The sequence below is a fragment of the Mesorhizobium sp. P171375 genome (genome assembly GCF_057786075.1).
Genome location: NZ_JBYNWF010000001.1, coordinates 1,011,111 through 1,917,016, shown reverse-complemented (window position 1 = coordinate 1,917,016; position 905,906 = coordinate 1,011,111). Strand labels below are relative to the sequence as shown.

Annotated in this window: 824 protein-coding genes, 5 tRNA genes, 1 other RNA gene, 16 pseudogenes and 2 riboswitches (2 of these 848 cut by a window edge); of the genes and pseudogenes, 399 read left to right on the top strand and 447 right to left on the bottom strand. The window is 62.9% G+C overall.

Annotated elements, in window-relative coordinates; all coding sequences use genetic code 11:
- Window positions 1-794: the 5' portion of a cytochrome P450 gene (locus ACYHH6_RS09225; protein WP_352592281.1), read on the bottom strand. The gene continues 496 nt to the left of window position 1, outside the view; only the first 794 of its 1,290 coding nucleotides appear in the window; the start codon lies at window positions 792-794; its stop codon lies beyond the left edge, outside the window.
- Between the two features lie 89 nt (window positions 795-883).
- Window positions 884-2,086 carry a cytochrome P450 gene (locus ACYHH6_RS09220; RefSeq protein WP_352592284.1) on the bottom strand — a complete coding sequence of 401 codons (1,203 nt, stop codon included), beginning with the start codon at window positions 2,084-2,086 and terminating at the stop codon, window positions 884-886.
- On the opposite strand from ACYHH6_RS09220, the gene ACYHH6_RS09215 reads away from it, so the two are divergent.
- The 7 genes from ACYHH6_RS09215 (at window position 2,085) to ACYHH6_RS09185 (ending at window position 9,683) form a co-directional block, all read left to right on the top strand.
- Window positions 2,085-2,546 carry a hypothetical protein gene (locus tag ACYHH6_RS09215; RefSeq protein ID WP_352592287.1) on the top strand — a complete coding sequence of 154 codons (462 nt, stop codon included), beginning with the start codon at window positions 2,085-2,087 and terminating at the stop codon, window positions 2,544-2,546. The genes ACYHH6_RS09220 and ACYHH6_RS09215 overlap by 2 nt on opposite strands.
- A gap of 1,194 nt (window positions 2,547-3,740) precedes the next feature.
- The gene (locus ACYHH6_RS09210) at window positions 3,741-4,274 is read left to right on the top strand and encodes a peroxiredoxin (RefSeq protein ID WP_023741921.1); all 534 of its coding nucleotides are present in this window, start codon (window positions 3,741-3,743) and stop codon (window positions 4,272-4,274) included.
- Between the two features lie 69 nt (window positions 4,275-4,343).
- Window positions 4,344-5,780, top strand: a complete 1,437-nt coding sequence (gene rpoN, locus ACYHH6_RS09205) for an RNA polymerase factor sigma-54 (RefSeq protein ID WP_352592290.1) — start codon at window positions 4,344-4,346, stop codon at window positions 5,778-5,780.
- A gap of 57 nt (window positions 5,781-5,837) precedes the next feature.
- Complete coding sequence (locus ACYHH6_RS09200; RefSeq protein WP_352592293.1) at window positions 5,838-7,055, top strand: MFS transporter; 1,218 nt, start codon at window positions 5,838-5,840, stop codon at window positions 7,053-7,055.
- Between the two features lie 451 nt (window positions 7,056-7,506).
- A complete protein-coding gene (locus ACYHH6_RS09195; protein ID WP_352592296.1) occupies window positions 7,507-7,878 on the top strand; it encodes a type II toxin-antitoxin system RelE/ParE family toxin in 372 nt (123 codons plus the stop codon).
- On the top strand, window positions 7,878-8,273 hold the full coding sequence (locus ACYHH6_RS09190) for an XRE family transcriptional regulator (protein WP_352592299.1): 396 nt from the start codon (window positions 7,878-7,880) through the stop codon (window positions 8,271-8,273). The genes ACYHH6_RS09195 and ACYHH6_RS09190 overlap by 1 nt, the downstream gene beginning before the upstream one ends.
- A 66-nt stretch (window positions 8,274-8,339) precedes the next feature.
- Window positions 8,340-9,683 carry a hypothetical protein gene (locus ACYHH6_RS09185; protein ID WP_488500424.1) on the top strand — a complete coding sequence of 448 codons (1,344 nt, stop codon included), beginning with the start codon at window positions 8,340-8,342 and terminating at the stop codon, window positions 9,681-9,683.
- Between the two features lie 155 nt (window positions 9,684-9,838).
- Here the strand turns inward: ACYHH6_RS09185 and ACYHH6_RS09180 are convergent.
- Window positions 9,839-10,467, bottom strand: a pseudogene (locus ACYHH6_RS09180) (transposase); the annotation flags it as partial.
- A 451-nt stretch (window positions 10,468-10,918) separates the two neighbouring features.
- Between ACYHH6_RS09180 and ACYHH6_RS09175 the strand changes: the two are divergent.
- The 5 genes from ACYHH6_RS09175 to ACYHH6_RS09155 are packed head-to-tail and all read left to right on the top strand — an operon-like array spanning window position 10,919 to window position 16,640.
- On the top strand, window positions 10,919-11,113 hold the full coding sequence (locus tag ACYHH6_RS09175; protein WP_124998072.1) for a hypothetical protein: 195 nt from the start codon (window positions 10,919-10,921) through the stop codon (window positions 11,111-11,113).
- Window positions 11,110-13,137, top strand: a complete 2,028-nt coding sequence (locus ACYHH6_RS09170) for a hypothetical protein (protein WP_352592307.1) — start codon at window positions 11,110-11,112, stop codon at window positions 13,135-13,137. Before ACYHH6_RS09175 ends, ACYHH6_RS09170 begins: the two co-directional genes overlap by 4 nt.
- Window positions 13,134-14,630, top strand: a complete 1,497-nt coding sequence (locus ACYHH6_RS09165) for an FtsK/SpoIIIE domain-containing protein (RefSeq protein ID WP_352592314.1) — start codon at window positions 13,134-13,136, stop codon at window positions 14,628-14,630. The genes ACYHH6_RS09170 and ACYHH6_RS09165 overlap by 4 nt, the downstream gene beginning before the upstream one ends.
- On the top strand, window positions 14,627-15,763 hold the full coding sequence (locus ACYHH6_RS09160) for an AAA family ATPase (RefSeq protein WP_352504637.1): 1,137 nt from the start codon (window positions 14,627-14,629) through the stop codon (window positions 15,761-15,763). The genes ACYHH6_RS09165 and ACYHH6_RS09160 overlap by 4 nt, the downstream gene beginning before the upstream one ends.
- Window positions 15,756-16,640, top strand: coding sequence for a hypothetical protein (locus ACYHH6_RS09155; protein WP_352592318.1), 885 nt, complete (start codon window positions 15,756-15,758; stop codon window positions 16,638-16,640). Before ACYHH6_RS09160 ends, ACYHH6_RS09155 begins: the two co-directional genes overlap by 8 nt.
- 5 nt (window positions 16,641-16,645) lie before the next feature.
- Here the strand turns inward: ACYHH6_RS09155 and ACYHH6_RS09150 are convergent, their stop codons facing one another.
- The 11 genes and pseudogenes from ACYHH6_RS09150 to hemP form a co-directional block, all read right to left on the bottom strand.
- Window positions 16,646-17,068 carry a hypothetical protein gene (locus ACYHH6_RS09150; RefSeq protein ID WP_352504639.1) on the bottom strand — a complete coding sequence of 141 codons (423 nt, stop codon included), beginning with the start codon at window positions 17,066-17,068 and terminating at the stop codon, window positions 16,646-16,648.
- The gene (locus ACYHH6_RS09145) at window positions 17,068-19,044 is read right to left on the bottom strand and encodes an AAA family ATPase (protein ID WP_352592322.1); all 1,977 of its coding nucleotides are present in this window, start codon (window positions 19,042-19,044) and stop codon (window positions 17,068-17,070) included. Before ACYHH6_RS09145 ends, ACYHH6_RS09150 begins: the two co-directional genes overlap by 1 nt.
- Before the next feature lies 1 nt (window position 19,045).
- The gene (locus ACYHH6_RS09140; protein ID WP_352504641.1) at window positions 19,046-19,231 is read right to left on the bottom strand and encodes a hypothetical protein; all 186 of its coding nucleotides are present in this window, start codon (window positions 19,229-19,231) and stop codon (window positions 19,046-19,048) included.
- Window positions 19,228-20,382, bottom strand: coding sequence for a DNA phosphorothioation system sulfurtransferase DndC (dndC, locus tag ACYHH6_RS09135; protein ID WP_352504642.1), 1,155 nt, complete (start codon window positions 20,380-20,382; stop codon window positions 19,228-19,230). The genes ACYHH6_RS09140 and dndC overlap by 4 nt, the downstream gene beginning before the upstream one ends.
- A 4-nt stretch (window positions 20,383-20,386) precedes the next feature.
- Window positions 20,387-21,598 carry a cysteine desulfurase family protein gene (locus ACYHH6_RS09130; RefSeq protein ID WP_352504643.1) on the bottom strand — a complete coding sequence of 404 codons (1,212 nt, stop codon included), beginning with the start codon at window positions 21,596-21,598 and terminating at the stop codon, window positions 20,387-20,389.
- Window positions 21,599-22,081: 483 nt separating this feature from the next.
- A pseudogene (locus ACYHH6_RS09125) lies at window positions 22,082-22,185 on the bottom strand (ABC transporter permease); the annotation flags it as partial.
- A 264-nt stretch (window positions 22,186-22,449) separates the two neighbouring features.
- Window positions 22,450-23,064: a nitrogen fixation protein NifQ gene (locus ACYHH6_RS09120; protein WP_352592360.1), complete on the bottom strand. Its 615-nt coding sequence runs from the start codon at window positions 23,062-23,064 to the stop codon at window positions 22,450-22,452.
- Between the two features lie 328 nt (window positions 23,065-23,392).
- Complete coding sequence (locus ACYHH6_RS09115; RefSeq protein ID WP_081725572.1) at window positions 23,393-23,584, bottom strand: ferredoxin; 192 nt, start codon at window positions 23,582-23,584, stop codon at window positions 23,393-23,395.
- Window positions 23,585-23,624: 40 nt separating this feature from the next.
- Window positions 23,625-24,842 carry a cytochrome P450 gene (locus tag ACYHH6_RS09110; RefSeq protein WP_023727121.1) on the bottom strand — a complete coding sequence of 406 codons (1,218 nt, stop codon included), beginning with the start codon at window positions 24,840-24,842 and terminating at the stop codon, window positions 23,625-23,627.
- An 844-nt stretch (window positions 24,843-25,686) separates the two neighbouring features.
- Window positions 25,687-26,778 carry a hemin-degrading factor gene (locus ACYHH6_RS09105; protein ID WP_352592328.1) on the bottom strand — a complete coding sequence of 364 codons (1,092 nt, stop codon included), beginning with the start codon at window positions 26,776-26,778 and terminating at the stop codon, window positions 25,687-25,689.
- A 30-nt stretch (window positions 26,779-26,808) separates the two neighbouring features.
- Window positions 26,809-26,949, bottom strand: a complete 141-nt coding sequence (gene hemP / locus ACYHH6_RS09100; RefSeq protein WP_023687345.1) for a hemin uptake protein HemP — start codon at window positions 26,947-26,949, stop codon at window positions 26,809-26,811.
- Window positions 26,950-27,449: 500 nt separating this feature from the next.
- Between hemP and ACYHH6_RS09095 the strand changes: the two genes are divergently transcribed.
- The 15 genes from ACYHH6_RS09095 to ACYHH6_RS09025 all read left to right on the top strand — a co-directional run bounded on the left by ACYHH6_RS09095 (window position 27,450) and on the right by ACYHH6_RS09025 (window position 42,628).
- Window positions 27,450-27,770 carry a HesB/IscA family protein gene (locus ACYHH6_RS09095; protein ID WP_023672207.1) on the top strand — a complete coding sequence of 107 codons (321 nt, stop codon included), beginning with the start codon at window positions 27,450-27,452 and terminating at the stop codon, window positions 27,768-27,770.
- A 442-nt stretch (window positions 27,771-28,212) separates the two neighbouring features.
- The gene (gene nifS, locus ACYHH6_RS09090) at window positions 28,213-29,379 is read left to right on the top strand and encodes a cysteine desulfurase NifS (RefSeq protein WP_023685015.1); all 1,167 of its coding nucleotides are present in this window, start codon (window positions 28,213-28,215) and stop codon (window positions 29,377-29,379) included.
- Window positions 29,380-29,404: 25 nt separating this feature from the next.
- Window positions 29,405-30,613: a homocitrate synthase gene (gene nifV, locus ACYHH6_RS09085; protein WP_352592333.1), complete on the top strand. Its 1,209-nt coding sequence runs from the start codon at window positions 29,405-29,407 to the stop codon at window positions 30,611-30,613.
- Entirely contained in the window at window positions 30,610-30,990 is a 381-nt protein-coding gene (gene nifW / locus ACYHH6_RS09080) for a nitrogenase stabilizing/protective protein NifW (RefSeq protein WP_023687348.1), read from the top strand. The genes nifV and nifW overlap by 4 nt, the downstream gene beginning before the upstream one ends.
- Window positions 30,991-31,173: 183 nt before the next feature.
- The gene (locus tag ACYHH6_RS09075; protein ID WP_023672212.1) at window positions 31,174-32,025 is read left to right on the top strand and encodes an electron transfer flavoprotein subunit beta/FixA family protein; all 852 of its coding nucleotides are present in this window, start codon (window positions 31,174-31,176) and stop codon (window positions 32,023-32,025) included.
- A gap of 17 nt (window positions 32,026-32,042) precedes the next feature.
- On the top strand, window positions 32,043-33,152 hold the full coding sequence (locus ACYHH6_RS09070) for an electron transfer flavoprotein subunit alpha/FixB family protein (RefSeq protein WP_023685019.1): 1,110 nt from the start codon (window positions 32,043-32,045) through the stop codon (window positions 33,150-33,152).
- Window positions 33,153-33,162: 10 nt separating this feature from the next.
- On the top strand, window positions 33,163-34,470 hold the full coding sequence (locus ACYHH6_RS09065; RefSeq protein ID WP_023712672.1) for an FAD-binding protein: 1,308 nt from the start codon (window positions 33,163-33,165) through the stop codon (window positions 34,468-34,470).
- A gap of 11 nt (window positions 34,471-34,481) precedes the next feature.
- Complete coding sequence (locus ACYHH6_RS09060; protein WP_023712673.1) at window positions 34,482-34,781, top strand: ferredoxin family protein; 300 nt, start codon at window positions 34,482-34,484, stop codon at window positions 34,779-34,781.
- A gap of 742 nt (window positions 34,782-35,523) precedes the next feature.
- The gene (nifB, locus tag ACYHH6_RS09055) at window positions 35,524-37,002 is read left to right on the top strand and encodes a nitrogenase cofactor biosynthesis protein NifB (protein ID WP_352592338.1); all 1,479 of its coding nucleotides are present in this window, start codon (window positions 35,524-35,526) and stop codon (window positions 37,000-37,002) included.
- 31 nt (window positions 37,003-37,033) lie between these two features.
- Window positions 37,034-37,228 (top strand): 4Fe-4S dicluster domain-containing protein, encoded by a 195-nt coding sequence (locus ACYHH6_RS09050; protein ID WP_023672218.1) that lies wholly within the window; start codon window positions 37,034-37,036, stop codon window positions 37,226-37,228.
- A 98-nt stretch (window positions 37,229-37,326) separates the two neighbouring features.
- Complete coding sequence (locus tag ACYHH6_RS09045) at window positions 37,327-37,647, top strand: nitrogen fixation protein NifZ (protein ID WP_023687354.1); 321 nt, start codon at window positions 37,327-37,329, stop codon at window positions 37,645-37,647.
- Window positions 37,644-37,856, top strand: a complete 213-nt coding sequence (gene nifT, locus ACYHH6_RS09040) for a putative nitrogen fixation protein NifT (protein WP_023807985.1) — start codon at window positions 37,644-37,646, stop codon at window positions 37,854-37,856. Before ACYHH6_RS09045 ends, nifT begins: the two co-directional genes overlap by 4 nt.
- Window positions 37,857-37,888: 32 nt before the next feature.
- Window positions 37,889-38,782, top strand: a complete 894-nt coding sequence (locus ACYHH6_RS09035; protein ID WP_352592342.1) for an SIR2 family NAD-dependent protein deacylase — start codon at window positions 37,889-37,891, stop codon at window positions 38,780-38,782.
- Window positions 38,783-38,867: 85 nt separating this feature from the next.
- Window positions 38,868-40,736, top strand: a complete 1,869-nt coding sequence (locus tag ACYHH6_RS09030) for an ABC transporter ATP-binding protein (RefSeq protein WP_352592344.1) — start codon at window positions 38,868-38,870, stop codon at window positions 40,734-40,736.
- On the top strand, window positions 40,736-42,628 hold the full coding sequence (locus ACYHH6_RS09025) for an ABC transporter ATP-binding protein (RefSeq protein WP_023685024.1): 1,893 nt from the start codon (window positions 40,736-40,738) through the stop codon (window positions 42,626-42,628). The genes ACYHH6_RS09030 and ACYHH6_RS09025 overlap by 1 nt, the downstream gene beginning before the upstream one ends.
- A gap of 604 nt (window positions 42,629-43,232) precedes the next feature.
- Here ACYHH6_RS09025 and ACYHH6_RS09020 read toward each other — a convergent pair.
- The 7 genes from ACYHH6_RS09020 to nifA form a co-directional block, all read right to left on the bottom strand.
- Entirely contained in the window at window positions 43,233-44,273 is a 1,041-nt protein-coding gene (locus tag ACYHH6_RS09020) for an LLM class flavin-dependent oxidoreductase (protein WP_031194208.1), read from the bottom strand.
- 88 nt (window positions 44,274-44,361) lie between these two features.
- Window positions 44,362-45,501: a histidinol-phosphate transaminase gene (hisC, locus tag ACYHH6_RS09015; protein ID WP_352592347.1), complete on the bottom strand. Its 1,140-nt coding sequence runs from the start codon at window positions 45,499-45,501 to the stop codon at window positions 44,362-44,364.
- A gap of 234 nt (window positions 45,502-45,735) precedes the next feature.
- Window positions 45,736-46,110 carry a helix-turn-helix domain-containing protein gene (locus ACYHH6_RS09010; protein ID WP_488376751.1) on the bottom strand — a complete coding sequence of 125 codons (375 nt, stop codon included), beginning with the start codon at window positions 46,108-46,110 and terminating at the stop codon, window positions 45,736-45,738.
- 1,264 nt (window positions 46,111-47,374) lie between these two features.
- Window positions 47,375-48,169, bottom strand: coding sequence for an aminoglycoside O-phosphotransferase APH(3')-IIa (locus tag ACYHH6_RS09005; protein WP_000572405.1), 795 nt, complete (start codon window positions 48,167-48,169; stop codon window positions 47,375-47,377).
- 178 nt (window positions 48,170-48,347) lie between these two features.
- Window positions 48,348-49,769, bottom strand: coding sequence for a levansucrase (gene sacB, locus ACYHH6_RS09000; protein ID WP_001022105.1), 1,422 nt, complete (start codon window positions 49,767-49,769; stop codon window positions 48,348-48,350).
- A 19-nt stretch (window positions 49,770-49,788) separates the two neighbouring features.
- The gene (gene uidA, locus ACYHH6_RS08995; RefSeq protein WP_257825605.1) at window positions 49,789-51,600 is read right to left on the bottom strand and encodes a beta-glucuronidase; all 1,812 of its coding nucleotides are present in this window, start codon (window positions 51,598-51,600) and stop codon (window positions 49,789-49,791) included.
- 166 nt (window positions 51,601-51,766) lie between these two features.
- Window positions 51,767-53,530: a nif-specific transcriptional activator NifA gene (nifA, locus tag ACYHH6_RS08990; RefSeq protein ID WP_023731294.1), complete on the bottom strand. Its 1,764-nt coding sequence runs from the start codon at window positions 53,528-53,530 to the stop codon at window positions 51,767-51,769.
- A 1,132-nt stretch (window positions 53,531-54,662) separates the two neighbouring features.
- Between nifA and ACYHH6_RS08985 the strand changes: the two genes are divergently transcribed.
- From ACYHH6_RS08985 to ACYHH6_RS08975, 3 genes and pseudogenes are all read left to right on the top strand, one after another.
- On the top strand, window positions 54,663-55,991 hold the full coding sequence (locus ACYHH6_RS08985) for a dicarboxylate/amino acid:cation symporter (protein ID WP_023706359.1): 1,329 nt from the start codon (window positions 54,663-54,665) through the stop codon (window positions 55,989-55,991).
- A 303-nt stretch (window positions 55,992-56,294) separates the two neighbouring features.
- A complete protein-coding gene (locus ACYHH6_RS08980) occupies window positions 56,295-57,326 on the top strand; it encodes a LacI family DNA-binding transcriptional regulator (protein WP_023703127.1) in 1,032 nt (343 codons plus the stop codon).
- A 291-nt stretch (window positions 57,327-57,617) separates the two neighbouring features.
- Window positions 57,618-57,845: pseudogene (locus ACYHH6_RS08975) on the top strand (IS1634 family transposase); the annotation flags it as partial.
- A gap of 80 nt (window positions 57,846-57,925) precedes the next feature.
- Here the strand turns inward: ACYHH6_RS08975 and ACYHH6_RS08970 are convergent.
- Window positions 57,926-58,951, bottom strand: a complete 1,026-nt coding sequence (locus ACYHH6_RS08970) for a LysR family transcriptional regulator (RefSeq protein ID WP_023698291.1) — start codon at window positions 58,949-58,951, stop codon at window positions 57,926-57,928.
- 237 nt (window positions 58,952-59,188) lie between these two features.
- Between ACYHH6_RS08970 and ACYHH6_RS08965 the strand changes: the two genes are divergently transcribed.
- The 12 genes and pseudogenes from ACYHH6_RS08965 to ACYHH6_RS08910 all read left to right on the top strand — a co-directional run bounded on the left by ACYHH6_RS08965 (window position 59,189) and on the right by ACYHH6_RS08910 (window position 72,219).
- The gene (locus tag ACYHH6_RS08965) at window positions 59,189-59,782 is read left to right on the top strand and encodes a NodA family N-acyltransferase (RefSeq protein WP_023685029.1); all 594 of its coding nucleotides are present in this window, start codon (window positions 59,189-59,191) and stop codon (window positions 59,780-59,782) included.
- Window positions 59,779-60,438: a chitooligosaccharide deacetylase NodB gene (gene nodB / locus ACYHH6_RS08960; RefSeq protein WP_023672235.1), complete on the top strand. Its 660-nt coding sequence runs from the start codon at window positions 59,779-59,781 to the stop codon at window positions 60,436-60,438. Before ACYHH6_RS08965 ends, nodB begins: the two co-directional genes overlap by 4 nt.
- A gap of 13 nt (window positions 60,439-60,451) precedes the next feature.
- Window positions 60,452-61,810 (top strand): chitooligosaccharide synthase NodC, encoded by a 1,359-nt coding sequence (nodC, locus tag ACYHH6_RS08955; protein ID WP_023687361.1) that lies wholly within the window; start codon window positions 60,452-60,454, stop codon window positions 61,808-61,810.
- Window positions 61,811-61,823: 13 nt separating this feature from the next.
- Window positions 61,824-62,453, top strand: a complete 630-nt coding sequence (gene nodS, locus ACYHH6_RS08950; RefSeq protein WP_023685032.1) for a nodulation methyltransferase NodS — start codon at window positions 61,824-61,826, stop codon at window positions 62,451-62,453.
- 37 nt (window positions 62,454-62,490) lie between these two features.
- A pseudogene (locus ACYHH6_RS08945) lies at window positions 62,491-62,724 on the top strand (carbamoyltransferase N-terminal domain-containing protein); the annotation flags it as partial.
- 54 nt (window positions 62,725-62,778) lie between these two features.
- Window positions 62,779-63,690 carry a nodulation factor ABC transporter ATP-binding protein NodI gene (gene nodI, locus ACYHH6_RS08940; protein WP_023685034.1) on the top strand — a complete coding sequence of 304 codons (912 nt, stop codon included), beginning with the start codon at window positions 62,779-62,781 and terminating at the stop codon, window positions 63,688-63,690.
- Window positions 63,691-63,693: 3 nt separating this feature from the next.
- On the top strand, window positions 63,694-64,482 hold the full coding sequence (locus ACYHH6_RS08935) for an ABC transporter permease (protein WP_023687364.1): 789 nt from the start codon (window positions 63,694-63,696) through the stop codon (window positions 64,480-64,482).
- Between the two features lie 64 nt (window positions 64,483-64,546).
- Window positions 64,547-65,521 carry a LysR family transcriptional regulator gene (locus ACYHH6_RS08930; RefSeq protein WP_023703124.1) on the top strand — a complete coding sequence of 325 codons (975 nt, stop codon included), beginning with the start codon at window positions 64,547-64,549 and terminating at the stop codon, window positions 65,519-65,521.
- 398 nt (window positions 65,522-65,919) lie between these two features.
- Window positions 65,920-67,635 (top strand): type I secretion system permease/ATPase, encoded by a 1,716-nt coding sequence (locus ACYHH6_RS08925; protein ID WP_488473644.1) that lies wholly within the window; start codon window positions 65,920-65,922, stop codon window positions 67,633-67,635.
- A 512-nt stretch (window positions 67,636-68,147) separates the two neighbouring features.
- Window positions 68,148-68,939, top strand: coding sequence for a calcium-binding protein (locus ACYHH6_RS08920; protein ID WP_023686103.1), 792 nt, complete (start codon window positions 68,148-68,150; stop codon window positions 68,937-68,939).
- Between the two features lie 444 nt (window positions 68,940-69,383).
- Window positions 69,384-70,919 carry a type I secretion system permease/ATPase gene (locus tag ACYHH6_RS08915; protein WP_488473643.1) on the top strand — a complete coding sequence of 512 codons (1,536 nt, stop codon included), beginning with the start codon at window positions 69,384-69,386 and terminating at the stop codon, window positions 70,917-70,919.
- Complete coding sequence (locus tag ACYHH6_RS08910) at window positions 70,906-72,219, top strand: HlyD family type I secretion periplasmic adaptor subunit (RefSeq protein ID WP_352592684.1); 1,314 nt, start codon at window positions 70,906-70,908, stop codon at window positions 72,217-72,219. Before ACYHH6_RS08915 ends, ACYHH6_RS08910 begins: the two co-directional genes overlap by 14 nt.
- A 475-nt stretch (window positions 72,220-72,694) precedes the next feature.
- On the opposite strand, the gene ACYHH6_RS08905 is transcribed toward ACYHH6_RS08910, so the two are convergent.
- The 4 genes from ACYHH6_RS08905 to ACYHH6_RS08890 are packed head-to-tail and all read right to left on the bottom strand — an operon-like array spanning window position 72,695 to window position 75,962.
- Window positions 72,695-74,197, bottom strand: a complete 1,503-nt coding sequence (locus ACYHH6_RS08905) for a ThiF family adenylyltransferase (protein ID WP_023686063.1) — start codon at window positions 74,195-74,197, stop codon at window positions 72,695-72,697.
- Complete coding sequence (locus ACYHH6_RS08900) at window positions 74,194-74,727, bottom strand: Mov34/MPN/PAD-1 family protein (RefSeq protein WP_023746428.1); 534 nt, start codon at window positions 74,725-74,727, stop codon at window positions 74,194-74,196. The genes ACYHH6_RS08905 and ACYHH6_RS08900 overlap by 4 nt, the downstream gene beginning before the upstream one ends.
- Window positions 74,717-75,238, bottom strand: a complete 522-nt coding sequence (locus ACYHH6_RS08895) for a hypothetical protein (RefSeq protein WP_023686065.1) — start codon at window positions 75,236-75,238, stop codon at window positions 74,717-74,719. The genes ACYHH6_RS08900 and ACYHH6_RS08895 overlap by 11 nt, the downstream gene beginning before the upstream one ends.
- A gap of 1 nt (window position 75,239) precedes the next feature.
- Window positions 75,240-75,962, bottom strand: coding sequence for a multiubiquitin domain-containing protein (locus ACYHH6_RS08890; RefSeq protein ID WP_023686066.1), 723 nt, complete (start codon window positions 75,960-75,962; stop codon window positions 75,240-75,242).
- Between the two features lie 135 nt (window positions 75,963-76,097).
- Between ACYHH6_RS08890 and ACYHH6_RS08885 the strand changes: the two genes are divergently transcribed.
- From ACYHH6_RS08885 to ACYHH6_RS08870, 4 genes are all read left to right on the top strand, one after another.
- A complete protein-coding gene (locus tag ACYHH6_RS08885) occupies window positions 76,098-76,313 on the top strand; it encodes a ribbon-helix-helix protein, CopG family (protein ID WP_023686067.1) in 216 nt (71 codons plus the stop codon).
- Between the two features lie 4 nt (window positions 76,314-76,317).
- A complete protein-coding gene (locus ACYHH6_RS08880; RefSeq protein WP_023686068.1) occupies window positions 76,318-76,947 on the top strand; it encodes a hypothetical protein in 630 nt (209 codons plus the stop codon).
- A 13-nt stretch (window positions 76,948-76,960) separates the two neighbouring features.
- Window positions 76,961-77,464 (top strand): helix-turn-helix domain-containing protein, encoded by a 504-nt coding sequence (locus tag ACYHH6_RS08875; RefSeq protein WP_023686069.1) that lies wholly within the window; start codon window positions 76,961-76,963, stop codon window positions 77,462-77,464.
- Window positions 77,465-77,654: 190 nt separating this feature from the next.
- Complete coding sequence (locus ACYHH6_RS08870) at window positions 77,655-78,395, top strand: ImmA/IrrE family metallo-endopeptidase (RefSeq protein WP_488500423.1); 741 nt, start codon at window positions 77,655-77,657, stop codon at window positions 78,393-78,395.
- 477 nt (window positions 78,396-78,872) lie between these two features.
- Here the strand turns inward: ACYHH6_RS08870 and ACYHH6_RS08865 are convergent, their stop codons facing one another.
- Window positions 78,873-79,472 (bottom strand): SOS response-associated peptidase, encoded by a 600-nt coding sequence (locus ACYHH6_RS08865; protein ID WP_352592690.1) that lies wholly within the window; start codon window positions 79,470-79,472, stop codon window positions 78,873-78,875.
- Window positions 79,473-79,535: 63 nt separating this feature from the next.
- Window positions 79,536-79,799, bottom strand: a complete 264-nt coding sequence (locus tag ACYHH6_RS08860) for a DUF982 domain-containing protein (RefSeq protein WP_352592693.1) — start codon at window positions 79,797-79,799, stop codon at window positions 79,536-79,538.
- Between the two features lie 190 nt (window positions 79,800-79,989).
- Between ACYHH6_RS08860 and ACYHH6_RS08855 the strand changes: the two genes are divergently transcribed.
- A complete protein-coding gene (locus ACYHH6_RS08855) occupies window positions 79,990-80,448 on the top strand; it encodes a hypothetical protein (RefSeq protein WP_352592696.1) in 459 nt (152 codons plus the stop codon).
- Window positions 80,449-80,526: 78 nt separating this feature from the next.
- Here the strand turns inward: ACYHH6_RS08855 and ACYHH6_RS08850 are convergent, their stop codons facing one another.
- Both ACYHH6_RS08850 and ACYHH6_RS08845 read right to left on the bottom strand, forming a co-directional pair.
- Window positions 80,527-80,736, bottom strand: a complete 210-nt coding sequence (locus tag ACYHH6_RS08850; protein WP_352592699.1) for a hypothetical protein — start codon at window positions 80,734-80,736, stop codon at window positions 80,527-80,529.
- A 274-nt stretch (window positions 80,737-81,010) separates the two neighbouring features.
- On the bottom strand, window positions 81,011-82,084 hold the full coding sequence (locus ACYHH6_RS08845) for a hypothetical protein (protein ID WP_352592702.1): 1,074 nt from the start codon (window positions 82,082-82,084) through the stop codon (window positions 81,011-81,013).
- Between the two features lie 152 nt (window positions 82,085-82,236).
- Here ACYHH6_RS08845 and ACYHH6_RS08840 point away from each other — a divergent pair, with 152 nt between their 5' ends.
- The gene (locus ACYHH6_RS08840) at window positions 82,237-83,364 is read left to right on the top strand and encodes a cytochrome P450 (RefSeq protein WP_352592705.1); all 1,128 of its coding nucleotides are present in this window, start codon (window positions 82,237-82,239) and stop codon (window positions 83,362-83,364) included.
- A gap of 11 nt (window positions 83,365-83,375) precedes the next feature.
- Here ACYHH6_RS08840 and ACYHH6_RS08835 read toward each other — a convergent pair whose 3' ends face one another.
- Complete coding sequence (locus ACYHH6_RS08835; RefSeq protein WP_352592708.1) at window positions 83,376-84,962, bottom strand: GH3 family acyl-acid amido synthetase; 1,587 nt, start codon at window positions 84,960-84,962, stop codon at window positions 83,376-83,378.
- Entirely contained in the window at window positions 84,952-85,752 is an 801-nt protein-coding gene (locus ACYHH6_RS08830; protein WP_352592711.1) for a hypothetical protein, read from the bottom strand. Before ACYHH6_RS08830 ends, ACYHH6_RS08835 begins: the two co-directional genes overlap by 11 nt.
- Before the next feature lie 194 nt (window positions 85,753-85,946).
- Between ACYHH6_RS08830 and ACYHH6_RS08825 the strand changes: the two genes are divergently transcribed.
- A complete protein-coding gene (locus tag ACYHH6_RS08825; protein ID WP_352592714.1) occupies window positions 85,947-86,711 on the top strand; it encodes a pseudouridine synthase in 765 nt (254 codons plus the stop codon).
- A gap of 178 nt (window positions 86,712-86,889) precedes the next feature.
- Here the strand turns inward: ACYHH6_RS08825 and ACYHH6_RS08820 are convergent, their stop codons facing one another.
- The gene (locus ACYHH6_RS08820) at window positions 86,890-87,471 is read right to left on the bottom strand and encodes a histidine phosphatase family protein (protein ID WP_352592717.1); all 582 of its coding nucleotides are present in this window, start codon (window positions 87,469-87,471) and stop codon (window positions 86,890-86,892) included.
- Window positions 87,472-87,611: 140 nt separating this feature from the next.
- The gene (locus tag ACYHH6_RS08815; RefSeq protein WP_435053469.1) at window positions 87,612-88,946 is read right to left on the bottom strand and encodes a dicarboxylate/amino acid:cation symporter; all 1,335 of its coding nucleotides are present in this window, start codon (window positions 88,944-88,946) and stop codon (window positions 87,612-87,614) included.
- 223 nt (window positions 88,947-89,169) lie between these two features.
- Here ACYHH6_RS08815 and ACYHH6_RS08810 point away from each other — a divergent pair, with 223 nt between their 5' ends.
- From ACYHH6_RS08810 to ACYHH6_RS08800, 3 genes are all read left to right on the top strand, one after another.
- A complete protein-coding gene (locus ACYHH6_RS08810) occupies window positions 89,170-91,044 on the top strand; it encodes a sensor histidine kinase (protein WP_352592723.1) in 1,875 nt (624 codons plus the stop codon).
- On the top strand, window positions 91,041-92,390 hold the full coding sequence (locus ACYHH6_RS08805; RefSeq protein WP_352592726.1) for a sigma-54-dependent transcriptional regulator: 1,350 nt from the start codon (window positions 91,041-91,043) through the stop codon (window positions 92,388-92,390). Before ACYHH6_RS08810 ends, ACYHH6_RS08805 begins: the two co-directional genes overlap by 4 nt.
- A gap of 296 nt (window positions 92,391-92,686) precedes the next feature.
- Window positions 92,687-93,031, top strand: a complete 345-nt coding sequence (locus ACYHH6_RS08800; RefSeq protein WP_352592729.1) for a hypothetical protein — start codon at window positions 92,687-92,689, stop codon at window positions 93,029-93,031.
- A gap of 22 nt (window positions 93,032-93,053) precedes the next feature.
- On the opposite strand, the gene ggt is transcribed toward ACYHH6_RS08800, so the two are convergent.
- The 3 genes from ggt to ACYHH6_RS08785 all read right to left on the bottom strand — a co-directional run bounded on the left by ggt (window position 93,054) and on the right by ACYHH6_RS08785 (window position 98,480).
- Window positions 93,054-94,793, bottom strand: coding sequence for a gamma-glutamyltransferase (ggt, locus tag ACYHH6_RS08795; protein WP_352592732.1), 1,740 nt, complete (start codon window positions 94,791-94,793; stop codon window positions 93,054-93,056).
- Between the two features lie 141 nt (window positions 94,794-94,934).
- Complete coding sequence (gene rhaI / locus ACYHH6_RS08790) at window positions 94,935-96,227, bottom strand: L-rhamnose catabolism isomerase (RefSeq protein ID WP_352592735.1); 1,293 nt, start codon at window positions 96,225-96,227, stop codon at window positions 94,935-94,937.
- A 150-nt stretch (window positions 96,228-96,377) separates the two neighbouring features.
- A complete protein-coding gene (locus ACYHH6_RS08785; protein ID WP_352592738.1) occupies window positions 96,378-98,480 on the bottom strand; it encodes a bifunctional rhamnulose-1-phosphate aldolase/short-chain dehydrogenase in 2,103 nt (700 codons plus the stop codon).
- A 184-nt stretch (window positions 98,481-98,664) separates the two neighbouring features.
- Between ACYHH6_RS08785 and ACYHH6_RS08780 the strand changes: the two genes are divergently transcribed.
- The 7 genes from ACYHH6_RS08780 (at window position 98,665) to ACYHH6_RS08750 (ending at window position 105,833) form a co-directional block, all read left to right on the top strand.
- A complete protein-coding gene (locus tag ACYHH6_RS08780; protein ID WP_192258893.1) occupies window positions 98,665-99,468 on the top strand; it encodes a DeoR/GlpR family DNA-binding transcription regulator in 804 nt (267 codons plus the stop codon).
- Window positions 99,469-99,517: 49 nt separating this feature from the next.
- Window positions 99,518-100,513 (top strand): rhamnose ABC transporter substrate-binding protein, encoded by a 996-nt coding sequence (gene rhaS / locus ACYHH6_RS08775; protein ID WP_352592741.1) that lies wholly within the window; start codon window positions 99,518-99,520, stop codon window positions 100,511-100,513.
- Window positions 100,514-100,626: 113 nt separating this feature from the next.
- Complete coding sequence (locus tag ACYHH6_RS08770) at window positions 100,627-102,177, top strand: sugar ABC transporter ATP-binding protein (protein WP_352592744.1); 1,551 nt, start codon at window positions 100,627-100,629, stop codon at window positions 102,175-102,177.
- Window positions 102,174-103,151, top strand: a complete 978-nt coding sequence (locus ACYHH6_RS08765; protein WP_352592747.1) for an ABC transporter permease — start codon at window positions 102,174-102,176, stop codon at window positions 103,149-103,151. Before ACYHH6_RS08770 ends, ACYHH6_RS08765 begins: the two co-directional genes overlap by 4 nt.
- Complete coding sequence (locus ACYHH6_RS08760; protein ID WP_352592750.1) at window positions 103,148-104,143, top strand: ABC transporter permease; 996 nt, start codon at window positions 103,148-103,150, stop codon at window positions 104,141-104,143. Before ACYHH6_RS08765 ends, ACYHH6_RS08760 begins: the two co-directional genes overlap by 4 nt.
- A complete protein-coding gene (gene rhaM, locus ACYHH6_RS08755) occupies window positions 104,143-104,460 on the top strand; it encodes an L-rhamnose mutarotase (RefSeq protein ID WP_352592753.1) in 318 nt (105 codons plus the stop codon). Before ACYHH6_RS08760 ends, rhaM begins: the two co-directional genes overlap by 1 nt.
- The gene (locus ACYHH6_RS08750) at window positions 104,457-105,833 is read left to right on the top strand and encodes an FGGY-family carbohydrate kinase (protein ID WP_352592756.1); all 1,377 of its coding nucleotides are present in this window, start codon (window positions 104,457-104,459) and stop codon (window positions 105,831-105,833) included. The genes rhaM and ACYHH6_RS08750 overlap by 4 nt, the downstream gene beginning before the upstream one ends.
- Here the strand turns inward: ACYHH6_RS08750 and ACYHH6_RS08745 are convergent, their stop codons facing one another.
- The 3 genes from ACYHH6_RS08745 to galE form a co-directional block, all read right to left on the bottom strand.
- Window positions 105,834-107,660, bottom strand: coding sequence for an alanine racemase (locus ACYHH6_RS08745; protein WP_352592759.1), 1,827 nt, complete (start codon window positions 107,658-107,660; stop codon window positions 105,834-105,836).
- 2 nt (window positions 107,661-107,662) lie between these two features.
- A complete protein-coding gene (locus ACYHH6_RS08740) occupies window positions 107,663-108,913 on the bottom strand; it encodes a D-amino acid dehydrogenase (RefSeq protein ID WP_352592762.1) in 1,251 nt (416 codons plus the stop codon).
- A gap of 105 nt (window positions 108,914-109,018) precedes the next feature.
- Window positions 109,019-110,014 carry a UDP-glucose 4-epimerase GalE gene (galE, locus tag ACYHH6_RS08735; RefSeq protein ID WP_352592764.1) on the bottom strand — a complete coding sequence of 332 codons (996 nt, stop codon included), beginning with the start codon at window positions 110,012-110,014 and terminating at the stop codon, window positions 109,019-109,021.
- A gap of 277 nt (window positions 110,015-110,291) precedes the next feature.
- Here galE and hemA point away from each other — a divergent pair, with 277 nt between their 5' ends.
- The gene (hemA, locus tag ACYHH6_RS08730) at window positions 110,292-111,569 is read left to right on the top strand and encodes a 5-aminolevulinate synthase (protein ID WP_488500422.1); all 1,278 of its coding nucleotides are present in this window, start codon (window positions 110,292-110,294) and stop codon (window positions 111,567-111,569) included.
- An 18-nt stretch (window positions 111,570-111,587) separates the two neighbouring features.
- Here the strand turns inward: hemA and ACYHH6_RS08725 are convergent, their stop codons facing one another.
- Entirely contained in the window at window positions 111,588-112,754 is a 1,167-nt protein-coding gene (locus ACYHH6_RS08725) for a pyridoxal phosphate-dependent aminotransferase (protein ID WP_352587380.1), read from the bottom strand.
- A gap of 231 nt (window positions 112,755-112,985) precedes the next feature.
- Entirely contained in the window at window positions 112,986-113,408 is a 423-nt protein-coding gene (gene mscL / locus ACYHH6_RS08720) for a large conductance mechanosensitive channel protein MscL (protein ID WP_023669649.1), read from the bottom strand.
- 254 nt (window positions 113,409-113,662) lie between these two features.
- Between mscL and ACYHH6_RS08715 the strand changes: the two genes are divergently transcribed.
- Window positions 113,663-117,151 (top strand): PAS domain-containing hybrid sensor histidine kinase/response regulator, encoded by a 3,489-nt coding sequence (locus ACYHH6_RS08715; RefSeq protein ID WP_352587409.1) that lies wholly within the window; start codon window positions 113,663-113,665, stop codon window positions 117,149-117,151.
- Window positions 117,152-117,233: 82 nt separating this feature from the next.
- On the opposite strand, the gene ACYHH6_RS08710 is transcribed toward ACYHH6_RS08715, so the two are convergent.
- The gene (locus ACYHH6_RS08710) at window positions 117,234-117,866 is read right to left on the bottom strand and encodes a TetR/AcrR family transcriptional regulator (protein WP_352587376.1); all 633 of its coding nucleotides are present in this window, start codon (window positions 117,864-117,866) and stop codon (window positions 117,234-117,236) included.
- Window positions 117,867-117,959: 93 nt separating this feature from the next.
- Between ACYHH6_RS08710 and ACYHH6_RS08705 the strand changes: the two genes are divergently transcribed.
- Entirely contained in the window at window positions 117,960-118,616 is a 657-nt protein-coding gene (locus tag ACYHH6_RS08705) for an O-methyltransferase (protein ID WP_352587373.1), read from the top strand.
- Window positions 118,617-118,669: 53 nt separating this feature from the next.
- On the opposite strand, the gene ACYHH6_RS08700 is transcribed toward ACYHH6_RS08705, so the two are convergent.
- Together ACYHH6_RS08700 and ACYHH6_RS08695 are read right to left on the bottom strand one after the other, a co-directional pair.
- Window positions 118,670-119,329, bottom strand: coding sequence for a response regulator transcription factor (locus tag ACYHH6_RS08700; protein WP_352587370.1), 660 nt, complete (start codon window positions 119,327-119,329; stop codon window positions 118,670-118,672).
- A gap of 101 nt (window positions 119,330-119,430) precedes the next feature.
- The gene (locus tag ACYHH6_RS08695; RefSeq protein WP_352587367.1) at window positions 119,431-119,865 is read right to left on the bottom strand and encodes a hypothetical protein; all 435 of its coding nucleotides are present in this window, start codon (window positions 119,863-119,865) and stop codon (window positions 119,431-119,433) included.
- A 106-nt stretch (window positions 119,866-119,971) separates the two neighbouring features.
- On the opposite strand from ACYHH6_RS08695, the gene ACYHH6_RS08690 reads away from it, so the two are divergent.
- Together ACYHH6_RS08690 and ACYHH6_RS08685 are read left to right on the top strand one after the other, a co-directional pair.
- Entirely contained in the window at window positions 119,972-120,322 is a 351-nt protein-coding gene (locus ACYHH6_RS08690; protein ID WP_112565545.1) for a DUF952 domain-containing protein, read from the top strand.
- A complete protein-coding gene (locus ACYHH6_RS08685) occupies window positions 120,319-121,395 on the top strand; it encodes a quinone-dependent dihydroorotate dehydrogenase (RefSeq protein WP_352587365.1) in 1,077 nt (358 codons plus the stop codon). Before ACYHH6_RS08690 ends, ACYHH6_RS08685 begins: the two co-directional genes overlap by 4 nt.
- Here ACYHH6_RS08685 and ACYHH6_RS08680 read toward each other — a convergent pair.
- Complete coding sequence (locus ACYHH6_RS08680; RefSeq protein WP_352587362.1) at window positions 121,392-122,729, bottom strand: MATE family efflux transporter; 1,338 nt, start codon at window positions 122,727-122,729, stop codon at window positions 121,392-121,394. The genes ACYHH6_RS08685 and ACYHH6_RS08680 overlap by 4 nt on opposite strands.
- A 133-nt stretch (window positions 122,730-122,862) precedes the next feature.
- Here ACYHH6_RS08680 and ACYHH6_RS08675 point away from each other — a divergent pair, with 133 nt between their 5' ends.
- Window positions 122,863-123,765, top strand: a complete 903-nt coding sequence (locus tag ACYHH6_RS08675) for a histone deacetylase family protein (RefSeq protein WP_352587359.1) — start codon at window positions 122,863-122,865, stop codon at window positions 123,763-123,765.
- Window positions 123,766-123,775: 10 nt separating this feature from the next.
- Here the strand turns inward: ACYHH6_RS08675 and ACYHH6_RS08670 are convergent, their stop codons facing one another.
- The gene (locus tag ACYHH6_RS08670) at window positions 123,776-124,039 is read right to left on the bottom strand and encodes a DUF6460 domain-containing protein (RefSeq protein WP_181056239.1); all 264 of its coding nucleotides are present in this window, start codon (window positions 124,037-124,039) and stop codon (window positions 123,776-123,778) included.
- A 300-nt stretch (window positions 124,040-124,339) separates the two neighbouring features.
- On the opposite strand from ACYHH6_RS08670, the gene ACYHH6_RS08665 reads away from it, so the two are divergent.
- Window positions 124,340-124,413, top strand: a tRNA-Gly gene (locus ACYHH6_RS08665).
- Window positions 124,414-124,479: 66 nt separating this feature from the next.
- On the opposite strand, the gene ACYHH6_RS08660 is transcribed toward ACYHH6_RS08665, so the two are convergent.
- Both ACYHH6_RS08660 and ACYHH6_RS08655 read right to left on the bottom strand, forming a co-directional pair.
- Window positions 124,480-124,938: a hypothetical protein gene (locus ACYHH6_RS08660; protein WP_352587356.1), complete on the bottom strand. Its 459-nt coding sequence runs from the start codon at window positions 124,936-124,938 to the stop codon at window positions 124,480-124,482.
- A gap of 280 nt (window positions 124,939-125,218) precedes the next feature.
- A complete protein-coding gene (locus tag ACYHH6_RS08655) occupies window positions 125,219-126,208 on the bottom strand; it encodes a LysR family transcriptional regulator (protein ID WP_352587406.1) in 990 nt (329 codons plus the stop codon).
- A gap of 314 nt (window positions 126,209-126,522) precedes the next feature.
- Between ACYHH6_RS08655 and chvE the strand changes: the two genes are divergently transcribed.
- The 4 genes from chvE (at window position 126,523) to araD1 (ending at window position 131,726) form a co-directional block, all read left to right on the top strand.
- Window positions 126,523-127,593: a multiple monosaccharide ABC transporter substrate-binding protein gene (gene chvE / locus ACYHH6_RS08650; RefSeq protein ID WP_192258872.1), complete on the top strand. Its 1,071-nt coding sequence runs from the start codon at window positions 126,523-126,525 to the stop codon at window positions 127,591-127,593.
- A 122-nt stretch (window positions 127,594-127,715) separates the two neighbouring features.
- A complete protein-coding gene (mmsA, locus tag ACYHH6_RS08645) occupies window positions 127,716-129,248 on the top strand; it encodes a multiple monosaccharide ABC transporter ATP-binding protein (protein WP_352587353.1) in 1,533 nt (510 codons plus the stop codon).
- A complete protein-coding gene (mmsB, locus tag ACYHH6_RS08640; RefSeq protein WP_112565523.1) occupies window positions 129,245-130,537 on the top strand; it encodes a multiple monosaccharide ABC transporter permease in 1,293 nt (430 codons plus the stop codon). Before mmsA ends, mmsB begins: the two co-directional genes overlap by 4 nt.
- Before the next feature lie 196 nt (window positions 130,538-130,733).
- Window positions 130,734-131,726: an AraD1 family protein gene (araD1, locus tag ACYHH6_RS08635; RefSeq protein WP_112565526.1), complete on the top strand. Its 993-nt coding sequence runs from the start codon at window positions 130,734-130,736 to the stop codon at window positions 131,724-131,726.
- Between the two features lie 196 nt (window positions 131,727-131,922).
- Here araD1 and ACYHH6_RS08630 read toward each other — a convergent pair whose 3' ends face one another.
- Both ACYHH6_RS08630 and ACYHH6_RS08625 read right to left on the bottom strand, forming a co-directional pair.
- Entirely contained in the window at window positions 131,923-132,693 is a 771-nt protein-coding gene (locus ACYHH6_RS08630) for an ABC transporter substrate-binding protein (protein ID WP_352587350.1), read from the bottom strand.
- A gap of 103 nt (window positions 132,694-132,796) precedes the next feature.
- Window positions 132,797-133,891: a 2'-deoxycytidine 5'-triphosphate deaminase gene (locus tag ACYHH6_RS08625; RefSeq protein ID WP_352587347.1), complete on the bottom strand. Its 1,095-nt coding sequence runs from the start codon at window positions 133,889-133,891 to the stop codon at window positions 132,797-132,799.
- Window positions 133,892-133,969: 78 nt separating this feature from the next.
- Window positions 133,970-134,047, top strand: a riboswitch (SAM riboswitch).
- A gap of 57 nt (window positions 134,048-134,104) precedes the next feature.
- Here ACYHH6_RS08625 and ACYHH6_RS08620 point away from each other — a divergent pair.
- Entirely contained in the window at window positions 134,105-135,295 is a 1,191-nt protein-coding gene (locus tag ACYHH6_RS08620; protein ID WP_352587344.1) for an O-succinylhomoserine sulfhydrylase, read from the top strand.
- A 40-nt stretch (window positions 135,296-135,335) separates the two neighbouring features.
- Here the strand turns inward: ACYHH6_RS08620 and ACYHH6_RS08615 are convergent.
- Window positions 135,336-136,489, bottom strand: a pseudogene (locus tag ACYHH6_RS08615) (ceramide glucosyltransferase).
- 209 nt (window positions 136,490-136,698) lie between these two features.
- Between ACYHH6_RS08615 and apaG the strand changes: the two are divergent.
- A complete protein-coding gene (gene apaG, locus ACYHH6_RS08610; RefSeq protein ID WP_112565540.1) occupies window positions 136,699-137,091 on the top strand; it encodes a Co2+/Mg2+ efflux protein ApaG in 393 nt (130 codons plus the stop codon).
- 87 nt (window positions 137,092-137,178) lie between these two features.
- The gene (locus tag ACYHH6_RS08605) at window positions 137,179-137,985 is read left to right on the top strand and encodes an alpha/beta fold hydrolase (RefSeq protein WP_352587341.1); all 807 of its coding nucleotides are present in this window, start codon (window positions 137,179-137,181) and stop codon (window positions 137,983-137,985) included.
- A gap of 111 nt (window positions 137,986-138,096) precedes the next feature.
- On the opposite strand, the gene ACYHH6_RS08600 is transcribed toward ACYHH6_RS08605, so the two are convergent.
- The 3 genes from ACYHH6_RS08600 to ACYHH6_RS08590 form a co-directional block, all read right to left on the bottom strand.
- Window positions 138,097-139,131, bottom strand: a complete 1,035-nt coding sequence (locus tag ACYHH6_RS08600; protein ID WP_352587339.1) for an Hsp33 family molecular chaperone — start codon at window positions 139,129-139,131, stop codon at window positions 138,097-138,099.
- A 112-nt stretch (window positions 139,132-139,243) separates the two neighbouring features.
- Window positions 139,244-140,155: an ornithine carbamoyltransferase gene (gene argF / locus ACYHH6_RS08595; protein WP_352587336.1), complete on the bottom strand. Its 912-nt coding sequence runs from the start codon at window positions 140,153-140,155 to the stop codon at window positions 139,244-139,246.
- 17 nt (window positions 140,156-140,172) lie between these two features.
- Window positions 140,173-141,372 (bottom strand): aspartate aminotransferase family protein, encoded by a 1,200-nt coding sequence (locus ACYHH6_RS08590; protein ID WP_352587333.1) that lies wholly within the window; start codon window positions 141,370-141,372, stop codon window positions 140,173-140,175.
- 358 nt (window positions 141,373-141,730) lie between these two features.
- On the opposite strand from ACYHH6_RS08590, the gene ACYHH6_RS08585 reads away from it, so the two are divergent.
- A complete protein-coding gene (locus tag ACYHH6_RS08585) occupies window positions 141,731-142,249 on the top strand; it encodes a GcrA family cell cycle regulator (RefSeq protein WP_112560493.1) in 519 nt (172 codons plus the stop codon).
- A gap of 169 nt (window positions 142,250-142,418) precedes the next feature.
- On the opposite strand, the gene ACYHH6_RS08580 is transcribed toward ACYHH6_RS08585, so the two are convergent.
- The 3 genes from ACYHH6_RS08580 to ACYHH6_RS08570 form a co-directional block, all read right to left on the bottom strand.
- On the bottom strand, window positions 142,419-143,426 hold the full coding sequence (locus tag ACYHH6_RS08580) for a magnesium and cobalt transport protein CorA (protein ID WP_352587331.1): 1,008 nt from the start codon (window positions 143,424-143,426) through the stop codon (window positions 142,419-142,421).
- 82 nt (window positions 143,427-143,508) lie between these two features.
- Window positions 143,509-144,231 carry a phosphate signaling complex protein PhoU gene (gene phoU, locus ACYHH6_RS08575; protein WP_352555202.1) on the bottom strand — a complete coding sequence of 241 codons (723 nt, stop codon included), beginning with the start codon at window positions 144,229-144,231 and terminating at the stop codon, window positions 143,509-143,511.
- A gap of 115 nt (window positions 144,232-144,346) precedes the next feature.
- Entirely contained in the window at window positions 144,347-145,612 is a 1,266-nt protein-coding gene (locus ACYHH6_RS08570) for an ATP-binding protein (protein WP_352587328.1), read from the bottom strand.
- A 100-nt stretch (window positions 145,613-145,712) separates the two neighbouring features.
- On the opposite strand from ACYHH6_RS08570, the gene ppk2 reads away from it, so the two are divergent.
- Window positions 145,713-146,618, top strand: coding sequence for a polyphosphate kinase 2 (gene ppk2 / locus ACYHH6_RS08565; RefSeq protein WP_352587325.1), 906 nt, complete (start codon window positions 145,713-145,715; stop codon window positions 146,616-146,618).
- A 94-nt stretch (window positions 146,619-146,712) separates the two neighbouring features.
- Here the strand turns inward: ppk2 and ACYHH6_RS08560 are convergent, their stop codons facing one another.
- Together ACYHH6_RS08560 and ACYHH6_RS08555 are read right to left on the bottom strand one after the other, a co-directional pair.
- Complete coding sequence (locus ACYHH6_RS08560) at window positions 146,713-147,351, bottom strand: acyl-homoserine-lactone synthase (protein ID WP_112560497.1); 639 nt, start codon at window positions 147,349-147,351, stop codon at window positions 146,713-146,715.
- Window positions 147,352-147,687: 336 nt separating this feature from the next.
- Window positions 147,688-148,416, bottom strand: a complete 729-nt coding sequence (locus tag ACYHH6_RS08555; RefSeq protein WP_112560498.1) for a helix-turn-helix transcriptional regulator — start codon at window positions 148,414-148,416, stop codon at window positions 147,688-147,690.
- Between the two features lie 290 nt (window positions 148,417-148,706).
- Here ACYHH6_RS08555 and ACYHH6_RS08550 point away from each other — a divergent pair, with 290 nt between their 5' ends.
- Window positions 148,707-149,528, top strand: coding sequence for an ABC transporter substrate-binding protein (locus tag ACYHH6_RS08550; protein WP_435053359.1), 822 nt, complete (start codon window positions 148,707-148,709; stop codon window positions 149,526-149,528).
- A 67-nt stretch (window positions 149,529-149,595) separates the two neighbouring features.
- On the opposite strand, the gene ACYHH6_RS08545 is transcribed toward ACYHH6_RS08550, so the two are convergent.
- Window positions 149,596-150,009: a tellurite resistance TerB family protein gene (locus ACYHH6_RS08545; protein ID WP_352587320.1), complete on the bottom strand. Its 414-nt coding sequence runs from the start codon at window positions 150,007-150,009 to the stop codon at window positions 149,596-149,598.
- 158 nt (window positions 150,010-150,167) lie between these two features.
- On the opposite strand from ACYHH6_RS08545, the gene ACYHH6_RS08540 reads away from it, so the two are divergent.
- Window positions 150,168-151,817 carry a lysine--tRNA ligase gene (locus ACYHH6_RS08540; RefSeq protein WP_352587317.1) on the top strand — a complete coding sequence of 550 codons (1,650 nt, stop codon included), beginning with the start codon at window positions 150,168-150,170 and terminating at the stop codon, window positions 151,815-151,817.
- Here ACYHH6_RS08540 and ACYHH6_RS08535 read toward each other — a convergent pair.
- The 8 genes from ACYHH6_RS08535 to ACYHH6_RS08500 all read right to left on the bottom strand — a co-directional run bounded on the left by ACYHH6_RS08535 (window position 151,780) and on the right by ACYHH6_RS08500 (window position 161,186).
- Entirely contained in the window at window positions 151,780-152,652 is an 873-nt protein-coding gene (locus ACYHH6_RS08535; RefSeq protein WP_352587403.1) for a thermonuclease family protein, read from the bottom strand. The genes ACYHH6_RS08540 and ACYHH6_RS08535 overlap by 38 nt on opposite strands.
- Window positions 152,652-153,302 (bottom strand): S24 family peptidase, encoded by a 651-nt coding sequence (locus tag ACYHH6_RS08530; RefSeq protein WP_352587314.1) that lies wholly within the window; start codon window positions 153,300-153,302, stop codon window positions 152,652-152,654. The genes ACYHH6_RS08535 and ACYHH6_RS08530 overlap by 1 nt, the downstream gene beginning before the upstream one ends.
- Before the next feature lie 89 nt (window positions 153,303-153,391).
- Complete coding sequence (locus ACYHH6_RS08525; RefSeq protein ID WP_352587311.1) at window positions 153,392-153,937, bottom strand: thioesterase family protein; 546 nt, start codon at window positions 153,935-153,937, stop codon at window positions 153,392-153,394.
- An 11-nt stretch (window positions 153,938-153,948) separates the two neighbouring features.
- Window positions 153,949-156,168 carry a 3-hydroxyacyl-CoA dehydrogenase NAD-binding domain-containing protein gene (locus tag ACYHH6_RS08520; protein WP_352587307.1) on the bottom strand — a complete coding sequence of 740 codons (2,220 nt, stop codon included), beginning with the start codon at window positions 156,166-156,168 and terminating at the stop codon, window positions 153,949-153,951.
- Between the two features lie 23 nt (window positions 156,169-156,191).
- Complete coding sequence (locus ACYHH6_RS08515; RefSeq protein WP_352587304.1) at window positions 156,192-157,400, bottom strand: acetyl-CoA C-acetyltransferase; 1,209 nt, start codon at window positions 157,398-157,400, stop codon at window positions 156,192-156,194.
- 33 nt (window positions 157,401-157,433) lie between these two features.
- A complete protein-coding gene (locus ACYHH6_RS08510) occupies window positions 157,434-158,606 on the bottom strand; it encodes an acyl-CoA dehydrogenase family protein (protein WP_352587301.1) in 1,173 nt (390 codons plus the stop codon).
- A 51-nt stretch (window positions 158,607-158,657) separates the two neighbouring features.
- A complete protein-coding gene (locus tag ACYHH6_RS08505; RefSeq protein WP_352587298.1) occupies window positions 158,658-160,448 on the bottom strand; it encodes an acyl-CoA dehydrogenase in 1,791 nt (596 codons plus the stop codon).
- 279 nt (window positions 160,449-160,727) lie between these two features.
- Window positions 160,728-161,186: a MerR family transcriptional regulator gene (locus ACYHH6_RS08500; RefSeq protein ID WP_142868423.1), complete on the bottom strand. Its 459-nt coding sequence runs from the start codon at window positions 161,184-161,186 to the stop codon at window positions 160,728-160,730.
- Window positions 161,187-161,670: 484 nt separating this feature from the next.
- Between ACYHH6_RS08500 and ACYHH6_RS08495 the strand changes: the two genes are divergently transcribed.
- The 5 genes from ACYHH6_RS08495 to ACYHH6_RS08475 all read left to right on the top strand — a co-directional run bounded on the left by ACYHH6_RS08495 (window position 161,671) and on the right by ACYHH6_RS08475 (window position 169,930).
- Entirely contained in the window at window positions 161,671-165,630 is a 3,960-nt protein-coding gene (locus ACYHH6_RS08495) for a peptidoglycan-binding protein (RefSeq protein WP_488500421.1), read from the top strand.
- Window positions 165,631-165,823: 193 nt separating this feature from the next.
- On the top strand, window positions 165,824-166,747 hold the full coding sequence (locus tag ACYHH6_RS08490; RefSeq protein WP_023669608.1) for a sulfite exporter TauE/SafE family protein: 924 nt from the start codon (window positions 165,824-165,826) through the stop codon (window positions 166,745-166,747).
- The gene (locus ACYHH6_RS08485) at window positions 166,747-167,538 is read left to right on the top strand and encodes a TIGR02186 family protein (RefSeq protein ID WP_352587291.1); all 792 of its coding nucleotides are present in this window, start codon (window positions 166,747-166,749) and stop codon (window positions 167,536-167,538) included. The genes ACYHH6_RS08490 and ACYHH6_RS08485 overlap by 1 nt, the downstream gene beginning before the upstream one ends.
- Window positions 167,539-167,714: 176 nt before the next feature.
- Window positions 167,715-168,971, top strand: coding sequence for an Hsp70 family protein (locus tag ACYHH6_RS08480; RefSeq protein WP_352587289.1), 1,257 nt, complete (start codon window positions 167,715-167,717; stop codon window positions 168,969-168,971).
- Window positions 168,972-169,426: 455 nt separating this feature from the next.
- Window positions 169,427-169,930 (top strand): hypothetical protein, encoded by a 504-nt coding sequence (locus ACYHH6_RS08475; protein ID WP_352587286.1) that lies wholly within the window; start codon window positions 169,427-169,429, stop codon window positions 169,928-169,930.
- A 79-nt stretch (window positions 169,931-170,009) separates the two neighbouring features.
- Here the strand turns inward: ACYHH6_RS08475 and ACYHH6_RS08470 are convergent, their stop codons facing one another.
- Entirely contained in the window at window positions 170,010-170,912 is a 903-nt protein-coding gene (locus ACYHH6_RS08470; protein WP_352587283.1) for a LysR substrate-binding domain-containing protein, read from the bottom strand.
- 278 nt (window positions 170,913-171,190) lie between these two features.
- On the opposite strand from ACYHH6_RS08470, the gene ACYHH6_RS08465 reads away from it, so the two are divergent.
- Genes ACYHH6_RS08465 through ACYHH6_RS08455 form a run of 3 tightly spaced genes read left to right on the top strand, consistent with a single transcriptional unit; the run spans window position 171,191 to window position 175,791 of the window.
- Complete coding sequence (locus ACYHH6_RS08465) at window positions 171,191-174,121, top strand: molybdopterin oxidoreductase family protein (protein ID WP_352587280.1); 2,931 nt, start codon at window positions 171,191-171,193, stop codon at window positions 174,119-174,121.
- Window positions 174,118-174,852, top strand: a complete 735-nt coding sequence (locus ACYHH6_RS08460) for a 4Fe-4S dicluster domain-containing protein (RefSeq protein WP_352587277.1) — start codon at window positions 174,118-174,120, stop codon at window positions 174,850-174,852. Before ACYHH6_RS08465 ends, ACYHH6_RS08460 begins: the two co-directional genes overlap by 4 nt.
- Window positions 174,853-174,855: 3 nt before the next feature.
- Complete coding sequence (locus ACYHH6_RS08455; RefSeq protein ID WP_352587274.1) at window positions 174,856-175,791, top strand: dimethyl sulfoxide reductase anchor subunit family protein; 936 nt, start codon at window positions 174,856-174,858, stop codon at window positions 175,789-175,791.
- 7 nt (window positions 175,792-175,798) lie between these two features.
- On the opposite strand, the gene ACYHH6_RS08450 is transcribed toward ACYHH6_RS08455, so the two are convergent.
- Complete coding sequence (locus tag ACYHH6_RS08450; RefSeq protein ID WP_352587271.1) at window positions 175,799-176,671, bottom strand: LysR substrate-binding domain-containing protein; 873 nt, start codon at window positions 176,669-176,671, stop codon at window positions 175,799-175,801.
- 94 nt (window positions 176,672-176,765) lie between these two features.
- Between ACYHH6_RS08450 and ACYHH6_RS08445 the strand changes: the two genes are divergently transcribed.
- A complete protein-coding gene (locus ACYHH6_RS08445; RefSeq protein ID WP_352587268.1) occupies window positions 176,766-177,737 on the top strand; it encodes a quinone oxidoreductase family protein in 972 nt (323 codons plus the stop codon).
- Between the two features lie 3 nt (window positions 177,738-177,740).
- On the opposite strand, the gene pdeM is transcribed toward ACYHH6_RS08445, so the two are convergent.
- From pdeM to ACYHH6_RS08420, 5 genes are all read right to left on the bottom strand, one after another.
- Window positions 177,741-178,457, bottom strand: a complete 717-nt coding sequence (gene pdeM, locus ACYHH6_RS08440) for a ligase-associated DNA damage response endonuclease PdeM (RefSeq protein WP_352587265.1) — start codon at window positions 178,455-178,457, stop codon at window positions 177,741-177,743.
- 1 nt (window position 178,458) lies between these two features.
- Window positions 178,459-181,005: a ligase-associated DNA damage response DEXH box helicase gene (locus ACYHH6_RS08435; protein WP_352587262.1), complete on the bottom strand. Its 2,547-nt coding sequence runs from the start codon at window positions 181,003-181,005 to the stop codon at window positions 178,459-178,461.
- A 203-nt stretch (window positions 181,006-181,208) separates the two neighbouring features.
- Entirely contained in the window at window positions 181,209-182,069 is an 861-nt protein-coding gene (locus ACYHH6_RS08430) for a C40 family peptidase (RefSeq protein ID WP_352587259.1), read from the bottom strand.
- Window positions 182,070-182,095: 26 nt separating this feature from the next.
- Window positions 182,096-182,446, bottom strand: a complete 351-nt coding sequence (locus ACYHH6_RS08425; RefSeq protein ID WP_112393125.1) for a MarR family winged helix-turn-helix transcriptional regulator — start codon at window positions 182,444-182,446, stop codon at window positions 182,096-182,098.
- 70 nt (window positions 182,447-182,516) lie between these two features.
- Window positions 182,517-183,878, bottom strand: coding sequence for a leucyl aminopeptidase family protein (locus ACYHH6_RS08420; RefSeq protein ID WP_352587255.1), 1,362 nt, complete (start codon window positions 183,876-183,878; stop codon window positions 182,517-182,519).
- 241 nt (window positions 183,879-184,119) lie between these two features.
- Between ACYHH6_RS08420 and ACYHH6_RS08415 the strand changes: the two genes are divergently transcribed.
- On the top strand, window positions 184,120-184,941 hold the full coding sequence (locus ACYHH6_RS08415; protein WP_352555966.1) for a tetratricopeptide repeat protein: 822 nt from the start codon (window positions 184,120-184,122) through the stop codon (window positions 184,939-184,941).
- A 108-nt stretch (window positions 184,942-185,049) separates the two neighbouring features.
- Here the strand turns inward: ACYHH6_RS08415 and ACYHH6_RS08410 are convergent, their stop codons facing one another.
- The 9 genes from ACYHH6_RS08410 to ACYHH6_RS08370 all read right to left on the bottom strand — a co-directional run bounded on the left by ACYHH6_RS08410 (window position 185,050) and on the right by ACYHH6_RS08370 (window position 194,179).
- Window positions 185,050-186,066 carry a type II secretion system F family protein gene (locus tag ACYHH6_RS08410; RefSeq protein WP_352587252.1) on the bottom strand — a complete coding sequence of 339 codons (1,017 nt, stop codon included), beginning with the start codon at window positions 186,064-186,066 and terminating at the stop codon, window positions 185,050-185,052.
- 40 nt (window positions 186,067-186,106) lie between these two features.
- A complete protein-coding gene (locus ACYHH6_RS08405; RefSeq protein ID WP_352587249.1) occupies window positions 186,107-187,120 on the bottom strand; it encodes a type II secretion system F family protein in 1,014 nt (337 codons plus the stop codon).
- A 29-nt stretch (window positions 187,121-187,149) separates the two neighbouring features.
- Window positions 187,150-188,661, bottom strand: coding sequence for a TadA family conjugal transfer-associated ATPase (locus ACYHH6_RS08400; RefSeq protein ID WP_352587246.1), 1,512 nt, complete (start codon window positions 188,659-188,661; stop codon window positions 187,150-187,152).
- Between the two features lie 29 nt (window positions 188,662-188,690).
- Window positions 188,691-189,974, bottom strand: coding sequence for a CpaE/TadZ family protein (locus ACYHH6_RS08395; protein WP_435053358.1), 1,284 nt, complete (start codon window positions 189,972-189,974; stop codon window positions 188,691-188,693).
- A gap of 54 nt (window positions 189,975-190,028) precedes the next feature.
- On the bottom strand, window positions 190,029-190,766 hold the full coding sequence (locus ACYHH6_RS08390) for a CpaD family pilus assembly protein (protein WP_112560525.1): 738 nt from the start codon (window positions 190,764-190,766) through the stop codon (window positions 190,029-190,031).
- Window positions 190,767-190,779: 13 nt separating this feature from the next.
- On the bottom strand, window positions 190,780-192,324 hold the full coding sequence (locus tag ACYHH6_RS08385) for a type II and III secretion system protein family protein (RefSeq protein WP_352587240.1): 1,545 nt from the start codon (window positions 192,322-192,324) through the stop codon (window positions 190,780-190,782).
- The gene (cpaB, locus tag ACYHH6_RS08380) at window positions 192,321-193,136 is read right to left on the bottom strand and encodes a Flp pilus assembly protein CpaB (RefSeq protein ID WP_352587237.1); all 816 of its coding nucleotides are present in this window, start codon (window positions 193,134-193,136) and stop codon (window positions 192,321-192,323) included. Before cpaB ends, ACYHH6_RS08385 begins: the two co-directional genes overlap by 4 nt.
- Before the next feature lie 204 nt (window positions 193,137-193,340).
- The gene (locus ACYHH6_RS08375; protein ID WP_112560528.1) at window positions 193,341-193,859 is read right to left on the bottom strand and encodes an A24 family peptidase; all 519 of its coding nucleotides are present in this window, start codon (window positions 193,857-193,859) and stop codon (window positions 193,341-193,343) included.
- A 149-nt stretch (window positions 193,860-194,008) separates the two neighbouring features.
- The gene (locus ACYHH6_RS08370; protein WP_352587233.1) at window positions 194,009-194,179 is read right to left on the bottom strand and encodes a Flp family type IVb pilin; all 171 of its coding nucleotides are present in this window, start codon (window positions 194,177-194,179) and stop codon (window positions 194,009-194,011) included.
- Window positions 194,180-194,535: 356 nt separating this feature from the next.
- On the opposite strand from ACYHH6_RS08370, the gene ACYHH6_RS08365 reads away from it, so the two are divergent.
- From ACYHH6_RS08365 to ACYHH6_RS08355, 3 genes are all read left to right on the top strand, one after another.
- The gene (locus ACYHH6_RS08365) at window positions 194,536-194,958 is read left to right on the top strand and encodes a pilus assembly protein N-terminal domain-containing protein (protein ID WP_352587230.1); all 423 of its coding nucleotides are present in this window, start codon (window positions 194,536-194,538) and stop codon (window positions 194,956-194,958) included.
- A gap of 151 nt (window positions 194,959-195,109) precedes the next feature.
- Window positions 195,110-195,739 carry a TadE/TadG family type IV pilus assembly protein gene (locus tag ACYHH6_RS08360; RefSeq protein ID WP_352587227.1) on the top strand — a complete coding sequence of 210 codons (630 nt, stop codon included), beginning with the start codon at window positions 195,110-195,112 and terminating at the stop codon, window positions 195,737-195,739.
- 38 nt (window positions 195,740-195,777) lie between these two features.
- Complete coding sequence (locus tag ACYHH6_RS08355) at window positions 195,778-196,398, top strand: TadE/TadG family type IV pilus assembly protein (RefSeq protein WP_352587224.1); 621 nt, start codon at window positions 195,778-195,780, stop codon at window positions 196,396-196,398.
- Between the two features lie 10 nt (window positions 196,399-196,408).
- On the opposite strand, the gene ACYHH6_RS08350 is transcribed toward ACYHH6_RS08355, so the two are convergent.
- A complete protein-coding gene (locus ACYHH6_RS08350; protein ID WP_435053355.1) occupies window positions 196,409-197,365 on the bottom strand; it encodes a phosphate/phosphite/phosphonate ABC transporter substrate-binding protein in 957 nt (318 codons plus the stop codon).
- A gap of 176 nt (window positions 197,366-197,541) precedes the next feature.
- Between ACYHH6_RS08350 and ACYHH6_RS08345 the strand changes: the two genes are divergently transcribed.
- From ACYHH6_RS08345 to ACYHH6_RS08295, 11 genes are all read left to right on the top strand, one after another.
- Window positions 197,542-198,783 carry a phosphopentomutase gene (locus tag ACYHH6_RS08345; protein WP_352587218.1) on the top strand — a complete coding sequence of 414 codons (1,242 nt, stop codon included), beginning with the start codon at window positions 197,542-197,544 and terminating at the stop codon, window positions 198,781-198,783.
- Entirely contained in the window at window positions 198,776-199,666 is an 891-nt protein-coding gene (mutM, locus tag ACYHH6_RS08340; RefSeq protein ID WP_352587215.1) for a bifunctional DNA-formamidopyrimidine glycosylase/DNA-(apurinic or apyrimidinic site) lyase, read from the top strand. The genes ACYHH6_RS08345 and mutM overlap by 8 nt, the downstream gene beginning before the upstream one ends.
- A 142-nt stretch (window positions 199,667-199,808) precedes the next feature.
- Window positions 199,809-200,582, top strand: a complete 774-nt coding sequence (locus tag ACYHH6_RS08335; RefSeq protein WP_352587212.1) for an enoyl-CoA hydratase — start codon at window positions 199,809-199,811, stop codon at window positions 200,580-200,582.
- Window positions 200,583-200,821: 239 nt separating this feature from the next.
- A complete protein-coding gene (rpsT, locus tag ACYHH6_RS08330; RefSeq protein ID WP_352587209.1) occupies window positions 200,822-201,088 on the top strand; it encodes a 30S ribosomal protein S20 in 267 nt (88 codons plus the stop codon).
- A gap of 850 nt (window positions 201,089-201,938) precedes the next feature.
- Window positions 201,939-203,483, top strand: a complete 1,545-nt coding sequence (gene dnaA / locus ACYHH6_RS08325; protein WP_352587206.1) for a chromosomal replication initiator protein DnaA — start codon at window positions 201,939-201,941, stop codon at window positions 203,481-203,483.
- Between the two features lie 302 nt (window positions 203,484-203,785).
- Window positions 203,786-204,904: a DNA polymerase III subunit beta gene (gene dnaN / locus ACYHH6_RS08320; protein ID WP_023669575.1), complete on the top strand. Its 1,119-nt coding sequence runs from the start codon at window positions 203,786-203,788 to the stop codon at window positions 204,902-204,904.
- A gap of 59 nt (window positions 204,905-204,963) precedes the next feature.
- On the top strand, window positions 204,964-206,109 hold the full coding sequence (gene recF, locus ACYHH6_RS08315; RefSeq protein ID WP_352587203.1) for a DNA replication/repair protein RecF: 1,146 nt from the start codon (window positions 204,964-204,966) through the stop codon (window positions 206,107-206,109).
- Window positions 206,110-206,140: 31 nt separating this feature from the next.
- Window positions 206,141-206,896: a molybdopterin-synthase adenylyltransferase MoeB gene (locus tag ACYHH6_RS08310; RefSeq protein ID WP_352587200.1), complete on the top strand. Its 756-nt coding sequence runs from the start codon at window positions 206,141-206,143 to the stop codon at window positions 206,894-206,896.
- Between the two features lie 4 nt (window positions 206,897-206,900).
- Entirely contained in the window at window positions 206,901-207,389 is a 489-nt protein-coding gene (locus ACYHH6_RS08305; protein WP_112560541.1) for a GNAT family N-acetyltransferase, read from the top strand.
- Window positions 207,386-208,639 carry an aconitase X gene (locus tag ACYHH6_RS08300; RefSeq protein WP_352587195.1) on the top strand — a complete coding sequence of 418 codons (1,254 nt, stop codon included), beginning with the start codon at window positions 207,386-207,388 and terminating at the stop codon, window positions 208,637-208,639. The genes ACYHH6_RS08305 and ACYHH6_RS08300 overlap by 4 nt, the downstream gene beginning before the upstream one ends.
- Window positions 208,636-209,049: an aconitase X swivel domain-containing protein gene (locus ACYHH6_RS08295; protein WP_352587192.1), complete on the top strand. Its 414-nt coding sequence runs from the start codon at window positions 208,636-208,638 to the stop codon at window positions 209,047-209,049. The genes ACYHH6_RS08300 and ACYHH6_RS08295 overlap by 4 nt, the downstream gene beginning before the upstream one ends.
- A 12-nt stretch (window positions 209,050-209,061) precedes the next feature.
- Here the strand turns inward: ACYHH6_RS08295 and ACYHH6_RS08290 are convergent, their stop codons facing one another.
- Complete coding sequence (locus ACYHH6_RS08290; protein ID WP_352587189.1) at window positions 209,062-210,063, bottom strand: 2-hydroxyacid dehydrogenase; 1,002 nt, start codon at window positions 210,061-210,063, stop codon at window positions 209,062-209,064.
- Between the two features lie 157 nt (window positions 210,064-210,220).
- On the opposite strand from ACYHH6_RS08290, the gene ACYHH6_RS08285 reads away from it, so the two are divergent.
- Window positions 210,221-210,778 carry an SH3 domain-containing protein gene (locus tag ACYHH6_RS08285; RefSeq protein ID WP_192249999.1) on the top strand — a complete coding sequence of 186 codons (558 nt, stop codon included), beginning with the start codon at window positions 210,221-210,223 and terminating at the stop codon, window positions 210,776-210,778.
- A gap of 18 nt (window positions 210,779-210,796) precedes the next feature.
- Here ACYHH6_RS08285 and ACYHH6_RS08280 read toward each other — a convergent pair whose 3' ends face one another.
- The gene (locus tag ACYHH6_RS08280; protein ID WP_352587186.1) at window positions 210,797-211,156 is read right to left on the bottom strand and encodes a DUF4260 domain-containing protein; all 360 of its coding nucleotides are present in this window, start codon (window positions 211,154-211,156) and stop codon (window positions 210,797-210,799) included.
- A gap of 11 nt (window positions 211,157-211,167) precedes the next feature.
- Window positions 211,168-211,599, bottom strand: coding sequence for an iron response transcriptional regulator IrrA (irrA, locus tag ACYHH6_RS08275; protein WP_352587183.1), 432 nt, complete (start codon window positions 211,597-211,599; stop codon window positions 211,168-211,170).
- A 241-nt stretch (window positions 211,600-211,840) separates the two neighbouring features.
- Between irrA and fabA the strand changes: the two genes are divergently transcribed.
- The 4 genes from fabA to ACYHH6_RS08255 all read left to right on the top strand — a co-directional run bounded on the left by fabA (window position 211,841) and on the right by ACYHH6_RS08255 (window position 216,382).
- The gene (fabA, locus tag ACYHH6_RS08270) at window positions 211,841-212,356 is read left to right on the top strand and encodes a 3-hydroxyacyl-[acyl-carrier-protein] dehydratase FabA (protein WP_023669566.1); all 516 of its coding nucleotides are present in this window, start codon (window positions 211,841-211,843) and stop codon (window positions 212,354-212,356) included.
- 124 nt (window positions 212,357-212,480) lie between these two features.
- Window positions 212,481-213,701 (top strand): beta-ketoacyl-ACP synthase I, encoded by a 1,221-nt coding sequence (gene fabB / locus ACYHH6_RS08265; RefSeq protein ID WP_192249991.1) that lies wholly within the window; start codon window positions 212,481-212,483, stop codon window positions 213,699-213,701.
- A gap of 31 nt (window positions 213,702-213,732) precedes the next feature.
- Window positions 213,733-214,545, top strand: coding sequence for an enoyl-ACP reductase FabI (gene fabI, locus ACYHH6_RS08260; protein WP_112566379.1), 813 nt, complete (start codon window positions 213,733-213,735; stop codon window positions 214,543-214,545).
- A gap of 283 nt (window positions 214,546-214,828) precedes the next feature.
- Window positions 214,829-216,382, top strand: coding sequence for a putative bifunctional diguanylate cyclase/phosphodiesterase (locus ACYHH6_RS08255; RefSeq protein WP_352587180.1), 1,554 nt, complete (start codon window positions 214,829-214,831; stop codon window positions 216,380-216,382).
- Between the two features lie 40 nt (window positions 216,383-216,422).
- On the opposite strand, the gene ACYHH6_RS08250 is transcribed toward ACYHH6_RS08255, so the two are convergent.
- From ACYHH6_RS08250 to rimP, 10 genes are all read right to left on the bottom strand, one after another.
- Window positions 216,423-217,436: a class I SAM-dependent methyltransferase gene (locus ACYHH6_RS08250; RefSeq protein ID WP_352587177.1), complete on the bottom strand. Its 1,014-nt coding sequence runs from the start codon at window positions 217,434-217,436 to the stop codon at window positions 216,423-216,425.
- Between the two features lie 90 nt (window positions 217,437-217,526).
- Window positions 217,527-219,674, bottom strand: coding sequence for a polyribonucleotide nucleotidyltransferase (gene pnp, locus ACYHH6_RS08245; RefSeq protein WP_112566388.1), 2,148 nt, complete (start codon window positions 219,672-219,674; stop codon window positions 217,527-217,529).
- A 280-nt stretch (window positions 219,675-219,954) separates the two neighbouring features.
- Window positions 219,955-220,329: a 30S ribosomal protein S15 gene (gene rpsO / locus ACYHH6_RS08240; protein WP_281401875.1), complete on the bottom strand. Its 375-nt coding sequence runs from the start codon at window positions 220,327-220,329 to the stop codon at window positions 219,955-219,957.
- A gap of 178 nt (window positions 220,330-220,507) precedes the next feature.
- Window positions 220,508-221,602 carry a magnesium/cobalt transporter CorA gene (gene corA / locus ACYHH6_RS08235; protein ID WP_352587174.1) on the bottom strand — a complete coding sequence of 365 codons (1,095 nt, stop codon included), beginning with the start codon at window positions 221,600-221,602 and terminating at the stop codon, window positions 220,508-220,510.
- Between the two features lie 44 nt (window positions 221,603-221,646).
- The gene (gene truB / locus ACYHH6_RS08230; protein ID WP_352587171.1) at window positions 221,647-222,612 is read right to left on the bottom strand and encodes a tRNA pseudouridine(55) synthase TruB; all 966 of its coding nucleotides are present in this window, start codon (window positions 222,610-222,612) and stop codon (window positions 221,647-221,649) included.
- Complete coding sequence (gene rbfA, locus ACYHH6_RS08225) at window positions 222,612-223,031, bottom strand: 30S ribosome-binding factor RbfA (protein ID WP_352587168.1); 420 nt, start codon at window positions 223,029-223,031, stop codon at window positions 222,612-222,614. The genes truB and rbfA overlap by 1 nt, the downstream gene beginning before the upstream one ends.
- A gap of 171 nt (window positions 223,032-223,202) precedes the next feature.
- The gene (gene infB, locus ACYHH6_RS08220) at window positions 223,203-225,767 is read right to left on the bottom strand and encodes a translation initiation factor IF-2 (RefSeq protein ID WP_488500420.1); all 2,565 of its coding nucleotides are present in this window, start codon (window positions 225,765-225,767) and stop codon (window positions 223,203-223,205) included.
- Window positions 225,764-226,414: an RNA-binding protein gene (locus ACYHH6_RS08215; protein ID WP_352587163.1), complete on the bottom strand. Its 651-nt coding sequence runs from the start codon at window positions 226,412-226,414 to the stop codon at window positions 225,764-225,766. The genes infB and ACYHH6_RS08215 overlap by 4 nt, the downstream gene beginning before the upstream one ends.
- 38 nt (window positions 226,415-226,452) lie before the next feature.
- Complete coding sequence (gene nusA / locus ACYHH6_RS08210) at window positions 226,453-228,048, bottom strand: transcription termination factor NusA (RefSeq protein WP_142868410.1); 1,596 nt, start codon at window positions 228,046-228,048, stop codon at window positions 226,453-226,455.
- 51 nt (window positions 228,049-228,099) lie between these two features.
- Window positions 228,100-228,732, bottom strand: a complete 633-nt coding sequence (rimP, locus tag ACYHH6_RS08205; RefSeq protein ID WP_352587160.1) for a ribosome maturation factor RimP — start codon at window positions 228,730-228,732, stop codon at window positions 228,100-228,102.
- Between the two features lie 375 nt (window positions 228,733-229,107).
- Here rimP and ACYHH6_RS08200 point away from each other — a divergent pair, with 375 nt between their 5' ends.
- Window positions 229,108-229,272 carry a hypothetical protein gene (locus ACYHH6_RS08200; protein WP_352587157.1) on the top strand — a complete coding sequence of 55 codons (165 nt, stop codon included), beginning with the start codon at window positions 229,108-229,110 and terminating at the stop codon, window positions 229,270-229,272.
- A gap of 45 nt (window positions 229,273-229,317) precedes the next feature.
- On the opposite strand, the gene trmB is transcribed toward ACYHH6_RS08200, so the two are convergent.
- The 18 genes from trmB to ACYHH6_RS08110 all read right to left on the bottom strand — a co-directional run bounded on the left by trmB (window position 229,318) and on the right by ACYHH6_RS08110 (window position 246,450).
- Window positions 229,318-230,019: a tRNA (guanine(46)-N(7))-methyltransferase TrmB gene (gene trmB / locus ACYHH6_RS08195; protein ID WP_352587154.1), complete on the bottom strand. Its 702-nt coding sequence runs from the start codon at window positions 230,017-230,019 to the stop codon at window positions 229,318-229,320.
- A gap of 20 nt (window positions 230,020-230,039) precedes the next feature.
- The gene (metK, locus tag ACYHH6_RS08190) at window positions 230,040-231,305 is read right to left on the bottom strand and encodes a methionine adenosyltransferase (RefSeq protein ID WP_112566418.1); all 1,266 of its coding nucleotides are present in this window, start codon (window positions 231,303-231,305) and stop codon (window positions 230,040-230,042) included.
- Between the two features lie 205 nt (window positions 231,306-231,510).
- Window positions 231,511-231,930 carry a helix-turn-helix domain-containing protein gene (locus ACYHH6_RS08185; protein ID WP_112566421.1) on the bottom strand — a complete coding sequence of 140 codons (420 nt, stop codon included), beginning with the start codon at window positions 231,928-231,930 and terminating at the stop codon, window positions 231,511-231,513.
- 137 nt (window positions 231,931-232,067) lie between these two features.
- On the bottom strand, window positions 232,068-233,660 hold the full coding sequence (gene lnt / locus ACYHH6_RS08180; protein WP_352587151.1) for an apolipoprotein N-acyltransferase: 1,593 nt from the start codon (window positions 233,658-233,660) through the stop codon (window positions 232,068-232,070).
- Window positions 233,661-233,747: 87 nt separating this feature from the next.
- Window positions 233,748-234,218, bottom strand: a complete 471-nt coding sequence (locus ACYHH6_RS08175) for a VOC family protein (RefSeq protein WP_352587148.1) — start codon at window positions 234,216-234,218, stop codon at window positions 233,748-233,750.
- Between the two features lie 11 nt (window positions 234,219-234,229).
- A complete protein-coding gene (locus tag ACYHH6_RS08170) occupies window positions 234,230-235,321 on the bottom strand; it encodes a hemolysin family protein (RefSeq protein WP_352587145.1) in 1,092 nt (363 codons plus the stop codon).
- A 28-nt stretch (window positions 235,322-235,349) separates the two neighbouring features.
- Window positions 235,350-235,856: an rRNA maturation RNase YbeY gene (ybeY, locus tag ACYHH6_RS08165; protein ID WP_352587142.1), complete on the bottom strand. Its 507-nt coding sequence runs from the start codon at window positions 235,854-235,856 to the stop codon at window positions 235,350-235,352.
- 17 nt (window positions 235,857-235,873) lie between these two features.
- Window positions 235,874-236,866 carry a PhoH family protein gene (locus ACYHH6_RS08160; RefSeq protein ID WP_434221176.1) on the bottom strand — a complete coding sequence of 331 codons (993 nt, stop codon included), beginning with the start codon at window positions 236,864-236,866 and terminating at the stop codon, window positions 235,874-235,876.
- A gap of 83 nt (window positions 236,867-236,949) precedes the next feature.
- Window positions 236,950-238,302, bottom strand: a complete 1,353-nt coding sequence (gene miaB, locus ACYHH6_RS08155) for a tRNA (N6-isopentenyl adenosine(37)-C2)-methylthiotransferase MiaB (protein ID WP_488500509.1) — start codon at window positions 238,300-238,302, stop codon at window positions 236,950-236,952.
- Between the two features lie 132 nt (window positions 238,303-238,434).
- On the bottom strand, window positions 238,435-239,235 hold the full coding sequence (gene olsA, locus ACYHH6_RS08150) for a lyso-ornithine lipid O-acyltransferase (RefSeq protein ID WP_352587139.1): 801 nt from the start codon (window positions 239,233-239,235) through the stop codon (window positions 238,435-238,437).
- 27 nt (window positions 239,236-239,262) lie between these two features.
- Window positions 239,263-239,757 carry a ribosomal protein S18-alanine N-acetyltransferase gene (rimI, locus tag ACYHH6_RS08145; protein WP_112566442.1) on the bottom strand — a complete coding sequence of 165 codons (495 nt, stop codon included), beginning with the start codon at window positions 239,755-239,757 and terminating at the stop codon, window positions 239,263-239,265.
- Window positions 239,757-240,434 (bottom strand): tRNA (adenosine(37)-N6)-threonylcarbamoyltransferase complex dimerization subunit type 1 TsaB, encoded by a 678-nt coding sequence (gene tsaB, locus ACYHH6_RS08140; protein ID WP_352587136.1) that lies wholly within the window; start codon window positions 240,432-240,434, stop codon window positions 239,757-239,759. Before tsaB ends, rimI begins: the two co-directional genes overlap by 1 nt.
- 107 nt (window positions 240,435-240,541) lie before the next feature.
- Entirely contained in the window at window positions 240,542-241,648 is a 1,107-nt protein-coding gene (locus ACYHH6_RS08135) for a DUF1513 domain-containing protein (RefSeq protein ID WP_352587133.1), read from the bottom strand.
- 2 nt (window positions 241,649-241,650) lie between these two features.
- Entirely contained in the window at window positions 241,651-242,724 is a 1,074-nt protein-coding gene (locus ACYHH6_RS08130) for an imelysin family protein (protein WP_352587130.1), read from the bottom strand.
- Window positions 242,724-244,325, bottom strand: a complete 1,602-nt coding sequence (locus ACYHH6_RS08125) for a di-heme oxidoreductase family protein (protein ID WP_352587127.1) — start codon at window positions 244,323-244,325, stop codon at window positions 242,724-242,726. The genes ACYHH6_RS08130 and ACYHH6_RS08125 overlap by 1 nt, the downstream gene beginning before the upstream one ends.
- A gap of 12 nt (window positions 244,326-244,337) precedes the next feature.
- On the bottom strand, window positions 244,338-244,823 hold the full coding sequence (bfr, locus tag ACYHH6_RS08120) for a bacterioferritin (protein WP_142868533.1): 486 nt from the start codon (window positions 244,821-244,823) through the stop codon (window positions 244,338-244,340).
- Window positions 244,789-245,097, bottom strand: coding sequence for a (2Fe-2S)-binding protein (locus ACYHH6_RS08115; protein ID WP_112566456.1), 309 nt, complete (start codon window positions 245,095-245,097; stop codon window positions 244,789-244,791). The genes bfr and ACYHH6_RS08115 overlap by 35 nt, the downstream gene beginning before the upstream one ends.
- Before the next feature lie 60 nt (window positions 245,098-245,157).
- Window positions 245,158-246,450 (bottom strand): imelysin family protein, encoded by a 1,293-nt coding sequence (locus tag ACYHH6_RS08110; RefSeq protein WP_352587124.1) that lies wholly within the window; start codon window positions 246,448-246,450, stop codon window positions 245,158-245,160.
- A 495-nt stretch (window positions 246,451-246,945) separates the two neighbouring features.
- On the opposite strand from ACYHH6_RS08110, the gene ACYHH6_RS08105 reads away from it, so the two are divergent.
- Complete coding sequence (locus ACYHH6_RS08105; RefSeq protein WP_352587121.1) at window positions 246,946-248,199, top strand: NAD(P)/FAD-dependent oxidoreductase; 1,254 nt, start codon at window positions 246,946-246,948, stop codon at window positions 248,197-248,199.
- A 15-nt stretch (window positions 248,200-248,214) separates the two neighbouring features.
- Here the strand turns inward: ACYHH6_RS08105 and ACYHH6_RS08100 are convergent, their stop codons facing one another.
- On the bottom strand, window positions 248,215-249,492 hold the full coding sequence (locus ACYHH6_RS08100) for a 4-aminobutyrate--2-oxoglutarate transaminase (RefSeq protein ID WP_142868528.1): 1,278 nt from the start codon (window positions 249,490-249,492) through the stop codon (window positions 248,215-248,217).
- Window positions 249,493-249,748: 256 nt separating this feature from the next.
- On the opposite strand from ACYHH6_RS08100, the gene ACYHH6_RS08095 reads away from it, so the two are divergent.
- Genes ACYHH6_RS08095 through ACYHH6_RS08085 form a run of 3 tightly spaced genes read left to right on the top strand, consistent with a single transcriptional unit; the run spans window position 249,749 to window position 255,041 of the window.
- A complete protein-coding gene (locus tag ACYHH6_RS08095) occupies window positions 249,749-250,879 on the top strand; it encodes an efflux RND transporter periplasmic adaptor subunit (RefSeq protein WP_352587118.1) in 1,131 nt (376 codons plus the stop codon).
- Window positions 250,876-251,961 carry an efflux RND transporter periplasmic adaptor subunit gene (locus tag ACYHH6_RS08090; RefSeq protein ID WP_352587115.1) on the top strand — a complete coding sequence of 362 codons (1,086 nt, stop codon included), beginning with the start codon at window positions 250,876-250,878 and terminating at the stop codon, window positions 251,959-251,961. The genes ACYHH6_RS08095 and ACYHH6_RS08090 overlap by 4 nt, the downstream gene beginning before the upstream one ends.
- A complete protein-coding gene (locus ACYHH6_RS08085) occupies window positions 251,958-255,041 on the top strand; it encodes an efflux RND transporter permease subunit (RefSeq protein ID WP_352587112.1) in 3,084 nt (1,027 codons plus the stop codon). The genes ACYHH6_RS08090 and ACYHH6_RS08085 overlap by 4 nt, the downstream gene beginning before the upstream one ends.
- A 211-nt stretch (window positions 255,042-255,252) precedes the next feature.
- Here ACYHH6_RS08085 and ACYHH6_RS08080 read toward each other — a convergent pair whose 3' ends face one another.
- From ACYHH6_RS08080 to ffs, 11 genes are all read right to left on the bottom strand, one after another.
- Window positions 255,253-255,999: an ABC transporter ATP-binding protein gene (locus tag ACYHH6_RS08080; RefSeq protein ID WP_352587109.1), complete on the bottom strand. Its 747-nt coding sequence runs from the start codon at window positions 255,997-255,999 to the stop codon at window positions 255,253-255,255.
- The gene (locus tag ACYHH6_RS08075) at window positions 255,996-256,841 is read right to left on the bottom strand and encodes an ABC transporter ATP-binding protein (protein ID WP_352587106.1); all 846 of its coding nucleotides are present in this window, start codon (window positions 256,839-256,841) and stop codon (window positions 255,996-255,998) included. The genes ACYHH6_RS08080 and ACYHH6_RS08075 overlap by 4 nt, the downstream gene beginning before the upstream one ends.
- Entirely contained in the window at window positions 256,838-257,752 is a 915-nt protein-coding gene (gene nikC / locus ACYHH6_RS08070; protein ID WP_352587103.1) for a nickel transporter permease, read from the bottom strand. The genes ACYHH6_RS08075 and nikC overlap by 4 nt, the downstream gene beginning before the upstream one ends.
- A complete protein-coding gene (locus ACYHH6_RS08065; RefSeq protein WP_352587100.1) occupies window positions 257,749-258,816 on the bottom strand; it encodes an ABC transporter permease in 1,068 nt (355 codons plus the stop codon). The genes nikC and ACYHH6_RS08065 overlap by 4 nt, the downstream gene beginning before the upstream one ends.
- A gap of 18 nt (window positions 258,817-258,834) precedes the next feature.
- Entirely contained in the window at window positions 258,835-260,472 is a 1,638-nt protein-coding gene (locus tag ACYHH6_RS08060) for an ABC transporter substrate-binding protein (protein WP_352587097.1), read from the bottom strand.
- A 261-nt stretch (window positions 260,473-260,733) separates the two neighbouring features.
- The gene (locus tag ACYHH6_RS08055) at window positions 260,734-262,011 is read right to left on the bottom strand and encodes a lytic murein transglycosylase (RefSeq protein WP_352587397.1); all 1,278 of its coding nucleotides are present in this window, start codon (window positions 262,009-262,011) and stop codon (window positions 260,734-260,736) included.
- A 179-nt stretch (window positions 262,012-262,190) separates the two neighbouring features.
- On the bottom strand, window positions 262,191-262,796 hold the full coding sequence (gene recR, locus ACYHH6_RS08050; RefSeq protein WP_192249870.1) for a recombination mediator RecR: 606 nt from the start codon (window positions 262,794-262,796) through the stop codon (window positions 262,191-262,193).
- 97 nt (window positions 262,797-262,893) lie between these two features.
- Window positions 262,894-263,862 carry a cell wall hydrolase gene (locus tag ACYHH6_RS08045; protein ID WP_352587094.1) on the bottom strand — a complete coding sequence of 323 codons (969 nt, stop codon included), beginning with the start codon at window positions 263,860-263,862 and terminating at the stop codon, window positions 262,894-262,896.
- A gap of 216 nt (window positions 263,863-264,078) precedes the next feature.
- On the bottom strand, window positions 264,079-264,402 hold the full coding sequence (locus ACYHH6_RS08040) for a YbaB/EbfC family nucleoid-associated protein (RefSeq protein WP_352587091.1): 324 nt from the start codon (window positions 264,400-264,402) through the stop codon (window positions 264,079-264,081).
- Window positions 264,403-264,432: 30 nt separating this feature from the next.
- On the bottom strand, window positions 264,433-266,250 hold the full coding sequence (locus tag ACYHH6_RS08035) for a DNA polymerase III subunit gamma/tau (protein WP_488500419.1): 1,818 nt from the start codon (window positions 266,248-266,250) through the stop codon (window positions 264,433-264,435).
- A gap of 105 nt (window positions 266,251-266,355) precedes the next feature.
- Window positions 266,356-266,452, bottom strand: an RNA gene (gene ffs / locus ACYHH6_RS08030) — signal recognition particle sRNA small type.
- A 158-nt stretch (window positions 266,453-266,610) separates the two neighbouring features.
- On the opposite strand from ffs, the gene ACYHH6_RS08025 reads away from it, so the two are divergent.
- Genes ACYHH6_RS08025 through ACYHH6_RS08015 form a run of 3 tightly spaced genes read left to right on the top strand, consistent with a single transcriptional unit; the run spans window position 266,611 to window position 268,336 of the window.
- The gene (locus ACYHH6_RS08025; RefSeq protein WP_112560693.1) at window positions 266,611-267,030 is read left to right on the top strand and encodes an HIT domain-containing protein; all 420 of its coding nucleotides are present in this window, start codon (window positions 266,611-266,613) and stop codon (window positions 267,028-267,030) included.
- A gap of 37 nt (window positions 267,031-267,067) precedes the next feature.
- Window positions 267,068-268,009, top strand: a complete 942-nt coding sequence (gene nudC, locus ACYHH6_RS08020) for an NAD(+) diphosphatase (RefSeq protein WP_192249859.1) — start codon at window positions 267,068-267,070, stop codon at window positions 268,007-268,009.
- 21 nt (window positions 268,010-268,030) lie between these two features.
- Window positions 268,031-268,336 carry a Dabb family protein gene (locus tag ACYHH6_RS08015; protein ID WP_352587083.1) on the top strand — a complete coding sequence of 102 codons (306 nt, stop codon included), beginning with the start codon at window positions 268,031-268,033 and terminating at the stop codon, window positions 268,334-268,336.
- On the opposite strand, the gene ACYHH6_RS08010 is transcribed toward ACYHH6_RS08015, so the two are convergent.
- Both ACYHH6_RS08010 and ACYHH6_RS08005 read right to left on the bottom strand, forming a co-directional pair.
- On the bottom strand, window positions 268,333-269,196 hold the full coding sequence (locus ACYHH6_RS08010; RefSeq protein ID WP_352587080.1) for a prephenate dehydratase: 864 nt from the start codon (window positions 269,194-269,196) through the stop codon (window positions 268,333-268,335). The genes ACYHH6_RS08015 and ACYHH6_RS08010 overlap by 4 nt on opposite strands.
- A gap of 27 nt (window positions 269,197-269,223) precedes the next feature.
- Complete coding sequence (locus tag ACYHH6_RS08005; RefSeq protein ID WP_352587077.1) at window positions 269,224-269,949, bottom strand: 3-deoxy-manno-octulosonate cytidylyltransferase; 726 nt, start codon at window positions 269,947-269,949, stop codon at window positions 269,224-269,226.
- 191 nt (window positions 269,950-270,140) lie between these two features.
- Here ACYHH6_RS08005 and ACYHH6_RS08000 point away from each other — a divergent pair, with 191 nt between their 5' ends.
- The 7 genes from ACYHH6_RS08000 to ACYHH6_RS07970 all read left to right on the top strand — a co-directional run bounded on the left by ACYHH6_RS08000 (window position 270,141) and on the right by ACYHH6_RS07970 (window position 279,551).
- Complete coding sequence (locus ACYHH6_RS08000) at window positions 270,141-270,800, top strand: c-type cytochrome (protein ID WP_352587074.1); 660 nt, start codon at window positions 270,141-270,143, stop codon at window positions 270,798-270,800.
- Window positions 270,801-270,952: 152 nt separating this feature from the next.
- The gene (locus ACYHH6_RS07995; protein ID WP_352587071.1) at window positions 270,953-272,830 is read left to right on the top strand and encodes an extracellular solute-binding protein; all 1,878 of its coding nucleotides are present in this window, start codon (window positions 270,953-270,955) and stop codon (window positions 272,828-272,830) included.
- Window positions 272,830-274,698 (top strand): extracellular solute-binding protein, encoded by a 1,869-nt coding sequence (locus tag ACYHH6_RS07990; RefSeq protein WP_352587068.1) that lies wholly within the window; start codon window positions 272,830-272,832, stop codon window positions 274,696-274,698. Before ACYHH6_RS07995 ends, ACYHH6_RS07990 begins: the two co-directional genes overlap by 1 nt.
- 30 nt (window positions 274,699-274,728) lie before the next feature.
- Window positions 274,729-275,826, top strand: coding sequence for a microcin C ABC transporter permease YejB (locus tag ACYHH6_RS07985; protein ID WP_352587065.1), 1,098 nt, complete (start codon window positions 274,729-274,731; stop codon window positions 275,824-275,826).
- Window positions 275,826-276,965 carry an ABC transporter permease gene (locus ACYHH6_RS07980; protein WP_352587063.1) on the top strand — a complete coding sequence of 380 codons (1,140 nt, stop codon included), beginning with the start codon at window positions 275,826-275,828 and terminating at the stop codon, window positions 276,963-276,965. Before ACYHH6_RS07985 ends, ACYHH6_RS07980 begins: the two co-directional genes overlap by 1 nt.
- Window positions 276,962-278,590: an ABC transporter ATP-binding protein gene (locus ACYHH6_RS07975; protein ID WP_352587060.1), complete on the top strand. Its 1,629-nt coding sequence runs from the start codon at window positions 276,962-276,964 to the stop codon at window positions 278,588-278,590. Before ACYHH6_RS07980 ends, ACYHH6_RS07975 begins: the two co-directional genes overlap by 4 nt.
- A 19-nt stretch (window positions 278,591-278,609) precedes the next feature.
- On the top strand, window positions 278,610-279,551 hold the full coding sequence (locus tag ACYHH6_RS07970) for a 2-hydroxyacid dehydrogenase (protein ID WP_352587057.1): 942 nt from the start codon (window positions 278,610-278,612) through the stop codon (window positions 279,549-279,551).
- A 12-nt stretch (window positions 279,552-279,563) separates the two neighbouring features.
- Here the strand turns inward: ACYHH6_RS07970 and ACYHH6_RS07965 are convergent, their stop codons facing one another.
- Entirely contained in the window at window positions 279,564-279,923 is a 360-nt protein-coding gene (locus ACYHH6_RS07965) for a hypothetical protein (RefSeq protein ID WP_352587054.1), read from the bottom strand.
- A gap of 108 nt (window positions 279,924-280,031) precedes the next feature.
- On the bottom strand, window positions 280,032-280,961 hold the full coding sequence (locus ACYHH6_RS07960) for a methyltransferase domain-containing protein (RefSeq protein WP_352587051.1): 930 nt from the start codon (window positions 280,959-280,961) through the stop codon (window positions 280,032-280,034).
- Window positions 280,962-281,065: 104 nt separating this feature from the next.
- Between ACYHH6_RS07960 and ACYHH6_RS07955 the strand changes: the two genes are divergently transcribed.
- Entirely contained in the window at window positions 281,066-282,076 is a 1,011-nt protein-coding gene (locus tag ACYHH6_RS07955; RefSeq protein WP_352587394.1) for a ligase-associated DNA damage response exonuclease, read from the top strand.
- 1 nt (window position 282,077) lies between these two features.
- On the top strand, window positions 282,078-283,673 hold the full coding sequence (locus tag ACYHH6_RS07950) for a cisplatin damage response ATP-dependent DNA ligase (protein ID WP_352587048.1): 1,596 nt from the start codon (window positions 282,078-282,080) through the stop codon (window positions 283,671-283,673).
- Between the two features lie 9 nt (window positions 283,674-283,682).
- On the opposite strand, the gene ACYHH6_RS07945 is transcribed toward ACYHH6_RS07950, so the two are convergent.
- Window positions 283,683-284,894, bottom strand: coding sequence for a hypothetical protein (locus ACYHH6_RS07945; RefSeq protein WP_352587045.1), 1,212 nt, complete (start codon window positions 284,892-284,894; stop codon window positions 283,683-283,685).
- A 352-nt stretch (window positions 284,895-285,246) separates the two neighbouring features.
- Here ACYHH6_RS07945 and ACYHH6_RS07940 point away from each other — a divergent pair.
- The 7 genes and pseudogenes from ACYHH6_RS07940 to ACYHH6_RS07910 all read left to right on the top strand — a co-directional run bounded on the left by ACYHH6_RS07940 (window position 285,247) and on the right by ACYHH6_RS07910 (window position 294,024).
- Window positions 285,247-285,322: transfer RNA gene (locus ACYHH6_RS07940), tRNA-Thr, on the top strand.
- Between the two features lie 1,494 nt (window positions 285,323-286,816).
- Window positions 286,817-286,945 (top strand): annotated as a pseudogene (locus ACYHH6_RS07935) (helix-turn-helix domain-containing protein); the annotation flags it as partial.
- Window positions 286,946-287,063: 118 nt separating this feature from the next.
- Complete coding sequence (locus ACYHH6_RS07930; protein WP_488500418.1) at window positions 287,064-287,720, top strand: LysR substrate-binding domain-containing protein; 657 nt, start codon at window positions 287,064-287,066, stop codon at window positions 287,718-287,720.
- Window positions 287,721-288,912: 1,192 nt separating this feature from the next.
- Complete coding sequence (locus ACYHH6_RS07925; protein WP_435053352.1) at window positions 288,913-290,079, top strand: acyltransferase family protein; 1,167 nt, start codon at window positions 288,913-288,915, stop codon at window positions 290,077-290,079.
- Window positions 290,076-291,185, top strand: a complete 1,110-nt coding sequence (locus ACYHH6_RS07920; RefSeq protein WP_352587039.1) for a glycosyltransferase family 2 protein — start codon at window positions 290,076-290,078, stop codon at window positions 291,183-291,185. The genes ACYHH6_RS07925 and ACYHH6_RS07920 overlap by 4 nt, the downstream gene beginning before the upstream one ends.
- Complete coding sequence (locus ACYHH6_RS07915) at window positions 291,182-292,228, top strand: glycosyltransferase family 2 protein (protein WP_352587036.1); 1,047 nt, start codon at window positions 291,182-291,184, stop codon at window positions 292,226-292,228. The genes ACYHH6_RS07920 and ACYHH6_RS07915 overlap by 4 nt, the downstream gene beginning before the upstream one ends.
- Window positions 292,225-294,024 carry an ABC transporter ATP-binding protein gene (locus tag ACYHH6_RS07910; protein ID WP_435053351.1) on the top strand — a complete coding sequence of 600 codons (1,800 nt, stop codon included), beginning with the start codon at window positions 292,225-292,227 and terminating at the stop codon, window positions 294,022-294,024. Before ACYHH6_RS07915 ends, ACYHH6_RS07910 begins: the two co-directional genes overlap by 4 nt.
- Window positions 294,025-294,145: 121 nt before the next feature.
- Here the strand turns inward: ACYHH6_RS07910 and ACYHH6_RS07905 are convergent, their stop codons facing one another.
- Genes ACYHH6_RS07905 through ACYHH6_RS07885 form a run of 5 tightly spaced genes read right to left on the bottom strand, consistent with a single transcriptional unit; the run spans window position 294,146 to window position 299,385 of the window.
- Window positions 294,146-294,976: a dipeptide ABC transporter ATP-binding protein gene (locus ACYHH6_RS07905; protein WP_352587033.1), complete on the bottom strand. Its 831-nt coding sequence runs from the start codon at window positions 294,974-294,976 to the stop codon at window positions 294,146-294,148.
- Window positions 294,976-295,821: an ABC transporter ATP-binding protein gene (locus ACYHH6_RS07900; protein WP_112560673.1), complete on the bottom strand. Its 846-nt coding sequence runs from the start codon at window positions 295,819-295,821 to the stop codon at window positions 294,976-294,978. Before ACYHH6_RS07900 ends, ACYHH6_RS07905 begins: the two co-directional genes overlap by 1 nt.
- Window positions 295,821-296,705 carry an ABC transporter permease subunit gene (locus ACYHH6_RS07895; RefSeq protein ID WP_352587386.1) on the bottom strand — a complete coding sequence of 295 codons (885 nt, stop codon included), beginning with the start codon at window positions 296,703-296,705 and terminating at the stop codon, window positions 295,821-295,823. The genes ACYHH6_RS07900 and ACYHH6_RS07895 overlap by 1 nt, the downstream gene beginning before the upstream one ends.
- 26 nt (window positions 296,706-296,731) lie before the next feature.
- Complete coding sequence (locus ACYHH6_RS07890; protein WP_192249812.1) at window positions 296,732-297,739, bottom strand: ABC transporter permease subunit; 1,008 nt, start codon at window positions 297,737-297,739, stop codon at window positions 296,732-296,734.
- Between the two features lie 47 nt (window positions 297,740-297,786).
- Complete coding sequence (locus tag ACYHH6_RS07885; RefSeq protein ID WP_352587029.1) at window positions 297,787-299,385, bottom strand: ABC transporter substrate-binding protein; 1,599 nt, start codon at window positions 299,383-299,385, stop codon at window positions 297,787-297,789.
- A gap of 476 nt (window positions 299,386-299,861) precedes the next feature.
- Between ACYHH6_RS07885 and ACYHH6_RS07880 the strand changes: the two genes are divergently transcribed.
- Together ACYHH6_RS07880 and ACYHH6_RS07875 are read left to right on the top strand one after the other, a co-directional pair.
- Window positions 299,862-301,850: a long-chain fatty acid--CoA ligase gene (locus ACYHH6_RS07880; RefSeq protein WP_352587026.1), complete on the top strand. Its 1,989-nt coding sequence runs from the start codon at window positions 299,862-299,864 to the stop codon at window positions 301,848-301,850.
- A gap of 44 nt (window positions 301,851-301,894) precedes the next feature.
- Complete coding sequence (locus ACYHH6_RS07875; protein WP_352587023.1) at window positions 301,895-302,620, top strand: class I SAM-dependent methyltransferase; 726 nt, start codon at window positions 301,895-301,897, stop codon at window positions 302,618-302,620.
- A gap of 243 nt (window positions 302,621-302,863) precedes the next feature.
- On the opposite strand, the gene ACYHH6_RS07870 is transcribed toward ACYHH6_RS07875, so the two are convergent.
- The 7 genes from ACYHH6_RS07870 to pgi all read right to left on the bottom strand — a co-directional run bounded on the left by ACYHH6_RS07870 (window position 302,864) and on the right by pgi (window position 311,812).
- Window positions 302,864-305,332 carry an adenylate/guanylate cyclase domain-containing protein gene (locus ACYHH6_RS07870; RefSeq protein ID WP_352587383.1) on the bottom strand — a complete coding sequence of 823 codons (2,469 nt, stop codon included), beginning with the start codon at window positions 305,330-305,332 and terminating at the stop codon, window positions 302,864-302,866.
- Between the two features lie 79 nt (window positions 305,333-305,411).
- On the bottom strand, window positions 305,412-306,506 hold the full coding sequence (locus ACYHH6_RS07865; protein ID WP_112560666.1) for a branched-chain amino acid ABC transporter substrate-binding protein: 1,095 nt from the start codon (window positions 306,504-306,506) through the stop codon (window positions 305,412-305,414).
- A 361-nt stretch (window positions 306,507-306,867) separates the two neighbouring features.
- A complete protein-coding gene (locus tag ACYHH6_RS07860; RefSeq protein ID WP_352593662.1) occupies window positions 306,868-307,098 on the bottom strand; it encodes a hypothetical protein in 231 nt (76 codons plus the stop codon).
- Window positions 307,095-308,288, bottom strand: coding sequence for an IS91 family transposase (locus tag ACYHH6_RS07855; RefSeq protein ID WP_352593664.1), 1,194 nt, complete (start codon window positions 308,286-308,288; stop codon window positions 307,095-307,097). Before ACYHH6_RS07855 ends, ACYHH6_RS07860 begins: the two co-directional genes overlap by 4 nt.
- 2 nt (window positions 308,289-308,290) lie before the next feature.
- Window positions 308,291-309,199, bottom strand: coding sequence for a tyrosine-type recombinase/integrase (locus tag ACYHH6_RS07850; RefSeq protein WP_352593666.1), 909 nt, complete (start codon window positions 309,197-309,199; stop codon window positions 308,291-308,293).
- A gap of 241 nt (window positions 309,200-309,440) precedes the next feature.
- Window positions 309,441-310,172: an HAD family hydrolase gene (locus ACYHH6_RS07845; protein ID WP_352582083.1), complete on the bottom strand. Its 732-nt coding sequence runs from the start codon at window positions 310,170-310,172 to the stop codon at window positions 309,441-309,443.
- Window positions 310,169-311,812 (bottom strand): glucose-6-phosphate isomerase, encoded by a 1,644-nt coding sequence (pgi, locus tag ACYHH6_RS07840; RefSeq protein ID WP_352583257.1) that lies wholly within the window; start codon window positions 311,810-311,812, stop codon window positions 310,169-310,171. Before pgi ends, ACYHH6_RS07845 begins: the two co-directional genes overlap by 4 nt.
- Window positions 311,813-312,200: 388 nt before the next feature.
- Between pgi and pdxR the strand changes: the two genes are divergently transcribed.
- Window positions 312,201-313,694: a MocR-like pyridoxine biosynthesis transcription factor PdxR gene (pdxR, locus tag ACYHH6_RS07835; protein WP_112560664.1), complete on the top strand. Its 1,494-nt coding sequence runs from the start codon at window positions 312,201-312,203 to the stop codon at window positions 313,692-313,694.
- Window positions 313,695-313,902: 208 nt separating this feature from the next.
- A complete protein-coding gene (locus tag ACYHH6_RS07830; protein WP_352582085.1) occupies window positions 313,903-315,525 on the top strand; it encodes a trimethylamine methyltransferase family protein in 1,623 nt (540 codons plus the stop codon).
- A 16-nt stretch (window positions 315,526-315,541) separates the two neighbouring features.
- Here ACYHH6_RS07830 and ACYHH6_RS07825 read toward each other — a convergent pair whose 3' ends face one another.
- Window positions 315,542-315,940, bottom strand: coding sequence for a hypothetical protein (locus ACYHH6_RS07825; RefSeq protein WP_352582087.1), 399 nt, complete (start codon window positions 315,938-315,940; stop codon window positions 315,542-315,544).
- Window positions 315,941-316,076: 136 nt separating this feature from the next.
- Between ACYHH6_RS07825 and ACYHH6_RS07820 the strand changes: the two genes are divergently transcribed.
- Window positions 316,077-316,496, top strand: a complete 420-nt coding sequence (locus ACYHH6_RS07820) for a GFA family protein (protein WP_352582089.1) — start codon at window positions 316,077-316,079, stop codon at window positions 316,494-316,496.
- A gap of 60 nt (window positions 316,497-316,556) precedes the next feature.
- Here ACYHH6_RS07820 and ACYHH6_RS07815 read toward each other — a convergent pair whose 3' ends face one another.
- A complete protein-coding gene (locus ACYHH6_RS07815) occupies window positions 316,557-318,362 on the bottom strand; it encodes an IlvD/Edd family dehydratase (RefSeq protein WP_352582091.1) in 1,806 nt (601 codons plus the stop codon).
- A gap of 145 nt (window positions 318,363-318,507) precedes the next feature.
- Here ACYHH6_RS07815 and ACYHH6_RS07810 point away from each other — a divergent pair, with 145 nt between their 5' ends.
- Entirely contained in the window at window positions 318,508-318,960 is a 453-nt protein-coding gene (locus tag ACYHH6_RS07810; RefSeq protein ID WP_112560659.1) for an SRPBCC family protein, read from the top strand.
- Window positions 318,961-319,195: 235 nt separating this feature from the next.
- Here ACYHH6_RS07810 and ACYHH6_RS07805 read toward each other — a convergent pair whose 3' ends face one another.
- On the bottom strand, window positions 319,196-320,374 hold the full coding sequence (locus ACYHH6_RS07805) for an Mrp/NBP35 family ATP-binding protein (RefSeq protein WP_352583259.1): 1,179 nt from the start codon (window positions 320,372-320,374) through the stop codon (window positions 319,196-319,198).
- A 157-nt stretch (window positions 320,375-320,531) separates the two neighbouring features.
- On the opposite strand from ACYHH6_RS07805, the gene ACYHH6_RS07800 reads away from it, so the two are divergent.
- The 10 genes from ACYHH6_RS07800 (at window position 320,532) to ACYHH6_RS07755 (ending at window position 330,700) form a co-directional block, all read left to right on the top strand.
- Entirely contained in the window at window positions 320,532-321,431 is a 900-nt protein-coding gene (locus ACYHH6_RS07800) for a LysR family transcriptional regulator (protein WP_352582093.1), read from the top strand.
- A gap of 135 nt (window positions 321,432-321,566) precedes the next feature.
- Window positions 321,567-322,046 (top strand): formate dehydrogenase subunit gamma, encoded by a 480-nt coding sequence (locus tag ACYHH6_RS07795; RefSeq protein ID WP_352582095.1) that lies wholly within the window; start codon window positions 321,567-321,569, stop codon window positions 322,044-322,046.
- Window positions 322,043-323,599 carry a formate dehydrogenase beta subunit gene (locus ACYHH6_RS07790; protein WP_352582097.1) on the top strand — a complete coding sequence of 519 codons (1,557 nt, stop codon included), beginning with the start codon at window positions 322,043-322,045 and terminating at the stop codon, window positions 323,597-323,599. The genes ACYHH6_RS07795 and ACYHH6_RS07790 overlap by 4 nt, the downstream gene beginning before the upstream one ends.
- Window positions 323,600-323,609: 10 nt before the next feature.
- A complete protein-coding gene (gene fdhF / locus ACYHH6_RS07785; protein ID WP_352582099.1) occupies window positions 323,610-326,522 on the top strand; it encodes a formate dehydrogenase subunit alpha in 2,913 nt (970 codons plus the stop codon).
- Between the two features lie 2 nt (window positions 326,523-326,524).
- Window positions 326,525-327,355: a formate dehydrogenase accessory sulfurtransferase FdhD gene (gene fdhD, locus ACYHH6_RS07780; protein WP_352582101.1), complete on the top strand. Its 831-nt coding sequence runs from the start codon at window positions 326,525-326,527 to the stop codon at window positions 327,353-327,355.
- On the top strand, window positions 327,345-327,659 hold the full coding sequence (locus ACYHH6_RS07775; RefSeq protein WP_352582103.1) for a formate dehydrogenase subunit delta: 315 nt from the start codon (window positions 327,345-327,347) through the stop codon (window positions 327,657-327,659). The genes fdhD and ACYHH6_RS07775 overlap by 11 nt, the downstream gene beginning before the upstream one ends.
- Window positions 327,660-327,798: 139 nt before the next feature.
- On the top strand, window positions 327,799-329,352 hold the full coding sequence (locus ACYHH6_RS07770; protein ID WP_352582105.1) for an alpha/beta fold hydrolase: 1,554 nt from the start codon (window positions 327,799-327,801) through the stop codon (window positions 329,350-329,352).
- A 110-nt stretch (window positions 329,353-329,462) separates the two neighbouring features.
- Window positions 329,463-329,936: a carboxymuconolactone decarboxylase family protein gene (locus tag ACYHH6_RS07765; protein WP_352583260.1), complete on the top strand. Its 474-nt coding sequence runs from the start codon at window positions 329,463-329,465 to the stop codon at window positions 329,934-329,936.
- 76 nt (window positions 329,937-330,012) lie between these two features.
- Complete coding sequence (locus ACYHH6_RS07760) at window positions 330,013-330,375, top strand: nuclear transport factor 2 family protein (RefSeq protein WP_023688799.1); 363 nt, start codon at window positions 330,013-330,015, stop codon at window positions 330,373-330,375.
- 10 nt (window positions 330,376-330,385) lie between these two features.
- Window positions 330,386-330,700 carry a hypothetical protein gene (locus ACYHH6_RS07755; RefSeq protein ID WP_352582106.1) on the top strand — a complete coding sequence of 105 codons (315 nt, stop codon included), beginning with the start codon at window positions 330,386-330,388 and terminating at the stop codon, window positions 330,698-330,700.
- Window positions 330,701-330,720: 20 nt separating this feature from the next.
- On the opposite strand, the gene ACYHH6_RS07750 is transcribed toward ACYHH6_RS07755, so the two are convergent.
- From ACYHH6_RS07750 to ACYHH6_RS07705, 10 genes and pseudogenes are all read right to left on the bottom strand, one after another.
- Window positions 330,721-331,419 (bottom strand): hypothetical protein, encoded by a 699-nt coding sequence (locus ACYHH6_RS07750; RefSeq protein ID WP_352582108.1) that lies wholly within the window; start codon window positions 331,417-331,419, stop codon window positions 330,721-330,723.
- 151 nt (window positions 331,420-331,570) lie between these two features.
- Window positions 331,571-332,998, bottom strand: a complete 1,428-nt coding sequence (locus ACYHH6_RS07745) for a gamma-aminobutyraldehyde dehydrogenase (RefSeq protein WP_352582110.1) — start codon at window positions 332,996-332,998, stop codon at window positions 331,571-331,573.
- Window positions 332,999-333,024: 26 nt separating this feature from the next.
- Window positions 333,025-333,840: an ABC transporter permease gene (locus ACYHH6_RS07740; RefSeq protein WP_352582112.1), complete on the bottom strand. Its 816-nt coding sequence runs from the start codon at window positions 333,838-333,840 to the stop codon at window positions 333,025-333,027.
- A complete protein-coding gene (locus tag ACYHH6_RS07735; RefSeq protein WP_352582114.1) occupies window positions 333,830-334,798 on the bottom strand; it encodes an ABC transporter permease in 969 nt (322 codons plus the stop codon). Before ACYHH6_RS07735 ends, ACYHH6_RS07740 begins: the two co-directional genes overlap by 11 nt.
- The gene (locus tag ACYHH6_RS07730) at window positions 334,795-335,793 is read right to left on the bottom strand and encodes an ABC transporter ATP-binding protein (protein WP_352582115.1); all 999 of its coding nucleotides are present in this window, start codon (window positions 335,791-335,793) and stop codon (window positions 334,795-334,797) included. Before ACYHH6_RS07730 ends, ACYHH6_RS07735 begins: the two co-directional genes overlap by 4 nt.
- 177 nt (window positions 335,794-335,970) lie before the next feature.
- A pseudogene (locus ACYHH6_RS07725) lies at window positions 335,971-337,124 on the bottom strand (ABC transporter substrate-binding protein).
- Window positions 337,125-337,333: 209 nt separating this feature from the next.
- On the bottom strand, window positions 337,334-338,245 hold the full coding sequence (locus tag ACYHH6_RS07720; protein ID WP_352582117.1) for a LysR family transcriptional regulator: 912 nt from the start codon (window positions 338,243-338,245) through the stop codon (window positions 337,334-337,336).
- Window positions 338,246-338,325: 80 nt separating this feature from the next.
- Entirely contained in the window at window positions 338,326-338,943 is a 618-nt protein-coding gene (locus ACYHH6_RS07715) for a DedA family protein (protein ID WP_352582119.1), read from the bottom strand.
- Window positions 338,940-339,521 carry a class I SAM-dependent methyltransferase gene (locus ACYHH6_RS07710; RefSeq protein ID WP_352582120.1) on the bottom strand — a complete coding sequence of 194 codons (582 nt, stop codon included), beginning with the start codon at window positions 339,519-339,521 and terminating at the stop codon, window positions 338,940-338,942. The genes ACYHH6_RS07715 and ACYHH6_RS07710 overlap by 4 nt, the downstream gene beginning before the upstream one ends.
- A 154-nt stretch (window positions 339,522-339,675) precedes the next feature.
- Window positions 339,676-340,440: a DeoR/GlpR family DNA-binding transcription regulator gene (locus tag ACYHH6_RS07705; RefSeq protein ID WP_352582122.1), complete on the bottom strand. Its 765-nt coding sequence runs from the start codon at window positions 340,438-340,440 to the stop codon at window positions 339,676-339,678.
- Window positions 340,441-340,868: 428 nt separating this feature from the next.
- Between ACYHH6_RS07705 and ACYHH6_RS07700 the strand changes: the two genes are divergently transcribed.
- Window positions 340,869-341,753: a phosphotransferase family protein gene (locus tag ACYHH6_RS07700; protein ID WP_192249745.1), complete on the top strand. Its 885-nt coding sequence runs from the start codon at window positions 340,869-340,871 to the stop codon at window positions 341,751-341,753.
- Entirely contained in the window at window positions 341,750-344,203 is a 2,454-nt protein-coding gene (locus ACYHH6_RS07695) for a GcvT family protein (RefSeq protein WP_352582124.1), read from the top strand. Before ACYHH6_RS07700 ends, ACYHH6_RS07695 begins: the two co-directional genes overlap by 4 nt.
- Before the next feature lie 8 nt (window positions 344,204-344,211).
- Here the strand turns inward: ACYHH6_RS07695 and ACYHH6_RS07690 are convergent, their stop codons facing one another.
- On the bottom strand, window positions 344,212-344,844 hold the full coding sequence (locus ACYHH6_RS07690; protein WP_352582126.1) for a class I SAM-dependent DNA methyltransferase: 633 nt from the start codon (window positions 344,842-344,844) through the stop codon (window positions 344,212-344,214).
- A 105-nt stretch (window positions 344,845-344,949) separates the two neighbouring features.
- Here ACYHH6_RS07690 and ACYHH6_RS07685 point away from each other — a divergent pair, with 105 nt between their 5' ends.
- Complete coding sequence (locus tag ACYHH6_RS07685; RefSeq protein WP_352582128.1) at window positions 344,950-345,852, top strand: phosphotransferase; 903 nt, start codon at window positions 344,950-344,952, stop codon at window positions 345,850-345,852.
- Between the two features lie 10 nt (window positions 345,853-345,862).
- Here ACYHH6_RS07685 and ACYHH6_RS07680 read toward each other — a convergent pair whose 3' ends face one another.
- The 3 genes from ACYHH6_RS07680 to ACYHH6_RS07670 all read right to left on the bottom strand — a co-directional run bounded on the left by ACYHH6_RS07680 (window position 345,863) and on the right by ACYHH6_RS07670 (window position 349,083).
- The gene (locus ACYHH6_RS07680) at window positions 345,863-346,336 is read right to left on the bottom strand and encodes a DUF805 domain-containing protein (RefSeq protein WP_352582130.1); all 474 of its coding nucleotides are present in this window, start codon (window positions 346,334-346,336) and stop codon (window positions 345,863-345,865) included.
- A 229-nt stretch (window positions 346,337-346,565) separates the two neighbouring features.
- Window positions 346,566-347,489, bottom strand: a complete 924-nt coding sequence (locus ACYHH6_RS07675) for a DMT family transporter (RefSeq protein WP_352582132.1) — start codon at window positions 347,487-347,489, stop codon at window positions 346,566-346,568.
- A 298-nt stretch (window positions 347,490-347,787) separates the two neighbouring features.
- The gene (locus tag ACYHH6_RS07670; RefSeq protein ID WP_352582134.1) at window positions 347,788-349,083 is read right to left on the bottom strand and encodes an amidohydrolase family protein; all 1,296 of its coding nucleotides are present in this window, start codon (window positions 349,081-349,083) and stop codon (window positions 347,788-347,790) included.
- Between the two features lie 153 nt (window positions 349,084-349,236).
- On the opposite strand from ACYHH6_RS07670, the gene ACYHH6_RS07665 reads away from it, so the two are divergent.
- Complete coding sequence (locus tag ACYHH6_RS07665) at window positions 349,237-350,991, top strand: ABC transporter ATP-binding protein (protein ID WP_352582136.1); 1,755 nt, start codon at window positions 349,237-349,239, stop codon at window positions 350,989-350,991.
- A gap of 74 nt (window positions 350,992-351,065) precedes the next feature.
- Here ACYHH6_RS07665 and ilvD read toward each other — a convergent pair whose 3' ends face one another.
- Window positions 351,066-352,910: a dihydroxy-acid dehydratase gene (ilvD, locus tag ACYHH6_RS07660; RefSeq protein WP_352582138.1), complete on the bottom strand. Its 1,845-nt coding sequence runs from the start codon at window positions 352,908-352,910 to the stop codon at window positions 351,066-351,068.
- A 271-nt stretch (window positions 352,911-353,181) separates the two neighbouring features.
- Between ilvD and ACYHH6_RS07655 the strand changes: the two genes are divergently transcribed.
- The gene (locus tag ACYHH6_RS07655; protein WP_352582140.1) at window positions 353,182-353,652 is read left to right on the top strand and encodes a VOC family protein; all 471 of its coding nucleotides are present in this window, start codon (window positions 353,182-353,184) and stop codon (window positions 353,650-353,652) included.
- Between the two features lie 162 nt (window positions 353,653-353,814).
- On the opposite strand, the gene ACYHH6_RS07650 is transcribed toward ACYHH6_RS07655, so the two are convergent.
- The 3 genes from ACYHH6_RS07650 to ACYHH6_RS07640 all read right to left on the bottom strand — a co-directional run bounded on the left by ACYHH6_RS07650 (window position 353,815) and on the right by ACYHH6_RS07640 (window position 357,021).
- The gene (locus tag ACYHH6_RS07650; RefSeq protein ID WP_352582142.1) at window positions 353,815-355,407 is read right to left on the bottom strand and encodes a peptide chain release factor 3; all 1,593 of its coding nucleotides are present in this window, start codon (window positions 355,405-355,407) and stop codon (window positions 353,815-353,817) included.
- A 91-nt stretch (window positions 355,408-355,498) separates the two neighbouring features.
- Window positions 355,499-356,428 (bottom strand): haloalkane dehalogenase, encoded by a 930-nt coding sequence (locus ACYHH6_RS07645; RefSeq protein WP_352582144.1) that lies wholly within the window; start codon window positions 356,426-356,428, stop codon window positions 355,499-355,501.
- Complete coding sequence (locus ACYHH6_RS07640; RefSeq protein ID WP_352582145.1) at window positions 356,425-357,021, bottom strand: TetR/AcrR family transcriptional regulator; 597 nt, start codon at window positions 357,019-357,021, stop codon at window positions 356,425-356,427. Before ACYHH6_RS07640 ends, ACYHH6_RS07645 begins: the two co-directional genes overlap by 4 nt.
- Before the next feature lie 100 nt (window positions 357,022-357,121).
- On the opposite strand from ACYHH6_RS07640, the gene ACYHH6_RS07635 reads away from it, so the two are divergent.
- A complete protein-coding gene (locus ACYHH6_RS07635) occupies window positions 357,122-358,201 on the top strand; it encodes an NAD(P)/FAD-dependent oxidoreductase (protein ID WP_352583262.1) in 1,080 nt (359 codons plus the stop codon).
- On the opposite strand, the gene ACYHH6_RS07630 is transcribed toward ACYHH6_RS07635, so the two are convergent.
- The 3 genes from ACYHH6_RS07630 to ACYHH6_RS07620 all read right to left on the bottom strand — a co-directional run bounded on the left by ACYHH6_RS07630 (window position 358,195) and on the right by ACYHH6_RS07620 (window position 360,878).
- Entirely contained in the window at window positions 358,195-359,568 is a 1,374-nt protein-coding gene (locus ACYHH6_RS07630; RefSeq protein ID WP_352582146.1) for an amidase, read from the bottom strand. The genes ACYHH6_RS07635 and ACYHH6_RS07630 overlap by 7 nt on opposite strands.
- A gap of 134 nt (window positions 359,569-359,702) precedes the next feature.
- Window positions 359,703-360,497 (bottom strand): class II glutamine amidotransferase, encoded by a 795-nt coding sequence (locus ACYHH6_RS07625; protein ID WP_352582148.1) that lies wholly within the window; start codon window positions 360,495-360,497, stop codon window positions 359,703-359,705.
- Between the two features lie 126 nt (window positions 360,498-360,623).
- Window positions 360,624-360,878: a DUF6356 family protein gene (locus tag ACYHH6_RS07620; RefSeq protein ID WP_112560713.1), complete on the bottom strand. Its 255-nt coding sequence runs from the start codon at window positions 360,876-360,878 to the stop codon at window positions 360,624-360,626.
- A gap of 115 nt (window positions 360,879-360,993) precedes the next feature.
- On the opposite strand from ACYHH6_RS07620, the gene ACYHH6_RS07615 reads away from it, so the two are divergent.
- The 6 genes from ACYHH6_RS07615 (at window position 360,994) to ACYHH6_RS07590 (ending at window position 365,512) form a co-directional block, all read left to right on the top strand.
- Window positions 360,994-361,464, top strand: a complete 471-nt coding sequence (locus ACYHH6_RS07615; protein ID WP_352582149.1) for an Lrp/AsnC family transcriptional regulator — start codon at window positions 360,994-360,996, stop codon at window positions 361,462-361,464.
- A gap of 86 nt (window positions 361,465-361,550) precedes the next feature.
- Entirely contained in the window at window positions 361,551-362,036 is a 486-nt protein-coding gene (gene dut / locus ACYHH6_RS07610) for a dUTP diphosphatase (protein ID WP_112560621.1), read from the top strand.
- Window positions 362,037-362,696, top strand: a complete 660-nt coding sequence (locus ACYHH6_RS07605; protein WP_352582151.1) for an HAD family hydrolase — start codon at window positions 362,037-362,039, stop codon at window positions 362,694-362,696.
- A gap of 73 nt (window positions 362,697-362,769) precedes the next feature.
- Entirely contained in the window at window positions 362,770-363,624 is an 855-nt protein-coding gene (locus tag ACYHH6_RS07600) for a hypothetical protein (protein ID WP_352582153.1), read from the top strand.
- Window positions 363,625-363,702: 78 nt separating this feature from the next.
- On the top strand, window positions 363,703-364,506 hold the full coding sequence (locus tag ACYHH6_RS07595; RefSeq protein WP_352582155.1) for an isocitrate lyase/PEP mutase family protein: 804 nt from the start codon (window positions 363,703-363,705) through the stop codon (window positions 364,504-364,506).
- Window positions 364,507-364,513: 7 nt separating this feature from the next.
- A complete protein-coding gene (locus tag ACYHH6_RS07590) occupies window positions 364,514-365,512 on the top strand; it encodes a proline racemase family protein (RefSeq protein WP_352582157.1) in 999 nt (332 codons plus the stop codon).
- Window positions 365,513-365,517: 5 nt separating this feature from the next.
- Here the strand turns inward: ACYHH6_RS07590 and ACYHH6_RS07585 are convergent, their stop codons facing one another.
- Window positions 365,518-366,219 carry a sulfate transporter family protein gene (locus ACYHH6_RS07585; RefSeq protein ID WP_352582159.1) on the bottom strand — a complete coding sequence of 234 codons (702 nt, stop codon included), beginning with the start codon at window positions 366,217-366,219 and terminating at the stop codon, window positions 365,518-365,520.
- Between the two features lie 97 nt (window positions 366,220-366,316).
- The gene (locus tag ACYHH6_RS07580; RefSeq protein ID WP_352582161.1) at window positions 366,317-367,219 is read right to left on the bottom strand and encodes a DMT family transporter; all 903 of its coding nucleotides are present in this window, start codon (window positions 367,217-367,219) and stop codon (window positions 366,317-366,319) included.
- 307 nt (window positions 367,220-367,526) lie between these two features.
- Between ACYHH6_RS07580 and ACYHH6_RS07575 the strand changes: the two genes are divergently transcribed.
- On the top strand, window positions 367,527-368,519 hold the full coding sequence (locus tag ACYHH6_RS07575) for an adenosine kinase (RefSeq protein WP_352582162.1): 993 nt from the start codon (window positions 367,527-367,529) through the stop codon (window positions 368,517-368,519).
- Between the two features lie 96 nt (window positions 368,520-368,615).
- Here the strand turns inward: ACYHH6_RS07575 and ACYHH6_RS07570 are convergent, their stop codons facing one another.
- A complete protein-coding gene (locus ACYHH6_RS07570) occupies window positions 368,616-369,695 on the bottom strand; it encodes a diguanylate cyclase domain-containing protein (RefSeq protein ID WP_352582164.1) in 1,080 nt (359 codons plus the stop codon).
- A gap of 207 nt (window positions 369,696-369,902) precedes the next feature.
- Window positions 369,903-372,182, bottom strand: a complete 2,280-nt coding sequence (locus ACYHH6_RS07565; RefSeq protein ID WP_352582166.1) for an NADP-dependent malic enzyme — start codon at window positions 372,180-372,182, stop codon at window positions 369,903-369,905.
- Window positions 372,183-372,440: 258 nt separating this feature from the next.
- Between ACYHH6_RS07565 and mutS the strand changes: the two genes are divergently transcribed.
- A complete protein-coding gene (gene mutS / locus ACYHH6_RS07560; protein WP_352582168.1) occupies window positions 372,441-375,170 on the top strand; it encodes a DNA mismatch repair protein MutS in 2,730 nt (909 codons plus the stop codon).
- On the opposite strand, the gene ACYHH6_RS07555 is transcribed toward mutS, so the two are convergent.
- Both ACYHH6_RS07555 and ACYHH6_RS07550 read right to left on the bottom strand, forming a co-directional pair.
- On the bottom strand, window positions 375,171-375,818 hold the full coding sequence (locus tag ACYHH6_RS07555) for a methyltransferase family protein (protein ID WP_488500417.1): 648 nt from the start codon (window positions 375,816-375,818) through the stop codon (window positions 375,171-375,173).
- A 13-nt stretch (window positions 375,819-375,831) separates the two neighbouring features.
- Window positions 375,832-376,545: a DUF3313 domain-containing protein gene (locus tag ACYHH6_RS07550; protein ID WP_435053178.1), complete on the bottom strand. Its 714-nt coding sequence runs from the start codon at window positions 376,543-376,545 to the stop codon at window positions 375,832-375,834.
- A 368-nt stretch (window positions 376,546-376,913) separates the two neighbouring features.
- Here ACYHH6_RS07550 and ACYHH6_RS07545 point away from each other — a divergent pair, with 368 nt between their 5' ends.
- The 3 genes from ACYHH6_RS07545 to ACYHH6_RS07535 all read left to right on the top strand — a co-directional run bounded on the left by ACYHH6_RS07545 (window position 376,914) and on the right by ACYHH6_RS07535 (window position 378,656).
- Window positions 376,914-377,504 (top strand): TetR/AcrR family transcriptional regulator, encoded by a 591-nt coding sequence (locus ACYHH6_RS07545; protein WP_352582174.1) that lies wholly within the window; start codon window positions 376,914-376,916, stop codon window positions 377,502-377,504.
- Window positions 377,505-377,607: 103 nt separating this feature from the next.
- Window positions 377,608-378,072, top strand: coding sequence for a nuclear transport factor 2 family protein (locus ACYHH6_RS07540; RefSeq protein WP_352582176.1), 465 nt, complete (start codon window positions 377,608-377,610; stop codon window positions 378,070-378,072).
- 8 nt (window positions 378,073-378,080) lie between these two features.
- Window positions 378,081-378,656: a TetR/AcrR family transcriptional regulator gene (locus ACYHH6_RS07535; RefSeq protein ID WP_352582178.1), complete on the top strand. Its 576-nt coding sequence runs from the start codon at window positions 378,081-378,083 to the stop codon at window positions 378,654-378,656.
- On the opposite strand, the gene ACYHH6_RS07530 is transcribed toward ACYHH6_RS07535, so the two are convergent.
- The 5 genes from ACYHH6_RS07530 to ACYHH6_RS07510 form a co-directional block, all read right to left on the bottom strand.
- Window positions 378,653-379,462, bottom strand: coding sequence for an MBL fold metallo-hydrolase (locus ACYHH6_RS07530; RefSeq protein ID WP_352582180.1), 810 nt, complete (start codon window positions 379,460-379,462; stop codon window positions 378,653-378,655). The two genes, ACYHH6_RS07535 and ACYHH6_RS07530, sit on opposite strands and share 4 nt — an antisense overlap.
- 1 nt (window position 379,463) lies before the next feature.
- Window positions 379,464-380,309: an aldo/keto reductase gene (locus tag ACYHH6_RS07525; RefSeq protein ID WP_352582182.1), complete on the bottom strand. Its 846-nt coding sequence runs from the start codon at window positions 380,307-380,309 to the stop codon at window positions 379,464-379,466.
- A 97-nt stretch (window positions 380,310-380,406) separates the two neighbouring features.
- Window positions 380,407-381,186, bottom strand: coding sequence for a hypothetical protein (locus ACYHH6_RS07520; protein ID WP_352582184.1), 780 nt, complete (start codon window positions 381,184-381,186; stop codon window positions 380,407-380,409).
- A 152-nt stretch (window positions 381,187-381,338) separates the two neighbouring features.
- Window positions 381,339-381,731, bottom strand: coding sequence for a CopM family metallochaperone (copM, locus tag ACYHH6_RS07515; RefSeq protein ID WP_352582186.1), 393 nt, complete (start codon window positions 381,729-381,731; stop codon window positions 381,339-381,341).
- A gap of 43 nt (window positions 381,732-381,774) precedes the next feature.
- Complete coding sequence (locus ACYHH6_RS07510; RefSeq protein ID WP_352582187.1) at window positions 381,775-384,288, bottom strand: heavy metal translocating P-type ATPase; 2,514 nt, start codon at window positions 384,286-384,288, stop codon at window positions 381,775-381,777.
- 7 nt (window positions 384,289-384,295) lie between these two features.
- Here ACYHH6_RS07510 and ACYHH6_RS07505 point away from each other — a divergent pair, with 7 nt between their 5' ends.
- The 6 genes from ACYHH6_RS07505 (at window position 384,296) to ACYHH6_RS07480 (ending at window position 392,637) form a co-directional block, all read left to right on the top strand.
- The gene (locus tag ACYHH6_RS07505) at window positions 384,296-385,318 is read left to right on the top strand and encodes a glycosyltransferase family 25 protein (RefSeq protein WP_488500416.1); all 1,023 of its coding nucleotides are present in this window, start codon (window positions 384,296-384,298) and stop codon (window positions 385,316-385,318) included.
- 33 nt (window positions 385,319-385,351) lie between these two features.
- A complete protein-coding gene (locus tag ACYHH6_RS07500) occupies window positions 385,352-388,147 on the top strand; it encodes a [protein-PII] uridylyltransferase (protein WP_352582191.1) in 2,796 nt (931 codons plus the stop codon).
- A gap of 58 nt (window positions 388,148-388,205) precedes the next feature.
- A complete protein-coding gene (gene murJ, locus ACYHH6_RS07495; protein WP_352582192.1) occupies window positions 388,206-389,813 on the top strand; it encodes a murein biosynthesis integral membrane protein MurJ in 1,608 nt (535 codons plus the stop codon).
- A 170-nt stretch (window positions 389,814-389,983) separates the two neighbouring features.
- On the top strand, window positions 389,984-391,051 hold the full coding sequence (gene trpS / locus ACYHH6_RS07490; RefSeq protein ID WP_192249630.1) for a tryptophan--tRNA ligase: 1,068 nt from the start codon (window positions 389,984-389,986) through the stop codon (window positions 391,049-391,051).
- 267 nt (window positions 391,052-391,318) lie between these two features.
- Complete coding sequence (locus ACYHH6_RS07485; RefSeq protein ID WP_023672856.1) at window positions 391,319-391,810, top strand: universal stress protein; 492 nt, start codon at window positions 391,319-391,321, stop codon at window positions 391,808-391,810.
- Between the two features lie 257 nt (window positions 391,811-392,067).
- Window positions 392,068-392,637: a NifU family protein gene (locus ACYHH6_RS07480; protein ID WP_112560600.1), complete on the top strand. Its 570-nt coding sequence runs from the start codon at window positions 392,068-392,070 to the stop codon at window positions 392,635-392,637.
- A 104-nt stretch (window positions 392,638-392,741) separates the two neighbouring features.
- On the opposite strand, the gene ACYHH6_RS07475 is transcribed toward ACYHH6_RS07480, so the two are convergent.
- The gene (locus ACYHH6_RS07475) at window positions 392,742-393,359 is read right to left on the bottom strand and encodes a L,D-transpeptidase (RefSeq protein WP_352582194.1); all 618 of its coding nucleotides are present in this window, start codon (window positions 393,357-393,359) and stop codon (window positions 392,742-392,744) included.
- Window positions 393,360-393,598: 239 nt separating this feature from the next.
- Between ACYHH6_RS07475 and cueR the strand changes: the two genes are divergently transcribed.
- The 5 genes from cueR to ACYHH6_RS07450 all read left to right on the top strand — a co-directional run bounded on the left by cueR (window position 393,599) and on the right by ACYHH6_RS07450 (window position 397,943).
- A complete protein-coding gene (cueR, locus tag ACYHH6_RS07470; RefSeq protein ID WP_352582196.1) occupies window positions 393,599-394,021 on the top strand; it encodes a Cu(I)-responsive transcriptional regulator in 423 nt (140 codons plus the stop codon).
- Window positions 394,022-394,072: 51 nt separating this feature from the next.
- Entirely contained in the window at window positions 394,073-394,477 is a 405-nt protein-coding gene (locus tag ACYHH6_RS07465) for an OsmC family protein (protein WP_352582198.1), read from the top strand.
- A 977-nt stretch (window positions 394,478-395,454) separates the two neighbouring features.
- Complete coding sequence (locus tag ACYHH6_RS07460) at window positions 395,455-395,955, top strand: MmcB family DNA repair protein (RefSeq protein WP_181056465.1); 501 nt, start codon at window positions 395,455-395,457, stop codon at window positions 395,953-395,955.
- A 173-nt stretch (window positions 395,956-396,128) separates the two neighbouring features.
- A complete protein-coding gene (locus ACYHH6_RS07455; protein ID WP_352582200.1) occupies window positions 396,129-396,875 on the top strand; it encodes an SDR family NAD(P)-dependent oxidoreductase in 747 nt (248 codons plus the stop codon).
- Between the two features lie 42 nt (window positions 396,876-396,917).
- Window positions 396,918-397,943 carry an RNA polymerase subunit sigma-70 gene (locus tag ACYHH6_RS07450; RefSeq protein ID WP_352582201.1) on the top strand — a complete coding sequence of 342 codons (1,026 nt, stop codon included), beginning with the start codon at window positions 396,918-396,920 and terminating at the stop codon, window positions 397,941-397,943.
- Here ACYHH6_RS07450 and nhaA read toward each other — a convergent pair.
- The 5 genes from nhaA to ACYHH6_RS07425 all read right to left on the bottom strand — a co-directional run bounded on the left by nhaA (window position 397,940) and on the right by ACYHH6_RS07425 (window position 405,013).
- Window positions 397,940-399,124, bottom strand: coding sequence for a Na+/H+ antiporter NhaA (gene nhaA, locus ACYHH6_RS07445; protein WP_352582203.1), 1,185 nt, complete (start codon window positions 399,122-399,124; stop codon window positions 397,940-397,942). The genes ACYHH6_RS07450 and nhaA overlap by 4 nt on opposite strands.
- A gap of 303 nt (window positions 399,125-399,427) precedes the next feature.
- The gene (locus tag ACYHH6_RS07440) at window positions 399,428-399,991 is read right to left on the bottom strand and encodes an ActR/PrrA/RegA family redox response regulator transcription factor (RefSeq protein ID WP_112560594.1); all 564 of its coding nucleotides are present in this window, start codon (window positions 399,989-399,991) and stop codon (window positions 399,428-399,430) included.
- Window positions 399,992-400,134: 143 nt separating this feature from the next.
- Window positions 400,135-401,460, bottom strand: a complete 1,326-nt coding sequence (locus ACYHH6_RS07435; protein WP_162712055.1) for an ActS/PrrB/RegB family redox-sensitive histidine kinase — start codon at window positions 401,458-401,460, stop codon at window positions 400,135-400,137.
- Window positions 401,461-401,492: 32 nt separating this feature from the next.
- Window positions 401,493-404,075 (bottom strand): ATP-dependent helicase HrpB, encoded by a 2,583-nt coding sequence (gene hrpB, locus ACYHH6_RS07430; protein ID WP_488500415.1) that lies wholly within the window; start codon window positions 404,073-404,075, stop codon window positions 401,493-401,495.
- A gap of 47 nt (window positions 404,076-404,122) precedes the next feature.
- Window positions 404,123-405,013: a DMT family transporter gene (locus ACYHH6_RS07425; RefSeq protein WP_352582207.1), complete on the bottom strand. Its 891-nt coding sequence runs from the start codon at window positions 405,011-405,013 to the stop codon at window positions 404,123-404,125.
- Window positions 405,014-405,039: 26 nt separating this feature from the next.
- On the opposite strand from ACYHH6_RS07425, the gene ACYHH6_RS07420 reads away from it, so the two are divergent.
- The 14 genes from ACYHH6_RS07420 to dhaK all read left to right on the top strand — a co-directional run bounded on the left by ACYHH6_RS07420 (window position 405,040) and on the right by dhaK (window position 417,752).
- Window positions 405,040-405,738, top strand: coding sequence for a PIG-L deacetylase family protein (locus ACYHH6_RS07420; protein ID WP_352582209.1), 699 nt, complete (start codon window positions 405,040-405,042; stop codon window positions 405,736-405,738).
- A gap of 234 nt (window positions 405,739-405,972) precedes the next feature.
- The gene (locus tag ACYHH6_RS07415) at window positions 405,973-407,304 is read left to right on the top strand and encodes an ABC transporter substrate-binding protein (RefSeq protein WP_352582211.1); all 1,332 of its coding nucleotides are present in this window, start codon (window positions 405,973-405,975) and stop codon (window positions 407,302-407,304) included.
- 117 nt (window positions 407,305-407,421) lie between these two features.
- Window positions 407,422-408,369 (top strand): carbohydrate ABC transporter permease, encoded by a 948-nt coding sequence (locus ACYHH6_RS07410; RefSeq protein ID WP_031198535.1) that lies wholly within the window; start codon window positions 407,422-407,424, stop codon window positions 408,367-408,369.
- On the top strand, window positions 408,366-409,316 hold the full coding sequence (locus ACYHH6_RS07405; protein WP_112560588.1) for a carbohydrate ABC transporter permease: 951 nt from the start codon (window positions 408,366-408,368) through the stop codon (window positions 409,314-409,316). The genes ACYHH6_RS07410 and ACYHH6_RS07405 overlap by 4 nt, the downstream gene beginning before the upstream one ends.
- The gene (locus tag ACYHH6_RS07400) at window positions 409,313-409,519 is read left to right on the top strand and encodes a hypothetical protein (protein ID WP_352582213.1); all 207 of its coding nucleotides are present in this window, start codon (window positions 409,313-409,315) and stop codon (window positions 409,517-409,519) included. The genes ACYHH6_RS07405 and ACYHH6_RS07400 overlap by 4 nt, the downstream gene beginning before the upstream one ends.
- 2 nt (window positions 409,520-409,521) lie before the next feature.
- Window positions 409,522-410,634, top strand: a complete 1,113-nt coding sequence (locus ACYHH6_RS07395; protein ID WP_352582215.1) for an ABC transporter ATP-binding protein — start codon at window positions 409,522-409,524, stop codon at window positions 410,632-410,634.
- Complete coding sequence (locus ACYHH6_RS07390) at window positions 410,627-411,640, top strand: ABC transporter ATP-binding protein (protein ID WP_352582217.1); 1,014 nt, start codon at window positions 410,627-410,629, stop codon at window positions 411,638-411,640. Before ACYHH6_RS07395 ends, ACYHH6_RS07390 begins: the two co-directional genes overlap by 8 nt.
- A gap of 65 nt (window positions 411,641-411,705) precedes the next feature.
- The gene (locus ACYHH6_RS07385; RefSeq protein ID WP_352582219.1) at window positions 411,706-413,349 is read left to right on the top strand and encodes a dihydroxyacetone kinase subunit DhaK; all 1,644 of its coding nucleotides are present in this window, start codon (window positions 411,706-411,708) and stop codon (window positions 413,347-413,349) included.
- 70 nt (window positions 413,350-413,419) lie between these two features.
- Window positions 413,420-414,022: a dihydroxyacetone kinase subunit DhaL gene (gene dhaL, locus ACYHH6_RS07380; protein WP_352582222.1), complete on the top strand. Its 603-nt coding sequence runs from the start codon at window positions 413,420-413,422 to the stop codon at window positions 414,020-414,022.
- Window positions 414,019-414,408 carry a dihydroxyacetone kinase phosphoryl donor subunit DhaM gene (dhaM, locus tag ACYHH6_RS07375; protein WP_006206912.1) on the top strand — a complete coding sequence of 130 codons (390 nt, stop codon included), beginning with the start codon at window positions 414,019-414,021 and terminating at the stop codon, window positions 414,406-414,408. Before dhaL ends, dhaM begins: the two co-directional genes overlap by 4 nt.
- 21 nt (window positions 414,409-414,429) lie before the next feature.
- Window positions 414,430-414,732, top strand: coding sequence for an HPr family phosphocarrier protein (locus ACYHH6_RS07370; protein ID WP_192249570.1), 303 nt, complete (start codon window positions 414,430-414,432; stop codon window positions 414,730-414,732).
- Window positions 414,716-416,302: a phosphoenolpyruvate--protein phosphotransferase gene (gene ptsP, locus ACYHH6_RS07365; RefSeq protein WP_352582225.1), complete on the top strand. Its 1,587-nt coding sequence runs from the start codon at window positions 414,716-414,718 to the stop codon at window positions 416,300-416,302. Before ACYHH6_RS07370 ends, ptsP begins: the two co-directional genes overlap by 17 nt.
- An 11-nt stretch (window positions 416,303-416,313) precedes the next feature.
- Entirely contained in the window at window positions 416,314-416,739 is a 426-nt protein-coding gene (locus ACYHH6_RS07360; RefSeq protein WP_112560582.1) for a hypothetical protein, read from the top strand.
- 26 nt (window positions 416,740-416,765) lie between these two features.
- Window positions 416,766-417,752 (top strand): dihydroxyacetone kinase subunit DhaK, encoded by a 987-nt coding sequence (gene dhaK, locus ACYHH6_RS07355; RefSeq protein WP_352582227.1) that lies wholly within the window; start codon window positions 416,766-416,768, stop codon window positions 417,750-417,752.
- Window positions 417,753-417,802: 50 nt separating this feature from the next.
- Here the strand turns inward: dhaK and ACYHH6_RS07350 are convergent, their stop codons facing one another.
- Window positions 417,803-417,907, bottom strand: a complete 105-nt coding sequence (locus tag ACYHH6_RS07350; RefSeq protein WP_352582229.1) for a lasso RiPP family leader peptide-containing protein — start codon at window positions 417,905-417,907, stop codon at window positions 417,803-417,805.
- A gap of 417 nt (window positions 417,908-418,324) precedes the next feature.
- On the opposite strand from ACYHH6_RS07350, the gene ACYHH6_RS07345 reads away from it, so the two are divergent.
- Window positions 418,325-419,350 (top strand): nucleotidyltransferase family protein, encoded by a 1,026-nt coding sequence (locus ACYHH6_RS07345; protein ID WP_352582231.1) that lies wholly within the window; start codon window positions 418,325-418,327, stop codon window positions 419,348-419,350.
- A 7-nt stretch (window positions 419,351-419,357) separates the two neighbouring features.
- Here the strand turns inward: ACYHH6_RS07345 and ACYHH6_RS07340 are convergent, their stop codons facing one another.
- The 4 genes from ACYHH6_RS07340 to ACYHH6_RS07325 form a co-directional block, all read right to left on the bottom strand.
- Window positions 419,358-420,353, bottom strand: a complete 996-nt coding sequence (locus ACYHH6_RS07340) for a serine kinase (RefSeq protein ID WP_352582233.1) — start codon at window positions 420,351-420,353, stop codon at window positions 419,358-419,360.
- Window positions 420,350-420,784, bottom strand: a complete 435-nt coding sequence (locus ACYHH6_RS07335; protein WP_352582235.1) for a lasso peptide biosynthesis B2 protein — start codon at window positions 420,782-420,784, stop codon at window positions 420,350-420,352. The genes ACYHH6_RS07340 and ACYHH6_RS07335 overlap by 4 nt, the downstream gene beginning before the upstream one ends.
- Window positions 420,784-421,071 (bottom strand): PqqD family protein, encoded by a 288-nt coding sequence (locus ACYHH6_RS07330; protein ID WP_352582237.1) that lies wholly within the window; start codon window positions 421,069-421,071, stop codon window positions 420,784-420,786. Before ACYHH6_RS07330 ends, ACYHH6_RS07335 begins: the two co-directional genes overlap by 1 nt.
- A 520-nt stretch (window positions 421,072-421,591) precedes the next feature.
- Window positions 421,592-422,437, bottom strand: coding sequence for a DUF2259 domain-containing protein (locus tag ACYHH6_RS07325; protein ID WP_352582239.1), 846 nt, complete (start codon window positions 422,435-422,437; stop codon window positions 421,592-421,594).
- 145 nt (window positions 422,438-422,582) lie between these two features.
- Here ACYHH6_RS07325 and ACYHH6_RS07320 point away from each other — a divergent pair, with 145 nt between their 5' ends.
- Together ACYHH6_RS07320 and ACYHH6_RS07315 are read left to right on the top strand one after the other, a co-directional pair.
- The gene (locus tag ACYHH6_RS07320) at window positions 422,583-424,490 is read left to right on the top strand and encodes a propionyl-CoA synthetase (RefSeq protein ID WP_352582241.1); all 1,908 of its coding nucleotides are present in this window, start codon (window positions 422,583-422,585) and stop codon (window positions 424,488-424,490) included.
- Window positions 424,491-424,781: 291 nt separating this feature from the next.
- A complete protein-coding gene (locus tag ACYHH6_RS07315; protein ID WP_352582243.1) occupies window positions 424,782-425,510 on the top strand; it encodes a metallophosphoesterase family protein in 729 nt (242 codons plus the stop codon).
- 178 nt (window positions 425,511-425,688) lie between these two features.
- On the opposite strand, the gene ACYHH6_RS07310 is transcribed toward ACYHH6_RS07315, so the two are convergent.
- Window positions 425,689-426,675: an NmrA/HSCARG family protein gene (locus ACYHH6_RS07310; RefSeq protein WP_352582245.1), complete on the bottom strand. Its 987-nt coding sequence runs from the start codon at window positions 426,673-426,675 to the stop codon at window positions 425,689-425,691.
- 159 nt (window positions 426,676-426,834) lie between these two features.
- Here ACYHH6_RS07310 and ACYHH6_RS07305 point away from each other — a divergent pair, with 159 nt between their 5' ends.
- Complete coding sequence (locus tag ACYHH6_RS07305; protein ID WP_488500414.1) at window positions 426,835-427,776, top strand: LysR family transcriptional regulator; 942 nt, start codon at window positions 426,835-426,837, stop codon at window positions 427,774-427,776.
- Window positions 427,777-427,886: 110 nt separating this feature from the next.
- Here ACYHH6_RS07305 and ACYHH6_RS07300 read toward each other — a convergent pair whose 3' ends face one another.
- From ACYHH6_RS07300 to ACYHH6_RS07275, 6 genes are all read right to left on the bottom strand, one after another.
- Window positions 427,887-430,265 carry a polysaccharide biosynthesis tyrosine autokinase gene (locus ACYHH6_RS07300; RefSeq protein ID WP_352582249.1) on the bottom strand — a complete coding sequence of 793 codons (2,379 nt, stop codon included), beginning with the start codon at window positions 430,263-430,265 and terminating at the stop codon, window positions 427,887-427,889.
- A gap of 191 nt (window positions 430,266-430,456) precedes the next feature.
- Window positions 430,457-431,353: a UTP--glucose-1-phosphate uridylyltransferase GalU gene (galU, locus tag ACYHH6_RS07295; protein WP_352582251.1), complete on the bottom strand. Its 897-nt coding sequence runs from the start codon at window positions 431,351-431,353 to the stop codon at window positions 430,457-430,459.
- A gap of 63 nt (window positions 431,354-431,416) precedes the next feature.
- Window positions 431,417-432,367: a glycosyltransferase family 2 protein gene (locus ACYHH6_RS07290; RefSeq protein ID WP_352582252.1), complete on the bottom strand. Its 951-nt coding sequence runs from the start codon at window positions 432,365-432,367 to the stop codon at window positions 431,417-431,419.
- Window positions 432,357-433,307, bottom strand: a complete 951-nt coding sequence (locus tag ACYHH6_RS07285) for a glycosyltransferase family 2 protein (RefSeq protein WP_352582254.1) — start codon at window positions 433,305-433,307, stop codon at window positions 432,357-432,359. Before ACYHH6_RS07285 ends, ACYHH6_RS07290 begins: the two co-directional genes overlap by 11 nt.
- Window positions 433,304-434,302, bottom strand: a complete 999-nt coding sequence (locus ACYHH6_RS07280) for a glycosyltransferase family 2 protein (protein WP_352582256.1) — start codon at window positions 434,300-434,302, stop codon at window positions 433,304-433,306. The genes ACYHH6_RS07285 and ACYHH6_RS07280 overlap by 4 nt, the downstream gene beginning before the upstream one ends.
- Before the next feature lie 44 nt (window positions 434,303-434,346).
- Window positions 434,347-435,519, bottom strand: coding sequence for a glycosyltransferase (locus tag ACYHH6_RS07275; protein ID WP_352582257.1), 1,173 nt, complete (start codon window positions 435,517-435,519; stop codon window positions 434,347-434,349).
- A 70-nt stretch (window positions 435,520-435,589) separates the two neighbouring features.
- Here ACYHH6_RS07275 and ACYHH6_RS07270 point away from each other — a divergent pair, with 70 nt between their 5' ends.
- The 4 genes and pseudogenes from ACYHH6_RS07270 to ACYHH6_RS07255 all read left to right on the top strand — a co-directional run.
- On the top strand, window positions 435,590-435,871 hold the full coding sequence (locus tag ACYHH6_RS07270; protein WP_352582259.1) for a hypothetical protein: 282 nt from the start codon (window positions 435,590-435,592) through the stop codon (window positions 435,869-435,871).
- Window positions 435,872-436,000: 129 nt separating this feature from the next.
- Window positions 436,001-437,287: a glycosyltransferase family 4 protein gene (locus tag ACYHH6_RS07265; protein ID WP_352582261.1), complete on the top strand. Its 1,287-nt coding sequence runs from the start codon at window positions 436,001-436,003 to the stop codon at window positions 437,285-437,287.
- A gap of 282 nt (window positions 437,288-437,569) precedes the next feature.
- The gene (locus ACYHH6_RS07260; RefSeq protein ID WP_352582263.1) at window positions 437,570-438,364 is read left to right on the top strand and encodes a family 16 glycosylhydrolase; all 795 of its coding nucleotides are present in this window, start codon (window positions 437,570-437,572) and stop codon (window positions 438,362-438,364) included.
- Between the two features lie 330 nt (window positions 438,365-438,694).
- A pseudogene (locus ACYHH6_RS07255) lies at window positions 438,695-439,744 on the top strand (polysaccharide pyruvyl transferase family protein); the annotation flags it as partial.
- 225 nt (window positions 439,745-439,969) lie between these two features.
- Here the strand turns inward: ACYHH6_RS07255 and ACYHH6_RS07250 are convergent.
- The 9 genes from ACYHH6_RS07250 to ACYHH6_RS07210 all read right to left on the bottom strand — a co-directional run bounded on the left by ACYHH6_RS07250 (window position 439,970) and on the right by ACYHH6_RS07210 (window position 450,626).
- On the bottom strand, window positions 439,970-441,433 hold the full coding sequence (locus tag ACYHH6_RS07250; RefSeq protein ID WP_352582265.1) for a lipopolysaccharide biosynthesis protein: 1,464 nt from the start codon (window positions 441,431-441,433) through the stop codon (window positions 439,970-439,972).
- Window positions 441,430-442,869 (bottom strand): glycosyltransferase, encoded by a 1,440-nt coding sequence (locus ACYHH6_RS07245; protein ID WP_352582267.1) that lies wholly within the window; start codon window positions 442,867-442,869, stop codon window positions 441,430-441,432. The genes ACYHH6_RS07250 and ACYHH6_RS07245 overlap by 4 nt, the downstream gene beginning before the upstream one ends.
- Window positions 442,823-444,064, bottom strand: coding sequence for a glycosyltransferase (locus ACYHH6_RS07240; RefSeq protein WP_352582268.1), 1,242 nt, complete (start codon window positions 444,062-444,064; stop codon window positions 442,823-442,825). Before ACYHH6_RS07240 ends, ACYHH6_RS07245 begins: the two co-directional genes overlap by 47 nt.
- A 238-nt stretch (window positions 444,065-444,302) precedes the next feature.
- Window positions 444,303-445,382 (bottom strand): glycosyltransferase, encoded by a 1,080-nt coding sequence (locus ACYHH6_RS07235; RefSeq protein ID WP_352582270.1) that lies wholly within the window; start codon window positions 445,380-445,382, stop codon window positions 444,303-444,305.
- A gap of 31 nt (window positions 445,383-445,413) precedes the next feature.
- Window positions 445,414-446,745, bottom strand: a complete 1,332-nt coding sequence (locus tag ACYHH6_RS07230) for a UDP-glucose dehydrogenase family protein (protein ID WP_352582272.1) — start codon at window positions 446,743-446,745, stop codon at window positions 445,414-445,416.
- A gap of 55 nt (window positions 446,746-446,800) precedes the next feature.
- On the bottom strand, window positions 446,801-447,682 hold the full coding sequence (gene exoK / locus ACYHH6_RS07225) for an endo-1,3-1,4-beta-glycanase ExoK (RefSeq protein WP_352582273.1): 882 nt from the start codon (window positions 447,680-447,682) through the stop codon (window positions 446,801-446,803).
- Between the two features lie 125 nt (window positions 447,683-447,807).
- Window positions 447,808-448,203, bottom strand: coding sequence for a hypothetical protein (locus tag ACYHH6_RS07220; protein ID WP_352583264.1), 396 nt, complete (start codon window positions 448,201-448,203; stop codon window positions 447,808-447,810).
- Between the two features lie 127 nt (window positions 448,204-448,330).
- Entirely contained in the window at window positions 448,331-449,353 is a 1,023-nt protein-coding gene (locus ACYHH6_RS07215; protein WP_352582275.1) for a glycosyltransferase family 2 protein, read from the bottom strand.
- 145 nt (window positions 449,354-449,498) lie between these two features.
- On the bottom strand, window positions 449,499-450,626 hold the full coding sequence (locus ACYHH6_RS07210; RefSeq protein WP_352582277.1) for a nucleotidyltransferase family protein: 1,128 nt from the start codon (window positions 450,624-450,626) through the stop codon (window positions 449,499-449,501).
- A 497-nt stretch (window positions 450,627-451,123) separates the two neighbouring features.
- Here ACYHH6_RS07210 and ACYHH6_RS07205 point away from each other — a divergent pair, with 497 nt between their 5' ends.
- From ACYHH6_RS07205 to ACYHH6_RS07180, 6 genes are all read left to right on the top strand, one after another.
- A complete protein-coding gene (locus ACYHH6_RS07205; RefSeq protein ID WP_023684233.1) occupies window positions 451,124-451,276 on the top strand; it encodes a lasso RiPP family leader peptide-containing protein in 153 nt (50 codons plus the stop codon).
- A 177-nt stretch (window positions 451,277-451,453) separates the two neighbouring features.
- Window positions 451,454-451,723, top strand: coding sequence for a PqqD family protein (locus tag ACYHH6_RS07200; RefSeq protein ID WP_352582279.1), 270 nt, complete (start codon window positions 451,454-451,456; stop codon window positions 451,721-451,723).
- Window positions 451,716-452,123 (top strand): lasso peptide biosynthesis B2 protein, encoded by a 408-nt coding sequence (locus ACYHH6_RS07195; RefSeq protein WP_246749738.1) that lies wholly within the window; start codon window positions 451,716-451,718, stop codon window positions 452,121-452,123. Before ACYHH6_RS07200 ends, ACYHH6_RS07195 begins: the two co-directional genes overlap by 8 nt.
- Before the next feature lie 3 nt (window positions 452,124-452,126).
- Complete coding sequence (locus ACYHH6_RS07190; RefSeq protein WP_352582281.1) at window positions 452,127-454,046, top strand: lasso peptide isopeptide bond-forming cyclase; 1,920 nt, start codon at window positions 452,127-452,129, stop codon at window positions 454,044-454,046.
- On the top strand, window positions 454,043-455,011 hold the full coding sequence (locus ACYHH6_RS07185) for a phosphoenolpyruvate carboxykinase (ATP) (RefSeq protein ID WP_352582282.1): 969 nt from the start codon (window positions 454,043-454,045) through the stop codon (window positions 455,009-455,011). Before ACYHH6_RS07190 ends, ACYHH6_RS07185 begins: the two co-directional genes overlap by 4 nt.
- A 5-nt stretch (window positions 455,012-455,016) precedes the next feature.
- Entirely contained in the window at window positions 455,017-456,852 is a 1,836-nt protein-coding gene (locus tag ACYHH6_RS07180; protein ID WP_352582283.1) for an ABC transporter ATP-binding protein, read from the top strand.
- Between the two features lie 46 nt (window positions 456,853-456,898).
- On the opposite strand, the gene ACYHH6_RS07175 is transcribed toward ACYHH6_RS07180, so the two are convergent.
- Window positions 456,899-457,246 (bottom strand): exopolysaccharide production repressor protein, encoded by a 348-nt coding sequence (locus ACYHH6_RS07175; protein ID WP_352582285.1) that lies wholly within the window; start codon window positions 457,244-457,246, stop codon window positions 456,899-456,901.
- Window positions 457,247-457,778: 532 nt separating this feature from the next.
- On the opposite strand from ACYHH6_RS07175, the gene ACYHH6_RS07170 reads away from it, so the two are divergent.
- The 3 genes from ACYHH6_RS07170 to ACYHH6_RS07160 all read left to right on the top strand — a co-directional run bounded on the left by ACYHH6_RS07170 (window position 457,779) and on the right by ACYHH6_RS07160 (window position 461,090).
- Window positions 457,779-458,456: a sugar transferase gene (locus ACYHH6_RS07170; RefSeq protein ID WP_112560555.1), complete on the top strand. Its 678-nt coding sequence runs from the start codon at window positions 457,779-457,781 to the stop codon at window positions 458,454-458,456.
- Between the two features lie 175 nt (window positions 458,457-458,631).
- The gene (locus ACYHH6_RS07165; protein WP_352582287.1) at window positions 458,632-459,882 is read left to right on the top strand and encodes a polysaccharide biosynthesis/export family protein; all 1,251 of its coding nucleotides are present in this window, start codon (window positions 458,632-458,634) and stop codon (window positions 459,880-459,882) included.
- Between the two features lie 116 nt (window positions 459,883-459,998).
- Window positions 459,999-461,090, top strand: a complete 1,092-nt coding sequence (locus ACYHH6_RS07160) for an acyltransferase family protein (RefSeq protein ID WP_352582288.1) — start codon at window positions 459,999-460,001, stop codon at window positions 461,088-461,090.
- Between the two features lie 206 nt (window positions 461,091-461,296).
- Here the strand turns inward: ACYHH6_RS07160 and ACYHH6_RS07155 are convergent, their stop codons facing one another.
- The 5 genes from ACYHH6_RS07155 to ACYHH6_RS07135 form a co-directional block, all read right to left on the bottom strand.
- Window positions 461,297-462,580 (bottom strand): O-antigen ligase family protein, encoded by a 1,284-nt coding sequence (locus tag ACYHH6_RS07155; protein ID WP_352582290.1) that lies wholly within the window; start codon window positions 462,578-462,580, stop codon window positions 461,297-461,299.
- 297 nt (window positions 462,581-462,877) lie between these two features.
- The gene (locus ACYHH6_RS07150) at window positions 462,878-463,705 is read right to left on the bottom strand and encodes an SDR family NAD(P)-dependent oxidoreductase (protein ID WP_352582292.1); all 828 of its coding nucleotides are present in this window, start codon (window positions 463,703-463,705) and stop codon (window positions 462,878-462,880) included.
- Window positions 463,706-463,800: 95 nt separating this feature from the next.
- On the bottom strand, window positions 463,801-464,286 hold the full coding sequence (locus tag ACYHH6_RS07145; protein WP_352582294.1) for an acetone carboxylase subunit gamma: 486 nt from the start codon (window positions 464,284-464,286) through the stop codon (window positions 463,801-463,803).
- On the bottom strand, window positions 464,283-466,487 hold the full coding sequence (locus ACYHH6_RS07140) for a hydantoinase B/oxoprolinase family protein (RefSeq protein WP_352582296.1): 2,205 nt from the start codon (window positions 466,485-466,487) through the stop codon (window positions 464,283-464,285). The genes ACYHH6_RS07145 and ACYHH6_RS07140 overlap by 4 nt, the downstream gene beginning before the upstream one ends.
- A 14-nt stretch (window positions 466,488-466,501) precedes the next feature.
- Window positions 466,502-468,643 (bottom strand): hydantoinase/oxoprolinase family protein, encoded by a 2,142-nt coding sequence (locus tag ACYHH6_RS07135; protein WP_352582298.1) that lies wholly within the window; start codon window positions 468,641-468,643, stop codon window positions 466,502-466,504.
- Between the two features lie 116 nt (window positions 468,644-468,759).
- On the opposite strand from ACYHH6_RS07135, the gene ACYHH6_RS07130 reads away from it, so the two are divergent.
- Window positions 468,760-469,533, top strand: coding sequence for a helix-turn-helix transcriptional regulator (locus ACYHH6_RS07130; RefSeq protein WP_352582300.1), 774 nt, complete (start codon window positions 468,760-468,762; stop codon window positions 469,531-469,533).
- A gap of 20 nt (window positions 469,534-469,553) precedes the next feature.
- Here the strand turns inward: ACYHH6_RS07130 and ACYHH6_RS07125 are convergent, their stop codons facing one another.
- The 8 genes from ACYHH6_RS07125 to ACYHH6_RS07090 form a co-directional block, all read right to left on the bottom strand.
- A complete protein-coding gene (locus ACYHH6_RS07125) occupies window positions 469,554-470,135 on the bottom strand; it encodes a DUF1349 domain-containing protein (RefSeq protein ID WP_352582302.1) in 582 nt (193 codons plus the stop codon).
- Window positions 470,136-470,150: 15 nt separating this feature from the next.
- Window positions 470,151-471,590: an aldehyde dehydrogenase family protein gene (locus tag ACYHH6_RS07120; protein WP_352582304.1), complete on the bottom strand. Its 1,440-nt coding sequence runs from the start codon at window positions 471,588-471,590 to the stop codon at window positions 470,151-470,153.
- A 167-nt stretch (window positions 471,591-471,757) separates the two neighbouring features.
- Complete coding sequence (locus ACYHH6_RS07115; protein WP_352582306.1) at window positions 471,758-472,243, bottom strand: hypothetical protein; 486 nt, start codon at window positions 472,241-472,243, stop codon at window positions 471,758-471,760.
- A 100-nt stretch (window positions 472,244-472,343) separates the two neighbouring features.
- On the bottom strand, window positions 472,344-473,231 hold the full coding sequence (locus ACYHH6_RS07110) for an ABC transporter permease (RefSeq protein ID WP_352582308.1): 888 nt from the start codon (window positions 473,229-473,231) through the stop codon (window positions 472,344-472,346).
- Window positions 473,228-474,187 (bottom strand): ABC transporter permease, encoded by a 960-nt coding sequence (locus ACYHH6_RS07105; protein WP_352582310.1) that lies wholly within the window; start codon window positions 474,185-474,187, stop codon window positions 473,228-473,230. Before ACYHH6_RS07105 ends, ACYHH6_RS07110 begins: the two co-directional genes overlap by 4 nt.
- A gap of 34 nt (window positions 474,188-474,221) precedes the next feature.
- On the bottom strand, window positions 474,222-475,865 hold the full coding sequence (locus ACYHH6_RS07100; RefSeq protein ID WP_488500413.1) for an ABC transporter substrate-binding protein: 1,644 nt from the start codon (window positions 475,863-475,865) through the stop codon (window positions 474,222-474,224).
- A 35-nt stretch (window positions 475,866-475,900) separates the two neighbouring features.
- Window positions 475,901-476,677: a DUF427 domain-containing protein gene (locus ACYHH6_RS07095; RefSeq protein ID WP_352582314.1), complete on the bottom strand. Its 777-nt coding sequence runs from the start codon at window positions 476,675-476,677 to the stop codon at window positions 475,901-475,903.
- 15 nt (window positions 476,678-476,692) lie between these two features.
- The gene (locus tag ACYHH6_RS07090; protein WP_352582315.1) at window positions 476,693-478,051 is read right to left on the bottom strand and encodes an LLM class flavin-dependent oxidoreductase; all 1,359 of its coding nucleotides are present in this window, start codon (window positions 478,049-478,051) and stop codon (window positions 476,693-476,695) included.
- 192 nt (window positions 478,052-478,243) lie between these two features.
- Between ACYHH6_RS07090 and ACYHH6_RS07085 the strand changes: the two genes are divergently transcribed.
- From ACYHH6_RS07085 to ACYHH6_RS07060, 6 genes are all read left to right on the top strand, one after another.
- On the top strand, window positions 478,244-480,046 hold the full coding sequence (locus tag ACYHH6_RS07085) for a dipeptide ABC transporter ATP-binding protein (RefSeq protein WP_352582316.1): 1,803 nt from the start codon (window positions 478,244-478,246) through the stop codon (window positions 480,044-480,046).
- Window positions 480,047-480,448: 402 nt separating this feature from the next.
- Window positions 480,449-481,684, top strand: coding sequence for an ROK family transcriptional regulator (locus tag ACYHH6_RS07080; RefSeq protein WP_352582318.1), 1,236 nt, complete (start codon window positions 480,449-480,451; stop codon window positions 481,682-481,684).
- Window positions 481,685-481,698: 14 nt separating this feature from the next.
- Window positions 481,699-482,778, top strand: a complete 1,080-nt coding sequence (locus ACYHH6_RS07075) for a Gfo/Idh/MocA family protein (RefSeq protein ID WP_352582320.1) — start codon at window positions 481,699-481,701, stop codon at window positions 482,776-482,778.
- Window positions 482,778-483,614: a sugar phosphate isomerase/epimerase family protein gene (locus ACYHH6_RS07070; RefSeq protein WP_352582321.1), complete on the top strand. Its 837-nt coding sequence runs from the start codon at window positions 482,778-482,780 to the stop codon at window positions 483,612-483,614. The genes ACYHH6_RS07075 and ACYHH6_RS07070 overlap by 1 nt, the downstream gene beginning before the upstream one ends.
- Complete coding sequence (locus ACYHH6_RS07065; protein ID WP_352582323.1) at window positions 483,611-484,414, top strand: alpha/beta fold hydrolase; 804 nt, start codon at window positions 483,611-483,613, stop codon at window positions 484,412-484,414. The genes ACYHH6_RS07070 and ACYHH6_RS07065 overlap by 4 nt, the downstream gene beginning before the upstream one ends.
- Window positions 484,411-485,304, top strand: coding sequence for an ROK family protein (locus tag ACYHH6_RS07060; protein ID WP_352582325.1), 894 nt, complete (start codon window positions 484,411-484,413; stop codon window positions 485,302-485,304). The genes ACYHH6_RS07065 and ACYHH6_RS07060 overlap by 4 nt, the downstream gene beginning before the upstream one ends.
- A 19-nt stretch (window positions 485,305-485,323) precedes the next feature.
- Here the strand turns inward: ACYHH6_RS07060 and ACYHH6_RS07055 are convergent, their stop codons facing one another.
- The 6 genes from ACYHH6_RS07055 to ACYHH6_RS07030 form a co-directional block, all read right to left on the bottom strand.
- Entirely contained in the window at window positions 485,324-486,322 is a 999-nt protein-coding gene (locus ACYHH6_RS07055; RefSeq protein ID WP_352582327.1) for an ABC transporter ATP-binding protein, read from the bottom strand.
- Window positions 486,323-486,337: 15 nt separating this feature from the next.
- Window positions 486,338-487,399 carry a Gfo/Idh/MocA family protein gene (locus ACYHH6_RS07050; protein WP_352582329.1) on the bottom strand — a complete coding sequence of 354 codons (1,062 nt, stop codon included), beginning with the start codon at window positions 487,397-487,399 and terminating at the stop codon, window positions 486,338-486,340.
- Entirely contained in the window at window positions 487,396-488,235 is an 840-nt protein-coding gene (locus ACYHH6_RS07045) for a carbohydrate ABC transporter permease (protein ID WP_112561216.1), read from the bottom strand. Before ACYHH6_RS07045 ends, ACYHH6_RS07050 begins: the two co-directional genes overlap by 4 nt.
- Before the next feature lie 10 nt (window positions 488,236-488,245).
- Window positions 488,246-489,175, bottom strand: a complete 930-nt coding sequence (locus ACYHH6_RS07040; RefSeq protein WP_352582331.1) for a carbohydrate ABC transporter permease — start codon at window positions 489,173-489,175, stop codon at window positions 488,246-488,248.
- 228 nt (window positions 489,176-489,403) lie between these two features.
- Complete coding sequence (locus ACYHH6_RS07035; protein ID WP_352582333.1) at window positions 489,404-490,663, bottom strand: ABC transporter substrate-binding protein; 1,260 nt, start codon at window positions 490,661-490,663, stop codon at window positions 489,404-489,406.
- A gap of 2 nt (window positions 490,664-490,665) precedes the next feature.
- Window positions 490,666-491,622: an N-acetylmuramic acid 6-phosphate etherase gene (locus ACYHH6_RS07030; RefSeq protein ID WP_352582335.1), complete on the bottom strand. Its 957-nt coding sequence runs from the start codon at window positions 491,620-491,622 to the stop codon at window positions 490,666-490,668.
- Window positions 491,623-491,820: 198 nt separating this feature from the next.
- On the opposite strand from ACYHH6_RS07030, the gene ACYHH6_RS07025 reads away from it, so the two are divergent.
- The 6 genes and pseudogenes from ACYHH6_RS07025 to ACYHH6_RS07000 all read left to right on the top strand — a co-directional run bounded on the left by ACYHH6_RS07025 (window position 491,821) and on the right by ACYHH6_RS07000 (window position 498,874).
- Entirely contained in the window at window positions 491,821-492,699 is an 879-nt protein-coding gene (locus ACYHH6_RS07025) for a glucosamine kinase nucleotide-binding domain-containing protein (protein ID WP_352582337.1), read from the top strand.
- On the top strand, window positions 492,696-493,478 hold the full coding sequence (locus ACYHH6_RS07020; RefSeq protein WP_112561221.1) for a GntR family transcriptional regulator: 783 nt from the start codon (window positions 492,696-492,698) through the stop codon (window positions 493,476-493,478). The genes ACYHH6_RS07025 and ACYHH6_RS07020 overlap by 4 nt, the downstream gene beginning before the upstream one ends.
- Window positions 493,475-494,506 carry an SIS domain-containing protein gene (locus ACYHH6_RS07015; protein WP_352582339.1) on the top strand — a complete coding sequence of 344 codons (1,032 nt, stop codon included), beginning with the start codon at window positions 493,475-493,477 and terminating at the stop codon, window positions 494,504-494,506. The genes ACYHH6_RS07020 and ACYHH6_RS07015 overlap by 4 nt, the downstream gene beginning before the upstream one ends.
- The gene (gene nagA / locus ACYHH6_RS07010) at window positions 494,503-495,678 is read left to right on the top strand and encodes an N-acetylglucosamine-6-phosphate deacetylase (RefSeq protein ID WP_352582341.1); all 1,176 of its coding nucleotides are present in this window, start codon (window positions 494,503-494,505) and stop codon (window positions 495,676-495,678) included. The genes ACYHH6_RS07015 and nagA overlap by 4 nt, the downstream gene beginning before the upstream one ends.
- A 9-nt stretch (window positions 495,679-495,687) precedes the next feature.
- Window positions 495,688-496,756: pseudogene (locus tag ACYHH6_RS07005) on the top strand (NAD(P)/FAD-dependent oxidoreductase).
- Window positions 496,757-496,822: 66 nt separating this feature from the next.
- On the top strand, window positions 496,823-498,874 hold the full coding sequence (locus ACYHH6_RS07000; protein ID WP_488500412.1) for an ABC transporter ATP-binding protein/permease: 2,052 nt from the start codon (window positions 496,823-496,825) through the stop codon (window positions 498,872-498,874).
- A gap of 67 nt (window positions 498,875-498,941) precedes the next feature.
- On the opposite strand, the gene ACYHH6_RS06995 is transcribed toward ACYHH6_RS07000, so the two are convergent.
- The 3 genes from ACYHH6_RS06995 to rpe form a co-directional block, all read right to left on the bottom strand.
- Window positions 498,942-500,456, bottom strand: coding sequence for a malonate--CoA ligase (locus ACYHH6_RS06995; RefSeq protein ID WP_352582345.1), 1,515 nt, complete (start codon window positions 500,454-500,456; stop codon window positions 498,942-498,944).
- Window positions 500,457-500,548: 92 nt separating this feature from the next.
- The gene (locus tag ACYHH6_RS06990; protein ID WP_352582347.1) at window positions 500,549-501,280 is read right to left on the bottom strand and encodes a GntR family transcriptional regulator; all 732 of its coding nucleotides are present in this window, start codon (window positions 501,278-501,280) and stop codon (window positions 500,549-500,551) included.
- Window positions 501,281-501,759: 479 nt separating this feature from the next.
- The gene (gene rpe / locus ACYHH6_RS06985; RefSeq protein ID WP_352582349.1) at window positions 501,760-502,437 is read right to left on the bottom strand and encodes a ribulose-phosphate 3-epimerase; all 678 of its coding nucleotides are present in this window, start codon (window positions 502,435-502,437) and stop codon (window positions 501,760-501,762) included.
- Between the two features lie 212 nt (window positions 502,438-502,649).
- On the opposite strand from rpe, the gene ACYHH6_RS06980 reads away from it, so the two are divergent.
- Window positions 502,650-503,204 (top strand): dihydrofolate reductase family protein, encoded by a 555-nt coding sequence (locus tag ACYHH6_RS06980; protein WP_352582351.1) that lies wholly within the window; start codon window positions 502,650-502,652, stop codon window positions 503,202-503,204.
- Between the two features lie 103 nt (window positions 503,205-503,307).
- On the opposite strand, the gene ACYHH6_RS06975 is transcribed toward ACYHH6_RS06980, so the two are convergent.
- The 9 genes from ACYHH6_RS06975 to bcoG form a co-directional block, all read right to left on the bottom strand.
- On the bottom strand, window positions 503,308-507,150 hold the full coding sequence (locus ACYHH6_RS06975; RefSeq protein WP_488500411.1) for a DUF7929 domain-containing protein: 3,843 nt from the start codon (window positions 507,148-507,150) through the stop codon (window positions 503,308-503,310).
- Window positions 507,151-507,160: 10 nt separating this feature from the next.
- Window positions 507,161-509,098 carry a hypothetical protein gene (locus ACYHH6_RS06970; protein WP_435053181.1) on the bottom strand — a complete coding sequence of 646 codons (1,938 nt, stop codon included), beginning with the start codon at window positions 509,096-509,098 and terminating at the stop codon, window positions 507,161-507,163.
- Window positions 509,099-509,526: 428 nt separating this feature from the next.
- Window positions 509,527-510,462, bottom strand: a complete 936-nt coding sequence (locus ACYHH6_RS06965; protein ID WP_352582356.1) for an alpha/beta hydrolase — start codon at window positions 510,460-510,462, stop codon at window positions 509,527-509,529.
- A gap of 110 nt (window positions 510,463-510,572) precedes the next feature.
- Window positions 510,573-511,355, bottom strand: a complete 783-nt coding sequence (locus tag ACYHH6_RS06960; RefSeq protein ID WP_112567435.1) for a carnitinyl-CoA dehydratase — start codon at window positions 511,353-511,355, stop codon at window positions 510,573-510,575.
- On the bottom strand, window positions 511,348-513,426 hold the full coding sequence (locus ACYHH6_RS06955) for an acetate--CoA ligase family protein (protein ID WP_352582358.1): 2,079 nt from the start codon (window positions 513,424-513,426) through the stop codon (window positions 511,348-511,350). The genes ACYHH6_RS06960 and ACYHH6_RS06955 overlap by 8 nt, the downstream gene beginning before the upstream one ends.
- A 68-nt stretch (window positions 513,427-513,494) precedes the next feature.
- The gene (locus ACYHH6_RS06950; protein WP_352582360.1) at window positions 513,495-514,658 is read right to left on the bottom strand and encodes an acyl-CoA dehydrogenase family protein; all 1,164 of its coding nucleotides are present in this window, start codon (window positions 514,656-514,658) and stop codon (window positions 513,495-513,497) included.
- A gap of 5 nt (window positions 514,659-514,663) precedes the next feature.
- Complete coding sequence (locus ACYHH6_RS06945; RefSeq protein ID WP_352582362.1) at window positions 514,664-515,758, bottom strand: carnitine 3-dehydrogenase; 1,095 nt, start codon at window positions 515,756-515,758, stop codon at window positions 514,664-514,666.
- Between the two features lie 2 nt (window positions 515,759-515,760).
- On the bottom strand, window positions 515,761-516,384 hold the full coding sequence (locus ACYHH6_RS06940; RefSeq protein WP_352582364.1) for an HD domain-containing protein: 624 nt from the start codon (window positions 516,382-516,384) through the stop codon (window positions 515,761-515,763).
- 14 nt (window positions 516,385-516,398) lie between these two features.
- The gene (gene bcoG / locus ACYHH6_RS06935; protein WP_112565604.1) at window positions 516,399-517,322 is read right to left on the bottom strand and encodes a 3-dehydrocarnitine:acetyl-CoA trimethylamine transferase BcoG; all 924 of its coding nucleotides are present in this window, start codon (window positions 517,320-517,322) and stop codon (window positions 516,399-516,401) included.
- A 134-nt stretch (window positions 517,323-517,456) separates the two neighbouring features.
- Between bcoG and ACYHH6_RS06930 the strand changes: the two genes are divergently transcribed.
- Window positions 517,457-518,437, top strand: coding sequence for a GlxA family transcriptional regulator (locus ACYHH6_RS06930; RefSeq protein WP_352582366.1), 981 nt, complete (start codon window positions 517,457-517,459; stop codon window positions 518,435-518,437).
- A gap of 61 nt (window positions 518,438-518,498) precedes the next feature.
- Here ACYHH6_RS06930 and ACYHH6_RS06925 read toward each other — a convergent pair whose 3' ends face one another.
- From ACYHH6_RS06925 to xylA, 4 genes and pseudogenes are all read right to left on the bottom strand, one after another.
- Window positions 518,499-518,702, bottom strand: a complete 204-nt coding sequence (locus ACYHH6_RS06925) for a hypothetical protein (protein ID WP_112565601.1) — start codon at window positions 518,700-518,702, stop codon at window positions 518,499-518,501.
- A 204-nt stretch (window positions 518,703-518,906) separates the two neighbouring features.
- Window positions 518,907-518,999, bottom strand: a pseudogene (locus tag ACYHH6_RS06920) (xylose isomerase); the annotation flags it as partial.
- A gap of 71 nt (window positions 519,000-519,070) precedes the next feature.
- On the bottom strand, window positions 519,071-519,829 hold the full coding sequence (locus ACYHH6_RS06915) for an SDR family NAD(P)-dependent oxidoreductase (RefSeq protein WP_352582368.1): 759 nt from the start codon (window positions 519,827-519,829) through the stop codon (window positions 519,071-519,073).
- A 143-nt stretch (window positions 519,830-519,972) separates the two neighbouring features.
- On the bottom strand, window positions 519,973-521,298 hold the full coding sequence (gene xylA / locus ACYHH6_RS06910) for a xylose isomerase (protein WP_192249359.1): 1,326 nt from the start codon (window positions 521,296-521,298) through the stop codon (window positions 519,973-519,975).
- Between the two features lie 113 nt (window positions 521,299-521,411).
- Here xylA and ACYHH6_RS06905 point away from each other — a divergent pair, with 113 nt between their 5' ends.
- Complete coding sequence (locus tag ACYHH6_RS06905; RefSeq protein ID WP_352582370.1) at window positions 521,412-521,774, top strand: nuclear transport factor 2 family protein; 363 nt, start codon at window positions 521,412-521,414, stop codon at window positions 521,772-521,774.
- A 32-nt stretch (window positions 521,775-521,806) separates the two neighbouring features.
- Here the strand turns inward: ACYHH6_RS06905 and xylB are convergent, their stop codons facing one another.
- The 3 genes from xylB to ACYHH6_RS06890 form a co-directional block, all read right to left on the bottom strand.
- Complete coding sequence (xylB, locus tag ACYHH6_RS06900) at window positions 521,807-523,261, bottom strand: xylulokinase (RefSeq protein WP_352582371.1); 1,455 nt, start codon at window positions 523,259-523,261, stop codon at window positions 521,807-521,809.
- Between the two features lie 82 nt (window positions 523,262-523,343).
- Window positions 523,344-524,666 (bottom strand): tetratricopeptide repeat protein, encoded by a 1,323-nt coding sequence (locus ACYHH6_RS06895; RefSeq protein WP_352582373.1) that lies wholly within the window; start codon window positions 524,664-524,666, stop codon window positions 523,344-523,346.
- Between the two features lie 25 nt (window positions 524,667-524,691).
- Window positions 524,692-525,315, bottom strand: coding sequence for a LysE family translocator (locus tag ACYHH6_RS06890; protein ID WP_352582374.1), 624 nt, complete (start codon window positions 525,313-525,315; stop codon window positions 524,692-524,694).
- 227 nt (window positions 525,316-525,542) lie between these two features.
- Between ACYHH6_RS06890 and ACYHH6_RS06885 the strand changes: the two genes are divergently transcribed.
- The 6 genes from ACYHH6_RS06885 (at window position 525,543) to ACYHH6_RS06860 (ending at window position 531,548) form a co-directional block, all read left to right on the top strand.
- Entirely contained in the window at window positions 525,543-526,310 is a 768-nt protein-coding gene (locus tag ACYHH6_RS06885; protein ID WP_352582376.1) for a L,D-transpeptidase, read from the top strand.
- Between the two features lie 99 nt (window positions 526,311-526,409).
- Entirely contained in the window at window positions 526,410-527,576 is a 1,167-nt protein-coding gene (locus ACYHH6_RS06880) for a diphosphate--fructose-6-phosphate 1-phosphotransferase (protein WP_112565578.1), read from the top strand.
- Window positions 527,576-528,325, top strand: a complete 750-nt coding sequence (locus tag ACYHH6_RS06875; RefSeq protein ID WP_352582378.1) for an MBL fold metallo-hydrolase — start codon at window positions 527,576-527,578, stop codon at window positions 528,323-528,325. Before ACYHH6_RS06880 ends, ACYHH6_RS06875 begins: the two co-directional genes overlap by 1 nt.
- Before the next feature lie 226 nt (window positions 528,326-528,551).
- Window positions 528,552-530,078, top strand: a complete 1,527-nt coding sequence (locus ACYHH6_RS06870) for a DegQ family serine endoprotease (RefSeq protein WP_352582380.1) — start codon at window positions 528,552-528,554, stop codon at window positions 530,076-530,078.
- 121 nt (window positions 530,079-530,199) lie between these two features.
- Entirely contained in the window at window positions 530,200-530,811 is a 612-nt protein-coding gene (locus ACYHH6_RS06865) for a molybdopterin-dependent oxidoreductase (RefSeq protein ID WP_352582382.1), read from the top strand.
- The gene (locus ACYHH6_RS06860; protein ID WP_352582384.1) at window positions 530,808-531,548 is read left to right on the top strand and encodes an FAD-binding oxidoreductase; all 741 of its coding nucleotides are present in this window, start codon (window positions 530,808-530,810) and stop codon (window positions 531,546-531,548) included. Before ACYHH6_RS06865 ends, ACYHH6_RS06860 begins: the two co-directional genes overlap by 4 nt.
- Window positions 531,549-531,562: 14 nt before the next feature.
- On the opposite strand, the gene ACYHH6_RS06855 is transcribed toward ACYHH6_RS06860, so the two are convergent.
- Window positions 531,563-532,663 carry an FAD-binding oxidoreductase gene (locus ACYHH6_RS06855; RefSeq protein ID WP_352582386.1) on the bottom strand — a complete coding sequence of 367 codons (1,101 nt, stop codon included), beginning with the start codon at window positions 532,661-532,663 and terminating at the stop codon, window positions 531,563-531,565.
- 37 nt (window positions 532,664-532,700) lie between these two features.
- The gene (locus ACYHH6_RS06850; RefSeq protein WP_352582388.1) at window positions 532,701-533,948 is read right to left on the bottom strand and encodes an aromatic ring-hydroxylating oxygenase subunit alpha; all 1,248 of its coding nucleotides are present in this window, start codon (window positions 533,946-533,948) and stop codon (window positions 532,701-532,703) included.
- 117 nt (window positions 533,949-534,065) lie between these two features.
- Window positions 534,066-534,267, bottom strand: a riboswitch (cobalamin riboswitch).
- Window positions 534,268-534,770: 503 nt separating this feature from the next.
- Between ACYHH6_RS06850 and ACYHH6_RS06845 the strand changes: the two genes are divergently transcribed.
- From ACYHH6_RS06845 to ACYHH6_RS06835, 3 genes are all read left to right on the top strand, one after another.
- Window positions 534,771-534,974 (top strand): DUF680 domain-containing protein, encoded by a 204-nt coding sequence (locus tag ACYHH6_RS06845; protein WP_112565560.1) that lies wholly within the window; start codon window positions 534,771-534,773, stop codon window positions 534,972-534,974.
- 80 nt (window positions 534,975-535,054) lie between these two features.
- Entirely contained in the window at window positions 535,055-535,258 is a 204-nt protein-coding gene (locus ACYHH6_RS06840) for a DUF680 domain-containing protein (RefSeq protein WP_352582390.1), read from the top strand.
- Between the two features lie 123 nt (window positions 535,259-535,381).
- Complete coding sequence (locus ACYHH6_RS06835) at window positions 535,382-535,621, top strand: DUF680 domain-containing protein (protein WP_352582392.1); 240 nt, start codon at window positions 535,382-535,384, stop codon at window positions 535,619-535,621.
- Window positions 535,622-535,693: 72 nt separating this feature from the next.
- Here ACYHH6_RS06835 and ACYHH6_RS06830 read toward each other — a convergent pair whose 3' ends face one another.
- The 5 genes from ACYHH6_RS06830 to ACYHH6_RS06810 form a co-directional block, all read right to left on the bottom strand.
- Entirely contained in the window at window positions 535,694-536,806 is a 1,113-nt protein-coding gene (locus ACYHH6_RS06830) for an ABC transporter ATP-binding protein (protein WP_352582394.1), read from the bottom strand.
- Window positions 536,807-536,871: 65 nt separating this feature from the next.
- Window positions 536,872-538,536 (bottom strand): beta-galactosidase BglA, encoded by a 1,665-nt coding sequence (bglA, locus tag ACYHH6_RS06825; protein ID WP_352582396.1) that lies wholly within the window; start codon window positions 538,534-538,536, stop codon window positions 536,872-536,874.
- Window positions 538,537-538,541: 5 nt separating this feature from the next.
- Complete coding sequence (locus tag ACYHH6_RS06820) at window positions 538,542-539,696, bottom strand: carbohydrate ABC transporter permease (protein WP_352582398.1); 1,155 nt, start codon at window positions 539,694-539,696, stop codon at window positions 538,542-538,544.
- Window position 539,697: 1 nt separating this feature from the next.
- Complete coding sequence (locus tag ACYHH6_RS06815) at window positions 539,698-540,711, bottom strand: carbohydrate ABC transporter permease (RefSeq protein WP_023668891.1); 1,014 nt, start codon at window positions 540,709-540,711, stop codon at window positions 539,698-539,700.
- 217 nt (window positions 540,712-540,928) lie between these two features.
- Complete coding sequence (locus ACYHH6_RS06810; protein ID WP_352582399.1) at window positions 540,929-542,284, bottom strand: ABC transporter substrate-binding protein; 1,356 nt, start codon at window positions 542,282-542,284, stop codon at window positions 540,929-540,931.
- 363 nt (window positions 542,285-542,647) lie between these two features.
- Between ACYHH6_RS06810 and ACYHH6_RS06805 the strand changes: the two genes are divergently transcribed.
- The 6 genes from ACYHH6_RS06805 to ACYHH6_RS06780 all read left to right on the top strand — a co-directional run bounded on the left by ACYHH6_RS06805 (window position 542,648) and on the right by ACYHH6_RS06780 (window position 547,603).
- Window positions 542,648-543,670, top strand: coding sequence for a substrate-binding domain-containing protein (locus tag ACYHH6_RS06805; protein ID WP_352582401.1), 1,023 nt, complete (start codon window positions 542,648-542,650; stop codon window positions 543,668-543,670).
- Window positions 543,671-543,839: 169 nt separating this feature from the next.
- Window positions 543,840-545,186, top strand: coding sequence for an NAD(P)/FAD-dependent oxidoreductase (locus ACYHH6_RS06800; protein WP_352582403.1), 1,347 nt, complete (start codon window positions 543,840-543,842; stop codon window positions 545,184-545,186).
- A gap of 211 nt (window positions 545,187-545,397) precedes the next feature.
- Entirely contained in the window at window positions 545,398-545,574 is a 177-nt protein-coding gene (locus ACYHH6_RS06795) for a hypothetical protein (RefSeq protein WP_352582405.1), read from the top strand.
- Window positions 545,575-545,748: 174 nt separating this feature from the next.
- Window positions 545,749-546,315, top strand: coding sequence for an OsmC family protein (locus ACYHH6_RS06790; RefSeq protein WP_352582407.1), 567 nt, complete (start codon window positions 545,749-545,751; stop codon window positions 546,313-546,315).
- Window positions 546,315-547,130, top strand: a complete 816-nt coding sequence (locus ACYHH6_RS06785) for an NAD(P)-binding domain-containing protein (RefSeq protein ID WP_352582409.1) — start codon at window positions 546,315-546,317, stop codon at window positions 547,128-547,130. The genes ACYHH6_RS06790 and ACYHH6_RS06785 overlap by 1 nt, the downstream gene beginning before the upstream one ends.
- Window positions 547,130-547,603, top strand: a complete 474-nt coding sequence (locus ACYHH6_RS06780; protein WP_352582411.1) for an NAD(P)/FAD-dependent oxidoreductase — start codon at window positions 547,130-547,132, stop codon at window positions 547,601-547,603. The genes ACYHH6_RS06785 and ACYHH6_RS06780 overlap by 1 nt, the downstream gene beginning before the upstream one ends.
- A gap of 19 nt (window positions 547,604-547,622) precedes the next feature.
- Here ACYHH6_RS06780 and ACYHH6_RS06775 read toward each other — a convergent pair whose 3' ends face one another.
- The 13 genes from ACYHH6_RS06775 to puuE form a co-directional block, all read right to left on the bottom strand.
- A complete protein-coding gene (locus ACYHH6_RS06775; RefSeq protein ID WP_352582412.1) occupies window positions 547,623-549,044 on the bottom strand; it encodes a S8 family serine peptidase in 1,422 nt (473 codons plus the stop codon).
- Entirely contained in the window at window positions 549,034-549,702 is a 669-nt protein-coding gene (locus ACYHH6_RS06770) for an anti-sigma factor (protein ID WP_352583266.1), read from the bottom strand. Before ACYHH6_RS06770 ends, ACYHH6_RS06775 begins: the two co-directional genes overlap by 11 nt.
- Window positions 549,703-549,716: 14 nt before the next feature.
- Entirely contained in the window at window positions 549,717-550,283 is a 567-nt protein-coding gene (locus ACYHH6_RS06765; RefSeq protein ID WP_112562038.1) for a sigma-70 family RNA polymerase sigma factor, read from the bottom strand.
- A gap of 287 nt (window positions 550,284-550,570) precedes the next feature.
- Window positions 550,571-551,410, bottom strand: a complete 840-nt coding sequence (locus ACYHH6_RS06760; RefSeq protein WP_352582414.1) for an alkaline phosphatase family protein — start codon at window positions 551,408-551,410, stop codon at window positions 550,571-550,573.
- Window positions 551,411-551,470: 60 nt separating this feature from the next.
- Window positions 551,471-553,126 carry an ABC transporter ATP-binding protein gene (locus ACYHH6_RS06755; protein ID WP_352555783.1) on the bottom strand — a complete coding sequence of 552 codons (1,656 nt, stop codon included), beginning with the start codon at window positions 553,124-553,126 and terminating at the stop codon, window positions 551,471-551,473.
- Window positions 553,126-553,953 carry an ABC transporter permease gene (locus tag ACYHH6_RS06750; RefSeq protein WP_352582416.1) on the bottom strand — a complete coding sequence of 276 codons (828 nt, stop codon included), beginning with the start codon at window positions 553,951-553,953 and terminating at the stop codon, window positions 553,126-553,128. Before ACYHH6_RS06750 ends, ACYHH6_RS06755 begins: the two co-directional genes overlap by 1 nt.
- Before the next feature lie 10 nt (window positions 553,954-553,963).
- Window positions 553,964-554,923 carry an ABC transporter permease gene (locus tag ACYHH6_RS06745; protein WP_352582418.1) on the bottom strand — a complete coding sequence of 320 codons (960 nt, stop codon included), beginning with the start codon at window positions 554,921-554,923 and terminating at the stop codon, window positions 553,964-553,966.
- A gap of 16 nt (window positions 554,924-554,939) precedes the next feature.
- A complete protein-coding gene (locus tag ACYHH6_RS06740; protein WP_352582420.1) occupies window positions 554,940-556,526 on the bottom strand; it encodes an ABC transporter substrate-binding protein in 1,587 nt (528 codons plus the stop codon).
- A gap of 153 nt (window positions 556,527-556,679) precedes the next feature.
- Window positions 556,680-558,665 carry a CocE/NonD family hydrolase gene (locus ACYHH6_RS06735; RefSeq protein WP_352582422.1) on the bottom strand — a complete coding sequence of 662 codons (1,986 nt, stop codon included), beginning with the start codon at window positions 558,663-558,665 and terminating at the stop codon, window positions 556,680-556,682.
- Between the two features lie 96 nt (window positions 558,666-558,761).
- Complete coding sequence (locus ACYHH6_RS06730) at window positions 558,762-559,355, bottom strand: nucleoside deaminase (protein WP_352582424.1); 594 nt, start codon at window positions 559,353-559,355, stop codon at window positions 558,762-558,764.
- Between the two features lie 5 nt (window positions 559,356-559,360).
- Window positions 559,361-559,861, bottom strand: a complete 501-nt coding sequence (locus ACYHH6_RS06725) for an ureidoglycolate lyase (protein ID WP_352582426.1) — start codon at window positions 559,859-559,861, stop codon at window positions 559,361-559,363.
- Window positions 559,858-560,715, bottom strand: a complete 858-nt coding sequence (locus tag ACYHH6_RS06720; protein WP_435053184.1) for a bifunctional allantoicase/(S)-ureidoglycine aminohydrolase — start codon at window positions 560,713-560,715, stop codon at window positions 559,858-559,860. Before ACYHH6_RS06720 ends, ACYHH6_RS06725 begins: the two co-directional genes overlap by 4 nt.
- Window positions 560,716-560,741: 26 nt before the next feature.
- Window positions 560,742-562,160, bottom strand: a complete 1,419-nt coding sequence (puuE, locus tag ACYHH6_RS06715) for an allantoinase PuuE (protein WP_352582429.1) — start codon at window positions 562,158-562,160, stop codon at window positions 560,742-560,744.
- A 199-nt stretch (window positions 562,161-562,359) separates the two neighbouring features.
- Here puuE and uraH point away from each other — a divergent pair, with 199 nt between their 5' ends.
- From uraH to xdhC, 4 genes are all read left to right on the top strand, one after another.
- Window positions 562,360-562,734, top strand: a complete 375-nt coding sequence (gene uraH, locus ACYHH6_RS06710) for a hydroxyisourate hydrolase (protein ID WP_352582431.1) — start codon at window positions 562,360-562,362, stop codon at window positions 562,732-562,734.
- A gap of 3 nt (window positions 562,735-562,737) precedes the next feature.
- Entirely contained in the window at window positions 562,738-564,219 is a 1,482-nt protein-coding gene (xdhA, locus tag ACYHH6_RS06705; RefSeq protein ID WP_352582433.1) for a xanthine dehydrogenase small subunit, read from the top strand.
- Window positions 564,219-566,579 carry a xanthine dehydrogenase molybdopterin binding subunit gene (xdhB, locus tag ACYHH6_RS06700; RefSeq protein WP_352582435.1) on the top strand — a complete coding sequence of 787 codons (2,361 nt, stop codon included), beginning with the start codon at window positions 564,219-564,221 and terminating at the stop codon, window positions 566,577-566,579. Before xdhA ends, xdhB begins: the two co-directional genes overlap by 1 nt.
- 162 nt (window positions 566,580-566,741) lie before the next feature.
- Window positions 566,742-567,752 carry a xanthine dehydrogenase accessory protein XdhC gene (gene xdhC, locus ACYHH6_RS06695; RefSeq protein ID WP_352582436.1) on the top strand — a complete coding sequence of 337 codons (1,011 nt, stop codon included), beginning with the start codon at window positions 566,742-566,744 and terminating at the stop codon, window positions 567,750-567,752.
- 13 nt (window positions 567,753-567,765) lie between these two features.
- Here the strand turns inward: xdhC and ACYHH6_RS06690 are convergent, their stop codons facing one another.
- The 3 genes from ACYHH6_RS06690 to ACYHH6_RS06680 form a co-directional block, all read right to left on the bottom strand.
- Entirely contained in the window at window positions 567,766-569,016 is a 1,251-nt protein-coding gene (locus ACYHH6_RS06690; RefSeq protein ID WP_352582438.1) for an LLM class flavin-dependent oxidoreductase, read from the bottom strand.
- A complete protein-coding gene (locus ACYHH6_RS06685; protein WP_352582440.1) occupies window positions 569,013-569,963 on the bottom strand; it encodes an LLM class flavin-dependent oxidoreductase in 951 nt (316 codons plus the stop codon). Before ACYHH6_RS06685 ends, ACYHH6_RS06690 begins: the two co-directional genes overlap by 4 nt.
- A 117-nt stretch (window positions 569,964-570,080) precedes the next feature.
- Complete coding sequence (locus ACYHH6_RS06680) at window positions 570,081-571,001, bottom strand: LysR family transcriptional regulator (RefSeq protein WP_352582442.1); 921 nt, start codon at window positions 570,999-571,001, stop codon at window positions 570,081-570,083.
- Between the two features lie 138 nt (window positions 571,002-571,139).
- Here ACYHH6_RS06680 and ACYHH6_RS06675 point away from each other — a divergent pair, with 138 nt between their 5' ends.
- From ACYHH6_RS06675 to ACYHH6_RS06660, 4 genes are all read left to right on the top strand, one after another.
- Window positions 571,140-572,357, top strand: a complete 1,218-nt coding sequence (locus ACYHH6_RS06675; RefSeq protein WP_352582444.1) for a urate hydroxylase PuuD — start codon at window positions 571,140-571,142, stop codon at window positions 572,355-572,357.
- A 2-nt stretch (window positions 572,358-572,359) separates the two neighbouring features.
- Window positions 572,360-573,676, top strand: coding sequence for a guanine deaminase (gene guaD / locus ACYHH6_RS06670; protein WP_352582446.1), 1,317 nt, complete (start codon window positions 572,360-572,362; stop codon window positions 573,674-573,676).
- 138 nt (window positions 573,677-573,814) lie between these two features.
- Window positions 573,815-574,312, top strand: coding sequence for a heme-degrading domain-containing protein (locus ACYHH6_RS06665; protein WP_112567441.1), 498 nt, complete (start codon window positions 573,815-573,817; stop codon window positions 574,310-574,312).
- Entirely contained in the window at window positions 574,309-575,574 is a 1,266-nt protein-coding gene (locus tag ACYHH6_RS06660) for a glycerate kinase type-2 family protein (RefSeq protein ID WP_352582448.1), read from the top strand. The genes ACYHH6_RS06665 and ACYHH6_RS06660 overlap by 4 nt, the downstream gene beginning before the upstream one ends.
- A gap of 227 nt (window positions 575,575-575,801) precedes the next feature.
- On the opposite strand, the gene ACYHH6_RS06655 is transcribed toward ACYHH6_RS06660, so the two are convergent.
- From ACYHH6_RS06655 to ACYHH6_RS06645, 3 genes are all read right to left on the bottom strand, one after another.
- Complete coding sequence (locus ACYHH6_RS06655) at window positions 575,802-576,575, bottom strand: UdgX family uracil-DNA binding protein (protein ID WP_352582449.1); 774 nt, start codon at window positions 576,573-576,575, stop codon at window positions 575,802-575,804.
- Between the two features lie 28 nt (window positions 576,576-576,603).
- Complete coding sequence (locus ACYHH6_RS06650; protein WP_352582451.1) at window positions 576,604-577,989, bottom strand: glutamine synthetase family protein; 1,386 nt, start codon at window positions 577,987-577,989, stop codon at window positions 576,604-576,606.
- 62 nt (window positions 577,990-578,051) lie between these two features.
- Window positions 578,052-579,434, bottom strand: a complete 1,383-nt coding sequence (locus ACYHH6_RS06645; RefSeq protein ID WP_352582453.1) for an aspartate aminotransferase family protein — start codon at window positions 579,432-579,434, stop codon at window positions 578,052-578,054.
- A 158-nt stretch (window positions 579,435-579,592) separates the two neighbouring features.
- Between ACYHH6_RS06645 and ACYHH6_RS06640 the strand changes: the two genes are divergently transcribed.
- On the top strand, window positions 579,593-580,045 hold the full coding sequence (locus ACYHH6_RS06640; RefSeq protein ID WP_352582455.1) for a hypothetical protein: 453 nt from the start codon (window positions 579,593-579,595) through the stop codon (window positions 580,043-580,045).
- Between the two features lie 17 nt (window positions 580,046-580,062).
- Here the strand turns inward: ACYHH6_RS06640 and ACYHH6_RS06635 are convergent, their stop codons facing one another.
- The gene (locus tag ACYHH6_RS06635) at window positions 580,063-580,494 is read right to left on the bottom strand and encodes a MarR family winged helix-turn-helix transcriptional regulator (RefSeq protein ID WP_352582457.1); all 432 of its coding nucleotides are present in this window, start codon (window positions 580,492-580,494) and stop codon (window positions 580,063-580,065) included.
- 63 nt (window positions 580,495-580,557) lie between these two features.
- Here ACYHH6_RS06635 and ACYHH6_RS06630 point away from each other — a divergent pair, with 63 nt between their 5' ends.
- Window positions 580,558-581,013 (top strand): hypothetical protein, encoded by a 456-nt coding sequence (locus tag ACYHH6_RS06630; protein WP_352582459.1) that lies wholly within the window; start codon window positions 580,558-580,560, stop codon window positions 581,011-581,013.
- A 2-nt stretch (window positions 581,014-581,015) separates the two neighbouring features.
- Here ACYHH6_RS06630 and ACYHH6_RS06625 read toward each other — a convergent pair whose 3' ends face one another.
- Together ACYHH6_RS06625 and ACYHH6_RS06620 are read right to left on the bottom strand one after the other, a co-directional pair.
- Complete coding sequence (locus tag ACYHH6_RS06625) at window positions 581,016-581,990, bottom strand: WD40 repeat domain-containing protein (RefSeq protein ID WP_352582460.1); 975 nt, start codon at window positions 581,988-581,990, stop codon at window positions 581,016-581,018.
- A 250-nt stretch (window positions 581,991-582,240) separates the two neighbouring features.
- On the bottom strand, window positions 582,241-583,302 hold the full coding sequence (locus ACYHH6_RS06620) for a CobW family GTP-binding protein (RefSeq protein WP_352582462.1): 1,062 nt from the start codon (window positions 583,300-583,302) through the stop codon (window positions 582,241-582,243).
- 432 nt (window positions 583,303-583,734) lie between these two features.
- Between ACYHH6_RS06620 and ACYHH6_RS06615 the strand changes: the two genes are divergently transcribed.
- Window positions 583,735-584,205: a MarR family winged helix-turn-helix transcriptional regulator gene (locus tag ACYHH6_RS06615; protein WP_112621551.1), complete on the top strand. Its 471-nt coding sequence runs from the start codon at window positions 583,735-583,737 to the stop codon at window positions 584,203-584,205.
- 15 nt (window positions 584,206-584,220) lie between these two features.
- Here the strand turns inward: ACYHH6_RS06615 and ACYHH6_RS06610 are convergent, their stop codons facing one another.
- A complete protein-coding gene (locus ACYHH6_RS06610; protein WP_352582464.1) occupies window positions 584,221-585,084 on the bottom strand; it encodes an AraC family transcriptional regulator in 864 nt (287 codons plus the stop codon).
- 46 nt (window positions 585,085-585,130) lie between these two features.
- Between ACYHH6_RS06610 and ACYHH6_RS06605 the strand changes: the two genes are divergently transcribed.
- Window positions 585,131-585,538 (top strand): DUF2000 family protein, encoded by a 408-nt coding sequence (locus ACYHH6_RS06605; protein ID WP_352582466.1) that lies wholly within the window; start codon window positions 585,131-585,133, stop codon window positions 585,536-585,538.
- A gap of 138 nt (window positions 585,539-585,676) precedes the next feature.
- Here the strand turns inward: ACYHH6_RS06605 and ACYHH6_RS06600 are convergent.
- Window positions 585,677-585,988 (bottom strand): annotated as a pseudogene (locus ACYHH6_RS06600) (GNAT family N-acetyltransferase); the annotation flags it as partial.
- Window positions 585,989-586,260: 272 nt separating this feature from the next.
- Here ACYHH6_RS06600 and ACYHH6_RS06595 point away from each other — a divergent pair.
- The 4 genes from ACYHH6_RS06595 (at window position 586,261) to ACYHH6_RS06580 (ending at window position 589,710) form a co-directional block, all read left to right on the top strand.
- On the top strand, window positions 586,261-587,145 hold the full coding sequence (locus ACYHH6_RS06595; RefSeq protein ID WP_352582468.1) for a DMT family transporter: 885 nt from the start codon (window positions 586,261-586,263) through the stop codon (window positions 587,143-587,145).
- A 65-nt stretch (window positions 587,146-587,210) separates the two neighbouring features.
- Window positions 587,211-588,233: a LacI family DNA-binding transcriptional regulator gene (locus ACYHH6_RS06590; protein WP_112563795.1), complete on the top strand. Its 1,023-nt coding sequence runs from the start codon at window positions 587,211-587,213 to the stop codon at window positions 588,231-588,233.
- Window positions 588,230-589,213 (top strand): 2-hydroxyacid dehydrogenase, encoded by a 984-nt coding sequence (locus ACYHH6_RS06585; RefSeq protein WP_352582470.1) that lies wholly within the window; start codon window positions 588,230-588,232, stop codon window positions 589,211-589,213. Before ACYHH6_RS06590 ends, ACYHH6_RS06585 begins: the two co-directional genes overlap by 4 nt.
- An 89-nt stretch (window positions 589,214-589,302) precedes the next feature.
- Window positions 589,303-589,710, top strand: a complete 408-nt coding sequence (locus ACYHH6_RS06580; RefSeq protein WP_352582472.1) for a hypothetical protein — start codon at window positions 589,303-589,305, stop codon at window positions 589,708-589,710.
- Window positions 589,711-589,719: 9 nt separating this feature from the next.
- On the opposite strand, the gene ACYHH6_RS06575 is transcribed toward ACYHH6_RS06580, so the two are convergent.
- The gene (locus tag ACYHH6_RS06575) at window positions 589,720-590,493 is read right to left on the bottom strand and encodes a gamma-glutamyl-gamma-aminobutyrate hydrolase family protein (protein ID WP_352555852.1); all 774 of its coding nucleotides are present in this window, start codon (window positions 590,491-590,493) and stop codon (window positions 589,720-589,722) included.
- A gap of 296 nt (window positions 590,494-590,789) precedes the next feature.
- Between ACYHH6_RS06575 and ACYHH6_RS06570 the strand changes: the two genes are divergently transcribed.
- The gene (locus ACYHH6_RS06570) at window positions 590,790-591,899 is read left to right on the top strand and encodes a TRAP transporter substrate-binding protein (protein WP_352582474.1); all 1,110 of its coding nucleotides are present in this window, start codon (window positions 590,790-590,792) and stop codon (window positions 591,897-591,899) included.
- A 254-nt stretch (window positions 591,900-592,153) separates the two neighbouring features.
- Here ACYHH6_RS06570 and ACYHH6_RS06565 read toward each other — a convergent pair whose 3' ends face one another.
- The 4 genes from ACYHH6_RS06565 to ACYHH6_RS06550 all read right to left on the bottom strand — a co-directional run bounded on the left by ACYHH6_RS06565 (window position 592,154) and on the right by ACYHH6_RS06550 (window position 596,786).
- The gene (locus ACYHH6_RS06565; RefSeq protein ID WP_352582476.1) at window positions 592,154-593,182 is read right to left on the bottom strand and encodes a zinc-dependent alcohol dehydrogenase family protein; all 1,029 of its coding nucleotides are present in this window, start codon (window positions 593,180-593,182) and stop codon (window positions 592,154-592,156) included.
- 119 nt (window positions 593,183-593,301) lie between these two features.
- Window positions 593,302-595,080, bottom strand: coding sequence for a TRAP transporter large permease (locus ACYHH6_RS06560; RefSeq protein ID WP_352582478.1), 1,779 nt, complete (start codon window positions 595,078-595,080; stop codon window positions 593,302-593,304).
- Window positions 595,077-595,682 (bottom strand): TRAP transporter small permease subunit, encoded by a 606-nt coding sequence (locus tag ACYHH6_RS06555; protein WP_352582480.1) that lies wholly within the window; start codon window positions 595,680-595,682, stop codon window positions 595,077-595,079. Before ACYHH6_RS06555 ends, ACYHH6_RS06560 begins: the two co-directional genes overlap by 4 nt.
- Before the next feature lie 198 nt (window positions 595,683-595,880).
- Window positions 595,881-596,786 (bottom strand): branched-chain amino acid ABC transporter permease, encoded by a 906-nt coding sequence (locus ACYHH6_RS06550; protein ID WP_352582482.1) that lies wholly within the window; start codon window positions 596,784-596,786, stop codon window positions 595,881-595,883.
- A gap of 94 nt (window positions 596,787-596,880) precedes the next feature.
- Here ACYHH6_RS06550 and ACYHH6_RS06545 point away from each other — a divergent pair, with 94 nt between their 5' ends.
- From ACYHH6_RS06545 to ACYHH6_RS06520, 6 genes are all read left to right on the top strand, one after another.
- Complete coding sequence (locus ACYHH6_RS06545; protein ID WP_112563752.1) at window positions 596,881-597,492, top strand: CGNR zinc finger domain-containing protein; 612 nt, start codon at window positions 596,881-596,883, stop codon at window positions 597,490-597,492.
- The gene (locus ACYHH6_RS06540) at window positions 597,485-598,015 is read left to right on the top strand and encodes a hypothetical protein (protein ID WP_376740371.1); all 531 of its coding nucleotides are present in this window, start codon (window positions 597,485-597,487) and stop codon (window positions 598,013-598,015) included. Before ACYHH6_RS06545 ends, ACYHH6_RS06540 begins: the two co-directional genes overlap by 8 nt.
- Window positions 598,016-598,235: 220 nt before the next feature.
- On the top strand, window positions 598,236-601,706 hold the full coding sequence (locus ACYHH6_RS06535) for an indolepyruvate ferredoxin oxidoreductase family protein (protein ID WP_352582484.1): 3,471 nt from the start codon (window positions 598,236-598,238) through the stop codon (window positions 601,704-601,706).
- Between the two features lie 141 nt (window positions 601,707-601,847).
- Window positions 601,848-604,163: a putative bifunctional diguanylate cyclase/phosphodiesterase gene (locus ACYHH6_RS06530; RefSeq protein ID WP_352582486.1), complete on the top strand. Its 2,316-nt coding sequence runs from the start codon at window positions 601,848-601,850 to the stop codon at window positions 604,161-604,163.
- A gap of 392 nt (window positions 604,164-604,555) precedes the next feature.
- Window positions 604,556-605,320, top strand: a complete 765-nt coding sequence (locus ACYHH6_RS06525) for an N-acyl amino acid synthase FeeM domain-containing protein (protein WP_352582488.1) — start codon at window positions 604,556-604,558, stop codon at window positions 605,318-605,320.
- A gap of 140 nt (window positions 605,321-605,460) precedes the next feature.
- Window positions 605,461-605,610, top strand: coding sequence for a DUF3096 domain-containing protein (locus ACYHH6_RS06520; protein WP_112563742.1), 150 nt, complete (start codon window positions 605,461-605,463; stop codon window positions 605,608-605,610).
- Window positions 605,611-605,618: 8 nt separating this feature from the next.
- Here ACYHH6_RS06520 and ACYHH6_RS06515 read toward each other — a convergent pair whose 3' ends face one another.
- Window positions 605,619-605,840 (bottom strand): alpha/beta fold hydrolase, encoded by a 222-nt coding sequence (locus ACYHH6_RS06515; protein WP_352582491.1) that lies wholly within the window; start codon window positions 605,838-605,840, stop codon window positions 605,619-605,621.
- Window positions 605,841-606,001: 161 nt separating this feature from the next.
- Window positions 606,002-606,433 (bottom strand): annotated as a pseudogene (locus ACYHH6_RS06510) (alpha/beta fold hydrolase); the annotation flags it as partial.
- Window positions 606,434-606,692: 259 nt separating this feature from the next.
- Here ACYHH6_RS06510 and ACYHH6_RS06505 point away from each other — a divergent pair.
- The 4 genes from ACYHH6_RS06505 to ACYHH6_RS06490 all read left to right on the top strand — a co-directional run bounded on the left by ACYHH6_RS06505 (window position 606,693) and on the right by ACYHH6_RS06490 (window position 610,075).
- Window positions 606,693-606,917 (top strand): aa3-type cytochrome c oxidase subunit IV, encoded by a 225-nt coding sequence (locus ACYHH6_RS06505; RefSeq protein WP_112563740.1) that lies wholly within the window; start codon window positions 606,693-606,695, stop codon window positions 606,915-606,917.
- Between the two features lie 81 nt (window positions 606,918-606,998).
- Window positions 606,999-608,246, top strand: coding sequence for a Re/Si-specific NAD(P)(+) transhydrogenase subunit alpha (locus ACYHH6_RS06500; RefSeq protein WP_352582494.1), 1,248 nt, complete (start codon window positions 606,999-607,001; stop codon window positions 608,244-608,246).
- Window positions 608,246-608,671, top strand: coding sequence for a proton-translocating transhydrogenase family protein (locus ACYHH6_RS06495; protein ID WP_435053189.1), 426 nt, complete (start codon window positions 608,246-608,248; stop codon window positions 608,669-608,671). The genes ACYHH6_RS06500 and ACYHH6_RS06495 overlap by 1 nt, the downstream gene beginning before the upstream one ends.
- 6 nt (window positions 608,672-608,677) lie before the next feature.
- A complete protein-coding gene (locus ACYHH6_RS06490) occupies window positions 608,678-610,075 on the top strand; it encodes an NAD(P)(+) transhydrogenase (Re/Si-specific) subunit beta (RefSeq protein ID WP_352582498.1) in 1,398 nt (465 codons plus the stop codon).
- Between the two features lie 68 nt (window positions 610,076-610,143).
- Here ACYHH6_RS06490 and ACYHH6_RS06485 read toward each other — a convergent pair whose 3' ends face one another.
- Together ACYHH6_RS06485 and ACYHH6_RS06480 are read right to left on the bottom strand one after the other, a co-directional pair.
- A complete protein-coding gene (locus ACYHH6_RS06485; RefSeq protein WP_352582500.1) occupies window positions 610,144-611,061 on the bottom strand; it encodes a hypothetical protein in 918 nt (305 codons plus the stop codon).
- A 9-nt stretch (window positions 611,062-611,070) separates the two neighbouring features.
- Complete coding sequence (locus ACYHH6_RS06480) at window positions 611,071-611,358, bottom strand: hypothetical protein (RefSeq protein ID WP_352582502.1); 288 nt, start codon at window positions 611,356-611,358, stop codon at window positions 611,071-611,073.
- A gap of 48 nt (window positions 611,359-611,406) precedes the next feature.
- Here ACYHH6_RS06480 and ACYHH6_RS06475 point away from each other — a divergent pair, with 48 nt between their 5' ends.
- On the top strand, window positions 611,407-612,858 hold the full coding sequence (locus tag ACYHH6_RS06475) for a hypothetical protein (RefSeq protein WP_352582504.1): 1,452 nt from the start codon (window positions 611,407-611,409) through the stop codon (window positions 612,856-612,858).
- 262 nt (window positions 612,859-613,120) lie between these two features.
- On the opposite strand, the gene gyrB is transcribed toward ACYHH6_RS06475, so the two are convergent.
- From gyrB to ACYHH6_RS06460, 3 genes are all read right to left on the bottom strand, one after another.
- The gene (gyrB, locus tag ACYHH6_RS06470; RefSeq protein ID WP_112563730.1) at window positions 613,121-615,592 is read right to left on the bottom strand and encodes a DNA topoisomerase (ATP-hydrolyzing) subunit B; all 2,472 of its coding nucleotides are present in this window, start codon (window positions 615,590-615,592) and stop codon (window positions 613,121-613,123) included.
- 145 nt (window positions 615,593-615,737) lie between these two features.
- A complete protein-coding gene (locus ACYHH6_RS06465; protein WP_352582507.1) occupies window positions 615,738-618,368 on the bottom strand; it encodes a caspase family protein in 2,631 nt (876 codons plus the stop codon).
- A gap of 83 nt (window positions 618,369-618,451) precedes the next feature.
- Window positions 618,452-619,021, bottom strand: coding sequence for an NADPH-dependent FMN reductase (locus ACYHH6_RS06460; RefSeq protein WP_352582509.1), 570 nt, complete (start codon window positions 619,019-619,021; stop codon window positions 618,452-618,454).
- A 217-nt stretch (window positions 619,022-619,238) separates the two neighbouring features.
- On the opposite strand from ACYHH6_RS06460, the gene ACYHH6_RS06455 reads away from it, so the two are divergent.
- Complete coding sequence (locus ACYHH6_RS06455; protein ID WP_352582511.1) at window positions 619,239-620,609, top strand: cytochrome P450; 1,371 nt, start codon at window positions 619,239-619,241, stop codon at window positions 620,607-620,609.
- 16 nt (window positions 620,610-620,625) lie between these two features.
- On the opposite strand, the gene ACYHH6_RS06450 is transcribed toward ACYHH6_RS06455, so the two are convergent.
- The 7 genes and pseudogenes from ACYHH6_RS06450 to ACYHH6_RS06420 all read right to left on the bottom strand — a co-directional run bounded on the left by ACYHH6_RS06450 (window position 620,626) and on the right by ACYHH6_RS06420 (window position 626,608).
- A complete protein-coding gene (locus ACYHH6_RS06450; RefSeq protein WP_352582513.1) occupies window positions 620,626-621,606 on the bottom strand; it encodes a complex I NDUFA9 subunit family protein in 981 nt (326 codons plus the stop codon).
- A gap of 163 nt (window positions 621,607-621,769) precedes the next feature.
- Window positions 621,770-621,883 (bottom strand): annotated as a pseudogene (locus tag ACYHH6_RS06445) (DoxX family protein); the annotation flags it as partial.
- A 251-nt stretch (window positions 621,884-622,134) separates the two neighbouring features.
- The gene (locus ACYHH6_RS06440; RefSeq protein WP_142867899.1) at window positions 622,135-623,136 is read right to left on the bottom strand and encodes an Ldh family oxidoreductase; all 1,002 of its coding nucleotides are present in this window, start codon (window positions 623,134-623,136) and stop codon (window positions 622,135-622,137) included.
- 120 nt (window positions 623,137-623,256) lie between these two features.
- Window positions 623,257-624,066 (bottom strand): ABC transporter permease, encoded by an 810-nt coding sequence (locus tag ACYHH6_RS06435; RefSeq protein ID WP_352582515.1) that lies wholly within the window; start codon window positions 624,064-624,066, stop codon window positions 623,257-623,259.
- Complete coding sequence (locus ACYHH6_RS06430) at window positions 624,066-624,731, bottom strand: ABC transporter permease (RefSeq protein WP_352583268.1); 666 nt, start codon at window positions 624,729-624,731, stop codon at window positions 624,066-624,068. Before ACYHH6_RS06430 ends, ACYHH6_RS06435 begins: the two co-directional genes overlap by 1 nt.
- Before the next feature lie 206 nt (window positions 624,732-624,937).
- Entirely contained in the window at window positions 624,938-625,738 is an 801-nt protein-coding gene (locus tag ACYHH6_RS06425) for a transporter substrate-binding domain-containing protein (protein ID WP_352582517.1), read from the bottom strand.
- 54 nt (window positions 625,739-625,792) lie between these two features.
- Window positions 625,793-626,608, bottom strand: a complete 816-nt coding sequence (locus ACYHH6_RS06420; RefSeq protein WP_352582519.1) for an ABC transporter ATP-binding protein — start codon at window positions 626,606-626,608, stop codon at window positions 625,793-625,795.
- A 213-nt stretch (window positions 626,609-626,821) separates the two neighbouring features.
- On the opposite strand from ACYHH6_RS06420, the gene ACYHH6_RS06415 reads away from it, so the two are divergent.
- From ACYHH6_RS06415 to ACYHH6_RS06400, 4 genes are all read left to right on the top strand, one after another.
- Window positions 626,822-627,694 carry a dimethylarginine dimethylaminohydrolase family protein gene (locus ACYHH6_RS06415; RefSeq protein ID WP_352582521.1) on the top strand — a complete coding sequence of 291 codons (873 nt, stop codon included), beginning with the start codon at window positions 626,822-626,824 and terminating at the stop codon, window positions 627,692-627,694.
- Window positions 627,664-628,332, top strand: coding sequence for a TetR family transcriptional regulator C-terminal domain-containing protein (locus ACYHH6_RS06410; protein ID WP_352582523.1), 669 nt, complete (start codon window positions 627,664-627,666; stop codon window positions 628,330-628,332). Before ACYHH6_RS06415 ends, ACYHH6_RS06410 begins: the two co-directional genes overlap by 31 nt.
- Window positions 628,329-629,909, top strand: coding sequence for a 5-guanidino-2-oxopentanoate decarboxylase (locus tag ACYHH6_RS06405; RefSeq protein ID WP_352582525.1), 1,581 nt, complete (start codon window positions 628,329-628,331; stop codon window positions 629,907-629,909). Before ACYHH6_RS06410 ends, ACYHH6_RS06405 begins: the two co-directional genes overlap by 4 nt.
- A gap of 184 nt (window positions 629,910-630,093) precedes the next feature.
- Entirely contained in the window at window positions 630,094-630,801 is a 708-nt protein-coding gene (locus ACYHH6_RS06400; protein WP_352582527.1) for an SDR family NAD(P)-dependent oxidoreductase, read from the top strand.
- Window positions 630,802-630,821: 20 nt separating this feature from the next.
- Here ACYHH6_RS06400 and ACYHH6_RS06395 read toward each other — a convergent pair whose 3' ends face one another.
- The 6 genes and pseudogenes from ACYHH6_RS06395 to aroA all read right to left on the bottom strand — a co-directional run bounded on the left by ACYHH6_RS06395 (window position 630,822) and on the right by aroA (window position 636,553).
- Window positions 630,822-631,124: a hypothetical protein gene (locus ACYHH6_RS06395; protein WP_352582529.1), complete on the bottom strand. Its 303-nt coding sequence runs from the start codon at window positions 631,122-631,124 to the stop codon at window positions 630,822-630,824.
- Between the two features lie 123 nt (window positions 631,125-631,247).
- Window positions 631,248-632,069: an MOSC domain-containing protein gene (locus tag ACYHH6_RS06390; protein WP_352582531.1), complete on the bottom strand. Its 822-nt coding sequence runs from the start codon at window positions 632,067-632,069 to the stop codon at window positions 631,248-631,250.
- A 266-nt stretch (window positions 632,070-632,335) separates the two neighbouring features.
- Window positions 632,336-634,033, bottom strand: coding sequence for a 30S ribosomal protein S1 (rpsA, locus tag ACYHH6_RS06385; protein WP_112563700.1), 1,698 nt, complete (start codon window positions 634,031-634,033; stop codon window positions 632,336-632,338).
- 205 nt (window positions 634,034-634,238) lie between these two features.
- On the bottom strand, window positions 634,239-634,889 hold the full coding sequence (gene cmk, locus ACYHH6_RS06380; RefSeq protein WP_352583270.1) for a (d)CMP kinase: 651 nt from the start codon (window positions 634,887-634,889) through the stop codon (window positions 634,239-634,241).
- Between the two features lie 30 nt (window positions 634,890-634,919).
- Window positions 634,920-635,198 (bottom strand): annotated as a pseudogene (locus ACYHH6_RS06375) (DUF6881 domain-containing protein); the annotation flags it as partial.
- Window positions 635,195-636,553 (bottom strand): 3-phosphoshikimate 1-carboxyvinyltransferase, encoded by a 1,359-nt coding sequence (gene aroA, locus ACYHH6_RS06370; RefSeq protein ID WP_352582533.1) that lies wholly within the window; start codon window positions 636,551-636,553, stop codon window positions 635,195-635,197. The pseudogene ACYHH6_RS06375 and the gene aroA, both read right to left, overlap by 4 nt.
- A 206-nt stretch (window positions 636,554-636,759) precedes the next feature.
- Here aroA and ACYHH6_RS06365 point away from each other — a divergent pair, with 206 nt between their 5' ends.
- From ACYHH6_RS06365 to ACYHH6_RS06355, 3 genes are all read left to right on the top strand, one after another.
- Window positions 636,760-637,152: a TIGR02300 family protein gene (locus ACYHH6_RS06365; protein WP_181056631.1), complete on the top strand. Its 393-nt coding sequence runs from the start codon at window positions 636,760-636,762 to the stop codon at window positions 637,150-637,152.
- A gap of 171 nt (window positions 637,153-637,323) precedes the next feature.
- Window positions 637,324-637,399: transfer RNA gene (locus ACYHH6_RS06360), tRNA-Ala, on the top strand.
- Window positions 637,400-637,501: 102 nt separating this feature from the next.
- Window positions 637,502-637,888: a hypothetical protein gene (locus ACYHH6_RS06355; protein ID WP_352582535.1), complete on the top strand. Its 387-nt coding sequence runs from the start codon at window positions 637,502-637,504 to the stop codon at window positions 637,886-637,888.
- A 49-nt stretch (window positions 637,889-637,937) separates the two neighbouring features.
- Here ACYHH6_RS06355 and ACYHH6_RS06350 read toward each other — a convergent pair whose 3' ends face one another.
- Genes ACYHH6_RS06350 through msuE form a run of 5 tightly spaced genes read right to left on the bottom strand, consistent with a single transcriptional unit; the run spans window position 637,938 to window position 642,639 of the window.
- Window positions 637,938-638,702, bottom strand: a complete 765-nt coding sequence (locus tag ACYHH6_RS06350) for an ABC transporter ATP-binding protein (RefSeq protein ID WP_352582537.1) — start codon at window positions 638,700-638,702, stop codon at window positions 637,938-637,940.
- Window positions 638,703-638,726: 24 nt separating this feature from the next.
- On the bottom strand, window positions 638,727-639,725 hold the full coding sequence (locus tag ACYHH6_RS06345; protein ID WP_352582539.1) for an ABC transporter substrate-binding protein: 999 nt from the start codon (window positions 639,723-639,725) through the stop codon (window positions 638,727-638,729).
- Window positions 639,726-639,779: 54 nt separating this feature from the next.
- Window positions 639,780-640,628, bottom strand: coding sequence for an ABC transporter permease (locus tag ACYHH6_RS06340; RefSeq protein ID WP_352582541.1), 849 nt, complete (start codon window positions 640,626-640,628; stop codon window positions 639,780-639,782).
- Between the two features lie 25 nt (window positions 640,629-640,653).
- Complete coding sequence (locus ACYHH6_RS06335) at window positions 640,654-642,030, bottom strand: LLM class flavin-dependent oxidoreductase (protein WP_352582543.1); 1,377 nt, start codon at window positions 642,028-642,030, stop codon at window positions 640,654-640,656.
- A 51-nt stretch (window positions 642,031-642,081) separates the two neighbouring features.
- A complete protein-coding gene (gene msuE / locus ACYHH6_RS06330; protein WP_352582545.1) occupies window positions 642,082-642,639 on the bottom strand; it encodes an FMN reductase in 558 nt (185 codons plus the stop codon).
- Between the two features lie 333 nt (window positions 642,640-642,972).
- Between msuE and ACYHH6_RS06325 the strand changes: the two genes are divergently transcribed.
- A complete protein-coding gene (locus tag ACYHH6_RS06325; RefSeq protein WP_352582547.1) occupies window positions 642,973-643,992 on the top strand; it encodes an LLM class flavin-dependent oxidoreductase in 1,020 nt (339 codons plus the stop codon).
- Window positions 643,993-644,037: 45 nt separating this feature from the next.
- On the opposite strand, the gene ACYHH6_RS06320 is transcribed toward ACYHH6_RS06325, so the two are convergent.
- From ACYHH6_RS06320 to ACYHH6_RS06300, 5 genes are all read right to left on the bottom strand, one after another.
- Window positions 644,038-644,883: a fumarylacetoacetate hydrolase family protein gene (locus tag ACYHH6_RS06320; RefSeq protein WP_192255150.1), complete on the bottom strand. Its 846-nt coding sequence runs from the start codon at window positions 644,881-644,883 to the stop codon at window positions 644,038-644,040.
- A 213-nt stretch (window positions 644,884-645,096) separates the two neighbouring features.
- Window positions 645,097-645,828 carry an SDR family oxidoreductase gene (locus tag ACYHH6_RS06315; RefSeq protein ID WP_352582549.1) on the bottom strand — a complete coding sequence of 244 codons (732 nt, stop codon included), beginning with the start codon at window positions 645,826-645,828 and terminating at the stop codon, window positions 645,097-645,099.
- A 183-nt stretch (window positions 645,829-646,011) separates the two neighbouring features.
- A complete protein-coding gene (locus tag ACYHH6_RS06310) occupies window positions 646,012-648,378 on the bottom strand; it encodes an aldehyde dehydrogenase family protein (RefSeq protein WP_352582551.1) in 2,367 nt (788 codons plus the stop codon).
- Window positions 648,379-648,544: 166 nt separating this feature from the next.
- The gene (deoC, locus tag ACYHH6_RS06305) at window positions 648,545-649,594 is read right to left on the bottom strand and encodes a deoxyribose-phosphate aldolase (RefSeq protein WP_352582553.1); all 1,050 of its coding nucleotides are present in this window, start codon (window positions 649,592-649,594) and stop codon (window positions 648,545-648,547) included.
- Window positions 649,595-649,814: 220 nt separating this feature from the next.
- Window positions 649,815-650,642 (bottom strand): ferredoxin--NADP reductase, encoded by an 828-nt coding sequence (locus tag ACYHH6_RS06300; RefSeq protein ID WP_352582555.1) that lies wholly within the window; start codon window positions 650,640-650,642, stop codon window positions 649,815-649,817.
- 222 nt (window positions 650,643-650,864) lie between these two features.
- On the opposite strand from ACYHH6_RS06300, the gene ACYHH6_RS06295 reads away from it, so the two are divergent.
- A complete protein-coding gene (locus tag ACYHH6_RS06295) occupies window positions 650,865-652,949 on the top strand; it encodes a hydantoinase/oxoprolinase family protein (RefSeq protein ID WP_488500410.1) in 2,085 nt (694 codons plus the stop codon).
- 1 nt (window position 652,950) lies between these two features.
- Window positions 652,951-654,636 carry a hydantoinase B/oxoprolinase family protein gene (locus ACYHH6_RS06290; protein ID WP_352582559.1) on the top strand — a complete coding sequence of 562 codons (1,686 nt, stop codon included), beginning with the start codon at window positions 652,951-652,953 and terminating at the stop codon, window positions 654,634-654,636.
- 40 nt (window positions 654,637-654,676) lie between these two features.
- On the opposite strand, the gene ACYHH6_RS06285 is transcribed toward ACYHH6_RS06290, so the two are convergent.
- Complete coding sequence (locus ACYHH6_RS06285) at window positions 654,677-655,567, bottom strand: SGNH/GDSL hydrolase family protein (RefSeq protein ID WP_352582561.1); 891 nt, start codon at window positions 655,565-655,567, stop codon at window positions 654,677-654,679.
- A gap of 253 nt (window positions 655,568-655,820) precedes the next feature.
- Here ACYHH6_RS06285 and ACYHH6_RS06280 point away from each other — a divergent pair, with 253 nt between their 5' ends.
- Both ACYHH6_RS06280 and ACYHH6_RS06275 read left to right on the top strand, forming a co-directional pair.
- A complete protein-coding gene (locus ACYHH6_RS06280) occupies window positions 655,821-656,591 on the top strand; it encodes an ABC transporter substrate-binding protein (RefSeq protein ID WP_352582563.1) in 771 nt (256 codons plus the stop codon).
- A gap of 70 nt (window positions 656,592-656,661) precedes the next feature.
- On the top strand, window positions 656,662-657,777 hold the full coding sequence (locus tag ACYHH6_RS06275) for an aminomethyl transferase family protein (protein ID WP_352582565.1): 1,116 nt from the start codon (window positions 656,662-656,664) through the stop codon (window positions 657,775-657,777).
- A gap of 84 nt (window positions 657,778-657,861) precedes the next feature.
- On the opposite strand, the gene ACYHH6_RS06270 is transcribed toward ACYHH6_RS06275, so the two are convergent.
- From ACYHH6_RS06270 to ACYHH6_RS06245, 6 genes are read right to left on the bottom strand one after another with little or no spacing between them, the layout of a single operon-like run.
- Window positions 657,862-658,317: a MarR family winged helix-turn-helix transcriptional regulator gene (locus tag ACYHH6_RS06270; protein ID WP_352582567.1), complete on the bottom strand. Its 456-nt coding sequence runs from the start codon at window positions 658,315-658,317 to the stop codon at window positions 657,862-657,864.
- Window positions 658,314-658,898, bottom strand: a complete 585-nt coding sequence (locus ACYHH6_RS06265; RefSeq protein WP_352582569.1) for an amino acid synthesis family protein — start codon at window positions 658,896-658,898, stop codon at window positions 658,314-658,316. Before ACYHH6_RS06265 ends, ACYHH6_RS06270 begins: the two co-directional genes overlap by 4 nt.
- A complete protein-coding gene (locus tag ACYHH6_RS06260) occupies window positions 658,891-659,775 on the bottom strand; it encodes a UPF0280 family protein (RefSeq protein ID WP_352582571.1) in 885 nt (294 codons plus the stop codon). Before ACYHH6_RS06260 ends, ACYHH6_RS06265 begins: the two co-directional genes overlap by 8 nt.
- Window positions 659,775-661,316: a 6-hydroxynicotinate reductase gene (locus ACYHH6_RS06255; protein ID WP_352582573.1), complete on the bottom strand. Its 1,542-nt coding sequence runs from the start codon at window positions 661,314-661,316 to the stop codon at window positions 659,775-659,777. Before ACYHH6_RS06255 ends, ACYHH6_RS06260 begins: the two co-directional genes overlap by 1 nt.
- The gene (locus ACYHH6_RS06250; RefSeq protein ID WP_352582575.1) at window positions 661,313-664,138 is read right to left on the bottom strand and encodes a molybdopterin-dependent oxidoreductase; all 2,826 of its coding nucleotides are present in this window, start codon (window positions 664,136-664,138) and stop codon (window positions 661,313-661,315) included. The genes ACYHH6_RS06255 and ACYHH6_RS06250 overlap by 4 nt, the downstream gene beginning before the upstream one ends.
- Window positions 664,135-664,998, bottom strand: coding sequence for an FAD binding domain-containing protein (locus ACYHH6_RS06245; protein ID WP_352582577.1), 864 nt, complete (start codon window positions 664,996-664,998; stop codon window positions 664,135-664,137). The genes ACYHH6_RS06250 and ACYHH6_RS06245 overlap by 4 nt, the downstream gene beginning before the upstream one ends.
- Before the next feature lie 271 nt (window positions 664,999-665,269).
- Here ACYHH6_RS06245 and pncA point away from each other — a divergent pair, with 271 nt between their 5' ends.
- From pncA to ACYHH6_RS06230, 3 genes are all read left to right on the top strand, one after another.
- A complete protein-coding gene (pncA, locus tag ACYHH6_RS06240) occupies window positions 665,270-665,884 on the top strand; it encodes a bifunctional nicotinamidase/pyrazinamidase (protein WP_352582579.1) in 615 nt (204 codons plus the stop codon).
- A gap of 69 nt (window positions 665,885-665,953) precedes the next feature.
- Window positions 665,954-667,333 carry a sodium:proton antiporter gene (locus ACYHH6_RS06235; RefSeq protein WP_352583272.1) on the top strand — a complete coding sequence of 460 codons (1,380 nt, stop codon included), beginning with the start codon at window positions 665,954-665,956 and terminating at the stop codon, window positions 667,331-667,333.
- Between the two features lie 163 nt (window positions 667,334-667,496).
- Complete coding sequence (locus ACYHH6_RS06230) at window positions 667,497-668,459, top strand: ornithine cyclodeaminase family protein (RefSeq protein ID WP_352582581.1); 963 nt, start codon at window positions 667,497-667,499, stop codon at window positions 668,457-668,459.
- Between the two features lie 22 nt (window positions 668,460-668,481).
- Here ACYHH6_RS06230 and ACYHH6_RS06225 read toward each other — a convergent pair whose 3' ends face one another.
- From ACYHH6_RS06225 to gcvA, 8 genes are all read right to left on the bottom strand, one after another.
- Window positions 668,482-669,204, bottom strand: a complete 723-nt coding sequence (locus ACYHH6_RS06225; protein WP_352582583.1) for an ABC transporter ATP-binding protein — start codon at window positions 669,202-669,204, stop codon at window positions 668,482-668,484.
- Window positions 669,201-669,926, bottom strand: coding sequence for an ABC transporter ATP-binding protein (locus tag ACYHH6_RS06220; RefSeq protein WP_352582585.1), 726 nt, complete (start codon window positions 669,924-669,926; stop codon window positions 669,201-669,203). The genes ACYHH6_RS06225 and ACYHH6_RS06220 overlap by 4 nt, the downstream gene beginning before the upstream one ends.
- Window positions 669,923-670,885, bottom strand: a complete 963-nt coding sequence (locus tag ACYHH6_RS06215) for a branched-chain amino acid ABC transporter permease (protein WP_352582587.1) — start codon at window positions 670,883-670,885, stop codon at window positions 669,923-669,925. The genes ACYHH6_RS06220 and ACYHH6_RS06215 overlap by 4 nt, the downstream gene beginning before the upstream one ends.
- Entirely contained in the window at window positions 670,882-671,763 is an 882-nt protein-coding gene (locus ACYHH6_RS06210; protein WP_352582590.1) for a branched-chain amino acid ABC transporter permease, read from the bottom strand. The genes ACYHH6_RS06215 and ACYHH6_RS06210 overlap by 4 nt, the downstream gene beginning before the upstream one ends.
- Before the next feature lie 213 nt (window positions 671,764-671,976).
- Window positions 671,977-673,281 (bottom strand): ABC transporter substrate-binding protein, encoded by a 1,305-nt coding sequence (locus ACYHH6_RS06205; protein ID WP_488500409.1) that lies wholly within the window; start codon window positions 673,279-673,281, stop codon window positions 671,977-671,979.
- A 255-nt stretch (window positions 673,282-673,536) separates the two neighbouring features.
- Window positions 673,537-674,979, bottom strand: coding sequence for a hypothetical protein (locus ACYHH6_RS06200; RefSeq protein WP_352582594.1), 1,443 nt, complete (start codon window positions 674,977-674,979; stop codon window positions 673,537-673,539).
- 186 nt (window positions 674,980-675,165) lie between these two features.
- Window positions 675,166-676,470, bottom strand: a complete 1,305-nt coding sequence (pncB, locus tag ACYHH6_RS06195) for a nicotinate phosphoribosyltransferase (RefSeq protein WP_352582596.1) — start codon at window positions 676,468-676,470, stop codon at window positions 675,166-675,168.
- Between the two features lie 170 nt (window positions 676,471-676,640).
- Window positions 676,641-677,609: a transcriptional regulator GcvA gene (gene gcvA / locus ACYHH6_RS06190; RefSeq protein ID WP_352582598.1), complete on the bottom strand. Its 969-nt coding sequence runs from the start codon at window positions 677,607-677,609 to the stop codon at window positions 676,641-676,643.
- A gap of 213 nt (window positions 677,610-677,822) precedes the next feature.
- Here gcvA and speB point away from each other — a divergent pair, with 213 nt between their 5' ends.
- From speB to ACYHH6_RS06150, 8 genes are all read left to right on the top strand, one after another.
- Complete coding sequence (gene speB, locus ACYHH6_RS06185; RefSeq protein WP_352582600.1) at window positions 677,823-678,884, top strand: agmatinase; 1,062 nt, start codon at window positions 677,823-677,825, stop codon at window positions 678,882-678,884.
- Between the two features lie 80 nt (window positions 678,885-678,964).
- The gene (locus tag ACYHH6_RS06180; RefSeq protein ID WP_352582602.1) at window positions 678,965-679,759 is read left to right on the top strand and encodes a transporter substrate-binding domain-containing protein; all 795 of its coding nucleotides are present in this window, start codon (window positions 678,965-678,967) and stop codon (window positions 679,757-679,759) included.
- A gap of 6 nt (window positions 679,760-679,765) precedes the next feature.
- Complete coding sequence (locus ACYHH6_RS06175; RefSeq protein ID WP_352582604.1) at window positions 679,766-680,422, top strand: amino acid ABC transporter permease; 657 nt, start codon at window positions 679,766-679,768, stop codon at window positions 680,420-680,422.
- Complete coding sequence (locus tag ACYHH6_RS06170; protein ID WP_352582606.1) at window positions 680,419-681,066, top strand: amino acid ABC transporter permease; 648 nt, start codon at window positions 680,419-680,421, stop codon at window positions 681,064-681,066. Before ACYHH6_RS06175 ends, ACYHH6_RS06170 begins: the two co-directional genes overlap by 4 nt.
- A 68-nt stretch (window positions 681,067-681,134) precedes the next feature.
- Window positions 681,135-682,223 (top strand): ABC transporter substrate-binding protein, encoded by a 1,089-nt coding sequence (locus ACYHH6_RS06165; RefSeq protein WP_435053190.1) that lies wholly within the window; start codon window positions 681,135-681,137, stop codon window positions 682,221-682,223.
- A 177-nt stretch (window positions 682,224-682,400) separates the two neighbouring features.
- The gene (locus ACYHH6_RS06160; RefSeq protein WP_352582608.1) at window positions 682,401-683,438 is read left to right on the top strand and encodes an ABC transporter ATP-binding protein; all 1,038 of its coding nucleotides are present in this window, start codon (window positions 682,401-682,403) and stop codon (window positions 683,436-683,438) included.
- The gene (locus ACYHH6_RS06155) at window positions 683,435-684,289 is read left to right on the top strand and encodes an ABC transporter permease (RefSeq protein WP_352582610.1); all 855 of its coding nucleotides are present in this window, start codon (window positions 683,435-683,437) and stop codon (window positions 684,287-684,289) included. Before ACYHH6_RS06160 ends, ACYHH6_RS06155 begins: the two co-directional genes overlap by 4 nt.
- A complete protein-coding gene (locus ACYHH6_RS06150) occupies window positions 684,286-685,089 on the top strand; it encodes an ABC transporter permease (RefSeq protein WP_352582613.1) in 804 nt (267 codons plus the stop codon). The genes ACYHH6_RS06155 and ACYHH6_RS06150 overlap by 4 nt, the downstream gene beginning before the upstream one ends.
- Before the next feature lie 140 nt (window positions 685,090-685,229).
- Here the strand turns inward: ACYHH6_RS06150 and ACYHH6_RS06145 are convergent, their stop codons facing one another.
- The 6 genes from ACYHH6_RS06145 to ACYHH6_RS06120 form a co-directional block, all read right to left on the bottom strand.
- A complete protein-coding gene (locus tag ACYHH6_RS06145; protein WP_352582615.1) occupies window positions 685,230-686,819 on the bottom strand; it encodes a tetratricopeptide repeat-containing sulfotransferase family protein in 1,590 nt (529 codons plus the stop codon).
- A gap of 100 nt (window positions 686,820-686,919) precedes the next feature.
- Entirely contained in the window at window positions 686,920-687,600 is a 681-nt protein-coding gene (locus ACYHH6_RS06140) for an outer membrane protein (RefSeq protein WP_352582617.1), read from the bottom strand.
- 378 nt (window positions 687,601-687,978) lie between these two features.
- Window positions 687,979-688,182: a hypothetical protein gene (locus ACYHH6_RS06135; protein WP_488500408.1), complete on the bottom strand. Its 204-nt coding sequence runs from the start codon at window positions 688,180-688,182 to the stop codon at window positions 687,979-687,981.
- 46 nt (window positions 688,183-688,228) lie between these two features.
- Window positions 688,229-688,387, bottom strand: coding sequence for a DUF1127 domain-containing protein (locus tag ACYHH6_RS06130; protein WP_112560041.1), 159 nt, complete (start codon window positions 688,385-688,387; stop codon window positions 688,229-688,231).
- Between the two features lie 129 nt (window positions 688,388-688,516).
- A complete protein-coding gene (locus ACYHH6_RS06125) occupies window positions 688,517-688,813 on the bottom strand; it encodes a nickel-binding protein (protein ID WP_112560016.1) in 297 nt (98 codons plus the stop codon).
- A gap of 175 nt (window positions 688,814-688,988) precedes the next feature.
- Window positions 688,989-690,809, bottom strand: coding sequence for a winged helix-turn-helix domain-containing protein (locus tag ACYHH6_RS06120; protein ID WP_352582622.1), 1,821 nt, complete (start codon window positions 690,807-690,809; stop codon window positions 688,989-688,991).
- Between the two features lie 275 nt (window positions 690,810-691,084).
- Between ACYHH6_RS06120 and ACYHH6_RS06115 the strand changes: the two genes are divergently transcribed.
- On the top strand, window positions 691,085-695,686 hold the full coding sequence (locus ACYHH6_RS06115) for an nSTAND1 domain-containing NTPase (RefSeq protein ID WP_352582624.1): 4,602 nt from the start codon (window positions 691,085-691,087) through the stop codon (window positions 695,684-695,686).
- Window positions 695,687-696,029: 343 nt separating this feature from the next.
- On the opposite strand, the gene ACYHH6_RS06110 is transcribed toward ACYHH6_RS06115, so the two are convergent.
- The 6 genes from ACYHH6_RS06110 to ACYHH6_RS06085 all read right to left on the bottom strand — a co-directional run bounded on the left by ACYHH6_RS06110 (window position 696,030) and on the right by ACYHH6_RS06085 (window position 702,412).
- Window positions 696,030-697,433, bottom strand: a complete 1,404-nt coding sequence (locus tag ACYHH6_RS06110; RefSeq protein ID WP_352582626.1) for an MATE family efflux transporter — start codon at window positions 697,431-697,433, stop codon at window positions 696,030-696,032.
- A gap of 187 nt (window positions 697,434-697,620) precedes the next feature.
- A complete protein-coding gene (locus ACYHH6_RS06105; protein WP_352582628.1) occupies window positions 697,621-698,382 on the bottom strand; it encodes an SDR family NAD(P)-dependent oxidoreductase in 762 nt (253 codons plus the stop codon).
- Window positions 698,383-698,392: 10 nt separating this feature from the next.
- Window positions 698,393-699,205 carry an ABC transporter permease gene (locus ACYHH6_RS06100; RefSeq protein ID WP_352582630.1) on the bottom strand — a complete coding sequence of 271 codons (813 nt, stop codon included), beginning with the start codon at window positions 699,203-699,205 and terminating at the stop codon, window positions 698,393-698,395.
- Window positions 699,205-700,068 (bottom strand): ABC transporter permease, encoded by an 864-nt coding sequence (locus ACYHH6_RS06095; protein ID WP_352582632.1) that lies wholly within the window; start codon window positions 700,066-700,068, stop codon window positions 699,205-699,207. Before ACYHH6_RS06095 ends, ACYHH6_RS06100 begins: the two co-directional genes overlap by 1 nt.
- Window positions 700,069-700,131: 63 nt before the next feature.
- Entirely contained in the window at window positions 700,132-701,295 is a 1,164-nt protein-coding gene (locus ACYHH6_RS06090; RefSeq protein WP_352582634.1) for an ABC transporter substrate-binding protein, read from the bottom strand.
- On the bottom strand, window positions 701,276-702,412 hold the full coding sequence (locus tag ACYHH6_RS06085) for an ABC transporter ATP-binding protein (protein WP_352582636.1): 1,137 nt from the start codon (window positions 702,410-702,412) through the stop codon (window positions 701,276-701,278). The genes ACYHH6_RS06090 and ACYHH6_RS06085 overlap by 20 nt, the downstream gene beginning before the upstream one ends.
- A gap of 120 nt (window positions 702,413-702,532) precedes the next feature.
- Between ACYHH6_RS06085 and ACYHH6_RS06080 the strand changes: the two genes are divergently transcribed.
- The 7 genes from ACYHH6_RS06080 (at window position 702,533) to ACYHH6_RS06050 (ending at window position 709,923) form a co-directional block, all read left to right on the top strand.
- Window positions 702,533-703,336: a response regulator transcription factor gene (locus tag ACYHH6_RS06080; RefSeq protein WP_352583276.1), complete on the top strand. Its 804-nt coding sequence runs from the start codon at window positions 702,533-702,535 to the stop codon at window positions 703,334-703,336.
- 215 nt (window positions 703,337-703,551) lie between these two features.
- Window positions 703,552-704,469: an AraC family transcriptional regulator gene (locus ACYHH6_RS06075; RefSeq protein ID WP_352582638.1), complete on the top strand. Its 918-nt coding sequence runs from the start codon at window positions 703,552-703,554 to the stop codon at window positions 704,467-704,469.
- 228 nt (window positions 704,470-704,697) lie between these two features.
- Window positions 704,698-705,969, top strand: a complete 1,272-nt coding sequence (locus ACYHH6_RS06070; RefSeq protein ID WP_352582640.1) for an ABC transporter substrate-binding protein — start codon at window positions 704,698-704,700, stop codon at window positions 705,967-705,969.
- A gap of 98 nt (window positions 705,970-706,067) precedes the next feature.
- Window positions 706,068-706,934: a carbohydrate ABC transporter permease gene (locus ACYHH6_RS06065; RefSeq protein WP_352582642.1), complete on the top strand. Its 867-nt coding sequence runs from the start codon at window positions 706,068-706,070 to the stop codon at window positions 706,932-706,934.
- On the top strand, window positions 706,931-707,758 hold the full coding sequence (locus ACYHH6_RS06060) for a carbohydrate ABC transporter permease (protein ID WP_352582643.1): 828 nt from the start codon (window positions 706,931-706,933) through the stop codon (window positions 707,756-707,758). Before ACYHH6_RS06065 ends, ACYHH6_RS06060 begins: the two co-directional genes overlap by 4 nt.
- A 15-nt stretch (window positions 707,759-707,773) precedes the next feature.
- Window positions 707,774-708,820 (top strand): NAD(P)-dependent alcohol dehydrogenase, encoded by a 1,047-nt coding sequence (locus ACYHH6_RS06055; RefSeq protein ID WP_352582645.1) that lies wholly within the window; start codon window positions 707,774-707,776, stop codon window positions 708,818-708,820.
- Between the two features lie 2 nt (window positions 708,821-708,822).
- Window positions 708,823-709,923 (top strand): ABC transporter ATP-binding protein, encoded by a 1,101-nt coding sequence (locus ACYHH6_RS06050; protein ID WP_352582647.1) that lies wholly within the window; start codon window positions 708,823-708,825, stop codon window positions 709,921-709,923.
- Here the strand turns inward: ACYHH6_RS06050 and ACYHH6_RS06045 are convergent.
- The 10 genes from ACYHH6_RS06045 to ACYHH6_RS06000 all read right to left on the bottom strand — a co-directional run bounded on the left by ACYHH6_RS06045 (window position 709,916) and on the right by ACYHH6_RS06000 (window position 720,377).
- On the bottom strand, window positions 709,916-711,502 hold the full coding sequence (locus ACYHH6_RS06045; protein ID WP_352582649.1) for an FGGY-family carbohydrate kinase: 1,587 nt from the start codon (window positions 711,500-711,502) through the stop codon (window positions 709,916-709,918). The genes ACYHH6_RS06050 and ACYHH6_RS06045 overlap by 8 nt on opposite strands.
- A complete protein-coding gene (locus tag ACYHH6_RS06040) occupies window positions 711,499-712,182 on the bottom strand; it encodes an HAD family hydrolase (RefSeq protein WP_203277611.1) in 684 nt (227 codons plus the stop codon). Before ACYHH6_RS06040 ends, ACYHH6_RS06045 begins: the two co-directional genes overlap by 4 nt.
- Before the next feature lie 11 nt (window positions 712,183-712,193).
- Window positions 712,194-713,672, bottom strand: coding sequence for a mannitol dehydrogenase family protein (locus ACYHH6_RS06035; protein ID WP_352582651.1), 1,479 nt, complete (start codon window positions 713,670-713,672; stop codon window positions 712,194-712,196).
- An 88-nt stretch (window positions 713,673-713,760) separates the two neighbouring features.
- Window positions 713,761-714,531: an L-iditol 2-dehydrogenase gene (locus tag ACYHH6_RS06030; protein ID WP_352582653.1), complete on the bottom strand. Its 771-nt coding sequence runs from the start codon at window positions 714,529-714,531 to the stop codon at window positions 713,761-713,763.
- Complete coding sequence (locus tag ACYHH6_RS06025) at window positions 714,528-715,532, bottom strand: ABC transporter ATP-binding protein (protein ID WP_112560003.1); 1,005 nt, start codon at window positions 715,530-715,532, stop codon at window positions 714,528-714,530. The genes ACYHH6_RS06030 and ACYHH6_RS06025 overlap by 4 nt, the downstream gene beginning before the upstream one ends.
- A 107-nt stretch (window positions 715,533-715,639) precedes the next feature.
- Window positions 715,640-716,464: a carbohydrate ABC transporter permease gene (locus tag ACYHH6_RS06020; protein WP_352582655.1), complete on the bottom strand. Its 825-nt coding sequence runs from the start codon at window positions 716,462-716,464 to the stop codon at window positions 715,640-715,642.
- Window positions 716,465-716,475: 11 nt separating this feature from the next.
- Window positions 716,476-717,348 (bottom strand): carbohydrate ABC transporter permease, encoded by an 873-nt coding sequence (locus ACYHH6_RS06015; protein WP_352582657.1) that lies wholly within the window; start codon window positions 717,346-717,348, stop codon window positions 716,476-716,478.
- Window positions 717,349-717,467: 119 nt separating this feature from the next.
- Window positions 717,468-718,778 (bottom strand): ABC transporter substrate-binding protein, encoded by a 1,311-nt coding sequence (locus tag ACYHH6_RS06010; RefSeq protein ID WP_352582659.1) that lies wholly within the window; start codon window positions 718,776-718,778, stop codon window positions 717,468-717,470.
- 229 nt (window positions 718,779-719,007) lie between these two features.
- Window positions 719,008-719,238, bottom strand: a complete 231-nt coding sequence (locus ACYHH6_RS06005) for a hypothetical protein (protein ID WP_112559999.1) — start codon at window positions 719,236-719,238, stop codon at window positions 719,008-719,010.
- 230 nt (window positions 719,239-719,468) lie between these two features.
- On the bottom strand, window positions 719,469-720,377 hold the full coding sequence (locus ACYHH6_RS06000; protein WP_352582661.1) for a LysR substrate-binding domain-containing protein: 909 nt from the start codon (window positions 720,375-720,377) through the stop codon (window positions 719,469-719,471).
- Window positions 720,378-720,487: 110 nt separating this feature from the next.
- Here ACYHH6_RS06000 and ACYHH6_RS05995 point away from each other — a divergent pair, with 110 nt between their 5' ends.
- Window positions 720,488-720,673 carry a hypothetical protein gene (locus ACYHH6_RS05995; protein WP_352582663.1) on the top strand — a complete coding sequence of 62 codons (186 nt, stop codon included), beginning with the start codon at window positions 720,488-720,490 and terminating at the stop codon, window positions 720,671-720,673.
- A 23-nt stretch (window positions 720,674-720,696) separates the two neighbouring features.
- Here the strand turns inward: ACYHH6_RS05995 and ACYHH6_RS05990 are convergent, their stop codons facing one another.
- The gene (locus tag ACYHH6_RS05990; protein ID WP_112559996.1) at window positions 720,697-721,656 is read right to left on the bottom strand and encodes a sugar-binding transcriptional regulator; all 960 of its coding nucleotides are present in this window, start codon (window positions 721,654-721,656) and stop codon (window positions 720,697-720,699) included.
- Window positions 721,657-721,869: 213 nt separating this feature from the next.
- Here ACYHH6_RS05990 and ACYHH6_RS05985 point away from each other — a divergent pair, with 213 nt between their 5' ends.
- On the top strand, window positions 721,870-722,502 hold the full coding sequence (locus ACYHH6_RS05985; RefSeq protein WP_352582664.1) for an HAD family hydrolase: 633 nt from the start codon (window positions 721,870-721,872) through the stop codon (window positions 722,500-722,502).
- Between the two features lie 251 nt (window positions 722,503-722,753).
- Here the strand turns inward: ACYHH6_RS05985 and ACYHH6_RS05980 are convergent, their stop codons facing one another.
- The 8 genes and pseudogenes from ACYHH6_RS05980 to ureC form a co-directional block, all read right to left on the bottom strand.
- Complete coding sequence (locus ACYHH6_RS05980) at window positions 722,754-723,521, bottom strand: class II aldolase and adducin N-terminal domain-containing protein (RefSeq protein WP_352582666.1); 768 nt, start codon at window positions 723,519-723,521, stop codon at window positions 722,754-722,756.
- Between the two features lie 82 nt (window positions 723,522-723,603).
- A complete protein-coding gene (ureG, locus tag ACYHH6_RS05975) occupies window positions 723,604-724,236 on the bottom strand; it encodes an urease accessory protein UreG (RefSeq protein WP_352582668.1) in 633 nt (210 codons plus the stop codon).
- Window positions 724,237-724,249: 13 nt separating this feature from the next.
- Window positions 724,250-724,689, bottom strand: a pseudogene (locus tag ACYHH6_RS05970) (DUF3995 domain-containing protein).
- Window positions 724,686-725,360 (bottom strand): urease accessory protein UreF, encoded by a 675-nt coding sequence (locus ACYHH6_RS05965; RefSeq protein ID WP_352583277.1) that lies wholly within the window; start codon window positions 725,358-725,360, stop codon window positions 724,686-724,688. The pseudogene ACYHH6_RS05970 and the gene ACYHH6_RS05965 overlap by 4 nt, the downstream one beginning before the upstream one ends.
- Complete coding sequence (gene ureE / locus ACYHH6_RS05960) at window positions 725,353-725,952, bottom strand: urease accessory protein UreE (protein WP_352583279.1); 600 nt, start codon at window positions 725,950-725,952, stop codon at window positions 725,353-725,355. Before ureE ends, ACYHH6_RS05965 begins: the two co-directional genes overlap by 8 nt.
- A gap of 444 nt (window positions 725,953-726,396) precedes the next feature.
- Window positions 726,397-726,504: pseudogene (locus ACYHH6_RS05955) on the bottom strand (glutathione S-transferase N-terminal domain-containing protein); the annotation flags it as partial.
- 94 nt (window positions 726,505-726,598) lie between these two features.
- The gene (locus tag ACYHH6_RS05950; protein WP_352582670.1) at window positions 726,599-727,192 is read right to left on the bottom strand and encodes a hypothetical protein; all 594 of its coding nucleotides are present in this window, start codon (window positions 727,190-727,192) and stop codon (window positions 726,599-726,601) included.
- Between the two features lie 93 nt (window positions 727,193-727,285).
- Window positions 727,286-728,998 carry an urease subunit alpha gene (ureC, locus tag ACYHH6_RS05945; protein ID WP_435053192.1) on the bottom strand — a complete coding sequence of 571 codons (1,713 nt, stop codon included), beginning with the start codon at window positions 728,996-728,998 and terminating at the stop codon, window positions 727,286-727,288.
- Between the two features lie 178 nt (window positions 728,999-729,176).
- On the opposite strand from ureC, the gene ACYHH6_RS05940 reads away from it, so the two are divergent.
- Together ACYHH6_RS05940 and ACYHH6_RS05935 are read left to right on the top strand one after the other, a co-directional pair.
- Window positions 729,177-729,539 (top strand): hypothetical protein, encoded by a 363-nt coding sequence (locus ACYHH6_RS05940; protein WP_352582672.1) that lies wholly within the window; start codon window positions 729,177-729,179, stop codon window positions 729,537-729,539.
- A gap of 129 nt (window positions 729,540-729,668) precedes the next feature.
- Window positions 729,669-730,154 carry a hypothetical protein gene (locus ACYHH6_RS05935; RefSeq protein WP_352582674.1) on the top strand — a complete coding sequence of 162 codons (486 nt, stop codon included), beginning with the start codon at window positions 729,669-729,671 and terminating at the stop codon, window positions 730,152-730,154.
- A 26-nt stretch (window positions 730,155-730,180) separates the two neighbouring features.
- Here ACYHH6_RS05935 and ACYHH6_RS05930 read toward each other — a convergent pair whose 3' ends face one another.
- From ACYHH6_RS05930 to ACYHH6_RS05910, 5 genes are read right to left on the bottom strand one after another with little or no spacing between them, the layout of a single operon-like run.
- Entirely contained in the window at window positions 730,181-730,486 is a 306-nt protein-coding gene (locus ACYHH6_RS05930) for an urease subunit beta (protein WP_352582676.1), read from the bottom strand.
- 8 nt (window positions 730,487-730,494) lie between these two features.
- Window positions 730,495-731,088, bottom strand: a complete 594-nt coding sequence (locus tag ACYHH6_RS05925; protein WP_352582678.1) for a HupE/UreJ family protein — start codon at window positions 731,086-731,088, stop codon at window positions 730,495-730,497.
- Window positions 731,089-731,116: 28 nt separating this feature from the next.
- Window positions 731,117-731,371: a DUF1272 domain-containing protein gene (locus ACYHH6_RS05920; RefSeq protein WP_352582679.1), complete on the bottom strand. Its 255-nt coding sequence runs from the start codon at window positions 731,369-731,371 to the stop codon at window positions 731,117-731,119.
- A 10-nt stretch (window positions 731,372-731,381) separates the two neighbouring features.
- Window positions 731,382-731,684 (bottom strand): urease subunit gamma, encoded by a 303-nt coding sequence (locus ACYHH6_RS05915; protein WP_023693076.1) that lies wholly within the window; start codon window positions 731,682-731,684, stop codon window positions 731,382-731,384.
- 30 nt (window positions 731,685-731,714) lie between these two features.
- A complete protein-coding gene (locus tag ACYHH6_RS05910; RefSeq protein ID WP_352582681.1) occupies window positions 731,715-732,557 on the bottom strand; it encodes an urease accessory protein UreD in 843 nt (280 codons plus the stop codon).
- A gap of 214 nt (window positions 732,558-732,771) precedes the next feature.
- On the opposite strand from ACYHH6_RS05910, the gene ACYHH6_RS05905 reads away from it, so the two are divergent.
- The 3 genes from ACYHH6_RS05905 to ACYHH6_RS05895 all read left to right on the top strand — a co-directional run bounded on the left by ACYHH6_RS05905 (window position 732,772) and on the right by ACYHH6_RS05895 (window position 735,081).
- Window positions 732,772-733,026, top strand: coding sequence for an acyl carrier protein (locus ACYHH6_RS05905; RefSeq protein WP_023671226.1), 255 nt, complete (start codon window positions 732,772-732,774; stop codon window positions 733,024-733,026).
- Window positions 733,027-734,235, top strand: a complete 1,209-nt coding sequence (locus ACYHH6_RS05900) for a beta-ketoacyl-[acyl-carrier-protein] synthase family protein (protein ID WP_352582682.1) — start codon at window positions 733,027-733,029, stop codon at window positions 734,233-734,235.
- A gap of 141 nt (window positions 734,236-734,376) precedes the next feature.
- Window positions 734,377-735,081: a glutathione S-transferase family protein gene (locus ACYHH6_RS05895; protein WP_352582684.1), complete on the top strand. Its 705-nt coding sequence runs from the start codon at window positions 734,377-734,379 to the stop codon at window positions 735,079-735,081.
- 9 nt (window positions 735,082-735,090) lie between these two features.
- On the opposite strand, the gene ACYHH6_RS05890 is transcribed toward ACYHH6_RS05895, so the two are convergent.
- The 4 genes from ACYHH6_RS05890 to ACYHH6_RS05875 form a co-directional block, all read right to left on the bottom strand.
- Entirely contained in the window at window positions 735,091-735,441 is a 351-nt protein-coding gene (locus tag ACYHH6_RS05890; protein WP_112559977.1) for a hypothetical protein, read from the bottom strand.
- Window positions 735,442-735,526: 85 nt separating this feature from the next.
- Entirely contained in the window at window positions 735,527-736,147 is a 621-nt protein-coding gene (locus ACYHH6_RS05885; RefSeq protein WP_112559976.1) for a nucleoside triphosphate hydrolase, read from the bottom strand.
- Between the two features lie 356 nt (window positions 736,148-736,503).
- A complete protein-coding gene (locus tag ACYHH6_RS05880; RefSeq protein WP_352582686.1) occupies window positions 736,504-737,595 on the bottom strand; it encodes a hypothetical protein in 1,092 nt (363 codons plus the stop codon).
- A gap of 408 nt (window positions 737,596-738,003) precedes the next feature.
- Complete coding sequence (locus ACYHH6_RS05875) at window positions 738,004-739,818, bottom strand: methyl-accepting chemotaxis protein (protein ID WP_352582687.1); 1,815 nt, start codon at window positions 739,816-739,818, stop codon at window positions 738,004-738,006.
- Between the two features lie 410 nt (window positions 739,819-740,228).
- Between ACYHH6_RS05875 and ACYHH6_RS05870 the strand changes: the two genes are divergently transcribed.
- Window positions 740,229-741,215 (top strand): D-alanyl-D-alanine carboxypeptidase family protein, encoded by a 987-nt coding sequence (locus tag ACYHH6_RS05870; RefSeq protein WP_352582689.1) that lies wholly within the window; start codon window positions 740,229-740,231, stop codon window positions 741,213-741,215.
- A 243-nt stretch (window positions 741,216-741,458) separates the two neighbouring features.
- Here the strand turns inward: ACYHH6_RS05870 and ACYHH6_RS05865 are convergent, their stop codons facing one another.
- A complete protein-coding gene (locus ACYHH6_RS05865) occupies window positions 741,459-741,908 on the bottom strand; it encodes a universal stress protein (RefSeq protein ID WP_352582691.1) in 450 nt (149 codons plus the stop codon).
- Between the two features lie 270 nt (window positions 741,909-742,178).
- Here ACYHH6_RS05865 and ACYHH6_RS05860 point away from each other — a divergent pair, with 270 nt between their 5' ends.
- Both ACYHH6_RS05860 and ACYHH6_RS05855 read left to right on the top strand, forming a co-directional pair.
- Window positions 742,179-743,093, top strand: coding sequence for a DUF1003 domain-containing protein (locus ACYHH6_RS05860; protein WP_488500407.1), 915 nt, complete (start codon window positions 742,179-742,181; stop codon window positions 743,091-743,093).
- A gap of 377 nt (window positions 743,094-743,470) precedes the next feature.
- A tRNA-Arg gene (locus ACYHH6_RS05855) sits at window positions 743,471-743,547 on the top strand.
- Between the two features lie 157 nt (window positions 743,548-743,704).
- On the opposite strand, the gene ACYHH6_RS05850 is transcribed toward ACYHH6_RS05855, so the two are convergent.
- Both ACYHH6_RS05850 and ACYHH6_RS05845 read right to left on the bottom strand, forming a co-directional pair.
- A complete protein-coding gene (locus ACYHH6_RS05850; RefSeq protein WP_352582695.1) occupies window positions 743,705-744,349 on the bottom strand; it encodes a hypothetical protein in 645 nt (214 codons plus the stop codon).
- Window positions 744,350-744,720: 371 nt separating this feature from the next.
- The gene (locus tag ACYHH6_RS05845; RefSeq protein WP_352582697.1) at window positions 744,721-746,583 is read right to left on the bottom strand and encodes a DEAD/DEAH box helicase; all 1,863 of its coding nucleotides are present in this window, start codon (window positions 746,581-746,583) and stop codon (window positions 744,721-744,723) included.
- Window positions 746,584-746,878: 295 nt separating this feature from the next.
- Between ACYHH6_RS05845 and ACYHH6_RS05840 the strand changes: the two genes are divergently transcribed.
- Together ACYHH6_RS05840 and ACYHH6_RS05835 are read left to right on the top strand one after the other, a co-directional pair.
- Entirely contained in the window at window positions 746,879-747,184 is a 306-nt protein-coding gene (locus ACYHH6_RS05840) for a hypothetical protein (protein ID WP_352582699.1), read from the top strand.
- Complete coding sequence (locus ACYHH6_RS05835) at window positions 747,181-747,312, top strand: hypothetical protein (protein ID WP_352582700.1); 132 nt, start codon at window positions 747,181-747,183, stop codon at window positions 747,310-747,312. Before ACYHH6_RS05840 ends, ACYHH6_RS05835 begins: the two co-directional genes overlap by 4 nt.
- Before the next feature lie 155 nt (window positions 747,313-747,467).
- Here ACYHH6_RS05835 and ACYHH6_RS05830 read toward each other — a convergent pair whose 3' ends face one another.
- Window positions 747,468-748,178 carry a haloacid dehalogenase type II gene (locus ACYHH6_RS05830; protein ID WP_352582702.1) on the bottom strand — a complete coding sequence of 237 codons (711 nt, stop codon included), beginning with the start codon at window positions 748,176-748,178 and terminating at the stop codon, window positions 747,468-747,470.
- An 87-nt stretch (window positions 748,179-748,265) separates the two neighbouring features.
- Here ACYHH6_RS05830 and ACYHH6_RS05825 point away from each other — a divergent pair, with 87 nt between their 5' ends.
- Both ACYHH6_RS05825 and ACYHH6_RS05820 read left to right on the top strand, forming a co-directional pair.
- A complete protein-coding gene (locus tag ACYHH6_RS05825; protein ID WP_435053211.1) occupies window positions 748,266-749,183 on the top strand; it encodes a LysR substrate-binding domain-containing protein in 918 nt (305 codons plus the stop codon).
- Window positions 749,184-749,297: 114 nt separating this feature from the next.
- A complete protein-coding gene (locus ACYHH6_RS05820; protein ID WP_488500406.1) occupies window positions 749,298-749,630 on the top strand; it encodes a twin-arginine translocation signal domain-containing protein in 333 nt (110 codons plus the stop codon).
- An 88-nt stretch (window positions 749,631-749,718) separates the two neighbouring features.
- Here the strand turns inward: ACYHH6_RS05820 and ACYHH6_RS05815 are convergent, their stop codons facing one another.
- Window positions 749,719-750,840 carry a LacI family DNA-binding transcriptional regulator gene (locus ACYHH6_RS05815; protein WP_352582706.1) on the bottom strand — a complete coding sequence of 374 codons (1,122 nt, stop codon included), beginning with the start codon at window positions 750,838-750,840 and terminating at the stop codon, window positions 749,719-749,721.
- A gap of 585 nt (window positions 750,841-751,425) precedes the next feature.
- Between ACYHH6_RS05815 and ACYHH6_RS05810 the strand changes: the two genes are divergently transcribed.
- The 3 genes from ACYHH6_RS05810 to ACYHH6_RS05800 all read left to right on the top strand — a co-directional run bounded on the left by ACYHH6_RS05810 (window position 751,426) and on the right by ACYHH6_RS05800 (window position 755,126).
- Window positions 751,426-752,388: a sugar-binding protein gene (locus ACYHH6_RS05810; RefSeq protein WP_181056760.1), complete on the top strand. Its 963-nt coding sequence runs from the start codon at window positions 751,426-751,428 to the stop codon at window positions 752,386-752,388.
- A 137-nt stretch (window positions 752,389-752,525) separates the two neighbouring features.
- A complete protein-coding gene (locus ACYHH6_RS05805) occupies window positions 752,526-754,064 on the top strand; it encodes a sugar ABC transporter ATP-binding protein (RefSeq protein WP_352582708.1) in 1,539 nt (512 codons plus the stop codon).
- Between the two features lie 72 nt (window positions 754,065-754,136).
- Window positions 754,137-755,126 (top strand): ABC transporter permease, encoded by a 990-nt coding sequence (locus tag ACYHH6_RS05800; protein WP_192255331.1) that lies wholly within the window; start codon window positions 754,137-754,139, stop codon window positions 755,124-755,126.
- A gap of 2 nt (window positions 755,127-755,128) precedes the next feature.
- Here ACYHH6_RS05800 and phnN read toward each other — a convergent pair whose 3' ends face one another.
- The 9 genes from phnN to ACYHH6_RS05755 form a co-directional block, all read right to left on the bottom strand.
- Complete coding sequence (phnN, locus tag ACYHH6_RS05795) at window positions 755,129-755,758, bottom strand: phosphonate metabolism protein/1,5-bisphosphokinase (PRPP-forming) PhnN (protein ID WP_352583282.1); 630 nt, start codon at window positions 755,756-755,758, stop codon at window positions 755,129-755,131.
- Complete coding sequence (locus ACYHH6_RS05790) at window positions 755,755-756,894, bottom strand: alpha-D-ribose 1-methylphosphonate 5-triphosphate diphosphatase (protein WP_352582710.1); 1,140 nt, start codon at window positions 756,892-756,894, stop codon at window positions 755,755-755,757. Before ACYHH6_RS05790 ends, phnN begins: the two co-directional genes overlap by 4 nt.
- Window positions 756,895-756,926: 32 nt before the next feature.
- Window positions 756,927-757,634: a DUF1045 domain-containing protein gene (locus ACYHH6_RS05785; protein ID WP_352582711.1), complete on the bottom strand. Its 708-nt coding sequence runs from the start codon at window positions 757,632-757,634 to the stop codon at window positions 756,927-756,929.
- 257 nt (window positions 757,635-757,891) lie between these two features.
- Window positions 757,892-758,704 carry a 5-deoxy-glucuronate isomerase gene (iolB, locus tag ACYHH6_RS05780; protein ID WP_352582713.1) on the bottom strand — a complete coding sequence of 271 codons (813 nt, stop codon included), beginning with the start codon at window positions 758,702-758,704 and terminating at the stop codon, window positions 757,892-757,894.
- Window positions 758,705-758,709: 5 nt separating this feature from the next.
- The gene (locus ACYHH6_RS05775) at window positions 758,710-758,940 is read right to left on the bottom strand and encodes a DUF3329 domain-containing protein (protein ID WP_352582715.1); all 231 of its coding nucleotides are present in this window, start codon (window positions 758,938-758,940) and stop codon (window positions 758,710-758,712) included.
- 43 nt (window positions 758,941-758,983) lie between these two features.
- Complete coding sequence (gene iolE, locus ACYHH6_RS05770; RefSeq protein WP_352582717.1) at window positions 758,984-759,901, bottom strand: myo-inosose-2 dehydratase; 918 nt, start codon at window positions 759,899-759,901, stop codon at window positions 758,984-758,986.
- Window positions 759,902-760,107: 206 nt separating this feature from the next.
- Window positions 760,108-761,958 (bottom strand): 3D-(3,5/4)-trihydroxycyclohexane-1,2-dione acylhydrolase (decyclizing), encoded by a 1,851-nt coding sequence (gene iolD, locus ACYHH6_RS05765; RefSeq protein ID WP_352582719.1) that lies wholly within the window; start codon window positions 761,956-761,958, stop codon window positions 760,108-760,110.
- A gap of 32 nt (window positions 761,959-761,990) precedes the next feature.
- Window positions 761,991-763,925 (bottom strand): bifunctional 5-dehydro-2-deoxygluconokinase/5-dehydro-2-deoxyphosphogluconate aldolase, encoded by a 1,935-nt coding sequence (locus ACYHH6_RS05760; protein ID WP_352582721.1) that lies wholly within the window; start codon window positions 763,923-763,925, stop codon window positions 761,991-761,993.
- A gap of 173 nt (window positions 763,926-764,098) precedes the next feature.
- The gene (locus ACYHH6_RS05755) at window positions 764,099-764,827 is read right to left on the bottom strand and encodes an SDR family NAD(P)-dependent oxidoreductase (RefSeq protein WP_352582723.1); all 729 of its coding nucleotides are present in this window, start codon (window positions 764,825-764,827) and stop codon (window positions 764,099-764,101) included.
- Between the two features lie 122 nt (window positions 764,828-764,949).
- Between ACYHH6_RS05755 and ACYHH6_RS05750 the strand changes: the two genes are divergently transcribed.
- Entirely contained in the window at window positions 764,950-765,858 is a 909-nt protein-coding gene (locus ACYHH6_RS05750; protein WP_435053194.1) for an AraC family transcriptional regulator, read from the top strand.
- Here ACYHH6_RS05750 and ACYHH6_RS05745 read toward each other — a convergent pair.
- Window positions 765,855-766,700, bottom strand: a complete 846-nt coding sequence (locus ACYHH6_RS05745; RefSeq protein ID WP_352561245.1) for a MurR/RpiR family transcriptional regulator — start codon at window positions 766,698-766,700, stop codon at window positions 765,855-765,857. The two genes, ACYHH6_RS05750 and ACYHH6_RS05745, sit on opposite strands and share 4 nt — an antisense overlap.
- A 208-nt stretch (window positions 766,701-766,908) precedes the next feature.
- On the opposite strand from ACYHH6_RS05745, the gene ACYHH6_RS05740 reads away from it, so the two are divergent.
- A complete protein-coding gene (locus ACYHH6_RS05740; protein WP_352583285.1) occupies window positions 766,909-768,018 on the top strand; it encodes a Gfo/Idh/MocA family protein in 1,110 nt (369 codons plus the stop codon).
- Between the two features lie 135 nt (window positions 768,019-768,153).
- Here ACYHH6_RS05740 and ACYHH6_RS05735 read toward each other — a convergent pair whose 3' ends face one another.
- Window positions 768,154-768,855: a helix-turn-helix transcriptional regulator gene (locus ACYHH6_RS05735; protein WP_352582725.1), complete on the bottom strand. Its 702-nt coding sequence runs from the start codon at window positions 768,853-768,855 to the stop codon at window positions 768,154-768,156.
- A 127-nt stretch (window positions 768,856-768,982) separates the two neighbouring features.
- Between ACYHH6_RS05735 and ACYHH6_RS05730 the strand changes: the two genes are divergently transcribed.
- Window positions 768,983-769,618, top strand: a complete 636-nt coding sequence (locus tag ACYHH6_RS05730) for a LysE family translocator (RefSeq protein ID WP_112559923.1) — start codon at window positions 768,983-768,985, stop codon at window positions 769,616-769,618.
- Window positions 769,619-769,872: 254 nt separating this feature from the next.
- Here the strand turns inward: ACYHH6_RS05730 and ACYHH6_RS05725 are convergent, their stop codons facing one another.
- The 7 genes from ACYHH6_RS05725 to ACYHH6_RS05695 all read right to left on the bottom strand — a co-directional run bounded on the left by ACYHH6_RS05725 (window position 769,873) and on the right by ACYHH6_RS05695 (window position 777,615).
- A complete protein-coding gene (locus ACYHH6_RS05725) occupies window positions 769,873-770,964 on the bottom strand; it encodes a 3-deoxy-7-phosphoheptulonate synthase (RefSeq protein WP_352582727.1) in 1,092 nt (363 codons plus the stop codon).
- Window positions 770,965-771,400: 436 nt separating this feature from the next.
- Window positions 771,401-772,195 (bottom strand): SDR family oxidoreductase, encoded by a 795-nt coding sequence (locus ACYHH6_RS05720; protein ID WP_352582729.1) that lies wholly within the window; start codon window positions 772,193-772,195, stop codon window positions 771,401-771,403.
- Between the two features lie 23 nt (window positions 772,196-772,218).
- Window positions 772,219-773,211: an inositol 2-dehydrogenase gene (gene iolG / locus ACYHH6_RS05715; RefSeq protein ID WP_352582731.1), complete on the bottom strand. Its 993-nt coding sequence runs from the start codon at window positions 773,209-773,211 to the stop codon at window positions 772,219-772,221.
- 176 nt (window positions 773,212-773,387) lie between these two features.
- Entirely contained in the window at window positions 773,388-774,155 is a 768-nt protein-coding gene (locus ACYHH6_RS05710) for an ATP-binding cassette domain-containing protein (protein WP_112559919.1), read from the bottom strand.
- A 2-nt stretch (window positions 774,156-774,157) separates the two neighbouring features.
- The gene (locus ACYHH6_RS05705) at window positions 774,158-775,234 is read right to left on the bottom strand and encodes an ABC transporter permease (protein ID WP_352582733.1); all 1,077 of its coding nucleotides are present in this window, start codon (window positions 775,232-775,234) and stop codon (window positions 774,158-774,160) included.
- Window positions 775,235-775,342: 108 nt separating this feature from the next.
- On the bottom strand, window positions 775,343-776,284 hold the full coding sequence (locus ACYHH6_RS05700; protein WP_352582735.1) for a sugar ABC transporter substrate-binding protein: 942 nt from the start codon (window positions 776,282-776,284) through the stop codon (window positions 775,343-775,345).
- Between the two features lie 299 nt (window positions 776,285-776,583).
- Window positions 776,584-777,615, bottom strand: a complete 1,032-nt coding sequence (locus ACYHH6_RS05695; protein WP_352561264.1) for a LacI family DNA-binding transcriptional regulator — start codon at window positions 777,613-777,615, stop codon at window positions 776,584-776,586.
- Window positions 777,616-777,795: 180 nt separating this feature from the next.
- Here ACYHH6_RS05695 and ACYHH6_RS05690 point away from each other — a divergent pair, with 180 nt between their 5' ends.
- From ACYHH6_RS05690 to ACYHH6_RS05680, 3 genes are read left to right on the top strand one after another with little or no spacing between them, the layout of a single operon-like run.
- A complete protein-coding gene (locus ACYHH6_RS05690) occupies window positions 777,796-778,890 on the top strand; it encodes a fatty acid desaturase family protein (RefSeq protein ID WP_435053213.1) in 1,095 nt (364 codons plus the stop codon).
- Between the two features lie 31 nt (window positions 778,891-778,921).
- Window positions 778,922-779,236, top strand: coding sequence for a MocE family 2Fe-2S type ferredoxin (locus ACYHH6_RS05685; protein ID WP_023744927.1), 315 nt, complete (start codon window positions 778,922-778,924; stop codon window positions 779,234-779,236).
- A complete protein-coding gene (locus tag ACYHH6_RS05680) occupies window positions 779,233-780,471 on the top strand; it encodes an NAD(P)/FAD-dependent oxidoreductase (RefSeq protein WP_435053195.1) in 1,239 nt (412 codons plus the stop codon). The genes ACYHH6_RS05685 and ACYHH6_RS05680 overlap by 4 nt, the downstream gene beginning before the upstream one ends.
- A 247-nt stretch (window positions 780,472-780,718) precedes the next feature.
- On the opposite strand, the gene ACYHH6_RS05675 is transcribed toward ACYHH6_RS05680, so the two are convergent.
- The 5 genes from ACYHH6_RS05675 to hslV form a co-directional block, all read right to left on the bottom strand.
- Complete coding sequence (locus ACYHH6_RS05675) at window positions 780,719-781,675, bottom strand: DUF1402 family protein (RefSeq protein WP_352582740.1); 957 nt, start codon at window positions 781,673-781,675, stop codon at window positions 780,719-780,721.
- A gap of 275 nt (window positions 781,676-781,950) precedes the next feature.
- A complete protein-coding gene (gene hslU / locus ACYHH6_RS05670) occupies window positions 781,951-783,264 on the bottom strand; it encodes an ATP-dependent protease ATPase subunit HslU (protein ID WP_352582742.1) in 1,314 nt (437 codons plus the stop codon).
- 4 nt (window positions 783,265-783,268) lie between these two features.
- The gene (locus ACYHH6_RS05665) at window positions 783,269-783,868 is read right to left on the bottom strand and encodes a DUF2585 domain-containing protein (protein WP_352582744.1); all 600 of its coding nucleotides are present in this window, start codon (window positions 783,866-783,868) and stop codon (window positions 783,269-783,271) included.
- Window positions 783,869-783,872: 4 nt separating this feature from the next.
- Window positions 783,873-784,397 carry a GNAT family N-acetyltransferase gene (locus tag ACYHH6_RS05660; protein WP_352582746.1) on the bottom strand — a complete coding sequence of 175 codons (525 nt, stop codon included), beginning with the start codon at window positions 784,395-784,397 and terminating at the stop codon, window positions 783,873-783,875.
- Window positions 784,387-784,938 carry an ATP-dependent protease subunit HslV gene (gene hslV / locus ACYHH6_RS05655; protein ID WP_192255382.1) on the bottom strand — a complete coding sequence of 184 codons (552 nt, stop codon included), beginning with the start codon at window positions 784,936-784,938 and terminating at the stop codon, window positions 784,387-784,389. Before hslV ends, ACYHH6_RS05660 begins: the two co-directional genes overlap by 11 nt.
- 248 nt (window positions 784,939-785,186) lie before the next feature.
- Here hslV and hisB point away from each other — a divergent pair, with 248 nt between their 5' ends.
- From hisB to coaA, 9 genes are all read left to right on the top strand, one after another.
- Entirely contained in the window at window positions 785,187-785,786 is a 600-nt protein-coding gene (hisB, locus tag ACYHH6_RS05650) for an imidazoleglycerol-phosphate dehydratase HisB (RefSeq protein WP_112560031.1), read from the top strand.
- Window positions 785,787-785,790: 4 nt separating this feature from the next.
- Entirely contained in the window at window positions 785,791-786,270 is a 480-nt protein-coding gene (locus ACYHH6_RS05645; protein WP_352582748.1) for a DUF2628 domain-containing protein, read from the top strand.
- 1 nt (window position 786,271) lies between these two features.
- Window positions 786,272-786,922: an imidazole glycerol phosphate synthase subunit HisH gene (gene hisH / locus ACYHH6_RS05640; protein ID WP_352582749.1), complete on the top strand. Its 651-nt coding sequence runs from the start codon at window positions 786,272-786,274 to the stop codon at window positions 786,920-786,922.
- Complete coding sequence (locus tag ACYHH6_RS05635) at window positions 786,922-787,191, top strand: hypothetical protein (protein ID WP_352582751.1); 270 nt, start codon at window positions 786,922-786,924, stop codon at window positions 787,189-787,191. The genes hisH and ACYHH6_RS05635 overlap by 1 nt, the downstream gene beginning before the upstream one ends.
- Window positions 787,188-787,934, top strand: a complete 747-nt coding sequence (hisA, locus tag ACYHH6_RS05630) for a 1-(5-phosphoribosyl)-5-[(5-phosphoribosylamino)methylideneamino]imidazole-4-carboxamide isomerase (protein ID WP_352582754.1) — start codon at window positions 787,188-787,190, stop codon at window positions 787,932-787,934. Before ACYHH6_RS05635 ends, hisA begins: the two co-directional genes overlap by 4 nt.
- Window positions 787,931-788,767, top strand: a complete 837-nt coding sequence (locus ACYHH6_RS05625; protein ID WP_352582755.1) for an arginase family protein — start codon at window positions 787,931-787,933, stop codon at window positions 788,765-788,767. Before hisA ends, ACYHH6_RS05625 begins: the two co-directional genes overlap by 4 nt.
- The gene (gene hisF, locus ACYHH6_RS05620; RefSeq protein ID WP_192255471.1) at window positions 788,764-789,558 is read left to right on the top strand and encodes an imidazole glycerol phosphate synthase subunit HisF; all 795 of its coding nucleotides are present in this window, start codon (window positions 788,764-788,766) and stop codon (window positions 789,556-789,558) included. The genes ACYHH6_RS05625 and hisF overlap by 4 nt, the downstream gene beginning before the upstream one ends.
- Window positions 789,559-789,592: 34 nt before the next feature.
- Window positions 789,593-789,916 (top strand): phosphoribosyl-ATP diphosphatase, encoded by a 324-nt coding sequence (locus ACYHH6_RS05615; RefSeq protein WP_352582756.1) that lies wholly within the window; start codon window positions 789,593-789,595, stop codon window positions 789,914-789,916.
- A gap of 132 nt (window positions 789,917-790,048) precedes the next feature.
- The gene (gene coaA / locus ACYHH6_RS05610) at window positions 790,049-791,008 is read left to right on the top strand and encodes a type I pantothenate kinase (protein WP_142868700.1); all 960 of its coding nucleotides are present in this window, start codon (window positions 790,049-790,051) and stop codon (window positions 791,006-791,008) included.
- Here coaA and ACYHH6_RS05605 read toward each other — a convergent pair.
- From ACYHH6_RS05605 to ACYHH6_RS05590, 4 genes are all read right to left on the bottom strand, one after another.
- Window positions 790,995-792,113 (bottom strand): phosphatase PAP2 family protein, encoded by a 1,119-nt coding sequence (locus ACYHH6_RS05605; protein ID WP_352582757.1) that lies wholly within the window; start codon window positions 792,111-792,113, stop codon window positions 790,995-790,997. The two genes, coaA and ACYHH6_RS05605, sit on opposite strands and share 14 nt — an antisense overlap.
- Window positions 792,114-792,194: 81 nt before the next feature.
- On the bottom strand, window positions 792,195-792,815 hold the full coding sequence (locus ACYHH6_RS05600; RefSeq protein WP_352582758.1) for an alpha-ketoglutarate-dependent dioxygenase AlkB family protein: 621 nt from the start codon (window positions 792,813-792,815) through the stop codon (window positions 792,195-792,197).
- 105 nt (window positions 792,816-792,920) lie between these two features.
- Complete coding sequence (gene arfB, locus ACYHH6_RS05595; RefSeq protein WP_352582760.1) at window positions 792,921-793,355, bottom strand: alternative ribosome rescue aminoacyl-tRNA hydrolase ArfB; 435 nt, start codon at window positions 793,353-793,355, stop codon at window positions 792,921-792,923.
- A gap of 80 nt (window positions 793,356-793,435) precedes the next feature.
- On the bottom strand, window positions 793,436-795,046 hold the full coding sequence (locus tag ACYHH6_RS05590; protein WP_352582762.1) for a phosphoenolpyruvate carboxykinase: 1,611 nt from the start codon (window positions 795,044-795,046) through the stop codon (window positions 793,436-793,438).
- A gap of 345 nt (window positions 795,047-795,391) precedes the next feature.
- Between ACYHH6_RS05590 and ACYHH6_RS05585 the strand changes: the two genes are divergently transcribed.
- From ACYHH6_RS05585 to ACYHH6_RS05525, 13 genes are all read left to right on the top strand, one after another.
- Window positions 795,392-796,093: a response regulator transcription factor gene (locus ACYHH6_RS05585; protein WP_010912942.1), complete on the top strand. Its 702-nt coding sequence runs from the start codon at window positions 795,392-795,394 to the stop codon at window positions 796,091-796,093.
- A 24-nt stretch (window positions 796,094-796,117) separates the two neighbouring features.
- Window positions 796,118-797,899: a stimulus-sensing domain-containing protein gene (locus ACYHH6_RS05580; RefSeq protein ID WP_352582764.1), complete on the top strand. Its 1,782-nt coding sequence runs from the start codon at window positions 796,118-796,120 to the stop codon at window positions 797,897-797,899.
- 135 nt (window positions 797,900-798,034) lie between these two features.
- Window positions 798,035-798,493 carry an HPr kinase/phosphorylase gene (locus tag ACYHH6_RS05575; RefSeq protein WP_352582766.1) on the top strand — a complete coding sequence of 153 codons (459 nt, stop codon included), beginning with the start codon at window positions 798,035-798,037 and terminating at the stop codon, window positions 798,491-798,493.
- Between the two features lie 164 nt (window positions 798,494-798,657).
- The gene (locus tag ACYHH6_RS05570; RefSeq protein ID WP_112559892.1) at window positions 798,658-799,059 is read left to right on the top strand and encodes a PTS sugar transporter subunit IIA; all 402 of its coding nucleotides are present in this window, start codon (window positions 798,658-798,660) and stop codon (window positions 799,057-799,059) included.
- A gap of 2 nt (window positions 799,060-799,061) precedes the next feature.
- Window positions 799,062-799,364 carry an HPr family phosphocarrier protein gene (locus ACYHH6_RS05565; RefSeq protein WP_434221253.1) on the top strand — a complete coding sequence of 101 codons (303 nt, stop codon included), beginning with the start codon at window positions 799,062-799,064 and terminating at the stop codon, window positions 799,362-799,364.
- A gap of 141 nt (window positions 799,365-799,505) precedes the next feature.
- Window positions 799,506-800,906 carry an adenosylhomocysteinase gene (gene ahcY / locus ACYHH6_RS05560; RefSeq protein ID WP_192255409.1) on the top strand — a complete coding sequence of 467 codons (1,401 nt, stop codon included), beginning with the start codon at window positions 799,506-799,508 and terminating at the stop codon, window positions 800,904-800,906.
- Window positions 800,907-801,194: 288 nt separating this feature from the next.
- Window positions 801,195-803,759, top strand: coding sequence for a sensor histidine kinase (locus ACYHH6_RS05555; protein WP_352582768.1), 2,565 nt, complete (start codon window positions 801,195-801,197; stop codon window positions 803,757-803,759).
- 8 nt (window positions 803,760-803,767) lie between these two features.
- Window positions 803,768-805,279 (top strand): tRNA (adenosine(37)-N6)-threonylcarbamoyltransferase complex ATPase subunit type 1 TsaE, encoded by a 1,512-nt coding sequence (gene tsaE, locus ACYHH6_RS05550; RefSeq protein ID WP_352582769.1) that lies wholly within the window; start codon window positions 803,768-803,770, stop codon window positions 805,277-805,279.
- 14 nt (window positions 805,280-805,293) lie between these two features.
- Complete coding sequence (locus tag ACYHH6_RS05545) at window positions 805,294-805,998, top strand: nucleotidyltransferase family protein (protein ID WP_352583286.1); 705 nt, start codon at window positions 805,294-805,296, stop codon at window positions 805,996-805,998.
- Window positions 805,995-809,132, top strand: coding sequence for a double-strand break repair protein AddB (addB, locus tag ACYHH6_RS05540; protein ID WP_352582772.1), 3,138 nt, complete (start codon window positions 805,995-805,997; stop codon window positions 809,130-809,132). The genes ACYHH6_RS05545 and addB overlap by 4 nt, the downstream gene beginning before the upstream one ends.
- The gene (addA, locus tag ACYHH6_RS05535; RefSeq protein ID WP_352582774.1) at window positions 809,129-812,650 is read left to right on the top strand and encodes a double-strand break repair helicase AddA; all 3,522 of its coding nucleotides are present in this window, start codon (window positions 809,129-809,131) and stop codon (window positions 812,648-812,650) included. The genes addB and addA overlap by 4 nt, the downstream gene beginning before the upstream one ends.
- A 73-nt stretch (window positions 812,651-812,723) precedes the next feature.
- The gene (gene trxA, locus ACYHH6_RS05530) at window positions 812,724-813,047 is read left to right on the top strand and encodes a thioredoxin (RefSeq protein WP_352582776.1); all 324 of its coding nucleotides are present in this window, start codon (window positions 812,724-812,726) and stop codon (window positions 813,045-813,047) included.
- A gap of 187 nt (window positions 813,048-813,234) precedes the next feature.
- Entirely contained in the window at window positions 813,235-813,516 is a 282-nt protein-coding gene (locus ACYHH6_RS05525) for a cupin domain-containing protein (RefSeq protein ID WP_127289572.1), read from the top strand.
- A 10-nt stretch (window positions 813,517-813,526) separates the two neighbouring features.
- On the opposite strand, the gene ACYHH6_RS05520 is transcribed toward ACYHH6_RS05525, so the two are convergent.
- From ACYHH6_RS05520 to ACYHH6_RS05495, 6 genes are all read right to left on the bottom strand, one after another.
- Window positions 813,527-813,946 carry a VOC family protein gene (locus ACYHH6_RS05520; protein WP_352582778.1) on the bottom strand — a complete coding sequence of 140 codons (420 nt, stop codon included), beginning with the start codon at window positions 813,944-813,946 and terminating at the stop codon, window positions 813,527-813,529.
- A 26-nt stretch (window positions 813,947-813,972) separates the two neighbouring features.
- The gene (locus ACYHH6_RS05515; RefSeq protein ID WP_352582780.1) at window positions 813,973-815,298 is read right to left on the bottom strand and encodes a bifunctional folylpolyglutamate synthase/dihydrofolate synthase; all 1,326 of its coding nucleotides are present in this window, start codon (window positions 815,296-815,298) and stop codon (window positions 813,973-813,975) included.
- A 118-nt stretch (window positions 815,299-815,416) separates the two neighbouring features.
- Window positions 815,417-816,340, bottom strand: coding sequence for an acetyl-CoA carboxylase, carboxyltransferase subunit beta (accD, locus tag ACYHH6_RS05510; protein WP_352582782.1), 924 nt, complete (start codon window positions 816,338-816,340; stop codon window positions 815,417-815,419).
- Window positions 816,341-816,388: 48 nt separating this feature from the next.
- The gene (gene trpA / locus ACYHH6_RS05505) at window positions 816,389-817,228 is read right to left on the bottom strand and encodes a tryptophan synthase subunit alpha (protein ID WP_352582784.1); all 840 of its coding nucleotides are present in this window, start codon (window positions 817,226-817,228) and stop codon (window positions 816,389-816,391) included.
- A gap of 2 nt (window positions 817,229-817,230) precedes the next feature.
- On the bottom strand, window positions 817,231-818,481 hold the full coding sequence (trpB, locus tag ACYHH6_RS05500; RefSeq protein WP_352582786.1) for a tryptophan synthase subunit beta: 1,251 nt from the start codon (window positions 818,479-818,481) through the stop codon (window positions 817,231-817,233).
- A 28-nt stretch (window positions 818,482-818,509) separates the two neighbouring features.
- The gene (locus tag ACYHH6_RS05495; RefSeq protein WP_352583288.1) at window positions 818,510-819,169 is read right to left on the bottom strand and encodes a phosphoribosylanthranilate isomerase; all 660 of its coding nucleotides are present in this window, start codon (window positions 819,167-819,169) and stop codon (window positions 818,510-818,512) included.
- A 111-nt stretch (window positions 819,170-819,280) separates the two neighbouring features.
- On the opposite strand from ACYHH6_RS05495, the gene ACYHH6_RS05490 reads away from it, so the two are divergent.
- Complete coding sequence (locus tag ACYHH6_RS05490; protein ID WP_352582787.1) at window positions 819,281-819,499, top strand: hypothetical protein; 219 nt, start codon at window positions 819,281-819,283, stop codon at window positions 819,497-819,499.
- A 495-nt stretch (window positions 819,500-819,994) separates the two neighbouring features.
- Here ACYHH6_RS05490 and ACYHH6_RS05485 read toward each other — a convergent pair whose 3' ends face one another.
- The 4 genes from ACYHH6_RS05485 to ACYHH6_RS05470 all read right to left on the bottom strand — a co-directional run bounded on the left by ACYHH6_RS05485 (window position 819,995) and on the right by ACYHH6_RS05470 (window position 823,395).
- Complete coding sequence (locus tag ACYHH6_RS05485) at window positions 819,995-820,753, bottom strand: M48 family metallopeptidase (protein WP_352582789.1); 759 nt, start codon at window positions 820,751-820,753, stop codon at window positions 819,995-819,997.
- Between the two features lie 119 nt (window positions 820,754-820,872).
- Window positions 820,873-821,358 (bottom strand): DUF2852 domain-containing protein, encoded by a 486-nt coding sequence (locus tag ACYHH6_RS05480; RefSeq protein ID WP_352582790.1) that lies wholly within the window; start codon window positions 821,356-821,358, stop codon window positions 820,873-820,875.
- Window positions 821,359-821,475: 117 nt separating this feature from the next.
- Window positions 821,476-822,618 carry a benzoate/H(+) symporter BenE family transporter gene (locus ACYHH6_RS05475; RefSeq protein WP_352582792.1) on the bottom strand — a complete coding sequence of 381 codons (1,143 nt, stop codon included), beginning with the start codon at window positions 822,616-822,618 and terminating at the stop codon, window positions 821,476-821,478.
- Window positions 822,619-822,624: 6 nt separating this feature from the next.
- The gene (locus tag ACYHH6_RS05470) at window positions 822,625-823,395 is read right to left on the bottom strand and encodes an alpha/beta hydrolase (protein ID WP_352582794.1); all 771 of its coding nucleotides are present in this window, start codon (window positions 823,393-823,395) and stop codon (window positions 822,625-822,627) included.
- A gap of 219 nt (window positions 823,396-823,614) precedes the next feature.
- On the opposite strand from ACYHH6_RS05470, the gene infC reads away from it, so the two are divergent.
- The 8 genes from infC to ACYHH6_RS05430 all read left to right on the top strand — a co-directional run bounded on the left by infC (window position 823,615) and on the right by ACYHH6_RS05430 (window position 830,586).
- The gene (infC, locus tag ACYHH6_RS05465) at window positions 823,615-824,151 is read left to right on the top strand and encodes a translation initiation factor IF-3 (RefSeq protein ID WP_112559872.1); all 537 of its coding nucleotides are present in this window, start codon (window positions 823,615-823,617) and stop codon (window positions 824,149-824,151) included.
- Window positions 824,152-824,359: 208 nt separating this feature from the next.
- Window positions 824,360-824,998 (top strand): methyltransferase family protein, encoded by a 639-nt coding sequence (locus ACYHH6_RS05460; RefSeq protein WP_352582796.1) that lies wholly within the window; start codon window positions 824,360-824,362, stop codon window positions 824,996-824,998.
- Window positions 824,999-825,181: 183 nt separating this feature from the next.
- Window positions 825,182-825,385, top strand: coding sequence for a 50S ribosomal protein L35 (rpmI, locus tag ACYHH6_RS05455; RefSeq protein ID WP_006201248.1), 204 nt, complete (start codon window positions 825,182-825,184; stop codon window positions 825,383-825,385).
- Between the two features lie 38 nt (window positions 825,386-825,423).
- On the top strand, window positions 825,424-825,825 hold the full coding sequence (rplT, locus tag ACYHH6_RS05450; RefSeq protein ID WP_006201247.1) for a 50S ribosomal protein L20: 402 nt from the start codon (window positions 825,424-825,426) through the stop codon (window positions 825,823-825,825).
- 160 nt (window positions 825,826-825,985) lie between these two features.
- A complete protein-coding gene (gene pheS, locus ACYHH6_RS05445; RefSeq protein ID WP_352582798.1) occupies window positions 825,986-827,071 on the top strand; it encodes a phenylalanine--tRNA ligase subunit alpha in 1,086 nt (361 codons plus the stop codon).
- Window positions 827,068-827,502, top strand: a complete 435-nt coding sequence (locus ACYHH6_RS05440) for a GFA family protein (protein ID WP_112559869.1) — start codon at window positions 827,068-827,070, stop codon at window positions 827,500-827,502. Before pheS ends, ACYHH6_RS05440 begins: the two co-directional genes overlap by 4 nt.
- Window positions 827,502-829,910: a phenylalanine--tRNA ligase subunit beta gene (gene pheT, locus ACYHH6_RS05435; RefSeq protein ID WP_352582799.1), complete on the top strand. Its 2,409-nt coding sequence runs from the start codon at window positions 827,502-827,504 to the stop codon at window positions 829,908-829,910. Before ACYHH6_RS05440 ends, pheT begins: the two co-directional genes overlap by 1 nt.
- Window positions 829,911-829,983: 73 nt before the next feature.
- The gene (locus ACYHH6_RS05430) at window positions 829,984-830,586 is read left to right on the top strand and encodes a nucleotidyltransferase family protein (RefSeq protein WP_352582801.1); all 603 of its coding nucleotides are present in this window, start codon (window positions 829,984-829,986) and stop codon (window positions 830,584-830,586) included.
- A gap of 2 nt (window positions 830,587-830,588) precedes the next feature.
- Here the strand turns inward: ACYHH6_RS05430 and ACYHH6_RS05425 are convergent, their stop codons facing one another.
- Entirely contained in the window at window positions 830,589-831,584 is a 996-nt protein-coding gene (locus tag ACYHH6_RS05425; RefSeq protein WP_352582803.1) for an aldo/keto reductase, read from the bottom strand.
- Window positions 831,585-831,680: 96 nt separating this feature from the next.
- On the opposite strand from ACYHH6_RS05425, the gene ACYHH6_RS05420 reads away from it, so the two are divergent.
- The 4 genes from ACYHH6_RS05420 (at window position 831,681) to ACYHH6_RS05405 (ending at window position 835,020) form a co-directional block, all read left to right on the top strand.
- The gene (locus tag ACYHH6_RS05420; RefSeq protein WP_352582805.1) at window positions 831,681-832,571 is read left to right on the top strand and encodes a LysR family transcriptional regulator; all 891 of its coding nucleotides are present in this window, start codon (window positions 831,681-831,683) and stop codon (window positions 832,569-832,571) included.
- A gap of 162 nt (window positions 832,572-832,733) precedes the next feature.
- A complete protein-coding gene (locus tag ACYHH6_RS05415; protein ID WP_352582807.1) occupies window positions 832,734-833,309 on the top strand; it encodes a cytochrome b in 576 nt (191 codons plus the stop codon).
- A gap of 67 nt (window positions 833,310-833,376) precedes the next feature.
- Window positions 833,377-833,952 carry a YceI family protein gene (locus ACYHH6_RS05410; protein WP_352582809.1) on the top strand — a complete coding sequence of 192 codons (576 nt, stop codon included), beginning with the start codon at window positions 833,377-833,379 and terminating at the stop codon, window positions 833,950-833,952.
- Between the two features lie 81 nt (window positions 833,953-834,033).
- Entirely contained in the window at window positions 834,034-835,020 is a 987-nt protein-coding gene (locus tag ACYHH6_RS05405; protein WP_352582811.1) for a Gfo/Idh/MocA family protein, read from the top strand.
- A gap of 85 nt (window positions 835,021-835,105) precedes the next feature.
- Here the strand turns inward: ACYHH6_RS05405 and ACYHH6_RS05400 are convergent, their stop codons facing one another.
- Complete coding sequence (locus ACYHH6_RS05400) at window positions 835,106-835,954, bottom strand: alpha/beta fold hydrolase (protein WP_352582813.1); 849 nt, start codon at window positions 835,952-835,954, stop codon at window positions 835,106-835,108.
- 53 nt (window positions 835,955-836,007) lie between these two features.
- The gene (locus tag ACYHH6_RS05395) at window positions 836,008-836,373 is read right to left on the bottom strand and encodes a VOC family protein (protein WP_352582814.1); all 366 of its coding nucleotides are present in this window, start codon (window positions 836,371-836,373) and stop codon (window positions 836,008-836,010) included.
- 150 nt (window positions 836,374-836,523) lie between these two features.
- On the opposite strand from ACYHH6_RS05395, the gene ACYHH6_RS05390 reads away from it, so the two are divergent.
- Together ACYHH6_RS05390 and ACYHH6_RS05385 are read left to right on the top strand one after the other, a co-directional pair.
- Window positions 836,524-836,832, top strand: a complete 309-nt coding sequence (locus ACYHH6_RS05390; RefSeq protein WP_352582816.1) for a hypothetical protein — start codon at window positions 836,524-836,526, stop codon at window positions 836,830-836,832.
- Window positions 836,833-836,863: 31 nt separating this feature from the next.
- Window positions 836,864-837,754: a sigma-70 family RNA polymerase sigma factor gene (locus ACYHH6_RS05385; RefSeq protein WP_352582817.1), complete on the top strand. Its 891-nt coding sequence runs from the start codon at window positions 836,864-836,866 to the stop codon at window positions 837,752-837,754.
- A gap of 30 nt (window positions 837,755-837,784) precedes the next feature.
- Here the strand turns inward: ACYHH6_RS05385 and ACYHH6_RS05380 are convergent, their stop codons facing one another.
- The gene (locus ACYHH6_RS05380; protein ID WP_352582819.1) at window positions 837,785-838,501 is read right to left on the bottom strand and encodes a GntR family transcriptional regulator; all 717 of its coding nucleotides are present in this window, start codon (window positions 838,499-838,501) and stop codon (window positions 837,785-837,787) included.
- Between the two features lie 96 nt (window positions 838,502-838,597).
- Between ACYHH6_RS05380 and ACYHH6_RS05375 the strand changes: the two genes are divergently transcribed.
- Entirely contained in the window at window positions 838,598-839,149 is a 552-nt protein-coding gene (locus ACYHH6_RS05375; RefSeq protein WP_352582821.1) for an autotransporter, read from the top strand.
- A gap of 88 nt (window positions 839,150-839,237) precedes the next feature.
- On the opposite strand, the gene ACYHH6_RS05370 is transcribed toward ACYHH6_RS05375, so the two are convergent.
- The 3 genes from ACYHH6_RS05370 to ACYHH6_RS05360 all read right to left on the bottom strand — a co-directional run bounded on the left by ACYHH6_RS05370 (window position 839,238) and on the right by ACYHH6_RS05360 (window position 841,338).
- The gene (locus ACYHH6_RS05370) at window positions 839,238-840,275 is read right to left on the bottom strand and encodes a YihY/virulence factor BrkB family protein (protein WP_352582823.1); all 1,038 of its coding nucleotides are present in this window, start codon (window positions 840,273-840,275) and stop codon (window positions 839,238-839,240) included.
- Between the two features lie 36 nt (window positions 840,276-840,311).
- Complete coding sequence (locus ACYHH6_RS05365; RefSeq protein ID WP_352582825.1) at window positions 840,312-840,791, bottom strand: pyridoxamine 5'-phosphate oxidase family protein; 480 nt, start codon at window positions 840,789-840,791, stop codon at window positions 840,312-840,314.
- 265 nt (window positions 840,792-841,056) lie between these two features.
- On the bottom strand, window positions 841,057-841,338 hold the full coding sequence (locus tag ACYHH6_RS05360; protein WP_488500405.1) for a hypothetical protein: 282 nt from the start codon (window positions 841,336-841,338) through the stop codon (window positions 841,057-841,059).
- A gap of 69 nt (window positions 841,339-841,407) precedes the next feature.
- Between ACYHH6_RS05360 and ACYHH6_RS05355 the strand changes: the two genes are divergently transcribed.
- Window positions 841,408-841,875, top strand: coding sequence for a GbsR/MarR family transcriptional regulator (locus ACYHH6_RS05355; RefSeq protein WP_352582828.1), 468 nt, complete (start codon window positions 841,408-841,410; stop codon window positions 841,873-841,875).
- Between the two features lie 49 nt (window positions 841,876-841,924).
- Window positions 841,925-842,635 carry a methyltransferase family protein gene (locus ACYHH6_RS05350; RefSeq protein ID WP_352582830.1) on the top strand — a complete coding sequence of 237 codons (711 nt, stop codon included), beginning with the start codon at window positions 841,925-841,927 and terminating at the stop codon, window positions 842,633-842,635.
- Window positions 842,636-842,782: 147 nt separating this feature from the next.
- On the opposite strand, the gene ACYHH6_RS05345 is transcribed toward ACYHH6_RS05350, so the two are convergent.
- Window positions 842,783-843,811 (bottom strand): LacI family DNA-binding transcriptional regulator, encoded by a 1,029-nt coding sequence (locus tag ACYHH6_RS05345; protein WP_352582831.1) that lies wholly within the window; start codon window positions 843,809-843,811, stop codon window positions 842,783-842,785.
- Between the two features lie 336 nt (window positions 843,812-844,147).
- Between ACYHH6_RS05345 and ACYHH6_RS05340 the strand changes: the two genes are divergently transcribed.
- From ACYHH6_RS05340 to ACYHH6_RS05305, 8 genes are all read left to right on the top strand, one after another.
- On the top strand, window positions 844,148-845,113 hold the full coding sequence (locus ACYHH6_RS05340; protein WP_352582832.1) for a substrate-binding domain-containing protein: 966 nt from the start codon (window positions 844,148-844,150) through the stop codon (window positions 845,111-845,113).
- A 98-nt stretch (window positions 845,114-845,211) separates the two neighbouring features.
- Window positions 845,212-846,267 carry an ABC transporter permease gene (locus ACYHH6_RS05335; RefSeq protein WP_352582834.1) on the top strand — a complete coding sequence of 352 codons (1,056 nt, stop codon included), beginning with the start codon at window positions 845,212-845,214 and terminating at the stop codon, window positions 846,265-846,267.
- An 11-nt stretch (window positions 846,268-846,278) separates the two neighbouring features.
- Window positions 846,279-847,103: an ATP-binding cassette domain-containing protein gene (locus tag ACYHH6_RS05330; RefSeq protein WP_352582836.1), complete on the top strand. Its 825-nt coding sequence runs from the start codon at window positions 846,279-846,281 to the stop codon at window positions 847,101-847,103.
- Between the two features lie 39 nt (window positions 847,104-847,142).
- Window positions 847,143-848,192 (top strand): Gfo/Idh/MocA family oxidoreductase, encoded by a 1,050-nt coding sequence (locus tag ACYHH6_RS05325; RefSeq protein WP_352582838.1) that lies wholly within the window; start codon window positions 847,143-847,145, stop codon window positions 848,190-848,192.
- Entirely contained in the window at window positions 848,189-849,148 is a 960-nt protein-coding gene (locus ACYHH6_RS05320; RefSeq protein ID WP_352582840.1) for a sugar phosphate isomerase/epimerase family protein, read from the top strand. Before ACYHH6_RS05325 ends, ACYHH6_RS05320 begins: the two co-directional genes overlap by 4 nt.
- Window position 849,149: 1 nt before the next feature.
- On the top strand, window positions 849,150-849,923 hold the full coding sequence (locus ACYHH6_RS05315; protein ID WP_352582842.1) for a TIM barrel protein: 774 nt from the start codon (window positions 849,150-849,152) through the stop codon (window positions 849,921-849,923).
- 38 nt (window positions 849,924-849,961) lie between these two features.
- Window positions 849,962-850,963 (top strand): inositol 2-dehydrogenase, encoded by a 1,002-nt coding sequence (gene iolG, locus ACYHH6_RS05310; RefSeq protein WP_352583290.1) that lies wholly within the window; start codon window positions 849,962-849,964, stop codon window positions 850,961-850,963.
- 76 nt (window positions 850,964-851,039) lie between these two features.
- The gene (locus tag ACYHH6_RS05305) at window positions 851,040-851,339 is read left to right on the top strand and encodes a MurR/RpiR family transcriptional regulator (RefSeq protein WP_488500404.1); all 300 of its coding nucleotides are present in this window, start codon (window positions 851,040-851,042) and stop codon (window positions 851,337-851,339) included.
- A 629-nt stretch (window positions 851,340-851,968) separates the two neighbouring features.
- Here the strand turns inward: ACYHH6_RS05305 and ACYHH6_RS05300 are convergent.
- Together ACYHH6_RS05300 and ACYHH6_RS05295 are read right to left on the bottom strand one after the other, a co-directional pair.
- Window positions 851,969-852,045, bottom strand: a tRNA-Arg gene (locus ACYHH6_RS05300).
- A gap of 193 nt (window positions 852,046-852,238) precedes the next feature.
- On the bottom strand, window positions 852,239-853,756 hold the full coding sequence (locus ACYHH6_RS05295) for an ATP-binding protein (protein ID WP_352582844.1): 1,518 nt from the start codon (window positions 853,754-853,756) through the stop codon (window positions 852,239-852,241).
- A 297-nt stretch (window positions 853,757-854,053) separates the two neighbouring features.
- Here ACYHH6_RS05295 and rpmH point away from each other — a divergent pair, with 297 nt between their 5' ends.
- From rpmH to yihA, 6 genes are all read left to right on the top strand, one after another.
- Complete coding sequence (gene rpmH / locus ACYHH6_RS05290) at window positions 854,054-854,188, top strand: 50S ribosomal protein L34 (RefSeq protein ID WP_008833937.1); 135 nt, start codon at window positions 854,054-854,056, stop codon at window positions 854,186-854,188.
- A gap of 16 nt (window positions 854,189-854,204) precedes the next feature.
- Window positions 854,205-854,558, top strand: coding sequence for a ribonuclease P protein component (gene rnpA / locus ACYHH6_RS05285; protein WP_112559842.1), 354 nt, complete (start codon window positions 854,205-854,207; stop codon window positions 854,556-854,558).
- Window positions 854,559-854,572: 14 nt separating this feature from the next.
- A complete protein-coding gene (yidC, locus tag ACYHH6_RS05280) occupies window positions 854,573-856,387 on the top strand; it encodes a membrane protein insertase YidC (RefSeq protein WP_352582845.1) in 1,815 nt (604 codons plus the stop codon).
- Window positions 856,388-856,737: 350 nt separating this feature from the next.
- The gene (locus ACYHH6_RS05275; RefSeq protein ID WP_352582847.1) at window positions 856,738-857,304 is read left to right on the top strand and encodes a fasciclin domain-containing protein; all 567 of its coding nucleotides are present in this window, start codon (window positions 856,738-856,740) and stop codon (window positions 857,302-857,304) included.
- 321 nt (window positions 857,305-857,625) lie between these two features.
- Window positions 857,626-858,264, top strand: coding sequence for a CatB-related O-acetyltransferase (locus ACYHH6_RS05270; RefSeq protein ID WP_192256958.1), 639 nt, complete (start codon window positions 857,626-857,628; stop codon window positions 858,262-858,264).
- A complete protein-coding gene (gene yihA / locus ACYHH6_RS05265) occupies window positions 858,261-858,914 on the top strand; it encodes a ribosome biogenesis GTP-binding protein YihA/YsxC (protein WP_352582849.1) in 654 nt (217 codons plus the stop codon). The genes ACYHH6_RS05270 and yihA overlap by 4 nt, the downstream gene beginning before the upstream one ends.
- Before the next feature lie 9 nt (window positions 858,915-858,923).
- On the opposite strand, the gene ACYHH6_RS05260 is transcribed toward yihA, so the two are convergent.
- The gene (locus tag ACYHH6_RS05260; protein WP_352582850.1) at window positions 858,924-859,667 is read right to left on the bottom strand and encodes a TetR/AcrR family transcriptional regulator; all 744 of its coding nucleotides are present in this window, start codon (window positions 859,665-859,667) and stop codon (window positions 858,924-858,926) included.
- A 147-nt stretch (window positions 859,668-859,814) separates the two neighbouring features.
- Here ACYHH6_RS05260 and ACYHH6_RS05255 point away from each other — a divergent pair, with 147 nt between their 5' ends.
- Together ACYHH6_RS05255 and ACYHH6_RS05250 are read left to right on the top strand one after the other, a co-directional pair.
- Window positions 859,815-860,999: an HlyD family secretion protein gene (locus ACYHH6_RS05255; protein ID WP_352582851.1), complete on the top strand. Its 1,185-nt coding sequence runs from the start codon at window positions 859,815-859,817 to the stop codon at window positions 860,997-860,999.
- Window positions 861,000-861,021: 22 nt separating this feature from the next.
- Window positions 861,022-862,623: a DHA2 family efflux MFS transporter permease subunit gene (locus tag ACYHH6_RS05250; RefSeq protein WP_435053198.1), complete on the top strand. Its 1,602-nt coding sequence runs from the start codon at window positions 861,022-861,024 to the stop codon at window positions 862,621-862,623.
- Window positions 862,624-862,728: 105 nt separating this feature from the next.
- Here the strand turns inward: ACYHH6_RS05250 and ACYHH6_RS05245 are convergent, their stop codons facing one another.
- From ACYHH6_RS05245 to ACYHH6_RS05225, 5 genes are all read right to left on the bottom strand, one after another.
- Window positions 862,729-864,264, bottom strand: a complete 1,536-nt coding sequence (locus ACYHH6_RS05245; RefSeq protein WP_352582852.1) for an FAD-dependent monooxygenase — start codon at window positions 864,262-864,264, stop codon at window positions 862,729-862,731.
- 155 nt (window positions 864,265-864,419) lie between these two features.
- Entirely contained in the window at window positions 864,420-864,920 is a 501-nt protein-coding gene (msrB, locus tag ACYHH6_RS05240; RefSeq protein WP_352582853.1) for a peptide-methionine (R)-S-oxide reductase MsrB, read from the bottom strand.
- Between the two features lie 214 nt (window positions 864,921-865,134).
- Entirely contained in the window at window positions 865,135-865,692 is a 558-nt protein-coding gene (locus ACYHH6_RS05235; protein WP_352582854.1) for a fasciclin domain-containing protein, read from the bottom strand.
- Window positions 865,693-865,917: 225 nt separating this feature from the next.
- The gene (locus ACYHH6_RS05230; protein ID WP_352582856.1) at window positions 865,918-866,643 is read right to left on the bottom strand and encodes an anti-sigma factor; all 726 of its coding nucleotides are present in this window, start codon (window positions 866,641-866,643) and stop codon (window positions 865,918-865,920) included.
- Entirely contained in the window at window positions 866,640-867,179 is a 540-nt protein-coding gene (locus tag ACYHH6_RS05225) for a sigma-70 family RNA polymerase sigma factor (RefSeq protein ID WP_112559010.1), read from the bottom strand. Before ACYHH6_RS05225 ends, ACYHH6_RS05230 begins: the two co-directional genes overlap by 4 nt.
- Window positions 867,180-867,326: 147 nt before the next feature.
- Between ACYHH6_RS05225 and ACYHH6_RS05220 the strand changes: the two genes are divergently transcribed.
- From ACYHH6_RS05220 to argB, 3 genes are all read left to right on the top strand, one after another.
- Window positions 867,327-867,635: an amidase family protein gene (locus tag ACYHH6_RS05220; protein WP_352582858.1), complete on the top strand. Its 309-nt coding sequence runs from the start codon at window positions 867,327-867,329 to the stop codon at window positions 867,633-867,635.
- Complete coding sequence (locus ACYHH6_RS05215) at window positions 867,635-867,766, top strand: hypothetical protein (protein WP_352582860.1); 132 nt, start codon at window positions 867,635-867,637, stop codon at window positions 867,764-867,766. The genes ACYHH6_RS05220 and ACYHH6_RS05215 overlap by 1 nt, the downstream gene beginning before the upstream one ends.
- A gap of 142 nt (window positions 867,767-867,908) precedes the next feature.
- Window positions 867,909-868,802: an acetylglutamate kinase gene (argB, locus tag ACYHH6_RS05210; RefSeq protein WP_013528489.1), complete on the top strand. Its 894-nt coding sequence runs from the start codon at window positions 867,909-867,911 to the stop codon at window positions 868,800-868,802.
- A gap of 25 nt (window positions 868,803-868,827) precedes the next feature.
- Here the strand turns inward: argB and ACYHH6_RS05205 are convergent, their stop codons facing one another.
- The 3 genes from ACYHH6_RS05205 to ACYHH6_RS05195 all read right to left on the bottom strand — a co-directional run bounded on the left by ACYHH6_RS05205 (window position 868,828) and on the right by ACYHH6_RS05195 (window position 871,528).
- On the bottom strand, window positions 868,828-869,244 hold the full coding sequence (locus ACYHH6_RS05205; protein WP_352582862.1) for a RidA family protein: 417 nt from the start codon (window positions 869,242-869,244) through the stop codon (window positions 868,828-868,830).
- Window positions 869,245-869,392: 148 nt separating this feature from the next.
- Window positions 869,393-870,940, bottom strand: coding sequence for a magnesium-protoporphyrin IX monomethyl ester anaerobic oxidative cyclase (gene bchE, locus ACYHH6_RS05200; RefSeq protein ID WP_352582863.1), 1,548 nt, complete (start codon window positions 870,938-870,940; stop codon window positions 869,393-869,395).
- Window positions 870,941-871,051: 111 nt separating this feature from the next.
- Window positions 871,052-871,528 (bottom strand): Lrp/AsnC family transcriptional regulator, encoded by a 477-nt coding sequence (locus tag ACYHH6_RS05195; RefSeq protein WP_352582865.1) that lies wholly within the window; start codon window positions 871,526-871,528, stop codon window positions 871,052-871,054.
- Window positions 871,529-871,668: 140 nt separating this feature from the next.
- Between ACYHH6_RS05195 and phhA the strand changes: the two genes are divergently transcribed.
- Window positions 871,669-872,505 (top strand): phenylalanine 4-monooxygenase, encoded by an 837-nt coding sequence (gene phhA / locus ACYHH6_RS05190; RefSeq protein WP_352582867.1) that lies wholly within the window; start codon window positions 871,669-871,671, stop codon window positions 872,503-872,505.
- Window positions 872,506-872,613: 108 nt separating this feature from the next.
- Here the strand turns inward: phhA and ACYHH6_RS05185 are convergent, their stop codons facing one another.
- On the bottom strand, window positions 872,614-873,018 hold the full coding sequence (locus ACYHH6_RS05185) for a VOC family protein (protein ID WP_352582868.1): 405 nt from the start codon (window positions 873,016-873,018) through the stop codon (window positions 872,614-872,616).
- 103 nt (window positions 873,019-873,121) lie between these two features.
- Between ACYHH6_RS05185 and ACYHH6_RS05180 the strand changes: the two genes are divergently transcribed.
- Complete coding sequence (locus tag ACYHH6_RS05180; RefSeq protein WP_352582870.1) at window positions 873,122-873,754, top strand: TetR/AcrR family transcriptional regulator; 633 nt, start codon at window positions 873,122-873,124, stop codon at window positions 873,752-873,754.
- Between the two features lie 43 nt (window positions 873,755-873,797).
- Here the strand turns inward: ACYHH6_RS05180 and ACYHH6_RS05175 are convergent, their stop codons facing one another.
- Window positions 873,798-874,292 (bottom strand): MarR family winged helix-turn-helix transcriptional regulator, encoded by a 495-nt coding sequence (locus tag ACYHH6_RS05175; protein WP_352582872.1) that lies wholly within the window; start codon window positions 874,290-874,292, stop codon window positions 873,798-873,800.
- Window positions 874,293-874,386: 94 nt separating this feature from the next.
- Here ACYHH6_RS05175 and ACYHH6_RS05170 point away from each other — a divergent pair, with 94 nt between their 5' ends.
- On the top strand, window positions 874,387-874,554 hold the full coding sequence (locus ACYHH6_RS05170; protein WP_181059834.1) for a hypothetical protein: 168 nt from the start codon (window positions 874,387-874,389) through the stop codon (window positions 874,552-874,554).
- 158 nt (window positions 874,555-874,712) lie between these two features.
- Here the strand turns inward: ACYHH6_RS05170 and ACYHH6_RS05165 are convergent, their stop codons facing one another.
- The 3 genes from ACYHH6_RS05165 to ACYHH6_RS05155 form a co-directional block, all read right to left on the bottom strand.
- Window positions 874,713-876,152 (bottom strand): GMC oxidoreductase, encoded by a 1,440-nt coding sequence (locus tag ACYHH6_RS05165; protein WP_352582874.1) that lies wholly within the window; start codon window positions 876,150-876,152, stop codon window positions 874,713-874,715.
- Entirely contained in the window at window positions 876,149-876,319 is a 171-nt protein-coding gene (locus ACYHH6_RS05160; RefSeq protein WP_112559017.1) for a hypothetical protein, read from the bottom strand. Before ACYHH6_RS05160 ends, ACYHH6_RS05165 begins: the two co-directional genes overlap by 4 nt.
- A gap of 166 nt (window positions 876,320-876,485) precedes the next feature.
- Window positions 876,486-877,247: a GGDEF domain-containing protein gene (locus ACYHH6_RS05155; RefSeq protein ID WP_352582876.1), complete on the bottom strand. Its 762-nt coding sequence runs from the start codon at window positions 877,245-877,247 to the stop codon at window positions 876,486-876,488.
- A 175-nt stretch (window positions 877,248-877,422) separates the two neighbouring features.
- On the opposite strand from ACYHH6_RS05155, the gene ACYHH6_RS05150 reads away from it, so the two are divergent.
- Window positions 877,423-878,142 carry a pyrimidine 5'-nucleotidase gene (locus tag ACYHH6_RS05150; protein WP_112559019.1) on the top strand — a complete coding sequence of 240 codons (720 nt, stop codon included), beginning with the start codon at window positions 877,423-877,425 and terminating at the stop codon, window positions 878,140-878,142.
- Window positions 878,143-878,240: 98 nt separating this feature from the next.
- On the opposite strand, the gene ACYHH6_RS05145 is transcribed toward ACYHH6_RS05150, so the two are convergent.
- Window positions 878,241-879,086 carry an LOG family protein gene (locus ACYHH6_RS05145; RefSeq protein WP_352582878.1) on the bottom strand — a complete coding sequence of 282 codons (846 nt, stop codon included), beginning with the start codon at window positions 879,084-879,086 and terminating at the stop codon, window positions 878,241-878,243.
- Window positions 879,087-879,310: 224 nt separating this feature from the next.
- On the opposite strand from ACYHH6_RS05145, the gene dapD reads away from it, so the two are divergent.
- The 4 genes from dapD (at window position 879,311) to ACYHH6_RS05125 (ending at window position 881,747) form a co-directional block, all read left to right on the top strand.
- Entirely contained in the window at window positions 879,311-880,165 is an 855-nt protein-coding gene (gene dapD, locus ACYHH6_RS05140; RefSeq protein ID WP_352582880.1) for a 2,3,4,5-tetrahydropyridine-2,6-dicarboxylate N-succinyltransferase, read from the top strand.
- 72 nt (window positions 880,166-880,237) lie between these two features.
- On the top strand, window positions 880,238-880,591 hold the full coding sequence (locus ACYHH6_RS05135; protein ID WP_112559022.1) for a DUF805 domain-containing protein: 354 nt from the start codon (window positions 880,238-880,240) through the stop codon (window positions 880,589-880,591).
- A complete protein-coding gene (locus ACYHH6_RS05130; protein WP_246501765.1) occupies window positions 880,584-880,955 on the top strand; it encodes a DUF805 domain-containing protein in 372 nt (123 codons plus the stop codon). The genes ACYHH6_RS05135 and ACYHH6_RS05130 overlap by 8 nt, the downstream gene beginning before the upstream one ends.
- Window positions 880,956-880,976: 21 nt before the next feature.
- Complete coding sequence (locus ACYHH6_RS05125) at window positions 880,977-881,747, top strand: hypothetical protein (RefSeq protein ID WP_352582882.1); 771 nt, start codon at window positions 880,977-880,979, stop codon at window positions 881,745-881,747.
- A 60-nt stretch (window positions 881,748-881,807) separates the two neighbouring features.
- On the opposite strand, the gene ACYHH6_RS05120 is transcribed toward ACYHH6_RS05125, so the two are convergent.
- Window positions 881,808-882,821: a 2-dehydropantoate 2-reductase gene (locus ACYHH6_RS05120; protein ID WP_352582884.1), complete on the bottom strand. Its 1,014-nt coding sequence runs from the start codon at window positions 882,819-882,821 to the stop codon at window positions 881,808-881,810.
- Window positions 882,822-882,936: 115 nt separating this feature from the next.
- On the opposite strand from ACYHH6_RS05120, the gene dapE reads away from it, so the two are divergent.
- Together dapE and ACYHH6_RS05110 are read left to right on the top strand one after the other, a co-directional pair.
- Window positions 882,937-884,130 (top strand): succinyl-diaminopimelate desuccinylase, encoded by a 1,194-nt coding sequence (dapE, locus tag ACYHH6_RS05115; RefSeq protein WP_352582886.1) that lies wholly within the window; start codon window positions 882,937-882,939, stop codon window positions 884,128-884,130.
- 2 nt (window positions 884,131-884,132) lie between these two features.
- Complete coding sequence (locus ACYHH6_RS05110; protein WP_352582888.1) at window positions 884,133-884,735, top strand: transporter; 603 nt, start codon at window positions 884,133-884,135, stop codon at window positions 884,733-884,735.
- Here the strand turns inward: ACYHH6_RS05110 and truA are convergent.
- From truA to def, 4 genes are read right to left on the bottom strand one after another with little or no spacing between them, the layout of a single operon-like run.
- Window positions 884,732-885,487 (bottom strand): tRNA pseudouridine(38-40) synthase TruA, encoded by a 756-nt coding sequence (truA, locus tag ACYHH6_RS05105; RefSeq protein WP_352582890.1) that lies wholly within the window; start codon window positions 885,485-885,487, stop codon window positions 884,732-884,734. The two genes, ACYHH6_RS05110 and truA, sit on opposite strands and share 4 nt — an antisense overlap.
- A gap of 20 nt (window positions 885,488-885,507) precedes the next feature.
- A complete protein-coding gene (locus ACYHH6_RS05100) occupies window positions 885,508-886,014 on the bottom strand; it encodes a GNAT family N-acetyltransferase (RefSeq protein WP_352582892.1) in 507 nt (168 codons plus the stop codon).
- On the bottom strand, window positions 886,011-886,982 hold the full coding sequence (gene fmt / locus ACYHH6_RS05095) for a methionyl-tRNA formyltransferase (protein WP_352582893.1): 972 nt from the start codon (window positions 886,980-886,982) through the stop codon (window positions 886,011-886,013). Before fmt ends, ACYHH6_RS05100 begins: the two co-directional genes overlap by 4 nt.
- 6 nt (window positions 886,983-886,988) lie before the next feature.
- On the bottom strand, window positions 886,989-887,519 hold the full coding sequence (gene def / locus ACYHH6_RS05090) for a peptide deformylase (RefSeq protein ID WP_181059850.1): 531 nt from the start codon (window positions 887,517-887,519) through the stop codon (window positions 886,989-886,991).
- 103 nt (window positions 887,520-887,622) lie between these two features.
- On the opposite strand from def, the gene ACYHH6_RS05085 reads away from it, so the two are divergent.
- Window positions 887,623-888,876, top strand: a complete 1,254-nt coding sequence (locus tag ACYHH6_RS05085; protein WP_352582895.1) for a DNA recombination protein RmuC — start codon at window positions 887,623-887,625, stop codon at window positions 888,874-888,876.
- 8 nt (window positions 888,877-888,884) lie between these two features.
- Here the strand turns inward: ACYHH6_RS05085 and ACYHH6_RS05080 are convergent, their stop codons facing one another.
- The 4 genes from ACYHH6_RS05080 to ACYHH6_RS05065 all read right to left on the bottom strand — a co-directional run bounded on the left by ACYHH6_RS05080 (window position 888,885) and on the right by ACYHH6_RS05065 (window position 892,142).
- Complete coding sequence (locus ACYHH6_RS05080) at window positions 888,885-889,697, bottom strand: class I SAM-dependent methyltransferase (protein ID WP_352582897.1); 813 nt, start codon at window positions 889,695-889,697, stop codon at window positions 888,885-888,887.
- An 81-nt stretch (window positions 889,698-889,778) separates the two neighbouring features.
- Window positions 889,779-890,183 (bottom strand): GFA family protein, encoded by a 405-nt coding sequence (locus tag ACYHH6_RS05075; protein WP_352582899.1) that lies wholly within the window; start codon window positions 890,181-890,183, stop codon window positions 889,779-889,781.
- A gap of 77 nt (window positions 890,184-890,260) precedes the next feature.
- On the bottom strand, window positions 890,261-891,214 hold the full coding sequence (locus ACYHH6_RS05070; RefSeq protein WP_352582901.1) for a cation diffusion facilitator family transporter: 954 nt from the start codon (window positions 891,212-891,214) through the stop codon (window positions 890,261-890,263).
- Window positions 891,215-891,332: 118 nt separating this feature from the next.
- Window positions 891,333-892,142 (bottom strand): transglutaminase-like domain-containing protein, encoded by an 810-nt coding sequence (locus tag ACYHH6_RS05065; protein WP_352582903.1) that lies wholly within the window; start codon window positions 892,140-892,142, stop codon window positions 891,333-891,335.
- A gap of 215 nt (window positions 892,143-892,357) precedes the next feature.
- On the opposite strand from ACYHH6_RS05065, the gene ACYHH6_RS05060 reads away from it, so the two are divergent.
- Together ACYHH6_RS05060 and sugE are read left to right on the top strand one after the other, a co-directional pair.
- A complete protein-coding gene (locus ACYHH6_RS05060; RefSeq protein ID WP_112559036.1) occupies window positions 892,358-892,483 on the top strand; it encodes a hypothetical protein in 126 nt (41 codons plus the stop codon).
- Window positions 892,484-892,676: 193 nt separating this feature from the next.
- Entirely contained in the window at window positions 892,677-892,991 is a 315-nt protein-coding gene (gene sugE / locus ACYHH6_RS05055) for a quaternary ammonium compound efflux SMR transporter SugE (protein ID WP_181059856.1), read from the top strand.
- A gap of 188 nt (window positions 892,992-893,179) precedes the next feature.
- On the opposite strand, the gene ACYHH6_RS05050 is transcribed toward sugE, so the two are convergent.
- Window positions 893,180-893,608 carry a DUF6481 family protein gene (locus ACYHH6_RS05050; protein WP_112559037.1) on the bottom strand — a complete coding sequence of 143 codons (429 nt, stop codon included), beginning with the start codon at window positions 893,606-893,608 and terminating at the stop codon, window positions 893,180-893,182.
- A gap of 242 nt (window positions 893,609-893,850) precedes the next feature.
- On the opposite strand from ACYHH6_RS05050, the gene ACYHH6_RS05045 reads away from it, so the two are divergent.
- The 7 genes from ACYHH6_RS05045 to ACYHH6_RS05015 all read left to right on the top strand — a co-directional run bounded on the left by ACYHH6_RS05045 (window position 893,851) and on the right by ACYHH6_RS05015 (window position 901,638).
- On the top strand, window positions 893,851-894,912 hold the full coding sequence (locus tag ACYHH6_RS05045) for an LLM class flavin-dependent oxidoreductase (RefSeq protein ID WP_352582905.1): 1,062 nt from the start codon (window positions 893,851-893,853) through the stop codon (window positions 894,910-894,912).
- Window positions 894,913-895,024: 112 nt separating this feature from the next.
- Window positions 895,025-896,197, top strand: a complete 1,173-nt coding sequence (locus ACYHH6_RS05040; protein WP_352582907.1) for an AI-2E family transporter — start codon at window positions 895,025-895,027, stop codon at window positions 896,195-896,197.
- Between the two features lie 94 nt (window positions 896,198-896,291).
- The gene (locus tag ACYHH6_RS05035) at window positions 896,292-897,119 is read left to right on the top strand and encodes an arylamine N-acetyltransferase family protein (protein ID WP_352582909.1); all 828 of its coding nucleotides are present in this window, start codon (window positions 896,292-896,294) and stop codon (window positions 897,117-897,119) included.
- 5 nt (window positions 897,120-897,124) lie between these two features.
- Window positions 897,125-898,123, top strand: a complete 999-nt coding sequence (locus tag ACYHH6_RS05030) for an LLM class flavin-dependent oxidoreductase (RefSeq protein WP_352582910.1) — start codon at window positions 897,125-897,127, stop codon at window positions 898,121-898,123.
- 73 nt (window positions 898,124-898,196) lie between these two features.
- Window positions 898,197-899,012, top strand: a complete 816-nt coding sequence (locus ACYHH6_RS05025; protein ID WP_352582912.1) for an inositol monophosphatase family protein — start codon at window positions 898,197-898,199, stop codon at window positions 899,010-899,012.
- Between the two features lie 100 nt (window positions 899,013-899,112).
- A complete protein-coding gene (locus ACYHH6_RS05020; RefSeq protein WP_352582914.1) occupies window positions 899,113-900,165 on the top strand; it encodes a thioesterase domain-containing protein in 1,053 nt (350 codons plus the stop codon).
- Window positions 900,166-901,638: a class I adenylate-forming enzyme family protein gene (locus ACYHH6_RS05015; RefSeq protein ID WP_352582916.1), complete on the top strand. Its 1,473-nt coding sequence runs from the start codon at window positions 900,166-900,168 to the stop codon at window positions 901,636-901,638.
- 96 nt (window positions 901,639-901,734) lie between these two features.
- Here ACYHH6_RS05015 and ACYHH6_RS05010 read toward each other — a convergent pair whose 3' ends face one another.
- Window positions 901,735-903,705, bottom strand: coding sequence for a tripartite tricarboxylate transporter permease (locus tag ACYHH6_RS05010; RefSeq protein ID WP_352582918.1), 1,971 nt, complete (start codon window positions 903,703-903,705; stop codon window positions 901,735-901,737).
- Window positions 903,706-903,712: 7 nt separating this feature from the next.
- On the bottom strand, window positions 903,713-904,702 hold the full coding sequence (locus ACYHH6_RS05005; RefSeq protein ID WP_352582920.1) for a Bug family tripartite tricarboxylate transporter substrate binding protein: 990 nt from the start codon (window positions 904,700-904,702) through the stop codon (window positions 903,713-903,715).
- Window positions 904,703-905,003: 301 nt separating this feature from the next.
- Between ACYHH6_RS05005 and dnaK the strand changes: the two genes are divergently transcribed.
- On the top strand, window positions 905,004-905,906 hold the start of the coding sequence (gene dnaK, locus ACYHH6_RS05000) for a molecular chaperone DnaK (protein WP_112559044.1). Its footprint extends 1,014 nt past the window's final position; the window shows 903 of its 1,917 coding nt (coding positions 1-903); the start codon lies at window positions 905,004-905,006; its stop codon lies beyond the right edge, outside the window.

The following is a 905,906-nucleotide window of genomic DNA, read 5'->3' as shown; positions in this document are numbered from 1 at the left end:
TGGCCGATGGCCGCGGCAGTGGTGGCGAAGCCGCCCAGCAACATGCCCCAGAGCATGCTGATCAATTCCGTATCCGACAGCATCTCGGCATCGCCGTCGTGTGCGCCGACCAGCATTGACACGATGTCGTGGCTGGAATCGGAGCGCTTGCGCTGTATGAGGTCGCCGAAGTAGGCCTGAACCCTGGCGCTGGCCGAGTCCGCCGCGGCGAGCTGGGGATCGCTGGCGTGCGGGCTCAGGCCTTCCAGAATGGCGCTGATGCCGGTGACGAGCCCGAGAATGTCGTCCGGGGGCATGCCGAACAGTTCGCCGAAAACCAGCATGGGCAAGGCCAGCGCGAATTCCTGATGCAGGTCCACTGCCTCCCCGCGCTCCAGTGCGGGCGCCATGCCGTCCAGGCGCGCTGCGACAATGCGAGCGATGGCCGGCCTCAGCTTGTCGATCTGGCCGATGGTGAAATCGCGCGAGATCAGCCGGCGCAGACGCGTATGCGTTGGAGGTTCCTTCATCGCCAAAGTGGACGCCAGCAGACTTAGCGACAGGCTGGTCGCCGCACGCGGGAAATAGCGCGCCAGTTCGCCTGGTGCCGGCCCCCGAAAAGCATCGCCAGTGGCTTTAAGCGCCCAGTAGATGTCGGCGTGGCGGCTCAACAGAAAGAGGCCCGACGCCGCGCGATGTACCGGATCGTGCTCGCGCAACCACCGCATGAATGGGTACGGGTCCTGAATGCACGCTGGCGACGCCAGTTCGGCGAAGGCGTCCCGGCATGATGCCATGGTGTCTTGCACGTCCATCTTGGTCACCTGTTGGCTGGCTGATCTGATCGGCGCGGCAGGCGCGCCGGCAATTCGAGAACATCGGGATTCCTGGTGGCGTCCGCGTATCACCAGAGCACCGGGAACTCCTCGAACCCGCCAGTGATGATCTCCTTGCGCAACTTCAGTTCTTCGGGCGCCACGGCCAGGCGCAGCGCGGGAAAGCGCTGGAAGATCGAACCGAACACCGCCTTGAGTTCCAGCCTGGCCAGCGCCAAGCCGACGCAGTTGTGGGGCCCGTAGGAGAACGCCAGGTGCGGGTTTTCGTCACGTCCGATGTCGAAGATTTCCGGGTCGTCGAAATGGCGCGGATCGAAGGACGTCGCCGGCAAGCCGACCAGCACCTTGCTCTCCGCGGAAACATGCATGCCCGCGATGGTCACGTCGGTCCTGGGATAGCGCATGATGCCGTCCCAGCCGGCGCCCGGCGGGTACATGCGCAGGATTTCCTCCACGGCCTTGTCCACCAGGGATGGATCGCCCACCAGGCGTTCGCGCTGTTGCGGATGGCGGAACATGGCCAGCAGGCCAAATTCGATCTGTGCCACGGTGCTCTCGTGCCCCGCCACCAGCATGCCTGCCGCCAGGCCGATCGCCTCTTCCTCGGTCGCCTTGCCCTGGTCGACCGCCGCGAGCAGATCCGTCAGCACGTTGTCGCCCGGATCCTGGCGCTTGTCCCGCATCTTGCCGCGAATGTAGGCGCGGAGTTCTTCCCAGGCCAAGCGCGACGCGCTTCGCGGGCCGCTTTCATGCTGGTGCGTCATCACCTCGTCGGACAGCCCTGCAAAAAAGGCGTGATCCTCGTAGAGCACGCCCATCAGCGCGCCAATGACCATCGCAGGAAGCGGAAAGGAGAGGTGGCGCCGCAGATCGGCGGGCTGGGGCTGGGCCGCCAGCGTCTCGAACAACTGCGCGGCGATCGCCTCCACTTGCTGCGCGAGCTGCTTCACCCTGCCGTTGCTGAAGGCCGGCGCCACGATCGTGCGTAGCCGCGTATGCTCGCCCCCCTCGTGCGAGACCAGCCATCCTGGCGAACCGAGAATCACCGAATCCGGGGTGAATGCCGCCGGCGGCATTCCCGCGGGCCGGAACGCCGCGTCGGTCAACACCGCCTTGGCCTCGTCATAGCCTGTGACCCACCAGCCTTCGTGCCCGGACGGGAAGCGCACGTGGTGGATCGGACCGTTGGCCCGTAGCGCCAACATCTCGGGCGAGGGCTCAATGTGATCGACGCGCCACATCGGCAGCGTCGGCAAAGGTTGTTCGGACATGCTGGCACTTCACTCTATACCGATGGAAGGGCGGAAGGTGACCGGCGGGTGCTGCGGCAGCGAAGACCTAAGACGGCATGTAGAGGACGTCGTCCGAAGGCAGACCGATTATCAACATCGGCCAACGTGTAACTGTCTAGGCGCACCGCGCGGCGAGGTGCAGAACTTTATCCTGCACCATCGATTTCAGGATAAACCGGTGTGGTGGGCCTTTGAGCCGCCGCCAGCCAAGATTTCCTGCGCAAGGGTCGACAAGAGCGGCGAGCTGTTGGGTAAGGGCGGTTTCGCCGGGGACCCCATGCCCATAGACGCTATCCGACGCGGATTTGACATTTTGCTTTTCTTTCTTCGCTCCATTCGTGCCATCCACGAAATGAAAGTCGGTCGGCGGCTCCCGGCCCGCAACGAAGAGGCTTCAAAACTCGTGCCAATTTGGCCGACCGAAGAAAAAAATCTGTGATGCTTTTAGGGGCTTAGCCTGAGGCCAGAGAAGAGCTAGGCGAAATAGGCCGGTGTCGCGGGCCAACAAAGGCGACCGAACAGTGTCGGACAGAACGCCTCGGCGACCTTTAGGTCGGGCTTGCGACATTCTGGTCCAGTTTCGAACATAAGAGGGCGGCAAACAGACACGATTGGGGAATTCGATCCTCACGGGGCCAAGGCGCTTGCCCAAGAGCGCGCGCTCATGTTGCCGCGAAAGGCGCGTGTTCGCGGTGCCTGCGCACCCATGAATGCTAGCGGCACACGCTACGCAATGACTGGAGTGCCCGCCAGCCTAAGGTAGTGCATCGGCTCGGCTTCCGGTCTTCTTTGCCCAGCCGGGGCCGAAGCGCCGAATATCCGCACCACACAGCATCGTTGTTGCCTGTGTGACGAGGCGGTTAAAGCGCGCGCCCGATCTTCCAAGACACGGCCTCCGAGAAGGAGGGGCGGTCCAACGGCACCTCTATTCCAAATGGCACGCCGCTTGCTGCTCCTGGTTAGAGCACCATCAAATCACGATGAAAGCGACTTGTGCCATGCCCGATACGCGAAGCTCCAGACCGTGGCCTGAGGAGACGGTGCCCCTTGCAGCTGAACATCGGGGCATCGTCTCCTCCGGAAGTCCGTTCTGGATGGCCGCTTTGCGCATGGCTGGTCCGATGCCGGCACGCCAACACGGGCAGCGCGCGCAAATGCGGTTTGCCGGTTCTGTTCAGCATGTGAGTGCCGAAAAGCCTTGTCAAAGGGTCGTCACCCAAGCCAAAGCCGGCGGGTCACTGCCACATATCGACAACATGCTGAACCAGTCCAGTGACGCGGAATCCAGTGAAGCGGGTCTGTTGCGTGAAGTGACATTTCAGGCCCCCACATGCTTTGCGATATTGGCTCCTTCCGGCCGCTATCCCTTTTCCAAACGCACTATCGCTAGTGACCGATCCCGCTTCCGGCGCCATAGCCGTGGAAAGCAACCGGCTCGACGGTGTCCAGCTCGCTCAGATCGATTGCGTTCGGGTGGCCAAGATCAACCGCCAAGACGTTCCCATACGTCGGGAGGGAAAAAAAGGAGGTTGCGAGCCGCGAGGCCCTCATCCGTGCCGGGGATACGAGCCTTTGCCCGGTATTGCGCCAGCCTCTGCCAGAATTCAGCGCAGTCTTCTTCAGGAGCAACTTGATGACAGTTCGAAACAAAGTTCCCTTCGTCACCTTTCTCACGCGTGTTCACGATAAGTCAGTCCAGGGGCCAAATCCATATCGCTGGCAAGAAAAAACATCTGACGACTACTTTGCCGGCAAGCGGGTCATCCTGTTCTCGCTGCCTGGCGCCTTCACCCCGACCTGCTCGACCTACCAATTGCCCAAGTTCGAAGAGCTCTATGATGAGTTTGCGAAGCAGGGAATTGACGCGATTTACTGCCTCTCAGTCAACGATGCCTTTGTCATGAATGCGTGGGGGAAGTCCTTGGGCCTGAAGCAGGTCCAGCTCATCCCCGATGGCTCAGGCGAGTTCACACGCAAGATGGGCATGCTGGTTGCCAAGGACAATCTCGGATTCGGGATGCGCTCATGGCGCTACGCCGCCCTGATCAACAATGGCGTGGTGGAGCACTGGTTCGAGGAGGAAGGTTTCTCCGACAACTGCGAGGCCGACCCGTATGGCGTCTCATCCCCGCAAAACGTTCTCGAAACGATGAAAGCCGCCGCATGACCTAGAAAACGTCTCACTGGCGCCATTGCAGGCCCCAAGAGGCTCCTCGACGGGATTATCGCACACACCATGCAATCTTCAGCAAGCCTGTTTCAGCGCCAGAAGCAATCCATCGTCGCATCGCCTCAACTCATTGAGTCGATTCGCTTGCTGCAACTGGCGCATACCGAACTGCATCAGTTCGTGGAGGGGGAAATCGAGAAGAACCCGCTCTTGGAATCTGCGTCAAACGATGGCGGGCCTTTTGACGATGCTTCGATTTCGGGAGCGGATCAGCCTGTCGGCTTTGGGGCAAACGCCGTTGAAGGTCCGACCGGGGCAGGGTCGCCTGAACGGCTCGGGCAATGGAAATCACTTCGCAACACCACCAACAACCCGCCGGGCAATGGCCCTTCCCTCGACGAGTTTGCCACCCTCGCCGAAACATTGCACGACCATGTCGCTCGTCAGATCGCCCTCACTGCGTTCACACCACAGGAGCGGCTGATCGCTGGCCAGCTTGCCGCCGATCTGGAAGACACTGCCTACCTTCGGGCAAACCTTTTGGAGCTGGCAGAGAGCCTGAATGTCTGTGAGGCTGTTGTGGAACGGGTTCTCGGAACGCTGCAGCAATTTGATCCACCGGGAGTTTTTGCGCGAAATCTCAGAGAATGCCTCGAGATCCAGTTGCGCCAGCGAAACCGGCTCGACCCGGCAATGGCAGCTTTGGTTGCCAACCTTGAAATGCTTGCGCGACGCGATTTTGAGGCGCTGAAACAGCATTGTGGCGTCGATGAAGAAGACCTTCTCGATATGATGCATGAGGTTCGGGCGCTCGATCCCAAGCCTGGGAACAGATTCGAATCCGGTGCGTCTGAATCAATCATACCCGACGTCTGGGTCACGCCCTCGCCGCAAGGCGGGTGGCAGATCGAACTTGATCCCGCCACGCTGCCGAAGCTGCTGATCAACCAAACCTACTATGCCGAAGTCACGCGTCAAACTGTCCAAAATTCGAAAGATCAAGCATTTCTCGACGAATGCTTGCAAAACGCGAACTGGCTAATCCGCAGCCTCGATCAGCGCGCCAAGACGATTGTTAAGGTTGCGGCTGAAATCGTGCGTCAGCAGGATGCCTTTTTGGAACATGGCGTCGCCCACCTGCGGCCTCTCAATCTCAGAACGGTCGCTGACGCGATCGGCGTGCACGAGTCGACGGTAAGCCGGGTGACCTCGAACAAGTACATGCTTACCCCGCGCGGCGTCTTTGAACTGAAGTATTTTTTCACCGTCGCGATCGCGTCCTGCCAAGGCGGCGATGCGCACTCCGCCGAAGCTGTCCGGCATCGGATCAAAGCGATCATTGCCGCAGAATCTCCCGGCGACGTGCTTTCCGACGAGGACATCGCTGTCCGGCTGAAGGAAACCGGCATTGATGTTGCGCGCCGCACCGTCACAAAGTATCGCGAAGCAATGAACATCCCCTCCTCCGTGCAACGCCGCCGGGAAATGCGCTTGTGTTTTTAGATTTGGGTCAAGGCAGCCAACATCACGTTGCATTGCATCAAAGTGGAGACTTCGTTCATGACCCGATCCGCAGCAGGCGTCATGAACGCTGTTCTGCAAGACCCAGAAAAGCCCGTCCCACCGTCTGGTCCCGCATGGGGTGCCATCATTTCGCTTTCCTTGGGCACCTTCGGGTTGGTCACGGCAGAGTTTCTGCCTGTCAGCCTGCTCACGCCCCTCGCGCATGATCTCGGTATCAGCGAGGGAGCGGCTGGACAGGCGATGACGGCGACAGCTATCGTCGGGGCGATCTCGGCGCCGACGGTGGCCATCATCACAAAGCGCCTGGACCGCAGGACCGTCATGTGGACCATGACGCTGCTGCTGATCCTGTCGGACGTTCTGGCGGCCGGCGCGTGGTCGCTGGCGGTTCTCCTGACTGCACGCGTCGTGCTCGGCATAGCGCTCGGAGGCTTCTGGTCGATGTCGGCAGCACTGGCGATGCGGCTCGTTCCAAGCCACCTCCTGCCGCGCGCTATGTCGATCATCCTCACCGGCGTTTCCGTAGCTACCGTCTGCGCAGCTCCAATCGGCGCTTATGTCGGCGAAATCTGGGGATGGCGAAGCGCCTTCATGCTCGCCGCAGCCGGCGGCGTCGCTACACTGCTCGTGCAGCTCCTAACCATTCCGAGGCTGCCTCCGATTGGAGTGGCTAGCTTCCGCAACCTGCTGGATGTAGCCAAGATTCCGATGGTCAAAATTGCGCTTTTGGTCGTCCTGCTGGTCGCTTCCGGCCACTTCGCCGGAATCACCTATATCCGCGCCTTCCTCGAGAAGATTCCCGCGCTGGATGTCGAGACGATCTCCCTCGTGTTGCTGGCTTTTGGCATCTGCGGATTCTTCGGCAATTTGGCCGGCGGGCTTCTGGCCGAGTACAATCTCAAGGCAGTCGCGGCCCTTGCACCGCTGCTCATAGCGATAGCCGCTGTTTCGCTGCTGACGGCGGGGGCATCGGCCTTGGCCTCGGCGATAGCTGTTGCCGCGTGGGGGTTTGCCTTCGGCGCGGTGCCAGTGGGATTGCAGACGTGGATGGTACGGAGGGCCGTTCCCGAGCAGGCCCAAAGCGCCGGTGTGCTGCTGGTCACAGTATTCCAAGTGGCAATCGCAGCCGGCGCGATTTTCGGCGGACTATTGGTGGAGAATGCGGGGATTACCAGCGCCATTGCCTACAGTGCTGTTGCCACGTTCGTGGCTGCCCTCATAGTTTTCCTGCTCGGCCCGAAGCGCGAAACCTAGACCAGCTGACAGGAGAGATCTCAGCAGCGCAGCCGGACGAGAGGTCCAATCGCATGCACGGCGCGGCGCGATCCTCCCCACCATTACGCATGGACCAGCGCAAGCGCCTCGCCGGCTTCACCTCCGGGCCACGCGACCTTCCCCGCCAAACATGCGAACCTCGCCGGCACCGGTTTCCATTTGGCGACGGTGAGCGCTGCCGGCGCGATGGAACGCTTGCTGGCGGTCATATCCTTCACGACAAGCCGGGATTCTGGGCAAGCGACCAGCTACGCGCCCGCCATGCCCGTCAGAACGGCGGTGACGATGCCGCTCGATAGCGCAGGCAGGTCGCGAATTGCCAGTCGTGTCAACGGCGGCCGGATTATCCTCGACCCCGCGCACCTTGTTTCGGCCGCAGACTATCGTTTGGCAGCTTGATGATATTGACCAGATAGCCTGGGAGCTATATATGGCTTGGGAAGTCGTTTTTGGCGATGAGTTCGATGGGGAGTTCGAGGCGTTGCCCCAGACAGTCCAAGATGAGCTATTGGCCTCGGCTAAGCTGCTCGGTGTGTTCGGGCCCCAGCTGGGGCGACCGCATGCGGATACCTTGAATGACTCGTCCTTCGCGAACATGAAAGAACTTCGCTTCGACGCTGATGATGGTGTCTGGCGGGTTGCGTTCGCATTCGACCGGAAGCGGAAGGCAATCCTGCTCGTCGCCGGCGATAAGTCGGGCGTGAGTGAGAAGCGCTTCTATAAAGGTCTGATCGCCAAGGCGCACAAGCGCTATCAAGGGCATCTCGACCGTTTGGCGGCGGCGAAGAAGGAGAAGAAGTGATGGGACGCAAGCTTGACGACCTAATCGCTGCGCTCCCCGAGGATCGTCGGGAGCGGGTCGACGCGCGTTTCGAAGAGTTAAGGGGAGAAGTCGAGACTCTCGGTGAGTTGCGGCGTGCGGCTGGAAGGGCCCAAGCCGAAATCGCTTCGGTGCTCAAGATAAAGCAGCCTTCGGTCTCGAAGATCGAGAAACAAACGGACATGTACTTGTCTACTCTTAAAAGCTACATCGAGGCGATCGGGGGGCAACTCGAACTAGTCGTTCACCTTCCCTCGCGCGCGCCCTTCCGTATAGAGCGGCTCGGCAACGTCGTGGCTCCCAAAGCCGTCTCCGTGCCTAGCGTTAAAAGAGTGGCAGGTGGACGTAATCGCACAAAGGCCGCACGCGTCGGCTGACCTCACTCTGTTTCGGCTAAAGACTACCGATGAGGCGAGATGGTCTCGTCGATGCAAGGAGTAGGTATGAGCAACGCCCTAGTTAAGCCAAAGACCGACCTACCCGCCGTCACACTGCCCGACGTGACCCCTCTCTCCTCGCCCATGCTAGCCCAACTTACCGCCGCGTTGGGAATCCCCCGCAATGTGCTCGCCGAGGACGACCAGATAGCCCATGCTTGGTCCCAGCTCCCACGCCTGATCAAGAAGATCCCTCCGCACCTGCGCGATGAGCGGATCGTCAAAATGTGTGTCGCAGTCGCCAGCGGTCTGTTCGACGCGGCCATCAACTATGCTTGGAACGCGGCCGTGGTGGAACTGCGTGACAAGGTGCGACGGTTCGGCATCAACGTCGTCCCTCAGATCCTCGACGACAAGTCCTTCGACGAGGACACGCTCCTCGACCTCAAGGACGCCGAGCTGCTCGACCTCTGCCGTAAGCTCAACCTGATCGGTGACGACGACTTCTTCTTCCTCGACCAGTGCAGGGCCACACGCAATAGTTTCTCTATCGCACACCCAGCTGCGGGGACGGTCGACGAAGACGAGTTCCTGAGCTTTCTAAGCCGCTGCCAGAAGCATGCGCTCTCGAGCGCCCACAACCCTAAGGGGGTGGACACAAAGTCCCTGCTCGCCGCGCTGAAAGCAACGAAGTTCAAGAAGGATCAACGGCAAGAATGGGAACGCCGTATCCAGGAAACATTCGAGGCCCAGCGCGAGCTGATCTTCGTCATGTTACATGGCATCTACTGTGACCCAGCGTCGGGAGAGGAAGCCCGCCTGAACGCCATCGCAATCTGCGAATTGTTCAGTAACGACCTGAGCCCCCGGACCAGGTCGGCGCTGGTGGATCGACACCAGGACTATAAGGCAAAAGGCGACGAAGCCCGTCAGAAGGCTTCTCTGCAGTTCTTCGAGACACTTGGTCAATTATCGCTGCTGAGCGAAGCCGAGGTCCACAGTATCTTTACCTCAGCGAGTAGGAAGCTCTTAAGTGTGCATAATGGCTGGGATAACTTCCATAACGAGCCGCCCTTCGCCGATCGGCTCCTCAAGCTGTCGCGGAAAAACCGCGTTCCGGAAACAGCGCAGGCCACTTTTGTGGAGGCAGTGGTGACGGCAGCGACTGGCAACTCATACGGCGTCTCGAACGCGGCGTCGCCATCCTACAATGAGATGGTCAAGTCGTTCTCGCCAAACGAGGTCAAGCTGATGCTGGATCTACCGAAGGCCTCGACCCTCGTAGCAAGTCGCATTAACTCGAACCGCGGCTGCGAGAAGCGATTCCGCTCTCTCATCGCTCTCGTTGACGCCAAGACGGTTCCCACGGCCTCGAAGAGCCTTTACGCAAAATGGGTTCCTAAGGCTTGATTCGCTTCGTTCCCGCTGACCCTGTTTCGCCCCTGGACTACTGTATGTAGGTGACCGGCAACCCGCTGGTTCGTAAAAAGACGACGGCGAGGTTGAACGAGGAAGAACCCCCGGATCAGATCCCGTCGCCAAGGGGTCGGCCTTCTTGTCCGCGACCAGCCGGGTCAAGAACAGACGGCGGAACAGCTTGCCCAGTACTCTCACCGGGAGAAGGTAGGCCGGCCGCGACGATATCCACCGGCGTCCGTCCGGCGCAATGCCGCCGCCCGGCACGGTCAGGTGGATATGGGATTGTGGGTCATTGCCGATCCCGATATGTGGAGCACGGCGGTGATGTCGACGCGCGCCGAGGTGCGCCGCGATCGTCAGCATCGTCTCCGATGTGGCCTTGAACAGCAGGTCATAGACCAGCGCCTTGTTCCCGAACGCGATGGCGCGACCTCGGCGGGCTGAGTGAACACGACATGGAAGTAGCCGACCGGCAGCAGGTCGGCCTCCCGATCGGCTAGCCATATCCGCGGCCGGAGGCGATGCGCCACTGGCCACAGTCTTCGCAGGCCTCGACGTGACTGCCGAGCGCCGCGGTGCGGCCATGGTAGAACCACACCGAAGCGGCCCCGCTTCGAATATCACCCGCAGGACATACGGTGCGCGCTTGGGGATCAGCGCCGCGAGTAGTTGCGGGTCGGACGCGCACTTGCCCCGCCAGCATCCTTTTGCCGCCCTGCCGGATCGAAATTGCCGTCTCTTTCATGGATACATCGAGACCGATATGCTGCTCCATGGCTGTCCTCCGTTCGATGCCTGGCCCGGTGTCCATCGTGAGCCCGTTTTTCATCCTACCGGGGGTAGCCAGCCGGCTAGAGCTCCGAACACCACCGCCACAGCTTTGGTGGGGCCACCGCTCCCGCGATTAGGTCATGTTCGTGCATGAGGCGCATTGCAGCCCGGCGGCTGTGGGGCCGACAGTGGCCTGTCGGCTGTTGAACATGCTGAATGGAATAGCTGCCGTTCATCAATGGTGCTCCAGCGGCAAGACTACGGCAGGGGTGAATTCCTGGAGCAAGCCTGGCACGCCACAGGCGAACTCGTGGCCGTCAGCCGGTCACCGGACACTGAAACAGCCGACGAGAGCTGCTAGCCGTCAGAAAAATATTGAAGCCATTGTATGCCCTTGGGTCTGAAAATTCATACAACATAAGGATTTCGTGGTATTGGGTGCTACGGGGGCTAAGATGTCTAACATATCCGAAGCAGAGGACAAGTTGATCGAGCGGGTGTCCCGCGAGTTCGAGCTACCGCCGGTGACCGTGCAGGCGTTGTTGGATCTCGAAAGCGAATTCCCGAACATGTCCGCCCGCAGCGCCAAGTCGCGCTTGACCCGAAGGGTCGAAGAAGTCATTTCAGCTGGGCTGGGGTCGAAGGATTGAAGTTCGTTTCCTTTGATATCGAGAATATGTTCGCCTATAACGGGATCTGCTCGGTGGACCTCTCCGAGACGCAGGATGGTAAGCGCAACATAGTGCTCATCAAGGGGCGCAACGGCGCCGGAAAAACTAGCCTGCTCAACAGCGCGAAACTCCTCTTCGCGGGCGCGCAGGACGAGTCTCTGCGGCGGGTAGGCTTCTCGCGCACCGCGCTTACAGATAAACAATATGTTCTTGGCCAGCCCGGACGTTGGACCGGGGTGTTCAACAAGACCGCGCGGCAGCAGGGGCATAACCGTGCTAGCGTGTCGTTGTGCTGGACCGAAGGCGGCGTGGTGCATCGGGCGCGCCGCACTTTCGTTGGCCAGAAGAGCTTTTCGGCATACTCCGAACTGGTCGAATTCGGCCCGGTAAGTTCGCCGCTTGATGGCAACGCTGCGGAAGACGCGCTGCAGGCAATGCTCCCGCGCGAATTGGTGCCCTTCTTCTTTTTTGACGGCGAGCAGGTGCAGTCGCTCGCCGACGCGGAGATCGGACGCGAGGCCGGCGAGATCGAACGTCTTTTAGGGCTGCACTTCGTAGCACACCTGATCGATAAGGTGAACGACGACGCCAACCGCCGAAGCCGGGCGCGTTTGCCTGTCGACGTCATGAAAAGCGTCGTTGAGGCGGAAAACGCCGCCCGAGAGGCTCGCGCCAACGAGGCCGTCCAGGCGCGAGCACGGGTGGCTGCCGAGGAAGAACTGCTTGATCTGGAGGCGAGGCGCGCTCGGCTCGATGGGGAACGGCAACGTTTGCGCAGCGGCACCCTTTCGGAAAGCGAGGCGAAGCGCTTCCACGACCGGTTGGAAGTCCTGGCAACCCAACGTCAGACCCTTGCAGACGAATTAGCGGAACGCCTGCCGCTCGAGATCGTATTCCGTACCCAGCCACGCCTTGTGGATGAGGCCTTCGCCGTTTTGGACCGCCAGACCACGGCCGACGCGAGCCTGGCCGGGAGATTACATGCGGAATTGCCGGCCATGACGGTACGCAGCCTCACCACGATCGAGGATCCGGTGACGCTGAATGCCAAGCAGCAGACTGACCTGCAGAACGACATTAGGGAATCGTTGCGAACGCTCGGCGTTGTGTCCGGCGATCAGCATCCGGTGTTGGCGTCGCTAAGCGCCAAGAAGACCAAGGCGCTGCGCGACCAATTCCTAGTCTGGAGAAGGCGCGGAGCCGCCGACTTCGCCGAGGAACGTGCGCAACTTCGTCGCATGCGCGAACTGGTCACCGAGACGCGTAGATTGCGCAAGGAGCTGGACGAAGCGGAGCTGAGCACCGACGAGGCTCGAGCGCGGTATGAGGAAATCACCGCCGAGATTATTAGAATGGGAGAAGCGATTCGCGACGCGATGCAGCGGTCAGCCAAGGCACTGGTGGACGAAAAGGGCTTTGCCCACGAAGCCGTTGGCCACGACGAACGCGCCGCCCAGGAGATGAAGGAGTACAAAGTCTCCATGGAGCTGGACGTAGGTTATCGGTTCGCTCTCCGGGCTAAGCGCGCCCTCGAACGCTATCTTGAACTGCGGCGCTCACGCATCCGACAGTCCGTGGAGGATCGAGTGAACCAAAAGGTGGCCATCCTGCTCGCGCCCAGTGAATTGGTGAAAAGCGTCCGCCTCGACGGACAATTCATCATGAGCTACTTCGACCAGGACGGCGAGGAGGTCTCGCGCCACAGCATCTCGGCAGGCATGCGCCAACTCATCGCCATGTCGATGCTTTGGGCGCTGAAGGAGGAGGCCGCCCGATCCATCCCGGTGATCGTCGACACGCCCCTGGGCCGTATCGACTCCACCAACCGCAACCTCCTAATGCGTGACTATTTTCCTGAGGCTGGCGCGCCTCTAATCCTATTGCCGACCGACACCGAATTCACTGAGATGGCCGACGATCTGCTCGGTGAGCATATCCGGCGCCGATACCGCATCGACAACGAGGGCGGCGAGACCGCCAAGCTGATGCCGGTGGAGCTATGAAGGACAGCATCTATTTCACCGTCGAGGAGCGCGCCTTTTTCGAGCGGATCATCGACGACGGTCTGATGCAGGACGGCAGGCGCGGCGTCTACTGGTGGATTGTCCGCATCGCCATCGCCCGCTCCCTACAGGAGAGCGACGAACCGGACGAGCGCTACAAGGCCATGCCGAAATCGCCGAGCGAGTTGCATCTGGAGCAGATAACCGGTCGCGCGAAACAACCCGATTACGACGACGCCTTCGCGCTGCTATTGTCCCTTCGCCGGGACGAGGACCTGTTCGAGAACCACGACCTGTATGTCGAGGTGCTGCAGCGCCACGCGCGTCGTGGTATGGAACTGCTGCATGAAAGCTGGCTGCCGGGTACTAGTTTCCACGATGTCATCCTAGACAGCCTCTACTTCCGGCCGTCGGTCGACGACGATCACTCGCCCAACAAGGGCGACGTACAGTTCGATATCCTCAAGAAGGGACTACAGCAGATCGGCGTAGACGCGAACCCGATCGGCGAGCCCATTTCAGGACCCCGCCTCTCTCGTCACAGGCTGACCTTGGGCGGCGTCGAGGACTACGACAGACTTCGCCGCGGCCTCGAGGATCTGGCCTTCGCCATCGGTCTGGGTACGGGTACGATCGCTTTCGGTCGCGAACCCGGCGAGCGGCGGGTCGTGCTCGACATTCCCCGGCCGTCCGGCGCATGGCGCGACGTGCCGTGGCCTCCGCTGGTTGAGGCGTTCATGTCCTCCGATGCGGCGTTGGCGGTATGCCCAGGCGTCGACGTTATCGGCGAACCCGTCGTGTTCGACTTCGTCGAGGCGCCGCACATGTTCGTGGCCGGCGCCACCGGCAGCGGCAAGTCAGTCTGCATGAACGCCATCCTTCTGTCGATGCTGGCTTCGGACAACCCGCCCGAGTTGCTCATGATCGACCCGAAAGGCGTAGACTTTGCGGAGTACGACGGGCTCAAACTGTTGCGTGGCGAAAAGGTCGTTACCGAGATGGGGGCTGCCGTGGAAATGCTGCGTGCCGTCGTTGAGGAGATGGACGCGCGACAGGAGCGTCTAAGAGAATTCGGCGCCCGGAACATTGCGGAGGCACGTGCCGCCGGCAGTCCGATGAGACGGCTCGTGGTCGTTGTGGACGAGCTCGCCGATTTTCTGATGTCGCGCATCGGCGCGGAAGAGCCACTGGTCCGTATTGCCCAGAAGGCCAGGGCTGTCGGCATCCACCTCCTGCTGGCGACCCAGCGACCGGAAGCAGCTACTTTCCCCGGTCTACTTAGGGCCAACATACCCAGTCGCATCGCGTTGACGGTCCAAAAGTCCTCGGACTCTAGGATCATTCTTGACGAGTCCGGCGCCGAAGACTTGATGATGCGTGGCGACATGCTCATTAAGCTGGCCGGGAGACCGCTTCTCCGGGCACACGGCGCGCGTGTGGACGTCGCCGATGTGAAGCGAGCCGTAGCCGCGGCCAATTCGAGGCACACATGAACAGACCGACCAAATTCTCTCTGGTGGGCATTTCTACCGTCGACGTCGGCCCTTTGCTGGGAAAGACGTTCATCCCGTTCCTGGATCCGACAGGCAACCCCACCAACGTCTTCCTGATCATGGGAAAGAACGGCGCGGGCAAGACCACCATCCTCGACGCCATCTACTGCGCTATGTCCTTGCTGCGGGCGCGCACAAGCGAGGCTTACGGCCACGAGGCGCTCGATAGCGGAAAAGGTGCGATCCAGCTCGACGCGCTAGTCCAGCTTGACGACGGGCGCCGGTCGGTTATGCACCTGATCTCGATGGTGGCGGGGGCGGACAAACCGCTGAAATTTTGGACGCCCGCGGAGTGCGAGCGCATCGGAGTGTACGAGGACCAGCAACTGCTTTTCTTCGGCAAAAGGCTCGGCTACGGCCCTGTCGAGCGATCCAACTCGTCCTCCCCGCTGGCGCTCGAATTCGCCGAGGCGATAATCCAGAGCCTAGACCAGCATCCGCTGTCGCTTTGGGGCACCTCGATGGCCCTGCCGACGGTGCTGTATTTCCATTCCGACCGAGGCCTGCGTCGGGCGCCGCACGAAAACCGCTCCATCGTGCGTCCCAAATCCCTGGGCTATTCGCCCGCCCATCTGTTCGGTCCAGACGGCACGAACTGGGCCGAGTCCATCGAGAACCTGCTCGTGTGGTTCGCCTGGCTCGGCGACGACCGGGAAAAGATCTGCCGGGAGATCGTGGACGACGTTGTGTTCAAGGGAACGAAGCGTCTGGGTGCCGTTGATCGCAACGAACTGTCGATCCCCGTGGAGACCGCGAGCGGAGACCGTCATCGGCTCGACCAGCTCAGCAGCGGCGAACGGCAACTGGTCCAGTTGGCCATCCGTATCGCCGCACACATGACCGGTTCAACGATCGTGCTGATCGACGAGACCGAACAGCATCTGCATACCGTGATGCGCCGTCGCCTCATCAACATCCTAAAGAGTTGGGCGCAAGAGCGCGACGGGCTGAGTTTCGTGCTGACCTCGCACCAGACGGACTCGATGCGGCTTCTGGCTCCGAAGACAGTCGAGGACGGGCTCTTCAAGAGCGGCTGTCTCGTCAAAGCCAAGTTCAGGTCGGACGATGACTGACAATGTGGTCATGTTCGACGAGTTCGACGACGAACGGCAGATCGGTGCTACCCATCTAGGCCTGCCACGCATCGTGCTCGAAGGCGTCGACGACTTGCGGCTGTTCGAGCGGTATTGGTTCGCTAGCTACATGGACCGCGTCGATTTCGTCCAGGCCAACGACCTCGTGCAGGGCTCAGGATGCACCGCGGTGGCCGCCGCGGTCAAAAAGAGTCGTGAGGTGGACAAGATACCTGCGTTCGGTTTCGTGGACCGGGACTGGCTTTTCCGACACCGCGACTGGGATAACCTCTTCGCGCTCGATGATGCCGTTTTCGAGGCGGCGACGTGGAACGAGGAGTTCTATACGACCCGCCGTTGGGAAATCGAAGCCTATCTACTGGAGCCCGACCTAATGGCCGATCTAGTGAAGTCCTTCACACGATCGGGAAAAGGGACCGAGGCGGAATGTAGGGCGGCGCTCGAGCGTGCATTGGTAGAGATTGAGAACCTCCTGCTCGTGCAGCGGCTTTTCGTGGCATGTCATGTGGCCGGCATCAATCGCGCGTCGAACCACCTAGTGCACAAGCTCGCCGAAGAGCTCGAAGCCGAGTGCGAGAAGGAGCTGGAGGCTTTCACGCACGAGAACGGCCTGGCGGCTGCCGCGGCTGTCCGACCGCTTCTCGACGCCATCGTGGACTCGTCCCCAGGTCCGGACGAGGACAAGTGGCGTTGGCTTCTCAGGTTCGTGGATACGAAGCGACTCATCGGCAGGCTGAGCATGCGATTCGACACGGTGGGCGACATCCGCTGGTTCCTCGCCACCATGATGGAGAAGGCCGGTCGGCGGCCTCAGGAGTTGGAGAAGCGCATCAACGAAATCCTGGTGGCCGCCTGAATTGATTACAGACGGGCCATACCGACCAAGCGCCCAACGAACGTGTCGAAGTCCCCGGTGCTGGCTCTCCAGTCTTCCCACAGCAGCGTTATGCCGCGCTGCCAATGCGATGCCGCCAAGGACTGCATTCGCTTGCGGGTCATCGCTTCGCCCGACCTCGCGTCATGCTCCGAGATCAGGGTGATCCACGTTGCCAGCTCTATACCCTGGCCGAACAGCTGCTCGCCCTTGATCGGCTTGCCATAACCCATGCTGCCCAATTCAAGGGAGGGGAGTTGCGGAATACTTAGCGACCGACCCAGGGCGAGCCTTGCCGGCCCGTATCGATGCGGCAAACCTAGGAAGCCCTGAAACCGGCTGTTCAGTTCGTCGGCATAGCGCGACGTTCTGAAGTCGCCGCGCGTGAATTCTACCATTGTCGCCGACATCAGGATGCCGCTCCCGTTACTGGAAGGCGTTCGGTTGAAGGCAGCTTCAGCGATTCGCCGCTCCGTCGTGTCACAAGCGCCAGCTCGCCGGGATGAAGCTCGGCCGGATGAACAAGAAGGACGAGTTGTCGGTCCATTTCCGTGAAATGGCCGATTACCCTACGGCGATGTTCGGCGTCGAGCCTCGCGAACGGACTGTCCATGATGATCGGGAAGTCCGCGGCTAGGCGGGCGAGAGCGGACATCAGCGACAGCGTGAAGATTTGGTTTTCGCCGGCGCTGGCGTCGAGTTCATGCAGATCCCGTCCGGACCGGTCGAGCAGTGTAACACGTCCCTCCTCGTCGACCTTGATCTGTTCTACAACAGTCTTGTGCGCCATCGAGCGATAGGCGTCGGTAATCTCGGCGGACAGCGCATCGAGGTTTTGCGGAACGGCAGCTTCGGCAAGAGCGTCGATAAGATCGGCGGCCCGATCCGCAGCGGCACTCCGTTTGAGCGCCACCGCGTTGCCGCTCTCGCCCAGCGAGACCGCCAACTGTTGCTCCTCGCATGAACGCCTGTCCTCCAACTCCCGCAACGCGGCAGCTTCCATCGCGTGACGGGCTTCCGCGCGGGCCAGTTCTTCCTGGATTCCATTCAACTCCTCCGCCAACGACTTGGACTGGTCGTCCGTACCCTTCTGCTCGCCTAAGGCACGATCGAGTTGGCCAATTCTCTCGTCGGCCCTAGAAACCGCGCGGGCGAGATCCCGGATGTCGGAGGCACTAACCGACGACAAGTTAAGGAGATGCTCCGCCACGGAAAGGCGGTCTGTCTCGCCCAAATGCGAGAGCAGGGGGCCGCCCGCATCCGCGGTGCGATTTCCCCACATCTCCCGCCACGCCAGGGCGAGAGCACGGGCGACATCGTCCGTCACCGTCGTGTGGCGCGAGACGCGGTCCACGAATTCCGAGGCGCGGTTTAGGTTCCGCTCCTCGTCCCCCTTGAGCTGCGCGGCCTTATGTTCAGCCTTGATCCGCTCCAGTGCGGCAGTCCTAAGAGTTTCGCCGGCCAGCGCCTGTGCGAGCTCGCCGCTCAGCAAACGACGCAGTTCGTCGCGGAGAGCGTCTCGTTCCCGGATCACGCTTTCGCGCTGCTCGAAATGTGTCTTAAAGGCACGGTAGCTGTCGCCGTGCAGGCGGCCGATACGGCTGACTACGTCATCACGCCGCTCCCGCAACGGCCCGATTTCCGCCAGAAGCAATTCCACCGACGTCGCGCGTTCCTCGATCTCGCGCCCCAGATTGTTAAGCGCGAGCCGGGCTTCGGCCGTGGCAGCCGCGTTGTCGGGGAGGTTGCGGCGCCGCTCCCGCGCATAGGTGCGAAGGTCAGCCGAGGCGCGACGCAGTCGGTCGATCCCGATTGCGGCTTCCAGCGCCGTCTTGACCTGGCCGTCCATATTGATGCTCGCCATGCGCTCGAGGTGTTCACCGTCTAGGATGAAGAAGCCAGCAAGATTGTCCTGAAGGATGTTCTGATCGATAAAGTCCCGGACGAACCGCTCGTCGTCTTTAGGGTCGGGGGAAGCAAGGATTATGCGGTCGGCCCCTTGGAAGATGCGCACTTCCTCGTCGTTCTTGCGCAGGGCGCCGTCAACGAAATGCCAGATCCTCTCGATGACGTACTCGTTGTCGTCCGATTGGAAAGTGATCTCAATCGCGATTTGCGCCCGCCCTTGGCGCGCTCCTGAGTTCAGCGCACGCTCCATGAAGCGTTCATATGACTGGTCTACACGGCTGACGGAATTAGCGCGGGCCAGCAGCGGAATGCCAAGCCGCCCGTAGAGACACAGCACGAATGCCTCGAGTAGGCTGGTCTTCCCTGATCCGTTGTTACCCTCGATCAGCGCGACTGGTTTTTCGCGACCGTACGGAATGTCCAACCGGAAGCGACGATAGGACTTCCAGTTGCGTAGCCCGATGGCGTTAAGGCGCATGCTATTCCCAGGCCTTGCCTAAAATAGCATCGAAGCGCTGGAAGAGACCGCGGCGGCGTAGCATACCAGCATGCTCATCGATGGCGTCCAACAAGTCATCCACGATCGTGGGATCAACACCCCGTTCGGTGGACAGTCGCTGCAGCAATTCCCGACCGGCGGGCGTACGGAGCAGCGCCGGCTTCACGAAACCGCCTCAAGAGCGGTAGCCTCGACAGAAGCGACGACGGCGGCGGCGTCCTCGGCCCAGATGCGGTTGATCGCCTCGATCTCGGCGGCGGTGATCAGGGTGCGGCCGGTGGCACGTTCGACCTGATGCAGGCGATCGAGAATTTCCCGACGCGCGGTCGGCGTGAACGGTCCCGGGACCAATGAGCCGTCGGCAAGGAACGTCGTCTGCCCGTTGCGGCGCCGCGCCGATCGGCGAGCCGGATCGTTCCGGATTTCGGCAAGCCAGTCGCGGAAATCCATAAGTGGTTCGAGGTTCTCGTGACCCGCCTCGATGAAGCCGGCCATACTCCGGTCCTTCACGACGACGGTGCAGGTCCAGCAGCCGAATCGCGAGGACGACGTACCGCATGACGGAGCATCATCCTTACTGAGCACCAGCGGGCACTCGCCCCCCTGACCATCCTTGTAGAGTGCCACCAGATCGCGGTGGCTGCCGCCCCATGGTGGGCGACGTTGCAACAGGGTTGTCCAGACCTCGTCGGTGGAGAAATCCACGATCGGACGAAACACCTTACAGCCTTTGAGGTCGTTGTGGTCATTCAGCCTCTCGCCGTTATCATAACGACTCATGCTAACCGCTCGAGTCGCTGATTCCTGACGGCGCACACCAAGCAAAAGGATGACCTCGCCGTTTTCAGATACTCGACTCCGGATGTAACGGGATGTCGGCTGGATCTTCATGCGGTCCGTACACCAGCGGAAGGTCCTGCTTGGGGCTGGATAGCCCCGTCCGATCAAGTTGACCCAGAAAGTCTGGTCGACCTTGGGCGCCGTCTTCGCCACTACTATGGGCAAGCGCATTGCTGTCACAGCGTCAGAAATGCGGTCCAAGGTCCTGTCAACCAGGTCGGCGACAACCGGGGCTTCGACGAGGGTGTCGTTCGAGACGACGTGCACCATGCGTTTTCGTTCGCTGGGCGGGAGTTCGAGCAGCATCTCCATCGCCAGCTGCAGGACAAGGGTACTGTCCTTGCCGCCGGAGAAGCCGATGATCCAGGGATATTTGTGGTTTTGACCGTACTCATCCGCCAGATCAGCCCTGGCCGCTTCGAGCTTGTCCTCGAGCGCGTCCTCATCCATCTGGGCAGCTAAAGGCAACAGGCTCATCGACTTAAGCTCCTTTGGTCCGGTTGTAGCCGACTCGGCGCAGTTTAGCCACCGCTTCCGCCATCGTCCCGGCGCCTGTTAACACCTCGTGGAGCGTAGTGAACCGTCCGAAGCCGATGCGGATTGCTTCTTCGGCGCGCTCTAAGCCAAACCCAAGTGCCATCACGACATGGCTGGGATCGAGGCTATCCGAAGTGCATGCCGAACCCGAAGCTACCGACACTTTCCCGCGCAGGCGCATTAGCAACGCCTCGGCGTCCACACCGTCGAAGCTGAGATTGAGATTTCCCGGCAAGCGTTCGCCCATCGTACCGTTGATCGTGAAGCGCACGCCGATCTCGCGCAGACGTTCCATGAATGCGGCCCGCAACTCCCGCAGGAGCCCAGCCTCCTTGGTCATCACTTCCCCGGAAATCCTGCAGGCCTCGCCGAAGCCGACACATAGCGCCACCGGCAACGTACCGCTGCGGAAGCCGCGCTCCTGACCGCCCCCCTCGATGATCGGGCTGATGCGTCGACCCGCGTCACGGGACATATAGAGTGCACCAACGCCCATCGGTCCGTACAGCTTGTGCGACGAGATACTAGCCATGTCGACACCGGTTTCGGCCACGTCGAACGGAACTTTGCCGATCGCCTGCGCCGCGTCGCTGTGGAATAAGGCGCCGGCGCGCTTCGCGATCCGGGAGATTTCCGAGAGGGGTTGCAGGACGCCGATCTCGTTGTTGGCGGCCATGGCGCTGACCACGGCCGTCCCTTCGTCCACAGTCTGCGCAAGTGCATCGAGATCGACAAGGCCTTCGCCGTCCACGCCGATGATCGTCGACCGGGCGCCTCTCCGGCCGGTCGCCAGCACCACATCTAATACGGCATGGTGTTCGGTGGCTAAGGTGACGACGCCGTCCCGCCTGGACGAAGCGAGCGGGCCCTTGATCGCAAGGTTGTCGGCCTCCGTGGCACCCGAGGTGAAGACGATCTCGTCCGGTTCAGCACCGACCAGGGCGGCGACTTGCGCCCGCGCAGTGTCCACCGCGGCCATCGCCGCGATGCCGTGGTGATGGCGACTGGAGTGCGGATTCCCCAACGCAGTTAGATGCGGCAGCATGGCTTCTAGGACACGAGGGTCCAGCGGCGTGGTCGCTTGGTAGTCGAGATAGATTCCGTGTCTATCGATCGAGCCCATGGCGTCAATGATGTGTTCAGCCGGTGGTTTCATTCGCCCCCGGATTAACCCCTAGAGTCGGTGAATGCAACACCCGCACCGGGGCCGGGGTATTGGTCGCCAAGGAATGGTCTGCTCCCCCAAGCCTTGGCACCACCTATCATATCAAAGTCGGCGGCAACTGTCGCCAGCGATGTCGATCGTCGTCGAGGCGCTGAGGCATAGGGCCCAGCAAAACGGGTGAGCTCGTCACGTCATGGTTGGTTGCGAGCGACGTCCGCTTTCAGAGGGTGGCCATCGATTTTCGGTGACCGATATCAGGCGCATGCTGCCGAGAAGACACGTAGAGACGCCTTCGTGCTACGTGAACGACCTGCGAGGTCGCGAGCGTTAGAAATTCGAAGCCTCCTGAATCTGTCCTAAATCTGGATCTAGTGACCTAATATGTCCAGCAAGCACACGCGATTGGGTTGAGGCGGGATCCAGAAGGTTCGAAAAGCTTCCAGGAACCCCAGTGCGCGCCCTGCCGGAACCTGCCCCGAGAATGGTGGCGGAGCTGGCAGCAACGAAATTATGGCAACGCCGGAGACAATCTGGCCGCCCCGATGGGTGATCGAGCCGAAACTGTGCACCAGCGCGAACAATGACGTCGGTGAACCGCGGCCGCCCAGGCGCCGCAACCGCCAGGCAGGCGAGCAGCAACGGCCCGGAGAACACCAGTTGCTCGGCGGCGATGGTGCGGGTCGCATCCTGCACCGCCATCATGACGGCGCCCACCGAAGCGAGCATGGCGAGCGATCGGACAGCATGCACAGCATTCAATCCCCGAAGGGGCAGTCGACATTCGACAAGAGACATATGGCGCGGCGCGAGCGCTGGCGCTGTACAATTGACGAAAGCGGCTCTCAATCCGAGGCGACGCCGTTCTCGATCCGTGTGAGGCGGCTTTCGCCTTCCTCCGGGCCGAAGCAGCTTTCGAAATCGTTGCATTCCCGGCAACTGGGCGCGCTGCACAGCGAAAAACCTTCGGCCTCGCAGAGCTTGCGGTAAAAGTATTTCTTCCATTTCATGTTTTGGGTGTTGCCGGCCGCCAGCGTCGGAAAATGCGAGGCGAGCAGGCGGCCGAGGTCGCTTCGACTAAAAAGGCCAAGGTCTTGCCAGAGGTGGTCATTGCGCATGGCACGCCGGGCGATGATCTTGGCGAAGCGGGCGCTTGCCTTGTCGTCGGGCCGGGCATGCGCCAGCAGCAGTCCGCGCAGAAGTTCTTCTTCCAGATCCGGCTCAGGCTCGCTCCCCTCTTCCAAGGCAAACGCGTTGATAGGAAAAGCAGGGAAACAGCGGGACAGGACATCGCGCAACTCGGCGCGCGAAAGTCCGGTTGCCTCCGTCGCCGTCGCCTCGCCGGCCTCGATCTCCTCGAGCGCACGTGAAAGCACACAGGCAAGCACATGCTGGTCGAACCTTCTCTCCAGCTGCGGCCATTGGCCGGTGCTGAGCCGGGCATAATGTTGGGCAAATATGGTGCGTTCTCCTGGTTTCGCCCTATCAAATCATGCAGAGACCCGGCCTGCCGCAACATGGGTCGGGCAGTTCTTCGGTACGGCACTCCGGGTCGCCTCGCGTCGAGTAGTTCGGCAATTCTCGTCTGGTCCATCGGCTCTGGCGCAAATTCTGTGATTCGAAGAGGTTCGCGAACCCCGGCCCTGCCGTTTGCGCCTCACGGGGAACACTGGCGCCGGAATTGCCCCGCAGAGTTGGACGTGAACCGTGCGGGACAGAGGTCGCGTGCTGAGTGCGGCCACATGGTTCAAGCCAGACTCACGGTTGAATGCCGTCTCATCCAGAGCGTCAGCGAGTGAGTTCCAGCGCACGTTCAGGACAGGATCGCGCGCCTCGTGATGCAGGCAGTTCCTCCCCTTCCGCAACTTCAATGTCACCAGGCAGGATGTAACCGTCATTATCGAGTTTAAAGATGTCCGGCGCTTGCGCCGCGCATCGCGCGTGGCCCTGGCATTTGGCCTTTTGGACGATGATGCGCATGGCGCTGCCTCCATTGTCTGTGCCCGGGCTCGGGGCGGGCCTAAGACCAGTCCAGGATCAAATTTTCGATCCCGAACACATGGCCGCCAGAAGTTATCGGCGCCGTACCCTGCTTGATCCTGAAAGCCGGGATGCGCGCCAGCCACTCCTCCAGGCCAATGACAATCTCGCGCCGGGCAAGGTGTGAGCCAAGGCAACGGTGGGGACCATAGCCAAACGCTGCGTGGCGGTTGTCCTCCCGCTCCAAATCAATCGTGTTGGGGCATTCGAATTCCGCCGGGTCACGATTGGCAATCATCGTGGCGCAGGAAACATAGTCCCCCTTCCGGATCGGCGCGCCTTCGAAGTCGATATCTTTCGTGGCCACGCGGATCAACTGAATGGGCGGATAGGCCCGCAGCAATTCTTCGGTTGCGAGCGGGATGCGGTCCGGTTCGCTCCGCAGCAATTGCTGATCTTTGAGGTTGCGTGCGAGGTACGCCAAGTCAAAGCCTATAGCTGCTGCGACCGTGTCGAGCCCAGCGACGAAGACAAGCACGCCGATGCCGCGGACTTGGGTGTCAGTCAGCCGGCGGCCCTCGACCTGTGCCTGCACTATAAAGGTCATGAAATCGTCAACCGCCTCATCGCGGCGCATGGCTGCAAGTTCGTCGATGAATGCCACGATCGTCCGGGCAGCCACAGGTCGTTCCTTATCGTCGCCGTGGAGCAGATCTTTCCCCCAGCCGACGAATGTATCGAGTCGGTCATCAGGCAACCCCAGAAAGCGAAGAAAGGTGCTCACCGCGAAAGGAAAGGCAAAATCCTTCATCACGTCGCAGCTTGTGCGCGACGCGGCGATCCTTTCGATCAGCTCGACCGCCCGTTCGCGGACAGCCGGTTCCAAAGCCAACACCCGCTTTGGCGAAAGCAGCGGATTAAGCAGTGAGCGAAAGACGCCATGGGCCGGTGGATCGAGCTCAAGCGGGATCGTCGGCCAGTTCTCACCCAGTATGGAGGAGAAGATGCTGCGATGGCTGGAAAAAGTCTCTGCGTCCTGCAGCACCTTCCGCTGGTCCGCGGCACGGGTGATGACCCAGGTACCCCGGCCATCTTGCGTGTTGTAGCGGGAGTAAAAGATCGGAGGCCCGTCATGTACGCAAGCGACAGCTGCGTGTGGATCCCCGTTGGGTGTTGGTGGCATCCCTGGCGATGTAAACAGGCTGAAGTCCCTCACCATTTCGGGCGGGACATGATCTGGAACGGGGTTGGTCGCCATTTTGTTTTCTCTACATTGGCGTTCATGGCTCAATTGAGATTGCACCGCTGTTCATAAAGTCGATTTCCAGCATGGGCACGTCTCTTGTCGGGCGCCTTCTAGATTCTGTCGCCTGATACAGCCCACCTGCACCAGCGCGGATGAGATGGGTTGCGAAGTCGATCAGAGGGGCATCTCCGCCGCGCTCCGGTCATGAAGCAAAGCGGCTGCTTCCCCGTTAGGGTTGAGAGACTGGTCAATCACCTCTGCCCTGCTGATCAAATTGTCGAAGCAAGTCGCGTGCCGGATAGGGTAGCCATGGCGGTGCACCAAGCAATGCCAGCCTGCGCTGGGTCTGCCGCTGATGATCACCTGTCCATCATTCTTATGACAACGTCCGACAACCGACATCCGTGGTCGGTTTTGTCGAGCCCGCGACATCGGGCTGTTCGGCTTGGCTGTTGCTGCACAGCCTGCCGGTCGACGAGCGAGTAGATCGCTCGCACGGCCCGGATTGAGCAATGACGCGATCCAGCGCAAGGATCGGGTGCGGTCCGAGAAGACCCGACGGCGCTTGCGCGAGACGATCGGAAATATCAAAAAGGTCAAGCCGCGCTTCGGTTCGGCGCTGATGGCGTATGCGTTTTATCGCTCGCAGGCGCTGCAAGGCTTTTCCGGCAGACGGCGATGCACTCGTGCGCACCGGTGCCGACCGGCGACCAGCTTGACTGTATAGATGCGGTCCATTCCGGCGTGCATCACCTGACCATGCGCATGCGCTACGACGGCATCCTTTCCGCTCATGGACCTAGATTTGCTCGCGAGCCGCTGTCGGAACGTGGTGCTGAGTCCTATCGCGGCCAATTCAATCCGAGGACCTGTCGGTAGTCAACACACCCCTGGAGGTCGGACCGGGAACGCGTGGCAGACTCTCGGCCAGAAACCGCCAGTCGCTGCCCTCGCGTTCGCCTTCCTTGCGCGTGCCGAAGAACTGGATGATCATCTTGCCGTCCGCGCCATAGGCTTCAATGGACGTAACGTGACCATCCCTCGTCGGCTTGCGCACGGCCCAGACCTCGCGGATGCGATGGGTCCTAAGATGCAGATGGAAGGTCTCTTCGAGCACATTGATCCGCGGCCCGATCTGCTTGACCGACCTGATCGGGCCGGAATGGATCTGAATGCAACCACGATTGCCGACAAAGCACATGATCGGCATCTCGTCTTCGGCCGCCTGTTGGAACAGGGCGCCAATGGCATCATTGTCGAGTAGCCAGGCGTCATCCTCGTCGGCCATACGCATCGCCTGGCAGCGGCTGAGCTTCAGTGTCTTCAACATATGGTAGAACTGATGCACGTCGCTTAGCCGGCCCCAGTGCTCGCGTAGGTCGTCGACCGTGGTGGCGTGGTCTGGACTCACTGCGTTATCGCGCGCCCCGCTCGCCTCGAGCGATATGATCGGCTCCTGGTCGGGGGATACAAGCTCTGCCGTCAGATCCTGATAGGCCTGCAGGTTCGAGGCGGGCGTGAGATGAGCTTTGTGCATCGCCTCGCCGGTGGCATCAAAGAATTGCAGGCTGCGGCGGATCTCGGCCCCCTCGCGCTTCTCGACGGCGAAGCCATACGCCCAGGCTTTCGGGAAGATGCGCAGGTCGATCTCGTCGCCGAGCAGTATGGCATGCTGGTTGCCGGTGACCACTTTGCCGTAGACGCCAATCTTTTGGTGCACGGCACTTTCGTTGCTGGTGACCGCCATCACCTCGCCGACCGCTTCGAGGCCGGTCAGCAGATCATCGACGCGCGGCTCGATGCGCACCGCGCCGTGACCACAATGCGCCGCGACCAACTCGGCTTCCGAAATGCCCAATCGAGCGGCGAGATCATGCTCCCGGATCTTCGGATTGTCTTTGCACGCCCGCCGGATTTCGTCGGGCGACGGTTTCTCGCGTTGGTCCATGCTTACCCCTGTTTCTACGACGTGTGAGGATCATCTGCCCTGCCCGGGAACCTTCAGCCGATAAGGCGCGCCGAAATGCTCGATCCTGATCTGCTGCTGGCCCATGAACAAGGTGTCGCTGGACAGCGTGCGCACGGCGTCGCACCAATGCGAAAACCGGCGAGCAGCCACATGCCGATGGCATCCCATCGAGCCGGTCGGCGGCTACTGGGCGGTGGTGAGCCAGTATGGATGTTGTCGCAATCGGCCAAGCGGGCATTCGGATGCCACGAGCGGCGCTGCTTTGCCAACAACGCGTATCTGACCACGGTCCTGACATGTTACTCCCTTGCTTCGCCCCATCCATCGCGATGGCACCCACGGCATGGTTGTGGATCGGCATGCTCTTGCCGTCTCGCCAAACGGAGCTTCAAAAACCGTGCCAATTGCGCCGAGGCAAGCTCAGAAGAAGTTCTGTCCTTGGTGATGTGAGTTCACCCAAGAACTCAGGCCAACATCCCTCGTGCCGGACCCGACAAACCCGACAGCACGTGTCGATTGGCCGACACCTTATCAGCAATCAAGAGGCACCAGTGCGAGAGATGCCGCGCTGTGTTGAAACGTTTTTTGGCTTTGGCACGGTGCATGCAACGTGATGGGCAAGCAGGTCGCGGACTGAGGAGAATGGAGCCATGATTACGCTCACCGACAACGCTGTTGCCGCCTTCAAGACTGCTCTTTGCCGTGCCAGCGAGCCGGCGGAAGGCTTTCGCATTATGGTCGAGGCCGGCGGCTGCGCAGGCTTCAAATACTTAATGGGCCTGGAGAGCGTGTCGCGCGAGGGCGACGCGATCACTGACACAGATGGGGTCAAGCTGTTCGTGGACGCGGGCTCCCAACCCCATGTAGCCGGCATGACCGTCGACTTCCTCACCGGGCTCCAATCTTCCGGTTTTGTCTTCGATAACCCCAATGCGCGCGAAAAGTGCGGCTGCGGCAAGTCCTTCAGTTAAACGCCCGAAGCGTCTGTGCGGCCGACAGAGTGATTTTGCGGCAGAGGAGACTTATATGGCCGGCACAACAGATGTCCCCGTCCTAAAAAACAAGACAAGGTCAAAGCCGATCTCGGGACCGCCATTCGCTCCCAGTAGGATTCAAAGAACGTCGCCTCCCGAAGCAGCTCGGTTCCTGGTGGCACCCGAGCTGCTTGCGGACAAATCGCGCCGCTGCGCCAAATTCGGCTCATCGGTAGCGTTATCGCGTTCGGGCGTCCTTACCTGCGGGCTGACCTACGGCCACTGCGAACATGTCCATATCGACGGAGATCCGGTTTACGTCAAACACTCCGGGCGCCTTCGCGCGCTGCCAGTTCAAATGATCATCAACGGCATGCGCCAGAGGCTCAACGAGTCGGTCTAGCGCTCGCGTCATTCTGTTTAACTGAGGATCGCACCTATGAAGCCTGTCTACCTCGACAACAACGCAACCACACGGGTCGATCCTGAGGTCGTGCAAGCGATGTTGCCGTTCTTTAGGGATCAATTCGGCAACCCTTCGTCGGCACACGCTCTTGGCGCCTCAGTCAGTGCGGCGGTGAGAAAGGCGCGGAGGCAGTTGCAAGCTCTGATCGGCGCGGAGTTCGAGGATGAGATCACTTTCACCTCGGGTGGGACAGAAAGCGACAATGCAGCGCTTCTTTCAGCGCTCGAGGCGGCGCCCAACCGAACCGAGATCGTGACGTCCGCGGTCGAGCATCCCGCCGTGCTGACGCTCTGCGCGCATCTTGAGAAGACCCGCCGCCTCAAGGTGCACAGGATCCCGGTGGATTGCCGTGGTCGGCTCGATCTCGACGCCTATATGGCCGCCCTCACCCCACAGGTTGCAATCGTGTCAATAATGTGGGCGAACAACGAGACTGGTGTGATCTTCCCCGTGGCAAGGCTTTCCGAGTTGGCCAAGGAAGTGGGCGCCCTATTCCATACCGATGCTGTGCAGGCGGTCGGCAAGCTTCCGATGGACCTGAAGTCGACCGCAATCGACATGCTGTCGCTCTCCGGCCACAAGCTGCACGGGCCGAAAGGGATCGGTGCGCTTTTCGTAAAACGTGGCGTCGATTTCCATTCGCTGATCAAGGGGGGTCACCAAGAGCACAACCGGCGTGCTGGAACCGAGAATACGCCCGGCATAGCCGGGCTCGGCACGGCGGCCGAACTCGCCTTGAAATTCATGGACGACGAGACCACACGGGTAAAGTCGCTCCGCGATCGCCTGGAGGGCGGGATCCTCCAGCGCATCCCAAGCACCTGTGTCACTGGTGATCCCTTGCAACGGTTGCCCAACACCGCAAACATCTCCTTCGAACATGTCGAAAGTGATGGAATTCCACTTCTCCTCAGCCGCATTGGCATCGCGTGTTCCTCTGGCTCGGCCTGCACCTCCGGCTCTCTGGAACCAAGCCATGTCCTAAGCGCGATGAAAACGCCACACGCGGCAGTCCGCTTCTCCTTGGCGCGGGACAACAGCGAAGAGGACATCGACCGGGTGCTCGAGGTCATGCCGGGAATCGTGGGGAAGCTGCGCAGCTTTTCCGGTTCTGGGCCGGGTAGTCCGGTCTATGCGTGAGCCGCAGAAGAACAGGCTGCCTGTCATGACCGGTCATGTCTCCCTCAACGATACGACCTTGCGCGATGGCGAGCAGGCGCCGGGCGTCGCCTTCACCACGACGGAAAAGCTGGAGATCGCTGAGTCTCTTGCGGCGGCTGGCGTGACAGAGATCGAGATCGGCACGCCGGTCATGGGCGTCGACGAGATGGAAACAATTAGCGCCGTGGTAGCGCGGCGTCTTCCGGTTCGGCTCATGGCCTGGTGCCGGATGACGTCGTTGGATCTCGATGCAGCGATCGAGAGCGGCGTCCAAGCGGTCAATTTGTCGCTGCCTGCGTCGGACATCCAACTTGCCGCCAAGCTCGGCCTCGACAAGGCGGGAGCGCTCCAGGTCATCGATCATATGGTCAGGCGCGCCGCCGATGCCGGCTTCTTCGTCGCGGTGGGCTGCGAGGATGCCTCGCGGGCCAATCGGGATCATCTCGCCCGCGTCATCGAGACGGCCGCACGCGCCGGCGCAAGCCGCGTGAGGCTGGCCGACACAGTCGGTGTTCTCGACCCGTTTTCGACCTTCGAACTTGTCGCCCAGCTCGTGGTGCAGTCTCCAATCGACCTTGAATTTCATGCGCACAACGATCTCGGACTTGCTGGCGCCAACACGCTGGCGGCGATCCGCGCAGGCGCGCGCCATGCCTCCGTCACCGTCCTGGGGCTCGGCGAGCGTGCGGGCAATGCCGCGCTGGAGGAGGTGGCCGCCGCAATGGCAGTCTTCGACGGCGCAGACACCGGCATTGAGCTGACCGCATTGCCCGGCCTCGCCGCCCAGGTGGCTTGGGCCGCCCGCCGGCAGACCGCAGCCACTAAGCCGGTCGTCGGCGCCGATGTTTTCACCCACGAATCCGGCATTCACGTCGCAGGGCTGCTGAAGGACTCGCGTACTTATCAGGGGCTCGATCCGACTCTCGTGGGCCGCTGCCGGCGGATCGTCATCGGCAAGCATTCCGGCGCCACTGCGATTGCCCATGTGCTGAGCGAAAGCGGTCGCGATCTCGACCCGGATCTGGCAGCCGCGATGGTGGCCCGCGTCCGACGCGAGGCGGCCGAGACCAAATCGACCGTCACTGCAACTCGACTGGTCGAGCTCTACGATGGAATGTGCAGCGAGCCATCCCTCATCGAGCTGTGCGGGTCCAAGTCAGCCGTGCGCGAGCGCACAGAGGCCACAGTTTTGCGACCAGGAAGAATGCAATGAATTGTTCCGCTGACAGCCGCCCCATGGATGTCACCGACATCCTCGCACGACTGAAGCGCTTGTCGGCTGCAGAGGAATTCTTCTCAGTCCTAGGCGTCGCCTATGACCCGAAGGTACTGAATGTCTCGCGGCTCCATATCATGAAGCGTGTGGGCCAATACCTCGCCGAAGAAGATTTCTCCGGTCTGCCCGACCAGGTGATTGCCGCGAGGGTGCGCGCGACGCTCGAACGAGCTTACGAGGACTTTGCGATTTCCTCGCCGCTCACGCATCGGATTTTCAAGGTGCTCAAGGACCACGATCCGAACAAACCTGCCGCGCCGGGTCACACCTTTGTTCCGTTCGACTCGGTACTGAAGCGGTTCGGACGGGAATGATCGGCGACAAGGGTGCGACGCGACAATGTCGAGCAGCCGCCAAATGCGGTCATCACCACAGCGCCGTCAGAAGCAACCAGCCGAAGTTGTAGGAAAGGGGAGCGCAAGAGACTTGGCACGAATAATGCGGACAAAGGAGAAACCGCAATGCCGGACCCGGACAGGAGCCTAGAGAAACCGCCAATGCACATCGTAATCTGCATCAAGCAGGTGCCGGACTCGGCACAGATAAGGGTCCATCCGGTCACGAACACGATCATGCGCCAGGGTGTTCCGACCATCATCAACCCTTACGACCTGTTCGCCCTCGAAGAAGCGCTCAGACTGCGCGACGCACATGGCGGCGAAGTCACTGTGCTCACCATGGGTCCGCCCATGGCAGAGGACGCGCTGCGCAAGGCGCTCGGTTACGGCGCCGACCGAGCGGTGCTCTTGACCGACCGCTATTTTGCCGGCTCCGACACGCTGGCAACCTCGTTCGCCCTTTCCCAGGCAATCGCGAAGATTGGCGAGACGTTCGGCACGCCAGACCTCGTCTTCACCGGCAAGCAGACGATCGATGGCGACACCGCCCAGGTCGGGCCCGGCATCGCCAAGCGCCTCGGACTCCTGCAACTGACCTATGTCGCGAAGATCCCTTCTGTCGACCTTGCTGCACGCGAGATCAAGGTCGAGCGCCGTTCCGAAGGCGGCACACAGATGCTGAAGAGCAGGCTCCCTTGCCTCATCACCATGCTGGAAGGCACAAACGAGATCCGCCGGGGCTCGATCCAGGACGCCTTGTGCGCCGCGCGCAGCCAGGTCTTGAAATGGAGCGCGGCCGACGCCGGCATTGAGGATCTCACCAAATGCGGCCTGCGCGGTTCACCGACGGTCGTCAAACGTGTTTTCGCCCCTCCTGCTCGAGCTGAAAAGGCGGCACAAATCGACACCGCCGAGAAGGCCTTGCGCGATGTCGCTGACGAACTCATCACCGCAATCTTCACCCGCCAGCCGGCGCTGGAACATGAGCTCGCCTTTAACGGCGGCGCGTGACGGCAAGGAGCAAAACGATGTCGACCGCGAACGGAGAAACCCCTCGCCCTGCCGCCGGCCGCGCCGGCATAAAGAAGGAATTGCCCGCCCATTTCAAGGACTATCGGCACGTTTGGGTTTTCATCGAGCTCGAACGTGGCGAGGTCCATCCGGTATCATTCGAACTGCTCGGCGAAGGCCGCAACTTAGCAGACAAGCTTCAGGTCCAGCTTGCAGGCGTCGTGCTTGGACCGCCGGGAGAGGCCGTCGGGAACGCCGTTGCCGAAGCATTCGCGTATGGCGCTGACCTTGTCTACATCGCCGAGGCGCCCCTGCTCGCCGACTATCGGAATGAACCTTTCACCAAGGCGCTGACGGATCTGGTCGATACCCACAAACCCGAAATCCTTCTTCTCGGTGCCACCACACTGGGCAGGGATCTTGCCGGCTCCGTGGCGACGACCTTGCAGACGGGGCTCACGGCCGACTGCACCGAACTCGATGTGGATACCGACAGTTCGCTCGCCGCCACGCGTCCGACTTTCGGCGGTTCCTTGTTGTGCACGATCTATACGCTCAATTTCCGCCCGCAGATGGCGACCGTGCGGCCGAGGGTCATGCCCATGCCGCAGCGGACGGATAAACCGGTCGGGCGTGTCATCCGGCACAAGCTTTCGCTTGCAGAGGACGAGATCGCTACCAAAGTCCTCGGCTTCCTGCCGGACAATCAGTCGGCGAAGGCAAACCTTGCCTATGCCGACGTCGTGGTTGCGGGAGGCCTTGGTCTTGGCGCGGCGGAGAACCTGCAGCTTGTGAAGAACCTCGCACGAGCAATCGGCGCCGAGCACGGCTGTTCGCGTCCGTTGGTCCAGAAGAGCTGGATGCCAGCTGATCGGCAGATCGGCCAAACTGGCAAGACGATCCGGCCGAAGCTTTACATAGCGGCCGGGATTTCCGGCGCCGTCCAGCATCGGGTTGGCGTGGAGGGGGCGGATCTCATCGTGGCCATCAACACCGACCCGAACGCGCCGATTTTCGATTTCGCTCACCTCGGAATCGTCACCGACGCGATCCGCTTCCTGCCCGCACTGACGGAAGCCTTCACCCGGCGGCTGTCGCCCCACAGTCGCGATAAGCTTTCGAGCTAAGGGGATGGACATGATCGAGGAAAACTTCGACGCCATTGTTGTTGGGGCAGGCATGTCCGGAAACGCAGCTGCTTACACCATGGCCAGCCATGGTCTGAAGGTGCTGCAGTTGGAGCGGGGTGAATATCCGGGCTCCAAGAATGTCCAGGGTGCCATCATGTACGCGAACATGCTGGAGAAGATCATCCCGGATTTCCGGGATGATGCGCCTCTCGAGCGGCATTTGGTTGAACAGCGGCTTTGGGTGATGGACGACACATCCCATACAGGGATTCACTATAGGTCGGACGACTTCAATGAGGCGAAGCCCAACCGGTACACGATCATCCGTGCCCAGTTCGATAAATGGTTTTCGCGTAAGGTGCGCGCGGCCGGCGCGACCGTTCTGTGCGAGACGACCGTGACGGAACTCATCCGTGATGCCAATGACAGGGTGATCGGCGTCCGCACAGACCGGGCGGGCGGAGCCATCTACGCGGACGTGGTCGTTCTCGCAGAAGGTGTCTGCGGACTGCTTGGCACTCGAGCCGGCCTGCGCGAGATGCCAAAGCCGCAAACCGTGGCCCTCGCCGTCAAGGAAATGCATTTCTTGCCCGAAGAGGTCATTGAGCAGCGGTTCGGCGTAAAGGGCGATGAGGGCTGCGTGATCGAGGCGGTGGGCACGACCTCCCGCAGCATGGCCGGGCTCGGCTTCCTCTATACCAACAAGGAGTCCATCTCACTGGGCATTGGCTGCCTCGTCTCCGATTTTGCCGCGATGGTCGAGAGCCCCTACGTTCTCCTTGATGCCTTGAAGAGCCATCCTTCGATCCGGCCGCTGATCGCCGGCTCGGAAGTGAAAGAATATTCCGCACACCTCATTCCCGAAGGCGGCTACAAGGCTATTCCGCAGCTCTTTGGCGATGGTTGGGTCGTGGTCGGCGATGCCGCGCAACTGAACAACGCCATTCACCGCGAGGGTTCGAACCTCGCCATGACCTCCGGCCGCATTGCGGCTGAGGCAATCGTCGAGGTCAAGAGCCGCAACGGTCCGATGAACAAACGGAATCTCGCCCTTTACAAAGCCATGCTGGACAAGTCCTTCGTGGTCAAGGACCTGAGGAAATACAAAGACATGCCGGCCTTGCTCCACACCAATTCATGCAATTATTTCACGACTTATCCGCGGTTGATGTCGCAAGCTGCGCAGAACTTCATGCGTGTCGACGGCACGCCGAAGATCGAGAAGGAAAAGGCGACCACGGCGGCCTTCATCAAGGCGCGCTCGCGCTGGGGGCTGGTCAGCGACGCGGTCCGCCTTGCATTGGCGTGGCGCTGAGGGGAGACGAAATGAGCAGCGCAGCGACGAAGTCACGTGTCGAGGACAAGCTTTACCAGAACCGCTACTTGGTGGATTCCGGCCGCCCGCACATCAAAGTGCGACCGCACCAGAAGCCGAGTGCGAATTTGCTCGCGCTGACCCACGTCTGCCCGGCGAAATGTTATGAGTTGAACGACAAGGGTCAAGTGGAGATCACTGCCGACGGCTGCATGGAGTGCGGCACCTGCCGTATTTTGTGCGGGACGACTGGTGAGATCGAGTGGAACTATCCACGCGGCGGTTTCGGAATCCTCTTTAAATTCGGATGACCGGCGCACGCATGCCCTAAGCAGATACCGCGCTCAGGGACTCTACGATATGTGAAGGTGCTGACCGCGCCAAGCGAGTTGGAGATTACGCTCGCCATACGCTGGGCAATTGTCGTGAACGTCCTGCCCACGTTTCTGCAGACGGGTAATTGAGCGATCGTCGTCCTGGACGCTGAAGGAGAGCCGGAGATTGCCGCCACTGCCGGCAATACCCACGCACCTCAATCAGGCACTCGCCGCCTCATATCACAGGCCGTAACAGATCAAGCGAATTGCGGCTGCCGGCCAGTCGCATCGGCGCCTCCGCAGCAAGGTATCTCCTCTTACGGCCGCATCCGAACCATGCCGCTTGTCGCCCGCATCTGACGGCACGCAACCGGCTGATCGACGCGATTGACTAGGCCGGTTGGGTTCTTCCAGGGCGGCTCGTATCCTCGGCCTCACGCCATGGCAAATCGGCTACGCCCTGGGCCGGCATGGTATCAAGGTGAAGAAATTCCAGACGTCGCGATGACGTCAAGCGTAAGCAGCCCGGAGTGGTCTCGCTCACACTCTGCGCGCCCGAGGCTGCTAGCCTCGCGACCCTATTTGCTTGTCCACTGTCGTAAGCCCGACAAAGGTGTGTCGGAGCAATCCGAAGGAATCTGACACGAGAAGCCTATTCGTGAAACCGAAACAGCTCTTTGAGCTGGCATAGCTCTTGCGCATTGAACTGCGACATCACGCAGCAACGGAGCCGTTCATGTCTGCACCGGCAATTTCGCTTGAGAGCCTCAGCACGACATTCGGTGACCAGTTGCTTGGCACCATGAAACTCGGGGGCTGCGCGTCTTCGTCCTGCGGCTCGTCGACAAAGCCCGACGACACGGATCCGGCTGTCTGGGAGAAGATCAAGGATCACCCCTGCTTTTCAGAAGAGGCGCATCACTATTTCGCGCGTATGCACGTCGCGGTCGCGCCGGGCTGCAACATCCAGTGCAACTACTGCAATCGCAAATATGACTGCGCCAACGAAAGCCGGCCTGGGGTAGCCTCTGAAAAGCTGACGCCCGATCAGGCGCTACGCAAGGTGATCGCGGTCGCCAACGAGGTGCCGCAGCTTTCCGTGCTCGGCATCGCCGGACCGGGCGACGCCTGCTACGACTGGAAGAAGACGAAGGCGACCTTCGCCAGGGTCGCCAGGGAAATCCCAGACATCAAGTTTTGCATATCCACGAATGGGCTGGCGCTGCCCGACCATGTCGATGAGCTTGCTGACATGAATGTCGATCACGTGACGATCACGATCAACATGGTCGACCCTGAGGTCGGCGCAAAGATCTATCCTTGGATCTTTCACGATCATCGCCGCTACATCGGCATTGAAGCCACCCGGATCCTGCACCAGCGGCAGATGTTGGGCCTGGAGATGCTGACCGCGCGGGGCATCCTCACCAAAATCAACTCGGTGGTGATCCCGGGCGTGAATGATGAGCATCTGATCGAGGTGAATAGATGGATTAAGGAGCGAGGCGCGTTCCTGCACAACCTTATGCCGCTGATTTCGGACCCGGCCCACGGCACGCACTACGGTCTGAGCGGGCAGCGCGGCCCAAACGCCATGGAGATGAAGGCTCTTCAGGATCGTGTCGAAGGTGGCGCCCAGTTAATGCGGCACTGCCGGCAGTGCCGGGCAGATGCCGTGGGCCTGCTCGGAGAAGATCGTGGCCAAGAATTCACAGTCGACCGGATTCCCGGCGAGGTCACCTACGATGCCAGCAAACGCAAGGCCTATCGGGAGCTGGTCGCGGAGGAGCGCCGTGATCACGTCGAGGCTAGGAGAGAAGCGATCGGATTGGTCAAGGCAGTGAGCTCCGGCAAGTCCCTCCTCTTCGCGGTGGCGACCAAGGGCGGCGGCCGCGTCAATGAGCATTTCGGCCATGCGAAGGAATTCCAGGTTTATCAAGCCTCGCTGAAAGGGATCAGCTTCGTCGGGCATCGGAAGGTGGACAAGTATTGCCTTGGCGGCTGGGGCGCAGAAGCCGCCCTCGATGGCGTCATCGCAGCGCTTCAAGGCATAGATATCGTGCTGTGCGCCAAGATTGGAAATTGCCCGCAGGATCAGCTCGCGGAGGCTGGAATCAGAGCCACCGACGCCTGTGCCCATGACTATATCGAGACAGCAATCAGCGCGATTTACATCGCCGCATCTGGGACCCCCACACTCGCGGCGACGGCCTGAGCTGTCTCATTCATTCGGACCAGGAGTTAAAATGGCTTTCAAGATCATCGCATCCCAATGCACCCAATGCGGCGCCTGCGAATTCGAATGTCCTTCCGGCGCGATCAAGTTCAAAGGCGAGAGCTACGTGATCGAGTCACAGAAGTGTACCGAATGCGAGGGGGTCTTCGATGCGCAGCAATGTGCCTCGGTATGTCCGGTGCCGAAGACCTGCGTTCCTGCGTAACGGACATTGGACTGCCGACATGGTTGGGGGCTGCCTACGCAGGACGCATGGAACGCCTTGTTCGCAATCTCAGCCGCAAGAGAAATCAGGGAACGGACATGTCGCTCGGACGCGAAGAGGAGATCGAAATCCGCAGGCCTCCACGATTCATGCCGGGAGAGCGGGTACGTGCCACTCGCCACATAAAGAATGACGGCACCTATCCTGGCAGGGAGATCGGCGAAAATCTCGTGCGGAAGGGGGACGAGGGATATGTGCGCGACATTGGCACCTTTCTCCAGCAGTTCTTCATCTATGCGGTCGAGTGGATCGACCGTGGCACCGTCGTCGGTATGCGAGCGCGTGAACTGATGAGCCTCGACAAGGCCGAGGCGCCCTGCAGTGCTGAAAGCAATACCAACGAAGGGACGGCCAGATGAAAGTCATGATCCGCAGGACCGATGCTGGTTTGTCGGCGTATGTCCCCAAAAAGGACCTCGAAGAGCCGATCATCAAACTCGAGAAGGAAGAGTTGTGGGGCGGAACGGTCACGCTCAGGAACGGGTGGCGGCTCCTCCTACCCGATCTCCCACGTGATACGCGTCTGCCGATCACCGTCGAGGCAAGGAAGATTTCCGAAGAGGGCTGATGCTGCCCCTAGGTGCGTCGCGAGGAAACGAGATGAACATGATCCTGACATCGGGCCACCTCGTCATCGTGCGGGACAGTTTTGCTGAAAAGCTGCTTGACCTGGCGAAGGAAGCGCTCGCCGCCGATGAGGTGATCCCCTATCTCGGTCCGGGTCTTCTTGAGTTGAACTGTGTGGAACCGCCTGTGCCGCATACCCCGGAAGTTGTTGCCGCGGCACTCAATGCACGGGCTCCAGCCCCTTCCAGGATCCGCACCAATATGTGGTCGGTTGCACAGTTCATCGAACAGCGCCGGCATCGCCGGACGCTTCAAGCTTGGATGACCGACATATTCGCAGCGCCGGTGGGGCCGACCCCCTTCCACGCCTGGCTCGCAAGGCTGCCACTCTCCCTCATCATCGACAGCTGGTATGACAGCGCGATGCGCACGGCTCTGGTAGAGACCGGCCGAACGGACGTCGTTGAGATACAAGGCGTCACGCGCGCGAATGAAATCGGCAACATTTGGACGAAAACCTACGATTTGTCCGGGAGGGAGCTCGACCCCCGATTGGGGGCCAAGACGGTTCTCTATTCACCTCACGGGAGTATTACGCCCGCGCAAAACTTTCTCGTCGCAGATTCCGACTACGTCGAAGTCCTGTCCGAAATTGATATCCAGACACCGATCCCAGACGCTGTGAAGGAACGGCGCATCACCCGTGGATTTTTCTTCGTTGGCTGCCGCTTCAACGATCAGATGCTGCGCACCTACGCCAGACAGATCATGAAGCGCTCCCGCGGTCCCTATTGCACCGTAATGGACGCGGAAACCCTGACCAGAAACGAAGCGCGTTTTCTTGCGGCAAGCGGAATCACGGTGATCGACATGCCACTAAGTCAAGCGGCGGCTCGGCTTGTGGGAACGGGCACGGCTGCAGGTTGAGGACGGGATTAACAATGGCGGATCCCTTTGATGATGTCTGCTTCGGCTTTCCTCGAAGGCGCAAAATGCAGTCGGGAATACACCCGTGAACAGTGAAGCTGTCAGCGGCGCAACGAACGCACTGAATTCGTTGGCCCATGTTGAAGCGGCGCGCTGGGGCCGGGATTTGAGTACGCTGTTGCGCATCACGCGTATGAATCTGCGCCATCCGTGGCAGGTTGCCCTCGCTATGGGCTCGACGATCATGGCGGCAATCCTCCAGTTGCTCATTCCCCAGCTTCTCGGCCGGGCTGTCGACCAGACCCAGACAGCTATCGGGGGCGGTGTCGCGGGGGTTGCGGCAGGACAAGCGCTCTGGGCCCCGGCTCTCCTGCTGCTCGCCGTCAGCGCGCTACGCGGCGTTTTCACGATGGCGCAGAACTATTTTGCCGAAGCCGTCGGGCATCATGTCGCGTACGAATTGCGGCTCGCCTACTACGACAAGATCCAGCGTCTCAGCTTTTCCTTTCACGACCGGGTCCATTCAGGCGATCTGATAACCGCCGGAATGCTCGATCTCGAAGGCGTGCGAATGTATTTTTCCACCGGGCTCATGCGGGTGCTCCTGCTGACGATGCTGATCGGGATTGGCGCTTACATGATGATCTCGACCGATCCGATGCTCGGCTTGGCCGCGCTCAGCTTCGTGCCTTTTGTCGCTTGGCGCTCATCGACCACACAGCTTAGGCTGCGCGCCACCTGGCTCGACCTCTATGAGCGCCTTTCGGTACTAAGCCGCGTGATGAAGGAAAATCTCGCAGGTATCCGTGTGGTCCGCGCTTTTGCGGCTCAATCCTATGAGATGCTGAAGTTCGACGGCGCTTCCAAGAACGCGCTCGACCTCGCCAACGATCTCGTTGACATCTACGTACCCAACACGTCGGCGATGACCTTGTCCTACTTTTTCGCAATGGGATTGGTGCTTGGGATCGGTGGCAACAAGCTCGTCGCTGGCGAGATCAGCGTCGGAACCATGGCGACCTTCCTGACCTTCATGACCATGCTGCAAATGCCAGTCCGCCAGATCGGTCTCATGGTCAATGCGTTTGCCCGCGCTTCTAGCTGCGGTTCGCGGCTTTTCGGTCTCCTCGATCAGGAGATCACCGTCAGGGATGCTCTCGAGGCCAGACCGCTTGAGATAAGTGACGGCACTCTGCGCTTCCACAATGTCTCATTTGCCTACCCCAACGCCGAAAACCGCGCCATTCTGAAGAACCTCAGCTTTGAGGCCCGGAGAGGCGAGACGATCGCTATCGTCGGTCCGCCGGGTTCCGGCAAATCGACGATGGCTCATCTGGTCCCCCGCTTTTACGACGTGACCGGTGGCGCCATCACGTTGGACGGCCAGGACATACGCAATGTCACCCTCGAGAGCCTTCGCAAGGCGGTCGCGGTTGTACAGCAGGATGCGTTCCTATTCACCACAACGATCGAGAACAACATCGCTTATGGCGATCCCTGGGCGAAGAGACAGCGAATTGAACGCGCTGGAGAATTCGCCCAGCTCCACGACTACATCCTCGGGCTCCCGGCAGGGTATGAGACGGTCGTGGGCGAACGCGGCGTTTCTCTCTCTGGCGGCCAGCGCCAGCGTCTCACGATTGCTCGCACCATGATGCTGCGCCCCTCCGTCATCATTTTCGACGACTCGATGGCCGCGATCGATGCCGGCACCGAGCTGCGCATTCGCGCGGCGATGCGGCGCTTCGCAAAGGATCGGGTGACGATCATCATCGCGCACCGGCTGAGTGCGCTTAAGCATGCCGATCAAATCCTTTTTGTCGATAAAGGCGAAATCGTAGAACGCGGCACGCATGAAGAGCTTCTGGCGAAGCGGGGACGCTACAGGGCCCTTTACGATCTCCAGACGCGCCCGGGTGATAGCATTATTAGCCAGGATGGGGGCGCCCGCTGATGGACCAGGGCCGCGGCGAACTCGAAGCCGAACGTGACGACGGGAGACGCCCTCCGCGCGCGGTCGTCGGCTCGCACCGGATCGAGGAGGAGATGTTCGGCCGGGCTTTCGACAAGAGCATCCTCCGTCGCATCTGGGGCTTCGTCCATCCCTACCGGGCAAAGGTAGTTGTCACGATTGTCGCGATGCTGATCTTCACCGGGACGCAGCTTCTCATCCCCTTGATCATCCGCTACGCGATCGACCTCGGCATGAACCCGGCAAGGCCCGATCGCTCAGCCCAGCTTGCGGCCGTCGGCGCGTTCCTTTCGGCGATTTTGGTCAATTTCGCCGCCGGCTACATGCAGGAAGCCTTGGATGGGAAAATGGCCGAAACTGTCCTGTTCGACATCCGCCGCGCCATGTTTGGCCATCTGCAAAAGGTTTCGCTCTCTTTCATGGACAAGACCGAGGTCGGACGCCTGATGTCGCGCCTGCAAGGCGACGTTAACTCCATACAGGAGTTCCTGGAAACCTCGGTATATTCCCTAGGGGATGTTGCGCTTCTCTTCGGCATCGTTTTCGTAATGCTGTGGCTCGACTTTCGCCTCGGCCTCCTGACGCTATCGGTTCTGCCGATCCTGGTGATCGTCCGCATTGTCTGGTTGCCGCGTGCCCGCGACGCCTTCATGGCTGCACACGAAACCAATTCCGTCGTCAATGGCGCGCTGGCCGAAGCCATTCACGGCGTGCGGACCATACAGTCAATGGACCGCCAGCAGGTGAATTTCAGTCTTTTTGACGATCGGGCCCATGCCAACCTCAGGACCCACCTGATCGCTGCCAGATATGCACTGGTCATGGTGCCCATCGTCGATGGCATCACCGGCCTCGCCTTGGCCGCCGTTATTGTGGTCGGCGGCTCGATGGTCATGAATAGCCGTATAGATGTGGGCGTGTTGGTAGCCTACCTATTTTACATCCAGCGCTTCTTTGACCCGATCCGCTCACTCACCCTGCAATATTCGGTCATGCAGCGCGCCATGGCCTCAGGCAAGCGCCTGACCGATGTGCTCGACGTCAAGATCGATGTTAAGGACAAACCCAATGCCGAGGTGCTTTCGCCCGAAATGGACGGCTCGGTCGAGTTTAGGGACGTCACCTTCGGCTACGATCCGAACCGTTCGGTTCTGAAAAATGTCTCGTTCAAGGTCAATCCGGGCGAGACGGTCGCACTAGTCGGACCGAGCGGTTCTGGCAAATCGAGTGCGATGGCCCTGGTCCACCGCTTCTATGATGTTCAGCAGGGTCAGGTGCTGGTCGGCGGACATGATGTACGCGACCTCACCCAGGAATCGCTCGGCCGCCAGGTCGCCATGGTGCTGCAGGAGCCATTCCTGTTCACCGGGACGGTCTTCGAGAACATTCGATACCAGAAGACGGAAGCCACGCGCGACAAGGTGATCGAGGCGGCCAAGGCTGTCGGCGCGCATGACTTCGTCATGAGCCTCGCCGACGGGTATGAGACCCAACTTGGCGAACGCGGCGACAACTTATCTCTCGGCCAGCGCCAGCTTATCAGTTTCGCCCGCGCCCTCGTCGCTGACGCCAAGATCCTCGTGCTCGACGAAGCTACCGCCAACATCGACAGCTACACGGAATTGCAGATTCAGAAGGCTCTGATCAAGCTGCTTGAAGGGCGGACTGGCCTCGTCATCGCCCACCGTCTCGCCACGGTCCGGGGGGCCGACCGCATCATCGTGCTTCAGAATGGCCAAGTTATTGCGACTGGCAACCACGATGAGCTAATAGCCATGGGCGGCCTGTATTCCAAACTCTACTATCTCAACTACGCCTCCTTCGACGACCTTCCCGAACACGATACCACCGTCCAAGCTGGCTCTCAGACCTGACATCTTGGCGGCCTTGTGGTAGTGGCGTTGACTTTCGGGCGTGTCGGCAGACCACTCAGGCCACCGCATCCGGCCAGCAGCCAGCATTCAAGAACGAGCACTCCTCGCAATTCGTGAAGACCGGCTGCGAACGATTTCCTCCAGCATCGTATCCGACCGCGGTGCACCACCATCATCGGGCGAGCTCGCTGGAGGTGTTGGCTGGGCGTCGCAAAGCCGCTCGCGAGCGCGCCCTCAATAGCGCCGTAGCGAGTGACGGCTTTGCCACCGACGGGCCGCTGATGAAGCTGGATTAGTGGGCGCCGCACCGACGCCGCCCCGGGCGAGAAGAACCTCCTGCGGCTGGCTATGGGCAACGACTAGCGCCAGGGCGACGAGCAGACGCGTGCCGGCATCGTGACGCGCTCGGCTACCCTCTCCTTAGGATCGTGCATGTTCACACGATGGCCCAGACGCCAGCCAACGCACAAAGCTGGTATTCTGTGCCGCCTGCTCGTCGTCAGTTTGGCCTCCTCTCGATTGCCCGCCCCACCACGTGCACGCTCGATCACGTGAGTGTGAGAGCGCTGCAAAACGATTTAACCTCAGACCGCGAATTTCATGGTCAGCCAAGTCGAGCCATGATTTCGGACTGAATCGTCCTCGCGGTGTAAAGGGAAGCATCTAGCGGCAGATTTCCAAATGCCATTTGACAAAGCAGGTAGTTGGCACCTGCCTCTTCCAACTGATCTAGCAGAGCTTTTCGCACAGACTCTGCTGATCCTACCACGCACAATTCACTCTCGACTGCCGCATCGAAGGTCAGCGGCAAGTTTGGTGGAGTGGGGATAGCGTTAAGCTCGTAAAGGAATTGGAAGCTCTTGAGCCAGCGTGCGTAAGCAGGTGCCGCGAGCGAATAGGCATGTGTGTCACAACGCCCAATCACGACCATGCGGAGCAATCCGACAAATCTCCCTTGATCCCCCCCGCCTGCGTTGTCCTCTCGATAGGCGCGGAACGCATCAGTAGTTTTGCGAACAGAAGAGGAAGGTCCTACACACGCGATATTTGTTCCATTCGCAGCGGCCCAAGCTGTGGACTCGGGTCGATTGGCAGCGACCCATGTGGGCGGATGTGGACGCTGATGAGGTCTTAGCGTCAAAGGAACGTCATTGAGATCAAAATGGCGGCCTTGATAGCATAGCGTGCCGACCTCCCTGGAATTAACAAGTATTTGCATAAGAATTTCGCTGGCTTCGGCATAACGGCCCGGCACCGCGTCCGCACCAATCCCGAAGTAGCCCAATTCGGTCGGGAGAGCACCGCGCCCTATGCCCAGTTCGAGCCTGCCACCGCTCAACTGGTCCAGCATACAGATCTCTTCGAACGCACGCAGCGGATGATAAAGCGCAAGCAGCATCACCAAGGGTCCGAGACGCAAGCGCCGGGTGCGCTGGGCGACGCTCGATAAGAACAGATTCGGCGATGGACCTCTCCCATGGGGAGTACAGTGGTGTTCTGCGAGGTGATAGGCATAGAACCCTAGCTGATCGCACGCCTCTGCTAATATCAGGCGATCTTCGTACTGCCGGCCTATATCGCGGCCATCCTCATCCAAATGATCGAAGATGCCGAAAGCCAGGTTTGAAGGAAAGACGTTTGTCACTCTTTAAGTCCCCGATTTTAAAAGCAGGCTGTTTTCTTGCTGGGATCACCCGCAAGTCGGAAGAGATGTGTGTGATCGCCGATTAGCGTCAGCGTAACGAAGAAGCAGAGCCTGACGCTTCCCTGCCCTTGGAGCTTGGCACCGTTAAGCTTCCAGCAATGTCGCCAGCGGCAGCAAGAAATTCATCCATCTGCTCTTTTGTGCCGATGCTGACGCGGATACAGTGTTCCAAGCCTTTGTCCGGAAAAAACGCGACAAGTATCTTTTGCCTCTCCAATGCTGCTTGCCACCATGAGCCGTCCTGTCCCGCGGGCACACGGGCCAGCAAGAAATTTGCGCGGGAGGGTGTTACGGAAAATCCGAGTTGCGATAGTGCAACTGTCACTCGCTCTCGTTCATCCTTGATGTGCTTGTGGTTGTCTGCGTAGGCGCCGCGATGCGCAAGCACGCTGATACCAACGGCATGCCCGATCACGTTCATGTTGAAGACGTTCTGGATGTTTCGCAGCCTTCCAATAATTTCAGGGTGACCGAAACCGAAACCAACGCGAATGCCGGCGGCGGCATAGCTTTTCGAGAATGACCTCAAGATCAGAAGGTTCGAATACCGGTTGATGAGGCGCAGTCCGTGATCGGGTGCAAAGTCGACGTATGCCTCATCAAGGACAATCAAGCGGTCCGATTGTGCTACGAGGCGTTCGATATCGCTGATCGGGAGGAATGTTCCGGTCGGATTGTTTGGATTGGCCAACATAATAAACTTGGCGTCTTTTGCCGGACCGGAAAGCAATTGCTCCATTGGCAGGGAATGAGCTTGACATCCGATTTCGAGGAACTCAGCGCCCTGAAGCATGGCAAGTTTGCGGTTGAACGAAAACCCTGGCGACATCATCGCAACCTTGTCGCCGGGTGCGAGGAAAGCTCTGTAGATCAGTCCGAGCAGTTCAGACGACCCGTTGCCAGCGATGACCTGATCCCTGGAAACGCCATAGGTGCTGGACGCTGCTTCCCTCAATCTGAAGTTATCGTCATCCGGATATAGATACTGGCGCTTGAGGGCCGCCACTGCACTTTGCATTATGATTGGCGGCAACGGAAACGGGTTCTCATTCGTATTCAGCTTGATAAAATTTGCGTCCGGCGCTGGTCCGTTGGACGGCAGAGCATCCAACTGTCGTGTCACTTGCGAAAGAGCCGAAAGCACAGTTTGCAGTTTTGCATCGGACATATTTAACTCCGTTTCAGTCACACAGGGGCATCCGTATGAGCTCGCAACGAGAGCAACATGGCGGACGGGATTGACGATGGCAGGGTTGCCTTTCACACAATGGTCGCAGCGCCGGCTGACATGGGAATTCAGCCAGGCTGTCCTCGGTCGAATCGAGTTGACGCGCACGCGGATCTGCATCGCTGCGCGGCGCCAAGGCGCTAAGCGGCTCAGCTCATGCCCAGGGTCATGCTTTCAAAGACGCTTGATCTCGACGCCGTATTTCCTCAGCACGTAGCCAATCTGTCGCGGGGTCAGCCCAAGCAAGCGCGCTGCCTTTGCCTGCACCCAGCCACATCTTTCCATGGCAGCAATGACGCGCTCTATATCGGGCGTCCTCGCGCCAATTGGGTGGGTTGCGCCGGCAAGCGGGTTAGTCGCGGCCGAACTGGCGGCCTCGTCCGGGGGCGTGGCCAAATTCGCTGACTCCGGCAGGATCGGCGGTGGTTGCAGCGCGGCCTTGCCCGATCTGCACTTCCACAGCGCCTCGGCAAAGCATTGGCCTTGGGAGCAGGCAAAGTCGTTTCTCCCGATTGACAGTCCCTCGGCCAGGATCGCTGTCCGGTGCACGCAATTTTCAAGCTCGCGAATTCTAGACAATTCGCACGATATACAGGATTTTGCCAAAGGGTTCGTGTAGACTTTCCTTGGTGTATCCAACGGCGTCAGCCGGGCAGGATAGGTGAAGTAGGCCCACCCGCGAGCGGGTGTTCCTTCTTCACTGTCCCTTATTCGCACCTGGCGGTGCTCAACGGGAATCCTGCTCTGCGAGGCTGGCCGGCTACCGCCGGCGTAACAGATGAGGGCAAGCGGATGGAAGCTCTAGTCTGATTAAGCATTGGTAACTGTCAGACCAAGTTTACTCATATATACTTTAGATTGATTTAAAACTTCATTTTTAATTTAAAAGGATCTAGGTGAAGATCCTTTTTGATAATCTCATGACCAAAATCCCTTAACGTGAGTTTTCGTTCCACTGAGCGTCAGACCCCTTAATAAGATGATCTTCTTGAGATCGTTTTGGTCTGCGCGTAATCTCTTGCTCTGAAAACGAAAAAACCGCCTTGCAGGGCGGTTTTTCGAAGGTTCTCTGAGCTACCAACTCTTTGAACCGAGGTAACTGGCTTGGAGGAGCGCAGTCACCAAAACTTGTCCTTTCAGTTTAGCCTTAACCGGCGCATGACTTCAAGACTAACTCCTCTAAATCAATTACCAGTGGCTGCTGCCAGTGGTGCTTTTGCATGTCTTTCCGGGTTGGACTCAAGACGATAGTTACCGGATAAGGCGCAGCGGTCGGACTGAACGGGGGGTTCGTGCATACAGTCCAGCTTGGAGCGAACTGCCTACCCGGAACTGAGTGTCAGGCGTGGAATGAGACAAACGCGGCCATAACAGCGGAATGACACCGGTAAACCGAAAGGCAGGAACAGGAGAGCGCACGAGGGAGCCGCCAGGGGGAAACGCCTGGTATCTTTATAGTCCTGTCGGGTTTCGCCACCACTGATTTGAGCGTCAGATTTCGTGATGCTTGTCAGGGGGGCGGAGCCTATGGAAAAACGGCTTTGCCGCGGCCCTCTCACTTCCCTGTTAAGTATCTTCCTGGCATCTTCCAGGAAATCTCCGCCCCGTTCGTAAGCCATTTCCGCTCGCCGCAGTCGAACGACCGAGCGTAGCGAGTCAGTGAGCGAGGAAGCGGAATATATCCTGTATCACATATTCTGCTGACGCACCGGTGCAGCCTTTTTTCTCCTGCCACATGAAGCACTTCACTGACACCCTCATCAGTGCCAACATAGTAAGCCAGTATACACTCCGCTAGCGCTGAGGTACCGGGTCAGAAGAACTCGTCAAGAAGGCGATAGAAGGCGATGCGCTGCGAATCGGGAGCGGCGATACCGTAAAGCACGAGGAAGCGGTCAGCCCATTCGCCGCCAAGCTCTTCAGCAATATCACGGGTAGCCAACGCTATGTCCTGATAGCGGTCCGCCACACCCAGCCGGCCACAGTCGATGAATCCAGAAAAGCGGCCATTTTCCACCATGATATTCGGCAAGCAGGCATCGCCATGGGTCACGACGAGATCCTCGCCGTCGGGCATGCGCGCCTTGAGCCTGGCGAACAGTTCGGCTGGCGCGAGCCCCTGATGCTCTTCGTCCAGATCATCCTGATCGACAAGACCGGCTTCCATCCGAGTACGTGCTCGCTCGATGCGATGTTTCGCTTGGTGGTCGAATGGGCAGGTAGCCGGATCAAGCGTATGCAGCCGCCGCATTGCATCAGCCATGATGGATACTTTCTCGGCAGGAGCAAGGTGAGATGACAGGAGATCCTGCCCCGGCACTTCGCCCAATAGCAGCCAGTCCCTTCCCGCTTCAGTGACAACGTCGAGCACAGCTGCGCAAGGAACGCCCGTCGTGGCCAGCCACGATAGCCGCGCTGCCTCGTCCTGCAGTTCATTCAGGGCACCGGACAGGTCGGTCTTGACAAAAAGAACCGGGCGCCCCTGCGCTGACAGCCGGAACACGGCGGCATCAGAGCAGCCGATTGTCTGTTGTGCCCAGTCATAGCCGAATAGCCTCTCCACCCAAGCGGCCGGAGAACCTGCGTGCAATCCATCTTGTTCAATCATGCGAAACGATCCTCATCCTGTCTCTTGATCAGATCTTGATCCCCTGCGCCATCAGATCCTTGGCGGCAAGAAAGCCATCCAGTTTACTTTGCAGGGCTTCCCAACCTTACCAGAGGGCGCCCCAGCTGGCAATTCCGGTTCGCTTGCTGTGGATCCATCGGCATTTTCTTTTGCGTTTTTATTTGTTAACTGTTAATTGTCCTTGTTCAAGGATGCTGTCTTTGACAACAGATGTTTTCTTGCCTTTGATGTTCAGCAGGAAGCTTGGCGCAAACGTTGATTGTTTGTCTGCGTAGAATCCTCTGTTTGTCATATAGCTTGTAATCACGACATTGTTTCCTTTCGCTTGAGGTACAGCGAAGTGTGAGTAAGTAAAGGTTACATCGTTAGGATCAAGATCCATTTTTAACACAAGGCCAGTTTTGTTCAGCGGCTTGTATGGGCCAGTTAAAGAATTAGAAACATAACCAAGCATGTAAATATCGTTAGACGTAATGCCGTCAATCGTCATTTTTGATCCGCGGGAGTCAGTGAACAGGTACCATTTGCCGTTCATTTTAAAGACGTTCGCGCGTTCAATTTCATCTGTTACTGTGTTAGATGCAATCAGCGGTTTCATCACTTTTTTCAGTGTGTAATCATCGTTTAGCTCAATCATACCGAGAGCGCCGTTTGCTAACTCAGCCGTGCGTTTTTTATCGCTTTGCAGAAGTTTTTGACTTTCTTGACGGAAGAATGATGTGCTTTTGCCATAGTATGCTTTGTTAAATAAAGATTCTTCGCCTTGGTAGCCATCTTCAGTTCCAGTGTTTGCTTCAAATACTAAGTATTTGTGGCCTTTATCTTCTACGTAGTGAGGATCTCTCAGCGTATGGTTGTCGCCTGAGCTGTAGTTGCCTTCATCGATGAACTGCTGTACATTTTGATACGTTTTTCCGTCACCGTCAAAGATTGATTTATAATCCTCTACACCGTTGATGTTCAAAGAGCTGTCTGATGCTGATACGTTAACTTGTGCAGTTGTCAGTGTTTGTTTGCCGTAATGTTTACCGGAGAAATCAGTGTAGAATAAACGGATTTTTCCGTCAGATGTAAATGTGGCTGAACCTGACCATTCTTGTGTTTGGTCTTTTAGGATAGAATCATTTGCATCGAATTTGTCGCTGTCTTTAAAGACGCGGCCAGCGTTTTTCCAGCTGTCAATAGAAGTTTCGCCGACTTTTTGATAGAACATGTAAATCGATGTGTCATCCGCATTTTTAGGATCTCCGGCTAATGCAAAGACGATGTGGTAGCCGTGATAGTTTGCGACAGTGCCGTCAGCGTTTTGTAATGGCCAGCTGTCCCAAACGTCCAGGCCTTTTGCAGAAGAGATATTTTTAATTGTGGACGAATCGAATTCAGGAACTTGATATTTTTCATTTTTTTGCTGTTCAGGGATTTGCAGCATATCATGGCGTGTAATATGGGAAATGCCGTATGTTTCCTTATATGGCTTTTGGTTCGTTTCTTTCGCAAACGCTTGAGTTGCGCCTCCTGCCAGCAGTGCGGTAGTAAAGGTTAATACTGTTGCTTGTTTTGCAAACTTTTTGATGTTCATCGTTCATGTCTCCTTGAGCTCATTGTTTGCCTCCCTGCTGCGGTTTTTCACCGAAGTTCATGCCAGTCCAGCGTTTTTGCAGCAGAAAAGCCGCCGACTTCGGTTTGCGGTCGCGAGTGAAGATCCCTTTCTTGTTACCGCCAACGCGCAATATGCCTTGCGAGGTCGCAAAATCGGCGAAATTCCATACCTGTTCACCGACGACGGCGCTGACGCGATCAAAGACGCGGTGATACATATCCAGCCATGCACACTGATACTCTTCACTCCACATGTCGGTGTACATTGAGTGCAGCCCGGCTAACGTATCCACGCCGTATTCGGTGATGATAATCGGCTGATGCAGTTTCTCCTGCCAGGCCAGAAGTTCTTTTTCCAGTACCTTCTCTGCCGTTTCCAAATCGCCGCTTTGGACATACCATCCGTAATAACGGTTCAGGCACAGCACATCAAAGAGATCGCTGATGGTATCGGTGTGAGCGTCGCAGAACATTACATTGACGCAGGTGATCGGACGCGTCGGGTCGAGTTTACGCGTTGCTTCCGCCAGTGGCGCGAAATATTCCCGTGCACCTTGCGGACGGGTATCCGGTTCGTTGGCAATACTCCACATCACCACGCTTGGGTGGTTTTTGTCACGCGCTATCAGCTCTTTAATCGCCTGTAAGTGCGCTTGCTGAGTTTCCCCGTTGACTGCCTCTTCGCTGTACAGTTCTTTCGGCTTGTTGCCCGCTTCGAAACCAATGCCTAAAGAGAGGTTAAAGCCGACAGCAGCAGTTTCATCAATCACCACGATGCCATGTTCATCTGCCCAGTCGAGCATCTCTTCAGCGTAAGGGTAATGCGAGGTACGGTAGGAGTTGGCCCCAATCCAGTCCATTAATGCGTGGTCGTGCACCATCAGCACGTTATCGAATCCTTTGCCACGCAAGTCCGCATCTTCATGACGACCAAAGCCAGTAAAGTAGAACGGTTTGTGGTTAATCAGGAACTGTTCGCCCTTCACTGCCACTGACCGGATGCCGACGCGAAGCGGGTAGATATCACACTCTGTCTGGCTTTTGGCTGTGACGCACAGTTCATAGAGATAACCTTCACCCGGTTGCCAGAGGTGCGGATTCACCACTTGCAAAGTCCCGCTAGTGCCTTGTCCAGTTGCAACCACCTGTTGATCCGCATCACGCAGTTCAACGCTGACATCACCATTGGCCACCACCTGCCAGTCAACAGACGCGTGGTTACAGTCTTGCGCGACATGCGTCACCACGGTGATATCGTCCACCCAGGTGTTCGGCGTGGTGTAGAGCATTACGCTGCGATGGATTCCGGCATAGTTAAAGAAATCATGGAAGTAAGACTGCTTTTTCTTGCCGTTTTCGTCGGTAATCACCATTCCCGGCGGGATAGTCTGCCAGTTCAGTTCGTTGTTCACACAAACGGTGATACGTACACTTTTCCCGGCAATAACATACGGCGTGACATCGGCTTCAAATGGCGTATAGCCGCCCTGATGCTCCATCACTTCCTGATTATTGACCCACACTTTGCCGTAATGAGTGACCGCATCGAAACGCAGCACGATACGCTGGCCTGCCCAACCTTTCGGTATAAAGACTTCGCGCTGATACCAGACGTTGCCCGCATAATTACGAATATCTGCATCGGCGAACTGATCGTTAAAACTGCCTGGCACAGCAATTGCCCGGCTTTCTTGTAACGCGCTTTCCCACCAACGCTGATCAATTCCACAGTTTTCGCGATCCAGACTGAATGCCCACAGGCCGTCGAGTTTTTTGATTTCACGGGTTGGGGTTTCTACAGGACGGACCATGGTTATACCTCCTTCTTAAAGTGTCCACATCATATAGAAGTTATCCGCTCACAAGTCAAGTAAGTCGACCTGTCCTCGGTCGAATCGAGTTGACGCGCACGCGGATCTGCATCGCTGCGCGGCGCCAAGGCGCTAAGCGGCTCAGCTCATGCCCAGGGTCATGCTTTCAAAGACGCTTGATCTCGACGCCGTATTTCCTCAGCACGTAGCCAATCTGTCGCGGGGTCAGCCCAAGCAAGCGCGCTGCCTTTGCCTGCACCCAGCCACATCTTTCCATGGCAGCAATGACGCGCTCTATATCGGGCGTCCTCGCGCCAATTGGGTGGGTTGCGCCGGCAAGCGGGTTAGTCGCGGCCGAACTGGCGGCCTCGTCCGGGGGCGTGGCCAAATTCGCTGACTCCGGCAGGATCGGCGGTGGTTGCAGCGCGGCCTTGCCCGATCTGCACTTCCACAGCGCCTCGGCAAAGCATTGGCCTTGGGAGCAGGCAAAGTCGTTTCTCCCGATTGACAGTCCCTCGGCCAGGATCGCTGTCCGGTGCACGCAATTTTCAAGCTCGCGAATGTTGCCGGGAAACTCACATTTCATCAGCACTTCAATCGCACGCGGATCGAAGGTGAGCGTACAGCCGTTCTCGTCGTTGAACTTCTTGAGAAACTCAGCTGCGAGGAGCGGAATATCGCTGCGCCTTTGGCGCAATGCTGGTACCAGCAAGGGAACCACGTTGATGCGGTAGTACAGGTCGGCGCGGAACTCATTCCTTGCAACCGCCTCTTCCAGGTTCCTGTTCGTGGCGGCAATCACGCGAACATCGACCTTGATGGTCTGATTGCTGCCGACGCGCTCAAACTCCTGCTCCTGCAGCACGCGCAGTAGCTTTGCCTGGAACGAGGCCGAGATCTCGCCAATCTCATCCAGAAACAACGTCCCCTTGTCAGCGAGCTCAAAGCGCCCCTTGCGGGAATTGAATGCGCTTGTGAAGGCACCCTTCTCATGACCGAACAATTCGGATTCCAGGACTGTCTCTGGGAGCGCTGCACAATTGAGTTTAACGAAGGGCCGCTTGGCGCGCGGCGACAACTCGTGAATTGCCTTGGCAGCCAGCTCCTTCCCGGTACCGGACTCACCTCGCAACAGAACTGTGGTTTTTGCCTTCGCTACGACCGCGATCTTCTCCAGCAGGGCGCTTATCGCCGGACTGTCACCAATCATCCCCTCGACGTGAACCTTTTTGCGCCGGGGTGCAGGGTGCTTAACATCAGAAAATTTCGTTTGCAGCCGATGTTCCAGCTCCGGCGCTCGCTCGCTGTCGGCCGCGGAGAAGCGATGCAACTTGACTGTCTGTCCCACCATGTTGGCAATCATGGTGAGCAGCCGGACATCATCGTCGAGCCCATAGCTTGACCTGCTTTCCAAAACCCGGTCCAAAGTCAGCGCGCCTATGGCGTTCCCATCAACACGAATGGGAACGCCGATGAACGACACGGTGTCGGAGGCCCCAAGCACCTCGATATCAGTGGCAGTGAAGGTCGGATGCATCGCTATGTCGTCGGCGACGAGCGGCGTGTCGGTCGTCACAATCTGATCGATGGCGTTGCGCGGCAGGCGCGACCGAGAGGGCTCATTGCCGTTCGTGCCGCAGCCGCTGGCCACTGTGATGTCCAGTCCGCCCTCGGCATCGCAGAGAGCGATGATGCCGTGCCGCATCTGCACAAACGAGTGCAGGAGGTCGACTACCTTGGCCAACTTGAGTTCGAGCCGGGCGGCATCGGCGAGTACTTTCGATATTTCGAAGATGCCGGTTAGCGCGCGCTCGTGCAATGCCACATTCGCAGGATTCGTGTCGGGCTTTGGACAACCCTTTATCGCATTCGGCAGCGATATGCCGCAGTCGCGGGCATTCTGTTCTGACTTGCTAATGTTGTGGTGCATGTGATCCTCGATCTCGCGCCATCAAATCTAGGCTGGCGGCATGTGCGCCCGCGACGTCGCGGGCACGCGCGAATATGCTCCGACGTGAACTCGTGCCGCCGCCGTGTGGTCGAGTGCAAAGCGGGTCTAGCCCTGACGCATAGCTTGGCTACTCCCTCCACGAAGCTTGGCCATGTTATTGGCTTGCCCCGGGCAAACACACGTTGTTTTCAAAAGACTGGAGCGAGGCGGCATAGTCAATCGAGCTTTCTTTCATCTGTGAAAGGAAACCTCGCGGCCTATGATAGGATTCATCAGTTCTATCTTTGCGTTGAAGCAGAAATACCTGGGCCGGCCATGCGTTGCCCGAGCGGCTGACCGCGCGGAGTGTAAATGCGGGGCCGTGCCATTCACCAGCGCCCGCGAAGGAGGGGCGGGAGTGAGAATAACCGCCAACGGCACTGGTCGGTTGCGGCAACCGCCATCTTTCTCGAGTTGATCAGGCGGCGGCGATGTCGGGTGTGAAGGCGCGAAGCTGGCGTCGAGTACGACTTCGTAGGCGGTGCTCGCAACTTCTGAATCGCATCGTCGTGGTCAGCACCATCACCGGCCTGGGGCCGAAATCGGCACACTCAATGAGCGTATCGAAAAGTCTGAACAGATTACGATGCGACCGCTTGAAAACGGCTGCCCCTGCTGCGGGCGTTCATTTGCAAAATGGGTCGTCCAAAGGACCGTCCGAATTTATTCTGTGCATTGCAGTGGCTGCACGGTCGTAGGCTGTCCAGAAACGAGCGCTTCCGAACAGGGGTAAGTTAGCCTGTCATCTGGACGGCCTTGAACAGGCGACACGATGGGGCCCGGTCCAAAGCCGGCTAACGAGGAACCCACCACGCTCTGTGCAGCAAACCGCTAGCCAGAGGGATCGACCGGCAGCACTCTGCCAGAGACCATCAAGGGCGTTCGGACCGCGACCTTGCCCGCTGACACCGCATTCCTCCATCATTGGCGAGCCCACGTCAGTTCAGGTGATGCGGATTCATCTGGCATGGGTATTGCGGCGGCGTTGGTGCAGCGTTCGACCGGAGCGCCGCGATAGGGAGAAGCCCGGGAGAAGTCACGCCACCTCGATCCGGTCAGGGAGAGAGAAACAGTGTCAGCTGCACAAGTCCGCGGCGCGAGTCCCGCGCCCCGCAAACCCTTCTACACCAAGCTCTACGCCCAGGTGCTTGCCGCCATCGCGCTCGGCGTCGCAATTGGCTATTTTTATCCGGAGACCGGCGAGAGCCTGAAGCCGCTGGGTGATGCCTTCATCAAGCTGGTCAAGATGATCATCGCGCCTGTCATCTTCCTGACAATTGCGACCGGCATTGCTGGCATGAACGATCTTCATAAGGTCGGCCGGGTCGCCGGCAAGGCAATGGTTTATTTCCTCACCTTCTCAACGCTCGCGCTGATCGTCGGCCTCATCGTCGCCAATGTCGTCCAGCCTGGCGACGGCCTGAACATCGATCCGGCCTCGCTCGATGTCCAGGCCGTGAATACCTATGCCGCAAAAGCCAAAGCGCAGTCGGTCACCGGCTTCCTGATGAACATCATCCCGCCAACGATCGTCGGTGCCTTCGCGGAAGGCGACATCCTGCAGGTGCTGTTCTTCTCGGTTCTGTTCGGCATGGCGCTTGCGATGGCCGGAGAGACGGGGAAGCCTGTCGTTTCCTTCCTCCAGGCGCTCATTGTGCCTGTCTTCAAGCTCGTCGGAATTCTGATGAAGGCCGCGCCGATCGGCGCTTTTGGCGCGATGGCCTTCACCATCGGCAGATATGGCATCGGTTCGGTGGTCAACCTCGCGATGCTGGTCGCGACGTTCTATTTCACCGCCTTCCTCTTCGTGTTCGGGGTTCTCGGCGCAGTCTGCCGGTACAACGGCTTTTCGATTTGTTCTCTCATTCGTTACATCAAGGAAGAGCTGCTGCTTGTCCTCGCAACGTCCTCCTCGGAGGCGGCGCTCCCGTCGCTGATGGAGAAAATGGAGAAGGCGGGCGCCAGGCGTTCGGTTGTGGGTCTCGTCATCCCGGCCGGATATTCGTTCAATCTGGACGGCACGAATATTTACATGACGCTAGCGGCTCTCTTCATCGCACAGGCGACGAACACGGATCTGTCCATCGGCGATCAGGTGCTGCTGCTGCTCGTAGCAATGCTTTCCTCCAAGGGCGCTGCAGGTGTGACAGGTGCGGGCTTCATCACCCTGGCGGCTACGCTCGCGGTAGTTCCGAGTGTTCCCGTTGCTGGGATGGCACTGATACTCGGCATCGACCGATTCATGTCCGAATGCCGGGCGCTGACGAATTGCGTCGGCAACGCAGTGGCATCCCTCGTCGTCGCACGCTGGGAAGGAGAGTTGGACCGAGCACAGATGAAAGCTGCCTTCAGCGGTCATCAGCTTACCGAGGCATCAAACCGGCTACCCTCCTGCAAGTAAGGTGGGCGGCCCACGACCTGTCAAGTCGCTTAGCTGGTCACATAACTGAACGACCGACCCGCAGCCTCTAAACGGCTCCTCACGGACCATGTATCAGAAGCGCTAAATGTGTGAGTGCAAATCGTCACCGCACTTTAAGCGAATGAGCCTTTCAGTATACCCGGCCGGTTTACGTCTGCAATGATGTTCGTCCAACACGTTGTGCCCATTCGTATGGGGACGTCTTCACTTTGCCACCCGAAACCGAAACGCGCTAGGCGGACAGAGAGCCGGCCCGCGTCAAAACCAATCAGAATAGGACCTATGACCAAGCGCCCCACAATTGCCGATCTCGCCCGCGAAGCCCGAGTCAGCGTAGCAACGATCGATCGGGTTCTGAACGCCCGCCATCCGGTGCGCGAGGAGACCGCGCGGCGGGTCCACGACGCCGCCCAGGCGATCGGCTATCATGCTGCCGGGCTAATCAAGCAGCGGTTGCGGCGAGACCTACCGCACTACCGTCTGGGCTTCATCTTGAGAAAACCGGCCCAGCATTTCTACCAAGATTTAGCCCGCGAGGTCGAAGCATCGGTCAATTTGGCCCAGTCCTTCCACGGCATTCCGCTCGTCGAATTCGCCCCGTCACATATGCCGAGCGACCTGATCGCGCCGCTCAAGGAGTTGGGCGCACGCTGCCATGCAATCGCGATGGTGGCACCGGACCACCCGAAAATCACAGCAGCGGTTGAGGACCTCAAGGCCAAGGGCATTCCGGTTTTCTCGCTGCTTTCCGACTTCGCCGCCGGCGTGCGACAGGGGTATATCGGCCTTAACAACCGCAAGGTGGGGCGCACGGCCGCTTGGATGGTGTCCAAGGTCGCAAAACGGCCCGGCAAAGTGGCGGTGTTTGTCGGCAGCCATCGTTTCCAGGGGCACGAGCTCCGTGACGTCGGCTTTCGCTCCTATTGCCGTGAGAACGCGCCCACGTTCGAGGTGCTGGATCCGGTCATGAACCTCGAGAAACGGCAGATCACCTACGAGGCAACGCTTGATCTCATGCAGCGGGAGCCCGAGCTCGTCGGCTTCTATGTCGCCGGCGGCGGCATGGAGGGCGCGATCTCCGCGCTCCGAGAAGAGGGCAAAAGTCGGGATCTCGTCGCGATCGTGAATGAAATCACACCTGAGTCTCGGGCAGCGCTTGCAGATAACATCGTCACGATGGCGGTCGCCACGCCAATGCGCCGGCTTTGCCAGGAGCTGATAACGCTGATGACACGGGCTATCGAGACCGGCACCGCTGAAACACCCGGACAGACATTTCTGCCGTTCGACATCCATCTGCCGGAAAATATATGAAGGCGGAAGCGCGAGGTAGATTGCCTAGATCCGCAGCGTCAACCTCCACCGGCTTCACTTGCCAACATGCCCCACGTTCTCGTGCAGGGGGTGTGGTCAATGATCCCGCACGGCAAGAGCCGAGCGAGGCCAGCACAGTCCATTTGGGGTCGACCTCGTCGACCGCCATCTCCTCGCCTGGCTGCACGTGAAAAGCCGCGGCACAGCCGGCAAGGTAGGAATTTAACCGGGCTAACCATCTTCTGGGACTTCGCACGCAAATCGAGGCGGCAGTCAATTCAGTAGCAGCCCGGGCGTGTGTTCTGCTCGTTCCGGCCCCTCGCACTTAGCAAGGAACTGCGCCGCTCTGCCGGGCCAAAGGCCCGACGCCCGAAGGGCGACCGCTCCTACGCGATCGCGTCCGCCTCCAGAAGCCGCCATCGAAAAGAATGCTCGCGTCGTCACCACCTACGGCCAAAGCGGGCAATCAAGGCAGCTGGCATCACTCTGCCACACATCCTCGACGAGCAATTCGCCTGAGATCAGCCCCAGAACGTAGGTTACACGCGCCGCGCCGGCGCTTGTCGAACATGCTGATCAGCCTGTATTACAGGCGGTGATTAGGTGGGGCTCAACATCTTCCGGGACTTCGCACGCGATTTCGAGGTGGCAGTCGGTACCAAGAAACGAAAGGTCGGATCGGCGTGCCCGAGACGCTCAATAATTTCAGGCAAAGGCGCCAAGCGAGATGCCTCCTGCAACATCATTTCCCGCATCCACACGCTTGCCGGATCACTATTGTGAAGCTCAGGCCATTGGACGGCTTCCGTGAATGCAGGAGGAGGAAGTGGCGGCGGAAGTTGGACAATCCGCAGGGGTGTTGTTTTTGCGAAATGCTGCGCCAGCCGTAAGGGCATAGTCCCGATGCGGCTGGTGCCTGACAGGACGGGCGGGATCAGGCTAAAGCCCTGTACGACAACTTCGATACGTCTCTCGAAACCGTGCTCGAGCAAATACCATTCCTCCATGGTGGGCTGCCGGGTGTGCCTGAATTTGAGCACAACATGCCCCATGCACAAGTATCGCTCGAATGTAAGTGGCTCCGACAGCTGCTTGTTCGTGCCGCAGCCTACGCCTACGAGCTTATCTTCGAACAGGGCTGCCCGAGGATGTTTCGACATGAACACTTCCGGCATAATCAGAAAATCAACGTCGCCGCGCCGGAGAAGCTCCTCGGGGTCGTCGCAAATAGGCAGACATTCAAAGCGAACGGCGGGAGCTTCCCGCGCAGCGCGCTCTACTATCTTCCTAAAAAATACGAGCGTGATGTAATCGGAAAGCATGATTCGGAAGAGACGATCCGATTGGGCCGGGTTGAAGGCGTCGGGGGAAATAATCGATAGCTGGATGTGCAGCAATGCGTCCCGGACTGCTGGGGCGAGCCCGTCGGCGCGCGGCGTCAAAATGAGCTCGCGGCCGTTCATCGTAAATAGCTCATCGTTGAAATAGGCGCGTAGCCGAGCAACGGCGGCGCTCATGGCCGGCTGGCTCAGGTTGATACTGCGAGCCGCGGCAGTGACTTTACGCTCCCTCATCAGAGCGTCCAGCACAACGAGGAGATTTAGATCCAGCCCTTTAAAACGCATGTCATGTTCTATCCAACGTGTGGATGCGTATCATTCAAACAATCAATTTTACGAATTTACGAGCCATGCATTAGAGGAACGGAAAGTGAGCGACGTCAAGCTCAAATCGACGACACGGGCCGGAACTCGAGAGAGCGTCTGGCTCACCTTCGCCAACGACAACGGCTGAGTGCAGCCACCAACGCCGCTTTGGTCGAGTAATGCGGCCACAAAAACCAATATGAAGAGAGGTCCTGAATGCGCCATCAGGTGCAGTGGAAGTTGTGCTGGGAAAACGAGTTGCAGCTCTCCGATCACGTTAAGCTCGCCGAGTTCTTTCGTGATACGTACGGGCCGACTGGGGCGTCCAACGCAGAACCGTTCGAAGGTAGTCGAAGCTGGGCCGGAGCCAGGCCTGAACTCCGCGTAATCGCCTATGATTCAAGCGGTGTAGCGGCTCACATGGGCATACTGCGCCGTTTCATCAAGGTCGACGCGGTCGACCTGTTGGTGGCTGAACTGGGCCTGTACGGGGTACGTCCGGACCTTGAGGGTCTGGGAATCGCCCATTCAATCCATGTCATGCTTCCAATACTGCAGGAGCTTGGCGTTCCATTCGCTTTCGGAACGGTCAGGGACGCGATGCGGAATCATGTTGAGAGGTTCGGACGGCGATACAGCCCTATGGCCGTTTTGTCGGGAATTCGCGTGCGCTCCACCCGACCAGAGGCCCGCCTCGACCTGCCGCCCACACGCATCGATGACGCACTCACAATTGTTCTGCCAGTTGGACGGCCGATCAGCGAATGGCCCACGGGCACGATGATAGATCGGAACGGACCAGAGCTATGAGCCGGTCCGATTGCTTGTACGAAGTGCGCCGTGAGTGCTCTGACGGCACCGGCCGTCGAAGCGTTTATCTGACGTTTGACGACGGTCCCAATCCACTTTTCACACCGGAGATTCTCGACGTGCTGGCAGAGCAGCGGGTGCCGGCGACTTTCTTCGTCATCGGCGCCTACGCCTTAGAGCACCCATATCTAATCCAACGGATGATCGCAGAAGGGCACGAGGTAGGCAACCACACGATGTCTCATCCGGATCTGTACCAATGCGGTTTCGGCGAAGTGCAACGTGAGGTCTTTGAAGCGAACGACGCCATCATGAGAGCGTGCCCGCAGGCCTCGGTCCGCTTTGTTCGCGCGCCCTACGGCGCCTGGAGCGAAGAAGTCTGCACAGCATCACAGATCGCCGGGCTGGCGGCCCTTCATTGGTCCGTCGACCCTCGAGATTGGTCTCGCCCTGGAGTAGAGGCGATTATCGATAAAGTGCTCGCCTCCGTCCGGCCGGGCGCAATTGTACTCTTGCACGACGGATGCCCTCCCGGCGAGTTGAGCCAGGGCGCTCACGCCGGCATGCGCGACCAGACGGTCACGGCGCTGTCCCGGCTGATTCCAGCACTGCGTGAGCGCGGATTTGTAATCCGCTCACTTCCTCAACATCACTGAACAACGAGATCCCATGACTCTTCTTGGTACAACCAGCACTGTGGCCATTTCGCTTTATGCACTGCTCTCGACTGCCTATAAGAGCATGCAAGGGCTTTATGCTATGCCGACAAAGGATTCGTCGGCGTTGGAGGTTCTCGCCGGCTCCGACAAACTGCCCAGCGTCGATGTCATCGTCCCCTGCTTCAACGAGGATCCGCGCACGCTTTCAGAGTGCCTGGCTTCCATTGCAGACCAAGAATACGCCGGAAGACTTCGGGTCTATTTGGTTGATGACGGTTCTGGAAATCGCGAAGCCTTAGGAACTGTCCACGAAGACTACGCGCGCGACCCCAGGTTCGACATCATTTTGCTTCCCGAGAATGTTGGAAAGCGCAAGGCGCAGATCGCCGCGATACGACGCTCATCAGGGGATCTGGTGCTTAACGTTGATTCAGACACGGTACTCGCGCCCGACGTCATTTCCAAGCTTGTACCGAAGATGCGAGATTCAGCGGTCGGCGCAGTCATGGGTCAGTTGACGGCCAGTAACCGAACCGAGAGCTGGCTGACCAGGCTGATAGACATGGAGTACTGGCTGGCTTGCAACGAGGAGCGCGCGGCACAGGCTCGCTTCGGTGCCGTTATGTGCTGTTGCGGCCCATGTGCCATGTACCGCCGGTCTGCGCTCCTTTTGTTACTGGACCAGTACGAGTCGCAATTTTTTCGGGGCAAGCCAAGCGACTTCGGTGAGGATCGCCATCTCACTATCCTGATGCTGAAAGCAGGCTTTCGAACCGAATACGTTCCGAGCGCCATCGCGGCCACAGTCGTTCCGAACAGACTCGGACCGTATCTGCGCCAACAACTCCGTTGGGCACGAAGCACATTCCGGGACACACTGCTTGGGCTGCGCTTGCTGCCTAGCCTAAATAGCTATCTCACGTTGGACGTGGTCGGACAGAATCTCGGCGCGCTACTCCTCGCCCTATCGGTATTAACGGGCCTCGCACATTTCGCACTGACAGGCACTGTGCCTTGGTGGACAGGACTGATGATTGTGTCCATGACCATGCTCCGATGCAGCGTGGTAGCATTTCGTGCTCGACAATTTCGATTTCTTGGCTTTTCGCTGCACACGTTCATCAACGTCTTTCTCTTGCTTCCGTTGAAGGCCTACGCGCTGTGTACCTTGAGCAATAGCGATTGGCTGTCGCGAAGCTCTGCTGTCGCTACATCGAACACTGGGGGAAAACAGGCCCCCACCCAAGCTCCGATCACTGGTTCCAGCAGGGCAGAACTCTCGCCCCATTCGGCTCCGCTTCGCAGGCTCAGTCTTGCGCGGGATTCTTCGGAATTAGTCCTGTCGGACAACATTTGCGGCGACGATTGATCGCAAATACCTAATGGACGAAAGGTGCACGAGTTTGACCCAGAACGTGAATCATCAGTTGCTTGATCGGGAATTGGCCGCCGACGATCCGTGGGGCCTCGACGGCAATCCATTCGAGCGGAAGCGCCACACGCAAATGCTCCAGCTGGCGCTTGCCCAAGGCTCCATTACAAATGCCCTCGAAGTCGGGTGCGCTGCCGGCGCATTCACGGAAAAACTAGCCCCCTACTGCCAAGGGCTCACCGTCATCGATGTCGTGGCGCAAGCGATTGCTCGAGCACGTCAACGGATAAAGGAGCCGTCGCGCATCAACTGGATAGTCTGCGATGTTCAACAGTTTTCGACCGACGAGTTGTTTGACGTGATCGTTGTGGCGGAGGTCCTCTACTACCTCGGAGACATAGCCGAGATGCGCGCGGCCGTCAAAAACCTGGTGCGGGTGCTTGCGCCAGGCGGGCATCTGATCTTCGGATCGGCAAGGGATGCTAATTGCCGTCGCTGGGGTCACGCCGCTGGTGCTGAGCCGGTCATCGCCATGCTGAACGAAACGTTGATCGAGGTAGAGCGGCTTGAGTGTCGGGGCGAGTCGGTCAACGAAGACTGCTTGCTCGTCCGTTTCCGGAACCCGATTTCCGCTTCCTGATGAATCTCGAATCTATCGCCGTTAACGTGGAGACACTATGCGCATCTGTGGTACCAAGCTGACCCATGATGGGGCGATCGCCCTGGTCCAGGATGGACGGCTCGTCTTCTGCGATGACCAGGAAAAGCGGCACAACGATCCGCGTTACCAATCCATCGATAATCTCGACGCAATTGTCGCCGCTTTAGCGGAGCAGCGGCTAGATCCTTGTGATGTCGATCAGTTCGTTATCGACGGCGGGGATGGCGAAGACGAGTCACAGTTTCAGATCGGCAGGGAACCAAGCGACCGCCAGTTTTGTCGTCCCTCTCGGTAAAATGAACCCATGTCCATGATAGCGATCGACCTTACTGACGTAAGCAAAACTTATGACAAGCTCGTTGTCGACAGGCTGTCGTTCCGCGTTGCGGCGGGGGAATGCTTCGGGCTCTTGGGACCGAACGGCGCGGGCAAAAGCACGATTGCGCGTATGGTCCTCGGCATGACATCGCCTGATGCGGGGAAGATTACTGTGCTCGGCGCTCCAGTGCCGGCGCGCGCGCGTTTGGCACGTATGCGCATCGGCGTGGTCCCGCAGTTCGACAATCTTGATGCCGCGTTCACTGTACGCGAGAACCTGTTGGTGTTCGGGCGCTACTTCCGGATGAGCAGACGCCAGATCGATGCGGTCATACCATCGCTGCTTGAGTTCGCCCGCCTCGAGAACAAAGCGGATGCGCGCGTCGCCGAACTGTCCGGCGGCATGAAGCGGCGCCTGACGCTCGCGCGTGCGCTCATCAATGACCCGCACTTGCTGGTGATGGACGAGCCGACCACCGGCCTCGATCCGCAGGCCCGCCACCTGATCTGGGATCGGCTGCGATCGCTGCTGGCGCGGGGCAAGACTATTCTTTTGACTACCCATTTCATGGAAGAGGCCGAGCGGCTGTGCGATCGGCTGTGCGTTATGGAGGAGGGGCGCAAGATCGCCGAAGGTCGCCCGTCCGAACTCATTGACGAGCAGATCGGCTGTGACGTGGTGGAGGTCTACGGCGGCAATCCGCATGAACTGGGTGCGCTGATCCGGCCGTACGCACAGCGCATCGAGGTGAGCGGTGAGACGCTTTTTTGCTATGCACCCGATCCGGAGCAGGTGCTGGCGCAGCTACGCGGGCGCACGGGTCTACGCCTTCTGCAGCGTCCCCCCAATCTCGAGGATGTGTTTTTGCGGTTAACCGGGCGCGAGATGGAGGACTGAACAATGGGCGAACGTTATGCGGCGGGCATGCCCGCCAATGCGTGGAATTGGGTCGCGGTTTGGCGCCGCAACTATCTTGGATGGAAGAAAATCGGGCTTGCATCGGTTCTCGGCAACCTCGCCGATCCGATGATCTATCTGTTCGGTCTCGGCTTTGGCATCGGAACAATGATAGGTCCTGTTGAGGGCACTTCGTACATTGCGTTTCTCGCGGCTGGCATGGTTGCCACAAGCGTGATGGCATCGGCGACCGCTGAAACGGTCTACGGGAGTTTCGGCCGCATGGGCGACCAGCGCACCTGGGAAGGAATGCTATGCACTCAGCTGACGCTCGGCGATATCTTACTCGGCGAATTGGCGTGGGCAGCCACGAAGGCCCTCATGGCGGGCACAGCAATCACTATTGTTGCTACCACGCTCGGCTACGCATCGTGGCCATCCATCCTCTGCTTGCTGCCAGTCATCGCTCTCAATGGCCTCGCCTTCGCGAGTCTAGCGATGGTCGTCACGGCGCTTGCGCCCAGTTATGAATATTTCATATTTTATAATACGCTTGTTATTACACCCATGCTGTTCCTTTGCGGCGCGATGTTTCCGGTCAACCAATTGCCCGGCGCTTTTCAGTATGCTGCCTCCTTATTACCGCTCGCACATGCAATCGACCTCATTCGTCCAGCGATGCTTGGCCGTCCGATTGACAAAATGGGCCTGCATATCGGCGCGCTTTGCATATACACAGTTTTGCCCTTCTTCTTTTCGATTGCTCTTTTTCGTCGAAGGCTGATGCGTTGACGCTACTCACCATTCGAATTGAATGTTTGGTCGCAACCCATTCACACGCCGCCTAGATCAAGACATGCGTTTTAAGGGACTCGATCTGAATCTCCTCGTCGTGTTGGACGCTCTGGTCAGGGAACGTAAAGTCACCGCGGCGGCCCGCAGTATCAACCTGAGCCAGCCGGCAATGAGCGCCGCCGTTGCTCGGTTACGCGCCTATTTCAGCGATGAGCTATTTACGATGAGCGGCCGCGAGCTCATTTTGACACCTCGCGCTGAGGGGCTCGCCCCAGCAGTCAGGGAGGCATTGCTGCACATCCAGCTATCGATTATTTCCTGGGACGCCTTCAACCCAGCCCAATCGGATCGTCGCTTCCGGATTATCCTTTCCGATTACATCACGCTCGTATTTTTTAAGAAGATCGTAGAACGTGCTGCGCGGGAAGCTCCCGCCGTCCGCTTTGAATGTCTCCCTATTTCCGACGACCCCGAGGAGCTTCTCCGGCGCGGCGACGTTGATTTTCTAATTATGCCGGAAGTATTCATGTCGAAACATCCTCGCGCAGCCCTGTTCGAAGATATGCTCGTGTGCGTAGGCTGCGGCACGAACAAGCAGCTGTCAGAGCCACTTACATTGGAGCGATACTTATCGATGGGGCAGGTTGTGTTCAAATTCGGGGACACCCGGCAGCTCTCCATGGAGGAATGGTATTTGCTCGAGCACGGTTTCGAGAGACGCATCGAAGTTGTCGTACACGGCTTTAGCCTGATCCCGCCCGTTGTATCAGGCACCAGCCGCATCGGGACCATGCCCTTACGGCTGGCGCAGCATTTCGCAAAAACAACACCCCTGCGGATTGTCAAACTTCCGCCGCCACTTCCTCCCGCATTCACGGAGGCCGTTCAATGGCCTGCGCTCCACAATAGTGATCCGGCAAGCCTGTGGATGCGGGAAATGATGTTGCAGGAGGGATCTCGTATGATTCCTCTGCCTAAGAGCACCGGACGTCTCAGTTGTCCCCAAATTGAGAAAATGCCCCCCCCTCGACTATGAGAGGAGGCATGGATGGCGATGCCCCGCCGCCTGCGACCCCGCAACTGCTCAGCAGAAGGGCGAAGCGAACGAGAGTGAATCCATTTCGTAAATGTGTGCCTATCCAAGCAATCGATTTCTGCAATTGTCCGATGACGAATATGAACGCGCCTGAAGGTGTGGAGGCGGAAGCCTGTTCGGGCCCTTGCGGCCGACCACGATGAATCCCTTCCAAACCTTCAGCCGGACGGTGTTGTTGACGCGCTCCATTAAATGCCGGGACCAAACATATTCGGCGGGAGCACTGATCCTGAACCAGCGAGCGGATGCAGTCGGTTGCCGGTCGGGGAGCAATATAGGGAGCTGGGTCGCCAGCCTCCGGAGACTTACGTGACAACCATTCCTTAAAGGATTCAGCTTTGAGACCCTTCCCTCTGACTTCCGCGATTTGGGGCATTGTGTTGATCAGCGGCGTGGTCAACGTGCTTGCGCTCATCTCGCCGCTGTTCATGCTTCAGGTCTATGACCGCGTTCTGGCAAGTGGCAGCGTATCCACGCTAGTGGGGCTCGTCGTGCTTGCTGCGGGGCTTTATGCGTTCCAATGCCTGCTCGACATTTTGCGCGCCCGCGTGCTGCTGCGGATTGGCGAGCGTTTCGATGGACAGTTTTCCGGACGCGTTCACGATGCGATCGTTCGCCTTCCGCTTTCAACGCGCATGCCGGGCGACGGCTTGCAGCCGCTTCGCGATCTCGACAATGTTCGCGGCTTCTTAGGTGGAAACGGTCCGACAGCGTTCTTCGATCTGCCATGGATGCTGTTTTATCTTGGCATTTGCTTCCTCCTTCATTTCTGGATCGGCATGACGGCACTTATCGGGGCGTTCGGTCTCACATCTCTGACACTCCTTGCCAACACTCTCTCGCAAGGGCCGATAAGCGATACCGTTGCCCACAACATGGCACGCAATGGTCTGCTGCAAGCAGCGCGTTGCAATGCCGAGGTCGTGCAAGCTCTCGGTCTTGGAAAGCGGATCGCTGCCCGATGGCAAAAGGCCAATGCCAAGTGTCTGGCCGCCAACCGGAAAGCTGGGGACGTGGCAGGTGGGCTGGGTGCCATTTCAAAGTCGCTGCGCGTGCTGCTGCAATCGGCCATTCTTGCCGTCGGTGCGTACCTTGTCGTCAGGGAAGAGGCTACGGCCGGGGTCATGATTGCCAGTTCGATCATGATGGGGCGTGCGCTGGCTCCGGTCGACCTCGCCATTTCAAGCTGGAAACCCTTCCTCATGGCGCGCCAGGGTTGGGCGCGGCTGGAGGACCTCTTGGAAAAGGTTCCTGAAACCGCTCCTGTTATGCTAATGCCTGCACCTGAACGCGAACTGCGCCTCGAAAGCGTGACAATCGTTCCGCCCGGTGAAAGCAAGCCGACCGTGACCGGCATTGCGTTTGCCATTCAGGCGGGAAGCGCACTCGGGGTCATCGGCCCGTCGGGCTCGGGCAAGTCGACACTCTCGCGCGCCATCGTCGGCGCATGGACGCCGGTCGCCGGGAAGGTTCGCATCGACAGCGCAAGCCTCGATCAATGGGACCGGGAAGCACTAGGCCGTCACATCGGCTATCTGCCACAAGGTGTTGAATTGTTCGATGGCACCATTGCCGAAAACATCGCTCGTTTTGAAGATGATCCTGACCCTGAGGCTATTGTCGCCGCGGCGAAAGCAGCGGCCACGCACGAACTGATCCTCCGATTTGAGCACGGATACGAAACTCCGATTGGTGAGGCCGGATCGGCACTTTCCGCCGGGCAGCGTCAGCTTATCGGTCTTGCCCGGGCCCTTTATCGAGACCCTTTCCTTGTCGTGCTGGATGAACCCAATGCCCATCTCGACGCGGAAGGCGAAGCTGCAGTCGTTAATGCGATCGCCTCCGTGCGCGAGCGCAAGGGCATTGCGGTTGTCGTCGCCCATCGGCCGAGCGCCATCCGCGCCGTCGATTTGGTGTTGGTGATGGAAGGTGGACGGCAGCGATCATTCGGTGCGCGTTCCAAAGTCCTGAAGGCCATCGAGTCTACACAGGATCACGTGGCAGAGCGCGCTGACATGGAGGATCCCGGTGTCCGGCATTCATCAGAACAATGACGTTTCGAGTCCATTCGCCGGCACCTGGTGGCGGGCCTTCTGGCGAGCGTGATCCGGACACTTTGTCGTCGTTTCCTGGTGAGAAGATACAGCACCCGACTGGCGGGGTGGTCGGAGAAATCCTGGTGAACCCGGCATTTCGTACTACCTGGTGCGCCTGTCAGTTCCGATCTCGGCTCGCGCGAACGCGCTCCCTAACGTTCCATTGCTCGCAATGGGCAGTGCCGGCGCGACTCGGCAACACAGCCCCATGCCCGTTCTTCCGAGGGCGGCCCAACCAGGACGACCGGTTGCCAAGTTTTCCTGGACCGTTCTTTGAGTGTGAATGTTCGGGCCGATTGCCTGGGGCGTGTCCCCGCCGCCTGCGAGCCCGCAACTGCTCAGCAGAAGGGCGAAGTGAACGAGAATGCATCCATTTCGTAAATGTATGCCTATCCAAGCAATCGATTTCTCCAATTGTCCGATGACGAATATGAACGACTCAGGCAGGGGCATCATTAGGAGTATTTTCAATGGCAAAGATTATCGAAGGTGGCCCGGGTTCCGAAACACTCCTCGGCACCGAGGGTGTTGACTGGATCGAGGGTTACCAGGGCGGTGACTGGCTTGACGGTCGTGGCGGCAACGACGAGATCTCGGGTGGCGCGGGCAGTGACCGAGCCATCGGCGGCAAGGGTAACGACCGCATCTTCGGCGGAGATGGCTGGGACGATCTCTCCGGCGACAACGGCCGCTTCAACGCGCGCGTCTCCGGTGAGGACAATGACAGGCTCAGCGGCGGACCCGGCCAGGATGTCCTCTACGTGGGTGACGGCCAGGACACGTTGACCGGGGGCAGCGACAGTGACACGTTCGTGTTCCAGTTCCACAATCCGGTACCTGGGGTTGTCGGGTCGACGTCGGACATTACCACTATCACCGATTTCAACCCGGCGGAGGACAAGTTCGCCTTCGATGCGGTGGGCCTCTACAACGATGGTTTTGGCGCGAACTTCGTCAACAACGCCAGCATACAGTCCGGCTACCCGGTGAGCAGCTTCTACAGCGGTGCGGCCTCGGGTGCGAACGGCGAACACGTCGTGGTGATCACTGGCGAATCTTTCAACTCTGCTAATGAGGCGGCGAGTGCGATCTCCGGCGAGCACGCCGGCGACATCATTGTCTACCAAAGCAGCTACACCGACAGACTCGCAACTCTGGCCTATGTCACCGCCGACGGCAGCGCGCACGAGTTCGCCCACCTGGGCGGTGTGGTCACCGTGGCAGACCTGGGCCTGACCGCGTCCGACTTCACCTTCGTTTGATCCAGAAAACCCATACGGAACCGCGCCCGCCCCGCCCCCCTGGGCGGGCGCTTTCCCGTTTCCGCTACTTGCCATGGGCCGGGGCGCCCGGGAGCAGTCAGCGTGTACAGTGACGAAGCCCTGCGCGTCGCGCTGGTCGTGCACCGAAATCCCACTGAAGGTGTGGAGGCGGAAGCCTGTTCGGGCCCTTGCGGCCGACCACGATGAATCCCTTCCAAACCTTCAGCCGGACGGTGTTGTTGACGCGCTCCATTAAATGCCGGGACCAAACATATTCGGCGGGAGCACTGATCCTGAACCAGCGAGCGGATGCAGTCGGTTGCCGGTCGGGGAGCAATATAGGGAGCTGGGTCGCCAGCCTCCGGAGACTTACGTGACAACCATTCCTTAAAGGATTCAGCTTTGAGACCCTTCCCTCTGACTTCCGCGATTTGGGGCATTGTGTTGATCAGCGGCGTGGTCAACGTGCTTGCGCTCATCTCGCCGCTGTTCATGCTTCAGGTCTATGACCGCGTTCTGGCAAGTGGCAGCGTATCCACGCTAGTGGGGCTCGTCGTGCTTGCTGCGGGGCTTTATGCGTTCCAATGCCTGCTCGACATTTTGCGCGCCCGCGTGCTGCTGCGGATTGGCGAGCGTTTCGATGGACAGTTTTCCGGACGCGTTCACGATGCGATCGTTCGCCTTCCGCTTTCAACGCGCATGCCGGGCGACGGCTTGCAGCCGCTTCGCGATCTCGACAATGTTCGCGGCTTCTTAGGTGGAAACGGTCCGACAGCGTTCTTCGATCTGCCATGGATGCTGTTTTATCTTGGCATTTGCTTCCTCCTTCATTTCTGGATCGGCATGACGGCACTTATCGGGGCGTTCGGTCTCACATCTCTGACACTCCTTGCCAACACTCTCTCGCAAGGGCCGATAAGCGATACCGTTGCCCACAACATGGCACGCAATGGTCTGCTGCAAGCAGCGCGTTGCAATGCCGACTTGCGCCTGCAGGTGCAATCGGCCATTCTTACCGTAGGTGCGTACCTTGTCGTCAGGCAGGAGGCTACGGCCGGGGTCATGATTGTCAGTTCGATCATGATGGGGCGTGCGCTGGCTCCGGTCGATCTGGCCATTTCAAGCTGGAAACCCTTCCTCATTGCGCGCCAGAGTTGGGCGCGGCTGGAGGACCTCTTGGAAAAGGTTCCTGAAACCGCTCCTGTTGTGCCTATGCCTGCACCTGAACGCGAACTGCGCCTGGAAAGCGTGACAATCGTTCCGCCCGGTGAAAGCAAGCTGACCGTGACCGGCCTTGCGTTTGCCATTCAGGCGGGAAGCGCACTTGGGGTCATCGGCGCATCGGGTTCGGGCAAGTCGACACTCTCGCGCGCCATCGTCGGCGCATGGACGCCGGTCGCCGGGAAGGTTCGCATCGACAGCGCAAGCCTCGATCAATGGGACCGGGAAGCACTAGGCCGTCATATCGGCTATCTGCCACAAGGTGTTGAACTGTTCGACGGCACCATTGCCGAAAACATCGCTCGTTTTGAAGATGATCCTGACCCTGAGGCTATTGTCGCCGCGGCGAAAGCAGCGGGCACCCACGAACTCATCCTCCGATTTGAGCACGGATACGAAACTCCGGTCGGTGAGGTCGGATCGGCACTTTCCGCCGGGCAGCGTCAGCTTATCGGTCTTGCCCGTGCCCTTTATCGAGACCCTTTCCTTGTTGTGCTGGATGAACCCAATACCCATCTCGATGCGGAAGGCGAAGCTGCAGTCGCTAAGGCGATCGCCTCCGTGCGCGAGCGCAAAGGCATTGCGGTTGTCGTCTGCCATCAGCCGAGCGTCATCAGCGCCGTCGATTTGGTGTTGGTGATGGAAGGTGGACGGCAGCGAGCATTCGGTGCGCGTTCCAAAGTCCTGAAGGCCATCGAGTCTACACAGGATCACGTGGCAGAGCGCGCTGACATGGAGGATACCGGTGTCCGGCATTGATCAGAACAATGACGTTTCAAGCTCCATTCGCCGCCACCTGGTGGCGGGCCTTCTGGCGAGCGTGATCTTTGTGGGAGGAGCCGGAGCCTGGGCGACCTTCACGAATCTCTCCGGTGCGGTTGTAGCGTCCGGACACTTTGTCGTCGTTTCCTATGTCAAGAAGGTGCAGCACCCGACTGGCGGGGTGGTCGGAGAAATCCTGGTGCGCGAAGGGGATAAAGTAAAAGCCGGCGACATCCTCATGCGGCTCGATGCTACCCAGACGCGCGCTAATCTCGCCATAGTCACCAAGCGGCTCGATGAGCTGGCCGCCTACCTGGCACGACTCGATGCTGAGCGTGACGATCTCGCGGAAATCGCCTTCCCGGACTGGCTACTCGCCCGAAGAGATGTTCCAGACGTAGCTTCGGCAATAGATAGCGAGACGCTGCTGTTCGAATTCCGCAGGCAATCCCGCGACGGGAAGCAGGCGCAATTGGCGGAACGCATTACTCAATATCACCACGAGATCGAAGGACTCAAGGCGCAGGAAATTGCCTGTGAAAAAATGATCGAGGTTCTCCAAAAGGAAATTGCTGTTCTAAGTGGGCTGCGCAAGCAAGGCATTGTCTCGGACCAACGGTTGAACAGCCTGAAGATCCAGGTTGCCACTTTCGGTGGCGAGCGCGGTGAGAAGATCGCAGATCAGGCACAGACGGCAGCCCGCATAGCCGAAACGCGCCTGCAGATCCCGCAGATCGATCAGGATTTCAAGTCGGAAGTCGGCCAGGAGCTCAGAGAGGTTCAGGCGCAGGTCGGGGAGTATGTTGAGCGCAAGGTGGCGGTTGAGCAGGAACTGCGGCGGATCGATATCGTCGCGCCGCAGTCAGGCGCCATTCAACAACTCGCAATTCATACGGTCGGCGGAGTGATTACGCCCGCCGATCCGATCATGCTAATCGTGCCGGAAGGCGACGATCTTGCGCTTGAAGTACGAATCACCCCGAAGGACATCGACCAAATCCAGCTTGGCCACAAGGCCGTGCTGCGGATGTCAGCCTTCAATCTGAGAACCACGCCGATATTGAACGGATATGTCAGCCGGATCGCAGCCGATCTGGCGACGGATGAAAAAAACGGCATTTCGTACTACCTGGTGCGCCTGTCGGTTCCGCAGGCGGAACTGACGAAGCTCAAGGGCCTGACGCTCGTGCCCGGTATGCCGGCCGAAGCGATGGTCGAGACGGGCGAGCGTACGGCGCTTTCCTATTTCGTGAAGCCGCTGTCGGACCAAATCAGTCGGACATTCCGGGAGGAATGAAATAACCCAGAGAAATGAGTCTTGGCCATGGTGGCGTTCCTTCGCGGGAATCAGGTGAAGTGAACAATCACCAGCCTGCCATGACCGCCCCCTCTCAGCGAATTTGCAGAACTCTCAGTACACTACCGGGACGGCCTTGTCCGGCGAGGTCATACTGCGAATGTCCCATATCGTTTCTCCTCAGGCCGCTATTGGCCAGAGCACAAACGTTCAGGAGGGGGGCCGGGAGCCGACCGTCTACTTTTGGCAACCCTTGCCTTAAAAGCCGCCGAAAAATGGATAGCGTTGAACAAGTGCAGCGCCCTCTGTGTCGCTTCACCTTGCGGCACCAAAGGTCCAGAAGGTCAGTTGTCTGTTCAGCGATGAGGGTACCGACGCGACTCTGGGGTGGCGTGCCTGCCCGGGTGGTGGCGTATCAGGGCCCAAATGTTTCGGTAGTGTCCAAGGGGACCGAGTTATCGACCGCGGCCAAGTACTAGCCGAGTTTCGCCGGAGAACCGGCCTCACGGACAACACAGCAATGCGCGCAACCGCTCCGTCGCGCAGTCACCGTTTTAGCCATCGACAAGTTCTTGAACTGGAGAATTGTCTTGGGTTGCAAGTTCACATCTGAAGACAATCCCGATGTGACACGAAATAGGCTGGCTGCGGCCATCGTGGCGGCCGCCATGGACACGAACGAAGCCGAAAACTCCGGAGGCATCCGGTCTACGAAGCTCTTGACATCGCTTTCTCCCAACTGTCCGCATCTGGGCTCGGCAGAAGCGAGATAGGACAAGGCTGCATCAAGGTTTTCGACCTGTCCGGCCAATTCCTTCCGTCGTTCTTCCGGCGACATTGCCCGTAGGGCCGCTTCCCGGGCAGCGGCCTTGGCCCTTCCGTCGTCGGGCACGTTCCAACAGCCCAGGCATTCGGCTTGTTCGACGAGGCCGTATATCACCGCTTGAGCCCTTAAGCCGTCTGTACTTCCGCCCACGACGACGCGGGGGCACAGACCCTGGATGTCCTGACGGGACGTATTGATGTCCACGGCCGATACCACGAGTTCGTACGAGTCCCGCGCTTCCGCCAGATCGAGCTTCGGATGCAGGCCTGACCGGCTCGAGAGGATGTAATCCCGAAGCGTTCCGGAATGTTCGAAGCCCCCCAGTCCGCTGAAGGTCCTGTATCGCTCCACGGCCTCGACCTTAGGTCGGTCGAGATCGTCGAGGCCGGCCAAAAAGCACCGGTTAAGATTGGTGCCCTCGAGGTCGTGGCGGTCATGATCGATGGTAACGAGGAATGAGCTTGCCAATTCGCTGGCGCCCAACACCTGGATGATCCCCTGACCGACGGCGCCTGCCCCGACGACATACAAAGGGGGCAAGCGCGTGTCCGATACGGCTGGACCGTCTTCCAATACTTCCCAGCGGCCGGATTCCCCCGACCACAGGGAATACGCGTCATCCCGGGCGAAGCGTCCTTTCTTCAAGCCTTTGGCGTGCTTGAAGACCTCGCCTGCTGCCAAGGCCGCTGCCAGGTATGGGCCGAGGCAATCGCGCCGGCCGAAAGAACCACCGAAGGCTCGCGGAGCGGAGCCGATCCAGGCTTTCCACCCCTCTCCCCAAACATAGATGCTCGCGCCTCCACGCATCTGACCGGTCATATCTATGGTCAAGTCCTCCACGCCATCGGGTGGAAGCACCGGTATCCGCCCGCCGTTGGCCCAGGATGCGAGGTTCTCGACGGCCTGGAAGGCATTTGCCGGACCGGCCCCGTTCGGCGTGACGACCGTCATCTCGCCTTTTACCGCGACCCGGATCGAACCGACCAAGCCATGCAGCCTAGCCAGTAGATTGACGAGACAGACCAGAAGGTGTTGGCGATTGACTGCCCCTGATACGTCGCCGGCACGAATGAGGATCGTTTTAGGCGACGCGACGTCCCCCAAACCATCCAACGGTCGGGAATGACGATCCCCCAATGCCAAGCCACTCATCGGAAATCCCTTCTGTCCACTGCCGGTGCGGCGATCACCTCAAGGCGGCCATGGACCTGCCCTGGGGATAGCATGTGCCAATAATCGTTCTGCCACTCGTGCACGCCGATGCCTTGTGGCCAGGGCGCGGCCGGGACGCCGTATATCGGGAATACGATCGAAAGAATCCGGCGGCTCGAAATCATGCGGTCATCATATCGCGAGTGTTCCGTGCCCATTCCGGGATGGCTGTGAATCTGAGCCAAGGGCTTCCACCCTTCGGGCAGATCGCGCACCATTTCGCTGATCGCATCCGGCTCCACATGATAGTTTCCGGGCATAGATCGCTGCGTGGGCGCCCGGACCGATCGCACAAGGGCGGTATCGCCGTCCCGCTCGCCGTACCAGAAAACACACGATTCCCGGCGGCCTTCGCGCTGAAGCAGTTCGCGTGTCGCCGAAATCGCAGTCGGAGGTAAGCGAAGGACGGATCCGATCGGCACATAGGGCCCGGGTGCCGGGTCGCGCCACAATAGGTATTCATCCTGCATGACGACCGAATCTTCCCGAATAGTGGTTGCGGAAAGCACGTTCGATCGCCACCAACGTATGATTAAAGGTATCGCCCGTGCGCCAGAGGGTGGTGTCTTCGCCGCCGTGATTGACGTCGTAGTATTCGAACACAGCGGAACAGCACACGAGCTGGATCTTTTGCCCGCTGGGGTTCTGGTAAGCCGGATGGACGTGGACCTCCGGCGAGGTCAGTTGGGGCAGATGGTGCTGTTCGGCTAAGCCGGCGTAGTCAAGGGTCGCCGGATTGACGAACCTGGCGCTGGGCGGCCAGTCCGAACCGGCAAGAAAATCGAGCCGGAGAAGATACTCTTCGGTATTTCCGCCGAAAGTGCCGCGCATGGGGACAAGCAGCGTCCGGTCCGATGGCCGGCTCCAGCCGAGCTCTTCTATCGTCTGGCCCCTGAAGGACAGCACCCGCGGCAAGTGCTGGCCTAGCACTTGCGTGCCTGCCTGCAGGTCGATGGTGGGCCGGACGCCATGCGATGCCATTTCAGGCCCCCCCGGTCCTGGCCGCGATCTCGAACTTCTTGTCGCACAAACCTTCCTGCTGGGCCGTCTCGAGAGGAAGGCCGAGGTGGTCCATCAGGCTCACTGTCCCGACGTCCGTCTCGGCCTGGAACACGTCACGCTCGTTGCGCATGACGTCGAGCTCCTCGTAGGCCCGGTCCCAGATCGACTGCAGAGTAGTACCGGACTCGACCTTGAAGCGCACCGTTTCCAGTTCACCCAGGTGCTTGACGCGCACCGTCTGCTTCTTTGGCCCCGCAAGCTTGCCCGCCTTGAAGCTTTCGACGCCATCTTCATCCAGGTCGATGACGTCGTCCTCATCGAGGGGAAAGTCGGGCTCGTCCGTCTTTTCCAGATAGATGCTCTTGTCGGCAGCCACGCCCTTCAGCTTGCGCAAGGTTCCGGCCGTGATGAAGCGCGCGGGCCAATCCAGGGGGCCGCCGGCGAAGGCAAGCCGGTAGGATCGGTCGCTCAGGGCGACGATAAACCGCTGTCCGTCGGACAAGGGCACGGATTCGCGGCTGCGGACGTCCTCAAGTTCGCCGTTGTCCCGCATCTGCAGGACATAGCTGTAATCGTCGGACGAAAACCCCGCGGCGAGGGCGATCTGGTCGCCTGAGGGGGTCTGGTCATTTACGGGAACCGCGCGGAACACTAGGTCGGTGCCGGCGATATGGATGCTGCGAATGGGATCGCTGTCGTTCATTTGGTTTCTCCTGCGTCTCGATATCACATCAAATAGTAGCTATTTCTTAGCTAGTCAATACGTTACCTGTAGCTATTAATTGTTGACTAGCCTCGTGGATAATGATATGAACGCGCGGCCGTCAAGGAGGACCCTATGGTTGAAAAACGTACGATGACGCTGAATTTGAGTTCGCAGGAGATGGATCTGGTCGATCGCCTCGCCGATGAAAAAGGTTTGTCCAAGACCGCCCTAGTCCGACAGGCCCTCAGGCTCTACCAATCCATCACGGACAGAATAGAACGCGGCGAGAAGGTATTCTTCGAACACCCTTCCACCAAGGAAAAAGCCGAGCTCATGATGCTGAGCTGAAGCCATGTCGGGTAGCCTCATCGGTACCTACGACCTGTTAGACCGTCGGACCGGCAAGTTCACGGAATCCCATCTCCTCAGCCCCGCGGATGCCGGCAATGTCGCCGATATAGACGGCTCGTGGCGCCCGCTCATGGAAGCCAGGATTGCGGAACTGAAAGCCGCCGGCCAATACAACCTGCAATTCCTCGCCGATAACGACATCCAGGACGCTCATTGGCGATGGTCCGAGAAAGTCGACATGGCGTCAAACCGGCTTGACCGGCAGTCGTTCGCGATCGTGGCGGAAGGTGCCACACAGGGCCTGATGCTCGTGACGACTGCAGGTTTTGCCAAAGAACCCTCGCAACGCGGCAAGCCGCTGGTCACGGTGGACCTGCTGGCTACCGCGCCTTGGAACAGACCGCGTTTCGATGCGTCCCCTCGTTTCAAGGGCGTGGGGCGCATCATGATGGTTGCCGCGATCAGCTTGAGTGTTCAAGAGGAATTCAGGGGACGGGTAGGCCTGCACGCCTTGCCACAGGCCGAAGCTTGGTATCGAGATGTGGTTGGAATGACCGACCTGGAAATCGACGACACGCGCATGCGCTACTTTGAGATGACCGAAGCACAAGCGCGCGCCTTCCTCACTTAAACAGAAGGAGCAGATGATGGAGATGCTTATCTCACGCGACTGGCTCCGGCGAAAGATCGAGTCCGATCCGGATACGGACCATGACGCGGGATGGCCGTTGGAAGCCATCGACAATATAGGGATGTTCCTGCCGTCCGAACTTGTGTCGGACGCGGGCAACGTGGTCGAAATGAAGCACGCCTTCGGGGTCTTCATACGCCAGTTGAGACGACGCGACCAATTGTCGGTTGAAACCTTGGGCGCAAAGGCGCGGGTGGAGGCCGCCGAGATCAGGTTGATCGAACGGGACCCCAACTACAAACCCAGGCCGAGGACCGTTCACCAGTTGGCCGAGTTTTTTAGGATGCCGCCACGAGCGCTGATGAAGCTCTCTGGCGCTACGGTTACTAGAGACGAGGTCCTGCAGGAAGAGGCCCAGAAGTTCGCGGCTAAGTCCGATGATTTGTCCAAGCTCAGTAAGCACGAGCAACAGGTCTTGGACAGTTTCGTCAAGTTTCTGGTGCTGGGGCAGAAATGAACCGATGATGGAGGGGACGGTCGGAGCATATGAGGCGGACGACATCCGAGGACTCGTTGACAGGATTCTCCGCGAACTCGGCAATCCCGAACCGCCTCTCCGTCTCCCGGAGGTCCGGCAGTTGCTCGCGCTAGACCTCAAGTACTATAGCTTGTCCAATCCGACGCTCCTGCAGGAAGTCGCGCATAGGATGAAGGTGGCGGGCAAGCAGGTTATCGCCCGTCCGACCATTCTGATCGACGTGATCAAGAAGGCCAACCTCTCCGCCTTATGGATACCCGACGGCAATCGCATCCTGATCGACCAACAGGTTCCCGACGCGAAGAAACGATGGATCGAGGCCCATGAGGTTGGGCATAGTTTCATTCCCTGGCACAAGGATTTCCTGTTCGGCGACGATCAGTACACGCTCGATCCGAACTGCCACGCCAATGTGGAGGCGGAGGCTAATTTCGCCGCCGCACGCTTGCTGTTCCTTCAGGACCGTTTCGCGTGCGAGGCTCGCGACGTCGAGATTACCTTTAAGTCCATCCAGAATCTGGCCAAGCGCTACGGCAATACGATAACCACCACGTTATGGCGCACGGTCGAGGAGCGGGATGGCGAAACGCCGGCATTCGGGATGGTCAGCGCCCATCCGCACCACGACGATATCGGCCGCGACCCCGGCGGCAAGGACGTGCGATACTTCATCCGCTCACCCGCGTTCAGGACGCGGTTTCCGGGGATCACTCAGGAATTCTGTTGGAACTTTCTCAGGGCCAGTGCCGGCCGGGCTAGGAGAGGTCCGATTTTCGACGGAACCGTCGTGTTGACGGACGCGAACGGAGTCCGACACGAGTTCGCGATCGAATGCTTCTGCAACCACCACGCGATCCTGACCTATGCCGTACACAGGCGCCCGGCTCCGTTGATAATACCGGTTAAGTGATACCGCTGCGGCGCTAATAAGCTCGCCCGGCTACGTCCGCTGGTCAGGGAACGGAAGCTTCCAGGCTTAAGCTGCGTGAACGAACGGCCGATACCAGGGCGCATTAGGGCCGCAGGCGGCCATCGTTTTCATTGAGTCGTCTTGGCCAGCCGTGGTCTTCACTTCACCCCCCCGCATGATGATAGATAACCAAGAAGGATCTAGACCGAACCGGAAAAGACAAGGTGCAGGTGCGAGGCATTGAGATAAATATCAGGAACCGAACCAATCCACAGAAATATTTTGTTGGTATTTCTGTTGGTAGCAGATGCGGCCAACCTTCGCATAAGTCTCTGAAACGAAAACGGGATTTTCTCCACTTGGATTCCGCCTCTGGCACCATCACTTTCTCTGAAGAAATCAGGTGACTGACGTCTTACCGGCGGCTCCAGGCGGGTCTCGGGCCGCTGAATATGCCGGTGCGCCTCCACAACCGAACTATGAACTGTCGGCGCGCACAGTCTCCACACCCAGCGAACCGGCCGGCAGCGGCCGCAGCAGTTCGGCTTCGGACTTCGTCAAATTGAGCCAGGCGGACCAATTCTCAGGCTGAAGAACGACCACCTGCCGATTGTGATAGGGCGCGATATCCGGTCCAGGCTCGGTCGTCAGCATGGTGAAGGTTGGCGGCTTGTTGCCGACGGCTTCACGCCAAAGCCCTGCGATGGCCATGAACGGAGAGCCGTTGAGGGTGAAGCGATGCTTGGCCTTCGGATATTTGGTGCCGGTGAATTCGAAGAAGCCGGATGCCGGCACGAGACAGCGTTTGCTGCTCCCGAATTGCCGACCTTCGGAGCGGAAGTTGAACACCGGTCCGCCTTTTGGTCCGGCCGGTGGAAATCCGAACGTCATCGAGACCAGTTCAACAACGCCGGTGTCGCCGGCGGCGCGCATTATCGGGGCCGGATCATTGATGTGGATGTCGTCCGCCTGCGGCAGGTCGAGTTCGGTTTGATGGGTGGGGATCTCGAGGGCCAGCGACTCCAGCATCCGGCAATATTCAGCCCAGAGAATATGCTGCTCGTAATCGTTGCACATGGAAGGCTCCGACCAGACCGCCAGTCTACGGCAAGCGAGGGGACGATGAAAAGTGGTAGGCGCTCAACCCTGACGGTCGCGCTCAACCAGTATATCGGCCTCGATCGCCGCATTGACGAAGGCGGCGCGGGCATAGCGCGCCTCTTTCAGGCCTTCGAGAGCGCCAAGGCAAGCTTTGCGGGCCGCGACGTGATAGCGGCCCGTCTTCACCGGCCAGCGGTTGATGAGGATGTCGGCGGCCTGGGCGACACGCTCGACCTTGTAGATCGTGTTTCTGGACCTGCCGAGCGCGACGCGAACCGGCTCATCGAAATGCTGGTCTTGCATGCTTTCCCTCCCGAACGCGACCGCAAGTCAATTCGGGAGAGCCAGTTCGGTTCCACCAGGCACGATTTGCCAACACAAAAACCCCGCTTGCCGAAATCACTTTGCGCGCATGGGCCAGATCGCGGATTTGATTTGCTTGGTAATCCCCTCTTCCTAGGGCAAACTGCCTGCCGGGGCTGCAGGAGGAGAAATGCGAGCACGCGCAGCTACGATCGGCGATCTCGAAAGTGTTTTTCGGGATTTGTCCACGCGTATGTCGGACGAGTATGCGGCCGCCGGCAAGGACATCAAGGCCGCCTACGACAATCTGATGATGAATTTGAAGGAAGGCCGCGCTCACGCGCTCGTCGAGGGCGACAAGACGGTGGCGATCATTGCCTGGCATGAGAACAGCGACGCCGCCGACACGCTGTTTGCCGCGCAGGAGGGTTTTTTCAGCGCCGCGACGGTCCGCTTCTGTCGTCGTCACATCCGCCATGTCCAGGCACTCACCGGCAACCTTCCCATCCACTCGCGCAGTTGGCTGCAGCGGGCCGACGTCGCCAAATGGTTCCGCGTCATCGGTTATGTCGAGCGCGGCCAGGAGAACGGCGCCACTGTGTTCGAATTGCCGCCAGCCCGGGCAGCGCAATCGATGCGTGCCGCATAGGGCTGCGCCCTCACGGAGGCAATCATAGAAAAGCCCACCGCCAAGAAGGCGATGGGCCGACATTCGCCTGCAGCGGGCTTAGATTTCGGGCTGATCGAGCGCCTCGTAAATCACCCGTTCCAGCGAACCGAACTCCTCCTCGATCTCGCGGACCTCAAGGCCTGAATGCCGAGCATCCAGGGCTGCCAGCGTGGTCAGGATTCGAGCTGTTGCCTTGTCGGCAGGCAGTTCACCCGGCAGGTGCTCGTGTATCCAGCCTTGCATAAAATCAACGCCGCGCTCGCTCATTGAATTGTTCTCCTGCCTGCAGTTCGATCGGAAATCACTCTCCCAAAATGACCCCGGAGGCGACAATCTGGGCCGTCAGCCTGGTGAGCTTCCCCCGCTTCACGAGTACCGGTTTCTCGTAGACTTTCTTCATGACGGTGCCCTTCGCGACTGATCGCTCGCAAGAAATAACGCCTTCGGCGCGCCGGCGTTCCACAGCCGCTTTCACGCAACACCAGTGCAAGCCGGTCCCAAGCCCGGCTTCATGCTGCTCTTCCCGGTGGTCGGGTTCAGTCTAAGACCGGAAACGGTTTGCAAGCCGCTTCTTCAGCCCGCGCAGCGACAGGCTTCGCCTGAAGGAAAACCAGGCGATGCGCCGGCGCACCTTGCGCATGGCAGCGGCGTGGATGGCATCGGCGCTGCGGCTTCCCTGACCAAGCCTCACGGGCGGGGCGGATGATGCCGGCCGAATGATGCCGCGCAGCGCCTGTGCATGCAAATCGGCATAGCGGCCGTAATTGACACCCGCATCCCAGCCTGGAGGCCGCGCCAGAACCGTCGGGTTGTTGTTGATCTCGAAGGTCTGGATGCGGCCGTCGACCACGCCATAGTCAATACGGCCATAGTCGATCTCGGCCAGCGCGAAGACACGCTCGATCTCGGCTGCGTGCGGATTGTCAGCGACATAGGCGCGGCTTTCGGCCCGGTCCGCTTCAGTAAATCGGGTGCTTGGAAACTTGATGTACCAGCTTTCGTTGATGAAGCAGTGCTGCGGGTAGACAGTGGGGCCGACCTTGTAAGCGGAATATTTGCGGAAGCGACCGTCGCCCGAGGGCGCGGCGCCATATTCGACGATCATCAGGTCCGGGTCCTGCCGGACTGGATCCGGCAGCGCGGCGACTGCGGCTTCGAGCGCCTGCGCGCCGTCCAGCAGGCCGGTCAGCGGCGGATCGTGGCGGCTTTCCCAGCGCACGAAGACCGGAAAGCGCGAAATGGCGTCACGCCGATCGAGGCGGTGAACGTCGAAACTGTTGAGGCCGGCTTGCTTCAACCGCTTCAGGAGGTCGAAGCGGCCAGGCACAAGGGCGGGATTGTTGAGTAGCAACAGGCCGGGATTCTGCGCAGCGATGCTGTCGAACAGGGAAGCGGCGGCCTGCAATTGATCCGGCGTCAGCCTTTCGAAATCGGTGAAAACGAAGGTCCCAGGCACAACCGAACCAAGGTTTCCAGCCTCTTCATAGGGGATTATCCGCAAGATATCGCCTAGCCCGTGTGGGTAATAGCCAAGGAAGACACCTATCGTGTAAGCGTTCTGGCGGGTACAAAGGTAGTAGATTGGGCCAAAGCCTGCGGCAACGCTTGTGGTCATGACCCTGCCGACCGGTCGAAGTTGGACAGGTGGCGGCGTTTCAGGGTTCCCTGGCGGGGGTAACGGGGGTTATTCACAAGAGAATGCATGGAGAATTTCCGTCAACCGACCACAGCTGGCGACAAGTACGCGCCGGTTGCTTCAATGGTTCCATGGACATCTACGCGATTTACGACGAGATGCGCCAGCAGGCACCTGCTTGGCAAGCGCCGTGGGGCGATGTCTACATAACAAAATACGATCTCGTTTCGTCCTGTCTTGTCAACCGGCAGTTGTCGCATGTCCCGCCGGGCGAAGCAGACGCCGATACCCAGCGATCAGCCGTCAACGACTGGCTGATGTATCAGGAGGGACGCGCGCATGCCGCAATCCGGCAGGCATTGCAGCAGCCCTTCGTCGGCAACGGCATGGCGGCGCTGGCGCCGGTTGTCGCCGAGGCCATAGACCAGCTGGTTACGAAGGCGGACCTGTCCGGCACGGTCGACGTCGTCGCCGCTTTCACCCGTGCGGTGCCGGAGCGCGTCATCGGCCGCCTGCTTGGCGTGCCAGCCGAAGACATGCCGATGCTGCACGCCTGGTCGGCGGCGATCCGTACCATGCTCGACACCGGTTTCGACGAAGCCTTCAGCTCGATGCCGAACGCTACCGACGCCATGTCGGCCTATTTCACCGAGCTGTTGCGCGGCCAGCTTGCCGCCGGCGAGATGCCGCCTCTGCTGGTCGGCTTGCCGGCCCTGGCCGACGCTGTAGGGCTGACGGTCGCCGGCCGCAACATCGCGTTCCTGGCTTTTGCCGGTCATGAGACGACCGTGCATCTGCTTGGCAACATGCTGTTCCACCTCGCCCACGCGCCAGCTCAATGGGCTGCCTTGCGGGCCGACCCGCATCTGGTCGCCAACGCGGTTGCCGAGACGCTTCGGCTTGAAAGCCCGGTGCAGAAAATCTGCCGCTGGCCGCTGCAACCGACCGCGCTCGACGGCCAGCCAGTCGACAAGGAGCAGATGCTTGTGCTGCTCGTCGGCGCAGCCAATCGCGATCCGGCCCAGTTCCCGCAGGCGCAGCGCTTCGACGTCAGCCGTCCAGGCAAGCAGAACCTCGCTTTCGGCCGCGGCGCCCATGTCTGCATCGGCAAGGCGCTGGCCGAAATGGAGGGAAAACGGCTGCTGGAGGCGGTGCTCCATCGCTGGAAAAGCATCGAGCCGGTGCCGGGCGGAGCAAGATGGATGAACAACTCTTCGATCCGCGGACTGGACTCGCTGGCCTTGCGGCTGGTTGCCTGACCGGCGACGGATCAAGGCCCGGTCGCTTCCAGCGCGGCGATGAGATCGCTGTCGGCCTGCCGCAGCAGCACCGGCACCTTCATGCCGGCAATGCTTATACCGCTTTTCAGCCGATGCCGCTTCAGCCGGCCATAGAGGTCCTCGACCGGCGTCGCCAGGACGGGGCCGAGCTGGCCGATCCGGCGGGCATACTCATATTGTGGATTGGCGCCAAGCTCGGCATCGAGCTTTTTTCCCCACGCCCCGCCTGATCCGGCCGGACTGGCTTCGATGAAGAGACGGTAGTGCGGATGCGGCTCGGTTGCCGCAGCGACCAGCGCATAGGCCTGCTGCTGGCCGAGCCCGATCTTGCCAAGACAGAGGGCGACGAACGCCTCGGTCAGCTTCTCACCGCACAGATCTGACACCATGCCGGCGCGGCCGACGAATTGCAGGCGCGGCGTGTCGCCGTCGAAGCCGACGACTTTCACCATGTCCTGCGTGTCGTAGCGATAAAGGCCGGAGCCGGTGGTGACGATCAGCCGATAGGTCCGGCCGACCTCCAACTGCCAGGCAAAATGACTGGGTCCGTCATCGTCGACAAATTCGAAGAAACCGCTTTGCGATGCCAGGATCGATCCCGGACCCACGCCATAGGGAAATGAGACGGCGGCTTCCGTCGACATCAGGCCTTTCGACTGGATAAAGGCGCGGGGGAACAAGGCCTGCAGTTCGGCCGCGAAGCCTTTGCTCGATGCATCCGTCCAGCAACTGATGATGTCGAGCCCCGGCCAGATCGCCGAGAGGTCGCCTTGCGGGTCGCAGAGCGCTTTCTCCAGCGTCTCGATACGGTCGCGGACCGCGGCGGCGGGGTGCGTTGCTGCCAGCATCGAACTCAGCTCGGGCAAAAGCATGGTCCGATCACGCCGCATCGCACGCAGGATTTCGGTGAAGTAGGTCGGGCTCCACACCCACACCAAGGCAAGATCCTCGGCGGCCAGAAGATGCAGGCAGGTCTGGCGTTGCCAGGTCTCAAAATCAGAGAGCAGCCTGAGTTCCATGGGCACGGCCGACAGGGCGATCAGGCTGTCGCGCAAGGCGTCGAAATAGGCGAAAGGCACGGGACTGCCGAGCCGGTGCGCGCCGATGCGCTGGTCGAGCGAGCGGCCGACGGGGCTGAGCGCGAAATAGCTGTGCCCACGCGTGACCCTGGGCCGTCGGCGGATCAGGTCGGCAAGCCACGGATAGAGGCAGTCGGTGAAGGCCCTAAGCCCTGTATCCGTATAGGGAATGCTCTTGGAGCCGCCCGAACTGCCGCCGGTCTGCTCGATGAACCGGATCGGCTCGGTCGTCAGCACCGCGTCGCCGCCGCCGATCGCACGGCTGATGTAAGGCAGGAGCGTGGCATAGTCGGCGATCGGCACCAAATCGCGAAACGTTTCTGCCGAGCCGATTTCGGCGAACCGGTGGTCCTTGCCGAACACCGTCGAACGATTGGCGCTGACCAGGCCCGCCAGGGTGCGGCGCTGGGCTGTTTCGACGTCCTTCAGCCCAGCGCGGAATCCGGCGTCGGTGGCCGCCGTCAGATCGGCAATCCGCGCCCAGGCCTCAATGACCATCGGCAAGGCCTTCGGCGAAGCTGGTCGCGCCGTAGCGCTTCAGATTGGCGATATCGAATTCCGCCACGCAGGCGAGCTCGACACCGCGAAAATGTTCAGGATTGGCTTTGAGGAAGAAGGCCGCGTAGCGATTGCGCGTCGCTGTTTCCTCGACGCCTGCCCATTCGTGCCGCAGATGTCCTTGCGACTGGCCGAAGTCGATCAGCCCAGTTTCCGGATTGAAGTACCGTCCATAGCGCGCCGACGCGATCTCGTTGCGCACCCGCGCCAGATCGTTGGTGTCCTGCCCCTCGATCGACGGAAAGAAGTCGCGGAAAAAATTGGGCAGGATGCGGAAAGTGCGATGGCCCATCATGATGGAAAACCAGAACAGCCGGCCTTCGCCGACCCTCGCCTTGACGGCGCCGGCGGCGCGAAACCAGGCGCGCAGCAGGACCGGATCGCCCCAGCGCGAGGAATCCAGAACCGTGTCGCCTGAGAAAAGATAGTGAACCATCTTGCCGTCGATCTTCTGGCTTCCGACGAAAATGGTTGAGAAACCTATGATCTCATCCTGGCGGCTGATGACGACAACAACCTCTTTCTCCGCGAGATCGTGCTCGAACCGGCCGCGATCTGCGGCCTCGTAGTATTTTTCATAGAGGCAAAACATCTCGTCGCGATCGCTTTTGCTGAGATCGCGCGCGGGTATCGTTCCGGATTTGGTCGAACCGGCGTTATGCGACACGGTCTCCCCCCTTTGATCGATGCCCTGCATGCCGACATAGGGGATACCACCCCGCCATTTCAACTGAAAATTGCCTTTGGTTACCGGAGAACAATCCACTCAACCGCTGGTCGAGATCGCACTGCCCGGCAAGACACAGGCCACGTCTCAACGGCTGTGCGCTGGCAAATAAGGATGTTTGCGTCGCGGCAGGTTGCGATGCCGTTGCCGGGCGTGGCATTTGTCGGTGCCGATCATTGGGATGGCAAAACAGGATCATGGCACGGCCGCCAAACATCACCCGACAAGCCGCCGCCAAGGCAGGCGTCAGCCTGAACCGGGTGCTTTCCAAGCTTGGTCTGTGTTCGCGCAAGCAGGCCGAGCTGCTGATCGCCGAGGGGCGCGTGCGGGTCGGCGGCAAGGTGGTGCGCGATCCGTCGCTTCGCGTCGATCTCAATCGTGACCGCATTGCCGTCGACGGCGCGCGCATCGCTGCCGAGGCTAAGGTCTATCTGATGATCAACAAGCCGCGCGGACTGGTCACCACCCGCGAAGACCCGCAGGGGCGCGGCACCGTTTATGACTGCCTCACCGGGCTCGACCTGCCTTTCGTGTCGCCGGTCGGGCGCCTCGACAAGGCCAGCGAAGGCCTGTTGCTGATGACCAATGACACGCGCTGGGCGAATGAGCTGCTCGATCCGGCATCGCATGTCGCCAAGACCTATCACGTGCAGATCGGCGCCGCGCCCGACGAGGCGATGCTGGCGCGGTTTCGCGAAGGCGCTGATGTCGACGGGGAACTGCTGACCGCAAGCTCGATCGATCTGCTGCGCAGCGGCGGCCGTACTGCGTGGCTGGAAATCGTGCTCGACGAGGGCCGCAACCGCCAGATCCGCCGCCTGCTCGGCGCCTTCGACGTCGAGGTGCTGAGGCTGATCAGGGTGGCGATCGGCGCGTTGCATCTCGGCGAGCTCGCCAAGGGTCAGGCGCGGCATCTGACATCAGAGGAATTGGCGCTGCTGGCGACTGCGGGACTGCGTTAGCCCCCTCACCCGGATTGCCAACCGAATTGCAAAGGGCAATTCGGACAATCCGACCTCTCCCCTAGGGGAGAGGAGGTCGCCGGCGTCGGTGCTCGCCTCTTCTCCCCAGCGGGGAGAAGGTGGCCGCGAAGCGGCCGGATGAGGAGGCCTCGCGCATCCGTCAGAAGTTCAGCCAGGACTATTTCTGGTTCCACTTGCGAATGACGGGCTCGATCAGGTCGTGCTCGTAGCCGAGGATGCTGATGCTGGCGGTGTCGAGTACGAAATGCGCGCCGCCCTCGGGCGGCAGGCCGAGCCAGCGTGCTGCCAGTACTCTGAGGAAATGCGAGCTCGAAAACACCAGCACGTTTCCCTCGATGGCGCGCATCCCGGCGATGATTGTGTCGGCTCGCGCCCCGACATCCGCGGCGGTCTCGCCGCCGGGACAACCATCGCGAAACAATTGCCAACCGGGACGCTTGGCCAGAATCTCTTTGGTCCTTACGCCCTCATAGGCGCCATAGTCCCATTCCTGCAGATCGTCCTTCTTCACCGCAGCAGAACCGAAGCCGGCAAGCGTGCAGGTGTTGAAGGCGCGCTGCGACGGGCTCGACCACACCGCCTCAAAGGACAGGCCCTTGAGCCGGTCCGCGACGCCGCGGGCGGCGGCCTCGCCCGCCGCCGTCAACGGGATGTCGGTGCGGCCCGTGTGCTTTCCCGACGCGCTCCATTCGGTCTCGCCGTGACGGACGAGGTAGATTTCGGGATACGCGCTGCTCATTCACTCACCTTCGGCTTGGACCCGAGCGCACCCTAGCCGGGAAGGCGCGGCCGGCGCCAGCCGCCGCGCATCTGTTGCTAAAGAAACAAGGCCGCAGCCGGCGAAGCGGCTGCGGCCTTGAGGTCGAACGCCTTGGGAGATCAGGCGGGCTGCAGATCGCCCGACAGCGCCAGGTCGGCTTCCTCGGACAAGGTGCCGGCCATGGCGGCGGCGAACTTGGTCTGGTCGAGTTCACCTTCCCAGCGCGCCACGACGATGGTCGCCACCGCATTGCCGACGAAGTTGGTCAGCGCCCGGCACTCCGACATGAAGCGGTCGACGCCAAGGATCAGCGCCATGCCGGCGACCGGCACCGTAGGCACGACCGACAGCGTGGCGGCGAGCGTAATGAAGCCGGCGCCGGTGATGCCGGCCGCACCCTTGGAGCTCAGCATGGCGACGAGCAGCAGCAGGATCTGGTCGCCATAGGTGAGCGGCGTGTCAGTCGCCTGGGCGATGAACAGGGCGGCCAGCGTCATGTAGATGTTGGTGCCGTCGAGGTTGAAGGAATAGCCGGTCGGGATGACCAGGCCGACCACCGAACGGGTGCAGCCGGCGCGCTCCATCTTGGCCATCAGGCCGGGAAGTGCCGCTTCGGACGACGAGGTGCCAAGCACCAAAAGCAGCTCTTCCTTGATGTAGCGGATCAGCGCCAGGATCGAGAAGCCGTTGTACCATGCGACAGCGCCAAGCACGACCAGCACGAAGAGCAGCGATGTCAGATAGAAGGTGCCGATCAGGAAGGCGAGGTTGGCGATTGCGCCGATGCCGTATTTGCCGACGGTGAAGGCCATGGCGCCGAAAGCGCCGATGGGGGCGGCCTTCATCAGGATGCCGACCAGGCGGAAGATCGGCGAGGTCAGCGCCTGTAGGAAATCGACGACCGGGCGGCCGCGCTCGCCGACCAGCGCGAGAGAAATGCCGAACAGCACCGAGAAGAACAGCACCTGCAGGATGTCGCCCTGCGCGAAGGCACCGGTGATGGTGTCGGGGATAATGTTGAGCAGGAAGCCGACGATGGTCGTGTCATGCGCTTTCTCGGTGAAGGTCGCGACCTTCGAGGGATCGAGCGTCGCCGCATTGATGTGCATGCCGGCGCCGGGCTGGACGATATTGGAGACGACCAGGCCGACGATCAGCGCCAGGGTCGAGAAGACCAGAAAATAGATCATAGCCTTGCCGGCGACGCGGCCGACCTTTTTCAGGTCGGAAACGCCGGCAATGCCGGTCGTCACCGTCAGGAAGATGACCGGTGCGATCACCATCTTGACCAGCTTGATGAAGGCGTCGCCGAGCGGCTTCAGCGAAGCACCTAGTTCGGGATAGAAATGACCGAGCAGGACGCCGGCGGCGATCGCCGTCAGGACCTGCACGTAAAGATGCCGGTAGAAAGGTACTTTGCCGCGCGGTTCGGCGGCAGCGGATGCTGGCTGCATGACGTCCTCCATGGCGCCCCTATCGAAAGCTCGACCTCCCGGGGCAGTTGTTTTGACCTCCAGCAGCCTCGCGACTGCTGAATGGATCATTGCAACTGCCGTGCCAGACCGCGTGGCAGGTCGTACTCCTTGATTTTGTTGATTATTTCGATCGATCGAGGTTGGTGTCGCTCAGACGCAAGTGCGGACATCCGCACGACTGAATTGCGCTTTGTGCGAAATCATGCACAAATGGGCGATGCTGCAACGCCCTGCCGCTGCCTTATCATCGACGCCGGAGCAACTCGGCAAGCGGGCACGCCGCGCCTGGCTGCTGTTTGCGGGAATAGCGCTTGTGTTCGTGGCGACGGCGCTCACCGGCGCCGGCCTCTATGCGCGCCGTGCCGAGGTCGCAACGCTGGCGGCGCAAGGCCGCACCGATGCCAATCTGAAGGTTGCGCTGCTGCGCGCGGTGCTGGAAAGCCCGCGGGCGCTGCCGCTTCTCCTTTCCGAGGATCAGCAGGTACATGACGCCCTGCAGAACAAAGGCGCAGTCGCGATCGACGTGCTCAACCGTAAACTCGAAGGGCTGGTCTCCGGCACCAAGGCGTCGGTGCTTTACGTCACCGGCGTCGACGGGTTCGCAATCGCTTCCAGCAACTGGCGTGAGGCGACCAGCTTCGTTGGCAACGACTATGGTTTCCGCGCCTACTTCTCCGGCGCCATGCAATCCGGAACCGCCGAATATTTCGCTCTCGGTAACACCAGCAAGCGCCCCGGCCTCTACATTTCGCGGCGCGTCGGCAATGCGGCCGCCCCGCTCGGCGTCGTCGTCGTCAAGATGGAATTCGACCAGCTCGAGGCCGACTGGCACGAGGCCAACCGCCCGGCCTATGTCAGCGATGATCATGGCGTCGTGCTGATCACCAGCGTGCCGTCCTGGCGTTTCATGACCACGGCACCACTTGCCGGCCCGCTGGCTGCCACCATCCGGAGCAGCCAGCAATTCGGCAACGCGCCGCTGATCCCGCTGCCGATCACCCGCCCTGAGGCATTGAGCCCTGACGTATCGATGGTGCATGCGGTGACGCCCGGCGGCAGCGATGCCGAATATCTCAGACTTTCGACACTGGTCCAATCGACGCCATGGCGGCTCGACTATCTCGTCCCGGCCGAAGCGCCGATCGCGGCTGCGGTGCGTGAAATGCGGCTGCTGGCGCTGGGCGTCGTGGTGCCGCTGCTGGCGCTGGCCGGCTATCTCCTGTGGCGCCGGCAGTCGGCGCAGATGCGCATTGCCGCCGAACAGGCGGCGCGCATCGAGCTCGAACGCCGCGTCGTCGAGCGCACGCATGATCTGAGCCTGGCGCGCGACCGACTGCAGGCCGAGATCACCGATCACCGCAGCACGGAGGCCAAGCTGCAGGTCATGCAGCAGGAACTGGTGCAGGCCAACCGTCTTGCGACCCTCGGCCAGGTTGCCGCCGGCGTCGCGCATGAGATCAACCAGCCGGTGGCAACGATCCGCGCCTATGCCGACAATGCGCGTGTGTTCCTGGAGCGCAAGCAGACCGCCTCGGCCGAGGAGAACCTTGGCGCGATTGCGGCGCTGACGGAGCGCATCGGCGGCATCACCGAGGAGTTGAAGGTCTTTGCCCGCAAAGGTCGCACCGCGGCCGAGCCGGTCGAGTTGCGCGGCGTCATCGAAGGGGCGGTCGTGCTGCTCAGGAGCCGCTTTGCCGGCCGGCTGGACGCGCTTGACATCACGCTGCCACCGCAGACACTCAAGGTGATGGGCAACCGGCTGCGGCTGGAGCAGGTGCTGATCAATCTTTTCCAGAACGCGCTGGAGGCGCTGGACGGCCGCGACGGCGCCAGGGTGCAAGTGTCGGCGCAGGAAACGGCCGACGGCGTGGCGCTTGGCGTCGCCGACAACGGACCAGGCATTTCGCCCGCTATCCTCAAATCGCTGTTCACGCCGTTCAATACGTCGAAGGAAAAGGGTCTCGGGCTCGGCCTCGTCATCTCGCAGGATATCGTCGCCGATTATGGCGGTCGCATCGAGGTGGCGAGCGGCAGAGACGGCACGCGCTTCACCGTTCACCTCGCCAAGGCTCGATGATGGACACCGCACCGGTCATCCTGATCGACGACGACAGCGAGCTGCTGAGAGCCACTCGGCAGACGCTGGAGCTTGCCGGCTTTTCGGTATCGGCCTTTGCTTCCGCTGCCGAGGCGCTGGCCGGGCTCGACGCCAACTTCTCCGGCGTGGTGGTGTCCGACATCCGTATGCCCGGCATTGACGGCCTGCAGCTCTTCGATCGCGTTTTGCAGCTCGATCCTGACATTCCGGTGATCCTGGTCACCGGGCATGGCGACATCGCGGTTGCAGTCAAGGCAATCAAGGACGGCGCCTACGATTTCATCACCAAGCCGTTCGCCGCCGACCGGCTGGCGCAAAGCGTGGCGCGCGCAGCCGAAAAGCGCCGCCTGGTGATGGAGAACCGCGCCTTGCGCGAAAGCGCCGAACAGGCGCAGGACGGGCTGCCGCTGATCGGCCAGACGCCAGCCATGGAGCGGCTGCGCCGCACGCTGAGGCAAATCGCCGATACCGATGTCGATGTGCTGGTAACCGGAGAGACCGGCTCCGGCAAGGAGGTGGTGGCGAGCCTGCTGCATCGCTGGAGCCGGCGCGCCAAGGGAAATTTCGTGGCGCTGAATTGCGGCACGCTGCCGGATACGGTGATCGAGAGCGAATTATTCGGCCATGAGGCCGGCGCCTTCACCGGTGCACAGAAGAAGCGGATCGGCCGCATCGAGCATTCGAGCGGCGGCACGCTGTTCCTCGACGAGATCGAAAGCATGCCGGTCTCGACCCAGGTACAGATGCTCAGGGTGCTGGAAATGCGCGAGGTGACGCCGCTCGGCACCAACGAAGTGCGACCGGTCGATCTGCGTGTCGTTGCCGCCGCCAAGGTCGATCTCGGCGATCCCGGCCAGCGCGGCGCCTTCCGCGAGGATCTCTATTACCGGCTCAACGTGGTGACGATCTCGATCCCGCCGCTGCGCGAACGCCGCGACGACGTTGCCTTGCTGTTCTTCTATTTCGCCGAGCGCGCCGCCGCCCGCTTCCACCGTCCGGTACCCGTTGTGCCGGCTTCGGTACATCGCCATCTCGGCCAGCATGACTGGCCGGGCAATGTGCGGGAGCTGGCGCATTTCGCCGAGCGTTTCGTGCTTGGGCTTGAGGAAGCGGCGCAAGCGTCGCTTTCCGCCTCGGCGGAAACGGACGACGCTGGTTCGCTGCCGGAACGGCTGGAACGCTATGAGGCCGATGTGATCCGCGAGACGCTTGGCCGCAATGACGGCGATGTCCGGCGTACGATCGAGGCGCTCGGCATCCCGCGCAAGACCTTCTATGACAAACTGCAGCGGCACGGCATCGTGCGCAGCGATTTTTCCAGGTAATTCAGGGGTGTGAGCCTAGAGCGGTTCGCCGTTTCACGGAAACGGCGAACCGCTCTATCTCTTTGTTTCGGCGCAATTCCCAAGGGAAAGCGCTACGCGCTTTTCCCGGGAAAACCGATCACACTTTTCCTGGAATTGCTTTAAAGCGTGGTGGATTTTGCGACCCTGTCCGAAAAAACCGTGGCAAGTCGGCATCAGAAGGTGTTGAAGACCGCATCGGCCGCCTTCGGCAATGCGCGATCCGGTTGCGCTCGGCAGATGTTGATGATTTGTTGCCGGTCAGCGGAGAATGAGTGATGCGAGAACCTGTCGGTCAAGATGAATATGGGTCGACCAATCCCTTCGATCCGGACGATCTGCCGAATTTGAACGCGATCGGCCCGGCCATGGGCGGCGGCAACGACTTCGAGAAATACGCCGTCGCCGTGATCATCGTGTTCGGCGCGCTCATCATTGGCGGGCTGATGGCCGCTTCCATGACCTTCGGCCACCGCAACGGCTTCCTGTTTGCGCTTGGCGGCGCAACCGCCGCCTGGATATCGGGCAATGCGCTGCTACTCGACCGGCCGCGCATTTACGCGCTGTTCGTTGGCATCGCCGCGCTGATGCTGGTCGGATCGACCCTCACGCTCGTCCTTTGATCGATCCTTGTTTGATCGTGATCTAGTATCCTAGAGCCTCGCCGGATGCGGCGCGGCTGTCGATGGCGCCGTGGTAGCGGGCGCCGCCACCCTTCTCGATTTCCGCAAGGCTCTTGCCTCCGACAAGAATGCCGGCCGCCTGGCCCCAGGTCGAATCAGCGAGATCGAGGTGGTAGCCCATGCCGGCCAGCAGCTTTTCGGTGTCGGGCGACAGGCCGAACGGTTCGACATAGATCGTATCGGGCAGCCACTGATGATGGATGCGCGGCGCGTCGATCGCCTCCTGGATGTTCATGCCGTGGTCGATGACGTTGACGATGGCTTCCAGCGTGATGGTGATGATGCGTGAGCCGCCAGGGCTGCCGATGACCATGAACGGCTTGCCGTCCTTGGCCACGACGGTCGGGCTCATAGACGACAGTGGCGTCTTCTTCGGCTGGATGGCATTCGCCTCGCCCTGGACCAGACCGTAGAGATTGGGCACGCCGGGCTTCTGGGTGAAATCGTCCATCTCGTTGTTAAGCAGGATGCCAGTGCCGTCGGCAACGACACCGGCGCCGAACGAGCCGTTCAGCGTGTAGGTGACCGCGACCGCGTTGCCGTCATTGTCGATGATCGAATAATGCGTCGTCTCGTTCGACTCGCCAAAGCCCTTCGGCATCAGGTCCTGAGAGACCGCCGCCCGGAACGGGTCGATCTTGTCGCGGATGTCCTTGGCGTACCCCTTGTTGAGCAGTTTCGAGACCGGATTGTCGACGAAATCGGGATCGCCAAGGGCCGAGTTGCGGTCAACATAGGCATGGCGCATCGCCTCGACCATGACATGCACAGTCTCGGCCGAGTCGGCGCCGAGATAGGATAGCGGGTACCCTTCCAGCACGTTGAGGATTTCGCAGATGATGACGCCACCGGAGCTCGGCGGCGGCGAGGAGATGATCTCGTAGCCGCGATAGGTGCAGCTCACCGGCTTCAGTTCGCGCACCGCATACTGCTCGAAATCGGCCTTTGCGAGAATGCCGCCCTTGGCGCCGCTCGTCTTGACGATGGCATCGGCGATGGCGCCTTTGTAGAAGGCATCGGCGCCTTTTTCGGAAATGGCGGCGAGCGAGGCAGCAAGGTCGGGCTGGAGGAGACGCTCGCCGGCGCCATAGGGCTTGCTGTCCGGCTTCAGGAAGATGGCGGCCGCGGCAGGGTCCTTCGCCAGCCGCGCGGCATTGCTTGCGAATGAAGCAGCGTCACCCTGGTCGAGAACGAAGCCATCCTTGGCATAGGCAATTGCCGGCGCCATCAAATCCTGGCGTGGCAGCGTGCCGTATTTTTCGCGCGCCATCTCGAAACCGGCCACGGAACCCGGCACGCCTACCGCGAGATAGCCATCAAGGCTGGCGCCCTTCACCGGCTTGCCATCCTTGTCGAGATACATGGTCTTGGTTGCCGCCAGCGGCGCGCGCTCGCGAAAGTCGAGGAAGGTCGATTTGCCGTCCTTGAAGCGTATGGTCATGAACCCGCCGCCGCCGATATTGCCGGCATTAGGGTAGAGGACCGCGAGCGCATAGCCGACGGCGACCGCCGCATCGACGGCGTTGCCGCCCTTTTTCAGCACCTCGACGCCGGCTTCCGACGCTAAATGCTGGGCGGTCACGACCATGCCGTGCTCGCCCTTCGCCGGCTGCGGCGAGGCAGCGAAGACGGCTGCGGATGGCGTCAGCGCTATTGCGAGCGAAAGGGTGACGCCAATCAGCGTCCGGCGGGTCAAGGGCATGGCGATGCTCCAAGTTCAGTGTGCCTAGAAGAGCTACTTGGAGCGGTCGAGTCCATCATCAATATGAGTGAACACATATTGGTGTTCGCCCGCTGGCCGAGGAGTTGCTAAACTCCCCCTCGTGGGGGAGATCAGCCAACCTCAAACAATCCCGCCGCTGCCACCCGCAACCGCAGGCCGTTCCGCTGCGACCTTCGCCCTGTATCCTGCCGCACGATACGCGGCGACCGGATCAATGGCGCCGCCGCCCTTCAGCCGCGCCATGGCCAGGATCGGCTCGACATCGGTGCGGTAGGCGCTTTTGAGCGTTTGCGTCGCCATCAGCGCGTCATTGCCGTCCTGGAAACCTTCGAGCGCCTTGCGGTCGACCAGCAGCGCCTGCGCATAGGCGCGCTGCACCTCGACCGCCGACAGCATCAGGCTTTCGATCGGGTCGGTGACGTTGTGGCTCTGGTCGAGCATGTGGGCGGGGTCAAAGCCTTCGGCGCCGGAGAGCTCGGCATCGACCAGTTCGTTGAAGACGAGGAACAGCCGGTAGGGGTCGATCGAACCGGCATCGAGATCGTCGTCGCCATATTTGGAATCGTTGAAGTGGAAGCCGCCGAGTTTTTTGAACTGGATCAGCCGCGACACGATCATCTCGATGTTGACGTTGGGCGCATGGTGGCCGAGGTCGACCAGGCAGAAGGCCTTGTCGCCGAGCTCTCTGGCGATGAGGTAGTTGGTGCCCCAATCCTGCACGACGGTCGAATAGAAGGCCGGCTCGTACATCTTGTGCTCGGTGAACAGTTTCCAGTCGGCCGGCAGGCCGGCGTAAATCTCCTTCATGGCGTCGAGATAGCGCTCGAAGGCTTTGGCGAAATTCACCTGGCCCGGGAAATTCGAACCGTCGCCGATCCACACCGTCAGCGCCTTCGAACCAAGCGTCTTGCCGATCTCGATGCATTCGAGATTGTGCTCGACCGCTTGCCGGCGGGTGCCGGCATCGGCATGTGACAGCGAGCCGAATTTGTAGGAGAGCTTCTGGTCCTTCGCGTCGGAGAAGGTGTTGGAGTTCATGGCGTCGAAGCCGAGGCCGAAGCGCGAGGCCGCCTGCTTCAGCCGGTTCGGGTCGGCCTTGTCCCAGGGGATGTGCAGCGAGACGGTCGGTGTCGCCTGCGTCAACTGGCTGATGACGGCGCAGTCCTCGATCTTGTCGAAGATGTCGCGCGGCTCGCCGGCGCCGGGAAAACGGGCAAAGCGGGTGCCGCCGGTGCCGACGCCCCAGGACGGGATCGCGACGGCGAATTTTTCGACCTTGTCGCGGATGGCGTCGATGACGATGCCGCGACGGTCGAGGCGTTCGCCGAGCGAGGCGTAGTCGCGTTCGAGGTCGGGCTTGCGGGCGGCGTTGTGGCTGGCGACGAGGTCGGCGGAGATGATGGTTTCGGACAAGTGCTATTCCTCCCAAAGATGCAGCCTTACCCTCCCCCTTGTGGGGAGGGTGGCCCGTAGGGCCGGGAGGGGGACCCCCACCCCGTCTGGCATTCACCGCTTCGCGGCGACTGCCTGCCGACCCTCCCCACAAGGGGGAGGGTAAAGAGACTAGCGCGTAAAGCTCTGCGCGTTGCCGGCGTCGACATTGATGATGTTGCCGGTGGATTTGGCCGACATGTCGGAGGCGAAGAAATAGATCGCTTCGGCGATGTCTTCCGGGAAGACCGAGCGCTTCAGCATCGAGCGCGAGCGGTAGTGCTCCTCCAGATCGTCGGTCGACATCTTGTAGGCGGCGGCGCGCTGTTCCTTCCACTCGCCGGTCCAGATTTTCGAGCCACGCAGCACGGCATCCGGATTGACGACATTGACCCGGATCTGCGCTTCCGCGCCCTCCAGCGCCAGGCAGCGGGCGAGATGGATCTCGGCGGCCTTGGCGGTGCAATAGGCGGCGGCGTTGGGCGAAGCGGCCAGGCCGTTCTTGGAGGCGACGAAGACGACATTGCCGCCGATCTTCTGGGCGCGGAACAGCCGGAAGGCTTCGCGCGAGACCAGGAAATAGCCGGTCGACAAGATGTCCATGTTCTTGTTCCACAGCGCCAGCGTGGTTTCCTCGATCGGCGCCGAGGATGCCAGGCCGGCGTTGGAGACCAGGATGTCGATGCCGCCGAACTCGACTGCCGTCTCGGCAAAACCTGAGATGACCTGCTCTTCGGCAGTAACGTTGATTAGCACCGGGCGGACGAAATCCTTGCCATAGGCCTTGGCCAGCTCGTCGTTGGCGCTGGCGAGAGCGGCTTCATCGATGTCGGCCAGCACGACGCAGGCACCCTCGCGCAGCAGCCGGTTGGCCGTTGCCCGGCCGATGCCGCCGGCGCCGCCCGTAACCAGTGCGATCTGGCCGGCTAACGACTTGGGCTTCGGCATGCGCTGTAGCTTCAGATCCTCGAGCAGCCAGTATTCGATGTCGAAAGCCTCCTGCGCGGGCAGGCCGACATAGGACGAGACGGTCGAGGCGCCGCGCATGACATTGATGGCGTTGACGTAGAATTCACCCGAGATGCGGGCCGTCGCCTTGTCGCCGGCGAAGGTGAACATGCCGACGCCGGGCATCAGGTAGACCACGGCATTGGGATCGCGGATGGCGGGCGAGTCCGGGTGCTTGCAGCTGTCGTAATAGGCTTGGTAGCCGACACGATAGGCGGCAATGTCATCGGCAAGGCGCGCGATGACCGCATCGACATCAGGCTTGGCCGGATCGAACTCGATCACCAGCGGGCGGATTTTCGTGCGCAGGAAATGGTCGGGACATGAGGTGCCGAGGGCGGCCAGCGGGCGCAAATCCCTGGAGTTGACGAATTCGAGCACCGCGGGTTGGTCATCGAAATGGCCGAGCTTGTGGCTCTTCTCCGAGATCAGGCCGCGGATCCTCGGCATCAGTCTTGCCGCAATCGCCCGGCGCTCAGCGGCGTCGAGCGATTTCACGACTTCGCCGCCGAAGATGGCGAGGCCTTCGGAGCGGCGCTCGAACCATTCGATCGCCTGGTTGATGACCGAGATCGTCGTCTCGTAGCATTCCTTCGGCGTGTCGCCCCAGGTAAACAGGCCGTGGCTTTCGAGGATGACGCCCTTGGCCTCGGGGTGTTCGACGCAGAATTTTTCCAGCCACAGGCCGAGTTCGAAACCGGGCCGCTTCCATGGCAGCCAGCCAATGGCGTCGCCGAAGATTTCTTTTGTCAGCGCCTTGGAATCCTTCGCCGCAGCAATGGCGATGATGGCATCGGGATGCATGTGATCGACGAAAGGCTTCGGAACATAGGCGTGCAGCGGCGTGTCGATCGAGGCCGCGCGCGGATTGAGGCTGAAGGTGCAGTGGGGCAGATAGCCCACCATCTCGTCCTCATGCGCGACACCACGATAGAGGCCTTTCAGCGCCTGCAGTTTGTCCATGTAGAGCGTGGCGAAACCGTCAAGCTTGATCGAGGCGCTATCGCCGCCCGAGCCCTTGACCCAGAGCACTTCGACATCATCGCCGGTGAGCGGGTCCTTCTGCCAGATTTTCGAGGAGGTGTTGCCGCCGCCATAGTTGGTGACGCGCTTGTCGGAGCCGAGCGTGTTCGATCGATAGACCAGAAGCTCAGGCCCGCTCATCCCTTCGGCTTTCGCATCGTCCCACAGATTGGCAAGGCGCGAGCCGGAGCGCTTGTCGAGCATAATTATCCTCCCTGGGACGCAAAAAGGCGCGATCCATTTTGCCGGAAATGTCTACGCAAGCACGCTGCTTGTCAATCACAAACGATCAATATCGATCATATTGCACTGCACAATGAAATTATATGATCGGAAATGATTGACACTGGTTGTTTTCTAGTGCCTCATGACCATGCAGGGAGGAACCATGCACGAAAAAGAGCGCCACAGGATCATTCTGTCCGCCGTCCAGGAAAAGCCTGTGGTGACGGTGCAGGAGATGGTCGACCTGACGGACTCGTCCGAGGCGACGATCCGGCGCGATATCGCAGCCCTTCACGTACAAAAGCGCCTGCGCCGGGTGCGCGGCGGCGCCGAGGCAATCTCGCCTCCACAGTTCATCGGCCTCGCCGGCCGGCCCTTTTCCGTCAACGAAACGCTGAATGCGTCGCAGAAGCGGGCGATTGCGCGCGAAGCGGTGGAACTCTGCACAGACGGCGAGCCGATCATCATCAATGGCGGCACCACCACCTTCCAGATGGTGCATTTCCTGACCGGACGCCGCATGCCGATCTTCACCAATTCGTTCCCGATCGCCGAGCATCTGCTCAAGCATTCGAAGAACACGGTGATGCTGTCGGGCGGCACGATCTACCGCGAACAGAACATCATCCTGTCGCCCTTCGACAATGACGTGACGCGCAATTTCTATGCGCGCCGCATGTTCATGGGTGCGCAGGGGCTCGGCCCACTCGGCCTGATGGAAGGCGACCCGCTTCTGATCCAGGCGGAGCAGAAGCTGATCGACCAGGCCGACGAGCTGGTGGTGCTGGTCGATTCCTCGAAATTCCGCCAGCGCTCCAGCCTGATCCTGTGCGGGCTGAAGCGCATCGCCACGGTCATCACCGATGACGGCATCGAGGATCGCGAAGCCAACATGCTGGAAACCGCAGGTGTGACGCTGATCGTCGCCCGCAAGTCGGCAAAGGAAGAATCTTCGCTGCAGGCCTGAGACCAACCGCAGCGACGATGGAATGCAACGCTCAAAGGGAGGAAATACAATGAGCTTCTTGAAGAAATTGATGGTGACGGCGGCATTCTCGGCCGCCATGTTCGTGAACGCCGCCTATGCCGAGAACGTCAAGATCGCGCTGGTGGTGAAGTCGCTCGGCAACGGCTTCTTCGACGCCGCCAACAAGGGCGCCGAAGAGGCGGCCAAGGAACTCGGCGATGTCGACATCATCTACACCGGCCCGACCAAGGCGACCGCCGAAGCGCAGATCGAAGTGGTCAATTCGCTGATCGCGCAGAAGGTCAACGCCATCGCGATTTCGGCCAATGACGCCGACGCGTTGGTGCCGGTGCTGAAGAAGGCGATGGAGCGCGGCATCACCGTCATCTCGTGGGATTCGGGCGTCGCCAAGGAAGGCCGCCAGCTGCATCTCAACCCGTCCGACACCGGCCTGATCGGCGAGACCATCATCAAGCTCGCCGCCGACTATCTGCCGGAAGGCGGCGAAGTCGCCATCCTGTCGGCTTCGTCGACCGCGACCAACCAGAACGCCTGGATCGAAGCGGCCAAGCAGGTGCTGCCGGAGAAATTCCCCAAGATCAAACTCGTCGCCACCGTCTATGGCGATGACGATTCGGCCAAGAGCACCGACGAAGCCAAGGGCCTGCTGAAATCCTATCCGAACCTCAAGGCGATCATCGCGCCGACCACCGTCGGCGTCGTCGCCGCCGCCCAGGTTGTCACCGACGCAAACCTGATCGGCAAGGTCAATGTCACCGGCCTGGCGCTGCCGTCGGAGTTCAAGAAGTTCATCGACAATGGTTCCAGCCAGGCGGTCGCGCTGTGGAACCCGATCGACCTCGGCTACTCCGCCGTCTACCTCGCCCATGATCTGGCGGTGAAGAAGGAAGAGGCGAAGCCCGGCGCAACACTGTCGATCGGCCGCGTCGGCAAGGTCACGCTCGACGACTCGAACTCGGCTGCGATGGCTCCGCCCTTCCAGTTCGACAAGACCAACATCGAGAAGTTCTCCAAGATCTATTGATCTGGGCGCCAGTACCCTCCCCCTTGTGGGGAGGGTTGGCGAGGCGGTCTTGCGAAGCAAAACCGGCGAGACGGGGTGGGGGTGGCGACATCTCCATGTGCCAGGACCTTGATATGCTAGTAGACCCCGCTCACATCGTTCGCGACCCTCCCCACAAGGGGGAGGGTAAGGCTACCCCGCGCCTGACGCTGTCCGGCGTCTCCAAAAGCTTTCCCGGCGTGCGCGCGCTGCACAATGTCAGCCTGTCGCTTTACCCCGGCCAGGTGACCGCGCTGATCGGCGAGAACGGCGCCGGCAAGTCGACGCTGGTCAAGATCATGACCGGCATCTACCAGCCCGACACCGGCACGATCAGCATTGACGGCCAGCCGGTGGCCTTGCCCAGCGCTCATGCCGCCTTCGGCCATGGCGTCACCGCCATTCATCAGGAAACCGTGCTGTTCGACGATTTGACGGTCGCCGAAAATATCTTTCTCGGCCATGCGCCGCGCACACGGTTCGGCACCATCGACTGGCGCACCATGCGCAAGAATGCACGCGAAGTGCTCGACACCATGCATGCCGGCCATATCGACGCCGATGCGCGGCTGAAGGACCTCGGCATCGCCAACAAGCACCTGGTCGCGGTGGCGCGGGCCATGTCGATCGACGCGCAGATTGTCATCATGGACGAGCCGACCGCCGCCCTTTCGATGAAGGAGATCGAGGAGCTTTTCCTGCTGATCGAATTCCTCAAGGAGGAAGGCAAGGCGATCCTGTTCATCAGCCACAAGTTCGACGAGATTTATCGGATCGCGGACCGCTACACTGTGTTCCGGGATGGCGAGATGGTCGGCGAAGGGCTGATCAAGGATGCCGGCCAGAGCCAGATCGTGCGCATGATGGTCGGCCGCTCCGTCGATCACATCTTTCCGCAGCGCAAGGCCGAGATCGGCGCGCCGGTGCTGTCGGTCTCTGGCCTGTCGCACCCGACCGAATTCAACGATATCGGCTTCGAGCTGCACAGAGGCGAGATCCTCGGTTTCTATGGCCTTGTCGGCGCCGGGCGCAGCGAGGTGATGCAGGCGATTTCAGGCATAACCCGCATATCGGGCGGCACGATCATACTGGAAGGCAAGGCGATCGCGCCAAGATCGGCGGCGGATTCGATCGAAGCCGGCATCGTCTACGTGCCGGAGGAACGTGGCAAGCAAGGCGTGGTGATCGGCCTGCCGATCTTCCAGAATGTCTCGCTGCCTTCGCTCAAGCGAACATCCAAATCCGGCCTGCTGCGGCTGGCGGAAGAATTTTCGCTCGCCCGCTCCTACACCGAGCGGCTGGACCTGCGCGCCTCCTCACTCAGCCAGGATGTCGGCACGTTGTCGGGCGGCAACCAGCAAAAGATCGTCATTGCCAAATGGCTGGCGACCGCGCCCAAGGTGATCATCCTGGACGAGCCGACCAAAGGCATCGATATCGGCTCCAAGGCCGCCGTGCACGGTTTCATGGCCGAGCTCGTGGCCCAAGGCCTGTCTGTGATCATGGTGTCGTCGGAACTGCCCGAAATCCTCGGCATGTCCGACCGCGTCGTCGTCATGCGCGAGGGCCTGGTTGCGGCGGTCTACGACAATAAGGGGCTGGACGCCGAAACGCTGGTCAGGACGGCAGCGGGGATCGCGGCATGAAGGCTCTCCTGAAATACCGCGAGATCTGGCTGGCAGCGGCCATCGTCGTTTTGATCGGCCTGATCTCGACACGCTTCCCGGCCTTTGCCGACCCCGGCAATCTCGGCCAGGTGTTCAACGACACCTCGATCCTGATGATCCTGGCTCTGGGACAGATGGTTGTCATCCTGACGCGGTCGATCGACCTGTCGATGGCCTCCAACCTGTGCTTCACCGGCATGGTGGTGGCGATGCTGAACGCCGCGCATCCGGCGATCCCGATCCCGCTGCTGATCGCTATCGCGCTTGCCGTCGGGCTGGCGCTCGGCGCCATCAACGGCCTGCTGGTGTGGCGGCTGAACATCCCGTCGATCGTGGTGACTTTGGGCACGCTCACCATCTATCGCGGCGCCACCTTCGTCCTGTCCAGCGGCGCCTGGGTCAATGCCGACAAGATGAGCCCCGATTTCATCGGTTTCCAGCGCGCCGCCTTCCTCGGCATTCCAGTTCTGTCCTGGATCGCCATCCTGGTCATCGCGCTGTTCTTCGTCGTGATGACACGCACCGCGCTTGGCCGCTCGATCTACGCCATCGGCGTCAACCCGACGGCGTCAGTCTATGCCGGAATCGATGTCGGGCGGACGAAGTTCATCGTCTTCTGCATCTCCGGCATGATCGGCGGTCTCTCAGGTTATCTCTGGATCTCGCGCTATGTCATCGCCTCGGTCGAGGTCGCCAACGGCTATGAGCTCAACATCATCGCCGCCTGTGTCATCGGCGGCATTTCGATCGCCGGCGGTATCGGCTCTGTCGGCGGCGCGGTGCTTGGCGCACTGTTCCTCGGCATCATCTCCAACGCGCTGCCGGTCATCAACATCTCGCCCTTCTGGCAGATGGCGATTTCGGGCAGCGCCATCATCCTGGCCGTCGTGCTCAATGCGCGTGGCGAACGCCAGCAGGGCCGCATCATCCTGCGGAAAGCGGAGGCGGCATGAGCGACATCCCTGCCCCGCGCCACATTCCCGACCGGCTCGACAAGCCGCTCTCCTCGGCGATCTTTTCGTGGGAGGCGCTGCTGGTCGTGGTGGCGGTCGCGATCTTTGCCGTCAACAGTTTCGCCTCGCCCTATTTCCTCGATGCCTACTCGCTGTCGGATCTGACCTTCAATTTCACCGAGAAGGGCCTCATCGCCTTTGCCATGGCGCTGCTGATTATTTCGGGCGAGATCGACCTTTCGGTCGCCGCTATCGTCGCGCTCGCGTCGACCATGATGGGCATGGCGGTGCAGGCCGGCGCGGACACACCTGTGCTGGTGCTGATCGGCATTGTCGTCGGGCTCGGCTGCGGCGCCTTCAACGGGCTATTGGTGACCCGGCTTGGCCTGCCATCCATCGTTGTCACCATCGGCACGATGAGCCTGTTTCGCGGCATCGCCTTCATCATCCTCGGCGACCAGGCCTACAAGGGCTACCCCGAGAGCTTCGCTTTCTTCGGCCAGGGTTACGTCTGGTGGGTGGTGTCGTTCGAGCTGGTGCTCTTCCTCATCGCGGCGATGATCTACTGGTTCCTGCTGCATCGCACGAGTTTCGGCCGTCGCGTCTTTGCTATCGGCAACAACCCGGTCGCGGCGCAGTTTTCCGGCGTGCGCGTCGACCGCATCAAATTCATCCTGTTTTGCCTGACCGGGCTGATGGCGGGCATCGCCTCGGTGCTGATCACCTCGCGGCTCGGCTCGACGCGGCCGTCGATCGCGCAGGGGTATGAGCTCGAAGTCATCACCATGGTGGTGCTCGGCGGCGTCAGCATTCTGGGCGGCTCCGGCAGCATTTTGGGCGTCGTGCTCGCCGCCTTCATCATGGGGCTGGTGACCTTCGGGCTCGGCCTGCTCAATGTACCCGGCATCGTCATGTCGATCTTCATCGGCCTGCTGCTGATCATCGTCATCGCGCTGCCGATCGTCTGGCGGCGGCTGCGTGGTGTCAGCTGATGCCTGAGAAATACGCCTTCAAGATGCAGCTTAAGCCCGGCATGAAGGCCGAGTACAAAAAGCGCCATGACGAGATCTGGCCGTCGCTGGTCGCGCTGCTGAAGCAAGCCGGCGTCTCCGACTATTCGATCCATCTCGACGAAGAGACGGGCATATTGTTCGGCGTGCTGTGGCGGCGCGACGATCATGGTATGGCCGACCTGCCGAAACATCCGGTTATGCAGCGCTGGTGGGCCCACATGGCCGACATCATGGAAACGAAGCCCGACAACGAGCCGGTGGCCGTGCAGCTGGAAACAGTGTTCCATATGGCATGAGTGGGCAGCGCCATATCGCCGTCATCGATATCGGCAAGACCAACGCCAAGGTGGCGCTGGTCGATCTCGTCACGCTGAGCGAGGTGGCTTTGCGCCGGATGGCCAATGCGCCGCTGCGGCAGCCGCCCTACCCGCATCACGATGTCGAGGCGCTGTGGACATTCATCCTCAACAGCCTGGCCAGCCTCAACCGCGAACAGCGCATCGACGCCATTTCGATCACCACCCATGGCGCAACAGGCGTGCTGGTCGACGCCGCAGGCGAATTGGTGCTGCCTGTCCTCGACTATGAATTCGACGGCCCCGACAGGCTGGGGGCGGAGTATGACGCGATCCGTCCACCCTTCACTGAGAGCGGTACGCCGCGCCTGCCGCTTGGCCTCAATCTCGGTGCACAATTTTTCTGGCAGCAGAACCGTTTTCCCTCGGAATTCGCCAGGGCCGCCGCGATGCTGATGTACCCGCAATATTGGGCGCTGCGGCTGACTGGCGTCGCCGCCAACGAGGTGACATCACTCGGCTGCCACACCGACCTGTGGAGTCCGTGGAAAGCCGATTTTTCCTCGATGGTCGACAGCCTGAAATGGCGCGGCCTGATGGCGCCGGTGCGGTCGGCCAGTGATCGCCTCGGGCCGATCCTGCCGGCGCTTGCCGCGCGAACCGGGCTTGGTCCGCAGACGCCAGTCTTCTGCGGCTTGCACGATTCCAATGCCTCGCTGCTGCCGCATCTTCTCTCCGATAAGCCGCCCTTTTCCGTCGTCTCGACCGGCACCTGGGTGGTGTCGATGGCCGTCGGCGGCAGGGAGATTGCACTCGATGCGGCGCGCGACACGCTGGTCAATGTCAGCGCGCTGGGCGCTCCCGTGCCCTCGGCCCGCTTCATGGGTGGCCGTGAGTTTTCCCTGCTGACCAAGGACAAACCGCAGGATTGCAACGGCAGCGATGTGCTCGCCGTTCTGACAAGAAGAATGCTGCTTTTGCCTTCGACACAGCGGGGATCGGGGCCTTTTCCGCACCATGCCGCGGCATGGCTCAATGCCGAGGGCATCAGCAAGGGCGAGCGCTTCGCCGCCATCTCGTTCTATCTGGCGCTGATGACGGCGACCTGCCTCGAGCTGATCGGCGCGGATGGCCCGACCACCGTGGAAGGACCGTTTGCCCGCAACCGCCTCTTTGTCGGCATGCTGGCCGCGGCGACCGCGCGCACCGTCATCGCCTCCGAGGCGGCCACCGGCACCAGCATCGGCGCGGCACTGCTGGCAACGGATCAGGTAACAGCGCACGGCAAGGGCGAGAGAATAGAGCCGCAGACCGACCCGGTCTGGCCAGACTATGTCAGCGCGTGGCGCGCGGCTGTACGAGCGCAGGGCTGATCACAAAATCCGCTTGCCGAAGGCCGACATGACGAAGTTGACCACGTCTGTGCCGATCCTTGGCTCAAGATCGGCGGTCAGGCCCGAGACATCCATCGACAGCAGGCCGCCGGAGAGCGAGATCGCTTCCATCGCCTGATGCGTTTCGCGCACCGTCAGTCCGCCGGAGCCTGCTGCCCAGCCGGCGAATTCGGTGACTGTGGGCGAGTAGCTGACATGGAAGCCTTGCGTACCCGAGGTGGCGATGCGGATCGCCTCATGCATGAGGTCGCGCATGCCCATGGCGTCGATGTCGGTCATGGTGAAGGCCGAGACACGCGAATCCTTCAGCACCCGCGCTTCGGCCGGATCGGCGTGGCGCAGGCCGATGATGACGACATTTTCCGGCGACAGCTGCGGCTGCAGCGCACCCGCCTTGTGATCGAGACCAAGTGTGCGCGCCAGCACCGAGGCTTCCGGCATAGCAGTGGCGTCTTCGTCCTCGGGCATCAGCGCGGCGATGGAATCGATCCAGATCAGGCCGAAGGAATGCGTCGCGCGCGCCGTCGCGGTCAGTGCCTTGTGGGCGATACGGCGGTCGGCGCCAGCAGCGAGCCGGATCAAGCCCGATGGCGGGCGCTCGACATCGGCGAGTTCCACCACATCGAAGTTCATCGCCTCCAGCCGCGCGCCGGTTCCCTCTCGCGCAAGGATGCCGGCGGCTTCTTGTTCGGCCGAGATCGACACCATCTTGCGGCCGGAGAAATCCGCCACGTCGTGCATCGGCGCCTTCTCGACATATTCCGACGTCATCGCCAAAAGCATGGCGCCATAGTTCATGCGGAAGGCGACGCGGTCACCGACGGCAGGGCGCGGATCGGCGTCCTGCACGTCGAGCAGCAGATGGTCGCTGGAGGCGCCGAGTACGCGTATGCCCTTGGCGATCGGCGTCAGCCCTTCGACCAGCACGTCCTCGCGGCCGATATTGGCGATGGCGCGTAGCCGGTCGCCCTCGTCGGGGAAGACCGGCTGATTGCCGAAAGCGTCGTAGCCGGATTCACCGATCGGCCGCGACGGTTTGAGCTTGACCTCGATGATGTCGCTGGTCAGCCGGCAGGCATCGGGTTCGAGTTCCGGCCATGGCACATCGCGGAAGGTCTCGATGCCGCCTTGCAGGATCGCCTCGCCCACCCGGAGATTGTTGATGCCGGCCGGCAACTTGCCTTCAAGCAGCAGCGTCAGCGATGACGAAGCGCCGCCGGAAATGAAGTCGAGGCTTTTGCCGGACAGGCGCTCGGTCTTGTAGGCATGGGCGACGAGCTGGCCGAGATTTTCCGGCGTCGGCATGATGGCGCCGAAGCAGCCGAGATTGGTGCCGATGCCAGCAATGCGCACGCCCTTGAATTGCAGGATCTGCTCTACGGTGGGGATGAGGTCGCTCGGCCAGATGCCCTCTCGGAGGTCGCCCAGATCGATCATCAGCATGATGTCGTGGACGCGGCCCATGCGCTCGGCGATGCGCGATATCTCGCGGATCGTGGTCAGCTCGGACTGCAGGCTGATGTCGACCGTGCGCACCACCTCCTCGACGCGCGCCATTGGCGGGCTGCGCAACAGCATGATCGGCGCGCTGATGCCGCTGTCGCGCAGCCGGCGGATGTTTTCGAAACGCGATTCGGCGATGCCGGCGACACCACCGCGCAGCATGGCGCGCGCCACTTGCGGCATCCCGCAGGTGCCCTTGGTGACACCGAACACCTTGATGCCCGACAGCGCACAGCGTTCGACAATGGTGCGCGCGTTGCGCTCGATGCGGCCGAGGTCGATGGCGACTTGCGGTCCCGACATACCTAGCCTCCGTAGACCAGACCTTGCGGGTCGATCTCCGGCTTGCGGCCGGCGATGAGGTCCGCCAGGAATTTGCCGGAGCCGCAGGCCATGGTCCAGCCGACATGGCCGTGGCCGGTGTCGAGATAGAGGTTTTTGTAGCGCGCCTGGCCGATGACCGGTACCGAGTTCGGCATCATCGGCCTGAGACCCGCCCAGAGTTCGGCCTTCTTCTCGTCGAAGGCGCCGGGGAACAGATCCTTGCCGGTCCGGAACATGGCGGCGAAGTCGCTTGGACGATGGGTGCGGTCGAAGCCGGTGAATTCGGCGGTCGAAGCGAGCCGCAAGCGGTTGCCCAGCCTGGAATAGGCGATCAGTTGGTCCTCGTCGGCGCCGCCCATGGTCGGGCCCTTGCTCTCATCCTCCAACGGAATGGTCGCGGTGTACCCTTTCACCGGATAGACCGGCAGGTCGATGCCGTAACGGCGGCCGAGCAGCCCGCTTTCCGGCCCCATCGAGATGACCACCGCGTCGCCTGCGATGGGACCGGCCGAGGTCATCACTGCACGTACGCGGTCGCCGTCGATATCGACTCCTTCGACCGTCGTGCCATAGAGAAATTTTACGCCGAGCTTTTCGGTGGCGTGCACGGCGAGCTTTTCGACGAAAAGCCTGGAATCGCCCGTCTGGTCGATCGGCGAATAGACGCCGCCGGCGATCTTTTCCTTCACGCCGGCGAGGCCCGGCTCCAGCTCGATCAGCCGGTCGCGGCCGACGATCTCGATCGGCAGGCCGTGCTCGGCCAGATAGCGATAATTGTCGGTGCCGGTGTCGAGACTGTGCTGCGAGCGGAAGAAATAGAGGATGCCCTTCTTGCGCTCGTCATAGTGGATGCCGGTGTCGGCCGAGATGGCGTTGATGCAGTCGCGCGAATAGAGCGCCAGCCGTAGTTTGACCCGGCTGTTGGCGCGCAGGCGGGTCACCGTGCATTGGCGCAGGAAGCGCAGGCTCCATACGAGGAAATAGGGATCGAAGCGCAGCCTAACCTTGATGCCGAGATCATGGTTCCAGAGCGCGCGCAAAAACGTCTTGAGCGCCGCCGGCGAGGCCCAGGCGGTGGCGTCACCGGGCGAGACCAGGCCAGCATTGGACTGGCTTGTGCCGCGCGCCGGCGCCGGATGCCGCTCGATCACGGTGACCTCGTGGCCGTCGGCGGCCAAATAATAGGCGGCCGCCGTACCGACAACGCCGGCCCCGAGCACCGTTATCCTCATGCCGTTCCCCCAAGCTCTTCGCGGCGCAGCGCCTCCACGCTTTGCTTGCGAATGCCTTCAATAGCGCTTCGCCGCGCGCCTTGCGAGGCCTTGGGCGGACCTAGCTCAGCCCCGCGCTGAGTTCTTGCCGGTCAGGATGCGCTCCCAGGCGAGCGCATCAGTGACGATCTGATCGAGATCGTCGCGTTGCGGGGTCCAGCCGAGTTCGGCGCGGGCAAGATCCGAATTGGCGACCACGGCGGCGGCGTCGCCCGGACGGCGGTCGCCCATCTTGACCTCAAAATCCCGGCCGAAGGCGCGGCGCACGCTGTCGATGACCTCGAGCACTGAATAGCCATGGCTGTAGCCGCAATTGGCGACGAGGCTCTGCCCCCCGGCGCGCAGCCGCTCCAGCGCCAGGCGATGCGCCGCGGCCAGGTCGCTGACATGGATGTAGTCGCGCATGCAGGTGCCGTCCGGCGTCGGATAGTCGGTGCCGAACACCTGCATGAAGGGACGCTTGCCGAGCGCGGTCTCACAGGCGACCTTGATCAGATGAGTGGCGCCCGGGGTCGACTGGCCAGTGCGGCCCTTGGGATCGGCGCCGGCGACATTGAAATAGCGCAGCGCCGTGTAGCGCAAGGGATGGGCAAGCGCCGCATCGCGCAGCATCCATTCGCTCATCAGCTTGGACAGGCCGTAGGGCGATTCCGGCGCCAGGCGGGCATCCTCGCGCACCGGCTCCAGTCCCGCGCCGCCATAGACGGCGGCGGTGGAGGAGAAGATGAAATGCGGCACGCCCTCGCCCACCGCGGTTTCGATCAGCGTGCGGGTCTTCGAGGTGTTGTTCTCGTAATAGGCGAGAGGATCGGCAACCGATTCGGGAACCACGATCGAGCCGGCGAAATGAATGATCGCATCGACCCTGTTCTCGCGGATGATCTGGCCGACCAGTTCCCTGTCGGCAACATCGCCGACGACCAGTCTGGCCTCCGGCGCCACCGCCCATTCGAAGCCGGTGGAAAGCCGGTCGAGCACTACGACGCTTTCACCGGCATCCAGCAGTTCCCAGACCATGTGGCTGCCGATGTAGCCGGCGCCGCCTGTCACCAAAACCGTCATTCCGTACCCTCGCTATTCAAGATTTATCGGAAACTGTCTCAAATGCCGCCTTACTGGAAAGACCGCCGCAGGGCTATACAAGACCGGTGTGTTAAGTCCGTAACAGTCTCAGCGGCCCAAGGCATCGTAGTGAAACAAAGTTGATGCACATCAAGGGAATAGGCCACGATCTGGGATCGTTAGGAACAGGCTTGGGGCGTGGCATTTTGACCAAACAGGCCCGGTGGACGACGAATGGGCCAATGATTATGATCCCGCGCAAAACTGGGAAGGCGATATGAACTATCAGCGGTTCTTCGAGGAAGCGATCGACCAGCTTCATGCCGAGCGGCGCTACCGCGTCTTCGCCGATCTTGAGCGCATCGTCGGCAAGTTTCCGCGCGCCATCTGGCGTTCCAATGGCCGCGCCGAGGAAATCACCGTCTGGTGTTCCAACGACTATCTCGGCATGGGCCAGAATCCCGATGTCATCGCCGCGTTCCAGAACGCGGCCGGCAAGATGGGCTCGGGCGCCGGCGGCACCCGCAACATTTCAGGTACCAGCAACCCGCTGGTCGAGCTCGAGCTGGAACTGGCCGACCTGCACGACAAGGAAGCGGCCCTGGTTTTCACCTCCGGCTTCGTCTCCAACGAAGCCTCGATCTCGACGATCGCGCGGCTGTTGCCCAACTGCCTGATCATCTCGGACGAGTTGAACCACGCTTCGATGATCGAGGGCGTGCGGCGCTCGGGCGCCGAAAAGAAGATTTTCCGCCACAATGACGTCGCGCATCTCGAAAGCCTTTTGCAAGCGGCAGGCCGCGAGCGCGCCAAGCTGATCGTCTTCGAGAGCGTCTATTCGATGGACGGCGACATTGCGCCGATCAAGCAGATCGTCGAACTGGCCGAACGCTACAATGCCATGACCTATGTCGACGAGGTCCATGCCGTCGGCATGTACGGACCGCGCGGCGGTGGCATCACCGAGCGCGAAGGCCTGGCCGACCGGATCGACATAATCGAAGGCACGCTCGCCAAGGCGTTCGGTACGCTCGGCGGCTACATCGCCGGCAACAGCGCCATCATCGATGCGGTGCGCTCCTACGCACCGGGCTTCATCTTCACCACGGCGCTGCCGCCGGCGATTGCCGCCGCCGCCACCACCTCCATCCGCCACCTGAAGCGCTCGCAGGTCGAGCGCGACGCGCAATTGCGCCAGGCGACGCGGACCAAGGAGGTTCTGTCTGCCGCCGGCCTGCCGGTGATGGAGTCGCCCACCCATATCGTGCCGGTGCTGGTCGGTGACCCGGAACTCTGCAAGATGGCCAGCGACCGCCTGCTTGGCGTGCACCGCATCTACATCCAGCCGATCAACTATCCGACCGTGCCGCGCGGCACCGAGCGGCTGCGCATCACGCCGACGCCGTTCCACACCGATGCACTGATTGCGGGACTGCAGGACGCGCTGGTCGAGACCTGGGATGCGCTGGGCATTCCCTATGGCTCCGCCGGACGGCCCGCTGTGGCAAAGAGCGACAGGATTGTTCCCCTGCTGGTGCCGAAGTCGGGCGGCTGAAGCCGCCGTCGGTTTACCTCAAACAGTCTTCATCCACTTCGCCAGCCGGTGTGCCGCTTCCTCGAGTTGATCAAGGCGGCGGTGGAAACACAGCCGCAAAAACGCTTCGCCGCCGGGACCGAAGGCGGTGCCGGGGGCCAGGCCGACATTGGCCTTGTCGACTATGTCGAAGGCGGCCCGGCGCGGGTCGGTGAGGCCGTCGACCGTGAAGAACAGATAAAACGCGCCTTGCGGCACGGTGAACCGCGCCTTGCCGGTGGCGCCGATTATGCCGCAGACGAGATCGCGCGCCGCGTGCGCGCGCTCCACCTGCTCGACGATGAAGGCATCGCCGTAGTCGAGGGCGGCGACGGCGCCGCGCTGCATGAACTGGGCGACGCCCGAGGTCGAATACTGGATCAGGTTCTCGAACACCTGCTGCAGGTCGGGATGGGTCTTGATCCAGCCGATGCGCCAGCCGGTCATCGCCCAATTCTTGGAAAAGGAGTTGACGAACAGGATGCGGTCTTCCGCGGTCGAAATGTCGAGGAAGGACGGCGCGCGGCCGTGGCCGTAGTGGAACAGCGAATAGATCTCGTCGGCGATGATCCACAGGCCCTTTTCGCGGGCGAGGTCGAGGATCGCCTGCAGCGTTTCCCTGTCGGCGGTCCAGCCGGTCGGGTTGGATGGCGTGTTGACGAACAGCGCCTTGGTGCGTGGCGTGATAACGGCCGCTATCTTGTCGACATCGCAGGACCAGCCATTGCCGGACTGGTCGAGCGTGACCGCTACGGGAGTAGCGCCGGAGACACCGGCGGCAGCCGCGAAATTCGGCCAGGCCGGCGACAGATAGACAACCTCGTCGCCACTGCCGGCGACGGCGGCAAGCGCCAGCTGGATGGCGTGCATGCCGGAACCGGTGGCGATGAATTCCTCCTCGGCGAAATTCTTGCCGAAATGCCTGGCATAGTAGCGCGAAAGCGCTTGCCTGAGCTCCGGAATGCCCTTCTGCCAGGTGTAGAACGTCTCGCCATTGGCGAGCCCCTTGGCGGCAGCCTCCGAGATGAAGGCGGGCGTCGGCAGGTCGCCTTCACCGGCCCAGAGCGGGATCATGCCCTCGCGCGTACGGCCGTAATTGACGACGGCGACAATGCCGCTTTCAGGGGCGGCCACCGCTTCGGCGCGCAAGCTATCGATCAGGGTCATGGACAGGTCCGTTTTGATATCGAGCGAGTGCTCATAGAGCGGTTCATCGTTTGAAGGAAACGCCGAACCGCTCCATGTCTTTGTTTTTACGCAATTCCTCAAGGGAAAGCGCTACGCGCTTTTCCCGGGAAAACCGTTTCACACTTTCCTGGAATTGCTCTTAGCAGATACGAAAACAGAAAACCCCGGCCGCGAACGGCCGGGGTTTTGGTCCAGAAATCTGCCCTTGGGCTATTTCCTGGCGAGGAGATCGCGAATTTCGGTGAGCAAAGCGACATCGGCCGGCGGCGGAGCAGCCGGGGCGGCGGGCTTCTCGCGCTCAAGCCGCTTGCGCAGATTGTTCACCGCCTTGACCATCAGGAAGATGATGAAGGCGAGGATGAGGAAGTTTAGGGTCGCGGTGATGAAGCTGCCATAGGCAAGGACCGCGCCCTGCCCCTTTGCCGCATCCAGTGTCGGGGCGTTGACGGCCGAGGAAAGCCCCAGGAAGTAGTTGTTGAAATCCAGTCCGCCGAAGATCGCGCCGACGATCGGCATGATGACGTCGTCGACCAGCGAAGTTACGATCTTGCCAAAGGCGGCGCCGATGATGACACCAACGGCCAGGTCCATCACATTGCCCTTGGAAATGAATTCCTGGAATTCTTTCAGCATTCGACCCTCCTTGTCATGGCAGGCCGCGCTGCTGCCGCCGTCCTCCGGCGCCGGCCCGCGCATACCATAACAAAAACCTGCGGTTGCAACAGAAGCAAAAGCCGGAAAACACCGCTTTCTCCTTACCTTAGGTCATGGCTCGACGGGTGACAGGCAGCCGCCATGCGCCGAAAGCCGCGATGGACTCGACCCCAAAGCTGTGGTTGCGTCTGGTCAGGCCGGATGAATATTGGCTGTGGGAGGACTTTCGGGCCGTGCAGGGCTGGTTCATCGTCATCATTGCCGTCGCCTATGTGACGCTGCTGTTCGTCATTGCCAGCCTCGGCGACCGGCGTTCGGCGGCTTCCGGGCCCGGCCGTGCCCGGCCCTTCATCTACGCGCTCAGCCTCGCCATCTACTGCACGTCCTGGACGTTCTTCGGCTCGGTCGGCCTGTCATCGGAGCGCGGCCTCGAATTCCTCGGCATCTATACCGGCCCGGTGCTGGTGTTCGTGTTCGGCTTTCCGCTGCTCAACCGCATCGTGCGGCTGGCCAAGAGCGAAAAGATCACCTCGATCGCCGACTTCCTCGGCGCCCGCTATGGCAAGAGTTTTGCCGTCTCGGCGATCGCCACGCTGATCGCCACCATCGGCGCTGTGCCCTATATCGCGCTGCAGTTGAAAGCGATCTCCGGTTCGGTCGGCCTGATGGTCGAGCACTATACGGGATCGCCGCCGTCCTTCGATCCGTTCGTCAGCGACATCTCGCTGGTGGTGGCCATGCTGCTCGCGCTGTTTGCGGTGCTGTTCGGCACCCGTCATGCCGATGCCACCGAACACCAGGACGGACTGGTGCTGGCCGTGGCGGTCGAAACCGTGGTCAAGCTCGCCGCCTTCCTGGCGATCGGTCTGATGGTCACCTTCTTGATCTTCGGGGGGCCGGGCGACATGATCGACAAACTGGCCGAGAACAACCAGGTGCGGCAGGCGATGGGCTACAACACCTCGCTCGCCACCTGGCTGGTGCTGACCTGTCTGAGCGGCTTTGCCATCATCATGCTGCCGCGCCAGTTCTACGTCACCATCGTCGAGAACCGCGGCGAGGCCGAATTGCGCACTGCGACCTGGGTGTTTCCGCTCTATCTCGTGGCGATCAACCTGTTCGTGCTGCCGATTGCCTTCGCCGGCTTGTCGCTGGTCGGCACCAGGACCAGCAGCGATCTCTATGTGCTGTCGCTGCCGCTGTTCAGCGGCCATGACGTGCTCGCCATGGCGGCCTTCATCGGCGGCCTGTCGGCGGCGACCGCCATGGTCATCGTCGAAAGCGTGGCGCTGTCGATCATGATCTCCAACGATCTCGTCATCCCGCTGTTCGTGCGCCGGCTGCTCAAGACCACGACCTCGGAAAATGAGGACTGGTCGACGCTGATCCTCAATGTGCGGCGCGGCGCGATCTTCATCCTTTTGTTCATCGCCTTCCTCTACTACCGCGAGAGCACCAACGCGGCGCGGCTGTCGTCGATCGGCCTGATGTCGTTTGCGGCCATCGCCCAGTTTGCGCCGGCGCTGATCGGCGGGCTGATCTGGCGCGGCGCCAATGGCCGGGGTGCAGCCCTTGGCATGGTCGCCGGCATCCTCGTCTGGGGCTACACGCTGCTTTTGCCTTCGCTCTCGGCACCCGACGCCGACATTGTCGTGCAAGGGCTGTTCGGCTTCGAGGCGCTGCGGCCGCAGGCCTTGTTCGGCACCGTCGCCGAGCCGCTGAACCACGGCGTGCTCTGGAGCCTGTCCGTCAACACGCTGTTTTTTGTCCTCGGCTCACTGTCGCGTGCATCGGTGCCGCTGGAGCGCATCCAGGCGTCAATCTTCGTGCCGCGCGAGTCCGGCCCGATGCCCAGCCTGCGCCGCTTCCGCACCGCCATTACCGTCAACCTCCTCAAGGACACCATATCGCGCTATCTCGGCGTCGAGCGCACCGAGCGCTCCTTCCAGTCCTTCGAGAAAAGCACCGGCGTCTCGCTGCACGGCAATGAGCAGGCCAGCATGGATGTCATCCGCTTCTCCGAGCAGCTGCTGGCGAGCGCAGTCGGCTCGTCTTCGGCGCGGCTGATCCTGTCGCTTTTGTTTCGCCGCAACGACCGCGAATCCAAGGATGCGTTCCGCCTGCTCGACGACGCCACCGAGGCGCTGCAGCACAATCGCGACCTGCTGCAGATCGCGCTCGACCAGATGGAACAGGGCATCACCGTCTTCGACCGGGATTTCCGCCTGATCTGCTGGAATAGACAATATCGCGCGCTGTTCGACCTGCCCGACGAGATGGGCCAGGTCGGCGTCTCGCTCGACCTTATCCTGCGCCATCTGGCCGAGCGCGGCGACATCCCGGCCGACCAGCGTGTGGCGATGCTCAACCGGCTGACCAGCTTCGTCAGCCCGTGGCAGATGGAATTGAAGACCAGCGGCCGCATCCTGGAACTGCGCTCCAACCCGATGCCGGATGGCGGCATCGTCGCCACCTATGCCGACATTTCGGGACGCGTCGAACAGGACCTGGCGCTGAAGCGGGCCAATGAATCGCTGGAGCAGCGGGTCAAGACGCGCACCATCGAACTGACGCGCGTCAATGAGGAGTTGGCGCAGGCGCAGATGCTGGCCGAGGAGGCCAATCTCGGCAAGACGCGCTTCCTCGCCGCCGCCGGCCACGACATCCTGCAGCCGCTCAACGCCGCCCGGCTCTATTGCTCGTCGCTGATCGAAAAGGCCGGCAAGGGCCCGGCGGGCAAGGCCGCCGTCAACATCGAATCCTCGCTGGAATCGGTCGAGACGATCTTAGGCGCCGTGCTCGATATTTCGCGCCTCGACGCCGGCGCGATGAAGCCCGACGACAGCGCCTTCCGCCTAGACGGGCTGCTGCGCCAGATCGGCAACGATTTTCAGCCGCTGGCCGCCGAAAAGAAACTCGATCTGACGATCATGGCCTCGTCGCTCAGCGTGATGACGGACCGCAATCTGCTGCGCCGGCTGATCCAGAACCTGGTCTCCAACGCCATCAAATACACGCGCCATGGCCGCATCCTTGTCGGTGTGCGGCGGCGCGGCGAGCTCGCCGAGATCCAGGTGATCGACACCGGCATCGGCATTGCCGGCGACAAGCTGAACACGGTCTTCAACGAGTTCACCCGGCTCGACGAAGGCGTGCGCGAGGCCGAAGGCCTTGGCCTCGGCCTCTCCATCGTCGACCGTATCGCCCGGGTGCTCAGGCTCGAGATTCGGATCTTTTCCAACCCGGGCAAAGGCACGCGCTTTTCCGTCATCCTGCCGGTTGCGGCGATGCAGGCGCCGCGGCGCGAGGTCGAGCCCAAGGCGCCTGCCCGCGCCACTGCCTCGCTCGCCGGACTCCATGTGCTGTGCGTCGACAACGATGCCCGCATCCTCGACGGCATGCGGCTTTTGCTCGAAGGTTGGGGTTGCAGCGTCGGCACGTTTTCCGGCTCGGAGGATTTCGCCAGGGCCGACATCCATCGTCCCGACATCGTGCTTGCCGACTATCACCTCGACGGCAGGAGCGGTCTCGACGTGATAGCGCGGCTACGTGACATCCACGGCCGCGACCTAGCGGCCGTGCTGGTTACCGCCGACCGCTCCACAGAGGTCCGCGCCGCCGCCGCCGCGCTTGACGTGCCGGTGATCAACAAGCCGCTCAAACCGGCGGTGCTGCGCTCGATGATGGCCAGGGTCAGGCCGCTGGCTTCGGCGGCGGAATAATCGCGTCGGATATGGGTTCTTGCGAAGGGGGCCTCACCCTATCGCATAGGGCCGTGCCAGCCCCCTATGCGAAGCCCACTCCTCAGCTATGCCCAAGGCTCGCAATATAGGCGCAGAACATGTCGGCCATCGCATCGGCATAGGCTTCGATCTCCGCGTCGGTGCGAGGGCTGCCTGAAAAATCCTTTCCTACCGAACTAAGCGCAGCCGTGATCAGGTCGGCAGCGAGGTCCCGGACCGCATCCGAGGCCTCGGGCAACGCCTCGCGCATGAAGGCCTCGACCGTGCGGTCCGCCATGGCCCTTGCCTCTTGCGTCTCTGGCGCATCACGGTAGAGGGGCGCAGCGTCGTTCAGCGCCACGCGCAACCCCGCCTCTTCGCATTCCGAGCGGATGAAGGCGTGGACCAGGATGCGTATCCGTTCGAGCGGCGGCTTTTCGACGTCCTGAAGAATGGCGCACAAAAGGTCGGTCGTCTGCTGCCATTCGTCGCTCTGCAGCCGGAACAGCAGTGCGGCCTTGTTGGGAAAATATTGGTAGAGCGAACCGACGCTCACGCCGGCCCTTTCGGCCACGCGCGTGGTGGTGAAACGCTGCGCGCCTTCGCTCGCCAAAACCTGAACAGCAGCTTCCAAAATCGCGGAGATAAGCTCGACCGCACGCGCCTGCTTGGGCTGTTTTCGCGAGGAAATAGAAAGGCTTGGACGTTCGGCCATCTTGCTGTCCGGCAATGCGAATTGGAAACCTGAAGGATTATTCGTATTTTTGGCACGACACAAGAACGCAATGACTTTTGATTGGAAACTTCGATGACTACCCTCACCAGCGCCCCACTCGCACCTCTGCTCGCCCGCCTGTTCAAGGAAGCCGAGGTAGCGACCAGCCCGGCAGCAGCCGGGCACTCGCCTGACGAACGAGCACGCCTTCTCGGCAGCAAGACCGGGTATGTCGACTTCTACGGACGGCTGAAGGACCTCTGGCTCGCGGTTTCGCCGGAGACCGGCACGCTGCTCTACATGCTGGCACGCAGCAGCGGTGCGCGCGTCATCATCGAGTTCGGCACCTCGTTCGGTATCTCGACGCTCTATCTGGCAGCCGCCCTGAGGGACAATGGCGGCGGCCGTCTGATCACCACCGAGTTCGAGCCCTCCAAGGTGATGCGGGCCAAGGCCAATCTGACAGAGGGCGGCCTTATCGATCTGGTAGAAGTCCGCGAAGGCGACGCATTGCAGACGCTCAGCGCCGATCTCCCTGAAACGATCGATCTCTTGCTGCTCGACGGTGCCAAGGCGATCTATCCGGAGATCCTGAGCCTGGTCGAAAGCCGGCTCAGGCCCGGCGCGCTGGTGATCGCCGACAACGCCGATTTCAGCCCCGAATATCTGGAGCGCGTGCGCTCCCCGGCATCGGGCTACATGTCGACGCCGTTCGGCGACGACGTCGAACTGTCGGTGCGGCTGAGCTGAAGCCGCCGGCGGACTGGCTGCCGGCAACCGAACAAAGCTGAGCGCTCCGGCGCTCAGTTCACCGGCTGCAGCGGATCGCTGCCGATCTTGGACAGCTGGATCACCGCCTGGGTGCGGCTGTCGACGCCGAGTTTTTGCAGGATGGCCGAGACATGCGCCTTGACCGTCGCTTCTGAGACGCTGAGCTCATAGGCGATCTGCTTGTTGAGCAGGCCTTCGGCCAGCATGCCGAGCACGCGCGTCTGCTGCGGCGTCAGCGCCTGCAGCCGCTTGATCAGGTCCGATATTTCGGGGTCGCGCTCGACGCCGAGATCGATGCCGACGGGCGCGGCGATATCGCCGGCCAGCACCGTCTGCACAGCGCTGCGGATCTCCTCCATGCTGGCCGATTTGGAGATGAAGCCTGAGGCGCCGAGATCGAGCGCGCGCCGGATGGTCACCGGGTCATCATGCGCCGACACCACCACCAGCGGCACCGCCGGATGGATGCCGCGCAGCGAGATCAGGCCGGACAGGCCACTGGCGCCCGGCATCGACAGATCGAGCAACACCAGGTCGACATCCTCATTGGCCACGACCAGCGCCTTGGCGCGTTCGAAATCGCCGGCCTCATGGATGGCGGCAACATCGCCGACGCCGGCAAGCGCCTCTTTCAGCGCGCCGCGAAAAAGCGGATGATCGTCGGCGATGACGAAGGTGTAGCCCGACGGCAAATATTCCTCCCCAAATCCCGTTGTTGATTATCGGCTTTTGCGGGACCGGACGATTATGCGGCGAAGCGTTCTGTTTTCAAGCGGCAATGGCTGGATGCGGCTCAGGTCTTTTGCGAATTGAGCTTGGCGCCATCGCCATTGTCCTTGTCCATCTCCTTGACGATGCCCATGAAGCCACGCAGCATGCGCTCCATGTAGTTCATCGTCTTGTCGAAATCCTCCTCGCTCGGCAATTTCGATTCGAGGCGGGCGGACAGCGAATTTTCCAGCTTGATGACACGCTCGTCCATGGCCTTCATCGAGGCCTGCAAACGATCGACTTCGTCCTGGAAGGCTGCGCGCTCGTCGGCCGCCATCTTGCAGACCAGTTGGCCGGAGCGTTCCTCGCAGATCGACATGGCGCCCGTCTGGGTATCCATGCGGACATAACCATTGGCCGATTTTTCCAGCCGGTAGCGATCGGTCTCCTCGGACCAGGCCGATGCCGCGACCAGCGAGACCAGTGCGGCGGGGATCAGTATGTGCTGCAGACGCATGTTTCATCCTCCACGAGCCAGTGTACGTGAACCTATCACAGCTTTACGCCGTAAATGCGGAAGAGTTGCCCTTCCCCGCATGAGCCATCCGGATTATAGCGCAGCCATGTCTCAGACTATCTACAAGATCGCGCCCGAAGCGCTTTGGCGCGAGGCCGAGAAAAACGGCCGCTTCACCGGCGCTCCGATCGACATCGCCGACGGCTTCATCCATTTCTCCACCGCAGGACAAGCACGCGAGACGGCGGCCAAGCACTTCGCCGGCCAGACGGATCTGGTGCTGGTCGCCATTGACGGGGCTCGGCTGGGTGATGCCCTGAAATACGAGGTCTCGCGTGGCGGCGCGCTGTTCCCGCATCTCTATGGCGTGCTCGAGATGAACGCCGTCCTCTGGGTGAAACCATTGCCGCTCGGCGCCGACGGCGCACATCTATTCCCGGACATGGAGGTCGAATGAGCGTGCTCGACCGCATCGGCCAGAAACTGTTGTTCAGCTTCGATCCGGAAACGGCGCATGGCATGTCGATCGCCGCACTGCGATGCGGCCTGCCGGTCGGCGCGCGGCCGGTGCGCGACGACAGGCTGAAGGTCAGCCTCTGCGGTCTCGATTTTCCAAACCCGCTCGGCATGGCCGCGGGCTATGACAAGAACGCCGAAGTGCCAGACGCGCTGCTTGGCCTCGGCTTCGGCTTTGTCGAGGTTGGCACGGTGACGCCGCTGCCGCAGGCCGGCAACCCGAAGCCGCGCATTTTCCGGCTGACTGAGGATGACGCCGTGATCAACCGGCTGGGTTTCAACAATGAGGGCCACGAGGCGGCCGAGAGGCGCCTTGCCGCACGCAAGGGGCGTGGCGGCATCGTCGGCGTCAACATCGGCGCCAACAAGGACAGCGCCGATCGTGTCGGCGACTATGAGTTAGGCGTCTCGCGCTTTGCGAAATACGCCAGCTATCTGACGGTCAATATCTCGTCGCCAAACACGCCGGGCCTGCGCACCATGCAGGCGCGCGAACAGCTCGGCGAGCTTTTGTCCCGGGTCGTGGGAGCGCGCGCGGCAGCTTCGGCAAAACCGCCGATCTTCCTCAAGATCGCACCTGATTTGGTCGAGGCCGAACTGGAGGACATCGCCGCCGAGATCAGCGAGAAACAGATCGACGGCGTCATCGTCTCCAACACGACGCTGGCGCGGACCGGATTGCGAAGCGCCGCTGTCGCCGGCGAAGCCGGTGGTCTCTCGGGAAAGCCGCTGTTCGAACGCTCAACCATCGTGCTGGCCAAGATGCGCAAGCTGCTCGGGCCGGAGCGGGTCATCATCGGCGTCGGCGGCGTCGATTCCGCCGAGGCTGCGCTGGAGAAAATCCGCGCCGGCGCCGATCTGGTGCAGCTCTACACCGGCATGATCTATGCCGGGCCGGCACTGCCGGGGCGAATTCTGACCGGGATGGTGCGATTTGCCGACAAGGAGCGGCTCAAGTCGTTGCGCGAACTGCGCGATGCCGGTCTCGAACGGTGGACTGCAAAGCCGCTCTAGAAGGCCGTGCGCACCCTTCGCGACAAAATCGTCAGCAGGCTGAAGCCGCGCACCAGCAGGAAGACGTGCAGCGCCGCCCACAGGCCGTGATTGCCCAGGGACGGCGCCAAGGTCAGTAATGCGGCGCTGAAGGCCAGGAAAGACAAGAGCATCATGTTGCGCATGTCGCGCGACCAGGTCGCACCGATGAAGACGCCGTCCATCTGGAAGGCCAGCACGCCGCTGAACGGCGTCAGCGCCGCCCATGGCAGATAGACATCCGCGACGTCGCGAACGTTCTGCGACGTGGTGATCAGGGCGACCAGGCCGGCGCCGCCGAGCCAGAAGATCAGCGTCGCGGTTCCCGCCAGGCCGAACCCCCAGAACAGTGTCAGCCGCACCGCCCGGCGGAACGAGGTTTCGGCGCGCGCGCCAATGGCGCGTCCGGCCAACTGTTCGGCCGCCGTGGCAAAACCGTCGAGGAAATAGCCGGCGACAAGGAAGAAGTTCATCAGCACGGCATTGGCTGCCAACGTCAGCGTTCCGAACTGCGCGCCCTGGCGGGTGAACAGCGCAAAGGCGGCGAGCAGCGAGAACGAGCGGATCATGATGTCGCGATTGAGCGACAGCATGCGCAGGAAGGCGGCCATGTCGAGCAGGCGATGCCGCGGCAGGCGCGGTGCGGCCCGGAACCGCCAGACGATGATGGCGAGGCCCAGCAGCATGGACAGCAATTCGCCGGTGACGGTCGCCCAGGCGACCCCGGCGACGCCCCAGCCGAGCTTCAGGCCGAGCAGGATGCAAAGGACGATGTTGATGCCGTTGAGCACCGCCTGCAGCATCAGCCCAAGCCCGCCCTCGCCGCGCCCCAGCACATAGCCGAGAATGGCGTAGTTGATCAGCGCGAAGGGGGCGGCGAGCATCCTGATCCTGATATAGACGCCCATCGCCTCGCTGACGCGCGGTTCGGCGCCGATGAATTTCTGGCCTGCGATGGCGATCAGCGGCGCAAGGGCGACAAGCGCGATGCCGGCGGCGACCGCGATCAGCACGGCGCGCCAGAACACCGCCTGCTCCTCCAATTCGTCGCCGCGCCCGAAAGCCTGGGCGACGAGGCCGGTCGTGCCGGAGCGCAGGAAATTGAAGGTGTTGAAGACGACGTCGAAGACCAGCGCGCCGGCCGCCAGGCCGCCGAGCAGGGCGGCGTCGCCGAACTGGCCGACCACCGCCGTATCGACAATGCCGAGCAGAGGCGTCGTCAGATAGGCGAGCGTCATCGGCACGGCGATGGCAAGCACCGAACGGTTGGTGACGGCGAAAGGTCTCGCGTCGGCTGGGGTTGCACCCGTGTCCAAGGGATTGCTGCCTTGCTGATTGCGGCTTGATCGAACAGCCGATGTGCCCCATTTTCCGGCCACCGCGCAATCACCCTTCCCGTGATGGCCAACCGAAATCTTCGGCCTGGCGCGAGCCCGCCGGATTAAGTGCATGCCCCTGCAGATCGTCCACCACCCCGATTACGACGCCGGCTTCGCCGTCAATCATCGCTTTCCAATGAGCAAATATCCGCTGCTGATGCAGGCCTTGCACGTGCGGGGTTTGATCCAGGCCGAGGCGCTGTCGATGCCCGAGCCGGCGCCGGCCTCCTGGCTGAAGTTCGCCCATGCGGCTGACTATGTCGACGAGGTCATCGCTTGTGCGGTGCCCGAAAAGATCGAGCGCGAGATCGGCTTTCCCGTGGGGCCACGTGTTTCGCTCAGGGCGCAGCTCGCCGCCGGCGGCACGGTACTGGCGGCGCGGTTGGCGCTCGTCAACGGCATTGCCTGCAACACCGCCGGTGGCAGCCACCATGCGCGGCGCGCGCAAGGCGCCGGCTTCTGCACCTTCAACGATGTCGCCGTCGCTTCGCTGGTGCTGCGCGCCGAAGGTGCCGCCGAAAACATCCTGATCGTCGATCTCGACGTACATCAGGGTGACGGCACCGCGAACATCCTGAAAGACGAACCGCGCGCCTTCACCTTCTCCATGCATGGCGAGCGCAATTATCCCGTGCGCAAGATCGCCTCCAATCTCGACGTCGCGCTGCCGGACGGCACCGGCGATGCCGCCTATCTCGAACGGCTGGGCGCCATCCTGCCGGAGCTCTCGGCCAAGGCGCGCTGGGACATCGTCTTCTACAATGCCGGTGTCGACGTCCATGCCGAGGACCGGCTTGGCCGGCTCTCGCTCAGCGATGATGGCTTGCGCGCCCGCGACGCGATGGTGATCGGCCATTTCCGCGCGCTGGGCATTCCGGTCTGCGGCGTCATCGGCGGCGGCTATTCGACCGACGTGGCGGTGCTGGCGGCGCGCCACGCCATCCTGTTCGAGGTGGCGGCGACCTTCGCCTGAGGAACGAAAGTCACTTCCGGTAGTTGGCAATCCTCAAGAAGATAAAGACCGGCACGACGATCGCGGCCCCAAGCAAGATATAGCCGAGGAAGCGGTCAATGGCGTGGAAACCCAGGTTCCACAGGTCGATGAAGAATTTCTGGACGCCATAAAAGACGTCCATCGGCGTCCAGCCGAACGCGTTCATCACCAGGCCGACGAGGAACGACACGACCAGCAGCTTGACGATGACCCTGACGGGCGAGTCGCCGAGAAAGCGCGTCAAAGCGGACAAGGGCCTGCCTCCAGATTCGTGTGCCCGGAGCGGGGCACGGCCCCAGAGATACGCGCTAGGCCGTCCTGCATCAAGCCGGGGCGGCCTCGCAGTCGCCCGGGCACCGTGTAGCAGGTATCCCTCCGACATATTGCGGACAGGACCGTGAGGTCAGCTGCTACGGTTAGACCTTCTCCAAATGCCACCCTAGCTCGCGCCGCCGAAGATGCTCCGGCCGGCCGGGTTTCCAACAGCCGTTTCCGAAGAGCTGTCCAAGAGCGATTGCCCGAAGCAGGCCCATCATGATATCGAGAGGCCGACGCGGGTATGATGTAATGGTAGCTTGTCAGCTTCCCAAGCTGAACGCGAGGGTTCGATTCCCTCTACCCGCTCCAGCAGAAATCAATGATCTAGACGGCGTTTGCCGGCGCCTGCCGCAGGCCTGCGCATTGCGATCCTGTTCATGCCTGCACCTCGGCGCATAAGGGAAGGTGCATTGCCACCTCATCGGCTTCCATCCGCATCAGGGTGTGCGACAGGCCGCCGTGCTCGTCGATCCACTGCCGCACCCAATCGGGGTATTGCGAGAGCAGGTAGTTGGCAGCGACGGCGTTCTGATGAGCGCCGACGCCGTACGGCAGATGGAAGCCGAAGGATGCACGCGGGGTAACGCAAAGCTGCTTGACGGGCAGGGACAGATAGAGCGTGCAGGCGCTGTCGCACGCCCCGTCAAAGTGCACTGGCTCGTCGGCGGCGCGCAGTTTGGCGACGTGCAACGCGAAGGTCACGATCTGGCCCCCGGGATTGCCGCTCACCGTCTCCGCGTTCGCGGGCAGCGCCGTCAGGGTGGCGGCGAAGAGCCCAATCGCCATGGTCTTCAACGTCCATCCAAGCTTTGCAAGCGGCAGTTCAGTGTGCATCCTGTGGCCTCGCGTTTGTTTCGCGACGCCAACGCTAGCATCAAGATGGTTAACATTAGGCAGCGCTCATCAATTTTCCGATCAGTCTGTCACACTGGCGCGAACGAGATCCCCTCCACCCGCTCCAACCTGCGGCGCAGGGTTGGGCGCGTGACCCGTTGTCCAATTTTCTTAGGGGCCGCAAAGGATCACATTGGCGGGCCACGCCAATGCCGCCATCTGTGTGGCCGCACCAGGTCCGGCTATAGTCCCGTTCCGCGCAAGGATGGAGTTCCGGCCGTTATCCCACTTCGCGCAGGATGAAGTCGTGCAGCATTTTGGCGGCCGGCGACAGCGCGCGGTTCTTCACCGTGATCAGGCTGTAGGGGCGGACCTCGATGTCGAACTCGGTCTGGACGACGTCGATGGCGCCGGCGAGACCGTCGGGGTTCTGGATGAATTTTGCCACCTGGATCGACACCGGGGCGATGGCATCGGACTGTGCCACCATGACCAGGGTCAGCAGCAGCGAAGAGGTGTTGAGGATGCGGTCCGGCAGCGCGATGTTGCGGTTCAGGAAATTGCTTTCCATCGCCTGGCGCAGCGGCGAGCCGCCGGACTGGAAGACCCAGTCATACGCAGCCGTATCCTCCAGCCGCACGGCCTTGCCGTTGCTCAGCGGATGGCCGCGGCGCACGATCAGGCAGGCTTTTTCGACGCCGATGACGCGGGCCTCGAACAGCCGCGGATTGAGATCGTCGGGAATGCGGGCGATGATGAAATCATGGCGCGTGGCAATCAGCTCGCGCGCCAGCACGTTGGAGGTCTCGACCTGCATGGTGATCTCGATGCGCGGATAGATGCGGCGGATTTCGCGGATCGCCGGCACCGCCAGTTCGATCGCCGGCGCGGTCACTGCGCCGAGAAACACCGCGCCGCCCTTGCCAGCCTTGAGCTCGGAAATCTCGCGGTCGGCCTCGCGCATCTCGAGCAGGATGGAGCGGGCGCGCCTGGCCAGCGCCTTGCCGTAAGGGGTCAGCGTGATGCCGCGCGGCAGCCTTTCGCACAGCTTGACGTCGAGCACGGCTTCCATCTCGGCGATCATGCGTGACGCCGCCGGCTGCGAGATGTTCATCACCTGCGCCGCGGCACTCACACGGCCGTGGTCGTCGAGGGCGACGATCATGCGCATATGGCGCAGGCTGAGGCCGCTGCGCAAAAGGGTTTCGCTGCCGCCCGGGACCTCGTCGTAACCACTTGAGATTCCTGAGGAATTGCGCAGCGCCGCCATGATTTTCTCCTGCTCCCGCGCGTGATCGGCCGGCAATCCGACCATGCCTTTATCCGCTCCTAATATATATCAGTTTCGATATAGCAACTATCAAAGATCGCATTTGACAGTTATGGCAAAGGGACACACCCTGAGCGCGTCTTGAGACTTGACGGTCGTTGACGAGCAAAATCGTATCGATCGAAATCAGCGTCTCGAGATTATTGGGAGGAATACCAGAGATCGACATGCCGGCGGTGGCGCGTTTCGCTTCCGTTCGACTGCGCGGCCCGCGAAGCCCCGGGGTGCCGCGTCCATCAACCAGGGAGAGTTAAGTGAAAATCATCAAGACACTGGCCGCCGTCGCGGCCCTTGGCATCGCTGCCATGACCTACTCGGCGCATGCAGCCGACAAGGGTCTCGTCGGCGTGCTGATGCCGACCAAGACCTCGCAGCGCTGGATCAATGACGGCGACGCCGTCAAGTCCCAGCTCGAGGCTCTCGGCTACACGGTCGACCTGCAGTACGCGCAGGACGACATCCCCAACCAGCTCAGCCAGCTTGAAAATGAAATCACCAAAGGCCCGAAGGCGCTGATCATCGCCTCGATCGACGGCACCACGCTGTCGGATGCGCTGCAGAAGGCCGCTGACGCCGGCGTCGTCGTCGTCGCTTATGACCGCCTGATCAAGAAGACCGCCAATGTCGACTACTACACCACCTTCGACAATTTCGGCGTCGGCGTGATCCAGGCGAACTCGCTGGTCAAGGGTCTCAAGGAGCGCTTCCCGAACACCAAGCCGTGGAACGTCGAACTGTTCGGCGGCTCGCCGGACGACAACAACGCCTTCTTCTTCTACAATGGCGCAATCTCCGTCCTGCAGCCGCTGATCGATGACGGCTCGATCAAGATCAAGTCCGGCCAAACCGGCATGGACAAGGTCGGTACGCTGCGTTGGCTCGCCGCCACCGCCCAGGCGCGCATGGACAACCTCCTGTCGGCCAACTACTCGGACGGCAGCCGCGTCGATGGCGTTCTGTCGCCCTATGACGGCCTGTCGCGCGGCATCACCGCCTCCCTGCGCGCTGTCGGCTATGGCACGGACGCCCAGCCCTGGCCGATCGTGACCGGCCAGGACGCCGAGACCGCCTCGGTCAAGCTGATCATCTCCGGCGAGCAGTACTCGACCGTGTTCAAGGACACCCGTGAACTGGCCAAGGCCACTGTCGAACTCGTCGACAAGGTGCTCTCGGGCGGCAAGCCGGAAGGCCTCGATGAAAAGACCTACAACAACGACGTCAAGGTCGTTCCTTCGATCCTTTTGACGCCGCATGATGTCGACAAGTCGAACTACCAGGCGCTGGTGGTCGACTCCGGCTACATCAAGGCCGACGAGCTGAAGTAAATTCGGTTGTAAAATCAGGGGTCCTGCGCAACGCAGGGCCCCTTTTCGTTCACCAGCGAGCCCGGTATTGTTGCCGACCTCGCCGGCAGTGTTTGCCGACCTCTCAAGGAGCGGTAGTTCCCATGGCCTCGACGATTTTGGAGATGCGCGACATCACCAAGACGTTCCCCGGCGTGAAGGCGCTGTCGAACGTCAACCTCAGTGTCGAGGAAGGCGAGATCCATGCCGTTGTCGGCGAGAACGGCGCCGGCAAATCGACGCTGATGAAGGTTCTCTCCGGCGTTTATGCAACTGGCACCTATGACGGCGCGATCGTCTACCGTGGCGAGGAATGCCATTTCAAGGGCATTCACGACAGCGAACACAAGGGCATCGTCATCATCCACCAGGAACTTGCGCTGGTGCCGATGCTGTCGATCGCCGAAAACATTTTCCTTGGCAATGAACACGCGAAATTCGGCGTCATCGACTGGAATGCCAACGAGACGCGCACCAGCGCCCTGCTGAAGAAGGTGGGCCTCAAGGAGGACCCCAAGACGCTGATCACCAATATCGGCGTCGGCAAGCAGCAGCTGGTCGAGATCGCCAAGGCGCTGAGCAAGGAAGTCAAGCTGCTGATCCTGGACGAGCCGACGGCGAGCCTGTCCGAAAAGGACAGCCAGGCGCTGCTCGACCTGCTGCTCGAGTTCAAGCGGCAAGGCATGACCTCGATCCTGATCTCGCACAAGCTCAACGAAGTGAACCGGGTCGCCGACAAGGTCACGGTCATCCGCGACGGGCGCACCATCGAAACACTTTCCAAGAAAGACATTTCGGAAGACCGCATCATCACCTCGATGGTCGGGCGCTCGCTCGACGATCGTTACCCGCCACGTGAGCCAAAGATCGGCGAGGTTGTGCTGCAGGTGAAGAACTGGTCTGTCTATCATCCGATCCATGCCGAGCGGCAAGTGATCAAGGGCATCGATATCAAAGTCCGCAAGGGCGAGGTGGTGGGTATTGCCGGGTTGATGGGTGCCGGACGCACCGAATTCGCGATGAGCCTGTTCGGCCGCTCCTATGGCCGCCATATCACCGGTGAAGTGCTGCTCAAGGGCAAGCCTATCGATGTCTCCTCGGTCAGCAAGGCGGTTGACCATGGCATTGCCTACGTCACCGAGGACCGCAAGACCTATGGTCTCAACCTGATCGATCATATCAAGCACAACATCACGCTGGCCAACCTTGGCGGCGTGTCGCGCCACGCCGTCATCGACGATTTGCGCGAACTCGCCGTCGCCAACGACTACAAGGCCAAGACCAACATCCGCTCGTCCAGCGTCTATCAGATGACCGGCAATCTGTCGGGCGGCAACCAGCAGAAGGTGGTGCTGTCGAAATGGCTGTTCGCCAATCCGGAAGTGCTCATCCTCGATGAGCCGACGCGCGGCATCGACGTCGGTGCCAAGTACGAAATCTACACCATCATCGCCCGCCTCGCCTCCGAAGGAAAGGCGATCATCGTCATCTCGTCGGAGATGCCTGAACTGCTCGGCATCACCGACCGCATCTACGTCATGAATGAAGGGCGCATGGTTGGAGAAATGGCGGCGAGCGACGCCAGCCAGGAAAAGATCATGCGCGCCATCGTTCGGGGAGAAGGAAAGCCATCATGACCACCGAAAGCGGTCCCGCGCCGAAAAGCGGCGTCGCCGAAGATGTGCAACAGGGGCCGCGCGTTGCCGTCTCGGCGCTGATCACCAATTTGCGCGACTACGGCCTGATCCTGGCGCTGATCGCCATCATGGTGTTCTTCCAGTTCACCACCTCCGGCACGCTGTTCAAGCCGGTGAACCTGAGCAACCTGGTGCAGCAGAACTCGTTCATCATCGTGATGGCGCTGGGCATGCTTCTGGTCATCGTCTCCGGCCATATCGACCTCAGCGTCGGCTCCGTCGCCGGCTTCATCGGCGCGCTGGCGGCTATGATGATGGTCATCTGGCCCCTTGGACCATTCAGCAATCCGCTGGTGGTTTCAATCGTCTGCCTGATCGTCGGCGGCCTCATCGGCGCGGCACAGGGCTACTGGATTGCCTATCACCGAATACCGAGCTTCATCGTCACGCTGGCGGGAATGCTGATCTTCCGGGGCATCTGCCAGGCGCTGCTGGGTGGCGGGTCTTCGGTGGGGCCGCTTCCAGCCGGCTTCAAGGCGCTTAGTTCAGGCTTCATCCCGGATGTCATCGGCCCCTTGACGCTGATCCCACCGACGGTAAATGCGGCTGGCAAGACCATTGTAGGTAGCGGCATGACCCTGCACATGACGACGATCGTGCTGGGCCTGGTCGCCGTGCTCGCCTATGCCTATTTCGGGCTCAAGGCACGGCGTACCCGCGAAGCGCACGGCTACCAAGCCGAGCCTTTCACGCTGTTCGTCATCAAGACCCTGGTGACCAGCGCTCTGGCGCTGTTCCTGGTCTACCAATTTGCCAGCTACAGGGGCCTGCCGATCGTACTCATGGTGATGGGCGCACTGATCGCGCTGTTCGTCTTCGTCACAAAACGCATGACGATCGGCCGCCGCATCTACGCCATGGGCGGCAATGCCAAGGCGGCGCAACTGTCGGGCATCAAGACCGAGCGGCTGACCCTGATGGTGTTCGTCAACATGGGTGTGCTGTCGGCGCTTGGCGGCCTGATCATAGCGGCGCGCCTGGGACAAGCCGTGCCTGCCGCGGGCCTCGGCAGCGAGCTCGACGTCATCGCCGCGGTGTTCATCGGCGGCGCTTCGGCGATGGGCGGCGTTGGCCAGGTGATCGGCGCGGTGGTCGGCGGCTTCATCATGGGTGTGATGAACAACGGCATGTCGATCATGGGCGTCAATGTCGACTGGCAGCAGGTGGTCAAAGGCCTGGTGCTGCTCGGTGCAGTGGTCTTCGACGTATACAACAAAAACAAAGGTTAGACCGGGAGCGGAACCAGGACGGCATACGGGTCACATCGCGGCGCTGCCGGGCAGTGCAAGAAGTCCCCTGAAGGACCAGGATCGCGAGCGCAATCCGGACGAAGAGTTTTAACCCGTGGCACGGATAGGTCCGCGCCGCGCCGGTAAGGTTTGTCAAAGCGGCAACCGAGCCAAGACAATTGAGAGAGGGTTCATCATGCTGATCTCCCAGATCCTCGACGACGCCGAGACGATCCGCGTCGTCGCCCGCAATGGCGGCAAGACCCGGATCATCAACGGCGCCCGCAGCGTCTATTCGCTGGCGATGGAGGCCGCGCGCACCGGCACCGGGCTGGTCGCGCTCATCGAGCGCAAGGGCTTCGGCGAAGCCGTCGATCTCGACGCCGCCTACAAGAAGGGGCGGCTGGTGTCGCCGATCAACCATCCCGATCCGGCGCATCTGCATCTGACCGGCACCGGGCTCACCCACCTCGGATCGGCGGCGACGCGCGATTCCATGCACAAGAAGCTCAGCGACGGCGGCGAGGAACAACTCACCGATTCCATGAAGATGTTCCGCATGGGTCTGGAAGGCGGCAAGCCGGCCAAGGGCCAGACCGGCGTGCAGCCGGAATGGTTCTACAAGGGCAACGGCACCATGGCGGTGGCGCCGGGCGCGGCGCTGATGTCACCGGCCTTCGCGCAGGACGCCGGCGAAGAGCCGGAGATCGCCGGCATCTATGTCATCGGCGACGACGGCGCGCCGTTCCGCGTCGGCTTCACGCTGTCCAACGAGTTTTCGGACCACATCACCGAGCGGGTGAACTATCTGTTCCTGGCGCATTCCAAGCTGCGCAATGCCTCGTTTGGGCCGGAGATCCTGATCGGCGATCTGCCGGCCGACATCAGAGGCGCTTCGCGCATCCTGCGCGACGGCAATCTTTTGTGGGAAAAGCCGTTTCTGTCGGGCGAAGCGAACATGTCGCACACCATCGCCAATCTCGAGCACCACCATTTCAAATATTCGGCCTTCCGCCAGCCCGGTGACGTGCATGTGCACATGTTCGGTACGGCGACGCTGTCCTTCGCCGACGGCATCAGGACGCAGGCCGGCGACGTCTTCGAGATCGAGGCCGGAGATTTCGGCCTGCCGCTGCGCAACCCGCTGGAGATCGAGCAGCCGGTGAAGGTGGCAGTGAAGGCGTTGTAGAAAGGGTGATCTCCCCCCTTGTGGGGGAGATGGCCGGCAGGCCAGAGGGGGGCGCTGTCCCGCCAGCGTCTCCGATCTAGCCAGCCCCTACCTTCGGACTTTTTTCTTAGCCGCGAAGAGGCCGCGATCCGTCGCGCCCCCCTCTGCCCTGCCGGGCATCTCCCCCACGAGGGGGGAGATTAGCAGCGTCGACTTCTCAATAAATATCGAAATCGAAATACTTGGCCTGGATCTTCTTGTAGGTGCCGTCGGCGACGATGGCGTCGATGGCCGCGTTGAGCTTGTCACGCAAAGCAGTGTCTTCCAGGCGCACTGCGATGCCGGCTTGCGTCTCGGTGCCCTTGACGTCGCCGACCAGCTTGCAGCAGCCGTCGCTCGCCTTCTTCAGCCAGTCCATAAGCACGAACTTGTCCGAGATCACCGCGTCGAGACGGCCGTTCTGCAGGTCGGTGATCGCCTCTTCCTGAGTCGGATAGAGTTTTGCCTCCGCACCGGCCTTGCCGTAGGCGTTCTGGGCGTAGTCGGCCTGGGTGGTCGACGCCTGCGCGCCCACCGTCTTGCCGGCAAGGGCGGCCGGTTCGGTGGACGTGAGGTCGCTGTCCTTCGGCGCCACCAGCGCCAGCGGCGTGGTGTAGTATTTGTTGGTGAAGGCGACCTGCTTCTTGCGCTCCTCGGTGATGCTCATCGAGGCGATGATGGCGTCGAATTTCTTCGCCTGCAGCGCTGGAATGATGCCGTCCCAGTCCTGGGTGACGATCTCGCACTCGACCTTCATTTGCGCGCACAGCGCATTGGCAATGTCGATGTCGAAGCCTTCGACCTTGCCGTCAGATGTAATGGTGTTGAAGGGCGGATAGGCGCCTTCGGTGCCGATCTTCAATTTCTCCTGCGCCTGCGCCAGCGAACCGGCCCCCATTACAAGCATGGCAGCGCTGGCTGCCGATATGATCCATTTCGAAATCTGCATTTTTTGGTTCCCCTTACGCGCCGGTCTCTTGCCGGCCACAGAAAGGCAGCCAAGCACGGTGAGCCAATGCAGGCAAGTATTTTGCCCAACGGTGATTGAGGGTTCAGACGGCGGTGCGGAAATGCTTGGAAAGCTTCAAGCCTTGCGCCTGGTAATTCGAGCCGAGATCGGTGCCGTAGAGCGCCTGCGGCCGCTTCAGCATATGCTCGTAGACCAGCCGACCGACGATCTGGCCATGGTCGAGGATGAACGGCACTTCGTGGCTGCGCACTTCGAGCACCGCCCGGCTGCCGGTGCCACCAGCGGCCGAATGGCCGAAGCCGGGATCGAAGAAGCCGGCATAGTGGACGCGGAATTCGCCGACCAGCGGGTCGAACGGCGTCATCTCGGCGGCGTAGAGCGGCGGCACGTGCACCGCCTCGCGGCTGACCAGGATGTAGAACTCGTCCGGGTCGAGCACCAGTTCGCCGGCGCCGCTCTTGTAAAGCGGCTCCCAGAAATCGACGGCATCCTGGGCGGCGCGCTTATCGACATCGACGAGGCCGGTGTGATGCTTGCCGCGATAGCCGACCAGCCCGTGCTGATCACCGTCGAGGTCGATCGAGAGCGCAATGCCACCACCGGAAATGTTGGGTGGCTCGGTGGCCACCAGCATCTCTGCCCGGTGCAATTCGTTCAGCTCTGCCTCCGACAACAGCGCATTGCCGGTGCGGAAGCGGATCTGCGACAGGCGCGAGCCGGCGCGCACGACGATCGGGAAGGTGCGCGGGCTGACCTCGAGATAGAGCGGCCCGTGATAGCCGGCGGCGATCTTGTCGAACTCGTGGCCGCGGTCGGTCATCACCCGGGTGAAGATGTCGAGCCGTCCGGTCGAGCTCTTGGGATTGGCCGAGGCGGAAATATTGGCCGGCAGGGCGAGGCTCTCGAGCAGCGGCACGATGTAGACGCAGCCGGTCTCCAGCACCGCGCCTTCAGTCAGGCTGATCTCGTGCAGCTTCAGCCGCTCGAGCTTCTCCGACACCTTGTGGTTGGGGCCGGGCAGGAAGGAGGCGCGGACGCGAAAAGCCTTGTCGCCGAGCCTGAGATCGAGGCTGGCCGGCTGTACCTGGTCGACATCGAGCGCGCGCGGCGACTTCAGCGCGCCGGACTGGAACAGCGCGGAAATATCCTGATCGGGAAGAATGCCTGTCTGCCGCAATGGCTGGCTCCGCTCCAACTGGTACAAACCTCTTAATGAAGCCGGCAATTGACGCAAGCATGGCTGAGGTCTAAAGGGTCGTTATCCCGTGGTGATTTGGCCGGTCGGCTTGCAGCCACGTTAAACAAGTCGCTAAAGGACCGTCGGGCCGCAAGGCCGTATGGACCGGTTGCGACTTTCGCGGCCGGTTTTTTTGTGTCTGGAAGAAAAGCGATGAGCACCAAGAAGCGTAACTGGAAGCCTCAGACCGCACTCGTGCATGGGGGGACGCTGCGTTCCCAGTTCGGCGAAACGTCGGAAGCGATGTACCTCACCCAGGGCTATGTCTACGAGACGGCGCAGGCCGCCGAAGCCCGTTTCAAGGGCGAGGAGCCGGGCTTCATCTATTCGCGCTACGCCAACCCGACCGTCGACATGTTCGAAAAGCGCATGTGCGCGCTGGAAGGCGCCGAAGACGCGCGGGCAACCGCGTCCGGCATGGCTGCGGTAACGGCGGCGCTGTTGTGCAGCGCCAAGGCCGGCGACCATATCGTTGCGGCGCGCGCGCTGTTCGGTTCCTGCCGCTGGGTGGTCGAGACGCTGGCGCCGAAATACGGCATCGAGGCGACGCTGGTCGACGGCACCGACATCGCCAACTGGGAAAAGGCGGTCAGGCCGAACACCAAACTGTTCTTCCTGGAAAGCCCGACCAACCCGACGCTGGAAGTGGTCGACATTGCCGCTGTCGCGTCGCTCGCCACCTCGATCGGCGCCAGGCTGATCGTCGACAATGTCTTTGCCACGCCCTTGCAGCAGAAGCCCTTGCAACTCGGCGCCCACATCGTTGTCTACTCCGCGACCAAGCACATTGACGGCCAGGGACGCTGTCTTGGCGGCATCATCCTGTCGGACAAGAAGTGGATCGACGAGAATTTGCACGACTATTTCCGCCACACCGGTCCGAGCCTGTCGCCGTTCAACGCCTGGACGCTGCTTAAGGGTCTGGAGACGCTGCCGGTGCGGGTGCGCCAGCAGACGGAAAGTGCCGGCAAGATCGCGGATTTCCTGGCCGGACAGCCGCAGATCGCCCGCGTCATCTATCCCGGCCGCGCCGACCATCCGCAGGCCGACATCGTCAAGAAGCAGATGGCGGGCGGCTCGACGCTGATCTGCCTCGACGTCAAGGGCGGCAAGCAGGCGGCTTTCGCCTTGCAGAACGCGCTCGACATCGTGCTGATCTCCAACAATCTCGGTGACGCCAAGAGCCTGATCACCCATCCGGCAACGACAACACACAAAAACCTCAGCGACGAGGCACGCGCCGAACTCGGCATCGGGCCGGGAACGCTGAGGCTGTCGGTCGGTCTTGAGGATACGGACGATCTACTCGAGGACGTTGCGCAGGCGCTGAAGGCGGCGAAGTAGCGGCCTTGCTGCGAAAGCAACGCAAAGGCCTGGGCGGCGCTCAGGCGCCCGACGAGGCCTCTTCCAGTTCCGTCATCGCCTTGGTGCGGATGGTCATGGCATTGCCGCGCCATTCGACCGCGCCGCCGAGCCAACCGCGCGACCAGATGGCGGGAAGCATCACATCGCGCACGATCATGGCGGTGACGATGCGCGGTGACAAATACCAGCCCTTGGCCCAGGCGAGCAGGCATTCCGGCACATAGGCAAAGGCCAGAACGCACAAAGCCGTGGTGGGCATGCTGACGCCGGCGCTTGCCGCCGCGACCAGTGCCAGCAGCAGCGGCACCGCCACACCCGTCAGGATCTCGGGCGTGTAGAACAGTGGGAAGGTGACGCGGCGCAGCCGCGCCCAGCGCGTCTGGCGCGACCAGATCTCGGCAAACGTACGCTGGCCGAGCGGCTGTTCGAAGGGCGAGGCAACGAGATTGACGCGCAGGCCGAGCCCATTGACCAGCTTGGTCGCGGCGGCATCCTCGGCGATCTCGGCGGCAAGCCCCTCGATGCCGCCATTGGCGTCGAGCATCGGCTTGTTCCACAGCATGCTTTTGCCCTGGGCAAAGCCGAGACCAAGGGCTTCGCCGGCATATTGCCAGCGCGCCTGCAGCGTGTTGAGGAAGGCGCATTCGACCCGGCCCAAAACCGTCCGGCCGCGAGCCGATCGGGGGTCGAGCAGACAAGCCCGGTGTCCGGCCGCCAGGCCGCCATCAGATGCTGGACATAGTCGACAGGCATCAGCACGTTGGAATCGGCCAGGATGACCCAGTTGTGCTGCGCCGCCACCCAACCCTTGACGCAATTGTTGAGCTTGGGGTTGGCGCTGACCCGGTCATCGCCGATCAGCAGCTGCGCCGCCACCTTTGGAAACCGGGCAATCGCCCGGTTTATCAGTTTGACCACCGGATCGTCGGCATGGGCGACGCAGAAGATCAGCTCGTAGCGCGGCCAGTCGAGCGAGAAGGCACGGGCAAGCGTCTCCTCAGTAAACGGTTCGACGCCGCGCGACGGCACCACGATCGACACCGGCGGCGCCTTTCTGGCCGGCGGAGCAATCTGGCGCGGCCGCTTCAGGCTGAGCGAGGCAAGCACAATGCTGGCGAGATTGGAAAGAAGCAGGAATGTCGAAAGCACCGCTGCTATGACTGTCAGTTCCATCGTGATCTGGTCACTCCGGGAAAAAGCGGCCAGGAATGGCCGTTTTCAACAGTTCGACAGAGCGCTGAGTCGCCCGATACGGTTCGTGCACACCATCATTGTCATGTGTCACTTAAATGACATTGTTGTTCGGCAACTGCGCATGAGGCCCTAATCCGGGAGTACGGCAAGAGCGCCGACAGGTCCGTTGGTGTCGTTTGGAGCAGCCTATGTACCGCGCCGTCACGCGCAACATCGAAGTGCAGGTCAGACCGTTCTATCTGGAGGATCGCTCCGATCCGTCGGAGAACCGCTATGTCTGGGGTTACCAAGTGACGATCGACAACCAGTCGGACGAGTTCGTGCAGCTTATGTCGCGCTACTGGCACATTACCGACGGCAGTGGCCGGGTCGAGGAAGTGCGCGGCGCCGGCGTCGTCGGCGACCAGCCCGAGCTCAATCCCGGCGACAGCTATCAATATACGTCCGGCTGCCCGCTCTCGACACCGTCGGGCTTCATGGTCGGGCATTACACCATGCGCAACAAAAGGGGCGAGACGTTCGACATCGCTATCCCGGCGTTTTCGCTGGATTTGCCGGGGACACGGCGGACGGTGAATTAGTGGCAGGAAGCGTTACGCCAGCTTTTGTCAAGGTAGCTTTACTTCCCATTGATCAGGGGCGTCTGGCCAGCGCCAGGCAGCGGCTTGATGCGCACTATTGAAACAGGGTTGTTTCCGGGTCGGATGCCGTTCGCGAGAGTTGGACGGGGACCTGAAAGCCTTCTTATCATTAACGGCGGCCAGGGCTTCATGATGAAGCCCGAGCCATCCAGGCTGGAAAAGGATGCCGGACGACTTATCCGTATTCTTCCACCCGACACGAACTTTGTGCTGATTGGCTACGATCCCGATCCAAAAGCCGATCTTTCGCTTGAGGGTATGGCTGGAGACATCGCGGAGATCATCGACGTCAACTTCAAAAAGCCAGTGGGGTTGATGGGTATTTCCTATGGCGGCGTTATCGCAACGCGGGTGGCAGCACGGTATCCGGACTTTGTGGGCAAGCTGATCCTGCTGGCGAGCGCATACGGTTTTTCGGCCGATGGAAAAAAGCGGCTCCAGAAACAGATTCAGTTCGCAAAAGCCGAACAATTTCACGCGTTGCTGCAGGAGTTTACAACGGTATTTCGTCGACCGTGGCTGAACCTTCTCTTGCGCTTTCGCCTGAGCTTCGAAGGGCGCAGATTGATTGCACGGATGGGAGCGCCGAGTTCGATCGTCCGCTATCTCGAAGCAATGCTCGACAATGATGTGACAAACGAAGACCTCAACGATATTTCGGCGAGGACTTTGATCCTTGGCGGCGAAAGGGACCAGTTCTTCGGCGGCGGCATGATGGAAGCTACCGCGAGTGCAATCAAAGGAGCGAAGCTCACGGTGCTCGGGGATGAAACCCATATGGCTCCGGTCGAACGAATGTCAGATGTCCGCAAGCATCTCCAGGAATTCATTTGACGCTGAGATCGGTGCGGCGGTCAAAGAGACCAACCGCCAAGGGTAAGCCATGGATCCTCTCCCCGGCTGGGGAGAGGATAGGTTGCGAAGCGGCTTTCTAACGAAGCGACCCTATTGAGCCGCGCCAAACTCCGCTGGGTCGAAGTCATACTGCTTCGAGCAGAACTCGCAGGCGACGTGAATGCCGCCATCCTCGGTGCTCTCCTTGATCTCTTCGGCGGAGAAGCCTTCGAGAATGCCGCGGATCTTGTCGCGCGAGCACGAGCACCGGTCGCCGACCGGAACGCCGCCGAAGACGCGCACGCCGTGTTCATGGAACAACCGGTAGAGCAACCGCTCGGCGCCGATGGTCGGGTCGATCAGTTCGGTCGGCTCGATGGTGCCGAGCAGGGCCACCAGCTCCTGCCAGGAATTGTCGACCGGTTCATGCGTCACATCGCGTGGATCGCCGTCGCCGCCCGAAATGTCGGGCACGCGCATGCGCTCGGGCGACTGCGGCAGGAACTGCGCCAGGATGCCGCCGGCGCGCCATTGTTCGCGCGCGCCGCCGGGGCCCGGCGTCAGAAGCTTGGCCACAGAAAGCCTGAGCTCGGTCGGGATCTGCTCCGACTGGCGGAAATAGGTGCGCGCGGCGTCTTCCAGCGTCTCGCCGTCGAGCTGGACGATGCCCTGATAGCGCTGCGTGTGGGCGCCCTGGTCGATGGTCAGCGCCAGCACGCCGCTGCCCAGCAGCGTCTGCTGCGAGGTCTCGCCTGCGGCAACAAGGGCTTCCAACCTGTCGGCGTCGAAGCGGGCATAGGCTCGCAATGCCGAGGGCGTGGAGAAATCCGCCACCAGCATGTCGACCGGCCCGTCGGTGCGGGTCTGCAGGATGAACTTGCCCTCGAATTTCAGTGAGGTGCCGAGCAGCACCGTCAGCACACAGGCTTCGGCCAGCAGGCGGGCAACCGGCTCGGGATAGTCGTGACGGCTGAGGATGGCGTCGAGCATCGGCCCGAGCTGCACGGTGCGGCCGCGAACGTCGAGCGGGCCGACCTCGAACGGTACGACGTGATCGTCGCCGGCATAGCCGAACTCGCCGAGTTTGGGGTGATGTTCAGTCACTTGATGCGTTTCCAACATGACAAAGCTCCAGGGCGCGGCCATGCCGCCCTCTGGGGTGCATGCGTCCAAACGCGCTTGATTTGCGTAATGCGGCGCAGATAGGCATCACACCGCCCCAGATCAAGCGCCCAAGCACGTCAGGCACCAAGGCACTTCAAGCTCCAAGACACCAGGCGAGCACGGCCTTCTGGGCGTGGAGCCGGTTCTCGGCCTCGTCGAACACCACAGAATGCGGCCCGTCGATGACCTCGTCGGTCACCTCCTCGCCACGATGCGCCGGCAGGCAGTGCATGAACAGGGCGTCGGGCTTGGCCCTTGCCATCAGCGCCGCATTGACCTGATAGGGCGAGAAGACATTGTGGCCGCGGGCGCGGTGTTCCTGGCCCATCGACACCCAGCAATCGGTGACGATGCAATCGACCTGGTCAACGGCTTCCTCAGGTGAGCGGGTGAAATGCAGCTTGCCGCCGTTGGTCTTCGACCAGTCGATGTGCTTCTGCGCCGGCTCGCTGCCTTCCGGCACCGCGACATTGAGGTTGAAGCGGAAGCGCGCCGAGGCTTCGAGCAGCGAATGCAGCACATTGTTGCCGTCGCCGGTCCAGGCGATGGTCTTGCCGGCCACCGGACCGCGATGCTCCTCGAAGGTCATGATGTCGGCCATCAGCTGGCAGGGATGGGTATCGTCGGTCAGCCCGTTGATAACCGGGATGGTGGCATTCTCGGTCAGCTCGAGCAGCCGCTCATGCGACGTCGTGCGGATCATGATGGCGTCGACATAGCGCGACAGCACCTTGGCGGTGTCCGCAATGGTCTCGGAGCGGCCGAGCTGCATTTCGGTGCCGGTCAGCATGATGGTCTCGCCACCGAGCTGGCGCATGCCGACGTCGAAGGAGACACGCGTGCGCGTCGACGGCTTGTCGAAGATCATTGCCAGTACCTTGCCTTCGAGCGGCCTGGTGCGCTCGCCGGCCTTGAGGCGCGCCTTGCGCACCACCGCGTCGTCCAGCATGAACCGCAGATCGCCTTCGGAAACGGCGGAAAGATCGGTGAAATGGCGAAGTGACATCAGGAATGGTTCCGGGGTTACTTCGCGGCGGCTGCGGTGATGGCGTCGGCCAGGCCTTTGGCGCCGGCGCGGATGCGATCGAGCGCCTCTTTGATCTCGGCGTCGGTGACGGTGAGCGGCGGCAGCAGGCGGATGACGTTGTCGCCGGCCGGTACCGCCAGGAGATGCTGGTCGCGCAGCGCCATGTTGACCTTGGTGTTGGGCATGGCGCATTTCAGGCCGAGCATCAGGCCCGTGCCCCTGATGCCTTCGATGACATCGGGAAATTCGTCGGCGACGGCCGCCAGGCCCTGTTTCATCAGCAATGCCTTGCGCTGGACGTCTTCCAGGAAGCCGTCTTCCAGCACCACATCGAGCACGGCGTTGCCGACCGCCATCGCCAGCGGATTGCCGCCGAAGGTGGTGCCATGCACGCCTGCCGTCATGCCGACGGCAGCTTCGTCGGTGGCCAGGCACGCGCCCATCGGGAAGCCGCCGCCAATGCCCTTGGCGATCGCCATGATGTCGGGCGTCACGCCGGTCCATTCATGCGCGAACAGCTTGCCGGTGCGGCCGATGCCGCACTGGACCTCATCGAAGATCAACAGCAGGCCGTGCTGGTCGCAAAGCTGCCGCAGCCGCTTAAGAGATTGCGTCGGCACCGGGCGGATGCCGCCCTCGCCCTGCACCGGTTCGATCAGGATCGCGGCGGTCTCTGATGTGATCGCCTTCTCGGCGGCGTCGATGTCGTCGAAGCCGACCTGGTCGAAACCCTCGACCTTGGGGCCGAAGCCTTCGAGATATTTGTACTGGCCGCCCGCGGCGATGGTCGCCAGCGTACGGCCATGGAAGGCGCCCTCGAAGGTGATGACGCGGAAGCGCTCGGGGTGGCCCTTGACGAACTGGTAGCGCCGCGCCGTCTTGATCGCGCATTCCAAGGCCTCGGCGCCGGAATTGGTGAAGAACACCTTGTCGGCGAAAGTAGCCTCGGCCAGCCGCTCGCCCAGCCGGGTCTGCCCCGGGATCTCGTAGAGATTGGAGACGTGCCAGAGCTTGGCCGCCTGTTCGGTCAGCGCCGAGACCAGATGCGGATGGCTGTGGCCCAACGAATTGACTGCGATGCCGCCAGCAAAATCGAGATATCGCTCGCCCTTGTCGGTAACCAGCCATGTGCCTTCACCGTGGTCGAAGGCCAGGGGTGCGCGAGCAAAGGTCTCGTAAAGCGCCGAACCGCTCATTATATGCGTCTCCGGTACCGGAAAATCAAAAAAGCCGCCAAAGCGGCGGCCTTGTGCGGCTTATCGTGTTTTTCGGCCATGAAGTCAACGAAAACGTCGTGCAAAGGCGCGCGGCAAGCTCCCGACGAGACGCCGGCTCATAAGCGACCGGGCAAGTTGGGGAAAACCGAAAAAACCGATTCGTGTTGCCCCTGGGACTCTTGTCACCGAGTCAACACATGAGGTAATTGTAGTCGGGAAATAACTAGATTTCGTGCGGCGGACCTAATCACCTAATATATGTGGTGTCTGCCCCGGCAAAGGTTGCCGGGTCGGGAATGGATTCCGGCTGCCGCACGCTTAGCAGGAGCGCGGTCTCATGAACTGGACTGACGAGCGGGTAGAACTTCTCAGAAAACTGTGGTCGGAAGGTTTGAGCGCAAGCCAGATCGCGGCCCAACTCGGCGGGGTCAGCCGCAACGCCGTCATCGGCAAGGTGCATCGGCTGAAGCTGTCGGGCCGCGGACGCTCGACGGCAACGCCGGCGCGCCAGAAGAAGACGACGCAGGGATCTTCGATCCAGAAGTCGGTGTCGCGCGCCGCAACCACGCAGCGTCACGTCACCACCTCGATCGGCGCGACCGCGCTGCAGACACAGTTCGACGCCGAGCCGGTGGCTCGCCACTACATCCGCCCGGTCGAGAACGTCGTCGTGCCGATCTCGCGACATCTACAGCTCACCGACCTCACCGAGCGCACCTGCAAATGGCCGAATGGCGATCCGCTGTCGGAAGATTTCAACTTCTGCGGCAACGAGGCCGCCGAAACCGGACCCTATTGCAAGTATCACGCAAGGGTTGCGTTCCAGCCGGCTTCGGAGCGGCGGCGGAGCAGGTAAGGTATCAGGGGAATAGGGCAGTACGGCAGTAGGGCAGTATGTTTTTGAACTGCGCTCGTGAGGCGTCGTCTTAACCTACTGCCCTACTGCCCTACTGCCCTACTGCCCTACTGCCCTACTGCCCTACTGCCCTACTGCCCTACTGCCCTACTGCCCTACTGCCCTACCCTCACAACCATCCATTCTTGCGAAACCGCCAGTACAAAAACAAGCAGATGCAGGCGATCGCGGTCAGCACTACCGGGTAGCCGTATTCCATCTTCAGTTCCGGCATGTCATCGAAATTCATGCCGTATATGCCGGCGAGCGCCGTGGGCACCGCCAGTATGGCGGCCCATGACGCCAGCTTCTTGGTATTCGCCGTTTCCTGGCTCTGGCCAACCAGCAAGCTGGCTTCGAAGGCGAAGGCCAGAACCTCGCGCAGACTGTCGATTTTTTCCTGGACGGTGCGGATGTGATCGGTCACATCGCGGAACAGCGGGTGCATGGCGGTATGGATCTGCGGCAGTTCGGCGCTGGTCAGCCGGCGGCAGACCTCGACCAAGGGAAGTGCGGCATTGCGCAGGCGCAACAAATCGCGGCGCAGCATGTAGAGCCGCTCTATGTCGGGACCGGTCATCGGCTTCAGCAGGATCTTGTCTTCGATCGCCTCGACCTCGTCCTCGATCTGTTCCAGCACCGGCATGTAATTGTCGACGATAAAGTCGAGAATGGCATAGAGGACAAAATCCTCGCCCTTGGCCAGCGAATGCGGGCAGCTTTCCCAGTGCTGGCGCACGGCGGCATAGGAGGTCGAGGGACCATGCCTGACGCTGACGATATAGCCTGAGCCGACAAACAGATGGGTCTCCCCGAAGGTGACGCGGCCGTCGATCAGCTGGGCGGTGCGGGCGACGATGAACAGGGCATCGCCATATTGCTCGATCTTTGGCCGCTGGTGCGGATGCTCGGCGTCTTCGATCGCCAGTTCATGCAGATGGAACTGCGCCTTGACGCGCAGCAACAGCTCGCGGTCGGGTTCGAGCAACCCGATCCAGACGACATGGCCCGATTTCCTCGCCCATTCGCCGGCCTCTTCGATCGGGATGTCGGCGATGCGCTTGCCGGCGGTGTAGACGCTCGACGCGATGATGCCGGACGATGCCGGCGCCGGCTTGAACTCTCGGACATATTCCATCGCAGCCTCCGGAGCAGAACCTGAGAAGCTTAACGCTGCGATAGTTTAGCGCAATATGATTAAGCGTTCGAGGGGCGCGCGATCACTTCACCGGCAGCGACGGAAGCGCCACCTTGTCGGTCTTGTCGCCTTTGGGACGCTCGGCCGGCATCTGGTCGCCGGTGACGATGTAATAGATGGTCTCGGCGATGTTGGTGGCGTGATCGCCGATGCGCTCGATGTTCTTGGCGCAGAACAGCAGATGAGTACACGGCGTGATGTTGCGCGGATCTTCCATCATGTAGGTCAGGAGTTCGCGAAACAGCGAGGTGTACATGGCGTCGATCTGGTCGTCGCGGTCGCGCACGAAGCCTATTCTGTCGACCGAACGCGATGCGTAGACGTCTAGCACCTCTTTCAGCTGGGTCAGCGCCAGATCGGCCAGCGCCTCGAGGCCGCGAAACAGGCTAGTCGGCTGGCGGCCGTCGATGACGCTCACCACTCGCTTGGCGACATTCTTGCCGAGGTCGCCGATTCGTTCGAGGTCGGCGGAAATACGGATCGCGCCGACAATCTCGCGCAGATCCGTCGCCATCGGCTGGCGTTTGGCGATGATCACTATGGCCTTGTCGTCGATTTCGCGTTGGCCCTCATCAAGGACAATGTCGTCGCGGATGACCTTCTGGGCGAGGCCGGGATCGGCGTTGACCAGTGCCTGGATCGCCTGCTCGACCATGCGCTCGGCGTGCCCGCCCATCGCGGCGATGCGTTTCGACAGGTATTTCAGCTCTTCGTCATAGGCGCTGACGATGTGTACGGACTGCATGGATGAAATGCCTTCCTAGAATCCTTGGCCTTTTGAGTCGTTTCCTCGAATCCTGTGCTGATACGCTAGCCGGATGACAGAAAGAAGAAACAGGCAGTTAGCAAATAGTACTGCCTCAGCGCTCTGGCAAATGGACCGTGAACGCCGCGCCCTTGCCGACTTCCGACTTGATCGAAAGCCTGGCATTGTGACGCGTCAGTATGTGCTTGACGATGGACAGGCCGAGGCCGGTGCCTTTCTGGGTGCGGCTGCTCTCGACGTCGATGCGATAGAAGCGCTCGGTGATGCGCGGAATGTGCTCTTCGGGAATGCCTGGACCGTAGTCCCTGATGGTGACGTCGATGCCCGGTTCGGGACCGGCCCCGCCGCGCGCAATCGACACCGTGACACGTCCGCCCGGCTGGCCGTATTTGCAGGCGTTTTCCACCAGGTTCTCGAAAACCTGGAACAGCTCATCGCGGTCTCCGGGCACGTCGAGCGGCCCTTCGGCATAGTCGCGTTCGATGACGACGCTGTTCTCCTTGGCAAGCGGCCCTAGCGAGTCGATGACGCTGTCGATGGTCTGGCGCAGATCGACCTCGGTTCCTGGTTTCAGATAGGGCTTCATTTCCAGCCGCGACAACGACAGCAGATCGTCGATCAGGCGCGCCATGCGGCCGGTCTGGTTCTGCATGATCTGCAGGAACTGCTCGCGCGCCGCCGGATCGTTGCGGGCCGGGCCGCGCAACGTCTCGATGAAGCCCGAGATCGAGGCAAGCGGGGTGCGCAGCTCATGGCTGGCATTGGCGATGAAGTCGGCGCGCATGCGGTCGATGCGGCGCGTCTCGCTCTGGTCCTTGAACACCAGCACAAAGAGATCGGTGGCATGGCCGACCGAGGACGCGCTAACCCGGTAGGCCCGTTCGACCGGCAGTTTCTCGGTGTAGTCGACAACATCGGAGGCGACCGTCCCCGACAGCACGCTGTCCAGCAGTGCCTGCATCTCAGGGGCGCGGAATTTCAACGACAGCGACAGGCCGGGCGCGATCCCGCCAAAGGCAGCGAAGGCGGCGGCATTGGCATGGACGATGGTGGCGGTGCGGTCGAAGATGATCAGTGGATCGGCAACGGCGGCCGCAAGATATTCGCCGGAAAGCCGCTGCAGCCCGCTCGCCTCGATCGCGGCATCGCTTTGGATGGACTGGCTTGCGCCGCCGGTCGGCAGCATCGCGGCAGCAAGCAGCACCGCACAGGCGAGCAGAACGACATAGACGGACATGCCAGCGAAAGCATAGACGGCCGCGACCGCAACGACGCCGGCCGCGAGCAGCCAGCGGCCGTTCCACACCCTGGCCCTTAGCGCCTGCGCCGTGGTTATCCGCTCTGCGCCGGTGTCAGCCATTCGCGCGTCCTGCACCTTGCGCCGGCCGAATGAAACTTCCGCTGGACCGGCTACAGGGCCCCCCATAGCATGAGTCCGCAAGCTGGAAAGGTTCGTCTCGATGAAAAAACCCAAGGAAAGTCCCGCCGCAGAGCCGGCAAAGGGTCCGCTGAAGATCAGGATCGACGGCAAGGAGCGGGAGTTCGATATCGAGAATCCCGAGCTCCCGGATTGGATCGAGGACAACAAGCTGACCGCCGGCGACTACCCCTACGACAAGAAAATGAAGAGCGAGGAGTATGACGAGACGCTTGAGCGGCTGCAGATCGAGCTGGTCAAGGCGCAGGCATGGCTGCAGGCGACCCGCAAGCGGGTGATGTCGCTGTTCGAAGGGCGCGATGCCGCCGGCAAGGGCGGCACCATCTTCGTGCTGCGCCAGTATCTCAATCCTCGGACCGCGCGCAATGTGGCGCTGACCAAGCCGACACCGACGGAAGTCGGGCAGTGGTACTTCCAGCGCTATGTCGACCATTTCCCGACATCGGGGGAATTCGTCACCTTCGACCGCTCCTGGTACAATCGCGGCGGCGTCGAGCCGGTGATGGGCTTCTGTACGTCGGAACAGCACGAGAAATTCCTCAGCGAGACGCCGCATTTCGAGCGGATGATCTCCAACGAGGGCATCTATTTCTTCAAATTCTGGCTGAACATCGGCCGCGAAACCCAACTCGAACGGTTTCACGATCGCCGCTGGTCTCCGCTGAAGAACTGGAAGTTCTCGCCGATCGACATTGCCGGCATCAGCAAATGGGACGACTACACCAAGGCCCGCGACCAGATGGTCGAGCGCACGCACAAGGAATTTGCGCCCTGGATCATCGTGCGGGCGAACGACAAGCGGCGCGCGCGGCTAGCCGTCATGCGGCGCATCCTGTTGTCGCTGCCCTATGACGGGCGCGATCTCGACGCCATCGGCAAGCAAGACAAGAAGATCATCGGCGAAGGGCCTTCATTCCTCGAGAAGTAAAGGCTGGCCCGGAGAAATAGAGGCTTGAAAATACAGAGCCCACCGGAGGTGGGCTCTGTGGCCATTGTCTAAAGCGCGTCGGGTGAAGACAGTCTCACGACGCCTGCCGCATGCCGAGCATGTCGGGGGTGCCCCTGACCAACACCGGGGCGTGATGGTTGCGGCGCGAACGCACGACATCGAGCGTATGCTCGTTGAAGGTCAGCAGCGTGGCGACGACCTGCTGATTGCCGTAGGTGCGCTGGTAACCGAGCGGCGTCGCCAGGAAGTGCAACTGCAGCGTCCGCAGCACCCACACCGGCTCGACCTCGATAATGACCTGATTGATATTGCGAGCAAGGCCCCATTCGACGAAGCCGGCGATCAGTTCGGTGCCGACCGTAGACACGCCGCGCTTGCCATCGCGAAAGCCTGGCGCCACCGCGTAGCGGGTGAGTTCCCAGACATTCGGTCCCGAGGGGCGCTTTCCCTCGCAGAGTTCCGGCATCACATCGCTAAGGAGATGGGGCCGTGTGGTCGGCAGCATCCGATGATAGCCGGCAAGCTCGCCATTGCGGATGACAAGGTGGTGTTCGGCCTCATCGTGGTCGAATTGATCGATTTCGAGGCCGTCCGGGCGATCGAGATCGGTCCACCGCATCTCATCGACGAAGACCTTGTAACGCAGGCGATGGACCGCCTCCCATAGGTCGGGACGCTCCATCAGTTGTTGAGTGGTAAGGGAAAATAACATAGCCGTCTCCTGGACTTAAGAGGAAGATACGGCCGGGCTTTCCCGAAAAAATTGCGCGAAGGTGTTGGCAAGGATTTCCAGGCTGCCACAGCCGACATGGCTAATATAGCCGCGCCTAATCGCCTCCGCGATGCGTACACCCTGTTGGCGACGCCGAGTCTGCTTTTGGCGTTAAGAAAGCATTAGCCGTCTCACGAGGACGACAGGGGCGGTCTTTTTTGAAGATATTACGCGGGCCGCCAGAACCGGCCTAAAGCGCGTCGCACGACGCGCTTTGGGTCTTTGTTTGATGCATGTCGTTATCGCAAAACCGAGGTCACTTTTGCGCGACATGCATTAGCTGATATAGCCGTGTCGGATTGCCTCGGCGACTGCCTGCACGCGATTGGCGGCGCCCAGTTTGCTCTTGGCGTTGAGAAGGTGTTTCTCCGAGGTATGCTCCGAGATGCCGAGTATCTGCGAAATCTCCCACTCGGATTTGCCGACCGCCGCCCATTGCAGGCATTCGCGCTCACGCGGCGTCAATTCGATATGATCGATAACCTTGCTGCTCGTTTGAAGCTGCATGGCGCGGCCGATGGCATAGGTGGACGCCAGCGAGACCATTGCAAATTCGGTGTCGGACAGCTCGACCGCCTCACCGCCCAGCGAAACCAGCGCGATCTGGCCTTCAAGCGTGACCAGCGGGAAGGCGAGGCCGTCACGCAGCTTGAATGCGCGGGCGTCTTGCATCACCTCATCGCTGCTTTTGTCGGCAGGTATGCTCTTAACGGCCTCGCGCCATTGGAATGGCGCCCGCAATTGCTTCAAATGGCTTACGACCGGATCGTGGTCGACATAGTTGCGCGCCAGGTAACGCTCCAGCCAATCAACAGGCCAGTCGCAGAGCAGCACGTGGTCCTTCGTCTGGCTGCTTGGCGTGCCGGGCTGCGGCACCGTCGCCGCTATCAGAGCCGTCAATCCGAAATTCGAGGTGACACTCAGCAGGCGCTCGCACACCGCAGCCGCGGTGCCGGCTCGCTGCACCTGATCAATATATTCCAGTGTGCGATCGAAATGACCCATCGCAACATCTACCCCATGTTGCCTATCGCTCTTGAGACCGATGTTACGTGCCTGATGCGCACTTCGCCATCAACCCCGGATTGCAAGCCGCATGTTTGCTTTTTTATAGCGCAGCGACCGCTTGCCCTCGGACCGAATCTGCGCAGCTATTTGCAACCTCCTTGAAGCATAACCCGAAATTTGCCCTTTGAAATCAAAAACAATTGTGCCCGCGCCGTTTTCGTACCAAAAGCCAATGGCAGAACGGGCGGAGTTCTTTCGTGACATCTCGCTGGATAGCCATCGCCTTGCTGTCGCTGCTGGTCGGGGCGCAGCCTTTTGCCGGCGTCGCACGGGCGGCGGAACCGCAGGTGCCGGTGCTTTGGGACGCCAAGGAGCGGCTGCCGAAACCGGATCTCTCGGCGCTGCCCAGGCTCCGATTCCTGACCACAACCGATTTTCCGCCCTTCAACTTTCTCGACGGCGCCGGCCGGCTGTCCGGCTTTCACATCGACCTGGCGCGGGCGATTTGCGCTGAACTTGACATCGCCGACAAATGCCAGATCCAGGCGCTGCCCTGGGCCGAGCTCGACGACGCGTTGCAGAAAGGCGAAGGCGAGGCGATCATCGCCGGCATCGCCGCGACGCCGGAAACGCGGGCGAAATACAGTTTTTCGCGCTCCTATCTGCAGTTTCCGGCGCGCTTCATCATGCCGAAGACCAAGGCCTTTGCCGAGCCTATCCTCGACAAATTGCGCAGCAAACGGGTCGGCGTACTGGCCGGCTCAGCGCATGAGAAGATGCTGCGCGATTATTTCGGCACGGTGCAGATCGTCCCCTTCAACAGCCCTGAAGACCTCTACAGCGATTTGAAAGGCGGCAAGATCGACGCCGCCTTCGGCGACGGCATGCGCTTTTCCTTCTGGCTGGGCGGCACGGACGCGGCAGGCTGCTGCCGCTTCGCCGGTGGCCCGTACCTGGCCCCGGAATATTTGGGATCCGGCATGACGATTGCCACAAGAGCCGGCGACCCGGCGCTGGCAGCGGCCATGGACTACGCGCTGCAGGAGATATCGGTGAAGGGCACGTTCGCCGAATTCTATCTACGCTATTTCCCGGTCAGTTTCTTCTGATCCGGCCCGGTCAGTTTCTTCTGATCCGGTCCTGGTCAGCTTTTTCTAGGGGCTACCGACGAGACTTTTAGGTCAATGTCCGCAGCCGGGCCTTCGCGCCGCGCGCGATGGCCGCGGCGGTCAGCGTATCGAGATCGAGTTGGCGCCGGATGAGCTGCAGCACCCGCAATTCCTCCATGCGCATTTCGAGATCGACGGCGGCAACCTCAAAGGCGGCGGCATAGGCGGTGTCGTGCAGCCGCTCGGGCAAAGCCTTGCCAACACGCTCGAGAACGCCTTCCAGCCCATCCTTTTCTTGCAGCATCTTCTGGCAGTCCTGCGCGATGGCAATCAGCCTGTCCTGCTTGAAATCCTCGAACACCGGCCAGCTGCGGACGACGTCGCCGATGCGTGCCAGTTCGACATCGGTCATGTCGCGGTCGGATGCCGATGTGATGACCATCAGGTAGATCAGGGCTTCATGCGTGGACGGCAACGGCATTCAAAACTCCTTGATATTGGGTTTCGAAGGTAGGAACGCGGTATCAGCGCCGCAAGGAAAAACCGCCGCGCGCGTTGACGCCCAAGGCGTGCACGCCTAGAGACCGGTTGAAAAACTCCGATCCGGCGATGCCGGTGCATGATTTGGAAGATAGCGACATGACGGGATCAAACATCGCCGATCTCAACCCCGAAATGCTTGCGGCAGCAGCCGAAAGCAAGGCCTGGCCGTTCGAGGAAGCTAAAAAGATCATCGAGCGCTACAAGGGCGCCGATTTCCCCGAGACCGTCCTGTTCGAGACCGGCTACGGGCCGTCGGGCCTGCCGCATATTGGCACGTTCGGCGAGGTCGCCCGCACCTCGATGGTGCGCCACGCCTTCCACGTGCTGACCGGAAACAAGGTCAAGACCAAGCTCCTGTGCTTCTCCGACGACATGGATGGTATGCGCAAGATCCCGGACAATGTGCCGGATCGCGCCGCGCTCGAGCCGTACCTGCACATGCCGCTGTCATCGGTGCCCAACCCGTTCGGCGGCGACTATGCGAGCTTTGCCGACCACAACAATGCGATGCTGTGCCGGTTCCTTGACACGTTCGGCTTCGACTACGAGTTCGCCAGCGCGACGCAGTACTACAAGGCCGGCCGCTTCGATGCGATGCTGCTGCGCGCTGCCGAGCGCTATGACCAGATCATGGCGGTGATGCTACCGACGCTCGGGCCGGAGCGCCAGGCGACCTACAGCCCGTTCCTGCCGATCTCGCCGAAGAGCGGACGCGTGCTGTACGTGCCGATGAAGCATGTCGACGTCAAGGCCGGCACCATCACCTTCGACGACGAAGGCACCGAGACCACGCTTTCGGTGACCGGCGGCAAGGTCAAGCTGCAGTGGAAGCCGGATTTCGGCATGCGCTGGGCAGCACTTGGCGTTGATTTCGAAATGTTCGGCAAGGACCACCAGACCAATGCGGTGGTCTACGACCGCATCTGCAACATTCTCGGCGGACGCGCGCCGGAGCATTTCGTCTACGAGCTGTTCCTCGACGAGAACGGCCAGAAGATTTCGAAGTCGAAGGGCAACGGGCTGACCATCGACGAATGGCTGCGCTATGCGCCGACCGAAAGCCTCGGCCTGTACATGTACCAGCGGCCCAGGCAGGCGAAAAAACTCTATTTCGACGTCATCCCGCGGGCCGTGGACGAGTACTACACCTTCCTCGGCGCCTATCCGCGCCAGGACTGGAAGGAGCGGCTGGGCAATCCGGTCTGGCATATGCATGACGGCAAGCCGCCGGCGATCGACCTGCCGGTGCCGTTCTCTCTGCTGCTCAACCTGGTCAGCGCCTCCAATGCGCAGAACAAGGATGTGCTGTGGGGCTTCATCTCGCGCCATACGTCCGGCGTGACGCCGGCAACGCATCCCGAGCTCGACCAGCTGGTCGGCTTCGCCATCCGCTATTTCGACGATTTCGTGAAGCCGGCCAAGGTCTATCGTGCCGCCGACGCGGTCGAGCGCGAGGCACTGACGAAGCTGTCGGAGGCACTTGCTGGTCTGCCGGCAGGTGCCGACGGCGAGGCTATCCAGAACGCTTCGCTCAACGTCGCGCGCAAGATCGAGCGCTACCAGGACCATTCCAAACAGAGCCCGGACGGCGGTCCCGGCGTTTCCGGCGCATTCTTCCAGATGATCTACCAGGTGCTGATCGGCCAGGAACGCGGCCCGCGCTTCGGCTCGTTCGCGGCGCTTTACGGCATTGCCGAGACGCGCGCGCTCATTGAGCGGGCGCTGGCTGGTCAGTTGGCGGCGTAACGTCCGTCCCGGCCGGCGCGACATCTGTCGCCGGGGCCTCGAGGATCGGCTGCGAGGCCGTTGGTGCGGCAACCGGCGTTGGCGCCGGTGGCAGGCCGCCGAGATCGGGCGCGGCGCCGAAGATGCCCTTTTTGGCGGTGCGCGCCTTGTCGCCCGCTTCGACATAGGGGCCGCCGGCGACCGCGCGCGCCCAGCCGTTTTCGACCAGCCACTGGCCGACATCCTGCTTGCCGATGCGGCACTCGGCGACGATCAGGTTGCGGTCGGCCTCCGGCGGCACCTTGCACGCCACGGCCCGGCCGCGCAGGAGAGACCGGAACGCGGTGCGCGCGCGAACGCCGCAAGCCCAGGACTTGCCGTCATCGGTGCAGGTCTCGTCCTCCTTGACGATGTGGATGCCGGAAACCGCCACGGAATAACCATTGGCTTCGATCAGGCCGGCGGCGGATGCAACCGGCTGGAACAGTTTTGTCCCGCCCCAGTCGTCGACTGCTTTCGGCCGACGCGGCTTGGGCGGTCCGGCCAGCGCCAGATCGCTCAGCGGTGCGCGCGGTTCGACCCGTTCGAGCTCCTCTGACGGCAGCGGCGGCGGTGCGATGGCCTCTGGATCGATCGCTCTCGAATGCAGCGGAGGCGAATGCACCGGAGGACTGGGGGGCTGGATCTCGGGGATCGCCGACGTCGCCGGCTCTTCGGGCACGATGTCAGCGGCCGGGTCGATCTGGTCGATGACGACGCTGCTCTGCTCGGGCTGCAGGACGCGGCCGCCGGCGACAACCAGGGCCACCATTGCCGGGACCGCCAGCACCGCCAGGGCCAGTTGCAGCAGCCGCACTACTGGCTTGCCCAGACGATCCGCGCCACCCATTCGACATCGCGCATCGCGATATCACGGTCCGGGTGGTCGGGATTGAGCGAGATCAGTACGATCGATTTCGTCGTCTGACGGTCGAGCACCTTGGCCATGACCTCGCCGGCATTGGTCTTGACGACGACGCGGTCGCCCTTGCGGGTGGCGGCGCCCGGCTCGACGATCAGCACATCGCCATTGCGGTAGAGCGGCAGCATGGAATCGCCCTGCACCTTCAGCGCATAGGAGGTTTCCGTCGCGCGCGCCGGAAGCTCGACCAAATCCCAGCCCTGGCCGGAGGGATAGCCGGCATCGTCGAAGAAGCCGCCGGCGCCGGCCTGGGCAAAGCCAAGCAGCGGCACCGCTGAGCGCTGCGCTGTCGTGGCGCCTGAAGCGTCTCTGGCGCGGCCTTCGACCAACCCGGTGAATTCGTCGAGTGAGGCACCCGTCGCCTCGATGATCTTGGCTAGCGATTCGGTCGAGGGCCAGCGCGGCCGTCCATCCGAGGATAGCCGCTTCGACTTGTTGAACGCGGTCGAATCAAGGCCGGCACGCCGGGCCAGGCCCGAAGCCGACAGCGAATAACGCTCGGCGAGAGCGTCGATGGCGGCCCAAACGCGGTCATGCGAGAGCAATTCGCTCTCCTCAAAACAGGAAAAAATACCTTTTCCTTCTAGCGCGCGACCGTCCGCTTGTCCACCAGCAGTCCCGATCACAAAAGGGTTCAGTCGCCCCCCTTGGCCAGGCAGCGCAATCCATGGTGGGAGGTCATGAAAGTCAGCTCGGCCTCTGTCGGCGGCCGCGGCTGAGCGGAACGGCCAAGTGCCGCCACGACCTCGTCGATGTCGACAAAGCGACGGCCGGGACGGTCGTAGACACCGCCCGTCGTCATGATCAGAGCAGCCGTCTCGCCATTGTCGAGGACAAACCGGTGCCTGCCGATGACCTGGGTACCTTCCCAGGTCTCGATCGAGGACATCACCTCAAAGCGACGCCACAGCCTGATCTCGCGCACATAGACCGACTCCAGACCTCCGATCATCGGCGCCCAGCCTTTCTTGCGCGCCAGCGCGATCAGGCCGACGCGCAGGAAGATGTCGATGCGGCCGAGATCGGCCAGCATCATGTAGCGGGCGTTGTTGAGATGGCTGTTGAAGTCGATGTCGGTCGGCAGGCAGCGGAAAGCCAGGCGGCTTTCGCTGCCGATCATATAGGGGCCACGGCGTGATGCCGTGGCCATCATGCGCGCCAGGCGCCCCCAGACATACATGGGGCGCTAGATCAAGCGGCCTTCTTCACTTCGCCCTTCGCATAGGGGTCGAAGCGCTGGTAGAAGGTCTCGCCCTTTTCGGCCAGGTTGAGCAGCAGCTTTGGCGCCTTGAACTCGGCGCCGTATTTCTTCTGCAGGCCCTTGGCTATTCTGACGAACTCCTTGGCGCCGATGCCGTCGATATAGGACAGCGCGCCGCCAGTGAACGGCGCAAAGCCAAAGGCGAGGATCGAGCCTACATCGGCCTCGCGCGGGTCGGTGACGATGCCCTCTTCCATCACCCTCGCCGCTTCCAACGCGATGGTGACCAGCAGGCGCTGCTGCAGCTCCTCATAGTCGACCTTCTCCGGCTTCAGCTGCGGATAGAGGTCCTTCAGCCCCGGCCACAGCTTCTTCTTGGCGGGCTTTGCGGGATAGTCGTAAAAACCCTTGCCGTTCTTGCGGCCGAAGCGGCCATGGGTGTCGACCAGCGTGCTGATCAGCGCCATCTGCTTGGGGTCGACGGCCTTGTCGCCGAGGTCCCTGATGGTCTGCTTCATGATCTTCTGAGCAAGGTCGATCGCCGTCTCGTCGGTCAGCGCCAGCGGGCCGACCGGCATGCCGGCGGCCTTGGCGGCATTCTCGATCATCGGCGCCGGAACGCCCTCGATCAGCATCTTGTAGGCTTCCGACATGTAGCGCAGCACGCAGCGGTTGACGTAGAAGCCGCGCGTGTCGTTGACGACGATCGGCGTCTTCTTGATGGCGCGCACGAAGTCGATCGCGGTGGCGAGCGCCTTGTCGCCGGTCTTCTTGCCCAGAATGATCTCGACCAGCATCATCTTGTCGACCGGCGAGAAGAAGTGGATGCCGACGAAATTCTTCGGCCGCGCCGAATTCTTGGCCAGCGCGGTGATCGGGATGGTCGAGGTGTTGGAGGCAAAGATCGCCGGCGATTTCAGCACCGCTTCGGCCTGTTCGGTCGCAGCCTTCTTGACGGCCGAATCCTCGAACACGGCCTCGACCACCAGATCGCAGCCGGCGAGATCGGCATAGTCGGCCGTCGGCGTGATCAGCGACAGCAGCTTGTCCTTCTCCTCGGGCTTGGCGCGGCCCTTCTTGACCTGATCCGAGATCAGGCTGTCGGAATGCGCCTTGCCCTTTTCGGCCGACGCCATGTCGCGGTCGAGCAGCACGACCGGGATGCCGGCCTTGGCGGTGACGAAGGCGATGCCTGCGCCCATGAAGCCGGCGCCGAGAATGCCGATCTTCTTGAACCTGGTTTCCGGCACGCCGGCCGGGCGGCGGGCGCCCTTGTTGAGCTCCTGCAGCGAGACGAACAGCGAGCGGATCATCGCTGCCGCTTCCTTCGACTGCATGATTTCGGTGAAATAGCGCTGTTCGATCCGCAGACCGGTGTCGAACGGCACCAGCAGGCCCTCATAGACGCATTTCAGGATGGCCGCGGCGGCCGGATAATTGCCATAGGTTTCGCGGCGCAGGATGGCGATGGCCGGCGGCCACAGATTGAAGCCGGCGGGCGAATAGATCTGGCCGCCCGGCAGCTTGAAGCCCTTCTCGTCCCAAGGTTGGACGGCTTTCAAGCCGTTCTTGATCATCGCCTTGGCGGTGTCGATCAGCTTGCTCGGCTCGGCGACCTCGTGGATCAGGCCCATGGCCTTGGCCTTCTGCGGCGACAGGCTCTGGCCCGTGGTCAGCATCTGCAGCGCCTGCTGCTGGTCGGTCAGCCGCGGCACGCGCTGGGTGCCGCCGGCGCCGGGGAAGATGCCGACCTTGACTTCCGGCAAGGCCATCTTGACCTTGTCGCTATCGGCTGCAACGCGGCCATGGCAGGCAAGCGACAGTTCGAAGGCGCCGCCCATGCAGGTGCCGTTGATGGCCGAAACCCAGGGCTTGCCCGAGGTTTCGAGCTTGCGCCAAAGCGCGCCCATACGGCCGGCATTGTCGAACAGAAGCTTCGCGGCCTTCTCCGGATCCTTGTCTTTCTCCTTGGCAAAAACCGTCAGCATCTTCTGCAGCATGGTGAGATCAGCGCCGCCGGAGAAGCTGTCCTTGCCCGAGGTGATCACCGCACCCTTGATGCCAGCGTCGGCCACCACCTGGTCGATGATCTTGTCGAGCTCGTTCATCACCTCTTCGGTGAAGACGTTCATCGAGCGGTCCGGCATGTTCCAGGTGACCAGCGCAATGCCGTCTGCGTCGGTGTCGACCGTGAAGTTTGTGTAGGTCATGTCTCTCTCCTTCCGGCCGAAAATCAGACGCGTTCGATGATCGTTGCGGTGCCCATGCCAGCGCCGATGCAGAGCGTCACCAAAGCGGTGTTGAGGTCGCGACGTTCCAGCTCGTCGAGCACCGTGCCCAGGATCATCGCGCCGGTGGCGCCGAGCGGATGGCCCATGGCAATGGCGCCACCATTGACGTTGATCTTGTCGTGCGGAATGTCGAAGGCCTGCATGTAGCGCAATACGACCGAGGCGAAGGCTTCGTTGAGCTCGAACAGGTCGATATCCGACAGCTTCATCTTGGCGCGCTTCAGAAGCTTCTCGGTGACGTCGACCGGGCCGGTCAGCATCAGCACCGGCTCGGAGCCGATATTGGCGAAGGCGCGGATGCGCGCGCGCGGCTTCAGCCCCATCGTCTTGCCGGCCTTCTTCGAGCCGAGCAGCACGGCGGCCGCGCCATCGACGATGCCGGACGAATTGCCGGCATGGTGGACGTGGTTCACTTCCTCGACTTCCGGATGCTTCTGCACGGCAACCGCGTCGAAGCCGCCCATTTCGCCAGGCATGACGAAGGACGGATTGAGCGAGGCCAGCGACTGCATGTCGGTCGACGGCCGCATATGCTCGTCATGGTCGAGGATGGTCAGCCCATTCTGGTCCTTGATCGGGATGACGGAATTCTTGAAGCGGCCATCGGCCCAGGCCTTGCCGGCGCGCTTCTGGCTCTCGACCGCATAGGCGTCGACGTCGTCGCGCGAAAAGCCGTATTTGGTGGCGATCAGGTCGGCCGAGATGCCTTGCGGCACGAACCAGCCGGGCAGGCCGACGGACGGATCCATGAACCAGGCGCCGCCTGAGGCGCCCATGCCGACGCGCGACATCGATTCGACACCGCCGGCAATGACGATCTCGTCGGCGCCCTGCGCGATCTTGGCGGCGCCGAAATTGATGGCGTCGAGGCCCGAAGCGCAGAAGCGCGAAATCTGCATGCCCGGCGCCTTGTTGTCGTAGCCTGCCTCGAAGGCGGCGGCGCGCGGAATGACCGAGCCGGCCTCGCCGACCGGATCGACGCAGCCGAAGATGATGTCGTCGACAGTGCCGGTGTCGAGCCCGTTGCGGTCGCGCAGCGCTTCAAGCGTCCTGGCAGCAAGCCGCACCGCCGGCACTTCGTGCAGCGAGCCATCCTTCTTGCCCTTGCCGCGCGGCGTGCGCACGGCGTCATAGACATAAGCTTCGGCCATTTTCTTGCTCCTTGGGTTTGCCGGTCGTGGCTCTCAGAGAGAGCGGCCAATCAGCAATTTCATGATCTCGTTGGTGCCGCCGTAGATGCGCTGGACGCGGGCGTCGCGGAACATGCGGGCGATCGGATATTCATTCATGTAGCCATAGCCGCCATGCAATTGAAGGCATTCGTCGACGACTTTTCCCTGCAGGTCCGAGAGCCAGTATTTGGCCATCGATGCCGTCACCGGGTCGAGGCCGCCATTGATATGGCGGCTGACGCAATCATTGTAGAAGACGCGGCCGATGGTGGCCTCGGTCTTCAGTTCGGCCAGCTTGAACTGGGTGTTCTGGAACTCGATGATCGCCTTGCCGAAGGCCTTGCGATCCTTGACGTAGTCGATGGTCAGCGCCAGCGCGCGCTCGATCATGGCGATGGCGCCGGTGCCGATCTGCAGGCGTTCCTGCGGCAATTGCTGCATCAGCTGGATGAAGCCTTGTCCCTCTTCATGACCGAGCAGGTTGGAGGTCGGCACGCGCATATCGTTGAAGAACAATTCCGACGTGTCGTTGGCCTTCAAGCCGATCTTGTCGAGGTTGCGGCCGCGCTGAAAACCGTCGACCTCGTCGGTCTCGACGACGATCAGCGAGGTGCCCTTGGCGCCCTTGGCCGGATCGGTCTTGGTGACGACGATGATGAAATTGGCGAGCTGGCCGTTGGTGATGAAGGTCTTGGAGCCGTTGATCTTGTACTGGTTGCCGTCCTTCTCGGCTCGCGTCTTGACACCTTGCAGGTCGGAGCCGGCGCCCGGTTCGGTCATGGCGATGGCGCCGATCAGTTCGCCGGTCGCCAGCTTCGGCAGCCATTTCTTCTTCTGCTCTTCCGAGCCGTAATGCAGGATGTACGGGGCGACGATCGCATTGTGCAGGCCGATGCCGAAGCCGTCGACGCCGACATGGCCAATCGCCTCGATGATGGCGCTCTCATGCGCGAAGGTGCCGCCAGAGCCGCCATACTCCTCCGGCATGGAGGCGCAGAGCAAGCCGGCCGCACCCGCCTTGCGCCAGCTCTCACGGTCGACCATTTCATTCTTCTCGAACTCGTCGTAGCGCGGCGCGATCTCTTCCGACATGAAGCGATGCGCCATGTCGTAAAGCATGCCGACCTCGTCCGCCGCCCAGGCGGGCTTCGGCAAAGAGAGCACTTCGGCTGGATTTGTCGCCACGATTTCCTCCGCGTTCCGACAATGTGGGCCGGCAGCGCCGGCCCGACAAACCTAGAACGCTTCCGCAGGCAGCGCCATTAGCGTGTCCGCACCACTGGAAATGCGGGCGAGATGTGCCGACGTCTCCGGCATGATCCGCTCCATGAAGAAGCGCGCCGTCACCACCTTGTTGTCGTAGAAAGACTGCGAGCCGTTGGCACCGGTCTTGGCTTGAGCCGCCTTGGCCATCTGCGCCCACATGTAGCCCAGCGCCACCAGGCCGAAGAGATGCATGTAGTCGGTCGAGGCGGCACCGGCATTGTCGGGCTTGGCCATGCCGTTCTGCAGCAGCCACATGGTTGCCGCCTGCAGATCGTTGAGGCCCTTCTTCAACGCCTTGGTGAACGGCGCCAGCTTTTCGTCGGAACGGTTCTCCTCGCAGAACTCGCCGACGTCCTTGAAGAAGGCCTGGATGGCGCGGCCGCCATTCAGACCGAGCTTGCGGCCGACGAGGTCGAGCGCCTGGATGCCGTTGGCGCCTTCATAGATCATGGCGATGCGGGCATCGCGCACGAACTGGCTCATCCCATGCTCTTCGATATAGCCGTGGCCGCCGAACACCTGCTGCGCCATGACGGCGTGATCGAAACCCTTGTCGGTCAGCACGCCCTTGATCACCGGCGTCAGCAGGCCGGTGTAGTCGTCGGCGGCCTGGCGGTCCTTGTCATCGGCGGAGCGGTGGGCAATGTCGGACTTGATCGCCGTCCACAGCGCCAGCGCGCGGCCGGCCTCGTTGAAGGCCTTCATGGTCATCAGCGAGCGGCGGATGTCGGGATGGACGATGATCGGATCGGCCTTCCTATCCGGCGCCTTGGCGCCTGAGAGTGAACGGCCCTGCAGCCGGTCCTTGGCGTAGGAGACCGCGTTCTGGTAGGCGATTTCCGACAGCGACAGCCCTTGCAGGCCGACGCCGAGGCGGGCTTCGTTCATCATCGTGAACATCGCCTTCAGGCCGCCATTCTCCTCGCCGAGCAACGTGCCCTCGGCCTCGTCATAGTTCATGACGCAGGTCGAATTGCCGTGGATGCCCATCTTCTCCTCGATCGAACCGCAGGAGAGCGTGTTCTTCTCGCCCGGATTGCCCGAGGCATCGAGCTTGAGCTTCGGCACGATGAACAGCGAGATGCCCTTCACGCCTGCCGGCGCACCTTCGATGCGGGCCAGCACCAGATGGACGATGTTGTCCGCCATGTCGTGTTCGCCGGCCGAGATGAAGATCTTCTGCCCGGAAATCTTGTAGGTGCCGTTGCCGTTCGGCACCGCCTTGGTGCGCAGCAGGCCAAGATCGGTCCCGCAATGCGGCTCGGTCAGGTTCATGGTGCCGGTCCAGGCCCCCTCGACCAGCTTCGGCAGCCAGGTCGCCTTCTGCTCGTCGGTGCCGTGGGTGATGATCGCGGCGATCGCGCCTTGCGTCAGGCCGGGGTACATCATCAGCGCCATGTTGGCCGAGACCATGTATTCGGCGACCGCGGTGTGCACGGCATAGGGCAGGCCCTGGCCGCCGAACTCGACCGGTGCCGCCAGCCCCATCCAGCCGCCTTCGCGATACTGGTCGTAGGCCTCCTTGAAGCCCTTCGGCGTCGTCACCGAGCCGTCGTCATGGCGTACGCAGCCTTCCATGTCGCCGACGCGGTTCAAGGGATGCATGACGTTTTCGGCGAGCTTGGCGCCCTCGGCGAGGATCGCCTCGACCACATCGGGCGTCGCGTCGGCAAATCCGGGAAGGTTAGAATAGCGCTGGTAGCCCAGCACCTCATTGAGCACGAACAGCGTGTCCTGGACCGGAGCCCTGTAGATCGGCATGTGTTTCCTCCACCATGCGGGTCTTTGGCCGCGAGATCAGGCCCCCGAAACACGAGGTCGGGGCAGCATGCGGACCAATGTTGAAAGCGGGAATAGCAAAAATTGACGTTTGCGTAAACGTCAATTTTATTGCCACGACAAAATTTCCTTGTGCCAGCCTATCGGCACGGCTCAGCGGACACCAGCACGGTGCTTGGGTTGACCAGACGAAGATGGCAAACGAAAAGAGCCGCGCGGGCAACCCGCGCGGCTCTCGTCAAATTTCTCGGCGGAACGAGATCAGCTGGCGGCGCTGGCCGGGGCTGAACGCTCGGACAGCATCTGGCGCACGGCCGACATCGAGCCGCTCAGCTCGTTGATCGCGTCGTCGATCAGCGCGCGCTGCTTCTGCAGGCGGGCAAGCTGCTTCTCCGACTTGTCGAGAGCCAGCCGCAGCTGCTTGGTGTTGGATCCCGTGGGATCGTAGAGATCCATCATCTGCTTGACGTCGCGCAGCGAGAACCCGACCTTGCGGCCGAGCAGGATCAGCTTCAACCGCGCCTTGTCGCGACGCGTGTAGAGGCGCGTTGCCCCGTCGCGCTTCGGATTGAGCAGGCCCTTGTCTTCATAGAAACGCAGCGTGCGCAGGGTCACGCCGTACTTCTTGGCCATCTCGCCGATGCGCACAAGTTCCTCGCCGGCTTCGACAGACATATTGTTGGTGTTGGCCGCGGCTTCGCCGGGCGAAACAAGTTTCATGGTCACTGGCTTTCCCCTGTAGTGGCGTCGCGGTCTCGGACCGTGCAGCGCCTGAGTGGAAGCGGGGGCATGCTTCCAGTCGTGGGTTTCAACTAATTCATCGCAAAAGGCACGAACAGCGCCCCTCTTACGTTTACGTCAATTCTATATCGATAGCCGCCTCATGACGCAAGGGCGTTCTGGGATTGCGAAACCTTATGCCGCACCCCTGGTGCCGGGTCCGAAAGGGCGCCGCCTGTATTTCAGCAATGCCGTAACTTCTTAAGCTTGGTTAACGCCTTGTTTACCACGATGGGTGAAATGTGCGCATGTCGGTCACCCGTGTTTATCCTGTAGCGAATTTTTCACGGTTTTTCGGAGAGCGGGCCTGGCCCGGGAAGCTCGTTCTTCCGCCGCAGCATAGCCGCGCGGCCGCCTTCGTTCCCGACAGGGACTTTGGGGAAAACTGGCAGCAAGCCGGCCATTCTGAAAAACGGACGCATCGATGAACAGCAAGCGGTCCTATCTCGATACACTCAACGTCGGCAGGCCACGCAGGCCGAACACCACGCTTGATGAATTGAACCGCTCGCTGGAAACGCTGGAGCAGCGGCTGGAGCGCAAGCGCGAAGACGTGGGAGAGCGCTTCGATCCGCGCCGGCCACCGGTCGAGCCGCGCTACGCCAGCGCCCAGCCCTACGCCCCGCCGCGCTGGTATGAGGACCCGCAGCCCGCGCCGCGGCCGAAAAGCCCTGTGACGCCCGGCTTCGACCAGAATTATCAGGGGCTTGCGCGCGACATCGACCGCGTGCGCGGCCAGGAAGACAGCGTCGCCGTGGTCGGCAAGATCGCCGGCGAATTGCGCGGCCTGCGCGAGGAATTGCGCCATCAGATGACTGCCGGCCTGCAGCGCGAATTCGCCGCGCTGCGCAAGGACATCGAACGGGCGTTCCAGGCGAGCAGCCAATCGGGAGGCCAATCAGGCGGCTTGCCCGGCAAGGGCAGCGCCGAACTCGGCCTCGAGTTCGAGCGGCTGTCCGGCGCCATCCAGACGCTGGCCGAAAAGAGCGACGACAGAAGCGTCAACATGCTGCGGCTCGAACTCGAGCAGGTAAAGACCGCGCTCGACACGCTGGCGCGAGAAGAGAGCGTGCTGAAGGTCGACCGCCGCTGGGACGATTTCGACCGCCGCTGGAGCGCATTCGAGGACCGCGTGGACGCCGACCAGCGCAACCGCGCGGACGGCCCCGGATTTTCGGCCCTGACCGATCGGCTCGAGCAGATCAGCAATGCCGTCAACAATCTGCCGGAATTGCTGTCGCTGCGCTCGATGGAGGAAAAGGTCCGCACGCTTGCCGGCGCCGTCGACCACTTCGTCAGCCAGCAGAACAACCGCGGCGGCGACACGCTCGGCCTGATCGACGAACGGCTTGACGAGATTACGCGCGCCATCGTCGCCTCGACCGTCGCCGCCCAGGCCAATTCCTTCGACCCCGAGCCCTTCGAGCGCATCGAGAAGCGGATCGCCTCGCTGGCGCAGCAGATCGAGGAAGTGGTGCAGGTCCGTCCGAGCGGGGAGGTTCTTGACCGTCTCAGCATGCTGTCGAACCGGGTCGACGACCTCGCCGGCCGCGCCAATCTGCCGGAACAGGCGATGGAGCGCCTCGGCAACCAGATCGCAATGATTGCCGACAAGATCGACCGCGCCCCGGCAATGCCGGACGTCGACTATATTTTCCAAGGCCTGGAACAGCGCTTCGACGTGCTGTCGGGCATGATGGAACGCCGGCAAGGTGATGCCATCGAACAGGGCAACATGCTGTTTCGCGACCTCGAGCGGCGGCTGGACGAGGTTGCCGACCGCCTGGACCAGCGCCAGCCGCAAGCCGACAGCGCCGAGATCATGGACGCCATCGACGCACGCTTCACCGCGCTTGCCAGGCGCATGGAGACGCGTGTTCCCGATCCTGCCAACGAAGCGGCGATCCGCGGCCTGGAAAGCCGGCTCGAAGACATTTCTAGCCGGCTGGAATTGTCGGCCGCGCAGGTCGCCGGCATCGATCCGGCGCTGATCCGCAGCCTCGAGGCGCAGGTCTCCGGCCTGTCGGCACATCTGTCGAAGCCGGGCACGCCTCTGCCGGAATTCGAGGACATCAGCCCGCGCCTCAACGAGATCGAGAAGTCGCTGGCCGGAACCCGCGAGTCCATCATGGGCGCGGCACGCGAGGCGGCCGAGAGCGCGGTGCGCTCGCTGGCCGATTCCAATGCCAACACCGCGGCCGTCACCGGCCTCGCCCAGGATCTGAAGACGCTGGAAGCGCTGACGCGCCGCTCGGACGAGCGCAATTCGCGGACATTCGAGGCCATTCACGACACGCTGCTCAAGATCGTGGATCGCCTGGGCTCGCTGGAAACCAGCGAACCGGTCGAGGCGGTGAGCGAACTTCTGGATACGCCGGCCGAGCCGGCGCGGCGGGCCCGCGCTGCCCGTGCCTCCAAGATCGCAGTGCAGGACGCGCCGTCGATGGATATCGACCAGCCGCTGCCCCTGACCGCAGACATGGCCGACCTCGACGGCCGCGCCGCCGCGATCATGCGCAACGAACCCGATATGCGCGCCGAACCTGACATGCGCAGCGAGCCGGTGCGGCGCTCGCCGGCCGAGGCTGCCGCGGCCGCCGCGCAGGCGGCGCTCGGTTCCGATGCGATTGCCGAGAAAGGCGAAGGCACGGCCAAGAAATCGCTGTTCGGCGGCTTGGCGCGCGCCTTCAGGGGCAAGAAGCAGGCTGACATGCCTCCGCTTGCCGGTTCGGCGCCCAATGCCGACATGCCGAGCGTCGATCTCGATGAACCGCTCGACCCCAAGTTCGCCAACCGGCCGCTGGAGCCAGGCTCCGGCGCGCCCGACCTCAACGCCATCATGAAGCGGGTGCGCGATGAGCGCGGCCCGCCGGCGCGCCAAAGCACCGGCGATGCGTCGAAATCCGACTTCATCGCCGCGGCCCGGCGCGCGGCGCAGGCCGCTGCCGCCGAGGCCGACGCCCTGAAACGCCAGTCCACCATGAAGGGTCCGGTGAAAGCGCTGCGGATCGGCGACCTGCTCAAGGCGCGGCGCAAGCCGATCCTGATGGGAGCGATCGCGATCATGCTGGCGCTTGCCGGCCTGCAACTGGGCAAGGCCTTCTTCGCCGACCCGGTCGAGGTCGCCAGCAACGATACCGCGCCGATTGTCGCATCGCAGCCGGTCGAGACCGCCTCGGTCAACGCTCCCAGCCAACCCAAGGCAGACACGCAGGCAACCGTGCAGGATGCACCGGCCCGGATGGTCAGGCAGGCGGAGCCATCGCAGCCGCCCGCCAAGGATGACGCGCCGATCGAGGCTGCTTCGACAAGTTCTGTTGGCCCTGACGTGCCGGCAGACGAATCCACGCCAGCACCAATGGCTTTGGCCGATCCGGCCCCGGCGCCAGACGCAACATTGCCGACGACCGCCACTGCGGAACCGGCGGCTGACGCGCAACCTGCGGCCGCTGTCGTGGCGCCATCGGCATCGGATACGACCGGCGCCGTTCCGCTCGCTGACACCGCGGCAACGCCTGTCGTCGCCAAGATCGACGTTCCGGCCGATGCCGGCCCGCAAGCCTTGCGCGACGCGGCCTCCGGCGGCGATGCCAAGGCGCTGTTCGAGCTCGGTTCGCGCTATGCCGAATCGCGCGGCGTTAAAGAAGACATGGCGGCAGCCGCCAAATGGTACGAAAAGTCGGCCGAACTCGGCTTCGCGCCGGCCGAGTACCGCATCGGCAATTTCTACGAAAAGGGCATCGGCGTCACGCGCGACATCAAGAAGGCAAAGACCTTCTACCAGCTCGCCGCCGCGCAGGGTAACGCCAGCGCCATGCACAACCTCGCCGTGCTCTTTGCCATGGCCGCGGACGGCGTGACCGACAATGAATCTGCCGCGCACTGGTTCCAGGCGGCGGCTGATGTCGGTGTCAAGGACAGCCAGTTCAATCTCGGCATCCTGGCGGCCAAGGGCGTCGGCATGAAGCAGAGCCTGGAGGAATCCTACAAATGGTTCGCACTGGTCGCCAAGACCGGCGACAAGGATGCGGAGGCCAAGCGCGACGAGGTCGCCAGTGCGCTGCGGCCCGAGCAGCTCGAGCGGGCGCGCGCCGCCACCGAACTGTGGAAGCCGAAGCCGCTCGACCCGGCGTCCAACTCGGCCGACATCCCTGAATCCTGGCAGGAAGGCACGCCGCAGACGACCGCCAGCGTCGACATGAAGAAAGCGGTCAAGAACATCCAGCTCATCCTCAACAAAAACGGCTACGATGCCGGCGGCGCCGATGGCGTGATGGGCGGCAAGACCAAGACCGCGATCATGGCTTTCCAGACGGACAACAAGATGCAGGCGACCGGCGAAATCGACGAAAAGCTGGTGAAGGCGCTGCTGGCGCACAAATAACGGCAGATGCGTCGCTAACGCGACGCCCTTGCCACACATTTGCCTGTTAACTGATTGAGATGTTTTTTGTTTCGGCAGGGCGGCGGGGTTTGACCCGACTGCCCCGTCGGCGCAAGGAAAAATTGGCTTTTCGGTGCGACAATGCCCGCGAATGGCTGCAATCGCCGACAGGCAAACTGATCGAGACTGACGGGTGGGCATCTATCTCCCGATCGCGGAAATTTCCGTCAACGTCTTCGTCCTGCTGGCGATGGGCGCGGCGGTGGGTTTCCTGTCGGGCATGTTCGGGGTCGGCGGCGGTTTTCTGATCACGCCGCTCCTGATCTTCTACAACATCCCGCCGGCGATCGCGGTCGCCACCGGCGCCAACCAGGTCATCGCCTCCTCCTTCTCCGGCGCGCTGTCGCACATGAAGCGCGGCACGCTCGACTTCAAGCTCGGCGGGGTGCTGCTGGCCGGCGGCATTGTCGGCTCGACCGGCGGTATCTTCGTCTTTGCCTTCCTGCGCCGGCTCGGCCAGCTCGATTTGTTCATTTCGCTGCTCTACGTCGTGCTGCTCGGCACGGTCGGCGGGCTGATGCTGGTCGAAAGCGTAAATGCGCTGCGCGCCACGCGCAGCGGCGCTGCGCCGGTGTTGAAGAAGTCCGGCCAGCACAACTGGATCCACCGGCTGCCGCTGAAGATGCGCTTCAGGGCCTCGAAACTGTTCGTCAGTGTCATTCCGGTGCTGGGGCTCGGCGCGGGTATCGGCTTCCTGTCGTCGATCATGGGTGTCGGCGGCGGCTTCATCATGGTGCCGGCGCTGATCTACCTGCTGAAAGTGCCGACCAACGTCGTTATCGGCACTTCGCTGTTCCAGATCATCTTCACCTCGGCCTACACCACGCTGGTGCACGCCACCACCAACCAGACGGTCGACGTCATGCTTGCCTTCCTGCTGATGGCGGGCGGCGTCGCCGGTGCGCAATATGGCGCCAAGGCCGGTCAGAAGCTGCGCGGCGAACAACTCAGGGCGCTGCTGGCGCTGCTGGTGCTGGCGGTCGCGATCCGGCTGGCCATCGATCTCTTCGTCACGCCGCCAAACCTCTATTCGCTGACCGCGGCAGGCCTGAACTGATGCGGGGATGGAGGATTTTTTCGGCCGTCGCTTTGCTTTTCGCCCTCGCCCTGCCGGCGACAGCACAGGCGCCGAACCCGCTGCCGGAAGGCATCCAGATCGGTCTCTCCACCGACGCCGTGTCGATCACCGCCGGTTTTTCCGGCGCCGACCTGACCATTTTCGGTTCGCTGGAAAACCCCGATCCGCTGGTCGCGCGGCAGGGGCGCTATGACGTCATCGTCGTGCTCGAAGGGCCGCCGCGCCCTGTGGTTGTGCGCCGCAAGGACCGGGTGCTCGGCGTCTGGGTCAATCTGGAATCCGAAACTTTCGAAAACGTGCCGGTGTCCTATTCCGTCGCCACGACGCGGCCGCTGCAGGACATCACCGAACCCAACAGCTACAGGCAGCTATCACTTGGCGCCTCCAACCTTTACATGAAGCCGGCCGACGCCACCGACAGTCCGGCGACGATCGAGGAATTCACCATGGCGCTGCGCGAGCGCAAGGCGGCGACCGGCCTCTACAGCGAGAATGTCGGCGGCGTGCAATTCCTGTCGCAGAACCTGTTCCGCGCCACGGTGCGGCTGGCGCCGAACGTACCGGTTGGAACGCATAAAGCCCGCGCGTTCCTGTTCAAGAGCGGCCTGTTCCTCAAGGAAAGCTCGGCCCAGCTCGAAATCCGCAAGTCGGGTTTCGAACAGTCGATCTTCCGCGTCGCGCACGATTATTCCTTTCTCTACGGCGTCTTCGCCGTGTCGCTAGCCATGATCACCGGCTGGCTGGGCAGGTTGATCTTCCGCAAGGATTGACGTCTAGAAGCTCATTTTACCGGAAAAACAGGGTTCCCCTTTCCGCGTTTATGCGATAGATCGCCGCCTCCCAACCCTCGGGCAATTACGCACAATCAATTCGGCAAGCGGTCCGGACATCCGGATGACAGTGCTTTTCAGCGCCGGCCACCGCGACCCAATGACAGGAGGCTGCAATGCATCAGGCATTTGGCGGCATCGATTTCGGCACGTCCAATTCTACGGTGGGCGTAATCCGGAACGGCCAGGCACGACTGGTGGCGCTGGAAGGGGAACAGCCGACATTGCCAAGTGCGGTGTTCTTCAACTTCGAGGACGGCCACACCTATTTCGGCCGCCGCGCCATCGCCGACTACACCGACGCCATTGAAGGGCGGCTGATGCGGTCGCTGAAGAGCGTGCTCGGCAGTTCGCTGGCGCATGAGAAGACGCGCATCAAGGCGCGCCAGATCGGCTTCATCGACATTGTCGGCATGTTCGTCGGCCATCTCAAGACGCGGCTCGAGGAAGATGCCGGCGCTCCCGTGGAGAGCGTCGTACTCGGCCGGCCCGTGCAGTTCGTCGACGATGATGCGGAAGCCGATGCCAAGGCGCAGGGCGAGCTTGAAAAGGCAACGCGCGCGCAAGGCTTCAAGCACATCGCCTTCCAGTTCGAACCGATCGCCGCTGCACTCGATTACGAACAGGGTGTGGCACGTGAGGAGCTGGCGCTGATCGTCGACATGGGTGGCGGCACGTCCGACTTCTCGATCGTGCGGGTTTCGCCGCAGCGCGCCCGCTCAAGCGATCGCAAGGACGATATTTTGGCCAATCGCGGCATCCACATCGGCGGCACCGACTTCGACCGGCTGCTCAGCATCGCCCATGTCATGCCCAAGCTCGGCTATCTCTCGCCGACGAAAGACGGCAAGCGCAACCTGCCGGCGAGCTACTTCATCGACCTGGCGACGTGGCAGCGCATCAACCTTGTCTACACCGCCAAGGCGATGACGGACCTCAGGCAGATCCGCTTCGAGGCCAAGCGTGCCGACCTGGTCGAGCGCTTCATCCACATTGTCGAGCATCGCTACGGACATGCGCTGGCGGCGCTGGTCGAGCGGGCCAAGATCGAGCTGACCAACCGGTTGTCCGCCGATGTGGCGGTCGCGCTGTCGGGGGTAAAGTTCGCCGCCGAAATTACGCGCGCGGGGCTGGAATCAACGATTGACCGCGACATCGAGCGGGTGACCGCCACGGTGGCGCAGACCATTCAAGATGCGCAGGTGAAACCATCCGACATCACCGCGGTGTTCCTGACCGGCGGTTCGACTGCGATCCCGCTGGCCAGGCAGCAGATCCTGGCGCTGGTGCCGCAAGCGTCGGTCATCGAAGGCGACATGTTCGGCTCGGTCGGGCTTGGCCTGGCGCTGGACGCTCAAAGAAAGTTCGGCTGAAGCCTTCCAAGAGCGGTTCAGCTTTTCACAGAATCGCTGATCCGCTAGCTGAAGACCGCGCCCACGGTTCGATTGGAAGAAGCAGGGTTCGGCGATCGGCCGGATACCAATGAATTCCGTGCTGGCCAAGTAGAATCACTTGACCGCCCGCCCTTGGCATGGACGAGAACCGCCGCAGTGCTGATGCTTGCGAGGCGGCGGCGATGCGGCGCAGGGTGCTGAAAGGATATCAGCGCCAAGCCCCTTCCCGGCATGGCTACGTCAGACCGTTGATATCGCGATGAGGCCGTAGCGGACTTGTCCAAAACGCAAACCGCAGATCTCGCACAAATTAGGCCCAATCCCGCAATTAAGTCTTATATTATTCTGCTCACAATTCAGCGATGTTGTAGAATGTCTTTTCCAGCGCAGTAAGATAACACTAGCCCGGCACAGTAACCGATGGAACCTTTCGAATGCAGGATGAGCAATGGCCGCCCGATAGTTTGATCGATATGATGATGCAGTTGAGCGATGGAGACTTCTCTGTTCTTGTTGGCGCGGTGGCGCACCGCGCTTCAATGTCAACATGGGCCGGTAGTCGCAATCACGCATTCTGGAGTGAGCTTGCAAAGCTCGGATTGTTGAAAGAGGATCCACCCATTCCCATCGAAGAACTCGCCGATGCGCGTAATTTCTCTGTCGTCAAAGGGGGTGTGCCTCGCCTCGATAAATTGCTCCGCAAACGCGTCATCTACACCATGATGCGACAATTTTTGGAGACCGAATGCGAACCATTTTCGACGAAGGTCGTTGAGCGCGTTAGGGATGCTGGAGGCGGCACTGCGGACATCATAATCTTGATGGGTGTCATCCTCACTTCTGTTCTATCGAAGAGTTTTCCGCAGCAAGATTGCGAACATGTGATCCAAGCCGTAGCAGACCTTGCCAGGAAGCGTTTGGCTAGGAATAACTCTTAGAAGGATCCACTGCCGCGCGCAGCAAATGCCGCGATGCCAGGAAAATCAGAATGGCGCGCAGCGGTTTTCCTGGAATGCTCTAGCCCGTCGGCGATGCATCCGCCTTGCCCGTCAGATGCGCTTTGAGCGCCATCTGCGCCAGGCTCGCCTGGCGATCGCGATGGGTGATCATGGCGAAGTCGCGCTTCGGCAGTTCGAGCGGCACCGACCGGAGGCTGCCCTCGGCCACGGCGCGCCCGACGACGAGATCGGAAATGATGGTGGCGCCGGCGCCGGCCTCGACCGCCTGGCGAACCGCCTCGTTGCTTGGCAGCACCAAAAATATCTGCAGATCGGCGAGCGAAATCCCTTCGCGGCGGGCCAGATCCTCCAGCACCTCGCGCGTGCCCGAACCGCCCTCGCGAATTATCCAGCGCAGCCCCCTGATGTCGGGGCGGCCCGGCGCGATTTCGACGATCTCGGGATGCGAGGCGGCGACGACCAGCATCAGTCTGTCGACGTCAACCTTGGTGCGGCGCAGGATATCGGACTCGGTGCGCCCCTCGACCAGGCCGAGATCGGCAGTGCCGTCCAGCACATTGGCCTCCACCTGCCTGGTGTTGCCAATGGTCACGCTGAGCCGCACCGCCGGGTAGGCCTCATGGAAGGACGCCAGCCGGCGCGGCAGCCAGTAGCTGGCGATGGTCAGGCTGGCGGCGATCGACAGGCTGCCGGCGACGGTCTGCGAGACATGTTCCAGCACGTTGCGGGCGGCGGCCGCGCGCTCCAGCACCGCCTTGGCCTCAGGCAGGAAGCGGTGACCGGTTTGCGCCAGCTCGATGTTGCGGCCGACCCGGTTGAACAGATGAACGCCGTGCTGCTCCTCGAGCGCACGGATGGCCGCCGACGCAGCCGACTGGGAGATGCCCAAAAGCTCTGCCGCCTTGGTCATGTGGCCGCGTTCGGCGACGGCGACGAAAATGCGCAACTGATCCAGGGTCATGCGCGCATTAAGAACCAATTTCGATCGAATTTACAAGAACAACTGATTAGACAGATCGATAGCTTTATTCTACTTTTTCAGCCGAAGTTAGAAGAAATTCGCTAACAGATCGCAGCCAACAAAATGATCGGGCGGTTCAGATCTCTGCTTGCGCATTGGACCCGTGGCCTCAGGCGGCGGCTGGCCGGCGACCGCTATCACCCTGAAGAGCACTATATGCGTGGCCCCGGACCGAAGACGCGGGCCAAATTCTCAGGCAGCAAAAGCACGCCTGGCCTATGAACCACGGGGCGCCGCGCGGGGCGAATTCCGCACCGTCGCAACGGCCGCTTGCCGATACGCGCGCGCCGGACGAAGGCGACGGCGTCGACACCTCGCCCGATGTTTCCGACAGCATCGCCAAGACCACCTGCTATATGTGCGCCTGCCGCTGCGGCATCGACGTCCACATCAAGGACGGCAAGGTTCGCTACATCAACGGCAACAAGGACCATCCGGTCAATCGCGGCGTGATCTGCGGCAAGGGCAGCTCCGGCATCATGCAGCACTACAGCCCGGCGCGGCTGAAGAAGCCGCTGTTGCGCAGCGGTCCGCGCGGCTCGGGCGAATTCCGCGAGATCGAGTGGGAAGAAGCCTTTTCGATCGCGACGGAACGTCTGTCGAATATCCGTCGGATCGATCCCAAAAAGCTTGCCTTCTTCACCGGGCGTGACCAGTCGCAGTCGCTGACCGGCTGGTGGGCGAGCCAGTTCGGCACGCCGAACTTCGCTGCCCATGGCGGCTTCTGCTCGGTCAATATGGCGGCCGGCGGGCTCTACACGATCGGCGGTTCGTTCTGGGAGTTCGGTGAGCCGGACTGGGACAACACCAAATACTTCATGCTGTTCGGCGTCGCCGAGGACCATGATTCCAACCCGATCAAGATCGGGCTCGGCAAGCTCAAGGCGCGCGGTGCCAAGGTGGTGTCGATCAACCCTTGCCGCACCGGCTACAATGCGATCGCCGACGACTGGATCGGCATCAGGCCCGGCACGGACGGCCTCTTCGTCTTCGCCCTCATCCATGAACTGCTCAAAGCGGGTCGCGTCGATCTCGATTATCTGCTGCGCTACACCAACGCTCATGTTCTGGTCATCCAGGAGCCGGGCGCGGCCGATGACGGGCTTTTCCTGCGCGACAGCGACAACAATCCCGTCGCCTGGGACCGGGTGGCGAAGGCCTCCATCAACGCCGCCGACCCAGATGCAAAGCCGGCGCTGACCGGCAGCCACATCGTCGCCGGCCGCCGCTGTGTGCCGGTGTTCCACCTCATCGCCGATCGCTACATGGACGACAGCTACGCGCCTGACGCAGTCGCGGCGCAGTGCGGGATTCCGGCTGATACGATCCGCCGGATCGCGGCCGAACTTGCGCATGTCGCCTTCGAACAGACGGTAGAACTGCCGGTGGCGTGGACCGACTGGGCCGGGCGTCGGCACGAGACGATTAAGGGACGGCCGGTGTCGATGCATGCCATGCGGGGCATATCGGCCCATTCGAACGGTTTTCACTCTTGCCGCGCCATCCACCTGCTGCAGGTGCTGCTGGGCACGATCGACGTGCCCGGCGGCTTTCGTTTCAAGCCGCCCTACCCGCGCTCGGCGCCGCCAGGACCGAAGCCGGCCGGCAAAAGCGTAAAGCCGATGACGCCGCTCGACGGCATTCCGCTCGGCTTCGTCTGTGGGCCGGATGACCTGCTGGTCGATGAGGCCGGCACGCCGCTTCGCATCGATAAGGCCTATTCCTGGGACGCGCCGCTGGCCGCGCACGGGCTGATGCATACGGTCATCCGCAATGCCTGGGCCGGCGACCCTTACCCGATCGACACGCTGATGATGTACATGTCGAACATGGCGTGGAATTCCTCGATGAACACCGTCGAGACCATTGCCATGCTGACCGACCATGACGAGGCGGGCAACTACAAGATCCCCTTCATCATCTATTCCGACGCCTATTATTCGGAGACGGTGCCGTTCGCCGACCTGGTGCTGCCCGACACCACCTATCTCGAACGGCACGATTGCATCAGCCTGCTCGACCGGCCGATAAGCCATGCCGATGGACCGGGCGACGCCATCCGCCATCCCGTGGTCGAGCCCGACCGCGATGTCAGGCCGTTCCAGTCGGTGCTGATCGAACTCGGCGCGCGCCTCGGCCTGCCCTGCTTCGTCAACGACGATGGGTCCGCGAAATACAGCGACTATGCCGACTACATCGTCAATCACGAGCGCACGCCGGGAATCGGCCCACTCGCCGGCTGGCGCGGCAAGGACGGCACGTCTGTCGGCAAGGGCGAAGTCAATCCGGACCAGCTGCAGCGCTACATCGACAATGGCGGCTTCTGGCACCAGGACTTTGCCGCCGACCAGCGCTATTACAAGATGGCCAACCGCTCCTATCTGGACTTGGCGGAGCAGTTGGGGTTCATTCCCAAGGCCGAGCCCATCGTGTTCCAGCTCTATTCCGAGCCGATGCAGCGCTTTCGCCTCGCCGCGCGCGGCCATGGCCGCGTGCAGCCGCCGGAAGCCGAGCGCGGCCGTATCGAGACCTACATGGACCCGCTGCCGTTCTGGTTTACGCCGTTCGAAGAGGCCGCCGTCGATCTCGAAAAATATCCGCTGCACGCGCTGACGCAGCGGCCGATGCACATGTATCATTCCTGGGGTTCGCAGAATGCGTGGCTGCGGCAAATCACCAGCCAGAACCGGCTGTTCGTGCATCACAAGACCGCAGCAATTCTCGGCCTTGTCGACGACGACTGGGTGTGGATCGAAAGCATCAATGGCCGGGTGAAGGGGCAGATCAAGCTGGTCGACGGCGTCAATCCAGATACGGTGTGGACCTGGAACGCCATCGGCAAACGGCGCGGCAGCTGGGGGCTGAAGGACGATGCCGCCGAAAGCAATCGCGGCTTCCTGCTCAACCACATTATCGGCGACCAGACCTCGGTCGATGCCAACGGCAAGCGCTATTCGAATTCCGATCCGGTGACCGGACAGGCGGCGTGGTTCGATTTGCGGGTGCGCATCGTCAAATGCGCGGCCGAGGAAGCCGGCTTCACCGAGCCGCAATTCGAGCGTTTCAGCCAACCGCCAAATGTCGCGCCATCGCCCGACATCCTTCGCTACGGCGCCGAATTCCGCGTCAACAGGGAAGCCGTGGAATGACCTGCCTTCCCACCCATACCGACAAGAAGCTCGGCCTGGTCATCGACCTCGACACCTGCGTCGGCTGCCAGGCCTGCGTCACCGCCTGCAAGGAGTGGAACACCGGCGGCCACATGGCGCCGCTGACCGACATCGACCCCTATGGCGGCGATGTCGACGGCGTCTGGTTCAACCGCGTGCACAGCTACGAGCAGACGACGGAGGCGGGCGGGCGCACCGTCAATTTCCCACGCTCCTGCCTGCATTGCGAGACGCCGGCCTGCGTCACCGTCTGCCCGACCGGCGCCTCCTACAAGCGGGCATCGGACGGCATCGTGCTGATCGACGAAAGCAAATGCATCGGCTGCAAACTGTGCAGCTGGGCCTGTCCCTATGGCGCGCGCGAATTCGACACCGATGTCGGCGTGATGAAGAAATGCACGCTCTGCGTCGACCGCATCTACAATGACAATCTGGCCGAGGAGGACCGCGTGCCGGCCTGCGTGGCCGCCTGCCCGACCAGCGCCCGGCATTTCGGCGATCTCGGCGATCCCCTATCGGCGGTGTCGCAACTGGTGGCGGAGCGTGGCGGCGTCGACCTGATGCCAGAGATGGGCTACAAGCCGACCAACAAGTACCTGCCGCCGCGTGCCCACACCGAGCGTGCGGCTTCTGTGGCGGCGCCGAGGCTCGAGGCGGTCAAGGCCGAAGGCGGTTTCCTCGGCTGGGTCGACCGCATGCTTTCTAACTGACCAATGCATCCAGCTTTTTCCGTCGTCTTCTTCACCACTGCCACCGGCGCCGGCTACGGCCTGCTGGCACTGCTTGGCGTGCTTGGCGGACTGGGGTTCATCCCGGCCGATTTCTGGCTCGGCCTCATCGGCATGGGGCTGGCGCTCGGCCTGATCACCGCCGGCTTGTTGTCGTCGACCGGCCATCTCGGCCGGCCCGAACGGGCTTGGCGCGCCTTCTCACAGTGGCGCAGTTCCTGGCTGTCGCGCGAAGGCGTGGCGTCGGTGGCGACCTTCATTCCGGCCGGGCTGTTCGGCCTTGGCTGGGTGTTCTTCGGCCGCACCGGCGGCTGGGTGGCTATTGCCGGGTTGCTGGCAACAATCGGCGCGGTCGTCACCGTCTGCACGACTGGCATGATCTATACGTCGCTGAAGCCGATCGCGCAGTGGCACAGCCGCTACACGCTGCCCGGCTATCTCATCTTCTCGGCGATGACCGGCAGCGTGCTGCTCAATTCGCTGCTGCAGGCATTCGCCATCGGCTCGAACCCCGTCGTGGCCGCCGCCCTGCTGCTGACCTTGCTCGGCTGGGGCTGGAAGCTGGCGACGTGGCGCTACAATGACAGGCTGGAGATCGCCACCACCGCCAACACGGCAACCGGGCTTGCCGGCGGCACGGTGCGCTCGCTGGAATGGCCGCATACCGAAGAGAATTACCTGCTCAAGGAGATGGGCTTTCGCATCGCCCGCAAGCACGCCGCCAAGCTGCGAGGGATCACGCAAGCGCTGGCTTTCGTTTTGCCTGCCTTGCTGCTTGCTGTCGTGTTCGCTTTGCCGTGGCCGCTCACGGCGGTCCTGTCGGTGCTTGCAGCGCTCGCCCAGTTCGCCGGCATGCTGGTCGAGCGCTGGCTGTTCTTCGCCGAGGCCAAGCACACCGTTACCCTCTATTACGGGCGGTAGCGCGCCGTCAGGCGGCCCGCGCTTCCGGCGCCGCCGGCAAGTCCTTCAGCAGGATTTCGATAGCGGCATCGACCACCGCTGTCCGTCGGTCGTGCGCATAGAGTCCGTATTGCACGATGAGCGGCTCGGGCACCGATGTCTTCAGCACGCGCATTGAGCCAGTGCGCACCGATTCCGGTGGAAGCAGTCCGACGCCCAGTCCGTTCTCGATCGCCGCCTGCAGGCCGGTGACGCTCTGGCACGACAGAACGATCCTGTGCTCCCGGCCGGCGGCAACCAGCGCCTCGATCATGCGCCTGCGCCAAGGGCAGGTTGCACCGAAGGCGACGAGATCGAGCGGCCGTTCCTGATCCAGCACATAGTCCGTAGCGCAGACCCATTGCAGTTCGACATTCCACGTCGTCAAGGCATCGGCTGCGACGACCGATGTCGGGGCGATCATCACATCCAGCGCGTCTTCACTCCACAGCCGCCCCAGCGCGACGCTGTGCTCGACCATGGCGTCGAGGCTGATGTCGGGATAGGTGCGATGCAGCCGTCCGAGTGCGGCCGAGAGCGCGGCGTTGGTAACCTCTTCGGCAAGACCGATGCGCACGCCGCCGCGAATGCCGGCCTGCTGCAGCCGCGCCACCGCTTCATCGCCCAGAGCCAGGATGCGGGTCGCGTAGCCCAGAAAGAGCTCTCCCTCCGCAGTCGGCACGACGCCGCGGCCGGTGCGCTGGAACAGATGCCGATGGAGCAGGCCCTCGAGCCGGCGCATCTGCATGCTCAGCGACGATTGGGTTCTGCCGGTCTGTGCGGCGACCCTGCTCAGGCTGCCTTGCCGGCAGACCGCCACAAAGGTGCGAAGAAGGTCCAGGCCGATCTGTTCAGATATCATATTCTTTGAACTCTGTTGTCAACGATATCAGTCTACAGCGATATCTCCTCACGCGCTATCTCCCTCCCACATGAACAGCGCAGGGAAGAAAAACATGAAAGCGATCCGTGTTCACCGCCATGGCGGGCCAGACGTGCTCACCTATGAGGATGTCGACATCGGACAGCCCGGGCCGGGCGAGGTCCGCGTGCGCAACCGGGCGGTCGGCCTCAACTTCGTCGACGTCTATTTCCGCACCGGCGAATATGCGCCACCCGCTTTGCCGTTCACGCCGGGCAATGAAGGCGCCGGCGAAATCATCGCGGTCGGCGAAGGCGTCAGCGGCTTTGCCCCGGGCGATCGCGTCGCCTATGTCGAGACGCTCGGCGCCTATGCCGAGGAGCGCATCGTGCCGGCGCATTTCGTCGTGCATCTGCCCGACGCCATCGATTTCGAGACAGGTGCAGCAATGATGCTGAAGGGGCTGACGGCGCAATATCTCCTGCGCCGCACGTTTCGTGTCGAGGCGGGCCATACCATCCTCGTCCATGCCGCGGCAGGCGGTGTCGGCCTCATCCTGACGCAATGGGCAAAGCATCTCGGCGCGACCGTCATCGGCACGGTCGGCTCGGCCGAGAAGGCCGAACTGGTGCGCGTCAATGGCTGCGACCATGTCATCGACTACAGCAGGGAGGACTTTGCTGCGCGGGTGAAAGAGATCACCAAGGGCGAGGGCTGCCATGTCGTCTATGACGGCGTCGGCAAGGCGACCTTCCCGGCTTCGCTCGATTGCCTGCGGCCCTTCGGCACGTTTGTCAGCTTCGGCACAGCGTCAGGATCGATCCCGTCCTTCGACATCATGCTTTTGATGCAGAAAGGATCGCTGTTCGCCACCTGGCAGTTGCTGTTCCATCATCTCGCCAGGCGCGAGGACGTTGTCGCCATGAGCGAGGATCTCTTCAGCGTCGTGCTCGGCGGCGCGGTGAAAATCCCCGTGCACACAAGCATGCCGCTCGCCGAAGTGGCTGAAGCGCATCGCCGGCTCGAAGCGAGGCAGACGACCGGCGCTACCGTGCTAATACCGTAGAACTCAGCCCGGCCGCAGCATGGCGTGGGAAATGGCGAAGATGCGCTCGGCGCCCAGCATATAGGCCATCAGCGTCTCGCGGCGGAACAGGCCGGCATAGGCGCGGTCGAGCACGTTGAGCGAACCGGTATAGGCGCCGAAGGCCGGCATGATCATGCGGCCGCCATCGCCTGCAAAACAACGCCGCCGCACCGAGCGGCCGCGCTGGACGATGCGCGCACAGGGATGGAGATGGCCTGCGACTTCGCCCTCGGTTCTCGCCTTCGACGGCTCGTGGCGAAACAGCAGCGAGCCGATGGCGAGTTCGCACACCGTCTCGCCCGGCAGGTCGGCCGGCGCTTCCGGATCATGGTTGCCGGCGACCCAGAACCAGTCGCGGCCGGCCATCAGCGCCTCCAGCCGTTCGCGGAAGGATTGATGCATCCGCTCGGCGCCACCGCCATCGTGAAAGGAATCACCCAGGCTGATGACGATCGAAGGCTGATAGTCCGCGATCACCGCCTGCAGCCGCAACAAGGTGGCGCCGGTATCGTAAGGCGGGATCAGGGCGCCGCGCCTGGCAAAGGACGAGCCTTTTTCCAGGTGCAAGTCGGAGACCGCGAGCAGCCGTAGATCGGGGAAATAAAGCACGCCGCGGGGATCGCAGACCGCGCGTTCGCCGGCGATGCCGACCATGTCGGCCTCGGCGATCAGTGTTGCGCGCGCCAGCGAAAAATTCATTTCAAGTCAGACCCTCTTGGTCCGGTTTCGCCCTTGGCCCCATGGCCTCTTCGACCAGATCGGCGGCCTCCATGAGCAAAGACTCGTTGGCGCCGCCATTGACCGATTCCCTGCCGATCTCCAGCATCACAGGCAGAGCCAGCGGCGAAATCTGGTCGAGATGCTTATGCATGATTCCACCGCGTACACGCGAGAGCATCTCGGCAAGTCTGCTGACATCGAGCAATCCGGCCGAGGCATCGGTGCGCGTCGCCTGCAGCAGGATATGGTCCGGCTCGTGGCTGCGCAACACATCGTAAATCAGGTCGGCCGAGACCGTCACCTGGCGGCCGCTCTTCTCCTGCCCCGGGAAACGCTTCTCGATCAGCCCGGCAATGACGGCGCAGGTGCGGAAGGTGCGCTTCAGCATCCAGCTGTCGTTCAGCCAAGCTTCGAGGTCGTCGCCAAGCATGTCCTCGTCGAACAGAGCAGCCAGCGACAGCTTCTTCGCCTTGAACAAGGCCGCCATGTCGTCGAGCGCCCAGACGGCCAGCGAATAGTCGGTGGCGACGAAGCCGAGCGGACGGGCGTTGGCCCGCTCCAGCCGGCGCGTCAAAAGCATGCCCAGCGTCTGGTGCGCCAGCCTGCCCTCGAACGGATAGGCGACCATGTAGTGGCGGCTGCCGCGCGGAAAGGTTTCGACCAGAAGATCGCCCCGCTTGGGCAGCACTGACTTTTCCTTCTGCAGTCTGAGCCAGTCGGCAACCTGCTCGGGCAATGCCTGCCATTTGTGGGGATCGGCCAGCATGCCGCGCACCTGGTCGGCGAGATAGGTCGACAGCGGAAACTTGCCGCCGGCATAGGATGGCACGATGATGTTGGCGCCGGCGCCGTTCGAGACCACGCATTCATTCTCGCGAATGCCCTCGAAGCGCAGCACTTTGCCGGCAAATAGAAAGTTGTCGCCGGGCCGCAGCGTCTCGGCGAAATACTCCTCGATCTTGCCCAGCACCGGCCCACCGCGTCCGGCCATGCCGCGGCCTTGCCGGACATAGCGGACATTGAGCTCAGGCATTTCGACGATGGTGCCGACATTCAGCCGGTATTGTTGCGCGATGCGAGGGTTGGAGACGCGCCACAGCCCGTCCTTGGTCTGGCGGATGCGGGCGTAGCGCTCATAGTTCTTCAGCGCATAGCCGCCGGTGGCGACGAAGTCGACGACACGGTCGAAGGTCTGGCGCTCCAGCCCGGCATAGGGCGCAGCGCTGCGCACCTCTTCGAACAGAAGGTCGGCGTAGAAAGGCGCGCCGCAGGCGACGCCCAGCACATGCTGCGACAACACGTCGAGCGCGCCATTGATCAGCGGTGGCGTGTCCTGCGCGCCGAGATAATTGGCGTCGAGTGCCGCCCGGCATTCCAGCACCTCGAAGCGGTTCGCCGGGATGAGGATCGCCTTCGACGGCTCGTCCATGCGGTGGTTGGCGCGGCCGATGCGCTGCGCCAGCCGGCTGGCGCCCTTGGGCGCGCCGACATGGACGACCAGATCGACATCGCCCCAGTCGATGCCAAGGTCCAGCGTCGAGGTGGCGACGATGGCACGCAGCGCGTTGTCCGCCATCGCCTTCTCGACACGGCGGCGCTGGCCGACATCGAGCGAACCATGATGCAGCGCGATCGGCAGCGAGTCCTCATTCGCCCGCCACAGTTCCTGGAACAGCATCTCGGCCTGGCTGCGGGTGTTGACGAACAGCAGCGTCATGCGATGCTTCTGGATCGCCTCGTAAATCTCGGGAATGGCGTAGCGCGCCGAATGGCCCGACCACGGCACCCGCTCGCGCGAGTCGAGGATGGAGATGTCGGGCCTGGCGCCACCGGAGACGGTGATCAGCCCGGCCATCTCACCCGGTGGATTTTGCCCGACCAGCCAGCGCCGCAACTCATCGGGCTCGGCCACGGTTGCCGACAGGCCGATCGTCTGCAGGCCGGGCACGTAGGTACGCAGCCGCGCCAGGCCGAGTGCCAAAAGGTGGCCGCGTTTCGAAATCACCAGCGAATGCAGTTCGTCGAGCACGACATAGCGCAGATCCTCGAAGAAGCGCCTGGCATCAGGCGCCGCGATCAGCAGCGCCAGCTGCTCCGGGGTGGTTAGCAGGATATCGGGAGGCGCCAGCTTCTGGCGCTGGCGCTTGTGCGAGGGCGTGTCGCCGGTGCGCGTCTCGATGGTGACGGGAAGCCCTATCTCTTCCACCGGCTTGCCGAGATTGCGCTCGATATCGACTGCCAGCGCCTTCAACGGCGAGATGTAAAGCGTGTGGATGCCGCGATGCGCCTGACCGGGTTTGCGCCTGGGACGGTTGGCCAGTTCGGTCAGCGACGGCAGGAAGCCCGCCAGCGTCTTGCCGGCCCCGGTCGGCGCGATCAGCAGCACCGATTGCCCGGCCTGGGCTCTCGCCATAAGTTCGATCTGATGGGCGCGCGGCGACCAGCCCTTCTCGCCGAACCATCTGATGAACGGTTCGGGCAAGGCGACACTGGCATTCTGTTCGGCAAGGCGCGGCTGCTCGGTCACGCGAAAGAGGTAGCGCGCGCGCGCGCGAACGCCAAGCAAAATCGGAACAAAAGGTGATCGAAGAGAGCTTTCCTCGCCCCGTTTACGGGGAGAGGATGCCGGCAGGCAGGTGAGGCGCAGCGCTGACAATCGAAAGTTCGCGCCGCCCCTCATCCGCCCTTCGGGCACCTTCTCCCCGTATAGTGACGGGGAGAAGGAAGAGGCTAAGGCCTCCTGAACCCCGTCGGCCCGCCATAGAGATAGCCGATGCGGTCGATCGCGTCCTTCAGCCCTTCGCGCGATACCAGCATGGTGTGGCCGTTGGCGTGGATGACGTCGCGGGCGGCGGTCATGATGGCGACGTGGCCCTTCCAGAACACCAGGTCGCCGCGCTTCAGCCCGGCATAATCCGGGCCGGGATCGAGCGGTTCGCCGAGGCCTGCCGCCTGCATGTCGGAATCGCGCAGCACATTGCGGCCGGCCATGCGCATGGCCAGCTGGACAAGGCCCGAACAGTCGATGCCGAAGCCGGAGGTGCCGCCCCAGAGATAGGGCGTGCCGAGAAACATCTCGGCCACCGCGACGTAGTCGTAAGCCACGTCGCCAAGCGGGCGCAGATGGCCGGCGATCAGCGCCTCGCCGGAGGGCAGCAGCGCATAGTGGGTGCCGCGCGTTTCGGCAGCGCCCGTCACCGTCACCGTCGAACCCATCGACAGCTGGCCGGCGATCGGAAAGCGCAGATCGGCGCCAGGATAGAGGAAGGTGCGCGGCGCAGAGACAATATGGGTGGGCGCATGCTCGCGAGCACCCAACATGGTGGCGCCGACATAGCCGACATAGCCGTCACGTTCAGCCTGGATCCAGGCCCAACCCTCGGCTTCCTCAAAGACAAGCACATCGTCACCAAACAGCACCTGCGTGTTGACGCCGGCGTCCGGGCGCGGCGCCTTGCGGATATCGGCCACGGAGGCCTCGATGCGCGCCGGACGGCCGGCGACGAAGCGATCGGCCGATACCTCGCCTTTCAGCCTGGCATCGGCGAGGTCGGAACGGAAGGCGTGAAGGCGGGCATCCCTGGCAGTCAAATCAGCAATCCAGCTATTGGGTGTGGTCAGATGGGCAGCTCATGCGCCCGGGCAACGATACCATCGCCGAAGCGCTCGACAAAGAGCGCGCCTTCGACCGTGCGCCGGATCAGCACGTTGCGCTTGTCGAGTTCGTCGCGATGGCGCGACACCAGCTTCAGCGCGCCCATAGTATCCAGCGCGCGGGTGATGACCGGCTTGGTGACGTTGAGGCGGGCTGCCAGGCCGCGCACTGTATGCGGCGGCGGGTCAAGATAGATGGTGAATAGGATCGCCGTCTGGCGCATGGTGAGATCGGGCGCGTCATCGCGCACCTGCGACAGCATCACCTGCTGCCACAGTCGCATCGCCTGGCTCGGACGCATCGAAATCGACATCGCCCGAGCATGACGGCAAATTGTTTCGGTTCCGTTTCAGTTTGGAGGCCGTGCGCTATGCCTCACGACCTCAGGCATAGCGCCTCGAAATGATCCGCTCCAGCGCACGGATGCCTTGCGCCTCGCCGCCGGCAGGGCCGTAGGGGCGGTCGGACGGATTCCAGGCAAAGATGTCGAAATGCGCCCAACCCGGCGTCCGCTCGACAAAGCGTTTCAGGAACAGCGCCGCGGTGACCGAACCGGCAAAGCCGTCGGTGGTGACATTGTTGATGTCGGCGATCTTCGAGGCCAGCCTGGCATCGTAGGGCCGCCACAGCGGCATGCGCCACAACGGATCCTCGACGGCAACGGAGGCCGCCACCAATTCGGACGCCAGCGCTTCGTCGCCGGTGTAGAAAGGCGGCAGGTCGGGACCGAGCGCGACGCGCGCGGCGCCGGTCAGCGTCGCCATGTCGATCAACAGTTCAGGCTCCTCATCATCGGCCAGCGCTAGTGCATCCGCCAACACCAGCCGCCCTTCGGCGTCGGTGTTGCCGATCTCGACGGTGGTGCCCTTGCGGCTGGTCAGCACATCGCCAGGCCGGAACGCATTGCCGGCAATGGAGTTCTCAACCGCCGGGATCAGGACGCGCAGCCGGACCTTCAGCCCGGCGGCCATGATCATCGAGGCCAGGCCCAGAACATTGGCGGCGCCGCCCATATCCTTCTTCATCAACAGCATGCCCGACGACGGCTTGATGTCGAGACCGCCTGTGTCGAAACAGACGCCCTTGCCGACCAGCGTCACCTTCGGCGCATCGGCCCGTCCCCAAATCATGTCGATCAGGCGCGGCGCGCCGACAGAGGCGCGGCCGACCGCATGAATCATCGGAAAATTCTGCTTGAGCAGATCGTCGCCCTTGATCACCGACACCTCGGCCTTGTGTGTCGCCGCCAAGGCCCGCACGGCCTTTTCCAACTCGTCCGGTCCCATGTCACTGGTCGGCGTATTGACGAGATCGCGCGTCAGGAAGACGCCGTCGGCGATGCGGCGGACACGGCCCGCATCGGCGCCGGACGGCATGGCAAAGCGCAATGCCTTGCCTGGTTTCTTGCCGTATCGGGTGAAGACATAGCCGCCGAGAACCAGGGCTATGGCCGAGAGTTCCGGCTCGGCATACGCCGAGGCAAGGTGCCAGTCGCCTTCCGGCAGGGCTCTCGCCAGCGCACCGATGGCCAGTGCGCCCTCGCCTTCGCCGATGCCGAACAACGCGCCGGCAAGCGCGCCGTCTTCGTCGGGCACGGCGAGCGTCCTGCCGGCTTCGCCGGAAAAGCCGTTGGCGGCCGCCCAGGTGATCGTGGCAGGCGAAAGCCCCAAGGCCTCCAGGCCATCCCTCGCGACCAGATGGACGGGCAAGGCAGTGTTTAGTGTCTCGACGAGTTCGACGGGCATTCGATGGTCTCCGCGCAGGCTTGCAAGTCGTCCCCAGTCACCTGACAGGGACGTCGAATGATTTCAACCTCTATGCACAGAGGCCAGGCATAGGAAAATGCCAAGCCAATGGCTTCCGGCGGGCGGCGTACCGATCTCAACGGGCCACTTTTTAACTATCCGTTAGGGTTAACAGAATATTTCTGGGGGAATGAAGACGGCCACGCAATGGCCGCGCGCAGGAATGGAGAGCCCCGTGCCGATGCCGACCAACCGCAGGATGAACGTCACGGGCAAACGGTTGGTCACCACGGCGTTGCTGATGGCGCTCGCGGCCGGTGTTGCCGGGTGCGGAACCAGCAAGCTCACGACCGGCTCGATCGGGCGCACCAGCGGCAAACCGCTGGAAACCATGTCGGCCAGCGAGTTGCACAGCGCGACCACGCGGCTCGGCGAATCCTACGCAAAAAATCCCAACGACAAACGGCTGGCGACAAATTTTGCGGCGGCGCTGCAGATGGACGGCGATGCCGACCAGTCGCTTGCCGTGATGCGCAAGCTGGCGATCGCCTACCCCAAGGATCGCGACGTGCTCGCCGCCTATGGCAAGGCGCTCGCCGCCAACGGCCAGTTTGAGTCCGCGCTCGACGCGGTGCGCCGGGCGCAGACCCCGGAATATCCGGACTGGCGGCTGATGTCGGCAGAGGCTGCCATCCTCGACCAGATCGGCCAGAAGGATGAAGCGCGCCAGGATTACCGCAAGGCGCTGGACCTCAAGCCAAACGAGCCCTCGATCCTTTCCAATCTCGGCATGTCCTATGTGCTGGAAGGCGATCTGCGCACCGCCGAGACCTATATGCGCTCGGCCGCCCAGCAACCGAACGCCGACAGCCGGGTGCGCCAGAACCTGGCGCTGGTCGTGGGTCTTCAGGGCCGTTTCGACGAGGCCGAGAAGATCGCCTCGCAGGAGCTTTCGCCCGAACAGGCGCAAGCCAATGTGGCCTACCTTCGTCAGATGCTTGCACAGCAGAACGCCTGGAGCCAGCTCAAGGATCAGGACAAGGGCAAGCCGGCGACCAACTGAGCGCCGAATACACCTCCGCGCAGCGCAAAATCCATCCACATCAAAGCTGAAAATCCAAGAGCCGCATTGCATCGGCAGCGCGGCTCTTTCGTATGGCTGCAACGAAGCCTACTGGCTTGAGGAATTGTGCTGGTCGCCGAAGATGCCGCGCTGGCTGACCTGTATGCCGGCCGGTCCAAGAATGATGGCGAACAACACCGGCAGGAAAAACAGGATCATCGGCACGGTGAGCTTCGGCGGCAGGGCGGCGGCCTTCTTCTCGGCCGTATTCATGCGCATATCGCGACTTTCCGAGGCCAGCACGCGCAATGCGTGCGCCACGGGCGTGCCGTAGCGCTCGGCCTGGACCAGCGCCTGGGACACCGACTTCACCGATTCCAGGCCGGTACGAGCCGCGAGGTTTTCATAAGCCTGCTTGCGCTCCTGCAGATAAGAGAGTTCGGCATTGGTCAGCACGAACTCCTCCGCCAACGCCACCGACTGCGAGCCGATCTCATCGGCGACCCTGCGCATTGCAGCCTCTACCGACATGCCCGACTCGACGCAGATCAGCATCAGGTCGAGCGCATCCGGCCACGCCCGCTGGATCGACTGCTTGCGCTTGGCGGCACGGTTGTTGACGTAAAGGATCGGCGCGTAGAAACCGGCATAGGCGACAAGGATGCAGACGAACACCTTCACGAAAGCCGGCCGGTCCGGCAGCCCGCCGAGCACGAACAGATAGATCGCCGCCAGCGCGAAACCGACAAAGGGCAGGACCAGGCGGAAAAACAGGAAGCGCGTCAGCGGGTTCTGGCCACGAAAGCCCGCCACTTTGAGCTTCTGCAGCGTGCCTTCATCGGCCAGCGCACGCCGCAGGTCCAGCCTGTCGACGATGTTGCGCATGCCGATAGACTGTTCCTCGCGCAGGCCCTTGCGGCGGCGATCGGCTTCGTTTGCCAGCCGCGCGCGCTGCTTGGCGCGCAGTTCGTCCCGCTCCAGCGCCACCGATTTCATGCGTGCCTTGAGCTGATTGCCACCCAGGGCCGGCAGCAGCGTGAAGACGGTCGCGAATACCGCGATGCCGACCAGCAATGCGATCAGGAAGGCAGGATCGGTCAGCGATTTGACGACTTGGTCTGTCATTCGTTTTCAGTCTTTTCGTTCGAGCTTTCCGAAGTCGGGCCTAAACCTCAAAGTTCATCATCTTGCGCATCACCAGAATGCCGATAGACATCCAGACGCCGGAACAGCCGAGGATCAGATTGCCGGTGCTGGTGGTGAACAACGGCATGATGTAATTCGGGCTCGACAGGTAGACGAGAAGGGCGACGACAAAAGGCAGCGCGCCGATGATGACGGCCGAGGCCTTCGCTTCCATCGACAGCGCCTGGACCTTGGCCTTCATCTTCTTGCGATCGCGAAGCACGCGCGAAAGGTTGCCCAGCGCCTCGGAGAGATTGCCGCCGGCCTGCGACTGGATCTGGATGACGATGCCGAAGAAGCTTGCCTCGCTGCATGGCATGGTTTCGGCCATGCGCAAGGTGGCATCGGGGATGGACATGCCAACCTGCTGTGAATCGACGATGCGGCGGAACTCGGTCTTGACCGGCTCCGGCGATTCATTGGCGATCAGGCGAATGGCGTCGTTGAGCGGCAGCCCGGACTTGACGGCGCGCACGATGATATCGAGGGCGTTGGGAAATTCGTTGAGGAATGCCTTGACCCGGCGCGTGCGGCGAAGCGATACGAACCAGCGGGGCAGGCCGAGCGCGCCGGCCAGCAGCGCGCCTGGCAAGACCAGCAGCGGCGCGCCGGCGAAATAGGCAAGCGCCGTCAGCGCGATGCCGCAAACGAGGGAGTAGAGATAGAAACGCTCAATCGAGACCTGCATGCCGGCCTGACGGAGCTGGGCCTTCAGCGGCGGCTTCTTGACAACGCGTTCGGTAGTCTTCTGCTTTTCGTCGAGCTGTTTCAGTGAATCCTGGACGGATTTGCGCCGCTTGGCCGCCTCCGCGACACGGTCGCGTGAAGCCTTGACGACCGAACGATCGGTCTCGGCGGCTTTGATCGTCTCGAGCCGCTTGCCGGCCTGCTTCTCGTTGCTCATCTGGGTGAACAGGAAGGCATAGGCGACCGCGCCGGCGCTGAAGCCGGCGAGCACGATGAACGCCAGTACGGTGGTGTCAATTCCGAACATCAACCTTGGTCCCCACGCCTCCAGATGCGTCAGTCAGCGCGTTTCTCCATCGATTCCAGCGCATTGGCGAGGCGCTGTTCCTCGCCGTAGTAGCGGGCACGATCCCAAAAATGCGGACGGCCAATGCCGGTCGACACATGCTCGCCCAACAGCCTGCCGTTCGAGTCCTCGCCCTTGATGTTATAGAGCACGAGATCCTGCGTGATGATGACGTCGCCTTCCATGCCGATCACCTCGGTGATGTGGGTGATGCGGCGCGACCCGTCGCGAAGGCGTGCTGCCTGGATGATGACATCGATGGAGCCGACGACGATTTCGCGCACGGTCTTCTGCGGCAGTGAATAGCCGCCCATGGCAATCATCGATTCGATACGGTTCAGACATTCGCGCGGGCTGTTGGAGTGGATCGTTCCCATCGAACCGTCATGGCCGGTGTTCATCGCCTGCAGCAGGTCGAAAACCTCCGGTCCGCGCACTTCGCCGACGATGATGCGTTCGGGCCGCATGCGCAGGCAGTTCTTGACCAGGTCGCGCATGGTCACCTCGCCTTCGCCCTCAAGGTTGGGCGGGCGGGTTTCGAGACGCACCACGTGCGGCTGCTGCAGTTGCAGCTCGGCCGAGTCCTCGCAGGTGATGACGCGTTCCTCGCGGTCGATATAGTTGGTCAGGCAGTTGAGCAGCGTCGTCTTGCCGGAGCCGGTGCCGCCGGAGATGACGATGTTGCAGCGGACGCGGCCGATGATCTTGAGGATCTCGGCGCCCTGCGGCGAGATGGCGCCGAACTTGACCAACTGATCGAGCGTCAGCTTGTCCTTCTTGAACTTGCGGATGGTGAGCGCTGTGCCGTCGATGGACAGCGGCGGGGCGATGACGTTGACGCGGGAACCGTCGGGTAGGCGGGCGTCGCAGATCGGGCTCGATTCGTCGACGCGGCGGCCAACCTGGCTGACGATGCGCTGGCAGATGTTGAGCAGTTGCTGATTGTCGCGGAAGCGGATGCCGGTCTGTTCGACCTTGCCGTTGACTTCGATGTAGACGTTCTTGGAGCCGTTGACCATGATATCGGCGATATCATCGCGAGCAAGCAACGGCTCCAGCGGGCCGTAGCCCAGCACGTCGTTGCAGATGTCTTCGAGCAGCTCTTCCTGCTCGGCAATCGACATTGCGAAATTTTTGATGGCGATGATGTCGTTGACGATATCGCGGATTTCCTCGCGCGCGCTCTCGGGATCGAGCTTGGCGAGCTGCGACAGGTCGATGGTGTCGATAAGCGCGGAGAAGACCTGACTCTTGGTGTCGTAGTAGGTCTCGCTGCGTTCGCGCTGGACCTTTCTTGCCGGCTCCGGCGCCATCGGCGGCGCCTCAACAGCACGGCGAGCGGGCGGCATTACCGGCGCAGCAGACGGCGGCGCTGCGGCGGGCCGGGAAAGAACGGCCGTGTCCGCAGGCTTTGCAGCCACCGGCGCCGCGGGCGGCGGTGCTGGCTGACGGAATTCCGGGATGGACCGGCTGCCGTCGTCGGAGCCTCTTTTACCAAACATGATCGACTACCAATTCCGCTTGAGAAGCGTCATTTCTTGTTACGCGAGAGCTTGCCGAGCAGGCCGCCAAGGCCTGCCTTTTTCTTGGCCTTGATTTCGCTGCGACCGGTCAGCACATGCGCGATTTCATTGATCATCGCGACGACCGGGCTCTTGGCATCCATCTCGCCCAGCATGCGGCCATTGTTGGAGGCGTTTCCAAACAGCAACGGGTCGAAGGCGATCACCGACATCGGCGTGATGCCGAGCGGCTCGGCGAAGTCGGAAGCTGATATTTCGGGTCGTTTCGGCACCCCGGCCTGATTGATGATGAGCTTCGGCGGCGCATCGTTCGGGCGAAGCCGCGTCAGCATATCGACCATATTCTTGGTGTTGCGCAGATTGGCCAGTTCCGGTGTCGCCGTGATGACGATCTCGTCGGCCTTCATCAGTGTATTCTTGGTCCAGCCGGTCCAGACATGGGGGACGTCGAGCACCAGCAGCGGCACGCTGCGCTGCGCGGTGTCGATGAGTTGTGTGAAGGCCTCAGGATCAAAGTCGTAGACCCGCTCCAGAGTGGAGGGCGCGGCAAGCAACGACAGATGCTCGGCGCACTGGGCAAGCAACCGGTCGAGATAGACCTCATCGACGCGTTCGGGTGAAAACACGGCCTCGGCTATGCCTTGCGCCGGGTCCTGGTCGAAATTGATGTTGGCCGTCCCGAAAGCCAGGTCGAGATCGGCGACGACCACTTCCGACTTGAACAGTGATGACATCGCCCACGCCACATTGTGGGCGATGGTCGAGGAGCCGACGCCGCCCTTGGCGCCGATGAAGGCAATCGAGCGGCCGATCGGCTCGGCCTCCGGATCGACGAAGATCGACGACACCACGGAGACGACATCGGCCATCGACACCGGCGCGATGACATATTCGGAAATACCGAAGCGGATGAGCTCGCGGTAAAGCCCGACATCGTTGTAGTGGCCTATCACCACGACTTTCGAGGAGGGATCGCAATATTCGGAAAGCTGGGCAAGCTGCTCCAGCAATTGCTTTGGTTCGCTGCGCGATTCCAGCAGGATCAGGTTCGGCGTGGGCGCCGACTGGTAGAATTCGATCGCCGTGGCGATGCCGCCCATATGCACTTTCAGATGCGCCTTCGCCATGCGGCGGTCTTCGCCGGCCCGCTCCACCGGATGCGCGACTCCTTCGGTCTCGCAAAATGCCTGTATCGAAATACGCGGGACCGGCCGCAGAGCCTGCATCGCGGCAATATCTGATTGCGAGCTGTCGCCGCCGTCTACGGGCGCGTCGTAGGCAAGATTGCTCATCGTCATGCTCTTTCCGTGACTTCTCTTTCCGGTCTCTACGCGGGACTGGCGCTCCTAGTACGTCACTTCCGAATTGCCGAGGAACTCGTCCGAAATACCCCTACCGCGATAGACGTCGATCACCGCACCGCGGTTCTCGGCGTCGATATCGGTCGACTTTCTTGGCCCCAGCAGATCGGCCGGATTGGCGAGCTGCGCGGCGAGGTTGTTCTGAGACGAGCAGCCGTAATCGGCGTAGTGCTTGTTTTCCGAGGTCTCGAACAAGTCCTCGGGCCAGCGCCCGCATTTGTCGGTCTGGGCTCTCACCGAAATATAAGAGACGCGGATAGGCGCCGAGGCTTCCGGGGAAACCGACTGATAGGAGGTAACGACGATCCGGTTTCGCTTGATGCCGCTGGCAACCGCCAGCCTGGCGAAATCGCGTGCCGCGGCAGTCGCAGCCACCTCGTTGGCCGAGCCGATCGGGGTTGCGATCGTCAGCGCCGGGGCAGCGCTCTTGTCGTAGCCGTCGAGGAAGCCGAGAAGCGTATCGCGCTGCGAGCCGGTCATGCCGCGATCACCGGCGCCGACCGGAAGGTCGATCTTCTGGTTCTTCTCGGCAATGACGATCGGATGCGTGGTGCGATAGTCATCGGGGATTGCCCCAACCGTGATGCTGTCGCGCTTGGCGCAACCGGCGAGCGAGGCCGCGATCGCGATCGCCAGGATCGGTATTGCCGATCGGCGGATCCGGGCACCACCGGACCGCACTGTTGCGGCGACCGCCATTGCCTTCGATGCTGACTGAGACATGTCCGCTCCCCGCTTACTTGTAGATGAAGCCGACAACGCCGTGGTAGCGGCCGTTGGGCTTGTCGGTCTGCATGGTGCCGTAGACGCGGTTGACGCGGCCAAGGAACATGGCCGGGCCATCGCCGGCGGCATTGAAATTGTCGTCCGGCTTGGCCAGGTCGTTGCGCGCCACCGGCCGCGCCAGATAGGGCGTGATGATGATCACCAGTTCGCTTTCGTTGCGGACGAAATCGCGGCTGCGGAACAGCGTGCCGAGCACCGGGATCTTGGCCAGGCCGGGCAGACCCGATACGGCCTGGCGGACGTCGTCGCGAACCAGGCCGGCGATCATCATCGAGCCGCCTGACGGCAATTCGACGGTGGTGTCGGCAAGCCTCTTGCGGATCGACAGGAGCGTCGTGCCGGGCAAGTTGGCGGCGCCTTCCAGGGTGGTCGCACCTTCCATGGTCGGCTCCGACACGGAGGTCCTGACCTTGAGGCTAATCCGGCCTGCCGACAGCACAACGGGCTGGAACTCGAGGCCTATGCCGTATTCGAGCTTTTCGTTGGTGTAGGTTACCTGGCCGGTCTGGTTGTCGGTCGAAACGTTGTTCGTACGCGCGGTGATAAGATTGAATTCGCCGCCGGCCCTGAACGTTGCCTTCTCGCCCGAAACCGCCGTGAGGGTCGGTTCGGCAAGCGTCTTCATGACGCCGCTCTGCTCCATTGCGTTGATGTAGGCTTGAAGGCCATTGCCTTTCCCGTCACCCAGCAGATTCAGCGCCGAATTCTGCGAAATCGGTTTGCCCAGCCCGTAGTTGGGCGAACTCAGCGCACCGTAGGAAATCCCGTCGATGCTGCCGTTGCCGACCATATTGACGCCGAGCTGCTTCATCACCGAGCGGCTGACTTCGGCCACGGTCACCTTCAGCGTCACCTGGTCGTCGCCGATGATCTGCAGCAGGTTGACGATCTTCGAGACCCGGCGCTCGGCATCCGGATTGTTGATGTCGACGCCGCCATTGGCATTGCCACCGGCCGCGGTCTGCGAATACTGGCCGGTCGTCGCTTCACCGCCTGACACGAAGATGGTTGCCAGATCGACGGCGCGTTTGGCATCGAGCGGCGTATCCACCGTGCCGGTCAGGACGACGTTGTCGTTCAGCAACTCGACCTTGATGTCGGCCGTCGGCAGAAAGCGCTTGAGATAGTCGTCCAACCCGGCGACGTCGCGTTCGACGGCCAGATCCAGGCTGACGATCTGCTCGCCATTGGGACCGAAGACGAAGATGTTGGTTTCGCCCACTGCCTTGCCGAACAGATAGATGCGCCTTGCCGTGCGGGTCACCGCATCGGCGACTGCGGGATTGGCGACAAGAATGTCGTAGGCGTCGCTTGGCAGGTCTATGACCACCGATTTGTTGAGGCCGAGCTTGACGCGTTGCGTGGCAGTTGAAGCCGTGACCCCGGCCCTCTTGCCGGCGGCGTTGGCCTCGAGGAGGCCACTTGCATTGGCTCCGAGGAAAAGCAAGCCGATTGCCGCAGCCATGGTGACCGGCAGTTTAGCGATTAACCTCATTTCCTTGCCCCTACTTCGGAAACTTCGCCCGATTTGATCAACCGCACAGTTCCGCGCCGCCCATTGCCGGAAACGAGATAGTCGGCCTCATCCGTATGTTTTTCCTGATTGTCGGTGATCGAGCGCAGTGCCAGCGTCAGGCGATCGGCCATCTGCTGGGCGACAGTGATGATCTCGGCCTGCTGCGGCGTCAGCTCCAGCGTCGCCGTCTGTCCGACCCTGGTCTTCTTGCCTTCCTCGTCCTCCTGGATGGTCTGGTCGATCGCCAGGACCCGGATGTTCTTGAGGATGGTTTCTGTGGTGAATCCGCTGCCGGCGTTGCCGGTGTCGGATCTGCGGGTCATGATGACGTCGACAAAATCGTTGGGCAGGATAAAGCCGCCTGCCGACGTGTCGGCCGAGATCGCAGTGGCGACGGCCCGCATGCCGCTGGGCAGGATCGACGACATGAAGCTCTGCCCCTCGCCGATCAGCTTGGAGCGCCGCAACGGCTCGCCGGTGTACATCGCGACGCGGGCAACAGAGCCTTTCAGCTTCTCCAGCGCGTCGGGTTCGACGGCGCGGGTGATGAAATTCGCGTTGATCCCTTCGGCCGGCCAGGACTCCCAGCTGATGTTGTTCTCAAGCGGACTGCCCATGGCGACGTCGCCGGAAAGCACGAGCACATCCTGCAAGGCGATTGCAGGCGCCTGAGGCGCGTTGACGACGACCTGTTGGGGCGGCGAGACCGCCACCATGTTCTTTGCAACGTAACCTGCACCACCCGCCGCAGCCACCGCCACGCCCAGAATGATCAGTCGGGATGCTGGCATCTGTCCGAACCCTCGCCTTTAGGCAAACCACCTATCCAGGCCGGACTTTGCAGCGGCAATCGTCAAAACAAGGTTAATGTAATGCTTACGATCGTGATTAATTTAAGGTTTACATAAATTAGATGCATCCAACGCTGCGACAAACAAAAGGCGGCCAAGCCGCCTCTTTTCATCGATGCCGGAGCGGCAAAGAAGTTCGCTGTATCAGGTCGCCAGCCTTGCCAATGCCCATACCATCAAAGGTGAATCCGGATAGGTCAGCAGCCCGCCAATGCCGAGTGCAATGCCGTAAGGAACGCCAGTCGTGTCGTCGGCGAAATGGCGTAGGAACGGATTGTGGCTGGTGTAAGTCGCCAGCGGCGATTTCCGATAGAGAAGGATGGCGAGCGTCAGCAGGCCACCAATGAACGTCGAGATCACGAGATACTCGACAAGGTGAGGGTTGAACCCCATCCAGACGGCGGTGCCGGCGAGCAGCTTGGCGTCGCCGCCCCCCATGCCGCCAAGCGCAAACAGACCGAACGTCACGGCCAGCACCAGGGCGCCGGCAGCGAAATGCCAGCCATAGGTTGCCCAGTCCATGCCCGTCAACGGCGCAACCAGGGCAAACACCGCCAGCAGCAGCACCGGTACGCGGTTGGCGATCGTCATCGACAGCATGTCGGAGATCGCGGCAAAGAGCATGCAGAAGGGAAAGACGACGAAGATCAACGCTTCGAGCATGGGCGCGGCACCCTGTTGCCAACTGTATCCAGCCTCAGCCTAGACATCTACGATTAACGATCGATGAGACTGGGTACTCAAAATCGCCCGACGCGATGAAATAGGGGCCGCCAATCAGGCGGCCCCTATTTCTAAAGCAACCAGGGGTATTACGAACCACTCACCTTGGTGGCGATCTCGCTGAACTTGTTGTTCAGGGCGTTGCCGAGCGAACCAGCACCGACCATGATGGCAAGCGCGATGAGAGCGGCGATCAGACCGTATTCGATAGCGGTCGCGCCGGACTCGTCCTTCACGAAACGTGCGATGAGATTAGACATTCGAGAGCTCCTACTCCACGTGTTACAGCACTTCCGTCAACTTCTGTGTGGTGGTTGATCGGATGCTGCCAATCTAGGGAGAAGCTCTTTCAATCGGCTTAATAAACAGCCTTACCGATTCCTTTCGCGCCTCGAACAGCTTGCGTGGTTAACCGTAAACTAAACGCCGGACAGCGGCTCGCCTGCCAATGAAAAGGCCGCGAAAGCTGGAACTTCGCGGCTATCGGCAGGACACTCTTTATATTAGCCAGTGGCAAAATACGCGCCGATATCCCTGGCCCGGTCACCGGCTTAACCGTTGGTTCACCAATCTCGTTCATGTTCCGTTGAACAAGTTGCCGCCGTGGAGCGCCTCGATGACCGCCATGAAATCGTCATTCCTGCTTGCCGCGCTTCTCGCCGTCCCGGCTTTTGTGCTGCCGGCCAAGGCCGGAGCCGGCATCGAAGTGACGATGAACCAGGCCAAGATCGTCAAATTGACACGCCCGGCCGACACCATCGTCGTCGGCAATCCGGCGATTGCCGACGCCTCCGTCCAGGATGCATCGACGATCGTGCTGACAGGCAAGGGGTTCGGCGTCACCAATCTGGTTGTCCTCGACCAGGAGGGCAGCCCGATCATCGACGAGCAGGTGACGGTGGTGCGCCAGGACGCATCGTCGGTGCGTATCTACAGGCGCGCTTCGGTACAGACCATGTCCTGCACGCCTTATTGCGAGAGCTCGTTCAAAAGCGAGTCGGAGAAGACCTCCGAAGCCGAAATGAGCGCCGGCCAGTAAGCGCCCGGGCTGCTCAGTTCCCCGAAATGTCACTTCGGTTAGCGGCCGGTTAATGCCTTCCCGCCGAATTTAACGGTCATCCAAACCGGACCTCAATGGGTTCTCGCTACTGTTGCCGACGGTACCGCATCGGGATCGGCAGGGACGAGACATGGGCGACGTTTTGGACGGGCGTTTGGACGAGGATTCAGGACGCGAGATCGCGAAGGGCAAGGCTGGACGCGTAACGTTTACCCGCCGCTTCCTTGGCGATCGTCGCGGCAGCACGGCGATGGAATTCGCCATGCTGGCGATCCCGTTTGCCCTTCTCGTCTTCGCCATCCTCGAGAGCTGCATTTCATTTGCCGGACAGGAAGTGATGGCCAACATCACCGACGACGTTGCCCGCCAGGTACGCACGGGCCAGTTGAAGCCGGCCGATCTGACCGGAACCAAATTGCGAGACCGCATCTGCAGCAGGCTGGAGATCATGGTCGCCAAGACCTGCCCCGGATTGCTGGTCGATCTGCGCGAGTATCCTACTTTTGCCGATGCCGCCACGGCCGGCTTCAAGATCGTCGACGGCAAAATCGTGCTGACGCAAGGCACGAACTCGATGAGCTTCGCCGTGACGCCGGGCCTGGCGGAGTCGAAGAACATGCTGCGGGCCTTCTACAAATGGCCGGTCATGACCGATTTCATGGCCAAATCGATGGCCAATCTGAAAGATGACAAAGGGCGTTTCACAAACACGCTGCATTTCGCATCCGTGACCTGGCAGAACGAACCGTTCGACGACTGAGAAACTCAGCGTTATTTTGGCTTAAAAGGGAAACAGGCATGTATCGTGCGGGGGCACATAAGGGATTTTCGGGTATCTGGGCTCGAGCGGTGCGGTTCTGCTCGGATCGCCGCGGCGTCGCGGCGATCGAGTTCGCCTTCATCGTGCCCGTGCTGCTGGTCATGTATTTCGTGACCATGGAGGCCTCGCAGGCCATAGAGACCAGCAAGAAGGTCAGCCGCATCGGCTCCATGGTTGCGGATCTGATCACACAGCAGCAGACAATCGTGGCCGCCGATATCGATGCGATCATGAAGATCGGCACCTCGACCCTGCAGCCTTACAACCGCTCAACCCCGACGATCATCGTCACGGCGATACAGGTCACGACCGAGACGCCGCCGAAGGTGAAGGTCGTATGGTCGCGCAAGCTGGTCGAGGGCACCTATAGCGTCGACGCCGCCAAGGACACCATCACGACAGTCCCTACAACGCTCAAGATCGCCGGTACCTTCCTCATCCGCGTCCAAAGCCAGCTCGGCTACGAGCCCATCGTCACCTGGTCCGCCGACAGCGAACAGCGACTTGGGCTGACCTCGGCCTTCGACAAGATAACGATGGGCGAGACCTATTATCTCAGGCCGCGCCGGAGCACGACGATCCCCTGCAGCAACTGCTGAAGCGCCGGATCTACTGGCCGCTGCTGTCCGACAGCAGGCGCACGATGGCTGTTGCCATCGCATAGTCGCCAGCGGCGGCTGATATGAAGCCGCCGGAATGTTTCGATTCCACGAAATCGTAGACTTCCGGCGACTGCGATCGGAGATTGGTAAGGAAGACGGCAAGCCGGCGCTTGGCTTCGGGGTCGAGATCGCTGCGGACGGCGTGGGGACCGTATCGCAGCACACCGGAGGTCCAGATGATCTGGAGTGCGTCCTTTGGAATTCCCACTGCCTCCAGCCGCGCCGCCGTGCCGTCCGGATCAGCCGGCTGATCGCCGGCAATCGCCGTCTGGTTTTCCGCCGCGGCCCGCTCCCAGCCGAACACGGCATCGGCCTGGCCATCGACCAGCATCGCTTCGGCAGCGGCGGCGGAGCCGGCATGAGTGAGGAATGGCGCATCCTGGCTGATCTTGATGCCATCGGCGGCCAGCCCGGCGAGCGGCAGAAGCGAACCGCCGACATTATCGGAAGGCGCCATGGCGATGCGGTGCGTTTGCATGGCTGCAAGATCGGGAAGCTTGCTGTCGCGCGTCAAAAGCACGGAGCGGATGCCGGTGGCGCCGTCGGCATCGACCGGCGCCACCAGAGGTTCGACGCAGCCGCAGCGCTCTAAGGCGGTGGCGTAGGCGGTCGCCGAATAGACCGCGTACTGAATCCGGGCAGTGGCCTGTGCCTCGATCAGCGCCGCATAGTCATGCGCGACGACGAATTCCACCTTCATGCCGAGCGCCTTTCCGTAGGCGTCTGTCAGCAAGGCCAGACCCGGAACCGTGTTGCCTGCGCCCGGCTCGGCAACGATGCCGATCCGAAACGTCCCGATCTGGTCGCGCCAGTCGGCGTGCGCGGCGTGCGGCAAGGCCAGCAACGCCACGCTGGTCGCCAATGCCCTCCAACCGGGCCCTATGGCGAGATCCGCCCGTGTCATCGTTTCATGCCTCGTACCGCCGTCCTCGAAGCGCGCCGCATGTCGCAAGGATGCGTACACCCGCGCCTGCCCGCCGTTGCGACTATTGCGCCAAGCCGTTGCTGCCTGGTTTCCGATTTGCCAATGCCGCGACGGGACCTTATGTCTGGTCACCCAGACTGGCAATGACGGCACCGATGGCGCGCGCTTTCCTCTTCGTTCTCGATTCTTTCGGCATTGGCGGCGCGGCCGATGCCGAACGCTATGGCGACGCCGGGTCGAACACATTCGGACATATCGCAAAGGCCTGCGCGGAAGGCCGCGCCGATCGCGAAGGCCTGCGCAAGGGACCGCTTCTGGTGCCCAACATGGTTTCACTCGGTCTAGCCCGCGCCGCGCACACTGCGACCGGCTTCCGGTTCGACAGCACGGCCGACGCTGTTTCGGCCTCCGCCTTCCACGGCGCCGCGCAGGAGATCTCGAGCGGCAAGGATACGCCATCGGGCCACTGGGAAATCGCCGGCCTGCCGGTGCGCTTCGACTGGGGCTATTTCCCCGATACGGTGCCCGCCTTCCCTGCCGAACTGACCGAAGCGATGATCCGCGAAGGCAACGTGCCGGGCATTCTCGGCAATTGCCATGCACCGGGCACGGAGATCATCGAGCGCTTCGGCGAGGAGCATATCCGCACCGGCAAGCCGATCTGCTACACCTCGGTCGATTCCGTCCTGCAGATAGCAGCGCACCAGGTGCATTTCGGCCTGGAGCGTCTCTACGAGTTCTGCAAGACGGTGCGCCGGCTGGTCGACCCGCTGAAAATCGGACGGGTGATCGCACGGCCCTTCCTTGGCGAAACATCCGCCACCTTCGAGCGCACCTACAACCGCCATGACTACGCCGTGCCACCACCCGAGCCGACGCTGCTCGACCGGCTGACCGGGCGCGGCAACCGGGTCATCGCGATCGGCAAGATCGGCGATATCTTCGCCCATCGCGGCATTTCGGAAGTGCGCAAGGCGCCCGGCAACATGGCGATGTTCGACAAGGCGCTGGGCGCGATGGACGATGCCGGCGACGGCGACCTGGTGTTCGCCAATTTCGTCGACTTCGACACCGAATTCGGCCACCGTCGCGACGTCGCCGGCTATGCGGCGGCGCTCGAAGCCTTCGACCGCCGGCTGCCCGAGGCGCTGGTGAAACTGAAGCCGGGCGATCTGCTGATCCTCACCGCCGACCACGGCAACGACCCGACATGGCGCGGCACCGACCACACGCGTGAACGCATTCCGGTTATCGGCACCGCACCGGGTCTCACGGGCGGCGACATCGGGCTCAGGACGACCTTGGCCGATATCGGTGAAACCGTGGCCGAACACCTCGCGCTGGGGCAAGGCCGACACGGTACCTCCTTCCATGCGACGATAGGCGGCCATGCCTGAGCTGCCTGAGGTCGAAACGGTCCGGCGTGGCCTTCAGCCGGTTCTGGAAGGCGCGCGAATCGTGCGCGTCGAGGCACGCCGGCCCGATCTCAGATTTCCGTTTCCGGCGAAATTTGCGCAGCGGCTGACCGGCAAGACCATCACCGCGCTTGGCCGCCGCGCCAAATATCTGACCATGCATCTGGACGGCGGCCCGGTTCTGATCTGCCATCTCGGCATGTCGGGCTCGTTTCGTATCGAAACCGCTGATGACAGCGCGACGCCAGGCAAGTTCTATCACGAGCGCTCGAAGGATGCCAAGCACGACCATGTCGTGTTCCACCTCGTGTCGCCAGCCGGCGTTCAATCTCGCGTGGTCTTCAACGACCCGCGCCGCTTCGGCTTCATGCTGTTTGCCGAAGGGCTGGCCGACGCGCATCCGATGCTGGCGGGGCTAGGCATCGAGCCGACCGGCAACGCGCTGGACGGCGCCCTGCTCGCCTCGCTGCTGAAGGGCCGCAGATCGCCGTTGAAGGCGGCGCTGCTCGACCAGAAGCTGATCGCCGGGCTCGGCAACATTTATGTGTCGGAGGCGCTGTGGCGCGCCGGCCTGTCGCCAATGCGCGAGGCAGGCACTATCGCCGGGGCCGGCAAGAAGGCCAAGGAACAGAGCGAACGACTGGCGGAAGCGATCCGTTCAGTGATTGCCGACGCGATCGCCGCCGGCGGATCGTCGCTGCGCGACTATGTGCACACAGACGGGTCGCTGGGCTATTTCCAGCATTCCTTCGCGGTCTACGATCGCGAGGGCGAGCCCTGCCCGACGCCCGGCTGCCGCGGCCACATCGAGCGCGTCGTGCAAAGCGGCCGCTCGACCTTCTATTGCAGGACCTGTCAGCGGTGAGCTAGAGCGGCTCACCGTTTCACGGAAACGGCGACCCATTCTAGCTATTGTTTTGACGCAATTCCGGACGGAAAACCGCTCACACTTTTCCTGGAATTGCTCTAGACCGATCCCTTCAATGCCGGAACGAGGAGGCCAGCCCATGAGCTATGAAACCATCATCGCGGAGACGCGCGGCAAGGTCGGCCTGATCACGCTGAACCGGCCCAAGGCGCTCAACGCGCTGAATACCCAGGTGCTGGTGGACATATTGGTGGCAGCAAAGGGGTTCGATGCCGATCCGGGCATCGGCGCCATGGTCATCACCGGTTCCGAGAAAGCCTTTGCGGCGGGCGCCGACATCAAGGAAATGCAGACCATCGCCTACGCCGACGCCTATGTCCGGGATCTTTTCGTCGGCTGGGAGGAATTCACACGCACGCGCAAGCCGATGATCGCGGCGGTCGCCGGCTATGCGCTGGGCGGCGGCTGTGAACTGGCGATGATGTGCGATTTTATCATTGCCGCCGACACGGCAAAATTCGGCCAGCCCGAAATAACGCTCGGCGTCATTCCCGGCATGGGCGGATCGCAACGGCTGACCCGCTTCGTCGGCAAGTCGAAGGCCATGGACATGTGCCTGACCGGACGGATGATGGATGCCGCGGAGGCCGAGCGGAGCGGCCTGGCGTCGCGCGTTGTGCCGGCTCGGGAACTGGTCGACGAAGCGCTGAAGGCCGCAGCCAGGATCGCTGAATTTTCGCTGCCCTCGGTGATGATGGCCAAGGAGGCCGTCAACCGCGCCTACGAGACGACGCTGGCCGAGGGGTTACGCTTCGAACGCCGGCTGTTTCACTCGCTGTTTGCGCTCGACGACCAGAAGGAAGGCATGGCGGCCTTTGCCGAGAAACGGAAGCCGAATTTCACCAACCGCTAGCGTCAACGCGTTAGAGCATGATGCCGGGACAAACGGTTTCCGTTCGTCCGAGAAAAACGGCTTCACACCTTCCGGCATCAGGCTCTGGCGGCGGAGGCCAAAAAGAAGCCAAAGCGCCGTTGACGTGCCGGGAAAGCTGAACTATAAGCCGCTCCAACCGAGGCGGCCGTTGGCTGCCCGTTTGTTTTTTGCGCCCTGCGGCATCCCGCATGCGCTCACCAGATCAGAAGAGAGGCACCATGGCCAATACCTCCTCGGCCAAAAAGGCAACGCGCAAGATCGCCCGCCGCGCAGCGATCAACAAGAACCGCCGCTCGCGCGTGCGTACCTATGTCCGCCAGGTCGAAGAGGCATTGGCTGCCGGCGACAAGGCAGCCGCGCTGGAAGCCTTAAAGACCGCAGAGCCGGAATTGATGCGCGCCGCGACCAAGGGCGTGATCCACAAGAATACGGCATCACGCAAGGTGTCGCGTCTGGCTCACCGCCTCAAGGTGCTGTCGGCCTGATCGACCGTTCCTGAACTGTCGTTCTTTCAAACCCGGCCGATCGCGCCGGGTTTTTTCGTTTGCCGGCAAGCACTTAAAAAAGAACGCCCGCAAAGGGCGCCCGGCCCGCATTCCAGAGTTCGGAATGCTTTGCCGGCATATACACTCCCCCTGATATTCCAATCCGCCGAAACGGCCCACGCCAATAAATTTGACTGTCACAAATTACTGATATTTTTCAATGGCTTGCAGTCGGTGATCCACAGCTTGTTCACATCGCCTGTGGGCGACAGGCGGCAAGTTGGTGTCAAGCGAATTATTTCAGAAAATTTCAAACCGCACAGCCATTTTCATATTCGCGGCAAAAGGGTTTGAATCACAATGGCTTTGTCAAAATCTACGGTTCCAGGACGGGACCAGAACCCTTCATCAGTAACCAGATTCCTTAAAAATCCGTTAGACGTGGCCTTGCCCTATCCACAGCGATTTCGGTAATGTCGATCTATCGAAAGGGACGGGCCATTAGCCCATAACCCAGCCTGAATCGGCCAGCTCACAGTGGCAGAATTCATGACGCGGATCAATTCCGCGAACGGGTATGGTTTGTCTGTTCGATGCGGTAGGGGACTGGCGTAATTTGTACATGGCAGGTCGATGGCGCACCGGCGTTTTCGCTGGGTGGTGTCGCTTTGCCCGAACATGTCAGACGGACTGGCTTTAAGCAGCCGGGACCGATCCCTTGCTGACGAGGCAACGTCATTCGCCGGCGGCGGTGGTGGTGTTGTAGCGAAGATACGGTCGTCGGAAACATGGGTGCAGGAGGCGCATCCCCGGCGGAAAAAAGGTACAGAAGAACAAGGGACGCACAATCATGCAGAGCGGCATCGAGCGGGAGCTTACGGGCGACCTGCCATTTCCTGGAACATTGGTCGGAGCGCACGACATGGCGGCTTCCAGCGACGCGGAACAGAAGTTCGACCGGGTCAAGGCCCAGTTGAAGGCGCGTCTGGGAACCGAGGTCTATTCGAGCTGGTTCGGGCGGATGAAGGTGGCGGAGGCTTCCCGGGGCATTGTACGCATCTCTGTGCCCACGGCCTTCCTGCGCTCGTGGATCAATGGTCACTATCTCGACCTCATCGCCGACCTGTGGAAGCACGAAGACCCCGAGGTCCTGAAGATCGAGATCGTCGTGCGCACCGCGACCCGTCCGGCCCGCAATGGCGTCGAGCCCGAAGCCGTACCTGCGCGCAAGATGACCAAGCAGACGCAGACCGCACTGGCGGCCGGTACGGCGGGTCCAGGCCGGGTGGAGCGGACGCCCGCCCCTCGCCCCGGCACGCCGATCGAGGCCGAGTTCCGGCACAATGTGCTGGGGTCGCCGCTCGACCCGCGCTACACGTTCGGCTCCTTTATTGAAGGCCCGTCGAACCGGGTGGCCTTCGCTGCCGCCAAAGCCGTGGCGGAATCGCAGTCGAGCGCGGTTCGCTTCAACCCGCTGTTCCTCCATGCCACCGTCGGCCTCGGCAAGACCCACCTTTTGCAGGCGATCGCAGCCGAGTCGCTGAAGCAGAATCCGAAATCGCGCGTCGTCTACCTCACGGCCGAATATTTCATGTGGCGCTTCGCCACCGCGATCCGCGACAACAATGCGCTGACGCTGAAGGAACAGCTGCGCGACATCGACCTGTTGATCATCGACGACATGCAGTTCCTGCAGGGCAAGTCGATCCAGCATGAATTCTGCCATCTCATCAACATGTTGCTCGACAGCGCCAAGCAGGTGGTGGTTGCAGCCGACAGGCCGCCGTCGGAACTGGAATCGCTGGAGCCGCGGGTGCGCTCGCGCCTCAATGGTGGTGTCGCGCTCGAAATGTCGGCGCCGGACTTCGCCATGCGCATCGGCATGCTCAAGCTGCGGCTTGCCACAGCCAAGGTCGACGATGCCTCGCTCAATATTTCGGAGGAGATCCTCAACCATGTCGCCCGCACCGTGACCGGCAGCGGGCGTGAACTGGAAGGCGCGTTCAACCAGTTGCTGTTCCGTCAGTCATTCGAGCCGGCGATCACCATCGACCGCATCGACGAAATCCTCGGCCACATCTATCGCTCGGGCGAGCCGAAGCGGGTGCGCATCGAGGACATCCAGCGCATTGTGGCGCGCCATTACAATGTGTCGAAGACCGAACTTCTGTCCAACCGGCGCACGCGCACCATCGTCAAGCCACGGCAGGTCGCCATGTACCTGTCGAAGGTGATGACGCCGCGTTCGCTGCCGGAGATCGGCAGGCGTTTCGGCGGTCGCGATCACACCACGGTGCTGCATGCCGTGCGAAAGATCGAGGACCTTTCCGGCGTCGACAATACGCTGGCGCAGGAGCTGGAACTGTTGCGCAGGCTGATCAACGATCAGGCCTGAGCGGCGAGGCAAAACAGAGCGCGCCGGGTTTAGAGTATCCGGTCGACGCGCTTTAAATTTCTTGTTTTGATGCATGTCGTTGTCCCAAAACCGCTGCGCACTTTTGGGCGACATGCATAGGTTGGCGGCCATTGCCCGCTTTATCCCCAGAAAGCCCGCGTAACCGGCGCGAACCGGTGGCGCGGGCTTGCGTTTAACGGCTTTTTCCTGTCAGTTTGCATAGATTCTGAGCCTGTTCAGACCTTTCGCGGGGCGCCGCCCACTGGTGACCCGTTCATTCATTCAAGCGAGCCTGTTTCGTCATGCGTGTTATCCTGGAACGGTCAAATCTCCTGAAGTCGCTCAACCACGTTCATCGCGTGGTCGAACGGCGCAACACCATACCGATCCTGTCGAACGTGCTGCTCAGCGCCGAGGGCGCCAGCCTTGAAATGAAAGCCACCGACCTCGACCTCGAAGTAACCGAAGCGACACCCGCCAAGGTCGAGCGCGGCGGGGCGACGACGGTTCCGGCGCACCTGCTCTACGACATCGTGCGCAAACTGGCCGACGGCGCCGAGGTGATGCTGAAGACCGACGAGGACGGCAATGCCATGACGGTGACGTCGGGGCGCTCGAGCTTTCGCCTGCAATGCCTGCCGCAGTCCGATTTCCCCGAGCTTTCGGCCGGGTCGTTCTCGCACATCTTCCGGCTCGATTCCGTCGCCTTGAGAGGCCTGATCGAGAAGACGCAGTTCGCCATCTCCACCGAGGAGACGCGCTATTATCTCAACGGAATCTACCTGCACACGCATGAGACTGGCGGCAAGCTGAAGCTGCGCTCCGTTGCAACCGACGGCCACCGCCTGGCGCGCGCAGAGATCGACGCCCCGGCGGGTTCCGAAGGCATGCCGGGCATCATCATTCCGCGCAAGACGGTCAGTGAGTTGCAGAAGCTGGTCGATGACCCGGATGTCGCTGTCACCACCGAATTGTCCGACACCAAGATTCGCTTCACCATCGGCAGCGTGGTTTTGACCTCGAAGCTGATCGACGGCACTTTCCCGGACTATCAGCGTGTCATTCCGACCGGCAACGACAAGAAGCTGATCATCGATCGCCAGAGCTTTGCCGCAGCTGTCGATCGCGTCTCGACCATCTCCTCGGAGCGCGGCCGCGCGGTGAAGCTTTCTATCACCGAAGGGCAAGTCACACTTGCAGTGAACAATCCGGATTCGGGCAGCGCCACCGAGGAACTGGCGGCCGATTATTCGTCCGACCCGATCGAGATCGGCTTCAACGCCAAATATCTGCTCGACGTCGCCGCCCAGTTGACCGGCACGGAAGCGAAATTCATGCTGGCCGATGCCGGTTCGCCGACGCTGATCCACGACATGGCCGACGAAACCGCGCTCTACGTGCTGATGCCGATGCGGGTGTAGCCGCGCTGCGGCAAACCTTCCGCGTGACGGCTGCGGCGACTTCTACAGGCGGATAGCGGTTGCCCCAGCAAAGCCATATAAGTAAGCTTACACTTACTAACTTCCGCAACTATGCGGCGTTGTCGATCGACCTTTCCCCGGGCGCCGTGGTGTTTTCCGGCGACAACGGCGCTGGCAAGACCAATCTGCTGGAAGCCATCTCCCTGTTGACGCGGGGCCGCGGCCTGCGCCGCGCGCCCTATGCCGACGTGGCCCGCGAGGGCGGCGATGGCGGCTTTGCGCTGCATGCAAGGCTCGACGGACCGGAGGGCCAGGTCGAGATCGGCACCGGAATCACCGGGGGCGAAGCCGCCGGCGAAGGCGGCCGCAAGGTGCGCATCAATGGCGCGCCGGCGCGTTCGGCCGATGCCATGCTCGAATGGCTGCGCGTCGTCTGGCTTACGCCGGCCATGGACGGCCTGTTCCCGGGACCTGCCGCCGACCGCCGCCGCTTTCTCGACCGGATGGTGCTGGCGATCGATCCCGGCCACGGCCAGCGCGCGCTCGACTATGAGAAGGCGATGCGCGGGCGTAACCGATTGCTTACGGAAGGCTCGCGCGACAGCGCCTGGTTCGATGCCATCGAGATGCAGATGGCCGAGACCGGCGTGGCGATTGCCGCGGCGCGCGCCGAACTGGTGCGCCTGCTCGCCGCCATGATCGACAGGCTGCCCAGCAGCGGGCCGTTTCCGCAGGCCGACATCGGCCTGTTCGGCGACCTGGAAAGCGATGTGGCCTCTTCGCCAGCGGTCGACGTCGAGGAACGCTATCGCGCCGCCCTCGCCGAAGGCCGCGAGCGCGACCGCGCTGCCGGACGCACACTGGACGGCCCGCACCGTTCGGATCTTCTCGTGCGCCACCGCCCCAAGGCGATGCCGGCCGAACTCTGCTCGACCGGCGAGCAGAAGGCGTTGCTGGTCGGCATCGTGCTGTCGCATGCGAGGCTGACCGGCGAGATGTCGGGGATGACGCCGATCCTGCTGCTCGACGAGATCGCCGCCCATCTCGACGCCGGCCGGCGCGCCGCACTGTTCTCGATCCTGGAAGAGCTGAACTGCCAGGCCTTCATGACCGGAACCGACGCCTCGCTGTTTTCCAGCCTTAGAGGACGCGCGCAATTCCTCACGGTCGACCACGGCACGATTGGGCCAACCGAAGCCCCCTGACAAGATTTTCCTCTCACTATATGGTCCGGCAATGACCCCTGCCGCCCTCACCGACGACGAGCTTGAACGTTACGCCCGCCACATCGTGCTGCCTGAGATCGGCGGCGCCGGCCAGCAGAGGCTGAAGCGGGCCCGGGTGCTGGTCATCGGCGCCGGCGGGCTCGGCGCGCCGGTGCTGGAGTATCTTGCTGCCGCCGGCGTCGGCACGCTCGGTATTGTCGACGACGACATCGTCTCGCTGTCCAATTTGCAGCGGCAGGTGATCCATGCCACCGACGCGGTCGGCACCGCAAAGACCGGGAGCGCCAAGGCGGCGATCGCCCGTATCAATCCCCATGTCGCTGTCGAACAGCACGAATTCAGGCTGACGGCCGAGAACGCCGCTGCCCTCATTGCGCGCTACGACATCGTCGTCGACGGCTCCGACAATTTCGAGACGCGCTATGTCGTGGCCGATGCCTGCGCGGCGGAAAAGCGGCCGCTGGTGCACGCCGCCGTCGGCCGCTTCGACGGCTCGGTGACGGTGCTGATGCCGTTCGACACCGGCGCCGACGGCAAACCTAACCCAAGTTATCGCGACCTCTTTCCCGAAGCGCCGCCGGAAGGGCTGGTACCGTCATGCGCCGTGGCCGGCGTTGTCGGCGCGCTGACCGGCGTCATCGGCACGCTGCAGGCGATGGAAGCGATCAAGCTGATCACCGGCATCGGCGAGCCGCTGGTCGGCCGGCTGCTGCTCTACGATGCGCTGTCGGCGCGCTTCGATACGATCCGCTACAAGAGAAGCTGATCGTATGGATCGGTCCATCGGCGTTTTGGTCACGCAGCTTGCCCCCGGCTTCGAGTGCTGGGACGAACTACTTGGCCTGATCATGCGAGCCTTTGCGCCGATGGACGGCGTCATCGACCCACCTTCCTCGGCCCATCTGCTGAGCACTGAAAGCCTCCGGGACAAGGCCGGCCAGGAGACGGTGTTCCTGGCGCTGCAGGATGGCAGGATCGCCGGTTGCGTTTTCGCGCTGGAGAGGTCCGCCGATTTCTATGTCGGCAAGCTCGCCGTCGAAGCTGAATTTCAGGGGCAAGGCATCGGCAGGCGGCTGATGCAGGCTGTCGAGGATTTTGCCCGCGGCCGTAACAAGCCAGCCATCGAACTTCAGACACGGATCGAACTTACGGCAAATCACGCGACCTTTGCCCGTCTCGGCTTTCACGAAATCGCGCGCACCGCGCATCAGGGCTATGACCGGCCGACTTCCATCACCATGCGCAAGGAGCTCAAGTGAGCCTCGCCCTCAGCGCGCAGGAGCAGGCGATCGCCGCCGGCCATGACGGGACTGCGATGGCAATGCGCATCGTTGCCGAAAGTGCTGCGCTGCTCGGCGCGCCGCGGCTGATCCCGATCGCCTCGGCGCATATAGACGGCGCGCTCTATCACGGCGATTCCGGCACGCTGTTTGCCGAAAGGCTGGTCGAGGGCGGCGCGCGCGTTGCCGTGCGCTCGACGCTCAATGTCGGCGCACTCGATTTGATGGGCTGCTCGCGCGTGCGCCTCGAAGAGCCGGCGCGCGGCATGGCGCGGCGGATGATGGAGGCCTACCGCAAGCTGGGCTGCGAGCAGAGCTGGACCTGCGCGCCCTATCAGGCCGGCCACAGGCCAGCCCAGGGCACTGACGTCGCCTGGGGTGAATCCAACGCCGTGGTCTTCTGCAATTCGGTGCTCGGCGCGCGCACCAACCGTTATGGCGACTTCCTCGACATCGCCTGCGCCATATCGGGCCGGGCGCCGGATTACGGCCTGCATCGCGTCGAGAACCGGCAGGCGCGGCTGGTGTTCGATGTTTCAGGCCTCTCCGCCTCGTTCCTCGGTTCGGAGATCGTCTGGCCGGTGCTGGGCAGCCTCTATGGCCGCGAGGTGGGCAATGCCGTCGGCGTCGTCACCGGCGTATCCCACCATCCCGGCGAGGACGCGCTGAAAGCCTTCGGCGCGGCGGCGGCATCGTCAGGCGCAGTCGGTCTCTTCCACATTGCCGGCGTCACGCCTGAGGCACCCGACGTCGAGACCATCCTGGCCGGAGGCAGGCCGGAAACGGTGATCCGCGTCACGCCGGACATGGCCACGAAGGCCCGCGCCGGCCTGTCCACCGCACTCACGCAAACCGCCATCGATGCGGTGGCGATCGGCAGTCCGCATCTGTCTTCGGCCGAATTCGATGCGCTGGAACGGTTGATCGGCGGGCGGCGGCTTAGCGTGCCGATTTACGCCTGCATCGGCCGCCATGTGCTCACGACGCTCGAACGGAACGGCCAGCGCAAGACGCTCGAGGCAAGCGGCGTCGTCATCGTTGCCGGCACCTGCGTGGTGGTGACACCGATCCTGCCGGCGCTGGTCGGCGGCGTGCTGATGACCAATTCGGGAAAGTTCGCGCAATACGCGCCGGGCAATACCGGTTACGCCGTGCTTTATGGCTCGCTGGCCGACTGCGTCGAAAGCGCCGTCATCGGTAAGCCGCACTTTACGGATATTGCCGCATGAGCGCCTTGGCCGAAATCCTGGTGCCGGGTCGAGCCGGCGAAGGCGAGGCGCTGGTGCTGACCGCGCCGATCAGCTTCTGGGGCGGCGTCGATCCGCAGAGCGGCCGCATCGCCGATGTCCGCCACCCGCAGCATGGCGAGACTATTGCCGGCCGCGTGCTGTTCCTACCCGGTACGATCGGTTCGTCCTCCGCCTCCGCCGTGCTGATGGAACTCGTCCACAACGGCCATGCGCCGGCGGCGCTCGTGCTGCACGAATCGGACGCGATCCTGCTGCTCGGGTTGATTGTTGGCAGGGAAATGGGCTGGCGGACGCCGGTGGCGCTCAGGCTGGAGCGCGGTGCGTTCGCGGCCTACCGTGGAAGGCGGGTGAGCGTCGCTGACGACGGCGCTCTTACAACCGCCATCTGAACGCCGTCGACTTCAGGTCCTGAGCGGCAGCACGCGGTCCGGCGGACGGTGGCCGTCGAAGAAGGCGCGTATGTTGATGATCACCCTCTCGCCCATGTCGATGCGGCCTTCGAGCGTCGCCGAGCCCATATGCGGCAACAGCACCACCTTGTTCTTGGCGGCGAGCTTCAGCAGCTTCGAGTTTAGCGCCGGCTCGTGCTCGTAGACGTCGAGGCCGGCGCCGGCGATCTTGCCGTCCTGGATCAGCTTGACCAGAGACTCCTCATCGATGATGTCGCCGCGCGCGGTGTTTACGATGTAAGCGGTGGGTTGCAGCAGCGCCAGCCGCCGCGCTGACAGCAAATGAAAGGTGGCTGGCGTCGACGGGCAATTGACCGAGATGATGTCCATGCGGGCAAGCATCTGGTCGAGGCTTTCCCAATAGGTCGCCTCCAGTCCTTCCTCGACCGCTGGCAGCACGCGATGGCGGTTGTGGTAGTGGATCGACAGGCCGAAGGCCTTGGCGCGCCTGGCGACCGCGGTTCCGATGCGGCCCATGCCGACAATGCCGAGGCGCTTGCCCCAGATGCGCCGCCCGAGCATCCAGGTCGGCGACCAGCCCGCCCATTTCTTGTCGCTGGTCAGGACATTGGCGCCTTCCGCCAGCCGCCGCGGCACCGCCAGCATCAGCGCCATGGTCATATCGGCGGTGTCTTCGGTCAGCACGTTCGGCGTGTTGGTGACGGTGATGCCTTTCTTGGCTGCCGCCTCCACGTCGATCTTGTCGACACCATTGCCGAAATTGGCGATCAGCTTGAGATTGTCGCCGGCCTGGGCGATCAGCACCGCATCGATCTGGTCGGTTATGGTCGGCACCAGCACGTCCGCTTCCTTGACCGCCGCAACCAGCTCCGGCTGCGTCATCGGCCTGTCCTCGACATTCAGCCTGGCGTCGAAGAGTTCGCGCATGCGGGTCTCGACCGGATCAGGGAGCTTGCGCGTGATGACGACGAGGGGCCGTTTTTTGCCTGCCATTGTTTCCTCGAACCCGATCTCGTTGAGACCTCTTTAACCAAGACAGGCGAAACTGAATGCCGGTCGCGGTGCCTGCCACTCCTGTAACAAGCGGTGCCGCCGAAGACAAAGAAAAAGGGGCGCCATGGCCAAAGGGCGGGCGCCGAAAGGAACGAAAGTGTCTGGTTTCGCGTCGCTTCGCCTGGTCCTCAGCGCAGCGCTTCTCGGCGCTCTCCTGCATTCCCCGCAAGCCGCGGCGCAAGGTGCTGCCGCACCTGCGCAGACGGTGACGCTTGGGCCGAGCGGCCTGCCGTTGCCGCGTTTCGTCAGCCTGAAATCAGCCCGCGTCAACTCGCGCGTCGGCCCGGGCGCAAACTATTCCGTCGACTGGATGTATACAAAGGCCGGGCTGCCTATGGAAATCATCCAGGAATTCGATACGTGGCGACGCGTGCGCGATGCCGACGGTTCGGAGGGCTGGATCAACCAGTCGCTGCTGTCGGGCCGCCGCACGGCGATCGTCGCCCCCTGGCAGCGCAGCAAGGGTGGCCGAATCAATCTTCTCGACGATGCGGACAAGGACGCCAGCGTCATCGCCATCATCGAGCCGGGCGTGACGGGCACGATCAAAACCTGCGATGGCCAGTGGTGCGAAATGACCTTCGACGGCCACACCGGCTGGATCGCCCAGTCGCAGGTCTGGGGCGCCTATCCCGGCGAACACGTCAAGAACTGAGATTGCTGGAAAGGCCGGCTAGCGGCCGATGCGGCCGAGATGGGTGTCCTGGAAGCCGCTCGACAGCTTGAGGCCATAGCCGAGAGCACGGTCGACCGCGATGTGGATAATCCAGATCAGCCCGATTGCCGTCGCCATCGAATTGGCCAGGACGTATCCGGCGAGCGCCAGGAAAAGCGGGGCAATCAGGATATGCAAAGCATTGTAAGCGACGGCGCCAACGCGCGGCCCGGCGAGATAGCCCAGCATCGACAGGTCAGGCGCCAGGATGAGCAGGGCAAACAGCCACCAGGAAGTACCCGACAGCGCGTAAAGGACGATGCCCACCACTGCGACGGCGGCCCATTCGAGCCGGATCACCAGATCGACAGGTTTCATTGATGTGCTATTCAGGCGCCGCGCTGCGGGCGCAGCCGCACCACGATGTCGACATTGGCGATCTCCATGCCCGCGGGTGGCTCCGGCAGGTTGGAGACGGTCACCGGACCGCTTTCGATGTCGAAGATCCTGTTTTCGCCTTCGATGTAGAAATGATGGTGATCGGAGGTGTTGGTGTCGAAATAGGTCTTCGACCCCTCGACTGCGAGGATGCGCAGCAGGCCGGCCTGGGTGAACTGGTGAAGGGCGTTGTAGACGGTGGCAAGCGAGACCGGCACGCCGGCGGCGATCGCCTCCTCATGCAGTTCCTCGGCCGAAAGGTGGCGGTCGCCTTTGGCAAAAAGCAGATCGGCCAGCGCAATGCGCTGGCGCGTCGGCCTTAGGCCGGCTTCGCGAACCCGCTTGTCCACAGCGACATTTTCCTTCCGGCAGCCCAGATCCATCTATTCGTCCAAGCCCACAGTTCCGCCTCAAGACACCCCCAGAGTGGCGAAAAAACGTCATCGACCGAAACTGGACACCTCTCGACATATATTCTGTTGGCCGAATGCGATCAATAGCGCGCATTGACCCGGGCAGACGGGCGGGTTAAGCGCAAACGCCGGTTTCCGGCTCGAAATGGATTGTGTTAGGAAACCAACGACAAGGGCGCCCACCGCCCGGACTATTATGGGGACGAGATTGATGGCGGGTTCGAAATCCAGCTACGGTTATGAGGAATTGCTGGCCTGTGCCCGCGGCGAGCTGTTCGGGCCCGGCAACGCCCAGTTGCCCTACCCGCCGATGCTGATGTTCGACCGCATCACCGAGATCAGCGAGACCGGCGGCGCCCACGACAAGGGCTTCATCCGCGCCGAATTCGACATCAAGCCGGACCTGTGGTTCTTCGCCTGCCATTTCATCGGCAATCCGATCATGCCGGGGTGCCTCGGCCTCGACGCCATGTGGCAATTGACGGGGTTCTACCTCGGCTGGCTCGGCGAACCGGGCAAGGGCATGGCGCTGTCGACCGGCGAAGTGAAATTCAAGGGCATGGTGACGCCATCGGTCAAGAAGGTCGAATACGGCATTGATTTCAAGCGCGTCATGCGCGGGCGCCTGGTGCTCGGCATCGCCGATGGCTGGCTTAAGGCCGACGGCGAACCCATATACGCGGCGACAGACCTCAAGGTGGGGCTGTCCAAGCAATCGGCCGCCTGACCGGCGCCACTGCAGCAGGGCGTTTCCCGGAACGCGCAATGACGCTGCAGCATTTTGATTTTGCGTATGATCGCCGGCCAAAACCGGCTACGGTTTCGGGATCATCCGCTGGAAGGAGTTGCGAATGAGAAGGGTCGTCGTCACAGGCCTCGGCATCGTATCGTCGATCGGCAACAATGCCAACGAGGTGCAATCCTCGCTCTACGATGCCAAATCCGGCATCAGCTTCTCCGATTCTTTCGCCGAACACGGCTTCCGCTGCCAGGTCTGGGGCGCGCCGACGCTCGACCCGTCGGCCATGATCGACCGGCGCGCCATGCGCTTCCTGAGCCAGGGTGCAGCCTGGAACCATGTCGCCATGGACCAGGCCATCGCCGACGCCGGCCTTGGCGAAAGCGACATCACCAATGAGCGCACCGGCATCGTCATGGGATCGGGCGGTCCGTCCACCCGCACCATCGTCGAGGCGGCCGAGATCACGCTCAAGAACAACAGCCCCAAGCGCATCGGTCCTTTCGCGGTGCCGAAGGCGATGTCGTCAACCGCATCGGCGACGCTCGCCACCTGGTTCAAGATCCACGGTGTCAATTATTCGATCTCGTCGGCGTGCTCGACCTCCGCGCATTGCATCGGCAATGCCTACGAGCTGATCCAATGGGGCAAGCAGGATGTGATGTTTGCCGGCGGCCATGAAGACCTCGACTGGACGATGTCGGACCTGTTCGACGCCATGGGCGCGATGTCGTCGAAGTATAACGACAAGGCGTCAACGGCGTCCCGCGCGTACGACGCCAATCGCGACGGTTTCGTCATCGCCGGCGGCGCGGGCGTCCTCATCCTGGAGGAACTCGAACACGCCAAGGCGCGGGGCGCCAAGATCTATGCCGAGATCGTCGGCTACGGCGCGACGTCGGATGGCTATGACATGGTGGCGCCGTCCGGCGAAGGCGCGGTGCGCTGCATGCGCCAGGCGCTGGCGACGGTGTCTACGCCGGTCGACTACATCAACACCCACGGCACCTCGACGCCGGTCGGCGATTCCCGGGAAATGGCCGCCATCCGCGAGGTGTTCGGCGACAAGATGCCGTTCATCACCTCGACCAAGTCGCTGACCGGCCATTCGCTGGGCGCCGCCGGTGTGCAGGAATCGATCTACTCGATCCTGATGATGCAAGGCGGCTTCATCGGCGAAAGCGCCCATATCGAAAACCTCGATCCGGAATTCGAGGGCATGCCGATCGTGCGCAAGCGTATCGACGACGCCAGGATCGACACGGTTTTGTCCAATTCGTTCGGTTTCGGTGGCACCAACGCAACGCTCGTTTTCCAGCGCTATTCCGCATAAGGCCAGCGCTTTTATATAAGGATTGCCGGCCATGGACGGACTGATGAAGGGCAAGCGCGGGCTTGTCATGGGCGTCGCCAACGATCATTCGATCGCCTGGGGCATCGCCAAGAAATTGTCCGAACACGGGGCGGAGCTCGCCTTCACCTATCAGGGCGATGCCTTCGGACGCCGCGTCAAGCCGCTCGCCGAGAAGCTCGGGGCGTCGCTGGTCGTGCCCTGCGACGTCGAGGATAGCGCATCAGTCGCGGCCACCTTCGAGACGCTCGGCAAGGAATGGGGCGGGCTCGACTTCGTCGTCCATGCCATCGGCTTTTCCGACAAGAACGAACTCAAGGGGCTCTACGCCGACACCAGCCGCGACAATTTCGTCCGCACCATGGTGATCTCCTGCTATTCCTTTACCGAGATCGCCAGGCATGCCGCCGCTCTGATGAGCGATGGCGGCGCGATGATCACTCTGACCTATGCCGGCTCCGTCCGCGTCATGCCGAACTACAACGTCATGGGCGTCGCCAAGGCCGGGCTCGAGGCCAGCGTGCGCTATCTCGCCAATGATTACGGCCCGCGCGGCATCAGGGTGAACGGCATATCGGCGGGGCCGGTACGTACGCTGGCCGGCGCAGGGATTTCGGACGCGCGGCACATGTATTCCTACCAGCAGCGCAACTCGCCGCTGCGCCGCACGGTGACCATCGATGAGGTCGGCGGCTCGGCGCTCTATCTTTTGTCCGACCTCTCGTCAGGCGTGACCGGCGAGATCCATTATGTCGATTCCGGCTATCACATCGTGTCCATGCCGACGCTGGATGAATTGAAGCAGACCGACAGCGGACGCGATTAGAGCCTGTTCCATCCCGATGAAATCGGGGCTCTATCTCTTTTGGTTAAGCATGATCTCCGGACAAACGGCTCCCGTTTGTCCGAGAAAAGCTGAGACCACCTTTCGCAATCATGCTCCAGTTCTTCCAGTAAAATTAGATGCATTGGTAGAAACTCATTTTAAGGAGATACCCGCTATAAGTCCTATGGCTAGGCACTGCGCGTGCTTTAGGATTTGTGAATTCGCGTGTGATCTTTCCGGAAAGTCGAGTTGATTTTTGGGATCATGCAACAGGGACTGAGTAATGCCTGCTGTCAGCAACCCGAAGCGAACACCTGTGTTCCGGCTGCTCACCGTCGCCGCCTCGGGCCTTGGCAGCTTCGTTCTCGGACTCTGGGGTCTCCGGTTCGGTTTCGGTGACGGCTTTGCCGGCATGCAGGCGGGAACCATGGTCGGCATCGCATCGGCTTTGTGCGCGCTGGCCGCCGCCGGTGCTGCACTCTCGTTCTTTGCCGGCGTCGATGAATCGGTGGACTACGTCTTCAACGAAACCCAGTTCGACAAGCTGACCGGGCTTTTGGCGCGGCCGGCCATGGTCGGCAAGATTGCCGACGCGGCGTCGGCGACGATCAAGACCGGCGAGCCTGTGTTCCTCATCGACATCGACATCGACCGCTTCAAGCAGATCAACGACGCGATCGGCTACAGCGATGGCGACGAACTGATCCGCGCCTTCACCAAGCGACTGAGGGCTTGCATGCCTGAAGGCACGGTGATGGGGCGCATCGGCGCCGGCGAGTTCGCCATCCTCGTCTCGGAACATGAGATGCAGGGATCGATGGAAGCCACTGTCGAAACCCTGATCGAGGAGATGCTGAAGCCCTACCAGCTTGATTCCCACCTGCAATCGGTCGGCCTGTCGGTGGGTATCGTGGCGATGCCGAAGGACGGCGTCGATCCGGTCCTCGTCCTGCGCCGCTCCAACCTGGCGCTGCAGAATGCGCGCGCCGGCGGAGTGGGCAACTGGGCGGTCTTCCATTCCGACATGGGCCAGGTAGCCGATTACCGCCATTGGATCGAATCCGAGCTGCACATTGCCTTCGACCGCGGCGATTTCGACCTCCACTACCAGCCGCAGCTCGACCTGCCGAGCGGCCGCATCGTCGGCTACGAGGCGCTGATCCGCTGGAAACATCCTGAACGGGGCATGATCCCGCCGATGGAGTTCATTCCGATCGCCGAAGAGACCGGCATGATCCACCCGATCGGCAATTGGGTGCTGCACAAGGCCTGCAGCGATGCCCGCCATTTGCCCGAGGACTGCTTTGTTGCCGTCAACATCTCGCCGGTCCAGTTCATGACCAAGGATTTCGTCGGTATCGTGCGCGACACGATGGCCAGCACAGGCATCAAGCCGTCACGGCTGGAGCTCGAACTGACCGAGACGGCGATGATGCAGGACCGCGACCGCGCAGCCATCATCCTGCAGCAGCTTGCCGACATGGGCATTTCGGTGGCCGTCGACGATTTCGGCACCGGCTATTCCAACCTGAGCTATTTGATCGACTTCGCCTTCGGCAAGCTGAAGATCGACCGCTCCTTCATCAGCCGCATGGACACCGATTCCAATTCGGGCGCCGTCGTCTCGACAATCGTCGGCCTGTCACGGGCGCTTGGCGTCGGCATTATCGCCGAAGGCGTCGAGACGGAGAACCAGGCGACGCTCTTGCGAGCAGCCGGCTGCGAGATGGTGCAAGGCTATCTGTTCGGCAGGCCGGCGCCGCTCAAGATCAAGCCCGGCGAGATCAGAGCGACCATTCCCGTCCACGAGCCCGCGCGCATCGTCAGCATGCATTGAGACGGTTCTGTCCCGCGCACGGTCTCCTTGGGACCATGTTCTAGCGGCGAGCGGAAAAAACCTTGAACATGCCGTCGCGGGCGAGTTCGGAATGGCTGGAGAAGACAGCCTTCAGAACCGGTTCGTAAGGCAGCTGCCGGTTTGCTACCATGAACAGCCGCCCGCCCGGCTTCAACGCCTTGCCTGCAGCCTGGATCATGCCGGCGCCGATTTCCGGCTCGGCCGCCCGGCTGCGATGGAAGGGCGGATTCATGACAATGGCGTCATAGCGCCGCTCGACCGGCTCGCTCAGCAGATCGATCCAGAAGAAGCCCGGCTCGAGGGTGGTCACGCCGATATTGCCCTTTGCCGCCTCAAGCGCGTCGAAATCCGCCTCGTAGAGGTCGAGCCCGGTTATGCCGGGTGAACTTGCCGCAATCTCGGCAGCGACATAGCCCCAGCCCGCGCAGAAATCGGCGATGTTGCCACGCAGGTCTTTGGGCAGGTTGTCGACCAGAAGCTTTGAGCCGGCGTCGATGCGATCGAAGGAAAACATGCCGGGCGCGGTGCGGAAGCGGCCATCGATCAGCGCGACAGGGTTGGCGGCCCGGAGTTTTTCCGCGACCGCCAGATCGACAGGACGGCGAAGCCAGAAGGCAATGCCGTGATGTTTCGGCAGATGGTCTTCGAGCGGCACAAGCTCGTCGATGCGCTTGCGCAGACTGTCGATGCCGTCTTCCTTGCCGCCGGCGACAACGATCAGCCCGCCCGGTGCAACGCGTTCGATCGCCTCGGCTATGCGCATCTCGTTCTGGCCGCGATGGCGGCCGACGAGGACGAGCGCTGCATCGAATGCATCGCCTTCCGGACGCGGCGTCACCGTGTTGCCAGCACGCTCCAGCGCGCGGAAATGCGGCCGGAAGCCCTGCACGAGGTGAAGCGCCGCCTCAAAACCTCCCGGCAGGCGGAAGCCGGGCTCGGCGCCGAGGAACAGCACACGTTCGCCCTTTTGCGGCAGAGGCAGCGCCTCGGCCTCGAAGGGATGGAACAGTGTCTTCAGCGGCTCAGCGGCCATTCTTCGATCTCATGCCTGAAACAAACCGGGTCTTAAACGAAAACGGGCGCGACCTATGCCGCGCCCGTTTCAATTTCACTATCAGACCGCTCAGGCGGCGTTTTCTTCGCCTTCGGCCTTCTTGTCGCGGACGATTTCCTTGCCGGTGGCCTGGTCGACGACCTTCATCGACAGGCGGACCTTGCCGCGCTCGTCGAAGCCCATCAGCTTGACCCAGACCTTGTCGCCTTCCTTGACGACGTCCGAGGTCTTGGCGACCCGGTCGTTGGCAAGCTGCGAAATGTGGACGAGGCCGTCACGCGGGCCGAAGAAGTTGACGAAAGCGCCGAAGTCGGCGGTCTTGACGACCGTGCCTTCGTAGATCTCGCCGACTTCCGGCTCGGCGACGATGGTGTGGATCCACTTCTTGGCCGCCTCGATCTCCTTGGCGTTCGACGAAGCGATCTTGACCGTGCCGTCATCCTCGATGTTGATCTTGGCGCCAGTCTTCTCGACGATCTCGCGGATGACCTTGCCGCCGGAGCCGATGACATCGCGGATCTTGTCGGTCGGGATGTGCATGACCTCGATGCGCGGTGCGAACTCACCGAGTTCCGGGCGGGCGCCGGTCAGAGCATGCGCCATCTCGCCGAGGATATGCTGGCGGCCATCCTTGGCCTGGTCCAGCGCGATCTTCATGATCTCCTCGGTGATGCCCTCGATCTTGATGTCCATCTGCAGCGAGGTGATACCGTTGGCGGTACCGGCGACCTTGAAGTCCATGTCGCCGAGGTGATCTTCGTCACCCAGGATGTCGGACAGAACCGCGAAGCGCTCGCCTTCCTTGATCAGGCCCATGGCGATACCGGCGACGGGCTTGGCCAGCGGCACGCCGGCATCCATCAGCGCCAGCGAGGTGCCGCAAACGGTCGCCATCGACGACGAGCCGTTGGACTCGGTGATCTCCGAGACGACGCGCAGCGTGTAGGGGAACTGGTCAGCGGAGGGCAGCATCGGACGGATGGCGCGCCAGGCGAGCTTGCCGTGGCCGATTTCGCGGCGGCCCGGCGAACCCATGCGGCCGGTCTCACCGACGGAGTAGGGAGGGAAGTTGTAGTGAAGGAGGAACTTCTCCTTGTACATGCCGGTCAGCGAATCGACATACTGCTCGTCCTCGCCGGTGCCGAGCGTGGCAACGACCAGCGCCTGGGTCTCGCCGCGGGTAAACAGCGCCGAACCGTGGGTGCGCGGCAAAACGCCGACTTCGGAGACGATCTTGCGGACGGTCTTGAGATCACGGCCGTCGATGCGCGAGCCGGTGTCGAGGATGTTCCAGCGCACGACCTTGGCCTGAAGTTCCTTGAACACCGAGCCGATCTGCTCGGAGGTGTACTTGGCGTCTTCGCCTTCGGCGGGGGCAAACGCTGCCTTGACCTTGGCCTTGACGGCGTCGACGGCGGCGTAGCGCTTCTGCTTGTCGACGTTCTTGTAGGCATTGCTGAGCTCGTCGCCGACGATCTTCAACATCTCGGCTTCAAGAGCGGAATAATCCGGCGCGGTGAAATCGCGCGGCTCCTTGGCGGCAACTTCGGCCAGCTTGATGATGGCGTCGATCACCGGCTGGAAGCCCTTGTGGCCGAACATGACGGCGCCGAGCATCAGCTCTTCGCCAAGTTCCTTGGCTTCGGACTCGACCATCAGAACGGCGTCGGCGGTGCCGGCGACAACGAGGTCGAGCTTGGATTCCTGCATCTCGTCGACATGCGGGTTGAGCACATATTCGCCGTTGATGTAGCCGACGCGGGCGCCGCCGACCGGGCCCATGAAGGGGACGCCCGAGAGCGTCAGAGCGGCCGAGGTGGCAACGATCGACAGGATGTCCGGATCGTTTTCGAGGTCATGCTGGACGACGGTGACGACGATCTGGGTGTCGTTCTTGTAGCCGTCGGCGAAGAGCGGGCGGATCGGGCGGTCGATGAGACGGGAAACCAGCGTTTCCTTTTCGCTCGGACGGCCTTCGCGCTTGAAGTAGCCGCCCGGGATCTTGCCGGCGGCGTAGGTCTTTTCCTGGTAGTTGACGGTCAGCGGGAAGAAATCGAGACCCGGCTTCGGCTCCTTCATCGAAACGACGGTGGCGAGAACCTTGGTTTCGCCGTAGGTCGCGAGCACCGCGCCGTCAGCCTGACGCGCGATCTTGCCGGTTTCCAGGATGAGCGGACGGCCGCCCCATTCGATTTCCACTTTGTGGTGATTGAACATGTCTTGTCCTTAATAAGCGGAAAGGGCCGCGCCGTTTCACGGTGCGCGGATGCCCTTTCCCTGGCTTCCTTTCTCGGGCAGCCACGGGCAAGACAACGGGAAGCTCGGGTAAATTTCGGCGCTGGATAAGCGCACGAGCGTCCTGCAATCCTGCCCCATGACCGTCCATGGGCGGTTTCGAGTGGCCCTCTGCACGCTCGAAACCGGGTCTGGCCAATCGATGCGACTGGCAGAATGCGCGACCGGCGGGCTCTCCGAAGAAAGCCCGCCGGTCAATTCGTCAACGGCGCAGACCGAGCTTCTCGATCAGCGTCTGATAGCGCGCGTCATCCTTGCGCTTGAGATAATCAAGCAGGCTGCGGCGCTGGGAGACGAGAGCGAGCAGACCACGGCGGGAATGGTTATCCTTCTTGTGGTCCTTGAAGTGGTCGGTCAGGTTCTTGATGCGCTCGGAAAGGATGGCCACCTGGACTTCCGGAGACCCGGTATCGCCCTTGGCGGTTGCGAATTCACCCATCAATTCCTTTTTGCGCTCGGCAGTAATCGACATCGTGTTTTTCCTTATCTGTTTGAGGAAACGGGTCGCCCTCAGCCGGGATGTCGTCCAGCAGGGGCCGGTGCAAGCAACGCGACATGGCGCGATGCTGCGGCGCATATAGGGCAATTCCCCTGAAAACACCAGCCCAATTCATAAAGCCGGCTTGTCGCAGGCTTTCCCCGGGGAATTCAAGATTTCCCTGATGCCGGAGGCCTCAAGCGCGTGGGGTACGCGCTTGAGATCTTTTCTGCATGTCGTTGACCCAGAACCGCTGACACTTCTGGGCGACATGCATTTAGAGCCACTTCTTGCTTTTGAAGAAGACGATCAGGCCGACAGCAACGGCCAGCATGAACAGCAGCGAAGCCGGGTAGCCGTAATAGGCTTTCAGTTCCGGCATATTCCATGGCGAGCTTTCGGGGTCGAAATTCATCCCCCAGATACCAACTAGGAAGGTTAGCGGCATGAAGATCACCGAGACGATGGTCAGATAAGAGATGACATCGTTGGTGCGCGCCTGGCTCAGCGACAGATGCATTTCGATAAGGCCGGTCAGCATGTCGCGCTGGTTCTCGACCAGCTCGATCAGCCGCAGTGCGTGGTCGAGCGTGTCGTTGAAAAAGATCTTCGTCTCGGGCTTCACATAGGGCACGTCGTTGCGGATCAGCGTCGCCAGTGCGTCGCGCATCGGCCACAGCACGCCCTTGAGCACATTGGCGTCGCGCCGCAATTCGTGCAGTTGCCGCATCTGATGCTTGTGCGGGGTGTTGAGCATCTCGTCCTCAATGCCGTCGACCTCCTCACTCGCGGCCTCAATCGGCGGGAAATAGCTGTCGACGATGGAGTCGATGAGCGCATAGGCCAGATAGTCGGCGCCGCGCATCCGCAAGCGGTTGGGCAGCGAGGCGGCAATGCGCTTGCGCACGGGATCGAACGGATCGCCCTCGCGCTCCTGGAAGGTGACGACGAAATTCCTGCCGAAGAACGCCGCGATCTGTTCGTAGCGATGCACCTTGACGTCGTCGATCATGCGCATGACGACGAAGGCGTGATCCTCGAAGAAATCGACCTTCGGCCGCTGGCCGGTGTTGACGACATCTTCCAGAGCCAGCGGATGCAGGTTGAAAATCCGGCCGATCTCCTCGATCAGCTGGATGTTGGCCAGCCCGGTGCAATCCAGCCAGACGACCGGCCAGTTGTCGCAATGGGTGTTGAGATCATCAATGCTGGCCTTGTCGATGGTCTTGAATTTTTCCGGTGAGATCAGCGTCAGCCGGAGCTCGGAGCGGCGCGCCGCCGGATCGGCGATCAGCGTGCCCGGCGAGGCGCCGACCGGCGGTCGCCGCGTTTTCACCGGCGCCCGCTTCTTCACAGCCTCAGCCTTTGCCATCTGCCCCTCGGATGTAACCTCGAAGTGAAACTAGACGAGAGTGGTCAGCCGGCAAAGACCCGCTTCGGCTTGAACATGCCTTGCTCGATGGCGCCTATGGCGACAAGCTTGCCGCGCGCGGTGGCGCAGGCTTCCTCGGCTTCCACGGGCGCGTCGCGACCGCGGATGATGACGGGATTGCCAAGACGAATCTTGGTCGCCGCTTCGTCGCTGATGGCGATCTGCGGCAGGCAGTCGAGCGCGGCCGCCGTATCGACAAGCAGCGCATCGATGGCGCCGAAGTCGATCGGCGCATCGACAACATCGGCGTCGCCGTCAGCTTCGCGCTGTTCGCCGAAACGGGCGGCCTCCAACTCAGCGACGGTGACGAAATCTTCCTGGGTGAACGGCTCTACCTCAACCCGGCGTAGTTCGGCGATATGACCGAAGCAGCCAAGGTCGCGGCCCATGTCGCGGGCCAGCGAGCGCACATAGGTGCCCTTGCCACATTCGACCTCGAACAGGGTGCGGTCGGCAGCGTGCTCCACAATATCGAGGCGGCCGATTTCGATCTCCCGCGCGGGTATGTCGACCGTCTCGCCCTCGCGGGCGAGATCGTAGGCGCGTTCGCCCGCTATCTTGATGGCCGAGAATTGCGGCGGCGTCTGCATGATGACGCCGGTGTATTTCGGCAGCAGCGCCCTGACGTCGACCTCGGCCGGACGCCGGTCGGAGTTTTGCGTTACCGGACCCTCGAGGTCGTCAGTCGAGCGCTCCTCGCCCCAGGCGACGGTGAACCGATAGATCTTGGCGCCGTCCTGGACGTAAGGCACGGTCTTGGTGGCCTCGCCGAGCGCGATCGGCAGCATGCCGGAGGCCAGCGGATCGAGCGTGCCGGCATGGCCGGCCTTTTCGGCCTGGAACAGCCATTTGATCTTGGAGACGGCTTCGGTCGAGCCCATGCCGACCGGCTTGTCCAGCACCACCCAGCCGGAGATCGGCCGGCCCTTCTTCTTGCCGCGGCGCCCCACTATTTCTCGTCCTTGTTCTTGTCTTCGCCATCGGCACCCAAGTCTCGCGCGACTTCGGGCGACTTCAAGAGATCGTTGATCCTGGCGAAATTGTCGAACGACGTGTCGAGCTTGAAGCGGAACTCAGGCATGAATTTCATTTGCCTGAGCGCGCTGGAGACGCGGCCACGGACGAATTTCGCGTGCTTGTTGAGCGCGTCGATCACGGCACCGGTATCCTTGGCGCCGAGCGGCGAGACAAAAGCAGTGGCAACCCTCAAGTCGGGCGACATGCGCACTTCCGAGACCGACACCACGGTATTCTCGATCAGCGGATCGATGATCTCGCCGCGCTGCAAGGTTTCGGAGAGTGCATGGCGCACCTGTTCGGCGACGCGCAACATGCGCTGGGATGGGCTGGAGACGGTTGGACGGGGCATTTTTCTCAATCCTGAAAGCGTGAGGCGCGGGATAGGACCGTGCCGCACGTCTCATACTTGTTCTATGCATGTCGTTTATCCCAAAACCGCTACGCACTTTTGGGCGACAGGCATTAAAGTTAGGGCGGCGGTCTTTCGACCACCGCCCGGTCGTATCGACAGTATACGAACTCAGAGCGTCCGGGTCACCATCTCGACGCGGAAGCACTCGATGATGTCGCCGACGCGCATGTCCTCGTAGTTCTGGAAGGCCATGCCGCACTCCTGACCGCCCGGGACTTCCGCAACTTCGTCCTTGAAGCGCTTGAGCGTCTTCAGCGTGCCTTCGTGGATGACGACGTTGTCGCGGATCAGGCGTACGCCCGCACCGCGCTCGACCTTGCCTTCGGTGACACGGCAGCCGGCAATCTTGCCGACCTTGGTGATGTCGAAGATCTCGAGGATCTCGGCATTGCCGATGAAGGTCTCGCGACGTTCCGGCGACAGCAGACCGGAAAGCGCCGCCTTCACGTCATCGACGAGGTTGTAGATGATTGAGTAGTAGCGGATCTCGATACCGGCAGCGACAGCGGCAGCACGTGCCTGCGCATTGGCGCGGACATTGAAGCCGATGATGGCGGCGCCCGAGGTCTCCGCCAGCGACACGTCGCTTTCGGTGATGGCGCCGGCGCCGGCATGAACGATGCGCGCACGCACCTCGTCGGTGCCGAGCTTGTCCAGAGCAGCGCTGATCGCCTCGATCGAACCCTGGACGTCGCCCTTGATGACCAGCGGGAATTCCTTCAGCCCGCTCGTCTGCAACTGCGACATCATCTGTTCGAGCGAGCCGCGCTGGCCGGCATGCTTGGCCACCGCCTTCTCACGGGCCAGACGCTGACGATACTCGGTGATCTCGCGGGCGCGGGCCTCGTTGTTGACGACGGCGAAGCGGTCGCCGGCCTGCGGCGTGCCTTGCAGGCCAAGCACCTCGACCGGCATAGCCGGCGGGGCTTCCTTGACCTGTTCGCCACGGTCGTTGACCAGCGCGCGCACCCGGCCCCATTCGTTGCCGGCGACGAGAATGTCGCCCGGCATCAAGGTGCCGGTCTGCACCAGCACGGTGGCGACGGGGCCGCGGCCCTTGTCGAGCTGGGCTTCGATGACGACGCCCTCGGCGGTGCGGTCCGGATTGGCCTTGAGATCGAGAATTTCGGCCTGCAGCAGGATCGCCTCGAGCAGCTTGTCGAGATTGGTGCCCTTGATCGCCGAGACCTCGACGTCCAGCACTTCACCGCCCATCAATTCGACGAACACCTCATGGCGCAGCAGTTCCGAACGTACCTTCTGCGGATCGGCGCCGTGCTTGTCGATCTTGTTGATCGCCACGATGATCGGAACGCCTGCCGCCTTGGCATGGCTGATCGATTCGATCGTCTGCGGCATGACGCTGTCGTCGGCCGCCACCACCAGGATGGCGATGTCCGTGGCCTGGGCGCCGCGGGCGCGCATCGCCGTGAAGGCGGCGTGGCCGGGCGTGTCGATGAAGGTGATCTTCTGACCGTTCTTCTCGACCTGGTAGGCGCCGATATGCTGGGTGATGCCGCCGGCTTCGCCGGAGACGACATTGGCATTGCGGATGGCGTCGAGCAGCGAGGTCTTGCCGTGGTCGACGTGACCCATGATGGTCACGACCGGCGGCCGCGACACCAGGTCTTCGGCATTGTCGGCGATGTTGAACAGGCCTTCCTCGATGTCGGACTCAGCGACGCGGCGGACCGTGTGGCCGAATTCGGTGGCGACCAGTTCAGCCGTGTCGGCGTCGATAATGTCGCCCGGCTTCAGGATCTGGCCCTGCTTCATGAAGTACTTGACCACATCGACGGCGCGCTCGGACATGCGCTGCGCCAGTTCCTGGATGGTGATGGTTTCGGGCAGGATCACTTCGCGCATAACCTTCTCGCGCGGCTCATTGTGCATCGCGCGCTTGAATTTTTCCTGGCGGCGACGCATCGACGACAGCGAGCGGGCGCGCGCATCCTCGTCGGAAAGCGCCGTGTTGAGGGTCAGCTTGCCGCGACGACGGTCTTCCTCAGCCTTGGTCGGCTTGGCCGGACGCGCCACTTCGGGCGTGACCGGACGGCGAACCGGTGCCCCGACGCCGGTGCGTTTCGGCTTGACCTCTTCCTCGTCATCGACCGTCGCCAGTTCGGCGGCCAGCGGCGCGCGACGGCGCGCCTCTTCCTCGGCACGGCGGCGGGACTCGGCCTCAGTCTGCAGACGAGCTTCTTCCTCGGCCTGACGGCGCGCGGATTCCTCGCGCTCGCGCTTTCGGCGTTCCTCGTCCTCAGCACGGCGCTTGGCGTCTTCGGCGGCGCGCTGGCGATCCTCGACTTCGCGAACCTTCGAACCTTCGAGCGCCCTGCGCCGGGCTTCCATTTCGCCACGCGACAATTCGTTCAGCACCATGCCGCTGCGTTCGACCGGCGGCGGCGGGGGCGGTGCCTTGGGCGCTTCCTGCACCACGGGGGCTGCCACAACCGCGGGCTTGGGCGTCAAAACGGGTGCAGCCACCGGCTCCGGCTTGTCGCCGGGCATGGAGAATTTGCGCTTCTTGATCTCGACCTGGACCTGCTTGGTGCGGCCATGCGAGAAATTCTGGCGCACGACGCTCTGCTCGGTACCGGGGCGCTTCAGCGTCAAGGTCTTCTTCGGTGTAACACTCAACGTCTTGTCGTCGCCCGATTTCGTATCGTTCATTCCATATCCTCTGCAGCATCATCTTCGTCAGCAACGGCCGCAAGCATTGCCAGATCGTCGGGGGTTCCGCCCCGATATCGGTCGAGCGCAACCATGCGCTTCTCAACCGCCTTGCCCGCGTCTCCCGCGAGAACGGCAGCATGTATCACATTTGTGCCCCCCAATGCCAAGCTCAACTCGGCCTCGGAGAAAAGTTTGTAGGCAAGGACTGCAGGGCCGCCGAGGTGGACAGTTGCCCGCCGCGCCTGGCTGATCTTGCGCACGCCGTCGTCGGATGCTTCGGTCGCGTGGAGCACGAAAAGCGCCAGTCCACTGCGCACCGCGCTCTCGACCTTGGTGGCGCCTAGAGCGATCGCGCCGGCCTTGCGAGCAAGGCCGAGCATGCCCAGAGCGGATCGTGCAAGCAGTCCGTCGACCATGCCACCGAGATCTGGCGGCACGGCCACTTGCGCCTTGAAGGCGCGAGCAAACAGGTTCTTCGCCGCCGCCTTGTCGATATGTAGGCGGTCGGCGCTCACCCAACAACCACGGCCGGGCAGGTTTCTCTTGATGTCCGGAACGACGGCCGAATCCGGGCCGACGACGAAACGGATCAGCTCATCCGGCTCGGCTTGCCTGCGGGTAACGATGCAGGTGCGATCGTTCATCTCGTCCTGGGGCGGGTTGTGTGCGATGCGGTTTCACCTCACGCACCAACAGCTTCGTCAGCCGGGACCTGTTCGGCTGCAAGCTCGTCTTCGGTGATCCAGCCGGCCTTGAGGCGGGCTGCCAGAACCATCTGCTCGGCGTCAGTGCGCGACACGCCGTGATTGGCGAGAACGCCCGGATAGACCTTGGTCTCGCCGTCCTTGCGTTCCTTCCAGCCGGTGAGGTCGTCGGCGGCATAGCCGGCGAAATCCTCGATCGTCTTCACGCCATCCTCGCCGAGCGTCACCATCATGGCGGTGGTGACGCCGGGGATTTCGCGCAGCTCGTCGGTGACGCCCAGCGCCTTGCGCTTCTCGTCATGCTCGGCTTCGATTTTCTCCAGATATTCGCGGGCGCGGGTCTGGATCTCCGAAGCGGTGTCTTCGTCGAAGCCGTCGATCGAGGCGATCTCGCCCGAATCGACATAGGCAACTTCCTCGACGCTGGTGAAGCCTTCGGAGGCCAGCACCTGGCCGACCATCTCGTCGACATCGAGCGCTTCCATGAACAGCGACGAACGTTCGACGAATTCCTTCTGGCGGCGCTCGGATTCCTCGGCCTCGGTCAGGATGTCGATATCCCAGCCGGTGAGCTGGGAAGCAAGACGCACGTTCTGGCCGCGGCGGCCAATGGCCAGCGACAGCTGGTCGTCCGGCACCACCACCTCGATGCGCTCGGCATCTTCGTCGAGCACGACCTTGGCGACTTCCGCCGGCTGCAGCGCGTTGACGATGAAGGACGCGGCCGAAGGCGACCACGGAATGATGTCGATCTTCTCGCCCTGCAATTCGCCGACGACGGCCTGAACGCGGCTGCCGCGCATACCGACGCAGGCGCCGACCGGATCGATCGAGCTATCGCGCGAAATGACGGCGATCTTGGCGCGTGAGCCCGGATCGCGGGCAACCGACTTGATCTCGATGATGCCGTCGTAGATTTCCGGCACTTCCATGGTGAAGAGCTTGGCCATGAACTGCGGATGGGTACGCGACAGGAAGATCTGCGGGCCGCGCTGTTCGCGGCGCACGTCGTAGACATAGGCGCGGACGCGGTCGCCATACTTGTAGTTTTCGCGCGGGATCAGCTCGTCGCGGCGGATAATCGCCTCGCCACGGCCGAGATCGACGATGACGTTGCCATATTCGACGCGTTTGACGGTGCCGTTGACGATCTCGCCGATGCGGTCCTTGTATTCGTCATACTGGCGGTCACGTTCGGCCTCGCGCACCTTCTGCACGATGACCTGCTTGGCCGACTGGGCGGCGATGCGGCCGAAATCCATCGGCGGCAGCTGTTCGGCGATGAAATCGCCGAGCTGGGCGTCGGGATTGCGCTCGCGCGCCGAGGAGATGGCGATCTGGGTGGCGTAGTCGTCGACCTTCTCGACCACTTCCATCAGCCGCTGCAGCTTCATCTCGCCGGTGGTGGCGTTGATGTCGGCGCGGATGTTGGTTTCCTGGCCGTAGCGCGAGCGCGCAGCCTTCTGGATCGCATCGGCCATTGCGGCGATGACGATCGACTTGTCGATCGACTTTTCACGCGCGACCGCATCGGCGATCTGCAGCAGTTCAAGTCTGTTGGCGCTTACAACCATGTCTTTATCTCCCGAACTGGGTGCCGGAGCTTTGGCCCGGCAGCTCAATCGTTATTCCTGTTCGTGTTCTTCCGTGGCGTCTTCGGAAACATCGCCTTCCGGCTCGCCGCGGCGTTTCTTGGCTTCCTTGCGTTCCCGATTGTCCTTCGACAGTGCGTCGCGGATGAGGTCGTCGGTGAGGATCAGCCGCACATCGGTGATCGCGTCATAGGGCACGCGCACCGTCGGCTCTTCGCCATAAGCGGCCTTGTCGCGCTCGATCAGCACATCGTCTTCAGCGGCTTCGGCGATCTTGCCTTTGAAACGCTTGCGGTCGGCGACCAGCACCGAGGTTTCCATCTTCACCAGATGGCCGGTCCAGGTGACGAAATCCGACTTGCGCACCAGCGGCCGGTCGATGCCGGGCGACGACACTTCGAGATGATAGGCCTTCTCGATCGGATCGTCGACGTCGAGGGCCGGCGACACCGCGCGGCTGACCTCTTCGCAATCTTCGACGGTCATGGTGCCGTCCTCGCGCTCGGCCATGATCTGCAGCGTCAGCCCGTTCTGGCCCGACAGATGCACCCGCACGAGGCGGAAACCGATGCCGCGCAACACCGGCTGAACGATCAGCGCGATGCGCGCATCGATGCCGCTTTCGCGGATGATGCGGTCGTCGGCTTCGCTTGCCGTTGCAGTCATGCGGTTCCTAATCCAACTCTTAGTTGGAGCATGGTCCCCGGACAAAACGGTTCCCGTTTGTCCGAGAAAACCGGGTCCCACTTTTCGGGATCATGCTCTGATACTGACCGGCAGGTAATAAAAAAGAGCGGGACCGGGTGGACCCACTCTTCGTCATACCGACCAAGAATTTGAGGCTGATATAAACGATCCCGGCCGGTGTTTCAAGTCTGTTGACGGGCCGGGCAAAGTGCAGCTGGCGACGGCTGGCCAGGATTGCGCGGGGCGCATGCCGCCTATGCGGTAACGGCCCTGTGATTTCAGACGTCGCATCCCTATCTCTGTTGCATTGCACAAACCGAGATGGCGCGCGGTGGCGCGCGAAAGGTCAAGACAATGAACAAGCGTACTGTGTTTTCCACCATAGGCGACGCCTTCGCCCTGTTCGGCAGCGCCGTTGCTGCCTCGCGGGCCGTCGAAGCCGGCCGCAAGCCGCGCGCGAACGATTTGCGCCGGCTCGGCATGGACCCGACCGCTTTCGACAAGATCGGCCGTTTCTAAATCTGAAGCGGACCACGATGCCGGGACCGTTGGTCCCGCATCGGACTATTTCCTGACGAAGGTGAGATAGGCCGGCCGCCGGCCCTCGCGAATGGCTTTTGCCTCGTAGCGTGTGCCGGGCCAGCCTTCATAGGGCCGATGCCAGTCGGCCGCGTCCTCAGCTTGCCACAGGAGCGCGCCATGCGCCCGGCAGTGCAACAAGGTCCAATTAACATAGGTGTCGATGTCGGACGCGAAGCGGAATTTTCCGCCCGGCCTCAGAACACGCGCGAACCGATCGAGATTGAGCGGGCTGACAAAGCGCCGCTTCCAGTGCTTTTTCTTCGGCCAGGGATCGGGGTAGAGCAGGTCGATGCCGTCGAGCGAAGCCTGAGGCAACCAATCGAGCAGCCGCGTGGCGTCGTCATTGTGAACGCGAAGATTGGCGAGCGGCTTTTCCCGCACCGCCATCATCAGCTTGGCCATGCCGTTGACGAACGGCTCGACACCGATGAAGCCGGCCGCCGGGGCCTCCGTGGCCCGATGCAGCAGATGCTCGCCGCCGCCGAAGCCGATTTCCAGCCAAACCGTTGAAACATCCGCGGCAAACAGCGTGCGCAAGTCTGCCGGTGCATGGGCCGAGAGGTCGAGGCCATAGGCGCCAAGACCGCTTTCCAGCGCGGCCGCCTGCTGCGGGCGAATGGTCTTGCCATGCCGGCGGCCGAAGAACCCTTCGGTCGCCCGGCTCCGCCTTTCCTTTGGATCCATGGCTGGCTCGCGCGCCGCCCTCAGGCGGCGACCGCGTCCTTGAGCGCCTTGGCCAGATCGGTCTTCTCCCAGGAGAAGGACCCGTCGCGGCCGGCCTTGCGGCCGAAATGGCCGTAGGACGACGTCTTGGCGTAAATCGGCTTGTTGAGGTCGAGATGCCTGCGGATGCCGGACGGCGACAGATCCATCACGGTGCGCAGCGCCTCCTCGAGCTTAGCCTCGTCGACCTTGCCGGTGCCGTGCAGGTCGACATAGACCGACAGCGGCTGGGCAACGCCGATGGCGTAGGAAAGCTGGATGGTGCAGCGATCGGCGAGCTTGGCTGCCACGACATTCTTGGCGAGGTAACGCGCCGCATAGGCAGCGGAACGGTCGACCTTGGTGGTGTCCTTGCCGGAGAAAGCGCCGCCGCCATGCGGGGCCGCGCCGCCATAAGTGTCGACGATGATCTTGCGGCCGGTCAGGCCGGCGTCGCCGTCCGGGCCGCCGATGACGAACTTGCCGGTCGGGTTGATGTACCACATGCAATCGTCGGCGATCTTGAGATCGCCGAGCGCCTCGCGGATATAAGGTTCGACGACCTTGCGGACCTTCTTGGAATCCCAGCTCGCATCGAGATGCTGGGTCGACAGCACGATCTGCGTCGCTTCCGCCGCCTTGCCGTCGATGTAGCGGACGGTAACCTGGCTCTTGGCGTCGGGACCGAGCTTGCCGGCCTCGCCGTTGTTTTCGTGACGGGCGGCTGCGAGCAATTCGAGGATCTTGTGGCTGTAATAGATCGGCGCCGGCATCAGGTCCGGCGTTTCGCGGCAGGCATAGCCGAACATGATGCCCTGGTCGCCGGCACCTTCCTCGCCCTGGCGGTCGGCGGCGTTGTCGACGCCCTGGCCGATGTCAGGCGACTGGCCGTGCAGCAGAACCTCGATCTTTGCCGTTTTCCAGTGGAAGCCGGCCTGCTCGTAGCCGATTTCGCGGATCGCCTTGCGGGCGACCGACTTGAACTTGGCCGGATTGACGACCGGGTGGCCGGCGGAATCCATCAGGATGTTGCCTTGCTTGTCCTTCTTCAGCAGCGTCTCGGGAACCCGGACCTCGCCGGCGATGACAACACGGTTGGTGGTGGCCAGAGTCTCGCAGGCGACGCGGACTTTCCACGGGTCCATGCCGGTCTTCTTGGCCTCGCGATAGACCAGATCGACGATCTCGTCGGAGATGCGGTCGCAAACCTTGTCGGGATGACCCTCGGCAACGGATTCCGAGGTGAAGAAGTAGTTCTGCCGCGTCACGGGTGTCCCCTCTTGAAAAAACGATCGGCAGGGCTGCCGATTTTGGCGCGCCACGTGTTAACGGTGCCGGGCGCCGCTCGTCAAGCGGTGCCGCGGTTCTGGCATGAATGTCGCAGCAATATATCTTGTACCACCGGCGGCTTGGCGCCGCCGGCAGTCGAGCCCCTTGGGCTACTCCGGCCAATGGGTCAATCGACGCACCGGATCACTCGGCATCTTCGGCAGAAAGGGATTTCACCAGATCGATGATCCGGCGGCGCACTTTCACATCCGCTATTTTGACGAAGGCGCGGTTGAGCTGAAGTCCTTCCGGACTGCCGCAGAATTCGACGGCGAAAGCCATCGAAGCGTCCTCGGCAAATCCTCTGTTACCCACCGGCTCCTGCCCTGGCGCATCCTCGAAAAAGAAGGCGACAGGCACGCTGAGTATCGAGGCTATTGCCTGCAGGCGGCTGGCGCCGACGCGGTTCGTCCCCTTTTCATATTTTTGGATCTGCTGAAACGTAATACCGAGATTTTCACCCAGCTTTTCCTGGCTCATTCCAAGCATATTGCGCCGAAGCCGGACGCGACTTCCGACATGGATGTCGATCGGATTCGGTTTCTTCTTGTTTTCTTCTGTCATTTTTTCCTCGCCGAATTTTTCCGGCCTTTTCTATTTTTCTTGCCCAAACGAAGCCGGAGCCACCTGCCCCAACAGAAACACCAACCGACTTCGAGAAAATTAGGCGATAACAGTATGAGTTTCTAATGTGTCGACTGTCAATTCACCCGTAGCCGTTGCCTTACGTTCAAGCTGAGGGCGATAGCGGCAAACAGGAACATGATCAGCATTCCGTTAATGCGCCGTTGGGCGGCGGAGATGAAGGTCTGGCCGGAGATGGGCACCCGCACGTCGATGGCACCGCGCGCATCGACCGCCAGCGCGTCGACGACGCGCCCGCGCGTATCGACAACGGCCGAAATGCCGTTGTTGGCTGCGCGCAACAGGGGCAATCCATTTTCCACCGCGCGAATCTGTGCCTGCCTGAAATGCTGGTACGGCCCGGGCGTGTCGCCGAACCAGGCGTCGTTGGTGACATTCACAATAAGCTGGGATGACGTAGCGTCAACTGAAACCAGATCGGGAAAGATCACCTCGTAGCAAATAAACGGCAAGGCGCTTATGCCGCCGGGCAAGACGATCGGGTGGCGCTCATTGCCGGCGGCGAAGTTCATCGGCCCGGCGACCAATTGTTCGATGCCGAAGCGGCTGAGCAGACCGGAAAACGGCAGATACTCGCCGAAGGGCACCAGATGGACCTTGTCGACGGCGTCGGCAATCTCGCCCTTGTCGTCGATCGCCACCACGGAATTGTAATAGCGGCTGCCGGTCTCGGCCTCCGATCCGCCCTCCTCGCGCACAACGCCGGCAATCAGCATCTGCCCCGGCTGCAGCATGTCGCCGAGCGCGGTCAGCGCATCAGGGCGCTCGGTGAGCAGAAACGGCACCGAGGTCTCCGGCCACAGGATCAGCTGCGGCTTGTTGTGACCGGGATCCGGCGCTGCGGCCGACAGGCCCATCATGGTGGCGAAGATGCGGTCGCGCACCGAAGCGTCCCACTTCTCGCTGAGATCTACATCCGGCTGCACGATGCGGACATCGAGATTGTGCGTTGCCGGCTTGTCGGGGGTCGCCAGCCTGAAATAGCCGAAGCCGACATGGGCGGCGACGAGAACGGCAAGCAATACCAGTCCGAGGCGCAGATGCCGGCGCGCGGCGAGCAGAGCCGGCATGGCAAAGACAAAGACCGCCAGCGCGTTCATGCCGATCATGCCGGTCACCGACACGCTCTGCATCAACAGCGGCACGGGCATCGCCGCATAGCCGACGGCATTCCAGGGAAAGCCGGTGAACAGGAAGCCTCGCAGCCATTCGGTCAGGCCAAAAGCAAAGGCAAGAGCGGCGATGCGGCCGATGTCGTTGGTCCATAACAGCCGGGCGACGACCGCGGCGAATCCGTAGAAAAACGCCAGCGCCAAAGGAATGCCGACGACCGCGAAGGGCAAGGCCCAGGCGAAACTGTCGGCTTCGACCAGAAGCGCCTCGCCGATCCACCACAGGCCGGCGAGGAAATAGCCGAAGCCGAACCACCAGCCGATGGCAAAAGCCGGCCGCAGCCGCCTGAGCCAACTGTCGGAAGCCTCGCCGGTGGCGCCGTCGAGCAGCCAGACCAGCAGCGGAAACGAGACGAAACAGACGGCGAAGAAATCGTAAGGCGCCTGGGCGAGCACCGCCAGTGCGCCGGCAAGAAACGCCAGCAGCGCACGCCGCCAGCCCCAAAGCAGAATTATCCGGCCGGCCAGGCGCTCCATGCAGACTTCCCAAGTCGTGCGAATCAGAAGCCAAGATTTATCAGATTTATTGAAATGCGACTCGCTTCGAACCGGCCAATCCCTGCGTTACCGGTGCCAGCCGTCGATGCTGAAGCTGCTCAGCTGCTCGGCCTCCTCGCGCGAAACGGCGCGCAAGGTCTGGGTGAAGGTCCAGACATGGCCTTCTGGATCACGGGCGCGGTATTGGCGCTCGCCGTAGAACTGATCGGCGGGCGCCTCGACGATCTCGGCTCCGGTTGCTCTCGCCTGTTCGCAATGCGCGTCCAGGCCGTCTTTCAGCCGCACACAGACCGACTGGGTGTTCTTGCCGCCGACAGTTGCCGGGCTGGCAATATGATCGGCCCATTCGGAATCGACGATGATGTAGCCGTCGCCAAAACGCATCTCGGCATGGACCAGCCGTCCGTCGGCGTCGCTGACCACCATGCTCGGTTCGAAACCGAAGGCCGCCTCAAGCCAGATCAACGCCGCCCTTGGATCCCGATAGAAAACCCCGGAACCGAACGTGGCGTGTTTGAACGGGTCGTCGACCGTCATGCAGCGCGAAATCAGGCCTGCTCGGTGCGAGCGGTTGCGCGGCGGCGGCGCTCGCCCTTCTGGTTCTGGACGATGCGCACCCGCTTGACGCGGCGCGGATCGGCGTCGAGCACGTGGAATTCGAAGCCGGGTATCGCTTGCACGACTTCGCCGCGCGCGGGCACGCGGCCAAGCGTGTTGAAGATCATGCCGCCGATGGTGTCGACATATTCGCCATGCTCGCCGGCGGTAAAATCCTCGCCGATCATCTTGGCGACCTCGTCGATCTCGGCCTTGCCGTCGACGACGAAGACGCCCTCGCCGGTCTGGGTGATCAGCGGCTCATCTTCGTCATGCTCGTCCTCGATGTCGCCGACGACCATTTCGACGATGTCTTCCAGCGAGGCCAGGCCATCCGTGCCGCCATATTCGTCGATGACCAGCGCCATCTGGGTGCGCGTTGTCTGCATGCGACCCATCAAGTCGGAGGCAAGCATGGAGGGCGGCACGAACAGTACCGGGCGAATCAGATTGAGGTCGCCGATGGTGCGTCGGAGATCGACCTGGGCGAGGTCGAGAAGCGTCGTTGCCGGCGTCTTCCTCGATGTCCTGCCCTTCTTGACTCGGGCGACCTTGGTGATGTGCGCCAGCACGTCACGGATGTGAACCATGCCGCGCGGGTCGTCGAGCGTCTCGGAATAGACCGGCATGCGCGAATGGCCGGATTGCTCGAACAGGCCGAGCAGATCGCCCAAAGTCGTGGTGATCTCGACCGCCTCGATGTCGGCGCGCGGCACCATGACGTCCTCGACGCGCACTTCGCGCAGGCGCAGTATGTTGTTGAGCATGGCGCGTTCGCCGGGCGAAAAAGACTCGGCATCGCTTGTCGTTTCGGCAAGCGCGCCGGCGATTTCCTCGCGCAGGCTGGTGCCGTTGCGCTGCCGGAACAGGCCCAAAACGCGGTCGAACAGGGAGGGACCGGCAGGCGATGGCTCGCTGGCAATGCTACCAGAAGCGGGGCTGCCGGTGATGGTACTCGGACTCGATCCCTCTTCCGTCGTATCGGAAGGCTTGGTCGCACTGCCAGCCTCGGGGCGGGCGGCAGTTTCTGGTTTGTCGTTCATCGTCGTCCGGTCAATTGGTCCTTTGTCATTACGTGTAGGGATCGGGAATGGCAAGCCTTGCAAGCGCCGCGCGCTCGATGGCTTCCATCTCCTCGGCCTCTGCATCGGTCTCGTGATCGTAGCCCAGCAAATGCAGCAGGCCGTGGATGACGAGATGGGTGATATGGTTCTCGAAGGGCTTCTCTTCCAGGGCCGCTTCGCGCGCGACCGTCTCGGCAGCGAGCACGATATCGCCCAGCATTGGCGGCAACTTGCCGCCTTTGGGGAACGGAAAAGCCGGGAAAGACAAGACGTTGGTGGCTTTGTCCTTGCCGCGCCAGCCGGCATTGAGGGTGCGGATATGGGCATCGTCGGAAAAGACGATGCTGAGTTCGGAGTGGCCGGCAGCGGCGGTTTCGGTAAAGGCAGCCGACACGGCGCGGTCGACCAGAAGCGTCAGCGCCGCTTCGCCGGGCCAATCGCCAGCCTCGACCGACAGATCGATCTCGACGGGGACCGAACTGTCCCCGCCGCCAGTCTTTATGTCTTCAGGCATGGGCCCGCATGGTCACATCAGTTCTCGGCGCCGAGGCCGCGCGACAGCTTGGCGTCGCGGTCATAGGCCCTGACGATTTCCGCCACCAACGGATGGCGCACGACGTCGACATCGTTGAAGCGCACGGTTACCGCGCCGGCCACACCGTCAAGGACACGCAGGGCTTCGACCAGGCCAGATTTGGTGCTTGGGGGCAAGTCGATCTGCGTCGGATCGCCGGTGACGATCATGCGCGAATTCTCGCCGAGGCGGGTCAGAAACATCTTCATCTGCATCGGCGTGGTGTTCTGCGCCTCGTCGAGGATGACGGCGGCGTGTGCCAGTGTTCGTCCGCGCATGAAGGCCAGCGGCGCGATTTCGATGACTTCGGCGGCAATAGCACGCTCAACCTTGTCGGCCGGCATCATGTCGTACAGCGCATCATAAAGCGGCCGCAGATATGGATCGACCTTTTCCTTCATGTCGCCGGGCAGGAAGCCCAGCCGCTCGCCGGCCTCGACCGCCGGTCGCGACAGGATGATGCGCTCGACCATGCCGCGTTCGAGCAGCATCGCCGCATGCGCCACCGCCAGATAGGTCTTGCCGGTGCCGGCGGGACCGATGCCGAACACCAGTTCCGAGCGCTCCAGCGCCCGCATATAGGCGTCCTGGTTGAGCGAACGGGCATAGATGGTCTTCTTGCGGGTGGATATCTGGGCGGCCGAGACCTTGCCTTTGCGCTCCAGCGTTGGCAGCGTCAGCTGGTCGTCGGCGGCAACCGCCATGCGCACGGCGCCGTCCACGTCGGACTGGCCGATATCGGTGCCTTTCTGGAGAATGCCATAGAGATTGTCGAGCGCGCGGCGCGCCTGCTCGGCCGCCGAGGCCGAACCCTTGATGGTCAACTGGTTGCCACGCGAGCGGATGTCGACGCCGAGCTTCTGCTCGAGCCGGGCCAGGTTCTCGTCAAACTGGCCGTACAGGGCGCTGGCAAGCTTGTTGTTGTCGAAAGTAAGAACGATGTGCGCCATGTCAGAGGCCCCGGATGTCTGGTTCTGGGGCAGAGTCTTCACTTCAGCAGCGCTCAACCGTCTCTCCTCATCTGCCGAGGCCATCAGGCCAATTCGGCGAACAGGCTATTGTAGCCCGTCTTCGTGATTCGCACCCGGATAATGTCACCGATTTCGCCGGCCTTTTCATCAACAATAACCGGCTGCAGCCAAGGCGAACGTCCGACCTTCTGGCCAGCCTGACGGCCGGGCTTCTCGATCAGCGTATCGATGGTGCTGCCGACCAGGCTCAGGCCGAAATCCTGCTGCTGTTTGAGCAGCAGCGCCTGCAGTCGCTGCAAGCGCTCGTCTTTGACCGCTTCGGGCACGTGATCGTGCATATCGGCGCCCGGCGTGCCGGGGCGCGGCGAATATTTGAACGAAAAGGCCGAGGCGTAGTTGACCTGGCGCACCAGTTCCATTGTCGCCTCGAAATCGGCGTCGGTCTCGCCGGGGAAGCCGACGATGAAGTCACCGGACAGCGCGATGTCGCCGCGGGCGGCGCGGATGCGCTCGAGTAGCGCCAGGTAATCCTTGGCCGTATGCCTGCGGTTCATCGCCTTGAGGATGCGGTCGGACCCCGACTGCACCGGCAGATGCAGATAGGGCATCAGCGCCGGCAGGTCGCGATGGGCGGCCATCAGTTCGTCGTCCATGTCGCGCGGATGGCTGGTGGTGTAGCGCAGCCGCGCCAGGCCGGGAATCTCAGCCAACCGGAACAGCAGGCGGCCAAGGCCCCATTCCGCACCATCTTCGCCCTTGCCGTGCCAGGCGTTGACGTTCTGGCCAAGCAGCGTCACCTCGCGCACGCCGGCTTCGGCCAGCCGCTCGGCTTCGGCGACGATCTGCGCCACCGGCCGCGACACTTCCGAGCCCCTGGTGTAGGGCACGACGCAGAAGGTGCAGAATTTGTCGCAGCCTTCCTGAACGGTGAGGAAGGCGGTGACGCCGCGCTTGATGACTTCGGCGCGCTTTGGCTGCGGCAGGTGCTCGAACTTGTCCTCGATGGCGTATTCGGTCTCGACAATCTTCTCGCCACCGCGCACCCGCGCCAGCACGTCGGGCAACCGGTGATAGGTCTGCGGACCGATGACAAGGTCGACGGCGGGCGAACGGCGGATGATTTCCGCGCCCTCGGCCTGCGCGACGCAGCCGGCGACGCCGATCAGCATTTCGCGCCCTGCTGCCGCGCGTTCGGCCTTCATGTCGCGAATGCGGCCGAGTTCGGAATAGACCTTTTCCGCCGCCTTTTCCCTGATGTGACAGGTGTTGAGCAGCACCAGATCCGCCTCGGCGATGGCGTCGGTCGCGGTATAGCCGTCGGCGGCCAGCGCATCGGTCATGCGCTGTAAATCATAGACATTCATCTGGCAGCCATAGGTCTTGACGAAGACCTTTTTGGCCGGGGCGGACGCCATGACCTTGCTTTCGGCGGCAATGTCGGCGTCGTTCCGCTCTATCGTGTTCAAATCCATCCGGCGGCTTCTAACGCCTTTCCGTGACAAAAAACAGACGATTCTCGAGATACGCCGATAGGCGCACTGCCTGCGCTAGCGGCTCGGGAGGGGGTCGGCGATTGCCGCCTGCATCATCGCGCGCACCTGGCTTTCCATCAGCCTCGATGTCTCCTTGCGGTTCGAGCCCTTGGAAAAGACGATTGGCTCGCCGAAATGCACTTCGACGTCGAGGGCGCCTTCGGCCATCAGCACCTTGAGATGCGGCATCAGGTCCTGATCGCCGATCCAGGCGGCGATCGACCTGTGACGGCGGCCGAGCGGCACGCCGTGCAGCCGTGTATAAGCGATCGCCAGCGGCTGGATGAAGACCTGCTCGGCCGCGCCTTCCGAAATCGCCATCGAGGCGGCACCGAACAAGGTGCTCTTGAACGGCAGGATGGTGTTGCCGTCGCCGGTCGAGCCTTCAGCAAACAGCACCATGGCATCGCCCTTGGCCATGCGGCTGGCGATCTCGTTGGCCTGGTCCCCCGCCGTGCGCTTGCGCTCACGCTCGATGAAGACTGTGCGTTGCAGCTTCGACAGCCAGCCGATCAGCGGCCACCCCTCCATATCCGCCCTGGCGATGAACGTCACATCGGCAAAAGAGCCGAGCACCATGATGTCGGTCCAGGAGATGTGGTTCGAGGCGACCAGCAGCGGGCGCTGGCTGGACAATTTGCCTTTGACGTGGATGCGCAAGCCGAGTGTGCGGACGATGAGCCTGTGCCAGACCTTCAGAATGACGGTTTCGCGCCAGATGCCGGTCTTCATCGACAGCAGTTGCAGCGGCACAAGGACCAGCGAGCCGACGACAACGAGGCTCAGCGCCAGGAAAGTCCTGATTTTTCCAATCATGCGCCTGACCTTATCCCGCGTTCTGCGCTAACGAAGATCGCGGCGCATGACAAGCGCGCCGGTCGGGCCATGTTCGGTCGAGCGGTAATAATTGGCGCGGTGGCCGACCTGGCGGAAGCCGAGCCGTCGGTAGAGGGCGATCGCGGCGACATTGGTCTCGTCGACTTCGAGGAACAGCGCCTCGGCGCGCTGCGCGTGCAGTTCGCGCAGCACCGCATCCATCAGCTGCCAGCCGAGCCCCTGGCGGCGATGCGAGCGCGCCACCGCCACGGTCAGGATCTCGCCTTCGCCGGCAGCAAGCCTGGCCAGCACGAAGCCGACCGGCGGCTTGGCGCCCTGGCCGATCTCACGCGCGGCATAGCCGAACACGGTGTCCTGCTCGAGCAGCGCGGCGAACTCACCATCGGTCCACGGCCGGACGAAGTCCTCGCGATGCAGCGCCGAGACCGCCGGGCTGTCAGCGATGGTCAGCGGTTCGAGCGCATAGTCCCTGCGGCGCGGCTGGAGGAAGGGAATGCGCATTATTTGTCCTGCCGCGATAAAATAAACCCCGCCTGCGGCTTGGCGTCGGCGCCGCGCAGATAGAGCGGTTTCGGTTTTTCGCCCTCGCCTTTTGCCGCTGCCAGCCGGGCGTAGACGGCAATGTCGGCAGTTGCCGATGTCGGGCCGATATCGAAGATGCGTCCGACCGCCGCGGCGATCTGCTCAACCGCCGTGCCGGCAAGCACCGGACGATTGTTCGCCGCCATTCCCGCGGCTTGCGCAAGTGTGGTCACCGCCGGACCATAGCGCAAAATCGCTTCCGCATCGTAAAACGCGGCATGGATCTCCTCGCGGCCGGCGTCGAGCGCCGACAGGACCGGGCGGCCGGGAAATGCCGCGCTTGCTTCTGCCGCCAGTGCTTCCAGCGTTGTCACGCCGATCGCGGGGATCTTCAACGCCAGCGCCAGGCCGCGGGCCGCCGACACACCGACGCGCAAGCCGGTAAAGGAGCCCGGGCCTATCGAGACCGCAACGGCGCCAAGGCCGGCGTAGTCTGTACCGCCGGCCTTCAGCGCTTCGTCGATCACGGCCATCAAGTGTTCGGCATGGCCCTTGCCGAGATCGCGCACGGAACGGCCGAGCTCCTTCCCGGCCGCCGCGTCATAGACGCAGGCGGCGCAGAGATTGGCGGCACAGTCGATGGCAAGCAGTTTCATGGGCGACCGGTTCGAAAAACAGTCTCCCTCTGCCCGCCATGGCTCGCCGCCGCAAGAGCCAGCGTGTAAATTGTTAAGCGGCTTCGCTTCGGCGTAGGCCGGACGGCTTACGCCGCCGGCGCGATGCGCAGCATGTGGTTGTCCCAGACATAATCGGGCTCGGAGCGCGTCGTGCCGCTGCCTTCGATGATTTCGCCAGCACCTGTCGTCGCCATGAAGCCCGGCCCGTCGGGTGCCAGGCCGCAGACCTCGACCAGCACCTTGGTGGCGACGATCTTGCCGCTGGCGGCATCGATCACGGCCAGCGAATTGCCTTCCGGCGACGACACGGCGACCGTTCCGGCGGCCGGATTGGCCGCGACCGAGCCGATATAGTTCTTGAAGCCGGACAGCACGTCCTGCGGCATGTCGATCAGTTGCAGGTCCTTGCCACGGGCAGCGCGGCCGACCAGCAACGGACGGTCGGTGCCTGGACCACGATACTGGCAGCCGAACCAGATGGTGCCGGACGCATCGGCATCCATGTGGCGGATCGACAGTTGGTGCAGGGAAGCCGGCAGCTCGTGTTTTTCGATGAGGTCGCCGGTGATGCGGTCGACCAGCACATAAGACGGCTTCATCGTCGCGATGTTGAGTTCGGCGCGGCCATAGTCCGGATGGGTCTCGATGCCGCCATTGGCGATGGCGACCGTCCTGCCGTCGCCAAGCAGCAGAAGCTCGTGCGGCCCCATGCCATAGGTCGGAAACTCGCCGATGCGGCTGAATTTGGCGCGTGCGTCGTAGATTCCGACGACGCCGGCGGCATTGTCGAAATCATTCTCGGTGGCGTAGAGCATCGCCCCATCGGCCGAGAACACGCCATGGCCGAAGAAGTGCCGACCGGTGATGCTGGCAATGGTCTGCGGCGCTTCGCGGCCGGTGTGGTCGAAGACCACAGCGAAGGTGCCGGGCTGTCTGGCGAAGACCACGGAGCGCTTCGATACCGGATCGAAGGTGACGTCGTGGCCACGGTCGGGCAGGTCGATCGCATGCAGTAGTTTGCCGGCTTCCGACAGCATAGCCGCGCCAAAACTGCCGTCGCGCTTGACGAAGGCGGTGGCAAAGACCGCATCCGTGCTGAGCGTGTTTGCCCAGGCCGGCGGCGCCATTGCCGTGACGAAGCCAGCGCCCGCAGCCTTCAGAAAATCGCGGCGATCGATCAGTGGCGTCCTCATGATCAGTCTCCGTCGAGCGAGGAGAAGCCGGCGGTCAGGCCGAATTCGGCCGTCAACCTGGTGCCGATCAAGCCTGACAGGCTGGAGGTGATCAGCGCGAAATGCTCGAGCTTCTCGCGCTGCGCCGGATCGGCCAGCGCCTTGTCGATCGGGCCCTGGGCTGACCTGGCGGTGGCGATGCCGTTGACCAGCTGGATATGGATCGATTCCGCCATCCAGCGTGCATCCTCCGGCAACGCGTCGCCGAGCTTCGAGGCCTCAAACAGTGTGTCGATGCCTGAGAGATTGCCGGCTAATGACAGGCCGGTGTTCTGCGAGCGCCAGAAGATCGCCTGCCTTGGCTTGTCGGCATCCGGCTTGGCGCCGAGAAAACCCTTGAGGCGCACGTCTCGGACCATCTCCAACTCGTTGATGAAGATGCCGACCAGTTCGGTCACCGCTTCGGTGCCATCGCGATAGAGCGCGTTGTCGGGTCCCGGATTGGCCCACAGGGCCGCAAAGCCGTCCGGCTTTTTCCAGGCTGCGTCGACGTCGGCGGCCATCGTCTCGATATTCTTGGCAATCGCCGCGCCGTAGGCGCAGCGGTACGGATCGTCCTTGCCGGCGAGCGCCTCGGAGCCATCGCCATAGAGCACGAACTCCAGCGCCCCTAACCCCTGCATGGCGACGCTCTTGCCCGCCAGCTGCGCCGGGTCGGTGGCGGTCGGGTCCTTGGCGGCCAGAGCGGCCTGCACCTGCTTCAGGCCGATGCTCTTGCGGTCCGGCCAGTAGAGCATGCGCTCCAGCCGGTTGTTCTCCTTGATCGGCCCGAAGCCGATGATTTCGGCCGACGACCAGGCTGCGACCGTGGCCGAGAATTCGGCATGCGCGACATCGAGATTACCCTGCGAAGGTGCCTGGCAAAGCGCGTCCATGGCCTTGGCTAGGCCGTCCGCATGATCATGCAGACTGGCATAGGCGGGACGGACAAAGCCGTCGATCGCGCCCTGGATGACGTCGGAGGCTTTCACCGAGGCCGATGCCGGGCAGGACATGGCCAGCGCTAGCGCGAGGGCAGGCAAAAAGCGCTTCAGCATCAGAGTGACTCCAGGAATTTGATGAGAGCATTGCGGTCGGCCGCATCGGTAGCGGCAAAGCGGTCGCGCGCCTTCTGCCCCTCGCCGCCGTGCCAGAGGATAGCTTCGGTAAGCGTACGCGCACGCCCGTCATGCAGGAAGAAGCTGTTGCCGTTGACCGTTTGGGTGAGCCCGACGCCCCAGAGCGGCGGGGTGCGCCATTCGCGGCCCGTCGCCTCGCCAACGACCTGGCCATCGGCGAGACCGGGACCCATGTCGTGTAGCAGGAAGTCGGAATAAGGCCAGACCAGCTGGAAGGCTTGCGCTTTGTTGGGCGCGCCGCGCATGGTGACGAATTTCGGCGTGTGGCAGGAGATGCAGCCCATGTCGTAGAACAGTTTCTTGCCGGCGAGCACGGCGGGATCGCCGACATCGCGCCGCGCCGGCACGGCAAGGTTCTGCGAATAGAAAGTGACAAGGTCCATCACCGGCGACGGCGCCTCGACAGTACCGAGCCGCTTCTGGACGCCGTTCGGCATGGCGAGGCAGGCCTTTTCGGCCGTAGTACAATCGCCCCAATGGTTGGGCTCTTCCGGCGTCGAAATGCCGATATCGCCGTCAAAGGCTTCTGCCGCCTGCCGGCGGATCGAGGCGGTTTGCGCCTTCCAGCCGAAGCGGCCGAGTGTCAGTTCGTCGCTGCTGACGTCGCGTACGATGTTGGGTTTGCCGGAAATGCCGTCGCCATCGCGGTCGTCCGGATCAGCGTGGGCAAGAATATCGGCCGGTGCGATCTGTTCGATCAGGCCAAGGCCGATCATCGGCGGCGTCAGCCGCGGCGACACTGTGGTGTGCGGATCGAGCGGGCCGTAGCCAAGACCATCGATGGCATAACTCGGTTTGCGCAGCGAAACGACGGTGCCGTCGCCAAGCGCAACCTTTTCATCGCCATAGTCGACACGCATGCGGCCTTCGCCCTTGAGGCCGGGAACCGCCAGTTCCTGCAATTGCGTGCCGTAGACAGGGTCGGGGAAGTTCAACACTTTGTGCCCGGCGATCTCGGCCTTTTCCTCCGCTGTGCTGGCATCGCGCGCCAGCCGTAGCAACATCGAGGTGGTGCGGCTGTCGGCTGACGGCGGACGGCCGCGGCCGTCCTTCAAATGGCAATTCTGGCAGGCACGCTCGTTGAACAGTGGCCCGAGACCATCCGAGGCCTGGGTCGAGGACGGCGACGACACCCAGTTCTTGCGAAAAAGCGCATTGCCGAGCTTGAAATTGCTCTCTTCCTCGAAGGTGATGTTTTCAGAGGGTTGCGAGAAGGCGTCGCGGTCGACCTGCTTGCGCGAGGTGCCGGCGCCGCCTTGCATCGTTTCGAAGGCTTCCGGTTTGGAGAAATCGGCGGTCGGCCTGGTGACTGCAATGACGCGGGCCTGATCCTTCGGCGTCAGGTCGGTGCGGCTGGTGGCGAGGCCGGCCGGGTCCACAGCACCAGCCAGCGCCGGGGCCGAAACAATCGCAAGGATGGCAATCGAAAGCCCGCGAAACGGCTGGTATCGCGGGTTTTTGAGGAGCGGCAGGCCGTTAGCCCGCCGCAAGCGGCGCGGAAAATCTAGGAGGCGCCGCATTCCCGCATGGTCCTATTCCGCCTCATCCGCCGATGCGGCGTTGAGCTGGCCGTACTTTTCCTCGCCGATCGAGGCCAGCAGGTCGAGCTGCGTCTCGAGGAAGTCGATATGACCTTCCTCGTCGGCCAGCAATTCCTCGAACAGCTTCATCGTCACGTAGTCGCCTGCTTCTTCACAGATCTCGCGCGAACGCTTGTAGGCGGTGCGCGCGTCATATTCGCCGGCAAGATCGGATTCGAGCACTTCCTTGACATTCTGGCCGATGCGCAAAGGCGCCACGGACTGCAGATTGGGGTGGCCTTCGAGGAAGATGATACGGGCCACCAGCCGATCGGCATGGTGCATTTCCTCGATCGATTCGGCGCGTTCCTTCTTTGCCAGCTTGGCGTATCCCCAGTCCTCCAGCAGACGGAAGTGCACCCAGTACTGATTGACGGCGCCGAGCTCCAGGAAAAGAGCTTCGTTAAGCCGCTCTATGATCTGCTTTTCGCCTTTCATGGGTTCTGCTCCCGTATTGGACGCGCAGGCCTCTAACGCGATCCAGATGTGAAACGATGTCGCCGCTCGCCTCCGAGCGGGCGTGGTAATTTTCGGTGACCCGAATGATCGTTTCGACCACATTTGGGAAGCAGCCGCAACAGCGACCGCGCTTTTGCATCGTGTGATAGACTTTCGCCGGCACTATGAGCTGCCAGGGATCCTGATCCAGCAGATCGACGATCGTCTGCTCAATCTCCTTTTCGGTGATGATATTGCAATGGCAGATCAGCATGGATTGGCTCTGGCTGACGGCGCCTCCTCCGCGCCGTTTGGCTGGTGGTTGGTTGGGGTGTTACTTGAACACCTTCTCCGGTGCATCAAGGCTATCGGAACCCTCAAAAGCAATGTCGTTGAGCTTCAAGGCACCAACGGCGCGTTCGATCGACTTGGTCTGGTCGACCAGAGCGTCGATTGCCGCCTGCACCGTGGCGTTGCCTTCGGTGTTGCCCTCGGCGATCTGCTGGTCATAGGCCTCACCGGCCACAGCCCGCGCCTTGATCGCCTCCATCTTGGCGACCGACACGTCGAGCTTGTCGGACAGTTCCTTGTCGATCGCCGGATCGGCCGCCTTGACCATATCGTGCACCGACGGGCCCGAAACGACGGTGCCGTCGAGGCGCGCGTAGCTGGCGAGATAGGCGGCGCGGATGCCGATCGCGTCATAGAGATGCGAGTTGTAGGTGTTGTCGGAGAAGCAGTCGTGCTCCTCTTCCGGATCGTGCAGCAGCAGGCCGAGTTTCATGCGCTCGCCGGCAAGTTCGCCGTAGGACAGCGAGCCCATGCCGGTGAAGATCACCGAAATGGCGGTGTTCGGCTGGCCGTCGAGGAGGTTCTTGCGGGCGGCGCCGTCTTCCTTCCAGTTGCCGACCATCTCCTGTAGGTCGGAGACCAGCAGGTCGCTGGCCGACTTCAGATACTGCGCGCGGCGGTCGCAATTGCCGCCGGTGCAATTCTTGAGGTCATAGTCGGTATAGGGCCGCTCGCCGGCGCCCGGGCCGGTGCCGTGCAGATCCTGGCCCCAGAGCAGGAATTCGATGGCATGATAGCCGGTCGCAACATTGGCTTCGATGCCGCCGGCTTCCTGCAGCGTGCCGGAGAGGAACTCCGGCGTCAGCTTCGAGGCGTCGACCTTCTTGCCGTTGATCTCGATTTCCTTGTTGGCGATCACATTGGCGGTGTAGAGCGCGTTGGCATCGGACTCGGTGCCATAGCTCTTGGCGACATAATCGATCAGGCCTTCGTCCAGCGGCCAGGAGTTCACCTTGCCTTCCCAGTCGTCGACGATCTTGTTGCCGAAGCGATATACCTCGGTCTGCTGGTAAGGCACGCGCGACGCCTTCCAGGCATCGCGGGCGGCGTTGAGCGTGTCGGCCGATGGATTGGCGAGCAGCGCGTCGACTGCCTTGTCGAGCGCCTGCGCGGTGGTCAGCGAATCCTCGTACTTGGCCAGCGCGATGTCGGAATAGGTTTTGATGACCGCCTTGGCGTCGGTCTCCGCCGCCTTGGCCGGCAGGATGAAAACCGCCGCCGTCAACATTGCCGTGGCACCGATCGCAGCCAGCCTGCCGCCATATCGTGCTGTCATCATCATTCTCCAGTTCAAAGGGAATTCGCTAAAAGGCGCGCGTGCCAAACGGTGCCAGGACACAGGCATGCCATACGTCACAACGGATGCCGCGCCGTTGCGCGGCTCACGGTAGAAAGACACCAAATGCCTCCAATCGAACGGGTTCAAGGCCCAAACATCAAAGGGATGCGCTGACGCGCGAGCCTCCATAAAGCGATGGCGGCGCTGGAAGTCAACTGGCGAACCCCAGAAAATTCAATTGAAACAACAGTTTAGAATTATTCTAAACTAGGACTATCAACTTTAAATCGTATCCCCGGCAGCCTTGGGTGAGAGACACCGAGATTGACAGACGACCATTCCGGGTGCGACCCGGACCTGGGCTCTTGCGACGGCGGCAGACAATCGCCATCTGGCGGAACAGCTCACAATCAGAGAGCATGATGTCGTCCGCAAACCGCTTCACACTTTTCGGCATCATGCTCCAGATTTGAAACAGGAATTCGGGTTGCGATGAAGAACGGTGTCGTCATTGTCGGTGCGGGTCATGCGGGCGTGCAAGCGGCCGCCAGCCTGCGCGAGGAAGGCTATGACGGACCGGTCATCCTGATCGGCGACGAAAACGAGCTGCCCTACCACAAGCCGCCTTTGTCGAAGACCTTCATCAAGGATGCCGAGGCCAAGGCGCAGCCATTGCGCGGCGAGGCTTTTTACACCGGCAGCACCATCGACTTCAGGCCGGGCATCCGAATCGACCGCATCGATACGGCAGACCGCAGGCTGGACATAGTGGGCGGCGGCGCGCTTGCCTTCGACCGCCTTATCCTGGCCACCGGTTCGCGGCCGCGGCTTCTGCCGCTGCCGGGCGGGGACCTCTCGGGCGTGCTGTCGCTGCGCTCGATCGCCGATGCGCGGCTGATCCGCGAACTCAGTGGGCAGAGCGACGATGTCGTCATTCTCGGCGGCGGCTTCATCGGGCTGGAAATTGCGGCGACGCTGCGAGTGGCCGGCCGCAACGTCACCGTGGTCGAAGCCGTCGACCGGCTGCTCGGCCGCGCCGTGGCGCCGGTGGTGGCGAGCCATGTCCGCCAGCGGCTGGAGGCGCTGGGCGTGCGTATCCTCACCGGCACCACCATTGCCAGGCTGGAGGGCGAAAACGGCCATGTCTCAGCCGCCCTCACTTCCACCGGCGAAAGGCTGCCGGCACGCATGGTCATTGTCGGCATCGGCGCGGTGCCGAATGTCGAACTGGCGCAGGCTGCCGGGCTGACTGTCGCCAATGGCATCCGCGTCGACCAGCAGATGCGCAGCTCGGTGCCTGACATCCTCGCCATCGGCGACGCCGCTTCCTACCGCCACTGGTCGACCGGCGGCGACGTGCGGCTGGAATCGGTGCAGAACGCCACCGACCAGGCCCGGCTTGCCGCGCGCACCATAACCGGCCACGCCGACAGCTATTCGGCCGTGCCTTGGTTCTGGTCGGACATCGGCGACATGAAGTTGCAGATGGTCGGGCTGACGTCAGGCGGCGACAGCCATGTCGTGCTGGGCGATCTCGCCGACAACAAATTCTCGATCTACCACTATGCCGGAAGTCGGTTGCTCGGCATCGAATCGGTCAATCGCCCCGGCGACCATATGCTCGGCCGCAAGATGCTCGGCGCCGGCTTCTCGCCGACGCCGCAGACGGTAGCGGAAGGCCCTGATGGGCTGAAGGCGGCGCTGGCCGCCTTCCAGCAGGACGAGCCGGCCAGAGCTGCCGGCTAGCCCAATGTATATCGACTAAGCAGCGCAGACTTCGCGGATCGAGCTTTCCAGAATGTCGAGCGCCTCGTTCATGACGTTGTCCTGGATGGTGATCGGGGCCAGGAAACGAATGACGTTGCCGTAGACGCCGCAGGTCAGCAGGATCAGGCCCTTGTCGAGCGCCTTCAGCCGAATGGCGTTGGCGATCTCAGCCGACGGCAGGCCTTTCTTGACGTCGTTGAATTCGACCGCGTTCATGAAGCCGAGGCCCCTTATATCGACAATCTCGGGCACGTCGTCACGGATCGCCTGCAGCCGTTGCTTCAGCCTAGCGCCCAGCGTGTTGGCGCGGTCGCAGAGCTTTTCGTCCTCGATCACGTCGAGCACGGCGTGTGCTGCAGCGACACCGATCGGGCTGCCGCCATAGGTGCCGCCGAGGCCGCCGGGGCCGGGCGCATCCATGATTTCGGCGCGGCCGGTGACCGCCGCCAGCGGGAAGCCGCCGGCCAGGCTCTTGGCCATGGTGGTGATGTCGGCCGCAACCTCGTGATGGTCCATGGCGAACATCTTGCCGGTGCGGGCAAAGCCGGTCTGCACCTCGTCGGCGATCAACAGCATGCCGTGCTGGTCGCAGAGCTTGCGCAGCGCGGTCAGGAACTCGCGCGGCGCGTCGTAAAAGCCGCCCTCGCCCTGGACCGGCTCGATGATGATGGCGGCGACGCGGGCCGGATCGACATCGGCCTTGAACAGTCTGTCGAGTGCCGCCAGCGAATCCGCGACCGACACGCCGTGCAGCGGCACCGGGAACGGCGCATGGTAGACGTCGCCCGGCATGGCGCCGAAACCGACCTTGTAGGGCACGACCTTGCCGGTCAGCGCCATGCCCATGAAGGTGCGGCCGTGGAAGCCGCCGGCAAAGGCGATGACGGCCTGGCGGCCGGTGGCGTTGCGGGCGATCTTGATGGCGTTCTCGACCGCCTCGGCGCCGGTGGTGACGAAGATGGTTTTCTTCTCGAACTTGCCGGGCAGCATGGCGTTCAGCCGTTCGGCCAGCCTGACATAGCTCTCATATGGCACGACCTGGTGGCAGGTGTGGGTGAAGCGGTCGAGCTGCGCCTTGACCGCCTCGATCACCTTGGGGTGGCGATGGCCGGTGTTGACGACGGCGATGCCGGAGGAGAAATCGATGTAGCGGCGGCCTTCGACGTCCCAGATCTCCGAATTCTCGGCGCGGTCGGCGTAGATCTGCGTCGTCATGCCGACGCCGCGCGAAATCGACTGGTTCTTGCGTTCGGAAATGGCTGCGTTCTTCATGGTCATCCCTCGCCGGGCTGGCGCCCGCTCTTGCTTGACAGGTCTCAAGCTTGTTCTGGCCTTATTTCACGTTTTCCTCAAGTCGGCACCGTCGCCCGGCGATTGGGCCTGCCCTCGGTGCGCGGCACGTCGACAGGTCCTAACCAGCTGACCGATACGCGTACGAGATCGGTTTCCTTTTCCTTGGGATCGATTATCCTCCCGATGTCTGTGACAGCTCACCCGTCATGAGCGTTCCGGATCGGTGAGGGACCCTATGAGCAGAAACGCGACATCGTCCGCCCCGCAGCCCCCGGCCTCAGGCCTTTTTTCGTTTTCTCCCATCCTCCTCGCCTGTGCGATCGCGCCGTTCATTCTAGCCGGCTGCCAGAAGCAGGAGGCGGCGGCCAAGAAACTGCCGATCATGGTGCGCACCAAGACGGTGGCCATGGCCGATTATGCGCCGCGGACCTCGCTGACCGGAGTGATCGCGGCGCGCACGCTGAACAATCTGTCCTTCCGTGTCGGTGGTCGCGTCGCCGAACGGCTCGTCGATGTCGGCCAGCATGTCGACAAGGACGCCGTGCTTGCCCGCATCGATCCGCAAGAACAGGAATCCGATTTGCGCTCGGCGCAGGCCGATCTCGATGCCGCTCAGGCGCAACTGACCCAGGCGGCCGCCACCTTCGAACGGCAGAAAACCCTGCTTGCCCAGGGTTTTACCACCAGGCGGGACTATGATGCGGCCGACCAGGCGCAGAAGGTGGCGCAAGGCAGTGTCGATCAGGCGCAGAGCGCGCTTTCCAACGCCAGGGAGAACCTGTCCTTCACCGAGCTCAAGGCGGGCGCTGCCGGCGTCATCACCGCTCGGCAGGTCGAAGCCGGGCAAGTGGTGCAGGCGGCACAGACGGTCTTCACCGTCGCCGAGGACGGCGACCGCGATGCGGTGTTCAATGTCCAGGAAACGCTGGTCGCCAAAACGGCGCCATCGCCCTCGGTGACGATCACGCTGCTGGCCGACCCGCAGGTGAAGGCCTTGGGCAAGGTGCGCGAAGTCTCCCCGGCGGTCGATCCGGCTTCGGGGTCGGTCCGGGTCAAGGTCGGCATTGCCGACACGCCGGAAGGCATGCCGCTCGGCGCCACCGTCATCGGCTCGGTCAACGCCAGACCGGCGAAAGCCGTCATCCTGCCCTGGCAGGCGCTGACCTCGATCGAGGGCAAGCCGGCTGTCTGGATTGTCGATCCCTCGACCAAGGCGGTGGCGACAGCCTTGGTCAATGTGCTGGCCTTCGATTCCGGCGTGGTCGTCGTCGACAAGGGGCTGGAGGTCGGACAAAGCGTCGTCACCGCCGGTGGCCAGTTGCTCAGCCCCGGACAGGCGGTCGAGATCTCGGGAGCCGGACAATGAGGCGGCGGCGTATCCTGCTCTTTGTGTCTGCCTTGTCTGCAATAGCGGCGCTCGCCGGCTGCTCGAAATCGGAGGAAAAGCCGCCAGAGATCATCCGGCCGGTGCTGTCGATGGTAATCGAGCCACAGACGACGCGGGCCTTCGGCTTCGCCGGCTCCATCGAGCCGCAGGTCAGCGCCGACCTCGCCTTCCGCCTGCTCGGCCGCGTCGTCTCGCGCGACGTCAAGATCGGCGATATCGTCAGCAAGGGCACGACGATCGCCACGCTCGATCCGACGGCGCTCGAGCTTGCCGTACAGGCGGCAAAGGCCGAACTCTCCAATACCGAGGCGCAATTCGCCAACGCCGCCGACAGCGAGGACCGCCAGCGCCAGTTGCTCGCCGCGGCCAACACCTCGCAGGCCGTCTTCGATGCCGCGCAGCAGGCCAGGCAAGCGGCCGAAGCCGGCGTCGAGCGGGCCAAGGCAGCGCTTGCCAAATCGCAGGAGCAGCTTGGCTATGCCAGGCTGTTCTCGGACTTCGACGGCGTCGTCACCGCCACCGGCGCCGAGGTCGGCCAGACGGTTTCGGCCGGCCAGACCATCGTCACCGTGGCGCGCTCGGATTTGCGCGAAGCGGTGGTCGACATTCCCGACCAATTGATCGGCGATCTGGCTGTCGGCACGTCGTTCGAGGTCATCCTGCAATCGCTGCCGTCGATCCAGACCGAGGCCACGCTACGCGAGATCGCGCCGCAAGCCGATAGTTCGACCCGCAGCCGCCGCGTCAAGCTGACGCTCACCGATCCGCCGCAGGCCTTCCGGCTCGGCTCGACGGTGACGGCGACACGGGTGGCTAAGGTGGCGCCGACGATCGAGCTGCCGCTGTCGGCGCTGCTGCAGAAGAATGGCGGCGACAAGGTCTGGATCGTCGATGAAAAGACGTCGAGCGTCTCGACGCGCGACATCAAGATCGCCTCGAAGGGCGCCGCCAGCTTCATCGTCGCCGAAGGACTTGAGGCCGGGATGCGCGTCGTCACCGCCGGCGTCCACAGCCTGGTGGACGGCCAGAAGGTCAAGATTCCACAAGGAGGGGCGTCATGAAGGGGTTCAACCTCTCCGACTGGGCGCTCAACCACCGCTCGCTGGTCTGGTACTTCATGCTGGTCTTCGTTGTCGCCGGCATCTTCGCTTACCTCAATCTCGGCCGCGAGGAAGATCCGAACTTCACCATCAAGACCATGATCGTCCAGGCCAATTGGCCGGGCGCCTCGGTCAACGAGACGGTGCGGCAGGTCACCGACCGCATCGAAAAGAAGCTCGAGGAACTGGACAGCCTCGACTTCACCCGCTCGGTCACCACCGCCGGCAAGACCGTCATCTTCGTCAACCTGAAGGACACCACCAAGGCGCGCGATGTCGTGTCGAACTGGACCCAGGTGCGCAACATGGTCAACGACATCGCGCCCCAATTTCCGCAAGGCGTGCAGGGGCCGTTCTTCAACGACCGCTTCGGCGATGTCTTCGGCAATATCTACGCCTTCACCTCGGATGGCCTGACGCCGCGCCAGTTGCGCGACTATGTCGAGGATGTCAGGACTCAGATCCTGACTGTGCCCAATGCCGGCAAGGTCGATCTGGTCGGCGCCCAGGACGAAGCCATCTATCTCGAATTCTCGACCCGCCAGATCGCAGCCCTCGGCCTCAACCAGCAGGCGATCGTGGCCAGCCTGCAAGCGCAGAACGCCATCACGCCGTCGGGCGTCGTCGAATCCGGACCCGAGCGCGTCAGCGTGCGGGTCGGCGGCCAGTTCACCTCCGAGGAGAGCCTGCGCGGCATCAATCTGCGCGTCAACGACCGCTTCTTTCGGCTGAGCGATGTGGCGACGATCCGACGCGGCTATGCCGACCCGCCGACGGCGCTGTTCCGCTTCAACGGCCAGGACGCGATCGGGCTTGCCATAGGCATGAAGCCCAACGCCAATCTGCTCGAATTCGGCGCCGCACTTGAGAAGAAAATGGACGAGGTGCTGGCCGACCTGCCGGTCGGCGTCGGCGTGCATCTGGTCGCCGACCAGCCGGTGATCGTGGAGGAAGCCGTTTCGGGCTTTACCCGGGCGCTGGCCGAGGCCGTCGCCATCGTGCTTGCGGTGTCCTTCATCAGCCTCGGCATGCGCGCCGGCTTCGTCGTGGCGCTGTCGATCCCGCTGGTGCTGGCCATCACCTTCACGGTCATGGCCTATCTCGGCATCTCGCTGCAGCGCATTTCGCTGGGAGCGCTGATCATCGCACTCGGGCTGCTGGTCGACGACGCCATGATTGCGGTCGAGATGATGGTGGCGCGGCTGGAGGTCGGCGACAATCTGCGCAAGGCGGCGACCTATGTCTACACATCGACCGCCTTCCCGATGCTGACCGGCACGCTGGTGACGGTCGCCGGCTTCATCCCGATCGGTCTCAACAACAGCGCCGCCGGCGAATACACTTTTACATTGTTCGTCGTCATCGCGGTCTCGCTCCTGGTGTCATGGATCGTGGCGGTGCTGTTTGCGCCGCTGTTGGGCGTGACCATCCTGCCTGCGACGATGAAGCAGAAGCATGAACAGCCCGGACGTTTCACCAGCCTGTTCCGGCGCGTGCTGGTGGGCTCGGTGCGCCACCACTGGCTGACGATCTTCGTCACGGTGTTGTTGTTTGCCGGCTCGATAGCCGGCTTCGGCCTCGTCCAGCAGCAGTTCTTCCCGCCTTCGGACCGACCTGAGCTGATTGTCGACTGGAACCTGCCGCAGAACTCGTCGGTCACCGAGACGCGCGACCAGATCGAGCGCTTCGAAGGCCGGGCGCTGGCCGGCAATCCCGACGTCGACCATTTCTCGTCCTATATCGGCCAGGGCGCGGTGCGCTTCCTGCTTGCCTTCGACGTGCAGCCGGCCAATCCCTATTTCGGCCAGACCGTCATCGTCACCAAGAGCATCGAGGCGCGCAACCGGCTGAAGCCGGTGCTGGAGAAGCTGCTGCGCGAGGAATTCGTCGGCACCGATGCCTTCGTCAAGCCGCTTGAACTCGGGCCGCCGGTCGGGCGCCCGGTGCAGTACCGCGTCGGCGGACCCGACATCCAGACGGTGCGCGATCTGGCGCAGCAATTTTCCGGCCTGATCTCGGTCAATACGAAGCTGGCGGCGCCGACTTTCGACTGGAATGAGCCGCAGCGCGTGCTGAGGGTCGACGTGCTGCAGGACAAGGCGCGTCAGCTCGGCATCACCTCCTCCGACATCGCCAGCGCGCTGAACAGCACGGTCGGCGGCGCCACCATCACCCAGGTGCGCGACGCCACCTATCTGATCAACGTCATCGCCCGCTCGCGCGAGGCCGAGCGCGGCTCGATCGACACGTTGCAGAACATGCAGCTGCCGACTGGCAACGGCGAGGCGATCCCGCTCGCGGCGGTGGCCAATTTCCGCTACGACCTCGAACAGCCGACGGTGTGGCGGCGCAACCGCATTCCTACGATCACGGTGCGCGCAGGCCTGGTCGGCGATGTGCTGCCGGCAACCGTTGTCAATGAATTGAAGCCGTCGGTCGACGCCTTCATCGCCAAGCTGCCGCCGGGCTATTCGGTCGCAACTGCCGGCTCGGTCGAGGAAAGCGCCAAGAGCCAGGGACCGATCGCCGCCGTCGTGCCGCTGATGCTGTTCGTCATGGCGACCATCCTGATGATCCAGCTGCAAAGCTTCCAGCGCCTGTTCCTGGTGGTAGCGGTGGCGCCGCTCGGCCTGATCGGCGTGGTCGCGGCCCTGGTGCCGAGCGGCGCGCCGCTCGGCTTCGTCGCCATTCTCGGCGTGCTGGCGCTGATCGGCATCCTGATCCGCAACTCGGTCATCCTGATCGTGCAGATCGAGGATCTGGTCGCCGAGGGCAAGGATCGCTGGGCGGCGGTGATCGAGGCCACCGAGCACCGCATGCGCCCGATCGCGCTGACGGCGGCGGCGGCGAGCCTGGCGCTGATCCCGATCGCGCGCGAAGTGTTCTGGGGGCCGATGGCCTACGCCATGATGGGCGGCATCATCGCCGGCACGGCGATCACGCTGCTGTTCCTGCCGGCGCTGTATGTGACGTGGTTTAGGATCAAGGAACCGAGGGTGACGGACGAGGGAGGCGATGCTTTGGCGGAAGGGGCGGCCTGAGCGGCAATATTCGGACTCCGCGTTCCCGCCCACCCCCCCTCTGCCCTGCCGGGCATCTCCCCCTCAAGGGGGAGATCAGCGGCTTCATCGCTGCCGCGCGTTTTTGCAACGTACGAGATTGGGGAAACCATTCGCGACATTTGATCTCCCCCCTTGCGGGGGAGATGTCCGGCAGGACAGAGGGGGGTGTGACGGATCGCGACCTCTCGCGCTACCCGCGCACAAACCCCTCACTCGCCCTGAGCAGATTGCGCGTATAATCCTTGGTCACGCGGTGTCCGATCAGCTGGCTCGCGGTGAGATTCTCTACCGCCTCGCCGCTCTGCATCACCATCAGCCGCTCGCACATATGGGTGATGATGGCGAGGTCGTGGCTAACCATCAGGAAGGTCAGCTTCCGTCGACGACGGACCTCTTCCAGAAGGTTGAGCACTTCGGCCTGCACCGAGGCGTCGAGCGCCGAGGTCGGCTCGTCGAGCAACAGGATCGAGGGCTCGAGGATCAAGGCGCGGGCAATGGCGACGCGCTGGCGCTGGCCGCCTGATAATTGATGCGCGTAGCGGAAGCGAAAGCCGTTGCCGAGGCCGACCTCGTCCAGTGCGCGCTGGATACGCTGTTCGCCGTCGGCAAAGCCGTGAATGGCGAGCGGTTCCTGCAGCAAGCGGTCGACGGTCTGACGCGGGTGCAGCGAACCATAGGGGTCCTGGAAGACCATCTGCACTTCGCGATAAAAGGCTTTGTCGCGGCGAGCTCCCAGCATCTTGCCGTTGACGGTGATAGTCCCGGATTTGGCCGGCACGAGGCCGGCAATCGCCTTGAGGAGCGTCGACTTGCCGGAACCGCTCTCGCCGACCAGGCCGAAGGAATCACCCGATTGCACCTCCAGGCTGACACCTTTCAGCGCGCGAAAACGGTCGAACACCACCTCCAGCCCTTCGATGGAAATGGCTGGAGTCATGCCGCCCACTCCGGCTTGCGGTCGAGCACCGGCAGCGGATGGCGTTCGTAGCCGATCCTGGGCATGCAGTTGAGCAGGCCGCGCGTGTAGGGATGCTGGGCGTCGCGCAGTTCCGACGCCTTGAGCTGCTCGACCACCTTGCCGGCATACATGACGATGACGCGGTCGCAGAAGGAGGCAACCAGGCGCAGATCATGCGAGATGAAGATCAGCCCCATGCCGCGCTCGCTGACCAGCCGGTCGAGGATGCCGAGCACGTCGAGCTGCACGGTGACGTCGAGCGCCGAGGTCGGCTCATCGGCGATCATCAATTCCGGTCCGGCGATCAGCATCATGGCGATCATGGCGCGCTGGCCCATGCCGCCGGAGACCTCGTGCGGATGCAGGTCGAAGACGCGGGCGGGGTCGCGTATCTGCACCGCTTCGAGCATGGCCAGCGCCCGCTCGCGCGCCTCGGCCTTTGAGACCTTCTCATGCGTGCGCAGCGTCTCGACGATCTGGCGGCCGATGCTCATCACCGGGTCGAGCGAATATTTCGGATCTTGCAGGATCATGGCAATGCGCTTGCCCCGCAGCGCCCGGCGCTGCCGGGCAGGCATGGCCAGAAGGTCGGCGCCGTCGAAGGCGAGCGTCTTTGCCGACACCCGCGCCTGCGGCGGCGTCAGCCCCATAATGGCGCGGCCGGTCTGCGACTTGCCGGAACCGCTCTCGCCGACAATGCCCAGCCGCTCGCGGCCGAGCGAGAAGGAGACGCCGCGCACCGCCTGGATGAGGCCGGTGCGGGTCGGGAAATCGACGCGCAGATCGTCGACCTCCAGCAATGTGCCTGTCGCACCGTTCATTGGTCCCCGCTCCTTGGATCGAGCGCGTCGCGCAAACCGTCGCCAAGCAAGTTGAAGCCGAGGCTGACGATCAGGATGGCGAAGCCCGGCGCGCCGGCCACCCACCATTGGTCGAGGACGAAGCGGCGGCCGGACGCGATCATCGTGCCCCATTCTGGGAGCGGCGGCTGCGCGCCGAGGCCGAGGAAGCCGAGGCCGGCTGCGGTGAGGATGATGCCGGCCATGTCGAGCGTCACCCGGATGATCAGCGAGGAGATGCAGAGCGGCATGATGTGGCGCAGCACGATACGGAAGGGCGAGGCACCCATCAACTGCACCGCCTTGATGTAATCCGAGTTGCGAACCGTCATCGTTTCGGCACGGGCAATTCGGGCGTAAGGCGGCCAGGAGGTGATGGCGATGGCGAGCACGGCGTTTTCGATGCCTGGTCCAAGTGCTGCGACAAAGGCCAGCGCCAGGATCAGCTTGGGGAAGGCAAGAAAGATATCGGTGATGCGCATCAGAATGGCATCGGTCCAGCCGCCGGCATAGCCGGCGACGGTGCCGACCAAAAGGCCGATGGGAGCGGCGATGATGGCGACGAGGATGACGACATAGAGCGTCCATCGCGAGCCAAAGAGAATGCGAGAATAGATATCACGGCCGAGATCGTCGGTGCCGAACCAATGCGCGCTGCTCGGCGCTAAAAGCCGCGCGTTCTTCAAATCGCCGACGGTCGGCGAATAGGGCGCCAGCACATCGGCGAAGGCAGCGACCACCAGCAAGGCGATGATGATCAGCAGGCCAAGAAACGCCAGCCGGTTGGCGGAAAAGCGCCGCCAGGCGACATAGGCGCGGCCGAGCCTTGCCTGCGTCCGCGGCCGATCGCTGAGCAGCCAGTCACGACGGGTCTGGACGGTCGCGATACTCATCCTGTCTTGGTCCTCGGGTCGAGCAGCTTGTAGAGAAGGTCGGACAGGAGATTGATGCCGATGAACACCGAACCGATGACGATGGTGCCGCCAAGCACCGCGTTCATGTCGGCGTTCTGCAGCGAATTGGTGATGTAGAGGCCAATGCCGGGCCAGGAAAACACGGTCTCGGTCAGCACCGAACCTTCGAGCAACCCGGCATAGGAGAGCGCGATTACGGTGACCATCGGCACGGCCGCGTTGCGCAGCGCATGGCCCCAGATGATGCGCGTTTCCGACAGGCCCTTGGCGCGTGCGGCGACGATGTATTCCTGCGACAGCTCGTTCAGCATGAAGGAGCGCGTCATGCGGCTGATATAGGCAAGCGAGAAATAACCGAGCAGCCCTGCCGGCAGGATGATGTGGCGGTAGGCGTCATAGAATACATCCCACTGCCCCTGCATCGCGGCATCGAGAAGATAGAAGCCGGTGATCGGCGTGAAGGTGTATTCGTAGACGACATCGAGCCGCGCCGGGAAAGCCACCCATTGCAGCTTGGCGTAGAACAGGACAAGCCCCAGAAGACCGATCCAGAAGATTGGCACGGAATAGCCGATCAGGCCGATGACGCGCACGATCTGGTCGATCAGGCTGCCGCGTTTAACCGCTGCCAGCACACCAAGCGGCACACCGATGACCGAGCCGATCAGAGTTCCCAAAGTCGCCAGTTCGATAGTTGCTGGAAAGGCACGACGGATGTCGGTCATGACCGGATTGGTGGTCAGCACCGACGTGCCGAAATCGCCGTTCAGCGCAGCCTTCACATAGAGGTAGAACTGCTCGATCAACGGCAGGTCGAGCCCCATCTCGCGGCGCGTGCGCTCAACGACATTGAGAGGCGCCCGGTCGCCCAGCACCGCCAGCACCGGGTCGATCGGGATGACACGGCCGATGAAGAAGGTCACCGCGAGCAGACCGAGATAGGTCGTGATCGCGATGGCCAGGAAGCGGCCGATGAATGATGCGACAGCGACGGCGCGAGCGCTGCCGCGCCCCGCCGCCACTTCGTTTTCAGCTGCGCTCATGCGGCGCGTCCGCCGGCGCTATTCCTTGGAGACCGGACCGACGAAGTTGCTATCGAAGCTCGGGCCGAGCGCGAAGCCCTTGAGGTTCTTGCGCAGGCCAGCCACTTCGAGCTGCTGGTGAATGATCACGAACGGGCTGGTGTCGAGGATCTTCTGCTGCAGATCCTTGTACATGTCAGCGCGCTTGCCGGCATCCTTCTCGAGCAGAGCCGCTTCCGTTTCCTTGGTGAGTTCCGGAATATCCCAGGAGTTGCGCCAGGCGAGCGTGTGCGACTTGCCGGCATCCGAATTGTCGGGGTTCGACGCAAAGGTCTGGGCATTGGAGTTCGGATCGAAGTAATCCTGGCCCCAATTGCCGATATAGATGTCATGGTTGCGGGCGCGGTACTTGGTCAGCGTCTGCTTGCCGTCGCCGGGGATGATCTCCAGCTTGATGCCGGCCTGGCCCAGCGTCTGCTGGATCGATTCCGCCATACCTGTGGTCGGCTGTCCCGTGCGTACGTCCATGGTGACGCTGAAACCGTCCGGCAGGCCGGCCTTGGCCAGCAGTTCCTTGGCCTTGGCGACGTCGAGCTTGAAGGGATTGTCGTCGACGGCGCCGAGGTCACCCTTGGGCAGGAAGGACTGGTGGATTTCGCCGATGCCCTTGAGGATGGTCGTGCTCAGCGCATCGTAGTCGACCAGATATTTAAACGCCTGGCGTACCTCGGGCTTGGCGAGGTTCGGGTTCTTCTGGTTGAGGCTGATGTAATAGACCGTGCCCTTTGGCGCGCTGGTCGTGGTGATGTCGGCGTTCTTGCCGATGGCGTCGAGATCATTCGGCTCGAGGTTGCGGGCGACGTCGATGTCGCCGGCTTCGAGCGCCAGACGCTGGGCCGAGCTTTCCTTCATGTTGCGATAGATGACGCGGGCAAGCTTGGCCTTTTCGCCATAATAATTGTCGTTGCGCTCCAGAACAACCGCCTCGTTGGCGCGCCATTCGCGCAGCTTGAAGACGCCGGAGCCGGCATAGCCGGTCTTCAACCAGGCATTGCCGAAGTCATTGTCCCATTTGTAGTCGGCGCTCGGTGTGGCCGCAGCGACATGTTCCTTGACCAGCTTGGCGTCGACCACCGAAGCAACTGTTGCCGACAGGCAGTTCAAGACGAAGCTCGGCGCATAGGCCTTGTCGACGGTGAACTGAAAGGTGGTTTCGTCGACAGCCTTGGCCTTGTCGGTGACGTTGTCGCCACTGATGCCGAACTGGCCGATGATGAATGCCGGGCTCTTGTCCAGCTTGACGGCGCGCTCGAACGAATAGGCGACGTCGGCCGCGGTGATCGGGTTGCCGGAGGCGAATTCCAGGCCGGGCTTCAGCTTGAACGTATAGACCAGGCCATCGTCGGAGACGGTCCAGCTTTCGGCGAGATCGCCCTTGACCTTGGAGGTGTCGCTGAGATCGAGGCGGACCAGCAGGTCATAGGTGTTGCCGGTAACCTCGGCGGTCGACAGTTCGAACGCTTCGCCCGGATCCATGGAGATGATGTCGTCGATGGCGAAACCTTCGACCAGCGTGTCGGCGGGCGTCACGGCAAAGGCCGGCGCTACGAGCAAGGCCGACAACGCCGCGCCCGCGAGCAAGGCACGAGAGCGCAGAGCAAATTTTTCGAGCATCATGATGATTGTTCCCTGTTTTGTTGATTGTTGACCCCGAGTTCCCGGCTCAGGGCTGCAGCGTTCTTTTTCGCGGTCGTAGGACGGCCGTTCACCCCTTACCGTGTTGGTTTTTGTCCAGTTGGTCAACACCCTATCCGGCAGCCCTCCAACCGGCAACGGGCATTTTATGAGCCGGCATATTGGAGCGGAATGCGCGACGGTTGTCGAAGCATGGCCGGCCAATTGCAGCCTCCGACAGGGCAGAATCTGGTCTTCTCTGTGCTACTTGATCGCGGCGACCAATTCAGCGTCGGTGAAGCAGGTGGGGGCGCGGCCGTTCTTTTCCTGCCAACTGCCGATCGAGCGGCGGGTCTTGAAGCCGGGCAGGCCGTCGGCACTGCCGACATCATAGCCCTTGGCCTCTAGCGCCCGCTGCAAGGCGACGATGTCGGAACGATGCAGACCGCCGACCGGACCCCAGCTGCCGACGAAATTTGAGTCACCATCGGCGATGCGGTCGGCGCCATGGCCGATAAACAGGGCGTAGAGGTCGCTGGTGTTGTACTCTTTCAGGACGTAGAAATTCGGCGTGGCAATGAAGGCCGGGCCGCTGCGCCCGGCGGGCATCAAGAGAAAGCCTTCGGCCTTCAATTCGCTGGCTGGAAAGGCTTTGCCGCCGACACGGCTGATGCCCATCGCCGCCCAGGCTGAGATTTTCTTGCCCTGGTCCGGGCCTTCGAGCGAGCAGGAGACGCTCTCCGGCACCGTCACCTCGAAACCCCAGCCGCGGCCTTTCACCCAGCCGTAGTGGACGAGATAGTTGGCGATCGAGGCCAGCACATCAGGCGTCGAATTCCAGATGTCGGGGCGCCCGTCACCGTCGAAATCGACGGCATGCTTCAGGAACGAGGTCGGCATGAATTGCGGCTGGCCGAGCGCGCCGGCCCATGACGATTTCATGGCGCCGACCGGCGCCAGACCGCGCTCGACGATTTCGAGTGCGGCCAGCACTTCAGTGCGGAAGAAGTCTTTTTTGGTCGACATGAACGCCTTGGTGCCCAGCACCTCGAACGCGTCGTAAGGCATTTTCGCGGCGCCGAATCCGGTCTCGCGGCCCCAAATCGCCAACAGCACTTCACCCGGCACGCCGTAGCGCTTCTCGATGGCGGCCAGCGTCCTGGCGTTGGTCGCCTCGCGCGTACGGCCGCCAGCGGTGACGGCGCGCACCGTCTTTTCGGCGAAATAGGCGCCGGGCGAGCCGAACTCGGCCTGATGCTGTTTCTGCGGGGTCTTCGGCTTTTCGCCAGGCAGGACGAGGTCGGGCAGTTTGAGATTCGGCTTTACGCCGTCGAAGGCGGCGTCGAAAGTGGCTTTGGAAATGCCTTTGGTCTGGGCTTCGGGCCAGAGATCGGTCTGCAGCCAGACGCGGAACTGGTCGTCGATTTTTGCGGCTGAGGCGGGAGAGATGAGGAGGAGAGCGGCAAGGGCTGTGAGAAACGAAAGCAGAGCCAATCTAAAGGGTTTGCGTTCCTTCACACCCCCCTCTGTCCTGCCGGACATCTCCCCCGCAAGGGGGGAGATTGGCAGCTTCATTGGCGACGGTCTTCTTGCAGCGTGGGTGATTGGCGAAAGCTGCGATGACATCTGATCTCCCCCCTTGCGGGGGAGATGTCCGGCAGGACAGAGGGGGGTGGGCGGGAATGCTGTCATCTCAGAGGCCACTTTTCCCGCCAATTGCGTCAAAACGCCGTCCGCGATCGCAACGCGGCGGCCAGTGTACCCTCATCGAGATAATCCAGCTCGCCGCCAACCGGCACGCCATGCGCGAGCCTGGTCACCTTGACCTCGAAACCCGAGAGCTGGTCGGTCAGATAGTGCGCCGTCGTCTGGCCCTCGACCGTGGCGTTGACGGCGAGGATCACCTCCTTCACCTCGCCGCCGGCAACACGGTCGACCAGCGAGCGGATGTTGAGTTGTTCGGGGCCGATGCCGTCGAGCGGCGACAGCGTGCCGCCGAGCACGTGGTAGCGCACGTTCATCGCCGCTGCCCGCTCCAGCGCCCAGAGATCCGACACGTCCTCGACGACGATCAGCGTTGAGGCATCGCGGCGCGGATCGGTGCAGATCATGCAGGGATCTGCTGTGTCGACATTGCCGCAGGTCGTGCAGATGCGCACCTTGTCGGCCGCCTCGGCCATGGCTGCGGCGAGCGGCGACAAAAGCTGCTCCTTCTTCTTGATAAGGTGCAGTGCCGCGCGCCTGGCTGAACGCGGCCCGAGGCCGGGCACCTTGGCCAGGAGCTGGATCAGGCGTTCGATCTCGGGACCGGCGATTCGCTTGGACATCGCACTGATCTAGGATTTTTCGGCGCGCTTTGAAACATGCACCAAACGCATGGAGCCCACCATGCTGCCATGGCGGGCTCTGAAAAGGCTTCAGGCGTCAGTAGGCCGAGAGCGGCCGGGTCTGGTCGGCAATCATCGCGCCGATGGCGTCGGTGTTCTCGGGCGTCGACTGGAAGCCCATCGACGCTTCCTGCGTCGCCGAAGGTACCGAGGTGATGTAGCGGGCGTTCAGCGTGCCACCGAACCGCGAGGCATCGGGCTCGGCCATCGGCTCCTGCATCGCCACTTCCGTCTGCTTGGTGGCGACGCGGGCGCCCTTGGCGGGCGCCACAGCAGCGGTCACATAGGTCTGCTCGACCGGGGCCTGGCTAGCCTTGGCCGCGCGAACTGCCGCAGCCTGCTTGGCGGGGTCCGGACGGACGATCGTTTTCACCACCGGCTCGGCGTAAGCCACCTGCACCGGCGCTTCAGCCACGGGCGGGCGCGGCGTCACTGAAGCAACCATGGTCGTCGGTTCATCCGGCAGCGGCTGCCAGTTGCGGCCGCGCTTCTCGTAGAAGGCGTTGCCGCCGGCAACCATGGTGTAGTGCATGTTCTTGTAGGGGAACTTCAGGCCGGCTGTGTGGAAGTACATCGTGTTCTTCAGCTTGGCCTTGCGCTCGCCCTTGAGCACCGCCTCGGCGGCTTCCTCGACATCGGGCATCGCCTTGGAATTCATCGGCCGCGTCATCACGCCGGGCGCGAACTGGCCCGGTTCGCCCACCACCTGGCAAATGGTGCTGCCATGATTGCCGGAGCGCAGCCGGTTCATCACCACCGTGCCGACGGCGATCATGCCGTCGCGACTCGACCGGTTGGACTCGAAGAACATTGCCCGCTCAAGGCATTCCTTCTCCTTCGGCGTGTTGCGGTAGGCGCGCGTTGAGAGGAAGCTGGGGGTTATGGCGTCGGTCAGGCTGGCGACCGACATGCCGTGAGAAGACGTGGTCTGGCTGCAACCCGCCAGGAACAAAGGGGAGAAGATGATGCCGAGCAACAGCGGCGTCTTCCATCGCATCGCGATCAACAAAAGTGCCTCATTTTCCAGATGCCGCCCGTCCCAGGATGTGGCAAGAATGAGACTCTTAAAGGCAAAAAGATGGCTAAAGGATTAGCATTCGTGCAGCATAGGTAAAACTTTATAAATGCTCGGATATGTCCGCGTGAGCAAAGCCGGGGAAAGTCTTAACAATAGCCCCCGCAGCCGATTTCCGTTCATAATCAATTAACTGGTGAAGCCGGCTCAGAACGGCAATTTCATTCCGGGCGGGATCGGCAAGCCTGCCGTCAGCGCCTTGGTCTTCTCCTGCATGATCTGCTCGACCTTATTTTTGGCGTTATTGTGGGCGGACAGAAGCAGGTCTTCGAGGATCTCGACATCGTCCTCCTTGAACAGCGACGGATCGATCTTCAGCGACTTCATTTCGAACTTGCCGGTCAGCGTGACGCTGACCAGGCCGCCGCCGGCCTGCCCGCTCGCTTCAAGCGTGGCGATCTCGTCCTGCATGGCCTGGAACTTGGCCTGCATTTCCTTCGCCTTGCCCATCAGGCCGAGAAGATCTTTCATGGTCGGGTCCTTTGCGGATTTATGCTGTGGTCAGGTTTCATCGTCGTCGCCCGGTGGCTCGACCGGCACTTCGGCCTTGTCGGTGTCGAGGTCCGGCGCGTCTGGAATGCGCACGTCGATGATCTTGGCGCCGGGAAAGCGCGCCAGGATGGCGGCGACCGCCGGATCGCTTTTCGCATCGGAGAAAGCGGTCTCGCGCTTGGTCGATTCCATCTCGGCCAGCGTCTGACCGCCTTCTTCCTTCGACAGCGACACCAGCCAGTTGCGGCCGGTCCAGGCGCGCAGCTTGGCAGTCAACTCGTTGAGCAGCATTTTCGGCGCATCGTCGGTCAGGCTGACGTCGATGCGGCCGGGTTCGATGCGCACCAGTCGCACGCAGCGCTTGACCTGCACCTTGAAGGCCATGTCGCGCTGCTGGTCGGCAAGGGCGACGATGTCGGCCAACGACTTCACCGGCACCGGCGGCGTCTCAACGACCGGCTCCGGGGGCGCAACGAAGCTGGCCGGCAGCGGTTCGGGCTCGACCAGGCGCATCGTCTGCGCGCCGGTGCCGGGCGACGGCATCCGCGTCTGCGCCACGGCACTTGCGCCGCCGCCATTGCCTGGGCTCGTCGGCGCACCGTTCGGACGCGGTGTGCCACTCGAGACGGAAGCGCCGCTCTCCAGCGATTTCAGGGCCTCGTCCAGGGTTGGCAGGTCGGCGGCATGCGCCACCCGGATCAGCACCATTTCGCCAGCGCTGACTGGGCGGTTGGAAGACTGCACCTCTGGGATGCCTTTCAACAGCATCTGCCAGGTCCGCGACAACACCTTGACCGACAGCGTGCTGGCGAAGTCGGCGCCGCGCCGGCGCTCGTCCTCAGACAGGGAGGCATCGTCGGCGGCCGTCGGCACGAAGCGCAGCCGGGTGACGAGATGGTTGAATTCGGCCAGATCGGTGAGCACCGCGGCTGGGTCGGCGCCGGTGTCGTACTGGTTGCGGAATTCGGCGAGCGCAGCGGCGACATCGCCCTTCATCACATGTTCGAACAGGTCGACGATGCGGGCGCGGTCGGCCAGCCCCAACATGGCGCGCACCGCCTCGGCACTGACGGCGCCGCCGCCATGGGCGATCGCCTGGTCGAGGATGGACAGCGAATTGCGGGCCGAGCCTTCGGCGGCGCGCGCGATCATCGCCAGCGCGTCGTCGTCGACCGATATGCCTTCCTTGCCGGCAATGGACGACAGATGCGCGACCAGCGCGCCGGCGTCGATGCGCCTCAAATCGAAGCGCTGGCAGCGCGATAGGACGGTGATCGGCACCTTGCGGATTTCGGTGGTGGCGAAGATGAATTTGACGTGTGGCGGCGGCTCTTCCAGCGTCTTCAGCAGACCGTTGAAGGCCTGGGTGGAGAGCATGTGCACTTCGTCAATGATGTAGACCTTGTAGCGCGCCGACACCGGGGCGTAGCGCACGCGCTCGATGATATCCCTGATGTCGTCGATGCCGGTATGCGATGCCGCGTCCATCTCGATGACGTCGACATGGCGGCCTTCCATGATCGCCTGGCAATGCTCGCCCAGGACGGCGAGGTCGACCGATGGCTGGTCGATGGTTGATGTCTTGTAGTTGAGCGCCCGCGCCAGGATGCGCGCCGTCGTCGTCTTGCCGACGCCGCGCACGCCGGTCAGCATCCAGGCTTGGGCGATGCGGCCGGTGGAGAAAGCGTTGGTCAGGGTGCGGACCATCGGCTCCTGGCCGATCAGTTCGGAGAAATTCGACGGACGGTATTTGCGCGCCAGCACACGATAGGCGGCGGCCTTTTGCTTATCCAGGTTTTCTGGGCCCGAATTTCCGGCTTCGCTCATTCGCCCGTAAAGCTCCAAAAAGGCCGCGTCCGAGGTGGCCGATTCCTGCTAATAGTCTCGCCCGCGCTGCAATGCGTCGTCAATGTCGCGAGAGGGGCCGATGAGGTGGGAGGCTGGAACAATGACCCGTTCCGGGCTCGTTAGGGCTGCTTCCTTCCGGACCTGACCCGGTTGGCGAGTGGATCGTCCACCACCAACCTCCCGCGTTCCATATCGGCAATTGCGCGATGAAATGCAAGGGTGCATGAGAATCGGACGCCCTTGAGCTCCGCCCCTCAATGAATTGCTTGCAGCCCCCGTGCAGCCGCTCTAGCGTTCATGAGTTTGGGAAATAATGCGAGAAACGCAAGGGAAACGCCAATGCTGCCGGGCCTCAAGGCCGGATTCACGCTCGACTCCAGGCTGGAGGCGGACAGCGAGCAGTTGATGTGGCTCGGCCTGTGCGAACTCAGAGTGATGAACGACCGCCGCTGGCCATGGCTGGTCCTGGTACCGCAGCGGCCCGGCATCGAGGAAATCCACGACATGACGCCGCTCGACCAGGCGATGCTGACCTTCGAGACCAATATGGTGGCGCAGGCGCTGAAAAGAACCACTGGCTGCACCAAGATCAACACCGGCGCGCTCGGCAACATCGTGCGGCAACTGCATGTCCATGTCATCGCGCGGTCGGAAGGCGATCCGGGTTGGCCGGGTCCGGTATGGGGGCACGGCATGCGCGAACCCTATCAACGCTCCGAAATCCGCCGGTTTGCGCAACAGATAAAGGCGGCGCTATAAACTGCGCTCGTGTCCATCCCTGAACCTTCGAGCCTCCATGACCTTTCGCCTGTTTGACGCGCCCTTGCGCGAGCCGAGCCAGTTTGTCGGTTTTGCCGGCAACACGATCGACCGGCAATCCGAGACCCGCGCCGATGATTCCGTCGAAAAGGCGCTGGCCGACCCGACGGCACGGCTTTTGCCGATGCATGGTGGCCGGCTTTATCTGAAACTCAGCGACGGCAACTTCGACCCTTGGTTCGATGTCGCCGGCAGCGAGTTGTTGCAGCCGTCCTTCGCGCAAGGCGTGCTGCTCGGCTTTGCCGAGAGCAATCCGGTGCTTGCCGTGCCGGTCGGCCTCGATCCTGAACAGCTGCCGGAGACCATCAAGGCCATCGACTATCGCTCGGTCTACATGCAGGGGTTGATCGATGAAGCGGCGGCGGGCGCACTGGCGCAAGGGGCGGCGCTGCTTGCCTGGCATGCCAGCCATCGCTTCTGCAGCAAATGCGGCCATGAATCCGAAATGCGTGCCGGCGGCTACAAGCGACACTGCCCCAACTGCGGCACCGAGCATTTTCCGCGCACCGATCCGGTGGCGATCATGCTGACGGCGACACGGGAGAAATGCCTGCTCGGCCGTGGTCGGCATTTCGGGCCGGGAATGTATTCGGCGCTTGCCGGCTTCATCGAGCCGGGCGAGACGATCGAGGCGGCGGTGCGCCGGGAGACGCTGGAGGAAGCCGGCATCAGGCTCGGCCGCGTCGTCTACCACGCCAGCCAGCCCTGGCCGTTCCCCTATTCACTGATGATCGGCTGTTTCGGCGAACCGCTCAATGAGGACATCCAGGCCGACCTGAACGAGCTGGAGGACTGCCGCTGGTTTTTCCGCGACGAGGTCCGTTCTATGCTGGAGAGGACGCATAAGGACAATCTGGTGACGCCGCCGAAAGGCGCCATCGCGCATCATTTGATCCGCGCCTGGGTCGACAGCGAATAGTAGGGATAACGGGAGCAAGAAATGATCCGTCACACCGTGGTTTTCAGCCTGAAGCACCCGCAGTACTCGCTGGAGGAAAAACGGTTCCTCTCCGACGCCAAGCGCATTCTCAGCGCGATCAAGGGCGTTACCCATTTCGAGCCGCTGCGGCAGGTCAGTCCCAAGAACGACTATCACTTCGGCTTCTCGATGGAGTTCGCGGATCAGGCGGCCTACACCAGATACAATGAGCATCCCGACCACGTCGCCTTCGTGCGCGACCGCTGGGTGCCGGAAGTCGCGACCTTCATGGAAATCGACTACGTGCCGCTGGCACTTTTGGTCTAGTCCGCGACCTTCCACTGCTCGCGCGACTCGCTCGCGGGATAGACACCCAGGATGCGCACTTCACGCGAGAAGAAGCGCAGTTCGTCGAGCGCCAGCTTGACCAGCGGATCGTCGGGATGGCCCTCGATGTCGGCATAAAACAGCGTCGCCGTGAAAGCGCCCAGCTGGTAGCTCTCCAGCTTGGTCATGTTGATGCCGTTGGTGGCGAAGCCGCCCATCGCCTTGTAGAGCGCGGCCGGCACGTTGCGGACGCGGAAGATGAAGGTCGTCATCATTTTGGTGTCGGCCGAGGGCCGCTCGGCCCACTGCTTGTTCTTGGTCAGCACGACAAAACGGGTGACGTTCGAGTCGGTGTCCTCGACATTCTTCTCGATGATGTCGAGGCCATAGAGCTCCGCGGCAAGTGCGGGCGCGAGCGAGGCCATGGTGCGGTCCTTGACCTCGGAAACCAGCTTGGCCGAACCCGCCGTGTCGCCCGCGACCACCGGCTTCCAGCCGTTCTTGCGGATGTATTTGCGGCACTGCCCCAGCGCATGGATGTGGCTGTGGACGGTCTTGATCTCTTCGCGCTTGACGCCCGGCAGCACCATCAGCTGGAAATGGATCGGCAGGAAAAACTCGCCGACGATGTGCAGTTTCGATTCCGGCAACAGATGGTGGATGTCGGCGACGCGGCCGGCGATGGTGTTTTCGATCGGGATCATGGCAAGGTCGGCCTTGTTGGTCTCGACCGCGTTGAAGGCATCCTCGAAGGTCGGGCATGGCAACGGAACCATGTCAGGGAACATGTTGCGGCTGGCGGTGTCGGAATTGGCGCCCGGCTCGCCCTGGAAGGATATTCTGTTGGTCTTTTCAGGCATGCCGATATCTCAGGTTGAAAGGTGGTCTCAGGAAAGAATTTGTCTGGCGCGTTCGAGGTCTTCCGGCGTGTCGACGCCGAGCGGCAGCGATTGCACGATCTCGGCATCGATGCGCATGCCGGCCTCCAGCGCCCGCAGCTGCTCCAGCCGCTCGCGCCGTTCCAGGGGCGACGGTTTCAGCGCGACGAAGCGCTCGAGCGCTGCGCGGCGATAAGCGTAGAGGCCAACATGGTGATAGAGCGGCCCCTCGCCCCAGGGCGCGGTGGCGCGGGTGAAATAGAGCGCCTTGAGCCGCGTCGCCGACAGTGGCGAACCGACGATCTTGACGACGTTGGGATTGGTCTTTTCCTCGTCGCGGACAATCTCGACGCCGAGCGTGGCGATGTCGACCGCAGGGTCCTCGAAAGGCCCCAGCGCCGCCCCAATGATTTCGGGATCGATGGTCGGCAGGTCGCCCTGCACATTGACGATGGTTTCGACCTTGCGGCCGGGATCGAGCGCGGTCAGCGCCTCGAAAATGCGGTCGGAGCCGGATTCATGGTCGACCCGTGTCATCACCGCCTCGAAACCGTGCGCGCGCACCGCCTCGGCCACGCTTTGCGTGTCGGTTGCGACCACCACCCGGCCAAGCCCGGCCTCGGCGGCGCGGCGGGCGACATGCACGATCATCGGCGCGCCTTCTATATCGGCCAGCGGCTTGCCCGGCAGGCGCGTCGAGGCCATGCGGGCCGGGATCAGGATGAGCGTGGACATTGGGGTTGCTGGCGTTTGAAAAGACAATGGGAAAAGTGGCAAAAGGTCTCACTGGAAGCGCCCTTATAGGTGTTGCAACGCTGGAGCAAAAGACCTAGTTTCCGCCCGATTTGACCGGCTCGACGGGGCTGGTCACGATACCGACGGACGGAGTGGACGATCGGTCCGCCGGAAAAGGGAGCAAGGGGCGCATGGATTCCAACGAAGTCAACAAGCTGCTCGCCGGATTGCTCGGAACTTGTTTCGTCGTTTTCTCGGTCGGCCTGGTGTCTGACGCGCTGTTTGCTTCGCCGGCGCCGGAAAAGCCCGGCTACGCCATCGAGGCGACCGAGCCGGCCGAAGGTGGTGGCGCCGGACCTGCCGTAGAGGCCAAGCCGATCGCCGATCTTCTGGCCAGCGCCAATGTCGAGCAGGGCGCTGCCGTGTTCAAGAAATGCCAGGCCTGCCATTCCGGCGAAAAGGGCGGCCCGAACAAGGTCGGCCCGGACCTCTGGGACATCGTCGACCGCCCTGTCGCCGAGCATGAAGGCTTTGGCTATTCGGCCGGCATGAAGGACTTTTCCAAGGGCGGCGCCGAGAAGTGGACCTATGACAACCTCAACCACTTCATCACCTCGCCGAAGAAGTTCGTGAAGGGTACGGCGATGGGTTTTGCCGGCCTGCCGAAGGACGAGGACCGCGCCAACGTCATCGCCTATCTGCGCACGCTGTCGGACAGCCCGAAGCCGCTGCCGGCCCCAGGTGCCGCCGCCGACGCGACCGCGCCGGCCAAGCCCGCCGACGGTGCCGCTCCCGCGAAGCCAGCTGAAGGCGAAGCTCCGGCAGCTCCCGCACCGGCGCCTGCCAAATAACCAAATTGTCATCTCGATGATCTCAAAAAAGCCGGGTTCAGCCCGGCTTTTTCGTTAGGAAAATCGCATATGCGGCGACAAAGCCGGCGCATGGCGGTTTTCACCGGCGTCAAATCATCTAGGATCGCCAGGCATCGCAAAGAGGAGAACGCATGACGGTTGGCCGTACGCTTCTGAGGTCCTTTCTGGTTGTGGCCGCCCTCGCAGGCGGCCTGCAGGCGACCTTGGCGGACGAGTGGCGCACCACCTCCTCGCTGATCGGTCCCTCCAAATATGGCGAGAATTTCCAACGCTACGATTATGTGAACCCGGACGCGCCGAAGGGCGGAACCTACAATTCGGTCGTTTCCGGCACATTTGACAGCTTCAATCCCTACATCGTGCAGGGCTCGCCGGCGGCCGGCCTGCAGCCATTTGGCGGCGGCCTGCTCTACGACACGCTGATGGATCAGGCGACTGACGAAGGCAGCGTCAGCCACCCGCTCATCGCCGATGCCTACAAATACCCGACCGACTATTCCTCGGCCACCTACCGACTCGACCCACGCGCGAAATGGCATGACGGGCAGCCGATAACCACCGAGGACGTGATCTGGTCGTTCCAGGTGCTGAAGGCCAACAGCCCGATGTACAGCCGCTATTTCGAAAACGTCACCGACGCAGTCGCGGTCTCGGACCGTGAGGTCGAATTTCATTTCGACCAGAAGGGCAATCGCGAATTGCCCAAGATCCTCGGCGACCTCGTCGTGCTGCCCAAGCATTGGTGGGAAGGCACCGACGCCAACGGCAAGAAGCGCGACATCACCAAGGGGACGCTGGAGCCGCCGCTGGGCTCGGCTGCCTACAAGATCGCCAGTTTCAAAGCCGGCTCGGAGATCGTCTGGCAGCGCGTGCCCGATTATTGGGGCGCCAAGCTGGCGGTGAAAATCGGCCGCGAGAATTTCGACACCCAGCATTTCACCTACATTCTTGACGACAACGCCTCCTGGGAGGCGTTCAAGAAGGGGGGGCTTGACGACATCAAGCCGGAAAACAGCTCGAAGCGCTGGGCGACGTTTTACGATTTCGCGGCGATCAAGGCCGGCGACGTGATCAAGCAAGAATTCAAGACCACCTCGCCCGAGCCGATGCAGGCTTTCATGCTCAACCAGAGACATAAGCTGTTTGCCGATCGTCTGGTCAGGGCCGCGCTCACCTACCCCTTCGATTTCGAATCGATGAACCGCACGCTGTTCTTCGGTTTCAACAGCCGGACCCACAGCTATTTCCAAGGCACGGAACTGGCCTCGAGCGGCCTGCCGCAAGGCAAGGAACTGGAAATCCTGGAGAAGTACCGCGACAAGCTGCCGCCCGAACTGTTCACCCAGGAATTCAAGCTGCCGGTCTACGATTCGCCGCAGGCCGAGCGCAAGTATCTGAAGCAGGCGGTCGACCTGTTCGCCCAGGCCGGCTGGGTGATCAAGGGCGGCAAGATGGTCAACGCCAAGACCGGCGAGCCATTCAAGTTTGAAATCCTCGGCTCGGGTGAAACCGACCAGGTCATCTCCAGCCCCTGGATCGCCAATCTGCGCAAGATCGGCGTCGATGCGACATTGCGCATCGTCGACCCGAGCCAGTACACGAACCGCGTCAGAAATTTCGATTATGACGTGATCACAGGGCAGCTTCAGCAGTCGGAATCGCCCGGCAACGAGCAGCGCGATTTCTGGAGTTCGAAAGCAGCCGACACACCGGGATCGCGCAACTATTCCGGCATCAAGAACCCGGTCGTCGATGACCTTGTCGACCGCATCATTTTTGCCACGGACCGCGATGACCTCGTCGCCACCACGCATGCGCTCGATCGCGTGTTGCTGTGGAATTACTATGTCGTGCCGCAATACTACCGCGCCGTGGTATGGCTCGCTTACTGGAACAAGTTCGGCATCCCGGAAAAGCAGCCCGGCTACCGTGGCGCCGACATCGATTCCTGGTGGATCGATGCGGACAAGGAAAAGGCGCTGGCCGCCAAGTACAAGGGCAGCAATTGATGGCGGTGCTTCCTCGCCGCGACTTTCTGGCCCTCGGTGGCGCCGCGGCCGCTGCTGCGCTGCTTCCGGGCAAGGCTTTCGCCGCCAGCCCGACCGGCGTGAAGCTGCACGGACTATCGGCTTTCGGTGACCTCAAGTACAAACCGGACTTCACCCACTTCGACTATGTCAATGTCGATGCGCCGCAAGGTGGCACCTTCAATTTCCTGCCACGCACCTGGGGCTGGAACCAGACGCCGCTGACCTTCAACACGCTGAATTGTTTCGTGCCCAAGGGCGATTCGCCGCAGCGCATGGAGATGTGCTTCGACGCGCTGATGGTGAGGGCATATGACGAGCCTGACGCCGTCTACGGGCTGATCGCCGACGGGGTGACGATCTCCGACGACCGGAACGGTTTCACCTTCTCGCTGCGCCCGCAAGCCCGTTTCCATGACGGCACGCCGCTTACCGCTGAAGACGCCGCCTTCACCTTCAAGCTACTCAAGGACAAGGGCCATCCGGACTTTTCGCTGACACTGACGCATCTGGATGACGCGATCGCCGTGGATACCCACACGCTGCAGCTCAAATTCTCCGGCAAGCAGACAAGCCGCACCATCCTCAACGTCGTCGCGTTCCCGATCCTGTCAAAGGCTTTCTATACTGCCAACCCGTTCGATTCCTCGCAGATGAACCCGCCGCTGGGGTCAGGCGCCTACAAGGTCGGCCGCTGGTCGGCGGGGGCGTGGATCGAATATGAGCGCGTGGCTGACTATTGGGGCAACGACCTGCCGGTCAATCGCGGCCAGAACAATTTCGGTCGCATCCGCGTCGAGTTCTATCAGGATCGCAACGCTTCCTTCGAGGCGTTCAAGAAGGGAGAAATCCTCTACAAGGAGGAAGCCGTCTCCCGCATTTGGGCGACTGGCTACGACTTCCCCGCTTTCATTGCCGGCAAGGTGGTGAAGCACGAATTCCCGGCTGAAACCATGCCGTCCATGCAGGCCACTGCCGTTAACCAGCGGCGCGAGCAGTTCCGCGATTCGCGCGTGCGCCAGGCGATCGGCCTCTGCTTCGACTTCGAATGGACACGGCGCAATTTCTTTTACGGCTCCTATGAGCGCTCGCAATCCTGCTTCGAGCAATCCGATTTTCGTGCCGAAGGCTTGCCGTCGCCGCAAGAGGTGGCTCTTCTCGAACCGCTGCGAGATCAGATCCCCGCTGAGGCTTTTGGCGAAGCCGTGATCCAAGACGTATCGAACGGCTCCGGCCGTGACCGCCGATTGCTTGGCAAGGCGGCCAAGCTTTTAACCGAGGCCGGCTGGAAACGCTCCGGCGATTTCGTCGTGAACGACAAGGGCGGGCGGCTATCGGCAGAGTTCCTGGTCGACGACCAGGTTTTCGAACAGGTCTACTCTCCCTGGATCGAAAACATGAAGGCGGTCGGCATCGATGCCTCGATCCGGCTGGTCGATGCGGCGCAGTATCAGCTGCGACAGAATTCGTTCGATTACGACCTCATTTCGGCTGCCTTCATTTTCGGCGCCACGCCAACCCGTGACGATCTGGAACTGTTTTTTCATTCGCGAGCCGCCACCCTGTCGGGAACACGCAATCTGCCGGGAACATCGAGCCCGGCCATCGACGCCCTGGTCGACGCCGCTGGCGCTGCCGAGGATCGCGAAAGCCTGACAATTGCCATGCGCGCGCTCGACCGGGTCTTGCGTGCACGACGCGATTGGATTCCAAGTTGGTTCCTGGCGAATCACCGAAGCGCCTATTGGGACATGTTTGGTTTTCCCGAGCGGAAACCCGATTTCGGCTTTCCGGTCGAAGCGCTCTGGTGGGTCGACAAGGGCAAGGCGGCAAAAATTGGCAAAGCCTGACATGACCGTTCGCGCAGGACTGGCGGCCTGATGGGCGCCTACATACTGCGACGCATCCTGCTGATGATCCCGACCCTGTTCGGCATCATGGCGGTCGCTTTCGTCGTCACTCAATTCGCACCGGGCGGACCGGTCGAGCAGGTTATCGCCAGCCTGACCAACCAGGGCGGCAGCGACCGTCTCGGCAGCGGCGGCGGCGATGCAGGAGGTGGCGGCAATTTCGATGTGGCCGGCGATGTCGGCTCGAAATACCGCGGCGCGCAAGGGCTCGATCCCGAATTCATCAAGAAGCTGGAAAAGCAGTTCGGCTTCGACAAGCCGCCGCTCGAACGCTTCGGCATGATGCTGTGGAACTACGCGCGCTTCGATTTCGGCGACAGCTACTTCCGTGACATCTCGGTGCTCAACCTGATCCTGGAAAAAATGCCGGTATCGATCTCGCTCGGATTGTGGATCACACTTTTGTCCTATCTGATCTCGATACCGCTCGGCATCCGCAAGGCGGTCAAGGACGGCTCCGCCTTCGACGTCTGGACCAGCGGCGTGATCATCATCGGCTATGCCATACCGGCCTTCCTGTTCGGCATATTGCTGATGGTGCTTTTCGCGGGCGGCTCGTTCTGGGACTGGTTCCCGCTGCGCGGCATCGTCTCCGACAATTGGGACCAATTGTCGTGGCCGGACAAGATCGTCGATTATTTCTGGCACATGACCTTGCCGCTGACGGCGCTGGTGCTGTCGGCCTTCGCCACGACGACGCTGCTGACCAAGAACTCCTTCCTGGAAGAGATCCGTAAACAGTATGTGGTGACCGCCCGCGCCAAGGGCCTGTCGGAGCGGCGGGTGCTCTACGGACATGTGTTCCGCAACGCCATGCTGATCGTCATTGCCGGCTTTCCTGCTGCCTTCATCTCGGCCTTCTTCACCGGATCGCTTTTGATCGAGAACATCTTTTCCCTCGACGGTCTCGGGCTGCTCGGCTTCAGGTCTGTGTTGGCGCGCGATTATCCGGTGGTGTTCGCCAACCTCTATATATTTTCGCTGCTTGGCCTGTTCGTGACGCTGCTGTCCGACCTGATCTACACATGGGTCGATCCGCGCATCGATTTCGAGCGGAGAGACGTCTGATGACGCAGGCCGCAGCCGAGACGACTCCGACAAGGATCGCGCGACCCTGGCTGTCACCGCTCAACCTGCGGCGCTGGCAGAACTTCAAGGCCAACAGGCGCGGCTACTGGTCGTTGTGGATATTCCTCACTCTGTTCGTCCTGTCGCTGTTTGCCGAACTGATCGCCAACGACAGGCCGATCGTCGCCTACTACAAGGGCGAGATCCTGTTCCCGGTGGCGGTCGCCTACCCCGAAGAAAAGTTCGGCGGCTTCTACGCCGTCACCGACTATCGCGACCCGGTCATCCGCGACGAGATCAACGCCAATGGCTGGATGATCTGGCCACCGATCCGCTATTCCTATCGTACCGTCAACAATGCGATCCCCGACGCCGCTCCGGCAAAACCGTCGTGGGAATACGACGCGCAGAAGCGATGCAGCCAGTATCCGCAGGGCGCTGCCGATCCTGACTGCATTGTCGGCAACTGGAACTGGCTGGGTACCGACGACCAGGCGCGCGACGTGCTGGCGCGCATCATCTACGGGTTCAGGATTTCCGTTCTGTTCGGACTGATCCTGACCGCGGGCTCGTCGGTGATCGGCGTCGCGGCCGGCGCGTTGCAAGGCTATTTCGGCGGCTGGACCGACCTTCTGTTTCAGCGCTTCATAGAAATCTGGTCAGCGATACCGCTGCTCTATCTGCTGCTCATCGTCGCCGCCATCCTGCCGCCGGGCTTCTTCATCTTGCTTGGGCTGATGCTGCTATTCTCCTGGACGTCGCTGGTCAGCGTGGTGCGCGCCGAATTCCTGCGCGCCCGCAACTTCGAGTACGTCAACGCTGCCCGCGCGCTTGGCGTGTCCAACCGCACCATCATGTTGCGCCATCTTCTGCCCAACGCCATGGTGGCGACGCTGACCTTCATGCCTTTCCTGGTCAGCGCCTCAATCTCAACGCTGACCTCGCTCGACTATCTCGGCTTCGGCCTGCCGCCAGGCACCGCTTCGCTCGGCGAACTGCTAAAACAGGCGCAGAGCAACCTCAATGCCCCCTGGCTTGGCATATCCGGCTTTGTCGTCATCTCGCTGATGCTGTCGCTGCTCGTGTTCATCGGCGAGGCGACGCGCGACGCGTTCGATCCGCGCAAGGCGTTCCGATGAGCGAGCCCCTGCTCTCCGTCCGCGATCTCAGCGTTGCCTTCACGCAAGGCGGCAACCAGTCGGTTGCGGTCGACCACATTTCCTTCGATCTCGCCAAGGGCGAGACGGTGGCGCTGGTTGGCGAATCCGGTTCGGGCAAATCGGTGTCGGCGCTGTCGGTGCTGAAGCTGCTGCCCTACCCCACAGCCAGCCATCCCTCGGGCAGGATCCTGTTCCAGGGCGCCGACCTGCTGGCGATGAACGAAAAGCAGTTGCGCAGCGTGCGCGGCAACAAGATCACCATGATCTTCCAGGAGCCGATGACCTCGCTCAATCCGCTGCACACGATCGAGCAGCAGATCGTCGAGATCCTGGCGCTGCACCAGGGCATGGGCGACCGGCAGGCCAAGGCGCGGACGCTGGCGCTGCTCAACGAGGTCGGCATCCGCGAGCCGGAAAAACGCCTCGACGCCTATCCGCATCAGCTGTCCGGCGGCCAGCGCCAGCGCGTCATGATAGCCATGGCGCTGGCCAACGAGCCGGAACTGCTGATCGCCGACGAGCCGACGACGGCGCTCGACGTCACCGTGCAGGCGCAGATTCTCGAATTGCTGGCGGGGCTGAAGGCCCGCAAGGGCATGTCGATGCTGTTCATTACCCATGATCTCGGCATCGTCCGCAAGATCGCCGACCGGGTCTGCGTGATGACCAAGGGCAAGATCGTCGAGACCGGGCCGACGAAGGAGATCTTCGCCAACCCGCAGCACGCCTATACCAAGCACCTCCTGGCGGCCGAGCCGAAAGGCAAGCCGCCGACCGCAAACGCCGCCGCCAAGCCTGTCATGACCGGCAAGGACATCAAGGTCTGGTTTCCGATCAAGAAGGGTTTCTTCCGCACCACCGTCGACAATGTGAAGGCGGTCGACGGCATCGATGTCACCGTGCGCGCCGGCCAGACGCTTGGCGTCGTCGGCGAATCCGGCTCCGGCAAGACGACGCTCGGCCTGGCGCTGGCCCGAATGATCTCGTCGACGGGAACCATCCAGTTCAACGGCAGCGATATCAACCAGTTGTCGTTCAACGCCATGCGGCCGCTGCGGCGCGAGTTGCAGATCGTCTTCCAGGATCCGTTCGGCTCGCTCAGCCCGCGCATGTCCGTGTCGGAGATCATCGAGGAAGGGCTGAAAATCCACGAGCCAAAACTGTCGCCCGACCAGCGCGACGACAAGGTCGTCGCCGTGCTGAAGGAGGTCGGGCTCGACCCCGCAACACGCAACCGCTACCCGCATGAATTCTCCGGCGGCCAGCGCCAGCGCGTCGCCATTGCGCGCGCCATGGTTCTCAATCCGCGCTTCGTCATGCTGGACGAGCCAACCTCGGCGCTCGACATGAGCGTGCAGGCACAAGTGGTCGACCTGTTGCGCAACCTGCAGGCCAAGCACGATCTTGCCTATCTGTTCATCAGCCACGATCTGAAAGTCATCCGCGCCCTTGCCAACGACGTCATCGTCATGCGCAATGGCAAGATCGTCGAAGCCGGCCCGTCCGAGCAGATTTTCGAGCGGCCGCAGACCGATTATACCAAGGCGCTGATCTCGGCTGCGTTCAGGATCGAGACGGCGCCGGTCGGTATCGTCAGCGAATAACAGGGAATACAATTCACAAATGGAAAAAGGCAAAATCCTGCTTGCCGTCACCGGCTTTCATCCGCAGCGCTGGCGCGAGCTGCTGTCGGCTGAGCGCGAGGTGGTGCTGGAGCCGGCCGGCGCTTCGGACCCGTCGATCACCTATGCGGTGGTGTGGAAGCAGAAGCCGAACCTGCTGAAGTCCCTGCCCAATCTGCGCGCCATCTTCTCGATCGGCGCCGGCGTCGACCACATCTTCGCCGATCCCGGCCTGCCCGACGTGCCGATCGTCAAGGTGGTCGCCGACAACCTTACCCAATACATGACCGAGTATGTCGTCTGGCGGGTGCTCGACCATCACCGCCAGGGCATGCTCTATCGCTCGCAGCAGCCGAAGAAGACCTGGCACGAGCCGCCGCAGCGGCCGGCTGGCGATATTTCGGTCGGCATTATGGGGCTCGGCAATCTCGGCCGCGCTGCGGCATCGGTGCTTTTGTCGCTCGGTTTTGCCGTCAATGGCTGGTCACGCAACGACCGGCCTATGAAAGGCGTTTCGACCTATGCAGGAGAGGCCGGGCTGATCCCGTTCCTCAACGCCACCGACATACTGGTGGTGTTGTTGCCGCTGACGCCGGACACGCAAGGCATCATCAATCACGGCGTGCTGAAGGAATTGCGCAAGCGCAACGGCCTCGGCGGCTCGGTGCTGATCAATGCCGGACGCGGCCGGCTGCAGAAGGACGCAGACATTTTGCGCGCGCTGGATGACGGCACGTTGAAGGAGGCAAGCCTCGACGTGTTCGAGGTCGAGCCGCTGCCGAAAACCAGCCCGCTGTGGGGCCATCCGAAAGTGTTCGTGACGCCGCATGCGGCGGCAACCTCGGACCCCGTTCACCTGGCGCCGATCATGCTTCGCCAGATGGACGCCTTCGAGCGCGGCGAAAAGCTCGACAATCTGGTGGACCGCAAGGCCGGTTACTGAGAAAGTCCTGGTTCAGCTCGGCAGGGCGAACTTCTTCTGCTTGTTGGACTTGCCGCAGTCGCGGCGTTCTAGTGAGCGGTTCATGGCGTCGATCTTGCCGCTTGCCAGATCGGTGTCGCGCTTGCTTTTGGAACGCATATCCGGCGTGAACGGGCCAAAGCCCATCGCCGGATTGGAGAAGCTTGGCTTTGCATCCGTCGACAGATGATATTGCTGCGCCAGCCCGTTGCGCTGCGCCAGCAATTGATCGCAAGGCACGCTGTCATACTGCAGCGACGATTGCACGTCCTGGTCCTGTCGTTCGGACATCGAACTGCCCATGCAGCCGGTCATCGCCAGGCAAGACGCCAAGACCATCATGTTCCAGCGCATCCGTTTCTCCTCAATGCCGAACCGAGCGGACCTTCTCTCGGCAGATATCCTATCTGATGCCGCGCCAACCGAAAAAATCCTATTCACATTTTCGAACAGGACGAGACATCAGCCGGACGACAGCGTCGCCAGCACGGCCAGCCCATCGACCGGCTGGCGGCGATCCAAGCGGATGACCGTGGGCTGCACGGACAGCACCGACAGGCCGCTGGTGGTAAGCACCCGCTCGACATAGGCTTGAGAATGGGCGTAGCGGCGCGATGGCCGCAGCGCGAAACCGGCTTCACCGGCCGCCTCGCCTTCGCCTGGCGTCTCGACGGAAAAGGCAAACAGACCATTGGCGGCCAGAATGCCGGCGACGGCCTTCACCACGCCGTCGAGCGCACCGACATAGATGAACACGTCGGCAGCCACCACCAGATCGGCTTTCGGGCCGGCATAGGCAAAGTGCTGCAGGTCGGCCTTGGCGAGCAGGTCGTAGACACCCTTGGCGCGCGCCTTCTTCAGCATGGCAGCAGAGATATCGTAGCCCACCAGTCGATCGGCGATCGGCCGCAGTCTTTCGCCCATCAGGCCGGTGCCGCAGCCGAGGTCGAGAGCCAGCGAAAAGCCACCCGGCCTTGCCGCTCGAATGGCGCGATCGAGGAACTCAGGCAGCCGGTAGCCGAGCTTGTTGACCAGCTCACCCTCGAAGCTTTCGGCATAATGGTCGAACAGCGTTTCGACGAAGGCGCTGGGTGGCGCCGCGGCAGCAGGCGCCTTGCCGATCAGTTGCAGCTTCAGCGCAGCCCCTAGGCGATCCGCCGGGTCGAGTTTCAGCGCCATCGCCCAGGCCTGCGCCGCCAGGTCGAACTGCCCCCTTGTCTCCTGCATCTCGCCGAGGCGGAACCAGCCCGCCGCCCATTGCGGCGCCAGTTCCAGCGCGCCGAGCAGCAATTCCGCTGCTGCCACAGGGTCGCCCGAGCCGAAAAGCATCTCGGCATAGTCGGCACGGCGGTCGGCGGTCAGGTCGCCCGACGAGGTTTTCAGCGTTTGCATGGCGATGGGTCCGCCGGCTGATGCGCCGGTGGCTGGCTGTAGGACGAGTCAGCAGCCTCTTGCAACAGGCTTCCCGCACTGGAATTAGCCACTATCTTGACGGGATGCGCGCCAGCGACCTGCTTCATCCCCGGCCTGAAGGCCTCTATTGCCCGCCCGGCGATTTCTTCATCGACCCGGTGCGGCCGGCCAACCGGGCCCTGATCACACATGGCCATTCCGACCATGCCCGCTCCGGCCACCGCTCGGTGCTGGCCACACAACAGACGCTCGACATTATGGGACTGCGTTATGGCGAGGACTTTGCCGGGACGACGCAGGCCGCAGCCCTCGGCGAGACAATGGCGCTGAACGATGTCACCGTTACCTTTCATCCGGCCGGCCATGTGCTGGGCTCGGCGCAGATCGCGGTCGAGCACAAGGGCAGGCGCATCGTCGCCTCCGGCGATTACAAGCGCCAGAAGGATGCGACCTGCGCACCCTTCGAGCCGGTGAAATGCGACGTGTTTATCACCGAGGCGACCTTCGGCCTGCCGGTGTTTCGCCATCCGCCCGACACGGAAGAGATCGCCCGCCTCCTCAAATCGGCGGCGCAATTTCCCGAGCGATCGCATCTGGTTGGCGCCTATGCGCTGGGCAAGGCGCAGCGGGTGATGCGGCTGCTGCTTGATGCCGGCTATGACAGGCCGATCTACATCCACGGCGCGCTGGCCAAGCTCAGCGAATATTATCAGAGCCAGGGCATCGACTTGGGCACGCTGGAGCCGGCAACGGTGGACAGCGGCGGCAAGCAGGATTTCACCGGCGCCATCGTCGTCGGCCCGCCATCGGCCTTCGCCGACCGCTGGGCGCGGCGCTTTCCCGACCCGATCTCGTGCTTTGCGTCGGGCTGGATGCGCATCCGCCAGCGCGCCAAGCAAGGCGGCGTCGAACTGCCACTGATCATCTCCGACCATGCCGACTGGGACGAGCTGACCGCCACCATCAAGGAGACGGGCGCCGGCGAAATCTGGGTAACGCATGGCCGCGAGGAAGCGCTGGTGCGCTGGTGTGAGCTGGAAGGCATCGCCGCGCGGCCGCTGCATCTGGTCGGCTATGAGGACGAGGGCGATTGAGTTGAACCGCTTCGCCGAACTCCTCGACCGTCTGGTGCTGACGCCGTCGCGCAACGGCAAGCTGACGCTGCTGGTCGACTATTTCCGCAGCGTCGAGGATCCCGACCGCGGCCTAGCGCTGGCGGCGATTACCGGCGACCTCAACATTGCGGCGGTCAAGCCGGCCATGCTGCGCACGCTGGTCACCGAGCGCATGGACCCGGTGCTGTTCGGCTATTCCTACGACTATGTCGGCGACCTGGCCGAAACGGTCTCACTGGTCTGGCCGCAAACGCCAGGCCATATCCCCAACCGGGAGCCGACGCTTGGCGATGTTGTGGCGAAACTGCAGGCGGCAAGCCGCTCTGATGGGCCTAAGGTGCTGGCCGGGCTGCTCGACAGCGCCGGCATTTCGGCGCGCTTTGCCATCATCAAGCTGGTTACCGGCGGCTTGCGCATCGGCGTTTCGGCACGGCTGGCCAAACAGGCGCTGGCCGATTTCGGCAAGGTCGATGTCGCCGAGATCGAGGAGCTGTGGCACGGCCTGACACCGCCTTACATCTCGTTGTTCGCCTGGCTGGAAGGCAAGGCCGAAAAGCCGCAGCGGACGGCGCTCGCCCTGTTCAGCCCGGTGATGCTGTCGAACCCGGTCGGCGACGGCGATCTCGAAAAGCTTGACCCGGCCGACTATGCGGCGGAATGGAAATGGGACGGCATCCGTGTCCAGGCGGTGTGCGAAGGCGGTGTGCGCCGGCTCTATTCGCGCACCGGCGACGACGTCTCCGGCGCCTTTCCCGATCTCGCCGAAGCAATGAATTTTTCCGCCGCGCTCGACGGCGAATTGCTGGTCGGCGAACCCGCCGCGACGGGCACGTTTTCAGACCTGCAGCAGCGGCTGAACCGCAAGAGCGTGACGCCGAAGATACAGCAACAGTATCCGGCCTTCATGCGCTGCTACGATGCGCTGCAGATCGATGGCGAGGATCTGCGCGCGCTGCCCTTCCGCGAGCGACGAGTTCGGCTCGAAGTCTTCATCAAGACGCTCGACCCCAGCCGCTTCGATCTCTCGCCGCTGGTCGACTTCACCGATTGGCAGGCGCTGGAAGAATTGCGCCGGGCGCCGCCGCACCCGATCATCGAAGGTGTGATGCTGAAGCGCTGGGATTCGCCTTATCTCGCGGGACGGCCGAAAGGCCCGTGGTTCAAGTGGAAGCGCGATCCGCACACGGTCGACGCCGTGCTGATGTATGCGCAGCGCGGCCATGGCAAGCGCTCCAGCTTCTATTCCGACTATACGTTCGGCGTCTGGTCGGGGCCGGAAGGCGCGGAGGAACTGGTGCCGGTCGGCAAAGCCTATTTCGGCTTCACCGATGAGGAGCTGAAGCAGATCGACAAATTTGTGCGGGACAACACCGTCGAGCGTTTCGGCCCGGTGCGCTCGGTGCGCGCCGATCGCAAGCAGGGCCTGGTGTTGGAAGTGGCGTTCGAAGGTCTCAACCGTTCGACCCGGCACAAATCCGGTGTCGCGATGCGCTTTCCCCGCATTTCACGCCTGCGCTGGGACAAGCCGACAGCCGAAGCCGACCGCATCGAGACGCTGCAGGCACTGTTGGATTGATAGGGTAGTTTACGGTTCGATCGAGACGCGAATCTCGTAGATATCGACCGCCTTGCCCTGCTTGTCGAAGTCGGAGTTGATGGCGATGCTGCCGGCCGCGCCCGGGGGCTTGTCGGGGAACTTCACGTCGAACAGATATTCGTTGCGTTGCTGGCCGACAGCATAGCGCTTGCGGCCGCAATCGCCAAGATCGCCGAAATTGCAGTCGATGGAGATCTGCGTGTCCTTGCCGTCCTCGGCACGGGCGACGATGTCGAACACGGCATGCTTGCCGGCAAGCTTCTCCAGCACGCCCTGCCCGACATCGAAGCTGATGGCCGAGCCGGAAGCGCCGGAACGGATGCGCAGGAAGGAGCCGGTATCGTCCTGCACGACATCGGCCTTGGCGTCGGAGGGCGTCGCGACATGCGTCGGATCGGTGGGTGTAAACACGTTGATCCAGTCACGCGCCTGTTCGGCCGCACCAGGCTGTTGCGGCGCGCCGGGCTGCTGCGGCGCGTTTGTATCGGCGGGCGGCGTGAAATCGTCATCGTCGACCGTCGGCGGCGCCTCGGGCGGGGCCGTGTCGAGCTGCGCCGGCGTCTTGAAGACGCCGGTCTGGACGGCGAAATAGAGGCCGATGCCGGCGGCAGCGAGCAAAGTGACGCCAAAGAAGATCGCCGTCAGCGGCAGGCGGCGGCCTCTTATCCGCCTTTCGTCGCGGTCAGGCGCCACTTCCGTCGCGGCCTCGGCCGTCGCGGAATCGGCCATGTCGATCGCCGGGGCGCCGGGAAGCGCGGCGTCGGGCATGATGTCGGGGACGACCGGCAGCACGCGCGAGCGAGGCGCGTCGGATGCATCGGGCTGAACCGGCCCATCAACCACGATCGCCGGCGACGGGCCGGCCGCGACGTCTGTCGGGGCATCGACAGCAGGCGCTTCGGCGGCACCTTGCGTCTCCGCAGTATCTTGGGCCTGAGCGGCGCCTTGCGTCTGCGCAGCGCCTTGCGTCTGCGTGGCGACATCGGGGACCGCCGGCAGGAATTCCGATTCGATCTCGGTGATCTTTTCCTGCACCGCCTTGCGGCGCTTGATGGCGGCTTCCACCGTCACGCCGGGATTGGCCTGAAGGACGCGGTCCAGCGCCGCGAAGGCCGATCGATAGACCCTCTCGCGAAACGCCCGGTCCTCGGCATTGCCTTTCTCGAAGGCGTTGCGGATCGCTTTTTCGATCGCGTCCAAGCGAATTTCCCCTGTCCGTTCGCTCACATTGCCATGATCGTTAGCCGCAGGCGACCAATCAATCAACGGGCGAGCGTCCGCATTCTGCCTCGGCGGGGCGTTGAAAGCCAATTTCCAGGGTTTTTAACAATAAAATCAGCCTGTTTCGTCACCTTCCCGGGCAATTACGCGCAGACCGCCGAGATAATCCCACGCGATCGAAAAACGAAACGAGACGTGGGCTCCCTCCAGCGCAAACGGGAAATGCCGGGACATTTGCCGGGTACCGCCTTGAAATCGCGGTTGCCCATCTTGAATTAGCGGCCGGTTGAGTCTATCACCCAGCCGATCTTGGAAGCCTCGTGCTTCCCGGGCCGCTTTAGCTCAGTTGGTAGAGCACATCATTCGTAATGATGGGGTCAGGTGTTCGAGTCACCTAAGCGGCACCAGTTTTCTACTGAAAATGCTTTATTCCCAGCAGGATACAAGAACTGGATGGATTTCCATCCACCCGAAAACCCACCTTAGAAGGCTTCGTTGGCAGCCCTATGAGAGTCGCGTCTCACCTGTACAATGGCGGTCTAGGCGACGGCATCAGTCATCGGATTGAACCAATCCCGCTTGCAGGCCGTATCAAGATTGTCCAATTGTTTGCCCTTGGTCTCAAGCGCTATCTCCCATACCGCAAATCAGGACCGGCCCCCTCCCAACGGACTTCGTTCTGGGCAAATGAGCAAACGGCTGTGCGCCAAGTTATCAGATTCACCGGCGATGGTTCCTGAGATCCACCGGTCTAGGCTCTTGGTGAGGTTAAGCTTCCAAGTCTCGACCGTACATGACTCGCCGAACTGCCCACCGGCGTGCCTTCAAATCTGATGCACCTGGACATAAAGGCTGTCGCGTAGTTGGCACGTGTTGCCGGTGTAGGCGCACCCGTCAGGCGTGAAGCGGCAGCGTCTAGGCATTTGTCGGCCCGAAACCTGTGTCTAGCCAGACCCAGCACAAAAGTCAGACCGACGACAGCCAAGATAGCCAGAACCATGAAAAGGGCCGAAACCGCAATCACTCTCTTCCACTCGGTCTTGAGGTTGTGTGCCTCGTGGTAGACCCGGGTCGCTAGAATGCCGCGCCACCCGATTGCGACGATAATTAGGGCAAGAAAAATATTCCTTCCGCCATCGTTCATCCCGATTCTGGCAGCAAAAGTGATTCCCGCGATGAGCAATGCATAGAGGAACAAGGCCAGAGCAACGGCGCGGCCCTTTCTTTTGACAAGGAAGAATCCTCCTTGTGCACACGCAGCGGTCGGCGGGCGAAACAGTTATGGTAATTTCGGCGCGCATCCGCCCGACTCGCGCACTAAACGCCCAACAAGACTTCCGCACAAAGATTTCAAATGTCAGATTTTCTCTACTGACTAATCGTTGTTTCCGCACCAAAGACGCATTTCCAAGAACAGGTTTTGTATTCTTGGCGACAGTCTCTACCCCTGCTGGGCTTGCACATACTGTAGACTTGCGCACAATCCGAACCGCAGATTTTACGCTCTCCGGCGTCTGCTAGGACGCTTTCATCGATATTGGTCTTGGAAGTCACACTACATTGATGAATATAACCTGATAGGCTCGATGACTCATTCGTGTCGTTGCATTGCTCGGCGGCAATCGCCGATACATTTATAATGGCAACAAAACCGAGAGAAACTAAGCTTACAAACGATATGTAGCGCATGATTTCTCCTTTTTGATTAATGATTTACTGGAGGAACTGGAACAAATCCATTGCACCAGCTTTCATTGATTTTAAATGATCAATGTCGCTTGAAGATACCTCTCCACTCATATGTCGACAGGTTTAGTTATATCGATGACGGTGCTGCTGTCTTGTGCTATGTTTTGTTCAGCCTGCTGCAAGAATTGCAGCGGTGATGCCGGAGGCTGCCGATGCGTTACCTGAACTCCGCTCACTATATCGATGTGGTGGCCAAGACCGGTTCGATCCGCGCCGCCGCGGAATTGCTCGCCATAACCTCGACGGCGCTCAACCGGCGTATATTGGCGATGGAGGCCGAACTGGGCGTTGCGATTTTCGAGCGACTGCCTCACGGCGTGCGATTGTCCAGCGCCGGCGAACTTCTAGTGCAGCACATGCGCAACCAGTTATCCGATATGGAGCACGTGAAATCGCAGATTGCAGACCTTGCTGGCGCCCGGCCATGTGGCGATCGCCTGCAGCCAGGCGCTATTGCCCTACCATCTGCCGATGCAGATCTCACTCTACCGCAAGGAACATCCGAATGTGACCTTCGGAGTGCACCTGCGCGACCGGGAGGAGGCCGAGCGCGCCTTGGTCGATCACACGGCCGACATCGCCATCGTCTACGAGCCAACCCGGCTGGCTGCTTTCATGACGCTGATGCGGGTGCACCAGCCGGTGCATGCGGTTATGCGGCCCGATCATCCGCTGGCTTCTCACGAGACGGTGCGGTTGCGCGCTTGCCTCGACTATCCAATCGCGCTTCCCACATCAAGTTACGGCGTGCGCTACCTGCTCGACATCGGGGCGCAATCGTCATCGCTGCAGCTGGAGCCGGTGATTCAGTCGGACAGCTTCGAATTCCTGCGCAACCACGCTATCTCGGAGGATATCATCACCTTCCATTTCCCAATTGGCCTGTCCCACCAGGCGATGACCGGTGACATGACCTCCCGGCCGCTCGACCCGCGCGACGTGCCCGCTGGCATGCTCTATGTCGGCCAACTCAAGGGCCGCACCCTACCGGTGGCCGCTGCCCGTTTCGCCGACCAGCTTTTCGCCTCGCTGGCGCAGCAGTACGACGTGTCGTGATGGCACCTGCCACTCAGCTTGATGCACCTGGAAAAAGGGCTGTCGCGTGGTTGCAAGCGTTGCCGGTGTAGACGCACCGTGAGGAGTGAGGCGGCACCGTCCGGCCATTTGTCGGCCCAAGACAATGCTAACAGGCCGCCAAGCCCACCAGTGCAGAACCGTTTCTTTCTGAAGCGGCGTGGAAGTCACGACGAAAAGCGCATCATCCAATGCAGGCTTCGGCGCGTGGTGGACCCTTCAATCCGCTTGAGGGCGCGCATGGCATCCACCTCTCCAAAATTCCCAAATTTCACCTATCACAAACCACCGTAAAATCTGCCTATTCATCTATGATAGGTTGCAATCGATTGCGACAGTGTGAGACATGAGAAATGGGCTAAGTGTCTGCGTTATATTGCAATATGACACGCGGTGATACACGCTTAGGTCGTATGTAAATGCCCCTAAGCGGCACCAGTTCCCCATCCGACGCAAGCGCGCGACGGCCGCCGCAAGGCCAGTCCACGTCACTCCCTACGCAAACGCATTTCTGCCCGCGTCGACATGCGGCCATATGGCTGCCGCCACTGGTGCGGATGTCTCCGGTTCTCTGTTCCAGCACCGGGATTGTCGCGCTGTCGGGAAGGACTGCGTCGTCAGACGCTTGGCCATCGATTATGCTGCGTCGCGCAAAATCAATAGTTTCGATTTTGCCGATTATTCGTCAATATAAACTTCAATCATAAAATACATAACCAATCTTCTTAAGCTATTTTGATAGCCTACTGAAGATATCAAGCCATGCAGATTTTAGGCATGCAATTAAAACAGGTCTTAGTGATATGATACAACTCGCCCGACGGGCATGGTGCGCGAGAAAATCCGTCAACGACACAGCGCATTTGCCAATCATATCCATTTTTAAGCATTCACTCACATAAATATTACAGTTCGGAAGATATTTTGTGTTGCACTGCACCATTGCCCGGCTACACCATTTCCTGGGGGGATTCAGTATCAGGACGTGCGCCGTGGAGGATTCCGCCAAGGTGACCAGCTTGAGTTTTTCGCTGGCCGCTACCGATTTCGAGGCTGCCTCGCGCACAAGGCGCGGGTTTGATGTTGTCGGCGCACTGTCAACGCTGGCAGACCTGAGACCCGGAATGGCGGGCCGCCGGCTTCATCGGAGATCTCAGACCGGCGGAAATGGCTGATGGTCGCGCGCGACAATCAGCTGGACGCGCTGCGCGCCATCGCTGTCACGATGGTTCTCTATTCTCATTTCCTGGCACCCAACGGGTCCTCCTTTTGGGGCCATATCGGCGTGCGGCTGTTCTTCGTGCTGAGCGGCTTCCTGATCACCCGACTGCTGCTTGAAGCCCGCGCTGCGGCCGAATTCGAAGCCGGTCCTGCCTTGAGATCCTTCTACATCAGGCGCGCGCTGCGCATATTCCCGCCCTATTTCGCCGTGCTCGGGTTCGTCTGGCTGACCAATCTGGAGCGGTCCAGCGGATCGCTCGCCTGGCATGCGCTTTACCTGTCGAATTTCTGGTACGCGCTGCGCAACGAATGGACACCCTGGCTACTCGGCCATTTCTGGAGCCTGAGCATCGAGGAGCAGTTCTACATCGCCTGGCCGCTGGTCGTGCTTCTCGCACCGCGCCGGCGCGTGGAAGCGATCACTATCGGCGTCATCCTGTTGTCGCTGGCCTATCGCTTCTACTGGCCGATCACCGCCAACCCGGCGCTGGCGCGCGACCTGCTGCCACCGGCATCGATGGATGCGCTGGCCTTGGGTGCTCTGCTTGCCTGCTGGCGGATCAGAGGCGCTGGCCTGCCGCAATGGATGCGGCTAGGCTGGCCAGCCCTTGCGGCCATCTTCCTGGCGATTGAATTGCTTGTCCCGGCACCGGCCGATCCCATGCTGGAATGGGCCCGCTGGGCGCTGCTGGAGATCCTGCCCTTGGTGCCGCTGGTGGCCGTTGTCGCCGCCTGTTCAGCCGGCCTTGGCGGCGCCCTCGGCAGGGTTTTCGAACTGCCGCCGCTGCTGTCACTGGGCCGCATCAGCTACGGCGTCTATCTCTACCATCCGATCCTTCTGTCGCTCGCCGTCAAGTCACAGCCCTGGATTCCGCTCAATGTCTCGGAGCAGGGGCCAGGGCGGTTCCTGGTCGCGAGCGCCGCCACGATCGCCGTCGCTTCGATCTCGTGGACGGTTTTCGAAAGGCCGCTCAACGGCCTCAAGCGCCGCTTCCCCTATGTCGCGCGCCGCCGCTCCCAGGCACGCACCGGCGATGCCGTCTGGCTCGGCAGGGCGCCCAGCGGATCCCCCGATGGCCGCGCCGCGCTCGACCTCCAGCGAACGGATGCGCAGAGATGACCGCCGCGCCGCTCGTCTCCGTCCTGCTGCCGGTCTACAATGCCGGGCCTTATCTCGCCGCTGCGCTGGGGAGCATCCTGCGGCAAGACTACGATCGCCTGGAGGTCATCGCTATCGATGACGGGTCGACTGACAATTCGCTCGATATCCTCGAACGATACCGCCGGGCCGACAATCGCGTTTCTGTGATCTCACGTGAAAACCGCGGCCTCGTCGCCACCCTCAATGAAGGGCTCCGACTGGCCCAGGGCGAGCTGGTTGCGCGAATGGATGCGGACGATGTCGCCTATCCCTGGCGCCTCTCGCGCCAGGTGGCACTGTTCGAGCGGCGGCCCGAGCTCGGCTTCTGCGGTGCCAGCGTCGATACCTTGCTTCACGGCCGTATCGCCAAGGGCAGGCCCGACCCGGTGTTCCGATCCGGCCGGCTCGACATATTGTCGATGTTCTTTACGATATTCATGCATCCGACGGTGGTGTACAACAGGAAGGTCATAGGGAACGATCTCTATTACGATCCACAATACAGGCACGCCGAGGATTTCGATCTCTTCAGGCGGCTTGCTCGCCGTTTCCCGGCGACCATCTCGCCCGAGAACCTGCTCATCTATCGGGTCCATGCGGGAAGCGTGACCATGCGGCATGCCAAGGAAATGCGCAGGACGCATTTGCGAATCGTGGCCGAAAATCTCGAACGTGAGGGCCTCGCGGAAGCCACTGCGGATCTGCGCGACATCGGCGAGGCCGTCTCGTTCGACACGGTTGCGCGCGCAGCCAGTTTCATCCGTGCGCTGGAAGAGCGGATTTCCGCGCTGCCGGCCAGCACACGGCCAATCTTCGAGGCCGGCGCGCTGAACCTGTTCTATTTCCTCTACCAGCTCGTCAGCGACGAAAGAGAGCCGCCGCTGACACACGAATTGCTGACGCGGACAGCGAGATGGAATTTCATCCGGCGCCGCGAACAATATGCGCTGCGTCCCGGCCTCTGGGCGCCCTGGCTCAGCCTGGCCTCGATAGCGGCCGGAAAGCGGGCGGACGCGGTGGAGTACTTCTTTAAAACCACGCCGGCCGAAGCGGTGCTGGCGCGTTATCAGCGGGGAATAGTATGACCGACAGGCCCCACCCGCTCCTGCGCGATCACCCGTTTGCGAGTGCGCCTGCCCCGACAACTCCCCGATCGGAGCGGCCGTCGCTTGAGGTCAGCTTCATCGTCTGCACGCGCGACCGCGCCGCTGTGCTGGAGGCCTGCATAGCGTCGATCCAGGCTGCATGCCGGGCGCACGCCGCCTTCGCGGCTGAGTTGGTGGTGGTCGACAATGGTTCACGGGACGGCACGTCAAAGCGGCTGGCCGGTATCGCCGAAACGTCAGACATCCCAGTCACAGCCGTCTCGGAGCCCCGTCCCGGACTAGCCGCTGCCCGCAATGCCGGACTGGCGCGAGCGCGAGGCCGCGTACTGGTCTTCATCGACGATGACTGCAAGCTCGATCGCGATTATCTCCGCGACCTCGAGCGGCATTACCGGAGCGGCGAGAAGTGGCTGATCCGCGGCGGTCGCGTCGAGCTCGGTGATGCCCGGGACCTGCCCTTCACCATCAAGCGCTGCGAGGCGCGCGAGCGGCTGACCCCGGCGGTCCACCCGGGCGGCTTCGTGCTCGGCTGCAACATGACCATGCACCGCGACGTCGCGGCCCGCATCGGGTCGTTCGACGAACGCTTCGGCGCTGGCAGCCCGCTACGCTCGGCTGAGGATACGGATTATCTCGTGCGGGCGATGCTGCTCGGCATGCCGGTCGAGTATGTGCCCGACATGACGGTCTTGCATCATCACGGCCGGCGAGACCGCAAATCGATCGACAGGCTGCACCGCGACTATAGCCTCGGTAATGGTGCGCTGTGCCTGAAACATGTCCGCCACGCCCCTTGGCTGCTTCGCCATGTCTATTGGTCCGCGCGGGCCGCGTTCAAGGAACTGGCGGGACGTCCTCGCTTCGACCGCGACCTCGATCTGTCGCACTGGCCTATTGTCGTCATGAATCTGGCAGGTGCGGCCAGATTTGCGCTGCTCGTCATGATGGGATGGCCAAAACGGTTGCCGTTGCGCCAGGACCGGCAAGCCAGCGAAGCCAATGCGGAGGCCAGAGCGCGATGATGTCACGGATTCCGTCAGCCCTGCCAATGCTGCGCCGCGCGCTTGGTGGCAGGCTGTTGCGGCTCGTTCCCATCGTGGTGGCGCTGGGGCTTGCGGGCGCCGCGCTGGAAGGCCTCGGCATCGGCCTCATCATTCCGCTGCTCGGCATCATTATGGGGCGTGGCGAAACATCAGGCATGGCCGGTTTCTCCGCCCTCCTCCAGCAGGTTGGAGCGGACCTCGGCGAGCGCGAGCGGCTGATCGCCATTTCGGCCGCGATCCTCGGTTCGATCGTGCTGAAGAATGTCTTTGCCTTCGCCAACACGCTGCTGACCAGCTTCATCTACGGCAAGGCAGGTTATTCGATCCGCAGCGCACTGTCGGAGCAGTTGCTCAGGGTCGGCTACCCTTTTTTCCTGCAGCAAAGCCCCGGGCGGCTGCTCAACATCATCTCCAACGAATCCTGGCGAGCGTCCGACGCTATCCAGGCCCTGCTCGGCGCGATCGTCAGTGCCTCGGCCGCCGTCATCCTGCTCGCCTTCCTCCTGCTCCTGTCCTGGCAGATGACGCTGCTGGTGACGCTGGGGCTGGCACTCGTCCAGCTGGCGCACGGGATTTTGTCGTCCAATCTGAAGGCGCCGAGCCGCAGCGTCGTCTCGCGCAACAGCGCACTCGCGTCGCAGATGCTGCATCTGGTGCATGCTGGGCGCCTGATCCGCATCTTCGGGCAGGAGAGCCGCGAAAAGGCGATTTTCGCCAAAGCGTCCGACGGGGTGCGGCGGGCGGCTTTCGTGCTTTCAATCCGCCAGGGCGTGTTGCCGCCGCTGACCGAGGTGTTGCACGCGATGCTGTTCCTGGCGGTGGTGATCGGAGCCTGGCTGGCGAATGTGAGCTTCCCGCTGACCGTCGCCTTCCTCATCCTGCTCTACCGGCTGCAGCCGCATATGCGCGCCTTGCAGATGTCGTGGAGTCAGCTGCAAGGCATGAGCGGCTCGCTGGAGGAGGTGCAATGGCTGCTCGATCCTTCCGACAAGCCCGAGGCGCCGCAGGGCAGCCTGCCGTTCGACGGCTTGCGCCAAGGGATCAGCTTCGATGATGTGAGCTTCGCCTATTCCGGTGCCCTGTCCAGCCCCGACGCGCGCGAGGCGGTGCTGCATCAGGCGGTGTTCGACATCCGCAGCGGCCGCTCGACGGCGCTGATCGGCCGCTCGGGCGCGGGCAAGACGACGATCGTCAATCTCCTGTGCCGCTTCGTCGAACCCGACAGCGGCAGGATCCTCGTCGATGGGGCGCCACTGGGTGAAATCGACCCAAGGCAATGGCTGCGGAACATTGCCCTGGCCAGCCAGGAACTGGAATTGGTCGACGGCACCATTTTTGAAAACATTGTCTACGGCCACGACACGGCGTCGGCCAGCGACGCCATGCAGGCCGCAAGGCTGGCCGAGGCACATGAATTCATCGAGCACCTGCCGCTGGGTTACGCGACACTTGTCGGATACCGGGGCATCAACCTGTCAGCCGGACAAAGGCAAAGGATCGCCCTGGCGCGGGCGCTGGTGCGCGACCCCGATATTCTCATCCTCGACGAAGCCACCAGTGCGGTGGATGGGTTGTCGGAAGCCGCTATTGTCGAGACGCTGAAGTTGCGGGCCGGCCGCCGCACCACCATTGTCATCAGTCATCACCACAGCACCATCTCGTTCTGCGACGACGTGGTGATCTTGAGCCGCGGTCGGGTGAAGAAACAGGCCCCCTTCTCAGCGCTGGCAAAGCTCAGCATGGACGAGCTTTACCAACACGGAGCGGGTGAGTGATGGGGCGCGCCCGAATCCGCGACGCGGCTTGCGCCAGGCAGCTCGCGGATTGCGATCAATCCTGCCGGCAAACCATCGCCGTGACGCATTCCCGATTGTGCAAAAGCAATTGCCAGGGAGGTCAGGCAGCCTTTTTCTTGGCCAGCCTGGCCTTGATCGAAGCGACGTCGGCGCGCGGCGTCGCGGCGAACAGCGTCCTCGTATAGCTGTGCTTGGGGTCGGCAAAGACCTCTTCGCGGGAGCCGTATTCGACCGCCTCGCCGAAATACATCACCATCACGTCGTCGGCGATGTAGCGCACGACGGACAGATCGTGGCTGATGAAGACGTAGGTCAGCTGGAATTCGTCCTGCAGGTCGGCGAGCAGATTGAGCACCTGGGCCTGCACCGACAGATCGAGCGCGGAAACCGGCTCGTCGAGCACCAGAAGGCTCGGGTTCAGCATCAGCGCGCGGGCAATGGCGATGCGCTGGCGCTGGCCGCCGGAGAACATATGCGGGTAGCGGTTGTAGTGCTCGGTTCCAAGGCCAACCTTCTTCAGCATCTTCATGGCGAGGTCGCGCCGCTCTTCGGCCGGCTTGTCGGTGTTGATCAGCAGCGGTTCGCCCAGAACATCGCCGATCTTCTGGCGCGGATTGAGAGAGCCGTAAGGGTTCTGGAAGACGATCTGCACCTTGCGGCGCATCTCCTTGGTCAACCCGCTCCTGGCGATGTCGACCTTGTTGCCGTCGATGAACAGTTCTCCCGACGTTGCCGGATCGATCAGCGTGATGATGCGCGCCAGCGTGGACTTGCCGCAGCCGCTTTCACCGACGATGGCCAGCGTCTTGCCCTTGTCGACGCTGAACGAGACGCCCTTGACCGCATGCACGGTGCGCGCGCCGCGAAACAGGCCGCCGCCGACGTGATAGTCGCGCTTGATGTTCTTGCCTTCGACGACCTTGATGCTCATCAGGCGACTCCGGCGGCCGGTTCGAACAGCATGTCTGAGACGGTCGGCAGCCTGTCGCCGACGGCGTTGTCCGGCAGCGCCGACAACAGCGCTCGGGTGTAATTGCTCTTCGGCGATTCAAACAGCGACAGCACGTCGGCCTCTTCCATCTTGCGGCCCTTGTACTGGACGATGACGCGGTCGGCGGTCTCGGCCACCACGCCCATATTGTGGGTGATCATGATCAGACCCATGCCGTATTTGACCTGCAGCGAGACCAGCAAATCGAGGATCTGCTTCTGGATGGTGACGTCGAGGGCGGTGGTCGGCTCGTCGGCGATCAGGAGCTTCGGATTGCAGGCAATGGCGATGGCGATCATGACGCGCTGGCACTGGCCGCCCGACATCTGGTGCGGGAACGAGTTCAGCCGTTCCGCCGGCTCGGCAATGCCGACCTGCGTCAGCAACTCGATGGCGCGCTCGCGGCGCTGGGCCTTGTCCATGCCCATATGGAAGCGCAGCACTTCCTCGATCTGGAAGCCGACCGTGAAGCACGGATTGAGGCTGGCCATCGGCTCCTGGAAGATCATCGACATGTCCTTGCCGACGATCTTGCGGCGCTCGGCCGGGCTCATCTTCAGGAGGTCGCGGCCGTTGAAGCTCATCTCGTCGGCAGTGACCGTCGCGGTCCACGGCAACAGGCCCATCACCGCCAGCATCGACACCGACTTGCCGGAGCCGGATTCGCCGACGATGGCCAGCACTTCACGTTCGTTGACATGGAGCGAGACGCCGTCGACCGCGCGGAACGGGCCGGATGCGGTCTGGAACTCGACGACGAGATTGCGGATGTTGAGCAGCGCCATCACGACCTCCTCAGCTTCGGATCGAGCGCATCGCGCAGGCCGTCGCCGATCAGGTTGATGGCCAGAACGGTGATGAGGATGGCGAGGCCAGGGAACGTCACCACCCACCAGGCGCGCAGGATGAATTCACGCGCCGAGGCGAGCATGGTTCCCCATTCCGGCGTCGGCGGCTGGGCGCCGAGGCCGAGGAAGCCGAGAGCGGCCGCCTCGAGGATGGCGTTGGAGAAAGACAGCGTGCCCTGGACGATCAGCGGCGCCAGGCAGTTGGGCAGGATGGTGCGCAGCATCAGCCGGATATGTCCGGCGCCGGCAACCTTGGCAGCAACCACATATTCGCGGCTCTTTTCGGCCATGACAGCGGCGCGCACCAGGCGCGCGAAATGCGGCTGCAGGACAAGCGCAATGGCCAGCATGGCGTTGAACAGGCCGGGGCCGAGGATGGTGACCAGAACCAGCGCCAGCAGCAGCGACGGGAAGGACAGGATCAAATCCATGACGCGCATGATCGCCACGTCGACCCAGCCGCGGAAATAGCCGGCCAGCAGGCCGAGCGTGATGCCGCCGGTAAGTGCCAGCGTGACGACGACGGCGCCGATCAGCAGCGAGAAACGCGCGCCATAGAGCAGGCGCGAGAGCATGTCGCGGCCGACCGCGTCGGTGCCAAGCAGATATTGCGCGCTGCCGCCCGCCTGCCATGCCGGCGGCCGCAAGAAAGCGGTCTTGTCCTGGATGTCGGGCGCATAGGGCGCCAGCAGCGGCGCAAACAGAGCTGCCAGCACCAGCAGGATGAAGACGAACAGGCCGATGACGGCGCCGCGGTTCACCGAGAAATAGTGCCAGAAGGTCCTGAAGCCGGTCAGGCGATCAGGACTGCCGGCGGCCATCGGGGCGATTTCGGTCGACTGGCTCATCACGCCGCCCGTATGCGCGGGTTGATGACGGCATAAAGCACGTCGACGATCAGGTTCACGGCCATGACGATAAGGGCGATCAAGAGCAAGCCCGACTGCACGACGACATAGTCGCGCTTGGATATGGAATCGACCATCCACTTGCCGATGCCCGGCCAGGCGAAGATGGTTTCGGTGAGAATGGCGCCGGCGAGCAGCGTACTGACCTGCAGGCCGATGGTGGTGACCACCGGGATGAGCGCATTGCGCAGCGCGTGCACGCCGATGACGCGGGACGACGACAGCCCCTTGGCGCGGGCGGTCCGCACATAGTCCTCGCCCAGCACTTCGAGCATGGCCGAGCGCGTCTGGCGCGCGATCACCGCGAGCGGGATGGTGCCGAGCACAATTGTCGGCAGCACCAGATGGCTCAATGCCGAGCGGAAAGCATCCCATTTGCCGTAGAGCAGGCTGTCGAGGGTCAGGAAGCCGGTGATCGGCTTTATGAAGAACTGCAGGCCGATGCGGCCGGAAACCGGGGTCCAGCCGAGATAGCCGGAGAAAAAGATGATCAGCAGCAGGCCCCACCAGAAGATCGGCATGGAATAGCCGACAAGGGCTGTGCCCATCAGCCCCTGGTCGAACCAGGAGCCGCGCTTGACCGCGGCGAAGATGCCCGCGGGAATGCCCAGCAGCATGGCGAAGATCATGGCAAAGACAGAGAGCTCGATGGTTGCCGGGAAGAGCGTCATGAAATCTTCGATGACCGGGCGCTTGGACGAGATCGACACGCCGAAATTACCGGTCGCGGCATCGCGGACATAATGCGCATATTGCTGCCAGATCGGCAGATTGTAGCCGAACTGCTCCTTCAGTTCTTCGTAGCGCGCGGGCGACACGCCATGCTCGCCGGCCATGGCAAGGATGGGATCGCCGGGCAGCAGCCTGACAAAAGCGAAGGCACAGATGGTGATGCCGATCAGCGTCGGGAGCACCAAGACGATTTTGTTGAGGAGATATCGGAGCATCTTGAAAAGGGGGCGGCGCCTGATTGCGCGCCGCCCGCCTAACAGTTCTATTCGGCCTTGTCGACGCCGTCGAAGCGATGAATGCCGAGCGGGTCCATCATGAAGCCGCTGACATTCTTGCGCACGACTGCGTAAACCTGGCTGTGTGCCATGAGGAAGGCCGGAGCCTGCTTGGCAAAGACAACCTGCGCCTGTTCATAGAGCTTGGTGCGTTCGGCCTGGTCGCTGGTCTTCTTGGCCTTCTGGATCAGGTCCTCGAAGTCCTTGTCGCACCAGCTGGAGTAGTTGGACACGCCGATGGCCGAGCAAGCGAACAGCGTGGCGAAGAAGTTGTCCGGATCGCCATTGTCACCGGTCCAGCCGATCTGGAAGGCGCCGGGGCGTTCCTTCTTCTTGCCCTCCTCGCGGTACTTCGTCCACTCGTAGCTGACGATCTCTGCCTTGACGCCGACCTTGGCCCAGTCAGCCTGGATCAGCTCGGCGGCACGCTGGAAGTTCGGGTTGTAGGGACGGACGCGATCGGAGGCCCAGAGCTGGATCTCCTTCAGCCCGGCATCGGCCAGCACCTTCTTGGCCGCTTCCGGATCATAGGCGTCGGACTTCACGTCCTTGTCCCATGACCACATGGTCGGCGGGATCAGGTTTTCGGCCGGCGTGGCGCCGGCGTCCTGGAACAGCGACTTGATGAGCGACGCCCGGTCGATCGCCTGGTTGAGTGCGTGGCGCACTTCAGGCTTGTCGAGTGGCGGGATGGTGGTGTTGTAGCTCATATAGCCGATGTTCAGGCCGGCCTGATCCATCAGGGTCACGTCGGCGTTGGCCTTGATCGTGCCGATGTCGGCAGGATTCGGATAGGGGGCGATGTCGCATTCGCCGGCGAGCACCTTCTGGATGCGGGCGGTCGCGTCAGGGGTGATGGCGAAGACGAGATCGTCGATCTTTTCCTTGCCCTTGAAGTAATCCGGGTTGGCCGCATAGCGGATCACCGAATCCAGCTGGTAGTCGACGAACTGGAATGGACCGGTGCCGATCGGCTTGGTCGAGAAGTCGGCCATCTTGCCTTCCTTCTCGAGCTGATCGGCATATTCCTTCGACACGATCGAGGCGAAGTCCATGCCGAGATTGGCCAGCATCGGCGCGTTCGGCTCGGTCAGCGTCAGCTTGACGGTCAGGTCATCGACCTTTTCCCACTTGGCGACGTATTTCGGCATGTCCATGCCGGTGTAGTAGTCCCAGGTCAGGTTCGGCAGGTATTTTTCGCCGTTCCAGGGGTTTTCCTTGTTGAACTGGCGATCGAAGGAAAAGACGACGTCGTCTGCATTGAGGTCACGCGTCGGCTTGAAGAAATCCGTTGTCTGGAACTTCACGCCCGGATGCAGGTGGAAAGTATAGACCAGGCCGTCGTCGGAGATTTCCCACTTGTCGGCAAGACCGGGCTCGATCTCGGTGCCGCCATGCTTGAATTCGACCAGGCGCGAATAGACGGTACGCGACGAGGCATCGAAGTCGTTGCCGCCCGTCGTGGTACCCGGGTCGAAGTTGGCCGGCGAGGCCTCCGAGCAGTAGACCAGCGTCTTGGCATTGGCCACGCCGCCGAGGACGCTTGCAGCCAGCAACGCGGCTGCAAAAGTCAGTTTCTTTTTCATTGAGCACTCCCTGATGTTCTTCCAAGCCCCTCTATCAGGCTCGCGAAGCGCGCATATAAGCACCGTTTTTCCGGCTTTGGAACACCTTGTTTGCCTACCCCACCGTAAGCAGAAAATATTTCTCGCCTTTTGCTCGATTTCAGAAATAAATAGCAAAATCTGCTAATCACGGGATTGTTAACGACCGCATTTTTTCATTGATGACCGATATCGCTGGAACAATGATCCACGGGCCTGGGGTCCCTCATGCCATCGCGACAAGCTAGTGCCTAAGGCCACAGCGCGGGACAGGTTTTGACGGCAAATCTTTGCCGTCCTGCCGTCGGGGCAAGACTTGCACGGCCGCCGATAGTCGCAATAGATAGATGACACGCCGGATTTCCCGGAATACGCGACATCGCTGCAGCGGAGGACGCCTCACAACGCCGAGGCGGTGCAGCATGGAGCAGGCAACGAACGACTGAGGGAGGCTAGAGGTGGCAAAAGCAACAAAGACAACGGCCCCGGCGAAAGCAAAAGCGGCAACTGCTTCAAAACCCGCCACTGCTGCCGCCAAGCCGAAAGCGCCACCGGCCAAGACCGCCGCCAAGCCCAAGGCAGCCAGCGCGCCGGCGAAGGCAAGCGCCAAGCCGGCAGCGAAACCTGCGACCAAGCCCGCGGCCGCGAAGACAGCACCTTTTGCAAAGCCTGCCGCCAGCCCTGCAGCGAAAACGGCGGCGGCAAAGCCGGCCTCAAAACCGGCGCCGAGCCCCGCTAAAAAACTGCCGAAGACGCTGACGGCGCTTGCCACAGGCTTGCCGGACAAGCCGTGGCTCAAAAGCTATTCGAAAGCCATGCCGGCCGAGATTGGAGCCCTGCCCTACAGTTCCATCGGCGACTTCCTGGTCGGCGCCTGCAAACAGTTTTCCGGCCAGCCGGCTTTCGTGTGCATGGGCAAGTCGATCTCCTATGCCGAACTCGAGCGGCAATCGGCCGCCTTCGGCGCCTATCTGCAATCGAAGGGTCTGCAGCAGGGCGCCCGCGTGGCGCTGATGATGCCGAATGTGCTGCAATATCCGGTGGCGATGATGGCTGTGCTTCGCGCCGGCTATGTCGTGGTGAACATCAATCCGCTCTACACGCCGCGCGAGCTCGAACATCAGCTCAAGGATTCCGGTGCGCAGGCGATCGTCATTCTGGAGAATTTCGCCAGCACCCTGGACGCGGTGATCGCCAGGACGGCGGTCAAGCATGTAGTGGTCGCGGCAATGGGCGACATGCTCGGCGGCCTCAAGGGGACGATCGTCAACCTCGTCGTGCGGCGGGTGAAGAAGATGGTGCCGTCCTGGTCGCTGCCCGGCCATGTCAAGTTCAATGCAGCCGTGAAGGCCGGCGCCGGTATCGCCTTCAAGCCAGCCAAGATGGAAGCAAGCGACGTCGCCTTCCTGCAATATACCGGCGGCACCACGGGGATTTCCAAAGGTGCTGTGCTGCTGCACTCCAATGTGCTGTCCAATGTGGCGCAGAACACGCTGTGGCTGCAGGACGCCTACGCGATCAAGCCGAAGCCGGCGCATCTCAACTTCATTTGCGCGCTGCCGCTCTACCATATCTTCGCGCTGACGGTGAACGCGCTGATGGGTATGCAGCAGGGCGCCCAGAACGTGCTGGTTCCCAACCCGCGCGACATACCCGGCTTCGTCAAGGAACTGCAGAAATACCCGATGCACATTTTCCCGGGCCTCAACACGCTGTTCAACGCACTGCTCAACAATGAGGATTTCCGCAAGCTCGACTTCAAACCGCTGATCATGACGCTGGGCGGCGGCATGGCGGTGCAGAAGGGGGTTGCCGAGCGCTGGAAGGCGTTGACCGGCAACTCGATCACCGAGGGCTATGGGCTGTCGGAGACCTCGCCCGTGGCCACCGCCAACAGGTTCAGCGACAGCAATTTCACCGGCACGATCGGCCTGCCGCTGCCCTCGACCGAAATCGTCATCCGCGACGATGACGGCAACAATCTGCCGCTGGGCGAGGTCGGCGAGATCTGCATCCGCGGGCCGCAGGTGATGGCCGGTTACTGGAACCGGCCGGATGAGACCGCCAAGGTGATGACCAAGGACGGTTTCTTCAAATCCGGCGACATGGGCTTCATGGACGAGCGCGGCTACACCAAGATCGTCGACCGCAAGAAAGACATGATCCTGGTCTCCGGCTTCAACGTCTATCCGAACGAACTCGAGGAAGTCGTCGCCCAGCATCCGGGCGTGCTGGAAGTGGCGGCAATCGGCGTGCCGGACGAGCATTCGGGCGAGGTGCCAAAATTGTTCGTGGTCAAGAAGGACCCGGCGCTGACCGTCGAGGCACTGACCGCCTATTGCCGCGAGAACCTGACCGGCTACAAGCGGCCGAAATACATCGAGTTCCGGACCGAACTGCCGAAGACGCCGGTGGGCAAGATTTTGCGCCGGGCGCTGCGGGAATAGTGGATGATTTGCGGGACGGTCCTGGCGATGGCGGGATCGCGGACGTGGTTCGACGTCCCGGCCCGGCAGCGTTCATCAAGGCGAACCTGCGGCTAGCGCCCGTTCCCGCGCTTCCCGAAATCCAGCTCTATACGGCTCATCCCGGAAGTGGCCTGAGGCGGCTGGTCGATCCGCATCAAAGCGCGGACGACGATGCGGTCGAGCCGGACGACGATGCGCCCGAACCGCAGCCACCCTACTGGGCCTATGCCTGGGCCGGCGGCGCGGTACTTGCGCGCTATCTACTCAGCCAGCCGCAAAGCGTGGTCGGCCGCCGCGTGCTCGATCTCGGCGCCGGCTCCGGCCTCGTCGGCATCGCCGCCGCGAAGGCCGGCGCCAGCGCGGTGATGGCGGCCGAGATCGACCGCAACGGCGTTGCCGCAATCGGCCTCAACGCGGCGGCCAACGGTGTCGAGATCACCATTCTCGACCAGGATATCACCACGGGCCTGCCGCCGGCGGTCGACGTCGTGCTCGCAGGCGACGTGTTCTACGATCGCGAGGTTGCCCTGCGGGTTATCCCATTCCTCGACCGCTGCCTGGCAGCCGGCATCGAGGTGCTGGTCGGCGATCCCCGTCGCAACGACCTACCGCTGTCAAGACTGCGGTTGCTGGCGGAGTATCAGGTGCCGGATTTCGGCGACGCAAAGGGTGCTGAGACCAGGCCGAGCGGTGTCTTCGCGTTCGAGCCGGATGATCGTAGCACCAAGATCAAAACCAAATCACTCTGAATGACGATCCGACCTCATGGCGGACCTATGCCTCGCGCGAGGAGAACGGGAGCTATGCGCTATATCCGGACCTTGCCAGTGATGCCGTGAATGTTAAGTCTCGGCTCCGATGCGGACGTTCCGCCCGAGTTCGAAGACTGACCGCGACCGTTCTGCGGCCTTCGCATCTATAGCGCCCATGAGCGGCGTCCCACATCCCACTCCTTGCGTCCATTGGGAGGGGTCGTTGTGGACCAAGCCCTACTACCCGGGCTTGTGACAAAGCCGATCCAGCGCGTCTCGAAGTGCAGTGGCGGCATCGCCACGCTCGTCAGGGGACATAAGCTCCGGTTCAAGTTCCAGCCTGAAATGCGGCAGTTCGGTTCGAACAGCACGACGAGCGCCCGCCAGATTGGCCTTCAGATCGATGACGCGGTAGGTGGCGACGGGATAGGCGATCCCCTTGACCTGGACGTGCCCCATCTCCTCACAATCGATCGTGTCCTTCACTTGCGCAAACGTCTCGTAGGAAATGAGGATGGCCCCCGGTGCCGCCTCCTGTTCCAGGCGCGAGGCGAGATTCACGGCGCCGCCGATTATCGTGTAGTCCATCCGGTCCTCGCTGCCGAAGTTGCCGACGGTGCAGTAGTCGGTATGGATGCCGATGCGGCAGCGCAGCGGTGTTTCGATCCCCATGTCCCGCCAGACTTCGGTAAGCTCGCTGATCCGCTTTTGCATGGCAAGCGCCATCTGTACGCAAGCCAGCGCGTCCTCCTTGACGCCGCGCGTCTCAGGGTCGCCGAAAAACATCAGGATCGCGTCGCCGACATACTTGTCGATCGTGGCACCATGATCCGAGGCGATTTTCGACATTTCCGTCAGGTAGTGATTGAGGAGTTGGGTGAGATCCTCGGACTCCATCTTGTCGGTGGTCTCGGTAAAGCCGGCGATGTCGGAGAAGCATATGGTCAGCTTCTTGCGCTGACTGGCGATTCTAACGTCTTGGCGGCCGGTGAATATCGAGCTGTACACTTGGGGCGCCAAATATTTGGCCAGCTTGCTGGAAAGCGCCTCTAGGGCAGTGGACTTCTCGGCGAGGTTCTCCTCCCTTTGCTTCAGCTCGGTGATGTCCGAATAGACGGCGACCGTGCCGCCGGCGCTGATGCGCCGCTCGCTTATCATGATCCATCGTCCGTCGCCCCGCCGCTGCACCCATGGTTCGTCAGGGTTGCGGTGCCGCCACAGGCGCTCGGCAACCCACTCATCGACCCGCCCCTCGGCATCCCTGATGTAGCCGCGCTCGGCGGATCGGCGAATAATCTCCTCGAACGCCATGCCAGGGGTTAGCTCGGCCTCCAGACCGGCGTATAGCAGTTCGCGGTAGCGGCTGTTGCTAAGGACAAGCCGGTCCTCTCTGTCATAGAGAGCGAAACCTTCGGAAATGCTTTCGATGGCATCGACTAGCCGCTGACGCGCTTCTGCAACGTCGCGCAAGTTCTTTTCCTCGACCTCGACAGCGGTATCCCGGAAGAGGCTCAGCGCCTCGGCCATGCGCCCGATTTCGTCGCTGCCCGCGGCCGGCAGCGGCGCACGAAGATCGCCGCCCGCGATCGCGAGCATACCCTGGCTCACCGCTCCCAGACGGGCGAGAAGGCTGCGGTCGACATAGAGCCAGACGACCAGAACCGAACTCAACAGGCTGAGAAAGGCGGAGCCGAGGACAACTCCGGTGCCGTAGCGCTGGACGAGCGCGGCTTCGCGACCGGAGGCAGCGATCTCGCGGTCCGCTGCTGCGACAAGACGGTCGACGGCAGCTGTGAGACTGCGCGACAGCCGATTGTTTTCGGCCAGAAGCTTTTCGCCCTGCGCGAGGACCGCAAGCTCCTCCTCCCGTGCCTTCGGGATGCTGTTCTCACCATCGGTTAGTGCCTTGAACTCGTCCACCCGCTGCCGGAAACGGGCCTGCAGCTTTTCGTCGATCTCCGAGGAAGCCGTTTCCACAGCGGCAAGCGAGCGGCGCAGCGGAAACAGGATCAACGCCAGGTCGCCCCGCGTTGGCGCGGTCGCGGCCTTCACCAGCGCGTCGTTGACCGCCAAGATCTCCAGCAGCGCCTTCTGCTGGGGGATGTAAGCCGCAATCGCCTGGACCAGGTCGGCCATTGCCGCTGCGCGTCGATCGGGCGACAGCGACGTATCAGCCGCGACCGCCCGCCATTGCGGGAGCCTGGAATCCATCACCAGGATGCCGGTGGCCAGAAGGCGGTGGCTTCCGGTCGTCGTCGCGGCGAGGCTGTTCAGGAGCTCCTCCTTGCGGGCGACCACATCGAGCCGGGCGACAACCAGAGAGTCGAGCTCCTTCAGGTTGCGTCTCAGAACAACCGCGGCTTCCTCGATCTCAGCCAAAGGCACTGTGCCCAGCGTGGCATCCCTGAGGTCCGTGCGCAGGGCCTCGAGGCGGGACATCTCGAGCGCGACGGCAGCCGAGACCTCGCTGTGCTGAGCCCTGCTTGTCGCCGCCAGCACCGATGGCGCGGCAGCAGCGACCCGTTCGGCCTGGCGCGACAGCTGGAGGGAGGCCAGCGCCGACGGCACCCGATCCGTGGTAATTCGGTCGACGACGTCGCCGACCTGGAGGAAGGCATAAAGCGCCGCAGCGGTTGCCAGCACCGCAAGGGCGCTGATCCCGAAAAAGGCGAGCAACAGCCGGCCGCGTATGCCGAGCCGTTCAAGCATCGCGGTGAGTCGGAACAATCCAGCCACACTGGTCTGCATCAGACTAACGTCTCAGGCGGCACGCCGGCATTCGGCGAACCTATTCAACCGGCACGTACTCCCCGCCTTGCCAGACGTACCAAACCCAGCTCTGCCTCGTGAGGTCGCCCTTGTCGTCGAAGTCGACCCGGCCCATGACGGTGTCGAATTCCTGTTCGTGCAGTGTCGCGATGATCGCTTTCGGCTCCAGCGAACCTGCCTTCGCGACCGCCTGGGCCCAGACCTGGACCGCGCAGTAGCTCAACAGCGTGTAGCCCGCGGGCTCGAAGTTCTCCGCACGGAACTGCTCCACGATCGCGGCTGCGCCGGCATTTCGCCGCGGGTCCGCCGGGAAGGTGAACAGGGTTCCCTCCGCCGCTGAGCCTGCGATCAGGGCGAATTCCTCGGTAGCCAAGGCATCTCCGGATATGAGCTGAACCGTGTAGCCACGGTCGTGTGCAGCGCGAGCAATCAGCGCAACCTCGGCATGATACCCACCCACATACAAGGCTGAGACGCCAGCGGTCTGCAACGCAGCGACCTCGGCTGAATAGTCGTCCTTCCCGGGCGTGTAAGCGTCGTAAACAGCTTCAGTCACGCCCCGTTTGTTCAGTTGCTTCCTGGTCTCGTCGGCGAGACCCTTCCCATAGGTCGAATTGTCGTGAAGGATTGCAATCTTCTTGTCGCCCCAGCGATCGGCAAGGTGGTTGCCGGCGATGAAACCTTGCGCGTCGTCGCGGCCAATGGTGCGAAAGACATTGGCACGGCCCTGTTCGGTCAGCTGCGGATTGGTCGAGCCTGGGGATATCTCAACGACGCCCGCCTCCTCGTACACTTTTGATGCGGGGATCGAGGCCCCGGAGCAATAATGCCCGACGACGAGCACCACCCCGTCAGCCACCAGCTTCTGGGCGGCCGCGACCGCTTGCTCGGGATCGCAGAAATCGTCGACCGAGATGAGCCTCACCTTCTGGCCGAGCACGCCGCCCGCCGCGTTGACGTCGGCCACCGCCATCTCCGCGCCGCGCTGTCCCTGCTCGCCGATCCAGGCAAGCCGTCCTGTCATCGCAGCCGAGACCCCGATCAGCACCTCAGCCCGCGCGGAACCGAAGACGGCCGCGAGAACCACGATCGCTATGGCGATGACACGGTGCATGTGTGCACCCCCTTACCTGTAGCTTACGCTAATCCCGTCAGAGCCGACAGCCCCTTCGGCAAGCGCGAGTGTCTCGGGCTGCTATTGCAGCGCACACCCAATTTGGCGAAGCAATCATACACTGGAATGGCGTGTAACTTCGTTCGCTGAGGTCGGAATCGCGCGCCAAATCCGGACGTTACCACTGACCGGCGTGAGCGTCGCGATTGGGTCAGATCGCGACGATGCCCGCGCCGACCTGAATGTCAGCTCTTGAAGATTCCGCAGCCTGAAGCTGCCAGTCCGCTGTCGTGAAGAGTTTCGGGCGCCGGCAGGCGTACGAAAGTCCCCGAGGAAGGAACCCGTGGGCCACAGTCGATGGCTATGGGGATTTCGATTTGCGGCTGGTGTCGGCGACGGCGCGACCGCCGCCGGCAAGCGTCGGTTTTGATGTGGACGGACCGCTTCGCCTTTCAGCCACGCGGTATTGTCGGCTCGGCGCGCGGCCGGACGCGACCCGTTCGGCGTCGATGATCACCATGGACACGCGTGGGTCCGTTGCCGGAGGCTGGGCGCCTGCGGCTGAACGCTGGAGCATGCCATGCCGGGTCATGGAGAGTTCTCCCGGTTCGTCGCGGTGGTGTCCGGCGGTCCGCGCGGCTGTCGCCACCGTTCGAACGTCTCGATGATGATCATGCTTCCGCCGCAGCATCGGCATGGCGGACGGAAGTCAGTCGGTTCTACCGAGTTGTCGTCCTCCGACGGCGCAGCAACGTTCAGCAGTTCGCGGGCGCGTGCGAGGCTGCCTTTGCGGGAGCCGCCGGCGAGCAGGCCGTAGTGACGGATGCGGTGGAAGCCGCGCGGCAGGATGTGGAGCAGGAATCGGCGGATGAACTCGTCGGTGGCGAGTGTCATGACCTGCTGCCGATCGGTGCCGTCACGACGATAGTCCTTGTAGCGGAACGTGACCCCTGCTTCATCGAACCGGATGAGGCGGCGGTTCGAGATCGCAACCCGGTGGGTATAGCGGGACAGATAGGCGAGCACTGCCTCCGGCCCGGCGAACGGCGCCTTGGCGTACACCACCCAGCGCTTCTTGCGGACCGGCGACAGGTGCCGCACGAATGCCTGCCGCGCGGACAGGTGCGCCATAAATCCGAAGAAGGCGAGCCGTCCTGCGTCGTGCAGAGCGACCAGCCGGGTGAGGAAGAGCCGTCGGAACAGCTTGCCGAGTACGCGCACCGGAAGCAGGAAGGCCGGCCGAGAAGATATCCAGCGGCTTCCGTCCGGCGCGATGCCGCCGCCCGGCACGATCATGTGGACATGCGGATGGAGCGTCATCGCCGAGCCCCAAGTGTGAAGGACGGCGGTGATGCCGATGCGCGCGCCGAGATGCTTTGGATCCGCCGCGATCGTCAGCATCGCCTCCGCTGCCGCCTTGAACAGCAGGTCGTAGACGAGCGCCTTGTTCTGGAACGCGATGTCGGCGACCTCGGCGGGCAGCGTGAACACGACATGGAAGTAGCCGACCGGCAGCAGGTCGGCCTCGCGCTCGGCCAGCCACGTCCGCGCCGCCGCGCCCTGGCACTTCGGGCAGTGCCGGTTGCGGCAGGAGTTGTAGGCGATCCGCCATTGGCCGCAGTCCTCGCAAGCCTCGACGTGACCGCCAAGGGCTGCGGTGCGGCAATACTCGATCGCCGACATGACCTTGAGCTGCTGCAGGCTCAGATGACCTGCGTGGGCGGCCCGGTAAGCGGGTCCGGCAGCACGGAAGACGTCGGCAACCTCGATCGAGGCGCGCACGCTCAGCCGTCGGATGAGATCTCTTCCGGCTTGAACAGGCCAAGCTTGTCGAGCGGGCTCGTGACCGTGCGCACCGTTCGGGTCGCCACCTTCGCGTAAAGGGCGGTGTTGTTGAGCTTGGCATGCCCGAGCAGGACCTGGATGATCCGGATGTCGGTGCCGTCCTCCAGCAGGTGGGTGGCGAAGCTGTGGCGCAGCGTGTGCGGCCCGACCCGCTTGGCGATGTCGGCGGCCTGGGCCGCCTCGACGACGATGCGATAGAGCTGCCGCGTGCTGATCGGCTTCATCGCGTGCTGTCCGGGGAACAGCCAGCCGTCACGGTGCATCACGCCCTGCTGACGTCCGACCTTCCACCACTCACGCAGAAGCGTGAGCAGGTCCTCCGAGAGCATGGCATTGCGATAGCGCCCGCCCTTGCCACGCTCGACGCGCAGCAGCATGCGCTCGCTGTCGACGTCGGCAACCTTCAGCATCGACACCTCGGCGACACGCAGGCCCGCGCCATAGGCGACTGACAATGCGGCCTGGTGCTTGAGACACGTGGTGGCGTTGAGCAGCCGGGCCACCTCGTCGCGGCTGAGCACCACGGGCAGGTTGCGCGGATGCGCCAGCCGGACAAGCCTGCGCGCCAGGTCCGGGCGGTCGAGCGTGTGGGTGAAGAAGAAGCGCAGTGCCGACACGATGCTGTTCATCGTTGGCACGGGAACGCCGTCCTCCTGCTGCTCGATCTGGAACCGGCGCAGGTCGTCGGCGGTAGCGGTGTCTGGTGAACGCCCGAGGAATGTCGCCAGGCGTCCGATGTCGCGGAGATAGTTGCGCTGCGTCTCGCGTGAGAAGCGCCGCATGTTCATGTCGTCGATCAGCCGCTGGCGCAGCGGGCTGACGGGTGCATCGAGAACGGGATGGTGCATGGTCAGGCTCCTTGTTGAAGAAGCCCGCCATGCTCTGCCGCTGCCGAACCACCCTCAATGCGAGCGCGACGTCCGGGTCGTGATCGCTACCTCACCCCACGCGCCCATCCCGCGCAGCGGGTTCGTTCCTCGGCCCAAAACAGACGTTCGGTACTTCGATTCTCGATGTCAGCTAACCACCCATGTCGGCCATCGACGAGAAGCCCAAGTCGATTTGGCTTCAACCCCTCAAAGCCTTCCGTCAGACCGTCTCCTTGACCCGCGCCGACAGAAAGTCCGGCAAGTCGGCAACGGAATCCAGAACGACATCGGCGATCGACGACAGCGATTCACGCGTGCCGGTGCCGGAGAGCACGCCGATCGCCAGCCCGCAGCCGCCGGCGCGTGCCATCTCCAAATCGTGACGGTTGTCGCCGACCATGACGATCTCGGCCGGCCTCAGCCCGGTCAGGTCGCAAAAGGCGAGGATGGTGTCCGGCGCCGGCTTCGGATTGGCCACCGCGTCATAACCATAGGCGGCGTCGAACAGCTGGGCGACGCCGAGCGTGACCATGGTCTTCTCCGCACCGGCGGTCGAATCGTTGGTGGCGACGCCGAGCCGGTAGGCGCGTTTGTGCAGCGCCGTCAGCGCGGCAACGATGCCGGGCAGCGCCACCGCCATCGACGAGCCTTGCACCGAGGTGATCTCGTTGAAGCGGGCGACGGCCAGCATCTGGTCCTCGTCGGACAGCCGCGGGAACCACAATTCGACGACATCCATATTGGTGCCCGAGGCAAAGATCGAATCGGGCCTGAAACGTTTGTTGACGAAATCGAAGCCTGCCGCCGACAGCAGCCTGTCGGCCTTCCAGCGATCGCCCTCGGCGGCATCCATGGCCATGAAATCGGCAATGCTGAGCCAGGTCGCGTTGAAATCGACGAGCGTGCCGTCCTTGTCGAACAATATGCCCTTGATGTCCGCCGGGTTTTTCATGCCGCACCCCGCAATTCCTGGATGCGCGCCACCAGCCCGGCAGTGGAAGCGTCGCGCTTGGCGGCGCTCTCCTTGCCTTCCACGACAGGCAACAGGCCGGTCGCCAGTTCCTTGCCGAGCTCGACGCCCCACTGGTCGAAGGAATTGATGTTGAACAAAGTGCCCTCGACGAAGACGCGGTGCTCATAGAGCGCAATCAACCGGCCGAAAGTGCGCGGGTCGAGCTTGCGATAAAGGATGGTCACCGACGGGCGATTGCCGGAGAAGACGCGGTGCGGGGCTATTCTGTCGACATCGGCCGGCTTCATGCCCTTGGCCAGCATCTGCGTGCGCGCCTCTTCAAGCGTGCGGCCTTTCATCAGCGCTTCCGACTGCGCCAGGCAATTGGCGAGCAAGAGATCGTGCTGGTGCTTAAGATCAGGTTCGTGGCCGACAGCAGCGGCAAGGAACTCGACCGGGATGAAATCGGTGCCCTGGTGCAGCAGCTGGAAGAAGGCGTGCTGGCCATTGGTGCCGGGCTCGCCCCAGACCAGCGGTCCAGTTGGCGTCGTCACCGGCGTGCCGTCAAGGGTGACGCCCTTGCCGTTCGATTCCATGTCGAGCTGCTGCAGATAGGCCGGCAGCCTGGACAGACGCTGGTCATAAGGAATGACCGCACGGGCGGGATAACCGCAGATCACGCGATGCCACCAGCCGACCAGCCCCAGCAGCGCCGGCAGGTTCTTCTGCAGGGGGGCGGTGCGGAAGTGCTCGTCCATCTCATGCGCGCCATCGAGAAAGGCGCGGAAATTGCGCGGGCCGATGGCAATCATCACCGGCAGGCCGATGGCGCCCCACAACGAATAGCGGCCGCCGACCCAGTCCCAGAAGCCGAACACGCGGTCCGCTTCAATGCCGAATTTGGCCACCAGGTCGAGCGCGGTCGAGACGGCGGCGAAATGCTTGCCGACGGCTTCCTTGCCGAGCGCCTTCTGCACCCATTTGCGTGCCGTCTCGGCATTGGTCATCGTTTCGACCGTGGTGAAGGTCTTCGAGGCAATGATGAACAAGGTGGTTTCGGCGGACAGGCCCTTCAGCGTGTCATGGATATGGGCGCCGTCGATGTTGGAGACGTAGTGCGCGCGCGGGCCGTCGTGATAGGGCGCCAGTGCCAGCGTCGCCATGGCCGGGCCGAGATCTGAGCCGCCAATGCCGATGTTGACGATATCGGTGATCTTTTTGCCGGTGGCGCCGGCGGCCTTGCCCGAGCGAATGGCGTCGGCAAAGGCGCCCATGGCGTCGAGCACGGCAAGTACATCCGCCTTGACGTCCTGGCCGTCGACCGTGACGCCCTTGCCCGAGAGGTTGCGCAGCGCCGTGTGCAGCACGGCGCGGTCCTCGGTGATGTTGATCTTCTTGCCGGAGAACATCGCGGCGCGGCGCCCTTCGAGGTCGGCGGCGCCGGCGAGCTTTTCGAGCAGCTCCATGGTGCGCTGATCGACCGCGCATTTCGACCAGTCGAGCAGAAGGTCGCCGTCGCTGGCCGAGAATGTCTCGAAGCGCTTGGGGTCGGCGGCAAAAGCCTCTCGCATCGTGCCCGATGCCGCCGCGCGCGCAGCACGCAAGGCGACAAGCTGTTTGTCGAAGGAGGAATGATCCACTGCCGGCTCCTGATACTTTTTCATGACATCTTATCAGACCGGATGTTTCCGGCGCGTGTCGCGGTGGAGTTATTGAGCCGAATTCCATTTCTTTCAATGCGTGGGGATGACGCAGTGCGGGATGGATGACGCAGCGCGGGATGACGGGCGACGATGCTTCGCGTCGCGCCGGGAGATCGAGGCAAGGCGACGACGCTGCGCGTCGCGCTGGGGATGTTGCTGCTTACAGCGCACGCGACGACGCTTCGCGTCGCGCCGGCGTCGCGCGAAGGATCACTGGCATAAATCCCAGCGATCAGAAAAATTGATTGGCGCAACCCCTTGTGCCACGGTTACCTTCCGCTGGTCCAGCCAAGCAAAAAAGTTTGGCCATCGAGGAACATCTCCCATGCCACAGCGTAACGACACGGCCATATGGTCCGGCCTGTTCCGGATTTCGGCGGAATCGGGCCAGACCCTGCAGGCGCAGATTCGCCAGGCGATCGTCGCCGCTATCCTCGACCGGCAGATCGCCGCTTCGATGCCGCTTCCGTCCTGCCGCATCCTGGCCGAAAAACTCGGCGTCGCGCGCGGCACCGTGGTGCTGGCGTTCCAGCAGCTGGTCGACCAGGGTTTCCTGGTGGCGCGCGAACGGCGTGGCCATTTCGTCAACCCGGATGTGCTGGCCACCCCCGCCAAGCCGCACCAGAAGGCGCCGGACCAGCAGAACGAGATCGACTGGAAGGCACGCCGGCAGATCGCCGCCAGCGACATGCCGCCGCCGGCCAAGCACGACAACTGGATCAAGTCGTCCTACCCCTTCGTCTACGGCCAGTTCGACCCGGCGCTGTTCCCGACCGCCGAATGGCGCGAGTGCAACCGCATGGCGCTGGCGGTGCTCGAGATCCGTAACTGGGCCTCCGACATGGTCGATCGCGACGATCCGCTCTTGATCGAGCAGATCCAGGCGCGACTGCTGCCGCGGCGCGGTATCTTCGCCAATCCGGACGAGATCATCGTCACGCTCGGCGCGCAGAACGCGCTCTATATGCTGGCGACGCTGCTGATGACCAAGGGCTCGAAGGTGGCGATGGAAGACCCCGGCTATCCCGACGCGCGCTCGATCTTCCGGCTGGCCGGCGCCGACATCCAGCCGGTTCCGGTCGACCAGTCCGGCATCGTAACCTCTTCCATCCCCAACGATTCCGGGTTCGTCTTCGTCACCCCCAGCCACCATTGCCCGACCATGGTGCCACTGTCGGCGGAGCGGCGGCAGGATCTTCTGGCGCGCGCCAACCGGCACAACCAGATCATCATCGAGGACGGCTATGACAGCCAGCTTCTCGACGAGGCACCGCAGCAGGCGCTGAAGAGCCTCGATCGTTCAGGCCGCGTCATCTATGTCGGCTCGATGTCGAAGACGCTGGCTCCAGGCTTGCGGCTTGGCTACATCGTGGCTTCGGCTGGACTAATCGCGGAACTCAGGGCGCTGCGCCGCTTCATGCTGCGGCACCCGCCGGCCAACAACCAGCGCGCCGTCGCGCTGTTCCTGTCGCTCGGCCATCACGAGGCCCTGGTGCGGCGGCTGTCGTCGGCCTTCGATGAGCGGCGCAAGCGTCTGGTCCATGCGATTTCCGCATTCCTGCCGGAATGGCGCTCGACCGATTCGGCCGGCGGCACATCGCTCTGGCTGGAAGGGCCGCGTGGCACCGATTCACGCGGACTGGCCGAGGCTGCGGCGTCGCGCAGCGTCATCATCGAGCCCGGCGACCGCTTCTTCGACCGTACCGAAAAGCCGTCGCGTTTCATGCGCTTGGGCATTTCCTCGATCGCGCTGCAGCACATCGAGCCGGGCATCCGCGAGCTGGCGACCGCGGCCGGGCGCAGGCCGGCAGCCGCCTGATTTCCTCGTGCCGGGGCCCTGAACGGCCCCGGTCCCCGACATCCTTCCCAGCACTGTTCTTTAGTTCCCTGGCATATGCGACGGGGTCCACTGGCCCATAGGCTGTGCCAATGCCGGCGGCATAGTCGGCGGACAAAGGGGACGAAGCAGGCCGACGGTGGACCAATCACCGCGTCCGGTTTCGCAAGCTAAAGGTGGAGTGCCTCCCATGTCAGTGGCTCTTGAGAAGCAGGATGCGGCTCTTAAGGATGCAGCTCTTAAGCAAGAAGCGTTGGGCGACCAGCGTTCGCGGCGATCCGGCGGGCGCGAAGCGCGCCGCGCCATGCGGGCCGCACCGCTGGCCGACGACATCAGGCCGGTGCGCGCCGGCCTCGAAGGCGGCAGCTACGGCCCGCTCAACAGGAACGACCAGGAGCGCATCCATGAAGCGGTGCTGACGCTGCTGGAAACCGTCGGCTTCGCCAATGCCATTCCCTCCTGTATCGAAGCGCTGACCGGGGTCGGCGCCGTCTATGGCGATGACGGCCGCATCCGCTTTCCGCGCGGCCTGGTGCTGGACACGATCAAGAAAGCGGCGCGGAATTTCACCCTGCACGGCCAGGACCCGAAGCATGACATGCTGATCCAGGGTAAGCGCGTGCATTACGGGACCGCGGGTGCCGCGGTGCATCTGGTCGATGTCGAAAAGCGCGAATACCGCGAGTCGCTGGTGCAGGACATTTACGACGCCGCCCGCCTCGTCGAAGGGCTCGACAACATCCACTTCTTCCAGCGGCCGATGGTGCCGCGCGACATTCCCGATCCGCTCGAAATGGACTTCAACACGCTCTACGCCTGCGTGATGGGAACGTCCAAGCATGTCGGCACCTCGTTCACGGTGCGCGAGAACGTGCAGCCGGCGCTGGAAATGCTGTATGCGATCGCCTGTGGCGAGGAGAATTTCCGCGCCCGGCCTTTCGTCTCCAACTCCAACTGTTTCGTCGTGCCGCCGATGAAGTTTGCCGAGGATGCTTGCGGCGTGCTTGAGGCATGTGTCGAAGGCGGCATTCCGATCCTGCTCCTGTCGGCCGGCCAGGCCGGCGCCACCGCCCCGGCGGCAATTGCCGGGGCAGTGGTCCAGGCAGTGGCCGAAGTGCTCGTCGGTCTCATCTATGTCAACGCCATCAAGCCGGGGCATCCGGCGATCTTCGGCACCTGGCCGTTCGTCTCCGACTTGCGCACGGGCGCCATGTCGGGTGGCTCGGCCGAGCAGGCGGTGCTGACTTCGGCCTGCGCGCAGATGGCGCAATTCTACGATCTGCCGGGCGGTTCGGCCGCCGGCATGACGGATTCGAAGCTGCCCGACATCCAGTCCGGCTATGAAAAGGGCATCACCGATGTGATGGCTGGCCTGGCCGGCCTCAACCTCGTCTATGAATCGGCAGGGATGCATGCCTCGCTGCTCGGCTTCTGCCTGGAAAGCCTGATCATCGACAACGACATGCTGGGCCATTGCCTGCGCTGCGTGCGCGGCATCGAGGTGACAGACGAAGCGCTGTCGATCGACACCATCACTGAAGTCTGCATGAATGGCCCGGGCCATTATCTCGGCAACGAGCAGACGCTGCGGTTGATGCAGACCGAATATTTCTATCCGGCCGTCGGCGACCGCTTTTCGCCGAAGGAATGGAATGAAAAGGGCCGGCCCGACATCTTGCAGCGGGCGATCATCGAGAAGAAACGCGTGCTGGCCGAGCGCTTCCCTCGCCATGTGCCGAAGCTGCTCGACGACAAATTGCGCGCCCGCTTCGGCGAGATGATCAAGCTGCCGCGCAGTGGCATGGGTGGGTAAGCCTAACCTTACGAAATCAGTCCGCGCTTAGCCCAAATCGCTTGACGACCTCGGCGCTGATCAATTTGGCATGCAGCGCCATCAGCACGATCTGCGCATCCAGGCTGTCGCCGGTCTCAAGCGCAGCTTCGATGCGGCGCTCCGCTTCCAGCCGCCGCTCCGGGCCATTGGCCTGCTCGAAGGTTTCCGGCCCAGCAACACAGTAGCTGAACAGCTGCGCAACGGATCGATAGGCGTCCGACGGCGGCTCGTCCGGCCAATGGTCTTTCATCAGATTGACGATGGTGAGCTTGACGCCCTCGGGAACAAGCGCCGGATGAAGGTCGGCCCCGCGCAGCGCGTTGTCGAGTTCCCGCAAGTCGCCGGAGCGACCGAACATGCCGAGGAAACCGAGGGAAGAACGCCGTTTGGTCATTGATGATCCTGTCTGACTTTCAATCCATATGGTGTCGCGCGCTCGCTGTTGCACATACGAGCCGGCTTGCCTCGGGCGACCAGCAGACTATTTGGCGGCTGTACACACACCGGACGAAGCAGGAGGAGGGAGAGCCATGAAACGGACCTATCACGGCAGCTGCCATTGCGGTGCGGTGCGTTTCGAGGCCGATCTCGACCTCGACGAGGGCATCCGCAAATGCAACTGCAGCTTCTGCTGGAAGCTCGGCTACAGGAAATCCTTCGCGGGGTTCGAGGCGCTACGCGTGACCGACGGCCGCGACCGGATGCGGGAATACAAAGCGAGCCCCTCCAACTGGCCGGAAGGTGACATCAACCACTATATGTGCCCGACCTGCGGTGCCAATATCTTCTCACGTGGGTTCCTCGATGTCATGGGCGGCAATTTCTGGGCGGTGAATGTCGCCTGCCTCGACGATGCCAGCGAAGAGGAGCTCGCCGCGGCGCCGGTCATTTACGAGGATGGCAAGCGCAACCGGCAGGACCAGGCGCCGGAGATCACCAGTTATCTCTAGAACAAGGTATTACGGCGGCATGATCGCTCAAACCGCCGTAAAGCTAAGGGCGCGCAGGCCTCAGTGATTGTCCCTTGGCACGCCGCGTGTGTGCGCGACGTCCTGGTATTTCACCGCCGGCTTCAGCACCATGCCTTCCGAGAACTGGTCGACCATGGAGCGCTGGATTTCCTGCCATGGCGTCTGGTGCTTGGGGTAGTGATAGCCGCCATCGTTCTGCAGTTCAGCGCGGCGGCGCGTGATTTCCTCGTCGGTGACGAGGATGTTGGCGGTGCCTTTGCGTAAGTCTATGCGCACACGATCGCCGGTCTTGAGCAGCGCCAGGCCGCCGCCAATGGCGGCTTCGGGCGAGGCGTTGAGGATCGACGGCGAGCCCGACGTGCCTGACTGGCGGCCGTCGCCGATGCAGGCAAGCGCATGGATGCCCTTCTTGATGAGATAGGCGGGCGGCTGCATGTTGACGACTTCGGCGCCGCCGGGATAGCCGATCGGGCCGGCGCCACGCATGAACAGTATGGTATGCTCGTCGATGCCTTGCGCCGGATCGTCGATGCGGGCGTGATAGTCTTCCGGGCCGTCGAAGACCATGGCATTGCCTTCAAAGGCTTCCGGGTCCTTCGGGTTGGACAGATAGCGTTCGCGGAATTCCGGCGAGATGCCGCTGGTCTTCATGATCGCCGAATCGAACAGATTGCCGCTGAGGTTGATGAAGCCGGCATTGACCTTCAGTGGCTTGTCGGCGCTGCGGATGACATCCTGGTTCTCGTTGGCCACGCCGCGGCAATTGTCGCCGATCGACTTGCCGTTGACGGTGACGGCGTCGGGATGCGGCAAAAGCCCGGCCTTCAAAAGCTCGGCCACCACCGCCGGCACGCCACCAGCATGGTGGTAGTCCTCGCCGAGATACTCGCCGGTCGGCTGCAGATTGACGAGCAGTGGCACGTTGAGGCCGATTTTCTGCCAGTCGTCATTGTTGAGCGGCACGCCGAGATGGCGGGCGATCGCATTGAGATGGATCGGCGCATTGGTCGAGCCGCCTATCGCCGAATTGACGACGATGGCATTCTCGAACGCCTGACGCGTCATGATGTCAGAGGGCTTCAGATCCTCATGCACCATCTCGACGATGCGCTTGCCCGTCTCGTAGGAAATCTGGCCACGCTCGCGGTAGGGTGCGGGGATGGCGGCCGAGCCCGGCAGTTGCATGCCGAGCGCCTCGGCCAGCGAGTTCATCGTGGTGGCGGTGCCCATGGTGTTGCAATAGCCGGTGGACGGCGCCGAGGAGGCAACGATGTCCATAAACTCGTCATAGTCGATCTCGCCGGCCGACAGCCGCTGGCGCGATTCCCAGACGATGGTGCCGGAGCCCGTGCGCTTGCCCTTGTGCCAGCCATTGAGCATCGGGCCGACCGAGAGCGCGATGGCCGGAATGTTGACGGTGGCCGCCGCCATCAAGAGCGCCGGCGTGGTCTTGTCGCAACCGATGGTCAGCACGACGCCGTCGAGCGGGTAGCCGTAGAGCACCTCGACCAGGCTGAGATAGGCAAGGTTGCGGTCGAGTGCCGCGGTCGGGCGCTTGCCGGTTTCCTGGATCGGATGGCAAGGGAATTCGAAGGGGATGCCGCCCATCGAGACGATGCCTTCGCGCACGCGCTTGGCCAGTTCGATATGGTGGCGATTACAGGGCGACAGATCCGAACCGGTCTGGGCGATGCCGATCAACGGCTTGCCCGACATCAGTTCGGCCCGCGTCAGCCCGTAATTCAGGTAGCGCTCGAGATAGAGCGCTGTCATGCCCGGATTGTCGGGATTGTCGAACCACTCCTGCGAGCGAAATTTCTTTTTGCTGGTGGGGGCGCCTGCCATCGTGGTCTCCGTATTTGTAAGACAAATCGATATGGCAACGCGCCTTGGCAGGCAAGAGGTCACACAAGCGCACCCAGACTTTGGTGCGATAGACAGGCGTCGGACCCTGCGTTAGGCCTTTTCGGAGCAACGCGGGAGGGTATCGATGGCTTTGGTGATCGAAGGCGAGGAACGCATTGCCGCCCCCCTGCAGAAAGTCTGGGAGGCGCTGAACGATCCTGACGTGCTGCGGGAAAGCATTCCCGGCTGCCAGAACCTGGAGATGAAATCGCCGACCGAAATGGCGGCGACGGTGGTGGTGAAGATCGGACCGATCAAGGCGACCTTCAACGGCGAAGTGACGCTGAAGAATTTGAAGCCGCCGCACGCCTACACCATCCAGGGCGAAGGCAAGGGCGGCATTGCCGGCTTCGCCAAGGGCGGTGCCGATGTCACGCTGACAGCGGACGGGCCGGATGCGACAGTGCTCAAATACGCCGCCAAGGCCGATGTCGGCGGCAAGATCGCCCAGCTCGGCAGCCGGCTGATCGAATCGACGTCGAAGAAACTGGCCGGGCAGTTCTTTTCGACATTTGGCGAGAAGGTGGGCGCAGCTTAAGTTGCGCCGCAAGAACTACGCCTAGTTATCCGGCGCTGGCGCCGCCCCTCATTGTCCTGCCGGACATTTCTCCCCGTATAGTGACGGGGAGAAAGACGCCGTGCCGACGGTTTCGCCAATAATCGTCAACGGTGCAGGACAAGCGGCGAGGTCGCGACAGCCCCCCTTCTCCCCGTCACTATACGGGGAGAAGGTGCCGGCAGGCGGATGAGGGGCAGCGCTGACCTAACGAAAATTACTCGAACACGATGCTCGGCACCGCCGCTGCGGCCGCGCCACGTTCTTCGTTGACCCGGTCCCAGACCTTCGAAGCAATATCGCGGTAGATCTTCGCCTCGGCGCTATCGGGCTTCGACGCCACCACCGGTGCACCTTCATCCGAGCTTTCGCGAATGCCCATTTCCAGCGGCACTTCGCCAAGGAAGGTCACGCCGAGACGTTCGGCTTCGCGCCGGGCGCCACCATGGCCGAAAATGTCGTAGCGCTTGCCGGTGTCCGGGGCGACGAAATAGCTCATATTCTCGACAATGCCGAGCAGCGGCACGTCGACCTTCTTGAACATGTTCAACCCCTTGCGGGCGTCGATCAGGGCCAGGTCCTGCGGCGTCGAGACGATGACTGCGCCGGCCAGCGGCACCTGCTGGGCCATGGTCAACTGGGCGTCGCCGGTGCCAGGCGGCATGTCGACGACGAGCACGTCGAGCCGGCCCCATTCGACTTCGCGCAGCATCTGCGTCAACGCCGACATCACCATCGGGCCACGCCAGATCATCGGCGTCTCCTCATCGACGAGAAAACCCATCGACATCACCTTGAGGCCGTAATTCTCCATCGGTTTCAGGATCTTGCCGTCGACCGTCTGCGGCCGGCCATGGATGTTGAGCAGCCTTGGCATGGACGGCCCGTAAATGTCGGCATCGAGCACGCCGACCCGTAGGCCATTGGCGGCGAGCCCTAGCGCGATGTTGACGGCGGTGGTCGACTTGCCGACGCCGCCCTTGCCGGACGCAACCGCGATAATCGCCTCGATGCCGGGCACGCCACGCTTGCCCGAGCTCTGCGAGGCCGGGGCGTGCGGAGCCGCGCGTGGCGCGGTTGGCGGAGCCGGCGGTGCCGGTCTGGGTGCGGGGCGCGCCGGAACCGGCGCCTCCATTCCGCCGCCCTTCTTTTCCGCCGTCAGCGCGACGACGGCGCCGGCGACGCCGGGAATCGCCTTGACGACACGCTCGGCGGCGGCGCGCAATGGTTCCATCTCCTGCGCGCGGGCAGCGGGAACGGTGATCGAGAAGAATACTTTCGAATCGGCGATGAAAATCTCCGAAACCATGCCGAGATCAACGATGTTGCCGGTGAAGTCCGGCCCGTTGACCGTCTTCAGGCGCTCGGTGACGATTTCCTTGGTGACGGACATCAGGTCTTCCTTATGCAAGCTTGCGCCTGAGATAATGCAGTTTCCCGGCAGAACCAAGTCGTGGCGCAACAGCCGCAGTGCTCTGCCCGGAAATCGACGGAATGGCTGAGGTGCCCAACTGCGTCTGGCGCCGGCGCCCGGCGCCGGTTAGCTTGCGCCAATGATCGACAAGCTGGAATTCTTCATCGCGCTTGCCAGGGAGGAGCATTTCGGCCGGGCGGCGGAACTGTGCGGCGTCACCCAGCCGACGCTTTCGGCCGGGATCAAGCAGCTGGAGGGCCAGCTCGGCGTGATGCTGGTGCTGCGCGGCTCGCGTTTCCAGGGCCTGACGCCAGAGGGCAAGCAGGTGCTGATATGGGCGCAGCGCATCGTCGGCGATACACGCGCAATGCGCGAGGAGATGCGGGCGGCGCGCCACGGCCTTTCCGGCCGCATCCGCATCGCCGCCATCCCGACCGCGCTTGCCATGGTGGCGCGGCTGACGACGCCGTTTCGGGCCAAGCATCCCGGCGTGACCTTTTCGATCCTGTCGCGCACCTCGATCGAGGTGCTGTCGCTGCTCGGCAATCTCGACATCGATGCCGGCATCACCTATCTCGACAACGAGCCGCTCGGGCGGGTGACCAGCGTGCCGCTTTATGACGAGCGCTACCAGCTGATCACCGCGGTCGGAAATCCCTATTCCGACCGCGACAAAGTGACATGGGCCGAGCTCAGCCAGCTGCCGCTCTGCCTGCTGACGCCGGACATGCAGAACCGCCGCATCATCGATCAGCATCTGGCCGAAGCCGGCACGCAGGTGCGGCCTACGCTGGAATCCAATTCGATGATCGTTCTGTTTTCGCATATAAGGACCGGGAAATGGTCGTCGATCATGCCACTTAACCTGGCGGAAACATTCGGCTTTTCCGAACCGATCCGGGCCATTCCGATCGTCGAGCCGGATGCCAGCCACACCGTTGGGCTGGTTGCCGCACCGCGCGAGCCGCACACGCCGCTGGTACAGGCGCTGCTGGACGAGGCGATGGCGCTGGCAGACGATTTCCGCAACCACCGCTAGGCTAGACAATGCAGGCTGACGGGTTTCGATAGAAGATTTCTATCGAGCAACGGATCAGCTTTATTGATTTCGGGGGTTTCCTCTGATTTCGTAAGCACTTAGCGCGAGACCGCTATCGACCAGGGAGGGCGCTGCATGACGATGCAGCCTGCAAGTACCGAGATCCAGTCGCGCACGGCCGCGATCATCCAGGAGCTGAAGGACCTCGAGGGTCCACTGCTGCCGATCCTCCACGGCATCCAGGAAGAATTTGGCCACGTACCGCAGGACGCCGTGCCCGTCATCGCCGATGGGCTGAACCTGTCGAGGGCCGAGGTGCACGGTGTCGTGACCTTCTATCATGATTTTCGCGCCCGCCCGGCCGGCCGGCACGTGCTCAAGCTCTGCCAGGCGGAAGCCTGCCAGTCGATGGGTTCGGATGCGATCGCCGCAAAGGTCAAGCAGCTGCTCGGCATCGATTTCCATGAGACCACCCGCGACGGATCGGTTACACTTGAGCCTGTCTATTGCCTCGGGCTTTGCGCCTGTTCACCGTCGGCGATGCTGGATGGTAATGTGATCGGGCGGCTCGATGACGAGAAGATCGAAGAGATCGTCGCGGAGGTACGCTCATGATCCCGCGCATCTACATTCCAGGTGACTCCGGCGCGCTGGCGCTCGGCGCCGAAAAGGTCGCCAAGGCGATTCGTGCGGAACTGGCCGAACGAGGCGTCGAGGCCAAGATCGTGCGCAACGGCTCGCGCGGCGCCTATTTCCTCGAACCGATGGTCGAGGTCGCGACCGCCGAGGGCCGCGTCGCTTACGGGCCGGTGAAGCCTTCCGATGTCAAGAGCCTGTTCGACAGCGGCTTCCTCAAGGGTGGCCATCACAAGCGCTGGCTGGGCGCGCCTGACAAAATCCCGTTCCTGGCCAAGCAGACGCGCCTGACCTTCGCGCGTTGCGGCATCAACGACCCGCTGTCGCTCGACGCCTACAAGTCGCTCGGCGGACTGAAGGGCCTGCAGAACGCGGTGGCTATGGCGCCGCTCGACATCGTCAAGCAGGTCACCGAATCGGGCTTGCGCGGTCGCGGCGGCGCTGGCTTCCCGACCGGCATCAAGTGGAAGACGGTGCTTGATACCGCCGGCGAGCGTAAGTACATCGTCTGCAACGCCGACGAAGGCGACAGCGCCACCTTTGCCGACCGCATGATCATGGAGGGCGACCCCTTCGTGCTCATTGAAGGCATGACGATTGCCGGCATCGCCACCGGAGCGACCAAGGGCTTCGTCTATATCCGCTCGGAATATCCGCACGCGGTGGCTGTCATGAACAAGGCTGTCGAGGTCGCCCGCAAGGCAGGCGTGCTGGGCGTCAACGTGCTGGGTTCGCCCAACGCATTCGACATGGAAATCCGGGTCGGCGCCGGCGCCTATGTCTGCGGTGAGGAAACCTCGCTGCTGAACAGCCTTGAAGGCAAGCGCGGCGTGGTGCGCGCCAAGCCACCGCTGCCGGCGATCCAGGGATTGTTCGGCAAGCCGACGGTGATCAACAACGTCATCTCGCTGGCTTCGGTGCCGATCATCATGGACAAGGGTGCCGCCTTCTACAAGGATTTCGGCATGGGCCGCTCGCGCGGCACCATCCCGATCCAGATCGCCGGCAACGTCAAGCATGGCGGCCTGTTCGAGACGGCGTTCGGCCTGACGCTCGGCGAAATCGTCGACGACATCGGCGGCGGCACAGCGACTGGCCGGCCGGTGAAGGCAGTGCAGGTCGGCGGCCCGCTCGGCGCCTATTTCCCGCGCGCGCTGTTCGACACGCCGTTCGACTACGAAGAGTTCGCGAAGCGTGACGGGCTGATCGGTCATGCCGGCATCACCGTGTTCGACGATACCGCCGACATGCTGAAGCAGGCGCGCTTCGCCATGGAGTTCTGCGCCATCGAAAGCTGCGGCAAGTGCACGCCCTGCCGCATCGGCTCGACACGCGGGGTGGAAACCATCGACAGGCTTGCCGCCGGCATCGAGCCGGAAAAGAACCTGGCTCTGGTCACCGATCTCTGCAACACGATGAAGTTCGGATCGCTCTGCGCGCTGGGTGGCTTCACGCCCTACCCGGTGATGAGCTCGATCACCCATTTCCCCGAAGATTTCAAGCCTGGGCCGGCGCGCGTAGCTGCTGAATAGGAGCTGGCAGATGAATATCAAGGCCGACTTCCCGACACTCATCGAAGAACTCGACTACGGAACCCCGGAATCGAAGGCGCAAAAGCAGGTCACGCTGATCGTCGACGGCCGCAGTATCAGCGTGCCGGAGGGTACGTCGATCATGCGCGCGGCGATGGAAGGCGGGGTCGAGATTCCAAAACTCTGCGCCACGGACATGTTGGACTCGTTCGGCTCCTGCCGCGTCTGCCTCGTTGAGATCGAAGGGCGCGGCGGCACGCCGGCATCCTGCACGACGCCGGTCGGCGAAGGCATGGTGGTGCGCACGCAATCCGAGCGGCTCGACGCCATCCGCCGCGGTGTCATGGAGCTTTACGTCTCCGACCATCCGACCGGCTGGAACGAGAAGGCCGGTACCGGCGCCAGCGAGTTCGACGTTGTGGCGAAGTCGGTTGGCCTGACCGAAAACCGCTTCGGCATCGAGGGCCGCAACCACGTCAAGCAGGAAAATGGCGTGGCGCCCGGCCATGGCTCGCTGACCGTCGACTACATCGCCCGCGATGAGTCCAACCCCTATTTCACCTATGATCCGGCGCAGTGTATCGTCTGCTCGCGCTGCGTGCGGGCCTGCGAGGAGGTGCAGGGCACCTTCGCGCTGACGATCGAGGGCCGCGGTTTCGAATCGCGCATGGTCGCCGGCATGCATGAGGATTTTATTGCCTCCGAATGCGTGTCCTGCGGCGCCTGCGTGCAGGCCTGTCCGACCGATGCGCTGCGTGAAAAGACTGTGCTTGAGAAGGGCATGCCCGAGCGCTCCGCCGTCACCACCTGTGCCTATTGCGGCGTCGGCTGCTCTTTCAAGGCCGAAGTGAAGGGCGACGAAGTTATTCGCATGATGCCCTACAAGGACGGCAAGGCGAACCACGGCCACTCCTGCGTGAAGGGCCGTTTCGCCTATGGCTACGCGACCCACAAGGACCGCATCCTGTCGCCGATGATCCGGGAAAAGGTCAGCGATCCCTGGCGCGAGGTGAGCTGGGAAGAGGCAATCGCCCATACGGCCAAGGAATTCCGCCGTATCCAATATCAATACGGACGCACGTCGATCGGCGGTATCACGTCCTCGCGCTGCACGAATGAGGAGACCTATCTGGTGCAGAAGCTGGTGCGCCAAGGCTTCCGCAACAACAATGTCGACACCTGCGCCCGCGTCTGCCACTCGCCGACCGGTTACGGCCTCGGCCAGACCTATGGCACCTCGGCCGGCACCCAGGATTTCGATTCCGTCGACTTTACCGACGTCGCCGTCATCATCGGCGCCAATCCGGCTTCCGCGCATCCTGTGTTTGCTTCGCGACTGAAGAAGCGGCTGCGCCAGGGCGCCAAGCTGATCGTGCTCGATCCGCGCCGCACCGAAATGGTCAAGTCGGCGCATGTCGAGGCCGACTACCACCTGCCGCTGAAGCCCGGCACCAACGTGGCGGTGCTGACGTCGCTCGCGCATGTCATCGTCACCGAAGGGCTTTTCGACGAAGCCTTCATTCGCGATCGCTGCGACTGGACGGAGTTCCAGGACTGGGCCTCCTTCGTCGCTTTGCCGGAGAACAGCCCCGAGACCGTCGGCAAGCTTTCGGGCGTCGACCCGGAGCTGATCCGGGGTGCCGCGCGGCTCTATGCCAAGGGCGGCAATGGCGCGATCTATTACGGCCTCGGCGTCACCGAACACAGCCAGGGCTCGACCACCGTGATGGCTATCGCCAACCTCGCCATGGCGACCGGCAATATCGGCCGCCCGGGTGTCGGCGTGAACCCGCTGCGTGGCCAGAACAATGTCCAGGGCTCATGCGACATGGGCTCGTTCCCGCATGAACTGCCGGGCTACCGCCACATCTCCGGCGAAGCCGTGCGCGACATCTACGAGACTTTGTGGGGCGTGAAGCTCGACGACGAACCGGGCCTGCGCATCCCCAACATGCTGGATGCCGCTGTCGACGGCTCCTTCAAAGGCATCTACATCCAGGGCGAGGACATCCTGCAGTCCGATCCTGATACCAAGCACGTCGCGGCCGGCCTGGCGGCGATGGAATGCGTGGTCGTGCACGACCTGTTCCTCAACGAGACAGCGAACTACGCGCATGTCTTCCTGCCGGGCTCGACCTTCCTGGAGAAGGACGGCACCTTCACCAATGCCGAGCGCCGCATCAACATGGTGCGCAAAGTGCTGGAGCCGAAGGCGCGCTACGCCGACTGGGAAGCGACGCAGGAGCTTGCCCGTGCGATCGGGCTTGATTGGAACTACCAGCATCCCTCCGAGATCATGGACGAGATCGCCAAGACGACGCCAAGCTTCGCCGGCGTCTCTTTCGATCTGCTCGACCGTGTCGGATCGGTGCAATGGCCCTGCAACGAGAAGGCCCCGCTCGGTACGCCGATCATGCATATCGACGGCTTCGTGCGCGGCAAGGGCAAGTTCATCCGCACCGAATATGTGGCGACCGACGAGCGGACCGGGCCGCGTTTCCCGTTGCTGCTGACCACCGGCCGCATCCTCAGCCAGTACAATGTCGGTGCACAGACAAGGCGTACCGAAAACGTCATGTGGCACTCGGAAGACCGGCTGGAAATCCATCCGCACGACGCCGAAAACCGCGGCCTGCGCGATGGCGACTGGGTGCGGTTGACCAGCCGCTCGGGTGAGACGACGCTGCGTGCGCTGATCACCGACCGTGTGTCGCCCGGCGTGGTCTACACCACCTTCCACCATCCGGACACGCAGGCCAACGTCATCACCACCGACTTCTCCGATTGGGCGACCAATTGTCCGGAGTACAAGGTGACCGCGGTGCAGGTCGGCGCGTCGAACGGGCCTTCGGACTGGCAGCGCGACTACAACGAGCAGGCCGAGCAGAGCCGCCGCATCGCTCGGCTGCAGGCGGCCGAGTAGTCTTGGCCGCGCGCCGCAAAGCGACGACGCAGACCTCGCGGCTGGCGCACCGCGCCAGCGGCACGACCTCGGCCAACCGAATGGTGCCGGAGGAGACGCCGGTGGCGTTCTCCTTTGCTGGCACCACCCATGCGGTGATGATGGCGAGCCCGGCCGATTTCGAGGATTTCGCGCTCGGCTTCTCGCTGACCGAAGGCATCATCGCAGATCCCCAGGAGATCGAGGCGATCGAGGTCGAGGACCACGGCGCCGGCATCGACATCCAGATCCGGTTGAAGGACCAGGCCAATACGCGCTTCGAGGCGCGGCGCAGGCGCTTGGCCGGACCGGTCGGCTGCGGGTTGTGCGGCATCGAGTCCATCGAAGAAGCGATGCGCTCGGTCGACAAGGTCGGTGCGTCCAAGCTTACGCTTGAAGCCGATGACATTGTTCGCTCGGTCAGGCTGCTGTCGAAGGTGCAGCCTCTGCATTCGGAAACCGGCGCGGTGCATGCCGCGGGCTTCTACATCCCCGGCAAGGGAATTGTCATGGCGCGTGAGGATGTCGGCCGCCACAATGCGCTGGACAAGCTGGCCGGCGCGCTGGCCAGGGCCGGCATTGACGGCACCTCCGGTGCTGTCGTCGTGACCAGCCGCGTTTCGGTCGAGATGGTGCAGAAGACGGCGGCCATCGGCTCGGCTTTCATCATGGCTGTCTCGGCGCCGACCGCGCTTGCCATCCGCACAGCGGAAGAGGCAGGCATGACGCTGGTGGCGCTGGTGCGCGGCGACGATTTCGATGTTTTCACCCACCCGGAACGGGTGGTCTTGGGAGTTGCCCAGCATGTCGCATGACGAAGACCACATCACGAGCACCAGGGAAAAGCTGGTGCGGATGGCCAATCAGATCGCCGCCTTCTTCCATTCCAGGCCGCGCGAGGAGGGCGTGGTGGGTGTGGCCGAGCATATCAACAAGTTCTGGGAGCCGAGGATGCGGCGCCAGTTCTTCGAGATGCTGGACAGCGGCGGCGAAAATTTCGACGAGCTCGTCGTCGAGGCCTCGGCCCGGATCAAGCGGCCAAAGACCGAGGAGCAGGCCGATATGAGCATCGGCTACGTCCAGCCCACAGGTACAGAGAGCGCCGCTCCACAGAAATAGCCGGTCGCCAGAAATAACCGGGCGAACGCGGTTCGGGCCGCTAGGCTATATTCCTGTCTTCTAAAGTTTGGCTGCCGCAGGCGGTCCGTCTCTGCTATTGTCAGCGATCAGAAATCGTCTGGCCGGGCGGGATGTAGTCGTGAGGCCGATCGAGACGCGATATGCCCTCAGCGGCGACGTGCGGATCGCCTATCAGGTGATCGGCCAGGGATCGTTCGACCTGGTTTTCGTGCCCGGCTTCATCTCCAATCTCGACCTGCATTGGGAAGACGAGGGTTATACCAGGCTGTTGAAACGGCTCTCGGTGTTCTCGCGACTGATCCTGTTCGACAAGCGCGGCACCGGCCTGTCCGACCGCGTCGACCCACGCCATCTGCCCAGCTTGGAGACCCGCATGGACGATGTGCGCGCGGTCATGGATGCCACCGGCAGCGGCCGCGCCGCCCTGCTCGGCGCCTCCGAAGGCGCGCCGATGGCGATGCTGTTCGCAGCCACCTATCCGGAGCGGACACGGGCGCTGGCGCTTTATGGCGGCTACGCGCAATTCCACAAATGGGTGATGCCGCCCGAACGCCTCGAGGCCTTCATCGCGACCGCCGACACGGCCTGGGGCACCGGCGCCACTCTGCCCAACTTTGCGCCGGGCCGCGTCGATGACGCGCATTTCACCCAGTGGTGGGCGCGCTTCGAACGGCTGTCGGCCAGCCCGACGGCAGCGGCGGCTCTGGCCCGAATGAATGCCGGCATCGACGTGCGCGATGTGCTTTCGGCGATCAGCGCACCGACGCTGCTCATCCATCGCCGCAACGATGTGCGGGTCGACCCCGATGCCAGCCGCTTTCTGGCGAAAAAGATCGCGAATGCCCGACTGGTCGAAATCCCCGGGCGCGATCACCCGATCTGGACCGGCGATGTCGACCGGGTGGCCGACCTGATCGAAGAGTTTCTGACCGGCGAGCGCGCCGTGGCCGAAGCGGAGCGCGTGCTTGCCGCCCTTCTGGTGACACGCGTCTACGACACGGCGCGGGCGGGCGATCGCATGTGGAGCGAACGCAGCGAGCGCTTCCAGGAGAGCTGGCGGCAGTTGGTCGGCCGTCATGGCGGACGCGTCGCCGGCATCCATGGCGAATTGATGATCTCGCGCTTCGACGGGCCGGCGCGTGCCATACGCTGCGCGGCGGCACTTCGCGATGCGGCGCAACAGATGGGCATTGCAAGCGCCCAGGGCGCACATGTCGGCGAGGTCGAAATGCGCGGGCCGCCGATTGGGCTGATGGCACGGGTGACGATGCAGATCGCCGCCCATGCCGGGCGCGGCGACATTCTGGCGTCGCGGCTGGTCGCCGATCTGGCGGCCGGTTCCGGCCTGCATTTCATCGATGCCGGACGTGTCACGGTGGATGAGCTGGACGAGCCGCTGGCGCTGGTCCAGGTGACGTCGGAACAGCATCTCGAGCCGGCCTGCCGTCCCAAGGCCAGGCCTGCCGAGCCTGCTCAACTGACGGCGCGCGAAAGCGAGGTGGTGGGCCTGATCGCCGACGGCAAGAGCAATGCCGCAATCGCCGCCGAGCTGAGGCTGAGCGAGCATACGGTCAAGCGTCATGTCGCCAACATATTGCTGAAGCTCGACCTGCCGTCGCGGGCGGCGGCAGCGGCATTTTCCGCCAGGCACACTGGCCCGGACGGGCCATAGGAGCAATGGCGCTTTCGGGCGAAGCGGCCAAGGGCGCGCAGGCGCTACGAATTCTCTCCATGCAGGCCAGGCGAATGTCGCCGGGGAAAGCGCTGCGAACGGAGGACTATATGGTGAAGTCAAACCGGACACTCAAATCGCTGGTGATAGCGGCTGGCGTCGGCATGCTGTTCGCTGCTCCGGCAAAAGCCGATGAGGCGTCGGCGGCGGCCTACAAGGACATCGAGGCAACGCTCGGCTCGGTGCCGGACATGTTCAAGACGCTGCCGGATGTCGCGGTTGCCGGCGCCTGGGCCGAGATCAAGGGCGTTCAGCTCAACCCTAAGACCGCGCTCGACGGCAAGACCAAGGAGCTGATAGGGCTGGCCGTCGCCTCGCAGATCCCGTGCCAGTACTGCATCTATTTCCACACCGAGGCGGCCAAGCTCAATGGCGCGACCGATGAGGAGATCAAGGAGGCGATCGCGATGGCGGCCATCGTGCGCCACTGGTCGACGATGCTCAACGGCAGCCAGGTCGATTTCGCGACCTTCAAACAACAGACCGACGGCGTGTTCGCGGCTGTCAAAGCCAAGTCGCAGTGAAAGACCCTGCCCGGCGATGGGCGCCGGGCAGTGCTTCTGATCATCAACCGCCCGTCAACGGGCCATGGAGGAAAAAATGCTGACCAAGACGCAAAGCGTGGACGGCGCGGCGATCAAGAAAGCGATCGAAGGACGGGACGGCAGGATGCTGGCGAGCTTCTATGCCGACGATGCGCTGGTGCGGGTGATCGATCGCAACAACCCGCCGAGCAAGCCGCGCGAGATCCGCGGCCGGGCGGCGATCAGCACGTTCTGGGACGATATCTGCAGCCGGGCAATGACCCACAAGGTCGACACCACCATCGCCGATGGCGACAACCTCGCCTTCACCCAGGCCTGCGCCTATCCGGACGGAACGAAAGTGTTCTGCGCAGCGATGCTGGAGTTGAAGAACGGCCGCATTGCACGGCAGACCGTCGTGCAAGCCTGGGACGAGTAAGGAGGCCGACATGTTCAGCGCAAGATGGCAGATCGACGCCAAATTCGGGCACAAGCAGACCGTGCTTGACCTGCTCAAGAAATGGGAGCGCGAAATCGGCTCTCAGGTCGGCATCGCCGACCTCAAGTTCCAGATCATGACCGGTTCGATCGGCGCCCGGGAAGCGACGGTCGAATCGCATCACCAGGTCGAAAGCCTCGCCCAGTTGGAGGCGTTCTTCGCCAAGATCGGCAAGATCGATGCGCACGCCAAATGGGGCAAGGAGATGGAGCCCTATGTCGTGTCAGGCACCAGCCTCTGGAACATCTACCGCATCGTGGAGTAAGAAACTGCGAGTTTCGGCCGTTAGTCGCGGCGGCCGAAATTCGTTTTCTGCCCGGCGAAGCGGCCTTCCCTGGCCAATCCGGCTGCCGCGACACGCGCCGGCTGATTGGGTAGCGTGGCCTGCTTGGCAAGGGCGGCCGCTATCAGGGCGTCGGCCTGGCGGGCGCGTTGGTCCGCGCCGGCATCCCCGGCAAGGTTGCCGGCCACAGCGTAGGCCGCTGCCCGCCGGCGCGGCTTGAAAGCAAGATAGAGAAGCAGCGCGCCGAGCAATCCGCCGCCGATGACGATCGTCAGACGCGCGCCAGTCATGCCGGTGCGCTCGATCTGGGTCGGGTTGGCGGGGTTCTGGACGACGGTGAGCTTGTCGCCGACCTGCGGCTCGCGGCCGCCGTCCTTGTTCAGCTCCATCGTCGCCTCGACGGCATCGGCGCCGGTGCCGACGCGCAAGGTGCCGGTGAATTTCTGCTTCACCTTCCACTCTTTGTCGGCATGAACCGTCTTGAACGCGTCAACCAATTCGCAGGGGATCGTGGCGGTGCTGACAGTCTTGTAGACGATCTTGTGCGCAGTCGATTCCATGTCGCATTCGACGTTGACCACGAGGACTTCGGCCGGCACTTCCGGCCAACCGCCTTTCTTCAGCATGTCCTTGCCGCCGAAGAAGGCCATCACCAGGCAGAAGCCACCAATCATGACCAGCTTGATCTTGGTCGTACTCATGCGCAAACCCCTCGCCGCGCGGTTTCTCGGCAAGGAGGCTGCTCGTTCAGGTTGAACATTCAGTAAACCGTGAACTCTCGCTGTGCCGCGAAAGTAACTCAGGCTTAATACGCAGAAAACGGCAGGACGAATATTTTAGAGATAGTATCTGCTACCCGTGAGCCACCATAACATGACGCACAGCAGTGTAGTCCTCCAGCGCGTAGAGCGACATGTCCTTGCCGTAGCCCGACTGCTTCAGTCCGCCATGCGGCATCTCGTTGGTCAACATGAAGTGAGTGTTGATCCAGGTGCAGCCGTACTGAAGACGAGCAGCCGTCGCCATGGCGCGCGAGACGTCCTTGGTCCACACCGATGACGCCAGACCATAGTCGCTGTCATTGGCCCAATTCACGGCCTCGTCGACCTCGGAGAAGCGGGTGATCGAGACGACCGGGCCGAAGACTTCGCGGCGCACGATTTCGTCTTCCTGCAGCGCGCCGGCAACGACGGTCGGCTGGTAGTAAAAGCCGGAGCCCTCGCCCGGCTTGCCGCCGGTGGTGATCTCGATGTGCTTCAATTCCGAAGCGCGTTCGACGAAGCTTGACACGCGGTCGCGCTGGCGGCGCGAGATCAGCGGACCGATCTCGTTTTCGGTGTCGTCCGGCTGGTTGTACCTGATGGTCGAGACAGCCGAGGACAGTTCGGCGACGAGCTTGTCGTAGATCTTCTTGCCGGCATAGATGCGGCAGGCCGCGGTGCAGTCCTGGCCGGCATTGTAATAGCCGAAGGCGCGCAGGCCGTTGACCACCGCGCCGAGGTCGGCGTCGTCGAAGACGATGACCGGCGCCTTGCCGCCGAGCTCCAGATGGGTGCGCTTGACCGATTTGGCGGCCGCCTGCAGCACCTTCTTGCCGGTGGCGACATCGCCGGTGATCGAGATCATGTTGACCTTGGCGTGATTGATCAGCGTGTTGCCGACGCTGTCGCCACGGCCGAGCACGACGTTCACGACACCTCCGGGCAGCACCTCTGCCAGGATCCTGGCCAGCTTCAGCGCCGTCAGCGGCGTCTGCTCCGACGGCTTGAAGACGACGGTGTTGCCGCCGGCAATCGCCGGCGCCAGCTTCCACGCCATCATCATCAGCGGATAGTTCCACGGCGCGATCGAGGCGACGATGCCGATCGGGTCGCGCCGCACCATCGAGGTGTGGCCGGGCAGATATTCGCCGGCGACTACGCCGGGCATCGAACGCACCGCACCGGCAAAGAAACGGTAGCAGTCGACGATTGCGGGGATTTCGTCATTGAGCACGGCATTGATCGGCTTGCCGCAGTTCAGCGCCTCGAGAGCGGCGAATTCCTTGGCCTCGGCCTCGATGCGGTCGGCGATCTTGAGGAGATGGGCCGAGCGCTGCGCCGGCGTGGTTCGCGACCAGGTGATGAACGCCTTTTCGGCGGCAGCCACCGCCGCCTCGATCTGGGCGGGGCTTGCTTCCGGCAGGTTGAGAATGGTCGCCCCGGTCTTTGGATTGAGGATCGGCTCCTCGGTCTCGGCGCCGTTCTCGAATTTCGAGCCGATCAGCATCTGGGTGTCCATGGACGTCTCTCCCTTACGAACTGACGTTATTTGCCCGAACCGGCGATCTGGTCGCCGTCGCGGGTGAGGTAATAGGCAAACAGGATGGGCAGCAGCGTCACCAGCACCACGACCATGGCCACGACATTGGTGACCGGGCGCTGGCGCGGACGGATCAGTTCCTCCAGCATCCAGATCGGCACGGTCTGCTGCTGGCCGGCGGTGAAGGTGGTGACGATGACCTCGTCGAAGGACAGCGCGAAGGCCAGCATGCCGCCGGCAAGCAGTGCGGTGGCGATGTTGGGCAGCACGACATGCCGGAAGGTCTGGAAACCGTCAGCGCCGAGATCCATCGAGGCCTCGATCATCGAGCCCGAGGTGCGGCGGAAGCGGGCAACCGCATTGTTGTAGACGACGACGACGCAGAAGGTGGCGTGGCCGAGCACGATCGTCCAGAACGAGAACGGGATATCGGCCAGCGAGAAGGCCGAGCGCAGCGCGATGCCGGTGATGATGCCGGGCAGCGCTATCGGCAGGATGACCAGCAGCGAAATGGTCTCGCGGCCGAAGAATTTTGTCCGCGACACGGCGGCGGCGCACAGCGTGCCCAGTATCAAGGCAATCGCCGTCGAGATGGCGGCGACGCGGACCGAAAGCGACAGCGCCTGCCAGACATCCGGCCGGTTCCAGGTGACGGCGAACCATTGCGTGGTCAGCCCCGGCGGCGGCCAGACGAAGCTCTTCTCTTCCGTGGTGAAGGCGTAGACGAAGATCAAGAGGATCGGCAGATGCAGGAAGAGCAGGCCGCAGGCGGCTGCGATCTTGAGGCCAAGCGGGGCGGATTGCGAACGGTCAGAGCGCATCGAAGGCCCCCATGCGCTTGGCGCCCCAGAGGTAGAAACCCATGATGATGATGGGCACCACCGTGAAGGCTGCGGCGAGCGGGATGTTGCCGGCGGTGCCCTGCTGCGAATAGACGGCCTGGCCGATGAACAGCCGCGACGTGCCGATGATCTGCGGGATGATGTAGTCGCCCAGCGTCAGCGAGAAGGTGAAGATCGAGCCGGCGACGATGCCGGGCAGTGCCAGCGGGAACAGCACGTTGCGGAAGGTCTGGCCCGGCGACGCCCCAAGATCGGAGGAGGCCTCGACCAGATTGCCGGGCACGCGCTCCAATGCCGCCTGCACCGGCAGGATCATGAAGGGCAGCCAGACATAAACGAAGACGATGAAGGTGCCGGTGGCGGAGACCGACAGCGAATTGCCGCCCACGACCGGCAGCGACAGCCAGCCATCGAGCACCCAGAGCAGATGCAATTTGGCGAGCAGCCAGGTCAGAATGCCTTCCTTGGCGAGGATCAGTTTCCAGGCATAGATCTTGACCAGGTAACTCGACCACAGCGGCAGCATGACGCCGAGATAGAACAGCGCCTTCCAGCGGCCACGGGCATAGCGCGCCGCGTAGTAGGCGATTGGGAAGGCGATGATGGCCGAGGCCAGCGTGACCAGCGCCGCCATCGTCACCGTGCGCAGGATGATGTCGAGATTGGCGGCCTGGAACAGGTCGCCATAGGTCTTCAGGGTGAACTCATGGTTGATGAGGCCGGAGAATTCGTCGATCGAGAAAAAGCTCTGTGCCAGCAGCGCGAACAGAGAGCCGATATAGACGACGCCCAGCCACAGAACCGGCGGCAGCAGCATAAGGAAGAGTAGGAGCTGCGGCCGACGCCAGAAAAGGTCCGACAGCGCACCACGCATGCCACCGCTGCCGGGCAGGATGGCGGGAGCAGTGGCGCGCGGCATGGCGGCGTCGAGGCTCATGCCGGCTCGTCCATCAGATGCAGATGCTCGCGGTTGAAGGTCAGCACCACCGCTTCGCCTTCCGCCGGCAATTTTGTGCCGGCCGGCACGATGGCGTGCAGCCTGAGCCCATCTGCGTCAAGCGCCAGCTTAGTGGTGGCGCCGAGATAGTTGGTTCCGACCAGGCGCGCGGCAACGCCATCGCCTTTCGCAGCGCGGCCTATGCGGATGGATTCAGGGCGCAAGCTGCCCCAGCGGTGCTGGCCGGAGTAACGCTGGACGAAATCCGGCGGCAGCACGTTGGACGAGCCTACGAAATCGGCGACGAAACGTGTCTTCGGACGCTGGTAGATGTCTTCCGGCGTGCCGATCTGCATGATCTTGCCGTCATTGAAAACGGCGACGCGATCCGCCATCGACAGCGCCTCGCCCTGGTCGTGGGTGACGAAGACGAAGGTGATGCCGAGCGCCTTCTGCAGCGATTTCAGCTCTTCCTGCATGTTCTCGCGAAGCTTGAGGTCGAGCGCGCCGAGCGGCTCGTCGAGCAATAGCACCTTGGGCTGGTTGACCAGCGCACGAGCAAGCGCGACGCGCTGGCGCTGGCCGCCGGAGAGCTGGCCGGGACGGCGGGCGCCATAGCCGGGCAGACGCACCAGCGACAGCGCCTCTTCCGCCGCCTTCTGCCGTTCGGCCTTGCCTACGCCCTTGACCATCAGCCCGTAGGCAACGTTGTCGAGCACGTTCAGATGCGGGAACAGCGCGTAGTCCTGAAACACCGTGTTGACGTTGCGGCGATAGGGCGGCACGCCCTCGGCGCGCTCGCCGAAGATGGAGATCGAACCCGAGGTCGGCTGCTCGAAACCGGCGATGAGGCGCAGACACGTGGTCTTGCCCGAACCGGACGGGCCGAGCATGGCGAAGAACTCGCCCGGAACGATGTCGAGATCGACCGCATCGACGGCGCGCACGCTGCCAAAATGGCGAGAGACTTTCTGGAAGGAAACGGCCGAGGTCATGGGCTGCCAGTCTGTTGCCTGGTTGATCTTCTGATGTCGCGCGCGACCCTACCTCCCCCTTGATGGGGGAGGTCGCGGCGAAGCCGCGGGTGGGGGTGATTAGCACCAACGTTCGTGCTGCCCCCACCTCGACGCTGCGCGTCGACCCTCCCCACAAGGGGGAGGGTAAAGGCGAAATTACCGCCCGCCGATGACGCCGATATAGTCCGACACCCAGCGGTAATAGGGCACGCACTGGTCGTTCTGGGTGGCGCACTTCGAGACCGGCGTCTTCCAGAACTTGATCTTGTCGAAATTGTCGTAGCCGTTGGTCTTGCAGCCTTCGTCGGTCAGAAGCTCGTTGCCCTTGCAGGCGGCGGGCACGACCGGCAACGAACCAAACCAGGCCGAGACGTCGCCCTGCACCTTGGGCGACAGCGAATGCTCGAGCCACATATAGGCGCAGTTCGGGTGGGCGGCGTCGGCTTCCATCATGGTGGTGTCGGCCCAGCCGGTGACGCCTTCTTCCGGCACGGTCGAGGCGACCGGCTTCTTGGCGGCGACCAGCGTGTTGACCTGGTAGGGCCACGAACCGGAAGCGACGACGCCTTCGTTCTGGAAGTCGTCGACCTGGATGGCGGCGTCATGCCAGTAACGGCCGACCAGCGTGCGCTGGACGCGCAGCAGGTCGAGCGCGGCCTTGTATTGTCTTCGTTGAGTTCGTAGGGATTCTTGATGCCGAGTTCCGGCTTGTGGAACATCAGATAGTTGGCGGCGTCGGCAATGTGGATCGGACCGTCATAGGCCTGGACGCGGCCCTTGTTCGACTTGCCGTCGGGCAGGTTCATTTCCTCGAAGACGATGTTCCAGCTCTTGGGCGCTTCCTTGAAGACATCGGTGTTGTACATCAGGACGTTCGGGCCCCACTGATAGGGGACGCCGTAGTGCACCTTGTCGACGGTGAACCAGGGCGCATCCTTCAGCCGGTCGTCGACGCTCTTCCAGCTCGGGATGAGATCGGTGTTGATCGGCTGCACGCGCTTGCCGGCGACAAGGCGCAGCGAGGCGTCGCCCGAAGCGGTGACCAGGTCGAAGCCGCCCTCGTTCATCAGCGAGACCATCTCGTCGGAGGTGTTGGCGGTTTTGACGTTGACCTTGCAGCCGCTCTCCTTCTCGAAGGAGGTCACCCAGTCATAACCCTTGTCGGTTTCGCCGCGCTCGATATAGCCGGGCCAGGCAACGATGCTGACCTCGCCTTCGCCCTTGCCAAGCTCCTTGACCTGGGCGACGGCCTGACCGGAAAAGGTCAGCGCGACCGTCAAAGCCGTGCACGTCTTCAGAAATGAATTCATCGTCAATCTCCCATTTGGCGCCTGACTGCGAAGCCGGTCTTCGCTGCGGTCAGCCGCAGGCTGAAAAGTGTCAGTTCGTCCGATGGACACTTACCGCTCTAGCGGCGGTTCGATCCCTGAAATGAAAAGTGCTTGGAAAATTCCGGTTTCGCAAATTGATTTATCAGAAACACGATATCGGTTTTTCCGATAGATAGCTGCACATCCGATCAACGCTGCTGACGTACTGTACGCTGCGATTGGGCAAGGCCGATGAAGTCGCGCGCCGCCTGCGGCAGGCCGGAGCCGCGGCGCCAGACCATGCCGACCTGGACGACCGGCAAAGTGCCTGAAATATCACGCGATTCTATGCGGTCGCCTTCCAGCGACCAGGGCCGATAGACGAGGTCGGGCAGCAGCGCCACACCGGCGCCGGTGGCGACGAGGCTGCGCACCGCTTCGACCGAGCGGGTGCGGAAGGCGACATGCGGCTTGGCGCCGATCGCCGCCAGAAGCTTGCCGGTGCTTTCCTCGATCTCGTCGACGGTGGGCATGATCAGCGGTTCGCCAGCAATGTCGCCAATGCCGATAATGTCGGCGCTGGCCAGCTTGTGGCTGAGCGGCACCCACAGCCGGTAGGCCGAGACTTCGAGGATTTCCGACTGCAGCGCCGTGCGGTCGCGCAAATTGGAGGTGACCATGACGGCGATATCGAGCTTGCCGCCGATCAGCAGGTGCTCGAGATAGTCGCCATTGTCCTCGATGGCCGAGACATCGACGCCGGGATAGGCGCGGCGGTAGCGCGCCAGAAGATCGGACAGCACATAGCCGGCGACCAGCGAGGTGACGCCGAGCTGCAGCCGGCCGCCCGCCACCACCTGGTCGTCAGAGAAAGCCCGGCGCGCGTCGGAAACATCGGCCAGGATCTTGGTGGCATGGCGCAAGAACTGGTGGCCTTTGTGAGTGATGTTGAGGCCGCGCGGATGGCGCTCGAACAGTTCAACGCCGAGATCGCTTTCCAGCTCCTTGATCGCTTCGGTGACCGAGGATTGCGAGATGGAGAGGTTTTGTGCCGCGCCTGACACCGTGCCCTGCTCGGCGACGGCAATGAAGAACTGCAACTGGCGGATGGTGAAGGCCATGGCCGGACTAAACACCGGCGCAGCAGCGAAGGAAAGCCGGCGCCGGGTTTATCCCTAGCAGGATATCTGGCGCGGTGCGCTCAGCCGAACAACAGCCTGATGCGCCGCCGCCACGCCGGGCCATAACGCAAGGCAAGCATGAAGGTCGCTTCCAGCGCCACCACGATGACGATGATGCGAAAGCCGATGGCATAGGAATCCCTGCCGCTGCCGCGCATGAGGTAGCCGGTGATGAGAAAGCCGGTGTTCCACAAAGTGGCACCGAGGAACGTCGTCGCCGCGAAGGGCAATAGCGGCAGGCGAAGCGCGCCGGCAGCGATCGGCAGGTAGTTGCGAACCGTCGGAATGAACTGCGCCAGCAAGGAGACCCGTATGTGATGGCGGCGGTAGGCCTCGCCGAGCCTGGAGTAGGTCGCATAGCGCAGGCAGACATATTTGCCGAAACGCTCTACCAGCCTGTCAGCGCGATCCAATCCAATGCGACGGCCCACTCCATACCAGACAAGGCAGCCCGTGATGGCGGACAGCGTGGTCACCAGGAGCAGGACCGTCAGCCTCGATAGATCAGGGGCTGCCGTCATGCCGAGGAACAGCAGCAGCACATGCGAGGGCGGCAGCGGCAGAATCTTTTCGGTAAAGGCGAGGCAGGCGACGCCGAGCAGCCCGAGGCCCAGGATCGCCGACAGCGGATCGGTCATGAGAAACGCCAGTCATAGGTTTTGATCCTGGACACCTTATACACCGTCGCCGGCGGGAAGTTGCGGAAGGTGCGGCCAAGCCGGGTCGCTTCCAGGTCGAGCCTGTCGAGGTCGAAAGGGCAGCGGCTGCCTAATGTGTACTGATAAAGGGCCGCGCCCGGCCGCAGAGCGTCGAACACGCCTTCCAGTATAGCGAAAGCCTTGCGCGGTGACATCAGCCGAAACGGCAATCCGCTGATGGCGGCCCCCACCACCGGGCTGTCGAACAGAGGAGGATGACGCAGACCGACCGCATCCATCTCGAAGATGCGCGCGGCGGGAAAGCGGCGCGTCAGAAGCGAGGCAAAGTCCGGGTCGGCTTCGATCAGAGTCAAGTCCTGCTCCCTGACACCACGCGCGAGCAACGCCCGCGTGAACGGACCGGTGCCAGGTCCAAGCTCCAGCACCGGACCGGTCTCGGGACCGATCTCGCGCGTGATCAGGGCCGCAAGGCTGGAACTGGAGGGCGTGACCGAGCCAAGCCGGAGCGGCGCCAGCGTCCAGGCCATGAGGAAAGACAAGGCGTCGCTTGCAGGCATGGTGACCTCACTGCTGATGCAGGCGATTCGCTTGGGCCCGCATTTCGATGAGGCGCTGTTTGCGGCTATGGGATTGCATGAACATTGCGAGCCGCAGGCTTGAGCGAAAGATTTGTCGGGAAACGCTCTCCGGTGCCCGGGGGATCAGAATTCGCTAACCGGCTGCGATGCTAAGGCGTGCACCAGCCTCCGCCAGGGCAGCGGCAATGTCGCGCGGCGGCGGCTGGTCGGTGGCGAGTTCGGAAAAACCGTCGAAGCCGCAGACCTGGACCAGCCCCTGGCGGCCGAATTTTGTGTGGTCGGTGATGACCAGCGAGCGCTGGCCGCGCGACAGCACCATGCGGGCGAATTCCGCCTCTTCCAGATCATAGTCCGCCAGCCCTGCGGCGGCGTCCACCGCGCCGATCGAAATCACCGCGTGGCTGACCGAGAAGCGGCTGACGAAGTCGATGGCCGAGGCGCCGAAGGCTGCACCGGAATCGCTGCGCAGCTCGCCACCTGCCATATAGACCTTGTTGCCGTTGACCGTGGCCAGCGTGCGGGCGATGTCGGACGAGTTGGTGACCACCGTCAGTCGTCGGTGGCCAAGCAGCTCGCGGGCGAGGAACGACGTCGTGGTGCCGGTGTCCAGCATCACCGACTCGCCGTCCCGGATAGTGGCGGCGACCATGCGGGCAATTAGCCGCTTGGCCTCGGCATTGTCGCGCATGCGCCGTTCGAACGGCGCCTCGCCGGTCATCGACGGCAGGCCGATGGCGCCATGCATCTTCAGCACCGAGCCATTGCCGGTGAGCGGCTTGACATCACGGCGCACGGTTTCAAGCGAGACCCCCAGCCGGTCCGCCAGGCTGGCGATGGTGACGGTACCCTCTTCCTTCAGGAGACGGAGGATTTCGCCATGCCGTTTCGAATGGATCATGTGGCCTCTCGAATTCTGCGATCTGCCCGGTTTTAGGGCAATACAGACGTTTTTAAAGGAATTGCAGGCGGTTTCGGGCAAAACACCCAAAAAAAGTCACAACATTTGATTGACACCCGAGCGGCACTGGCGTGACATTGATCGCGTGACAGGCTTCGGAACTGCCACGGGAGGGTGATGGCAGAGCCGCAATTCACGGACCGGACCGTCTGGCCAGACCGTCTGGGATTGATCTGGCACAAAGGCTTTTCAAATCCGCGGGGGCGGAGACCGGGTATCAAAACCTGGCCAAAGGGGCTCGTCGGTGCGGCGCGGGACGGGAGAGTCCCGGCGTCCCGCACCGACGAGATTTTTGCGTTCCCCCAACCCTCTTTGCGCGGCGCGCCGCGTTGTCGAAGCTCCGCCAAATTACAAATCAGGGGTGGCCCGTGACTGCTGAAGATCGCATCCGGGCCCTGCCCTGCTGGAACGGCAGCGTCGACATTGCACCGCTGCCGGGCGGCCTCAGCAACGCAAACTACCTAGTCAAGGACGCGGCCGGGCGGCACGTCGTGCGTCTCGGCCAGGACTATCCGTTCCACCACGTCTTTCGCGACCGCGAGGTGATGACATCGCGGGCTGCGCATGAAGCGGGCTTCGCGCCGGCGGTTCGATATTCTGAACCTGGCATCATGGTCACGGAATTCCTCGGCGCAAAAACCTATGTCGCAGAAGACGTGCGCGCCAATATCGGCCGGGTGGCCGCGCTCATGCGCGGGTTCCATCGCGAGATGCCCAACCACATTTCCGGCGCCGGCTTCATGTTCTGGGTCTTCCATGTCATCCGCGACTATGCGCGCACACTGAGCGAAGGCGGCAGCCGCAAGCGCGACGAGCTGCCACGGCTTTTGGCGCTGGCCGACGAGTTGGAGCGGGCGCAGAAACTGCTGCCGATCGTGTTCGGCCATAACGATCTTTTGCCGGCGAATATTCTTGACGACGGTGACAGGCTATGGCTGATCGACTTCGAATATGCCGGCTTCAACACCGCGATGTTCGATCTTGCCGGTGTTGCCTCCAATGCCGAGATGAGCGACGCCGAGTCCTTCGCCTTCCTCACCGCCTATTTCATGCGCGAGCCGGATGAGGCTATCCGTCGTTCTCATGCGGCCATGCAATGCGCATCACTGTTGCGCGAGGCGATGTGGAGCATGGTTTCCGAGCTTTATCTCGATGCGCCCGGCATCGACTACGTCGCCTATACCGAAGAGAACCTGACGCGGCTCGACGCAGCGCTGGACAATTACCGCACGAAATACGGAACACGGCCATGACCTTGCCAACGCAAGCCGGCATCGTCGTCATCGGCGGTGGCATTATCGGCTGTTCGACGGCCTATCATCTGGCGCGCGACCACAAGGCCGATGTCGTGCTGCTGGAGCAGGGCAAGCTGACCTCCGGCTCGACCTGGCATGCGGCCGGGCTGGTCGGACAGCTGCGCTCGTCGGCCTCGATCACCCGGGTGCTCAAATATTCGGTCGAGCTCTACAAGGGGCTGGAGGCCGAGACCGGGCTCGCCACCGGCTGGAAGATGACCGGGTGCCTCAGGCTTGCCACCAACGCCGACCGCTGGACCGAATACAAAAGGCTGGCGACGACAGCAAAAAGCTTCGGCATGGACATGCAGTTGCTGTCACCGACTGAGGTGAAAAAGATGTGGCCGCTGCTGGAGACCAGCGACCTCGTCGGCGCGAGTTGGCTGCCGACCGACGGCCAGGCCAGCCCCTCCGACATCACGCAGTCGCTGGCCAAGGGCGCGCGCATGCATGGCGCCAAGCTGTTCGAGGATGTTCGCGTCACCGGCTTCGACATGAAGGAAGGGCGCATCACCACTGTGAAGACCAACAAGGGCGACATCGCCTGCGACAAGGTGGTGAACTGCGCCGGGCAATGGGCGCGCCAGGTTGGCGCGATGGCCGGCATTTCCGTGCCGCTGCAGCCGGTCAAGCACCAGTACATCATCACCGAGAAGATCGACGGCTTGGCGACCGACGCGCCGACCATCCGCGACCCCGACCGACGCACCTATTTCAAGGAAGAGGTTGGCGGCCTGGTGATGGGCGGCTATGAGCCGAACCCGCAGGCCTGGGCAACCGGCTTGCCTGGCGGCGACGTCCCCGATGACTGGGAGTTCCGGCTGTTCGACGACGATTACGATCATTTCGAACAGCATATGAGCCAGGCGATCGCGCGCGTGCCGGCGCTGGAGCGGGCCGGCGTCAAGCAGATGATCAACGGACCGGAAAGTTTTACGCCGGATGGCAATTTCATCCTCGGCGTCGCGCCCGAATGCGCCAACATGTTCGTCGGCGCCGGCTTCAACGCCTTCGGTATTGCGTCGGGTGGCGGTGCCGGCTGGGTGCTGGCGCAATGGGTGGTCGACGGCGAGGCGCCGCTCGACCTCTGGGTGGTCGACATCAGGCGCTTCTCCGGCCTGCACCGCGACCGGCAATGGGTCAGCGACCGCACGCTGGAAGCCTATGGCAAGCACTACACGATCGGCTTTCCGCATGAGGAGTACCTATCGGGCCGGCCGCGCATCGTCTCGCCGCTCTATGAGCGGTTGAAGCAGCATCGCGCCGTGTTCGGCTCGAAGCTTGGCTGGGAGCGTCCGAACTGGTTCGCGCCCGAGGGCACCGAGCCTGAAGACATCTATTCGATGGGCCGTCAAAACTGGTTCGCGCCCGTCGGTGATGAGCACCGGCATGTGCGCGAAAAGGTCGGTATTTTCGATCAGTCCTCCTTCGCCAAATACGAGATGACGGGTGCGGACGCACAGAAGGCGCTGGACTGGATCTGCGCCAACGACGTCGCCAAGCCTGTGGGACGGCTGACATATACCCAGCTTCTCAACACGCGCGGCGGCATCGAGGCCGACCTGACGGTGGCAAGGCTCGCCGAGGACAAATTCTACATCGTCACCGGCACCGGCTTCCGCACGCACGACCTCTCCTGGATCGGCGACCATGTCGGCAAGGAGCTCGACGTGACGTTGAAAGATGTCACCGAGGATTTCGGCACGCTGTCGCTGATGGGGCCGCGCGCCCGCGACGTGCTTGCGGCGGTCACCGAGGCGGATGTCTCGAATGCCGCCTTCCCGTTCGGTCATATCAGAGAGATCGCCATTGCCGGCCACACGGTTCGGGCGCTGCGCGTCACCTATGTCGGCGAGCTTGGCTGGGAGCTGCATGTGCCGATCGCCGCCACCGGCGAAATCTTCGATGCGCTGATGGCGGCGGGCGAGCCGCACGGCATCCGCCCGGTCGGCTACCGGGCGCTGGAATCGCTGCGGTTGGAGAAGGGCTATCGTGCCTGGGGTTCCGACATCACGCCCAACGACACGCCGCAGGAAGCCGGCCTCGGCTGGGCGGTGAAGCTGAGGAAGAACACCGATTTCGTCGGCCGCCGGGCGCTCGAAAAGATCAGCGGCAGCGAACTGAAGAAACGCTTTGCCGGCTTCACTGTCGACGATCCCGATATCGTTCTCGTCGGGCGCGAGACGATTCTGCGCAATGGCGAACCGGTCGGTTACCTCACCAGCGGCGGCTATGGCTACACGGTGGCTAAGAACATCGGCTATGGCTATGTGCGCAATGCCGACGGCGTCAGCGACGACTTCCTCAGCTCAGGCGACTATGAGCTGGTGGTGGCGATGGAGCGGACGCCGGCCGAAATCCATCTCGAGCCGATGTACGATCCGACGATGAGCAAGATCAAGGTATAGATCCTGGATCAGCTCATGCGCAGCACGAGGCCGCGGCTGGGCACCGTATCCGCCTCGCCGGGCATCGAGACATAGGGCGCAGTCTCCTCGGCGCGCACGACCCTGCCCTCAGCCTCGAGCGCAGCGATGCGTTCGGCAAAGCCGGCGTTCCACAGCGTGTTCTTGACCGTCAGCACGATGACGCCACCCGGCCGGCAGATGCGGATCAGTTCGTCCAGCCCGTCAGCGCCGACATGGCCGGAGGTGAAGACGCCGGCCGAGACGATGCCGGCATAGGCATTGTCGGCAAAGGGCAGCGGGCCGCCGAGCGCCAGGCAATGCAGCGCCGAATAGACGCCCTTTGCCGCCGCCTTAGTGAGCATGCCCTGCGAAATGTCGAGCGCCTCGACCTGGGGGTAGCCGGTAATGGCCAGCCATTCGCCGATCAGCCCGGTGCCGGCGCCGGCATCGAGCAGCGGGGCGGCGCCACGCGGCAGATGGCGGGCGAGCAGGGCCAGGCAGATCGTTGGATGGCGGTAGCCGGCGGCCGACATGTCGGCATCGTAGGTTTCCGACCAGTTGTCATAGATCGCGGCCACGTCCTCGGGCCGTTGCGCCTCATAGGCGGCGCCGAGCCCGCCATGATCCTTGTTTCCCGTCATCGCTGTTTCTCCGCCAGCTCGATGCTCACCCTCGAACCGATGATAGCCAAACGGCGAAAACTGTGGAACCGTTGTCGAAAGAAATAACACGCCAGGGCAACAGGCATGGGGATGGACGAGGTACGCGCAACACTTGCGGCGATTCCGGCACTGGCCGGCTATGACGGACCGCTGGAGCGGCTGGGCGGGATGACCAATCTCGTCTTCCGGGCCGGCGATATCTGCCTGCGTATCCCCGGCAAAGGCACCGACGAGTACATCAACCGCGCCAATGAAGCGGTGGCGGCGCGTGAGGCGGCCAAAGCCGGCGTCAGTCCCGAGGTGCTGCATGTCGACCCCAAGACGGGCGTGATGGCGAGCCGCTTCGTTGCCGGCGCCGAGACGATGTCGCCGGAGAAGTTCAAGCTGCGCGCCGGTAGCCCGGCCCGCGCAGGCGAAGCCTTTCGCAAGCTGCACGCGTCCGGCGCCGTGTTTCCGTTCCGCTTCGAGCTGTTTGCGATGATCGACGACTACCTCAACGTCTTATCGACCAAGGACGTGGCCTTGCCTCCCGGCTACCACGACGTCGTGCGCGAATCCGAAACCGTGCGTGCTGCCCTTGCCGCTCACAAGCTGCCGCTTGCCGCCTGCCATTGCGACCCGCTGTGCGAGAATTTTCTCGATACGGGCGAGCGGATGTGGATCGTCGACTGGGAATATTCAGGGATGAACGACCCGCTCTGGGATATCGGCGATCTCAGCGTCGAAGGCAAATTCGACACTGCACAAGAGGAAGAGCTGATGCGCGCCTATTTCGGCGGCGAGGCAAAGCCGGCCGAACGCGGCCGCGTCGTCATCTACAAGGCGATGTGCGACCTATTGTGGACGCTGTGGGGGTTGATCCAGCTTGCCAACAACAATCCGGTCGAGGATTTCCGTGCCTATGCCGACGGCCGTTTCGCCCGCTGCAAGACGCTGATGGAGACGCCTGAGTTTTCACGCCATCTTGCAGCTGTGCGCGCGGGCTAGACGTCGGCCTCTATTTGAAAACCCGCTCTATTTCACTCATCGTCACTGTATCGTCGGACTTTTTGCAGTACCAGACGATCAGCGCGATGGTGCCTATGGGGAACAACCCCGCAAGAAGTTGAAGCCAACCGCTTCTGTTGATGTCGTGCAGCCGGCGCGTGGTCATGGCAAGTGTCGGCAGAAGAACGGCAAGATTCCAGAGCGAGGAGATGATTTCATTGTCCACAACAAGGTCGATTAGCGAGGCAATGACAGCGACAATGATGAGGAAAAGGTAAGAATACCAGAACTCGGAGCGGCTGGCCCTGCCTGAAAAATTCACATAATTTTGGAAAAAGCTTGAAATAGCCTCGGTAAAATTCATCGGAGGCGGGATATCCCCGAAACGATTGCTGCCGGCTGGCGGCGCTCGTAGGACGAACACCAGCGGCAAGCCGATAAAGACCAAAAGGATCAGCCAATGCCAGATAGAAAAGCTACCCATTATCCCCCCAACCACAGTTTCCCCGGAGATATTGGTCTTGGCCTATCCCTGCCAAGAATCAATCCAGGATTGCGCCCGGCAGGAAATTTACACCGCAAAATATCGATGTAAATACCGAACTTTTTGACCGAACACTTCAGTAATTCTGGGCGATAATTCCATAGTTATCAGATGCTAACGCGGCATCGCTTCAAACGGTACCGTGCGATGCGCTTTACGCTCTACCGCTTCAGTTCACGCCCTTCGGCACGTTCTCCGGCGGCACCACCGTCTCGACCACCTTCTGGCGGTGGAAGATGAACAGGCCGGCGAGGACGACGATGGCCGAGCCGATCAGGATGCGCGGTCCCGGCACGTCGCCGAAGAAGGCCAGGCCGAAGATCACCGCCCACAAAAGCAGGCTGTAGTGCAGCGGCGCCAGCGTCGAGGCCGGCGCCAGTTTCAGCGCCCTGGTGATCATCAGATGGGCGCTGCAGGAGACGATGCCGAGCAGGAGCATGGCGCCGAAATCGAGCGCCGAGGGCGTGCGCCAGGCACCGATGGTCATCACGGCGCCGACTAGCAGAGTGCCGATCGTCTGCCAGGTGACCAGTGTGGTGTCGCTGGTGCCGCGCAGACGGCGGCTGAGAATGATGGCGAAAGCGAAGGCAATGCTGCCGACCAGCGCGAACATCGAGGAGAGCGAAAACGCTGCCGAGGACGGCTTCAGTATGATTAGCACGCCGCAGAAGCCGACCAGGATGGCAGCCCAGCGGCGCCATCCGACCTTTTCGCCGAGCAGAAAATGCGACAGCGCCGCCACATAGATCGGCCCGGCCATGTAGAAACTCATCACGTCGGCAAGCGGCAGATAGACAACGGCGGCATAGAACAGAGCGGTATCGACCGTTGTCGCAACCACGCGCAGAGACTGGAGGACAGGCCGCTCCATCTGGAACAGCTTCGCAGTGCGCTGGTTGGCGATCATCGGGCCAAGAACGATGAACGCGCCGATCGAGCGGATAAACACCACCTGGCCAACCGAGAAAGAGGCGACCAGCCATTTGCCCATCGCGTCGTTCAGCGCGAACATGAAGTCGCCGGCCAGCATCAAGAGAATGCCGGCCAGAAGCACGTTCCTGATCGTAAAGTTGCGAGCGAGTGACTGGGCCATGCGGCTCCCTAGCTCCAAGTCGCCGCTTTGACGAGGCAAATCGGTAAGACCAGCGGCGGAAATCGGCTGTCTCTATGCCTTTCCTGGCTATCCGTAACCTTGCTGCGAAAGCCGGGCTATTGAGGCCGCGGGCGGATGATGATCGGGCGATAGATGGTCGGCCTGTCCCAGGGATCGAAAGCCGAAACCCTTCTGAATTCGGCGCGCCGATCGAGGTCGATGCGCTGCAGGCACTCGGCAAAGGCGTCGTTCTTCTTGGTGAAGCAGATGCAATGGGCTGTTGGGCCGGCCTGATTGCCTACGACGCCGTCGCACTTGCGGCATTATGCCGGCGGTTCACCTGGCCCGGCCGCCCGGCGATCGACAGCCGCGTCTCCTGCTTCGTGCGCTCGGCCACCACCTTGCCCCTGGCAACGACGCAGAGCCGTTCGGCGCGCAGGCGCAAGGCCTCTATCGGGTTGCCGGCGTCGAGAATTACGAAGCTGGCGCGCTTGCCCACGGCAAGGCCGAGATGATCGAGGCCCATGATGGCCGCGTTGACATTGGTGACCATGTCGAAGCAGCGTGCCATGTCGGCCGGGCTCGACATTTGCGCGACGTGCAGGCCCATGAAGGCTACGTCGAGCATGTCGGCGGTGCCCAGCGAATACCAAGGGTCGAGCACGCAATCCTGGCCCCAGCCGACACGGATGCCGAGCGCCAGCATCTCCTTGACCCGGGTCAGGCCACGGCGCTTGGGAAACGTATCGTGGCGGCCCTGCAGCATGATGTTGATCAGCGGATTGGGGATCGCCGACACACCGGCCTCGGCGATGAGCGGCAGGAGCTTTGAGACGTAATAATTGTCCATCGAATGCATGGAGGTGAGGTGCGAGCCGGCCACTCTGCCGTGCAGGCCGAGGCGCTGCGTCTCATAGGCAAGCTGCTCGATATGGCGTGACAGCGGATCGTCGGTCTCGTCGCAATGCAGGTCGACCATCAGCCCGCGCTTTGCCGCGATTTCGCAAAGTTCGGTCACCGAGCGCGTGCCGTCGGCCATGGTGCGTTCGAAATGCGGGATGCCGCCGACGATGTCGACACCCATGTCGAGCGCGCGCAGCGTGTTCTGCCGCGCCGTCGGCGAGCGATAAAACCCGTCCTGCGGAAAGGCGACCAGTTGCAGGTCGATATAGGGCGCGACAATCTTCTTGACGTCGAGCAGCGCCTCGACCGCCAGCAGCCGGTCGTCGCAGACATCGACATGAGTGCGGATGGCGAGCAGCCCCATCGAGACCGCCCAGTCGCAATAGGCGAGCGCCCGCTCACGCACGGCATCATGCGTCAGCAGCGGCTTCAGCTCGCCCCACAGCGAAATGCCTTCGAGCAGCGTGCCCGAGGCGTTGATGCGCGGAATGCCGTAGGACAGCGTCGCATCCATATGGAAATGCGGGTCGACGAAGGGTGGCGAGATCAGATTGCCGTGAGCGTCGATCGCCGTGCCGGCGCTGACGTTCAACTTTGGCTCGATGGCGACGATCGTCTCGCCGACAATGCCGAGATCGGCGATAGTGCCATCAGGCAGCGTTCCGCCGCGCACAACAAGGTCGAAATCCATCTGTCGTCATCTCCCTGCAGATTGAGCGCCCTCTCGTCGTGATGGGCACCCCTCTTTTCCAAAGGTTCCATCCGGCGGCAACTCGCTCTATAAGCCGCCAGTCGCCCCCGTGGCGAATCCGAAATTCGTCTCAGTCAGGCATGGGATCAACCATTGTTTCGCTTCTTCCGTTCGACGGAAAACCAGCGCCTCATCGCGAGGCTGGTCAGGGAATCCTTCCAAGAGCACAAGTTTGGCTATGCCGCCGCGATCGCGTCGATGCTGGTGGTGGCCGCCATGACGGGCGCCAGCGCCTGGATCCTGCGCGAGATCACCAATGAATTCGTGATCTACAAGAGGCTCGACCGCGTCAACCTGATCGCCGAGGGGGTCGCGGCGATCTTCGTCCTGAAGGGCATCGCCAACTTCGTCCAGGCCTATTTCATGAGCCGGGTCGGCAACGCCATCATCGCCGACCGGCAGCGCAAGATCTACGACCGCATCCTGGCGCAAGGCATCGAGTTCTATCATTCGACCTCGTCGTCGGAGCTGATCACGCGCATGACCAACAATGCGCAGGCGGCGCGCAGCGTGCTCGACCTTGTCGTTACATCTTATGTGCGCGATCTGGTGACGATGGTTGTGCTGGTGGGGGTGATGGTCTGGCAGCAGCCGGCGCTGTCCCTGATCTGCTTCGTCATCGGCCCCATAGCCATTTACGGCGTCAACCACATTCTGAAGCGCGTGCGCAAGATTGCCGCGCAGGAATTCCGCTCGCTCGGCCAGATCGTGCAGGTGATGCAGGAAACGGCAGTGGGCGTGCGCGTTGTGAAGTCCTTCGGCCTCGAAGGCGCGATGCGCAAGCGCATGTACAAGGCCGTGTCGGACGTGGAGAACCGCGCCAACAACATCGCGACGCTGGAAGCCGCCACCAGCCCGGTAATGGAGACCCTCGCCGGGCTGGCAATTTCCGGCTCCGTCCTGGTCAGCGGATTTCTGGTTCTGGGTGGGGGCCAGATGCCGGGCAACATCATGGCCTTTATCGCAGCGCTGCTCTTGGCCTACGAACCGGCCAAGCGCCTGGCGCGCGTGCGCATCTCGCTGGAAACCGGCATTGTCGGCGTGCGCATGATGTTCCAGCTTGCCGACAGGCCGCTGACGCTGGCCGAGAAGCCCGATGCAAAGCCGCTGCAGACGGGGCCTGGCGAGATCCGTTTCGACAATGTGAGCTTCGCCTACCCCGAAAGCCCGCCGGTGTTCGAGGGACTGGACCTGACGCTTGCCGCCGGCCAGATGACGGCTCTTGTCGGGCCCTCGGGCAGCGGCAAGTCGACCATCCTCAATTTGATCATGCGCATGTACGATCCCCAGATTGGCCGCGTGATGTTCGACGGCCAGGACATTTCCGACGCCACGCTGGCTTCGGTCCGGGAAAAGATCGCCTATGTCAGCCAGGACACGTTCCTGTTTGCCGGCACAGTGATGCACAACATCCGCCTTGGCCGCCAGGACGCGACCGACGACGAGGTGATCGCCGCCGCCAAGGCCGCCAACGCGCATGATTTCATCAGCGCCATGGCCAAGGGCTATGACACGGATGTGGGCGAAAACGGCGCGCTGCTGTCAGGCGGCCAGCGCCAGCGCATCTCGATCGCGCGCGCCATGCTGCGCAATGCGGAGATCCTGCTGCTCGACGAAGCGACCAGTGCGCTCGACGCCGAATCCGAGGCGCTGTTCCGCGATGCGCTGCAGCAACTGACGGTCGGGCGCACGACGATCGTCATCGCCCACCGCCTGTCGACCGTGCACCAGGCCGACACGATCGTGGTGCTGGAAGCCGGCAAGGTGGTGGAAAGCGGCGCGCATCGCACGCTGCTCAACCAGGGCGGGCTGTATCAGAAGCTTTATGAGTATCAGTTGATGCCGTGAGGATTTCCGGATGTCGGAGCCATGCCCCCTCATCCGGCCCTTCGGGCGGCCGGATGACGGGGCTGGCGCAGACCTCACTCCGGCACGTGCCGCACCGCGCCCTTGTCGGCGCTGGTGGCGAAGGCGGCGTAGGCGCGCAGCGCCGTCGTCACCTTGCGCTTGCGCTTTTCCTCGGGCTTCCAGGCCAAGGCGCCCTTGGCCTCCATCGCGGTACGCCGAGCATCGAGTTCAGCGTCACTGACCGCCAGGTGAATGGTGCGGTTGGGGATGTCGATCTCGATCGTGTCGCCCTCCTGAACCAGTCCGATCGTGCCGCCTTCCGCCGCTTCCGGCGAGGCGTGGCCGATCGACAGGCCTGATGTGCCGCCGGAGAAGCGGCCGTCGGTGACCAGCGCGCAGGCTTTGCCGAGGCCCTTCGACTTCAGATAGCTCGTGGGATAGAGCATTTCCTGCATGCCGGGGCCGCCACGCGGTCCCTCATAGCGGATGACGACGACGTCGCCGGCCTTGATTTCGTTGGACAGGATCGCCTTGACCGAAGCGTCCTGGCTTTCGAACACCCGCGCCGGACCGGTGAATTTCAGGATCGACTCGTCGACGCCGGCCGTCTTCACGATACAGCCGTCGAGCGCCAGATTGCCCTTCAGCACAGCAAGGCCGCCGTCTTTCGAGAACGGCGTCTCGGCCGAGCGGATGACGCCTTTCTCGCGGTCGAGATCGAGCTCGTCCCAGCGGCGATCCTGGCTGAAGGCGACCTGCGTCGGCACGCCGCCGGGGGCGGCAAGGAAGAAGTCGCGAACATTCTGGCTTGTCGTGCGGGAAATATCCCAATGGTCGAGCGCTTCGCCAAGGCTCGCCGTATGCACGGTCGGCAGGTCGCGGTTGAGCAGCCTGGCATTGTCGAGCTGGCCGAGGATGGCCATGATGCCGCCGGCGCGGTGGACGTCTTCCATATGCACGTCGGATTTGGCCGGTGCGACCTTGCACAGCACCGGAACCCGCCGCGACAGCCGGTCGATGTCTTCCATGGTGAAGTCGACCTCGCCCTCATGCGCGGCCGCCAGGATGTGCAGCACGGTGTTGGTCGAGCCGCCCATGGCGATGTCGAGCGTCATCGCGTTTTCGAAGGCGCCCTTGGAGGCGATGCTGCGCGGCAATGCCGTCTCGTCATCCTGCTCATAATAGCGCTGGGCGAGATCGACGATGAGATGGCCCGCCTCGACGAACAGGCGCTTGCGGTCGGCGTGGGTCGCCAGCGTCGAGCCGTTGCCCGGCAGCGACAGGCCGAGCGCCTCGGTCAAACAATTCATCGAATTGGCGGTGAACATGCCGGAGCATGAGCCGCAGGTCGGGCAGGCGGAGCGTTCGATGACCTTGACGTCCTCGTCGGAGATCTTGTCGTCGGCGGCGGCAACCATGGCATCGACGAGGTCGAGCGCCTGCGTCTTGCCGGCCAGCACCACCTTGCCGGCTTCCATCGGGCCGCCGGAAACAAAGACGGTCGGGATGTTGAGGCGCAACGAGGCCATCAGCATGCCGGGGGTGATCTTGTCGCAATTGGAGATGCAGACCATGGCGTCGGCGCAGTGCGCATTGACCATGTATTCGACCGAGTCGGCGATCAGCTCGCGCGACGGCAGCGAATAGAGCATGCCGTCATGGCCCATGGCGATGCCGTCATCGACCGCGATGGTGTTAAATTCCTTGGCGACGCCGCCGGCCTTCTCGATCTCGCGCGCCACCAACTGGCCGAGATCCTTCAGATGGACATGGCCGGGCACGAACTGGGTGAAGGAGTTGACCACCGCAATGATCGGCTTGCCGAAATCCGAATCCTTCATGCCTGTAGCGCGCCACAGGCCGCGGGCGCCGGCCATGTTGCGGCCATGGGTGGTGGTGCGGGAACGATAGGCGGGCATGAACTTTCCTTAGCTGGCTGGCTGCGCCCAGTGCGGAGCGTGGCAGCGCTGAATTTGGATCGCAGGGTTTATAGACCGCCAAGTATGGTCTGGCCACATTTTTGCAATGCGCCAGATTCTCGTAAAAATCGGAGTTTGCGAAAAAAATTGCGGCCAGTGTCGGATCGCCTGCTGGGCGCGCGTCCTTTGGTCAACGGCAGGGGAATGGCACCATTTCTAGAGTCAGCCGTTTCATCCGTAACCGCAACCAAAACATCCCGAGGAGCTCGACATGCAAAAGATCACCACCTGCCTGTGGTTCGACGGCCAGGCCGAAGAGGCGATGAATTTCTACGTCTCCATCTTCAAGAATTCGAAGGTGCTGAGCGTTCTGCGTTGGCCCGAAGGCCGCGCCGATGCGGGCAAAGTGCTGTTGACCACGTTCGAGCTCGACGGCGTGCCGTTCCAGGCGCTCAATGGCGGACCGCAATTCAAGTTCAACGAGGCGATGTCACAGTCGATCGACTGCAAGACCCAGGAAGAGGTCCACTATTTCTGGGACAAGCTCATCGAAGGTGGCGGCGAACCGTCGCAATGCAGCTGGCTGAAGGACAAATTCGGTGTGTCGTGGCAGGTGGTGCCGGAGCAACTGCCGCGCCTGCTTCTGGATCCGGACAGGGCCAAGGCCGGCCGGGTGATGTCGGCGATGATGCAGATGAGCAAGATCGATATTGCGAAGATCGAAGCGGCGGCCAAGGGGTGAGAAGCGGTCCGCGTAGCGGACGAAAAGCCAATTGCTTGGCTTTTCGAGCTTCGAACGCCCTGAGCCGTGCGAAGGGCCGGGCGGCCATTGAGGTCGGTGCCGCCCCTCATCCGCCCTTCGGGCACCTTCTCCCCGTGAACGGGGAGAAGGCAAGATGGCGCGTCAAGCCGCCTTGTCGCGGACTTGATAGTCCTTGATCGTCGCGAAGCGGATAGCCTTCCAGCGCTCGGCTTCGTAGTTCAGCGAGAAGGCGTGCTGGGCCAGGAACACCGGGTCATTGTCGAGGTCGCGGGCGATGTCGCCGCGATGCGCCTCGATGAAGCGAAGCGTCTCGGCCTTGTCGTCAGCCGATATCCAGCGGCAGACGGAAAAGCGCGACATCTCAAATTCGACCGGCAGAGTGTATTCGAAATTCAGACGTTCCTTCAAAACGTCGAGCTGCAGGGCGCCGACCACACCCACGATAGCCGGTGACCCATCCTCAGGCGAAAACAGCTGCACGACGCCTTCCTCAGCCATCTGATGCAGCGCTTCCTTGAGCTTCTTGGCCTTCATCGCGTCGCCCAGGCGCACACGGCGCAGGATTTCCGGGGCGAAATTCGGCACGCCGCGAAACAGGATCTCCTCGCCCTCGGTCAGAGTGTCGCCGATGCGCAGCGTGCCGTGGTTGGGGATGCCGACGACATCGCCGGCAAAGGCCTCGTCGGCGGTGACACGGGTGCGGGCGAAGAAGAATTGCGGCGCCGACAGGCTCATCGGCTTGCCGGTGCGCACCAGCTTGGCCTTCATGCCGCGCTCGAGCTTGCCGGAGCAGACACGCACGAAAGCGATTCGGTCGCGGTGGTTGGGGTCCATGTTGGCCTGGATCTTGAAGACGAAGGAGGTCATCTTCTCCTCGGTCGCCTCGACCTTGCGGGTGTCGGCCTCCTGCGCGCGCGGCGGCGGCCCGAAGGCGCCGAGCGCCTCGATGAGGTCGCGCACGCCATAATTGCGCAGCGCCGAGCCGAAATAGACCGGCGTCAGATGGCCTTCGCGGAACGCGTCAATATCAAGAGGTCGGCAAGCCTCCCGCGCCAGCTCCAGTTCCTCGATGAAGGCTTCGCGCTCGTTTTCCGGCAAAAGGCCGGCGACGCGGTTGGAATCGGGACCGTTGACCGGCGTGCGCTCTTTCTCCGCATCGCCCTTGCGCACGGCGTTCAGCGCCAGGTGATAGGTGCCGGCAAACGTCTTGCCGCGGCCGATCGGCCAGGTAATGGGGGCCGTGTCCAGCGCCAGCTTCTGCTCGATCTCGTCCAGAATCTCAAACGGGTCGCGGCTTTCGCGGTCCATCTTGTTGATGAAGGTGATAATCGGGATGTCACGCAGCCGGCAGACCTCGAACAGTTTCAGCGTGCGCGGCTCGATGCCCTTGGCGGCGTCGATGACCATGACCGCCGAGTCCACTGCCGACAGCGTGCGATAGGTGTCGTCGGCGAAATCCTCGTGGCCGGGCGTGTCGAGCAGGTTGAAGACATTGTCTTCATACTCGAAGGTCATCACCGAGGTGACGACCGAAATGCCGCGCTCGCGCTCGATCTTCATCCAGTCGGACCGGGTCTGGATGCGATCCTTCTTGGCCTTGACCTCGCCGGCAAGCTGAATGGCGCCGCCGAACAGCAGAAGCTTTTCGGTGAGCGTCGTCTTGCCGGCGTCGGGGTGGGCGATGATCGCGAAAGTGCGGCGGCGCGCCACTTCCTCTTGTATTGCTTCAGGCATTCTCTGGGATTTCCGTGTGACAGGCCGGGCTTCTAGCAGCGCAGTGTCGGGCTGTCGACCGGTGCGGCGGCGCGGACGCCGCCGTATTGCTTCAGGCCAACTCGCTCATGCGGCTCGCCCGAACGACCTCGGGAAGCCAGCCGGCAATGGCGTGGCCAATCGCATCGGCATGGTCTTCCTGCAAATAGTGCGCGCCAGGCCCGAGATTGATGAACCGGCAGTTTTTCAGCCCGGCCGCGAATTCGCGTGCAGCCTGCGGCGCGATCAGCGCGCCGGGATCGCCAGCAAACAGGAGTTTCGGGTAGGTGGACAGTCGCAACGCGCGATGGTCGTGCTCGCTGATGGCGGCAACGTCGGCGGGCTGGCCCTCGATCGGCAATTCCCTGGGTAAACGCAGCACGGGTTTGCGCGATTGCGGCGTCGGGAACGGCGCCCGGTAGGCAGCCATCTCCTCGTCGCTCATTGTGCGCAACACCGAGGCCGGCAGCACCTTTTCGACGAAGACATTGTCGTCCAGGACCAGTTTTTCGCCGACACCGGGCGTGCGCAGGGCCTTGAACAGCTCGCGGGCCTGCGGGCGCTGGTGAAAATCCTCCCAGCGCTCGAAAGGCCGGATGAACTCCATGAAGGCGAGGCCCAGAATGCGCTGCGGCCGCCATGCCGCGAGATGGAAGGCCAGTGCCGTGCCCCAGTCCTGCGCGACAACCACCACATCCCTGATGTCGAGCGCCTCGAGGAAGGCGTCGAGATAGCGGACGTGATCGAAGAAGCGATAGTCGATATCGGGCTTGCCGGACTGACCGTAGCCGATCAGGTCCGGCGCGACGCAACGGCCAAACGGCGCGATATGCGGGATAATGTTGCGCCAGATGTGGGATGAGGTCGGGTTGCCGTGCAGGAACAGAACGGTAGGACCGGATGCGCCAACCTCGACATAGGAAATGGTCGAATCGAGCACCGCGATCTGCGAACGTCGCGCTGCGGCGACGCCAGCTTGAGGCAGGTCGGTTTTCGAACTCATGGGGTCGTCTCCTTTGCGAACACTGTGCTGAAGATGATTTTCTTGAACCGGTCGAGCGGTGCGGGGCTGCGCTCGACCTTCATGCGCAGCATGGCGCCCTGCCAGGACGACAGCAGGAAATCGGCTAGGTCCCCAGGATCGAATGCGTTGGTGATGTCGCCGGTTGCCTGGCCCTCGGCGATGCAGGCCGTGAAGGGCTGGCGCCAGCATTCGAAAATAGCGACCAGCCGCAGCCTGAGCGGCTCGCTGTGAACAGCTGTCTCCAGGCTGAGATTGCCGATCATGCAGCCGCGCGCCCAGTCATGCGCCTCAAGCTTAGAGGTGATGACATCGAGGTAGCGTCGCAGCCTGCCTGTGGGAGGCGTGCCATCCCGCGCCAGCGCCGCTTCGACCAGCCCGCTGACATAGGCGAAATACCGCTCCAGCACCTCGCCGGCGAACTCCTCCTTGGAGGCAAAATGGTTGGTGAAGGAGCCCGGCCGAGCATCGGCCGCGGCAACGATGTCGCGAACGCCGGCTGCGGCATAGCCGGAATTCCAGATGGTCTGGAAGCCAGCATCGAGGAGTTTTTCGCGAAGTGATAGTCTAGCCATGGCGAAATAATACGTACGTACGTATTTATGTCAAGCACGCAAGTTTGCATTGGCAAAAGCCACCACAAAATGGCAGGTGGGAGAACTCATCGTCAACAGGATGGAGAATAGCGTGGCGAAGCAAGTCGTCGTCATCGGCGCGGGCATTATCGGCGCTTCGATCGCCTGGCATCTGACAAAGGCCGGCGCACGAGTAACCATCGTTTCCGAGAGCGGCGCCGGTGGCGTCGCCACACCCAATTCCTTTGCGTGGATCAATGCCAGCTGGGGCAATCCCGAGGTGTATTTCCGGCTGCGAACCCGCGCCATGGCCGAGTGGAAACGGCTGGCAAACGAGTTGCCCGGCCTGCCGCTCGCCTGGTGCGGCGGGCTGTGTTGGGATCTGCCTGCCGACAGGCTCGAAGCCTACGCGGCCGAGCACTCATCATGGGGCTACGGCATCGAACGCGTTGACGCTAAGCGGGCGGCGCAAATCGAGCCCAACCTGGTCGAGCCTCCCGAATTCGCTGTCTATGTCGCTGAGGAAGGCGTGGCCGAACCGGTTGCGGCGGCCAAAGCGCTGCTGGCCGATGCGGAACGGCACGGCGCGAAAATCACAACGGAAGCCGTTACTGCCCTGATGCATTCCAACGGCAAGGTCTTCGGCGTAGAGATTTCCGGCCAGCGGATTGCCGCCGACGAGGTGGTGATCGCGGCCGGCACCGGCGCCTCGACCATTGCTGCCACCGCCGGCATCAAACTGCCGATCGAGACGCCGCCTGGTCTGATTGTGCACTCGCGGCCATACAAAAAGCTGCTCAACGGGCTGCTGCATGCCGAAAAGCTGCATATGCGCCAGACCGCCGAGGGTCGCATCATCGCCGGCTCGGATTTCGCGGGCGGCGATCCTGGCGACAACCCTGACGCCACGGCGCGCGAACTGTTTGCGGCAGCGAAGGCAGCCTTGCGCGGCGCCGACGGGCTGGAGCTTGATTTCCACACGGTCGGTTACCGGCCGACGCCGACCGATGGCTTTCCGATCGTCAGCCGCGCCGAGGGCATGGATGGCCTTTACGTCGCGGTCATGCATTCGGGCATCACGCTGGCGCCGGCGGTTGGACTTTTCGCCACACGCGAAATCCTCGATGGCGAGCGCGACCCGCTGCTGGCGCCCTACGGGCTGGAGCGTTTCGCTCAATAGCCCGGCGGCCGGCGAAAGCCACCGGTGAGCGGTTCGATTGCTCTGGCGATACCGAGCAGCCGCGCTTCCGACCAGCGCGCGCCAACCAGCTGCAGGCCAATGGGCAGGCCGTCGCGGTCCTGCCCGCAAGGCAGCGAAAGGGCCGGATGGCCTGAGTAATTGAAGACCGCGCCATAGGCCGGCAGCATCCAGTAGCTTTGCTCTTTGCCGTCGACCTTGATCGATGTGCCGGGTTCGCAATGCGGAAAGGCCGTGGTCATGGCGACCGGGAACAGCAAGGCATCGCAATTTTCGAAGAACCTGTCCCAGGCGAGGATGGACCTGTCACGGCGGGCGAGCGCCTCGAACCAGCGCGCGACCGGAGTCGGCTGTTCAGGCGGTTCGGGTTGCGCGGCCTCCAGCATCATGCCGATCAGCGCGCCGCCCTGCTCGAGATCGTTATGCAGGTCGAGCTTCGGTAGTTTTGCCGGCTCGACAATCGCACCCGCCGCCTGAAGCCGCTTCGCCAGAGTGTCGATGGCAGCGTCGATCTCGCTGGCCACAGGAAACCCGGGAATGGACGGCGCCACAGTGATGCGCAATGTCTTGAGATTGATTTTTGGCATGGCTTCGACCGGCACCGGCGCGAGGTCGGTGTCCGCACCATCCGAGCCAGCGATGATCTTGTAGATCAGCGCCAGATCGTCCACCGAGCGGGCCAGCGGGCCGAGGCAGGACATCAGCCGCACGCTACGCGCGACACCGCCCGGATCGGGAAAGGCGCCGGCCAGCGACACACGGTGCTCGGTCGGCTTCAGGCCATAGACGCCGCAGAAAGCGGCAGGCAGGCGGATCGAATCCTGCATGTCGGTGCCGACATCGAACGGCGTCATCCCGGTCGCCACCGCTGCCGCGGCGCCACCGCTCGAGCCACCGGCGGTGCGGTCGAGGTTCCATGGATTGCTGGTGCGGCCGAACAGCGGATTGTCCGACTGCCAGTCGCCCAGCATGGTTGCGACATTGGTCTTGGCCGTGAGAATGCCGCCGGCAGCCTTCAATCGGGCAACGACCGAGCTGTCCTGCCGTGCCACATAGTCGGCGAAAGGCGGAAAGCCGACCGTGGTCTTCATATCAGCCGTTTCGTGCATGTCCTTCAAGGTGAAGGGCACACCATGCAACGGACCGAGCACGTCGCCGCGCGCCAACGCCGCGTCGGCCTCTTTTGCGCGCTCACGAGCCCCTTCACGGTCGAGATTTATGACGGCGTTGACAGCTTCGTTGTGCCGGTCGATCTGCGCCAAATGCGCGTCAAACGCTTCGACGGCGGATATTTTTCGCGCAGCGATTGCGGCGGCAAGGTCGGTGGTCGAGGAGAAGACGAGGTCCATGACGAATGCTCCGGCTGCTGTCCCGCTATGACGGCTTGAAGCCAAGTTCAGCATTCGAGGATAGGTAGCGCTTGATCGGAATTGCGCTAGCCGGTTCGGTCGAGGGGGCGCGAAGGAATGCGGCCTAGGTTGGCTTAGACGACCAGCGCCAACCTTGCCGACGCCGGAACAAACGGCCGAATCGCCATGCCATCACCTGTAATGGTGACGAAACTCGCCGGCGGGATGGCTTGCCAGTCGCCGCCTTCGCGGTCGAAGGGTTCGGACACGATGCAACGGCCGCCATTGCGAACCGAAGTGTAGAGCGTCGGTGCGTGGGCGTCGCTGGCGTAGCGCACGGCATAAAGCGCATGCCCATCGGAAAAGGCGGCGGTGAGCTTCAAGGCCAGTTCCAGACCCGCGCGGCGTGAAGCCTCGATGACGCGGGCGGTGGCGCGCGACACGGCACCTTGCGGGTCACTGGTGAGATCCTCGTCGATCATCAGCAGGAAAAACAGTTCGGAATCGGTGGTGCCTTCGCGCTGGTCGAAGACGGCATCGGAAAGCGAATTTTCCAGCGCGCGGCGGATTTTCTCGAAGCCGCCGATCTGGCCGTTGTGCATGAACGACCAGTTGCCGGAGATGAAGGGATGGCAGTTCATGCGGCTGGTGGCGCCACCGGTCGATGCCCTGACATGGGCGAGGAACAGGCCGGATTTGATCTGCCGGCACAGGCTTTTCAGATTGGGGTCCGACCAGGCCGGCAGGATGTCGCGGTAAAGGCCGGGCTCGGGCCGCTCGCCATACCAGGCAAGACCGAAGCCGTCGCCATTGGTCGGCGACTTGGCTTCCTGGGCGCAATGGCTCTGGGCAATCAGCGAATGACAGGGCGCGGTGACGATGTCTTCGAGGAAGACTGCTTCACCAAGATAGGCCGCCCATCGGCACATCGCTTTGACCGTTCCTAGAGCATGATGCCGAAAAGTGTGAAGCGGTTTTCGGACGACATCATGCTTTATCTCTGATTTAGAGACGGATTCAGATTTCAGGTCGACTCGACCTGAAATCATCCGGCTCTAGGCGCGATCCAAGAGAGCCTGGGGCTCTTTGACCGCGTGTGAGCCTCTGTTGTGCGTCCGCTCATAGAGTTCGCGAACGATTCGGCTTGCCGTAGTCTCGAAGAGAAATGGCAAGAAAGCGTGAACAAGCGCGGCTCCGGCAGCCATCAGGAGGCGCGAGGAGAACCAGGCGGCAAAAGCCATGTGGCTGAAATAGGTTTCGCCGACCTTGGCCGGGTGCGAGGTGAAAAGCTTCGAAAACAGCGTCGTCATGGTGATCCCTCCAGCCGGGATAAGCCCCGATGCTGGGTATCTTGCCACAGGGGAAAGGTTCATCGGTCTCAATTTGTCCTTGCATAACGCTGCAGTTCGGGACATTCATCCCAACATGGCGCTTGAATTCGATGAAATAGACCGAAGATTGCTGGCCGAGCTGCAACGCGACGGCACGCTGTCGGTCGACCAGCTCTCGGAAAAAGTATCGCTGTCGCGCAACGCCTGCTGGCGGCGGGTCAAGCGGATGGAAGAGGACGGCGTCATTACCGGCCGGGTGGCGTTGGTCGATGCCGACAAGCTCGGGCTCGGGCTTTCGGTGTTCATCCTGATCCGCACCTCCAATCATGATCCGGATTGGCTGCAGAAATTTCGCGCTGCGGTGACCGGTTTTCCCGAGATTACCGGGGTCTACCGCATGTCCGGCGACCTCGATTATGTCGTACGGGCGCGCGTTGCCGATGTGAAAGCCTATGACCGGCTCTACCAGCGGCTGATCGCCAAGGTGGCGCTGTCGGATGTTTCGGCCTCCTTCGTCATGGAAGAGATCAAGGAGACGACGGTCGTGCCCGTGGAATTGCGCTGAGGTCATCGTGACGCCGCAAAGAAAGCCGTTGATAGCGTGGCGGGCGAGTTGACCGAATCGCGGTTCGCGCCGATAGGATCGATTTTATGCGCGCAGCCCTCCACACCTCCTCCGTCATTGGTCCCACTGTCGGCTTCGTTCGGTTGCCGCATGGTGAAGGGCTTCCCCTCCCCGCCTATGAAAGCACCGGTGCCGCCGGCATGGATTTGCGCGCCGCGGTCCCGGATGACCGGCCGCTGCTGATCCTGCCGGGCAAGCGCGCCTTGGTGCCAACCGGGCTGATCCTGGAGATACCCGAGGGGATGGAAGGCCAGGTGCGGCCGCGTTCCGGCCTTGCCTTCAAGCACGGGCTGACCGTCCTCAATTCACCGGGCACGGTCGACAGCGATTATCGCGGCGAGGTCAAGGTGCTGCTGGTCAACCTTGGCGACGAGGATTTCGCGGTGACGCGCGGCATGCGCATTGCCCAGATCGTCTTTGCCACGGTGACACAGGCGACGGTCGAGGAGCGCAGCCTCGCCGGCGGCACAGCGCGCGGCGCGGGCGGCTTCGGATCGACCGGCACCGCCTGAATGAGCATACCAAAACTGGTCATCTTCGACTGCGACGGGATCCTCGTCGACACCGAGAACCTTGCCAACCGACGGCTTGCCGAGTGGCTGACTGCTGCCGGTTATCCCACCACATTCGAATATTGCCGCAAGCATTTCTCCGGCCGCAGCATGATCTCAGTGCAGAAAGAGATCGAAGCTTCGACCGAAGTCAGGCTTGGCGCCGATTTCGTCGATCGCTGGAACGCCGGTCTGCCGGATCTGTTCTCGCACGGCGTCGAGGCGATCCCTTACGTCCGCGACTTCATCGAAGTGGTGCGCACGGCCGGCATCGCCTACTGCGTCGCCACGTCGGCACGCATCTCGAAGATGCACATCACGCTCGGCCAGACCGGACTGCTGCCGCTGTTCGAGCATGCAATGTTCTCCGCAACCATGGTCAGCCGCGGCAAGCCGTTCCCGGACCTGTTCCTGCATGCGGCCAAGACCATGGGTTTTGCGCCGGCCGACTGCATCGTCATCGAGGACAGCGTCGCCGGGACACAGGCCGGCGTTGCCGCCGGCATGCGCGTCTATTCCTATCATGGCGATCCCTATTCCGACCGCGATGGCCTGGCCGACGCCGGCGGCGTCTTGTTCGATGACATGCGCGCACTGGCGGGGCTGGTTCCGATCCACTGATGCGGGCATTTGCCAGGCTGGACGCTTTGGGAGGCTGTGCTACGGTCCGCGCGCCCGACACCCTGAGGCGCCCATGCCAACCAACCTGCTTCGCTTCATCCTCGCCCTAGTGTTGCTGCCATGGCTGTGGACGGCAGCGGGCGCGCAGGCCGTAAGCTTCCCGGAGTTCCGCAGCGCCGTCCCCGGCCATACGGATGTGACCTATCTTGATCTCGCCAGGATGGTCATCCCCGACCTCGCGGCGGACAGTAACGGCTTTTACCGGGGCGGATTGCCGATCGACGTGCGCCACATCGAGGGCCCGGATAGCGGCGGCTCGCCACCCGAAACGTCAGGCCTCTCCAACGCCGGCGTGCTTGCGGTCAAAGCCGGCGGCAAGGACCGGCTGGTGATGCTCTATGACCTCGGCGACTCTTCCGACAGCGCCGAAGGCTATGCCGTCCTGGCGCTCTACGACGTCACCGGAAAGCCGAAACTGCTCGACGCGGTCAATGTCGCCGTCGACCGCAGCACCTACTTTCGCGATCCGGGCAAGCTTTCCGTCGATGCAAACGATGACGTCCTCACCACCATGAGCACGCATTTCAATTCGAGCCAGGGCTATGTGATCACGCCGCTGATCATGGTGCAGGACGACAAGTTCGAACTGATCGACATGATCTACACATTTGATGAGAACCTATGCGCCTACAGCCGCAAGCAGGACGTTGCTTTCCAGACGATCGCTGACGGGCAGCCGTATGGCGCGATCAAGGTGACGGTCACCGACGCCACCGTGCCGAACGGTGAAAGCTGCGACGACCAGTCGCCCGAGCCTGAATCTCACGCGATTTCCGTCACCTATCACTGGGACAAGAAGACGTCGCACTACGTTAAGGATTCCGACGCGCTGGACAAATTGGCAGGAGAGAACGCCAAACGCTTCTGAGCCAACCGCATTCGTTTGCCCGGCGCAAATCGGCACGATAGAATCTAGCCGACATCTCCGCATCTGAAGGGAAGCACCATGGACAAGGGCAAGATCTTTCGCGACCTGCACGCCTCGACCTTCGTGATGCCCAATCCCTGGGACGTCGGCACGACCAAGCTTCTGGCGTCCTTCGGCTTCAAGGCGCTGGCGACGACCAGCGCCGGCTTTGCCTTTTCGCGTGGCCTGCCCGACGGTGCGATGACATTCGAGGCGATGATCCACCATTGCCGCGAGCTGACGGCGGCAACCAGCCTGCCTGTCTCGGCCGATCTCGAGAAGGGCAAGGGCGACAGCGCAACCAGTGCCGCCGAGACCATTTTCGCCGCAGAGGCCGCCGGCCTCGCCGGCTGCTCAATCGAGGACCATACGGGCGATCCCGACAAGCCGATCTACGATTTTGCGCATGCCGTCGAGCGCGTCGCGGCAGCCGCTGAAGCCGCACGCGCACTCAAGCGCGATTTCGTCTTCACCGCCCGGGCCGAGAATTTCCTGTGGGACAAGCCGGACCTCGACGACACGATCAAGCGGTTGCAGGCCTTCGAGAAGGCCGGCGCCGATGTGCTCTATGCGCCTGGCCTCAGTGATGTCGAAACGATCCGGAAAGTCTGCTCGGCGGTGAGCCGGCCGGTCAATGTCATGGCACTACCTGGTTTCACCATCGCCGACCTCGCCATGGCCGGGGTCAAGCGCATCTCGCTTGGGCCGTGGCTGACCAATTTCGCCTTCGGCATGCTAGAAACAGCGGCGCGCGAGATCCAGCAGGACGGCACGTTCGGCTTCACCAGCGCCGCCATGCCGTTCAGCAAGCTGCAGGCGCTGTTTGCCAAGTCCTCAGGCTAAGAAGGGCATGACGCTCACCGTCGTCGACATGCACACCGGCGGCGAGCCGCTCAGGATCATCACCAGCGGCTATCCCGATATCCCCAAGGGCACGATCCTGGAGAAGCGCGCCTATGTGCGCGACCATCTCGACCATTTGCGCAAGCTGCTGATCTTCGAGCCGCGCGGCCACTACGACATGTATGGCGCGCTGCTGGTGGAACCCTATTTGCCGGGTGCCGACCTCGCCGTGCTGTTCATGCACAATGAGGGCTATTCGACAATGTGCGGCCACGCCATCATCGCGCTCGGCCGCTATGCTGTCGACCAAGGCCTGGTGGCGAAACAAGAGCCAATCACGACCGTCAACATCGAGGCGCCATGCGGCCTGGTCGTGGCTTCGGTGGAAGTCAGGGACGGCAAGGCCGGCGCCGTGTCGTTTGAGAGCGTGCCGGCCTTCCTGTTTGCCCGCGACCAACAAATCGACTTGGCAGGATACGGCAAGATTATCTTCGACATCGCCTATGGCGGCGCCTTCTATGCGCTGGCCGATTGCCATCAATTCGCTCTGGAATTCGGCCGCAGCCGGGTGCGCGACTTCGTCGATGCGGCGACCGCGCTGACGGAGCGGCTGAAGGCGGAGTTCCCTCTATCGCATCCCGATCATCCCGATCTCGCTTTCCTTTACGGCACCATCCTGACCGACGGGGGCGATGCGTTTTCCGGCGAGGCGACGAAAAATGTCTGCGTCTTTGCCGATGCCGAGGTCGACCGTTCGCCGACCGGCTCCGGCGTCACCGCAAGGCTGGCGTCAATGCATGCCAAGGGCGCGATCGAGATTGGCCGGGAGCGGACCTTCGAAAGCATCGCCGGCTCGCGCTTCTCCGGCGCGGTGGCGCGCACGACCAAGGCCGGTCCGCATGACGCCATCATCGCCCGTGTCGGCGGCCGCGCCTATTATTCGGGGCGAGCCGAGTTCACTGTCGAGCCGGATGACGAATTGGGGCGCGGTTTTCTTCTGCGTTGAAAGGGCTATCGCCTGGCGCTCTCCCGCGCGCCGATCGCCTTGTGCAGGTGTACCATCATGGCGGCGGCGAAGAGCGGCGTCAAAAGGTTGAGCAGCGGCACGGCGAGGAAGGCAGTGATGAGCAGTCCGGCCAGAAACACCGTGCCGGCATATTTCCTGCGCAACACCCTCGCCTCGCCTTCCGGGCGAAAGCGCATGGCGGCGAATTCGAAGAATTCGCGGCCTAGCAGGTAGCCGTTGACGATGAAGAAGGCGGCAATGTTGATGCCCGGCACCAGCAGAAGCAGCAGGGCGACGATGTTGCCCAGGATGACGACGCCGAGGAACTTCACCGACAGCACCAGCGAGCGCAGCGCCGGCATGGCCCTGCCGGCCGGGTCGCCAGGAAAGTCGGTGCGCTCGACCACTTCGGCGATGTCGTCGAGAAACAGGCCGGCTACGATTGCCGTCACCGGCGCGATCAGCAATGCCATCCCGAAGGCAAGCGCGATGGCCGCGATGATGCCGCTCAGCCATCCGGCCCAGGACGGCAGGCCGGGCAACAGCGAGTGAACCCACGGCAGGGCCAGCCAATCGACAAGCCCGGTCAAGGCGAACCACAAAGCGACCAGCGCCAGCACGGTCAGTCCAAGTGTCTTCATGAAAACAGCGCGGAATTCGGGAGAGAACAGGCGGCTGAAGGCGGCGCGGGCAGCGTTGGAGATCACGACGTTTCCACCCCCGGGAACAAACTGATATCTCCGACATAGGCGGAGACCCGGTCAGCCGCAAGTCTGCTGGAGCGGACGCAATTTCGACCAGAAACTAGCGCGCCAGCGCCGGCGAACGGGCGGGGATGGTCATCGCCGCAACGCCAGCGACGACGCAGCCCATGCCCCAGAACGCCGTCGGCCCAAGGCTTTCGCCGAGGAACACGACGCCGATGCCGACGCCGATTGGCACGCGCAGATAGGCCTGTGACGTGGTGCCAACCGAACCGAGCGTGTGGATGAGGCGGAAGAAGATGCAGAAAGCCAGCGCCGTCGAAAAGACCGACAAGGCCAACAAGGCCAGGATCGACGCCGTCGACGGCGACAGCGTCCACGGGCGGTCAACCACCAGGCTCAAGGAGACGAGGATGACCGCGCCGCACAGCATCGAACCGGCGGCCGGCAGCATCGGGTCGAGTCCCCTAAAGCCGCGGCCGAAAATGGCGGCACCGGCATAGCAGACGGTCGCCGCGACAACCGCAAGCTGAGCCCACAACTGATGGCCGAGCCCGTCAAGCGCCTGGGTGCCGACGATCAGGCAAATGCCGGCAATGCCGGCGCCGACGCCGAACAGCTTGCGTGCGGTGACCTGCTCGTGGCGGGTGATGAGCGCGGTCAGCAGGAAGGTGAAGATCGGCGACGTCGCGTTGAGAATGGTGGCAAGGCCGGCATCGATGGAGCGCTCGGCGGCGGCGATCAGCGTGAACGGCACGACGCTGTTGAGGCAGGCCTGGACCATGAAACGCCACCAGGTCGCACCGTCCTTCGGCATGGCGAGGCCGCGCCAGCGGATCAGCGCGAGCAGGATGCCGCCGGCGATCAAGGTTCTGGCCGCTATGAAGGTGATCGGCGGGATCGTCTCGACACCGATCTTGATGAACGTATAGGACGCGCCCCACAGAGCGGCCAGCGCGCCAAGCAGCGCCAGTTCGGTGGTCATGTCGGTCTTCGCTTGCATGTCTGTGAGCGCCTTCAGCTGCTGTGATCGAAGTCCCTCTAGTCCGCTGAGGGGAGGAAATGCTTCGATGACGACACAACTGTAGCCGCACATCACGGCAGTGCGCATGGTCCAGTTCGATTTGACGGCTAGGCAAAACCCTTCCAAATCGAGAGCCTGATCCGTCCCGATTACATCGGGACGGGGCTCTATTTTTGTTTGACCATGATCTTGTCCGAAAACCGGGTTCCACTTTTCGGGATCATGGTCTAGACCCGCGCCCGGCCGGCGTGGCAGAAAGCCGGCAGATTCCAAGGCGGAGACATTGATGCCGGATTATGACGTGCTTTGCATCGGCAATGCCATTGTCGACATCATCGCCCAGTGCGACGACGCTTTTCTCGAAACCAACGGCATCATCAAGGGTGCGATGAACCTCATCGACACCAGGCGCGCCGAGCTGCTCTACAGCCGCATGGGCCCGGCGATCGAGGCCTCCGGCGGCAGCGCCGGCAACACGGCGGCGGGCGTCGCCAGTTTCGGCGGCCGCGCCGCCTTCTTCGGCAAGGTGTCGAACGATCCGCTCGGCGAAATCTATGCCCATGACATCCATGCCCAGGGCGTTGCTTTCGACACCAAGCCGCTCGAAGGCCAGCCGCCGACGGCGCGCTCGATGATCTTCGTCACCCCCGACGGTGAGCGTTCGATGAACACCTATCTCGGCGCCTGCGTCGAACTCGGGCCGGAAGACGTCGAGGCCGACAAGGCATCCGGCGCCAAGGTGACCTATTTCGAGGGCTATCTGTGGGATCCGCCGCGCGCCAAGGAGGCGATCCGGCAGACGGCGAGGCTCGCACACGAGGCCGGACGCGAAGTGTCGATGACACTGTCGGATTCGTTCTGCGTCGACCGCTACCGGGACGAGTTCCTCGAGCTGATGCGTTCGGGCACCGTCGACATCGTCTTTGCCAACAGCCACGAGATCAAGTCGCTCTACCAGACCAAGTCCTTCGACGAGGCGCTGGAGGCCATCCGCAAGGACTGCAAGATTGCCGCCGTCACCCGCTCCGAAAAAGGTTCGGTGATCGTGCGCGGCGACGAGACCGTCACCATCCAGGCGACGACGATCCGCGAACTGGTCGACACCACCGGCGCCGGCGACCTCTACGCCGCCGGCTTCCTCTACGGCTACACGGCCGGGCGCAGCCTGAAGGATTGCGGCGATCTCGGCTCGCTCGCTGCCGGGCTGGTGATCCAGCAGCTCGGGCCGCGACCGCGGCAGAACTTGCGCAGCGCGGCCCAACTGGCCGGGTTGCTGTAGGGGCGTCTTTCCTTCTCCCTTTGCGGGAGAAGGTGGATCGGCGCAGCGCCCAGCCGGATGAGGGGTGCCGCCGGATCGGGCTGTCCGGCGCTGCGCTCAGGCGGTGCGGCGAAGGTCGTCGGACGTAGGCCCGGGTTCCAACGCTTCGGTGGTGACCAGCCGGTCGCGACCGTTTTTCTTGCCGATGTACATGAGCCGGTCGGCGAGCGCGACCAGCGTGTCCGGATCGGCAGCCTCCGTCGGATAGATCGCAACGCCGACAGTGCAGCCGACATGTATGTCGCCACCCGGAGCGGGAACCTTGATGCGCAGCCGCTCAAGCACGCGCTCCGCAACGCGCACGGCCTTCTCCCTGGCCTGCTCCGCGTTCCCCGAAAACAGGAAGGCGAACTCGTCGCCGCCAAGGCGTGCAACGAAATCAGCGCTGCGCAGGGTGGCGCGAAGCTTGTCCGCCACGCGCTGCAGCAACGCATCGCCGGCCTCGTGGCCGAGCGTGTCGTTGACCTCCTTGAAGCGGTCGAGGTCGATGAACAGAAGGCCCGCCGCGTCGCCGGAGCCGGCGCAACGGTCGATCACCGATTTCAGCTCGTTGTGGAAGGCGCGCCGGTTGGGCAGGTCGGTCAACGCGTCGTGGTTGGCCGAATGGTCGCTCTGCTGCTTGGCGAGCTCGATCTCGCGCTTTTGCGCGGAGAGCTCCTCATTGGCGGCCTTCAGCTCCAAAAGCAGCTCGGCGTTGAGATCCTCGACGACCTTGCGGTCGCTAATGTCGACGACGAAGCCTTCCAGGAATTCCAGTTCGCCGGCCTCGTCCCAGACGCCGCCGCCGATCTCGCGGACCCAGAGCGGCTCGCCGACCTGCGGCACGATGCGGTAGTCGACGTTCCAGTTGCAGCGCGCCTCGAGCGCGGTGTCGACGGCGGCATAGACGGCGGCAAGATCATCCGGATGGATGGCCGAGACGTAGTCGCGCACCGCGTTGTGGATGAAGTCGCTCGGCCGATAACCGCTGACGGTGAAAATGCCGTCGCTGATATAGAGCATGGTGTAGGACGCATCGTTGCGGCAACGGTAGAGATAACCGTCCATGCGGCCGGTGATGCTGAGCAGCGCGTCCAGCCGCTCGTCGTGGTAGACCCCCTGGCCAACCGCGGATGCAGAAACCCCGTCATGCTTCATGGCCGCACCCCCGTTAGCGGTCTAAGCGCGCCGTAGATGCCGTGGCGGCAAGTCGGCGAGAGGGGTTTTATATCAGCTGAATATTATCAATCTCTTATGGGGTGGCGCGAATAGGCCATCGGTGCAAGCGTTCGGCGACACGAGCCGCTGCCAACGCCAGCGACTCTGCCCAAGCAGAAAAAGACAGTCCGCGGCTCGGACCGCTCGTCAAGTCCCCGCCGTATACGCGGCAATCGCCGCCATGTTGACAATGTCACTGTCCTTGGCGTTCAGCGAGACGATCTGCACCGGTTTGTTCAAGCCGACCAGTAGCGGGCCGATGACGGTGGAGCCGCCGAGCTCCTGCAGCATCTTGGTCGAGATCGAGGCCGAGTGGAACGCCGGCATGATCAGCACGTTGGCCGGGCCGGTCAGCCGGATGAACGGATACTGCGCCATGGCGCGGGCGTTGAGCGCGACGTCGGCGGCCATCTCGCCATCATACTCGAAATCGACGCGGCGCTTGTCGAGGATGCGCACCGCTTCCTGCACGCGCTCGGAGCGTTCGCCTTGCGGATGGCCGAAGGTCGAATAGGCCAGCATGGCGAGCCGCGGTTCGTAACCCATGCGGCGGGCGAAGCCTGCCGCCTCCTCGGCGATGTCGGCGATCTGCTCGGCGTTGGGCATGTCGTGCACGGCGGTGTCGGCGACGAGCACGGTCTTGCCCCGCGCCAGCACGATCGACACGCCGATGACGCGATGGCCCGGCTTGGCGTCGATGATGCGGCGGATGTCATCGAGCGCGGTCGAATAATTGCGGGTCACCCCGGTGACGATGCCGTCGGCATCGCCCAGCGCCACCATGCAGGCGGCAAAGTGGTTGCGATCGTTGTTGATCAGGCGCTGGCAGTCGCGAAACAGGAAGCCTTTGCGCTGCATGCGCTCATAGAGAAAGTCGGTGTAGATGCCGTTGCGGCGCGACAGGCGGGCATTGATGATCTCGATGCCTTGCTTGTTCAAGTCGATGCCGGCGTGCCTGGCATTCTCCTTGATGACATCGTCGCGGCCGAGCAGGATTGCCGTGCCGAGCTTCTGGTTTACATAGGAGACGGCGGCTCGCATCACCTGTTCCTCCTCGCCCTCGGCAAAGACGATGCGCTTGGGTTGGCGCCGGACGCGATCGTAGATGCGCTGCAAGGTGGAGGCGATCGGGTCGCGGCGGGCCGAAAGCTCCTGCGCGTAGCGGTCGAGATCGAGGATCGGCTTGCGGGCGACGCCTGACTCCATCGCCGCCTTGGCCACGGCGAGCGGAATGGCCGAGATCAGGCGCGGATCGAACGGCACCGGGATGATGTAGTTGGGGCCGAATTTCGGCCGGTTGCCCTGATAGGCGGCGGCGACATCGTCGGGCACGTCCTTACGCGCCAACTCGGCCAGTGCGCGGGCGGCGGCGATCTTCATGTCCTCATTGATGGTGGTGGCCCTGACATCCAGCGCACCGCGGAAGATGTAAGGGAAACCCAGCACATTGTTGACCTGGTTTGGATAATCAGAACGCCCGGTGGCCATGATGGCGTCGGTGCGGATCTCGGCCACTTCCTCCGGCGTGATTTCCGGGTCGGGATTGGCCATGGCGAAGATGATCGGGTTCTTGGCCATCGACTGCACCATCTTGGTGGTCAACGCGCCCTTGGCCGACAGGCCGAGGAAGACATCGGCGCCATCAAGCGCTTCGGCCAGGCTGCGCGCCTCGGTCTTCACCGCATGCGCCGACTTCCACTGGTTCATGCCCTCCGTGCGGCCCTGGAAGACCACGCCTTTGGTGTCGCACAGAATGATGTTTTCCGGCGCAAAGCCCATCGCCTTCATCAGCTCGATGCAGGCGATGCCGGCGGCACCCGCGCCGTTGCAGACCATTTTCGTGGTCTTCATGTCGCGGCCGGTGATCTCCAGCGCGTTGATCAGTCCGGCGGCGGAGATGATGGCGGTGCCGTGCTGGTCGTCGTGGAAGACCGGGATGTCCATCAGTTCGCGCAGCCGCTGCTCGATGATGAAGCATTCCGGCGCCTTGATGTCCTCGAGGTTGATGCCGCCGAAGGACGGTCCGAGGAAACGCACGCAATTGATGAATTCGTCGGCATCCTCGGTGTCGACCTCGAGATCGATGGAATCGACATCGGCGAAGCGCTTGAACAGCACCGCCTTGCCCTCCATGACCGGCTTGGAGGCCAATGCGCCGAGATTGCCGAGGCCGAGAATGGCGGTGCCGTTGGAGATGACGGCGACCATGTTGCCGCGCGTCGTGTAATCGAAGGCGCGGCTGGGGTCCTCGGCGATGGCCAGGACCGGAACCGCGACGCCAGGCGAATAGGCGAGGCTCAAATCGCGCTGCGTGGCCATCGGCTTGGTGGCGACGACCTCCAGCTTGCCGGGGCGGCCCATGGCGTGGAATTCCAGCGCCTCCTGGGCGCTGACGGACGGGCCGCTGTTTTCGGTTTTCTTGGCCATGATGCTTTTGATTTCCTCGCCGGTGCCGGACCCTTGAGACGGGTGCGTGTTTTTGACCTTCCGGATTAAGGCTACACGCCACCGCTGTAAACCGCCAAGCGATCTTCACACCCGGCCGGGCTAAATCTCTCGAACTCGGGCAACGTCGAGTTGGCGGCGGCACAGACTTGCCGCAAGCCGTCGCTGAGGGCCCGGTCGTCCCCTGCTTTTCGAGCCGCCGGCATTAAACCCCGCATCCACATCTGCTAGCGTGCCGGCATGAACATGCACACTTCCGCAGAAACCGACGCCCCCGAGGTGACACCGTCGGCGCCCGCCTCCGGCAGCGTCACGCCGATGATGGAACAGTATATCGAGATCAAGGCGGCGAACCCGGATTCGCTGCTGTTCTACCGCATGGGCGATTTCTACGAGCTGTTCTTCGACGATGCCGAGAAGGCGAGCCGGGCGCTGGGCATCGTTTTGACCAAGCGCGGCAAGCATCAGGGCCATGACATTCCTATGTGCGGCGTGCCGGTGCATGCGGCCGATGACTATCTTCAGAAACTGATCGGCCAGGGTTTTCGTGTTGCCGTCTGCGAGCAGATCGAGGACCCGGCGGAAGCGAGGAAGCGCGGCGGCAAATCGGTGGTGCGCCGCGACGTGGTGCGGCTGGTCACGCCCGGCACCATCACCGAGGACAAACTGCTGGCGCCATCGGAATCAAGCTTCCTGATGGCGCTGGGACGGGTGAAGGGCAGCGGCAGCGAACACGCCTTTGCACTCGCCTGGATCGAGATATCGACCGGTGTCTTCCGCGTCGCCGAAACCACGGCCGACCGGCTGCTGGCCGATGTCTTCCGCGTCGACCCGCGCGAGCTGATCGTTGCCGAGCCGGTGTTTTACGATCCCGAGCTGAAGCCGGTGTTCGACGTCATCGGCCGCGTCGCCAGTCCGCAGCCGCCGTCGCTGTTCGATTCGGCGTCGGCCGCGGGCAGGATCGCGCGTTTCTTCGAGGTGGCGACACCCGACAGTTTCGGCGCCTTCTCGCGCGCCGAACTGTCGGCGATTTCCGGCACCATTGCCTATGTCGAAAAGACGCAGAAGGCTGAGCGACCGCCGCTGTCGCGCCCCGAGCGGGAGGAGCAGGGCTCGACGCTGTTCATCGATCCGGCGACGCGCGGTAATCTGGAGTTGCTGCGCACGCTGTCCGGCAGCCGCGACGGCTCGCTGTTCAAGGCGATCGACCGCACGGTGACCGGCGGCGGCGCGAGATTGCTGGCCGACCGGCTGATGGCGCCGCTGACCGATCCGGCGGCGATTGCTGCCAGGCTCGATTCGGTGTCGTTCTTCCGTGCGGAGACTCAGGTTTGCCAGGCGGTACGGTCAAGCCTGAAGGGCGTCGCCGATATGCCGCGGGCGCTGTCGCGGCTGGCGCTCAACCGTGGCGGCCCGCGCGACCTCGGCGCGCTGCGCGCCGGTTTCGAGGCGGCGGGCGCGATCGCCGAAATCTTCGCGACCACCACTTTGCCACATGAATTGGCGGAAGCCCTTGCTGCTATTCAAGCGTTGCCTGGATCGCTGGCCCAGCATTTGACCCAGGCGCTCGGCGAGGAACTGCCGCTGCTCCGACGCGACGGCGGCTTCGTGCGCGGCGGCTACCATGCCGAACTCGACGAGATGCGGGCCTTGCGCGACGAATCACGCAAGGTCATAGCCGGGCTGGAGCGCTCGCTGATCGAGGAGACCGGCATCCGCTCGCTAAAAATCCGGCACAACAATGTGCTGGGCTATTACATCGAGGTGACCGCCAACCACCACTCGATCATGACCGGCAGCGACGGCGCCAAGGCGCGCTTCATCCATCGCCAGACCATGGCCAACGCCATGCGCTTCACGACGACCGAGCTTGCAGAGCTCGAGACCAAGATCGCCAATGCCGCCGACCGGGCCCTGAGCATCGAGCTTACCGCCTTCGACACGCTGACGGCCGAGGCGGTCGGCGAGGCGCAAAAAATCCGCGCCGGCGCCGACGCGCTCGCCGTGCTCGACGTGTCGGCAGCCCTTGCGCTATTGTCGGAGAGCGAAGCCTGGTGCCGGCCGCTGGTCGACTCCAGCCTTGCCTTCGACATCTCGGGCGGACGCCATCCAGTGGTGGAACAGGCGCTGCGGCGTTCAGGCGAAGGGCCGTTCGTCGCCAATGATTGCGATCTGTCGCCGCAAGGCGGCGCCAAAGCCGGCGCCATCTGGCTCTTGACCGGCCCGAACATGGGCGGCAAGTCGACCTTCCTGCGGCAGAATGCGCTGATCGCAATCCTCGCCCAGACCGGCTCCTTTGTGCCGGCAACGTCAGCCCATATCGGCGTTGTCGACCGGCTGTTCTCGCGCGTCGGTGCCTCGGACGATCTGGCGCGCGGTCGCTCGACCTTCATGGTCGAAATGGTCGAGACGGCGGCGATCCTGAACCAGGCCGGCGAACGAGCACTGGTGATCCTGGATGAAATCGGCCGCGGCACCGCGACGTTCGATGGCCTGTCGATTGCCTGGGCGGCGGTCGAGTACCTGCACGAAAAGAACCGCTGCCGGGCGATCTTTGCCACCCATTTCCATGAGATGACGGCGCTGTCCGGCAAACTGCCGCGCCTCTCCAATGTCACCATGCGGGTCAAGGAATGGGAAGGCGACGTGGTCTTCCTGCACGAGGTCGGCAAGGGTGCCGCCGACCGTTCCTACGGCGTGCAAGTGGCCCGCTTGGCCGGACTGCCGGAAGCGGTGGTCGGTCGCGCCAAAGAGGTGCTGCACCAGTTGGAAGAAGGCGAGGTTTCGGGCAAGGCCAACCGGCTTGTAGACGATCTGCCGCTGTTTTCGGTGGCGGCGAGGCGGGAAGCGCCCAAGCCGGCGAAGAGCGATGCTCTGGGCGCTGCAATCGGCGAGATCAACCCCGACGAGATGACGCCGCGCGAGGCGCTGGAGGCGCTCTACCGGCTGAAGGGGCTGGCGGGCCGGTAGTTAAAGCAACCGGAAGATCGGCGTCACCAGCCTTGCCGACTGGAGCCAGCCGAGCAATTCGACCGCCAGTATCGCCACAAGGAAGTAAGAGCTGTCGATAGCGGTCCGCTTCAGCGCCACTGAGTCGAACGTGACGGAAGACGGATCCAAGATGCCGTCGTAATCGCGCCGCAGACGGGGAAAGAAGGCCGGCACGCTTCGACGATAGCGCCGAAAGGCCTCGCCAAAGATCGCATCCAGAGCGACTGCTTCGCGCGTCCCGACATAGGAGAAGACCAGCCAGGTGAAGGCAAAGAGAAACGCCGAAAGGATCAGCGACCCGAATGTCAGCCCAACGCCAGCCAGTCCAAGGGCCGAGAAGAAATAGAGGGGGTTGCGCGTATAGGCATAGGGGCCGGTTGTGACGAGTTCACAGTTCTTGCGTCCGCCAACATATAGCGATGCCCAACAGCGGCCGCCGATACAGATGAGGACCAGCACGGTACCTACAAATTCCAGCATCTCGCGAGAGGTGCTGCCTTGCGGCCACCCGCTCTCCGCAAGCAGGGCCGGCGCCAGGACAACGGGAGCAATCAGCCAAAGGAAGCGCATCCTTCTGCCTTGTTGAAAAGCCGTTGGGGAAAGCGGCATTGGGGACTTTTTCCGCATTTGCGTCACCGCCTCAGTCATTGCGCACCGGGGCGCCCTTGTCGGTCCAAGCCGGCGGCAATCCCATCCGATCGCCGACGAAGCCGAGCAGTCCGGGCGATTTTCCGAATGCCTTGCAGGCCGGATATTTCGGCCCGCCGCCGAACATGGCGCGCAGCTTCGCCTTGGTCGGGAGCGACGGCAGCTTGGCGAACGGCGTCTTGCCGGTGACCAGGAGCTTGCCGAAATCGTCGCCGAACTTCGCCGCCAGGTTGTAGGCGTCGCCCTCGCGGGCGACCCGGCCGGAATCCAACAAGGCGTTCGCGCCGCGCCCCCAGATCATCGCCGCCGCCTGTTTGCCGTTGTCACCAATCGCTTCGGCTTCGAGTGACAGGCTGCCCAATCCGATCGGCAGACGAGGAACCGGAACCCGCATATCAGGCAGTGCGACGGAAACCGCCGTCGAGGCAACTTTCGAAACGCCGACCGCCAAAGCGTTCGTCGGCGTCACGTGCGTCACCATGGCATGGACCGTCAAGTCGGCGGGCTCGGTCAGATCGACCATCCGGAAGCGCTGGCTCAAGCCCGAGCAGAGCGTCCTGTCGACGGCGTTGGTGACAAGGCTGCGCTGCGCTTGGGACAGTGTCGATTTCCCGGCGGCGGGTTGCGAAAAGCCCGTCGGAATGATCCGAACGGTTTTTGCCGCAAGCACGTCGTCCTTGCTAACCCGCATTAGTGAGCGGGCCAACAAACCGTCCGACGGTTTCAACTCGTCATAGGATTGCAGTGAGCCTACCTGATCCAGGGGTGCTGCCGCGCAGCCAACTGCGAGCAGGCTCAAGGTCAGCACAAACGGCCATATTATGCGGCGGTCCGCGCGGCATGCGCGCGGATCGCCCGAACCACGACTGATGTGAGCCTCGCGACAGGAACGCAAGCAAGCTGCCATGGATGCCTCTGCATGGGTACGCCCGGCGGGGCGTGTGTGGGGAGCGTCAATAATTGCACTCAGTGCAATAAATTGATGGCACCATTATGGCGAGGTGTGATGACGGGGCTTGAATGTGCACCAAATTTCTTGTCGCATTTGAGGAACGGTCATGGCAGGAGCGCTCCATGAACGATGCGCCAAAATCAGAAGGCCTGCGCGAGCGGAAGCGGCGAGAAACGTCCCACCGCATCGCCGAAGCCGGCCTTAACGCTTTCCTGGCCAATGGCTACGACGCGACGACGCTTGACGAGATAGCTGCAGCCGCCCGCATCTCGCGCCGAACGTTCTTCCATTATTTCAAAAGCAAGGACGAGGTTCTGTTTGCGTCTTTGAGCCACTACGCAAGCGTGGTCAAAGCATCGGTTCTTGCCGAGCCACCAACCGGAATGGCAATCGACATCGCCCGTGACGCATTGCTCAATCTTGTCGGCAGCTTCCAGGGTGCAGAAATGATGGCGACGGCCAAGGTCATGCGGGAAAGCAAGACGCTGCGCTCGCGCAGGCACACGGGCTACCTGCAGTTCGAGCAAGCCATCTTCGATGGCTTATGCGAGTTGCGGCCGGACCAGGCACGCAACAGTCTGCGACTGGTCTCCCTGGTGGCAGTCGCCGCGTTTCGCCTAGCCGTCGAAACATTTCAGCAGCAAAACGCCAGGCAGCCGCTGACCGGATATGTCCGGGATGCCTTTGAAACGCTGAAAGCCGAGGTTCGATAAGTCCAGCCACGTGAGGCCGTCGCAAAGGACACAGCTGTGTTGACTAATTGTACCGATCGGTACAATGTCGGTTATCGAGGATCGAAACCGACAGGAGATTTCCATGAGCCGTCCGCCCTTGCCGCCATTCACGGCCGAAACGGCAGCGCAGAAGGCGCGCCTTGCGGAGGACGCCTGGAACAGCCGCGACCCCGAGCGGGTTTCGCTCGCCTATACCGAGGACAGCACCTGGCGCAACCGCGCCGAGTTTGTTTCCGGCAGAAGCGAGATCGTCGGCTTCCTCAAGCGCAAATGGGCGCGCGAGCTGGACTATCGACTCATCAAGGAAGTGTGGACCTGGAACGACAACCGCATCGCGGTGCGCTTTGCCTATGAATGGCGCGACGACAGCGGCCACTGGTTCCGCTCCTACGGCAACGAGAACTGGGAATTCGACGAAGCCGGGCTGATGCGCCGCCGTGTCGCCAGCATCAACGACCTGCCGATCACTGAGGCCGATCGCAAATACCACTGGCCGCTCGGCCGCCGGCCCGACGACCATCCGGGCCTGACCGAACTCGGGCTGTAAAGTCGCTAATGCGGCGCATCGCACCCGACCGCGACCAGTTGCTGGCGATGGTGGCTGAGGTCTTTCGCGAACACGGCTATGAGGGCGCGAGCATCGCGCTGATCGGCGCGGCGACGGGGCTGGGCAAGGGAAGCCTTTACCACTTCTTCCCCGGCGGCAAGGAAGAGATGGCAGGGGCCGTCATCGCCCATATCGACGGCTGGTTCGAGGACAATGTCTTCGCACCCTTGCGCGACGGCACCGATCCGCGAGCCGGGATCGAGCATATGTTCGAGGCGACCGACAGCTATTTCCGCTCGGGGCGCCGGGTGTGCCTTATCGGCGCCTTCGCGCTGGAGGAATCGCGCGACCTCTTCGCTAGCCAGATCAGGAACTATTTCGGCCGCTGGGTCGGGCACCTCGCCGATGCGCTGGCGCGAGACGGGCACGGAACGACCGAGGCGGCCGAGCTTGCCGAAGAAGCCGTCGCCGCCATCCAGGGCGCGCTCACGCTTGCCCGCGCCGTCGACGATGCCGGCATGTTTTCGCGCGCGCTGCGTAGGACGCGCATGCGGTTGGGGCTGACAGCAGGCGACGATATCTAGACAGGTTCGAAGCGGAAGCCTGTCTCGGTTCGAAAAACCCGGCCGACTCCCGGTGAATCGAGATGCGCTCCCGCAACGAAGCAGGCGTTGTCGGCGGCAAGGGCCAACAGTCGCAATCGGCTTGCGCGCGCCTGCTCCCGGTCGGCGTCGAATTCCCAGGCGATCTCCGGGCGATCGAACTGAAGCGACGGCACATGCACGGTGTCGCCCCAAATCAACAGTGTTTCGCCGGCGCTCGTCACGCGAAAGCACGTGTGCCCGACTTCATGGCCGGCGGCGGCGATGGTCTCGATGTTCGCGCCCAGACGCTGTCCGGCGTCGAAAGGCTGTGCTCGGTCGTGGAAGCGTTCCAGCCTCGCCACTTCCCGGAACATGTCGAGTTCAGCTCGCGGTACAAGCAGACGAGAGAGTTGCGGGAAGCCGTCGCCACCATCGGCAAGGATCAGCCCGTGGATATGGTCGAGATGGGTATGGGTGAAAGCAACGGTCCGTATCCGCCCAGTGACGATCTTCGCCTCGCGCAGCGCCTCGGGCAGATGCCCCATTGTCGAGTGCCAGGCGTTCGAGGAGCCGGTGTCGATGAGCGTGATGTCGTTGCCGTCATCTATGGCAAACGCGTTGACCGGTAGCCTGAGCGCACCGTCGACGAGTGATACCGGCGACGGCAGGTCATCGCCGAATGCAATGTCTCCCGGCTGGCGCAGTCGCCTTACCGGCATGTCGACATAGCCGTCACGCAGCGACGTGACCGTTATATCGCCGATTTTGTACGCGGTGTGACGAGGCCCGGTCGAAATCCGTTCCAATCTAGATCATCTCCAGCCCGCGCTTGCGGGTCGGCGGCGGGAAGGCGCGGTCGAGCTCGGCGAGGTCTTCACTTGTGAGCTTGATGTCGAGCGCGGCGACATTCTGGCGGACGTGCTCCTGGCTGCTGGCCTTCGGAATGGCGATGACGCCTGGCTGGGCCATCACCCAGGCAAGCGCGATCTGTGCTGCGGTGGCGTTGTGGCGGGCGGCGATGGCCTCCAGCCTGGAATTGCGGGCCAAGGCCCCCTGCTCGACCGGCGAATAAGCCATGATCGGGATGCCGCGTTGCCGGCTCCATGGCGCGAGATCGAATTCGGGGCCGCGCCGCGACAGATTGTAGAGCACCTGATTGGTCTGGACATGATCTCCAGACGACAGCCCGGTCAGTTCCTCCATCTCGTCGGTGTCGAAATTGCTGACGCCCCAATGGCGGATCTTGCCGGCCTTTTTCAATGCCTCGAAAGCCTCGACTGTTTCAGACAGAGGCACGCTGCCCGGCCAGTGCAGGAGATAGAGATCGATGCGGTCGGTGCGCAGGCGCTTCAGGCTGTTTTCGCAGGCCCGCGCCACGCCGCTTCGCGAGGCATTGGACGGCAGCACTTTCGAAACGAGAAACAGCTCGTCGCGGCGCCCGGCAATAGCCTCGGCCACCACCTCCTCGGCGCCGCCGCTGGCATACATTTCGGCGGTGTCGATCAGCGTCATGCCGAGGTCCAGCCCGAGCTTCAGGGCATCGACCTCACCGGCGCGGCGCCGGGCATCCTCGCCCATCTTCCACGTGCCCTGTCCCAGCACCTGGACGGCTTCGCCCGAAGGTAGCGTGGTGGTTCTGATTTTAGATGACATGGCCAGCTCCGTGTGAAGTCAGATCGCAGCATAGCCGCGGCGGGAAATCCAGACTGAAGCTCCTCGTCTTCGCCCGGCAATTGTTCGACAAAGCCCGCTATGCGGCCGATGCAGTTGAATGGTGGAGGATCAGATAGACCACTCCACTTACCATCGCACTCGCGAGTGCCGCCGCTGAATAGGTGACAGCAATGCCAAGGTTGTCCAGCCAGACTGCCACCACGGCGAAGAACGCGGCAAACGAAAACGAGCCAGTGATCACCCCTCGAACAAGATTTGATGCAGCACCCGCTCCCATCTGATGGTGAGTAAAAACGCTCAGGATCAGAACGAAAACCGGAAATGGCGCAAGCAGGCCGCTTAGCTTTGCGCCGACATGCCCTGTCAAGAATGTGATCAGAAGCACGAAGGCAGCTGATACCAACATCCGCAGAGTGAGATCAAAACGGATCGTAACCTTTGCAGCGGCGTCAATGTTCACAGGCTTCAATATGGCCATGAAAAGCAAGATCGCTGCCAGAAGCAACCCCAATCCGGATGCGACAGTCCATTCGAATTCATTCCAGATCAATGTCGCTGTAAAAAACGCGCCTGCGCTGCACAGAACGGTCATGGCCACATTGAGCCGCTTTGCCAGCAGCGCATAGGTAAAACAGAAGATGCAGGTCGAAACCTGGCCGACGAAATTTGCCACCGCTGCGTGCTGCGCAAACGATGCGCCATGCTCCAGCGCCGTAAAAACCGAGATCGGTCCGGTTATCAGCGGAACGCCCATAAGCATTCCGCCTACAGCGGGGCCGTATTTGCGGCTCAGCAGCGTAAGGCAAAGGATAAGAACCGGCGCAGTGGCAAGCTTAAAGGCCAGGATCACGGGCAAGATGGCAACTGCCTGGCACTATCCATCATTCGGGCCCTCTTGCCACATTTCTTCGACGCCTCGACCGTCTTGACGACATGCCGGAGTCGTCGCCGGCACTATAGCGAGCGACAGACATCCGGAAAGGATATTCCGCCGCGGCCGCCGATACCCTACTTCACCGGATGGGCGGCGAGCCAGCCCTGCATCTGCTTGATCTCGGCTTCCTGGGCAGCGATGACGCCTTCGGCCAGCTTGCGGATCTCCGGATCCTTGCCATTGGCGAGTTCCACCTTGGCCATGTCGATTGCGCCCTGATGATGCGGGATCATGCCGCGCACGAAATCGACATCGGCATTGCCGGAATATTCGGAGGCCATCATGTCGGCATGCATCTTGTCCATCGCCGCCTTGTAGCCTTCGGTCGACGGACTGGTCGCGTCTGTCGCCATCGCGCCCATGTCATGTTTCATCTCCTCGGACTGCGCCGGGACGCTTTCGAGGAAAACGGCAAGCAGCATCCCCGCCGCCATCAGCAAAAGCACGATCTTTTTAGCCAAGGTCATCCATGATCTCCTGTTGATTGGATTTCGTATTTGGGGGTTGAGTTCAGAGTTTCAATGTCCTCAGCCGCAATGCGTTGGCGATGACCGAAACCGAAGACAGGCTCATCGCCGCCGCCGCCAGCATCGGCGACAAAAGCGTACCGGTGAGCGGATAGAGCACGCCGGCGGCGACCGGCACGCCAAGCACGTTGTAGAGGAAGGCGAAGAACAGGTTCTGGCGGATGTTGCGGATTGTCGCCTGGGCGAGCGTGCGGGCCCTGACAATGCCGTTGAGGTCGCCCTTGACCAGGGTGATGCCGGCGCTCTCGACGGCGACATCGGCGCCGGTGCCCATGGCGATGCCGACATCGGCGGCGGCCAAGGCCGGCGCATCGTTGACGCCGTCGCCGGCCATGGCGATGCCAGCGCCCTTGGCGCGCAACTCCTCGACAAGGGCAGCTTTTTGTTCCGGCAGCAGGCCGGCGCGCACCTCGTCGATGCCGAGGCTTTTGGCGATGGCGCGCGCCGTGCGCTCATTGTCACCGGTCGCCATGATGATCCGTAGGCCCCTGTCATGGAGCGCCCGGATCGCCTCGGCCGTCGTTGCCTTGATCGGGTCGGCGACGGCGACGATGCCGGCCAGTTTTTTGTCGACGGCAACGAACATGACGGTGTTGCCTTCGGCCTGCAGCGCCTCGGCCCTGGCCGACAGGGACGCGGTATCGATACCAAGATCGGCCATCATGGCGGCATTGCCGAGCGCGACCTCGCGGGTTGACACAGTGCCGGAGACGCCCTTGCCGGTGACGGCTTCGAAGCCACTGGCCTCTTCGATTGTCAGGCCACGCTCACCGGCGCCGCCGACGATTGCTTCGGCCAAAGGATGCTCCGAGCCTTTTTCGAGGCCAGCGGCGAGCGCCAGCAATTCGTTCTCCGAAAAGCCTTCGGCAGCGACGACATCGGTCAGCCGAGGCTTGCCTTCGGTCAAGGTGCCGGTCTTGTCGACAATCAGCGTGTCGACCGAGGCAAAGCGTTCGAGCGCGGCCGCTTCCTTGATCAGCACGCCGGCATGTGCCCCGCGCCCGGTGGCGGTCATGATCGACATCGGCGTCGCCAGGCCGAGTGCACAGGGACAGGCGATGATCAGCACCGAGACCGCCGAGACGATGGCGAAGATCAGGCTGGGCTCGGGGCCGAAGACGGCCCAGGCGGCAAAGGCGGCAAGCGCCACCAGCACGACGGCGGGGACGAAGTAGAAGGAGACGCGGTCGGCCAACCCTTGAATCGGCGCGCGTGAACGCTGTGCTTTGGCCACCAGTTCAACGATGCGCGCCAGCGTGGTTTCCGCGCCGACCTTCTCGGCGCGCATGATCAGCGAACCGTTTTTGTTGAGCGTGCCGCCGGTCAAGGCATCGCCTTCAGTCTTTTCGACCGGCAGCGGCTCACCCGAAATCATCGATTCGTCGACCGAGGAGCGACCCTCAAGCACGATGCCGTCGACCGGCACGGCATCGCCCGGACGGATGCGCAACCTGTCGCCGGCCTTGATGGCGTCGAGCGGCACGTCGGTCTCGGAGCCATCCGCTCCGATCAGCCGTGCCGTCTTCGGCGCCAGGTCAAGCAGCGCGCGGATGGCCGAGCCGGTCTTTTCACGTGCCCGCAATTCGAGGACCTGGCCGAGGAACACCAGCGCGACGATGACGGCGGCGGCCTCGAAATAGACCGGCACGGTGCCGCCATGACCGCGGAACTGATGCGGAAAGATGTCCGGAAACAGCGTCGCCACGACGCTGTAGAGATAGGCGGCACCCACACCGAGCGAAATCAGCGTCCACATGTTGGGGCTGCGGTTGACCAGTGAATCCCATCCGCGATGGAAGAACGGGAAGGCCGCCCACAGCACGACCGGGCTCGCCAGCGCCAGTTCGAGCCAAACCATCGTGCGCTCGTCGACAAAGGCCTGGAAAGTCAGGCCGAGCATTGGCGCCATGGCGACGATCAGCAGCGGCACGGACAGCACCGTACTGACCCAGAACCGCCTGGTGAAGTCAACCAGTTCGGGGTTCGGGCCCTCATCGCCGGTGGGTACGCCCATCGGCTCCAGCGCCATGCCGCAGATCGGGCATGAGCCGGGCTTGTCGCGAATGATCTCGGGATGCATCGGGCAGGTGTATTGCGTGCCTTTCGGCATTGGCAGCAGTGCCGGCCTGTCGCCGAGATATTTTTGCGGCTCGGCCTCAAACTTCGCCTGGCAACCGGCCGAGCAGAAATAGAAACCCTGGCCTTCGTGCCGGAGAAAATGCTTCGCGGTGGCGCGGTCGACGCTCATTCCGCAAACAGGGTCGATGGCGGTCAGGTATTTTTCCGGATCGGTAACGAATTTCGTGCGGCAGCCCTCGCTGCAGAAGTGAAAGAGGCGACCGCCATGCTCGACCGACCGCTTGCCCGCTGCCGGATCGACGCTCATGCCGCAGACGGGATCGCGCACCACGGCCTCGGCGGTCGGCGCAGCCACCTTTGCCGCACAGCAGCCGCCATCGGCCGTGTGCGCGTGGTGGTGATGCTCGGAATGCGCCATCGAATAAATGCCTTCATGTCTGTCTGGGTGTGGAGGTAGTGCTTCCAGTAACTGGAAGGTCAAGGGGCGATTTCCACTTTTCGATCATGGCCGCCATCGGACGGCATCGAGGGAAAAATCCCTTACGCAATTTCTTTCCTATGTTATGGACGCGACCACCTGCATCCGCTGCATCGAACCCACCCACATGAAATGCCTGGTTATCAATCTCGATCGGTCCCGCGACCGCCTCGCCCATGTGTCGGCCGAGTTCGCCCGCATCGGCGTCGCCTTTGAACGGGTCGTCGCCATCGACGCGCGCCATCGGCCGGATCTGGCCGAAATGCCGCAAAGAAAAAAGCGTTTGCGTATGGCCGACACCGAGATCGCTTGCCTGCTCAGTCACAAACGGTGCTGGTCGATGGTCGCGGCAGGCGATGACGCCTATGGCGCCATCTTCGAGGACGATGTCGTCTTCTCTGACAATGCCGGCGCTTTGCTTGCCGATGTGGGCTGGATCCCCGCCGATGCCGACATCGTCAAACTGGAAACGTTCTTCAACCGAACCGTGATTGCACGCAAGCAAGTTGCCTGTGGTCACGGTTTTTCCACGAGCAGGCTGCACGCCGTCCATATCGGCGCGGCCGGGTACATCCTGTCGAGACAGGCTGCACGAGACCTCATCGAGGCGACGAATGAGATCGCCATTCCCGTCGATCATCTCGTCTTCAATCCGCGTTTTGCGGCCTCGTCCGGCAAGGTCATTTATCAGCTTGTGCCGGCTTTGTGCCTGCAGGCGCAGTTCCTTGGCGGCGGACCAGTACAATTGCCGAGCCTGCTCAAGCAGCAGCGCACCGAGGAATTGGTGGCAAGCGGGATGGACAAAAGGCGGCATAAGACGATTGCCGCCAAGGTGAGGATCGAAGCCTGGCGGCTGGCGCGGCAGATCGTCGATCTCTTCCGGCTCCGGCAGGAGAAGGTCATTCCGTTCGAGTATCGCGGCCGGCGCGTCCGGCGGCCCCATACACAGCGCCGTGAAAACGCGCTATAGACGCCGCCGAAAGGCGAGGCCGACCGGTAACTTATGGCAAAAATCTCCCTCAAACTCGACGAGCTGATCGACGGCGACGCCCTGCGCCGCGAGATGACGGCGCTGATCTCGGCCGGCACCGGCGCCGAGTCCGGCGCGCGCGTCGGTGCGCTCAAGCTGTTGAAGGGACGCCTGACCGAGGGCCGCAAGATCGCCGAGCGCATGCTGATGGATGATGGCAGCGGCGCGGCGTGTGCTGCCCGGCTGTCGCATCTCATGGACGAGATCATCCGCGCCCTCTATGAGTTCGCCGCGACCCATGTCTATCGGGTGAAAAACCCGTCGACCGCCGAGCGCATGGCCGTCGTTGCCGTCGGCGGCTATGGCCGCGGCACGCTGGCGCCGGGTTCCGACATCGACCTGTTGTTCCTGCTGCCCTACAAGCAGACGCCTTGGGGCGAGCAGATCGTCGAATACATGCTCTATATGCTGTGGGACCTCGGGCTGAAGGTCGGCCACGCCACCCGCAACATCGACGAGTGCCTGAGGCTGTCGCGCAGCGACATCACCATCCGCACCTCGATCCTGGAGGCCCGGTTCCTGTGGGGAGAGCAAAAGCTCTTTGACGAATTGCTGACCCGCTTCGACCATGAAGTGGTGCGCACCACCGGGCCGGAATATGTGCAGGCCAAGCTCGCCGAACGCGACGAGCGCCATGCCAAGGCCGGCGAAAGCCGCTATCTGGTCGAGCCCAACGTTAAGGACGGCAAGGGCGGCCTGCGCGATTTGCAGACGCTGTTCTGGATCGCGAAATACTTCTATCGCGTGCGCACCGGCGAGGAGTTGGTCGACAAGGCCGTTTTCACCGAGGCCGAATACAGGGAGTTCCTCAAGGCCGAGGACTTTCTGTGGGCGGTGCGCTGCCACATGCATTTCCTCACCGGCAAGCCAGAGGAACGGCTGCATTTCGACATCCAGCGCGAAATCGCCGAGCGTCTCGGTTACACCACCCATCCCGGCCTGTCGGCGGTCGAGCGCTTCATGAAGCACTATTTTCTCGTCGCCAAGGATGTCGGCGACCTGACCCGCATCTTCTGCGCCGCGCTCGAGGAAGAGCAGGCCAAGCACGTGCCGGGCTTCAACCGCATCTTCCTCACCTTCCAGCGCCGCAAGCGCAAGCTGGCCGGCACGTCCGATTTCATCGTCGACAACCATCGCATCAACGTCGCCGACGACACGGTCTTCGAGCGCGACCCGGTCAATCTGCTCAGGCTGTTCTGGTTCGCCGACAAGCACGGGCTGGAATTCCATCCCGATGCACTGAAGCTGCTCACGCGTTCGCTCGGTCTCGTCAACAAGTCGCTGCGGCGCGACGAGGAGGCCAACCGGCTGTTTCTCGACATCCTGACCTCGGACCGCAATGCCGAGCTCAATCTGCGGCGCATGAACGAGGCCGGCCTGCTCGGCAAGCTGATCCCCGACTTCGGCAAGATCGTCGCCATGATGCAGTTCTCGATGTACCACCACTATACGGTGGACGAGCACCTGATCCGTTGCATCGGCGTGCTGGCCGAGATCGAGCGCGGCGACGGCGAAAAGGTGCATCCGCTGTCGCACACGCTGATGCCGGGGCTGAAGAAGAGCCGCGAGGCGCTTTATGTCGCCGTGCTCTTGCATGATATCGCCAAGGGGCGGCCGGAGGATCACTCCGAGGCCGGCGCAAGGATCGCGCGGCGCATCTGCCCGCATATGGGGCTGTCGGCCGCCGACACCGAGACCGTCGCCTGGCTGGTCGAGAACCATCTCGTCATGTCGATGACGGCGCAGACGCGCGACCTCAACGACCGCAAGACGATCGAGGATTTTGCCGCAATCGTGCAGTCGGTCGAACGGCTGAAAATGCTGCTGATCCTCACCGTCTGCGACATCAGAGGCGTCGGGCCGGGTGTCTGGAACGGCTGGAAAGGCCAGCTCCTGCGCACGCTCTACTACGAGACCGAACTCTTGTTGACCGGCGGTTTTTCGGAAGTGTCGCGCGCCAAGCGCACGGCGGCATCACGCGAACGGCTGGCCGAGGCGCTTGCCGACTGGCCGGACAGGGCGCGCAAGCGCTATGTCGGCCTGCACTATGAGAATTACCTCTTGACCGTCGATCTTGCCGATCAGCTGCGCCATGCCGAATTCATCCGGGAGGCGGACGCGGCGGGCAAGAAGCTCGCCACCGTGGTCAGGACACACCAGTTCGAAGCGGTGACCGAGATCACCGTCCTGGCGCAGGACCATCCGCGCCTGCTTTCGGTCATTGCCGGCGCCTGTGCGGGGGCCGGCGGCAACATCGTCGACGCGCAGATCTTCACCACATCCGACGGCCGCGCGCTGGACATCATCCTGATCTCCAGGGAGTTCGACCGCGACGAGGACGAGCGCCGCCGCGCCGAACGCGTCGGCAGGCTGATCGAGGACGTGCTGTCGGGCAAGAGCTGGCTGCCGGAGATGATCGAGAAGCGCACCAAGCCGCGGCGCGGTGCCAAGGTGTTCAAAATTCCGCCGCGCGCCGAGATCCGCAACACGCTGTCGAACCGGTTTTCGGTGATCGAGGTCGAGGGGCTGGACCGGCCGGGCCTGTTGTCGGAGATCACCAGCGCGCTGTCGGACCTGTCGCTCGACATCGCCTCGGCCCACATCACCACCTTCGGCGAGAAGGTCATCGACACTTTCTATGTCACCGACCTGACGGGACAGAAGATCGACAGCCCGGCGCGCACCGCCGCCATCCACACCAGGCTTATCACAGCGCTCGAGGGCGTGGCCCCCGAGCGCGGCGGCAAGGCCAAGGCGGCGGCCGAGTGACCATCACTTTGTCCCAATCACCCTCTTTTTCCCAATCATCCAGGCAATCTCCGCGCGCATGAGCCTCGTCAAGAAATTCGCAACCGTTGCGTCCGGCACGCTGATGAGCCGCGCGCTCGGCTTTGGCCGTGAAATGCTGATGGCGGCCGCACTCGGCACCGGGCCGGTGGCGGACGCCTTCAACGCCGCCTTCCAGTTTCCCAACACGTTTCGCCGGCTGTTTGCCGAGGGCGCGTTCAACGCCGCCTTCGTGCCGCTGTTTGCCAAGGAGATCGAGACCCACGGCACCGACGGCGCCAAGCGCTTTTCGGAGGAAGTGTTCGGCGTGCTGTTCTCGGCGCTGCTGGCGCTGACCATCGTCATGGAACTGGCGATGCCGCTGATCGTGCGCTATCTGGTGGCGCCGGGCTTTGCCGACACGCCGGGCAAGTTCGAGACGACCGTCCTGCTTGCGACGATCATGTTCCCCTATCTCATCTGCATGTCGCTGGCGGCCATGATGGCCGGCATGCTGAATTCGCTGCGCCGCTATTTCGCGGCTGCCGTTGCACCCGCTTTCCTCAACATCATCCTGATCAGCGTGCTCGGTTATGCCTGGTACCACGGCATGGATGCGCGTGAAGTCGGTTTCAGCCTGTCCTGGGGCGTGCTGGCGGCGGGGCTGGTGCAGCTCGCCATCGTCTGGGTAGCGGTGCGCAATGCCGGCATTGCGATCGGTTTTCGCCGGCCGAAGATGACGCCCAACGTCAAGCGGCTGCTGATCCTGGCGCTGCCGGCGGCGATCACCGGCGGCATCACCCAGATCAACCAGCTGATCGGCACCGCGATTGCCTCGGCGCAGGACAGCGCCGTGTCCTCGCTGGCCTACGCCGACCGCATCTACCAGCTGCCGCTCGGTGTCGTCGGCGTCGCGGTGGCGATCGTGCTTTTGCCGGAACTGTCGCGGGCGCTGAAATCGGGCAATCTGGTCGAGGCCGCCAATCTGCAGAACCGCTCGGTGGAGTTCACTTTGTTCATGACCTTGCCAGCGGCGGCAGCCCTCTGGGTCATGTCCGAGCCGATCGTGCGGCTGGTCTATGAGCGCGGCGCCTTCGCCGCCAACGGCTCGACGCCGACGGTTGCCGCGATCCTCGCGATCTTCGGCCTCGGACTGCCGGCCTTCGTGCTGATCAAGGCCTTCACCCCCGGCTATTTCGCGCGCGAGGATACGCGGACCCCTATGATGTTCGCCGCCATTTCGGTGGGCGTGAACGTCGCGACCGCGCTGACGCTGTTTCCGAAGATGGGCGCGCCCGGCATTGCGGTCGCCTCGGCCGTCGCCGGCTGGGTCAACGCCATGATGCTGCTCGCCGTGCTGATCCGGCGCGGCCATTGGGGGCGCGACGTGCCACTGCTCAAGCGCATCCCGCGCCTGGTGCTGTCGGCGGCGGTGATGGCGGTGGCGCTCTATTTCGCCGAACACTGGCTGGCCGTCAGGCTCGGCCCCGGCTCGCCTTTGGTGATCAAAGCGACGACGCTGCTGGCGCTGGTCGCCGGTGGGGCCCTGCTCTACTTCGTCACCGCCTTTGCCACCGGCGGCGCCGATTTCGGCATGATCCGTCGCAACGTGAAACGCGGCTCGGGCAAGGCAGCGGCGCCAGCGCCAAAGGCCGATCTGGACGAATAGAGCTTCGTTCCAGCAATGGCGCCGTCTTGATCGCGGTTGCGTCTTCGTCCATAAGCGCGCCGTCGCAAGACTTTCGCCGCGCGTGGTTTCCAGCCGCGTGATTGGCTCCGAAAAGTCTGCAACTTTTCGGAATCACGCTTATACGGCCCTCCACAAGCCATGAGGAACCCATGACCGCCTTCAAACAGCTCGTCTTTTCCGGCGTCCAGCCGACCGGCAATCTGCATCTCGGCAATTATCTCGGCGCCATCAAGAAATTCGTCGCCCTGCAGGACACGTCCGACTGCATCTATTGCGTCGTCGACCTGCACTCGCTGACCGCACAGCTCGTCCATGACGATCTCGCCGACCAGACCCGCTCGATCACCGCTGCGTTCCTCGCCTCCGGCATCGACCCCAAGAAGCACATCGTCTTCAACCAGTCGCGGGTGATGCAGCATGCGGAGCTTGCCTGGATCTTCAACTGCGTGGCGCGCATCGGCTGGATGAACAAGATGACGCAGTTCAAGGACAAGGCCGGCAAGGACCGCGAGAATGCCTCGCTGGGCCTGCTCGCCTATCCTTCGCTGATGGCGGCCGACATCCTGCTCTATCGCGCCACCCATGTGCCGGTGGGCGAGGACCAGAAGCAGCATCTGGAGCTGACCCGCGACATCGCGCAAAAATTCAACAATGACTTTTCGAGCCGCATCGCCAGCCTTGGCGTCGGCGTCGAGATGCAGGTCGGCGAAGAGACGGTGAACGGCTTTTTCCCGATCACCGAACCGGTCATCGGCGGCCCGGCAGCGCGCATCATGAGCCTGCGCGACGGCTCCAAGAAAATGTCGAAATCGGATCCGTCCGACCTGTCGCGCATCAATTTGACCGACGATGCCGACACCATCTCGAAGAAGATCCGCAAGGCCAAGACCGACCCGGAGGCCTTGCCGAGTGAGGTCGACGGACTGGAAAGCCGACCCGAGGCGGAAAACCTGGTCGGCATCTATGCCGGGCTGGCCGAGATGTCGAAGGCCGACGTGCTGAAGGAATTCGGCGGCCAGCAGTTTTCGGTGTTCAAGCCGGCGCTGGCCGACCTTGCCGTGGAAAAGCTGGCGCCGATCGCCGGCGAGATGCGCCGCATCGAGGGCGACCGCGCCTATGTGGACGCGGTGCTGAAGGATGGTGGCGAGCGCGCCGGCGTGCTGGCTGAGACCACGATGAAGACCGTGCGCGACATTATCGGCCTTTTGCAGGGCTGAGTTCAGCTTTCAGGGTGCACTGCACCACACTGGCCCAGTGCCGGCGGCTTGCCGCCGGTCTGCCGCGGTGGCAGATTGCGGCCGAAATGACACTCGTATCGCTGATTTTGAAATTCGCACTGCCCTCGATATCCAACTCTGGCGAATTTCAAAATCAGCGATACGAGCAACCTATTGATTTCTAGTGTCGTTTTGATTTCGAAGTTCGCTCACAGCGCGATATCGAAATCAGGCGAACTTCGAAATCACGACACTAGGTAGATAGACATGGTCTCCAAACGCCTCAGTCGCGAAGCCGGCCATCGCAGGAAATTCCTGACGATCATCGACGACACGCCCGAGTGCGAGCGCGCCGTCGCCTACGCCTCGAAGCGGGCGCAAAGCACCAGTGGCACGCTGGTGCTGCTCTACATCATCACGCCGGACGACTTTCAGCACTGGCTGGGCGTCGAAAAGATCATGCGCGAGGAGGCCAACGCCACGGCACGCGCCGCTCTCGACGGCTATGCCAACAAGGTGCGCCAGAAGCTCGGTATCGAGCCCGAAATGGTGGTGCGCGAAGGCAAGCCGACCGAAGAGATCCACAAACTGATCGAGGAAGACCAGGATATCGCCATCCTGGTGCTGGCCGCAGGCGCCGGCAAGGAAGGGCCCGGACCGCTGGTCGGCGCTGTCGCCGGCAAGGGCGCGGCCTTCCCCATTCCGGTCACAGTGGTGCCGCAGAATTTGTCGGACGAGGAGATCGACAGCCTCGCCTGAGGTGAGCTGATATTCAGGTGAGGCCGGCCTGCAAATAGCGGCTTTCTGCGCTTCCGGTGCTCACGTACTTCAAGTACGCTCCGCTCCGGTTCTCCGGCCTGACCTGAATCTCAACGCACCTCGGTTTGCGGTAAGGGCCAGCAAAAACATTCCGCCAGCCAGCCGTTTGAGCGATGCGTTTCGCTTGAATGTCCAGCCAATTGAGCCTATTTAGAATTATTCCAAACTAGCTGCCCGAATGGGGCACGGAGACGGCCATGTTCATCCAGACCGAATCGACGCCGAACCCGGCAACGCTGAAATTCCTGCCCGGCAAGGAAGTGCTTGTTGAAGGCACCGCCGATTTCCGCGATGCCGACAGTGCAGCGAGCGCCTCGCCGCTGGCCGGCCGGCTGTTCGAGATTCCCGGCGTTACCGGCGTCTTCTTCGGCTATGACTTCATCACCGTGACCAAGGATGGCCCCGACTGGCAGCATCTTAAGCCGGCCATCCTCGGCGCCATCATGGAGCATTTCATGTCGGGCGCGCCTGTCATGGTCAACGCCGGCCCCGCCGCCGAGACCAGCCAGACCGGCGAATTCTACGACAAGGCCGACGAGGAACTGGTCATCACCATCAAGGAACTGCTCGACACCCGGGTGCGCCCGGCGGTTGCCCAGGATGGCGGCGACATCACCTTCCGCGGCTTCGAGAACGGCACCGTGTTCCTGCACATGAAGGGCGCGTGCGCCGGCTGCCCGTCTTCGACGGCGACGCTGAAGCACGGCATCCAGAACCTGCTCCGCCACTTTGTTCCGGAAGTGCAGCAGGTCGAACAGGTTTCCTAACCACCTCACACCGATACTTCCAAAAACAAAAAACCGGGCCAAATTGCCCGGTTTTCTGTTTGGGACGTCCGTTGTTGCCTAGACGGTCCGCGCACGAACTGTAATCACATCACAATAACCTTGGCTCCGACCGACGTGCGGTCGTAGAGGTCGATAATGTCCTGGTTCATCAGCCGGATGCAGCCCGACGACATCGCCTTGCCGATCGAATTCCACTCCGGGCTGCCATGCAGGCGGTAGCCCATGTCGCCGCCCTTGTTGAAGAGGTACATGGCGCGCGCGCCGAGCGGGTTCTTCAGACCCGGCTCCATGCCGCCCGCGAACTTGGCGAGCTCCGGCTGGCGTTGGATCATCTGCCGCGGCGGGGTCCAGGTCGGCCATTCGCGCTTCAGCGCGATGTGGGCGGTGCCGTGCCATTCAAAACCTTCGCGGCCGACGCCGATGCCGTAGCGGATCGCCCGGCCGTCGCCTTCGACGAAGTAGAGAAACTTGTTCTGGGTATCGACGACAATGGTTCCCGGCTTTTCCGAGGTGTCGTAATTCACCTCCTGCCGGTGGTACTTCAACGGCACCTTCTCGATCGGGATGCGCGGCAGCTGATAGCCTGCATCGTTCACCGCGCCGTAGTTGTTGCTGAAGAGCTGCGAGCCGATCGTGCTGCAACCCGAGATCGCGGCCGACAACGCAAGTGCAGCGACGATTGCAAATGACTTCATGCGCATGAAATGGTCCGATGCCCCGCCCAGAATCGAGCGGCACGTTGCGGCCGCTTTTCCTGAAATCATTCATGCTGGCATTTGCTTTGCTTGCCAAGCGCGGGATGCCTATATGCGAGACCTTACCCGCTGGTAAGCCGTCAACTATGGCATTTCGGCAACAGGGGTCACGGGATTGTGAAGGAAAAACAATGGGCGGTCCTGTCGGATGGCCCAGAATCAGGGAACCACATCGAGGAACCACTATGAATGTTGGCGATGCCGCGGCGCGGTCCGGCCTGCCGGCCAAGACCATCCGCTACTATGAAGAGATCGGCCTGATCGCGCCGGCGCGCGCCGGCAATGGCTATCGCGATTATTCCAGCGACGACATCCACCGGCTGGCTTTCCTGCGCCGCGCCCGCAACCTCGGCTTTTCAATCGACGATTGCCGCCAGTTGATGGCGCTCTATCGCGATCGCAGCCGCGCCAGCCACGATGTGCGCGAGATCGCCGCTGCCCATGTCAGTGCGATCGAGGAGAAGGTGCGCGAGCTGCAGTCGATGCGCGCGACCTTGCAGAAGCTGATCCATGCCTGCCATGGCGACGACCGGCCGGACTGCCCGATCCTGGACGACATTGCGGGGTCGGCGCCGGCCGGAGACAGGCCGGCTTCGGCCACGGCTTGAAGGACTGGGCGCCGGACGCTTTCGGCGCTTCGCAGGGAGGGCGATCCAGCGATGATGTCGGCAACCGTTGAACTGCGCACTGTCGAGGGCACGCAGGCAGCGATGGGCTGGGCCGGCGGACATACGGTGGTCGTCGACCGGCCCGAAGGCAAGGCCGGCGGCATGGGGCTGGGCTTCAACGGCGCCCAGATGCTGGCGCTGGCGATCGGCGGCTGCTTCTGCAACGACCTGCGCTATGTCGCCGAGGAGATGGGCGTTGGTCTGGGAAAGATCGCCGTCAGCGTGACCGTGAACCTCGACGGCAAGCCGTTGCTGGCGACCTCAGCCACGATGACCGTTTCCTGCGAAACACTGGACGGCTCAGATCCCCGGAAGGTCATCGACAAAGCAGGTGAGATTTCCGCGATCGGCAACTCGCTGCGGCGGGGCGTGCCGGTGACGGTCGAGGTGGCCTGAAGGCATGCTCCAGGGGTTGATTAGGGTGCCACTATGGTCTGGAACGGGCCGGTTCGGGCCGCCATGGCTGGGGTGGCGCACGAAAGCTGACTTCCGTAGGTCTGATATCTCAGTTGACTAAAATACGGAACGTCCAATGGACAAGACCGGAACCAAAGCGGTTACATCAGACCTTTGCGTTCACGGCACAAGACTTTAGTCCTGCCGTCTTATAGTTAAGAGCGGAAGTTGATTGGCACGACATAGGGCCGCCCCAGGTTAATACCAGACTGCACCCAGACCAAATATGGTGCGATCGCGGAAGGCGCTCGGAACAAGCCGTCACCCCAGACGTGAACGAAGCAGTAGAGTTCGAATTGTCTCTGGCGGCATGGCGGATTCAACATAAGGGCTGATGAACACGTTTCACCCGAGATCGTTGACGCGGTTTGTTAGGTTAACAGGGTGCCGGTTGGCGCCCTCGAATCAACCTCTGATTCTAGCTGCCCTATCGTAACACAACCTGAGCGATTCCTAATGCAACCGATCGGGGGACATGCCTCCGTGCCCGGTTTCCACAGAACCTAAAGTGTCATTCCCCTACGGCTGGGTAGCTTTCGGAAGCTGCGGACGGTATGTTTCGTTGTCCGTAGATATTTGAGGTGCCTATGCCACTTCCGATGTTTCTTTTTGCTTTTACGCCAGTCTTGATATTTATATATTTCAGTCTTTTGGATATAAGAAAAAATAGATGGCAAGCGGAGGAAAGGAGGTTCCTTCTATACGTCTATTTGGCGTTTCACATTGCCGTAATTATAGGGATTATTGTATCCTTTTTTGAGTTATATATTAAAGAGTGATAGCGGGGTGCCGAATCTACCCTGTGCCGGCCTGTCAGGATTATATTCCTATTTCACTTTGGGTTTGCCAACCAGATAATCGCAATCGCCCTCCAAAAACAGGTTCAAACCGTGAACAAAATCTGGCATGGTGCTGCCATGCCGATCATTTCGCCGATTCCCCTCAATCCCCTGATCGACGGCCGCCAGTCGGAACGCGCCATGCTGGTTCGGCGTGGCGTGCAGCGGCTGTTGATGCAGATGGGCATGCATGTGCTGCCTGAACTGTCGCTGGCCACAGGCCGGCGCGCCGATCTGGTGGCGCTGACCCGGCAGGGCGACATCTGGATCATCGAGATCAAATCCTCGATCGAGGATTTCCGCGTCGACCGCAAATGGCCGGATTACCGGCTGCATTCCGACCGCTTCTTCTTCGCCACCCATCCCGGCGTGCCGGCGGAGATTTTCCCCGAGGAATGCGGTTTCATCCTTTCCGACGGCTACGGCGCCGAGATCCTGCGCGATGCGCCGGAGCACCGCATGGCAGCGGCAACGCGCAAGGCGCTGATGCTGCGCATTGCAAGGGCGGGTGCAGCGCGGCTGCTGGCGGCGGAGCTTGCGGGCGTGGCGGTGCCGGCGCTGGAGGGGGAGAGCGAATAACAGTGCGCCGGGCCGACGGTGGCGCGTCCCGCTGGTGCCCCGACCATGGCTTCGCGCAGGCCCGCCGATCCATTGAGAGAATTTTTGACCTGCACCGATGATTTCCCATCACCTCGGCTGTCCTGATCAGTAGGCGCGTTGGATGATCCGGCGGCTGGAAAGAGAGGTGATCCATGCGATCGTTACAAGGTAAGAATGTCGTCGTCGTCGGAGGCAGCCGGGGTGTCGGCCGCTCAATCGTGGAGGCTGCGCTTGGCGAGGGCGCGACAGTGCTGGCCGTTGCCCGTGGCGCAGCGGCGCTGAAGGAGCTTTCCTGGGAGACATCAGGTTTGAAGACGCTTGCGGTCGACGCCACCGACGAGACCGCACCCGATGCGGTTTTCGCCGCGCTCGAGCCGGATGTGCTGGTGATCTGCGCCGGCGCCCTTGCTCCGTCCGCGCCCGTCCAGGATCAGAGCTGGGAGGACTTCTCGGTGAACTGGGAAGTGGACGTCAAGGCGTCGTTCCTGTTCTGCAAGGCCGCGCTCCAGGGCCGGCTGAAGCCAGGCAGCCGGGTTGTGCTGATCTCCAGTGGCGCAGCCTTGACCGGCGGACCGCCGTTTGCCGGCGGGTATGCAGGCGCAAAGCGGATGCAGATGTTCCTGGCCGGTCATTGCCAGAAGGAATCGGATCGGCTTGGGCTGGACCTGCGGTTTATGGCGCTCGCACCGGCTCGCATCATGCCAGGGACCGGCATAGGCGATGCCGGGCTCGATGGCTTTGCGGCCTATTTGGGCATCCGGCCTGCAGACGTCCTCGCGAGCATGACCGACATGCAGACGCCGGCCGATGTCGGCCGCGCGGTGGTCGCGCTCGCCACCGGCAAATTGGAAGGCAGCTCCTTCGCCGTCAGCGGCAGCGGACTTGCGGCAGCGGCGTGAGGCGCTCAGGATGCAAGGCGATTTCAGCACCGCAGGCTGCCTATGACGGATGCTCCTGGCCCTGTTGAGCCACTGGGCCGGCCGATCCTCGATCGACTGGCCTTCGAGCGTTTGACGGCGGCTCACCGCCGCGAGCTCAAACTCCATTGCTATCGGATGATGGGCTCGCTGCATGAGGCAGACGACCTTGTCCAGGACACGTTCCTGAGGGCGTGGCGCGGCAGGTCGCAATTCGACGGCCGGGGCTCGGTGCGCGGCTGGCTCTATACGATCGCGACCCACAGCTGCCTCAACGCCATCAAGGCGAGGTCGACGGCGCATCGCATTCTCCAGCAGCCCGGACGACCTGAGACCGACGGGCGGGCCACCGGCGGGCCTGCCGCCGAGTTCACCTGGCTGGAGCCGTATCCGGACACAGAGCTTCCGGACCTCGTTGACGACGAGCCCGGTCCGGAAGCGCGCTACGAAGCCCGTGAAGCGGTGCAGCTCGCCTTCGTGGCGGCGATCCAGCTTCTGCCGCCCAGGCAGCGGGCCATTCTGCTTCTGTGCGATGTGCTGGGATGGTCGGCTGTCGAGACGGCGCAATTGCTGGGCGGCTCGACCGCTTCGATCAACAGCGCCTTGCAGCGGGCCCGCGCAATGCTGGGCGAGCGATATCCTCAGGGGCGTCCGCAGCAGCGGTCACGGCCCAACCGGCAAGAGGCGCTGCTGCTCGAGCGCTACATGCAGGCCTGGCAGGCGGCCAAGCTCGATAGCCTCATCGAACTCTTGAAGGAGGACGCCACCTACCACATGCCACCATGGCGGGAATGGTACCGGGGACGCGAGGCGATCCATGCTTTCTTCGAGACCATCTGGGGCAATTTTTCGGGCTACCGCACGGTGGCCATCGGAGCCAACGCCCAACCGGCGGTCGGCGTCTACGCACGCAGCCATCAGGATCTATTATGGCGCCCGCATTCGCTGCATGTCATCGAAGCTGCGGACGGCAAAATCGCCTCGCTGACGATCTACGTGCCGCCGCTCGGACCCGAACTGTTCGCGGCTTTCGGCCTGCCGCCAGTCTAGTCTTCGTCAATCTCCCCCGCGGCCGGCGCCATCAGCAGCACGGCAGCGCCGAGCAGTGCGGCGATGAACGAGCCGGCCAGGATGCCGACCTTGACCGCGTCCTGCAGCGCCACGTCGTTGGCGAAGGCGAGCAGGCCGATGAACAGGCTCATGGTGAAGCCGATGCCGCAGAGCAGCGAAATGCCGATCATGTGCAGCCAGCCGGCATTGACCGGCAGGTCGGCGAAGCCGAGCCGGATCGCCAGCGCCGACGAGCCAAAGACGCCGACCAGTTTGCCCAGCACGAGGCCGGCGGCAACGCCGAGCGTCAGCGGCTCGACCAGGGCCGCGGCGCTGAGGCCGGCCAGCGACACGCCGGCATTGGCAAAGCCGAAGACCGGGATGACGATGAAGGGAACGATCTTGTGCAGGCTGTGCTCCAGCCGGTGCAGCGGCGAATGGTCGAGATCGTGGCCGCTGCCGGGAGACACTTTGAGCGGGATGGTGAGCGCCAGCGCGACGCCGGCCAGCGTCGCGTGCACGCCCGATTTCAGCACCAGCACCCACAAGATGGCGCCGAGCACGAGATAGGGCGTCAGCGTCGTCACCCGCATGCGGTTGAGCACGACGAGCACGGCGATGACGGCGAAGGCGGCGGCGAGATAGGCGAGCGACAGTCCGCTTGTGTAAAAGATGGCGATGATGATGACAGCGCCGAGATCGTCGATGATGGCGAGCGCGGTGAGAAAGATTTTCAGCGAGGCCGGCACGCGATTGCCGAGCAGCGACAGCACCCCGAGCGCAAAGGCGATGTCGGTGGCGGTCGGGATCGCCCAACCGGAGAGCGCGGCCGCATTGTTTCGGTTGATGGCGACATAGACCAGCGCCGGAACCAGCATGCCGCCGGCGGCGGCGACGCCCGGCAGCACACGGCGCGGCCAGGTCGAGAGCTGGCCGTCCAGCATCTCGCGCTTGATCTCGAGGCCGACCAGCAGGAAGAACACGGCCATCAGCCCGTCATTGATCCAGTGCGAGAGGCTGAGCGGACCGAGATAGGCGTGGAGTGCGGCGAAATAGGTTTCGGCCAGCGGCGAATTGGCCACGATCAGGGCCAGGGCGGCCGCCACCATGAGGATGATGCCGCCCGCCGCCTCGCCATCGAGGAATTCGCGAAGGATGGATTTCGGCCGCTCGTCGCGCATGTTTCCTCCGTTATCGGGTTTCCCGGTGGCGTTAGCGATGATGGGCAAAGGTCGATGGCAGGGCAAGCGCAACTGTTTCCAGCGTTGGCGCCGCCCCTCATTGTCCTGCCGGACATTTCTCCCCGTATAGCGACGGGGAGAAAGGGGCAGCTTCAGCTTAGACGTCGTTTCCTGCAACGCCGGCGATTGGTAAAACCAGCGATGAGAGGCCCCTCTCCCGTCTCTATACGGGGAGAGGATGCCGGCAGACAGGTGAGGGGCAGCGCTGAGGTTCGGCAATTGGCGGCCTGCGCCGCGTGAACCTCAGCGCGGCGCGCGCTTGGCCAGTATGCGCTGCAGCGTGCGGCGGTGCATGTTCAGCCTCCGCGCGGTTTCGGAGACGTTGCGATCGCACATTTCGTAGACGCGCTGGATGTGTTCCCAGCGCACGCGGTCGGCCGACATCGGGTTTTCGGGCGGGGCGGCGCGCTCGCCTGCGGTGCGGGTAAGTGCTGCAAACACATCGTCGGCATCGGCGGGCTTCGACAGATAGTCGATGGCGCCGAGCTTCACCGCCGTCACCGCGGTGGCGATGTTGCCATAGCCGGTGAGGATGACCGTGCGGGCGTCGTCGCGCTTCTCGCGGATGGCGGCGACGACGTCGAGCCCGTTGCCGTCGCCAAGCCGCATGTCGACCACCGCATAGGCCGGCGGATGCGCGCGCGCCTTGGCCACCGCCTCCTCGACGCTCTCGGCCGTTTCGACCACGAAACCCCTGGTTTCCATGGCGCGGGCCAGCCGCGTCAGGAACGGCTTGTCGTCGTCGACGATCAGCAGCGAGGTGTCCTCGCCTTCAACCATTGCGCCAATTGTTTCTTCGCCAGTCATCGTCTCAAAAAATCCTGCTGCCTTAATTTTACGCAGATATAGTTCCTGAACGCCATTGTCCAATTTTGCCGGTCGGAGCCAGTGCATGACCCCGAAAATCGTAATCGATTTTCGGAAAGGATCATGCGCCAAATCAAAATGCCTCAGGCGGTGTCGAACATCGAGGTTCCCACCGATTCCGGGTTGAGGAAGACGGTGCGCGGCCACGATATCTGCACGATGGCGCCCTCGCCCAGCCCGCTCGAATTGCGGAAATCGAGTGTGGCGCCGGAGCGTTCGAGCAAGGTTTTGGCGATGAAGAGCCCGAGACCCAGGCCACCGCCGGCTTCGTTGCCCTGGCGCGTCGACATGTAGGGCTCGCCGATGCGGTCGATGATTTCGGGCGGAAAGCCCGGCCCGTCGTCGATGATCGAGAAGGTGACGTCGAGCTCGTCCCAGCTCCAGCGAACGGTGACGGTGTTGCGGGCGAAGTCGACGGCGTTCTCGACCAGATTGCCGAGGCCATAGATGACGCCGGGATTGCGCCGTCCCACGGGCTCGGGGCCGATGCGCTCGCCCGGCCGCAGCTTGATCGAGATGCCGAAATCGCGGTGCGGCGCCGTCACCTCCTCGACCAGCGAGGTCAGTGGCAGACGCGACAGATGCGCCTCGCCTTCGGAGGACAGGCTGGTCAGGCGCTTCAGGATCTCGCGGCAGCGCTCGCTCTGCGACCGCAGCAGTTTGACGTCCTCGCCGTATTTTGGGTCGTCGCCCAGCGCCTTTTCCATCTCCTTGGAGACAAGGGCGATGGTGGCGAGCGGCGTGCCGAGCTCGTGCGCGGCCGCGGCAGCGAGGCCATCCAGCGCCGACAGATGCTGCTCGCGCTGCAGCACCAGTTCGGTGGCGGCAAGCGCATTGGCAAGCAGGCGAGCTTCCTCGGCGACGCGGAAGGCATAGATGGCGGTGAAGGCGATCGAGGAAAACACCGCCATCCAGATGCCGGCGACATAGATGAATGGCATGGGCAGCGGCGCGCCCTCGTACCAGGGCAGCGGCAGATGGAAGAACACCAGCAAGCTAGCCCCCACTATCACCAGCCCGCCAAGAATGGCGGTCAGCCGCAGTGGCAACGATGTCGCCGAGACGACGACAGGCACAGTCATCAGCAGCGAGAACGGATTGGTGAGGCCGCCGGTCATGTAGAGCAGGCCGGCAAGCTGCAGGCTGTCGAAGGTCAGGATGAAAAAGGCTGGGAACGGAGTCAGCCGGTGCGCCGCCGGGTAGCGGAAGGTCAGCACCAGGTTCAGCCAGGCCGAACAGGCGATCAGCGCGAAGCAGAGGCTGACCGGCAGCGGGAATTTCAGCCCATAGGCGACGACCAGGACGGTCAGGCTCTGGCCGACAATGGCCAGCCAGCGCAGCCGGATAAGCGTGTTGAGGCGCAGCCGCTGGCTTTGCTGGAAGTCGGGCGCATGCAGGATTTTGATCATGGCCAAGGATTATAGCCGGGAAAGCAGAAACGCTAGGTGCCGCGCGGTTTTGCCCGAGCGGTGGCAGCGGCGAGCAGCGGATTTTCCGGCCAGACATGGCGGGGGTAGCGGCCGCGCATGTCGGTGCGCACATCGGCCCAGGAGCCGCGCCAGAAACCGGGCAGGTCGCGCGTCGTCTGGATCGGCCGGTGGGCCGGCGACAGAAGTTCGAGCGTCAGCGGCACGGTGCCGCTGGCGATAGCGGGATGGCGGTCAAGGCCGAACAGCTCCTGCACGCGGATCGCCAGCACCGGCCATTCGCCGTCATAGCGGATCGGCACATGGCTGCCCGAAGGCGCATCGAAATGGGTCGGCGCCAGTGTGCCGATCTTGCGCTGCAATTCATGCGGCACCAGCGCCATCAGGCCTGAAGACAGCGTGCCCGGATCGATCGCGGCGAAGGACGCCTTGCCTGTGAGGAACGGCAGCAGCCAGTCGTCGAGGCGTTCGATGAGGGCCGCATCCGAAACATCCGGCCAGGGCGCACCGAGGCCGCGATGCAGCCAGCCAAGGCGCTGGCGCAGCGTCTCCCCCTCCTTGCCCCACTCCAGCAGAGAGAGCCCGTGTTCGCGCAACGCATCCAGGATGGCGCGGTCGGCGTCAGTGCCCGAAGGCGCCGGCAGCATGCGCTCGGACAAAGTGATGGCGCCGAGCCGGGCGGTCTCGCGCACGCGCACCGCTCGCCTCTCGCGGTCGAAGCTCACGTCGCGGCGGGTCTCGATCCGGTCTGAGAGTGCTGCGCGGATGTCGGCCTCGTCGACGGCGGCCGCTGCGGTGATGCGGGCATTCTGCGCCTTGCCTTGCAAATCAGCGACGACAAGCCAGCTTTCGCCCGCCAGTGGGTCGGCGGCATCCACCATGGCGCCGGAACCATTGGCGAGCACAAAGCGTCCGCGCTCGCCGCGCGCCTTGGCGACCCGGTCCGGCCAGGCATGGATGAGCAGCGCGCCGATACCCTCCCCCTTGCGGGGAGGGTCGGCGAGCGCGCCTTGCGCAGCAAGGCGCGGGAGACGGGGTGGGGTCGCCGGTGGCGTGCGCGACGATGGCGTGCCCGAACCGACCCCACCCCGATCCGCTGCGCGGATCGACCCTCCCCTCGAGGGGGAGGGTTTGGCCAGCCGCTCGGCCAATTGCCTTGCCGCCACGGCGCGCGGCGATTTTTCGCTGCGAAAGCGCATCAGTCGGCGTTCGAGGTCGGCGCCATCGCCGCCGAGACCGCGCTCGGTAAGCAGCACGGCCAGCATCGCCGCCTCCAGCGCGTGGCCGCTGTTAGCAGCTTCGGCGACCATGTGCGCCAACCGTACCGGCAGCGCCAGCTTGCGCATCGCGCCGCCCTGCTCCGTCAGCCGGCCGGCGTCATCAATGGCGTGCAGCGCACTGAGCAGCGCCCTCGCCTCGTTGAGCGCCGGCGTAGGGGGCGGATCGAGGAAGGACAGGCTCACCGGATCGGCGACGCCAAAGGCGGCGCAGTCGAGCAGCAGGCCGGACAGATCGGCTTCGAGTATCTCGGGCGGGGTGAAGGCGGGCAGTGCCGCCGTCTGCTCGGCCCGCCACAGCCGGATGGCGACACCTGGCTGCGTGCGCCCGGCGCGGCCGGCGCGCTGGTCGGCGGACGCCCTGGAAACCCGCACCGTCTCCAGCCGCGTCAGGCCGCTTGCCGGCTCGTAGCGCGGCAGCCGCGACAGGCCGGAATCGATGACGACGCGCACGCCGTCGATGGTGATCGAGGTCTCGGCGATCGACGTCGCCAGCACCACCTTGCGGCGGCCGGGCGGCGGCGGCTTGATGGCGGCGTCCTGCGCCCTGTTGTCGAGCTGGCCGTAGAGCGGCACGATGTCGGTGTCGGCGCTGAGGCGGTCCTGCAGCCGCTCGGCGGTGCGCTCGATCTCGCGCTGCCCGGGCAGGAAGGCGAGCACGCTGCCGCTCTCCTCGGCAAGCGCCGAACGGATTGCCTTGGCCATAGCATCTTCGACGGGAACGCCCGCCGGCCGCTCGTCGTACCGGATGTCGACGGGAAAGGCGCGGCCCGCACTTTCGATCACCGGCGCGCCGGATAGGAGTTTTGCCACGCGCGCGCCGTCGAGCGTCGCCGACATCACCAGCAGCCGCAAATCCGGCCGCAGCGCGCCTTGCACATCGAGCGCCAAAGCGAGGCCGAAATCGCCGTCGAGCGAACGCTCATGGAACTCGTCGAAAATCACTGCGGAGACGCCGGGCAACTCCGGATCGTCGAGGATCATGCGCGCCAGCACGCCTTCGGTGACGACCAGGATTTTTGTCCGGGCCGACGTGCGGTTTTCCATGCGCATGGCATAGCCGACTGTGGCGCCGGGTTCCTCGCCCAGCAATTCGGCCATGCGGCGGGCGGCTGCGCGGGCGGCGAGCCGGCGCGGTTCAAGCAGGACGATCTTGCCGGCGCCCAGCCAAGGCGCATCGAGCAGCACCAGCGGTACCAGCGTCGTCTTGCCGGCACCGGGCGGCGCCACCAGCACGGCGCTGTTGCCAGCGCCGAGCGCCTCGCTCAGCGCCGGCAGTACGGCGGACACCGGAAGCTCCGGCAAGGGTTTTGTCGTCATCGCGTCCGCATATCAGCGGTCACTATAGCCGTGCAACCGCCGCTCGCTCACAGTCTTGTCCGCGAAAGGGGGTTCCAGCGCACCGTACCTAACCGCACTTCCTCACGCACCATGGTCAGCAGGCCGGAAGCGCCAACGACGGCGAGCCCGATCAGGGACAGCCAGTCGGGATATTCCTGGAAGAACAGCGCGCCGAGGATCACTGCCCAGACGATCTGCGAATAATGTGTCGGCGCGATGCGGTTGGCGGGAGCGTATTTGACCGCAAGCAGTTGCAGGAACTGCCCGCAGGAGGTGAAGGCGCCCGATATTACAAACCATACCAGCTGCCTGGCATCCGGGAGCTTGAAAGAGGTGGCGGCGGCGGCGATTCCGTTGAAGACCAGGGCACAGCCGACCAGGACGCCGAGCATGGTCGTGCGCTTTTCCTGCTGGGCGAGCGAGCGCGTCAGGATGATGCTGGTGGCGGCAAGGAAAGCGACGCTGAAAGCGGCGAGGTGGCCGAGATGCAGCTCGCGAAAGCCCGGCTGCACCACCAGCATGACACCAGCAAAGCCGGCGACCACAGCCAGCCAGCGCCATGGGCCGACCTTCTCCTTGAGAATGACGGTAGAAAGGACGGTGACGCAGAGCGGCGCCAGGAAGATCAACGCATAGGCCTCGGCCAGCGGGATGGTGGTGAAGGCATAGACGCCGAGCACGCCCGACGCGATGCCGGCCCAAGTGCGGGCCTGCACCGCCCACGGCCGTTTGGTCCGCCAGAAGTCCCGCCAGCGCTCGCCTTTCGGCCGGGTGAAGAGCAGGAAGAAGCCGGAAAACAGCGTCACAAAGAAACCGATCTCGAAGACGGTGAACTGTCCGCCAAGGCTCTTGATAACGGCGTCGCTGCACGAATAGCTTGCATAGGCGATGAGGGCGAGCAGGATTCCGTTCGTCACGTTTTTCCATTTCCGGGGAGAGTGCGGTGAAGGTATTGGCGCTCGGCGCGCATCCGGACGACATCGAGATATTCATGTTCGGTACGCTGGCCGCCTATGCGGCGCAAGGCGCAGAACTCACTTTTGCCATAGCCACCGATGGCGCCAAGGGCGGCAAGGGCGACCCAAGCGTTTTGGCTCGTGTCCGGCGCGAGGAAGCGGCTGCCGCTGCGGCTTTGCTCGGCGCGACCCCGCGCTTCCTCGACTTTCCCGACGGCGGACTGGTGGCCGATGCGGCGCTGATCGGTTCGCTAAAAACGCTGATACGCGAGACCGGTGCAAATCTGGTGATCACCCATGCGCCCAACGATTATCACGCCGACCACCGCGCGCTGTCGGACGGCGTGCGCATCGCCGCCTCCTTCGCTGTACCGGTGCTGCATGCCGATACGATGGGCGGCACCGGATTTTCGCCGACGCACTATGTCGACATTTCCGCCTACCGCGACGTCAAAACGCAGGCGATCCGCGCGCACCGCTCGCAGATGCCGGAGCAATATATCGACAGGGCGCGCGTCCAGAATGAGTTTCGCGCCGGGCAATGCAACGGCGTCGCCGGTTCACTGGCCGAGGCCTTCCGCTTCGAGCCGACATTTCCGTTCGCCGATATACGCGCCCTGCTGCCCCCCGCTCCGCCCGTCCGGCCGGTGATGCCACAGACGAAAATTGTAAGCGACGCCGGCTAAGCAACTTCCGGGCGAACCCTCCGGCAATCATTTCCTAACGATTTCAATCCCCGTTTCGAGATGGTGCAACGCAGCAACGAATTCGCTTGCATTGTTTAGTAAAAATTGCATCACTAAACAAATTACTAAACATCTGCGGCGCACCGCGCCGCCATGTTTAGGCCCTCGGAGGAGCGAGGGTTGAGGGGCTCTTGAAACCGCCATCCGGGCGCGTTTCGCAAATGGGAGGAAGGCATGAAATCGAGCTTGAAACTGGCGTTGGGACTGACTTCGGCGATCACCGCGTCGACAGCCGTCTCGAACGTTGCGCACGCTGAAGACCTGACGCTGTGCTGGGCCGCCTGGGACCCGGCCAACGCACTTGTCGAACTGTCCAAGGACTTTACCAAGGAAACCGGCATCGGCATGAAATTCGAGTTCGTGCCGTGGACCAACTATGCCGACCGCTTCCTCAACGAGCTCAACTCGCACGGCAAGCTCTGCGACCTGATCATCGGCGACAGCCAGTGGATCGGCGGCTCGGCCGAAAACGGCCACTACGTCAAGCTGAACGACTTCTTCGACAAGGAGAAGATCAGCATGGACGACTTCGTGCCGGCAACCGTTGTCGGCTATTCCGAATGGCCGAAGAACACGCCGAACTACTGGGCGCTGCCGGCCATGGGCGACGTCGTCGGCTGGACCTACCGCAAGGACTGGTTCTCCAAGCCGGAACTGCAGAAGGAATTCAAGGAAAAGTATGGCTGGGATCTCGGCCCGCCGACCACCTTCGACCAGCTGAAGCAGGTCGCCGAGTTCTTCCAGAAGCGCGAGATCGACGGCAAGACCGTCTATGGCGCCTCAATCTACACCGAGCGCGGCTCCGAAGGCATTACCATGGGCGCCATGGACGTGCTCTACAGCTTCGGCTTCCAGTATGAAAACCCGAAGAAGCCCTACGAAATGGAAGGCTTCGTCAACTCCGAGAAATCGGTGAAGGGGCTGGAATTCTACAAGGCGCTCTATGATTGCTGCACCCCGCCCGGCGCGTCGAACAGCTACATGGGCGAAGGCGTCGACGCCTTCAAATCCGGCCAGGTGGCCATGCACATGAACTTCGCCTTCACCTGGCCTGGCCTGCAGAAGGACGAGAATGTCGGCGGCGACAAGATCGGCTACTTCGTCAACCCCAAGGGTCCGGACGGCGAGCAGTTCGCCCAGCTCGGCGGCCAGGGCATCTCGGTGGTGTCCTATTCCGACAAGCAGGAATCGGCGCTGAAATACATCAAGTGGTTCGCCAACAAGGACGTGCAGGCCAAGTGGTGGTCGCTCGGCGGCTACTCCTGCCTGAACGCGGTGGTCAAGGACCCGGCCTTCCCGTCCAGCCAGCCCTATGCGCAGACCTTCCTCGACTCGATGGCGATCGTGAAAGACTTCTGGGCCGAGCCCAGCTACGCACCGCTGCTGCAGGCGTCGCAGAAGCGCTTCCACGATTATGTCGTCGCTGGCCAGGGTTCGGCCAAGGATGCGCTTGACGGCCTAGTCAAGGACTGGACGCAGGTCTTCCAGGACGACGGCAAGATGTAACCCGGACCAACGGCTCCTCCCGAGCCAGACCGACGCGTCCCGTGCCACCCTTGGCACGGGACGCAGTTCAGATAAATTCCAGTGTCGAGACTTGAAGTGACCGAAGCAGGACTCACCATGCTCAATCGGACTGCGGAGAACGTTGCCCGGGCGACCCCGGAGCCGTTGGCCCGCAAGGTCCGGGGCATCAGCGACAAGGGCCTCGCCTGGCTGTTCATCTCGCCGACGATCCTTTTGCTGCTCGCCATCAACATCTTCCCGCTGTTCTGGGCGATCTATCTGTCCTTCACCAACTTCCGCGCCAACCGGCCGAACGAGGTGGTGAAGAACCTCGGCTTTGCCAATTACCAGCGCATCCTCGGCGACCAGGACATCTGGATCGCCATGCAGACGACGGCGCATTTCGTGTTCTGGACCATCCTGTTGCAGACGCTGATCGGCTTCACGCTGGCCTGGCTGATCGACCGCAAATTCCGCGGCCACGCCTTCTGGACGACCATCATCCTGGTGCCGATGATGCTGTCGCCGGCGGTGGTCGGCAATTTCTGGCGCTTCCTCTACGAGCCGCAGATCGGCCTGTTCGCCTACGCCATCTCGTTCGTCACCCGCATCCCGCCGACCGATATCCAGATGCTGTCCAACGTGTCGCTGGCGCCGTGGTCGATCATCATCGTCGACACCTGGATGTGGACGCCCTACGTGATGCTGATCTGCCTCGCCGGACTGCGCTCCATCCCCGAATACATCTATGAAGCGGCCGAGGTGGATCGCGCCTCCAACTGGCGGCAGTTCTGGTCAATCACGCTGCCGATGGCGCTGCCGTTCATCATGCTGGCGGTGCTTTTCCGCGGCATTGAAAACTTCAAGATGTTCGACATGGTCAATCTCTTGACCGGCGGCGGACCCGGCTCGACCACCGAGGTCGCCTCGATCACGCTGAAACGGCAGGCCTTCGAGAGCTGGCGCACCGGCTATTCCTCGGCCTTCGCCATCATCCTCTTCGTCGCCGTGTTCGGGCTGGCCAACATCTACGTCAAGGCGCTCAACAAGGTGAAGCAGAGATGAGCCTGACCACCGCCCACTCCGTTGTTGCCCCTTCGGGCACGGCAAAAGGCATCGCCGGCACGATTATCGTCGCCTACGCGCTGATCTCGATCGTTCCGCTACTGTGGATCTTCGCCACCAGCTTCAAGACACCGCCGGATTCGATCGCCTATCCGCCGAAGATCGTCTTCCAGCCGAGCATCGAAGGCTATTGCAACCTGTTTACGACAAGGACGCGGCAGACGCCGGAATACATCAACTCGCTGGGGCCGGCGACCGGCTTCTGCGACGAGACGGTGCGCAAGCGCAACATGGTGATTGCCGGCCCGTCCAACTTCCTGCCGCGCTTCGTCAACTCGCTGATCATCGCCTTCGGCTCGACCTTCTGCGCCGTCTTCCTCGGCACGCTGTCGGCCTACGGTTTCTCGCGCTTCAAGGTGCCGCTGGCCGATGACCTTTTGTTCTTCATCCTGTCGACGCGCTTCATGCCCCCGATTGCCGTCGCCATTCCGATCTACCTGATGTACCGCGAGCTCGGCCTCTCCGACACCGCGCTCGGCATGATCCTGCTCTACACCGCGGTCAACGTCTCGCTGGCGGTGTGGCTGCTGAAAGGCTTCATCGACGAGATCCCGCGCGAGTATGAGGAAGCCGCGATGATCGACGGCTATACGAGGCTGCAGGCCTTCTGGCGCACCGTGCTGCCGCAGGCCACCACCGGCATCGCCGCGACCGCGATCTTCTGCCTGATCTTCGCCTGGAACGAATATGCGTTCGCCGCACTCCTGACCTCGGGCACCGCACAGACCGCGCCGCCCTTCATCCCGACCATTATCGGTGAAGGCGGCCAGGACTGGCCGGCGGTGGCGGCAGGCACAACGATCTTCCTGGTGCCGATCCTCGTCTTCACCATCCTGCTTCGCAAACAATTGCTGCGCGGCATCACCTTCGGCGCGGTGCGCAAATGAGCCTAACCCAACCCACGAAACGCAAATCGCGCTGGCCGCGCTGGGCTCGGCGCGGCCTGCTGGAAAACATCGCGACCGCCATCATCGCCATCGGCTTCCTGATGTTGTTCCAGCCCTTCGCACTGTCGCTCTACACCTACTCCTTCATCACCATGCTCGCCGGCACGGTGATGTTCATCATCGTCTCGAAATTCCCGGAATAGTCATGGCCGAAATCCGCGTCCAGAACCTGAGAAAGGCCTTCGGCGATTTCGTCGCCGTGCAGGATTCCAGCTTTGTCGTCGAGGATGGCGAGTTCTTCGTCATGCTCGGGCCGTCGGGCTGCGGCAAGACGACGACGCTGCGCATGATCGCCGGGCTCGAACTGCCGACCGGTGGCCAGATCCTGCTCGGCGGCGAGGATGTGACCATGCGCCGGGCGCGCGAGCGCGACATCGCCTTCGTGTTCCAGCTGTTCGCGCTCTATCCGCATATGAATGTGCGCAAGAACATCGGCTTCCCGCTCTTGGCGCAAGGCATGCCATCGGCCGAGATCCGCCAACGCGTCGAAGAGACGGCGAAGCTGCTGCGCATCGACCATCTGCTCAACAAATCGGTCTCCGGTCTCGCCGGCGGCGACCGCCAGCGCGTGGCGCTCGGCCGCGCCATCGTGCGGCGGCCAAAATGCTTTTTGATGGATGAGCCGCTGGGAACGCTCGATACCGAATTCCGTGACCTGATGGTCCATGAGCTGCGCGAGCTGCACAACCGCATCCATGCCACCACCGTCTATGTCACCCACGACCAGATGGAAGCGATGTCGATGGCCGACAAGATCGCGGTCATGAACCACGGCGTCATCGAACAGTTCGGCAGCCCACGCGAAATCTACGACCGTCCGGCGACCATGTTCGTCGCCGACTTTATCGGCTCGCCGCCGATGAACTTTTTGGGCTTTGGCGGCGGACTGGCCAAGGGGGCGAAGGAAATCGTCGTTCAGGGCGCGAAGGTGGCGGTGCCGGAGGTGCGCGAGGACATCGCACCAGCCGACATGGCGCTTGGTATAAGGCCGGAACACATCCGCTTCGACGACGCCTCAAAGCTGCGTGGCGCGATCTACGGCACGGAATATCTCGGCACGACGCAGATCGTCGCGGTGGAAACGGCGGACGGCATCATCAAGGCGCGGGTGCCGGCCGAAATCCGGCTTGCTGCAGGCGACCATGTCGGCCTGACCTTAAACAGCGCGCGGCTGTCACTATTCGACAAGGGATCGGGCCGCGCCGTGCGCACCGCGATCCACGATACGGCCTCTCAGGGGAGAGCGCAGCATGGCTGACGTGCACATCAAAGGCGTGACGAAGACTTTCGGCGAGCACGCCGCCGTCAGCAATCTCGACCTCCAGATCAAGGATGGCGAGTTCGTCGTGCTGCTCGGGCCGACCGGCGCCGGCAAGACGACGACGCTGCGGTTGATCGCCGGGCTGGAGCGGCCGGACAGCGGCACAATCCATATTGGCGGGCACAATGCGACCATGCTGTCGCCGGCCGAGCGCGACACCGCCTTCGTGTTCCAGCAATATTCGCTCTATCCGCATCTGTCGGTCTACGACAACCTCGCCTTCCCGCTGCGCTCGCCGGCGCGGAAAATACCGGAGGACCAGATCCGCCGCCGCGTCGAAGAGGTGGCGAAAATGGTGCGCATCCACCACAAGCTCGCCAACCGCTCGACCAAACTGTCGGGCGGTGAAATGCAGCGCGTCGCGATCGGCCGCGCCCTGGTGCGCAAGCCGTCGATCTATCTGATGGATGAGCCGCTGTCGTCGCTGGACGCCAAATTGCGCGCCGATCTCAGGCTCGAGTTGAAACGCATCCAGGCCGAACTCGGCGCCACCATGCTCTATGTCACCCACGACCAGATCGAGGCGATGACCATGGCCGACCGCATCGGCATTCTCGCCGATGGCGTGCTGGTGCAGATCGGCACGCCGCGCACGATCTATTCCGAGCCGGCAAATCTTCATGTCGCAGCACGGCTCGGCCAGCCGGCGATCAATCTTCTGCCCGCCGGGCTGCTGCCTGATGGCGGCGCTCCGACCGGCACCAAGACGATCGGCGCACGCACCGAGCATCTGTCGATCGAGAAGGCCGCGAACGGCCACGCCGACGGCGTAGTCGACTGGGTCGAGCATCTCGGCGACCAGAACCATCTGCATGTGACGGTCGGCCCGAAGAAGCTGGTGACGCTGACCGACCCCGATACGGATCTGGCGCAAGGCGACCAAGTGGTGATCCGCTACCGGTCGCCGCTCTATTTCGGCGCCGACGGGCAAAGACTGATGTGAGGTTTTCGGTGTCTCGCCAAAAGGTACGGCACCGGCTTCTGATTGACGAATACAGGACGAATTCGATGAAGCACTTTTTCAACCGCAGGGAAACGATCGTCACCGAGGCGCTGGACGGTCTGTTGCGGACCATCGGTTCGGGCGCTCTCGCGCGCCTCGACGGCTATCCCGAAATCAAGGTCGTGTTGCGCGCCGACTGGGACAAGACCAGGGTCGCCGTTGTCTCCGGTGGCGGCGCCGGGCACGAGCCTTCGCATGCCGGCTTTGTCGGCAAGGGTATGCTGACGGCGGCGGTCTCGGGCGAGATTTTTGCCTCGCCGAGCGTCGAGGCGGTGTTGGCGGCGATCCGCGCGGTGACCGGACCGGCCGGCTGCCTGCTGATCGTCAAGAACTACACCGGCGACCGGCTCAATTTCGGCCTGGCGGCCGAGAAGGCACGCGCCCAAGGGTTTCGCGTCGAGATGGCGATCGTCGCCGACGACATCGCTTTGCCAGATATCAACCAGCCGCGCGGCGTTGCCGGCACCTTGTTCGTGCACAAGATATCAGGCCATCTGTCGGAGACGGGAAGCGATCTGACAGCGATCGCAACGGCGGCGCGCACGGCGGCGAAGGATATCATCTCGCTCGGCATGTCGCTGTCGTCCTGCTCGATCCCCGGCCAGCCGCATGAAGAGCGGTTTGGCGAAAATGATGGCGAACTCGGCCTCGGCATCCATGGCGAGCCGGGCGTCGAGCGCATCGCGGTGCAAAGCGCCGACAAGCTCGTCGCGATCATGGCGGAGCGCCTCGCCGCACGGCTCGACCCGAAAGCCAGCCATGCGCTGCTGATCAACAATCTCGGCTCGGTGCCGCCGCTGGAAATGTCGCTGGTCGCCAATGCGGTGCTGGCCTCGCCGCTGGCCAAGACCGTGAAGCTTGCCATCGGCCCGGGCCCACTGATGACGGCGCTCAACATGAACGGCTTCTCGCTGTCGCTGATCAAGCTTGATGCCGCGCGCGAGGCGGCCTTGCTGGCGCCGGTCGGGCCACATGCCTGGATGCCGGCAAAGGCCGTTGCCGCGCCGGCCGTCGTTCCCATGGCGAAGGCATCCGGACAAAGCGCGGCGCGCAAGCCCAGCGAGGATGCGCGCACCAGGCGGCTTGTCGTCACGGTCTGCGAGCGGCTGATTGCACTCGAAGAGGCCTTGAACGGGCTGGACGCCAAGGCGGGCGACGGCGATACCGGCTCGACGGTGGCGACCGGCGCGCGCAGCGTGCTGGAAAAGCTCGACACGCTGCCGCTTGCCGACCCGGCCGCCACGCTGGCGGCGGTAGGCGATCTTCTGGGCGTTGCCATGGGCGGCTCCAGCGGCGTGCTGCTGTCGATCTTCTTCACCGCGGCGGCGCAGGCTTCGAATACCGGTGCGACCCTTTCCAAGGCGCTGCTTGCCGGGCTTGACCGCATGACCTTCTACGGCGGTGCCAAGGTCGGCGACCGCACCATGGTCGATGCCCTGGAACCGGCGCTGAAAGCGCTCGACGCCAAGGGCCTGGATGCTGCCGCTACAGCAGCCCGGCACGGTGCCGAAGCGACAGCGGCTATGGAGAAGGCGAAGGCCGGACGGTCCGCCTATGTCGGCACGAAATTGCAAGGCGTGGTCGACCCCGGCGCGCACGCCGTGGCCGAAGTGTTTGCGGCCGCCGCCGCGTTGCATGCAACGGCCTGATGGCATGCTTCAGTTGTCGAATGAAAGTTCTTTCGATACTGCCGGCAGGACCGAAACCGGGAATTTGGACATGGCGGCGTTGGACCTTGCCGGGCTGATCACGGTCGCAGCGGACACGATTGCCGCTCACGCGGAAGAGCTGACCGCGCTAGACCAGGCGATCGGCGACGGCGACCACGGGCTGAACATGAAGCGTGGCTTCGAGGCCGTGCGAGCCGAGGCAGAGGCGTTTTCGACCAAACCGCTGCCCGAAGCCCTGAAGGCGATCGGCACCAAGCTGGTGATGACGGTGGGCGGCGCATCCGGGCCGTTGTTCGGCACGCTGTTCCTGGCGCTGGGCAAGGAGATCTCGGCTGCGCCCGATCGCGCCAACCTGACGGCTGCCTTCGACAAGGCGATCGAAGCCGTCGCGGCGCGTGGCAAATCTCAGGTCGGACAGAAGACCATGCTCGACGTGCTGCAGCCGGTGCACGACGCGCTTGCGGATGGAAAGACAGGTTCTGAGATCGCTGATATCGCTGACCGGGCGGCCGAGGCGACCATTCCGATGAAGGCTTTGCGCGGCCGCGCCTCGTTCCTCGGCGACCGTTCTGTCGGTCACATGGATGCCGGCGGACGCTCGGTCGCGTTGCTGGTGCGGGCGATCGGCGAAGCGCTGGAAGGTCAGCCATGAGCAATGTCGGCATCGTCATCGTCTCGCATTCGCCGCTGGTCGCCGAAGGCACGGCCGACATGGTGCGCCAGATGGTGGGCGACGAAGTGCCGCTTGCATGGTGCGGCGGAAACGGTCATGGCGGGCTCGGCACCAGTGTCGAGGCAATCATGGGCGCCATCGAAAAGGCGTGGTCGGAGGCCGGCGTCGCCATCCTCGTCGATCTCGGCGGCGCCGAGACCAACTCGGAGATGGCGGTGGAAATGATCGGCGAGCCGCGGGCGCAGAAGATCATCGTCTGCAACGCGCCGATCGTCGAAGGTGCGGTGATGGCGGCGACCGAGGCGTCCGGTGGCGCCTCGCTGAAGGAAGTGGTGGCGACGGCGCATGAATTGTCGCCGTCGTGAATGAACGGGAATTTTGAGCGCATGTCCGCATTTGCCGAGGCAACCGTCCTGATCACCCACGAGGTGGGTCTGCATGCGCGCCCTTCGGTGAAGTTCACCAAGCTCGCCAAGAGTTTTGCCGCCGAGGTGGAAATAGCACTCGCCGCCAACGGTCCGTGGTTCGACGCCAAGAGCATCGTCAAGGTGATGGCAACCAGGGCGCCGAAAGGCACCATGCTGCATATAAGGGCCAGCGGCGAGGCCGCTGCTGAGGCGGTCGGCGCGTTGGCTGAACTGGTGCGGCGCGATTTCGACGAGGGCGCGGGCCATGCCCGAACCGCTTAGGCTGCAAGGTATTTCGGCCTCGGCCGGCTATGCCGAGGGGCCGCTGTTCAACCTCGACCACGGCCCGGCGCGCTACACGGGCAAGGCGACAGCCGGCGAGGAAAAGGCTGCTCTGGAAGCAGCACTCGCCAGCGCGACGGACCGGCTTGCGACCCTGATCGAAACCGCCGATGAAGAGGCCGCCGGCATTCTCGAGTTTCAGCTTGCCATGCTGGAGGACGAGGCGCTGACCGGGCCGGCCTTCGCCGCGATCCCGTCTGGCACGCCGGCTGACCTAGCCTGGCGGCAGGCGTTGGACGCTGAGATCGCCGGCTATGAAACGTCAGACCAGGACTATTTCCGGGCGCGCGCTGCCGACATGCGCGATATCCGCGACCGCGTGCTGCGCGCGCTGACTGAGGAGCAGGAGAGCGCTGCGCCAGCGGGCGCCATTCTCTATGGCGAGGACATTGCGCCGACGCGCTTTCTCGAGACCGACTGGAGCGCCGGTGGCGGCATCGCGCTAAGGGCCGGCAGCACCGCCAGTCATGTTGCGATGCTCGCGCGTTCACGCGGTGTGCCGATGGTGGTGGGGCTTGGCTCTTCGCCGGCTAATCCCGATGGCCTGGCCCTGCTCGATGCCGAACATGGCGGCATTGTATTGGCGCCCTCAAGGGCCGAGATCGAAACCTTTCGCCGTTCGTCGTCTTCGTTTGCGGCACGCCGCGGCAAGGCCGAAGCGTATCTGGCGAGGCCGGCGGTGACCAAAGCCGGCACTACAGTGCGCGTGCAGGTCAACATCGCCGATCCCTCAGAGGTCGACAGCATCGACATCGCAACCTGCGACGGCATCGGGCTGATGCGCACCGAATTCCTGTTCGGCAAGGCGCCGCCGGACGAGGAGACGCAATACAGCTGCTATCGCAAAGTGCTGGAATGGGCCGGCGACAAGCCGGTGACCATCCGCACCGTCGACGCCGGCGGCGACAAACCGGTGCCGGGCTTCACCGTCGAGGAGGGCAACCCGTTCCTCGGCCTGCGCGGCATCAGGCTGTCACTGGCAAGGCCGGACGTGTTTCGTGTCCAAATTCGGGCGTTGCTGCGCGCCGCCGTGCACGGCAGTCTGAAGGTGATGTTTCCAATGATTGCCGTTAGCGAAGAATACCAACGTGCCGCCGCTCTGTTCGCGGAAGAGCAAGCTGGGCTCGTCGCGCGCGGCGTCGCGCAAAAAATGCCGCCGCTCGGCATCATGGTCGAGGTGCCGTCGGTGGCGATCGCGCCGGAGGCGTTTGCCGATGTCGCCTTCTTCTCGATCGGCTCCAACGATCTGACCCAGTATGTGATGGCGGCAGCCCGCGACAACGCTGCGGTGGCACACCTCAATTCGGTCCGCCATCCGGCCGTATTGCGGCTGATTGCTGAAGTCGCCGCTTTCGGCTTGCGCGCAAAGATCCCGGTCAGCCTGTGCGGCGATGCCGGCGGCGACCCCGCAGCGATACCGGCCCTGATTGAGGCCGGGCTGCGCGATCTTTCCGTCGCTCCTGCACAACTTGCCATGGCCAAGGCGACTATAGCAGATGTTGCGATCTAGGCGTGGCTGAGATGGTCGACAAGACACCAGAACCCGGCTCCGACGAGGCGATCCGCGCCTATAAGACGATCCTGTCGCAGGTCATCGACCAGCGCCCGTCGGGCATGCGCCAGCGCCTTGCCGATGCGCTGGGCAAGCACCGCAGCTTCGTGACGCAAATCTCCAGCCCAGCCTATTCGATCCCGATCCCATCGAAACATTTGCCGGCTATTTTTTCTGTCTGCCATTTCAGCCCGGCCGAGCGCGATCATTTTCTCGCCGCCTATCATCTGGCGCATCCCGGCAAGATGTCGATCGCCGCAGGCATGCGCAAGACGCGGCATGTCTCGCTGATCGTGCCGGATTTCGGCGACGACAGGCAGAATGCGGCGCTCGACAGGGCGGTCAATGATTTCATCCAGAAGATCACCAGCATCACCGGTAAAAGCGGGGGCTGAGCGTTTCCTGGTGTTCGGGAGGACACATGAAGAAATTTCTGAATTCAGTCGCCACGGTGCTGACCGAAAGCCTCGACGGCTTGGTTGCTGCCCATGCCGACATCCTGGTGCTGGGTGACGAGCACAAATTCGTCCACCGCAAGGTGCTGAAGCCAGGGAAAGTAGCACTGATCTCGGGCGGCGGCTCCGGCCATGAGCCGCTGCATGCCGGCTTTGTCGGTCACGGCATGCTGGACGCCGCCTGCCCCGGCCAGGTGTTCACCTCGCCGACGCCGGACCAGATGCTGGCGGCCGCCGCGGCCGTCGATACCGGCGCCGGCTGCCTGTTCATCGTCAAGAACTATGAAGGCGACGTGATGAATTTCGACATGGCCGCCGAGATGGCCGACGGCGTCCTGCAGGTGGTGACGAATGACGACGTCGCGGTCGAAAACTCGTCCTATACGACCGGCCGGCGCGGCGTTGCCGGCACGCTGGTGGTCGAAAAGATCATCGGCGCCGCCGCCGAGCAAGGCATGGCGCTGGCGGATCTCAAGGCGCTCGGCGACCGCGTCAACGCTGCGACGCGTTCAATGGGCGTGGCGCTGACCAGCTGCACCGTGCCGGCGGCGGGCAAGCCGACCTTCGACATTGGCGATGGCGAGATGGAATTCGGCGTCGGCATCCATGGCGAGCCCGGCCGGCGTCGCGACACGTTGAAGAGCGCCGATGCGATCGCCGGGGAGATTTGCGCCGCGATCCTGGGCGATCTCAGCGACGAGGCGAATGGCCCCGCCCTGCTGTTCATCAACGGCTTTGGCGGTACGCCGCTGATGGAGCTTTATCTGATGTACAACAGCGCCCGCAAAATCTTCGAAAACAGCGGCGTGACAGTGACCCGCTCGCTGGTTGGGTCCTATGTGACGTCGCTCGACATGGCTGGCTGCTCGATCACGCTTACCATGCTGGACGGCGAAACGACGGGTTTGTGGGACGCGCCGGTGCACACCGCGGCGCTGCGCTGGGGAATGTAGCGGAGAGGCTTTGCCCGATATTCCGATCAGGCAGCGTTATGAACCGGCCGTCAGCCCGCCGGACCGGTCGGGCCGGACGCACCGTTACCCGCGGTCACGCTTGACAGCTTACCCGCCTTGCGCAGCACCGGCGTCTCATATTGCTTCTTGGTCATTTCATTCCCCCTTTGTCGGCAAGTCCAGTGGTGGCCCCGACAAGGACACCGGCATCTGGCCTTAGCCAAGCCGAAGTCTCAGAAGTCTTAAAGCGCCTTTGACGCCCCGCCGGCCACCAGACTGGACAATTTTCCCGCCTTGCGCAGCACAGGCGCCTCATACTTTTTCTTGGTCATTCCAATACCCTCCAGATTCCAATGCAAAAGAATGGACGGAAACCTCGGAAAGTCAATTCATGAGCCGGTTCTGCCACCATGCGCTGGCTTCATGCATGCTTTTCTGCAACATACGCCCTCCCAGAGCAGTTCTCCGAAATGGAGGGCTGCCCTAGTTTCTTGTCTTGATGCAATTTCGGATGGAAAACCGCTTCACACTTTTCCTGGAATTGCTCGATTGGGCGAACGACATCCGGATTGATGCTGCCACCTCTTGCGCCTGCCGATGAAAAACTGCTGCTGACCTTCGCCGATCCGGAGGCGTCGGCTGCTGTCGGCAGTGACGTTGCTGCCAAAACCTTGCTGGCACTGCTCGCCAATGCCGAGTTCCACGGCGTGCTGCCGATCATGCTGCGCAAGCTCCGGGAAGTCGGCGACGCGCGACTGCCGGCAGACGCTGCCTTGCAGCAAAAATTGTCGGAACTGCGCGACCAGTCGACGCTGGCGACCGGCCAGTCGATGCTGCTGCAGTATCATGGCGATCGCATCATGAAGGCATTGGCGGCGAAAGGCGTTCCGGCCCGCATCGTCAAAGGGCCGGTCTTCGCGCGCAAACTTTACCGCCACGCCGCCGACCGACCTTTCACCGACATCGACATTCTGGTCGAGCCGGCCAGCATCGTCGAAGCCAACACGGTCATTGCCGGATGCGGCTTCGAACTCTGGAGCGGCGAGGCGCAGTCGCAGGATTTGCAGGAGTTCAAATGGCTGGAGAAGGAGAATACCAGCCTGCTGATCGAACTGCACGGCAATCTGGTGCATGATTCCGGCATGCGGCGGCGGCTGTCACTAGGCTTTCGCGAATTGCAGATCATCGACAGTGGCGAGGCCGACACGCCGGCCGCGCTGCTGACCATCGCCATCGTGCATGCCGCGGGCGGGCACAAGTTCCACCGGCTGCAGCTGTGCGTGGACGTGTTGCAGGGTGTGCGCGCGCTGCGCTCGCATGCGGACGAGGACCGGCTGTTCGAGGCGGCGCGCATGAGCGGCATCGAGCTCGAACTGGCGACGGTTCTCAATGTGACGGGGCGGCTGTTCAATGCACCGCGCGCGGTCGAACTGGCCGACCGCATCGAACCGGATCTCCCGATACGTCTGGCCAAATGGCTCATCACCAGCGATACGCTGCTCGGCGTCAATTCCAGGGACAAGATGCATTCGCGTCTGCGCCGCGACGCCTTCCGCTGGGTCCAGCGGCTTGCCAGGCCAAAGCCGCATTTCGCCTGAATGGTGCCTAGTCCCGCGCCGCCAGCGCCGAGCGGATCAGCGGGGCCGCCTCGGCCGGGTTCGCACCGACTTCCAGCGTAAATGTCGGAACGGCTTTGACCAGCATCGCGATCGTTGCCATGCGGCGCCTCTGCGCCGGCAAAAGGCCGGTCATGCCGGTCCTGACATTGTCGGCGGCGAGCGCCACCATGGCGTCGGTCCTGGCCATCGGCACCAGCCGGGTTTGCGCGTCCGCCGAGCGGGCGAGATGAAGCAATGCTACGACCGGCCGGTCGACTGTCTCCTCGATGCGGATGATCTCGGCGAGACGTTCCAGCGAGACGGCCTGCTCGGCATTGGTATCCCATTTGTCGCCAAGGCAGGGAGCCACGAAAGGCAGCATCGCCGCCGTGTTGCGGTGGACCTTCACCTTGCGCGGCAAGCCCCAGGCCGTGATACCGCCGTCGGACGCAACCTTGAGGATCATGACGTCGTCCGAGCACAGGCCGAAGCCTTGCGATGCCAGCGCCAGCGAGGTCGTCGACTTGCCGGTGCCGCTCGGCGCATGGACCAGCACGAGCGCCTCGCGGCCGGGCAATGTCAGGCCGGCGGTATGGAGCATATGCTGGCCGCCGGCATCGAGCGCGGCATCCAGCACCATCATCAGCAACGTCCATTTGACCTTGGCGTCGGGATGAACACGGATTTCGGCCCAGCCCTCATCGGCGTTGATCGAGGCGGTCTGCAGGCCGGGAAAGATCAGGTGAACGATGCCGCCACCGTCGATCATCCGACAATGGCCTTCCTCCGGCACCTCGCCGTCGAAAGCGAGGTTGCCGGCAGGTGATTCCTGCAGCGCCGACGTCTCGACGATGTTGACGCGGAAAGCGGGCTCGACGGGTTCGGCCACACGCAACGTGCCGAGCATGAGGTCGAAACTCGGCCAGAGATCGGCCCGCGAGGCCGATATGCTGATGACCTGGCCCTTGAGGTCATAGCAGAAAGTGGCCGCCGAACCGGTCAAGCAGCGTGCGCCTTTCCGGCATCGGCGTGATGGCGATAGATCTGCACCATGCCGGGGAGGCTGTCGCTGACCACCGGCTGGCCGTCGAGGCAAACCCAGCAATGGGCGGACATGCGCGGCGCCTGCATCGACTTTGGATCGACGCCGAAGCGCAGATCCGGATCGAAGCCGGCAAAGCGCAGGAAGCGGTGGGCGAGCAGGCCTTCCCTGAGGCATCTTCGATCGCGCATCAACCAGGGGTGCCGGACGGTACGGTTGACGGCAGCCACGATGTAGGCGGACGACAGGCCGCGATAAGGGGTAGGCGCGCTGAGCGGCGCCCATTTCAACACCAATTCGAAGCTGCGGCGGCCGATCAGGACCGGCATCAGCCGCGCGCTTGTCCACAGATGGACGCGAAACAGGGTGCGCAGGAGGACGCCGTCCGCCATCAGAGAGCCGGGTCGGCGAGAATGCCTTCGCCCACCAGTTCGGCGGCCAGCGCCGCCATGTCCTGGTCGAGCGTATCCTTGTCGACCTCGAACTCGTCGGACAACAGGACGACGATCTGGTCGAGGCTGCGGGCGCCGTCGACCTTGTCGAGAAAGGCTTCGGTGGTGCCGTTGCAGGTGTAGAGCTGGCCGCTGCGCGCGAGCAGCACCACAGCGCCATCGCCGACATGCTGGACCGAGGCGTCGTCGGCCAGCCGCAGAACCATTTCAGAAGCGATGTGGGCCATGGCGCCCCTCCAGACCATTTTCCTGAAGAGGAGATAGCGCGGCGATGTGGCGATGTCCATTACGCGGACGGGACGGAGAACAGACCGGTCGAAACGATCTGTGGCAATCCGGCAACGGCAACACCTCTACGACACACGCTACCAAAACACGGTGGAGACATCCAATCCTGGGTTGTGGTAAGTTCCACGCCGTCGCAGGGCTGAGAGCAGGACTCCGCCCCCGGAAATAGTCGGTGCGCAAACCGTCAAGCCGGCTGTCGGACAGGGTCAAGGCGTTGCTTTTCTTACCTTAAGTAAGCTATGGAGTCGCCGGGTTTTGGGAGACTTACGAGTATGCGTTACAATTGGGAGCGGGCTCCGACGGCGTTCGAACGCCATCGGAAGACATTGGCAGCCGCTATATTGATTGCAGGTGGCGTCGGCCTGATGCTGGCGGCCTTGCCGCTTTAAGAGCTGATAACCGACACGAGCCTCACGGGGCGCATAAGCCGTTTCTGCCTGCCGCAAGGCAGGCCGCGGCTCATCGTGCGTACCCGGTCACCGCGATGAAGCGGCGGTCGCGTCCCTCAAAACCCTGGCTGAAACGCTGCACCAGCACAGCCAGCACGGCCGGTTTGCCGGGCGGCGTGTATTTGTAGGATTCCGAGAGGCTGTAGGAGGCCGGGCAGTTGCGCGAGCCGGGCACAGTCTTGTCCTCGTGCAGCACCTTGAACGGCTTGCCGTCCTGCCCCTGCAGGGACAGGCGGAAGCCGAGCGCCTTGCCCGTCTTGTCCCCTTGAAGTGCCTTGTCACCTTGAAGTGCCTTGTCACCTTGCTGATCGTCCGGCTTTGCATCGTCGAAGCTTGCCGAGCAATCCGTCGTGCTGTCGGCCAGGATCTCATCGAGCTGGATGGTCGAGATCTCCGTTTCGTCATAGAGCGGCGACAGCCACTTCTGCGCCGCTTGTTCGAGGCGGAAGATGTCGTTGTACTCGACGATATCGTCCGGGAAGGAGAACCTGTCGGACGCCGTGCGCTCACCGCGTGCGGCAATGGCATATTGGGCAAGGATGGGTGCTGCCCGCGTTGCCGCCTGCGCCCGTGCCTGCTCCAACGTCATCGTCGCCTGTTCCGATAGATCGACGATAAGAATCGGCTTGCCACCGACGAATTCGTCGGTGCGAGTGTCGATGATCTCGATTTCCGAGTAACCTGAATCGGACGCGCCGGCGTCGAGCGTACCATATTGTTCGAAGGCGAAATAATTGCCGTCGGGCGAGAAGCCGATGATGCGCCGGGCCGCGGCATCGCCGGCCTGGGCGGCGGAAACAGTCATCAACAACAGCACTGCCAGGCTGGCAGATCCAAACCCGTATCGCGACGTCATTGCGCCCTGCCCCGATTTCAACTCGATTTATGGTGCCTGCAATTTGTGACCATGGCGAGATCGGTTATACAGCAAACTGGGGGGCATGGCCGGGAAAGCCGGCATAGGCTATTGCAAGACGGCAAACTTGCCTGGGGAGGAATGGATGGCGTCACGCTACCACGAGGTCTATGACGGCTGGAAACGCGACCCCGAAAAATTCTGGGCCGAGGCCGCCGAGGCGATCGACTGGTATTCGCCGTGGACCAGCGTGTTCGATGCCAGTGCGGGCGTTTACGGGCGCTGGTTCAACGGCGCCACCTGCAACACCTGCTACAACGCCATCGACCGCCATGTCGCCGGCGGCCGTGCCGACCAGATCGCGCTGATCCATGACAGCGCCATCACCGGCACGGTCAAGAAATTCACCTATGCCGAGCTGAAGCGCGAAGTGGTGGCGCTGACGTCGGTGCTGAAGAACCGCGGCATCGTCAAGGGCGACCGCGTCATCATCTACATGCCGATGGTGGCCGAAGCGGCGATCGCCATGCTCGCCTGCGCCCGCATCGGAGCGGTGCATTCTGTGGTGTTCGGCGGCTTTGCCTCGCACGAGCTTGCCACCCGCATCGACGACGCCAAGCCGAAGCTGATTATTTCGGCGTCGTGCGGCCTGGAGCCCGGACGCGTCGTTGCCTACAAGCCGCTGCTCGACAAGGCCATCGATATGTCGCGTCACAAGCCGGACGCGTGCCTGATCCTGCAGCGCGACCAGCTGCGCTGCGAGCTAAAAGACCATTACGACATCGATTTTGCCGACGCCGTTGCGCGCGAGCGCGCGGCGGGCGCCAATGTCGACTGCGTTCCGGTGCTCGCCACCGACCCGCTCTACATCATTTACACTTCCGGTACGACCGGCCAGCCAAAAGGCATCGTGCGCGACAATGGCGGCCATATGGTCGCGCTCAAATGGACGATGGAAAACGAGTTCGGCGTCAAACCGGGCGAGGTGTTCTGGGCGGCATCCGACGTCGGCTGGGTGGTCGGCCATTCCTACATCGTCTACGGGCCGCTGCTGCATGGCGCGACAAGCGTGCTGTTCGAGGGCAAGCCGATCGGCACACCCGACGCCGGCACTTATTGGCGAGTAATTGCCGAGCATGGGGTCGTCGCGCTGTTCACCGCGCCGACCGCCTTCCGCGCCATCAAGGGGCAGGACCCCAAGGGCGAGTTCGTTGCGAAATACGATTTGTCGAAGTTCCGCACGCTGTTCCTCGCCGGCGAGCGCGCCGACCCCGAAACCATAAAATGGGCGGAACAGAAGCTCAATGTGCCGGTGGTCGACCATTGGTGGCAGACCGAGACGGGATCGCCGATGACCATCAATCCGGCGGGCCTCGGCCTGCTGCCGGTGAAATACGGCTCGCCCGGCGTGCCGATGCCGGGCTACGACATCCGGGTGCTCGACGATGCCGGCCATGAAGTGCCGCGCGGGACGCTCGGGAATGTGGTGGTGAAACTGCCGCTGCCGGCCGGCTGCCTGCCGACGCTGTGGAACGCCGACGCCCGCTTCCGGCAGGCCTATCTTGAGGAGTTCCCCGGCTACTACAAGACCGCCGACGCCGGCATGATCGACGAGGACGGCTATCTCTATGTCATGGCGCGCACCGACGACATCATCAATGTCGCCGGCCACCGGCTGTCGACCGGCGCCATGGAAGAGGTGCTTTCAGCGCATCCCGATGTCGCCGAATGCGCTGTCATCGGCATCGCCGACGCCATGAAAGGCCAAGTGCCGCTCGGCTTCGTCGTGCTCAATGCCGGCGTCGCCCGCGATGCCGCTGCCATCGAAAGCGAGGTGGTGGGGCTGGTGCGCGAGCGGATCGGTCCGGTCGCCGCCTTCAAGACGGTGGTGACGATCAAGCGGCTGCCCAAGACGCGCTCCGGCAAGATCCTGCGCGGCACCATGCAGAAGATCGCCGACAAGGAAGAATGGACGATGCCGGCGACCATCGACGATCCCGTCATCCTCGACGAGATCACAGCAGCGCTCAAGGCCCGCGGCATCGGAATCTGACCACTCGGGCTGCGGGGGCCGAGCCGGCACAGAGGCGTGGTGGCGATCGGCTGAGCCACGGATCCGGCTGCTGCTCGACCACAAGGCGGTCTGATCGCCAGGCCTTGAGGCCCGCGGCGAAAGCAGCCGCCGTTATGGAATTTCCAACGCCTGCCATGTATCCACGGGTTTGCGGCGCGTCACAAAGGCGCGCCAGTGGAAACGAAACCCGATTTTTGGCAGGCATCGAGCCCAGTGGCCTTGTTTCAGCGATCCAGACCCCCTCGGCCGGCGCCGCGCGAGCGCCTGGAAATGGATATGGAGGATACCGTCGTCTACGCGATCGGCGACGTGCATGGCTGCTACAAGGAATTGCTGTCGCTGGAGGAGAAGATCGCGCTCGACGGGGTGCAATTTCGCGGGCGCAAGATCATCGTCATGCTTGGCGACTATATCGATCGCGGGCCGCAATCGGCGCGCGTGCTAGATCATCTGCTGGCGCCGTCGCCGAAAGGGTTCTTGCGCGTCTGCCTGGCGGGAAACCATGAAGTGGCGATGCTGAACTATCTCGACGGCTATCTGTCGCGGGACAGCTGGCTGGCGGTCGGCGGCCGCGAGACGCTGTTTTCCTACGGCGTCGACCCGGAGCGACTCAGCAGCCTCTATGCATCCAGCGACGAGGTCGACAGGCGCATAAGGGAGGTCATCCCTGTCGATCATATCGACTTCCTGCGTAGCCTGCCGGTGTTGCTCTGTTCGGAGAAATTCGTGTTCGTCCATGCCGGCATCAGGCCGGGTATCGACCTTGTGGCGCAAGACGAGCAGGATCTGCTCAACATCCGCGACGAGTTCTTCGATGCCGCCCATCTGCTCGACCGCTTTGTTGTGCACGGGCACACGCCGGTCGACACTCCCAAGCTCGACGGGCGACGGCTCGACATCGACACCGGCGCCTTTCACACTGGCCGGCTGACCGCCGTCAGGATCGCCGGCAAGTACGGCCGGCTGCTGTCGTCCGGGAATCAAGGGCAAGTGCCTTAGCCAGAGCAATTCCGGGAAAGTGTGAGCGGTCTTCCCGGAGAAAGCGCGTAGCGCTTTCCCGAAGGGAATTGCGTAAAAACAAAGAGATAGCGCGGTTCGGGCCGCTCCAAGTCTTTTGCGGCAATTCCGGAAGAACACCCCGCAACGCCGTCATAGCGCGAGCACGGCTTCGCTGCTCTCAGGTCGGCGCAAGCTCGGCCTCAGGGGTGGCGCCATAGGACAGCAGGTCGCCTTGCCATTTGCTGCGCTTTAGGAACTGCTCCCATGTCAATGCATGCGGATCGATTTTACGGCTCCAAGTCAAGTCGCGCTCGGGAGCGAAATAGCCATATTCGACGGCGTACTCGTTCATGCCCACCAACTCGCGCACGAAAGGCTCGTTGGCAGCAAACATCGGAAAGTGGCGCAACAAGTCTTCGCGCGAGTACGCGGAGGCGTAGCGCGCCGGCTGCCCGGTGACGCGCACAAACGTGTTCACCATTTCCTGCGGCGAGATAAGCTCGCCGATAACCGGCAGGGCTTTGCCAGCGTATTGCGCCGGGTGATCGAACATCTCGCGCACCGCTGGTCCGGCCGCGGTGAGCGGATCACAGAACGGCATGGGGGCGTCCGGCGGCAAGTATATGGCGAACGTTGTGCCGTCCTTCCCGCGTTGAGGTACGTAGTATTCTAGGAAGTTGGTGTAGAAAAACGCCAGGTACACGAACGAGCTGCGAACGGGCAAGGAGCGAATGTAGTCCTCGACCCTCGCCTTGTCCGTGAAGTGCGGCGCCCACTTGGTGCCGCCAGTGCGCGCTCTGACGTTTTCGAGCGAGCTGAAAACCACATGTTCGACGCCAGCGGCCACCGCCGCATCGGCCAACTCCTTGCCGAGGGCAAACTCGGGTTCCTCTGGCTCCACCGTGACAATGTTCGGCGTCATCAAGTACGCACCGGCCGAGCCTTTCAGAGCCTCGGTTAGCTCGGCCTGCCTGCCGATTTCAAGGGGGGCCACCACGACTTCGGCACCCTTTCGCGCCAAGGCTTGCGCGGGCTGGCTATCGAGGCGCCGAGTCAGGGCGCGTACCCGGTAGCGCCCACTATCGAGCAGGGCATCGGCGACACTGCGGCCTTGCTTACTCGAGGCACCGACAATAGTGATCAAAGGCTTATCGGCTTGGGTCATGCTATTTCTCCTAGTCTTGAGGGCGTAGACTGTTTCCGATCGTTCCCCATCAGAGCCCGCTAAAGCAGTCAGCGCGACGGGGTCTGTCCTAGACGACGAAGTTTCGGCTGCTCCGAGCTATATTTGAAATCGTAGAAATGTTCGGCTACTATCCATTCCATGGATACCAAGCGCTTGGACCTCAATCTGTTGGTTACCCTGGAGATGCTGCTGGTCGAGCGGAACGTCACGAAGGCGGCTGCCCGACTGCACCTGAGCCAGCCAGCGGTAAGCGCCCAGCTAAACCGTCTCAGGCATGAGTTCGATGACCTACTGCTAATCCCTGCCCAGCGGGGGATGACGCCGACGGTCAAAGCAATGGAGTTGCTCGATCCGTTGCGCCAAGCCCTTGATCAAGTTCGCGCCACGGTCGCCTCGCACAGGAACTTCGATCCGAAGAAGGCCAAGCTGACCTTCGCAATCGCTTGTACGGATTATCTGCAAGCGGCAGTGGTCAAGCCGCTCGTTATGGAACTCCGGACGCGAGCGCCCGGTGTTCGCGTCGCGATACGCAATCTGGACGTGCCGCAGATGGAAGCGCAGATGGCACGCGGTGATGTGGATTTGGCACTCATGACGCCGCAAGCGGCCCCGCCAGGTCTTCGCACTCGGCATCTGTTCGATGAGCGCTATGTGCTCATCGGCCGTCGGAAGCATCCGCAGCTGCGGGATGGAATCACGGTCGCTGAATTTGCTAAGCTGGAGCAAGTGATCGTATCCTTGGACGGCGGCGGCTTCGTGACGCCGGTGGACAGTGCTTTGGCAGCTCTCGGACACAGGCGTAACGTGGTGCTCTCTGCGGCTTCGTTCCTGCTCGTCCCCGAGATCGTGTCTCACTCCGACTTCGTGGCGCTGGTCCCGGAACGGCTGGTACGCGGCTCTGCCGACCAGCTTGAAGTGATAGACTGTCCATTTCCCGTTGAAGGCTTTGCGGTGGGAATGGTGTGGCATGAGCGCAGTCACGGACACAGCGGCCAACGCTGGATCCGTGAGACTATTGTCTCGCTTGTCGCGCATCGATCCTCGTCTCAGGTGCGCGAAACTCACAGCCAGAGCATTTGACCGCTTCACGGAAACGGCGAACTGCTCTATCTCTTTTTTCCACGCAATTCCCTTCGGGAAAGCGCTACGCGCTTCTCCGGGAAAACCGCTCACACTTTCCTGGAATTGCTCTAGGCGGCCGTCTTCGACCGCAGGTCCGATTTCTCCAGATAGTAGGTCGAATAGCGGTCGAAGAATTTCTCCGAGCCGCCGAGCGAGCCGTATTTCGCCAGCTTCTTCAGGTCGACCTTGTTGAGCACGGCGCCGACGATCTTGTTGGCAACATAGGGCTCCTGTTCCAGCAGCGAGCGCACCATGGCGCGCGGCGTGCGGCCCCATTCGGCGACCAGCACGAAACCGTCGGCAAGCGGCGCGAAGGCCTTGGCGTCGACCACGGGGCCGAGCGGCGGCAGGTCGACGACGATGTACTCGAACGTCTCCTTGGCATTGTCGATGAAGCGCCGCATGCCGGCCGACGAAAGCAGCTCGCTGGTGTGCGAGAATTGGCCGCGCAGCACGGCCGGGATGATTGCCAGCTTGGTCTGGCGGTCGACCTTGCCGACCGACTGCCAGGTCTGACCGTTTACCACCGCCTCCATCAGCCCTTGCTCGGCCTCCATGCCGAGGTTGCGGCTGAGACCCGGATTGCGCAAATCGGCATCGATCAAAAGGGTTTTCGAGCCGTTTGCAGCCAGCAAACCGGCCAGATTGGCGGCAACTGTCGACTTGCCCTCGCCGGGCAGGATCGAGATCACACCAATGACCCGGCTGCCTTGCCCTTCCATGACGACGTCGAAGGCGATCTTGGCGTTGCGAAGCGTTTCGGAGAACATCGATGCCGGCGCATCGACGCTGACCCGCATGCGCGCCCGCTTTTCGGCCGCTGACAAGGTGTTGGTGCTTTTAGCATCCGCCGGCCCGTCATCGGCATCCTTGCTCAGCCTGCCGCCGATCGTCGGCAGATAGCCGAGGAATTTGAGGCCGACGCGATCACGAACGTCCTCACCGGTCCTGAAGAACCGCTCGTTGAACTCGTTCAGGCCGCCAAAGCCGGCGCCGAGCAGCACGCCAAGCACCAGCGCAAGCGCCAGCACCCTGGAGGTGCGCGGGCTCGCAGCGGAAAGCGGTGCTGATGCATCCGAAATGATGCGGACCTTGCCGACCGGGAAGGACTGCTGCTGCGAGGCTTCCTCATAGCGGCCGAGGAAAGTCTGGTAGAGCGTGGTCAGCGCCTGCGCCTGCTGGTCAAGCTCGCGCAGCTTGACCTGGCTCTGGTTGTCGACGGAGCTCTTGCCAGCCGCGTCGGCGATCTTCTGCCTCAGCGCCGTCTCGCGCGACTGAGCGACCTCAAATTCGTTGCGATAGCTTTCGGTCAGCTGCTTCAACTCGCCGAAAATCTGTGTCGACAGATCGGCCTTCTCCTTGGCCAGCGCCACGGCCTGCGGATGCTCGGCGCCGAAATTGGCCGTCACGTCCTGCAGACGCTTGGCAACTGTGAGATAGCGGGTCTTGAGCGTTGCAATGACCGAACTCGCCGGCTGGTCGCTCGATATGGCGGAATCGTTGAAGGCGTTTTCGGAACCGCTTTCGACGATGGCCTTGTACTGCTGGTAGCGGGCGCTGGCGCGCGCCGTATCGGCCTGCGCGACGATCAGCTGGGCAGTGAGGTCGGCGATCTGCTTGTCGCTGATCAGCTGGCCGTCGCTGTTGGCGGCCAGGCCGTGCTCGGACCTGAACTTCTCGACCGCGAGCGCCGCTGCCTGTGAGTTTTGCCGAAGCTCGGTCAACCGGCCCTGCAGCCAAACCGCCGCGCGCTCGGTGGCGTCGAAGCTGGCGTTGAGCTGGTCGGCGAGATAGGCGTCGGCATAGGCCTTGGTGATGGCGGTTGCGAGCGCCGGATTTGTCGATTGGTAGCCGATCGCAATCACATAGCTGCGACCGGTGCGTTGTGCCAGCACTTCGCTCTGCAGCTTCAGCACGGCATAGTCATGGCGCGCCGTCAGCATCATAGCCTGGCGTGTCGCTTCATCGACATTTTCCATGCCGGGAATCTGGTCGGCAGAACTGGAGCGGAAATAGCCGACCACGCCGCGCACGAAGCCGATGCCCTTGGCCAGGGCCGATTGCGGCGGGTTCATGAACTCGGCGTTCTGGTCAAGCTTCAGCTTGTCGACGACCACTGAGGCCAGACGCGCCGAGTTGATGATTTCGATCTGGCTGAGAAGGGCGGCGTCGGTCTGCATGGTGACGGATGCAGCCGAGATGTCGTCGACGACCTTGTTCAGGCCTTCGTCGATCAGCACGCTGGCGACCGACATGTATTGCTTGGGCGTGGTCTGCAGATAAAGCACGCCCATGAACAGGCCGATGATGGCGCAGACCGCCACCACCTTGACCTGCCGCGCCGCCATGCCAAGCAGGCGCTCGACGTCGATGAAATCTTCACCCTTTTCCTGATCGGTGTTGGGCAATGGCATCCTCTTGTCGAGAGGAAAGCTGGCATAATTCATCTTCGGTCCAATTCTAGGTTACAGGCGCCGGAGCGAGACGGGGTCAGGCCCCATCTCTTCCGAAGCTGCGGAGATCGGGGGCAAAGCATGCAACGCAAGCTTCATGCCATCTGGCGTGAAACCTGAGCGGCCAGGCGCGCAGGCATGGGCTGCGCCATCGTCCAAACGCATATGCCCTCGAAACATGGACATTATGCGGCCACTTCCTGACGCTCGTGCGACCGCACGAACGCCTGCAGCATTTCCAGCACAGGCCCCCTCATGTCGTCGCGCGCCAGCGCGAAGGCGATGGTGGCCTCAATGAAGCCTTCCTTGGAGCCGCAGTCGAACATGCGGCCGTTGAAAGGCTGGGCATAGAAAGACTGGCTTTTCGCCAGGCGGACCATGGCGTCGGTAAGCTGGATTTCGTTACCGGCGCCGCGCTGCTGGTTGCCGAGCAGCGAGAATATCTCGGGCTGCAGGATGTAGCGGCCGTTGATGTAATAGTTCGACGGCGCGTTGGCCGGCGCCGGCTTTTCCACCATCGCAGTCACCTCGAAGCCGTTGCCGACCTCGGCGCCCCGGCCGACAATGCCGTATTTGCTGGTCTCGGACGGCTCGCAGCGCTCGACGGCGATGACGTTGCCGCCAGTCTGCCGGTAGAGATCCATGGTTTCGGCGAGGCAGCCGCGGCCGCCGAACGACACCATGTCGGGCAGCAGAAGTGCAAACGGCTCGTCGCCGATGACTTCGCGCGCGCACCACACCGCATGGCCGAGGCCTTGCGGCGACTGCTGGCGGATGAAGCTGGTCGCGCCGGCCACCGGCAGCATGCTTTCCAGCGCCTCCAGCTGGGTCTTCTTGCCGGTCTGCTCAAGCGTTCCGATCAATTCGGGATGCAGGTCGAAATAGTCCTCGATGACAGCCTTGTTGCGGCCGGTGACGAACACGATGTGCTCGATGCCGGCTTCGAACGCCTCGTCCACCGCATATTGGACGACAGGCCGGTCGACTACGGGCAGCATTTCCTTGGGCATCGATTTGGTCGCCGGCAGGAACCGTGTTCCAAGCCCCGCCACCGGGATGACTGCCTTCCTGACTTTCTGCATCTGGTATTCCTTCTGAGAAAAGATTTCCAATTATCGCCGGCTATAAAATTTGGCCCGCATGCTTCATCTCCCCGTCCCCACGGCAAACTGTGCCGCCACCCTCCTGAGCCGGACGGCGATCGGCATCGACATATGCCCGACAGCCGCCGGATCACTTAGCGCGGTGCGTATCGCCTTCAACGGCGAGCGCGCCTTGATGTGCTGAACCAGCGACAGGAACGATGCCGCCTTGCGCAGGCTGCGAGCGCGCCTGGCGAAGGCGGCCGCGGCCGCGGCGTCCATCGAATTCGTCTCTGCGAAGACCGCATCGGCCTTGCGCATCGCCTCGACATGATGAAGCTCGAGCACACGCGAGATGGAGCCTGTGCGGATGTGGTAGATATAGCCGGTCGTCGGCTCGACCACGCATTTGCCGCCTTTGGCCAGCGCATTGGCGAGCAGGATGTAATCCTCGCCGATGCTCAGATTTTCATCATAGCTGAGCCCGTTTTCGGTCAGGAAGCGGCGCTGGAAGATCGGCTTGAGATAGCCAAGATTGAACGTGGATTCGAAAACGATGTTGCCGGCGATGTAGTCGGCGAGCGTGATTTCACGCAGGCCTTCCAGATATTCGGCGGGGAACATCGTCGCTTCGGCAACGCCGTCCTCGCGCACCACCTGGAGGTTGTCGACGGCGATGACAGCGCCTGCCTTTTCCGCCCGAGCGATCATGGCGGAAAGCCGGCCGGGAAGGACGGCATCGTCGGAATCGAGCACCGCGACCCAACGGCCGGAAGCCAGCTCGAGCCCGGCATTCCTGGCGCCGCCGGGTCCGCGATTTGCGGGCAGTGCGACGACGCGGACGAGGTCCTGTGGGTAGGCTCTTGCGACGTCGAGTGTGTTGTCACGCGACTGGTCGTCGACAACGATGATTTCGACGCTGACATCGCGCTGGGCGGTAGCGCTTACGATCGCCCGGTCGAGCGTGGCCGCGGCATTGTAGGCGGCGATGACAAAGGAGACGTCAGGCTGCACGCTTGCCCCCCTGCTGCGGTGAGATGAGGCCGTACTGGCGAATCTCGCTGATGCCGACCAGGCCGCTGACGACACCGACATGCATGATGCCGCGCAGCACGCTGCGGTTGCGGCGGACCGGGCTGATCGCCGTCAGTGCTGCCATGCCAAAGCAGTAGGCAGCCTTGGCCGAGGCAAGGCCGACATCCTTCGAGCGCCTGACGACACCGGCATTTTGGCCGATGAGGTGGCCATGCGTCTGGCCGAAGCGGAAGCGGCGGCGGCGCAGCCAGTCGAACGCGGCTCGCGAACGCGGTACCACTTCCTCGACCCAGGCTTCCGGTGCGAAGGCGATACGGCCGCCGGCTTTGACCATACGATCGAAGAATTCGGTGTCCTCGCCGCCGCTCTGGCCGCGCGCCAGGCTGAAACGCCGGTCACGCAGGCTGTTGGCGCTCATCCTCAAAAGGACGTTGCAGGTGTAGCCGGTGCGGATTTCGCCCCGCACCCAGACCGGCAAGGTCGAATGGAAATCGCCCTTGCGCATCCAGTCCGGCGCATCCGGGCGGTAGAGCGCCCGCACCGGACCAAGCACGGCCTCGGCGCCGCTTGTCTCGGCGGTGGCGACCAGCTCGGCAAGCCATTGCGCGGAGGCGGTTTCGTCGTCGTCGATGAAGGCGACAAAATCCGCCGTGCTGGTGTCAAGACAGGCGTTGCGGGCGACCGAGATGTTGCGTGCCGGGGCATGCCGGTAGCGGACCAGCAGCTTCAATTCCCGCGCCAGCTCGGTCACCAGCGACTCGGCGGTCGGCTCGTCGTCATTGTCGGCAACGATGACGCCGATGCCGAAGCCGGCAGGCATGTTCATGGCAGCGAGCGAGCGCAGCGTGTCGGCCAGTTCCGGCCGGCGAAACGTGCAGACGCAAATATCGATGCGGCGATCCCTCGAGGCCATGCTCATGACGCCACCTTGCGCTGCGATCGCGCCCCGAGCAGTTGCAGCCAAAACCCGACCGACCAGCCGAAATGCATGACCATCGCCGAAATGCCGGTCAGCACATTGTTGGGGTTGCGCTGGGCAATCGCGGTCCACACGCCATAGCCGAGACACACCGAGGCCCAGACCAGCAGCGGCACCGCCGCCAGCCAGTGGATGAAGGAAAATGCCGCGAGAAGAACGACCGGCGCCACCAGCAGCGGGATCATCTGCCGGACCTTCGGGATCATGCGGTGCTTGAGCACGTTCTTGGCGCGGCCGCGGCCATAGCCGAGATATTGGAAATACAGGCCTTTCAGCGAGGAACGCGGATAGTAGACCATCTGCGTCTTGCCGCTCATCCAGATGCGATAACCGGCCTGGCGCAGCCGGTAGTCGAGCTCGGCATCCTCATTGTGGCTGAAGGTCTCGTCATAGCCACCGACCGCGGTGAAGGCCGAAATCCGGATCAGCGCGTGATGACCATGGTCGACCCATTCGCCGGCCGAGAGGTGCCTGTGCTTGGAGCCGCCGGTGCCCAATTTGGAATTCTGCGCCGCCGCGACCGCTTTCTGCACCACGCCGCTGCCGCTGGTCAGCATCGAGACGACGACCGAATCGGCTGATGTGGCCAGCGCCTCCTCGACCAGCCGGTCGCAATAATCGGCGGGATAGCCGCCATGGGCGTCGATGCGGATCAGATATTCGGCGCCGGCGCCGTAGCTGGCGACGGCGAGGTTGATCGCGGCGCTCTGGATGCGCTCTGGGTTGTGCAGGAGGATGACTTGGGGATCTCCGGCCGCAACCGCCTCGACAATGGCCAAAGTGCCGTCGGTGCTGCCGCCATCGGCAACGACGATGCGGGCGCCGAGCCTTGCGGCGGCTGGCTGCAACTGCTCGAGCAATGCACCGATATGCGTCGCCTCGTTCAGGCACGGGATAACGATCAGGCTTGGCGGAAGCGCTTTCGTTTGCGTCATCGGTGCCTTCCCGCGCCCTGTATTTTTGTCATCGCCAATCACCCCTAAGCCAGTGCCTCGGTGACGAAGGAGCCGGGTGAAACCACCAGGCCGCGCAGCCGGTCGACAAAAGCGCGGCAGTCGCTGCGGTCGTAGCTCCATGTCCTCGGATTGCGGGCCAGAACTCGCGCCTTGGCCTTGCCGAAACGCTCCTGGTCCATGCGGCCGAGCGCGGTTTCCAGCGTCTGCGGCGTGGCGTCGGACAGCAGGACGCCAATGTCCTGCTGGTTGAGGAAGCGCCCGGTCTCGGTGTTGCCCATCGAGATCGGCACGGCGCCGAAGCGGCAGCCCTCATAGAGACGGTTGGGCAGCAGCCATTCCGAATTCTGCCCTTCCTCGAAGAAGTCGATGGCCCAGGAGAAATGCACTTCGCCGTAGATCGCCGCCATGTCCTCCGGGTTGCGGTAGGGGCCGCGGAAAGAGAGATAGGGCTCGGCTTCGACAAAAGCGTGGAAATCCGGGAATTCCGACAGTGCCGGACGGCCCCGCAGGACGACCTCGAAGCGCCCGCCTTGGCGGCGGGTGAAATCGGCCAGCAGCTCGAGCGAGCGGCGGCAGCGCAGCGCGCCGAACCAGCCAATGCGCCATGGCGGCGCGACAGGGTTTTCGGCCTTCAGGCGATCGTCCGTGGAGATCGGCGCGATTTCGAAATATTTGTTTTCGACCAGCTCCACCGGCGCCGCGACTTGCCCGAACGGCTTGAAATAGTTGGCGATGAAGGCCGGCGAGCTGGTCACCAGAAGCTTCACGTCGCGGGCGAGATATCGTTCCGCGGTGCGCAGCGCCCGGCCCAGCATGTCGTTGCGCAGCACCAGGCGGTGGATGTCGAGGCATTCGTAGACAATCGGCACGCCGCCGCGAAAGGCTGCCTTGGCACGTCTGGCCAGCGCCAGCATTTCCAGATTGCGCGCGATGATGAGATCGGGCTTCGGCATCGCCCCAAACTTCGAGCCTATCGACAGCGCCGCCTTGGCGACCGCCGCCATGCGCTGGCCGAATCGGCCGTCACGCGTCGCGCCAAGGTCGATCGGCTGCAGCCCCTCAACGTCGGGAACAGCATTTGTGGTCCGACGGAAGCCGGCCAATGTGACCCGCGCGCCGCCTGCCCTGAGCATTATGATCCGCCGGCGCACGGCCGGGTCGGAAACGTCGTGCACAAGGTACAAGACATGCAGCATGAAAACTCGACCGCTGTTGGCCCACCCATAGGAATGCTAACGCAGCTTTTGCTGCATCGCAACATTTTTGGTGCACCGTAGCAAAATTAGCCACCTCTACCGCGCCGCACAAATATCGCCGGAAGTCGGTGGCGCGCAAAAAGTGGCTACCCAGGTGAGCCGCAGAAAATGGTACGACCTGCGGAGCCGGCAGTTTCGGGCAATTTTGCCCCGTGCGCGGCAAAATCGCGATCCGATCACGCCGACCATGAAAACTCCGATGTCGGTGATCGTGGTAAACCAATTGCTAATATTGTGTTGCACCGCAACAAAAAATGATGTTGAATTCACCCTAGGGAAGTTGGGGTTTTGAATTGGCCAGGGGATCCGCGCTGCATTCTGCTGCAGTGCGGGATGATGAGTGCATGGCAGCTCAGCTGCACTTTTAGAATAACTTGCGAAGACCCCTGATGCCAACTGTTTAAATACGGGTGGGTGCTGTATGGGCAAGTCTCTTCGTATTGCCGTCTATGACGACAAGTATCCGACCAGTTTCGTTACGCCGCGAGCGTCCCGACATACGATCGTGCGACAGCGATTTCTGCCGTTCAACCTGGTCTCGTCGAAGCTGGAAGGTGTGACACTGATTGAACCTGCTCTGTCCGTTGACATGGTGCATGCGTTCAACCGGATACCTGTCAATTCCTCGAAGTACATCATGTCATTCGAATCCCATTTGCCGCGGCAGTTCGCGCTTCGCAAACGCGGGCTTATGGCGCGATACCTAGTCTCGCGGATCACGAACCCCGGCTGCCGCCGCATTATCGCCTTATCGCATTTTGCCCGCAGATGTTTTCTGGCCCAGCATGCCGGAAATCCGCAGCTAGACCTCCTGACCGCAAAGCTGATGGTTCGTCACCCGAATATCGTCGTGCCCGCGGTTGAGGATGCGATGTCCCAAGACACTGCAGCGGAACTGGTGCTGACATTCGTCGGTGCCCATTTCGGCCGCAAGGGCGGATGTGTTGCAGTCAAAATCGCGGAAAAGGCGTTGGAGCAGAATTTGCCAATCCGCGTGAACATCGTTTCCAGTCTCCAGGTTGGCGGTCCCATATGGACAGACCCGACAGCTCCAGGGTTCTTCGACCCCTATCTGAAGCTGCTCGGACTGAAGAATGTCCAACATCACGGGGCGCTGCCAAACCAGGCGGTGCGAAAATTGCTGCGCAATTCGCATTTCGGCATCCTCGCCACGTTCGGCGATACGTTTGGGTACTCTGCACTGGAATCGATGTCCGAGCACACTCCGGTTCTTGGGACGGGGGTCTGCGCTCTGCCGGAATTCCTCGAGGACGGCGTCAACGGGATTTCATTGCCAGTGAAGCTGAACGAGGTCGGTGATTGGTGGAACCCGGGATACGACTTCCGCGGCGACGCGAATTTTGCCCAATATTTCCGCGATGAAGTCGAGCGTCTTGCCTGCTTGGCCATTGACCGGTTGAAGACCTATATCGGCCACCCCGAACTGATGGCGCCGCTACGGCGCCAAGCCCGCAGGACGGCGGAAACCATGTTTGCGGCCGAACCCGCAGGCGCATTTCTCGATGCGCTTTACGATCGTGTTGCGCTGGAGCGCGCGACGGATCCGGCGCAACTCGATCCGGCTCTTGACGTTTCCTCTCCGCAATCCTTGCCGGCTGAATCCTTGCCGTCCGTATCATCGCCGTTTGTGCCTAATGAAAATACACCGGAGCAACCCCACCGCATCCCGACCGCCTCCGCGGCATGAGCGCCCGGGCACCGCTCCGAAAGTAGCGACCGCGGTTGCCTTGCTGTTGCGCATTGGCCCACCGATCGGAAGGGGGCGGTTTATTCCCGGACGGTGCGGCAAGGAGAGCGAATTTGCTGCTTTGCAACATTTTTGATGCAGTGCGGCGAAAAATAGCCATATCCTTGGTGCATGGCTCAATCATCAAGGGTGGCACGTAAGCTGTTACACGTCGAAAAGCCGCATCAAACGGCCGGCTTGAAGTCGCCGCCGAAAGGTTAAAGGCGCCAACGGAGGCCATGCATGAATTACACACGCAGAAAACTCCTGGTGCTTCTGGCTGCCTCCACGGCAGTGCAGTCGGTTGCTGGACAGGCGCTGGCGGAGAGCGTTGTGGCAGGAGCCGGGGACGCTGCCCTCGACAAGCTTCCCGACTGGTCGGCGGTCAAGCTCCAGCTCTGGAAATACACCAATCCCTTCGTGCCGTCGCAATGGAGCGAGCCCAAGCTCGGAGGCTATGACTGGAAGGCCGCGAACGTCAAAATCGTCGACGGCGCACTCCAGCTTAGCGTCAGCGAGAAAGCGTCCGCGGAGGTGATATCCGGCGGCAAATCCGATTTTTCATCGGCAAGGTGGGAAGTGGACGTAACGCTCCCGACGATGAAGCCTGGGTTGATCGCAGCGCCGCTTTGGACATTCAACGACAAAGCCCATGAGGAAATCGATTTTGAGATCGTCGGCACGAAAGGGTTGCAGCTCACCGTCTGGGCGGACGTCGACAACCAGCACAAGAGCGTTTGGGTAAAATGGATCCTGCTTGGGGATCAGTCGGGCAAGCGATACCGCCTTGGCATAGAGTATGAGGCCGGGAAACGCGTTGCCTTCTTCATCGACGGGAAGGAAGCTGCTGTGGTTACGCCGGCTGACACCAACGGCGGCGCCTTTCCGAACCATCCCATGAAGCCATATTTCGACCTTTGGGTTGCGGCAGGCGCTGTCATGGACACACGCTGGGCCGGCAAATGGGAGCCAATGGCTGCTTCGGACAGATTGGTCATGACACTTCACGGTTACAGGCGAAGCGATATCGCCCCGTGAGGGCAAGAAACCGGCAGCGAAAGCTGCTTATGTCGAATATCGAGCAGATGGTTGGTCGTGCAGGTGCGACTTGATGCTGCATTGCAACATTTTCGGTTCGGCGTAGCAATGAGTGCACGTTTTTTGTTGCAGTGCAAAATTGATCCGCTAATCTCGGACTTGCTTGAGTGCCGCTCGAGCCGTGCGTTGGCCATCAGCCCGGTGCAACGCCCTAAATCGTGACGCGGACCGCATCGGGATTGTCCTGGCGTGCAGCATTTTCGGTCACTACGCCCGTCTTGAGCACCGCTGGCCTGGCTGCGGGATTTGCTGACGAAATGAGGTAATTCCATGAAGATCGTCGTCGAAAACACAGTCTGCCTGAATACCGGGGATGCGGCGATTCTGCTGGCGATCCGCCACATTCTCAAGACGATCGTGCCGGGCAATTTGCGGTTCGCCGTGTTCGACAGCCAGCCCGAGGTTGCAGAAAGGCTCTATCCGAAGAAGGATTATCCGGACCTCGAATTTCACAAGCTCATGTCGGAATCCCTGTTCCGATACAAGAATGGCAGCGGGCTGAAGGACCGGTTCAAGCCGATCTACAATCGGCTCGTTCTCCAGGCCCTGCGTTGGTTTGGCACCAGCGCGCTTGGCACTTTTTTAAGCCAGGGCGACCGGCGCGGTCTCGACATTTACGCCGACGCGGACATGGTGGTCACGACAGGGGGAACCTATCTCGTCGAGAACTACAATCTCGAACGACGCCTCAATCAGTTCCGGCTTGATGCCATGTTTGGCAAGGATCCGGTCTTCTTCACGCAATCCCTTGGCCCGTTCAACAGAAGTTACAACCGCCAGGAGCTTGGCCCGATCTTTGACCGCAGCCCGCTCATCCTGCTGCGCGATGAACGGTCGCGGACCCATATCCAGGATCTGGTGAAGGATCTCGGCAAGTGCCACGTGGTGGCCGATGCCGTATTCGCCCTGGCCGATACCGATAGGATCGGCAAGTCACTCGCTTCCAGCCAGCCGCCGGCGCCGACTGGACGCGTCGCCATTTCCGTACGCCACTGGAACTACGTCAGCGACGGTGAAGGCGGCATGCGCCGCTATCTCGATTCGATCCGCGAGATCGCCACAATTCTTGTCAGGGACCTTGGCAAGGAGGTGACCTTTGTCTCCACGTGTCAGGGCGTGCCGGAATATGCCCATGACGATTCCAAGACCGCGCGGGCGATCGTCGCCGAGCTCGATCCTGAGATCGCCAGGCATGTGACCGTCGACGCAGCGTTCCACACGCCGGACCAGTTGATGGCGCTGGTGAAGGGCTTCGACTTCGTCGTCGCGACGCGCATGCACATGATGATCATGTCGCTTTGCGTCGGCACGCCGGTGCTGCCGATCGCCTATGAGTTCAAGACCAAGGAAGTGGCCAAGCGCATAGGCGTCGACGATGTGCTGCTCGACATCGACACCGTGACGCCCGCAGAGGCGCGCGAAAAGCTCGGCCGGTTTGCGGGAAATCTCGACCGCTATCGCAAGACAAGCCTTCAGGCCGTGCTTGAGGAACACGCTTCGGCAATGTCGGCCACAAACTTGCTGGCGTCGCTGATCGGTAGTCGCTCAGCGGATGTTGCGCGCGGCGTTGGACAGGGTGGTGAACAAAGCGCGTCGCGATTGCGGGACGGCAAGCATGAAAACGAGACCGATGCCGTAGTTGAGGGCAAGCGCCAGAAAGACCGCGAGCAGGTCTGACTGGCCGGTCAGCGACGCCGGCAACCACAGGTACAAGAACCAGGCAAGCAGGGACGAGGCAATGAAAAGCCCCTGCATAAGCAGGAAGTCGGCGGCGGTCACCGGACCGACGCGATGAACCAGTACCGCGAGCACGGGAACGCGCAGCACGTAACCGCTGATGGCATAGGCCGCGGCAACGCCGACGGCGCCCCAGTGCAGGCCGACGACGAAGGCAGCGACGGTCGTCAGCGACGAATAGATGCCCCAGTGGAACATCGTCTTCGTCTTGCCCTGACAGATGAATATCCACCCCGTCGTGCTTGAAACGGACTGGACCAGGCTGGCGATGCCCAGCCAGGCAAAGATCGGCGCGACCGGCGCCCAGCCCGCGCCGAAGAGAAGTCCGACGATCTGATCGGAGGTCAGCGTCAGCGCGGCGATGCCCGGCATGGTAACGGCCGCCAGCATCCAGTTGGTGCGCACGTAGATATCGCGAAAGCGGGCCTTGTCGTCGTGGATGCGGCTGAGCAGCGGCACCATAACCCGCGTCAGCGGCTGGTTGATGTTCTGCAGCGGGAACAGCAGGAGCTTGTAGGCGCGGTCGTAATAGCCGAGCTCGATCGCACCGGAATATTTTCCGATGAGAATGTTGTCGAGATTGCGCGAGAAGAAGTTGGCAAGGTTAAAGCCGGTCAGGTTGGCGCCGAACGACAATATGTCGGCGTCGACTTTCAGGTCCGGCCGCAACGGCGTCCATCGCGCCACCCGCCAGGCGGCAGCCAGGGCGACAACCGCCGAAACCGCCGGGCCGATGACCAGCGACCAGTAGCCGAGCCCCGCATAGGCCGCGATCGCGGCGGTCAGAAGTCCGGCGGCGGCGCTTATCACGTCGTTCAGTGCGAGCTGGCCGAACTGCAGGTGGCGATTCATCAACGCCAGCGGCACCGCGGCCAGACTGCCGAGAAGCAGCGGCAGGGCGGAGCCAAGGGTGATGCCGGACATGCGTTGATCGCCGTAGAACGCGGCGACGGCAGGCGCCAGGCCGGCCACCACCACGGCACTGCCCAGCCCGACCAGCGCGCTGATCCAGAACACCTGGTTGAGCTGCTGGTTGGTGATGTCCTTGCGCTGAACCACAGCCTGCTGCAGGCCCAGATTCTGAAGCAGTCCGACAAAGGCCACGATCGGCCCGACGGAAGCCACCAGACCGAAATCCTCGGGAACGAGCAGACGGGCGAGCACGATGACCGAGAGAAACTGGATCGCCATCTTGAAGCCCTGGGCGCCGATGGTAACCAGCCCGCCGCGCAGGGCGACACGACCGAACTGGGGGGGCGGATTGGCGTTCATGCAAGCGACCTCGTTTCGCCAAGCTGCATGGCGATTTCCACGAAATGTTGGTTCAGCAGATCGGAGTTGAACTCCGCCTCGATCTTCTTGCGCGCAGCGAGGGCGATCTCTTCACACGGCTTCGGGTTCTCAGCGATCCAGGCAAGTTTCCCGGTCAGCGCCGCAACGTCCCGCTCAGGCACGAGAAAGCCTGTCTTGTGATCATCGATCAGTTCGGGAATCCCGGAATGATATGTGCTGACCACTGTCAGCCCGGCGGCCATCGCTTCCATCAGCGAAACCGGAATGCCTTCCAGATCGCCATCGCGCGCGCCGACGCTGGGCAGCAGGAACACATGCGCATCGCGCAGACGCTGCTTGACTTCGCTGTGCGGCCGGGACCCAAGAAAACTCACCCTGTCGGCGATGCCGAGATTTGTAGCGATCGCCTTCAACTCCTCAAGAAGTTCTCCGCCGCCGATCACCGAATAGACCCAGTCGCGGCGCGGCAGGCCGGCAAGCGCGCGAAGCGCATATTCGATGCCCTTCTTTTCGGTCAGGCGGCAGACCGAGATGAAAGAGAGCGTGGCCTGCTCCCACGACCGCCACTGGTAGTCGATCTCATTTGGCCGCACCCCCATGTGGTGAACCACAACCTGCTCCGGCGATGCCCCGACCTCAATCAATGCATCGCGGAAAAAGCCGTTGACCGGCAGTTGAAGAACGCCCTTTTCGAACACGATTTTGTAGCGCGCGAGCGTATTGTCATGCAGCGGCTCGCCGACATCGCGGCCGTGAAATATCGTCACCAGGGGGGCGGAAATCCTGCCGCGCTTGATGGCGCGCGCCACGCGCATGCCGTTGTTGCCAAAGTGGGCGACGATGACGTCGGCGCCCTGCAATTTTCGCGCGTGAGCAATGTCGATGGCCGTCGAGAGCTTGTCCCAGAACCTGCCGGACCACTTCCTGAGCAGCGGGCGATAGCGACCCAGACCGCCCCACCAGCATACGACCTTTCCTGGCAGCGCCTGCCAGCGCGGATCGTCGATATTGCGGTCCTTGCCGAAGGATGTCTCGTTGCAAACGACACCGACTTCCATGCCGCGCTCAAGGCACCCGGCTATCTGGTCGAGAACGAAAGTCTCGGACAATGAGGGAAACTTGTCGACTACGAAGCAAATCTTCATCGGCAGGATGCGCCCGTGCGGGGAGCTGGTGTGCCCCTGACGACAGCCGGGCGGAAAACGTCGTGCGCGAGGCACAAGACATGCAGCATGAAATTCGACCGCTGTTTGGCCCACCCGCGCAGACGTTAGTACAGGTTTTGCTGCACTGCAACATTTTTGGTGCGGCGTAGCAAGATTTCCCTCGATTTGGCGTCTCTGCCGATCAATCGGCTCAAGGGCGGTGTCAGCCGGCAGATGAAGGATCCGCCAAGCCCTCGGCAACGCCGACATGCCTGGCAGGTTCAGGTGCAAAGCCTTGCGCGGCCAGTTGGATAACGATCTGCGCAAAACGTTCGTTCAGAGCATCTGCGTTGAAGTCCTCCTCGACCTTGCGGCGTGCGGCAAGCGCGATACGCTCGCATTCCGCCGGATGCTCCGCGGCCCAGGCAAGCTTGCCGGCAAGCAGTGAAACGTCTCGCTCGGGTGCAAGCAACCCTGTCTCACGATCCTCGATGAGCTCCGGGATTCCGGAATGATACGTGCTCACCGCAATCAACCCGGCGGCCATCGCTTCCATGAGCGCGACCGGAATGCCTTCCATGTCGCCGTCACTGGCGGTGATACTCGGCAGCAGGAAGAGATGCGCCTTGCGAAGCCGTTGTTTCACCTCCGCGTGAGGCAGACTGCCGAGGAATGTTACGCGCCCGGCCAAACCCAGTTCCAGCGCCAGCTTCTCCAGATCCATCCGCAGTGGGCCGTCGCCGATAATGTCGTAGCGCCAGTCTATCTCAGGATGGGAGGCCTTCAGGGAGGCCAGGGCGCGCAAGGCGAACTCGACGCCTTTCTTTTCGACCAGGCGGCAAACCGTCGTCACGACCAATTGGGTACCTTCCCACGATTCCCAGCGATAGCCGATTTCGAGGGAATCAATTCCCATATGATGAACCGTCGTGCTCGACTGGGACAGGCCGGCCTCCAGCAGCATCGTGCGGAAGTAGTCGTTGACGGGCAGGTTCAGGGTCCCATGCTTGATCAGTCCAGCGTATTGCGTCGAGAGCACTGCCTGCCGCGCCGGGATCGCCACGTCCGCGCCGTGAAAGATGGTTATGACCGGTGGTTTGAGAACCTTCCATTTCTTCAGCGCGGCTGCTCTCTCGCCGTTCTGGCCGAAGTGAGCGACAATCACGTCACAGCGGTTCAGGCGGCGTGCAAAAACAGCATCAAGAGCGGTCGAAGCCTTGTATCGCAGGCGCGGCGGCAGCCGCCGTACAAATTTGCTGAGTCCAGCGGCCCATCGCCACCAATGTTGAGTTCTGGCGAGCAGCGTCGCCATCGGCTCGCTCTGCCGGTCGATTCGGTCGTCACCTTTCGTCCTGTCGCATACGACCTCCACGTCGAAGCCCCGCGCCAGCAGCCCAGCCATCTGGTCTGCGACGAAGGTTTCCGAAAGGAGGGGGAATTCGCCGACGATAAAGCCCACGCGCATGACCCGCCCATAAGGTTGGGGCTTGCCCGGACCCCCAAGCGGTCCATATCGCACAAGCCCTAATGTAGACAGGCAGAATACACGTTGATTGTTGCGGTGCTACAAAAATATTGCACTGCAGCAATCAAAAGTGATCAGGAAGGATCGGCACGCGACGCCTGGAACTGGCTCATGGAGCCTTGCGCGACTGCTATCGCCCGGCGCCGCAGCGTGTCAGATGAATTCCAACGCGACGCGTTTAGGCTGCGCGCTCCAGGCCGAGACGCCTTGCGCTGTCGAGCACGCCCATGAACGTGGCAAACTGACGGTCCGGGTTCATTTGCGGCCGCTCCGAAAACTGACGTGCTGCCGCTGACAGCCGCTTGTACTCGGCCTCATCGCTCCACAGCCGTCTGACCGCTGCAACCCAGTCGGCGAGCGGGGCATCGTAGTCCAGCACCACGCCACCGGAGCCGATCGCTTCCGGCAGCCCGCCGCGCCGCGAGCCGACCACAGGAATGCCGCTGCAATGCGCTTCCGACGCCACCCGGCCCCAGGCCTCTTCCCATTTGCTGGGCGCAAGCAGGATTTTCGTGCGGCCGTAGACCGTCTTCATGTCGCTGGTGCGGCCTTCCAGCTTGACGTTTCGAAGGGGAGAGATTGTTGCTTCGATCCGAGCTCGATGATCGTCGTCGAGCTTCCAGCTTTCGACGAACAAGAACGGGATCTCGGGACAGGCGGCGGCAATGCGCACTGCAAGATCGAAGCCTTTTTCCTCATAGGGATTGATGAGGGTGACAAATTCACCGGTCGTCGGTGTGCTGTAGAACGCGGGATTGATGGTCGGCGGAATGACCGTCGAATCGATATCGAATTTTGCCTTGTAGGTGCGCGCCGTGAACTCGGAATTGGCAATATAGAGCGCTGAATGCAGTTCGCGCAGATCACCGGCCAGTTCGTGGAATTCGACGTTCCTGAGGTAGACAACGACAGGCACGCCTTTGGCCTGCAGCGCCTTGCCGATCGGAACCGAATTGTGGCACTGCACGACCGCGACATCCGGCCTCAACTTTTCGACGGCGAAGCCCGCCGCTTCCCAGGGAAACCACGCCCGCACCACCGGATAGCCCGGGAAATTGTCGATGACCGCGCGCTGACGAAGGAGCTTCATCTTGGCGCGCGCCCTGAAGCCGAACATGCCGTCGCCGAATAGCGCTGCCAGCACGGATGCCTCGTGACCGTTCTCACGCAATTGCTCGACCAGGTGGTGGGTGCTCGACTGAACGCCGCCGCTGAATTGCGGCGTGTAGCCGGTGCCGCCTGCAAACAGAACTTTCATGAACCTGGCTCCTCGTTGTGCCGCCCTGCCCTCACGCGGCCATCCTGCCGATCGAGAAATACTCAATGCCGTGGCGGGCGATGACCTTGGGATCGTAGAGGTTGCGGCCGTCGAAGATGACCGGCGTGGTTAGCGCATCCTTGACCGCGTCGAAGGACGGGGCGCGGAAACTCTTCCACTCGGTGGCGATCAGCAACGCGTCGGCGCCGCGCAGTGCCGCCTCCTTGGTGCCGCACAAAAGCAGATCGTCGCGCAGGCCGTAGATGGCCTGGCATTCCTGCATCGCCTCGGGATCATAGGCCTGCACCTTGGCGCCGGCCTTCCACAGCGCTTCCATCAGGACGCGCGCCGGCGCCTCGCGCATGTCGTCGGTGTTGGGCTTGAAGGCGAGGCCCCAGAGCGCGAAGGTCTTGCCTTTGAGGCTACCCTTGAAATAGCGGTGCACCTTGTCGAACAGAACGGATTTCTGCTCGTTGTTGCGCTCCTCGACGGCGCGCAGCAGCTTGGCGTCGAACTTGACGCCTTCGGCGGTCTTGATCAGCGCGCGGACATCCTTGGGGAAGCACGAGCCGCCATAGCCGAGGCCGGGATAGATGAAGTGGTAGCCGATGCGCGGATCCGAACCGATGCCCTTGCGCACCTCCTCGATGTCGGCGCCGAGCTGCTCGGCCAGATTGGCCATCTCGTTCATGAAGGAGATCTTGGTCGCCAGCATGCAATTGGCGGCGTATTTCGTGAATTCGGCGCTGCGCACGTCCATCACGATCATCTTCTCGTGGTTGCGGTTGAACGGCGCATAAAGCTCGCGCATCACCGCCTCGGTGTCCTCGCTGTTGGTACCGACGATGATGCGGTCGGGCTTCATGCAGTCGGCGACGGCGGAGCCTTCCTTGAGGAATTCCGGATTGGAGGCGACATCGAAAGCCAGATCCTGGCGGCCGCGCGCCTTCAGCGTCTCGGCGATTTTGGCCTTGACCTTTTCACAGGTGCCGACCGGCACGGTCGACTTGCCGACCACGATCTTGGGGCTGTCCATCTCACGGCCGATGGTCTCGGCCACCGCCAGTACATATTTGAGGTCGGCCGAGCCGTCCTCGCCGGGTGGCGTGCCGACCGCGATCATCTGGATTTCGCCATGCTTAACGGCGGCGGCGGCATCGGTGGTGAATTTAATGCGGCCGGCGGCGTGGTTCTCCTTGACCAGAGCCTCCAGGCCCGGCTCGAAAATCGGCACGAAGCCCTGGTTGAGCCGCTCGACTTTCTTTTCGTCGACATCGACGCACACCACCTGGTGCCCGACTTCCGCCAACACCGCGGCCTGCACCAGACCGACATAGCCAATTCCAAAAACCGTCAAATTCATTCGGGTTAATTCCTGTTCACGCCCTGTGGCCTGATATGGCCGAGCCGGTTCAGATCTACTTTATGCTGCTTACACTACATGCCAGCGATTCCGGAAACTGGCACGGCTGGCCGAGCGCGGTGAAGGCGACGCGTTGCACCTGCATCGACACCTGGCGGCCGGGATCCGAAAAAGCGCCCATCCAGTTGGTCAGCGTGTCGCTGCCCCAGAGGCTGAAGAATATCTTCTGCGAATGGGTCGGCAATTGCTCGGGATTGGTCACTTCCTGGACCAGCTTGCCGTTGACGTACCAGCGCAGCCGGTCCTTTTCCCAGATGAAGGCATAGTCGTTGAAGCCCTTGTCGGTGCCACCTTCGACTTCGGCCAGCTTCTCGTTCTTCGGTTTGCCGGCGATGTAGCTATTGACCTGCACCTTGGAGGTGTCCTTGGTCAGGACCTCGAAGTCGATCTCGTACCAGGGCTGTTTGTCGGCGGGGCCGATATAGGTGAAAAAAGCGGCGTTGAGGCCGGAACCGGTGTCCGTCTTCATCCGCGCTTCATAGGTTCCGTAGCCAAAACGCTGCTTGGTCTGGATCTCGGCGCAGGCGAACTCGCGATCCTTCAATTTGCGCTTTTCGAAGCCGAGCGTCAGCATGTTGTCGGAAAGTTTGACCAGGCTTTTCGACCAGGTGCAGTTCTGGTGGTTGCCGTTCGACCAGCCGTCGGAGACAAACCAGCGCGATCGATCGAAACTCTTGAAATCGTCGACGAAGGACGGTGCGCTTTTCATCTCCGGCGAGGCGTCCTGGGCACGGGAGGGCTGCGCGGCGCCGAACAGAGCTGCGGCTGCCGCCAGCAGAAGCGCACCAACGGACAGAAGACGCAACGGCCGATTTGGCTGCGCCGAAATCATGGCATCGACTGCCATGATGGGGGTCGTCTTGGGATCTTCGTTCATATTATCAATTCACCTTTGTGCTGTTCCGCCCCAACCCAAAGTCACCGACTGGCCCACATCCCAACGGGCCGATCCCGATCCTCCGTCCCCTCGAACTTTCTCGTTTGTGCCTCGTATGACCGGCTTCAGCCAGAGCGGCCTGCGGATTTGACGTCTTCGGCCTGAGAATCAGGACCCAAGGCATTCTCGTCGACAATCGCGTCGAGTGAATGACGCAGTTCCTTCATCCGGCCGGTCTGGCGCACCAATTCGGCGATGCGCTGTTCGCAGTTCAGGATCGATTTCGTCAACTCGCCGATCTCAGACATCCTGCTTGCCGACGCCGAGCCATTCTCCATCGACTCGACCAGGAAGGCCGCGTTGGTGGACTTCGACCGATAGCGACTCTCCAGCCCGGTTTTCTCAGCCGCGATCTCTGCCGCGATCTGATCCAGCAACTTTGCCAGACGGTCGAAACGCGCCAGATCGGTCTGCTTGTCCCGGGCCGGGTCCCTGGACCTGAAGCCGAAAATTGAAGCCATCCGGTTGGCCTTCCAAAATTGCTGCACCGCAACATACAGTGCCATCGTCGGGACGCGGAGGCAACCTCCGAGTTTCAGAAAGGCAATTTTTTCAGCTTCCGTGGTCGTTGCCGCGGACTGGAGAGGCCTACTTGTTCGGGGACGTGCTGGTCCCCGCCATCAAGTACCGCAAGGGCGGCACTGGCTGCTGTCTCGGTGATAGACCGACGTGACGAAACAACGCATCGAGCTTGTCCGAGGCCACGCCGCGAACGATGGGAATGAGGTTCGACTGGCTGGCCAGCGCATAGGCGGCAGCCGACGCCATGCCGCGCTCAGCCTTCACATCGAGGAAATTGCGCAGCCGGTATTTGTCGCGCACATGCCGCTCATGCTTGCGCAGAACGGCCTTGGAGCCTTCCGGCAGGCTGTCGATCTTGAGAAGCGCCAGATCGGCATCGGCCAGGCGCTTCAGATCCTGCGTCTTGTGCCGGCCACTCAGCGAATCGGCGCGCACGATCGCGCCGTAGCCGCAGGACCGGATGACCTTGAACCGCGCGCCGAGGGCAAATGCACGGGCATAGAGTTCGTAATCTTCGCCCAGACGCAGGTTTTCGTCGTAGCGCAGCTCATGCCTTTCGAGGAAAGCCCTTGAAATGACCGGCTTGAGAAAGCCGAGCTCGCCGCGCTGGACGCGCCTCCTGGAAATGTTGCCTTCGATGAAACGCTCGAAGTCGAGGAACTCCGGATCCGCCGAAAAGGCCGGGGCGACGATTTTGGAAACATCGGTCGCCGTATCGTCGCGGATCAGCATGATGTTGTCGGCGGCAAAATCCCAGTCGGTGCTGGCAAACAGCTGGCGGAACCGGCCCTCGAGAAAGAAATCGTCGGCGTCGAGAATGCTGATGAAGGGCGATTTGGAGCCGGCAATGGCGGCGTTGCGGGCGAAAGAAGGGCCGCGATTGACGTCGAGGCGGATAACCGACAGCCGGCCGCTGCCATCGTCGGCAGCAGCGGCGACTTTTGCGGTGTCGTCGGTGGAGGCATCGTCGACGACGACGACTTCCGCCACCTCCGGCTCGCGCAGCGCCGAGGCGATGGCCGCGGGAATGGTGCGGGCCGCGTTGCGGGCCGCGATGATCACGCAGACCTGGGATTCTGTCATGGACATAGGGTGGCCTTTCGATTGCATAAATTGTTGCGAGGCCCCTCGCCCTTCCGGCGCGCGGCGCCGGATCCCGATCCATCCTCCCGTGATCCATCGCCAGCGAATCGGGACGGAACTTTCTCTGCCTGCTGTCTGACGACGCTCGTCATCACCGGCCTTCCGGTCGCTCAAAGATCCGCCGGCTGAGGTCGGCGGACGCGGCCCAGCCTGCTTCGGTCAGGTAGCGGACAGGTTCGCGGCCGCATAGTTCCCACAAAACGGTGCGCCGTTGCGGCCATCTCAGCGACGACAGCCACGGCGCGATAACCATGTGGAACAGGTCTTCATTGCCGATGCGTGACAGGATCCTGGCGGCCCGATCCGAGAGCAGCGTGCCGGCGCCGCCAAGCAGCACGTCGGCGGCGCGCAAGCCCAGGAGCAGCGTGTCGGCCAGCCCCTGCTCGGCCGCGTAGTCGAGCACATTCTGCTGCTCGGCCTCGCTCAGGCGGCTGGCCGCGGCCCTGATGTCGCAGACATAACCCGCGCATGGCTCGCGGTTGAACAGCGCTTTGGCGACACTGATGCAGGACAAGAGCAAGGTGTCGGAAGCCGAGATGAAAGGAACGCTGGAGCCGGCGATCGCAAGCGCGCGCTTGCGGCGCAGAAAGCCGTCCGTGTCGCGTGGGCTTGGCGATCCCGGCTGCTGCAGCCGGTAGTGGAGATCGACGGTGGACAATTTCGGACCCTGGCTGCGAACCATATGCTGTTCGCCCAAAAACCGCACCCACCAGACGGAGCGGGACTTGCCGGCGACCTCGTAGCCGACCGAGCGCAGCGCATCGCGGGCTTTGAAGAAGCCGGCTGGCGACACCAATATGTCGACATCGCCGGACGGCTTCATGAAATGGTCACCGTAGAGCAGTTGCTGCTGGAACGGTCCCTTCAGGAAGACAAAATCGATCTTGCTGTCGCGCAGCGCCTCATCGATGGCCATCGAGTCCATGATGCCGGACGAGTTCATCGCGATCGTGCGCCGGCGGTAGGTGTCGAGCCACCCGAGCAGCCCAGGCGGGGTCTCGCCCACGGGTGGGCGCGACAGCGCCTTCAGCACAAAGGTCGCGACCTTGTTCAGCCGCGCGATGTCGCAGACATCGGCAACGGAGATAGCCGGCGCAGGCGCAGTGCTGGCGCTCGCCTCCGGGTTGAAGAACAGCCGCAGGCACGCCTGCACATAGGCCACTTCGTCGGCGCAGCCGGCGGCGCGCAACCTCTCGAAGGTCCCTTCCTGCAAGGCCATATGCTGCAGCATCTCCGCAAACAATTTTGTGAGGCGCGTTATATTGCAAGTGCGAAGCAAAGCATCGCCAAATTAAGCTGCCGCGTCCAGTTTTTCCTTCAGGGCCGCCCCAACCACAACCATAGCGTTTAGCGGCGCAATTGTGCAACGCAGCACAGGCGTCGCCGGAATCGGATCGGCCGACAGCACGCCTGCAGCAATTTCCGTGCGGCTTTGCTCGAGCCTAAAAGGCGGGCATTCCAAGTAGAAAATTTAGTGTAATTAAATCAGATGCTTATTTAATCGCCACGGATACATTGTTGAATTCACTTGGGATGCGCGGCTAGAGTGCAGATGCAAGCGTTTTGATCACCATTGAAGGCGGCCGCAACCGAGAATTGATTAACGGCGGGTAAATCAGGCTTGACTCATAAATGCTGCCATGCAGCTATTGCGGTGCAGCAATAGATCGCTGCCGGCAATCGACAGGCCGCTTCCAGTCCGTATTGGAGAGTAAAATGGAACAGAATGTTGAAAAGCATGAGTACGAAACCCCAAGCCTGACAGTCCACGGCTCGATCGAGACCATCACGCAAGGCGGTAGCGGCACCACGGCACTCGACGCCTCTTTTCCGGCACATACGCCGGTAGGCGAACTCACCTTCTCCTGAGACTCTCTTCTCGTTGGGGTGACAAAGTCCGGACTCTGAAACAGAGCGCACTAAGGAGAGTCGGGGCTCAGGCCCCGGCTCTTGCGCCTTGTCCGGAATTGCCGAAGCGTTGGTGTAGTGAGCAGTGTCGTGTGAGCGAGGTTTAGGATGGGCTGGAACCCCTCGGAGCATGATCGGGTGAGCGCGAGCAAGGATGCGGTTGCCTGCGAATTCGGCAACGGCCTGGCGCTGCTCGATATGCGGTCCAACATCTATTACAGCCTGAACAGCGTCGGGGCCTATATTTGGGAACTGATTCAGGAGCCGAAGCCGATTGTGGAAATCCGCAGCGCGGTGCTCGAGCGCTACAATGTCGAGCCCGAACGCTGCAAGGCCGATGTCGACGGATTGTTGAAAGGCCTGGCGGACGCCGGGCTTGCGAGGCTCCATGATGAGGAACTTGTCTAGAGTTTTCTCGCTGAGCGGGCCGGAGATGCTCTTCCTCGCCCATTGCCTTGCGGTGGTTGCAGCGGTGAGACTGGGGCTGACGCTGCTTTCGTACAACAAAGTTCGCAGCATGGTGACGCGGCTCGACGCGAGCGCGCCGGCCGGCATCGGCGATCTCAGGCGCGTCGCCTGGGGCGTTGCGGCCGCGGCGCGGCTGGTGCCGGGCGCAAGCTGCCTCACCCAGGCGCTTTCCGGCCAGTATTTGCTTGCCCGCCAGGGCAACGCTTCGAAGATTCGCATCGGCATCGAGCGCGATACCGGCACTGAATTGAAGGCGCATGCCTGGCTGGTGAGCGGCGACCACATCGTGCTTGGCGGCTCGCTTGGCAGGTTTACCCATCTCGTCGATCACGGCCAGTGACCGATGAGCGGCGTCGCCGGAATTCTGCTCAGGCAGGAAGGCAAGCCGGCCGCTGCGGCTGACATCCAGCGAATGCTTGCCCGCATGCAGCATCGCGCGCCTGACGGCAGTTCGTGGTGGATGGACGCAAGCGTCGTTCTTGGCCACGCCTGGCTCAACACCACCGATGAAGCCGGCCCCGGCCCGCTGACGATGGCCGGCGGCAAGCTCGCGATCACCGCCGACTGCCGGTTGGACAATCGCGACGAATTGCTGGCCAGGCTCGGCATCAGGGACAGTTCGGTCGCTGACGCCGTGCTGTTGATGCGCGCCTATCTGCGCTGGGGCGAAGCCTGCCCCGAACATCTGCAGGGCGACTTCGCCTTCGCCCTCTGGGATGGCGAGCGCCGGCAGCTGTTTTGCGTGCGCGACCATTTCGGCGTCAAACCCTTCTACTACCATTCGAGCGACCGGCGCTTCGTCTTTGCCTCGGAGATCGGGCCGATCCTCGATGTCGGCGGCGTCGACATGCGCATCAGCGAACACCAGATTTCCGGATTTCTCGCTGGGCTGCCCGACGATCCGCAGTCAACAGCCTACGCCGACATTTTCCGCCTGCCGGCGCGCCACAGCCTGACCGTGACCGGCAATCAGGTAGTGTTGCGCCGCTACTGGCAGATCGAGCCATCACCAAGGCCGATGCGCGCGGACGCGGCCGAGGAATTCCGCCATCTGTTTACGCAATCGGTCCGCAACCGCATGCGCGGCACGCCGGCGGTCGGCGCGATGCTGAGCGGAGGGCTCGATTCCTCCTCGATCGCCTGCGTGGCAGGCCTGCAGAATGCCGCGCAGCGAAAGCCGAGGCTGCCGACTTTCTCATTGGTGTTCGAAAAGGGCTCGCCGATGGACGAGCGGCCTTTCATCGAGGCGGTGCTGGCGCAGCAGAAGGTCGACGGCACCCTGATTTCCGTCGGCAACTATGCGCCCTTCGCCGAGTTCGAGCGCATCCTGGAAGAGCAGGAAGAAACGTTCCTGGCGCCTGGCCTGTCGCTGACCCGCGACATCTACAGAACCGCCGGCGCCAAAGGCATGAAGGTGCTGCTGGACGGCCATGGCGGCGACGAGGTGGTTTCGCAGGGCCACGGCCATCTGCACGAACTCGCCGATGCCGGCAAATGGATGGAGCTTTGGCGCGAGCTGCGCAGCGCTTCCAACACTTATGGCGACGGCATGCTCGGCCTCTACTATCAATTCCTCACCCTTTACGGGCCGGCCTGGCGCATCGCCAAAATCAAACGGCTCGCGAACCGCGCGCTGGGCAAATTGCGGCGCCATCCCACTGGGCGGCCGGCGACAAGCTGGCGCGGCCTGATCAATCCGGATCTGGCGATGCGGACGGACCTCGTCGAGCGGTTTCGCCGGGCTGGCTACATGCCGCCCGCGGTCAGCGCCAGCGAGACCTTGACCCATCGCTGGCTGCTGTCGAACGGCATGGTGCCGCACGCTTTCGAGGTTCTCGACAAGGCCGCGGCGAATTTCGGCGTCGAGCCGCGCTACCCCTTCTGGGACAAGCCGCTGGTCGAGTTCTGCCTGGCGCTGCCTGGCGCGGAAAAGCTGAACCACGGCTTTGGCCGTTCGGTGCTTCGGCGCGCCATGGAAGGAATTCTGCCGCCGGCGGTGCAGTGGCGGCGCGACAAGATCGATTTCACCTCCAATTTGGTCAAAGGCATGCTCGGCAATCACCGCGATCTCCTCGACAAGGTGCTGGTGGCGGATGCGGCGCTGATTGCCCCTTACGTCAACCTGCCCGAAGTGACCGCCGCCTATGGCCGCATCTCCAGCCAACCTGAGGCCGCCACCTTGCCCGATGTCCAGTATGTCTGGCGCTCGATCGCGCTGTCGCTGTGGCTAAGGCAGGTGCAACTGCGCGGGAGCCACGCATGATTCCGGCCAACATGCCACTCGCCGCCGATGACCGGCACCCAAGTGCTGCCCGCGTACAGCGCTTCTACAAGGCCTACGGCCTGACGGTCGCTTCGCAGATCGAGCTGCCCGAGCTGGAGCCGAGCGCACCAGCTCCTGCCGACGTCCTGATCACGGTCGGCCCAATCGACTTGCCAAAACCTTCGCCCCAGACCGGAACTGCTTTCCGGTTCGAGCCGCGGCAGCAATATCTGGCATGGCAGACCGTCGGCGCCTTCCTGATCACCGATGCCTGCCGCATCGAGGTCGAGCCGGCGCCTGATGTCGACGATGCGCTGCTGGCGTTTCCGCTGCTCGGCCCGGTCATGGCGCTGCTCCTGCACCAGCGCGGCCTGCTCATCCTGCATGCCAGCGCCATTGCCGTCGGCGGCAAGAGCGCTGTTTTCATGGGCGACAAAGGCGCCGGCAAATCGACGACGGCAAGCGCTATGATCGGGGCCGGACATCGCTTGCTGACCGACGATGTTGTAGCGCTCGATCTCACCGAACAGCCGATGATCGTTCCGGGCTTTCCGCAGTTGAAGCTCGCCGCCGATGCCGCCGCCGCGTTTCCCATCCGGCAAGCAGAGATACGCCCGCAGGTGCATGCGGCGATCGACAAGATGCAGCATCGCCTGCGTGGCGGATTTTCAAGCGAGATGGTGCCGGCAACGCGGATCTACATCCTCGAGCGCGGCGAAAAGGCAGCGATTACGCCGCTGCCGAACATGGGCGCCCTGCCGGCTATCATCAAATTCTCCTATGTGACGCGGTTCGGTCGCCCGGCCCTGGTCGGCGATTTTGCCACGACGCACCTCCGCCAATGTGCAGCCCTCGCCAGCCAGATCGGCGTCTGCCGCCTCGAAGTGCCGGCCGGGCTCGACCGTATCGGCGAGGCCGTCGCCCTGATCGAAAACGATCTGGCCGCTGACAACGGGCCGCGGTGAACAACATGTCGGGATCGCAGATCCTTCGCTTTCCGTTTTACCTAGATGTCGCCGGGTTCGGCGCCGCCGTGGCCCGGATTGGCGGGCGCAGGACGCTGACGGCGCTGCTGTTCCTGATCCTGGGGAGCCTGACCGAAGGCATCTCGATCCTGCTTCTGGTGCCGCTGCTGCATCTGGTCGGGCGGCCGGAGCAGAATTTTGCGGTGAAGCTGCCGAACAACGACTTCGTGCGCTGGCTGGTGCCTGACGGGACGCTGCAGTTGACCACGGTGCTTTGCCTGCTGGTCGGGCTTGTCGCGCTGCAAGCAGCGTTCAACCGCTACAAATCCGTCTACATGGCGCGGCTGCTGCTCGACTTCATCAACCGCCTGCGCATGAACCTGTTCGAGAGCATCGGCAAAGCGCGCTGGGGCATTTTTGCGCGCATGCGCAGTTCCGACCTCGACCATGCGCTGACCGGCGACATCGACCGCGTTCAATCAGCCGCCTTCTCGCTGCTGATGCTGGTGCAGATTGCTGTGCTTCTGGCAGGTTATCTCGTGGTTTCGCTGTTCATTTCGCCTGTCATGACGGCCTTCGCCATCGTCGTCGGCATCGTCACGTTCCTGGCTCTGCAGCCGTTGCGTGCGCGAGCCAGCGCTTTCGGCCGGGTTTTGACCACCAATCGTCAGGAGCAGTACCGCACGGTCTCGGAGTTCCTCGGCGGCATCAAGGTGGCCAAGAGCCTGAATGTCGAGGAGACCTATTACGCGCAACTTCGCGCGACACTGGAGAAGATGAAGGCCGACAACATCAACTATGTGCGCAACAGCACCATCGGCACCGCTTTGTTCCAGGTCGCCAGCGTCATCGGGCTTAGCCTGTTCATCTACGTCGCCCTGGTTCGCTTCAACCTCTCGCTGGCCGAGATCGTCGTGCTGCTGCTGGTGTTCATGCGCATTGCGCCGCGCTTCATGGATATGCAGATGCAGGCGCAGCAAGTGCTGATCAATCTGCCCGCCTATGCCTCGATGCGTGACATGCAGGCGCGTTTCGACGCCGAGCGCGAGCCTGCGAACCTCGAATCCGATGCCAAGCTGTCGCTGGATATCGGGCTCAACATCCGCAATGTTTCCTTTGCCTATGAGGCCGGCGGCAAGCCGGTGGTGAGCGACATCACCTTCGGTCTTCCCGCCGGCAAGGTAACGGCACTGATCGGCCCGTCAGGCTCGGGCAAGAGCACGCTTGCCGACATGCTGCTCGGCCTGCTGGAGCCGAGCGAAGGCAAGATCCTGGCCGATGGCGTCGAGATCAATTCGACGAACCGCCGGCATTGGCGCGATCGGGTGGCGTATGTACCGCAGGATGTGTTCCTGCTCCACGACACGATCGCCGCCAATCTGCGTCTTGCCGCGCCAGAAGCCAGTGACGCGGAGTTGTGGACTTCACTTCGCGCGGCGCACGGCGCTGACTTTGTCGAAAAGCTGGAACTGCGGCTCGACACGGTGGTCGGCGACCGTGGCGTGCGGCTCTCAGGCGGCGAACGCCAGCGCATTGCACTGGCGCGCGCGTTGCTGCGCAAGCCCTTGCTGCTCATTCTCGACGAGGCGACCAGCGCGCTCGACTGGCAGAACCAGTCTCTGATCGCCAAATCGATCGACGGCCTGCGCGGATCGATGACGATCCTGACCATCGCGCACAGGCCGTCGATGATCGCCTTCGCCGACTGGGTGGTTGCGATCGAAACCGGCCGGATCGTCGAAGTCGGGCAATATCAGAGGTTGAAGGCGAAGGCCGGCAGCCGCCTGTCGAGGATGCTTTCAGGCGAGCAATCAAAACCCGAGCCGGCCGAAGCAGGCTGAGTCCGATTGCAATGTGGCCGAGGTCGCGTACGACCTCGGCCTGTATTCAATGCATGCTGCGCCTGGCCGAGAGTTTCTCGCCTTCGGACGCCTTTTCCGCGCCGAGGCTTCGTTCAGCGTCGCGAGCCCTGTCGGCCGATGTCGGCGCGCTCCTGGCGATCATCACATAGACCAGCAGGAAATAACCGATCTGGATGAGGACAGCACAGCCAATGACGCGAAGCACCGTTGTGGAGAGCGACGCGCCGTCGAAGTACGACCACGCGACCACGATCGCGAGGGCGAAAACCATTCCGATGACGAATTTTGGTAATGACATGATCGGCGGCCCGTCAACCGGCCCGAGCATGCAAAAGCGATGACTTACCCACCCGAGTATCTCCCCATTCGCCATGCGAGCTTATTCAGCTGCTCTTTTTCGGCCGGTTGCTTCCGGCCTTCCCAACCCATTCAGGCTCTAACAGAAATAATTTGCGACTCTATTAAGGCGCGAAACTGGCGGCAAGGGCAACCGGCGATAATTTTCAGTCTGCCAACGCGTTCGACTCTGCCATGCTGCGATGCACACGCAGGGGTGGTGGCCTAACTCGTCAAACGATTCTTACGTCAGTAGAATCTACAATCTTGATTAGTATTTTATTTGATTAATCTAGAAAAACGAGTGATTCGAAACCGAGTTAAAGCCATTCCCTCTGGGGCGAAGGACGATTCGTCCAAAACGGGCCGGAAAAAGGCATTACATTTCCTACCGTTGCTAATTATTCGTCACAAACCTGCCATAAAGGGCAAAATTTGGGCAGGGCGCGTTTATTATTTAGTCAATTCATGACGTGACTATTTCACTCGTATAGGAAATTGTGTGTTGCGCTGCAGCATTTTTTTGGTATCGTGACATAAACCATCCGTTCAACGTATGGAGCTTTTGCATGAGGGACGTTGCCAAGTCGGCCAATGCGGCATTTTCGCAGGTCGGCGTAGATTTTCCGCCACCGATCGGCGGGCTGCTAAAGCGCAGTTTCGATATTTTCGGTTCACTTGTCGGCCTGGTGGCGCTCAGCCCACTGTTCCTGATGGTGGCCCTTCTGGTCAAGCTTTCCGACGGTGGCTCGATCTTCTACGGACACAAGCGAATCGGACGCGGCGGGCGGATTTTCCCCTGCCTCAAGTTCCGCACCATGGTCGAAGACGGCGAACGCGTGCTGACCGCTTATCTCGCGGCCAACCCGGAAGCCAACGCCGAATGGATCGCGACCCGCAAGCTGAAGAACGATCCGCGCGTCACCCGCGTCGGCGCCGTTCTGCGCAAGCTCAGCCTCGATGAGCTGCCGCAGATCATCAACATCCTGCAGGGCGACATGAGCCTTGTCGGGCCTCGTCCCGTGGTGCGCGACGAGCTTGAGATCTATGGCAGCGCCGCGGTCTACTATTTGAAGTCGCGGCCGGGCCTGACCGGGCTCTGGCAGGTCAGCGGACGCAACGATGTCTCCTATGACAGCCGCGTCGCGTTCGACCGTCACTATGTCGAGAACTGGTCGCTGTTCGAAGACGTTCGCATCATCCTCAAGACTGTGCCTGCGGTGTGGATGTCGCGCGGTTCCTACTGACCGACCGCAACTGGTCAGCAATCGGGCCGGTCCGGCCCGAAGCCAATCCGGCCCAAAGCCATTCGGCGATGGGCCGGCCTTGCATTGCAGTCGAGGTGCTCAACCGGCATTCGGCAGCAGGCCTATCGGGCGGATGGGGCCAAAACGGATCGGAAACGTTCAGTTGAAAACAGATATGTCAGCCTATTTTCGCCTTGCCGGCCCGATGCGGCCAGCACGGCTCGTCGCCACATGCCTCGCTCTGTCGCTCACGGTTCCGGCCATGGCCGACGAGTACCGGCTCGGCTCGCAGGACAAGCTCAACATCCGCATCGCCGAATGGCAGACCGTCGAAGGCACGTTCCGTGACTGGGCGGCGGTGAACGGCGAATATTCGGTCGGCCCGGCCGGCAATTTGTCAGTGCCGTTCGTCGGCGAATTGCCTGCCGCCGGCAAGACCACGTCGGAGGTTGCGGCCGCCATCAGCGTTGCCCTGCAGCGCAAGCTTGCCCTGTCGGACAAGCCGGAAGCCTCGGTGGAAATGGTGCAGTTCCGGCCGTTCTACATCTCGGGCGAGATCCAGACGCCTGGCCAGTTTCCCTATGTGCCCGATCTGACCGTGCTCAAGGCGGTCAGCATCGCCGGTGGGATCCGGCGCAACGCCGACTATGGCCCGCAGATCGCCAAGGACCTGGTCACCGCCAAGGGCAATTTCGATATCTATGACGACCAGCGCGTGCGGCTGATTGTCAAGCGTGCCCGCATCGATGCGGATCTCGCCGGCAAGGCTAGTTTCGACGTGCCGAAGGAGGTCGAGGGCGATCCGCGCTTGCCAGCCATCGTCGCCGACGAGATGCAGATCCTGACGGCCGATCAGAAGGCGCTGAAGTTGAAGCTGCAGGCGCTCGACGAATTGAAGGGGGTCCTGCAGGCCGAAATCGAAGCGCTGCAGAAGAAGATCGTCAACCAGCAGCGGCAAGTCGACCTTGCCAAGCAACAGCTCGAAAGCATCGGCCCGCTGGTGCAGAAGGGCCTGGTTGTCAACACGCGTGTACTGAGCTCGGAGCAGTCCGTCGCCAATCTGCAAGGCCAGATTCTCGACTACGAGACGGCCATCCTGACCGCCAAGCAGTCGATCAGCAAGGCGTCGCAGGATGCCATTGATGCCCAGAACACCTTGAATTCGAACCTTGCCTCCAGCCGCCAGCAGGTCGAAGCCGACCTGAACGAGGCGGCGCTCAGGGTGGGCATGCAGAAAGGCCTGATAGCCCAGGCATCGGATCCCGCCACGACTGCCGCCATCACAAGCGGTGAGGAACCGACGTTCCTCTATTCGCTGGTGCGCGTTGCCGACGGCAAGACGAGCGAGATCGAGGCCAAGGAAGACACACCGGTGCTGCCGGGCGACGTCATCAAGGTGAAGCTGGCGCCGACGGCCAGCCAGTAGTTTCGCGCAGGGCTCGTTCCGTGAGACCGGCACGGCGGAGGCGGGAGGAACAATTTCGGCTCGTTCGCGCCCAGGCGCGGGCGAGCAATTCTATCTGGACCGCTTGAAGGCATACAATGCAGCCCGCCGCCCCGCGCCATGTCTACCTCAATCTCGACGCCATCCGCGGCGTGGCGGCGATCAGCGTGATGCTCTACCATTTCTCGCCGTTCCTGGCCGCAGGCAAGGTGCTGCCGTCGAGCTATCTCGCGGTCGATCTGTTCTTCCTGCTCAGCGGTTTCGTCATCGCGCATGCTTATGACCGCAAGATCGAAAACGGCATGGGCTTCGGCACGTTCGTGGCGATCCGCCTGATCCGCCTCTACCCGCTCTACCTTGCCGGCACGTTGCTCGGCTTCTTCTATTTGCTGGTCAAGAATCGGCTGATCCCGACGGAATACATGCCCCTCTCGGAGATCGGCACGATGCTGACGACAGGCATGTTCTTCATCCCGCTGGTCAGCGATGCCTATCACACGATCTTTCCGCTCAATCCGGCGTCGTGGTCGCTGTTCTTCGAACTGATCGTCAACATCGCCTATGTCGCTGTCTTTTTCCTGCTGTCGAAGCGCGTGCTGACAGTCCTCATCGCCGTCAGCCTGGCGCTGCTGGTGGTCGCCTCGATCGTTGCCGGCACGCTCGACTTCGGCATGACCGGCAAGACCATTGTCAGCGGACTGCCGCGCGTCTGTTTCTCCTTCTTTCTCGGCGTGCTGCTCTGCCGATCCATGGCGCGCTACCAAAGCGGGCTCGGCTTGCTGCGGCGCGGCTGGTGGGTCGAGGCTGCGATCGCTCTGACGCTTGTTGTCTTCGCCATCGCACCCGCCGGCGACGCGCGCATCGCCTACGATCTCGCCTGTGTCGTCTTCATCTTCCCGGTCCTGGTGGTGATCGGTGCCATAGCGCCGACGGCACCCCGCCTGTCAGGCCTCTATGGCTGGCTCGGGCGGATTTCCTACCCGATCTACATCATCCACACGCCGATGCTGATGATCATCGCCGGCGCAGGCAAGGCCGCCTCGATCGACCCGTTCGCGCATCATCCCTGGTTCGGCATCGTCATGGCGACTGCGGTCATCGTCATCGCCGATATCGCCACGCGCATCTACGACGAACCGTTGCGCCGCTTCCTGCAGCGCCTGATGCAGCGCAAGCGGGCCGTCGCCTGATCCTCCAGGACGGCCGCATATAGCGGAGGCCTTCGCCCTACGAGTACCCCCACCCTTGATCCCTCCCCACAAGGGGGAGGGAGACTTCCATTAGCGCATTCAGCTGAACCTGATCAGCAAAGGCGCGCGGCAGCGGTCCCTCCCCCTTGTGGGGAGGGTTAGGGTGGGGGTCCCTCTTCGCAAGAATCTATTGTGCGGCCGACCTGTCAGACTCGTGCCGGCATGCGGCCGCCGGCGGCCTTCTCGTCCTGCACGGGAGCATAGGCCCGCCTTGCCCGGACAACCGGCACCGGGCGTAGCTTGAACAGGCCGTAATAGACGATGAACGAGGCCGTGAAATAGGGGCCGAGTATCTCGACCTCGAAGAAGGAGCGGATCAGCATCAAGCCGACCGCCCCGGCAAGCACCACCGAATCGGCACTCCAATCGCCGAACACCACTTTCGAGACATGGCCCCAGAAGGAGCGCAGGATGATCAGCGCCAGTATGGTCATGCCGATAAAGCCAAGCTCGACCAACGTCTCGATATAGGTGTTGTGGAAATGGAAGCCGGTGCGGGTCGAGATGTAGAACTCCGCCCAGAGCCGTTCCGGATCGGCAAAGCCCTGTATCCAGTAGGCGGCGTAGCCATAGCCGAGCACTGGATGCTGCTGCGCCGCCAGCCAGCCCTGTTCCCAGAGATAGGTGCGGCCGGTCAGCGTCGAATCCTTGCCGAAGATGCCGAGCACGAAGTCGAGCAGGCCGAGGTTGAGCGCGGCCACCACACCCGAGACAAGCGCGACGGCGCCGACGACAAACATGACGCGCCGATAGGCGCGCGACAGGATTTTGCTCATCGTGAGCAAGGCAACGATGCCGATTACCGCCGGCAGCGAAGCGACCGAGGTCGCCGAATGGGCAATCGCCAGCATGTAGACCGACAACAGCATGATCGGCGCGGTCCACACGAAGCTCATCCAGTTGCGCCGGTAAAAGACGAGAAAGGCAAGGCAAAAGAAGATGCCCAGCGAGGCGAAGAAGCCGACCTGGTTCTTGGAGCCGAAGGCGCCGACGAAATTGGTGGTGCCGTCGATGGTGTCGAGCGCATAGCCGCCGACCCTCAGCGAATAAAGCAGCACGACGAAGATGCCGATCAGCGAGCCCAGCACCAGCGTGCGCACGCTTATGGTGCGCGCGGCGACGTAGGCGCACAGGATGTGCGAGAAATATTGCAGCCCCGCCCGCGCACTGGTGCCGGCCGCTTGCGACCAGAAGACCGAGAGGCAGATATAGGTCACGAAGACAAGCGGCAGCCAGATGCCGGAGAGATCGCGCGTGAAGCGCCGGTAGTCGACGAACAGCAGCGGCAGCCACACCAGATAATAGGCAAGGATCAGGATCTTGCCGAAATTGGTGGAATAGGCGAAGGCAAAGACCGACACGACAACGGCGAAGGCGGCATAGGCCTTGTTGCTTTCCGGATCGATCAGAATGGATTTCGGAATCTTCATATCCGTACCGGATTTCTCATTCCTGCCGCCTTCCAACTGGGCACGCCGCTTTTCAGCCGCGCATAAGCGCCCATGAACCGGCTTTTCCGCGTCGGGCCTCGGGCGTGACGCTCGCCGGCGGCCGCACGCGATCGCTGCCTTTGCCGGACCCCGATCTACGGGCATCCATTGTGCAGTGCAATATAACCTGTATCGCCTGTCACTCAATGGAAAAGTTGTCACGGGGCAAGTGCGCCGGCCAGAACGACCATGCAACAGCCAGATGGCGCGAATGCGGCTTCGCGCAAGATCAGGCCGCTACCACAGCGCTCCGCCGGTGATCTGGATGTTTTCCATGGTGATGCCCTGCGCGAGGTCCGAGCACAGGAACACGGCCAAGGCCGCAATCTCCTGCGGCTGCAGCAAGCGCTGCTGCGGATTGCCCTTGGCAATCTCGGCCATCGCTTCCTCGGCCGTGCGGCCCTTGCCCTCGCGCTCGACAACCTGCGCCACGTTGCGGCGCATCAGTTCGGTCTCGACCCAGGTCGGGCTGATCATGACGCAGGTGACGCCATGTGCCGCCCCTTCCAGCGCCACGCAGCGGGTGAGGCCGAGAAGGCCGGCCTTGGAGGCGCAGTAGGCCGGGTTGTCCTTCCAGCCGACGGTGGCCGCCGTCGAACCTATATTGACGATGCGGCCCCAGCCGCGCTCGATCATGCCGGGCAGCACGGCTCGGGTGACGCGGAAAGCGCCGGTCAGGTTGGTGTCGACGATCTTGTCCCACAGCGCATCGGAATGACCGCAGACAGGCTGTTCGGCGGTGGTGCCGGCAGCGTTGACCAGTATGTCGGCCGGGCCGATAGCGGCTTCTGCGTCGGCCGCAAACCGGTTGGTGATCTCGCTATCGCGGACATCGAGATGCGCCGCGTGAACCCTGGTGCCATGGGCCGATAGGGCGGAACGCACGCGTTCGATTTCATCGGCGCCTGGATAGTAGGCGGCGTCGGATCTGTCGGCGCCGGCGGGCGCAATGTAGGAGCCGACAGCGACATTGGCGCCGGCCTGCGCCAGCGCCGTGGCAATGGCGAAGCCCATGCCGGAAAACCCGCCGGTGACGATGGAGCTGCGGCCGGAAAGGTCTGTCATGGGGATCTCCGATGCCGACATCCGATGCGTTATTCATAGTCCGTCGCCGGCAAGGAGCGCTACCTTGCCGGCGACGCGGTCGCAAATCAGCTTCCTTAAAGCGGCTTGCCCAGCCACTCGCGATAGAAACCTTCGAGATCGGGTTCGAAATCATGGACGATGGGATAGCCCGCTGCGGCCGCCTCGACCTCGTGCATGGTGCCGCATTGCGGGCAGATGAACTCGCGGATTTCCATCCATTGCGGATCGGGGATATCGCTGTTGGGGTAGATTTCGCGCAGCGCCTCCTCGGTGTTGCGCACGATGATCGCGGCCTTCAGCTTCCAGTTCTCGCGATAGTCGCCGAAGGAATGGCCGCATTCGCAGCGGGTGATCCGCTCGTCGCCGCTCCGGCAGATGAAGAGGTGATCCGAGACCGGCAGCAGGATCGGGTCCTTCCAGACGACACGGTCCTGATAGACGGCGACCATCTTGAAGAAGCGGTCATCATCCTTGTAGGCGCTCATGATGCGCCTTGTCTGCGGCCAGGGCAGCTTGCCGGCGGCCAGATCGCCGAGGACTTCCTTGCTGTACGAGGTCATGGCTTTGCTCCCGGCATGAAGATCGATCTGGCGTCGACGGTCCAGAACTCACTGAAATCTTTGGTGAAGCGCGACGAAAGCTTAATCGCGCTGGCATACATTTTCTTCACTTCGGGCGCGAAGTCGGCTTTCTCGACGCGGCTTCGCTCGGCGGCGATCCATTCTGAAACCGGAATCGCCTTGGCCAGACGCTGCTTGCGCATGGCGGCGCGGCGTTCGACGGTGGCATCGATATCGGCAAGGGGATAACCGTCGGCGTCGTCCTTGAGCACGATGCCAAAAACCTGGACCGCCGCTTCGCGGGTGAGGTAGCCGTTCTCGACGTCCCATGCGGTCTTGATCGGATCGCGCTCCAGCACGTCGCCGTAACCGCCGCCGCCATTGTAGGAATGGCTGAACATATCGCCCGACTTGTGCGGCGAGGTGATGTAGGGACCCTCGACCACAACATGGTCACCGCCGATGTTCTTCTCATAGTCGGAGACATGCGGGTCGATGCCGGGCGCATGCGCCAGCGGTTCGCCTTTTGCCGCCAGTTCATGGATGTTGGAGTTGCGCACGGCGCGATGCTTCTGGCAGGTCGGCGCCGGATAGCCGCCGCACATGCCGCCATTGTCAAACACCCTGGAGGAATGCTCCGAAGTGTGGAGCCGCAGATGCGGGGTCTTGTAGATCAGCCAGGTCGAGACGAAGGAACAGCCGCCGCGATATTTGCCGGCGCCGCCCGAGTTGGGCACGATCGAGCGGCCGATATAGACCATCGGCATCGACTGTTCCCAGACCTCGATGTTGCCCATGTCGGATTCGGGGTTCCAGCCGACATAGGCGGTGTCGAGGCCGTCGGCGATGGCCAACGCGCCGGAACCGGCGGCGGCGCATTCGAAATGCGCCATGCCGAACGGCGTGCCGTACTGGCTTTCGCCGCCCATCTCGATCATCGGGCTGTTGACCTGGCCGACGAAAGCTTCCTCGACGAAACCGCGGGCGACAAAGCCACGCGACAAAAGCCGCTGGAACACACCATAGGCCGGCAGCAGCAGCGCCCATGAGGTCGCGGTCGCCACCATTTCGTTGTCGGGGTTGGTCCAGGTGCCATGCGGCAGTTTCAGCTCGGTCGCCATCCAGGCGCCATCATTGACCAAACCTTCGAAATTCATGTGCTGGGTCAAAGTGACGAACATGCCGCCATCCATTCCGGCCGGCGTGCAATTCATTGAATGGTAGCCCCAGGGCTGCGTGCCCTCGAAGTCCATGGTGATCTTGCCGTCGGTGGTGATCTCCATCTCGATCGGGATGTTGTAGAGCCAGTCCGGATCGCCAAGCAGCTGGAAGCCGGGTTTTCCCGCCGTGACGTGGCCATAGAAGGTGTGGCCGCGATAAATGCCGGGAACGGTGAGCTGGCGGGTACGGGCGAGCTGGGCGCGGCGGCCTTCCTCGATGAACTCCTTCGACACCTTCATCCAGTAGTCGAGGCCGATCTCGGATATCAGCTGCTTGACGCTTTCGCGCATGTCGATGCAGGAGGCGACCTTGGCCTTCTCGTCGAGCACCCAGTAGATCGGCATGCGCAGATTGCGCTCGCAGCGGATGACGTAGTCGCGGCGGATCTCGTCATTCTCGCCGATCTTTTCGGCGCAGACGAACAGGCCTTCGGTAAAGCGTTCCTGTGCGAGACAGACGTCACCACCAGGCGTGATGCCGCCGGCTTCCAGCTCGTGGCAGACAGCCCCTGCCCAGCCAACCAGCGTGCCTTCATGGAAGATCGGCACCACGTCCATCACATCAGGCACCTGCACGGTGCCGATGAAGGCATCGTTGTTGGCGAAGATATCGCCTTCGCGGATCTTCGGGTTTTCCTCGTAGTTGTTCTTGATCATCCATTTGATGAAGCGGCTCATCGTGTGGACGTGGACCATGATGCCGTTGGAGAGCGCGATGGCGTCGCCCTCCGGTGTGTAGATGGCGACCACCATCTCGCCGACCTCACGCACGCCGGGCGAGGCAGAGATGCGGCGGGCCATTTCGCGGGCCGAGACGCAATAGGCGCGCAGCTTGGTGTGCAGCGTCTCGAATTTCAGCGGATCCTGGTTGCGCAGATGGAGTTCCGTGATGCCGTCATAGCAGCCGGTCTCTTCCATGAGCCGTTCGGATTCGATCAGCCGTTCGCGGAGGCGCAGGGCGGAGGCGGGTTTGTCCAGCATGGCGTTCGCCCTTCTCAAGCGTGGGTGTAGTGCAGCAGCGTCCATTCATCGACATGGACACGATCTTGCGGGTGAACGACGAGCGTTGTCGCCGGGTGTTCGATGATGGCCGGGCCGATGACCTCGTGGCCGGGCTGCAGCAGATCCATCTCGTAGAGATTGGCCTTGTGCCAGCGGCCGCCAATATAGGCTTCACGCACGCCCTTGTAGGCCGATGCTGGATCCGACTTGCCGAGCGGGCGCTTGAGCAGCACCGGCTTGACCTTGTCGGCGGTCGCGATCAGCCCGAGCTCGGTGATGGTGAAGCCGGCCTCGCCATAGCGCGACACGCGGTGGTTGACCTTGGCGTAGACCGCCTCGAACTCGTCGATGACCTTACGCATGTCGTCAGCCGAATTGACCTCGGCGAGTGGCGCCATGACTTCGACGTCCTCGAGTTGGCCGGTGTAGCGCATCATGAGGAACGGCACGGTCTTGATCTTGTCGCGGGCGTGGCCGTCCTCGATCATCTCGTCGACCGCAGCCTTGGTCAGGTCGTTCCAGACAGCGGTGACCTTTTTGCCGAAGGCGCGGAGTTCGTCATCGCTCGCCCGTGCGCCGATGTCGTGCTGCGTCGACACCGAGTGGCGGCGCATGAAATCGGCGGTGGTGCAGCCGAAGGCCGAGAAGGCGGCGGCGAACTGGAAGGTGATGATGTCCTTGAATCCGATGCCCCTGGAGCAGCCGGCCAAGTGCAGCGGGCCTGAGCCACCATAGGTCAGCAGGGTGAATTCAGAAGGATGGATGCCCTGGCCGGAAATGACGCGGCGCAGTGCGTTGTTGGCGTCGGCTTCCAGCATGTCGATCATGCCTTCGGCCGCCTCTTCGACGCCGACGCCAAGGATGCTGGAGCACTTTTCCTCGAAGGCCTTGCGCGCCTTCTCGACCTGCAGCACGACCTTGCCGCCCAAGAAGTAATACGGATTGAGGCGGCCGAGGATGGCGTCGCAATCGGCGATGGTGGGTTCGGTGCCGCCCTTGGCGAAGCAGATCGGGCCGGGATCGGAGCCCGCACTTTCCGGCCCGAGCGAGACCTTCTTGGTCAGCGGGTCGACCTTGAGGATCATGCCGGCGCCGGCGCCGATCGTGTCGAGATGCAGCGTCGGCACGTTGAGCTTGAAACGGTCCATCAGCGGCTCGTTCTCGATCCGGGTCTGGCCGCGCGAGATGACGCCCATGTCGAAGGAGGTGCCACCCATGTCCGAGCAGATCAGCGAATCGTTGCCGATGAGCTTGCCGACATAGGCGGCGCCCAGAATGCCGCCGATCGGGCCGGAGATCATGGTTTCGTGCAGGCGCGGATGGTTGATCGAGGTCAGGCCGCCGAAGGACAGCAAAGTCTGCACGCCGTATTTGAAGCCGTATTTCTTCGAGACGTCTTCAATGCCCTTAAGCTGCTTGCGGCCGCGTGAGGTGGCATAGGCCTCGATCAGAACCGAGTTCAGCCGAGACTGTTCGCGAATGACCGGACGGACTTCGTGGCTGGTGTAGACGAGGATGTCGGCGCCGGCTTTCTGCACTTCCTCGCGGCAGATCTCGGCGATGCGCTTTTCGTGCACGGGATTGACGTGCGAGAAGATGGTCATGATGCAGATCGCTTCGACCTTGTCGGCGATCAGTTTTTTCGCGGCGGCGGAGACCTCATGCTCGTAGAGTGGCAGCACGATGTCGCCGAACTGGTCGATGCGCTCGGTGACGCCATGGGTACGGCGGCGCGGCACCAGCGGATCGGGATGGTGGTGGGTGACCGCATGCAACCGATCGGCATAGGAATAGTCGGCCCAGGCCTGCAGGCCGCGACCCATCAGGATCATGTCTTCCAGGCCCTTGGTGGTGATCAGGCCAAGCTTGCGACCGGTGCGCGACAGCAGCGTGTTGAGCATGCCGGTGCCGGAATAGAGCACGACGTTGACGCCGGAGAAGAGCGTCTCCAGCGAGATGCCCCAGGCATCGGCCGCGTCTTCGGCGGAGGCGAGGAAGCCTTCGGCCTCGTCCTTCGGCGTGGTCGCCGATTTGCCGATCTTGAAGTGGCCGTCCTGATCGACAAGGATGGTGTCGGTCATGGTGCCGCCGGCGTCGATGCCGATAACGATGGGGTTGGTAGTGATCTGATCCACGGGTCGCCTTCCCTCTTCGAGAATGACCGCAAGCTAGAGGTTCGGTGCCGGATCGCGCCATATGCCTAAAGACACAATGACTGCGCGGCTGACATCGCCGAGAAAAGGGCATCCGCATGAGCACTATCTGGGGGCCGCTGGCAAAGGCGATCGCCGCCACCGGTACGGACAGGCATGTCGACTGCCTGATCGACCTGACCGGCGCAGACATCGACCATGATCTGGTGACGGTGACGCGCTATTCGGCGACGCAGACGCCGGAGTTCATCAAGCACCGGCGCTTTTCCGACGAGATGGTGCAGCGCTATCTCGCCAGCTACTACGTCTTCGACCCTTTCTACGCCTCGTGGCGGCGAGAACGCCGGCTGGGCATCCTGCCGCTGAAGCGGCTTGCCGATGACGAGGCCAAGCGCGGCCAGTACATAGCCGGTTTCCTCGCGCAGTCGGAAATCTGCGACGAGGTCGGCATCATGCTCGCCGATGGTGGCGACTGGTGCCTCGGCATTTTTCTCGACCGCTCGACCTCATCGTTCAAGGACAGCGAGATCGCCCTGCTGGATGAGCGGCTGCCGGTGTTCGAAGCCCTGCATGCGCTCGACATCAAGGCGCGCGGCACCGAGTTCTCCCGCACCTCGGCGCCGACCGGCCCCGGCGCCTCGCCCCGTCAGGAGCCGACCATCCCGGCGAGCCTGTGGCCGGAACTGTCGCTGCGCGAGCGCGAACTGGTGCAGCTGATCCTGGCGGGTCATCCGACCGCCAATATCGCCGGGCGGCTCGGCATCACCGTCGGAACGGTAAAGAACCACCGCCGCCGCATCTACGACAAGCTCGACATTACGACGGAACGGGAGCTGTTCTTGCAGTTCTTCCAGCACCGCGCCGACGGTTAGTCCGGCGATCGAAATCGCCGTCAGTCGTGCAATAGCCCGGAAATCGGCGGGCCAACGGTAAAGCCGGAGAATGTGACTTCAAAACCTTCGCGCTGCGGCGAACAGCACATCATGCCGACATCGACAGACCTCGAGATCGGGAAATAGGCGAGCCGCGCCGGCTTCCAGTGGCCATCGGTGGCATCCAGATACTGGATGCGGATGGCTTCGGCGTGGCGGGTCAGCCGGATGCGGACGCCGTCGGAATCGTTTGGAATCCGGAGCAGCGACCAGTCGGAGGTGTCGTTGGTGACAACCACGGAGAAGTAAGCCAGCCCGTCGGTGTATTCGATGCCGGCCTTGACCCAGTGCGTTTCGCTCAGCCGCAGCATCAGCCCGGCCTGGTCGTAGAGCACCTTGTAATCGCCCTTGACGGTGACTTCGGCGCTGAAGTCACCTTCGACCGGGCGATAGAGGAAATGGCCATTGTCACGCCAGAAGCCGTAGAAGGTCTCGCGCCAGAAATCGGTTTCCTTGCCGGTGCGCACGTGCACCGTATTGTCGCCGACAACATGGTGCGGCGGCGGGTTGAGCCAGGCCATTCCCTCTTTTACCGATGTCATCGGTTCATCCACCGATTAGCCGGCAAATGTATAGGCCGTCTTCACCGTGGTATAGAACTCCGCGGCATAGCGGCCCTGCTCGCGCGGACCGTAGCTCGAACCCTTGCGGCCGCCGAATGGAACGTGGAAATCGACACCGGCGGTCGGCAGGTTGACCATCACCATGCCGGCTTCGGAATTGCGCCGGAAGTGCGTGGCGTGCTTGAGGCTGGAGGTGCAGATGCCCGAGGTCAGGCCGAAGGGCGTGTCATTGGCCACCGCTAGCGCCTCGTCATAGTCCTTGACGCGGATGACGTTGGCGACCGGCCCGAAGATTTCCTCGCGCGAAATGCGCATGGCATTGGTGCTCTCGGTGAACAGCGCCGGCCGGAGGTAGAAGCCGGGCGTTTCGCGATCGAGCCGCTCGCCGCCGAAAGCGAGATTGGCGCCTTCCGTGCTGCCGATGGCGATGTAGTCCTCGTCCTGCTTCAATTGGCTCGCATCGACGACAGGTCCGATCTGGGTCTTGGCGTCGAGCGCATCGCCGATGACGAGTTTTTCCAGGCGCTCCTTGAGCGCCGCGACGAAGCGGTCGTGAATTCCCTCGGTCACCACCAGGCGCGACGAGGCCGTGCAGCGCTGGCCGGTAGAGAAATAGGCGCCGTTGATCGCGCAATCGACAGCTATGGCGAGATCGGCGTCATCGAGCACGACGAGCGGGTTCTTGCCGCCCATTTCGAGCTGGAACTTGCGCATGTGTTCGACACTGGCCGCGGCGACGCGTTTGCCGGTGCCGACCGAACCGGTGAAGGTGATGGCGTTGAGGTCGGGGCTGTCGAGCATGGCCTGGCCGACCACCGAGCCTTTACCCATCACCAGATTGAGCACGCCTTTCGGCAGGCCGGCGCGGTGCAGGATGTCGACAATGGTCCAGGCGCTCTCCGGCACCAGTTCGGCCGGCTTGAAGACGATGGTGTTGCCGTGGGCGAGCGCCGGGGCGATCTTCCAGGTGGGAATGGCGATCGGGAAATTCCACGGCGTGATGATGCCGACCACGCCGACGGCTTCGCGGGTGATCTCGACGCCGACTCCGGGACGCACGCTGGGAACCAGTTCGCCGGACAGACGCAGCGTCTCGCCGGCGAAGAAGTCGAAGATCTGGGCGGCGCGGATGGTCTCACCAATGCCTTCCGCCAGCGTCTTGCCCTCTTCGCGCGACAGCGAGCGGCCGATTTCGTCCTTGCGCGCCATGATCTCGTCCGAGGCTTTCTTCAGCACGCTGTGACGGGCGAGGGGCGCCGAGCGCGACCAGGCCGCGAAAGCGGCCTTAGCCGCTGCAATCGCCTGCTTTGCCTGTTCGGCGCCGGCCGAGGCATATTCGCCGACGACATCGGCGGTATCGGACGGGTTGATGTTGCGCGAGCCGGCTTCGCCGACCCACTCGCCATCGATCAGGTTCTTGCGGAAAAGGGTCATGTCGCGGTTTCCTTGTAATTGTTCACTGGCGGTGCCGTATGCCTGAATCATTTATCAGACAAATGACGACACTGTGAGGGCAGAGATTGGCTGCGGACTGGATAGCCGATGGCGCGCCGCAGCGAAAGCCGCGAGCTCAAAACTGACGAAATGACGCGGGCCTTTTGTCAGGTCGGAAAAGTCCAGAACAGGCAGGCCAGCGTCGCCGCGGCGAAGATGACGAAGAACAGGCTTCTGAGCAGGATGTTGCGGCGCAGCTCGTTCATGGTGAAATGGCAGCCGACGATTGCCGCGGCGAACAGGAAGCGCCAGTTGAGCAGCGCCCACAGCACGCTGCTTTGGCCGAAAGCCCAGCGGGCGACGAGGCAGCCTACGATCGTGGCGAACAGGGCAATCACCGCCCAGAACAGCGCATCCGCTGCATGGGTGAGCACGATGCCGGCGGCCCGGATCGGCAGGATCATCATCAGCATGGCGCTGAAGAAATAGACCGCGGCGAGCGGCAGGAACGAACCGGCATCGGCAATGCCATCCAGCCGCCTGACCCCGATCGCGCCATAGGGATAGCCGTGTCTGGCCACCGCCAGACTGAGCGCCATGAGCAATGCGGTGAACACCGCGACCAATGCGAATGTGGAGAGAGCCTTGCTCATGCCGTTCCTTGTCTTGAGGCCCTATCGGGACCGAATCACAAGGGACGATTTTAGCGCACGGTCCGGGATTGCGCGTCAGCTTTGCTGAGCATTCCGCTCTTCACCGGTCGCTGCTTTCGAAGGCGCCCATGCCTTGCGCGATCAGATTGGTGGCCATGACCAGCGAGACGATGGCGGCGGAGTTGAAGATCACCACCCACCATTTGCCGCCGGTCAGGAAGCCGTAGCCGTCGGCGACGGCCAGCCCCCAATCGGCGGAAGGAGGCTGGATGCCGAGGCCGAGGAAGCTCAGCGTCGCGATCGAAAAGAAGGCGTAGCCCAGCCTTGTGACCAGCTCGATGAGGATGGTCTCGCGGACATTGGGAAGGATCTCCAGAAACATGATGGCCAGCGCGCTTTCGCCGCCGAGCCGGGCGGCGCTGACATAGTCGCGCTCGCGCTGTTCGCGCACGGCGGCGCGCACCGTTCGCGCCACCAGCGGCGCATAGGCGATGCCGATCACCAGAATGACGGTGAGGTTCGACGGCCCGAGCGCGACCAGCGTCATGGTGACGAGAACGATGAAAGGAAAGGCCATCAGCGTGTCGAGAAGCCTCGCCCCGATGGCATCGACCAGCCCGTCGAAATAGCCGAGCACGAGGCCCAGCACGCTGCCGGCGGCGACGCCCAGCAGGGTTGCGGCCGGCGCGACCAGCAGGATGTCGCGCGAGCCGACGACGATGCGCGACAGCACGTCGCGGCCAAGCTGGTCGGTACCGAACCAGTGCGCGGCGTCGGGCGGCGCCAGCATGACCAGGAAATCCTCGGCATAGGGATCGTAAGGCACAAACAGGCTGCCGAACACGGCGCAGCCGACCCAGAACAGCAGAAGCAACGACCCGACGATCCCCGAGGGTGGCAGTTGCGAAACGGTCTCGCGGATCCGGCCCGCTGCTCGCCAGCCCAACGCGCCGCGGCGCGGCGCGGGAAACTCCATCAGCTCCATCATGGCGACACTCGGCGGCGTTGCCGCGGATCGAGCAAGGCATTGGCGAGATCGCCTGCAGCGGCCGACAACACGAAGATCGTCGCCATCACCAGCACACCGGCCTCGAGCATCGGGAAATCGCGCGACTTGGCGGCGTTCAGCACAAGGTTGCCGAGGCCCTGTATGCCGAACAGCGCCTCGATCACCACCAGCCCGCCAAGCATGTAGCCGGTCTGGGTCGCCAGCACCGCGATGGTCGGCGTCAGCGCATTGCGCAGCACGTGCCGGATAAGGATTTCGCGCCGCTCGAGGCCTTTGAGGACGGCGGTGCGCGTATAGTCGGCGGCCAGCGCCTCGATCACGCCGGCCCGCGTCATGCGGGCGATGTAACCGGCCAGGTTCAGCACCAGCGGCAATGCCGGCAGGATCAGGTAGTAGCCACTGACCCAGAGCCCGGCGCCATCGGGCGCGGCGCCTGTAATCGGGAACCAGTTCAGCCACAGGCCGAACACGATGAGCAGCAGCAGGCCGGAGACGAAGTCCGGCACGATGCCGAAGGAGACGCCGGCAAGCACGATCAGGCGGTCGATGAAGCGACCCTGGTTGAGCCCGGCAATGATGCCGGCGCCGATGCCGAGCGGCAGCAGCAAGACGAGGATCACGCCGGCAAGGGCTGCCGAGCGCTTGAGGCTTTCCAGCACGAACGGCGCCACCGGCAGGCGCAGCGACAGCGAGGTGCCGAAATCGCCCGTCAGCGCGTTGCTGAACCAGTGCCAATACTGCACCAGGACTGGCTGGTCGGCGCCGAGCTGCTTGTTCAGCGCCGCAACCGCCTCGGCGTCGGCGAACGGCCCGAGCATGAGACGGCCGACATCGCCGGGCAGAACCTGCCCGGCGAAGAACACCAGCATGCTGACCAGCCACAGCGTGAGCAGAAGCGTGGCTGCCCGCACCGACAAAGTGCGGCCGGTCAGCATCGGGCTCTGCCCAGCGTGGTTGGACGTTTCCGGGTCATGCCTGGGCGAAGGTGACGCGGTCGAGCAGCAGATGCGAGATCGCCGTGAAGCGGACGCCCTCGACCTTGGAGCTGACGATGCGGCTGTATTGCGAGAAGTAGCTGATGATCAGCGGCGTCTCGTCAAGCAGCAGGGTCTGGATCTTGCCGGCGGCAAGGCGTTGCGCCTGAAGGTCGCGAGCCTTGCCGTACTCGAGCAGCAACCCATCATAGGCCGGGTTGTTGAAATGCGCCGCGTTCCAGGCACCCGAACTCTTCAGCGTGGCGTTGAGGAAGATGTCGGGCGTGCCCCGATGGCCGAAATCGGTGATGCCGAGATTGGAATCGAGCCATGGCGAGCTGCCGAACTTCGCCGAGCCGTAATAGGCGTCCTGCGGCAGCACGTTGAGCTTGATGTCGATGCCGGCCTTCCTGGCGAAGTTCTGGATCAGCACGGCATAGTCGGGAATGTCATAGGCGCGTTCGGTGGTCAGCGTCACCGGGAAGCCGTTCGGCACGCCGGCTTCGCCAAGCAGGCGCTTGGCCTCGGCAATGTCCTGTTTGCGCTGCGGCACCGAGGGATCGGCCGAGGGGAAGATCGGCGCGAACGGCGTGTCGTTGCCGACAATGGCGCGGCCCTTCAGCAAGCCCTTGACCACCGCCTCGCGATCGATGGTGAGCGCCAGCGCGCGGCGGATGCGCTTATCGGTGAACGGCGCCTGGTCCGTCCGCAGATGCACCTCGTCATGCGAGCTTGCCTGCACGCTCAAGAGCTTGAAGTTGGGATTGCCCTCGATCGCCAGTTCCAGGCGCGTCGTGCTCGGGATGACGTCGAGCTGGCCGGCCTGCAGCGCCAGCACCTGCGCCTGCTCGTCGTCGAAGAACTTGATCTCGACGCGGTCAGGCAGCGCCTTGTCGCCCCAATAGTCGGGGTTGCGCACGAAGCTGGCGCCCTGCTTGGGACGGAAAAATTCAAGCTTGAACGGGCCGGTGCCGTTGAAGGTCTTTTCGAAATCGCCGGCATAGTCGGCCGGCAGGATGACGGCATTGTAGACGTCAGAGGAGACATAGAAGGGGAAGTTGCTGTTCGGACCGTCGAGATCGAAGGCGATGGTTTCATCGTCGACAACCTTGGCGCCGCCCTTGGACAGGATGCCCTTGTAAGCCGACAAAGCCGATGAACCGCTGGCCGGATCGACGAGGCGCTCAAAGCTCGCCACCACATCCTTGGCGGTGACGGTGCGGCCATCGTGGAATTTCACGCCCGGCCGCAATTTAAAGGTCCAGCGGCTGGCGGTCTCATCGGCCTCCCAGGACAGAGCGAGCTTGGGCTGCAAACCGTCCTTGGGATCGTCGAGGATGAGATACTCGCCGACCTGGCTGATGACACCGATGCTGGCCGGGTCGGTGATCGAGACGGGATCGATGGCCTTGGTCGGCTGTCCGAGCCCAACGCGGACCGTGCCGCCGGCGCCGGCAGCGCGCGCCGAGCCAAAACCAACCAGCCCCTGCGAGGCGGCAAAGCCGGTGAGGCCGATCAGGGCGGCGTACTTCAGCAGATCGCGGCGCTTGAGGAAGCCGGCCTGGTGTTCATCGACGGCGACATTCCAGATGTCGCCGGACAGATTGCGAAGCGTATCGATATCGTTGCGTTTGGTCATTTTGAAACCCCTGTCTGAAATGACGGTTGAATTGCTTAGGCGACTGGTTCGCCGTCGAGATGGATGCGGTCGACGGCTTGCGGGTAGAAGGCGATGAGGCCCTTGATCTTGGGCATTTCGGCAATCGGATCGCGGTAGCTCCAGGCGATATCAGGGCTCACCGAGCCGTCGGCACGCCGGCCGGACCAGTAGGAGGCGATGCCCTTGTAGGGACAGCGCGTCGTGCTGTCCGAGGCGACCAGACGGTCGAGCCTGACATCGTCGGGATGCAGGTAGAAGCGCGTCGGCAGATGCGTCTCGAACAACAGCACCGGGCGATGGCTGTCGGCGATCAGCTCGCCATCGAACCAGATCTGGACATGGCTCGAACTCTGCAGGACGTCGATGCGCGCGTACGGGTCGCGGGCGTGGACGAAGACCTCTTCCTCCTCCTCGAACCATTGGTCGACCGCCTTCCAGGTGAAGGCGATGCGCCCTGCCAGCGGCGACAGGTTTTCGTCCGGTGGGGAGATGAACGACCAGGCGGCGTTGGGCGAGGCTTTTTCGCCTGTCTCCAGGTCCCAATAGGTGGTCTCGCCGCCGACCGGATGCGGCTGGCGATGCTCGGAGGGCTTCAGAGCTGAGCGATCCACCGCGGAGGCCGGGAAGAAATAGATCGGCAGGAAATGGTTGGAGCGCAGCACCAGCACGTTGCGGCTGTCGGCGATGGTGCGGCCGGCGAATTTGACCCGGATGCGCTTGGGGCTGTGCAGGACGTTGATGAGCTGCGGAGCGGTGGCCTCGCGGGGCTGGAGTTTGGGCGCTGCTGTCATATCAGTTGCTCCTGATCAGGATACGGCGCGCGCATTGTCGCGCTGTTCGGCAAAGCGGTTGGCCGGCCGCGCCAGCCCGAAGCGGTCGCGCAGCGTTCCCGATGCATATTCGGTGGGGAATACGCCGCGGCGCTGCAGTTCCGGCACGACCTGTTCGGCGAAGTTCACCCAGTCTTCCGGCAGCAGCGGGAACATCAGGTTGAAGCCGTCGGCGGCACCTGCCTCGAACCAGTCCTGCAACTGGTCTGCGATCTGTGTCGGCGTGCCGACGACGGTCGGCACCGAGCCGCTGTTGGCGAGTTTGCGGGCGATCTCGCGCAAAGAGAGGTTCTGCTTGGACCACTCCTTGACCCGGTTGAGCGAGGTGCGGCCGCCATTGAAGGTGCTCTCGTCCGGCAGCGGCGGCAGCGGGCCGTCCGGCGGGAAGACCGAGAGATCGACGCCGCTCCAGCTCGAGAGGAGATCGATGCCGACGCGATCGGGCAGCAAGCTCTGCAGGTACTCCTGCCGCTCGCGGCCTTCCGCTTCCGAGGCAGCGACGATCGGCAAAATGCCCGGCAGGATCTTGAAGCTCTCGGGCTTGCGGCCATAGCGGGCGAGGCGTTCGTTGATGTCCTGCCGGTATTTGATGCCGTCTTCCCTGGTGCTGTAGATGGCGAAATGCGCATCGGCGTGCGCGGTGGCGAAATTCTTGCCGTCTTCGGACGAGCCGGCCTGGACGATCAGCGGGTGACCTTGCGGCGGACGCGAGACGTTGAGCGGGCCGCGCACCTTGAAATGCTTGCCCTTGTGGTCGATGGGATGGACCTTGTCCGGATCGGCGAAATAACCTGATGCCTTGTCGATCAGCAGCGCCTCGTCTTCCCAGCTGTCCCATAGCGCCTTGACGATATCGAGGAATTCGGTGGCGCGTTCGTAACGGAAGGCATGCTCGATATTGCCGTCGCGGCCGAAATTGCGGGCCTCCTCGTCCATGGCCGACGTCACGACATTCCACGACGCCCTGCCCTTGCTGATATGGTCGAGCGAGGCGAACATGCGCGCGACATTGTAAGGCTCGCTATAGGAGCTCGATGCCGTGGTGATGAGGCCGATGTGCTTCGTCACGCCGGCGAGCGCCGACAGCAGCGTCAGCGGTTCGAGGCGGGCGTTGGCGTAATGGGCGACGCCGCTTTGCACCGAATCCCAGATCGCGACATGGTCGGCAACGAAGATCGTATCGATCCTGGCGCGCTCGGCGGCCTGGACGAGATCCCTGTAGAATTCGAAATCCAACACTTCCCGGCCCGGCGCGCGCGGATGGCGCCACGACATGCGATGATCGCCCTGCGGATTGAAGAAAAAGGCGCTGAGGATCAGGTGGTCTCGTGCCATGCCGGTCTCCTTCCAGAACTGCTCCAGCGGACCGTCGCGATGCTTTGAGCGGCTGCGACAATCTCGCCTGAGCGATGAAAGGTAGATTGCGCTCCAGCTTAATTCGAGTAATTTTATAGATATTGTGCATTGCCAAAGCGGAAGCGATTGCCCCCGAAGGCCGCGCCGGAAGAAAGTGGTTTCAAGCAAGAGATGTCGTCATCGGTTCTGAAGGTAGAACAGCTCACCGTCGCCTATGACGGGCGACGGGGATCGCATCCGGCCGTCAACGGCGTGTCGCTCACCATCGGCGAAGGCGAAGCGCTCGGCCTGGTCGGCGAGTCCGGATCGGGAAAGAGCTCCGTCGCGCTCGCCATCTTGCGCTATCTGCCGCGCAACGCCCGGATCGCGGCGTCGGCGCTCGAGTTCCAGGGCCGCGAGATCCGCGATCTCTCGCCCGAGCAGTTGCGCCGGCTAAGGGGCGACCGCATCGCGGCCGTCTACCAGCATCCGGGTGCGGCGCTCAATCCGGCCATGACGATAGGCCGGCAGATCACCGAGACGATCATGCGGCACCGCCCGGTTCGGCCGGACGAAGCGCGCGGGCGTGCCGCGGAACTGCTCGGTCGCGTCAGGGTGAGCTATCCGGAGCGGGTGCTCGATCTCTATCCGCACGAACTCTCCGGCGGCATGCAGCAGCGCGCCAACATCGCCATTGCCATTGCGCTCGACCCATCGCTGCTGGTGCTGGACGAGCCGACGACGGCGCTCGACGCCAGCGTCCAGTCCGAGATCATCGCCATCCTGCAGGATTTGCGGCGAGACCACAAAACCAGCGTTCTCCTGATCAGCCACGACATCAACATGGTCCGCCGCGCCTGCGACCGGGTGGCCGTGATGCAATCCGGAACGGTGGTCGAAAGCGGCATCGCGAACGATGTCTTCGAGAACCCGGCGCACGCCTACACCAAGGCGCTGATCGCCTCGATCCCGGCCCTCAACTTCACCAAGCGCGACGGCAGGCTGGCCGAGGCGCACGCAACCGGCCCGTCGGCGCCCGTCCAAAGCGATCAGACGGAAGCAGCGCGCCCGATCGCCGTCGCCTGCAAAGGCATCAGCCACGCCTTCGGCGCCCAGGCCGTGCTGCACGATATCGACCTGGAGATAGGCCAGGGCGAGACATTCGGGCTGATCGGCGAATCCGGTTCCGGCAAATCGACATTGGCAAGGATCGTCACCGGCCTGCAGACGCCGAACGCCGGATCGGTCGAGCTGTTCGGCCGCGCGGTGGCACCGCGCGTCGAGAAGCGAAGCCTGAGCGAACGGCGCGATGTGCAGATGGTCTTCCAGTCACCCGACCGCACGCTCAATCCGCGCCAGCGGATCGGCAGGATTCTGGGCCGTCCGCTGCGGCGGCTCGCGGGGCTGCGCCGCAACGAAATAAAGCAGCGCGTCGGCGACCTGCTGGCCTCGGTGCGTCTTGCCGCCGCCACTGTCGACCAGAAGCCGCGATCCCTGTCCGGCGGCCAGCGGCAACGGGCGGCCATCGCGCGCGCTTTCGCCGGCGTGCCGAAGCTCGTCGTGCTCGACGAGCCGACCTCGGCGCTCGACGTGTCGGTGCAGGCGACCGTGCTCAATTTGCTCAACGATCTGCAGCGCGACAAGGACACCACCTATTTGTTCATCAGCCACGACCTCAGGGTGGTGCGCTACATGGCTGACAGGATCGGCGTGCTCTATCGCGGCCGGCTGGTCGAGACCGGTTCGTCAGAGCAGATTTTTCGCGGGCCCAACCATCCCTATACAAAGCTGCTGCTGGCCGCGGCCTCGGATGAGACGGTGCCGAAGGCTCCGGCTCAGCTTGATCTCGCGGCACAAGCGCCCGAAACCTCCGGGTGCGCCTTCGCCGGCCGCTGTCCGGTGGCCCTGCCCGACTGCCGAAAGACGCAACCGCCCGTCAGGCAGGCCGGCGACGGTCATCTGATCGCCTGCTGGAGAGACGCAAGCGATCTCTGATTGCGAAGCGTGCCAGGCCAACCGACAAGCCTGCCTTCGAAAAAATGTCCCCCCGGCCGATGCGACCGGAGGACAGGCTTGGGGGGCCTGATCAGTTGGCGACCTTGCCGCAGGTGGTGAGAGCGTCCTGCGGCGTGCAGACTTCGGTGCCGGTCTTGATGAACGGTTCGACCGTGCCGCCCTTGCTCAGTCTGTCCAGCGCCATGATGGTCTCGAAGCCCATGTCATACGGGCGCTGGCCGATATTGCAGTGACTGAGGCCGGCGGCGAGCCGCGGCCAATTTGTAAGTTTTCGATGCAAACCATCGTTTGAAACTTGAGGCTGCAGGCTCGAAATGCTCAGTATTTTTTTCCGTCGCTTATCATTTTGGCTCTTTCAAGCCGATATGAAAGTCAATTAGTATGCGCATCGAACAAATCACGGAGGAAAATGTGCTGGTGTCGACCGATCTTCGGCCGAATGAAACTCGGGCCCTTGCGGCGCTGTTTCGTGCCGGGGCATTGAGCCGGGCAGCGCTCGCACGCGATCTCGGCCTGACCCGGTCGACCACCGGCGCCTTGGTGCTCGGCCTGACGGAAGCCGGTCTGGCACGTGAGCGGTCGGATGAAGCTGATGACGAGCAAGACGGCGAGGGCCGCGTCGGCCGCCCCGGAATCCTGGTCGAGATCGAAGGCAATGGCGGCTTCTTCCTTGGCGCCTATATCGGCGTGAACTGGATTGCGACGGTGGCTGTCGACCTTGCCGGCGCGCAGCGTGCCAGCGCCTCGAGAGCCTTTGCCGGCCCGGGCAGCACGCCTGAAGCCGCAGTCGCCATCATTAGGGAACTCGTCGCCGAGATCCGTTCGCAGTTGCCTGAGGGTGCGCGTCCATACGGGCTCAATGTCTCCGTGCCTGGCTTCCCCGCCGCCGACGGCATTTCATACCATGCCACCATCCTCGGCTGGCACGGGGTCAACCTGGCCGAGCTGCTGGGCAATGCCTTTGGCGATGATTTTCCGATCCTGCTGGAAAACGATGCCAACGCCGTCGCGGTGGCCGAGACATACGGTGCGCAGCCAGGAAAGGACGATGAGGATGCTCTGGTCATCCTGATCGAGAACGGCGTTGGTGGCGGCATCATCAATGCCGGCAGACTGCATCGCGGCCGACTCGGCGGCGCCGGCGAAATCGGTCATCTGCGCCTTGGCGACGAAGGTTTTGTCTTCGACGCCAAGCGCCCGGGCCGGCTGGAATCCTATGTCGGCAAGGATGCTTTGCTCGCTCGCTACCTCCACATAAGCGGGCGGCGCGCCGGTGTGGATGAGTTTGTCGCAGCGCTTGCCGGCGGCGATCCGGCGGCCGTCGCCACTGCGCGCGACTGGGCGCTCTGGCTCGGCCGCGGCCTGGCGACGCTCGCCTGCACCTTGCAGCCGGAACGCATCATCCTCTCCGGCTCCGTCAATGCAATCTATCCCCTTGTCGCCGAACAGGTGGAAGCTTTCCTGCTGGACTTCCTCGCCGAAGGCTATCCCGTTCCCAGGGTCGAACTGTCGCGCGTCGGCGCCGACGGTCCGGCCCTGGGCGCTGCCTGTCTGCTGCATCAGGCGGCTTTGTCGGGCGATCCGCAATTTCAACTTCGCGGCCTCGCCGCGCGCTAATCAGGAGAAATTCCATGCCTCGCAAAGACGAAAAGCGGCTGCGTGTCGGCGTGCTCGGCTGCGGTCCGATTGCGCAGGCGGCGCATTTCGAATCCTGTACCAAGGCGCGCAATGCCGATCTCTATGCCATCTGCGATGTCGCCGACGATCTGCGCGACAGGATGGCGGCCACTTTCGCGCCCGAAAAATCCTATGCCGACTATGGACAGATGCTGGCCGATCCCGATCTCGATGCCGTCATCATCGCGACATCGGACACGTTTCACGTCAAGGCTGCGGAACTGGCGCTGGATGCCGGCAAGCATGTGCTTTGCGAAAAGCCGCTGGGTGTTTCGGTCGAGGAAGTCGAAGGCTTGCGGGCCGCGCTCGACAAGAGCGGCAAAGTGCTCCAGGTCGGCCATATGAAGCGCTTCGATCCGGGCATCCAGGCGGCAAAGGCCTTCGTCGATGACGAGATGGGCGAGCGGCTGGCGTTCAAGGGCTGGTATTGCGACAGCACCCATCGCTATCCCATGACCGATGCGGTGCAGCCGCTGATCATCACCAGCGCCAAGGCGCGCAAGCCGTCCGTCAGTCCCAAGGCGGATCTGCGCCAGTACTACATGCTGGCGCATGGCAGCCATCTCCTCGATACGGCGCGCCATCTGCATGGCCCGATCGAGGCCGTCGAGGCCCGGCTCACCGAGCGCTATGGCGCCTATTGCTGGTTCGTCACCACCATCTTCGCCGACGGTTCGATCGGCCATCTCGACCTGACGGTCGCCGTGCGCATGGACTGGCACGAAGGGTTCCAGATCTACGGCCAGAACGGCAGCGTTCTCGCAAAGACCTATAACCCCTGGTATTACAAGAGCAGCGAGGTCGACATTTTCCGTGAGGCCGATGGCAGTTGGCATCGCACGCTTGGTGCGGACGGTCACTTTTATCGCCGCCAGCTCGAAGGTTTTGCCGATGTCGTGCTGAATGGCGCGCCCATGGTCGGCGCCGGCATCGATGACGGCATCGCCTCCGTCAGGGGGATGGCGGCAATAGCCCGCTCCGCTGCCGCCGGCGGCCGTGTCGTCAACCTCGCCGACGTCGACGGGGTCGTCTGATGCAGCTTGGGATTTTCGCCAAGACCTTCACTGCCACCGGCGCCGTGCCGGTGCTGCGCGCGGTGGCGGATACCGGCTACACGGCGGCGCAGTTCAACATGGCGTGCCTTGGCCTGCCGTCGATGCCGAACAGCATCGAGCCCGGCGCGGCCCGATCAGTCGCCGTGGCGAGCGGTGAAACCGGCGTTTCGATCGCGGCCGTGTCAGGAACCTACAACATGATCCACCCGGATCGCTCGGTTCGTGTGTCAGGTCTTGCCCGGCTTGAGGTGCTCGCGGCGTCATGCGCCGATATGGGCACAAGGCTGATTACGCTCTGCACCGGCACCCGAGATGCCGAGGACCAATGGCGCTGGCACCCCGACAATGCCACTGACGCCGCATGGAGCGATCTTCGGGCGGAGATGGAAGCGGCGATCGCGATTGCCGAACGCTTCGACATCGAGCTTGGCATCGAACCGGAACTGGCCAATGTCGTCTCCAGTGCGAAGGCGGCTCGCCGACTGCTCGACGAGATGAACAGCAAGCGCCTGCGGATCGTGCTCGACCCGGCCAATCTGTTCGAAGTGGCTGACAAAGCCGAGCGTCATCGCCTGATCGACGAGGCTGTTGATCTGCTGGCCGCGGAGATCGGCATGGCCCACGCCAAGGATCGCCATGCCGATGGCAGTTTTGCCGCCGCAGGCCAGGGCGTTGTCGATTTCCCGCATTTCGTCGGCCGACTGAAAGCCGCTGGCTTTGACGGCCCGCTGATCACGCATGGCCTGACGGAGGCCGAGGCACCCGGCGTCGGCGCTTTTCTGCGCAGCGTGCTTGAAGAGAGCGACGACGCGTGAAACAGACCTTCAGCCGCGACGGCGCCGATCTTGCCTACCGGGATGTCGGCACTGGCCTTCCCGTCATCTTCCAGCATGGCCTCGGTGGCGATGAGGCACAGGTCGCCGATGTGTTTCCGGACCTGCCGCAGACGCGGCGCGTGACGCTCGAATGCCGGGGTCAGGGCGGCTCCGGCTACGGGCCGGTCGAGCGGCTTTCGATCGCGACGTTTGCTGAAGATGTCGAAGCACTGGCTGACACTCTCGGCCTCGGCCCGGCCGTCGTCGGCGGCATCTCGATGGGCGCGGCGCTGGCGCTGCGCCTGGCGGTGCACAGGCCGGCGCGCGTTCGCGCGCTGGTGCTCGCACGCCCTGCCTGGGTGTCCCAGGCTGCACCGGCGAACATGAAGCCTTATGCCGTGGTCGGCGATCTCTTGATACGCCATTCGCCCGAGCATGCCAGGCGTCTGTTTGATGACAGCCCCGTTGCCGCCGAACTGGCCAGGCTGGCGCCGGACAATCTCGCCAGCCTGCAAGGCTTCTTCACTCGCCCGGATCCGGTTCTGTTCGGCAGGCTGCTGATGGCAATTGCCGGCGACGGTCCCGGCGTCAGCGAGGCCGATATCCGAGCAATCACGGTTCCGACTCTGGTCATCGGTCATGACCATGACCTCGTCCATCGACTGGCCGACGCGCAAGCGCTGGCCGGGCTCATCCCGTCGGCCCGGTTTTGCACCATCACCGCGAAATCGCAGGATCGCGAAGCCTACCGGCGGGAATTCCGCGCCTGTCTTTCGGAATTTCTGGAAACGCTCGCATGACCGACAAAGCGACTGATGACACGATTGCCGTGGTCGAGATCGGCGGCACGTCGGTCAAGGTTGGCTTCGCCGACCACGGCAATCCGGTGGATTTCGCCCGCACCTACCCCACGGCGCAGTTGCGCCAGGGCGCGCCCGTGGCGGGGTTGGCCGATGCGGTCATCGCGGCCTGCCGCGATGCCGGCTTCAAGCCCGCGCGCGTCGTTGCGACCGTGCCTGGCTTCATCGACCGCGATTTCGACACGGTGCTGCACACGGCCAACATTCCCGAACTGAACGGTATCCGGCTGGGCACCGAACTGGCTTCGCGGCTCGGCGTTCCCGTCCGGCTCGAACGCGACGTCGTGCTGCAATTGCTGGGCGAAAGCGTTGCCGGCGCGGTGAAGCGGCAAAAGGAGGTGCTGGCGGTCTATCTCGGCACTGGCATCGGTGCGGCCTATCTCGGCAAGGATGGCATTTTCAGGGGTGGCGGCTGGGCGCTCGAAATCGGCCATATGCCGATCTACCGGCCCGACGAGAGCGGACCGCCGAACCGGGTCGAAACCTATGCCTCCGGAGCAACGCTCGTCGATCTTGCGACCGACTACGATATTCCGGTGGCCGATCTTTTTTCGGCGACCGGGCAGCCGCCCTCGTTGCGCGAATGGCTCGACGAGATCGTCTGGCAGCAGGCGGTGACGATCGCAACGGCAGCCGCACTGTTTTCCCCGCAGACGATCCTGATCGGCGGCGGCATCGTCGACATGAAGTCTTATCCCCGCCAGACGCTCAAGCAGCGCATCGCGGAGAGCTTGCCGCATTCGCTTGTTGTCCAGCCTCTGGACATACGCTGGGCGGCCCTGGGCTGGCAGGCGGCCATTCATGGCGCGGTGCTGCTCGGCGCGGTGTGACCGCCCTGCCCGCAGCGGATTACTTGATCGTCTTGCCGTCCGCCCCGAACCGGTACGTCTTCCCCGGCTCGGGCGTCGCATAAAGCGTCGCGCCGGGCTCCGCGTCGTAGACGCCGAAAATGCGCACCGTGATCAGCCCGGCCTTTTCGCAGTCGAGATAGAGGTTGGTGTCGGCGCCGAGATGTTCGGCGTGCACGACCGTGCCTTTCCAGGCGCCGGACTTCGCATCGACCGTCAGATGTTCCGGCCGCACGCCAATGGTCTTGGCCGTCTCGCCCAGCCGCGCGCCGTCGATGAAGTTCATCTTCGGTGAGCCGATGAAGCCGGCGACAAATTCATTTGCCGGCGAATTGTAGAGCTCCATCGGGCCGCCGATCTGCTCGATCCTGCCGGCATTGAGCACGACGATCTTGTCGGCCAGCGTCATCGCCTCGACCTGGTCGTGGGTGACGTAGATCATCGTCGCCTTCAGCCGGCGGTGCAGTTGCGCGATCTCCAGCCGCGTGTTGACGCGAAGTGCTGCATCGAGGTTCGACAGCGGCTCGTCGAACAGAAACAGTTTTGGCTCGCGCACCACCGCACGGCCGATGGCGACGCGCTGGCGCTGGCCGCCCGAAAGTTCGGCAGGTCGCCTTTCGAGATAGGGCTCCAGCGACAGCATCGACGAGGCGATGCCGATGCGCCGCTCGATCTCCGCCGCCGGCGTGCCGGCCTGCTTGAGGCCAAGGCCCATATTGTTCTTCACCGTCAGATGCGGGTAGAGCGCATAGGTCTGGAACACCATGGCGATGCCGCGTTTGGCGGGCGGCGTAGCCGAAACATCCGCGCCATCGATCACCACCCGGCCCGAGGTCGAATCCTCCAACCCGGCAATGACCCTGAGTAGTGTTGACTTGCCGCAGCCCGACGGGCCGACGAAGACGACGAATTCGCCGTCGGTCACTTCGAGGTTGATGCCCTTCAGCACCTCGACCGGCCCGAAAGCCTTCTTCACATTTTCGATTACCAGCGAACCCACGGCTTCGTCCCTATTCTAGAGTTTAATTGGGGCGCCGCTGCGCACGCTCTCGTCGGCGGCAAGGCAGACGGCGAGCGATTTCACCGCGTCGTCCATGTGGCGGGTCAGGTCGATGTCTTCCCGGATCGCCTTCAGCACAAAGGCCTGTTCGAGGTCGCAAAGGTCTTGATGGCCGGGTTCGCCTTCCATCGACAGCATCTCGTCCGGCCTGGCGAATTTGCCGTCCGCGCCGGTCGCCGCGCTGTGCAGGCGGATGGTCGAGGTCTTGGTGTGGGTGTCGATGTCGTCGGACTTCACACCTTCCTTCATAACGATCGACACACAGCCATTGGGCGAAATCACGTCCTTCACGAAGAAGGCGGTTTCCGAAATCATCGGTCCCCAGGCGGCCTCGTACCAGCCGACCGAACCGTCATCGAACAGCACCTGCAGATGGCCGTAATTGTACATGGTCGGCGCGATCTCTTCGGTCAGCCGCAGCCCCATGCCGCGCACCTCGACCGGTTTGGCGTCGGTGATCTGCAGCATGACGTCGAGATAGTGCACGCCGCAGTCGACGATCGGCGACGTAGTCTGCATCAGGTGCTTGTGCGTCTGCCAGGTCGGGCCCGACGATTGCTGGTTGAGGTTCATTCGGAAGACGTAAGGGCCGCCTAGCTTGCGCGCCTCGGCGATCAGCCGGACCCACGACGGGTGATGACGCAGGATATAGCCGATCACCAGCTTTCTGCCGTTGGCCTTGGCCGCGGCGACGACGCGCTTGGCGTCGGCCACCGTCGTTGCCAGTGGCTTTTCGACAAAGACATGGCAGCCCGCCTCGAACGCCTTCACCGCATAGTCGGCATGGCTGTCGGAATAGGTGGCAATACAGGCGACATCGGGCTTTTCGTCGCGCAAGGCGTCGTCGAAAGAGCGCCTTATACCATAGCCCGACAGTCCATCCGGAAGCGGCACGTCGGAACGGTTGATCAGCGCCGCGATCTCAAACCCCGGATTGGTGTGATAGGCCAGCGCATGGCTGCGGCCCATATTGCCGAGCCCGGCGACGACGACACGAAGAGGCTTTTCTAGACTCACTTGACGGCTCCGGAAGTGATGCCGCGGATCAGCTGCCGCGAGAAGATGACGTAGAGGATCAGCACCGGCATGATCGCCAGCGACAGGGCCGCCAGAATGGCGTTCCAGTTGGTGACGAACTGGCCAAGGAACAGTTGCGCGCCGAGCGTCACCGTCTTGGTCTCTTCCGACGGGGCCAGGATCAGCGGGAACCACAGATCGTTCCAGATCGGGATCATGGTGAAGACGGCGACCGTCGCCATCGAAGGCCTGACCAGCGGCAGCACCAGCCGGAAGAAGATCGTGTATTCCGACAGCCCGTCGATGCGGCCGGCATTCTTCAGATCGTCGGACACCTGCTTCATGAATTCCGACAGAATGAACACAGCAAGCGGCAGGCCTTGCGCGGTATAGACCAGGATCAGCGCCGTCAGCGTGTTGACCAGCCCGCTCGCCACCATCAGTTGCAGGATGGCGACGGTGCCGAGCCGGATCGGGATCATGATGCCGAGCGCGAGATAAAGCCCCATAAGCGTGTTGCCGCGAAAGCGGTATTCCGACAGCGCAAACGCCGCCATTGCGCCGAACAGAAGCACGAAGAACAGCGAGGCGACGGTGACGACGAGACTGTTCTGGAAATAGTGGATGAAGTCGCCCTGGCCGATCACCGTGTTGTAGCCGATCAGGTCGAAGGTTTTCGGCGTCGGCGGCGTCAGCGGTTCGCTGAAGATGCCGGCGCGCGATTTGAACGAATTCATGATGACCAGGATCACCGGGAACAGCGCGATTACCGTGTAGGTCAATAGGATCGCGTGGGCGCCGATGGTGCGGGGCAGGGAACGGGTGGCTAGGCTCATCTCTCGCTCCTCAGAACTGGTAGCGACGCAGGCGCGTCTGCACGAGGAACAGGTAGACGCAGACGCCGCCGAGGATGATCAGGAACATCATCGTGGCGATCGCAGCGCCCATGTTGGGATCGCCGACCTGCAGCTGGAAGCCGAAGAAGGCGCGGTAGAGGAAGGTGCCCAGAATATCGGTCGAATAGTTCGGCCCGGCGAGCGCCCCTTGCGCGGTGTAGATCAGGTCGAAGGCGTTGAAATTGCCGACGAAGGTCAGGATCGAGATGATGCCGATCGACGGCAGGATCAGCGGCAGCTTGATCTTCCAGAACTGCGACATGCCGGTAATGCCATCGCATTCGGCGGCTTCGATCACCTCTTCGGGGATCGACAGCAACGCTGCATAAATCAGCATCATCGGAATGCCGATGAACTGCCACACCGAGATCAGGCTGAGCGCGGTCAGCGCGTATTGCTCCTTGCCGAGCCATGGCGTGAACAGGCTTTTCAGGCCGACCAGGTCCATCAGATGCGGCGCCACGCCCCATAGCGGCGACAGGATCAGCTTCCAGGCGAAGCCGACAATGACGAAGGAAAGGATGGTCGGCACGAAGATCGCCGTGCGGTAGAAGGCGGCGAACCTCAGCCGCGGGCTGGACAGCAATGCCGCCAGCATGACGCCGATCGGGTTCTGCACCAGCATGTGGATGATGAAGAACCAGACATTGTTGCGCAGCGCATTCCAGAAATTGAGCGACCAGTTGGGGTCGCCGAACAAGGTGCGGAAATTGTCAAAGCCGACGAAGACCTGGTGCTGATCGATGTTGCGGAACAGCGACAGCTGCAGCGTCCCGGCCAGCGGCAGGATCATGATCGCCGTATAGACCAGCAGCGCCGGCGCCAGGAAGACGCCGATATGCCAGCGGAACGGTCGTTTCGGTCGTGTTTCTGCGGCCATGAGTGCGGTCCCCGCCGTCTCTCGGTTCCAAAGGGTGTCAATGCCAGATGATGCCTCGATGCACGGCCCCGATGTCCTTGCCCCGGCATGGGCAGGACGAAGGCCTGCGACTGGTCAGCTAGCCTTTCCCCACAAGACAAGAGGGTAAGGCCGAGAGGCAGTGCCGACAATCGCGATCTGTAAAGTGAAGGCCGGCCGGGCACGCGCCCGGCCGGTCTGTCTGAGCTCTTACTTGCCCGGCTTGTACCAGCTGTCGAGGCCGTCCTGCAGCTTCTTGGCCGCAGCTTCCGGCGTATCGGTGCCGTTGATGACGTTGGCCGATTCGACCCAGGTCTCGTTTTCCAGGTTCGGCGTGCCGCGCGACAGGATCTGGTAGGTCGAGCGGATCGTCGACTTGCACTTGTCGCGCCAGGAGACGAATTCCTGCGCCAGCGGGTCTTCCATCTTCACCGGGCTGGAGTTCAGGCTGAAGAAGCCCGGCAGTGCGTTGGCGTAGATGGTGGCGAAGTCCGGCGAAGCGACCCAGGACAGGAAGGTCTTGGCCGCATCGGCATTCTTCGACGCCGCATTCAGACCCATGCCGATATCGGTATGGTCGGAGATGTAGCAGGTGTCGCCGGCCTTCTCGACCGGCGGCGGGAAGGCGCCCATCTTGAACTGCGCCTGGGTGTTGAACAGGCCGATCTCCCACGAGCCGGCCGGGTAGATGGCGGCGCGGCCGAGCGTGAACAGGTTCTGGCTGTCCGGGTAGGTCTGGGCTTCGAAGCCGTCGCCGAGATAGGGCTTCCACTTGGCCAGCTCGGCATAGGGCGCGACCCAGTCGGCGTCGGTCAGCTTTTGCTCGCCCTTGATCAGCGCAGCGCGGCCTTCCTCACCCTTCCAGTAGTTCGGGCCGATATTCTGATAGCCCATGGTCGCGGCTTCCCAGAGATCCTTGGTGCCCATCGCCATCGGGATGTAGGTGCCGTCGGCCTTGATCTTGTCGAGCGCGGCGAAGAACTCGTCACGCGTCGTCGGCACCTTGATGCCGAGCTTGTCGAAGGCGTCCTTGTTGTAGATGAAGCCGTGGATGACCGAGGCCATCGGCACGCAGAAGCTCGCCTTGCCGTCGTCGGTCTGCCAGGCGGCCTTGGCGACGGGCGAGAAGTTTTCCATGCCGGGCAGCGCCGAGAGATCGGCGAGATTGCCCTTCTTGAACAGTTCGAGCGACTTGTCGAACGGGCGGCAGGTGATCAGGTCGCCAGCCGAGCCGGCGGCGAGCTTGGCGCCGAGCGCTGCGTCATACTCGGTCGGAGCCGAGGGTGCGAACACCACCTTGATGCCGGGGTTCTTGGCTTCGAAGGCCGGGATCAGCTTGTCCTTCCAGATGGTGAGGTCGTCGCCGCGCCAGCTTTCGATGTTGAGGGTAACGTCAGCGGCGTGAGCCAACCCGGCGGTGCCGAGAATGCTGGTGCCGAGAAGCAGTGCCGTCAGTAGTTTCGTTGTCATGCTTAGTCTCCCTGTTGACCTTTTTCAGGTTCGGTTTTGAGAACAGGGGCCTTCGCGCCCTTGTTCCCCTCGATCGCGGAAAGAGCTGGCCTGAGCTTCTGGCCGGTCCCTTCCAGTATCTTCTCGGCCACATCGGCGTTGGCAGCGCCGGCGGCGAGCAGAATGGCTGTCTTGACAACGCCGCCGCTCGCTTCGAGCAGGCGCGCCGCAGCGTCCTTGTCGTGGCCGGTGATGGCGGCGACGATGCGGGCCGCGCGGTCGCGCAGCTTGATGTTGTCGGCGGTGAGATTGACCATGTAGCCATCATGGACGTGGCCGAGATGAATGGCGGTCAGCGTCGACAGCATGTTGAGCGCGATCTTCTGCGCGGTGCCGGCACCCATGCGCGTCGAGCCGGCAATCACCTCCGGCGGTGTTTCTAGCAGGATGGCGACATCGGCCAGCTTGAGCACTGGCGTGTCCTTGTTATTGGCAATGGCGATGGTCGCCGCGCCCCGGCCACGCGCGTCCTTCAAAGCCTGGACCGCATAGGGTGTCGAGCCGCTGGCCGAGATCGCGATCAGGCAGTCGCCCTTGCCGATGCCGGCGCCGGCAATTGCCGCCGAGGCTTCGTCGGTGTCGTCTTCCGGCCCGCCGGCCAGCGTCTTGAAGGCCTCGTCGCCGCCGGCGATCAGGATGACGATGCGCTCGCGCTTGATGCCGAAAGTGCCGGGCAATTCCAGCGCGTCGGCCAGCGCCATCAGGCCGGAGCTGCCGGCCGCCGCATAGGCAAGCTTGCCGCCGCCGTTCAGCCGGCCGGCGATGATCTCGGCCGCGGCAGCGATGGCAGGAATGGCGTCGCGGACTGCCTTGGCGGCCTCGATCTGTGCATCAGCCAAAGAAGAAAGGATGGCGTCCGGGGCCTGGATGTCCAGTCCCTCGGCATTCCTGTGAAGCGCTTCGGTGCGCGGTTCGGCCATCCCTGTCCCTCCGATGAAGGAACAATACCAAAAAAATACCACTTGTCCACACGCATTAACAGATTTGGGCGCCAGAAATCGCTGAGCCGACGAAATGTCTAGTTTTTTCAATAAAATACGCCTTAATCTTTTTGAAACGGAAATTAATCCTTGGCTATTGGTATTTTATTGGTATTATCCGCCCCGAGGAGAAATCGCGTGAATTTCGTGCTCGGTATCGATGGCGGCGGCACCAGCTGCAGGGCAGCCCTTGCGACAGGCGATGGCGCTGTCATTGGCCGTGCCAAAAGCGGCGCGGCCAACATCCGCACCGATCTCACCGGCGCCAGGACCCATATCGTCGAGGCGGCACGGCAGGCCTTCATCGCCGCCGGGCAAGACCCGGACCTGATCCCGCAGACACCAGCCATTCTTGGCCTTGCCGGCGCCAATGTCGGCACCTACCGGCAGCAACTCGAAGCAATCCTGCCATTCAGCATCAGCCGCGTCGAGACTGACGCCGAGATCGCGCTCGAAGGGGCGGTCGGCTCGGGCGATGGCGCCATGGCCATCCTCGGCACCGGCACCGCCTATATGGCGCGCAAGGGCGGCACATCGCGTGCCATAGGCGGCTGGGGCTTCCAGGTCGGCGATCAGGGCAGCGGCGCCCGTATCGGCCGCGATTTGCTCGAACAGACGCTGCTCGCCCATGACGGCGTTCGCCCGGGCTCGCCTTTGACCGACAGCATGATGGCGACCTTCCGCAACAATCCCGAAGACGTGGTCGAATTCACCACCAACGCCAAACCAGGCGATTTCGGCGGCTTCGCGCCCAAGGTGTTCGAGCACGCCGGGAAGGGCGACGCCGTCGCCAACTGGATCGTCGACAAGGCGGTCGGCGATGTCGAAGCGTCGCTCGGCGCCCTCGACCTTTCGCACGATGCCCCGCTCTGCCTGCTCGGCGGGCTGGCGCCGCTTTATGCGCCGCGCCTTTCCCAACGCTACCAGGCGCTGCTGAAGGCGCCGCTCGACGATGCGCTGGGCGGCGCCGTGCAGATGGCGGCTCGCATCTTCGCCAAAGCGGAGACAGCGCGATGAGCGAGGCCGCCGACCAGATCTTCGCCACGCTGAAGCAATCGTCGCAAAGCGGCGCGCCGCTCTATCTGCAGTTGAGGAAAAGCATTGAGGACGCCGTCAATCGCGGTCTGATCGGGCCGGGCGACGCGCTGCCGTCGGAGCGCGACATCGCGACAAAGGCCGATATTTCGCGCGTCACCGTGCGCAAGGCGGTCCAGGATCTGGTCAAGGGCGGCATCCTCGTGCAGCGCCACGGCTCTGGCACCTTCGTGGCGCCGCGCATGGAGCGCGTCGAGCAGTCGCTGTCGAGGCTCACCTCCTTCACCGAGGACATGGCCCGGCGCGGCATGGCGGTGCGTTCGGCCTGGCTCGACCGCGGACTGTATGCGCCCTCGCCCGATGAGATGATGGTGCTCGGCCTGTCGTCGAACGAGTTGGTGGCGCGTGTGTCGCGCCTGCGCATCGCCAACGACACGCCGCTGGCCATCGAGCGCGCCTCGCTGTCGGCCAGCGTGCTGCCGGACCCCGCCGGGATAGGCTCTTCTCTCTATGCGGCGCTGGAGTTGACCGGCAACCGCCCGGTGCGGGCGGTGCAGCGCATTTCGGCCGCCAATCTCGGCGACGGTGACGCGCGCCTGCTCGAAGTGCCGCCGGGCATTGCCGGACTGCACATCGAACGCATTTCCTATCTGGCGAGCGGCAAGGTGATCGAATTCACCCGTTCCATCTACCGGGGCGACGCTTATGATTTCGTCGCCGAACTGCGGCTGACAGGGCCGAGCGAAGAGGGCCGACCATGATCCCCAACACCACCCATATGCGGCGCGAGATCGACGAAATCCCGCAAGCCGTCGCGCGCCTGCTCGACGGCTCGGCGGCGGTGCTGACCGAGGCCGGACGCGGCATTCGCGAGCGCGATCCGAGCTTCATCGTTACCGTCGCGCGCGGCTCGTCCGACCATGCCGCCACCTTCGTGAAATATGCCGTCGAGCTGACCGCTGGTCTGGCCGTGGCATCGGTCGGCCCGTCGATCGCCTCGATCTATGGCGCCAAGCTCAAGCTTGCCGGTTCGGCCTGCCTGGCGATCTCGCAGTCGGGCAAGAGCCCTGATATCGTCGCCATGGCCGAGACGGCCAGGGCCGGCGGATCGCTCACCGTCGCCATCACCAACACCGCCGATTCGCCGCTGGCACGGGCCTCGGATTTTGCCATCGACATCCTGGCCGGGCCCGAGCGCAGCGTTGCGGCGACGAAAACCTTCGTCAATTCGGCGGTGGCCGGGCTGGCGCTGATGGCGCATTGCACCGGCGACGACAAGCTGCTGGCCGCCCTCGCCCGCCTGCCCGAACACTTCAGCAAGGCGATCGCCTGCGACTGGATGGCGCTGGCCGGCGCGCTGGAGACGCCGCAATCGCTGTTCATTCTCGGCCGCGGCCCATCCGCGGCGATGGCCAACGAGGCGGCGCTGAAGTTCAAGGAGACCTGCGGCATGCACGCCGAGGCCTATAGTGCGGCCGAAGTCATGCACGGCCCGCTGGCATTGGTCGGGCCGGGCTTCCCGGTGCTGGCGCTGGCTGCCCGCGACGCCTCGGAGCCGTCGGTGGCCGAGGCCGCCGACAGCCTTGCCGGCAAGGGTGCCGCCGTTTTTGTAACCTCGGACAAAGCCAAGAGCGCCGCATGGCTGCCGCATGTCGCCACCGGCCATGCCTTGACCGACCCGCTGACGCTGATCGTGTCCTTCTACGGCTTCGTCGAGGCCTTCGCCCGCCATCGCGGCCTCGATCCGGATGTACCGCGCAATCTGCGCAAGGTGACGGAAACCGTATGAGCGACCGTTTTGCCCTGACTGGCGCCCGCATTTTCGACGGCGACGACTGGCACGACAATGCCGCCCTTGTCGTGCAGGGCGATGCGGTCGAAGGCATTCTTCCCGTCGGCGCTGTTCCGTCAGGCGTTGCCCGGATCGACACCGGCGGCGGCATGCTGGCACCCGGCTTCGTCGACCTGCAGGTCAATGGCGGCGGCGGCGTCATGCTCAACGACCATCCCGATGTCGCCTCGCTCGCAACCATATGCCGGGCGCATGCGCCATTCGGCACCACGGCGCTGCTGGCGACGCTGATCACCGACACGCCTGAGATCACCGCCGCAGCCATTGCCGCCGGCACCGAGGCGGCACGGCAGAAGCTGCCGGGGTTTCTCGGCCTGCACCTCGAAGGCCCGCATCTCTCCGTCGCCCGCAAGGGTGCGCACGACCCGGCGCTGATCCGGCCGATGACGGATGCCGACCAGGCTGCCCTGATCGCGGCGCGCAAAAATCTGCCGGTGCTGCTGACGACGATCGCGCCGGAATCCGTCGAGCCCGCCCGGGTCGCCGCACTTGCCAAAGCCGGCCTCGTCGTCAGCCTCGGTCACTCCGACACCGGCTACGCAACGGCCAGAGCCTTTGCCGACGCCGGCGCCAGTGTGGTCACCCATCTGTTCAACGCAATGAGCCAGATCGGCAACCGCGAGCCGGGACTGGCCGGTGCGGCCATCGACATAGGGGGCCTCTCGGCCGGCATCATCGCCGACGGCATCCATGTCGACCCGGCCACCATGCTGATTGCGCTGCGCGCCAAGCAGGGACCGGGCAGGATCGTGCTGGTCACCGACGCCATGGCGACGATCGGCACCGACATGACCTCGTTCACCCTCAACGGCCGTACCATCTATCGCAAGGATGGTAGCCTGCGGCTGGCCGACGGCACGCTGGCCGGGGCCGATCTCGATATGATCTCGGCAGTCCGCTATGTGCACAGAATTGTCGGGCTGGACCTGTCGGAGGCGTTACGGATGGCTTCGCTCTATCCGGCGCAAGCCGTCGGCCAGGCGCACCGGCTCGGCCGCTTCGCCAATGGCACGGCAGCCGATATCGTCGCCCTTTCGGACGATCTCGACATCAAGGGCGTGTGGATCGGCGGCAACAGGGTTTTTGCAGGCGCGGACAGTCGGCGCTAAAGTCCATCCATGCATGATGTCGATTGCGTTGTTGCCGGGGCGGGTGTGGTCGGCCTCGCCATTGCCCGTGCGCTGGCGCTGGCGGACCGCGAGGTGCTGGTGGTCGAGAAGGCCGCAGCCATCGGCACGGGCACCAGTTCGCGCAACTCGGAAGTCATCCATGCCGGGCTCCATTATGCGCCGGGCAGCTTCAAAGCCCGGCTCTGCGTCGCGGGTCGCGAGCGCCTCTATGCCTACTGCCGCGAGCACGGCGTCGCCCACCGGCGCGCTGCGGGCGATCCAGATCAACGCGGCGCAATGCGGAGTAGGCGACCTCACGCTGTTGACGCGCGCAGAGGCCGAAAAGCTCGAGCCCGCGCTGACCTGCGCCGGCGCGTTGCTGTCGCCGTCGACCGGCATCGTCGACAGCCAGGCGCTGATGCTGTCGCTGCGTGGTGACGCGGAAGCCGCTGGCGTATCCTTCGCACTGCTCACGACTGTTACCGGCGCGGCCATCGAAGCCGACGGGATCCGGGTCGATACGCGTGACGCCGATGGTGAGGGGTTCCGTCTCAAGGCCGGCGCCTTCATCAACGCCGCCGGCCTCGACGCCCAGGCATTGGCCAGACGCATCGAAGGCTTCCCGCAAGACCTCGTTCCGCCGCTATGGCTGGCGCGCGGCAACTATTTCGCGCTGTCCGGCCGCTCGCCCTTTTCGCGGCTGATCTATCCGGTGCCAGTCCATGGCGGTCTTGGCGTTCACCTGACCCTCGACCTCGGCGGCAGCGCGCGCTTTGGCCCTGATGTCGAATGGATCGATCGCGTCGACTATACCGTCGATCCCGGCCGAAGCGCCGCCTTCTACGAGGAGATCCGGCGCTACTGGCCCGGCCTTGCCGATGGCGCTTTGCAGCCCGCCTATGCCGGCGTCAGGCCAAAACTGTCCGGTCCAGGCCAGCCGGTGGCAGATTTCATCATCCAGGGCCCGGCCGAGCACGGCGCTGGGCCGATCGTCAATCTGTTCGCCATCGAGAGCCCTGGCCTGACGGCAAGCCTGGCAATTGCCGACCATGTTGTGGAGCTGCTCAGCCTGAAATGACAGGGCTGCGGCTGTTGTCGTCTCAAGCTATGAAACCTTTTGATTTTGAGGCCGTTGTCGGGGCGTATGTCCGAGGCGAAACCCAAATCGAAACCGACCGACGGCATCAGACCGAGCGATGCCCCAAAGTCGCGCCGGGAAAAGCCGTCACGACAAAAGTCGCGCGACCGACGAACGGGCGAGGAGAAGCCGCGCGAAAAGAAGCCAACGCCCGCCGACGCAGCGCCGGAGGTCGATGGCCAGGCGGGGCCGCCGCCGGAAGCTATCGAACCCGATCCGCAGCTGACGCCCGAAGAGGCCGAGCAGGCGCGCAAGAAATACCTGCTGCGGCGTTTCTGGATCAGCGCGCGCGGCTACTGGAGCCGGCGCGGCGACCGGCTCGCCTGGCCATTCACGATCGGAGTGCTGCTGGTGATCTGCATCAACATCGGTTTCCAGTATGGCATCAATGTCTGGAACCGCTCGATGTTCGATGCCCTCGAGCAGCGCAACGCCCGCACAGTCTATTTCCTCAGCGCCGTATTCGTGCCGCTGGTGATCTGCAGCGGCAGCCTTGTCGTCGCGCAGGTCTACCTGCGCATGACGATCCAGCGCCGCTGGCGTTCCTGGCTGACCACCGGGGTCGTCGCGCGCTGGCTGGCAAACGGCCGCTACTACCAGCTGAACCTCGTGGGCGGCGACCACCAGAACCCCGAGGCCCGCATGACCGAGGATCTGCGCATCGCCACCGAGTCGCCGGTCGATTTCGTCGCCGGCGTCCTCAACGCGTTCCTGTCGGCCTCGACCTTCATTGTCGTGCTGTGGACCATCGGCGGCGCGCTCACCCTGCCGATCGGCGGCGAGAGCATCACCATTCCCGGCTTCCTGGTCATCACCGCGATCATCTATGCCGCCATCACCTCGACCTCGATGGTGGTCATCGGCCGCAATTTCGTCCAGCTCTCCGAGCGGAAGAACCAGGCGGAGGCCGAACTGCGCTACACGCTGACGCGCGTGCGCGAAAACGGCGAGAGCATCGCCTTGCTGGGCGGCGAGGAGGAGGAGCGCGGCGGCATCGACAGGAATTTCGGCCATGTGCTGAGGCAATGGGCGCTGCTGACCGGACAGCACATGCGCACGGCGGCGGTGTCGCAGGGATCGAGCCTGTTTGCGCCGGTCGTGCCGATCCTGCTGTGCGCGCCAAAATTCCTCGAAGGCTCGATGACGCTTGGCGAGGTGATGCAGGCGGCGTCTGCCTTTGGCATCGTGCAAGGCGCGTTCGGCTGGCTGGTCGACAACTATCCGCGTCTCGCCGACTGGAACGCCTCCGCGCGGCGCATTGCCTCGCTGATGATGTCGCTCGACGGGCTCGAGCGCGCCGAGCAGAGCGATGCGCTCGGACGCATCAACCGGGGCGAAACCGAAGACGGCGCCATCCTCAGCCTCGACAATCTTTCCGTGACACTCGACGACGGCACCTCCGTGGTCAAGGAAACCGAGGTCGTGATCGAGCCGGGCGAGCGGGTGCTGGTGGCTGGCGAATTTGGTTCAGGCAAGTCGACGCTAGTGCGGGCAGTCGCGGGCCTGTGGCCATGGGGCGGCGGCAGCGTCAATTTCCACGCCGACAGGCGCCTGTTCATGCTGCCGCAACGCCCCTACATCCCCACCGGCACGCTTCGCCGCGCGGTCGCCTATCCCGCGGCGGCGGACAAGTGGACGATCAAGCAGATCAAGGCTGCCCTCGACAAGGTGGGGCTTGGCTATCTGACCGACAGGATCAGGGAAGACGCGCCATGGGACCAGACGCTGTCGGGTGGCGAAAAGCAACGGCTCGCCTTCGCGCGCCTGCTGCTGCATCGCCCCGATATCGTGGTGCTGGATGAAGCGACTTCGGCGCTCGACGAGAAGAGCCAGGACACGATGATGAAGACGGTGATCCGCGAACTGCCTGATGTCACCATCATCAGCGTGGCGCACCGCGCGGAGCTCGAAGCCTTCCACAGCCGCAAGATCACCCTGGAAAGGCGTGAGGGCGGCGCCAAGCTCGTCAGCGATGTCGACCTCATCCCGCGCAAACGCAAACGCAGCCTGCTGAACCGCGCTCTGTGGGGTTCCGGCACCCCAAAGCCGCGCAGGTAGGGACGGCACTACCGAACCGCGAACAGGTGACAGTGGAGCGCCTGAAGCAAAGTGATTAGCCGGCTTCTTAACCGCCGTAGAGGCCCTTGTAGGTTTCGCGCAGCAGGTTCTTTTGCACCTTGCCCATCGTGTTGCGCGGCAATTCATCGACGAAGATGACCTGCTTCGGGTGCTTGTATTTCGCCAGCTGGCCGGCAATGGCGCCAACGATCTCGGCCCCGGTAATCTGCGAGGCAGGCTCCCGCACCACGACAGCGGTGACGCCTTCGCCGAAATCGGGATGGGCAAGACCGATGACCGCACTTTCCGCGACTCCGGCCAGCGCGTCGATCTCGCTCTCGATCTCCTTCGGATAGATGTTGTAGCCGCCGGAAATGATCAGGTCCTTGCCGCGCCCGACTATGTGGACGTAGCCGTCGGCATCGATAAGGCCGAGATCGCCGGTGATGAAGAAGCCGTCGGCGCGGAATTCCGCCTTGGTTTTCTCCGGCATGCGCCAGTAGCCGGAAAAGACATTCGGCCCCTTCACCTCGATCATGCCGACCTCGCCCTGGGCTAGCGCAGCACCACTGTCGGGATCGGCGATGCGCAGCGAAACGCCGGGGAGCGGAAAGCCGACCGTGCCGGCGCGGCGCTCGCCCTCGTACGGGTTCGACGTGTTCATGTTGGTCTCGGTCATGCCGTAGCGCTCGAGGATCGCGTGGCCGGTGCGCTCGCGCCAGGCCTTGTGCGTTTCGGAGAGCAGTGGCGCCGAGCCGGAAATGAACAGGCGGATATTTTTCGCTGCCTGCGTGTCGAGCCCCTGCTGCTGCAAGAGCCTGGTATAGAAGGTCGGCACGCCCATCAGCACCGTGGCGCGCGGCAGAAGCGAGACGATGCGGCTGGCGTCGAATTTCTGCTCGAACAGCATGGAAGCGCCGGCCATCAGGGCGACGTTGGTGGCGACGAACAGGCCATGCGTGTGGAAGATCGGCAGCGCATGGATCAGCACGTCTTCCCCCGTGAAGCGCCATTGCTCGACCAGCACGCGCGCGTTGGAGGCCAGGTTTTGGTGGCTGAGCATGGCGCCCTTCGAACGGCCGGTCGTGCCCGATGTGTAGAGGATCGCCGCGAGTTCGTCCGGCTCGCGCGCCATATCGTCAAAATCCGCGGGCTGTTGCGCGGCCTGTTCGGTCAGCGAGCCTCCACCGTTGCGGCCGAGTGTGGCGGTAACTGCGCCCGAAGCCTTTGCCAGCGGCGCGATATCGCCAGCCCGCGACGGGTCGCAGACGACCAGCCGCGGCTCGGCATCGCCGAAGAAATAGCCGAGCTCCGTCAACGTGTAGGCGGTGTTGAGCGGCAGGAAGACCGCACCGGCGCGCAGGCAGGCCAGATAAAGGAAAATGCATTCGGGGCTTTTTTCGACCTGCACCGCGACGCGGTCGCCGGGCCTGACGCCGAAATGCTTCAGCGCCTGCGCCAATTGCGCCGACCGCGCCAGCATGTCACCGTAGCGGATAGAGCGCCCGTCATCGGTCTCCATCAGGGTGCGCCCGGGCGCGGGCATGGAGTCGCGAAAGGCGTCGAACAGATAATTGCTCATGCGTCTTCCCTAGCGCATGGCCTCGAAAAAAAACAACCGCTTTTCGGAACACCGCTGCAAGCAGATTTCGGATCGAAAAACCGCAAGTGTTGCTATCTGCGGCCGCGCAACGCCTTGCTTGCCCGGAGATCGCCGCTCTCGTTGAAGCGCTCCATGCACATGGCTGCCGTCAAACGGTAGTGGTTGAGCAGCGCTTCGACGGCGCCATCGGCATCGCCATCCACGGTGCGCTCGGCAATCAGGCGATGCTCGCCGATATCGTCGCGCTCGGGCCCGTCCTGGGAGATCAGCCGATAGCGGGAGGCCTGATCGGAAAGCTGGTCACAAAAGCCGGTCAGCCAGTGCGACCGGCAGCCTGCGATCAGTGCCCGATGGAAGGCGCGATGCAGCTTTTCCCATTCCGGATTGTTCGAGGACGGATCCTCCGGCAAACGGCGCTGGGCGCGCGCCAGCCGATGCAAGGCCAGCACCAACTGCTCTTCCCACTCGCCGGTGCGGTTGGCAATGGATTCACGCAGCGCCCGCTCTTCCAGCCAGCAGCGCGTGCGCGTCAATTCCTCGAGTTCCGGGGCACTAACCGGCATGATGAAGAAACCGCGCTGGTCGTGGCGGCCGAGCAGGCCTTCCGAAGCAAGCCGGTTGAGAGCCTCGCGAACCGGCGAAGCGCCGGCGCCGTAACGGGAAACCACCCATTCGACACGAAGCTTGCTTTCACTTTCAAACACACCGCGCAGGAGATCGTCGCGAAGCTGTTGGTAGACCGTGCTGGCGAGTGTGCTCTTGGCGCCGGCGCCTTCGCTCATATCGGCAGATCCGTAGGTCAATATGACTCCTATCGCTCTCCCAAGCTCCGCCAGCCCGTTCGCGAAGCAAACGATTCCCCTGCGAATCTACTGTACCTCGTAAGGCATCCATGCCTCAAGCGAAAGATCCCGATATTCGACTTAAAGAGGAAGGTTGTACGCATCTTACTTTGGGAAAGTAACGAATATCGTGAAAAACTTGTTCTTGTGAAGAAACTTTGTGCTACTTCGCGACTCGCGTCTTCGCGACATGGTTATGAGACCAGGAACACGGGTAATTTTTTCTTAACGCACGTCAGATTGCCTAACTTGCCGCTCCCGCAATGAACACGCCCTCGGCATTCGTCCACTAGATTTTGCTGCCAGATGCTGTGATCGCGTCGCTCGCCGCGGCGGTCAGGTCCGGCGACTGCCGCCAGTTGACAGCTTTGGGGACATCTCGCCGGCTGAAAGATCAGGTCGAGAGGTCAGAGCTGTCGCGATTTTTCCTGAAACTGATGTCAGCCGGCAACCCGGTCGGCCGCGGTTCGGATGGCTTCGATATTGGCCCGGTAGGCCTCGACGCTGCCGCCCTTGAAGACGGCGGCGCCTGCCACCAGCACGTCGGCGCCGGCTGATGTAACCAGGGGAGCCGTCTCCGGCGACACGCCGCCGTCAATCTCGATGCGGATCGGCCGGTTGCCGATCAGCGCCTTGACCCGCTTGACCTTGTCGACCATGGCCGGGATGAAGGCCTGGCCGCCAAAGCCCGGATTGACGGTCATGATCAGGATCAGGTCGAGCCGGTCGAGCACATATTCGATCGAGCTTTCCGGAGTCGCCGGATTGAGCGACACGCCAGCCTTCTTGCCGAGACCCTTGATGGTCTGCAACGAACGGTCGAGATGCGGCCCAGCCTCGGCATGCACGGTCATGCCGTCGCAGCCAGCATCGGCAAAGGCGGCCAGATAGGGATCGGCCGGCGCAATCATCAGATGACAGTCGAAGAAAGCCTTGGTGCGGTTGCGGATGGCCTTGATCACCGGCGGGCCGAAAGTGATGTTGGGCACGAAATGCCCGTCCATGACATCGAGATGGATCCAGTCGGCGCCGGCCGCGGCCACCGCCTCGACCTCGTCGCCTAGCTTCGAGAAATCCGACGCCAGCACCGATGGCGCGATCAGGGTCTTCCTGCTCATGATGCAGCCCTTTTTGGGCGCCCTGTTTGCGGGCGCTGTCTGACGACTGCCTAGACCATGATCCTGAAAAGGGAAAGTCGCTATTTGCTGCGCCGCCAGCGGCCCCTTGGATGCTTCGCCTGTCGGTCCGGATTTCCATTCGCCTTGCGACAAACCGCTTGCAATTCGCAATCGGTTGTGCGCCATTCAGTGGGGACAAACGGAGAGGTCAGATGGGAAAGATCGTCTACTCCATGCTGACGTCGCTGGACGGTTTTATCGAGGGACCGTCGGGCGACATCGGCTTGCCGGTGCCCGAGGAAGAACTGCACCGGCATTTCAACGACGAGATGCGGCGGACCACGATCGCGCTCTGCGGACGCCGGATGTATGAGGCGATGCGCTTCTGGGACAGTCCGGAGCGCAAAACCGGGGGAGAGGTCGAGCGGGATTTTGCCAATGCCTGGCAAAAGACCCCGAAGATCGTGTTTTCGACGACGCTTCGCGACGTCGGACCCAATGCCCGGCTGGTGTGTGGCGATGTCGAAACCGTTGCAAGTGAGCTCAAATCGCGGACGGAGGGCGAAATCTCCGTCAGCGGCGCCGATCTTGCCGCACAATTCGCGCGGGCGGGCCTTATCGACGAATACCGGCTCTACATGCAGCCGGTGGTGCTGGGCGGCGGCAAGCCGTACTTCCAGTCCGGCCTGGCGCTGACCTTGCAGCCGCTCGGCACGCAAAGCCTTGCCCAGGGCGTGACGCTGCTGCGCTACGCGCCCGCCAGCTGAGATTCGGCCTGGAGCAGTGTGAGGATCGACAACTCTGCCGCCTGAAAGAAAATCCCGCCGGATCGCTCCGGCGGGGGTTCTATTTCTGGCTCGTATCCAGAACCTACGGCTTGAAGTTGGCCGTCGGATCCCTCTGCGGCTGTACCTGCGGCTGCTGCGTGCGCTTCGGCACCAACTGCTGAAGGATCCCCGGATTGAGCAACAGGCTCGGATCGAGCGATGGCTGTTGCCGGATGGCCCTGCAGTTCGGATACCGCCCAACCGTGCCTTCCGGGCAGCGCCGCCTGATCGGTTGGCACTGGCCGTTGATCATCACCGAGCCCGGTGCACATTCTTCCGGCCTCGGCTTGCGGCATGCGCCGTCGATCACCTGGGTGCCGCGCGGGCAAACGCACTCGCCGCGCTTGTTGTGGATCTGGCCGCGTATGTCGCACTGTTCCAGCACAGGCCGCTTCTGCCGGCAGGCACCGTCCCGCACCTCGGTGCCGCGTGGGCAGACGCAATTGCCGTTGGTGTCATGAACCTGGCCGCGGATGGTGCACTGCTCGGGCTTCGGCCGGATCGGCCGGCAGGCTCCATTGCGCACCTCGGTCCCACGCGGGCAGACACAATCGCCATCGGCGTCATGAACCTGGCCGCGGATGGTGCACTGCTCGGGCTTCGGCCGGATCGGCCGGCAGGCTCCATTGCGCACCTCGGTCCCACGCGGGCAGACACAATCGCCATCGGCATCATGAACCTGGCCGCGTATGGTGCACTGCTCGGGCTTCTGCTTGTCGCGCACGCAGGCATTTGCCTGTCGGTCGAGATGCGTGCCGTCCGGGCAGTAGCAGCCATTGCCGTCCGACGTCGGGACCGAACCGGGGATGGTGCAGCCCGGCTTGTCGATCTTGACGCAGGCGCCGTTCTCGAGCTCGGTTCCGCGCGGGCAGACACAGCGTCCGTCCTCGGTGCGGATCTGGCCCTTGAGCAGCACGCAGGGCCTTGGCTTTGGCTCGACGATGACGCCGCCGCCGGGCGAGCACTGGCCGTTGCGGAACGTCATGCCTTCCGGACACACGCACCGGCCGGCGTCGTTCATCACAAAGCCCGGCGAGCACTCTTTCTTCCCCTCGCGCTTGATGGTGAAGGGATGGCAGGCATAGGCCTTGCCGCGACCGCCCTGGATGTTGGTCTGATCGCCGGACAACACGTCGCCGCCTTGCACCCTGGTATCAGGAGACAAGACACCGACGCAGTTCTGGCCGCTGACATTACCCTGCAGGTTGGCCAGCGGGGCGTCGGGAAGGACCACGGTGACAGTGTGCACGTGGCTTTCCCCGGCGCCGAGCGTCAGGTTGGCGATGCAGGACAGAGGCAGCGTCGTCGGTTCCGGCGAGCAGCCGAAGGGCGGCTCGATCGACGTGATCGCAACGCCTTCCAGCCGGCCGAGCCCGTCCACGCCGATCGCATCGCCGATGCGGACCGGACCGGAGAATGTGGTCTGGCCGTCATTGGTGATGGTGATCTCGAACGAGCAGGGTTGTCCCGGCTGGCACTCGGCGTCGCCGGTCTTCTTGACGCTGATGGTGGAGGTGCCACCGCCCTTGGCGCAGGCCTGGCCGAACGGGTAGACGACGTCGTCTCCCGGAGCCGGGCCGTACGAGCCGCGTGCGCAGTTCTCGAACGCGCCATTGGCCGAAACCGTCACGTCGAAGTGCCGGCTGGTTCCAGGCGTCATCACGGCGCCGGGAATCTGGCACGACAGCGCGTTGGCCGGAACCGCTCCGCAGGCCCATTCCGCACCGTCGGGTATGACAGTCTGGATCTGGACCGGCGCGCCCCCCGAGATCAGCGTGGCGGCATCGTTGACCCGCACCGGACCGGTGGGGGCAGAGGTGCCAAGGCTGATGACGGTGATGCGGCAGGAAACCACCGCCGCGCCGGCCAGCGAGCCGCTGCACACCTTGGTTATGCGCAAGGTTGGCTTGCCGCCTTTGGGATGCCGGAAGCGTTCCTTGGCGCAGGACTTGTTGTTGGTGAGGTCGACCTCACCGGGAACGGGCTTCAGCGCCGCGCAGTTTTCCACCGAGTCCGACTGGTAGCCGGCCGGCATCACCGCCTTGACGACGATCGGCGTCGAGGCGCCCGGCATCAGCACGATGCCGGCATTGTCGCAGCGGAACTGGCCGGGGCCGTTGGGTCCGCATGTCCAGGGCGGAGACGGGCCGAAGGTCGAAGAGGCCGGCGCGCCGCCCGGGTAATTGTCGATGACCGTCAGCGGCCCATTATAGGGGACACTGCCGTTGTTGATAATGTCGATCACGAAGTAGCAGATGCCGTCGGGCGTACAGACCGGAATGCGGGCACGCTTCTTCAGGATCAGGTCGACCTTCTTGTCGACCGGCGGCCGGCAGTCCGGGTTGCGATCGCCACGCCGGCAGATCGGGATCGAGGCGCAGCCACGATCGTTCTGCTGGCTGCCGAACAGCGGTTTGCCGCTGGCGCCGTAATTGTAGGTGGCGCAGTTGCGCAGCGCGCTGCCTTGCCAGCCGCCCGCCGGCTTGAAGCCGAGCTTGAGGTCGACGGAGGCGCCCGGATTGAGCGTAGTCACCGGATAGGTGCACGTCATCGGGGTCACGCCGGGCACGCAGACCCAGGGCGGATTAGGCCCTGAATCCAGCGTCGAGCCGGCCGGCAGCGTCACCTCGTCGAGCACGATCTTGCCGTGATACGGCCCGTCGCCGACATTGGTGACCCGGATGGTGAAGTCGCAGCCGCCGCCCATCGTGCAACGTGTGACATCGGCGCGTTTCTCGACCTTGAGGTCCGGCTCCCTGTCCTTGGGCGGACATCTCAGGTCACGCGGGATGACGATGTCGATGGTCTGCGTGCAGCACAGGCCCCAACCCTCCTCCGGGCCGGCATAGGTTTCGATGCCGGTGACGATGAGGTGGATGACGTCGCCAGGCGATGCGCCGACGATCTTCCAGTTGAGCACGCCGCCGCCCGCCGGCACCAGCTGGGTGTCGGGGATGATGGTGATGCCGGGCGTCGTCGTCGACACCTGCACCCACTTGCCGCCCATCTCCGGGCCGACAGGCATGTGATAGATGAAGGCGCCGCCGCCCGGCACGCAATCGACCGTGCCGCGCTCCACCTTGAAGCATTCCCGGTCGGGAGGCGGAGGCCGCTTGTCGCAGTTGCTGAGATCGATCCGGATCGAGGTCTTCACGCCGGTCTTGTAGTCGCCATCGTCGGGCTTGCCCAGATCCTGCGACGGGATGATGATCCCGGTGCCGGCTCCGTTTGTAATCTTGATCAGGCCCTGATTGTCGATGATCGTCGGCAAGGGAAACGCCGCGTGGTCGATCTTGGCCGTGATCTGGAAGTTGATGACGCGTTCGTTGGCAGCGCCCGCACCGTCGAGATCGGCGGCGGAGAGCCGGAAATCGGACACGGTTGCCGTATCGTTCGGATCGGCCGAGGTGCTGATCGAAACGCCGGGCAGCGGGCCGCCCGCAGCGTCCGTGCCGTCGCCCGACATATGCGCGCTGACGATCGACAGGCCGTGCGGAAGCTGGTCCTTGAACTCGATCTTGAGCTTCTTCAACAAGGCAATCATGCCCGGGTCGGCAAAGCTTTGCGCATCGCCGCGCAGGCCGAAGCTCAGGGAGTAGACGACGTAGTCGCAGCTCCGCTGGGTGCCTTTCTTGGTGAAGAACGGCACGACCCGTTCCGGCCTCGGAGTGATGATTTTCGAATTATCGAGGTCGAGCCGCAGTTCCGGCGTGATCGGGACGGCGTCATCGGCGTGGCTTGCCACAGGGGTGTACATGGCGACCGCGATACCGGCCGCCATCAGCCAGCGCGCGCCGCGCCTGGCGTATGACAGGGGTCCCATGAAGGTCTCCATGACGGTTTTCTGGTTGCGCGTCGCGGTGGGGGAAAGTGCAGAAATGTTCATCTCTCCCTCCTCAACGTTCGCAACTGACGGCTGGGGTTCTGAGCGGCAAAGTCATCTTGCAGCAAGGGTAGTAGCCACCCTTGTCCTTGTCGGACTGCCTGTAGAAGCAGAGCCCGACATCGACTGTGTCGCCCGGATAGTGGCCGGTGATGTCGACCGTGTAAGGCTTGCCGGGCGCATGCGACTGGGGTGATGTCACCCCGACGCCTGGCGTCCTGGACTGGGCCTTGATCGAATCGCCGCCGAAGCCGGCATGGTCATGGAGATAGAGGTCGGCCTGGAGGCCGCGAGGTGTGCAGTAGAACTGGACATCCTCGACATCGATGCACGGCGGCAGATCGCCGGGCGGTGGGAAATCAGGCGGATAGAACGGCGGCAGGTAACCGCCGGGGATTTCTTCATAGTAGCCGGCACGGCCTTCGCAGGGGTGCCAGACCTCGACGTCGCCGACATGGCCTTCCACTTCGGGGTCTTCGAAATAGCTATCGAAATCGACGAACCAGGAGCCGAAGGGCGGCACGTTGGCCGGCTTGACCAGCGGCGTCGGCGTGATCTGCACGCCGTGCACGGCGAGCGGCCCGCCGGCGGCGAGCTGGTCGGCCAGTGTCGGATTGTCGCGCAGCTTGTCGCCGGTGTTGACCAGCGTATCGGTGCAAACGCCGGTGTCGAGATTGCCGTCGGCGTCATAGCCATATTGCAGATCAAGGCCGCCGGCCGACTGCCGGTTGCCTTGCGGGAAGCCGACTGCATATTCCTGCGGCTCTTCCACCCATTCCGATTCGGTCGCCGGATCGTCCGGGTTTTCGCGCCAATAGCGGATGACCTCGCCTTTGCCGGAATCGGCGAACTGGCTGTAATCGTAGCGGTTTTCCACCGGGCCGCGCTGCGCCAGGTACATGAAGCCCTTGACGTCGAAGGCAATGTCGGTGACGGCGTAGTCCTTGTCGGCCTTGACCGTCAGCTCCCAGCGCGGATCGCCGGCAAAGCTGCCGTCGCGGGCAATGCCCACCGACCAGATCTCGGCCTCCTCGCCGACCGAGTAGTAGACCCGGCCGCCGTGATAGGCGACCGCCCAGACACGGCGCTCGTCCTGCGTATAGCCCCAGGTGTCGGGGTCTTCCGAGTCGAACGCAGCACCCTGTATGTCCATTACCGCGCCGTCGTCGGCGACGGGCGCGAGCCCATGCGCCGGCCGCCCGGCAACGCCGTGGTCGAACGTGTCGATCAGCATGCCGTCGGACGCGAGGCGATGGATGAGGCCGGTGTCGAGGTCGCTGGCGAAGAACTCGCGGTGATTGCTGTCGAAGCTGACGTCGCCGATGCCGGGACCGCTGTTGGTGTCGATGTCGGCGAATCTGGAGACGGCGCCGGTGATGCCGTCGATCTTCCAGATCGTGCCGGGACCGCCACCATTTTCGGTGCCGAACTGGCCGTCCATGAAGACGGCGCCGGCCGTGCCGCGGCGCTGCCGCTCAGGGCGGCCGTCGGAATCTTCGTCAGGGGTGACGATGCGGATGCCGTGCAGCGAGCTGGCGCCGGCATAGAGGTTGGGGATGCCTGACGGGACGCCATCGCGCACGCCGTCATCATAGGTGACGGCGAACACCTGGCCGATCTGCTCCGCCGTCACCTCGAAGGGCGGCGGCGTGTAGACGAGCTGGCCGGAGGCCGGTCCGCCCAGCGCTGAAACGTCGAAAACGCGCAAGGTGGCGCGCGTCGTGTCGATAAAGGTCTCATCGACCGGGTCGACCCCGGGCGGCAACCCTTCGTCGAAATTGGGAATGACGGTGCCGGAAAACCCGGTCACCGTCATCGAGCCGGGATAGATGATCTGGGTTTCCTGCGCCCGGGCAGCTGTGCCCAGCCAAAGCGTGGCGCTCAGCGCCAGCACAAGCAAACCGCCGGCCAGATGGAGCGAATGGCGCAAACCGCTGCGTGGAGATGGCATGGACGTGCCGCGATCGCAGGACATAAAACTCCCCCCGAAGTTTTCGGGAGGAACTTCCGGTCCGGCCGGCCGAATCAGGGCAAGGCGCGTCGTTCCGGCACGTTCGTCCCTGATCGAATTGTCTGCTTTCCTCATCCTCACGATACGCCTGCTCCTGCGCAGGGTCAACGGAATCAGCCGGAAGCCCAGCGCATCGACCCCGTCCCGAAGGCGGTGGTCGCGCTGAGCTCCCGTTGTTCCCGGAGACCTGCGAGTCTCTGGGGTCCTGGTCATTGGGGGCATCCTTTCCGGCCCCGCACCATGCGGCGCCTGAGCGTCAGTCGCAGGCGGAAGCGGAAAGGTTCATGCAAAACGGCGGCTGGGACTGTTCGCCATTTCACAGAAGCGGCGAACGACTTTATTTTTCAGGCAGATTTGTCGGCGAATGATCACCAGGTCCAGCCGCCTCGGCCCAGCACCGAGACCACCTCGACGATGCGGCTGAAGCTGGCGCGCGCCCGTCCGACCGTGTGCCTGGCCCGGAGATAGCCATGCACCAGCCCCGGCTCCTCGAACCAGGTGGCGTGGCCGCCCGCGGCGAGGACGCGGTCGCGATAGGCCTCGCCATCGGACGACAGCGGGTCGCATTGTGCGGTGATGAGCACGGTTGGCGGCAGGTCGGTGAAATCCGCGTCGGCGAGCGGCGACAAAGCGATGTCACCGGAGCCGTCAGCGCCGCCGGTGCGGACGTGCTTGTAGAATTCGAGATCGCGCATGGTCAGCATCGGCGCTTCCGCATGCGTCACGTAGGAGCCCCTCGAGCTGTCGCCGCCGAGGCCGGGATAGATCAGCACCTGGCCGATTGGCCGCTTAGCATGGCCGCGCGTTGCGTGGGCAACGGCCGCGCAGAGATTGCCGCCGGCGCTGTCGCCGCAGAGCACAACGGGGCGGTCGTACGTCGAGGCCGCCCATTCGAAGGCATGCAGCGCATCGTCGAAGGCGGCCGGATGCAGATGCTCCGGCGCCAGCCGGTAGTCGACGGAGACAACCTCGAAGCCGGTGCGAGCGCACAATTCGGCGCAGACATCGTCATGGCTGTCGAGCCCGCCGAGGATGAAGCCGCCACCATGGATGTAGAGCACCATCGCCGCCTTGTTCGGGGTACCGCTACGATAGATGCGGATCGGAATATCGTGCGCGGCAATGATGGTCGTTTCCGCCGTCACGCCATCGGGATAGCCGGCAAAGAATTCGCGGCACATCCGGTCATAAATCGCGCGCTGCTGGGCGATGGTGTAGTCGATCGTGTCGGGCGGGTAAAAGGAATTGGTCCGCTCGATGAAGGCCCAGGTCTCGGCGTCGATGAGGGTTTTGTAGTCGGTCATGCTGCTCCTTACCTCCCCCGGGGAGGTCGCCGCGAAACGGCGGGTGGCGGCGCATCACCCCACCCCGGACCTTCGGTCCGACCCTCCCCATCGAGGGGAGGGTAAAGAGGCTACTTCCCCTTCCAAACCGGATCGCGCTTTTCCGCAAAGGCGCGAAAACCTTCCATATTGTCGTCTGACCCATAAAGCGCATCGACGGTCGCCAATTGCCGGCGCGTCACGCGGTTCATCGCATCCTGGAAGGTCAGCGCCTCGGCCACCCGCGCCGTCTCCTTGATCGCGGCGAACACCAGCGGCGGACCACTGGCCAGCAGCCTTGCAATCTCCCAGACACGGTCTTCGAGCTTTTCCTTGGGCAGCACTTCGTTGACCAGCCCCCAGCGATGCGCCTCGGCGACATCCATCCAGCGGCCGGTGAGCAGCAGATCCATGGCGACATGATAGGGAATGCGCTTGGGCAGCTTGATCGTCGCGGCATCAGCCAGCGTGCCGGCGCGGATTTCGGGCAGTGCGAAGGAGGAATGGTCGGAGGCGTAGATGAGATCGCAGGACAGCGCCAACTCGAAGCCGCCGCCGACCGCCATGCCGTTGACGCAGGCGATGACCGGCTTGTTCATGTCGCGCAGCTCCTGCAGACCGGCAAAGCCGCCGACGCCATAGTCGCCATCGACCGCGTCGCCGCCGGCGGCGGCCTTCAAATCCCAGCCGGCGCAGAAGAACTTGTCACCGGCGGTCTTGACGATGGCGACGCGAAGCTCCGGATCGTCGCGGAACGCCTTGAACGTCTCGCCCATCAGCCGCGACGTCTTGAGATCGATGGCATTGGCCTTCGGCCGGTCGAGCGTGACCTCGAGGATAGTGCCCTCGCGGCGGGTCGAAATGACGTCAGACATTCTTCTTCTCTCCCAGCACCAGCAGCGCGTCGGCGATCCAGGCGCCCTTGCCCTCGGCGCAGACGATCAGCGGGTTGATGTCGAGTTCCTCGATCTCGCCGGCGTTCTTCTGCACGAAGCTGGCAATGCCCGCGATCGCCTCGATGGCGGCCGCGACATCGGACTTGGGCCGGCCGCGATAGCCTTCAAGCAACGGGAACAGTTTCAGGCGGCGCAACGCCGCCTCGATATCATCGCGCGTCGCTGGCAGCATCAAGGTGACGCTGTCGCGCAACAGCTCGACCAGCACACCGCCAGTGCCCAGCGTCATGACGGCGCCGAACATCGGGTCGCGGGTGAAGCCGACGATCAGTTCGGCGACGCCATCGCGCACCATGCGCTCGACATAGAGCCCGGTGCCGAGCGGCAGCAAATCATGCGCCGCCGTGCTGACGGATTCGGCATCCCTCAGGTTCAACCTGACAGCGCCGACTTCCGACTTGTGGGTGACGCCGAGCGCCTTCAGCGCCACCGGGAAGCCGAGCGCCATCGACGAGATGACGGCGTCGACCGCATTGGCGGCGCGTTCGCCCTTCGGCACCGGCAAGCCGGCCGTGATCAGCCGCTCCTTGGCTTCGGCCTCGTCAGGCGTCACATGGCCGCCTTCGGCAGCGCCCGCAGCCGACGTGTCGATGGGTTGAGCCTGCGGCTCGGCCCAGGCCCAGGCGATGAAGGCTGCCGCACCCGCGGCGTCCATGGCCTCGGAAATGCCGAACAACGGCACCATGCCGCGCGCCATCAGCTCGGCGGTGTATTCCTCCGGCAGGTTCTCCGGCAACGACGAGACGATGGCGCCATGCGCCTGGTTGGTCTTCAGCGCCGATTCGAAGGCGCGCAGCGTCGCCCACCAGTCGGTGACCGAGCAGCGGTCCGGGCGCGGAAAATCAAGCACCAGCATGTTGAGGTCGAAGCCGCCCGACACCATGGCGGTGAAGGTAGCGGTCATCGCCGGCTCGTTGTTCCAGATGAAGGTGTGGTAGTCCAATGGGTTGGCGACAGCGACCAGCGGCCCGAGCGTCGATTTGACATGGGCGCGGTGCTTGCTGGTGAGCTCCGGGAAGTTGACCCAGCGCCCTTCGGCGCTGTCCGCCATGACCGAGGCTTCGCCACCAGAGCAGCTCATCGACGACAGACGATAGCCGGGCAGTGGACCGGTGACGTGCAACAGCTTCAGCGCCTCGATGAAGGCGGGTATGGAATCGACACGCGCAATGCCGAGCCGCCGCAGGAACGCGCCCGAGGCGGCATCCGAACCGGCGAGCGAAGCGGTGTGCGAGACGGTCGCCTGCCTCGCCTGTTCGGAGCGTCCGACCTTCATGGCGATGATCGGCTTCTTCAGCTCGCGCGCTCGTGCGGCCAGTTTCTCGAAGCCGGCTACCGAATCGAAAGCTTCGATGTGCAAACCGAGCGACGTCACCCGCTCGTCCTCTATCAGGCCGAGCGCCATTTCGGACAGGCCGGTCTGCGCCTGGTTGCCGGCGGTCATCAGGAAAGCGATCGGCAGGCCGCGCTTCTGCATCGTCATGTTGATGGCGATGTTGGACGACTGGGTGATGATGGCGACGCCCTTGGCGCCTTCGGGCAGCCTGATGCCGCCATGCTGGTCGGGCCACAGCAACGCGCCGTCGGCATAGTTGATCAGGCCATAGCAGTTCGGGCCGATGATCGGCATCTGGCCGGCAGCAGCGACCAGTTCGGCCTGCAGCCGCTCACCATCGTCGTCATAGGCCTCGGTCTCGAGAAAGCCGGCGGCAAAGCAGACGGCGCCGCCGGCGCCACGCTCGGCCAGCGCCTTGACCACCTCGATGGTCAAGTGCCGGTTGACGCCGACAAAGGCAGCGTCGGGCGCACCGGGAAGGTCTGCAACAGAACGATAGGCCTTGCGGCCGGCGACCTCGTCCTTGGTCGGATGCACCGGCCAGATCTCGCCGGCAAAGCCCATTTTGATCGATTGCGCGACGACGGCAGCGGCCTGCGCCCCGCCAAACACGGCGATGGATTTTGGGCGCAGGAGACGTTCGAGTTTATGCATGGCCATCTTTTCGTTTGAGCATGATCTTCTCCCCAAAACCGGACCCCGGTTTTGGGGTACATCATGCTCTATGCTCCGAACGGACGCAGCAGCGCCCGCGAAATAATATGTCGCTGAATCTCCGAAGTGCCTTCCCAGATGCGCTCGACGCGCGCATCGCGCCAGATGCGCTCCAGCGGCAGGTCGTCCATCAGCCCCATGCCGCCATGGATCTGGATTGCTTCGTCGGCAACAAAGGCGAGCATTTCGGTAGCCTTCAGCTTGGCCATGGCCATGTCCTGATCGGTCACGGTGCCCTGATCGTACTTCCAGCCGGCTTCGAACACCATCAGGTCGGCGGCCTTCAATTCGGTCGCCATGTCGGCCAGCTTGAACGATACGCCCTGGAACTTGCCGATCTGCTGGCCGAACTGCTGGCGCTGCGCGGAATACTCGATGGCATGGCCAAGCGCCCGCTCGGCGCGGCCGAGGCAAGTGGCGCCAACCTGCAGGCGGGTGGCGCCAAGCCAGGAATTGGCGACTTCAAAGCCCTTGTGCCCTTCGCCCAGAACCTGGCTTGCCGGCAGGCGGCAATCGTCGAATTCAAGGATGGCATTGGTGTAGCCCCGATGCGAGACGTTGCGGTAGCCGTCGCGTACGGTGAAACCCTTGGTGCCCTTGTCGACGAAGAAGGCGGTGATCTTCTTGCGCTTGCCACGCGGCGTTTCTTCCTCGCCGGAAGCCATGAAGACGATGGCAAAGTCGGCCAGATCGGCATGGCTGATAAAATGCTTGGTGCCGTTGAGCACCCAGTCGTCACCGTCCTGCACGGCGGTCGCTTTCATGCCGCGCAAATCGGAGCCGGCGCCGGGCTCGGTCATCGCCAGGCAGTCCCACTTTTCGCCACGGATGCAAGGGAACAGGTATTTTTCGCGCTGTTCCTGCGTGCCGGCCAGAAGGATGTTGGAGGGGCGCGCCACGCAGGTCCAGTGCAGCGCGTAATTGGCGCGGCCGAGCTCCTTTTCGTAGAGCAGCCAGGTCACCGTATCGAGGCCGGCGCCACCGACATCGGCCGGCATGTTCGCGGCGTAGAGTCCGGCTTCGATCGCCTTGACCTTGATCTCCTCGATCAGCTCTCGGCGCAGCACGCCGGTGCGCTCGACCTCACGCTCATGCGGGTAAAGCTCGTTCTCGACGAATGCACGCGTCGTCTCGACGATGAGCTTCTGTTCCTCCGACAGCCCGAAATCCATGGTCTTCAGCCTTTCTTCTTTTTCTTCGGCTTTTCCACCTTCTTCACCGGCTTCGACGCCTTGGCCTTTTCAGCAGCCTTGGAAGCGGCCGGCTTCTTCGCCGCCAGCTTGGCCAGCTGCCTGGTGTAGTCCTTGTGCAAGGCGCCGGCGCCCCAGCCTTTGCCTTTGTTCTGTTTCGACAGAGCATCCATGATCGCGACCAGATTGTCGTCGCGGATCTTTTCCAGCTCGCGGATCGACAGGCCATGCGCCTGGTCGTCCGACTGGGTGGCAATCAGGTCGACCAATTCGTCATTGAACTCCGGCACGTCCATAAGCTTGGTCCACGGCCATTTCAGGCACGGCCCGAACTGCGCCATGAAGTGGCGCATGCCGGCCTCGCCGCCGGCGACGCGGTAGACCTGGAACATGCCCATCTGCGCCCAGCGCAGGCCGAAGCCGTAGCGCATGATGTCGTCGAGCTCCTCGACGGTGCAGATGCCGTCCTTGATCAGCCACAGCGCCTCGCGCCAGGCGGCTTCCAGCAGGCGGTCGCCGACAAAGGCCTCGATCTCCTTGCGGATGACGACAGGCTTCATGCCGATCGAAGCATAGATTTCCTTGGCGACCTCGATCGCCTCGGGGAACGTCTGCTCGCCCCCGACGATCTCGACCAGCGGCAGGAGATAGACCGGGTTGAAGGGATGTCCGACAACCAATCGCTCCGGATGCTTCTTCATCGCCACCTGCATGTCGGTCGGCTTGATGCCGGAGGTCGACGAGCCGACGATGGCGTTGGCGGGTGCATAAAGATCGATTTCGGCCAGCACACGGTGTTTCAGGTCGAGCCGTTCCGGCACGCTCTCCTGGATGAAATCGGCGTCCGCCACCGCCTCGGCGATGGTCTTGGCGAAGGTCAGCTTGCCCTCCTTGGGCAAGCCGCCGGGAACCATCTGCTTGTAGGCGCGGCGCGCGCCCTTCATCACTTCCGAGACCTTGCGCGACGCTTCCGGGTCCGGATCGAAGATCGACACGTCGATGCCGTTGAGCAGCAGCCGCGCCACCCAGCCGGCGCCGATGACACCGCCGCCAATGGCGGCCGCCTTGTTGACGATGCTCATGGTCAGGCTCCGGTTCTTGTCTTGGTTGTTTGAGGGTCGATGAGAGGCACGCGCTCGCCGGCGCGGACCACGGAGGGGTCGTAGGCCTTGCGGGCGAAGACTTCGAGCACGAAGGGCCGGAAGAATTCGATCGGCAGCGTCTCATAATCGGGGTCGAAGCTCGACTGGTCCCAGCGTTCGCAAAACTGATCGCAATCGTCGAAATAGGCATGGCCGGCGAAGCGGTCGCGGGCGTGACGGTTGCCGCCGAGATGGTGAGCGTAATAGAGGCGCTGGAAGTCGCCGTGCTTTTCCACCACCCAGGTGCATTGCTCGCGCACGAAAGGTTTCAGGATCGAAGCAGCGTATTCGTCGTGATTGTAAGGCGCATAGATATCGCCGATATCGTGCAGCAGCGCGCAGGCGATCCAGTCGGTGTCGGCGCCATCGCGCCACGCCCGCGTCGCCGCCTGCAGCGAATGGCCGAGCCGGGTGATCTTGTAGCCGGACAGGCCTTCGTCGAGCTGCACCAGCGCGTCGAGCAGCCGCTCGCCGGTCTTGGCGGCATAGTCGATTTCATGGGCGGTCAGGAACTCGCAATCGTCCTTGTCGCCATCCTTCATCGCGGTGAATTTGACGGTAGCCATGATCCGCTCCCGTTTTACGCAGCGGCTGCGATCGGCGCCCGCTTGGTCAGGTTCAGCTTCTTGCGCACTTCCTCCGGCCCGAGGATACGGGCGCCGAGATTGGTGACGATGCTGGCGGCGCGCTCGACCAGTTGTGCATTGGTTGCCAGCACGCCCTTGTCGAGCCACAGATTGTCTTCGAGCCCGACGCGGACATTGCCGCCGGCGAGAACCGCCGCTGCTGCGTAGGCCATCTGGTTGCGGCCGATGGCGAAGGCAGACCAGTTCCAGGTCGACGGCACATTGTTGACCATCGCCATGAAGGTATTGAGGTCGTCGGGCGCACCCCACGGCACGCCCATGCAGAGTTGCACCAGCGCATCGGCGTTGAGCACCTTTTCCTCGACCAGCTGCTTGGCAAACCAAAGATGACCGGTGTCGAAGGCTTCTATCTCCGGCTTGACGCCGAGCGCCGTCATCATGCCGCCCATGGCACGCAGCATGCCGGGCGTGTTGGTCATGACATAGTCGGCTTCGGCGAAGTTCATGGTGCCGCAATCCAGCGTGCAGATTTCCGGCAGACACTGGCGCACATGTTCCATGCGGTTGGTGGCGCCGCCCATGTCGGTGCCTTTTTCGTTGAGCGGCAATGGCGCCTCCGGCGAACCGAAGACCATGTCGCCGCCCATACCGGCGGTGAGGTTGAGCACCACATCGACATTGGCGTCGCGGATGCGCTCGGTCACTTCGCGGTAGAGATGGACATCACGGCGGGGCTTGCCGGTTTCAGGGTCGCGGACATGGCAGTGGACGATGGCAGCACCGGCCTTGGCCGCATCGATCGCCGAATCGGCAATCTGCTTGGGCGAGCGCGGCACATGCGGCGAGCGGTCCTGCGAGCCGCCGGATCCGGTCACGGCACAGGTAATGAAAACCTCACGGTTCATCGCGAGCGGCATGGAACTCTCCTCCCAAACATCAGCCGTGCATGTCGCCCAAAAGTGGGAACCGGTTTTGGGATAACGACATGCACAAGAACAGGCCAACAATGATCGGACTTGCGGGGGACTGTTTTGCGATTTACGAACCTTCCATGATCAAAAGCGAAAAACCGACCATCTTTCGCTCGGAACGCTCGCCGCTCAAGGTGACGCTGCTGGTGTTTTCCGGCTCGTCCATCATGTGTGTGGCATCGGCCGTCGACCCGCTGCGCGCCGCCAACCGCATCTCCGGCGAGACCCTGTTCGATTTTAACCTGGTCTCGGTCACCGGCGAGGCGCCGGTCACCACATGCGGCCTGCCGGTGGCGGTCAGCGGCCGCTTCGATGCAACAGAGCCAACCGACGTGCTTGTCGTCGTCGCCGGCTTCGGCACCCAGAATTACGCGACATCAGCGCTGCTCTCCGGTCTGCGCCGCGCGGCCCGTGCGGCCCGTGCCTGTGGCGGCGTCGAGGCCGGTACCTGGCTAGTGGCGCGGGCGGGTCTCTTGGAAGGGCGCAGCGCCACCACCCATTGGGAAGACATGGAGGATTTTTCGTCGGCCTTTCCCGGCGTTGATGTCCGTCCCGACCGCTACGTCATCGATGGGCCCGTCTTCACCTCGGGTGGGGCGTCGCCGACCTTCGACCTGATGCTGCATCTGATCCGTACGCGCCTCGGCATGGCCGTGGCGCTCGATGTCGCCAGCGTCTTCATCTACGACCAGGCGCGCGCCGCGACCGATGCGCAACCGCTGGTCTCGCTCGGCCGGCTCGACGGCTACGACCCGCGGCTGGCGCAAGCGATCCGGCTGATGGAATCGCATGTCGACCAGCCGCTGACCATAGATGCGGTGGCGAAACGCGCCGGGGTGACGGCACGAACATTGGAAAGCATTTTTCGCAAATCGATCGGCGAGACGCCCGGCGCCTACTATCTCAGGCTACGGCTGGGCGCGGCGCGGCGGCTGGTGGTCGACACGCGGATCGCCATGGCGGATATTGCCGGGCGGACGGGATTTTCGTCCGCCGCGGCATTTTCCAGAGCGTTTTCAAGAGCGTTCGGCGAAGCGCCGGTGCGGCTCCGCCGAGGTTGATGCATGTCGCCCAAACGTGCGTCGCGGTTTTGGGATAACGACATGCACAAACAAAGAGAGATCAGGCTGCGTTCTGTCGATCGCTGCCGGCGTCCATCTGCGAGCGCATCTGCCTCGCCAGTCGGACTTCGAAACGGCTGCTGACAGCGCGATCCCATTCGTTTTTCACATTGTCGGTCGGCCGCGGCAGCGCCATCAGCCGGTCGATGATCGATCCGGCCTCGCCGGATGAGAGCAGGGCGTCGATTTCGCGTTCGTGCTGCATATCGGTTCGCCTCCTTCCTTTTCACCCGCCACAACGGCATCCTTATACGAGATACGTGACGGCAGTTTGAAGGCAAGAGCGAGGTCATTGAGGGGCGGTGCGAGGCAAAAGCTTGTCGGCGGATAGGGTCTTGCGCAAACCCCATTCCAGAGCGGCCGGGATGTTACCCTGCCGCCCTTGAGCACTACGAATCGGCTTTCCGCCTCAGACGTAGCGGTTGACGACGTTCTCCAGATACGCTTGGCGGCCGGACTTTGGCTGCGGCTCGATCTTCTTCTTGAAGACGCGCTCGGCGAATGCGTTGGCGATGCTATTTCCAATGCTTTCCGTAACCCGCGACCGATCGTGAACGACCGGTCGTTTCGGATTCAGCCCTTGCGCTCCTGAAGGCTGTTGCCGCCGTCGACCACCATCAGGGCGCCGTTGACGTAGCTCGCGCCTTCCGATGCCAGGAACACCACCGCTGCGGCAACCTCGTCCGGTCGTCCGGCCCGCGCCGGTGGCGTGTGCAGGGCAGCTTGCCGCTCCATTGCGCTCGACGAGCCCGTTTCGATCCAGCCGGGGGCCACGGCATTGGCCGTGATGCCGCTTTTTGCCACTTCGAGCGCCAGCGTGCGCGTCAGGCCGACCATGCCGGCCTTGGCGGCGGAATAGGCTGATGTGCCTTCGAAAGACACCAGCGGCCCGGTAACCGACGCCACATTGACGATGCGCCCATAGCCTGCCTCTACCATCGCCGGCAAAAACGCGCGGGTGACCAGGAATACGGTCTTCAGGCTGACGTCGATCCCTTGGTCCCAGTCGGCCTCGGTCATGGCGAGAAACGCCTTATCGGCCGAGGGCGATGCCAGCGAGCCCATGCCGGCATTGTTGACTAGGATGTCGACAGCGCCGACATCAGCCCGTAGCCGCGCGACTTCGGCTGCGATGGTGAGATCCGCGACTGCGGCTTTGGCATTTATGCCTTCGGCGCAAAGCTCGGCGGCGCGATCGAGTACACGCGCGCTGGCACCGTTCAGGAAAACGGCATGACCGGCAAGGCCGAGCTGCCGCGCAATGGCAATGCCGATGCCGTCAGCAGCACCCGCCCCGGTGATCAGCGCACGCTTGGGGGTAGAAGAAGGCATGGTCAAATCAGACTCCGCTGGGTGCGCCCTCGCGGTCTTACCACACACTTTGGCGACCGTGCTGCGGGAACGGCTGACTGGCAGAGGTCAGCCGCCGCGGCTTTTCGGCCACGCGCGGCTTATGTCAGCCAAGGTACCAGGTCTCAGACGTAGCGATTGACGATGTTCTCCAGCAGTTCCTGGCGGCCGGAGCGCGGCTGCGGTTCGATCTTCTTCTTGACCACGCGCTCGGCGATGTCCTCCAGCGTGCGCTTGCCCGACAGCATCGCCTTGGCCTCTGCCGTGTTCCAGCCGGCATAGCGTTCGGCGAGCGGACCCGACAGCGCCTTGTCCTCGACCATCTTCGCGGCTGCCTTCAGACCGCGTGCGCACGAATCCATGCCGCCAATATGGCCGATCAGCAGGTCCTGCGGATCGAGCGACTGGCGACGCAGCTTGGCGTCGAAATTGGTGCCGCCGGTCTTGAAGCCGCCGGCCTGCAGGACCTGGTAATAGGCCAGCGCCATTTCCGGCACATTGTTGGGGAACTGGTCGGTGTCCCAGCCCGACTGGTAGTCGTTGCGGTTCATGTCGATCGAACCGAAGACGCCCAGCGCATTGGCCAGCGCCAGCTCATGCTCGAAGGAATGGCCGGCGAGGATGGCGTGGCCCTGCTCGATGTTGAGTTTTACTTCCTTCTCCAGGCCGAAGCGCTTGAGGAAGCCATAGACCGTGGCGACGTCATAGTCGTACTGGTGCTTGGTCGGCTCCTGCGGCTTCGGCTCGATCAGGATCGTGCCCTTGAAGCCGATCTTGTGCTTGTAGTCGACGACCAGGCTGAGGAAGCGTCCGGCCTGCTCCTGCTCGCGGGCAAGGTCGGTGTTGAGCAGCGTCTCATAGCCCTCTCGCCCGCCCCACAGCACATAGTTTTCGCCTTTAAGCCGCTTGGTGACGTCGATGCAGCTCTTCACCGTCGCCGCCGCATAGGCAAAGACATCCGGATCTGGATTGGTGGCGGCGCCCGACATGAAGCGGCGGTTGGAGAACAGGTTCGCCGTGCCCCAGAGCAGCTTGACGCCGGTCTTCTTCATCTTGGCCGCAAAATAGTCGGCGATCTCGTCAAGCCGCGCGGCACTTTCGGAGAAATCCTTGCCCTCGGGGCGGACGTCGGCGTCGTGGAAGCAGAAATAGGGCGCGCCAAGCAGCGAGAACATCTCGAAGGCGACGTCTGCCTTCAGCTTGGCCAGTTCCATCGTGTCGATGCCGCCCGCCTTGGGGAACCAGGGACGGTCGAAGGTCTGGCCGCCGAAGGGATCGCCGCCCGGCCAGGCGAAGGAATGCCAGTAGGCGACCGCGAAGCGCAGATGGTCTTCCAGCCGCTTGCCGGCGACGACCTCATCCGGGTTGTAGAAGCGGTAGGCCAGCGGATTGGTCGAATCCGGCCCCTCATACTTGATTGCTTTGATGTCGCCGAAAAATCCGCTGCTCATGATTTCTGTCCTCTCTCGAATAGTTCGCCCTGATTACCTCAGGCGTAATTGGTTTCGTTCTGCCAAGGGGTGAAAAGGCTGGTGTCAAAGCCACTCAACGAAGGAGACAGACCATGACCGACCTCAACACGATCGCTCAAAACTACATCACCGCCTGGAACGAGGCCGATGCGGATCGCCGCACCGAACTGCTCAAGGCGACCTTCACCGAAGATGTCAGCTACCGCGATCCGCTGATGCACGGCGAGGGCCATGCGGGTGTGGCCGCGCTCATCGATGGCGTGCAGCAGCGTTTTGCCGGCTTCCGGTTTTCGCTGAAGGGCAGGCCGGACGGGTTTGGCGACACGATCCGCTTCTCGTGGAATCTTGGGCCGGAGGGTGTGCCGTCGGTTATCGAAGGTACTGATATCGGTGTCATCGAGAATGGGCGGCTCAAGAGCGTCACCGGCTTCCTCGACAAGGTGCCGGCTCAGTGAGTTGCCAAGCTGCGGCGTGGGCGAGAAACCGCTCACGCCGTGGCGCCCTTGATCGCGGGATACAATGCCCGATAGCGCTGATAGGCATCTGCGTACGCCCCACTAAGCCCAGCATCCGGCTCAATGGTGGCATCCGTCTTCGGCGCCGTGCATACCGCCAGCGGATCCGCCCCCGTCGCGGCAATCAGCCCGAGCCGGGCCGCACCAAATGCGGCGCCGAAATCGCCATCTGCCGGGAGATCCACTGGCACCTGCAGCGCGGTGGCGATCGCCTTCAGCCAGTAGCGCGAGCGCGAGCCGCCGCCGATCGCCGTCACCCGCGTCAACGTCGTACCCGCCGTCTTCAAGGCTTCGAGACTGTCACGGAAGGCAAAGGCAACGCCTTCAAGCACCGCTTGCGTCAGCACCGCACGGCTGGATTCATGCGCCAGCCCGGTGAAGGACCCACGGATGGCGGAATCATTGTAGGGCGTGCGCTCACCCGAGAGGTAAGGCAGAAACGATACACCGCTCGGCGCCTTCAGCGCCTCGCCGAGTTCGGCGGTCAATTCGCCGGCCTTCTTCCCCGATACCTCCGACAGCCAGTTCAGCGAATCCGTCGCCGACAGGATGACGCCCATCTGGTGCCAGGTGTTGGGCAGCGCGTGACAGAAAGTGTGGACCGCACTGGCCGGGTTCGGCAGGTAGGAGGCATTGGCAGCAAACAGCACGCCGGACGTGCCCAGCGAAACGAAGGCATGGCCGGCGCCGACCGTGCCCATGCCGCAGGCCGAAGCCGCATTGTCGCCGGCGCCACCGGCAATCGGGATGCCAGCCTGGACGCCCCATTTGGAGGCGAGGTCGGCGCGCAAGGCGCCAGCCTTTTCAGTGCCTTCGACCAGCGATGGCATCTGCTTCTCGTCGAGCGAGGTGGCGGCAAGCAGTTCCGGCGACCAGCGCCGCTTGCCGACGTCGAGCCATGAGGTGCCAGCCGAGTCGGACATTTCCGACATATGCTCGCCGGTCAGCCAGAATCGCAGGAAATCCTTGGGCAGCAGCACCTTCGCCACCTTGGCGAAGACAGCCGGCTCGTTATTCTTCACCCAGGCGAGTTTTGGCGCGGTGAAGCCGGGGAAGACGATGTTGCCGGTCAGCTTGCGGAAGCGTGGGTCGGCATCGAGCGTGGCCGCCTCGGCATGGCTGCGCGTATCGTTCCACAATATGCAGGGGCGCAGCACCTGGTCGCCGGCGTCGAGCAAGGTTGCGCCGTGCATGTGGCCGGAAAGGCCGATGCCTTTGACGGCGGCAAGCTCTTTCGGATGCGCTGATTTCAGCTCGGCAATAGCGGTCTCGCAGGCTCGGACCCAGTCGGCCGGATTCTGCTCGGACCAGCCGGGATGTGGCCGCGATACGTCAAGTGAAGCATGGCCGGAGCCGATGACGGTTTGCCCGGCATCGATCAACAGCGCCTTGACGCCCGACGTACCGAGATCGAGGCCGAGATACATGCATTCCTCCCACTGCCATTAATTTTTTCGGGCCTCGAAAAAATCTGGCTTGGCCAGTTTTTAAAACAAGATCCGCTGCGGGTCAATTCTCTGACAAATTGGCGGCCCGTCGAGAAAACAGCGCCGACAGCGGGCTGTCCGGCCGAGCCAGCTGACGCTCAGCCGTCAGCGCCCGTGCCAATGCTGTGTCGCCGGCGCGCAACGCCGCCTCGATCAGCGTCAGGTCGATCACGTCGCGCTGGGCATGGCTGCCGCCGAAGCGATGAGCAATCGAGCGAATCGGCCGGATCAGGCGCACCGCCTCGGCGTAATTGCCCTCGCCAAAAGCCTTGATGGCCAATGTCAACGGATGGCCGACATCCCTGGTGAAGGCACCGTTGTCGTCGCTGCCGCGCATCGCCTCGCGCTGTGCCTCGAGCAAGGTCTTGGCTGACGCCTCGAGCCCGGCGCCGACGAAGGCCATCATGGCATGGGCGTCGTTGAAGGCGTAATTGCCGGCACCGACCTTGGGCCAGTTGGCGGCGAGCGCTATCCAGCGGTCGCCGACATCGACGCCGCCGAGATAAAGCCGCCACAGGATCGCCGAGGCATCGACCATATTGAGCGCCATCGTCGACGGCGAGCCGTAGATCGGCCCGTCATACAGGGCCAACACCTCTTCGGTCTCGCCGAGATCGTAGTGGAACAGCGCCAGGTGCCACCAGTTATGCACCTGCAGGAAACTCTCTTTCGTCCACGCCTCGGGATTGGCGCGCATCCAGGCGATGCCGTCCCTTTGCCGGCTTTGCATTTCCATGACATGGGCGACAGCATGCTGCGCCCAGCCGTCGCGCGGCTCGATATCGACAGCCTGCCGGCCCAGCCTCTCGGCGCGTGCATAATCGCCCATTTCCTCCAGTCCAAAGGCCTGCATGCCGAGAATGGCATGATAGCCTGGCATATTCCCTTGCCAGGACGGCAGGGCGCGGCCGATGCGATCGCGCAGCATGCGGGCGTTGCCCGTGAAGAAGTCGACCTGGTGTCCGGTCTGCAGCGCCACCGCGTCGAGCGGGAAGTCGATGGCGATATCTTCAAGCAAGCGCGAGGCCTCGTGCCAGCGGCCGGCGGCGAGATGGCCAAGGGCAGCGACATGCGCCCGCTCACGCGCGGTCGCGGCAAGCGGCAGCGCCGTTTCGTGGCATGCCTTGGCCAGCGCAGTTGCCTCGCGCTCGGTGGCGAGGCCGAACAGATAGCCCTTGAACACATGCGCCATGACGAAGCCCGGGTCGGCCGCAATGGCGCGATCGACAGAAGCGACGGGGTCGCCAATGAAGCATTGCAATTCACGGACAGCCTGACTGTAGGGCAAAAATCCCGTCTCGGTCGCGCCCGAAAATGTCAGGCCGAATGTATCCTTCACTGCCATGCCGGCCCTTGATGCTCCGCGGATCCTAGTTACCTGAACGCATTGCCACGGTAGCTATCCCCGCGCCGACCAGCAGCGTGCCGCCGGTGCGATTGAAGATGCGGATCGCCTTGGGGTTGCGCACGACGTTGCGGGCGCGTGCCGCAATCAGCGCGTAGCCGAAGGCATTGGCGAAGGCGAGCGCCAAGAAGGTGGTCTCGAAGATCAGCATCTGCGGCCAGAAATCGGCCTCGCGGTTGAGGAACTGCGGCAGGAAGGCAACGAAGAAGGTGATGCTTTTCGGGTTGAGCGCGGTGACCAGCCAGGCATGCGCCATCATCTTGGCCGCCGACGCGGCGTCGGTGCGCGGTTCGGCTTTCAGCGCGCCGCCGGCGCGAAACAGTTTTATGCCGAGATAGATCAGATAGCAGGCGCCGATCAGCTTCAGGATGGTGAACACAGTCGCCGATGCGGCCAGCAGGGCGCCGATGCCGAGCATCGACAATGTCATGGCGGTGAAGTCGCCCAGCGCCACGCCGACCGCCATCGGCAAGGCGGTGCGCCAGCCCTGGCCCAGCGCATAGGACACGACCAGGAGAATGGTCGGGCCGGGAATGACCAGCAGGACGGTGGAGGCGGCGGCGAAGGCGGCCCAGTTTTCGAACGACATCTTTGTCTCCTTGAGCGCAAAGAAAAGGATAAATCCTCGGGTGCGCGGGAATGTAAAGAGCCATCTCAAAAAATGCGCGGCGTGCCGTTTCGCGCAGCGACGTAGGCATACAGGGTATAGGGTTAAGGCAAGCCTGAAGACCTTCACCCTTTTTCAACCATGTTTGGCGAAACTGCGTGCTATCCGGCCGGACCGTGTTTCCCGCCGACAGCGTAGGGTTTGGGTGCATGCGTGAGTTGCCGCAGAATCTGACGCCGCCTGCAAATGGCGACGCAATCGAAACCGAACGTCTTTATTCCCGCCGCTTCGTCCTGTCGGGCGCCGGCGCCATCGCGCTGCTCGGCATGGCCGGCTGCAGCACCTCGACGCTCGAACTGCCGCAGCTGCAGCTGGACGATACGGTCACCGGCTCGGTGCGGCCGATCCGCCCGGCGATCAGTGTCGACAAGAACATCACCGGCCCCGACGTCATGTACGCCGCACTCACCGATGGTGGCTTCGAGGTGCCGGCCGTGCCCTATCAGAAGGTCAAGCCGGAGTTCCGCCGGCAGATTGTCGTCAATGAGACCGGCGAGGCGCCCGGCACCATTGTCGTCCATCTGCAGGAGCGCAAGCTCTACCTCGTGCAGGAGGGCGGCGACGCCATCCGCTACGGCGTCGGCATCGGCAAGGACGGCTTCCGCTGGTCCGGCCGCGCCAACATTCAGTACGGCAAGGAATGGCCGGTATGGACGCCGCCGCCGGAAATGATCCAGCGCAAGCCGGAACTGGTGAAGTGGCAAAATGGCCAGCCCGGTGGCCTCACCAATCCGCTCGGTGCGCGTGCCCTCTACATCTACCAGGATGGCAAGGACACCGGCTATCGCATCCACGGCTCGCCCGAATGGGCGAGCATTGGCCAGGCGATGTCGTCGGGCTGCGTCCGCCTGATCAACCAGGACATCATCGACCTCTACAGCCGCGTTTCCAAGAAGAACCCGGTCGTCGTCGTCTGATCCTTCTGCGGCGGTTTGGCGCCACTCGAAACTCTCGTTGCGCGATGCGGCAAGCTAGGCCAAGGTGCCTGAAAACCATCGCGCCGGGAGACATCAAGCATGGCTGGAACGTTTGTCATCGCACAGGGTGGCGGCCCGACTGCCGTCATCAACCAGACGGTCGTCGGCGCCACGCTGGAAATCCGCAAGCGCCATCCCGGCGCCAAGGTGCTGGGCTCCATCCATGGCGTGCGCGGCATTCGTGACGGCAACTATGTCGACCTGTCGGCCATCCCCGAGGATCGGCTGCGGCTGATCGCCGGAACGCCGAGTGCCGCCCTCGGCTCGACGCGCGACAAGCCGGATGCCGCCTATTGCGAGGTCATCCTCAATGGCCTGAAGAAGGCGGGTGCCGACGCCTTCATCTACATCGGCGGCAACGACACGTCGGGCACGCAGCAGATCCTGACCGACGCCGCCGGCGGCAGCATCGCATTCGTGCATGCGCCAAAAACCATCGACAACGATCTCGAGGAGAACGACCACACGCCGGGCTTCATCTCGGCGGCCGAATTCGTTGCCGGCGCCTTCCTGTCCGTCGATCTCGATTTCCGCGCGCTGCCCGGCATCTATGTCGGCATCGTCATGGGCCGGCATGCCGGCTTCCTCACCGCAGCCGCCGCCGCATGGCAGCTCGATCCCGACAGCGGCCCGCATCTCGTCTACGTGCCGGAACGGCCATTCTCGGCTGCCGGCTTCATCGATGATGTGCGCGCCTCGCTCGACCGCCACAAGCGCTGCATCGTCGCCGTCTCCGAAGGCGTCAGCACCGCCGACGGCAAGGCGCTGGTCGAGAGCCTGGTGCCGCCGGATAAGCTCGAGCGCGACGCCCATGGCAACGTCAAGCTGTCGGGCAGCGACCTGCCGGCCGCCCTCGAGCGGGCTCTCGCCGAAGGCCTGCCGGGCAAGCGTGCCCGCGTCGATGCGCTCGGCTACATGCCGCGCGGCTATATCGGGGCGATCAGCGCCGTCGACGCGCAGGAGGCCTTCGACGCCGGCGCCTTCGCGGTTGCCGTTGCCGGGGAAGGCGGCGGCTCGGTGGCGCTGCAGTATGACGGCACGAAGACCGTGCTGAAGAAGGTGCCGCTCAAAAACGTCGCCGGCAAGACGCGCCATATGCCAGACGATTTCATGAAGCCCGACGTCAACCAGCTGTCGGAAGCCGGCATGGCCTATTTGAAGCGGCTGGTGCCGGAAAAATACAAGGTCGGAAAGCCCTTCGTCTGATGGGTGACCGTTTTGGCGGCGAGCGTGTCGTCGGTGACTGGTTCGGCAAGACCGTCATCGACGCCAGCACAACGATGCTGACCGAACCGTTCGTGCATGATTTCGTGCGCGCGAACATCTGGCATTTTAGGGGACGCGATGCCGACCTGCTGGTCGACACCGGCATGGGCATCTGCCCACTGGCGCCTGAGATCGATACGCCGCAGGGCAAGCCGCTCATCGCTGTGGCCACCCACATCCATCTCGACCATGTCGGCTCGCTGCACGAGTTTCCGCTGCGGGCCGGGCCGCGGCACAGCGCCGAACATTTCGAGACCATGAACGAGCAGGTGACCTACGCCTACATGTTCACCAATCTCGACGGCGCCGTGTCGAAATTGCCGATGCCAGGCTGGACGGCGGCCGACTACAAGATCCCGCCGGCGCCGCTGACGCGCACTCTGGACGAAGGCGACATCGTCGACCTTGGCGACCGGCAATTCCGCGTGCTGCATTTGCCCGGCCATTCTCCGGATTCGATCGCGCTCTTCGACGAGGCGGACGGCCTGTTCTTTGCCGGCGACGCCATCTACGATTCCATGCTGATCGACGACCTGCCGGACTCCTCCAAACCCGACTATCGTCGCACCATGCAGCGGCTGCTCGACCTGCCTGTCCGCCTCGGCCATGGCGGCCACGGGCCGAGCTTCGACGGCAATCGAATGCGCGAGATCGCTGCCGCTTATCTCAGACGCACAGAAGGCCGTTGAGGGTGGCTTGCCCGCCGTCTAACGAAAATGTGAGTGGAAATTAAATCTTCGTAAGGTGGCGCAAGAACCCTAAATCGGGCCGATCCCTACCCTAGATGCACGGCTGTCGATCCGGCCGGCTGCCATGCCAGGCGAGACGGGCAACCGCGACCGCCGACACGCCGATGGCCGATTCTCTCCCGGAACGGCCACGGCGCCGGATCATTTCTCGCCCGGACAAACGACCATGTCAGACATAATTCGCAGACATCGCGTCGCGGCCTTGCTGGGCGCTGCGCTGATCGTCAGTCCCTTCGTCGCGTCTTTCGCCCAAAGCGCTGGCTCCGCCGTGGCCACCACCCAGACCCCTGTCGCCGGAATAACGGCCCCCAACGGCTCCTTCGCCCCAATCGTGGCCGTCGATAAACCTGCGGTGGTGACGGTCACCACCGTCATGAAGGCGCAGCCGCAAGACATGAGCGAGGAACAATCTTTCGGCGGCAATTCGCCCTTCGACGACTACTTCCGCCAGTTCTTCGGCGACCAGGGCATCCCGATGCCGAAGACGCCGCCACAGCAGGCGCAGCGTGCCGAGGCGCTTGGTTCCGGCTTCATCGTCGACGCCGACGGCACTATCGTCACCAACAACCACGTCATTGACGGCGCCACTTCGATCAAGGTGACGCTCGACGACGGCACCGAACTTCCCGCGAAGCTAGTCGGCCACGACGCCAAGAACGACCTCGCCGTGCTCAAGATCAAGGCCGACAAGCCGCTGCCGACGGTCAAATGGGGCGATTCCGACAAGCTCATGCCGGGCGATCAGGTGCTCGCCATCGGCAATCCGTTCGGCATCGGCACCACCGTCACCGCCGGCATCGTCTCGGCGCGCGGCCGCGATCTCAACAGCGGACCCTTCGACGATTTCATCCAGATCGACGCCCCGATCAACCACGGCAATTCTGGCGGCCCGCTGGTCGATGTCGCCGGCAATGTCGTCGGCATCAACACGGCGATCTATTCGCCCAATGGCGGCAGTGTCGGCGTCGGCTTCGCCATCCCGTCGGACCAGGCACAAAAGGTCGTCGCCAAGCTGATGAAGGGTGGGAACATCCAGTACGGCTATCTCGGGGTCCAGATCCAGCCGGTGACGCCGGATGTAGCGGGTGCGGTCGGCCTCGACCATCCCGGCGGCGCGCTGGTCTCCGAGGTCACCGAGGGATCGCCGGCGGCAAAGGCGGGCATCAAGACCGGCGATGTCATCACCAGCTTTGCCGGCGAAGCGATCAAGGATCCCAAGGACCTGTCGCGCGCTGTCGCCGACGTCTCGCCCGGCGCGAAGGAAACGCTCGAAGTCTGGCGCGGCGGCAAGACGGTGCAAATATCAGCCGATGTCGGCCGCAACAATGACGATGTAAAGACCGCGTCGACCGAGGGCGATAACACCAAGCCTTCGGCCGGCCAGGCGCTGCACGTGCCTTCGCTCGGACTCGGCCTGACCGACCTTACGCCTGATATCCGCGAGGAGCTGAACCTGGCGTCCAACCAACGCGGCGCCGTGGTCGAGCGCGTCAATCCGGACAAGGCGGCCGCCAATGCCGGCCTGCAGCCGGGCGATGTCATTGTCGCCGTCGACCAGTCTCCGGTGCGCAACGCAAGACAGGCCAACCAGGCGATCGCCGAGGCGGGCAAGTCGGGCCGGAAGTCGGTGCTGTTTCTGGTCGATCGCGGCGACGCGCAGATCTTCGTCGCGGTGCCCTTCGCCGCCGGCTGAGGCACGATGCGGCAGGCTCGCCGGAACCGCCGGCAAGCCTGCCGCACGGCGCCGCCAAAATTCCTGTTGCCCGCCGGGACGTCTTCGAGAACACTGCGGCACACAGCAAACGGATCGTCCGATGGTCACTCGCGGTTTTTCTTCCGGTCGAAAGCCTCCAACCGAGACCGATGCGCGCATCCCGCCCGGACAATATCTCGAACAGGGTTTTCCGGTGCTGTCGGCGGGACCGACGCCGCGGGTGCGCACCGAGGAGTGGTCGTTCACGCTCAAGCACGGCCCACGCCCGATCAAGAAATGGAACTGGGCCGAGTTCAACGCGCTGCCGCTGACCAAGATGACGCGCGACATCCACTGCGTCACCGCCTGGACCAAGTTCGACACCGCCTGGCAAGGCGTGCTGGTCGACGACATTCTTGCCGATGCCGGCATAGAAGCGCCGACCGGCTTCCTGCTGGCGCATGGCTATGACGGCTACACCACCAACGTGCCGGCCAAGGACCTCACCACCGGCAAGGCGATGGTGGCGTTGCTCTATGAAGGCAAGCCGATCACGGCCGACCATGGCGGCCCGGCGCGGCTTTTGGTGCCACATCTCTATTTCTGGAAATCGGCCAAATGGCTGAACGGGCTGCAATTCACCGAACGCGACGAGCCGGGTTTCTGGGAATTGCGCGGTTATCACATCTATGGCGACCCATGGCGCGAACAGCGCTATAGCGGCGATCCATGAGCGAAGCGCCGCAATCTCCCTGGCAGACGGCGAAAATCACCCGGATCGAAAAGCGCACGTCGCGCGTCACCAGTTTCTTCTTCGCGCTGTCGCGGCCTTTTGCCTATCGCGCCGGACAGCATGTGGACATCCGGCTGACGGCGCCTGACGGCTACCAGGCGCGCCGCTCCTATTCCATCGCCTCGGCACCGGAGGGCGGCGCCACGATCGAACTGGCGATCGAAAAACTCGACGATGGCGAGGTCTCGCCCTTCTTCCACGAGGTCGCTTCGATCGGCGATGAGATCGAGCTGCGCGGGCCGCTTGGCGGGCATTTCGTCTGGTCGGACAGCGATGGCGGGCCGCTGCTTCTGGTCGGCGGCGGCTCCGGCGTGGTGCCGCTGATGGCGATGGTGCGCCACCGGGCCTTGCGCAAATCGGCGGTGCCGGTCGCGCTGATGTTTTCGGTGCGGGTCTGGGACGAGGTGATCTTTCGCGACGAGCTGATCGGCCTCGACGACCGCCGCGACGGTTTCGAACTGGTGCTGACGCTGACGCGCGAGGCGGCACAGCGTCCGTCCGACTATTCAAGGCGCATCGACACGGCAATGGTCATGCAGGCGCTGGCGCGGCTGCCGCAACCGCCGGCGCTGGCCTTCGTCTGCGGCTCGAATGCCTTCGTCTCGGCCGCCGCCCAGGCGCTGATCGACACCGGCATGTCAGCCGACATCATCCGCACCGAGCGCTACGGCGTCTGAGCGGGCGCCGCCGCTCAGGCCTCGATTTCGAGCGCCGACAGTGGTTTCGAGCAGCAAGCAAGAATGAAGCCGTCATCGATCTCGTGGTCGAGGATGCCGCCATTGTGGCTCATCTCGACATCGCCGGAGACCTTCTTCACCTTGCAGGTGCCGCACAGGCCGAACTCGCAGGCGGCTGGTATCCGCACGCCCGAGCTGCGCGCCGTCTGCAACACGGTCTGGCCGGCGACGCAGTCGGCGTCGACCTCCGAAAGCGAGAAGCGGATCGGCGTCACGGCCTCGACAGGAGCAGGAGTGCCGTCTTCGGTGGGTGAGGCAAACGGCGCCGGGATTTCCTCCACCGCAGGTGTGGCAAAACTCTCCTGATGATATTTCGTCATGTCGAAGCCGGCGGCATCCAGCATGCCACGCACGGCGCGCATGAACGGATCTGGGCCGCAGCAGAAGATCTCGCGTTCGCGGAAATCGGGCGCCAGCAGCGGCAGCCGGATCGCGTCGATGCGGCCCATATGGCCGTACCAGCCTTCGCGGCTCGAGCGTTCCTCGATCATGAAGCCGAGCGACAGGCCAGGCATATGGCCGCCGAGCAGTTCGAGCTCCTTGCGGAAGATGATCTCTTCCGCACGCCGCGCGCAGTTGACGAAGCCGACATCTGTCCATGGCGTGCAGTCGTTCAGCCAGCGCAGCATCGACATCATCGGCGTCACGCCGGAGCCCGCAGAGATGAACAGATATTTGGCCGCCGGGTGGCTGTGCAACGAAAAGTCGCCGGCCGGTCCGTAGGCCTTGACGTGCGAGCCGGGCACCAGATGGTCGAACATCCAGCGTGTGCCGATGCTGCCGGCCTGCGCCTTGACCGTCACCGCAATCGAAAACGGCCGCGACGGCGAGGACGACAGCGTATAGGTGCGCATCAGCGGCCCGTCCGGTGTCGGCAGCTCCAGCGTCACGAACTGGCCCGGCTTGTAGCGGAACCAGGTCTGGTTGTCGGAGCGGAAGGTGAAGGTCTTGACGTCCGGCGCCTCGTCGCTGACGCCGATCACTTCCAGCACCTGCAGCCTGTCGTTCCACGGCGCCATCTGGTCGAGATGGCGATAGAGGCCAAGATCCGTCATCGCATTCATCCTCTGGTCCTTCTTCGCCTGCTTGCGCTCACGCGACGCTGCGCAGCGCCGGCCGACCGCCTTCGGCAAGGCGGGGACCGATGAAGGCTGCGTACCATTCGACGAACTGGATCACGCCGCCCTCGTGCAGCTCCGAATAGGGGCCCGGCTCATAGGCGGGAGACAGGATGCCGAAGGCATTTTCCTCGACGATGCGACGGTCCTGGTCGTTGGTCTCGGTCCAGACATGCGTGAGCTCTTCAAGGTTGTAGTCGACACCCTCGACCGCATCCTTGTGCACCAGCCACTTGGTCGTCACCGCGGTTTCAGTGGCGCTGATCGGCAGCACCCGGAAGGTGACCGCATGGTCGATCAGGATGTGGTTCCAGGTCGTCGGATAGTGGTAGTGCATCAAGGTGCCGATGCGATCGGCGGCAACGCTGTCGGAAAGGTTCTTCGTCACCGCGCGCTTTCCCGTCATCGTATAGCTGACGGCATCGCGCAGCAGCGGCGCGCGGGTGGCGCGATACTGTCCGGCCGGATCGATGCGGAACTTGCTCGGCAGGCCCGCAGCCTCGCATTTTGCCCAGTGCGCCAGCATCTCCGGATCGCTGTCGGCGCCCTGCACGCCGGTCACCGTCGGCGCTTCTGGAAATGTCTTGCACAGCTCCGGATGGTTGCCGGCGCAGTGATAGCACTCGCGGTTGTTTTCCCAGACCAGCTTCCAGTTGCCCTTCTCGATGATCGTCGACTCGAAGGCGACCTTGGCTTCGCTCAGCCGGTGCGGCTTGAGGTAGGGCTCGATCATGGCGCGCATCGGCGCGAAGTCTGCAGGTTCTTTCGCCAGGCAGATGAAGATGTAGCCGGCCACACTTTCGCAGGCGACCGGCTTCAGGCCGAACTGGCTCTTGTCGAAACCCTCGGCCATCTGGCGGGCAAACAGCAGTCGGCCATCGAGTTCGTAGGTCCACTGGTGATAGGGGCAGACGAGCTTTGCCGCCGTGCCTTTCTCGGTGTTGCAGACCCGGCTGCCGCGATGGCGGCAGGAATTGTGAAAGGCGTTGATGTTGCCCTTCTGGTCGCGGACCAGCACCACCGGATAGTCGCCGATCTGCACGGTGATATAACTGCCGGGCTTCGGCAGCTCGCAATCATGGCCGATGAACAGCCAGTCGCGATACCAGATCAGCTCCATGTCGAGCTTGAAGTAGTCCGGGTCGGTGTAGAAGGGCTGCTCGAGCGAAAAGCCTTGCTTGCGGCCGTTCAAGAGCCTCAGCATGTCGTTGCGTGCATCCATAGTTCTGTCCTCGTGGTTTAAGGACTGAACTTGGTGGTGATGGAGGAAGGATCGGCCGCATGCCGGCGCGATGCCGGACATGCACTATCCACCTCTTGACCGCCCACCGCGATCAGTCGAGTTCAAGCATCTCGGGCTGGTTTCCGGGCTCTGGAGTTGTCCTTGCGGACCATCGCGACACCTTCCCAGGCTATTGCCCAGTGGTCTCCCGTTGCGACTTCAACTCCACCACCGTTGCGGGGGCAGCGCCGGATTCTGACCGGCTTCCCAATTCTCCGCTGCGTCGTCACGAAGCGGCACCTGAGATGCGATCATCTAATCACGGCAGCGATCGCGACATCGGCATGAAAGCGACATCGTCTCCATGCGGCGCGACACGCACGACAAACGCGGCGGCAGACGATCGTGGGGCTGACGGTGTTGTTTTCGGGGCGGATCGCGGCCCTCGCAAAATCACCTCGAATCAGACTGCCGACTAAGGGAAAACACGTCAACAGTATCGAAAAGTGACTATTAGCAGTTTCTAAAATCGAACCGAACGGTTCGTTTCTGTTGACAATGCGTGCAGGACGGTGTGAACGCTGACGCCCGGACACACTCGGTGAGCCAGACGGCATGGTCACATAAGCCTTTGTATTATTTACACAAAGTTAGATGATAGGCATGCTTATGAAAATTACAAGAGGTGAAATCATGGCCCAGCCGGAACAACTTCGTGATTGGAAACCAGCCTATGGCTTTCCCACATCGGGGCTTGTCCGAACGACGCGAATTGCTCCCACCACACGCCGCTAGACGGACAGCAAAACTGGAGTACTAAAAATGAAAAAGATCATCCTTACTGCCGCCGCCGTTTTGGCCATCACCGGCAGCGCCTTCGCTGGTAGCGACAATTATGGTTCCAATGGTGCGAACCAGCCCGCTGCCGCGGTTGACAGCTCGTATACGGCTTCCATTCAGAAGTCGGCGCCCGCTGACAAGCAGCCCGTCGTTCAGGGCAGCGACCGCAACCTCTTCGGCCGTTAACAGCTGATCCCGATCCAAACAAAAGCGTGGCGGCCTGTCCGCTGCTCTTGGGATCTCGAAGAAATTCAGGAGTATTTAAAATGAAAAAGATCATCCTTACTGCCGCCGCCGTTTTGGCCATCACCGGCAGCGCCTTCGCCGCCAGTGACAACTATGGTTCGAACGGCGCCAACCAGCCTGCGGTTACGTCGACCGATAGTGGCCACACGGCTTCGGTTGCGAAGTCGGATTCGGCTGCTCAGGCCCCCGCACAGGGCGCCGACCGTAACCTCTTCGGTCGCTAACAGACGATCGGGATCTGACCTCAGAGTTTTTCGGACAACGATCCCAGTCGAACATCGAACAAGCCGGAGAGCGGCGGGACTATCGGCCGCTCCGCCACATGATGGAAATTCAGGAGACTTGACATGAAGAAGATTGCTCTTGCTGCCGCTGCGCTTTTGGTTGCCGCCGGCAGTGCTTATGCCCGCAACGACAATGTCGGCGGTAGCGCCGTCGACAACCAGGCGACCGTCAACGTAGACAACACCCGGACGTCGTCGGTACCGAACACCGGTTCGCCGGTCTACAAGCTGTTGAACTCGTCGGGTGACGTGCAGAAGCCCGCCCCGCAAGGCAGCGACCGGAACCTCTTCGGCAACCGCTAACAGCCGAAGTTTGCAAAAAAGAGCGGCGGGCCTAGCCCGCCGCTCTTTTTATGCCGATACGACGCGCCGATCTCAGGCCGCCTTCACTTCCACGGGCTTGAGCGAGAAGGAATGTCCCTCGGCGTCAAATATGTGCAGGTCGCCGGCATCCGCAGTCAGCCGCAGCTTCGCCCCGCGCTTGACCTCGACATTGCCGGGCAGCTTGGTCACCAGCGGCAGGTCGGCGCGGCCGATGTCGACATAGACCAGCTGGACCTCGCCGAGCTGCTCGACATAGTCCACCACGCCTTCGAAAAGATACTCAGTGCCGGTGGCGGCCGACAGATCTTCCGGCCGCACGCCGAAGCTGACCGCCGCGCCCTTGGCGGACGCCGGCGTCGCAATCGGCACCGTCGCCTTGCGGCCGCCGACATGGCTGACGATGGTCGGATCGCCGGTCTTGTCGATTGTCGCCGGCAAGATATTCATGGCCGGCGAGCCGATGAACTGGGCGACGAACAGATTGCCGGGCTTCTTGTAGAGGTCCATCGGCGTGCCGACCTGTTCGATATGGCCGTCCTTCAGCACCACGATGCGGTCGGCCAGCGTCATCGCCTCGACCTGATCATGGGTGACGTAGATCATCGTTGTAGCCGGCATCGATTCCTTGAGCTTGGCGATCTCGATGCGGGTGGCGACGCGCAGCGCCGCGTCGAGGTTCGACAGCGGCTCGTCGAACAGAAACACTTTCGGATTGCGCACGATGGCGCGGCCGATGGCGACGCGCTGGCGCTGGCCGCCCGACATCGCCTTGGGCAGACGGTCGAGATATTTGGTCAGCTGCAGGATCTCGGCTGCCTGCCGTACCCGTTTGTCGATCTCGGCCTTGCTTTCCTTGCCGATCTTCATCGAGAACGCCATGTTGTCGTAGACGGTCATGTGCGGATAGAGCGCGTAGGACTGGAACACCATGGCGATGCCGCGCTTCGAAGGCGGCACATCGTTCACCACCTCGCCGGCGATCTTCAGCTCGCCGGAGGTGATCTCCTCAAGCCCGGCGATGGACCGCAGCAAGGTCGACTTGCCGCAGCCCGACGGACCGACGAAGACGATGAACTCGCCCGACTTTATGTCGAGGTCGATGCCATGGAGAATGTGCAGATTACCGTATGATTTCTTCACCTGTCTCAGCGTGACATCGGCCATGATTTCCTCCCAGTGATTTCCCTAGAGAACCCAGATTTCCTCAAGAAATTCCGTTTCGTCAAAACTTAGTCGATACGCCCGAACCAGGCGCCGTAGCCGCCGAGGCGGATGGAGCCTGTGCCGGATTGTGCCGAAAAACCGTGTCCGTTCAAGGGTTTTAGCGCCTGGCCGCCGAGATCGACTTCGGCCGGCCTGCTGCCCAGATTGAAGACGCAGACGATCTGCTCATTGCCCTCGCGGCGGGTGAAGGCGACGGTATCGCCCTCGCTCTCGATGAACTCGATGTCGCCTTTGGCCAGCGCCGGATGCTGGCGGCGGAAGCCGAGAAAGCGCCGGTAGTGCTCGAGCAGCGAGGCGGTGTCGCCCTGCTGCACGTTGACCGCTTGCGACAAATGCTTGCCCGGCACCGGCAGCCAGGGCTTGGCCGTCGAGAAGCCGGCATTGCTGGCGGTGGCATCCCACACCATCGGCGTGCGGCAGCCGTCGCGGCCCTTGAATTCGGGCCAGAAGCGGATGCCGTAGGGGTCCTGCAGATCCTCGAACTTAAGCTCGGCTTCGCCCAGCCCAAGCTCCTCGCCCTGATAGAGGCAGACCGAACCGCGCAGCGACATCAGCAGCGCCGAGATCACCTTGAGATAGGCCGCCGGATCGGCCTCATCGGCGGCCCAGCGCGAAGCCGGACGCATCACGTCATGGTTGGAGAAGGCCCAGCATGACCAGCCGTCGCTGGCGACCTTTCCGAAGGCTTCCAGCACCTGGCGCACCTTGGCGGCGCTGATCTTTTCGGGCGCCAGGAAGTCGAATGAATAGCACATATGGACGCGCTTGCCGCCGGCCGTGTAGGCGGCCACCACTTCCAGCCCACGCTGCGAATCGCCGACTTCGCCGACGGCGGCGGTCGCCGGATATTCGTCGAGCAGCGCCCGGAACCGTTCGAGGAAGGCAAGGTTCTCCGGCCGGCTCTTGTCGTAGAGATGGTCCTGGTAGTTGTACGGATTGACAGCGGGTGCGGTCTGGTCGTTGCGCTCTTCCGGCGGCAGCGGCGGGTTGTTCTCCAGCCCCTGGCTGTGGAAGTAGAAATTGATGGTGTCGAGGCGAAAGCCGTCGACGCCGCGCTCCAGCCAGAAGCGGGTGACGTCGAGCAGCGCGTCCTGGACTTCCAGATTGTGGAAGTTGAGGTCCGGCTGCTCGGACAGGAAATTATGCAGATAATACTGCTGGCGGCTTGTGTCCCACTGCCAGGCCGAGCCGCCGAAGATCGACAGCCAGTTGTTGGGCGGCGTGCCGTCCGCCCGGGCGTCGGCCCAGACATACCAGTCGGCCTTCGGGTTAGCCCGATTGGCGCGGCTTTCCTTGAACCATGGATGGATGTCGGCCGTGTGCGACAACACTTCGTCGATCATCACCTTGAGACCGAGGTGATGGGCTTCCGCCACCAGCGCGTCGAAATCGGCGAGCGTGCCGAACATCGGATCGACGTCGCAATAGTCCGAGACATCGTAGCCGAAATCCTTCATCGGCGACTTGAAGAAGGGCGAAATCCAGATGGCATCGACACCCAGCGAGGCGATGTAGGGCAACCTGCGGATGATGCCCTTGAGGTCGCCTATGCCGTCGCCATCGGAGTCCTGGTAGGAGCGCGGATAGATCTGGTAGATCACCGCGCCCCGCCACCAGTCGCGATCGACGGCGAGATCGGGTTTCGAGGTCGCCTTCAAAGCGGATTGCATCAGTCTCAACCTCCTTTGACCGAGCCGGCCAGCAGCCCGCGGACGAAATAGCGCTGTAGCGAGAAGAACACGATCAGCGGCACGATGATGGTGACGAAGGCCGATGTCGTCAGGATCTCCCAGTCGCCGCCGCGCGAACCGAGCAGCGCATTGAGCTTGGCGGTCAGCACGATCTGATCGCCCTCGGTACCGAGGAAAACCATCGCCACCAACAAATCGTTCCAAACCCACAGGAACTGGAATATGGCGAAGGAGGCCAGCACCGGGAACGACAGCGGTAGCACGATCTTGACGAAGATCTCGAAATCGCTGGCGCCGTCGATGCGCGCCGATTCCATGATCTCGCGCGGCAGGCCGGCAATATAGCTGCGCAGGAGATAGATGGCGAAGGGCAGGCCGAAGCCGGTATGCGCCAGCCAGATGCCGAGATAGGTTTTCGACGGCACGCCGAAGAAAGTGCCGACGCCGTTGTAGAGTTTGAGCAACGGGATCAGCGACATCTGCAGCGGCACGACCAACAGGCCGATGATGACGGCGATCAGCAGCGCGCGGCCGGGAAAGCGCATCCAGGCCAGCGCATAGGCGGCGAAGGCCGCGATCAGGATCGGGATGACGGTCGCCGGAATGGTGACGGTCAGCGAGTTCATGAACGAGCGGCCGATGCCTTCGGAAAACAGCACCGTGTTGTAATTGTCGGTGGTGAATTTCGGCGGCGCCGACGAGGCATAATAGACGCGCTGGCCGCGGTCGCCCTCAAAGGCTTTCGGCGACGACATGACGAACGTGCCGTCGGCATTGAGCTGCAAGGTCACGCCATCGCCGAGATCGGCAGTCGTGCCGGCCGGATATTGCGTCGGTGCCGCCGACTTGACGCCGAAGGCGCTGATGTTGCGGGCGGCAGCGTCGCCGAAGATGTTGCCGGCAAGCACGAATTTCCCGTCCTTCTCAACCTGCGCCGAGGCAGGCGGCAACCGGCCGGCTTCTGTCTGGGTGGAGCTGGAGAACGAGTTCCACCAGCCCGAGGCGATGATCTGGTCCTTATCGCGCAGCGAGGAGACCAGGATGCCGAGCGTCGGCACGGTCCAGATGGCGACGAAAATGAGCACGGCGATGTGGACGCCGAAGCGGCTGGCAAAAGATTTTCCGGTCGCGACGACCATCTCAATGTCCTCCCGTCTCTTTGTTCGCCTGGCGGATGTTCCAGACCATGATCGGGATGACCGCGATCATGATGATGATGGCGATGGTGGCGCCGCGGCCGAAATCACCGCCGCCGCGGAACATCCAGTCGAACATCAGATTGGCCAGCACCTGGCTGTTCCATTGGCCGTTGGTCATGGTCAGCACGATGTCGAAAACTTTCAGCACCAGGATGGTGATCGTCGTCCAGACCACGGCAATGGTGCCCCAGATCTGCGGCACCATGATCTTCCAGAAAATCTGGAACGGATTGGCGCCGTCGATGACCGCGGCTTCGAGCGTCTCCTCGGGGATGCCGCGCAGCGCCGAAGACAGGATGACCATGGCAAAGCCGGTCTGGATCCAGATCAGGATGATCATCAGGAAGAAATTGTTCCAGAACGGCAGCGATATCCAGACCTGCGGCTGGCCGCCGAAATACTGGATGATGGCGTTGAGCAGGCCGATCTGCGTCTGGCCCTCGCCGCGATATTCGTAGATGAACTTCCAGATCACGCTGGCGCCGACGAAGGAGATCGCCAGCGGCAGGAAGATCAGGCTCTTGGCGATCGTGCCCCACCAGATCTTGTCGGTGAGCACGGCGATGATCAGCCCGAGGAAGGTACACGCCGCCGGCACCACCGCCAGCCAGATGATGTTGTTCAGGATCGAGTTGCGGAACTCACGGTCGCCGAACGCCCATTCATAATTGGCGAAGCCGACAAAGTGCTGACCGCCGCGATCGAGGAAGGACAGCCAGAGCGTCGCCACCACCGGATAGATCAGATAGACGGTAAGGATGATCATCGCCGGGCCGACGAACAGCCACGGACGCACCAGCCCTTGCCGGCGCAGATTGTCGATGGCCGCAGCCCCGGCGACGCCGCGCGACGGGAAAATCAGGTCGACCAGCTTGTTGGCGCCCCAGAAATAGGCGACGCAGCCGCCGACGCCGATGATGATGACAAAAATGGCCGATAAGATCTGAGCAGCCATGGGTCCCTCTCCCTGTGCATGATCGGCCGGGCTTTGAACAGCCCTGGCGATGTGGCAATGCGCCGATTTAAGTTATTCGTAACGAACGAACGCAAATCGGCCGGCGTGCGGCGCCGGTCGGATCCGGGCCAACAAGGCCCGGATCCAGTCTGTGGAGGAAGTCCTGAACTTGCAGCCAAAGCGGCTGCTGGCTCGCCGCTGATTGCTTGGCCGCTGATTACTTGATCGCGTCCCAGCTCTTCTGGATGTCGGTTCCGACATCCTGGGCCGACTTGCCGCCAACCAGATCGATCATGCCGGTCCAGAAGGCGCCGGCGCCGATCTTGCCCGGCATCAGGTCCGAACCGTCGAAGCGGAAGGTCGAGGCATTGGCGAGGATTTCGCCCTGCTTCTTCAGCGCGTCGCTGGCATAGGCATCCTTGTTGACCGACTTGAGCGGCGTCACGAAGCCGCCCTGGGCCATCCAGATTTCATGCGCCAGCGGCATCTTCAGGAATTCGATGAAGGCGCGCGCGCCCTTCGAATCCTTGGTGATCATGGCGAGCGTACCAGCGCCGAGCACGGGCGTGCCCAGTTCAGGCTTGGACGCATAGGGCGGGAAGTAGAAGAAGTCGGCATCCTGGCCCACCTTGGTGCCTTCCGGGAAGAAGGTCGGGATGAACGACGCCTGATGGTGCAGGTAGCATTTCGGCGGCACCGAGAAGAGGCCCTTGGGGCTGTCGCGGAAGTCGGTCGCGGCAACCGCCTTGGCGCCGCCATCGACCATCTTGTCGTCGGTGGCGATCTTGCCGAAGATGTCGATGGCGTTGACCACCGCCGGGTCGTTGAACGGGATCTCGTTCTTCACCCACTTGTCGTAGACGTCAGGCGCCTGGGTGCGCAGCATGATGTCTTCGACCCAGTCAGTCGCCGGCCAGCCGGTGGCGCCGCCCGAGCCGAGACCGATGCACCACGGCGTGCCGCCGTCGGCGATGATCTTCTTCTCGAGGTCGGCAAGCTCTTCCTGGGTCTTGGGAACCTTGTAGCCGGCTTCCTCGAAATTGTCCGGCGAGTACCAGACCAGCGATTTCACGTCGGCCTTGTAGGGGAAGGCGAAGAAGCCCGGCTTGCCGTCCTTGTCCTTGAAGGTGCCGAGGTCGACCCATGACTGGCCGGCGCCGTAATTGTCCTTGACCCATTTGGCGGTGTCGTCGCCGAGCGGCGTCAGCAGGCCCTTGGAGGCCAGATCCTGGATCAGGCCCGGCTGCGGCAGCACGGCGATGTTGGGCGGGCTGCCGGCCTGGGTATCGATGACGATCTGCTGTTCGTAATTCTCCGACGAGGAGTATTTGATCTCGGCGCCGGTGGCTTCCTGGAAATACTCGAGAACCGTGCGGATGAGACCTTCGTCCTCGCCGCGCCAGGGTCCGAAGATGGTCAGCGTCTCGCCCTTGAGATCGACCTTTTTCAGCTCTTCGTAGTTGGCCCAGTTGAAGCGCTTGTCTTCACCCGGCTTGAATTTCAGTTCGGCTTGCGCCGGCAGGCTCAGGGCGAGCGTTGCAAACGCGGCGCCAAGCAGAAGCATCTTCTTCATCGCATTCCTCCCAGTGGTCACATACACCCGGACGGAACCTCCATTCCGCCCGCCGACGCCGCAGGACTGTGACTCACTCGGAAAGGAACCGCAACCTTTCGAAAGAGTCTTCCAAAGCGCTTTGGTCTTTTTGATCTCGCCATTGAATCCAACGGAAGTCAAGAGGGTAGCGGTCTAATCGATTTGATTTCGGGCTGCAACACTTGATAAAGTGCACTGCAGCATAGTTTTTTGGCAGTGCAGCAGCGTATTATGCTTCAAACTGGCCGGACCAGTGCGTATGGTCCCATGGTTCGGAAGCGCCCGCCATGGCGCCCGCGCGGATCCGAAATTAAAAGCGCTTTGAGGCTTGGAGGCCTCCCAGTGAACCTGAAACAGCTCTCCCATATGCTGGCGCTGTCGCAGACAACGGTCAGCCGTGCGCTGAACGGCTATCCGGAGGTCAACGAGGAAACCCGCCGGCGCGTGGTGGATGCCGCCAAGCGACACGGCTACCGGCCCAACCCGAGCGCGCGCCGGCTGGCGACCGGCAAGACCGGCATGATCGGCTATGTCCTGCCGACCGGCGCCTCGGTCGATATCGATCCGCATTTTGTCGAGTTCCTCTCCGGCCTGGGGGACTATGCCCGCTCGCACGAACTCGACCTCGTTCTGTCGCCGGCTGACGCCGACGACCAGGAGACCACCTATCGCCGCATCGTCGCCAATCGCCAGGTCGACGCCGTCTACATCTCCTCGCCGCGGCCGGCCGACCGGCGGGTGGCGCTGGTCAACACGCTGGGCATCCCCTTCATCGTCCATGGCCGCAGCGACGGCTTCGATTTTGACTATCCGTTCACCGACATCGACAATGAGGGCGCCTTCCACGACGCGGCCCGGCTGCTGGTCCAACTCGGCCATCGCCGGCTGGCGCTGATCAATGGCGACGACCGCGAGACCTTCGCCATTCACCGCGAGCGCGGCATGCGTCGCGCGCTGGCCGCCAGCGGCCTGACACTCGGCGAGCGCCATGTCTGCTCGGTGACGATGACCGAGGAGAATGGCTATCGCGCCGCGCGGCGCCTGCTCGAACAGAGCGAACCGCCAACCGCGATCGCCTGCTCCAGCCTGATCATGTCGCTCGGCGTCGTGCGCGCCGTGCGCGACCTTGGCCTGACCATTCCCGGCGACCTGTCGTTGATCGCCCATGACGACGTCTTCCCATGGCTGAAGCCGGAGAATTTTTCCGTTCCGCTGTCGACGACACGTTCGTCGATCCGCCTCGCCGGGGCCCGCATCGCCGAGCGGCTGGCGGCGCGCATTTCCGGCCTTGAAGAAGGGGCGCGAGGCGAGGTCTGGCCGGTCGACCTGGTGGTCAGGGGCTCGGTGGCTGGGGCGCCGAGCTGAGGTCAATCCGGTCAGTCCGTTGGGCCGAATTCGACCCCTTGCGGACGTTTGACTGCAGATAGATTGAAGTGTCGTGGGACAACGGTCTGCCTGGGTCTGTCCTTGATTTGGCTTCTACAGGGTGGCAACGAGTAAGCCAGAGCCATCGACCAGCCCACAGGTGCGCCACTTGCCCACATTCCCGTTCTCCGAAACGGATCCAATCCAGCATCCAGGTCCACCGCCGAAGAGTTCGGAGGTGGTGGTCATTGGTGGCGGTGTTATCGGCGTGACGACAGCGCTTTTCCTGGCGCAGCGCAACATTCCGGTGACGCTGCTGGAAAAGGGACGCGTTGCGGCAGAGCAATCGTCCCGCAACTGGGGCTGGATCAGAAAGCAGGGACGGGACGCCGACGAGTTGCCCATCGTCGTCGAGGCTATTCGCCTGTGGCGGCAACTGGCTGAGGAATGCGGCGAAGACATCGGCTTGAGCCAGACAGGCGTGACCTATCTGGCAAACTCGGACAAGGACATGGCCGGCTTCGAAGCGTTCATGAAGATCGCGGCGATCCATGATCTCGACACCCGCCTCCTGGACGGCGACGAAACCGCGAAGCTCATCAAAGGCATGTCGCGCACATTCAAGGGCGCGATGACGACGCCGTCCGACATGCGTGCGGAGCCTTGGCTGGCGGTGCCTGCGCTTGCCCGGCTTGCCGTGCGAAAAGGCGTCAAAATCGTAGAGAATTGCGCAGCGCGAACCCTTGAGATCTCGGCCGGCAAGATCAAGGGCGTGTGGACCGAGGCGGGGTACATCGAGGCCTCCACCGTGCTGGTTGCGGGTGGCGCCTGGTCGTCCCTGTTCCTGAGAAGACATGGTGTCTCCATCCCCCAGCTCAGCGTCAGGGTGACCGTAGCCGCAACGGAGCGCTTGCCCGAGATCTATGCAGGTGCGGCGACTGACGAACACATCGCTTTCAGGCGCCGGCAGGATGGCGGCTACACGCTCGCCGCGGGCGGCAGCCATTTGCACTACGTGGGGCCGGACGCATTCCGTCACGCCACCAAATACCTTCCGGCCCTCAGGGACAATCCACTGGGAACACGCTACTTTCCGTTCGCGCCGTCAGGTTACCCCGATGCCTGGTCGACGCCGCGCGATTGGGCGCCGGATTCGCGCAGCCCTTTCGAGAGAATGCGTGTGCTCAGCCCGGCCCCTGAACGGGCCCGTCTGCGTTCGATAGAACGCAAGTTCGAGCACCTCTTTCCGCAGTTCGAGACGGTTCGCCTGAAGGCAGGCTGGGGCGGCATGATCGACGCCATGCCCGACGTCGTCCCCGTCGTGGATCGAGTAGAGGCAGTCGGCGGCCTTTTCGTCGCGACGGGAATGAGCGGCCACGGCTTCGGTATCGGGCCTGGCATAGGTCGCGTCGTTGCCGACATGATCGCGGGAAACGAGACCGGGCACGACCTCAGCCGCTTTCGGCTGTCGCGCTTTTATGATGGAAGCCCTGTCCGGTTGGGTCCGGCCCTCTGAGTTGGCCGCGCGTATCCGCCACTTCTTCTTCGTCGCCGCCTTCGTGTCCAGCCACCCGTAGCCGAAATTCCTCGCGTAGGTCATCTGCGATTTTGTTACCGAACGTCGGTTTTGGTGCAACCTTACAGATACAAATGTGGAGCATTTAACATACTGTTGAGCGGCTCCTTGGGTATATCCCGAGACGCCCAAAGCTCTACAGGAGAAGAAGATGTCAATGTTTGAAACGGTCGCGCGCTATGGGGCGGCCATCAAAAACGCCCGTGAAGCACGAAAATCCGAACGCGTTCTGAACAGCCTGCCATTGGAAATTCAAAAGGATATTGGCTGGCCGGTTACACCGCGCCCAAAAAGGCTCTCATCAAACAGCTGGGGCAGGATCCTCTGAACGAGGCGCCACCCCAACCTCGGCGATCGCTGGAGTTCGGCTGCAGGAGTTATGCCAGCACAGCGCTTCGCCAGGCGATTCCACGCTCACTCCCATGCTGCGCACAACACGCCCGTGGGAAGACATTCCGTCCGCTGTAAGCCGGACCCTCACCTGTCAACAGGAGTACGACCTATGACCAAGCACACGGAAACCGCCACAAATGGTGTCAACGTAGCCGCCCTGCTTGGCGCCCGCGAGGCGCTGAAGGATGCCCCCGAGGCCGCCCGCTTCAAGTGGCGCGCGACGAGCGAATGGGTCAAAGGGACCCACAACCGAGCCACAGTCGACGGATTCTTCGGCCTGGGCGCAGAACAGCAGCATCGCCAGACCTACAAGTTCGAGTCCGATCACCCGGAAATCTTTGCGTCCGAGGACAAGGGTGCGACACCCGTCGAATTTGTGCTGGTCGGACTGGCCGGCTGCCTCACCGCGGGCATCGCCGCTGTCGCGCAAAACCGCAACATCCAGCTCCACTCGGTCAAGGCAACGCTCGAAGCCGGCATGAATATCCAGGGCATCCTCGGCATCGATCCGGACGTGCGCAACGGCTTCGAGGGCATAAAAGTGCACTACGACATCGACGCGGACGCCAGCGCGGAAGACATAGCCGCTCTTGTCGCGCAGTCGCAGAAGCGCTCGGCCGTCTTTGACGTGATCGCCAACCCAACCGATGTCACGGTCACCTCGAGCAAATCCTGATGAGCGAAAGCGCATCGCGCGGGATCGCCGGCGCCGTTGACGTCGTCGTCATCGGCGCCGGTCACTCAGGCCTGGCGATGAGCTATCTGCTGGGTCAGCGCTCGTTCAGGCATGTGGTTCTCGAGCGAGGCGAGGTCGCGAATAGCTGGCGCACGGAGCGCTGGGATTCGCTGCACTTGCTCACGCCCAACTGGATGGCGCGGCTCCCCGACTACCCATACCAGGGCGACGACCCGGACGGCTACATGAGCGCCGGGCAGATCGCCGATTTCATTTCCGACTACGCCACATACACATCAGCACCGGTTCTAACGCGCACCGCAGTCAACAGAGTTGAGCAGAGCAGCCACGGCTTTCGGGTGGAAACCCAAAATGGGGGCTGGCTGTGCCGAGCCGTGGTGCTCGCCACGGGTGCCTTCAACAAGCCCGTTGTTCCGCGACTGGCCGAGGCCATTCCAGCCGCCATCGAACAGCTCTCGGCTCACTCCTACCGCAATCCCGGGCAGCTTGCCCCCGGGTGCTGGTGGTTGGGGCGTCAGCGACAGGGCTGCAATTGGCGCAGGAAATCCAGCTCAGCGGCCGGCCTGTCACGCTCGCGGTGGGCGAACACGTCCGGCTGCCGCGCGTCTATCGAGGTCGCGATATTCAATGGTGGATGCTTGCAACCGGTGTGCTTGACCAGCGCATCGAAGACGCAGACGACCCCGACCGCGCCCGAAGAGTACCGTCGCCGCAGCTTGTCGGCGCATCAGACCGGACCACGCTCGACCTCAATGTCCTGCAGGGGCAAGGCGTTAAAATCGTCGGACGCCTGATGGGCATTCGCGACGCAACAGCCCAGTTTTCAGGAACGCTTCGTAACGTCTGCGCGCTTGCCGACCTGAAGATGAACCGGCTGCTCGCATCGATCGACGAGTGGGCAGAGGCGAATGCACCGTCCGGCGTCGGTCCCATCGAGCGTTTTGCCCCCACTGCAATCGACGCGGCGCCGCAACTGAAACTCAAACTCGGCGAAGACGTTCGCACGGTGCTATGGGCCACCGGTTTTCGGCCGGATTTTTCGTGGCTGGATTTGCCGATCTTCGATCGCAAGGGCGATCTGAAGCACGATCGAGGCGTTGCTGACGTTCCCGGAGTCTATGTGGTGGGCCTGCCATATCTGCGTCGCCGGAAATCGAGCTTCATTCACGGCGCCGAAGACGACGCGCGGGAACTAACCGCGCATCTGACCGACTATCTCGACAGGACGATCGAGCGTGAGATGCCACTGCGCGCTGTTGCCACTTGAAGGGGACCGCGCCGCAAACTCACTGCTTCGCCGCTTCGGCCGCTTTGATGTCCAGCAGCCCATAGCCGAAATCCTTGTCGCGGCCCTTCGGACCGAGATCCCGGGCGGTGGCGGCCAACGCCTTTTCGATGTCGTCGGCCGAGCGCTCGGGTGCGGCGTGGATCAAATTGGCGATGGCGCCGGAAACGATCGCGGCGGCAAACGAGGTGCCGGTGACCACGTCCGAGCCGGCGCCGCTCGGCGCCACCATCTCGACGCCGGGCGCCGAGATGAAGACATAGGCGCCGCGATTGGCCTGCGGCATCAGCCCGTCCTTGGCGTCGGTGGCGGTCACCGCGATGACGCCGGGATAGGCGGCGGGGTAGCCATAGGGCGCTTTCGGCCCGTTGTTGCCGGCCGCCGCAACCAGGATGATGCCAAGCCCGCGCGCATTGCGGCAAGCGGTGGCGAGCAAATCGTTCTTGGGGCCGACGAAGCTCATGTTGATGATGCTGACATTCTGCTCCGCCGCCCAGTCGAGCGCCGAAAGGATGACATCCATGGTCGACCTGCCATCCTCGAAGGCGCGCGCATGATAGATCCTGGCCCCGGGCGCCATGCCTTCGAGCGCGCCGACACCGGCGATCAGCCCATCGACCGAGGTGCCATGGTCGCGCTTTTCGATCGGCACTTCCGGCATGGCGTCGAACTGGTCGGCAATGACGCCGGACAGCGCGGGATTGGTGTCGTCGATGCCGGTGTCGATGACGGCGACGCGCACGTTCTCGCCGCTGGCTTGCTTGCTGTCGAGCTGGATGCGCTCGAAGGCATAGTTGACGATGCCGGCCGCCTGCTGCAGCGAATAGATATGGTTTGGTTCGCGCCGCTGGGCGCGGCCGTCGGCGGCCAGCTGCGCCAGCACGGTGCCGACCGGGCGGCCGTCGGGAATGCCGAAGCGCACCAGCGTGGTGCCGAGCAGCCGCGACTGGCGCTGCGAGCGCACTTCGAGGCCGAAGGAGGCGGCGATCTGCTGAACAGCGCCGGCGTCACCATCGACAGTCACCAGCACCTCGTCGGGCACGAACGCGCCGGCGATGGCACGCCGCGGCGCGGTCGCGACAAGATCGGTCGGCGAAACGATGGGCCCACCGGCTGGTGGCCCGGCCTGCGTGTCGGCAGGCGGCGCTGACGGCCGTGGCGTCGGCACCGGCGCCGCGGAAGCGGGCGGATTGGGAAACAGGTCGACGATCAGCGCCGGAAGGACAACAGCGCCCTGGTCGCCGCCTGCTCCGCCACCCTTGTCGTCCTTGGGGCAGTCGGCTGTCGCCGCACCGGTCGTGTCGGAGCAGTCGGTCTTTGTGCGGCCGGCATTCGAGTCGCTGGTCTGCGCTAAAGCGGGCACGGCGACGATTGTCATCGCCGCCGCAAGGATTGCAAATCGAATGACCGCCTTAGCTGCCATCAACCGGTTTCCTTCCCTCGATCACAGTCTCAGCGAAAGGCTGGGCGGCAATAAGGCCGAGCAACTTGGTATAGTCTGCTCCGGTCCTGGCCGGGAGGGCAATGCGGAAGACGCCCGAAGCAGTCGGCCCGCCGGCGATCTTCAGCCCGTTCTGGTCGAGGAAGGCGGCGATGTCGGACATCCTGGCCTCCGGCTTGAACTTGACCAGCGCGAACGGCAGTTTCGCCAGCTCGTCCTCGGCGCCGGCTATCTCGAAATCATTGCCCTTGCCGCCGGTCTGCACGTAGGACTGCACCACCACCAGCGCCAGCAAGACAGCGGCCGCCGCCCAGGCGACACCGACCGGCACCGCCATGAAGCGATCGAGCGCCTGCGCCAGCCAGGACCGGCCTGCCGGCGCGCGTGCCGGCCCGCCCTCCGCATCGAGGGCCTTGGCAAAGCGGCTGAGCGCATCGGCCGGCGGCCGGATCGCCTCGTTGGCGGCAGTGGTGCCGGAGAATTCGGCCTCGGCCTCGCCAAGCGCCGCCATTGCCGCCGGATCAGACGCCAGCCATTCCTCGACGGCTTCGAGATCGGAGCCTTCCAGCGAGCCATTCAGGTAGAACGGCAGCAGCGTTTCCATTTCGTCGCGGCGCGACATCTTTCCAGCGGCGCTCATATCTTCAGGATTGCTCATGGCCACCCCCTGTCGTAACCGGCGGCCTTCAGGGCTTCGCCGAGTTTCTTGCGGGCGTAGAACATTCGGGTCTTGACGGTGGCGACCGGGATGTTGAGCACCTCGCCGATCTCTGTCACCGATTGTCCGTGGTAATAGGCAAGGTCGATCACCGAGCGGTGTTCTTCCGGCAAGGCATCGACAAAGCGCCGCAAGGCGGCGCCCTTGTCTTCCTTCATGGTGGCGACTTCCGGCGTGTCGGCGCTGTCAGGGACCTGCGCCGCATCGTCGTCGTCGATCCAGTCTTCCTTCTTCTTGCGCAGCAGCGACAGCGCCTTGAAGCGGGCGATGCCGAGCAGCCAGGTCGAGACTTCCGAGCGTCCCTCGAAGCCGGGCGCCTGGCGCCACAGCTCAAGAAAGACCTCGTTTGCGATATCGTCGGCCATCATTTCCGATCCCGTCTGGCGCGCCACGAAGCGGTAGACCCGCGCGTGGTGACGCATGAACAGCAGCCGAACAGCGGCACGGTCGCCCTTCGCGACCCGGTCGACAAGCGCGCGATCAGTCTCGGTCGCTGCCGTCATGGCCGGTCGAGCCGCCTGGCTCCTGTCTGCTCTGTCGCCGATCGGTCCAAAAAGGTTCATCCTTCCGCCAAGGAATTTTGGCGAAGCTAGCCGAAGAGAGGGAGTGTTGCCAGAGCGTCTCCCTTCTCCCCGTCACTATACGGGGAGAAGGTGCCGGCAGGCGGATGAGGGGCGGCATCGGCGCACGTTGTTGATACCGAACGTTCGCGCTGCCCCTCACCCTTACCCTCTCCCCGAATAGTGACGGGGAGAGGGGGTCGCGAACGTTGGCTCAGCGACCGCCTCCGTCACCCCAAAAATGCCTTCGCCTTCATCGTATCCGGGACCGGCACACCCAGCCGCTTCAGCACCGTTGGCGCTAGCTGCAGCTGATCGAGCAAAGTGTCCGCATCCGGTCCCTTGCCTTGCCCAAAATAATACAGCGCGAAATCCTGCATTTCGTCGTCATGGCCGCCATGATGGCCGCGGTCGGTCTGGCCGTGGTCGGCGGTGACGATCACCTCGTAGCCGGCTTGCCGCCAGCCCGGCAGGAAGGCGGCCAGCATGCCGTCCATCGCATAGCAGGCATGGTCCATTTCATGGCAGTCATGGCCGAAGCGGTGGCCCATCGAATCCAGCGTGCAGGTGTGCAGGATGCCGTAGTCGATATCGTGGCGCCGGGTCAGCATGGTCAGCGTCGCAAACAGGTCGACGTCGCTCGGCGTCATCTGGTTGCGCAAATTGTAGCCGGTCATGGTGTGGAAGCGGCCATGCGTGATCGGCCCATCCGGCTCGTCATACTCTATGTCCTCGACGAGGTCGAACGGGTAGGAGCGGAAGAATTCCGACCAGTAGGAATGCGTCACCGCGCCCGTCTTTCCGCCGGCCTTGCTGACCTCGGAGAAGATGTCCGGCTTGTTGACCAAGAAACGGTTCTCGTTGGACAGGATCCCATGCTCCTGTGGCGACACCCCCGTGTGGATCGAGGCGTAGCAGCAGGCCGAGGTCGACGGCAGCACCGAGCGCATCTTCCAAACTTGCGCCTCGCCCGATTGCACCCAGCCTTCGAGATTGCCCATCAGCCGGCGCCAGTTCCGGTAGGGCACGCCATCGAGGACGATCAGCAACAGTTTTGTATTGAGCGCCATCGGCGGCTCCGGAAGGCTTGTCGTTGAAGGCAAGTTTTCACGGTTGGCGCCGCGAAACCGTTAGTTCCCCGCGCTGGCCATGCGCCGTCCCTTGATCGCCTTTTCCAGCCAGCCGATCTCCATCTCGGGAACGGAGGACAGGAGCAGGTCGGTATAGGCGTCGAAAGGCGGCGTCAGCACCTTGCTCTTGGCGCCGTAGCGCACCACCTCGCCGCGATACATCACCGCGATCGAATCGGCGATCGACTTCACCGTCGCCAGATCGTGGGTGATGAAGAGGTAGGCGACCTTCTCGTGCTGCTGCAGGTTCAAGAGCAGCTTGAGGATGCCGTTGGCCACCAACGGGTCGAGCGCCGATGTCACCTCGTCGCAGATGATCAGCTTCGGCTTGGCGGCAAGCGAACGGGCGATGCAGACGCGCTGCTTCTGGCCGCCGGACAGTTCGGCCGGATAGCGGTCGAGGAAGCCTTTGCCCATCTCGATCTCGTCGAGCAGTTCGGCCACACGCTTGTCGCGCTCGCGGCCGCGTATGCCGAAATAGAACTCCAGCGGCCGGCCGATGATGGTGCCGACGGTCTGGCGCGGGTTCATCGCCACGTCGGCCATCTGGTAGATCATCTGCAACTGACGCAGATCCTCCTTCGGCCGGTCGGCGAGCCTGTTGGCAAGCGGCCTGCCGTCGAAGGTGACTGTGCCTTCCTCGGGCGGCAAAAGCCCGGTGATGGCGCGCGCCAGCGTCGACTTGCCGGAGCCGGATTCGCCGACGACGGCCAGCGTCTGGCCCGGATAGATGTCGACCGAGACGTTCTTCAGCACCTTGACGTTGCCACCGCCATAGGCGGCGGTGACGTTCTTGACCGACAGGAACGGCGTTGCGCCGGGCTTCTGTTCGGCGTGCTCGATCTCATGCACCGAGACCAGCGCATTGGTGTATTCCTGGCGCGGCTCCTTGATGATCTGGCGGGTGCCGCCCCATTCGACCAGCCTGCCATGGCGCAGCACCATGATCTCGTCAGAGACCTGGGCAACGACGGCAAGGTCATGGGTGATGTAGAGCGCCGCGACATGGGTGTCGCGGATGGCGTCCTTGATCGCCGCCAGCACGTCGATCTGCGTCGTCACATCGAGCGCGGTGGTCGGCTCGTCGAAGACGATCAAATCGGGTTCCGAGCACAGCGCCATCGCCGTCATCACCCGCTGAAGCTGGCCGCCGGAGACCTGGTGCGGGAAGCGTTCGCCGATGGTTTCGGGGTTCGGCAGACTGAGCTTCTTGAACAGTGCCACGGCGCGTTTCTCCGCCTCGGCCCGTGTCGCCGTGCCGTGCAGCAGCGTGGCTTCCACCACCTGGTCCATCAGCTTGTGCGCCGGGTTGAAGGCGGCGGCCGCCGACTGCGCGACATAGCAGACCTCGCGGCCGCGCAATTTGCGGAAACCTTCCTTGCCGCCCTTGAGGATGTCGCGGCCGTTGAGGAGCACCTCGCCACCGGTGATGCGCACGCCGCCGCGGCCATAGCCCATCGACGACAGGCCAATGGTCGACTTGCCGGCGCCGGACTCGCCGATCAGGCCGAGCACCTTGCCCTTTTCCAGCGTCAGCGAGACATCGTGCACCAGCACGATGTTCTTCGGCGCTTCGCCAGGCGGAAACACTGTCGCTTCGATGCGCAGGTTGCGGATATCGAGCAACAGGCCGGGCTTTGCTTTTGTGTCGGCCATCACCCGCGTCCTCCCTTCAGGCTTGTCGTGCGGTTGAGGATCCAGTCGGCGACAAGGTTGACCGAGATTGCCAGTGCGGCGATCGCCGCCGCCGGAATGAGCGCGGCGCCGATGCCGAAGACGATGCCGTCCTTGTTTTCCTTGACCATGCCGCCCCAGTCGGCATCCGGCGGTTGCACGCCAAGGCCGAGGAAGGACAGCGTCGACAGGAACAGCACGGCGTAGATGAAGCGCAGGCCGAGTTCGGACACCAGCGGCGACAGCGCGTTGGGCAGGATCTCGCGGAAGATGATCCAGCCGCTGCCTTCACCGCGCAATTTGGCGGCTTCGACATAATCCATGACGTTGATGTCGACGGCGACAGCGCGCGAGAGGCGGTAGACGCGGGTCGAGTCGAGAACGCCCATCACCAGGATCAGCGTCACCAGATTGGTCGGCAGCACCGAGAGCACGACGAGCGCCATGATCAGCGTCGGGATCGACATCAGGAGATCGACGAGGCGCGACAAAAGCGTGTCGAACCAGCCGCCGAACACCGCCGCCGAAAAGCCGAGAATGGCGCCGAGCGAGAACGACAGCGCGGTGGCCAGCACCGCGATGAACAGTGTGATGCGGGCGCCGTAGATCATGCGCGACAACAGATCACGGCCAAGATTGTCGGTGCCCAGCAAATGCGCCGAAGACATCGGTTCCCAAGGAACGTCGCTGACGATCTCGGCATTGCCGTGCGGCGCGATCCATGGCGCAAACACGGCTGCCACGACGAACATTGTCGTCAGCACGATGCCGATCAGTGCGGGGATGGGGATGCGTCTGATATCGAGCATGCCCGCCCCCTTACTTCGGATGTCTGAGGCGCGGATTGGCGACGATCGCCCCGATGTCCGCGATGATGTTCAAGGTGATATAGACGGCGGCGAAGATCAGGCCGACCGCCTGCACCACCGGCACGTCGCGCTTGGTGACGTGATCGACCAGATATTGCCCCATGCCAGGATAGACGAAGATCACCTCGACCACGACGACGCCGACGATGAGGTAGGCGAGGTTGAGCATGACGACGTTGATGATCGGTGCGATGGCGTTGGGGAAGGCATGCTTGCGGATGACGTTGAAGGCCGACAGGCCTTTCAGTTCCGCCGTCTCGACATAGGCCGACTGCATGACGTTGAGGATGGCCGCACGGGTCATTCGCATCATGTGTGCAAGAACAACCAGCGTCAGCGCGGCGGCCGGCAGGGCGATCGCCTGCATGCGCTCGCCGAACGGCATGCCGTCATAGACCGTGGAAATTGCCGGAAACCATTGATATTTTACGGCAAAGAAGAAGACCAGCACGTAGCCGATGAAGAACTCCGGGAAGGACGTCGAAGCGAGCGCCAGTCCGGAGATCAGCTTGTCGACCCAGCCATTGCGGTAACGCACCGCGATCAGACCGAGAATGATCGCCAGCGGCACGGCTACGACCGCTGCCCAGAAGGCCAGGAACAGCGTGTTCCACAGCCGTCCCTTGATCGAGGTCGCGATATCCTGGCCGCTCGACATTGCCGTGCCGAGATCGCCGGTGAGCGCACCGCCGAGCCAGTGGAAATACCTGATGTAAGCCGGCTGATTGAGGCCGAGCTGCTCGCGCAGATTGGCGAGCGACTCCGGCGTCGCCGACTGTCCGAGAATGGCTTGCGCGACGTCGCCGGGCAGAATCTGTGTACCGGCGAAGATCAGGACCGAAACGGCCAACAGGAGGACGACGCCCAGCGCAACGCGCTGGGCAATTAGTTTCAAGATGGGTGAGGACATATCCGCAAGGCCGAGCTCAGGCTTCGAGCCAGCACTTAGCCAGTGCGTAGCCGTTCATCAGCTCCTGATGCGGATCGTCGACCCAGCCGCCGACCTTGGCGCCGGTGGCATCGATGAACTGGTTGAACATCGGCAGGATCAGGCCACCCTCGTCGCGTACCAGGACAGCCATGTCGTGGTACATCTGCTTGCGCTTGGCCTCGTCGAGCTCGGCGCGCGCCGCCAGCACCATCTTGTCGAAATCTGGACGCTTGAAACGGGTGTCGTTCCAGTCGGCGGTCGACAGATAGGCCGTCGAGTACATCTGGTCCTGGGTCGAGCGGCCGCCCCAGTAGGAGGCGCAGAAGGGCTGCTTGTTCCAGACCTCGTTCCAGTAGCCGTCGCCGGGCTCGCGCTTGAGCTCGATCTTGATGCCGGCCTTGGCTGCGCTCTGCTGGAAGAGTTGCGAGGCGTCGACCGCGCCCGGGAAGGCGACGTCCGAGGTCCGCAGAAGCACGGTGCCGTCATGGCCCGACTTCTTGTAGTGGAACTTGGCCTTGTCGGGATCGTATTTGCGCTGCTCGATCTCGGTGAACAGCGGATAGGACGAATTGATCGGGAAGTCGTTGCCGAGCGAGCCGTAGCCGCGCAGCACCTTGTTCAGCATCTCCTCGCGGTCGATGGCCAGCTTCAGCGCCATGCGCAGGTCGTTGTTGTCGAACGGCGCCGTGTTGCAATGCATGATGAAGACATAGTGGCCGGGGCCGGCGTGATTGCGGATGGTGACGCCGGGCACGCGCTTGATCAGGTCGACGATCTTCGGCTCGACGCGGTTGATCATGTTGACCTGGCCGCCCTGCAGGGCCGCCGTGCGCGCCGTCGCGTCATTGATGACGACGACTTCGATCTGGTCGGCATGGCCCATCTTGTCGCCCTGCCAGTAATTGGCGAAGCGCTCGCCGACATGACGCACGCCGGGCTCGTTGGTCTTGACCACGTACGGGCCGGCCGAGATGCCGGCATCGGGCTTGTCCTTGCCGCCATTGGGCTGGACGATCAGGTGATAGTCGCTGAGCAGGTAGGGTAGGTCGGCGTTGGCCTCCTTCAGCGTCAGCACCACTTCCTTGCCGCTGGCCTTGATGGTCTCGATGCCTTTCATGTAGCCGAGCGCGCCGGACTTCGACTTTTCGTCGGAATGGCGCTCGAGTGTGGCAGCGACGTCCTCGGCGGTCACGGTCTTGCCGTTGTGGAACTCAACACCGTCGCGGATCTTCAGCGTCCACACCTTGGCGTCGTCCGACGAGCCGATCTCTTCGGCGATGCGGTTCTCGAGCTTGCCCTCGGGCGACAGCTCGACGATCATTTCGCCCCAGCACTTGCCGAAGGCGAACGGCACCTGCGTCATCATCAGCGCCGGATCGAGGCTGTTGGTGGATTCACCGCCGACCAGGCCGGCTTTCAGCGTGCCGCCCTTGACCGGGCCTTCCGCGCGAGCCGCGCTGGAAAGCAGCATATTGGCAAAGGGTGCGGTGACGCCGAGCGCGGCGGCGCGGCCGAGAAAATCACGACGGCTCAGTTTGCCGGACGCAACGCGCCGGCTCAGATATTCGAGTTCGTTTGACATATGAGTTCCTCACTCTGTGGGTTCGACCTTGTGGTCGTTTTTGTTTGTTATTACCGGGGGAATAATGACCGGAAGCCAAAGCCGTAAGCAAGACCGAATGCGACATGCCGTGGCGTAAATCGCACGTCGCAACTGGACCAGTCGGATCTGCGCTCAGAGCAGGTCGCGTGGAATTGTCTCTTCGAAATCTCGCTCGAAAACCAGCGTTTCGCCCTCATAGGCTTCGATTCTGGCACTGACGATGAAGTTTTGCGCATCGGAGCGCATCTCGGCCGATGTCTCGGTGCGCACCGACCATCCATTTCGCGACAGGGTCTGTGTCCAGTGCGTCCGACCGGAGGCCGACAGCGGGTCGTCGGGATGGATCGTCCAGCTCTCGCGGGCGATGCTTCCATTGGCCAGCCCATGCGCGAGATCGCGGATCTCGCCAAAATCGTCGGCAATGGACAGTGTGATGAAACCGGTCTTTTCGTCGCGATCGACATGGCGCTCGGAATTCGCCGCCCGGACCGTCTCGGTCGCCCACGGCGTGGCGCCTTCGGGGGCCTGGAATGAGGCCTCGTGGCCTTTCGCCAGCGGGCGCAGCGGCAGCCTCAGCGTCGCCGCCGAAAGATCGAGCCGCACCGGCTCCGGTGAGGGCCAGATCATCGGCCAATAAGCGCTGGAAACGGCAATGCGCAGGCGATGTCCGGCCGGCACACGGTAGGCGCACTGGTCGAGGATAACGCGCGCCGACACGGTCTCGCCCGGCACCAGCGCTTCCGGAAATTCATGCGAGTTGCGGTGGGTGAGATTGAGCACCCCGTAGGAGATCAGTTCCGAGGCGCCGTCGGGATGGACGTCGCAAAGACGCACCGCGATGTTGGCTTGCCGGCGGTCAGAGGAAAGGCGCACCTCGACCTCCGGCGCGCCGACGATGTCGAGCGCCTCGGCAAGCACAGGCTGATCGAAGCAGACGGACAGCGCGTCGTCCGGCCGCTGGTCGCCCGGCAGCTCCGGGCCGAAGGTGAAGGGAAAATATTCGCCGCCCGCGAGTCCGCAGCTTTGCGGTGTCGCAACGATCGCCGGCTTGGCGCCTGCAGCGATGAGTTCGATCGCCTCGACCTTAATGTCGGGTGACGGCCACTCCTGTTCTGCCACCCAGCGGCCCGGCCGCTCTGGGTGCCAGCGCGCCGGACGCACGCTGTCCATCACATAGGCGCGATAGTCCGGGTCGGCCTCGACGCCGGTGTCGACGCCCTTCAGCCAGCGATCCCACCAGCGCAACGCCTCCTGCAGGAAACCGATGGCGGGTTTTGGTCCGGCGTAGTGCGGGTATTTGTGGATCCAAGGCCCGACAATGCCCTTCACCGGTGCATGGATGTTGGTGACGAGGTGCGAAATCGTGTTGCGGTAGCCGTCATGCCAGCCGCCGATCGACAGTACGGCCGCTTTGACAGCGGAATAATCCTCGCAGATCGAACCGCGTTTCCAATAGGCGTCGCGGTGCTGGTGGCTGAGCCACAATGGCAAAAGGAAAGACTGGTTCTCCAGCCGCGTCAGCCACAGATCGCGCCAGCGGTTGTCGCCGGCAATCAACGGATCCGGCGGCCGCGACGAGTAGGACAGCATGGTCGAGGCCCAGCCGAAATTTTCCGTCAGCAGGCAGCCGCCCTTGTAGTGGATGTCGTCGGCATAACGGTCGACGGTCGAGCACAGGCTGATGACAGCCTTCAGCGCAGGTGGCTGCTTGGCCGCCACCTGCAGGCAGTTGAAGCCGCCCCAGGAAATACCCATCATGCCGACGCTGCCGTTGCACCAGGGCTGCGCTGCCGCCCAGGCGATGACGTCGCAGGCATCCTGCAATTCCTGCTCGGAATACTCGTCGTCCATCAGCCCTTCGGAATCGCCATTGCCGCGCATGTCGACGCGGATCGAGGCGTAGCCGTGGCCGGCGAAATAGGGATGCGTCAGCTGGTCGCGAAAGATGGTGCCGTCGCGCTTGCGATAGGGCAGATGTTCGAGGATCGCTGGCACCGGATCGTCACCCGCATCTTCCGGCATCCACACCCGCGCCGACAGCCGGCAACCGTCCGGCATGACGATGCCCATATCCGGGAACTCGATGACCTTGCGGGGAAATTCGGTGACGGCTTTCATGGGCTGGCATAACGCCCCGCCAGCCCGCGACTTTCAATCGCCATTCGCGACTGGAGCAGTGAAAAATGCGACCTGGTCGCAGCCCGCTTCACAACCTCAGTTCAGCGGAATGTCGTTCTCGTCCTTGCTGTCCTGGTAGACACCAGACAGTTCGTCATAGCGCGCCGAAATCTTGCCGATCCGTGCCTCCAGCCTTTGACGTTCTGCCTCGGGCAGCGCCCGCACCAACCTGCGGATGGAAAGGCTCTTCCAGTAGGCGTTCTCGGCATTGTAGCCGCCGGGGTCGAGTGTGAAGACCTCTTTCAGAATCTTCAGGTCGTGCGGAATGGCGAACGAGTCGCGCGAATCCTCATGGCTGAACAAATAGTAGAAATTGTCGAAGCCGGTCCAGGTGATCGCCGACAGGCAGAGAGAGCATGGCTCGTGCGTGGCGATGAAGATGGCGTCTTTGGTATCGACACGCTCGGCCTTGGGCATTTCGTAAAAGCGCTTCAGGCAGTGCACCTCGCCGTGCCAGAGTGGATTTTCCGTCTCGTTGTTGGTCTCGGCCAACACCAGCGAGCGGTCGCTCTTGCGCAGGATCGCGGCGCCGAACAGCTTGTTGCCATGGGCAACGCCGTCAGCCGTCTTCGGCACGATGTCGTGCTCGATGACATCGAGCAGGCGGTCGATCAGCGATATGTCGGTCATTTTACTCAGGTCTCGTCGGGGAGATGGATCTCGTAGGGGTGCGAGAAGTGGAATTCTTCGAGGTTGGAGCCATCGCCGCCACGGTCGACAATGACGAAGTCCTGGGCTTCGCCGAGCGGCGTCAGCACGCCGTGCCAGAGATTGCGCGGATAGTTGATGCCTTGGCCGGGTGCGGTGATGAAGGCGTGGGGTTCGCCGGGACCGTCCTTGCCGTCATGGCAGACGACGACCAGGAACGGGCGTGGCGACTGCGGGATGAACGCCTGGCTGCCGAAGGGATGGCGCTCCACCATGGTCAGCTTCAGCGGCAGCTCGTAAGGCGTGCCCCGCACCATTGAGATCAGCACGCGGGCATTCGGGCCCACCGCCTCAGCCGTGGCGAGATCGTGGTAGCGCTCTGCCTTGCCGCCATTGATCGGGTAATGGTTGTCGCCGCCCATGTCGATCACATCGCCGAAGCCGGCAAAGCTTTCGCGGGTCAGCGGCCGCGCTGTGATGCGGGTCACCGCGCGCGACCGCCAATGCCCGCCCCGCCAAGCTTGGCGTGCCGGTTGACGTCCTTGTAGAGCAGATAACGGAATTTGCCGGGTCCGCCGGCGTAGCAGGCCTGCGGGCAAAAGGCGCGCAGCCACATGAAGTCGCCGGCCTCGACCTCGACCCAGTCCTGGTTGAGGCGGTAGACGGCCTTGCCCTCCAGCACATAGAGCCCGTGCTCCATCACATGCGTCTCGGCGAACGGAATGACGGCGCCGGGTTCCAGCGTGACGATGGTGACATGCATGTCGTGGCGCATGTCAGCTGGATCGACAAAGCGGGTCGTCGCCCAGCGGCCCTCGGTGCCGGGCATCAGCGTCGGCGCCACTTGCTGGTCGCTGCTGAAGAAAGCCTCCGGGGCGTCGATGCCGTCGACGGCTTCATAGGCCTTCCTGATCCAATGAAAGCGTACGGCCTCGCGACCTTCGTTGCGCACCGTCCAGCCGCTCGCGGGCGGCAGGAAGGCAAAGCCACCGGCTTGAAGCACGTGCTTCTTGCCGGCGAGCGAAACGGTCAACTCGCCCTCGACCACGAACAGCGCGCCCTCGGCGCCGGCGTCCGGCTCCGGCCGGTCGCTGCCGCCGCCAGGCAGCACCTCGACGATGTACTGAGAAAATGTCTCGGCAAAGCCCGACAGCGGCCTTGCGATGATCCAGGCCCTGGTCTTGTCCCAGAGCGGCAGCGGGCTGGTGACAATGTCTTGCATCACCCCTTTGGGGATGACGGCATAAGCCTGGGTGAAGACAGCGCGGCCGGTCAAAAGCTCATTTTGGCCGGGATGGCCGCCATGCGGCGCATAATAGGTTCTCTGGTCAGTCTTGATCATATCCATGGGGTCCTGACCCTCAATCATTAGAGCGGGAGCATGTCTTTCAGGCGGAGCAGCGCGATGCGCTCGACCTGTTTGCAGGCGGTATCGAGTTCGACGCCGCGGCTGTTGCCGATGCGCGCCTCAAACTCGGTGAGGATTTCCTCCTTGGTCTTGCCCCGCACCGCAATGATGAAGGGAAAGCCGAAGGTGGTGACGTAAGCGGCGTTGAGCTTGGAGAACAGCTCGCGCTCCTTGTCGGTCAGCGCGTCGAGGCCGGCGGACGCCTGTTCCCTGGTCGATTCCGCCGTCAGCCGCTTCGCCTTGGCCAGTTTGCCGGCGAGATCCGGATGGGCGTTGAGCACGCCGAGCCGTTCGGTCTCGCTGGCGGCGCGGAAGACGCGGCAGAGCGCATTGTGCAAGCCGCCGGCGCTGTCATGCGCAGGTCCGAGCTCCAGTTCGAAGGCGCGCTCGGCGATCCATGGCGAATGTTCGAACACGCCGCCGAATGTGTGGACGAAGGTTTCGAATTCCATCTTCGAGGGTTTCAGCGCCGGCGGCTGGTAAGGATGATGCTCCTGCCAGTGACGGGCGATGTCGATGCGCCGCGCCAGCCAGACCTTGTCGTGCGACTTTACATAGTCGACGAAGCGCTTCAGCGCCGCCACGCGGCCGGGACGGCCGACAAGCCGACAATGCAGGCCGATGTTCATCATGCGCGGCCGCCCGGCTTTGCCCTCGGCATAGAGCGTATCGAAACTATCCTTGAGATAGGCAAAGAACTGGTCGCCGGAATTGAAGCCCTGCGGCGTGGCGAAGCGCATGTCGTTGGCGTCGAGCGTGTAGGGGATGACAAGCTGCGTGCCGCCGCTGTGCTCGAACCAGTAGGGCAGTTCGTCGTCATAGGTGTCCGACACATAGTCGAAACCGCCTTCTTCGGCGACGAGCCGCACCGTGTTGACCGAGGTGCGGCCGGTATACCAGCCGGTCGGCCGCTGCCCGGTCACCTCGTAATGCAGCTTGATCGCCGCTTCGAGGTCGCGGCGCTCGTCCTCGGCGCTATGGTCGCGGTAGTCGATCCATTTCAGCCCGTGCGAGGCCATTTCCCAGCCGGCCTCCTGCATGGCCGCCACCTGATCGGGCGAGCGGGCCAGGGCTGAGGCGACGCCGTAGCAGGTCACCGGCACTTGGGCCTCGCTGAACAGGCGCAGCAGCCGCCAGAAGCCGGCGCGCGCGCCATATTCGTAGATCGATTCCATGTTCCAGTGGCGCTGGCCCACCCATGGCGCGGCGCCGACAATCTCCGACAGGAAAGCTTCCGAGGCCTTGTCGCCGTGCAGCACGCAGTTCTCGCCGCCTTCCTCGTAATTGACGACGAACTGCACCGCCACATGCGCGCCGCCCGGCCATTTCGGATCCGGCGGATTGGCTCCATAGCCGCGCATGTCTCTAGAGTAACGCATTGCCCCTCCCTGCCGGACACCGCCGGAAGTTGTGATCAGGATAGTCGAAAGGGGTGCCTACGCATTCCCTCGAAATTTTTGAAAGTGTTTTTGTGCCGCTCCGCTCGACCGGGACTTATGCATCGCCTTTAATTGGCGCACAATTCATTGCTTTGCTCGATTGTACCGGGCCAACTCGTTCTGGAAATGGGAGGCGCCAGTGGCAGAAACGTCGAAAGCCGATGGCGGACGTCTGACGACGCATGTGCTCGATACCGCGACCGGCAAGCCGGCGGCGGGCCTGTCGATCGCGCTTTATCATCTGGAGGGCGACGCGCGCACACATCTGAAGACCGTTGTCACAAATGCCGACGGACGCTGCGATGCGCCGCTGCTGGCAGGCGCGGAGTTTCGCACCGGCGAGTACGAACTGATCTTCGCGGCCGGCGACTATCTGCGCGGCCAGGGAACAAAACTGCCGGAACCGGCCTTCCTCGACAGCGTGCCGATCCGCTTCGGCATGGCTGCAACAGTGCATTATCACGTGCCATTGCTTATCTCTCCCTATGGCTACTCGACCTACAGGGGGAGCTGACGCATGGCCAAGGTCACCATACGCAACGAGATCCGTTTCATCCTCAATGGCAGAGATGTTGCGCTGCCATCAATGGCGCCAGAGACGACCTTGCTCGACTGGCTGCGGCTTGAGCGCTCGCTGCGCGGCACCAAGGAAGGCTGCGCCGAGGGCGATTGCGGCGCCTGCACAGTGCTGGTCGGCAAACTCTCGGCCGGCAAGTTGGTCTACGAAAGCGTCAATGCGTGCATCCGCTTCCTCGGTTCGCTCGACGGCACCCATGTCGTGACGGTCGAGCATTTGCGCGGTGCGCCCGGCCAGTTGCACCCGGTGCAGCAGGCGATGGTCGATTTCCACGGTTCGCAGTGCGGCTTCTGCACGCCGGGCTTCGTCATGTCGCTCTTCTGCTTGTGGATGAAGTCGCCGGACCCGTCGAATGCGGCGATCGAAAAGGCCCTGCAAGGCAATCTCTGCCGCTGCACCGGCTACGAGGCGATCATGCGCGCCGCGCGCGCCATTTCCAGCTACGGCAAGGCGGCCAAGGACCCGCTGGCGGCGGAGCGCAAGGCAATCACGGCAAGGCTCGAAGCGATGCGTGATGGCGTGCGTGTCGAGATCGGCGCCGGCAAGCAGCGGCTGATCGTGCCAGCCAACGCCGACGATTTCGCCGCCGTGCTGGACAAAGAGCCGAGTGCAACAGTCGTCGCCGGCTCGACCGATGTCGGGCTCTGGGTCACCAAGCATATGCGCGACATCTCGCCGGTAATCTTTATTGGCAATCTCGAGGGGCTGTGCGCAATCTCCGAAGACAATGACGTCATCACCATCGGCGCCGGCGTCACTTACACCGACGCCTTCGCGACGCTGGCCAAGCGCATCCCGGCGCTCGGGCCGTTGTTCGATCGTATAGGCGGCGAGCAGGTGCGCAATATGGGCACGATCGGCGGCAACATCGCCAACGGTTCGCCGATCGGCGACACGCCGCCACCCTTGATTGCGCTTGGCGCGCAGCTGACGCTGCGCCGGGGCAAGAAGCGGCGCACCATCCCGCTCGAGGATTTCTTCATCGCCTATGGCAAGCAGGACCGGCAGCCGGGCGAATTCGTCGAGGCCGTGCATGTTCCTGTGCCGGCCAAGGGCACAAAGTTTGCCGTCTACAAGATCACCAAGCGCCGCGACGAGGACATCACCGCAGCCCTCGCCGCCTTTTTCCTCGACCTGGCCAAGGACGGCACGGTGGCCGACATCTGTATCGCCTATGGCGGCATGGCGGCAACGCCCAAGCGGGCCTTTGGCGTCGAAAAGGCGCTGCTCGGCAAACCGTGGACGGAGGCAACGGTGGAAACGGCGATGACCGAATATGCCGGCGATTTCACCCCGCTGACCGACATGCGAGCGTCGGCCGAGTACCGGGCGCTGGCGGCGAAGAACCTTTTGCTGCGTTTCTTTGCCGAGACCAGCGGCACTCGCGAGCCGACCCAAGTGTCACGCAACGAGGCGGCCTGATGAACAAGCACGCTTCTCCCAACCTCAAGGCACCGAAGATTTCCGGCGGCGTCGCCACCGACCAGCGTCATGATTCCGCGCACAAGCATGTCAGCGGCAGCGCTGTCTATATCGACGACATGCCGGAACCGGCGGGCATGCTGCATGGCTGCCTCGGCCTGTCGACGGCAACGCACGCGACCATCACCAAAATGGACCTGTCCGCGGTGCGCGCCGCGCCGGGGGTTGTCGATGTGCTGACGGCAAAAGACGTGCCCGGCGAAAACGACATCTCGCCGACCGGCCGTCATGACGAGCCGGTGCTGGCCGACGACAAGGTGCAATTTTACGGCCAGCCGATCTTTTGTGTCATTGCCGGGACGCGCGAGGAGGCGCGCCGCGCCACGCGGCTGGCCAAGGTCGAATACAGTCAATTGCCTTTCGTCACCGACATCGGTGACCTCGACCCGCGCAAGGACAAACTGGTTACCCCGCCGCTCACCTTGAAGCGCGGCGATGCCGCTGCCGCGATCAAGGCAGCGCCGCGCCGGCTGAAGGGCAAGATGCGCGTTGGCGGCCAGGAGCATTTCTACCTAGAAGGCCATATCGCGGTGGCCATTCCTGGCGAAGACCAGGACGTCACCATCTATTCCTCGACCCAGCATCCGAGCGAAGTGCAGCATATGGTCAGCCATGCGCTGGGCGTGCCGAGCAACGCCATCACGGTGGAAATCCGCCGCATGGGCGGCGGCTTCGGCGGCAAGGAAACGCAAGGCAACCAGTTTGCCGCCCTCGCCGCGATTGCCGCCAAGAAACATCATCGCGCGGTCAAAATCCGGCCCGACCGTGACGACGACATGATCGCCACCGGCAAGCGTCATGACTTCCTCGTCGACTATGAGGTCGGCTTCGACGACGCCGGCAACATTCTTGGCGTCGACTTCATGTTCGCGGCGCGCTGCGGCTTTTCCTCGGATCTCTCCGGCCCGGTCACCGACCGTGCGCTGTTCCACTGCGACAACACCTATTTCTGGCCGGCGGTGCATGCGCAGTCGGCGCCGCTCTATACCAACACGGTGTCGAACACGGCGTTTCGCGGCTTCGGCGGCCCGCAAGGCATGGTCGGCGCCGAACGCGTCATCGACGAGGTCGCCTTTGCCGTCGGCAAGGACCCGCTCGAAATCCGCAAGCAGAATTTCTATGGCACCAGTGGTGATAAAGAGGGGGGCCGCAACGTCACGCCCTACCACCAGACGGTCGAGGACAACATCATCCATCGCATCGTCGCCGAATTGGAGGCGAGCGCGGACTATGCAAGCCGCCGCAGGATCATCCAGGCCTTCAACGCCAACAGCCGCTTCATCAAGCGCGGGCTGGCGCTGACGCCGGTGAAATTCGGCATCTCGTTTACCGCGACGCATTACAACCAGGCCGGCGCGCTGGTGCATGTCTATACCGACGGTTCGGTGCATCTGAACCATGGCGGCACCGAGATGGGGCAAGGCCTCTATGTCAAGGTGGCGCAGGTAGTGGCGGAAGAATTCCAGATCGACCTCGACCAGGTGAAAATAACCGCGACGACCACCGGCAAGGTGCCCAACACGTCGGCCACTGCGGCGTCGTCCGGCACCGACCTCAACGGCATGGCTGCGCAGAACGGCGCCCGCCAGATCAAGGATAGGCTGACCGATTTCGCCGCTGAAAAATACCAGGTGCCGCGCGACCAGGTGCTGTTCCTGCCCAACCGCGTGCGCATCGGCAACCAGGAGATCGCTTTCGCCGACCTCGTCAAGCAGGCCTATATGGCCCGCATACAGCTGTCGGCTACGGGCTTCTACAAGACGCCGAAAATCCATTGGAATCGCGACAAGGGCGAGGGCCGTCCGTTCTATTATTTCGCCTATGGCGCCTCGTGCTCGGAAGTCTCGGTCGACATGCTGACCGGCGAATATGTCGTCGAGCGCACCGACATATTGCACGACACCGGCCGTTCGCTGAACCGCGCCATCGATATCGGCCAGATCGAGGGCGGCTTCATCCAGGGCATGGGCTGGCTGACGACGGAGGAACTGTGGTGGGACGACAAGGGCCGGCTGCGCACACACGCGCCGTCGACCTACAAGATCCCGCTGGCGTCCGACCGGCCGAAGATCTTCAACGTCACGCTAGCCGACTGGCCGGAAGCCAACGAGCCGACGGTGCACCGCTCCAAGGCGGTCGGCGAACCGCCCTTCCCGCTCGGCATGTCGGTGCTGCATGCGCTGTCGGATGCGGTAGCCAGCGTTACCGACCACAAGATTTGTCCGCGTCTCGACGCCCCGGCGACACCGGAACGGGTGCTGATGGCGATCGAACGGCTGAGAGCCGCCAAATCGGCCTGATCGAGCCAGAACGTGCAAATCCGGCCCGAAAACGCTATGTTTCACACCGCATGACCCCGAAATCGATGTCGATTTCGGAAAGGATCATGCGGCAGACTAAATGAGCCGCAGCGTCCTTTGTGCGTCCGCAGGACGCACGGCGCTGCGGTGGGAATGCAGACGATGAACTCGAAAGTGCAAAGCTTGAAAGCCTTTCTCGGCAGCGCCGGCCGGCTTGCTCTGGTCGAAGTGGCCGGCACCAAAGGCTCGACGCCGCGCGAGAAGGGCGCCTTCATGCTCGTCTCGCAGGCGGCGATTTTCGGCACGATCGGCGGCGGCCAGCTCGAATATATGGCGATCGACAAGGCCAGGCAGATGCTTTTCTCCCCCCTTGAGGGGGAGATGGCCGCAAAGCGGCCAGAGGGGGTCCTCTCAGGAGGCACCGCAAAGAGGTCGCGCACTGCCGCGGCGACCCCACCCGGCGACTTCGCCGCCACCCTCCCCTCGAGGCGGAGGGGAACCCGCATCGACGTCGGCGAAGTCTGCGCCACGCTCGACGTGCCGCTAGGCCCCGAAATCGGCCAGTGCTGCGGCGGCCGCGTCGAGGTGTTGATCAGGCTGGTTGATGCGGCGCTGGCGCAAGAACTGGTTGCAGCGGCGGAAGCCGAGGAAACCCACCTGCCGCATGTCTATATCTTCGGCGGTGGCCATGTCGGCCAGGCGCTGGCCTCGACCATCGCACTTCTTCCTGTGCACGGCGTCGTCATCGAGACGCGGGCCGAAGCGCTGGAAGGCATGCCTGAAAACGTCGAGACGCGACTGACGCCGATGCCGGAGGCCGAGATACGCAAAGCGGCTGCCGGCGCCGCCTTCGCCATCCTCACCCACGACCACGCGCTCGATTTCCTCATCGTTGCTGAGGCGCTCAAGCGCGACGATGCGGCCTATGTCGGCATGATCGGCTCCAAGACCAAGAAGGCAACGTTCAGGAACTGGTTCCTGAAATCGGCGGAGGGCACGGAGGCTGAGTTCGCCCGCCTCGTCTCGCCGATCGGCGGCGACGGGGTCAAGGACAAGCGCCCACCGGTGATCGCAGCACTGGCAGCGGCCGAGATCATGACGGCACTGGTCGTTCACAACGCGACGTCAAATATCGACCATCCGGTCCAACGAGACAAAGAAATAGCCGGCTAACTTTTCGCCACAGCTACGCCGGCCGCTTCAACCCCAGATGCTCGCGTAGAGTGCTACCCTCGTACTCCCGGCGGAACAGGCCACGCCGCTGCAGTTCGGGCACCACCAGCGTGGCGAACGCATCGAGCTCGCCGGGGAAATATGACGGCATGACATTGAAGCCGTCGGCCCCGCCGCCTTCAAACCGCGCCTGCAACTCGTCGGCGATCTGCGCCGGGGTACCGACGATACGCCAATGGCCGCGCGCGCCGGCGAAATGACGGGCAAGCTGGCGGATGGAAAGGCCATCGCGGCGCGATTGCTCGACAACCAGCGCCTGGCGGCTTTTCATGCCCTCGGTCTCCGGCAGTTCCGGCATAGGTCCATCGATCGGATAGCGCCAAAGATCGGAGATGCTGAGATAGCTGGACAGCAAGGCAAGACCGACATCGTCGGGGATGAGCGCTTGCAACTCCTCGTGCTTCTCCCGGGCCTCGGCCTCGGTTTTAGCCACCACGGGCGACACACCGGGCATGATCTTGATGTCGTCGGGCTCGCGGCCATAGGCCGCCATGCGGCCCTTGAGGTCGTCGTAGAAGGCCTTCGCCTCTTCGAGGGTCTGCGCCGCCGTGAACACCACATCGGCGGTGCGGGCAGCCAGGTCGCGGCCGACATCCGAGGCGCCGGCCTGTACCATCACCGGTGCGCCCTGCGGCGAGCGCGGCAGGTCGAGCGGGTCGCGTACCGAGAAACTCTGGCCGTCATGGCCGGGAAAGCTGCCGCCTTGCCAAAGTCCGGTCACCACCTCGGCAAACTCACGCGCCCGCTCATAGCGGTCGGCGTGGGGTTTGAGGCCCGTCGCGCCGAAATTGGCGGCTTCGATGGGGCTGGCCGATGTGACCAGGTTCCAGCCGGCCCGGCCGCCGCTTAAGTGATCTAGCGACAGGAAGGTGCGCGACAGGCCATAGGGTTCGTTGTAGCTGGTCGAGGCCGTGGAGACGAGGCCGATGCGGCTGGTCTGGACGGCGAGCGCCGACAGCAGGCTGATCGGTTCGAAGCCGATCGAGCGCGAGGTCTGGCTGGCGATGCCGACATTGGCTTCGCGCAGACCGGCGGCGTCCTCGCAGAAGATCATGTCGAATTTTGCCGCTTCCGCCGTGCGCGCCAGCTGGATGTAGTGGTCGATGTCGATGCCGGCCGTGACATGCGCCTTGGGATGGCGCCAGGCGGCGATGTGATGGCCCGTCGCCCACAGGAAGGCGCCGAGCTTCATCTGGCGGTTCATTGCGCTGCTCCAGCAAGTCCGAGATGCGAGCGCAATGTCGTTCCAGGATAATCCCGCCGGACAAGGCCGCGCTGCTGCAATTCGGGCAGCACGCGGCCGACGAAACCGTCGAGCGCGGAAGGCGGCGTCGCGATGTTAAACCCGTCGCAGCTTTTCGAGCGGAACAGCTCTTCCAACCTATCGGGACTGATATCCGGTCCATTGGCGCTGACGTTCACAAGCGCCTTCACTGCATCAGGATCGCGCCCGCATGCGGCGACGCGGCGCTTGAGGTCGTCGTAGTGCGCCTTGGTGTCTTCAACCTCGTCCAGCAAGACGACATTGGCGGTGCGGGAAGCAAGATCAAGATCGCCCTCCGACACATCCGACAGCACCAGCACTGGCGTATCCTGCGGCGAGCGCGCGACGTTCAGCGGTCCGCGCACCGAGAAGAACTCGCCCTTGTGGTCGAGCAGATGCATCTTGCTGGGATCGTGGAAGTGGCCGCCGACCTTGTCGAACAGCAGCGCATCCGCATCCCAGCCCTGCCATAGGCCCTGGACGATGCCGATATATTCTTCGGTGCGGCGACGAAAATCGGCGGCGGAAAACCCCTCGGGACGGCTGAGATTGCCCGCTTCGCGCGAGTTTTGCACCACGGTGGCGTTCCAGCCGGCGCGGCCATGGCTGATGATGTCGAGCGAAGCAAAGCGGCGCGCCAGATTGTAGGGCTGGTGGGCGACGGTGGAAGCGGCAGCAACAAGACCTATCCGGTTCGTCACCGTCGCCAGCGCCGCCAGCAAGGTCGTCGCTTCGAAAGGGCTCTCCGATCCGCCGCTGTCCGGCACGGTATCATCGAGGATAATCACGTCCAGCCCGACAGCCTCCGCCTGCTTGGCAAAGCTGGCGAGGTCGCTGAAGGCGAGCGGCTGCCCGGAAGCAATGTTGAGCGAAACGGCGAGATGCATTGTGGTTTGCTCGTCAGTCGGCGCGGGGCCATCGAGGCGGAGTATGCAAACCTAAAGTCGCTTGCGTGTAAGGCAACCCTTGCGACTGGGCCAACGGCCCATCACGTGCCCGCCAGCCTATTTGCCGGCGAGAAGATCCTTGATCAGCCGCTGGCAGCGCTCGGCCATGAAGTCGAGCAGCAGCCGCACCTTGGGATCCTGCAGCTTCTTGTGCGGATAGACAGCAGCGAACTGCACCGGCGTCGGCGGCGTGCTGGCCAGGATCACCTGCAGCCGCCGGTCGCGAATGAAGGGTTCGACCTCGAAGCGCGGCTTGTTGATGATGCCGCGTCCCGACAGCGCCCAGCCGGTCAGCACATCGCCATCGTCGGTGTCGTAAGGGCCGTGGACTTCGAATTTCTGCGGGCCGTTCGGCGTCTGCAGCGTCCAGACATATTCGCGCGCACCGGAATAGCGCAGCATCAGGCAATCGTGCTTCTTGCCGATCAGTTCCTGCGGCTCCACCGGTTCGCCGCGCGCTTCCAGATATTTCGGCGCTGCCACCAGCACGCGCTCGCATTCCATGATGCCGCGCATTCTCAAGCTGGAATCCTCGATGATGCCGAGCTTGAAGGCGACGTCGATGCCTTCCTTCATGATGTCGATATTGTGGTCGGAGAGCCTGAGCCGCACCTCGATATCGGGGTATTTGTCGTGAAAGTCCGGAATGCCCGAGGCCACCAGCCGCCGCCCGAGGCCGAGCGGCGCAGTGACCCGGATTGTGCCGCGCGGCTGGCCGGAGAGCGCCGAGACAGCGGCTTCCGCCTCGGTGATCGCTTCCAGTACCTGCTTGGCGCCGGAGTAAAACACCGTGCCGTGCTCTGTCGGCATCAACTGCCGTGTCGTGCGGTTGAACAGCCGCACGCCGAGATGCTTTTCCAGTTCCTTGATCCGGTTCGACGCAACGGCCGGCGAAATGCGCATGTCGCGGCCCGCCGCCGACAGATTGCCAAGCTCGACGACGCGAACAAAGACGGCGATGTTGTCGAGATAGGCCATCAGATTTTCGTGGCTCTCAAACGGCTCGTGGGATCAACCTACTATTTTCCATTTTTTTTTGAAAGTCATCGTACACCTCGCCTCTTTTCGTTTGCGCCCCACACCGTAAAGTCAGCCAATCGGCAGGGACGATTTCAAATGATGGATTTCGCGATTTTCTGGGACTGGCTGAGTTTCGCCGTGCGCTGGCTGCACGTCGTCACCGGCATCGCCTGGATCGGCTCGTCCTTCTATTTCGTCGCGCTCGATCTCGGCCTGCGCCAGCGTCCCGGCATGCCGGTCGGCGCCTTCGGCGAGGAATGGCAGGTGCATGGCGGCGGCTTCTACCACATCCAGAAATATCTGGTGGCGCCTGCCGAAATGCCCGAGCATCTGACCTGGTTCAAATGGGAATCCTACGCCACCTGGCTGTCAGGCTTCGCCATGCTGTGCGTGGTCTACTATGCCGGCGCCGACCTGTTCCTGATCGATCCCAACGTGCTGCCAATGTCGGTACCTGTGGGCATCCTGTTGTCGATGGCCACGATCGGCGTCGGCTGGGTGGTGTACGATCTGCTTTGCCGTTCGCCACTCGGCAAAAGCGACACCGGCCTGATGCTGGTGCTATACGGCGTGCTGGTGTTCATCGCCTGGGGGCTGACGCATCTGTTCACCGGCCGCGCCGCCTTCCTGCATCTCGGCGCCATCACCGCCACGATTATGTCGGCCAACGTCTTCATGGTCATCATCCCCAACCAGAAGATCGTCGTCGCCGACCTCATCGCCGGCCGCAAGCCCGATCCGAAATACGGCAAGATCGCCAAGCAGCGCTCGCTGCACAACAACTACCTGACGCTTCCCGTGCTGTTCCTGATGTTGTCGAACCATTATCCGCTGGCGTTCGCGACCGAGTTCAACTGGGTCATCGCCTCGCTGGTGTTCATCATCGGCGTCTTGATCCGGCACTATTTCAACACTGTGCATAAGCGTGCCGGCAACCCGCACTGGACCTGGATGGCGGCCGCCGTGCTGTTCATGATCATCATCTGGCTGTCGACGGCGCCGAAGGTGCTGACCGGCGAGCCCAAGGTGTCCGCCACGGCCGAGGTCTACATTGCGTCTTCACATTTCCCGGCCGTGCGCGACACCGTGCTTGGCCGCTGCTCGATGTGCCATGCCGCCGAGCCGGTCTATGAGGGCATCTACCACGCGCCCAAGGGCGTGATGCTCGACACCGATGCCGGCATTGCCGAGCATGCCCGCGAGATCTATCTGCAAGCCGGGCGCAGCCACGCCATGCCGCCGGCCAACATCACCCAGATCAGCGACAAGGAGCGGGCGCTGCTGGTCGCCTGGTTCGAAGGCGCAGGAAAATAAGCATGACCTCCACACTTCTGCGCGGCCGCACGCTGAGCTTTTTGCGCTGGCCCGAAGCCATCGACGATCATGCTGCCTGGCGCTACGAGGAGGATGGCGGCCTGCTGATCCGCGATGGCCGAATTGTTGCCGCAGGCGCCTACGCACAGATCGAGAAACAAGCGGGCGAAGGCGTAAAGAAAATCGACCACCGGCCGCATCTGCTGCTGCCGGGCTTCATCGACTCCCATGTGCATTTTCCGCAGATGCAGGTCATCGCCTCTTATGGCGCCGAGCTGCTCGACTGGCTGAACACCTATACCTTTCCCGAAGAGACCAAATTCGCCAATGCCCAGCACGGCCGTCGCATCGCCCGGCTGTTCCTGGACGAAATGGTACGCCATGGCACCACGACGGTCGCCGCCTACTGCTCGGTGCACAAGGCGTCCGCCGAAGCCTTCTTCGCGGAATCGCATGCGCGCAGCATGCTCAACATCGCCGGCAAGGTGATGATGGACCGCAATGCGCCGGCCGGCGTGCTTGATACGCCGCAATCCGGCTATGACGACACCAAGGCGCTGATTGCGGAATGGCACGGCAAAGGCCGGCAGCTTTATGCGATCACGCCCCGTTTCGCCATCACCTCGTCGCCCGAGCAGCTGGAAATGGCCGGCACGCTCTGCCGCGAACATCCCGATTTGCACATGCAGACGCATTTGTCGGAAAACCACGCCGAGATCGCCTTCACGCAAAAGCTCTATCCGCAGGCGCGCGACTATACCGATGTCTACGAAATATACGGGCTGTTGGGGCCTAAGAGCCTGTTCGGCCACTGCATCCATCTGTCCGAGCGCGAGGCGGATGCGCTGTCGGAGTCCGGGTCGGTCGCAGTGTTCTGTCCGACGTCGAACCTGTTCCTCGGCTCCGGCCTGTTCGACTATCAGCGCTTCCGCCGCCGCGACAAACCGCTGCGCATCGCCGCTGCCACCGATGTCGGCGGCGGCACCAACTATTCGATGCTGCGCACCATGGACGAAGGCTACAAGGTGATCGCGCTGAACGGCGAGAAGCTGAACCCGTTCCAATCCTTCTGGCAGATCACGCGTGGCAATGCCGAGGCGCTGTCGGTGGCGGAAAGGGTCGGCACGCTGGATAAAGGCACCGACGCCGACATCACCGTGCTCGACGCCCGCGCCACGCCGGCGATGCGGCTGCGGATGGAGACGGTCGAAACGCTGGCCGAGGAACTGTTCCTGCTGCAGACGCTGGGTGACGATCGCGCGGTGCGTGAGGTCTATGTTGCGGGAAGGCCCGCGAAGAGTGACATGATCGCGGGGTAAGACCCGCCCCCCAGGGGAGGGACCGCAGCTCGACGGAGTGGGGGTCGACGCTGGCGGGGCAGGACGACCGCCGCAACGGGAGCTTGACCGGGCAGTCCTTGTCGTACACACGACGTGTGACTATTTCGGAGAAAGAAAATGGCCGCTGCGGACGACATCGCTCTGATCCAGAAACAGGAAGAGACGCTGGTCTTCCCGGCCTTCGACGAGGCAGTGGCCTTCAAGATCGGCGTCGCGATCCGCAAGCGGGCGCTGGCTGACCATTTGCCGATCATCGTCGACATCAGGCTGTGGGACCGGCCGCTGTTCTATGCCGCGATGCCGGGCTCGAATGCCTCCAACCCCGACTGGGCGCGGCGCAAGATCAATGTCGTTAAGCGCTACCTCAAAAGCACCTACCGCCTGGTGCTGGAGCAGCAGCGGCCGGACCGCACTTTCAAGATCGGCGAAGGGCTGGACATTGTCGACTATGTGCTGGCCGGAGGCGGTTTTCCGGTGACGGTCAAAGGCGCCGGCGTCATTGGCGCGATTACGGTCTCCGGCCTGCCGGAGCGCCAGGACCATGGCGTCGTCGTCGATGCGCTGTGCGATCATCTCGGCGTCGACAAGCGTGGACTGGCGCTGGCTGCGGAATGACCGTGCTCGAACCCAAATCCTTCCTCATCTCCATCTTCGACGCCGCCGTTGCTGCCGCCGATCCCGAACGCACGATCCGGGATCATCTGCCGGCGAAACCTAGAGGCCGCACCATCGTGATTGGCGCCGGAAAAGGTTCGGCGCAGATGGCGGCGGCGTTCGAGAAGGTCTGGGACGGTCCGATCGAAGGGCTGGTCGTCACCCGCTACGGCTACGGCGCCAAATGCGAGCGCATCGAGATCATCGAGGCGGCGCATCCGGTGCCTGATGCCGCCGGGCTTGAGGCATCGCGGCGCCTGCTGGAGAAGGTGCAGGGGCTGACCTCAGACGATCTGGTCGTGGCGCTGATTTCGGGCGGCGGCTCGGCGCTGCTGCCGTCGCCTGCCGGCGTCCTGACGCTGGCCGACGAGATTGCCGTCAACGAGGCGCTGCTCGCCTCCGGCGCGCCGATCGCGGCGATGAACACCATCCGCAAGCATGTCTCCACCATCAAGGGTGGGAGGCTAGCTGCGGCTGCGTATCCGGCCAGGGTGGTGTCGCTGGTCGTCTCCGACATTCCCGGCGACAATCCGGCGCTGGTTGCTTCCGGCCCGACCGTCGCCGATTCAGGCAGCCGCGAGGACGCGCTGGCCTCGATCGCTGCCTATGGCATGAAATTGCCGGACGCCGTCATGGCGCATATCAACTCGCCGGTGGCCGACGCGCCAAGCCCGAACGATCCAGTCTTCGACCGCAACGAAGTGCATCTGATCGCTTCGGCCGGCGTGTCGCTTGAAGCGGCAGCGGCGGAAGCCAGGCGCCATGGCATCGAGGCAGTCATCCTCTCCGATTCCATCGAGGGTGAAGCGCGCGAGGTTGGCGGTGTCCATGCGGCGATCGCGCGCGAAGTGGCGACGCGCAACCGGCCATTTCAAAAGCCGGTGCTGATCCTCTCCGGCGGCGAGACCACAGTGACACTAAGGGCCAAGGGCAAGGGCGGTCGCAACTCGGAGTTCCTGCTCGCCTTCGCCATCGGCATCAGCGGCGTGGAAGGCATTCACGCACTGGCCGCCGACACCGACGGCATCGATGGTTCGGAGAACAATGCCGGCGCCTTCGCCGATGGTTCGACGGTGGCGCGCATGCGTTCAGCCGCCGTCGACGCCAAGGCGATGCTTGCGGGGAACAATGCCTGGACGGCGTTCAATGCGGTTGACGATCTGTTCGTGCCAGGGCCGACCGGTACCAATGTCAACGATCTCCGGGCCATTCTGATCCGGTAGAGCACGTCTCGTTACCTGTCTGCACAAGAGTCGGCGCTGCCCCTCATCCGCCTGCCGGCACCTTCTCCCCATATAGTGACGGGGAGAAGGAAACTGGCCGCGCCTTCGCGCTCTTCTTGCGACGTTGACGATTTGCGAAAGCCGCGGTCACAGCGTCTTTCTCCCCGTCACTATACGGGGAGAAATGCCCGGCAGGGCAATGAGGGGCGGCGCCGACCGTCGCCTGATTAAGCCGCCATCAGCCGCTTGACCTGCTTCATGTCATGCAAAAACCTTTCGCGCTCGGCTTCCTTGTCCGCAGGCTCGTGGATGCGCAAAATGAAAGACGGATGGATGGTGATGAACACGCGCAACCCGTCCTCGCGCTCGATCACCTGACCGCGCATTTTCGTCACGGGAATAGCCTTGCCCAGCAGCGACAAGGCCGCCGTTGCGCCAAGTGCCACGGCGAGGCCCGGCTTGATCAGCTCCAATTCTTTGCCGATCCACCAGCGGCAGGCCTGAACCTCGCCGGCATTCGGCTTGGAGTGGATGCGGCGCTTGCCGCGCGGTTCGAATTTGAAGTGTTTCACGGCATTGGTGACGTAGACCTTTTGCCGGTCGACGCCGGCGTCATCGAGGATTGCATTGAAGACTTTGCCTGCCGGGCCGACAAACGGTTTACCGGCGAGATCCTCCTGGTCGCCCGGCTGTTCGCCGACGAAGACCACCTTGGCGTTGTCAGGCCCCTCGCCGAACACGGTGTGCGTCGCGTCGCGCCACAGCGGGCAGCGGCGGCAACTCTTCGCGGCTTCGCGCAACTCGGAAAGGGTGTTGGCGTCATCATCCGGCGCCTCGGCCGGCTCGCGCTTCGGCCAATGCCTGGCCTGCACCCTGGCGTGGTGCGGCGCCGGCGTCGTCGGCATTCTGGCAATCATATGCTTGGCGGCCTCGTCCGCGCCTGCGATCAGATCTGGAATGAGCGAGGCCTCCGGAAGGTTCCGCCAATATTTCTTCGGCATCTCCTTTTGCGCCTGATCGTCAGGTCTCTCACACCTCGTGCAGATAGAGGTGGTAGTCGAGTTCGCTGACGGTGCGCGCGACGCGCAGATACTCCGACTGCTTGATCGCCACGAAGGTGCGATGCAGATCCTCGCCCAGCGCCTCTTTCAGGAAGCTCGATGCCCGCGCCGCCTCAATCGCGGCGCGCCAGTCGACCGGCATGGTCGTGCGCGTGACGGCGGCTTCATAGCCGTTGCCGGTCGTCTCGGGGCCGGGGTCGAGGCCTTCGTCCAGCCCCTTGACGATGCCGGCCAGCACCGTCGCCGCGATCAGATAGGGATTGGCGTCGACGCCCGACGGCCGGTGCTCGATGCGCCGGTTTTTTGCATCGCCCGCCGGCACGCGCAGCGCCACCGAACGGTTGTTGACACCCCATGTCGGCGCCACAGGCGCATAGGATTGCGAGACGAAGCGCCGCCACGAATTGGCGTGCGGCGCAAACACCAGCATCGATTCGGCCATGGTCTGGATCAGCCCGCCGAGCCCTTGCAGCAGCGGCAGCGACCAGCTTTCGCCGCCAGCCTCGGCAAACACGTTCCTGCCGGCCTTGTCCTGCAGCGAGACATGGAAATGCATGCCGGAGCCGGTATATTTCTCGATCGGCTTGGCCATGAAACAGGCGGTAACGCCGTGCCGGCGCGCCTGCGCCCGCACCAGCCGCTTCAGCATGACGAGGTCGTCGGCCGCCCGCATCACATCCTTGCGGTAGTTCAGCGTCAGTTCGTACTGGCCGGGCGCATATTCGGAAATCACAGTCTCGGCCGGAATGCCTTGCGCCTTGGCCGCTGCATAGATGTCGGAAAACAGCGGCTCCATACCATGCAGATGGTCGACGGAATAGACCTCGGTCTTGGCCGAGCGGCGACCGTCGAGCACGGCGTCGGCCGGCTTCACCTTGCCGTCGGTGTCGCGCTCATTGGCAAGCAGGAAAAATTCGAGCTCGAAGGCGCCGGCGGGGTAGAGGCCCTTGGCGGCCAATATGTCGACCTGCCGGGCCAGCGCCAGCCGCGGGTCCGACGACATTGGCTGTCCGTCCAGATGGTACATCGCCATTAGCAACTGGCCGCGCGGCGGGCTCGTGCCATAGAGCGGCACCAGCGTGCCGGGGATCGGCCATGCCCTTAGGTCGCCGTCGCCGGTCGTCCAGATCAGCCCGGTCTCGTGCACATCCTCGCCGGTGATGTCGAGGCCGAGGATCGAGATCGGCATGTGGCGGCCGCCCTCATAAATGCTTTTCAGCTCATGCCGACGCACGATCTTGCCGCGACCGACGCCATTGGCGTCGGTCAGCACGATATCGAAGGCTTCGATTTCAGGATGGGCGTCGAGAAAGGCTTGCGCCTCGGCGAGCGTCGAGCCCGAAGGTGAAGTCATGATTGCTGTACTCAAGGTTTGCTTGGCAGGCCGTTCGTTAGCCGCCCGTTCAGTCGCTTGTCTCATGCCGTCAGCCTTGCCGCAACCGTGGCGAAGGCGGTGATCAGCCGGTTGACCTGGGCGCCGGTGGTGGCCGGCGAGATCAGCATCATGTTGTGGAAGGGCGCGATCAGCACGCCCTGGTTGACCAGCGCGACGTGAACAGCCGCTTCAAGCTCCGGCGCATGCGCAGTCTCGGCCTCGGCGCCATTACGCAGCGGACCGGGCGCGCAGATGAACTCGACGCGAGCGCCGACGCGGGCAACATGCCAGCGCAGGTTGTAGCGGTCAATGACCCCGGTCAGCCCGGCGTCGAGGCGGAGCGCCAGGCGGTCCATCCGGTCATAATTTTCCTGCGTCATCACTTCTTCCAGCGTCGCGCGCATGGCTGCGAACTGCAAAGGATTGGCCGACAGCGTCGTGCCCATACCGGAATAACCGGGTTGCTTGGTTCTGTTGTAGTCGGCGTAGCGGTTGGCGACCTCGTCGCTCATCCCCCACACGCTCGCCGGCACGCCACCGGCGATCGGCTTGCCGAGCACGAACAGGTCGGGTTGCAGTCCGAATTTCCTGGTGTAGCCGCCGGGGCCGGTGGAGATTGTGTGGGTCTCGTCGATCAGAAGCAGCGTGCCGGCCGCGCGCGTCAGTTTGCGCAGCGCGTCATGAAAACCGCGATCGGGCAGCACCATGCAGGAATTGGTCAGCACCGGCTCGGCGATGACGCAGGCGACATCTTTGTCTTTCAGCGCTGCTTCAAGCGCGGCGACATCGTTGAATTCGACGACCTTCGCCGTCTTGGTCAGGTCGCGGAATTCGCCCGCCAGCCCGGGCCGATTGATAGGCTTGCCGTCGACCAGCCGCACCATCGTATCGTCGACCGAGCCGTGATAGCAGCCGTTGAAAACCAGGATCTTTTCGCGACCGGTGATTGCGCGGGCAACCCGCAGCGCGAAGCGGTTGGCGTCGGTTGCCGTCGTCGCGATTTGCCAGAACGGCAGGCCGAAGCGCTGCGCAAGCAGCGGCCCGATCGCCAGCGCGTCTTCCGAAGGCAGCATATAGGTCAGGCCTCGCCCGACTTGGCGGCGAATGGCGCGCGCCACCGGCGGCGGCGAGTGGCCGAACATCGACCCGGTGTCGCCCAGGCAGAAATCGTCGAGCCTGTTGCCGTCAATGTCGGTGATGGTGGCGCCTTTGGCGCTGTCGACCAGGATCGGGAACGGCGTCGGCCAGTCGTTCATCCAGTGCATCGGCACGCCGCCGAAGAAGCCAGGCAGGCCGTTGCCCACCTTGGCTGCCGATTTCGGCCGCGCCTTGCGGAAGGCTTCTGCCTCACTCTCGCGCAGCCTGGCGATGCGGTCACGGCTGATGCCGCCGATCGATAGGCCTGAATGGTCGGTTGTATGCATGAAAATCCCCTCTCGGCCACCACTCTAGCCAATCGCCATCTCAAACCGCAATTGGCCGCCGGGCTGCACTGCATTGGTTCAGCAGCACTCGGCTGGCGCTTGACCTTGAGGCCAAGCCCGGTGCCAATACGCTTAGGCATTTGGTTCTGGGGGAGAAAATGCGGACGATAATCTGTTCGGCGATGTTGCTTTTGTCGGCTGGCGCGGCCTTCGCGTCGGGTGGCATCTGGTGTTCCGCCGATGACAAGGCGGCAAAATTCGAGGTCGAAGCCGGCGTCACCCGAGGCATGGGCGGGCCGACCTTCAACTTTCGTGGAGATCTCGAAATTCTCGGCCGCCCCGACGGTGACAGCCTGCGCAAGACCGTGTTCGAGGATTCCAACCTGACGCAGTACTGGCTGGACGACAAGGAATTGCGGCTGAACATCTACCGCGAGCACGAAGCCGCGCAACGCTTCAACTCGGTCGAACTGACGATCCTGACCAAGACCACTGACGAAGGCGTCTATGACGGCCAGTACACGCTTGCTATCTATGACGCCGCGGCGGATACGGACCAGGATGGCAAGCCGGTTGAAGTCACCGGCAAGGTCTCGTGCGGGGCCGAATAGCTCTTCTTGATCTGCTGTCAGTCCGACTGCATCGACGCGATGGCGCGCCGCATCAGGTCGAGAAACACCAGCCGCTCATCTTCGCTTAGATCGACCAAAGCTGCTTCGTTCTGTGAACGCGCCGCCTGTGTCGCTGGTTCGCGCAGGGCAATGGCCTTAGCGGTGACATGGATCGATTGCGAGCGCCCGTCCTCGGGGTGAGACCTTCGCTCGATCAACCCGTCACGTTCCATACGGATCAGCGTGTTGGCCATCGTCGCCTGCTCGACGCTGAGCCGCTGCACGAGTTCGCGTTGCGTCAGGCCATCTTCATCCCACAGAGCCAGCAGCGCCATGAACTGAGCCGGCGCCAGACCGAGCGGCCGGATGCGCTGCTGCAGTCCGTTGGCGAACAGCCGTGCCATGTGGTTGGCCAGGAATCCGGCGGATCGTTCTTTCTGAAAGGCCATGGGACTGGATAACAGTTGAATAGCATGCTATGCAATGATATATAGCTTGCTATGGAGATGACGATGACAACCTGGATTCACGCAGCGGCGGGCGCCATCGCGCTCATCACGGTCTCGGTCTTCTGGCTGTCGACGGCCACAGTAGAGCTGTTTGGCGACGCGGCCGCGGTCACAACGGTCAAAAACTGTGTGCTGGCCGGCATGGCCGTGCTCATCCCGGCGATGATCATCGCCGGCGCGTCCGGCTTCTCGCTCGGCAAGGGGTGGAGGAGCCCGGTCGTCGCGCGCAAGAAACGGCGCATGCGCATCATCGCCGCCAACGGGCTGCTGGTGCTGGTGCCCTCAGCTGTCTTGCTCAGCAACCTTGCCGATGCCGGGCGTTTCGACACCCTGTTCACAATCGTCCAGGCGATCGAACTGACGGCCGGTGCCGTCAACATCATCCTTTTGTCGCTCAATATGCGCGACGGGCTGTCGCTGCGGAGAAAGCCCGTCCGGCTGGCCGCGCGGGCGCAGTGAGTTCAGGCCGAGATATCAATGACGCCGCAGTCGCCGGCGGCGCTGCCGAAGGCGACGCGTCGCTCTTCCTTGTCCCACATCATGGAGGTGATGGCGCCTTTGCCCGGGCGGCGCAACAGCACTTCCTTGGCGTCGGCAAAGCGTACAGCCATCACCATGCCGTCATCATAGCCGACGGCCACGACATCCTGGCTCGGATGGCAGGCGACTGACGTCACCATGGCGTTGCCGCGGGTGCCGAGCTCCAGCGGCGCCTTGCCCATCGGGCCGTCCTTGCCCGAAAACGGCCAGACGATTGCCGCCGGCGCGCCGGAGCTCGCCAGCCATTTGCCCTTCACGCTCCATGACAGGCTTTTGACCTTGCCGGGGTAACCGGTCATGCGCATGTGCTTGCCGTCGGCAAGCTTCCAGCCATGCAGCGCGTTTTCCTGCATGGTGGTGACCAGGAAGGCACCATCGGGCGAAAAGGTAATGCCGGTGTGGGCGCCTGCCCATTCGAGCTCCACCGGCTTGCCCTCGGCGGCCGGGAAATGCAGCGTCGCGCCATTGTAGCGGGCGACGCCGAAGCGCATGCCCTTGGGCGAGAAGGCCAGCCCCTCGACCGAACGCGGATGGGCAAATTCGCGGGTCTTGCCATCGGCAAAGCGCACGAAGGCGGTCTTGCCCGAGGCAAAGGCGATGGCGCCTTGCGGCCCGGCGGCGACGCTGGTGATCCACTTCTTGCCGGCGCTCGCCAGTTCGCCGACATTGCCGCTTGCGGAAACGGCAAAAATCTTGCCGTCCTCACCACCGGTGATCAGCCTATCGTTGGCGACGTCATGGAACGTGGAAAGCAGGCCGTCATTGGCCTGAATTGTCTTGTGGCCATTGTCGAGCCGATGAACGGCGCCATCGGCCAGCGCAAAATGCGGCACGTTGTCGAGGAAGACGGCGGCAAGGCAATGGCCATCGAGATCAAGCGGGGCAACTGTGGGCATCACATCCATTCCAATGAATTTGTCGCCATCCCCGGGCAGCCGCTGGCGCGGCCAGGCGTGGCGCCAACCTTCTCCCCTTGTGGGAGAAGGTGGATCGGCGCGCAGCGCCGAGACGGATGAGGGGTGTTGGACGGATCGCCGTCGATGCCAAGCTGGAACACCCCTCATCCGACCGAGCTTCGCTCGGCCACCTTCTCCCACAAGGGGAGAAGGAAGAAGGGCGCAGCGCTAGCGCCATAGAGTTTCGAAATCAAGCCGCCTGGCAGGCGTCAAAACTCTTCTTCAGCCGCTCGGCGTCCAATTCGCGGCCGATGAACACCAGCCGGCTCTCGTGCTTTTCGCCATCTTTCCAGGCGCGCTGGTGGTCGCCTTCGATGATCATGTGCACGCCCTGGATGACATAGCGCTCGTCGTCGCCCTTGAGCGCGATGATGCCTTTCAGCCGCAGGATGTTGGGGCCTTCCATCTGGGTGACCTTCTCGATCCACGGGAAGAATTTCTTCGGGTCCATCTCGCCGCCGCGCAGCGACACCGACTGTACCGTCACGTCATGGATGTCGGAGGGATGCGCGTGATCGTGGTGATGGTGATGATCGTGGCCGTCATGATCGTGGTGATCATGGTCGTGGTCATGGTGGTCGTGATCATGATCGTGCGCTTCGAGGAAATGCGGGTCGTTCTCCAGCGCGCGCGTTAGGTCGAACGCGCCGCGGTCGAGCACTTCGGACAGCGCCACGCCGGCGCGCGTGGTGCGGTGAATCCTGGCCGCCGGGTTGATGGCGCGGATGGTCGCTTCGACCTTGGCCAGTTCTTCCGGCGTGACCAGGTCGGTCTTGTTGAGCACGACGACGTCAGCGAAGGCGATCTGGTCCTCGGCTTCCCTGGAGTCCTTGAGCCTGAGCGGCAGATGCTTGGCGTCGACCAGCGCCACGACAGCGTCGAGCTTGGTCTTGGAGCGCACGTCGTCGTCCATGAAGAAGGTCTGCGCCACCGGCACCGGGTCGGCGAGGCCGGTGGTCTCGACGACGATGGCGTCGAAACGGCCGGGACGGCGCATCAGGCCTTCGACGACGCGGATCAGATCGCCGCGCACCGTGCAGCAAACGCAGCCATTGTTCATTTCGTAGATTTCCTCGTCGGATTCCACGATCAACTCGTTGTCGATGCCGATCTCGCCGAATTCATTGACGATGACAGCGTAACGCTTGCCGTGGTTTTCCGACAGGATGCGGTTGAGCAGGGTCGTCTTGCCGGCGCCGAGATAGCCGGTGAGAACGGTCACGGGGATCTGCGTCGTCTGTGCATCGCTCATGTCTTGCCTCGAATGACTGGGCCGCGAAATTCCGGGCCGCACGAAGGGATTGTTGGCCTGATATAGGATGTGTGCCGGCCTTTTGCACGGGGCAAACCGCCTGGGCGTTTGACCCAGAGGTGACGGAGCGGGTGGGTGAACCGAAACATCCCCCGAACAGGCAGTGTGGTAGGGATGCCGATCATCCAGCGCGTCGCCTGAACGCCTCTTCGTTGACCTGTACAAAGCCGCGCCGTCTCAAACCACTGCAAACGCCTTGGCGGAAACTCGTTTGTCATCTAACTGAAATAAACATCTGGCATCACCACGGTGGGCACCACAAATGCTTGCCGGCAAAGCTGTTTCGAAAGCCGGAATCTTTTTGATCGTCGATTGCCAACCGGCCGGCTGCGTCTATGCTGCACGCACCGGTACGGCCGAAGAGGGATCACCATGGCCAAGGCGGACAAGACTGCAACGATGAGCCGGCTGCATTCGGCGGCAAGGCTGGCAAGGACCGCGCTGGCGGCAAGACTTCTAGCGCACGGCTTCTATGCCGGCCAGGACCAGATCATGCTGACGCTCGACCGCGAGGACGGCCAGACGCCGGGCAACCTCGCCGGCCGCCTCGGCGTGCGCCCGCCGACCATCACCAAGACTATCAACCGCTTGCAGGCGCAGGGTTTTCTGGAAAAGCGCGCCTCTTCTGCGGATGCCCGCCAGGCGCATATCTTCCTCACCGACACCGGCCGCGAAATCATCCACGCCATCGAGAAATCGGTGAAGAAGACCGAAAAGCAGGCGTTGAAGGGCCTCGACAAGAAAGAACAGAAGACGCTGTTCAAGCTTCTCGCCCGCATCGAAGCCAATCTGTCGAACGAGGAACTGGTGCTCGTCGACGACGAGACCGACATCGACGATTGATCAGCACGTCTTGAGCTAAGCCGCCATCGAAGGTCCGCGCACCAATGCCGACCAGCGGCCGGGCGTCAGGCCGAATGCTTTCTTGAAATGTCTGTTGAAATGGCTCTGATCGCTGAAGCCGGCGCCAACGGCGATTTCGGCCAGCGGCTCCCCAGCCTCTATCATCCGCCTTGCCTTTTGCAGCCGGCGCATTAGCAGGAAACGATGCGGGCTGGTGGAATAGGTCGCGCGGAAATGGCGTGACAGCGCATAACGGTCGAGCCCGGTGACAGCCTCCAGCTCGTCGGAACGGACGGGCCGCTCGGCATTCTCCTCGAGATAGTCTCGCGCCAGTGCTGCGGCGCGCCAGGCCGTCTTTCCCATCGGCTTTGCCGACTGGCCCGCATGACGCCCGAGATGCTGCGCCAGCTCCGCAACGAAATCGGCGACGAACAGCCCGTCCAGTTCCTCGTCGAGCGGCGACAAGGCCGAAAGCAGCGTGCCGCGCAAGGCGGCATCGCTCACCACCGCATCCGTGACGAAGGGCAGCGGCGCGCCGTCGAGGCAGTCGAGCAGCAGCGACGGCTCCAGATAGAGGATCCGGTAGCGCAAGCCATCCTCGGTGCCGGCGCCGCCATCGTGGACTTCGTCTGGATGCAGCACGATCACCTGGCCGGGCAGGCTGTGGTTGACGGCGCCCCGGTAGTGGAAGCGCTGCACGCCGGAAAGCGTCACACCGACGGCAAGCGTGTCGTGGCGGTGCAGGTCGAAGGCGTTGCCATGGAAATGCGCCTCGATGCGCTCGATGCCGGTGCTGCCCCGCGCTGAAACGATCCGGTCCTCATCCGCGCACGAACGTTCAAGACCTTGTGTCGCCTCACCGTTTAGACCCTGCGCCATCGCCTACCCTGCCCTTTGCGGGCCAACTCCCGGAGTCCTCATTTTGGTGTTCGATACAAAATTTGCAATCGTGCTGAGGGACGATCTCGCGGGCTGGCAGAAGCTCAACGTCACCGCGTTCCTGACCAGCGGCATCGTCGCGCAATTTCCCGACATCATCGGCGAACCCTATCGCGACCGCGCCGGCAATGTCTTTAATCCGCTGTCGATCCAGCCGGTCATCGTGCTGTCGGCGGATGGTCCGACGCTCAATGCGATCCACCGGAGGACGCTGGAACGCGGCGTGACGACGTCAGCCTATGTCGAAGAGATGTTTGCCACCGGCCACGACGTCGCCAACCGTTCCGTCTTCGCCGAGTTTGCGCCAGATGACGCCAAGATCGTCGGCATCGCGCTGCGCGCCGAAAGGAAGCTGGTCGACAAAATCACCAAGGGCGCCCGCATGCTTGCCTGATGCAAAGAACAATGGCCGCCCATCACAGTTTGGCAGGCGAACGCTTACCGTTCTCGAAACAAGAGACTTGCAGTTCCTTTTTGCAAAGCCCAGCTTGCTGTAGAACGGGATCAGGTTTTCGGGACAGTAGAGTTCAAAACTGCGCACGTCTGTCAGTGTTTCGTGGTCAATGATCCGCCTTATGATTGCCTGTCCAAGCCGTTGTCCACGAAAATCAGAGTGCACGATCACATCGAAAATCATCGCTTTGAACGTGTAGTCCGTCAGCACGCGGGCGAATCCGACCAGCTGGTCACTATCCGAGCAAAGGCCGATTGCTAAGTCGGAGTGCTCAACCATCCTGATTACATCTTCAAACTGTCGGCCGTTCGTCCACCATTCCTTGCTGTAAAGGTTGTATAACTGGCGCTGACGTTCGCCTTGGAAGGTCTCAATCCATCGATTCGGCACGCCGTCCTCCCGCTCTTTGATCAGCCTACCAAACAAGAAAGGTTTCGAAGTGAAAAGACCGCCTGGGGTCGGCCAGATCGTTGAAGTTATGGATAACGACGTGCAAGACGAGAGCTAAGCCTGTGCGGAGCGCTTGTTGGGCCAGTCGCTTTTGGCTTGATGGCTGGCGGTAGTTGCCGCAAAAGGGTGACGTCTACCTTTTCCTCGGCCCGACCTTGAGCGTTCCCAAAAATCAAGACGACAGCGCAACGCCGCCCGCGGCGATGCTGTTCATGCTTTCGACCTATGTGTTTTTCACCTTCCTCGACACGTCGAGCAAATATCTGGTGCTGGCCGGCGTTTCGGCGCTGATCGTTGCCTGGGCCCGCTTCACCGTCCATGTCCTGCTTGTCGGCGTCTTTCTGCGCGGCTGGCGTGAGCCGTCGCGCTTCCGCGCCAACAACCTGCCAGCCCATATCCTGCGCGGCGGGCTGCTGTTCGGCTCGACCATGTGCAACGTCATGGCGCTCAAAACCCTGCAACTGGCCGAAACCACCTCGATCTACTTCTTCGGCCCGATGGTGATCACCGCCCTTGCCGGACCGCTGCTTGGCGAATGGGCGGGATGGCGGCGCTGGCTGGCGATCCTGTCGGGCTTTGTCGGCGTGCTCGTCATCACAAGGCCGGGCGTCGGCGTTTTCGGCGTCGGACATCTGTTTGCGCTCGGCTCGATGCTGTCGAACTCCTTTTACGTCATCATGACGCGGCGCATGTCGGCCAGCGAAAGCTCGGAGAGCCTGATCCTGTTTTCGGCGCTGGCGCCGGCCGTGCTGCTTTTGCCGATGCTGCCGTTCTCGCATTCGCTACCGCAGGATGGCTGGCACTGGTTCATCCTGGTGATGCTGGGCGTGTTCGGCGCCGGCGGCCACTGGATGCTGGTGCAGGCCTACCGCCTGGCGACCACCACGGCGCTGGCGCCGTACCCCTATTCGCAAATGGTCTGGATGATCCTGTCCGGCTGGATCATTTTCCACCAATTTCCCGACCGCTGGACGCTGGTTGGCGCTGCAATCATCGTCGCCAGCGGCCTCTACATCATCCATCGCGAGCACCGTTTGCGGCTGCGCAATCGCACGACTGTCGACGTCGAGGCGGAGGCGCTGGCGAAAAAACTTTGATTTGCTCCGAATCCGATGGCATAACGCCGCATTTAAAAAATTTAAAAAACTCGGGGAGCGAAGGGCTGGCACAGAAGATCAAGCTTTCGACGATCGCGGATGCGCTTGGCGTGTCCACGGCCACGGTCTCCCTCGCATTGCGCGACAGCCCGCTGGTCGCCGGCGCCACGCGCGATCGCATCAAGGAACATGCCCGCGCCATCGGCTATATCTACAACCGCCGTGCCGCCTCACTGCGCACCTCGCGTTCGGGTATTGTCGGTGTCGTTGTGCACGACATCATGAACCCGTTCTTTGCCGAGATCCTGCGCTCAATCGAGAGCGAGCTCGACCGCAGCCGGCAGACCTTCATCCTCTCCAACCATTACGACCAGCTGGAAAAGCAGCGCACCTTCATCGACACGCTGCTGCAGCTTGGCGCCGACGGCGTTATCATGTCGCCGGCGATCGGCACACCGGCTTCCGACATCGTCATGGCAGAGGAAAACGGCCTGCCGGCGGTGCTGATCGCGCGCACCGTGGAAGGCGCCGACGTGCCGGTGTTTCGCGGCGACGATGCCTACGGCACAGCACTTGCCACCAATCATTTGATCTCGCTCGGCCACAAGCGCATCGCCATGATCGGCGGCACCGACCAGACCTCGACTGGACGCGACCGCTATCAGGGTTACCTCAACGCCATGGAAGCGGCCGGACTGGAAGTCAGGCCGTCCTGGCGCATTCCCGGCCCGCGCACAAAGCAGGGCGGATTCGAGGCGGCTGGACAGTTTTTGGCGCTCAAAGACAAGCCAACCGCCGCCTGCTGCTGGAATGATCTCGTCGCCATCGGCCTGATGAACGGCATTGCCCGCGCGGGCCTGGTGCCTGGCGCCGATATCTCGGTCACCGGCTATGACGATCTCGAGGAGGCGGCAATCGCGACACCGGCACTCACCACCGTCTGGAACGGCCAGCGCGAGGTCGGCCGCCGCGCCGCCAGCGCGCTGCTCGACAAGTTGAACGGACAGGCGGTACGGCCGTCGCAGGAACTGATCAAGCCGGAACTGCATGTGCGCCAGTCGACCGGCAAGCCGGTGGAGCGTGTATGACCAAGGCCGAACAATTGAACTCCGTCGCCGTTCTGGTGCCGGGGCATTTCAACGACCATGCGGTCGAGCGCATCGACCGCACCTTCAGACGGGTCAAGATCGAACGCGCCGATCCCGCACTTGTCACCGACGAAATGCGCCGTGACGTGCGCGCCATTGCCTCCTTCGCCGGCGTCAATGCGGCATTGATGGACGCATTGCCCAAGCTCGAACTCATCGCCTCTTTCGGTGTCGGCTACGATTCGGTGGATGCCGTTCACGCGGCCAAGAAAAACATCATGGTCACCAACACGCCAGATGTTCTGACCGAGGAGGTCGCCGACACCACGATCGGCCTTTTGCTCAACACCGTGCGTGAATTGTACACGGCCGAGAAATGGCTGCGCGACGGCAGCTGGGGGAAGAAGGGCAACTATCCGCTGAGCCGGCTGACCTTGCGCGGCCGTCATGTCGGCATTTTCGGCATGGGCCGCATCGGCCTGGCCATTGCACGCCGGCTGGAAGCCTTTGGGCTGCCGGTCGGCTATCACAACCGACGCAAGGTCGAAGGCCTCGCCTACCAATACCACCCGACGCTGAAAGGTCTTGCCGAAGCGGTCGACACGCTGATTTCCGTGGTGCCGGGCGGCGCTTCCACCGAAAAGGCGGTCAATGCCGAAATCCTGGCTGCGCTTGGCGCCAATGGTGTTTTCGTCAACATCGGCCGCGGCAGCACGGTCGATGAGCCGGCTCTTGCGGCAGCCCTTGCCAACGGCGTCATCGCCGCCGCTGGGCTCGACGTCTTTGCCGACGAACCGAATGTGCCCAAGGCGTTGCTCGAAGCGCCCAACACCTCGTTGTTGCCGCATGTCGGTTCGGCCTCGCACCACACGCGCCGCGCCATGGCGGACCTGTGCGTCGACAATCTGGTGTCCTGGTTCAGCGAGCGCCGGCCGCTGACGCCGGTGCCGGAGACGGCCCATGTGAAGGCAGCCGGTTAACGCCGGGCGCGACGGCCACATTTATTAACGTCAGCTTAACCCTTCGAAATGATTATTCATCCAGGGCGTATGCGTGGATGAGTACCAGAATGAAGACACTTTCCGTATTGACCGCCGCGGCGGCGCTATTCGGCGGCGTTCAGCTGTTTCACGGTGGCACTGGGCAAAGCGCTGCCGACGAGGTCACGCCGTCCACCAGCTTCAGGCTGGTCGCCAATGGCGATGAAGGCGACTGCGCGGTCACCCGCGGCGCCGCGATTAACGATGGCCTTTTATTGTTGACGGTGGCGCCGAATTGCCGCCGGCTGCTGCCCGGCATTGAGCGGGCGAAATTCTGGCGCGAGGAGCAGGACGGCACGGTGGCTTTCAGCGCCGACGGCGTCGACCCGATCGTCACCTTCTCGGTTGCCGACGGCGATGGCTACGAATCCTACGCGCCGGCCTTGCCGCTGCTGTCGTTGGCGACAACCGACAGCCCAGATCAATCCGGCAACTGATACGATCGATTATTCGGCCGCCGCCCGCGCGCCGGCTTTCGCCGCCGCGTGCAGGCGCACCGCATCGCCGAAAGCGCGGAAAATCTTGGCCGAGTTGCTGTCCGACTTGACCCAGTATTCGGGGTGCCATTGCACACCGACGGCAAAGGCGCGGGCATCCTTCACCGAAACAGCCTCGACCGTGCCGTCGCCAGCCACCGCTTCGACCTGCAACTTGGAGCCAAGCCGGTCGATCCCCTGGCGGTGCAGCGAGTTGACCTTGATGTCGCCGGCGCCGAACACGCCGGCTAGGCAGCTGCCGGGCTTGATCGAAATGGTCTGGTGGATGGCGAAGCGTTCGTCCTGGTTGTCGCTCACCGGCGCGCGGTGATCGAGCGAACCCTCGCGCTCCTGGATCTCGGTGCCGAGCGTGCCGCCCAGCGCCACGTTCAACTCCTGGATGCCGCGGCAGATGGCAAGCAGCGGCACGCCGCGCTCGATCGCCTTGCGGATCAGCGGCAGCGTGGTGGAATCGCGGGCCGGATCGTAAGGGCCGTTGGCCTCGCTGGCGTCGCCGCCATAGAGCGAGGGATGCACGTTGGACTTTGAGCCGGTGACCATGACGCCGTCGACCGACGACAACAATTCGTCGAAATCGAGCCGGTCGCCGAAGGACGGCACGAGGAGCGGGAACACGCCGGCGCCGGACAGTGCCGCCTCGATATATTGCTGCGGGGCGGCATGCCAGGTGTAGTTGTCGAACTGACGGACGTCGGTCGATATGGCGACGAGCGGCTGGTGCATTTTGGGTCCGGATTCCCTTTGACGCGAAGCGAATAAGCTATTGTGCCTGCAAAATAGGCGATCCGAAGGCGCTTTTCCATGGCAAGTTTCGTTGTCTCGCATGGGCCACGCCATAAACGTTAGACTATAGTTGCAGGCCGGGCGCCCGGCCCGCGGTTTTGTCGCCAGCGCCGCCGTCAAATCCCGCCGCCCTGCTGGACTCGACCCCTTGCCCGTGTATTGTTTCGGGCAAACCGATACCGGGCATGAGGAGATGGCCCTGATATCGGTTTGTTGGTCCAATAGGGAGGAACTGCATGGATCGTCGTTCATTCATCCGCAAGGCCGGGGTCACCGGCGTGGGCGCCGCGGCGGCTGCCGCCACGCTGGCCGCGCCGGCAATCGCCCAGTCCAATCCGAAAGTGACGTGGCGGTTGGCGTCATCCTTCCCCAAGTCGCTCGATACGATCTACGGCGGCGCGGAAGTCTTCTCGAAGATGCTGTCGGAGGCGACCGACGGCAATTTCCAGGTCCAGGTCTTTGCCTCCGGTGAACTCGTGCCCGGCCTGCAGGCCGCCGACGCCACCACTGCCGGGACGGTCGAGGCCTGCCACACGGTGTCATACTATTACTGGGGCAAGGACCCGACATGGGCGCTGGGTGCGGCGGTGCCGTTCTCGCTCAATGCGCGCGGCATAAATGCCTGGCACTATCACGGCGGCGGCATCGACCTGTTCAACGAGTTTCTCGCCACGCAAGGTCTTTTCGGCCTGCCCGGCGGCAACACCGGCGTGCAGATGGGCGGCTGGTTCCGCAAGGAGATCAACACCGTCGCCGACCTTTCCGGCCTCAAGATGCGCATCGGTGGCTTTGCCGGCAAAGTTGTCTCGAAGCTCGGCGTCGTGCCGCAGCAGATCGCCGGTGGCGACATCTATCCAGCGCTGGAAAAGGGCACCATCGACGCGGCCGAATGGGTCGGTCCCTATGACGACGAGAAGCTCGGCTTCTACAAGGTCGCGCCCTACTACTACTATCCCGGCTGGTGGGAAGGCGGGCCGACCGTCCACCTGATGTTCAACAAGGCGAAATACGAAGAGCTTTCGCCGGCCTACAAATCGCTGGTGCACACGGCCGCGCAAGCGGCCGACGCCAACATGCTGCAGAAATACGACTATCTCAATCCTGCGGCGGTGAAGCGTCTGGTGGCCGGCGGCGCGAAATTGCGTCCGTTCACCCCGGAGATCATGGCTGCCTGTTTCGAGAAGGCCAATGAGGTCTATACCGAGATGGAAGCCTCTAACCCACAGTTCAAGAAGATCTGGGACTCGATCAAGGGCTTCCGCAAGGAGCACTATCTCTGGGCGCAGGTGGCCGAGTACAATTACGACACCTTCATGATGGTCCAGCAGCGCAACGGCAAGCTGTAGGCTAGTTCCCTTCTCCCCGTCACTATACGGGGAGAAGGTGCCGGCAGGCGGATGAGGGGCGGCGCAGGCTTAGGCGACTGAATCGCCTGGGCCTGCGTGGAGGTCTGAAGCGCAAACTTGTGCTTTATCCATCCAACATTGGCGCCGCCCCTCACCTGCCTGCCGGCATCCTCTCCCCGTATAGTGACGGGGAGAGGGAAGCTGTCATCGACGGCTTCGCCAATCGCCAACGTTGCAAGACGGAGGCCTGCACCTCAGCCTATTCCAGGCACCACCAGCACCTTGACTTCGCCGGGCGCAGCCGGATTTGCGATCACCGCTGCCGCCTCTTCAAGCGTCACCTGCCTGGAGATCAGCCTATCGATCTCGATTGCGCCAGACGCGATGAGATCAGCGGCCCGCCGGTGCGTGAAAGGGTTGATGAAGGAACCCAGCACCTTCAACTCACGAAACAGCACATCGAAGGGCTCGAAGGCTACCTTCTCGCCCTGCGGCATGACCCCGACGATGACAACCGTGCCGCCGGACTTTGCCAGCTGCGTCGATTGCTCCACCGTATCGAGCACGCCGGCGCATTCCAGCACCACGTCGACCCCACCGGGTACCAGCCCGGCCGGCCCGGCGATGGCGTCGATGGCGTCTACGGAACTCGGATCGACGGTTGCTGTCGCGCCGAGCCCCTCGGCAAGCGCCCGGCGCGACGCCTGCCTGGTCGACAGGACGATGGTCGCCGCGCCCGCTAGTTTCGCCAGTTGCACAACAAGCAGCCCGATGACGCCGCCGCCGAGCACCACCACGGACGCGCCGGGTCTGATGCCGGCGAGATCGACAGCGTGCAGGCAGCATGCCAGCGGCTCGCAGAAGGCGCCATGCGTTGGCTTGAGGTTCGCAGGCAGAAGGAAAGCCTGGCTCTGCGGCATTACGACATAGTCGGCGAAGCCGCCGTCGCGATGGATGCCGATGGCCCTGAGATTGCTGCACAAATTGACGCGGCCTGCCCGGCAATGACTGCAGCGCCCGCAGGAGATGTTGGGATCGCCGGTGACGCGGTCGCCCACGGCGATGCCGGAAACCGCTTCTCCGACAGCCTCGACGATGCCGCAGAATTCGTGACCAAGTGTAACCGGCGGGCTCGAAGGGAATTCGCCGTGGAGGAGATGACGGTCGGTGCCGCAAACGCCGCAGGCTTCGATGCGCACCAGGACATCCTGCGGCCCCGCAACGGGCTTGTCCACTTCCCGCAGCGCAATGCTACCCACGGCTTCCAAGCGCACAGCTCTCATGACGTCCTCACTCAGAGCAATTCCAGGAAAAGTGTAAGCGGTTTTCCGTTCGGAATTGCGTCAAAACAAAGAGATAGAGCGTTTCGCCGTTTCCGCTAAACGGCGAAACGCTCTATCCATCAGTTGAAGTTCGGCGGCTGCGACAGGTCGGTCGCCGGCGCCGCCGGCTTGGCGGGTGGCGTCTCGCCGAAGTTCGGTGGCTGCGACAAATCGTTCGACGATGGCGCCGCGGGTGATGCGCCGCCATCGGCTGGCGGTGGTGTGCCGAGAGGCGCAAGGCCTGGCATGTCCGGCAACTTGATCTCGATCGTACCCGGATCGACGGCCGCACCCTTGTAGCGCATCACCATTTGCGGGAAGGCGATGGTCAGCCCGATCATGATCACCTGGATGCAGACGAAGGGCACCGCGCCCCAATAGATCTGGCCGGTGGTCACCGGCGCGATCTGCTTGCCGGTGAGGCGGTCGAGATAGGGCACGCGGGCGGCGACAGAGCGCAGGTAGAACAATGCAAAGCCGAAAGGCGGGTGCATGAAGGAGGTCTGCATGTTGACGCCGAGCAGCACGCCGAACCAGATCAGGTCGATGCCGAGCTTGTCGGCAGCCGGCGCCAGCAGCGGCACGATGATGAAGGCGAGCTCGAAGAAATCGAGGAAGAAGGCGAGCACGAAGACCAGGATGTTGACGCCGATCAGGAAGCCGACCTCGCCGCCCGGCAGCGACGTCAACAAATGCTCGACCCAGACGTGGCCGTTGACGCCGTAGAAGGTTAGCGAGAACACCCGCGCGCCGATCAGGATGAACAGCACGAAGGAGGACAGCCGCGTCGTCGAGGCGAGCGCCTGCTTGATGACATCCAGCGACAGCCGCCCCTTCATCGCGGCCATGGCAAGGGCGCCGACCGCGCCCATGGCGCCGCCCTCCGTCGGGGTGGCGATGCCGAGGAAGATGGTGCCCAGCACCAGGAAGATCAGCGCCAGAGGCGGGATCAAAACGATGATCACCTGCTGCGCCAGCCTGGACATCATGTTGATGTTAAGGCCCTTGTCGGCGATAGCCACAATGTAGATCAGGATCACGCCGACGCTAGCGCCAAGGATATCGGCATTGTCGCCATGCGTCGGCGCAAGATAGCGATAGGCCGCATAGGAAGCCGCGACTGCCACCAGCAGCGCCGCCAACAGCGACAGCACGCCGTGGCCGAGAGTGCGGGCCGCCAGCGGCAGTGCCGGCATGGAGTTCGGCCGGACGATCGACATGATCAGGATGTAGAGCGTGTAAAGGCCGGTCAGGACCAGGCCCGGGATCAGCGCGCCGGCATACATGTCGCCGACCGAGCGGCCGAGCTGGTCGGCGAGCACGATCAGCACCAGCGACGGCGGGATGATCTGCGCCAGCGTGCCGGATGCCGCAATCACGCCCGATGCCAGCCGTCGGTCATAGCCATAGCGCAGCATGATCGGCAGCGAGATCAGTCCCATGGCGATGACCGACGCCGCCACCACGCCGGTGGTTGCCGCCAGCAGCGCGCCAACGAAGATCACCGCATAGGCAAGCCCGCCACGGATCGGCCCGAACAGCTGGCCGATCGTGTCGAGCAGATCTTCCGCCATGCCGGATCGTTCGAGCACGATGCCCATGAAGGTGAAGAACGGGATCGCCAGAAGCGTGTCGTTCGACATCACCCTGCTGCCGTAGAAATTGTCCGGCAAGGCGTGCAGCAGCGGCCAGGCGAGGTTGATCGAGCCGCCCGAATAGGGGGACAGCAGGACGCCGATGAAGAAGAACATCAGGCCGTTTGCGGCGAGCGAGAAAGCGACGGGGTAGCCGATCAGCAGGAAGATGATCAGCGAGGCGAACATGATCGGCGCCATGTTCTGGGCGATGAACTCCATCATGGGCGTGCCTCCTGGGCGAGCGCCTTGGCTTCTTCGGCGAGGGCTTTCGCCTCGAGCTCGGCCTGTTCGTGCGCCGAGATGAACGGATTGGGATCGTCCATGTCGCCGCGCATGATGGCGATCTTCTTGATGATCTCGGAGATGCCTTGCAGGGCCAGCAGGAAGAAGCCGACGAGCAGGATCGCCTTGGCCGGCCAGATGATCAGGCCGCCGGAATTGTTCGACATTTCGCCACTGCGGAACGACAGCGACACGTAAGGCACGAAATAGATCACCATGAGCGTCACGAACGGCATCAGGAAGAAGAGATGGCCGAGCACGTCGATCCAGTGCTGCACCCGGCGCGAGAACATGCCGTAGACGATATCGATGCGGATATGATCGTTCTGCTTCAGCGTGTAGGCGGCAGCCAGCATGAAGGCGGCGCCGAACAGGTACCACTGCAGTTCCAGCCAGGCGTTGGACGAGATGTCGAACATCTTGCGGATGACGGCATTGGCGGCGCTGACCAGGATTGCCAGCAGGATCAGCCACGATATCCATCTGCCGATGAACTCGTTCATACGGTCAATCGTTCTGGATAGAGCGAGCAGCCCTGCCATGCATTCCTCCCTTGTGTCGAAGGCGCGCCGGCTCCCCTTATTTTCCGTCGCGCCGCTGTGGCCCAACGGTATGCCGTGCGTGGTCCGGCGGGTCAACATGGAAGGGGCGCGATCAACGCCGTTGTGACTTGAGGCAGGGGATAAAGTGCCGGCCGGCTGCTGCGTCATGCAACCAAAGTCTGATGCCGGATGCGGCGATCAGGCGATCTTCTGCTGGTCGCGGCCGGGACCGATCAGCACGAGTGCTGCGACCAGGAACAGATACATCCAGCCATCGCGCCATTCGATCGGGAAATAGCCGGCCCATAACGACTCCGCCATGCCGAAGGCGGCCGCACCGAGCGCAGCCCGCGGCGGCGAGAGATAGCCGCCCACTGCCGTGACAAACAGGATTTTCAGCCCGTAGACGAGGCCTGAGCCGAAGCTGACATTGCCGTAGTAGAGCCCGGCCATGACGCCGGCCAGCGCGGCGCAGAAGCCGCCGAACAGCACTGCTTGCCGGAACACCCTGCGCACATCGACACCGCACAAGGCGGCCGCGTGGGGATCGTCGGAGACGGCGCGCCAGCGGCGGCCGAAGCCGGAGCGGGCGAACGCCCATGCGGCGAGCATGAGTGCCGCCAGAACTATCGCGCAGTCGATGAGCTGGATGAGAGTCAGCGTCGCCTGGAAGCCGGCGCCTTGCGCGAAAACAACGGGCTGCGCCAGCATCGGCGGCAGCCACCAGTCATGCGTGTCGGCGGCAATGCGGCTGGCTTCCGACAGCACCAGCAGGATGCCGAGCGTCGTCACCACAATCGCGTTGGGCGTACGGTCGGCCAGCGGTTCGAAGACGCTGCGCGACAGCACGTGGCTGATCAGTCCGGCGTAGAGGAAAGCCGTGACGACGCCGAGCACCACTGCCGCCAGCAAGGTCAGCCACAGCACCTGATAACCGAAGGCCACGGTCAGGATCATCGTCTGGCCGCAAAAGGCGAACAGCGCGCCGTAGGCGAGATTGGTCCGGTGCAGGATGCCGTTGGTCAGCACGTAGCCAAAGGCGAGCAGCGCATAGAGCGCGCCTGAATGCAGCCCGTTCAGCACCTGCTGGAAGAAATAGAGCATAGACAGCCTTCCGGGCAGCGGAGGCCGCGCCCGGCCAAGGTTTGCATCGTGGAATCTAACTTGTCAAACGCGATTTATCGGTTAGATTTCTGATATGACGGTATCCTGGACCCCCCATCGCTTCACTGGCGGCATGCTTGCGCTCGACACGGCCAACACCGTGGTGCTGCGCAACGATCCCGAAAAGACCTTCGACCGGTTTGCCGATCCGGCCGAGATCGCGCGCTTTGCCGAGGCCGCCACCGGCTTTCGCGGCGCCGAGCTTGGCGGCAGGCGGCTGGAGGCTGCCTCGCCGGACAGGATCGCGCCCGTGGTTCTGTCGATCCGCGAGACGACCGACCGCCTGTTTCGCGGCGCGGTGTCGAAAGGTGCGCTTGCCGCCGACGATCTGGCTGTCTTTCTCAAGGCTTGCGCCGGCGGTCTTGAGCACAGCCCAGCTGAAATCGGCGCGCCGGGAAGGCCGTTCGGCGATCCGGCGACACCGATCGCCTTTGAGGCGGCGCTGGCGGTTTCAGCCTTGTCGCTGCTGCGCGACGATACGGTTGCCAGGCTCAGGATCTGTCCCAATTGCAGCTGGCTGTTCGTCGACAGAAGCCGCAATTCCAGCCGCCTCTGGTGCGACATGGCGGTGTGCGGCAACCGCCAGAAAGCAAGCCGTCACTATCGCCGCCGCCGCACGGCGCCTCATGAGGTCAAGAATGCCTAGGGGGTTTTTTCGTTCGATCCTTGTCGGCGCAGCACTCATTGCCGCCGTCGCGCTCGGCGCCTGCCGCGACACCGGCGGCGATGGCAAGCTGTTCGAGGTTTCCGGCAAGGTCGTCGTCTTCAACTACCGTCTCGCCCGGGCGACCTATGTCGTGACGCTGCGGCCCCTGCAGCCGATGGGCGAGGGCCAGGTGGCGGTCGCCAGCTTCCAGAACCCCGCCGGCGGTCCTCCCCTGGTGGTCGAGCAGAAGGTTTGGCCGAAGCTCGACAAGGTCAGCCTGGAGAGCCCGGCGCTGACCTGTATCGTCAAGGACAAGCCTTACGCGATCTCCATCAGCATCAGGGGTCCTGACGGCACATTCCTGCAGAAGATCGACACCACGCTGATCTCGACGGAGGACCAGTCGATCCTGCCCGACCGGCCGCTGGTGGTCGACCAGCTCTATACGGCCAATCCTGACCTTGCCGGCCATCCCGACGGCAAGCTGCCGGGCGAGCCCAAGCCTGATTGCTCGAAAGGCTGACGTGTTTTTGCCCGACGCGACTCAGTAGAAATTTTCGGTCGCCGCACAGCCGCTGAGGATCAGTTTCGTGCAGGAGCAGCGATGCCGGGCGACCGTTCGTTGCGCTTTGCCTGGCACTTTCGATTTCGTTTGACCTGCCTTGCAAGCGGAGAAAGACTGCGCCATCTCACTCCTACGTTGGCTGCGCCCCCCGTCGCCGCCTCCGCAGAGGAAATGCCTGATGACGCTGCACGACGTCGCGCTCGACGACAAGTTCGATCTTGGCAAGGAGCGCATCTTCCTATCCGGCGCGCAGGCGGTCATCCGCATGCTGTTGATGCAGCGCGAGCGCGACCGCCGCGCCGGCCTCAACACGGCCGGCTTCGTTTCCGGCTATCGCGGCTCGCCGCTCGGCGGCCTCGACATGCAGCTGTGGCGGGCGAAAAAGCAGCTGGCGCAAGCCGATATCGTCTTCCAGCCCGGCCTCAACGAGGAGCTCGCCGCTACCGCCTGCTGGGGCTCGCAACAAACGGAATTGTTGGGCGAAGGCACGCATGACGGTGTGTTTTCGGTCTGGTACGGCAAGGGCCCGGGCGTCGACCGTTCCGGCGATGTGTTCCGCCACGCCAACCTCGCCGGCTCGTCGAAGCATGGCGGCGTGCTCGCTCTGATGGGCGACGACCATATGGCCGAATCCTCGACCAACGCGCATGCTACTGAATTCCTGTTCGTCGACACCATGGTGCCAATCCTCAACCCGGCCGGTGTCCAGGAGATCATCGACTACGGTCTCTACGGCTTCGCCATGTCGCGTTTTGCCGGCACATGGGCGGCGATCAAATGCGTCAAGGACAACATCGAATCGACGGCCTCCGTCGATGCCGCGCTCGAGCGGCTGAACATCGTCGTGCCGGAGTTCGACTTGCCGCCCGGCGGTCTCAACATCCGTCATGAGATCGACATGCTCGGCCAGGAGGAGCGGCTGCATGAACACAAGCGCGCCGCGGCGTCAGCCTTCATCCATGCCAATGGTCTGAACCGCATCGTCTATTCGGGCGGTCGCAGCCCTAAGCTCGGCATCATCACGTTGGGCAAGAGCTATCTCGATGTCCGCCAGGCGCTGGAAGACATCGGCATCGACGAGGCCGCCGCCAGCCGGATCGGCATCCGCCTGCTCAAGGTCGGCTGCCCATGGCCGCTCGACCTGCAGCATATTTCCGAATTCGCCCGCGGCCTCGACACCATCGTCGTCGTCGAGGAGAAGCGCTCGCTGATCGAGGTGCAGCTGCGCGAAAACCTTTACGGCACCGCCACCCAGCCGGTTATCGTCGGCAAGAAGGACGAGCGCGGCGACTGGCTGTTCCCGGCCAAGGGCGCGCTCGACCCCAACGAGATCGCCATTGCGCTGGGCGAGCGGATTCTGCGCACCATCGGTCCCTCGGAAGAGATCGCCGCGAAGGTGGCGAAGCTGCGCCAGTTCCAGGCGATGCTTGCCGATGCCAGCGATATTGGTTCGCGCACGCCGTTCTTCTGCTCCGGCTGCCCGCACAATTCCTCGACCAAGGTGCCCGACGGCTCGATCGCCGCCGCCGGCATCGGCTGCCACTTCATGGCGCTGTGGATGGATCGCAACACGGTCGGCTTCACCGCCATGGGCGGCGAGGGCGCGCAATGGGTCGGCCAGGCGCCATTCTCCAAGCGCGACCACATTTTCCAGAATCTCGGCGACGGCACCTACAATCACTCCGGCACGCTGGCGATCCGCTTCGCGCTGTCGACCGACGCCAACATCACCTACAAGATCCTCTACAACGACGCCGTCGCCATGACCGGCGGCCAGCCGCATGAGGGCGGCCTGACGGTGGACATAATCGCAAGGCAAGTGCGTGCCGAAGGCGTCGAGCGCATCGCCATCGTCACCGACGAGCCGGACAAATATGCCGGCAAGGCCGAATTCCCGGCCAGTGCCACCATCCATCACCGCGACGACCTCGATCTCGTCCAGCGCGAATTGCGCGACGTCAAAGGCGTCTCGGTGCTGCTCTACGACCAGACCTGTGCGGCCGAAAAACGCCGCCGCCGCAAGCGTGGCACCTTCCCGGATCCCGACAAGCGGGTGTTCATCAACGAACTGGTCTGCGAGGGCTGCGGCGATTGCGGCGTGCAGTCGAACTGCGTCTCGATCCAGCCGGTCGAGACCGAGTTCGGCCGCAAGCGCAGAATAGACCAGTCGAGCTGCAACAAGGATTTCTCCTGCGTCAACGGCTTCTGCCCCTCCTTCGTCACCGTGCACGGCGCCAAGATCAGGAAGGCTGAAGGCATTGCCGGGCGGACCGATCCGCTCGACGGCGTGCCGGTCCCGGCTGAATTCCCACTCGGCAGCGAGGGTTGGGCGGCGATCATCGACGGCGTCGGCGGCACCGGCGTCGTCACCATCGGCGCGGTGCTGGGCATGGCGGCCCATCTCGAGGACAAGGGCTGTGGCATGATCGACATGGCCGGCCTTGCCCAGAAGGGCGGTTCGGTGTTCACCCACGTCCGCATCGCCCGCACCCCGGACGATATTCATGCCATCCGCGTTTCGGCAGGTAAGGCCGACCTGGTGCTCGGCTGCGACCTCGTCGTGTCCGGCGCCAAGAAGGTGCTTGGCGCGGTGCGCGAAGGCCATACCATCTTCCTTGCCAACACTGCCGAGATCATGCCCGGCGAATTCGCCCGCTCGGCCGATTTCTCGCTGCCGATCGAGCGGCTGAAGAAGGCGATCCGCGCTGCCGCCGGCGACGACAAGGCGCATTTCTTCGACGCGACGCGAACCGCCACGCAACTGTTCGGCAATTCGCTCGGTGCCAACATGTTCATGCTCGGCTTCGCCTTCCAGCATGGCGGGCTGCCGTTGTCGGCCGAAGCCGTTGAAAAGGCTATCGAATTGAACGGCGAAGCGGTGGCGATGAACATCGCCGCATTCCGCTGGGGCCGTCGCGCCGCGCATCAGCCGGAGTTCGTGCGCGGCCTCATTGCGCAGCCCGGCAAGGCCGCGCCTATCGCCGAGACGCTGGACGATGTGATCGCCCGCCGCGTCGCTTTCCTCACCGCTTACCAGAACGCCGCCTTTGGCCGGCGCTATGCCGAAAAGCTGGCGGTTTTGCGTGCCGCCGAGGCAAAGGCCGTGCCCGGCTCGACCGCGGTGACCGAAGCGGCGGCCAAAAACCTGTTCAAGCTGATGGCGATCAAGGACGAATATGAGGTGGCTCGGCTCTACACCGACGGCTCCTTCGCCACGGAACTGTCAAAGCAGTTCCAGAGCTACGAAAAACTCGAATTTCATCTGGCGCCACCCATCATGGGCAGGCGCGGCAATGACGGCAAGCCGAAGAAATCGAACTTCGGGCCGTGGATGATGAAGGGTCTTCGCCTGCTGGCGGCGCTGAAAGGCTTGCGCGGCACGGCTTTCGACGTGTTCGGCTACAGCGCCGAGCGGCGCATGGAGCGGCAGCTTCTGGCCCGCTATGAGGCCGATCTGGAGCTTATCGCGACAGCACTTGCACCGGGCAGGACCGAGGCCGCCGTGGCGCTGGCCTCGGTGCCGGCGCTTATTCGCGGCTACGGCCATGTCAGGCAGGCCAGCGCCGAAAAGGCCGATGGCGAGCGCAAAAGGCTTGTCGAGCGCCTGGCCAACACGCCGGCGCGGCGTGAACTTCAGGCCGCGGAGTGATCGACACGCCTTGTTTACCTGAAGCTTGATTTCCCAATCTGTACTGCATTTGCCCGCCCTCGGCAAACGGGCCAAAGCCGCCGTTCTAAGCCTTTCTTAAGGCGGGTGTGGCATGACAAGGCTTAGCGTTGGGCCAACGGTATGGACAGAGCAAAGACCGAAGACATCCCGGCGGATGTTTATATCCAGTTTGTGCGGGCGTTATCCGACAACGCCTACATGCTGGTGGTCGGCGGCGTATGCTACTGGATCCTCGGATTGATGATCTACCTGCGGACGCACGATCCGCTGTATCTTGGCTTCGCCTTCCTTCTGTTGTCGATCAGCCTTTGGCGTTACTTCAGCATCCGCAGCTTCCACAGGGCAGGCAGCCCTATACCCACTGTCGAAAAGGCAGAGGCGTGGGAACGCGGTTACATTCTCAAAGGCAGTGCGCAGGGCCTCGCGTTGGGGTCGTTGTGTTTCGTGTCGATCTACCTGCGTCCCGATGACTTCGCCGAACTGGCGGCTGTGTCGTTGGCATTGACCACCCTGCTCACGGTTGTCGGCCGAAGCTACGGATCCAGGCGCATGGTGCAGATTTTTTCCGTGACCCTCATTGGGCCAGCAGCACTTGCGCTCTTCCTGCGCATGGACGTCCCCGACTTCGTCCTCGGGCTGATGATCATTCCGACGACAATCGTCACCATCAGCAGCGCCGACCATGTCCGCAACGTTCTGTTCTCGGCGGTCATCGGTCACAGGCAGGCGAAGGAGTTGGCGCAAAGGTTCGATCGGGCGCTAAATACGATGTCGCATGGCCTTGTCATGCTCGACTCGAACGGGAAGGTGGTCGTCGCCAACGCCGAGGCAGCACATTTGATGTCATTGAAATCGCCGGACCAGCTGCTCGGCCGGTCGATTCATTCCCTGCTGCTGCGCGGCGTTGCCGGCGGCATGCTGGCCCCGAAGGACTGCCGCTACATCGAGGCGCAACTGACGCGCGCCCTGCGCGAAGGCCGCGACCGCAAGGTACTGGTCTCGCTCGCCAACGGCCAGCATTACGAATTCTCCGCCCGTGAAGGCAGCCAGGAACTGGGCGTCATCACCTTCGAGGACGTGACGGCCCGCGTCGAGGCGGAGGAAAAGATCCGCTTCATGGCGCGCTATGACAGCCTTACCGGCCTGCCGAACCGCGCCTATTTCCATGAGCTGGTCGGCGAAGCCATGGCGTTGGGCAGCCGCGATCGCCTGTGCGCGCTGGCGGTGATTGATCTCGACGATTTCAAGAGCGTCAACGACACGCTCGGCCATCCGGTTGGCGATGGGCTGATCTACGCCGTTGCCGAACGCCTGGCGGCCGTCGCCGGACAAGGTGTCAATGTCAGCCGCTTCGGTGGTGACGAGTTCATGATCTTCTTCGACCGTGTCGAGGACGAGAGCCATCTCAACACCCTCCTCGACCATATATTCGCGGACCTGCAGGGTGAGGTGGACGTTGCCGGCCACGGCTTGCGCATCCAGGCCAGCGGCGGCGCTGTGCTGTCCAAGGTCAAGGACACCGACGTTGATGCCATGATCGTCAAGGCCGACCTTGCCCTCTACAAGGCCAAGGAGCTCGGCAAGAACAGCTGGAGGCTGTTCGAGGCGGCCATGGACGCCGCCTTCCGCAATCGCCAGCTGATGAAGGCCGATCTGCGCAACGCCGTGCAGGCCAGGGAATTGCGCGTCGTCTATCAGCCGATCGTGGCTGTAAACACCATGCGCATCGCCAGCTGCGAGGCGCTCTGCCGTTGGGACCACCCCGATCTCGGCCCGATCTCACCCAGTGTCTTCATCCCCCTGGCCGAGGAGATGGGTATCGTTTCCGACATAAGCACTTTCGTGCTGGAAGCCGCGTGCGCCGAATGCGCCAAATGGCCGGCCCAGACCGGCGTGTCGGTCAACCTTTCGGCCAAGGATTTCCGCAATCGCGATATCGTCGAGAAGGTCAGGGATGCCTTGGCCAAGTCGGGCCTTGCGGCGCACCGGCTCGAAATCGAGGTCACCGAGACCGCCCTGCTCGACGACAAGTCGCTGACGCGCGAGTCGATCGAGGAATTGAAGGCTCTCGGCGCGCGCATCGCGCTTGACGATTTCGGGACCGGCTACTCCAGTCTGAGCTATCTGCACAAGCTGCCGCTCGATAAGATCAAGATCGACCGCTCTTTCCTGGTCGATGTGAACCAGAACCGGCAGTCGCTCGACCTTCTGAAGGGCATCGTCGGCCTGTCCCGGACATTGGGCCTTTCGGTCACCATCGAAGGGGTCGAGACCTTCGAGCAGCTGAAGACGCTGGTCCATTTGGTCAAGCCGGACTTCTTGCAGGGCTTCCTGTTCGGCGCCGCGCTCAGCGCATCGGGCATCGAGACTATGTCGACCGTCACATGGCCGTTTGCCGCTGACCTGCATATCGCCGGCAAACGGACAGCCAGCTAAAAGCAATTCCAGGAAAAATGTGAAGCGGTTTTCCGTCCGGAATCGCGTCTGAGCAAAGCAATTCCAGGAAAAGTGTGAGCGGTTCTCCACCTGAAATTGCATTTAAAAACACAGAGCAATTGTTCACTTGATGAAATGATGACCGCTCAGGCGTCGTCCAAACCCGCTACGTCTTGGCGCTTTCAAGATCTGACTTCAGAATAATTTCGATGACCGCCGCCAGACCGGATCAGGCAACCACCGGCTGCGCCATTTGCTTTTCGTGTCCAAAATCGGTGAACGACCCCGGTCGTTAAGGTTAACAAGCGGTAAATAAGCAATGTTGAATTTTCAGCTTGTGTCTCATTTCAACTCGAATAGCCTACTTCCAGGCGGAATTTCGAGGACTGGCAATGGATACTGCGAAGAAGAGTGCGTCGGTTGAGGCCAGCGCGAGGATCGACTCGGCACTCAACCGATCCATGATGCAATTGCTGGATCATGTCGAATATCGTCTCATTACCGGGGGCGAAGATCTGGAGGCGATCTACCGACTCCGCTATAAGTCCTATCTGCGCTCAGGCATGTGCGGCCCGATCGCCAGCGGCATGTTCGAGGATCGATGGGACAATCTGCCCAATTCCTATCGGTTCGGTGTCTACTGCTACGGCGAATTGGTCAGTACAGTGCGCCTCCACTATATTTCCAGTGACCAGCCATACTCGCCTTCGATCGACGCTTATCCCGAAATATTGCTTCCCCGGCTTGCCCGCGGGGAAACCTTCATCGACGGAACGCGCTTCGCGACAGACCCCGACAGCGCGCCGGCGCCCGGAGTGCTGCCTTTCCTGACGCTCAGGATTTGCATGGCGGCCTACTGTTATTTTCGCCAGACCGCGATGTTTATCCCGATTAAGTTGGAGCATTCCGCATTTTATGCCCGCTTCTTCAGCGCCACGCAGAGGACTGCGGGCAAGGTGTTTCCGGGCGTTCTCCCTCCGCTCGCATTGTTCGAAATTCCCGGCAATCAAGAGAATGTTCAACGGATACTCGACCGGTTGCCGTTCTTCAGATCGACAGCGACGGAGCAAAGGCTGATGTTTGGCAATCCGGCTATCAACCGGCTGACACCTTTGTCCATTCTGCCAACAGCGAAATATTACCGCGACGCCGCCTGAACGGATGTTCATTCTCGCGCGATGGACCTTTCCGGTGGCTTCGTCGTTATCGCTTGTGGCGGCGGCGACGCGTCCCTGGTGCTGCCGTAGCCCTGCCTGAAAGGCGGTTCCTCCGAATTGTTCACGGGAAAGCAACCGACATGACAATCTCCACGCTTACGCTCACCCCGCTGATCTCGCTGATCGCCGGCGTGCTGATCCTGGTGATGCCGCGGCTCCTCAACTACATCGTCGCGCTTTATCTGATCGTCGTCGGACTGCTCGGCCTGTTCCCGCATCTGGCCGGCTGAGAGAAACGTCAGCCGGCGAAAAAGCGAAGCGCCGCAGCCACTATCGTTTCCGGGGCGTCTTCCTGCATGAGATGGCCAGAGTCAGGAACAAGTGTGAGGGCGCAATCCGGCAGCAGGGCGGCGAGCGTCTTGCCACTGTCCGGCGATATCCAGTGGTCCTCCTGTCCCCACAGAAGCGACACCGGGCAGCGAAATTCTCGGTAGCGCTGTTCGACCTCGTCGTGAAGCATTGGTCCATCTGGGCGATCTGGCGATAGAAGGCCGGCTGGCCGACAGGTCCCATCCAAGGCGCGATGTAGGGCTCAAGCTCGCTATCCGATAGTGGCCTGTAGGCTGCACCCGAAATATAGGCCTTCAAGATCGCCGCCTGGATGTAATCCGGCGTCCCCGCAAAAGCGGCCTCATGTTGCCGGACATGCTGGACAAAGGGCGAGCCCCAAGGACGCACGGCAACCGGGTCGACCAGCAGCAGCCGCTCATAGTCGCAACCGTCGATCAGGTGCGCGCGCAAGGCCGTGGCGCCGCCGAAATCATGGGCAATGACCTTCGGCCGGTCGAGCTTCCAGAAGGCAAGCATTGCCGCCAGCGCCTTGTTCTGAATGCCAAGCGAAACATCCTGACCCGTCCGTTTCTCGGACCGCCCATAGCCCGGCAGGTCGTAGAAATAGAGTGTGTGGTCACGGGCCAGTTCCGGAGCGACCCGGTGCCAGACATGCGAGGAAAACGGCGTTCCGTGGACCAGCACGACGGGCGGACCGGAGCCGGTCGTACCCCACGCGATGCCGGTGCCGTTCCAGTCAAATATCCGTGTCGGCGAGATCATGACGCATCACCGTTCGGCGGGAGCATCAAGCGATGATAGTCGCGCATCCTGTCGCCAGGAACGTGAAATCATCGGTCCAACTGCAATGGCATTGGCGAGGTCGCCTGAGGCGGCCGCAAAACCGGCTTCAGCGCAGCCGTGCTGACCGGTTTCAACATTCCTTTGAGGCTGTTGTCACTGGTCGTGCGGCAATAGCGCCATTGCTCTTGGCCCGGCTTTTCGCTATGTGCCTCAAAGATGTCTTCGAAGGGGTATTCCTATGGCTGATCACACGCCGACCGGTCCTGTCGAACTGGGCGCGAAGATGGATTATGCGGAGCACGACCGCACCTATCACGGCTTTCTGGCGCTGGCCAAATACGGTTCGCTGTTTTGCGGCGCCCTGCTCCTGGCCATGGCTTTCGGCTTCTTTGCAGGTGGCTTCTTCTCGGCGACCATCCTGTTCGTGCTGATCCTGGCCGTCGGCGCCTTCATTCTCCGATAGACTTTCAGACCCTTTGCCGGAAGGCGGCCGGACTCCGGCCGCCATGTTGCGCAAACAGGTTCCAGCCGAAAGGATCATGCGGTGGGGCAGACGGTTTTCATCCCTCGTGAACTCGACGCCAACGAGCCGCGTGTTGCTGCTTCGCCCGATACGGTGAAGCGACTTGCGGCGTTGGGGTTGGACGTGATCGTCGAGACCGGCGCCGGCACCAGGTCGCGCATTCCCGACGAGGAATTTGCCAAGGCAGGTGCCGCGATCGGCAAAGCGGCGGATGCCGGCAAAGCCGATGCGGTGCTGAAGGTGCGCCGACCGACGGATGCCGAGCTGAAGAGCTACAAATCGGGTGCGGCGGTCATCGCCATCATGGATCCCTACGGCAACGATGCCGCTGTAGCGGCTCTGGCCAAGGCCGGCGTCACCGCCTTCTCGATGGAATTCATGCCGCGCATCACCCGCGCCCAGTCGATGGACGTGTTGTCCTCGCAGGCCAATCTCGCCGGCTACCAGGCGGTGATCGACGGCGCATCGGAATATGACCGGGCGCTGCCGATGATGATGACGGCGGCTGGTACGGTGCCGGCGGCGAAGATCTTCGTCATGGGCGTCGGCGTTGCCGGCCTGCAGGCGATCGCCACCGCGCGCCGCCTCGGCGCCGTCGTCACCGCCACCGACGTGCGCCCCGCCGCCAAGGAACAGGTCGCCTCACTCGGCGCCAAGTTCCTCGCCGTCGAGGACGACGAGTTCAAGGCGGCCGAGACCGCCGGCGGCTACGCCAAGGAAATGTCTAAGGAATATCAGGCCAAGCAGGCAGCGCTCACCGCTGAGCACATCGCCAAGCAGGACATCGTCATCACCACGGCGCTGATCCCCGGCCGTCCGGCGCCGAAACTGGTATCGGCAGCGATGGTCGCCTCGATGAAGCCGGGCTCGGTGATCGTCGACCTCGCCGTCGAGCGCGGCGGCAATGTTGAAGGCGCGGTCCCAGGTCAGGTGGTGACCACGGCCAACAATGTGAAGATCGTCGGACACCTCAATGTGCCCGGCCGCGTCGCTGCGTCGGCCTCGCTGCTTTACGCCCGCAACCTGTTCGCTTTCGTGGAAACACTGGTCGACAAGACCACCAAGACGCTCGCCATCAATCGCGACGATGACCTGGTCAAGGCGACGATGCTGACCGATGCTGGCCGCGTCGTGCATCCGGCCTTCGCCAAGGCGCCGGAAAAGCCGCATGTCGAGCCGGCGGCCATTCCGGCGACAACCATGGTTGCCGGCTCCGCGCCAAAGAAGGCCGCGCCGAAAAAAGCCGCCAAGCCGAAGGGGATCGCGTGATGGATCAGACCTTGCAGAAAGCCCTCGACCAGCTTGATCAGGCAAGTGCCGCCGTCCGGCTCGCGGTGCAGAATCTGGCCAACGCGCCCGGTGGTGCCGAGGCGGCGGGTGATGCCGCGCACGCCCTGTCGGGCGGCGCCATCGATCCCTTCGTCTTCCGCTTCGCCATCTTCGTGCTGGCGATCTTCGTCGGCTATTACGTTGTCTGGTCGGTGACCCCGGCACTGCACACGCCGCTGATGGCCGTCACCAACGCCATCTCCTCGGTGATCGTCGTCGGCGCGCTGCTGGCCGTCGGCATCTCGGCCTCGGGCATTGCCACCGGCTTCGGCTTCGTCGCGCTGATGCTGGTCTCGGTCAACATCTTCGGCGGCTTCCTGGTCACCCAGCGCATGCTGGCGATGTACAAGAAGAAGGACAAGTAGAGCGCCATGAACGCCAACTTCGCGTCCTTCCTCTATCTGGTCTCCGGCGTTCTGTTCATCATGGCGCTGCGCGGCCTGTCACATCCGACCACCAGCCGCCAGGGCAATCTGTACGGCATGATCGGCATGGGCATCGCCATTGCCACCACGCTGGCTCTGGCCGTGCCTTCGGCCGGCGGCTTCGGCCTGATCGTGCTTGGTCTGGCCATCGGCGGCGGCGTTGGCGCCGTCACCGCGCGCCGCATCGCCATGACCTCGATGCCGCAGCTGGTCGCCGCTTTCCACTCGCTGGTCGGCCTTGCCGCCGTCATGGTGGCGGCCGCCGCCATCTACGCGCCGGAAAGCTTCGGCATCGGCACCAATGGCGACATCCACGCCCAGGCGCTGATCGAGATGAGCCTTGGCGTCGCCATCGGCGCCATCACCTTCACCGGCTCGGTCATTGCCTTCCTCAAGCTCGACGGCCGCATGTCGGGCAAGCCGATCATGATCGGCGGCCGTCACATCATCAACGCCGTCCTCGGCATCGCGCTGATCGTGCTGATCGTGCTTCTGGTCACCACCGAGGCTAAGCTGGTGTTCTGGCTGATCGTCGCCGCGTCGCTGCTGCTCGGCGTCCTGCTGATCATCCCGATCGGCGGCGCCGACATGCCGGTCGTCGTCTCGATGCTGAATTCCTATTCCGGCTGGGCAGCCGCCGCGCTTGGTTTCACCCTCGGCAATCTGGCGCTGATCATCACCGGCGCGCTGGTCGGCTCGTCCGGCGCGATTCTGTCCTACATCATGTGCAAAGGCATGAACCGATCGTTCATCTCGGTCATCCTCGGCGGCTTCGGCGGCGAGACTACCGCAGCGGCCGATGACGGCATCGAGCGCACGGTCAAGCAGGGCTCGGCTGATGACGCCGCCTATTTGATGATGAACGCGCAGAAGGTCATCATCGTGCCGGGCTACGGCATGGCGGTCGCCCAGGCGCAGCATGCGCTGCGCGAAATGGCCGACAAGTTGAAAGCCAATGGCGTCGACGTGAAATACGCCATCCACCCGGTTGCCGGCCGCATGCCCGGCCACATGAACGTGCTGCTTGCCGAAGCCAACGTGCCCTATGACGAGGTGTTCGAGCTGGAAGACATCAATTCCGAGTTCGCGCAGGCCGATGTCGCCTATGTCATCGGCGCCAACGACGTCACCAATCCGTCGGCCCGTGACGACAAGAGCAGCCCTATCTACGGCATGCCGATCCTCGACGTCGACAAGGCGCGAACCTGCCTGTTCGTCAAGCGCTCGCTCGGCTCCGGCTATGCCGGCATCGACAACACGCTGTTCTACAAGGACGGCACCATGATGCTGCTCGGCGACGCCAAGAAGATGACCGAGGAAATCGTCAAGGCCATGGATCACTGATCCCGGCGGAATTTCAAACAGCAAAAAGCCCGGCTTCGCACCGAGCTTTTTTATATTGAACAGGCGGTTCAGCGGTTGGTCAGAAAAACCGCTTCCTCGTCATCGCGCTGCCTGCCGCCCAGTGCTGCGGCAGCACTGGCGATGAAGGCGCCGATGACCAGCGACAGGGCGCCAAGCAGAGCGAAGGTGGCGCTGCCTTTCCTGGCGGTGTCGGCCGCCTGCTTTGCCTTGACCTTCGCGTCCTCGACCTTGGCCACCAGTGCATCGACACGCGCCTTGGCGTCGGCCTCCGAGAGACCGGTGCGGGCGGCCACCAGCTGCGACAGATAGGTCTTGTCGTCAGCCGAAATCTCGCCTGCCGCCGCACTGGCGATCAGGATGCGCGAGGCCTGTCCGACCGCTGCGGCGTCGCTGTCCGGATTGGCGGCCGCCAGCTTGGTGGCGTCGGCGGGCCGGAACAACGAATCGACGAGATAGGACGTCGCATTGTCGGCCGATGCGGGGTCGGAATTTGCGGACGCGCCAGCCGATGCGCCCATGGCGGCGCCTGATGCCACTGTGGAAGCCGCTTGGACGCCCGATCCTAGCACGGAGGAAAGCGCCGAACCGAGCACGCCGACGACCAGCAGCGTCGCCAGCGCCCAGGCAAGGAAGCCATGTGCGGTGTCGCGGAAATAGACCTCGTCGGTGTGAACGCCGACCCATTTGGTCCGCAGGCGCCCGGCAAGATAGCCGCCGACACCGGAGGACAGCCATTGTACGATGATGAGCCAGATCGCTCCGGACACCGCGAAGGTAGTCAGCGAGGCGCCGGAGCCGGACCATGGCGAGACCATGGTCAGCCCCAGCCCCGAGCCGAGCAGCATGAGGATGAAGGTCAGCGTCGAGGCCGCAAAAGCGCCGGCGATGATGGGCCCCCAGCTGACTGCTGTAGCGGAGGATTCTTCCGAAGCGGATAGATCAATAGCCGATACGGTGGGCTGCATCGACGCCTCCTACCGTACGAACAGCATGATGAGAATGATGATCGGGATCGGAATACCGAGCAGCCAGAGCAAAATACCGCGTCCCATGAAAGCCTCCTTGAGAAATCGTGATCGATGGTTTGACAATGTCTTGCGGCGACTTCCGTTCCGGCGGGCAATGAAATGATTTTGTTTGCCGGGAATGGAACTATTTGGCGCGTTGGCACGCGCCAAGACTGCAAAACTGTGGATTGGTTCACGGAGTTCCGCATCGGCTGCAGTGTATTGTTGGCTCGGGGAAGCATCCGGGGGTAGCATGGAAACAATCCCGTCCAGTCGACGGGATTGCCGTCAACGGAGACGTTGGTGCCCAAAGCTGTCGCATCGCCGGTTTCCAAAAAAGCGCCGCACAAGCCCAGCCAGGCGGTGGTGATCGTGCATGGCATGGGTGAGCAGCGGCCTATGGATACGCTGCGCGGCTTTGTTCAGGCGGTCTGGAGCAGCGATCCCACCCGCGCTCCGCCTTACGCCCGGATCCCTGATCCCGACAATCCCAGCGCCACGATCAACCAGAGCTGGATCACGCCGGACAGCCGGACCAGGTCGCACGAGTTGCGCCGCATTACCACGCCTTACGATGTCGATGGCCGCCGCACCGATTTCTACGAGCTCTATTGGGCCGACATTACGCAAGGCACGACGCGCGGACGGCTGGCCGCCTGGGTGACGAACCTGTTGTGGCGCAAGCCCGCCGATATTCCGCCTGACGCCCGCAAGCTCTATGTCGCCACGCTTTTGATCGTCATCCTCATTCTCGGCGCGGCACTGGTGCTGGCGACGTCGATCTGGCAGCAGGCTGTGTCCGTGGCTACCGGCCTCGTGATCACCGCTCTCGCCTCTTTCATCATCTGGGCGGTCGACCAGTTCGCCCTGCCCTATTTCGGCGACGTCGCCGCCTATGTGCGCGCCGAGGCGGCAACGATCGAGAAGCGGGCGCTGATCCGCGACCGCGGCCTGACGCTGCTCAAGACGCTCACGAAGGACGACAGCTACGACCGCATTGTGCTGGTCTCGCACAGCCTGGGGTCGATCATCGCCTATGATCTGCTGCAGATCTTGTGGGCCGAGTTCCGGCCGCGAAAACTGGAAGCCGTCCGCGACAAGGCCAAACTGGAAGCGATCGAGGCCTTCGACAACGTAACGCTTGGTTCCGATGGTTCGGCTTGGCCTGCTGCCGTCAACGACTTCGCCGGATTTCGGCGCGGGCAGTGGGCGCTCTACCAGCAACTGCGGACCAAGGATGCCGACCATCCGTTGCCGTGGAAGATCAGCGATTTCGTCACCCTTGGCAGCCCGCTCTCCCACAGCGAATTCCTGGTGACCTACAATCTCGCCGAATTCAGGCGCGGCCTTGCCGAGCGGCTGTTCTCGGCCTGCCCGCCAATCGCCGATGGCGGGCAGGCCGGCGGCACCGTGCTTTATCAGGAAGGTCACAGCGCCGCAGGCAAGGCGCAGCGCGCGGTGCATCATGGCGCGGTGTTTGCGGCGACGCGCTGGACCAACGTCTTCGATCGCGGCAATGGCTGGGCGACAGGCGATCCTATTTCGGGACCGATGACGGAAAATTTCGGCCCCGGCGTCGAGAATATCCAGATCGAGCTGCACAGCTCGCTCGGCCGCGTCTTCACCCACACGCTCTATTGGTCATCGACGGCAACCGGCGGCGAGGTCGCCCTGCCGGCAGGCGCCGCGCCGCGCTCGCATCTGCAAGTGCTGCGCGACGCCGTCGACCTTGGCCGCAAACTGGAACCGAGCTGAGCGGCGGCGTCGAGAGCGGTTCATCGGTGGATGATTGGCGGAAGCCTTCCCGACTTCGTCATCCTAGGGCGAAGCAGGAGCGAAGCTCCGTCGCGAAGACCCTAGGATCCATTCCGTGACCTCGATCGAAGGGGGCAGCGAGGCGGAATTCTGCACCGTTTTCAATGCCTTAATGTTACGGCATGGATCCTAGGGTCTGCGCTGCGTCGCTTCGCTCCTTGCTTCGCCCTAGGATGACGAAGCGATAGCGAGGCGCCCGTCCTCAAATATCCAGATTGGCTACCGACAGTGCGTTGTCCTGGATGAATTCGCGCCGCGGTTCGACCTCGTCGCCCATCAGCCGCGAAAACAAGCTGTCAGCATCGGTCGCGTCATTGACCTTGACCTGCAGCAGCGAGCGCACATTCGGGTCGAGCGTGGTTTCCCACAGCTGCTCGGCGTTCATCTCGCCAAGGCCCTTGTAGCGCTGCATGGTCAGGCCCTTGCGGCCGGTCGCAAAAACCGCATTGAGCAGCGCCAGCGGCCCCGAAATGGTTTCGGAGACATCCTTGCGGCGCAGCACCGGCGGCTCACCATAAACCTCTGTGAGGCGCGGCGCGTAGCGGTCGAGCTGGCGTGCGTCGGCCGAATTGATCAGCCCGGCGTCGATCTGCGCGAATTCCTTGACGCTGCGCACCGTGCGCTCGAAGACATAACCGCCGACGCCTTCATTGGAGGTCGACAGCCGGCCGGTCCAGCCGCGCTCGGTGTCCTCGGCGATGATGTCGAGACGCTGGGCGACGCGTTCGGCCATGGCGTTGGCGCGGCCAAGGTCGTTCAGCACGTCGGCATTGAGCGCGCCGGCAATCGCCGCCTGCTCGACCACGCCCCTGTTGTAACGCGTGTGCAGCCCGTTGATCAGCTGGCGCACCGCCAGCGCGTCGTCGATGGAGCCGCGCAGATCCTGTCCGGCCCGCGCTTCGCCGGAGGCAAGCGTTAGCGACGCTTCTTCCAGTCCGGAGCCGATCAGGAACTCCTCGAAGGCGCTTTCGTCCTTGATGTATTGCGAGCTTTTTCCGCGCGTCACTTTGTAGAGCGGCGGCTGGGCGATGTAGAGATGGCCGCGCTCGATCAGCTCCGGCATCTGCCGGAAGAAGAAGGTGAGCAGCAAGGTCCTGATATGGGCGCCGTCGACGTCGGCGTCGGTCATCAGGATAATCTTGTGGTAGCGCAGTTTGTCGGCGTTGAACTCGTCCTTGCCGATCGAGGTGCCGAGCGCGGTGATCAGCGTGCCGATCATCTCGGAGCCGAGCATGCGGTCGAAGCGGGCACGCTCGACATTGAGGATCTTGCCGCGCAAAGGCAGGATCGCCTGGTTCTGGCGCGAACGGCCGCCCTTGGCCGAGCCGCCGGCCGAATCACCCTCGACGATGAAGATTTCGGATTTCGCCGGGTCGCGTTCCTGGCAATCGGCGAGCTTGCCGGGCAGCGAAGTGACGCCGAGCGAACTCTTGCGGGTGATGTCGCGCGCCTTGCGCGCCGCCTCGCGCGCGGCGGCCGCCTGGATCACCTTGTCGATGACCACCTTGCCTTCGGTCGGGTGCTCCTCCAGCCAGGTGCCGAGCGCCTCGTTGACCAGGCCTTCGACCACCGGACGGACTTCTGACGAAACGAGCTTGTCCTTGGTCTGCGAGGAGAATTTCGGGTCAGGAACCTTGACCGACAGGACCGCCGTCAGGCCTTCGCGGCAATCGTCGCCGATCAGCGCCACCTTTTCCTTCTTGGTCAGACCCGAGGACTCGCCATAGCCGGTGATCTGGCGCGTCAGCGCGCCACGAAAACCGGCGAGATGGGTGCCGCCATCGCGCTGCGGGATGTTGTTGGTGAAGGCAAGCACATTCTCGTGGTAGCTGTCGTTCCACCACATCGCCACTTCGACGGTGATACCGTCGCGCTCGGCCTTGATGGCGATCGGCTTGTCGATCAGCGGTTTCTTGACTCGGTCGAGATATTTGACGAACTCTTCCAGCCCGCCATCATAGTGCAGCTCATGGCGCACGAGATCGGCATGGCGGGCATCGGTCAAAATGATGCGCACGCCGGAATTCAGGAAGGCGAGTTCGCGCAACCGGTGCTCCAGCGTGCCGAAATCGAACTCGACCATGGTGAAGGTTTCTGACGACGGAAAGAAGGTGATTTCGGAGCCGCTGCGGCCTTCATAGGTGCCGGGCTGCTTGTTCTGCTCGTAGCTGCCGGTGGCCTTGAGCGGCGCGTCGGAATTGCCGTGCGTGAAGCTCATTTCGAAAATCTGGCCATTGCGGCGGATTTTCAGCTTCAGCCAGGCCGACAGCGCATTGACCACCGAGACGCCGACGCCATGCAGGCCGCCCGACACCTTGTAGGAATTCTGGTCGAATTTGCCGCCGGCATGCAGCTGCGTCATGATCACTTCGGCCGCCGAAATGCCTTCGCCGGTGTGGATATCGGTCGGAATGCCGCGGCCATTGTCGATAACGGTGACCGAACCGTCGGGATTGAGCGTTACCGTCACCAGGTCGGCATGGCCGGCCAGCGCCTCGTCGATGGCGTTGTCGACCACCTCATAGACCATGTGGTGCAGGCCGGAGCCGTCATCGGTGTCGCCGATATACATGCCCGGCCGCTTGCGGACGGCGTCCAACCCCTTCAAAACCTTGATGGAATCGGCGCCGTATTCGGCTTCAGCGCCGTTGGTGTTCTCGGTCTGATCGCTCATGAAAACCTGTTGTCTAGATGCCGCTTATGCAGCGCGAAAAATCGGCCCCGAATCGCGCCTTTGATATTGGTTAGATATAGGCGCTAAAGGCGGTTTTTCCAAGGTTTGCGGGGATTTCCAGCCTAAATCCCCAACCGGCAGTCGGCTATTTTTTTCGGGCGTTGGAATGGGCCAGAAGGTTGCGTAAATATTTGATCATGAATTTGTCCCCGGGCGCCAGCCGTCCCGTACGGTCAAGCTCCAGCGTCAGCTTGAGCGCCTTGGTCAGCGCCGCCTTCGGATCCCTCGCCACATAGGCATAGGCGACATAGGCGCGCGCCAGATCGATTTGCCAGATCGCATTGTCCGGATCGGACTGGGTGAGTTTCTGGGCAATGGCGAGGCTGGCTTCGAACGCCGCCTTGGAACCCTCAAAGTGACGTCGATCGGTTTCCAGATAGCCGATCTTCTGCAGGGTGATCGACATATCGCGCTGCCAGTTCGAATTGGCAGGATCGAGCTTGGCCAGCCGGTCGGCTATAGCAAGACTGTCCTGATAGTTTTGCAGAGCACCGCTGGCATCGCCCTGCTCTCTAAGCACCTCGGCGACCTGTTCGAGACACACAGACAGGTCGCGCTGCCAGTCCGTGTTGCCGGGATCGATGGCGGCAAGGTCGCGCGCCGTGGCCAGCGCCTGCTGGAAGGACTCCAGCGCGAGCGGCCAATCCTTCTGGTCGCTGTGAGCTTTGCCGATCTTGGCGTAACCGACCGACAGGTCGCGCTTCAAATCGGTGTTGTTTGAGTCGCGGCGCACAAGCGCTTCGGCGATCCCTTGGCTCTTGTTGTAGGCGTCGAGCGCACCGGCAGCGTCGCCACGCTCGCGCAGAACGTCGCCGATCCTGGTGTAGCTGACGGAGACAGCGTGCTGGTGCCTGGGGTCATCGGGTTTATTCTCGGCCAGCGCCAGCCGAATTCTCAGGCTCTCTTCGAATGCCGTCTGGGCGCCATCCAGCTGGCCGGCGGTGCGGGCAAGATCACCGATTTCGTCATAGGTAATGGTCAGGTCGCGCAGCAGATAGACGCTGTTCGGCGCCGCGTCGGCCAATTGCTGCTTGATGGACAGGCTTTGCTGATAGGCCTGGGCTGCCGCACCCACATCGCCTTGCGTCGCCAGTACGTTGCCGATCTTGTCGTTCGCCGTGGCCAGATCGCCGAGCCAGTCTTTTTTGTCTCGGACCTTTGCGGTCAGATCCTGCAGCATGTCCCTGGCCGCCTCATAGTTTTGCAGAGAGGCCGACAGGTCGCCTTGCGCCATCTTGATGTTGGCGAGCTTGATATGACTGATGGCGAGATCGCGTTTGACGCTGGGGTCGGTTTCCTGACGCGCCCGCTGCTCGAGATTGGCCAGCAGTGCGGTGAAGGCGCGGCCGGCTGCTTCGACGTTGCCGACCGTCGTATAGAGGATACCGAGTTCTTCCAACGTGCGGCTCTGCCGGTCGGCCTGTTCCAGGCTGAGCGAGGTCTGCCCGGCCTCGCCGTAGAGCGACAGCACCGTTTCATAGTCCTTGATGGCGGTGGCATAGTCGAGGCTGGCGCGCGCCGCGCCGCCTGACAGAAAGCGCGTCGCGGCCTCGGAAAGGGTGCGGCTGACGAATTTGGACTTCAATGTGTTGCGCGAGACATTGTCGATGTCGGCGGCCTTGGCAAGGATCACGCGTGCGCCATCGAAGGCGCCGAGCGACAACTGCTCCTCGGCCTGCCGGCGCAGCGCCGTCACCGTCGGATCATCGGCGGCCAGGGTCTTCATGTCGTCACGCACCTTGACGAAGGCGTCGGCGGCCTCGCGCAGCCGGGCGTCCAGGCTTTCGCCGGAGAGATGGCTGTTATCGGTGCTGATCAGCGCGCCATAGAGCGGCGCCAGCGGCATGTCGGCATCGCTGGCGACCCGTTCGACTGCGCCGCGCATCTCGGGCGTCACATCCGCCATGGCGAGCAGCAGCCGTTCGCGCTCCGGCAATTGCTCGTTGGCCGCCGAGGCAAAGAACAGCTTCGGCAGTCCGTTCTCGACATAGGGCAATTGCTTGCCGCGGCTGAGGTCATAGACCTCCTGCTGCACCAGCGTCAGCACCGAGCGTATCTCAAGCCCTTCGGTACCGAGATATTTGGTCAGCGCCGCTGTAAAGGGCGAATTCGCGCCGGTTCCGTCGGCGGCCGTCTCGCCGGGCGCGGCCGAGAAGGCGAATAGCATGTTTTCCGCCTTGCCGATGCGGCCGAGGCCAGGCTTGACCTTTTCGACCAGATCCTTGATCAGCGATGTCGCGCCGCGCCCGTCGCCGCTGGTCCCGGAGAACGGATCGCTGCGGCAGGCGTCGAGCACGATCAGCCCGACCTTGGCGGTGGCGGCAACGGCGTCGCGCACCTCTTCCAGCGGCAGGCTGGTCTTTTCCAGCTGGTCGAGCGAGGAGGCATCGGCGTCGACCGGCAACAGCCGGTTGTCGCCGGAGATTTCGACGCCATGGCCGGAAAAATACACCAGCGCCACATCGGCGCCCTTGGCGTCCTCGCGAAAATCGTCGAGAGCGCGGCGCATGCGCCTGAGGTCGCGGTTGGTTTCGAGGACGACTTCGAAGCCAAGCTTCTTCAGCGCCGCTTCCATCGCCTCACCGTCATTGACCGGATTGGAGAGCTTCCGCACCAGCCGATAGTCGTCATCGGCAATGACCAGCGCCACGCGCCGCTCCGCCACCGCCGTCGCGGTGGTCGCAAGCATCAACAGCAAGGCAAACAAAAACCGCAAGTCGAACCGCCCCCGGCTCAGGCACCTGCCGACCATTCCACCTCTTTATGGCATGAGCAAGCCGGGGCCGAAAACCGGCTGCTTTACGCAGCCCGCATCGGCTTCAGCGCCTCGCTCCAGCGCGACAGCTCATCCAACATGGCTTTGGTTCCGCCCTGCACCTGCTCGCTGGCCTTGAAGGAGCCGTCGCTCTCCAGCAGTTTCTGGTAGAGCGGCAGCGCGACGCCTTCGGGGATCGGCATGATGCCGACCGAGGTCAGCAGCGGCTTGAGCGCCTGCGCGGCGCGCAGGCCGCCGGAGACGCCGCCATAGCTGAAAATGGCGGCTGGCTTGTATTTCCATTCGCGGAGGAGGTAGTCGATGGCGTTGACGATCGCCGGCGCAACGAAATAATTGTACTCCGGCGCCACGAACACAAAGGCGTCGGCGGCATCGATGGCCTTCGACCAGACTTTGGTGTGGTCGTTCTGATAATTGCCAAGCCTCGGGTGATGCGGTTCGTCCAGAACCGGCAGGTGGAATGCGGCAATGTCGGTCAGCACCGGTTCGAATTTGCCGTGTTCGCGCGCAAAACCCTCCAGCCAGTGGGCGAAGACCGGCCCGGCGCGGCCGGGCCGCGTGCTGCCGATGATGATGTTCAGCTGGTGCTTCAAGGCGGGCTCTCCTGGGCGGTTTGTAGTATCTGTTGGTGACTGTCACCTACTGCAGAGTGTCCTACCGGACAAGGCGCAGCCGTTTCACAGGCGGTCACGATCCGATGAACAGGCTGTCAGTCGAAGTATGCCCGCGATGCAGGGTTCCGGACTGCCCTTCGGTCACATGGACGCCCCGATTGCCAGCCACTACATTGAGGCATCAGCGGAGTACCTCATGGACACGCAGCCCGCTCCCTTTGTGCCACCGGCGCCCAAGCCGCGCACGACGCCGCCTTCGACGCTGGAGATGATGCGGATCGTTTATCGCAATCCGCTCGAATTGTGGGGCGAGCACACCTACAACGAACCCTGGATTTCGGCGAATGGCGTCGGCGGGCATCTGATCGTCGCCAACGATCCCGGCCTCATCAAACACGTGCTGATCGACAACGCCAAGAACTACAAGATGGCGACGGTGCGCCAGATGATCTTGCGCCCGATCCTGCGCGACGGCCTGCTGACCGCCGAGGGCGAGGTGTGGAAGCGTTCGCGCAAGGCGATGGCGCCGGTGTTCACGCCGCGCCACATCTTCGGCTTTGCCGAGCCGATGCTGCGGCGCACGATGCAGTTCGTCACCCGTTACGAGAGTGGCGGCATGTCCGATATCGCCCACGACATGACGCTGCTCACCTACGATATCCTGGCCGAAACGCTGTTTTCCAACGAGATTTCGGGCCAGCCCGGCAGTTTCGCGCAGGAGATCGACCGCCTGTTCGAGACCATGGGTCGCGTCGATCCGCTGGATCTGTTGCGCGCGCCCGAATGGCTGCCGCGGCTGACCCGCATCCGCGGCCGCAAGACCATGGCCTATTTCCGCAAGATCGTCACCGATACGGTCAAGATGCGGGAAGAGCGGCTGAAGCGCGACCCAGACACCGCGCCGCAGGATTTCCTGACGCTTCTGCTCAGGGCCGAAGGCCCGGACGGGCTGACGCGCGCCGAGGTCGAGGACAACATCATCACCTTCATCGGCGCCGGCCACGAGACGACCGCGCGGGCGCTGGGTTGGACGCTTTACTGCCTGGCCGAAGCGCCGTGGGAGCGCGAAAAAATCGAGCGCGAGATCGATGCCGTGCTGGCGCGCGAGCCCGATCCGACGAAGTGGCTGGACGCCATGCCCTTCACCCGCGCCGCCTTCGAGGAGGCGCTGCGGCTCTATCCGCCGGCGCCGTCGATCAACCGCGAGCCTATCGAGACGGAGACCTGGAACGACCTGGTGTTGCCCAAGCGCGCCGCCGTGCTGGTGATGCCCTGGGTCGTGCACCGGCACAGAAAATTGTGGGACAGGCCCGACGCCTTCATGCCCGAGCGCTTCCATCCGGGAAACCGCGAGAAGATCGACCGTTTCCAATATCTGCCTTTCGGCGCCGGTCCGCGCATCTGCATCGGCGCCAGCTTCGCCATGCAGGAGGCGATCATCGCGCTCGCCATCATGCTGTCGCGCTTCCGCTTCGATGTGACGGCCGAAACCAAACCGTGGCCGGTGCAGAAACTGACGACGCAGCCGCAGGGCGGCCTGCCGATGCAGGTGACGCGGCGCGTTTAGGGCGTGACGCCCTGTACTAAGCGATGCTGGCGGGCTTGCGCTGAAACTGGCCGGCGGCGCGGAAGCGCCAGAGGTAGCTCGGCAGGATGGTGCCGATCGATTGCGGCTGGATGTCGAGGCCGGCAAGCGTCCTGTTGGCCTTGATCGCCGCCTCCGAGACGATGTTGTGCTGGCGCAGCTGCAGCACCTGGTCCTTGGTCAAAGGCGGATTGGGCAACAGGCCGAGGATCGAGGCCTGCAGGTTGGCCACCCACCACGGCACCGGCACCAGGAGCCGCTTGCGTTCGATGACGGTCAGCAGCTCTTCCATGCATTGCTTGAAGGTCAGCACCTGCGGCCCGCCGAGCTCGTAGATCTGGCCGCCCTTGATCCTGCCTTCGACCGAGCGCGCCACCGCCTCGGCGACATCGCCGACATAGACCGGCTGGAACTTGGTCTGGCCGCCGCCGATCAGCGGCAGCACCGGCGAATAGCGCGCCATGTCGGCGAAACGGTTGAAGAAGCTGTCTTCCGGTCCGAAATTGATCGAGGGACGGAAGATGACGGCGTCGGGAACGGTCTCCAGCACAGCCTTTTCACCGAGCGCCTTGGTTCGGGCATAGTCGGACTCGGCGTTGAGGTCGGCGCCAAGCGCCGAAATGTGGGTGAGCCCGGCACCGACCGAGCGCGCGGCCTCGGCAACGGCGCGGGCCCCGAACTCGTGCAAGGTGTTGAATTTCTGCCGGCCGCTCTCATGCAGGACGGCGACCAGGTTGATGACGTGGTCGGCGCCCTGGACGGCGCGGTCGACCGACCAGCGCACGCGCACATTGGCCTGGACCGGCTGGATCTGGCCGACATTGCCGAGCGGCTGCAGATGGCCCGCGAGATCGGGCCGGCGCACCGGCACCCGGATGCGGTAGCCGCGCTTGGCCAGCGCCCGCACGATGTGACGGCCGACAAAACCGGAGCCGCCGAAGACGACCACGAGCTTGGGGATTTGCAGGATTTCGGTCATGGCTGGCTCCGGCGCTCGAAAGCTTGGCTGAAGCCGTTTCATAGTCCGTTTTGGGCCAAAGGCAAAGGGTGACGCGTCGTCGCTGCCACCCTCCTTTCTGAGCAATTCCAGGAAAAGTGTGAAGCGGTTTTCCGTCCGGAATTGCGTCTAAGTAAAGCCCCTTTCAGAACGCCTTGCCGACGCGCGCGTCGACCAATTGGCGGTTGCCGCCGCGGATGATGAAGAACAGCAGTATCGCCGCCCACAGAAGCGACTTTTCGGCGCCGGGAAACCCCTGGCTTTCGCCGTCATGTTTATCGCACTTAGCGTAAGACGCAGAAAACCCCGCCGAAGCGGGGTTTTCCGGGTGACGCAACGGTCGAGACGAGGCTCGAGGCGGCTGACCTGAGACGGCATGCGCCCGCCCCGGCCCTAAACGCATCCGACAGAAGACACCGACCGGGCAAACCCAACCCGGCAGCTATTGGTCGCCGCGATCGGCAGAAAGGTTCAGCAGGGCGCGGAACAATTCGCTGTCGCAGGACTGCTTCAGCTCGAATAGCGCTCGGCGAATTCGGAAATGCGCTGCACCACCGCCTTGGGGGCATTGATGCCGCGCGCCTGCGCCTTCTCAGCCGCCTCGGCGCGGGCGCGGCCCGGCACGTGGACGCCGAAGCGCCGGCGCAGCCGGTCGAGCTGGTCCTTCATGCGCTGCTCGAAATCCGGATCGAGCAGCTTGGGCTCGACGGCGAGCACGAACAGGCCGGTTCCCGGGCTGTCCGGTCCGCCGGTGAACCATGGCGCGTCGAGCGACCAGTTGGCGCCCGACAGGCCGGCCGCCAGGACTTCGACCATCAGCGCGATGTTGGCGCCGCGCTGGCCACCGAAGGCGAGCATGGCGCCTTTCATGGCCGCGGCCGGATCGGTGGTCGGATTGCCGCTGGCGTCCAGCGCCCAGCCTTCGGGGATCTTCTTGCCGTCCTCGGCCGCCTTGCGGATGTTGACGAAGGCGGTGGCGCTCGACGACTGGTCGATGACCAGCGGCGCGCCATCGGCGGCGGGCGCGGCAAACGACATCGGATTGGTGCAGTAGACCGGCTTGACCGAGCCCGAGCCGGCAAGCACCGCCGGCCCGTTGGTGGCGGCGAAGGAGACCAGTCCCAGCTGCGCGAGACGTCCGGTGAAATAGCCAAGCGCGCCGCACGTATAGGCGTTCTTCTGCGAGAAGATGGCGACGCCGAACAGCTTTGCCGCCTTGGCAAGGTCGTCGATGGTGCGGTCGAAGCCGGTATGCGCAAGGCCACCGCGCGCATCGGAGAGATAGACGGCGAGCGCCGGCCGGGTGATCACCGGGTCGGCATTGCCGTCGATGCGACCGGCTTCCAGCGCTTCGAGGTAATCGATGAAGTGCGTCAGCCCGACGGTCGAAAGCCCTTCCGCCTCGGCGGCGATGATCGAGGCGGTGAGCGATTGCGCCGCCTCTTCATTGGCGCCGGCGCCGAGTGCCGCCATCCGGCAAAGCCCGGTTGCCTGGTCGAGAGAGAGTTGCATGGTGAGCCTTAATGACGGTGAATGTTGAATAGTGAATGGCCGTCTTAGGCGAGGGCGCGAAAATTGCGACCCCTTTCCGCCGACTATTCACCATTCACTATTTTACCATTCACTATTTCACTACCCAATCTTGTTCGGAATCCGCGCCTCGATCTTGCTGAACGCAAACACCAGAATACCGGTGATCGTCATGTAGATCAGCGCCAGGAGCAGCAATGGCTCGTAGGTCAGGTAAGTGTCCTGCCGCACCTTGGACGAGACGGCGAAGATGTCGATGACGCTGATCGTCGCCACCAGCGGCGTCGACTTCAGCTGCAGCACGGTTTCGCCGGTCAGCGTCGGCAGCGCCCGGTAGATGGCCTGCGGCAGCCAGATGCGGCGGAAAATCTTCCAGCGACTCATGCCGAAGGCGCGGGCAGCCTCGAGCTGTCCTTTGGGCACGCCGGCAAAGGCGCCGCGCATCACTTCGCCCTCGTAACCGGCGAAGGACAAGGTCAGCGCCAGAACGCCGTAGGGCCAGGCCTGCCTGAGATACGGCCACATCCAGGATTCGCGGATCCACGGATATTGCGGAAACAGCGAGCCCAGCCCGTAATAGAGCAGCCAGAGCTGGATCAGCAGCGGCGTGCCGCGGATAACGGTGCAGAATGTCTTGGCGGGTGCGGCGAACCAGAACGAGCCGGTAGCCTGCGCCAGCCCGAGCGGCACGGCAAGCAGGAAACCAAGAAAGCAGGTGACGGCGAGGATCCACAGCGAGCGCCAGATGCCCAGCAGTCCCATTTCATAATATTGCGGCAGCCAGTCCCAGCGCATGAAGAAGGCCGCACCGAGAACCAGCGCGATCGCGACCAGGATCAGCACGATGCGATGCGGCTGCAACCATAGCGACGTTCGGGCCGCAACATTGATGATGGTCGCCTCTCCGGCCATCAGCGCGATTCCTTGAGCGAAGGCATGCCGCGCCGCGACCAGGCCTCGACACGGCCGATGAGCAGGTTGGAGACCAGCGACAAGATGAGATAGAGCACGCCCGCGGCGAAAAAGAAGGTGAAATAGGCTTTGGTGACGCCGGCGGCCTGCCGCGTTGCCAACGCCAGCTCGTAGAAACCGACCACCGCCAGAAGCGCTGTGTCCTTGGTGGCGATCAGCCAGAGATTGGCGAGGCCCGGTATGGCGAAGGGCAGCATCGCCGGCAGCGTTATGCGCCGCAGCATCAGGCCGGGCGACATGCCGTAGGCGCGGCCGGCTTCGATCTGGCCCTGCGGAATGGCCAGGATCGCACCGCGGATCACCTCGGTCGAATAGGCGCCCTGGACAAAACCGAGCACGGCGATGCCTGCGGCAAGGCCGCTGATGTCGACGCGCTGGTAGCCCATTGCGGTCAGCGCCTGGTTTATCAGGTCCGTTCCGGCATAATAGAGCAGAAGGATCAGCACCAGTTCGGGTACGGCGCGCACCACGGTCGTGTAGACGGCGAGCAGGTCACGCACGACCGGGCCGCCATAGAGCTTGCCAAAAGCGCCGCCGGTGCCGATCAGGAGACCGAGGACCGTGGCGCCCAGCGCGATCTCGATCGAATGGAGCAGTCCAAGCAACAGCGTGCCGCCCCAGCCCGGCGGGTAGGGCGAAAGAAGCTCGATGATGCCGGCCGCCGAGGCCGAAAGAAGTGCGTCGATCAGCGTCGCCCCCGGATTGCTGGCTCTAACCGCCAACGGCAGCGCCGGCGGCAAGCATGTCTGGGAAAGATCGGGCAGGAAGGCATGGCGCTAAGCGCCATGCCTCCTAGCTCATGCGAGGATCGTCAGTTCGACTGCGCGCCGCCGCCGCCGTAAATGTCGAAATCGAAGTACTTCTTCGAGATCTCGTCATATTTGCCGTTGGCGCGGATCGCTTTGATGCCGGCGTTGATCTTTTCTTTTAGTTCGGTGTCTTCCTTGCGCACGCCGGCGCCCACGCCTGGCCCGAGTACCTCGTCATCGGGAGCCACCATGCCCTTCAAGTCGCAGCAGGCCTTGCCCTGGTCCGATTTCAGGAATGCGTCGAGCGCGATGGAATCCGCCTGGACGGCGTCGAGGCGGCCTGCGGCCAGATCGTTGTTGGCTTCGTCCTGCGTCTGGTATTCCTTGATCTCGGCGGCCGTGGAGCCGAAATGCTTCTTGGCATAGGCCGAATGGGTGGTCGACACCTGCACGCCGAGCACTTTGCCCTTGAGGTCGTCCGGCGTGGCGCCGAATTTCTGGTCCTTCGGCCCAATGATGGCGGTCGGCGTGTTGTAGTACTTGTCCGAGAAGTCGATGGTCTTCTCGCGTTCGGCGGTGATCGACATCGAGCTGGCGATGACGTCGATCTTCTTGGTCGTCAGCGCCGGGATGATGCCGTCCCAGGCGACAGGCGTGATGACGCAGTCGAGCTTCTCCTCGGCGCATACGGCGTCGATGAACTCGATTTCCCAGCCCACCCATTTGCCGGAGGCGTCCGGCGAGGTGAAGGGCGGATAAGGCTCAGCGGCAACGCCGATCTTGACCGGATCGGCCTTGGCCACGCCCATGGTGGCGACGCCGAGCAGCAGCGCTGCGGCGAAGGTTTTCAGAACAGTCTTCATAGTCACGACTCCCATTTTGTTGTTGGTTCCCGGTTTTCTTCCGTCCCGGCCTTCCTAGCCGATGTTGCGGATGAACTGCTTCAGCCTTTCGGATTTCGGTGCGCCGAAGATCTGCTCCGGCGGCCCCTCTTCCTCGACCAGCCCGTTGTAGAGGTAGACGACGTGGGTCGCGACCTCGCGGGCGAATTTCATTTCATGCGTCACCAGCACCATGGTGCGCCCTTCGCGCGCCAGGTCGCCGATCACCTTCAGCACCTCGCCGACCAGTTCCGGGTCGAGCGCCGAGGTCGGCTCGTCGAACAGCATCACGCGCGGGTTGATAGCCAGGGCGCGGGCGATCGCCGCGCGCTGCTGCTGGCCGCCGGAGAGATAGGCCGGGTAGACATCGCGCTTTTCGGCGAGGCCGACCCGCGCCAGCAGCTTTTCGGCTTCCCTGATCGCCACGTCGCGCTTGACGCCGAGCACGTGCACAGGAACCTCAATGACGTTCTCGATCAGCGTCATGTGGCTCCACAGGTTGAAGTTCTGGAACACCATGCCGAGTTTGGAACGGATGCGTTCGATCTGCCGGCGGTCGGCGGGAATGGTGTGGCCGTGGCTGTCCGCCTTGAGCTTGATCTCCTCGCCATTGACACGGATGATGCCGCTGGTCGGGTTCTCCAGGCAGTTGATGCAGCGCAGCAGCGTCGATTTGCCGGAGCCCGAGCCGCCGATGATGGCGATCACCTCGCCGTCGCGCGCCGACAGCGAAACGCCCTTCAGCACATGCAGCTGGCCGAATTTCTTATGCAGGTTCTCGACATGGATGGCTTCGGCCGCACTATTCAGCGCCTTGCCGGATGGGACTGTGGCGACTCCCACCGCGCTCACCGGGTGACCTCTACCACATGGTCGACGGCAGATCGTCGAACGTCTATCCGGCTAATCAACATACGCTGTAATGCCACTCCAGACTTCAGCATGGACTCAACAGCGCGAGCCCGTCAATCTCGCTCATTACGGCACTTGCGGCCTTATTGTGCAAGTGTATAAATAGCTTTCGATGAAATTTTTCCCATTTTTTTCACCTTGAAAAGGGCATCGATGAGCGCTTTCGGATCACAGTCCATGGCGGCGCCGTTGCGGCGTGTGCTGATGCGGTCGGCGGCCAATGCCATGCGCGGCGCCGACAGGGCTACCTGGCACTATGGCCCGGGTTTCGATCCGGCGAAAGCGGCATCGCAGCACGCGGCTCTCGCTGAACTGGTAAGGGCTTCCGGCGCCGAAATCGAATGGATCGATGACAAGGCCGACGGACTGTCGGACTCGGTATTCACCCACGACCCGTCGCTGATGACCGACCGCGGCGCGCTGATCCTGTCCATGGGCAAGCCATTGCGCGCCAGGGAGCCGTCGCTGCATGAGGAAACCTATACACGCCTGGGTATTCCTATCCTCGGCCGCGTCGAGGCTCCCGGCCAGGTCGAAGGCGGCGATTGCGTATGGCTGGATAACAGCACGCTGGTGATCGGGCGCGGTGTGCGCTCCAACCAGGAAGGCATCCAGCAGGTGTCCAACCTGCTGACGCCGCTGGGCATTTCCGTCTACGGCTTCGATCTGCCGCTGTGGCAGGGCGAGGAGGCGTGCCTGCATCTGATGTCGGTGATCAGCCCGCTGGCCGACGACCTCGCGCTGGTCTATTCACCGCTTTTGCCGGCCCCGTTCTATCAGTTGCTGAAGGCACGCGGCATCCGGCTGGTGGAAGGCGACGCCGAAGAGTTTGCCGCGTCCAACGGCCTCAGCCTGAACGTGCTGCCAACCAGCCCGCACAAGGTCATTGCCGTCGCAGGCTTTCCCAAGACCCAGGCCGCGATGGAAGCAGCCGGCTGCACGGTTGAAATCTTCGACGCGGATGCGCTCTGCATCGCCTGCGAAGGTGGGCCGACATGCCTGACGCGGCCCATCCTGCGCCAATGAATGAGCGCCGCAAGTTCCGTCGCGAGGGCGAGGAGCGGCGGCGGCAGGACCTGATCGACGCGACTCTGGACAGCGTGGCGGAACATGGCCTGGAGGGCGCCAGCCTGCGCGCCATCGCCTTGCGCGCCGGTGTCACCGCCGGGCTGATCCGGCACTATTTCCCCGGCAAGGAGGAATTGCTGCAGGAAGCCTACGCGGCGCTGATGGGCCGTATGACCGAGCAGGCGAAAGCGGCATTGCTTGTGGAAAATGCCTCGCCGCGCCAGCGCCTTGCGGCCTTCGTCACCGCCAACCTCAATGCGCCGATCATCGATGCGCGCGTGTTTTCGCTCTGGGCAACCTTCATCGGCCGCGCCGGCGCGGATCCGTCGCTCGCCCGAGTGCACCGCGAAGGCTATCTCGGCTTTCGCAACGAGGTGGAAGCGGTCGTGGCCGAAGTGCTCGGCGCCGAACAGCGCAGGCCGGACGCAAATGAGCTGCGCCGCCATGCCATCGCGATCAACGCGATCATCGACGGGCTCTGGATCGAAGGCTGTCTGGCCGCAGAGATGTTCTCGCCTGGCGAATTGGCGGCGATCGGCGTCAAAGCCATAGAGGCCGAGCTCGGCCTCGCACCGGAAAGGGGAAAAGACAAATGACAACGCTCGGCGAAGCCCTCATCAAGCTACTCGAGGCGCATGGCGTCGACACCGTCTTCGGCATTCCGGGCGTCCATACGGTCGAGCTTTACCGCGGGCTGGCGCGCTCAAAAATCCGCCACATCACGCCGCGGCACGAACAGGGCGCCGGCTTCATGGCCGACGGCTATGCGCGCGCCAGCGGCAGACCGGGCGTCGCCTTCGTCATCACCGGGCCGGGGCTGACCAACACCATCACCGCCATGGGCCAGGCACGCGCCGATTCGGTGCCGATGCTGGTGATTTCGGGCGTCAACGCGATGCCGACGCTGGGCAAGGGGCTGGGCTTCCTGCACGAGCTGCCGGACCAGCGCGGCATGATGGAGAAGGTGGCGCTGTTTTCGCAGCGCGTCACCGAGGCCAGCGAATTGCCAAGTGCTTTGGCACAGGCCTTCGCGCTGTTTTCGTCCTCGCGACCGGGGCCTGTGCATATCGAAATCCCGACCGATGTCATGGTCAAACCGGCCGACGGCATCACTGCTCTGCTCACCAATGCGGCGCCACCGGCGCCGGATGGCGCGGCAATCGCCGAAGCCGCTAGGCTGATCGCCGCCGCGCACCGGCCGCTGATCCTGGCCGGCGGTGGTGCCAAGCGCGCCGGTGAGCCCTTGCAGCGCCTGGCCGAGCGGCTGGGTGCGCCTGTCGTCCAGACCGCCAATGCGCGCGGCCTGCTGCACGCGCATCCGCTTTGCGTGCCTGCCAGCCCCAGCCTGAAAGCGGTGCGGGCGCTGATGGCCGACGCCGATCTGGTCATCGCCGCCGGCACCGAATTCGGCCCGACCGATTACGACGGCTACAGCGATGGCGGTTTTGTCTTGCCGGCCAACCTGATCCGCATCGACATCGGCGCCGACCAGCTCGCCCGTCGCCCGGTGAGCGTCGGCATCCAGGCCGATTGCGCTGAGGCGGTCGAAACCTTGCTTGCCGCGATAGGCCCTGATCGTGTCGCAGCGAAGGACGGCGAGAGCCGCGCCGACGCGGCACGAAAAGCGGCCTTTGCCGAACTGAGCCCCGCCTATGCAGCACAGGTGCATGCGGTGGAAACCATCCGCGACGCCTTGCCGGGCGCCATCATCGTCGGCGATTCCACACAGCCGATCTACGCCGCCAATCTCTACTACGACCACGACCGGCCGGGCGGCTGGTTCAACGCCGCCACCGGCTTCGGCGCACTCGGCTATGGGCCGCCGGCGGCGATCGGTGCCGCGCTCGCCATGCCCGGCGTGCCGGTGGTCTGTCTCACCGGCGATGGCGGCTTCCAGTTCACCCTGCCGGAACTGGGCGCGGCGCTCGATGCGCCGGCGCCGGTCATCTTCGTCGTCTGGAACAACAGAGGCTATCGCGAGATCGAGACTTCGATGCTCGATGTCGGCGTCGAACCAGTCGGCGTGTCGCCGGCGCCACCGGATTTCTGCAAGCTGGCCGAGGCTTACGGCATTGCCGCCGAACGGCTTGCCGGTACTGCTGATCTTGCCGATGCGCTCAAACGCGCACGCGCAACCGGGCTACCGCACGTCATCGAAATCACCATCGATTGACGCTTTGCCATCCGCCGTACGTCCATGCGCCGGCAAAGGGGCGGCCGGCTGCTTCGAGCGATGCAAAGACGCAACACTGCCATGTCGAGATGGCAGTTGAGTGATCGTGCAAAAGGCGCGACGCTCTGCGTCGGGCGCGGCGAAAGAACGACATAATCATAAAAAATTACAGGAGCGGTCCAGGATGACGGAAACACTTCAGGGAAAGCATATCGTGGTGACCGGTGGCACCGGGGCGCTCGGTGCAGCGGTTGTCGGCAAATTGTTGGCCGACGGCGCGATCTGCCACGTGCCGAATGCCCATGCCGCGGCCCCCACGCATTTTCCCTTCACGGCAGATGATCGCGTCCGGCTGGCGCATAATGTCGATCTCGCCGATCCCGCCAAGGTCGATGCCTTTTACGACAGCGTTCCTGATCTGTGGGCCTCCATCCATCTGGCCGGCGGCTTTGCCGCAGCACCTGTCGAGAAGATCGAATCGGCATCCTTTGCCGAAATGATGGACACCAACGCCCGCACTGCCTTCCTGTGCTGCCGCGCGGCCGTGCGCTCGATGCTTGGCTCGGCTACTGCGGGTCGCATCGTCAATGTCACGGCCCGCGCCGGGCTCGACCCGCGTCGCGGCGCCGGCATGGTCGCCTATGCCGCGAGCAAGGCCGCGGTGGCGGCAATGACGGTGGCAATGGCGGAGGAGTTGAAGCACAAGGGCATACTGGTCAACGCGATTGCGCCCTCGACGCTCGATACGCCCGCCAACCGTGCCGACATGCCGGATGCCGATGTCACCAAATGGGTCAGCCTGGAAGCCGCCGCAGAGGCAATCGCCTATCTGGCATCGCCGGCCAATCTGGCGATGAGCGGCACGCTGGTGCCGCTTTACGGCCGCGCCTGAAGGGCGCCGCGTAGGGCGTCTCATTTGCAGACGAGCTTGCCTATCTGCAGCTTGAACTTGCGTGGGCCCGGCATCGGTTCCGCGCTCGCATCGTCGACGATAAACACATCGAGCGTGCAGTCGCCGCCGCCCACCCGGTAGTGGTCATTTCCGATATGCTCGATCACGTCGATCGGGCCGTGATTTTCCAGCCTGCGCGCAACATCGCCGCTGTCGGTGATGGCGTCGATCTCCGCCTTGCGCTGCCAGTAGGGAGGTAATGCAGCCGACGCCGCCGCAGTGCCGATCAAAAGGAATGCTGCGACAAAACCGATACGGGTCATGGGGCCTCCGATCGTCTGGCTTCCACCAGCGGCCTTTGCCGACGGAGCTCAATCTAGAGCCAAGGTCGGCCGTTTCCAACATGGCGGCCGCCGACGCTTCCACGGCATAGAAGAACCCCGCGACTATGTCAGGTTCGAGACGCCCGCCTCCACGACCTCGACTGCGTCACCGATTGAGATCGTGCCGGCGTTGTTCGGAATCGCGTTCTGGCCGAAGATAATGCCGCCCTTGGCGGAGCGGTGGAGTTTGCCAAGCGTCTGCAACGGCTCGCGCGGGTCCGGCTGCTCGCCGCTGTGCGGATCGCGGGTGGTGATGACACAGCGCGAGCAGGGCTTTGCGATCCGCAACGCGACAGCGCCGATGCGGATCGTCTTCCAGTTGTCTTCAGGCCATGCGCCTTCGGCGTCGAGGACGATGTTCGGCCGAAACCGCGCCATCTCGATGGGCCTGGCAAGATGGCTGTTCAGATGGTCCAGCGAGCCCGTCGTCGCGATCAGCAACGGAAAACCGTCGGCAAAGCCGACATAGTCGCCGGGCTGGCCGAATTCCGGGTCGACCGGCCGGTTCTTCGGATCGTCGAAATAAACGAGATCGACGGGCCGGCCAAGAATCGCCGAGAGATAGGCGCCGGCGGCCGGATCGGCCGACCGCGCAACAACCATGTCCTTCCAGATCTTGACCTGACGCAGCGCGGCACCAGAGCCTGGAGCCTCTACGGCGTGCGAGCCATGCCTGTCATGCTTCAACAGAATGCCGGTGCCGCGATGCTCGACGTCGATCGTCGTCATTGCCGGTATCTGGCGAATGGTGAGGAACTGCCCGTCCTTGTCGACGACCATCCAGCGACGGTCGCCTTCCATGCCCATGGTCTCGATATCGGCGCTCGGCACGGCATGGCCGCGCAGGCTCTTGACCGGATAGCGATAGAGTTCGACGACCTTCATGCGCAATGCTTCTCTGTTGCCCCCAAGGGCGTGACATCCCACGTTTATGCCGGCAAACGACATGCGCCCGACCCTACAGCCGCCCGTGCCGAATTGAAGGGGTTCCACCGTCTTTGTCTTGTGCCAACCGCCTCGTAAGGCCGCCGCCACCCAGCTCTCACGCGCATGAAAAAACCCGCGAGCCTTGCAGCCCGCGGGTCTTCTTGGTTCAGGCCGTGCGCGAGGCGCGGCAGCAACCGAGGCTTACGCGCTGCGCGCGAAGCGGCTTAGCTGCCCTGCTTCTTCAGCGCGGCGCCCAGGATGTCGCCCAGCGAAGCGCCGGAGTCGGTCGAGCCGTACTGTGCGACCGCTTCCTTCTCTTCGGCGATTTCCAGCGCCTTGATCGAGACCTGCAGCTTGCGGGTCTTCTTGTCGAAGGCGATGACGCGAGCGTCAACCTTCTGGCCGACAGTGAAGCGCTCGGGGCGCTGCTCGTCGCGGTCACGGCTCAGATCGGAGCGCTTGATGAAGGTCTCGATGCCGCTGTCGACCAGCCGCACTTCCAGACCGCCATCCTTGACGCCGATGACTTCGCAGGTGACGACCGCGTTCTTACGCAGTTCGCCTGAAGTCGCCGCTTCGCCGACCGTATCCTTGGCCAGCTGCTTGATGCCGAGCGAGATGCGCTCCTTGTCGATGTCGACGTCGAGCACCTGCGCCTTGACCATGTCGCCGCGATTGTACTCTTCGATGACCTGCTCGCCCGGACGGGTCCAGTCGAGGTCGGAGAGGTGCACCATGCCGTCCACGTCGCCTTCGAGGCCGATGAACAGGCCGAACTCGGTCTTGTTCTTGACCTCGCCCTCGACCTGGCTGCCGACCGGATGGCTAGAAGCGAAAGCCTGCCACGGATTCTCGAGCGTCTGCTTGAGGCCGAGCGAGATGCGGCGCTTGGCCGGATCGACCTCGAGCACCACAACGTCGACTTCCTGCGTCGTCGACAGGATCTTGCCGGGGTGCACGTTCTTCTTGGTCCACGACATTTCCGAAACGTGGATGAGGCCCTCGATGCCCGGCTCCAGCTCGACGAACGCGCCGTAGTCGGTGATGTTGGTGACGGTGCCCTTGATCTTCTTGCCGATCGGGAACTTGGTGCCGATCTCGGACCACGGATCCGACTCGAGCTGCTTCATGCCGAGCGAGATGCGGTGGGTTTCCTGGTTGATGCGGATGATCTGCACCTTGACCGTCTGACCGATGTTGAGGATTTCGGTCGGATGGTTGACGCGGCGCCATGCCATGTCGGTGACATGCAGCAGGCCGTCGATGCCGCCGAGGTCGACGAACGCACCGTAATCGGTGATGTTCTTGACGACGCCTTCGACAACCTGGCCTTCTTCGAGGTTCTGCACGATTTCCGAACGCTGTTCGGCGCGGCTTTCCTCGAGCACGGTGCGACGCGACACCACGATGTTGCCGCGACGGCGATCCATCTTGAGGATCTCGAAGGGCTGCGGGTTGTGCATCAGCGGGGAGACGTCGCGGATCGGGCGGATATCGACCTGGCTGCGCGGCAGGAAGGCCACAGCGCCGTCGAGGTCGACGGTGAAGCCGCCCTTGACCTGGTTGAAGATGACGCCTTCGACGCGCTCACCCTTGGTGAACTTCTCTTCGAGCTTGACCCAGCTCTCTTCGCGGCGGGCCTTGTCGCGCGACAGGACGGCTTCGCCCAGTGCGTTCTCGATGCGCTCGACCATGACTTCGACAGTGTCGCCGACCTTGAGCGTCGAGTCCTTGCCCTTGACGCCGAATTCCTTCAGCGGCACGCGGCCTTCGACCTTGAGGCCGACATCGATGATGGCCATGTCTTTTTCGATCGCCAGGATCGTGCCCTTGACGACCTGACCTTCGCCGGAGTGACCGGTGGTAAATGATTCTTCGAGCAGGCTCGCGAAATCGTCGCGAGTGGGATTTGCAGCTGACATATTTTCTCCTGGAGTGCCCCGCATCTGTTGCGGGACGGGCGCCGTGGGTTAGCGTTGCGTTGGCCTGCCGGCGTTCCGGGCTACAAAAGCCCTGGGCCGCCTAAGCGGCAATTCCGGCGCATGAAGAATGCTGGCAGGCTGGTTCGTGCCCGATATGGGTATTTTCTTCGCTTCCGGCAATCGGTGGCAGCGGGAAAACCTTCAATCAGGCTTTATCTCTCTTGGCCAAGGCGTCGTCTATGATCGTTTTGGCCGCCAGAAACGCGGCCTCTATAGCCATTTCGGAGGTATCAAGCAAGTGCGCGTCCGTTGCCGGCTTCAGCGGCGAGTCGGCGCGGCCCATGTCGCGCGCGTCACGGCGCTCGATATCGGCGAGGATTTCGGAAAAATTGGCTGAGCCGCCGATGCTCTCGATCTCCGCCAGCCGGCGCTGCGCGCGCACCTCGGCGCTCGCCGTCACATAGAGTTTTATGTCGGCGTCCGGGCACACAACGGTGCCGATGTCGCGCCCGTCGAGCACCGCGCCTGGAGGGGTTTTGGCGAAGTCACGCTGCTTTTCGACCAGGATGCGCCGCACGGTCGGGTAAACCGCAACCTTCGAGGCAGCCTCGCCAACCGCATGCGCCGATAGCACCGCCCGGTCGAGCTTCGCCAGATCGACCTGACGCGCGGCGGTCTCGGCCGCCGAGACATTGTCGAGGGGTAGCGCGTGCTGGAGCAATGCGTAGGCCACGGCGCGATAGGTGAGGCCAGTGTCGAGGAGGTTGAGGCGGTAGTGGTCGGCAAGCCGGCGGGCAAGGGTGCCTTTGCCGGCGCCGGCGGGACCGTCGATGGCGATGGTGAAGACGTGTGTCATTCGAAACCTCGATGCAAGTGCCTCACGCCATTGGCGCTCGAAGTCAACCGCCGTGACTTCCGAGGCTTCGAACTGGCTGTCCGAATTGATCTCTGCGAGATCAGGAAAGCCCTCTGTCGAATTTCCGGTCCCTCCGACTTCTATATCCTCCGACCCGTCAAGGGCGGGGCCGCGAATGGCGAAGCCCACGGAGCCATCGGCATAGAATTCTATTGTTCGGTTCTGAAAATTGTCGTCGGCGACTTCATACCAGAGGTGGGACGGCTCCTCTGGTATATCATGTTTCCAATGAACGAAAACGTATCTCACCCGATCTCCGCGCCCAGCCCAGTCATCAAATCCATGAATTCCGGAAAGCTGGTCGCGATCATGGCGGCGTCGTCGATGGTCACCGGCTTTTCCGTTGCCAGGCCCATGACCAGAAAGCTCATGGCGATGCGGTGGTCGAGATGGGTCTGGACCGTCGTGTCCTGGCCGTTGGGATGACCGCCCAGGCCCTTGCCGCCGGGCTTGCCGCGCACGGCCAAGCTAGCTTCCCCCTCGGTGCAGTCGACGCCATTGATCTTCAATCCGTTGGCCACCGCCGCCAGCCGGTCGGATTCCTTCACCCGCAGCTCTTCCAGGCCCAGCATCAGCGTTTCGCCTTCAGCGAAGCTGGCGGCAACCGCGAGCACCGGATATTCGTCGATCATCGACGGCGCCCGCTCGGGCGGCACGGTGACGCCCTTCAATTCGGAGTAGCGTACGCGCAGGTCGGCGACATCCTCGCCACCGGCATTGCGCGGGTTCAAGATGTCTATCTGGCCGCCCATTTCCTGCAGCGTCAGAAGCAGGCCGGCGCGAGTTGGGTTCATCAGCACGTTTTCGATAACAATGTCGGAACCCGGCACGATCAGCGCCGCGACCAGCGGGAAGCCGGCCGAGGACGGGTCGCCCGGTACCGCTATGATCTGTCCCGTCAGCTTGCCCTGGCCCTCGATGAAGATATGGCGCACGCCGCGCTCGTCGGTCTCGACCGACAGGTTGGCGCCGAAGCCCTTCAGCATCTTTTCGGTGTGGTCGCGCGTCATCACCGGTTCGATGACGGTGGTAATGCCCGGCGTGTTGAGGCCGGCGAGCAGCACGGCCGACTTCACCTGCGCCGAGGCCATCGGCACGCGGTAGGTGATGGGGGCGGCATGCTTCGGTCCATGCAGCGTGATCGGCATGCGGTCACCGGGCGTTGCCTTCAGCACCTGCACGCCCATCTGGCGCAAGGGTTCGAGCACGCGGCCCATCGGCCGTCCCGACAGCGAGGCGTCGCCGATGAAGGTCGTTTCCATATCGTAAGTGCCGACAAGACCCATGGTGAGGCGCGAACCGGTGCCGGCATTGCCGAAATCGAGCGGGCCTTCCGGCTGCAGCAGCGCGCCATTACCGGTGCCGCGGATCACCCATTCGGCGCCGCGCTTCTCGATATGCGCGCCCATCGCCTTCATGGCGGCAGCCGTGCGCATCACGTCCTCGCCTTCCAGCAGGCCGGTGACGCGGGTTTCGCCGGAGGCCAGGCCGCCGAACATCATGGAACGGTGTGAAATCGACTTGTCGCCCGGCACGCGGGCGGTGCCGGAAAGGGCTGAGGATTTGCGGGCGGTGGCCGGCTTGGCAGCGGCGGCGTGAGACATGGAATTTCCCTGGACGGAATGCCGGCGCACCGGCGCTTTTCATTTGTTGCGGCGGTCTCGTATCACGGCGGGCACAAATGGTCATCCCCATGGTCGTCACTTGGCGCGGGGCCTTTCAGTACTTGGTTTTGTGACGCCGGCTTTTCGCTTTGACAGCGCGGTAAACTGTGGTTATGGGGACCACTCTTTTACTGACGAGGCTTGCCGTGGCAAAAAACGAACTTGGCACAAAGCGTGTCGACCCTGAGACGGGTCGAAAATTCTACGACCTGAACAAGGACCCGATCGTCTCGCCCTATACGGGCAAGACCTATCCGCGTTCCTACTTCGAGGAAGGCAAGATCGCCGCCATCGAAGAGGAAGAGGAAGTGGCCGAGAAGGAAGTAGACGCCGAGGAAGAAGAAGGCGTTGAAGTCGTCTCGCTTGAAGAGGCCGACGAAGACGTCAAGGCCGGCGACGACCTTCCCGATCTGGGCGACGACGAGGACGATGTGGACCTCGGCGACGACGAGGACGATACGTTCCTTGCCGACGAAGAAGAAGAAGATGACGATGTCGCTGACATGATCGGCGTCGGCGACGACGACGACGAGGTCTGATCGACCGCGGGCATATGCGCCCGCAGGCTTTCTTGAGCTGTGACGAAAAAGCGGTTCTTGCAGGCTTGATATTCAGGGAAGACGGGGTTAGAAGCCGCCTGCACTAAACGGCGCGGTGTTGAACCGCTCCGGACCTCTACGCCGGCAACGGCGCCGGCTGACTGCCGGAGTGGGGCCATAGCTCAGTTGGGAGAGCGCTTGAATGGCATTCAAGAGGTCGTCGGTTCGATTCCGATTGGCTCCACCAAACAGTCTCTTTCCGACGCTCGGGTTCGCGGCATTCATGCTTGTCGCCTGCCAGTCGGCGCCTGAACCATCATCCCCGCCGCCAGCGCCCGCACCTCAGCCGATGGCGCCTGCCGCGATCTCCGCGGACGGTGCGGCGGTCCTCGATCCGTCTGTCAGGGTCATGCCCCCCGGCGAGGGCATCCCGGCCAAATATGTCGCATTTTCCGGCATATGGGGCGGACGTCTCGATGGGATGTATGACGGCAAGCTCGCCGTGCTGACGATTTCGCGCGGCGGGAATGTCTCCGCCATCTACGCCTGGGGCGATGTCGCCGACAACAAACCGGGCGTGGCCGACGGTGAAGGCAAGATTTTCGGCAACACGTTGAAACTGCGGCGCCTTCCCAATGGCGCGGACGTCAGCGCGGTCATGCAGGCGGACGGGACGCTGACCGTCACCTATGGGCTTGCCGACCGCACCTATACGGGCACGTTCACCAAGCAGTAATCGCGAGAGCGAACCTCCTGTGTCAGCCCACGGCTGGCGCCCGCCCCGATCAATGCAGGCCGAACTCGCGCAGCAATTCTTCGCGATAGCGCACGAAGCGGCTTTCGCTGCGCTCGCGCGGGCGCGGCAGGTCGATGTCGATCAGCCTTGCCGCGCCGCCTTTCTCCTTGGGCAGGATCAGCACCCGGTCGGCTAGATAGATCGCCTCTTCCAGATCGTGGGTGACCATCACCATGGTGACGTTCTCCTCGCTCCAGATGCGTGCCAGTTCCTCCTGCATGCCGATCTTGGTCATGGCGTCCAGCGCTCCCAGCGGCTCGTCGAGCAGGAGAATTTCGGGCTGGACGGTAAGCGCCCGGGCGATGCCGACGCGCTGTGCCATGCCACCCGAAAGCTGGCTCGGAAAAGCATCGGCGAATTCGGCAAGGCCGACCAGCGCAACGTAGAAGCGGGCGCGTTCCTCGGCTTGTCTCTTGGGCACGCCGCGGACTTCAAGGCCAAAGGCGACATTGCCGAGTACGCTCAGCCAGGGCAGCAGGCGCGGCTCCTGGAAAATCACGGCGCGCTCGGCGCCGACGCCATGCACCGGCTGGCCGTCGATCGCGACGGCGCCGCTGTCGGCAGCCTCCAGTCCGGCCAGAATGCGCAGCAACGTGGTCTTGCCGGAGCCGCTGGCGCCGACGATGACCAGGCATTCCCCCGAACGGATGTCGAGGTTGAGTGTCCGCAGCACGGCAAGCCGGCGCCCGCCAAGGCTGAAGGATTTGGAGAGGTCGCGGATCGAGACCTCTCCGCCACGGTTGGAACCGGTCATCTCATCTCCCAGCTATTTCAGAGCTCAGTTGGTCTTGGTTTCGCCGGGCCGGTACAGGATGTCGGCAGCCTTCAGCTTGCCCTTGGCCAGACGGCCGTCGCGCTCCAGCACGGCGACCCAGAAATCGATGTCTCGATCGTTCGCCTGCGCACCTTCACGCAGGCCAAAGCCGGTCCAGTAGCGGGCGAGATCGCCGTTTTCACCGCGCTTGTTGAGGATATTGGCCAGCGCCTTGCGGGCTTCGTCCGGGTTCTGGCGCGACCAGTCTGAAGCGCGCGCCGACTGTTCAACGAAGTTGCGCGCCGCATCCGGATTGGCGGCAATGAAGTCGCGCCTGAGCACGACGAAGCCGCCGGCAAGTTCGCCGAGCACTTGGGTATCGTCGAACACGCCGCGCACGCCGCCATTGGCGACCAGCGCACCGGCAAACGTCGCCTGCCAGTAGCCGAGCCCGGCTATGTCGACCTGGCGTGAGCGCAAGGTCTGCTCCAGCTGCGGGCCAGGCACGACGACGAGGTTGGCGGCATCCGGCGGCAAGCCGACGCTGTGCAGGGCTTCGCGCACCGTATAGTCGAGATGGGCACCTAGCGTGTTGACCGAGATGGTCTTGCCGGCAATGTCGGCGATCGATTTGATCGGGCTGTCTTCCAGCACATAGAAGACGCTCTTCACGTCCTTGTTGATGCCGTTGCTCGGATAGGCGGCGACGAAGTCGTTGCCGCCAGAGATCGAGTTGATCACCGCCGCGGTGGCGGCCGAGCCGATGTCGACGCTGCCGGACGACAGCGCAAACAGCGATTCCGGTCCGCCCGAGGCATAGCCGACATTCTCCAGCTCGACGCCGAGCCCCTTGTAGTAGCCGAGCTCGGCGGCCAGCTCATGCGGTGAGATGCTGCCGCGGCTGGCGAGATAGCGGAATTTCACGGGTGCGGTTTCGGCAAAGGCGAGGCGCGGCAGGCCGGCGGCGATGAGGCCGGCGGCAAGCGGTGCGCCGGCAAGCAGGGAACGGCGAGTGATTTTCATGATCCGGTCTTTCCTGGGTAAGAGCTGGCCTGGATAAGGGTGATGTACGGACTGCTAATTGACTGGATTGCTCCAACGATAGAGCCGCCGCTGCAGCGCGACCAGCGCCTGGTTGGCGATCAGGCCAAGTCCGGCGAGGATGACGATTGCCGCAAACATCAGCGGGATCTGGAAATTGTACTGCGCGTTCATCACCTGGAAGCCGATGCCCTTGTTGGCGCCGATCATCTCAGAGGCGATCAGGAGCAGCAGCGCGGTGGTGGCGCTCAGCCGCAGACCGACGAAGATCGACGGCACGGCGCCCGGCAGCACGACGCGGCGAAACACGGTGAGCCGACTCGCCCCGTAGACGCGCGCCATTTCGAGCAGCTTGGGATCGACCTCCTTGACGCCGCTGGTGGTGTTGAGCAGCAGCGGAAACAGCGTTGCCCAGAAGATGACGAAGATCTTCGAGGTTTCGCCCAGCCCCAAGAGCAGGATGAACACCGGGTAGAGCGCCAGCGCCGACGTCTGCCGGAATACTTGCAGGATCGGATCGAGCGCTGTTTCGACCGGACGCACCTGGCCCATGAACAGGCCGAGAGGGATGGCGACCGCAACCGCCGCCGCAAAGGCAATGCCGGCGCGCTGCAGGCTGATGGCGATGTCGCCGAGCAGGCTGCCGCCGGCAAGCCCTTTCCAGAGCGCGGTGATGATCATGTCGAGCGGCGGCAGCACCGCCGCGTTGACCCATCCGACGCTGCTTGCCACCTGCCAGAGCGCCAGGAAACCGACAAGCACACCGTAGCGCGACAGGAAGCGGACAGCCGCCCTACCGCTGAGGCGCAGAAAGTCGTCGCCAGGCCCGCTTTCGCTGCGACTGGCGCGGATCGTGATCGGCCGATCGATGTGCTGAAATGTCATCGCGTCATCCCTTCAGCTATGAGGATCATTCGGCGGCAAGGACGGTCGAGCGGGCGACGGTCCATGGGTTTTCCGGCCGCCTGAGACCGAGATTCTCGCGCAGTGTCCGGCCTTCATAAGCGGTGCGGAACAGACCGCGCCGTTGCAACTCGGGAATGACCAGGTCGACGAAATCGTCGAGCGCACCGGGCAGCCAGGGCGGCAGGATGTTGAAGCCGTCGGCCGCCTCGCTGGTGAACCATTCTTCCAGCTGGTCGGCGACCTGCGTGACGCTGCCGACGATGGTGTAGTGGCCGCGCGCCGTCGCCACCCATTGGTAGAGCTGGCGGATGGTGAAGTTGTGCTCGTCGGCGATCTGCCGGATCAGCGCCTGACGGCTCTTCATGCCTTCGGTTTCCTTGCTCGGTGGCAGCGGGCCGTCGAGCGGATAGCCCCTGATGTCGAGCGTCTGGCCGGCGAGCCCGTTGAGCAGCGCAACACCGTCCTCGGGCAGGATGAGGTCGTTGAGCTGCTGGTATTTGGCGCGGGCTTCTTCCTCGGTGCGCCCGACAAAGGGCGCAACGCCGGGCATGATCAACACCTGGTCGGGATCGCGGCCGACTTCCGCCACGCGAGCCTTGATGTCGCGGTAGAATTCCTGCGCCGTCTCGAGCTTCTGATGGGCGGTGAAGATGACCTCGGCCGAGTGCGCGGCAAGTCCGCGGCCATCTTCCGACTGCCCGGCTTGTACGACAACCGGATGTCCCTGCACCGGGCGCGGCACGTTGAGCGGACCCTTGACGCTGAAATGTTCGCCCTTGTGGTCGATGTCATGCAATTTGTCCTTGTCGTAGAAGCGGCCCGACTGCTTGTCGCGGATGAAGGCGTCATCCTCCCAGCTGTCCCACAGCGCCTTGACCGTCTCGACATGCTCATGCGCCCGCGCATAGCGCTCGGCGTGGTTGGGCTGGACATCGCGGTTGAAATTGCGTGCGGTCTCGTCGCCGGCCGAGGTCACCACGTTCCAGCCGGCGCGGCCGTTCGACAACAGGTCGAGCGAAGCGAATTTGCGCGCCAGCGTGTAGGGCTCCTCATAGGTGGTGGAGGCCGTGGCGATGAAGCCGAGATGCGTGGTCAGCGGCGCCAGCGCCGCAAACAGCGTCACCGGCTCGAAGCCGGCGATCTTGGCGTTTCCGCCTTCGCGGGCGCCGAGGCCGACGGTCAGATTGTCAGCCAGGAAATAGGCGTCGAACAGGCCGCGCTCGGCGGTCAGCGCCAGCTGTCTGTGGAACTCGAAATTGGTGGCGCCGTCGGCCGGCGCATCGGGATGGCGCCAGGCGGCAATATGCTGTCCGCCGCCGGGCAGGAAGGCGCCGAGCTTGATCTGCCGCGGCTTGCTCTGGGATTTGCTGGCTCTGGTCATGCGCAAGGCGTCCTTCTGGTCTGTGCGGGAAGGGATGTTGCGTGCTGATCTTCAGGCGGCACGGACGACGCTGTAGGGCACGCCGGCCACCCGGCATGCCTCGGCCACTGCCTGCCTGGCTCGCGCCTGGACGGCTTCGGACACCAGCACGCCATTGGCGAAATCCTTGTCCGAGGCGTAGATCGCGGTCGGCAGGGTCTGTGCCTCGAAGAAGCCGAACAGCGGCCGCAACTGGTGCTCGACGACAAGTGAATGCCGCTCGCCGCCGCCGGTCGCCGCAAGGATGACCGGCTTGCCGCGCAGCGATGCCGGGTCGAGCAGGTCGAAGAAATGCTTGAACAGCCCGGTATAGCTGCCTTTGAAGGTCGGTGAGCCAACCACCAGCACGTCGGCGCCCAGCACCTGGTCTACAATGGCGCGGGCCACCGGATCGAGATCGCCAAGATGCCGTGCCGATGGGAAGGACGGACCGAGATCCTCGATGTCGAAGACGCTCAAAGCCGCGCCGGCACGGCTCGCCACTTCACCGGCGATGTGGCTGACGAAAGCCTTGGTCTTGGACGGACGGGTAAGGTTGCCAGACAACCCCACCACCAGCTTTCTCGACATTTTTGCGGCTCCTTGCACGATGGTATGTGCATTAAGGCTACCGATTTTGTAGAATTTAATGAGCGAGAAGATTTCAAAACCAGCCCGTCAAGCGAATGGAGTTTGCGGCACATCGCCTTTCCTTGGTTCATTTGGCCCAAAAAGCGGCGCGCCAGATGCCGGTTCGATATTCGCTGGCTCTGACAAATAGACAATCCTGGTGCTTTGCATGCCGATGGGTATGGTCGCGAAACCGTCAAGGGTCGGCGCCATTGACACTGCGTTGCGTCAGATACGATTGAACCCAATCGCACGGGCGACGAAGTAGGGACCTGCAATGAACAGGATGCGCGCATGAAAAAGATCGGCTTTCTTTCCTTCGGCCATTGGTCGCCCTCGTCGCAATCGCAGACGCGCTCGGCCGCCGATGCGCTTTTGCAGTCGATCGACCTGGCGGTGGCGGCCGAGGAGCTTGGCGCTGACGGCGCCTATTTCCGCGTCCATCATTTTGCCCGCCAGCTTGCTTCGCCCTATCCGCTTCTAGCCGCAGTCGGCGCCCGCACCAGCCGCATCGAGATCGGCACCGCCGTCATCGACATGCGCTACGAGAATCCGCTGTATATGGCCGAGGATGCGGGTGCTGCCGACCTGATCGCCGGCGGCCGGCTGCAGCTCGGCATCAGCCGCGGCTCGCCGGAGCAGGTGATCGACGGCTGGCGCTACTTCGGCTACGTGCCGCTGGAAGGCCAGAGCGACGCCGACATGGCACGCAACCATGCCGAGGTTTTCCTGAACGTGCTGCGTGGCGAAGGTTTTGCGCAGCCCAATCCGCGGCCGATGTTTCCCAACCCGCCCGGAATGCTGCGCCTCGAGCCGTTCTCGGCCGGCCTGCGCGACAGGATCTGGTGGGGCGCCGCCACCAACGCGACCGCCGAATGGGCGGGCAAGCTCGGCATGAACCTGCAAAGCTCGACGCTGAAGTTCGACGAGAGCGGACAGCCGCTGCACGTCCAGCAGGCCGAACAGATCCGCGCCTTCCGTGCGGCGTGGAAGGAAGCCGGCCATGCGCGTGAGCCGCGCGTCTCGGTCAGCCGCAGCATCTTCGCGCTGGTCGACGACCGTGACCGCGCTTATTTCGGCGGCAACGACAGCGAGGACCATTTCGGCTACATCGAACCCGAAAAACGCGCCGTGTTCGGACGTACCTACGCAGCCGAGCCTGATGTGCTGGTCGAGCAGCTGAAAGAGGACGAAGCGATCGCCGAGGCCGACACGCTGCTTCTGACCGTCCCCAACCAGCTCGGCGTCGAGTACAACGCCCATGTCATCGAGGCGATCCTGAAGCACGTCGCGCCGGCTCTCGGCTGGCGCTGACGCGAGCGCCAGCCCTCGAGCAAGCAGACTTAAGAGAAGAGGCGGCTAGACATCCGCCTTGAAGGTCTGCTTCTGCTGGCCGAGCCCCTCGATGCCGAGCTCCACCACATCGCCGGCCTTCAGGAACACCGGCGGCTTCATGCCAAGCCCAACGCCGGGAGGCGTGCCGGTGGAGATGATGTCGCCGGGATGCAGCGACATGAACTGGCTGAGGTAGGAGACGAGATAGGCGACGCCGTAGACCATGGTCTTGGTCGAGCCGTTCTGCATGGTCTTGCCGTTGACCGTCAGCCACATTTTCAGGTTCTGCGGGTCGGCCACTTCATCCTTGGTGACCAGCCACGGGCCGGTCGGGCCGAACGTGTCGCAGCTCTTGCCCTTGGTCCACTGGCCCTGGCGCTCGGCCTGGAAGGCGCGCTCGGACACGTCATGGGCGACGGCATAGCCGGCGACATAATCCAGTGCGTCGGCCTCGCTGACATATTTCGCCGTTTTGCCGATGATCACGGCGAGCTCGACCTCCCAGTCGGTCTTTTCCGAGCCGCGCGGGATCAGCACGTCATCGTCGGGACCGACAATGGCCGAGCTGGCCTTCATGAAGATGATCGGCTCCGGCGGCACGGTGGCGCCGGTTTCGGCGGCGTGGTCGGAATAGTTCAGCCCAATGCAGATGAACTTGCCGGTGCCGGCAACGCAAGGGCCGAGCCGGGGCTTTCCGGACACCGCCGGCAGCGACTTCGGATCGAGCTTCGACAATGTCTCGAGCGACGCCGGATCGAGCGTCTTGCCGGCAATGTCAGGGACATGGCCTGAAAGATCGCGGATCGTTCCATCCGCATCGAGCAGGCCGGGGCGCTCGCTCCCAACCTCGCCATAGCGCAGCAGTTTCATCTTGCTCTCCAAATTGCGGCCCAAGGCCGTTTTCAAACTCGCTCCGCCAAGCGACAACAGTCTGAGGCGGACCTTAGCAATCGAATCCGACCTCGGCCAAGCGCAGGTGCCACATCAGGCGCCTGGCAGGGTAGGATTTTCAGACTTGGCGATCCTGATCATCCATGATTTGCCAGACCACTTTTGCTGACGCGAAACCTGCGGTTTCGGGATCTAGATGGACCAGCCGCCGTCGATATTATAAGCCTGCCCGGACGTATAGGTTGCACCGGCCAGATAGACGGCAAGATCGGCGATCTCTTCGGGCGTCCCGAGGCGGCCCATCGGCTGGCGGGCGATGAAGGCCGCGCGGGCGGCATCGTAATCTCCCTGAGCATGCATACGGTCCTGCAGCGACGGGCTTTCGACCGTGCCCGGGCAGATGGCGTTGCAGCGAATGCCCTTGCCGACATAGTCGGCGGCAATCGCCTTGGTCAGGCCGATGACCGCCGCCTTGGTGACGCCATAGGCGAAGCGGTTGGGAACGCCTTTGCCGGCGCCGGCAACCGAAGACATGTTGATGATCGAGCCGTCGCCGCGCTCCAGCATGCCGGGCAGCACAGCCCGGATGGTGCGGATCATGGCGCGGACATTGAGGTTGAAGGCGAAATCGAGATCGGCATCCTTCATCTCGAGGATCGACCCGGAATGGACGAAGCCGGCACAGTTGAACAACACGTCGACGCGGCCGATTTCAGCAAAGCCCGATGCCACCGCATCATCGTTGAGAACGTCGAGCTTGCGGGTCTTGATGCCAGAGGTCTTGGCGAGTTCGGCCAGCAGCGCTTCGTTGATGTCGGTGGCATGGACGACGGCACCTGCCTTGGCGAAGGCCAGCGCGCTCGCCTTGCCGATGCCTTGCGCCGCCGCCGTGACGACAACGACCTTGCCTGCCAGATCCGCCATTCGTCTTCTCCTCCGTCCGTTTGCGATCAACCGGCTTTCTACCGGCAGACGGTCGCGATGCATTGTGCCAGGCGAGCACATTGTGCCGCCTGCGCCCAACCCGATAAATGTTTTTTCTCGTTAAAGAACATTATTTCCGGCGTCAAGCCCGACGGTCCGCTCCGAAGACGGGAACACGAATCCTCAGTCGCCGTAAGGCACCCAGACGTTCTTGACCTCGACGGCGCGGCGCAGCAAGGCATCGCCTGCGGCCTCGTCGGACGTCCAGTCGAGGCTGCGGCCGTTGCCGGTCCAGACGCGCTTGAGATTGCCGATGGAATCGGCCTCCGCCTTGGCGCAGGTGTCGGCATCCGCGAACAGCCAGAGCCCGTCGACATCGTCGTGCTTGGCCAGAACGCCGGCAAGTTCCGCCGTGCGGCCGGTGACGATGTTGATGGCGCCGGCCGGAACGTCGGAATATTCGATCACCTGGTAGAGATCGGTGGCGAGCAGCGGGTATTTTTCCGACGGCACGGCGACCACGGTGTTGCCCATGGCAAGGGCTGGGGCGATCAGAGAGATGAAACCGAGCAGCGGCGCGGTGTCGGGTGCTACGATGCCAACGACGCCGACCGGCTCGTGCAGGGCGAGCGTGACGGCGCGGGCCGGCGGCTGATGCACTCTGCCCTCGAACTTATCAGCGAGGCCGGCATAGAGGAACAGGCGCTCGATCGACTGTTCTACTTCTTCCCGGGCGGCCTTGGCGTCTGTCAGTTCGGCGAGACGGGCAGCGAATTCGGCGGCACGCCCGGACAGATTTTCGGCGAGGTAATAAAGCACCTGGGACCGGTTGTAGGCGGTAGCCTCCGGCCAGGCCTTGCAGGAACGGGCGGCAGCAACGGCGTCGCGGATATCCTTGCGGTTGCCGAGGCCGACTTCGCCGGCCATCTTGCCCTTGGCAGTGGCTATCGCCAGCGAGTAATTGCCGTCCGGGCGGACCTGCTTGCCGCCGATAAACAGCTTTGCCGTGCGGTCGATGGCGCCGCCGTCCGATTGCTCGACCGGCTGCGCGGAAGACGTCGCCGGCTTGATCACCGGACCGAGCGGCAGCTTTGCCGCGAGATATTCGAACATGCCCTCGCGCCCGCCTTCGCGACCAAAGCCGCTTTCGCGGTAGCCGCCGAAGCCGCAGGCGGCGTCGAACATGTTGGTGCCGTTGACCCAGACGACGCCGGCCTTCAGCTGCGGCGCGACATGCAGAGCGAGGTTGATGTTTTCGCTCCACACCGAGGCGGCCAGACCATAACGCGTGTTGTTGGCAAGCTCGATCGCTTCCTCGGTGTTGCGGAAGGTCATGGTGGCCAGCACCGGGCCGAACACTTCCTCCTGCGCCAATATGTTAGCCGGCGAAACACCGGTGGCGAGTGTCGGCAGATGGTAATAGCCGGAAGACGGGAGTGCTGCATCCGGCTGCCAGCAGACGGCACCCTGTTTCGCCCCTTCGGCGACCAGGCCCTTGACCCGGTCGAGCTGTGTGGCGTCGACCAGCGGGCCGATATCGGTGTTCTTGTCGAGCGGGCTGCCGACGCGCAGCCGGCTCATCCTGACCTTGACCTTGGCGATCAAGGCCTCGGCAATGCCTTCCTGCACCAGAAGCCGCGACCCGGCGCAGCAGACCTGGCCCTGGTTGAACCAGATGCCGTCGACCAGGCCTTCGACGGCGCTGTCGAGATCGGCGTCCTCGAAGACGATGAAGGCCGACTTGCCGCCGAGTTCCAGCGACAGTTTCTTGCCCGACCCAGCAGTGGCTTTCCTGATGATCTTGCCGACCTCGGACGAGCCGGTGAAGGCGATCTTCTGGATGCCGGGATGGTTGACGATAGCGACGCCCGCTTCAGGCCCGCCCTGGACGATGTTGACGACGCCCTTCGGCACGCCGGCGCGTTCGCAGATTTCGGCGAACAGGATGGCGGTGAGCGGCGTGAACTCGGCCGGCTTCAGCACCACCGTGCAGCCGGCGGCAAGCGCCGGCGCGATCTTCCAGGCCAGCATCAAGAGCGGAAAATTCCACGGGATGATCTGGCCGACGACGCCGACGCCCTTATGGCCAGGGAAATCCTTGTCCAGCGCCTGCGCCCAGCCGGCATGATGGATGAAATGGCGGATGGCGAGCGGCACGTCGATATCGCGGCTTTCGCGGATCGGCTTGCCATTGTCGATTGTCTCAAGCACCGCGAACAGGCGCTGATGCCGCTGCATGGCGCGGCCGATGGCATAAAGCACCTTCGCGCGCTGGTAACCCGAGGATGCCGACCATTTCGGCAGCGCCTTGGTGGCGGCGGCAACGGCTGCGTCGATGTCGGCGGCGCCGGCATCGGAGACCTTGGCCAGCAGCTTGCCGGAGGACGGTTCGCTGGTGTCAAAAGTCTTGCCGCTGGCGGCGGCCTTCCAAGCGCCGTCGATGAACAGCGCCTTGCCGAAGTCGCGCGCGGCGAGCCAGGCATCGGCCTCGGTGCGGGCTTCCGGCGCCGGGCCGTATTCCATGGCGTGATAGCGTTCGAGGATGTTCATGTGGTGCCTCCTTCACCCTCCCCCTTGTGGGGAGGGTCGATCGGCAAAGCCGATCGGGGTGGGGGTAAATTTCTGTCTGTTCGATTCATTCGACTGCGGATCTGGTTTCCTGACCCCCACCCCGCCGCTGCGCGGCGACCCTCCCCACAAGGGGGAGGGTGGGAGCTCACGCCATCGCGTGGCGATGATTGGCCGAATAGTGCCCGGTCAGGTGGTGCTCGAGCTGACGTTCGATATCGGTCAAAAGGCTCGAAGCGCCGAAGCGGAACAGGTCGGGCTCCAGCCATGGCCGGCCCAGCTCCTCCTTCATCAGCACCAGCCAGTCGAGCGAGGCCTTGGCGGTGGAAATGCCGCCGGCCGGCTTGAAGCCGATGAGAAAGCCGGTCTCCTCGAAATAGGCCCTGATGGCGCGCACCATGGCGAGGCCGACGGGCAGCGTGGCGTTGACGCTTTCCTTGCCGGTCGAGGTCTTGATGAAATCGGCGCCGGCCATCATCGCCACCATCGAGGCCAGCATGACGTTGCGCAGCGTGGCGAGGTCGCCGGTGCCGAGGATGACCTTGAGATGCGCATCGCCGCAGGCTTCGCGCATCGAGACGATCTCGTTGTAGAGTTCCTGCCATTTGGCGCCGAAGACCAGGCCGCGCGGAATGACGACGTCGATCTCGTCGGCGCCATCGCGCACCGAGGCCTCGATCTCCTGCAGGCGCGTCGACAGCGGTGCGAGGCCGTGCGGAAAAGCGGTGGAGACGGCGGCAACATGGATGCCGGTGCCGCGCACCGCGTCAACGGCCGTCGCCACGAAGGGATGATAGACGCAGACAGCCGCCGGGCGGATCTTTGCGCCCTCTATGCCGAGGCCCTCGACGATGTCGCGGCGGAAAGGATTGATCGCCTTGGCGCAAAGACGGCGCACGCGCTCTTCGGTGTCGTTGGAGTTCAGCGTCGTCAGGTCCATGCAGGAGACGGCGCGCAGCAGCCATGCCGCCTGGTTGTCGGCCTTGATCGAGCGCCTTTTGGTCAGGCTGGCGACGCGGCGTTCCAGCGCCGAGCGGTTGACGGAGCGCACCGATTCCATGAAGCCGAGATCAAGCCGCATGCCGGTGTTGCGGGCTATACCATGCGACTGTGGGACAGGGGTGTTGGCTGCCGCCCGCGCTGGCAGCGGCGTGACCTTGGACGCGCCGAGATCGGCTTCGCGGATTGTGCTGCTCATCTCCTGCCCTTTCGCTCGACGATTTTACGTCGTGGTGCGTGTCGTTGTTCCCGGGCCACAAAGCAGCTTCGGGCGACACACGCCGAAGATAGCCCGTGAATCGATGCTTCACGAGTCCTTCAAGCGGTCATATCGGAAAAAGGCGGCGAAAGCAGCTGAATTTTGACCGTATGGTCAAAACATCGATCCGAGAGCGCCGGCGCCGAAGCGCCGGCAGATATTAGCCTACGAAAGCGCGTTCGACGACGAAGCTCGAGGGATGGCTGAGCGAGCCCTCGTGGAAGCCGAGGCTTTCGGCCAGTTCCTTGACGTCCTTCAGCATGTGCATCGAGCCGCAGATCATGATGCGGTCCGTCTCCGGATTGAGCTTCTCGATGCCGAGGTCGGCGTAGAACTTGCCGGAGCCGATCAGCGCGGTGATGCGACCCATGCGCGCCGATTCTTCGCGGGTCGTCGAGTTGTAAAGGGTGACGCGGCCGCCGGTCAGCTCACCGATCAGCGGATCGTTCTCGAGCCCCGCCACCAGTTCCTGGCCATAGACCAGTTCGGCATTATCGCGGCAGGTGTGGGTCAGGATGAGCTGGTCGAACTTGTCGTAGGTGTCGGGATCGCGCAGCAGGCTGGCGAAGGGAGCAATGCCGGTGCCGGTCGAAATCATGAACAGCCGCTTGGCCGGGGTCAGCGCGTCGACGACCAGCGTGCCGGTCGACTTCTGGCGCATGATGACGGTGTCGCCGACCTGGATCTTCTGCAATTCGGAAGTCAGCGGGCCTTCCGGCACCTTGATCGAGAAGAACTCCAGCTCTTCGTCCCAGGCCGGGCTTGCCACCGAATAGGCGCGGTACACCGGCTTTTCGGCATTGGGCAGGCCGATCATGACGAACTCGCCGGAGCGGAAGCGCAGCGACTGCGGACGGGTGATGCGGAACGAGAACAGCCGGTCGGTATAGTGCTTCACCGAGACGACGGTTTCGGCATAGACATTGGCCGGAATCGGGAACTGCAGCGGACGGGCGCCGGCGGTGTTGAATGCGGATGTGGTGTTCATCAAATCCAACTCTGTCTTGCCCACTCACATATGCGGGCGCCAAACCATTTCCTGCGCGCCCGAACCATTCAGGTCCCGGCGTGCCGTTCACACACTCCAAAGCGGTAAGCTCTTGTGTCCGAAATTTATTAGTATACAAACGATATTTGTGTCAAGATACCGCACTAAAACAGCTTTCCAAACTGCGGCGTATTCGTAGTCCTGCCATTTCGGGTTTCGACAATGAAAGAGAATTTTTCGGTGCAGCAACCGGATTCCCTGGGTAACGTCGTTGCCGGCATCGATGTCGGCGGCACCTTCACCGACCTCATTTTGATCGACGGCAAGGACGGCGGGCGAGTGCATATCGCCAAGACGCCGACCACGGTCGACAACCAGGCTTTCGGCGTGGTTTCAGCGCTTGGCGTCACCGGCTTTGCCATAGACGGCATCGACCTCATCGTACATGGCACGACCACCACCACCAATGCGGTGCTGGAACGCCGGCTGGCGAAAACCGGCATGATCACGACAAGGGGATTTCGCGATGTGATCGAGCTTGGCCGCCGCACACGGCCACAGCCCTATGGCATGACCGGCAGCTTCGTGCCGATCATCCCGCGCGACCTCAGGCTCGAAGTGTCGGAGCGTGTCGAGGCATCGGGCGCGGTGCGCACGCCGCTCGACGAGCCGGAGATGCGCGCGGCGGTGAGGGCGCTGATCGCGGCCGGCTGCGAATCCCTGGTCATCCATTTCCTGCACTCCTATGCCAACCCCAGGCATGAGCGGCGCGCTGCCGAAATTGCCGCCGAGCTCTGGCCGAATGGCTACATCACCACCGGCCATGCGCTGCTGTCGGAAGCACGCGAATTCGAGCGCGGCGTGACCGCCGCAGTCAACGCCTCGGTGCAGCCGATCCTCGAACGCTATGTCGAGCGGCTGCGCAAGGAGTTGGCGGCCAAAGGTTATGCCCGCGACTTCCTGATCATGAACGGCAATGGCGGCATGATCTCGGCCCGCTTCGTCACCCGCGAATTTGCCAAAACCGTGATGTCGGGCCCGGCCTCGGGTGTCATCGCGGCCGCCTATACGGGCAAGCGCGCCGGCTTCGAAAACCTGGTCACCTACGATATGGGCGGCACCTCGACTGACGTGGCGCTGATCCGCAACGCGGAGCCCGCCGTCTCGAACGAGATCGAGATCGAATATGCGATGCCGATCCATGTGCCGATGGTGGCAGTGCATACGGTGGGCGCCGGCGGCGGCTCGATCGCCCGCGTCGATGCGGCCGGGCTGATCCAGATCGGCCCCGAAAGTGCCGGCGCCAATCCCGGCCCGATCTGCTACGGCCGCGGCGGCGCCGAGCCGACCATCACCGACGCCAATCTGGTGCTCGGGCGGCTGGCGCCGAAAAAGCTGCTGGCGGTCGAGAATCCGGTCACCGTCGAGCGCGTCACCGGTATCTTCGAAGACAAAATCGGCAAGGCCACCGGGCTCTCCGGCGTCGAGGCGGCGGGCGCAATCCTGCGGCTCGGCAACATGAAAATGGCCGGCGCCATCCGCATGGTCTCGGTGTCGCGTGGCCATGATCCGCGCGATTTCGCACTGTTTGCCTTTGGCGGCGCCGGACCGCTGCACGCCTCCGCTTTGGCGCGCGAACTCGGTCTGCCCCGTGTGCTGGTGCCGGCGCGTCCGGGCATCACCAACGCCCTCGGCTGCGTCGTCGCCGATCTGCGCCACGACTTCGTCAACACCATCAACCAGCCGGTCGCTGTGCTCGATGAAACCCAGCTCCATATGGTATTGGAACGGCACCGAAACGAAGGCGAAGAGCTGATCGGCAAGGAAGCGGTGAAGCCGGAGACGATCCGTGTCACCCATTCCGCCGACATGCAGTTTGTCGGCCAGACCCACATCATCAACGTGGCGCTGCCGTCGTCCTCGGTGACCCGGAGCGAGCTGCAGGCGCTGTTCGAAAAGGCCTATTTCGCCCGCTTCAAGGTCGAATTGCCGGAAATCCGCGCCAATCTGGTCAACCTCAACACCTCGGTGACCGGCGTGCGGCCGGCGATCGACCTATCGCGACTGATCGACCCGGCCGGACGCGCCAAGACGCTTGACGAGGCGCTGCGCGAGACAAGGCCAGTCTGGTACGCCGGCCGCTGGCACGACACGCCTGTCTATGCACGTGAAAAACTGCCGCTCGATGCCGTCATCGAGGGGCCGGCGATCCTCGAACAGATGGACGCCACCACGGTGCTTGAACCCGGCGACCGCGCACGTTCGGACGCCGACGGCAACATCATCATCGACATCGGCGAGGCCTGAGATGCAAAAGCTCGACGCCATAACGCTTTCGGTCCTCCAGGCGGCCTTGCAGCAAGTCTGCGACGAGATGGACCTGACCTTCTCGCGCGCCGCCTTCTCGCCTGTCATCGCCGAGGCCAATGACCGCTCCGACGGCATTTATTCGGCCGTCGACGGTTCGCTGATCGCGCAAGGCAGCCAGGGCCTGCCGGTGTTCGTCGGTGTCATGCAGTACTCGACCAAGACGGTGATCGAGATGATCGCCGACGGCCGCTGCCTGGCCCCCGAACCCGGCGACATCTACATCGTCAACGACCCCTATCTCGGCGGCACGCATCTGATGGATGTGCGTTTCGCCATGCCGGTCTATCGCGACGGCAAGATATTTTGCTGGCTATCGAATACCGGCCATTGGCCCGATATTGGCGGCTCGGTGCCGGGCGGCTTCTCCGCTTCGGCCACGGCAGTCGAGCAGGAAGGGCTGCGGCTGCCGCCAGTAAAACTGTTCAAGAAGGGCGTGCTCGACACGGAAATCTACGCCATTATCTGCTCCAACATCCGCGTTGCCGACCAGCGCATCGGCGATATCCGGGCGCAGGCCGCGGCACTGTTGATCGGCCAGGACCGGCTCAACGGAATCCTGGATCGTTACGGTGACGAAACTGTTGTCGAAGCGATTGCCGAACTGCGTCGCCGCGCCGCCGAACAGATGCGTGCCAACATCTCCGCCATTCCCGACGGCATTTACCGCTCGACCGCCTTTGTGGACTCGGACGGCGTGGTCAACGAGCCGCTGACCATCGCGCTCGCCGTCGAGAAGAAGGGCGACACGCTGACGTTCGATTTTGCCGGCTCGTCAAAGCCCTGCGCCGGGCCGATGAACAGCGTGCTGGCGACGACACTGTCGTCGGTCTATCTCGCCATGCGCCATATTTTCCCTGATGTGCCGATCAGCGCCGGCGCTTTCGAGCCGCTGATCGTCAAGCGGCCTGAAGGCACTTTCCTCGATGCCAAATATCCCCGACCGGTTTCAGGCTGTGCGGCGGAAGTCTCGCAGCGCATCGCCGAGGCGGTGTTCGCGGCGATGGTGCAGGCGCTGCCGGACAAGGTGACGGCGGCTCCGGCCGGCTCCAGCGGCAATTTCGCGCTCGGCGGCAACGATCCGGTGCGCAGCCGCGACTATGTCATGTACCAGATCTCCGGCGGCGGCTATGGCGGCAATTCCGGCCATGACGGCCTGACCAATGGCTGCTCTACCATCGGCATTTCGAAATCGCCGCCAGTCGAAATCATGGAGCAGGCGTTTCCGGTGCTCTATCGCCACTATGCCCTGCGCGAAGGCTCGGGCGGCGCCGGCAAGCAGCGCGGCGGTTTCGGGCTCGCCTATGAGGTCGAGATATTGCGCGGCGAGGCGCGCGCATCCTTCGTCATGGATCATGGCCGCTTCGGCCCGCAGGGCGCGCTCGGCGGCAAGGACGGCGCGGTGAACACGGTGACCGTGTTTCGCAGCGGCGAGGAACATGTGCCGCCGCATCTGTCCAAGGAACAGGACATCGCACTCAAGGCCGGCGACCGCGTGCGCGTCGGCACGCCGGGCGGCGGCGGCTATGGCGATCCGCGTCAGCGCGATCCGAAACTGGTCGCCGAGGATGTCCGGCTTGGCTACTATACGGCAGAGCAAGCCAAGGACCTGTTCGGGGCCAAATGAACTCGACGGCCTTGGGCGGCGTCGAGCGCCTATCCAATCATCAGGTCTGCAGTTTCGCCTTCAGGGCGTCGGCGAATTTCTGCGCGATCTTCTTGAAGCCGGCGGGATCGGGATGCAGCTCGTTGGCCCAGTCGGCCACCTTCAGCGTTCCCTGCGTGTCGACCAGGTGAAAATTGTTGCGCGGCTCGTCGGCCAGACGCTTCACCACATCCCGGAATGCCGCCAGCGCCGCGTGAACGATGACCGTGCCCTTGGCCACCGACCAGTTGCAGAAATCGAGCGACGGCTTCAGCCACGGACCGGCACAGGATGGATGCGCGCCGTTCGGAATTGGAAAATCGTAGCAATGGCCGAAAATCGGCACGCCAGGCGCGACGCGGTCGCGCAGAGCGAACAAATCGAGATAGCAGGCCTCGACCATGCCCAGCGCCTTTGCGAAGCGGTCCTTGTTCAGCCCGGCGGCATGGCCGTCGTTGAAGTCGAGGAAGATGCAGAACTGGTCGCCGGCAATGTCGTTGCCGCCGGCCGAGAACAGGATGGCGTCGGGCTTGCCGTCCAGCCAGTTCGCCTTGTTGCGCAAGGCTGAAATCATCCGTTGCTGCTTGGGCAGCGACATCTCGTCGGTCGCCGCATCGCCGTGATGAGCGAGGTTGAGGATCGTCGGCGGCATCGAGCCGATCCGGCGCAGCTGCGCGATCACATCGGTGTCGACAAAGGGAAACCCGTTGCCGGTCAGCGGATAGTCGAACCAGGAATCGCCCTGCGCCAGCATCACCAGCGGGCGGTTGGCGACGGCGGCCTCGAGATTGCCGGCACTTTCCCTCGCGGCTTCAAGACGCTCGATGTTGGCCTGGTGAACCTTGACGCGCTTGGCGATGTCTTCGTCGATGCGCCGTTGCGCGGCTTCCTGCACGAATTCCTGCTGGTCCATTGAGGTCCTCCCATGACCGCCACAAGGGCTGAACTGCCTGTCTCAATTCAGCATCTGCCCGCGCACATCATCAATATGTAATTTACCTCACAGTCAGGGCAGCCGCCGCGCCGTGATCGCCGCAGAGCATGTCGTTTCCGTCTCCGCCGCGCATCGCAAAGACCGTAGACTTCTATCTTGTTTTTGCGCAATTCCTGGGGGGACACCGCCCACACTTTCCCTGGAATTGCTTTGGTCAACGGGGAACCAGAACATGCGTCTTTTCGGTCGTTTCGTGCTTGCCGCTGCCACCGCTCTGCTGCTTGCCACCGGTGCTGCCTCTGCCGAGAAACTCAGGATCGGCACGGAGGGCGCCTATCCGCCCTTCAACTATGCCAATTCGGACGGCACACTGGGCGGCTTCGACATCGATCTCGGCAAGGCGCTGTGCGCCGAAATGAAGGCCGAGTGCGAGTTCTCCGTGCAGGATTTCGATGGCTCCATTCCGGCGCTGCAGGCCGGCAAGTTCGACGCCATCATCAACATCACCATCACGCCGGAGCGCGCCGAGAAGGTCGAGTTCACCCACAAATATTACCAGACGCCGCCGGCCATCGCCGTGCCGAAGGATTCGACCGTCGCCGGGACGTCGCCGGACGATCTGAAAGGCAAGGTGCTGGGCGTGCAGAGCGCCACCATCCACCAGAATTTCGCCGAGAAGAAATACTCGGGCTCGACCGTCAAGGCCTATCCGACCGGCGACGACGCCCGCACCGACATGGCCAATGGCCGGCTCAACGCGATGATGGACGGCTCGATCATCCTGACCGAATGGCTGAAGAAGCCCGACGGCGCCTGCTGCAAATTGCTCGGCACACTGACCGCCGACCCGGCCATTCACGGGCCGGGCGTCGGCATTGCCCTGCAGAAGGGCAACAAGGAGCTGGCCGACAAGTTCAATGCCGCCATCGACGCGCTGCGCGCCAACGGAAAATACAAGGAAATCAACGACAATTACTTCTCGTTCGACGTCTACGGCAGCTAATTTCCTCCCAAGCCTGACCTCGGCAGCGCCGTCAGGCGCTGCCGTTTCTCTTTGATGACGGAGAAGTTTCTTGGTTGAGCGGCGCTCCCCTTTCTACAACAGCATCGTTGGGCTCGGCGCCACGATGGGCCGGGTCGGCGGCAATTTCGTTTCGGCCAAATATTATTCCGGCATTGCCGATGAGCACCTGAACACCCGCAAGAATGTCGGCGTGCAGGACCTCAGCACCATGGGCAAGATGGACATCAAGGGGCCGGAAGCCGAGGCGCTGGTCAACCACGTCATCGTGAATGATGCCGCTGCGATGAAGCCGGGACAGGTGCGCTATTCCACCGTCTGCCGCGACGATGGCGGCATCATGGACGACCTCACCGTGTTTCGGCTGGCGCCCGAGCATTTCATGCTGGTGACCGGCTCGGTCAACCGGCTGAAGATGCTGCCCTGGCTGCAGCAGCATGCTGAGGGCCGAAAAGCCTATGTCACGGATATCACCGCGGCTGTCGCTTTCCCGACCATACAGGGGCCGCGATCACGCGCGCTTCTGAAGGTGCTGGTGTCGGACGCCGATCTCGATGGGCTCAAGCGCTGGGCATTCACTTCAGGGCGCGTCGGCGAGACGAAGGTGCTGATCTCGCGCACGGGCGTGACCGGCGAACTCGGCTTCGAACTGTTCGTGCCGGCCGACGAGGCTGCCTCCGTCTGGGACGCCCTGATGCGGACCGGCGGCGATTTTGGCCTGAAACCTTACGGCGTGCTGGCGATGTTCACGCTCGGGCTGGAGAAGGCCTATCCGGCGCATGGCATCGACATGGACGAGACCCGCACTCCATTCCATGTCGGACTCGATCGCTGGATCAAGTTCGACAAGGGCGATTTCATCGGCCGCGACGCACTGCTCAAGATCCGTGACAAGGGGCTCGACGAGCGCTGGACCGGTCTGATCCTCGACGGCAACAGGCCGGCGGCGACGGATGCCGGGGTTCTGGCCGATGGCGAGGATGTTGGCGTGGTCACCTACAGCGATCACGGCTATTCCCTGGGCAAGGTGCTGGCGACGGCGCATCTGCGGCTGCCGTTCACCGCCATCGGCACCGAACTCAGCATCGACATTGACGGCAAGCCGACACGCGCGGTGGTGGCGTCGATGCCGTTCTTCGATCCAGAAGGCGCGCGGCTGCGCGCTTGAAATTTCCTTGTTTGACGCAATTCCCAAGGGAAGGCGCTACGCGCTTTTCCCGGGAAAACCGCTTCGCACTTTTGCTGGAATTGCTTAGGCGAGTTTCGCCAGCAGCCGCATAAAGGTAGCCGCCTCCTTGGCGGTCAGCGGCGCCAGCGTTTCCTGGGTGATGGCGCGTGCCAGCGGGATCAGCCGCTCGATGGACTCGCGTCCCTCAGGCGTCAGATTGACCAGCAACCGCCTTTTATCGACCTCATGCTTGGTGAGATCGACCAGGCCGCGCGCTTTCAGCCGGTCGATCACGCCCTTGACCGTTGCCGCATCCATGGCGATCAGCGTGCCGAGCTGGTTCTGCGAGGTCTCGCCGACATCGTGCAGCTTGGCCAGCGCTGCGAATTGCGGCGGCGTCAGGTCGCCGATCTGCGATGCAAAGATCGAGACATGGCGCTGATGCGCCTTGCGCAGGATGAAGCCGACCTGCTCCTGCAGGCGATAATCGTGATCGTCAGGCTCTTCGGCCTCGACCAGCTTGAGCTCACCGCCGCTCATCGCAAGCCGTCCCAGGCCTTGATGTCGCCAACCGCCAGGCCGCCCATGCGATCATGCACGCGCGGACCGCAGCTCATGGCCAGGCAGAACAGGATTTCGTCGGGACGCGGCCCGTCGCTGAGGCCGACTTCCATGGCGTCGAAATGGCTGCGCACATAGGCGGCGTTGGTGTGACCAAGCGGCACGTCGAGCCGCGAGCCGAAGGCGCCGACCTTGGTTGCCGACGGCACGATCGCCTTGGCGTCGCCGAGCCGCTCGCGCATGGCGTAGCCGCCCGGCACATGCCACAGCGCGCCATGCTCGAGCTCGCCCGCCGACCCGACAATGGTGCCCTTGCCGTAGGCGTCGATCTGCTTGATGTCGCCCCCCAATGCGGCAATGAGCTTGTCGGTGAGCAGCAGGCCGAGCGGCTTCAGATCGTCCATGGCGCTCTGCAGTTCTTCCACGTAGCGGCCGGCAAACGGGTTCTTGACCAGCGCCACGGCTGCGGCGCGGCGGCGCGGCGTGGCCGCGAGCGGCCCGCCATCGTGAAAGATCTCTTCGGTCAGAACCGCGATCTTGCGGATCGGAAACTCAGGCATGGGCAACTTCCTTCCCAGGACTTTTGTTGGGCGCGGCAAGCGCCATGGAACCACTGATGCGGGTCTCACCGCCAAGAAACAGCGCCGATGCGGCGATCAGGCCGCGCCGGCGAAAATCTTCTGCGACAGCAAGGCCATTGTCCAGCGCCCGCTCCACGTCGCCAAGGGCAAGCGTGCCGACAGCTTGTGTCACCAGCCGCGCGCCCAGATCGCTGTCCGGCGCGAGATCCTGTGCGGGAATGCGCTTGATGGCGGGATTGCCGGGCAGGTCGACGGCGTTGGCAATGAGCGTCGCCGCCGCGTCGGCCTCGGCGCCAGTGCGCGCCAGCACAGTGACGGCATCGGCAATGCCCAGCGAAAACGAGCGGCCGCGCCAACCGCTGGTGGCGACGCCGCGCACACCGTCTGCCGAGTGAATCGTGATGCGGTCGGCCATACCGTTGCCAGTGCCGGCGATCGCAAGGTTCATTGACTGGCCCCTGCCGATATGGAGCGCGCTGTCGCCGCCATTGTTGACATAGGCGCGATCGAGCTTGCGGCCGGCAAGCAGTGCGGCGAGCATTTCGTCGGCTACCGATCCTGCAACGGCGGCCATCGGCGTGATGAAGCATTCCGCCAAGGGAATGACGGCTGCTTCCATGCGGCGCGCCGTCGGGCCGGCGAAGGTGCGCGGCGCCAGGAAAAATGCCGGCAGCCGCAGTTCGGGCAGCTCCTCGACCAACTCGATCAGGATCGTCTGAAAGCGCGCGACGGCCTGGTCGTAGGCGGCACGACTCTCATCCACCTCGCCGAAGGCCTCGACGATGAGGTCGATCGGTCCGTGGTTGAGATGCAGCCGCTTGCCGTCCTGCAGCCAGTTGACCTGCGGGCCCTGCATCAGGTGGCCCCGTTCGAGCCGGCGCGGCGCAACTGCGCCAGCGGTGGCCACGGGTTCTGAGCCTCGGCGCCTGTACCGCGGCGCGGATTGAGGTATTCGCCACCCTTGGCAACAATATCTTCGACGCTGCGTATCTCGGCCTCGTAGCCGCCCAGCCTGATATAGTCGTCGCGGCGCAAGGTGAATTCGATCGGCGCCACCAACGCCGGCGTCGGCACATGGCCGAAAGCGCCTTCCGGCACCCGCGTGACGTCGACCATCAGCGTGATGCCGCCGCCCGGCCAGACATAGACCGGCGCGCCGCCGACCGTTACATAGGTCTTCAGGCCCTGCACCGAGCGGGTGAGATTGACCGGGTTTTCGGTGACGCCGGCGCGCAGCGAACCGCCGGCGCCGCCGATGAACAGCACGGTGCAGAGCGCCGGCTCACAATTGTCCTCGATCAGCCCGACCGATTTTTGCAGCCGTTCCGGGAATGGCTTTTCGACCGGCTTCAATTCGTCATCGAGTTCGTAGAAGGCAAACTGCTCGCCCGTGGTCGACACCATCAGCAGCGATAGGCCCGGACGCGCGCCCTTCTTGGAATTCCACTCGCCGAGGATCGACAGCGGATCGGAAATCGAGGTGCCACCCCAGCCGAGGCCGGGCTCGGAGACTTTGAAATAGCGGCCCGGCGTCGAACGGCGGCCGATGATCTTGATGCCGGTCTCCTGCCAGCCCAGCACCTTGCCGGCCTGATGCTCGGAGACAACGCCGGTGATGTGGTCGTCGACCACCACCACCTCGTCGACCAGGCCGCGCCATTGCGTGGCGAACATGCCGATGGTGGCGGAGCCGCAGCCGACGCGCATGCGGTGTTCCTGCTTGCCGTCGATGACAGGTGGTTTGCCGGCTTCGACGATGATGGTGGCGCCGCCGTCGATGGTCAGTTCGACCGGCTTGCGGTTGCACAGATTGAGCATCGCGTCACACGTGGCGCGTCCCTCTGCCTTGGAGCCGCCGGTCAGATGATGCACGCCGCCCAGCGACAGCATCTGCGAGCCGTATTCGCCTGTGGTGACATGGCCGATCGCTTCGCCTTGCGAGCGCACGATTGCCGTTTCGGGGCCGAGATGGCGGTCGGTGTCGATCTTCACCTTGACGCCGCAGTACGAAAAAATGCCCTCGGTGACCACGGTCACCAGATCGACGCCTTCGACCTCCTGGCTGACGATGAACGGCGCCGGCTTGTAGTCGGGATAGGTGGTGCCAGCGCCGATTGCGGTGACGAAGCGGCGGCCGGTGTTGACGAGTTCGCCGTCCCATTGCTCGCCTTCGGCCGTGAAAGGCACGACGGCGGCGCCGCTCTCGGCCGCGTGGTCGAGAATGGTCAGCGGGTCCATGCGCACGATGCGGCCGCCTGAGTTGCCGTAGCGATCGCAGGCGCCGGTGCGGCCATCGGCGATGTAGCACATGACCGGACAGGCATCGCAGCGGATCTTCTCCGCCACCAGCTTCTCGCCGGGATCGTGGGTTTCGAAGCGTTCGGCAAGCTCGCTCATCGGCCGGCCTCCTTTTCGCGGATGCCATCTTTTGCGCGGATGCCAGCGCGGATGCGCGTCGGCGTCGCCGGGACCTTGGTGATGAGCACGCCGGTGGCGTGGCGGATGGCGTTGAGGATCGCGGGTGCCGTCGGGATCAGGACATGCTCGCCCAGGCCCTTGGCGCCGAACGGGCCTTCCGGATCGGGAACCTCGATCAGAATGTGCTCGATCGGCGGCACATCGCCGATGGTCGGGATGAGATAGTCGTGCAAATTCTCGGTACGGCCGGGGATATACTCCTCCATCAGCGCCATGCCGATGCCTTGCGCAATGCCGCCTTCGATCTGGCCTTCGACCAGCAGCGGGTTGATCGCCTTGCCGACATCGTGCGCGGCGGTGATTTTCAACAGCTTCACGGTGCCGAGCTTGAGATCCACTTCGAGTTCGGCGATCTGCGCGCCATAGCCATAGACGGCGTAAGGCTTGCCCTGGCCCTTGGCATCGAGCGGCAGCGTCGGCGGATCGTAGGTCTCCTCGGCGCGGAAGACGAAGCCGTCCGCATCCACATCGAGGGCGGCGAGATCGATGCGGCGCGTGGCTTCACCCTCGCGGATGACGAGCGCCGCGCCGTCCAATTGCAAGGCCGCGTTCTCCGAGACATTGGCAAAGCGCAGGATTTTTTCGCGCAAGGCGCAGCCGGCTTTTTCGGCCGCCTTGCCAGTGACGAAGGTCTGGCGCGAGGCCGATGTTTTGCCGGCGTCGGGGCTGATCGCGGTGTCGGCGCTTTTCAGCCGGAATCTGTCCAGCGGCAGGCCGAGGGCGTCCGCGCAGATCTGGGTGATGACGGTGTTCGAGCCCTGGCCGATATCGACGGCGCCCTGATGCAGGATGACCTCGCCCGCTGGCGCAATGCCGACCCTTATGGTCGACGGATTGGGCAGCGAGGTGTTGCCGCAGCCATACCAGCAGGACGCGATGCCGACGCCGCGCTTTTTGCTCGTATTGGAGGAATTGAATGTATCTGCGTCGGCCGTCGCGCGAGCCCAATGCGGCCGCAAAGCATCGAGGCATTCGAAAATACCGACTCCCGACTCCAGCCTCTGCCCGGTGACCGTTTCGGCGCCGTTCCGAAGGCAGTTTTTCAAGCGGAAATCGAGCCGATCCATATTAAGCTTGCCGGCGAGCTCATCATAGAGCGTCTCCTGCATGATAGTCGCCTGCGGCACGCCGAAGCCGCGGAAGGCGCCGGAGATCGGCCCGTTTGTGTGGATGGCGCGGCCTTCGGCCCGATAGTTCGGCGTCGCATAGGGACCGGAGGCGTGCACGGGCACGCGGTTGGCGACGGTCGGGCCCCAGCTGGCATAGGCGCCGGTGTTGAAATCGCCTGTGAAGACCATGCCGGTGACCCGTCCCTCGGCATCGACGCCGATGGTTGCCTTCATCTCGGAGGGATGGCGCTTGGTGGTCGACATCATGGATTCGTTGCGGGTGTAGGCGAGCGCTGCCGGCCGGCCGGTCTTCAGCGCCACAAGGCCGATGAGAGGTTGCAGCGAGACGTCCAGCTTCGAGCCGAAACCGCCGCCGGTCGCGGTCGGCACGATGCGGACCTTGTCGACGGCAAGGCCGAGCACTTTCGCCGTGTCGTCGCGGTCCATGTAAGGCGCCTGGGTGCAGGCGACGACGACCAGAGTGTCGCCATCCATATAGGCGTGGCCGGCCTCCGGCTCGATATAGGCATGCTCGACATAGGAGGTGTCGATGGCTCCGGTCGCGGTGAAGGCAGCGCCGGCAAGAGCGGCCTCGGGGTCGCCGCGCTCGACAAAGCCCTTGGTCAACAAATTGTCCGGGCGGTTGGCATGGATCAGCGCAGCACCTTCGGCCTGCGCGTCGCCGGGCTGCAGAAAATGCGGCAATTCGGTCCAGCGGACTGGGAAATCACTGAGGTCAAGATCGAGCATCGCCTCGCGCTCGCCGGCGACCAGCGCCACAGCCTCGCCGCGCAGGCGGGCAAAGCCTTCGGCCAGCGCCGGCTGATCGGCAAATGGACCGATGACGCCAAAACAGTTTTTGCCTGGAATGTCGGCGGCGGTGAAGACACCGACGATGCCGGGATGCTTCTTCACCCAGCCATCGAGATCGCCGAACGCGAAGCTGGCGTGATAGTGCGGCGAACGGACCACCAGCACAGCCATCGCATCGGTGGGGAAAGAATCACCGCCGAACTTTTCGCCGCCGGTGACTTTTGGCACGCCGTCGAGCCGGACTGGAGAGGCACCTACGGCATTGCCCGACTGAGGCAAACGGAGATCAAGGCTGGACACCTGCAAGGAGGCATCCATCACCGCCGCGATGATCTTCCTGTAGCCGGTGCAGCGGCAGAGGATACCGCCCAGCGCATCCTGCACCTCGACCTCTGTCGGGTTCGGCTTTGTCTCCAGCAGCGCCGTGCCCGCGACCAGCAGGGCCGGCGTGCAGATGCCGCATTGCGCCGCGCCATGCGCCAGGAAAGACCCCTGCAGCGCCGACAGGCGGCCATTGGCGAGGCCTTCGACGGTCGTCACCGATGTCCCGGCCGCGGAGGCCGCCGGCATCAGGCAGGCACAGACGGCGTCGCCGTCGACCAGCACCGTGCAGGCGCCACAATCGCCGGCATCGCAACCGACCTTGGTGCCGGTCAGCTGCAATTCGTCGCGCAGAACCTGCGAGAGCCGGCGCAGCGGCGGCACATTGACCGAGACGGCGGCGCCATTGACGGCGAAAGCGATATCCGCACGCTCGAGGCCGAAGCCCGGCACGAGGTCGGGCAGAGCTTCTATCGCCTCAGACCGAACCTGGCTCATGCCGCCACCATGCTGTTGTCGTTCGTCAGACCGCAGGCTCCCAGCACGGCGCGGGCGACAAGCTCGCGTGCCGCGTCGAGCCGGTATTCGGCGCTGCCGCGCACATCGGCGATCGGCGACAGCTCGGCCATCGGCGCGGACAGGACCGCATCGGCGAGTGCCGGGCCGGCAGGTTTGCCGCGCAGCACAGCTTCGACACCGGCGAGCCGCCTGGCGACAGCTGAACAGGAGCCGACGGAAACGGCCGCTTCCGTGACTATACCGTTGTCGACGACAAGGCGCGCCGCCACCATGGCGATGGAGATGACGAGATAACGCCGCGCACCAAGCTTGACAAAGGCTGAGCTGCCGGCGGAAGCGCGCTTCGGAATGCGGATGGCGGTGGCCAGTTCGCCGGGCAGCAAAGCCGTGCGGCGGTTGCCGAGAATGAACCCCTGCAGCGGCAGGTAGCGCGTCGCTGCGACTGACCGCAGTTCGACCTCGGCGTCCAGCACCAGCAGACCCGGCACGCCGTCAGCAGCCGGCGAGGCGTTGCAGAGATTGCCGGCGATGGACGCGACATTCTGGATCTGCAGCGAGCCGACCTCACGCGCGGCCTGCTTCAGCGCATCGAAAGCCGCCGGCAAGGGATGGCGGACCAGATCGGTCCAGGTGGTGCGGGCGCCCAAAACCCAATGGCTCTCGGTCTCGGCGATGCCGCGCAGGCAAGCCAGGCCATTGATGTCGAGAACATTGTCGCGGAACGGCTTGGCGCCTTGCGCCGGATAGAAATCGGTGCCGCCGGCAAGCACGCGCCAGGCGCCCTCGCTCAACATGGCGAGCGCCTCGTCCAGCGTGGTGGGTTTCGCGTAACGGATCACGCCTGCCTTCCCAAGAAATGGGCCTTCCCAAAAAGTGGGGTCTTCCCGAAACCCCGCCAGTATTCGATCTGGCCAAATTCATTCGTATGCAAATGATATCAAGCTGGCGGGAATTGTCAAAGCCGGAGTTTGCGGGAAGCTGGTCACCACGCATTTGTTACGCTTGCAGAGGTTGACGCAGGCCGCCATCTGGTCAAGTTTCTGCATCCGGTCGCATCCGCGGCGTTTTTCACTCGATCCCCGCTCGAGACGAAGAAAGAGGAGAGGCGCCATGGCCGACGAAGCGCTTGTTGTCATCGACCTGCAGAACGACTTCTGCCCCGGCGGTGCGCTGGCGGTTGCGGGCGGCGACGAGATCGTGCCGCTGGTCAACGATCTGATCCGGCACGCCGAGCACGTCGTGCTGACCCAGGACTGGCACCCGGCCGGACATTCGAGCTTTGCCTCCAGCCATCCGGGGGCACAGCCTTTCAGCGCGATCGAGATGCCCTATGGGCCGCAGACGCTATGGCCCGACCATTGCATTCAGGGCAGCCTTGGCTCGGACTTCCATTCAGGTCTCGCCTGGACCAAGGCCGAACTGGTGATCCGCAAGGGATTTCGCCCTGCGATCGACAGCTACTCCGCCTTCTTCGAGAACGACCACAAGACGCCAACCGGGCTCGCCGGCTACCTCAAGGAGCGCGGTATCGACACTGTGACGCTGGTCGGCCTAGCGACCGATTTCTGCGTCGCCTTCTCGGCGCTCGATGCGGTCAAGCACGGCTTCAAGACGACGGTGCGGCTCGACGCCTGCCGCGGCATCGATCTCAACGGTTCGGTCGAGGCGATGCTGAAGCGGATGCGCGACGCCGGGGTGAGGCTCGAAGACCCGACTGCGGACTGAGCCGTGAGGTTTGGAGGGAGCTGTACACAGTTAGGGGCGATTCTCACGGCAGGTGTTGTCTGCTCCGTCCTGTCCCCTCAACTGGCCTTTGCAGCCGACAGCAGCGAATTGCCTGGTGCCGCAATGTCGCTGTGGTGGGGGCTGCCGTTTGCCGGACTGCTGCTGTCGATCGCCACCGGGCCGCTGCTGTTCCACCATGTCTGGGAGCATCATTACGGCAAGATCGCCGCCGCCTGGGCAGCACTTGTGGTGGTGCCGCTGGCGATCGCCTTCGGCACGCCTTTGGCGAGCGAGGCCGTGCTGCACACGCTGCTCACCGAATATATGTCGTTCATCATCCTTCTGTTCGCGCTCTACACCATTTCGGGCGGCATCCTTGTTGCCGGCAACATCCACGGCACGCCACTGGTCAATGCCGGGCTGCTGCTTGTCGGCGCGATGCTGGCCTCGGTGATCGGCACGACCGGCGCCTCGATGATCCTGATCCGGCCGATGTTGCGCGCCAATGACAACCGTCCGTTCAACGCCCATGTCGTCATCTTCTTCATTTTCCTCGTCTCCAACATTGGCGGCTCACTGACACCTCTCGGCGACCCGCCATTGTTCGTCGGCTTCCTGCGTGGCGTCGACTTCTTCTGGACGACGGCGAACCTCTGGCGCGAGACGCTGTTCACCGGCGGCATGGTGCTGCTTGTCTTCCTGGCCATCGACATCGTGCTGCATCGCCGCGAAGGCGGCGCGCCGAAAATCAAGGACCCGACCCCGGATACGAAGGTGCGCATTCGCGGCGTGGCCAATCTTCCGCTGCTGGCCGGCGTCATCGGCGCGATCCTGCTGTCGGCGGCGTGGAAGCCGGGCGTGAGCTTTTCCATATTGGGCGTCAGCCTTGAACTGCAGAACCTGGTGCGCGATGCGATCATCCTGGGGCTCGCCTTGGTGTCACTCGCAGTCTCACGCAAGATCGATCGCGAGGCGAACGGCTTCACCTGGGGGCCGATCGCGGAGGTGGCAAAACTGTTTGCCGGCATCTTCGTCTGCATCGTGCCGGTGATTGCCATCCTTCGCGCCGGCCATGATGGCGCGCTGGCGCCGTTGGTCGCGCTGGTCACTTCGCCCACCGGTCAGCCTAACGATCTCGCCTATTTCTGGCTGGCCGGCGGGCTGTCGTCCTTCCTCGACAATGCACCGACCTATCTGGTGTTCTTCGAACTCGCTGGTGGCGATCCGCAACATCTGATGACGAAAGCCGCCTCGACGCTGGCTGCGATTTCGGCCGGCGCCGTGTTCATGGGCGCAAACACCTATATCGGCAATGCGCCCAACTTCATGGTCTATGCCATCGCCCGGCATCGCGGCGTGAAGATGCCGGGTTTCTTCGGCTATATGGCGTGGTCAGGGCTGGTACTGGTGCCGGTATTTCTGGTCGCGGGCTTTTTGTTTTTTAGCTGAGGCAGCCATCGGCTTCGGGGACCGGGATCCGTCTGCGAGCGGCATGGAGCCGACAGCGCATGCGTATGCGGGGTCAGCAATTTCTGCTATCAACGAGGATAGGGGTCGACTGCACGCTGAAACCGAAGAATGCGTACCGAGACAAGCCATTGTTGGGGAGACAATGACCATCCAAGCCGACCGCCTGCCTTATCTGTCGGGCGAATTCCTGGATAGCCTGCCAATTTCCACGTCCGACATAGTCGACGAAATCGAGCGGCAGATCGTCGGTCAGAGGCGGGGCGAGGTATGGTGTGCGCCGAAGGCAGTCGTTCTGCCGGGCGATAACCGCTACATCATGGCCACTCTCGGAGTCGCGACGGAGCCCCGGGTGCTGGCGACCAAATCGCTGCTGGTCAACCCCCGCAACGCCGAAAGGGGACTTCCAATCCTGAACTCGCTCGTAACCCTTCTCGACGCTGAGACGGGTCTGCCGCTTGCAGTGGTCGACGGCAATTGGGTGACTGCGAAGCGGACGGCCGGTCTAAGCGCTGCGGCCGCCAAGCGTCTGGCTCGGGCCGACTCGGCCTGCGTCGCGTTCATCGGATGCGGCGTTCAGGCGCGCGGTCATCTCGAGGTCCTGGCCGATCTTTTTCCGTTGCAAGAGATTCGCGCCTTTGGTCGGGGCCAAAGCAATCGTGACGCATTGTGTCGGTTGGCCGAGATTCGCGGTCTAACCGCAGTACCCAGCGATACCGCCAAAGAGGCGATCGAGCCTGCCGATATTGTGGTGACGACAGTCACTCTAGTGCCAGAGCCCACTCCATTTTTGGATGCCCGATGGCTGAAGGCGGGAGCCTTCGCGACCATGACCGATCTGGCTTTGCCCTGGCTGCCCGAGACCATGACTGTCTTCGATCGCATCGTCATAGACGACCTGGTGCAAGAGGCGCAAATGAGCAAACCGATGGTGAGACCGGAGCTCGTTGCCGGCGATCTGACGGGTTTGGTCGGCGGCGACGTGCCCGGTCGTCAGGGCGCAAATGAGCGGACAGCATTCGCGTTCCGCGGCATGGCGGTTGGCGATCTCGCACTGGCCGGCCTGGCATTTGTGCGCGCGAAAGCGATCGGTGCGCTGGACGATTAGAGTTCAGAGGTCCAGGCCTGCTTCAGCCCACCCCCACATAGCGCCTGACCGCCGACGGGTCGGCGCGCAGTTGCTCGACATCGACGGTCTCGCGGTTGCGGCCGTTTTCGATGAAGCAGACGCGGTCGGCGACCGACAGCACGGCATCGACCCGCTGTTCGACCAGGATGGTGGAGACGCCCAGCTCGCGCAGCTTCACCACGGTCTCGCGGATCTTGGCGATCATCGACGGCATCAGGCCTTCGGTTGGCTCGTCGAGCAACAGCACCTGCGGTTCGAGGCAGAGCGCCCGGGCCATGGCCAGCATCTGCTGTTCACCGCCGGACAAAGTGCCGGAGCGTTGCCGCAGCCGCTGGCGCAGCAATGGAAAAAGGTCGAGGACATTTTCCCGCACGGCCTTGCCGCTGCCGCGCGCCATCAGGCCGATCTCGATGTTTTCCGCCACCGTCATCTCGGCGAACAGCCGCCTGCCTTGCGGCACATAGGCGACGCCGGCCTTCGGCACCTCATGCGCCGGCAGGCCGGTCAGTTCCTGGTCGCCCAGCCGGATCGAACCGGCCTCCGCCGGCACCAAGCCCATGATCGCCTTCAGCGTCGTCGTCTTGCCGGCGCCGTTGCGGCCGAACAGGCACAGCACCTCGCCCTTGTTGAGCACGAGGTCGAGCCCGTAGAGCACCTGGACCTCGCCATAGAAGCAGTCGAGCCCGGAGATGGTCAGCGCTTCCGTCGCGGGGGCTCCGGTCATGGCGCCGTCCCCAGATAGGCTTCCTGCACCTGTGTGTTGGCGCGGACCTGTTCGGGCGTGCCTTCGGCGAGGATCCTGCCTGCGTTGAAGACGGTGATGCGGTCGGCCAGCTGCATGACGACCGGCATATTGTGCTCGATCAAAAGCACGGTGGCGCTTTTGGCGATCTCGCGCACCAGCTCGATGAAATTGTCGATCTCGCTATCGGCCAGGCCTTGCGTGGGCTCGTCGAGGATCAACAGCCGCGGCTTCAGCGCCAGACCCATCGCCACTTCCAGCAGCCGCTGATGGCCGTAGGAGAGCTGGCCGGCCGGCATATGGGCGCGGTCGGCAAGGCCGGTGCGTTCCAGCGCGGCCATGACCCCCGTGCGCACGGCGCCTTTCGAGCGGCCGTCGGTCAGCGTGCGCTGCACCGGCAGCGCGACATTGTCGTAGGCCGAGAGATTGGCAAAGACGCTGGTGATCTGGAAAGTGTAGGCGATGCCCCGGCGCACTCTGAGATAGGCCGGCTGGGTGGTGATATCAGCGCCGTCGAAGACGATCATGCCCGAGGACGGCTGAATGCGGCCGCTGATCAGGCTGACGAAGGTGGTTTTTCCCGCGCCGTTGGGGCCGATGACCGCGCGGATCTCGCCCGGCATCAGCTGAAAGTCGACACCGTCGACGGCGCGAAGGCCGCCGAAATTGCGCGATAGCCCCTTGGTGGTCAGCATCGGCATCATGGCAGCCACCCCAGCCAGCGCTGGCGCATGGTGCCGAGAATGCCCTTGGGGAAGAACAGCACCAGGAGGATGAGCGCGATGCCGACGATCAAGAGATAGGCGGAGGTGTAGCCGCTGGTGATGTCGATGACATAGTACATGAACACCGTGCCGATCAGCGCGCCGAGCGTCGTGGCGGCGCCACCGAGCAGCACCCAGAGCAGCGGCAGGATGGAATACTGCACCGAGGCAAAGCTTGAGCCGACATAGCCGAACAACAGCGCATAGGCCGCACCCGATGCCGCGCAGATGGTGCCGGAGACGACGACGGCGATGAGCTTGTTGGAAAAGGTGTCATAGCCGAGCATTTTGGTCCGCTCCTCGTTCTCGCGCACGGCGACCAGCACGCGGCCGTAGCGGGAACGGACGATGGCGAGCGTAATTAGGAGCACCGCCGAGAACAGCGCCAGCGCGCTCATGTAGCGCACGGTCGGGTTGGTGAGGTCGAGCGATGTCGCGCCGAAGCTCAGAACGCGCGCCGGTTGCGGCACGACCAAGCCCTGGTCGCCGCCGGTCCAGGCAGCGAAATACAGGATGACGAGATAGAAGACCTGCGCGAACATCATGGTGACGATCATGAAGGCGACGCCGGTGGTGCGCAGCGCCAGCAGGCCGATCACCAGCGCCAGCAACGCGCCGCAGGCTATGCCGCCGAGAAAGGCCAATGGCACGTTCCAGCCGAGATGGATGACCGACAGGCCTGCGCCATAGAGGCCGGCGGCGAAGAACATGGCGTGGCCAAGGCTGAGCAGGCCGACATAGCCGAACAACATGTTGTAACCCATGGCGAACACCGCCAGCACCATGATGCGGGCGAGCAGGCCGTGATGGTATTCCGGCAGGACGAAGCTCAGCGCAAACAGCAGCGCGATGACGCCGAGATGCAGAGCATAGGCTTTTGCCGGCGAAGCTTCGCTCATCGCGACGCCTGCCCGAACAGGCCCTGTGGGCGGAACACCAGCACCATGGCGACCAGCAGCGTGGCTATGATCTTGGCCAAAGTCGGCGAGAAGAACACCGAGATGATGCCGTCGGAGAGGCCGATCAGAACAGCGGCGACGACGGTGCCGCGCAGCGAGCCGAGACCGCCGATGATGACGACGATGAAGGAGAGCAGCAGCGGGTCCTGTCCCATCAGATAGTGCGCCTGGCTGATCGGCACGATCAGCACAGCCGCAATGGCGGCCAGCATGGCGCCGAGGGCGAAGACGCCGGCATAGACGCGGTCGACCGGGATACCAAAAGCCTGCGCCGTCTCGCTGTCATACTGGGTGGCGCGCATGATGAGGCCGATTTTCGTGCGCGTCAGCACCAGCCAGGTGGCGACGAGCAGAAGTGCGGAGGCGGCGATGATCGACAGCTTGTAGCCGGAATAGCCGAACCAGGGCAAAAGGATGCGGTAGCTGAAGGGCGGCTCCACCGGCCGCGCCTCCGGGCCGTAGAAGCTCAGCGCCAGCTGCTGAATGATGTAGAGCATGCCGATGGTGGCGACGATGGTGGCTTCCGGATTGTAATTGAGCCGGCGCAGCACCAGCCGCTCGGCGACGAGCGCGATGGCGCCGACGATCAGCGGCGCAATCACCAGTGCGGCCAGGAAGCCCACGGTGGGGTGGCCGGGGATCGCCGTCGAGATCGCCCAGGCGAGCACCGCGCCCAGCATGAAGAATTCGCCATGGGCGACGTTGACGACGCGCATGACGCCGAACACCAGCGACAGGCCCAGTGCGGTCAACGCCAGCACGGCTGAGGTGACGAGGCCTTCGAGGGCGGCGAGGAGGAGATGGGGTCCGAAGTGCATGGGCTAGGCACCGGCGGGCGCGCGAGGCACCCCCCTCTGCCCTGCCGGGCATCTCCCCCTCAAGGGGGGAGATTGGATTTCACGATGGGCTTCGCCAACTACCGACGGCGGTAGAAAGGCGCCTGCGCACAAACTGCCAATCTCCCCCCTTGAGGGGGAGATGTCCGGCAGGACAGAGGGGGGTGGGCTGGCGCTCACGCTCGCTGGAGCAACTTAGAGCGCCTGCGTCGTGTAATCCCCCTCGGCCTCGTAAAGCCCGTCTTCGATCTTGGTCTTGTGAACGACATTCAGCTTGCCGCCCTCGACCTTGGAGATGTTCTGGATGCCGAAGCACTGGTGGATCTTGCCGTTGAAGGTCTTCGGCCCCTGCGGATGCTCCGGCCCCTCGGCGAATTCGGTCAGCGCTTCGGTCGCCTCGACCAGCTTGGCGCGGTCTTCCGGGCCCTTGTAGCCGGCGTCTTCCATCGCCTTCTTGACGACGTAGAGCGTTTCCCAGCAGCCGAACATGTGGGCGGCGGTGGAGACGTCCTTGGGGTCGCCGACGGCAGCGCCATTGTCGTCGATGCCGACGGCGGCGCGGTAGGCTTTTTGCGCGGCTGAGTCGTTGGCCTGAGCATAGCGCGGCGAGCCTTCCCAGAAATGGCTGCCGTCCAAAAATTCGAGGCCGGGGCTGTTGATGTCGGTGGCTTCGAGCGAATTGATGAAGCCGAACAGCTGCGGCCGGTTGGAGCCGTAGAACTCGCCGAGCTCCTTGACGAAGGTGAGCACGGCCGGGCCGACCATGACGTGGTAGATCACCTCGGTTTCGGCCGGGATCTGCGGAAAATATTTGGTGAAGGAGGATTCCGTCGGCGGGATGGCGATCTGGGCGATGACCTCGGCGCCCTGCGCCTTCAGCGCCGGCGGCAGGTAGTCGCGATGGTCGTAGCCGAAAGCGAAATCGGGGAAGATCTGCGTCACCTTCTTGCCGGCATTGGCCGCGATCCACGGCGCCATCGACTGGATCTGGCTCTTCACATCGGTGATGCCGGGCTGGAAGACGTAGCGGTTGAGCTTGGTCGAGGCGACATGGTGGCCTTCGCTGACGACGAAATAGGGAATCTTGTTTTCGCCGGCCGCCGGCGCCGAGCCGATCACGACATGCGAGAACAATGTGCCGAAGACGATGTCGGTCTTGTGCTGGGTGGCGAACTTGCCGACCACTTCGGCGCCGCGGCCGGGATCGGTGCCGTCATCCTCGATCACCAGTTCGACCGGGCGGCCATTGATGCCGCCGGCATCGTTGATCGCCTTGACCGCGGCCACACTGGTCTTTTCGTACCAGCGGCCATAGGCGGCGCCGATGCCGGTGCGGTGTGACTGGAAGCCGATCTTGATCGGCGCCGAGCTCTGCGCCTGGCTGTAGCGGACGAAGCCGGGCGCGAGCGTCAGGCCGGCACCGGCGGCGAGACCTTTCAGCGCCGTGCGGCGAGAGAGCGTGGATTTGGAGAGATCGAAAAACCCATTCTTGTCAGTCACGGCAGTTCCCCTGTTTTTGAGTTTTGACTGTCTGTAACGAGGCAAGGCCACTCCCTTGCGGAAGGGGCGAAAATCGCATGTATACAAACTAAATCACCAAAGCTTCGACCTGGCAAGCGGGCTTTCCGCATCCAGCGCCGCGCGTCCATCAGGACGCGCAAAGGACGCTGGAGCATTTCTTGTTTTGCGCATGATCCTTTCCGAGAATCGAAGCCGATTTTCGGGGTCATGCGCTGGCATGTCCACCGTCTTCTCTCATCCCGCTGTCGGCGTAGCAAGCAACCAGAGGCCGAAGATCGTGTAGGCGATCATCAGCACGGTGAGCGGCAATTGGCTGAGGGCGGCGCGTGATGGAACCGGGTGCAGCCGCCAGGCCAGACCATGGGCGACAAGCACGGCCAGCATGTGGCCGGCAATGATGATGCCGGCCTGCACATTCCACAGCCACCAGACGGAGTCGGCGCCGGCGACGATGCCGGCCTCGATCTGCATGTCGGCGGCGCCGAACAGGTTCCAGCCCAGCGCGAACGGGTCGGACAGAGAGGCCAGCGCATACTGACCGTCGACCAGCAGCGCCGTCAGATAATGCGCGACATGATAGGCAAGCGCGATCGGCACGATCGACCAGACCAGCAGGCCCGCAGCTTCGCCGAGGGAATGCCGGCTGCCCGACAGATGCTGGCCGAGGATGACGGCCAGCATGAATGCCGCCGCCAGCAGCAAGAAAGTCAGCACCAGGCCGAAACTGCCGATGCCGATCAGCGCGGTGCGGCCGGGATATTCCAGCGGATTGATGTCGAACAGACCGAGCCAGAAGAAGGTTTTCGACAGGCCGTCGAAGGAGACAGACGAGAGGCTGAGCAGCAGGAAAGCGATGCCGCTGGCCGACAGAGGCGCGGCGCCGAGTAGTTTTGCGCCTGGCCAGCAAAGATTGAGCCGGCCCGCCTCGTCGCGTTCGATCGGAGCAAAGCGTGCCACCATGGCGAAGAAGACGGTCAGGAATTCGCCACGTTGACTCCAGCCGGGATAGCCGAAGGCGAGCATCGCGACGAAGGTGAAAAGCCAATAGAAGCCGGCGGCATAGGCCAGCCGCGCCGGGTCGTCGGGCGCCGGGTCGATCAGCTCGAACCAGGCAAAGGCGAAGAACAGGATGACGCCCGGCCAGCAGCCGAGCCATGCGGGAAGGCGCGGATGGTGCGCCTGGTCGCCGCGTCGGCCGAGCAGACGGGTGACGATCCGCCATGGGCCATACCATGGGTTCAACCATGACCAGAGATCGCCGAACAGGCCTTGCGCGATGGCGAGGCCGACCCAGACTAGGGTCCAGATGGTTAAGGGAAGCGGGTTGGAGAGTGGGTCGCGGCTGCCGAACAGGCCTGCTGTGATGAGGATTGCAAACCCGGCAAAGGAGATGAGGCTGACGATTGTGCGAGGGGCGTCGCTGAATGTGAAAAGTTGTAAGCGGCGGCGCCAGAAGCGGTCGAGTGCGTCGGGTGGCAGCAAAGCCAGGACGAGGAAGCTGACGGCGACGGCAAGTGCACCGCCGGCGATGTAGTAGCCGGTGGGCAGGAGCAGGACGTGGCCGCGATCGGATGCGTGGGCGAAGGCTGGGGTGGGGAGAACGGTGAGGAGGAGGTAGCAGGCGACATATGTCAGCCAGCCGCGATCCTTCACACCCCCCTCTGTCCTGCCGGACATCTCCCCCGCCAGGGGGGAGATTAGATGTCGCCTGGGCTTTCGCCAATTTTCAAGGGCGAAGAAAGAGGCGCGGTGCCCGACGCTGCCAATCTCCCCCCTTGCGGGGGAGATGTCCGGCAGGACAGAGGGGGGTGGGCGGGAACTCAAGTTCTCCGGGATTTCCATCTTAACCCGCGATGCACGGCCTCAAACCTTGACCAGCTGCTCCACGCGGTCCTTGGCCCCAAAAATCCGGAGATAGCGCTCGATCTCTTTCTTGTCCCCGGTCGCCTTGGCCGGATTGTCCGACAGCTTCACCGCCGGGCGGCCATTGGCCTCCGTCACCTTACAAACCAGCGATATGGCATCGAGGCTGTTGGTCTCGGTCGGCGCGCAGCCTTCGAAGTCGTTGGTGAGGTTGGTGCCCCAGCCGAAGGACATGCGCACCTTGCCCTGGAAGTGCTTGTAGGTCTCCTCAATGGTCTCGACCTCAAGCCCGTCGGAGAAGATGAGCAGCTTCTGCCTGGGGTCCTTGCCCTTCCCGCGCCACCAGTCGATGATTTTTTCACCGCCTTCGATCGGCGGTGCGCTGTCAGGGCGAAAGCCGGTCCAGTCGGCGACCCAGTCGGGCGCGTCGCGCAGGAAGGATGCTGTACCGAAGGCATCGGGCAATACGATCAGCAGGTTGCCGCCATAATAGCGCTGCCAGTCCTGCAGCACCTTGTAGGGCGACTGCTTCAGTTCCTTTTCCGTATCGGCAAGCGCGGCAAACACCATCGGCAGTTCATGCGCGTTGGTGCCGAGCGCTTCGAGGTCGTTGTCCATGGCCAGCAGTACGTTGGAGGTACCGGTGAAGGCTTCGCCAATGCCTTCCTTGAGCGCCTCGACGCACCAGCGCTGCCACAGGAACGAGTGGCGGCGGCGGGTGCCGAAGTCGGAGATGCGGATGCCAGGCAGCGCCTTCAGGCGCTCGGTCTTGGCCCACATCTTGGCCTTGGCGCGGGCATAGAGCACGTCGAGCGCGAACGGGCCGAAGGCGCGCATGGCCGCACGGGAGCGGAGTTCATTGATGATGGCCAGCGCCGGGATTTCCCACAGCGTGGTGTACATCCACGGGCCGCTGAAGGAGAGCTCGTACTGGCCGTCGCGCTTGGAGAGCTCGTAGTCCGGCAGTCGGAAACCTTCCAGCCAGGCGAGGAATTCAGGCTCGAAGATCTGCTTGCGGCCATAGAAATTGTTACCGCCGAGCCAGATCATCTCCTTCTTGGAGAAGCGCAGCGTGCGGGCATGGTCGAGCTGGTCGCGCAGTTCGCCTTCGTCGATCTCGTCGGCGAGGCGCACCGATGTGGTGCGGTTGATCAGCGAGAAGGTGGCGTCGACCTTGGGGTACATGCCCCAGATCATCTGCAGCATCAGAAGCTTGTAGAAATCAGTGTCGAGCAGGCTACGGACGATCGGGTCCAGCTTCCAAGTGTGGTTGTAGACGCGCCGCGCAATATCGGTCTTTGCCATGTCCTGCCGTCGCCTTCGCTGCTCGCGTCTGTCTTACGCAATTCCGGACGGAAAACCGCCGCACACTTTTTCCTGGAATTGCTTGGCAAGAGCTTATTAGCATTGAATTTTTGAAAGCGCTGCCCGCTTTCCCAACTGGCCCGACAAAAAGGAGCCGCTCCGGTCCAGCCTCAGCTCTTGGCGCCGACCACCCGCAGCGCCGGACGCTTCCTGCGGATGCCCATGCGGCCGGCCACCGGCGCGTCGGCGCGGCTGTCGGCCTGCTCCTTCTCGGCAAACAGCCAGTCGACGAACAATTGCACGATCGGCGCCGAGCGCATCTCGTTGCGGCAGACGACATAGAAATCGTCGACCGCCGGCACCGACAGGCTGAACGGCGCCACCAGCAGGCCCCTGGCGAGCAGCATGCTGGCGGTGACGGAATCGCCGAGCGCCACGCCATGGCCATGCACCGCGGCTTCGATCGCCGTGCGCGCATCGCCGAGATGGTGGCGACGGCCGCGTTCAAGATCCAGCCCGTCGGCGGCCGCCAGCCAGGTGTGCCACTCGCGGCCGTCATCGCCATGCAGGATGACATGGTCGGCGAGATCCCGGCAGGTGCGGATCGGCCGGTTGTTGATCAGCGTCGGGCTGACCACCGGGAACAGTTCGAGGCCCGACCATTTGCGCATCCAGCAATCGGTCCAGCTGCCGTCGCCATAGAGCACACAGACATCGACCTGCGGCGCGCGGATGTCCTTGGGGTCGTTGGAAGGGATCAGCGTCAGCCTGATATCGGGATATTGCGCCATGAAGCTGCCGAGCCGCGGCGTCATCCACAGAAGCAGCAGCGCCGGAACACAGGACACCGACAGCGTGCCGGCGCTGGCCGGCCTGGTCATGCGCTGGGTGGCGGCGGCGATGCCGTCGAACGCGGTCGACACCGCCGGCAGCAGTTCGGCGCCATGCGGTGTGAGCTTTACCCGCTGCCCGGTGCGTTCGAACAGTTTTACGCCCAGCGACTGCTCAAGCGCCTTGATCTGATGGCTTATGGCGCCATGGGTGACGTTCAGCTCACTCGCCGCCTTGGTCAGCGAGGCGTGGCGCGCCGTCGCTTCGAAGGCGCGCAGGGGATTTAGGGGCGGCAGACGCTTGGCCATGGGCAACCGGATACTCTGTGAGATTTTCTCACAACCAGCACCCTAACAATATCAATTGATTTTTCAATGCGGCTGCCGGACACTTTGTCCCAGAACAGCATCAATGACGTGAAATCTGCAGGCAGCCAGCGGGACAGCGACCCGGCCGGATGACGGTCAGTTCGCAAGATGCCGCCCCGGCCGCATGCACCAGCCCGGCAGGAGGAGACCGACATGGGTTACGATCGCGGCAAGCTCGACGCGTTGCGCCGCAAATATGGCGAGAGCCATGGCGGCGAGATGTTCGACCCGAAATTCCGCAAGGTCGCCGACAAGATCTTCTCCAAGAGCGGCACCAGGCTGGCGCCGTATTCCGGCATCCCGACCTTCCTCGCCGCACCCTACCGCGAAATATCGGCCGACAACCCGGATTTCGGCGATTTGCAAGTGGCTATCATCGGCGTGCCGATGGATCTCGGCGTCACCAACCGTCCCGGATCGCGCTTTGGGCCCAGGGCTCTGCGCGCCATCGAGCGCATCGGCCCCTACAACCATGTGCTGGAATGCGCGCCGACGCATGAGCTGCGCGTCGCCGACATCGGCGATACCCCATTCCGCAGCCGCTACCGGCTGGAGATCAGCCATGAGGATATCGAGCGCCGCACCAATCAGATCGTCGATGCCGGCGTGCTGCCTCTTTCCGTTGGGGGCGACCATTCGATCAGCCATCCGATCTTGAAGGCGGTCGGCAAAAAGGCGCCGGTCGGCATGATCCATATCGACGCCCATTGCGACACCAGCGGGCTGTTCGACATGACCAAGTTCCACCATGGCGGACCCTTCCGCAACGCGGTGCTGGACGGCGTACTCGACCCGACCCGTACCATCCAGATCGGCATTAGAGGCTCGGCCGAATATCTGTGGGAGTTCACCTACGAATCCGGCATGACGGTCGTGCACGCCGAAGAGGTGACCGGACTCGGCATCCCCGCCATCATCGAGAAGGCGCGCAAGATTGTCGGCGACGGCCCGACCTACATCTCCTTTGACGTCGACAGCGTCGATCCGGCCTTCGCGCCGGGCACCGGCACACCTGAAATCGGCGGCCTGACGACGCGCGAGGTGCTCGAACTGCTGCGCGGCCTGAAAGGCCTCAACATTGTCGGCGGCGACGTCGTCGAGGTGGCGCCGCAATATGACGCCACGACCAACACCGCCCATGTCGGCGCGCAGGTCCTGTTCGAGATCCTGAGCCTGATGGTGTTCAGCCCGGCCATTAAGAGCAAGGGGGCCTGACGGACTTCACATGCAAAGGCGGCCGCCGCGCTGGAGCCGGCGGCCGTTTCAAACAAACAAGCTTCCAGAAGGGAACCACAATGACGTTTCACATGAAATCAACCGTCGCCGCCGCGCTGATGCTCGCCGGCCTCGGCTTCGCCTCCCAGGCCCATGCCGACGCCGTCGACGACATCACCAAGGCCGGCGCCATCAATGTCGGCATCTTCTCCGACTTCCCGCCCTTCTCCTCGGCCAGCGCCGATATGAGCATCAAGGGCTATGACGTCGACGTGGCCCAGGCCATTGCCGACTCCTTGAAGGTGAAGCTCAACCTCGTCAGCGTCACCGGCCAGAACCGCATCCCCTATCTCACCGACAAGCGCGTCGATATCCTGATGAGCGTCGGCTATTCCAAGGAGCGCGAGGAGGTGATCGATTTCGCCGCCGCCTACGCGCCCTACTACATCGCCGTCATCGGCCCCGCAGCGCTCTCGGTCAAAGGCAAGGAAGACCTCGCCGACAAGTCGATCGCCGTCAATCGCGGCACGCTGGAAGATACGTCGCTGACCGAAGCTGCACCGGCTTCCGCCGACATCAAGCGCTTCGACAATTACAACTCCGTCATCCAGGCCTTCATCTCCGGCCAGACCCAGCTGATGGTGGTCGGCAACGATGTCGGCGCCCAGGTGCTGGCCAAGCAGGATGCGCTGAAGCCGGAGCAGAAGTTCCAGCTTTTGACCTCGCCTTCGCATATCGGCCTCAACAAAAAAGAGGACCGGCTGAAGACGGCGGTCAATGACGCCGTCGCCAAGATGCTGGCCGACGGCAAGCTCGACGAGAGCTCGAAGGCCTGGCTGAAGACGCCGCTCAATCCTGACAACCTCAAGGATTGAGTTCCCGTGGCCTTTGCCTGGCTCCCCGGTGCTCTGGGCGACATCACGCGCGGTGCTCTCACGACGATCCTGCTGATCGTCGTGACCACGCTCGTGGGCACACTGCTCAGCATCCTGGGCGCCGCCGGCCGGCGCAACGGCGCGGCATTCCTGAAGCGGGCGATCGCGGTCTATGTCGAGGTGATGCGCAACACGCCGTTCCTGGTGCAGCTGTTCTTCATCTTCTTCGGCCTGCCCAGCCTCGGCATAAGGCTCGATCCGATCCTGGCCGCCATGCTGGCGATGACGCTCAACATGGCGGCCTACACGATTGAAATCGTCGGCGCCGGCCTCGATGCCGTGCCCGGCGGACAGACGGAAGCCGCCCTTTCGCTGGGCTTGAGGCCACACCAGGTGTTCATCAAGATCGTGCTGCCGCAGGCGCTGAAGGTGATCTACCCGGCCCTGACCAGCCAGGTCGTCATCATGATGCTGGAATCGGCCGTGGTGTCGCAGATCGCGGTGCGTGAACTGACCTATGAGGCCGACATGCTGCAAGCGCGCACCTTCCGTTCCTTCGAGACCTATTTCGTCGTGACGTTGGTCTATCTCTTGATGTCGATGGCCTTGCGCCGGCTGCTGGTCACAGGCGGGCGCCGCGTATTGGGAGCCGGCGTGTCATGATCGAATTCACCTTCTGGGATATCGTTCGCAACCTTTTGCTCGCCGCGCGCTGGACGGTGCTGTTGTCGCTGGCGGCCTTCGTCGGCGGGGCTTTGGTCGGCCTGATCATCCTGTTCTTCCGCATCGCAGAGAACAAATGGAGCCGGCGCATCGCTTCTGGCTACATCGCCTTGTTCCAGGGCACGCCGCTTTTGATGCAGCTGTTCCTGATGTTCTTCGGCCTGCCGATGCTCGGCCTGCGCATCGAGCCGTGGACGGCCGCGGTGCTCGGCCTGACCTTCTTCGCCAGCGCCTATCTGGCCGAGATCTGGCGCAGCGGCGTCGATGCCCTGCCGCGCGGACAGTGGGATGCCGGCGCCAGCCTTGGCCTGCACCGGCTGCAGGAGCTGAGGCTGATCATCCTGCCGCAGGCCTTCTCGATCACGAGGGCGCCGATCGTCGGCTTCCTGGTGCAATTGATCAAATCGACGGCGCTCACCTCGATCATCGGCTTCGAGGAGCTCGTCAGGACCTCCAACGCCATCAACAACGCCACCTTCGAACCGTTCAAGGTCTATGGGCTGGTGGCGCTGATCTTCTTCGTCATGTGCTTTCCACTGACGCAATACGCCCGTACGCTCGAACAACGAGCGGCGGCCCACTGACGCCCGGCGGCGACAGTGCGTGAAGGGAACCTGCCGGGACAGACCGGCATCAACTGAGGAGAAATCGGATGAACAGACTGATCGGAAAATCCCTGACACGGCGCGGCGTGCTTGGCGCGGGCCTGGCCACCGCTGGCGTGCTCGCCATGCCTTCGATCCTGCGGGCGCAGGACAAGTCGCTGAAGGTCGGGGTCTATGGCGGCTATTTCAAGAAATCCTTCGACGAGCACATCTTCCCCGACTTCACCAAGGCCACCGGCATTGCCGTGGAATCGGTCGCCGAGCCGACCGGCGAGGCCTGGCTGGTGCAGCTGGAACAGGCGGCCAAGGCCGGCCAGGCGCCGGCCGACCTTTCGATGATGTCGCAGACCTCGACGCTGAAGGGCCAGTCGACCGAATTGTGGACACCGCTCGATACGTCGAAGTTCAAGCACTATGGCGACCTGTTGCCGCGCTTCATCAACAAATACCCGGATGGCCGCGTCGCCGGCATCGGCGCCGTCGCCTGGTGGATCACGCTGGTCAGCAACACCGATGTCTACAAGGACGCGCCGACATCGTGGGCAGCCCTTTGGGACAAGGCCAACGAAGACAAGCTCGGCCTGCTGGCGCTCGCCTCCAACTCGTTCCTGCTCGAAGTGACGGCCAAGACCTTCATGGGCGGCACCAATGCGCTCGACACCGAGGAGGGGCTGAACAAGGCGTTCGAGAAGCTCGCCGAGGTCAAGCCGAACGTCCGCCTCTGGTATCGCGACGAGGCGCAGTTCGAGCAGGCGCTGAAGTCGGGCGAAATCCCGATGGGCCAGTATTATCACGACGTCACCGGGCTCGCGGTCGCCGACGGCTTCCATGTCCGCTCGACCTTCCCGAAGGAAGGCGGCATCCAGGATTCCGGCAATTGGGTGCTGTCGCGCGCCTCGACCAAGGTCGACGAGGCACATGTCTTCATCGACTATATGAGCCAGCCGTCGATGCAGGGCGTCATGTCGCGCAAGGTCGGCACCACGCCAACCTTGAAGAAAGAGGTGCTTGACCTCAAGCCGGAAGAGTTCGCCGCGGTATCGTCGGATATCGATCCGATCATCCCGCGCTACGACCTCTACACGTCGAAGGCCGACTGGATCAACCAGAAGTGGACCGAGCTGATCGTCGGCTGATCAGCCCGATCCTCTTTGAAAACTGACGGCCGCCGGATTTCTTCCGGCGGCCAGTTGGAGCAGTTCACCGTTTCATGGAAACGGCGACCTACTTCTTGTTTTTAAGCAATTCCGGACGGAAAACCGTTACACACTTTTCCCGGAATTGCTCCAGCGCACAGCCTGAGAGGGATGAGCATGTCCGGACTAGACATCAACAGCATCACCAAAAAATTCGGCAATTTCGCCGCCGTCGACAATGTCCAGCTCAACGTGCCGCACGGCACGTTCGTGTGCCTGCTCGGCCCGTCGGGCTGCGGCAAGACCACGCTGCTGCGCATGATTGCCGGGCTGGAGGAACCGACCAGCGGCGCCATCGTCCTCGACGGCGAGGACATCACGCCGCTGCCGACGCACAAGCGCAATCTCGGCATGGTGTTCCAGTCGCTGGCGCTGTTTCCGCATCTCTCCGTCGGCGACAACATCGCCTATGCGTTGCGCATTCGCGGCGCCTCGAAGGAGGAGCAGAAGAAGCGCGTCGACGAATTGCTGAGCTTGATCCACCTGACCGGCTTTGCCGACCGTCCGGTGGCCAAGCTGTCGGGCGGCCAGCGTCAGCGCGTGGCGATTGCCCGGGCACTCGCTTTGTCGCCAAAACTGTTCCTGCTTGACGAGCCGCTGTCGGCGCTCGACGCCAAATTGCGCGAGGCCATGCAGGTGGAATTGCGCCAGCTGCAGCAGCGGCTCGGCATCACTACCATCGTCGTCACCCACGACCAGCGCGAAGCCATGACCATGGCCGACCTCGTCGTCGTCATGGGCCATGGCAAGATCCTGCAGGCGGCGCCGCCGATCGAGATCTACCGCAAACCCGCCGATGCCTTCGTCGCCGACTTCATCGGCATCACCAATCTGCTGCCGGCCGAAGTCGACAGCACTGGGCGCACCACCATTTTGGGCACCGCCATTCCGGGCCTGGCCATGCCGGCGGGTCAGACAAAAGCGTCCGTCTCGGTCCGTCCCGAGGATGTGCATCTGGGCAGCCCCGGCGGCTCGGCCATCACCGGCGAAGTGAGTTTCGTGCGCGACCTCGGCGGCACCATCGAGACCTTCGTCGACGTTGGCGGCACCAGCATCATTGCGGTCACGACGCCGCGCGAGCGCCATGACGTGCCGGTCGGCGCCAAGGTCGGCGTCACCCTGCCGCCGGCAAGCTGCGTGGTGCTCGGCGCATGAGACGGGAAGCTCCGAGGTCGGTAGCCGACTACACACCGCTGTTCTTTCCGGCGCTGATGCTGATCGTCTTCTTCGTCGTGCCGTTCTCGACGATGATCGCGGTGAGCTTCTTCAAGCGAAATCCGGCCGGGTTCTACACGCCGGATTTCGTCTTCGACAATTACGCCCGCTTCCTGTCGGTGTTCTTCGGCGGCGTGCTCGGCTTCTCGCTGATGCTGGCGGTGCTGGTCGCGGTCTGCTGCGTCTGCATCGCTTTCCCCTTCACCTACCTGCTGACTCGGCGGCCGCGCCGCGTGCAGACGCTGTGGCTGGTCGGCCTCTTGTCCGTGCTGTCGCTGTCGGAAGTCATTATCGGCTTTGCCTGGTCGACGCTGTTTTCGCGCACCGCAGGCATTACCAACCTGTTCGTGGCGATCGGGCTGATGGACAAGCCGGTGGCGCTGCTGCCGACCTTCGGCGCGGTGCTGACCGGCATGGTCTACCAGGCGCTGCCCTACACGATCCTGGTGCTTTATCCTGCTTTGGTCCGCCTCGACCCGACACTGTTGGAGGCCGCGCGCACGCTCGGCGCCTCGCCGATCAAAGCCTTCTTCAACGTCGTCGCGCCGGCGCTGCGCAACACCATCGTAGCCACGCTGATCATGGTGTTCGTGTTTGCGCTCGGCTCGTATCTTTTGCCGCAAATCCTCGGGCGGCCGCAACACTGGACGCTGTCGGTGCTGATCACCGACCAGGCGATCTACCAGTCCAACATGCCGTTTGGCGCGGCAATGGCGGTGTTCCTGGTGCTGATCTCGCTGGCGCTGGTTGGACTGACCTTGCTCGTCGGACGCCGGGAGAACGCCCTATGACCGCGACCTTGCTGCGCCGTGTCTATTTCACCATCGTCGCCCTGTTCCTGGCGGCGCCACTGATCGTCGTCGCCGGCGTATCGGTGAATTCGCGGCAGGAGCTCAGCTTCCCGCCGGTCGGCTTCTCGCTCGGCTGGTACGCCCAGATCTTCACCGACCCGGAATGGCGGCTGGCGCTGATCCATTCGGTGACGCTGGCCGTCTGTTCGGCGGCGATTGCCGTTGCGGTCGCGCTGCCACTGGCCTGGTTCCTGTGGCGGCGCATCGCGCCATGGGCGAACATCTTTCAGGTGCTGGGGCTCGCCCCCTTCATCCTGCCGCCGGTCATCACCGCGCTCGGCTTCCTCTCCTTCTGGGCGACGGTCGGGTTGTTCGGCCAGTTCTTCACCGCCATCATCAGCCACGCCATCTTCTTCGTGACGCTGCCGCTGGTGACGCTGTCCCTGGGCTTTGCCTCGATCGACCGCTCGCTGGTCGAGGCCGCAGCGACCATGGGCGCCGACGACCGGACGGTGTTGAAAACCGTGGTTCTGCCGCTGATCCTGCCCTACCTCGTCTCGGGCTACGCCTTCGCCTTCGTGCTGTCGCTCAACGAATACATCGTCGCCTATATGACGATCGGCTTCACCACCGAGACGCTGCCGATCAAGATCTTCAACGCGCTGCGCTACGGCTACACGCCGACCATGGCCGCGGTGTCGGTGTTCTTCGTCGCGGTGGCGGCACTGGTGTTCGGCTCGATCGCCCGGTTCGGCGATATTCGCAGATTGCTCGGTGCTATGTCGTCGGACGGCAACTGAAGGCATGTAAGAGCGTGAATATCGGGGCTTTTACGGCCCCGATGCGCTAACCGCTCGTTTCCTTTGGCGAAGGCATGGCCAATTTAGCCTCGAGCGCCATGGCGTGAGCAGCCACTGCCTCGGACGTGTTCAACGCGATCTCAGACTTGGGCGAGCGGCCCCAGCGCGGCCCGCAACGGGTCAAGGGCATCGCCATATAGCTTCCAACGCTCGACAGAGGTTGAATAGATCGGCTGGCGCACCTGCCAGCGGCTCGGCGTTCGGACTGTGCGTTCAGTTTCGTGAAATTGCAGACAGGCGGCGTCCCACTCCACGCCGAGGAAAGCGATCAATCCGCGAGCCTGGGTTTCGAGATCAGCCACGGTTCGTTCGTATTGCATGTCATGGATAGCAATTGGCAGGACCTTTGCCCAATGATTCATCAGGCGATCATATTGCCGATAATACTGGCCAAGTTTGGCGAGGTCGGCATTGTAGCCATGCGCATCCGAAAAATTGTGCATGAAGCAGGATGTGCAATTGTCCATCGGGTCGCGCATGCAATGGACGACACGCGCGTTTGGCAAAACAAGGCTGATGAAAGTCAATAGTTCGAAATTATGCGGCATCTTGTCGATGACGCGTATCGCTTTGTCGTTGCGCTTCTTGAGATAGCCGAGATATTTCGAACCGAGGTCTTTGGATTTCTGCGGAGTGAGTGCCCCCATGGCCTTGGTGAAGATCGTAGGATCAAGCTGATCGAACCCAAGTTCTGCAGCCAACAGACGGATAATCGGCAGTTCGCCGGCGCCATAGATACCCCGATGGCTGGCGCATATCTGCTCGGTCAGCGTCGTTCCCGAACGTGGCATGCCAACGATGAAGACAGGTCGGTCGGACGGATTGCCAAATCCTTGACGAGCTTCAAAAAAACCAGCGTCGAAAGTGTGGATGAAGCTGTCGTAAAGCCTCGTGTGCAGGTCAATATCGAAGTCGTTGCCGGAAATGGCCTTTGCCTTGGTGAAATGGCGGATCGCAGGCAGATACTCGTGTTGGTCGTTAAGCATTTTTCCGGCGGCATGGTGGAGGATCACCCGATCACGATCGGTGGTCGTCGGCAGCTCGAGGCGGGCCTGCACCAACGCCAGGGCGGGATCGCCCTTCATCGCCCGTCGTGCGAGCGCCAGCCCGGCCAGTGCCTCGACATTCCGCTGGTCGAGGGCAATGGCACGCTCAAAATATCCAACTGCTTCGGCTTGTCTGCCCATATCCGTGAGAAGGTCGCCCATGCCGACAAGGGCAGTGAGCGACTGGCCGTCGACCTCGAGCGCCCTGCGATAGAAACCCTCGGCAATTTCGCCCGCAAGTTCGGTCCTATAGGACCGGCCAAGGTTGCACATAGCCTCGATCAGCCTGCCGTCGAGATCGATCGCTTTTCTCAGATGCTTGCGCGCCAGATCGACATTGCCGACAAGATTATAGACATTACCAAGATTATTTCGGAAAATAGCGTTGTTGGGATCGAGTTTGACTGCTCGTTTCATGTAGCTAATGGCCACATCGTTTCGATGCGCTTCGATTGCCAGCGTGCCCATCAGGTTAAGCGCCATGGCATTGTTGGGTTGCTGGCGGAGGACGGTCTGGTAGCAAAACTCTGCTTCGCGAAAGAGATTTCGCCGTTGAAAGTCGATACCGCGCTGTAAGGTCTCCAGAGCAGATTTCCCCGTGGTGGGGTGCGAGTTCTGGGCCATAGCTATGGTGCCACGGGTTGCTGGAGCAGCGACAACGGGATCGTTAACTCATGGTTGCCGGACAAGCCGACAACAGTCAGCCGGATCGAATTGCAACCAATCAGAATTTGAACGTCACGCCAAGCTGAAGGTTTTGGGAATTCAGCTTGCCGTTTGAAAAAACGGCGTCGCCTTCGCGACTGGAATCGAAGTCGACACTGGAGACAGCCTTGAACCGGTAGCCAAAGTCGATGTCGATATTCTGCGCCAGCGTGTAGTTGACGCCGGCTCCCAATTGACCGGCGAAGCCCCACCCGCCCGACCCGTAGCCATACGAGTGCCCGTCCCAATGGGTGTCGGCGGTTACATAGGCGGCGCCGAGGCCGCCGCCAGCGTAGACCGTGGCCTTCCCGAAATGAGCAACGTCGGCCCAGACGTTCGCAAGCAGATATGTAGCTGACAAATTGCCCGAGGCCGGGTACCCCGAAAAAGGACCCTCGGAATACGTGCTCGCCTTGTAGCGAGCATAGGACAGTTCACCTTCGACGCGAAATACGTCATTGAACCGTTTGCCGACGGCCGCGCCGACGATGAAGCCGGTCTTGAAGTCCATGGAGAAGTCATTGTTGTAGTACTCCGAGTGGGTCTTTACCTCACTGGGAAAGCTCGCGCCGCCGAACAGCGTGACATACCAAAGGTCCTGGGCAGCGGGGATTTCTACGGCCTCGGCAGCATGTGCAGCAGAGGTCCAGCCGAGCGCCAGAGCTAACGTCGACACGCTGGCCATCAGGTTCAGTTTCATGGACACGCCATCCCACACCGAAAATGCATCAGGAGACATCAGTCTCGGCCAATTGTCGAACTGTCAACCTTTGAACATGCAACCTGATTTTTCGGCCGAGATTAACAGTAGTTCCAGTTGCAATACTGCAACAACCGGATTGTGGCGTCATGATCGGCGCAAAGTTTGCGGCGGGCATGCTGCGGGCCAACGCACAGGCATGGCCAATACCGCGCCCGGCGCTAGTCAGCCGAGGCGATCGAGGTCCGACCAAAGCCACTCCACTGTTCAGGTAAGTCCGCGAACTGCAACGCGCCTCATGCCGTCCTAGATTCAGCTGTTCTTTCGGCCAAAAGCGAACACTTCAGGCTCGCGCCGAGCAGGTCATCAAGCGTTGCTTCAACCATAGCGAGACTTCAAAATGCGGCCGATCTGGACCATATTCAGAAGCACAAAGAAAACGTTCCAGCCGACGACGTTCATGAGCGGCGCCGGCTGGCTATAGAAATACACGGCAAGGCAGATTGCAGCCGCCGTGGTGAGAATCCTCAGCCGCAAAATGTCCAGCGTGAAGTAGGCGATCACATACAGGATGTTCGCCATGTTTATCAGAAGGTCCATGTCCCTGGTTCCAATGGATGCTGGGCACTCAGACGAGACGGTCCTTGAAGTGTTCCCGAACGGCAAAGGCGATCGCGCCGCGGCGAATGCCTATGTCCTTCAGGATGTGGTCGGGCAGTTCTTGCAAGGCCCTCTCGGCCCTGCGTGCTCTCAGCCCGATCGAAACGCGCTTCAGGTAGTGAAACATTGCTTTCTCCATTCGTGGGAATCGCAGCGCATGGAAGGCGGCATGCCGCCCCAAGCGCCGTGCTGTTAATGTCTGCTGGTTGAATGACGCTGCCTCGCTTTGTTCACGCGAGGCAGCGACTGGAGGTCGTCAGGCCGCCGCCGTCATCGGATCGTTGCGAAGGATGACCGTGTCGGCGACGGGATAGAATTCCTCACCGGGCATGCCGACGCGCTTGGCGTGATCCCGGATGGCCTCGCCGTCCTTGGCCTCGTAGATGCAGAAGGTGCCGATGCGCCCGTCGGGCTCGTGCACTACATAGCTGCGGATCCAGCTGACCGTGCCCGCCATCTGTTCCTTGGCGACCTTTGCCGATTTCGCGCCGGCGGCTTCGAGTTCCTGCAGGGATGCCCACGCGCTCGGGCGGCGGATAACAAACAGGTTCATGATCTTTCCCTTTCGATATCGCGCCAGCCTTTGGCCGACGCTGCTGATTGCCAGGCGTGTCTGCCTGGCTGGGGAAAAATTACCTTCGAGGGGGACTGATCGTCCTTATCGGGACCTGATCTCTGGCTGATCTTTCGCTGCCACCGCCGATAGCTCGATCAGGAGGCAGGCAGGATCAGAGGGTGAGTTCTTGCATGGAGCCATCGCCGGGCGGCTGGCTCTCGCGCGAAAAGCTGTGGCGAAGCGTTGCGGCTTCCTCTTCCAGGCGCCGTGATCCCAGGTGGCGGGCCGATCTCTCTGCCGCGGTGATCTCCACTTTCGCACCGCTGGCGTCGCCTGTACGCAACAAGGCGCTGGCGAGCTGCAGCCGAACCCTTGCCGCGTGATATTCGACGCCTGCGCTGGTCCAGAGCTGCCGGGCCAACAGCAGAAGCCGATTGCCGTTCGGGTCGTCTGGCTCGCAAAGTGCTGCCTTGGTTTCGGCTATCAAGGCCTGCGTTGCCGGTTGCCGCCAGCGTTCTGGCTGTGCATCGATTTCGTTGAGATAGATTGACGCCTGGGCTGAGCGCCCGCCGCGCGCCGCAATGCAGGCTGCGTTCACCAGCAGGTTTCCGCGCCGCTGCAGATGGAACCACGACATCCCTTGCAGAGCCCGGTCGAGCGCGGCAAGCGCCCCGTCCAGATCGCCTGTTTCGAACAAAAGCACGGCATTGCCCGGCTCCGCGTCCCAGCCCAGTGCATAAGCCTGGTCGTAGTCGGCGCGCGCCGATGTGAGGTCGCCGATCATGGCAAAGATATCGCCGCGAACGCGGAAGCCTTCACCGAGCGACCAGGATTCCTCCGCTGAGAGTTTGGGAAGCGCGTCGTTTATGCAGGTCAGGGCTTCAGGCAAGATCTGCTGCGCCGCGACCACTTCGGCACGATGAAGGTCACACGCGCCCGAGGTCTGCGCAAAACTTGCGGTGCACCAGCTTTCGAAGCCTTCGCTCCACTGGCGGGCACGGGGCCAATCGGCATATGTCCTGCAGCTCCAGAGGATATTGCAGTAAACCAGGCTACCGGTGATCGGGTCGACCTGGCTCGACAACGCGATCGCCGCCGCATGGTTTTGCTGCTCGCTGCCCTCCTCGATCTTGCCGAGGGCGAGATTGAAAAACCCCTTGTATGTCAAAGTCAGAGCCCGCAGGCCGGGATCGTCGCAATTTTCAGCTATCGCGTAAGCGGCTGATGCCAGCTGCAGCGCTTCCTCGGGACGGCCGCCCGAGGATGCAAGGCGCGACCTCATCCACAGCAGATATGCTTGCGTAGCATCGTCCGGCGACTGAGACAGAAGCGACGCAGCACGTTCCAGCCATCCCTCTGCAACGGCACCTGATCCGCGCTCGGCCTGGATCTTTGCGAGCGTGACAGCGGATCTGGCGGCGCGGGCCAAGTCGCCGGCCTCGACATGAGCCGCCACCGCGCGGGCCAGCACAGGGATCGCCTCGGTCGGTCGCCCACCACATTCGACGACCAGAGCCCAGAGATCGACATCAGCAGGAGAGAGATCTTCATTGTCCGCCAAATGCGCGAAAAGTTTTGCAGCCGCGCTCCAGTCGCGCAGGGCTGCCAGCCTGCGGGCCTCGGCAAGCATGTCGTCCCCTTGCAACGAGGCAGGCCGGACATACCCCAGTCCCGGTTCATCGATGGCGAAGCGATAGCCGTGGCGAACGTAGCTGTGTATCGCGTCCTGCAGGCCACCGGCTGCAAGCGCCTTTCGAGTGAGGCTGACCACGCGCTGAAGCGATGCTTCAGTCACGATAACATCCGGCCAAAGAGCGTCCATCAATTCGTCCTTGGGCACCACCCTGCCGGCGTTGCGCACCAGGTACACCAGCAAATCAAAGACAAGCGGCTGGATCTTCTGCCCAACGCCGCTTAGCGACAGCTTGCGGGCAGCTTCATCCAGTTCGAATTGTCCAAATGAGTGTTGCATCGCCTCATCCCGATGCGACAATCTACCTTATCAGCTTTGACTAGGGGAGAGGCTGGCCGAACGGTGGCAAGGCTTAGGTTGGGTCAGTAGCCAACCGCAGCTTTAGCGATAGCCCTCCATCCAAAATTGGACGGTCTGCTTTTTGTTTTCAATGGCTAAAGACGAGCGGCGGCGCGATGCGGTCGCGCCGCAGCAAGCGGGGCCGAGTTCCGCCGACACCGTCACTTGAAACAGTCAAGCGGTCTCTCTCCTCATCAGCCGCTATTTCCTCTAGGATGTTCTCGCAGGAGCTGACTATGACCGTGGATCGCGTTCAGCGGAGAATGGCTGCCATCCTTGCGGCCGATGTGGTGGGCTACAGCCGGCTGATAGGCAGGGATGAGGAAGGTACGCTTGCGGCCCTGAGGGACTATCGACAGATCATTGACCGGCTGATTGTGCACCATGAGGGACGGGTGTTCGGCAGCGCCGGAGACAGTGTCATCGCGGAGTTCGCAAGCCCCGTCGAGGCGCTGCGGTGTGCTACCGAAATCCAGTTGGAGATCGATAGACAGAACGCCGGCCTCCCCGAGCCAGACCGCCTGCGATTTCGCATTGGGATCAACCTTGGCGATGTCGTCGTAGAGGGTAACAACCTCATGGGCGAGGGCGTGAATGTCGCCGCGCGTCTGGAAGCGTTATCTCACCCAGGCGGGATATGTGTATCCGAAGCAATCTATACACAGGCTCGCGATCGGCTGTCGCTCGATTTCATTGATCTTGGCGATCACAAAGTGAAGAATATCGCCCGACCTGTGCACGTCTATCGCGTACCCCTCGCTTCGGAGGAAGAGGTCAGGTCGCCCTTTCGCGGTCTCGACGTCTTCGAATTTGAAAACACCGACCTCTTCTTCGGCAGAGCGCGGGCGATTGCCGCTTGCACCGAAAGGCTGGAGCAGCTGGCAGCCAACGGCAAAGCATTTTTGCTCATCTACGGGATGAGTGGCTCCGGCAAGTCTTCACTTCTGCGCGCCGGGCTGATGCCTTCAATCACCCGATCCGGCGCAGTGGTCGGCATCAGTTTGTGGCGCCGTTGCCTGATCCGCCCGTCCGAAGGGCCTGATGCTGTCGCCTCGTTGGCCGCGGGACTGCTTTGCGAAGCTGCTTTGCCCGAGTTGGCTCTCGAACTGACAGCGGCTGAACTCACTCAACTCTGTCGAAGTTCTCCCGATCGCGTGCTGACTCTGGTCCGCCATGCACTCGGCAGAGCAGCCGCCGCGGCTGGCTCGTCCCTCTCACAAATACGATTACTGATCGCCATTGATCAGACAGAGGAACTGTTCACGACGGAGAAGGAACCAGCGTCGCGCGAAGCGCTTTTGCGGCTCTTGGCGGCGTTCGCCGGCAGCGGACTGGTCTGGGTGATTGCGACGATCCGGTCGGATTTCTTTCACCGCTGCGGCGAAGTCCGAGGCTTCTCGGCGCTGAAGGATGGGCTTGGCAGCTATGAGCTCTTGCCGCCGACGGGCCCTGAGATCGCCCAGATCATTCGCGAGCCAGCTCGCGCTGCCGGGCTCCGCTTCGAGGAGCGCGCCGATCTCGGGCGGCTCGATGATGTGCTGCAGGACGCGGCAGCCGCCGATCCCGGATCGTTGCCGCTTCTCGAATTCGTTCTCGATGCGCTGTACGAGGTGGGTCGGGAGCGCCGGATCCTCACCTTTGCTGCATATCGTGCGCTTGGCGGCCTCGAAGGGGCGATCGCGCGCCGCGCCGATGAAGTCGTCGACGCGCTCCCGCCCGACATCCAGGAGGCATTGCCCGCGGTGCTACGCGCTCTCACCACGGTGCGTCCGGGTGATGAAACGGTTACGGCAAGTCCAGTCCTGCTCAGCAAAGTCGCGGGGACGCCGGCACGATTGACTCTCGTCGACGCGCTGATCGCCACCCGGCTCCTGGTCAGTGATGAGGACCCTGCGGGCCATGTCTTCGTCCGCGTGGCACATGAGGCGCTGCTCAGCCGTTGGCCGCGCGCCAGCGACATTGTCAACGCGAATAGGAGCTTCCTTGAGACGCGGGCTCGGCTTAAGGCTGACGCCCACCGATGGCACTCGGACAACGAGAACCGCGAGCTTCTGTTGCCGTCCGGCAAGCGGCTCGCCGAGGGTGAGGAATTGCTGCTGTCGAGACGTGAGGAGGTCGACGATCAAGTCGTTGAATACATCGAGGCGTCGTCGCGTGCCCAGAAGGAGAGAGAGGAGAAGGACCGGCAGGCAGAGCGGGCACTGATCGAGGCTGCTGAAGCGGCAAAACGCGAACGCTTGGAGCGCGAGGCCGACCGGCTCGCGGGAGAGGCCGAGCGTCGGGATCTCGCGGCGACCGCTGCGATACAGCTGGCGCGACGGACGCGCTATGCGGCCATTGTCGCGACGGTGTTGGCTCTCTTGGCTGGAGCAGGAGCATTCGTTGGGTTCAGAGGGCAGCAGGAAGCAATGCGGCAGGCGGCGCTGGCGCAAATGAGCGCGGACAAGGCCAGGTCGGCCGAGAGCAAGGCCCTTGAAGCGCGCGACCAAGCGCTCCGCAACCAGTCTCTTTCACTTGCGTTTCTTTCGCAACAAACCGCAGTGAGTGGTGATACCGAGGCCGCAATCTTGCTTGCGCTGGAAGCGTTGCCGACGGGTACATCTGCAGACAGACGCCCGTATCTCTTTGAAGCGGAGGCCGCACTTTACAAGGCTTTGCTAACGCACCGTCAGACGACGATCTTCCACCACGACGCCGGTGTAACACATGCAGCTTTCAATCGGGCCGGCGACCGCATTGTCACCTCATCCTACGACAAGACCGCACGCATTTGGGATGTCCCGAATGGTACCGAGACTGCAGTTCTGAAGGGCCACCAAGGCGCCGTGGAGAGAGCGGAGTTCAGCCCGGACGGAAGCCGCGTCATTACAGCTGCTAGAGACGGCACCGCGCGCATCTGGAACGCCATCTCAGGGGAGCAGCTTTTTGTACTTCAGCCGGTCGGGAATCTTCCTACTGCAATTTTCAGTCCGAACGGCACCCGGGTGCTGACAGCGGGTGCGAACAGCAATGCATCACTCTGGGACGCTCAAACCGGAAGGAAAGTTCTGAGTGTAGAGAGCCGTGGAGACCCCCTGGCGAGCTTTAGTCCCGATGGCCAGAGCTTCGCAACTGCAGACAACACCGTTCTTATCTGGAATGCGAATGATGGCAGGCTGAACCGGACGCTGCACGTCACCACTTGGATATACGGTGTCACATTCAGCCCGGACGGAAGCCGGATCCTGATAAGCTCTCGAGGCCCAATTTCAAGCCCTTACCCCCCGCGCCTTTGGGACGTGTCGAAAGGCATGGAAATTGCAACATTGGCCGGTCATAAGAGCGACACACAATTACAAGGCGTAGTGTTCAGTCACGACGGCCGTCGAATTGCGACGGCATCACTCGATGGTACCGCCCGACTCTGGGACGGAATCTCGGGCAGATTGCTAGGGGTGCTTGGCCAGGAATCCTCGGGGCTCCAACTAAGTTACATGGCCCCGGATGAGCGCGATCAGGAGATGAACAGCGTCTTCAGCCAAGACGATCGATTCCTGGCTACTGCTTCTATCGATAACGCGATTCGTATCTGGAACGTCGAGCGCGCGTCGCTGCTCACCACCATCATTGGCCACGATGCCTTGGTCGAGCACGTGGAATTCAGCCCAGTTGACAACAGCGTTCTTCTCACTGCATCGCACGATGGCACCGCTCGGCTCTGGGATATCGACGGGGTTCTGACGACTGCGCTCCACCACGAATATCCGCCGACCTTTGCGGTCTTCAGTCCCGACAATGTGCACCTTTTGACTGGAGGTGGGGATAGCGCAGCGGATCTGTGGGATGTTGTAACCGGACGTCAGATAGCCGAGCTTGACACACATGAAATTGTCCAAAGCGCAACGTTCAGCGCTGATGGAAGTCGATTGGCAACAGCGTCTCTGGGTGGCCGAGTTCTTGTTTGGGACGTCGCGAGCAAACGCGAGGTCACGCAGTTTAAATCCAATGACGGGCTACTTCACGTTCAGTTTAGTCCCGACGGAGACCTCTTGGAGGCGGATTCGATCCACGGTACCGCACAATTGTGGGATGCGGCGAGCGGCACCGAATTGGCCGTCGTGAAGACGAGCGCGAAATTGCCACAGGCCATTTTCAGCCCGGACGGGGCTCTCGTCCTTACCGCAACGGATGACAACGCTGCGCACCTTCTGAGGACGGACGGAACTGAGTTCAAGGTTCTAATCGGGCATCAGAACCGAATCACCGCGGCGGCATTCAGTCCAGACGGCCAACTGGCTGTCACGGGTTCGCTCGACCACACCGCGCGGATCTGGTCGATCAAGGACGGAAACAATGTCGCGACGCTGAAGGGTCACAGCGACGAGCTAACAGCCGTCGCGTTCAGCCAGGACGGTCAGTCTCTCCTAACTGCCTCACGCGATGGAACCGTCCGGATCTGGAGCGTTTCGGCAGGAACAGAAAAGGTCGTTCTCAGGGGTCACAGCGGCGCAGTAGACAGCGCGCAATTCAGTCCTAACGGTTTATATGTCGTGACGGCGTCGTCGCAGGATCGCACGGTCAGGCTCTGGGGGGCGCAGTCGGGGCGCGAGATCGCAGTGCTTGCCAGACGGGAGGAAAAGGCCAACCGACCGGCGCTGATGCGCGCGGCTTTCGGTTCCGATGGAACGAGGATCGCAATCGTGTCCGGAGAAGAGAGCGTCCGAATAATTCGCGTCTTCCACACCCCCCAAGACCTCATCGACCACGCCAAGCAGACTGTTCCACGCGAATTGACCGCTTGCGAGCGGCGACGTTTCTTCCTTCCTGAAAAAGGCGACGGCGGGAACTGTCCAAGCTGATATCGCTCCAAAGCGCTCCGCGAGTAACGTCGCGATGCGATGGTCGGAGTCAATCATTCCGACCCTAGAGCGATGTCAGTTTATGGCGGTCAAACCCAGCCTTTGCTGAATTCGTGAACGCTTATCCGAAGGTCGCGTTTCGCCCCCGATTAAGACGTTCTGAGACGGAGGCTGAACGGCATCGGAGGGTCAGCTAAAAGACTACGCTCGCACCGGTCGCGAAGGTCCGCTATTGAATATCCATGGCCCGAAGCCGCCAATCCGCTTCTGGCCCAAAAGGCGACATCAGACATCTGCTCTGCATTGACTGCTTCGGGCAATAGGCGGACCGATTGGTGCGCCATCAATGGCTGAAGACGAGCGGCGGCGCGATGCGGTCGCGCCTGAGCCAGCGCGCCAGGAGCAGCACCGCCACCACCGCCAGACCCGACGCCAGGCCGATCCAGATGCCGACGCCGTGCAGGCCGAAATGGAAGGCGAGCAACACGCCGAGCGGCAGGCCGATGCCCCAATAGCCGACGGCGGCATAGATCATCGGCACCTTGGTGTCGTGCAGGCCGCGCAGCATGCCGGCGGCAACGGCTTGCGCGCCGTCGAAAATCTGAAACAGCGCCGCAAAGGCCAGGAACGACACGGCAAGCGCGATCACTCTTGCATTGACCGGATCGGTCATATCGATGAAGGCGCTGATCAGCAGATGCGGCCACAGCACCATCACCAGCCCCATCAGCGCCATGAACGAGACGCCGATGACGAAAGCGGTCCAGCCGGCGCGTGAAACGCCTGCCGGATTGCCGGCGCCGTGGGCCAGGCCGACGCGCACCGTGACCGCCTGGTTGAGGCCGAGCGGCACCATGAAGGAGATCGAGGCAATCTGGATGGCGATGGCGTGCGCGGCCAGCGAATCCGCATCGATCAGGCCCATCAGCAGGGCGGCCGCATTGAAGATCGTCACCTCGAAGGCGAGGATGCCGGCGATCGGCAGGCCGAGCCGCAGCAGGCCCTTGAAGCGTGGCCAGTCGGCGCGCCAGAAGCGGCCGAACAGGCGATAGCGGCGGAACTTCTTTTCCAGCATCACCACCGCCGCCAGGCCAACGAACATCAGCATGCTCGACAACATCGTGGCAAGTCCTGAGCCCGCAATGCCCATCGAGCTGATCCCGAGATTGCCGAACATGAACACCCAGTTGAAGAAGGCGTTGCAGGCGACGGCGACGAAGACGATGACCAGCGCCCAGCCCGGCCGCTCCAACGCCGAGATGAAGGAGCGCAGCACGATATAGCCGTAGAAAGGCAGCACCGCCCATTCGAGCCAATGCAGATAGATACCGGCTTGATGGGCGAGCGCCGGCTCCTGTCCCATGGCCAGCAGAATGGCTTCCCCATGCCAGAGGAAGATCCAGATCGGGATGGCGATCAGAATCGCCAGCCACAGGCCCTGGCGCACGGTGCGGCGCAGGTCGCGCACGGAATGGCGGCGGCGGCCAAGCTCGGTCGCCATCATCGGCGAGGTCGCCAGCATCAGGCCGAGGCCGAAGATCAGCGGCATGAAATAAAGGTTGGCACCGAGCGCGCCGCTGGCCAGCGTGTCTGCGCCCAGACGCCCCATCATCATGACGTCGGTGGCCGTCATCGCGGTCTGGCCGAGATTGGTCAGCACCATCGGCCAGGCGAGCGCCAGCGTCGCCCTGATTTCCTGACGCCAAAGATTTTCCGGCGCACGAGCGCCGGCTTCGATCGCAGACATTGTCCTGCTCTTTCCGATTGCGGCGCGTCGGCAATAGGCCGGAAGCCGCACTTCCAAACGGCAAAACCTTCGGTTTCGCGGCGTTTGTGCCGTTCTATTGGACGAAATGCCACATTAAGGCAAGCGAGGAGGGACAGGCAGAGATTGAGCCAGAGACGCGAGACCCTCCCATCCGGCCGTCCTTGGATCAGCCGATGCTTTCGCCGCCGTCGATGACCAGTGCCTGGCCGGTCATAAAGGATGAGCGGTCGGAGACGAGGAACAGGATCGCTTCGGCGATCTCCTCGGCGCTGGCCCAGCGACCCATCGGGATATTGGTGCGGACATAGGTCTCAATCGCTTCGCGTCCGCCCATCTGGGCGATGAACGGCTCGTTGAAGGGCGTATCGACCCAGCCGGGGCAGAGCGCGTTGACGCGGACATTATGCCGGGCATAGTCCAGCGACATCTGCCTGGTCATCGCCACCACCGCATGTTTGGAGGTGGCATAGGCAATCATCTCGCGGTCGTAGAATACGCCGGAATTCGAGGCCGTGTTGAGGATGACGCCGCCACCTTGCGCGACCATTGCCGGCATGACGATCCTCGCGGCCAGAAACTGCGCCCGTACATTGATGCGCCAGGACGCATCCATGCCATCGACTTCGACCTCGGTCAGCGCCCCGCCGACTTGGATGCCGGCATGATTGTGCAGGATGTCGATCCGCCCGTGCTTGTCGAGCGTGCCACCAATGAGTTGCTCGACAGCCGTGTCGTCAGCGACATCGGTCGCGATCGCTTCTGCCCGCCCGCCAGCCGCGCGGATGTCGGAAGCCGTCACCTCGCCGCTGGCCTGATCCCGGTCTGCGATGACCACGACCGCGCCCTCCCTGGCCATGATCATGGCGCCGGCGCGGCCGATGCCGGAGCCGGCGCCCGTTACCACGGCGATGCGGTCTTTGAGGATCATGATGCGGCTTTCAGTTTGCCGGCTTGCGCTGGCGCAGCTGCCATTGGGCAAGCACCACAAGCAGGACCGAGGCGACGAGCACGATCGTCGCAATGGCATTGATTTCCGGCGTGACGCCGCGCCGGATCGAGGCGAAGACATAAATCGGCAGTGTCGTCTGCGCGCCGGCAACGAAGAAGGCGACGATGAAATCGTCGAAGGAGAAGGTGAAGGCAAGCAGGAAGCCGGCGACCACCGCCGGCATGATCTGCGGCAGCACGATCGAGCGGAAGGTGGTCAGAGGCGTGGCATAGAGATCGCTCGATGCCTCGACCAGATTGCGGTCGAGGCTGGCGAGACGCGTGCCGACGATCATCGTCACCAGTGCCATGGAGAACAGGCCATGCGCGGCAATGATCGATCCATAGCCGAGCGACAGGCGCGGCGGCTGGTCGTCAGGCCAGATCGAGGCGAGGAACGGGTTGAGCACGCCAAACAGCTGGACGAGCGCAACCAGTGTGGAAATGCCGATGACGACGCCGGGAACGACGATCGCGGCACCCATCAGCGCGTCGAAGACGGCGCGGGTTCTGAACCCGACCCGCGCCAGGCCGAGTGCCGCCGCGGTGCCGCACACCGCCGCCAGAAGCGCGCTGGTGGTGGCGATGAACAGGCTGTTCTTCAGCGCCTCGACCAGGAACGGGTTCGACAGCGCGGTGCCATACCACTGCACCGAAAAGCCGGTGAACTCGCTGGCATGACGGCCGGCGTTGAAGGAGAACAGCACGACCAGCGCAATCGGCAGATAGAGGAAGGCGAAGACGGCGGTGACGAAGGCGCGCATCAGATCAGGTCCACCCTGCGGGCGCCCGACACCCGTGTCGAAATGCGGTTGGCAGCAATCAGCACCGCCACCGAAACCGCCACCAGCATGATCGCAATGGCCGATCCGAACGGCCAGTTGCGCGACTGCAGGAACAGGTCGACCAGCGCGTTGCCGATGAAGAACACCTTGCCGCCGCCAAGCAGCGTCGGGATCAGGTATTCGCCGAGCAGCAGGATCATGACCAGCGAGAAGCCGGTCATCACGCCGGGCAGCGAAAGCTTCAGGGTCACGCCCAGGAATGTCGAGAGCGGCGTCGCGCCGAGATCGGCGGAGGCTTCCAGCAGCCGCCGGTCGAGCCGTTCGAGGCTGACATAGATCGGCAGGATCATCAGCGGCAGATAGCCGTAGACGATGCCGAGCAGAACGGCGCCCGGCGTGTTGATCAGCCTGACATCCTCGATGCCGACAAAGGCGAGCAGCGCCGGGATGCCGCGTCCGCCCAGAATGTACATCCAGGCATAGGTGCGCATCAGAAGGCTGGTCCAGAACGGAATGACGACGAGCGCAAGCAGGATCAGCCGCCAGCGTTGCGGCGCCTTCAAGGCAAGGTAATAGGCGACCGGGTAGGCGACGAGCAGGCAGGCAAGCGCGCCCACCGGCGCCAGCATCATCGTGTTCCAGAAAGCGGTCGCCCGCGCCGGAAGGTTGGCGTATTGCGCCAGCGTGAACGCGGCTTGGTAGCCGCCCTCCGGCGCCCGCTCGCCGACGCTGAACACGGCAATGGCGATGAACGGCAATACCAGAAACACCACCAGCCACGCTGTAGCCGGAGCGAGCAGCAGCGCTGTCAGGATATTATGCCGAAATCTGTTGCCGTGCATGAAAAACCGCCCCGATGCCGGCGGACATGTGCCCGCCGGTTGCTTGTCTCCTTCAGGCCGGCTTCAAGCCGACTTGAAGCGTGCCATCAGCTCGGCGCGACCGGGGTCGGTCAGCGTCGCCGCCGCGCCGAATTCCAGCGGCGTCAAAAGGTCGGCCGCCGGATAGAGGATCGGATTGTCCAGCACTTCCTTGGGCAGCAGCTTGTTGACGCGTGCATCGGTCGAGGGCGCGCCATTGGCCAGATGCTCCTTCACCGCAACCTCAGGGGTCATCAGATAGTTGAGCAAGGCATAGCCGGCAGGCTTGTTCGGCGCGTCCTTCGGGATGGCGTAGAAGTCGGTCCAGACCTCGCCACCCTCGTTGCCCAGCACATAGGCGATCTCTGGGATATCGCGATGCAACTGCGCGCCCTCATTCGTCCAGCACATGGTCATCCAGGCGTCGCCCGCCCGCATTCCGGGCTGATAGTCGGACGACACCGCGAACAGGTGCGGCTTGACCTTGAGTAGCAGTTCCTCGGCCTTGGCAAGTTCGTCGGGCTTCAGCGAGTTGAAGGAATAGCCGTAATATTTCAGCGCGTTGCCGATGGTGGTCAGCTGGTAGTCGTGCACCATGGTGCGGCCATCGCCCTCAGCCATGGCGACGTCCCAGAACTCCTTCCAGCTGGTCATCGGCTTGGCCAGCTTCTTGGTGTTGATGGCAAAGCCGGTCGTGCCCCAGTTCTTCGGCACCGCATAGGTCGTGCTGTCGATCGTGCCTTCCGAGGTGAAGCGTGGGTCTTCCTGGGAGCCGTCGAAATTTGGCAGCTTCGCCATATCGAGCGGATCGATGATGCCGAGTTTCTTGTAGGTCGAGATGGTGTAATTGGTCGGCACGAACAGGCTCCAGCCCGAAGCGCCGGCCTGCAGCTTGGCCAGCATCTCCTCATTGGAGCCGAAGACGTTGACGTCGACGGCGACGCCGGTGTCCTTCTTGAAGTTTTCGAAGGTCTGCGGGTCGTGGTAGTTCGGCCAGGTGGCGATCGACATGCGGTCGCCAAGGTTTTCGGCGGCAAAGGCCGGCGTCGGCATGATGCCGATCTCGCGCGCCATCACCGCGGTTGCGATGCCCAGGCCGGTGAGGCCGAGGAAGTCGCGGCGGCCGATCGAGCCGCGCTTCAAACGCATCAGCTGGTCGACGAAGTTCTCAGGGCTTATCGGCAGTCCGTCACGATATGATTTCGACATTTTTTGCTACCCTCTGGTTGGTCCCGTTGTTCTTGATCTCCGGAAACGCCAGCGGCGTCCCGGAGGCAAAGCCGATGGCGACGGGTTCACCCGGCTTGAAGAGATTGCCATGGCCGATCACATGGTCGGCCTTGGCCAGCAGCGTTCCGATGCCCTGGACCTCGATGGCGTATTCCGCGGTCGAACCCAGGAAGATGCGGTTGCGGACGATGCCTTTGAACGGGCCGCCTTCCGTGGCGCCGAGGCTAAGCGATTCCGGACGCAGACTGACCGAAACGGCCTCGCCCTGCTGCAAGGCGGTTCGCTTGCGCGCGGCAATGACGGTGCCGTCGGCGAGCGCCACATTGACCAGGTCGCCTGTATGCCCGGCGACCTTGCCGCTCAACAGATTGGTCTTGCCGACGAAATCGGCGACGAACAGGTCGGCCGGCTCGTCATAGATCTCGTTCGGTTGCCCGAGCTGAACGATGCGGCCGCCATTCATGACGCAGACGAAATCGCTCATCGACAGCGCTTCCTCCTGGTCGTGGGTGACCAGCACGAAGGTGATGCCGATCTCACGCTGCAGGTTCTGCAGCTCGATCTGCATGTCGGTGCGCAGCTTCTTGTCGAGCGCCGCCAGCGGCTCGTCGAGCAGCAGCACCGCGGGCTTGTTGACCAGCGCGCGCGCCAGCGCGACACGCTGCTGCTGGCCGCCGGAGAGTTCGTGGATCTTGCGGCTGCCATAGCCGGCGAGCCGCACCATTTCGAGCGCCTCGCCGGCGCGCCGGCCGATCTCCTGCGACGACAGCCGTGGCCGTGCCTGACGCAGTCCGTAAGACACATTGGCTTCCACATCGAGATGCGGAAACAGCGCATATTGCTGGAACACCATGTTGACCGGCCGGCGATAGGGCGGCGTACCGGCCATGTCCTGGCCGCGGATAAACACTTGGCCCTCGCTCGGCTGCTCGAAGCCGCCGATCATGCGCAGGCATGTCGTCTTGCCGCAGCCGGACGGGCCGAGCAGGGCGACAAAGGCGGAGGGCGGAATGGCGAGATCGATGCCGGTGACCGCGGTCACCGCGCCATAGCGCTTGGTGACGCCGCGAAACTCAATGTCGGGCACTGCGGTCAAAGTGCTGGCCTCCAGCAACAGGGCTATTTCACGACGCTACCAGAGCCAACGGTGGCTAGTATATACCTCGTAGGTGGTATATCTGATGTATTTTCTCGTTTAAGGGGGTATAGGTTGAGTGTGTCCCGCAGCGACGAATACGCCCTGCTCGCTGCGCTTGTCGCGGCGACGCGAGAGACCAGCGGCGACCTGTTCGGCAGCGCGATGGTCAATTGGCTGAGGCAGCATGTCAGCTTCGACCACTGCGTGATCTTCGGTTATCGCGGCGCGGCGCGTCCGTCGCTGCTGTTCGAAACCTTCTCGCCGGCCGAAAGTCATGTCTTCGTCACGCTCTATCAGGAAGGCCCCTATCTGCTCGACCCGTTCCACCACGCGGCCGTCGAGCGCAAGGAGGGGTTCTGGCGCATGCGCGAACTGGCGCCCGACCGCTTCTATGCCAGCGAGTATTTTCGCACCTACTACAGCCAGACAAGACTCGCCGAGGAGCTCGGCTTCTTCGTGCCATTGCCCGGCAAGGATGCGCTGGTGCTGTCGCTGATGCGATTGCAGGCCTCGGGGGCCTTCGGCACCGCCGATGCCAGGCTGCTGCGCGACATGGCGCCGGCGGTGATCGGTTTCGCCCGGTTGCGCTGGCCAGCTCTCGCGGCCGACGAGCCTGACGAAGCGGAGCAAGACGAGACGATCGCCGCGGTCAATGAGTTCGACCGCGCCCACATTTGGGAGAGCCTGTCGCTGACCCCGCGCGAAAAGCATGTCGTCGACCTGGTGCTGCAGGGGCATTCCACCGAGTCGATCGCGAGAGCGTTGCGCATCGTGCCGGGAACCGTGAAGGTCCACCGCCGCAACATCCACCGCAAGCTCGGCATCAAATCCCAGGCCGGGCTGTTCGCCCGTTTCATCGAGATCATCGAGAGCCGGCGCTGACGTCGTGAAGATAGAGATCTCACTTGCCGGCGACAGACTAGAGCGTTTCACCGTTTCAGGGAAACGGTGAAACCGCTCTATCTCTTTGTTTTTACGCAATTCCCAAGGGAAAGCGCTACGCGCTTTTCCCGGGAAAACCGCTCACACTTTTCCTGGAATTGCTCTAGGAACGAGCGGCGACCGGACCGCATCCGGATTCGCCCGGAGAGCAGACGATGGCATTCAGGCGCAGAAAGAATACGGCCGCGATCCCGCGCACGGTGCCTGCCTTCGAGCATATCGTCACCGAGGCGAGCGACAGTTTTCTGTGGCGACTCGACGACTATCCCTGGGAGCGCAATGTCTGGAATTTCCATCCGGAGTACGAAATCCATCTCTTGCGGAAATCCTCCGGCGTCGTGCTGGTCGGCGACCATATCGGCGAGTTCGGGCCGGGCTATCTGGCTATTGTCGGCGGCGGGCTGCCGCATGACTGGGTGACGTCGGTGCAACCCGGCGAGCTGATCGAAGGCCGCGACATCGTTCTGCAGTTCGATCCCGAAAGGCTGCGCGGATCGGCCGGGCTGCTGCCGGAACTGCGCGAGCTGGAGCCGTTCCTGGAGCGGTCGCTGCGCGGCATCGTCTTTCACGGCAAAACCGCGCTCGAAGGCGCCGCGCTGATGGAGCGGATGGGCACGGTGCACGGGCTCGCCCGGCTCTGCCTGTTCCTTGAGCTGGTCGACCTGCTGGCCAGGACCGACGAATACGAACTTTTGTCGTCGCCGGATTTCTCACCCGCCCTCGATGCAACCTCGCTTGATATCATCCAGCGCACGCTGACCTATCTGTTCCAGCATTTCGCCGAGGACCTGAAGCTGCCGGAGGTGGCGGAACTGGCCGGCATGAGCGAAAGCACGTTTTCGCGCTTCTTCCAGAAGAACACCGGCAACTCCTTCAGCGACCACATCGCCAAGCTTCGGCTCTGGCAGGCCTGCAAGCTGCTGGCCGACACCGATATTCCGATCACCGACATCTGCTTCCAAGTCGGCTATATGAACATCTCCAACTTCAACCGCGCCTTTCTGCGCAAGCACAGGATGACGCCGTCATCCTATCGCAAGCTGTCGCGGCAGCGGCTGACGATGCGCGCCTGAAAACCGGCCATCCCGACCCATCGGTACTCATCTGACGGACACCGTCCCCGAGGAGCCGATTTTGCAGCGCACAATGCATAAAAGTACAGGTCTGCTGCAACGGGGCTTCTAGCGCGGCCTTTAGCAACTCCTCATTTTGGCGATGGGTGGCTTGTCGCTCGGGCGATGGCGAGGATCGCGCAACCGAGGACTTCCGCTTCCTGCGACTGTTCCTGGAGGAGAAAATCAATGAAACCAATTCGGCTCGCTGCGAGCTTAAGCGCAGCTTTCATGCTCACCACCACCCTCTCGACCATGGCGCTGGCGGCGCCGGTCTGCTCGGCACCGGTCAAGGTGCTGGCGCAGCCGCGCGACGGCCTGACGCTGCTGGAAGAGTCCAAGGACGAATTCCAGAAACTGGCCGGCGCCAGCTTCCAGATCGACTATCTCAACGAGAACGATCGCCGGGCAAAATCGCGCGCCGATGCGTCCACTGTCGGCAACTACAACGTCTACTACGTCGACGAAGCCAATGTCGCACTGTTCGCCTCGTCGAAATGGATCGTGCCGCTGACCGATTATTATCCGGCTGACTATGACTATGCCGATTTCGATCCGGGCCGGCAGAAGGTCGCCACCTACGACGGCAAGGTCTGGTTCGCGCCACTGACCGGCGGCGGCGACCTGATGGTCTATCGCAAGGATGTGCTGGAAGCCGCCGGCATCCAGCCGCCGAAGACGCTGGACGAGCTGATAGCCGACGTGCCGAAGCTGACCGACCCGGACAAGGGCATGTATGGCATTGCACTTCGCGGAGCGCGGGGCTCGGGCGCCAATGTCTGGCGCTGGATGCCGTTCTTCAAGGCCTATGGCGGCAAATGGTTCGACGGCGACAAGCCGGCTTTCAACTCCGAGGCTGCCGTCAAGGCGACCGAGACGTACCTGAAGCTGTTCAAGGATTCGGCGCCCGGCACGCAGACCGGCAGCTGGGATGAATCGACCGGCGCGTTCCTGTCGGGCCAGGTCGCCATCCTCGTCGAATCCACACCGCTGTCGGGTATGGCGGTCGACCCCAAGACGTCGCAAGTGGTCGGCAAGATCGGCTTCCTGCCACCGCCTTCGCCGCTGACCGGCGGCGGTTACGGCCATGGGCTCGCCATTGCTGCCAAGGCCAATGCCGATGACGCCTCGAAGAAATGCGCCGGCCTGTTCATCGCCTGGGCGACGTCGAAGGAGAATGAGAAGCGCCGGCTCGACGCGCACCAGTTCGGCGAGCTCAACCGCACCAGCATCCTGTCCAGCAAGGAGTTCGCCGACATCTATGGCGCCGATCTCGGCCAGGCGCTGGCCGAGACCGGCAAGGTGACGGCCGTCAACTTCTGGCAGGATCCGCGCTGGCCGGATCTTGGCGACCGCTGGGGCATCATCCTGGAAGAGCTGGTCACCGGCACGCGCACCGACGTCAAGGGCGGTCTCGACGAGCTCGAGGCCTACGCCAACGAGCTGATGAAAAAGAAGTAATCCTCCCGCCCGCGGCGCGCGGTCCACGGCATTCGATTGGATGCCGGGACCTGTGCGCCGCGGGTCTCCCCCCGAAAGGCATAGCCCGAGGATAGGCAATGCGCCGACGCTCTTCCCTGCCCGTGACGTTTCTGGTTCCGACGCTCGCCATTCTCCTGGTGCTGTCGATGGTGCCGACGCTCTACGCCATCGTCATCGCGCTGCAGAACCGCGAACTGAGCTCGTCGGACTATTCCTGCGTCTGGCTGTCGAACTTCATCGATCTGTTCCTCGACCGGCGTTTCCTCAACGCCGTCTGGGTGTCGGTGAAATGGGAAATCGTCACCGTCGTGGCGACAATGGTGGTGGCGATCGGGCTCGGCGTGCTGATGTTCGAAGCGGCGTCGCCGCGGCTGCGTAACATCTACTGTCTGCTGTTCATCATCCCGGTGCTGTTGCCGCGCGTATCGGCAGCCTTCGTGTGGAAGTTCGCCTATCATCCGCTCTACGGCATCGCCACCTACCCCTACCGGCTCATCACCGGTGGACTGATCTTCGATCCGCTGTCGAAGCCGTCGACGGCCTTGTTTGCCGTCGCCTCGGTCGATGTCTGGCAGTGGGGGCTGTTCTTCGCCGTCATCGTGCTGAAGCTTTTGGAGACCTTGCCACCGCAGCCGATCGAGGCGGCGCGGCTCGACCACGCCAAACGCTGGCAGATCCATGCCTATGTGACCTTGCCTATGCTGAAGGCGCCGCTGATCAGCCTGATGTTCGTCAAGATGATCGAGTCGTTGCGTTCCTTCGACCTGATCTATGTGATGACGCGCGGCGGGCCGGGCGTGGCGACCGAAACGCTCGACATGTACGCCTTCTCGCAGGGCTTCATCGAATCCGGCAAGGTGTCCTACGCCTCGGCCATGGCGGTGCTGATGATGATCGCCACCGTCATCACCTTCACCATGCTGTGGAAGCGGGTGCAGGCATGAGGCCCCGTCGCACAAGATTAGGCCTGATCATCGGCAAGACCATCCTGGCGTTTGCCGGTTTCATGGCGGTGTTTCCACTCGCCTGGACGGCGCTCAATTCGCTAAAAAACAATGTCGACATCATTACCCGCGTGCCGCGCCTGGTGTTTTCGCCGACATTCGACAACATCCGCTACATCATCGGCCGCGACAGTGTCATGACCGGGCTATACAATTCGGTCATCGCCTGCGGCTGCGCGGTGCTGATCGGCGTCGTGCTCGGCCTGCCGGCGGCCTATGCGGTGGCGCGCTATCCCAACCGCTTTGCCGGCGACATCCAGTTCTTCGTTTTGTCGCTGCGCTTCCTGCCGCCGGTTGCGGTCGCCATTCCGCTGATGGTGATCTGGCTGCAGATCGGCCTCTACGACACGCTGCCGGCGCTGATCGTCACCTACTCGCTGCTCACCATCTCGGTGATCATGTGGCTCGCCATCCCTGCTTTCCAGGCCGTGCCCAAGGAAATCGAGGAAGCCGCCTTTGTCGACGGCTACGGCGCCTATTCGGTGTTCTGGCGGATCGCGCTGCCGGTTGCGGCGCGCTCGCTGATCGGGGCCGTGGCCTTCAGCTTCGTGCTGGTGTGGAACGAGTTCCTGATCGCGCTGATGCTGTCGAGCTCCAACGCCAAGACCTTGCCGATCGTCGCTTCCGAATTGTCCCAGCAAGGCATGAACGTGCCGTGGGGCATCCTCAACGCTTCGGTCGTGCTGTTGTCGCTGCCGCCGCTGCTTTTCCTCGGCGTGCTCAGCGGCTTCCTGAATTCCGTTTTCCGGCAAAAAAAGACTTGATGCGAGGACTGACCGATGCGGGCACTGGTGCTTGAGAAAAAAGGCGAACTGTCGCTGCGCGAGATCGCGCTGCCGCTCGACGTCGGACCGGACGACGTCAAAATCGCCATCCACACGGTCGGCGTCTGCGGCAGCGACGTGCACTATTACACGCATGGCGCCATCGGCAGCTATGTCGTGCGGGCGCCGATGGTGCTCGGCCACGAAGCTGCGGGAACGATCGTCGAGGTCGGCGCCAATGTCGAGACGTTCAAGATCGGCGACCGCGTCTGTATGGAGCCGGGCGTTCCGAACCTGTCGTCGCGCGCGACCAGGCTTGGCATCTACAATGTCGATCCTGATGTCAGCTTCTGGGCGACGCCGCCGGTGCATGGCGTGCTTGCGCCTTACGCCGTGCACCCGGCCGCCTTCACCTACAGGCTGCCGGACAATGTCTCCTTTGCCGAAGGCGCGATGGTCGAGCCCTTTGCCATCGGCATGCAGGCGGCCAGCCGCGCCCGCATTGTCCCGGGCGATGTCGCCGTGGTCGTCGGCTGCGGGCCGATCGGCATCATGATCGCGCTTGCCGCCCTTGCCGGCGGCTGCTCGAAGGTGCTGATCTCCGATTTCTCCGCGCCCAAGCTCGAGATCGCCGCGCAATATGCCGGCATCGTGCCGGTCAATATCGGCGAGCAATCGCTGGTCGATACGGTCGCCGCCGCTACCGACAATTGGGGCGCGGACATCGTCTTCGAGGCGAGCGGCAGCCCGAAGGCTTTCGCCAATTTGTTCGATGTCGTGCGGCCCGGCGGCGCTGTGGTGCTGGTCGGGTTGCCGGTCGAGCCGGTCAGCCTGAACGTGCCGGCGGCGATCTCCAAGGAAGTGCGCATCGAGACGGTGTTCCGCTACGCCAACATCTTCGACCGCGCGCTGCAGCTGATCGCTTCGGGCAAGGTCGACCTCAAGCCGCTGATCACCGGCACCTATGCTTTTGCCGACAGCATCGAGGCCTTCGAGCGGGCGGCGCAAGGCAACCCGCAAGACGTCAAGCTGCAAATCCTGCTCACCGGCGAGAAGGGCTGATCATGTCCGCGATCGTTTGTTCCCATGTCGACAAGGCGTACGGCGCCACCACCGTCATCCGCGACCTGAACCTCAGCATCGAGGAGCATGAGTTCGTCGTCTTCCTCGGGCCTTCCGGCTGCGGCAAGTCGACCTTGTTGAGGATGCTGGCCGGGCTGGAGGATATCAGCGGCGGCGAGGTGTCGATTGGCGGCAGAGTGGTCAACGATCTCGAACCCGGCGATCGCGGCATCGCCATGGTGTTCCAGAACTATGCGCTCTACCCGCACATGACGATCTTCGACAACATCGCCTTCGGCCTCAAGCGGCAGAAGGTGCCCGCGGCCGAGATCCAGAAGCGGGTCGAGGCTGTGGCCAAGACGCTGGGCCTCGAACCTTACCTCGCCCGCAAGCCGACGGAGCTTTCCGGCGGCCAGCAGCAGCGCGTGGCGATTGCGCGCGCCATGATCAAGACGCCAAAAGTGTTTTTGTTCGACGAGCCGCTGTCCAATCTCGATGCCAAGCTGCGCAACCATATGCGGGTCGAGATCGCCCGGCTGCATCAGTCGCTGAAGACCACCACCGTCTACGTCACCCACGACCAGCTCGAAGCGATGACGCTGGCAGACCGCATCGTGTTGCTCAAGGGCGGCGTCATCGCGCAGATCGGCTCGCCGGCGGAGATTTACAGGCAGCCGGGCAATCTGTTCGTCGCCGGCTTCATCGGCACGCCGAACATGAATTTCATTGACGTGGCGGTCGGTCAAAAGGACGACCGCTGGGCGCTGACCGGCGCCGGCACGACCTTTTCCATCGAAGGCTCCGGTTTCGACCTGCGAGGCGTCCATCGCGCGGTGCTTGGGGTCCGGCCTCCGGACCTGAAGACCGCCGACGCCGGGGACAGCACCAACCTCCTGCAAGGCACCGCCGATCTCATCGAGTTCCATGGCAATGACGCACTGGTGACGTTCGCCTGCGGCGGCAAGGAGGTCAGCGCGCTGGTGCCGGCCCGCGAATGCCCGGCGTTGCGCGCGCCGGTGCGTTATACATTCGAGGAGGAGAGCGTCCACCTGTTCGACGCGACGTCAGGTGTATCCTTGCGCAGAGCGCAGAAGCCTAGCTGATCGCGTCGAGCGCCTGCCGCTGCCGGTGCATTTCGAGAAAGATCTTGTAGTCGCGGTCGAAGCGGCCTGAAGCGGCCGGGTTCGAGGCCCGCGTTCTGCCGCCTTGCTGCATGGCGACGCAAGCGGCGTTCAGGTCCGGAAACAGTCCGGCGGCGGTGGCTGCGACCATGCCGGTGCCGAGCAGCACCGCTTCGTCGGCCAGCGGCTCGATCACCGCGCAGCCGGTGGCGTCGGCATAGAGCTCCATCAGCAACGGGTTCTTGGTGTGGCCGCCGGTGACATGCAGCGTGTCGATCAAGTAGCCGTTCTCGTTCAGCGCCTCCAGCACATGGCGCACGCCGAGCGCGATGCCGACGGCGGTGCGCCAATAGAGCTTGCACAGGCTGTCGAAGGAGGAATCCAGCGTCAGCCCGCTGACCACGCCGACGGCATGCGGATCGGCAAGGGGCGAGCGGTTGCCATGGAAATCCGGCAGTACGTGCAGCCTGGCGGCGAGCTTGTCGCCCTCGGTGGCGCGCAGTTCGGCGACGCGCCTGGCAATTTTGGCATGCATGGCTGCATCCGGCTCGCCGCCGGCGCCATGCCAGCGGATGATGTGGTCGAGCAGCGCGCCGGTGGCTGACTGGCCGCCTTCCGATAGCCAGAGTTTTGGAAGTGCGGCGCCATAGTAGGGACCCCAGACGCCGGCAAAGGGTTGCGGGTCGGGCGACATTGCCATGACGCAGGACGAGGTGCCGGCGATCAGCGCCAGATGCCGGCCGATATTCTGTTGATCGCCGGCAAAGCCGCCGAGCACGCCGAGCGCGCCGGCATAGGCGTCGATGACGCCGGCGCCGACCCGGCAGTTCTCGGTCAGGCCAAGCTCGGCCGCCGCATCGGCCGAGAGCGTGCCGATATCGCCGCCGACCGCGCTTGCCTTCTCCGGAAGATTGCCATGCTCGAAAAGATCGCCAAGCCCGACGGTCTCGAAGAAATCGCGCCGCCAGCCGGTTTCTTCATGCGCCAGATAGGTCCATTTGGCGGTCAGCGTGCATTGCGAACGCGCCAGCGAACCGGTCGCCTTCCAGGTCAGGAAATCGGTGAGATCAAATAGATAGCCGGCTTCATGCCATGTGCCGGGCAGATTGCGCTTCAGCCACATCAGCTTCGGCGTCGCCATCTCCGGTGACATGACGCCGCCGATATAGTCGAGCACGGCGTGGCCGCTTGCCGTGCACTCGTCGGCTTCGGCAATGGCGCGATGGTCGAGCCAGACGATGGTGTCCCAGCGCCGCTCCCCCGTCACCGACACGCTGAGCTGGCCGCCATCCCTGTTCAGCACCACCAGCGAGCAGGTGGCGTCGAACGAGATGCCGACAATGTCTTCAGCTGACACGCCGGCCTTTTCGCGCGCGGCGCGCACCGCGATGCACACTGCCGACCAGATATCCTGCGAATTGTGCTCGGCGTGATCGGCCTTCGGCTGGTTCATGACGATCGGATGCTCGGCGCGGCCGAGCAAGGTGCCTGACGTGTCGAGAATGCCCGCGCGGGCGCTCCCGGTGCCGACATCGACCGCGCAAACGAAGCTTTTCGTCAAGATGCTTTTACTCTCGCTCCCAGGCCTGCAATCAGATCGGGCAATTGCAGCATGTCAGCGAATATAAAGTCCGGTTCACTCGACGCAAGCCGCGCTTTCAAGGCCGGGTTGCCGGCGTGCGAACCGCCGGTGAAGGCAAAGACGCGCATGCCGGCGGCCCGGGCCGCGGCGATGCCGGCCGGGCTGTCCTCGACGACAAGGCAGCTGCTCGGATGGGCCCGCATCGAGGCGGCGGCGTGGAGAAAAAGATCGGGCGCCGGCTTGCCGCGCGCGACCATGGCGGCGCTGAACAGATGTGGCTCGAGCAGGCCAAGCAGGCCGGTGACGTCGAGCGCATAGCGGATGCGGTCGAGCGTGCCCGAGGAGGCGACGCAGCAAGGTGCGCCCAGTTTCGGCAGGACCTCCCTGATCCCGGGTATCGGTTTCAGCTCCTCACGGAATTTGCGCATCAGTTCGACGCGCATGTCGGTCAGCTGACCGTCGGTGATGTCGATCGCGAAATCGCGGCCGAGAATTTCGCGCACGCTTTTCATGCTCTTGCCGAGGAAGTGCTCGTAGGCGGCGTCCTCGCTGACCGAACCGCCGGCAGCCGTGATCATGCCAAGCAGGGCCGAGACAGACAGCGCCTCGCTGTCGACCAGCACGCCGTCACAGTCGAAGATGACCAGTTCGGGCGTCATTGCGGCTCGCGTCAGAGCTTGCCGGCGATGTAGCGCGTCAGCGTCGCGCGCGCCCCATTCGCCCACAGAACGTTGAGCGCATGGGCAAAGGCCTCGGCGAACGGCGCCGAGCGGCCGACATCGCCATAGATGTCCTCCATCGCAAGCCAGGCGCCGGGCTTGTCCTTCGCCGCCTTGGCCGTGGCCTGCAGCCGGTCCCAGCCCGGATCGTTGGCCTCGATGACGGCGCCGCTGTCGGTGGTGCCGAAGCAGTAGCGGCACCACAGTGCCGATTCCAGCGCGAGACCCGCAACGCTTTTGCCTGCTTTCAGCCGGTCGGCGATGGTTGGGATGATGAATTTCGGCTGCCGGTTGGAACCGTCGAGGCAAAGCCTTCGGATGGTGTCACCGATCTTCGGGTTGGAGAAGCGGTGCTCGATGAGCTCGTAATAGTCCTCCAGCACGGTATCCGGCACTGGCGGCACGGTCGGAATGATCTCGTCATGTTCGAGCTTGGCGAGGAAGCCGCGCACCAGCGGCTCCTGCATTGCCTCATGGACGAAATGGATGTCCATCAGTCCTGCTGGATAGGCGATGGTGGCATGGCCGCCATTGAGGATGCGGATCTTCATCAGTTCGTAAGGCGCGACGTCCTTGACGAATTGGACGCCGACTTTCTCCAGCGGCGGACGGCCGTCAGTGAAATGGTCCTCCAGCACCCATTGCTTGAACGGCTCGCAGAACACCGGCCAATTGTCCTCGAGGCCGAACTCCGTCGCCAGGATGCCGCGCTCGCGATCGGAGGTGGCCGGCGTGATGCGATCGACCATGCCATTCGGGAAGGCGACGTTGTCGCTGACCCAGTTGGCCAGATCTTCGTCAATCAGGTGGGCAAGGCCGATGACGCCGTCCGACGTGACATGGCCGTTGTGGGGGATGTTATCGCAGGACATGACGGTGAACGGTACGATGCCGTCGGCGCGGCGGCGCATCAGCCCGGCCAGGATGAGGCCGAACACCGTCTTCGGCGTCGTGCCGGCCTGCGCGTCGGCGACGATGTCGGGATGGGTCGGGTTGAACTTGCCGGAGGCCGGATCGATGAAATAGCCGCCTTCGGTGATGGTCAACGAGACGATCTTGATGGCGGGATCGGCAAGCTGGTCGATGATGGCATCCGCATCGCCGGGCGTCAGGAAGTCGATCATGACGCCGGTGACGCGGGCGCTCATATGGTCGGAATCCTGCTCGACCACGGTGGTCAGCCAGTCCTGCTCCTGCAGCTTGCCACGGCCGATTTTCTCGCCCTCGAAGACGCCGGCGCCGATCAACGCCCAATCATGACCAATGCCCGCATTGAAGAGTTCGTCGAGATAGACGGCCTGGTGCGAGCGGTGGAAATTGCCGACGCCGAAATGGACGATGCCGGCTTTGAGCCTGGCGCGGTCATATCTGGGACCGGCAACCTTGGCGGGGAGCTTGGCGAGGATGGAGGAAGAGAGTTTCATGGTCATCTGCTTTTACCCTTTGGCCGGGCTGCGGCCTGCGTAATCCCGGCCTCTTCTCCCCGTGGAGGGACGGGGAGAAGAGTGCCTTCGCCCCTCAACTCATCCACTGGCCACCATCGACATTGTAGGTCTGGGCGACGATGTATCCGGCGTCATCGCTGGCCAGGAACACGGCCATGCCGGTCAGGTCCTCCGGCTTGCCCATGCGGCCGTAAGGCACGCCCTCGCCGACCAGCCGCTTCTTCTCGCCCTTCGGCCGGTTCTCATACTTGGCGAACAGCGCGTCGACCTCATCCCACATGTCGCTGTCGACGACGCCCGGCGCGATGCCATTGACGTTGATGCGGTGCTTGATCAAGTCGAGCCCTGCCGACTGGGTGAGCGAAATGACCGCGGCCTTGGTGGCGCAGTAGACAGCGACCAGCGGCTCGCCGCGCCGTCCGGCCTGGCTGGCGATGTTGATGATCCTGCCGCCCTTGCCCCTTGCGATCATCGACCGGGCCGCGGCCTGCAGCATGAACAGCGTGCCGGCGACATTGACCGAGAACAATTTGTCGTAGCTCGCCTTGGTGATCTCGATGATCGGCGCCAGGTCGAACAAAGCGGCGTTGTTGATCAGTATGTCGAGGCCGCCGGTTTTTGTCTCGACCGCCTTGACCGCCGCCTCGATCGAAGCGAGGTCGGAGACGTCGAGCCTGACCGCATAGGCCTTGGCGCCAATCTCGGAGGCAGTCTTTTCGGCAGCCGCCAGATTGATATCGGCAATGGCGACGGTCGCGCCCTCGCGCACATAGGCTTCGGCGAAGGCCCTGCCGATGCCGCGCGCGGATCCGGTGATCAGCGCCGATTTGCCTTTCAGCCTCACTGCGTCAGCGCCTTTCCGTCGGGGCCGAAGCGATGCATCCGAACCTTGTCGGGCGTGAGGTAAATGGTGTCACCGTGACGGACGGGCATTTCGCCGTCGGCGCGCACAGTCAGCGTGCCGACGCCATCGGCCTGGACGTGCAGGAAGGTGTCGGATCCCAGATGTTCGGCAACACCAACAGTGGCTTTCCAATCGCCCGCCGTGGTCGAGATGTTCATGTGCTCGGGACGGATGCCGATGGTCTTGGCGTTGTATTTGGCGGCCGGCGCGCCTTCGATCAGGTTCATCTTCGGCGAACCGATGAAACCGGCCACGAACAGGTTCTTCGGCGACTTGTAGAGCTCCATCGGCGAGCCGACCTGTTCGATGTTGCCGGCGTTGAGCACGACGATCTTGTCGGCCATGGTCATGGCTTCGATCTGGTCGTGGGTGACGTAGATCATCGTCGTCTTGAGCTGATGGTGCAGTTCGCTGATCTCGAGACGCATGGTACCGCGAAGTGCTGCGTCAAGGTTGGACAGCGGCTCGTCGAACAGGAAGGCCGAAGGCTGGCGCACGATGGCGCGGCCGATGGCTACGCGCTGGCGCTGGCCGCCGGAGAGCTGGCCGGGCCGGCGCTCGAGGTAGTTGGTGAGGTTCAGCACCCGGGCCGCGTCCTTCACCTTCTTGTCGATCGTCGCCACATCCTCGCCCGCCATCTTCAGCGGGAAGCCGATGTTCTTGGCCACCGTCATATGCGGGTAGAGCGCATAGGACTGGAACACCATGGCCAGCTTGCGCTTGGCCGGCGCCTCGCCGGTGACGTCGCGGCCATCGATGTTGATGGTGCCGCCGCTGGTGTCCTCAAGGCCGGCGATGAGGCGCAGCAGCGTGGACTTGCCGCAACCCGACGGACCGACGAAGACGACGAACTCGCCATTCTCGATGACCAGGTCGAGGCCTGGAATGATGACCGTCGATCCGAAATGCTTGGAGACGTTCTTGAGCGTGATGTTTCCCATGGTTTCCTCCCCGAGGGGTAACTATTTGGTTTACGCAATTCCGGACGGAAAACCGCTACACACTTTTCCTGGAATTGCTTTAGCCGGTTGCTTCAGGCAGTTTCGGTTTACTTCACGGCTCCGAACGTCAGGCCGCGCACCAGCTGCTTCTGGCTGAACCAGCCCATGATCAGGATCGGGGCGATCGCCAGCGTCGAGGCCGCCGAAAGCTTGGCCCAAAACAGGCCTTGCGGGCTTGAGAACGAACTGATGAAGGCCGTCAGCGGCGCGGCCTCAGTGGTGGTCAGACGGATGGTCCAGAACGCTTCGTTCCATGCCAGGATGATGTTGAGGAGCATGGTCGACGCTATGCCTGGTATCGCCATCGGGGTCAGCACATAGGCGATCTCGCCCCACAGGGTAGCGCCGTCCATGCGCGCCGCTTCGAGGATTTCGCCAGGGATTTCGCGGAAGTAGGTGTAGAGCATCCAGATCACGATCGGCAGGTTGATCAGCATCAGCATGACCATCAAGCCGATGCGGCTGTCGAGCAGGCCGGTGTCGCGGAAGATCAGGTAGATCGGGAACAGCACCGCGACCGCCGGCATCATCTTGGTCGAGAGCATCCACATCAGGATGTCCTTGGTCCGTTTGCCCGGCGAGAAGGCCATCGACCAGGCGGCCGGAACCGCGACGATCAGGGCCAGGATGGTCGAGCCGACCGAGAGCAGCACCGAGTTGAAGAAGAACTTGAAATAGCCGCTCTGCGCCTGAACCTCGGTATAGCTCTCGAACGTCCCCGACGGGATCAGGGCGAAGCCCTGGATGGCCTCCTGCTCCGACTTGAACGAGGTGATGATCGTATAGAGGATCGGGAAGAAGATCAGCAGCGCGACGATCCAGGCGGCGCCGGTCGCAATGACCTTGTGTTGGGTGGTGACTGCACGTGCCATCGTATCCTCCCTTACTTGTCCAGGTTCTTGCCGACCGCGCGCATGGCGAAGAAGGCGACGATGTTGGCGAGAATTACGGCGATGACACCGCCGGCGGATGCCTGGCCGATTTTGAACTCCAGCAGCGCCTTCTGGTAGACGAGGAAGGGCAGGTTGGTGGAGGCGTAGCCGGGGCCGCCATTGGTGGTGACCAGGATCTCGGCATAGACCGACAGCAGGAAGATGGTCTGGATCAGGATGACGACGGTGATGGCGCGCGACATGTGCGGCAGCGTCAGATAAATGAAGCGGCTGACGAAGCCGGCGCCGTCCATCTCGGCGGCTTCCTTCTGCTCACCGTCCAGCGACTGCAGGGCAGTCAAAAGGATCAGCGTCGCGAAAGGCAACCATTGCCAGGCGACGATGATGATGATTGCCGTCATCGGATGCTGCCCGAACCAGTCGATCGGTTGAGCCCCGAAGAAGCGCGCAATGTCGGCAAAGACGCCGTATTGCGGGTGCATGATCATATTCTTCCAGACAAGCGCCGCCACCGGCGGCATAACGAAGAACGGTGAGATGACGAGGATGCGCACGATCCCCTGTCCCCACATCGGCTGATCGATCAAAAGCGCCAGCAGGATGCCGCCGATGACGGTGATCAGCAGCACGCTGCCCACCAGAACAAGCGTGTTGAGGATCGACTGCAGGAAGGCCGGGTTGGAATAGAACAGCGCGTAGTTGGAGAAGCCGACGAAGCCGTCGCGGATCGGATTGAGCGGATTGTACTGTTGGAAGGAGAACCACAGGGTGATGACCAGCGGCACGATCATCCAGACGAACAGCAGCACCACGGATGGCGCCATCATGAAGCGGGCAAGCGAACGGGTCTGCTGAGTAGCCATGACGGTCACCCTTCAAGGTCAGCCAAATTTTCAAGTGTGTGAAAGGGGCCGCCCGAACTGGGATTCGGGCGGCCGTTGCCGGCCAGGAAGGCGGCCGGCAGTCGGCACCGGGAGGAGCCTTACTTGATATAACCGCCTTCGGTCATCGTTGCCGTGGCGGCGTCCTGGGCTTGCTTGAGCGCATCGTCGACGCTCGACTGGCCGGCAAGTGCCGCCGAGAACAGCTGGCCGACGGTGGTGCCCAGCCCCTGGAACTCGGGGATGGCGACGAACTGGACGCCGACATAGGGCACCGGCTTGACGGTCGGGTGTGTCGGGTCGGCGGCGTTGATGGAGTCCAGCGTCATCTTGGCAAAGGGCGCCGCCTTCTGGTACTCGGCATTGGCGTAGAGCGAGGTGCGCGTTCCCGGAGGAGCGCTGGCCCAGCCTAGCTTGGAAGCGACGAGCTCGGAGTAGTGCTTGCTGGTTGCCCAGGAGACGAACTTCTGCGCCGCGTCAGCCTTCTGCGTACCGGCCGGAATGGCCAGCGACCATGCCCACAGCCAGTTGCCGCGCTTGCCGAGACCGGTGTCAGGCGCGAGCGCATAGGCAACTTTGTCGGCGACCTTCGAGCTCTTGGGGTCAGAGACCATGGATGCGGCGACCGTGGCATCGATCCACATGCCGCACTTGCCCTGCTGGAACAGCGCCAGGTTTTCGTTGAAGCCGTTGGACGAGGCGCCCTCGGGGCCGTCGGCCTTCATCAGGTCGACATAGAACTGCAGCGTGTTCTTCCATTCCGGCTGGTCGAACTGCGGCTTCCAGTTCTCGTCGAACCAGCGCGCGCCGAAGGAGTTCGACATGGCGGTCAGGAAGGCCATGTTCTCGCCCCAGCCGGCCTTGCCGCGCAGGCAGACGCCGTTCACGCCATTGGCGCGGTCGGTCATCTTGTCGGCGGCCTGCTTGATGAAGTCCCAGGTCGGGGCGTCGGGCATGGTCAGCCCGGCCTTGTCCATCAGGTCCTTGCGGTACATGACGAAGGAGCTTTCGCCGTAGAACGGTGCTGCATAGAGCTTGCCGTCGACCGAAAGGCCGCCGGCAATGGCCGGCAGGATGTCCTTGGCGTCGTAGTCGTCGCCGAGCTTGTCGAGCGGCAGCAGCCAGCTCTGCTTGGCCCAGATCGGAACCTCGTAGGTGCCGATGGTCATGACGTCGTACTGGCCGCCCTTGGTGGCGATGTCAGTGGTGACGCGCTCGCGCAGCACATTCTCTTCGAGCGTGACCCAGTTGAGCTTGATGTCGGGGTTCGCCTTGGCGAAGTCGTCCGTCAGCGTCTGCATGCGGATCATGTCGGCGTTGTTGACGGTGGCGATGGTGATGGATTCGGCATGCGCGGCGAAAGCGAAAGCGCTGGCCGACAACAGGCCCAGAGTGAGCGTGCGAAGTTTCATCAAATTCCTCCCATGAACCAAGATGAGCATTTGCCTTGGTGCTGAGCAATTACTCACCTGGCATTAATTATGTCAAGCCGGATTCGATGCTGCAGCGCAGCAAGCGCGGGTGCCGCGCGGTGTCGGGCGGGGAGAGAATATTGAATGGTTTCGGGGTAGCCCGTCGGGGCGCGAACATAAGGGCGGCTTGCCATCGCAACCCCATCAATCATGGAGCTAGGGCCAGCCCTCAGCCGTGGGCCGGGTAGCTTCCGATGGAATATTCGAAAACCCGGCCGTCGCGAGTTTGATTGGCTCTGGTCAGCGTTTCCGTCACCCGGATCCAGCTAGGTTCGTCCTTGCGCAGCCTGACTTCGCGGCCGATTGCCTTTACGGCAGCTTGAAATGGCGTGAATGCTTCGATCGCGTGCGTCACGCGCACGGTGTTGTTTTCGATTTCTTCAACGCGATAGACTTTCATCAGCCCGCTGATCGGTCCTGTTTTCAATCTGCACAGGATTGATCCCGTTCAATTGGGTCGTCACAAGCACAAGCCCAAGCCAGGCAGGCGATATCGACAGTGTTTTTCTCAGGCTTGGTTAACCGGGCTGCCCGATAGCCTGCTTGTCCCCGAAAAGCGAAGCTTTCGTGGATCTGCGACTCGACCTTGCAGAGTTCACTCCCGGAACCATTCCGCGAATCGCTCGGGCCTTATGTGCAGGCGATCTCGGCCAGGATCCAGTCGCGGAAGGCCTTTATCTTCGGCACGTTGCGGCGGGCCGTCGGGTAGACCAGCCAATAGGCGTGGCCGTCGTCGCCAACCAGGTCGAAGGGCTGGATCAGGCGGCCGGCGGCGAGCTCGGTCTTGAACAGCGCCGTGGTCAGGATCGCCACGCCATGGCCGGCGATCGCCGCATTCGCCTCATAAGCCTGCGCGCCCATGCTGGTGCCGGTGCGATTGGCAAGTTCGTCCGCCGGCACTCCGGCAAGGGCGAACCATTCCCGCCACCAGATGTCGCCGGGATCGAGAATGGGCAGTTTGAAAAGGTCGGCCGGTTCGTGGACGCCACCAATGCTGGCGGCGAGCGCCGGGCTGAGCACCGGGGTGAAATCGGCCTTGAACAGAAGGTGCGTTTCCACCCCCGGCCATTTGCCGCTGCCGGAGCGGATGGCGATGTCCATGTCCTCGCGGGTGAAATCGATGACCCTGTTCGAGGTATCGACGCGCACCGCCAGCGACGGGTGCGACAGTTGAAAGGAGCCGAGGTGCTGCGCCAGCCAGTTCGAGGCGAAGGTCAGTAGCGTCGACACGCAAAGCACGCCATCGGCGCCGCCGCGTGCGGCCGAATAGGCGCTGCTGATCAGGCTGAACGCCTCGCTGACGGCGGGCGCCAGGCGCTGGCCGGGTTCGGTCAGCACGATCTGGCGCGGCTGGCGCAGGAACAGCGGCGAGCCGATGCGCTCTTCCAGCAGCTTGATCTGATAGCTGGCGGCGGCCTGGGTCATGCCCAGTTCCTGCGCCGCCTTGGTGAAGGAGAGATGCCGCGCGACGGCTTCGAACACCCTGATGGCCTGCAGCGGTGGCAGTTGGGTAAGCTGTGGTGCCTTGAGTTCGGGCATAAGCCCTCCTTATGGGTCATGATCGACGTTTGATTGGAAGCAGGAGCCGATCAGACCGATATCTGGTGTGGACGATCAATCCAGTTCAAGCATAGCGGAGGCTGAAGATCATGACCACGGTACAGCAAAAGCTCCATTCGGCCCCGGCACAGAGCTGGTTTTCCGTGCTGGCGCACGAATTTTCCCAGCTTGTGAACCGCAAGCGCGGCTATGTCGACGTCCGGGAATTGTCGCCGCATCTGCAGCGCGACATGGGTTTCCTCGATGGCAACGACGTTGGCGGGCGGCATAAATAGCCGTGCCGATTTTTATCGCCAGCTCAGGCGCTGTCGAGCAGGGCCGTGGCGGTCCGCTCGTCGGTGATGAGGCCGTTGACCAGCCGCCGGTTCACCGCCGCCAGAATGCCCGGCAGCTTGCGCTCGCCCATGGCGAGCGCAATGACGAGCGATTTTTCGCGTGACGGCAAAGCGGCCGACGATACCCGGTCGTTGGTGATGCCCTCGATCATGCGGCCTTCCCGGTCGAACACCCAGCCGACGATCTCGGCGACGCCGCCGGCCTTTTGCAGCGCCTTCAATTCACTTTCCGAGATGAAGCCGTCCTCGTAGAGCGGCGCCTTCGGGCCGAGATCGCCAATGCCGACAAAGGTGACGTCGGCTTCCGCTGCGAGCGCCAGCGTGGGCTGGATCATCGGCTGGGCGAGCAGCATCTCGCGCTCTTCCGGCGACGAGGCGATGACCGGCAGCGGCATCGGGAACGAGCGCGCCTTGACCCTGTCGGCCATGGTGAAGATGACGTTGTAGAAGGCGGCAGAACCGTCGGGCGAGATGTTGCCGGTCAACGACACCACCTTGTGCTGCGAGCATTCCATCGGCGGCAACTGCTCGATCGCCGCCTTCAGCGTACGGCCGGTGCCGATGGCCATGACGATCGGCGTCGGCGACCTGAGCCGCCGCTCGATCTCGGCGGCGGCCGCCTCGGCAATGCCGATCGTGGTCGAGGACGAGGTCGGATCGCTCGGCACTACTTCGACCAGGTCAAGCGCGAAGCGCGACCTCAGCCGCGCGGCAAGGTCGAGGCAATTGGCGATCGGGTGGTCGACGCGCACCTTGATCAGCCCCTCCGATACTGCGAGCGATACCAGCCGCTGCGCAGTCTGCCGGGAAATGCCGAGCGTGGTGGCGATCTGGTCCTGCGTGTTGCCGGCGACATAGTAAAGCCAGCCGGCGCGCGCCGCCTCATCCAGCCTGTTGCTGCCACCGTCCTGCCGCGAATTCAAAGTCTTCCTCCCAGGCCCGCCCCTTTTGGGCGAAGCCCATAGTCTTGCAGGGAATGGGCCGGTGCGCAATTGTCTATGCAAAGGGCAATTGCTTGCCGCGTTGACCCGATTGCGACGAGGCAATCGCCACGGCGAAAATCGCCTGCACATGGCTTCGGCGGTTTATCTCCCGGTACAAACGCTTTAAGGGGATCGGCAAAAGGAGCCTCGCGCATGACGCCGAAAGCGGTTTTCTGGGATATGGACGGCACGCTGGTCGACAGCGAGCCGCTGCATGAGGCCGCCCTGGTGGCGGCGCTGCGCAGCGTCGGCATAGCGCCACCGGTCGACCTGCATGAGCGGGTGCTGGGCATCGCCGCAGGACCGGTCTACGAGATGCTGCGCAGCGAGTTCGGCCTCGACCTGCCCTTCGACGACTGGATCGTGCGCAAATACGATCACTATTTGCCAATGGCAGCGACGTTGAAGCCGCGCCCCGGCGCGATCGAGGTGTTCAACGCATTGCGGGCGCTCGGCGTGCAGCAGGCGGTGGTGTCCAATTCCGACCGGGTGATCGTCGACGCCAATCTGAGCGCCGTCGGCCTGATCTATCCCGGCATGCGCACGATCAGCCGCAACGACGTGCGCGAAGGCAAACCCCACCCCGAGCCCTTCCTGCGCGCCGCGTGGCTGGCCGGCGTCGATCCTGAGGATGCGGTGGCGGTCGACGACAGCGTGACCGGCGCCACATCCGGCCTGGCGGCGGGGATGCGCACGATCTTCTGGCCGGAAGCGCCAATGGAAGGACCGCCCGGGGCTGTGGTGATCAACAGCGCGGAAGAGTTGCGGGCTCAGTTGGGGCTCTAAGCGTCAGCATTGGGGGAAGGGCGGCGAGCCTGAAACCAGCCCCCTTCTCCCCGTCACTATACGGGGAGAAGGTGCCGGCAGGCGGATGAGGGGCAGCGCTGACTTGGCAAAGCGTCGGCGTCCAGATGCTGATTTCTGAAACCTTGGCGCTGCCCCTCATTGTCCTGCCGGACATTTCTCCCCGTATAGTGACGGGGAGAAAGTGGCTGTGTTGATGGTTTCGCCAACTACCGGCGTTGCGAAATGACCTCTCAGCTCCGGTAAACCGGCTCCTCCTCGTCGAGGATCGCCTTGAGCTCGGCAAGATGACGCTCGGCCTGGCCTGGATAGTCGTCCATTTCGCTGGCGGCCTTTTCGGCGATCGCGTCGGAGAGCGTGCGCAGCGGACGGCCGGTCCACAGCGCCTTGATGTAGGTTTCGGCGGCGCGCTCGAAATAGAACATGCGGTTGAAGGCATCGGCGACGGTATCGCCGATGACCATCACGCCATGATTGCCCATCACCATCACCTTGACCTTGGGGTCGGTGAGCAGCTGCGAGCAGCGCTCGCCCTCTTCCTCGAAGGCCAGCCCGCCATAATGGGCGTCGACGACATGGCGGTTGAAGAACATTGCTGAGTTCTGGTCGATCGGCGGCAGGGTCGAATCGGCCAGCGATGCCAGCACGGTGGCGTGGATCGAATGCACATGCATGGCGCAGCGCGCATGCGGGACGTTGCGGTGGATGGCGCCGTGCAGGCCCCAGGCGGTCGGGTCCGGCGCATTCGGGCCGGACAACGTCTCGGGATCGCTGGCGTCGATCAGCAGAAGGTCGCTCGCCTTGATGCGTGAGAAATGCACCTGGTTGGGGTTCATCAGGAATTTGGTGCCGTCCTCGTTGACCGACAGCGAGAAATGATTGGCCACCGCCTCATGCATGTTGAGCCGCGCCGTCCAGCGGAAGGCAGCGGCGAGATCGACGCGCTCTTCGTAGTAGGGCAGGTTGGTCAGCGTTTCCTTCTGCAGGCGGGCGATGCTCATCTGAAAACCTCCGTTTTCGAGAGAATGCCGCGCCCGACCGTGGCCAGCAACGGTAAACTGGTGGGTCAGGCCGGCTTGCAGGTCAAGCGGCCGAGCGAGCCGGCTGCAGCCCGCCATGCTCGACGATGAAGTCGATGACGTCCTGCAGGCCCTTGCCGCGCGACAGGTCGGTGAAGCCGAACGGCCGCTTGCCGCGCATGCGGGCGGCGTCGCTCTCCATCACATCGAGGTTGACGTTCACGTAGGGCGCGAGATCGCTCTTGTTGATGATGAGGAAATCGGAGCGGGTGATCGCCGGCCCGCCCTTCCTCGGGATTTCCTCGCCCTGGCAGACCGAGATGACATAAAGCGTCAGGTCGGCAAGGTCGGGCGAGAAGGTGGCGGCGAGATTGTCGCCGCCGGATTCGATGAAGACGATGTCGAGGTCCGGAAATTTTTTGTTGAGCCCGGCAATCGCTTGCAGATTGATCGAGGCGTCCTCGCGAATGGCGGTGTGCGGGCAGCCGCCGGTCTCGACGCCGACGATGCGGTCGTCCGGCAGCGCCTGCAGGCGGGCCAGCATCATGGCGTCTTCCTTGGTGTAGATGTCGTTGGTGACGACGGCGATGGAAAAATCGTCGCGCAGCGCCTTGCAGAGCTTTTCCGTCAGCGTCGTCTTGCCGGATCCGACAGGACCGCCGATGCCGATGCGAAGAGGGCCGTTGGCCTGAGTCATGCAGAAAACTCCGTCATGTCGAAAACTCCGTGATGGCGAGGATTGCAAAGCTTAGCCCGATCAGCAGGCAGAGCGGCGAATAGAAGCTGGTATCGAGCCGTGCAAAAGGTTGCTCCGGCGCCAATCTCCGCCACCAGGGCGTGAAACCGGCAATGCTGCGGCCGAGAAACACCAGCCCGATGAGCAGCGCGCTTGCGGCGAGGCCTTCCCTGGGAAAGGCGAGGCAAAGAAGCCAATGAGCGCCAGCGGCCACAACGTTGCCAGACACAGGCACGCGGCAACGGCAAAACAGGCAAACGTCGTCGGCATCTCGTCAACGCCGCGAAAGCCGACAACGGCGTGGGCGCAGGAGGCGCCGTCCCTGCCCGGCCAGATGCCGCCAAGGCCCCAATAGACATGCAGCGCGGTGATCAGCAGCAGGACGGCCGAAAGAGCGAAGGCGAGCGTGGTCATGAGCGGAACAGCCTGGAGTATTGCGTCTCGTGCTTCATCGCCATCACGTCGGAGATGAAGGCGCAGCCGCCGAGATCGTCCAATGTCGAGCCAGCCGCCCGCGCGGCGGTCGCCAGCGCCAGCGGCTCGAAGCCGGCGAGCAGGGCGGTGGCTCCACTCTGACCGACCACGCCCAGCCGGATAGCCGCCTGGACGAGGTTGGAGAAGAAGGCCTGCAGGAAGGCGGACAGCGCGTCCTGAAGCGCGATGCCATTGCCGCCGGCAACGGCGCCGACAGCGACACAGTAGGCGCATTCGGCCGGCAAGCGGCCCAGCACGGGATTGGACCATGCCGACGCAGCTTTCAGGAAGGCGGCGCCTTGCAGCATGGTTTCGGTGTGGCGCTCGTGCGAGCCGGCCAGCGCTTCGGCGAGATCGGCAATTTCATGGAGGTCGCCACCCCCGTCGCGGGCGCGGCGCCAAGCCTCTGTGAACAGCACGGCGTCGTTCCAGCCCGACCCCATCTCGACCAGCGTTTCCAGCCAGCCGGCGAGGCCATCGCTGTCGGCCACCAACCCGTCATGCACGGCGCGCTCGAGGCCGTGGCTGTAGGAGAAGCCGCCGACCGGAAAGGCCGGCGAGAGCCACGCCATCAGCCGCAGCAAAGCGATGCCGGAAGGCTGGTCAGTCATGATCGTGATGATGCCCGTCATGGGAATAGCCGTGGGAATGGGAATGCGACTCGCTGTGTGAGTGAGAATGCGTCTCGGCGTGGCTGTGTGCATGCGCTTCGGCGTGCGCGTGGCCATGATCATGCCCACCGGAGTAAGCGCCGCGCACCGGCTTGAACGGTTCGGAGACGTCACGCACCGTGGCGCCGAGTCCTTCCAGCATCGCCTTGATGACGTGGTCGCGCAGGATCAGGATACGGCCAGGCTCGATCGCCGCCGCCAGATGCCGGTTGCCGATATGCCAGGCAAGCTCGGTCAGGTGCACGGCGTCGCGAGCGCGGATGTCGTAGACCTCTTCGGATGCTGCAGTGATTTCGACATGGCGGCCGTCCTCCAGGACCAGCCGATCGCCATCGTTCAGGGTCACCGGTTCAGGCAGGTCGACCAGCACCTTGCTGCCATCGGCAAGCTCGATGGCACGCCGGCGCAGATGACGCTCGTCATGGGGCAGAACCGCACGACCGGATGGCGGTGTGGTTCCTGCATTGCCGGCAGGCAAAACCTGGACGGCGCGCGGGAATTTGGTGAAGTCGGTGTTGAGGTTGAGTTTCATCGCATGGCTCCGCCATTGGCTTGCGCCCGCGCCCGGGCAGGCCGCGCCAAGACGCGGTCGAAATAGGCGTTGACGCGCTCGGATTCGATCGGGGAATTTGCCGGCGCGGGCCCAGTTGCCCATGTCGCCCAACAACACGTCGACGGCAGAGAACCGATCGCCGAGCGCAAACGGGTCGTCGCCCAGGCGGCGGTCCAGCGCCTTGGTCTCGGAGGCGAAATCGTAGGCGGCGGCGGGGCCGACATCGACCCGCACTTCCTTCGGCAGCAGGAAGCGGTGGCGCACCTTGTTCCACAGCGGCGCCTCGAACTCCGACTGGGCAAAATGCATCCAGGAATCCATCTCGGCGCGTCCGGCGAGGCCGGGATTGGCGCCCAAACCCTTGTCGGCATGTTTGTCGGCGAGATAGACGCAGATCGCCGCCGAATCCGTCACCGTCAACTCGTCGTCGATGAGGATCGGCACCTTGCCCGACGGATTGAGCGCATAGGCTTCCGGCGAGCGCAATTTGACCTCGACGAATTCATAGGGCTGACCGAGTTCCTCGAGCATCCAGAGAACGCGGCTGACCCGGGATCCACGCGATCCGATGGCCTTGTACATGGTTGAACCCTTTTTCTCCGCGACCCTAGATGATTGTGGCCACTCAGACGATGGTGTCGAAGAGCCGCAGGATGAACGAGACCTGATAGATCAGCGTGCCTACCACGAAGGCAATGTGAAAACGGCGGTCGCGCACCAGGATGGCGGCGATGCACAGCAGGACGAAAACCGGCGTTCGGAACAGATATTCATTGCCGTAGCGGGCGAAATGCTCGGGGCCTTTCAGCAGCGTGTCGACGACATCGAGCAGGTAGGTCGTCGCCAGCAGGCCGAAGAACCAGCCGCGGCGCGAATAGAAGAAATCCTCGTAGCTGGTGTAGTCGAGCATCGAATCCGGAAACAGCAGCGCGCACAGCAGGAAAAGCGTGATGGCGTAGAAGATCAGGAACAGGTACTTGCCGAAGGTCCAGGTCTCGATGGCATAGAGACCGAACTCCCACCACCAGAAATGCACCAGCAGCAACAGCATGGAAGCCACCCAGGCGAGGTGCACGGGGTAGAGCCTGTACTGGCCGGGATGCTGGACGATGCGCGCGAGCCCTGACAAAAGGCGCGTGACGCCAAGCCCGATCACCATGCCCATGACGATGCGGATATGCGGGAAGATGTCGTGGGCGGACGCTATTTCGGTGGCCATGCCTGATCACTATGCGGCTTGTCGTGGGCAGCATATTGCGGCGTCGGGATGCCAGCCGCAACGCATTTTGCCCGGTCGATCGGATTGCCGGCCTCAAAACAGAAAATACCGCTGCGCCATCGGCAGCACGGTTGCCGGCTCGCAAGTGAGTAGTTCGCCATCGGCGCGAACTTCGTAAGTCTCGGGGTCGACCTCGACATGCGGCGTAGCGTCGTTGAGCACCATCGAATGCTTGCCTATACCGCCGCGGGTGTTTTCCACCGCAACGAACTGCTTGTCGACGCCGAGGCGGCCATGCAGGCCCGACTCCAGTGCTGCCTTGGAGACGAAAGTCACCGACGAATTGGTCCTGGCCTTGCCATAGGCGCCGAACATCGGGCGATAGTGCATGGGCTGCGGGGTCGGGATCGAGGCGTTGGGGTCGCCCATCGGGGCGGCGGCGATCATGCCGCCGATCAGCACCATATCCGGTTTGACACCGAAGAAGGCCGGGTTCCACAGCACCAGATCGGCGCGTTTACCGACCGCGATCGAGCCGATGTCCTTGGACAGGCCATGCGCGATGGCCGGGTTGATGGTGTATTTGGCGATGTAGCGGCGGACGCGGAAATTGTCGTTGTTGCCGGTCTCCTGCGGCAGCGAACCGCGCTGGCGCTTCATCTTGTCGGCGGTCTGCCAGGTGCGGATCGCCACTTCGCCGACACGGCCCATGGCCTGGCTGTCGGACGAGATGATCGAGAAAGCGCCGATGTCGTGCAGGATGTCTTCGGCCGCGATGGTTTCCTTGCGGATGCGGCTTTCGGCGAAGGCGATGTCCTCGGGGATCGATGGCGACAGATGGTGGCAGACCATCAGCATGTCGAGATGCTCGGCCAGCGTATTGACGGTATAGGGCCGGGTCGGGTTGGTCGAGGACGGGATGACGTTGGGCAGGCCGCAGACCTTGATGATATCAGGCGCATGGCCGCCGCCGGCGCCTTCGGTGTGGAAGGCATGGATGGTGCGGCCCTTGATCGCCGCGACGGTGTTTTCGACGAAGCCGGATTCGTTCAGCGTGTCGGTGTGGATCATCACCTGCACGTCGTACTCGTCGGCGACCGACAGGCAGCAGTCGATGGCCGCCGGCGTCGTGCCCCAGTCCTCATGCAGCTTCAGCGAACAGGCGCCGCCCAGCACCATTTCCTCCAGCGCCGCCGGCAGCGAGGCATTGCCCTTGCCCGACAGGCCGATGTTCATCGGAAAGGCGTCGAAGGACTGGATCATGCGCGCCATGTGCCACGGGCCCGGCGTGCAGGTGGTGGCCAGTGTGCCATGCGCCGGGCCGGTGCCGCCGCCGAGCATGGTGGTGATCCCCGACATCAGCGCTTCGTCGATCTGCTGCGGGCAGATGAAATGGATATGCGCGTCGAAGCCGCCGGCGGTGAGGATCTTGCCCTCGCCGGCGATGATCTCGGTGCCGGGGCCGATGATGATGGTGACGCCGTCCTGCGTGTCCGGATTGCCGGCCTTGCCGATGGCCGCGATGCGCCCGTCGCGAAGGCCTATGTCGGCCTTGAAGATGCCGGCTGTGGCATCGATCACCAGCGCGTTGGTGATGACGGTGTCGACCGCGCCGCCGGCGCGCGACACCTGGCTCTGGCCCATGCCGTCGCGGATGACCTTGCCGCCGCCGAATTTCACCTCTTCGCCATGGATGGTGAGGTCCTTTTCGACCTCGATGAACAATTCGGTGTCGGCAAGCCTGACCTTGTCGCCGACGGTGGGACCGTACATCTGCGCATAGGCGGCGCGGGTGATTCTAGCCATCAGTCAATGCTCCTCAAAACGGTCTGGCTTCAGCCGAATTCCACATCGTCGCCATCCAATGGTCATGCAATGACCCGCTCGGCGACACCTTCTGATCCCATTTGGCCGTTGAGGTGGGCGTGCCACCCCAAACCAACCGTTTGCCAAATCCCTGGCCCATTCGATGGAAGGAAAATCCATGCGCAAAATCATCGTTCTTGCAGCCGCCGCCACGCTCGCCTCCGCGACCGTGGCCGGCGCCCAGCAGCAGCCGACGCCGCAACCGAAACCAACCGCACCTAGTGCTCAGCCGGCGGCGCCGGCGATCCAGAGCGTCAACATCGTCGATATCACCGAGCTGCCTGAGGCCACCCAGACACAGGTCAACCAGGTGATCGCCAAGCGCGGCGATGCCGGGCTGCAGAAATTGCGCAGCTCGATCGATGCGACACCGCAGCTCAAGTCGGCGCTCGAAGCCAAAGGGCTCACCTCGGCACAGGTGGTCGCCGCCAGCATGACCACCAATGGCGCGCTGACCCTGGTCACCAAGAAGGCGAGCTGACGACAGCGCCTGGCGGGCCGATACCCGGCCCGCCGGCCCTATCGCGGAGGGAACCTTCGCCGGACGGGAGTCGTTTGGCTTCTTTGGCGCCGAACGGCGTTGCGCAGAAAAGTTCGCCAGGAGCGATCTATGCCGACCATTCCCTTTGCCGACGCCAGATGGCTCCAGACCATAGCCACTAGCGTGTTCCTCGCGGCCTACGGACCGCCCGCCGCGCAGGCCGTTGAAAGCGCGGACACCGTCAACCGGATCGTCGGCTCCGATGTCCGCCAGGAAGAGGCGCGGACGACGACGGAGACCGGAAAGCTCATCGCCGCGATCGAGCGGACGCGTGAAAACATCGGCACGGTACGCAAGACATCCAAGCTCGACACGGTGGATATCGTCTTCCTCACCGACGCGGCGCGCAGCGAAGGCGGTCCGCCGCCGGCCGTCGAGAGCAAGGTCAGGCAGCATCAGGACGATATTGCGGAATTGCGCAAGGAGATCGACGCCAACGCGCTGCTGTTCAATGCTATCGATTCCAGGCGCGTGCTTGCCGAGGACGTCCTCGCCGTCGAATTCGACGGCCCCGCAGGAATCGTCATCTATGCAGCGGCCAGGCCATCGAACTGATCTCAGGGCGTTCGACCCTGTCGATCTCACAGCTTGCCCATGATTTTCTGCTGGAAACCGTAGACCTCGCGTTTTCCGCCGAGCGGCACCAGCGTGACGTCGCGCTGCTGGCCCGGCTCGAAGCGCATCGCCGTGCCGGCGGCGATATCGAGACGCATGCCGCGGGCTTTGTCGCGATCGAATTTCAGCCCCTCATTGGTTTCGAAGAAATGGTAGTGGCTGCCGACCTGGATCGGCCGGTCGCCGCTGTTGGCGACTTTGAGCGTCACGGTCGGCAAACCCTTGTTGAGCTCGATGTCGCCGCTTGCGGTGATGATTTCGCCGGGGATCATCCTGGCCCTCACAGAACGCCGAAGACCAGGCTGACGCCGACCGCAGCACACGCCGCACCGGCAGCGCGGGCGAGGCCGCGAAAGCGCATGCCGAGACCGAGGCCGGCGGCGATGCCTATGGCATGGAGCGCTACCGTGGCAACGGCAAAGCCGGCCATATAGTCAAGCCCGCCGGCATTTTCCGGCACTTCGGTGCCATGGGCATGGCCGTGGAACAGCGCGAACAGGCCGATGATGGCGACACCGGCCGAGACCGGCAATTCGACCGCCAGCGCAACCAGCAGGCCGAGAGCCACCACGGAGGCCAGGATGCCCGGTTCGACGAAAGGTAACGACATGTGCAGCATGCCGAGCGCGCCGCCGACCAGCATGACGCCGACAAAGGCCAGCGGCCAGGCCCAGATCGCCTTGCCGCCCTTGAGCGCGGCCCACAGGCCGACGGCGACCATGACGGTCACATGGTCGAGACCGGACAGCGGATGCGCGAAGCCCGCCGTGAAGGACGAGGTGGAGCCGATGCCGACATGGGCATAGGCGGGCATGGCCGCCGCCAGCAGCAGGATTGCGGCGAGCGTGGTGCGTTTGGTCGAAGCGGAGATCATCGGTCTACCTTCCAATTCAGGATAACAGTCACGCGGCCTTGCGCGGGCCGCAGCCTTCGGCCTTGAGCACGCGTTTGGTCGAGGCCGGATATTTCTTCAGCTTCTCTGCCGGCCGGATTGGGCGGACGGAAAAATTGCCGCCGCAATTCGGACAGACGCCGCCCAGCACATTTTCAGCGCAGTCGGCGCAAAAAGTGCATTCGAAGGTGCAGATCAGCGCATCCGTCGCTTCCGGTGGCAGGTCCTTGTCGCAGCATTCGCAGTTGGGCCTGAGTTCGAGCATCGTTTCCTCCTCACCTGATCGGTTCGTGCACGGTGACCAGCTTGGTGCCGTCGGGAAAGGTCGCCTCGACCTGGACGTCGTGGATCATCTCGGCGATGCCTTCCATCACCTGCGCGCGAGTGACGACATGGGCGCCGGCCTCCATCAGTTCGGCGACCGGGCGGCCGTCGCGGGCGCCCTCGACGACGAAATCGGTGATCAGCGCGATCGCTTCGGGGTGATTGAGCTTGACCCCGCGTTCCAGCCGCTTGCGTGCCACGATCGCCGCCATGGCGATGAGCAGCTTGTCTTTTTCACGCGGCGTAAGGTTCATGCGCTTTCCTGGATTTGGCCTGGATTTGGCTCAGAGTGACCATAATTTGGGCAGACCGGCCCGCCCGTTGAGCAGTTCGACGAGCGGAACCAGCCGCTTGCGCAGCTGGTAACCGTCCTCGGCAAACAGCCTCGCAAGAAGCTTGCCAGATCGTTTCACGCTCCAGGCGCTGGCATCGCCGTCGGCGCCGATAATGTCGCGGGCCGGCTCGAGCAAGGTTTCGGCATGCGGCGAAACCATCAGCAGCGTCGCCACGGCAATGGCGCCGCCGGCAACCGCCGGGCGGCCAAGGGCGGCTGCAATCGCCGGCCCGATGCGGAAATCCTCGGCATGAATGAGCGCGCCGTCCCGGCGGACCCGCCAGCGGTCGTGGAAATGGCCTTGCGTTGCCTGTTCGCCCATGGCCAGGCGGCCAAAGACGGTGGCCTCGAGCAGCAATGCCTCGCCGCCTGCGGCAAGATCGACTTCCAGCGTGCGGGCAAAGGCCGAGCGGTCGAAGGCGATGGTTTCCTGCGGCAGCCAGGCAATACGGCCATCCGCGCCGACGCCCAGCTTTACCCGCACTTCGGCACGGTCGCTTTCGGCGCGATAGATCTTTTCGCAGGCCTGGGTGGTGATCGAAGCGGAGGCACCTGGCCCGACATCGATCTCCCAGCCGAGCCGATCACCGCCAGTCAGCCCGCCCGCGGTGTTGATGAGCACGGCTTCGAGCGGATCGGCCGCGACGGCCGGCATCCGGATCTTGGCCGATCCATCCTGATAGAGGCGCGACAGCCTGGTGCGGCCGGCACTGACGCCGCATGCAAGCCGAGCAGCACCAGCGACGCGCTGGGCCGGCAGCACCGCGGTCAAGCCATGTTGCAACGTATCCATCGCCCCAACGTTAAGCACTCCGGCTGCTTTGTCGATATGTAGCTTGTCGATATAGCTTGTTGCTTGACAGCGTTTCCGTTTCTATAGAGGGAGCCTCTTTGGAACGGTCATGCCGCGCCTGGCGGGGTTTTGAAGGCGACGGCGATTTTCAGTCCAGGCAACAGGGGCGCCAACCAATCGGCACCCGAAATGATAAAATTGGGGAAGGAATCGAATGGCTGACGAGCTGGCAACGGAAATCATCGCCAAGATCAGGGCACATGCGGAGCCCGGCGGCGAAGAGATCACCACCAATACGGAATTGACCGCGCTTGGCATCCATTCCCTGGAACTGACCGAGATCATCTTCGATCTTGAGGAGCAGTACGGCATCGAGATCGAGATGAACACGGTCGATGCCTGGAGCAATCTGAAGAATGTCGGCGACATGGTCGAGGCTGTTCGCGCGCTGATCGCGAAGAAAGCCTGAATGCACAAGCGAGTCGTCATTACCGGCATAGGCGGCATATGCGGGCTTGGCACCAATGCGCCTGCGATCTGGAACGAAATGCGCGCGGGACGATCGGCGATCGGCCAGATCGACAACCCGCTGCTGCATGATTTGAAGGTCAAGGTCGGCTGCGAGATCAAGGCGATGCCGGACCATGGCATCGGCCACAAGCAGACCGTGTCGATGGACCGCTTCAGCCTGCTGGCGGCGATTGCCGCGCGCGAAGCCATGCAGCAGGCCGGACTGACGTCGGATGAAGCCACCACGTATCGCATGGGCACCGTCGTCGGCGTCGGCGTTTGCGGCTGGGAAGCGATCGAGGAGAACTATCGCGCCATCCTGATCGACGGAAAGAACCGTGCCGGCATCTTCACCGTACCGAAAGTGATGCCAAGCGCTGCGGCCGGCCAGGTCAGCATGGTGCTTGGCCTGCGCGGGCCGGTGTTCGGCGTCACCTCGGCCTGTTCGTCGTCGAATCACGCCTTCGCCTCGGCGGTCGATCAGATCCGGCTTGGCCGCGCCGACGTCATGGTCGCCGGCGGCACCGATGCGCCGCTGGTCTGGGGCATTCTAAAGGGTTGGGAAGCGCTGCGGGTGCTGGCGCCCGACACCTGCCGGCCATTCTCGGCCGACCGCCAGGGCCTGTCGCTGGGCGAAGGCGCCGGCATGGCGGTTCTGGAAACCTACGAACACGCCATGGCGCGCGGTGCCGACATTCTGGCCGAGATTGCCGGCGCCGGCCTTTCCGCCGATGCATCCGACATCGTCGCGCCGACTGTCGAAGGGCCTACGGCGGCGATGCGCGCCTGCCTGGCCGACGCCGGGCTCAACCCCGAGGACGTCGACTATCTCAACGCCCACGGCACCGGCACCAAGGCCAACGACCAGATCGAGACGGCGGCGATCAAGCGCGTGTTTGGCGACCACGCCTACAAGCTCTCGGTGTCGTCGACCAAGTCGATGCATGCGCATTGCCTCGGCGCCTCGGGCGGCCTGGAGATGATCGCCTGCGTGATGGCGATCCGCGAAGGCATCGTGCCGCCGACGGCCAATTTCCGGCAGGCCGACCCCGATTGCGATCTCGACGTCACGCCCAATGTGGCGCGCGAGCGCAAGGTGCGGGCGGCGATCAGCAATGGTTTTGCCTTTGGCGGCACCAATGCCGTGATTGCGTTCAAGTCGGTCTGACGGCGGGCGGCTGGCCGTAAACCGTTGGTAAACACGGTGTGTGCACCGCCGGCCGGTTGATCGGCAAACACGTGGCGGATAATCCTTCGCAACCCGCCAAACGGCGCGACGCCAGCGCCAAATTCCCGACCGGAGCTTTCGATGACCGACCTGTCCGCTTTTCCGATCACCAAGCGTTGGCCGGCCAGCCATCCCGATCGCCTGCAACTCTATTCGGCGACGACGCCGAACGGGGTGAAAGTGTCGATCGCGCTGGAAGAACTCGGCCTGCCCTACGAGGCGCATCTGGTGGACATCGGCAAGGACCAGAGCTGGACGCCGGAATTCCTGTCGCTGAACCCGAACGGCAAGATTCCGGCCATCATCGATCCCGATGGCCCGGGCGGCAAGCCGTTTGGCCTGTTCGAATCCGGCGCCATCCTGCTCTACCTCACCGACAAGACCGGCAAGCTGATCCCGGCCGATCCGGTGCGGCGCTACGAAACCATCCAGTGGGTGTTCTTCCAGATGGCGGCGATCGGGCCGATCTTCGGACAGGTCGGCTTTTTCAACAAATTCGCCGGACGCGAGATCGCCGACAAGCGGCCGCTGGATCGCTACCGTAACGAGTCGCGGCGGCTGATCGGCGTGCTAGAGACAAGGCTGAAAGGCCGCAGCTGGATCATGGATGACGATTTTACCATCGCCGACATTTCAATACTGGGCTGGGTGCGCAATCTGATCGGCTTCTACGAGGCGCGGGAACTCGTCGGCTTCGACGGTTTCCCCACCGTTGCGGCATGGCTGGAGCGCGGCCTGGCGCGGCCTGCGGTGCAACGAGGCCTCACCATTCCAGCTAAAGGCTGACGAGCCGAGCTACTTTGCCTTGGCTTTGGCCTTGGAGCCGCCTCTGCCCATGACAGACGACGCGAGCGATGCAGCGCCTCTGGCCGTGGCGACAACGGCGCCGGCGGCAACGTTGGCTACATTGCGCATCGTGCCTACCGAGCTGCCGCTGGCTGCCGGCTTCTTGGCCTTGGCAGGCTTTGCCGCCACCTTGGCCGCTACGCCTGGCACCACCTTCTTCGGCGCCGCCTTGCCGAAAGCCGGCTTTGCATCCTTGGAGCGCTCCGCAATTGCCGGGCCGGCGCCTGCTTTTGCCTGGGTGGCCTTGGCTGGCGTTGCCCTGGATTTGGCGGCTGCGGGTTTTCTTGCTTTGGTTGCCATCGGACGAAATCCCTCTGTGGCTAAGTTGCCTCGTCAGCGATAACGACCTGAAAGTCTTAAGGTTCCCGTTCGGAAATCCTGAGAATTATGCGGGATCGCCCACAACAAGGTCGGCGGACCTTCGCCGGCCAAGCACGCGGTCGATGTTGGGCATGTCGTTGGAGGCGATCCAGGCGCGTGCGTCTTCGTCCGAACGGCCATGTTCGTGCCAGCGCTCCAGCAGGCGACGCTCGAGTTCGGCGCGCGGCACATCGACAAAGATGGTGAAGTCGAACAAAGGCGCCAGCCGCGACCACGGCTCCTCGTCGAGCAGCAGGTAATTGCCCTCGACCAGGATGAACTTGGCCTCGGCAGCGACGATAGAGGCTGCGGCGCGCGACAATTCCATGCTGCGGTCGAACACCGGAATGGCGATGTCGGGCTCGCCCGAACGGATGCGCTTCAACAGCGCCTCAAAACCGGCGAAATCGAAGGTTTCGGGAGCGCCTTTTCTTGGCCGCAGGCCGCGCTGGTTGAGCACGATATCGTCATAGTGAAACCCGTCCATCGGCACGACTTCCGAGGCGCCTTCCGGCAACAGATCATGCAGGCCGGCCGACAGCATCGACTTGCCGGCGCCGGGCGGGCCGGCAATGGCGACGATGAAGCGCTTCGCCTTGCCGGCGCGCTTGAAGATGGTGGCGGCGAGGTGGGCGATTTCGGACATGAGAGCCTCTTTTGCAGCCAGATGGTTTCAGCCGCATCTTGGCGGCTGTTGGTGGAAATTTCAAACCGGGATTTGGGTCGTCTGGCCAACAGCCAACGATCCAGGTCAGCGCCGCACCTCATCCCCCTGCCGGGAGTTCGTCATTCGAAAAGCCAAGCAATTGGCTTTTCGTCCGCTTCGCGGACCACTCCTCGACTCCCCGTATAGTGACGGGGAGAAGGGGCTGGCCGCGACCTCGCGCATTTCTTGCAATGTCGAAGATTAGCGAAACCGTCGGCGACATCACCCCTCTCCCCGTCACTATACGGGGAGAGGATGCCGGCAGGCGGGTGAGGGGCAGCGCTAGCGTTCGAAAATCAGCCGTGCTTGCCGATGCGCAGGAAATCGCTGTCGAAGGCGACGTCGCGGGTCGAACCGTCGGCTCCGGTGAGACGCATCTGACCATCCGCCGTCGCGATATCGCGCGGCGGTTCGCCGCTTGCCTGCGGCAGCGCGCCGATGACATGACGGAAGGAGACATCGCCGCCGAGCGCAAAGGCGGTCGGCACGCCTTCGCGCTTCAGCCAGTTGTCGCCGATCGAGGCGGCATGGCCGACGGCGGCGCGGCCGTCCTCGATGCCGAGCACGCCGCGATGGCGGCCGCTCCACGGCGCGTAGTCGCGGCCGCCATTGCTGAACCACAGCATGGTGACCGGCAACTCGGCCGGGTTCTTCAGCACCAGCACCAGGTCCTGTTCGGCCCGGCGCGCCAGCGCCGTCCAGCCCGGACCGCCATGATCGGCCTCAACCATGGTGATGAAATCCTCGCGCTGATCCTCCATGCGGTAGTCGGTGAGATCGAGCGTGCCGCCGCCGGTGGCCGGAAAGCGCGTCAGATCGGTGGTGCGCGCGGGATAGGCAAGCTTGAAGCGGCCGCGAGCCGGATCGGGCTCCAACGGTGTGTCCAGCGTTGCGGCAAAGCGCTTGGGCGAAAAGGCCAGCCGGCCGCCGTCGCGCATCGCCGTCATCGGATGGTGGGCGGCGGACACCGCGCCCGACCCACCGGAAAAGACATGCTCCTGGTAGAGGAAGGGATGGCCATCCCGAAGCATAAAGATCTTGTCGACCGAGGCGCCCATGACCTGGCGGCGCAGCCGGAAGATGGCCCGCCAGCCATCGGATGTCGCTTCGCTGGCAACGACATCCCAACCGCTGTTAGCCGGCCAGCCATGCAAGGGTGCTGCCTCGATGTCGCTGGCCGAAAACGGCGCGCACAGGAAATCGCCTGAAAGCCGCACGGTGCCCTCGGGCAGGTCCGGCGGCAGCGTCTCGCCGGCGTCGATCCAGGGCGCGCGGTGCAACGGTTTCAGCTGGCGGCCCTCGCTGTCGACGGTCATGTCGGCGATATGGCCGACGGTGAGGTCGACCGTGACCGAGATGCCTTTTGCCTTGATCGTGACCGTATCCATCCATGCACCTGCTGATTCTGATGGAAGCGAACAAACCCGCTCGGCGAAGCTTGCGCAAGCGCAGCTTCCGGCATTTTGCATCAGGCCAGTTCGCTGTCGAAGGCGGCCAACTTGTCGAAGGTCAGCGCCGCCCCTCACCTGCCTGCCGGCATCCTCTCCCCGTATAGTGACGGGGAGAGGGGCGCTGTCGCCGCGACTTTCGCCAATCACCAGCGCTGCAAGAAGGGCGCCGGCGTTGCGGCCAGCCCCTTTCTCCCCGTCACGATACGGGGAGTTGAGGAATGGTCCGCGAAGCGGACGAAAAGCCAACTGCTTGGCTTTTCGAATGACGAACGTCCGGCAGGGCAATGAGGGGCGGCGCAAACGGTCGGAACGGCAAGGCATATAGACCAAGACCGGCCCCGCCCCCTACTGCCGCTTGTATTCCCGCACCGGCGACTTGGTGCCGTCGGTGTAGGTGACCTGCACCGCCATCGACGTCACGCTGTCGGCGACCTTGAAGTAAGGCTGGTAGTCATAAGGGATGGCGTAGGGATCCTTCTTGTCGCAAGGCGGCAGCTTGATCTCCTTGTCGAGCGCGGTGCCGTTCAGGCTGTAGCGCACCTCCTTGATGCCGCAACGGTACGACAGCATCTGCGAGAAATAGACCAGGCCGTGATTGCCGCTGGCGTCGAAGGCGATCCACGAGGTCCAGAACTGGTCGAGGATCTGCTTGTTGCCCTGCTGGAGTGCGGCTTCCGGATCGAAACTTATGTTGAACGGCCCGGTCTCGCGGCCCCTGAGATCGAGATATTTTACCCCGATGATGGTGGCCATCGTGCTGTCGGGCAATTCGAAGCTCGGATTGGGCATCGGCTTGCCGGTGCGCTGGTCGTTCATCGCCATCAGCCCGGTATCGGTGAACGGACCAGACTCGCCCAGCCGCCAGGAAATGCCGGTCGCCGCCTCGGGCAGCGAGATGGAAATTGTCCAGCCGGCATTGGAGCGCATCGGCGTCAGCGACGGGGCAAAACGGGCGGGGTCGAGCACGTCGCCAAGGGCCGTTAGCCGGCTGCGGCTGCGGTCGAGCCAGTCGGCAAGCTGCGTCTGGTCGACGAAATATTTGAGCAGCCCGCCATCCTTTTCGTAGGAGACGAACCTGGTCAGCGCCTCGGCTTCGCCGCGCTTGTCGGACAGCGACTGGACACCGAGGCGATCCTCGGAGAACTCCTGCGCGAGCAGATAATAGGCCGGTGCGAAATCCGGATTTGCCGCGATAAAAGCGTTGAGCTTGTCGAGCCGCTGGGCATCGTCGAACTGCAGGATATGGACCAGCTTGATCGACAGCGCCTTGCCCTTGTCGGCCAACTGGCCGAACACTTCGCGCGCACCGGCGTTGCCGTCCTGCACGCGCAGCAGCGTGGCAAAGCGGGTGTAGGGATCGACGGCGTCGACGTCGAAGCCGGCAAAGGCGAGGTAGGAGCGGCGGGCATTGAGCATGTCGCCGGACAGCTCGTAGACGCGGGCATTGTGGTAGAATTCGTCCGGCCGCTTCGGCTCGGCGATCGCGCCGCCTTGCGCGGCCAGTGCGGCGAAGCCCTTGGCGATGGTGTCGATCGAGGCGGCGATCTGCTCGGTGGTCGCCTGCAGCTTGTCGGCCTGCTCGGCCTGTTTCTGCTGCCCGGCAGCGAGCGTTTCGGTGGTCTGCTTGACCTGATCAACGGTCTTTTGCGTCTGCGCGCCCTGTTCGGTCTGCTGCTGCTGGTTCGACGCAATCTCCTCGGTCTTTTTCGCCACCGCGTCGGTCGATTGCTTGACCTGGTCGACCGTCTGCTGGGTCTGCGTGACGGTCTGCTCGATCCTGGCCACCCTGGCCGAGACGATGCCCAGCTGCTGCTGCAGTTGCGCGATGGCCGGCACCAGGCCGGCGATGATCCCGTTCTGCGAATTGGTCTGCTGCTGCAGGCCGTAGACGCCGCCGGCGACGGCGGCCGCACTGGTGGCAAAGATCAGCGCCGGCAGCGCCTTTGCGGCCAGCACCAGTCGCAGAACAATGGCGATGGCGATGATGGCGGCGGCAACCGAGGCGACCAGCGCGATATAGGCGGCGAACGGCGCCAGCGGATTGAGAATGTCGGAAGCGGCACCACCGATGAAGGCGACGCTGCCGGCCCATTTGCCGGTGCGGCCGAGCGAAGCCCTGATAAGAGATGGCGCAGCCGCGCCGATGTCACCGGTCGTCATGTCAACCCCCCCAAAGCAATTGCCGCGCGCAGTGTAGCAGCGCAACCCCGTCGGCAAAACAGGACAGGAAACGGGCGATTTCGGGGCGGGGCGGACAGACGTCGAGGTCGCCACTTCAGCGCGGTGATTGGCGAAGCCCCGCGTGACATCCAATCTCCCCCCTTGCGGGGGAGATGTCCGGCAGGACAGAGGGGGGTGTGAAGGTTCGCCAACCTTCGAGTTACACTCAATCCCCCCAATCCGAGGAGATTGCGCCGCCCTGGCAAGAGGCCGGCGGGACAGCACCCCCCTCTGCCCTGCCGGGCATCTCCCCCGCAAGGGGGGAGATTGGCAGTTTCCCCCGTTAACCAAATGGACGCGGCATTCGGGTTAGGCTAGGTTCCGGCCCTCTCAGCAACGCCGGACTTGCCTTGCCCGATTTCCATTTCCTCGCCCTCCTCCAGAGATTTGTCGCCGCCTTGGCGCTGCTGGTCTTCGTTGCCGGCTGCAGCACCACGGCGCCGCCCGACAGCGTGCTGGCGGTGCCGGCGCCGCAGGCGAAATATGCGGCCATCGTCGTCGATGCCAACGGCAAGACGCTGTTCGAGGTCAGTTCGACGGCGCAACGCTATCCGGCGTCGCTGACCAAGATGATGACCCTCTATCTGCTGTTCGAGGCGCTGGAGACCGGCCGCGTCTCGAAGGAGACGCAGATCCCGGTTTCCGACAATGCTGCCCGGCAGCCGCCGACCAAACTGCGCTTCAGGCGCGGCGAGAGCATCGATGTCGATTCGGCGATCCGGGCGATCGTGGTCAAATCGGCCAATGACGTGGCGGTGGCGGTGGGCGAATATCTTGGCGGCTCGGAGGACCAGTTCGCCGCCATGATGACATCGAAGGCGCGCCAGATCGGCATGACCAGCACCGTCTTCCGCAATGCATCCGGCCTGCCCGACGCCGGCCAGCACACGACGGCGCGCGACATGGCGACGCTCGGCATGGCGCTGCGCGCCCGCTTCCCGCAACAGTTCCACTATTTCTCCGAAAGCGATTTCATGTTCCGCGGACGGCTGGTGCGCGGGCACAACGACATGCTCGGCCGGGTGCGCGGCGTCGACGGCATCAAGACCGGCTATATCAGGGCCTCCGGCTACAACATCGTCACCTCCTACAATGCCGACGGCCGCAGGCTGATCGTGGTGGTGATGGGCGCTGACAGCGCCCGCCAGCGCAACGACCATGTCGAAGCGCTGATCCAGCGCAGCCTCTCGCCAGCGATGGCCGATACGAAGATGCGGCTGATGTTTGCAGGAGACCAGCCGGCCGCGTCGCCGCTCCCCGGCCTGCCGCCACCGGGTTCGGCGCTGCCTGGTCTGGAGCCGCCTGAGTCGCAGTTGCCTGGTTTGCCGCCGCAGTAGAACCCCGTCGTTTTGGTGGAGAAACTCTGAAACGTCGGCGGGGCAGCACCCCCCTCTGGCCTGCCGGCCATCTCCCCCTCAAGTGGGGAGATTAGCAGCTTCGGCGTCGCGCCTCCTTTTCGTGGTTGGCGAAAGCCGTTGTGACATCTGATCTCCCCCCTTGAGGGGGAGATGTCCGGCAGGACAGAGGGGGGCCGTGAAGGATCGCTGCCTATCTCAACTCTGCGGCAGGCGCGGCTGACCCTACCGCACCACCAGTACCGGGATCTCCGTCAGCGACACGACTTCGGCGGTCTGGCTGCCCAGCACCAGCCTGCCAAGCCCGCGGCGGCCATGCGAGGCCATGACGATGAGGTCGCAGGCCTCGGAGCGGGAGACGTCGAGGATGGCCTCGGCCGGCGTCCTGTTCTCGACGTACAGGGTCTTTGCCCGCACGCCGAGCGCGTCGGCCTCGGCCTTGCACTTGTCCAGCACCTGGCGGCCATATTTGCGGGCGTTTTCCTCGTAATTGACCAGCTCTTCGGCGGCGACATAGCCGGCCATTGCGCCGCCCCAGGCCAGTGCCGGGAACGGCTCGGAGACGTTGACGAAGGTAACAGTGGCACCGAGGCCCTTGGCCAGTTCGAGGCCGTGGGCGACGCCCTTGGCGGCGAGTTCCGAACCGTCGGTGGCGATCAGAATATGTTTGTACATGACGACAACCCCTGTTGTGGGGCGATCCAATGCCCCTGATGGACTGGCGAAGAGCTTCATGGCGCAGCCTCTCCCATGGATATAAGCGCCCCGCCAGCTTGGCCACAGGGCCGGGATGAGGCCAGCCGCCGATGACCATCGCGCCAGCCGGCGCGCGTGACGACCCTCCCATCATCACAAGCGCTTGCACAGGCCCGCAAATCTCACCGCAACAGTGGCTATGCCGCGCCGGCTTGGCGTATCGTGGGCGCGACAGCAGGAGCCGGCATCATGAGCACCGTCCCAAAACCATCCGAGCAGGCCGACAGCGAAAACGACAGCGGCGGCGAGTATTTCGAGGCACCGCCCGCCCACGAAGCCGAGCTGGTTGCCGACGAGGCGCTCGAAGCGCCCGAGGTGCCGGACTCCGAACCGACCGTTCATGGCCGCCTAAAGCCGAAGCGAAAGCCGTCGGCGATATCGGGCCGAAAATTCCGCAAGCGCGACCTGGTGCGCATCGACGATCTCAGGCCGAGCCTGGCCGACCGCATCCGCTCCGACCATCCCGACCTGCCGCGCGGCGCCCGCATCAGCCGCGAGGAGCTCGGCCGCTACCGCATGCGCTACATGGAGGAGCTGCTGCAGCAGGAGCATGGCGAATTCTCCGAGCTCGACCGCCAGGTGGTCGAATTGATCGCCCGGCAGGACACGATTTCGGAAAACTCGGAAGAGGAGTTCGAGGAGCACAGGTCGTTCGCCGACCGCGTCTCCGACAATATGGCGGCCTTCGGCGGCAGCTGGTGGTTCCTGATCTCGTTCGGCAGCGTGCTTGCCATCTGGATCGGCATCAACCTGCTCGAGGGCTTGCAGAGCGCCTTCGACCCCTACCCGTTCATCCTGCTCAACCTGCTGCTCTCCTGCATCGCCGCCATCCAGGCGCCGATCATCATGATGAGCCAGAGACGGCAGGAGTCCAAAGACCGCCTGCGCTCCTTCAACGACTACCGGGTGAACCTGAAAGCCGAGTTGGAAGTGCGCCACCTGCACGAAAAGCTCGACTACCTGATCTCGCGCCAATGGACGCGGCTGGCCGAAATGCAGCAGATGCAGCTGGACGCGATGCACGAGCTGACCGGGGCGAAGAAGGCGAAGCGCACCACGCGCCGGGTGCGCAGGAGGGTGGCGAAGGTGGATGCGGCGGGGTGAGCCCGCGTAGCGGACGAAACACCAATTGCCTGGCTTTTCGAGCGACGAGCGGTGAAGCGCCGCCTTCGGGCGGAGGTCTCGCGGACCTTCTGAAGGGCGCCCGAAGGCAGAGAGCCTGCGATGGGCGCTCGCGATCGATTGCCCGGTGACGGCAATTGTGCTATTATTCTTGACATGGTGCTGATTTGCGCCAGCGACCCGCCGCCGAGGCGGGTTTTTCGTTTTCCGGCTTGCGGGCCTTTAGGGCCTGGCTTCTCGAACCATGGTTGCTTGCGACGGGATCCGAATCCAATTGCCCGTTGATGCCCGCGCCAGCTTCCGCTAAGAAGCCGTGGCTGGCCGGCCTAACGGCCGGTTCGTTTTCAGGCTCCCTGAAGGCACCCGTAGCTCAGCTGGATAGAGCGCTGCCCTCCGAAGGCAGAGGTCACAGGTTCGAATCCTGTCGGGTGCGCCAATTTCTCCCTAGCGCATTGAAAAGCCAAAGGGGGGTGAAGGTCAGCCCAATGCACTGCAAGGTGACCTCTCAAATTTCTGACCCCAAATTTGCTTTGACGCTTCCCCCTCCCGGTTCGCTTCGAGCTTAAACAGACAATTTCGAAAGCATAGCTAGTCTATTGGGTAACCGGCGAGGGAAGTGCCTCCGCTAGGGCCACGCCGGGCGTAGTCAACCAATTGTAGAGTCCGCTCCTAGTGAGGGTCCCCTCGTGCAGCCGTAAGATTGCTTCGCAGTAATCGGACACATCGACCACACACAGGCGCTTGGCAGCCTCAATAGCCGTGGGGACACTCGGATCCACGCCGGGGCTACACAACGTGACACAGGGATTGTTCTTTAATCCCGCAAGCTCGGAGGCGGCTAGGACCTCGGTGGCAGCGTTCAGGGGTACTGTGTCTTCGTTGCTGATTTTTGACTTCACTTCGACGACGATTGGCAGGTAATCCTCGACTGAAACTAGATAGTCTGGAAAGCCCTGCCGCCCCTGCTGGTCGAGCATTTGACAGGGTATTCCAAGCCCGGCTAACGAAGCGGCAAAAGCCTCTTCCAACGCTGTTCCTCGATTGTCGTACAATGCGATGATTTGATCCCCAAGGGTCAGTCGATTTGCTCGGCGAATATGCAGTGTCCTAGAATGTTTGCGGTCATCTTGTCGCCAAGCGCGGGCGGCGTTGCGGATGAGATTCGCTATCCCGCCGGGTTCCTTCAGGCCAAGCGCAAGCCGGCGTCTTTCGTCAGCGCTGTCGCTGCCATCCATCATGTCAAAAGGCCTCGAAAGGCCACCCCTACGAAGACTCATGATGTCTTCGCGCCGGAGGCGGGACTGTAGCCCTGGCAGCCTAAGCTCCGTCATCCAAAGGACATCACTTGGCACTCCCGTCCCAAGACGTATCGATTGACGACGAATTGCACGGGCAAGCTGGCGAACTGCTTGAACGTCCTCGCCCGTTCCGCGAAGCGCAGTTGGTTTGCTTTCGTCGGCCAGCGTCGGGGAAGTGACGCTTGAGATAATTTCCGAAACTCCGGCCAAAACCCAAGAGACGTCGCGTGCTACTCCGTGAACGGTTCCTAACCTCACTCCTGCGACAATCTTCTCTATTTGATTTCGGGCCGTCCCCGCAGCCCATTCGGTTAGCTGCAAGGCCCATTCGCGGCCCCGGCGTCGGCTGTCCAAGGCTGATCAAATAGGATTGCGCTAAGCCTACTAGCGAAGGAATTCGGCACTGCACCGTTTCGGCCAATCCTCCAGTTTAACGTGCGGGTAGCCTTTCCGCCTAGAACTCCGAACTCAGGAGAGCGGATGGCTGCGTGGCTAAGCACGAAGAGGAAGTCATCCTCAGTTGTTCCAGAACCTGCTTGATTAATGAGCCGTATGAATTCGGCCGAAGACTTTTTCAGCCCCTCGATAAAGAAAAGGGCGGTCTCTGGCTTAAGTCCGGATTGCGCGACGGCAATGCCAAAAGTCGTAACCGTTATCTGGCCGTGAAGTTCTATTAAGCACCCTACGTCAACAAGGCGGTCGATCTGACGAAATAGTTGATCTTTCCAATGATCTATGCCGGATCGATTTTTTTCGCGCTCGCGAGAGGCTGTTAATGTCGACCCGACCAAGTCAAACGCGTCTTCTCTGCTCGTGCATAGCTTTCCGGCAAAAATCTGGAGCGTTAGCGTCCCAAAGTCTTCAGGCGAAATCCCAAGGCCTAGGGGCGACTGGGTAGTTAGGTCCATCATCGCGGTGGCTTGCCTAGTTTCTTGGATGCCGTCTGCGATTAGGACGACGTGGCCTTGCGCGGCGGCCTGCCCCATACGGCCAACTCGGCCCGCCATATTTTGAAATTCCGCCCGGTCTATTGGCACATGAACGCGACGGTCCGAATTCCACCGCATCCAAGATGCAAATGCAGCGCTTCCGAGGGGGAAGTTAACGCCCGCAGCAAGGGTTGATGTCGCGAAAACCACGTCAACTTCTCCAGCTGCTAGTCGTTCTTCTACAAACAATCTTTCATCTTCGGTCAGTTCTGCGTTGTGATACGCGGTTCTCCGCCTGAGCGCTTCTAGGAGAGGTTGCTCGATATCGATCCCCGCCGGCGCGTTAAGCGAGACAGCCGGCCTGCTCTGAGCCCAAGACCCAGCAAGGTCGTATGTGTCATCAACTTTCATGCAGAAGACAATTACCGGACTGCGCCGTTGCTGAAGCAGTTCCGAGATGACCGCGCCGATGTGACGATTTCGACTTGCTGGCCCTTGCTGCAACAGACCTTCGAAACCCGGCCCGGCTGACACCGAGAGTGTTGCAGAAGGGGTTCGACATTCGATGGTCAGAGCCTTCTCCCGCACAGGGTTCCTGACTAGCCGTATCCCCAGCCAGTCGGCCAACGCTTGAGCGTCTGTAGGGCTGAGAACCGCAGAGAGCCCTACGAACTGCCGCCAGCCCGCACGGCGCATCAGTGTCAGAAGAAGCTCGGCGTTCTGGCCTCGGTGCTTATCCCCAACCAACTGGACTTCGTCGCAAACGAAACAGATGTTAGTCAGGTCACGTGGTGGCCCTCCGACCGACAATGTGCCAAGAAACTTCTCGTACGTCGCGACCAAGATCACCGACGAAAGCGGTGCGTTGGTCTTTCGTCCTGCCGCGTCCTCAACGCTATCCCCCGTTGCACAAACAATTGCGGAACGATCATCGCCGAGAAAGTCCTTAAGAAACAGACGCTTTGCCTCTTCGAATTTCTGCTTTGCCAGTGCTCGATGAGAGACAAGATAAACGGCGCTGTATCCCGCCTGAATTGCCGAAGCTATAGTCCACCAGCCAATGAGTGTTTTGCCGGTAGACGTCGGAGCGCTAACCAACAGACTTTCTCCGCGGGCCACCCCGGCTTCTAGGGCTTCAAATTGAATGTCCGTTAGAACTGGACTGCCATTTGCCCCCGGCATAAGTTCCGCCTTTTGAAGAACTTCAGCGGAAAGGCCGTGATAGTCAGGAATTATTGTTTTCATAGTACCCCCCCAAAAAATTTAGAGGAATGTACCCGGGATCCTTACAGTTCACCAGAGGCCTACACTTAATGAGTTTGCCAATATCCGGTCATGATAGCGACGGCTTCGAGGGGTCGTCGCAAGGGGAAAGCCGAAATTGTCTTATATCTAAGGGAGCTGTTTCAGAGTCCGACCCCATTCCTTATTTGAGCTTTCGCCTTTCACTGTTCACCTTTGTTTTTTCCGGCTAACGCGGGCGGGCTCAATGTGGGCGTCGGCGGGGTGGGCGTCTCGGTCGGCGGCAGTGGCGGCGGGTTTGGCGTTGGTGTCTCTGTCGGCGGCAGAAGGGCGTGCCGGCGCAACGGTCGGCGGCACAAGGGGCGTCTCTGCCGGTGTCGGCGCAACAGTTGGTGGCGCCAGCGGTGTCGCGGCCGGCGCCGCCGCAACGGTCGGCGCCGGCGTCAATGCCGGTGTCGGCGCAGCGGTCGGCAACAGTGTCGAGGTCGGCGCCGGCGTCGGGGTGGGCAATGGAGTGACGGCCGGGTCGGCATCGGCATTGGCGGGGGGCCCACCAGCCCGAGAGATCCCAACACGCCGGCGATACCGGCGCGACCGGTGGTGACCGCCATCAACGCCATGTCGAGCAGCCAGCTCGCCAGGATGAAGAAACGCTGCGCCAGTGTGCTCAGCGGCCAGGGCACCTACGATCGCGACCTGAAGCAGCTTTGCCTGCTTTTGGCTCGGCGCTAGAGCTCTTTGTTTCTCCCCGGGGAAGCGGTACGCGCTTTTCCCGGGGGAAAACCGTTCACACTTTTCCTGGAATTGCTCAAGGCGTTCCGCTGTTGAACCACCCGGCTTAGACGGCCGCTCGCGCAGGCACCTCAGAGGGTGCGCCTCGTGCGCGCCTACCGGGCCGGAAGCCAGCCGGCCGCTTCGAAAAAACCTGATACCTCATCCAGCCCATGCGCGATCGCGTCCGGCTGGTAGTCGGGCGGCGGGCGCCGGCCGGTGCCACGGTCGACCCACACGGCGCGGAATTTGAGATCGCGTGCGGCGGCCAGGTCGAGATGCGGGCTGGCGCAGATGTGCACCAGCTCGTCCCTGGTCACACCGAGGGTTCGCCAGGCATGTTCGAAAATCTGCCGCGACGGCTTGTAGGCCTGCGCCTGCTCGGCGGTGATGACCCGGTCGATCGATCCGCCGAGCTGCGCGACGTTGCCGGCGATGATGGCATCATCGGTGTTGGAGATGATCGCCAGCTTGAAGCCGGCATCCTTTAGCCGGCGCAGCGTCGCGACAATCTCGGGAAAAGGCGGCATCTTGCCGATCGACGAGGTCAGCAGTTCCGCGTCGTCAGCCGCCGCTTCCAGCGCGAAATCGCGCATCGCCAGTTGCAAGGCCTTTGCGGTGACGTCGGCGAAGGACAAATGCGGCCTGGTATGCTCGAGCGCGTGCTCATGCCGGTCATAGACGGGGATGAAGTCTTCCGCTTCGATCTTGCGGCCCTTGCGCGCGAGGATCGTTTCCATCGCCGCCATCAGGCCTTCGTCCCACTGGATCAGCGTTCCGTAGCAATCGAATGTAAGCCAGGTCGGGCGCGGCCCGTTCAATGCCATTTGGAGATACCTCAGGAAAAGTCGGCTGGACACTGGCAGCGATCTCAGTCATTTGAAAATTAAATGTTGCGATAGGCTCAAGTGGAAATTCGAATGGATCTGGATCTCGATCTGTTGCGCAGCTTCGTCGCGGTCGTCGAAACCGGCGGTTTTACGCGCGCGGCGGAGCGCGTTCACCTGACGCAGTCGACCATCAGCCAGCAGATCAAGCGGCTGGAAGACAGCGTCGGCCACAGCCTGCTGGTGCGCGAGCGCGCGCCGGGCGGCGTGCAGGTCACCGAAGAGGGCGAAGTGCTGCTCGGCTACGCACGCCGGCTGCTGTCGATTTCGGCGGAGGCGGAAGCGGCCCTGCAGCAGCCCGCGGCGCCGAAGACAGTGCGGCTCGGCGTGCCGGAAGATTTTGCCGGCCGGCGGCTGATCGACCTGCTGTCGGGATTTTCCCGGGCCTCGCCGCATCTGCGGCTCGACACCGTCAGCGGCTGGAGTTTTGAGCTGCGGCGCCTGCTGGACAATGGCGAGATCGATCTGGCGCTGATCAAACGCGAGCCTAGCGACGCGCCCTGCCTGGGGCGCTGGGAGGAGACGCTTGCCTGGGTAGCGGGCCCGTCCGGTGCGCTCGACGCCGACCCCGTGCCGCTCGCCATGTTTCCGCAAGGCTGCATCTACCGGCAAAGGGCGACGCGCGCGATCGAGGCGACGGGGCGGATGTGGCGCATCGCCTATACAAGCCAGGGGCTGATCGGCGTGCAAGCGGCGGTGGCGTCGGGGCTGGGCATCAGCCTGCTGCCGGTGGATGCGGTGCTTCCCGAGCACCGCCTGCTGAGCGCGGCCGACGGTTTTGCGGAACAGCCGCCGTCGGAGCTGGCCTTGATCGCGCCCTCGCAACGGCTGGATGCGCCGGCGCGCGACCTGGCCGCGTTTCTGGTCGCAAACATCGGCGGCATTCTGCATGGCTCTGTCGCCCAGCCGAAGGAAGCGCGGCGCCCGGTCGCGGCCTTGCGCTAACTGCCGCCTGGCTGGCTGCCATCTGCCTGATTAACCCCTTTTATACCAGCCCCCGAAGTCCTCTGGCCTTTTGTCCCAGCCGCTCTATCTGGCTGATGTTAGCCTTATCCTCTGATGGAGGTTTTGATGGATCGGCGATCATTCTTGACAGCATTGTTCGGCGTTGCGGGGGCCGCGGCGCTTGCTACGACGGTTCGGCCGCTTGAGGCTATGGCCGGGGTTCCCAATATCGGTAACGGCATTCTCGATGAACTCGACAAGCAGGATGCCAATTCTCTCGATGACGGCGAAGGCCCGGGCGATGTCGAGCAGATCTACCATCGGCGATGGCACCGTCGCCACCACAGGCGGCGCGTCTGGAGACGGCATTGCCGCAGGTTCTGGCGCCATGGCCGGTGGCACAGGCGCTGCTATCGCAGGCGCTCCTATGTCATCCTGCGGTTCTAGCCGCAGTTTGATCCCGGGTTTGGATAATGCTGCCGTGGGGCACAAATACTGAAACCTACCCATCCCGATTTGCTTCGGGATGGGCAGATCAGGCTTGCCCCGCCACCGCCGCCACCGAGTCCCGCTCGACCAGCGGGCATTCGAGCTTGGTGATGGGATAGCGGCCGCGGCCGGGTGGCGGCGGCACTTCGAGCTGCTCGATCGCCCATTGGCCCATGGCCATGTGCGGCAGGATGGATGTCGTCAGCGGCGGGAACAGATGCCTGGCGATCTCCTCATCGTCATAGCCGACGACGGAGATGTCCTGCGGTATGTGCAGGCCGGCCTCCTTCAGCGCTTCGTAGCAGCCGATGGCCGTGCGGTCGTTCTGGCAGAAGATGGCGGTCGGGCGGTCTTTCAGCGCCAGAAGCTTGACGGTCGCGGCATAGCCCGCACTTGCCGACCAGTCGCCTTCGACCACCAGCTCCGGATCGAACGGGATGTCGGCGGTGGCGAGCGCCCTGCGGTAGCCCTTCAGGCGGTCCTGCGCGGCCTGCATCCAGGGTTCGCCGGTGATGGTGGCGATGCGGCGGTGGCCGTAGCCGATCAGATGCCGGGTCGAGCTCTGGCCGCCGGCGATCTCGGAAGGAACCACGGCGGGGAAGGCATAGTCGGATGTGTAGCAGTTGAGCAGGATGACCGGGATATCGAGGCCGTAGAGAAAGTCGGGTGCTGAGATCTCGCGGGTAAAGATGGTCATGTAGATCAGCGCCGAGATGCCGCGCTTGGTGAGGGCCGCAATGGCGCGCGGCTCCATCACGGCGTCGCCCATGGTCTGCGCCACCAGCAAGACGTTGCCGGCGTTCCACGACGCCTGGCGCGCGCCCTCGATGGCGACGACGGCTTCCGGACTGGTCGCCAGCTGGTCGACGGCGAAGCCGATGACGCCATCAAGCCCTTCGAAAGCGGGAACCGGTTTGCGCAGCGCCGAGAAGGCAGGCGCGGAATAGCCGAGCGCACGCGCGGCGTCGATCACCCGCTCACGCGTCTGCTGCGACAACCTGATACCGGGCGAATTGTTGAGCACGAAGGAAACAGTTGCCTGCGAGCAGCCGGCAGCCCTGGCAATATCCGTCATGGTGACGCGGCCGCCTTTGGCGGTTCTCGCCGGCGCCTTGCGCCGCCGCGCCGCGTCGCTGGCCGGGCCGTCCGGGTCAATCGTATCGCTCATGGCATTCGTGTCCCCAATCCACGGCCTGTCTAGCGGCAGCCAGTCAGGCCGACAAGATGGTTCGGCGCCATCCACTAATAGAAGTCGCCGGATATGATTATGTTTATTAGCAGCTTAAGCTCGCTGCCGCTACGCCTCTCCGTTCGGTCGTAACTCAACAACTGCAAGGCATCCGCTTGGACGCCGCCGAAGCGCCGCACCTTGGGAGAACGAGCCCCGCCGCCTTGCCAGCGCCCTCGCATGAGACCTTTTACTAATACTGTTTACTAATACAAAAATGCGCTGTAACGTCAATCCGCCGCGTCCGGTCCGGCTGGGACCCGCGCGGCGAGAAGTGCGCGTGAATGGCCTGATGGCGAGCGGGGATTGCCTCCGCAAGCTCTGTCTCGGACATGTGATATGTCAGACAAATCAGACTATTTACGAGCACGGGATGAGTCTCTAAAGTCCGTGATCGCGACTGGAACGACGCCATTCTTTCAGTGCCGGGAACCCTGAGGAGGAGGGCGTCCAAATCGCAAGCGGCAATTCAGTGAATGCAAGATCGGTTCAGTCCGACGACTGAGCCAAAACGGGAGGTTGAACATGAAATCCTTGATACGACATGCATCCGTAGCCACGGCAGCCCTGCTGCTCGGCCTGACGGCGACAGCCATTGCGCGCGCCGACGACAAGCCGACGCTGGCCTTCGTCGTCAACGGCGCGTCCGACTTCTGGAAGGCGGCGGAAGCCGGCGTCAAGAAGGCGCAGGGCGAGTTGCCCGACTACAATCTCGAACTCAAATATCCCGAGCAGTCCTCGGTCGCCATCCAGCAGCGGCTGATGGACGATCTGGTGACCGCCGGCGTCAAGGGGATCATGGTCTCGGCCGTCGACCCCAAGACCTCGACCGACGGTCTGAACAAGATCGCCTCCGAGACGGCGCTGTTCACCACCGACTCCGATGCCCCGCAGACCAAGCGCGTCGCCTATATCGGCTCGTCCAATGTCGACGCCGGCAAGCAGGCGGCCGAGATCGCCAAGAAGGCGATGCCCGACGGCGGCAAATGCCTCGGCTTCGTCGGCCTGCTCGGCGCCGACAACGCCAAGGAACGCATCCAGGGCATGAAGGACGGTCTCGCCGGCAGCAAGATCGAACTGGTCGACGTGCGCGGCGACGACATCGACCAGGCGCGCGCCAAGAAGAATGTCGAGGACGCGCTGGTCGCCAGCCCCGACATCACGTGCATGGTCGGTTTCTACTCCTACAACACGCCGCGCATCTATGAAGCGCTGCGCGACGCCGGCAAGCTCGGCTCGATCACCGTCGTCGGTTTCGATGACGATCCGATCACGCTGGGCGGCGTCAAGGAAGGCACGGTGGCGGCGACCGTCGTGCAGCAGCCCTTCGAATGGGCCTACCAGGGCATGAAGCTGATGGCCGCCTATCTCAAGGGCGACAAATCCGGCATTCCGGAAGGCGGCCTGATCATCATCCCGACCAAGATCATCGGCAAGGACGATGTCGACGCCTATGCGGCCAATCTGAAGGCGATGTCCGGAAACTGAGGCCACGAGCGGTTACGCCGGCTCAAGGTTCGCCTTGGGCCGGCGATCGTGTTGACGGGCGGGCGAAGGCCCGTCAGTCTGCTGAAGGGGCCATTTTGGCCCAGCGGCTGCTGGCAAGCGCGATCAATTGTGGCTTGATGAACTATTCCGAGACATCCATCGCAGCGACTACCCCGTTCCTCGGCCTCGAGAACGTGCGCAAGACCTATCCAGGCGTTGTCGCGCTGGATGGCTTTTCCATGGAGGTCAGGCCGGGTGAGGTCATCGGCCTGGTCGGCGAAAACGGCGCCGGCAAATCGACCTTGATGAAGATCCTCGGCGGCGTCACCCGGCCGGACAGCGGCACCATCACCGTCGACGGCGTTGCGCATGACGGGCTTAGCGTCGAAGGCAGCCTGGGGTCGGGCATCGCCTTCGTGCATCAGGAACTCAACCTGTTCGAAAACCTCGACGTCGCCGCCAACATCTTTTTTGGCCGCGAGCCGTTGCGTGGCGGGCCGCTGCGGCTGGTCGACCGCGCCAGGCTGCGCGAGATGGTGGCGCCATTGTTGAAGCGTGTCGGCGCCAATTTCTCCGCCGATACGCCGGTCGCAAACCTGTCGCTGGCGCAGCAGCAGATGGTCGAGATTGCCAAGGCGCTGTCGATCAAGGCGCGGCTGGTCATCCTCGACGAGCCGACCTCAAGCCTGCCGATCGCCGAAACCGACAAGCTGCTCGACGTCATCAAGGCGCTGAAGGCCGATGGTATCAGCGTCATCTTCATCTCGCACCGGCTGCACGAGGTCGAGCGCGTAGCCGACCGGGTGGTGGTGTTGCGCGACGGCATGCTGGCCGGCACTTTGCCGAAGAGCGCCATCAACCACGACCAGATGGTCAAGCTGATGATCGGCCGCATGCTGAAGGAGCGCGAGAAAGCGTCCGAAGCGGCGCGGGCACCGGGCGCGACGGCGCTATCGGCCAAAGCTGTACGCACCCCCGCCTACCCTGCCCGGCCGGTCGATCTCGATGTCAGGCGTGGCGAAATCCTCGGCCTTGCCGGCCTTGTCGGCTCCGGCCGGACCGAACTGGCGCGGGTGTTCTTCGGCATCGACAGCACGCTTGGCGGCGCGCTCGAACTCGACGGCAAGCCGCTTGTCCTGGGCTCGGCGGCCGATGCCGTCGCGCACGGCATTTTTCTCGTCCCGGAAGACCGCAAGCTGACCGGGATACTGCTCGATTTGTCGATCGCGCAAAACATTTCGCTGCCCAATCTGCCGGCCCATGCGAAGCGCCAGCTGGTGTCGGCAAATGCCGAGACCGTCACCGCCGAGAAGCAGAAGAAGGATCTCGGCATCAAGGCGCCATCGGTGCAGACGCGCACCGGCACGCTGTCGGGCGGCAACCAGCAGAAGGTGGTGCTGGGCAAGTGGCTGGCGATGAACCCCAAGGTGATGATCCTCGACGAGCCGACGCGCGGCATCGACATCGGCGCCAAGGCCGAGATTTACGGGCTGATGCGGGCGCTGGCCGATGCCGGCGTCGCCGTGCTGATGATCTCCAGCGACATGGAAGAGGTGATCGGCGTGTCTGACCGCATCGCCGTCATGCATGAGGGCCAGATTTCCGGCATTCTCGACAAGGAACAATTCAGCCAGGAAAACGTGCTGTTGCTGGCGGTCGGCAAGAAGCCAAAATAGCATTTTGCTTTGCCGCGGGTCGCACGGAACATTTTTGCAGAACCTGCTCAAGCGGGCATTGGGGAGACGACGATGAGCAAGAAAGATCTCGGCCTGCTGATCCTGATCCTGGTGGTCGGAGCGGTGGTGGCGATCATCAACCCTCGCTTCCTGCTGCCGATCAACCTTGCCAACACCTCTAATCTGATCGGGCTGTTCGGCATCCTGTCGATCGGCCAGGCCTTCGTCATCATCACCGGCGGCATCGAATTGTCGGTCGGCTCGGTGGTTGCGCTGCTCGGTACGCTGTTCATCGACTTCATCGCCGTGCGCGGCCTGGGATGGCCGATCGCGCTGCCGCTGATCCTGGTGCTCGGCGGCATCATCGGGCTGGTGCATGGCTGGCTGATCACCCGGCTCAAATTGCAGCCCTTCGTGGTGACGCTCTGCGGCCTGCTGATCTATCGCGGCGTGGCGCGCTTCTACACCGCCGACGGCACCGCGGGCTTCGGCTTCGGGCAGAATTTTCCGGAGCTGGAATTCCTCACCGCGGGTCGGTCATGGGGCGTGCCCAACAGCTTCATCGCGCTGATCGTCATCGCCATCGTCATGTGGGTGGTGCTGCACCGCTCGGTGTTCGGCCGCTATCTCTACGCCATCGGCAAGAACGAGGAAGCCGCGAAATATTCCGGGATCCGCACCGGCCGCGTCGTCATGGCCGCCTATGTCATCTGCGGCGTGCTGACGGCGCTGTCGGCGATCTATTTCGCCATGTACACGCGCTCGATTTCGCCGGCCAGCCATGGCCAGTTCTATGAACTCTACGCCATCGCGGCGGCGGTGCTCGGCGGCTTCTCGCTGCGCGGCGGCGAGGGCTCGCTGGTCGGCGTCATCCTCGGCACCGTGCTGCTGCAGGAGTTGCAGAACCTGGTCAATCTGCTCGGCATCCCGTCTTCGCTCAACTTCGCCGTGATGGGCGGCGTGATCCTCATCGGCGTGCTGGTCGACCAGCAATGGGGCGTGTTCCGCGCAAGACGGCTGATGCTCGACGCCAGCCGCAAGGGCGCCGTGGCGGCGGAGTAGCGCTAAATTACCCCCGACATGTCGGAGAACGCCATCGCCTTGCGCAGCACTTCGGCGAAGCGTTCGCCGGCGGCTTCGCGCGGGCCGCCATTGTCGATGGAGGTGACGCCGGGTCCGGACAAAGCGACATTGGCGCTGCGGGCGAGGCGGGCGAGCACTTCGCCGCGCGATTCGCGGCCGCGCTGGGCGAGCCGTTCGGCGAGGATTTCCTGGGCAGCGGTGATCTCGACCACAGCCAGATTGGCATAGCGCTCACGCAGAACCGGGATGACCGCGCGCGAGACATTGGCGACCGCGACATGGCCATTGGCGATCGACCAGTCGACATCGGCCGGGATGCCGTAGCGCAGACCGTGCGCCTCCCAGGAAATGGCGAAGGCGCCATCAGCCTCGGCTTCGACAAAGGCAGCGTCGGCCAGCGTGTCGTGGTCCTCGCTCGCGGCGTCGCTCGGCCTGGTGATGACCCGGCGCACGAACTCCAGCCTTGTCTCATCGGCAAACAGCGACTTGGCGTAGCCGATCACCGTATCCTTGCCGGCGCCGCTCGGGCCGACGACGGCGACAAAGACGCCGTTGCGGACCGGAAAGGCCTCGGCGGTGAGTTCGCGCTCGATCGACGCCGAGACCATCAGGCGACCCGGCGTCCCTGGCGCCAGACGGTGCGCACGACCGGCACATGGTCGTCGACGCGCACGCGCACCAGGTCGGCGCGGCGGCCCGGTTCGATGACGCCGCGATCGCTGAGGCCGATGGCCTCGGCCGGGTTCTTCGACACCATGGCGACCGCCTGCGGCAGGGAAATGCCTTCGACGACGTCGCCTAGAAAGAAGGCCGACTGGATCAGGCTGAAGGGAATGTAGTCGGACGACAGGATGTCGAGCAGTCCGTCGGCGGCCAGCGTGCGGGCCGAAACATTGCCGGAGTGCGAGGCGCCGCGCATGACGTTGGGCGCGCCCATCAGCACTCCGAGTCCAGCCTCCTTTGAAGCCTTGGCCGCTTCCTGCGTGGTCGGGAATTCGGCAACGCGCACGCCTTGCTCAATCGCCTCGTCGACATGGCCTGATGTGGCGTCGTCATGGCTTGCCAGCACAATGCCGCGCCCGTTGCACGCGGCTGATATCGCTACCCGGTTCGGTCCCGAATTCTTCGCCGATTCCGACATGCGCTTTTCGCAGAACAACTTGAAGTCGCGATCGGTCAGCTTCAGCTTGCGCTGATAGTAATAGGCGTAGGTCTCGAGGTTGACGAACTGGCGCTGTCCCGGCGCATGGTCCATCAGCGACGCCAGTTTGACCCGCTCATCGCCGTCGAAATTGGCGAAGGCCTGCAGACAGTCCGGCGCCGAGACCTCGCAGCGCAGATGCAGGAAGTGGTCGGCCCGCAGGCGATCCTGCGCCACGCTGTCCTCGATGGCATCGGCCAGCTTGCGGATGTCGTCGGAGGTGAGATCCGCGTCCTCGTCCATGCCGACGCGCAAGGCATCGAGCACCGTGGTGATGCCGGCGGTGGCCACCTGCGCGTCATGGGCAAGGACGGCGGCGATCGGGTTCCAGCGCACTTTCGGCCGCGGTGCGTAATGGCCTTCGAGATGGTCGGTGTGCAGTTCGACCAGGCCGGGAATGATGTAATCGCCGCCCATATCCTCGCCGGTCCGCCCGGTGCCTGCGTCGATGCCGGCGATAAAACCGTCGCGCAGTACGAGCGAGCCCTCGACGATCTCGTCGGCAAGCACGATGCGGGCATTGGTCAAAACGGTCTCGGCAGTCATCTCAGGCAGTCCTTGGGTTTCAGGCGAAGTGGTCAGGCGGTTTTTCTCGCCGCGCGGCGGCCGAGCGCATGATGGGAGAGCACCATGAACGGGGCGCCCGGTTCGGTTTCGACAAACAGCGTTAGTGCATCGACCAGCACCGGCTGCTGCAGCACCTCTGCGAACAGGCTGTCGATTGCTGCGCGCAGACGTAGGCTTTCCTGTGGCCCGGCCCGGCCGGACAGCGTCATGTGGAAGCGAAAGGTCTCGAAGACATAGGGGTAGCCCCACTGGCAGAGATTGCGGAACTCGGCCGGCTTCAGCGAATCCGGGCCGCGGCGCTCGATCTCGGCCTCGGTCAGCGGTGCGCGAAAACGGTCGAAGCCAAGCACGACATCATCGGCGAAACGGTTAAGCGACGGCAGCGGACCTTGCGGCACCAAAGCGAAGAAACCATCGATCTGGCTGACGACAAGGCGCGGGATGGTGACGGTAGGCATCGCTTCGGCAAAGGCGTCGAGGGCGGCGCGCAGCGAGGTTTCCGTCTCGTTGGCCGCCAGCCGGAAGGGCGCCTTTAGCGTCGCATGGAAACCGTAGCGGCGCGCCGATGCGGTGTGGAAGGCGACTTCCGCCGCCGACAGGTCGCCCACCGCTTCGACCGGCTTTGTGGCGGCGCCGAAAGGGTCGCGTCCCAGCCAGTTGGCGGCGATCCGCGCCAGCGGTTCGTCCTGCCTTGGGGTGAAATAGATGGCGTAGCGCATCGAAAATCCTCGTTAAAGCCCGCCGCCTCTTGAGGGCTCGATGCGGCGCGCTTTAAGTCTATTTGCTTCGGCATGTCGTTATCCCAAAACCGCTGCGCACTTTTGGGCGACATGCACCGTCCCCGCTGCCATAGGTGATTTCCATGACGGATTGACGAAGCTTTGAAGGGTTTTCGATGGCAAATCGACCCCATCGGTCGTTAGCCGACGATTTTTCCGAACTGGGCCAACAGCTTCCCCCTGAAAGACAGGGGTGGTCAGGCCTTCATCAGCCATTCGTGCTCGGGCGCGTTGTGGAATTTCCACGTCCGCTTCGGGCCGGCCATGACGTTGAGATAATAGAGGTCGTAGCCGTGGCAGGCGGCGCAGGGATGGTAGCCCTTGGGCACCAGCACGACATCGCCGTCCTCGATCGCCATCGCCTCGTCCAGTTCGCGGGCGCCCGACTTGTCGGCATCGGTATAGACGCGCTGGAAGGCGAAGCCCTGCGGCGGGTTGAGGCGATGATAGTAGGTTTCCTCGAGATAGGATTCGGCCGGCAGATTGTCCTGGTCGTGCTTGTGTGGCGGATAGCTCGATGTATGGCCGCCGGGCGTGATGACCTCGACCACCAGCAGCGAGTCGGCCGGCTTGCCCTCCGGCAATATGTTGGTGACGTAACGCGTGTTGGTGCCCTTGCCGCGCACTTCCTGGCCGAGATCGTCAGGTGCGATGACGCGAACCGGCAGGCCGCCGCCCAGGCCCGGCGCCGAGCAGACGGCGAGTTCGAGATCGGTGTCCGCAGTCACCGACCAGTCCGATCCCTCAGGGATGTAGACCGACCATGGCTTGCCCTCGAAGGGCGACATGCGCTCGCCCAGCAGGCCGAGTTCCTGGCCGCCGGCCTTTGCGTTGCCCTTGCCGGTGACGAACACCAGGCAGACTTCGCGATCGCCCGTCTTGCCGGAAGCGGTCTCGCCCGGCTGCAGCCGGTGCAGATCGAAGCCGACATAGGTCCAGCCGGCGCTTTTGGGCGTGACATGGGCGACGCGGCCATGGCCCTTGTCGGCTTTGACGAGCAGTTTCGACATTGCGGTCATTCCTTCGGTTCGGCGCCAGTCTTCGGCTCGACCGGAGGCTTCGCCCCGTCGACCGGCTTGTAGAGATAGAAGAACTGCCAGACGGCGTAGGCGGCGAAGCCGAGCGCGATGACGCCCCAGAACGGTGTTCCGGAGGCGAATTCTATTCCGGCCCAGATCACGCAGACGGCGACGACGGCAACGCGCCGCCACAGCGGCCGGAAGAATGGGTGTTCGTAATCTTTCATCGGGCCAATCTACAGCAAGCAGGCTCGGCGGAAAGCCATCGCATCAGACATTGGGGAACCCTTGCGTCTCAACCGTGTAGCCGGCTGCCGTCATCACCCGCATCAGTTCCTTGTAGCCCACCTGCGCCATCTTCAGCGGCGGGTTCTTCTTCGGGTCCTGCTCGGCCTCGACGACGAACCAGCCTTCATAGCCATGGTCGGCGAAACGCTGCACGATGGCGCCGAAATCCAGCGAGCCATCGCCCGGCACAGTGAAGGCACCGAGCGCCACGGCGTCGAGGAAGGACTGTTTTGTGCGGTCGAGCCCGTCGATCACGGCCATGCGCACATCCTTCACATGAACATGGCTGATGCGCTTGTGGTGGTTGTCGATGGCGCGCAGCACGTCGCCGCCGGCAAAGGCGAGATGGCCGGCATCGAGCAGCAGCGGAATGCCGTCGCCGGAATGGCGCATGAAGGCATCGAGTTCCGGCTCGGTCTCGACCACCGCCGCCATGTGGTGATGATAGGACAGTGGCATGCCCTGCTCGGCGCACCATTCGCCGAACTCGGTCAGCCGCCTTGCATAGGCCTTCATCTCGTCGCCCGACAATTTCGGCTTGGTGGCAAGCGGTTTGGAACGGTCGCCCTGGATCGAGCGGCCGACCTCGCCATAGACGATGCAAGGCGCGTTGACCGCCTTGAACAGGTCGATCATCGGCTGGATGCGATCCTTGTTCTTACCCATGTCCTCGTCGACCAGCGTGCCGGAGAACCAGCCGCCGCAGAGCGTCACGTCGGCCTTTTTGAGGATTGGCAGCATGACAGCTGGGTCGTTGGGAAAACGCCGGCCCATTTCCATACCGGTGAAGCCAGCCGAACGCGACTGGCGCAGACATTCTTCCAGCGAGACGTCGTCGCTGAGTTCGGCAAGATCGTCGTTCCACCACGCGATGGGGGACATGCCCAGTTTGGCTTTCAAGTTGTCACTCCGGATTGAAACAGTTCATTCTTTTGCCGCCGCCGGCACCTTCTCCCCGTATAGTGACGGGGAGAAGGGGTCTAGCCGCGACCTCGGCGTCTTTCTTGCGACGACGGTGATTGGCGAAACCGGTGATGACAGCGTCTCTCTCCCCGTCCCTATACGGGGAGAGGATGCCGGCAGGCAGGTGAGGGGCAGCGCCCACTTCAGTCACCCACGCTCTGCATCTGCCGCTTTTCGTCATAGGCCTTGCGTGCTGCGTTGACCTGGCTGCGCGCGGAGACTTCCGGCACCGCCACATCCCACCAATGGCCGCCGGCATCGGTGGAAACAAGCGGATCGGTGTCGATGACCAGAACGGTGGTGCGGTCGTGCTTTTTCGACTTCCGCAGCGCGTTTTCCAGGCCGGCGATCGACGGCACTTTTTCGGCGATTGCGCCCATGCTGGCGGCATGTGCGGCGAAGTCGATGTCGGGCAGGATTTCGTGGCGCGAGTCCTTCAGCAGATTGTTGAAGTTGGCGCCGCCTGTGGCCATCTGCAGCCGGTTGATGCAGCCATAGCCGCGGTTGTCGAGCAGCACGATGGTGAGCTTGAGGCCGAGCATCACCGAGGTGGCGATCTCGGAATTCAGCATCAGGTAGGAGCCGTCGCCGATCATGACGACGACCTCTTCATCGGGCTTGGCCATCTTCGCCCCGAGGCCGCCGGCAATCTCATAGCCCATGGTCGAGAAGCCGTATTCGGCGTGGTAGGAGCCGGGCGCGCCGGCCTGCCAGAGCTTGTGCAACTCGCCGGGCAGACCGCCGGCGGCATGCAGCAAGGTCACGCCGGAGCCCAGGGCGCGCTGCACGGCGCCGATCACCTGAGCATCCGAGGGATAGGCGGCATTGGTCGAGGCCGTTACCTTGCCGGCATCGGCCTGCCAGGCTTTCTTGCCGGTGGCCGAACTGTCGGTCCAGGCGGAAGGCGCCTTCCAGCCCTTCAGCGCAGCACCGAGTTCGGCGAGCCCTTCGGTCGCATCGGCGACCAGCGGCAGCGCGCGGTGCTTGCCGGCGTCAAAAGGCTGCACATTCAGCCCGATGATGGTCTTGCCGGAATTCTTGAACAGCGCCCACGAGCCGGTGGTGAAATCCTGCAGGCGCGTGCCGATGGCGAGCACGACATCGGCCTCCTCGGCCAGCCGGTTGGCGGCCGATGTGCCGGTGACGCCGACAGCCGCCATGTTGAGCGGGTGATTGTCCGGCAGCGAGGACTTGCCGCCTTGCGTCTCGCAGACGGGAATGCCGGCGCCTTCGACGAATTTTGCCAGTTCGGCGGAGGCCTGCGAATAGAGCACGCCGCCGCCGGCGATGATCAGCGGCTTCTTCGCACCCTTCAGCGCTGCAACCGCAGCGGCAAGCTCATTCCGGTCCGGACGCGGCCGGCGCTGGTGCCAGACCCGCTCGGCAAAGAAGCTTTCGGGATAGTTATAGGCTTCGGCCTGCACGTCCTGACACAGCGACAGCGTCACCGGGCCGCAATCGGCCGGATCGGTCAGCACCTGCATGGTCCGCGCCAGCGCCGGGATGATCTGCTCGGGCCGGGTGATGCGGTCGAAATAGCGCGACACCGGACGGAAGCAGTCATTGACCGTCGCCGTGCCGTCGGAAAAATCTTCGGCCTGCTGCAGCACCGGATCGGGGATGCGGTTGGCGAAGACATCGCCCGGCAAAAACAGGACGGGCAACCTGTTTACATGCGCAAGGGCTGCCGCCGTCACCATGTTGAGCGCGCCCGGGCCGATCGACGAGGTCGCGGCCATGAAGCGGCGGCGGAAATTAGCCTTGCCATAGGCGATCGCCGCATGCGCCATCGCCTGTTCATTGTGGGCGCGGAAGGTCGGCAGTTCATCGCGCACCTGATAGAGCGCCTCGCCGATCCCTGCGACATTGCCGTGGCCGAAAATCGCCCAGACGCCGCCGAAGATCGGCACTTTCTTGCCGTCGATCTCGGTCATCTGCTTGCTGAGAAAGCGGGTCAGCGCCTGCGCCATCGTCAGGCGGATTGTCTTCGTCATAGTGTTTTCCTCCGCAGTCCTGTGCCGCGCCTTTATGCTGCTTTACGGCCACGCGCGGCAAGCCACGCTTCGGTCAACTGTTCGAAGCGCGACGCCATGTCGGCGATCGCCTCGTCATCCGACATCTTGCCGGCCAACCACTGTTCGGCGGCGTGGACGAAGATGGTGCGGCCGACGGCGAAGCCCTTGACGATCGGCGCCTTGGCGGTCGCGGCGAAGGCAGCTTCCAGCTCGTCCTGCGGCGCTTCCAGCCCAAGCAGCACGACGCCACGGCACCACGGATCGTGCTTGAGGATGACGGCCTCGATCTTGGCCCAGGCGCCGGCCGAGGCCTGCGGCTCGAGCTTCCACCAATCCGGCTTGATGCCAAGCGCATAGAGTTCTTCCAGCGCGCGCGGGATCGTGGTGTCGTCGAGCCTGCCGTGCTTGCCGGCGATGATTTCGACCAGCAATTCCCGCCCGACCTTCCGCGCCGCCTCGAACAGCGCGCGCAGTTTCTGCTGCTGCTCTTCCTTGAGCGCCGCCGGATCGTCGGGATGGTAGAAGCACAGGCATTTGATGCAGTGGTCCACCGGCCATTCCACCAGCTGCGAGCCGATATCCTGCGAGAATTCGAAGCGCAGCGGCCGTGAGCCCGGCAGTTCGACGGGCCGGCCGAGCCAGGCGAAGGGATGCCTGGCGAATTCGAACATCGCCTCGCGGCCGTGCTTCTCGTCGATCAGCATGCCATAGCCGTCACGGCCGGCGGCGACTTTTGCTGCCGCCTTGACCGCCAGCACCTTGAAGTCGCGGATGCGGGCCGGATCGGCGCCGGTCTTGGCCGCGACGTCCTCGAGCTGGACGCGATGGTCGCAGGCAAGCGCCATCATCGAGGGGATGTCGCGCCGGCGGGTCGTTGCCCAATGGATGTGGTTGATCGCCTCGTCCTTACGCAAGGCGAGATGCTTGCTGCCGTTCTTGAGGAAGAACTGCAGCTCTTCGAAGGTCGGATATTCCGGCGCGCAGAGCAGCCGCGACACGGCAAAGGCGCCGCAGGCATTGGCCCAGGTCGCCGCAGTCGCATGGTCTTCACCACCCAGCCAGCCGCGCAGGAAGCCGGACATGAAGGCATCGCCGGCGCCGAGCACATTGTAGATCTCAATCGGAAAACCCTTGCCGACGACGCCGTCTTCCAGATCGTCGCTGATCGGCCCGTCATAGACGATGCAGCCCATGGCGCCGCGCTTCAAAACGATGGTGGCCGACGACAGCGCGCGGATCGTCTTCAGCGCGCTCAGGCAATCATCGGCGCCGGAAGCGATCATGATCTCTTCCTCGGTGCCGACGATGAGGTCGCAATCGGGCAGCACGGTCTTCAGCTGCGCCGAGACGCGGTCGGATTTGACATAGCGCTCGAAACCTTCGGCATGGCCGGCGAGACCCCAGAGATTGGGGCGATAGTCGATGTCGAACACCACCTTGCCGCCCTTGGCCTTGATGATGCGGATCGCCTTGCGCTGGGCGGCGTCGCTGTTGGGGCGGGAAAAATGCGTGCCGGTGACGACGATGGAACGCGCCGAGGCGATGAAGGCCTCGTCGATGTCTTCCGGCGCCAGCGCCATGTCGGCGCAATCCGAGCGGTAAAAGATCATCGGCGAGACGCCTTCGCTCTCGACCGAAAGCAGCACCAGCGCCGTCAGCCGCTCCTTGTCGGTCTTGAGACCGTCGACATTGACGCCTTCGCGCCGCAGCTGTTCGCGGATGAAGCGGCCCATCTGCTCGTCGCCGACGCGGGTGAGCAGCGCCGAGCGCAGGCCGAGCCTCGCCGTGCCGACCGAGATGTTGGCCGGACAGCCGCCGACCGACTTGGCGAAGGAGCCGATATCCTCCAGCCGCGAGCCGATCTGCTGGCCATAAAGGTCGACGGAAGCGCGACCGATGGTGATGACATCGAGCGGAGCGTATTTCGCGTCCACGGCTTCGCTCATTGGAACCTCCCGTCAGTCTTGTTGTCTTGAGCAACCTAGTTGGGGGACACGCGCGAGCGGCAGCGTGACGCCGCCAATATGAAATAATAATTCCAATCCATAGTCAATATGGAATGAGCGTTCCTTCTCTTAAAAGTGGCACAAAGGGGTGGGGACTTCGGGGCCGGCTCCGTTCACCAGGGGAGCGGGCCATCGTCGTTGAAATAGCCGGCCTTCGGACCATCGGCATCCAGGGTCGCCAAGTGTATCACGATCTCGGCCGCCTGCTGCACGGTGCGGTGGCCTTTAAAGCCGTTGAGGTCGGTGGCGGTGTAGCCGGGTGCTGCGGCGTTGATTTTGATGCCGCTCGGCCCGAGTTCCCGGGCGAAGGCCACGGTGATGGCGTTCAGCGCCGTCTTGGAGCTGCCGTAGCCCAGCAGGTTGACCGCCTGGTTCGGGGTGCCGGAATCGAGCGCGCGGCCGATCGACCCGGTCGAACTGCTGACCATGACGATGCGCGCGGCCGGTGCTGCCAACAGCAGCGGCAGGAAGGCTTGGGTGACGCGGATCGGACCGAACACATTGACCTCATAGGTTGCCCTGATATCGGCCAGATGCTGCTCGCTCGGCGGCAGCTCATAATTGATGGCGATGCCCGCATTGTTCACCAGTACGTCGAGACCGGGGCCTTCTGCGGCGACGGTTTTGGCGGCGGCCGCCACGCTGTCGTCCTGTGTGACATCCAGCTCAAGCCATTGAACGTCCAGGCCTTCGGCGCGCAATTCCTGCGCTGCCGCCATGCCGCGTTCGGCATCCCTGGCGCCGAGCCACACCTTGAAGCCCATCGTCGCCAATCGTCGGGCAATTTCGCGGCCGATGCCCTTGTTGGCGCCGGTAACCACAGCACTTTTCGATGTCGTCATTTTAGAGCTCTCCTTCTGTGCATGTCGAAGACCCTGAGATGGCGTATCCTTGGCAACGTCGCGCGCTGAAACCTCTCCCGCTCTTGCCTGATCCTCTCACGACGGTTGCGCGGCGCGTGTGGATGCGCGATGCTCGTGCCATGAGCGAGGCGCTGCGGGAGCTGATCGATATCGCCGGCCGCCATGCGCGCGGGCGACGAACGGCTACGGCTATTCCTCGCGTTTCCATCGGCCGCAGCGAAGTCACTACGGCACCAGTGGCGGGCGTGTGGGGTTCGGGGATCCTGTTCGTGCTGCAGGGCGCCAAGACGGTTCTGATCGGCGACCGGGCTCTTCGTTACAATCCAGCCAGCTATTTCATCTACACTGTCGAGACGCCGACCATCAGCCAGTTGGTCGAAGCGAGCGTCGCGCGTCCCTACCTCGCCATCGGCTTCACCCTTGATCTGCAGGCCGTCGCCGCCCTCCTTGTCGAGCACGAACCGGCGCTTGGCGGCGACAGTTTCTCCACCTCGCCCGTCAATGACGATTTGCTCGACGCATTGCGGCGCATCATGCGGCTGCTCGACCGGCCGGCCGAGATACCCGTGCTGGCCAGCATGCTCGAACGCGAGATGCTGTTTCGGCTCTTACAAGGACCGCAGGGCGGGAAGCTTCGCCAGCTTGCGCGCGCCGATGGCCATCTGTCCCGCATCGGCCAGGCGATCGCCTGGATCCGGACGCATTGCCATCAGCCGATCCGGGTCAGCGACCTCGCCCAGATAGCCCATATGAGCAAGGCTGCCTTTTACCGTCACTTCAAGGCGGCGACGGCGATGAGCCCGATCCAGTATCAAAAACAGATAAGGCTGCTGGAGGCCCGCCATCTCCTGCTTGCCCAGCCAGGCAATGTGGCCAGCGTCGCCTTTGCCGTCGGCTATGAGAGCGCCTCCCAGTTCAGCCGGGAATATGCCCGCCAGTTCGGAGCGCCACCGGCGCGTGACGCGGCGCGGCTTTCGGCGGCAGGCGAGGCGGCCGTAGAGGTGATCTAGGCCTTGCGCTTGCGGCTTGTGCTGCGCCGCTTCTCGCCGACGCCGACGGTCAACGCCATGGCCAGTGCCATGGTGGCCGACAACGAGCGGAAGCCGGCGAAATCGGCCTCGGCGACTTCGAACCACACCCTGGCGAATTGCGCCAGCGGCGAAAACGAGCTGTCGGTGATGGCGACGATCGGCACGCCCTGTTCGGAAATGGTGCGGGCTTCCTCGATGGTGGCCGGCGCGTAGGGCGAGAAACTGATGGCGATGACGGCATCGGCCGGCGTGGCAAAGGCGACCATCTCGGCATTCAGCCCGGCGGCCGATTCGATCAGCTGGTTGCGGATCTTCAGCTTGCCCAGCGCATAGGCGATGTAGCTCGCCACCGGATAGGATCGGCGCTTGGCGAGCACATAGATGGTCTCGGCCTTGGCCAGCAGCGAGATCGCGTCTTCCAGATGCGCCTCGTCCAGCGTGCGCGAAATGTCGTTGAGCGAGGTGCTGGCGGCAGCTACGAAGCCATCGAAGATGGCGCGGTGGCCCGCACCCGCATCGGCCTTGGCGCGCAGCGCCTGCAAGCGCTCGTCATAGGAGGAGTTGCGCTCGCGCAGCCGCTCGCGAAACACCTGCTGCAGGCTGGTGAAGCCGTCGAAGCCAAGCTGCTGGGCAAAACGGATCAGGGTCGAGGGTTGCACACCGGCCGAAGCGGCGATGCTGGCGGCGGTGCCGAAGGCGATGTCATCAGGATTGTCGAGCGCGTAGGCGGCGATCTGGGCGATGCGCTTGGGCAAGGTTTCACGCCGATCGAGGATCGTGGCGCGCAGCGTCTCGAAATCGCGAGGTACCCGTTCGTCCATCGTCGCCCCGTCCAAGCTCATCTAGAGCATGATGCCGAAAAGTGTGAAGCGGTTTTCGGACAACATCATGCTCCCTCTTTGAGAACGTCCTCTGTGCCTCATCATAGCGAGCCTGCGCAAGAACGCCATAAAAAATGAGGCAGACATTCCATTTCAGAACAAAATGGACTAATTCATCCATCGAGGATTTTATCCAGTGGAGAAGAAGATGGTCGGCGTCGGTCTTATCGGCACGGGTTTCATGGGCAAGTGCCACGCCATAGCGTGGAGCGCCGTCGGTGCCGTCTTTCCGGATGTCGCCAAGCCAAAACTGGTTCATCTTGGCGAGGTCAATGAGGAGCTTGCCGAACGCAAGGCGGGCGAGTTCGGCTTTGCAAAGGCCTCCGGCGACTGGCGCGCGGTGGTCAATGATCCCGAGGTTGATATCGTCTCCTTGACCACACCCAACCAGTTCCATCCGGAAATGGCCATCGCCATCCTCGAAGCCGGCAAGCATTTGTGGTGCGAAAAGCCGATGGCGCCGAGCTTTGCCGACGCCGAGGCGATGGCGGCCGCGGCGAAGAAGTCCAGCAAGGTGGCGGCGCTGGGCTACAACTACATACAGAGTCCGGCGATCCGCCACATCGGCGCGCTGCTCGATGAGAAGATCATCGGCGAGGTCAACCATCTGCGCATCGAGATGGATGAGGATTTCATGGCCGACCCGGAAGCGCGGTTCTTCTGGAAGCATGAAGCCGCGTCGGGCTATGGCGCGCTCGACGATTTCGCTGTGCATCCGCTGTCGCTGGTCAGCACCCTGTTCGGCCGTGTTGCCCGCGTCATGTGTGACATGTCCAAACCCTATGCCGACCGCCGGGTCGACGCCGGCGGCCGCCGTGCAGTCGAAACCTACGACATCGCCAGCGTGCTGATGCATCTGGAAAACGGTGTGGCCGGCACGCTGCTGGTCAACCGCTCGGCCTGGGGTCGCAAGGGCCGCATCGCCATCCAGATCTTCGGCTCGAAGGGATCGATCCTGTTCGACCAGGAGCGGATGAACGAAATCCAGCTCTATGTCACCGCCGACCGCCCGACCGAGCAAGGCTATCGCACCATATTGGTGGCGCCGCACCACAAACCCTACGACGCCTTCCTGCCGGCGCCGGGCCACGGCCTCGGCTTCAACGACCTCAAGACCATCGAATGCCACGAATTGCTGACGCGGCTTGCCGGCAAGCCGGCGCGCGTGATCGAATTCGCTGAAGGGCTGGAGATCGAGCGCACCGTGCACGCCATGGCGCGCTCGTTCGAGGAAAAGCGCTGGGTGGACGTGCGGTAGTATCTGCTCGCCTAAGCAATTCCAGGAAAAGTGTGTGCGGTTTTCCCGGGAAAAGCGCGGAGCGCTTTCCCTTGGGAATTGCGTAAAAACAAAGAGATAGAGCGGTTCGCCGGTTCCGTGAAACGATGAACCGCTCTAGCCGGCTGCGGCCACAGCGTTCGTCTCCCAACCGTCGACCCAGACCTGCCGCAAACGATCGCCTTCGCCCTTGAAGCGCAGGCCGGTCGGCTGGCAAGCCTCGATGCGGTCGCTGCGGAAATTGCGGATCGCCTGGCGCAGTTCGCACCAGGCGACGATGTTGGCGGTCTCGGCATAGTAGATCAGTGCGATTGGGCGGATCAGCCGCTCGGAAGCGCGGCCCATTTCGTCGCGATAGGAGAGGTCGAGCTTTTCCTCGTCGCGGATGGCGCGCCGCACCAGCGCTAGGTCGACCGCGCCGATCGATGGCGCGGCAAAACCCCAGACATGCAACGCGTTGGCGTCGAACGCCTGACGCAAGGGCGGTGGCACCGCGCCGGCGATCTTGGCGCTGACGCGCTTGGCCGCCTGCTTGAGTTCGCTGTCGCCCGTGCGCTCCAGCAGCGCCAGCGACAGCACGATCGCCTCCATTTCCTCGATCGAAAACATCAGCGGCGGCAGATCGAAGCCGGGGCGCAGTATGTAACCGATGCCGCGCCCACCCTCGATCGGCACGCGCATCGCCTGCAGTGCGGCGATGTCGCGATAGATCGAGCGGACCGTCACTTCCAGCTGCCCGGCGATCATTGCCGCCGTCACCGGCTGCCTTGCCAGCCGCAGGATCTGGATGATCTCGAACAGGCGCGACGCCTTGCGCATTTCCTCTCCCGATCAAAACGCTACTGACACATCCCCGTCAGTTGGGATGATCTATTGGACTGCCTATCGGGTTGAAAATCAACAAACTCCCCAACGGCACACTGGCAGGAAGCGACAGGCAACTGACATGAGTTATGCAGAGAATCTCTGGCTTTTCTTTATCCTGCTGTTCGGCATCATCATCGTGCCCGGAATGGATATGCTGTTCGTGCTTGCCAATGCACTGACCGGCGGCGGCAACAGAGGGCTTGCCGCGACCGGCGGCATCATGACGGGCGGCATGGTGCATACGCTGAACGGCGCCGTCGGCGTCGGCCTGCTGATGCACTTCGTGCCGATCCTCTACAACCCGCTGCTGATCGCCGGCGCCGTCTACATGGCCTATATCGGCCTGACGCTGATACGCAGTTCGATCAAGGTCGGCCAAGACGGGCCGGCCGGCAGCCGCTCCGCATGGAAGGCGTTTCGCCAGGGGCTGGTGATCTGCCTGATCAATCCCAAAGCCTATCTCTTCGTCTTTGCGGTCTATCCGCAGTTCCTGAAGCCGGCCTATGGTCCGATCTGGATGCAGGCGGCCATCATGGGATTGATGACGGTCGCCACGCAATTTGCCGTCTATGGCGGGCTCGCAGTGTCAGCCGGGCGCAGCCGCAATCTGCTGGTCGCCAATCCGCGGGCGACCATATTTGCCGGCCGGGCGGCCGGACTGCTTCTGGTTGTGGTTTCGGTGCTGACCGCCTGGCACGGTTTGAAGGCGGCGTGATTGCTGCTACCCGCCGCAGTGCAATCGCCGCCTATGGCCTGGGCCCTTGCGCTTTACGAATACCCCCACCCTTAATCCTGCCGGGGCGAGCCACGGGTCTCGCCCGTCCTTCGGACCCCCACAAGGGGGAGGGAGACTGCGTAGGCGCTGAAACCCAGCAAACCAGCAGAAGTTCGGTTTCGATGATGGCACGCGGCAGCGTTCCCTGGGGAGGGTTAGGGTGGGGGTGCGTGCCGAGCAAACGCCGGCAAGCGTCAAGCCGCGCCCTGCCGGCTCTCCAGCATGGCGCGGCGGGTTGAGCGGCGCCATTCGACGGCGCCGGCGAGGCCGTGCAGCACCGTCTCGGTGGTCGCCCAGTCGATGCAGCCATCGGTGATGCTCTGGCCGTAGACCAGCGGCTTGCCAAGGACCACATCCTGCCGGCCGGCGACGAGATTGCTCTCGATCATGACGCCGATGATGCGCTCGTCACCAGCCGCCACCTGGCCGGCGACATCGGCCGCAACCTTGGGCTGGTTCTCCGGCTTCTTGCTCGAGTTGGCGTGGCTGATATCGATCATCAGCCGGGGCGCGACACCAATGCGGGCGAGTTCGACCGAGGCCGCTTCGACGCTTGCCGCGTCGTAGTTCGGCTGAACGCCGCCGCGCAGGATGACATGGCAGTCCTCATTGCCGGTGGTTGCAGCAATTGCGCTGCGTCCGCCCTTGGTTACCGCCATGAAATGGTGCGGCTGAGCAGCCGATTTCACCGCCTCGGCGGCGATCCTGAGATTGCCGTCGGTGCCGTTCTTGAAGCCGACGGGGCAGGACAGGCCCGATGCCAGCTCGCGGTGGATCTGGCTTTCGGTGGTGCGCGCGCCAATGGCGCCCCAGGCGACGAGGTCGGCAATGTATTGCGGGATGGTCATATCGAGGAACTCGGTCGCCGCCGGCAGGCCGAGATTGTTGACGGCCGACAAGACGTTGCGTGCCATGCGCAACCCTTTCTCGATGTTGAAACTGCCATCCAGGTCGGGATCGTTGATCAGGCCCTTCCAGCCGACCGTGGTGCGCGGCTTCTCGAAATAGACGCGCATGACGATCTCGAGCCGGTCGGACAGGGTCTCGCGCAGCGCCGCCAGACGGCTGGCATAGTCAACGGCCGCGACCGGATCGTGGATGGAACAAGGGCCGACGATGACAAGCAGTCGATCGTCGGCCCCCGTAAGGATGGAATGGATGGCGTTGCGCGACGTGGCGACGGTGCGCGTCGCCGTCAGCGTGCGCGGTATCTCGCGCATCACCTCTTCCGGTGTGCTCAATGCCCTGATTTCGGTGACCCGAAGGTCGTCTGTGGTGGTCAACACGGCTTTCTGCTCCTGTTTTTAGGAGACCTGCCGGCTGAAACAAAAAAGCCGCCAGGTCTGGCGGCTGTTCGGACTTGTTGCTGCAATCTTCAGATCGAGCGCAATCCTCCCGCCGCCAGCGAGCTGCTAAAGTACCAATACGTGGCGGACAGGTTGATCATGAGGCTCATATAATCGAAGCCGGGGTGTTTGTCACGTGCCGTAAATGAGTTGGCGAAATCGCCGGCGAGAGCGCCCCTCTCCCCGTCACTATACGGGGAGAGGATGCCGGCAGGCAGGTGAGGGGCGGCGCTTGCGTCGGAGGATAGGACGGGGGCGAAAAGCGCTACTTCAATCGACCCTGTAACTGTCAAAGTCGGTGCTGCCCCTCATTGCCCTGCCGGGCATTTCTCCCCGTATAGTGACGGGGAGAAAGGGGCCGGCCGCGGCGCCGGCCTTACTCCGGCGACGTCCCCGCAACATTCTGGTCGTAGTCGACCAGCGACCCAGTCATGACGCCGGATTGCGGGCTGGCCATGTAGCTGATCAGCCGCGCCAGTTGGTCGGGCTTCACCAACTGGCCCATCGGCTGGCCGGCCTCGGCCTTTTCCAGCCAGTCGTCGGAGCCGCCGTGCCATTTCTTCTGCACGATGTCCTCGCCTTCGGTGTCCATCCAGCCGGGCAGCACGGCGTTGCAGCGGATGCGGTTGAAGCGATAGGCGTTGGCGACATTCTTGGTCAGCGTCGCCAGCGCGCCCTTGCTCGAGGAATAGGGAGCCAGGAAGGACTGGCCGCAATGCGCCGACATCGACAGCACGTTGACGATCGAGCCGGGTGCCTTCTTCTCCAGCAGATGCGCCACCACGCCCTGCATCAGGAAGAACGGGCCACGCACATTGGTCTGGAAAATCTGGTCGAAAACCTCTTCGGAGGTCTCGACCAGCGAACCGCGCGCGGAAGTGGCGGCGGCGTTGACCAGCGCGTTGATGGTGCCGAAATGCGAGATCGCGGTGGCGACCGCGCGCTTGCAGTCGGCCACTTTCGAAACGTCGGCGCTGATGAAGATGGCGTCGACACCGGCTTTCTTGAAATGGGCGACGGCCTTGTCGCCCTTCTCCTGCGAGCGGCCGATGAGCGCCAGCGCCCGGCAGCCTTCGTCGGCCAGCGCTGCGGCGACGGCAAAGCCGATGCCTTGCGCGCCGCCGGTGACGATGGCGCGCGTCTTCGAATTGCGATCGGCTGATGTGCTCATCGCGCTGCTCCTGTGGGTTCTTACTAGTCGAGGCGGACGGTCTTGCCTGACGTCGCCGACTTCAGCGCCGCATCGGCCAGCTTCAGTGCCACGAGGCCGTCGGCGCCGCTCGGCGATGCCTTCTTGCCCGAGGTTGCGGCGGCGATGAAGGCGGCGATCTCGATGGCGTAGGCGTCGAGATAGCGGGTCATGAAGAAATCGTGCAGCGGCGGGCGCGTATAGCCCTTCTCATTGGCCAGTTCGATCGACACCGGCCGCTGGTTTTCGGCGGCGACCATGCCCTTGGAGCCATGCACCTCGATGCGCTGGTCGTAGCCATAGGTGGCGCGGCGCGAGTTGGAGATGATGGCCTGTTTGCCGGACGCTGTCTCGAGGATGACGCTGACGCTATCGAAATCGCCGGCTTCGCCGATCTTCTTGTCCACCAGCACCGAGGCATGGGCGCTGACCGCCACCACCTCCTCGCCGAGGAGGAAGCGCGCCATGTCGAAATCGTGGATGGTCATGTCGCGAAAAATGCCGCCCGAGCGCTTGATATAGTCGACCGGCGGCGCGCCCGGATCGCGCGAGGTGATGGTGACCATCTCGACGGCGCCGATGGCGCCGTCGTCGATCGCCTTGCGCACGGCGGCGAAATGCGGATCGAAACGCCTGTTGAAGCCGACCATCAGCGTCGCCTTGGCCTTGTCGACCACGGCCAGGCATTTTTCCACGCGCTTGGCGTTAAGGTCGATCGGCTTCTCGCAGAAGATCGCCTTGCCGGCCTTGGCGAAGCGCTCGATCAGATCGGCATGGGTGTCGGTCGGCGTGCAGATGACGACGGCGTCGATGTCTTTTGATTTTTCAATCGCGTCGATGGTGCGCACTTCGGCGCCATAGGCAGTCGCCAGCTCGGTCGCCGCCTTTTCGAAGGCATCAGCGACGGCCACCAGTCTGGCCTGTGGGTTGGAGCCGACGGCGCGGGCGTGGACCTTGCCGATGCGGCCGGCACCGAGGAGGGCGAAACGAACAGTCATGGAGTATTTCCTCTAGGGGGATGGGGTTCGAGAGAGTTGTGTCTCCACCTTCCCCTGAGGGGAAGGTGGCAAGGGTACTTCTTGTTTTGGCGCAATTCCGGACGGAAAACCGTTTCACACTTTCCCGGAATTGGTCAGCGCGTCAGATCGTTCCGGAAACCGGATGATCATCCTGTTTAGGCCGCGAGTTCCGCCTCCCCGGTCTTGGCGCCGGTGATGTAGGAGACGATGTCGTTGCCGTCGGTGTTTTCCTTGCGCAGATTGGCGACGATGCGGCCGCGCCGGAACACGACGATGCGGTCGCACAGGTCGAACACCTGGCGCATATTGTGGCTGATCAGGATCAGCGGCTCGCCATTGTCCTTCAGTGTGCGGATGATGTTTTCGACCTGCGCCGTCTCCTGCACGCCGAGCGCCGCCGTCGGCTCGTCCATGATGATCAGCTTGGAGGCGAAGGTTGCGGTCCGGGCGATCGCCACGCATTGCCGCTGGCCGCCCGACATGTGGCGGATGGTGTTGGACAGATTGGGGATTTTCACTGCCGTGCGGATCAGCGCCGCCTCCGTCGCCTTGCGCATGTATTTGCGGTCGAGGATCGAGAACGGGCCGAGGTTGAACAACACCTTTTCGCGACCGAGGAACAGGTTTGACGGCACGTCGAGATCGTCGGCCAGCGCCAGGTTCTGGAAGACCGTCTCGATGCCCGCCGTGCGGGCCTCGATTGGGCCGGCAAAATTCACTTCCTTGCCGTCGAACCAGATTTGGCCGCTGGTGCGCTGTTCGACAGCGGTGATCTGGCGCACGAAGGTCGATTTGCCGGCGCCGTTGTCGCCCATGATGGCGACATGTTCGCCCTTGCGCAGCTCGAAATTGGCGCCTTCCAGCGCATGCACGCCGCCATAGCGCTTGGTGAGGTTTTCGGTCTTCAGGACGATGTCTGACATGGTCAAGCCCTCAATGCCCGCATGCGTTGACGCCACTGGTCGAGCACAACCGCGCCGACGATGATCACGCCCTTGACCATCTCCTGATAGTAGGCGTCGAGGCGCAGGAAGGTGAAGCCGGAGATGATGACGCCGAAGATCAGCGCACCGATCACCGTGCCTATGATCGAGCCTCGGCCGCCCGACAGCGAGACGCCGCCGATGACCGCCATGGCGATGGCGTCGAGCTCGTACATCACACCCATGCCGGACTGTGCCGTCAGGTTCTTGGAGCACAACACGACCGCGGCGAGCGAGGCAAGAATGCCGGCAATCGTGTAAACGAGGATCTTGTGATTGGGGATCTTGATGCCGGACATGCGCGCGGCATCCTCGTTGGATCCGATGGCATAACAATGCTTGCCGTAGCGCGTATAGGTCAGGATCAGCTGGAACAGCACCGCCAGCGCCAGGAAGATGATGACCGGCCTCGAGCCGGTGCTGATGGCGGCAAAACTGTCGGTGGGAAACGAGATCGGCTGGCCTTTGGACCACCATTTGGCGATGCCGCGCGCGGTGATCATCATGCCGAGGGTGGCGATGAATGGCGGGATGCGCGTGTAGGCGATCAACGAGCCGTTGATCAGGCCGGCGAGCATGCCGCAGCCGATCGCAACCAGCACCGGCACGATGACCGGCAGGTCGGTCCAGCCTTGCGCCAGGAACATCGCCTTGGGGTTGGGATTGCCGTTGACCGTCGCCACCTGGGCAAAGCTCATGGCGATCATCGCGGTGGCGCCGACAATCGAGCCCGAGGACAGGTCGATGCCGCCGCAGATGATCACCTGTGTGACGCCGATGGCGATGATGCCGACGATCGACACCTGCAGGATGATGATCTGCAGGCGGGCCTCATTGAAGATGCCTGCGACATTGTCGCGGGTGTTGAACAGGAAGGAGTCGCCGAGAAAGATGCGGCCGATCAGTTCGAAGACGATAACGAGGATGACGAGCGCCAGGAAGACGTTGAATTCGGCCGGCCATGTCCGCTTCTTCGCGTCATAGCTGACCCCGCCGACGCCATGCGATGTCTGTGACAATCTTCTATCCTCCGTCAGCCGCGATCGTTCCTCGCCGCCTGCCGGCAGCGAGGGAAGAAGGAGCGGCGCTGTCTTTTGCGTGAGAGCGCCGCCCCGTATGCGTACGGCTCAGTTCTTCTTCAGGAACTTGTCGATGTTAGCCGGCGTCACGAGCTGGAAGGGCACATAGACCTTGTGCTCGACCTTCTCGCCCTTGGCGAGCTTCAGGGCGGCGTCCAGAGCGCCAGCGCCCTGGCCGGCCGCGTCCTGGAACACGGTGGCGTCGAGGTCGCCGGCCTGCATGGCGGCAAGCGCGTCCTGCGTGGCGTCGACACCGCCGACGACCACCGACTTCATGTCGACGTTGGCGGCCTTCATCGCCTGGATGGCGCCGATGGCGCTTTCGTCATTGTTGGCGATGACGCCGTCGAACGGCTTGCCGGTCGAGAGCCAGTTGGTCATCAGGTTCTGCGCTTCGTCACGGTTCCAGTTCGAGGTCTGCTTGTCGATGATCTTGATGAAGTTGCACTCCGGCGTGGCGATGACATCGTCGATGTCCTTGGTGCGCTGCACGGCGGCCTGGTTGGAAAGCTCGCCCATGATGACATAGACATTGGCTTCCTTCTTGCCGGCCTCGGTAAACAGGCGGCAGACTTCCTTGGTCTCGAGCGTGCCGGAATCGGCCTCGTTCGAAGCGACGAAAGCCTGGTTGTCGGGCAACGTGTCGACATTGACCGGCTCGCGGTTGACATAGACGAGCGGGATCTTGGCGGCGGCGGCAGCGTCCGACATCGCCTGCGTGGCCGAGGTGTCGACCGGGTTGACGATGATGGCGTCGACGCCCGAGGCGGCGAAGTTCTTGATCTGGTCGAGCTGCTTGGCGACGTCGTTCTGTGCGTCTTCGACCTGCAGCGCGACGCCGCTCATGCCCTTGGCCTGCTCGATCATGCCGTTGCGCAGCACGGTCAGGAAGTTGTCGTCGAACTTGGCCATCGACACGCCGATCTTGGCGGCAAAAGCGGACGAACTCATCAGCGCCGCAAAGGCGACGCCCAAAATCAGTTTCTTCATTGTGTTTCTCCTCCACATTTGGTGTCCGGCTGCACCGATCTACCCGGAATCCCCGATCGCCCGAGGAATCTCTCCCTGATATCGTCTCTGTTCCGGATGGCGCTTTCCCAAGGATTGGAACGCCAGCCTCCCCTGTTTGAAACAGATGTTCCGGAACGAAAGAACCAAAATACCCAGTTAGTGAAATTTTTATTCCATTTTCCGCCGCGACGTCAAGGGTGATTCCGCGGTCGGATGGCGGATTTTCGGCTCGCTCTGATAGATTCTATCATTTCCGGGCCGACTCTCGCCGGCGAGGGTCAAATGTTTTCCGGCACGTAGATGTCGAAGGGCAGAAAGGTCTGGCCCGGCGCATTGGCGGCGCCGGCCTCGATGGCATGCGCCATCAGCCCGACGAGCTCGCGGCACAGAGCGGCGAGCGGTGTCGAGATCACCATGGTCAGGATGTTGTCGGCGAGTGCTGCGCGCGATTCGGCGTTGATCTCGTTGCAGACGACCACCGGCATGTTTGCCGGCTTCGCCGCCCGCAGCGCCGAGACCGCGCCTTCCATGCCGCCGCCGGCGACGTAGCAGCCGGCAAGATCCGGATAGCGCGCCAGGAGATCGATCATCGCATCGTGGGTCACCTGGTTGGCTTCCAGATTGACCAGCGTTTCCATCACGGTAAACTCCGGCGCGTGTTCGCGGAAGAAAGAGCGAAAGCCGATCTCGCGCAGTTCATGGCCGTGGAAGCGATGGCTGCCGACGAAAAGGGCGACCTTGCCGGGCTTCGGCGCCGCCTTGGCGATCATCCAGGCCGCGGTGCGACCGACCTTGCGGTTGTCGAGGCCGACATAGCCCTCTCGGATGCCGGCGGCAAAGTCCGACAGCAGCGAGAAGACCGGTTGCCCCCGCGCCTTCAGCGCCTCCACCGCCGCCGTCAACGTCGGATGGTCCGGGCCGACAACGGCGATGGCCCGGGATTTCGCCGCCAGTCTGCGCATCTGGGCGGCGATCTCGTCGGCGGCGAGCGAACTGGCGAAGTCGATGGTGGCGACGCCGCGAAAGCGCTGCGATTGCGAGACCGCCACTTCCAGTTCCCGCGCGAAATCGCCGTAGAAGACATCATTGCCGCGCAGCAGCAGAAAGCCGAGTCGGTATTCCGGCAATTCCTGGCGCATGCGCTGCTTGATCAGCCCGGCGGCGTGATAGCCGATACCGGTCGCGGCCTCATAGACACGGCGCGCGGTTTCCTCGCGCACCGGCAGCCGGTTGTTCAGCACCCGGTCGACGGTGGCGACGCTGACGCCGGAGATGCGCGCCAGATCGGTGATGGTTGGCCGCTTTGCCATGGATCCTCCGCTGCTTGCGAATTGAGGTTACCTCATTCTGATATGAAATGATAGAAACTATCTTTGTGATATTGAGACTATCATGGCTTGGCGCTATTTTGAATTCCCAGCTATTGCGCCCGAGCTTCCATTGTGGGCTGATCGCAAGGCGCTGATGGAGGAACCACGATGACGGCAGTGATGGACGCAGCACCGTCCCGGCGCGACTACAGCCTGATCGGCCGCGACGCCAGGCTCGCCGTCGAGACCGGACTGTCGGCGGCCGATTGGTATCACACCGACATTCCGCGCAAGCAGATGAAGGAGCTGATGCAGCGCTCCGACGGGCCGGCGATCCGCGACACCGCGATCTGGCTCGCCGCGCTGATCCTGAGTGCCGCCGGCGGCGCCTGGTTCTGGGGCAGCTGGTGGTGCGTGCCGTTCTTCTTCGTCTATGGCGTGCTCTACGGCTCCTCGACCGACTCCCGTTGGCACGAATGCGGCCATGGCACGGCTTTCCGTACGCAGTGGATGAACGATGCCGTCTACCAACTCGCCTGCTTCATGATCATGCGCAACCCGGTGACCTGGCGCTGGAGCCACACGCGTCACCACACCGACACCATCATCGTCGGCCGCGATCCCGAAATCGCCGTCATGCGGCCGCCGGACCTTTTGCGCGTGGTGCTCAACTTCTTCGGCATTCTCGACGCCTGGCATGCGATGACCGACATGGTGCGCAATGCCGCCGGCGTCATCAGCGCCGCCGAAAAAACCTTCATTCCCGAGCAGGAGCAGCCTAAGGCGATCCGTGTGGCCCGCATATGGCTCGCCATCTACATCGCGACCATCGGCTTGGCCCTCTACCTGCATTCCTGGCTGCCGCTGATGCTGATCGGCCTGCCCCGCCTCTATGGCGCCTGGCATCACGTCATGACCGGCCTGCTGCAGCATGGCGGCCTCGCCGAAAATGTCGTCGACCACCGGCTGAACAGCCGCACCGTCTACATGAACCCGATCAGCCGTTTCATCTACTGGAACATGAACTATCACGTCGAACACCACATGTTCCCGATGGTGCCCTATCACGCGCTGCCCAGGCTGCATGCGCTGATCAAGCACGATCTGCCGGCGCCGACGCCGTCGATCCTGGCCGGCTATCGCGAGATGATCCCGGCTTTGCTGCGCCAACTGCGCAACGAGGATTATTTCATCAAGCGCGAATTGCCACCGACCGCCAGGCCGTACCGCGACGAATTCCACAACGATGCCGTCGCCGCCGCGGCGGCGGAATGATCGCGGCGATCCGATTTTCGGGGAGGTACAAATGAGCGACTGGGTCGAGGCCTGCGCGGCCGGTGACATCGACGAAGAGGATGTGATGCGCTTCGATCATGGCGGGCGTACCTTCGCCATCTATCGCAGCCCGGACGATGATTATTTCGCCACCGATGGCCTGTGCACACATGAAAAGGTGCATCTGGCCGACGGGCTGGTGATGGACGACATCATCGAATGCCCCAAGCATAATGGCCGCTTCAACTACAAGACGGGTGCTGCGCGCGGCGCGCCGGTCTGCGTCAACCTCGCGACTTATCCGGTCAAGGTCGAGGCGGGCAAAGTGCTGATCCAGATCGGATGATGGCGATGCAAGCGGGGATGGTCATCATCGGCGCCGGCGAATGTGGCGGGCGGGCAGCGCTGGCATTGCGCGAGCTCGGCTATGACGGGCCGGTGACGCTGGTCGGTGACGAGCCGCATCTGCCCTATGAGCGGCCCCCTTTGTCGAAGGACGCGATGACGAGCGATGCGCCCGAGATCAAGGCGATCGCCAGCGACGCAATGCTGGCCGAGAAATCGATCCGGCATATCCATTCGGTCCAGGCGGTGACGATCGACCGTGCGGCACATGCGGTGTGGCTGTCGGACAGTTCGGTCCTGCCCTACGGAAAGCTGCTGCTGGCGACAGGCTCGACACCCCGCAGGCTGCCGATGCCAGGTTTGGGGTCGCGCTGCGTCTACCTCCGCACCTTTGCCGACGCACTCGCCATTCGCCAGCATCTGAGTGCAGGCAACCGCGTCGCCATCATCGGCGGTGGCTTCATCGGTCTTGAACTCGCGGCCTCGGCGCGCAAGCTCGGGGCTGCGGTCACCGTCATCGAGGCGCAGCCGCGCATCCTGATGCGCGGTGTGCCGGCCGAAATCGCCCAGATTGTCCATCAAGAGCATGAAGCCGAGGGCGTGAAAATCCTCACCGGCCAGGGCATCATCTCCATCGCCGATGACGGCACCGAGGTGTGCATTGCGCTCGCCGACGGACAAGAGATCGTTGCCGATCTGGCCGTCATCGGCATCGGCGCCGTGCCGGTCACCGGGCTTGCCGTCGAAGCGGGTCTGACCATCGACAATGGCATCGCCGTCGACGCCACGCTGCGCACTGGTGACCCGGACATCTTTGCCGCCGGCGACTGTTGTTCGTTTCCGCTCGCTGTCTATGCTGGCCGCCGCGTGCGGCTGGAGGCCTGGCGCAATGCCCAGGAACAGGGTGCGCTGGCAGCGAGGAACATGCTGGGCGCCGGCGAGGCGCATGCCGCGGTGCCGTGGTTCTGGTCGGATCAGTATGGGCTGTCGCTACAGATCGCTGGGCTTTCGGACGAAGGCAAACGCACGGTGCGCCGCGACCTCAGCGACGGCGCCTTCATTCTTTTCCACCTCGCCGAGGATGGCAGGCTGGTGGCGGCGAGCGGTATCGGCCCCGGCAATGCGGTGGCGCGCGACATCAGGCTGGCCGAGATGCTGATCGCCAAGCGGGTAAAGCCAGCGCCGGAAGCGCTGGGATCGCAGGATGTGAAGCTGAAGTCGCTGCTGGCGGCGTGAGTCTTCGAGCGTTTGTAGAGGTCAGCGCCGCCCCTCATCCGCCTGCCGGCACCTTCTCCCCGTATAGTGACGGGGAGAAGGGAGCTGTCGCCGCCCTCGGCGCCTCGTTGAAAATTGGCGAAAGCATCAATGAAAGCGTCTTTCTCCCCGTCACTATACGTGGAGAAATGCCCGGCAGGGCAATGAGGGGCAGCGCAGACGCCGAAGAATCTAAATCCATCGCAGGCCGTCCAAGCCCGCTCAGCGCCTAAAACAGCGCCTTCAGGTCGTCCAGCTTGTCGTTGACCAGCCAGCCGTAATAGTTCTCTTCCGGCAGCTTTTCCGGCTCGCCGGCGGCGCGGCGCTTGTCGTTTTCGGCTTTCAGCGCATAGGCGCGCTGCTCGGGATTGCCGACATTGTAGAGCGTGGCGGTGAGCCCCGGATTGCCCGAAATGTCGAAGCCGGCAATGCTTTTATAGGCGTCGATCGATTTCTTGATCGTCGCCGCGACGTAGGGCAGCGTCAGGTCCGGATCCATGATGGTCTTGTAGACCCCATTCGGATCGCCGACATCGAGCTCGGGCAACCCCGAAACTTTGTGGACGAGATCGCTCATCTGCAGCGCGGTCAGCGGGTTGAGCTGGCCGAGGCCAAAGGTCTGGCCGGCATAATAGGGCTGGAAGAAGGTGGCGCCGAAGCGGTCGTTGGGAAAGCTGGTGCCGCCGACGGTCTTGCCGCGGAAAGAGTGGTTCCACACCTGCTCGCGGCATTCCCACAGATCGTAGCTGTCGGACATCGTGCATTTCTTGAATTCCGGCCGCTGCACGAAATCGGTGATGTCCTCGCCGTCATAGGCGAAGGACAGCTTGCTGGAGAGGTAGGAGATCGCCTTGACATAATAGGTCTGCAGCCGGTCGTAGGCGTCGACATTGTAGGTGTGCTCGCCGACGATGGCGCCGACGATGTGCAAGGGGTTGATGCCGTAAGCGGCGGCCGCCTTCTTGATCTTGGCGCGCAGTTCGGCGTCACTCTGCAGCAGCGCGTACACCTTGCGGTATTTGGCCTGGAAGGTGGTGTTGGTGGCCTGGGTGCGACGGCTCGACGCCCCGGGTATGTCGGGCTGCACGGCGTTGCGGTTGCCTGCCGGCACCAATGTTGCCGCGTCGGCGGCGAACAGCGTCGCCGCCAGCGTCAAGCCGAGAATGATCAGGATCAGTTTTTTCATGCGCCGCCGCCTGCAATAATGCCGCGCAAACTAGGGTAGTGCTCCGGGTTGAGTCGAGAGCGCCCCGTCACACGGCAAGACGAAAGGTGGCCGCATGATACCATCCGGCCACACATAATGTTGTTTGCCGGAAATTGTTGCCGAAGCATCGGCCCAAAAATCGGAACCGATTTTTGGAAAGTCCGATGCGTCGATTCAATACTGTTAGAGCGACCTTTGCGCGCCCGAAGGACGCGCGGCACTCTGCCGGCGCCGGACTGATCCGGCGCCCCCGTTTAAAGGATGAATCGCGACAAATCTGTGTTTCTGGAGAGGTCGCCGACATGCTTTTCCACATAGGCGGCGTCGATGGTGACGCTGGTGCCGTTGCGGTCCGGCGCATCGTAGGAGATCTCGTCCAGCACGCGCTCCATCACCGTCTGCAGCCGCCTTGCGCCGATGTTTTCGACGCTGGCGTTGAGGTCAACGGCGATGCCGGCCAGCGAATCGATGGCGTCGTCGGTGAAGGTCAGGTCGACGCCCTCGGTCTTCATCAGCGCGATATACTGCTTGATCAGGCTGGCCTCGGTCTCGGTGAGGATGCGGACGAAATCGTCCTTTTCCAGCGCTCGCAGTTCGACGCGGATCGGCAGGCGGCCCTGCAGTTCCGGCAACAGGTCGGACGGCTTCGAGACATGGAACGCGCCCGAGGCGATGAACAATATGTGGTCGGTCTTCAACGGCCCGTATTTTGTCGCCACAGTCGTGCCCTCGATCAGCGGCAGCAGGTCGCGCTGCACGCCTTCGCGCGAAACGCCGGCGCCCATGCCGCCTTCGCGCGAGGCGATCTTGTCGATCTCGTCGAGGAAGACGATGCCGTCGTTTTCCGTCGCGTCCAGCGCCCGGCGCACCACCTCGTCCTGGTCGAGCAGCTTGTCGGACTCGTCGTTGACCAGCAGCGCATACGATTCCTTGACCGTCGTCTTGCGCGCCTTGGTCTTCTTACCGCCCATCGCCTTCGACAGCATGTCGTTGATGTTGAGCACGCCGATATTGGCGCCCGGCATGCCGGGAATCTCGAAACCGGGCATGCCACCGGTGCCGGTATCAGCCACCTCGATCTCGATCTCCTTGTCGTCGAGCTCGCCGTCGCGTAATTTCTTGCGGAAGCTATCGCGGGTGGCCGGGCTCGCGGTCTTGCCGACAAGGGCTTCCAGCACCCGTTCCTCGGCGTTGACGTGGGCGCGCGCCTTGACGTCCTCGCGCATCTTTTCGCGCACCAGGCCGATGGCGATCTCGACGAGGTCGCGGATGATCTGCTCGACATCGCGGCCGACATAGCCGACTTCGGTGAATTTGGTCGCCTCAACCTTGACGAAGGGGGCACCGGCGAGCCGCGCCAGGCGGCGCGATATCTCGGTCTTGCCGACGCCGGTCGGGCCAATCATCAGAATGTTCTTCGGCATCACCTCTTCGCGCATCTGGCCTTCCAGCTGCTGGCGGCGCCAGCGGTTGCGCAAGGCTATGGCCACGGCGCGCTTGGCGTCCTTCTGGCCGATGATGAAGCGGTCGAGTTCCGAAACGATTTCACGGGGAGAGAAGGTGGTCATATCACTAAATTCCACTTTGCCACTGCTTGATGGGCTCGAACGGATGCAGCAGCATGATCACGTTGAGCGTCAGATTGTCCCGGATGAGATAGCCGACGCCCAGTTCGAAGATGAGGGCGAGGCCGACGACGACTGATATAGGTAGCTTTCTGGCCATCACAAATCCCAGCACCATGGCCAGTGTGTCGGACACCGAATTGATGATCGAGTCGCCGTAGTAATCCAGCGAAATGGTGCCGGCGCGGTAGCGGTCGATGATGAACGGGCTGTTTTCCAGAAGCTCCCAGCCGCCCTCGATGACAACGGCAAAAGCCAGGCGCAGGCCGATCGGCGAGCGCGGAAACAGGAACCAGGCCAAGGCGTAGAACAGGAAGCCGTGGATGATGTGCGAGAAGGTGTACCAGTCGGAAATGTGCTGGGAATTCTCCGAACTGTTCACCACGCCGTGCCAGAGTTTGACGTAGCCGCAAGTGCAGATCGGCGTGCGGCCCATGCCGTAAAGCGCGCCCGCCTGGAAGATGAGCAGAGCGAGCACGAGCAGAAGCCCCATCCGCCAGCTGTCTTCGTAGGCCGAGTAATTTTTGTTCCCGCCCAGTGTCGTCATCAGGTTATTCCCCCTCTTGCGTGTCGCCTTCGGCATCTACGGCCATCAGCACCACGTCCCCATATTCCGAGTGCCTGCGATCAATGGTGCGGAATCCGGCCTTTTCATAGGCCCGGATGGCGCGGCCATTGTCGGGATGCGGATCGATGACGACGCGCGGCGCGCCTTCCTCGAACAGCTGTTCGACGAACTGCCGCACGATGGCCGAGCCATGGCCTTTGCCGACGAGTTCCGGCACGCCGATCGACAGATCGATGCCGAGCGTGCCGAAAGGCTGGTCGGCATAGGGATGACCATCCTCCAGATGCGGATCGTAGCTCTGCAGATAGGCGATCGGCTTGCCGTCGAGTTCGACGATCAGCGGCTCGACGGAAATCGAGTCGATGTTTTCGCGGATACCGGCGATTTCCGTCTCCGGATCGTCCCACCACTCGGCGACATGCGGCTCCGCCAGCCAGCCGGCGATCATCGGCAGGTCTTTCTCGGTCACCGGTCGAAAATCATAGAGCACGCCTGGTTCAGGCGGCATCGAGCGTTTCGATGGCGAAATTGTTGTTGGTGTAGACGCAGATGTCGGAGGCGATCTGCATCGCCTTGCGGGCGATCTCCTCGGCGTCCTTGTCGGTGTCCATCAACGCGCGGGCAGCCGCCAGCGCATAATTGCCGCCGGAGCCGATGGCCATGACGCCGAATTCGGGTTCGAGCACGTCGCCAGTGCCGGTCAGCGCCAGCGAAACCGACTTGTCGGCGACCAGCATCATGGCTTCGAGACGGCGCAGATAGCGGTCGGTGCGCCAGTCCTTGGCAAGCTCGACGCAGGCGCGCGTCAGCTGGTCAGGATATTGTTCGAGCTTGGCTTCCAGCCGCTCCAGCAAGGTGAAGGCATCCGCCGTGGCGCCGGCGAAACCGGCAATGACATTGCCGCCCTTGCCGATGCGGCGTACCTTTTTGGCATTGCCTTTCATGATGGTCTGGCCAAGGCTGACCTGGCCATCGCCGGCGATCACCACCTTGTTGCCCTTGCGCACCGTCACGATGGTCGTGGCATGCATGGTCAGTTCATTCGACATTTATAGCTCCGATTCGCGCGATCCCGACAAGGCGATTGGCGCGGTACGAGTGATTTCGATCGGCCATATGTATGCATGGGGCGGGTGATTGCAAACCGCCTCCGCTACCGGCGATAGCGATCCGCATCGCAACTGGCAATCGCCGGATCATGCTGCTAGAAGGCTTTCGTTTTCAAGCAAATGAGCGCTTGGAGGCATTGTCTTTCCGTTTCGCCCCCAGTCGTTTGCCCAAAGACAAGGATAAGGTCATGGCGTCCCGTTCCGCCGAAGTCAGCCGCAAGACCAAGGAAACCGAGATCGCGGTTTCGGTCCATCTCGACGGCACCGGTATCTCCGACATGTCGACGGGCGTCGGCTTCTTCGACCATATGCTCGACCAGCTGTCGCGCCATTCGCTGATCGACATCACGGTCAAGGCCAAGGGCGACCTGCATATTGACGACCACCACACGGTCGAGGACACCGGCATTGCGATCGGCCAAGCGCTGGCCAAGGCGCTGGGCGAGCGGCGCGGCATCATGCGCTACGCCTCGATCGACCTTGCAATGGACGAGACGCTGACGCGCGCTGCGATCGACGTCTCCGGCCGGCCGTTCCTGGTCTGGAACGTCGCCTTCTCGTCGCCGAAGATCGGCACGTTCGACACCGAACTGGTGCGTGAATTCTTCCAGGCGCTGGCGCAGAATGCCGGCATCACGCTGCATGTCACCAATCACTATGGCGCCAACAACCACCATATTGCCGAGACCTGCTTCAAGGCGGTGGCGCGCGCCCTGCGTTTCGCACTGGAGCGCGACCCGCGCCAGCCGGACGCGGTTCCCTCCACCAAGGGATCTCTGAAAGGGTAGGCTGATGGCCATCTATGTCGTGATGGAACCTGGGGGTGGCCGCACCGAGGCGGCCGACGCAACCATTTTTGTCCGCGACGGGTTTTCCTGGCTGGCTTTTCTGTTTGCGCCGCTGTGGCTCGCCTGGCACCGGCTGTGGGTCGAGGCCGCGCTCGCCTTCGTCGCCATGGGCCTCATCTCGCTGCTCGGCCAAAGGCTGGGACTGGATTGGGCAGGCTCGGCACTGTCGCTGCTGGTCTCGCTCTATATCGGCCTGGAGGGCCAGGGGCGGCGCATCGCGGCGCTTCGGCGCCGGGGCTGGCATGAATGGGGCGTGATCGAAGCCGACAATTATGACGCTGCCGACATCCGCCAGGCGCTGGACGCGGAGGCGAAGGCGGAGGAACAGGCGCCGCTGCCACGCATCGTGCCCGATGCCAGTCTTGCCCGGCCGGCGCAGACCGGCCTGACGCTCGGGCTGACCCATACGCCGGGAAAAGGCTGACATGCGGGTTGCGATCATCGATTACGGGTCGGGCAATCTGCGCTCGGCCACCAAGGCCTTCGAGCGCGCCGCGCATGAAGCCGGCATTGCGGCTGCCATCGAGCTTACCGCCGATGCCGAACGGGTGCGCAGCGCCGACCGCATCGTGCTGCCCGGCGTCGGCGCCTATGCCGACTGCGCGGCAGGCCTGCGCGGCGTGGCCGGCATGTGGGAAGCGGTGGAGGAGGTGGCGATTGCCAAGGCGCGGCCGTTCCTCGGCATCTGCGTCGGCATGCAGCTGATGTCGGAGCGTGGCCTGGAAAAGACCGTGACCAAAGGCTTTGGCTGGATCGCCGGCGACGTCAAGGAGATCGCGCCGACCGATCCGGCGCTGAAAATCCCCCAGATCGGCTGGAACACGATCGATCTCAACCGCAAGCACCCGCTGTTTTCCGGCATTGCGACCGGGCCCAAGGGCCTGCACGCTTATTTCGTCCATTCCTATCATCTTGACGCGACAAAGCCGGACGAGGTGCTGGCCGTTGCCGACTATGGTGGCCCAGTGACGGCAGCCGTTGCGCGCGGCAACCTCGCCGGCACGCAGTTTCATCCCGAAAAAAGCCAGGCGCTCGGCCTGGCATTGATCACCAATTTCCTGCGCTGGAGACCTTGATGAGCCATTCACACTGGTCGTTGGCGCTGCCCCTCATTGTCCTGCCGGACATTTCTCCCCGTATAGTGACGGGGAGAAAGACGCTTTCTTCGATGTTTCCACTAAATTTCAACGTGGCGACGAGGCCGGAACTGCTCCCTTCTCCCCGTCCCTATACGGGGAGAAGGTGCTGGCAGGCGGATGAGGGGCGGCGCGAACGTTTGACTGGTCGCAGCGATCCACAGGCCAATTCGGGCGCCCAATCGTTCCAGGAGCGCAAGGCCGCATGATCCTGTTTCCCGCCATCGACCTGAAGGACGGCAAGTGCGTGCGCCTCAAGCACGGCGATATGGCGACCGCGACGATCTACAATGACGATCCGGCGGCGCAGGCCAAAGCCTTCGAGGAGCAGGGCTTCGAGTGGTTGCACGTCGTCGACCTCAACGGCGCCTTCAAGGGCCAGAGCGTCAACAGCGCGGCGGTCGGCGCCATTCTCAAGGCGACGAAGAACCCGGTGCAGCTTGGCGGCGGCATCCGCACGCTGGCGCAGATCGAGGACTGGCTCGACCGCGGGCTGGCGCGCGTCATTCTCGGCACCGTGGCGGTGCGCGACCCCGACCTGGTGAAGCAGGCCTGCAAGGAATTCCCGGGCAAGATTGCCGTCGGCATCGACGCCAAGGGTGGCAAGGTGGCGGTCGAAGGCTGGGCCGAGGCCTCCAGCCTCGGCGTCATCGAGCTGGCGCAGAAATTCGAGGGCGCCGGCGTCGCCGCCATCATCTACACCGACATCGACCGCGACGGGGTTCTGACCGGCATCAACTGGGATGCCACGATCGACCTCGCCGACGCGGTGTCGATCCCCGTCATCGCCTCGGGGGGGTTGGCCTCGATCGCCGACATCGTGCGCATGACCATGCCCGACGCAACAAAGCTCGAAGGCGCCATCTCCGGCCGCGCGCTCTATGACGGGCGCATCGACCCGGCCGAGGCGCTGGCGGTGCTGCAAGGCAAGGCAATGGAGACCCGATCTTGAAAATCTCCATCATCCTGGCCTCCTATGACAGCGGTCACTATCACGGCGGCATGGGCCAGGGACCGGACGCGATCGTCGCCGGCGGGCTCGTCGATGCACTGACGCTGGCCGGCCATGACGTCGTCGTTACCGATATCGGCAGGGTTGGCGACGAGCAGGAGCGCGAGATCGCAACCGGCTTTGCGGTCTGCAATGCCGTCTGCGGCGAGGTCCGCATCGCCCTGGACCGCGGCCGCTTTCCGATCGTGCTCGCCGGCAACTGCCTGACATCGGCCGGTGCGGTCGCCGGCGAAGATGCCGATGCGATCATCTGGGCCGACCAGCATGGCGACCTCAATACGCCCGAAACCTCCGTCTACGGCTTTCTCGACGGCATGGCGCTGGCGACGATCCTGGGCCTGTGCTGGAAGCCGATGGCCTCTTCCATCCCCGGCTTCAAACCGATCGATCCGGCACGCTGCGTGCTGGTCAATGCCCGCGACCTCGATCCGGCCGAACAGGAGCTGTTGAAGACGCTGCCGGTCATCCGCGCCGAATGCCCGGACTGGGCATCCGCCTGCGGCAGGCTGAAGGCACCAGACGCAAAGCGGGTGCATCTGCATCTCGATCTCGACGTGCACGATCCCGAGGCGCTGCAGGCCAACCGCTACACCACGCCGGGCGGCCCGGAGCCGAAACAGCTGCGCCAGGCGGTCTGCGGCATGGCCGGACTGCTGCCGATTTCCGGCATCACCATCTCGGCCTACGATCCGGCCTTCGACGCGCAGGCCGAGGTTCCGCCGCTGGTCGGCGAGTTGCTTAGCGAGTTGCTGGCGACGATGGAGAAGAGCTGATGCTGAAAGCCCGCGTCATCCCTTGCCTCGACGTCAAGAACGGCCGCGTCGTCAAGGGCGTCAATTTCGTCGATCTGGTCGATGCCGGTGACCCGGTCGAGGCGGCAAAAGCCTATGATGCGGCCGGCGCCGACGAACTCTGCTTTCTCGACATCACCGCGTCGTCCGACAACCGGGAAACCATCTTCGATGTCGTCGCCCGCACCGCCGAACAGTGCTTCATGCCGCTGACGGTCGGCGGCGGCGTGCGCCAAGTCGCCGATATCAGAAAACTGCTGCTGGCCGGCGCCGACAAGGTGTCGATCAACACGGCGGCGGTGAAGAACCCGGATTTTGTCGCCGAGGCAGCGGACAAATTCGGCAATCAGTGCATCGTCGTGGCCATCGACGCCAAGAAGGTGTCGGCGCCAAATGAGGCCGACCGCTGGGAAATCTTCACCCATGGCGGCCGCGAAAAGACCGGCATCGATGCGGTCGAGTTTGCGCGAAAAATGGTCGATCGTGGCGCCGGCGAGATCCTGTTGACCTCGATGGACCGTGACGGCACCAAGGCCGGCTACGACATTGCGCTGACCCGCGCGATCGCGGATGCGGTGCGCGCGCCGGTCATCGCGTCGGGCGGCGTCGGCACGCTCGATCATCTGGTCGAGGGCATCCGCGACGGCCACGCCGGAGCCGTGCTGGCGGCGTCGATCTTCCATTTCGGCACCTACACGATTGCAGAAGCCAAGGCGCATATGGCCAAGGCCGGGCTGCCGATGCGGCTGGACTCATCCGTCGATCGGCCCTAGAGCGTTTCCGGCTAAGAAAGGCTTGCTACGCGCCATGGCTGAATTCTCGCTCTCCGAGCTGGAGACAATCATCGCCCAACGCGCCCGATCCGGCGACCCGGACTCGTGGACGGCGAAACTGTTTGCCAAGGGCATGGACAAGGCCGCGCAAAAGCTTGGCGAGGAGGCGGTCGAGACCGTCATTGCTGCCGTCAAAGGCGACAAAAAAGCCCTCGTTTCCGAAAGTGCCGATCTTATATATCATTGGCTTGTCGTGCTTGGGATTGCGGAGGTTCCGCTGGACGACGTACTGCGCGAGCTCGAGAGCCGTACCGGCCGCTCGGGCGTCGCCGAAAAGGCTTCGCGGTCGAAGGGTTGACCGCTAGAGCCGGATGATTTCAGGCCAAGGCCTGAAATCTGAATCCGTCTCTAAAATTGAAGAAGGAGCATGATGTCGTCCGAAAACCGCTTCACACTTTTCGGCATCATGCTCTAGAGGGCAGGAAACTCGATGGACCAGCTCGCTCCGACCGAGAAATATTCCCCCTATCGTTTCTTCTCGGCCGAGCAATGGTCGAACTTCCGCGCCGACACGCCGATGACGCTGAGCGAAGACGAGATCAACCGTCTGCGCTCGCTCAACGATCCGGTCGACCTCGAAGAGGTCAAGCGCATCTATCTGTCGCTGTCGCGCCTGCTGTCGGCCCATGTCGAGGCCAGCCAGCTGCTGTTTCGGCAACGCCAGGCCTTTTTCAATGCGCTGGATGTGGTCAAGACGCCGTTCATCATCGGCATTGCCGGTTCGGTCGCGGTCGGCAAGTCGACCACGGCGCGCGTGCTGAAGGAGCTTCTGGCGCGCTGGCCGTCGAGCCCCAAGGTCGACCTCATCACCACCGACGGGTTCCTGCTGCCCAACGAGGTGTTGCGGCGCGACAATCTGATGGAGCGCAAGGGCTTTCCCGACAGCTACGATGTCGGTGCGCTGCTGCGTTTCCTCTCGGGCATCAAATCGGCGCAGCGCAATGTCCGCGCGCCGGTCTATTCGCATTTGACCTATGACGTCATTCCCGGCGAGTTCGTCACCATCGACCGGCCCGACATATTAATCTTCGAAGGCATCAATGTGCTGCAGCCCGGCAAATTGCCGAAGGACGGCAAGATCGTGCCGTTCCTGTCGGATTTCTTCGATTTCGCCATCTATATCGATGCCGACGAAAAGCTGATTCATCACTGGTACATCGCCCGCTTCATGCGGCTTCGCGAGACCGCCTTCCGCAATCCGGACTCCTTTTTCCACCGCTATTCGCAGCTTTCCGAAGACGCCGCGCGCGCCATTGCGGAAGGCTTGTGGGCCAACATCAACCTGAAAAACCTGCGCGAGAACATCGTGCCGACGAGGGCGCGCGCCGACCTCATCCTGCGCAAGGGCGCCAATCACCTGGTCGAGGAAGTGGCGCTCAGGAAACTGTAGCCGCGGTCCCCGGGCGGTCCACGATCTCGGTTGACGGCTCGTCCTGCGTCGGTAGCCGCAAATAGGGCCGATCCGCGGGGACGAGTTTACGCGCCACGGCATAGACCACGATCGCGACAGCGGCGGCGGCATAGCCGTCGATCGCATAGTGCCAGGCCAGATACACCGAACTCACGGCGACAAAGGCAACATAGGCGAACGCTACTGCGCCGAGACGGCGATTGTACTCCCGCACGAAAAGCGCGTTGAGCATCGCCAGGCCGACATGCAGGCTGGGAAAGGCCGAAATGCCTGAGCCGAAACCCGTCTGCCTGGCCTCATGCAGCGTCCACAAATATTGCTGATAGGAAACGGCGGAGTTGGAGGATCCGGCGCCGTGGGCCAGGAATGCCATCTGTTCGCCAAACCGTGCCGTGTCGCCTGTGACCGCACCGTAGAATGCCGGACCGGCTGACAGGAACAGCCCGGCCAGGATGTTGCCGACGACAACCCAGACCACCATGAAGCAGGCGAGATAGCGTGTTCGAATCGACGCCGTCCAGGGCGATGTCACGATGAAGAACAAGGCACCGAAATTGAGGGCGAACCACAAAACGTTGTAATTCCACTCGACGGCAATCCGCACGAAATCGTTTTCAGCGACCATGTAGAGCCAGCGCCACGGATCGGCGCCGAAATGCAGGAAGGCGTCGATGTCGGCATGTGTCACGTCGAATGAAAAGCCGTCCTGCCAGACCGGCATGCCGTTTTTCACCGAGGTGAATGTGCCCTGAAAGATCATGAGCGCCATCATGAGGCATAGACCCGAGAGCGAGTATGCCAGCCGCGATGTCGAAAACACATGTTTCGCCGCCAGACGGCGCCTGCCATCGAAGCGGTGCATGAGCAGGCTCACATCGACAAGAATGGCGAAGGCCGACGGCATCACGCCGTTCAACAATATCCAGCGCCAGAAGTATATCGAATACGCGCTGCGGTCGGCCGCGCCGATCGCGTGCAGAAAAACCAGTCCGGCCAGTGTGTAGATGGCAATGAACAGATAAAGGCCGGAATCCCGGCGAACCAGTGGGATTGCCCCGTTGGTGGCAGCCCATAGTTGACGCAAGATTACACTGCTGTCTGTCATGATCCCCGGGCCGACGTTGCAATGCCCAGGCGCTTTTACGAGGAAAACCTGTAGAATCGGTTAGTGCCCCGCCTTCGTCACCCGCCGCAGCGTCAGATTGATGCGGCCGCCGTTCTTCAGCAGCGCCGAAGTCGACGGGTAGATGCGGTCGACCCCGTGGAAGCAGAGCCGGCCTTCACCGCCGAGCACGACGACATCGCCGCTTTTCAGTCTGAACGATTTGGTGCCGCCGTCGCGCGTCGTCTGGCCGACCCGGAACAGACAATCGTCGCCGAGCGAAACAGAAACCACGGGCGCCGAGAAATCGGCTTCGTCGCGGTCCTGGTGCAGGCCCATTTTGGCGTCCTGCGCATAGAAATTGACCAGGCAAGCCTCCGGTGGGTGGGGATAGGCGGCGACCTCCTGCCACAATTGCATCAGCGCGTCGGGGATCGGCGGCCATGGCTCACCGGTCAGCGGATGCGTCGGCTGGTAGCGATATCCCAGTTCCTTGTCGGTGACCCAGCCGAGCGAGCCGCAATTGGTCATGCGCACACTCATCTCCTTGCCGGTGCGCGGCATCGCCGGCACGAACAGCGGCGCCTGCTGCACCACCTTGCGTACGTCTTCGACCAGCGCTTCCTGAGCCGCGCGGGGCAAGTAGCCAGGCATATGGCGGACGCCTTTGGGCAGAACGAGCATGAGTTGGCGGTTACTCCAGTTCAAAGGCCAACAATGCCACCGCCCGACAAAAACGGCGACCCGAAAGCCGCCGTCCCAGATTTGGTCAGGCACGAGCAAAGGAGCCTAATCGTTCTCTACCCGGCCGCGCAGCTTCTTGATCGTGCCGCGCCCGGCCTTGCTCTTCAGACGCCGCTCCACCGCGCCTTTCGACGGCCTGGTCTTCTTGCGCGGCGGCGGCGGTGGTTCGGCGGCCTTGGCGACCAGCGCCGTCAGCCTTGCCCGGGCATCGGCCCGGTTCTGCTCCTGGGTGCGGAAGCGCCCGGCTTCGATGACAATGACGCCGTCCTTGGTGGCGCGCTGGCCGGCCAGCTTGATGGTGCGTGCGCGCACACGTTCCGACAGACCCGTGGCGTTGGCCGCGTCGAAGCGCAACTGCACCGCGGTGGCCACCTTGTTGACGTTCTGGCCGCCGGGACCGGACGAGCGGATGAAATCCTCGTGCAGGTCACCCTGGTGGATCACGGCTTCGTCGGCAATGATGATGTCGTCGATCGGCATGCCGCAGTCATGGCGCGGCGGACCGAAAAAGAAAAGGCCCGATCGGGACCGGGCCTTTTCAATAACGGACGATGCCTCGACTATTCCGCGGCTTCCTGCAGGCGCGGCGCGGCGCCGAGCACGACGGCATCGACATGGCTTTCGAATTTCTCGAAGTTGACGGCGAACATGCCGACCAGCCTTGCTGCCTGGCGGTCATAGGCAGCCTTGTCGGCCCAAGTCGAACGCGGGTCGAGAATGGCGCTGTCGACGCCCGGAACGGCCACCGGCACCTCGAAGCCGAAATTGGCATCGGTGCGGAAGCCGGCCACCTTCAGCGAACCGTCGAGGGCGGCGGCCAGCAAGGCGCGCGTCGCCTTGATCGGCATGCGCTTGCCGGTGCCGTAGGCGCCGCCTGTCCAGCCGGTGTTGACCAGCCAGCAATCGGCGTCGTGGCGGGCGATCAGCTCGCGCAGCAGATTGCCGTATTCCTTGGGATGGCGCGGCATGAACGGCGCGCCGAAACAGGTCGAGAACGTTGCTTCAGGCTCGGTCACGCCCTTTTCGGTGCCGGCCACCTTGGCCGTGTAGCCGGAGAGGAAATGATACATCGCCTGCGCCGGGGTCAGCCGTGCGATTGGCGGCATGACGCCGAAAGCATCGGCGGTCAGCATGATGATGTTCCTGGGGTGGCTGGCGCGTCCGCTCTTCGAGGCGTTGGGGATGAAGTCGAGCGGATAGGCGCAGCGCGTGTTTTCGGTCAGGCTTCCGTCGTTGAAGTCCGGCACCCGGTCGGCGTCGAGCACGACATTTTCCAGCACCGTGCCAAAACGCTGCGTGGTGGCAAAGATCTCCGGCTCGGCTTCGGCCGACAGCCGGATCGTCTTGGCGTAGCAGCCGCCTTCGAAATTGAAGATGCCGTGCGGCCCCCAGCCATGCTCGTCGTCGCCGATGAGCGTACGTGACGGATCGGCCGACAGCGTCGTCTTGCCGGTGCCCGACAGGCCGAAGAAGATCGCCGCGTCGCCGGCCGGTCCCTCATTGGCCGAACAGTGCATCGGCATGACGCCCTTGGCCGGCAAGAGGTAGTTCAGCATGGTGAACACCGACTTCTTCATTTCGCCGGCATAGGAGGTGCCGCCGATCAGCACGATCTTGCGGATCAGGTCGACCGCAATCACCGTTTCGGTGCGGCTGCCGTGGCGGGCCGGATCGGCGCGGAAGGACGGCAGGTCGATGATGGTCATCTCCGGCACGAACTCACCGAGCTCGGCCGCATCGGGGCGAATGAGCAGGTTGCGGATGAACAGCGAGTGCCAGGCGAATTCGGTGATGACCCGCGTCGGCAGCTTCAGATCGGCATCGGCGCCGCCGACGAGATCCTGCACATACAGATCCTTGTCCGCGGCGTGGACAAGGAAATCGGCGAACAGCGTCTCGAACTGGGCCGGCGAAATCGCCTTGTTGTTGTCCCACCAGATATGACCCTCGGTGGCGCCGTCGCGCACGACAAACTTGTCCTTGGGCGAGCGGCCGGTGTGCTGGCCGGTCTCGGCAAGCAGCGCGCCGCCGGCGGTCAACCTGGCCTCGCCACGGCGGATCGCGTCCTCGTAAAGGGCGGCCGCACCAAAATTATAATGAACCGTGCCGGTGGTTTTCAGGCCGATACGATCGATCGCGCAGGCGGAATTGCGTTTGCCGACTTCCGACATCAAGGGTCCCTTCTTCTGGATTCGCCGCAGTTTGCCGACGTATTTCCGACATGCCCGCGAGGTGGCTGAGACGGTCAGAACCAGAAAACCCGAATGATATCAAATCATTAATCGATTTAAAAAATTTGAAAGTTGTTTAAATCGTTTATATGTGCAAAAAATCACGGTGGTTGCCCAAAGGATTGGCACACAGTGTTCGTCCAATCCGTGTAGAGGTTCCGATGGGGCCGCTGGCAAGCCGTCCGCGACAGCGGATGGAGCCTGTGCCACATTTTGTACCTAATTTGTCCTGCAAAAGCCCCTTCTCTAAGACAGAAGGGACAGCTCATGAGGGAGCCGCTTGAAATGGCAACAATCGCGCTTGTCGATGACGATCGCAACATTCTGACGTCGGTCTCGATCGCCCTCGAATCCGAGGGGTATCGCGTCGAGACCTACACGGATGGGGCGTCGGCGCTGGAAGGCCTGGCGGCGCGGCCGCCGAATCTCGCCATCCTCGACATCAAGATGCCACGCATGGACGGCATGGAGCTGCTGCGTCGGATGCGGCAGAAGTCCGACCTGCCGGTGATCTTCCTGACCTCGAAGGACGACGAGATCGATGAGCTTTTCGGCCTCAAGATGGGCGCCGACGATTTCATCCGCAAACCGTTCTCGCAGCGCCTGCTGGTTGAGCGGGTGCGCGCCGTGCTGCGCCGTGCCAGTGCCCGCGAAGCTGCGGCAAAGGCGCCCAGCCAGCAGGCTCGCTCGCTCGAACGCGGCCAGCTCGTCATGGACCAGGAACGCCACACCTGCACCTGGAAGGGCGAGCCGGTGACGCTGACGGTCACCGAATTTCTCATCCTGCACTCGTTGGCGCAGCGCCCCGGCGTGGTAAAAAGCCGTGATGCGTTGATGGATTCGGCCTATGATGAGCAGGTCTATGTCGACGACCGCACCATTGACAGCCACATCAAGCGGCTGCGCAAGAAGTTCAAGGCCGTCGACGATGACTTCGAAATGATCGAAACGCTTTACGGAGTCGGGTACCGGTTCCGCGAAGCTTAAGACCGGACCGGGAGCTGCTATTCGATGGCAGTTGACGTAGAGCGAGGCAGACGGGCGGGCGCCGGCAGGCGACCGTCCAGGATTATGCCCGCATTCCTGTCGAGGATCACGGTGCCGATGCGCCGCTTCCTCGGCCATCACATCTTTTCCAGCCTGACCCGGCGCATCCTGTTCCTCAACCTGGCGGGCCTGGCCGTGCTGGTCACCGGCATCCTCTATCTCAACACCTTCCGCGACGGGCTGATCGACGCCCGCGTCGAAAGCCTGATGACGCAGGGCGAGATCATCGCCGGCGCGATCGCAGCGTCGGCGACGGTCGAGACGGATTCGATCAGCATCGATCCGGAAAAACTGCTCGAACTGCAGGCCGGCGAGAGCCTGGGGCCGGGTTCCGACCAGCTCGACAATCTCGATTTCCCGATCAATCCCGAGCGCGTCGCGCCGGTCTTGCGGCGGCTGATCTCGCCGACGCGCACGCGCGCCCGCATCTATGACCGCGACGCCAATTTGCTGCTCGATTCACGCCATCTCTACTCGCGCGGCCAGATCCTGCGTTACGACCTGCCGCCGGTCGAGGACGAGCAGCCGGATATGCTGGAGCGGGTGCAAAAATTCGTCTTCGATTTCTTCCGCAACAAGGATCTGCCTGTCTATCACGAGCAGCCCGGCGGCAACGGCGCCGCCTTCCCCGAGGTGGTCAAGGCGCTGACCGGCAGCCCGTCGACGATCGTGCGGGTGAGCGAACAGGGCGAGCAGATCGTCTCGGTGGCGGTGCCGATCCAGCGCTTCCGCGCCGTGCTCGGCGTGCTGATGCTGTCGACCGAAGGCGGCGACATCGACAAGATCGTCGCCGCCGAGCGCAAGGCGATCCTGCGCGTGTTCGGCATCGCGGCACTGGTCACCGCCATCCTGTCGATGCTGCTGGCGTCGACCATCGCCAATCCGCTGCGGCGGCTGTCGGCGGCGGCGGTGCGCGTGCGGCGCGGCGTCAAGAGCCGCGAGGAAATCCCCGATTTTTCCGACCGCCAGGACGAGATCGGCAATCTGTCGATCGCGGTGCGCGACATGACCAATGCGCTCTATGCCCGCATCGAGGCCATCGAAAGCTTTGCCGCCGACGTTTCCCACGAATTGAAAAACCCGCTGACCTCGCTGCGCAGCGCGGTCGAAACGCTGCCGCTGGCCAAGAACGACAATTCACGCGCGCGTCTGATGGAGATCATCCAGCACGATGTCCGGCGGCTGGACCGGCTGATCACCGACATTTCCGATGCCTCGCGCCTCGACGCCGAGCTGGCGCGTGAGGATGCGGCAATCGTCGATTTGAAGAAATTCATCACCGACCTCGTCGCCGTGTCGCGCGAGGCGACGCGCAACAAGAAGGCGGTCGAGATCGAGTTCAAGGCCGCCAAGCTGCCGCAAGGCGTCAAAGGCTATTTCGTCACCGGCCATGATCTGAGGATCGGCCAGGTCATCACCAACCTGATCGAGAATGCCCGCTCCTTCGTGCCGGAGGACCACGGCCATATCGCCATTTCCCTGGCACGCTCGGGCAAGGTCAACATCGTGACCGTCGACGACAACGGCCCCGGCATCCGCGCCGACGCCATCGACCGCATCTTCGAGCGCTTCTACACCGATCGGCCGGCCGGCGAGGCGTTCGGCCAGAATTCCGGGCTTGGCCTGTCGATCAGCCGCCAGATCGTCGAAGCCCATGGCGGCACGCTGACGGCCGAGAACATCCCCGGTACCCCGGGCGACATCAAGGGCGCGCGCTTCGTCGTGACGCTGCCGGCCGAAGGCTGATTAGAGCATGATCCCGAACCGAAGGACCGCGTCAGCGAAAAGTGGGAACCGGTTTTCGGAAAAGATCATGCTCCAACAAAGAGCTAGACCAGGATGACGATTCAACCAAACGTCATACCGATCTAGTAGCCGCGTATGCCTGACCCCGTGAAGCCCGAAAATATCCACGCCACCGCGATCCTGATCGGCGAGCGCGGCATTGTCATCACCGGGCCGTCCGGCTCGGGCAAGACGACGCTGGCGCTGGCACTGATCGATCATTTTGGCCGGCGCGGACTGTTTGCGCGGTTGATCGGCGACGACCAGCTGTTTGTCGCGGCGCATTTCGGGCGGCTGGTCTGCCGTGCGCCGGCCAGCATCGCCGGCCTCACCGAGGTGCCCGGGCTTGGGCCGAAGCTGATTTTGTTCGAACCCGGCGCGGTGATCGACCTCGCGATCCAACTGGTTGCCGCCGAGCAAATGGTGCGTTTCCAGGACGAGTTGAGCGAGATGATCGCGGGCTGCAATGTGCCGCGCATCGACCTTGCCGAGCGCAACGTCAGTGCGGCTTTGCCGGCGGTCATGGCGCGGCTGGCGATTGCGCCTTTCGTATGATCCGCCCCCGGTTTTTTGCTGCAATGCGTCAAAATGGCCATGGCAGGCGCAATTTTGGGCTTGTCAACGCGCCGCGCGTCGACAAGATAGCGCTCCCGCCGCCTGGGATGGCCGGCGAGCATAAAAAGCGCCTGTGAAGCGGCGATGACGGGAGCCACTATAGAATGATCGGACTCGTGCTTGTAACGCACGGTCAACTGGCCGCCGAGTTCCGCCATGCCGTGGAACATGTCGTGGGGCCACAAGACAATTTCGAAACCGTGGCGATCGGCGCCGATGACGATATGGAGCAGCGGCGGAGCGATATCGTCGACGCTGTCGGCCGCGTCGACACCGGGACCGGCGTCATTGTTCTGACAGACATGTTCGGCGGCACGCCGTCCAACCTTGCCATTTCGGTGATGGAATCCGGCCGTACCGAGGTCATCGCCGGCATGAACCTGCCGATGCTGATCAAGCTGTCGTCGATCCGCAAGGGTGACAACATGGCGGCGGCGCTCGACGAGGCACAGGCCGCAGGGCGCAAATACATCAATGTCGCCAGCCAGCTCCTGAGCAGCAAATGAGCATGGCATCGGAAAAGGACCAGATAGCCAAAGATTCGATCACTAGGGAGTTTCCGATCATCAACCAGCGTGGCCTGCATGCGCGCGCCTCGGCCAAGTTCGTCCAGGTCGCCAGCGGCTTCGACGCCACCGTCCATGTCGAGAAGGACGGCCTCAAGGTCGGCGGCACCTCGATCATGGGCCTGATGATGCTGGCGGCGAGCCCCGGCTATTCGATCCGCGTCACCGCCAGCGGCGCTGAGGCCGTCGCGGTGATGGACGCGCTAGAGCAGTTGGTCGCCTCGCGCTTCGGCGAAGAGTGCTGAAAACACATACGCGCATAAAGATTTCTTTATATCCCATTGTCGTCTGAGCGGCGATCTGCTAGTCAGGCCGGCATTCCCGCGCCCTTCGACGCGCCGTGTGGCGCAGGCGCATCTGAAGACAAATCACACCGGAGCACTGCCATGACAGGTAGCAAGGACTATGTGGTCGCCGACATCTCGCTTGCCGGCTGGGGCCGCAAGGAACTCGATATCGCCGAAACCGAAATGCCGGGCCTGATGGCCTGCCGCGAGGAATTCGGCGCCAAGAAGCCGCTAAAGGGCGCGCGCATCACCGGCTCGCTGCACATGACCATCCAGACGGCCGTGCTGATCGAGACGCTGAAGGCGCTCGGCGCCGACATCCGCTGGGCCTCGTGCAACATCTTCTCGACCCAGGACCATGCCGCCGCAGCCATCGCCGAGGCCGGCATCCCGGTTTTCGCCGTCAAGGGTGAGAGCCTCGAAGAGTACTGGGACTACACCGACAAGATCTTCCAGTGGGCCGATGGTGGCCTCTCCAACATGATCCTCGACGATGGCGGCGACGCCACCATGTACATCCTGGTCGGTGCCCGCGCCGAAGCCGGCGAGGACGTTCTGTCCAACCCGCACAGCGAGGAAGAGGAGTACTTCTACGCCCAGGTGAAGAAGCGTCTGAAGGCGTCGCCCGGCTTCTTCACCAAGCAGAAGGAAGCGATCCGCGGCGTCACCGAAGAGACGACGACGGGCGTCAACCGCCTCTACCAGTTGCAGAAGAAGGGCCTGCTGCCCTTCCCGGCGATCAACGTTAACGACTCGGTCACCAAGTCGAAGTTCGACAACAAATATGGCTGCAAGGAATCGCTCGTCGACGGCATTCGCCGCGGCACCGACACCATGATGGCCGGCAAAGTCGCAGTCGTCTGCGGTTATGGCGACGTCGGCAAGGGGTCGTCGGCCTCGCTCAAGGGCGCCGGCGCCCGCGTCAAGGTCACCGAGGTCGATCCGATCTGCGCGCTGCAGGCGGCAATGGATGGCTTTGAAGTGGTCACGCTGGAAGATGCGGCCCCGACCGCCGACATCGTCATCACCACGACCGGCAACAAGGATGTCGTCACCCTCGACCACATGCGCTCGATGAAGGACATGGTGATCGTTGGCAATATCGGCCACTTCGACAATGAGATTCAGGTGGCCTCGCTGCGCAACCTGAAATGGACCAACGTCAAGCCGCAGGTCGACATGATCACTTTCCCGGACGGCAAGCGGATGATCCTTTTGTCCGAGGGACGCCTGCTCAACCTCGGCAACGCCACCGGCCATCCGAGCTTCGTGATGTCGGCCTCGTTCACCAACCAGGTGCTGGCGCAGATCGAACTCTACACAAAGCCCGGCCAGTACCAGAACCAGGTCTATGTGCTACCCAAACATCTCGACGAGAAGGTGGCGCGCCTGCATCTCGACAAGCTTGGCGCCCGCCTGACCGAACTGTCCGGCGAACAGGCCGCCTATATCGGCGTGACTCCGCAGGGTCCGTTCAAGCCGGAACACTACCGCTATTAAGCATAGCGCAAATTACCACTAGATATTGAAGCCGGGCGATTGACATTTCGCCCGGCTTCTTTTTGCGCGGAATGATTCTTCACGCCGATTCCAGCACGCGCTATTGTGGTGATTCGCGGGCCGGGGACGAGGGCCGGCTCACGCATAGAGAGCATGATCCCGAAAAGTGGGAACCGGTTTTCGGAAAAGATCATGCTCTTCAAAAAAGGAGTTAGATCGGGAGGGCGTTCTACCAACGTCATCCTGATCTAGGCGGTCTTGCATTCAGGCGGCGAAGAGGACCAAGACATGCCGGGGGAAAACCCGCCTCGCGCGGGACGGGCCGTTTCCGGCGGCCATGACGATTCCGATATCACTGGCTCCGCCATGACAGGCGGCGGCCTAAAGAAGCGCGTCGGCGCCCGCATCGCGGGCTTTCTCGCCACATCCGCGCTTGCCGGTCCGCTTACGTTGTTTGCCGCGCATGCCGAGCCATCCATTGCGCAGAATGCCGGGCTGTCGGTCAGCGCAGTCGAGGTCATCCAGCTCGCCATGTTCGTCGGCGTCATGGGCGCCGCTCTAATCTCGGCCATCTTCCTGATCCGCGAAAGAGCCCGCACCTCGGCGCAGAATGTCGAGCTCAGGGCCCGCATCGCCGATGTCAACGCGGCGCTGCAGCGTTCGGAAGCGCTGCTCAATCTGCGCGACCAGCGCATCATCGTCTGGGCTTCGGAGAACAAGAAGCCCGAGCTGATCGGAACTTTGCCGCTCGAAAGCGGCGCGCCGGAAGACCGTGCGGCTTTCCTCGCCTTCGGCCGCTGGCTGATGCCGCGCTCGGCGGCAGCGCTCGAAAATGCCGTCGCGGGCCTGCGCGAGAAAGCCAAGCCGTTCGATCTGGTCATCGAATCGCAGGCCGGGGCGCCGCTCGAAGTGCATGGCCGCAAGAGTGCCGCCCATGTGCTGGTGCGCTTCGTCTCGCTGTCGGAAACGCAGCGCAGCCAGGCCAGGCTGAAGATCGAGAACCAGCGGCTGGCCGCCGACTACGACACCATGATCGGCCTGTTCGACGCCTTGCCGATGCCGGCATGGCTGCGCGCCGCTGACGGGCGGCTGAAATGGGTCAACCGCGCCTATGCCGGCGCGGTCGAGGCATCGAGCGCCGAAACGGCGGTGCGCGAAGCCAAGGAATTCCTTGGTGGCCAGGCGCGCGAACAGATCACCGAACAACACAAATCGCACCCGGTCTTCGAGCAGACGCTGTCGACGGTGATCGAGGGCGACCGCCGCGTCTTCGCCGTCACCGACTTCGCCGGTAGCGACGGCTCGGCGGGCCTTGCCTGCGACACCAGCGCCACCGAAACCATACGCGGCGAATATGAGCGCACGGTGCGCAGCCATGCCGACACGCTCGACCAGCTCAACACGGCGGTGGCGATCTTCGATACCGACGAGAAGCTGCGCTTTTTCAACCAGGCTTTCCAGAAGCTGTGGGGGCTGGACTCTGGCTTCCTGCACAGCGCGCCGGACAATGCGCTTTTGCTCGACCGGCTGCGCAGCGAAGGCAAGATCGCCGAGCAGCCGGAATGGCGGCGCTGGAAGGAAGGCCTGCTTAACGCCTACCGCGCCGTGGAATCGCAGGAACACTGGTGGCATCTGCCCGACGGCAAGACCATCCGCGTGGTCGCCAACCCGCAGCCCAAGGGCGGCGTGACCTGGGTGTTCGAGAACCTGACCGAGAAGATGGACCTGGAAAGCCGTTACCAGACCGCCGTGCGGGTCCAGGGCGAGACGCTCGACAATCTGGCCGAGGGCGTCGCGGTGTTCGGCCCCGATGGGCGGCTGCGTCTGTCCAATCCGGCCTTTGTCGCGCTGTGGGGGCTGAGCCAGGATGTGGTCAAGCCCAACGTCCATGTATCGGCGATCCGAGACCTCAGCGACCAGCGCGCCGTCGACAGCCCGTGGGGCGGGTTCGTCGCCGCCATCACCGGTTTCGACGACGAGCGCCGCGAGCGCCACGGCCAGACCGAGCTGAAGAACGGCACCGTGCTAAGCTACGCCGTCATCCCGCTGCCCAACGGGCAGGTGATGATGACCTTCGTCGACGTCACCGACAGCGTCAATGTCGAGCGCGCCCTGAAGGACAAGAACGAGGCGCTGCAGAAATCCGACCAGCTGAAGAACGAGTTCGTGCAGCACGTTTCCTACGAGCTGCGCTCGCCGCTGACCAACATCATCGGCTTCACCGAGTTGTTGTCGCTGCCAACGACCGGGCCGCTGAGCCCCAAGCAGCGCGAATATGTCGAGCATGTCGGCTCGTCGTCTTCGGTGCTCCTCACCATCGTCAACGACATACTCGACCTCGCCACCGTCGACGCCGGCATCATGCAGCTCGACATTTCGGAGGTGAGCGTCGATCGCACCATCCAGGCCGCCGCCGAACTGGTCGCCGACCGGCTGGAAGAGCATGCAATCAAGCTCAAGATAGACGCCGCGGCCGCGCCGAAGAGTTTCCACGGCGACGAGACCCGGGTCCGCCAGATCCTCTACAATCTGTTGAGCAACGCGGCCAATTACGCGCCTGAAGCGAGCACGATCACGCTGGCCTGCCGCCATTTGGAACAAGGCGTCGAATTCTCCGTCCACGATGACGGTCCCGGCATGCCGCCGGACCTGCTCGATTCGGTGTTCCGCCGCTTCGAGCCGCGTACCAATGGCGGACGCCGGCGCGGCGCCGGGCTCGGCCTGTCGATCGTCAAGAGCTTTGTCGAGCTGCATGGCGGCAGCGTGCGCATCGAGACCGGCAAGGACCAGGGCACCACCGTCATCTGCACCTTCCCCGATGCACCGTCGGGCATCCGCGCCGCGGCCGAGTAGCGCGCTCGATGACTGTTGCTGTGCTGGAGCGTTTTCTCGCCGACGAGGCTGCGACCGCAAGGCTCGGCGAAGACCTGGCCATGGCGCTGCGGCCGGGCGATGTGCTGGCGCTCAAGGGCGATCTCGGCGCCGGCAAGTCGACGCTGGCGCGTGCTCTGATCCGGGCGCTGGCCGACGATGCCGGCCTCGACGTGCCGAGCCCGACCTTCACTTTGGTGCAAAGCTACGACACGCGCATTCCCGTCCATCATTTCGATCTCTATCGGCTGTCCTCAGCGGGCGAGATCGACGAGCTGGGTTTCGACGAAGCGCTGCTGCAAGGCGCAGCCCTGGTTGAATGGCCGGAGCGGGCCGAGGCCGCCTTACCCAAGACGTCGATCTGGATCGAACTGGTCCATCATGGAGAAGGCCGATTAGCGAACTTGTCGGGCGAAGGTGCAGCCTTCGAACGCATGGCGCGATCGCTGGCGATGCGCGACTTCCTCGCAACGGCCGGCTGGGGCGAGGCCGCGCGGCGCCATTTCGTCGGCGACGCCTCGGCGCGCTCTTACGAGATCGTCTCGCTCGCGGGCCTCGAGCCACGCGTGCTGATGAACTCGCCGCGGCTGGTGCTCGGACCGCCGGTGCGCGACGGCAAACCCTACGCGGTGATCGCCCACACCGCGCAATCGGTGACGGCCTTTGTCGCCATCGACAAGGCACTGCTGGCGCAAGGTGTCAGCGTCCCCCAGATTCACGCCGAGGATCTCGATCAGGGCTTTCTGCTGCTGGAGCATCTGGGCTCGGAAGGCTTTCTCGACGGCCAGGGCGAGCCAGTGGCCGAGCGCTATGCGGCGGCGGCCGAATTGCTGGCGATGATGCATGGCAAGGCGTGGCCGCAGCGCATGGAGGCCGTTGCGGGCATTTATCACGACGTGCCTCCCTTCGATCGCGATGCGATGCTGATCGAAGCCGACCTCTTGGTCGACTGGTATGTGCCGATGGTGACCGGCGCCCCAGCCAGCGAAGGCTTGCGCGCCGGCTATCACAAGGAATGGAACGCGGTTCTCGACCGGCTGAACACAGACGAATACACATTGATGCTGCGCGACTTCCATTCGCCCAACATCATCTGGCGCGGTGACCGCACCGGCCACGATCGTCTCGGCATCGTCGACGTCCAGGATGCGCTGCTCGGCCCGGCCGCCTACGACGTCGCGTCGCTGGCCATGGATGCCCGCGTCACCGTCTCGCCCGACATCGAGCAACACACCGTCGATGCCTATGTCGCGGCGCGTCAAGCCGCCGGCGGCTTCGACGAGTCCGCTTTCCGCGAGGCCTATGCAATTATGGCGGCGCAGCGCAATTCGAAAATCCTCGGCATTTTCGTGCGGCTCGAAAAGCGCGACGGCAAGCCCTATTATCTGAAACACCTGCCGCGCATCCGAGACTATCTCAGGCGGGCGCTGGCGCACCCGGCGCTGGCCGGGCTGAAGGAGTTCTATATGGCGCATGGCCTGCTGGAGGAACGCGCACCGTGACCTTGACCACCGCGATGGTGCTGGCAGCTGGTCTCGGCAAACGCATGCGGCCGATCACCGACACCATGCCTAAGCCGCTGGTGAGAATCGCCGGCAAGACCTTGCTCGACTGGGGGCTGGACAGTCTCGAAGCGGCCGGGGTCACCAAGGCCATCGTCAACGTGCACTATCTGCCGGACCAGATCGTCGCTCATGTCGCCGGGAGGCGAGGGCCCAAAATCGTCATTTCCGACGAGCGCGATGCGCTGCTGAATTCGGCCGGAGGCATCGTCAAGGCATTGCCGCTGCTGGGTGCCGAACCCTTCTACATCATCAATGCCGACACGTTCTGGATCGACAGCGGCCAGCCCAGCCTTGAGCGCCTTTCCCTTGCATGGGACGGCGCGAAAATGGATATTCTGCTGATGCTTACCGATCTCGACTCGGCGACCGGACACTGCGTCGGCACGGATTTCCTGATGGCGCCGGATGGCGGCCTGCGGCGCTCGAAAGGCGACCCGGCCGGGCTGATCTATGCGGGGGCGGCGATCGTTGATCCCGCCATCTTCAAGGACGCGCCAGCCGGCGCGCATTCGCTCAATGCTTATTTCGACAAGGCGATCGCCTCTGGCCGTCTGTTCGGCATGCAGATGCGGGGCCGCTGGATCACCGTCGGTACGCCCGATGCCATTCCGCAGGCGGAAGCGGCGGTCGCCGGCGCCCTCGCGAAGGTGGTATGAGCGGCGCGCGCCGCGTTCTCTCGATCCCGCCCGGAGCGCCATTCCTGCCGACTCTGGCCGAGGCCTTTCTGGCCGGACGGCTGGTGCCCAGCTTTCGTTTCGACGGCGATCCGCTGGCGCTGGCCGACGTCACCATCTATGTGCCGACACGGCGTGCGGCGCGCGCGCTGCGCGGTGCCTTTGTCGACGCGCTTTCCGGACCTGGCGTGAGCCGCCGTTCGGCGATCCTGCCGGTCATCCGCCCGCTCGGCGAGTTCGACGAGGACGAGGCCGCCTTCGACACTGGCACGCCGGCCGAGCTTGAGATGGCGCCGCCGATCGCCGCGATCGAACGCCTGCTGCTTTTGGCGCCGCTGGTGCGGGCGTGGAAGCGCACCTTGCCGGCGCATGTCCTGGCCATGTTCGACGAAGAGATCGTCGTGCCGGCCTCCGCCGCCGATGCGATCTGGCTGGCCCGCGACCTTGCCCGGCTGATGGACGAGATCGAAACCGAAGGCACGGACTGGACCAGGCTTGCCGATCTGGTGACCGGCAATCTTGCCGGCTGGTGGCTGGTGACGCTCGATTTCCTTCGCATCGTTACCGACGCCTGGCCAAAATTACTGGAGGAGCGCGACCGCTCCAACCCGGCCGCGCACCGCAATGCACTGATCCGGCGCGAGGCGAAGAGGCTCGAACGCAACCCGCCCAAAGGCCCGGTGATTGCCGCCGGCTCCACCGGCTCGATCCCGGCCACGGCCGAACTGCTTGCCGCGGTCGCCGGCCTACCCAACGGCGCCGTGGTGCTGCCCGGTCTCGATGGGATGCTGGACGAGCCGTCCTTTGCCGCGATTGCAGCACCCGGCGCTCGGCCTGCTTTGCTCGGTCATCCGCAATACGGCATGGCCAAGCTGATCGGCAAGATCGGCGTGCTGCGCGGCGATGTCGAGGAGGTCGTATCCGCCGAGCCGGCGCAGGCGCTTCGTGCCGCGCTTGTCGGCGAGGCGCTGCGGCCCGCAGAAACCACCGAATTGTGGGCGGAGACGCGCATCACCTTCAATGCCGGCGACATCACTGACGCCTTCGCCGACGTGACGCTGGTGGAAGCTGCCAGCGAACGCGACGAGGCGGTGGCAATCGCCATCGCGCTGAAGACAGCCGTCGAGCAGCCGGGACAGCGAGCGGCCCTTGTCACCGGCGACCGGGCGCTGGCGCGACGCGTCTCGGCCGAGCTTCTGCGCTTTGGCGTCATCGCCGACGATTCCGGCGGCACGCCGCTCGCTAACACGCCGGCTGCCAGCCTGCTGCGGCTAACGCTGCAAGCCCTGTTCCGGCCCGGCGACCCCGTCGGCCTGCTGTCGCTGCTCAAGCATCCGCTGCTTGGGCTCGGCCTGGAGCGGGCCGTCGTGCGCCATGCCGCCGAGCTCATCGAACTGGTGGCGCTGCGCGGCGGCACCGGCCGTCCCGACATCGCCTCGCTGCCGGCGCTGTTTGAGGACCGCCTTGCCGGCCTGAGCAGCGACAGGCGCCAGCCCTTCTGGTTTTCGCGCCTGACCGTGCGCGGTGTCGAGGAGGCTCGCGATCTGTTGGGCCGGCTTGCGACGGCGCTGGCGCCGCTGACCACTTTTCGCGGCGAAGAGAATGCCGATCTCGTCGCGCTGACCAAGGCGAGCGTCGCCGCGCTGGAAAATCTCGGCCGCACGGCGGACGGCAGCCTTGCCGAACTCTACGCTGGTGATGCCGGCGAGAAGCTTGCCGAACTGCTGCGCGGCGTGGTCGCGGCCTCGGCGTCGTTCGACTTCGCTGCCGACGAATGGCCCGATGTGATGGACGCGCTGATAGCACCGGAAACAGTCAAGCCGGGGCAAGGCACCGACCGCAACATCGCCATCTGGGGCGCGCTTGAAGCAAGGCTGCAAAGCGTCGACACGCTGGTCATTGGCGGGTTGAACGAGGGCGTGTGGCCGCGCAAGCCGGAGAGCGACCGCTTCATGTCGCGGCTGATGAAGACCGGCATCGACCTCGAGCCCCCGGAGCGGCGCATCGGCCTTGCCGCTCACGATTTCCAGATGGCGATGGGGGCAAAGAAGGTGGTGCTGACGCGCTCGGCCCGCGCAGGCGACGCACCTGCCGTGCCGTCGCGGTGGCTGCAGCGCATACTCACCTTCATCGGCAACGACCCCGCGACCGCGCCGCACCAGCGCGGCGATGAATTGCTGGCCTGGGCCCGCGCGCTGGACGCCGGCGAGCGGCAACATTTCGCGCCACGGCCGCAGCCGAAGCCGCCGCTGGCAATGCGGCCCACCCACTTCTCGGTCACCGAGATCGAGACGCTGCGGCGTGACCCCTATGCGGTCTATGCAAGGCGCATTCTCGGCTTGCTGCCACTGGAACCGGTGATCCGCGATCCAGGTGCGGCCGAGCGCGGTACGCTGTTTCACGACATATTGCACCTGTTCTCGACTGAGGTTGCCGATCCGCGCGCGCCGGAAGCCCTGGAACGCCTTATCGCCGCCGGCGGCAGATGCTTTGCCGATATAGCGCTTCCCGCCGATGTCGAGGCGGTGTGGTGGCCGCGTTTCGAAAAGCTTGCCGCCAATATCATCGAATGGGAGCGTGGCCGGGCTCCCGCCGTCGCGCGGCGGCATGCCGAGGAGCGGGCAGAAAAAACCGCTGTCGGCCGTACCGGGGTGACGCTGTCAGGCTATGCCGACCGTGTTGATTTGCTGGCCGGCGGCATGGCCGACATTTTGGACTACAAGACCGGCTCTTCGCCATCCAAGGCGCAAGCGCACACGCTGCTGGCGCCGCAGCTGGCGCTGGAAGGCGCACTGCTCCGGCGCGGCGCCTTCAAGGGGCTTGGCGCGCGCGAACCCTCGCAACTTGCCTTCGTGCGGCTGAAGCCGAATGGCGAAGTGTTCGAGGAATCCATCCTCGACTACAACCGCCAGCCCAGGACCGCCGAAGACCTCGCCGAAGAAGCCTGGGCGCGGCTGGAAAAGCTGCTTGTCCATTATGCCGACCCAACGACCGGCTACTTGTCGCGGGCGCTGCCGTTTCGCGAGGGCGAGAGCGACGGCGACTACGACCATCTGGCGCGCGTGCTCGAATGGTCGGCCGGCGGCGACAGCGACGACGAGGCGGGGGAGGCATGAAGAAGGCCTATCCCATCCCAACCGAGACCGCCGCCAGTCAGGCGCGCGCCTCCGACCCGAAGAATTCGGCCTGGGTATCGGCCAATGCCGGCTCCGGCAAAACGCATGTGCTGGCCCAGCGCGTCATCCGGCTGCTGCTCAACGGCACCGATCCGTCGAAGATCCTGTGCCTGACCTATACGCGGGCCGCCGCCGCCAATATGTCGAACCGGGTGTTCTCGACGCTCTCGGAATGGACGGCGCTTGGTGATGTCGAGCTTGCCGCCAAGATCACCGCGCTGGACGATCGCCGACCCGACGGCGACACCATGCGCCGGGCGCGCCGGCTGTTTGCCGAGGCGCTGGAGACGCCGGGTGGGCTAAAAATCCAGACCATCCACGCCTTTTGCGAATCGGTGCTGCACCAGTTCCCGCTGGAGGCCAACATCCCGGCGCATTTCGAAATGCTCGATCCGCAGATGGAGGCCTCGCTGTTCGCCGCCGCGCGCCGCGACATGATTTCCGGCACTTCTGCCGGCGACGCCGGACTGGCCGAGGCCTTCGCCACCGTGCTGGAACGCGGCGGCGAACACGGGCTCGACGCGCTGCTTTCCGAAATCGTGCGCAAGCGCGACGGCCTGCGCGGCTTCATCGACGCGGTCGGGCGCGACGGCGCCGGCTTTCAGGCTCTGTTCGAGGAATTCCATTTCCGTCCCGGACAGAGCGCCGAAGACATAGCGGCATCGGTGTGGCCGCTGCCGGGTTTCCTGCCTGATTTCTTTGCCGTGTTCGCCAGCGCAGCCGAAGCCGTCGATGCCCGCACTGTTCTCAACAATCTTCTGCCTTATGCCCGTCAGGCCTTCGTGGAGACCGATCCGATCCGCCGGTTGCAGATGCTGGGCAAAGCCTTCCTCAAGGCGGATGGCGACCCCTATGATCCCGCCAAGGCATTCAAGAAGGCGCTGCTTGACCGGCTGCCCGACCTACCCGAGCGCTATCTCGCCGCCGTCAAGGCGATCACAGAGGTTTCCGACCGGCTGGCGCTGTTCCGGATGCTGGAAGGCACGGTTGCGGCGCTGACCATCGCCGACTGGCTGATCGTGCGATACGAGCGCCTGAAGCGCGGCCGCAGCTTCCTCGACTTCAACGATCTCATCACCCGCACCGTCAATCTTCTGGCGCGGCCGGACGCTGGGCCGTGGGTGCAGTACAAGCTCGACCAGGGCATCGACCATATCCTGCTCGATGAGGCGCAGGACACCAGCCCCGACCAGTGGGAGGTGGTGAAGCGGCTGGCGGAAGAGTTTTTCGCCGGCCATGGCCAGCGCGGTACGGCCAATCGCACGGTGTTTGCCGTCGGTGACGAAAAGCAATCGATCTATTCGTTCCAGGGCGCCGCGCCGGATTCCTTTGCCGACAGCCGGCTGTTGTTTGCCGGGCGCGTGCGCGATGCCGAGGCTTCGTTTGCCGACCTCAAGCTGACCTGGTCGTTCCGTTCGACCGACGATGTGCTGGCCGCCGTCGACCGTGTCTTTGCCGATCCGGGTGTGCGGCGCGGCATCAGCCACGACCCCGATCCGCTCGACCACAAGGCGATCCGCAACGATGCGCCGGGCTATGTCGAGGTCTGGCCATCGCTTGGCGCCGATGCGGTCGAGGAACCCGACGACTGGACACTGCCGGTCAACCACGCCAGCGCACCGGCGGTGCGCGTTGCCGAACATGTGGCGGCGACGATCCAGGCCTGGCTTAGGGATCGCGAGATCATCGAAGGCAAGGGCCGCAGGCTGCGGGCCGGCGACATTCTGGTGCTGGTGCGCAAGCGCGACCGCTTCGTGCACGCGCTGTCGCGGGCGCTGAAGGACCGTGACATTCCTGTCGCCGGCGCCGACCGGCTGAGCCTGCCCGGCCATATTGCGGTGAAGGATCTGATCGCGCTCGGCCATTTCCTCATCCAGCCGCAGGATGATCTTTCGCTTGCCGCCGTTCTGCGCAGCCCGATCTTCGACGTGTCGGAAGAGACGCTGTTTGCGCTTGGCGCGGGAAGGCCGGCCACGACATCGCTGATAACGTCACTGCGACAGCATGCCGGCGACAGTGCCGCGCTGGCCGCTATCGTCACCCGGCTCGACGGCTGGGCCAATGAGGCGGCGTTCCGGCCGGTGTTCGAATTCTACGCCGGCGTGCTGGCGCGCGACAGCCTGCGCAAGAAGATGATCGCCCGGCTTGGACCGGAGGCCGGCGATATTCTGGACGAGTTCCTGAGCTTCTGCCTGGCCGAGGAACGCACTGGCCTGCCGGGGCTGGAGGCCTTCCTGGCGACGCTGGAAAACACCGGCCCGGAGATCAAGCGCGAAATGGACCAGACGCGCGACGAGGTCCGCGTCATGACCGTGCATGCCGCCAAGGGCTTGGAAGCGCCTGTCGTCTTCCTCGTCGATGGCGGATCGGCGCCGTTCAGCGACCAGCATCTGCCTCGGCTGATGCCGTTCGAGGGTTCGGGCCGCAACTTTGACGGCAAGGGCTATCTCTGGCGCTCGGCAAGCGATGTCGCCAACGGTTTCTCCCGGGCGGCCTCGGCGCGGGCGCGGGAACTCGCCGACGACGAATATCGCCGGCTGCTCTATGTCGGCATGACGCGCGCCGAGGACCGGCTGATCGTCTGCGGCTATCACGGCAAGCGTTCGCCCAGCACAGGCACCTGGCATTCGATCGTCAGCCGCGCACTGACCGGCGCGCCGGAAAGCACGGAGCGCCGCCACCCCGCCAGCGGTGAGCCGGTGCACCGCTTTGTCATGACCAAGCTGCCGCCAGTGGCGGCGGCAGCCACCGACGAGGCGCGGCTGCCGCAACCGCTTCTGCCGTTCTTGCCGGCAAACCTGTTTCGCCCTTTGCCGCCATACGAAGAGCTGCCGCGCCCGCTTTCGCCCTCCGGCGCCTCGGCCCTGATCGACGAGGGTAAGGAGGCTGTCGTCGATACGCGCTCGCCAGTGTTGGACAGTGAGGCGGAGCCCGGTTTTGCGGTGATGCGCGGGCTGACGATGCACAAATTGCTGCAGATGCTGCCCGGCTTTGCCGAGGACGAACGGCAAGGTCTGGCGAGGCAATATCTAAGCCGTGCCGGTGCCGACTGGACCGAAGCCGAGCGCAACAAGGCGCTGGCCTCGGTGATGGCGATCCTTGGGGATGCACGCTTTGCCGAGTTGTTCTCGCCCAGTTCCCGCGCGGAGGTCGCTGTTATGGGCAGCCTTGAGGTGAAAGGCAGACTGCGTTCGATCTCCGGCAAGATCGACCGGCTGGCGGTGACGCCGCAAAAAGTGTCGATCGTCGACTACAAGACCAACCGGCCGGCGCCGGCAGGCCTAGCCCAGGTGCCGCCGGCCTATATCCTGCAGCTGGCGCTCTATCGCGCGCTGCTGAAGCCGCTTTATCCCGGCCGCGACGTGACGGCGGCTCTGCTGTTTACCGAGGTGCCAAGGCTGATCGAACTGCCGGCTGAGGCCATGGACGACGCCCTTGCCCGACTCACGGGAGCGTGACACAAGTTCTGCTTGAAGAAGGGCTGCTCAACCACCACATTTGGTGCGAGATAAATTTCGAAAGGATTTTCGTATGGCCACCGTCAAGGTCGACAAGAGCAATTTCCAGGCCGATGTGCTCAACGCCTCGCAGCCCGTCGTGGTGGATTTCTGGGCGGAGTGGTGCGGCCCGTGCAAGATGATCGGTCCGTCGCTGGAAGAGATCGCCAATGAGCTCGGCGACAAGATCAAGATCGCCAAGCTGAACATCGACGAGAACCCCGAGCTTGCCGCGCAGTTCGGCGTGCGCTCGATCCCGACGCTGATGATCTTCAAGGGCGGCGAAGTGGCCGATATGAAGGTTGGCGCCGCGCCGAAGACCGCGCTGTCGCACTGGATCAATGGCAGCCTCGTTTGAGCTTTTTTAGGCAATCCCGGACAGAAAACCGCTTCACACTTTTCTTGGAATTGCCCTAGCAGAACTCCCGATATCGAAGCCCGGCCTTCACGCCGGGCTTTTTCTTTGGCGTCATCGCACGACCTCTCTGGCCCTCGCGCCGGCGCACTCCATGTCATCTGCTTGAGGCAGGACAGGGAGAGACAGAATGACCGGATCCGCCAAGGCCACCGTCTTCATCGACAATGAACGCGTCATCGTCACCGAATACCGCTTCCAGCCCGGCGACAACACCGGCTGGCACCGGCATGGCCACGACTATGTCGTGGTGCCGCTGATGGACGGCAAGGTGAAGCTGGTGACCAAGGACGGCGAGAGCTTCGCCGAGATGAAGAAGGGTGCGCCCTACTTCCGCAAGGAGGGCGTCGAGCACGACGTCATCAGCGCCAATGAGGGCGAATACGCCTTCATCGAGATCGAGTTGAAATAGGCCGACGCAATCACCAGTCGGCGATTCGGTCGCCGCCGGTGAATTGCGCGCTTTTTTCGGTGTATTCGAACAGCTCGATCTTCACGCCGTTGGGATCGCGGATCCAGGCCTGAAACGTGTCGTCGCAGGCGTGCTTCTTGGCCGTAACGTCGACGCCCTTCGATTTGATGTGGGCGATCGCCGCGTCGATGTTTTCCACCTCAAGGCAAAAGTGGTTGATCTGGTTCTGCTCGCTGTAGCTGGTCTCGCCCTTCTGGAAGACCTCGACATGGCTGCGGCCGCCGCAATTGAGGTAGAAGCCGAACACTTTGCCGTCGCGCAGGAAGTTGAACTGGGTGTCGAGGCCGAGCACGTCGCGGTAGAAGGCCCGCGTCGCTTCCAGATCATGCGCGAAGATGCAGACGTGGGCGAGCTGCTTGACCTTGATCATGACTGGCTCCTCGCAGTGAAATGGCTTCAGGTCGGCGGCGTGCCGTTCTCGGCCAGAACCGCGCCGGCGAGATACAAGGAACCGCCGATCAGAATGCGCGGCGCCGGTCCATCCCAGGTGTCGCGCAGCAGCATCAGCGCGCTGGCGACGGAGCTGACCGGCTCGGCGGTGAGACCGGCTTCCGTCGCGCGGACCGCCAGCTCGTCATTGGGCACGCCGGCGTCGCTCAGGCTAACCGGCACCGTGTAGACGTGGCGGACCAGACCCTTGAAGGCGTGAAAATAGCCGCTCTGGTCCTTCGTGTTGATCATGCCGGCAATCAGGAACAGCGGCCGCGGGTTCTTTTCCTCCTGCTCGGCCAGCGCCTCGGCAATGACCATGCCGGCGCCCGGATTGTGGCCGCCGTCGAGCCAGATGTCGGCGCCCTGGGGCGCCAACTCCGCCAGTCTGCCCTGCGCCAGCTTCTGCATGCGGCCCGGCCAGGCGACTTTGGCCATAGCCTTCTCCGTGGCGCGGTGGCTAATCTCGAAGCCGGCGGCCTTGACCGCGGCAATCGCTGCCGCCGCATTGGCGAACTGGTGGCGCCCGGGCAGGCGCGGCGGCGGCAGGTCCATCAGGCCGTCCTCGTCCTGGTAGACCATGCGGCCGTTTTCCTCGAAAGCGAGGAAATCCTGTCCATAGACGAAGGTCGGGCAATCCAGCCGCTCGGCGGTTTCGATCAGCACCTGCAGCGCCGTCTCGCTCTCCTGCGCGCCGATCACAACCGGGCAGCCGCGCTTCATGATGCCGGCCTTTTCGGCGGCGATCAGTTCGACGCGGTCGCCGAGATAGGCTTCGTGGTCCATCGACACAGGCATGATCACAGACACGGCCGGCCGGGCGACGACATTGGTGGCGTCGAAGCGGCCGCCAAGGCCGACCTCGATGATGGCCGCAGCGGCCGGGTGCTCGGAAAACAGGATGAAGGTGACGGCGGTGAGTATCTCGAAGACGGTGATCTTCTGGCCCTCATTGGCCCGGGCGACGCGGGCAATGGCTTCGGCGAAGGTCTCGTCATCGACCAGCCTGCCGCCGCCTTCGGCCGCCAACCGATAGCGCTCGGCCCAGTTCACCAGATGCGGCGAGGTGTGGACATGGACGAGATGGCCGCCGGCTTCGAGCAGCGCGCGCGAAAAGGCCGCGCACGAACCCTTGCCGTTGGTGCCGGCGATGTGGATGACCGGCGGCAGCCGGTCCTGCGGATTGCCGAGACGTTCGAGCAGCCGGGTGATGCGGTCGAGCGAAAGGTCGAAGCCTTTCGGATGCAGCGCCATCAAGGCGTCGATTTCGCGGTCGGCGGCAAGTGTGGTCATAGGGGAATCCTAGCGCATGACCCCGAAAACCGGAATCGGTTTTCGGAAAGGATCATGCGCAATAAAATACTGCGCGAAACATCGCGCGCAATCGCTGATAGCGGCCAGGAATGTCGCGTCAGACCTGCGGCCGGGCTTCCGTCGGGATGACCGCCGGGGGCAGGATTTCCGGCTCCAGCGGCTTTTGCTCGGGAACCTTGAGCAGCATCTTCAACAGCCGCGCAATCGTTCCGCGCAGTTCCAGCCGCGACACCACCATGTCGACCATGCCGTGCTCCATCAAATATTCGGAGCGCTGAAACCCGTCCGGCAGCTTTTCCCGGATGGTCTGCTCGATGACGCGCGGGCCGGCAAAGCCGATCAGCGCACCGGGCTCGGCGATGTGGACGTCGCCCAGCATGGCGTAGGAGGCGGTGACGCCGCCAGTGGTCGGGTTGGTCAAGACGACGATGTAGGGCAGGCCGGCTTCCTTCAGCCGATCGAGGCCAACCGTGGTGCGCGGCAACTGCATGAGGGACAGGATGCCTTCCTGCATGCGCGCGCCACCGGAGGCGGCGAACAGGATCAGCGGCCGCTTGCGCTGCAGGGCGACCTCGAAAGCGTGCACGATGGCGTCGCCCGCAGCCATGCCGAGCGAGCCGCCCATGAAGGCGAAATCCTGCACCGTCACCACCACCGGCAGGCCTTCGACCGTGCCCAGCGCGTTGACGATTGCGTCTTCCAGGCCGGTCTTGGCCTTGGCGTCCTTCAGACGGTCGGTGTAGCGCTTCTCGTCGCGGAACTTGAGCGGGTCCTGCATGACCTTGGGGTTCTCAAGCTGCTCGTATTTGCCGTCGTCGAAGAAGAATTTCAGCCGCTCCTTGGCCGAGATCTTCATGTGATGGCCCGATGACGGGATGACGAACTGGTTGGATTCCAGATCCTTGTGGAACACCATCTCGCCGGTCTCGGGATCCTTGATCCAGAGATTCTCCGGCATGTCGGTGCGCCGGCCGAGCATCGAATTGATCCTCGGGCGAACGTAATTGGTGATCCAGTTCATCGCTTCGGCTCCTGTCCTGACGAAGAGTTGGCTAAGAAGGTAAGAAGACTATTCGGCAGCAGCAAGGCGGGCCGAACGCACGCCTTGCGACAGGCCGCTGACCAAAGTGGCAACGGCTTCCGCCGGGTCGGCGGTCTTTTCGCCCTTCGGCCCCAGCACATTGGCGACCGCGTTGACGATGGCGGTGCCGACAACGACGCCGTCGGCATTGGCGCCGATGATGCGCGCCTGCTCGGCCGTCTTGACGCCGAAGCCGACACAGACCGGCAGGTCGGTATGGCCCTTGATGCGCTTGACCGCGGCCGCAACCTTGCCGGTGTCGGCCAGAGCCGAGCCGGTGATGCCAGTCATCGAGACGTAATAGACGAAACCCGATGTGTTCTGCAGCACCTTGGGCAGGCGCTTGTCGTCGGTGGTCGGCGTTGCCAGGCGGATGAAGTTGATGCCGGCCTTCAGCGCCGGAATGCAGAGTTCCTCGTCCATTTCCGGCGGCAGGTCGACGACGATCAGCCCGTCAATGCCGCTGGCGATCGCATCCTTGAGGAAACGGTCGACGCCGTAGATGTAGATCGGGTTGTAATAGCCCATCAGCACGATCGGCGTCTCGTTGTCGCCAGCGCGGAAGTCGGCCGCCATCTGCAGCGTCTTGACCAGCGTCTGGCCACCCTTCAGCGCGCGCAGGCCGGCTGCCTGAATCGCCGGGCCATCGGCCATCGGATCGGAAAACGGCATACCCATTTCGATGACGTCGGCGCCCGCCTTGGGCAGCGCCTTCATGATCGACAAAGCGGTGTCATAGTCCGGGTCGCCACTCATGAAATAGGTGACGAGCGCCGGGCGTCCCTCGGCTTTCAGCTTCGCCATGCGGCGGTCGATGCGGGTCACCATGATCAAATCTCCATGCCCAGCATCGAGGCCACTGTGTGCACGTCCTTGTCGCCACGTCCCGACAGGTTGACGATGACGATCTGGTCCTTGTCCATCGCGGGCACGATCTTAACCGCGTGCGCAATGGCGTGCGCGGATTCCAACGCCGGGATGATGCCTTCGACGCGCGTCGTCAGCTTGAAGGCTTCCAGCGCTTCATCGTCGAGGATCGGCACATATTCGACGCGGCCGCTGTCGCGCAGCCAGGAATGCTCGGGGCCGACGCCTGGATAATCAAGCCCGGCCGAGATCGAATGGCCGTCCATGATCTGGCCGTCGGCATTCTGCAAGAGATAGGTGCGGTTGCCATGCAGCACGCCGGGCGCGCCGGCGTTCATCGAGGCGCAATGCTCGATGCCGTCAAGGCCGCGGCCGCCGGCTTCGATGCCGATGATGCGGACTTCCTTGTCGTCGAGGAACGGATGGAACAGGCCGATGGCGTTGGAACCGCCGCCGACGGCGGCGATGATGGTGTCCGGCAGCCGGCCTTCCTGCTCGAGGATCTGGGCGCGCGCCTCGGTGCCGATCACCGACTGGAAGTCGCGCACCAGCTCCGGATAGGGATGTGGGCCGGCGGCAGTGCCTATGAGGTAATAGGTGTCCTCGACATTGGTGACCCAGTCACGCAGCGCCTCGTTCATGGCGTCCTTCAGCGTGCCGTGGCCGGCGGTGACCGGGCGCACTTCGGCTCCGAGCAGCTTCATGCGGAAGACGTTGGGGCTTTGGCGGGCAACGTCGGTGGCGCCCATATAGACGACACAAGGGAACCCGAAGCGCGCCGCGACGGTGGCGGCGGCCACGCCATGCTGGCCGGCGCCGGTCTCGGCGATAATGCGCTTCTTGCCCATGCGCTTGGCCAGCAGGATCTGGCCGAGGCAATTGTTGATCTTGTGCGAACCGGTGTGGTTCAGATCCTCGCGCTTGAAATAGACTTTCGCGCCGCCCCCGAGGCCCTTCGCCGAGGAAACCTCACGAAGATGCTTGGTCAGCCCTTCGGCGAAATAGAGTTTTGAGGGTCGGCCGGCATAGTGGGTCGACAGATCCGTGAGTTCGGCCTTGAAGTCCGGATCGTTCTTGACCTCGTTCCAGTGCCGTTCGAGGTCGAGGATCAGCGGCATCAGCGTCTCGGCGACGAAGCGGCCGCCAAAAATGCCGAACATGCCCTGCTCGTCGGGTCCGGTGCGGAAGGAATTGGGTGTCGCCGGCTGGTCCATCGCCGATCTCCTGGTTCGAAAGAATTGTTCAGGCGGCGCGGTCGTCGCGCGCGGCCCTGACGGCCCGGAAAAACTGCTCGATCAGCGCCGGATCCTTGACACCCGGAGCGCTTTCCACGCCCGACGAAATGTCTATTGCGGGCGGATTGGCTGACCTCAAGGCGTCGCCGATATTGGTGGCGTTGAGCCCACCGGAAAGCATGTAATCGAGCCCGGCGTCAAGGCCGGCCAGAATGCGCCAGTCGAAGGCGACGCCATTGCCGCCCGGCAGTTGCGAGCCTTTTGGCGGCTTGGCGTCGAACATGAACCGGTCGGCAATGCCTATGAAAGGCTTTAGCCTGTCGAGATCGGCGGCCTCGCTGACGGAAAAAACCTTCATCACCGGCAGGCCATAGCGGGCTTTCACCTCGGCCACCCGCTCGGGGGTTTCCGAACCGTGCAACTGCAGCATGTCGGGGTGCATTTTGGCGACGATCTCGTCCAGGAACGCGTCATCGGCATTAACAGTGACCGCAACCGCCGTTGCCTTGCCGATTGCCGCCTGGCGCAGGCGGCCGGCTTCCGCCGGCTCGACATAGCGCGGGCTCTTGGCGAAGAAGATGAAGCCGACATGGCTGGCGCCGCCGGCCAATGCCGCAGCCATTGCCTCATCGGTCTTCAACCCGCAGATCTTGATATCGAGCGCCATGGCGCGGGGATTGGCACGAAAAGCCACAAGAGTCGAGAAAAAGCATGCTGTTTGCCACCCGGCCGGAACGCGCTACCTTCTTTTGAAGACATAGCAGGCGGGAGCAAGATCATGGCAGACGAAACCGTCGCCCAACTCAAGCAGAAGATGGCGCAGGCGCGTGAAGTGATCGCCCTTCTGATGGACAAGGCCGCCTTCAACGGCGCCGAGGCGCACCGGGCGCTGGATTATTTCGGCAGCGATGATTTCGAGAAGAACTTTTTGCCCTGGCCCCGCCATGGCGATGAGGGGCTGCGGCCTGACCAGCTCAATGCGGCGAATGACGATTGAGGGGCCCCAGCCTGATGCCGATGCCGGTCAATGGAACGTTGCTCCCCGCAGCGCGCGGCCCAATTTGTAGACCGCTTCTGACGGGAATTCGTGGCGGCGCCATTTCTCCAAGTAGCATGTAGCCCGTGGCTATCGAGAACAGCTCTCGCCGCGATCAGGACGGCCTCTGCAAATTCTCGCAGTCCGCATACCTCATCAAACCCGACGATTCCCGCCTCATCCGGTTCCTTGGACCAGATCTCCGGGAACTCCAGGATTCGAATCCTCATCGATTCTTCCTTGGGCTCCAGTACGAAGCGACACTCTCCCGGTTCTTCGCAGAAATGCGCGACCGAATAGGCCGAGCCTTCGACAACGGCGAGCGTGGCTTCGACCAACTCCCGCAAGGCATCGCCAAGATAGGATGCTTGCACGGATGTGAGGCTGTTTCCGATTGCGACATCACAATCTGCCCAGCCTGCCTCATAGAGTCGGTAATCGATTTTGACGGTCACTCTAATCGAACACGATCGCCTGCAGCGCGCCGCCGTTGCGCTTCAGCCAGTCCTTGCAGCGGTCGGTATCGGGGCAGAGCTGTTCGCACAGTTTCCAGAATTTCGGGCCGTGGTTCATCTCCTTGAGATGCGCCACCTCATGCGCGACGAGGTAGTTTATGACAGGCGTCGGCGCCATCATGATGCGCCAGGAGAAGGACAGGTTGCCGTCGGAGGTGCAGGAGCCCCAACGGCTCGACGTGTCCTTGAAGCGGATCGCCTTGGCGCGCTTGCCGAGCGCCTCGGTGTGCTTGATCACGAGCTTCTCGATCTCCTTCTTGGCCTCGCGCTTGAGGAAATCGGCGATGCGGCGCGGCAGATGGATGCGCTCGCCATGCACGGTCAGCAGCGGGCCGCGCTCGTCACGCGATAAGGTGACGGTGCCGCGCTTTGACGGTTCATGGACGATGCGATGCGCCACGCCGCGGATCGGGATCTTGATGCCGGGGCGCACCTGTGGGCGTGTCGGCACCTTCGCCAGCCGCTGCTCCAGCCAGTCCTGGTGGCGGTGCAGGAACTTTTCCACCTCGCCTCGGCGCAGGCCCGGCGGCACGGTGATGCGCAGGCCCTGGCCACCGGAATCGATGCGCAGCGTCAACCGCCGTGCCCGGGCGCTCTCGACGATCCTGAGCGGCAGCGTGCGGCCGGCAACGACATGCTCTCGCTCTTCAACGGGCGAGGGCTTTGGTTTGGTCAGGTTGCGAAAGAAGCCGAAGGACATGGCTGAACGATACGCGATTCGAGGAAAACGACCAGTAGAGCGAACGCGAAAAGAGAACAAAAAAGAAACGGCGCCGCTCGCGCGACGCCGTCTTTCATGCCGAGACCTGTCGCAGGATCTCAGTCGTCAAGCAGGTTCGGGCCCTTGCGCTTGGGGGTCGCGGGCTTGCCCGCTTCGGTCGAGCCCGAGGTCGTCGGTGCCGTCGACTTGTTGCGGTTGGCCATGAAGCGGTCGAACTCGTCCTGGTCCTTGGCGCGGCGCAATTCGCGGGCATAGTCGTCGAACTCGCTCAGCATCTCGTCGAGCTTGCGGCGCTCTTCGGCGAGGCGCTCGAGTTCCTTCTCGCGCCAGTCGTCGAAAGCGACGTTGCCGGTGCGAGCCGAACCGTGGCCCCAGCGCGCGGCCTTGTCGGAACCGCGGCGGCAGCCGGCAAAAATGCCGTCGGTGGCACGGTTGACGTCGCGCTTGAAGCCGTCAAGCCGGTCGCCCCAGATGATGTAGGCGAGCATGGCGAAGCCAAGCGGCCAGAACACCATGAAGCCGATCACCATCAGCGCGATGGTCGCCGGCGTCCAGGCCGGGCGGATCAATGCGGATGTGTTCATTTTCTCCCATTCCTTCGGTTGGAGACAGCCACGAACGGCTGCGTGGATTCGAAATGGGATGAGAAAAACGGCGATTCAAGACAATGCCGGCCAAAACCGGACAAGGGGCTGAAATGATTATCGCTTTTTGAGCGCTTCGAGGAAAAGCACGACCAGCCCGGCGACCAGCCCCCAGAAGGCGGCGCCGACACCGAACAGGGTCAACCCTGAAGCGGTGACCACGAAGGTGACCGTGGCAGCCATGCGCTGGTCCTCGTCCTTGAGCGCGATCGACAGCGCATTGGCGAGCGACCCCATCAGCGCCAGGCCAGCCACCAGCACGATCAGGCTCTGCGGCAGCACCGCGAAGATCGCCACCAGCGAGGCGCCGAAAAGCGCGAAGACGAGATAGGCGAGCGCATAGAACGGGCCGGTCTTCCAGCGCTCGGCGGGGTCGGGATGCACGTCCGGCCCGGTGCAGATCGCCGCCGAAATCGCAGCCAGATTGGTGGTCGAGCCGCCAAACGGCGCCGACAGCAGCGAGAACAGGCCGGTGACACCGATCAGCGGGCCGGGTTCGGGGTGATAGCCGGCGGCGCGCAAGACGGCGAGGCCCGACAGGTTCTGTGAGGCCATGGTGACGAGGTAGAGCGGCAGCGCCAGTCCGATGACGGCGGCGGCGCTGAAATGCGGCGCAATCAGTGTCAGCGTCGACAGTTCCGGCGCCGGCAGGCCGCCGACACGGCCGGTGAGGAAGGCGGCAATGCCGCCGCCGATCAGCACCGCCAGCACCGATAGCGCCGGGTTGAACAGGCGAATGACGAAGAAGGCCGCGATCAGCGGCAGGATAAGCCAGGGGTCGACGGGAATGGTCTTGACGGCATTGAGCGCGAAGGTGACGACGATGCCGGCCAGCATGCCCGAGGCGACCGAGGCCGGTATTTTGGCGATTAGCTGGGTCAGCGGCTTGAACATGCCGGTGGCGATCAACAGGATGCCGGTGACGATGAAGGCGCCGACGGCATCGGCCATGGTAAAGCCGCTCGATGCCGCCATCAGCGCCAGGCCGGGTGTCGACCAGGCGGTGATGATGGGCATCTTCGTGCGCCAGGACAGCCACAGGCACTCGATCGCCATTGCCAGGCACAAAGCCGTCACCCAGCTCGCGGTTTCGGCCTGGGTGGCGCCAACCGCCTTGGCTGCGGCAATGACGACGGCCAGCGTGCCGCCGAAGCCGACGATTGCCGCGACAAAGGCGGATATCGGGATGGAAATGCGCATTCTTGCCTAACCCGCCCGCTGGACCATGTCGCCCACGGCCCTGAGCAGCATGTCGAGATCCTGCGGACGCGACAGGCGATGGTCGCCATCGGGGATGAGCGACAGCGTGACATCGTCGGCCGGCAGCAGGGAGACCAGCTTCAACGCATGGCTTGCCGGCACATCGGCATCGGCCAGGCCTTGCAGGATGTGGACGGGGCAATGAGTGTCGATCGGCCCGGTCATGACCCGGTTTGCCCTGCCGTCGTTGATCAGTGCGCTTGTGTAGATGTAAGGCTCGGCGGAGTAGTCCGACGGCTCCTCGAAAAAGCCCTTCTTCTTGAGGTCGCGCTTCTGTGCCGCGGTTAGCGCCGGCTCGACCAGTTCGTTGGTGAAATCCGGCGCCGGGGCGAGCAGTACCAGGCCGACGACACTGGTGTCGCCAGCCTTGCGCAGTTCCTGCACCATGCGCAGCGCAATCCATGCGCCCATCGAGGAGCCGACCAGCACCTGCCTGCCCTTGGTGAAACGCCGGAAGACGGCGAGGCTCTCGCCAAGCCATTTCGAGATGGTGCCGTCGGCAAAGGCGCCGCCGGACTCGCCATGGCCGGAATAGTCGTGGCGGAGGTATGCGCGGCCTTCTTTGGTCGCCCAGTCCGACAGCGTCTCGGCCTTCGTGCCCAGCATGTCGGATTTGTAGCCGCCGAGCCAGACGATTCCGGGCGTCGCGCCCGCCTCATGGCGGACCGCGATGCTGATTCCCTGGACATCCAGCAGGGTCGGGGTGGTCGCGGTCATGTCGATCTGTCAGTCCTGATTTTCCTCGCCGGTCTTTTGGCACAGGCAAAGGCGAAGCGGAAAGTGCCCGCTATATCCTTTGTTTGGTGCAGGCCAGCGTTCAGGGTGATTTTCCGTCAGCGCTGTGCTATTGACTCCGCCCGCGCGCTCACCACATTGGCGCGTCCTGAATATTTCTAGATTTGAACCCTGAACGAAACGGCCAAGGAGACCACGACCATTCGCAGACCTTTCAAAGCAGCGGCGCCCACCAAGGATGGCCCGCGCTCCAACCGTGATATCCGGGTTCCCCGGGTCCAGCTCATCGACGCCGAAGGCCAGAACCGAGGCGATGTCTCCATCAACGACGCATTGCTGCTCGCCGAAGAGGCCGGGCTCGATCTGGTCGAGATATCGCCCAATGCGGTGCCGCCTGTCGTAAAAATCCTCGATCTCGGCAAACTGAAATACGCCAACCAGAAGAAGGCGGCCGAGGCGCGCAAGAACCAGAAGGTCATCGAGATCAAAGAGATCAAGATGCGCCCGAACATCGACAGCCATGACTACGAGACCAAGATGAAGGCCGTGCGGCGCTTCTTCGAGGAAGGCGACAAGGTCAAGCTGACGCTGCGCTTCCGCGGCCGCGAAATGGCGCATATGGAACTCGGCATGCAGCTCCTGAACAAGGTGCGCGAGGAAGTGTCGACCATCGCCAAGGTCGAAGCCGAACCGAAGCTCGAAGGTCGCCAGATGATGATGGTGCTGGCGCCGCGCTAGAATCTCTTTGTTTTGAAGCAATTCCGGGCGGAAAGCCGTTTCACACTTTTCCTGGAATTGCTTTGGATCACGTTGTGTCTAGGCGTGGCGTCGCGCTCTAAATCCGCCTGAATCATGGCCCACGGCGTCCCGGCGATCGGCGGGACGCCTGTTTTCTTGGCAGACGCCGCGATCGCCGGCAAAGCTTTTCCACGATCGGATTCCCGACATGGCCAATGAAATCAAGCCTGCGCCCATCAAGGAGCTGGGCGGCTACCAGCACATGCGCAGGATGGTGCTTGCGGTGCTGGTTGTGGTGCTGTTCGCCGCACTGCTGTTCGGCCAGTCGACCTTTCCACCGGAAACCCCGGTGCACGAAACGATCGAGATGTTCGGCGTGCTGCTGATTTTCCTCGGCGTCGTCGGCCGCTTGTGGTCGACACTTTACATCGGTGGCCGCAAATCCTCGGAAGTGGTGACCGGCGGACCCTATTCGATCACACGCAACCCGCTCTACGTGTTCTCGACCATTGCTGCCGCTGGTGTCGGGGCGCAGATCGGCTCGTTCTCCGGCATAATCCTGTTTGCGCTTCTGTGCGCAGGCGCCTTCCACATCGTCATTCTGCGCGAAGAGAAGTACCTCAAGGAACTGCTCGGCGCACCTTACCGGGCCTATCTGGCGCGAGTGCCGCGCTTCTTCCCCAATCTGTCGCTCTACCAGGAAGGCGATACCGGCAGCTTCAAGCCGCGGCTTTTGCTGACCACCTTGCTCGATGGGCTGGTGTTCCTGGTGGCGCTGCCGGTGTTCGAGACCATCGATGGCGCCCAGCAGTCGGGGATCCTGCCGGTATTGTTCCGCCTTCCTTGATAATCGGACAGAGCGTCGCAGCGCCTGAGGTGTTGCGCGCGCGCCTGCTTTGACGTATAGGACCGCGTTCCAAAAAACCGCCCGGCAGGGCATGCCGTGGCGGTTTCATTTGCTTTTCGGGCTTTTGGTCCGCCCGAAGCGAACAAGAAGCGCGATTGTGCGCCACCAATACGGAGTAGCAAAATGCCCAAGATGAAGACCAAATCGGCCGCCAAGAAGCGGTTCAAGATCACAGGTACGGGTAAAGTCCTGTCGGCTGCGGCCGGCAAGCGTCACGGCATGATCAAGCGTTCCAACAAGTTCATTCGAAATGCCCGCGGCACGATGGTTCTGGCTGAACCGGACGGCAAGAAGGTCATCAAGAATTTTCTGCCGAACGGCCTCTGAGCATTCGGTCGGAACAGCGTTTTTAAGGAGATCATGACATGGCACGCGTAAAAAGAGGCGTCACCTCGCACGCCAAGCACAAGAAGGTCCTGAAAGCCGCCAAAGGCTTCTACGGCCGCCGCAAGAACACCATCCGCATCGCCAAGCAGGCGGTGGAAAAGTCGCTGCAGTATGCTTACCGCGACCGCAAGAACCGCAAGCGCTCGTTCCGCGCGCTGTGGATTCAGCGCATCAACGCCGCGACCCACGAGCATGGCCTGACCTATGGCCGTTTCATCGACGGCCTCAACAAGGCCGGCATCGAAATCGATCGCAAGATCCTGTCCGACATGGCCATCCATGAGCCGCAGGCTTTCGCCGCCCTGGTCGCCAAGGCCAAGGTCGCGCTCGAATATCTGAAGAACACCACGCCGAATGCTTTTGAAAGCGCTGTCGCCTAAGACCAGCGCTTCCCAAGCTATTCAACACTTGATTTGGGGAACCCGCGCTGGCACGGCTGGCGCGGGTTTTTCTTATGCCTAGAGCGTCTTTGCTTTACGCAATTCCGGACGGAAACCCGTTTCGCACTTTTGCTGGAATTGCTCTGATCGGGTCTGGAACATGAGTGACATGGATACTCTCGAAAACTCCCTGATGGCCGACATCGCCTCGGCCGGCGACGAGGCATCGATCGAAGCGGTGCGCGTTGCCGCACTCGGCAAGAAGGGCTCGGTCTCCGAAATGCTGAAGACACTGGGCGCGATGAGCGCCGAGGAGCGGCAGATCAAGGGCCCGGCGATCAACGGGCTGAAGAACCGCGTCACGGAGGCGCTGACCCAACGCAAGGCCGAGCTGAAGGACGTGGCTGTCACTGCCCGGCTCGCCGCCGAGACGGTCGACGTGACGCTGCCGGTGCGGCAGTCGCCGGCCGAGCGCGGCCGCATCCATCCGATCAGCCAGGTCATCGACGAGATCGCGGCGATCTTCGGCGATCTCGGCTTCGCCATCGCCGAAGGCCCTGACGTCGAGACCGACTACTACAATTTCACTGCGCTGAATTTCCCCGAAGGGCACCCGGCGCGCGAGATGCACGACACCTTCTTCTTCCAGCCGGACGAGAAGGGCGAGCGCAAGCTGTTGCGCACCCATACCTCGCCCGTGCAGATCCGCACCATGGAGAAGCAGAAGCCGCCGATCCGCATCGTCATTCCGGGCAAGACCTACCGGCAGGATTCGGACGCCACTCACTCGCCGATGTTCCATCAGGTCGAGGGGCTGGTGATCGACAAGACGGCCAATGTCGCCAATATGAAGTGGGTGCTGGAAGAGTTCTGCAAGGCGTTCTTCGAGGTGCCGCAGGTGAAGATGCGCTTCCGCCCGTCCTTCTTCCCGTTCACCGAGCCAAGCCTCGAGGTCGACATCCAGTGCGACCGCTCGCGGCCGGGCGAAGTGCGCTTCGGCGAAGGCTCCGACTGGATGGAGATCCTCGGTTGCGGCATGGTGCATCCCAATGTGCTGCGCGCCGGCGGGCTCGATCCCGACGAGTATCAGGGCTTCGCCTGGGGCATGGGCATCGACCGCATCGCCATGCTGAAATACGGCATGCCGGATTTGCGCGCCTTCTTCGATGCCGATGTGCGCTGGCTGTCGCATTACGGCTTCCGCCCGCTCGACATGCCGACGCTGTTCGGAGGTCTGTCCGCATGACGGCGCCGCACACCGGTGGCTGCCGCTGCGGCGCGGTGCGGTTCGAGGCCTCGGCCGAACCGCACCACATCAGCTATTGCCATTGCGGCGATTGCCGGCGGGCCAGCGGCGCACCGGTGTCGGCCTTTGTCGGCTTTCTGACCGAGCAGGTGGCTTTCACCGGCAAGGCGCTGAAAATGTACGAGAACGGCCCGGTGACGCGCTCATTCTGCGGCATTTGCGGTTCGCCGATCGCCTATGTCGACGAGCGGCTGGAAGACCACATTTATTTCATGCTCGGCGCCATGGACATGCCGGCCTATTTCCGGCCGACGCACCATGCCCATGTGCGCGAGCAGCTGCCTTTCCTGCATATGCCCGACGATTTGCCGCGCCATTTGAAGACAAGCGTGCCCAGACCTGACGGGCACAGACAAAACGGAACACAGTGATGAAACTCACCCTTTCCTGGCTCAAGGATCATCTGGAGACCGACGCCACGTTTAGCGAAATCGTCGAGCGGCTGACGTCGATCGGTCTCGAAGTCGAGCATGTCGACGACAAGGCCAGCCTGAAGCCGTTCGTCATCGCCAAGGTGCTGACCGCCGTGCAGCATCCCGACGCCGACCGGCTGCGGGTGCTAACCGTCGACACCGGTGACGGCAAGGCGCCTGTCCAGGTGGTGTGCGGCGCGCCGAATGCGCGCGCCGGCCTGATCGGCGCCTTCGCTGCGCCCGGTACCTATGTGCCCGGCATCGACGTGACGCTGACGGTCGGCAAGATCCGCGGCGTCGAAAGCCATGGCATGATGTGCTCCGAGCGCGAGCTGGAGCTGTCGGATGAGCATAATGGCATTATCGACCTGCCTGAGGATGCGCCTGTCGGCACCAGCTTCGCGGCTTACGCGCATCTCGACGATCCGGTGATCGAGATCAATCTGACGCCGAATCGTCCGGACGCGACCAGCATTTACGGCGTTGCCCGCGATCTCGCGGCAAGCGGGCTCGGCCGGCTCAAGACCGCGCCGGTCGAGGCAATCAAGGGCAAGGGCGAGACGCCGGTCAAGGTGACCATCGAGGCGCCGGAGCTCTGCCCCGGCTTCGCGCTGCGCCTGGTGCGCGGCGTCAAGAACGGTCCTTCGCCGAAATGGCTGCAGCAGCGGCTGATCGCCATTGGCCTCAGGCCCATCAGCGTGCTGGTCGACATCACCAATTACGTCACCTTCGACCGCGGCCGGCCGCTGCATGTGTTCGACGCCAGGAAGGTCGCCGGCAATCTTGTCGTACGCCGCGCCAAAGATGGCGAAAAGGTCATGGCGCTGGACGGACGCGAATACACGCTGACGCCTGACATGTGCGCCATCGCCGACGACAATGGCGTCGAATCGATCGCCGGCGTCATGGGCGGCGAGCATTCCGGCTGCGATGAAAACACCACCGACGTGCTGATCGAATCGGCGCTTTGGGACCCGATCACCACGGCCCGCACCGGCCGCACGCTTGGCATCATCACCGATGCGCGCTACCGCTTCGAGCGCGGCGTCGACCCTGAATTCATGGTGCCGGGCGTCGAACTGGCGACCAGGCTGGTGCTGGAGTTCTGCGGTGGCGAACCGACGGAAACCGAGGTGGTCGGATACGCCGGGCACAAACCGAAGATCGTTGCCTTCCCGCTGTCGGAAGTGAAGCGGCTGACCGGCATCGAGGTGCCCAGGGCGGAAAGCCTCGAGATCCTTTCGAGCCTCGGCTTCGAGCCACAGGGCTCCGGCGACGTCGTCGACGTCGCGGTGCCGTCCTGGCGCCCGGATGTCGATGGCAAAGCCGATCTGGTCGAGGAAGTCATGCGCATCCACGGCGTCGACAACATTGCTCCGCAGCCGCTTGGCGCCCACGATGCCGTCAATTCAAAGATTCTGACGACGCTGCAGGTCCGCACCCGCACGGCCAAGCGCTCGCTGGCCGTGCGCGGCATGATGGAGGCGGTCACCTGGTCGTTCATCCCGGCCAGGCATGCCGAACTGTTCGGCGGTGGCCAGACGGCGCTGAAGCTCGCCAACCCGATCGCCGCCGACATGTCCGATATGCGGCCGTCGCTGCTGCCCGGGCTGATGTCCGCTGCGCAGCGCAATGCCGACAAGGGCATTGGCGATGTGGCGCTGTTCGAGGTCTCCGGCACCTATGAGGGCGACGGCCCCGATCAGCAGCGGCGCGTTGCCGCCGGCGTGCGGCGCGGCACGGCCAAGCTCGACGGGTCCGGCCGCAGCTGGGCCGGCAATTCCGGTCCGGTCGGCGTGTTCGACGCCAAGGCCGATGCGATCGCGGCGCTTGAAGCCTGCGGCGCGCCGGTCGACCGGCTGCAGATCGAACCGGGCAGCCCGGCCTGGTATCATCCCGGCCGTTCCGGCACGATCAAGCTCGGGCCGAAGACGGTGCTCGGCACGTTCGGCGAATTCCACCCGAAGACGCTGGAAGGCCTCGACGTTTCCGGACCGATCTGCGGTTTCGAGGTGTATATCGACGCTGTGCCGGAGCCGAAGGCCAAGCCGACGAAAACCAAGCCGAAGCTGGAGCTCTCCGCCTTCCATGCGGTGAAGCGCGATTTCGCCTTTGTCGTCGACAAGACGGTGGAAGCCGGCACACTGGTGCGCGCAGCGCTCGCCGCCGACAAGAAGCTGGTCACCGCTGTTTCGGTGTTCGACGTCTTCGAAGGCGGATCGCTCGGTGCCGCCAAGAAGTCGATCGCCATCGAGGTGTCGATCCAGCCGGTGGAGAAGACCCTGACCGACGAGGATTTCGAGGCGCTGGCCAAGCGCATCGTCGACAATGTCGGCAAGCAGACGGGCGGCGTGCTGAGAACCTAGAGCGGCTAACGCCGCTCTACGCATTTTCCTTCCGAGGATTGCCGAGCGATGGCGAATCGCTCTCCAAAGGGCGATGGACCATCTGCGCTATTCCGGACTCTCGTTCGAAGCACAACGCGAAGCGTTCCTCGCCATCGTATCGGCTGACCCGCTGGTCCGCGAGGCGCTGGCGCGAGCACGTTCGTTCAACCTGCCGGACTGGCTGGTGGTGTCCGGCGCACTCTATAATTCCATATGGAACCATCTGACCGGCAAGCCGTCGGGCTACGGCATTAGGGATGTCGACCTCTTCTACTTCGATGACAGCGACCTGTCTTACGAGGCTGAGGACGTCGTCATTCGCCGGGCGGCGCAGCATTTCAAAGGGCTGGCGCTGCCGGTCGAGGTGCGCAACCAGGCGCGGGTGCATCTGTGGTATCCGCAGAAATTCGGCCGGCCCTGCCCGCGCTATACGAGTTCCAGCGAATCCGTCAGCCATTTTGCGTCGAAGACGCATGCGGTCGGGGTTCGATACGATGCTGACGGCCAGTTGGAGCTGGTGGCGCCGTTTGGGCTGGATGACATGTTTTCGTTTCGGATTACGCCGAACCGGGTGACGGATAACCAGCGCACGCATGAGGCCAAGGGTAAACGGGCCAGGGATTGCTGGCCGGAGATCACGGTGGTGCCGTGGTGACCTTACCCATTCACCAGCGCCAGCAATTCCTCCGTATAGCGCTTGCCCATCACCTTGTCCGGTGACAACGCATCGCCAATCGCCGCCACTTCGGCCGCACTCAGCTCAATCCCGGCCGCCGCCGTGTTCTGCTCGAGATGGCGTATCTTGCGCGCACCCGGGATCGGCACGATGAAGTCGCCCTGGTGCAGCACCCAGGCGAGCGCCAGCTGAGCTGAGGTCACGCCCTTTTGCGCCGCCAGCTTTTCCAGCGTCGCGATCACCTTGGCGTTGGCCGCCATGGCGTCGGCCTGGAAGCGCGGCAAGGTGCGGCGCCAGTCGTCGTCGCCCAGGGCATCCGGCTTGGCGATGGTGCCGGTGAGCAGCCCGCGGCCGAGCGGGCTGTAGGGGACGAAGCCGATGCCGAGTTCGCGGCAGACGGCCAACACCTCGTCTTCGGGATCGCGGGTCCACAGCGAATATTCGCTCTGCACGGCAGCGATTGGATGCACGGCATGCGCCCGGCGAAGGGTCGCGCCGCTCACTTCCGACAGTCCCAGCGCCCGCACCTTGCCTTCGCGCACCAGTTCGGCCATGGCCCCGACCGTGTCCTCGATCGGCACGTTGGGGTCAACACGGTGTTGGTAGTAGAGATCGATGACATCGGTATCGAGCCGCTTCAGCGAGGCTTCCGCCACCGCCTTGACGTGCTCGGGGCGGCTGTCGACACCGACCATGCGCGCCATGCCTGAACCTTCCTCGGAAATCTTGAAGCCGAATTTGGTGGCGATCGTCACCTTATCACGCACCGGCTTCAAAGCCTTGCCGAGCAGGATTTCATTCTCAAAGGGGCCGTAGACTTCGGCCGTGTCGAAGAAGGTCACGCCGATCTCGACGGCGCGGCGCAAGGTGGCGATCGCTTCGGCTTCCGGCTGGCCGCCATAGCCGAAGCTCATCCCCATGCAGCCGAGGCCGACGGGGAAGACTTCGAGTTCGGTGCCTAGTTTGCGGGTTTTCATGGCGCATCTCCTTGTTGCGATGGACAGGAGATAGCGCCTTGCCTTGCGTTCGATAATCATCCGTCTTTTGCACAGCTTGTGCTATAAGATAGATCAATGAATCGAACGAACCTCTCCCAACTCGCCGTGCTCGCGACCGTCGCCCAATGCGCCAGCTTCCGGGGCGCGGCCCGCGAGCTCGGCATTGCGCCTTCGGCGGTCAGCCACGCCGTGTCGAGCCTGGAGGCGCGGCTTGGCGTGCGACTGCTGGCGCGCAGTACCCGCAGTGTCGCCCCGACGGAGGAAGGCGCCCAGCTTCTCGAGCGGCTGCGGCCGGCACTGTCGGAGATCGACCTGGCGCTGGAAACAGCGATCGAGGCGCGCGACCGGCCGGCCGGCAATCTGCGGCTGACCGTGCCGCGCACCGCAGCCCACCTTACGCTGACGCCCAGACTCGGCGCCTTTGCATCGGCCTATCCCGACATCGTGCTGGAAATCGTCATCGAGGACCGCTTCACCGATGTCGTCGAAGGCGGCTTCGATGCCGGCGTGCGGCTCGGCGAAAGCCTGCAGCGCGATATGATCGCGGTGCGCATCGGGCCGGATATTCGCGGCGCCGTGGTCGGCGCGCCATCCTATTTCGAAAAAATGCCGAAGCCGCGTCACCCGCGCGATCTGGCCGACCATCGCTGCATCCGCTTCCGTTTCTCCAGCGGTATCCTCTACCGTTGGGAATTCGAAAAGGACGGCGAGGCGATCGAGATCGCCGCGCAAGGACCGCTGATTCTCGACGAAGACCATCTGATCGCCCAGGCAGCGATCGATGCCGCCGGGCTCGCCTTCGTCTTCGAGGATTATGTGCGCGCGCCGCTCGCCGACGGCCGGCTGATCCGCGTGCTGGAAGACTGGTGCCCGCCCTTCGACGGCTTCTTCGTCTATTATCCCAGCCGCCGCCAGATGCGCCCGGCGCTCAGGGCGTTTGTGGATTTCTTCAAGGTCGGCGGTTAGCCCACCCTCCCCCTTGTGGGGAGGGTGGGCGCGAAGCGACGGGGTGGGGGGCTGCGCCCTACGAGGACCCCCACCCCGATCCGCTACGCGGATCGACCCTCCCCACAAGGGGGAGGGTAAGGCGCGCCGGAAGAAAGCCCATCCGGCATTCGTTCACCAACCATGCAGTCCATCACAAACAGCACGAACCGCTACGGCTGGGTGGCAATCATCCTTCACTGGCTGATCGGCATCATCTTCATCGGCCAGTTCGCACTTGGCTTCGTCATGGTGCGATTGACCAGCCAGCGCACGGCCTTCGAGCTGATCCAGCTGCACAAATCCTTCGGTTTTCTGCTGCTCGGCCTCATCATCCTGCGCATCGCCTGGCGGCTCGGCAATGTGACGCCGGCTTTGCCGGCCTCGGTCGGAGGCCTGGAGCGTCGCACCGCGCCGCTGGCGCATCTGGCGCTTTATGCCTTCCAGCTCGCTTTGCCTTTGTCCGGCTGGGCGCTGGTTTCGGTGTCGATGCTGGAGATCCCCAGCATGCCGTTCAACCTGTTCGTGATGCCGAACCTGCCGCTCGGCCTGTCCGACACGGCGGAAAACTTCTGGGCAGCCCTACACTGGTATCTTGCCTATGCCGGCATTGCGCTGGTCGTCCTGCATGCGCTGGCGGCGCTGCGCCATCATTTCTGGCTCCGCGACAACGTGCTCACGCGCATGATCACGCCTTCGTCAGCGCCCGACATGGAATAGGGCGCGCCGCGTATTCGTTCATGGAGGAAAGACGCAGGACTTTGCCTGCCCCGGAAGGACAAAACCCATGTATGCGCGCATCTTCGGATTGGCGGCTATAGCCGCTTGCCTTGCCATGCCTGTCTTGGCCGCGGTCGACCTTAACGACGCAGCCGGCAGCTATACGGTCAACCCAGCCAGCTCCAGCATCCGCTTTTCCATCGGCAAGGTCGGCGGCGGCGGGCTCAACGGCGCCTTCGGCCGGTTCAATGGCTCGATCCGTATCGACAACAGCGATGTGGGGCGTTCGCAGGTCAATTTCACCATCTATCCCGAAAGCGTCGGCACAGGCCAGGGCCGCATCGATGCCTTCCTGCGCTCCGACGCGGTGTTCGATGCCGCCAACAATCCGGAAATCCAGTTCCGCTCGACCAGCGTCACCCGCACCAGCGACACCACCGCGCTGGTCAGCGGCCGGTTGACGGCGCGCGGCAAGACGTTTGCGGAAAAGTTCACCGCCGAGTTCGGCGGGCTGAAGGGCGGCACGATCAAATTCCATGTCACCGGCAAGGTGCTGCGCTCGCGCTACGGCATGGATGTCGGCACGCCGATCTATTCCAACATCGTCAACTTCGACATGACGCTGACGGGGAAGAAGGGTTAGCAAGGACCAGCGTCCGCGCATTGGCTTTTCCCCCAATTTCAGGCAAACCTCCCCGCCTGTAAAATCGATAGGAGAAGCCTGATGTTCCGATGGGGTGTTTTGTCGACGGCCAAGATCGGCCGCGAGCAGTTACTGCCGGCAATCGTCGAGGCAGAGAATGGCGTGCTGTCGGCGATCGCCAGCCGCGACCTGTCGAAGGCCAAGGCTTTGGGCGAGCGTTTCGGCGCCCGCCACGCTTTCGGCTCCTATGAGGAACTGCTGGCTTCCAAAGAGGTCGACGGCGTCTACATTCCACTGCCGACCTCGCAGCATGTGGAGTGGACGGCCAAGGCGATCGAAGCCGGAAAGCATGTGCTGGTGGAAAAGCCGCTGGCGCTCGACGCCAAGGACATCCTGCCGCTGATCAAGCTGCGCGACCAGAAGAAGGTGCTGGTTTGCGAAGCGTTCATGGTCATCTACCACCCGCAATGGATCAAGGTGCGCGACCTCATCGCCGACGGTGCCATCGGCCGGTTGCGCCATGTGCAGGGCGCGTTCTCCTACTACAATGTCGACCCCACCAACATGCGCAACCAGCTCGATCTCGGCGGCGGCGCGCTGCCCGACATCGGCGTCTACCCGACGGTCTCGACACGCTTTTGCACCGACAAGGAGCCGTTGCGCGTGCAGGCGACGATCGAGCGCGACAAGAAATTCGGCACCGACATCTATTCCTCGATCCGCGCCGATTTCGGCGATTTCGAATTGTCCTTCTATCTGTCGACACAGATGGCGGCGCGACAGGTGATGGTGTTCCACGGCGACAAGGGTTTCATCGAAGTGTTCTCGCCGTTCAATGCCGGGCTCTACGACCATCACAGGATCGAACTGCACAACCAGAACCACACCGAGGCGCAGGTGTTCCGCTTTCCAGGCACGCAGCAATACCGGCGCGAGGTCGAGACCTTTGCCAGGGCGGCCGCGGGCGGCAAGGAGCGCGTCTTCACGCTGGAGGAATCCGTGCTCAACCAGAAGGTCATCGACGCCATCTTCCGCGCCGGCGGCAAGGAAGGCTGGGAGGCTGTCTGATACGGCAATCTTAGCCGGTTAATTTCATTAGAGAAGGGCGTCCGCATTCTGCATGCGGACGCCCTTTTCTCTTGAACTGACGATCTCACGCACCGCTGAGCGCCAGGTGCAAGGTCTCGGCGAAGCGGTCGGGATAGGGGGCAAAGCCCATATGGTCGCCGGGGAAGGCGGCGCGCTTGGTGCCGAGCCTGTCGGCCAGTGCCTTGCCCATGCCGTCGATCGGCTGGCCGATGGACTCTTCGCCGATGCCGACCACGACAGGGCGGCCGCGCAACGCTTCGACGTCGGGGCGGTAGAGCGACAGCGGCATGACGCCATGCGCCAGCCAGTATTCGAAATTGCCGCTGACCCTGGCAAAGGTCTCGGCTTCTTCGGGCGACGGTACGAACGAAGGTGGCCCGTCCTGCGGTCCGGCTTCATCCTGGCCCGGCCCTTCCGACAGGCCGTTCTCGCTGAAGAATTTCTGCATCGCCGCCTCGACGCCGTGGCTGCGATACGTGTCGTGCAGGTCGCGCATGCCGGCCAATGCCGGCGCCGGGTCTTCGAGCAGCATCATGCTGGGCGGCTCGTGCGCCACCAGCGCACGCACCCGGCCGGGATGGCGGGCGGCGAGGTTGAGGCCGATCTGGGCGCCGCCGCTGGTGCCGAACACGTAGGCCGGCCCGGCGCCGAGCGCGTCGATCAGCCGGGCGGCATCGTCGCCATGGACATCGAGGTCCTGTTCCTGCGGCGGCCCGTCGAAGGTGCTGCGTGAATTGCCGCGCGGGTCGTAGGCGACCACCGTGTAGCGGTCGGCAAGATGGTGCGCGATATCGGAGAAAACGCCGGCGTCCTGCGGTCCGCCGGGGATGATCAGCAGAACGGGGCCGGAGCCACGGGTTTCATAATAGAGGTTGGCGCCCGGCACTTTCAGCGTCGACGATTGGGGGGTCATGTCCATCTCTCCTGTTGCTCTCATGTCAAAGTTCGGCTTTGCGCTGGCCCCGCTCATTTGCTGGCGACAACCATGCGGTTGCCCTCGCTGTCGCGGAACTCGGCGACGGTCCGGCCCGGCTGCCACGGCGCTTCCTGCGGCTCGGTGATGATTTCGACGCCGCGCGCCTTCAGCGCGGCGACCGTTGCCTCGACATTGTCATCGACGAGCACCAGAACTGGTTCGGCGCCCGGAGAGTCATCGGAGCGTTTGACGAAATGCAAATTGGTGACGGCGCCGGGAAATGTCAGCTCGATCCAGCGCCAGCCGCCATCGCCCATCGGCTGGTCGGCTGCCACCTGGCAGGCAAGATGATCGGTGTAGAAGGCCTTGGCGCGGTCCTGGTCGATGACAGGCAACTCGGCAAACTGGATGTGCATGATGGGTCTCTCCTGCTCCTCGATGGCTGCCTCGCAGCCGTCCACGGGGAAAGACGATCCGAGCGATCAAAAAGATTCGCCGGCGGTGAGAATCTTTTCGACGCCGCGAAACGTCTTCTCCCTGCAGACTTGAAAAACAGGAGACGACACATGGGTTACAATCTCATCCGCTACGGCGTGAAGGATGAAAGCATCGCGCAGAACCGTATGCTGGTTGCAAAGGTGTTCGAGGCGCTCGACGAAACCAAGCCGCAATCCGTGCGCTACCTCGTCCTGGAGCTGGAGAATGGCGAGTTCATCCATCTTGTCAGCCAGGACGGCGACGGCCTTACCGGGCTCGACGCCTTCAAGGCTTTCAGCTCCGATCATGCCGCGCGACGCTCGACGCCGCTGGCCAGATCGCCGGCAAAGATCGTCGGCAATTATCGTATGCTGGCCGGCGAGGTCGTGCCGGCTTGACGGCAAAGGCTCGCTCTTAGGAATGGACAGGATGAACACGGCAAAACTCGACCGCGTGGCCCTGGAGGCGATGCTCGGCGAATTGCGGCCGAAGCTGCACCGCTATTGCGCCCGCATGGCCGGCTCGGTGATCGATGGCGAGGACATCGTCCAGGAGACAATGATCAAGGCGCTGCAGGCCATTGACGGCGACGCCTCTGTCGAGCGGCCCGAGCAATGGCTGTTTCGCATCGCCCACAATGCCGCGCAGGATCATCTGCGCCGGCGCCAGCGGGAGCAGGCGCGCATGAGCGAGACCGACATGACGACGATCGAAGACCCCTCCGCAAGCGCCGATGCCAGGCTCGCCACCGCTACCAGCCTGCGCAGCTTCATGCAGCTTGCGACGGCGCAGCGCAGCGCCGTGATCCTGGTCGACGTGCTTGGCCTCAGCCTGCACGAGACCTGCGAAGTGTCAGGCGCGACGCTGGCCGCGACCAAGGCGGCGCTGCATCGCGGCCGCGCACAGCTGCGGCTGCTGGCGGCGCAGGACGAACAGACGCCCGCCACAAAACTCGACGCCGACGACGAGCGGCGCCTGCGCCGCTATGTCGACCTGTTCAACGGGCGCGACTTCGACGCCGTGCGCGCTCTGATCGCCGAGGACATCCAGCTAGAGGTCGTCAACCGCACCCGGATGCGCGGCAAGGCGCAGGTTTCCAACTATTTCGGCAATTACGACCGCGTCGGCGACTGGGCGCTGTCGTTGGGCTTCGTCGACGGCAGGGCGGCGATCCTGATCCGCAACCCGCAAGCGGGAGATGATGCCGTGCGCGGTTTCATGCTGGTCGACTGGCAGAACGGAAAGGTCAGCCATATCCGAGATTTCCGCTATGCGCCCTATTGCCTCGCCGACGCGGAGATCCGCTTCATTGACGAGTGAATGCCACCGGTGAGCGCAGACCTCGCCGCCTCAGGCGAAGCTTTGCAAATTGGCGTCCTGCAGTTTGGAGCCGGCAAGCAGGGCCTCGAGCACCTGCTTCTTGAGCGACAGGCACTGCGAACGGGCAAGCTTTGCGATGGCCGAGACCTCGGCCACCTCACAGGCAAGGACGAGCTCCCTTTGCTGGCCGATGATCACTTGCGTGAAGTCGCGCGATTTGAAGCCGAGATGGAGAACGCGCTCCGATTGGTCGAGGATCTGGTCGAGCAGGCGCGCCAGCCGCAGATTGCCCGAGAGCTCGGCCAGCGCAAGGCGAAAGGCGCGGTCGGCGGCGAGGAAGGCGACATGGCTGCGCAGCGTCTCCGGCTTCAGCACCTTTTGCGCCGCCAGCCTGATGTCCTCGAGCCCACGCTCGGTGATGTTGGCGGCTGCCACCCGGAACACTTCCGGCTCGATCAGGCCGCGGACATCGAAAATCTCGTTGACGTCGCGCAGGCTGAGCGGTGCGATGACGTAGCCGCGCCTGGGCTCGCTTTTGATCAGCCCTTCCTGCGCCAGCCGGGCAAGGGCCGAGCGGATCGTCGCCTTCCTGATCTGGTAGCGATCGCCGATCTGCTTTTCGGTCAGGCTTTCGCCGGGGCGCAGCACGCAGGCGACGATGTCGCTCTTCAGTTGCTCGTAGGCCTCCTCGCTGCGCAATATGTCGGCGGTCGAGGGTGATGCGGCTGCTGATTTCGGGGCGATCATGTCAGGTCTTCCTGGGCAGTTGACGCTGGTTCCGGCATTCGCTAGCCTGAGCATCTCAGTTATGAGTATTAAGCTTCTTAAGAGGGATAGCTGACAATGCCTCTTGCCGCCAACTCGCCTCTCTACGCCGTAACCGCCGATATCGTCAACGCAGCCAAAAGTCCTGATGCCTTCGATCGGGTCAAGGCGGTGTTGCGCGAGCACACTGATCGTTTTCACGCCTCAGGCGTGCTTGCCCATGAGGAGGAAGACGATGAGCTGCTGCTGCATGCCAGCCCTGATTTGACCGTCTACCACATCACGCTGTCGCCGGGCCTGCAGTATCCCGCGCACAACCATCTGATGGATGCGCTGATCGGCATCTACAAGGGCAGCGAGACCAACTTCATCTATCCCGTCGATGGCAGTGAGATCGATACACCGGAACGGCAGGACATCGCAGCACCCGCCGTGGTGCACATGACCCCGGATACTGTGCATGCGGTCGCCAACACCGGCAGCGCCCGCTCCGGCGCGCTGCATGTCTATCTTGGCAATCTGACGGAGACCCAACGCCATATGTGGAGCCCGGATAGCACCCAGGCCGAACCGTTCGACAATGAGCGGTATCTGGCCGGTGCGAGGCCGATTGGCCAAGCTGGTTCCTGATCGGGAAAGGGCGAGAGCAAGCCGCGTCGATCTCCACCTGCTTTCGCGCGCCGCGTCGGCTCTTTGCCGGATAAGCGATCCCAGCCGCTTAATCAGCTGTTTTGCCCAGCGTATCGGCAACCACCGCGCCGCGCTCGCCCATCGGCAGAGCGGGACCCGTGGTCGAGTCGATTGCCGTCTGATGTTCCATCTCGGCATTGATTGCGGCGCCGGCGATGAGGATGATGACTGAAATCCATGTCCACATCATCAAGCCGACGACAGCGCCCAGCGATCCGTAGGTGGCGTTGTAGTTGGCAAAATGCTGCAGGTAGAACGAGAACAGCCACGATGCGGCGATCCAGACGGCGGTCGCAATCAAGGCCCCCCAGCTCAGCCATCGCCACTTCGCATGTTCGCGGCTCGGCCCGAAACGGTAGAGCAGGGAAATGCCTGTAAGCATGAAGCCTGTCAGGATCGGCCAGCGAGACACCGCAACAAGGGTCTCTGTCCAGGCGTCAAGGTAGAAGAAGCGCAACAAGGCCGGGACAACGCCAACTGTCAGCAACAGCACGATGCCGATCACCAGGGCTCCCATCGTGAACAGGATCGACATGAGATTGAGCGTGATGAAGCTGCGCTTCTCGCTTTCCTCATAGGCGATGTTCATCGCATCGAAGAGCGCCTTCATTCCGCTGTTCGCGCTCCACAGCGCGATCGCAAGGCCGACGAAGAAACCTGTTCCGAGCGCTCCCGGTTTCTGACTGGCCAGAGCCTGCAACTGTCCGCGAATGATATCCAATCCCCCCGACGGCAGCAATCCGCCGAGATAGGCGACATGGTCCGCGACTGTCACAGGATCGGCGACAAAGCCGTAGATCGAGATGAAGGCCGCCAGCGCCGGAAACAGCGCCAGCAGCAGATAGAAGGTGGCGCCGGCCGCGACCAGCAGAACCCGGTCCTTGTTGAACTCTTCCCAGAGCCGCCAGACGATATCCCTCCAGCCGAGTGCAGGAATCTGTGACGGCCAGGCTGCATCGCGACCACGGTCCCCATCCTCTGCCCTTATGGCGGCCTTGCTGGTTTCCGACGTGGCCAACGCACGATTGGCCGCTTCGGTATCGATCAACGAGGACTTGGTGTCCATCGCTCAACAGCCCCGCATTGCCAAAGTTGCGTCGCCTCAGAGGGACACCTTGGCGACCTTGTCCTTGTATTCCTTTTTCGGATCGAACCCGAGCAGCATTTTTATGCCTGCCGTCAAGCTTGAGCCGTCGAGCCAGATCTCAGCTTCCTGCGGGTCGAACCTAAGCAGTGCCAGCCTCGGGTCGTCTTTCCCGCCTTCAAACCAGGCGGCGACAAAACGATTCCAAAGCCGATCGATGACCACTGGGTTGTTGTCCAGATAAAGCTTCCCCTGCACTGTGGCGAACAGGTCGTGACCCTTCGATGTGAAGGTAGCTGTCGCGCCGCTGCCATCTTTCAGGCCCTCGACAAGCTCGGTATCGGTCGCCGTGAAGAACCAGATGGGTCCGTTTTGATTCTCAATTTGAGCGGTCATCGGACGCGGGATGACCTTCGATCCATCAAGGCCGATCATCATCGTCATGTCGGATTTCAACGATTTCCAGAACTTGGCTTCGAGTTCGGCGGGGGTGGGCATCTGAACCTCCTTTCAGATGGCGAAAGAAAGCAAAACGGCAGCCGGCTGCATCTGTTCCAATTCATTGAAAGATCATGCTTGGAGTTCCGCCAGCCAAAGGCCGGTGCAGCGTTGCGCCAGTGCCGCGATGTAAACCACCCCTGCCACGCGCGGATCAGCCCCGGCGTGCGTGATGAGCGTGCCGCCATCGGAATGTCCGACCAGGATCGCCGGGAATCGAGGCCGTGCGAGGGCCGCCAACGTCCTGAAGACCTGAGCGGAACACTCAGTCGGTGCGACGATCGCGGCGGAAAAACCAGCCAAAGTAGAGGCAGATCAGGAACAGCGCAAAATGGATCGTCCCGCGCACGCCACTGAGTTCGGGGGACTGAATGGCGTTTGTCCACATCAGCGGGATCGGAATCTTCGCCAGATAAAAGTAGAACTGCATGCCGCTGCTGACGAAGAACGCGCCGGCCAGAAATTTTCGATACTCGCGGAATCGCACCGCCGCATAGATCGTCGGTAAACCGACGATGACGATCCCAGCCACAAGATAGGGAAGCATAACCGGCTCCGGGGGCAGGCCCTTGTCATCCATCATCCTTAAAGGCATTATATTCGAGATATGCCGAATATGTCAAACAATCGCCCTGCCGAACAACGCTTCATCGAGGATGCGGCCAGGTTGCTGATCCCCTGGGGCGTGCCCCAGACAGCGGCGCGCCTCTACGGCTACCTGCTGCTTTGCGCCGAGCCGGTCAGCCTCGACCGCATCACGGCAGACCTCGAGATCAGCAAAAGCAGCGCAAGCGTCGCGGCGCGGTTGCTGGAAGCCTACAGGCTCGCCCAGCGCCACGGCGAGCGCGGAAGCAAGCGCGCTCTGTACGCGGTGTCCGACAATTACGAGGGCATGCTGACCGAACAGAACCGCTTGCTCGACGCGCTCGCCGATCTGCTGAAGAACAGCACGGACGCCGTCGCGTCGGGAGCAGCGCGTGATCGCCTCGACGAAATGGCGGCGTTCTACCTGGCGATACGCCAAGCGATGGAGACAGCGCTGGGGCAGTGGCGCGCGAAGAAGCCGCGATCCCGATCGACGTGATCAGTCGGCATTCCAGTCCGGAGACAAATTCGCCGAAGGAGCTAGCACCATGGAACAGACCAAGACGCCCCGGGAGCCGCCCGCGATGTCGCGCGGCACAGGCATTGCCTATGCGATCGGCCTGCCGCTGGGGCTGCTGGGATTGATCTTCGTGCCGGCCGGCACGATTGCCTGGTGGCCCGGATGGGTGTTCCTTGCCGTTCTGATTTCGGCGTTCGGCGTCTCGGCGCTGGTGATCGCGCGGATCAATCCGATCATCTACCGCGCGCGCAGTCGGTTTCAGCAGGGCACGAAAGGCTGGGACAAGGCGTTGCTCGCGGTCATTCTGCCGGCGATGGTGGCAATCCTGCCGGTGGCGGCGCTCGACGCCGGGCGCCTTCACTGGTCGGCCGTTCCCGTCTGGGCGGTGCTCTGCGGCTACATCGCCGTGCTGGCGGGCGTCGCAGTGACCGGATGGGCACAAGCGGTGAACCCATACTTCGAGCCGGGTGTCCGCATCCAGTCCGAACGGCATCAGCGCGTGATCGACGGTGGCCCATACCGTTTCGTGCGCCACCCCGGCTATATCGCCGCACTGGTTCTGTTCTTCGGCATGGCGCTTGCGCTGGGTTCGTTCTGGGCCCTGGTGCCCGCGGCGCTGGCGTCGTCGGTGCTCGTCTTGCGCACCGCATGGGAAGACCGGCTGCTGCGGGCCGAACTTCCCGGATATGACGATTATTCCCGTCGCGTGCGGCACAGATTGGTCCCCGGCTTCTGGTGAGGGCGGGAATCCGATAGGAGTTACAGTCGCGAGCCTGATGGTGTCTTCATAGTGCTCTGATGCCGTAGACACTCGCAAAGCGGACGTGAAGAGGTAGGTGCACCCCAGCCTATAATTTGGATGGCCAACTTAAGGGCCAAGTCGTCATCAAATGCTCTCCGGGCTGTACATATCGAATGGAAACGTGATCCTAAATACCCCGTGATCAGGACCTGCGTTCTTCGCTTTCACCAGAGTTGCAATAGTCTCTGATGCAAAACGCTCTATGGGGTGTGACAGGATTAGCGAAATCGTACCGTCTATCAAAGCAGCCCGCGTATCTTCAAAGAGTTCATAGCCTACGGTAACGAAGTCTTCCCGTTTTGGAGTAGCCCTGAGTGCGGCTATCGCACCTGTAACACCGCCCCCTGAGATGAATAGTCCGCACATATCCGGATGGTCTGTCAGCAGCTTTTCGACATGTTCACGGGCAACCACGGCTGACTCGTAAGTTGGCAACGGTTCGAGCAGCGTGAATCCCGAATTATGTTCACGAAAGTAAGAACGAAACCCGCTTTCGTTCATTTCCTGGTTTCGCAATCGGTGGCTGCCCACAAGAATGCCTATTTTCCCCGGCTGTCTCACCATGCGGTCAAACGCCCAGGCAGCGGTGCGTCCTACTTTCCAATTATCGAGCCCCACAAAGCTGATGCCTCCCTTGGCCGTGAGGGGGCCGATAAGTGAAACGATCGGCACGCCGCTTTCAAGAACTGCGTCAATCGCGTCCGCAACGGCAGGATGCTGCGGCGCTACAATCGCAAGTGCCTCGCACCGCCCGCCGAGCGACTGGATATGTGCCGCGACTTTCTCCGGCGTGAGGTCTTCCATGTACTCGACTGTCAGATCGATATTGCAGGCAGGATAAGCTTCCGCGGCTTGCGCAATTGAATCGCCGAGTAGGCGATAGAAGCGTCTCTCCCGTCGCTGCAGCAAAACCCCGACACGGTGGATCACCGCTTGTGCCTTCGCCGCCTGCTTGATGGTGCCAAGTCCGTAGAAGCCGATTTCCTCAGCGGCTGCCAATACGCGGGTGCGCGTATTGCTCCGGACCGATTCAGGCTCGGACAGTACTCGATTGACCGTTGAGACGGATACACCTGCAGCTTTTGCCAAGTCTGGAATCGTTGGTCTCTTCATGTCAAAAATTCCATTACTCTGGTTTCGGCATCTCAAAAAAGATCATCCGTACAAATTTTTGAAATGATTTGAGACGAAGTTCTGAGGCGATCATAATCCAGATTGACCTGAAAGATGTCAACGTAGCATTCATTACGCGTTGACGGTGCTCAGCGATCTAGGAGCCGTCAGCGCTTTGGGGGAGGCCCAGCGCACAATTTGGACGAGGAGGCTCAACGTCGTTGTGTTGAGATCGCGGACCTGCGCGTGCCTACCGGCATCGGCCGCACGGCCAAAAAAGGCAAAAAAGTATGTCGAGCCGCAACCATGCGGCTTTAACGTGAGGAGGAATTCGACATGTCGTTCACCAAGAAAATCGCTACCGCAGCCATGGCATTCATGCTGGCATCCAGCGCTCATGCGGGTGACACGGATATCGCCGTCATCGTGGGCTCGGCCCAAGATGGCTTCTGGAACATGGTCAAGAAGGGCGTCGATGATGCTTCGCTGATGGTCAAGGCTAATGGCGGCACCGTCAATTTCATGCAGACCCAAAACTATGACAACTTCGGCCCGGACCTCGCTTCGCTAATCGAACAGGCTGTAGCCCAGGGCGCTAAAGGTATTGCTATCCCGAACTGGCTGCCAGAATCCGAAACCCCTGCCCTCAAGGCTGCGCGGGACAAGGGGGTGGTGATCATCTCCTTCAACGCTGGCCAGAGTGAGATGGATAATTACGGATCGCTAAACTATTTCGGGTCGGACGAATATCTGGCAGGTGTTGAGGGTGGCAAGTATCTCGCTTCTCATGGTGCAAAGAAAATCCTCTGCCACATCCAGAACCCAGGTGCCGTAAATCTCGAGACCCGCTGCAAGGGCGTTCAAGACGGTGCGAAGAAGGCTGGCGCAGACACCTTCATCCTCCGTGTTCCTGCTAACCTTGACCAGGACATGAATGGTACCTCTGAAGCAATCAAATCCGAGCTGATCGCGGATCCGTCCATTGACGCCGTCATCACGCTCGCTGCATGGGCTGCAGATGCTGCCGCTAGCTCCATCGATCAGCAGAGCAAGACCGGCAAGATTGAGCTTGGCACCTTTGATATGTCGGCCTCGGTTCTGGATCGCATTTCAAAGGGCACCCAGACCTTCGCAATCGACCAGCAGCCTTATCTGCAGGGGTTCCTCGCAACCTCCATGCTGTTTGCAAACCTGAAGTTCGGCACTGCGATTGCGACGAAGCCGGTTCTGACTGGTCCCGCGATTGTCGACAAGACCAATGTTGCTTCGGCAATCGAAGGCGTCAAACTCGGCGCACGTTGAGGCTGGCCCGAGGCTGAGACCTGGCCGCTAACCTGGCCGGGTCTCATCCATGCTCCCTCTATGCAACTTCGTCTGCGGCAACTGAGGATTTTGCTTCCATGACCGCCACAAACCTAAGAACCAACACCGTTGAAACACCCGCCATCGAGAGTGAATCGGCCATTTCATCCATCAAGGCCTTTTTTCGCACCCCTGCGGCTGGTGCTTTCATGGGGTTCGTGGCTGTATTCATCCTTTTTGCTATGTTCGGATATAGCCGCAACTTTTTGTCCGTGGCTGGTGTAACTACGTGGGTGAACTTCGCGTCACTCATAGGAATGATTGCAATTCCGGTCGGGTTCCTGATGATTGCCGGTGAACTCGATATTTCAACCGGTGCGGTACTTCCCGCCTCCACGATGACAGTTGCTATTGTCTGCGAGCACTATCAGATGCCTGTGCTTGTCGGTGTAGCTGCAGCGCTTGCCATCGGTGCACTGATCGGCTTCATCAATGGATACATCGTAACCCACACGCGCGTGCCGTCGTTCATCGTGACGTTGGCGACGCTCTTTGCAGTGGCAGGCCTTACGCTCTACCTGTCGATCTTCTTCATCAACAACACCAATTCCTTCTATCATGCGCCAGATTGGGCTAAATCGCTCTTCGGCGGGAAGGTGTATGGCTTCAATTCTTCCGTCTTCTGGTGGGGTGGGCTTGTCGCAGCATTCGTCTTCTTTCTGCATTACTCTCCCAAGGGAAGCTGGGTCTTTGCTCTTGGTGGAGACCAGGAAAGTGCGAGAAACGCAGGTATTCCTGTAACCAGGATGAAGATTGCACTCTTCATGCTGTGTTCCATGTCGGCGACCTTTGCTGGCGTCCTTCAGGTGATGACATTCAGCTCCGCAACGTCTCAGGCCAATTTTGGCCTAATCTTCAACACCATTATCGCCGTGGTCGTAGGTGGCGTTCTCCTCACGGGTGGTTTTGGTACTGTAATGGGCATTGTCTTCGGGGTGCTCACCCTTTCCATTGTTACCCAAGCTATTGGTTTCACAGAGATCGACAGAAACCTGTCTTTCCTCATTATCGGTGTCATGCTTTTGATCGCTGTCCTGCTCAATGACACGTTTCGTCATTTGGCCACCAGCTGGTCGACGTTCAAGAAGAAATAGGGAGAGCGGCAATGTCCGATAAGAAACCCGTTCTCGAGTTTCGAAACGTCGACAAATCGTTCGGCCATATTGATGTTCTGAACGATATCAACCTCAAGGTCGGTGAAGGTGAAGTGCTCTGCCTGCTTGGCGACAACGGCGCGGGTAAGTCGACGCTCATCAAAACGCTGTCTGGTGTCTATCAGCCGACGCGTGGCGAAATTCTGATGGATGGTCAGCCCGCACTGTTCTCCAGTCCCCGTGAGGCTCAGGAACGCGGGATAGCTACGGTTCACCAATTCGGTGGGACATATCCATTGATGTCCATAGGACGTAACTTTTTCATGGGTTCGGAGCCGACAAAGGGTTGGGGACCGTTCAAATATTTCGACCGCAAAACCGCTGCCCGAGTGGCAGTTGCAGAGATTCAGAAAATGGGGATCACACGCATCACCGACGGTAATCGTTTGGTCGGTGGCCTTTCCGGAGGGGAACGCCAGTCGCTCGCGATTGCCCGTGCTGTCTATTTCGGAGCCCGTGTCCTCATCCTTGACGAGCCGACGGCAGCCCTCGGCGTCAAGCAGGCTGCTCACGTACTGCGTATCGTCAATGAAGCTAAGCGTCGTGGCCTGGCGGTCATTTTCATCACCCATCAGGTGATGCATGCCATGGCAGTGGGCGATCACTTCACAGTGCTCATTCGTGGTGCAATTGCAGCTGACTTCCGCAAGGGGGAAAAGACACGCGAGCAGATCGCTGATCTGATGGCCGGTGGTGAATCCATGGCGAGTCTCGAAGCCTCTATTGAAGGCTATATGGAGACCCATGACGGTCTTCCGCCGCCCCCCGCTCACTGAGTGAATATGGGCATAGCCGCCAGGTAGCGGAGTTGTTGAATGGAAAGCGGTTGGGCTTTGGCCAACCGAACGCAAGGAGTTTGTCCAATGGTGCGTGTAGCAGTCATTGGTGCAGGGCTGATGGGCGCTGACCACGCCAGGATCGTCGTGGAGGAAATGCCGGGCGCGAGCCTTCAGGTGGTCTGCGACATGGATGAAGTCCGCGCACGCAAGGTGGCCGATGCCCATGGTGCGGCAGACGTTGCAAGTAATCCGGAAGCCGTGATTGCCCGTGCCGATGTGGATGCGGTGATCGTCGCGAGCCCGGACTTCACTCATGCGCCGCTGTCACTCGCCTGCATCAGCGCGGGCAAGAAGGTGCTCTGCGAAAAGCCCCTATCGCAGTCCTCGGCCGAATGCCTCTCGATCATGCAGGCCGAACAGGAAGTTGGTCAAAAGTTCGTCCAGCTCGGCTTCATGCGGCGCTACGACCAGTCCTATGTCGAGATGAAAGAGGCAATTGAAAATGGCACGCTTGGCCGAGTCCTGATGATGCACAACTTCCACCGCAATGTGGAAACGCCAGCCTCCGACTTCACCGGTGCCATGGCAATCACCAATTCCGCCCCGCATGAGTTCGACGTCGTGCGCCATGTACTTGGCACCGAATATGCCTGGATCTCTGCCTTCCAGCCGAAGCGCTCTGATCGACGCGTCGCGCCCGTCTTGATGGTCCTCGAAACCGTCGATGGCCAACTCGTCAACATCGAGATCAACAACAACGCTGCGTATGGCTACGACGTTCGTGCCGAACTCGTGGGCGAGCAGGCGAGTATTTCCATGAGCCATGTCGCTTATACCCATCTCGAACGCTCGCTTGGCGTCCACACCGGCTACGATGCCGATTGGCGGACCCGCTATTTCGATGCCTATCGCCGCCAGAACCGCGCCTTCCTACGCTTCGTCGACACAGACGCGTTTCCCGAAATCGCATCAAGCTGCTGGGATGGCTATGCCGCTGCAGTTGCCGCCGAGGCAGGCGTAACGGCACTCGCTTCCGGGCAGAAGCAGCTCGTCACCATGATTTCCAAGCCGAAGTTCTACGCATGAAACTGGGTTTTGTATCTGACAGCCTCGCCGGCATGCCGCTCGACGACCTTCTCGACAACGCTGCACGCATGGGCGTCTCCGGTATTGAGGTCAACACCTGCGGCTGGTCGACCGCACCGCATTTCGATCTCAAATCCATGCTGGGTAACACGGTCGCGCAGAAGGACTTCCTCAAGGGCTTTTCTGATCGTGGGCTTGATGTGATCAGTCTCAATGCCAATGGCAATCCGATTCACCCGACCGATCCGGCTCAGGGCGAAGGTCTGAAGAACACCATCCGGGTCGCAGGCGAGATGGGTATCAAGACGGTCTGCACCATGTCTGGCCTGCCTGCGGGCAATCCGTCCGATACCATGCCAAACTGGGTCGTCTCTTCCTGGCCGCCGGAAACGCAGGCGATCCTCAAATACCAGTGGGCAGAAAAACTCTTCCCGTTCTGGACCGAGATCGTGGCGCTGGCAAATGAATGCGGTGTGGAAAAGATTGCGCTCGAACTGCATGGCAACCAGTGCGTCTACAACGTGCCGTCGCTCCTGAAACTCCGTCAAGAAGTCGGCCCTATCGTTGGCGCGAACCTGGATCCCTCGCACCTCTTCTGGATGGGAGCCGATCCGCTGATAGCAGCCGAGGCATTGGGGGAGGCCGTCTATCACGTCCATGCCAAGGACACATTCCTGAACGCGCCCAAACAGGCAGTGACCAGCCTTCTCGAAAACGGCAACCTGACCGACATTCCAGCCCGCTCCTGGTCATACATCACACTCGGCTTCGGCCACAGTGAGGAGTGGTGGCGACAGTTTTGCTATCGCTTGAAGATGGCTGGCTACGACGGCTGGCTTTCCATCGAGCATGAGGACGTGCTTCTCAACTCACTTGAGGGCCTCGAAAAATCCGTGGCCCTTCTCAAGGGTGTCATGCCGGTTGCACCGGCCGATTTCAAACTTCAGGAAATCTAAGATGAGCTTCCAACTTGCCGCTTGCGCCGAAATGCTCTGGCGCGACAAACCAATCGAATGGCGGGCAAGCCGCCTGAAAGAAATGGGCTTCGGCGTCGGCCTTTGGAACTGGCCCGCCTGGAATCTTGATGCGCTTGAAAAAACCGGTGCCACCTTCACCATCATGAATGGCTATCTCGAGGGCCGGCTGACCGATGCGGATGGCTGCGAAATGCTTCTGGCGTCTGCTACGGAAACGGCGAAGGTCGGCAAGCGACTCGGTGTCCACCGGCTGAACCTGCATGGCACGGCGCTTGGCGACATGGGCATTCCGATCCCGAAGATCGGTGCCTTCGCGCCGGGCAAGGAACAGCGGGCTCGCGATACACTCAACCGCATCTGCGATCTGGCAGAAGCCGAGGGTCAGGTCTTCACGTTAGAAAACCTGAACCCCATCGATCACCCTGGCTGCCCCTTCGGCTCGACGGCAGACGTGCTTGCGCTCGTTTCTGCCGTCAACCGCCCGCAACTGCGCATCAATCTCGATCTCTACCATACCCAGATCGGCGAGGGTGATCTTATCCGCTGGTGCGAGGCCTGCCTGCCCTGGATTGGTGAGGTTCAGGTAGCTGACAATCCCGGCCGGTGCGAACCAGGCACGGGCGAAGTGAATTGGCACGGCGTTGCAAATGCCCTGAAAGCGATGGGCTATGCGGGGCCCGTTGGTATGGAAGCCTTTGCCTCCGGCGATCCGGAAGCTGCGCTTGAAGCCTTCCGCACCTCTTTCACTGTCTGAACGTCATTTCCGCAAGAGGATCATCCATGTCATCCACCATTCTGAATGTCGGCCTTTTGGGCGCAGGCCGTATCGCGGGCGTCCATGCCACCGCCATTTCCACCAACCCCGGTAGCCGCCTCGTAGCCGTCGCCGACATCAATCCCGCCGCTGCCGAAAAGCTCGCGGCCCAATATCGTGCCGACGTCCGCGCGACCGACGCGATCCTCAGCGATCCCGCCATCGATGCCGTGCTGATTGCCACCTCCACCGATACCCATTCCGACTTGATCAAGCGGGCGACGGCAGCGGGCAAGGCAGTGCTTTGTGAAAAGCCTGTCGACCTCAGCCTTGCAAGGGCACAGGCTTGTCAGAAGGTGGCCGCTAAGAACGGCAAACCGGTCATGGTTGGCTTCAACAGGCGCTTTGACTCGAACTTCGCGGCTCTTAAGGCTGCGGCCGACCGTGGAGAGATTGGAAAGACTGAGCTGCTGTCGATCACGTCCTTCGACCCGGCACCGCCGCCGGTTGCTTATATCAAGGTCTCGGGTGGCCTTTTCCGAGACATGATGATCCATGATTTCGACATGGCAAACTTCATCATGGGGGCGGCTCCCGTCGCTGTCTCGGCTGTCGGTACGTCTATCGTCGACCCAGAAATCGGTGCGGCTGGCGATGTCGATACTGCCGTGGTGACGCTTTGCTATGCCGATGGCCGCATTGCCGTAATCAAGAACAGCCGCCGCGCCGTCTATGGCTATGATCAGCGTCTGGAATTGCTTGGTTCGGAAGGATTGCTGCAGGCACAGAACATGCTGGAGAACACCGTAATAAAGTCCACCACCTCTGGCGTGACGGGTGCAAAGCCGACCTACTTCTTTCTTGAGCGCTACATGCCCGCCTACGCTGCAGAGTGGGCTGCCTTCGTGAACGCAGTAAACACGGGTTCGGCCCTGCCGGTCACACTCGATGATGGTGTCGCCGCGCTTGCGATGGCGGAAGCTGCAACCCAGTCTGCAAAGCACGGGTCCCCGGTGAAATTGGTAGAGATTCTTGGGTGAGCTTTAGGAGAAGCAAAACAGTCTCTGTCGGACAACTCCTCCTGTCCATGGCCGAACAAGCACCCGAAGTACGATCATGAGCACGGATAAAACCATTCGAAAACCGACGACCATCGCCGAGCTAAAGGATATGATTGTAGCAACCAGGCTTAGCCTCCCAGAGCAACAGGAGCGCGTCGCACGCACGGCTCTCGCCCATCCGGAAATTGTAGCATTCGGCACCGCGCAATCGCTTGCGGACCGATGCGGAGTGTCGCCCTCAACCGTGGTCAGAGTGGCCACTGCCCTCGGGTTCGATAACTTCAGGGAGTTCCGACAGGTTTTCCGTCAGCACATCCGGGAGATTTCGATACGAGCCGCGGACACCCTATGCTGACAGGAAAGCCGCAATAACCGCCAGATCCATCTCGCGACATTTGCTGAAAGTGGGCACCAGTTCATATCTGCGGTTCGTGGTTTTTGCTGAGACCTACCCCAACCGCTACGGCGCTCGTGGCAGATCCCGACAAATGGCTTAAGTTATCGACTCATGACTATTTGGTACAAATGTCGCGAGTGGCTTTTCCAGCGCAGCAACACCAGTCCATGGTAGGTCACTCGATCGATCTCAGCCTGCAGCCGTTCCAGCGAGATGCCGCGATCCATGAGGCAGTCGCACCTGCGGAATATGAAAACCGACTACGCGCGGCCGGGATGCCCGACTGGCGCGCCTACGACCTAGCCTGCATCGCATCAGCCTACGGGGTCAGCGAGAACGTCGTCTCTCCGGACATCGCAACGCTCCTCGGACGACAGCCCAGATCGCTATCCGAGTTCCTTGATGACCACCGGAAAGTCTATTGCGGCTGAGTGCAATCAAGACGCGGTGCGTCAGCGGCGGCGGGAGGAGGTCTCGACAAAATATGAATGCAATTCAGCCCATACTTACCTTGCGCCTAATCCTAGATGACCCACTCCAGTCGGAGATGACTTGGTGCCCAGTTTTGTTCTGAAGTGGTAGCGATTTGGCGCGCCCGAAGAGATTCGAACTCCTGACCCCCAGATTCGTAGTCTGGTGCTCTATCCAGCTGAGCTACGGGCGCGCAACAGGCCATGCTTTGCATAGCCCCACGATCCGGTCCTGGCGACCGGCCGCGACGAGACGTGTTCCCTAACGACTGAATTTCCGAAAAGCAAGCCGATCCGGCAAAAGTTTTGTCGCAGGCGCTTTCGACGGTGCAGATCAAGGTGCGACGAGATTCAGCGCAGGCCGGCCTCAGCTGAATATCGACACACCTAGGCGGGGCGGCGCAGGCCGTTGCGGGCCTGGTCGAGGCGGACCGGCTGGTCGGGGATGGTGACGGCGAAGGTGGTGCGGCCGCCGATCGATTCGACCAGCTCCACCGTGCCGCCATGGGCGCGGATCAGTTCGTGGGCGATGGCCAGGCCAAGGCCGGTGCCGCCGCTGCGGGCCGAGCCGCGAAACGCCGCGAACAGGTTCTCGCGCGCCTTGGGCGGCAGGCCGGGGCCGGTGTCAGTGACGATGATGCGGCTGACGCTGCCCATGCGCTCGGCCGACACGGCGAGCCGGCGCACCAGCGCGCTCTCGGAGTCGGCTGCCATCGCCTGCACCGCGTTGCGGCACAGATTGGTGAGCACGCGAAACAGCTGGTCGGAATCGGCATCGACCTCGAAAGCGAGCTCGACGGCATTGACGAATTCGATGCCGTCCTCGATGTCGAGCAGGCCGTGGACGTCGTCGACCAGCTGGCGCAGCCGCAAGCGGCGGCGCGAGGGCGCCGGCTCCTGGGTGCGGCCATAGGCCAGCACGCCTTCGGAATAGGATACGGCGCGGTCGAGCGCGCGCAGCAGTTTTGGCGCGAAGGCCTGCACGGTCGGGTCCTTGACCAGGCGCAGGCGGTCCGACATCAGCTGGGCCGAGGCCAGGATGTTGCGCATGTCGTGGTTGATCTTGGAGACCGCGAGGCCGAGATCGGCAAGATGCTTCTGCTCCGACAGCATCTTTTGCAGCCGTTCCTGCATCTGCGACAGTTCGCGTTCGGCAACGCCGATCTCGTCGGCGCGAGCGGCCGGGTGGATGATGCGCCCGGGATCGTCGGGCGCTTCGGAGAAGGACAGCATCGAGCGCGTCATGGTGCGGATCGGGCCGATCATGATCAGGTCGATCGCGGCATAGACCAGCATGGCGGTGAACAGCGAGATCAGCAGCGAGACTAAGGCGACATTGCGCGAATAGCGCAGCATGGCGTTGCGCAAGGAATAGTCGGGCATGATCAGCTCGAATTCCTTGTCGCTTTCGCCGACCGGGCCAAAGACCCTCAGCATACGCTTGCCGCCGAAGAACAGCGTGTCGAGCGCCCCGGTCATGCCCTTGATCATGCCGACATTGGCGATGTCGATATGCTCGTCGACCTGCGGCGGCATTTCGGCCACTACCAGGAGGCGTGAGACGCCGCCGTCGCGCACCGCGATCGCCTTGGCGCCGATCGCCATCAGCACGTCGTTCTGGGCGGCGCGGGAGAGCGAATTGGGCTCGCCCTGCACCAGCACGATCGACACGGCGGCGGCGGTGCTGAGCCTCTCCTTCAGCCAGGCCAGGCGGTAGCTGGCGATCCATGGCAGGAAAATGAGGACTTCGGCCAGGAGCACGAAGACAATGGTGAGCAAAAGCAGTTTTGTGGACAGGCCGCGTGCCAAGGGCACCGAACGGCTCGGAACCAGGCGAGCGGAGTCTGGGCTGGCGTCGGCTTTCACCGGGCCGGTCCCTTCATCCGCTGAGGCAACTTCGCTCATTAAGGCCTGTCTTCACAAACGCTTGATCGGTTGAGATTAGGCGATTGCGGCTTTTTTGCCAATTTCATCCTTCGTTGGACGATGGTACCAGCAATAAACCGCATCGAACTGGTGGTTAGCGCGGCGACGAACTGGTGTTCGCGCTGGATTGACTCCCAAAACCCTTCTTTCTATAAGCCGCTCACGCTCGGGCCATTCGTCCCGGCGCGGTTTCGATCGCGCCAATACCGGCCCGGCAAAGCTCCTGTTACACAGTGACAGAATCAAGAAGGGCCGCACCCCGCGGTATTAAAACAAATGAAGCGTACCTACCAACCGTCCAAACTCGTCCGCAAGCGCCGGCACGGTTTTCGTGCTCGCATGGCCACCAAGGGTGGTCGCGGCGTCGTCGCAGCTCGCCGCAACCGCGGCCGCAAGCGGCTCAGCGCCTGAACGGAAGACGAGATCGTTGCCCGCAACCGGCAAGCCAGTGGGACCAAACCCCAAGCGGCTTCTGAAACGTGCGGAATTCCTGGCCGTCCGCCGTGGTGAAAAGCGGCGCGGGCGGCTTTTTCTCGTTGAAGTTCTCGACCGCAATGACGGTCTGTCGCCGCGCGTCGGCTTCACCGTCACCAAGAAAGTCGGCAATGCAGTCGTGCGCAACCGCATCAGGCGGCGACTGAAAGAAGCCGTGCGCACCCATGCCGCAAGTGACATGGCGCCCGGCAATGACTATGTCATCGTCGGGCGTGAAGACGTGCTTACCATTCCGTTCGGCCAGTTGAAGGCCGAGCTCTCCCGCCGTCTCAGCGGAACACGATAGGCCAAGGGCTTTCGATGGAAAACAACCGGAACTTCTACATCACCATCGTCTTGTCGGTGCTGATCCTTGGGCTGTGGCAATATTTCTACGTGCTGCCGCGCAGCGAGCGGCAAGCCGAAGCCACGCGCATCGAAGAGCAACGGGCGGCGGAGCAGAAGAAGGCGGCCGAGGCCGCAAATCCCGGCGGCACGACGGCGCCCGCGGCGCCCGGCGCCATTCCGAACGCGCCCGGCACCTACGTCACGACGCCGGAAGGCCGTGCACAGGAAGTGGCCAAGACTGCCCGCGTCAAGATCGACACGCCGAGCCTGTCGGGCTCGATCAACCTGACCGGCGGCCGCCTCGACGACCTCAAGCTCAAGCACTACACCGAGACGGTCGACAAGACCTCGCCGCAGATCCAGCTGCTCAACCCGCAGGCGCTGCCCACCGGCTACTATGCCGAGATCGGCTTTGTCGGCAGCGACACGACCGGCGCGGTGCCAGGTCCGGAAACCGTCTGGAGCGTCGACGGCAATGCGACGCTGACGCCGGCGACGCCGGTGACGCTGACCTTCACCAACGACAAGGGCCTGACCTTCAAGCGCACGATCTCCGTCGACGGCGACTATATGTTCACGGTTTCCGACGCGGTTCAGAATTCGGGCTCGGCGCCTGTTACGCTGTCCAATTACGGCCGCGTCATCCGCTTCGACAAGCCGGCCGTTGCCAGCTCCTATGTGCTGCATGAAGGCCTGATCGGCGTCACCGGCACGGAAGGCCTGCAGGAGCACAAATACGCCGACATCGAGAAGAACAAGCTCTACACGCCCAGCAAGTCGACCGATGGCTGGCTTGGCATCACCGACAAATACTGGGCGGTCACCCTGGTGCCGACCGAGAAGCAGCCGTTCCAGCCGCACTATGCCTATTACGACAATGGCCGCCCGCGCTACCAGTCGGACTTCCTCACCGACCCGATCACCATTGCCGCCGGCCAGTCGGCGACGGTGGAGACCGAGATTTTTGCCGGCGCCAAGGAAGTCAACAAGATCAACGCCTACGCCCAGGACCGCCAGATCAGGCTGTTCGACCGGCTGATCGATTGGGGATGGTTCATCTGGATCACCAAGCCGATGTTCTACCTGATCGACACGCTGTACAAATTCTTCGGCAATTTCGGCCTGGCCATCCTGGCCACCACCGTCGTCGTCAAAACCATCTTCTTCCCGCTCGCCAACAAATCCTACGCGTCGATGGCGAACATGAAGAAGGTGCAGCCCAAGATGCTCGAGATCCGCGAGAAATACGCGGACGACAAGATGAAGCAGCAACAGGCGATGATGGAGCTGTACAAGACCGAGAAGATCAATCCGCTCGCCGGCTGTTGGCCGGTGGCGCTGCAGATCCCGGTGTTCTTCTCGCTCTACAAGGTGCTCTACATCACCATCGAGATGCGGCACGCGCCGTTCTTCGGCTGGATCCAGGATCTGGCCGCGCCGGATCCGACCTCGATCTTCAACCTGTTCGGCCTGTTGCCTTTTGCGCCACCGGCATTCCTGCCGCATATGGGCGCCTGGGCGGTGGTCATGGGCATCACCATGTTCCTGCAGATGCGTATGAACCCGACGCCGCCGGACCCGACGCAGGCGCAGATCTTCACCTGGATGCCGGTGATCTTCACCTTCATGATGGGCAGTTTCCCGGCCGGCCTCGTCATTTACTGGGCCTGGAACAACACGCTGTCGATCCTGCAGCAGGGCGTGATCATGAAGCGCCAGGGCGCCAAGATCGAATTGTGGGACAATCTGGCGGCGCTGTTTCGAAAGAAACCATCGCCGGCTGAGTAGCCGGCGCCCATTCCAATCGAAAAAACCCCGGCCTGTCCGGGGTTTTTTGTTGGACGAAACGCGCATCACGTTCCCGTGAAGGACGAAACTTGAGCCGCGTGAAGGGCGTGTCTCATCCTGTATCCCCCAGGACGTTCAGGACGGATTACCCTTCATTGGAAAATTGCTTCGCTGGAGCCGCATCCTCGTGACCTATGTCGCGGGGACATTGGTGCCGGGTAACCGATATATCATTTAACTATCTGTTTCTATTATATTTTTTGCATTCATTCTTGAAACTATCCCGGGCAATGCCGCGTAACTCTCCCCGACAATCGAATCAACAATTGTCGCAATGGAAGGGTTCTCCAATGACACAGTCCATCCTCAAAGCTCTCTGCATCTCTGCCGTCCTGGCGGCGTCCGGTCTCACCGCCACGACCGTCTACACATTCGCCAATCCCGCCGTCGGCGGCGCCGCGATGTCGACCACGAAGAACATCGTCGAGAACGCCGTCAACTCGCCGATCCACAAGACGCTGGTGGCAGCCGTGAAGGCCGCCGGTCTTGTCGACACGCTGCAGAGCGCCGGTCCGTTCACCGTCTTCGCGCCGACCGATTCCGCCTTCAAGAAGCTGCCCGCCGGCACCGTCGCCACGCTGGTGAAGCCCGAGAACAAGGACAAGCTCACCAAGATCCTGACCGCGCATGTCGTTTCCGGCAAGATCTCGGCCAAGGAGATGATGACCAAGGCCAAGGCGATGGGCGGCAAATATGAAATGAAGACCGTTTCCGGCGACACGCTGACCGCCGAGGTCAAGGGCGGCTCGCTCTACATCGTCGACGAATCCGGCGGCGCCGCCAAGGTGACGATCGCCGACGTCAACCAGTCGAACGGCGTCATCCACGTCGTCAACAAGGTGCTGTTGCCGAAGTAACGGCTTCCGGAAAAAGGGGATGACGGCAAGTCCGTGACGGCTTTCTCGGCTTGCCATCCCGCCTCGTGACGAGGTGCCATGTGTTGCGGAAGCCGCCTTCGACACGACCGGGGTCCTGCTTGTCCTTCGCAGGGCCCCGGTTTCGTTTTAGCGGGTGAACCGCCCCAGGATCCCTCACGGTTCCGATCGGGAACCGCCGCTCCACTCCATCGAGCAAGGCTGATAGCGAAGGCTCGCGCGTCGGGCGATTGGTGGTATAGGGCGGATCAGGCTATTTTGAACGACGCACCCACCGGCTGCCACTCTTCGACGGACCTCGCCATGGACGGACCCAACCCCGACATCAAGCACCCGATCCCGATGCATACCCGGGTCGGCTTCCTGAAGCCGCTGGTCACGGCGCCGAATATCGAGATCGGCGACTTCACCTATTATGACGATCCGGACGGACCGGACAAATTCGCCGAGCGGTGCGTGCTGCATCACTATCCGTTCATCGGCGACAAGCTCATCATCGGCAAGTTCTGCGCCATCGCCGAGGGCGCGCGCTTCATCATGAACGGCGCCAACCATGCGATGTCCGGCTTCTCGACCTATCCGTTCAACATTTTCGGCCATGGCTGGGAGCACGGCTTCGATCCGAAAACGTGGTCTCAGGAAGTGCGCGGCGACACGATGGTCGGCAATGATGTATGGATCGGCATGGATGCGGTGATCATGCCCGGCGTGTCGATCGGCCATGGCGCCATCGTGGCGGCGAAATCGGTGGTGACGCATGACGTGCCGGCCTATGCGATCGTCGCCGGCAATGCGGCAAAGGTGGTGAAGATGCGCTTCGACGACAGGACCGTGCGGCGACTGCTTTCCGTGGCGTGGTGGAATTGGCCGGTGGACAAGATCGGCCGCAACCTCAATGCCATCCGGGGCGCCGATATTTCCAGGCTGGAGGCAGCGGTTTGAACGCGTTGGGCAACATCGGCGTCGAGCTTTTCACCAAGGGGTGGATCTTCATCCGCGGTGTGCCGGCGATGAAATTCCTGCCGCCGGAAGGGCCGCCGGAAATCGCTTTCGCCGGCCGCTCCAATGTCGGCAAGTCGTCGCTGATCAATGCGCTGGTCGGCCATAACGGGCTGGCGCGCACCTCCAACACGCCGGGGCGCACACAGGAGCTCAACTATTTCGTGCCGGGCGGGTTTTCCGGCGAAGGCACCGACCTGCCGCCAATGGCGCTGGTCGACATGCCGGGCTACGGCTATGCCAGCGCGCCGAAGGAAAAGGTCGACGACTGGACCAAGCTGGTCTTCGACTATCTCAAGGGCCGGGTGACGCTGAAGCGGGTCTATGTGCTGATCGATGCCCGCCACGGCATCAAGGCCAAGGACGACGAGGTGCTGTCGCTGCTCGACAAGGCGGCGGTGTCCTACCAGATCGTGCTGACCAAGACCGACAAGATCAAGGCGGCGGGCGTGCCGAGGCTGATCGAGGAGACGCTGCTGAAAATCAAGAAGCGGCCGGCGGCGTTTCCGTTCGTGCTCGCCACATCATCGGAAAAGGGCGAGGGTCTCGAGGAATTACGCGCGGCGATCGTGCTGGCCGCCAATGGCGGCTGAGCGAGCCAGCTAGGCCTTTGCCTTGGCCTTTGCCTCCAGGGCGATCAGCTGGTGGCTTTCTTCCTCGGCAAGCTTTTCGGTGCCGTAGAACTTCAGGAACATGCCGACGCCCGACCGCACGATGTGTTCGATTTCATCCTGGCTCGGCGCCTTGGTGCGGTAGGCGAAGATGCACTGGCGGAACAGGCCGGCCAGGCACAGTTCGGTGAACTGATAGGCGGCAAGGTCGACATCGTCGATCTTGAGCAGGCCGCGATCGATGGCGGCATTGAGGAAGTCGACCACCTTGTCGTGGCCGCGTTTGGGGCCGCGCTCGTAAAACCGGGCGCCCATGTCGGGTATCCTGTCGGACGCGCCGATGACCGTCCGCTGCGCCTGGATGACCTTGGCCGAGGTGATCTTCATCGACAGCACCTTGCCGAACTTCACCAGCGTCTGGCGCAGATCGTCGGCGCGGTCGAGCATGTCGTACATGTTCTTGAAGATGGTGCCGCGCTCTTCCTCGATCAGCGCCTCGAACAGCTCTTCCTTGTTGGCGAAGTAGACATAGATCGTGCCCTTCGAGACGCCGGCCTCGCGGGTGATGTCGTTCATCGACGCCGCTTCGAAGCCCTTGTCGATGAATACACGACGCGCGCCCTCGATGATCTGGCTGCGCTTGACCGGATCCTGGCCCGCCGCCGGGCGGCCGCGGCGCGCGCTGTCCAGCACATCGCACGAATCCTTTTCGGCGTCGGCTAACGTGTCGGCCATAAAAGTCACACCTCGCAAAATAATTCGAACCGACTGGTTCGATTGCCCCTTGATATGGGCCTACTTTAACGCTATGTCAACGTCCACATCGAACCGAACGGTTCAGTATAACACGATTTGCTCATATAGCGACAGTAGCGAGATATCATGTCCTCGAACACCCCAACCACGACCGCCGAAGTCCGGCCCTTCCCCACCGCCAAGGTCTCGCCGGTCATCGAAGCTCCGGAAGCGCCTCCCAAGCCTGCCGCCGAAGTTCTGGCCGAGACCCCTGCGAAGAAAAAGCGCTCGGCGCGCTCGCTGATGTTGCCGATTGTCGGGCTCGCGCTGCTGAGCGCCGGCACCTGGTATGGCTATAACTACTGGACCGACGGCCGGTTCCTGATCTCGACCGACGACGCCTATGTCCAGGCTGACATGTCATTCGTTTCGCCGAAGATTTCCGGCTATGTCGACAAGGTCGAGGTCTCGGAGAACCAGCAAGTCAAGGCCGGCGACCCGCTGCTGACCATCGATGACGGCGACTACAAGATTGCCGTCGCCCAGGCCGAGGCCCAGATCGCCACCCTGACCAAGACGCTCGACCGCATCGATGCGCAGACCAAGGCGGCACAGGCGTCGCTGCAGCAGGCGCAGGCGCAGAAGATCGCCGACCAGGCAGCCGCCGACAACGCCGCCCGTGCCCAGCAGCGCGCCGCGCAACTGGTCAAGACCCATGTCGGCACGCAGGCGCAGCTCGACGATGCCCAGACCGCTCTCGACCAGGCCAATGCAGCCCTTGTCGGCGCCGACGCGCAGATCGCCGCTGCGCAGGCCAATATCGGCGTGTTCGAGGCGCAGCGCGCCGAATCCGCCAGCACGCTGGCCTCGCTGCAGCTGAGCCGCGACAAGGCAGCGCGTGATCTGTCCTTCACCGTGCTCAAGGCACCGTATGACGGCGTCGTCGGCAATCGCTCGGTCGAGCAGGGCGACCTCGTCAGCCCCGGCCAGAAGCTCGCCGTCGTGGTGCCCATGGACAAGCTCTATATCGTCGCCAATTTCAAGGAGACGCAGCTGGCCAAGCTGGTGCCCGGCGAGAAGGTGCGGATCTCGGTCGACGCCACGGACGGCCATGATTTCGAAGGCACGGTGTCGTCGCTGGCACCGGCTTCGGGCGCGGTGTTCTCGCTGCTGCCGCCGGAAAACGCCACCGGGAACTTCACCAAGGTGGTGCAGCGCGTCCCGGTTCGCATCGAGGTGCCGGCCGATGTGCTGAAGGCGGGCAGGCTGCGCGCCGGCCTCAGCGTCGTCGTCGCCGTCGACAGCCGCACGGCTCCGGCCGCGGCGAACTGAGCGGCCGCCGGGAGAGAACGCCATGGCAACCGCAACCATCACTGCTGGAGCCGTGCCGGCACCTGCCATGCCGGCGGTGCCGACCACCATCTCGACGCGCCGCCTCATCGCCTTCCTGGCGATGGTGTTCGGCATGTTCATGGCGATCCTCGACATCCAGATCGTCTCGGCCTCGCTGGCCGAGATACAGGCTGGCCTGAGCGCCAGTTCCGATGAAATCCCGTGGGTGCAGACCGCCTATCTGATCGCCGAAGTGGTGATGATCCCGCTGTCGGGCTTCCTCAGCCGGATGCTGTCGACGCGCGTGCTGTTTGCAGGCGCCGCGGCCGGCTTCACGGCGGCCAGCGCGCTGGCCGCGACGGCCACCAACATCGACCAGATGATCGTCTACCGCGCCATCCAGGGCTTTATCGGCGGCGGCATGATCCCGAGCGTCTTCGCGGCTGCCTTCACCATCTTCCCGCCATCGCGCCGCGCCATGGTGTCGCCGATGATCGGCCTGGTGGCGACGCTGGCGCCGACCATCGGCCCGACCGTCGGCGGCTATATCAGCCATGCCTTGTCGTGGCACTGGCTGTTCCTGATCAATGTCGTGCCGGGTATTCTGGTGACAGCCGCGACCTGGTCGCTGATCGACTTCGACAAGCCCAATCTCGGCCTGTTCAGCAAGTTCGACTGGTGGGGCCTTGCCGGCATGGCGGCTTTCCTCGGCTGTATGGAATATGTGCTCGAGGAAGGTCCCAACCATGACTGGCTGCAGGAACAGGCCGTGTTCATCTGCGCCATCATTATGGTTGTCGGTGCGGTGCTGTTCTTCTGGCGCGCCTTTACCGCCGAGGAGCCTATCGTCGATCTCAGGGCCTTCACCAACGTCAACTTTGCGTTCGGCTCGCTGTTCTCCTTCGTCATCGGCATCGGCCTTTACGGCCTGACCTATCTCTATCCGGTCTTTCTCGGGCGCATCCGCGGTTACGATTCGATGATGATCGGCGAAGCGCTGTTCGTCAGTGGCCTGGCGATGTTCGTCACCGCGCCGATTTCCGGCATCCTGTCGAGCAAGATGGATTTGCGCGTCATGATGATGATCGGGCTGCTCGGCTTTGCCGCCGGCACCTGGTGGATGACGCATCTGACGGCAGACTGGGATTTTTACGAGCTGCTCATCCCGCAGATCCTGCGCGGCTGTTCGATGATGCTGTGCATGGTGCCGATCAACAACATCGCGCTCGGCACCTTGCCGCCGGACCGGCTGAAGAATGCGTCGGGCCTGTTCAACCTGACCCGCAACCTCGGCGGCGCCGTCGGCCTTGCCGTGATCAACACCGTGCTGATCGATCGCAGCGCCTTCCACTACGCAAGGCTGGCCGAGCATGTGGAATGGGGCAGTGCTGCGGCCCAGCAGAAGCTGCAGAACATGACGCTCGACTTCCAGCAGACTCCTGGCCTCGACGCCACCAAGGCGGCGATCTCCAAACTGTCGGGCATGGCCCACCAGCAGGCGTCGCTGCTGTCGTTCATGGACGTGTTCACCATGCTGACCGCCCTGTTCGCGATCATGGCTGTTTTCACCATGGTCATCTCCAAGCCGGCGCCGCCTGCGGGCGGTGGCGGCGGAGGCCATTGAGCGCGCCGGACCCCCCGCCTGGCGCCCTCATGCATGACCCCGGAAATCACCCCCGATTTTCGGGGTCATGCTTAAGCATCAACCGCTATCGAGATTTCCCGACCTTTATGCCGCGGCAGGCGGCCCGAACCATCTGGTCAGCGCGTCGGCCAGTCCAGCCGATGTCGGGCCACCGACCCAGGCCACATGACCGTCGGGCCGAACCAATACGGCGCCGGGCGCTTCGACCGCGCCCAGCACAGGCAGCTCCCATGCACCATCATATCTAGCGTCGAACGAGCGAACCCGATCCGCCCATGGGCCGATGTCGAAAGCGCGGGGTTTTCCAAAGTTGAGCAACAACGGTCGCGCGTCGTGCAGCAGCGTAAAGACCCTTTGCGGACCGTCGGCGGTGACGAGGTCGAGATCCGGCATGCGACATCCCAGCAATTCGTGGCCCTCGCCGAAATCGTAGCGAATATCCAGGCCGGACATCATGCCCGCACAACGCCTGCGCGGCTCTTCCATGGCGAGAAGATCGGATACCATGTCTCGCAGCGCCTTTATGCGTTCGTCTTCACGGCGGAGCACGACCGCCGCCATGGTGTTTTTCAACACACGCGCGGCAACCGGGTGGCGCTCGGCCTGATAGGTGTCGAGCAGGCTTTCCGGCGCCGTTTTCCTGACCACCTGAGCGAGCTTCCATCCCAGGTTGACCGCGTCCTGCACACCAAGCTGCATGCCCTGTCCGCCGTCCGGCGGATGCACGTGCGCTGCATCTCCGGCCAGCAGCACCCGTCCCTGGCGGTATGACGCTGCCTGCCGGGCCATATCGGTGAAACGGGAAAGCGACGCCGGATTGTGGACGCCATAGTCGGTTCCGAAGACAGCAATGAGCGCGTCGCTCAGATCGCGCAGCGTGGGCGGCGCGACAGCCCCGACCTCGTGTTCGGTCACCACTACCCGCACGGTCCCGTCGTCCAGCCTGCTGAGACCATGAATGCCCGTTGCATCACGGTGGATGCCCCAGTTCGGCTCCTCTGTTACCTCGACCTCGCCAATCAGGTTGCTGGTCGTCGGATCCGAACCCGGGAACTCGATGCCCGATGCCTTGCGCACGAGGCTTCTGCCGCCGTCGCAGCCGACGAGGTAATCGGCACGAAGCGAGCGGCCGTCGCCGAGGGCGACGTCGACGCCACTGTCATCCTGCACGAAAGCCGTCACCTCGCAGCGACGGTAGATCGTGACGCCAAGCTCCTCCACCCATTCGGTTAGGATGCGCTCGATATGCTTCTGCCACAAAGCGAGCCCGTAATCGTGGCGGGTGGGAAAGTCGCTGATATCGAGGGAAACGCCGGCAAAGCCCGCGACCTGGGCAGTCCGCCCTTGCGCCAGAAACCGATCGGCAATGCCGCGCTGGTCTAAGATCTCGATGGTTCGTGCGTGCAGGCCGCCGGAGCGCAGCCCGTCGAGCTCCTGTCCAACGCGCCGCTCCACGATGGCGACATCGATGCCCGCCAAGGAAAGCTCGCCGGCCAGCATCAGTCCGGTCGGCCCGCCTCCGACGATCACCACGGGATGGGAGATTTGCGACCGGTCGGCATCAGCATGACCGATCGATTTGCGCTCGCCTTGGCGAGCCCTTTCTTCAGTTCGTTGCATAGATTCTGGCCCTCTCGTTAAGGGCTGGGGAATCTACGCATAAAAAGGCATCTGCCAATTCTTGATTTTAAGAGTTTTGGCCCCATTTTCACAGGTAGGAGGCGGTCGCTACGCCACCCCCCAAATTCACGACAGCGCCAAGAGATGCTGAACGGTCAGGCCGTGGCCGGCTTGAAGCTGAGCGCAACGCCGTTGATGCAGTGGCGCAGGCCGGTCGGCGCCGGTCCGTCATCGAAGACATGGCCGAGATGGCCGCCGCAGCGGCGGCAGTGGACCTCGGTGCGGGTCATGCCGAGCGAACGGTCCTCGGTCTTGCCGACGGCGTTGGCAATCTCCTGCCAGAAGCTCGGCCAGCCGGTGCCGGAATCGAACTTGGTCTCTGAGGAATAGACCGGCAGGTCGCAGCCGGCGCAGGCGAAAATGCCCTTGCGGTGCTCGTTGAGCAGCGGGCTGGTGCCGGGATATTCGGTGCCTTCCTTGCGCAGCACGTCGAAGGCTTCGTCGGACAGGATGGCGTGCCACTCGGCGTCTGTCTTGGTGACCTCGAAGGTTTCGGCAGCCTTGGCGGGTTGAGGCCCGCCCAGGCGCAACGTTGCCACAGCGCCGGCAACGGCCGCAAAGGCGACGCCGCTGAGAAGTAAATCGCGACGGTTCATGACAGAAATCCTCCTGCGGTTGTTTTGCCAAATCTGGCCGCCACTGGAAAATCAAAAGCCGGTGACGGTGGCCCTGCAAACGAACGCTCCATACCGGTTCCGCACTTTTAGCGGACGGGATGGAGCGCTCGGTCGTTTGCGCGGCCCACGGGGACTCGAGCCGCGCAATCTGCAGGGAGCCTTGACCAACTGTTCGTTGGCGGCAGGCGCTTTGTTACATCTTCGGCAGCAGGACCTCGTCGATGACGTGGATGACGCCGTTGGACTGCTCGACATCGGCGATCGTCACATTGGCGACATTGCCGTTCTCGTCGGTGACGGTGACCTTGCCGTCATCGGCCTTGAGCGACAGCTCGCAGCCGCCGACCGTCTTGACCTTGTGGGTGCCGCCGTCGGTCTTGGCCATTGCGGCGACATCCGCGCCCATCGCCTTGGCGCCGATGACATGGCAGGTCAGGATCTTGGTGAGCTTGTCCTTGTTTTCGCGCTTGAGCAGCGTCTCGATCGTGCCGGCCGGAAGGGCTGCAAAGGCGTCATTGGTCGGTGCAAAGACGGTAAAGGGGCCGGCGCCCTGCAACGTCTCGACCAGGCCGGCAGCCTTGACGGCCGCGACCAGCGTGGTGTGGTCCTTCGAATTGACGGCGTTCTCGACGATGTTCTTGTTGGCGAACATGGCGGCGCCGCCAACCATCGGATTCTCGGCATAGGCAGCGGTGGCGAGAGCGGAGACGGCAATGGTACCGGCGAGCAAAAGGGTGGCGATTCTACGCATAGTGTTCGGACTCCTCGGGTTATTGTTCCCCTTTCGGGAACATGAGGAGATACGGAGAAGAACTGCTTGAGTTTCCGCGCGCCGGAAAAATTATTCTTTATTTTTTCGGCGAATCACATTTTCGGGGGACCGAACCATTAATTTTCGCCGCCGGCGGCCAAAACGAAAACAACGGAAGATATACTTCCGCTGTACTTCCTGACCACGTCATGACCTTGAGGTCTATCAGATACCCTTCAGATCGCCCGCGGCAACGACCGGTCCGGTCGGCTGTCCGGTCGGCGAACCACCCGTCGGCTCGACGCTGACGGCGAGTACGGCGCCTTGCGCCAGCTTCTGCTGCACGGCCGGGGTAACCGGGATGTGCGTGGTCTGGCCGGCGGGAATGATGCCCATCGAAACCGGCGCATTCTTGCCTTCGATCATCCACAGTTCGAAGTCCTTGCCGGCGGCGCGTTCGCCCGACACCAGCGACAGGCCGACATCCTTGCGTCCGGCGTCGTAGACGACGAGGTATTTGACATCGCTGCCATCGGCAGCCAACGAGGCTACGAGGCGCTCCTGCGGCACGACGACCGGCGGCCTGACGTAAGGCACGGCGACGTAAAGCACCAGCGCGGCGAGAGCCGCTGCGGTGAGGCCGCGCCAGAAGGCAAGGCTCGCCCAAAGGCTGCCGCTCGGCGCCGCAGTAGTCGACGCTGCGGTGGAGGAAAACAGCCGGCGATCGATGGCCGGCTTGATGGTGGCCGGCGGCTCTACTTCCGCATAGGCGGCGGCCATCGGTGAAAGGTGAACCTCCCAGGAATCGACGAGACGAGCGAAGCCGGTCTCCGCGTCGATACGTCCGGAGGCTATCTGGCGTTCATCCGCCGGCAGCACACCGAGAACGTATTCGGCTGCGAGCAGGTCGTCGCCTCCACGTTCCGGTCCATTTTCTTCTGCCAGGGTCATCTTTCCAGACATTCTCTAAGTTTCAACAGGCTGCGGCGCAGCCATGTTCGCATCGTGTTCAGAGGAACCTTGTGACGTTCCGCCAGGTCGGCGTAACTTTCGCCGTTCAAATAAGCGCCCCGGACGGCTTGCGCCCGGTCTTGTTCCAACTCTTCGAGGCACTGGTAGATGCGCTCGGATTCGCCGCCCGCAACAACCATGGCCTCAGGCCCCGGACCCGGGTCAGCCACGTCGAGCGCGGCATCGATATCGGCAGCAGGCTTGCGCCGCGATCTGATGCGATCAATCGCATGATTGCGCGCTATGGCTACCAGCCAAGAGATTGGGCTGAGATCAGAAACGGCGAAACGATCGGCCTTGGTCCAGACTTTGACGAAGACCTCCTGCAGCGCTTCTTCCGCATCTCCCCGGTCCTTCAATACACGAAGGCACACGCCGAAAAGTTTCGCGCTGGTCTGCCGGTAGAGCAGGTCAAACGCAGCCCGATCCTTCATCGAAGTCCGGACAATCAGGGTGGAGATGTCCTGCGGCGTCATGCCGGCAAGCTAGGCGATTGCGATTTATTTGCATAGGCAGAATTGGTGTTCTCCACGCAAACGTCGTCCCAGCTGAATCGCGAGTAATTGTCGGTCGATTGCCAAGGAAATCCGCTGTCGTTAGCCTCTCATAAAAAGGGGAAAGCGATGTCGGCCGAACGGATGCTGTGGGAAAACGATGCAACCGGCCTGGCAGAGCTGGTACATAGCGGCGAAATCTCGCCGCAAGACCTTGTCGATGCGGCCATCGCGCGCGCCGAGGCCACCCGCCCCGACATCAACGCCATTGCCGAGCCGCTCTACGATGCGGCGCGGACACGGGCGAAATCCGTCGACCGCACCCTGCCTTTGGCCGGCGTGCCCTTTGCGCTGAAGGACCTCGGCATCGCCATCAAGGGCGTGCCGACGCATACCGGCAGCCGCATTCCGGCTTTCACCGCGACTTCAATTCGGTGATGACCGAGCGCTATCTCGCTGCCGGGCTCATTCCGGTCGCAACCAGCACCTCGCCCGAACAAGGGCTGAGGCTGATGACCGAATCGGCCGCCTTCGGCATCACCCGCAATCAGCCTGCTCCGGCTGGCTGACGCGGCGGGCGCCGCTGAAGGGTGCCGGGCTAGATCGCGCCGTCTCTGCGATTTCATCATTGTGACAGCAAAGCCGTTTGCGGCCTGCGCCAATTCCCGCTAAGACGCCGCCGTCCTTACCCACATCCAGGGAACCACGCCGATGACGGAGATCACCGCCACCGCCGAAATGCAGGCCGCCCTGCTTTCGCGGGCACTGCCTTATATGCAGCGCTACGAGCACAAGACCGTGGTGGTGAAATATGGCGGTCATGCCATGGGCGATATCGAACTCGGCAAGGCCTTTGCCCGCGACATCGCGCTGTTGAAGCAGTCCGGCGTCAACCCGATCGTCGTCCATGGCGGCGGCCCGCAGATCGGCGCCATGCTGGCCAAGATGGGCATCGAATCGAAGTTCGAGGGCGGCCTGCGCGTTACCGACCAGAAGACGGTCGAGATCGTCGAGATGGTGCTGGCCGGCTCGATCAACAAGGAGATCGTGGCGCTGATCAATGCCGAAGGCGAATGGGCGATCGGCCTGTGCGGCAAGGACGGCAACATGGTGTTCGCCGAAAAGGCGCGCAAGACCATGATCGACCCGGACTCCAACATCGAGCGCGTGCTCGATCTCGGTTTCGTCGGCGAACCGGTCGAGGTCGACCGCACGCTGCTTGACCTCTTGGCGCGCTCCGAAATGATCCCGGTGCTGGCGCCGGTGGCGCCCGGCCGCGACGGCCACACCTACAACATCAATGCCGACACCTTTGCCGGCGCCATCGCCGGGGCCTGCCAGGCGACGCGCCTTCTGTTCCTGACCGACGTGCCCGGCGTGCTCGACAAGAACAAGAAGCTGATCGATGAACTGACGGTGGCCGAGGCCAAGGCGCTGATCAAGGACGGCACGGTGTCGGGCGGCATGATCCCCAAGGTCGAAACCTGCATCGAGGCGATCGAGCGCGGCGTCGAAGGCGTCGTCATCCTCAACGGCAAGACGCCGCATGCGGTGCTGCTCGAACTGTTCACCGAACACGGCGCCGGCACGCTGATCGTGCCCTGAGCCGCAGCTGGCCGCAGCCCGTCGATCAGGCTGCCAGTTCTGTCAAGCGGGTTGGGGGCAGGCGTGCGATGACCTTTATCTCGAAGTCGAAGCCGGCTAACCAATTGACGCCGACCGCGGTCCAGTTGGTGTAGGGCGGCTCACCGAGCGCCTTCAGCCGAACGGCATCGATCGCGGCCCATTGCGCGGCCGGATCGGTGTGGAAGGTGGTGACATCAACGATGTCGTCGAACGTGCAGCCGGCGGCCTTCAGGACGGCTGCGAGATTGTCGAAGGCAAGCTGGACCTGCTTTTCGAAGACCGGTTCCGGCGAGCCGTCCTCGCGGCTGCCGACCTGACCCGAGATGAACAGGAAGTCGCCTGAGCGGATTGCCGCCGAATAGCGGTTGATCTCGTACAGAGCCTGCCGGCCGGCAGGGAAGATAGCGTCACGTTTGGTCATTTTCACTCCATCTGGACAAGGCAAGGCTCGCGACGATGTCGGCCTGCGCTTCGGGGTCGTTTACATACGCCCCGTATCTCCGAGATGGGCACATACGTAGCGTATGTCAATACACATACGCTACGTATATCTGTGGGTAGTAGAGCCCTCAGGCGCCGGGCGAGATCGCGACGGCCGCTTCGGCCGGCTTGCGCGGCGGACGCACGACAACCATCGATTCTTCTTCGGCATCCTGCGGCGCGCCCCAAAATTCGGCCAGCGTCGGACCATCCTTCAGGCGGCGGTCCCGGGCCAAGAAACCCCAGACCTCGCGGAACCAGACGCGGCGGCCCATTTGCGTATACCAGCGCATCGAATGGCGCTGTTCGGGATCGGGGTGGAAAAGAATGCGGGCCAATGCCTTTGGTCGCGACTGCACCGCGACCTCGATCAGCTTGACCGAGAAGAACAGCATCCAGGGTTTCAGCCGCGTCATCTGCAGCACCTGGTGCTTGTAGTCCCACAGCCGGGCGTCGGTCTGGATCACCTTGCGGTCCCGGGCGATGCGGAAGAACGGCGTCCAGCGATGCGGGGTGACATAGAGCGCCTGGATCTGGTCGGGGTCGTAGGCAAGCAGCTGGCAAAAGCCGCGCCACAGGTCGCGAAAGGTCTCGTCCTCGAACCCGGCCACCCAGGTCGCCATCGACAATATGCCATGTTGGCGCAGCAACCTGATTGCCTCGCGGTCGGACGAGGTGCTGCCGCCCTTGCGGATCAATGCAAGTGTCTGCTCGTCGGTGTTTTCCATGCCGAGCAGCCAGCGGATGACGCCCGCTCTGCGATAGAGATGCAGGATATCGGCATCGCGCACAATGTCGTCGGCGCGGGTCGAGCCAACGATCAGCACAGGCACGTTCTCGGCGATCAGCGCATCGAGAAAAGCGCGCCAGGCTTTCTTCGACACGGTCGGGTTTTCGTCGGCGAGGTTGACCAGTTCGACGCCGTGTTCGCGGTGCAGCCAGGCGATCTCCTGCGCGAATTTCTTGGGGTCGCGATGCCGCCAGCGGGTCCAGAAACCGCGTTGGCCGCAATAATTGCACAGATGCGGGCAGCCGCGCGAAAACTGCATGACCACGGCGCGCTTGCCGCCCCAATAACTGTAGCGGCGATGGTCGATCAGCTCCCAGCCGACGCGATAGTCGTCAAGAGCGGCGATGGTGGCGGCCGGACGCGTCGCGAAGGGACGGCCGAGATCGTCGCGATAGGCGATGCCTGCGACTTCGGCCAACGGCCGGCGCTTGTCCAGCGCCTCGATGAGGGCAACGATGGTCGCCTCGCCCTCGCCGCGCACGATGAAGTCGAAGACATCGGTTGCCGCCAGTATGTCGCGCCAGTGATAGGTCGGGAACACGCCGCCATAGATCACCAGCGTCGCCGGCTCGCGTGCTTTGACCATGCGGGCGATGGTGAGCGCGGTCGGATGCGCCGAGGTCGACCCGGAATGGCCGATCAGGATGCAGTCGCGCTGGCCGCTCAAAGCATCGCGCACAAGGGTGTCCAATGGCATCGGCCCGAACTCGGCATCGACGAGCCGCACATCATGGCCGGCGTCGATCAGCGGCCCGCCAATTGCCAAAAGGCCAAGCGGCGGCAGATGGTCGTCGGGCACGCGGCTGCCGATGGCGGTGTGCGGCGGATTGATCAGCACGATGTTCATGACGGACCCCGGAGCAGTGGTCCGCATGGGTAGCCGGCGCTTCAGATCGGCAATTGGGCTCCATTCAGCAGTTTGCGTGCAGCTTTTCGGCAGAAATGGCGATGCCTGCGTTCATCGCCTGAGATGGGCGAGCGGCACGTGGCCGGGGCCCTTGATGTTCTGCAGAACCAGCTGAGTGTGGACGTCGCGCACTCCCGAAAGCCGCATCAGCCGGTGCATGACGAAGGCGTTGAGCTCGTCGACCGATGGCACCATGACATGCAGCAGGAAATCGTGCTCGCCAGTCATCGTCCAGCAGGACGACACTTCGTCCATTCGCTGCACGGCGGCAATGAAGGTTTCTGGCGAACCGTCGCTGTGGCTGACCAGCCGCACCTCGATGAACACCTCGACCATCAGGCCAACGGCGCGGCGGCTGAGCACGGCGGCGAAGCCCTTGATGATGCCGGCCTTCTGCAGCGCCTCGAAGCGGCGCGCGCATGGTGTCGTCGACAGGCCGATCTCCTGCGCCAACTCGGATACGGGTTTTCTCCCGTCGCGCTGCAGGATGTCGAGCATCTTGATCTCGAAATCGTCAAACTGAGGCATTTTCACTCTCCTTCAGCTTTCGTGTGGTGACTTTTACCTCAAATCCTGTCTCCAAGCCATCATCAAAGCTGAATTGCCTCGCCGGCTGCCGCTACATTTGCCGAACAGATTCGACGTGTCATGATCAGGGGAGAAGAACCATGACGACGATGAACGTTGCCGAGTATGCCCGTGATTGCGCGGCCCAAGGCCTGCGCGGCGACTATTCGGTGTGCCGTTCCGACTTCACCGTGGCGCAAGGCTATGACTACAGCGCCGAGGAACAGGCGGTGTGGCGCACGCTGTGCGACCGCCAGACCAAACTGACCCAAAAACTGGCGCACCACTCCTATCTCGACGGCGTCGCCACGCTCGGCCTGCTGGACAGGATCCCGGATTTCGGCGCGATCAGCGAGAAGCTGCGCAAGCTGACCGGCTGGGAAATCGTCGCCGTTCCCGGCCTCATTCCGGCCGCGCCCTTCTTCGACCATCTCGCCAACCGGCGCTTTCCGGTGACCAACTGGCTGCGGACGAAGGAAGAACTCGACTACATCGTCGAACCCGACATGTTCCACGACTTCTTCGGCCATGTGCCCATCCTGACGCAGCCGGTGTTTGCCGACTTCATGCAGATGTACGGCGAGAAGGCCGAGAGCGTGATTGCGCTTGGCGGCGACGACATGATCACCCGGCTCTACTGGTACACCGCCGAATACGGCCTGATGCAGGAGATGGGCCAGCCGCTGAAGGCTTTCGGCGCCGGACTGATGTCGTCCTTCACCGAATTGCAGTTCGCCGTCGACAGCCCGGATGCGCATCACGTGCCCTTCGACCTCGAAACGGTGATGCGCACCGGCTACGAGATCGACAAGTTCCAGCGCGCCTATTTCGTGCTGCCGTCCTTCGACGTGTTGCGCGATGCGTTCCGGACCGCCGATTTCAAGGCGATCGTTGCCCGCCGCAAGGGGCAGCCCGCGCTCGACCCGGCGACGGTCTAGCAAATCCGGAACCGATGTTTAAGGCGTTGCGCCCGGAAACAAAGACCTGAAGCGAGTCGCGTGAATCCGTTTCAACGCGACGCGCTTCGGGCGCTCGATTCCGCTGGCCTATTGCATGGCGGACGGGTTCATCCACAGGAACTCCCAGACGTTGCCGTCGGGGTCTTCGATGTGGCGGTTGAACATGAAACCGAGATCCTGCGCAGGGTTTGGATCGGCGCGGCCGCCGGCCGCCACGCCCTTCTCGACTATCGCATTGACCTCGTCCTTGCTGTCTGTGGTGAGCGCGATCAGCATCTGGCTGTCACGCTTGGCGTCGCCGATCTGCCGTGCCGTGAACTGGCTGTAGTGTCCGTGCGTCAGCAGCATGACCCCAATGGAGTCTGAGAACATGATCGAGCTGGCCTGGTCGTTCGAGAACTGCGGATTGAGCGTGCCCCCGATCGCGAGATAGAACTTGGTCGCTGCCTGCAGATCGCGCACCGGTAGATTGAGGAAGATCATCTTGGTCATCGGTCTAAGCCTTGCCTTCGTTGACAGGTACTAGTCAGTCCAGTACCGTTTTCATGGCTATCACGTGGGAACGGTACCGTCTAGTACCGGTCAAGGGAGCGCGATGAAAATCGACGGTGAGACGAGATCGGCACGCAAGGATCGTGAAATCATCCAGGCGGCCACGGCGGCGTTCATCGCTAAGGGTTATGACGGGACCAGCATGGAAGAAATCGCTACCAGGGCGGGAGCTTCCAAGCAGACCGTCTACAAGCATTTCACCGACAAGGAGACGCTGTTCGGCGAAGTCGTTCTGTCGACCGCTACACAAGCCAACGACATCATCGAGTCCGTGACGACGCTGCTTTCCGAGGCGAAATTCATGGAGGGTGGCCTGCGGCAGCTTGCTCGACGTTTGATAGCGGTTCTCATGGATGAAGAGTTGTTGAAGCTGCGGCGCCTAATTATCGCCAACGCGGACCGAATGCCGCAGCTTGGCCGCAGTTGGTACGAAAAGGGCTTCGAGCGCATGCTTGGCTCAATGGCGTCCTGCTTTCAAAAGCTCACCAGTCGAGGACTGATACTAACCAGTGATCCCCATCTGGCAGCCAGCCATTTTTTCGGAATGCTTCTTTGGATCCCCATGAACGAAGCCATGTTCACGGGAAGCAACCGGCGTTCCAAAGCCGAACTTGAACGACACGCGGATGCCTCGGTGGAGGCGTTTCTTGCCGCCTATGGAGTCCAGCCGAAATAGTCTCGTCCCTGCCGACATATGCAGTGCAAACACACAGGCATCCCTATCGCTCGGCGTCCGGCCCCTCGGCGTTCAGTCGCGCCAGCTGGTCGCGCTGCAGGTCGAGTGCGGCGTGGACGAAGCGCGATATGGTGGCGAGTTCCGCGTCGCTGAAGGTGGCGACGACCTTCTCGCCTTCGCGTGCGATGGCGCCGTAGTAGCGCTCCGACAGCTCGCGCGTCGCCTCGGTCGCCTCGATCACCACCTTGCGCCTGTCTTCCAGACTGCGCGTCCGGGTCAGGTAGCCGCGTGCCTCCAGCCGGTCGATCAGCGCGGTCACAGCGGCCGGCGTCAGGCCGGTTGCGATCGCGATGGCGCCGGCCGATTGCGGGCCGCCGTAAAGCAGCCCGATGCAATGGCGTTCGGCCATATTCAGCCCAAGCCTTGCCCCCACTGCTTCGTCATAGGCCTGCGTCGCGTCCTGCCACTGCATGATGGCCAGGCCGATGGCCGTCGTCATGTCGTCACGATTCCGGCTTGACGATTTTATTTCGATCATCTAACTATCAATCTGTCTAACATTTAGACCATTGCATCAATATGCGGTTGCGGCCCGGACATAGCAAGGGGCCAGCCGCCGACAAGGAGTGAAAATGAGCCTGATTCAACAGCGTGCACCCCTCTCGCATGAGGAAGAGTACAAATATGCCGAGATGGCGATGAAATGGTATGGCTGGGGCTCGCCCATCGGCCTCGGCATACTGCTGGTGGCGCTGGCCGCCGCGGCTGTGCTGGTGCGCATCGCCGTCTACGGCCTCTAGGGCAATTGCAGGAAAAGTGTGTAGCGGTTTTCCGTCCGGAATTGCGTAAATCGCTACAACTCAGCACCATCTTCCCAAAGGCGCGCCAAGGCGGCGCCGGCAGCCGTCATAGGCGCCGGCGCCGCCTGCTTTTTGGAACATTAGACATGATGACTGCGTCACACCGTGATGATCTTGCTGAGATGATCACCCATCCGGCAGGCAAGCGCTGTGATCGTCGTCGTCGGGTTGCATTCGCCCGAGGTGCAGAACACCGAGGAGCCGCCGACATAGAGATTGTCCATGCCGTGCACCTTGCAGTTGGCGTCGACCACGCTTTTGGTCACATCGGTACCCATGCGGGTGCCGCCCATATGGTGGTGGCCGGCCAGTTCCTCATCCGCCGGATAGTCCTGGCCATTGGCAAGCCAGTCCATGATGCGGACGCGGCCGAGGTCCTTCTCGATCAACGTCGTGCCGAAGAGTTTGAGCCCCTCCAGAATGGTGCGGCGCTCCAGCGGCGACTTCTTCCAGTGCAGCTCGATGCGCGGCACGCCGGCATGGTCGACATCGGTCTTCGACAGTTCGATCCGGTTCGAAGCCAGGGGTGCCTGTTCCCAGGCGACGTAGAGCTGGGCCGCGCAGCGCAGATTCTGGCTGAGCTGATACGCCACCCATTCGGCGGCGTCGGGTGCGGTGCAGGCAAGGTCGGCAATCAGGCTCTTGACGCCGGCATAGGGCGTCTCGATCAGGCGGATGCCGAAATTCATGATCTGCAGCCGCTCCATGGCGGCCAGCGTCGGCGAGAAGAAGGCCTCGTTGACGGCGTCGACCTCGAACTCGCTGTAGTCGGCCAGGATGGCATTGCCGCCCTCGAAGGTCGGATGTTCCATCCAGTAGCGGCCAAGCGCCGTGGCGTTCGGCACCACGCCGCCATTGGAGCGCTGGTTCGACCATAGAAGCAGCCGTGAATTCTCCAGCCCGCCGGTGCAGACGATGAAATAATCGGCGCTGAAGGTGCCGGCATCCTGGCCGTTCGCCCATAGCCTGGCGCCAGTCACCCGCTTGCCGTCGCCGGCAAGTTCGGTGGCATAGGTGTTGAGCACGACGGCGATGGTCTTGCTCTTGTCGAGCTCGTCGGCGAATTTCTCGCCAAAGCGCACGGCCGGGCTCTTGATCAGCTGCACCCAGCGTATGTCGTCCGAAATCGGCACATCGGGACGGAAGTCGGGAAGCTCGAGGATATCATGCACCTCACTCAGATAGGGCTCGATGTCGATGCGGCTGATCGGCCAGCCAGTGTCCGGCGCCCACGCCTTGGGTTCGAAATCTTGGCTGTCGAGCACCCGGCACCAGCCGGCCCAGTGGTTCGACGAGCCGCCCATGAAGCGCAGCCGGGTGATATCGAGATCGAAATAAGGATCGCCGACCGTGGTGCCGCGGTAGAAATCCTGCGAGTCGTCGCTGAATTCGCGCGCGCCGGCTTCCAGCACCACGACCGGAATGCCGGCGGCGCCAAGCTTCCTGGCGATGGTGGTGCCGGCAGGGCCTGAGCCGAGGATACAGACCCTGGGTTTGAACTCCGAGGCGCGATACGCCTCATAACTGTCGAAGATCATGCCAGGTCGCTCCGCTTCAGGATCCAGCCATTGACCTCGACGATCTCGTCGGGATCGGCATGGGGGCGGTCGCTGTCAGGCAGCTTGCGAAACAGCCGTAACGCCGGCATCGCAAGCAGCGCCTGCAGGATGGCGCGGCGCGATACTTTCTTGATGAAGAAACTCATGACACGTCTCTCGATGGGGGCCTCGATCCACGCATGGCGTTCCCTGAACGGCACACGTGCCGGCCCGACAGGCCATTTCCGTGCCAGTCCTAGCCGGTAAACGGCTTACAACCGGGTAAACGGCGTGGTTGCGTGAAAAACGACGTTAGCAAATCCTTAGCGAGCCTCAGGCGGCCTCGGAAATGTCCCGGTCGAGGATCGACAAATTGCGGCCACGGTGCTTGGCCTCGTAGAGCCGGAGGTCGGCAGCGCGCATCAGTTCCGAAACATTGGCATCCTCGCCGCAAGTGATGCCGCCAATGCTGACGGTCAGCGGCACAGTCCGCTCGTCGACCGGGCGGAAGCGGATCAGTTCGACTTCGCGGCGGATGCGCTCGGCGACGCGCCTGGCCTCCGCGCCGGTGGCGCCGACCAGGAAGGCGCCGAACTCCTCGCCGCCGATGCGGCCAAGCACGTCGCCGCTGCGCACGCCGCGCTCGATGGCGCTGGCGATCAACAGCAGCGCATCATCGCCGGTCAGATGGCCAAAACTGTCGTTGATCGCCTTGAAATGGTCGGCGTCGATGATCAGCAGCGCGCCACGATCGGATTTACGCCGCGAGCCGTCGAGTGCGGCAAAGAAGCTCTCGCGGTTGAGCATGCCGGTCATGTCGTCGCGGCTCGCCTTCTCCGACAGACGCCGGTGCGCGGCGGCGAGCTGGGCATGCGCGCGGGCGAGGTCGCGGTGCGCGCCTTTCAGCCTATCGGTCTGCCAGAAGGTGCTGGCGCAGGCGATCCAGGCGAGCGCCAGCGGGCACACCGTCGACGTCAGCCAGATGGTGCGGCTGATCGGAAAACCCATGGCGGGAACGATAATAAGCGTCAGCAAAAGCGAGACGGCTACCGAGCCGAACGCGACGGCGGCGGACTTTAAAAGTATGCGACTCATCGCTGGCTCCCACTGAACCGTCTCTGTGCCAGCAAGCCCTGAAGGCCACCTTTCGGCGATGGCTAAAATTTGAAAGGTGAGCCCATTTTTACAACTCTAGATGCACATAGGTTGTGGATAAGCCTGACATCAGAAAGGGGTTCGAACGGCAGATATTTCGTGCCATAAGGACGCCATGACCACGTCGCCCGATCCCGCCCGCTTTGCCCATGTCACCGACTGGGTGTTCGACCTCGACAACACGCTCTATCCGCACCATTCGAACCTGTTTTCGCAGATCGACGTCAAGATGACGGCCTATGTCGGAGAATTGCTGACGCTGCCGCGTGACGAGGCCCGTAAGCTGCAGAAGGAACTCTATCTCGAATATGGCACGACGCTGAACGGGCTGATGACGCGCCACGGCATCGACCCCGACGACTTCCTCGAAAAGGTGCACGATATCGACTATTCGTGGCTGGTGCCCGATCCGGTGCTGGGCACCGCCATCCGCCAGCTTCCAGGCCGCAAATTCATCTTCACCAATGGCGACCGCAGGCATGCCGAGCGGACCGCGCGCCAGCTCGGCATCCTCGACCATTTCGACGACATATTCGACATCGTCGCCGCCGGGCTGACGCCGAAGCCGTCGCGCCAGACCTATGAGAAGTTTGCCGAACTGCACGCCGTCACCGGCCACAATGCGGTGATGTTCGAAGATCTCGCCCGCAATCTGGAGGTGCCGAAATCGCTGGGCATGACCACGGTGCTGGTGGTGCCGCGCAATTTCGAGCCGACCTTTGCCGAGATCTGGGAACGCGACCCGGCCAATGAGGACGACGTCGATTTCGTCACCGACGATCTCGCCAGTTTCCTGACGGGGATAGTCGCGGGGAGTGAGGCAGTAGGGCAGTAGGGCAGTAGGGCAGTAGGGCAGTAGGGTAGTAGGAGAATACGGCGGTTGCACTCACCGCATCCAGATCAAATTCCCTACTCCCTTACTGCCCTACTCCCTTACTCCCCTAACTTGTAGAAGCGGCTGATAATCCCCCACGCCTCGTCCGCGGTGTCGACGAAGTCGATGATGTCCTGGTCGCCGGGCGTGATGGTGCCCTGTTCGGCCAGGAAATCGAGATCGATCGCCCTTTTCCAGAACTCCTTGCCGAACAGGATCACTGGCACGCGCTCCATTCGGCCGGTCTGGATCAGCGTCAGCGTCTCGAAGAACTCGTCCATGGTGCCAAAGCCGCCCGGAAACACCGCAACAGCCTTGGCGCGCATGACGAAATGCATCTTGCGAATGGCGAAATAGTGGAAGTTGAAGCACAGCTCCGGCGTCACATAGGCATTCGGCGCCTGCTCGTGCGGCAGGACGATGTTGAGGCCGATCGACGGCGCGCCGACATCGTCGGCGCCGCGATTGCCAGCCTCCATGACGCCAGGCCCACCACCGGTGACGACGACGAATTCGCGATAATAGGACGTGGCTGACTGCTTCGCGCACAGGCGGGCGAATTTGCGCGCCTCCTCGTAGTATTTGCTGTTTTCCTCGAGGTTCTTCTTCTGCGTCTCGTTCTTGGCCGCCCAGGCCTCGCCGCCAGGTTCGGGAATGCGCGCGCCGCCGAACAGGATCACCGTCGAGCGGATGCCGCGTTCGGCCAGGATCATTTCGGGCTTCAGGAGTTCCAGCTGCAACCGCACCGCGCGCAATTCGCGACGCGTCATGAAATCGGGATCGTTCCAAGCCAGACGATAGGTGTCGGCACGCGTCTGCGGCGTATCGGGCACGCTTTTCGAGCGCTCCAGATCCTCGTCCGAATGCGGCAGCGGCGTCCATCCTGCCTTTTCCATAGGAGTCATATGCTTTACCCATCCCAACAGTTCACTTGCGCCGTCCCGTGGCGCACGCGCGATTGACCCCCAATACGCCTTAACATAAGCAGGTTCCGCAAAAGTGTCGGCGGTTTTGCGACAAGAACCTGCTACATGCAAAGACCCAGGCAGGCAAAGCCTGCCAGGGGTCCGCGCGATTTTCAAAACAGGTTAAGGCGATGGCCTTAACAGCGTGGTAACGGAGCGAATTCATGTCGAAGCCTGATCTGGCGAGCCTCGAAAAGACCATCGAGAAGGCCTTCGAGGAGCGCGACACGATTTCGACCGCGACCCGCGGCGAAACGCGCGACGCCATCCAGTCTTCACTCGACCTGCTCGACCGCGGCACCGTGCGCGTCGCCGAGCGCCAAGCCGACGGCAAGTGGCATGTCAACCAGTGGCTGAAGAAGGCGGTGCTGCTCTCCTTCCGGCTCTATCCCATGGAGATCATCAAGGGTGGCCCGGGCAATGCCGTATGGTGGGACAAGGTGGCGTCGAAGTTCGACGGCTGGAGCGCTGTCGATTTCGAGAAGGCCGGCTTCCGCGCCGTGCCGTCGTCGATCGTGCGCCGTTCGGCCTATATCGCGCCGGGCGCGGTGCTGATGCCGTCCTTCGTCAATGTCGGCGCCTATGTCGACAGCGGCACCATGGTCGACACCTGGGCCTCGGTCGGCTCCTGCGCCCAGATCGGCAAGAACGTGCACCTGTCGGGCGGCGTCGGCATTGGCGGTGTGCTGGAGCCTATGCAGGCCGGCCCGACCATCATCGAGGACAATTGCTTCATCGGCGCGCGCTCGGAAGTGGTCGAGGGCTGCATCGTGCGCGAAGGCTCGGTGCTCGGCATGGGTGTGTTCATCGGCCAGTCGACCAAGATCGTCGACCGCGCCACGGGCGAGGTCTTTTACGGCGAAGTGCCGCCGAATTCCGTCGTCGTTGCCGGATCGATGCCGGGCAAGGCTTTTCCGAACAACGAGCCGGGCCCTGGCCTCTACTGCGCCGTCATCGTCAAGCGCGTCGACGCCAAGACCCGTTCCAAGACCTCGATCAACGAATTGCTGCGCGATTGATCTTTTTTGCAAACGGACGCACCTTCCGCCGGCGCGACATTCCGTCGCGCTGATTCCGCATGGAGGGGTGACATGGACTGGAAGTATCTTCTGACAAGCTATGAAGGCCGTATCAACCGCGCCAAATTCTGGGCTTGCGTCGGTGTGATATTCGTTGGCGCCATTATCGCCATCATCATCGACAACATCATCGGCACCACGTTCAACAACATGCCCTATGGTTTCGTCTACCTGATCTATGTGATCGCCACGCTCTATCTGGTCTTCGCCGTCTACGCCAAGCGCTGGCATGACCGCAACAAGTCGGGCTGGTGGACACTTATCGCGCTGGTGCCTTTCATTGGGGCGATCTGGCTCATCGTCGAGCTGGGCATCCTCGAAGGCAACAGGGGCGCCAATCAATACGGACCGGATCCGCTTGCCTGAAAAAACAGACCTCATTTGGCTTTTCTTCAAAACCTCAGGCCGCGTCAGCCCCGGTGCGTATGCGCTGGCCGGCCTGCTTTTGCTGCTTGCCCAGTTTTTCCCGCTTTACCAGTTTGCCAGACTGGAGCCCGGCACCGCAAATAGCCAGGTGTGGGCCACTGTGTTCTGGACCGTTGTGCTGATTTCAACCTGGTCGAGCTTCGCGGTTACGGCAAAACGTTTCCATGATTTCGGCAAGCCGACTTACTACGCGTTGATCTCTCTCATCATCGGCCCGATTCTTCTTCTCATTCTTGCCTGCTTCAGAAGTGATCCCGGGCCCAATCGCTACGGCCGGCACACCAATTCTCCCGCACAAGCCTGAGGGCCGACCGGATATCTCGCCATGCGCTACCGCACGCTTGATCCGAAACTGATCATCGACACCGCCGAGCGGCTGGAAGGGCGCGTCGCCGAGCGTTTTCCCGAGGCAGGCCTGCGTGGCGTCGCCGCGGAACTGGTGTCGCTGTCGCGCGACCTGGCCAAGGCGGCGCAGGCGCTCGAGGCGCCGATCTGGTGGCTGCGCGGCGCCATCGTCGCTGCCGTTGTCGCCGGCGCGCTGATCTTCCTGTTCGTCGGCACCATCCTGCCGCTCATCCACATCTCGCAGGCCGACGACGCGGTGCAGTCGGTGCAAGGCATCGAAGCCACCATCAACATGATCATCCTTGCCGTGCTCGGCCTGCTGGCGCTGATCCGCACCGAGGAGCGCATCAAGCGCAAGCGGGTGTTTCGCCAGCTGCATGGGCTGAGGTCGCTGATCCATGTCATCGACATGCACCAGCTGACCAAGGATCCGGCCGCATTGTCTGCCAATTTCAGGCCGACCGCACATTCGCCGGCGCGTATCACCAATGCCGCCGACCTGGCGCGCTACCTCGATTATTGCTCGGAAATGCTGTCGATCACCGGCAAGATCGCTGCGCTGTTCGCGCAGTCGGTCAATGACGATGTGGTCATCGACGGCGTCAACGACGTCGAGAACCTGGCATCCAACCTGTCGCGCAAGATCTGGCAGAAGATCACGCTGATCGAGAACGACCCGGCGGTGCAGCCGCCGCCGGCGCCAGGCCCGGCGAGCAAAGTGCCGGCTCCCAGGCGCGCCCCAAAGCTGTGACGCGGTGCTGGCGCGCGCCTGCTTTTTCCGGGCTAAGGCCTGACGCTCGCGGCGAGCGGCCTATCCCGTGACGGCTTCCGGCGTCAGCCTGGGCGACCCGCGTTTTTCCAGCTCGGCCTGTCGCACCAGCGCGGTGACCCGCTTCAGCAAAGGCGCCGGCGTGCCGGCCTTTTCGGCGAGGCTCAGGACCATTCCCTGCAGGTCGCCGATCTCGGTTGGCCGGCCGCGCTGGAGGTCGTCCCACATCGACGAGCGCGCCTGCGGGTCGATGGCGAGCATGCGCCTCGCCACCCGCCGGAACAGCCAGTCCGGCAGCCGGAGCAGTTTCGGCAGCAGGCCGGGACGCAGGCCGCCGATCCGCGCCGGGGCGATGTATGACGCCTTCATCGCCGCCAGCGCCTCGTCGATCTGACCGGCAAGGATCAGCCGCCAGCGGCGGTCGGCGAGCTCGCTCGCCAGCGGCAGCCCGGACAGCGCGACGAGCGCATTGTTGAGGTTGATCAGCAACTTGCCCCACTGCACTGCCTTGATGTCGGCATGGGTTTCGACGGCAAGGCCTTCGACATCGAGAAGGTCGGCAAGGCCGGCCGCACCCTCTTCGATCATCACCTTGCCCTCGCTGGCGCGATGCATGTGAAGCGGCAAGTCGCCTTCGGCCGACTGGACGACATTGAACGGCACCATGCCGGCGAGCACCGGTCGAGAGCCCAGCCCGGCACGCAACCGGTCGGCATTGCCGACACCGTTCTGCAGGCTGACCACCACGACATCGCCACGAGCGTATGCGGCAATGAGCGCCGCCATCTCTTCAGTGGCGCCGTTCTTGACCGTTACCAGCACCACGTCGGCTTTGGCCAGGGCGGCGGCGGGGTCGGCAGTGACGGACACTGGCCTGATGGATCGGTCGCGACCGTCGAGGTCGGTGACGCGCAGCCCACCGCCCAGCAAGGCCTCCGCGATGCGCGGCCGCGCCAAAAACACCACCTTGCGTCCGGCCAGAGCCAGGCAGCCGCCGACATAGCAGCCGATGCTGCCGGCGCCGGCAATGACGATGGTCTTTTCGGCATTGGCCATGCGACAATCCCGTGTTGGCCTGCACTATACGACATGAAAACCATAATGTCGGCGGCAGGACCGGTCATCATCTCTGGCCGTGACAGGCCTTTCGCTTTCGATTATCGCTTTGCCCATGAAACTGCCGACCGATCCCGCCGCCAACCTCGCGACCCTCATACGCTGCGTCTCCGTAACTCCCGCCGAGGGTGGTGCGCTGGCCGCGCTGGAAGGCATGCTGAAGCCGCTCGGCTTTTCCGTCGAACGCCCGGTGTTTTCCGAAGACGGCACGCCCGACATCGAGAACCTTTATGCGCGCCGCTCCGGCAATGGGCCGCATCTGATGTTTGCCGGCCATACCGACGTGGTGCCGGTGGGCGATGAGGCATCGTGGACGCATCCGCCCTTCGCCGCCGAGATCGCCAAGGGCGAGATGTACGGCCGCGGCGCCGTCGATATGAAGGGCGGTATCGCCTGTTTCATCGCCGCGGTGGCGCGCCATGTCGAGAACAAGGGAGGCCCGAAAGGCTCGGTCTCGCTGCTGATCACCGGTGATGAAGAAGGCCCGGCCATCAACGGCACGACAAAACTGCTCGACTGGGCGGCGGCCAAGGGCGAGAAATGGGATGCGTCGATCGTCGGCGAGCCGACCAATCCGGACGCGCTCGGCGACATGATCAAGATCGGCCGGCGTGGCTCGATGTCGGGCAGCGTCACCGTCAACGGCCGCCAGGGCCATGTCGCCTATCCCTTGCTTGCCGACAATCCGGTGCGCGGCCTGATGAGCCTGGTCGAGGCCTTGTTCCACCCCGTCTTCGACAAGGGCACTAGGGATTTCCAGCCGACCAATCTGGAAGTGACCTCGATCGATGTCGGCAACCCGGCGACCAATGTCATCCCGGCCAAGGCGGTAGCCACCTTCAACATCCGCTTCAACGACACGTGGACGGCCGAGACCGTGCAGGCAGAGATCCACAACCGCCTCGACCAGGCTGCCAAGCGCAAGAAATACCGGACCGGCAAGAAGACCCCCGTCGACTATGAGCTTGTCTGGCGCGACCGGCCGAGCCACGTTTTCCTGACGCGCGACGACAAACTCATCGACACGCTGCGTGGCTCGATCAAGGCGGCGGTCGGCAAGGAGCCGGCGCTCTCCACTTCCGGCGGCACTTCGGACGCTCGTTTCATCAAGGATTATTGCCCGGTGGTCGAGTTCGGGCTGGTCGGCAAAACCATGCATATGGTCGATGAACGCGTCGCATTGGCCGACCTCGAAACGCTGACCCAGATCTACCAGCGCTTCATAGAAGACTGGTTCGAGCAAGGCTGATCATGCTTTCGGTTGACGAGACCTCTTCATCGCTTACCGGCGCCTGGCGGCTGATGCTCGGCAAGGCCGACGGCTTGCGGCTGCTCGACCTGTCGGCGGACGGCTTCTGGAATTCCTTCTTTGCCATCGTCGTCGCCGCACCGGCGATGATCGTCGGCTGGGTCGGCACGGCCAACGAGATCGGCGACCCCAATGCGTTCGCCGGGCGGCTGGGCATGTTGATCCGGCTGGCAACCGTCGACCTCGGCTCGTGGCTGCTGCCGCTGGTCGCGCTTGCCCTGGTCGCGTCGCGTGCCGGCATCGGTGACCGCTTCGTCCACTACGTCGTCGCCAGCAACTGGGCGTCGGCAATCACCGCCTGGATGCTGCTGCCATCGGCGTTGATCAGGCTCTTCCTGCCGTCCGGCAACCCATTCGCCGAATTGGTGTGGCTGGTTCTGGTGGTGCTGTCGCTGGTCCTCACCTGGCGGATGACCAACGCAGCGATCGGCAAGGGCGCGGCTGTCGGCACCGCCGTTTTCACAGGCATGTTGGTGGTGTCTCTGGCCGTCTTGTTCGGCTTGGTGGCGCTGCTAGGCATCACTGTATCGACCGCCCCGGCCTAGGATTCTTCCGGATAATCGACGCCGATGAGAAAAAGCCCGTCGGGCGGCGCCACCTGGCCGCAGGCGGCGCGGTCCTGCGCGTCGAGCGCGGCCTTGAGGTCGGCAGCCGTCCAGCCGCCGTCGCCGACGCGTTTCAGCGACCCGACCATGGAGCGCACCTGGTTGTGCAGGAACGAGCGCGCCGAGGCCCTGACTTCGATCAGGTCGCCCTGGCGGCTCACATCGAGCCGGTCCAGCGTCCGCACCGGACTGTTGGCCTGGCATTGCGTCGAGCGGAAGGTTGTAAAGTCATGTCGGCCGAGCAGGACTTTCGCCGCTTCGTGCATGGCGTCCGCATCGAGCCGCTTCGGCACCCACCAGACCTTGCCCTTTTCCATTGCAGCCGGCGCGCGCCGGTTGAGGATGCGGTAGAGATAGTGCCGTCCGGTGGCCGAGAAACGGGCGTCGAAATCGTCGGGGACAAGCGTCGCCTGCAGGATGGCGACGTGCGCGCCGGCCGCCTGCAGATGCGCGTTGATGGCGTCGCGCACCTTGCCGTTGGGCCACGCCTTGGCGAGGTCGACATGCGCTACCTGGGCGGTCGCATGCACGCCGGCGTCGGTGCGGCCGGCGGCGCGCAACCGCACCGCCTCGCCGCTGAATTTCTCGATCGCCTGCTCTATCGCCTGCTGCACCGAAGGCTGATCCGCCTGGTGTTGCCAGCCCGCGAAGAGGCTGCCGTCATATTCGATATCGAGACGAAAACGCGGCATAAGCGATCTGCACCCGCCGCTCAGGCGGCGAGTGCGGTAAAGGCCTGGGCGTAAACCAGTTTGCCTTTTTCGGGTGAGTCGCCCCAGGCCAGCGCCTGCAGTGCCTCGCCTTGGTATTCGCTCTCGAATTGCTCGGCGCGCGCATGGTTGTAGCCGAAGCGGCCGTAATAGGCCGGATCGCCCAACACGACGGCCAGCGTCTCGCCGGCATCCCTGAGGCGGATATGCGCCTCGCGGATCAGCGCACCACCAATGCCCGAACCATGGAACGAAGGTTCCACCGCCAGCGGCGCCAGTGCCACCGCCGGGAAACTCTTGCCGCCATTCTGCACATACAGCCTGGAGAACAGGATGTGGCCGACCACCTGGCCGTCTTCTTCCGCCACAAGCTCGACAACGGCGTCGCCGCCGGTGACCAGCGCGTCGACCAGACCGGCCTCCGCCTGCTGGCCGAATGCGTGTTCCTCGACGAGGCGAATAGCCTCGCGGTCCCGCGGCGTTGCCGCGCGTATCGACATCATGCTCATGTGAATTTCATTCCTTTTTCGATCTTGGCCCCGCGCAGAAACTCCTGCGCGGCAGCGGGCCTTCCGCCCGCCCGTTGAACTTCGACCAGCCTGACCGCGCCTGTTCCGCAGGCGACCGTCAGCCGGTCATCGAGAATTCCTCCCGACTCGCCCATGCCTTCCGAAGGCGACCAATCTTCGGTAAGTGATTGGCCGTCCACAAGCGTCGAGCGAAGCAGTTTCAGCCGTTCCGTACGGCCGCCAATTTCAATCTCGGACCAGGCCCCGGGAAAGGGCGACAGGCCACGAAGGTGATTGTGGACCTCGACAGCCGGCCGCGTCCAGTCCACGCGGGTCTCCGATTTGTCGATTTTTCGGGCGTAGGTCACCCCATCCACAGCTTGCGAGGTGAATACCAGCGTTTCGGTCTGAATTCGGGACAACGCTTCTACCATCAGTGTGGCAGCAATGTGCATCAGCCGATCGTGCAGGTCGCCGGCCGTCATATCGGGGTCGATGGCACATTTTTCAACCAGTGCCACCGGGCCGGTGTCCAGGCCCTCTTCCATGCGCATCACCATCATGCCGGTCTCGGTGTCGCCGGCCATGATGGCGCGCTGGATGGGAGCAGCACCACGCCAACACGGCAAAAGCGAGGCGTGGCCGTTGATACAGCCGAGCCGCGGAGCCTCCAGAATGGCCTTCGGCAACAGCAAACCATAAGCGACAACCACGGCGACATCGGCCTGCAACGCGCGGAAAGCGGCCCGCTCGGTCTCGCTTTTCAGCGAAATCGGCGTGCGCACTGCGATATCAAGCCGCTCGGCCTCGCGCTGCACCGGCGACGGCGTCAGTTCCAGCCCGCGCCGGCCTGCGGCGCGCGGGGGCTGGGTGTAGACGGCTGCTAGCTCGTGTCCGGCCTCGGCGATCGCGCGCAGCACCGGCACCGAAAACTCCGGCGTGCCCATGAAGATGACGCGAAGCGGCATCTTTTCCTATCCCACCAGCTTGCCCGGCGCCTTGTCCTTGGCGAGCTTCTTGAACTTCTTGACCACCATGTCGCGCTTCAGTTTCGAGATGTGGTCGATGAACAGCACGCCGTTGAGGTGGTCGATCTCGTGCTGCAGGCAGGTCGCCATCAGGCCTTCGGCCTCGATCTCCTGCAGCTTGCCGTCGCGGTCGAGATATTTCACCCGCACCGAAGCCGGCCGTTCGACCTCGGCATAATAGTCCGGGATCGACAGGCAGCCTTCCTCGTAGACCGAGCGGGCGTCGGCGCTTTCGAGGATTTCGGGATTGATGAAGACATGCGGCGCCGGCGTCTCGTCTTCCTTGGCGAGGTCGATGACCAGCATGCGCAGCGGCTCGCCGATCTGGATGGCGGCGAGGCCGATGCCCGGCGCGTCATACATGGTCTCCAGCATGTCGTCGGCCAGTTTGCGCAAAGGCGCATCGACGCGTTCGACAGGTTTGGAAACCTGGCGCAGGATGGGATCGGGAAGGATGATGAGCGGCTTGATCGACATGGCGTCTCACCTAAGACGTCATGCGAAAAGCGTCAACCGGGGCGGTTTGCGCCCGTTCACGTTTTGATCTGTGCCAGACCGGCGAATCGGCTATGCTGGCGACATGAACGACCTGAACTCCATCCTTTCCGAACCTGTGGCCCAGCTTGGCGCCACGACGATCACGCTCGGCCATGCGCTGGCCTTCGGCGCGATCGTGTTTCTCGGCCTGTTCCTGGCGCTGGTGGTTGCCCTATGGCGGTCGGCCAGGGCGCGCACCATCGCCGCCGCGGAAGCCGCCGACCACGCCCGCGACGCCGAGGCGCGGATGGCCGGCATTTTGCAAAGCCAGGCGGAGATGCAGGGCCGCATGGGCGCCATCGCCGAGGTGTTCGGCGCCAGGCAGGCCGAACTCAACCAGTCGATCGGCCAGCGCCTCGACGCCATGACCGGCCGCCTCGGCCAGACCATGACCGAGCAGACCAAATCGACGCATGAGAGCCTGGCGAAATTGCAGGAACGGCTGGCGGTCATTGACACCGCGCAAGGCAACATCCAGTCGCTGGCCGGCCAGGTCGTGCAGTTGCAGGCGATCCTGTCCAACAAGCAGACGCGCGGCGCCTTCGGCCAGTCGCGCATGGAGGCGATCGTCGCCGACGGCCTGCCAATGGGTGCCTATGAATTCCAGGCGACGCTGTCGAATGGCAGCCGGCCCGACTGCCTGATCAGGATGCCGAACGGCGCTCCGCAGCTGGCCATCGACGCCAAGTTTCCGCTCGAAGCCTGGAACGCCATCCGCGCCGCCGATGGCGCTGACCTGCAGAAGGTCGCCGCCCAGGCTTTCCGCCGTGACATCGAGATCCATGTCCGCGATATCTCGGAGAAATATCTGATCCAGGGCGAGACGCAGGACACCGCCTTCATGTTCGTTCCGTCGGAATCGGTGTTCGCCGAAATCCACGAGAATTTCGACGCCGTCATCCAGAAGGCGCACCGCGCCCGGGTCATCATCGTTTCGCCGTCGCTGCTGATGCTGTCGATCCAGGTCATCCAGGCCATCCTCAAGGATGCCCGCATGCGCGAGCAGGCGCATCTGATCCAGGGCGAGGTCATTCGGCTGATGGAAGATGTTCAGCGCGTCGACGAACGGGTGCGCCGGCTGCAGACGCATTTCACCCAGTCGGCCAAGGATATCGACGACATACTGGTGTCGACGTCGAAGGTGACCAAACGCGGCCAGAAGATCGAGGCGCTGGAGTTTGGCGAAAGCGAAGCTGAAGTGCGCGGCGGCGGGCCCGCCAAGGCCGAACCCGGGGTGCGGGTGGCGGATTCCAAGACGGGCCAGCTCAGGCTCCGTGTCGTCGAAGGCGACGACTAGAGTCTGCTCTAGACCGTAGCCACGATTACGTGTGCCTGAATTTTGGCCGCAACCTCGCCGCTGCCATGTCTGGCCGCAATCACGGCTGCGGCACGGTCGGTTGCCGCTTGCAGTTTTCCCGCATCCCTGGCCTCGATCTCGGTGCGAAGAACCGTCCCCTGGCAATAGGCAACCGCCGGAAGCCGCGGCGAGGATGCGCGGCTTTGTTCGGCCCTCGTCTCGATCGCCACACGGGAGAAACCTGCACTTTCCAGCTCGCTGCGGATAAGGGCCGTGTCATGATAGCCGTGCGGCGTGCGGGCGAGAAAGCGCGGCGGATCGTCCGGAAAGATCTCGGCAAGAGCGTTCGTCACATCACTGGCAAACACATTCTCCTCGATGCGATCCCATACGTTGAACAGGAAATGGCCTCCGGGCTTCAGGACCCGCTTTGCTTCGCGATAGCCGGCGGTGCGGTCGGGAAAGAACATCGCGCCGAACTGGCAGCAAACGAGATCGAAGGTCGCATTTTCAAACGGCAGCGCCAGAGCATCCGCCTGGCGCCATTGGATGCGACTGTCGGGGGCTTGCCGCGAAGCAGCAAAGTCGAGCATCGGCTGGTTGAGATCGGTCACGACATAGCTTGCGCCAGGAGACAGTTTTGGCGCCAATGCGCGGGTGACAACTCCGGTGCCGGCGGCGACTTCCAGGACAGCGCCGGGCGACAGGGACGCTGCCCGCCGTGCCATATCCGCGGCGAACGGCTCGAAAATCAACGGCACCATATAGCGGTCGTAGTTTTCCGGAATCGAGCCGGCAAAAATCTTGTCTGTTTCCAGCATCGCTTTCACCCGCCATCCGTTTGATGGTGAGCCTAGCACATCATCGTCCGGTTTGGGGCGCGTTTAACCGGGAGGCAGGTGCTACTGCGCCTCCACGATGCTGATGCCCTCGAATTTCGGAAGCCAGTGCAGGGCCGACCGGTGCCATTTCTGTTGTGTCGGAACCAGATCCTCGCGTTGCCGCGCGGTTCCCGCCCTGATCCCATAGACCTTCGGGCCGTCGCCAACCGACGTCGCGTAAAGATGCGAACCGCAGTCGCCGCAAAAGGCCTGGGCGCGCTTGGCGCCGCTCGATCCTGTCTTGATATAGACCTTCGGCGTGCCCTTGGTGATCCGGTAGTGATCCTCAGACGCGGGAACGGTGACACGAAAGGCCGTGCCGGTCAGTTGCTGGCAGTCGGTGCAATGACAGATCGAGGTCTTTTCCGGGTCGACCTCTGCTTCATAAGTGATGGCGCCGCAATGACACCCACCATCGATTTTCATGGTTGCTCCTCCGAAATCCGTCGAGTGATCTTAGCGGGACCAGACGATGAGGCCAACGGTGGACTTCTGGTCCAGCGCTAATCCGACGACGCTTCGACCTGTTTGCGCCGGCGTTCCCAGGTTCCCGTCGTCTGCGGCTTGACGAACAGCCTGGTGATCTCCGGCATCTCTTTCTTCAAGAGCGCCTCCAGGCGCTCGACGCATGCTTCGATCTCGGGCGCCGTCAGATGATCCTCGAATTCGATGCTGAGGCCGGCGACGATCTCTTGCGGGCCGAGATGGACGGTGAGAACGCCATTGGCCCGTTGCACCGCCGGATCCTGCTGGGCGATCGCCAGCACCTTGGCTTGTACTTCCGGCGAGGCCGTCTCGCCGATGAGCAGGCCCTTGCTTTCGCGGGCGAGGAAAATGGCGGTGGCACCGAGGATCACCGCGATGCCGATCGAGGCGGCGCCGTCGAGTTCGGGCATGTCGAGGACTTCCGCCGCCAGGATGCCGGCAAAGGCGACGACGAGGCCGAGAAGGGCGGCGCTGTCCTCGAACAGGATCGTGTAGACACTCGGATCCTTGCTCGACTGCACGGCCTGCAGCCAGCCCTGCTTGCCCTTTTGCTGGCGGAACTCCTTCAGCGCCACATACCAGGAGCTGCCCTCGAACAGCACGGAGAGGCCGAGCACGATGTAATTGATTTTGGGATTGGCGATCGGCTCGGGCGCCATGATGTGGATGACCCCCTCGTAGAACGACACCCCGGCACCGAGCGCAAAGACGAGCAGGGCGACGATAAAGCTCCAGAAATACAGCTCGCGGCCATGGCCCAGCGGATGTGTGCGGTCCGGCGGGCGGGCGGCGCGGTGCATGCCGTAGAGCAGCAGGCCGCCATTGCCGGTGTCGACCAGCGAGTGCACGCCTTCCGACAGCATGGCCGAGCTGCCGGTGAAGAAGGCCGCGACGAACTTGGTCAGCGCAATGGCGAGATTGCCGGCGAGTGCCGCGTAGATGACCGTCTTCGACCCGCCATGCGCTGCCATGCTGTCCCTCCAAGGCACACAATGTAACGGCCCTGCGACCGAAGCTCCACGGGCATCACAACGTGCCAGAAGCCCGGTCGTTCAGGCCCTTGAAGGCTGGCTGGAGAAAAAGACGCCGCTATTCGATGATCTCGTCCGTCCAGACCTTGAAGCTGGCAAGCGTGCCCGGCCCGAAGATATGGGTCAGCGGCACGTCGGCGGCGTCGCGGCCGGAAGCGATCAGGATGCGGCCGATGCGCGGGGAATTGTTGCGCGGATCGAAGACATGCCAGCGACCGCCGAGATAGACCTCCATCCATGCGGCGAAATCCATGCTCGCCCAGGGTTTGGGCAGGCCGATGTCGCTGATGTAGCCGGTGCAGTAGCGCGTCGGGATGTTGAGCGCACGGCAGAAGGTGACGGCGAGGTGGGCAAAGTCGCGGCAGACGCCGCTTTGCTCGCGATAGGCTTCGGCCGCAGTGCGCGTAGGCCGCGCATTGCCATAGCTGAAGACGATGTGGTTGTGAACGAAGTCGCAGACCGCCTGGACACGCGCAATGCCGAGCGGCGTATTGCCGAACAGCCGCCAGGCTTCGCTGGCCAGAAGATCGCTCTCACAAAAGCGGCTGGGCAACAGGAACAGCAGTGTGTCTGACGGCAGGTCGCGCACCTCGTGCTGCCAGGCCATCAGGTCGCCCATCTCGAAGGTGCCGGGGTCGCGGATCACGGAATCGGTGCCGAAGGTGAAGCGACCGGGCGGGGCGACGAAACGGTTGCACCAGTTGCCGAAACTGTCGCGATAGCTCTGGATCGGCACCGGCGGGCTGGAGGTCAGGAAATCCGGGCGCTCGAGATCGGATGCCCTGGAGTAGTGGACGTTGAGCATCGCGATCAGCGGCGTTTCCTGCGGAAAGTCGAAGCTCATCTCGCAGCCGATGTGGATTCGCATCTGTGTCCTGACCGGCCTGCCTGATCATCGCCCGGCAGGAAGCGCGGCCTGATGCTGCAGTGCGAAGACAACCATGGCACGGACCGGCATGGTTTACGAGCAAATTAGAAAGCGGTTGAAAGCGGCCCGCTGGCGCCGGCGACAGGCGCCAGCCCCCTTGCAGTCCGGCGTTTCTCTTGTTTCACTTGGCGTCCCAGCAATTGGAGGATCGAATCATGGCTAAAGGTGCGATGAAGGCCGGCAAGGAAGCCCGCAAGCCGAAGAAGGATGCCAAGAAGCCCGCCGCGGCTCCGGCGCTCAAGGCGCCTCCCGTCAAGGCGATCAGACTCAAGGACAAGTAAGTCGCTCGGACCGAAATCCGGGCAATCCGTTTCGGCGCAGATTTTTACACCGGCGGCATGAGCAATGCTGCCGGTGTTTTGTCGATCGGGCAGGCGAAGCCGCCTATATCGAGGCAGCGAGGACGACCTCGCGCCTTCCCCGAAAAAACCGGCCGGGACGACCCGCCATCCTCATGGAATGAAGTGCATCCCGATGTCGTGGATTTTTCTGTTTTTCGCCGGCCTGTTCGAGATCGGCTGGGCGATCGGCCTCAAATACACCGACGGCTTCTCGAAGCCGCTACCGACGGTGCTCACCGTCGCGTCGATGATCGTCAGCCTGGGGCTGCTCGGTCTGGCGCTGAAGACGCTGCCTGTCGGTACGGCCTATGCGGTGTGGACCGGCATCGGCACGGTCGGCACGGCGCTGCTCGGCATCTGGCTGCTGGGCGAGCCGGCAACCGCGATCCGGCTCGGCTGCATCGCGCTCATCGTCTGCGGCATTATGGGGCTGAAGCTCGCCGCCTAGAGCAGTTCACCGTTTCACGGAAACGGCGATCTGCTCTATCCCAAGGGAAAGCGCAATGCGCTTTTCCCGGGAAAACCGCTTCACATTTTCCTGGTGCTTTAAGCCAAAGCAACCGAGGAAGTCGGCGCACAAATACGTTCAGGGCCGCTGGAAGGCGACCCTGATGTCCGATCGTTTCGATCGAAGCGTTAGCGGGCGGAGAAGCCCGGAGGCGTCCGGCCGGTGCGCTGCTTGCGCGCCGCATAGCGTGCGTCGCGCTTGGCCTTGCGTTCGGCTTCGTCGGCCAGCAAACGGGCGATGCGCTCGTTTTCTTCGGCTTCCTTGATCTTCGCTTCAGCCTGCGCTGCCTCTTCGGCCGCAATACGCGCCGCTTCGGCTGCTGCCTCGCGCTCGGCCTTCTCGACCGCCTCGCGTGCCAGCTTTTCCTGCTTCAGCCTGGCCTTTTCGGCCTCGCGCTTTTCACGCGCCTCAAGGATCGCCTTGCGTTCGGCCTGTCTTGCCAGCACCGCAGGATCATCTGCCGCCGGCTTTGACTTGAAGCGCTCCAGAAGCGCCTTCTTTGCCTCGTTCGCGGCATTGCGCCGCTCAAAAATGTCTTTTTCCCTGTAGATAGCCAAGTCCACTTCCCTGAAGTCAATTCGCGACGCTTACATACGCGCGAAAACCGAGAGTTCAAGCGCCAAAACGGAATGCCAGCCATGAAATTCTACGCTGTTGCAGACAGGAGACGCGCTTTTGCCGACCAAAGCCGACAGAAGCTGGCCGAAACCGACATGCACTGTTCACCATCCTCCCCTCTGGCGGCAAGGCGGCTCGGTCGCTACCTCTAGCCGCAAAACCAACCATTGGATGACAGATCATGGAACTCGGTCTCTACACTTTTGCCGACGTCAGTCCCGAGCCCGGCCCCGGCGCGATCGGCCCGCACGAGCGGCTGCGCAACCTGATCGAAGAGATCGAGCTGGCCGACCAGGTCGGCCTCGACGTCTTCGGTCTGGGCGAACATCACCGCCCCGACTATGCCGCTTCAGCACCGGTGGTGGCGCTGGCCGCCGCCGCTGAACGCACCAAACGCATCAAGCTGACCAGCGCGGTCACCGTGCTGTCCTCCGACGATCCGGTGCGCGTCTTCCAGCAGTTCGCGACGCTCGACCTTCTGTCGGGCGGCCGGGCCGAGATCATGGCCGGGCGCGGTTCGTTCATCGAATCCTTCCCGCTGTTCGGCTACAATCTCGAAGACTATGACGAGCTGTTCGCCGAAAAGCTCGACCTGCTGCTGGCGATACGCGACAGCGTGAAAGTCACCTGGTCCGGCAATCTGCGTGCGCCGATCAACGACCGTGGCGTCTATCCGCGCCCGTTGCAGGACAAATTGCCGATCTGGATCGCCATTGGCGGCACGCCGCAATCGGCCGCCCGCGCCGGCGTGCTCGGCCTGCCGCTGGCGCTGGCCATCATCGGCGGCGAGCCGGCGCGCTTTGCGCCGCTGTTTGACATCTACCGCGAGGCTGCCAAGCGTGCCGGCACCGACCCCACGGGGCTCGCCACCAGCATCAATGTGCACGGCTTCATCGCCGAGACCACCGAGCAGGCGGCCGACGATTTCTATCGGCCGCAAGCCGAAGTGATGAACCGCATTGGCCGCGAACGCGGCTGGGGTCCCACGTCGCGGGCGCATTTCGATCAATCGCGTGGCCCAAACGGCGCGCTGTTCGTTGGCAATCCTGAAGCTGTGGCGGAAAAGATCGTCGCCCAGCACAAGATATTCAACAACGATCGCTTCTTGCTGCAGATGGCGATCGGCACCATGCCGCACGCCAAGATCATGAAAGCGATCGAACTCTACGGCACCAAGGTGGCGCCGATCGTGCGCAAGGAAACGGCGAAATCGGCGCCGGCGGTAACGGCGCCCGCCGCGTAATTCGACGACGTCGTCTGGATTGTTGGCCTTGCCGGCTAACGGAACCTAGAGGCGGTAGAGGCGTTTCCGTCAGCGGAATGCACCAATTGCGGTGCGCTGTCGGGGGAAAACGATGAAAGCCGAACCCGCCGCTTTGGGCGCAGTCCTTGCCGAGGCCGAAGAGGCGCGCGTCGTTGCCCGCACGGACACGCATCTGATGCGTTCGCTGCTCATCGGCATTTTCATCCTGATGGCCATATACGCGCTCTATTTCGCCCGCGCCTTCTTCATGCCGGTCATCCTCGCCTTCCTGCTCACGCTGACCCTGACGCCGATCGTACGCTTCCTGCGCAAGCGCGGCATTCCCGAACTGGTGTCGGCGACGTTGCTTGTCGTGCTGTCGGTTTGCGTCTTTGCCATCGCCGGCTACCTGCTCAGCGGTCCGGTCATCGACCTCCTCAACAACACTTCGTCGATCGGCCAGCAACTGACCGAGCGGCTGGCGCAATTGCGGCGTCCCCTCGAGAGGATCATGCAGATCTCGCATCAGATCGAACAGATGACCGAGACCTCGCAGGAGCCGGGCATCCAGAAAGTGGCGTTGGCGCAGTCCGGCATCCTGTCGGCGGCGGCCAGCAATGTCCTGGCGGCAGGCACAAGCTTCACCATCATCTTCGTGCTGTCGCTGTTCCTGCTGGCATCGGGCACGATGTTCTACGAGAAGATCATCCAGTCCTTCGCCAGCCTCAGCGAAAAGAAGCGGGCGCTGCGCGTCGTCTATGACGTCGAGCGCGAAATCTCGCACTATCTGCTTACCGTCACGATCATAAATGCCGGTCTCGGCGCCGTCATCGGCCTTGGCCTGTGGGCGCTCGGCATGCCCAATCCGCTGGTCTGGGGGGTCGCCGCCGCGCTGCTCAACTTCCTGCCCTATGTCGGCGCAATGTTGACCATCGTGCTTGTCTCGGTGATGGCGCTGATCAGCTTCGACACCATCTCCTACGCGCTTTTGGCGCCGGCCTTTGTCTTATTGTGCGACATCATCGAGGGCCAGCTCGTGACGCCGATGGTGGTCGGCCGGCGCCTCGAGATCAACGCCGTGGCGATCTTCATCGCCATCGCCTTCTGGTCCTGGCTGTGGGGCTTTGTCGGCGCGCTGATGGCCGTGCCGCTGCTGGTCGTCATCAAGGTGTTCTGCGACCATTTCGAAGGCCTCGGCCATGTCGGCAACTTCCTCGCCGCACAGCAGACGGCGGTCGTGGTGGAGGACGAAGCGGCCGAGGAGAATGGCGAGGCCAAGGCATAGAGGCCGGTACTGCTTGCCGCCTCTTGCTTGTCGTCTCTTGTTTGTCGTCTTCCGATCGAGTGCCTATATCGAGCCGGTCAAGCCGGACCCTGCCATGACCGACGCCTCCTTCGACCTCGACGCGTATTTCGCCCGGATCAGTTATCGCGGTCCGATCGATGCGTCGCTCGACGCGCTGAAGGTGCTGCACCGGCAGCACCCGCAAGCGATCCCCTTCGAGAACATGGATCCGTTGCTGGGCATCGCGGTGAAGCTCGATCTCGCTTCGCTGCAGGACAAGATTTTCGCGCGCCGCCGCGGCGGCTACTGCTTCGAACACAATTTGATCCTCATGCATGCGCTGAAGGCGCTGGGCTTCGAGGTCAGCGGCCTCGCGGCGCGGGTTCTGAGGGGTCTGCCGGAGGACGCCATTACCCCGCGCAGCCACATGCTGTTGCGGATCGAGCTCGACGGCAGGACCTACATTGCCGATGTCGGCTTTGGCGGCCTGACGATGACCGCGCCGCTGTTGCTCGAGCCGGGCCTCGAACAACAGACCCCGCACGAAACATTCCGCATCATCGAGACGTCAGATCATTTTCGGGTACAAGCCAATGTCGGCGGCGACTGGCAGACACTCCACCGCTTCGACATGCAACCAGCCTATGAGGTCGATTATGCGGTCGCCAATTACTTCGTCTCGACCCATCCGACCTCGCATTTCCTGTCCTCCGTCGTTGCGGCGCGCGCCTTGCCCGACCGGCGCTATGCGCTGCGCAACGCCAGGCTGTCGACGCATCATGTCGGCGGCCGCAGCGAGCAACGCGAGATCGCGACAGCGGCGGAATTCGCCGACATTCTGGAAAGCCAGCTCGACATCATCATCCCCGACCGCGCCGCCTTCGAAACCAAGGTCCGGCAGCTGAACATTGTAAAGGCTTAAGGCCCATGACCGCTCTTTCCGTTCTCGACCTGTCGCCGATCGTCGAAGGCAGCAACGCCTCGCAGTCGCTGGCCAATTCGCTCGACCTCGCCCGCCATGCCGAGCAGCTCGGCTACAAGCGCTACTGGCTGGCCGAGCACCACAACATCCCCGGCATCGCCAGTGCGGCGACCGCGGTCGTCATCGCCCATGTCGCCGGCGGCACCAAGACGATCCGCGTCGGCGCCGGTGGCATTATGCTGCCCAACCATGCGCCGCTGGTGATCGCCGAGCAGTTCGGCACGCTGGCGGCACTGCACCCCGGCCGCATCGACCTCGGCCTCGGCCGCGCGCCCGGCACCGATATGGGCACGGCGCGCGCGCTGCGCCGCAACCTCGAGGCGTCAGACAATTTCCCCCAGGATGTCGTCGAGCTGATGGGGTATTTCCAGCCGGCCGAGGCAGGTCAGCGTATCCAGGCTGTGCCCGGTGAAGGCCAGAAGGTGCCGGTCTGGATTCTCGGCTCAAGCCTCTATGGCGCGCAGCTCGCCGCCATGCTTGGCCTGCCCTATGCCTTTGCTTCGCATTTCGCGCCGGCCGAGCTCGACCATGCGCTGGACATCTACCGCTCGCGCTTCCAGCCGTCTGAACAGCTGGACAAGCCCTATGTCATGCTCGGCCTCAACGTCTTCGCCGCGCCGACCGATGCCGAGGCAAAACTGCTGTTCACCTCGCTGCAGCAGGCCTTCGTCAACCTGCGAACCGGACGGCCGGGCCGCCTGCCGCCGCCGGTCGAAGGCTATGACCAGACGCTGGAGCCGATGGCCAAAACCATGCTCGGCCAGGCGCTGTCCTGTGCCGTCGTCGGATCGCCCGAAACCGTCCGGCAAGGCATCGACGCCTTCGTGCGCCGCACCGGCGCCGACGAGCTGATGGTGACGGCGCAGATTTTCGACCATGCGGCGCGCGTGCGTTCGTTCGAAATCCTGACCGAGGCGCACAAATCGCTGTCGCAAGCCGCGTGAGTCGCCAGTGAAGCTTTTGCAGGAGAGGCTCGTCTGCTAAGGGCAGACGCCTTCCTCAGCCAAGAGCCTTGCCGTGACCCATGACCTCGACCAGCGCATGCATTTCGCCATCGATCTGGCGCGACGCGCCGGCGAACTCGCCCTGAAATACTTCCGCGACCTCGAAAACCTGACCATCGAGAGCAAGGGCCATCAGGACCTGGTTTCCGATGGCGACCGCGAGGTCGAACTGTTCATCCGCACGGCGATCGCCGCCGCCTATCCGCAGGATGGCATCGTCGGCGAGGAACATGCCGCGGTTGAGGGATCGACGGGCCATGTCTGGGTGATCGATCCGATCGATGGCACGGCGAATTTCGTGCGCGGCATTCCCGCCTGGTGCGTGGTGATTGCCTGCGCCAAGGACGGCGAAGCCGTCGTTGGCGTCATTCACGAGCCGTCGACCGGCGAGACTTTTCACGGCCGCCGCGGCGGCGGCGCTTTCGTCAATAGCCGGCCGATCAAGGCCAGCACCGCCGGCCTCGGGGAAGGATCGGTCGGCACCGGGCTGTCGAACCGCGCGGAAACGAAGCATGTCACCGTGCTGATCGGCCTGATCATGGCAGAAGGCGGCGTCTTCTTCCGCAATGCATCGGGCGCGCTGATGCTGGCCTATGCGGCGTCCGGCCGGCTGCTCGGCTATGTCGAGGAACATATGAATGCGTGGGACTGCCTGGCCGGCATGCTTCTGGTGGAAGAGGCCGGCGGCATGGTGCTGAAACCGGACCCGAAGACCGTGCTTGCCCAGGGAACGCAGGTGATCGCCGGCGGTAGCCATGTCTTTCCAAAGCTGCAGGCGCTGTGCGCGCAGGCCTTCGGAGCGGCGCCTGCCGGTATTGCGCAGCGATAGGCCACTGTTCAACACATAGGCTGTGGGTTAAAAGCGGACAGGCATTCAGGGGATGCACTATTGCCGGCAACGGCAATTCCATCGGTTCAAGGGCTTGCCGATGAACATGCATAACACCATCCGGCCAGACCGAACCGTGTTGGGCAGCGGCCCGGCGCAGGCGATCGCCGGCATCTTTGCGCAAGAATTGCAGCTGGCCTCGGTCGGCCTCGACGACAATTTCTTCGATCTCGGGGGCGATTCGCTGGCTGCCGAAACTCTTGTGCTTGCGGTGCAGAGCCGGTTCGGCGTGAAGCTGCAGACCTCGGTGCTGCTGGAAGCGCCGACGCCGCGCGAATTCGGCAGGCTGATCGCGTTGCAATTGCCCGAGCACCCGGCGCGGCGGCTGGCGGTGCAGGTTTCCGGCAGCCACGGCCAGGAGCCGATCGCCATGATCCATGGCATTTCCGGTTCGGCGCTGTTCGCCAACCGTTTCGGCAAGGCGCTGAAGCAACGCTATTCCATCATCGCCGTACGCGGCATGGGGCTTGAGCCCGGCGAGACGCCGTATGACAGCGTCGAGGAGATCAGCGCCAATTATTTCGACGGCTTGAGTTCGGCCACCGGCCAGCACCCGCGCGTCATCGGCGGCATCTGCCTTGGCGGGCTGCTGGCAATCGAGGTCGGAAGGCTGACCTTCGAGGCGACCGGCGAGCGGCCGGCTTTGCTGCTGATCGACCCGCCGCCGCTGGGTTCGGCCTGGCTGAAGCCGATGGCGGACAACCGCATGACCGCACAAAGGCGGCGCCAAATCACCCGCAAGGTCATCTACTGGCGGCTGCTGCGCGACACGCTGGCAGCGGTCGGGCTTGGGCAGTCCAGGCTTGGGCGTCACACCAGGCAGAAGGCCTTCAAGAGCATGCTGGTGCGCGCTGCCGCGGGTTTTTCACCGTCTTCCTACCCTTGCGACATACTGGTCGTCGCCAGCTCGGAATGGAGCGCCACCACGGTCGAGCAGTACAAAGACTGGGCGAGCGGGAACACGCGGGTGGAAACGGTCGTCATGCCGGGCACCCATGACAAGTTCCGGGCCGCCAACATGGACGCGATCGACGCTGCGATCATCGCCTTCCTCGACGCCAGGCGCGCGCCGGCCGGAATGCCGGTCCGCTAGATGGGTTTTGGCCGCGACGTACTGGCTGCCTTCGCCGGCCATGGCGACCGCGCGGCGATGGTCAGTGGTCGCGACCAGATCACCTATGCGCAAGCGCTGACCCAGATCGACCATGTCGCCGCCAATTTCAGCGCGCTCGGTATTCGCTCCGGCGATCGCGTCGGCCTAGCCATGATCGGCAATATCGACGTCGTGCTGTCGACCCTGGCCTGCTGGAAGCTCGGCGCAACAGTTTCGATTGCCGACTTTCGCGCGCCGCGCAGCCAGCGGGCGCAGTTTGCGCGCGATTTTGTGCTGACGCTGATCCTCGAAAGCCGCAGCCCACCCGGGGACGATGTCTATCCAGGCGTCGCTTTCCAGCAGGATTGGAAGCACGCCTCGCCCGCGCCCTATTCCGGCGCTCCTGGCGACGACAGCAATCCGGCCTTTCTGATGTTCTCGTCCGGCACGACCGGTGACCCAAAAGGCTATCTGCAATCACATGCGGCGCTAGCCGGGCGCGTGACGGGGCGCCGGCGCGGGCTGACCGGGACGGTCATGCGTCTGCTGACGCCGATGGTGATGTCCTATTCGGCGACGCGCCACCAGGTGTTCAGCTATCTGCGCCATGGCGGGACGGTCAATTTCTTTCCGCCGCTGTTCACGCCGTCCGAGCTGATCGAGGGTCTGCTGTCCTTCCAGGCCAGCGGCACGGCCCTGCCGCCACCGGTGATCACACGGCTGGTGCGCGAAGTGGGCGAACGCTCGACCCGGCTGCTGCCGGACCTGGCGGTGCTGTTCAGCATCGGCGGACCGGCAACCATCGAGGACAAGCTGGCCGCCTACCGCAACCTTTCACCGGGATATCGCATCAATTATGCGTCGAGCCTGACCGGCGGCATCACCACCCTGTCCGGCGCCGACGTGCTGGCCAAGCCCAGCACTGCCGGGCGTCCGTTTGCCGATGTGCGTGTGGAAATCCTCGATGCGGACGGGCGCGTCCTCGGCAAGGGCGAGAGCGGACTGATCAAGGCCTGGACATCGACAATGGTTTCAGCGGTGGTGTCGGCGGGAAACAAACCGTTCGTCGATCCCAAGGTCATGGGCGACGGTTGGGGCATTCCCGGCGACATCGGCTTCGTCGACGATGACGGCTTCCTGACCATTGTCGACCGCGAGGCCGACATGATCGTGCGCGGCGGCGTCAATGTCGCGCCACAGGAACTGGAAAAGCTGATCCGCACCCACCCCAAGGTCAGAGATGTCGCGGTCGCCGGCTTTCCCGACGCGACGATGGGTCAGGAGATCGCCGCCTTCATCGTCGCCGACCAGGCAAGCGTGGCCGAGTTCGAGGCCTTCCTGCGCGCCAACATCTCGCCCGACCGGCGGCCGCGCGAGATCAGACTGGTAGGTTCGCTGCCCTACAACGACAATGGCAAGCTGCTGCGCCGGCGCCTGCTAGAAACGCTGTCGCCGGCCGCTGCCAAGCCTTAGCCGTTGCCTCGACAGGCTACTTCAGCAGGTTTCTGGCTCGAACACCGCCGGGCCCGCCTTGAGCTCTGGCGCTGCCTGCGCATCCGCGCCGCCGTTTCAGAAATCTTTAAAAAGACCGGCCAGCCAAGGCGCCGGCCAGGGCTGCGACGCCAGGAGATCGAACACCGCATAGATGCAAAGCGTCGTGCCCGCGGCGACAGCCAGCGCCATCTTCGGCGACCGCGACCCAAGCAACCAGATGCCGCCGGCCACGAAGATGAAGGTGGCCGCCAGATGCCCGGCCAGCAGAACCAGAAAGGCGAGCGCCAGGCAAAGGCCGAGCACGGTGAGATTGCCTTTCATAGCCGGCCCGTCGGAAGGCTGCCATTCGCCGGCCGGCGCCATATCGGTCCCGGTGGCGGTGACCGGCGCTCGCCAGCGCAGCATGGTCTGGACAGTCGTCAACAAGGAAAACAGCGCCAGAAGGCCGGCCGTAATGGCCGGGAAGATGGCGGCCTCGAAGGGAAAATCGAGCAATGCCGTGACCAGAGCCGCGACGCCAAGCAGCGTCAGCGCACTGCTGCCGGCGATATCGGGCAACGCCGGCGGCAAGGAGTCGGCATTGCCGCGGGCTTTGATCCAGGACACCGTCTGCCTGACCACGCCGGCAATGGCGAGGCCGAGCAGGATGAGCACCAGCGGCTGTTTCAGCCAGGCCCAGCCGGAAATCTGGTAGGCGAGGAAGAAATAGTTTTCGAGGCTGGGGCCGAGCACGAAGCCGAGCGAAAAGGCCGAGCGCGGCCAGTTGAGCTCCTTCATTGCCATGCCGACCGCGCCGACCAGCATCACCAGCAGGAAGTCGAAAGCGCTCATATTGGTCTGGTAGGCGCCGACGACGATAAAGGTGACCACCAGCGGCACCAGGATCGCTGCCGACACTTGCGCGATACGCGCCAACTGCCTGGTCAACAGCAGGCAAGTCACGGCGCCGACGATGTTGGCGACGGCAATCGACAGCACCATCGAAACGGTGATCGCGGCGTTCTTGCCGAGCATATCGGGGCCGGGGACAAGGCCGTGGATGACAAAGGCGCCGAGCAGGATGCTCATCGAAGCCGATCCCGGCACGCCGAAGGCGATGGTCGGGATGAGCGAGCCACCCTCCTTGGCATTGTTGGCGCTTTCCGGCGCAATGACGCCGCGCACATTGCCCTGGCCGAATTTCGGCCCGGGACCCGGCCGGCGCGAGGCATGGCCATAGGCGATCCAGTCAAGCACGGCGATGCCGATGCCGGGCACGGCGCCGAGCAGCGAGCCGATGGCGCTGCAGCGCAGCACCAGCGGCCATTCGCGCAGCGTATCCCTGATGCCTTGCCACATGCCGGCATAGGTCGGCCGCTCGGCGTTGCCCTGGATCGAGCCGCGCATGAGCAGCGAGGCCAGTTCGGGCAGGCCGAACAGACCGAGAAAGACCAGCGAAATCGGCAAGCCATCCCAGAGGTAGATCTGGCCAAAACTCCAGCGCTCGATGCCGGCAATGCTGTCGATGCCGATGAAAGAGGCCAGCATGCCGAGCATCGCCGCCGCCAGACCCTTTAACGGCTGGCTGCCGGCAAGGATGGCGACGATGGAGAGACCGAAGGCGCAAATGGCGAAGAAATCCGGCGTCTTGAGGTAGAGCACCAGCGGGCGCATGACGGGAATTGCCGCCGCCAGCACCAGCGCGCCGAACACGCCGCCGATCATCGAGGCCGAATAGGAGGCGCCGAAGGCGCGTGCCGCTTCGCCCTTCTTGGCCATGGCATGGCCGTCAAGCACGGTTGCCGCGGCACCGACCGAGCCCGGAACGCCGAACAGGATGGCCGGAATGGTGTCCGACGTGGTGGTGACCGAACCCATGCCGAGCAGCAGCGCGAAGGCGGCAAAGGGGTCCATATTGTAGGTCATCGGGATCAGCAGGGCCATGGCGAACAGGCCGCCAATGCCCGGCACGACACCGACGACAAGGCCGGCGAACACGCCGGTAACCAGCATGAGCATGCGAAATGGCTGCGCCATCTCCACAATGGCGGTAAGGATCAGATCCACATTAGGCCTATTTCACGAGTTCCCGGGCGGCGGCGAAGACCGCAGGCGTGGCTTTCAGCTGTTGCGCGACCAGCTGGCTGATCGCTTCGCCGGATGTCGGTTTGAGGGTGAGGTCGCCAAGCTTCGTGGCATCGGCGAGAAAATCGGCATCCACGACCATCGCGGAATAGGCCTTGCGCAGCGCGTCGACGGTCTCTTTCGGCACGCCGGGCGGGGCGACGAGCGGATGGTGGATGTGCAGCGCCGATTCGATGAGATCGGCCGCCTGACGTGCCGTCGGGTCGGCGATGGTTGCCGAAATGCTCGGCGTCGCGCCGGAACCGCCCTGCCCGAACGTGCCGATAATGTTGATCGCGGCGCGATCGCTTCTGAGCAGGGAGCTCGATACCCCGCACATGCCGGCGATCTCGCCGCGTTGCATGGCGAGTTCGATATCGGCGGTGCCGTCGAAACCGGTGACGATCTTGTATCTGGCCTTCATGCCATTCTTGGCCAGTGCGGCGAAGATGTAGGTCGTGCTGTTCTTGCCTGTCGCTCCGATCAGGAAATCCGACTGCAGGAACTTTTCCATCGTGTCGATGCCGGATTGCTTGCTGGTCAGGCAATACGCTGGATCATCGACCATCGAACCGATCCACTGCAAGGCAAGCGGGTCGAAAGTCGCGTTTTCGGGATCGAGGATCGGGGCGTAGAACATAGCCTCGCTGATCGAGGCGATGACGCTGCCGTCGGCCGGTTCGCTGCCCACGAGCATCTTGGTGAGCTTCAGACTGCCACCACCCGGCACATTCTGCACAATGATGTTGGGCTGCCCGGGCAGAAACCTGCCGAGATGACGCGCAATCAGCCTCGAAGTCTGGTCATAGCCGCCACCCGCGCCATAACCGACCTTGATGGTGATTGTCTGGAATTCGACTGCCTGGGCCGGCGGGCACGTGACCCATGAAAGGCTGGCAACGGCAAAAAGGGCGAGCAATCGCGCAAAAATCCAACGCATTATCCAATCCCCAAACGAAATGGCACTATAGCTGCGGCAAAAACGATGAGAAGCGGCCTTTTCGTCCATAATGCTGCCCGCTCGACCGCTTCCGCCCGACGGAGGGTCGATTTGGCACAAAGAGACGCATCGTGGACGCCGTGCGCAGAATGCTTGCGCCCGATGCCGCCTGTTCTTATATACGCGCCAAGCCGCCCAGCGCCGGAATGCCGGTAGCCGGGGCGGAATTTCTTGTGAACAGGGGCTTTCGTCGGAACGCCTTACGGGTCCTGAGAGCCTGCTTAGCGGAGAGACTAGAAAAATGGCAAAAGTAATCGGTATCGATCTCGGCACCACCAACTCCTGCATCGCCATCATGGATGGCAAGGAACCCAAGGTAATCGAGAATGCGGAAGGCGCGCGCACGACGCCTTCCATCGTCGCCATCTCGGGCGACGGCGAACGTCTCGTCGGCCAGCCGGCCAAGCGCCAGGCGGTCACCAATCCTGAAAATACCATCTTCGCGGTCAAGCGCCTGATCGGCCGCCGCTATGACGATCCGGTGACGGAGAAGGACAAGAAGCTTGTCCCCTACAAGATCGTCAAGGGCGACAATGGCGATGCCTGGGTCGAAGCCGGCGGCAAGAAGCAGTCGCCCTCGCAGATCTCGGCCATGATCCTGCAGAAGATGAAGGAAACGGCGGAAGCCTATCTCGGCGAGAAGGTCGAGAAGGCGGTCATCACCGTTCCGGCCTATTTCAACGACGCCCAGCGCCAGGCCACCAAGGACGCCGGCAAGATCGCCGGCCTGGAAGTTCTGCGCATCATCAACGAGCCGACGGCAGCCGCGCTCGCCTACGGCCTCGACAAGAAGGATGGCAAGACCATTGCCGTCTATGACCTTGGCGGCGGTACGTTCGACATTTCGGTGCTCGAGATCGGCGACGGCGTGTTCGAGGTGAAGTCGACCAATGGCGACACCTTCCTCGGCGGCGAGGATTTCGACATGCGTCTCGTCGAATATCTGGCGGCCGAGTTCAAGAAGGAACAGGGCATCGACCTGAAGAACGACAAGCTTGCCCTGCAGCGCCTCAAGGAGGCGGCTGAAAAGGCCAAGATCGAGCTGTCGTCGACGACGCAGACCGAAATCAACCTGCCCTTCATCACCGCCGACGCAACCGGCCCGAAGCACCTGACGCTGAAGCTGACCCGCGCCAAGTTCGAG

Excerpts from the sequence above, each read along its gene's own strand:
- ACYHH6_RS09215 (WP_352592287.1), top strand. The coding sequence starts at position 2,085 with ATGCTGGCACTTCACTCTATACCGATGGAAGGGCGGAAGGTGACCGGC.
- ACYHH6_RS09220 (WP_352592284.1), bottom strand. The coding sequence starts at position 2,086 with ATGTCCGAACAACCTTTGCCGACGCTGCCGATGTGGCGCGTCGATCAC.
- ACYHH6_RS09210 (WP_023741921.1), top strand. The coding sequence starts at position 3,741 with ATGACAGTTCGAAACAAAGTTCCCTTCGTCACCTTTCTCACGCGTGTT.
- rpoN (WP_352592290.1), top strand. The coding sequence starts at position 4,344 with ATGCAATCTTCAGCAAGCCTGTTTCAGCGCCAGAAGCAATCCATCGTC.
- ACYHH6_RS09200 (WP_352592293.1), top strand. The coding sequence starts at position 5,838 with ATGACCCGATCCGCAGCAGGCGTCATGAACGCTGTTCTGCAAGACCCA.
- ACYHH6_RS09195 (WP_352592296.1), top strand. The coding sequence starts at position 7,507 with ATGGCTTGGGAAGTCGTTTTTGGCGATGAGTTCGATGGGGAGTTCGAG.
- ACYHH6_RS09190 (WP_352592299.1), top strand. The coding sequence starts at position 7,878 with ATGGGACGCAAGCTTGACGACCTAATCGCTGCGCTCCCCGAGGATCGT.
- ACYHH6_RS09185 (WP_488500424.1), top strand. The coding sequence starts at position 8,340 with ATGAGCAACGCCCTAGTTAAGCCAAAGACCGACCTACCCGCCGTCACA.
- ACYHH6_RS09175 (WP_124998072.1), top strand. The coding sequence starts at position 10,919 with ATGTCTAACATATCCGAAGCAGAGGACAAGTTGATCGAGCGGGTGTCC.
- ACYHH6_RS09165 (WP_352592314.1), top strand. The coding sequence starts at position 13,134 with ATGAAGGACAGCATCTATTTCACCGTCGAGGAGCGCGCCTTTTTCGAG.
- ACYHH6_RS09160 (WP_352504637.1), top strand. The coding sequence starts at position 14,627 with ATGAACAGACCGACCAAATTCTCTCTGGTGGGCATTTCTACCGTCGAC.
- ACYHH6_RS09155 (WP_352592318.1), top strand. The coding sequence starts at position 15,756 with ATGACTGACAATGTGGTCATGTTCGACGAGTTCGACGACGAACGGCAG.
- ACYHH6_RS09150 (WP_352504639.1), bottom strand. The coding sequence starts at position 17,068 with ATGTCGGCGACAATGGTAGAATTCACGCGCGGCGACTTCAGAACGTCG.
- ACYHH6_RS09145 (WP_352592322.1), bottom strand. The coding sequence starts at position 19,044 with ATGCGCCTTAACGCCATCGGGCTACGCAACTGGAAGTCCTATCGTCGC.
- dndC (WP_352504642.1), bottom strand. The coding sequence starts at position 20,382 with ATGAGCCTGTTGCCTTTAGCTGCCCAGATGGATGAGGACGCGCTCGAG.
- ACYHH6_RS09130 (WP_352504643.1), bottom strand. The coding sequence starts at position 21,598 with ATGAAACCACCGGCTGAACACATCATTGACGCCATGGGCTCGATCGAT.
- ACYHH6_RS09115 (WP_081725572.1), bottom strand. The coding sequence starts at position 23,584 with ATGCGCATCATCGTCCAAAAGGCCAAATGCCAGGGCCACGCGCGATGC.
- ACYHH6_RS09110 (WP_023727121.1), bottom strand. The coding sequence starts at position 24,842 with ATGGCGACCAACCCCGTTCCAGATCATGTCCCGCCCGAAATGGTGAGG.
- ACYHH6_RS09105 (WP_352592328.1), bottom strand. The coding sequence starts at position 26,778 with ATGGACCAACGCGAGAAACCGTCGCCCGACGAAATCCGGCGGGCGTGC.
- ACYHH6_RS09095 (WP_023672207.1), top strand. The coding sequence starts at position 27,450 with ATGATTACGCTCACCGACAACGCTGTTGCCGCCTTCAAGACTGCTCTT.
- nifS (WP_023685015.1), top strand. The coding sequence starts at position 28,213 with ATGAAGCCTGTCTACCTCGACAACAACGCAACCACACGGGTCGATCCT.
- nifV (WP_352592333.1), top strand. The coding sequence starts at position 29,405 with ATGACCGGTCATGTCTCCCTCAACGATACGACCTTGCGCGATGGCGAG.
- nifW (WP_023687348.1), top strand. The coding sequence starts at position 30,610 with ATGAATTGTTCCGCTGACAGCCGCCCCATGGATGTCACCGACATCCTC.
- ACYHH6_RS09075 (WP_023672212.1), top strand. The coding sequence starts at position 31,174 with ATGCACATCGTAATCTGCATCAAGCAGGTGCCGGACTCGGCACAGATA.
- ACYHH6_RS09070 (WP_023685019.1), top strand. The coding sequence starts at position 32,043 with ATGTCGACCGCGAACGGAGAAACCCCTCGCCCTGCCGCCGGCCGCGCC.
- ACYHH6_RS09065 (WP_023712672.1), top strand. The coding sequence starts at position 33,163 with ATGATCGAGGAAAACTTCGACGCCATTGTTGTTGGGGCAGGCATGTCC.
- ACYHH6_RS09060 (WP_023712673.1), top strand. The coding sequence starts at position 34,482 with ATGAGCAGCGCAGCGACGAAGTCACGTGTCGAGGACAAGCTTTACCAG.
- nifB (WP_352592338.1), top strand. The coding sequence starts at position 35,524 with ATGTCTGCACCGGCAATTTCGCTTGAGAGCCTCAGCACGACATTCGGT.
- ACYHH6_RS09050 (WP_023672218.1), top strand. The coding sequence starts at position 37,034 with ATGGCTTTCAAGATCATCGCATCCCAATGCACCCAATGCGGCGCCTGC.
- ACYHH6_RS09045 (WP_023687354.1), top strand. The coding sequence starts at position 37,327 with ATGTCGCTCGGACGCGAAGAGGAGATCGAAATCCGCAGGCCTCCACGA.
- nifT (WP_023807985.1), top strand. The coding sequence starts at position 37,644 with ATGAAAGTCATGATCCGCAGGACCGATGCTGGTTTGTCGGCGTATGTC.
- ACYHH6_RS09035 (WP_352592342.1), top strand. The coding sequence starts at position 37,889 with ATGAACATGATCCTGACATCGGGCCACCTCGTCATCGTGCGGGACAGT.
- ACYHH6_RS09025 (WP_023685024.1), top strand. The coding sequence starts at position 40,736 with ATGGACCAGGGCCGCGGCGAACTCGAAGCCGAACGTGACGACGGGAGA.
- hisC (WP_352592347.1), bottom strand. The coding sequence starts at position 45,501 with ATGTCCGATGCAAAACTGCAAACTGTGCTTTCGGCTCTTTCGCAAGTG.
- ACYHH6_RS09005 (WP_000572405.1), bottom strand. The coding sequence starts at position 48,169 with ATGATTGAACAAGATGGATTGCACGCAGGTTCTCCGGCCGCTTGGGTG.
- sacB (WP_001022105.1), bottom strand. The coding sequence starts at position 49,769 with ATGAACATCAAAAAGTTTGCAAAACAAGCAACAGTATTAACCTTTACT.
- uidA (WP_257825605.1), bottom strand. The coding sequence starts at position 51,600 with ATGGTCCGTCCTGTAGAAACCCCAACCCGTGAAATCAAAAAACTCGAC.
- nifA (WP_023731294.1), bottom strand. The coding sequence starts at position 53,530 with ATGCACCACAACATTAGCAAGTCAGAACAGAATGCCCGCGACTGCGGC.
- ACYHH6_RS08980 (WP_023703127.1), top strand. The coding sequence starts at position 56,295 with ATGACCAAGCGCCCCACAATTGCCGATCTCGCCCGCGAAGCCCGAGTC.
- ACYHH6_RS08970 (WP_023698291.1), bottom strand. The coding sequence starts at position 58,951 with ATGCGTTTTAAAGGGCTGGATCTAAATCTCCTCGTTGTGCTGGACGCT.
- ACYHH6_RS08965 (WP_023685029.1), top strand. The coding sequence starts at position 59,189 with ATGCGCCATCAGGTGCAGTGGAAGTTGTGCTGGGAAAACGAGTTGCAG.
- nodB (WP_023672235.1), top strand. The coding sequence starts at position 59,779 with ATGAGCCGGTCCGATTGCTTGTACGAAGTGCGCCGTGAGTGCTCTGAC.
- nodC (WP_023687361.1), top strand. The coding sequence starts at position 60,452 with ATGACTCTTCTTGGTACAACCAGCACTGTGGCCATTTCGCTTTATGCA.
- nodS (WP_023685032.1), top strand. The coding sequence starts at position 61,824 with ATGGACGAAAGGTGCACGAGTTTGACCCAGAACGTGAATCATCAGTTG.
- nodI (WP_023685034.1), top strand. The coding sequence starts at position 62,779 with ATGTCCATGATAGCGATCGACCTTACTGACGTAAGCAAAACTTATGAC.
- ACYHH6_RS08935 (WP_023687364.1), top strand. The coding sequence starts at position 63,694 with ATGGGCGAACGTTATGCGGCGGGCATGCCCGCCAATGCGTGGAATTGG.
- ACYHH6_RS08930 (WP_023703124.1), top strand. The coding sequence starts at position 64,547 with ATGCGTTTTAAGGGACTCGATCTGAATCTCCTCGTCGTGTTGGACGCT.
- ACYHH6_RS08920 (WP_023686103.1), top strand. The coding sequence starts at position 68,148 with ATGGCAAAGATTATCGAAGGTGGCCCGGGTTCCGAAACACTCCTCGGC.
- ACYHH6_RS08905 (WP_023686063.1), bottom strand. The coding sequence starts at position 74,197 with ATGAGTGGCTTGGCATTGGGGGATCGTCATTCCCGACCGTTGGATGGT.
- ACYHH6_RS08900 (WP_023746428.1), bottom strand. The coding sequence starts at position 74,727 with ATGCAGGATGAATACCTATTGTGGCGCGACCCGGCACCCGGGCCCTAT.
- ACYHH6_RS08895 (WP_023686065.1), bottom strand. The coding sequence starts at position 75,238 with ATGGCATCGCATGGCGTCCGGCCCACCATCGACCTGCAGGCAGGCACG.
- ACYHH6_RS08890 (WP_023686066.1), bottom strand. The coding sequence starts at position 75,962 with ATGAACGACAGCGATCCCATTCGCAGCATCCATATCGCCGGCACCGAC.
- ACYHH6_RS08885 (WP_023686067.1), top strand. The coding sequence starts at position 76,098 with ATGGTTGAAAAACGTACGATGACGCTGAATTTGAGTTCGCAGGAGATG.
- ACYHH6_RS08880 (WP_023686068.1), top strand. The coding sequence starts at position 76,318 with ATGTCGGGTAGCCTCATCGGTACCTACGACCTGTTAGACCGTCGGACC.
- ACYHH6_RS08875 (WP_023686069.1), top strand. The coding sequence starts at position 76,961 with ATGATGGAGATGCTTATCTCACGCGACTGGCTCCGGCGAAAGATCGAG.
- ACYHH6_RS08870 (WP_488500423.1), top strand. The coding sequence starts at position 77,655 with ATGAAGGTGGCGGGCAAGCAGGTTATCGCCCGTCCGACCATTCTGATC.
- ACYHH6_RS08865 (WP_352592690.1), bottom strand. The coding sequence starts at position 79,472 with ATGTGCAACGATTACGAGCAGCATATTCTCTGGGCTGAATATTGCCGG.
- ACYHH6_RS08860 (WP_352592693.1), bottom strand. The coding sequence starts at position 79,799 with ATGCAAGACCAGCATTTCGATGAGCCGGTTCGCGTCGCGCTCGGCAGG.
- ACYHH6_RS08855 (WP_352592696.1), top strand. The coding sequence starts at position 79,990 with ATGCGAGCACGCGCAGCTACGATCGGCGATCTCGAAAGTGTTTTTCGG.
- ACYHH6_RS08850 (WP_352592699.1), bottom strand. The coding sequence starts at position 80,736 with ATGAGCGAGCGCGGCGTTGATTTTATGCAAGGCTGGATACACGAGCAC.
- ACYHH6_RS08845 (WP_352592702.1), bottom strand. The coding sequence starts at position 82,084 with ATGACCACAAGCGTTGCCGCAGGCTTTGGCCCAATCTACTACCTTTGT.
- ACYHH6_RS08840 (WP_352592705.1), top strand. The coding sequence starts at position 82,237 with ATGGACATCTACGCGATTTACGACGAGATGCGCCAGCAGGCACCTGCT.
- ACYHH6_RS08835 (WP_352592708.1), bottom strand. The coding sequence starts at position 84,962 with ATGGTCATTGAGGCCTGGGCGCGGATTGCCGATCTGACGGCGGCCACC.
- ACYHH6_RS08825 (WP_352592714.1), top strand. The coding sequence starts at position 85,947 with ATGGCACGGCCGCCAAACATCACCCGACAAGCCGCCGCCAAGGCAGGC.
- ACYHH6_RS08820 (WP_352592717.1), bottom strand. The coding sequence starts at position 87,471 with ATGAGCAGCGCGTATCCCGAAATCTACCTCGTCCGTCACGGCGAGACC.
- ACYHH6_RS08815 (WP_435053469.1), bottom strand. The coding sequence starts at position 88,946 with ATGCAGCCAGCATCCGCTGCCGCCGAACCGCGCGGCAAAGTACCTTTC.
- ACYHH6_RS08810 (WP_352592723.1), top strand. The coding sequence starts at position 89,170 with ATGCACAAATGGGCGATGCTGCAACGCCCTGCCGCTGCCTTATCATCG.
- ACYHH6_RS08805 (WP_352592726.1), top strand. The coding sequence starts at position 91,041 with ATGATGGACACCGCACCGGTCATCCTGATCGACGACGACAGCGAGCTG.
- ACYHH6_RS08800 (WP_352592729.1), top strand. The coding sequence starts at position 92,687 with ATGCGAGAACCTGTCGGTCAAGATGAATATGGGTCGACCAATCCCTTC.
- ggt (WP_352592732.1), bottom strand. The coding sequence starts at position 94,793 with ATGCCCTTGACCCGCCGGACGCTGATTGGCGTCACCCTTTCGCTCGCA.
- ACYHH6_RS08785 (WP_352592738.1), bottom strand. The coding sequence starts at position 98,480 with ATGCTCGACAAGCGCTCCGGCTCGCGCCTTGCCAATCTGTGGGACGAT.
- ACYHH6_RS08780 (WP_192258893.1), top strand. The coding sequence starts at position 98,665 with ATGCACGAAAAAGAGCGCCACAGGATCATTCTGTCCGCCGTCCAGGAA.
- rhaS (WP_352592741.1), top strand. The coding sequence starts at position 99,518 with ATGAGCTTCTTGAAGAAATTGATGGTGACGGCGGCATTCTCGGCCGCC.
- ACYHH6_RS08770 (WP_352592744.1), top strand. The coding sequence starts at position 100,627 with ATGCTAGTAGACCCCGCTCACATCGTTCGCGACCCTCCCCACAAGGGG.
- ACYHH6_RS08765 (WP_352592747.1), top strand. The coding sequence starts at position 102,174 with ATGAAGGCTCTCCTGAAATACCGCGAGATCTGGCTGGCAGCGGCCATC.
- ACYHH6_RS08760 (WP_352592750.1), top strand. The coding sequence starts at position 103,148 with ATGAGCGACATCCCTGCCCCGCGCCACATTCCCGACCGGCTCGACAAG.
- rhaM (WP_352592753.1), top strand. The coding sequence starts at position 104,143 with ATGCCTGAGAAATACGCCTTCAAGATGCAGCTTAAGCCCGGCATGAAG.
- ACYHH6_RS08750 (WP_352592756.1), top strand. The coding sequence starts at position 104,457 with ATGAGTGGGCAGCGCCATATCGCCGTCATCGATATCGGCAAGACCAAC.
- ACYHH6_RS08745 (WP_352592759.1), bottom strand. The coding sequence starts at position 107,660 with ATGTCGGGACCGCAAGTCGCCATCGACCTCGGCCGCATCGAGCGCAAC.
- ACYHH6_RS08740 (WP_352592762.1), bottom strand. The coding sequence starts at position 108,913 with ATGAGGATAACGGTGCTCGGGGCCGGCGTTGTCGGTACGGCGGCCGCC.
- galE (WP_352592764.1), bottom strand. The coding sequence starts at position 110,014 with ATGACGGTTTTGGTGACAGGCGGCGCCGGCTACATCGGCAGCCACATG.
- hemA (WP_488500422.1), top strand. The coding sequence starts at position 110,292 with ATGAACTATCAGCGGTTCTTCGAGGAAGCGATCGACCAGCTTCATGCC.
- ACYHH6_RS08725 (WP_352587380.1), bottom strand. The coding sequence starts at position 112,754 with ATGACCCTGATCGATAGCTTGCGCGCCGAAGCGGTGGCCGCCCCTGAA.
- mscL (WP_023669649.1), bottom strand. The coding sequence starts at position 113,408 with ATGCTGAAAGAATTCCAGGAATTCATTTCCAAGGGCAATGTGATGGAC.
- ACYHH6_RS08710 (WP_352587376.1), bottom strand. The coding sequence starts at position 117,866 with ATGGCCGAACGTCCAAGCCTTTCTATTTCCTCGCGAAAACAGCCCAAG.
- ACYHH6_RS08705 (WP_352587373.1), top strand. The coding sequence starts at position 117,960 with ATGACTACCCTCACCAGCGCCCCACTCGCACCTCTGCTCGCCCGCCTG.
- ACYHH6_RS08695 (WP_352587367.1), bottom strand. The coding sequence starts at position 119,865 with ATGCGTCTGCAGCACATACTGATCCCCGCCGCACTGGTCTCGCTGGTC.
- ACYHH6_RS08690 (WP_112565545.1), top strand. The coding sequence starts at position 119,972 with ATGTCTCAGACTATCTACAAGATCGCGCCCGAAGCGCTTTGGCGCGAG.
- ACYHH6_RS08685 (WP_352587365.1), top strand. The coding sequence starts at position 120,319 with ATGAGCGTGCTCGACCGCATCGGCCAGAAACTGTTGTTCAGCTTCGAT.
- ACYHH6_RS08675 (WP_352587359.1), top strand. The coding sequence starts at position 122,863 with ATGCCCCTGCAGATCGTCCACCACCCCGATTACGACGCCGGCTTCGCC.
- ACYHH6_RS08660 (WP_352587356.1), bottom strand. The coding sequence starts at position 124,938 with ATGCACACTGAACTGCCGCTTGCAAAGCTTGGATGGACGTTGAAGACC.
- ACYHH6_RS08655 (WP_352587406.1), bottom strand. The coding sequence starts at position 126,208 with ATGGCGGCGCTGCGCAATTCCTCAGGAATCTCAAGTGGTTACGACGAG.
- mmsA (WP_352587353.1), top strand. The coding sequence starts at position 127,716 with ATGGCCTCGACGATTTTGGAGATGCGCGACATCACCAAGACGTTCCCC.
- mmsB (WP_112565523.1), top strand. The coding sequence starts at position 129,245 with ATGACCACCGAAAGCGGTCCCGCGCCGAAAAGCGGCGTCGCCGAAGAT.
- araD1 (WP_112565526.1), top strand. The coding sequence starts at position 130,734 with ATGCTGATCTCCCAGATCCTCGACGACGCCGAGACGATCCGCGTCGTC.
- ACYHH6_RS08630 (WP_352587350.1), bottom strand. The coding sequence starts at position 132,693 with ATGCAGATTTCGAAATGGATCATATCGGCAGCCAGCGCTGCCATGCTT.
- ACYHH6_RS08620 (WP_352587344.1), top strand. The coding sequence starts at position 134,105 with ATGAGCACCAAGAAGCGTAACTGGAAGCCTCAGACCGCACTCGTGCAT.
- apaG (WP_112565540.1), top strand. The coding sequence starts at position 136,699 with ATGTACCGCGCCGTCACGCGCAACATCGAAGTGCAGGTCAGACCGTTC.
- ACYHH6_RS08605 (WP_352587341.1), top strand. The coding sequence starts at position 137,179 with ATGCGCACTATTGAAACAGGGTTGTTTCCGGGTCGGATGCCGTTCGCG.
- ACYHH6_RS08600 (WP_352587339.1), bottom strand. The coding sequence starts at position 139,131 with ATGGCCGCGCCCTGGAGCTTTGTCATGTTGGAAACGCATCAAGTGACT.
- argF (WP_352587336.1), bottom strand. The coding sequence starts at position 140,155 with ATGTCACTTCGCCATTTCACCGATCTTTCCGCCGTTTCCGAAGGCGAT.
- ACYHH6_RS08590 (WP_352587333.1), bottom strand. The coding sequence starts at position 141,372 with ATGAGCGGTTCGGCGCTTTACGAGACCTTTGCTCGCGCACCCCTGGCC.
- ACYHH6_RS08585 (WP_112560493.1), top strand. The coding sequence starts at position 141,731 with ATGAACTGGACTGACGAGCGGGTAGAACTTCTCAGAAAACTGTGGTCG.
- ACYHH6_RS08580 (WP_352587331.1), bottom strand. The coding sequence starts at position 143,426 with ATGGAATATGTCCGAGAGTTCAAGCCGGCGCCGGCATCGTCCGGCATC.
- phoU (WP_352555202.1), bottom strand. The coding sequence starts at position 144,231 with ATGCAGTCCGTACACATCGTCAGCGCCTATGACGAAGAGCTGAAATAC.
- ACYHH6_RS08570 (WP_352587328.1), bottom strand. The coding sequence starts at position 145,612 with ATGGCTGACACCGGCGCAGAGCGGATAACCACGGCGCAGGCGCTAAGG.
- ppk2 (WP_352587325.1), top strand. The coding sequence starts at position 145,713 with ATGAAAAAACCCAAGGAAAGTCCCGCCGCAGAGCCGGCAAAGGGTCCG.
- ACYHH6_RS08560 (WP_112560497.1), bottom strand. The coding sequence starts at position 147,351 with ATGTTATTTTCCCTTACCACTCAACAACTGATGGAGCGTCCCGACCTA.
- ACYHH6_RS08555 (WP_112560498.1), bottom strand. The coding sequence starts at position 148,416 with ATGGGTCATTTCGATCGCACACTGGAATATATTGATCAGGTGCAGCGA.
- ACYHH6_RS08545 (WP_352587320.1), bottom strand. The coding sequence starts at position 150,009 with ATGCCGTTGCCGTCCACGCATGAAGCCCTGATCTACCTGATGGTCATC.
- ACYHH6_RS08540 (WP_352587317.1), top strand. The coding sequence starts at position 150,168 with ATGACGGGATCAAACATCGCCGATCTCAACCCCGAAATGCTTGCGGCA.
- ACYHH6_RS08525 (WP_352587311.1), bottom strand. The coding sequence starts at position 153,937 with ATGTATGTCTGGGGGCGCCTGGCGCGCATGATGGCCACGGCATCACGC.
- ACYHH6_RS08520 (WP_352587307.1), bottom strand. The coding sequence starts at position 156,168 with ATGACCTACACAAACTTCACGGTCGACACCGACGCAGACGGCATTGCG.
- ACYHH6_RS08515 (WP_352587304.1), bottom strand. The coding sequence starts at position 157,400 with ATGGCCGAAGCTTATGTCTATGACGCCGTGCGCACGCCGCGCGGCAAG.
- ACYHH6_RS08505 (WP_352587298.1), bottom strand. The coding sequence starts at position 160,448 with ATGCCGATCTACAGGGCTCCGGTCCAGGACACGCTGTTCGTGCTCAAT.
- ACYHH6_RS08500 (WP_142868423.1), bottom strand. The coding sequence starts at position 161,186 with ATGAAACTTGTTTCGCCCGGCGAAGCCGCGGCCAACACCAACAATATG.
- ACYHH6_RS08495 (WP_488500421.1), top strand. The coding sequence starts at position 161,671 with ATGAACAGCAAGCGGTCCTATCTCGATACACTCAACGTCGGCAGGCCA.
- ACYHH6_RS08485 (WP_352587291.1), top strand. The coding sequence starts at position 166,747 with ATGCGGGGATGGAGGATTTTTTCGGCCGTCGCTTTGCTTTTCGCCCTC.
- ACYHH6_RS08480 (WP_352587289.1), top strand. The coding sequence starts at position 167,715 with ATGCATCAGGCATTTGGCGGCATCGATTTCGGCACGTCCAATTCTACG.
- ACYHH6_RS08475 (WP_352587286.1), top strand. The coding sequence starts at position 169,427 with ATGCAGGATGAGCAATGGCCGCCCGATAGTTTGATCGATATGATGATG.
- ACYHH6_RS08470 (WP_352587283.1), bottom strand. The coding sequence starts at position 170,912 with ATGACCCTGGATCAGTTGCGCATTTTCGTCGCCGTCGCCGAACGCGGC.
- ACYHH6_RS08465 (WP_352587280.1), top strand. The coding sequence starts at position 171,191 with ATGAACCACGGGGCGCCGCGCGGGGCGAATTCCGCACCGTCGCAACGG.
- ACYHH6_RS08460 (WP_352587277.1), top strand. The coding sequence starts at position 174,118 with ATGACCTGCCTTCCCACCCATACCGACAAGAAGCTCGGCCTGGTCATC.
- ACYHH6_RS08455 (WP_352587274.1), top strand. The coding sequence starts at position 174,856 with ATGCATCCAGCTTTTTCCGTCGTCTTCTTCACCACTGCCACCGGCGCC.
- ACYHH6_RS08450 (WP_352587271.1), bottom strand. The coding sequence starts at position 176,671 with ATGATATCTGAACAGATCGGCCTGGACCTTCTTCGCACCTTTGTGGCG.
- ACYHH6_RS08445 (WP_352587268.1), top strand. The coding sequence starts at position 176,766 with ATGAAAGCGATCCGTGTTCACCGCCATGGCGGGCCAGACGTGCTCACC.
- pdeM (WP_352587265.1), bottom strand. The coding sequence starts at position 178,457 with ATGAATTTTTCGCTGGCGCGCGCAACACTGATCGCCGAGGCCGACATG.
- ACYHH6_RS08425 (WP_112393125.1), bottom strand. The coding sequence starts at position 182,446 with ATGTCGATTTCGATGCGTCCGAGCCAGGCGATGCGACTGTGGCAGCAG.
- ACYHH6_RS08420 (WP_352587255.1), bottom strand. The coding sequence starts at position 183,878 with ATGCCCGTCGAACTCGTCGAGACACTAAACACTGCCTTGCCCGTCCAT.
- ACYHH6_RS08415 (WP_352555966.1), top strand. The coding sequence starts at position 184,120 with ATGCCGACCAACCGCAGGATGAACGTCACGGGCAAACGGTTGGTCACC.
- ACYHH6_RS08410 (WP_352587252.1), bottom strand. The coding sequence starts at position 186,066 with ATGACAGACCAAGTCGTCAAATCGCTGACCGATCCTGCCTTCCTGATC.
- ACYHH6_RS08405 (WP_352587249.1), bottom strand. The coding sequence starts at position 187,120 with ATGTTCGGAATTGACACCACCGTACTGGCGTTCATCGTGCTCGCCGGC.
- ACYHH6_RS08400 (WP_352587246.1), bottom strand. The coding sequence starts at position 188,661 with ATGTTTGGTAAAAGAGGCTCCGACGACGGCAGCCGGTCCATCCCGGAA.
- ACYHH6_RS08395 (WP_435053358.1), bottom strand. The coding sequence starts at position 189,974 with ATGAGCAATCTTGCCTACGACGCGCCCGTAGACGGCGGCGACAGCTCG.
- ACYHH6_RS08390 (WP_112560525.1), bottom strand. The coding sequence starts at position 190,766 with ATGTCTCAGTCAGCATCGAAGGCAATGGCGGTCGCCGCAACAGTGCGG.
- ACYHH6_RS08385 (WP_352587240.1), bottom strand. The coding sequence starts at position 192,324 with ATGAGGTTAATCGCTAAACTGCCGGTCACCATGGCTGCGGCAATCGGC.
- cpaB (WP_352587237.1), bottom strand. The coding sequence starts at position 193,136 with ATGCCAGCATCCCGACTGATCATTCTGGGCGTGGCGGTGGCTGCGGCG.
- ACYHH6_RS08375 (WP_112560528.1), bottom strand. The coding sequence starts at position 193,859 with ATGCTCGAAGCGTTGATCTTCGTCGTCTTTCCCTTCTGCATGCTCTTT.
- ACYHH6_RS08370 (WP_352587233.1), bottom strand. The coding sequence starts at position 194,179 with ATGTCTAATCTCATCGCACGTTTCGTGAAGGACGAGTCCGGCGCGACC.
- ACYHH6_RS08365 (WP_352587230.1), top strand. The coding sequence starts at position 194,536 with ATGACCGCCATGAAATCGTCATTCCTGCTTGCCGCGCTTCTCGCCGTC.
- ACYHH6_RS08360 (WP_352587227.1), top strand. The coding sequence starts at position 195,110 with ATGGGCGACGTTTTGGACGGGCGTTTGGACGAGGATTCAGGACGCGAG.
- ACYHH6_RS08355 (WP_352587224.1), top strand. The coding sequence starts at position 195,778 with ATGTATCGTGCGGGGGCACATAAGGGATTTTCGGGTATCTGGGCTCGA.
- ACYHH6_RS08350 (WP_435053355.1), bottom strand. The coding sequence starts at position 197,365 with ATGACACGGGCGGATCTCGCCATAGGGCCCGGTTGGAGGGCATTGGCG.
- ACYHH6_RS08345 (WP_352587218.1), top strand. The coding sequence starts at position 197,542 with ATGGCGCGCGCTTTCCTCTTCGTTCTCGATTCTTTCGGCATTGGCGGC.
- mutM (WP_352587215.1), top strand. The coding sequence starts at position 198,776 with ATGCCTGAGCTGCCTGAGGTCGAAACGGTCCGGCGTGGCCTTCAGCCG.
- ACYHH6_RS08335 (WP_352587212.1), top strand. The coding sequence starts at position 199,809 with ATGAGCTATGAAACCATCATCGCGGAGACGCGCGGCAAGGTCGGCCTG.
- rpsT (WP_352587209.1), top strand. The coding sequence starts at position 200,822 with ATGGCCAATACCTCCTCGGCCAAAAAGGCAACGCGCAAGATCGCCCGC.
- dnaA (WP_352587206.1), top strand. The coding sequence starts at position 201,939 with ATGCAGAGCGGCATCGAGCGGGAGCTTACGGGCGACCTGCCATTTCCT.
- dnaN (WP_023669575.1), top strand. The coding sequence starts at position 203,786 with ATGCGTGTTATCCTGGAACGGTCAAATCTCCTGAAGTCGCTCAACCAC.
- ACYHH6_RS08310 (WP_352587200.1), top strand. The coding sequence starts at position 206,141 with ATGACCCCTGCCGCCCTCACCGACGACGAGCTTGAACGTTACGCCCGC.
- ACYHH6_RS08305 (WP_112560541.1), top strand. The coding sequence starts at position 206,901 with ATGGATCGGTCCATCGGCGTTTTGGTCACGCAGCTTGCCCCCGGCTTC.
- ACYHH6_RS08295 (WP_352587192.1), top strand. The coding sequence starts at position 208,636 with ATGAGCGCCTTGGCCGAAATCCTGGTGCCGGGTCGAGCCGGCGAAGGC.
- ACYHH6_RS08290 (WP_352587189.1), bottom strand. The coding sequence starts at position 210,063 with ATGGCAGGCAAAAAACGGCCCCTCGTCGTCATCACGCGCAAGCTCCCT.
- ACYHH6_RS08280 (WP_352587186.1), bottom strand. The coding sequence starts at position 211,156 with ATGAAACCTGTCGATCTGGTGATCCGGCTCGAATGGGCCGCCGTCGCA.
- irrA (WP_352587183.1), bottom strand. The coding sequence starts at position 211,599 with ATGGATCTGGGCTGCCGGAAGGAAAATGTCGCTGTGGACAAGCGGGTT.
- fabA (WP_023669566.1), top strand. The coding sequence starts at position 211,841 with ATGGCGGGTTCGAAATCCAGCTACGGTTATGAGGAATTGCTGGCCTGT.
- fabB (WP_192249991.1), top strand. The coding sequence starts at position 212,481 with ATGAGAAGGGTCGTCGTCACAGGCCTCGGCATCGTATCGTCGATCGGC.
- fabI (WP_112566379.1), top strand. The coding sequence starts at position 213,733 with ATGGACGGACTGATGAAGGGCAAGCGCGGGCTTGTCATGGGCGTCGCC.
- ACYHH6_RS08255 (WP_352587180.1), top strand. The coding sequence starts at position 214,829 with ATGCCTGCTGTCAGCAACCCGAAGCGAACACCTGTGTTCCGGCTGCTC.
- ACYHH6_RS08250 (WP_352587177.1), bottom strand. The coding sequence starts at position 217,436 with ATGGCCGCTGAGCCGCTGAAGACACTGTTCCATCCCTTCGAGGCCGAG.
- pnp (WP_112566388.1), bottom strand. The coding sequence starts at position 219,674 with ATGTTCAATCACCACAAAGTGGAAATCGAATGGGGCGGCCGTCCGCTC.
- rpsO (WP_281401875.1), bottom strand. The coding sequence starts at position 220,329 with ATGCGCCGCAGCATCGCGCCATGTCGCGTTGCTTGCACCGGCCCCTGC.
- corA (WP_352587174.1), bottom strand. The coding sequence starts at position 221,602 with ATGGCAAAGGCTGAGGCTGTGAAGAAGCGGGCGCCGGTGAAAACGCGG.
- rbfA (WP_352587168.1), bottom strand. The coding sequence starts at position 223,031 with ATGCCCCGTCCAACCGTCTCCAGCCCATCCCAGCGCATGTTGCGCGTC.
- infB (WP_488500420.1), bottom strand. The coding sequence starts at position 225,767 with ATGAACGATACGAAATCGGGCGACGACAAGACGTTGAGTGTTACACCG.
- ACYHH6_RS08215 (WP_352587163.1), bottom strand. The coding sequence starts at position 226,414 with ATGAACGATCGCACCTGCATCGTTACCCGCAGGCAAGCCGAGCCGGAT.
- nusA (WP_142868410.1), bottom strand. The coding sequence starts at position 228,048 with ATGGTTGTAAGCGCCAACAGACTTGAACTGCTGCAGATCGCCGATGCG.
- rimP (WP_352587160.1), bottom strand. The coding sequence starts at position 228,732 with ATGACTGCAACGGCAAGCGAAGCCGACGACCGCATCATCCGCGAAAGC.
- ACYHH6_RS08200 (WP_352587157.1), top strand. The coding sequence starts at position 229,108 with ATGAACAAGCGTACTGTGTTTTCCACCATAGGCGACGCCTTCGCCCTG.
- trmB (WP_352587154.1), bottom strand. The coding sequence starts at position 230,019 with ATGGATCCAAAGGAAAGGCGGAGCCGGGCGACCGAAGGGTTCTTCGGC.
- ACYHH6_RS08185 (WP_112566421.1), bottom strand. The coding sequence starts at position 231,930 with ATGACAGAAGAAAACAAGAAGAAACCGAATCCGATCGACATCCATGTC.
- lnt (WP_352587151.1), bottom strand. The coding sequence starts at position 233,660 with ATGGAGCGCCTGGCCGGCCGGATAATTCTGCTTTGGGGCTGGCGGCGT.
- ACYHH6_RS08175 (WP_352587148.1), bottom strand. The coding sequence starts at position 234,218 with ATGACGGTCGACGACCCGTTCAAACACGCCACGTTCGGTTCCGGGGTT.
- ACYHH6_RS08170 (WP_352587145.1), bottom strand. The coding sequence starts at position 235,321 with ATGAACGACAAACCAGAAACTGCCGCCCGCCCCGAGGCTGGCAGTGCG.
- ybeY (WP_352587142.1), bottom strand. The coding sequence starts at position 235,856 with ATGCCTGAAGACATAAAGACTGGCGGCGGGGACAGTTCGGTCCCCGTC.
- ACYHH6_RS08160 (WP_434221176.1), bottom strand. The coding sequence starts at position 236,866 with ATGGCGCACATCGTTCTTACTTTCGACAACAACAAGCTTGCCAGCGCC.
- miaB (WP_488500509.1), bottom strand. The coding sequence starts at position 238,302 with ATGGCGTCCGCCCCGGCCAAAAAGGTCTTCGTCAAGACCTATGGCTGC.
- olsA (WP_352587139.1), bottom strand. The coding sequence starts at position 239,235 with ATGATTGGAAAAATCAGGACTTTCCTGGCGCTGAGCCTCGTTGTCGTC.
- rimI (WP_112566442.1), bottom strand. The coding sequence starts at position 239,757 with ATGCGCATTCCCTTCCTCCAGCCGCGCCGCAGGGACTATGCGCTCGAA.
- tsaB (WP_352587136.1), bottom strand. The coding sequence starts at position 240,434 with ATGAAACTGCTTGCCATCGACTGTGCCGCCAATCTCTGCGCCGCCTGC.
- ACYHH6_RS08135 (WP_352587133.1), bottom strand. The coding sequence starts at position 241,648 with ATGAGGACGCCACTGATCGATCGCCGCGATTTTCTGAAGGCTGCGGGC.
- ACYHH6_RS08130 (WP_352587130.1), bottom strand. The coding sequence starts at position 242,724 with ATGCTGAAGCGCTTTTTGCCTGCCCTCGCGCTAGCGCTGGCCATGTCC.
- ACYHH6_RS08125 (WP_352587127.1), bottom strand. The coding sequence starts at position 244,325 with ATGCGGCGCCTCCTAGATTTTCCGCGCCGCTTGCGGCGGGCTAACGGC.
- bfr (WP_142868533.1), bottom strand. The coding sequence starts at position 244,823 with ATGAAAGGCGAAAAGCAGATCATAGAGCGGCTTAACGAAGCTCTTTTC.
- ACYHH6_RS08115 (WP_112566456.1), bottom strand. The coding sequence starts at position 245,097 with ATGCTGATCTGCCATTGCAATATCATCACCGAAAAGGAGATTGAGCAG.
- ACYHH6_RS08110 (WP_352587124.1), bottom strand. The coding sequence starts at position 246,450 with ATGACAGCACGATATGGCGGCAGGCTGGCTGCGATCGGTGCCACGGCA.
- ACYHH6_RS08105 (WP_352587121.1), top strand. The coding sequence starts at position 246,946 with ATGAAGAACGGTGTCGTCATTGTCGGTGCGGGTCATGCGGGCGTGCAA.
- ACYHH6_RS08100 (WP_142868528.1), bottom strand. The coding sequence starts at position 249,492 with ATGAAGAACGCAGCCATTTCCGAACGCAAGAACCAGTCGATTTCGCGC.
- ACYHH6_RS08095 (WP_352587118.1), top strand. The coding sequence starts at position 249,749 with ATGAGCAGAAACGCGACATCGTCCGCCCCGCAGCCCCCGGCCTCAGGC.
- ACYHH6_RS08090 (WP_352587115.1), top strand. The coding sequence starts at position 250,876 with ATGAGGCGGCGGCGTATCCTGCTCTTTGTGTCTGCCTTGTCTGCAATA.
- ACYHH6_RS08085 (WP_352587112.1), top strand. The coding sequence starts at position 251,958 with ATGAAGGGGTTCAACCTCTCCGACTGGGCGCTCAACCACCGCTCGCTG.
- ACYHH6_RS08080 (WP_352587109.1), bottom strand. The coding sequence starts at position 255,999 with ATGACTCCAGCCATTTCCATCGAAGGGCTGGAGGTGGTGTTCGACCGT.
- ACYHH6_RS08075 (WP_352587106.1), bottom strand. The coding sequence starts at position 256,841 with ATGAACGGTGCGACAGGCACATTGCTGGAGGTCGACGATCTGCGCGTC.
- nikC (WP_352587103.1), bottom strand. The coding sequence starts at position 257,752 with ATGAGTATCGCGACCGTCCAGACCCGTCGTGACTGGCTGCTCAGCGAT.
- ACYHH6_RS08065 (WP_352587100.1), bottom strand. The coding sequence starts at position 258,816 with ATGAGCGCAGCTGAAAACGAAGTGGCGGCGGGGCGCGGCAGCGCTCGC.
- ACYHH6_RS08060 (WP_352587097.1), bottom strand. The coding sequence starts at position 260,472 with ATGATGCTCGAAAAATTTGCTCTGCGCTCTCGTGCCTTGCTCGCGGGC.
- ACYHH6_RS08055 (WP_352587397.1), bottom strand. The coding sequence starts at position 262,011 with ATGTCCGGCAGGACAGAGGGGGGTGTGAAGGAACGCAAACCCTTTAGA.
- recR (WP_192249870.1), bottom strand. The coding sequence starts at position 262,796 with ATGTCCAAGCGAATCGCCGGTCCCGAGATCGAACGCCTGATCCAGCTC.
- ACYHH6_RS08040 (WP_352587091.1), bottom strand. The coding sequence starts at position 264,402 with ATGAAAGATCTTCTCGGCCTGATGGGCAAGGCGAAGGAAATGCAGGCC.
- ACYHH6_RS08035 (WP_488500419.1), bottom strand. The coding sequence starts at position 266,250 with ATGAGCGAAGCCGGAAATTCGGGCCCAGAAAACCTGGATAAGCAAAAG.
- ACYHH6_RS08025 (WP_112560693.1), top strand. The coding sequence starts at position 266,611 with ATGCTGCCGGGCCTCAAGGCCGGATTCACGCTCGACTCCAGGCTGGAG.
- nudC (WP_192249859.1), top strand. The coding sequence starts at position 267,068 with ATGACCTTTCGCCTGTTTGACGCGCCCTTGCGCGAGCCGAGCCAGTTT.
- ACYHH6_RS08015 (WP_352587083.1), top strand. The coding sequence starts at position 268,031 with ATGATCCGTCACACCGTGGTTTTCAGCCTGAAGCACCCGCAGTACTCG.
- ACYHH6_RS08010 (WP_352587080.1), bottom strand. The coding sequence starts at position 269,196 with ATGCCTGAAAAGACCAACAGAATATCCTTCCAGGGCGAGCCGGGCGCC.
- ACYHH6_RS08005 (WP_352587077.1), bottom strand. The coding sequence starts at position 269,949 with ATGTCCACGCTCATCCTGATCCCGGCCCGCATGGCCTCGACGCGCCTG.
- ACYHH6_RS08000 (WP_352587074.1), top strand. The coding sequence starts at position 270,141 with ATGGATTCCAACGAAGTCAACAAGCTGCTCGCCGGATTGCTCGGAACT.
- ACYHH6_RS07995 (WP_352587071.1), top strand. The coding sequence starts at position 270,953 with ATGACGGTTGGCCGTACGCTTCTGAGGTCCTTTCTGGTTGTGGCCGCC.
- ACYHH6_RS07990 (WP_352587068.1), top strand. The coding sequence starts at position 272,830 with ATGGCGGTGCTTCCTCGCCGCGACTTTCTGGCCCTCGGTGGCGCCGCG.
- ACYHH6_RS07985 (WP_352587065.1), top strand. The coding sequence starts at position 274,729 with ATGGGCGCCTACATACTGCGACGCATCCTGCTGATGATCCCGACCCTG.
- ACYHH6_RS07980 (WP_352587063.1), top strand. The coding sequence starts at position 275,826 with ATGACGCAGGCCGCAGCCGAGACGACTCCGACAAGGATCGCGCGACCC.
- ACYHH6_RS07975 (WP_352587060.1), top strand. The coding sequence starts at position 276,962 with ATGAGCGAGCCCCTGCTCTCCGTCCGCGATCTCAGCGTTGCCTTCACG.
- ACYHH6_RS07970 (WP_352587057.1), top strand. The coding sequence starts at position 278,610 with ATGGAAAAAGGCAAAATCCTGCTTGCCGTCACCGGCTTTCATCCGCAG.
- ACYHH6_RS07965 (WP_352587054.1), bottom strand. The coding sequence starts at position 279,923 with ATGCGCTGGAACATGATGGTCTTGGCGTCTTGCCTGGCGATGACCGGC.
- ACYHH6_RS07960 (WP_352587051.1), bottom strand. The coding sequence starts at position 280,961 with ATGCAAACGCTGAAAACCTCGTCGGGCGACCTGACCGCCGACCGCCGT.
- ACYHH6_RS07955 (WP_352587394.1), top strand. The coding sequence starts at position 281,066 with ATGCGCGCCAGCGACCTGCTTCATCCCCGGCCTGAAGGCCTCTATTGC.
- ACYHH6_RS07925 (WP_435053352.1), top strand. The coding sequence starts at position 288,913 with ATGGTCGCGCGCGACAATCAGCTGGACGCGCTGCGCGCCATCGCTGTC.
- ACYHH6_RS07920 (WP_352587039.1), top strand. The coding sequence starts at position 290,076 with ATGACCGCCGCGCCGCTCGTCTCCGTCCTGCTGCCGGTCTACAATGCC.
- ACYHH6_RS07915 (WP_352587036.1), top strand. The coding sequence starts at position 291,182 with ATGACCGACAGGCCCCACCCGCTCCTGCGCGATCACCCGTTTGCGAGT.
- ACYHH6_RS07910 (WP_435053351.1), top strand. The coding sequence starts at position 292,225 with ATGATGTCACGGATTCCGTCAGCCCTGCCAATGCTGCGCCGCGCGCTT.
- ACYHH6_RS07905 (WP_352587033.1), bottom strand. The coding sequence starts at position 294,976 with ATGAGCATCAAGGTCGTCGAAGGCAAGAACATCAAGCGCGACTATCAC.
- ACYHH6_RS07900 (WP_112560673.1), bottom strand. The coding sequence starts at position 295,821 with ATGGCGCTGCTCAACATCCGCAATCTCGTCGTCGAGTTCCAGACCGCA.
- ACYHH6_RS07895 (WP_352587386.1), bottom strand. The coding sequence starts at position 296,705 with ATGGCCGCCGGCAGTCCTGATCGCCTGACCGGCTTCAGGACCTTCTGG.
- ACYHH6_RS07890 (WP_192249812.1), bottom strand. The coding sequence starts at position 297,739 with ATGCTCCGATATCTCCTCAACAAAATCGTCTTGGTGCTCCCGACGCTG.
- ACYHH6_RS07885 (WP_352587029.1), bottom strand. The coding sequence starts at position 299,385 with ATGAAAAAGAAACTGACTTTTGCAGCCGCGTTGCTGGCTGCAAGCGTC.
- ACYHH6_RS07870 (WP_352587383.1), bottom strand. The coding sequence starts at position 305,332 with ATGCTTGAACGGCTCGGCATACGCGGCCGGCTGTTGCTCGCCTTTTTC.
- ACYHH6_RS07865 (WP_112560666.1), bottom strand. The coding sequence starts at position 306,506 with ATGCACCGTGTCATCGCCATAGCGATCGTGGTTCTCGCGGCCGTCTTC.
- ACYHH6_RS07860 (WP_352593662.1), bottom strand. The coding sequence starts at position 307,098 with ATGACCCGGCATGGCATGCTCCAGCGTTCAGCCGCAGGCGCCCAGCCT.
- ACYHH6_RS07850 (WP_352593666.1), bottom strand. The coding sequence starts at position 309,199 with ATGCACCATCCCGTTCTCGATGCACCCGTCAGCCCGCTGCGCCAGCGG.
- ACYHH6_RS07845 (WP_352582083.1), bottom strand. The coding sequence starts at position 310,172 with ATGAAAAACCCGGCGGACATCAAGGGCATATTGTTCGACAAGGACGGC.
- pdxR (WP_112560664.1), top strand. The coding sequence starts at position 312,201 with ATGCCACAGCGTAACGACACGGCCATATGGTCCGGCCTGTTCCGGATT.
- ACYHH6_RS07830 (WP_352582085.1), top strand. The coding sequence starts at position 313,903 with ATGTCAGTGGCTCTTGAGAAGCAGGATGCGGCTCTTAAGGATGCAGCT.
- ACYHH6_RS07825 (WP_352582087.1), bottom strand. The coding sequence starts at position 315,940 with ATGACCAAACGGCGTTCTTCCCTCGGTTTCCTCGGCATGTTCGGTCGC.
- ACYHH6_RS07820 (WP_352582089.1), top strand. The coding sequence starts at position 316,077 with ATGAAACGGACCTATCACGGCAGCTGCCATTGCGGTGCGGTGCGTTTC.
- ACYHH6_RS07815 (WP_352582091.1), bottom strand. The coding sequence starts at position 318,362 with ATGGCAGGCGCCCCCACCAGCAAAAAGAAATTTCGCTCGCAGGAGTGG.
- ACYHH6_RS07810 (WP_112560659.1), top strand. The coding sequence starts at position 318,508 with ATGGCTTTGGTGATCGAAGGCGAGGAACGCATTGCCGCCCCCCTGCAG.
- ACYHH6_RS07800 (WP_352582093.1), top strand. The coding sequence starts at position 320,532 with ATGATCGACAAGCTGGAATTCTTCATCGCGCTTGCCAGGGAGGAGCAT.
- ACYHH6_RS07795 (WP_352582095.1), top strand. The coding sequence starts at position 321,567 with ATGACGATGCAGCCTGCAAGTACCGAGATCCAGTCGCGCACGGCCGCG.
- ACYHH6_RS07790 (WP_352582097.1), top strand. The coding sequence starts at position 322,043 with ATGATCCCGCGCATCTACATTCCAGGTGACTCCGGCGCGCTGGCGCTC.
- fdhF (WP_352582099.1), top strand. The coding sequence starts at position 323,610 with ATGAATATCAAGGCCGACTTCCCGACACTCATCGAAGAACTCGACTAC.
- ACYHH6_RS07775 (WP_352582103.1), top strand. The coding sequence starts at position 327,345 with ATGTCGCATGACGAAGACCACATCACGAGCACCAGGGAAAAGCTGGTG.
- ACYHH6_RS07765 (WP_352583260.1), top strand. The coding sequence starts at position 329,463 with ATGGTGAAGTCAAACCGGACACTCAAATCGCTGGTGATAGCGGCTGGC.
- ACYHH6_RS07760 (WP_023688799.1), top strand. The coding sequence starts at position 330,013 with ATGCTGACCAAGACGCAAAGCGTGGACGGCGCGGCGATCAAGAAAGCG.
- ACYHH6_RS07755 (WP_352582106.1), top strand. The coding sequence starts at position 330,386 with ATGTTCAGCGCAAGATGGCAGATCGACGCCAAATTCGGGCACAAGCAG.
- ACYHH6_RS07750 (WP_352582108.1), bottom strand. The coding sequence starts at position 331,419 with ATGAGTACGACCAAGATCAAGCTGGTCATGATTGGTGGCTTCTGCCTG.
- ACYHH6_RS07745 (WP_352582110.1), bottom strand. The coding sequence starts at position 332,998 with ATGGACACCCAGATGCTGATCGGCTCGAAATTCGAGAACGGCGCCGAG.
- ACYHH6_RS07740 (WP_352582112.1), bottom strand. The coding sequence starts at position 333,840 with ATGCGCTCTGACCGTTCGCAATCCGCCCCGCTTGGCCTCAAGATCGCA.
- ACYHH6_RS07735 (WP_352582114.1), bottom strand. The coding sequence starts at position 334,798 with ATGAGCCTCGACGCCGCCATGCCGCGCGCCACTGCTCCCGCCATCCTG.
- ACYHH6_RS07730 (WP_352582115.1), bottom strand. The coding sequence starts at position 335,793 with ATGACCTCGGCCGTTTCCTTCCAGAAAGTCTCTCGCCATTTTGGCAGC.
- ACYHH6_RS07720 (WP_352582117.1), bottom strand. The coding sequence starts at position 338,245 with ATGGCCTTCACCATCCGCCAGTTGCAGTTCTTCATTGCCGTCGCCGAG.
- ACYHH6_RS07715 (WP_352582119.1), bottom strand. The coding sequence starts at position 338,943 with ATGACCGATCCGCTGTCGGCGATCCTGGGCCTCGGGCTGCTCGGCGTC.
- ACYHH6_RS07710 (WP_352582120.1), bottom strand. The coding sequence starts at position 339,521 with ATGCCTGCAAGCGACGCCTTGTCTTTCCTCATGGCCTGGACGCTGGCG.
- ACYHH6_RS07705 (WP_352582122.1), bottom strand. The coding sequence starts at position 340,440 with ATGATCCATTCGAAACGGCATGGCGAAATCCTCCGTCTCCTGAAGGAA.
- ACYHH6_RS07695 (WP_352582124.1), top strand. The coding sequence starts at position 341,750 with ATGACCTTGCCAACGCAAGCCGGCATCGTCGTCATCGGCGGTGGCATT.
- ACYHH6_RS07690 (WP_352582126.1), bottom strand. The coding sequence starts at position 344,844 with ATGACGGGAAACAAGGATCATGGCGGGCTCGGCGCCGCCTATGAGGCG.
- ACYHH6_RS07685 (WP_352582128.1), top strand. The coding sequence starts at position 344,950 with ATGGGGATGGACGAGGTACGCGCAACACTTGCGGCGATTCCGGCACTG.
- ACYHH6_RS07680 (WP_352582130.1), bottom strand. The coding sequence starts at position 346,336 with ATGGGTAGCTTTTCTATCTGGCATTGGCTGATCCTTTTGGTCTTTATC.
- ACYHH6_RS07675 (WP_352582132.1), bottom strand. The coding sequence starts at position 347,489 with ATGGCCCAGTCACTCGCTCGCAACTTTACGATCAGGAACGTGCTTCTG.
- ACYHH6_RS07670 (WP_352582134.1), bottom strand. The coding sequence starts at position 349,083 with ATGGATTTCGACCTTGTTGTGCGCGGCGGAACGCTGCCTGATGGCACT.
- ilvD (WP_352582138.1), bottom strand. The coding sequence starts at position 352,910 with ATGCCCGCCTATCGTTCCCGCACCACCACCCATGGCCGCAACATGGCC.
- ACYHH6_RS07655 (WP_352582140.1), top strand. The coding sequence starts at position 353,182 with ATGCAAAAGATCACCACCTGCCTGTGGTTCGACGGCCAGGCCGAAGAG.
- ACYHH6_RS07650 (WP_352582142.1), bottom strand. The coding sequence starts at position 355,407 with ATGCCTGAAGCAATACAAGAGGAAGTGGCGCGCCGCCGCACTTTCGCG.
- ACYHH6_RS07645 (WP_352582144.1), bottom strand. The coding sequence starts at position 356,428 with ATGAGTTCGAAAACCGACCTGCCTCAAGCTGGCGTCGCCGCAGCGCGA.
- ACYHH6_RS07640 (WP_352582145.1), bottom strand. The coding sequence starts at position 357,021 with ATGGCTAGACTATCACTTCGCGAAAAACTCCTCGATGCTGGCTTCCAG.
- ACYHH6_RS07635 (WP_352583262.1), top strand. The coding sequence starts at position 357,122 with ATGGAGAATAGCGTGGCGAAGCAAGTCGTCGTCATCGGCGCGGGCATT.
- ACYHH6_RS07630 (WP_352582146.1), bottom strand. The coding sequence starts at position 359,568 with ATGGACCTCGTCTTCTCCTCGACCACCGACCTTGCCGCCGCAATCGCT.
- ACYHH6_RS07625 (WP_352582148.1), bottom strand. The coding sequence starts at position 360,497 with ATGTGCCGATGGGCGGCCTATCTTGGTGAAGCAGTCTTCCTCGAAGAC.
- ACYHH6_RS07620 (WP_112560713.1), bottom strand. The coding sequence starts at position 360,878 with ATGACGACGCTGTTTTCGAAGCTTTTCACCTCGCACCCGGCCAAGGTC.
- ACYHH6_RS07615 (WP_352582149.1), top strand. The coding sequence starts at position 360,994 with ATGGCGCTTGAATTCGATGAAATAGACCGAAGATTGCTGGCCGAGCTG.
- dut (WP_112560621.1), top strand. The coding sequence starts at position 361,551 with ATGCGCGCAGCCCTCCACACCTCCTCCGTCATTGGTCCCACTGTCGGC.
- ACYHH6_RS07605 (WP_352582151.1), top strand. The coding sequence starts at position 362,037 with ATGAGCATACCAAAACTGGTCATCTTCGACTGCGACGGGATCCTCGTC.
- ACYHH6_RS07600 (WP_352582153.1), top strand. The coding sequence starts at position 362,770 with ATGCCAACCAACCTGCTTCGCTTCATCCTCGCCCTAGTGTTGCTGCCA.
- ACYHH6_RS07595 (WP_352582155.1), top strand. The coding sequence starts at position 363,703 with ATGGACAAGGGCAAGATCTTTCGCGACCTGCACGCCTCGACCTTCGTG.
- ACYHH6_RS07590 (WP_352582157.1), top strand. The coding sequence starts at position 364,514 with ATGACGCTCACCGTCGTCGACATGCACACCGGCGGCGAGCCGCTCAGG.
- ACYHH6_RS07580 (WP_352582161.1), bottom strand. The coding sequence starts at position 367,219 with ATGCAAGCGAAGACCGACATGACCACCGAACTGGCGCTGCTTGGCGCG.
- ACYHH6_RS07575 (WP_352582162.1), top strand. The coding sequence starts at position 367,527 with ATGCCGGATTATGACGTGCTTTGCATCGGCAATGCCATTGTCGACATC.
- ACYHH6_RS07570 (WP_352582164.1), bottom strand. The coding sequence starts at position 369,695 with ATGAAGCATGACGGGGTTTCTGCATCCGCGGTTGGCCAGGGGGTCTAC.
- ACYHH6_RS07565 (WP_352582166.1), bottom strand. The coding sequence starts at position 372,182 with ATGGCCAAGAAAACCGAAAACAGCGGCCCGTCCGTCAGCGCCCAGGAG.
- mutS (WP_352582168.1), top strand. The coding sequence starts at position 372,441 with ATGAACATGCACACTTCCGCAGAAACCGACGCCCCCGAGGTGACACCG.
- ACYHH6_RS07555 (WP_488500417.1), bottom strand. The coding sequence starts at position 375,818 with ATGCGGAAAAAGTCCCCAATGCCGCTTTCCCCAACGGCTTTTCAACAA.
- ACYHH6_RS07545 (WP_352582174.1), top strand. The coding sequence starts at position 376,914 with ATGAACGATGCGCCAAAATCAGAAGGCCTGCGCGAGCGGAAGCGGCGA.
- ACYHH6_RS07540 (WP_352582176.1), top strand. The coding sequence starts at position 377,608 with ATGAGCCGTCCGCCCTTGCCGCCATTCACGGCCGAAACGGCAGCGCAG.
- ACYHH6_RS07535 (WP_352582178.1), top strand. The coding sequence starts at position 378,081 with ATGCGGCGCATCGCACCCGACCGCGACCAGTTGCTGGCGATGGTGGCT.
- ACYHH6_RS07525 (WP_352582182.1), bottom strand. The coding sequence starts at position 380,309 with ATGTCATCTAAAATCAGAACCACCACGCTACCTTCGGGCGAAGCCGTC.
- copM (WP_352582186.1), bottom strand. The coding sequence starts at position 381,731 with ATGACCTTGGCTAAAAAGATCGTGCTTTTGCTGATGGCGGCGGGGATG.
- ACYHH6_RS07510 (WP_352582187.1), bottom strand. The coding sequence starts at position 384,288 with ATGGCGCATTCCGAGCATCACCACCACGCGCACACGGCCGATGGCGGC.
- ACYHH6_RS07505 (WP_488500416.1), top strand. The coding sequence starts at position 384,296 with ATGCCTTCATGTCTGTCTGGGTGTGGAGGTAGTGCTTCCAGTAACTGG.
- ACYHH6_RS07500 (WP_352582191.1), top strand. The coding sequence starts at position 385,352 with ATGGCAAAAATCTCCCTCAAACTCGACGAGCTGATCGACGGCGACGCC.
- murJ (WP_352582192.1), top strand. The coding sequence starts at position 388,206 with ATGAGCCTCGTCAAGAAATTCGCAACCGTTGCGTCCGGCACGCTGATG.
- trpS (WP_192249630.1), top strand. The coding sequence starts at position 389,984 with ATGACCGCCTTCAAACAGCTCGTCTTTTCCGGCGTCCAGCCGACCGGC.
- ACYHH6_RS07485 (WP_023672856.1), top strand. The coding sequence starts at position 391,319 with ATGGTCTCCAAACGCCTCAGTCGCGAAGCCGGCCATCGCAGGAAATTC.
- ACYHH6_RS07480 (WP_112560600.1), top strand. The coding sequence starts at position 392,068 with ATGTTCATCCAGACCGAATCGACGCCGAACCCGGCAACGCTGAAATTC.
- ACYHH6_RS07475 (WP_352582194.1), bottom strand. The coding sequence starts at position 393,359 with ATGCGCATGAAGTCATTTGCAATCGTCGCTGCACTTGCGTTGTCGGCC.
- cueR (WP_352582196.1), top strand. The coding sequence starts at position 393,599 with ATGAATGTTGGCGATGCCGCGGCGCGGTCCGGCCTGCCGGCCAAGACC.
- ACYHH6_RS07465 (WP_352582198.1), top strand. The coding sequence starts at position 394,073 with ATGATGTCGGCAACCGTTGAACTGCGCACTGTCGAGGGCACGCAGGCA.
- ACYHH6_RS07460 (WP_181056465.1), top strand. The coding sequence starts at position 395,455 with ATGCCGATCATTTCGCCGATTCCCCTCAATCCCCTGATCGACGGCCGC.
- ACYHH6_RS07455 (WP_352582200.1), top strand. The coding sequence starts at position 396,129 with ATGCGATCGTTACAAGGTAAGAATGTCGTCGTCGTCGGAGGCAGCCGG.
- ACYHH6_RS07450 (WP_352582201.1), top strand. The coding sequence starts at position 396,918 with ATGACGGATGCTCCTGGCCCTGTTGAGCCACTGGGCCGGCCGATCCTC.
- nhaA (WP_352582203.1), bottom strand. The coding sequence starts at position 399,124 with ATGCGCGACGAGCGGCCGAAATCCATCCTTCGCGAATTCCTCGATGGC.
- ACYHH6_RS07440 (WP_112560594.1), bottom strand. The coding sequence starts at position 399,991 with ATGACTGGCGAAGAAACAATTGGCGCAATGGTTGAAGGCGAGGACACC.
- ACYHH6_RS07435 (WP_162712055.1), bottom strand. The coding sequence starts at position 401,460 with ATGATCAAAATCCTGCATGCGCCCGACTTCCAGCAAAGCCAGCGGCTG.
- hrpB (WP_488500415.1), bottom strand. The coding sequence starts at position 404,075 with ATGACGACAAAACCCTTGCCGGAGCTTCCGGTGTCCGCCGTACTGCCG.
- ACYHH6_RS07415 (WP_352582211.1), top strand. The coding sequence starts at position 405,973 with ATGAAATCGAGCTTGAAACTGGCGTTGGGACTGACTTCGGCGATCACC.
- ACYHH6_RS07410 (WP_031198535.1), top strand. The coding sequence starts at position 407,422 with ATGCTCAATCGGACTGCGGAGAACGTTGCCCGGGCGACCCCGGAGCCG.
- ACYHH6_RS07405 (WP_112560588.1), top strand. The coding sequence starts at position 408,366 with ATGAGCCTGACCACCGCCCACTCCGTTGTTGCCCCTTCGGGCACGGCA.
- ACYHH6_RS07400 (WP_352582213.1), top strand. The coding sequence starts at position 409,313 with ATGAGCCTAACCCAACCCACGAAACGCAAATCGCGCTGGCCGCGCTGG.
- ACYHH6_RS07395 (WP_352582215.1), top strand. The coding sequence starts at position 409,522 with ATGGCCGAAATCCGCGTCCAGAACCTGAGAAAGGCCTTCGGCGATTTC.
- ACYHH6_RS07390 (WP_352582217.1), top strand. The coding sequence starts at position 410,627 with ATGGCTGACGTGCACATCAAAGGCGTGACGAAGACTTTCGGCGAGCAC.
- ACYHH6_RS07385 (WP_352582219.1), top strand. The coding sequence starts at position 411,706 with ATGAAGCACTTTTTCAACCGCAGGGAAACGATCGTCACCGAGGCGCTG.
- dhaL (WP_352582222.1), top strand. The coding sequence starts at position 413,420 with ATGGCGGCGTTGGACCTTGCCGGGCTGATCACGGTCGCAGCGGACACG.
- dhaM (WP_006206912.1), top strand. The coding sequence starts at position 414,019 with ATGAGCAATGTCGGCATCGTCATCGTCTCGCATTCGCCGCTGGTCGCC.
- ACYHH6_RS07370 (WP_192249570.1), top strand. The coding sequence starts at position 414,430 with ATGTCCGCATTTGCCGAGGCAACCGTCCTGATCACCCACGAGGTGGGT.
- ptsP (WP_352582225.1), top strand. The coding sequence starts at position 414,716 with ATGCCCGAACCGCTTAGGCTGCAAGGTATTTCGGCCTCGGCCGGCTAT.
- ACYHH6_RS07360 (WP_112560582.1), top strand. The coding sequence starts at position 416,314 with ATGGTCGACAAGACACCAGAACCCGGCTCCGACGAGGCGATCCGCGCC.
- dhaK (WP_352582227.1), top strand. The coding sequence starts at position 416,766 with ATGAAGAAATTTCTGAATTCAGTCGCCACGGTGCTGACCGAAAGCCTC.
- ACYHH6_RS07350 (WP_352582229.1), bottom strand. The coding sequence starts at position 417,907 with ATGACCAAGAAGCAATATGAGACGCCGGTGCTGCGCAAGGCGGGTAAG.
- ACYHH6_RS07345 (WP_352582231.1), top strand. The coding sequence starts at position 418,325 with ATGCTGCCACCTCTTGCGCCTGCCGATGAAAAACTGCTGCTGACCTTC.
- ACYHH6_RS07335 (WP_352582235.1), bottom strand. The coding sequence starts at position 420,784 with ATGGCGGACGGCGTCCTCCTGCGCACCCTGTTTCGCGTCCATCTGTGG.
- ACYHH6_RS07330 (WP_352582237.1), bottom strand. The coding sequence starts at position 421,071 with ATGGCCCACATCGCTTCTGAAATGGTTCTGCGGCTGGCCGACGACGCC.
- ACYHH6_RS07325 (WP_352582239.1), bottom strand. The coding sequence starts at position 422,437 with ATGACGTCGCGATACGGGTTTGGATCTGCCAGCCTGGCAGTGCTGTTG.
- ACYHH6_RS07320 (WP_352582241.1), top strand. The coding sequence starts at position 422,583 with ATGGCGTCACGCTACCACGAGGTCTATGACGGCTGGAAACGCGACCCC.
- ACYHH6_RS07315 (WP_352582243.1), top strand. The coding sequence starts at position 424,782 with ATGGATATGGAGGATACCGTCGTCTACGCGATCGGCGACGTGCATGGC.
- ACYHH6_RS07310 (WP_352582245.1), bottom strand. The coding sequence starts at position 426,675 with ATGACCCAAGCCGATAAGCCTTTGATCACTATTGTCGGTGCCTCGAGT.
- ACYHH6_RS07305 (WP_488500414.1), top strand. The coding sequence starts at position 426,835 with ATGGATACCAAGCGCTTGGACCTCAATCTGTTGGTTACCCTGGAGATG.
- ACYHH6_RS07300 (WP_352582249.1), bottom strand. The coding sequence starts at position 430,265 with ATGAATTATGCCAGCTTTCCTCTCGACAAGAGGATGCCATTGCCCAAC.
- galU (WP_352582251.1), bottom strand. The coding sequence starts at position 431,353 with ATGCAGAAAGTCAGGAAGGCAGTCATCCCGGTGGCGGGGCTTGGAACA.
- ACYHH6_RS07285 (WP_352582254.1), bottom strand. The coding sequence starts at position 433,307 with ATGAGCATGGCCTCGAGGGATCGCCGCATCGATATTTGCGTCTGCACG.
- ACYHH6_RS07280 (WP_352582256.1), bottom strand. The coding sequence starts at position 434,302 with ATGACGCAAACGAAAGCGCTTCCGCCAAGCCTGATCGTTATCCCGTGC.
- ACYHH6_RS07275 (WP_352582257.1), bottom strand. The coding sequence starts at position 435,519 with ATGCTGCATGTCTTGTACCTTGTGCACGACGTTTCCGACCCGGCCGTG.
- ACYHH6_RS07265 (WP_352582261.1), top strand. The coding sequence starts at position 436,001 with ATGGGCAAGTCTCTTCGTATTGCCGTCTATGACGACAAGTATCCGACC.
- ACYHH6_RS07260 (WP_352582263.1), top strand. The coding sequence starts at position 437,570 with ATGAATTACACACGCAGAAAACTCCTGGTGCTTCTGGCTGCCTCCACG.
- ACYHH6_RS07250 (WP_352582265.1), bottom strand. The coding sequence starts at position 441,433 with ATGAACGCCAATCCGCCCCCCCAGTTCGGTCGTGTCGCCCTGCGCGGC.
- ACYHH6_RS07245 (WP_352582267.1), bottom strand. The coding sequence starts at position 442,869 with ATGTCGGCGTTGCCGAGGGCTTGGCGGATCCTTCATCTGCCGGCTGAC.
- ACYHH6_RS07240 (WP_352582268.1), bottom strand. The coding sequence starts at position 444,064 with ATGCGCGTGGGCTTTATCGTCGGCGAATTCCCCCTCCTTTCGGAAACC.
- ACYHH6_RS07235 (WP_352582270.1), bottom strand. The coding sequence starts at position 445,382 with ATGAAAGTTCTGTTTGCAGGCGGCACCGGCTACACGCCGCAATTCAGC.
- ACYHH6_RS07230 (WP_352582272.1), bottom strand. The coding sequence starts at position 446,745 with ATGAATTTGACGGTTTTTGGAATTGGCTATGTCGGTCTGGTGCAGGCC.
- exoK (WP_352582273.1), bottom strand. The coding sequence starts at position 447,682 with ATGAACGAAGATCCCAAGACGACCCCCATCATGGCAGTCGATGCCATG.
- ACYHH6_RS07220 (WP_352583264.1), bottom strand. The coding sequence starts at position 448,203 with ATGGCTTCAATTTTCGGCTTCAGGTCCAGGGACCCGGCCCGGGACAAG.
- ACYHH6_RS07215 (WP_352582275.1), bottom strand. The coding sequence starts at position 449,353 with ATGTCCATGACAGAATCCCAGGTCTGCGTGATCATCGCGGCCCGCAAC.
- ACYHH6_RS07210 (WP_352582277.1), bottom strand. The coding sequence starts at position 450,626 with ATGGCCTTGCAGGAAGGGACCTTCGAGAGGTTGCGCGCCGCCGGCTGC.
- ACYHH6_RS07205 (WP_023684233.1), top strand. The coding sequence starts at position 451,124 with ATGGAACAGAATGTTGAAAAGCATGAGTACGAAACCCCAAGCCTGACA.
- ACYHH6_RS07190 (WP_352582281.1), top strand. The coding sequence starts at position 452,127 with ATGAGCGGCGTCGCCGGAATTCTGCTCAGGCAGGAAGGCAAGCCGGCC.
- ACYHH6_RS07185 (WP_352582282.1), top strand. The coding sequence starts at position 454,043 with ATGATTCCGGCCAACATGCCACTCGCCGCCGATGACCGGCACCCAAGT.
- ACYHH6_RS07180 (WP_352582283.1), top strand. The coding sequence starts at position 455,017 with ATGTCGGGATCGCAGATCCTTCGCTTTCCGTTTTACCTAGATGTCGCC.
- ACYHH6_RS07175 (WP_352582285.1), bottom strand. The coding sequence starts at position 457,246 with ATGGCGAATGGGGAGATACTCGGGTGGGTAAGTCATCGCTTTTGCATG.
- ACYHH6_RS07170 (WP_112560555.1), top strand. The coding sequence starts at position 457,779 with ATGAGGGACGTTGCCAAGTCGGCCAATGCGGCATTTTCGCAGGTCGGC.
- ACYHH6_RS07165 (WP_352582287.1), top strand. The coding sequence starts at position 458,632 with ATGTCAGCCTATTTTCGCCTTGCCGGCCCGATGCGGCCAGCACGGCTC.
- ACYHH6_RS07160 (WP_352582288.1), top strand. The coding sequence starts at position 459,999 with ATGCAGCCCGCCGCCCCGCGCCATGTCTACCTCAATCTCGACGCCATC.
- ACYHH6_RS07155 (WP_352582290.1), bottom strand. The coding sequence starts at position 462,580 with ATGAAGATTCCGAAATCCATTCTGATCGATCCGGAAAGCAACAAGGCC.
- ACYHH6_RS07150 (WP_352582292.1), bottom strand. The coding sequence starts at position 463,705 with ATGACAGACCTTTCCGGCCGCAGCTCCATCGTCACCGGCGGGTTTTCC.
- ACYHH6_RS07145 (WP_352582294.1), bottom strand. The coding sequence starts at position 464,286 with ATGACCTCGTACAGCAAGGAAGTCCTCGGCGATCTGGCCGCCGGCAAG.
- ACYHH6_RS07140 (WP_352582296.1), bottom strand. The coding sequence starts at position 466,487 with ATGCTGGACAAACCCGCCTCCGCCCTGCGCCTCCGCGAACGGCTGATC.
- ACYHH6_RS07130 (WP_352582300.1), top strand. The coding sequence starts at position 468,760 with ATGAGCACTATCTGGGGGCCGCTGGCAAAGGCGATCGCCGCCACCGGT.
- ACYHH6_RS07125 (WP_352582302.1), bottom strand. The coding sequence starts at position 470,135 with ATGACATCGGTAAAAGAGGGAATGGCCTGGCTCAACCCGCCGCCGCAC.
- ACYHH6_RS07120 (WP_352582304.1), bottom strand. The coding sequence starts at position 471,590 with ATGACCCTTTTCCGCAAGAACCTGATCGATGGCGAGTGGGTCGGCGAA.
- ACYHH6_RS07115 (WP_352582306.1), bottom strand. The coding sequence starts at position 472,243 with ATGAGCAAGGCTCTCTCCACATTCGCATTGGTCGCGGTGTTCACCGCA.
- ACYHH6_RS07110 (WP_352582308.1), bottom strand. The coding sequence starts at position 473,231 with ATGATGGAGCTGATGGAGTTTCCCGCGCCGCGCCGCGGCGCGTTGGGC.
- ACYHH6_RS07105 (WP_352582310.1), bottom strand. The coding sequence starts at position 474,187 with ATGCTGACCGGCCGCACTTTGTCGGTGCGGGCAGCCACGCTTCTGCTC.
- ACYHH6_RS07100 (WP_488500413.1), bottom strand. The coding sequence starts at position 475,865 with ATGACCAAACGCAACGATATCGATACGCTTCGCAATCTGTCCGGCGAC.
- ACYHH6_RS07095 (WP_352582314.1), bottom strand. The coding sequence starts at position 476,677 with ATGACAGCAGCGCCCAAACTCCAGCCCCGCGAGGCCACCGCTCCGCAG.
- ACYHH6_RS07090 (WP_352582315.1), bottom strand. The coding sequence starts at position 478,051 with ATGGCACGAGACCACCTGATCCTCAGCGCCTTTTTCTTCAATCCGCAG.
- ACYHH6_RS07085 (WP_352582316.1), top strand. The coding sequence starts at position 478,244 with ATGTCGTCATCGGTTCTGAAGGTAGAACAGCTCACCGTCGCCTATGAC.
- ACYHH6_RS07080 (WP_352582318.1), top strand. The coding sequence starts at position 480,449 with ATGCGCATCGAACAAATCACGGAGGAAAATGTGCTGGTGTCGACCGAT.
- ACYHH6_RS07075 (WP_352582320.1), top strand. The coding sequence starts at position 481,699 with ATGCCTCGCAAAGACGAAAAGCGGCTGCGTGTCGGCGTGCTCGGCTGC.
- ACYHH6_RS07070 (WP_352582321.1), top strand. The coding sequence starts at position 482,778 with ATGCAGCTTGGGATTTTCGCCAAGACCTTCACTGCCACCGGCGCCGTG.
- ACYHH6_RS07060 (WP_352582325.1), top strand. The coding sequence starts at position 484,411 with ATGACCGACAAAGCGACTGATGACACGATTGCCGTGGTCGAGATCGGC.
- ACYHH6_RS07045 (WP_112561216.1), bottom strand. The coding sequence starts at position 488,235 with ATGAGCCTAGCCACCCGTTCCCTGCCCCGCACCATCGGCGCCCACGCG.
- ACYHH6_RS07040 (WP_352582331.1), bottom strand. The coding sequence starts at position 489,175 with ATGGCCGCAGAAACACGACCGAAACGACCGTTCCGCTGGCATATCGGC.
- ACYHH6_RS07035 (WP_352582333.1), bottom strand. The coding sequence starts at position 490,663 with ATGACAACGAAACTACTGACGGCACTGCTTCTCGGCACCAGCATTCTC.
- ACYHH6_RS07030 (WP_352582335.1), bottom strand. The coding sequence starts at position 491,622 with ATGGCCGAACCGCGCACCGAAGCGCTTCACAGGAATGCCGAGGGACTG.
- ACYHH6_RS07020 (WP_112561221.1), top strand. The coding sequence starts at position 492,696 with ATGAGCGAGGCCGCCGACCAGATCTTCGCCACGCTGAAGCAATCGTCG.
- ACYHH6_RS07015 (WP_352582339.1), top strand. The coding sequence starts at position 493,475 with ATGATCCCCAACACCACCCATATGCGGCGCGAGATCGACGAAATCCCG.
- nagA (WP_352582341.1), top strand. The coding sequence starts at position 494,503 with ATGAGCGACCGTTTTGCCCTGACTGGCGCCCGCATTTTCGACGGCGAC.
- ACYHH6_RS07000 (WP_488500412.1), top strand. The coding sequence starts at position 496,823 with ATGTCCGAGGCGAAACCCAAATCGAAACCGACCGACGGCATCAGACCG.
- ACYHH6_RS06995 (WP_352582345.1), bottom strand. The coding sequence starts at position 500,456 with ATGAGCAATTATCTGTTCGACGCCTTTCGCGACTCCATGCCCGCGCCC.
- rpe (WP_352582349.1), bottom strand. The coding sequence starts at position 502,437 with ATGAGCAGGAAGACCCTGATCGCGCCATCGGTGCTGGCGTCGGATTTC.
- ACYHH6_RS06980 (WP_352582351.1), top strand. The coding sequence starts at position 502,650 with ATGGGAAAGATCGTCTACTCCATGCTGACGTCGCTGGACGGTTTTATC.
- ACYHH6_RS06975 (WP_488500411.1), bottom strand. The coding sequence starts at position 507,150 with ATGAACATTTCTGCACTTTCCCCCACCGCGACGCGCAACCAGAAAACC.
- ACYHH6_RS06970 (WP_435053181.1), bottom strand. The coding sequence starts at position 509,098 with ATGCCATCTCCACGCAGCGGTTTGCGCCATTCGCTCCATCTGGCCGGC.
- ACYHH6_RS06965 (WP_352582356.1), bottom strand. The coding sequence starts at position 510,462 with ATGACCGACTACAAAACCCTCATCGACGCCGAGACCTGGGCCTTCATC.
- ACYHH6_RS06960 (WP_112567435.1), bottom strand. The coding sequence starts at position 511,355 with ATGTCTGACGTCATTTCGACCCGCCGCGAGGGCACTATCCTCGAGGTC.
- ACYHH6_RS06955 (WP_352582358.1), bottom strand. The coding sequence starts at position 513,426 with ATGCATAAACTCGAACGTCTCCTGCGCCCAAAATCCATCGCCGTGTTT.
- ACYHH6_RS06950 (WP_352582360.1), bottom strand. The coding sequence starts at position 514,658 with ATGGATTTCGGGCTGTCGGAGGAACAGAAGCTCATCGTCGAGACGACG.
- ACYHH6_RS06945 (WP_352582362.1), bottom strand. The coding sequence starts at position 515,758 with ATGAGCATCGTCAACAAGGCGGCCGCCATTGGCGGCGGTGTCATCGGC.
- ACYHH6_RS06940 (WP_352582364.1), bottom strand. The coding sequence starts at position 516,384 with ATGGCTACCGTCAAATTCACCGCGATGAAGGATGGCGACAAGGACGAT.
- bcoG (WP_112565604.1), bottom strand. The coding sequence starts at position 517,322 with ATGCCGCTCGCGATGAACCGTGAGGTTTTCATTACCTGTGCCGTGACC.
- ACYHH6_RS06930 (WP_352582366.1), top strand. The coding sequence starts at position 517,457 with ATGATCAAAAGCGAAAAACCGACCATCTTTCGCTCGGAACGCTCGCCG.
- ACYHH6_RS06925 (WP_112565601.1), bottom strand. The coding sequence starts at position 518,702 with ATGCAGCACGAACGCGAAATCGACGCCCTGCTCTCATCCGGCGAGGCC.
- ACYHH6_RS06915 (WP_352582368.1), bottom strand. The coding sequence starts at position 519,829 with ATGCCTTCTTCTACCCCCAAGCGTGCGCTGATCACCGGGGCGGGTGCT.
- xylA (WP_192249359.1), bottom strand. The coding sequence starts at position 521,298 with ATGAGCAGCGGATTTTTCGGCGACATCAAAGCAATCAAGTATGAGGGG.
- ACYHH6_RS06905 (WP_352582370.1), top strand. The coding sequence starts at position 521,412 with ATGACCGACCTCAACACGATCGCTCAAAACTACATCACCGCCTGGAAC.
- xylB (WP_352582371.1), bottom strand. The coding sequence starts at position 523,261 with ATGTATCTCGGCCTCGATCTCGGTACGTCGGGCGTCAAGGCGCTGTTG.
- ACYHH6_RS06895 (WP_352582373.1), bottom strand. The coding sequence starts at position 524,666 with ATGGCAGTGAAGGATACATTCGGCCTGACATTTTCGGGCGCGACCGAG.
- ACYHH6_RS06890 (WP_352582374.1), bottom strand. The coding sequence starts at position 525,315 with ATGTCGTTCGAAAACTGGGCCGCCTTCGCCGCCGCCTCCACCGTCCTG.
- ACYHH6_RS06885 (WP_352582376.1), top strand. The coding sequence starts at position 525,543 with ATGCGTGAGTTGCCGCAGAATCTGACGCCGCCTGCAAATGGCGACGCA.
- ACYHH6_RS06880 (WP_112565578.1), top strand. The coding sequence starts at position 526,410 with ATGGCTGGAACGTTTGTCATCGCACAGGGTGGCGGCCCGACTGCCGTC.
- ACYHH6_RS06875 (WP_352582378.1), top strand. The coding sequence starts at position 527,576 with ATGGGTGACCGTTTTGGCGGCGAGCGTGTCGTCGGTGACTGGTTCGGC.
- ACYHH6_RS06870 (WP_352582380.1), top strand. The coding sequence starts at position 528,552 with ATGTCAGACATAATTCGCAGACATCGCGTCGCGGCCTTGCTGGGCGCT.
- ACYHH6_RS06865 (WP_352582382.1), top strand. The coding sequence starts at position 530,200 with ATGGTCACTCGCGGTTTTTCTTCCGGTCGAAAGCCTCCAACCGAGACC.
- ACYHH6_RS06860 (WP_352582384.1), top strand. The coding sequence starts at position 530,808 with ATGAGCGAAGCGCCGCAATCTCCCTGGCAGACGGCGAAAATCACCCGG.
- ACYHH6_RS06855 (WP_352582386.1), bottom strand. The coding sequence starts at position 532,663 with ATGACGGATCTTGGCCTCTATCGCCATCTCGACCAGATGGCGCCGTGG.
- ACYHH6_RS06850 (WP_352582388.1), bottom strand. The coding sequence starts at position 533,948 with ATGGATGCACGCAACGACATGCTGAGGCTCTTGAACGGCCGCAAGCAA.
- ACYHH6_RS06845 (WP_112565560.1), top strand. The coding sequence starts at position 534,771 with ATGAAAAAGATCATCCTTACTGCCGCCGCCGTTTTGGCCATCACCGGC.
- ACYHH6_RS06840 (WP_352582390.1), top strand. The coding sequence starts at position 535,055 with ATGAAAAAGATCATCCTTACTGCCGCCGCCGTTTTGGCCATCACCGGC.
- ACYHH6_RS06835 (WP_352582392.1), top strand. The coding sequence starts at position 535,382 with ATGAAGAAGATTGCTCTTGCTGCCGCTGCGCTTTTGGTTGCCGCCGGC.
- ACYHH6_RS06830 (WP_352582394.1), bottom strand. The coding sequence starts at position 536,806 with ATGGCCGATGTCACGCTGAGACAGGTGAAGAAATCATACGGTAATCTG.
- bglA (WP_352582396.1), bottom strand. The coding sequence starts at position 538,536 with ATGCAATCCGCTTTGAAGGCGACCTCGAAACCCGATCTCGCCGTCGAT.
- ACYHH6_RS06820 (WP_352582398.1), bottom strand. The coding sequence starts at position 539,696 with ATGGTCGTCGCGACCGGAAAATCTTTTGCCAGCCGCTTCGGCGTCCAC.
- ACYHH6_RS06815 (WP_023668891.1), bottom strand. The coding sequence starts at position 540,711 with ATGGCTGCTCAGATCTTATCGGCCATTTTTGTCATCATCATCGGCGTC.
- ACYHH6_RS06810 (WP_352582399.1), bottom strand. The coding sequence starts at position 542,284 with ATGAAGAAGATGCTTCTGCTTGGCGCCGCGTTTGCAACGCTCGCCCTG.
- ACYHH6_RS06795 (WP_352582405.1), top strand. The coding sequence starts at position 545,398 with ATGTCAATGTTTGAAACGGTCGCGCGCTATGGGGCGGCCATCAAAAAC.
- ACYHH6_RS06790 (WP_352582407.1), top strand. The coding sequence starts at position 545,749 with ATGACCAAGCACACGGAAACCGCCACAAATGGTGTCAACGTAGCCGCC.
- ACYHH6_RS06785 (WP_352582409.1), top strand. The coding sequence starts at position 546,315 with ATGAGCGAAAGCGCATCGCGCGGGATCGCCGGCGCCGTTGACGTCGTC.
- ACYHH6_RS06780 (WP_352582411.1), top strand. The coding sequence starts at position 547,130 with ATGGGCATTCGCGACGCAACAGCCCAGTTTTCAGGAACGCTTCGTAAC.
- ACYHH6_RS06775 (WP_352582412.1), bottom strand. The coding sequence starts at position 549,044 with ATGGCAGCTAAGGCGGTCATTCGATTTGCAATCCTTGCGGCGGCGATG.
- ACYHH6_RS06770 (WP_352583266.1), bottom strand. The coding sequence starts at position 549,702 with ATGAGCGCCGCTGGAAAGATGTCGCGCCGCGACGAAATGGAAACGCTG.
- ACYHH6_RS06765 (WP_112562038.1), bottom strand. The coding sequence starts at position 550,283 with ATGACGGCAGCGACCGAGACTGATCGCGCGCTTGTCGACCGGGTCGCG.
- ACYHH6_RS06760 (WP_352582414.1), bottom strand. The coding sequence starts at position 551,410 with ATGGCGCTCAATACAAAACTGTTGCTGATCGTCCTCGATGGCGTGCCC.
- ACYHH6_RS06755 (WP_352555783.1), bottom strand. The coding sequence starts at position 553,126 with ATGGCCGACACAAAAGCAAAGCCCGGCCTGTTGCTCGATATCCGCAAC.
- ACYHH6_RS06750 (WP_352582416.1), bottom strand. The coding sequence starts at position 553,953 with ATGCTCGATATCAGACGCATCCCCATCCCCGCACTGATCGGCATCGTG.
- ACYHH6_RS06745 (WP_352582418.1), bottom strand. The coding sequence starts at position 554,923 with ATGTCCTCACCCATCTTGAAACTAATTGCCCAGCGCGTTGCGCTGGGC.
- ACYHH6_RS06740 (WP_352582420.1), bottom strand. The coding sequence starts at position 556,526 with ATGTCAAACGAACTCGAATATCTGAGCCGGCGCGTTGCGTCCGGCAAA.
- ACYHH6_RS06735 (WP_352582422.1), bottom strand. The coding sequence starts at position 558,665 with ATGAAAGCCGTCACCGAATTTCCCCGCAAGGTCATCGAGTTCCCGGAT.
- ACYHH6_RS06730 (WP_352582424.1), bottom strand. The coding sequence starts at position 559,355 with ATGACCGACATATCGCTGATCGACCGCCTGCTCGATGTCATCGAGCAC.
- ACYHH6_RS06720 (WP_435053184.1), bottom strand. The coding sequence starts at position 560,715 with ATGATCAAGACTGACCAGAGAACCTATTATGCGCCGCATGGCGGCCAT.
- puuE (WP_352582429.1), bottom strand. The coding sequence starts at position 562,160 with ATGCGTTACTCTAGAGACATGCGCGGCTATGGAGCCAATCCGCCGGAT.
- xdhA (WP_352582433.1), top strand. The coding sequence starts at position 562,738 with ATGGCCAAGGTCACCATACGCAACGAGATCCGTTTCATCCTCAATGGC.
- xdhB (WP_352582435.1), top strand. The coding sequence starts at position 564,219 with ATGAACAAGCACGCTTCTCCCAACCTCAAGGCACCGAAGATTTCCGGC.
- xdhC (WP_352582436.1), top strand. The coding sequence starts at position 566,742 with ATGAACTCGAAAGTGCAAAGCTTGAAAGCCTTTCTCGGCAGCGCCGGC.
- ACYHH6_RS06690 (WP_352582438.1), bottom strand. The coding sequence starts at position 569,016 with ATGAACCGCCAGATGAAGCTCGGCGCCTTCCTGTGGGCGACGGGCCAT.
- ACYHH6_RS06685 (WP_352582440.1), bottom strand. The coding sequence starts at position 569,963 with ATGCATCTCGCCGTTTCGCTCAACATTGCTTCCGGGCAGCCGCTCGCC.
- ACYHH6_RS06680 (WP_352582442.1), bottom strand. The coding sequence starts at position 571,001 with ATGGCCTATCTCGACAACATCGCCGTCTTTGTTCGCGTCGTCGAGCTT.
- ACYHH6_RS06675 (WP_352582444.1), top strand. The coding sequence starts at position 571,140 with ATGATGGATTTCGCGATTTTCTGGGACTGGCTGAGTTTCGCCGTGCGC.
- guaD (WP_352582446.1), top strand. The coding sequence starts at position 572,360 with ATGACCTCCACACTTCTGCGCGGCCGCACGCTGAGCTTTTTGCGCTGG.
- ACYHH6_RS06665 (WP_112567441.1), top strand. The coding sequence starts at position 573,815 with ATGGCCGCTGCGGACGACATCGCTCTGATCCAGAAACAGGAAGAGACG.
- ACYHH6_RS06660 (WP_352582448.1), top strand. The coding sequence starts at position 574,309 with ATGACCGTGCTCGAACCCAAATCCTTCCTCATCTCCATCTTCGACGCC.
- ACYHH6_RS06655 (WP_352582449.1), bottom strand. The coding sequence starts at position 576,575 with ATGCCGAAGAAATATTGGCGGAACCTTCCGGAGGCCTCGCTCATTCCA.
- ACYHH6_RS06650 (WP_352582451.1), bottom strand. The coding sequence starts at position 577,989 with ATGACTTCACCTTCGGGCTCGACGCTCGCCGAGGCGCAAGCCTTTCTC.
- ACYHH6_RS06645 (WP_352582453.1), bottom strand. The coding sequence starts at position 579,434 with ATGCATACAACCGACCATTCAGGCCTATCGATCGGCGGCATCAGCCGT.
- ACYHH6_RS06640 (WP_352582455.1), top strand. The coding sequence starts at position 579,593 with ATGCGGACGATAATCTGTTCGGCGATGTTGCTTTTGTCGGCTGGCGCG.
- ACYHH6_RS06635 (WP_352582457.1), bottom strand. The coding sequence starts at position 580,494 with ATGGCCTTTCAGAAAGAACGATCCGCCGGATTCCTGGCCAACCACATG.
- ACYHH6_RS06630 (WP_352582459.1), top strand. The coding sequence starts at position 580,558 with ATGACAACCTGGATTCACGCAGCGGCGGGCGCCATCGCGCTCATCACG.
- ACYHH6_RS06625 (WP_352582460.1), bottom strand. The coding sequence starts at position 581,990 with ATGCCCACAGTTGCCCCGCTTGATCTCGATGGCCATTGCCTTGCCGCC.
- ACYHH6_RS06620 (WP_352582462.1), bottom strand. The coding sequence starts at position 583,302 with ATGAGCGATGCACAGACGACGCAGATCCCCGTGACCGTTCTCACCGGC.
- ACYHH6_RS06615 (WP_112621551.1), top strand. The coding sequence starts at position 583,735 with ATGGCCAAGGCGGACAAGACTGCAACGATGAGCCGGCTGCATTCGGCG.
- ACYHH6_RS06610 (WP_352582464.1), bottom strand. The coding sequence starts at position 585,084 with ATGGCGCAGGGTCTAAACGGTGAGGCGACACAAGGTCTTGAACGTTCG.
- ACYHH6_RS06595 (WP_352582468.1), top strand. The coding sequence starts at position 586,261 with ATGCTTTCGACCTATGTGTTTTTCACCTTCCTCGACACGTCGAGCAAA.
- ACYHH6_RS06585 (WP_352582470.1), top strand. The coding sequence starts at position 588,230 with ATGACCAAGGCCGAACAATTGAACTCCGTCGCCGTTCTGGTGCCGGGG.
- ACYHH6_RS06580 (WP_352582472.1), top strand. The coding sequence starts at position 589,303 with ATGAAGACACTTTCCGTATTGACCGCCGCGGCGGCGCTATTCGGCGGC.
- ACYHH6_RS06575 (WP_352555852.1), bottom strand. The coding sequence starts at position 590,493 with ATGCACCAGCCGCTCGTCGCCATATCGACCGACGTCCGTCAGTTCGAC.
- ACYHH6_RS06570 (WP_352582474.1), top strand. The coding sequence starts at position 590,790 with ATGGATCGTCGTTCATTCATCCGCAAGGCCGGGGTCACCGGCGTGGGC.
- ACYHH6_RS06565 (WP_352582476.1), bottom strand. The coding sequence starts at position 593,182 with ATGAGAGCTGTGCGCTTGGAAGCCGTGGGTAGCATTGCGCTGCGGGAA.
- ACYHH6_RS06560 (WP_352582478.1), bottom strand. The coding sequence starts at position 595,080 with ATGATGGAGTTCATCGCCCAGAACATGGCGCCGATCATGTTCGCCTCG.
- ACYHH6_RS06555 (WP_352582480.1), bottom strand. The coding sequence starts at position 595,682 with ATGGCAGGGCTGCTCGCTCTATCCAGAACGATTGACCGTATGAACGAG.
- ACYHH6_RS06550 (WP_352582482.1), bottom strand. The coding sequence starts at position 596,786 with ATGCTCTATTTCTTCCAGCAGGTGCTGAACGGGCTGCATTCAGGCGCG.
- ACYHH6_RS06545 (WP_112563752.1), top strand. The coding sequence starts at position 596,881 with ATGACGGTATCCTGGACCCCCCATCGCTTCACTGGCGGCATGCTTGCG.
- ACYHH6_RS06540 (WP_376740371.1), top strand. The coding sequence starts at position 597,485 with ATGCCTAGGGGGTTTTTTCGTTCGATCCTTGTCGGCGCAGCACTCATT.
- ACYHH6_RS06535 (WP_352582484.1), top strand. The coding sequence starts at position 598,236 with ATGACGCTGCACGACGTCGCGCTCGACGACAAGTTCGATCTTGGCAAG.
- ACYHH6_RS06530 (WP_352582486.1), top strand. The coding sequence starts at position 601,848 with ATGGACAGAGCAAAGACCGAAGACATCCCGGCGGATGTTTATATCCAG.
- ACYHH6_RS06525 (WP_352582488.1), top strand. The coding sequence starts at position 604,556 with ATGGATACTGCGAAGAAGAGTGCGTCGGTTGAGGCCAGCGCGAGGATC.
- ACYHH6_RS06520 (WP_112563742.1), top strand. The coding sequence starts at position 605,461 with ATGACAATCTCCACGCTTACGCTCACCCCGCTGATCTCGCTGATCGCC.
- ACYHH6_RS06515 (WP_352582491.1), bottom strand. The coding sequence starts at position 605,840 with ATGCTTCACGACGAGGTCGAACAGCGCTACCGAGAATTTCGCTGCCCG.
- ACYHH6_RS06505 (WP_112563740.1), top strand. The coding sequence starts at position 606,693 with ATGGCTGATCACACGCCGACCGGTCCTGTCGAACTGGGCGCGAAGATG.
- ACYHH6_RS06495 (WP_435053189.1), top strand. The coding sequence starts at position 608,246 with ATGGATCAGACCTTGCAGAAAGCCCTCGACCAGCTTGATCAGGCAAGT.
- ACYHH6_RS06490 (WP_352582498.1), top strand. The coding sequence starts at position 608,678 with ATGAACGCCAACTTCGCGTCCTTCCTCTATCTGGTCTCCGGCGTTCTG.
- ACYHH6_RS06485 (WP_352582500.1), bottom strand. The coding sequence starts at position 611,061 with ATGCAGCCCACCGTATCGGCTATTGATCTATCCGCTTCGGAAGAATCC.
- ACYHH6_RS06480 (WP_352582502.1), bottom strand. The coding sequence starts at position 611,358 with ATGCTACCCCCGGATGCTTCCCCGAGCCAACAATACACTGCAGCCGAT.
- gyrB (WP_112563730.1), bottom strand. The coding sequence starts at position 615,592 with ATGAGCGATCAGACCGAGAACACCAACGGCGCTGAAGCCGAATACGGC.
- ACYHH6_RS06455 (WP_352582511.1), top strand. The coding sequence starts at position 619,239 with ATGGACACGCAGCCCGCTCCCTTTGTGCCACCGGCGCCCAAGCCGCGC.
- ACYHH6_RS06450 (WP_352582513.1), bottom strand. The coding sequence starts at position 621,606 with ATGACCGAAATCCTGCAAATCCCCAAGCTCGTGGTCGTCTTCGGCGGC.
- ACYHH6_RS06440 (WP_142867899.1), bottom strand. The coding sequence starts at position 623,136 with ATGCAACTCTCTCTCGACCAGGCAACCGGGCTTTGCCGGATGGCGGCA.
- ACYHH6_RS06435 (WP_352582515.1), bottom strand. The coding sequence starts at position 624,066 with ATGGCCGGAGAGGCGACCATCATCAATGTTGCGGCCCGAACGTCGCTA.
- ACYHH6_RS06425 (WP_352582517.1), bottom strand. The coding sequence starts at position 625,738 with ATGAAGACTGTTCTGAAAACCTTCGCCGCAGCGCTGCTGCTCGGCGTC.
- ACYHH6_RS06415 (WP_352582521.1), top strand. The coding sequence starts at position 626,822 with ATGAGCGCTTTCGGATCACAGTCCATGGCGGCGCCGTTGCGGCGTGTG.
- ACYHH6_RS06410 (WP_352582523.1), top strand. The coding sequence starts at position 627,664 with ATGCCTGACGCGGCCCATCCTGCGCCAATGAATGAGCGCCGCAAGTTC.
- ACYHH6_RS06405 (WP_352582525.1), top strand. The coding sequence starts at position 628,329 with ATGACAACGCTCGGCGAAGCCCTCATCAAGCTACTCGAGGCGCATGGC.
- ACYHH6_RS06400 (WP_352582527.1), top strand. The coding sequence starts at position 630,094 with ATGACGGAAACACTTCAGGGAAAGCATATCGTGGTGACCGGTGGCACC.
- ACYHH6_RS06395 (WP_352582529.1), bottom strand. The coding sequence starts at position 631,124 with ATGACCCGTATCGGTTTTGTCGCAGCATTCCTTTTGATCGGCACTGCG.
- ACYHH6_RS06390 (WP_352582531.1), bottom strand. The coding sequence starts at position 632,069 with ATGAAGGTCGTCGAACTCTATCGCTATCCGGTCAAGAGCCTGCGCGGC.
- rpsA (WP_112563700.1), bottom strand. The coding sequence starts at position 634,033 with ATGTCAGCTGCAAATCCCACTCGCGACGATTTCGCGAGCCTGCTCGAA.
- cmk (WP_352583270.1), bottom strand. The coding sequence starts at position 634,889 with ATGACACACGTCTTCACCATCGCCATCGACGGTCCCGCCGGCGCCGGC.
- aroA (WP_352582533.1), bottom strand. The coding sequence starts at position 636,553 with ATGTCTCACGCCGCCGCTGCCAAGCCGGCCACCGCCCGCAAATCCTCA.
- ACYHH6_RS06355 (WP_352582535.1), top strand. The coding sequence starts at position 637,502 with ATGGCGCCTGCCGCGATCTCCGCGGACGGTGCGGCGGTCCTCGATCCG.
- ACYHH6_RS06350 (WP_352582537.1), bottom strand. The coding sequence starts at position 638,702 with ATGACCGGTTCCAACCGTGGCGGAGAGGTCTCGATCCGCGACCTCTCC.
- ACYHH6_RS06345 (WP_352582539.1), bottom strand. The coding sequence starts at position 639,725 with ATGAAAATCACTCGCCGTTCCCTGCTTGCCGGCGCACCGCTTGCCGCC.
- ACYHH6_RS06340 (WP_352582541.1), bottom strand. The coding sequence starts at position 640,628 with ATGACATTTCAGCACATCGATCGGCCGATCACGATCCGCGCCAGTCGC.
- ACYHH6_RS06335 (WP_352582543.1), bottom strand. The coding sequence starts at position 642,030 with ATGACCAGAGCCAGCAAATCCCAGAGCAAGCCGCGGCAGATCAAGCTC.
- msuE (WP_352582545.1), bottom strand. The coding sequence starts at position 642,639 with ATGTCGAGAAAGCTGGTGGTGGGGTTGTCTGGCAACCTTACCCGTCCG.
- ACYHH6_RS06325 (WP_352582547.1), top strand. The coding sequence starts at position 642,973 with ATGAAAAAGATCGGCTTTCTTTCCTTCGGCCATTGGTCGCCCTCGTCG.
- ACYHH6_RS06320 (WP_192255150.1), bottom strand. The coding sequence starts at position 644,883 with ATGAAACTGCTGCGCTATGGCGAGGTTGGGAGCGAGCGCCCCGGCCTG.
- ACYHH6_RS06315 (WP_352582549.1), bottom strand. The coding sequence starts at position 645,828 with ATGGCGGATCTGGCAGGCAAGGTCGTTGTCGTCACGGCGGCGGCGCAA.
- ACYHH6_RS06310 (WP_352582551.1), bottom strand. The coding sequence starts at position 648,378 with ATGAACATCCTCGAACGCTATCACGCCATGGAATACGGCCCGGCGCCG.
- deoC (WP_352582553.1), bottom strand. The coding sequence starts at position 649,594 with ATGAGCAGCACAATCCGCGAAGCCGATCTCGGCGCGTCCAAGGTCACG.
- ACYHH6_RS06300 (WP_352582555.1), bottom strand. The coding sequence starts at position 650,642 with ATGAACACCACATCCGCATTCAACACCGCCGGCGCCCGTCCGCTGCAG.
- ACYHH6_RS06295 (WP_488500410.1), top strand. The coding sequence starts at position 650,865 with ATGAAAGAGAATTTTTCGGTGCAGCAACCGGATTCCCTGGGTAACGTC.
- ACYHH6_RS06290 (WP_352582559.1), top strand. The coding sequence starts at position 652,951 with ATGCAAAAGCTCGACGCCATAACGCTTTCGGTCCTCCAGGCGGCCTTG.
- ACYHH6_RS06285 (WP_352582561.1), bottom strand. The coding sequence starts at position 655,567 with ATGGACCAGCAGGAATTCGTGCAGGAAGCCGCGCAACGGCGCATCGAC.
- ACYHH6_RS06280 (WP_352582563.1), top strand. The coding sequence starts at position 655,821 with ATGCGTCTTTTCGGTCGTTTCGTGCTTGCCGCTGCCACCGCTCTGCTG.
- ACYHH6_RS06270 (WP_352582567.1), bottom strand. The coding sequence starts at position 658,317 with ATGAGCGGCGGTGAGCTCAAGCTGGTCGAGGCCGAAGAGCCTGACGAT.
- ACYHH6_RS06265 (WP_352582569.1), bottom strand. The coding sequence starts at position 658,898 with ATGCCTGAGTTTCCGATCCGCAAGATCGCGGTTCTGACCGAAGAGATC.
- ACYHH6_RS06260 (WP_352582571.1), bottom strand. The coding sequence starts at position 659,775 with ATGCAGGGCCCGCAGGTCAACTGGCTGCAGGACGGCAAGCGGCTGCAT.
- ACYHH6_RS06255 (WP_352582573.1), bottom strand. The coding sequence starts at position 661,316 with ATGAGCGAGCTTGCCGAACGCTTCGAAACCCACGATCCCGGCGAGAAG.
- ACYHH6_RS06250 (WP_352582575.1), bottom strand. The coding sequence starts at position 664,138 with ATGAGCCAGGTTCGGTCTGAGGCGATAGAAGCTCTGCCCGACCTCGTG.
- pncA (WP_352582579.1), top strand. The coding sequence starts at position 665,270 with ATGGCCGACGAAGCGCTTGTTGTCATCGACCTGCAGAACGACTTCTGC.
- ACYHH6_RS06230 (WP_352582581.1), top strand. The coding sequence starts at position 667,497 with ATGACCATCCAAGCCGACCGCCTGCCTTATCTGTCGGGCGAATTCCTG.
- ACYHH6_RS06225 (WP_352582583.1), bottom strand. The coding sequence starts at position 669,204 with ATGACCGGAGCCCCCGCGACGGAAGCGCTGACCATCTCCGGGCTCGAC.
- ACYHH6_RS06220 (WP_352582585.1), bottom strand. The coding sequence starts at position 669,926 with ATGATGCCGATGCTGACCACCAAGGGGCTATCGCGCAATTTCGGCGGC.
- ACYHH6_RS06215 (WP_352582587.1), bottom strand. The coding sequence starts at position 670,885 with ATGAGCGAAGCTTCGCCGGCAAAAGCCTATGCTCTGCATCTCGGCGTC.
- ACYHH6_RS06210 (WP_352582590.1), bottom strand. The coding sequence starts at position 671,763 with ATGCACTTCGGACCCCATCTCCTCCTCGCCGCCCTCGAAGGCCTCGTC.
- ACYHH6_RS06200 (WP_352582594.1), bottom strand. The coding sequence starts at position 674,979 with ATGTCCGGCAGGACAGAGGGGGGTGTGAAGGATCGCGGCTGGCTGACA.
- pncB (WP_352582596.1), bottom strand. The coding sequence starts at position 676,470 with ATGGCAAAGACCGATATTGCGCGGCGCGTCTACAACCACACTTGGAAG.
- gcvA (WP_352582598.1), bottom strand. The coding sequence starts at position 677,609 with ATGGCCAAGCGTCTGCCGCCCCTAAATCCCCTGCGCGCCTTCGAAGCG.
- speB (WP_352582600.1), top strand. The coding sequence starts at position 677,823 with ATGGGTTACGATCGCGGCAAGCTCGACGCGTTGCGCCGCAAATATGGC.
- ACYHH6_RS06180 (WP_352582602.1), top strand. The coding sequence starts at position 678,965 with ATGACGTTTCACATGAAATCAACCGTCGCCGCCGCGCTGATGCTCGCC.
- ACYHH6_RS06170 (WP_352582606.1), top strand. The coding sequence starts at position 680,419 with ATGATCGAATTCACCTTCTGGGATATCGTTCGCAACCTTTTGCTCGCC.
- ACYHH6_RS06165 (WP_435053190.1), top strand. The coding sequence starts at position 681,135 with ATGAACAGACTGATCGGAAAATCCCTGACACGGCGCGGCGTGCTTGGC.
- ACYHH6_RS06160 (WP_352582608.1), top strand. The coding sequence starts at position 682,401 with ATGTCCGGACTAGACATCAACAGCATCACCAAAAAATTCGGCAATTTC.
- ACYHH6_RS06155 (WP_352582610.1), top strand. The coding sequence starts at position 683,435 with ATGAGACGGGAAGCTCCGAGGTCGGTAGCCGACTACACACCGCTGTTC.
- ACYHH6_RS06150 (WP_352582613.1), top strand. The coding sequence starts at position 684,286 with ATGACCGCGACCTTGCTGCGCCGTGTCTATTTCACCATCGTCGCCCTG.
- ACYHH6_RS06145 (WP_352582615.1), bottom strand. The coding sequence starts at position 686,819 with ATGGCCCAGAACTCGCACCCCACCACGGGGAAATCTGCTCTGGAGACC.
- ACYHH6_RS06140 (WP_352582617.1), bottom strand. The coding sequence starts at position 687,600 with ATGAAACTGAACCTGATGGCCAGCGTGTCGACGTTAGCTCTGGCGCTC.
- ACYHH6_RS06135 (WP_488500408.1), bottom strand. The coding sequence starts at position 688,182 with ATGGCGAACATCCTGTATGTGATCGCCTACTTCACGCTGGACATTTTG.
- ACYHH6_RS06130 (WP_112560041.1), bottom strand. The coding sequence starts at position 688,387 with ATGTTTCACTACCTGAAGCGCGTTTCGATCGGGCTGAGAGCACGCAGG.
- ACYHH6_RS06125 (WP_112560016.1), bottom strand. The coding sequence starts at position 688,813 with ATGAACCTGTTTGTTATCCGCCGCCCGAGCGCGTGGGCATCCCTGCAG.
- ACYHH6_RS06115 (WP_352582624.1), top strand. The coding sequence starts at position 691,085 with ATGACCGTGGATCGCGTTCAGCGGAGAATGGCTGCCATCCTTGCGGCC.
- ACYHH6_RS06110 (WP_352582626.1), bottom strand. The coding sequence starts at position 697,433 with ATGTCTGCGATCGAAGCCGGCGCTCGTGCGCCGGAAAATCTTTGGCGT.
- ACYHH6_RS06105 (WP_352582628.1), bottom strand. The coding sequence starts at position 698,382 with ATGATCCTCAAAGACCGCATCGCCGTGGTAACGGGCGCCGGCTCCGGC.
- ACYHH6_RS06100 (WP_352582630.1), bottom strand. The coding sequence starts at position 699,205 with ATGCGCGCCTTCGTCACCGCCGTCTTCGCCTTCCTCTATCTGCCGATT.
- ACYHH6_RS06095 (WP_352582632.1), bottom strand. The coding sequence starts at position 700,068 with ATGCACGGCAACAGATTTCGGCATAATATCCTGACAGCGCTGCTGCTC.
- ACYHH6_RS06090 (WP_352582634.1), bottom strand. The coding sequence starts at position 701,295 with ATGTCGAAATCATATCGTGACGGACTGCCGATAAGCCCTGAGAACTTC.
- ACYHH6_RS06075 (WP_352582638.1), top strand. The coding sequence starts at position 703,552 with ATGGCATTCAGGCGCAGAAAGAATACGGCCGCGATCCCGCGCACGGTG.
- ACYHH6_RS06070 (WP_352582640.1), top strand. The coding sequence starts at position 704,698 with ATGAAACCAATTCGGCTCGCTGCGAGCTTAAGCGCAGCTTTCATGCTC.
- ACYHH6_RS06065 (WP_352582642.1), top strand. The coding sequence starts at position 706,068 with ATGCGCCGACGCTCTTCCCTGCCCGTGACGTTTCTGGTTCCGACGCTC.
- ACYHH6_RS06060 (WP_352582643.1), top strand. The coding sequence starts at position 706,931 with ATGAGGCCCCGTCGCACAAGATTAGGCCTGATCATCGGCAAGACCATC.
- ACYHH6_RS06055 (WP_352582645.1), top strand. The coding sequence starts at position 707,774 with ATGCGGGCACTGGTGCTTGAGAAAAAAGGCGAACTGTCGCTGCGCGAG.
- ACYHH6_RS06050 (WP_352582647.1), top strand. The coding sequence starts at position 708,823 with ATGTCCGCGATCGTTTGTTCCCATGTCGACAAGGCGTACGGCGCCACC.
- ACYHH6_RS06040 (WP_203277611.1), bottom strand. The coding sequence starts at position 712,182 with ATGACGCCCGAACTGGTCATCTTCGACTGTGACGGCGTGCTGGTCGAC.
- ACYHH6_RS06035 (WP_352582651.1), bottom strand. The coding sequence starts at position 713,672 with ATGACCATGAAACTCTCTTCCTCCATCCTCGCCAAGCTCCCCGCCAAG.
- ACYHH6_RS06025 (WP_112560003.1), bottom strand. The coding sequence starts at position 715,532 with ATGGGAAACATCACGCTCAAGAACGTCTCCAAGCATTTCGGATCGACG.
- ACYHH6_RS06020 (WP_352582655.1), bottom strand. The coding sequence starts at position 716,464 with ATGGCACGTGCAGTCACCACCCAACACAAGGTCATTGCGACCGGCGCC.
- ACYHH6_RS06015 (WP_352582657.1), bottom strand. The coding sequence starts at position 717,348 with ATGGCTACTCAGCAGACCCGTTCGCTTGCCCGCTTCATGATGGCGCCA.
- ACYHH6_RS06010 (WP_352582659.1), bottom strand. The coding sequence starts at position 718,778 with ATGAAACTTCGCACGCTCACTCTGGGCCTGTTGTCGGCCAGCGCTTTC.
- ACYHH6_RS06005 (WP_112559999.1), bottom strand. The coding sequence starts at position 719,238 with ATGAAAGTCTATCGCGTTGAAGAAATCGAAAACAACACCGTGCGCGTG.
- ACYHH6_RS06000 (WP_352582661.1), bottom strand. The coding sequence starts at position 720,377 with ATGCCCGAACTCAAGGCACCACAGCTTACCCAACTGCCACCGCTGCAG.
- ACYHH6_RS05995 (WP_352582663.1), top strand. The coding sequence starts at position 720,488 with ATGACCACGGTACAGCAAAAGCTCCATTCGGCCCCGGCACAGAGCTGG.
- ACYHH6_RS05985 (WP_352582664.1), top strand. The coding sequence starts at position 721,870 with ATGACGCCGAAAGCGGTTTTCTGGGATATGGACGGCACGCTGGTCGAC.
- ACYHH6_RS05980 (WP_352582666.1), bottom strand. The coding sequence starts at position 723,521 with ATGAGCATCGCCCGCCTGCAGAAGGAAACGCTGACCAACCTGCCCTAC.
- ureG (WP_352582668.1), bottom strand. The coding sequence starts at position 724,236 with ATGACTCAGGCCAACGGCCCTCTTCGCATCGGCATCGGCGGTCCTGTC.
- ACYHH6_RS05965 (WP_352583277.1), bottom strand. The coding sequence starts at position 725,360 with ATGACTGACCAGCCTTCCGGCATCGCTTTGCTGCGGCTGATGGCGTGG.
- ureE (WP_352583279.1), bottom strand. The coding sequence starts at position 725,952 with ATGAAACTCAACCTCAACACCGACTTCACCAAATTCCCGCGCGCCGTC.
- ACYHH6_RS05950 (WP_352582670.1), bottom strand. The coding sequence starts at position 727,192 with ATGGCCACCGAAATAGCGTCCGCCCACGACATCTTCCCGCATATCCGC.
- ureC (WP_435053192.1), bottom strand. The coding sequence starts at position 728,998 with ATGGCTAGAATCACCCGCGCCGCCTATGCGCAGATGTACGGTCCCACC.
- ACYHH6_RS05940 (WP_352582672.1), top strand. The coding sequence starts at position 729,177 with ATGCGCAAAATCATCGTTCTTGCAGCCGCCGCCACGCTCGCCTCCGCG.
- ACYHH6_RS05935 (WP_352582674.1), top strand. The coding sequence starts at position 729,669 with ATGCCGACCATTCCCTTTGCCGACGCCAGATGGCTCCAGACCATAGCC.
- ACYHH6_RS05930 (WP_352582676.1), bottom strand. The coding sequence starts at position 730,486 with ATGATCCCCGGCGAAATCATCACCGCAAGCGGCGACATCGAGCTCAAC.
- ACYHH6_RS05925 (WP_352582678.1), bottom strand. The coding sequence starts at position 731,088 with ATGATCTCCGCTTCGACCAAACGCACCACGCTCGCCGCAATCCTGCTG.
- ACYHH6_RS05920 (WP_352582679.1), bottom strand. The coding sequence starts at position 731,371 with ATGCTCGAACTCAGGCCCAACTGCGAATGCTGCGACAAGGACCTGCCA.
- ACYHH6_RS05915 (WP_023693076.1), bottom strand. The coding sequence starts at position 731,684 with ATGAACCTTACGCCGCGTGAAAAAGACAAGCTGCTCATCGCCATGGCG.
- ACYHH6_RS05910 (WP_352582681.1), bottom strand. The coding sequence starts at position 732,557 with ATGGATACGTTGCAACATGGCTTGACCGCGGTGCTGCCGGCCCAGCGC.
- ACYHH6_RS05905 (WP_023671226.1), top strand. The coding sequence starts at position 732,772 with ATGGCTGACGAGCTGGCAACGGAAATCATCGCCAAGATCAGGGCACAT.
- ACYHH6_RS05900 (WP_352582682.1), top strand. The coding sequence starts at position 733,027 with ATGCACAAGCGAGTCGTCATTACCGGCATAGGCGGCATATGCGGGCTT.
- ACYHH6_RS05895 (WP_352582684.1), top strand. The coding sequence starts at position 734,377 with ATGACCGACCTGTCCGCTTTTCCGATCACCAAGCGTTGGCCGGCCAGC.
- ACYHH6_RS05890 (WP_112559977.1), bottom strand. The coding sequence starts at position 735,441 with ATGGCAACCAAAGCAAGAAAACCCGCAGCCGCCAAATCCAGGGCAACG.
- ACYHH6_RS05885 (WP_112559976.1), bottom strand. The coding sequence starts at position 736,147 with ATGTCCGAAATCGCCCACCTCGCCGCCACCATCTTCAAGCGCGCCGGC.
- ACYHH6_RS05880 (WP_352582686.1), bottom strand. The coding sequence starts at position 737,595 with ATGGATACGGTCACGATCAAGGCAAAAGGCATCTCGGTCACGGTCGAC.
- ACYHH6_RS05875 (WP_352582687.1), bottom strand. The coding sequence starts at position 739,818 with ATGACGACCGGTGACATCGGCGCGGCTGCGCCATCTCTTATCAGGGCT.
- ACYHH6_RS05865 (WP_352582691.1), bottom strand. The coding sequence starts at position 741,908 with ATGTACAAACATATTCTGATCGCCACCGACGGTTCGGAACTCGCCGCC.
- ACYHH6_RS05860 (WP_488500407.1), top strand. The coding sequence starts at position 742,179 with ATGAGCACCGTCCCAAAACCATCCGAGCAGGCCGACAGCGAAAACGAC.
- ACYHH6_RS05850 (WP_352582695.1), bottom strand. The coding sequence starts at position 744,349 with ATGATGGATGGCAGCGACAGCGCTGACGAAAGACGCCGGCTTGCGCTT.
- ACYHH6_RS05845 (WP_352582697.1), bottom strand. The coding sequence starts at position 746,583 with ATGAAAACAATAATTCCTGACTATCACGGCCTTTCCGCTGAAGTTCTT.
- ACYHH6_RS05830 (WP_352582702.1), bottom strand. The coding sequence starts at position 748,178 with ATGGCATTGAACGGGCCGCGCCCGACCTGGCTTACATTCGATTGCTAC.
- ACYHH6_RS05820 (WP_488500406.1), top strand. The coding sequence starts at position 749,298 with ATGGAGGTTTTGATGGATCGGCGATCATTCTTGACAGCATTGTTCGGC.
- ACYHH6_RS05815 (WP_352582706.1), bottom strand. The coding sequence starts at position 750,840 with ATGAGCGATACGATTGACCCGGACGGCCCGGCCAGCGACGCGGCGCGG.
- ACYHH6_RS05810 (WP_181056760.1), top strand. The coding sequence starts at position 751,426 with ATGAAATCCTTGATACGACATGCATCCGTAGCCACGGCAGCCCTGCTG.
- ACYHH6_RS05805 (WP_352582708.1), top strand. The coding sequence starts at position 752,526 with ATGAACTATTCCGAGACATCCATCGCAGCGACTACCCCGTTCCTCGGC.
- ACYHH6_RS05800 (WP_192255331.1), top strand. The coding sequence starts at position 754,137 with ATGAGCAAGAAAGATCTCGGCCTGCTGATCCTGATCCTGGTGGTCGGA.
- ACYHH6_RS05790 (WP_352582710.1), bottom strand. The coding sequence starts at position 756,894 with ATGACTGCCGAGACCGTTTTGACCAATGCCCGCATCGTGCTTGCCGAC.
- ACYHH6_RS05785 (WP_352582711.1), bottom strand. The coding sequence starts at position 757,634 with ATGCGCTACGCCATCTATTTCACCCCAAGGCAGGACGAACCGCTGGCG.
- iolB (WP_352582713.1), bottom strand. The coding sequence starts at position 758,704 with ATGTCGAAACTGCTCGTCAAAGCCGACAAGGGCCATGGCCGCGTCGCC.
- ACYHH6_RS05775 (WP_352582715.1), bottom strand. The coding sequence starts at position 758,940 with ATGAAAGATTACGAACACCCATTCTTCCGGCCGCTGTGGCGGCGCGTT.
- iolD (WP_352582719.1), bottom strand. The coding sequence starts at position 761,958 with ATGACGAAGACAATCCGCCTGACGATGGCGCAGGCGCTGACCCGCTTT.
- ACYHH6_RS05760 (WP_352582721.1), bottom strand. The coding sequence starts at position 763,925 with ATGAGCGAAGCCGTGGACGCGAAATACGCTCCGCTCGATGTCATCACC.
- ACYHH6_RS05755 (WP_352582723.1), bottom strand. The coding sequence starts at position 764,827 with ATGACGACATCGAAAAGTGCTGTGGTTACCGGCGCCAACAAGGGCATC.
- ACYHH6_RS05750 (WP_435053194.1), top strand. The coding sequence starts at position 764,950 with ATGCGCGATGCTCGTGCCATGAGCGAGGCGCTGCGGGAGCTGATCGAT.
- ACYHH6_RS05745 (WP_352561245.1), bottom strand. The coding sequence starts at position 766,700 with ATGGACGAACGGGTACCTCGCGATTTCGAGACGCTGCGCGCCACGATC.
- ACYHH6_RS05740 (WP_352583285.1), top strand. The coding sequence starts at position 766,909 with ATGGTCGGCGTCGGTCTTATCGGCACGGGTTTCATGGGCAAGTGCCAC.
- ACYHH6_RS05735 (WP_352582725.1), bottom strand. The coding sequence starts at position 768,855 with ATGCGCAAGGCGTCGCGCCTGTTCGAGATCATCCAGATCCTGCGGCTG.
- ACYHH6_RS05730 (WP_112559923.1), top strand. The coding sequence starts at position 768,983 with ATGAGTTATGCAGAGAATCTCTGGCTTTTCTTTATCCTGCTGTTCGGC.
- ACYHH6_RS05720 (WP_352582729.1), bottom strand. The coding sequence starts at position 772,195 with ATGAGCACATCAGCCGATCGCAATTCGAAGACGCGCGCCATCGTCACC.
- iolG (WP_352582731.1), bottom strand. The coding sequence starts at position 773,211 with ATGACTGTTCGTTTCGCCCTCCTCGGTGCCGGCCGCATCGGCAAGGTC.
- ACYHH6_RS05710 (WP_112559919.1), bottom strand. The coding sequence starts at position 774,155 with ATGTCAGACATCGTCCTGAAGACCGAAAACCTCACCAAGCGCTATGGC.
- ACYHH6_RS05700 (WP_352582735.1), bottom strand. The coding sequence starts at position 776,284 with ATGAAGAAACTGATTTTGGGCGTCGCCTTTGCGGCGCTGATGAGTTCG.
- ACYHH6_RS05695 (WP_352561264.1), bottom strand. The coding sequence starts at position 777,615 with ATGGCAAAGCGGCCAACCATCACCGATCTGGCGCGCATCTCCGGCGTC.
- ACYHH6_RS05690 (WP_435053213.1), top strand. The coding sequence starts at position 777,796 with ATGGACGCAGCACCGTCCCGGCGCGACTACAGCCTGATCGGCCGCGAC.
- ACYHH6_RS05685 (WP_023744927.1), top strand. The coding sequence starts at position 778,922 with ATGAGCGACTGGGTCGAGGCCTGCGCGGCCGGTGACATCGACGAAGAG.
- ACYHH6_RS05680 (WP_435053195.1), top strand. The coding sequence starts at position 779,233 with ATGATGGCGATGCAAGCGGGGATGGTCATCATCGGCGCCGGCGAATGT.
- ACYHH6_RS05675 (WP_352582740.1), bottom strand. The coding sequence starts at position 781,675 with ATGAAAAAACTGATCCTGATCATTCTCGGCTTGACGCTGGCGGCGACG.
- hslU (WP_352582742.1), bottom strand. The coding sequence starts at position 783,264 with ATGACCACCTTCTCTCCCCGTGAAATCGTTTCGGAACTCGACCGCTTC.
- ACYHH6_RS05665 (WP_352582744.1), bottom strand. The coding sequence starts at position 783,868 with ATGACGACACTGGGCGGGAACAAAAATTACTCGGCCTACGAAGACAGC.
- ACYHH6_RS05660 (WP_352582746.1), bottom strand. The coding sequence starts at position 784,397 with ATGCCGCCTGAACCAGGCGTGCTCTATGATTTTCGACCGGTGACCGAG.
- hslV (WP_192255382.1), bottom strand. The coding sequence starts at position 784,938 with ATGTCGAATGAACTGACCATGCATGCCACGACCATCGTGACGGTGCGC.
- hisB (WP_112560031.1), top strand. The coding sequence starts at position 785,187 with ATGGCGTCCCGTTCCGCCGAAGTCAGCCGCAAGACCAAGGAAACCGAG.
- ACYHH6_RS05645 (WP_352582748.1), top strand. The coding sequence starts at position 785,791 with ATGGCCATCTATGTCGTGATGGAACCTGGGGGTGGCCGCACCGAGGCG.
- hisH (WP_352582749.1), top strand. The coding sequence starts at position 786,272 with ATGCGGGTTGCGATCATCGATTACGGGTCGGGCAATCTGCGCTCGGCC.
- ACYHH6_RS05635 (WP_352582751.1), top strand. The coding sequence starts at position 786,922 with ATGAGCCATTCACACTGGTCGTTGGCGCTGCCCCTCATTGTCCTGCCG.
- hisA (WP_352582754.1), top strand. The coding sequence starts at position 787,188 with ATGATCCTGTTTCCCGCCATCGACCTGAAGGACGGCAAGTGCGTGCGC.
- ACYHH6_RS05615 (WP_352582756.1), top strand. The coding sequence starts at position 789,593 with ATGGCTGAATTCTCGCTCTCCGAGCTGGAGACAATCATCGCCCAACGC.
- coaA (WP_142868700.1), top strand. The coding sequence starts at position 790,049 with ATGGACCAGCTCGCTCCGACCGAGAAATATTCCCCCTATCGTTTCTTC.
- ACYHH6_RS05600 (WP_352582758.1), bottom strand. The coding sequence starts at position 792,815 with ATGCTCGTTCTGCCCAAAGGCGTCCGCCATATGCCTGGCTACTTGCCC.
- arfB (WP_352582760.1), bottom strand. The coding sequence starts at position 793,355 with ATGCCGATCGACGACATCATCATTGCCGACGAAGCCGTGATCCACCAG.
- ACYHH6_RS05590 (WP_352582762.1), bottom strand. The coding sequence starts at position 795,046 with ATGTCGGAAGTCGGCAAACGCAATTCCGCCTGCGCGATCGATCGTATC.
- ACYHH6_RS05585 (WP_010912942.1), top strand. The coding sequence starts at position 795,392 with ATGGCAACAATCGCGCTTGTCGATGACGATCGCAACATTCTGACGTCG.
- ACYHH6_RS05580 (WP_352582764.1), top strand. The coding sequence starts at position 796,118 with ATGGCAGTTGACGTAGAGCGAGGCAGACGGGCGGGCGCCGGCAGGCGA.
- ACYHH6_RS05575 (WP_352582766.1), top strand. The coding sequence starts at position 798,035 with ATGCCTGACCCCGTGAAGCCCGAAAATATCCACGCCACCGCGATCCTG.
- ACYHH6_RS05570 (WP_112559892.1), top strand. The coding sequence starts at position 798,658 with ATGATCGGACTCGTGCTTGTAACGCACGGTCAACTGGCCGCCGAGTTC.
- ACYHH6_RS05565 (WP_434221253.1), top strand. The coding sequence starts at position 799,062 with ATGGCATCGGAAAAGGACCAGATAGCCAAAGATTCGATCACTAGGGAG.
- ahcY (WP_192255409.1), top strand. The coding sequence starts at position 799,506 with ATGACAGGTAGCAAGGACTATGTGGTCGCCGACATCTCGCTTGCCGGC.
- ACYHH6_RS05555 (WP_352582768.1), top strand. The coding sequence starts at position 801,195 with ATGCCGGGGGAAAACCCGCCTCGCGCGGGACGGGCCGTTTCCGGCGGC.
- tsaE (WP_352582769.1), top strand. The coding sequence starts at position 803,768 with ATGACTGTTGCTGTGCTGGAGCGTTTTCTCGCCGACGAGGCTGCGACC.
- ACYHH6_RS05545 (WP_352583286.1), top strand. The coding sequence starts at position 805,294 with ATGGTGCTGGCAGCTGGTCTCGGCAAACGCATGCGGCCGATCACCGAC.
- addB (WP_352582772.1), top strand. The coding sequence starts at position 805,995 with ATGAGCGGCGCGCGCCGCGTTCTCTCGATCCCGCCCGGAGCGCCATTC.
- addA (WP_352582774.1), top strand. The coding sequence starts at position 809,129 with ATGAAGAAGGCCTATCCCATCCCAACCGAGACCGCCGCCAGTCAGGCG.
- trxA (WP_352582776.1), top strand. The coding sequence starts at position 812,724 with ATGGCCACCGTCAAGGTCGACAAGAGCAATTTCCAGGCCGATGTGCTC.
- ACYHH6_RS05525 (WP_127289572.1), top strand. The coding sequence starts at position 813,235 with ATGACCGGATCCGCCAAGGCCACCGTCTTCATCGACAATGAACGCGTC.
- ACYHH6_RS05520 (WP_352582778.1), bottom strand. The coding sequence starts at position 813,946 with ATGATCAAGGTCAAGCAGCTCGCCCACGTCTGCATCTTCGCGCATGAT.
- ACYHH6_RS05515 (WP_352582780.1), bottom strand. The coding sequence starts at position 815,298 with ATGACCACACTTGCCGCCGACCGCGAAATCGACGCCTTGATGGCGCTG.
- accD (WP_352582782.1), bottom strand. The coding sequence starts at position 816,340 with ATGAACTGGATCACCAATTACGTTCGCCCGAGGATCAATTCGATGCTC.
- trpA (WP_352582784.1), bottom strand. The coding sequence starts at position 817,228 with ATGGTGACCCGCATCGACCGCCGCATGGCGAAGCTGAAAGCCGAGGGA.
- trpB (WP_352582786.1), bottom strand. The coding sequence starts at position 818,481 with ATGGACCAGCCGGCGACACCCAATTCCTTCCGCACCGGACCCGACGAG.
- ACYHH6_RS05495 (WP_352583288.1), bottom strand. The coding sequence starts at position 819,169 with ATGGCGCTCGATATCAAGATCTGCGGGTTGAAGACCGATGAGGCAATG.
- ACYHH6_RS05490 (WP_352582787.1), top strand. The coding sequence starts at position 819,281 with ATGGCAGACGAAACCGTCGCCCAACTCAAGCAGAAGATGGCGCAGGCG.
- ACYHH6_RS05485 (WP_352582789.1), bottom strand. The coding sequence starts at position 820,753 with ATGTCCTTCGGCTTCTTTCGCAACCTGACCAAACCAAAGCCCTCGCCC.
- ACYHH6_RS05480 (WP_352582790.1), bottom strand. The coding sequence starts at position 821,358 with ATGAACACATCCGCATTGATCCGCCCGGCCTGGACGCCGGCGACCATC.
- ACYHH6_RS05475 (WP_352582792.1), bottom strand. The coding sequence starts at position 822,618 with ATGCGCATTTCCATCCCGATATCCGCCTTTGTCGCGGCAATCGTCGGC.
- ACYHH6_RS05470 (WP_352582794.1), bottom strand. The coding sequence starts at position 823,395 with ATGACCGCGACCACCCCGACCCTGCTGGATGTCCAGGGAATCAGCATC.
- ACYHH6_RS05460 (WP_352582796.1), top strand. The coding sequence starts at position 824,360 with ATGGCCAATGAAATCAAGCCTGCGCCCATCAAGGAGCTGGGCGGCTAC.
- rpmI (WP_006201248.1), top strand. The coding sequence starts at position 825,182 with ATGCCCAAGATGAAGACCAAATCGGCCGCCAAGAAGCGGTTCAAGATC.
- rplT (WP_006201247.1), top strand. The coding sequence starts at position 825,424 with ATGGCACGCGTAAAAAGAGGCGTCACCTCGCACGCCAAGCACAAGAAG.
- pheS (WP_352582798.1), top strand. The coding sequence starts at position 825,986 with ATGAGTGACATGGATACTCTCGAAAACTCCCTGATGGCCGACATCGCC.
- ACYHH6_RS05440 (WP_112559869.1), top strand. The coding sequence starts at position 827,068 with ATGACGGCGCCGCACACCGGTGGCTGCCGCTGCGGCGCGGTGCGGTTC.
- pheT (WP_352582799.1), top strand. The coding sequence starts at position 827,502 with ATGAAACTCACCCTTTCCTGGCTCAAGGATCATCTGGAGACCGACGCC.
- ACYHH6_RS05430 (WP_352582801.1), top strand. The coding sequence starts at position 829,984 with ATGGACCATCTGCGCTATTCCGGACTCTCGTTCGAAGCACAACGCGAA.
- ACYHH6_RS05425 (WP_352582803.1), bottom strand. The coding sequence starts at position 831,584 with ATGAAAACCCGCAAACTAGGCACCGAACTCGAAGTCTTCCCCGTCGGC.
- ACYHH6_RS05420 (WP_352582805.1), top strand. The coding sequence starts at position 831,681 with ATGAATCGAACGAACCTCTCCCAACTCGCCGTGCTCGCGACCGTCGCC.
- ACYHH6_RS05415 (WP_352582807.1), top strand. The coding sequence starts at position 832,734 with ATGCAGTCCATCACAAACAGCACGAACCGCTACGGCTGGGTGGCAATC.
- ACYHH6_RS05410 (WP_352582809.1), top strand. The coding sequence starts at position 833,377 with ATGTATGCGCGCATCTTCGGATTGGCGGCTATAGCCGCTTGCCTTGCC.
- ACYHH6_RS05405 (WP_352582811.1), top strand. The coding sequence starts at position 834,034 with ATGTTCCGATGGGGTGTTTTGTCGACGGCCAAGATCGGCCGCGAGCAG.
- ACYHH6_RS05400 (WP_352582813.1), bottom strand. The coding sequence starts at position 835,954 with ATGACCCCCCAATCGTCGACGCTGAAAGTGCCGGGCGCCAACCTCTAT.
- ACYHH6_RS05395 (WP_352582814.1), bottom strand. The coding sequence starts at position 836,373 with ATGCACATCCAGTTTGCCGAGTTGCCTGTCATCGACCAGGACCGCGCC.
- ACYHH6_RS05390 (WP_352582816.1), top strand. The coding sequence starts at position 836,524 with ATGGGTTACAATCTCATCCGCTACGGCGTGAAGGATGAAAGCATCGCG.
- ACYHH6_RS05385 (WP_352582817.1), top strand. The coding sequence starts at position 836,864 with ATGAACACGGCAAAACTCGACCGCGTGGCCCTGGAGGCGATGCTCGGC.
- ACYHH6_RS05380 (WP_352582819.1), bottom strand. The coding sequence starts at position 838,501 with ATGATCGCCCCGAAATCAGCAGCCGCATCACCCTCGACCGCCGACATA.
- ACYHH6_RS05375 (WP_352582821.1), top strand. The coding sequence starts at position 838,598 with ATGCCTCTTGCCGCCAACTCGCCTCTCTACGCCGTAACCGCCGATATC.
- ACYHH6_RS05370 (WP_352582823.1), bottom strand. The coding sequence starts at position 840,275 with ATGGACACCAAGTCCTCGTTGATCGATACCGAAGCGGCCAATCGTGCG.
- ACYHH6_RS05365 (WP_352582825.1), bottom strand. The coding sequence starts at position 840,791 with ATGCCCACCCCCGCCGAACTCGAAGCCAAGTTCTGGAAATCGTTGAAA.
- ACYHH6_RS05360 (WP_488500405.1), bottom strand. The coding sequence starts at position 841,338 with ATGCTTCCCTATCTTGTGGCTGGGATCGTCATCGTCGGTTTACCGACG.
- ACYHH6_RS05355 (WP_352582828.1), top strand. The coding sequence starts at position 841,408 with ATGTCAAACAATCGCCCTGCCGAACAACGCTTCATCGAGGATGCGGCC.
- ACYHH6_RS05350 (WP_352582830.1), top strand. The coding sequence starts at position 841,925 with ATGGAACAGACCAAGACGCCCCGGGAGCCGCCCGCGATGTCGCGCGGC.
- ACYHH6_RS05345 (WP_352582831.1), bottom strand. The coding sequence starts at position 843,811 with ATGAAGAGACCAACGATTCCAGACTTGGCAAAAGCTGCAGGTGTATCC.
- ACYHH6_RS05340 (WP_352582832.1), top strand. The coding sequence starts at position 844,148 with ATGTCGTTCACCAAGAAAATCGCTACCGCAGCCATGGCATTCATGCTG.
- ACYHH6_RS05335 (WP_352582834.1), top strand. The coding sequence starts at position 845,212 with ATGACCGCCACAAACCTAAGAACCAACACCGTTGAAACACCCGCCATC.
- ACYHH6_RS05330 (WP_352582836.1), top strand. The coding sequence starts at position 846,279 with ATGTCCGATAAGAAACCCGTTCTCGAGTTTCGAAACGTCGACAAATCG.
- ACYHH6_RS05325 (WP_352582838.1), top strand. The coding sequence starts at position 847,143 with ATGGAAAGCGGTTGGGCTTTGGCCAACCGAACGCAAGGAGTTTGTCCA.
- ACYHH6_RS05320 (WP_352582840.1), top strand. The coding sequence starts at position 848,189 with ATGAAACTGGGTTTTGTATCTGACAGCCTCGCCGGCATGCCGCTCGAC.
- ACYHH6_RS05315 (WP_352582842.1), top strand. The coding sequence starts at position 849,150 with ATGAGCTTCCAACTTGCCGCTTGCGCCGAAATGCTCTGGCGCGACAAA.
- ACYHH6_RS05305 (WP_488500404.1), top strand. The coding sequence starts at position 851,040 with ATGAGCACGGATAAAACCATTCGAAAACCGACGACCATCGCCGAGCTA.
- ACYHH6_RS05295 (WP_352582844.1), bottom strand. The coding sequence starts at position 853,756 with ATGAGCGAAGTTGCCTCAGCGGATGAAGGGACCGGCCCGGTGAAAGCC.
- rpmH (WP_008833937.1), top strand. The coding sequence starts at position 854,054 with ATGAAGCGTACCTACCAACCGTCCAAACTCGTCCGCAAGCGCCGGCAC.
- yidC (WP_352582845.1), top strand. The coding sequence starts at position 854,573 with ATGGAAAACAACCGGAACTTCTACATCACCATCGTCTTGTCGGTGCTG.
- ACYHH6_RS05275 (WP_352582847.1), top strand. The coding sequence starts at position 856,738 with ATGACACAGTCCATCCTCAAAGCTCTCTGCATCTCTGCCGTCCTGGCG.
- ACYHH6_RS05270 (WP_192256958.1), top strand. The coding sequence starts at position 857,626 with ATGGACGGACCCAACCCCGACATCAAGCACCCGATCCCGATGCATACC.
- ACYHH6_RS05260 (WP_352582850.1), bottom strand. The coding sequence starts at position 859,667 with ATGGCCGACACGTTAGCCGACGCCGAAAAGGATTCGTGCGATGTGCTG.
- ACYHH6_RS05255 (WP_352582851.1), top strand. The coding sequence starts at position 859,815 with ATGTCCTCGAACACCCCAACCACGACCGCCGAAGTCCGGCCCTTCCCC.
- ACYHH6_RS05250 (WP_435053198.1), top strand. The coding sequence starts at position 861,022 with ATGGCAACCGCAACCATCACTGCTGGAGCCGTGCCGGCACCTGCCATG.
- ACYHH6_RS05245 (WP_352582852.1), bottom strand. The coding sequence starts at position 864,264 with ATGCAACGAACTGAAGAAAGGGCTCGCCAAGGCGAGCGCAAATCGATC.
- msrB (WP_352582853.1), bottom strand. The coding sequence starts at position 864,920 with ATGAACCGTCGCGATTTACTTCTCAGCGGCGTCGCCTTTGCGGCCGTT.
- ACYHH6_RS05235 (WP_352582854.1), bottom strand. The coding sequence starts at position 865,692 with ATGCGTAGAATCGCCACCCTTTTGCTCGCCGGTACCATTGCCGTCTCC.
- ACYHH6_RS05230 (WP_352582856.1), bottom strand. The coding sequence starts at position 866,643 with ATGACCCTGGCAGAAGAAAATGGACCGGAACGTGGAGGCGACGACCTG.
- ACYHH6_RS05225 (WP_112559010.1), bottom strand. The coding sequence starts at position 867,179 with ATGACGCCGCAGGACATCTCCACCCTGATTGTCCGGACTTCGATGAAG.
- ACYHH6_RS05220 (WP_352582858.1), top strand. The coding sequence starts at position 867,327 with ATGTCGGCCGAACGGATGCTGTGGGAAAACGATGCAACCGGCCTGGCA.
- ACYHH6_RS05215 (WP_352582860.1), top strand. The coding sequence starts at position 867,635 with ATGACCGAGCGCTATCTCGCTGCCGGGCTCATTCCGGTCGCAACCAGC.
- argB (WP_013528489.1), top strand. The coding sequence starts at position 867,909 with ATGACGGAGATCACCGCCACCGCCGAAATGCAGGCCGCCCTGCTTTCG.
- ACYHH6_RS05205 (WP_352582862.1), bottom strand. The coding sequence starts at position 869,244 with ATGACCAAACGTGACGCTATCTTCCCTGCCGGCCGGCAGGCTCTGTAC.
- bchE (WP_352582863.1), bottom strand. The coding sequence starts at position 870,940 with ATGAACATCGTGCTGATCAATCCGCCGCACACCGCCATCGGCAGCCGC.
- ACYHH6_RS05195 (WP_352582865.1), bottom strand. The coding sequence starts at position 871,528 with ATGCCTCAGTTTGACGATTTCGAGATCAAGATGCTCGACATCCTGCAG.
- phhA (WP_352582867.1), top strand. The coding sequence starts at position 871,669 with ATGACGACGATGAACGTTGCCGAGTATGCCCGTGATTGCGCGGCCCAA.
- ACYHH6_RS05185 (WP_352582868.1), bottom strand. The coding sequence starts at position 873,018 with ATGACCAAGATGATCTTCCTCAATCTACCGGTGCGCGATCTGCAGGCA.
- ACYHH6_RS05180 (WP_352582870.1), top strand. The coding sequence starts at position 873,122 with ATGAAAATCGACGGTGAGACGAGATCGGCACGCAAGGATCGTGAAATC.
- ACYHH6_RS05175 (WP_352582872.1), bottom strand. The coding sequence starts at position 874,292 with ATGATCGAAATAAAATCGTCAAGCCGGAATCGTGACGACATGACGACG.
- ACYHH6_RS05170 (WP_181059834.1), top strand. The coding sequence starts at position 874,387 with ATGAGCCTGATTCAACAGCGTGCACCCCTCTCGCATGAGGAAGAGTAC.
- ACYHH6_RS05165 (WP_352582874.1), bottom strand. The coding sequence starts at position 876,152 with ATGATCTTCGACAGTTATGAGGCGTATCGCGCCTCGGAGTTCAAACCC.
- ACYHH6_RS05160 (WP_112559017.1), bottom strand. The coding sequence starts at position 876,319 with ATGAGTTTCTTCATCAAGAAAGTATCGCGCCGCGCCATCCTGCAGGCG.
- ACYHH6_RS05155 (WP_352582876.1), bottom strand. The coding sequence starts at position 877,247 with ATGAGTCGCATACTTTTAAAGTCCGCCGCCGTCGCGTTCGGCTCGGTA.
- ACYHH6_RS05150 (WP_112559019.1), top strand. The coding sequence starts at position 877,423 with ATGACCACGTCGCCCGATCCCGCCCGCTTTGCCCATGTCACCGACTGG.
- ACYHH6_RS05145 (WP_352582878.1), bottom strand. The coding sequence starts at position 879,086 with ATGACTCCTATGGAAAAGGCAGGATGGACGCCGCTGCCGCATTCGGAC.
- dapD (WP_352582880.1), top strand. The coding sequence starts at position 879,311 with ATGTCGAAGCCTGATCTGGCGAGCCTCGAAAAGACCATCGAGAAGGCC.
- ACYHH6_RS05135 (WP_112559022.1), top strand. The coding sequence starts at position 880,238 with ATGGACTGGAAGTATCTTCTGACAAGCTATGAAGGCCGTATCAACCGC.
- ACYHH6_RS05125 (WP_352582882.1), top strand. The coding sequence starts at position 880,977 with ATGCGCTACCGCACGCTTGATCCGAAACTGATCATCGACACCGCCGAG.
- ACYHH6_RS05120 (WP_352582884.1), bottom strand. The coding sequence starts at position 882,821 with ATGGCCAATGCCGAAAAGACCATCGTCATTGCCGGCGCCGGCAGCATC.
- dapE (WP_352582886.1), top strand. The coding sequence starts at position 882,937 with ATGAAACTGCCGACCGATCCCGCCGCCAACCTCGCGACCCTCATACGC.
- ACYHH6_RS05110 (WP_352582888.1), top strand. The coding sequence starts at position 884,133 with ATGCTTTCGGTTGACGAGACCTCTTCATCGCTTACCGGCGCCTGGCGG.
- truA (WP_352582890.1), bottom strand. The coding sequence starts at position 885,487 with ATGCCGCGTTTTCGTCTCGATATCGAATATGACGGCAGCCTCTTCGCG.
- ACYHH6_RS05100 (WP_352582892.1), bottom strand. The coding sequence starts at position 886,014 with ATGAGCATGATGTCGATACGCGCGGCAACGCCGCGGGACCGCGAGGCT.
- fmt (WP_352582893.1), bottom strand. The coding sequence starts at position 886,982 with ATGCCGCTTCGCGTCATCTTCATGGGCACGCCGGAGTTTTCGGTGCCG.
- def (WP_181059850.1), bottom strand. The coding sequence starts at position 887,519 with ATGTCGATCAAGCCGCTCATCATCCTTCCCGATCCCATCCTGCGCCAG.
- ACYHH6_RS05085 (WP_352582895.1), top strand. The coding sequence starts at position 887,623 with ATGAACGACCTGAACTCCATCCTTTCCGAACCTGTGGCCCAGCTTGGC.
- ACYHH6_RS05080 (WP_352582897.1), bottom strand. The coding sequence starts at position 889,697 with ATGCTGGAAACAGACAAGATTTTTGCCGGCTCGATTCCGGAAAACTAC.
- ACYHH6_RS05075 (WP_352582899.1), bottom strand. The coding sequence starts at position 890,183 with ATGAAAATCGATGGTGGGTGTCATTGCGGCGCCATCACTTATGAAGCA.
- ACYHH6_RS05070 (WP_352582901.1), bottom strand. The coding sequence starts at position 891,214 with ATGGCAGCGCATGGCGGGTCGAAGACGGTCATCTACGCGGCACTCGCC.
- ACYHH6_RS05065 (WP_352582903.1), bottom strand. The coding sequence starts at position 892,142 with ATGCGAATCCACATCGGCTGCGAGATGAGCTTCGACTTTCCGCAGGAA.
- ACYHH6_RS05060 (WP_112559036.1), top strand. The coding sequence starts at position 892,358 with ATGGCTAAAGGTGCGATGAAGGCCGGCAAGGAAGCCCGCAAGCCGAAG.
- sugE (WP_181059856.1), top strand. The coding sequence starts at position 892,677 with ATGTCGTGGATTTTTCTGTTTTTCGCCGGCCTGTTCGAGATCGGCTGG.
- ACYHH6_RS05045 (WP_352582905.1), top strand. The coding sequence starts at position 893,851 with ATGGAACTCGGTCTCTACACTTTTGCCGACGTCAGTCCCGAGCCCGGC.
- ACYHH6_RS05040 (WP_352582907.1), top strand. The coding sequence starts at position 895,025 with ATGAAAGCCGAACCCGCCGCTTTGGGCGCAGTCCTTGCCGAGGCCGAA.
- ACYHH6_RS05035 (WP_352582909.1), top strand. The coding sequence starts at position 896,292 with ATGACCGACGCCTCCTTCGACCTCGACGCGTATTTCGCCCGGATCAGT.
- ACYHH6_RS05030 (WP_352582910.1), top strand. The coding sequence starts at position 897,125 with ATGACCGCTCTTTCCGTTCTCGACCTGTCGCCGATCGTCGAAGGCAGC.
- ACYHH6_RS05020 (WP_352582914.1), top strand. The coding sequence starts at position 899,113 with ATGAACATGCATAACACCATCCGGCCAGACCGAACCGTGTTGGGCAGC.
- ACYHH6_RS05015 (WP_352582916.1), top strand. The coding sequence starts at position 900,166 with ATGGGTTTTGGCCGCGACGTACTGGCTGCCTTCGCCGGCCATGGCGAC.
- ACYHH6_RS05005 (WP_352582920.1), bottom strand. The coding sequence starts at position 904,702 with ATGCGTTGGATTTTTGCGCGATTGCTCGCCCTTTTTGCCGTTGCCAGC.